The sequence below is a fragment of the Pseudomonas sp. AC239 genome (assembly GCF_979258545.1).
On sequence record NZ_OZ409864.1, the window covers coordinates 7,501 to 914,344 of the forward strand.

807 protein-coding genes, 10 tRNA genes, 1 other RNA gene, 8 pseudogenes and 2 riboswitches (2 of these 828 running past the window's edge) are annotated in these 906,844 nt (G+C 60.0%); of the genes and pseudogenes, 351 read left to right on the top strand and 475 right to left on the bottom strand.

Features of this window, described 5'->3' with window-relative positions:
• A protein-coding gene (locus ACZ0AZ_RS00040) for a TetR/AcrR family transcriptional regulator (protein WP_039759779.1) crosses the window boundary here: on the bottom strand, nucleotides 1-358 show its 5' portion. 212 nt of this gene lie to the left of the window's left edge; 358 of the gene's 570 nt are visible here — the first part of the coding sequence; it begins with the start codon at nucleotides 356-358; its stop codon lies off the left edge, out of view.
• 91 nt (nucleotides 359-449) lie between these two features.
• On the opposite strand from ACZ0AZ_RS00040, the gene ACZ0AZ_RS00045 reads away from it, so the two are divergent.
• A complete protein-coding gene (locus ACZ0AZ_RS00045) occupies nucleotides 450-1,178 on the top strand; it encodes an SDR family oxidoreductase (RefSeq protein ID WP_434766220.1) in 729 nt (242 codons plus the stop codon).
• Nucleotides 1,179-1,218: 40 nt separating this feature from the next.
• Nucleotides 1,219-1,815 (top strand): 2-hydroxychromene-2-carboxylate isomerase, encoded by a 597-nt coding sequence (locus ACZ0AZ_RS00050; RefSeq protein WP_129997697.1) that lies wholly within the window; start codon nucleotides 1,219-1,221, stop codon nucleotides 1,813-1,815.
• A 44-nt stretch (nucleotides 1,816-1,859) separates the two neighbouring features.
• On the opposite strand, the gene ACZ0AZ_RS00055 is transcribed toward ACZ0AZ_RS00050, so the two are convergent.
• From ACZ0AZ_RS00055 to ACZ0AZ_RS00075, 5 genes are all read right to left on the bottom strand, one after another.
• Complete coding sequence (locus tag ACZ0AZ_RS00055; protein ID WP_463538523.1) at nucleotides 1,860-3,668, bottom strand: aminopeptidase P family protein; 1,809 nt, start codon at nucleotides 3,666-3,668, stop codon at nucleotides 1,860-1,862.
• 57 nt (nucleotides 3,669-3,725) lie between these two features.
• The gene (locus ACZ0AZ_RS00060; RefSeq protein WP_463571014.1) at nucleotides 3,726-4,892 is read right to left on the bottom strand and encodes an aminotransferase class V-fold PLP-dependent enzyme; all 1,167 of its coding nucleotides are present in this window, start codon (nucleotides 4,890-4,892) and stop codon (nucleotides 3,726-3,728) included.
• A 204-nt stretch (nucleotides 4,893-5,096) separates the two neighbouring features.
• Nucleotides 5,097-5,711: a LysE family translocator gene (locus ACZ0AZ_RS00065; protein WP_039759787.1), complete on the bottom strand. Its 615-nt coding sequence runs from the start codon at nucleotides 5,709-5,711 to the stop codon at nucleotides 5,097-5,099.
• A gap of 101 nt (nucleotides 5,712-5,812) precedes the next feature.
• On the bottom strand, nucleotides 5,813-6,082 hold the full coding sequence (locus tag ACZ0AZ_RS00070) for a lipoprotein (protein ID WP_039759788.1): 270 nt from the start codon (nucleotides 6,080-6,082) through the stop codon (nucleotides 5,813-5,815).
• Between the two features lie 111 nt (nucleotides 6,083-6,193).
• Complete coding sequence (locus tag ACZ0AZ_RS00075) at nucleotides 6,194-6,547, bottom strand: antibiotic biosynthesis monooxygenase (protein ID WP_039759790.1); 354 nt, start codon at nucleotides 6,545-6,547, stop codon at nucleotides 6,194-6,196.
• A 91-nt stretch (nucleotides 6,548-6,638) separates the two neighbouring features.
• Here ACZ0AZ_RS00075 and soxR point away from each other — a divergent pair, with 91 nt between their 5' ends.
• The 10 genes from soxR (at nucleotide 6,639) to ACZ0AZ_RS00125 (ending at nucleotide 14,140) form a co-directional block, all read left to right on the top strand.
• Nucleotides 6,639-7,091 (top strand): redox-sensitive transcriptional activator SoxR, encoded by a 453-nt coding sequence (gene soxR, locus ACZ0AZ_RS00080; RefSeq protein WP_129997273.1) that lies wholly within the window; start codon nucleotides 6,639-6,641, stop codon nucleotides 7,089-7,091.
• Between the two features lie 111 nt (nucleotides 7,092-7,202).
• Nucleotides 7,203-7,661, top strand: coding sequence for a VOC family protein (locus ACZ0AZ_RS00085; protein ID WP_463538524.1), 459 nt, complete (start codon nucleotides 7,203-7,205; stop codon nucleotides 7,659-7,661).
• Between the two features lie 215 nt (nucleotides 7,662-7,876).
• The gene (locus ACZ0AZ_RS00090; protein ID WP_133339317.1) at nucleotides 7,877-9,076 is read left to right on the top strand and encodes a PepSY-associated TM helix domain-containing protein; all 1,200 of its coding nucleotides are present in this window, start codon (nucleotides 7,877-7,879) and stop codon (nucleotides 9,074-9,076) included.
• Nucleotides 9,073-9,615 (top strand): thiamine pyrophosphate-binding protein, encoded by a 543-nt coding sequence (locus ACZ0AZ_RS00095; protein ID WP_463538525.1) that lies wholly within the window; start codon nucleotides 9,073-9,075, stop codon nucleotides 9,613-9,615. Before ACZ0AZ_RS00090 ends, ACZ0AZ_RS00095 begins: the two co-directional genes overlap by 4 nt.
• Nucleotides 9,612-9,950 carry a hypothetical protein gene (locus ACZ0AZ_RS00100; protein WP_039759799.1) on the top strand — a complete coding sequence of 113 codons (339 nt, stop codon included), beginning with the start codon at nucleotides 9,612-9,614 and terminating at the stop codon, nucleotides 9,948-9,950. The genes ACZ0AZ_RS00095 and ACZ0AZ_RS00100 overlap by 4 nt, the downstream gene beginning before the upstream one ends.
• Nucleotides 9,947-10,522, top strand: coding sequence for a DUF6162 family protein (locus ACZ0AZ_RS00105; RefSeq protein ID WP_039759801.1), 576 nt, complete (start codon nucleotides 9,947-9,949; stop codon nucleotides 10,520-10,522). The genes ACZ0AZ_RS00100 and ACZ0AZ_RS00105 overlap by 4 nt, the downstream gene beginning before the upstream one ends.
• Before the next feature lie 35 nt (nucleotides 10,523-10,557).
• A complete protein-coding gene (locus ACZ0AZ_RS00110; protein WP_463538526.1) occupies nucleotides 10,558-11,487 on the top strand; it encodes a metal ABC transporter substrate-binding protein in 930 nt (309 codons plus the stop codon).
• A complete protein-coding gene (locus ACZ0AZ_RS00115) occupies nucleotides 11,484-12,335 on the top strand; it encodes a metal ABC transporter ATP-binding protein (RefSeq protein WP_129997277.1) in 852 nt (283 codons plus the stop codon). The genes ACZ0AZ_RS00110 and ACZ0AZ_RS00115 overlap by 4 nt, the downstream gene beginning before the upstream one ends.
• Complete coding sequence (locus ACZ0AZ_RS00120) at nucleotides 12,335-13,234, top strand: metal ABC transporter permease (RefSeq protein ID WP_129997278.1); 900 nt, start codon at nucleotides 12,335-12,337, stop codon at nucleotides 13,232-13,234. Before ACZ0AZ_RS00115 ends, ACZ0AZ_RS00120 begins: the two co-directional genes overlap by 1 nt.
• A complete protein-coding gene (locus ACZ0AZ_RS00125) occupies nucleotides 13,235-14,140 on the top strand; it encodes a metal ABC transporter substrate-binding protein (protein ID WP_463538528.1) in 906 nt (301 codons plus the stop codon). It abuts the gene before it with no gap.
• A 201-nt stretch (nucleotides 14,141-14,341) separates the two neighbouring features.
• Here the strand turns inward: ACZ0AZ_RS00125 and ACZ0AZ_RS00130 are convergent, their stop codons facing one another.
• The 5 genes from ACZ0AZ_RS00130 to ACZ0AZ_RS00150 all read right to left on the bottom strand — a co-directional run bounded on the left by ACZ0AZ_RS00130 (nucleotide 14,342) and on the right by ACZ0AZ_RS00150 (nucleotide 18,905).
• Nucleotides 14,342-14,566, bottom strand: coding sequence for an MbtH family protein (locus ACZ0AZ_RS00130; protein ID WP_016770808.1), 225 nt, complete (start codon nucleotides 14,564-14,566; stop codon nucleotides 14,342-14,344).
• A gap of 83 nt (nucleotides 14,567-14,649) precedes the next feature.
• Nucleotides 14,650-16,062 carry an aspartate aminotransferase family protein gene (locus ACZ0AZ_RS00135; RefSeq protein ID WP_129997280.1) on the bottom strand — a complete coding sequence of 471 codons (1,413 nt, stop codon included), beginning with the start codon at nucleotides 16,060-16,062 and terminating at the stop codon, nucleotides 14,650-14,652.
• A gap of 103 nt (nucleotides 16,063-16,165) precedes the next feature.
• Entirely contained in the window at nucleotides 16,166-16,687 is a 522-nt protein-coding gene (locus ACZ0AZ_RS00140) for a GNAT family N-acetyltransferase (protein WP_129997281.1), read from the bottom strand.
• Between the two features lie 215 nt (nucleotides 16,688-16,902).
• Nucleotides 16,903-18,225 carry an ATP-binding protein gene (locus tag ACZ0AZ_RS00145; protein ID WP_463538529.1) on the bottom strand — a complete coding sequence of 441 codons (1,323 nt, stop codon included), beginning with the start codon at nucleotides 18,223-18,225 and terminating at the stop codon, nucleotides 16,903-16,905.
• Nucleotides 18,225-18,905 (bottom strand): response regulator, encoded by a 681-nt coding sequence (locus ACZ0AZ_RS00150; RefSeq protein ID WP_039759813.1) that lies wholly within the window; start codon nucleotides 18,903-18,905, stop codon nucleotides 18,225-18,227. The genes ACZ0AZ_RS00145 and ACZ0AZ_RS00150 overlap by 1 nt, the downstream gene beginning before the upstream one ends.
• Nucleotides 18,906-19,159: 254 nt before the next feature.
• Here ACZ0AZ_RS00150 and ACZ0AZ_RS00155 point away from each other — a divergent pair, with 254 nt between their 5' ends.
• From ACZ0AZ_RS00155 to dsbG, 4 genes are all read left to right on the top strand, one after another.
• Nucleotides 19,160-19,852, top strand: coding sequence for a hypothetical protein (locus ACZ0AZ_RS00155; protein ID WP_129997282.1), 693 nt, complete (start codon nucleotides 19,160-19,162; stop codon nucleotides 19,850-19,852).
• A 97-nt stretch (nucleotides 19,853-19,949) separates the two neighbouring features.
• Nucleotides 19,950-21,683, top strand: coding sequence for a protein-disulfide reductase DsbD (gene dsbD / locus ACZ0AZ_RS00160; protein ID WP_129997283.1), 1,734 nt, complete (start codon nucleotides 19,950-19,952; stop codon nucleotides 21,681-21,683).
• Nucleotides 21,683-22,564, top strand: a complete 882-nt coding sequence (locus tag ACZ0AZ_RS00165; protein WP_039759818.1) for a TlpA disulfide reductase family protein — start codon at nucleotides 21,683-21,685, stop codon at nucleotides 22,562-22,564. Before dsbD ends, ACZ0AZ_RS00165 begins: the two co-directional genes overlap by 1 nt.
• The gene (gene dsbG, locus ACZ0AZ_RS00170) at nucleotides 22,540-23,310 is read left to right on the top strand and encodes a thiol:disulfide interchange protein DsbG (RefSeq protein WP_039759820.1); all 771 of its coding nucleotides are present in this window, start codon (nucleotides 22,540-22,542) and stop codon (nucleotides 23,308-23,310) included. Before ACZ0AZ_RS00165 ends, dsbG begins: the two co-directional genes overlap by 25 nt.
• A gap of 30 nt (nucleotides 23,311-23,340) precedes the next feature.
• Here the strand turns inward: dsbG and ACZ0AZ_RS00175 are convergent, their stop codons facing one another.
• The 3 genes from ACZ0AZ_RS00175 to ACZ0AZ_RS00185 all read right to left on the bottom strand — a co-directional run bounded on the left by ACZ0AZ_RS00175 (nucleotide 23,341) and on the right by ACZ0AZ_RS00185 (nucleotide 38,545).
• On the bottom strand, nucleotides 23,341-24,369 hold the full coding sequence (locus ACZ0AZ_RS00175; RefSeq protein WP_463538530.1) for a ParB/Srx family N-terminal domain-containing protein: 1,029 nt from the start codon (nucleotides 24,367-24,369) through the stop codon (nucleotides 23,341-23,343).
• A gap of 160 nt (nucleotides 24,370-24,529) precedes the next feature.
• Nucleotides 24,530-25,354, bottom strand: a complete 825-nt coding sequence (locus ACZ0AZ_RS00180) for an alpha/beta fold hydrolase (protein ID WP_463538531.1) — start codon at nucleotides 25,352-25,354, stop codon at nucleotides 24,530-24,532.
• Nucleotides 25,355-25,546: 192 nt separating this feature from the next.
• The gene (locus ACZ0AZ_RS00185; protein ID WP_463538532.1) at nucleotides 25,547-38,545 is read right to left on the bottom strand and encodes a non-ribosomal peptide synthetase; all 12,999 of its coding nucleotides are present in this window, start codon (nucleotides 38,543-38,545) and stop codon (nucleotides 25,547-25,549) included.
• Nucleotides 38,546-38,916: 371 nt separating this feature from the next.
• Here ACZ0AZ_RS00185 and ACZ0AZ_RS00190 point away from each other — a divergent pair, with 371 nt between their 5' ends.
• Nucleotides 38,917-39,471, top strand: a complete 555-nt coding sequence (locus ACZ0AZ_RS00190) for an RNA polymerase factor sigma-70 (protein WP_008088195.1) — start codon at nucleotides 38,917-38,919, stop codon at nucleotides 39,469-39,471.
• A 136-nt stretch (nucleotides 39,472-39,607) separates the two neighbouring features.
• On the opposite strand, the gene ACZ0AZ_RS00195 is transcribed toward ACZ0AZ_RS00190, so the two are convergent.
• The 3 genes from ACZ0AZ_RS00195 to ACZ0AZ_RS00205 all read right to left on the bottom strand — a co-directional run bounded on the left by ACZ0AZ_RS00195 (nucleotide 39,608) and on the right by ACZ0AZ_RS00205 (nucleotide 42,222).
• Nucleotides 39,608-40,621 carry a GNAT family N-acetyltransferase gene (locus tag ACZ0AZ_RS00195; protein ID WP_463538533.1) on the bottom strand — a complete coding sequence of 338 codons (1,014 nt, stop codon included), beginning with the start codon at nucleotides 40,619-40,621 and terminating at the stop codon, nucleotides 39,608-39,610.
• 85 nt (nucleotides 40,622-40,706) lie between these two features.
• Nucleotides 40,707-41,504 carry a substrate-binding periplasmic protein gene (locus ACZ0AZ_RS00200; RefSeq protein ID WP_415761904.1) on the bottom strand — a complete coding sequence of 266 codons (798 nt, stop codon included), beginning with the start codon at nucleotides 41,502-41,504 and terminating at the stop codon, nucleotides 40,707-40,709.
• 94 nt (nucleotides 41,505-41,598) lie between these two features.
• Nucleotides 41,599-42,222, bottom strand: a complete 624-nt coding sequence (locus ACZ0AZ_RS00205; protein ID WP_039759835.1) for a TetR/AcrR family transcriptional regulator — start codon at nucleotides 42,220-42,222, stop codon at nucleotides 41,599-41,601.
• Nucleotides 42,223-42,406: 184 nt separating this feature from the next.
• Here ACZ0AZ_RS00205 and ACZ0AZ_RS00210 point away from each other — a divergent pair, with 184 nt between their 5' ends.
• The 8 genes from ACZ0AZ_RS00210 to ppnP all read left to right on the top strand — a co-directional run bounded on the left by ACZ0AZ_RS00210 (nucleotide 42,407) and on the right by ppnP (nucleotide 51,738).
• A complete protein-coding gene (locus tag ACZ0AZ_RS00210; protein WP_463538534.1) occupies nucleotides 42,407-44,191 on the top strand; it encodes an acyclic terpene utilization AtuA family protein in 1,785 nt (594 codons plus the stop codon).
• Nucleotides 44,192-44,203: 12 nt separating this feature from the next.
• Nucleotides 44,204-45,088: an SDR family oxidoreductase gene (locus tag ACZ0AZ_RS00215; RefSeq protein WP_463538535.1), complete on the top strand. Its 885-nt coding sequence runs from the start codon at nucleotides 44,204-44,206 to the stop codon at nucleotides 45,086-45,088.
• Between the two features lie 3 nt (nucleotides 45,089-45,091).
• Entirely contained in the window at nucleotides 45,092-46,708 is a 1,617-nt protein-coding gene (locus tag ACZ0AZ_RS00220) for an acyl-CoA carboxylase subunit beta (protein WP_463538536.1), read from the top strand.
• A gap of 30 nt (nucleotides 46,709-46,738) precedes the next feature.
• On the top strand, nucleotides 46,739-47,896 hold the full coding sequence (gene atuD, locus ACZ0AZ_RS00225; protein WP_039759842.1) for a citronellyl-CoA dehydrogenase: 1,158 nt from the start codon (nucleotides 46,739-46,741) through the stop codon (nucleotides 47,894-47,896).
• A complete protein-coding gene (locus tag ACZ0AZ_RS00230; protein WP_463538537.1) occupies nucleotides 47,893-48,687 on the top strand; it encodes an enoyl-CoA hydratase/isomerase family protein in 795 nt (264 codons plus the stop codon). Before atuD ends, ACZ0AZ_RS00230 begins: the two co-directional genes overlap by 4 nt.
• A gap of 120 nt (nucleotides 48,688-48,807) precedes the next feature.
• Nucleotides 48,808-50,796 (top strand): acetyl/propionyl/methylcrotonyl-CoA carboxylase subunit alpha, encoded by a 1,989-nt coding sequence (locus ACZ0AZ_RS00235; protein ID WP_463538538.1) that lies wholly within the window; start codon nucleotides 48,808-48,810, stop codon nucleotides 50,794-50,796.
• A gap of 43 nt (nucleotides 50,797-50,839) precedes the next feature.
• Nucleotides 50,840-51,382 carry a 3'-5' exonuclease gene (locus tag ACZ0AZ_RS00240; RefSeq protein WP_039759847.1) on the top strand — a complete coding sequence of 181 codons (543 nt, stop codon included), beginning with the start codon at nucleotides 50,840-50,842 and terminating at the stop codon, nucleotides 51,380-51,382.
• 71 nt (nucleotides 51,383-51,453) lie between these two features.
• On the top strand, nucleotides 51,454-51,738 hold the full coding sequence (gene ppnP, locus ACZ0AZ_RS00245; protein ID WP_039759849.1) for a pyrimidine/purine nucleoside phosphorylase: 285 nt from the start codon (nucleotides 51,454-51,456) through the stop codon (nucleotides 51,736-51,738).
• Nucleotides 51,739-51,810: 72 nt separating this feature from the next.
• Here ppnP and ACZ0AZ_RS00250 read toward each other — a convergent pair whose 3' ends face one another.
• Nucleotides 51,811-52,617 (bottom strand): MOSC domain-containing protein, encoded by an 807-nt coding sequence (locus ACZ0AZ_RS00250; RefSeq protein WP_463538539.1) that lies wholly within the window; start codon nucleotides 52,615-52,617, stop codon nucleotides 51,811-51,813.
• Nucleotides 52,618-52,809: 192 nt separating this feature from the next.
• A complete protein-coding gene (locus ACZ0AZ_RS00255) occupies nucleotides 52,810-53,745 on the bottom strand; it encodes a chemotaxis protein CheV (RefSeq protein ID WP_016770829.1) in 936 nt (311 codons plus the stop codon).
• A gap of 454 nt (nucleotides 53,746-54,199) precedes the next feature.
• Between ACZ0AZ_RS00255 and ACZ0AZ_RS00260 the strand changes: the two genes are divergently transcribed.
• The 3 genes from ACZ0AZ_RS00260 (at nucleotide 54,200) to ACZ0AZ_RS00270 (ending at nucleotide 56,681) form a co-directional block, all read left to right on the top strand.
• Nucleotides 54,200-54,670 (top strand): hypothetical protein, encoded by a 471-nt coding sequence (locus ACZ0AZ_RS00260; protein ID WP_039759853.1) that lies wholly within the window; start codon nucleotides 54,200-54,202, stop codon nucleotides 54,668-54,670.
• 461 nt (nucleotides 54,671-55,131) lie between these two features.
• On the top strand, nucleotides 55,132-56,025 hold the full coding sequence (locus ACZ0AZ_RS00265; RefSeq protein WP_129997698.1) for a sensor histidine kinase: 894 nt from the start codon (nucleotides 55,132-55,134) through the stop codon (nucleotides 56,023-56,025).
• Nucleotides 56,022-56,681: a response regulator gene (locus tag ACZ0AZ_RS00270; RefSeq protein WP_039759857.1), complete on the top strand. Its 660-nt coding sequence runs from the start codon at nucleotides 56,022-56,024 to the stop codon at nucleotides 56,679-56,681. The genes ACZ0AZ_RS00265 and ACZ0AZ_RS00270 overlap by 4 nt, the downstream gene beginning before the upstream one ends.
• Here the strand turns inward: ACZ0AZ_RS00270 and yegS are convergent.
• A complete protein-coding gene (gene yegS, locus ACZ0AZ_RS00275) occupies nucleotides 56,665-57,582 on the bottom strand; it encodes a lipid kinase YegS (RefSeq protein ID WP_039759859.1) in 918 nt (305 codons plus the stop codon). The genes ACZ0AZ_RS00270 and yegS overlap by 17 nt on opposite strands.
• A gap of 315 nt (nucleotides 57,583-57,897) precedes the next feature.
• On the opposite strand from yegS, the gene ACZ0AZ_RS00280 reads away from it, so the two are divergent.
• Nucleotides 57,898-58,206: a hypothetical protein gene (locus ACZ0AZ_RS00280; RefSeq protein WP_205884313.1), complete on the top strand. Its 309-nt coding sequence runs from the start codon at nucleotides 57,898-57,900 to the stop codon at nucleotides 58,204-58,206.
• Between the two features lie 59 nt (nucleotides 58,207-58,265).
• On the opposite strand, the gene ACZ0AZ_RS00285 is transcribed toward ACZ0AZ_RS00280, so the two are convergent.
• Both ACZ0AZ_RS00285 and moaB read right to left on the bottom strand, forming a co-directional pair.
• The gene (locus ACZ0AZ_RS00285; RefSeq protein WP_415761896.1) at nucleotides 58,266-59,492 is read right to left on the bottom strand and encodes a molybdopterin molybdotransferase MoeA; all 1,227 of its coding nucleotides are present in this window, start codon (nucleotides 59,490-59,492) and stop codon (nucleotides 58,266-58,268) included.
• The gene (moaB, locus tag ACZ0AZ_RS00290; RefSeq protein WP_016770598.1) at nucleotides 59,476-60,015 is read right to left on the bottom strand and encodes a molybdenum cofactor biosynthesis protein B; all 540 of its coding nucleotides are present in this window, start codon (nucleotides 60,013-60,015) and stop codon (nucleotides 59,476-59,478) included. Before moaB ends, ACZ0AZ_RS00285 begins: the two co-directional genes overlap by 17 nt.
• 81 nt (nucleotides 60,016-60,096) lie before the next feature.
• Between moaB and mobA the strand changes: the two genes are divergently transcribed.
• Together mobA and ACZ0AZ_RS00300 are read left to right on the top strand one after the other, a co-directional pair.
• A complete protein-coding gene (gene mobA / locus ACZ0AZ_RS00295; RefSeq protein ID WP_129997297.1) occupies nucleotides 60,097-60,699 on the top strand; it encodes a molybdenum cofactor guanylyltransferase MobA in 603 nt (200 codons plus the stop codon).
• A 78-nt stretch (nucleotides 60,700-60,777) separates the two neighbouring features.
• The gene (locus ACZ0AZ_RS00300) at nucleotides 60,778-60,999 is read left to right on the top strand and encodes a YgdI/YgdR family lipoprotein (RefSeq protein ID WP_016770600.1); all 222 of its coding nucleotides are present in this window, start codon (nucleotides 60,778-60,780) and stop codon (nucleotides 60,997-60,999) included.
• Nucleotides 61,000-61,081: 82 nt separating this feature from the next.
• Here ACZ0AZ_RS00300 and ACZ0AZ_RS00305 read toward each other — a convergent pair whose 3' ends face one another.
• The 3 genes from ACZ0AZ_RS00305 to ACZ0AZ_RS00315 all read right to left on the bottom strand — a co-directional run bounded on the left by ACZ0AZ_RS00305 (nucleotide 61,082) and on the right by ACZ0AZ_RS00315 (nucleotide 62,711).
• Nucleotides 61,082-61,972, bottom strand: coding sequence for a pseudouridine synthase (locus ACZ0AZ_RS00305; protein ID WP_039759865.1), 891 nt, complete (start codon nucleotides 61,970-61,972; stop codon nucleotides 61,082-61,084).
• Nucleotides 61,973-62,042: 70 nt separating this feature from the next.
• Nucleotides 62,043-62,360: a hypothetical protein gene (locus tag ACZ0AZ_RS00310; RefSeq protein ID WP_016770837.1), complete on the bottom strand. Its 318-nt coding sequence runs from the start codon at nucleotides 62,358-62,360 to the stop codon at nucleotides 62,043-62,045.
• Nucleotides 62,361-62,474: 114 nt separating this feature from the next.
• Nucleotides 62,475-62,711 (bottom strand): glutaredoxin family protein, encoded by a 237-nt coding sequence (locus tag ACZ0AZ_RS00315; protein ID WP_039759867.1) that lies wholly within the window; start codon nucleotides 62,709-62,711, stop codon nucleotides 62,475-62,477.
• Nucleotides 62,712-62,910: 199 nt separating this feature from the next.
• Here ACZ0AZ_RS00315 and ACZ0AZ_RS00320 point away from each other — a divergent pair, with 199 nt between their 5' ends.
• A complete protein-coding gene (locus ACZ0AZ_RS00320; RefSeq protein ID WP_463538540.1) occupies nucleotides 62,911-64,623 on the top strand; it encodes a cation:proton antiporter in 1,713 nt (570 codons plus the stop codon).
• Here ACZ0AZ_RS00320 and ACZ0AZ_RS00325 read toward each other — a convergent pair.
• Entirely contained in the window at nucleotides 64,620-65,828 is a 1,209-nt protein-coding gene (locus ACZ0AZ_RS00325) for an ammonium transporter (protein WP_129997299.1), read from the bottom strand. The two genes, ACZ0AZ_RS00320 and ACZ0AZ_RS00325, sit on opposite strands and share 4 nt — an antisense overlap.
• A gap of 301 nt (nucleotides 65,829-66,129) precedes the next feature.
• On the opposite strand from ACZ0AZ_RS00325, the gene ACZ0AZ_RS00330 reads away from it, so the two are divergent.
• The 8 genes from ACZ0AZ_RS00330 to ACZ0AZ_RS00365 all read left to right on the top strand — a co-directional run bounded on the left by ACZ0AZ_RS00330 (nucleotide 66,130) and on the right by ACZ0AZ_RS00365 (nucleotide 77,549).
• Nucleotides 66,130-66,444 carry an ElaB/YgaM/YqjD family protein gene (locus tag ACZ0AZ_RS00330; protein WP_016770842.1) on the top strand — a complete coding sequence of 105 codons (315 nt, stop codon included), beginning with the start codon at nucleotides 66,130-66,132 and terminating at the stop codon, nucleotides 66,442-66,444.
• Between the two features lie 2 nt (nucleotides 66,445-66,446).
• Complete coding sequence (locus ACZ0AZ_RS00335; protein ID WP_039759872.1) at nucleotides 66,447-66,833, top strand: phage holin family protein; 387 nt, start codon at nucleotides 66,447-66,449, stop codon at nucleotides 66,831-66,833.
• Nucleotides 66,830-67,168 carry a hypothetical protein gene (locus tag ACZ0AZ_RS00340; protein ID WP_039759873.1) on the top strand — a complete coding sequence of 113 codons (339 nt, stop codon included), beginning with the start codon at nucleotides 66,830-66,832 and terminating at the stop codon, nucleotides 67,166-67,168. The genes ACZ0AZ_RS00335 and ACZ0AZ_RS00340 overlap by 4 nt, the downstream gene beginning before the upstream one ends.
• A gap of 120 nt (nucleotides 67,169-67,288) precedes the next feature.
• A complete protein-coding gene (locus ACZ0AZ_RS00345; RefSeq protein ID WP_129997300.1) occupies nucleotides 67,289-68,452 on the top strand; it encodes an EAL domain-containing protein in 1,164 nt (387 codons plus the stop codon).
• Nucleotides 68,453-68,521: 69 nt separating this feature from the next.
• A complete protein-coding gene (locus ACZ0AZ_RS00350; RefSeq protein WP_039759875.1) occupies nucleotides 68,522-69,850 on the top strand; it encodes a deoxyguanosinetriphosphate triphosphohydrolase in 1,329 nt (442 codons plus the stop codon).
• Nucleotides 69,851-70,277: 427 nt separating this feature from the next.
• Nucleotides 70,278-70,904 carry a response regulator transcription factor gene (locus ACZ0AZ_RS00355; protein ID WP_039759876.1) on the top strand — a complete coding sequence of 209 codons (627 nt, stop codon included), beginning with the start codon at nucleotides 70,278-70,280 and terminating at the stop codon, nucleotides 70,902-70,904.
• 8 nt (nucleotides 70,905-70,912) lie between these two features.
• The gene (locus ACZ0AZ_RS00360) at nucleotides 70,913-74,554 is read left to right on the top strand and encodes a transporter substrate-binding domain-containing protein (protein WP_463571010.1); all 3,642 of its coding nucleotides are present in this window, start codon (nucleotides 70,913-70,915) and stop codon (nucleotides 74,552-74,554) included.
• Nucleotides 74,555-74,603: 49 nt separating this feature from the next.
• Nucleotides 74,604-77,549 carry an HD domain-containing phosphohydrolase gene (locus ACZ0AZ_RS00365; protein WP_463571008.1) on the top strand — a complete coding sequence of 982 codons (2,946 nt, stop codon included), beginning with the start codon at nucleotides 74,604-74,606 and terminating at the stop codon, nucleotides 77,547-77,549.
• On the opposite strand, the gene ACZ0AZ_RS00370 is transcribed toward ACZ0AZ_RS00365, so the two are convergent.
• Nucleotides 77,550-78,032, bottom strand: coding sequence for a GAF domain-containing protein (locus ACZ0AZ_RS00370; RefSeq protein ID WP_129997303.1), 483 nt, complete (start codon nucleotides 78,030-78,032; stop codon nucleotides 77,550-77,552).
• Nucleotides 78,029-78,919: an ATP-binding protein gene (locus tag ACZ0AZ_RS00375; RefSeq protein ID WP_039759880.1), complete on the bottom strand. Its 891-nt coding sequence runs from the start codon at nucleotides 78,917-78,919 to the stop codon at nucleotides 78,029-78,031. The genes ACZ0AZ_RS00370 and ACZ0AZ_RS00375 overlap by 4 nt, the downstream gene beginning before the upstream one ends.
• A gap of 165 nt (nucleotides 78,920-79,084) precedes the next feature.
• Between ACZ0AZ_RS00375 and ACZ0AZ_RS00380 the strand changes: the two genes are divergently transcribed.
• Complete coding sequence (locus ACZ0AZ_RS00380) at nucleotides 79,085-81,406, top strand: hybrid sensor histidine kinase/response regulator (RefSeq protein ID WP_310405776.1); 2,322 nt, start codon at nucleotides 79,085-79,087, stop codon at nucleotides 81,404-81,406.
• Here the strand turns inward: ACZ0AZ_RS00380 and ACZ0AZ_RS00385 are convergent.
• From ACZ0AZ_RS00385 to msrB, 3 genes are all read right to left on the bottom strand, one after another.
• Complete coding sequence (locus ACZ0AZ_RS00385) at nucleotides 81,390-81,848, bottom strand: MarR family winged helix-turn-helix transcriptional regulator (protein WP_039759882.1); 459 nt, start codon at nucleotides 81,846-81,848, stop codon at nucleotides 81,390-81,392. The two genes, ACZ0AZ_RS00380 and ACZ0AZ_RS00385, sit on opposite strands and share 17 nt — an antisense overlap.
• Nucleotides 81,845-82,330: a glutathione peroxidase gene (locus ACZ0AZ_RS00390; RefSeq protein ID WP_039759884.1), complete on the bottom strand. Its 486-nt coding sequence runs from the start codon at nucleotides 82,328-82,330 to the stop codon at nucleotides 81,845-81,847. Before ACZ0AZ_RS00390 ends, ACZ0AZ_RS00385 begins: the two co-directional genes overlap by 4 nt.
• Before the next feature lie 105 nt (nucleotides 82,331-82,435).
• Entirely contained in the window at nucleotides 82,436-82,831 is a 396-nt protein-coding gene (gene msrB, locus ACZ0AZ_RS00395) for a peptide-methionine (R)-S-oxide reductase MsrB (RefSeq protein WP_039759886.1), read from the bottom strand.
• Nucleotides 82,832-83,055: 224 nt separating this feature from the next.
• On the opposite strand from msrB, the gene ACZ0AZ_RS00400 reads away from it, so the two are divergent.
• Entirely contained in the window at nucleotides 83,056-84,267 is a 1,212-nt protein-coding gene (locus ACZ0AZ_RS00400) for a pyridoxal phosphate-dependent aminotransferase (protein WP_016770856.1), read from the top strand.
• Between the two features lie 303 nt (nucleotides 84,268-84,570).
• Complete coding sequence (gene htpX / locus ACZ0AZ_RS00405; RefSeq protein ID WP_007908619.1) at nucleotides 84,571-85,458, top strand: protease HtpX; 888 nt, start codon at nucleotides 84,571-84,573, stop codon at nucleotides 85,456-85,458.
• Nucleotides 85,459-85,628: 170 nt separating this feature from the next.
• On the opposite strand, the gene ACZ0AZ_RS00410 is transcribed toward htpX, so the two are convergent.
• On the bottom strand, nucleotides 85,629-86,285 hold the full coding sequence (locus tag ACZ0AZ_RS00410; RefSeq protein WP_463538541.1) for a thiopurine S-methyltransferase: 657 nt from the start codon (nucleotides 86,283-86,285) through the stop codon (nucleotides 85,629-85,631).
• Between the two features lie 104 nt (nucleotides 86,286-86,389).
• Between ACZ0AZ_RS00410 and ACZ0AZ_RS00415 the strand changes: the two genes are divergently transcribed.
• Nucleotides 86,390-87,157, top strand: a complete 768-nt coding sequence (locus tag ACZ0AZ_RS00415) for a DODA-type extradiol aromatic ring-opening family dioxygenase (RefSeq protein WP_129997306.1) — start codon at nucleotides 86,390-86,392, stop codon at nucleotides 87,155-87,157.
• A 106-nt stretch (nucleotides 87,158-87,263) separates the two neighbouring features.
• Here the strand turns inward: ACZ0AZ_RS00415 and ACZ0AZ_RS00420 are convergent, their stop codons facing one another.
• The gene (locus tag ACZ0AZ_RS00420; RefSeq protein WP_039759894.1) at nucleotides 87,264-88,937 is read right to left on the bottom strand and encodes a DEAD/DEAH box helicase; all 1,674 of its coding nucleotides are present in this window, start codon (nucleotides 88,935-88,937) and stop codon (nucleotides 87,264-87,266) included.
• A gap of 420 nt (nucleotides 88,938-89,357) precedes the next feature.
• On the opposite strand from ACZ0AZ_RS00420, the gene ACZ0AZ_RS00425 reads away from it, so the two are divergent.
• Nucleotides 89,358-90,149: a crotonase/enoyl-CoA hydratase family protein gene (locus ACZ0AZ_RS00425; RefSeq protein WP_463538542.1), complete on the top strand. Its 792-nt coding sequence runs from the start codon at nucleotides 89,358-89,360 to the stop codon at nucleotides 90,147-90,149.
• 130 nt (nucleotides 90,150-90,279) lie between these two features.
• On the opposite strand, the gene ACZ0AZ_RS00430 is transcribed toward ACZ0AZ_RS00425, so the two are convergent.
• The gene (locus ACZ0AZ_RS00430) at nucleotides 90,280-91,035 is read right to left on the bottom strand and encodes a spermidine synthase (protein WP_039759897.1); all 756 of its coding nucleotides are present in this window, start codon (nucleotides 91,033-91,035) and stop codon (nucleotides 90,280-90,282) included.
• 151 nt (nucleotides 91,036-91,186) lie between these two features.
• Between ACZ0AZ_RS00430 and ACZ0AZ_RS00435 the strand changes: the two genes are divergently transcribed.
• Nucleotides 91,187-92,533 carry a class II 3-deoxy-7-phosphoheptulonate synthase gene (locus ACZ0AZ_RS00435; RefSeq protein ID WP_038861070.1) on the top strand — a complete coding sequence of 449 codons (1,347 nt, stop codon included), beginning with the start codon at nucleotides 91,187-91,189 and terminating at the stop codon, nucleotides 92,531-92,533.
• A gap of 89 nt (nucleotides 92,534-92,622) precedes the next feature.
• On the opposite strand, the gene ACZ0AZ_RS00440 is transcribed toward ACZ0AZ_RS00435, so the two are convergent.
• Nucleotides 92,623-93,849, bottom strand: a complete 1,227-nt coding sequence (locus tag ACZ0AZ_RS00440) for a winged helix-turn-helix domain-containing protein (protein WP_463538543.1) — start codon at nucleotides 93,847-93,849, stop codon at nucleotides 92,623-92,625.
• Between the two features lie 64 nt (nucleotides 93,850-93,913).
• Complete coding sequence (locus ACZ0AZ_RS00445; protein ID WP_024013770.1) at nucleotides 93,914-94,135, bottom strand: DUF1127 domain-containing protein; 222 nt, start codon at nucleotides 94,133-94,135, stop codon at nucleotides 93,914-93,916.
• Between the two features lie 97 nt (nucleotides 94,136-94,232).
• On the opposite strand from ACZ0AZ_RS00445, the gene ACZ0AZ_RS00450 reads away from it, so the two are divergent.
• Nucleotides 94,233-95,087, top strand: coding sequence for a LysR substrate-binding domain-containing protein (locus ACZ0AZ_RS00450; RefSeq protein ID WP_172667885.1), 855 nt, complete (start codon nucleotides 94,233-94,235; stop codon nucleotides 95,085-95,087).
• On the opposite strand, the gene ACZ0AZ_RS00455 is transcribed toward ACZ0AZ_RS00450, so the two are convergent.
• Nucleotides 95,077-95,823, bottom strand: coding sequence for a sulfite exporter TauE/SafE family protein (locus ACZ0AZ_RS00455; protein ID WP_372339856.1), 747 nt, complete (start codon nucleotides 95,821-95,823; stop codon nucleotides 95,077-95,079). The two genes, ACZ0AZ_RS00450 and ACZ0AZ_RS00455, sit on opposite strands and share 11 nt — an antisense overlap.
• Nucleotides 95,824-95,935: 112 nt before the next feature.
• Between ACZ0AZ_RS00455 and ACZ0AZ_RS00460 the strand changes: the two genes are divergently transcribed.
• The 4 genes from ACZ0AZ_RS00460 (at nucleotide 95,936) to ACZ0AZ_RS00475 (ending at nucleotide 99,231) form a co-directional block, all read left to right on the top strand.
• Nucleotides 95,936-96,892 (top strand): LysR family transcriptional regulator, encoded by a 957-nt coding sequence (locus ACZ0AZ_RS00460; RefSeq protein ID WP_463538544.1) that lies wholly within the window; start codon nucleotides 95,936-95,938, stop codon nucleotides 96,890-96,892.
• Nucleotides 96,893-96,967: 75 nt separating this feature from the next.
• A complete protein-coding gene (locus ACZ0AZ_RS00465; RefSeq protein WP_129997308.1) occupies nucleotides 96,968-97,423 on the top strand; it encodes a MarR family winged helix-turn-helix transcriptional regulator in 456 nt (151 codons plus the stop codon).
• A 340-nt stretch (nucleotides 97,424-97,763) separates the two neighbouring features.
• Nucleotides 97,764-98,183: an organic hydroperoxide resistance protein gene (locus ACZ0AZ_RS00470; protein ID WP_007940002.1), complete on the top strand. Its 420-nt coding sequence runs from the start codon at nucleotides 97,764-97,766 to the stop codon at nucleotides 98,181-98,183.
• Nucleotides 98,184-98,220: 37 nt separating this feature from the next.
• Nucleotides 98,221-99,231: an alpha/beta hydrolase gene (locus ACZ0AZ_RS00475; protein ID WP_463538545.1), complete on the top strand. Its 1,011-nt coding sequence runs from the start codon at nucleotides 98,221-98,223 to the stop codon at nucleotides 99,229-99,231.
• Nucleotides 99,232-99,322: 91 nt separating this feature from the next.
• On the opposite strand, the gene ACZ0AZ_RS00480 is transcribed toward ACZ0AZ_RS00475, so the two are convergent.
• Nucleotides 99,323-99,892: an elongation factor P gene (locus ACZ0AZ_RS00480; RefSeq protein ID WP_003226785.1), complete on the bottom strand. Its 570-nt coding sequence runs from the start codon at nucleotides 99,890-99,892 to the stop codon at nucleotides 99,323-99,325.
• 48 nt (nucleotides 99,893-99,940) lie between these two features.
• On the bottom strand, nucleotides 99,941-101,083 hold the full coding sequence (earP, locus tag ACZ0AZ_RS00485; protein ID WP_129997310.1) for an elongation factor P maturation arginine rhamnosyltransferase EarP: 1,143 nt from the start codon (nucleotides 101,081-101,083) through the stop codon (nucleotides 99,941-99,943).
• A 125-nt stretch (nucleotides 101,084-101,208) separates the two neighbouring features.
• On the opposite strand from earP, the gene ACZ0AZ_RS00490 reads away from it, so the two are divergent.
• Entirely contained in the window at nucleotides 101,209-101,625 is a 417-nt protein-coding gene (locus ACZ0AZ_RS00490; protein WP_310405748.1) for a hypothetical protein, read from the top strand.
• A 2-nt stretch (nucleotides 101,626-101,627) separates the two neighbouring features.
• Nucleotides 101,628-102,110, top strand: coding sequence for a GreA/GreB family elongation factor (locus ACZ0AZ_RS00495; RefSeq protein ID WP_039759916.1), 483 nt, complete (start codon nucleotides 101,628-101,630; stop codon nucleotides 102,108-102,110).
• Between the two features lie 9 nt (nucleotides 102,111-102,119).
• Here the strand turns inward: ACZ0AZ_RS00495 and cysB are convergent, their stop codons facing one another.
• The 5 genes from cysB to ACZ0AZ_RS00520 all read right to left on the bottom strand — a co-directional run bounded on the left by cysB (nucleotide 102,120) and on the right by ACZ0AZ_RS00520 (nucleotide 106,077).
• On the bottom strand, nucleotides 102,120-103,094 hold the full coding sequence (gene cysB, locus ACZ0AZ_RS00500; RefSeq protein WP_016770873.1) for an HTH-type transcriptional regulator CysB: 975 nt from the start codon (nucleotides 103,092-103,094) through the stop codon (nucleotides 102,120-102,122).
• Between the two features lie 113 nt (nucleotides 103,095-103,207).
• Nucleotides 103,208-103,711 carry a universal stress protein gene (locus ACZ0AZ_RS00505; RefSeq protein ID WP_039759918.1) on the bottom strand — a complete coding sequence of 168 codons (504 nt, stop codon included), beginning with the start codon at nucleotides 103,709-103,711 and terminating at the stop codon, nucleotides 103,208-103,210.
• Nucleotides 103,712-103,809: 98 nt separating this feature from the next.
• On the bottom strand, nucleotides 103,810-104,715 hold the full coding sequence (locus tag ACZ0AZ_RS00510) for a 5'-nucleotidase (protein WP_039759920.1): 906 nt from the start codon (nucleotides 104,713-104,715) through the stop codon (nucleotides 103,810-103,812).
• Between the two features lie 22 nt (nucleotides 104,716-104,737).
• The gene (locus ACZ0AZ_RS00515; protein ID WP_129997311.1) at nucleotides 104,738-105,694 is read right to left on the bottom strand and encodes a putative 2-dehydropantoate 2-reductase; all 957 of its coding nucleotides are present in this window, start codon (nucleotides 105,692-105,694) and stop codon (nucleotides 104,738-104,740) included.
• On the bottom strand, nucleotides 105,691-106,077 hold the full coding sequence (locus ACZ0AZ_RS00520; protein ID WP_039759924.1) for a thioredoxin family protein: 387 nt from the start codon (nucleotides 106,075-106,077) through the stop codon (nucleotides 105,691-105,693). The genes ACZ0AZ_RS00515 and ACZ0AZ_RS00520 overlap by 4 nt, the downstream gene beginning before the upstream one ends.
• Between ACZ0AZ_RS00520 and ACZ0AZ_RS00525 the strand changes: the two genes are divergently transcribed.
• On the top strand, nucleotides 106,076-106,519 hold the full coding sequence (locus ACZ0AZ_RS00525; protein ID WP_041478403.1) for a PilZ domain-containing protein: 444 nt from the start codon (nucleotides 106,076-106,078) through the stop codon (nucleotides 106,517-106,519). The genes ACZ0AZ_RS00520 and ACZ0AZ_RS00525 overlap by 2 nt on opposite strands.
• Nucleotides 106,520-106,648: 129 nt before the next feature.
• Nucleotides 106,649-107,725 carry a 3-deoxy-7-phosphoheptulonate synthase gene (locus tag ACZ0AZ_RS00530; protein WP_016770878.1) on the top strand — a complete coding sequence of 359 codons (1,077 nt, stop codon included), beginning with the start codon at nucleotides 106,649-106,651 and terminating at the stop codon, nucleotides 107,723-107,725.
• Nucleotides 107,726-107,785: 60 nt separating this feature from the next.
• On the opposite strand, the gene ACZ0AZ_RS00535 is transcribed toward ACZ0AZ_RS00530, so the two are convergent.
• Nucleotides 107,786-108,067, bottom strand: coding sequence for a GNAT family N-acetyltransferase (locus ACZ0AZ_RS00535; RefSeq protein ID WP_016770879.1), 282 nt, complete (start codon nucleotides 108,065-108,067; stop codon nucleotides 107,786-107,788).
• A gap of 639 nt (nucleotides 108,068-108,706) precedes the next feature.
• On the opposite strand from ACZ0AZ_RS00535, the gene oprI reads away from it, so the two are divergent.
• The gene (oprI, locus tag ACZ0AZ_RS00540; RefSeq protein ID WP_003183784.1) at nucleotides 108,707-108,958 is read left to right on the top strand and encodes an outer membrane lipoprotei OprI; all 252 of its coding nucleotides are present in this window, start codon (nucleotides 108,707-108,709) and stop codon (nucleotides 108,956-108,958) included.
• A gap of 126 nt (nucleotides 108,959-109,084) precedes the next feature.
• On the opposite strand, the gene ACZ0AZ_RS00545 is transcribed toward oprI, so the two are convergent.
• The 3 genes from ACZ0AZ_RS00545 to ACZ0AZ_RS00555 all read right to left on the bottom strand — a co-directional run bounded on the left by ACZ0AZ_RS00545 (nucleotide 109,085) and on the right by ACZ0AZ_RS00555 (nucleotide 111,193).
• On the bottom strand, nucleotides 109,085-110,056 hold the full coding sequence (locus ACZ0AZ_RS00545) for a L,D-transpeptidase family protein (protein WP_129997312.1): 972 nt from the start codon (nucleotides 110,054-110,056) through the stop codon (nucleotides 109,085-109,087).
• Nucleotides 110,057-110,236: 180 nt separating this feature from the next.
• Nucleotides 110,237-110,530 carry a hypothetical protein gene (locus ACZ0AZ_RS00550; protein ID WP_039759936.1) on the bottom strand — a complete coding sequence of 98 codons (294 nt, stop codon included), beginning with the start codon at nucleotides 110,528-110,530 and terminating at the stop codon, nucleotides 110,237-110,239.
• Nucleotides 110,531-110,587: 57 nt separating this feature from the next.
• The gene (locus ACZ0AZ_RS00555) at nucleotides 110,588-111,193 is read right to left on the bottom strand and encodes an arylesterase (RefSeq protein WP_463538547.1); all 606 of its coding nucleotides are present in this window, start codon (nucleotides 111,191-111,193) and stop codon (nucleotides 110,588-110,590) included.
• Between the two features lie 10 nt (nucleotides 111,194-111,203).
• Here ACZ0AZ_RS00555 and ACZ0AZ_RS00560 point away from each other — a divergent pair, with 10 nt between their 5' ends.
• From ACZ0AZ_RS00560 to greB, 3 genes are read left to right on the top strand one after another with little or no spacing between them, the layout of a single operon-like run.
• A complete protein-coding gene (locus tag ACZ0AZ_RS00560; protein WP_016770883.1) occupies nucleotides 111,204-111,887 on the top strand; it encodes an ABC transporter ATP-binding protein in 684 nt (227 codons plus the stop codon).
• Nucleotides 111,887-114,391 carry an ABC transporter permease gene (locus tag ACZ0AZ_RS00565; RefSeq protein WP_463538548.1) on the top strand — a complete coding sequence of 835 codons (2,505 nt, stop codon included), beginning with the start codon at nucleotides 111,887-111,889 and terminating at the stop codon, nucleotides 114,389-114,391. The genes ACZ0AZ_RS00560 and ACZ0AZ_RS00565 overlap by 1 nt, the downstream gene beginning before the upstream one ends.
• A 34-nt stretch (nucleotides 114,392-114,425) precedes the next feature.
• A complete protein-coding gene (gene greB / locus ACZ0AZ_RS00570; RefSeq protein ID WP_039759941.1) occupies nucleotides 114,426-114,923 on the top strand; it encodes a transcription elongation factor GreB in 498 nt (165 codons plus the stop codon).
• 6 nt (nucleotides 114,924-114,929) lie between these two features.
• Here the strand turns inward: greB and ACZ0AZ_RS00575 are convergent, their stop codons facing one another.
• The 3 genes from ACZ0AZ_RS00575 to ACZ0AZ_RS00585 form a co-directional block, all read right to left on the bottom strand.
• Entirely contained in the window at nucleotides 114,930-115,238 is a 309-nt protein-coding gene (locus ACZ0AZ_RS00575) for a hypothetical protein (RefSeq protein ID WP_039759944.1), read from the bottom strand.
• Between the two features lie 249 nt (nucleotides 115,239-115,487).
• On the bottom strand, nucleotides 115,488-115,922 hold the full coding sequence (locus tag ACZ0AZ_RS00580) for a DoxX family protein (protein WP_039759946.1): 435 nt from the start codon (nucleotides 115,920-115,922) through the stop codon (nucleotides 115,488-115,490).
• A gap of 113 nt (nucleotides 115,923-116,035) precedes the next feature.
• Entirely contained in the window at nucleotides 116,036-117,457 is a 1,422-nt protein-coding gene (locus tag ACZ0AZ_RS00585) for an MltF family protein (protein WP_129997315.1), read from the bottom strand.
• A gap of 234 nt (nucleotides 117,458-117,691) precedes the next feature.
• Between ACZ0AZ_RS00585 and ACZ0AZ_RS00590 the strand changes: the two genes are divergently transcribed.
• From ACZ0AZ_RS00590 to ACZ0AZ_RS00600, 3 genes are all read left to right on the top strand, one after another.
• Complete coding sequence (locus tag ACZ0AZ_RS00590) at nucleotides 117,692-118,498, top strand: TatD family hydrolase (protein ID WP_039759949.1); 807 nt, start codon at nucleotides 117,692-117,694, stop codon at nucleotides 118,496-118,498.
• 206 nt (nucleotides 118,499-118,704) lie between these two features.
• A complete protein-coding gene (locus ACZ0AZ_RS00595; RefSeq protein ID WP_463538549.1) occupies nucleotides 118,705-120,186 on the top strand; it encodes a methyl-accepting chemotaxis protein in 1,482 nt (493 codons plus the stop codon).
• A gap of 202 nt (nucleotides 120,187-120,388) precedes the next feature.
• Nucleotides 120,389-120,754, top strand: coding sequence for a DUF962 domain-containing protein (locus ACZ0AZ_RS00600; RefSeq protein WP_310405730.1), 366 nt, complete (start codon nucleotides 120,389-120,391; stop codon nucleotides 120,752-120,754).
• A gap of 1 nt (nucleotide 120,755) precedes the next feature.
• Here ACZ0AZ_RS00600 and ACZ0AZ_RS00605 read toward each other — a convergent pair whose 3' ends face one another.
• The 3 genes from ACZ0AZ_RS00605 to ACZ0AZ_RS00615 form a co-directional block, all read right to left on the bottom strand.
• Entirely contained in the window at nucleotides 120,756-121,550 is a 795-nt protein-coding gene (locus ACZ0AZ_RS00605) for an acyl-CoA thioesterase (protein WP_129997318.1), read from the bottom strand.
• 236 nt (nucleotides 121,551-121,786) lie between these two features.
• Nucleotides 121,787-122,548, bottom strand: a complete 762-nt coding sequence (locus ACZ0AZ_RS00610) for a CHAD domain-containing protein (RefSeq protein ID WP_463538550.1) — start codon at nucleotides 122,546-122,548, stop codon at nucleotides 121,787-121,789.
• Between the two features lie 105 nt (nucleotides 122,549-122,653).
• Nucleotides 122,654-122,932, bottom strand: a complete 279-nt coding sequence (locus ACZ0AZ_RS00615) for a hypothetical protein (RefSeq protein ID WP_016770894.1) — start codon at nucleotides 122,930-122,932, stop codon at nucleotides 122,654-122,656.
• Nucleotides 122,933-123,146: 214 nt separating this feature from the next.
• On the opposite strand from ACZ0AZ_RS00615, the gene ACZ0AZ_RS00620 reads away from it, so the two are divergent.
• The gene (locus ACZ0AZ_RS00620; RefSeq protein WP_071173138.1) at nucleotides 123,147-124,184 is read left to right on the top strand and encodes a patatin-like phospholipase family protein; all 1,038 of its coding nucleotides are present in this window, start codon (nucleotides 123,147-123,149) and stop codon (nucleotides 124,182-124,184) included.
• Nucleotides 124,185-124,308: 124 nt separating this feature from the next.
• Here ACZ0AZ_RS00620 and ACZ0AZ_RS00625 read toward each other — a convergent pair whose 3' ends face one another.
• The 6 genes from ACZ0AZ_RS00625 to kdpF form a co-directional block, all read right to left on the bottom strand.
• On the bottom strand, nucleotides 124,309-125,007 hold the full coding sequence (locus tag ACZ0AZ_RS00625; RefSeq protein ID WP_310405723.1) for a response regulator: 699 nt from the start codon (nucleotides 125,005-125,007) through the stop codon (nucleotides 124,309-124,311).
• Nucleotides 125,008-125,055: 48 nt separating this feature from the next.
• On the bottom strand, nucleotides 125,056-127,707 hold the full coding sequence (locus tag ACZ0AZ_RS00630) for a DUF4118 domain-containing protein (protein ID WP_463538551.1): 2,652 nt from the start codon (nucleotides 127,705-127,707) through the stop codon (nucleotides 125,056-125,058).
• Nucleotides 127,708-127,839: 132 nt separating this feature from the next.
• Nucleotides 127,840-128,385 carry a potassium-transporting ATPase subunit KdpC gene (kdpC, locus tag ACZ0AZ_RS00635; RefSeq protein ID WP_039759966.1) on the bottom strand — a complete coding sequence of 182 codons (546 nt, stop codon included), beginning with the start codon at nucleotides 128,383-128,385 and terminating at the stop codon, nucleotides 127,840-127,842.
• A gap of 128 nt (nucleotides 128,386-128,513) precedes the next feature.
• Nucleotides 128,514-130,571: a potassium-transporting ATPase subunit KdpB gene (gene kdpB / locus ACZ0AZ_RS00640; protein WP_463538552.1), complete on the bottom strand. Its 2,058-nt coding sequence runs from the start codon at nucleotides 130,569-130,571 to the stop codon at nucleotides 128,514-128,516.
• 10 nt (nucleotides 130,572-130,581) lie between these two features.
• On the bottom strand, nucleotides 130,582-132,276 hold the full coding sequence (kdpA, locus tag ACZ0AZ_RS00645) for a potassium-transporting ATPase subunit KdpA (RefSeq protein ID WP_129997324.1): 1,695 nt from the start codon (nucleotides 132,274-132,276) through the stop codon (nucleotides 130,582-130,584).
• Nucleotides 132,277-132,284: 8 nt separating this feature from the next.
• Nucleotides 132,285-132,374, bottom strand: coding sequence for a K(+)-transporting ATPase subunit F (gene kdpF, locus ACZ0AZ_RS00650; RefSeq protein ID WP_007899818.1), 90 nt, complete (start codon nucleotides 132,372-132,374; stop codon nucleotides 132,285-132,287).
• 399 nt (nucleotides 132,375-132,773) lie between these two features.
• Here kdpF and eat point away from each other — a divergent pair, with 399 nt between their 5' ends.
• The 3 genes from eat (at nucleotide 132,774) to ACZ0AZ_RS00665 (ending at nucleotide 135,130) form a co-directional block, all read left to right on the top strand.
• Nucleotides 132,774-134,138 carry an ethanolamine permease gene (gene eat / locus ACZ0AZ_RS00655; RefSeq protein WP_016770900.1) on the top strand — a complete coding sequence of 455 codons (1,365 nt, stop codon included), beginning with the start codon at nucleotides 132,774-132,776 and terminating at the stop codon, nucleotides 134,136-134,138.
• Between the two features lie 129 nt (nucleotides 134,139-134,267).
• On the top strand, nucleotides 134,268-134,435 hold the full coding sequence (locus ACZ0AZ_RS00660) for a DUF2897 family protein (protein WP_016770901.1): 168 nt from the start codon (nucleotides 134,268-134,270) through the stop codon (nucleotides 134,433-134,435).
• Nucleotides 134,436-134,572: 137 nt separating this feature from the next.
• Nucleotides 134,573-135,130, top strand: coding sequence for a TetR/AcrR family transcriptional regulator (locus tag ACZ0AZ_RS00665; protein ID WP_129997325.1), 558 nt, complete (start codon nucleotides 134,573-134,575; stop codon nucleotides 135,128-135,130).
• Here the strand turns inward: ACZ0AZ_RS00665 and fabF (ACZ0AZ_RS00670) are convergent.
• The 5 genes from fabF (ACZ0AZ_RS00670) to ACZ0AZ_RS00690 all read right to left on the bottom strand — a co-directional run bounded on the left by fabF (ACZ0AZ_RS00670) (nucleotide 135,127) and on the right by ACZ0AZ_RS00690 (nucleotide 141,138).
• Nucleotides 135,127-136,401, bottom strand: coding sequence for a beta-ketoacyl-ACP synthase II (gene fabF / locus ACZ0AZ_RS00670; protein ID WP_129997326.1), 1,275 nt, complete (start codon nucleotides 136,399-136,401; stop codon nucleotides 135,127-135,129). The two genes, ACZ0AZ_RS00665 and fabF (ACZ0AZ_RS00670), sit on opposite strands and share 4 nt — an antisense overlap.
• Nucleotides 136,402-136,606: 205 nt before the next feature.
• Nucleotides 136,607-136,942, bottom strand: a complete 336-nt coding sequence (locus ACZ0AZ_RS00675; RefSeq protein WP_039759978.1) for a ComEA family DNA-binding protein — start codon at nucleotides 136,940-136,942, stop codon at nucleotides 136,607-136,609.
• A gap of 110 nt (nucleotides 136,943-137,052) precedes the next feature.
• Nucleotides 137,053-139,047 carry a polysaccharide biosynthesis protein gene (locus ACZ0AZ_RS00680; protein WP_463538819.1) on the bottom strand — a complete coding sequence of 665 codons (1,995 nt, stop codon included), beginning with the start codon at nucleotides 139,045-139,047 and terminating at the stop codon, nucleotides 137,053-137,055.
• 106 nt (nucleotides 139,048-139,153) lie between these two features.
• On the bottom strand, nucleotides 139,154-140,170 hold the full coding sequence (locus ACZ0AZ_RS00685) for an MraY family glycosyltransferase (RefSeq protein ID WP_129997327.1): 1,017 nt from the start codon (nucleotides 140,168-140,170) through the stop codon (nucleotides 139,154-139,156).
• Nucleotides 140,167-141,138 (bottom strand): UDP-glucose 4-epimerase family protein, encoded by a 972-nt coding sequence (locus ACZ0AZ_RS00690; protein ID WP_129997328.1) that lies wholly within the window; start codon nucleotides 141,136-141,138, stop codon nucleotides 140,167-140,169. Before ACZ0AZ_RS00690 ends, ACZ0AZ_RS00685 begins: the two co-directional genes overlap by 4 nt.
• A 379-nt stretch (nucleotides 141,139-141,517) precedes the next feature.
• Between ACZ0AZ_RS00690 and ACZ0AZ_RS00695 the strand changes: the two genes are divergently transcribed.
• The 6 genes from ACZ0AZ_RS00695 to ACZ0AZ_RS00720 all read left to right on the top strand — a co-directional run bounded on the left by ACZ0AZ_RS00695 (nucleotide 141,518) and on the right by ACZ0AZ_RS00720 (nucleotide 149,450).
• Entirely contained in the window at nucleotides 141,518-142,615 is a 1,098-nt protein-coding gene (locus ACZ0AZ_RS00695; RefSeq protein ID WP_039759986.1) for a DegT/DnrJ/EryC1/StrS family aminotransferase, read from the top strand.
• Nucleotides 142,612-143,556, top strand: coding sequence for a glycosyltransferase family 2 protein (locus ACZ0AZ_RS00700; protein WP_039759989.1), 945 nt, complete (start codon nucleotides 142,612-142,614; stop codon nucleotides 143,554-143,556). The genes ACZ0AZ_RS00695 and ACZ0AZ_RS00700 overlap by 4 nt, the downstream gene beginning before the upstream one ends.
• Nucleotides 143,549-144,505: a WxcM-like domain-containing protein gene (locus ACZ0AZ_RS00705; protein WP_039759990.1), complete on the top strand. Its 957-nt coding sequence runs from the start codon at nucleotides 143,549-143,551 to the stop codon at nucleotides 144,503-144,505. The genes ACZ0AZ_RS00700 and ACZ0AZ_RS00705 overlap by 8 nt, the downstream gene beginning before the upstream one ends.
• The gene (locus tag ACZ0AZ_RS00710) at nucleotides 144,502-144,912 is read left to right on the top strand and encodes a GtrA family protein (protein WP_235374471.1); all 411 of its coding nucleotides are present in this window, start codon (nucleotides 144,502-144,504) and stop codon (nucleotides 144,910-144,912) included. The genes ACZ0AZ_RS00705 and ACZ0AZ_RS00710 overlap by 4 nt, the downstream gene beginning before the upstream one ends.
• A gap of 10 nt (nucleotides 144,913-144,922) precedes the next feature.
• Complete coding sequence (locus tag ACZ0AZ_RS00715) at nucleotides 144,923-147,118, top strand: hypothetical protein (protein WP_129997329.1); 2,196 nt, start codon at nucleotides 144,923-144,925, stop codon at nucleotides 147,116-147,118.
• A gap of 130 nt (nucleotides 147,119-147,248) precedes the next feature.
• Nucleotides 147,249-149,450 (top strand): hypothetical protein, encoded by a 2,202-nt coding sequence (locus ACZ0AZ_RS00720; RefSeq protein WP_129997330.1) that lies wholly within the window; start codon nucleotides 147,249-147,251, stop codon nucleotides 149,448-149,450.
• 70 nt (nucleotides 149,451-149,520) lie between these two features.
• On the opposite strand, the gene ACZ0AZ_RS00725 is transcribed toward ACZ0AZ_RS00720, so the two are convergent.
• Genes ACZ0AZ_RS00725 through gmd form a run of 4 tightly spaced genes read right to left on the bottom strand, consistent with a single transcriptional unit; the run spans nucleotide 149,521 to nucleotide 153,730 of the window.
• Nucleotides 149,521-150,660, bottom strand: coding sequence for a glycosyltransferase family 4 protein (locus ACZ0AZ_RS00725; RefSeq protein ID WP_129997331.1), 1,140 nt, complete (start codon nucleotides 150,658-150,660; stop codon nucleotides 149,521-149,523).
• On the bottom strand, nucleotides 150,657-151,802 hold the full coding sequence (locus ACZ0AZ_RS00730; RefSeq protein WP_039759996.1) for a glycosyltransferase family 4 protein: 1,146 nt from the start codon (nucleotides 151,800-151,802) through the stop codon (nucleotides 150,657-150,659). The genes ACZ0AZ_RS00725 and ACZ0AZ_RS00730 overlap by 4 nt, the downstream gene beginning before the upstream one ends.
• Nucleotides 151,803-152,699, bottom strand: coding sequence for a GDP-mannose 4,6-dehydratase (locus tag ACZ0AZ_RS00735; RefSeq protein WP_039759999.1), 897 nt, complete (start codon nucleotides 152,697-152,699; stop codon nucleotides 151,803-151,805).
• The gene (gene gmd / locus ACZ0AZ_RS00740; RefSeq protein WP_039760002.1) at nucleotides 152,699-153,730 is read right to left on the bottom strand and encodes a GDP-mannose 4,6-dehydratase; all 1,032 of its coding nucleotides are present in this window, start codon (nucleotides 153,728-153,730) and stop codon (nucleotides 152,699-152,701) included. Before gmd ends, ACZ0AZ_RS00735 begins: the two co-directional genes overlap by 1 nt.
• Nucleotides 153,731-154,085: 355 nt before the next feature.
• Between gmd and ACZ0AZ_RS00745 the strand changes: the two genes are divergently transcribed.
• The 8 genes from ACZ0AZ_RS00745 (at nucleotide 154,086) to ACZ0AZ_RS00780 (ending at nucleotide 161,316) form a co-directional block, all read left to right on the top strand.
• A complete protein-coding gene (locus tag ACZ0AZ_RS00745) occupies nucleotides 154,086-154,910 on the top strand; it encodes an ABC transporter permease (RefSeq protein WP_227972800.1) in 825 nt (274 codons plus the stop codon).
• Between the two features lie 12 nt (nucleotides 154,911-154,922).
• On the top strand, nucleotides 154,923-155,666 hold the full coding sequence (locus ACZ0AZ_RS00750) for an ABC transporter ATP-binding protein (RefSeq protein WP_039760008.1): 744 nt from the start codon (nucleotides 154,923-154,925) through the stop codon (nucleotides 155,664-155,666).
• 5 nt (nucleotides 155,667-155,671) lie between these two features.
• Nucleotides 155,672-156,217, top strand: coding sequence for a hypothetical protein (locus ACZ0AZ_RS00755; RefSeq protein ID WP_129997332.1), 546 nt, complete (start codon nucleotides 155,672-155,674; stop codon nucleotides 156,215-156,217).
• Nucleotides 156,207-156,836 carry an acetyltransferase gene (locus ACZ0AZ_RS00760; RefSeq protein WP_039760012.1) on the top strand — a complete coding sequence of 210 codons (630 nt, stop codon included), beginning with the start codon at nucleotides 156,207-156,209 and terminating at the stop codon, nucleotides 156,834-156,836. The genes ACZ0AZ_RS00755 and ACZ0AZ_RS00760 overlap by 11 nt, the downstream gene beginning before the upstream one ends.
• Nucleotides 156,837-156,846: 10 nt before the next feature.
• A complete protein-coding gene (locus tag ACZ0AZ_RS00765) occupies nucleotides 156,847-157,950 on the top strand; it encodes a DegT/DnrJ/EryC1/StrS family aminotransferase (protein WP_129997333.1) in 1,104 nt (367 codons plus the stop codon).
• Nucleotides 157,951-158,108: 158 nt separating this feature from the next.
• Complete coding sequence (locus ACZ0AZ_RS00770) at nucleotides 158,109-158,984, top strand: glycosyltransferase family 4 protein (RefSeq protein ID WP_430981866.1); 876 nt, start codon at nucleotides 158,109-158,111, stop codon at nucleotides 158,982-158,984.
• A gap of 20 nt (nucleotides 158,985-159,004) precedes the next feature.
• Nucleotides 159,005-160,018, top strand: a complete 1,014-nt coding sequence (locus tag ACZ0AZ_RS00775; protein ID WP_463538556.1) for a glycosyltransferase family 4 protein — start codon at nucleotides 159,005-159,007, stop codon at nucleotides 160,016-160,018.
• The gene (locus tag ACZ0AZ_RS00780) at nucleotides 160,015-161,316 is read left to right on the top strand and encodes a glycosyltransferase (protein ID WP_129997336.1); all 1,302 of its coding nucleotides are present in this window, start codon (nucleotides 160,015-160,017) and stop codon (nucleotides 161,314-161,316) included. Before ACZ0AZ_RS00775 ends, ACZ0AZ_RS00780 begins: the two co-directional genes overlap by 4 nt.
• A 48-nt stretch (nucleotides 161,317-161,364) precedes the next feature.
• On the opposite strand, the gene ACZ0AZ_RS00785 is transcribed toward ACZ0AZ_RS00780, so the two are convergent.
• The 18 genes from ACZ0AZ_RS00785 to mtnA all read right to left on the bottom strand — a co-directional run bounded on the left by ACZ0AZ_RS00785 (nucleotide 161,365) and on the right by mtnA (nucleotide 183,965).
• Nucleotides 161,365-162,750 (bottom strand): glycosyltransferase family 4 protein, encoded by a 1,386-nt coding sequence (locus ACZ0AZ_RS00785; RefSeq protein ID WP_129997337.1) that lies wholly within the window; start codon nucleotides 162,748-162,750, stop codon nucleotides 161,365-161,367.
• On the bottom strand, nucleotides 162,747-163,970 hold the full coding sequence (locus ACZ0AZ_RS00790; RefSeq protein WP_129997338.1) for a glycosyltransferase family protein: 1,224 nt from the start codon (nucleotides 163,968-163,970) through the stop codon (nucleotides 162,747-162,749). Before ACZ0AZ_RS00790 ends, ACZ0AZ_RS00785 begins: the two co-directional genes overlap by 4 nt.
• A 100-nt stretch (nucleotides 163,971-164,070) precedes the next feature.
• Complete coding sequence (locus ACZ0AZ_RS00795; protein ID WP_463538559.1) at nucleotides 164,071-165,435, bottom strand: phosphohexomutase domain-containing protein; 1,365 nt, start codon at nucleotides 165,433-165,435, stop codon at nucleotides 164,071-164,073.
• Nucleotides 165,436-165,584: 149 nt separating this feature from the next.
• A complete protein-coding gene (locus tag ACZ0AZ_RS00800) occupies nucleotides 165,585-167,027 on the bottom strand; it encodes a mannose-1-phosphate guanylyltransferase/mannose-6-phosphate isomerase (RefSeq protein WP_129997340.1) in 1,443 nt (480 codons plus the stop codon).
• Nucleotides 167,028-167,278: 251 nt separating this feature from the next.
• Nucleotides 167,279-168,169 carry a glucose-1-phosphate thymidylyltransferase RfbA gene (gene rfbA, locus ACZ0AZ_RS00805; protein ID WP_129997341.1) on the bottom strand — a complete coding sequence of 297 codons (891 nt, stop codon included), beginning with the start codon at nucleotides 168,167-168,169 and terminating at the stop codon, nucleotides 167,279-167,281.
• The gene (gene rfbD, locus ACZ0AZ_RS00810; protein ID WP_129997342.1) at nucleotides 168,166-169,059 is read right to left on the bottom strand and encodes a dTDP-4-dehydrorhamnose reductase; all 894 of its coding nucleotides are present in this window, start codon (nucleotides 169,057-169,059) and stop codon (nucleotides 168,166-168,168) included. Before rfbD ends, rfbA begins: the two co-directional genes overlap by 4 nt.
• Nucleotides 169,056-170,132, bottom strand: coding sequence for a dTDP-glucose 4,6-dehydratase (gene rfbB, locus ACZ0AZ_RS00815; RefSeq protein ID WP_129997343.1), 1,077 nt, complete (start codon nucleotides 170,130-170,132; stop codon nucleotides 169,056-169,058). The genes rfbD and rfbB overlap by 4 nt, the downstream gene beginning before the upstream one ends.
• A gap of 222 nt (nucleotides 170,133-170,354) precedes the next feature.
• Nucleotides 170,355-170,594, bottom strand: coding sequence for a lipopolysaccharide assembly protein LapA domain-containing protein (locus tag ACZ0AZ_RS00820; RefSeq protein WP_129997344.1), 240 nt, complete (start codon nucleotides 170,592-170,594; stop codon nucleotides 170,355-170,357).
• A 30-nt stretch (nucleotides 170,595-170,624) separates the two neighbouring features.
• On the bottom strand, nucleotides 170,625-170,921 hold the full coding sequence (gene ihfB, locus ACZ0AZ_RS00825) for an integration host factor subunit beta (RefSeq protein ID WP_007950920.1): 297 nt from the start codon (nucleotides 170,919-170,921) through the stop codon (nucleotides 170,625-170,627).
• Nucleotides 170,922-171,074: 153 nt separating this feature from the next.
• Nucleotides 171,075-171,353 (bottom strand): hypothetical protein, encoded by a 279-nt coding sequence (locus ACZ0AZ_RS00830; RefSeq protein WP_129997345.1) that lies wholly within the window; start codon nucleotides 171,351-171,353, stop codon nucleotides 171,075-171,077.
• Between the two features lie 192 nt (nucleotides 171,354-171,545).
• Entirely contained in the window at nucleotides 171,546-173,231 is a 1,686-nt protein-coding gene (rpsA, locus tag ACZ0AZ_RS00835; RefSeq protein WP_016770920.1) for a 30S ribosomal protein S1, read from the bottom strand.
• A 119-nt stretch (nucleotides 173,232-173,350) separates the two neighbouring features.
• Entirely contained in the window at nucleotides 173,351-174,040 is a 690-nt protein-coding gene (gene cmk, locus ACZ0AZ_RS00840; RefSeq protein WP_024013869.1) for a (d)CMP kinase, read from the bottom strand.
• A complete protein-coding gene (locus ACZ0AZ_RS00845) occupies nucleotides 174,037-176,244 on the bottom strand; it encodes a bifunctional prephenate dehydrogenase/3-phosphoshikimate 1-carboxyvinyltransferase (RefSeq protein ID WP_240783168.1) in 2,208 nt (735 codons plus the stop codon). The genes cmk and ACZ0AZ_RS00845 overlap by 4 nt, the downstream gene beginning before the upstream one ends.
• Before the next feature lie 28 nt (nucleotides 176,245-176,272).
• Complete coding sequence (gene hisC, locus ACZ0AZ_RS00850) at nucleotides 176,273-177,385, bottom strand: histidinol-phosphate transaminase (protein WP_039760039.1); 1,113 nt, start codon at nucleotides 177,383-177,385, stop codon at nucleotides 176,273-176,275.
• 13 nt (nucleotides 177,386-177,398) lie between these two features.
• A complete protein-coding gene (gene pheA, locus ACZ0AZ_RS00855; protein WP_016770924.1) occupies nucleotides 177,399-178,493 on the bottom strand; it encodes a prephenate dehydratase in 1,095 nt (364 codons plus the stop codon).
• Complete coding sequence (gene serC, locus ACZ0AZ_RS00860; RefSeq protein ID WP_039760041.1) at nucleotides 178,493-179,578, bottom strand: 3-phosphoserine/phosphohydroxythreonine transaminase; 1,086 nt, start codon at nucleotides 179,576-179,578, stop codon at nucleotides 178,493-178,495. The genes pheA and serC overlap by 1 nt, the downstream gene beginning before the upstream one ends.
• A gap of 231 nt (nucleotides 179,579-179,809) precedes the next feature.
• Complete coding sequence (gene gyrA, locus ACZ0AZ_RS00865) at nucleotides 179,810-182,464, bottom strand: DNA gyrase subunit A (protein WP_016770926.1); 2,655 nt, start codon at nucleotides 182,462-182,464, stop codon at nucleotides 179,810-179,812.
• 424 nt (nucleotides 182,465-182,888) lie between these two features.
• Nucleotides 182,889-183,965, bottom strand: a complete 1,077-nt coding sequence (mtnA, locus tag ACZ0AZ_RS00870) for an S-methyl-5-thioribose-1-phosphate isomerase (RefSeq protein WP_039760044.1) — start codon at nucleotides 183,963-183,965, stop codon at nucleotides 182,889-182,891.
• 108 nt (nucleotides 183,966-184,073) lie between these two features.
• Here mtnA and ACZ0AZ_RS00875 point away from each other — a divergent pair, with 108 nt between their 5' ends.
• From ACZ0AZ_RS00875 to ACZ0AZ_RS00890, 4 genes are all read left to right on the top strand, one after another.
• On the top strand, nucleotides 184,074-185,408 hold the full coding sequence (locus ACZ0AZ_RS00875) for a TRZ/ATZ family hydrolase (RefSeq protein WP_129997347.1): 1,335 nt from the start codon (nucleotides 184,074-184,076) through the stop codon (nucleotides 185,406-185,408).
• Between the two features lie 58 nt (nucleotides 185,409-185,466).
• Complete coding sequence (ubiG, locus tag ACZ0AZ_RS00880; RefSeq protein WP_039760050.1) at nucleotides 185,467-186,165, top strand: bifunctional 2-polyprenyl-6-hydroxyphenol methylase/3-demethylubiquinol 3-O-methyltransferase UbiG; 699 nt, start codon at nucleotides 185,467-185,469, stop codon at nucleotides 186,163-186,165.
• Nucleotides 186,166-186,169: 4 nt separating this feature from the next.
• Nucleotides 186,170-186,841, top strand: a complete 672-nt coding sequence (gene mupP / locus ACZ0AZ_RS00885; protein ID WP_129997348.1) for an N-acetylmuramic acid 6-phosphate phosphatase MupP — start codon at nucleotides 186,170-186,172, stop codon at nucleotides 186,839-186,841.
• 183 nt (nucleotides 186,842-187,024) lie between these two features.
• The gene (locus tag ACZ0AZ_RS00890; protein WP_039760054.1) at nucleotides 187,025-187,765 is read left to right on the top strand and encodes a YciK family oxidoreductase; all 741 of its coding nucleotides are present in this window, start codon (nucleotides 187,025-187,027) and stop codon (nucleotides 187,763-187,765) included.
• Here the strand turns inward: ACZ0AZ_RS00890 and ACZ0AZ_RS00895 are convergent.
• Entirely contained in the window at nucleotides 187,752-187,970 is a 219-nt protein-coding gene (locus ACZ0AZ_RS00895; RefSeq protein ID WP_129997349.1) for a hypothetical protein, read from the bottom strand. The two genes, ACZ0AZ_RS00890 and ACZ0AZ_RS00895, sit on opposite strands and share 14 nt — an antisense overlap.
• Before the next feature lie 156 nt (nucleotides 187,971-188,126).
• Here ACZ0AZ_RS00895 and ACZ0AZ_RS00900 point away from each other — a divergent pair, with 156 nt between their 5' ends.
• Complete coding sequence (locus ACZ0AZ_RS00900) at nucleotides 188,127-189,053, top strand: GGDEF domain-containing protein (RefSeq protein ID WP_039760056.1); 927 nt, start codon at nucleotides 188,127-188,129, stop codon at nucleotides 189,051-189,053.
• A gap of 102 nt (nucleotides 189,054-189,155) precedes the next feature.
• Here the strand turns inward: ACZ0AZ_RS00900 and ACZ0AZ_RS00905 are convergent, their stop codons facing one another.
• The 7 genes from ACZ0AZ_RS00905 to ACZ0AZ_RS00935 all read right to left on the bottom strand — a co-directional run bounded on the left by ACZ0AZ_RS00905 (nucleotide 189,156) and on the right by ACZ0AZ_RS00935 (nucleotide 197,116).
• On the bottom strand, nucleotides 189,156-189,917 hold the full coding sequence (locus tag ACZ0AZ_RS00905; protein ID WP_372339854.1) for a TenA family transcriptional regulator: 762 nt from the start codon (nucleotides 189,915-189,917) through the stop codon (nucleotides 189,156-189,158).
• A gap of 79 nt (nucleotides 189,918-189,996) precedes the next feature.
• Nucleotides 189,997-192,456 (bottom strand): EAL domain-containing protein, encoded by a 2,460-nt coding sequence (locus ACZ0AZ_RS00910; RefSeq protein WP_463571001.1) that lies wholly within the window; start codon nucleotides 192,454-192,456, stop codon nucleotides 189,997-189,999.
• Nucleotides 192,457-192,593: 137 nt separating this feature from the next.
• Complete coding sequence (locus ACZ0AZ_RS00915) at nucleotides 192,594-194,411, bottom strand: ABC transporter ATP-binding protein (protein WP_129997351.1); 1,818 nt, start codon at nucleotides 194,409-194,411, stop codon at nucleotides 192,594-192,596.
• On the bottom strand, nucleotides 194,404-195,039 hold the full coding sequence (locus ACZ0AZ_RS00920) for a DsbA family protein (RefSeq protein ID WP_129997352.1): 636 nt from the start codon (nucleotides 195,037-195,039) through the stop codon (nucleotides 194,404-194,406). The genes ACZ0AZ_RS00915 and ACZ0AZ_RS00920 overlap by 8 nt, the downstream gene beginning before the upstream one ends.
• A gap of 2 nt (nucleotides 195,040-195,041) precedes the next feature.
• Nucleotides 195,042-195,983 (bottom strand): oxygen-dependent tRNA uridine(34) hydroxylase TrhO, encoded by a 942-nt coding sequence (gene trhO, locus ACZ0AZ_RS00925; RefSeq protein WP_016770934.1) that lies wholly within the window; start codon nucleotides 195,981-195,983, stop codon nucleotides 195,042-195,044.
• Between the two features lie 299 nt (nucleotides 195,984-196,282).
• On the bottom strand, nucleotides 196,283-196,582 hold the full coding sequence (locus ACZ0AZ_RS00930) for a BolA family protein (protein WP_101156381.1): 300 nt from the start codon (nucleotides 196,580-196,582) through the stop codon (nucleotides 196,283-196,285).
• Nucleotides 196,583-196,594: 12 nt separating this feature from the next.
• Entirely contained in the window at nucleotides 196,595-197,116 is a 522-nt protein-coding gene (locus ACZ0AZ_RS00935) for a DUF2059 domain-containing protein (protein ID WP_039760068.1), read from the bottom strand.
• Nucleotides 197,117-197,307: 191 nt separating this feature from the next.
• On the opposite strand from ACZ0AZ_RS00935, the gene ACZ0AZ_RS00940 reads away from it, so the two are divergent.
• Nucleotides 197,308-198,702, top strand: a complete 1,395-nt coding sequence (locus ACZ0AZ_RS00940; protein WP_463538560.1) for a class II fumarate hydratase — start codon at nucleotides 197,308-197,310, stop codon at nucleotides 198,700-198,702.
• A gap of 108 nt (nucleotides 198,703-198,810) precedes the next feature.
• Here the strand turns inward: ACZ0AZ_RS00940 and ACZ0AZ_RS00945 are convergent, their stop codons facing one another.
• Complete coding sequence (locus tag ACZ0AZ_RS00945; RefSeq protein WP_039760071.1) at nucleotides 198,811-199,770, bottom strand: DMT family transporter; 960 nt, start codon at nucleotides 199,768-199,770, stop codon at nucleotides 198,811-198,813.
• Between the two features lie 210 nt (nucleotides 199,771-199,980).
• Between ACZ0AZ_RS00945 and ACZ0AZ_RS00950 the strand changes: the two genes are divergently transcribed.
• Complete coding sequence (locus tag ACZ0AZ_RS00950; RefSeq protein WP_463538561.1) at nucleotides 199,981-200,172, top strand: DUF6316 family protein; 192 nt, start codon at nucleotides 199,981-199,983, stop codon at nucleotides 200,170-200,172.
• Nucleotides 200,173-200,288: 116 nt separating this feature from the next.
• Here ACZ0AZ_RS00950 and ACZ0AZ_RS00955 read toward each other — a convergent pair whose 3' ends face one another.
• Nucleotides 200,289-201,473 (bottom strand): thiolase family protein, encoded by a 1,185-nt coding sequence (locus tag ACZ0AZ_RS00955; RefSeq protein ID WP_039760075.1) that lies wholly within the window; start codon nucleotides 201,471-201,473, stop codon nucleotides 200,289-200,291.
• 103 nt (nucleotides 201,474-201,576) lie between these two features.
• Nucleotides 201,577-203,091, bottom strand: coding sequence for a polyphosphate:AMP phosphotransferase (pap, locus tag ACZ0AZ_RS00960; RefSeq protein ID WP_039760077.1), 1,515 nt, complete (start codon nucleotides 203,089-203,091; stop codon nucleotides 201,577-201,579).
• Between the two features lie 313 nt (nucleotides 203,092-203,404).
• On the opposite strand from pap, the gene mnmC reads away from it, so the two are divergent.
• Nucleotides 203,405-205,384, top strand: a complete 1,980-nt coding sequence (gene mnmC, locus ACZ0AZ_RS00965) for a bifunctional tRNA (5-methylaminomethyl-2-thiouridine)(34)-methyltransferase MnmC2/FAD-dependent 5-carboxymethylaminomethyl-2-thiouridine(34) oxidoreductase MnmC1 (protein WP_463538562.1) — start codon at nucleotides 203,405-203,407, stop codon at nucleotides 205,382-205,384.
• Nucleotides 205,385-205,387: 3 nt separating this feature from the next.
• On the opposite strand, the gene ACZ0AZ_RS00970 is transcribed toward mnmC, so the two are convergent.
• Both ACZ0AZ_RS00970 and ACZ0AZ_RS00975 read right to left on the bottom strand, forming a co-directional pair.
• Nucleotides 205,388-207,724 (bottom strand): NEL-type E3 ubiquitin ligase domain-containing protein, encoded by a 2,337-nt coding sequence (locus ACZ0AZ_RS00970; RefSeq protein ID WP_463570999.1) that lies wholly within the window; start codon nucleotides 207,722-207,724, stop codon nucleotides 205,388-205,390.
• A gap of 12 nt (nucleotides 207,725-207,736) precedes the next feature.
• A complete protein-coding gene (locus tag ACZ0AZ_RS00975; RefSeq protein ID WP_463538565.1) occupies nucleotides 207,737-210,199 on the bottom strand; it encodes a dermonecrotic toxin domain-containing protein in 2,463 nt (820 codons plus the stop codon).
• Nucleotides 210,200-210,515: 316 nt separating this feature from the next.
• On the opposite strand from ACZ0AZ_RS00975, the gene ACZ0AZ_RS00980 reads away from it, so the two are divergent.
• From ACZ0AZ_RS00980 to ACZ0AZ_RS00995, 4 genes are all read left to right on the top strand, one after another.
• The gene (locus ACZ0AZ_RS00980; protein ID WP_415761840.1) at nucleotides 210,516-212,288 is read left to right on the top strand and encodes an N-acetylglutaminylglutamine amidotransferase; all 1,773 of its coding nucleotides are present in this window, start codon (nucleotides 210,516-210,518) and stop codon (nucleotides 212,286-212,288) included.
• Nucleotides 212,289-212,291: 3 nt separating this feature from the next.
• Complete coding sequence (gene ngg, locus ACZ0AZ_RS00985; protein WP_463538566.1) at nucleotides 212,292-214,040, top strand: N-acetylglutaminylglutamine synthetase; 1,749 nt, start codon at nucleotides 212,292-212,294, stop codon at nucleotides 214,038-214,040.
• 166 nt (nucleotides 214,041-214,206) lie between these two features.
• Entirely contained in the window at nucleotides 214,207-215,397 is a 1,191-nt protein-coding gene (locus ACZ0AZ_RS00990; RefSeq protein WP_129997700.1) for an osmoprotectant NAGGN system M42 family peptidase, read from the top strand.
• A 169-nt stretch (nucleotides 215,398-215,566) separates the two neighbouring features.
• Nucleotides 215,567-215,794, top strand: coding sequence for a YheU family protein (locus tag ACZ0AZ_RS00995; RefSeq protein ID WP_003172962.1), 228 nt, complete (start codon nucleotides 215,567-215,569; stop codon nucleotides 215,792-215,794).
• A gap of 5 nt (nucleotides 215,795-215,799) precedes the next feature.
• On the opposite strand, the gene csrA (ACZ0AZ_RS01000) is transcribed toward ACZ0AZ_RS00995, so the two are convergent.
• From csrA (ACZ0AZ_RS01000) to ACZ0AZ_RS01010, 3 genes are all read right to left on the bottom strand, one after another.
• A complete protein-coding gene (gene csrA / locus ACZ0AZ_RS01000; RefSeq protein WP_024013891.1) occupies nucleotides 215,800-215,985 on the bottom strand; it encodes a carbon storage regulator CsrA in 186 nt (61 codons plus the stop codon).
• Nucleotides 215,986-216,118: 133 nt separating this feature from the next.
• Nucleotides 216,119-216,451 carry a YnfA family protein gene (locus tag ACZ0AZ_RS01005; protein WP_016770946.1) on the bottom strand — a complete coding sequence of 111 codons (333 nt, stop codon included), beginning with the start codon at nucleotides 216,449-216,451 and terminating at the stop codon, nucleotides 216,119-216,121.
• Nucleotides 216,452-216,514: 63 nt separating this feature from the next.
• Complete coding sequence (locus ACZ0AZ_RS01010; RefSeq protein WP_039760088.1) at nucleotides 216,515-217,330, bottom strand: SDR family oxidoreductase; 816 nt, start codon at nucleotides 217,328-217,330, stop codon at nucleotides 216,515-216,517.
• A gap of 331 nt (nucleotides 217,331-217,661) precedes the next feature.
• Between ACZ0AZ_RS01010 and ACZ0AZ_RS01015 the strand changes: the two genes are divergently transcribed.
• Entirely contained in the window at nucleotides 217,662-217,814 is a 153-nt protein-coding gene (locus tag ACZ0AZ_RS01015) for a DUF3309 family protein (protein WP_003183939.1), read from the top strand.
• Nucleotides 217,815-217,886: 72 nt separating this feature from the next.
• Here the strand turns inward: ACZ0AZ_RS01015 and ACZ0AZ_RS01020 are convergent, their stop codons facing one another.
• The 10 genes from ACZ0AZ_RS01020 to ACZ0AZ_RS01065 form a co-directional block, all read right to left on the bottom strand.
• Nucleotides 217,887-219,980 (bottom strand): LTA synthase family protein, encoded by a 2,094-nt coding sequence (locus ACZ0AZ_RS01020; RefSeq protein ID WP_039760093.1) that lies wholly within the window; start codon nucleotides 219,978-219,980, stop codon nucleotides 217,887-217,889.
• A gap of 314 nt (nucleotides 219,981-220,294) precedes the next feature.
• Nucleotides 220,295-220,900: an START domain-containing protein gene (locus ACZ0AZ_RS01025; RefSeq protein WP_039760095.1), complete on the bottom strand. Its 606-nt coding sequence runs from the start codon at nucleotides 220,898-220,900 to the stop codon at nucleotides 220,295-220,297.
• A gap of 40 nt (nucleotides 220,901-220,940) precedes the next feature.
• Complete coding sequence (locus tag ACZ0AZ_RS01030; protein ID WP_016770949.1) at nucleotides 220,941-221,195, bottom strand: YkgJ family cysteine cluster protein; 255 nt, start codon at nucleotides 221,193-221,195, stop codon at nucleotides 220,941-220,943.
• A 162-nt stretch (nucleotides 221,196-221,357) separates the two neighbouring features.
• Nucleotides 221,358-221,831 (bottom strand): hypothetical protein, encoded by a 474-nt coding sequence (locus ACZ0AZ_RS01035; protein WP_039760097.1) that lies wholly within the window; start codon nucleotides 221,829-221,831, stop codon nucleotides 221,358-221,360.
• Between the two features lie 78 nt (nucleotides 221,832-221,909).
• A complete protein-coding gene (locus ACZ0AZ_RS01040) occupies nucleotides 221,910-223,349 on the bottom strand; it encodes an aminotransferase-like domain-containing protein (RefSeq protein WP_024013893.1) in 1,440 nt (479 codons plus the stop codon).
• 303 nt (nucleotides 223,350-223,652) lie between these two features.
• Nucleotides 223,653-224,465, bottom strand: a complete 813-nt coding sequence (locus ACZ0AZ_RS01045; RefSeq protein ID WP_129997364.1) for an OmpA family protein — start codon at nucleotides 224,463-224,465, stop codon at nucleotides 223,653-223,655.
• The gene (locus ACZ0AZ_RS01050; RefSeq protein ID WP_039760099.1) at nucleotides 224,462-224,824 is read right to left on the bottom strand and encodes a DUF4398 domain-containing protein; all 363 of its coding nucleotides are present in this window, start codon (nucleotides 224,822-224,824) and stop codon (nucleotides 224,462-224,464) included. The genes ACZ0AZ_RS01045 and ACZ0AZ_RS01050 overlap by 4 nt, the downstream gene beginning before the upstream one ends.
• A gap of 9 nt (nucleotides 224,825-224,833) precedes the next feature.
• On the bottom strand, nucleotides 224,834-225,655 hold the full coding sequence (locus ACZ0AZ_RS01055; RefSeq protein WP_463538567.1) for a substrate-binding periplasmic protein: 822 nt from the start codon (nucleotides 225,653-225,655) through the stop codon (nucleotides 224,834-224,836).
• Nucleotides 225,656-225,736: 81 nt separating this feature from the next.
• Entirely contained in the window at nucleotides 225,737-226,666 is a 930-nt protein-coding gene (locus ACZ0AZ_RS01060) for an electron transfer flavoprotein subunit alpha/FixB family protein (protein WP_016770954.1), read from the bottom strand.
• The gene (locus tag ACZ0AZ_RS01065; RefSeq protein ID WP_039760104.1) at nucleotides 226,667-227,416 is read right to left on the bottom strand and encodes an electron transfer flavoprotein subunit beta/FixA family protein; all 750 of its coding nucleotides are present in this window, start codon (nucleotides 227,414-227,416) and stop codon (nucleotides 226,667-226,669) included.
• Nucleotides 227,417-227,966: 550 nt separating this feature from the next.
• Between ACZ0AZ_RS01065 and ACZ0AZ_RS01070 the strand changes: the two genes are divergently transcribed.
• On the top strand, nucleotides 227,967-229,631 hold the full coding sequence (locus ACZ0AZ_RS01070) for an electron transfer flavoprotein-ubiquinone oxidoreductase (RefSeq protein ID WP_024013896.1): 1,665 nt from the start codon (nucleotides 227,967-227,969) through the stop codon (nucleotides 229,629-229,631).
• 184 nt (nucleotides 229,632-229,815) lie between these two features.
• Here the strand turns inward: ACZ0AZ_RS01070 and ACZ0AZ_RS01075 are convergent, their stop codons facing one another.
• Nucleotides 229,816-230,706 carry an AraC family transcriptional regulator gene (locus ACZ0AZ_RS01075; protein ID WP_016770956.1) on the bottom strand — a complete coding sequence of 297 codons (891 nt, stop codon included), beginning with the start codon at nucleotides 230,704-230,706 and terminating at the stop codon, nucleotides 229,816-229,818.
• Between the two features lie 191 nt (nucleotides 230,707-230,897).
• Here ACZ0AZ_RS01075 and ACZ0AZ_RS01080 point away from each other — a divergent pair, with 191 nt between their 5' ends.
• Nucleotides 230,898-231,950, top strand: a complete 1,053-nt coding sequence (locus ACZ0AZ_RS01080; RefSeq protein ID WP_310405609.1) for an NAD(P)-dependent alcohol dehydrogenase — start codon at nucleotides 230,898-230,900, stop codon at nucleotides 231,948-231,950.
• Here ACZ0AZ_RS01080 and ACZ0AZ_RS01085 read toward each other — a convergent pair.
• The 9 genes from ACZ0AZ_RS01085 to ACZ0AZ_RS01125 form a co-directional block, all read right to left on the bottom strand.
• A complete protein-coding gene (locus tag ACZ0AZ_RS01085) occupies nucleotides 231,947-232,750 on the bottom strand; it encodes an IclR family transcriptional regulator (RefSeq protein WP_016770958.1) in 804 nt (267 codons plus the stop codon). The two genes, ACZ0AZ_RS01080 and ACZ0AZ_RS01085, sit on opposite strands and share 4 nt — an antisense overlap.
• A gap of 61 nt (nucleotides 232,751-232,811) precedes the next feature.
• Entirely contained in the window at nucleotides 232,812-234,122 is a 1,311-nt protein-coding gene (locus ACZ0AZ_RS01090; protein WP_129997366.1) for an MFS transporter, read from the bottom strand.
• A gap of 200 nt (nucleotides 234,123-234,322) precedes the next feature.
• Nucleotides 234,323-235,471: a galactonate dehydratase gene (gene dgoD / locus ACZ0AZ_RS01095; RefSeq protein WP_463538568.1), complete on the bottom strand. Its 1,149-nt coding sequence runs from the start codon at nucleotides 235,469-235,471 to the stop codon at nucleotides 234,323-234,325.
• Nucleotides 235,472-235,531: 60 nt separating this feature from the next.
• Nucleotides 235,532-236,152 (bottom strand): 2-dehydro-3-deoxy-6-phosphogalactonate aldolase, encoded by a 621-nt coding sequence (locus tag ACZ0AZ_RS01100; RefSeq protein ID WP_463538569.1) that lies wholly within the window; start codon nucleotides 236,150-236,152, stop codon nucleotides 235,532-235,534.
• Between the two features lie 19 nt (nucleotides 236,153-236,171).
• Entirely contained in the window at nucleotides 236,172-237,161 is a 990-nt protein-coding gene (locus ACZ0AZ_RS01105; RefSeq protein WP_463538570.1) for a 2-dehydro-3-deoxygalactonokinase, read from the bottom strand.
• A gap of 789 nt (nucleotides 237,162-237,950) precedes the next feature.
• The gene (locus ACZ0AZ_RS01110) at nucleotides 237,951-238,691 is read right to left on the bottom strand and encodes an alpha/beta hydrolase (RefSeq protein ID WP_129997369.1); all 741 of its coding nucleotides are present in this window, start codon (nucleotides 238,689-238,691) and stop codon (nucleotides 237,951-237,953) included.
• Between the two features lie 6 nt (nucleotides 238,692-238,697).
• Nucleotides 238,698-239,192, bottom strand: a complete 495-nt coding sequence (locus ACZ0AZ_RS01115) for a PAAR domain-containing protein (RefSeq protein ID WP_039760120.1) — start codon at nucleotides 239,190-239,192, stop codon at nucleotides 238,698-238,700.
• Complete coding sequence (locus ACZ0AZ_RS01120; protein ID WP_463538572.1) at nucleotides 239,189-239,851, bottom strand: hypothetical protein; 663 nt, start codon at nucleotides 239,849-239,851, stop codon at nucleotides 239,189-239,191. The genes ACZ0AZ_RS01115 and ACZ0AZ_RS01120 overlap by 4 nt, the downstream gene beginning before the upstream one ends.
• Before the next feature lie 159 nt (nucleotides 239,852-240,010).
• On the bottom strand, nucleotides 240,011-240,490 hold the full coding sequence (locus tag ACZ0AZ_RS01125; RefSeq protein WP_041479417.1) for a GNAT family N-acetyltransferase: 480 nt from the start codon (nucleotides 240,488-240,490) through the stop codon (nucleotides 240,011-240,013).
• 225 nt (nucleotides 240,491-240,715) lie between these two features.
• Here ACZ0AZ_RS01125 and ACZ0AZ_RS01130 point away from each other — a divergent pair, with 225 nt between their 5' ends.
• The 5 genes from ACZ0AZ_RS01130 (at nucleotide 240,716) to ACZ0AZ_RS01150 (ending at nucleotide 243,843) form a co-directional block, all read left to right on the top strand.
• The gene (locus ACZ0AZ_RS01130) at nucleotides 240,716-241,369 is read left to right on the top strand and encodes an HD domain-containing protein (protein WP_129997370.1); all 654 of its coding nucleotides are present in this window, start codon (nucleotides 240,716-240,718) and stop codon (nucleotides 241,367-241,369) included.
• A 109-nt stretch (nucleotides 241,370-241,478) separates the two neighbouring features.
• The gene (locus ACZ0AZ_RS01135; RefSeq protein WP_463538573.1) at nucleotides 241,479-242,708 is read left to right on the top strand and encodes an MFS transporter; all 1,230 of its coding nucleotides are present in this window, start codon (nucleotides 241,479-241,481) and stop codon (nucleotides 242,706-242,708) included.
• Between the two features lie 46 nt (nucleotides 242,709-242,754).
• Entirely contained in the window at nucleotides 242,755-243,099 is a 345-nt protein-coding gene (locus tag ACZ0AZ_RS01140; RefSeq protein ID WP_039760127.1) for a hypothetical protein, read from the top strand.
• A 44-nt stretch (nucleotides 243,100-243,143) separates the two neighbouring features.
• Nucleotides 243,144-243,401: a hypothetical protein gene (locus ACZ0AZ_RS01145; RefSeq protein WP_024013907.1), complete on the top strand. Its 258-nt coding sequence runs from the start codon at nucleotides 243,144-243,146 to the stop codon at nucleotides 243,399-243,401.
• Between the two features lie 61 nt (nucleotides 243,402-243,462).
• Nucleotides 243,463-243,843, top strand: coding sequence for a Rho termination factor N-terminal domain-containing protein (locus ACZ0AZ_RS01150; RefSeq protein WP_024013908.1), 381 nt, complete (start codon nucleotides 243,463-243,465; stop codon nucleotides 243,841-243,843).
• A gap of 105 nt (nucleotides 243,844-243,948) precedes the next feature.
• Here ACZ0AZ_RS01150 and ACZ0AZ_RS01155 read toward each other — a convergent pair whose 3' ends face one another.
• The 27 genes from ACZ0AZ_RS01155 to ACZ0AZ_RS01285 form a co-directional block, all read right to left on the bottom strand.
• Nucleotides 243,949-244,878 (bottom strand): PfkB family carbohydrate kinase, encoded by a 930-nt coding sequence (locus tag ACZ0AZ_RS01155; RefSeq protein ID WP_415761822.1) that lies wholly within the window; start codon nucleotides 244,876-244,878, stop codon nucleotides 243,949-243,951.
• Entirely contained in the window at nucleotides 244,871-246,337 is a 1,467-nt protein-coding gene (locus ACZ0AZ_RS01160) for a purine-cytosine permease family protein (RefSeq protein ID WP_024013910.1), read from the bottom strand. Before ACZ0AZ_RS01160 ends, ACZ0AZ_RS01155 begins: the two co-directional genes overlap by 8 nt.
• Nucleotides 246,338-246,539: 202 nt before the next feature.
• Nucleotides 246,540-247,538: an ADP-ribosylglycohydrolase family protein gene (locus ACZ0AZ_RS01165; RefSeq protein ID WP_129997373.1), complete on the bottom strand. Its 999-nt coding sequence runs from the start codon at nucleotides 247,536-247,538 to the stop codon at nucleotides 246,540-246,542.
• A complete protein-coding gene (locus tag ACZ0AZ_RS01170) occupies nucleotides 247,535-248,248 on the bottom strand; it encodes a GntR family transcriptional regulator (RefSeq protein WP_129997374.1) in 714 nt (237 codons plus the stop codon). The genes ACZ0AZ_RS01165 and ACZ0AZ_RS01170 overlap by 4 nt, the downstream gene beginning before the upstream one ends.
• 186 nt (nucleotides 248,249-248,434) lie before the next feature.
• Nucleotides 248,435-249,403: an L-arabinose ABC transporter permease AraH gene (gene araH, locus ACZ0AZ_RS01175; protein ID WP_039760239.1), complete on the bottom strand. Its 969-nt coding sequence runs from the start codon at nucleotides 249,401-249,403 to the stop codon at nucleotides 248,435-248,437.
• Between the two features lie 12 nt (nucleotides 249,404-249,415).
• The gene (gene araG / locus ACZ0AZ_RS01180) at nucleotides 249,416-250,963 is read right to left on the bottom strand and encodes an L-arabinose ABC transporter ATP-binding protein AraG (RefSeq protein WP_129997375.1); all 1,548 of its coding nucleotides are present in this window, start codon (nucleotides 250,961-250,963) and stop codon (nucleotides 249,416-249,418) included.
• A gap of 53 nt (nucleotides 250,964-251,016) precedes the next feature.
• On the bottom strand, nucleotides 251,017-252,021 hold the full coding sequence (locus ACZ0AZ_RS01185; protein ID WP_016770973.1) for a substrate-binding domain-containing protein: 1,005 nt from the start codon (nucleotides 252,019-252,021) through the stop codon (nucleotides 251,017-251,019).
• Between the two features lie 137 nt (nucleotides 252,022-252,158).
• Nucleotides 252,159-252,977 (bottom strand): SDR family oxidoreductase, encoded by an 819-nt coding sequence (locus tag ACZ0AZ_RS01190; protein WP_212616887.1) that lies wholly within the window; start codon nucleotides 252,975-252,977, stop codon nucleotides 252,159-252,161.
• A gap of 268 nt (nucleotides 252,978-253,245) precedes the next feature.
• Nucleotides 253,246-254,121, bottom strand: coding sequence for an SMP-30/gluconolactonase/LRE family protein (locus ACZ0AZ_RS01195; protein WP_463538574.1), 876 nt, complete (start codon nucleotides 254,119-254,121; stop codon nucleotides 253,246-253,248).
• A gap of 134 nt (nucleotides 254,122-254,255) precedes the next feature.
• Nucleotides 254,256-254,972, bottom strand: a complete 717-nt coding sequence (locus tag ACZ0AZ_RS01200) for a FadR/GntR family transcriptional regulator (RefSeq protein ID WP_039760144.1) — start codon at nucleotides 254,970-254,972, stop codon at nucleotides 254,256-254,258.
• A gap of 193 nt (nucleotides 254,973-255,165) precedes the next feature.
• Complete coding sequence (locus ACZ0AZ_RS01205) at nucleotides 255,166-255,726, bottom strand: DUF1285 domain-containing protein (RefSeq protein WP_463538575.1); 561 nt, start codon at nucleotides 255,724-255,726, stop codon at nucleotides 255,166-255,168.
• A 14-nt stretch (nucleotides 255,727-255,740) separates the two neighbouring features.
• Nucleotides 255,741-256,346 carry a DUF4823 domain-containing protein gene (locus tag ACZ0AZ_RS01210; RefSeq protein WP_024013915.1) on the bottom strand — a complete coding sequence of 202 codons (606 nt, stop codon included), beginning with the start codon at nucleotides 256,344-256,346 and terminating at the stop codon, nucleotides 255,741-255,743.
• Nucleotides 256,347-256,527: 181 nt separating this feature from the next.
• Nucleotides 256,528-257,496: a GTP 3',8-cyclase MoaA gene (locus tag ACZ0AZ_RS01215; RefSeq protein WP_129997378.1), complete on the bottom strand. Its 969-nt coding sequence runs from the start codon at nucleotides 257,494-257,496 to the stop codon at nucleotides 256,528-256,530.
• A gap of 138 nt (nucleotides 257,497-257,634) precedes the next feature.
• On the bottom strand, nucleotides 257,635-258,273 hold the full coding sequence (locus ACZ0AZ_RS01220; RefSeq protein ID WP_016770981.1) for a TetR/AcrR family transcriptional regulator: 639 nt from the start codon (nucleotides 258,271-258,273) through the stop codon (nucleotides 257,635-257,637).
• Between the two features lie 351 nt (nucleotides 258,274-258,624).
• Nucleotides 258,625-259,416, bottom strand: coding sequence for a TatD family hydrolase (locus ACZ0AZ_RS01225; protein ID WP_463538576.1), 792 nt, complete (start codon nucleotides 259,414-259,416; stop codon nucleotides 258,625-258,627).
• Nucleotides 259,417-259,431: 15 nt separating this feature from the next.
• Nucleotides 259,432-259,788, bottom strand: coding sequence for a PilZ domain-containing protein (locus tag ACZ0AZ_RS01230; RefSeq protein WP_129997381.1), 357 nt, complete (start codon nucleotides 259,786-259,788; stop codon nucleotides 259,432-259,434).
• A gap of 42 nt (nucleotides 259,789-259,830) precedes the next feature.
• The gene (locus ACZ0AZ_RS01235) at nucleotides 259,831-260,814 is read right to left on the bottom strand and encodes a DNA polymerase III subunit delta' (RefSeq protein ID WP_463538577.1); all 984 of its coding nucleotides are present in this window, start codon (nucleotides 260,812-260,814) and stop codon (nucleotides 259,831-259,833) included.
• On the bottom strand, nucleotides 260,807-261,439 hold the full coding sequence (tmk, locus tag ACZ0AZ_RS01240) for a dTMP kinase (protein WP_039760153.1): 633 nt from the start codon (nucleotides 261,437-261,439) through the stop codon (nucleotides 260,807-260,809). The genes ACZ0AZ_RS01235 and tmk overlap by 8 nt, the downstream gene beginning before the upstream one ends.
• Nucleotides 261,440-261,458: 19 nt before the next feature.
• Nucleotides 261,459-262,640 (bottom strand): endolytic transglycosylase MltG, encoded by a 1,182-nt coding sequence (gene mltG / locus ACZ0AZ_RS01245; protein WP_415761812.1) that lies wholly within the window; start codon nucleotides 262,638-262,640, stop codon nucleotides 261,459-261,461.
• 3 nt (nucleotides 262,641-262,643) lie between these two features.
• A complete protein-coding gene (gene pabC, locus ACZ0AZ_RS01250) occupies nucleotides 262,644-263,459 on the bottom strand; it encodes an aminodeoxychorismate lyase (RefSeq protein WP_129997384.1) in 816 nt (271 codons plus the stop codon).
• Nucleotides 263,459-264,703: a beta-ketoacyl-ACP synthase II gene (gene fabF / locus ACZ0AZ_RS01255; protein WP_038860467.1), complete on the bottom strand. Its 1,245-nt coding sequence runs from the start codon at nucleotides 264,701-264,703 to the stop codon at nucleotides 263,459-263,461. The genes pabC and fabF (ACZ0AZ_RS01255) overlap by 1 nt, the downstream gene beginning before the upstream one ends.
• 108 nt (nucleotides 264,704-264,811) lie before the next feature.
• Entirely contained in the window at nucleotides 264,812-265,048 is a 237-nt protein-coding gene (gene acpP, locus ACZ0AZ_RS01260; RefSeq protein WP_003175607.1) for an acyl carrier protein, read from the bottom strand.
• A gap of 196 nt (nucleotides 265,049-265,244) precedes the next feature.
• Nucleotides 265,245-265,988: a 3-oxoacyl-ACP reductase FabG gene (gene fabG / locus ACZ0AZ_RS01265; RefSeq protein WP_016770989.1), complete on the bottom strand. Its 744-nt coding sequence runs from the start codon at nucleotides 265,986-265,988 to the stop codon at nucleotides 265,245-265,247.
• Nucleotides 265,989-266,004: 16 nt separating this feature from the next.
• A complete protein-coding gene (gene fabD, locus ACZ0AZ_RS01270; RefSeq protein ID WP_039760163.1) occupies nucleotides 266,005-266,943 on the bottom strand; it encodes an ACP S-malonyltransferase in 939 nt (312 codons plus the stop codon).
• Nucleotides 266,944-267,066: 123 nt separating this feature from the next.
• The gene (plsX, locus tag ACZ0AZ_RS01275; protein WP_463538578.1) at nucleotides 267,067-268,077 is read right to left on the bottom strand and encodes a phosphate acyltransferase PlsX; all 1,011 of its coding nucleotides are present in this window, start codon (nucleotides 268,075-268,077) and stop codon (nucleotides 267,067-267,069) included.
• 4 nt (nucleotides 268,078-268,081) lie between these two features.
• Nucleotides 268,082-268,264 carry a 50S ribosomal protein L32 gene (gene rpmF / locus ACZ0AZ_RS01280; protein WP_003179396.1) on the bottom strand — a complete coding sequence of 61 codons (183 nt, stop codon included), beginning with the start codon at nucleotides 268,262-268,264 and terminating at the stop codon, nucleotides 268,082-268,084.
• A 13-nt stretch (nucleotides 268,265-268,277) separates the two neighbouring features.
• Complete coding sequence (locus ACZ0AZ_RS01285; protein WP_003204262.1) at nucleotides 268,278-268,805, bottom strand: YceD family protein; 528 nt, start codon at nucleotides 268,803-268,805, stop codon at nucleotides 268,278-268,280.
• Between the two features lie 105 nt (nucleotides 268,806-268,910).
• Between ACZ0AZ_RS01285 and ACZ0AZ_RS01290 the strand changes: the two genes are divergently transcribed.
• Nucleotides 268,911-269,489: a Maf family protein gene (locus ACZ0AZ_RS01290; protein WP_463538579.1), complete on the top strand. Its 579-nt coding sequence runs from the start codon at nucleotides 268,911-268,913 to the stop codon at nucleotides 269,487-269,489.
• An 86-nt stretch (nucleotides 269,490-269,575) separates the two neighbouring features.
• Here the strand turns inward: ACZ0AZ_RS01290 and sppA are convergent, their stop codons facing one another.
• Genes sppA through rluC form a run of 3 tightly spaced genes read right to left on the bottom strand, consistent with a single transcriptional unit; the run spans nucleotide 269,576 to nucleotide 272,198 of the window.
• Nucleotides 269,576-270,565, bottom strand: coding sequence for a signal peptide peptidase SppA (gene sppA, locus ACZ0AZ_RS01295; RefSeq protein WP_039760176.1), 990 nt, complete (start codon nucleotides 270,563-270,565; stop codon nucleotides 269,576-269,578).
• 24 nt (nucleotides 270,566-270,589) lie between these two features.
• Nucleotides 270,590-271,252, bottom strand: a complete 663-nt coding sequence (locus ACZ0AZ_RS01300) for an HAD-IA family hydrolase (RefSeq protein ID WP_129997387.1) — start codon at nucleotides 271,250-271,252, stop codon at nucleotides 270,590-270,592.
• Entirely contained in the window at nucleotides 271,239-272,198 is a 960-nt protein-coding gene (gene rluC, locus ACZ0AZ_RS01305) for a 23S rRNA pseudouridine(955/2504/2580) synthase RluC (protein WP_463538580.1), read from the bottom strand. The genes ACZ0AZ_RS01300 and rluC overlap by 14 nt, the downstream gene beginning before the upstream one ends.
• Before the next feature lie 699 nt (nucleotides 272,199-272,897).
• Between rluC and rne the strand changes: the two genes are divergently transcribed.
• Nucleotides 272,898-276,170, top strand: a complete 3,273-nt coding sequence (rne, locus tag ACZ0AZ_RS01310; protein WP_463538581.1) for a ribonuclease E — start codon at nucleotides 272,898-272,900, stop codon at nucleotides 276,168-276,170.
• Nucleotides 276,171-276,360: 190 nt separating this feature from the next.
• Here rne and ACZ0AZ_RS01315 read toward each other — a convergent pair whose 3' ends face one another.
• The 12 genes from ACZ0AZ_RS01315 to ACZ0AZ_RS01370 form a co-directional block, all read right to left on the bottom strand.
• Nucleotides 276,361-276,957, bottom strand: coding sequence for a nucleotidyltransferase family protein (locus ACZ0AZ_RS01315; protein WP_129997389.1), 597 nt, complete (start codon nucleotides 276,955-276,957; stop codon nucleotides 276,361-276,363).
• Complete coding sequence (locus ACZ0AZ_RS01320) at nucleotides 276,954-277,934, bottom strand: XdhC family protein (protein ID WP_039760182.1); 981 nt, start codon at nucleotides 277,932-277,934, stop codon at nucleotides 276,954-276,956. Before ACZ0AZ_RS01320 ends, ACZ0AZ_RS01315 begins: the two co-directional genes overlap by 4 nt.
• Nucleotides 277,934-280,252 carry a xanthine dehydrogenase family protein molybdopterin-binding subunit gene (locus ACZ0AZ_RS01325; protein WP_129997390.1) on the bottom strand — a complete coding sequence of 773 codons (2,319 nt, stop codon included), beginning with the start codon at nucleotides 280,250-280,252 and terminating at the stop codon, nucleotides 277,934-277,936. Before ACZ0AZ_RS01325 ends, ACZ0AZ_RS01320 begins: the two co-directional genes overlap by 1 nt.
• Nucleotides 280,249-280,719, bottom strand: coding sequence for a (2Fe-2S)-binding protein (locus ACZ0AZ_RS01330; protein WP_463538582.1), 471 nt, complete (start codon nucleotides 280,717-280,719; stop codon nucleotides 280,249-280,251). The genes ACZ0AZ_RS01325 and ACZ0AZ_RS01330 overlap by 4 nt, the downstream gene beginning before the upstream one ends.
• A 299-nt stretch (nucleotides 280,720-281,018) precedes the next feature.
• The gene (gene murB, locus ACZ0AZ_RS01335) at nucleotides 281,019-282,038 is read right to left on the bottom strand and encodes a UDP-N-acetylmuramate dehydrogenase (RefSeq protein ID WP_463538583.1); all 1,020 of its coding nucleotides are present in this window, start codon (nucleotides 282,036-282,038) and stop codon (nucleotides 281,019-281,021) included.
• Nucleotides 282,035-282,499 carry a low molecular weight protein-tyrosine-phosphatase gene (locus tag ACZ0AZ_RS01340; RefSeq protein WP_129997392.1) on the bottom strand — a complete coding sequence of 155 codons (465 nt, stop codon included), beginning with the start codon at nucleotides 282,497-282,499 and terminating at the stop codon, nucleotides 282,035-282,037. Before ACZ0AZ_RS01340 ends, murB begins: the two co-directional genes overlap by 4 nt.
• Entirely contained in the window at nucleotides 282,499-283,263 is a 765-nt protein-coding gene (kdsB, locus tag ACZ0AZ_RS01345; protein WP_463538584.1) for a 3-deoxy-manno-octulosonate cytidylyltransferase, read from the bottom strand. The genes ACZ0AZ_RS01340 and kdsB overlap by 1 nt, the downstream gene beginning before the upstream one ends.
• Nucleotides 283,260-283,445, bottom strand: a complete 186-nt coding sequence (locus tag ACZ0AZ_RS01350) for a Trm112 family protein (protein ID WP_003179363.1) — start codon at nucleotides 283,443-283,445, stop codon at nucleotides 283,260-283,262. The genes kdsB and ACZ0AZ_RS01350 overlap by 4 nt, the downstream gene beginning before the upstream one ends.
• Before the next feature lie 23 nt (nucleotides 283,446-283,468).
• Nucleotides 283,469-284,479, bottom strand: coding sequence for a tetraacyldisaccharide 4'-kinase (gene lpxK / locus ACZ0AZ_RS01355; protein ID WP_129997394.1), 1,011 nt, complete (start codon nucleotides 284,477-284,479; stop codon nucleotides 283,469-283,471).
• Nucleotides 284,479-284,907 carry an ExbD/TolR family protein gene (locus ACZ0AZ_RS01360; protein WP_039760196.1) on the bottom strand — a complete coding sequence of 143 codons (429 nt, stop codon included), beginning with the start codon at nucleotides 284,905-284,907 and terminating at the stop codon, nucleotides 284,479-284,481. Before ACZ0AZ_RS01360 ends, lpxK begins: the two co-directional genes overlap by 1 nt.
• A complete protein-coding gene (locus ACZ0AZ_RS01365) occupies nucleotides 284,904-285,539 on the bottom strand; it encodes a MotA/TolQ/ExbB proton channel family protein (RefSeq protein ID WP_016771007.1) in 636 nt (211 codons plus the stop codon). Before ACZ0AZ_RS01365 ends, ACZ0AZ_RS01360 begins: the two co-directional genes overlap by 4 nt.
• Nucleotides 285,540-285,640: 101 nt before the next feature.
• Nucleotides 285,641-287,875, bottom strand: coding sequence for a DNA internalization-related competence protein ComEC/Rec2 (locus ACZ0AZ_RS01370; RefSeq protein WP_463538585.1), 2,235 nt, complete (start codon nucleotides 287,873-287,875; stop codon nucleotides 285,641-285,643).
• Between the two features lie 136 nt (nucleotides 287,876-288,011).
• Between ACZ0AZ_RS01370 and ACZ0AZ_RS01375 the strand changes: the two genes are divergently transcribed.
• A complete protein-coding gene (locus ACZ0AZ_RS01375) occupies nucleotides 288,012-288,530 on the top strand; it encodes a DUF2062 domain-containing protein (protein ID WP_039760200.1) in 519 nt (172 codons plus the stop codon).
• A 95-nt stretch (nucleotides 288,531-288,625) separates the two neighbouring features.
• Here ACZ0AZ_RS01375 and ACZ0AZ_RS01380 read toward each other — a convergent pair whose 3' ends face one another.
• The 4 genes from ACZ0AZ_RS01380 to ACZ0AZ_RS01395 form a co-directional block, all read right to left on the bottom strand.
• Nucleotides 288,626-289,405, bottom strand: coding sequence for an ABC transporter permease (locus ACZ0AZ_RS01380; protein WP_039760202.1), 780 nt, complete (start codon nucleotides 289,403-289,405; stop codon nucleotides 288,626-288,628).
• Entirely contained in the window at nucleotides 289,402-290,334 is a 933-nt protein-coding gene (locus ACZ0AZ_RS01385) for an ABC transporter ATP-binding protein (RefSeq protein WP_039760204.1), read from the bottom strand. The genes ACZ0AZ_RS01380 and ACZ0AZ_RS01385 overlap by 4 nt, the downstream gene beginning before the upstream one ends.
• A 133-nt stretch (nucleotides 290,335-290,467) precedes the next feature.
• Entirely contained in the window at nucleotides 290,468-291,091 is a 624-nt protein-coding gene (locus ACZ0AZ_RS01390) for a glutathione S-transferase family protein (RefSeq protein WP_039760206.1), read from the bottom strand.
• Between the two features lie 43 nt (nucleotides 291,092-291,134).
• Nucleotides 291,135-291,794, bottom strand: coding sequence for a transglutaminase-like domain-containing protein (locus ACZ0AZ_RS01395; protein ID WP_463538586.1), 660 nt, complete (start codon nucleotides 291,792-291,794; stop codon nucleotides 291,135-291,137).
• A gap of 247 nt (nucleotides 291,795-292,041) precedes the next feature.
• On the opposite strand from ACZ0AZ_RS01395, the gene ACZ0AZ_RS01400 reads away from it, so the two are divergent.
• Complete coding sequence (locus ACZ0AZ_RS01400; RefSeq protein WP_463570995.1) at nucleotides 292,042-294,489, top strand: acyl-CoA dehydrogenase; 2,448 nt, start codon at nucleotides 292,042-292,044, stop codon at nucleotides 294,487-294,489.
• 73 nt (nucleotides 294,490-294,562) lie between these two features.
• Nucleotides 294,563-294,970, top strand: coding sequence for a PA2817 family protein (locus tag ACZ0AZ_RS01405; protein WP_129997397.1), 408 nt, complete (start codon nucleotides 294,563-294,565; stop codon nucleotides 294,968-294,970).
• A 609-nt stretch (nucleotides 294,971-295,579) separates the two neighbouring features.
• On the opposite strand, the gene ACZ0AZ_RS01410 is transcribed toward ACZ0AZ_RS01405, so the two are convergent.
• Entirely contained in the window at nucleotides 295,580-296,578 is a 999-nt protein-coding gene (locus ACZ0AZ_RS01410; protein WP_463538587.1) for a LysR family transcriptional regulator, read from the bottom strand.
• A gap of 89 nt (nucleotides 296,579-296,667) precedes the next feature.
• Between ACZ0AZ_RS01410 and ACZ0AZ_RS01415 the strand changes: the two genes are divergently transcribed.
• From ACZ0AZ_RS01415 to ACZ0AZ_RS01430, 4 genes are all read left to right on the top strand, one after another.
• A complete protein-coding gene (locus ACZ0AZ_RS01415; RefSeq protein WP_129997398.1) occupies nucleotides 296,668-297,294 on the top strand; it encodes an alanyl-tRNA editing protein in 627 nt (208 codons plus the stop codon).
• 90 nt (nucleotides 297,295-297,384) lie between these two features.
• Nucleotides 297,385-298,155, top strand: a complete 771-nt coding sequence (locus ACZ0AZ_RS01420) for a 2OG-Fe(II) oxygenase (RefSeq protein WP_463538588.1) — start codon at nucleotides 297,385-297,387, stop codon at nucleotides 298,153-298,155.
• A 1-nt stretch (nucleotide 298,156) separates the two neighbouring features.
• Nucleotides 298,157-298,795 carry a LysE family translocator gene (locus ACZ0AZ_RS01425; RefSeq protein ID WP_463538589.1) on the top strand — a complete coding sequence of 213 codons (639 nt, stop codon included), beginning with the start codon at nucleotides 298,157-298,159 and terminating at the stop codon, nucleotides 298,793-298,795.
• Between the two features lie 185 nt (nucleotides 298,796-298,980).
• Complete coding sequence (locus tag ACZ0AZ_RS01430; RefSeq protein WP_463538590.1) at nucleotides 298,981-300,720, top strand: dipeptidase; 1,740 nt, start codon at nucleotides 298,981-298,983, stop codon at nucleotides 300,718-300,720.
• A 136-nt stretch (nucleotides 300,721-300,856) separates the two neighbouring features.
• On the opposite strand, the gene ACZ0AZ_RS01435 is transcribed toward ACZ0AZ_RS01430, so the two are convergent.
• The 4 genes from ACZ0AZ_RS01435 to ACZ0AZ_RS01450 form a co-directional block, all read right to left on the bottom strand.
• Nucleotides 300,857-300,932: transfer RNA gene (locus ACZ0AZ_RS01435), tRNA-Gly, on the bottom strand.
• A 3-nt stretch (nucleotides 300,933-300,935) separates the two neighbouring features.
• Nucleotides 300,936-301,011, bottom strand: a tRNA-Glu gene (locus tag ACZ0AZ_RS01440).
• 104 nt (nucleotides 301,012-301,115) lie between these two features.
• Nucleotides 301,116-301,191, bottom strand: a tRNA-Gly gene (locus tag ACZ0AZ_RS01445).
• A 2-nt stretch (nucleotides 301,192-301,193) separates the two neighbouring features.
• Nucleotides 301,194-301,269: transfer RNA gene (locus tag ACZ0AZ_RS01450), tRNA-Glu, on the bottom strand.
• 383 nt (nucleotides 301,270-301,652) lie between these two features.
• Between ACZ0AZ_RS01450 and ACZ0AZ_RS01455 the strand changes: the two genes are divergently transcribed.
• Entirely contained in the window at nucleotides 301,653-302,411 is a 759-nt protein-coding gene (locus tag ACZ0AZ_RS01455) for a hypothetical protein (protein WP_039764159.1), read from the top strand.
• 255 nt (nucleotides 302,412-302,666) lie between these two features.
• Here the strand turns inward: ACZ0AZ_RS01455 and ACZ0AZ_RS01460 are convergent, their stop codons facing one another.
• From ACZ0AZ_RS01460 to ACZ0AZ_RS01475, 4 genes and pseudogenes are all read right to left on the bottom strand, one after another.
• Nucleotides 302,667-303,548 (bottom strand): methyl-accepting chemotaxis protein, encoded by an 882-nt coding sequence (locus ACZ0AZ_RS01460; protein ID WP_372241007.1) that lies wholly within the window; start codon nucleotides 303,546-303,548, stop codon nucleotides 302,667-302,669.
• A pseudogene (locus ACZ0AZ_RS01465) lies at nucleotides 303,528-304,634 on the bottom strand (HAMP domain-containing protein); the annotation flags it as partial. The gene ACZ0AZ_RS01460 and the pseudogene ACZ0AZ_RS01465, both read right to left, overlap by 21 nt.
• Nucleotides 304,635-304,742: 108 nt before the next feature.
• Nucleotides 304,743-306,143, bottom strand: coding sequence for an aminotransferase-like domain-containing protein (locus ACZ0AZ_RS01470; protein WP_039764163.1), 1,401 nt, complete (start codon nucleotides 306,141-306,143; stop codon nucleotides 304,743-304,745).
• Nucleotides 306,144-306,333: 190 nt separating this feature from the next.
• Nucleotides 306,334-307,095 carry an SDR family oxidoreductase gene (locus ACZ0AZ_RS01475; RefSeq protein ID WP_039764164.1) on the bottom strand — a complete coding sequence of 254 codons (762 nt, stop codon included), beginning with the start codon at nucleotides 307,093-307,095 and terminating at the stop codon, nucleotides 306,334-306,336.
• A gap of 233 nt (nucleotides 307,096-307,328) precedes the next feature.
• On the opposite strand from ACZ0AZ_RS01475, the gene ACZ0AZ_RS01480 reads away from it, so the two are divergent.
• Entirely contained in the window at nucleotides 307,329-308,333 is a 1,005-nt protein-coding gene (locus tag ACZ0AZ_RS01480; RefSeq protein ID WP_463538591.1) for an NADP-dependent oxidoreductase, read from the top strand.
• Between the two features lie 125 nt (nucleotides 308,334-308,458).
• On the opposite strand, the gene pyrF is transcribed toward ACZ0AZ_RS01480, so the two are convergent.
• On the bottom strand, nucleotides 308,459-309,157 hold the full coding sequence (gene pyrF / locus ACZ0AZ_RS01485) for an orotidine-5'-phosphate decarboxylase (RefSeq protein ID WP_129997403.1): 699 nt from the start codon (nucleotides 309,155-309,157) through the stop codon (nucleotides 308,459-308,461).
• A 261-nt stretch (nucleotides 309,158-309,418) separates the two neighbouring features.
• Between pyrF and ACZ0AZ_RS01490 the strand changes: the two are divergent.
• Together ACZ0AZ_RS01490 and ACZ0AZ_RS01495 are read left to right on the top strand one after the other, a co-directional pair.
• Nucleotides 309,419-310,166: pseudogene (locus ACZ0AZ_RS01490) on the top strand (response regulator).
• Nucleotides 310,166-311,215 carry an ATP-binding protein gene (locus tag ACZ0AZ_RS01495; RefSeq protein WP_039764169.1) on the top strand — a complete coding sequence of 350 codons (1,050 nt, stop codon included), beginning with the start codon at nucleotides 310,166-310,168 and terminating at the stop codon, nucleotides 311,213-311,215. The pseudogene ACZ0AZ_RS01490 and the gene ACZ0AZ_RS01495 overlap by 1 nt, the downstream one beginning before the upstream one ends.
• Nucleotides 311,216-311,926: 711 nt before the next feature.
• Here the strand turns inward: ACZ0AZ_RS01495 and ACZ0AZ_RS01500 are convergent.
• The 9 genes from ACZ0AZ_RS01500 to ACZ0AZ_RS01540 form a co-directional block, all read right to left on the bottom strand.
• Nucleotides 311,927-312,967 carry an AI-2E family transporter gene (locus ACZ0AZ_RS01500; protein WP_463538592.1) on the bottom strand — a complete coding sequence of 347 codons (1,041 nt, stop codon included), beginning with the start codon at nucleotides 312,965-312,967 and terminating at the stop codon, nucleotides 311,927-311,929.
• A 69-nt stretch (nucleotides 312,968-313,036) separates the two neighbouring features.
• Nucleotides 313,037-313,843, bottom strand: a complete 807-nt coding sequence (locus ACZ0AZ_RS01505) for a DUF4892 domain-containing protein (RefSeq protein WP_463538593.1) — start codon at nucleotides 313,841-313,843, stop codon at nucleotides 313,037-313,039.
• 115 nt (nucleotides 313,844-313,958) lie between these two features.
• Complete coding sequence (locus ACZ0AZ_RS01510; protein ID WP_129997406.1) at nucleotides 313,959-314,813, bottom strand: alpha/beta hydrolase; 855 nt, start codon at nucleotides 314,811-314,813, stop codon at nucleotides 313,959-313,961.
• A complete protein-coding gene (locus tag ACZ0AZ_RS01515) occupies nucleotides 314,810-315,616 on the bottom strand; it encodes an alpha/beta fold hydrolase (protein ID WP_039757823.1) in 807 nt (268 codons plus the stop codon). Before ACZ0AZ_RS01515 ends, ACZ0AZ_RS01510 begins: the two co-directional genes overlap by 4 nt.
• A 151-nt stretch (nucleotides 315,617-315,767) precedes the next feature.
• Entirely contained in the window at nucleotides 315,768-316,211 is a 444-nt protein-coding gene (locus ACZ0AZ_RS01520) for a hotdog fold thioesterase (protein ID WP_016773655.1), read from the bottom strand.
• Between the two features lie 31 nt (nucleotides 316,212-316,242).
• Complete coding sequence (locus tag ACZ0AZ_RS01525) at nucleotides 316,243-317,898, bottom strand: AMP-binding protein (RefSeq protein WP_463538594.1); 1,656 nt, start codon at nucleotides 317,896-317,898, stop codon at nucleotides 316,243-316,245.
• 202 nt (nucleotides 317,899-318,100) lie between these two features.
• On the bottom strand, nucleotides 318,101-318,553 hold the full coding sequence (gene sixA, locus ACZ0AZ_RS01530) for a phosphohistidine phosphatase SixA (protein WP_415761787.1): 453 nt from the start codon (nucleotides 318,551-318,553) through the stop codon (nucleotides 318,101-318,103).
• Nucleotides 318,550-318,897, bottom strand: a complete 348-nt coding sequence (locus ACZ0AZ_RS01535; RefSeq protein ID WP_016773653.1) for a DUF4389 domain-containing protein — start codon at nucleotides 318,895-318,897, stop codon at nucleotides 318,550-318,552. The genes sixA and ACZ0AZ_RS01535 overlap by 4 nt, the downstream gene beginning before the upstream one ends.
• 30 nt (nucleotides 318,898-318,927) lie before the next feature.
• On the bottom strand, nucleotides 318,928-319,953 hold the full coding sequence (locus tag ACZ0AZ_RS01540) for an NAD(P)H-dependent glycerol-3-phosphate dehydrogenase (protein WP_024013958.1): 1,026 nt from the start codon (nucleotides 319,951-319,953) through the stop codon (nucleotides 318,928-318,930).
• A gap of 163 nt (nucleotides 319,954-320,116) precedes the next feature.
• On the opposite strand from ACZ0AZ_RS01540, the gene ACZ0AZ_RS01545 reads away from it, so the two are divergent.
• From ACZ0AZ_RS01545 to ACZ0AZ_RS01570, 6 genes are all read left to right on the top strand, one after another.
• On the top strand, nucleotides 320,117-322,273 hold the full coding sequence (locus ACZ0AZ_RS01545; protein WP_052269072.1) for a TonB-dependent receptor plug domain-containing protein: 2,157 nt from the start codon (nucleotides 320,117-320,119) through the stop codon (nucleotides 322,271-322,273).
• Between the two features lies 1 nt (nucleotide 322,274).
• Nucleotides 322,275-323,207: an ABC transporter substrate-binding protein gene (locus ACZ0AZ_RS01550; RefSeq protein ID WP_039757829.1), complete on the top strand. Its 933-nt coding sequence runs from the start codon at nucleotides 322,275-322,277 to the stop codon at nucleotides 323,205-323,207.
• Nucleotides 323,204-325,108 carry an ATP-binding protein gene (locus tag ACZ0AZ_RS01555; RefSeq protein WP_129997409.1) on the top strand — a complete coding sequence of 635 codons (1,905 nt, stop codon included), beginning with the start codon at nucleotides 323,204-323,206 and terminating at the stop codon, nucleotides 325,106-325,108. Before ACZ0AZ_RS01550 ends, ACZ0AZ_RS01555 begins: the two co-directional genes overlap by 4 nt.
• Before the next feature lie 247 nt (nucleotides 325,109-325,355).
• On the top strand, nucleotides 325,356-325,871 hold the full coding sequence (fabA, locus tag ACZ0AZ_RS01560; protein WP_024013962.1) for a 3-hydroxyacyl-[acyl-carrier-protein] dehydratase FabA: 516 nt from the start codon (nucleotides 325,356-325,358) through the stop codon (nucleotides 325,869-325,871).
• Between the two features lie 11 nt (nucleotides 325,872-325,882).
• Entirely contained in the window at nucleotides 325,883-327,103 is a 1,221-nt protein-coding gene (fabB, locus tag ACZ0AZ_RS01565; protein WP_016773647.1) for a beta-ketoacyl-ACP synthase I, read from the top strand.
• Nucleotides 327,104-327,472: 369 nt separating this feature from the next.
• Entirely contained in the window at nucleotides 327,473-327,661 is a 189-nt protein-coding gene (locus ACZ0AZ_RS01570) for a hypothetical protein (protein WP_016773646.1), read from the top strand.
• A gap of 68 nt (nucleotides 327,662-327,729) precedes the next feature.
• On the opposite strand, the gene ACZ0AZ_RS01575 is transcribed toward ACZ0AZ_RS01570, so the two are convergent.
• The 7 genes from ACZ0AZ_RS01575 to ACZ0AZ_RS01605 all read right to left on the bottom strand — a co-directional run bounded on the left by ACZ0AZ_RS01575 (nucleotide 327,730) and on the right by ACZ0AZ_RS01605 (nucleotide 336,257).
• Nucleotides 327,730-328,272 carry a DUF2058 domain-containing protein gene (locus ACZ0AZ_RS01575; RefSeq protein ID WP_016773645.1) on the bottom strand — a complete coding sequence of 181 codons (543 nt, stop codon included), beginning with the start codon at nucleotides 328,270-328,272 and terminating at the stop codon, nucleotides 327,730-327,732.
• Between the two features lie 26 nt (nucleotides 328,273-328,298).
• Entirely contained in the window at nucleotides 328,299-329,132 is an 834-nt protein-coding gene (mazG, locus tag ACZ0AZ_RS01580; RefSeq protein ID WP_129997411.1) for a nucleoside triphosphate pyrophosphohydrolase, read from the bottom strand.
• A gap of 133 nt (nucleotides 329,133-329,265) precedes the next feature.
• A complete protein-coding gene (relA, locus tag ACZ0AZ_RS01585; RefSeq protein WP_463538595.1) occupies nucleotides 329,266-331,509 on the bottom strand; it encodes a GTP diphosphokinase in 2,244 nt (747 codons plus the stop codon).
• A gap of 101 nt (nucleotides 331,510-331,610) precedes the next feature.
• Complete coding sequence (rlmD, locus tag ACZ0AZ_RS01590; protein ID WP_463538596.1) at nucleotides 331,611-332,987, bottom strand: 23S rRNA (uracil(1939)-C(5))-methyltransferase RlmD; 1,377 nt, start codon at nucleotides 332,985-332,987, stop codon at nucleotides 331,611-331,613.
• Nucleotides 332,987-333,889, bottom strand: coding sequence for a cysteine synthase CysM (gene cysM / locus ACZ0AZ_RS01595; RefSeq protein WP_039757833.1), 903 nt, complete (start codon nucleotides 333,887-333,889; stop codon nucleotides 332,987-332,989). Before cysM ends, rlmD begins: the two co-directional genes overlap by 1 nt.
• Nucleotides 333,890-334,123: 234 nt before the next feature.
• Nucleotides 334,124-335,548, bottom strand: coding sequence for a histidine kinase sensor domain-containing protein (locus tag ACZ0AZ_RS01600; protein ID WP_463538597.1), 1,425 nt, complete (start codon nucleotides 335,546-335,548; stop codon nucleotides 334,124-334,126).
• Nucleotides 335,535-336,257 (bottom strand): response regulator transcription factor, encoded by a 723-nt coding sequence (locus ACZ0AZ_RS01605; RefSeq protein WP_129997415.1) that lies wholly within the window; start codon nucleotides 336,255-336,257, stop codon nucleotides 335,535-335,537. The genes ACZ0AZ_RS01600 and ACZ0AZ_RS01605 overlap by 14 nt, the downstream gene beginning before the upstream one ends.
• A 206-nt stretch (nucleotides 336,258-336,463) precedes the next feature.
• Here ACZ0AZ_RS01605 and ACZ0AZ_RS01610 point away from each other — a divergent pair, with 206 nt between their 5' ends.
• Together ACZ0AZ_RS01610 and ACZ0AZ_RS01615 are read left to right on the top strand one after the other, a co-directional pair.
• Nucleotides 336,464-339,217 (top strand): response regulator, encoded by a 2,754-nt coding sequence (locus tag ACZ0AZ_RS01610; protein ID WP_463538598.1) that lies wholly within the window; start codon nucleotides 336,464-336,466, stop codon nucleotides 339,215-339,217.
• A gap of 81 nt (nucleotides 339,218-339,298) precedes the next feature.
• A complete protein-coding gene (locus ACZ0AZ_RS01615) occupies nucleotides 339,299-340,288 on the top strand; it encodes a 2-hydroxyacid dehydrogenase (RefSeq protein WP_463538599.1) in 990 nt (329 codons plus the stop codon).
• A gap of 5 nt (nucleotides 340,289-340,293) precedes the next feature.
• Here the strand turns inward: ACZ0AZ_RS01615 and ACZ0AZ_RS01620 are convergent, their stop codons facing one another.
• A complete protein-coding gene (locus tag ACZ0AZ_RS01620) occupies nucleotides 340,294-340,752 on the bottom strand; it encodes a hypothetical protein (protein WP_039757837.1) in 459 nt (152 codons plus the stop codon).
• 134 nt (nucleotides 340,753-340,886) lie between these two features.
• On the opposite strand from ACZ0AZ_RS01620, the gene ACZ0AZ_RS01625 reads away from it, so the two are divergent.
• On the top strand, nucleotides 340,887-341,321 hold the full coding sequence (locus ACZ0AZ_RS01625; RefSeq protein ID WP_016773638.1) for a hypothetical protein: 435 nt from the start codon (nucleotides 340,887-340,889) through the stop codon (nucleotides 341,319-341,321).
• Nucleotides 341,321-341,725 (top strand): META domain-containing protein, encoded by a 405-nt coding sequence (locus ACZ0AZ_RS01630; RefSeq protein WP_463538600.1) that lies wholly within the window; start codon nucleotides 341,321-341,323, stop codon nucleotides 341,723-341,725. Before ACZ0AZ_RS01625 ends, ACZ0AZ_RS01630 begins: the two co-directional genes overlap by 1 nt.
• Before the next feature lie 141 nt (nucleotides 341,726-341,866).
• Here the strand turns inward: ACZ0AZ_RS01630 and ACZ0AZ_RS01635 are convergent, their stop codons facing one another.
• Nucleotides 341,867-342,331: a TlpA disulfide reductase family protein gene (locus ACZ0AZ_RS01635; protein WP_016773636.1), complete on the bottom strand. Its 465-nt coding sequence runs from the start codon at nucleotides 342,329-342,331 to the stop codon at nucleotides 341,867-341,869.
• A gap of 113 nt (nucleotides 342,332-342,444) precedes the next feature.
• On the opposite strand from ACZ0AZ_RS01635, the gene arsC reads away from it, so the two are divergent.
• Genes arsC through ACZ0AZ_RS01650 form a run of 3 tightly spaced genes read left to right on the top strand, consistent with a single transcriptional unit; the run spans nucleotide 342,445 to nucleotide 343,816 of the window.
• Complete coding sequence (gene arsC, locus ACZ0AZ_RS01640) at nucleotides 342,445-342,798, top strand: arsenate reductase (glutaredoxin) (protein WP_039757840.1); 354 nt, start codon at nucleotides 342,445-342,447, stop codon at nucleotides 342,796-342,798.
• Entirely contained in the window at nucleotides 342,795-343,391 is a 597-nt protein-coding gene (gene wrbA / locus ACZ0AZ_RS01645) for an NAD(P)H:quinone oxidoreductase (protein WP_039757841.1), read from the top strand. Before arsC ends, wrbA begins: the two co-directional genes overlap by 4 nt.
• Entirely contained in the window at nucleotides 343,391-343,816 is a 426-nt protein-coding gene (locus ACZ0AZ_RS01650) for a DUF2069 domain-containing protein (RefSeq protein WP_310405466.1), read from the top strand. Before wrbA ends, ACZ0AZ_RS01650 begins: the two co-directional genes overlap by 1 nt.
• A gap of 88 nt (nucleotides 343,817-343,904) precedes the next feature.
• On the opposite strand, the gene ACZ0AZ_RS01655 is transcribed toward ACZ0AZ_RS01650, so the two are convergent.
• Nucleotides 343,905-344,579 (bottom strand): DNA-3-methyladenine glycosylase I, encoded by a 675-nt coding sequence (locus ACZ0AZ_RS01655; protein WP_016773632.1) that lies wholly within the window; start codon nucleotides 344,577-344,579, stop codon nucleotides 343,905-343,907.
• Between the two features lie 81 nt (nucleotides 344,580-344,660).
• The gene (ttcA, locus tag ACZ0AZ_RS01660; RefSeq protein ID WP_039757843.1) at nucleotides 344,661-345,485 is read right to left on the bottom strand and encodes a tRNA 2-thiocytidine(32) synthetase TtcA; all 825 of its coding nucleotides are present in this window, start codon (nucleotides 345,483-345,485) and stop codon (nucleotides 344,661-344,663) included.
• A 425-nt stretch (nucleotides 345,486-345,910) separates the two neighbouring features.
• Between ttcA and ACZ0AZ_RS01665 the strand changes: the two genes are divergently transcribed.
• Both ACZ0AZ_RS01665 and ACZ0AZ_RS01670 read left to right on the top strand, forming a co-directional pair.
• A complete protein-coding gene (locus tag ACZ0AZ_RS01665) occupies nucleotides 345,911-346,513 on the top strand; it encodes a Yip1 family protein (protein ID WP_016773629.1) in 603 nt (200 codons plus the stop codon).
• 147 nt (nucleotides 346,514-346,660) lie between these two features.
• Nucleotides 346,661-347,155: a SprT family zinc-dependent metalloprotease gene (locus ACZ0AZ_RS01670; protein ID WP_129997424.1), complete on the top strand. Its 495-nt coding sequence runs from the start codon at nucleotides 346,661-346,663 to the stop codon at nucleotides 347,153-347,155.
• A gap of 108 nt (nucleotides 347,156-347,263) precedes the next feature.
• Here the strand turns inward: ACZ0AZ_RS01670 and ACZ0AZ_RS01675 are convergent, their stop codons facing one another.
• Both ACZ0AZ_RS01675 and ACZ0AZ_RS01680 read right to left on the bottom strand, forming a co-directional pair.
• Nucleotides 347,264-348,445, bottom strand: coding sequence for a CaiB/BaiF CoA transferase family protein (locus ACZ0AZ_RS01675; RefSeq protein WP_463538601.1), 1,182 nt, complete (start codon nucleotides 348,443-348,445; stop codon nucleotides 347,264-347,266).
• A gap of 267 nt (nucleotides 348,446-348,712) precedes the next feature.
• The gene (locus tag ACZ0AZ_RS01680) at nucleotides 348,713-350,047 is read right to left on the bottom strand and encodes a dicarboxylate/amino acid:cation symporter (protein WP_039757846.1); all 1,335 of its coding nucleotides are present in this window, start codon (nucleotides 350,045-350,047) and stop codon (nucleotides 348,713-348,715) included.
• A gap of 347 nt (nucleotides 350,048-350,394) precedes the next feature.
• Here ACZ0AZ_RS01680 and ACZ0AZ_RS01685 point away from each other — a divergent pair, with 347 nt between their 5' ends.
• Nucleotides 350,395-351,393: an AraC family transcriptional regulator gene (locus tag ACZ0AZ_RS01685; RefSeq protein ID WP_463538602.1), complete on the top strand. Its 999-nt coding sequence runs from the start codon at nucleotides 350,395-350,397 to the stop codon at nucleotides 351,391-351,393.
• A gap of 95 nt (nucleotides 351,394-351,488) precedes the next feature.
• On the opposite strand, the gene ACZ0AZ_RS01690 is transcribed toward ACZ0AZ_RS01685, so the two are convergent.
• The 3 genes from ACZ0AZ_RS01690 to ACZ0AZ_RS01700 form a co-directional block, all read right to left on the bottom strand.
• Complete coding sequence (locus ACZ0AZ_RS01690; RefSeq protein ID WP_024013980.1) at nucleotides 351,489-352,835, bottom strand: ATP-binding protein; 1,347 nt, start codon at nucleotides 352,833-352,835, stop codon at nucleotides 351,489-351,491.
• The gene (locus ACZ0AZ_RS01695; protein WP_016773623.1) at nucleotides 352,832-353,509 is read right to left on the bottom strand and encodes a response regulator transcription factor; all 678 of its coding nucleotides are present in this window, start codon (nucleotides 353,507-353,509) and stop codon (nucleotides 352,832-352,834) included. Before ACZ0AZ_RS01695 ends, ACZ0AZ_RS01690 begins: the two co-directional genes overlap by 4 nt.
• Nucleotides 353,510-353,657: 148 nt before the next feature.
• Entirely contained in the window at nucleotides 353,658-354,263 is a 606-nt protein-coding gene (locus tag ACZ0AZ_RS01700) for a hypothetical protein (protein ID WP_463538603.1), read from the bottom strand.
• Between the two features lie 143 nt (nucleotides 354,264-354,406).
• Between ACZ0AZ_RS01700 and ACZ0AZ_RS01705 the strand changes: the two genes are divergently transcribed.
• Nucleotides 354,407-355,198, top strand: coding sequence for a dienelactone hydrolase family protein (locus ACZ0AZ_RS01705; protein ID WP_463538604.1), 792 nt, complete (start codon nucleotides 354,407-354,409; stop codon nucleotides 355,196-355,198).
• 150 nt (nucleotides 355,199-355,348) lie between these two features.
• Nucleotides 355,349-356,074: a 4'-phosphopantetheinyl transferase family protein gene (locus tag ACZ0AZ_RS01710; protein WP_463538605.1), complete on the top strand. Its 726-nt coding sequence runs from the start codon at nucleotides 355,349-355,351 to the stop codon at nucleotides 356,072-356,074.
• Between the two features lie 107 nt (nucleotides 356,075-356,181).
• Here the strand turns inward: ACZ0AZ_RS01710 and ACZ0AZ_RS01715 are convergent, their stop codons facing one another.
• Entirely contained in the window at nucleotides 356,182-357,792 is a 1,611-nt protein-coding gene (locus tag ACZ0AZ_RS01715) for an ATP-binding protein (protein WP_463538606.1), read from the bottom strand.
• A complete protein-coding gene (locus ACZ0AZ_RS01720) occupies nucleotides 357,789-358,511 on the bottom strand; it encodes a response regulator (protein ID WP_415761767.1) in 723 nt (240 codons plus the stop codon). Before ACZ0AZ_RS01720 ends, ACZ0AZ_RS01715 begins: the two co-directional genes overlap by 4 nt.
• 858 nt (nucleotides 358,512-359,369) lie before the next feature.
• Here ACZ0AZ_RS01720 and ACZ0AZ_RS01725 point away from each other — a divergent pair.
• Nucleotides 359,370-362,264 carry a ribonucleoside-diphosphate reductase subunit alpha gene (locus ACZ0AZ_RS01725; RefSeq protein WP_024013986.1) on the top strand — a complete coding sequence of 965 codons (2,895 nt, stop codon included), beginning with the start codon at nucleotides 359,370-359,372 and terminating at the stop codon, nucleotides 362,262-362,264.
• 1,041 nt (nucleotides 362,265-363,305) lie between these two features.
• On the opposite strand, the gene flgE is transcribed toward ACZ0AZ_RS01725, so the two are convergent.
• The 6 genes from flgE to ACZ0AZ_RS01755 all read right to left on the bottom strand — a co-directional run bounded on the left by flgE (nucleotide 363,306) and on the right by ACZ0AZ_RS01755 (nucleotide 368,431).
• Nucleotides 363,306-364,634 (bottom strand): flagellar hook protein FlgE, encoded by a 1,329-nt coding sequence (gene flgE / locus ACZ0AZ_RS01730; RefSeq protein ID WP_016773616.1) that lies wholly within the window; start codon nucleotides 364,632-364,634, stop codon nucleotides 363,306-363,308.
• A gap of 31 nt (nucleotides 364,635-364,665) precedes the next feature.
• Nucleotides 364,666-365,391 carry a flagellar hook assembly protein FlgD gene (gene flgD / locus ACZ0AZ_RS01735; protein WP_463538607.1) on the bottom strand — a complete coding sequence of 242 codons (726 nt, stop codon included), beginning with the start codon at nucleotides 365,389-365,391 and terminating at the stop codon, nucleotides 364,666-364,668.
• A gap of 15 nt (nucleotides 365,392-365,406) precedes the next feature.
• A complete protein-coding gene (gene flgC, locus ACZ0AZ_RS01740; RefSeq protein WP_039757856.1) occupies nucleotides 365,407-365,850 on the bottom strand; it encodes a flagellar basal body rod protein FlgC in 444 nt (147 codons plus the stop codon).
• Nucleotides 365,851-365,853: 3 nt separating this feature from the next.
• Nucleotides 365,854-366,264 carry a flagellar basal body rod protein FlgB gene (flgB, locus tag ACZ0AZ_RS01745; RefSeq protein ID WP_016773613.1) on the bottom strand — a complete coding sequence of 137 codons (411 nt, stop codon included), beginning with the start codon at nucleotides 366,262-366,264 and terminating at the stop codon, nucleotides 365,854-365,856.
• Nucleotides 366,265-366,624: 360 nt separating this feature from the next.
• The gene (cheR, locus tag ACZ0AZ_RS01750; RefSeq protein ID WP_016773612.1) at nucleotides 366,625-367,452 is read right to left on the bottom strand and encodes a protein-glutamate O-methyltransferase CheR; all 828 of its coding nucleotides are present in this window, start codon (nucleotides 367,450-367,452) and stop codon (nucleotides 366,625-366,627) included.
• Between the two features lie 46 nt (nucleotides 367,453-367,498).
• Entirely contained in the window at nucleotides 367,499-368,431 is a 933-nt protein-coding gene (locus ACZ0AZ_RS01755) for a chemotaxis protein CheV (protein WP_016773611.1), read from the bottom strand.
• 82 nt (nucleotides 368,432-368,513) lie between these two features.
• Here ACZ0AZ_RS01755 and flgA point away from each other — a divergent pair, with 82 nt between their 5' ends.
• The 4 genes from flgA to ACZ0AZ_RS01775 all read left to right on the top strand — a co-directional run bounded on the left by flgA (nucleotide 368,514) and on the right by ACZ0AZ_RS01775 (nucleotide 371,119).
• Nucleotides 368,514-369,275, top strand: coding sequence for a flagellar basal body P-ring formation chaperone FlgA (gene flgA, locus ACZ0AZ_RS01760; protein ID WP_080769351.1), 762 nt, complete (start codon nucleotides 368,514-368,516; stop codon nucleotides 369,273-369,275).
• Nucleotides 369,276-369,437: 162 nt separating this feature from the next.
• A complete protein-coding gene (gene flgM / locus ACZ0AZ_RS01765; protein WP_016773609.1) occupies nucleotides 369,438-369,764 on the top strand; it encodes a flagellar biosynthesis anti-sigma factor FlgM in 327 nt (108 codons plus the stop codon).
• A 48-nt stretch (nucleotides 369,765-369,812) separates the two neighbouring features.
• Nucleotides 369,813-370,280 carry a flagella synthesis protein FlgN gene (locus ACZ0AZ_RS01770; RefSeq protein WP_016773608.1) on the top strand — a complete coding sequence of 156 codons (468 nt, stop codon included), beginning with the start codon at nucleotides 369,813-369,815 and terminating at the stop codon, nucleotides 370,278-370,280.
• 92 nt (nucleotides 370,281-370,372) lie between these two features.
• Nucleotides 370,373-371,119 (top strand): flagellar brake protein, encoded by a 747-nt coding sequence (locus ACZ0AZ_RS01775; RefSeq protein WP_016773607.1) that lies wholly within the window; start codon nucleotides 370,373-370,375, stop codon nucleotides 371,117-371,119.
• A gap of 73 nt (nucleotides 371,120-371,192) precedes the next feature.
• On the opposite strand, the gene ACZ0AZ_RS01780 is transcribed toward ACZ0AZ_RS01775, so the two are convergent.
• The 4 genes from ACZ0AZ_RS01780 to ACZ0AZ_RS01795 form a co-directional block, all read right to left on the bottom strand.
• Nucleotides 371,193-372,575, bottom strand: coding sequence for an MFS transporter (locus ACZ0AZ_RS01780; RefSeq protein WP_071173273.1), 1,383 nt, complete (start codon nucleotides 372,573-372,575; stop codon nucleotides 371,193-371,195).
• Nucleotides 372,576-372,644: 69 nt separating this feature from the next.
• Nucleotides 372,645-373,886 (bottom strand): glutamine synthetase family protein, encoded by a 1,242-nt coding sequence (locus tag ACZ0AZ_RS01785; protein ID WP_177435429.1) that lies wholly within the window; start codon nucleotides 373,884-373,886, stop codon nucleotides 372,645-372,647.
• Between the two features lie 199 nt (nucleotides 373,887-374,085).
• Nucleotides 374,086-374,778, bottom strand: a complete 693-nt coding sequence (locus tag ACZ0AZ_RS01790; protein ID WP_016773604.1) for a sensor histidine kinase — start codon at nucleotides 374,776-374,778, stop codon at nucleotides 374,086-374,088.
• Nucleotides 374,775-376,379, bottom strand: a complete 1,605-nt coding sequence (locus tag ACZ0AZ_RS01795; RefSeq protein ID WP_016773603.1) for a tetratricopeptide repeat-containing response regulator — start codon at nucleotides 376,377-376,379, stop codon at nucleotides 374,775-374,777. Before ACZ0AZ_RS01795 ends, ACZ0AZ_RS01790 begins: the two co-directional genes overlap by 4 nt.
• Nucleotides 376,380-376,774: 395 nt before the next feature.
• Between ACZ0AZ_RS01795 and ACZ0AZ_RS01800 the strand changes: the two genes are divergently transcribed.
• On the top strand, nucleotides 376,775-380,911 hold the full coding sequence (locus ACZ0AZ_RS01800) for a CheR family methyltransferase (protein WP_463538608.1): 4,137 nt from the start codon (nucleotides 376,775-376,777) through the stop codon (nucleotides 380,909-380,911).
• Between the two features lie 6 nt (nucleotides 380,912-380,917).
• Here the strand turns inward: ACZ0AZ_RS01800 and ACZ0AZ_RS01805 are convergent, their stop codons facing one another.
• Both ACZ0AZ_RS01805 and ACZ0AZ_RS01810 read right to left on the bottom strand, forming a co-directional pair.
• Nucleotides 380,918-381,457 (bottom strand): hypothetical protein, encoded by a 540-nt coding sequence (locus ACZ0AZ_RS01805; RefSeq protein ID WP_129997702.1) that lies wholly within the window; start codon nucleotides 381,455-381,457, stop codon nucleotides 380,918-380,920.
• A gap of 136 nt (nucleotides 381,458-381,593) precedes the next feature.
• Nucleotides 381,594-381,670 (bottom strand) — tRNA-Arg (locus tag ACZ0AZ_RS01810).
• Between the two features lie 299 nt (nucleotides 381,671-381,969).
• Here ACZ0AZ_RS01810 and ACZ0AZ_RS01815 point away from each other — a divergent pair.
• Nucleotides 381,970-382,203: a hypothetical protein gene (locus ACZ0AZ_RS01815; RefSeq protein WP_039757892.1), complete on the top strand. Its 234-nt coding sequence runs from the start codon at nucleotides 381,970-381,972 to the stop codon at nucleotides 382,201-382,203.
• Between the two features lie 20 nt (nucleotides 382,204-382,223).
• Nucleotides 382,224-382,403 (top strand): PA3371 family protein, encoded by a 180-nt coding sequence (locus tag ACZ0AZ_RS01820; RefSeq protein WP_016773599.1) that lies wholly within the window; start codon nucleotides 382,224-382,226, stop codon nucleotides 382,401-382,403.
• On the opposite strand, the gene phnN is transcribed toward ACZ0AZ_RS01820, so the two are convergent.
• Entirely contained in the window at nucleotides 382,378-382,947 is a 570-nt protein-coding gene (gene phnN / locus ACZ0AZ_RS01825) for a phosphonate metabolism protein/1,5-bisphosphokinase (PRPP-forming) PhnN (RefSeq protein WP_463538609.1), read from the bottom strand. The genes ACZ0AZ_RS01820 and phnN overlap by 26 nt on opposite strands.
• A gap of 388 nt (nucleotides 382,948-383,335) precedes the next feature.
• Between phnN and ACZ0AZ_RS01830 the strand changes: the two genes are divergently transcribed.
• Nucleotides 383,336-383,662 carry an Arc family DNA-binding protein gene (locus ACZ0AZ_RS01830; RefSeq protein ID WP_003178899.1) on the top strand — a complete coding sequence of 109 codons (327 nt, stop codon included), beginning with the start codon at nucleotides 383,336-383,338 and terminating at the stop codon, nucleotides 383,660-383,662.
• A 117-nt stretch (nucleotides 383,663-383,779) separates the two neighbouring features.
• Here ACZ0AZ_RS01830 and mgtE read toward each other — a convergent pair whose 3' ends face one another.
• Nucleotides 383,780-385,222, bottom strand: coding sequence for a magnesium transporter (gene mgtE, locus ACZ0AZ_RS01835; protein WP_016773597.1), 1,443 nt, complete (start codon nucleotides 385,220-385,222; stop codon nucleotides 383,780-383,782).
• A 321-nt stretch (nucleotides 385,223-385,543) separates the two neighbouring features.
• Here mgtE and ACZ0AZ_RS01840 point away from each other — a divergent pair, with 321 nt between their 5' ends.
• Nucleotides 385,544-386,056 carry a cell envelope protein SmpA gene (locus ACZ0AZ_RS01840; protein ID WP_129997436.1) on the top strand — a complete coding sequence of 171 codons (513 nt, stop codon included), beginning with the start codon at nucleotides 385,544-385,546 and terminating at the stop codon, nucleotides 386,054-386,056.
• Nucleotides 386,057-386,075: 19 nt separating this feature from the next.
• On the opposite strand, the gene ACZ0AZ_RS01845 is transcribed toward ACZ0AZ_RS01840, so the two are convergent.
• From ACZ0AZ_RS01845 to ltaE, 7 genes are all read right to left on the bottom strand, one after another.
• Nucleotides 386,076-386,152 (bottom strand) — tRNA-Arg (locus tag ACZ0AZ_RS01845).
• A 72-nt stretch (nucleotides 386,153-386,224) separates the two neighbouring features.
• Nucleotides 386,225-386,301, bottom strand: a tRNA-Arg gene (locus tag ACZ0AZ_RS01850).
• A gap of 107 nt (nucleotides 386,302-386,408) precedes the next feature.
• Nucleotides 386,409-386,499: transfer RNA gene (locus ACZ0AZ_RS01855), tRNA-Ser, on the bottom strand.
• A gap of 62 nt (nucleotides 386,500-386,561) precedes the next feature.
• Nucleotides 386,562-386,750, bottom strand: coding sequence for a carbon storage regulator CsrA (csrA, locus tag ACZ0AZ_RS01860; protein ID WP_002554426.1), 189 nt, complete (start codon nucleotides 386,748-386,750; stop codon nucleotides 386,562-386,564).
• 187 nt (nucleotides 386,751-386,937) lie between these two features.
• A complete protein-coding gene (locus ACZ0AZ_RS01865; protein ID WP_016773595.1) occupies nucleotides 386,938-388,179 on the bottom strand; it encodes an aspartate kinase in 1,242 nt (413 codons plus the stop codon).
• Nucleotides 388,180-388,269: 90 nt separating this feature from the next.
• On the bottom strand, nucleotides 388,270-390,885 hold the full coding sequence (gene alaS / locus ACZ0AZ_RS01870; RefSeq protein WP_039757942.1) for an alanine--tRNA ligase: 2,616 nt from the start codon (nucleotides 390,883-390,885) through the stop codon (nucleotides 388,270-388,272).
• Nucleotides 390,886-391,031: 146 nt separating this feature from the next.
• The gene (gene ltaE / locus ACZ0AZ_RS01875) at nucleotides 391,032-392,036 is read right to left on the bottom strand and encodes a low-specificity L-threonine aldolase (RefSeq protein WP_463538610.1); all 1,005 of its coding nucleotides are present in this window, start codon (nucleotides 392,034-392,036) and stop codon (nucleotides 391,032-391,034) included.
• A gap of 280 nt (nucleotides 392,037-392,316) precedes the next feature.
• Nucleotides 392,317-392,489: riboswitch (FMN riboswitch) on the top strand.
• 103 nt (nucleotides 392,490-392,592) lie between these two features.
• Between ltaE and ACZ0AZ_RS01880 the strand changes: the two genes are divergently transcribed.
• Nucleotides 392,593-393,102: a 6,7-dimethyl-8-ribityllumazine synthase gene (locus ACZ0AZ_RS01880; protein WP_039757946.1), complete on the top strand. Its 510-nt coding sequence runs from the start codon at nucleotides 392,593-392,595 to the stop codon at nucleotides 393,100-393,102.
• Nucleotides 393,103-393,263: 161 nt separating this feature from the next.
• Here the strand turns inward: ACZ0AZ_RS01880 and astE are convergent, their stop codons facing one another.
• The 7 genes from astE to ACZ0AZ_RS01915 form a co-directional block, all read right to left on the bottom strand.
• Nucleotides 393,264-394,271 (bottom strand): succinylglutamate desuccinylase, encoded by a 1,008-nt coding sequence (gene astE, locus ACZ0AZ_RS01885; RefSeq protein WP_463538611.1) that lies wholly within the window; start codon nucleotides 394,269-394,271, stop codon nucleotides 393,264-393,266.
• A 12-nt stretch (nucleotides 394,272-394,283) separates the two neighbouring features.
• On the bottom strand, nucleotides 394,284-394,574 hold the full coding sequence (locus ACZ0AZ_RS01890; RefSeq protein WP_016773591.1) for a hypothetical protein: 291 nt from the start codon (nucleotides 394,572-394,574) through the stop codon (nucleotides 394,284-394,286).
• Nucleotides 394,575-394,631: 57 nt separating this feature from the next.
• The gene (astB, locus tag ACZ0AZ_RS01895; RefSeq protein ID WP_463538612.1) at nucleotides 394,632-395,978 is read right to left on the bottom strand and encodes an N-succinylarginine dihydrolase; all 1,347 of its coding nucleotides are present in this window, start codon (nucleotides 395,976-395,978) and stop codon (nucleotides 394,632-394,634) included.
• 163 nt (nucleotides 395,979-396,141) lie between these two features.
• The gene (astD, locus tag ACZ0AZ_RS01900; protein ID WP_463538821.1) at nucleotides 396,142-397,611 is read right to left on the bottom strand and encodes a succinylglutamate-semialdehyde dehydrogenase; all 1,470 of its coding nucleotides are present in this window, start codon (nucleotides 397,609-397,611) and stop codon (nucleotides 396,142-396,144) included.
• Entirely contained in the window at nucleotides 397,608-398,633 is a 1,026-nt protein-coding gene (gene astA / locus ACZ0AZ_RS01905; protein ID WP_024014014.1) for an arginine N-succinyltransferase, read from the bottom strand. The genes astD and astA overlap by 4 nt, the downstream gene beginning before the upstream one ends.
• 51 nt (nucleotides 398,634-398,684) lie before the next feature.
• Nucleotides 398,685-399,704, bottom strand: coding sequence for an arginine/ornithine succinyltransferase subunit alpha (aruF, locus tag ACZ0AZ_RS01910; RefSeq protein WP_024014015.1), 1,020 nt, complete (start codon nucleotides 399,702-399,704; stop codon nucleotides 398,685-398,687).
• Between the two features lie 236 nt (nucleotides 399,705-399,940).
• Nucleotides 399,941-401,161 (bottom strand): aspartate aminotransferase family protein, encoded by a 1,221-nt coding sequence (locus ACZ0AZ_RS01915; protein WP_039757957.1) that lies wholly within the window; start codon nucleotides 401,159-401,161, stop codon nucleotides 399,941-399,943.
• 303 nt (nucleotides 401,162-401,464) lie between these two features.
• Between ACZ0AZ_RS01915 and ACZ0AZ_RS01920 the strand changes: the two genes are divergently transcribed.
• The gene (locus tag ACZ0AZ_RS01920) at nucleotides 401,465-409,243 is read left to right on the top strand and encodes a dermonecrotic toxin domain-containing protein (RefSeq protein ID WP_463538613.1); all 7,779 of its coding nucleotides are present in this window, start codon (nucleotides 401,465-401,467) and stop codon (nucleotides 409,241-409,243) included.
• Between the two features lie 7 nt (nucleotides 409,244-409,250).
• Here ACZ0AZ_RS01920 and argR read toward each other — a convergent pair whose 3' ends face one another.
• The 7 genes from argR to acs all read right to left on the bottom strand — a co-directional run bounded on the left by argR (nucleotide 409,251) and on the right by acs (nucleotide 417,316).
• A complete protein-coding gene (gene argR, locus ACZ0AZ_RS01925; protein WP_129997444.1) occupies nucleotides 409,251-410,231 on the bottom strand; it encodes a transcriptional regulator ArgR in 981 nt (326 codons plus the stop codon).
• Between the two features lie 249 nt (nucleotides 410,232-410,480).
• Nucleotides 410,481-411,245, bottom strand: a complete 765-nt coding sequence (locus ACZ0AZ_RS01930; RefSeq protein WP_003227281.1) for an ABC transporter ATP-binding protein — start codon at nucleotides 411,243-411,245, stop codon at nucleotides 410,481-410,483.
• Nucleotides 411,246-411,272: 27 nt separating this feature from the next.
• Nucleotides 411,273-412,385, bottom strand: coding sequence for a succinylglutamate desuccinylase/aspartoacylase family protein (locus tag ACZ0AZ_RS01935; RefSeq protein WP_039757964.1), 1,113 nt, complete (start codon nucleotides 412,383-412,385; stop codon nucleotides 411,273-411,275).
• Nucleotide 412,386: 1 nt separating this feature from the next.
• The gene (locus ACZ0AZ_RS01940) at nucleotides 412,387-413,085 is read right to left on the bottom strand and encodes an ABC transporter permease (RefSeq protein WP_016773584.1); all 699 of its coding nucleotides are present in this window, start codon (nucleotides 413,083-413,085) and stop codon (nucleotides 412,387-412,389) included.
• Nucleotides 413,082-413,771, bottom strand: coding sequence for an ABC transporter permease (locus ACZ0AZ_RS01945; protein WP_016773583.1), 690 nt, complete (start codon nucleotides 413,769-413,771; stop codon nucleotides 413,082-413,084). Before ACZ0AZ_RS01945 ends, ACZ0AZ_RS01940 begins: the two co-directional genes overlap by 4 nt.
• Before the next feature lie 91 nt (nucleotides 413,772-413,862).
• On the bottom strand, nucleotides 413,863-414,636 hold the full coding sequence (locus ACZ0AZ_RS01950; protein ID WP_039757969.1) for an ABC transporter substrate-binding protein: 774 nt from the start codon (nucleotides 414,634-414,636) through the stop codon (nucleotides 413,863-413,865).
• Nucleotides 414,637-415,360: 724 nt separating this feature from the next.
• Complete coding sequence (acs, locus tag ACZ0AZ_RS01955; protein WP_039757973.1) at nucleotides 415,361-417,316, bottom strand: acetate--CoA ligase; 1,956 nt, start codon at nucleotides 417,314-417,316, stop codon at nucleotides 415,361-415,363.
• A gap of 423 nt (nucleotides 417,317-417,739) precedes the next feature.
• On the opposite strand from acs, the gene ACZ0AZ_RS01960 reads away from it, so the two are divergent.
• From ACZ0AZ_RS01960 to ACZ0AZ_RS01980, 5 genes are all read left to right on the top strand, one after another.
• A complete protein-coding gene (locus ACZ0AZ_RS01960) occupies nucleotides 417,740-418,000 on the top strand; it encodes a DUF2790 domain-containing protein (protein WP_039757975.1) in 261 nt (86 codons plus the stop codon).
• 546 nt (nucleotides 418,001-418,546) lie between these two features.
• Entirely contained in the window at nucleotides 418,547-419,797 is a 1,251-nt protein-coding gene (locus tag ACZ0AZ_RS01965) for a ribonucleotide-diphosphate reductase subunit beta (RefSeq protein ID WP_039757978.1), read from the top strand.
• A gap of 349 nt (nucleotides 419,798-420,146) precedes the next feature.
• Nucleotides 420,147-420,680 carry a BRO-N domain-containing protein gene (locus tag ACZ0AZ_RS01970; protein WP_129997447.1) on the top strand — a complete coding sequence of 178 codons (534 nt, stop codon included), beginning with the start codon at nucleotides 420,147-420,149 and terminating at the stop codon, nucleotides 420,678-420,680.
• 113 nt (nucleotides 420,681-420,793) lie between these two features.
• Entirely contained in the window at nucleotides 420,794-421,507 is a 714-nt protein-coding gene (locus tag ACZ0AZ_RS01975) for an HNH endonuclease (RefSeq protein ID WP_129997448.1), read from the top strand.
• Nucleotides 421,508-421,755: 248 nt separating this feature from the next.
• A complete protein-coding gene (locus ACZ0AZ_RS01980; RefSeq protein WP_463538614.1) occupies nucleotides 421,756-422,742 on the top strand; it encodes a hypothetical protein in 987 nt (328 codons plus the stop codon).
• 3 nt (nucleotides 422,743-422,745) lie between these two features.
• Here ACZ0AZ_RS01980 and ACZ0AZ_RS01985 read toward each other — a convergent pair whose 3' ends face one another.
• From ACZ0AZ_RS01985 to ACZ0AZ_RS01995, 3 genes are all read right to left on the bottom strand, one after another.
• The gene (locus ACZ0AZ_RS01985; RefSeq protein WP_463538615.1) at nucleotides 422,746-423,882 is read right to left on the bottom strand and encodes a hypothetical protein; all 1,137 of its coding nucleotides are present in this window, start codon (nucleotides 423,880-423,882) and stop codon (nucleotides 422,746-422,748) included.
• Between the two features lie 81 nt (nucleotides 423,883-423,963).
• A complete protein-coding gene (locus ACZ0AZ_RS01990) occupies nucleotides 423,964-424,683 on the bottom strand; it encodes a DUF6933 domain-containing protein (protein WP_463538616.1) in 720 nt (239 codons plus the stop codon).
• A gap of 77 nt (nucleotides 424,684-424,760) precedes the next feature.
• On the bottom strand, nucleotides 424,761-425,576 hold the full coding sequence (locus ACZ0AZ_RS01995) for a sulfite exporter TauE/SafE family protein (protein WP_463538617.1): 816 nt from the start codon (nucleotides 425,574-425,576) through the stop codon (nucleotides 424,761-424,763).
• Nucleotides 425,577-425,685: 109 nt separating this feature from the next.
• Here ACZ0AZ_RS01995 and ACZ0AZ_RS02000 point away from each other — a divergent pair, with 109 nt between their 5' ends.
• The 4 genes from ACZ0AZ_RS02000 (at nucleotide 425,686) to ACZ0AZ_RS02015 (ending at nucleotide 427,581) form a co-directional block, all read left to right on the top strand.
• On the top strand, nucleotides 425,686-426,453 hold the full coding sequence (locus ACZ0AZ_RS02000) for an AraC family transcriptional regulator (protein ID WP_463570990.1): 768 nt from the start codon (nucleotides 425,686-425,688) through the stop codon (nucleotides 426,451-426,453).
• 93 nt (nucleotides 426,454-426,546) lie between these two features.
• Nucleotides 426,547-426,864: a helix-turn-helix domain-containing protein gene (locus ACZ0AZ_RS02005; RefSeq protein ID WP_415761745.1), complete on the top strand. Its 318-nt coding sequence runs from the start codon at nucleotides 426,547-426,549 to the stop codon at nucleotides 426,862-426,864.
• A 62-nt stretch (nucleotides 426,865-426,926) separates the two neighbouring features.
• A complete protein-coding gene (locus ACZ0AZ_RS02010) occupies nucleotides 426,927-427,274 on the top strand; it encodes a type II toxin-antitoxin system RelE/ParE family toxin (protein ID WP_276320601.1) in 348 nt (115 codons plus the stop codon).
• The gene (locus tag ACZ0AZ_RS02015) at nucleotides 427,264-427,581 is read left to right on the top strand and encodes a helix-turn-helix domain-containing protein (RefSeq protein ID WP_463538618.1); all 318 of its coding nucleotides are present in this window, start codon (nucleotides 427,264-427,266) and stop codon (nucleotides 427,579-427,581) included. The genes ACZ0AZ_RS02010 and ACZ0AZ_RS02015 overlap by 11 nt, the downstream gene beginning before the upstream one ends.
• Before the next feature lie 10 nt (nucleotides 427,582-427,591).
• On the opposite strand, the gene ACZ0AZ_RS02020 is transcribed toward ACZ0AZ_RS02015, so the two are convergent.
• A complete protein-coding gene (locus ACZ0AZ_RS02020; protein WP_463538619.1) occupies nucleotides 427,592-428,647 on the bottom strand; it encodes an MBL fold metallo-hydrolase in 1,056 nt (351 codons plus the stop codon).
• Nucleotides 428,648-428,858: 211 nt separating this feature from the next.
• On the opposite strand from ACZ0AZ_RS02020, the gene ACZ0AZ_RS02025 reads away from it, so the two are divergent.
• A complete protein-coding gene (locus tag ACZ0AZ_RS02025; protein ID WP_129997455.1) occupies nucleotides 428,859-429,467 on the top strand; it encodes a TetR/AcrR family transcriptional regulator in 609 nt (202 codons plus the stop codon).
• A 232-nt stretch (nucleotides 429,468-429,699) separates the two neighbouring features.
• A complete protein-coding gene (locus ACZ0AZ_RS02030) occupies nucleotides 429,700-431,019 on the top strand; it encodes a methyl-accepting chemotaxis protein (RefSeq protein ID WP_463538620.1) in 1,320 nt (439 codons plus the stop codon).
• 165 nt (nucleotides 431,020-431,184) lie between these two features.
• Here the strand turns inward: ACZ0AZ_RS02030 and ACZ0AZ_RS02035 are convergent, their stop codons facing one another.
• Nucleotides 431,185-431,511, bottom strand: coding sequence for a DUF2025 family protein (locus ACZ0AZ_RS02035; protein ID WP_129997457.1), 327 nt, complete (start codon nucleotides 431,509-431,511; stop codon nucleotides 431,185-431,187).
• Between the two features lie 220 nt (nucleotides 431,512-431,731).
• Between ACZ0AZ_RS02035 and ACZ0AZ_RS02040 the strand changes: the two genes are divergently transcribed.
• Together ACZ0AZ_RS02040 and ACZ0AZ_RS02045 are read left to right on the top strand one after the other, a co-directional pair.
• A complete protein-coding gene (locus ACZ0AZ_RS02040; protein WP_463538621.1) occupies nucleotides 431,732-432,859 on the top strand; it encodes a glycerophosphodiester phosphodiesterase in 1,128 nt (375 codons plus the stop codon).
• 156 nt (nucleotides 432,860-433,015) lie between these two features.
• Entirely contained in the window at nucleotides 433,016-433,321 is a 306-nt protein-coding gene (locus ACZ0AZ_RS02045) for a PepSY domain-containing protein (protein WP_463538622.1), read from the top strand.
• A 182-nt stretch (nucleotides 433,322-433,503) separates the two neighbouring features.
• Here the strand turns inward: ACZ0AZ_RS02045 and ACZ0AZ_RS02050 are convergent, their stop codons facing one another.
• Nucleotides 433,504-435,126: a methyl-accepting chemotaxis protein gene (locus tag ACZ0AZ_RS02050; protein ID WP_463572179.1), complete on the bottom strand. Its 1,623-nt coding sequence runs from the start codon at nucleotides 435,124-435,126 to the stop codon at nucleotides 433,504-433,506.
• Nucleotides 435,127-435,401: 275 nt separating this feature from the next.
• On the opposite strand from ACZ0AZ_RS02050, the gene ACZ0AZ_RS02055 reads away from it, so the two are divergent.
• On the top strand, nucleotides 435,402-436,424 hold the full coding sequence (locus ACZ0AZ_RS02055) for a transporter (protein WP_129997460.1): 1,023 nt from the start codon (nucleotides 435,402-435,404) through the stop codon (nucleotides 436,422-436,424).
• A 247-nt stretch (nucleotides 436,425-436,671) separates the two neighbouring features.
• On the top strand, nucleotides 436,672-438,285 hold the full coding sequence (locus ACZ0AZ_RS02060; protein WP_415761739.1) for an inorganic phosphate transporter: 1,614 nt from the start codon (nucleotides 436,672-436,674) through the stop codon (nucleotides 438,283-438,285).
• A gap of 125 nt (nucleotides 438,286-438,410) precedes the next feature.
• Here ACZ0AZ_RS02060 and ACZ0AZ_RS02065 read toward each other — a convergent pair whose 3' ends face one another.
• Nucleotides 438,411-439,307, bottom strand: a complete 897-nt coding sequence (locus ACZ0AZ_RS02065; RefSeq protein WP_039758041.1) for a LysR family transcriptional regulator — start codon at nucleotides 439,305-439,307, stop codon at nucleotides 438,411-438,413.
• A 121-nt stretch (nucleotides 439,308-439,428) separates the two neighbouring features.
• Between ACZ0AZ_RS02065 and ACZ0AZ_RS02070 the strand changes: the two genes are divergently transcribed.
• Nucleotides 439,429-440,187, top strand: coding sequence for an SDR family NAD(P)-dependent oxidoreductase (locus ACZ0AZ_RS02070; protein ID WP_463538623.1), 759 nt, complete (start codon nucleotides 439,429-439,431; stop codon nucleotides 440,185-440,187).
• 119 nt (nucleotides 440,188-440,306) lie between these two features.
• Here the strand turns inward: ACZ0AZ_RS02070 and ACZ0AZ_RS02075 are convergent, their stop codons facing one another.
• Complete coding sequence (locus ACZ0AZ_RS02075; protein WP_039758046.1) at nucleotides 440,307-440,744, bottom strand: multidrug/biocide efflux PACE transporter; 438 nt, start codon at nucleotides 440,742-440,744, stop codon at nucleotides 440,307-440,309.
• Between the two features lie 89 nt (nucleotides 440,745-440,833).
• Here ACZ0AZ_RS02075 and ACZ0AZ_RS02080 point away from each other — a divergent pair, with 89 nt between their 5' ends.
• On the top strand, nucleotides 440,834-441,688 hold the full coding sequence (locus tag ACZ0AZ_RS02080) for a LysR family transcriptional regulator (RefSeq protein ID WP_129997465.1): 855 nt from the start codon (nucleotides 440,834-440,836) through the stop codon (nucleotides 441,686-441,688).
• A 145-nt stretch (nucleotides 441,689-441,833) separates the two neighbouring features.
• On the opposite strand, the gene ACZ0AZ_RS02085 is transcribed toward ACZ0AZ_RS02080, so the two are convergent.
• The 3 genes from ACZ0AZ_RS02085 to ACZ0AZ_RS02095 are packed head-to-tail and all read right to left on the bottom strand — an operon-like array spanning nucleotide 441,834 to nucleotide 443,866.
• Nucleotides 441,834-443,063, bottom strand: coding sequence for an RNA polymerase sigma factor (locus ACZ0AZ_RS02085; protein ID WP_129997466.1), 1,230 nt, complete (start codon nucleotides 443,061-443,063; stop codon nucleotides 441,834-441,836).
• Nucleotides 443,056-443,400 carry a YciI family protein gene (locus tag ACZ0AZ_RS02090; protein ID WP_463538624.1) on the bottom strand — a complete coding sequence of 115 codons (345 nt, stop codon included), beginning with the start codon at nucleotides 443,398-443,400 and terminating at the stop codon, nucleotides 443,056-443,058. Before ACZ0AZ_RS02090 ends, ACZ0AZ_RS02085 begins: the two co-directional genes overlap by 8 nt.
• A gap of 40 nt (nucleotides 443,401-443,440) precedes the next feature.
• Nucleotides 443,441-443,866: a YybH family protein gene (locus tag ACZ0AZ_RS02095; protein WP_463538625.1), complete on the bottom strand. Its 426-nt coding sequence runs from the start codon at nucleotides 443,864-443,866 to the stop codon at nucleotides 443,441-443,443.
• A gap of 142 nt (nucleotides 443,867-444,008) precedes the next feature.
• On the opposite strand from ACZ0AZ_RS02095, the gene ACZ0AZ_RS02100 reads away from it, so the two are divergent.
• Nucleotides 444,009-444,494, top strand: a complete 486-nt coding sequence (locus ACZ0AZ_RS02100; RefSeq protein WP_415761733.1) for a GNAT family N-acetyltransferase — start codon at nucleotides 444,009-444,011, stop codon at nucleotides 444,492-444,494.
• A gap of 18 nt (nucleotides 444,495-444,512) precedes the next feature.
• A complete protein-coding gene (locus tag ACZ0AZ_RS02105) occupies nucleotides 444,513-445,118 on the top strand; it encodes a pyridoxamine 5'-phosphate oxidase family protein (protein ID WP_129997469.1) in 606 nt (201 codons plus the stop codon).
• 122 nt (nucleotides 445,119-445,240) lie between these two features.
• Here ACZ0AZ_RS02105 and ACZ0AZ_RS02110 read toward each other — a convergent pair whose 3' ends face one another.
• From ACZ0AZ_RS02110 to ACZ0AZ_RS02120, 3 genes are all read right to left on the bottom strand, one after another.
• The gene (locus ACZ0AZ_RS02110) at nucleotides 445,241-445,729 is read right to left on the bottom strand and encodes a GNAT family N-acetyltransferase (protein WP_415761731.1); all 489 of its coding nucleotides are present in this window, start codon (nucleotides 445,727-445,729) and stop codon (nucleotides 445,241-445,243) included.
• 88 nt (nucleotides 445,730-445,817) lie between these two features.
• On the bottom strand, nucleotides 445,818-446,303 hold the full coding sequence (locus ACZ0AZ_RS02115; RefSeq protein ID WP_415761730.1) for a GyrI-like domain-containing protein: 486 nt from the start codon (nucleotides 446,301-446,303) through the stop codon (nucleotides 445,818-445,820).
• Nucleotides 446,304-446,372: 69 nt separating this feature from the next.
• Nucleotides 446,373-447,035 (bottom strand): LysE family translocator, encoded by a 663-nt coding sequence (locus ACZ0AZ_RS02120; protein ID WP_463538627.1) that lies wholly within the window; start codon nucleotides 447,033-447,035, stop codon nucleotides 446,373-446,375.
• Between the two features lie 138 nt (nucleotides 447,036-447,173).
• On the opposite strand from ACZ0AZ_RS02120, the gene alaC reads away from it, so the two are divergent.
• Nucleotides 447,174-448,391: an alanine transaminase gene (gene alaC, locus ACZ0AZ_RS02125; RefSeq protein WP_129997472.1), complete on the top strand. Its 1,218-nt coding sequence runs from the start codon at nucleotides 447,174-447,176 to the stop codon at nucleotides 448,389-448,391.
• A 178-nt stretch (nucleotides 448,392-448,569) separates the two neighbouring features.
• On the opposite strand, the gene ACZ0AZ_RS02130 is transcribed toward alaC, so the two are convergent.
• On the bottom strand, nucleotides 448,570-449,922 hold the full coding sequence (locus ACZ0AZ_RS02130) for a GntP family permease (protein WP_129997473.1): 1,353 nt from the start codon (nucleotides 449,920-449,922) through the stop codon (nucleotides 448,570-448,572).
• A gap of 82 nt (nucleotides 449,923-450,004) precedes the next feature.
• A complete protein-coding gene (locus tag ACZ0AZ_RS02135) occupies nucleotides 450,005-450,538 on the bottom strand; it encodes a gluconokinase (protein ID WP_039758072.1) in 534 nt (177 codons plus the stop codon).
• 216 nt (nucleotides 450,539-450,754) lie between these two features.
• Between ACZ0AZ_RS02135 and gntR the strand changes: the two genes are divergently transcribed.
• Entirely contained in the window at nucleotides 450,755-451,786 is a 1,032-nt protein-coding gene (gene gntR / locus ACZ0AZ_RS02140; protein ID WP_463538628.1) for an HTH-type transcriptional regulator GntR, read from the top strand.
• A gap of 139 nt (nucleotides 451,787-451,925) precedes the next feature.
• Here the strand turns inward: gntR and ACZ0AZ_RS02145 are convergent, their stop codons facing one another.
• Entirely contained in the window at nucleotides 451,926-452,798 is an 873-nt protein-coding gene (locus ACZ0AZ_RS02145) for a LysR family transcriptional regulator (protein ID WP_463538629.1), read from the bottom strand.
• Between the two features lie 122 nt (nucleotides 452,799-452,920).
• Between ACZ0AZ_RS02145 and ACZ0AZ_RS02150 the strand changes: the two genes are divergently transcribed.
• Both ACZ0AZ_RS02150 and ACZ0AZ_RS02155 read left to right on the top strand, forming a co-directional pair.
• The gene (locus ACZ0AZ_RS02150; RefSeq protein WP_463538630.1) at nucleotides 452,921-453,361 is read left to right on the top strand and encodes a PACE efflux transporter; all 441 of its coding nucleotides are present in this window, start codon (nucleotides 452,921-452,923) and stop codon (nucleotides 453,359-453,361) included.
• Between the two features lie 125 nt (nucleotides 453,362-453,486).
• Nucleotides 453,487-454,911 carry an MFS transporter gene (locus ACZ0AZ_RS02155; protein ID WP_463538631.1) on the top strand — a complete coding sequence of 475 codons (1,425 nt, stop codon included), beginning with the start codon at nucleotides 453,487-453,489 and terminating at the stop codon, nucleotides 454,909-454,911.
• 134 nt (nucleotides 454,912-455,045) lie between these two features.
• Here ACZ0AZ_RS02155 and ACZ0AZ_RS02160 read toward each other — a convergent pair whose 3' ends face one another.
• From ACZ0AZ_RS02160 to ACZ0AZ_RS02185, 6 genes and pseudogenes are all read right to left on the bottom strand, one after another.
• On the bottom strand, nucleotides 455,046-455,585 hold the full coding sequence (locus ACZ0AZ_RS02160; RefSeq protein WP_223259141.1) for a methyl-accepting chemotaxis protein: 540 nt from the start codon (nucleotides 455,583-455,585) through the stop codon (nucleotides 455,046-455,048).
• A 3-nt stretch (nucleotides 455,586-455,588) separates the two neighbouring features.
• Nucleotides 455,589-456,365 (bottom strand): annotated as a pseudogene (locus ACZ0AZ_RS02165) (PAS domain-containing protein); the annotation flags it as partial.
• 551 nt (nucleotides 456,366-456,916) lie between these two features.
• Nucleotides 456,917-457,930, bottom strand: a complete 1,014-nt coding sequence (locus ACZ0AZ_RS02170) for an ABC transporter substrate-binding protein (RefSeq protein ID WP_463538632.1) — start codon at nucleotides 457,928-457,930, stop codon at nucleotides 456,917-456,919.
• Nucleotides 457,927-458,454 carry a sigma-70 family RNA polymerase sigma factor gene (locus tag ACZ0AZ_RS02175; RefSeq protein WP_039758081.1) on the bottom strand — a complete coding sequence of 176 codons (528 nt, stop codon included), beginning with the start codon at nucleotides 458,452-458,454 and terminating at the stop codon, nucleotides 457,927-457,929. Before ACZ0AZ_RS02175 ends, ACZ0AZ_RS02170 begins: the two co-directional genes overlap by 4 nt.
• 113 nt (nucleotides 458,455-458,567) lie before the next feature.
• On the bottom strand, nucleotides 458,568-459,359 hold the full coding sequence (locus tag ACZ0AZ_RS02180; protein ID WP_415761721.1) for a phosphate/phosphite/phosphonate ABC transporter substrate-binding protein: 792 nt from the start codon (nucleotides 459,357-459,359) through the stop codon (nucleotides 458,568-458,570).
• A 135-nt stretch (nucleotides 459,360-459,494) separates the two neighbouring features.
• Nucleotides 459,495-460,436, bottom strand: coding sequence for a fatty acid desaturase (locus ACZ0AZ_RS02185; RefSeq protein ID WP_463570986.1), 942 nt, complete (start codon nucleotides 460,434-460,436; stop codon nucleotides 459,495-459,497).
• Between the two features lie 322 nt (nucleotides 460,437-460,758).
• On the opposite strand from ACZ0AZ_RS02185, the gene ACZ0AZ_RS02190 reads away from it, so the two are divergent.
• The gene (locus tag ACZ0AZ_RS02190; protein ID WP_039758088.1) at nucleotides 460,759-461,175 is read left to right on the top strand and encodes a GNAT family N-acetyltransferase; all 417 of its coding nucleotides are present in this window, start codon (nucleotides 460,759-460,761) and stop codon (nucleotides 461,173-461,175) included.
• 98 nt (nucleotides 461,176-461,273) lie between these two features.
• Here the strand turns inward: ACZ0AZ_RS02190 and def are convergent, their stop codons facing one another.
• The 3 genes from def to ACZ0AZ_RS02205 form a co-directional block, all read right to left on the bottom strand.
• On the bottom strand, nucleotides 461,274-461,813 hold the full coding sequence (gene def / locus ACZ0AZ_RS02195; protein ID WP_463538633.1) for a peptide deformylase: 540 nt from the start codon (nucleotides 461,811-461,813) through the stop codon (nucleotides 461,274-461,276).
• Entirely contained in the window at nucleotides 461,810-462,766 is a 957-nt protein-coding gene (locus ACZ0AZ_RS02200) for a YihY/virulence factor BrkB family protein (protein ID WP_123443670.1), read from the bottom strand. The genes def and ACZ0AZ_RS02200 overlap by 4 nt, the downstream gene beginning before the upstream one ends.
• Nucleotides 462,767-462,929: 163 nt before the next feature.
• Complete coding sequence (locus ACZ0AZ_RS02205) at nucleotides 462,930-463,121, bottom strand: CsbD family protein (protein WP_016775518.1); 192 nt, start codon at nucleotides 463,119-463,121, stop codon at nucleotides 462,930-462,932.
• Nucleotides 463,122-463,315: 194 nt separating this feature from the next.
• On the opposite strand from ACZ0AZ_RS02205, the gene ACZ0AZ_RS02210 reads away from it, so the two are divergent.
• Entirely contained in the window at nucleotides 463,316-463,693 is a 378-nt protein-coding gene (locus tag ACZ0AZ_RS02210) for a hypothetical protein (protein ID WP_016775519.1), read from the top strand.
• Between the two features lie 83 nt (nucleotides 463,694-463,776).
• Here ACZ0AZ_RS02210 and fadD1 read toward each other — a convergent pair whose 3' ends face one another.
• Both fadD1 and fadD2 read right to left on the bottom strand, forming a co-directional pair.
• Nucleotides 463,777-465,474, bottom strand: a complete 1,698-nt coding sequence (gene fadD1, locus ACZ0AZ_RS02215; protein WP_415761718.1) for a long-chain-fatty-acid--CoA ligase FadD1 — start codon at nucleotides 465,472-465,474, stop codon at nucleotides 463,777-463,779.
• A 347-nt stretch (nucleotides 465,475-465,821) separates the two neighbouring features.
• Nucleotides 465,822-467,510, bottom strand: coding sequence for a long-chain-fatty-acid--CoA ligase FadD2 (fadD2, locus tag ACZ0AZ_RS02220; RefSeq protein WP_039758096.1), 1,689 nt, complete (start codon nucleotides 467,508-467,510; stop codon nucleotides 465,822-465,824).
• Between the two features lie 225 nt (nucleotides 467,511-467,735).
• Here fadD2 and ACZ0AZ_RS02225 point away from each other — a divergent pair, with 225 nt between their 5' ends.
• Both ACZ0AZ_RS02225 and ACZ0AZ_RS02230 read left to right on the top strand, forming a co-directional pair.
• On the top strand, nucleotides 467,736-468,680 hold the full coding sequence (locus ACZ0AZ_RS02225; protein ID WP_463538634.1) for an alpha/beta hydrolase: 945 nt from the start codon (nucleotides 467,736-467,738) through the stop codon (nucleotides 468,678-468,680).
• Between the two features lie 43 nt (nucleotides 468,681-468,723).
• Entirely contained in the window at nucleotides 468,724-469,194 is a 471-nt protein-coding gene (locus ACZ0AZ_RS02230; protein WP_003227420.1) for a MaoC family dehydratase, read from the top strand.
• A gap of 123 nt (nucleotides 469,195-469,317) precedes the next feature.
• Here the strand turns inward: ACZ0AZ_RS02230 and ACZ0AZ_RS02235 are convergent, their stop codons facing one another.
• Nucleotides 469,318-469,785: a ferritin-like domain-containing protein gene (locus tag ACZ0AZ_RS02235; RefSeq protein ID WP_016773542.1), complete on the bottom strand. Its 468-nt coding sequence runs from the start codon at nucleotides 469,783-469,785 to the stop codon at nucleotides 469,318-469,320.
• Nucleotides 469,786-469,991: 206 nt separating this feature from the next.
• On the opposite strand from ACZ0AZ_RS02235, the gene ACZ0AZ_RS02240 reads away from it, so the two are divergent.
• Complete coding sequence (locus tag ACZ0AZ_RS02240; RefSeq protein ID WP_463538635.1) at nucleotides 469,992-470,228, top strand: DUF3820 family protein; 237 nt, start codon at nucleotides 469,992-469,994, stop codon at nucleotides 470,226-470,228.
• Nucleotides 470,229-470,258: 30 nt separating this feature from the next.
• Nucleotides 470,259-471,440 (top strand): aminotransferase class V-fold PLP-dependent enzyme, encoded by a 1,182-nt coding sequence (locus ACZ0AZ_RS02245; RefSeq protein WP_463538636.1) that lies wholly within the window; start codon nucleotides 470,259-470,261, stop codon nucleotides 471,438-471,440.
• Here the strand turns inward: ACZ0AZ_RS02245 and ACZ0AZ_RS02250 are convergent.
• From ACZ0AZ_RS02250 to zwf, 4 genes are all read right to left on the bottom strand, one after another.
• The gene (locus ACZ0AZ_RS02250; protein ID WP_039758104.1) at nucleotides 471,437-472,018 is read right to left on the bottom strand and encodes a peptidase associated/transthyretin-like domain-containing protein; all 582 of its coding nucleotides are present in this window, start codon (nucleotides 472,016-472,018) and stop codon (nucleotides 471,437-471,439) included. The genes ACZ0AZ_RS02245 and ACZ0AZ_RS02250 overlap by 4 nt on opposite strands.
• A 170-nt stretch (nucleotides 472,019-472,188) precedes the next feature.
• Entirely contained in the window at nucleotides 472,189-472,854 is a 666-nt protein-coding gene (locus tag ACZ0AZ_RS02255; RefSeq protein WP_463538638.1) for a bifunctional 4-hydroxy-2-oxoglutarate aldolase/2-dehydro-3-deoxy-phosphogluconate aldolase, read from the bottom strand.
• Between the two features lie 17 nt (nucleotides 472,855-472,871).
• The gene (gene pgl / locus ACZ0AZ_RS02260) at nucleotides 472,872-473,585 is read right to left on the bottom strand and encodes a 6-phosphogluconolactonase (protein ID WP_463538639.1); all 714 of its coding nucleotides are present in this window, start codon (nucleotides 473,583-473,585) and stop codon (nucleotides 472,872-472,874) included.
• A complete protein-coding gene (gene zwf / locus ACZ0AZ_RS02265) occupies nucleotides 473,572-475,038 on the bottom strand; it encodes a glucose-6-phosphate dehydrogenase (RefSeq protein WP_016773537.1) in 1,467 nt (488 codons plus the stop codon). Before zwf ends, pgl begins: the two co-directional genes overlap by 14 nt.
• 226 nt (nucleotides 475,039-475,264) lie before the next feature.
• Between zwf and ACZ0AZ_RS02270 the strand changes: the two genes are divergently transcribed.
• The gene (locus ACZ0AZ_RS02270; protein ID WP_169842436.1) at nucleotides 475,265-476,125 is read left to right on the top strand and encodes a MurR/RpiR family transcriptional regulator; all 861 of its coding nucleotides are present in this window, start codon (nucleotides 475,265-475,267) and stop codon (nucleotides 476,123-476,125) included.
• Nucleotides 476,126-476,247: 122 nt separating this feature from the next.
• On the opposite strand, the gene ACZ0AZ_RS02275 is transcribed toward ACZ0AZ_RS02270, so the two are convergent.
• The 11 genes from ACZ0AZ_RS02275 to edd all read right to left on the bottom strand — a co-directional run bounded on the left by ACZ0AZ_RS02275 (nucleotide 476,248) and on the right by edd (nucleotide 490,126).
• Entirely contained in the window at nucleotides 476,248-477,102 is an 855-nt protein-coding gene (locus ACZ0AZ_RS02275) for a D-hexose-6-phosphate mutarotase (protein WP_463538640.1), read from the bottom strand.
• A gap of 295 nt (nucleotides 477,103-477,397) precedes the next feature.
• Nucleotides 477,398-478,747 carry a carbohydrate porin gene (locus ACZ0AZ_RS02280; protein ID WP_463538641.1) on the bottom strand — a complete coding sequence of 450 codons (1,350 nt, stop codon included), beginning with the start codon at nucleotides 478,745-478,747 and terminating at the stop codon, nucleotides 477,398-477,400.
• A 228-nt stretch (nucleotides 478,748-478,975) separates the two neighbouring features.
• Nucleotides 478,976-480,136, bottom strand: a complete 1,161-nt coding sequence (locus ACZ0AZ_RS02285; RefSeq protein WP_129997488.1) for an ABC transporter ATP-binding protein — start codon at nucleotides 480,134-480,136, stop codon at nucleotides 478,976-478,978.
• A gap of 2 nt (nucleotides 480,137-480,138) precedes the next feature.
• The gene (locus ACZ0AZ_RS02290) at nucleotides 480,139-480,984 is read right to left on the bottom strand and encodes a carbohydrate ABC transporter permease (protein ID WP_039758116.1); all 846 of its coding nucleotides are present in this window, start codon (nucleotides 480,982-480,984) and stop codon (nucleotides 480,139-480,141) included.
• Nucleotides 480,977-481,885 (bottom strand): carbohydrate ABC transporter permease, encoded by a 909-nt coding sequence (locus tag ACZ0AZ_RS02295; protein WP_042607263.1) that lies wholly within the window; start codon nucleotides 481,883-481,885, stop codon nucleotides 480,977-480,979. Before ACZ0AZ_RS02295 ends, ACZ0AZ_RS02290 begins: the two co-directional genes overlap by 8 nt.
• A gap of 214 nt (nucleotides 481,886-482,099) precedes the next feature.
• The gene (locus ACZ0AZ_RS02300) at nucleotides 482,100-483,401 is read right to left on the bottom strand and encodes an ABC transporter substrate-binding protein (RefSeq protein WP_024014061.1); all 1,302 of its coding nucleotides are present in this window, start codon (nucleotides 483,399-483,401) and stop codon (nucleotides 482,100-482,102) included.
• Between the two features lie 118 nt (nucleotides 483,402-483,519).
• The gene (locus ACZ0AZ_RS02305; protein WP_463538642.1) at nucleotides 483,520-484,779 is read right to left on the bottom strand and encodes a D-mannose isomerase; all 1,260 of its coding nucleotides are present in this window, start codon (nucleotides 484,777-484,779) and stop codon (nucleotides 483,520-483,522) included.
• A 194-nt stretch (nucleotides 484,780-484,973) separates the two neighbouring features.
• The gene (locus ACZ0AZ_RS02310) at nucleotides 484,974-486,443 is read right to left on the bottom strand and encodes an ATP-binding protein (RefSeq protein WP_039758121.1); all 1,470 of its coding nucleotides are present in this window, start codon (nucleotides 486,441-486,443) and stop codon (nucleotides 484,974-484,976) included.
• Nucleotides 486,433-487,164 (bottom strand): response regulator, encoded by a 732-nt coding sequence (locus tag ACZ0AZ_RS02315; protein ID WP_039758123.1) that lies wholly within the window; start codon nucleotides 487,162-487,164, stop codon nucleotides 486,433-486,435. Before ACZ0AZ_RS02315 ends, ACZ0AZ_RS02310 begins: the two co-directional genes overlap by 11 nt.
• Nucleotides 487,165-487,343: 179 nt before the next feature.
• The gene (locus ACZ0AZ_RS02320; RefSeq protein ID WP_463538643.1) at nucleotides 487,344-488,303 is read right to left on the bottom strand and encodes a glucokinase; all 960 of its coding nucleotides are present in this window, start codon (nucleotides 488,301-488,303) and stop codon (nucleotides 487,344-487,346) included.
• Complete coding sequence (gene edd / locus ACZ0AZ_RS02325; protein ID WP_129997491.1) at nucleotides 488,300-490,126, bottom strand: phosphogluconate dehydratase; 1,827 nt, start codon at nucleotides 490,124-490,126, stop codon at nucleotides 488,300-488,302. Before edd ends, ACZ0AZ_RS02320 begins: the two co-directional genes overlap by 4 nt.
• A gap of 220 nt (nucleotides 490,127-490,346) precedes the next feature.
• Here edd and gap point away from each other — a divergent pair, with 220 nt between their 5' ends.
• From gap to ACZ0AZ_RS02370, 9 genes and pseudogenes are all read left to right on the top strand, one after another.
• Nucleotides 490,347-491,348, top strand: coding sequence for a type I glyceraldehyde-3-phosphate dehydrogenase (gene gap, locus ACZ0AZ_RS02330; protein ID WP_016773526.1), 1,002 nt, complete (start codon nucleotides 490,347-490,349; stop codon nucleotides 491,346-491,348).
• 199 nt (nucleotides 491,349-491,547) lie between these two features.
• Nucleotides 491,548-492,075: an RNA polymerase sigma factor gene (locus tag ACZ0AZ_RS02335; RefSeq protein WP_116658598.1), complete on the top strand. Its 528-nt coding sequence runs from the start codon at nucleotides 491,548-491,550 to the stop codon at nucleotides 492,073-492,075.
• A 132-nt stretch (nucleotides 492,076-492,207) separates the two neighbouring features.
• Entirely contained in the window at nucleotides 492,208-493,173 is a 966-nt protein-coding gene (locus ACZ0AZ_RS02340) for a FecR family protein (protein WP_024014066.1), read from the top strand.
• Nucleotides 493,174-493,295: 122 nt separating this feature from the next.
• Complete coding sequence (locus ACZ0AZ_RS02345; protein WP_463570982.1) at nucleotides 493,296-495,881, top strand: TonB-dependent receptor; 2,586 nt, start codon at nucleotides 493,296-493,298, stop codon at nucleotides 495,879-495,881.
• A 111-nt stretch (nucleotides 495,882-495,992) separates the two neighbouring features.
• The gene (locus tag ACZ0AZ_RS02350) at nucleotides 495,993-496,589 is read left to right on the top strand and encodes a biliverdin-producing heme oxygenase (RefSeq protein WP_129997495.1); all 597 of its coding nucleotides are present in this window, start codon (nucleotides 495,993-495,995) and stop codon (nucleotides 496,587-496,589) included.
• 161 nt (nucleotides 496,590-496,750) lie between these two features.
• Nucleotides 496,751-497,161, top strand: a complete 411-nt coding sequence (locus tag ACZ0AZ_RS02355) for a YbaN family protein (protein ID WP_129997496.1) — start codon at nucleotides 496,751-496,753, stop codon at nucleotides 497,159-497,161.
• Nucleotides 497,162-497,603: 442 nt separating this feature from the next.
• A pseudogene (locus tag ACZ0AZ_RS02360) lies at nucleotides 497,604-498,611 on the top strand (methyl-accepting chemotaxis protein); the annotation flags it as partial.
• A 330-nt stretch (nucleotides 498,612-498,941) separates the two neighbouring features.
• Nucleotides 498,942-499,469: pseudogene (locus ACZ0AZ_RS02365) on the top strand (methyl-accepting chemotaxis protein); the annotation flags it as partial.
• Between the two features lie 192 nt (nucleotides 499,470-499,661).
• The gene (locus tag ACZ0AZ_RS02370; protein ID WP_463538644.1) at nucleotides 499,662-501,008 is read left to right on the top strand and encodes a CoA transferase; all 1,347 of its coding nucleotides are present in this window, start codon (nucleotides 499,662-499,664) and stop codon (nucleotides 501,006-501,008) included.
• A gap of 105 nt (nucleotides 501,009-501,113) precedes the next feature.
• Here ACZ0AZ_RS02370 and arcD (ACZ0AZ_RS02375) read toward each other — a convergent pair whose 3' ends face one another.
• Nucleotides 501,114-502,541 (bottom strand): arginine-ornithine antiporter, encoded by a 1,428-nt coding sequence (gene arcD / locus ACZ0AZ_RS02375; protein WP_130886993.1) that lies wholly within the window; start codon nucleotides 502,539-502,541, stop codon nucleotides 501,114-501,116.
• 437 nt (nucleotides 502,542-502,978) lie between these two features.
• On the opposite strand from arcD (ACZ0AZ_RS02375), the gene arcD (ACZ0AZ_RS02380) reads away from it, so the two are divergent.
• From arcD (ACZ0AZ_RS02380) to ACZ0AZ_RS02435, 12 genes are all read left to right on the top strand, one after another.
• Nucleotides 502,979-504,406: an arginine-ornithine antiporter gene (arcD, locus tag ACZ0AZ_RS02380; protein WP_129997500.1), complete on the top strand. Its 1,428-nt coding sequence runs from the start codon at nucleotides 502,979-502,981 to the stop codon at nucleotides 504,404-504,406.
• 34 nt (nucleotides 504,407-504,440) lie between these two features.
• A complete protein-coding gene (gene arcA, locus ACZ0AZ_RS02385; protein WP_039758149.1) occupies nucleotides 504,441-505,697 on the top strand; it encodes an arginine deiminase in 1,257 nt (418 codons plus the stop codon).
• Between the two features lie 68 nt (nucleotides 505,698-505,765).
• On the top strand, nucleotides 505,766-506,776 hold the full coding sequence (locus ACZ0AZ_RS02390) for an ornithine carbamoyltransferase (protein WP_310409746.1): 1,011 nt from the start codon (nucleotides 505,766-505,768) through the stop codon (nucleotides 506,774-506,776).
• Between the two features lie 191 nt (nucleotides 506,777-506,967).
• A complete protein-coding gene (arcC, locus tag ACZ0AZ_RS02395; RefSeq protein ID WP_039758155.1) occupies nucleotides 506,968-507,897 on the top strand; it encodes a carbamate kinase in 930 nt (309 codons plus the stop codon).
• A gap of 63 nt (nucleotides 507,898-507,960) precedes the next feature.
• On the top strand, nucleotides 507,961-508,323 hold the full coding sequence (locus tag ACZ0AZ_RS02400) for a DUF5064 family protein (protein WP_434596024.1): 363 nt from the start codon (nucleotides 507,961-507,963) through the stop codon (nucleotides 508,321-508,323).
• A gap of 208 nt (nucleotides 508,324-508,531) precedes the next feature.
• Nucleotides 508,532-510,040: a sigma-54-dependent transcriptional regulator gene (locus ACZ0AZ_RS02405; RefSeq protein ID WP_463538645.1), complete on the top strand. Its 1,509-nt coding sequence runs from the start codon at nucleotides 508,532-508,534 to the stop codon at nucleotides 510,038-510,040.
• Between the two features lie 439 nt (nucleotides 510,041-510,479).
• The gene (gene gcvH, locus ACZ0AZ_RS02410; protein WP_039758162.1) at nucleotides 510,480-510,863 is read left to right on the top strand and encodes a glycine cleavage system protein GcvH; all 384 of its coding nucleotides are present in this window, start codon (nucleotides 510,480-510,482) and stop codon (nucleotides 510,861-510,863) included.
• Nucleotides 510,864-510,874: 11 nt separating this feature from the next.
• Complete coding sequence (gene gcvP / locus ACZ0AZ_RS02415; RefSeq protein WP_129997502.1) at nucleotides 510,875-513,727, top strand: aminomethyl-transferring glycine dehydrogenase; 2,853 nt, start codon at nucleotides 510,875-510,877, stop codon at nucleotides 513,725-513,727.
• A 177-nt stretch (nucleotides 513,728-513,904) separates the two neighbouring features.
• On the top strand, nucleotides 513,905-515,281 hold the full coding sequence (locus ACZ0AZ_RS02420; protein WP_463538646.1) for an L-serine ammonia-lyase: 1,377 nt from the start codon (nucleotides 513,905-513,907) through the stop codon (nucleotides 515,279-515,281).
• A gap of 110 nt (nucleotides 515,282-515,391) precedes the next feature.
• Complete coding sequence (gene gcvT / locus ACZ0AZ_RS02425; protein ID WP_129997503.1) at nucleotides 515,392-516,516, top strand: glycine cleavage system aminomethyltransferase GcvT; 1,125 nt, start codon at nucleotides 515,392-515,394, stop codon at nucleotides 516,514-516,516.
• A gap of 403 nt (nucleotides 516,517-516,919) precedes the next feature.
• The gene (locus ACZ0AZ_RS02430; protein ID WP_003227496.1) at nucleotides 516,920-517,132 is read left to right on the top strand and encodes a cold-shock protein; all 213 of its coding nucleotides are present in this window, start codon (nucleotides 516,920-516,922) and stop codon (nucleotides 517,130-517,132) included.
• A gap of 97 nt (nucleotides 517,133-517,229) precedes the next feature.
• Complete coding sequence (locus ACZ0AZ_RS02435; RefSeq protein WP_039758171.1) at nucleotides 517,230-517,718, top strand: RDD family protein; 489 nt, start codon at nucleotides 517,230-517,232, stop codon at nucleotides 517,716-517,718.
• Between the two features lie 177 nt (nucleotides 517,719-517,895).
• Here ACZ0AZ_RS02435 and nadA read toward each other — a convergent pair whose 3' ends face one another.
• The 19 genes from nadA to ACZ0AZ_RS02530 form a co-directional block, all read right to left on the bottom strand.
• Entirely contained in the window at nucleotides 517,896-518,954 is a 1,059-nt protein-coding gene (gene nadA / locus ACZ0AZ_RS02440; RefSeq protein ID WP_016773509.1) for a quinolinate synthase NadA, read from the bottom strand.
• A 270-nt stretch (nucleotides 518,955-519,224) separates the two neighbouring features.
• Nucleotides 519,225-519,300 (bottom strand) — tRNA-Lys (locus tag ACZ0AZ_RS02445).
• 62 nt (nucleotides 519,301-519,362) lie between these two features.
• Nucleotides 519,363-520,055: a 7-cyano-7-deazaguanine synthase QueC gene (gene queC / locus ACZ0AZ_RS02450; protein WP_039758175.1), complete on the bottom strand. Its 693-nt coding sequence runs from the start codon at nucleotides 520,053-520,055 to the stop codon at nucleotides 519,363-519,365.
• Between the two features lies 1 nt (nucleotide 520,056).
• Complete coding sequence (gene queE / locus ACZ0AZ_RS02455) at nucleotides 520,057-520,704, bottom strand: 7-carboxy-7-deazaguanine synthase QueE (RefSeq protein ID WP_463538647.1); 648 nt, start codon at nucleotides 520,702-520,704, stop codon at nucleotides 520,057-520,059.
• A gap of 167 nt (nucleotides 520,705-520,871) precedes the next feature.
• Entirely contained in the window at nucleotides 520,872-521,711 is an 840-nt protein-coding gene (ybgF, locus tag ACZ0AZ_RS02460; RefSeq protein ID WP_039758178.1) for a tol-pal system protein YbgF, read from the bottom strand.
• A 6-nt stretch (nucleotides 521,712-521,717) separates the two neighbouring features.
• Nucleotides 521,718-522,215, bottom strand: coding sequence for a peptidoglycan-associated lipoprotein Pal (gene pal / locus ACZ0AZ_RS02465; RefSeq protein ID WP_003178634.1), 498 nt, complete (start codon nucleotides 522,213-522,215; stop codon nucleotides 521,718-521,720).
• Nucleotides 522,216-522,267: 52 nt separating this feature from the next.
• Nucleotides 522,268-523,548 (bottom strand): Tol-Pal system beta propeller repeat protein TolB, encoded by a 1,281-nt coding sequence (gene tolB / locus ACZ0AZ_RS02470; protein WP_165368385.1) that lies wholly within the window; start codon nucleotides 523,546-523,548, stop codon nucleotides 522,268-522,270.
• A 17-nt stretch (nucleotides 523,549-523,565) separates the two neighbouring features.
• Nucleotides 523,566-524,642, bottom strand: coding sequence for a cell envelope integrity protein TolA (tolA, locus tag ACZ0AZ_RS02475; protein WP_039758184.1), 1,077 nt, complete (start codon nucleotides 524,640-524,642; stop codon nucleotides 523,566-523,568).
• Nucleotides 524,642-525,094, bottom strand: a complete 453-nt coding sequence (tolR, locus tag ACZ0AZ_RS02480; RefSeq protein WP_160767866.1) for a protein TolR — start codon at nucleotides 525,092-525,094, stop codon at nucleotides 524,642-524,644. The genes tolA and tolR overlap by 1 nt, the downstream gene beginning before the upstream one ends.
• Nucleotides 525,095-525,117: 23 nt before the next feature.
• Nucleotides 525,118-525,813: a protein TolQ gene (gene tolQ / locus ACZ0AZ_RS02485; protein WP_008080223.1), complete on the bottom strand. Its 696-nt coding sequence runs from the start codon at nucleotides 525,811-525,813 to the stop codon at nucleotides 525,118-525,120.
• Entirely contained in the window at nucleotides 525,803-526,270 is a 468-nt protein-coding gene (ybgC, locus tag ACZ0AZ_RS02490; RefSeq protein ID WP_041479792.1) for a tol-pal system-associated acyl-CoA thioesterase, read from the bottom strand. Before ybgC ends, tolQ begins: the two co-directional genes overlap by 11 nt.
• 127 nt (nucleotides 526,271-526,397) lie before the next feature.
• Nucleotides 526,398-527,459, bottom strand: a complete 1,062-nt coding sequence (gene ruvB, locus ACZ0AZ_RS02495; protein ID WP_024014087.1) for a Holliday junction branch migration DNA helicase RuvB — start codon at nucleotides 527,457-527,459, stop codon at nucleotides 526,398-526,400.
• The gene (gene ruvA, locus ACZ0AZ_RS02500) at nucleotides 527,460-528,068 is read right to left on the bottom strand and encodes a Holliday junction branch migration protein RuvA (RefSeq protein WP_024014088.1); all 609 of its coding nucleotides are present in this window, start codon (nucleotides 528,066-528,068) and stop codon (nucleotides 527,460-527,462) included.
• Between the two features lie 114 nt (nucleotides 528,069-528,182).
• On the bottom strand, nucleotides 528,183-528,710 hold the full coding sequence (ruvC, locus tag ACZ0AZ_RS02505) for a crossover junction endodeoxyribonuclease RuvC (protein WP_016773501.1): 528 nt from the start codon (nucleotides 528,708-528,710) through the stop codon (nucleotides 528,183-528,185).
• 155 nt (nucleotides 528,711-528,865) lie between these two features.
• A complete protein-coding gene (locus tag ACZ0AZ_RS02510) occupies nucleotides 528,866-529,612 on the bottom strand; it encodes a YebC/PmpR family DNA-binding transcriptional regulator (protein ID WP_024014089.1) in 747 nt (248 codons plus the stop codon).
• 119 nt (nucleotides 529,613-529,731) lie between these two features.
• Nucleotides 529,732-531,507: an aspartate--tRNA ligase gene (aspS, locus tag ACZ0AZ_RS02515; RefSeq protein WP_039758189.1), complete on the bottom strand. Its 1,776-nt coding sequence runs from the start codon at nucleotides 531,505-531,507 to the stop codon at nucleotides 529,732-529,734.
• A gap of 98 nt (nucleotides 531,508-531,605) precedes the next feature.
• Nucleotides 531,606-531,827: an FmdB family zinc ribbon protein gene (locus ACZ0AZ_RS02520; protein ID WP_016773499.1), complete on the bottom strand. Its 222-nt coding sequence runs from the start codon at nucleotides 531,825-531,827 to the stop codon at nucleotides 531,606-531,608.
• Between the two features lie 130 nt (nucleotides 531,828-531,957).
• A complete protein-coding gene (locus ACZ0AZ_RS02525; RefSeq protein WP_039758190.1) occupies nucleotides 531,958-532,296 on the bottom strand; it encodes a ribbon-helix-helix domain-containing protein in 339 nt (112 codons plus the stop codon).
• 181 nt (nucleotides 532,297-532,477) lie between these two features.
• Nucleotides 532,478-532,948, bottom strand: a complete 471-nt coding sequence (locus ACZ0AZ_RS02530; RefSeq protein ID WP_016773497.1) for a Dps family protein — start codon at nucleotides 532,946-532,948, stop codon at nucleotides 532,478-532,480.
• Nucleotides 532,949-533,259: 311 nt separating this feature from the next.
• Here ACZ0AZ_RS02530 and ACZ0AZ_RS02535 point away from each other — a divergent pair, with 311 nt between their 5' ends.
• Nucleotides 533,260-533,862: a cold-shock protein gene (locus tag ACZ0AZ_RS02535; protein ID WP_039758192.1), complete on the top strand. Its 603-nt coding sequence runs from the start codon at nucleotides 533,260-533,262 to the stop codon at nucleotides 533,860-533,862.
• Between the two features lie 64 nt (nucleotides 533,863-533,926).
• On the opposite strand, the gene ACZ0AZ_RS02540 is transcribed toward ACZ0AZ_RS02535, so the two are convergent.
• On the bottom strand, nucleotides 533,927-534,133 hold the full coding sequence (locus ACZ0AZ_RS02540; RefSeq protein WP_463538648.1) for a SlyX family protein: 207 nt from the start codon (nucleotides 534,131-534,133) through the stop codon (nucleotides 533,927-533,929).
• 3 nt (nucleotides 534,134-534,136) lie between these two features.
• On the bottom strand, nucleotides 534,137-534,562 hold the full coding sequence (locus ACZ0AZ_RS02545) for an HIT domain-containing protein (protein ID WP_125917131.1): 426 nt from the start codon (nucleotides 534,560-534,562) through the stop codon (nucleotides 534,137-534,139).
• Nucleotides 534,563-535,451: 889 nt separating this feature from the next.
• Between ACZ0AZ_RS02545 and ACZ0AZ_RS02550 the strand changes: the two genes are divergently transcribed.
• Entirely contained in the window at nucleotides 535,452-536,801 is a 1,350-nt protein-coding gene (locus ACZ0AZ_RS02550) for an OprD family porin (RefSeq protein WP_039758197.1), read from the top strand.
• A gap of 108 nt (nucleotides 536,802-536,909) precedes the next feature.
• Here ACZ0AZ_RS02550 and ACZ0AZ_RS02555 read toward each other — a convergent pair whose 3' ends face one another.
• Together ACZ0AZ_RS02555 and ACZ0AZ_RS02560 are read right to left on the bottom strand one after the other, a co-directional pair.
• Complete coding sequence (locus tag ACZ0AZ_RS02555) at nucleotides 536,910-537,752, bottom strand: mechanosensitive ion channel family protein (RefSeq protein WP_129997508.1); 843 nt, start codon at nucleotides 537,750-537,752, stop codon at nucleotides 536,910-536,912.
• A gap of 159 nt (nucleotides 537,753-537,911) precedes the next feature.
• The gene (locus ACZ0AZ_RS02560; protein ID WP_016773491.1) at nucleotides 537,912-538,397 is read right to left on the bottom strand and encodes a YajQ family cyclic di-GMP-binding protein; all 486 of its coding nucleotides are present in this window, start codon (nucleotides 538,395-538,397) and stop codon (nucleotides 537,912-537,914) included.
• Between the two features lie 140 nt (nucleotides 538,398-538,537).
• Between ACZ0AZ_RS02560 and ACZ0AZ_RS02565 the strand changes: the two genes are divergently transcribed.
• Genes ACZ0AZ_RS02565 through ACZ0AZ_RS02575 form a run of 3 tightly spaced genes read left to right on the top strand, consistent with a single transcriptional unit; the run spans nucleotide 538,538 to nucleotide 542,125 of the window.
• Complete coding sequence (locus tag ACZ0AZ_RS02565) at nucleotides 538,538-539,455, top strand: putative 2-dehydropantoate 2-reductase (protein WP_463538649.1); 918 nt, start codon at nucleotides 538,538-538,540, stop codon at nucleotides 539,453-539,455.
• Nucleotides 539,456-539,500: 45 nt separating this feature from the next.
• Nucleotides 539,501-541,537, top strand: coding sequence for a sensor histidine kinase (locus tag ACZ0AZ_RS02570; protein WP_039758203.1), 2,037 nt, complete (start codon nucleotides 539,501-539,503; stop codon nucleotides 541,535-541,537).
• A 3-nt stretch (nucleotides 541,538-541,540) separates the two neighbouring features.
• Nucleotides 541,541-542,125: a cob(I)yrinic acid a,c-diamide adenosyltransferase gene (locus ACZ0AZ_RS02575; RefSeq protein WP_039758206.1), complete on the top strand. Its 585-nt coding sequence runs from the start codon at nucleotides 541,541-541,543 to the stop codon at nucleotides 542,123-542,125.
• Nucleotides 542,126-542,238: 113 nt separating this feature from the next.
• On the opposite strand, the gene ACZ0AZ_RS02580 is transcribed toward ACZ0AZ_RS02575, so the two are convergent.
• The 4 genes from ACZ0AZ_RS02580 to secA all read right to left on the bottom strand — a co-directional run bounded on the left by ACZ0AZ_RS02580 (nucleotide 542,239) and on the right by secA (nucleotide 548,076).
• Entirely contained in the window at nucleotides 542,239-543,186 is a 948-nt protein-coding gene (locus ACZ0AZ_RS02580) for a Nudix family hydrolase (protein WP_039758208.1), read from the bottom strand.
• Complete coding sequence (locus ACZ0AZ_RS02585) at nucleotides 543,183-543,815, bottom strand: glutathione S-transferase family protein (RefSeq protein ID WP_129997513.1); 633 nt, start codon at nucleotides 543,813-543,815, stop codon at nucleotides 543,183-543,185. Before ACZ0AZ_RS02585 ends, ACZ0AZ_RS02580 begins: the two co-directional genes overlap by 4 nt.
• A 180-nt stretch (nucleotides 543,816-543,995) precedes the next feature.
• Nucleotides 543,996-545,213, bottom strand: coding sequence for a bifunctional glutamate N-acetyltransferase/amino-acid acetyltransferase ArgJ (gene argJ / locus ACZ0AZ_RS02590; RefSeq protein WP_463538650.1), 1,218 nt, complete (start codon nucleotides 545,211-545,213; stop codon nucleotides 543,996-543,998).
• Between the two features lie 121 nt (nucleotides 545,214-545,334).
• The gene (gene secA, locus ACZ0AZ_RS02595) at nucleotides 545,335-548,076 is read right to left on the bottom strand and encodes a preprotein translocase subunit SecA (protein ID WP_130910013.1); all 2,742 of its coding nucleotides are present in this window, start codon (nucleotides 548,074-548,076) and stop codon (nucleotides 545,335-545,337) included.
• Between the two features lie 308 nt (nucleotides 548,077-548,384).
• Here secA and ACZ0AZ_RS02600 point away from each other — a divergent pair, with 308 nt between their 5' ends.
• The gene (locus ACZ0AZ_RS02600; protein WP_039758216.1) at nucleotides 548,385-548,840 is read left to right on the top strand and encodes a DUF721 domain-containing protein; all 456 of its coding nucleotides are present in this window, start codon (nucleotides 548,385-548,387) and stop codon (nucleotides 548,838-548,840) included.
• A 133-nt stretch (nucleotides 548,841-548,973) separates the two neighbouring features.
• Here the strand turns inward: ACZ0AZ_RS02600 and ACZ0AZ_RS02605 are convergent, their stop codons facing one another.
• Nucleotides 548,974-550,461 (bottom strand): helicase HerA-like domain-containing protein, encoded by a 1,488-nt coding sequence (locus tag ACZ0AZ_RS02605; protein WP_463570979.1) that lies wholly within the window; start codon nucleotides 550,459-550,461, stop codon nucleotides 548,974-548,976.
• Nucleotides 550,462-550,647: 186 nt separating this feature from the next.
• Between ACZ0AZ_RS02605 and ACZ0AZ_RS02610 the strand changes: the two are divergent.
• The 5 genes and pseudogenes from ACZ0AZ_RS02610 to ACZ0AZ_RS02630 all read left to right on the top strand — a co-directional run.
• Nucleotides 550,648-551,682, top strand: a pseudogene (locus ACZ0AZ_RS02610) (HAMP domain-containing protein); the annotation flags it as partial.
• A 93-nt stretch (nucleotides 551,683-551,775) separates the two neighbouring features.
• On the top strand, nucleotides 551,776-552,540 hold the full coding sequence (locus ACZ0AZ_RS02615; RefSeq protein WP_425375757.1) for a methyl-accepting chemotaxis protein: 765 nt from the start codon (nucleotides 551,776-551,778) through the stop codon (nucleotides 552,538-552,540).
• 216 nt (nucleotides 552,541-552,756) lie between these two features.
• Complete coding sequence (locus ACZ0AZ_RS02620) at nucleotides 552,757-553,848, top strand: glycosyltransferase family 4 protein (protein ID WP_463538823.1); 1,092 nt, start codon at nucleotides 552,757-552,759, stop codon at nucleotides 553,846-553,848.
• Entirely contained in the window at nucleotides 553,841-554,611 is a 771-nt protein-coding gene (locus ACZ0AZ_RS02625; RefSeq protein WP_463538651.1) for a DUF2334 domain-containing protein, read from the top strand. Before ACZ0AZ_RS02620 ends, ACZ0AZ_RS02625 begins: the two co-directional genes overlap by 8 nt.
• The gene (locus ACZ0AZ_RS02630) at nucleotides 554,608-555,603 is read left to right on the top strand and encodes a lysylphosphatidylglycerol synthase transmembrane domain-containing protein (RefSeq protein ID WP_463538652.1); all 996 of its coding nucleotides are present in this window, start codon (nucleotides 554,608-554,610) and stop codon (nucleotides 555,601-555,603) included. The genes ACZ0AZ_RS02625 and ACZ0AZ_RS02630 overlap by 4 nt, the downstream gene beginning before the upstream one ends.
• Before the next feature lie 71 nt (nucleotides 555,604-555,674).
• Here ACZ0AZ_RS02630 and ACZ0AZ_RS02635 read toward each other — a convergent pair whose 3' ends face one another.
• On the bottom strand, nucleotides 555,675-555,851 hold the full coding sequence (locus ACZ0AZ_RS02635) for a hypothetical protein (protein ID WP_463538653.1): 177 nt from the start codon (nucleotides 555,849-555,851) through the stop codon (nucleotides 555,675-555,677).
• 81 nt (nucleotides 555,852-555,932) lie between these two features.
• Nucleotides 555,933-556,781: a formyltetrahydrofolate deformylase gene (gene purU / locus ACZ0AZ_RS02640; RefSeq protein ID WP_016773477.1), complete on the bottom strand. Its 849-nt coding sequence runs from the start codon at nucleotides 556,779-556,781 to the stop codon at nucleotides 555,933-555,935.
• A 337-nt stretch (nucleotides 556,782-557,118) separates the two neighbouring features.
• On the opposite strand from purU, the gene mvaT reads away from it, so the two are divergent.
• Nucleotides 557,119-557,496, top strand: coding sequence for a histone-like nucleoid-structuring protein MvaT (gene mvaT, locus ACZ0AZ_RS02645; protein WP_016773476.1), 378 nt, complete (start codon nucleotides 557,119-557,121; stop codon nucleotides 557,494-557,496).
• A 97-nt stretch (nucleotides 557,497-557,593) separates the two neighbouring features.
• Here mvaT and sbcB read toward each other — a convergent pair whose 3' ends face one another.
• A complete protein-coding gene (sbcB, locus tag ACZ0AZ_RS02650; protein ID WP_463538654.1) occupies nucleotides 557,594-559,024 on the bottom strand; it encodes an exodeoxyribonuclease I in 1,431 nt (476 codons plus the stop codon).
• Nucleotides 559,025-559,291: 267 nt separating this feature from the next.
• Between sbcB and ACZ0AZ_RS02655 the strand changes: the two genes are divergently transcribed.
• Genes ACZ0AZ_RS02655 through ACZ0AZ_RS02680 form a run of 6 tightly spaced genes read left to right on the top strand, consistent with a single transcriptional unit; the run spans nucleotide 559,292 to nucleotide 565,993 of the window.
• Entirely contained in the window at nucleotides 559,292-560,008 is a 717-nt protein-coding gene (locus tag ACZ0AZ_RS02655; protein WP_463538655.1) for an RDD family protein, read from the top strand.
• Nucleotides 560,005-560,982, top strand: a complete 978-nt coding sequence (locus ACZ0AZ_RS02660) for a stage II sporulation protein M (RefSeq protein ID WP_463538656.1) — start codon at nucleotides 560,005-560,007, stop codon at nucleotides 560,980-560,982. The genes ACZ0AZ_RS02655 and ACZ0AZ_RS02660 overlap by 4 nt, the downstream gene beginning before the upstream one ends.
• Nucleotides 560,969-562,507, top strand: coding sequence for a DUF4129 domain-containing protein (locus tag ACZ0AZ_RS02665; protein WP_463538657.1), 1,539 nt, complete (start codon nucleotides 560,969-560,971; stop codon nucleotides 562,505-562,507). The genes ACZ0AZ_RS02660 and ACZ0AZ_RS02665 overlap by 14 nt, the downstream gene beginning before the upstream one ends.
• Nucleotides 562,504-563,667 carry a DUF4350 domain-containing protein gene (locus tag ACZ0AZ_RS02670; protein ID WP_463538658.1) on the top strand — a complete coding sequence of 388 codons (1,164 nt, stop codon included), beginning with the start codon at nucleotides 562,504-562,506 and terminating at the stop codon, nucleotides 563,665-563,667. Before ACZ0AZ_RS02665 ends, ACZ0AZ_RS02670 begins: the two co-directional genes overlap by 4 nt.
• The gene (locus tag ACZ0AZ_RS02675) at nucleotides 563,664-564,665 is read left to right on the top strand and encodes an AAA family ATPase (RefSeq protein WP_463538659.1); all 1,002 of its coding nucleotides are present in this window, start codon (nucleotides 563,664-563,666) and stop codon (nucleotides 564,663-564,665) included. The genes ACZ0AZ_RS02670 and ACZ0AZ_RS02675 overlap by 4 nt, the downstream gene beginning before the upstream one ends.
• Nucleotides 564,662-565,993 (top strand): DUF58 domain-containing protein, encoded by a 1,332-nt coding sequence (locus tag ACZ0AZ_RS02680; RefSeq protein ID WP_463538660.1) that lies wholly within the window; start codon nucleotides 564,662-564,664, stop codon nucleotides 565,991-565,993. Before ACZ0AZ_RS02675 ends, ACZ0AZ_RS02680 begins: the two co-directional genes overlap by 4 nt.
• Here the strand turns inward: ACZ0AZ_RS02680 and ACZ0AZ_RS02685 are convergent, their stop codons facing one another.
• From ACZ0AZ_RS02685 to ACZ0AZ_RS02710, 6 genes are all read right to left on the bottom strand, one after another.
• A complete protein-coding gene (locus ACZ0AZ_RS02685; protein WP_463570977.1) occupies nucleotides 565,994-570,004 on the bottom strand; it encodes an Ig-like domain-containing protein in 4,011 nt (1,336 codons plus the stop codon).
• Nucleotides 569,997-574,121, bottom strand: coding sequence for a Tc toxin subunit A-related protein (locus ACZ0AZ_RS02690; protein ID WP_463570975.1), 4,125 nt, complete (start codon nucleotides 574,119-574,121; stop codon nucleotides 569,997-569,999). The genes ACZ0AZ_RS02685 and ACZ0AZ_RS02690 overlap by 8 nt, the downstream gene beginning before the upstream one ends.
• Nucleotides 574,122-574,176: 55 nt before the next feature.
• The gene (locus ACZ0AZ_RS02695) at nucleotides 574,177-577,788 is read right to left on the bottom strand and encodes a Tc toxin subunit A (protein WP_463538664.1); all 3,612 of its coding nucleotides are present in this window, start codon (nucleotides 577,786-577,788) and stop codon (nucleotides 574,177-574,179) included.
• A gap of 140 nt (nucleotides 577,789-577,928) precedes the next feature.
• Nucleotides 577,929-581,177 (bottom strand): hypothetical protein, encoded by a 3,249-nt coding sequence (locus ACZ0AZ_RS02700; protein WP_463570973.1) that lies wholly within the window; start codon nucleotides 581,175-581,177, stop codon nucleotides 577,929-577,931.
• Nucleotides 581,178-581,365: 188 nt separating this feature from the next.
• The gene (locus tag ACZ0AZ_RS02705; protein ID WP_129997532.1) at nucleotides 581,366-581,725 is read right to left on the bottom strand and encodes a PilZ domain-containing protein; all 360 of its coding nucleotides are present in this window, start codon (nucleotides 581,723-581,725) and stop codon (nucleotides 581,366-581,368) included.
• Nucleotides 581,726-581,954: 229 nt separating this feature from the next.
• On the bottom strand, nucleotides 581,955-582,341 hold the full coding sequence (locus tag ACZ0AZ_RS02710; protein ID WP_016773461.1) for a tetratricopeptide repeat protein: 387 nt from the start codon (nucleotides 582,339-582,341) through the stop codon (nucleotides 581,955-581,957).
• Nucleotides 582,342-582,513: 172 nt separating this feature from the next.
• Here ACZ0AZ_RS02710 and pyk point away from each other — a divergent pair, with 172 nt between their 5' ends.
• Entirely contained in the window at nucleotides 582,514-583,965 is a 1,452-nt protein-coding gene (gene pyk / locus ACZ0AZ_RS02715; protein WP_024014116.1) for a pyruvate kinase, read from the top strand.
• A gap of 200 nt (nucleotides 583,966-584,165) precedes the next feature.
• Complete coding sequence (locus ACZ0AZ_RS02720; RefSeq protein ID WP_129997533.1) at nucleotides 584,166-585,461, top strand: hypothetical protein; 1,296 nt, start codon at nucleotides 584,166-584,168, stop codon at nucleotides 585,459-585,461.
• Between the two features lie 137 nt (nucleotides 585,462-585,598).
• On the opposite strand, the gene ACZ0AZ_RS02725 is transcribed toward ACZ0AZ_RS02720, so the two are convergent.
• The 3 genes from ACZ0AZ_RS02725 to ACZ0AZ_RS02735 are packed head-to-tail and all read right to left on the bottom strand — an operon-like array spanning nucleotide 585,599 to nucleotide 588,406.
• Nucleotides 585,599-586,342 (bottom strand): enoyl-CoA hydratase-related protein, encoded by a 744-nt coding sequence (locus tag ACZ0AZ_RS02725; protein ID WP_129997534.1) that lies wholly within the window; start codon nucleotides 586,340-586,342, stop codon nucleotides 585,599-585,601.
• A 29-nt stretch (nucleotides 586,343-586,371) separates the two neighbouring features.
• The gene (locus tag ACZ0AZ_RS02730; protein ID WP_463538667.1) at nucleotides 586,372-587,307 is read right to left on the bottom strand and encodes an iron-sulfur-binding ferredoxin reductase; all 936 of its coding nucleotides are present in this window, start codon (nucleotides 587,305-587,307) and stop codon (nucleotides 586,372-586,374) included.
• On the bottom strand, nucleotides 587,300-588,406 hold the full coding sequence (locus ACZ0AZ_RS02735) for a GGDEF domain-containing protein (protein ID WP_039758249.1): 1,107 nt from the start codon (nucleotides 588,404-588,406) through the stop codon (nucleotides 587,300-587,302). The genes ACZ0AZ_RS02730 and ACZ0AZ_RS02735 overlap by 8 nt, the downstream gene beginning before the upstream one ends.
• A 435-nt stretch (nucleotides 588,407-588,841) precedes the next feature.
• Between ACZ0AZ_RS02735 and ACZ0AZ_RS02740 the strand changes: the two genes are divergently transcribed.
• The 8 genes from ACZ0AZ_RS02740 to ACZ0AZ_RS02775 all read left to right on the top strand — a co-directional run bounded on the left by ACZ0AZ_RS02740 (nucleotide 588,842) and on the right by ACZ0AZ_RS02775 (nucleotide 606,154).
• Nucleotides 588,842-590,365 carry a fumarate hydratase gene (locus ACZ0AZ_RS02740; protein ID WP_007916251.1) on the top strand — a complete coding sequence of 508 codons (1,524 nt, stop codon included), beginning with the start codon at nucleotides 588,842-588,844 and terminating at the stop codon, nucleotides 590,363-590,365.
• Between the two features lie 199 nt (nucleotides 590,366-590,564).
• Nucleotides 590,565-595,037 carry a SpvB/TcaC N-terminal domain-containing protein gene (locus tag ACZ0AZ_RS02745; protein ID WP_463538668.1) on the top strand — a complete coding sequence of 1,491 codons (4,473 nt, stop codon included), beginning with the start codon at nucleotides 590,565-590,567 and terminating at the stop codon, nucleotides 595,035-595,037.
• Nucleotides 595,034-597,763, top strand: a complete 2,730-nt coding sequence (locus ACZ0AZ_RS02750; RefSeq protein WP_463570971.1) for an RHS repeat domain-containing protein — start codon at nucleotides 595,034-595,036, stop codon at nucleotides 597,761-597,763. Before ACZ0AZ_RS02745 ends, ACZ0AZ_RS02750 begins: the two co-directional genes overlap by 4 nt.
• A gap of 69 nt (nucleotides 597,764-597,832) precedes the next feature.
• A complete protein-coding gene (locus ACZ0AZ_RS02755) occupies nucleotides 597,833-600,529 on the top strand; it encodes an RHS repeat domain-containing protein (protein WP_463538672.1) in 2,697 nt (898 codons plus the stop codon).
• 84 nt (nucleotides 600,530-600,613) lie between these two features.
• Nucleotides 600,614-602,374, top strand: a complete 1,761-nt coding sequence (locus ACZ0AZ_RS02760) for an ATP-binding protein (RefSeq protein ID WP_463538673.1) — start codon at nucleotides 600,614-600,616, stop codon at nucleotides 602,372-602,374.
• A complete protein-coding gene (locus tag ACZ0AZ_RS02765) occupies nucleotides 602,374-603,702 on the top strand; it encodes a sigma-54-dependent transcriptional regulator (RefSeq protein WP_129997542.1) in 1,329 nt (442 codons plus the stop codon). The genes ACZ0AZ_RS02760 and ACZ0AZ_RS02765 overlap by 1 nt, the downstream gene beginning before the upstream one ends.
• A 368-nt stretch (nucleotides 603,703-604,070) precedes the next feature.
• Nucleotides 604,071-605,390 (top strand): MFS transporter, encoded by a 1,320-nt coding sequence (locus ACZ0AZ_RS02770; protein WP_024014128.1) that lies wholly within the window; start codon nucleotides 604,071-604,073, stop codon nucleotides 605,388-605,390.
• A gap of 134 nt (nucleotides 605,391-605,524) precedes the next feature.
• The gene (locus ACZ0AZ_RS02775; protein WP_415761663.1) at nucleotides 605,525-606,154 is read left to right on the top strand and encodes a flavin reductase family protein; all 630 of its coding nucleotides are present in this window, start codon (nucleotides 605,525-605,527) and stop codon (nucleotides 606,152-606,154) included.
• Here ACZ0AZ_RS02775 and ACZ0AZ_RS02780 read toward each other — a convergent pair whose 3' ends face one another.
• Nucleotides 606,155-606,397, bottom strand: coding sequence for a hypothetical protein (locus ACZ0AZ_RS02780; protein ID WP_039758265.1), 243 nt, complete (start codon nucleotides 606,395-606,397; stop codon nucleotides 606,155-606,157).
• Between the two features lie 43 nt (nucleotides 606,398-606,440).
• Entirely contained in the window at nucleotides 606,441-606,794 is a 354-nt protein-coding gene (locus ACZ0AZ_RS02785; RefSeq protein ID WP_463538674.1) for a putative quinol monooxygenase, read from the bottom strand.
• 369 nt (nucleotides 606,795-607,163) lie between these two features.
• Between ACZ0AZ_RS02785 and ACZ0AZ_RS02790 the strand changes: the two genes are divergently transcribed.
• Entirely contained in the window at nucleotides 607,164-608,093 is a 930-nt protein-coding gene (locus tag ACZ0AZ_RS02790; RefSeq protein WP_016773445.1) for an AraC family transcriptional regulator, read from the top strand.
• Nucleotides 608,094-608,217: 124 nt separating this feature from the next.
• Here the strand turns inward: ACZ0AZ_RS02790 and ACZ0AZ_RS02795 are convergent, their stop codons facing one another.
• Together ACZ0AZ_RS02795 and ACZ0AZ_RS02800 are read right to left on the bottom strand one after the other, a co-directional pair.
• Entirely contained in the window at nucleotides 608,218-609,669 is a 1,452-nt protein-coding gene (locus ACZ0AZ_RS02795) for an aldehyde dehydrogenase family protein (RefSeq protein ID WP_463538675.1), read from the bottom strand.
• The gene (locus ACZ0AZ_RS02800; protein WP_463538676.1) at nucleotides 609,666-611,303 is read right to left on the bottom strand and encodes a 5-guanidino-2-oxopentanoate decarboxylase; all 1,638 of its coding nucleotides are present in this window, start codon (nucleotides 611,301-611,303) and stop codon (nucleotides 609,666-609,668) included. The genes ACZ0AZ_RS02795 and ACZ0AZ_RS02800 overlap by 4 nt, the downstream gene beginning before the upstream one ends.
• A gap of 225 nt (nucleotides 611,304-611,528) precedes the next feature.
• Between ACZ0AZ_RS02800 and ACZ0AZ_RS02805 the strand changes: the two genes are divergently transcribed.
• Nucleotides 611,529-612,410, top strand: coding sequence for a LysR substrate-binding domain-containing protein (locus tag ACZ0AZ_RS02805; RefSeq protein ID WP_463538677.1), 882 nt, complete (start codon nucleotides 611,529-611,531; stop codon nucleotides 612,408-612,410).
• Nucleotides 612,411-612,533: 123 nt separating this feature from the next.
• Here ACZ0AZ_RS02805 and ACZ0AZ_RS02810 read toward each other — a convergent pair whose 3' ends face one another.
• Nucleotides 612,534-613,148: an NAD(P)-dependent oxidoreductase gene (locus tag ACZ0AZ_RS02810; RefSeq protein WP_463538678.1), complete on the bottom strand. Its 615-nt coding sequence runs from the start codon at nucleotides 613,146-613,148 to the stop codon at nucleotides 612,534-612,536.
• A gap of 45 nt (nucleotides 613,149-613,193) precedes the next feature.
• Complete coding sequence (locus ACZ0AZ_RS02815; protein WP_039758277.1) at nucleotides 613,194-614,072, bottom strand: MBL fold metallo-hydrolase; 879 nt, start codon at nucleotides 614,070-614,072, stop codon at nucleotides 613,194-613,196.
• A gap of 113 nt (nucleotides 614,073-614,185) precedes the next feature.
• On the opposite strand from ACZ0AZ_RS02815, the gene ACZ0AZ_RS02820 reads away from it, so the two are divergent.
• Nucleotides 614,186-615,115, top strand: a complete 930-nt coding sequence (locus ACZ0AZ_RS02820; RefSeq protein WP_463538679.1) for a LysR family transcriptional regulator — start codon at nucleotides 614,186-614,188, stop codon at nucleotides 615,113-615,115.
• 105 nt (nucleotides 615,116-615,220) lie between these two features.
• Nucleotides 615,221-615,397 carry a hypothetical protein gene (locus tag ACZ0AZ_RS02825; RefSeq protein WP_016773438.1) on the top strand — a complete coding sequence of 59 codons (177 nt, stop codon included), beginning with the start codon at nucleotides 615,221-615,223 and terminating at the stop codon, nucleotides 615,395-615,397.
• Between the two features lie 131 nt (nucleotides 615,398-615,528).
• Here ACZ0AZ_RS02825 and ACZ0AZ_RS02830 read toward each other — a convergent pair whose 3' ends face one another.
• Nucleotides 615,529-616,419 carry a helix-turn-helix domain-containing protein gene (locus tag ACZ0AZ_RS02830; protein ID WP_463538680.1) on the bottom strand — a complete coding sequence of 297 codons (891 nt, stop codon included), beginning with the start codon at nucleotides 616,417-616,419 and terminating at the stop codon, nucleotides 615,529-615,531.
• Nucleotides 616,420-616,593: 174 nt separating this feature from the next.
• Between ACZ0AZ_RS02830 and pobA the strand changes: the two genes are divergently transcribed.
• Both pobA and ACZ0AZ_RS02840 read left to right on the top strand, forming a co-directional pair.
• The gene (gene pobA, locus ACZ0AZ_RS02835; protein WP_463538681.1) at nucleotides 616,594-617,787 is read left to right on the top strand and encodes a 4-hydroxybenzoate 3-monooxygenase; all 1,194 of its coding nucleotides are present in this window, start codon (nucleotides 616,594-616,596) and stop codon (nucleotides 617,785-617,787) included.
• Nucleotides 617,788-617,864: 77 nt separating this feature from the next.
• A complete protein-coding gene (locus ACZ0AZ_RS02840) occupies nucleotides 617,865-619,382 on the top strand; it encodes an MDR family MFS transporter (RefSeq protein ID WP_039758287.1) in 1,518 nt (505 codons plus the stop codon).
• 125 nt (nucleotides 619,383-619,507) lie between these two features.
• Here ACZ0AZ_RS02840 and ACZ0AZ_RS02845 read toward each other — a convergent pair whose 3' ends face one another.
• From ACZ0AZ_RS02845 to ACZ0AZ_RS02860, 4 genes are all read right to left on the bottom strand, one after another.
• On the bottom strand, nucleotides 619,508-620,356 hold the full coding sequence (locus ACZ0AZ_RS02845; protein ID WP_310406296.1) for a cache domain-containing protein: 849 nt from the start codon (nucleotides 620,354-620,356) through the stop codon (nucleotides 619,508-619,510).
• Between the two features lie 128 nt (nucleotides 620,357-620,484).
• A complete protein-coding gene (locus tag ACZ0AZ_RS02850) occupies nucleotides 620,485-621,342 on the bottom strand; it encodes an ATPase (protein ID WP_415761654.1) in 858 nt (285 codons plus the stop codon).
• Nucleotides 621,343-621,458: 116 nt separating this feature from the next.
• Complete coding sequence (locus ACZ0AZ_RS02855) at nucleotides 621,459-622,451, bottom strand: NAD-dependent epimerase/dehydratase family protein (RefSeq protein WP_129997552.1); 993 nt, start codon at nucleotides 622,449-622,451, stop codon at nucleotides 621,459-621,461.
• A gap of 99 nt (nucleotides 622,452-622,550) precedes the next feature.
• Nucleotides 622,551-623,438 (bottom strand): LysR family transcriptional regulator ArgP, encoded by an 888-nt coding sequence (locus ACZ0AZ_RS02860; RefSeq protein WP_129997553.1) that lies wholly within the window; start codon nucleotides 623,436-623,438, stop codon nucleotides 622,551-622,553.
• A 96-nt stretch (nucleotides 623,439-623,534) separates the two neighbouring features.
• Here ACZ0AZ_RS02860 and ACZ0AZ_RS02865 point away from each other — a divergent pair, with 96 nt between their 5' ends.
• From ACZ0AZ_RS02865 to ACZ0AZ_RS02905, 9 genes are all read left to right on the top strand, one after another.
• Nucleotides 623,535-624,137 carry a LysE/ArgO family amino acid transporter gene (locus ACZ0AZ_RS02865; protein ID WP_016773432.1) on the top strand — a complete coding sequence of 201 codons (603 nt, stop codon included), beginning with the start codon at nucleotides 623,535-623,537 and terminating at the stop codon, nucleotides 624,135-624,137.
• 176 nt (nucleotides 624,138-624,313) lie between these two features.
• Nucleotides 624,314-624,910, top strand: a complete 597-nt coding sequence (locus tag ACZ0AZ_RS02870) for a superoxide dismutase (RefSeq protein ID WP_016773431.1) — start codon at nucleotides 624,314-624,316, stop codon at nucleotides 624,908-624,910.
• A 328-nt stretch (nucleotides 624,911-625,238) separates the two neighbouring features.
• Entirely contained in the window at nucleotides 625,239-627,290 is a 2,052-nt protein-coding gene (locus tag ACZ0AZ_RS02875) for a putative bifunctional diguanylate cyclase/phosphodiesterase (RefSeq protein ID WP_463538682.1), read from the top strand.
• Between the two features lie 217 nt (nucleotides 627,291-627,507).
• On the top strand, nucleotides 627,508-628,866 hold the full coding sequence (locus tag ACZ0AZ_RS02880) for an imelysin family protein (RefSeq protein WP_116659279.1): 1,359 nt from the start codon (nucleotides 627,508-627,510) through the stop codon (nucleotides 628,864-628,866).
• 276 nt (nucleotides 628,867-629,142) lie between these two features.
• Nucleotides 629,143-630,570, top strand: coding sequence for a di-heme oxidoreductase family protein (locus ACZ0AZ_RS02885; protein ID WP_129997555.1), 1,428 nt, complete (start codon nucleotides 629,143-629,145; stop codon nucleotides 630,568-630,570).
• A 27-nt stretch (nucleotides 630,571-630,597) separates the two neighbouring features.
• Nucleotides 630,598-631,662, top strand: coding sequence for an imelysin family protein (locus tag ACZ0AZ_RS02890; protein WP_024014143.1), 1,065 nt, complete (start codon nucleotides 630,598-630,600; stop codon nucleotides 631,660-631,662).
• Between the two features lie 14 nt (nucleotides 631,663-631,676).
• On the top strand, nucleotides 631,677-632,777 hold the full coding sequence (locus ACZ0AZ_RS02895; RefSeq protein ID WP_039758304.1) for a DUF1513 domain-containing protein: 1,101 nt from the start codon (nucleotides 631,677-631,679) through the stop codon (nucleotides 632,775-632,777).
• Between the two features lie 268 nt (nucleotides 632,778-633,045).
• On the top strand, nucleotides 633,046-634,194 hold the full coding sequence (locus ACZ0AZ_RS02900) for an efflux RND transporter periplasmic adaptor subunit (RefSeq protein ID WP_129997556.1): 1,149 nt from the start codon (nucleotides 633,046-633,048) through the stop codon (nucleotides 634,192-634,194).
• Between the two features lie 13 nt (nucleotides 634,195-634,207).
• Complete coding sequence (locus ACZ0AZ_RS02905) at nucleotides 634,208-637,234, top strand: multidrug efflux RND transporter permease subunit (protein ID WP_129997557.1); 3,027 nt, start codon at nucleotides 634,208-634,210, stop codon at nucleotides 637,232-637,234.
• Between the two features lie 182 nt (nucleotides 637,235-637,416).
• Here ACZ0AZ_RS02905 and ACZ0AZ_RS02910 read toward each other — a convergent pair whose 3' ends face one another.
• From ACZ0AZ_RS02910 to colR, 5 genes are all read right to left on the bottom strand, one after another.
• The gene (locus ACZ0AZ_RS02910) at nucleotides 637,417-637,644 is read right to left on the bottom strand and encodes a hypothetical protein (protein WP_016773424.1); all 228 of its coding nucleotides are present in this window, start codon (nucleotides 637,642-637,644) and stop codon (nucleotides 637,417-637,419) included.
• A 2-nt stretch (nucleotides 637,645-637,646) separates the two neighbouring features.
• A complete protein-coding gene (locus ACZ0AZ_RS02915) occupies nucleotides 637,647-638,363 on the bottom strand; it encodes a lipopolysaccharide kinase InaA family protein (RefSeq protein WP_039758312.1) in 717 nt (238 codons plus the stop codon).
• Between the two features lie 3 nt (nucleotides 638,364-638,366).
• Nucleotides 638,367-639,035: a class I SAM-dependent methyltransferase gene (locus ACZ0AZ_RS02920; protein ID WP_039758514.1), complete on the bottom strand. Its 669-nt coding sequence runs from the start codon at nucleotides 639,033-639,035 to the stop codon at nucleotides 638,367-638,369.
• A 151-nt stretch (nucleotides 639,036-639,186) separates the two neighbouring features.
• The gene (locus ACZ0AZ_RS02925; RefSeq protein WP_129997558.1) at nucleotides 639,187-640,470 is read right to left on the bottom strand and encodes a sensor histidine kinase; all 1,284 of its coding nucleotides are present in this window, start codon (nucleotides 640,468-640,470) and stop codon (nucleotides 639,187-639,189) included.
• Nucleotides 640,460-641,143, bottom strand: a complete 684-nt coding sequence (colR, locus tag ACZ0AZ_RS02930) for a two-component system response regulator ColR (RefSeq protein WP_016773421.1) — start codon at nucleotides 641,141-641,143, stop codon at nucleotides 640,460-640,462. The genes ACZ0AZ_RS02925 and colR overlap by 11 nt, the downstream gene beginning before the upstream one ends.
• Before the next feature lie 211 nt (nucleotides 641,144-641,354).
• Between colR and ACZ0AZ_RS02935 the strand changes: the two genes are divergently transcribed.
• On the top strand, nucleotides 641,355-642,098 hold the full coding sequence (locus tag ACZ0AZ_RS02935) for a phosphatase PAP2 family protein (RefSeq protein ID WP_463538683.1): 744 nt from the start codon (nucleotides 641,355-641,357) through the stop codon (nucleotides 642,096-642,098).
• 198 nt (nucleotides 642,099-642,296) lie between these two features.
• Here ACZ0AZ_RS02935 and groL read toward each other — a convergent pair whose 3' ends face one another.
• The 4 genes from groL to ACZ0AZ_RS02955 all read right to left on the bottom strand — a co-directional run bounded on the left by groL (nucleotide 642,297) and on the right by ACZ0AZ_RS02955 (nucleotide 645,820).
• Nucleotides 642,297-643,943, bottom strand: a complete 1,647-nt coding sequence (gene groL / locus ACZ0AZ_RS02940) for a chaperonin GroEL (RefSeq protein ID WP_090285825.1) — start codon at nucleotides 643,941-643,943, stop codon at nucleotides 642,297-642,299.
• Between the two features lie 50 nt (nucleotides 643,944-643,993).
• On the bottom strand, nucleotides 643,994-644,287 hold the full coding sequence (locus tag ACZ0AZ_RS02945) for a co-chaperone GroES (protein ID WP_007916610.1): 294 nt from the start codon (nucleotides 644,285-644,287) through the stop codon (nucleotides 643,994-643,996).
• Between the two features lie 259 nt (nucleotides 644,288-644,546).
• Nucleotides 644,547-645,023, bottom strand: a complete 477-nt coding sequence (locus tag ACZ0AZ_RS02950) for an FxsA family protein (protein ID WP_463538684.1) — start codon at nucleotides 645,021-645,023, stop codon at nucleotides 644,547-644,549.
• A gap of 71 nt (nucleotides 645,024-645,094) precedes the next feature.
• A complete protein-coding gene (locus tag ACZ0AZ_RS02955) occupies nucleotides 645,095-645,820 on the bottom strand; it encodes a HugZ family pyridoxamine 5'-phosphate oxidase (RefSeq protein WP_039758327.1) in 726 nt (241 codons plus the stop codon).
• Nucleotides 645,821-645,984: 164 nt separating this feature from the next.
• Here ACZ0AZ_RS02955 and ACZ0AZ_RS02960 point away from each other — a divergent pair, with 164 nt between their 5' ends.
• The gene (locus tag ACZ0AZ_RS02960) at nucleotides 645,985-646,743 is read left to right on the top strand and encodes an SDR family oxidoreductase (protein ID WP_463538685.1); all 759 of its coding nucleotides are present in this window, start codon (nucleotides 645,985-645,987) and stop codon (nucleotides 646,741-646,743) included.
• A 131-nt stretch (nucleotides 646,744-646,874) separates the two neighbouring features.
• On the opposite strand, the gene apbC is transcribed toward ACZ0AZ_RS02960, so the two are convergent.
• Nucleotides 646,875-647,969, bottom strand: a complete 1,095-nt coding sequence (gene apbC, locus ACZ0AZ_RS02965) for an iron-sulfur cluster carrier protein ApbC (RefSeq protein ID WP_039758331.1) — start codon at nucleotides 647,967-647,969, stop codon at nucleotides 646,875-646,877.
• Between the two features lie 152 nt (nucleotides 647,970-648,121).
• Between apbC and metG the strand changes: the two genes are divergently transcribed.
• From metG to ACZ0AZ_RS03005, 8 genes are all read left to right on the top strand, one after another.
• On the top strand, nucleotides 648,122-650,173 hold the full coding sequence (gene metG, locus ACZ0AZ_RS02970; RefSeq protein ID WP_463570967.1) for a methionine--tRNA ligase: 2,052 nt from the start codon (nucleotides 648,122-648,124) through the stop codon (nucleotides 650,171-650,173).
• A 114-nt stretch (nucleotides 650,174-650,287) separates the two neighbouring features.
• A complete protein-coding gene (locus ACZ0AZ_RS02975) occupies nucleotides 650,288-650,857 on the top strand; it encodes an Rnf-Nqr domain containing protein (protein ID WP_129997563.1) in 570 nt (189 codons plus the stop codon).
• Nucleotides 650,854-651,858 (top strand): electron transport complex subunit RsxB, encoded by a 1,005-nt coding sequence (gene rsxB / locus ACZ0AZ_RS02980; RefSeq protein WP_039758337.1) that lies wholly within the window; start codon nucleotides 650,854-650,856, stop codon nucleotides 651,856-651,858. The genes ACZ0AZ_RS02975 and rsxB overlap by 4 nt, the downstream gene beginning before the upstream one ends.
• Nucleotides 651,845-652,828 (top strand): RnfABCDGE type electron transport complex subunit D, encoded by a 984-nt coding sequence (locus ACZ0AZ_RS02985; RefSeq protein ID WP_463538686.1) that lies wholly within the window; start codon nucleotides 651,845-651,847, stop codon nucleotides 652,826-652,828. Before rsxB ends, ACZ0AZ_RS02985 begins: the two co-directional genes overlap by 14 nt.
• On the top strand, nucleotides 652,825-653,430 hold the full coding sequence (locus ACZ0AZ_RS02990) for an RnfABCDGE type electron transport complex subunit G (protein WP_463538687.1): 606 nt from the start codon (nucleotides 652,825-652,827) through the stop codon (nucleotides 653,428-653,430). Before ACZ0AZ_RS02985 ends, ACZ0AZ_RS02990 begins: the two co-directional genes overlap by 4 nt.
• Entirely contained in the window at nucleotides 653,427-653,999 is a 573-nt protein-coding gene (locus tag ACZ0AZ_RS02995; RefSeq protein ID WP_129997566.1) for an Rnf-Nqr domain containing protein, read from the top strand. Before ACZ0AZ_RS02990 ends, ACZ0AZ_RS02995 begins: the two co-directional genes overlap by 4 nt.
• Nucleotides 653,996-654,634 carry an endonuclease III gene (nth, locus tag ACZ0AZ_RS03000; protein ID WP_039758344.1) on the top strand — a complete coding sequence of 213 codons (639 nt, stop codon included), beginning with the start codon at nucleotides 653,996-653,998 and terminating at the stop codon, nucleotides 654,632-654,634. The genes ACZ0AZ_RS02995 and nth overlap by 4 nt, the downstream gene beginning before the upstream one ends.
• Nucleotides 654,635-654,741: 107 nt before the next feature.
• Entirely contained in the window at nucleotides 654,742-654,921 is a 180-nt protein-coding gene (locus ACZ0AZ_RS03005; protein ID WP_016773409.1) for a PA3496 family putative envelope integrity protein, read from the top strand.
• A gap of 88 nt (nucleotides 654,922-655,009) precedes the next feature.
• Here ACZ0AZ_RS03005 and ACZ0AZ_RS03010 read toward each other — a convergent pair whose 3' ends face one another.
• Nucleotides 655,010-655,636 (bottom strand): response regulator transcription factor, encoded by a 627-nt coding sequence (locus tag ACZ0AZ_RS03010; protein ID WP_129997567.1) that lies wholly within the window; start codon nucleotides 655,634-655,636, stop codon nucleotides 655,010-655,012.
• Between the two features lie 429 nt (nucleotides 655,637-656,065).
• Between ACZ0AZ_RS03010 and ACZ0AZ_RS03015 the strand changes: the two genes are divergently transcribed.
• Nucleotides 656,066-656,779 carry a hypothetical protein gene (locus ACZ0AZ_RS03015; protein ID WP_039758351.1) on the top strand — a complete coding sequence of 238 codons (714 nt, stop codon included), beginning with the start codon at nucleotides 656,066-656,068 and terminating at the stop codon, nucleotides 656,777-656,779.
• Between the two features lie 118 nt (nucleotides 656,780-656,897).
• Here ACZ0AZ_RS03015 and ACZ0AZ_RS03020 read toward each other — a convergent pair whose 3' ends face one another.
• Nucleotides 656,898-658,115 (bottom strand): argininosuccinate synthase, encoded by a 1,218-nt coding sequence (locus tag ACZ0AZ_RS03020; protein WP_007953201.1) that lies wholly within the window; start codon nucleotides 658,113-658,115, stop codon nucleotides 656,898-656,900.
• Nucleotides 658,116-658,244: 129 nt separating this feature from the next.
• The gene (locus ACZ0AZ_RS03025; RefSeq protein WP_129997569.1) at nucleotides 658,245-659,159 is read right to left on the bottom strand and encodes a flagellar protein MotY; all 915 of its coding nucleotides are present in this window, start codon (nucleotides 659,157-659,159) and stop codon (nucleotides 658,245-658,247) included.
• Nucleotides 659,160-659,319: 160 nt separating this feature from the next.
• On the opposite strand from ACZ0AZ_RS03025, the gene pyrC reads away from it, so the two are divergent.
• Nucleotides 659,320-660,366 (top strand): dihydroorotase, encoded by a 1,047-nt coding sequence (gene pyrC, locus ACZ0AZ_RS03030; RefSeq protein WP_101162158.1) that lies wholly within the window; start codon nucleotides 659,320-659,322, stop codon nucleotides 660,364-660,366.
• The gene (gene rnt, locus ACZ0AZ_RS03035) at nucleotides 660,363-661,040 is read left to right on the top strand and encodes a ribonuclease T (RefSeq protein ID WP_090285860.1); all 678 of its coding nucleotides are present in this window, start codon (nucleotides 660,363-660,365) and stop codon (nucleotides 661,038-661,040) included. Before pyrC ends, rnt begins: the two co-directional genes overlap by 4 nt.
• Nucleotides 661,041-661,114: 74 nt before the next feature.
• Here the strand turns inward: rnt and ACZ0AZ_RS03040 are convergent, their stop codons facing one another.
• On the bottom strand, nucleotides 661,115-661,717 hold the full coding sequence (locus tag ACZ0AZ_RS03040; RefSeq protein WP_003227723.1) for a peroxiredoxin: 603 nt from the start codon (nucleotides 661,715-661,717) through the stop codon (nucleotides 661,115-661,117).
• 312 nt (nucleotides 661,718-662,029) lie between these two features.
• On the opposite strand from ACZ0AZ_RS03040, the gene ACZ0AZ_RS03045 reads away from it, so the two are divergent.
• Both ACZ0AZ_RS03045 and bfr read left to right on the top strand, forming a co-directional pair.
• Nucleotides 662,030-662,248, top strand: coding sequence for a bacterioferritin-associated ferredoxin (locus ACZ0AZ_RS03045; protein ID WP_003227725.1), 219 nt, complete (start codon nucleotides 662,030-662,032; stop codon nucleotides 662,246-662,248).
• 200 nt (nucleotides 662,249-662,448) lie between these two features.
• Nucleotides 662,449-662,922, top strand: coding sequence for a bacterioferritin (gene bfr / locus ACZ0AZ_RS03050; RefSeq protein ID WP_039758367.1), 474 nt, complete (start codon nucleotides 662,449-662,451; stop codon nucleotides 662,920-662,922).
• 254 nt (nucleotides 662,923-663,176) lie between these two features.
• Here the strand turns inward: bfr and grxD are convergent, their stop codons facing one another.
• From grxD to ACZ0AZ_RS03065, 3 genes are all read right to left on the bottom strand, one after another.
• Nucleotides 663,177-663,518: a Grx4 family monothiol glutaredoxin gene (grxD, locus tag ACZ0AZ_RS03055; protein ID WP_016773402.1), complete on the bottom strand. Its 342-nt coding sequence runs from the start codon at nucleotides 663,516-663,518 to the stop codon at nucleotides 663,177-663,179.
• 97 nt (nucleotides 663,519-663,615) lie between these two features.
• Nucleotides 663,616-665,721, bottom strand: coding sequence for a molybdopterin oxidoreductase family protein (locus tag ACZ0AZ_RS03060; RefSeq protein WP_463538688.1), 2,106 nt, complete (start codon nucleotides 665,719-665,721; stop codon nucleotides 663,616-663,618).
• Between the two features lie 135 nt (nucleotides 665,722-665,856).
• Nucleotides 665,857-666,147 (bottom strand): hypothetical protein, encoded by a 291-nt coding sequence (locus tag ACZ0AZ_RS03065; RefSeq protein ID WP_016773401.1) that lies wholly within the window; start codon nucleotides 666,145-666,147, stop codon nucleotides 665,857-665,859.
• A 403-nt stretch (nucleotides 666,148-666,550) separates the two neighbouring features.
• On the opposite strand from ACZ0AZ_RS03065, the gene argF reads away from it, so the two are divergent.
• Both argF and ACZ0AZ_RS03075 read left to right on the top strand, forming a co-directional pair.
• Entirely contained in the window at nucleotides 666,551-667,471 is a 921-nt protein-coding gene (argF, locus tag ACZ0AZ_RS03070) for an ornithine carbamoyltransferase (protein ID WP_039758373.1), read from the top strand.
• Entirely contained in the window at nucleotides 667,468-668,577 is a 1,110-nt protein-coding gene (locus tag ACZ0AZ_RS03075; protein ID WP_039758375.1) for an ABC transporter ATP-binding protein, read from the top strand. The genes argF and ACZ0AZ_RS03075 overlap by 4 nt, the downstream gene beginning before the upstream one ends.
• A gap of 120 nt (nucleotides 668,578-668,697) precedes the next feature.
• Here the strand turns inward: ACZ0AZ_RS03075 and ACZ0AZ_RS03080 are convergent, their stop codons facing one another.
• Entirely contained in the window at nucleotides 668,698-669,480 is a 783-nt protein-coding gene (locus tag ACZ0AZ_RS03080; protein WP_415761628.1) for a PhzF family phenazine biosynthesis protein, read from the bottom strand.
• Between the two features lie 99 nt (nucleotides 669,481-669,579).
• Nucleotides 669,580-670,050 carry a Cys-tRNA(Pro) deacylase gene (ybaK, locus tag ACZ0AZ_RS03085; protein WP_039758379.1) on the bottom strand — a complete coding sequence of 157 codons (471 nt, stop codon included), beginning with the start codon at nucleotides 670,048-670,050 and terminating at the stop codon, nucleotides 669,580-669,582.
• 350 nt (nucleotides 670,051-670,400) lie between these two features.
• On the opposite strand from ybaK, the gene ACZ0AZ_RS03090 reads away from it, so the two are divergent.
• From ACZ0AZ_RS03090 to glpD, 4 genes are all read left to right on the top strand, one after another.
• The gene (locus ACZ0AZ_RS03090; protein ID WP_042607374.1) at nucleotides 670,401-671,252 is read left to right on the top strand and encodes an MIP/aquaporin family protein; all 852 of its coding nucleotides are present in this window, start codon (nucleotides 670,401-670,403) and stop codon (nucleotides 671,250-671,252) included.
• Nucleotides 671,253-671,329: 77 nt separating this feature from the next.
• Nucleotides 671,330-672,832: a glycerol kinase GlpK gene (gene glpK / locus ACZ0AZ_RS03095; protein WP_024014162.1), complete on the top strand. Its 1,503-nt coding sequence runs from the start codon at nucleotides 671,330-671,332 to the stop codon at nucleotides 672,830-672,832.
• A 95-nt stretch (nucleotides 672,833-672,927) separates the two neighbouring features.
• Entirely contained in the window at nucleotides 672,928-673,683 is a 756-nt protein-coding gene (locus ACZ0AZ_RS03100) for a DeoR/GlpR family transcriptional regulator (protein ID WP_007953179.1), read from the top strand.
• Between the two features lie 292 nt (nucleotides 673,684-673,975).
• A complete protein-coding gene (gene glpD / locus ACZ0AZ_RS03105) occupies nucleotides 673,976-675,511 on the top strand; it encodes a glycerol-3-phosphate dehydrogenase (protein ID WP_463538689.1) in 1,536 nt (511 codons plus the stop codon).
• 77 nt (nucleotides 675,512-675,588) lie between these two features.
• On the opposite strand, the gene ACZ0AZ_RS03110 is transcribed toward glpD, so the two are convergent.
• Entirely contained in the window at nucleotides 675,589-676,476 is an 888-nt protein-coding gene (locus ACZ0AZ_RS03110; protein ID WP_463538824.1) for a LysR family transcriptional regulator, read from the bottom strand.
• Nucleotides 676,477-676,581: 105 nt separating this feature from the next.
• On the opposite strand from ACZ0AZ_RS03110, the gene ACZ0AZ_RS03115 reads away from it, so the two are divergent.
• From ACZ0AZ_RS03115 to ACZ0AZ_RS03155, 9 genes are all read left to right on the top strand, one after another.
• Nucleotides 676,582-677,934, top strand: a complete 1,353-nt coding sequence (locus ACZ0AZ_RS03115; RefSeq protein ID WP_463538690.1) for an MFS transporter — start codon at nucleotides 676,582-676,584, stop codon at nucleotides 677,932-677,934.
• Nucleotides 677,931-678,341, top strand: a complete 411-nt coding sequence (locus ACZ0AZ_RS03120) for a hypothetical protein (protein ID WP_039758389.1) — start codon at nucleotides 677,931-677,933, stop codon at nucleotides 678,339-678,341. Before ACZ0AZ_RS03115 ends, ACZ0AZ_RS03120 begins: the two co-directional genes overlap by 4 nt.
• Before the next feature lie 272 nt (nucleotides 678,342-678,613).
• Nucleotides 678,614-679,540 (top strand): glutamate/aspartate ABC transporter substrate-binding protein, encoded by a 927-nt coding sequence (locus tag ACZ0AZ_RS03125; RefSeq protein ID WP_039758392.1) that lies wholly within the window; start codon nucleotides 678,614-678,616, stop codon nucleotides 679,538-679,540.
• Nucleotides 679,541-679,732: 192 nt separating this feature from the next.
• Nucleotides 679,733-680,479: an amino acid ABC transporter permease gene (locus ACZ0AZ_RS03130; protein WP_039758393.1), complete on the top strand. Its 747-nt coding sequence runs from the start codon at nucleotides 679,733-679,735 to the stop codon at nucleotides 680,477-680,479.
• A complete protein-coding gene (locus ACZ0AZ_RS03135) occupies nucleotides 680,479-681,150 on the top strand; it encodes an amino acid ABC transporter permease (RefSeq protein ID WP_039758394.1) in 672 nt (223 codons plus the stop codon). The genes ACZ0AZ_RS03130 and ACZ0AZ_RS03135 overlap by 1 nt, the downstream gene beginning before the upstream one ends.
• On the top strand, nucleotides 681,147-681,881 hold the full coding sequence (locus tag ACZ0AZ_RS03140; protein WP_007916729.1) for an amino acid ABC transporter ATP-binding protein: 735 nt from the start codon (nucleotides 681,147-681,149) through the stop codon (nucleotides 681,879-681,881). Before ACZ0AZ_RS03135 ends, ACZ0AZ_RS03140 begins: the two co-directional genes overlap by 4 nt.
• 160 nt (nucleotides 681,882-682,041) lie before the next feature.
• Nucleotides 682,042-683,943, top strand: a complete 1,902-nt coding sequence (aauS, locus tag ACZ0AZ_RS03145) for a two-component sensor histidine kinase AauS (protein WP_039758395.1) — start codon at nucleotides 682,042-682,044, stop codon at nucleotides 683,941-683,943.
• The gene (gene aauR, locus ACZ0AZ_RS03150; protein WP_039758396.1) at nucleotides 683,940-685,265 is read left to right on the top strand and encodes a two-component response regulator AauR; all 1,326 of its coding nucleotides are present in this window, start codon (nucleotides 683,940-683,942) and stop codon (nucleotides 685,263-685,265) included. The genes aauS and aauR overlap by 4 nt, the downstream gene beginning before the upstream one ends.
• A complete protein-coding gene (locus ACZ0AZ_RS03155; protein ID WP_463538692.1) occupies nucleotides 685,265-685,603 on the top strand; it encodes a GlpM family protein in 339 nt (112 codons plus the stop codon). Before aauR ends, ACZ0AZ_RS03155 begins: the two co-directional genes overlap by 1 nt.
• An 18-nt stretch (nucleotides 685,604-685,621) precedes the next feature.
• Here the strand turns inward: ACZ0AZ_RS03155 and ACZ0AZ_RS03160 are convergent, their stop codons facing one another.
• The 3 genes from ACZ0AZ_RS03160 to ACZ0AZ_RS03170 all read right to left on the bottom strand — a co-directional run bounded on the left by ACZ0AZ_RS03160 (nucleotide 685,622) and on the right by ACZ0AZ_RS03170 (nucleotide 688,362).
• Entirely contained in the window at nucleotides 685,622-686,530 is a 909-nt protein-coding gene (locus ACZ0AZ_RS03160) for a hypothetical protein (RefSeq protein ID WP_463538693.1), read from the bottom strand.
• Entirely contained in the window at nucleotides 686,527-687,222 is a 696-nt protein-coding gene (locus ACZ0AZ_RS03165; RefSeq protein ID WP_039758400.1) for a hypothetical protein, read from the bottom strand. The genes ACZ0AZ_RS03160 and ACZ0AZ_RS03165 overlap by 4 nt, the downstream gene beginning before the upstream one ends.
• Nucleotides 687,223-687,327: 105 nt before the next feature.
• Nucleotides 687,328-688,362, bottom strand: a complete 1,035-nt coding sequence (locus ACZ0AZ_RS03170; protein ID WP_463538694.1) for an alpha/beta fold hydrolase — start codon at nucleotides 688,360-688,362, stop codon at nucleotides 687,328-687,330.
• A gap of 218 nt (nucleotides 688,363-688,580) precedes the next feature.
• Between ACZ0AZ_RS03170 and metR the strand changes: the two genes are divergently transcribed.
• Nucleotides 688,581-689,498: a transcriptional regulator MetR gene (metR, locus tag ACZ0AZ_RS03175; RefSeq protein WP_310406208.1), complete on the top strand. Its 918-nt coding sequence runs from the start codon at nucleotides 688,581-688,583 to the stop codon at nucleotides 689,496-689,498.
• A 129-nt stretch (nucleotides 689,499-689,627) separates the two neighbouring features.
• On the opposite strand, the gene ACZ0AZ_RS03180 is transcribed toward metR, so the two are convergent.
• From ACZ0AZ_RS03180 to ACZ0AZ_RS03200, 5 genes are all read right to left on the bottom strand, one after another.
• Nucleotides 689,628-690,125 carry a GNAT family N-acetyltransferase gene (locus tag ACZ0AZ_RS03180; protein ID WP_129997580.1) on the bottom strand — a complete coding sequence of 166 codons (498 nt, stop codon included), beginning with the start codon at nucleotides 690,123-690,125 and terminating at the stop codon, nucleotides 689,628-689,630.
• A gap of 1 nt (nucleotide 690,126) precedes the next feature.
• A complete protein-coding gene (locus tag ACZ0AZ_RS03185) occupies nucleotides 690,127-690,765 on the bottom strand; it encodes a LysE family translocator (protein ID WP_129997581.1) in 639 nt (212 codons plus the stop codon).
• A gap of 23 nt (nucleotides 690,766-690,788) precedes the next feature.
• Nucleotides 690,789-691,199 carry an NUDIX hydrolase gene (locus ACZ0AZ_RS03190; RefSeq protein WP_039758409.1) on the bottom strand — a complete coding sequence of 137 codons (411 nt, stop codon included), beginning with the start codon at nucleotides 691,197-691,199 and terminating at the stop codon, nucleotides 690,789-690,791.
• A gap of 68 nt (nucleotides 691,200-691,267) precedes the next feature.
• The gene (locus tag ACZ0AZ_RS03195; RefSeq protein ID WP_039758412.1) at nucleotides 691,268-692,593 is read right to left on the bottom strand and encodes an APC family permease; all 1,326 of its coding nucleotides are present in this window, start codon (nucleotides 692,591-692,593) and stop codon (nucleotides 691,268-691,270) included.
• A gap of 220 nt (nucleotides 692,594-692,813) precedes the next feature.
• A complete protein-coding gene (locus ACZ0AZ_RS03200; RefSeq protein WP_463538695.1) occupies nucleotides 692,814-693,638 on the bottom strand; it encodes a carbon-nitrogen hydrolase family protein in 825 nt (274 codons plus the stop codon).
• A gap of 124 nt (nucleotides 693,639-693,762) precedes the next feature.
• Between ACZ0AZ_RS03200 and ACZ0AZ_RS03205 the strand changes: the two genes are divergently transcribed.
• Nucleotides 693,763-694,563: a helix-turn-helix transcriptional regulator gene (locus ACZ0AZ_RS03205; protein WP_039758417.1), complete on the top strand. Its 801-nt coding sequence runs from the start codon at nucleotides 693,763-693,765 to the stop codon at nucleotides 694,561-694,563.
• A gap of 157 nt (nucleotides 694,564-694,720) precedes the next feature.
• Nucleotides 694,721-696,340 (top strand): FMN-binding glutamate synthase family protein, encoded by a 1,620-nt coding sequence (locus tag ACZ0AZ_RS03210; RefSeq protein ID WP_463538696.1) that lies wholly within the window; start codon nucleotides 694,721-694,723, stop codon nucleotides 696,338-696,340.
• Between the two features lie 77 nt (nucleotides 696,341-696,417).
• Here the strand turns inward: ACZ0AZ_RS03210 and ACZ0AZ_RS03215 are convergent, their stop codons facing one another.
• Nucleotides 696,418-697,839, bottom strand: coding sequence for an amino acid permease (locus ACZ0AZ_RS03215; RefSeq protein WP_463538697.1), 1,422 nt, complete (start codon nucleotides 697,837-697,839; stop codon nucleotides 696,418-696,420).
• Between the two features lie 472 nt (nucleotides 697,840-698,311).
• Between ACZ0AZ_RS03215 and ACZ0AZ_RS03220 the strand changes: the two genes are divergently transcribed.
• The 3 genes from ACZ0AZ_RS03220 to ACZ0AZ_RS03230 all read left to right on the top strand — a co-directional run bounded on the left by ACZ0AZ_RS03220 (nucleotide 698,312) and on the right by ACZ0AZ_RS03230 (nucleotide 708,439).
• Nucleotides 698,312-698,770 carry an REP-associated tyrosine transposase gene (locus ACZ0AZ_RS03220; protein WP_073473226.1) on the top strand — a complete coding sequence of 153 codons (459 nt, stop codon included), beginning with the start codon at nucleotides 698,312-698,314 and terminating at the stop codon, nucleotides 698,768-698,770.
• A 1,213-nt stretch (nucleotides 698,771-699,983) separates the two neighbouring features.
• On the top strand, nucleotides 699,984-703,121 hold the full coding sequence (locus tag ACZ0AZ_RS03225) for a transglycosylase domain-containing protein (protein ID WP_463570963.1): 3,138 nt from the start codon (nucleotides 699,984-699,986) through the stop codon (nucleotides 703,119-703,121).
• Nucleotides 703,122-703,312: 191 nt separating this feature from the next.
• On the top strand, nucleotides 703,313-708,439 hold the full coding sequence (locus ACZ0AZ_RS03230) for a dermonecrotic toxin domain-containing protein (RefSeq protein ID WP_463570961.1): 5,127 nt from the start codon (nucleotides 703,313-703,315) through the stop codon (nucleotides 708,437-708,439).
• Nucleotides 708,440-708,495: 56 nt separating this feature from the next.
• Here ACZ0AZ_RS03230 and ACZ0AZ_RS03235 read toward each other — a convergent pair whose 3' ends face one another.
• From ACZ0AZ_RS03235 to ACZ0AZ_RS03260, 6 genes are all read right to left on the bottom strand, one after another.
• The gene (locus ACZ0AZ_RS03235) at nucleotides 708,496-709,749 is read right to left on the bottom strand and encodes a hypothetical protein (RefSeq protein ID WP_240783165.1); all 1,254 of its coding nucleotides are present in this window, start codon (nucleotides 709,747-709,749) and stop codon (nucleotides 708,496-708,498) included.
• Between the two features lie 5 nt (nucleotides 709,750-709,754).
• Nucleotides 709,755-710,249, bottom strand: a complete 495-nt coding sequence (locus ACZ0AZ_RS03240) for a CS1 type fimbrial major subunit (RefSeq protein WP_165368376.1) — start codon at nucleotides 710,247-710,249, stop codon at nucleotides 709,755-709,757.
• 33 nt (nucleotides 710,250-710,282) lie between these two features.
• Complete coding sequence (locus ACZ0AZ_RS03245; protein ID WP_129997592.1) at nucleotides 710,283-711,026, bottom strand: molecular chaperone; 744 nt, start codon at nucleotides 711,024-711,026, stop codon at nucleotides 710,283-710,285.
• Nucleotides 711,027-711,070: 44 nt separating this feature from the next.
• Nucleotides 711,071-712,282, bottom strand: a complete 1,212-nt coding sequence (locus ACZ0AZ_RS03250; RefSeq protein WP_039758448.1) for a hypothetical protein — start codon at nucleotides 712,280-712,282, stop codon at nucleotides 711,071-711,073.
• A 4-nt stretch (nucleotides 712,283-712,286) separates the two neighbouring features.
• Complete coding sequence (locus ACZ0AZ_RS03255) at nucleotides 712,287-714,809, bottom strand: CS1-pili formation C-terminal domain-containing protein (protein WP_129997594.1); 2,523 nt, start codon at nucleotides 714,807-714,809, stop codon at nucleotides 712,287-712,289.
• Nucleotides 714,810-714,921: 112 nt separating this feature from the next.
• On the bottom strand, nucleotides 714,922-715,413 hold the full coding sequence (locus tag ACZ0AZ_RS03260) for a CS1 type fimbrial major subunit (RefSeq protein ID WP_039758453.1): 492 nt from the start codon (nucleotides 715,411-715,413) through the stop codon (nucleotides 714,922-714,924).
• A gap of 499 nt (nucleotides 715,414-715,912) precedes the next feature.
• Here ACZ0AZ_RS03260 and ACZ0AZ_RS03265 point away from each other — a divergent pair, with 499 nt between their 5' ends.
• On the top strand, nucleotides 715,913-716,488 hold the full coding sequence (locus ACZ0AZ_RS03265; RefSeq protein WP_463538699.1) for a PadR family transcriptional regulator: 576 nt from the start codon (nucleotides 715,913-715,915) through the stop codon (nucleotides 716,486-716,488).
• Nucleotides 716,485-717,270, top strand: a complete 786-nt coding sequence (locus ACZ0AZ_RS03270; protein WP_463538700.1) for a siderophore-interacting protein — start codon at nucleotides 716,485-716,487, stop codon at nucleotides 717,268-717,270. The genes ACZ0AZ_RS03265 and ACZ0AZ_RS03270 overlap by 4 nt, the downstream gene beginning before the upstream one ends.
• 120 nt (nucleotides 717,271-717,390) lie before the next feature.
• Here the strand turns inward: ACZ0AZ_RS03270 and ACZ0AZ_RS03275 are convergent, their stop codons facing one another.
• Together ACZ0AZ_RS03275 and ACZ0AZ_RS03280 are read right to left on the bottom strand one after the other, a co-directional pair.
• The gene (locus ACZ0AZ_RS03275; RefSeq protein ID WP_039758460.1) at nucleotides 717,391-718,029 is read right to left on the bottom strand and encodes a Pr6Pr family membrane protein; all 639 of its coding nucleotides are present in this window, start codon (nucleotides 718,027-718,029) and stop codon (nucleotides 717,391-717,393) included.
• A gap of 1 nt (nucleotide 718,030) precedes the next feature.
• Nucleotides 718,031-718,261 (bottom strand): VF530 family protein, encoded by a 231-nt coding sequence (locus tag ACZ0AZ_RS03280; RefSeq protein WP_016773359.1) that lies wholly within the window; start codon nucleotides 718,259-718,261, stop codon nucleotides 718,031-718,033.
• A 168-nt stretch (nucleotides 718,262-718,429) separates the two neighbouring features.
• On the opposite strand from ACZ0AZ_RS03280, the gene ACZ0AZ_RS03285 reads away from it, so the two are divergent.
• From ACZ0AZ_RS03285 to cmoB, 10 genes are all read left to right on the top strand, one after another.
• Complete coding sequence (locus ACZ0AZ_RS03285) at nucleotides 718,430-718,570, top strand: hypothetical protein (RefSeq protein WP_160292038.1); 141 nt, start codon at nucleotides 718,430-718,432, stop codon at nucleotides 718,568-718,570.
• Entirely contained in the window at nucleotides 718,563-719,924 is a 1,362-nt protein-coding gene (locus tag ACZ0AZ_RS03290) for a carbohydrate porin (protein WP_463538701.1), read from the top strand. Before ACZ0AZ_RS03285 ends, ACZ0AZ_RS03290 begins: the two co-directional genes overlap by 8 nt.
• A 219-nt stretch (nucleotides 719,925-720,143) precedes the next feature.
• Nucleotides 720,144-722,552, top strand: a complete 2,409-nt coding sequence (locus tag ACZ0AZ_RS03295) for a glucose/quinate/shikimate family membrane-bound PQQ-dependent dehydrogenase (RefSeq protein WP_039758465.1) — start codon at nucleotides 720,144-720,146, stop codon at nucleotides 722,550-722,552.
• A gap of 389 nt (nucleotides 722,553-722,941) precedes the next feature.
• A complete protein-coding gene (locus ACZ0AZ_RS03300; RefSeq protein ID WP_463538702.1) occupies nucleotides 722,942-723,397 on the top strand; it encodes a hypothetical protein in 456 nt (151 codons plus the stop codon).
• Entirely contained in the window at nucleotides 723,385-723,762 is a 378-nt protein-coding gene (locus ACZ0AZ_RS03305; protein WP_129997599.1) for a hypothetical protein, read from the top strand. The genes ACZ0AZ_RS03300 and ACZ0AZ_RS03305 overlap by 13 nt, the downstream gene beginning before the upstream one ends.
• 373 nt (nucleotides 723,763-724,135) lie before the next feature.
• Nucleotides 724,136-724,510: a DUF6124 family protein gene (locus ACZ0AZ_RS03310; RefSeq protein ID WP_463570959.1), complete on the top strand. Its 375-nt coding sequence runs from the start codon at nucleotides 724,136-724,138 to the stop codon at nucleotides 724,508-724,510.
• A 253-nt stretch (nucleotides 724,511-724,763) separates the two neighbouring features.
• Entirely contained in the window at nucleotides 724,764-727,178 is a 2,415-nt protein-coding gene (gene lon / locus ACZ0AZ_RS03315; protein WP_463538703.1) for an endopeptidase La, read from the top strand.
• 215 nt (nucleotides 727,179-727,393) lie between these two features.
• Nucleotides 727,394-727,786, top strand: coding sequence for a protease inhibitor I42 family protein (locus ACZ0AZ_RS03320; RefSeq protein ID WP_064364364.1), 393 nt, complete (start codon nucleotides 727,394-727,396; stop codon nucleotides 727,784-727,786).
• Between the two features lie 208 nt (nucleotides 727,787-727,994).
• A complete protein-coding gene (cmoA, locus tag ACZ0AZ_RS03325; protein ID WP_463538704.1) occupies nucleotides 727,995-728,738 on the top strand; it encodes a carboxy-S-adenosyl-L-methionine synthase CmoA in 744 nt (247 codons plus the stop codon).
• A complete protein-coding gene (gene cmoB, locus ACZ0AZ_RS03330; protein WP_463538705.1) occupies nucleotides 728,735-729,691 on the top strand; it encodes a tRNA 5-methoxyuridine(34)/uridine 5-oxyacetic acid(34) synthase CmoB in 957 nt (318 codons plus the stop codon). The genes cmoA and cmoB overlap by 4 nt, the downstream gene beginning before the upstream one ends.
• Nucleotides 729,692-729,881: 190 nt before the next feature.
• Here the strand turns inward: cmoB and tadA are convergent, their stop codons facing one another.
• The 7 genes from tadA to treP form a co-directional block, all read right to left on the bottom strand.
• Nucleotides 729,882-730,379 carry a tRNA adenosine(34) deaminase TadA gene (gene tadA / locus ACZ0AZ_RS03335; RefSeq protein WP_039761462.1) on the bottom strand — a complete coding sequence of 166 codons (498 nt, stop codon included), beginning with the start codon at nucleotides 730,377-730,379 and terminating at the stop codon, nucleotides 729,882-729,884.
• Nucleotides 730,379-731,755: a multicopper oxidase family protein gene (locus ACZ0AZ_RS03340; protein WP_463538706.1), complete on the bottom strand. Its 1,377-nt coding sequence runs from the start codon at nucleotides 731,753-731,755 to the stop codon at nucleotides 730,379-730,381. The genes tadA and ACZ0AZ_RS03340 overlap by 1 nt, the downstream gene beginning before the upstream one ends.
• 112 nt (nucleotides 731,756-731,867) lie before the next feature.
• Nucleotides 731,868-732,164, bottom strand: coding sequence for a PTS transporter subunit EIIB (locus tag ACZ0AZ_RS03345; protein WP_129997604.1), 297 nt, complete (start codon nucleotides 732,162-732,164; stop codon nucleotides 731,868-731,870).
• 2 nt (nucleotides 732,165-732,166) lie between these two features.
• Nucleotides 732,167-734,695 (bottom strand): phosphoenolpyruvate--protein phosphotransferase, encoded by a 2,529-nt coding sequence (gene ptsP, locus ACZ0AZ_RS03350; protein WP_463538707.1) that lies wholly within the window; start codon nucleotides 734,693-734,695, stop codon nucleotides 732,167-732,169.
• Between the two features lie 50 nt (nucleotides 734,696-734,745).
• A complete protein-coding gene (locus tag ACZ0AZ_RS03355; protein ID WP_463538708.1) occupies nucleotides 734,746-735,969 on the bottom strand; it encodes a carbohydrate porin in 1,224 nt (407 codons plus the stop codon).
• A 105-nt stretch (nucleotides 735,970-736,074) separates the two neighbouring features.
• Nucleotides 736,075-737,721: an alpha,alpha-phosphotrehalase gene (gene treC, locus ACZ0AZ_RS03360; protein WP_463538709.1), complete on the bottom strand. Its 1,647-nt coding sequence runs from the start codon at nucleotides 737,719-737,721 to the stop codon at nucleotides 736,075-736,077.
• Between the two features lie 21 nt (nucleotides 737,722-737,742).
• On the bottom strand, nucleotides 737,743-739,185 hold the full coding sequence (gene treP / locus ACZ0AZ_RS03365; protein ID WP_415761568.1) for a PTS system trehalose-specific EIIBC component: 1,443 nt from the start codon (nucleotides 739,183-739,185) through the stop codon (nucleotides 737,743-737,745).
• Between the two features lie 235 nt (nucleotides 739,186-739,420).
• Between treP and treR the strand changes: the two genes are divergently transcribed.
• Nucleotides 739,421-740,125 carry a trehalose operon repressor gene (gene treR / locus ACZ0AZ_RS03370; protein ID WP_463538710.1) on the top strand — a complete coding sequence of 235 codons (705 nt, stop codon included), beginning with the start codon at nucleotides 739,421-739,423 and terminating at the stop codon, nucleotides 740,123-740,125.
• Nucleotides 740,126-740,226: 101 nt separating this feature from the next.
• On the top strand, nucleotides 740,227-743,355 hold the full coding sequence (locus ACZ0AZ_RS03375; protein WP_463538711.1) for a dermonecrotic toxin domain-containing protein: 3,129 nt from the start codon (nucleotides 740,227-740,229) through the stop codon (nucleotides 743,353-743,355).
• A gap of 77 nt (nucleotides 743,356-743,432) precedes the next feature.
• Here the strand turns inward: ACZ0AZ_RS03375 and guaA are convergent, their stop codons facing one another.
• The 4 genes from guaA to ACZ0AZ_RS03395 all read right to left on the bottom strand — a co-directional run bounded on the left by guaA (nucleotide 743,433) and on the right by ACZ0AZ_RS03395 (nucleotide 748,211).
• Nucleotides 743,433-745,010 (bottom strand): glutamine-hydrolyzing GMP synthase, encoded by a 1,578-nt coding sequence (gene guaA / locus ACZ0AZ_RS03380; RefSeq protein ID WP_016773344.1) that lies wholly within the window; start codon nucleotides 745,008-745,010, stop codon nucleotides 743,433-743,435.
• A 125-nt stretch (nucleotides 745,011-745,135) separates the two neighbouring features.
• Nucleotides 745,136-746,605, bottom strand: coding sequence for an IMP dehydrogenase (guaB, locus tag ACZ0AZ_RS03385; RefSeq protein ID WP_016773343.1), 1,470 nt, complete (start codon nucleotides 746,603-746,605; stop codon nucleotides 745,136-745,138).
• A 105-nt stretch (nucleotides 746,606-746,710) separates the two neighbouring features.
• Nucleotides 746,711-747,259: a hypothetical protein gene (locus ACZ0AZ_RS03390; RefSeq protein ID WP_016773342.1), complete on the bottom strand. Its 549-nt coding sequence runs from the start codon at nucleotides 747,257-747,259 to the stop codon at nucleotides 746,711-746,713.
• Between the two features lie 184 nt (nucleotides 747,260-747,443).
• Complete coding sequence (locus tag ACZ0AZ_RS03395) at nucleotides 747,444-748,211, bottom strand: sulfite exporter TauE/SafE family protein (RefSeq protein WP_122752266.1); 768 nt, start codon at nucleotides 748,209-748,211, stop codon at nucleotides 747,444-747,446.
• 220 nt (nucleotides 748,212-748,431) lie between these two features.
• Between ACZ0AZ_RS03395 and xseA the strand changes: the two genes are divergently transcribed.
• The 3 genes from xseA (at nucleotide 748,432) to leuA (ending at nucleotide 752,794) form a co-directional block, all read left to right on the top strand.
• Nucleotides 748,432-749,811 (top strand): exodeoxyribonuclease VII large subunit, encoded by a 1,380-nt coding sequence (gene xseA, locus ACZ0AZ_RS03400; RefSeq protein WP_042608330.1) that lies wholly within the window; start codon nucleotides 748,432-748,434, stop codon nucleotides 749,809-749,811.
• A 3-nt stretch (nucleotides 749,812-749,814) separates the two neighbouring features.
• Nucleotides 749,815-750,636 carry a M23 family metallopeptidase gene (locus tag ACZ0AZ_RS03405; RefSeq protein ID WP_129997610.1) on the top strand — a complete coding sequence of 274 codons (822 nt, stop codon included), beginning with the start codon at nucleotides 749,815-749,817 and terminating at the stop codon, nucleotides 750,634-750,636.
• Between the two features lie 478 nt (nucleotides 750,637-751,114).
• Nucleotides 751,115-752,794 (top strand): 2-isopropylmalate synthase, encoded by a 1,680-nt coding sequence (gene leuA, locus ACZ0AZ_RS03410; RefSeq protein ID WP_253495674.1) that lies wholly within the window; start codon nucleotides 751,115-751,117, stop codon nucleotides 752,792-752,794.
• A 220-nt stretch (nucleotides 752,795-753,014) separates the two neighbouring features.
• On the opposite strand, the gene ACZ0AZ_RS03415 is transcribed toward leuA, so the two are convergent.
• The 21 genes from ACZ0AZ_RS03415 to trmJ all read right to left on the bottom strand — a co-directional run bounded on the left by ACZ0AZ_RS03415 (nucleotide 753,015) and on the right by trmJ (nucleotide 771,842).
• Complete coding sequence (locus tag ACZ0AZ_RS03415; protein ID WP_039761442.1) at nucleotides 753,015-753,806, bottom strand: amidohydrolase; 792 nt, start codon at nucleotides 753,804-753,806, stop codon at nucleotides 753,015-753,017.
• On the bottom strand, nucleotides 753,794-754,942 hold the full coding sequence (locus tag ACZ0AZ_RS03420; RefSeq protein ID WP_129997611.1) for a pyridoxal phosphate-dependent aminotransferase: 1,149 nt from the start codon (nucleotides 754,940-754,942) through the stop codon (nucleotides 753,794-753,796). The genes ACZ0AZ_RS03415 and ACZ0AZ_RS03420 overlap by 13 nt, the downstream gene beginning before the upstream one ends.
• Nucleotides 754,943-755,107: 165 nt before the next feature.
• Entirely contained in the window at nucleotides 755,108-756,580 is a 1,473-nt protein-coding gene (der, locus tag ACZ0AZ_RS03425; protein WP_024014210.1) for a ribosome biogenesis GTPase Der, read from the bottom strand.
• A 135-nt stretch (nucleotides 756,581-756,715) separates the two neighbouring features.
• On the bottom strand, nucleotides 756,716-757,867 hold the full coding sequence (gene bamB, locus ACZ0AZ_RS03430; RefSeq protein ID WP_039761439.1) for an outer membrane protein assembly factor BamB: 1,152 nt from the start codon (nucleotides 757,865-757,867) through the stop codon (nucleotides 756,716-756,718).
• Nucleotides 757,860-758,501, bottom strand: coding sequence for a tetratricopeptide repeat protein (locus tag ACZ0AZ_RS03435; protein WP_016773334.1), 642 nt, complete (start codon nucleotides 758,499-758,501; stop codon nucleotides 757,860-757,862). Before ACZ0AZ_RS03435 ends, bamB begins: the two co-directional genes overlap by 8 nt.
• 41 nt (nucleotides 758,502-758,542) lie before the next feature.
• Nucleotides 758,543-759,832, bottom strand: coding sequence for a histidine--tRNA ligase (gene hisS, locus ACZ0AZ_RS03440; protein ID WP_056790156.1), 1,290 nt, complete (start codon nucleotides 759,830-759,832; stop codon nucleotides 758,543-758,545).
• 22 nt (nucleotides 759,833-759,854) lie between these two features.
• The gene (ispG, locus tag ACZ0AZ_RS03445) at nucleotides 759,855-760,964 is read right to left on the bottom strand and encodes a flavodoxin-dependent (E)-4-hydroxy-3-methylbut-2-enyl-diphosphate synthase (RefSeq protein ID WP_016773332.1); all 1,110 of its coding nucleotides are present in this window, start codon (nucleotides 760,962-760,964) and stop codon (nucleotides 759,855-759,857) included.
• A gap of 3 nt (nucleotides 760,965-760,967) precedes the next feature.
• Nucleotides 760,968-761,987 carry a RodZ domain-containing protein gene (locus ACZ0AZ_RS03450; RefSeq protein ID WP_463538712.1) on the bottom strand — a complete coding sequence of 340 codons (1,020 nt, stop codon included), beginning with the start codon at nucleotides 761,985-761,987 and terminating at the stop codon, nucleotides 760,968-760,970.
• The gene (gene pilW / locus ACZ0AZ_RS03455; protein ID WP_463538713.1) at nucleotides 761,987-762,745 is read right to left on the bottom strand and encodes a type IV pilus biogenesis/stability protein PilW; all 759 of its coding nucleotides are present in this window, start codon (nucleotides 762,743-762,745) and stop codon (nucleotides 761,987-761,989) included. The genes ACZ0AZ_RS03450 and pilW overlap by 1 nt, the downstream gene beginning before the upstream one ends.
• A 12-nt stretch (nucleotides 762,746-762,757) precedes the next feature.
• Nucleotides 762,758-763,906, bottom strand: coding sequence for a dual-specificity RNA methyltransferase RlmN (rlmN, locus tag ACZ0AZ_RS03460; protein WP_024014215.1), 1,149 nt, complete (start codon nucleotides 763,904-763,906; stop codon nucleotides 762,758-762,760).
• A gap of 28 nt (nucleotides 763,907-763,934) precedes the next feature.
• A complete protein-coding gene (gene ndk, locus ACZ0AZ_RS03465) occupies nucleotides 763,935-764,360 on the bottom strand; it encodes a nucleoside-diphosphate kinase (protein ID WP_024014216.1) in 426 nt (141 codons plus the stop codon).
• Nucleotides 764,361-764,447: 87 nt separating this feature from the next.
• Nucleotides 764,448-764,648 (bottom strand): Fe-S cluster assembly protein IscX, encoded by a 201-nt coding sequence (iscX, locus tag ACZ0AZ_RS03470; protein WP_016773328.1) that lies wholly within the window; start codon nucleotides 764,646-764,648, stop codon nucleotides 764,448-764,450.
• Between the two features lie 14 nt (nucleotides 764,649-764,662).
• Nucleotides 764,663-765,004 (bottom strand): ISC system 2Fe-2S type ferredoxin, encoded by a 342-nt coding sequence (gene fdx, locus ACZ0AZ_RS03475; RefSeq protein ID WP_016773327.1) that lies wholly within the window; start codon nucleotides 765,002-765,004, stop codon nucleotides 764,663-764,665.
• Nucleotides 765,004-766,869 carry a Fe-S protein assembly chaperone HscA gene (gene hscA / locus ACZ0AZ_RS03480; protein ID WP_039761433.1) on the bottom strand — a complete coding sequence of 622 codons (1,866 nt, stop codon included), beginning with the start codon at nucleotides 766,867-766,869 and terminating at the stop codon, nucleotides 765,004-765,006. The genes fdx and hscA overlap by 1 nt, the downstream gene beginning before the upstream one ends.
• Nucleotides 766,870-766,920: 51 nt before the next feature.
• The gene (gene hscB / locus ACZ0AZ_RS03485; RefSeq protein ID WP_039761432.1) at nucleotides 766,921-767,442 is read right to left on the bottom strand and encodes a co-chaperone HscB; all 522 of its coding nucleotides are present in this window, start codon (nucleotides 767,440-767,442) and stop codon (nucleotides 766,921-766,923) included.
• An 8-nt stretch (nucleotides 767,443-767,450) separates the two neighbouring features.
• Entirely contained in the window at nucleotides 767,451-767,774 is a 324-nt protein-coding gene (gene iscA, locus ACZ0AZ_RS03490; protein WP_003227904.1) for an iron-sulfur cluster assembly protein IscA, read from the bottom strand.
• A 34-nt stretch (nucleotides 767,775-767,808) separates the two neighbouring features.
• Entirely contained in the window at nucleotides 767,809-768,195 is a 387-nt protein-coding gene (iscU, locus tag ACZ0AZ_RS03495) for a Fe-S cluster assembly scaffold IscU (protein WP_003227907.1), read from the bottom strand.
• Between the two features lie 100 nt (nucleotides 768,196-768,295).
• Nucleotides 768,296-769,510 carry an IscS subfamily cysteine desulfurase gene (locus tag ACZ0AZ_RS03500; RefSeq protein WP_039761430.1) on the bottom strand — a complete coding sequence of 405 codons (1,215 nt, stop codon included), beginning with the start codon at nucleotides 769,508-769,510 and terminating at the stop codon, nucleotides 768,296-768,298.
• Nucleotides 769,511-769,560: 50 nt separating this feature from the next.
• Nucleotides 769,561-770,052, bottom strand: coding sequence for a Fe-S cluster assembly transcriptional regulator IscR (gene iscR, locus ACZ0AZ_RS03505; RefSeq protein WP_016773323.1), 492 nt, complete (start codon nucleotides 770,050-770,052; stop codon nucleotides 769,561-769,563).
• A 239-nt stretch (nucleotides 770,053-770,291) separates the two neighbouring features.
• Nucleotides 770,292-771,068, bottom strand: a complete 777-nt coding sequence (gene cysE, locus ACZ0AZ_RS03510; RefSeq protein WP_024014221.1) for a serine O-acetyltransferase — start codon at nucleotides 771,066-771,068, stop codon at nucleotides 770,292-770,294.
• 3 nt (nucleotides 771,069-771,071) lie between these two features.
• On the bottom strand, nucleotides 771,072-771,842 hold the full coding sequence (trmJ, locus tag ACZ0AZ_RS03515; protein ID WP_039761428.1) for a tRNA (cytosine(32)/uridine(32)-2'-O)-methyltransferase TrmJ: 771 nt from the start codon (nucleotides 771,840-771,842) through the stop codon (nucleotides 771,072-771,074).
• A gap of 145 nt (nucleotides 771,843-771,987) precedes the next feature.
• Here trmJ and suhB point away from each other — a divergent pair, with 145 nt between their 5' ends.
• The gene (gene suhB, locus ACZ0AZ_RS03520; RefSeq protein ID WP_016773320.1) at nucleotides 771,988-772,806 is read left to right on the top strand and encodes a type III secretion system regulator SuhB; all 819 of its coding nucleotides are present in this window, start codon (nucleotides 771,988-771,990) and stop codon (nucleotides 772,804-772,806) included.
• A 241-nt stretch (nucleotides 772,807-773,047) separates the two neighbouring features.
• On the opposite strand, the gene ACZ0AZ_RS03525 is transcribed toward suhB, so the two are convergent.
• The 6 genes from ACZ0AZ_RS03525 to queA all read right to left on the bottom strand — a co-directional run bounded on the left by ACZ0AZ_RS03525 (nucleotide 773,048) and on the right by queA (nucleotide 779,152).
• A complete protein-coding gene (locus ACZ0AZ_RS03525) occupies nucleotides 773,048-773,596 on the bottom strand; it encodes a glycine zipper 2TM domain-containing protein (RefSeq protein WP_039761427.1) in 549 nt (182 codons plus the stop codon).
• 121 nt (nucleotides 773,597-773,717) lie between these two features.
• Nucleotides 773,718-774,632 carry a protein translocase subunit SecF gene (gene secF, locus ACZ0AZ_RS03530; RefSeq protein WP_041479932.1) on the bottom strand — a complete coding sequence of 305 codons (915 nt, stop codon included), beginning with the start codon at nucleotides 774,630-774,632 and terminating at the stop codon, nucleotides 773,718-773,720.
• Between the two features lie 9 nt (nucleotides 774,633-774,641).
• A complete protein-coding gene (gene secD / locus ACZ0AZ_RS03535; RefSeq protein ID WP_039761424.1) occupies nucleotides 774,642-776,510 on the bottom strand; it encodes a protein translocase subunit SecD in 1,869 nt (622 codons plus the stop codon).
• Nucleotides 776,511-776,575: 65 nt separating this feature from the next.
• Complete coding sequence (gene yajC / locus ACZ0AZ_RS03540) at nucleotides 776,576-776,914, bottom strand: preprotein translocase subunit YajC (RefSeq protein ID WP_016773317.1); 339 nt, start codon at nucleotides 776,912-776,914, stop codon at nucleotides 776,576-776,578.
• A gap of 43 nt (nucleotides 776,915-776,957) precedes the next feature.
• A complete protein-coding gene (gene tgt, locus ACZ0AZ_RS03545) occupies nucleotides 776,958-778,073 on the bottom strand; it encodes a tRNA guanosine(34) transglycosylase Tgt (RefSeq protein ID WP_463538715.1) in 1,116 nt (371 codons plus the stop codon).
• 14 nt (nucleotides 778,074-778,087) lie between these two features.
• Nucleotides 778,088-779,152, bottom strand: coding sequence for a tRNA preQ1(34) S-adenosylmethionine ribosyltransferase-isomerase QueA (gene queA, locus ACZ0AZ_RS03550; RefSeq protein ID WP_016773315.1), 1,065 nt, complete (start codon nucleotides 779,150-779,152; stop codon nucleotides 778,088-778,090).
• Between the two features lie 108 nt (nucleotides 779,153-779,260).
• On the opposite strand from queA, the gene ACZ0AZ_RS03555 reads away from it, so the two are divergent.
• The 13 genes from ACZ0AZ_RS03555 to ACZ0AZ_RS03615 all read left to right on the top strand — a co-directional run bounded on the left by ACZ0AZ_RS03555 (nucleotide 779,261) and on the right by ACZ0AZ_RS03615 (nucleotide 791,867).
• Nucleotides 779,261-779,345, top strand: a tRNA-Leu gene (locus ACZ0AZ_RS03555).
• Between the two features lie 164 nt (nucleotides 779,346-779,509).
• The gene (locus ACZ0AZ_RS03560) at nucleotides 779,510-780,751 is read left to right on the top strand and encodes a tyrosine-type recombinase/integrase (protein ID WP_064118919.1); all 1,242 of its coding nucleotides are present in this window, start codon (nucleotides 779,510-779,512) and stop codon (nucleotides 780,749-780,751) included.
• A gap of 279 nt (nucleotides 780,752-781,030) precedes the next feature.
• Nucleotides 781,031-781,870, top strand: a complete 840-nt coding sequence (locus ACZ0AZ_RS03565; RefSeq protein ID WP_064118918.1) for a hypothetical protein — start codon at nucleotides 781,031-781,033, stop codon at nucleotides 781,868-781,870.
• 100 nt (nucleotides 781,871-781,970) lie between these two features.
• On the top strand, nucleotides 781,971-782,252 hold the full coding sequence (locus ACZ0AZ_RS03570) for a helix-turn-helix transcriptional regulator (protein WP_064118917.1): 282 nt from the start codon (nucleotides 781,971-781,973) through the stop codon (nucleotides 782,250-782,252).
• Nucleotides 782,249-782,554, top strand: coding sequence for a hypothetical protein (locus ACZ0AZ_RS03575; RefSeq protein WP_463538716.1), 306 nt, complete (start codon nucleotides 782,249-782,251; stop codon nucleotides 782,552-782,554). The genes ACZ0AZ_RS03570 and ACZ0AZ_RS03575 overlap by 4 nt, the downstream gene beginning before the upstream one ends.
• Nucleotides 782,555-783,082: 528 nt before the next feature.
• Complete coding sequence (locus ACZ0AZ_RS03580; protein WP_434766644.1) at nucleotides 783,083-783,367, top strand: hypothetical protein; 285 nt, start codon at nucleotides 783,083-783,085, stop codon at nucleotides 783,365-783,367.
• A complete protein-coding gene (locus ACZ0AZ_RS03585) occupies nucleotides 783,364-783,636 on the top strand; it encodes a DUF3077 domain-containing protein (protein ID WP_463538717.1) in 273 nt (90 codons plus the stop codon). The genes ACZ0AZ_RS03580 and ACZ0AZ_RS03585 overlap by 4 nt, the downstream gene beginning before the upstream one ends.
• Nucleotides 783,633-786,539 carry a DUF927 domain-containing protein gene (locus ACZ0AZ_RS03590; RefSeq protein ID WP_064118913.1) on the top strand — a complete coding sequence of 969 codons (2,907 nt, stop codon included), beginning with the start codon at nucleotides 783,633-783,635 and terminating at the stop codon, nucleotides 786,537-786,539. The genes ACZ0AZ_RS03585 and ACZ0AZ_RS03590 overlap by 4 nt, the downstream gene beginning before the upstream one ends.
• A gap of 91 nt (nucleotides 786,540-786,630) precedes the next feature.
• Complete coding sequence (locus tag ACZ0AZ_RS03595) at nucleotides 786,631-787,611, top strand: chromosome segregation protein SMC (protein ID WP_463538718.1); 981 nt, start codon at nucleotides 786,631-786,633, stop codon at nucleotides 787,609-787,611.
• Nucleotides 787,612-787,676: 65 nt separating this feature from the next.
• Nucleotides 787,677-787,865 carry a hypothetical protein gene (locus ACZ0AZ_RS03600; protein WP_064118912.1) on the top strand — a complete coding sequence of 63 codons (189 nt, stop codon included), beginning with the start codon at nucleotides 787,677-787,679 and terminating at the stop codon, nucleotides 787,863-787,865.
• Nucleotides 787,866-788,637: 772 nt separating this feature from the next.
• Complete coding sequence (locus ACZ0AZ_RS03605; RefSeq protein WP_064118911.1) at nucleotides 788,638-789,939, top strand: HD domain-containing protein; 1,302 nt, start codon at nucleotides 788,638-788,640, stop codon at nucleotides 789,937-789,939.
• The gene (locus ACZ0AZ_RS03610; RefSeq protein ID WP_463538719.1) at nucleotides 789,926-791,110 is read left to right on the top strand and encodes a DNA methyltransferase; all 1,185 of its coding nucleotides are present in this window, start codon (nucleotides 789,926-789,928) and stop codon (nucleotides 791,108-791,110) included. The genes ACZ0AZ_RS03605 and ACZ0AZ_RS03610 overlap by 14 nt, the downstream gene beginning before the upstream one ends.
• Nucleotides 791,111-791,129: 19 nt before the next feature.
• Nucleotides 791,130-791,867, top strand: a complete 738-nt coding sequence (locus ACZ0AZ_RS03615) for a hypothetical protein (RefSeq protein WP_463570958.1) — start codon at nucleotides 791,130-791,132, stop codon at nucleotides 791,865-791,867.
• Between the two features lie 8 nt (nucleotides 791,868-791,875).
• Here the strand turns inward: ACZ0AZ_RS03615 and ACZ0AZ_RS03620 are convergent, their stop codons facing one another.
• The 3 genes from ACZ0AZ_RS03620 to ACZ0AZ_RS03630 all read right to left on the bottom strand — a co-directional run bounded on the left by ACZ0AZ_RS03620 (nucleotide 791,876) and on the right by ACZ0AZ_RS03630 (nucleotide 795,314).
• Entirely contained in the window at nucleotides 791,876-792,430 is a 555-nt protein-coding gene (locus ACZ0AZ_RS03620; protein WP_064118908.1) for an AAA family ATPase, read from the bottom strand.
• Entirely contained in the window at nucleotides 792,406-793,287 is an 882-nt protein-coding gene (locus tag ACZ0AZ_RS03625; protein ID WP_155740666.1) for a hypothetical protein, read from the bottom strand. The genes ACZ0AZ_RS03620 and ACZ0AZ_RS03625 overlap by 25 nt, the downstream gene beginning before the upstream one ends.
• Nucleotides 793,288-795,065: 1,778 nt before the next feature.
• The gene (locus tag ACZ0AZ_RS03630) at nucleotides 795,066-795,314 is read right to left on the bottom strand and encodes a DUF6429 family protein (protein ID WP_463538720.1); all 249 of its coding nucleotides are present in this window, start codon (nucleotides 795,312-795,314) and stop codon (nucleotides 795,066-795,068) included.
• Nucleotides 795,315-795,533: 219 nt separating this feature from the next.
• Between ACZ0AZ_RS03630 and ACZ0AZ_RS03635 the strand changes: the two genes are divergently transcribed.
• A complete protein-coding gene (locus ACZ0AZ_RS03635) occupies nucleotides 795,534-795,863 on the top strand; it encodes a hypothetical protein (protein ID WP_123444200.1) in 330 nt (109 codons plus the stop codon).
• A gap of 35 nt (nucleotides 795,864-795,898) precedes the next feature.
• On the opposite strand, the gene ACZ0AZ_RS03640 is transcribed toward ACZ0AZ_RS03635, so the two are convergent.
• Nucleotides 795,899-796,648 carry a hypothetical protein gene (locus ACZ0AZ_RS03640; protein ID WP_039761414.1) on the bottom strand — a complete coding sequence of 250 codons (750 nt, stop codon included), beginning with the start codon at nucleotides 796,646-796,648 and terminating at the stop codon, nucleotides 795,899-795,901.
• Between the two features lie 116 nt (nucleotides 796,649-796,764).
• Here ACZ0AZ_RS03640 and ACZ0AZ_RS03645 point away from each other — a divergent pair, with 116 nt between their 5' ends.
• The 4 genes from ACZ0AZ_RS03645 to ACZ0AZ_RS03660 all read left to right on the top strand — a co-directional run bounded on the left by ACZ0AZ_RS03645 (nucleotide 796,765) and on the right by ACZ0AZ_RS03660 (nucleotide 800,321).
• A complete protein-coding gene (locus ACZ0AZ_RS03645) occupies nucleotides 796,765-797,130 on the top strand; it encodes a hypothetical protein (protein WP_129997631.1) in 366 nt (121 codons plus the stop codon).
• A gap of 100 nt (nucleotides 797,131-797,230) precedes the next feature.
• The gene (locus tag ACZ0AZ_RS03650) at nucleotides 797,231-797,968 is read left to right on the top strand and encodes a hypothetical protein (RefSeq protein ID WP_463538721.1); all 738 of its coding nucleotides are present in this window, start codon (nucleotides 797,231-797,233) and stop codon (nucleotides 797,966-797,968) included.
• Nucleotides 797,969-798,039: 71 nt separating this feature from the next.
• Complete coding sequence (locus ACZ0AZ_RS03655; protein WP_463538722.1) at nucleotides 798,040-799,959, top strand: alkaline phosphatase D family protein; 1,920 nt, start codon at nucleotides 798,040-798,042, stop codon at nucleotides 799,957-799,959.
• A gap of 170 nt (nucleotides 799,960-800,129) precedes the next feature.
• Complete coding sequence (locus ACZ0AZ_RS03660) at nucleotides 800,130-800,321, top strand: type II toxin-antitoxin system Phd/YefM family antitoxin (protein WP_129997634.1); 192 nt, start codon at nucleotides 800,130-800,132, stop codon at nucleotides 800,319-800,321.
• Here ACZ0AZ_RS03660 and ACZ0AZ_RS03665 read toward each other — a convergent pair whose 3' ends face one another.
• Entirely contained in the window at nucleotides 800,322-801,503 is a 1,182-nt protein-coding gene (locus ACZ0AZ_RS03665) for an acetylornithine/succinylornithine family transaminase (protein ID WP_463538723.1), read from the bottom strand. It abuts the gene before it with no gap.
• 102 nt (nucleotides 801,504-801,605) lie between these two features.
• On the opposite strand from ACZ0AZ_RS03665, the gene ACZ0AZ_RS03670 reads away from it, so the two are divergent.
• Together ACZ0AZ_RS03670 and ACZ0AZ_RS03675 are read left to right on the top strand one after the other, a co-directional pair.
• On the top strand, nucleotides 801,606-802,532 hold the full coding sequence (locus ACZ0AZ_RS03670; protein ID WP_463538724.1) for a LysR family transcriptional regulator: 927 nt from the start codon (nucleotides 801,606-801,608) through the stop codon (nucleotides 802,530-802,532).
• Between the two features lie 134 nt (nucleotides 802,533-802,666).
• A complete protein-coding gene (locus tag ACZ0AZ_RS03675; RefSeq protein ID WP_129997637.1) occupies nucleotides 802,667-803,368 on the top strand; it encodes a hypothetical protein in 702 nt (233 codons plus the stop codon).
• A 255-nt stretch (nucleotides 803,369-803,623) separates the two neighbouring features.
• Here ACZ0AZ_RS03675 and ACZ0AZ_RS03680 read toward each other — a convergent pair whose 3' ends face one another.
• The 8 genes from ACZ0AZ_RS03680 to hmpA form a co-directional block, all read right to left on the bottom strand.
• Nucleotides 803,624-804,115, bottom strand: coding sequence for a RidA family protein (locus tag ACZ0AZ_RS03680; protein ID WP_016773306.1), 492 nt, complete (start codon nucleotides 804,113-804,115; stop codon nucleotides 803,624-803,626).
• Nucleotides 804,116-804,350: 235 nt separating this feature from the next.
• Nucleotides 804,351-805,238: a heme o synthase gene (gene cyoE, locus ACZ0AZ_RS03685; protein ID WP_016773305.1), complete on the bottom strand. Its 888-nt coding sequence runs from the start codon at nucleotides 805,236-805,238 to the stop codon at nucleotides 804,351-804,353.
• Between the two features lie 10 nt (nucleotides 805,239-805,248).
• Nucleotides 805,249-805,584, bottom strand: coding sequence for a cytochrome o ubiquinol oxidase subunit IV (gene cyoD, locus ACZ0AZ_RS03690; RefSeq protein WP_011335842.1), 336 nt, complete (start codon nucleotides 805,582-805,584; stop codon nucleotides 805,249-805,251).
• Complete coding sequence (gene cyoC / locus ACZ0AZ_RS03695) at nucleotides 805,584-806,207, bottom strand: cytochrome o ubiquinol oxidase subunit III (protein WP_016773303.1); 624 nt, start codon at nucleotides 806,205-806,207, stop codon at nucleotides 805,584-805,586. The genes cyoD and cyoC overlap by 1 nt, the downstream gene beginning before the upstream one ends.
• A gap of 3 nt (nucleotides 806,208-806,210) precedes the next feature.
• The gene (gene cyoB, locus ACZ0AZ_RS03700) at nucleotides 806,211-808,241 is read right to left on the bottom strand and encodes a cytochrome o ubiquinol oxidase subunit I (RefSeq protein WP_039761405.1); all 2,031 of its coding nucleotides are present in this window, start codon (nucleotides 808,239-808,241) and stop codon (nucleotides 806,211-806,213) included.
• 3 nt (nucleotides 808,242-808,244) lie between these two features.
• Nucleotides 808,245-809,186 carry a ubiquinol oxidase subunit II gene (gene cyoA / locus ACZ0AZ_RS03705; RefSeq protein ID WP_024014231.1) on the bottom strand — a complete coding sequence of 314 codons (942 nt, stop codon included), beginning with the start codon at nucleotides 809,184-809,186 and terminating at the stop codon, nucleotides 808,245-808,247.
• Nucleotides 809,187-810,013: 827 nt separating this feature from the next.
• Complete coding sequence (locus ACZ0AZ_RS03710; RefSeq protein WP_039761404.1) at nucleotides 810,014-810,523, bottom strand: disulfide bond formation protein B; 510 nt, start codon at nucleotides 810,521-810,523, stop codon at nucleotides 810,014-810,016.
• Between the two features lie 222 nt (nucleotides 810,524-810,745).
• Nucleotides 810,746-811,927 carry an NO-inducible flavohemoprotein gene (gene hmpA, locus ACZ0AZ_RS03715; RefSeq protein ID WP_463538725.1) on the bottom strand — a complete coding sequence of 394 codons (1,182 nt, stop codon included), beginning with the start codon at nucleotides 811,925-811,927 and terminating at the stop codon, nucleotides 810,746-810,748.
• 166 nt (nucleotides 811,928-812,093) lie between these two features.
• Here hmpA and norR point away from each other — a divergent pair, with 166 nt between their 5' ends.
• The 5 genes from norR to ACZ0AZ_RS03740 all read left to right on the top strand — a co-directional run bounded on the left by norR (nucleotide 812,094) and on the right by ACZ0AZ_RS03740 (nucleotide 816,448).
• Entirely contained in the window at nucleotides 812,094-813,656 is a 1,563-nt protein-coding gene (gene norR, locus ACZ0AZ_RS03720; RefSeq protein WP_415761546.1) for a nitric oxide reductase transcriptional regulator NorR, read from the top strand.
• Nucleotides 813,657-813,752: 96 nt separating this feature from the next.
• A complete protein-coding gene (locus ACZ0AZ_RS03725) occupies nucleotides 813,753-814,655 on the top strand; it encodes a chemotaxis protein CheV (RefSeq protein WP_016773296.1) in 903 nt (300 codons plus the stop codon).
• 3 nt (nucleotides 814,656-814,658) lie between these two features.
• The gene (locus tag ACZ0AZ_RS03730) at nucleotides 814,659-815,141 is read left to right on the top strand and encodes a GNAT family N-acetyltransferase (protein WP_463538726.1); all 483 of its coding nucleotides are present in this window, start codon (nucleotides 814,659-814,661) and stop codon (nucleotides 815,139-815,141) included.
• Between the two features lie 147 nt (nucleotides 815,142-815,288).
• A complete protein-coding gene (locus ACZ0AZ_RS03735; RefSeq protein ID WP_463538727.1) occupies nucleotides 815,289-815,615 on the top strand; it encodes a hypothetical protein in 327 nt (108 codons plus the stop codon).
• Between the two features lie 83 nt (nucleotides 815,616-815,698).
• On the top strand, nucleotides 815,699-816,448 hold the full coding sequence (locus ACZ0AZ_RS03740) for a YkgJ family cysteine cluster protein (RefSeq protein ID WP_129997643.1): 750 nt from the start codon (nucleotides 815,699-815,701) through the stop codon (nucleotides 816,446-816,448).
• A 135-nt stretch (nucleotides 816,449-816,583) separates the two neighbouring features.
• Here ACZ0AZ_RS03740 and ACZ0AZ_RS03745 read toward each other — a convergent pair whose 3' ends face one another.
• From ACZ0AZ_RS03745 to ACZ0AZ_RS03755, 3 genes and pseudogenes are all read right to left on the bottom strand, one after another.
• Nucleotides 816,584-816,823 (bottom strand): hypothetical protein, encoded by a 240-nt coding sequence (locus ACZ0AZ_RS03745; protein WP_039761398.1) that lies wholly within the window; start codon nucleotides 816,821-816,823, stop codon nucleotides 816,584-816,586.
• Nucleotides 816,824-816,962: 139 nt separating this feature from the next.
• Nucleotides 816,963-817,381: pseudogene (locus tag ACZ0AZ_RS03750) on the bottom strand (hypothetical protein).
• Nucleotides 817,344-817,973, bottom strand: a complete 630-nt coding sequence (locus ACZ0AZ_RS03755) for a nucleotidyltransferase domain-containing protein (RefSeq protein ID WP_463538728.1) — start codon at nucleotides 817,971-817,973, stop codon at nucleotides 817,344-817,346. The pseudogene ACZ0AZ_RS03750 and the gene ACZ0AZ_RS03755 overlap by 38 nt, the downstream one beginning before the upstream one ends.
• 190 nt (nucleotides 817,974-818,163) lie before the next feature.
• Between ACZ0AZ_RS03755 and ACZ0AZ_RS03760 the strand changes: the two genes are divergently transcribed.
• The 7 genes from ACZ0AZ_RS03760 to ACZ0AZ_RS03790 all read left to right on the top strand — a co-directional run bounded on the left by ACZ0AZ_RS03760 (nucleotide 818,164) and on the right by ACZ0AZ_RS03790 (nucleotide 828,201).
• A complete protein-coding gene (locus ACZ0AZ_RS03760) occupies nucleotides 818,164-819,324 on the top strand; it encodes an efflux RND transporter periplasmic adaptor subunit (protein WP_129997646.1) in 1,161 nt (386 codons plus the stop codon).
• Entirely contained in the window at nucleotides 819,321-822,434 is a 3,114-nt protein-coding gene (locus ACZ0AZ_RS03765) for a multidrug efflux RND transporter permease subunit (RefSeq protein WP_463538729.1), read from the top strand. The genes ACZ0AZ_RS03760 and ACZ0AZ_RS03765 overlap by 4 nt, the downstream gene beginning before the upstream one ends.
• 7 nt (nucleotides 822,435-822,441) lie before the next feature.
• Nucleotides 822,442-823,119 (top strand): heavy metal response regulator transcription factor, encoded by a 678-nt coding sequence (locus ACZ0AZ_RS03770; RefSeq protein ID WP_039761394.1) that lies wholly within the window; start codon nucleotides 822,442-822,444, stop codon nucleotides 823,117-823,119.
• On the top strand, nucleotides 823,109-824,473 hold the full coding sequence (locus ACZ0AZ_RS03775; RefSeq protein ID WP_463538730.1) for a heavy metal sensor histidine kinase: 1,365 nt from the start codon (nucleotides 823,109-823,111) through the stop codon (nucleotides 824,471-824,473). The genes ACZ0AZ_RS03770 and ACZ0AZ_RS03775 overlap by 11 nt, the downstream gene beginning before the upstream one ends.
• 300 nt (nucleotides 824,474-824,773) lie before the next feature.
• A complete protein-coding gene (locus tag ACZ0AZ_RS03780) occupies nucleotides 824,774-824,995 on the top strand; it encodes a hypothetical protein (protein ID WP_039761392.1) in 222 nt (73 codons plus the stop codon).
• 195 nt (nucleotides 824,996-825,190) lie between these two features.
• Entirely contained in the window at nucleotides 825,191-826,507 is a 1,317-nt protein-coding gene (locus ACZ0AZ_RS03785) for an OprD family porin (protein ID WP_463538731.1), read from the top strand.
• Between the two features lie 185 nt (nucleotides 826,508-826,692).
• Nucleotides 826,693-828,201, top strand: a complete 1,509-nt coding sequence (locus ACZ0AZ_RS03790; protein ID WP_463538732.1) for a sensor domain-containing diguanylate cyclase — start codon at nucleotides 826,693-826,695, stop codon at nucleotides 828,199-828,201.
• 202 nt (nucleotides 828,202-828,403) lie between these two features.
• Here ACZ0AZ_RS03790 and lpxC read toward each other — a convergent pair whose 3' ends face one another.
• The 18 genes from lpxC to rsmI form a co-directional block, all read right to left on the bottom strand.
• Nucleotides 828,404-829,315, bottom strand: a complete 912-nt coding sequence (lpxC, locus tag ACZ0AZ_RS03795) for a UDP-3-O-acyl-N-acetylglucosamine deacetylase (protein ID WP_007916984.1) — start codon at nucleotides 829,313-829,315, stop codon at nucleotides 828,404-828,406.
• Between the two features lie 112 nt (nucleotides 829,316-829,427).
• Nucleotides 829,428-830,624, bottom strand: a complete 1,197-nt coding sequence (ftsZ, locus tag ACZ0AZ_RS03800) for a cell division protein FtsZ (protein WP_016773283.1) — start codon at nucleotides 830,622-830,624, stop codon at nucleotides 829,428-829,430.
• Nucleotides 830,625-830,729: 105 nt separating this feature from the next.
• Nucleotides 830,730-831,989, bottom strand: a complete 1,260-nt coding sequence (gene ftsA, locus ACZ0AZ_RS03805; protein ID WP_016773282.1) for a cell division protein FtsA — start codon at nucleotides 831,987-831,989, stop codon at nucleotides 830,730-830,732.
• Nucleotides 831,990-832,004: 15 nt separating this feature from the next.
• Entirely contained in the window at nucleotides 832,005-832,871 is an 867-nt protein-coding gene (locus ACZ0AZ_RS03810; protein ID WP_039761388.1) for a cell division protein FtsQ/DivIB, read from the bottom strand.
• Nucleotides 832,872-832,875: 4 nt separating this feature from the next.
• Complete coding sequence (locus tag ACZ0AZ_RS03815) at nucleotides 832,876-833,850, bottom strand: D-alanine--D-alanine ligase (protein ID WP_016773280.1); 975 nt, start codon at nucleotides 833,848-833,850, stop codon at nucleotides 832,876-832,878.
• A complete protein-coding gene (gene murC / locus ACZ0AZ_RS03820; RefSeq protein ID WP_039761387.1) occupies nucleotides 833,847-835,307 on the bottom strand; it encodes a UDP-N-acetylmuramate--L-alanine ligase in 1,461 nt (486 codons plus the stop codon). Before murC ends, ACZ0AZ_RS03815 begins: the two co-directional genes overlap by 4 nt.
• The gene (gene murG / locus ACZ0AZ_RS03825) at nucleotides 835,300-836,370 is read right to left on the bottom strand and encodes an undecaprenyldiphospho-muramoylpentapeptide beta-N-acetylglucosaminyltransferase (RefSeq protein WP_129997652.1); all 1,071 of its coding nucleotides are present in this window, start codon (nucleotides 836,368-836,370) and stop codon (nucleotides 835,300-835,302) included. Before murG ends, murC begins: the two co-directional genes overlap by 8 nt.
• The gene (gene ftsW, locus ACZ0AZ_RS03830) at nucleotides 836,360-837,577 is read right to left on the bottom strand and encodes a putative lipid II flippase FtsW (RefSeq protein WP_016773276.1); all 1,218 of its coding nucleotides are present in this window, start codon (nucleotides 837,575-837,577) and stop codon (nucleotides 836,360-836,362) included. The genes murG and ftsW overlap by 11 nt, the downstream gene beginning before the upstream one ends.
• Nucleotides 837,574-838,920, bottom strand: a complete 1,347-nt coding sequence (murD, locus tag ACZ0AZ_RS03835) for a UDP-N-acetylmuramoyl-L-alanine--D-glutamate ligase (RefSeq protein WP_463538734.1) — start codon at nucleotides 838,918-838,920, stop codon at nucleotides 837,574-837,576. Before murD ends, ftsW begins: the two co-directional genes overlap by 4 nt.
• 5 nt (nucleotides 838,921-838,925) lie before the next feature.
• Complete coding sequence (gene mraY, locus ACZ0AZ_RS03840) at nucleotides 838,926-840,008, bottom strand: phospho-N-acetylmuramoyl-pentapeptide-transferase (protein ID WP_016773275.1); 1,083 nt, start codon at nucleotides 840,006-840,008, stop codon at nucleotides 838,926-838,928.
• A complete protein-coding gene (locus ACZ0AZ_RS03845) occupies nucleotides 840,008-841,375 on the bottom strand; it encodes a UDP-N-acetylmuramoyl-tripeptide--D-alanyl-D-alanine ligase (protein WP_463538735.1) in 1,368 nt (455 codons plus the stop codon). Before ACZ0AZ_RS03845 ends, mraY begins: the two co-directional genes overlap by 1 nt.
• Nucleotides 841,368-842,831 carry a UDP-N-acetylmuramoyl-L-alanyl-D-glutamate--2,6-diaminopimelate ligase gene (locus ACZ0AZ_RS03850; protein ID WP_463538736.1) on the bottom strand — a complete coding sequence of 488 codons (1,464 nt, stop codon included), beginning with the start codon at nucleotides 842,829-842,831 and terminating at the stop codon, nucleotides 841,368-841,370. The genes ACZ0AZ_RS03845 and ACZ0AZ_RS03850 overlap by 8 nt, the downstream gene beginning before the upstream one ends.
• Entirely contained in the window at nucleotides 842,831-844,570 is a 1,740-nt protein-coding gene (locus ACZ0AZ_RS03855; RefSeq protein WP_177433300.1) for a peptidoglycan D,D-transpeptidase FtsI family protein, read from the bottom strand. The genes ACZ0AZ_RS03850 and ACZ0AZ_RS03855 overlap by 1 nt, the downstream gene beginning before the upstream one ends.
• Nucleotides 844,570-844,863, bottom strand: a complete 294-nt coding sequence (gene ftsL / locus ACZ0AZ_RS03860) for a cell division protein FtsL (protein WP_016773269.1) — start codon at nucleotides 844,861-844,863, stop codon at nucleotides 844,570-844,572. Before ftsL ends, ACZ0AZ_RS03855 begins: the two co-directional genes overlap by 1 nt.
• Entirely contained in the window at nucleotides 844,860-845,807 is a 948-nt protein-coding gene (gene rsmH, locus ACZ0AZ_RS03865) for a 16S rRNA (cytosine(1402)-N(4))-methyltransferase RsmH (protein ID WP_463538737.1), read from the bottom strand. Before rsmH ends, ftsL begins: the two co-directional genes overlap by 4 nt.
• A complete protein-coding gene (gene mraZ, locus ACZ0AZ_RS03870; RefSeq protein WP_007917012.1) occupies nucleotides 845,804-846,259 on the bottom strand; it encodes a division/cell wall cluster transcriptional repressor MraZ in 456 nt (151 codons plus the stop codon). The genes rsmH and mraZ overlap by 4 nt, the downstream gene beginning before the upstream one ends.
• Before the next feature lie 402 nt (nucleotides 846,260-846,661).
• An RNA gene (rnpB, locus tag ACZ0AZ_RS03875) (RNase P RNA component class A) lies at nucleotides 846,662-847,014 on the bottom strand.
• Between the two features lie 73 nt (nucleotides 847,015-847,087).
• Nucleotides 847,088-847,993 (bottom strand): 16S rRNA (cytidine(1402)-2'-O)-methyltransferase, encoded by a 906-nt coding sequence (gene rsmI, locus ACZ0AZ_RS03880; RefSeq protein WP_161984073.1) that lies wholly within the window; start codon nucleotides 847,991-847,993, stop codon nucleotides 847,088-847,090.
• Nucleotides 847,994-848,170: 177 nt separating this feature from the next.
• Between rsmI and ACZ0AZ_RS03885 the strand changes: the two genes are divergently transcribed.
• From ACZ0AZ_RS03885 to ACZ0AZ_RS03900, 4 genes are all read left to right on the top strand, one after another.
• Nucleotides 848,171-849,982 (top strand): penicillin-binding protein activator, encoded by a 1,812-nt coding sequence (locus ACZ0AZ_RS03885; protein ID WP_073473468.1) that lies wholly within the window; start codon nucleotides 848,171-848,173, stop codon nucleotides 849,980-849,982.
• A complete protein-coding gene (locus tag ACZ0AZ_RS03890; RefSeq protein WP_016773265.1) occupies nucleotides 849,982-850,344 on the top strand; it encodes a YraN family protein in 363 nt (120 codons plus the stop codon). Before ACZ0AZ_RS03885 ends, ACZ0AZ_RS03890 begins: the two co-directional genes overlap by 1 nt.
• Nucleotides 850,345-850,445: 101 nt before the next feature.
• A complete protein-coding gene (locus ACZ0AZ_RS03895; RefSeq protein WP_008082788.1) occupies nucleotides 850,446-851,039 on the top strand; it encodes a phosphoheptose isomerase in 594 nt (197 codons plus the stop codon).
• Nucleotides 851,036-851,614: a BON domain-containing protein gene (locus ACZ0AZ_RS03900; RefSeq protein WP_024014250.1), complete on the top strand. Its 579-nt coding sequence runs from the start codon at nucleotides 851,036-851,038 to the stop codon at nucleotides 851,612-851,614. Before ACZ0AZ_RS03895 ends, ACZ0AZ_RS03900 begins: the two co-directional genes overlap by 4 nt.
• 48 nt (nucleotides 851,615-851,662) lie before the next feature.
• Here ACZ0AZ_RS03900 and ACZ0AZ_RS03905 read toward each other — a convergent pair whose 3' ends face one another.
• The 7 genes from ACZ0AZ_RS03905 to rplM all read right to left on the bottom strand — a co-directional run bounded on the left by ACZ0AZ_RS03905 (nucleotide 851,663) and on the right by rplM (nucleotide 856,551).
• Complete coding sequence (locus tag ACZ0AZ_RS03905; protein ID WP_039761371.1) at nucleotides 851,663-852,076, bottom strand: ClpXP protease specificity-enhancing factor; 414 nt, start codon at nucleotides 852,074-852,076, stop codon at nucleotides 851,663-851,665.
• Nucleotides 852,077-852,092: 16 nt separating this feature from the next.
• On the bottom strand, nucleotides 852,093-852,710 hold the full coding sequence (locus ACZ0AZ_RS03910) for a glutathione S-transferase N-terminal domain-containing protein (RefSeq protein WP_463538738.1): 618 nt from the start codon (nucleotides 852,708-852,710) through the stop codon (nucleotides 852,093-852,095).
• Nucleotides 852,711-852,856: 146 nt separating this feature from the next.
• A complete protein-coding gene (locus ACZ0AZ_RS03915; RefSeq protein WP_024014251.1) occupies nucleotides 852,857-853,639 on the bottom strand; it encodes a cytochrome c1 in 783 nt (260 codons plus the stop codon).
• The gene (locus ACZ0AZ_RS03920; RefSeq protein WP_463538739.1) at nucleotides 853,639-854,850 is read right to left on the bottom strand and encodes a cytochrome b; all 1,212 of its coding nucleotides are present in this window, start codon (nucleotides 854,848-854,850) and stop codon (nucleotides 853,639-853,641) included. Before ACZ0AZ_RS03920 ends, ACZ0AZ_RS03915 begins: the two co-directional genes overlap by 1 nt.
• The gene (gene petA / locus ACZ0AZ_RS03925; protein ID WP_007917031.1) at nucleotides 854,850-855,443 is read right to left on the bottom strand and encodes a ubiquinol-cytochrome c reductase iron-sulfur subunit; all 594 of its coding nucleotides are present in this window, start codon (nucleotides 855,441-855,443) and stop codon (nucleotides 854,850-854,852) included. Before petA ends, ACZ0AZ_RS03920 begins: the two co-directional genes overlap by 1 nt.
• Before the next feature lie 272 nt (nucleotides 855,444-855,715).
• Nucleotides 855,716-856,108: a 30S ribosomal protein S9 gene (gene rpsI, locus ACZ0AZ_RS03930; protein WP_003228056.1), complete on the bottom strand. Its 393-nt coding sequence runs from the start codon at nucleotides 856,106-856,108 to the stop codon at nucleotides 855,716-855,718.
• A 14-nt stretch (nucleotides 856,109-856,122) separates the two neighbouring features.
• The gene (gene rplM / locus ACZ0AZ_RS03935; protein WP_003228062.1) at nucleotides 856,123-856,551 is read right to left on the bottom strand and encodes a 50S ribosomal protein L13; all 429 of its coding nucleotides are present in this window, start codon (nucleotides 856,549-856,551) and stop codon (nucleotides 856,123-856,125) included.
• 244 nt (nucleotides 856,552-856,795) lie between these two features.
• On the opposite strand from rplM, the gene ACZ0AZ_RS03940 reads away from it, so the two are divergent.
• A complete protein-coding gene (locus ACZ0AZ_RS03940; RefSeq protein WP_039761359.1) occupies nucleotides 856,796-857,836 on the top strand; it encodes an NADP(H)-dependent aldo-keto reductase in 1,041 nt (346 codons plus the stop codon).
• A 157-nt stretch (nucleotides 857,837-857,993) separates the two neighbouring features.
• Here ACZ0AZ_RS03940 and ACZ0AZ_RS03945 read toward each other — a convergent pair whose 3' ends face one another.
• Nucleotides 857,994-859,130 carry an acyl-CoA dehydrogenase family protein gene (locus ACZ0AZ_RS03945; protein WP_463570957.1) on the bottom strand — a complete coding sequence of 379 codons (1,137 nt, stop codon included), beginning with the start codon at nucleotides 859,128-859,130 and terminating at the stop codon, nucleotides 857,994-857,996.
• A 250-nt stretch (nucleotides 859,131-859,380) separates the two neighbouring features.
• Between ACZ0AZ_RS03945 and ACZ0AZ_RS03950 the strand changes: the two genes are divergently transcribed.
• Nucleotides 859,381-860,277 carry a GlxA family transcriptional regulator gene (locus tag ACZ0AZ_RS03950; RefSeq protein ID WP_165368386.1) on the top strand — a complete coding sequence of 299 codons (897 nt, stop codon included), beginning with the start codon at nucleotides 859,381-859,383 and terminating at the stop codon, nucleotides 860,275-860,277.
• A 223-nt stretch (nucleotides 860,278-860,500) separates the two neighbouring features.
• Here ACZ0AZ_RS03950 and zapE read toward each other — a convergent pair whose 3' ends face one another.
• The 3 genes from zapE to ACZ0AZ_RS03965 form a co-directional block, all read right to left on the bottom strand.
• Nucleotides 860,501-861,595 (bottom strand): cell division protein ZapE, encoded by a 1,095-nt coding sequence (zapE, locus tag ACZ0AZ_RS03955; protein ID WP_039761353.1) that lies wholly within the window; start codon nucleotides 861,593-861,595, stop codon nucleotides 860,501-860,503.
• A gap of 90 nt (nucleotides 861,596-861,685) precedes the next feature.
• Nucleotides 861,686-863,041 (bottom strand): tryptophan--tRNA ligase, encoded by a 1,356-nt coding sequence (locus ACZ0AZ_RS03960; protein WP_463538740.1) that lies wholly within the window; start codon nucleotides 863,039-863,041, stop codon nucleotides 861,686-861,688.
• Nucleotides 863,042-863,065: 24 nt separating this feature from the next.
• A complete protein-coding gene (locus tag ACZ0AZ_RS03965; protein WP_129997657.1) occupies nucleotides 863,066-863,695 on the bottom strand; it encodes an alpha/beta hydrolase in 630 nt (209 codons plus the stop codon).
• A gap of 144 nt (nucleotides 863,696-863,839) precedes the next feature.
• Here ACZ0AZ_RS03965 and ACZ0AZ_RS03970 point away from each other — a divergent pair, with 144 nt between their 5' ends.
• A complete protein-coding gene (locus ACZ0AZ_RS03970) occupies nucleotides 863,840-864,274 on the top strand; it encodes a Z-ring associated ZapG family protein (RefSeq protein ID WP_016773251.1) in 435 nt (144 codons plus the stop codon).
• A gap of 255 nt (nucleotides 864,275-864,529) precedes the next feature.
• On the opposite strand, the gene ACZ0AZ_RS03975 is transcribed toward ACZ0AZ_RS03970, so the two are convergent.
• The gene (locus ACZ0AZ_RS03975) at nucleotides 864,530-865,264 is read right to left on the bottom strand and encodes a YiaD family glycine zipper/OmpA-like lipoprotein (RefSeq protein ID WP_041479972.1); all 735 of its coding nucleotides are present in this window, start codon (nucleotides 865,262-865,264) and stop codon (nucleotides 864,530-864,532) included.
• A 119-nt stretch (nucleotides 865,265-865,383) separates the two neighbouring features.
• Nucleotides 865,384-866,028, bottom strand: coding sequence for an MBL fold metallo-hydrolase (locus ACZ0AZ_RS03980; protein ID WP_463538741.1), 645 nt, complete (start codon nucleotides 866,026-866,028; stop codon nucleotides 865,384-865,386).
• A 203-nt stretch (nucleotides 866,029-866,231) separates the two neighbouring features.
• Here ACZ0AZ_RS03980 and ACZ0AZ_RS03985 point away from each other — a divergent pair, with 203 nt between their 5' ends.
• Nucleotides 866,232-870,629: a matrixin family metalloprotease gene (locus ACZ0AZ_RS03985; RefSeq protein WP_463538742.1), complete on the top strand. Its 4,398-nt coding sequence runs from the start codon at nucleotides 866,232-866,234 to the stop codon at nucleotides 870,627-870,629.
• Nucleotides 870,630-870,732: 103 nt separating this feature from the next.
• Here the strand turns inward: ACZ0AZ_RS03985 and ACZ0AZ_RS03990 are convergent, their stop codons facing one another.
• The 5 genes from ACZ0AZ_RS03990 to ACZ0AZ_RS04010 form a co-directional block, all read right to left on the bottom strand.
• Nucleotides 870,733-873,468, bottom strand: coding sequence for a LuxR C-terminal-related transcriptional regulator (locus ACZ0AZ_RS03990; RefSeq protein WP_463538743.1), 2,736 nt, complete (start codon nucleotides 873,466-873,468; stop codon nucleotides 870,733-870,735).
• Nucleotides 873,469-873,643: 175 nt separating this feature from the next.
• The gene (locus ACZ0AZ_RS03995) at nucleotides 873,644-875,008 is read right to left on the bottom strand and encodes a DUF1329 domain-containing protein (RefSeq protein WP_024014265.1); all 1,365 of its coding nucleotides are present in this window, start codon (nucleotides 875,006-875,008) and stop codon (nucleotides 873,644-873,646) included.
• Nucleotides 875,009-875,035: 27 nt separating this feature from the next.
• On the bottom strand, nucleotides 875,036-876,925 hold the full coding sequence (locus tag ACZ0AZ_RS04000; protein WP_463538744.1) for a DUF1302 domain-containing protein: 1,890 nt from the start codon (nucleotides 876,923-876,925) through the stop codon (nucleotides 875,036-875,038).
• 337 nt (nucleotides 876,926-877,262) lie between these two features.
• Nucleotides 877,263-878,945, bottom strand: coding sequence for a fatty acid--CoA ligase (locus tag ACZ0AZ_RS04005; protein WP_463538745.1), 1,683 nt, complete (start codon nucleotides 878,943-878,945; stop codon nucleotides 877,263-877,265).
• 266 nt (nucleotides 878,946-879,211) lie between these two features.
• Nucleotides 879,212-879,841 (bottom strand): LysE family translocator, encoded by a 630-nt coding sequence (locus tag ACZ0AZ_RS04010; protein WP_129997663.1) that lies wholly within the window; start codon nucleotides 879,839-879,841, stop codon nucleotides 879,212-879,214.
• A 241-nt stretch (nucleotides 879,842-880,082) separates the two neighbouring features.
• On the opposite strand from ACZ0AZ_RS04010, the gene ACZ0AZ_RS04015 reads away from it, so the two are divergent.
• The 3 genes from ACZ0AZ_RS04015 (at nucleotide 880,083) to ACZ0AZ_RS04025 (ending at nucleotide 882,916) form a co-directional block, all read left to right on the top strand.
• Entirely contained in the window at nucleotides 880,083-881,048 is a 966-nt protein-coding gene (locus tag ACZ0AZ_RS04015; protein ID WP_039761331.1) for a 2-hydroxyacid dehydrogenase, read from the top strand.
• Between the two features lie 32 nt (nucleotides 881,049-881,080).
• The gene (locus tag ACZ0AZ_RS04020; protein ID WP_463538746.1) at nucleotides 881,081-882,079 is read left to right on the top strand and encodes a methyltransferase; all 999 of its coding nucleotides are present in this window, start codon (nucleotides 881,081-881,083) and stop codon (nucleotides 882,077-882,079) included.
• 39 nt (nucleotides 882,080-882,118) lie between these two features.
• Nucleotides 882,119-882,243, top strand: a riboswitch (yybP-ykoY riboswitch).
• A gap of 88 nt (nucleotides 882,244-882,331) precedes the next feature.
• Nucleotides 882,332-882,916 carry a TMEM165/GDT1 family protein gene (locus ACZ0AZ_RS04025; RefSeq protein ID WP_016773243.1) on the top strand — a complete coding sequence of 195 codons (585 nt, stop codon included), beginning with the start codon at nucleotides 882,332-882,334 and terminating at the stop codon, nucleotides 882,914-882,916.
• Nucleotides 882,917-883,012: 96 nt separating this feature from the next.
• Here the strand turns inward: ACZ0AZ_RS04025 and ACZ0AZ_RS04030 are convergent, their stop codons facing one another.
• On the bottom strand, nucleotides 883,013-883,831 hold the full coding sequence (locus tag ACZ0AZ_RS04030; protein WP_016773242.1) for a M48 family metallopeptidase: 819 nt from the start codon (nucleotides 883,829-883,831) through the stop codon (nucleotides 883,013-883,015).
• 1,338 nt (nucleotides 883,832-885,169) lie between these two features.
• Here ACZ0AZ_RS04030 and ACZ0AZ_RS04035 point away from each other — a divergent pair.
• Nucleotides 885,170-885,367, top strand: a pseudogene (locus ACZ0AZ_RS04035) (HAMP domain-containing protein); the annotation flags it as partial.
• Nucleotides 885,368-885,478: 111 nt separating this feature from the next.
• Complete coding sequence (locus tag ACZ0AZ_RS04040; RefSeq protein WP_430981869.1) at nucleotides 885,479-886,222, top strand: methyl-accepting chemotaxis protein; 744 nt, start codon at nucleotides 885,479-885,481, stop codon at nucleotides 886,220-886,222.
• 99 nt (nucleotides 886,223-886,321) lie between these two features.
• Here the strand turns inward: ACZ0AZ_RS04040 and ACZ0AZ_RS04045 are convergent, their stop codons facing one another.
• The 3 genes from ACZ0AZ_RS04045 to ACZ0AZ_RS04055 are packed head-to-tail and all read right to left on the bottom strand — an operon-like array spanning nucleotide 886,322 to nucleotide 887,433.
• The gene (locus ACZ0AZ_RS04045; RefSeq protein ID WP_129997667.1) at nucleotides 886,322-886,945 is read right to left on the bottom strand and encodes an SOS response-associated peptidase; all 624 of its coding nucleotides are present in this window, start codon (nucleotides 886,943-886,945) and stop codon (nucleotides 886,322-886,324) included.
• Nucleotides 886,946-886,980: 35 nt separating this feature from the next.
• Nucleotides 886,981-887,241, bottom strand: coding sequence for a putative signal transducing protein (locus tag ACZ0AZ_RS04050; RefSeq protein WP_039761322.1), 261 nt, complete (start codon nucleotides 887,239-887,241; stop codon nucleotides 886,981-886,983).
• A 9-nt stretch (nucleotides 887,242-887,250) separates the two neighbouring features.
• Nucleotides 887,251-887,433 carry a CPXCG motif-containing cysteine-rich protein gene (locus ACZ0AZ_RS04055; RefSeq protein WP_008045984.1) on the bottom strand — a complete coding sequence of 61 codons (183 nt, stop codon included), beginning with the start codon at nucleotides 887,431-887,433 and terminating at the stop codon, nucleotides 887,251-887,253.
• A gap of 141 nt (nucleotides 887,434-887,574) precedes the next feature.
• On the opposite strand from ACZ0AZ_RS04055, the gene ACZ0AZ_RS04060 reads away from it, so the two are divergent.
• Entirely contained in the window at nucleotides 887,575-888,738 is a 1,164-nt protein-coding gene (locus tag ACZ0AZ_RS04060) for a 1-acyl-sn-glycerol-3-phosphate acyltransferase (RefSeq protein ID WP_174823868.1), read from the top strand.
• A gap of 130 nt (nucleotides 888,739-888,868) precedes the next feature.
• Here the strand turns inward: ACZ0AZ_RS04060 and ACZ0AZ_RS04065 are convergent, their stop codons facing one another.
• Nucleotides 888,869-889,147 carry a hypothetical protein gene (locus ACZ0AZ_RS04065; protein WP_016770663.1) on the bottom strand — a complete coding sequence of 93 codons (279 nt, stop codon included), beginning with the start codon at nucleotides 889,145-889,147 and terminating at the stop codon, nucleotides 888,869-888,871.
• A 193-nt stretch (nucleotides 889,148-889,340) separates the two neighbouring features.
• Here ACZ0AZ_RS04065 and ACZ0AZ_RS04070 point away from each other — a divergent pair, with 193 nt between their 5' ends.
• The gene (locus ACZ0AZ_RS04070) at nucleotides 889,341-889,547 is read left to right on the top strand and encodes a hypothetical protein (protein ID WP_016770662.1); all 207 of its coding nucleotides are present in this window, start codon (nucleotides 889,341-889,343) and stop codon (nucleotides 889,545-889,547) included.
• Between the two features lie 190 nt (nucleotides 889,548-889,737).
• On the opposite strand, the gene ACZ0AZ_RS04075 is transcribed toward ACZ0AZ_RS04070, so the two are convergent.
• The gene (locus ACZ0AZ_RS04075) at nucleotides 889,738-890,322 is read right to left on the bottom strand and encodes a YajG family lipoprotein (protein ID WP_039761315.1); all 585 of its coding nucleotides are present in this window, start codon (nucleotides 890,320-890,322) and stop codon (nucleotides 889,738-889,740) included.
• A gap of 205 nt (nucleotides 890,323-890,527) precedes the next feature.
• Here ACZ0AZ_RS04075 and ACZ0AZ_RS04080 point away from each other — a divergent pair, with 205 nt between their 5' ends.
• Entirely contained in the window at nucleotides 890,528-890,761 is a 234-nt protein-coding gene (locus tag ACZ0AZ_RS04080) for a hypothetical protein (RefSeq protein ID WP_039761314.1), read from the top strand.
• 703 nt (nucleotides 890,762-891,464) lie between these two features.
• Entirely contained in the window at nucleotides 891,465-892,973 is a 1,509-nt protein-coding gene (gene mqo, locus ACZ0AZ_RS04085; protein ID WP_039761312.1) for a malate dehydrogenase (quinone), read from the top strand.
• 60 nt (nucleotides 892,974-893,033) lie between these two features.
• Here mqo and ACZ0AZ_RS04090 read toward each other — a convergent pair whose 3' ends face one another.
• The 3 genes from ACZ0AZ_RS04090 to ACZ0AZ_RS04100 form a co-directional block, all read right to left on the bottom strand.
• On the bottom strand, nucleotides 893,034-893,321 hold the full coding sequence (locus tag ACZ0AZ_RS04090; RefSeq protein WP_039761310.1) for a PA4642 family protein: 288 nt from the start codon (nucleotides 893,319-893,321) through the stop codon (nucleotides 893,034-893,036).
• A 63-nt stretch (nucleotides 893,322-893,384) separates the two neighbouring features.
• Nucleotides 893,385-893,864, bottom strand: a complete 480-nt coding sequence (locus ACZ0AZ_RS04095; RefSeq protein WP_129997670.1) for a hypothetical protein — start codon at nucleotides 893,862-893,864, stop codon at nucleotides 893,385-893,387.
• Between the two features lie 180 nt (nucleotides 893,865-894,044).
• Nucleotides 894,045-894,602: a hypoxanthine-guanine phosphoribosyltransferase gene (locus ACZ0AZ_RS04100; RefSeq protein WP_016773231.1), complete on the bottom strand. Its 558-nt coding sequence runs from the start codon at nucleotides 894,600-894,602 to the stop codon at nucleotides 894,045-894,047.
• Nucleotides 894,603-894,767: 165 nt separating this feature from the next.
• On the opposite strand from ACZ0AZ_RS04100, the gene upp reads away from it, so the two are divergent.
• Nucleotides 894,768-895,406, top strand: coding sequence for a uracil phosphoribosyltransferase (gene upp / locus ACZ0AZ_RS04105; RefSeq protein ID WP_024014279.1), 639 nt, complete (start codon nucleotides 894,768-894,770; stop codon nucleotides 895,404-895,406).
• Between the two features lie 2 nt (nucleotides 895,407-895,408).
• A complete protein-coding gene (locus ACZ0AZ_RS04110) occupies nucleotides 895,409-896,683 on the top strand; it encodes a uracil-xanthine permease family protein (protein ID WP_016773229.1) in 1,275 nt (424 codons plus the stop codon).
• Between the two features lie 132 nt (nucleotides 896,684-896,815).
• Here ACZ0AZ_RS04110 and hemH read toward each other — a convergent pair whose 3' ends face one another.
• Together hemH and ACZ0AZ_RS04120 are read right to left on the bottom strand one after the other, a co-directional pair.
• Nucleotides 896,816-897,841, bottom strand: coding sequence for a ferrochelatase (gene hemH, locus ACZ0AZ_RS04115; RefSeq protein WP_039761306.1), 1,026 nt, complete (start codon nucleotides 897,839-897,841; stop codon nucleotides 896,816-896,818).
• 13 nt (nucleotides 897,842-897,854) lie between these two features.
• A complete protein-coding gene (locus ACZ0AZ_RS04120) occupies nucleotides 897,855-898,757 on the bottom strand; it encodes a TIGR01777 family oxidoreductase (RefSeq protein ID WP_463538747.1) in 903 nt (300 codons plus the stop codon).
• Between the two features lie 197 nt (nucleotides 898,758-898,954).
• Here ACZ0AZ_RS04120 and ACZ0AZ_RS04125 point away from each other — a divergent pair, with 197 nt between their 5' ends.
• From ACZ0AZ_RS04125 to ACZ0AZ_RS04165, 9 genes are all read left to right on the top strand, one after another.
• A complete protein-coding gene (locus tag ACZ0AZ_RS04125; RefSeq protein WP_129997674.1) occupies nucleotides 898,955-899,941 on the top strand; it encodes an NAD(P)/FAD-dependent oxidoreductase in 987 nt (328 codons plus the stop codon).
• Nucleotides 899,938-900,153: a TIGR02450 family Trp-rich protein gene (locus ACZ0AZ_RS04130; RefSeq protein ID WP_310405971.1), complete on the top strand. Its 216-nt coding sequence runs from the start codon at nucleotides 899,938-899,940 to the stop codon at nucleotides 900,151-900,153. Before ACZ0AZ_RS04125 ends, ACZ0AZ_RS04130 begins: the two co-directional genes overlap by 4 nt.
• A gap of 213 nt (nucleotides 900,154-900,366) precedes the next feature.
• On the top strand, nucleotides 900,367-901,329 hold the full coding sequence (locus tag ACZ0AZ_RS04135; protein WP_125925720.1) for a YbgA family protein: 963 nt from the start codon (nucleotides 900,367-900,369) through the stop codon (nucleotides 901,327-901,329).
• Nucleotides 901,329-902,270 (top strand): MerR family transcriptional regulator, encoded by a 942-nt coding sequence (locus tag ACZ0AZ_RS04140; RefSeq protein ID WP_463538748.1) that lies wholly within the window; start codon nucleotides 901,329-901,331, stop codon nucleotides 902,268-902,270. The genes ACZ0AZ_RS04135 and ACZ0AZ_RS04140 overlap by 1 nt, the downstream gene beginning before the upstream one ends.
• Before the next feature lie 16 nt (nucleotides 902,271-902,286).
• Nucleotides 902,287-903,732, top strand: a complete 1,446-nt coding sequence (gene phrB, locus ACZ0AZ_RS04145) for a deoxyribodipyrimidine photo-lyase (RefSeq protein ID WP_463538749.1) — start codon at nucleotides 902,287-902,289, stop codon at nucleotides 903,730-903,732.
• Nucleotides 903,725-904,147 carry a nuclear transport factor 2 family protein gene (locus ACZ0AZ_RS04150; protein ID WP_039761293.1) on the top strand — a complete coding sequence of 141 codons (423 nt, stop codon included), beginning with the start codon at nucleotides 903,725-903,727 and terminating at the stop codon, nucleotides 904,145-904,147. The genes phrB and ACZ0AZ_RS04150 overlap by 8 nt, the downstream gene beginning before the upstream one ends.
• On the top strand, nucleotides 904,144-904,926 hold the full coding sequence (locus ACZ0AZ_RS04155) for an SDR family NAD(P)-dependent oxidoreductase (protein ID WP_129997678.1): 783 nt from the start codon (nucleotides 904,144-904,146) through the stop codon (nucleotides 904,924-904,926). Before ACZ0AZ_RS04150 ends, ACZ0AZ_RS04155 begins: the two co-directional genes overlap by 4 nt.
• Nucleotides 904,923-906,170 (top strand): NAD(P)/FAD-dependent oxidoreductase, encoded by a 1,248-nt coding sequence (locus ACZ0AZ_RS04160; protein ID WP_463538750.1) that lies wholly within the window; start codon nucleotides 904,923-904,925, stop codon nucleotides 906,168-906,170. Before ACZ0AZ_RS04155 ends, ACZ0AZ_RS04160 begins: the two co-directional genes overlap by 4 nt.
• Nucleotides 906,167-906,844: the 5' portion of a DUF1365 domain-containing protein gene (locus ACZ0AZ_RS04165; protein WP_122507860.1), read on the top strand. It continues 138 nt past the right edge of the window; only the first 678 of its 816 coding nucleotides appear in the window; its start codon is at nucleotides 906,167-906,169; its stop codon lies beyond the right edge, outside the window. Before ACZ0AZ_RS04160 ends, ACZ0AZ_RS04165 begins: the two co-directional genes overlap by 4 nt.

A 906,844-nucleotide genomic window follows, 5' to 3' on the forward strand; every position in this document is an offset into this window, starting at 1 on the left:
CCTGCACATCGGCACGGGCAATCTCCGCGCCCAATGTCGGCAGCGCGCAACCGACCTCGGGTTGTTCGACGTGGGCCATGCTCAGGTAATGCTTCAGACAACGCTCCAGTCGCTGCCGATCCGCACCGCCCTGCCCGCCAAGACGCTCAAGACTCTCGCTCAACTCCCGCTCGACGATGGCTGCGAACAAGGCATCCTTGGATGAAAAGTGGCTGTAGAACGCCGCGCCACTCAAACCGATGGCTTTCATCAGGCCATCCACGCCCACTGTGGAAAACCCCGATTTTTTCGCCGACAGCGCGCTGCTTTGCAGCAACCGTTCGCGGGTTTCCGATTTGTGTCCGGCCGAATAACGCATGTCATCTCCTGAAATAGCTCGCCTTGACGCTGCCCGAATCCTAGCATAACGTTCGTTAACTAAACGATCGTTAACCCAAAGGGATTCACCCATGAATAACAAGAAGGTCGTATTGGTTGTCGGGGCCGGGGATGCCACGGGCGGAGCGATTGCCAAGCGTTTTGCCAGTGAAGGTTTCATTGCCTGCGTGACCCGGCGCAGCGCCGAAAAACTTCAGCCACTGGTTGACGCAATCATCGCTGAGGGCGGTGAGGCTCATGGTTTCGCCTGCGATGCACGTAAGGAAGAAGACGTCATCGCGCTGATTGAAGACATCGAAACCCGAGTCGGCCCGATTGAGGCCTTTGTCTTCAACATCGGTGCCAACGTGCCCTGCAGCATTCTCGAAGAAACCGCACGCAAATATTTCAAGATCTGGGAGATGGCCTGCTTCTCCGGCTTTCTCAATGCCCGTGAAGTGGCCAAGCGCATGGTGACCCGGCAGCGCGGCACGATTCTGTTCACCGGTGCCACTGCCGGATTGCGCGGTGCTTCAGGGTTCGCCGCTTTCGCTGGAGCCAAACATGGTATCCGCGCACTGGCACAAAGCATGGCGCGAGAGTTGGGGCCGATGAACATTCATGTCGCCCACGTCGTGGTTGATGGTGCGATCGACACCGATTTCATCCGTAACAGCTTTCCTGAGAAATACGCGACCAAGGATCAGGACGGCATTCTCAATCCAGAGCACATTGCCGAAAATTACTGGTATCTGCACAGTCAGCCTCGGGATGCCTGGACCTTCGAGCTGGACCTGCGCCCATGGAATGAACGCTGGTAAGCCCTCTCCCGGATTACAACAACAAGAGCGCAACTTGATCATGACGAAAACCGTGGAATTCTATTTCGACCTTGGCAGCCCCGCCACCTATCTGGCGTACACCCAACTGCCGAAGATTTGCGCTGATACCCAAAGCGAATTGACCTACATTCCAATGCTGTTGGGAGGGGTGTTCAAAGCCACTGGCAACGCTTCGCCGGCAATGATTCCGGCCAAGGGTCGCTACATGTTTCAGGACCTCGATCGCTTCGCCAAACGCTACGGCGTCCAGCTCAGATTCAATCCGCACTTTCCGATCAATACGCTGACATTGATGCGTGCCGTCACCGGCATTCAACTACATCTGCCGCAACGTTTCGCCGAGTTCGTCGATTGCCTGTTCAAGGCGCTTTGGGTGGAAGGCCGCAACCTCAATGACCCGCAGACCATCGCCGCCGTGCTGACTGAAAATGGCTTCGATCCTCAAGAGATCATGACGCTGTGCAACGATGAATCGGTCAAAGCCACTCTCAAGGAAAACACCGAAGCCGCCATCAAGCGCGGCGTTTTCGGTGCTCCCAGCATGTTCATCGGCGATCAGTTGTTCTTCGGCCAGGATCGACTCGACTTCGTAGAAAAGGCGTTGCGCCAGGATTGAAGCCGAGCCCCAAGACACCGCGAGCGGCGCCTTGGGTAAATCGATCAAACGGCCACAGTACGCTCGTTCAGCCAGCTCAGCGCCGCACCGTCCAGCAATGGGCTCAGACGCTCGCGCACTTCGCGATGGTAGTCGTTCAGCCACTGCTTTTCTTCATGGGTCAGCAGGTCGGCAATCAGGCAGCGGGTATCGATCGGGCACAGCGTCAGGGTTTCGAACTCGAGGAAGTCGCCGAATTCGCTGCTGCCGGCCTCGCGGTTCATCGCCAGGTTCTCGATGCGCACGCCCCAGCGGCCCGGGCGATAAGTGCCGGGTTCGATCGAGGTAATCATCCCCGGCTGCATCGCCGTCTGCGGTGCCGGTGCCGCTTGATAAGCGATCACTTGCGGACCTTCGTGAACGTTGAGGAAATAGCCCACGCCATGACCGGTGCCGTGACCGTAGTCGACGTTGTCAGCCCAGATCGGCGCACGAGCGATGGCGTCGAGCAGCGGCGACAGAATGCCTTTCGGAAATCGTGCCCGCGACAGCGCAATCACGCCTTTCAACACGCGCGTGCAATCCTGTTTCTGCTCCTGAGTCGGCGTACCCACCGGGACCATGCGCGTGATGTCTGTGGTACCGCCGAGGTATTGACCACCGGAATCGATGAGCAACAGACCATCACCCTCGATCAGCGCATGCTCCTCTTCGGTAGCGTGATAGTGCGGCATCGCGCCATTGGCGTTGAACGCGGCAATCGTGTTGAAGCTCAGCGAAACGTAATCGGGACGACGTTCACGGGCAGCGGTAAGTTTCTCGTCGATGGTCAGTTCGGTGATGCGCTCGCGCGCCCACGCTGACTCCAGCCAGGCAAAGAATTCGCACAACGCCGCGCCATCCTGCTCCATGGCTTTACGGATGTGCTGAGCGTCGGCTTCGCTTTTCTGCGATTTGGCCAACGTAGTCGGGTTGAGACCCTCGACCAGTTTCACGCCACTGTCCAGGTTATCCAGCAACCCCGTGGTCACTCGCGCCGGATCGACCAGCAGGCCCGCGTCACTCGGCACAGCACGCAATGCATCGGCCACTTCGCGGTAGTCACGCAGCGTCACGCCATCCTGCTCAAGCACCGCGCGCAGATCGGCATCGACCTTGCTCAGCGCCACGAACAGCGTGGCCTGTTGCTGATTGATCAAGGCGAACGAAACAAACACCGGATTGAACGAAACATCACCGCCACGCAGGTTGAACAGCCAGGCAATGTCGTCGAGGGTGGCGATGAAATGCCAATCGGCGCCACGCTCCTGCAAGGTCTCGCGAAGTTTCGCCAGTTTCTCGCCGCGGCTGACGGTGGCTTGCGGCGGCAAATGTTGATAGATCGGCGCGTTGGGCAGGCTCGGGCGATCGCGCCAGACTTCCTGCAACAGGTCGATATCGGTGCGCAAGCGGGCGCCGCGTGCTTCGAGCTTGCTACCCAGTGTGCGCGCCGAGGCCACCGCCATGACTGCACCATCGACGGCAACTACGCCGCCCTCAGGGGTCTGCTCGGCCAGCCAGTCCAGCGGGCTCGGCTGCCCCGGTTGCAGCTTGACCAGTTCGATGCCGCTGCCGTTGAGCTCTTTCGTCGCCTGTTCCCAGTAACGACTGTCGGCCCACACACCGGCGAAATCAGCGGTGACGATCAGCGTACCGACCGAGCCGTGGAACCCCGACAGCCATTGCCGGCCCTGCCAGTAACCCGGCAGGTATTCCGACAGATGCGGGTCGGCGGACGGCACCAGCAGCGCATGGATGCCTTCGCGGCGCATCAGTTCACGGGTATGCGCCAGGCGCTGAGGCACCGATCCTTCGGTCAAGGTGTGGGAACTCATCATGTCTCCTGCTAATCGCGTCATCGTTATTGTTCGTAGCCGATAATTTTCAGCTGTTTAGAGGCCTGTTGCCCAAAATGCCGGGGCACTGGTGCAGGCGGTCCTGATCAGTTCGACGGCCTTGTCGACATCCTCCACGGTAGTAAACCGGCCGAGACTCAAGCGAATGGTGCGCCCCGCGAGCCACGCATCGTGCCCGAGCGCGAGCAGCACGTGGGACGGCGCATTACTTGCGGAATTACACGCCGACGTCGCGGAAAACGCGATCGAATGGCTCAAAGCAGCGCTGTTGAACTCGCCTTCGCTGAAAGTCAGGCTCAGGGTGTGCGGAATACGTTGCGAGGCACTGCCATTGAGGCGCACGCCCGGCAGACTCATCAGTTGTTCGAGCAAGCGTTCGCGCAAAGCGACAATAGAGTTTTTTTCTTCATCGAATGCGTCGGCGGCCAACGCGAATGCAGCGCCCATCCCGGCAATCTGGTGAGTCGCCAGGGTCCCGGAGCGCAAGCCACCTTCGTGACCGCCACCATGGATTTGCGCCTGCAGGCGTTGCTGCGCGAGCGGGCCCACATACAGGGCGCCGATGCCCTTGGGACCGTAGAGTTTGTGTGCGGAAAACGACATCAGATCCACCGGCCAGCGGCTCAGCTCGATCGGGACTTTGCCGGCGCCCTGCGCCGCATCAACATGAAACAACGCCTGCCGACTGCGCACCACCTCGCCAATCGCCTCGACATCGTTGACCGTGCCCAACTCGTTGTTGACCAGCATAAGCGACACGAGAAAGGTGTCGTCACGCATCGCTTCACTGACCGCTTGCGGCGTGATCAGGCCTTCTGCGTCCGGCACCAGATAGGTCACGGCAATGCCTGAATCCTGCAATTGCCGGGCGGTGTCGAGGATCGCCTTGTGTTCGATCTGACTGGTAATGATGTGCCCGCCGGCAACGCCACGGGCCTGGGCGACGCCTTTGAGCGCGAGGTTGTTGGATTCGGTGGCACCGGAGGTCCAGACAATCTGCTCAGGCTGCGCGCCGACCAGATCGGCGACTTGTCGACGTGCCTGCTCGACCGTCTGCCGGGCCTGCTGGCCGAAGGCGTGGGAGCTGGACGCCGGGTTGCCGAAGTTACCGTGAAAACCCAGACATTCGATCATCACCTGGATGACCCGCTCGTCCACCGGGGTGGTGGCGGCGTAATCGAAATACAACGGACGTGTGTTCATAAAGGACTCGCAGAGCGTGTTCCGGGATCAGGAGGCTCGTGTCTACAAACGACGATGCACAGCCTCGTGAGCTGTGCATGGGTTCGAGAGCGTCATCAATACCTGATCGGATGCCGTTAAAGAAGTAGGGCTTCATTAAAAGTGCGTAGGAACGCTCCTGAAACCGAGCTTAACAGGCATCGGGCCGGCGATTGAAGCAATGCGTCAATGAAAGCTTTCGAGAAGTAACGGATACAGCGAGATCACCAACAGCGCCGCCATGCCCCAATTGAACACGCGCAACCAGCGCGGATCCTTGAGCACATTGCGCAACAGCGTGCCGCACGCCGCCCACAGGCCGACACTGGGCAGATTGATGATGGCGAATACCGCCGCGATGATCACGACGTTGTAGAAATAACCCTGCATCGGCGTATAGGTGCTGATGGCACCGATGGCCATGATCCAAGCCTTGGGGTTGACCCATTGGAACGCCGCGGCGCCCAGATAGCTGATCGGTTTCGCCTCGCTGTCGGCGCTGTCGCCGACCGGGCCGGAGTGGGCGATCTTCCACGCCAGATACAGCAAATACGCCGCGCCGACATAGCGCAGCACCGTATACAGAATCGGATAGGCCTGAAACACCGCGCCAAGGCCGAAGCCCACCGCGACCACCAATAGAAAGAAGCCACAGCTGATGCCGAGCATGTGCGGAATGGTGCGGTTGAAGCCAAAGTTCACGCCGGACGCCAGCAACATGGTGTTGTTCGGCCCCGGTGTGATCGAGGTAACAAGGGCAAACAGGGCAAAGCCCAACAGCAGATCAAGCGAGAGGTTCATCGAGGCAGTCCATCCAGGGTCATTCAGCTGTTGACCCTATCCCACACGGCCCGGCAAACCCACGGACAGTTAGGGAAAACTTCAAGCAGTACAGTTTGCTTTCAGCTTGGACGACCGTGCAGCTGTATGGCACGTTCGGCGCTCATCTCGCCCTGCTGATCGAAGCCGAAAGTCTTCTGCGGCTGGCCGAGCAATTGGGCTTTTTTCGCGTGGTATTCGTCGAACGACAAACCGCTGCGGTTCAGCGCTTCCAGCGCCAGTTCGCGGGATTCTTCAGCGGTGTAAGGGCGCAGCTCGGGCGAAACATGGCCGGCACAACCGGCGAGTACGGAAACAGCGAGCGTCAGCGAAACAGTCAGTAAACGGTTCATGGGAGCGTCCTGGCGAGCAATGTGGGGTCGATGGAGAAAGGCTACGCCCGGGCACGCTCGCGCAGAAATCAACGCTCTCAATAGTGGCTATCAGCTTTGCGCTAATACTGGCTAAACCGGCAGACGGCAATGCAGCGCATCGTCGTGGCTGCGGGCAATGCTGCTGTGCACCTGGAATGAATTGAAGGTCACGGTTTTCGCCCGATGGGTGCGGATCAACTGCCAGAAATCCTCCTCGCCGCTTTCGAAACTGCGAAATGCCGCCTCCCCCGCTTCGCGACTTTGCCACTGCAAAAAGCTCAGCACGCGGCGGCCGTCGTCGCTGGCCTGCACGCTGGCGCTGAGAAACCCGTCGGAACGCTGGGCCAGCCCCTCGGTCTGCGTGGCCAGTGCCGAGACCAGCGCCGCTTGCTGACGGGGTTCGATTTCGAATTCGATCAATTGGGTAAAACTGCGATTGCTCATGGAAAGCCCCCATTTATTGAAGCGAGCCTTGCGACCCGAAGAGCTGCAGGGTAAAACCTCTAGTTAAGTCAAGGTCAAGAGTATTTTCCGCATGATCAGCAAGGAGCAGGTGCACAAGCCTCTCACCGTGGGCGAGGTTGCGGCGCGCAGTGGCGTCGCGGTCACCGCGCTGCATTTTTACGAAGCCAAAGGGTTGATCAAGAGTGAACGCAACGCCGGCAATCAGCGCCGTTATCCGCGCGCCGTCCTGCGCCGGGTGGCGTTGATCAAAGTCGCGCAACGGCTGGGGATACCGCTGGCGGAGATCGGCGAAGCGCTGAAAATCCTGCCGCAGGATCGCGCGCCGTCGGCGGCGGACTGGAAAATGCTCTCTGAACAATGGCAGCGCGAGCTCGACGAACGGATCAGGCAACTGACGCTGATGCGCGATCAGCTCACCGGGTGCATCGGCTGCGGCTGTCTGTCCATGGAAGCGTGTCCGCTGCGCAATAAAGGCGACATGCTCGGTGACCAAGGGCCAGGCCCGCACTTTCGCGATGAATGATGAGCGCGGCTCGTCGGCGCAAATTCCGCGCAGTAAGGACGGTTCTATAGTGATTGCTCCGGGCAAATCCGGCGTAACCACATTTGTTGAAAACAAAACAGGGAGAACGTCATGAGCGTCAAACCCATTCCCGAGGGGTATAACAGCATTACCCCGTATCTCGGCATCCAACAGGCCGCCGAGGCCATCGAGTTCTACAAGAAAGCCTTCAATGCCAGCGAAGTCATGCGTCTGACCATGCCCGACGGCAACATCGGCCATGCCGAACTGCGCATCGGCGACAGCGCGATCATGCTCGGCACGCCTTGCGATCAAGGACCACTGAGCAATCCGCAGCAAGCGGTCTCGATCGGCTTGCATCTCTACGTCACCGATGTCGACCAATCCTTTAAACAAGCGCTGGATGCCGGGGCGCAAAGCGTCTCCGAGGTCAAAGACCAGTTTTACGGTGACCGCAGCGGCACGTTGAGAGATCCGTTCGGCCATCTGTGGTTTCTCGCCACGCGCAAAGAGGATTTGAGCGAAGAGCAGATTCGCCAGCGAGCGATGGAGATGTTCAACCAAGGCTGAGGGCTTGTTGCCTCGGATCAACCGGCAAAATATGCACTGCCGATGTAATTGCGAAACATTTGCTTTCATATCCGCTTTCGGGATTTTCTTCGCTCATCCGTCTTATAGGAATGCAGGCCGTTCGCGTAGGCAAAAGCCACGAGCGGCCTCCCGGGGAGTTCCGTGCTGCGAAGCCCGTAGCCCGGCCCCTTCCACCGCAATCAAGACGCGCAATCATGTCGAAGAAATCCCGTTCCAAACTGTGGTTCCTGGTGCATAGCTGGCTGGCGTTGCCGATCTGGTTCTTTGTATTGATCGTCTGTGTCACCGGCACGCTGGCGGTGGTCAGCCAGGAGATTGTCTGGCTGGCCAACCCGCAAATGCGCGCCAGTCAGCCGTCGGACGATGCGCCGCGACTGAGCTACGACCAGATCCTCGCCGCGATCAAACAAGCCGAGCCGCAAACCCTGGTGCAGAGCATCAATCGCCCCGACGAGTCGCACTTTGCCCTCGACGTCGAAGTCAGCTACCCCGACGGGCGCTCGTTGACGGTCTATGTCAATCCGTACACCGGCGTCATTCAGGGCACCGCGCCGGCCTTCGATTTCAAGGCCTTTACCCGCGCCCTGCATGGCTGGTGGCTGGTGCCGTTCACCAATGGCTACAGCTGGGGCTGGTATCTGGTGTCGCTGCTCGGCGTGCCGATGCTGGTGTCGCTGATTACCGGGCTGGTGGTCTACAAACGCTTCTGGAAAGGTTTTTTGCGCCCGACCCTGCGCGTACGCCATGGCGCGCGGATTTTCTGGGGCGACTTTCATCGCCTGTGCGGCATCTGGTCGATCTGGTTCATCGCGGTGATCTCCATCACCGGCATCTGGTTCCTGATCAAGGCGATCCTGTTCGATAACCAGATTTCGATTTCCAGCGAGCCGATTATTCCGGCGATGTCCCGCGAAAGTGTGCCGATTTCGGCCGCCGGCACCCCGCCGCCGCGCATCAGCCTGGACCGCGCCATCGAAATCGCTCAGCAGAAGATTCCGGGGCTGGAAGCCAGCTACGTCAACCTGCCGGGCAATGCCTACTCGCACATGAGCGTCAGCGGCCGTGGCTGGTATCCGCTGATGTATCAGACCGCGACACTCAACCCCTACAACGGCGAAATGGCTTCCTCACGCTTGCTGTCCGACCGCTCCTCGCTGGAATTCGTCACCGAATCCATGCGCCCGCTGCACACCGGCGACTTCGGCGGCATCTGGATCAAGTTGATCTGGTTCTTCTTCGGTCTGTTGCTGAGCATGATGATCCTCAGCGGCCTGCTGATCTGGACCAAGCGCACCGCGCTGGCCACCGCCAATGCGCTGAAGCGCGAAGACAAGAAAAACCGCATCAAGGCACAACCGGCGCTGCGCCGTGAACCTTCGGAGGCCAGCCTGTGAACAAAGCCATCTCGGTCCCACCGCCGTCTCGGCTGTCGCGCTTCTGGCACAAGTGGCGCTTCCATATCAACGTCCTGCTGTTGCTGATCCCGCTGGGTTTCATGCCGAAATACTTTGCCGATGCCTCGCTGTTTCGCGGCGACAGTGGCCTGGGCCAACGAGAAATAGGCACCGTTCAGGTCGGGCCGTGGAGCCTGCGTCTGGCCGAGTTACGCGAAGAGGCGCCGCACCTGAGCGGACCGGCCGGCTATATGAAGGACTTCACTGCCGCCGTATGTGATACCTGCGTCGATCAGGTCAAGGCCACTTACCTGCGCATCGGTAAACCGCGCAGTCTGCGCGCCGCCGGCACGATCTTCTTCGGTACGCCTTATCGCATGGGCACGCAAATGCCGATCCCGGCAAAGACCAAACCTGACGCCGAGCTGTGGATCACCATGGAAGGCTGGGACGGCAGCATGCACCAAGCCTCGATCCCGCTGAGCCACGCCTCCCCCGCCACGGTTGCGTGGCTGAACAGACAAGGAGCCAAACCATGACTCGCTCACCCCTTCATACCCGTTTGCTCGCCAGCGCCGCGCTGCTGCTGAGCGCCGCTTTCAGCGCCAGCGCACTGGCGCACAACCCGATGTGCGAATGCAAAGCCATCGATGCCGAACAGATCAAATGCACCGGCGGTTTCTCCGATGGCAGCGGCGCGCCGGGGGTGACCCTCGATGTGATCGGCTACGACGAAACCATTCTGGTGCCGGGCAAATTAGGCGATGACTCGACGCTGACGTTCAAGAAGCCCGGCAGCGAGTTCTATGTGCTGTTCGACGCCGGCCCCGGCCACGTGGTGGAAATCGACCAGGCGGATATCGAAGCCCCATGAGTAGCCCGACGACGCAAGTGGTACGCCCGGCCGGCGCCGGTCATGAAACTTTCAACGTGCTGCTGTTGTGCCTGCTGATCCTCGCGGTCGCCGGTTCGGTGGTGGCGTGGCGCGGGGTTTCTCATGAAGCGGAGCCGGTTGCCAGTAACCAGTACGATGCCCGCCGCGATCTCAGCGCCGCCGAGCAAGGCATCTATGCCGACCTGCGAGTGACCCTCGACGAAATCCGCTTGCTGCGCGAAGAGCAACAAACCCTGCCGACGCCTCAGATGCTGGCCGACGAAGGTTTCGCGCCGTTCGCGCAGGATGCCAGTTCGGTCAGCCGTGGCGGTCACGCATGGCAGATGCTCGCCGACCGCGCCTATTTCGGCCGTAGTGCAACTCCTGATGTCGCCGGTTCATTTCTGATGCGTGTCGGCACTGACGCCAACGCGGTGCCGGACATCTGGCTCAACCGTGGCGCCGATCCCGCACCTGCTGAGGATCTGTCTGACGCCGCGCTGTCCGCCGCTGGCTGGAAACAGATCGTCGCGCAATTCGATGCCGGGGTTACCCGCGAACATCGCCATTGATTCCTCGCCTTTATCCGAGAGAAGACTGCTTGCCCATGCCCATTTCATCTCCTCGCCGTCCCTTGTTACGCCTGTTTCTGCTTGGCCTGTGCGCCTGCCTGCTGAGCCCGTTGGCCAGCGCCGAGCAAGGCAAACGCCTGCGTATCGGCATCACTCTGCATCCGTATTACAGCTATGTCGCCAACATCGTCGGCGACAAGGCCGAAGTGGTGCCGCTGATTCCCGCCGGCTTCAACCCGCACGCCTACGAACCGCGCGCCGAAGACATCAAGCGCATCAGCGGACTGGACGTGGTCGTGCTCAACGGCGTCGGCCATGATGACTTCGCCGACCGGATGATCGCCGCCAGCGAAACACCCAACGTGAAAACCATCGAAGCCAACGAGAACGTGCCGCTGCTGGCGGCCACCGGTGTCGCTGCGCGCGGCGCCGGCAAAGTGGTCAATCCGCACACGTTCCTGTCGATCAGCGCTTCCATCGCCCAGGTCAACAACATCGCCCGCGAGCTGGGCAAGATCGATCCGGACAATGCCAAGACCTACACCCAGAACGCCCGCGCCTATGGCAAACGCCTGCGGCAGATGCGCGCCGACGCGTTGGCCAAACTGACCCAGGCACCGAACGCCGAACTGCGCGTGGCCACGGTGCATGCGGCTTACGACTATCTGTTGCGTGAATTCGGTCTGGAAGTGACAGCCGTGGTCGAGCCCGCCCACGGCATCGAGCCAAGCCCGAGCCAGCTGAAAAAGACCATCGATCAATTACGCGAGCTTGACGTGAAAGTGATTTTCTCGGAAATGGATTTCCCGTCCAGCTACGTCGACACCATCCAGCGTGAATCCGGAGTGAAGCTGTACCCGCTGTCGCACATTTCCTACGGCGAATACACCGCCGACAAGTATGAAAAGGAAATGACCGGCAACCTCAACACCGTGGTTCGGGCGATTCAGGAGTCGGGGGCATGACGTCGAAAGAAACCCTCATCCCTGACAACATCAATAACCCTGTGGGAGCGAGCCTGCTCGCGAAGGCGCCGGATCAGCCAACATCTTCGTTGAATGACACACCGCATTCGCGAGCAGGCTCACTCCCACAGGGAAAAAACGGGCCGGCGCTGGAGTTTGCGGGTATCAGCCTGACCTTGGGGCGTACGACGATTCTCGACAAGGTCAGCTTCCAGGTGCAGCCCGGCAGCGTGCATGCGCTGGTCGGCCCCAACGGCGGTGGCAAGAGTTCGCTGATCAAGACCCTGCTCGGGCAGATGCCGCATCAGGGCCAGCTCAGTCTGCACTGGCCCGGCGAGCCCGGCACCATTGGTTACGTCCCGCAGGCGCTGGAGTTCGATCGCGGCTTGCCGATGACCGTCGACGATTTCATGGCGGCAATGTGTCAACGCCGCCCGGCCTTCCTCGGTTTGAGCAAACACTACGCCGGCGCCATCGGCGCGGCGCTGGAGCGCGTCGGCATGCAGGACAAGCGCAAGCGGCGCATGGGCGCGCTGTCCGGTGGTGAGCGGCAGCGGGTACTGCTCGCGCAGGGCTTGATTCCGGCACCGCAACTGCTGGTGCTCGACGAGCCGATGTCGGCCCTCGATGAGGCCGGGATCCAGGTGTTCGAACGTCTGCTGACTGACTGGCGCGCGGCGGGCATCTCGGTGTTGTGGATCGAACATGACCTGGAAGCGGTGGGTCGGCTGGCCGATCGGGTTACCGGTCTCAACCGCCGCGTGCTGTTCGATGCCACACCGCAACAGGCTCTGACTCCGGAACGTCTGCTGACGCTGTTTTCCACCCATCCACGGAGCGCGGTCTGATGAGTTACGAAGCCTTTCGCTTGATGGTCCAGGGTTGGGCGTCTTCCGGTTACCTGCCCGAGGCGCTGGCCTACGGTTTTGTCGTCAACGCCTTGCTCGCCGGCCTGCTGATCGGCCCGGTTCTGGGCGGGCTCGGCACGCTGGTGGTGGTCAAGCGCTTCGCGTTCTTTTCCGAAGCAGTCGGCCATGCCGCGTTGACCGGTGTCGCCATCGGCATCCTGCTCGGCGAACCCTACACCGGCCCTTACGGCAGCCTGTTCGGCTACTGCCTGCTGTTCGGCATCCTGCTCAATTACCTGCGCAACCGCACCGGTCTGGCACCGGATACGCTGATCGGCGTGTTTCTCTCGGTGTCGCTGGCACTGGGCGCAAGCCTGCTGCTGATTCTCGCCGGCAAGATCAACGTGCACATTCTGGAAAACGTGCTGTTCGGTTCGGTGTTGACCGTCAACGGCAATGATCTGGCGGTGCTGGCGATCGTCGGTTCGCTGGTCATGGCCCTCGCCCTGCCGCTGTACAACCGCATCATGCTCGCCAGTTTCAATCCGCAACTGGCGGCGGTGCGTGGCGTAGCGGTGAAGACCCTGGATTACCTGTTCGTGATTCTGGTGACCTTGATCACCGTCGCGGCAGTGAAGGTGATTGGCGCGATTCTGGTCGGTGCCTTGCTGGTGATTCCGGCGGCAGCGGCGCGCTTGCTCAGTCAGTCGCTGAAAGGCTTTTTCTGGTGCTCGGTGCTGATCGCTACCGCCAGCACCCTGTGCGGGATTCTTGCGCCGATCGTGTTCGACCTGCCGATTCCATCCGGCGCCGCGATCATTCTGGTCGCCGGCATCGCTTTCGCCCTCGCCGCCATTGCGCGCGGCGTCGTCCCCAGCCTGAAAGGGAACCTTGGATAAATGGCTTTTTCACTGCGTAACCTGACTCTGGCCATGGCCCTGTGTGGCGTGGTCTGCACCCCGCTGCTGGCGGCTGAAAGTGCGAAACCCTTGCGCGTTCTGGCCTCGTTACCGATCACCTATGGATTGGGCGAAGCATTGCTCAAGGGTACCGACGTCAAACTCGAACGTGCAGCGCCGGCCAATCTTCCGGGTAGCCGTCAGACTGCGTATTTCACCGGCCGTGGCGCGCCGGCGCTGAGCAAACTGGCCACCGACGCGGACGCGGTAATCGGTCTGCGTTCGCTGTGGGCCGATGATCCGCTGTACCCGATCGCGCGGCGCAGCAACATCCGTATCGTCGAAGTCGACGCTGCGCGCCCGGTCGACGGCGCCCTGCCCGGCATCGCCGTGCAGCCGGGCCTGCAGGTTGATGGCCTGAACAGTCAGCCATGGCTGGCGAGCAACAACATGGGACGCATGGCCGATGTGATGGCGGCGGACCTGGTGCGCCTGGCACCGAGCGCCAAGCCTGCGATCGAGGCCAACCTGGCGGCGTTGAAACAGCGCCTGCTGAAACTCAGCGCCGACACCGAAGCGCGCTTGGCCGAAGCGGACAACCTGAGCGTGATGAGCCTGAGCGATCACTTCGGCTATCTGATTGGCAGCCTCAATCTCGAACTGGCCGGACAGGACGCGCGTCCTGATGCCGAGTGGACGCCAGATGAGTTGAAGAAGCTGACGGCGACGCTCAAGGACAACGACGTGGCGGTGGTCCTGCACCATCGCCAGCCAGCGGAGCCGGTGAAAGCGGCGATTGCCGAATCCTGCAGCCGCCTGGTGGTGTTGAGTACCGATGCGGCGGATCCGCTGGCGGAGCTGGAGGGGAATGTGGATGTGTTGCTCAAGGGGTTGAGCGGAGCGTAATTTCAGGCAAGATCGCGTTATCGTTCATCGCTGGCAAGCCAGCTCCCACAAAGTTTTTTTGGCGAACACACATTTGTGATCAACCACAATACCTGTGGGAGCTGGCTTGCCAGCGATGAGACTGTGCAAACAATACAAATTCAAGGCATGAAAAAACCCGCTGACCATCACTGGTCCAGCGGGTTTCTTTTGCCCGATCGCTTATTGCGCCGCGACTTGTGCATCCATCTTCTGTCGCAGGCTCAACGGGCGCATGTCGGTCCAGACTTCTTCGATGTAGGCCAGGCATTCCTTTTTCAGGCCGCTCTTGCCAACGGTACGCCAGCCTTGCGGCACAGCTTTGTAATCGGGCCAGATCGAGTACTGCTCTTCGTGGTTGACCACGACCTGAAAGAGGATGTCCTCGCGGTCGAATACTGACGTCATGCTGGTTCTCCATCGATGTAAGGTTGGCTGCACAACGGATGCAGCCGGGGTATGTAGAAAGAACGTTCGCCGCGCGAAAAAATTTACAACGCGGCGGTGGCAGCGGCCAATGCACGACCGAAGATCTCGGCCACTCGATCGATTTCCGCGGCAGTGATCACCAGCGGCGGCAGGAAGCGCACCACCGCACCATGCCGACCGCCCAGCTCCAGAATCAGGCCACGCTTGAGGCATTCACGCTGCACCAGCGGCGCCAGACACGCAAACGCAGGCGGATGACCGAGCGCGTCGGGTGCGCCGTTCGGGTCCACCAGTTCAACGCCGAGCATCAGGCCGCGACCACGAATATCGCCCAACTGCGGGAAGTCGCGTTGCAGGATGTGCAGATGCTCCCTGAGTCGATCACCCATGGCGGCGGCGTGCTCGCAAACCTTGTGCTCGACCAGATAGCGCATCACCGCTGAACCGGCGGCCATGGCCATCTGATTGCCGCGGAACGTGCCTGCATGGGCGCCCGGTTGCCAGGTGTCGAGCCAGTCGCGGTAAACCACTACCGCCAATGGCAGGCTGCCACCGATGGCCTTGGACAGTACAACCACATCCGGAACAATGCCCGCGTGTTCAAAGGCGAACATCTTGCCGGTACGAGCGAAACCGCTCTGGATCTCATCGACAATCAGCGCCACGCCGGCCTTCTCGGTGATCCGGCGCAAACCGCGCAACCATTCGATATCAGCTGGAATCACTCCGCCCTCGCCCTGCACCGCCTCGACGATCACCGCCGCCGGCAATTGCACCCCGGCCTCGGGATCGTTGAGCAGATTTTCCAGATAGCTCAGATTGGCTTTGATTCCGGCCGCGCCACCTAGGCCAAACGGGCAACGGTAATCGTAGGGAAACGGCATGAACTGCACGCCGTTGCTGAGCAAGGCACCCATTGGTTTTTTCGGCCCGAGGCTGCCCATCAGGCTCAACGCCCCCTGACTCATGCCGTGATAACCGCCGGAAAACGACAGCACCGTGCTGCGGCCGGTAGCCGTGCGCACCAGTTTCAGCGCTGCTTCCACGGCGTCGGTGCCGGTCGGGCCGCAGAACTGGATTTTTGCCTGCGCCGCCAGTTCCTTCGGCAGCAGTCCGAACAGGTCCTGGACGAATTGATCCTTGACCGGCGTGGTCAGGTCAAGGGTGTGCAGCGGCAACTCATCGGCCAGCACTTGCTGGATCGCCTCGATTACCACCGGGTGGTTATGCCCCAGCGCCAGCGTGCCGGCCCCGGCGAGGCAGTCAATGAATGTACGCCCTTCAACATCCTCGACATACAAGCCCCTGGCACGCTTGAGCGCCAGCGGAATGCGCCGCGGATAGCTGCGCGCATTGGACTCCTGCCGACTCTGGCGCGCCAGTAACGGTGATTCGTGGAATTCATACAACGTCTCCGCTGGCGCCGAGGCGACCCGGGCCGACGGCTCTTCGATAAGACTGGTGGCGACTGACATCTCTCGACCCCTCAATTCGCTATGGATAGTGACCAGAACAGCACACCGACAGGTGCGCGTTCCGGTCGGGGCGCACTTGCAGGTTTCCTGTTCTGGAAACGCTTCAGCGCGGTGCGGATTTACACCCTTGATCGAGTTGTCCGGCCGGTGAGGACAAAGGTTTGCGCAGCGGCACGGATTGCAGGCCGTTGCAGAGACCGGGTAGCGCTGCCTGTTGGTAACCCAGGTGCCGATAGAACGCCTCGGCGGTGCGGGTGCTGTTGAGGTGCACATGCTGCACACCACGAATGCGCAACCAGCCCTCGAGAGTCTGCATCAGCGCCCGGCCGACACCGCGGCGGAAGGATTCAGGCTGGACGTAACACAGCAGGATTTCGCCACTGACCCGGACCATGCCGACACCAACCGGTTTGTCATCAAGCAAAGCGACGCAGAGATAGAAATGTGGGTCGGCGAGCCGGCTACTGATGAAATCGGCGGGAGAACGGTTGAGCCAGTCGCTGACGAGAAGTGGATGGTTGCGGTGATCGAGTGCACATCCGATGCGGATCGAACGCTCGACAATACGGTTGATGATGCCGGTGTCGGCCAGGGTGGCCGAACGTACGCAGACGGGTGCTTCCATGGCGCAGTTCCCTCAATCCATTGAGTCAAAGCTGGGTTGACCTTAGCCCCAACCCTGGCGGATAGCGAACGCCGAGAAGTTACATTTGATGTGCCAGAACATGTTTTTTGTGGGAGCGAGCCTGCTCGCGAAAGCATCAGGCCATTCAACGTCGATGTTGAATGACTTACCGCATTCGCGAGCAGGCTCGCTCCCACAGGGTATCTGAGGTGAGATCAGAGGGCTTGCAACGGCATGGTCAGTTCGACCCGCAAGCCATCCGCGCGGCTGTCGAAATGCAGGGCGCAATCACAGCGCTGCACAATCGCCTGGACAATCGCCAGACCCAGCCCGCAGCCGGTGCTTTGCCCGTTGCGCCAGAAGCGCTGAGTCAGATGTTGTATGTCGTCAGGCGCGATGCCCGGGCCATGGTCGCGCACCACAAACCGCACGCGCTTGCCGATGTTTTCCAGCTTGACCTCGACCGCACACTCTTCAGGCGTATGGCGCAGAGCGTTGTCGAGCAGGTTGCGCAGGGCAGCAATCGCCAGTACCGCAGGCATTTGCAGCGGCGCGGCGGACAGGTCATCCGGCACATGCAGTTTGATCCGCAGTCGCTCACCGCCGGTGGCGTCCTGGATCGCCAGTCGGGCCACTTGCTCGGCACTGCATTGCGAACCGTCATCGAACGACAGACTGCCCTCGACCCGCGCCAGCAACAGCAACTGTTCAAGGGTGCGGTGCAGGCGATCGGCGCCCTCCTCGGCGCGAGCCAACGACTGATCACGGGCGCTGCCATCGGTCATGCGCGCCACTTGCAGGTGGGTCTTGATGGCCGTCAGCGGGCTGCGCAATTCATGTGCGGCGTCACCGGTCAGGCGGCGTTCACGCTCGATGGTCTTGCCAATGCGCTGGAACAATTGGTTCTGGGTTTCCAGCAACGGCTTCAATTCGCTGGGAAACGCTTGCAGCTGCAATGGCTCAAGGGAATCGGCATTGCGCCGCATCAGCGCTTCGCGCAGGCGATTCAGTGGCGCCAGGCCCTGACCGATGCCTAGCCACAACAGGCACAGACAACCCAGCAAGGCGACGCCAACCGGTACCGAAGCGGCGAGCAGAATCGACATGTTCAAGGCTTCGCGCTCGATCTGCCGGTCTGCCGTCGTGATGCGCACATCGCCGCGGGCCAGGGTAAAGCTGCGCCACGGCGCGCCGTCGATCATCTGATCGTGGAAGCCCATCTTTTCCGCTTCCAGCGCTTGCTCGGGGTTGTTGTGGCTACGGGCAAGGATTTCACCGCGCAATGAGCTGACCTGACAGGCCATGCCGCCAGGAATATTCAACTGTTCGGCGCTGAAGTGGGTACCCTCGCCCTTGCTCGGCAGCGTCGGCAATTGCTCGAGCAGACCGGCGACCATGCGCGCCGAGGCAACCAGACGCTGGTCGAGAGAAAACATCATCTGATTGCGCAAATCGCTGAGCATCCACGCCGCCGCCAGTGCCCAGATCAGCGCGAAGGCGGCGCCGAGCGTCAGGCTCAGGCGCAGGCGCAGACTCATCACTTGCCTTGCTCTGCGCCATCGGCAGGCCCGAGGCGATAGCCCAGACCGCGCACGGTTTCGACGATGCCTTTACCAAGCTTGCTGCGCAGATGATGGATATGCACGTTCAGTGCGTTGCTTTCCAGTTCGTCGTTGAAACCGTATACGCTGTCCTTCAGTTGCTCGGTGGACAGCACCCGTCCGCGATTGTGCAGCAGTGCCTGCAACAGTGACTGCTCGCGGCGCGACAAATCCACCGGTTGCCCGGCCAGACGGGTTTCCCGGCTGCTCGGGTCGTAGGTGAGCGCGCCGTGCTCGATCAGATTGACGCTGCGCCCGGCCACTCGGCGCAACAAGGTTTGCAGCCGAGCGAACAGTTCGCGCAGGTCGAAAGGCTTGAGCAGGTAGTCGTCAGCGCCGGCCTGCAAGCCGTCGACACGATCAGTTACTGAATCGCGAGCGGTGAGAATCAACACGGGGATTTCCAGGCCGCTCTGGCGCAATTGCTGCAGCAACTTGAGGCCGTCTTCGTCGGGCAGGCCGAGGTCGAGCACCATCACGTCGAATTCCGCGACCTTGAGCATCGCCCGCGCCTTCGACGCGGTGTTGACGTGCTCGACGGTCAGGCCCTGTGCCGTGAGCCCGGCAACGATACCGCTGGCGATCAGTTCGTCGTCTTCGCAAACCAGTACGTGCATGGGGGCTCCGTGGATAAAAACGCGAGTGAAACAGGCGAAGATTAAGGCGCAATTATGGCGCTACATGTCGGGTTCGGGAAGCTGCACGAAAACAAAGTGGGTTATCGCGTATCAGCGGCGAATGCGAGGCCCAGCGTCACAACTCTTTTTTTGCTGTTTACCCATCCAGAAACAATTCCGGACTGTATCGAAAACATGACTTCATTTAGTTTCTGCCTGCCGCTTCGAATCCACTTTTAAACGGAATTTAAAACATGAGCAACTTGAATAACTTCGTCGCCATAGACTGGCGCTCCGGCCCCGATCGAATTTATTTCTTTTTCAAGGACACCGACACTTATTCGCGCTTTGATATTGGCGACAATAGCGTATCGAAAAATTATCCAGCCTCCACTTCTGGCAGCTGGGATACTTTCGACCCTTATACAAAGGACCTGCGCTTCGGCTTGACCACCACTTCGTTTGGCTGGAATGCCGGCAGTGACGAGGATATTGCCTGGTTGTTCTTTTATCAGGGAACAACCCCGATGGTCTGCAAATATGACCAGGACAACGATAAGGTGGCTGCTTTCTACAAGGTCGCTGACTCTATCTGGAAGCCGATCCTTCCTTATTTCGACAAGATTATCGCCGGCACCTGGTTTCAACTTACCGGCCACCCCTTCCTGTTCCGATTTATCCTTGATGATGGACACTATCTCTCTTTCAACTACAAGGCCAAGACCCTTACGCGCAACCGCTTCGGCGAATATCAACTAGGCGCGCTGAAACCCTATAAAGACCGAATTATCACTGCGGCACAGAATGACCGGACATTCGCGGACAGCTACTGGTACATCTTCCTCACCAATAATCAGTATTTGACCTACAACATTCAATCCGACCGACTGGTTTCCGGCCCCACAACAATCAATGACGACAATTGGCCCGGCCTGCTGCGTGGCTGATTGGTCAATCCCGGCGAGGCTAGTAGGATAGGGTTAATTATCGGTTAATCGCCGCCGCCCATCCTGCACCCCACTTGCACAGGGACAAGGCTCCTCCATGCGTCATTTTTTTCTTCTGTTTGCTCTGCTGATTTCCGGTCTGGCTCAGGCCGGAAACAATCCGTTCGAGTCCAAGCCGGACTTTTTACCCGTCGACAAGGCATTCGTACTGACTTCCGAGCGTCTGGATTCAGGCGAAACCCAGCTGTTCTGGCAGATCACCGACGGCTACTACCTCTATCAAAAACGTTTGAAATTCGACGGACTGGCCGCCGATCAGCAGCCGGTGCTGCCTGAAGGCGAATCCCACAGCGATGAGTTCTTCGGCGAGCAGCCGGTCTATCGGCAAGGGCTGGAAGTGAAGATCCCGGCGGCGGCCAGTGGTCAGATCAAGGTCAGTTATCAGGGCTGCGCCGATGCCGGTCTGTGCTACCCACCGCAAACCCGGGTGATCGATCTGGGCGGCAAAGCCGCAGCAACAACGGGCGCTGAAGCGCCGGATCAGGTCTTGGCCAGCAGCCTGCAACAACGGGCGCTGGGCTGGAGCCTGTTGGTGTTCTTCGGTCTTGGTCTGCTGTTGGCGTTCACGCCGTGTTCGCTGCCGATGCTGCCGATTCTGGCCGGCATGATTGTCGGCAGTGGTGCCACGCCTCGGCGCGGGTTTGCCTTGGCAAGCAGCTACGTGATCTGCATGGCGCTGGTCTATGCGGCGATGGGTGTGATTGCAGCGCTGCTCGGTGCAAACCTGCAGGCGTGGTTGCAGAACCCTTGGCTGCTCGGTGCGTTTGCAACGATTTTCGTGGTGCTGGCATTGCCGATGTTCGGCTTCTTCGAGCTGCAACTGCCGGTGGCACTGCGTGATCGACTTGAACATGCGTCGCGCAGCCGCAGCGGCGGCAGCCTGATCGGCGCCGGTGTGCTGGGCGCATTGTCCGGTCTGTTGGTCGGGCCGTGCATGACCGCGCCACTGGCCGGTGCGCTGCTGTACATCGCGCAAAGCGGTAACGCCTTGCACGGTGGTCTGATCCTGTTTGCGCTGGGCATCGGCATCGGTGTGCCGCTGTTGCTGCTGGTCACCGTCGGCAACCGCTTCCTGCCGAAACCCGGCGCATGGATGAATCTGCTCAAGGGCATATTCGGCTTCCTCTTTCTCGCAACCGCATTGCTGATGCTGCGTCCGGTGCTGGATTCGTCGTTGTGGCTGGGTCTGTGTGGCGCGCTGCTGGTGATTGCGGCTTACAGCGCCTGGAAACAATCCGCAGGGTTTGGCCGCGTCGCGCAGATGTTTGGCGCCCTGTCCCTTTTGCTCGGTTTGTGGGGCAGCGTGTTGGTGATCGGTGCGGCGGGCGGCAGCGATGATCCGTATCAGCCGTTGCAGGTCTACAGCGCCGGCCGTGTCGCCAGCGCAGCGCCGACAGGTCACGATGCCTTCACGACGATCAAGGAGCCGGCCGTTCTACAACGTGAACTCGACGCGGCCAAGGCTCAGGGCCAGTGGGTACTGCTCGATTACTACGCCGATTGGTGTGTGTCGTGCAAGGTCATGGAGAAGAAGGTATTCGGCGAGGCCAAAGTCATGCAGGCATTGAGTGATGTGCGCCTGCTGCGCCTGGATGTGACCGCCGACAACGCCGCCAGCCGCGACCTGCTCAGTCGCTACAAAGTGCCGGGGCCGCCGACGTTCATCTGGATCGGCGCTGACGGCGAAGAACGCCGCAGCCAGCGCATCACTGGCGAGGTCGATGCCGACACCTTCCTGCAACGCTGGTCCACTACCCGAGACGCCAACTGATGCTGACGTTCACCCTCGGCACTTTCGCCATCGCGCTCAACCACCTGCTGCTGATCAGTGCTTTGGCGCTGGCGACGTTTGTCGGCTGGCGGGTGGCCAAGCGCGGCGGCGATAACCCCGAGTCGGCGCTGTTCAGCCTGTTCTTGCTGGGCATGCTTGCGGCGCGCATTGCGTTTGTCGCTCTGTACTGGTCGCACTATCGCAATGACCCGTGGCAGATCATCGATCTGCGCGACGGTGGTTTCCTCGCCTGGCCCGGGGTGATCGTTCTGTTGTTGGCGGCGTTGTATCGCGGCTGGCGGCGCCCCGGACTGCGACGCCCGCTGGGCTTCGGCGTGGTCAGTGGCGTAGCGTTCTGGCTGCTTGCCACCCTGTCGCTGAACATCTATGAACAGGGTACGCGGCTGCCGGATATTTCCCTGCGCAACGCCGCCGGGGAAAAGATCAAGCTCAGTGACTATCAGGGCGGCCCGCTGGTGATCAACCTGTGGGCGACCTGGTGCCCGCCGTGCCGGCGAGAAATGCCGGTGCTGGAAAACGCCCAACAGCAGCGACCGGACCTGACCTTCCTGTTCGTCAATCAGGCCGAAAGCATGCAAAGCGTGGCGACATTTCTGGAAACCCAGGGCCTGAGCCTGAACAACGTGCTGTTCGACCGCAATGGCCGTCTCGGTCAGGCCGTGGGTTCCATGGCGTTACCGACTACGCTGTTCTATAGCCCGGACGGTCGCTTGCTGACCAGTCATCTCGGTGAACTGTCGAACGCCAGCCTCGCCCGCGCCCTGGAAACCTTCGACACTTCACCTTCAAGCCCGAATCAGGCCGTTGCCCCGGCCAACTCTGCAAGGAAACTGCCATGCCCCGCCTCCGCCACCTGCTGACGCTGACCCTGGGCACTGCCCTGCTGCACTTGCCGTCGGTGCAGGCTGCTGAAGAACTGCCCGCGGCGATCAAAAAGATCGAAGCCAAGGGCGCGAAAATCGTCGGCCAGTTCGACGCCCCCGATGGCCTGCGCGGGTACGCCGCGCAATACCAGAATCGCGGCATGGCGCTGTACCTGACCCCGGACGGCAAACACGTCGTGGTGGGCAATCTGTACGATGCCGACGGCAAGGACCTGAGCAGCGAACCTTTGCAAAAACTCGTCTACGCGCCGATGTCCAAGGAAGTCTGGGCCAAGTTCGAGGCTAGCAACTGGATTCAGGACGGCAACAAGGACGCGCCGCGCACGGTGTACCTGTTCAGCGACCCGAACTGCCCATACTGCAACATGTTCTGGGAACAGGCACGGCCATGGGTCAAGGCGGGCAAGGTGCAGTTGCGCCACATCATGGTCGGCATCATCCGCGAAGACAGCCCTGGCAAGTCAGCCGCGCTGCTGGCAGCGAAAGACCCGGCCAAAGCCCTGGAAGATCACGAAAAAGCCGGCAAGGGCAGCGCGCTGAAGGCCTTGAAAGACATCCCGGTCGCCGTGCAAACCAAACTCGCGACCAACATGCAGTTGATGGAAGACCTCGAACTGCAGGCCACCCCGGCGATTTTCTATCTGGATGACAAAGGCGAACTGCAACAACAGCAAGGCGCGCCTTCGCCGGACAAGTTGGTGAAGATTCTCGGGCCGAAATAGCCTTCACAAGCACTGACCGGTGCGGGTTGATCAGTACTCACACCGTTCGATAATGTCCTGCAAGTGCTCAGTCTTTCCCTGTTCCGTGAGAAAGGTTGTCACCTCAGCGCACCACGCTTGGTCTGAGGGAATACCGGCCCAAGCGTGCGTCCCCGCCCAATGCCAGGGACGGTCGTCAAACGTATTGATCAGCGCCTGATTGAATGTGTGAACGTTGAACTTGGGATTTCTCGCATTCTGCAATACCAACGAACCGGACACGCGCTGTTGCGTTGCTTCGCATGGTTTGATTTGCTGGGCTTTGGTCGAGCTCAGGACAATGAAATCAGGTTTGAGACCTTCATCGAGCGCGGCCTGCAATCTGTAATGTCCATCGATGATCACGTAAGAACACAGCCCACCCACATACCAGAGCAGGACCGGCGGCAAGCTGCCCTCCCTGGCTTTTTTGCGCCACCATTTGAGGCGACCTGCCAAAGGGTCCACCGTGTGCAGACCGATCAAGTGCCCCAAATCCCAATCAAGCCAATGCACGGTGTGCGGTTGCACATTGTCGAGAATGCCCTCGCCGCGCGCGTACCAGTTGGGCAAATGACTGGACGCATCGGCCGGGGTGGAAAAATACCAGCCATCCCGACCTGCGACGGGTTTGTATCGGCTAACTGCTGGCAATAAAGGGCGCGCCACCCAGTGGCCGGGATAGAGAAAGTCCGCCTGATTGTTCATCAACTGGTTGATGAAATAGCGACACCAGCGCGGGAAGCGCTCTTGGACGGGTAATTCAAAGTGCTCCTGAACGTCAGCCGAACCGATGGGTGGCACGGATGGCGATTCGAGTTGAACGGGCCGCGGATTGCGAACCAGCCAAGCACCGTAATATGAGATGGCAATGGTCGCCCAGAAGAGTGGGCTTTCATTGAGCATCAACTTCATCCGCCCGTTGTTGCCACTTTGCAGATGAAGCGGCGGTTTGCTTGATTTCGATCGGTTGACCTCAATACTCAATCCAACCCACTTGTCCTCGAGATCCTTGAGGTCACGCCACCAGAACTGTTGCACGTCGTTCCCTTATCAAATGCTTTTACAGATGAGTTTCACACTCGCGATTGTATTGTGCCCTGAGAGGCCCTTTCGCGAGCAGGCTCGCTCCCACGGTTGACTGCATTCCCTCAGCAAGAATGCGATTAACTGTGGGAGCGAGCCTGCTCACGAATGAAGCTCACTCGGTCTTGCGGTTGCGCTCGGCCAGAAACGCCAGCAGTGCCTCAGTGACAAACTCGTGATTCTCCAGATTGGAGATATGCCCCGCCTCCGGTACCAGCACACACGGGCAGCCAATCAATTCAGCCATTTCCCGGGCTTCCGACGGTGGTCGCGGTTTGTCCTGATCGCCGCACAGCACCAGTGTCGACGCCGGGTTCAGCTCGCCCAGGCGTGGCAACAGATCGTCGCGGCCAAACGTGATGCGTCCCATCGGTACAATGCTGTCGCGCAGACGCTCGGGCGAGTAGCCCTGCAGTTTTGCGCGGAAGTCCTGATACAGCGCCGACTGCGGGTCGATGCCCGGGCGGAAGAAGATCGGCACGACGATGTCGAGCAGTTGTTCGGAGATGGTCCCGCTGTCTTCGATCTGCTTGAACAGCGAGAAGTAATACTGCCGGGTCGGTTCCGGCTCGACGCCGACGTAGGTGTCCATCAGCACCAGACCGTTGAGACGTTGCGGTGCGGACAATGCCAAACGCGCGCCCCACATGCCGCCGACCGAAAGCCCGACGAGGGTGACGCGATCAATGTCCAGGTGATCGAGCAAGGCCTGCGCCTGTCGGGCAATGTCATCCAGCGATGTGGTGCCTTCGGGTAACTTGCCGGACTCGCCATGCCCCCACAGATCCAGGGCAATGACGCGATAGTGCGGGGTCAGCGCGGCGATCTGCGGCGCCCACATCGCTTGATCCCAGAGATAACTGCCAGCCAGCAACACGGCCGGGCCGGTGCCTTGATCAATGTAGTGCAGTGCTTGTCCGTCAACCGTGAAAAAGGGCATCGACCACCTCCGCGAGAAAAAACAGAACCGGCAGACTGAGCTGCCGGTTGTTGATCGTCAAGGATGGAAATGTACGGCAATGTACAGACGCCATTCGCGAGCAGGCTCGCTCCCACAGAGGTTTTGTAAACACCACAGATCCTGTGTGGGAGCGAGCCTGCTCGCGAAGAGGCCGGCCCAGGCGCTGAAGAACTACAACCCCTCCAGCTCCGCCATCAGATCATTCAACCGATCAACCTTCTCCTCTGTAATGTCACTGGCCGCCAGTCCATCGATGTATTCGGCCAGTTCCTCCACCGTGCTGCATTCGAACATCGCGCGCAGCGGCACGTTGCGTTGCAGGGCTTTTTGTACCCGCGATGCAATTTGCGTAGCCAGCAGCGAATGCCCGCCCAGTTCGAAGAAGTTGTCGCGCACGCCGACCTTTTCCACTTTCAGCACCTCGGCCCAGATATCAGCCAGGGTCTGCTCCAGTGGATTGCGCGGCGCCAGATAATCCGCACTTTGCAACTGACCGATTTCCAGTGCCGGCAAGGCTTTGCGGTCGAGTTTGCCGTTGGCATTCAGGGGCATTTGCTCCAGCCATAGCCAGTGCAGCGGGACCATGTATTCCGGCAGTTCTGCGCGCAGGCGCTGCTTGATCAGTTCCAAACGTTCGCCCGGATTGAGCGCTGCATCGGCCGCGACCAGATAGCCCACCAAATGCTTGCCGTTGACGCCTTCCTGCACACCCACCGCAGCGTCGCGCACTTCCGGTTGTTCGTGCAGGCGCGCTTCGATTTCACCGAGCTCGATACGGTAACCGCGAATCTTCACTTGATGATCGACGCGGCCGACGTATTCCAGCACGCCATCGGTGCGGCGCCGCGCCAGATCACCGGTGCGATACAGACGCTCGCCCGGCGCGCCGAACGGGTTCGGCACAAACACCGGCGCGGTGCGCAGCGGATCGCTGACATAGCCGCGCCCGACGCCGGTACCAGCCACGCATAATTCGCCCACCGCGCCGAGCGGCACCAGATCCAGCGCGCCATCGACCAGGTACAGCGAGTTATTGTCGGTCGGCGTGCCGATCGGCAAATAGCTGCCGCGCGTCGACGCCATGTCGACGCGGAAGAACGCCACGTCATCCGAGCATTCCGCCGGGCCGTAAGCATTGACCAGACCAATGTCCGGGTAACGCAGCAGCCATTGATGGGCCAGTTCCGGCGGCATCGCTTCACCGGTCGGCAACATCCAGCGCAAGCCGTCGAGGCTCATGTGATCAGCGGCGAGCATGCCCTGAATCAGCGACGGCACACTTTCCAGCACGGTGATGCCCTGCGCCTGTACATGCGCCAGCAGACCTTGCGGATCGTGGGCAATCGCATTCGGTACGATGTCGACCCGCGCGCCGAACAACGGCGCGGCAAGGAACTGCCAGACGGAAATGTCGAAGCTTTGCGAGGCGGTCTGCCCGATCACATCGGCCTCGCTCAAGTCGAGGTAAGGACGTTTGCTCAACTGGTTGTTGAGCATGCCGCGCTGCTCGACCATCACGCCTTTAGGCAGCCCGGTCGAACCCGAGGTGTAGATCACATAGGCGAGATTGTCCGGGCCACTGTGGATGCCAGGATTGTGCGTCGCTGCGGCCGACGCCTGGACCTCTTCCCACACCAACAAGCGCGGACGATTCGAACAGCCAAATTCCTCGAGCAGGGTTTGCGCCTGTTCGCGGCAGGCTGCGCTGCACACCAGCAACGGCGTGCGGCTGAGCTCGATGATGCGGCTCAGGCGCTGGCTCGGAAGGCCCGGATCCAGCGGCAGATAACCAGCGCCGGCCTTTAAGCTGCCGATGATCATGCCGAGCAGGTCGAGATTACGCTCGGCCAGCAGCGCCACCGGTTGATCCATGCGCACACCGGCAGCGACCAGAGCATGGCCGAGGCGGTTGGCGTTTTGATTCAGTTCGGCATAGCTCAATTGCTGATCGAGGCAACTGGCGGCAATGCGCTGCGGATGCGCCGCGACCTGCGCTTCGAACAACGCCACGTAGCTTTGCTCCAGCGGATAGTCATGGCCGCTCTGGTTGCAACCGTGCAACAGGAAGTCGCGTTCTTCGTCGCCCAGCAGCGGCAAATCGGCCATGTCGCCATGGAAGCCGTCGACCAGCGCCAGCAGCAGGCGCTTGAACTCAGCGAGCATGCGCTCGACCGTCGATTCGTCGAAGTAACGCTGGTCATAGGACAGGTGCAAGCCAAGGTCATCACCCGGGTAACACACCGCCGTCAACGGGAAGTTGGTGTGGGTGCGGCCGGAATCCGAGGTCGCATTCAAACTCTGCGCACGGTCGAGCACCGAGACTTCCACCGGAGCGTTTTCGAAGACGAAGAGGCTGTCGAACAGCGGCTGGCCTTTGGGCAATTCGCTCTGTTCCTGGATGTTCACCAGCGGCAGGTATTCGTACTCGCGCAGTTGCATGTTGCTGTCGAGCAATGCGCTCAGCCACTGACGCACGCTGCTGCGCTGACCGTCCTCGGGCATCTTAACCCTCAGGGCAATGCTGTTGATGAACAGACCAACAGTGCGCTGCATCTCCGGCATGTCCACCGGGCGCCCGGCCACGGTGACGCCGAAGAGCACGTCGCGATCGCCGCTCAGGCGCCGCAGAACCAGCGCCCACGCCGCTTGGGCGAAAGTATTGACGGTCAGTTGATGGGCCTGCGCCAGTTCCCGCAGCCGTGCACCGTCCTCAACATTGAGGCGGGTGTAACGATCACCAACGATCATGCCGCCACTTTCGCCGGCGTGTTCGCGCAGGAACGGCCGGTCGCTCGGGATCGGCGTGGTGCGCTCGAAGCCTTGCAGATTCTGCCGCCACCACTGCCGCGCCTCGGCCAGGCTCTGACGTTGCAGCCAGCCGATGTAATCGCGATAGCGCGGCGGCACGCTCAACTGCGCTTCGCGACCTTCACCGAGGGCGGTATAGATCTCGAAGAAATCGTTCATCAGCAGCGAACGGCACCAGGCGTCGATGAGGATGTGGTGGTTGCTCATCATGAACCAGTAGCGCGCCGCGCCGACCTTGATCAGGCGCAGGTGGAATGGCGCCTGATTGAGCAGATCAAAACCGGCCTCGCGCTCGATTTTCAGCAGCTCTTGCAGCTGTGGTTCCTGCTCGTTTTCGGCAACGGCGCTCCAGTCCAGATACTCGATCGGCGTACGTCCCGGCGTATGAATCACTTGCAGCATGTCTTCGCCAACGTTCCAGCAGAACGAAGCGCGCAAAGCTTCATGACGGGCGACCACCGCTTGCCAGGCCTGGGCGAAACGCTCGGGGTCGAGTTCGCTGTTGATGCGATAACGATCCTGCATGTAGTACAGACCGGTGCCCGGCTCGAGCAAGGTGTGCAGCAACATGCCTTCCTGCATCGGCGTCAGCGGGTAGACATCTTCGATATGCGCGGCCGGCACCGGCAGCGCATCGAGTTGCGCCTGAGTCAGTCTGGCCAGCGGGAAGTCCGACGGCGTCAGGCCGCCGGCTTCGTCTTGCAGACAATGGGCGATCAGGCTTTGCAACTCGCCGAGGTAAGCGGCGGCCAGATCGTTAATGGTTTGCGCCTCGTAACGCTCGGCACTGAAAGTCCAGCGCAGCAGCAGCTCACCACCGTAAACCTGACTGTCGACACTCAGCTCGGTGGGCAACGGCGCCTGCGGATCGTGGGCGGCACCGACCGCCTCATCCAGCGGACGGAACAGCGCATCGCTGCCGAAGCTCTGGTCGAACTGGCCGAGGTAATTGAAGGTGACCGGCGCCTGCGGCAGCGCGGCCATGCTATGGCGGCAGCCGTCATCGGCGAGATAACGCAGCACGCCATAACCGAGACCTTTGTGCGGCACGGCGCGCAATTGCTCTTTGATCGCTTTGATCGAAGCGCCCTGCCCGGCGGCTTCTTCGACATCATGCGGGGTCAGGCGCAGCGGGTAAGCGCTGGTGAACCAGCCGACCGTGCGGGTCAGGTCGATCTCGTCGAACAGGGTTTCGCGACCGTGGCCTTCCAGTTGAATCAGAGCAGAAGGCTGACCGCTCCAGCGGCACAGCACACGGGCCAGCGCGGTCAGCAGCAGGTCGTTGACCTGGGTGCGGTAAGCGCTCGGCGCCTGTTGCAACAACTGTCGGGTGCGCTCGGCGTCGAGGCGCACGCTGACGGTTTGCGCATGGCGATTCTGCCTGCCGCCCTGCGGGTTTTCGCAAGGCAGATCAGCGCTCGGCCCGGCCAGTTGCGCCTGCCACCAGCTCAATTCCTCACGCAGCGATTCGCTGCCGGCGTAAGCCTGCAAACGCGCGGCCCAGTCCTTGAAGGCGCTGGTTTTCGCCGGCAGTTTCAGCGGCTGCGCAGCGTCGAGCTGGCGATAGGCGGTTTGCAGATCATCCAGCAAAACGCGCCAGGAAACGCCGTCGACCACCAAGTGGTGGATGGCGATGAACAGGCGCTGCTGACCACCCGCAACATCGACCAGCACTGCGCGCAGTAATGGGCCGTTGTGCAAATGCAGACTGCGTTGCGCGTCGGCGAACAGAGATTCGCACCGATCCAGCGAATCGACGCTGACTTGCCAGAGCACATCCTCATTCGTCAGCGCTTGATGCGTCGCTTGCCATGCATCATCGGTTTCAGTGAAACGCAGACGCAGCGCATCGTGCTGCTCGATCACGGCCAGCAAAGCTTGCTGCAATCGTTGCGGCTCGAGGCGCGCAGTCGGTTCCAGCAACAGCGCCTGATTCCAGTGCTGGCGCTGGGGAATGTCCGTATCAAAGAACCAGTGCTGAATCGGCGTCAGACGCGACTCGCCGACCACCAGGCCTTGCTCGGCTGTCACTTGCTGGGTGCGACTGGCAACGGCGGCGAGCGTCTGCACGGTCTGATGCTGGAACAGGTCGCGCGGACTGAAATGAATGCCCTGCTGACGCGCGCGGCTGACCACTTGAATCGACAGAATCGAGTCGCCGCCGAGTTCGAAGAAGTTGTCGTTGAGGCCGACCTGCCTGACGTTGAGCACATCGCACCAGATCTGCGCCAGGGTCTGCTCCAGCTCATTGCTTGGCGCGACATAGTCCTGACGATTGAGCTGCGGATCCGGCGCCGGCAAGGCGCGACGGTCGAGTTTGCCGTTGGCGGTCAGTGGCATGCTTGCCAGCAGCATCAGGTGGGTCGGCACCATGTAGTCCGGCAGTTGCGCCTTGAGGTGCGACTTGAGCGCTTCGCGCAGTTCAGCCTGTTGCGCTTCGCTCTGGTCGGCGACCTCCGTAACGAGGTAACCCACCAACTGCTTGCCACTCGGCGCATCCAGCGCCAGCACCACTGCTTCGCGGATCGAAGGGTGATCGAGCAGGCGCGTTTCGATCTCGCCCAGTTCGATGCGGAAACCGCGGATTTTCACTTGATGGTCGATCCGCCCCAGATACTCGACCAAACCATCGGCACGCTGGCGCACCAGGTCGCCGGTGCGATACATGCGCCCGCCGTCAGCGGCAAACGGGTCCGCGACAAAACGCTCGGCGCTGATGCCCGGGCGGTCGTGATAGGCCTGAGCCAGACCGGCGCCGCCGACAAACAATTCACCGGTCGCGCCTTGCGGCACCAAGGCCAGATCGGCATCAAGAATGTACGCGACCCGAGCACCGATCACGCTGCCGATCGGCACACTGCCGGCGCCCTCTTCCAGCACCTGCGGCGCCAGACTGGCCAGCGGCATGACCACGGTTTCGGTCGGGCCGTAGGCGTTGAAGAACTGCGCCGGCTGGAACGCCGCGCGGATGCGCTGTAGATGCTCGCCGGTCAGTGCTTCGCCGCCGGTGATGATCATCCGCACCGGGAGGGCTTCATTCTGCGTGGCAAGGAACTGCGCCAACTGGCTGCCGTAGCTTGGCGTAAAGCCGAGGACGTTGATCCGATGCGCACGAATCAAGCCGCAGATTTCTTCCGCGTCCCATTGGCCTTGCGCCCGCAGCACCACCTGCGCACCGCTGAGCAGCGGCACCAACAAACGCTCGGTGGCGGCGTCGAAGTTGATCGAATAGAAATGCAGTTCACAGTCGTCCGGGCGCATGCCGAAACGTTCGATCACGGCCTGACAGTGCATGGCAATTTCGCCGTGGGAGACCACCACGCCTTTCGGTTTGCCGGTCGAGCCCGAGGTGTAAATCAAGTAGGCCTGATGTTGCGGCAGGCTGATAAACGGCAGCTCGCTGGCCGGGTAGTCGGCCAATGCCGCGCTGTCATCTTCCAGACACCAGCGCGCCGCGCTTGGCGGCAACTCACCGAGGGCTTCGAACATCGCCCGATCGCTGAGCAGCAGGCCGATTCGGCTGTCTTCAATCATGTAGTACAGACGGTCGAGCGGGTACTCCGGATCCAGCGGCACATAGGCGCCGCCAGCCTTGAGAATCGCCAGCAGGCCGATGACCAGTTCCAGCGAACGCTCCAGCGCCAGACCGACCCGCACTTGCGGGCCGACGCCGCGCTCACGCAGCGCCCAGGCCAGACGATTGGCCCGGGCATCGAGTTCGGCATAGCTCAGGGTCTGCCCGGCAAAGGTCAGCGCCGGTGCGTCTCGGCGCGCCAGTGCCTGTTCGGCGAACAGATGATGGATGCACTGGTCGAGACGATGCTCGCCCGGCTCGACACCGAGGCTGTCGAGCAGCTGCTGTTGCTCGGTGTTGTCGAGCAACGGCAGTTCGCTGAGGCGCTGCTGTGGATCAGCGATCAACGCTTCAAGCAGGTTGCGCCAATGCCTGGCCATGCGTTCGATGGTCGGTTCGTCGAACAGGTCGGTGCTGTAAGTCAGGCAGCAGCCGAGGCGATGGTCGAGATCGGTGACTTCCAGATTGAGGTCGAACTTGGTCGCCCGCGCATCGTTGGCCAGGTACTCGACGGTCATACCAGCGAGCGTGCGGCTCTGCTGGAATTCCCAGCGCTGCACGTTGCACATCACCTGGAACAGCGGGTTGTAAGCCGCGCTGCGTGGCGGCTGCAAGGCTTCGACCAGATGATCGAACGGCAGATCCTGATGGGACTGGCCTTCGATCACGGTGTGGCGCACCTGCTCGAACAATTCGCCGACCGACATCTGCCCGTCGAGCTGGCAACGCAGCACCTGGGTGTTGAGGAACGCCCCGATCAGCCCTTCGCTTTCAGGGCGGATGCGGTTGGCCACTGGTGCGCCGATGCGCAGGTCGGTCTGGCCGCTGTAGCGGTAGAGCAACGTGGCGAGCGCGGCGGTCATGGTCATGAACAGGGTCAGGCCGTTTTGCGCATTGAACGTCCGCACGCGCGCGGCGAGATCGTCGCTTAGGTCGAAACGGAACAGCTCGCCCTGATGGCTCTGCACCGGCGGACGGGGACGGTCGCCGGGCAGTTCCAGCAGCGGATGCTCACGACCGAGTTGCGCGGTCCAGTAGTCGAGCTGGCGCTGGCGCTCGCCGGACTCCAGCCAGTTACGCTGCCAGACGCTGTAGTCGAGGTATTGCACCGGCAGCGGCTCAAGCGGTGTTTCCCGCTCATCGACGAACGCTTCGTACAGCGCACTGAGTTCCCGGGCAAAGATGTCCATCGCCCAGCCTTCGGTGACGATGTGGTGCAGGGTCAGAACGAAGTAATGCTCGTGCTCGGCGGTCTTGACCAGGCAGGCGCGCAGCAGCGGTCCGGTTTCCAGATCGAACGGCTGGTGCGCTTCTGCGTCAGCCAGTTGTTGCACTTGTTGCTCGCGCAGCTGCGCCGGCAGGCTGGAAAAATCCTTCCAGCCCATGCGCACACCGGTCTCGGCATGCACCTGTTGGCGGGCGACGCCATCGACACTTGGGAATGTGGTGCGCAAGGTTTCGTGGCGCAGGATCAGCGCCTGCAACGCGGCCTCGAAATGCTCGACATGCAGCACGCCGCGCAAGCGCGCCATACCGCCGACGTTGTACGCCGGGCTGTCCGGTTCCATCTGCCAGAGGAACCACATGCGCTGCTGCGAATAGGACAGCGGCACCGCTTGGCTGCGGTCGATTTTTGCAATCGGCAACTGTTGATTGGTGCGACCGCTGACTTGGATCAGGCGAATCTGTTCGGCGTAATCGCCCAGTTCGCTGTGCTCGAACAAGGTGCGCAGCGGCAGCTCCACGTCACAGGCCTGACGTGTGCGTGAAATGATTTGCGTGGCCAGCAGCGAGTGACCGCCGAGGGCGAAGAAATCATCACGCAGGCCGACCTGGCTCAGGCCGAGCACCTCGCGCCAGATGCCGGCGATCTGTTGCTCCAGCTCAGTGACCGGTTCGATGTGTTCACGCACTTGCCATTGCGGCTCGGGCAAGGCGCGGCGGTCGAGTTTGCCGCTGGGGCTGAGCGGCATCGCGTCGAGACGCAGCAGTTGCGCCGGGACCATGTAATCCGGCAGCTCAGCGGCCAAAGCGTTCTTCAGCCGAGCGATTTGTTGGTCGGCATTTTCCTGCGTATCGCTCGCCGTGAAGTAGCCGATCAGTTGCCCACCGGTAGCGGTTTCGCGCACCAGTACCACGGCCTGGGCGACGCCATTTTGCGCCAGCAGTCGCGCCTGGATTTCTTCCGGTTCGACGCGAAAGCCACGCAGCTTGACCTGCTGATCGAGACGGCCGAGGTATTCGATCACGCCATCCGAAGACCAGCGCGCACGGTCGCCGGTGCGGTACAAACGGGCGCCCTGCTCGCCCAGTGGATCGACGACAAAACGCTCGGCGGTCAACGCTGGACGACCAAGGTAACCGCGAGCCAGACCAAGACCGCTGACGCACAGTTCACCCGCGACACCCGCCGGCACTGGATTGAGATCGGCATCAAGGATGCGGCAGACCACATTGCCCAGCGGCCGGCCAATCGGTGAGCGCTCGCCATCGGCAGTTGTGCAGTGCCAATGGGTGACGTTGATCGCGGTTTCCGTCGGCCCGTAGCGGTTGTGTAACTGCACCGCTGGCAATTGCGCCAGTACCCGGTTGCGCAACTCGGCGGGCAAGGCTTCACCGCCGGAAAACACCCGGCGCAGGCTGGTGCACTCGGCACTCAGCGGCTCGTCGATGAACAGCGCCAGCAGCGGCGGCACGAAGTGCAGCGTGGTCACGCCGTGCTTCTGGATCAGTTGCGCAATGCGATGTGGGTCACGGTGCTCGCCGGGGGCGGCAAGCAGCAGACGCGCGCCAGTGATCAGCGGCCAGAAGCATTCCCACACCGAGACGTCGAAACTGATCGGCGCTTTTTGCATCAGCACGTCGGTTTCGTCGAGGCGGTAAGTGTCCTGCATCCATTGCAGGCGCTCGGCCAGCGCGGCGTGGGTGTTGCCGACGCCTTTCGGTTGCCCGGTGGAACCCGAGGTGTAAATCACATAGGCGAGGTTGTCGCCGTGCAGGTGCAGGCCCGGTGCCTGGCTCGGCCATTTATCCAGGTGCAGCGCATCCATGGCGATCACGCTGACGCCGTCGCTGGCCGGCAAACGCTCGAGCAATTGCGTCTGGGTCAGGAGCAATTCAACGCCGCTGTCACTGAGCATGTACGCGAGGCGTTCGGCCGGATAATCCGGATCAAGCGGCACATAGGCGCCGCCGGCCTTGATGATCGCCAGCAGGCCGATCAGCAGTTGCGGCGAACGCTCGGCGGCGATGGCCACGCACACGTCCGGGCCAACGCCTTTGTCGCGCAGGTAATGGGCGAGGCGGTTGGCTTGCGCGTGCAGCTCGGCAAAATCCAGGCTACCGCCGTCCCACAGCAGTGCGGTGCGTTGCGGGGTGCTGCGCAGTTGTTGCTCGAGCAGTTCCGGCAGCCAGTGTCGCGCCGGGGTGCAGGGTGCGACGCTCCAGTCCTTTAGCTGATTCTGCTCGCTGGCGGTCAGCAAGCGCAGGTCGCCGATAGCCTGCTGCGGCCGTTGGCAAACTTCGCTGAGCAGATTATGGAAATGCTCGGCCAGGCGCTCGATGGTCGCGGCGTCGAACAGTTCGCTGGCGTAGTCGAACGACAGGCTCAGGCGCCCGTTGCGATCCTCTTCGCTGTGCAATTGCAGATCGAACTTGGCCTCGCGGCTGTGCCACGGCAGTTCTTCGGCGAGCAGACCGGGCAGGCGCTTGAGCGCACTGAGGTCGCGCTGCTGATGGTTGAACATGACCTGGAACAGTCCCTGTTCGCGGGCCTGCGGGAAAGCTTCGAGCAGTTGTTCGAAGGGCAGATCCTGATGGGCCTGGGCGCCGAGTGCGGCCTGGCGGGTCTGGTTCAGCAGCTCGGCAAATGTCAGGCGCGAATCGATTTGCGCACGCAACACCTGGGTATTGATGAAGAAGCCGATCAGGCTTTGGGTTTCCAGGCGCGGACGGTTGGCGTTGGGCACGCCGATGCGAATGTCGCGCTGTCCGCTGTAGCGGTGCAGCAAACTTTGGAATGCGGCGAGCAGGAGCATGAACGGCGTGGCCTCGTGGGCCTGCGCGGTCTGGCGGATCGCCTCGCTGAGCTTGCTACTCAAGCGCACGCTGTGGCGCGCGGCGCTGTGGTTGGTTCTGGTCGAGCGCGGGTGATCGGTGGCCAGTTCCAGCGTCGGATGGTCTTCGCCCAGTTGCGCTTTCCAGTACGCCAGTTGCCGCTCGCCCTCGCCTTGCGCCAGCCATTGCCGCTGCCAGTTGCCGTAGTCGGCGTATTGCGTGGGCAGCGCTGCCAGCGTCGCCGTTGCACCTTGGGTAGCGGCGGCATAGAGGCGCGAGAATTCGTCGAGAAGAATATTCAGCGACCAACCGTCGGCGATGATGTGGTGCATCGTCACCAGCAATTGATGCTCTTCATCATCGAGACGCACCAGTGTCACCGCCAGCAACGGGCCTTTTTCCAGATCGAACCGAGTGCGCGCCTGGTCTTCGCGAATCTGCTCGGCACGGGCTTCACGCTCGGGCATTGGCAAGTCGCTGATGTCGATCAGTTGCAGGTTGAATTCGGCATCCGCGAGCACTTGCTGCAATGCCACACCGTCGCGTTCGAAGAAACGTGTGCGCAGTGATTCATGGCGTTCGATCAGTTGCTGGAAGCTGCCGCGCACGGCGTTTACGTCCAGCTCGCCCCGCAGGCGCAGGCCACCGGGAATGTTGTAGGCGCTGCTCTGTGGATCGAGTTGCCAAGTGATCCACAGGCGGTTTTGTGCCAGCGACTGTGGCATCGGTTCGCTGCGCGATAACGTGCTGATTGCATCGTGGGTGCTGCCGCCAGTCTGTTGTTGCTGCGCCACAGCGGCGGCGAAGGCGCACAGGGTGGGCGCTTCGAACAGCAGGCGCAGGCTCAGCTCGACACCGAGTGCGTCGCGAACCCGCGCGACCACTTGCGTGGCGGCGATCGAGTTGCCGCCGAGCAGGAAAAAGTGATCGTCGGCGTTGACCTGCTTGACGTTGAGTTGCTCGGCCCAGATTTGCCCGATCAACGCTTCAAGGTCCGAAGTGCTGCTGGTCGCGTTTTCCGTTGCGGCTGTGATCGAAGGGAACAGCGCGTAACTGTCGAGGCTGCCATCAGCCAGACGATTGCGGCACGCCGAGCGCTGCAGTTTGCCGCTGGAGGTTTTCGGCAACGCGCCCGGATTGAGCAGCACCACCACGCTTGGCGCCTCCTGATACGCCTCGGCCACGGCTTGGCGAATGGCTTTGATCAGCGCATCTGGCGCAAGGATTTTCTGCACGCTGCGGCTGATTTCCGCAGCGATGCCGATGCCCTCTTCGCCCTGGTGAGTGACCGCGAACGCCGCTACACGGCCCTTGCGCACCACTTCGACTTCGCGCTCGACGGTCTGCTCGATGTCCTGCGGATAGAGGTTGTGACCACGAACGATGAGCATGTCTTTCAGGCGCCCGGTGACGAACAGTTCGCCGTCACGGATAAAACCCAGGTCGCCGGTGCGCAACCAGGTGCGGCCGGCGTGCTGCACGAAGGTCTTGGCGCTGGCTTCGGGGTTGCGCCAGTAACCGTGGGCGATGCTCGGGCCCGCAGCCCAGACTTCACCGACGGCGTTATCGGCGAGTTCTTCGAGGGTATTCGGTTCGACGATCAGCACCGCGTGTTCCGGCTGGCTGATGCCGCAGCTCATGATCGCGCTGCCGTCGCCCGGCTCGGCGCAGTTTTGCGCCAGCGCCTGATCGTCCACACGCAGCGCCGGGATGCCGGTGCCGCGCGGTGTGCCAGCGACAAACAGGGTCGCCTCGGCCAGACCGTACGAGGCCATGAAACTGTTTTCGCTGAAACCGCAGGCGGCGAATTTTTCCGCGAAGCGCTCGAGGGTGTCGAGGCGGATCGGCTCGGAGCCGGAATAGGCCACGCGCCAACGGCTCAGATCGAGGCGCTCAAGGGCCGACTCGCTGACCCGTTCACTGCACAAGCGGTAGGCGAAATCCGGCCCGCCGCTGATGGTGCCGCCGTATTCGGCAATCGCTTCCAGCCAGCGCAACGGCCGGCCGAGGAAGTAGGCCGGCGACATCAGAATGCACGGCACGCCGCTGAATATCGGTTGCAGCAGACCGCCGATCAAACCCATGTCGTGGTACAGCGGCAACCAACTGACGATGACATCGTCCGGATTAACGTCGATGCCGAAACCGTGACGGATCAGCAGTTCATTGGCGACCAGGTTGCCATGGCTGACCTGCACACCCTTGGGCAACGCGGTGGAGCCGGAGGTGTATTGCAGGAAGGCGATGTGCTCGGCTGGCAGGCTCGGTTCAACCCACTGTTCGGCCAGTGCGCTGTCGAGGGTGTCGACACACAACAGCGGCGGTGCGCCGTCGATTTGTTGCAAGGCATCGCGCAGATCGGCGCTGGTCAGCAACAGCTTGGGCTCGGCGTCGGCGATGATCGACAGCAAACGCTCCTGGTGATGACGACGCGCGGACTCCGGCGGATAGGCCGGCACCGCGATCACACCGGCATACAGGCAGCCGAAAAACGCCGCGACGTAATCCGCGCCACTGGGAAACAGCAGCACCGCACGCTCACCGAAACCGGCCTCGGCCTGCAACGCGGCGGCAATGGTGCGCGCGCGTTGATCCAGTTCGCGATAGCTGAGCACCACAGCCTGGTCGGCATTGTCGGCGAGAAAACGCAGGGCTGTTCGGTCCGGCGTCAGGGCCGCGCGACGCTTGAGGGCATGGACCAGGCTGCTGGGGAGTTCGAACGCGTCGGTCATGAGGTTTCCTGCCTGAATTCGGCTTGCAAGTGGAATCGGGTAGCTGCGTCACACCTGTCGAGAGGCGTGCGGGGCGCGGTCTGTGCCGACCGCGCGAGGCTTCGAAATGCGCTGGGGCCGGGGATCTGCACCCGGCACCATTCACCAATGAGAACGGATGACCTGGGGAAATAATTAGTCGGCAGGCGCGACGTCCAGCAGGGCTGGGGTGCGGCGGCGTGTCGCAGTTCGCAAAACACATCGCCTTACAGCAATACCTCTCTTTCTCATTTGACAATCATTATCATTCAACATAATTTGTCGCTCGATGTGTAGGACGGCGCCATCCCCCGAGGCCCTCCCACTAACCTATTGGCAGCAAGGTGATTTCCATGACGGAACAAGTATCCACAAGCAGGTGCGATTCACCGCTACTTCAGGCATTCGTCGACAATCGACTGATTCTGGTCAAGATTGCAGCGCGCATTACCGGCTGCAGGTCTCGCGCCGAAGACGTGGTGCAGGATGCGTTTTTCCGACTGCAATCGGCGCCGCCGATCACGTCGTCGATCAAGGCTCAGCTGAGCTACCTGTTCCAGATCGTGCGCAACCTCGCCATCGATCATTACCGCAAGCAGGCGCTCGAACAGAAATACTCAGGCCCGGAAGAGGAAGGCTTGAACGTGGTGATTCAGGGCGCTTCGCCGGAAACTTCGCACATCAACTTCTCGACCCTGGAACACATCGCCGATGCGCTGACCGAGCTGCCCAGCCGCACCCGTTATGCCTTCGAGATGTACCGCTTGCACGGCGTACCGCAGAAAGACATCGCCAAGGAACTGGGCGTATCGCCCACCCTCGTCAACTTCATGATTCGTGATGCGCTGGTGCACTGCCGCAAGGTCTCGGGCAGTCGGCGGGATGCGGTGATCGCGGGTCGTCGTTAGGATCCGGATTTTGCGTCAAGCCATTCGCGAGCAGGCTCGCTCCCACAGGGTTTGAACAACGACACAAATCCAGTGTGGGAGCGAGCCTGCTCGCGAAAGCGGCCTCAGACTCAACGCAATACCGAGGCCGAACGCATCAGGCCAAGCTGCACCGATCAAAAAACCGCTCCCGCCCCAGAATCATCAGCGCCGCGCGCTTGTGCGGAAAATCGAATTCCTTCTCGCAGTGGAAACACTGATTGTGCATATGCCCGATCATTTTCGCGTTATCGGCACGCGGCTCGGCAACCACGCGCTGGGTGCGCGGATCATCGAGAAACAGGTAATGCACCAGCGCCGATAACCAGCTCGCCACTTTGTGCGGGCCGCGATGACTTTCTTCGCCGACCAGCATGTGAATGCCACGGTCGTAATCGCCGGCATCGTAGAACGGCGCGATGCGATCTTCCTTGGCCCAGTAGGCTTCGAAATAGGCGAACGGCTGATCATCGAAACAGCCGATCAGGGTCAGCGTGTGCGGATCGGCATCGAGCTTGCTGAGGTATTCGCGATGCTGCTCAAGGCTGCCCTCCTCCTGCCAGAAACTCGCCACGCGCGGGCTGTTCTGCCACCGATTGAAGCACGACAGATCCTCTTCGATTTCCAGCGTACGCAAGGAAACCCATGCGCCAAGCCGCGCATCGAAACGCCGATAGACTTCACCGCGCGGTTTCACCGGTCGCAGCGGGTGGCGCTTGCCCTGGCTGATGACCATTTGCTGCGGATAGCTGCCGCTCAGTGAAGTGCCCAGCCACGGCTGCGGCAGTTGCCAGAACAGTGTGCGCTCGCAGCGATATTCGCCGGCGACATCGGTATTAATCAGCAAACCGCTGAGCAACGCCTCGGTCGGCGGTTGATCGAGTTGCCAGGTTAGCTGCTGACACGCCGGGTCACGGGCGAACAACCAGTAACAGGCCGCCCATAAGGCCTGCCCGGGCGGCAGGGCATAACGTTCATCAAGCTGGATCGGGCCCTTGCCTCCACGGTTCAGGCGCAGCCGAATCAACGGTTGCCCGTCCAGGCTCAGGCTCAAGCGGCTTTCGCTGGCATCAGCGATCAAGCGACTGCCCGAGGGCAACGCCAGGGCAGTCAGGTCGTTCAGATGGGACATGGGTCGGGCTCACGTAATCATCGACAGTTCAACGAAGTGACGTGAGCCGGGAAGGGAAATTTAAGCGCGGGACGAAAACAGCGCTTCAGTGATGCGGCACCGGCACCACGGCAATCCTGTACGGCTCGAAAATCTTCAACAACTCGCCGTTGTCACGCAAACGCTGCAACAGATTGCCGAAGGCTTCGCCGCTGATCGGAGCGCTTGGCCGCAGAATCGCGTAATGGTGATAGATCTGATCGGTACGCTGGGAGGCCAGAAGCGCATCGCGGACCTTTTCGTTGCGCAGCAGGTAATCGAACAGATAGGAGCGGGTCACCAGGGCAATGTCGGCGCGCCCGCGCAGCACCATCAGCAGGTTGCTGTCATGGGAATAGGTCAGCGTGGCGTTGTAGTTTTTCGCGAGGTATTTCGGGTCGGCGTTGAAGTTGGCGAATTCGTAGTGATAACCGCTGAACAGCGCCAGACGTTTGCCTGACAGGCTGGAAAAGTAGTTCTGCTGGCGGCCATCCTCGCGCTGGGCGACAAAAATCTCGGCGTCTTCCAGGCCCATGTCGACGTCATCGTGAGGAATGTCCTTCCAGCCCCACTCGGGGTTCTCGAAGATCGCCATATCGATGCGGCCCTGCTTGAAATCACCGAAACGGCGCGGGATCGACGTCGGCACCAGGACGAACTGATACTCGCTCTGTGAGCGGTTCAGCGCCTCGACCAATTGCGGCAACAGGCCGGTGTCGGCGCCGTTTTCCGGGCGAATCGTATAGGGCGGGAAATGCGCGGCGCCGACCCGGACCAATTGCGCTGACTGAGCGGGCAATACCCATAACGCAGCCAGCGCAGCGAGCATCAGCCCGGCGGCTGTCCGAATTGGCGAAGACTTCAAAACACCCCACTCCCCGAAAAAAATAGCGATCAATGCATTCAAGCTAGGCGGTTTCGCCGAGTTAGCCAGTTTCCCGCCCGGAACAGACGGCTATTCAACGTGCTTCGAGGACCAGAATCAGCGCTTCGTCGGCGAGTTGATCGAGGCTCAAACTGCCGCCAGCACGGAACCAGGTGGTGGTCCAGGACAGTGCGCCGGTGAGGAAACGTCGGGTAATAAAAACGTCGCCGCGAATGTAGCCGGCGTCCTTGGCCTCGCCCAGAACCTGCAGCCAGATGTCTTCGTAAACGTCACGCAAAGCCAGGACTTTAGCCTGGCCGTCTTCGGACAACGAGCGCCATTCGTACACCAGCACCGCCATCGCTTCGCCGCTGCCGCCCATGATCGACTGCAACTCGCAACGAATCAGCGCCAGCACCTTGTCGCGCACGTCGCTTGCCTCGGCCAGGGCTGCGCGCATCAACGCGGTGTTGTAGCGGATGGTCTCCTCCATCACTGCGCGAAGGATTTCATCCTTGCTTTTGAAGTGATGAAAAATACTGCCCGACTGAATGCCCACAGCGCTGGCCAGATCACGCACCGTGGTGCGCTCGTAGCCTTTGTTGCGAAACAGGTGAGCCGCCACTTGCAGCAATTTGCCACGGGCGCTGTCCGGGTCGGTCAACTGGCCTTGCTCGACCAGTTCGCGCATGACCCGCAGGGCTTTTTGCTCGTCCACCCGTTCTCTCCTACAGTCGATCAGTGTGTTGCCCCCTGTAACCGCAGGGTTGCGCGCAATTTAAGCCGCGCGCGGGCACCAAGCAAGCGCTTGGGCAGAAGAATGTTTCGCCTGTTTACAAACCAAGCGCTTGCTTGGTAGCCTCCAGACACTTCTGTCGCAGGGCCCTGAGTCGGAGATAAAAATGCCAAACACCGTGCGAATCGGCTGCGCCAGTGCTTTTTGGGGCGACACTTCCACTGCTGCCGCCCAGCTTGTCACGGGGGGAAACCTCGACTATCTGGTGTTCGATTACCTCGCCGAGATCACCCTGTCGCTGATGGCAGGCGCGCGCCTGAAAGACCCGCAGGCCGGGTTCGCCAGCGACTTCGTTGAAGTGCTGGCGCCGCTGCTGACGCAACTGGCTGAACAGAAGATCCGCGTGATCAGCAACGCCGGCGGGGTCAATCCGCAGGCTTGCGCGGCGGCCCTGCAAGCGGCCTGCGACCAGGCTGGGGTCCCGCTGAAGATTGCCGTATTGCTCGGCGATGACCTGCAAGGACAGCTCAAAAACCCCGCCGATATCCGCGAAATGTTCAGCGGCGCTCCACTGCCGCGGATGTGCGTATCGACCAACGCCTACCTCGGCGCGCCAGGAATTGTCGAAGCCTTGCGCATGGGTGCCGACATCGTCATCACTGGCCGGGTGGTCGACAGCGCCGTGGTCAGCGCGGCGCTGGTCCATGAATTCGGCTGGTCGTGGCACGACTACGACAAACTCGCCCAGGCCGCGCTGGCCGGGCACATCATTGAATGCGGCGCGCAGTGCACCGGCGGTAATTTCACCGACTGGCGCGAGGTGCCGGATTACGAGCACATCGGTTTTCCGATCGTCGAGGTCAGCGCCGACGGCCAGTTCCTCGTCAGCAAACCCGAAGGCTCCGGCGGCCTGGTCACGCCGCTGACCGTCGGCGAGCAGATGCTCTACGAAATCGGCGATCCGCAGGCCTATCTGTTACCCGATGTGATCTGCGATTTCACTCAGGTCAAACTTCAGCAACAAGGCAAAAATATCGTGCAGGTGCACGGTGCCAAAGGCCTGCCGCCCAGCGATAAATACAAGGTCAGCGCCACGTACCCGGACGGTTTTCGCTGTACGGCGAGTTGCCTGATGGCCGGCATCGACGCGGTAGACAAGGCGCGGCGGGTCAGTCAGGCGATCATCGACAAGACCGCCGAGATGTTCAGCCTGCGCGGCTGGTCGCCCTACAGCGAAACCCATGTCGAACTGCTCGGCAGCGAAGCCACCTATGGCCCCCACGCCCAGCGCCGCGACAGCCGTGAAGTGGTGATCAAGATCGCCGTGCGCCATCCTGACAAACGCGCGCTGGTGCTGTTTTCCAAAGAGATCGCCCAGGCCGCGACCGGTATGGCGCCGGGTTTGACCGGCATTGTCGGCGGACGTCCGACCGTGTACCCAGTCATCCGCCTGTTCTCATTTCTCGTAGATAAAAATGCCTGCACGCTGCAAATCGACATGGCCGGTGAGCGCCATCCGTGCGCCCTGCCCGACCCGGTGGCCCTCGACAGCGCAGATTTGCCGATCGCCCATCAGCCACCCAAACCCCAGGGCCGCGCCGATGCCAGTGTGCCGCTGGTGAAACTGGCGGTGGCGCGCTCCGGCGACAAGGGCAACCACAGCAACATCGGCGTGATGCCGCGCCATCCCGATTACCTGCCGTGGATCGCCGAAGCGCTGACCACTTCGGTGGTGGTCGACTGGATGCGTCACGTCCTCGATCCACTTCTCGGGCGTGTCGAACGCTGGTATCTGCCCGGCAGCCACAGCCTCAACTTTCTCTTGGAAAACGCCCTCGGCGGTGGCGGTGTCGCCAGTCTGCGCATCGATCCGCAGGGCAAGGCCTTCGCTCAACAACTATTGGAAATCCAGATTCCGGTGCCGCAGAGCATCGCCGAACAGCTCGACTAGAGGATGGTGTGCATGGCTTACGCGTCGATTTTTCGCGCCGATCTGTTCAGCGGCCAGAACCTGATTGTCACCGGCGGCGGCAGCGGCATCGGTCGCTGCACCGCCCATGAACTGGCGGCCCTTGGCGCCAATGTGCTGCTGGTCGGGCGCAAGCCGGAAAAACTCGAAAAGGTCGCCGCCGAAATCGCCGAGGACGGCGGCCGCGCGCACTGGAAGGCCTGCGATATCCGCGATGAAGAAGCGGTCAAACAATTGGTCAAAGAGCTGATCGCCGAACACGGGCCGATCCACGGTCTGGTCAACAATGCCGGCGGCCAGTATCCGTCGCCCTTGGCCTCGATCAATCAGAAGGGTTTTGAAACCGTGCTGCGCACCAATCTGGTCGGCGGTTTTCTCATGGCCCGGGAAGTGTTCAACCAGTCGATGAGCAAACACGGCGGCAGCATCGTCAACATGCTCGCCGACATGTGGGGCGGCATGCCCGGCATGGGCCACTCGGGCGCGGCGCGTTCGGGCATGGACAACTTCACCAAGACTGCCGCGTTCGAGTGGGGTTATGCCGGAGTGCGGGTCAACGCCGTGGCGCCGGGCTGGATCGCCTCCAGTGGCATGGACACTTACGAAGGCGCGTTCAAAGCGGTGATCCCGACCCTGCGCGAGCACGTGCCGCTCAAGCGCATCGGCACCGAATCGGAAGTCAGTGCGGCGATCGTGTTTCTGCTCAGCCCGGCGGCGGCGTTCATCAGCGGCACTACGGTGAAAATCGACGGTGCCGCCAGCCTCGGCAGTCGGGCGTGGCCGCTGCACAAGGCCAGCCACAGCGAATCGTTCAACGGCTTTCACCGCGCCTGTTTACCAGAAGTGTTGCGTCCCGACGCGCTCAAGGACAAGGAATAAGCCATGGCGCAGATCCAGTCGCAACTCGATCCGCACAGCGAAGCGTTCGCGCGCAACCGCGCGGCCATGCTTGCCGCCATCGAGCAGGTGCAGCAGCTTGAACAGAACCTGCTGAACAAGGCCGCCGAAGCCAAAGACAAATTCAGCAAACGCGGGCAACTGTTGCCCCGCGAGCGCCTGAATCTGTTACTCGACCCCGGCGCGCCGTTCCTCGAACTGGCCAGCCTCGCCGGCTACAAGTTGCATGACGACAAGGACGGCAGTTCGGCCGGTGGCGGGCTGATTGCCGGCATCGGTTATGTCTGCGGCATCCGCGCGATGGTGGTCGCCAACAACAGCGCAATCAAGGGCGGCACGATCTCGCCGAGCGGCCTGAAAAAATCCCTGCGCCTGCAACAGATCGCCCGGGAAAACAAACTGCCGATGATCACCCTCGCCGAAAGCGGCGGCGCCAACCTCAACTACGCGGCGGAGATTTTTGTCGAAGGCGCGCGCAGTTTCGCCAACCAGGCGCGCATGTCAGCGATGGGTTTGCCGCAGATCACCGTGGTGCACGGCTCGGCCACGGCCGGCGGCGCCTATCAACCGGGCTTGTCGGATTACGTGGTGGTGGTGCGCGGCAAGGCCAAGCTGTTTCTCGCCGGCCCGCCATTGCTCAAAGCGGCGACCGGCGAAGTGGCCACCGATGAAGAACTCGGTGGCGCCGAAATGCACGCGCAGGTCGCCGGCACCGCTGAATACCTCGCTGAAAACGATGCTGACGGCATCCGTCAGGTCCGCGACATCATGCGCATGCTGCCGTGGAACGAACAGCTGCCCTGGCTGCCGGAGCTGCAATACAAGGCACCGCTCTACCCCATCGACGAACTGCTGGGGCTGATCCCCGACGATGCGAAAAAGCCCTACGACGTGCGCGAAATCATCGCGAGGATCGCCGATGAATCGGACTTTCTCGAGTTCAAAGGCGAGTTCGATCAGCAAACCATTTGCGGCCAACTGAAAATCCAGGGCCGCGCCTGCGGCTTCATCGGCAACAACGGCCCGATCACCCCGCAAGGTGCGAGCAAGGCGGCGCAGTTCATCCAGCTGTGCGACCAGAGCCAGACGCCGCTGCTGTTTTTCCACAACACCACGGGGTTCATGGTCGGCACCGAATCGGAGCAGCAAGGCGTGATCAAGCACGGCTCGAAACTGATCCAGGCGGTGGCCAATGCACGGGTGGCTAAACTGACCATCGTCGTCGGCGGTTCCTACGGCGCCGGCAATTATGCGATGTGCGGACGCGGGCTCGATCCGCGCTTCATCTTCGCCTGGCCCAACAGCCGAACGGCAGTGATGGGTGGCGCGCAGGCCGGCAAGGTCTTGCGCATCGTCACTGAGGCCAAACAGCTGAAGAACGGCATCGAGCCCGATCCGAAAATGCTCGACATGCTCGAACAGATGACCGCGCAGAAACTCGACAGCCAATCCACCGCCCTGTACGGCAGCGCCAACCTGTGGGACGACGGCCTGATCGACCCGCGCGACACCCGCACCCTGCTTGGCTACTTGCTGGATATCTGCCACGAAGCCGACCGGCGTACGCTGCAACCCAACAGCTTCGGCGTCAGCCGCTTCTGACCGCCACGGATCCTACGGAGAACAACAACAATGATCTTCACCCCGGAACACGAAGCCCTGCGCCGCACCGTCCGCCAGTTCGTCACGCACGAGATCAACCCGCACGTCGAAGAATGGGAAAAGGCCGGGCGCTTTCCGATCCACGAGATTTTCCGCAAGGCCGGCGAGCTGGGCCTGCTGGGCATTTCCAAGCCGGAAAAATTCGGCGGCATGGGCCTCGACTACAGCTATTCGATTGTCGCCGCCGAAGAGTTCGGCACCATTCATTGCGGCGGGATTCCGATGTCGATCGGCGTACAGACCGACATGTGCACCCCGGCCCTCGCCCGCTTCGGCTCCGATGAACTGCGCGAAGAGTTCCTCCGGCCGGCGATCACGGGCGAGCAGGTCGGCTGCATCGGCGTTTCCGAAGTCGGCGCCGGCTCCGATGTTGCCGGGCTGAAAACCACGGCGCGCAAGGACGGCGACGACTACGTGATCAACGGCAGCAAAATGTGGATCACCAACTCGCCGAGCGCCGATTTCATCTGCCTGCTGGCCAACACGTCGGACGACAAGCCGCACATCAACAAGTCGCTGATCATGGTGCCGATGACCACCCCGGGCATCAGCCTCAGCTCGCACCTGGATAAACTCGGCATGCGCAGCTCGGAAACCGCGCAGGTGTTCTTCGACAACGTGCGCGTGCCGCAGCGCAATCGCATCGGCCACGAAGGCGCCGGGTTCATGATGCAGATGCTGCAGTTCCAGGAGGAACGCCTGTTCGGCGCGGCGAACATGATCAAGGGCCTGGAATATTGCATCGACAGCACCATCGAGTACTGCAAGGAGCGCAAGACCTTCGGCAACGCGCTGATCGACAACCAGGTGATTCACTTCCGCCTGGCCGAATTGCAGACCGAAATCGAATGCCTGCGCGCGCTGGTCTATCAGGCCACCGAGCAGTACATCAAAGGTCAGGACGTCACCCGACTGGCGTCGATGGCCAAGCTCAAGGCCGGACGCCTCGGCCGTGAAGTCAGCGACAGCTGCCTGCAATATTGGGGCGGCATGGGCTTCATGTGGGACAACCCGGTGGCCCGCGCCTATCGCGATGTGCGTCTGGTGTCGATTGGCGGCGGCGCCGACGAAATCATGCTGGGCATCATCTGCAAACTGATGGGCATCCTGCCGGGGAAAAAGAAATGAGCCGCCTGCCCGATTGCCAGACGCTGTTGCTGGAACTGCATGGCGGCGTGCTGCACATCACCCTCAACCGCCCGGACAGCCGCAACGCGATGAGCCTGCAAATGGTCGCCGAACTGCGCGCAGTGCTGGCGGCGATACGCGATGACCGCACAGTGCGGGCCTTGGTGCTCAGCGGTGCCGGCGGGCATTTTTGCGCCGGCGGCGACATCAAGGACATGGCCAATGCACGGGCTCAGGGGGCGGAGGCTTACCGTGAGTTGAACCGGGCGTTCGGTGCGTTACTGGAACAAGCCCAACACACACCACAAGTGCTGATCACTGTGCTGCAAGGCGCCGTCCTCGGCGGCGGCTTCGGTCTGGCCTGCGTCAGCGATATCGCCCTGGCCGATCACCAGGCGCAGTTCGGTTTGCCGGAAACCAGCCTCGGCCTGATCCCGGCGCAAATCGCACCGTTTGTGGTGCAACGGATCGGCTTGACCGAAACCCGCCGGCTCGCGCTGACAGCGGCGCGTTTCGATGGCGCTGAGGCGCAGCGAGTAGGGCTGGTGCATTTCGTTGAGCAGGATGCGCAAGCGTTGGCCGAGCGACTGGATGAAGTCTTGCAACAGGTGCTGCGCTGCGCACCGGAAGCGAATGCGATGACCAAGAAATTGTTGCTGGCGAGTGCCGGACAGCCGTCGAGTGACTTGCTTGAAGAGGCGGCGCAGTGGTTCAGCGCGGCGGTGACCGGCCCCGAAGGTGTGGAGGGAACCATGGCATTCGTGCAGAAACGCAAACCGGGGTGGGCCTGAAAAAGCATCGCGGGCAAGCCCGCTCCCACACGGTTTCTCATTCGCTCAAAAAACTTGTGGGAGCTGGCTTGCCAGCGATGAGGCCATCACATTCAAAGTCAAAAACTCAGGAACCCCACCATGCCCACCCTCCACAAAATCCTGATCGCCAACCGCGGTGAAATCGCCTGCCGCATCCAGCGCACGGCCCAGGCGCTGGGCTATCGCACCGTCGCGGTGTTCAGCGACGCCGATGCCGATGCGCTGCACGTACAAATGGCCGATCAGGCCGTGCACATCGGCCCGGCGCCGGTGCAGCAGTCCTACCTCAACATTGCGGCGATCATTGACGCCGCCTGCCGCAGCGGCGCCGATGCCATTCATCCCGGCTACGGCTTCCTCTCGGAAAACGCCGATTTCGCCCGCGCTTGCGCCGAAGCCGGGCTGATTTTCATCGGCCCCAGCGTCGAAGCGATCGAACTGATGGGCAGCAAGCGCCTGTCGAAAATCGCCATGCTCGACGCGGGCGTGCCGTGTATCGCTGGCTATCAAGGCGCAGCGCAGGAGGACGCGACCTTGCTGGCCGAGGCCGAGCGCATCGGCTATCCGCTGATGATCAAGGCCAGCGCCGGTGGTGGTGGACGTGGCATGCGCCTGGTGCACGAGGCCAGCGAACTGGCGGCGCAACTGCGCACCGCGCGCTCCGAAGCAATGAACGGTTTCGGTAGCGACGATTTGATTCTCGAGCAGGCAGTGATCGAACCGCGTCACGTCGAAGTGCAACTGTTCGGCGACCAGCACGGCCATCTGGTCTATCTCGGCGAACGCGATTGCTCGATCCAGCGCCGCCATCAGAAAGTTGTCGAAGAAGCACCGTGCCCGGTGATGACCGCCGAGCTGCGTCAGGCCATGGGCGAGGCCGCGCTCAAGGCCGGGCGGGCGGTGAATTATGTCGGCGCCGGCACCGTGGAGTTCCTGCTCGACGCGCGCGGGCAGTTCTACTTCCTGGAGATGAACACCCGACTGCAGGTCGAACACCCGGTAACGGAAATGATCACTGGGCAAGACCTCGTCGCCTGGCAGTTGCTGGTCGCCGAAGGCCAGCCGCTACCGCTGACCCAAGAGCAGATCCGCCTCGACGGCCACGCCATGGAAGTACGCCTCTACGCCGAAGATCCCGCGGCGGACTTTCTCCCGCAAACCGGCCGAATTGCCACATGGCAACCTGCACTGGAGCATGGCGCACGCATCGATCACGGTCTGCTTGAAGGCCAGTCGGTCAGCCCGTTCTACGACCCGATGCTCGGCAAGCTGATCGCCCACGGCGCTACCCGCGAAGAGGCGCGGCGCAAATTGTTGCGTGCGGTGCAGGACACCGTGCTGCTTGGCGTGCAGAGCAATCAGCGCTTGCTCGAAGGCCTGCTGCAACATCCGCAATTCATCAGCGGCGACTTCAGCACAGCGTTCATCCAGCAACACTTTTCCAGCCACGCCAGTCTCAACGCTCATGTGCCCAAGGCAGAGCAATTGGCGATCGCCGTGGTGTTGTTTTATCAGGCCAGCGCCCTGCCCCATCGCGCCCCGCTGCATGGCTGGCGCAACAACGCCAGTGTGCCGCTGCACTATCGACTCGGCAGGGACGAACAGGACTGGACGCTGTCGGTGCTGGCGCGCAGATCCGGTGAATATGTCGTGCAGGTCGGCGAACGCACGCTGGAGTTGAAAATCATCGAGCACACCACGCAGTCGGTGACCATGGAGGTCGACGGCCTGCGCCAGCGCCATGCCTATCGTCTGCACGATGGGCAGCTGTGGCTGTTCACTCATCCGGGCAGCCTGCGCCTGGAGGATCGAACTCATGCGCCGATCGGCAGTCAGACGAGCGTCGCCTCCGGCACCCTGAAAGCACCGATGGACGGTGCCATTGTCGACGTGCTGGTCAGCGAAGGCAGTACGGTCAGCAAGGGTCAATTACTGGTGGTACTGGAGGCAATGAAAATGGAGCATCCGTTGAAGGCCGGCATCGATGGCGTGCTCAAACGGGTGCAAGTGAAGGTCGGCGATCAGGTAAAAAATCGTCAGGTTCTGTTGCAGGTCGAGTATTCGCCCGGGCACAAGTGCGGGGTTTGACTACGCTCTGATAAATCAGAACGCGGAAATCAGGAACCCTGCGATGCCCCATTGGCTGGTCATAGATCTGGAAGCCACCACAGACGAAGGTGGCTGGCCGGTCGCGGAAATGGAAATTATCGAAATCGGTGCGACCCTGGTCGACCGCGCCGGGCGCGAGCAGGATCACTTTCAGCGCTTCGTCAAACCGACCCGCCGTCCATTGCTGACGTCGTTCTGTCGGGAGCTGACGCACATCACCCAGGCCAACATCGACTCGGCGCAACCGCTGAGCGAGGTCTGGCCAGCCTTTGAGCGCTGGCTGGCGCAGCATCAGGCTCGCCTTGAAGGCTGGGCCAGTTGGGGCGGTTACGATCGCCAGCAGTTGCTGCAAGAGTGGCAGCGCCTGAACATCGACAGTGGCCTGAGCAAAGTCCCGCACATGAACCTCAAACAGCGCTTCGCCAAGGCTCGCCGCCTGGAACGACCGCTGGGGCTCAACGGCGCGTTGCAACTGGCGGGCATGCAGTTCAACGGCCAACAACATCGCGCGCTGGAAGATGCCCGCAATACCGCACGGTTATTGCCGCTGGTGCTGCCGCTTTAGACGCGTGACGGCACGAAAAGCCTTGTGCATACTGGCCGCCCCCTTTTAAGCCCTTTTCGAGGAATCCGCCCATGTTTAAAGTCAACGAGTACTTCGACGGCACCGTCAAGTCGATCGCCTTTGGCACCGCTGAAGGTCCGGCGACCATTGGCGTCATGGCCCCGGGCGAATACGAATTCGGCACCAGTCAGCGCGAGATCATGCACGTGGTGTCCGGCGCGCTGAGCGTCAAACTGCCAGACAGCAGCGACTGGGAAACCTTCGCCGCTGGCAGCCAGTTCAACGTCCCGGCCAACAGCAAGTTCCAGCTGAAGGTCGCCGTCGATACCGCTTACCTGTGCGAATACCGCGGCTGATCCCGCCGGGTTCACAGCGCAAAAAAATGCCCGCGTCCAAAAGACCCGGGCATTTTTCGTTGCAGCGACAACCTATTCGAGAATTTCCACCGGCATGCCGACTTCCAGGCGGCCGTTGCCGTCATTGACCAGATTCTGCCCGAACATCGCGCCGTCAGCGGTGCTGCGGTGTTTCTGCAGCGTCGCGAACGGCTCGCGATCAGGGCTGCGCTCACCGGTTTGCGGGTCAACAGTCGTCATGATGCAACGCGCGCACGGTTTGACCACACGGAATTCGATGTCGCCGATGCGAAGACGCTTCCAGTTGTCCTCGGCGTAAGGGGCGCTGCCCTCGATGACCAGATTCGGACGGAAGCGCAGCATCTCCAGCTCTCGCCCTACCGTTTCCGAGAGCGCCAGCCGCGAGGATTCGCCGATCAGCAGCAATGGATAACCGTCGGCGAACGCTACTTTATCGTCGTCCTTGCCGAAACCCGACTGCGTGGTGCGTGCCCGCTCGAGCGGCATTTGCACCAGACGCGTGGGCTTGCCGAGGAAGTCGCTGACGAAACGCGCGGCTTGATCACCGGCGTCCGGCACCCGCAGGGTGTCGCGCCAGATCGTCACACCGCGCAGCTCGGCGTCTGCATCAGGCAAAGGAATTTCGATCGAGCCGTGCTCCGGAGCGCTCACGGTCAGACCGCCGCTGGCATTGCACAAGGCCGACAACTGACTCATCTTCGCTTCGGCACGCTGGGTCAGAAAGCGCCCGCTGGCCTCGTCCACCAGCATCCAGCGGCGGTCGCCTGCCAGGCCCAGCTTGTCCAGCTCGATGCTTTGCAGGAGTTCGCCCTTGCCGGATTTCAACGGGTAACGATAAAGCGCGCTCAGACGCAGCATGGCCAGCTTCCTTGATGGAAAAACGCCACCCTATACGAGCTTCAATACCGAATCAAAGCCGTCTGGGGTTTAAACACAATCCCCGTGGGAGCGAGCCTGCTCGCGAACAGGCCGGCACATTCGCCATCAATGTCTCCGACCCTGCGCTTTCGCGAGCAGGCTCGCTCCCACAGGAAGCAAGATGTGCGTGTTTCAGGCCGGCACGGCGTCGAGCATCAGACGCTGGCGCACCACGTCGACCAGTTTGTCCGGCTGGAATTTGGAGAGGAAGTTGTCGCAACCGACCTTCTTCACCATCGAGTCGTTGAAGCTGCCCGACAACGAGGTGTGCAGCACGACATACAACCCACGCAGGCGCGGATCGTTGCGGATTTCCGTGGTCAGGCGATAGCCATCCATTTCCGGCATTTCCGCGTCGGTGAAAATCATCAGCAGTTTGTCAGTCATGTGCACGCCGGTATCGGCCCAGGCCTTGAGCATGTTCAAGGCTTTCAGACCGTCACTGGCAATGTGCATTTTCACCCCGAGCTGGCCGAGGGTATCGCGCAATTGCGAAAGCGCTACGTTGGAGTCGTCCACCAGCAACACTTCGCGGCCACGGGCGCGCTCGAGTACCGGGTCGTCGAGTTTCTCGCGTGAAACCTTGGCGTTGTAAGGGACGATTTCAGCGAGGACTTTCTCTACGTCGATGATCTCGACCAGTTGATCGTCGACCTTGCTGATCGCGGTCAGATAATGCTGGCGGCCGGCACTGGTCGGCGGCGGCAGAATGGCTTCCCAGTTCATGTTGACGATGCGGTCGACGCCGCCGACGAGGAAGGCCTGCACCGAACGGTTGTACTCGGTGACGATGATCGTGCTGTTCGGGCCCGGCACCAGTGGGCGCATGCCGATTGCCTGGGACAGGTCGATCACCGGCAATGTCTGACCGCGCAGGTTGACCACGCCGCAAACAAAGGGATGACGCTGCGGCATCAGGGTCAGCTTCGGCAGTTGCAGTACTTCCTGAACCTTGAACACGTTGATCGCGAACAACTGGCGTCCGGCCAGGCGAAACATGAGGATTTCCAGGCGATTCTCACCCACCAGTTGCGTGCGTTGGTCTACCGTGTCGAGAATGCCGGCCATCAATGACTCCTGGGCTTGTTCTGATGAATTCACTATGGGGGTTTATCGGCTGCATTCAGCTAATCTTGATTGCTGTAAAGCCCGTAAGTAAAAATGCCACAAACGAGCATTGATGTCACACTGACATCATGCTTTACTGGCATTCGTGATTTCATCTGCTAGATTCATTGCGGCGCGACCTCGGTTTGCACGTTAGGTTCCCGCGCCTAAGGGATTCCCCTAGGATCAATCAGGCCCAACCTGATATTCGCCATTTCCAATAGCCATTACTGTGACGCCATTCTCATTGCATGAACGGAGTCAGGCTATTGTGTGCGATCGCAATTCAGTGGCAACCCACCCTCTGGAACCTCTCGGCCCGTGTGCTTGCACGGCCGGGCGCGATCTGCCGACGATCCACGATCGTCGCCACACCCGGCCATCCGTCAACCAACACGACGTGGTGGAGATAAACATGCCAATCGATCGCAAAGACTGGGCGCAACGCTTCCCCGAATTTCTGGTCGAGGCCGAAACGCTTCTCGCCAAGTCCGAAGAATGCCTGAACCATCTGCAATTGATCAGCAATGACAAGGATGCCATCGACTGTATGCTCGGCACTCTGCTGAAGTTGGCAGGCCGCGCCGAAGCGTTGGCACTGGAAGCAATCTCCGAGTTTTCCCTGCATATCTATAGTCTGCTGAATCTGACGCAGGATCATGTCGACCTGCACGACCAGGCGCTTGATGCATTACGAGACTGTTTCACCTTGATGGCATGGCAACTGGAGCTGGTGGATCACAAGACCGGACAGCTGAGCCTTGATGAAAGCGAGCAAACAGCTTTGCTGGAAGCGTTCGCCGCGCAAATGGGTCAGGACACATTTGAGCCGAAGACGATGAGCAAACGTTTGCTGCCACCCTCCCCAGCAGCGCGGCAGGCTTGATAAGACAGGCCGCGATATTGTCGTAATTGAATAGTTCATACCTGCCAGCGACAACCCGGATCAAATAATCAGCCCGACCAACGGCTAATTTCCAAGTGCCGCCATCAGGGTTTTCCCTGTGTCACCCAGCGACACTTCCCGGCCCGTCAAAGTGGCCGAACTACAACAATTCCAGCTTTTTCCAATATGGAACTTACGTCCACAAACCGATATTTCCTGACTGAATGGACATATATAGCAACCGCGACCGACGGTATGTTAAGTGGTATTATGCCGCCGGCTAGTTGCCTGCCGTTAATGGCACACTGACTCCAGCCTTTGCTCAGCAATGTTATTGCCAGTCAATGATTGCTCAACAAATGCAGTTTGAATCAGTAACATAATTGACAGTATTTTCACACAGAGATCCGCCAGCCACCGGCCGGTCTGCCCGCAGCGAACATTCATTGGCTCCATCCGTTATGTACGCCAGTTTCAAGTCACTCACCACATGGCCGCCTTCGCGGGAAAATGCCCGGCGCTTCACACTCGTCATGTGTGTTCTGGCGACCCTTGGCAGTCTGTTGGCTTATCTTTTCTCCGCGCACATTCCGCTGGGGTTGTTGGCTCTCGACGTCGCCGCCACCGCTTGCGTCTGGGTGCAATATCGCTTGTCGCGCAAGTCGATCAAGTTTCAGCCGCAAGAGCTGGCTGACCGCCTGTTGCAAGTGCAGGAAAACGAGCGCCACCGTCTCAGCCGTGAATTGCACGACGATATCGGCCAGTTGCTTACCGCCGCCAAGCTGCAAAGTGACTGGCTCAAACGTCGCCTGCCGGAAGAACTGCAGGAGCAGTGCACGGTACTTTGCGACACACTGGATGAAACCCTGAACAAAGTGCGTGACGTCTCGGCCATTCTCAATCCGCGCCAATTGACCAGCCTGGGCCTTGAAGCCAGCCTGCGTGCACATTTGCTCAAGACACTCGCCAACACGCCGGTGAACTGGAGCCTCGACTGTCAGCAACGACTCAATGGCATTCCCGAGGAAATGGCCGTCGCGGCGTTTCGCATCGCCCAGGAAGCCGTAACCAACATCCTGCGGCACGCACAGGCGAAAAACCTGTTGATTCAGGTACAGCGTCTGCCGCAAGGTCTGACTTTGTTGATCAGCGATGACGGTCTCGGTTTCACCCCGGCAGCCGATCCGGCCAGAGAAGGCCAACGCGGCATGGCCGGAATGGCCGAGCGTATCGAACAGTTGGGCGGCACATTGAGTGTTATAAGCGAGCCGGGCAAAGGCACAAGAATCGAAGCACTTTTCCCATGGGCGCCTCGGTCGCTCGAACGGGCCAGTACGAATAAGGTTATGCGTTGACTTGTAACTTACTTCTGGTGGATGACCACTCGCTGATCAGAGCCGGCGTGCGCGCTCTGGTACTGGATATTCCCGGTTACGCGGTAATCGGCGAAGCCAGTGATGGTTCGCAATTGCTTGAAATGGTCGAGCAATTGAGCCCCGATATCGTATTGCTGGACATCTCGATGAGAGAAACCGGTGGCCTGGAAGCGCTGCAACGCCTCAAGCGCGTGCGCCCGCAGAGCAAGGTTCTGATCCTGTCGATGCACACCGATCCGGCGCTGATCATGCAGGCGCTGGAGTCCGGCGCCCATGGTTATCTGCTCAAGGACACAACGGCCACTGAGCTTGAGCACGCGCTGGAGGCCCTGCGCAACAACGAACGCTACCTCAGCCCGGCCATTGCTCATACCGTGATCAATCAGGCGCTGACCCGTAGCCAGAAAAGCCAGCCGGACATCGCCGATTCGCACAATCTGACGGCGCGCCAGTTAGAGATCCTCAGGCTGATCGTACGAGGCAAGTCCACACGGGAAATCGCCAACGGTCTGGGCCTGAGCGTCAAGACCGTTGAAACCCATCGCGCGCAGATCATGAAGCGCCTGCAAATCTACGACGTGGCGGGTCTGGTGCTGTTCGCCGTGCGTGAGCAGATCATCAGCCTTGATGACTGATTGACGGCTGTTGGCCCAATAACGGCGAGTCCTTTGGCAAGTGCACCTGCAACGCGGCAGGTTTGGCGACAAAACGCAGACTGTCGCCTTCCAGCGGCTCGCCATCGAGATTGATGCTCAACCCTTCGGCAACCTTGATCTCGACCCACGGCAAGCGAGCCCGCACAAACATGCTGTCGAGACCGAAGCCCTCGCTCAGCAGATTCTTCAGCGTCCCGACCAGCTCCTGCGGTGCCGGCAGAATGCTGATATCCAGCAAACCATCGTCGACTCGCGCCTCGGGGCACAGCACATGGCCGCCGCCCGCCTGCCTTCCGTTGCCGATTCCCAGCGCGAGCAGTTCACCCTGCCAATGAAAATCCGGCCCCTGCAACTCACCGTAAGCGGCATGCAGCTCACTGAACCGGGTCAGACCGGTGAACAGGTACGCAGCGCCACCCAAGACTTTTTTCAGGTCTTCCGACGTATTGGCGGTGACCTGACTGCCAAATCCACCCGTCGCCATGTTCAGGAAAATCTGCCCGCCCACTTCGCCCAGATCGATATCCGAAGGCTCGACGTCGAGCAAATCCAGCGCCTGCGCCGGCTCCAGCGAAATGCCGGCGGCGCGGGAAAAATCGTTGGCAGTGCCCAGCGGTAGCAGGACAAGACTGGCTTTTTGCGGATGCTGCGCCAGCGCTTCGGCAATATCGCGCAAGGTACCGTCGCCGCCGCCTGCAATGATTTTCGTGTAACCCGCTGCCAGCGCCTCTTCGACCAGACGCTGGGCGTCGCCGGCCTCCCAGGTCACCCGGACAGCCAGCTCCCAGCCTTGCTCGCGCCTGGCTTCGACGGCGGCGCGGACATCCTCGTTGAGTGCCTGTTTGCCATGCAGGATCAGCAGTGCCCGGCGTTCACTCATAACGTCACTCCAAGAATTGAAATCGATTGAAACATCTTGACCACTGTGCGCCTTAAAAAAGCCACGGAGATGGCAATTAATTCCTCTTCCAACAACCGGCGTCCTACACAGCGGTATTTTTTCTTACGAAACAAGAGGAATCGGCTTAATTGACCCCGGCCGCCCCTTGGGTCACCGTGTACCGGCAGCATCAACTTTCAACCCAACAACACAAGGATGTGCAGGTAATGAACGGATACCCCGCGATTCATTTCCATGAATCGAGCAATGGAAAAACCAGCAAGCGTGCAGTTGCTACGATCAGCGAGTATTTCCATGCGCAACCATGAAACCAAGGCACCGGTGAGCCCGGTCGCCGCTCTCGCCGAAAGCCGTGCCAGCAAAAAACCAGAATTCTGTAACAGCGCCAAGACCAGTGGAGAGTTTGATATGGAGCCCCGCGTCAGCGAGCTGGAAACCCACTTCAAATACATGCGCCGCGACATGGATGAAGTACTCAATGATGTGCGGACGATAAAACATCGTCTGGCGTATTCGGCGGGTGCAACCGCTGTCATCCTCGGACTGCTGGGATGGGTGGCCAACAGCCGATTCGACCAGTTGGTGTCACTCATCAGCAACTGACCGAATCAATTGTTGCACGCGCCGTGCTTACCAGCCGACGCGTGCATGGGCAAGACGGGTTACCCCAGCAGGTCACTGAGGGGAATGAAGCTCACTTCATCGCCCTCGCTCAGCGTGCGGCCTTCCCGGACTTCGACCAATCCGTCGGCCCACGCTGCGCTGCGCAACACCCCCGAGCTCTGGTTGCGATAAATGATTGCGCGCCCTTGGTCGATACGTCCGCGCAAATACTCGCGACGATTTCCGGCCACCGGCCAGACAAAGCCTGCGGGCACTGCAAACTTGAGCGGCTCGACGGCTTGCACGCCCAGGCGTCGCAACAGATAAGGGCGCGTGAGCAAGGCGAACGTCACCAGCGTCGACGCGGGATTTCCGGGCAGGCCGATCACCGGCACGTTGCGGAAATGACCAAACGTCAACGGTTTCCCCGGTTTGATGGCCAGCTTCCACAAGGCCAGTTCGCCTTCTTCACGCAAGGCAATGCCAAGAAAATCCGCTTCACCGACCGAGACACCGCCGGTGGACAGAATCAGATCGACATTCTGCAGCTCGCCCAGCCGGGCCCGCGTGGCGGGAAGATCGTCCGGGAGGATTCCGCCATCGATGACCTCACAACCCAGACGCTGCAGCCAACTGCACAAAAGCACCCGGTTGCTGTTGTAGATCTGGCCCGGACCCAATGCCTGACCGGGTTCAACCAGCTCGTCTCCGGTGGACAGAACCGCCACGCGCGGCTTGCGCACGACGTTGAGGCCGGCGCAGCCCAATGATGCAGCCAGGCCCTGCTCGATCGGTCCCAATCGGGTGCCTGCCTGCAGGACCAGTTCACCGACCGTGGTTTCCTGGCCCTGCGGACGAATGTTCTGTCCGGCTTTCAAAGGCTCGAGGAAGCGCACTCTTGCGTCGGCCTGAACGTCGGCGTTTTCCTGCATCTCGACACAGTCGGCGCCGGGCGGCAGCGGCGCCCCGGTAAAGATGCGAGCGCAAGTGCCTGGCTCCAAGGGTTGCGGCGACTGCCCGGCAAAGACTTTTTGGCTAACCGGCAACGGCTCACCCTTCCAGTCAGCCAGATTCAAGGCATAGCCGTCCATGGCACTGTTGGGCCACGGCGGCAGGTCCAGCGTCGAGATCAGATCTTCAGCCAGCACCCGCCCTTCGACTTGAGCCAGCGGCAAGTGCTCGCGCTCGACAATCCGCGAAGCATCGGCCATTGCCAGCAAGCGCTCGAGCGCCGTTTCGACGGGCAGCAAACTGCCGCTCTTGCCCGGCTTACCCACGGGATTCACAAGGTGCCGCCTGCTTCAGATGCGTGACGAAGTTGCACGGACGATGACGAGCGTCCAGTTGCTCTGCGAGGATGCCATCCCAGCCGGTGCGTACCGCATTGGTCGAACCCGGCAGGCAGCACACCAGCGTGCCGTTGGCCAGACCTGCCAGGGCACGGGACTGCACGGTGGAAGTGCCGATATCGGCGACAGAGATCTGGCGGAACAGCTCGCCGAATCCGTCGACCTGTTTGTCGAGCAGGCACGCCACCGCTTCCGGTGTGCTGTCACGCCCGGTGAAGCCGGTGCCGCCAGTGATCAACACAACCTGAACCACATCGTCGGCAATCCAGTTGGCGACTTGCGCGCGAATTTTATACAGATCATCTTTAAGCAAAACGCGCTCGGCCAGCGCGTGGCCGGCCGCGATCAAGCGATCGACGAAGACCTGGCCGGAAGTATCGGTTTCCAGCGTCCGGGTGTCGCTGACAGTCAGCACCGCAATATTGAGCGGCACGAAAGGTACATCAGCCTTGGCTTTCATAGGCTCTTCCAGTTGTAGGGGAAACAGCCCGGTGTTATATCACAGCGGCTCATTTTTCTGCCGCCCCTCCGGAGAGTCGTCATGCCGTTGAACAGCCTATTGCCACCCTGCTCCGTCCTGCTTTTGGCCGGTGGACGCGGCCAGCGCATGGGCGGCCAGGACAAGGGGCTCATCGAATGGCAGGGCGAACCTTTGATCGCGCATTTGCAGCGCAAGGTGCGGCCGCTGACCGACGATCTCATTATCTCGTGTAACCGCAATCGCGAGCGCTATGCCGCTTTTGCCGATCAACTGGTCATGGATGACGAGGGCGACTTTCCGGGCCCATTGGCCGGTATTCGTGCAGGGCTGAAAGCGGCGCGCCATGCGCATTTGCTGGTGTCGCCGTGTGATGTGCCGCGAATCGACAAGGCCTTGCTCGAGGACATGCTGACGACTGCCAATCAGCAACGTGAAAAACCTTTAATGCTGCGCCATGGCGAGCACTGGGAACCACTGCTGTGCGTGATCCCCGTGGCGCTGTTGCCCGCATTCGAAGCCGCCTGGAATGCAGGCGAACGCAGCCCCGGCCGAGTGATGCGCAGTCTCGACGCCGTCGCATTGCAATGCCCTGACAACGACCCGCGACTGGCCAACCTCAACACCCCCGAATTGTTACATCTGCACAACACTGTGTCAGACTGACACTATCCAAGGAACTCTCGCGCCTTGTTTACGTCTCAAGCTCAGTAACCAGAAGATTTCCCATTCGGAGACACACTCATGACTCAACGGACCCTCGCCACTTTCATGCTCGCACTGGGCCTGGCAACCCTCGCCGGTTGCTCCTCGCCGACAGTGATCACCTTGAATGACGGTCGCGAAATCCAGGCCGTCGACACCCCGAAATACGATGATGATTCGGGCTTCTACGAGTTCCAGCAGCTGGACGGCAAAGAAACCCGCATCAACAAGGATCAGGTTCGTACCGTTAAAGAGCTGTAAGGCTGCGGATCGATACCGGATACAGAAAAGCCCGCATTGTCATGCGGGCTTTTTCATGGGCGCTCGAAAAACGGGTTCAGCTTCACCACTGCAAAGTGATTTGACTCTCGAACTCTCGCGCCTCGCCCGTCACCGGATCCACGAAGCGCAGCCCTTGCGCGAGCAGCTTCAACGGATTGGCGTAGTCGTCCACGACATCTTTCAACACGGTCGGATAAAACGGATCGTTGCAGATACTCGCGCCCAAAGCCGTCATGTGCACACGCAGCTGATGCTTCTTGCCGGTCACGGGAAACAGGCCATAGCGCCACAGATCGCCATTTTTCTCGCGGACCTCCACTGCCGTTTCGGTATTGCTGACCCCAGGCCCTTCCTGCATGCGGAAGAATGGCTCGCCATCGACTAACCGGCTCTTGTGCACCAACGGGAAATTTAGCTCAGGCAGCGCCGGGGCAATCGCTTCGTAGCGCTTGTCGATCTGCCGCGTCGGGAACAACGACTGATAGGCGGAACGGGTTTGCGGATTCGCCGAGAAGATCACCAACCCTGCGGTGTGCCGATCGATGCGGTGCAGCGGCACCAGATGCGGATTGTCCAGCCGATGGATGAGACGCCGCAGCAGGGTTTGTTCGACATATTCCCCGGCCGGGGTGACTGGCAGAAAGTGAGGTTTGTCGGCCACCACCAAGTGTTCATCGGCATAGAGAATCGACTCGAGCACCGGGATCGGCTTTTCGTCCGGCACCTCACGAAAGTAATGAATGCGCAGCCCTTCCTTGTACGGCAAGTCCAGGGCAATTGGCTGGCCCTGGGCATCCAGCACCCGTCCGCGAGCAATCCGGTCGAGCCACTGTTCGCGGCCGATGGCACTGAAGTGCTCGCAGAGACAATCGAGTACCGTCAGCCAGGGACCGGGCGGCAAATACAAGGTGCTGGCCTGATTGTGCGCAGCGGAAAATACGGGGCTGGTCATACGAAACAGAAATCCTCAATGCAGGCCGGCATTATCCAACAGTGAGGCAAAGCGACCTAGCGCAGTTTGATCAGGCTGGAATCGATTTGAGGGCCGCCGCTTCGGTGAACTCCTTCAGCCAGCGCAACACATCGACCGCTTCCCAACGCCCCGGGTCGTACAAGGCATACAGCAACCCCTGATAACCCACCACATCCAGCTGCTTGTGATAACCAGCGCGTTGAAAAAGGGCTTCGATTTCGGCAAAGCAGGTATTGAAATGCAGCTTGTTGAATGGCGTCTTGCCTTCCGTGACCAGCCCGTCGAGGCGCAATTCGAGGACCGCCTCGCGCACCACGTCGACCGACATCCGGTTAACGCTGCTCTTCAACTGTTCGACATTGACCACGGTTCATCCCTCTGACTCGATTGCTGTATGAACATACAGTAACCGAAGAAGCCAGCGAGTGCCAACGCAAGGATGGGTTGCCGCGACCAGCGGAGGCATCAAGGCACAACCTCATCAACCTAAAAACGCCACCACCTGGTCGGCACTGAAAGGCCAGTCCAGCTCCGCGCCGGTGTCGATGCGTCGCAGTACCGGAATGCGCAAGCTGTACTTTTCGAACCACGATTCGTCTTCGGCAATGTCCACCAGTTCCACCAGCAGACCGTGCTCGACGAAGGGCATCAGCTCGGCTTCGGCAACTTCACACAGGTGGCACCCAAGGGTGCCGAACAGCTGACATTCTGGAGGCATGACGGCGTTACCGGAAAAACAAGTGAGCCCATTCTAGGACGGCCCCGAATACTCGTCGACCCACCGCCGCCCGAAGGACATAACCCTGCCGGCGCAAAATCCTGACGCAAATCATTCAGCGCAGATTGCAAATGCGTCATCCTCGCGGACTTTTTGCCTCTACGCTTCAGAGGCCAACGCCCTGACAGCGGAGTGTCCCGTGTTTGCAAATCTGTTGATCATCCTCGCCTCATCCCTGGTGGTGATTGCCCTGTTCCGGCACCTGCGACTGCCGCCGGTGCTCGGTTACCTGTGCGTGGGATTACTGGTCGGGCCGAACGCATTCGACTGGGTCAATGAGAGCGAACATCTGCCAGATGTCGCCGAACTGGGCGTGGTGTTTCTGCTGTTTTCCCTGGGCCTGGAGTTCTCCCTGTCGAAGATGATTGCGCTGCGTCAGGTGGTGTTTCGCCTCGGCAGTCAGCAAGTGCTGATCAGCACAGCGCTGCTCGGCACACTGTTGGTGGGGTTGGGAATGCCGCTGACGCCGGCGCTGTTGCTCGGTGCCGGTTTATCGCTTTCATCCACGGCGATCGTGACCAAGGAGCTGGGCAGTCTTGGCGAAGTGTTCAGCAGCCACGGCCAGAACGCCGTCGGAGTACTGCTGTTTCAGGATGTGGTCGCGGTATTGCTGCTGACACTGGTTCCGGTGTTCGCCGGCACCAGCGAGCAGTCCTGGTATTGGGCCTTGCCGCTGACGCTGGGCAAAACCGTGGTGCTGTTCTTCGGCCTGCTGCTCGCCAGTCGCTGGTTATTGCCACGGCTGTTTCATGAGGTGGCGGCCTCGCGCTCGCCCGAGCTCTTCGTGCTGCTGGCGCTGGTGATCGTGCTGTTGACTGCCTGGCTCACGCACTTGCTGGGCCTGTCGCCTGCACTCGGCGCTTTCCTCGCCGGCATGTTGCTCGGGGAAAGCCATTACCGGCACCAGATCGAAGCCGACATCCGGCCCTTTCGCGACATTCTGCTCGGCGTGTTCTTCGTCAGCATCGGCATGCTGATCGACCTGCAATTGTTCGTCAGTCACAGCCTGTTGATCATCGGCCTGACGCTGGGCCTGATGCTGATCAAGGGCATCGTGGTCGCGCTGCTGGTGAAGTGGCGCGGCAGTGACAGCGAAACCGCATGGCGCAGTGGTCTGGCCTTGGCGCAGGGCGGCGAATTCTGCTTTGCGCTGATGGCGCAGATGCAGCAGAACAGCCTGTTGCGGGCCGAACCGGGCGCCCTGCTGCTCGCGGCGACGTTCTGCTCGATGCTGCTCACTCCACTGCTTTTGCGTGCGGCGCCGCGCATTGCCGCCGTGCTGCACCGCAAGCCTAATCAGGAGGCGCAGATCGAACAGATCAGCGCGCTCAACGCCGACCTCGATCAGCATGTGGTGATCTGCGGCTACGGTCGCGTCGGCCAGTCCATCGGCCGCTTCATGGGCAACGCCGGGCAAGCCTATGTTGCGCTGGACAACGATCCGGTGCGGGTGCAGGAAGCCGCATCCGCGCAAAGCGACGTGCATTACGGCGACTCGGCGCGTGGCGATCTGCTGACTGCCGTCGGCCTGTTGCGCGCCAGGCTATTGGTGATTGCCGTGGACCAAAGCGACGTGGCCCTGCGCATTCTGCGTGAAGCCCGCCGCCTCAACCAACAGGTACCGATTCTGGTGCGCACCCGTGACGACAGCCAATCGGCCGAGTTACGAGCCGCCGGCGCCACCGAGGTGGTGCCGGAGCTTCTGGAGTCGAGCCTGATGCTCGCTTCACACGCGCTGATCATGCTTGGTCTGCCCGCGCATCAGGTGCAGGAGAAAGTCGATCAGGTGCGCATCGACCGCTATCGCCTCCTCCACGGCTTCTACCCCGGAGCCAATGATGAGGAAATCTAGTCCTGACTCACCGCGCCGATCTTGTGCAGCGACAGGTCGGCGCCGTAATACTCTTGTTCCTGACTCAGGCGCAGCCCATGCAATGCCTTGATCGCGCCGTAAACAACGAAGCCGCCAACCAGCGCTACCGCGACGCCGAGCGCAGTGCCGATCATCTGGCTGATCAGGCTGACGCCGCCCAGGCCACCCAGCGCGGTCTGGCCGAAGATGCCGCAGGCAATCCCGCCCCACACGCCACACAAGCCATGCAATGGCCAGACGCCCAGCACATCGTCGATGCGCCATTTGACTTGAGCAGCGGTAAAGCACCAGACAAACAAGGCTCCGGCGACCGCGCCTGTCACCAGCGCACCGACTGGATGCATCAGATCGGATCCCGCGCAGATCGCCACCAGACCGGCCAACGGGCCGTTGTGCAGAAAGCCCGGGTCATTGCGCCCGACGATCAACGCCGCGACGGTACCACCGACCATGGCCATCAACGAGTTCACCGCGACCAGGCCACTGACACCTTGCAGTGTCTGCGCACTCATCACGTTGAAGCCGAACCAGCCGACAATCAGGATCCACGAACCCAGTGCCAGAAACGGAATGCTCGACGGCGCAAACGCGACCAGGCGTCCATCGCGATAGCGGCCATTGCGCGGGCCGAGCAGCAGAACAGCGGCCAGCGCCAGCCAACCGCCCATGGCATGCACCACCACCGAACCGGCGAAATCATGGAACGCCGCGCCAAACTGCGCTGCCAGCCAGCCCTGCAAGCCGAAGTTGCCGTTCCAGATCAGTCCCTCGAAGAACGGATAGATAAACGCCACGATCAGCGCCGTCGCGCACAACTGCGGAACAAACCGCGCGCGCTCGGCAATGCCGCCGGAAATGATCGCCGGGATCGCGGCAGCGAAGGTCAGCAGGAAGAAAAACTTCACCAGTCCATAGCCATGATCGTTCGTCAGCACCGCAGCCGGTTGCATGAAGGTGACGCCGTAGGAGATCCAATAGCCTATAAAGAAATAGGCCAGGGTCGAGACGGCGAAGTCACTGAGGATTTTCGCCAGTGCGTTGACCTGGTTTTTCTGCCGGACCGTGCCGACTTCCAGAAAGGCGAAACCGGCGTGCATGGCCAGTACCATCACTGCACCGATCAGAATGAACAACGTATTGGAACTGTGGACCAGCGTGTCCACAGCGCTTTGCAGATTTTCCATGAGGAGGCAGACCCAAGGCTAAAAGGCACCAAAGCGGTTCATGCGGGCATTTCATGCACCAAATTACGACTCATCAGTCATACAACCGCAGGGTTGATGAACTGATTTGGCGCATATATCGATGCCCGATCACAAACGGCTAGCAAATGAATTAGAGTTTTTCTGCTCGGACGCCCGGCAACAGCGCACATACACCGAGCGACGCACCACGACACAGCAAAAGTTGTACCAGGCATTTGTACTGAACCTTCGCGCAAGGCTCATACTCGAACGCTTCAAAGCCACCTACGGAGATCCACCAATGGCCAGCATCAAGGCAAAGACTGCTCAAGAAATCCTGATGAACGACTTCCAGACTCTGGTCGCCGACACCGAACGCTTGCTCGAGCACACCAAGACCCTCGCTGGCGATCAGGCCGATGAGCTGCGCGCCCAGATTCATGACAGCCTGCTGCGCGCCCGGGAAACCCTGAAAGTGACTGAAGACACGCTGCGCGAACGCGGTCAGGCGGCGGTCACCGCCACTGAAGATTATGTGTCGGCCAACCCATGGCAGTCGGTGGGCATCGCTGCCGGCGTCGGCTTTCTGATCGGCCTGCTGGCCACTCGGCGCTGATCATGTCGATCGGTGAATCCGGCCCGACTGCGGGCACCGCCTCTTCCACGCGTCGTCTCGGCGCCGCCGTTCTGGGCCTGCTGCACAGCCATGTCGAGTTGTTTGGCATCGAATTGCAGGAGCAGAAATCACGCACCGTCAGCCTGCTGCTGTTCGCCGGTCTGGCGCTGGTGTTTGCCCTGCTGTTGCTGGTAGGTCTGTCGACGCTGGTGATGATCATTTTCTGGGACACCTACCGTTTGCCAGCGATCATCGGCCTGTGCGTTTTCTATACGCTGGCCTCGATCTTCTGCGGTCTGCGCCTCAAGGCTGCAATTTTCGATGAGTCCTCGCCTTTCCACGGCACGCTCGAAGAGCTGGCCAACGACCGGGAGCGCCTGTTGCCATGAGCCTGCCTGAACTTCCACACAACAGCTCGCGTCGGGAAATGCGCAAGGCACTGATCCGCCTGCGCATGGAAATGCACCGTCAGGAAATCCGCCACGAAACCGCGCAAGTCCTGCAACCCTTGCAGCGCATGCGCGGCATGAAGCAGAACGTGCAGGACGGTTTCGGCATCAAGCATGCGCCGTTGTGGGGCGTGGCGGCGGTGACGCTGCTGGGTTTCCTCACCGGCAAAGGCTCGAAACGCGGCAGTGGTGGCGGCTTGACGCGACTGCTGCGTCTGGGCACGACGCTTGGGCCGCTGATCAGACTGGTCATGCACAGCTCGGGCAAACGCTGAGCCGACTTCTCTGGCTACAATCTTGCAATAGCGCCGGGATGAACCCTCTTATCGGAGGGTTCAATTCCGCGTGCCTATCCGGCAAACGCGGCCAACGAACAATAAGATTAAGGACCTGCCGTGATCGAGGGGCAACCGCTCGCCTGCTTTCAGCCTTTTATCGACACCGCCACCGGGCGCATTGCCGGCGTTGAAGCACTGGGTCGCTTGCGCCAGAGCGATGGTCAACTGACCTCGGTCGGGCCATTGTTCGCCGATCCGCGGACCCCGGCGACCGCCCTGCGCCGTCTCGATCGGCAGATCCGTGACCACGCGCTCAGTTGTCTGCATGAAGCCCCGGCGGACTGGTTTCTCAGCCTGAACATGTCGCCACGCTGGATCAGCCGCCTGCGCGCCGACCAAGCGCTGCCCAGTCTCAAGCAACTGGCGCGGCATGACGTTGACCCGCGGCGCATCGTTTTCGAGATCACCGAGTTGGGCGGTAACAGCGAACGCCTGGCCCAGGTGGTGGCGCGCTACCGCGAGGCTGGCGCAAGAATCGCCATCGACGATTTCGGCGCCGGCTATTCGCAACTGGATCGGGTGCTGGCCCTGCAACCGGACATTCTCAAGCTCGACATGCGTCTGTTTCAGGCAGCGGCCCTCGGCGGCCCGAGCAGTGACGTGGTCAAAGCGCTTGCGCAGATGGCCGAAAAAACCGGCTGCTGGATCATCGCCGAAGGCGTCGAAACCGAAGCACAGCTGAATTTCGCCCTGGAGTGCGGCTCGCGCTACGTACAAGGTTTTCTTTTCGCCCGGGCGCAGGAAGAATTCTTCGCTACGGATGCTTTCGTCGCGCATTTCGCCCAACTCAGGCAGCGCTACGTAAAACAGAAACTCAGCGAGCGCGGAAGGCTGATGCAGATGCGTCAGCAGCTCAGCGAACTGATGGCGATTCTGCAGCAATGGGCGCAAGCCCGCGCACCGCTCAGCGCACTGCCACAACTTCAGGCCTTCCCCTGGCTACTGCGCTTTTACCAATGCGATCGCCACGGCACCCAGCTGACACCCAACCTGGAATGGCGTCAGGGCGGCTGGTTCGCTGATGATCGCTACCTGGGGCACAACTGGTCGTGGCGACCGTACTTCTATCACCTGCTCGCCGAAGGCTGGGAAGAGCGCCGCCTGACCCTGTCCAACACCTATCGCGATGCTACCAGTAACCAGTATTGCCTGACTGCCGGACAGTTCTTCGATAACGGTGAGCGACTGTTGTTGATCGATATCGATGCGGCAGGCCTGTAGTTCTGCTTGCAGGCGCCGGGCCGAACCGGGAAGCTAGGGCGATCAGTCACCAGACGGAGAGATTCAGCCTTGGATTGGCCTACCCTGCTCAACCGCGAACGCCTCGGCAAGCCGCTGCACAGCCCGCAAGAACTCGGCCGCAGCCCCTTTCACAAAGACCATGACCGCATCATTTTCTCCGGTGCCTTCCGCCGTCTCGGGCGCAAGACTCAAGTGCATCCGGTCACCAGCAACGATCACATTCACACCCGCCTGACCCACTCGCTGGAAGTCAGCTGCGTCGGCCGCTCGCTGGGCATGCGTGTCGGTGAAACCTTGCGCAGCGCGCTGCCAGACTGGTGCGACCCGGCCGACCTCGGCATGGTCGTGCAATCGGCCTGCCTGGCGCATGACATCGGCAACCCGCCATTCGGCCATTCCGGCGAAGACGCCATCCGCCACTGGTTCCAACAAGCCGCCGGGCGCGGCTGGCTCGATGGCATGAGCGACGCCGAGCGCGGTGACTTCCTCAATTTCGAAGGCAACGCTCAGGGCTTTCGCGTGCTGACGCAGCTGGAATATCACCAGTTCGATGGCGGCACGCGTCTGACCTACGCGACCCTGGGCACCTATCTGAAGTACCCGTGGACCGCGCGCCACGCCGACTCTCTCGGCTACAAGAAACACAAATTCGGTTGCTACCAGAGCGAACTGCCGTTGCTCGAACAGATCGCCCACAAGCTCGGCCTGCCGCAGCTCGAAGACCAGCGCTGGGCACGCCATCCACTGGTGTATCTGATGGAGGCCGCCGATGACATCTGCTACGCGTTGATCGATCTGGAAGACGGTCTCGAGATGGAGCTGCTCGACTACGCCGAAGTCGAATCGCTGCTGCTGGGCCTGGTCGGTGACGACTTGCCGGAAACCTATCGCCAGCTCGGCCCGCAGGATTCCCGCCGACGCAAACTGGCGATCCTGCGCGGCAAGGCCATCGAGCACCTGACCAACGCGGCAGCGCGGGCATTTGTCGAACAGCAGGACGCCCTGCTCGCGGGTACGCTGCACGGCGATCTGGTCGAACACATGCACGGGCCGGCAAAGCGCTGCGTGTTGAATGCCAAGGACATCGCGCGCAAGAAGATCTTCCAGGACAAGCGCAAGACGCTGCATGAGATCGGCGCCTATACCACGCTGGAGATTCTGCTCAATTCGTTCTGCGGCGCCGCACTGGAACAACACAACGGCCGCACGCCGTCGTTCAAGAGTCGGCGCATCCTCGATCTGCTCGGCAACAACGCGCCCGATCCGCAGGGCTCGCTGCACAGCTCGTTTCTGCGCATGATCGATTTCATCGCCGGCATGACCGACAGTTACGCCAGCGACATGGCGCTGGAGATGACCGGACGTTCAAGTCACTGATGGCGCTGGAGATGACCGGACGTTCAAGTCACTGATCGCGCTGTATCTGGCCTGCTGCTGATCGGGCCGGCCAAATACAGTGACGTTCTCCGGCCCGACTGCACCAAACCTCAAACATGGTGGTTTCTCTCGCTGAATGCAGTCGGGCTATCGTCGAGTCATCAGATAAAACAAACAGCGTGGGTTAAACACAACTTTAAACAGATGCAAATAACGGAGATCGATATTAACCAAGGAACCAGATTTCGCTAAAAGCCAGCAACGACCGCGCACTTCCTTACGTCAAACCTAATTTCAACGTAGTCCGATTCTTCATTATGCGTAGGATTAATCCGATAGCGTAGTCGAGCCCCCGGCAGTCCATGCGAGTGTTCATTCAACTGAGCTAAGGTGCGCGCTTTATTCATGCTTGCATGGGACTCTATTTATGAACTCCGTTTTTATTGTGGACGATCACCCGGTCATCCGTCTCGCCGTGCGAATGTTGCTGGAACATGAAGGCTACAAGGTCGTCGGTGAGACCGATAACGGAGTTGATGCCATGCAAATGGTCCGTGAATGCATGCCCGACCTGGTCATTCTCGATATCAGCATCCCCAAGCTGGACGGCCTGGAAGTACTGGCGCGTTTCAATAGTATGGGTTCGAATTTCAAGATCCTTATTCTGACGGCACAGTGTCCTACGCTGTTTGGCATCCGCTGCATGCAATCGGGAGCCTCGGGCTATGTCTGTAAACAGGAAGACTTGAGCGAACTGGTCAGTGCAATTAAAGCGGTACTGTCCGGTTACAACTATTTCCCCAGCCAGGCGCTCAATCCGGTTCGCAGCGACGATATCAGGTACGCCGAGCTGGAATTATTCAAAGCCGTCAACGATCGCGAATTAATGGTGTTGCAGTTATTTGCCCAGGGACGTACCAACAAGGAAATCGCCAAGGGCATGTTCCTGAGCAACAAGACCGTAAGCACCTACAAAAAGCGCCTGATGCAAAAACTCAAGGCCAGGTCCCTTGTAGAACTTATCGAAATGGCCAAACGCAACGCACTCGTGTGAGACCCCGCATGCCCAGCCGTTTGAAGGACTATCTAATCGCCTTGAGCGCAGGTCTGTGCCTGAGCGCCAATGCGTCTGCCATGCCGGGCGAATCAGCGGAATACGCCTTGCTCAGCCGGGCGACCGCAGCCGTTCCGGTTGCCTTGCAGCCGGTCCAACGGCAGTGGCTGCAGACGCGCAAAGAATTGATCCTGGGAACGTCTGCACCTGACTATCCGCCGTTCGACATGACCGTCAGCGGCAAGGAGTACGAGGGACTGACCGCCGACTACGCAGGGATTATCGGCAAGGCCACCGGTTTGCCGATTCGGGTGCAACGCTTTGCCTCACGCGACGCCGCAATCAGCGCATTGATCAATGGCCAGGTCGACGTGCTCGGCACAGCAAATGGATACGAAGCAGGTAATGCCAACCTGGCCCTCTCCATTCCCTATGCAGTCGATCAGCCGGTGCTGGTGACGCGCGAGGACGAAACCCGCTCACTGACTGAAGGCCTGGCCGGCCTGCGCTTGAGCATGGTCTATCACTATCTGCCGCTGCCCGAGATCAGAGCGATGTATCCCAAGGCGCTGATCACCTGTTACCCGTCCTACCAGAACGCAATCAACGCGGTTGCCTTTGATCAGGCCGACGTGTTTCTCGGCGACACCCTCTCCACCCATTACATGATCAACAAGGGCTATCTCAACAACGTGCGCATGGCCAATTTCGGCAAGCAGGAAGCCCAGGGCTTCAGCTTCGCGGTACGGCGCAGCAATCCGCACCTGTTGAGCGTGATCGACACGGTGCTCGAGGCAGTCCCGGGCACTCAGCGTGACGACATTGCCAAACGCTGGAGCGCCGGCAGCGACCTGCTGCTGACGGACAGGAAACTCCAGCTGACGGAGCGCGAGGAAAGCTGGCTCAAACAACATCCGGTGGTCAACGTTGTCGTCAATGAAGCTTACGCACCGCTGACGTTCTTCGACAGTGCAGGCAACTTTCGCGGCATCAGCGCCGATCTGCTCGAGCTGATTCGCTTGCGTACCGGGTTGCGTTTCAATATTCAACGCAGTCGCAATGACGCAGAAATGATCAAGCAAATCGACAACCACAAAGCCGATCTGATTGCCGCCCTGCTGCCCAGCGCCGAACGTGAAAAAAAACTGCAGTTCAGTCGCCCGTATCTGGAAAACTCCTATGTACTGCTCACCCGCAAAAGCGCCGATGGTCCGACCAACCTGGCGCAGCTGAAAGGCAAGCGGCTGGCCATCGCTCAGGGCAACCCGCTGATCGACAACCTGCGCCAGGAACATCCCGGCATTGAGCTGATCGAAACACCTGACACGTTCAGTGCCGTGTCGATGCTTGCCGAAAACCATGTCGAGGGTGCAGTGAATTCGTTGGTGATTGCCAACTACTTCATCTCTTCGCGCATCTTTGACCGGCCATTGCAGATCACCACCACGATCGGCACCGGCCAGGCCGCTTTTTCGCTGGCCACCGCCCGGGACAATACTGAACTGGCCTCGATCATCAACAAGGCACTATTGAGCATCGCCCCCGAAGAACTCGGCGTTATCAACGGTCGCTGGCGCGGGTATTCCACTGCCTCGCAGAACATCTGGCAGAACTACCAGCGCCTGTTCTATCAAGTGGTCGCCGCCGCTGCCCTGGTACTGCTGTTGCTGTTGACCTGGAATGCCTACATGCGTCATCAGATCAAACAGCGCCAGGCCGCCGAACGTGCATTGAGCGACCAACTGGAATTCATGCGCTCGCTGGTCAATGGCACACCGCATCCGATCTATGTCCGTGACCGACAGGGTCTTCTGCAAAGTTGCAACGACAGTTATCTCGAAGCGTTCAATGCCCGGCGCGAGGACATCATTGGCAAAGGTGTCATGCAGGGCACGCTGAGCAATGCGTTCGAAGCCCAGGCATTCCATGCCGATTACCAGAGAGTCATCGCCGAAGGCACTCCGTTGATACTTGACCGGCCGCTGCATATCGGCAACCGACGCCTGACCATCTATCACTGGATACTTCCCTATCGCGACTCCAGCGGCGCGGTCCAGGGCATCATCGGCGGCTGGATCGACATCAGCGAACGCCGCCAATTGTTCGATGAGCTGCGCGCGGCCAAGGAGCGGGCGGACGAGGCGAATCGGGCCAAGAGTACATTTCTGGCGACCATGAGCCATGAAATACGCACGCCGATGAATGCCGTGATCGGGATGCTCGAACTGACCCTCAGACGCATTGATCCGCACCATCCTGATCGCGCGTCGATCGACACGGCCTACCATTCGGCCAAGGACCTGTTGGGCTTGATCGGCGACATTCTCGACATAGCGCGCATCGAATCCGGGCGCCTTGGCCTGTGTCCGGAATGGATCAATCTGGTCGACACGGTCAATTCCGTTGCGCGCATCTTCGACGGTCTTGCCCGACAGAAGAATCTCGCCTTGCAAACTGTCTTCAACCCCCGGGATCCGGCCGTAGATGTGCATCTGGACCCACTGCGCTTCAAACAAGTGCTGTCCAACCTGGTCAGCAATGCCATCAAATTCACCGAACACGGGCACGTGCGGATTACCCTGGAAATGCTCACATCGGACGCCCCCGGACGCACCTTGATGCAATTGACCGTGCAGGACAGTGGAACCGGTATCAGTGCCGAGGACCAACAGCGTCTGTTCGAACCTTTCGCACAGGCGGAAAACGGCAGCCGGCAAGCCAAAAACGGCGCGGGGCTTGGACTGGTCATCAGTCGGAACCTGTGCGAAATGATGGGCGGGCAATTGCAGTTGAGCAGCCAGCCCGGCATCGGCACTCAAGTCTGCGTGTCGCTGCCACTGGACAGCCAGCCGGCGAAAATCAATCCGCAGAAAGGCGAACCGTTGATCAAGACCGCAACAACCCCATTACACGTACTGGTCGTCGACGACCATCCCGCCAATCGCCTGCTGATGTGCCAGCAACTGGAATTCCTCGGTCATCGCTTCAGCCTCGCCGGGGACGGCTGCAGCGGTCTCGAACGCTGGAAGTCAGGGCATTTCGATCTGGTGATTGTCGACTGCAACATGCCTTTGATGAACGGCTATGAGATGACTCGCGCGATTCGCCAACTGGAACTGCACAACCGCCGGCCGCCGTGCACCGTGCTGGGCTTCACCGCCAATGCACAGCCTGAAGAAATCCAGCGCTGCAAGCTTGCCGGCATGAACGATTGCCTGTTCAAGCCGTTGAGCCTGACCCTGCTCGGGCAGTGGATCGATGAAATCACACCGACCTTCCCCGCGCCGGTATTCGACCTGCAAAGTCTGAGCGTGCTGACCGGCGGCAACCCGGCGCAGACACGTCGCATGCTCGCGGAACTGCTTAAAAGCAGCCGTCTCGACCGCGAGGAACTGCTCACTCTGTCACCCGAAGATGATCGCGAAGCATTGGCCGTGGTTGCGCACAAGATCAAGGGCGCGGCACGCATCGCCCAGGCCTCGCGGTTGATCGAATGTTGCGACGCCCTCGAGGAAGCTTGCCAGCAAGCCCTCGCATCGCAGGAGACTGCCCGCCACTGGGCGGCCACCAGTCAGGCAATGCTCGAACTGGAACAGGCCCTGCAGAATCAATTGACCCTGGCCGATCAAGGCACATTGAGCGAGTCTTAACTATGCTTTGGCGCTGAGCAGTGAGTTAAACATTCATGGAGAGCCTGCAATGCACAGCCCACTGCGCCCCGAGCAACGCCGGTTGCCGCTGCACGTGCACATCAGCGTCATGTTCACCTTTCTCTTGTTGCTCACGGGCGTGGTGCTGGGCCTGTTCAATTACCACCAGACCACGCAAATCATCCTGTCGAGCAGCGAGAAACTGTTCGATCGCATCGAACAGGACGTACGCAACGACTTGCAGGCGACTTATCAGCCGATCCGCAACCTGCTGAGCCTGCTGGCAGAGACCCCGGCCGCCGACACTGGCAATTTCGAGCAGCGCCTGTCTTTGCTCAAGCCCTTCAGCCAGTCACTCAGCGACAACCCGGCACTGGCGTCGCTGTATCTGGGTTATGCCAGTGGCGACTTCTTCATGGTGCGGGCACTGCGCTCCGCGGCGATCAAAGCACAATTGCAGGCGCCGGACGCAGCGGCATACCAGGTCTGGAGCATCGAACACGACCCGCAAGGCGCCGTACGCTCGCAATCACTGTTCTTTGATCAGGCTCTGTCTCTGATCATCCGGCGCGAGCATCCCGAAGACGCTTACGATCCGCGCAGCCGAAACTGGTTCAGCGAGGCCCTGCAGCAGGCCGGGCAGATCACCACCGAGCCTTACGTATTTTTTTCCACCCATAACGTCGGCACCACCCTGGCCCGACGCGCCGGCGAGCATGCCGTGATCGGTGCCGACCTGACGCTGGCCGCGTTGTCGACGACGCTGAACAAACATCGGGTCACCGCGTCGACCGAAATCGCCTTGTACGATGCCGATGGCAATGCCGTGGCTTATCCCGACAGCAGTCGCCTGATCGTCGATGACCGCACCGCGCGGCTCGCCAGAGCCGCCGATCTCAGCCCGGAGTTGAGCGCGCTGCTGAGCACTGAAAACAACGGCAAGCGCCTGCAGGTCAACGGTCGACAGTGGATTGTTGCGCGCACGAGTATTCAGGAAGGCGGACCGAAAGGTCTGCAATTGGCGCTGCTGGTGCCGGAAGACGAATTATTGGTGGATGCATTCCGCATGCGCTGGCAAGCCGCGCTGATTACCCTGACCATCCTCTTGCTGTGCCTGCCATTGGGCTGGGTGATTTCGCGGATCCTGGTCAAGCCGCTGCACGCCCTGGTCAAGGAAGCCGATGCGATCCGCAGCTTCGACTTCAATTTTCCGCTGGCGAGACGCTCCCTCGTACTGGAAGTCGATCAATTGAGCCTGTCGATGGCCCGGATGAAGGAAACCCTGGGGAGCTTCTTCCGGATCACCGACAGCCTGTGCGCCGAAACACGTTTTGCCCCGCTGCTCGAGCGCGTGCTGTTCGAAACCGTACAGATCGCCCAGGCGCAGGCCGGTCTGATCTACCTGCGCGGAGCCGACGGTGCGCGCATGGAACCTTATGGTCTGATCATCAACGGCGTGCCCCAGGCACTGGAGGCGTTCGATATTCAGGGGCGTGACCTGCACAAGAACACCGGGCCGGCCTGGTTCGAACAACTGGTCAGCGCGAACAATGTGGTCAGCCATCTGGGCTTCGATCAGGCGGGCGACTTGCAGAAAATCCTGCTGGCCATGGAATCGCCGCGCATTCATCTGATCGGTATCCGCCTGCACAACCAGCATGACGAAACCATCGGCCTGCTGATTTTGCTGGTCAATGACAGCGGCGCGCCGAGCGATCTGGAAAAGCTGCGGCCCGACCGCATCGCCTTTTTGCAAGCCGTCTCGGGCGCGGCGGCGGTCAGCATTGAAAGTCAGCGCCTGCAGGCCCGGCAAAAACAGTTGCTGGACGCGTTCATCCAACTGCTCGCCAGCGCAATCGACGCCAAGAGTCCGTACACCGGCGGCCATTGCCAGCGTGTGCCGGAGCTGACGCTGATGCTCGCCCAGGCTGCCGCCGCCAGCCAGGAACCGGCCTTCAGCGCCTATCAACCCAGCGAAGATGAATGGGAGGCGCTGCACATCGCCGCGTGGCTGCACGATTGCGGCAAGGTCACGACGCCGGAATACGTGGTCGACAAAGCCACCAAACTCGAGACCATCCACGACCGCATCCACGAGATCCGCACCCGCTTCGAAGTGCTCAAGCGTGACGTGTGGATCAACTACTGGCAGACGCTGGCGGCAGGCGCAGACGAAGCTGCGCTGGCCCGCTCGCGCGACCATGAGTTGCTGACGCTGGATGAGGATTTTGCCTTTGTCGCCCGCTGCAATCTCGGTGGCGAGGCCATGGCCGAGGCCGATCTGCAACGCCTTGAGCAGATTGCCAAGCGCACCTGGATGCGCACACTCGATGATCGCCTCGGTGTGTCCTGGGAGGAAAACGGCCGTCAGGCAAAAACGCCGGCGCCGGCGTTGCCCGTCAGCGAAAGGCTGCTCGCCGACAAACCCGAGCACCTGATCGAACGCAACCAGAACGAACTGATCCCGGAAGACAACCCCTGGGGCTTCAAGCTCGATGTGCCCACCTACAAATACAACCGCGGTGAGCTGTACAACCTGAAGATCAACCGTGGCACGCTGACCCGCGAAGAGCGCTACATCATCAATCACCACATGGTGCAGACGATCATGATGCTCAGCCACCTGCCCTTCCCCGGCCACCTGGACAGCATTGCCGAAATCGCCGGCGGCCATCACGAAAAAATGGATGGCACCGGCTACCCGAAACGGTTGAAACGCGAGGACATGAGCCTGCCGGCCAGAATGATGGCGATTGCCGATATTTTCGAAGCGCTGACAGCGGCCGATCGGCCTTACAAGAAAGCCAAGACGCTGAGCGAGGCGCTGGGGATCATGGCGACCATGTGCCGTGAAGCGCACATCGATGCGCCACTGTTTGGCCTGTTCATCAACGAGGGGGTGTACATGCAGTACGCGACGCGGTTTCTCGATCCAGCGCAAATCGACAGCGTGGACACGGCCAGCCTGTTGCACAAGGCTGGCCTCAGCGGTTGATCAGCAGTCGGTCAGGCGCAGGAAAATCGCCGCCAGCTGCTCGATGCCGGCCTGATCTTCGGCGCCGAAACGCGCCAGCTTCGGGCTGTCGAGGTCGAGCACGCCGATCAGGCGACCGTCCTTGACCAACGGCACAACCAGTTCGCTGTTGGACGCACTGTCGCAGGCGATGTGGCCGGGGAATGCATGCACATCCTCGACGCGCTGGGTCTGCAGACTGGCAGCAGCGGCGCCACATACGCCACGGCCGAACGGGATGCGCACGCAAGCGATCTGGCCCTGAAACGGGCCGAGTACCAGTTCTTCGTTGCGATTGAGGTAGAAACCGGCCCAGTTCAGATCATCGAGCTGGTTGAACAGGAACGCGGAAAACTGCGCGGCATTGGCGATGAAATCGCGCTCGTCCGCCAGCAGCGATTCCAGTTGCGCGGCCAACATACCGTAGCCTTCAAGGCCCCGGCCGCTGTGTTGCAAATCAATCATGCCTTGTGCTCCAGCAATTTCAGTCCCACCCAGTAGCGGGCGAATTGATACGCGCAACGTCCGTTGCGATTACCGCGGCCGGTGGCCCAGCGCACGGCGAGAATGTCCAGTGCTTCGTCGCGCTCCCAGCTCAGGCCGGCCTTGGCAGCCAACTGGCCGATCCAGTGCTCGACGACATTGAGGAAATGTTCTTGGGTAAACGGGTAGAACGACAGCCACAGGCCGAAACGGTCCGACAAGGCAATCTTGTCTTCTACCGCTTCGCTCGGGTGCAATTCGCCATCGACGCGCTTCCAGTTTTCGTTGTCGCTTTCCTTTTCCGGCACCAGGTGGCGGCGGTTGGAAGTGGCGTACAGCAAGACGTTGTCGGGGGCCTGCTCGAGCGAACCATCGAGCACGCTTTTCAGCACGCGGTAGTCACCTTCGCCGGATTCGAACGACAAGTCATCGCAGAACAGCACGAAACGTTGCGGCAATTTGGCGACTTGCTCGACCACTCGTGGCAAGTCCGCCAGATGATCGCGCTCGATTTCGATCAGACGCAGGCCCGCGCCAGCGTGTTCGGCAAGCAACGCACGCACCAGCGAGGACTTGCCGGTACCGCGCGAGCCCCAGAGCAAGGCGTGGTTGGCCGGCATGCCATCAAGAAATTGTTGTGTGTTGCGCCCCAACTGCTCCAGCTGACGGTCGACGCCGATCAGGTCCGACAGGCGCATGTCGAGGCTGACTTCCAGCGGCAGCAGATAACCGCTGCGCCCGTCACGCTGCCAGCGCGCCGCCAGGCAAGTGTTCCAGTCAATCACAGGACGCGGTGCCGGCAACAGCGGTTCGATTCGCGCCAGAACCGACTCGGCGCGTTCAAGAAAAGCATTCAATCGTGAATCCACGTCTTCTCCTCGGGCACTTTCACAGTGATGATGACGATCCAGCGACCCTGCACAGATAGAATTGCCCGAGCAAGCCTTGTTACAAGGCGATTCGGGAACCTCGGTATCCATACATGATCGACTATGCTTGAGCAGCGAAGGGAAACGGAAGTGGTTCAACACCCCATGGATATCAAATTCACCCACCGGCTGTCTTACAAGCAAGCCAGGCTTACCGTGCTGGTCGGGTTCATTCTGGGCACCCTGCTCAGTCTGCTGCAGATCGGCATCGATTATGCCAGCGAAGACGCGTCCATCAACCGTGAAATCCTCGCGCTGCTGGAAATCAGCCACAATCCGGCCTCGCGCATCGCCTATAACATCGACGCCGAACTGGCGCAGGAACTCACCCTGGGCCTGCTGCGCTCGCCCGCGATCATCGCCGCGCAACTGATCGACAACAACGATACCGTGCTGGCCAACGTCAAACGCCCGGAGCTGCAGAGCAACTACCGGCTGATCAGCGACTTCCTGTTCGGCGCCAAGCGTCATTTCGAAGACCGCCTGTACCTTGACCACTTGCCCAACGAATCCCTCGGCGTGCTCAAACTGGAAGTCGACACTTACGCCTTTGGCAGTCGCTTCCTGCGCCGCGCCGAAGTCACCCTGCTCAACGGTTTCGCCCGCAGCCTGCTGCTGACCGGGATCCTCCTGGCGCTGTTCTACGTGATGCTGACCAAGCCGCTGGTGCGGGTCATCCGTGAACTCAGCGGCCGTGATCCACGCAGCGCCGAGCCGACCACGCTCGAGTGCCCCGCCGGCCACGGCAACGATGAAATCGGCGTACTGGTCAAAGTTGCCAACCAGCAATTCGAGAACATTGCCACCGAAATCCAGCAACGGCGCACAGCGGAAAACCGCCTGACCGAATACCTCGCGCAACTGGAAGACATCGTCTCGGCGCGCACCGCCGAGCTCAAGGCCATCAATACCCGCCTCAGCCAATCCAACGAAGAACTCGAAGCGGCGCGCCGCACTGCGTTGGACATGGCCGAAGCACGTTCGGCGTTTCTGGCCAACATGAGCCATGAAATCCGCACGCCACTCAACGGGTTGCTGGGGATGATCGCGCTGTCGCTGGATGGCCCGCTGAACGCCGAGCAGCAGCAACAACTGTCGATTGCCCACGATTCGGGCAAGGTGCTGGTGGAGCTGCTCAACGATATTCTCGATCTGTCGAAATTCGACGCCGGGCAACTGGAGCTGGAAAACATCCCGTTCGATCTCGGTTCGTTGATCGAGGATACCGCCAACCTGCTTTCGCAGAATGCCGCACCGAGCGTCGAATTGACCTGCCTGATCGAGCCGAACTTTCCGGCGCTGGTGCTGGGCGACCCGACGCGAGTGCGGCAGATTGTCAGCAACCTGTTGTCGAATGCGCTGAAATTCACCCGCTTCGGTCGGGTCGATGTGCGTTTGTCAGCTCACAAGGATGGCGTGCGCATCGAAGTCTGCGACACCGGCATCGGCATCGCCCAGGAAGCCCAGGTGAAAATCTTCCAGCCGTTTACTCAGGCCGGTGCTGGTATCACCCGGCAATACGGCGGCACCGGGTTGGGTCTGGCGCTGACGTACAACCTCTGCGAAGCGATGCAGGGTCGTCTGACCATCAGTTCCGAAAGCGGCTTCGGCAGCCAGTTCTGTGCCGAGCTGCCACTGCCCTCTCACACCCGCGCGCTGGTACCGGAGCCGTTACGCGGCAAGGTTCTGGCGATCACCGCTGCCAGCAGCGGTCTGGCGGAGTTGCTGAAAAGCTTGTTGCCGGTCTGGGGGCTGGAGTACATGCAACGCACCATCGACGATTCGCGGCTGGGCCTCAATCCCGACGTGGTGATCACCGATTGCCCGGAATGCCTGTTCGGTTTGCGCCCGAGCATCACTGCGCCGATCTTGCTGGTGACGGCTTACGGCAGTTTTCTGCCCAGCGAAGAAGCCGCCGCCCTCGCCCCGCTGCAACAGCAAGCCCGGCCGCTGGCGCGTAATGCGCTGCACCAGCATCTGCGGCGGATTCTGCAACCGGGTGTCGGCACCCTCAGTGAATCGCAAGCGGACGCCTCGCCTTCCGCGCGTCGTGGCAAGGTGCTGCTGGTCGAGGACAACCCCGTCAACCAGTTGGTCGCCAAAGGCATGCTCGGCAAGCTTGGCTGCGACGTGGTGGTGGCCGGCCATGGTGCCGAGGCGCTGGATCAGCTGGAATTCACCGATTTCGATCTGGTGCTGATGGACTGCAACATGCCGGTGATGGACGGCTATGAAGCCAGTCGGCAGATTCGCCAGAGCGGGCGCTGGCCGAATCTGCCGATTGTCGCGCTGACTGCCAATGCCATGTCCGAAGAGCGCGAACGTTGCCGCGCGGCGGGCATGAGCGACTATCTGGCCAAACCGTTTCGCCGCGAAGAACTCGCGGCGTTGCTCGATCAATGGATGCCGACTACGACAGCGCTTTGATCTGCCCGAGCAAGTGATCAAGGCCGGCGCGCAAGTCGTTGAGCCGGTCGAGATCAACGCCGCTGTCGCACAGCAGCCGCGCTTTCAGCGGCCCGACCTGCTCACGCAACGCCCGTCCGGCAGACGTCAGGCTCAAATGAACCTCGCGTTCATCACGTGCCGAACGTCGGCGCTGGACCAGATCAATCTGCTCCAGACGCTTGAGCAACGGCGTCAACGTGCCCGAGTCCAGCGCCAGACGCTCGCCCAAGGCCTTGACCGTCGGTTGCTCCGGCGCAGCATCCTGCCATTCCCACAACACCAGCATCGCCAGGTACTGCGGATAAGTCAGGCCCAACTGATCGAGCATCGGCTTGTAGGCGCGAATCACCGCCCGTGAGGCCGCGTACAGCTTGAAGCACAACTGGCTGTCGAGCTTCAGCGAGTCACCCGGCTGGCTCATTTGAGCAGAGCTTCGATCTCGCCGCTCAAGTCCTGCGGCTTGGTCGTCGGCGCGAAACGCTTGACCATCTGGCCGTCCTTGCCGATCAGGAACTTGGTGAAGTTCCACTTGATGCCTTGCGAACCGAGCACGCCGGGAGCGCGTTTCTTCAACTGCACGAACAGCGGATGAGCATCGGCGCCGTTGACGTCTATCTTTTTGAACAGCGGGAAGCTGACGCCGAAATTCAATTCGCAGAACTCGCTGATGGCGCCCTCGTTGCCCGGTTCCTGCTTGCCGAACTGGTTGCAAGGAAAGCCCAGCACCACCAGCCCTTGGTCCTTGTAGGTCTGCCAGAGCTCTTCGAGGCCCTTGTATTGCGGAGTGAAGCCACACTTGCTCGCCGTGTTGACCACCAACACGGCTTTGCCGGCGTAGTCAGCCAAGGTTTTTTGCTCACCTTTGATGGTGATGCAAGGGATGTTCAGCAGGTTGTCGCTCATGGGTCGGCTCCGCAATTATCAGGAAGGCGCAAACATAACGAGCAATTGAATTGTGTGCAATTCAATTAACCGAAACAAAGGCGACACAACCTGTCGCCTTGTTCGTTACTCGCGGGGCTTGAGATCCAGGCACACCGAGTTGATGCAATAACGCAGGCCGGTCGGCGGCGGGCCATCCGGGAACACATGACCCAAGTGCGCATCACAGCGCGCGCACTTCACTTCAGTGCGGATCATGCCGTGGCTGGTGTCACGAATTTCGGTCATCGCGCTTTCGCCAATCGGCGCATAGAAGCTCGGCCAGCCGCAGCCAGAGTCGAATTTGGTCTTGGAATCGAACAGCGGCTCATTGCAGCAGACGCAGTGGTAGACACCGTCGGTCTTGGTGTCGTTGTATTTGCCCGAGAACGGGCGCTCGGTGGCACTCAGACGGCAGACGTTGTACTGCTCGGGGTCGAGCATGGCCTTCCACTCTTCCAGGGTTTTCTGCAACTTTTCCATCATCACACCTCAGCGGCTGAAAAAGCCCGATCTGTACCTTTTCCACGGATCGGGCGGCACGTATGATTGCGCCTCGTCACGCGCCAGTCTGGCAGCCAGACCGGGCGCATTCAAACGGATTCTGAGCGCAAAAGCGCCGGACCTCCGCCTGTGCGAAGACGCAGCAATCCCAGTACGGTTGTCCATTTGCCGCCTGGATCGTTCATTTTCGGGATCACATCGCCATGCAGTTCAGCAAATCGAACAAGCTCGCCAACGTCTGCTACGACATTCGCGGCCCGGTGCTCAAGCACGCCAAACGACTGGAAGAGGAAGGCCAGCGCATCCTCAAGCTGAACATCGGCAACCCGGCGCCGTTTGGTTTCGAAGCGCCGGACGAAATCCTTCAGGACGTGATCCGCAACCTCCCCACCGCGCAAGGCTACAGCGATTCCAAAGGCCTGTTCAGCGCGCGCAAGGCGGTGATGCAGTACTACCAGCAGAAGCAGGTCGAAGGTGTCGGCATCGAAGACATCTACCTGGGCAACGGTGTGTCCGAGCTGATCGTGATGTCGCTGCAGGCACTGCTCAACAACGGCGACGAAGTGCTGGTGCCAGCCCCGGACTATCCGCTGTGGACCGCTGCCGTCAGCCTCGCCGGCGGTAACGCCGTGCACTACCTGTGCGACGAAGGCGCCGACTGGTTCCCGGATCTGGCTGACATCAAGGCCAAGATCACCCCGAACACCAAGGCCATGGTGATCATCAACCCGAACAACCCGACCGGTGCGGTGTACTCGAAGGAAGTGCTGCTGGGCATGCTGGAAATCGCCCGTGCGCACAACCTGGTGGTGTTCTCCGATGAGATCTACGACAAGATTCTGTATGACGATGCCGTGCACATCTGCACCGCGTCGCTGGCACCGGACCTGCTCTGCCTGACCTTCAACGGCTTGTCCAAATCCTACCGCGTGGCCGGTTTCCGCTCCGGCTGGATCGCCATCTCCGGGCCGAAACACAACGCGCAGAGCTACATCGAAGGCATCGACATGCTGGCCAACATGCGTCTGTGCGCCAACGTGCCGAGCCAGCACGCGATCCAGACCGCGCTGGGCGGTTATCAGAGCATCAACGACCTGGTGCTGCCGCAAGGTCGCCTGCTGGAACAGCGCAACCGCACCTGGGAATTGCTCAACGACATTCCCGGGGTCAGCTGCGTCAAGCCAATGGGCGCGCTGTACGCCTTCCCGAAGATCGACCCGAAGGTCTGCCCGATCCACAACGACGAAAAGTTCGTCCTCGACCTGCTGCTTTCCGAGAAGCTGCTGGTCGTGCAGGGCACGGCATTCAACTGGCCGTGGCCGGATCACTTCCGTGTGGTCACCCTCCCCCGCGTCGATGACCTGGAAATGGCCATCGGCCGTATCGGTAACTTCCTCAAGTCCTACCGCCAGTAATAGGCCATTAGTGCGCAACGGATTGCCCGTTGCGCACTGTCTGATTCAGCAACACATCTTTGTCCCGCACCTTTGCAGCCCTTCTACACTTGCGATGCGAGCCGTAAAGGCCTGTCCGACCTAATGCGCGCGGGGCGAAAGGGTGTGTCAGCTGTATCGGAATCGAGGGTGGGAATTTTCTTTCCCCTCAGGAAACTGCTGTAGGACACAGTTTGAAATAGTCACTCGGTTGAATAGCCCGGTGCCGCACCTTATATACCCCGCAGTACGCTACATCTTTAGCTTGAGGAGAGTTCTACAACCATGATGCGCATCCTGCTGTTTTTGGCCACTAACCTGGCGGTCGTGCTGATAGCCAGCATCACCCTGAGCCTGTTCGGCTTCAACGGGTTCATGGCGGCCAACGGGGTCGACCTCGACCTCAGTCAGCTGCTGGTTTTCTGTGCGGTCTTTGGTTTCGCCGGCTCGTTGTTCTCGCTGTTCATCTCCAAGTGGATGGCCAAGATGAGCACCGGCACGCAAATCATCAGCCAGCCACGCACCCGTCATGAGCAATGGCTGCTGCAAACGGTCGAGCAACTGTCGCGCGAAGCCGGGATCAAGATGCCTGAGGTCGGGATTTTCCCGGCCTACGAAGCGAATGCCTTCGCTACCGGCTGGAACAAGAACGACGCGCTGGTCGCGGTCAGCCAAGGCCTGCTCGAGCGTTTCTCGCCCGATGAGGTGAAAGCCGTACTGGCCCACGAAATCGGTCACGTAGCCAACGGTGACATGGTGACTCTGGCGCTGATCCAGGGCGTGGTGAACACCTTTGTGATGTTCTTCGCGCGGATCATCGGCAACTTCGTCGACAAGGTGATCTTCAAGAACGAAGAAGGCCAGGGCATTGCCTATTACGTGGCGACCATCTTCGCCGAACTGGTGCTGGGCATCCTCGCCAGCGCAATCGTCATGTGGTTCTCGCGCAAGCGCGAATTCCGCGCCGACGAAGCCGGCGCCCGCCTGGCCGGTACCAGCGCGATGATCGGCGCACTGCAACGTCTGCGTGCCGAACAGGGCCTGCCGGTGCACATGCCCGACACCCTGAATGCCTTTGGCATCAACGGTGGCATCAAACAGGGCTTCGCCCGCATGTTCATGAGCCACCCGCCGCTGGAAGAGCGTATTGACGCATTGCGTCGTCGCGGTTGATTTGATCGAAGTGAAAAAGAAGGCCCGCAGTGATGCGGGCTTTTTTGCATCTTCAGATCATGCGTTGTCAGCAAAGTCCCATTCGCTAGCAGGCTCGCTCCCACCTTTGGAATGCGTTCCCCTGTGGGAGCGAGCCTGCTCGCGAAGACGCCGGAGCTGCTAACAGAAAACTATCTGGAAGAAACCCGATAGACCCGCTCCACCAACCACTCAACCCCGCCCTGCAGAAACTTCGGGCTCTCAGCCAGAATATCCCGCTCTTGCAGGTTCTCCACCTGCCAACCCTGGCCCAGCAAGCGCTGCACCTCATCATCATTCACCGCAAACGGCGGCCCCGGAATCTGCGTCTGATCGTAATCCAGGGTAATCACCAGCCCTTTCACCCTCGGCGCCAGCAACTGCTGCAGATGCGCCGTGTAGCGCTCGCGCATCGCTTCCGTCAAGGCAATCAGCGCGGCACGGTCATACAACGCCGTGCAACCGGCAACATCCTCTGCGGTCAGCGCGAAGAAATCCCCGCACCACAGTTCGATGGCATCACTGCGATACACCTTGAATGCGCCCTGCTCGCTGATCTGCGGTTCAATCTTGTACTCAACGAAAAAATCCTCGACGGCCCTTTCCGACAGCTCCACTCCAAGCACCTGATGTCCCTGCCCGGCGAGCCAGAGCAGATCCAGACTTTTCCCGCACAGCGGCACCAGCACGCGCGCTGACGGTGCAATCGCCAGCTCCGGCCAATAGCGCTGCAAATACGGGTTTGCCTCAAACTGGTGAAAGCCGATCTGGTTCGAATCCCATTTCTTGTACCAAAATTCTGGCTGCATGGATCACTCCCGAAAAACCGATGAAAAACCGCAGAAACTTATATTAGATTCAGATCGATGATCTGGCTGAAGATGGCTCATCTTAATCGTTCAGGAGCCCGTCCATGTTGCCCAGCCTGTTTATCTCCCACGGCTCGCCGATGCTGGCGCTGGAACCCGGTGCCAGCGGCCCGGCACTGGCGCGACTGGCCACCGAACTGCCGCGCCCCAAAGCCATCGTCATCATCTCGGCGCACTGGGAAGCCCAGGAACTGCTGGTCAGCAGCCATCCGCACCCGGACACCTGGCACGACTTCGGCGGTTTCCCCCGAGCGCTGTTTGAAGTGCAGTACCCGGCCCCGGGTAATTCGCAACTGGCCGCAGAGGTGGCTGAGCTGCTGAACGCCAATGACCTGCCAGCGCGGCTCGATCCGCAGCGACCGTTCGATCATGGTGTTTGGGTGCCGCTGTCGTTGATGTATCCGCAGGCCGACATTCCGGTGGTGCAAGTGTCGCTGCCGAGTCGTGGCGGGCCGGCGTTGCAGACGCGGGTTGGCCGTGCGCTGGCGCGCCTGCGCGAAAAAGACATCTTGTTGATCGGCTCCGGCAGCATCACCCATAACCTGCGGGAGCTGGACTGGCATGCCGGGCCGGAAAGCATTGAACCGTGGGCGCGGGATTTTCGTGACTGGATGATCGACAAGCTGGCGGCCGACGATGAAACGGCACTGCATGATTATCGCCAGCAGGCGCCGAATGCCGTGCGCAGCCATCCGAGTGATGAGCATCTGTTGCCGTTGTATTTTGCGCGGGGTGCCGGTGGGAGGTTTAGCGTGGCGCATCAGGGATTCACGATGGGCGCGCTGGGCATGGATATTTATCGCTTCGGTTGAAGCATTCGCGAGCAGGCTCGCTCCCACAGGAGCCAAAAAAAAGGCAAAAAAAATCCCCGAACCAGTCGGGGATTTTTTATGTGCGATCAATCAGCCCAAGGGCGGATCAATCTTCGCGGTAGCGACGCAGCTTGAGCTGCTTACCGGCCACGCGAGTGTCCTTCAGTTTGGTCAGGAGCTTTTCCAGACCTTCTTCCGGCAGCTCGACGAGGCTGAAGCTGTCACGCACCTGGATGCGACCGATTGCTTCACGGGCCAGACCGCCTTCGTTGAGGATGGCGCCCAGCAGGTTTTTCGCAGCGATACCGTCACGCGCACCCAGCGCGGTACGGCAACGAGCACGGCCTTCGCCCAACGGCATTGGCGCGCGACGCTCGCGGTCACCACGATCAGGACGATCACCGGAACGCTCAGGACGGTCGCCACGCGGTGCGTTGTTCGGCACCAGTGGACGTTCCTTCTCGATCGCCGCCAGGTTCAGTGCTTGACCGTTGGTAGCCTTGCGCAGCAGCGCAGCGGCCAGTGCACGTGGGGTGCAACCGATGTCAGCGGTCAGGCGATCAAGCAGCTCGCCGTGGGTCGATTCGGCATCACCCACCAGCGGCGACAGGCTGTTGGTCAGTTTCTTGATGCGCGCATCGAGAACAGCCTGAGCGTCCGGCAGACGTACTTCGGCAACCTTCTGCCCGGTTACACGCTCGATCACTTGCAGCATGCGGCGCTCACGCGGAGTCACCAGCAGCAGCGCACGACCCTCGCGACCGGCACGGCCGGTACGGCCGATACGGTGCACGTAGGACTCTGGGTCGTACGGCATGTCAACGTTGAATACGTGAGTGATACGCGGAACGTCGAGACCACGGGCAGCAACGTCGGTGGCGACAACGATGTCCAGACGGCCATCTTTGAGCGAGTCGATCACGCGCTCACGCTGGTTCTGGGCGATGTCACCGTTCAACGCGGCGGCTTTGTAGCCTTTGGCGTCGAGGGCACTGGCCAGGTCCAGAGTGGCCTGCTTGGTGCGCACGAACATGATCAGGGCGTCGAAGTCTTCGACTTCCAGCAGGCTGAGTACGGCCGAGGTTTTCTGGTCAGCGTGAACCAACAGGTGAGCCTGTTCGATCGCGGTAACGGTCTGGGTTTTGGTCTGGATCTTCACGTGTTGCGGATCGCGCAGATGGCGTTCGGCAATGGCGCGGATCGACTGCGGCAGGGTCGCCGAGAACAAAACGGTCTGACGGGTCGCTGGCAGAGCCTTGAAGATGACTTCCAGGTCATCCATGAAGCCCAGCTTCAACATTTCGTCAGCTTCGTCGAGAACCAGATGGTTCACGGTCGACAGGACTTTCTCATCGCGACGCAGGTGGTCGCACAGACGACCCGGAGTGGCGACAACGATCTGTGCGCCATTACGGATTGCCTTGAGTTGCGGGCCCATCGGCGCGCCGCCGTAAACGGCCACGACGGTGACGCCTGGCATTTGCTTGGCGTAGGTTTCAAAAGCGGTTGCTACTTGCAGCGCCAACTCTCGGGTTGGCGCCAGGATCAGGGCTTGCGGTTCGCGCTTGGCAGGATCGATGCGGTGCAGAATAGGCAGTGCGAACGCGGCGGTTTTACCGGTACCGGTTTGCGCCTGGCCAATCATGTCCTGGCCGGCCATGATGATCGGGATCGATTGCTGCTGAATCGCCGAAGGCTCTTCGTAGCCGGTCGCTGCGACGGCTGCAAGAATATTCGGGTTGAGATTAAAAGCGGCGAATCCGCCGGTTTCCTGGGTCATGGGTCTGCCTCTAAGTGCATCCGCAAAGACCCATGCTCCAAAGCTGCGCATGCCGTGTTGAGACTCAAGAGTCGCCCTGGCAGCTTTGTCGGCGGGGATTTGCGAAAACGAATGAATGAAGATGAATCGTCAAGGAAGAGCCCGCAGTGCGGACGTGCAGCCGAAGCTGACTTCGGGAAATTGCGCTACCTAAACGCGGCCCGGTTAAAGGCCGGCGCGCACTATACCGGATTTTGCCCAAAAAGGGAGCTTTTTTTATCGCCACAATCCGTGTGTCACCGCCGTGTAACGGGCTTTTGCGGATAATCGTGCAACGGTCTATTTTGCAAAGGCCCGGCCCTGTGGGCGATGCCGCTAAAACGATTCACCGACCTGCGGCAAAGCGCCGCGCCTTCGCCCTTCCCGCTTGAGGATTTAGCCATGAATCAGCCCTGCGCCGGCCGCGTCAGCCGAGAACGTCGTGGCCACGTGCACTTGATCGGCCTTGATCGGGCGGCCAAGCGCAACGCTTTCGATATCGACCTGCTCAATGATCTGAGCCTGGCCTACGGCGAATTCGAAGCTGACCGGGAAGCGCGAGTGGCGGTGGTGTTTGGCCACGGCGAACACTTCACCGCCGGGCTCGATCTGGTCAACGCCAGTGCAGCACTGGCCGAAGGCTGGCAGGTTCCAAGCGGCGGGTGCGATCCCTGGGGTGTTTTCGTCGGCCCACGGGTGAGCAAACCGGTCATCGTCGCCGCGCAGGGTTACTGCCTGACCATCGGCATCGAGCTGATGCTGGCGGCGGACGTCAACCTGTGCGCGAGCAATACACGCTTCGCGCAGATGGAAGTGCAGCGTGGGATCTTTCCTTTCGGTGGTGCGACTTTACGTTTCCAGCAGATCGCCGGCTGGGGCAATGCGATGCGCTGGTTGCTCACTGGCGATGAGTTCGATGCCCACGATGCGTTGCATCTGGGCTTGGTCCAGGAAGTGATGGCCAGCGAAGACTTGCTGCCCCGAGCGATCGAACTGGCCGAACGGATTGCCCGGCAGGCGCCGCTGGGCGTGCAGGCGACGTTGATGTCAGCGAGACAGGCGCGTTATGAGGGTGAGACAGCGGCGGCGCAGGCGTTACCGGCGCTGGTGAAGAAGTTGCTCGCCACTGAGGATGCCCGGGAGGGGGTGCGGTCGTTGGTGGAACGGCGCCCTGGGGTTTTCAAAGGGATCTGAAAGATATGTGACTATCAGGACGCCTTCGCGGGCAAGCCCGCTCCCACAATGACCGAGTCGTCCACACGTTTTACGTACGGCGCGAAACTTGTGGGAGCTGGCTTGCCAGCGAAGGGGCGGTACTGCCGGCTCAGGTCGCCGGGCGAATACTGTTGATCAACGACTGCAACGAATACCCCAACTGCGGCGCCAGCGCTTCGGCCCGTTGGGTCAGCGCCTGCATGTCCAGTGCCTGATCGAGATCGGCCGGGACAATCAGAATCACGTTGCCCTCCTTCACCGGCAACTCCCAGTAGTGCCGGTGATAGAGGCCACGCAACAACGCCGCGCCCAGCGGTTTGCCGTCGTCGGTGGCCCACTGGTTGATCACCAGCCAGCCGCCCGGATTCAAGCGCTTCTGACAGTCGCCGAGAAAACTCCACGCCAGATGCCCGACACCGGGGCCGACATCGGTATAGAGGTCGACGAAAATCAGATCCGCCGGCTCGGCAGTCGGCAGCAATTCCAGCGCATCGCCGACGCGGATGTACAAACGCGGATCATCGTCCAGGCCGAGATATTCGATGGCCAGACGCGGCACGTCCGGGCGCAGTTCGATGGCTTCGACGTCTTCCAGCGGCAGAAACTTCAGGCAAGCCTGGGTCAGCGTCCCCGCCCCCAAACCGAGAAACAGTGCGCTCTCCGGCTGCTCGTGGCACAGCGCGCCGATCAGCATGGCGCGGGTATAGTCGTACTCCAGCCAGCTCGGATCGGCGGTGAACACGCAGCTCTGCTCGATCGCATCGCCGAACTCGAGAAAGCGGTAATCGGCCACTTCCAGCACGCGAATCACGCCGAACTCATCCTGTACTTCGGCGAGCAGATGCTCGACGCGCTCCTCAGTCATTTCGTCTCCTGATGGTCACCGGGCGCGGTGACGCGATGGCACCGCTGTGGCGCCGTGGCAAAGCGGCGATTGTCGGCGATGGGGCGGGAGCAGGTCACGCACTAATTGCTGCTAACATGGCGCTCCCCTGCGTACGAACTTCGAGACCGTGATGAGCCAACCGTGGAGCCCTGACAGCTGGCGCGCCCTGCCGATCCAGCAACAACCGCAATACCCCGACGCCGCGCACCTGCGGCAGGTCGAGCAGACCCTGGCCAGCTATCCGCCGCTGGTGTTCGCCGGCGAAGCGCGCGAACTGCGCCGCCAGTTTGCCGAAGTCACCCAGGGCCGCGCGTTCCTGTTGCAGGGCGGCGATTGCGCGGAAAGCTTCGCCGAATTCTCCGCCGCGAAGATCCGCGACACCTTTAAAGTGTTGCTGCAAATGGCAATCGTCATGACCTTCGCGGCTGGCTGCCCGGTGGTCAAGGTCGGGCGCATGGCCGGCCAGTTCGCCAAGCCGCGTTCGGCCAACGACGAAACCATCGGCGGCGTAACCCTGCCGGCCTACCGTGGCGACATCGTCAACGGCATCGGCTTCGACGAAAAGAGCCGCGTGCCGGATCCGGAGCGTTTGCTGCAGTCCTATCATCAGTCCACAGCAACCTTGAACCTGTTGCGCGCTTTCGCCCAGGGCGGTTTTGCCGACCTGCATCAAGTGCACAAGTGGAACCTGGATTTCATCGCCAACTCGGCGCTGGCGGAGAAGTACAGCCACCTCGCCGACCGCATCGATGAAACCCTCGCGTTCATGCGCGCCTGCGGCATGGACAGCTCGCCGCAACTGCGCGAAACCAGTTTCTTCACCGCCCACGAAGCCTTGCTGCTGAACTACGAAGAAGCCTTCGTACGCCGCGACAGCCTGACCAACGATTACTACGATTGCTCGGCGCACATGCTGTGGATCGGCGACCGCACCCGCCAGCTCGACGGCGCGCACGTCGAATTTCTGCGCGGGGTGAACAACCCGATCGGCGTCAAGGTCGGCCCGAGCATGAATCCCGATGATCTGATTCGCCTGATCGACGTGCTCAACCCGGACAACGATCCGGGCCGCTTGAACCTGATCGCGCGGATGGGCGCGAACAAGGTCGGCGATCATCTGCCGGCACTGATCCGCGCGGTCCAGCGCGAAGGCAAGCAGGTGCTGTGGAGCTCCGACCCGATGCACGGCAACACCATCAAGGCCAGCAGCGGCTACAAGACCCGTGACTTTGCGCAGATCCTTGGCGAGGTGAAGCAGTTCTTCCAGGTGCACGAAGCGGAAGGCAGTTATGCCGGCGGCATTCACATCGAGATGACCGGGCAGAACGTCACCGAGTGCATCGGCGGCGCCCGACCGATTACCGAGGATGGCTTGTCCGACCGTTATCACACCCACTGCGATCCGCGGATGAATGCCGATCAGTCGCTGGAATTGGCGTTTTTGATTGCCGAGACTCTGAAGCAAGTCCGCCGTTAGACAGCGTCGCCCCCGTTCGCGAGCAGGCTCGCTCCCACATTTGCAATGCGTTTCCCTGTGGGAGCGAGCCTGCTCGCGAAAGGGCCGGCTCAGGCAACCTCAATCCGCGCCAATGCCACCCGCAACCGCCCCGCACTCTCGCGCTGACAATTCAACTGCACCCGCTCAAGCCCCAGCCAACCCGCCATTCGCCGCAAATTCAGCGCCAGCGCCGACATCCCCTCTTCATCCAGCCCCGGCTCTTCCTCGTGAACCGCATGCACCGCCAACTGCCCTGCTGCCCGTTCGGCACGCAGATCAACCCGCGCGGCGATCCGTTCGTTGTGCAAAAACGGCAGCACGTAATAGCCGTAAACCCGCTTGGGCTGCGGTGTGTAGATTTCCAGACGATAGCGAAAATCGAACAGGCGCTCGGTGCGGCTGCGCTCCCAGATCAGCGAATCGAACGGCGACAGCAGCGCGCTGGCAATGACCTTGCGCGGCACTTTGGGCTCCGGCAGGCAATAGGCGATCTGCCGCCAGTCGGCGACTTCGCACATCTGCAATTGCCCCGCCTCAACCAACTCAGCCAGACGCGGCCGCGCATCCGCAGGGCTCAGGCGGAAATAATCGCGCAGGTCTTTTTCCGTACCAACGCCTAAAGCTTGCGCCGCATGCAACAGCAAACCGCGTTGCGCCTCGGCCTCATCCGGTTGGGGCTGTTGCAGAATCGCTGCCGGAATCACTCGCTCGGGCAAATCGTACAAGCGCTCGAAACCGCGTCGCCCTGCCACCGTGACCTCACCGGCGGCGAACAACCATTCCAGTGCATGTTTCTCAGCGCTCCAGTCCCACCACGGCCCGGCCTTGTCTTCGCGGGTCGACAGACTGCCGGCGCCCAGTGCGCCCCGTTCCTCTACCGCAGTCAGCACACGGCGGATGGTTTCCTGCTGTTCGCGACCAAACTTTGCCAGTTGCTGGTAGATATCCTCGCCTCGTCTGGCCCGCTGCATGCGCCAGCCCAGCAATGGGTACATCGACAACGGTAACAGCGACGCTTCGTGGCCCCAATATTCAAACAGCGTGCGCCGACGCCCAGAACTCCAGGCAGCCTGGTCGAGCAAGTCGGAAGGATAGGAACCGAGACGGGAAAACAGCGGCAGGTAGTGCGAGCGCACCACGGCATTGACGGAATCGATTTGCAGCAGACCCAGCCGTTCGATCAGCCGGTTGAGATGACTGGCATTGACGGTCGGCGGCTGGCGCCCGTTGAACCCTTGGGCAGCCAGCGCCAGACGTCGCGCCTGTTTGAGGGAAAAGGACACTGTCGCGGGCATTGATTCCTCCATGTCTGCTCGCAACCTACCTCACCTGAAAGGGGTTTGTGTAGCGATAGCCTCATCATTTATGCATCGGGTCGTCCCAGAACGGCCGCACGGTTTCATGTTCGACATCGGCGCGGCTTATACCAATGTCCTTCAACGCCTCATCGCTGAGACCGGCGAGCATTTCCCGCTCACGGTGCAGCTCATACCAACGGCTGAATTTGTGCAGCAGATCGGACACGATATGGCCATGGCCGGACAGCTGTTCTTCGCTTGCATACTCTCTTTGACCTTTCATCGTCTTGCCTCCTTTTGTGGATGGCTCAAGTCTCGCGCTGGCGCTAAGATCAATCCAACGAATGTTTCTGATGACATGCATCACGGAGATTCATCAATTGTCCGCCTACCCCAGTATCGATACCGATGTCCTACGCACCTTCGTCGCGATTGCCGATCAGGGCGGTTTCACCCGTGCTGGCGAGATGGTCAACCGCACCCAGTCGGCGGTGAGCATGCAGATGAAACGTCTGGAAGAAGACGTGTTGCAGCGCCAGCTGTTCGAGCGCGATGGCCGTCAGGTGCGCCTGACGGCCGAAGGCCAAGTGCTGCTCGGTTATGCGCGGCGCATCCTCAAACTGCACAGTGAAGTGTTCAACACCCTGCGCGAGCCGCACATGGTCGGCACCGTGCGCATCGGTACGCCGGATGATTATGTGATGCGTTTTCTGCCGGGGATCCTGTCGCGGTTCGCGCAGTTCTATCCGCTGATCCAGATCGAGGTGCATTGCGAGTCGAGCAAGCAATTGCTGCAACGCACCGATCTGGATTTGTCGATCGTCACCCGCGAACCGGGCAACGAGATCGGCCAGTTGCTGCGCAAGGAGCGCTTCGTCTGGGCCGAGGCGCAGAATTTCAGCGCCCACGAACAGACGCCGCTGCCCTTGGCGATGTTCAACAGTGATTGTTTCTGCCGCCTGTGGGCGTGCAATGCGTTGGACGCGATGGGCCGCGATTACCGCATCGCCTACAACAGCAGCAGCCTGTCGGCGCTGATGGCCGTGGTCAGCGCGGGGCTGGCGATCACCGCGCAACTGGAGAGCCTGATCACCCCGGACATGCGCATTCTTGGCGCCGCCGAAGACCTGCCGCTGTTGCCCGAGGCGAGCATCATGCTGATCCGCAACCTAAACAACCCGTCGCCGATCACCGAGTGCCTGGCCGAGCACATTGTCGAGGGCTTCAAACTTTAAACGCGAGCATCACCGCACACAGCACCAGGAACCCGCAGAACAGCCCACGCAGAATTTTTTCCGGCATGGCGTGGGCCACTTTCACGCCCCAACTGATGCTGAGCAGACCTCCGACCGCCAGAGGCAGGCCGATCATCCAATCGACTTCGTGGTGCACCGCGTAAGTCACCAGCGTCACCCCGGTGCTCGGCAAGGCCAGCGCCAATGACAAGCCCTGAGCGACCACTTGCGTGGTGCCGAACAGGCTGGTCAGCACTGGCGTGGCGACCACTGCGCCGCCGACGCCGAACAAACCGCCCATGGTTCCCGACGCGGCGCCGAGCACGCCCAGCCACGGCCACGAATAGCGCATCTCGGCAGTCGGCGCTGGGCGCGGGCCAAACATTTTCAATAGATTGTAGGCGGACAGCGCCACCAGAAAGGCGACAAAACCGATGCGCATGGTTTGCGCGTCGATGCCCACCGCCCAGATCGAACCAAGCCAGGCAAAGCAGAAACCCATCACTGCCAGCGGCAGCGCATGGCGCGACTCGATGCGATTGCGCTGGTGATAACGCCACAGCGCGAGCATCACGTTCGGTACCACCATCACCAACGCCGTGCCTTGGGCGATCTGCTGATCAAGCCCAAACCACACGCCAAGCAACGGAATCGCAATCAAGCCACCGCCAATGCCAAAGATCCCGCCCAATGTGCCAAGGGCAGCGCCGAACAGCAGGTACAACAGAAAATCCATCACAACGGTAATCCTCTAACGACAGGTGGCCAATGCTACGCATTCACGCCTAGCAGGGAAACGCACAGCAACGCACAATGGCTATGCCGATTCTGCACAAGCGTGGTTTCCCATGAACCCCAATCAATTGACCGATCAGCTCGGTCTCTTTCTCGATGTGCTGGAGAGTGGCAGCTTTTCTGCCGCTTCGCGCCGTCATCCGCTGACACCTTCTGCCGTGGCGCGGCGCATCGACAGCCTGGAAAGTGCCGTCGGCAGCCAGCTGTTCGTGCGTAGCACCCATGCCGTGCTACCGACTTCGGCCGGACTGGCCTTTGCCGAACGAGCGCGACGGATCATCGCCGAGTTGCAACTGGCACGCGCCGAGGCGGTGTCGTTGAGCAGCGCACCGGAAGGGCTGATCCGCATCGATGCGCCAGCAGCCTTCGGGCGGCGGCATCTGGCGCCGGTGATTGCCGACTTTTTCTTGCTGTACCCTGGACTGGATGTGCAGATGCACCTGATCGACAGCTTCAGCGACATGGCCGGCAGCAGCCTGGGCAAGGTCGATCTGGTGCTGCGTACCGGGCAGTTGGCCGATTCGCGCCTGGTTGCCACCCCGCTGGCGAGTATGGTCCGCGTCGCCTGCGCCAGCCCTGACTACCTCAAGCAGCGCGGCGTGCCCGAGTCCCCAGTGCAATTGAGCGAACACGACGGGCTCGACTGGGAAGGCCTTGCTCCGCCCTTCGCCTGGAAATTCGAAGTCGACGGGCAAATGCAACTGCACCGGCCATCGCGGGTGCGCCTGAGCGCCAACAATGCCGAAGCCCTGGCGTGTGGCGCGGCGGCGGGTCTGGGCGTCGCACACCTGCCGACCTGGTTGGCCAGCGAATACTTGCTGCGTGGCGAACTGGTGCCGCTGTTTTGTGAAAATGGCCTGCCGCCGCCGGAGTCCACCGGCATCTACGCGCTGCGCATGGAACAGCAGGTCCATTCGCGCAGTCGTCTATTGCTGGAATACCTGAAAACCCGCTTCAGCCCGGTGCCGCCGTGGGATCTGGCGCTCCAACGACAATTCGCCCGGCACTGACGCCGGGCATATTTATCTGGCGCATTAAAGATTCGAGCGCTAGATTAAAAAACGATCAACGATCAAGGCTTTGACATGACTTCCGAACGCGACAACTGCGACGACCTGCTGCTCGACAATCAGGCGTGCTTCGCCCTGCACTCAACCTCGCTGATGATGACCAAGGTCTACAAGCCGCTGTTGCAGGCGCTGGGCCTGACCTATCCGCAGTATCTGGCGATGATGGTTTTGTGGGAGAAGGACGGTTTGACTGTCGGAGAAATCAGCGCACGCCTGCTGACCGATCCGGGATCGCTGACGCCATTGCTCAAACGCCTGGAAGCCGAAGGCCTGCTCAGCCGCACCCGCAGTCGCGAAGATGAGCGGGTGGTGATTGTCGAGCTGACCGCAGCGGGCCGCGCCTTGCGCGACAAGGCGCAGACCGTGCCACAGTGCATTCTTGGCGCCAGTGGTTTCACCCTCGAACGTTTGCAGAAGTTGCAGGCCGAGCTGCAAGCGCTGCGCGGACATCTGCAAGACAGCCTGACCTGATCCTCATTTCCGAGCACAACACTATCCCTGTGGGAGCGGGCTTGCCCGCGATGGCGACCTGTCAGCCGACATCATTTTGACTGACACTCCGTCTTCGCGGGCAAGCCCGCTCCCACACTGATTTCGGCGCCAACAAAAAATATTTTTCACGCCTGTATTTCCTCGCCAAGCCGTCTAAATCAAGCCTTGCGTCCCCCTTCCAGGCTTAGCCATTGAGCAAAACGTGCTTTTTATTAAAAATTTATCTTGCGCGCTAAACATTAGCGCTATACATTCTCTTCACACCTACTTAGCGCGCAAACAATTAGCGCACAAAACCACAACCAATGAGGCTCACACCATGCAAACTCTCTACACCGCAATCGCAACTTCCACTGGCGGCCGTGACGGTCGTGCAATCTCTAGCGACAACGTACTCGACGTCAAACTGGCCACCCCGAAAGAACTCGGCGGTGCTGGCGGCGCGGCGACCAACCCTGAGCAACTGTTCGCTGCCGGTTACTCGGCCTGCTTCATCGGCGCACTGAAATTCGTAGCCAGCCAGACCAAGCGCAAGATTCCTGACGACGCGTCGATTACCGCCCATGTCGGCATCGGCCAGATCCCTGGCGGTTTCGGTCTGGACATCGATTTGCACATCAGCCTGCCGGGTCTGGAACAAGCCGACGCGCAGTCGCTGGTCGACGCCGCTCACCAGGTCTGCCCGTACTCCAACGCCACCCGTGGCAACGTCGATGTGCGCCTGCACGTAACCGTGTAATCACTCAAGCCCCCGGCCCGAACAAGGAAAAATGAACATGAACACTTTCAGCAAAGTCTTGACCGGTACCCTTCTCGCCCTCTCGGTACACAGCGCTTTCGCCGGTGATGTCGAACACAACACCCAGGCATTTCTCGATGCGCTGAATGCCGGCAGCGGCAAGCCGATTGAGCAGTTGTCGCCCAAGGATGCCCGCGCCGTGCTGGTCGGCGCGCAGTCCGGGGTCAAACTGACGCTGCCCAAAGCCGATGTCAGCGAGAAAACGGTGCAGGTCGATGGTCAACCGCTGAGCCTGACCATTGTCCGGCCGGCCGGGGTCAAGGGTGAGCTGCCGGTGTTCATGTTCTTCCACGGCGGCGGCTGGATGCTGGGGGACTTCCCGACTCACGAACGTCTGGTGCGCGATCTCGTGATCGGTTCGGGTGCGGCGGCGGTGTTCGTCAACTACACGCCTTCGCCGGAAGCGCATTATCCGGTGGCGATCAACCAGGCCTATGCCGCGACCAAGTGGGTGGCGGAACATGGCAAAGAGATCAATGTCGACGGCAAGCGCCTGGCCGTGGCCGGCAACAGCGTCGGCGGCAACATGGCCGCAGTGGTTGCGCTGATGGCCAAGGACAAGGGCACCCCGGCGATCAAATTCCAGGTGCTGCTGTGGCCGGTGACCGATGCCAACTTCGACACCGGTTCGTACAACCAGTACGCCGAAGGGCACTTCCTCACCCGCAACATGATGAAGTGGTTCTGGGACAACTACACCACCGACGCCAAGCAGCGCAACGAGATCTACGCCTCACCGCTGCGCGCCACCACCGCACAGCTCAAAGGCCTGCCGCCTGCACTGGTGCAGACTGCCAGCGCCGACGTGTTGCGTGATGAAGGCGAAGCCTATGCGCGCAAACTCGACGAAGCCGGGGTTCCGGTAACATCGGTGCGCTACAACGGCATGATCCACGACTACGGTTTGCTCAACGTGGTCAGCCAGGTACCGGCGGTGCGTTCGGCGATGTTGCAGGCTTCTGAAGAGCTGAAGCAACACTTGAAGTAATCACCGTCCCATTGTGGGAGCGAGTGTTTCTTACAGGCACAAAAAAACCCGACTCAATGGTCGGGTTTTTTCTTTCCGCAAAAAGCAGTGCTTATTTCGCACGGCCTTTGTAGGAACCGCCTTCGCGGGTATCGATCTCGATCATGTCGCCGATTTCGATGAAGTCGGCAACCGACAGCTCGGTACCGTTCTTCAGTTTGGCAGGCTTCATCACCTTGCCGGAAGTGTCACCGCGAGCGGAGCCTTCGGTGTAGTCAACCTGACGCACGATGGTGGTCGGCAGTTCTACGGAAACCAGACGCTCTTCGAAGAACACGGCTTCGCATACGTCGGTCATGCCTTCTTCAACGAAAGGCAGAACGCTTTCGATGTCTTCGGCGTTCAGCTCGTACATGGTGTAGTCAGTGGTGTCCATGAACGTGTAAGTGTCACCGCTGATGAACGACAGGGTGGCTTCTTTACGATCCAGGATCACGTCGTCCAGTTTGTCGTCCGCACCGTAAACGGTTTCGGTCTTGTAACCGGTCAGCAGGTTCTTCAGCTTGGTCTTCATGATCGCGCTGTTACGGCCCGACTTGGTGAATTCAGCTTTCTGAACCAGCCAAGGATCGTTGTCGATACGGATCACGGTACCGGGTTTGAGTTCTTTACCAGTTTTCATTGCGAATATCCGAATTTGGATGGGATTTACAAAAATCTAGGCCGCGTATCATATCCAATTTAGGTAAAACTGTACCAGCGCCGTGGCAAGATCCGCCTGCAAGGCCTGTTCCAGACACCATACTTCGGCGTTTTTCTCGAGTTCCGGCCAATGATTCCGCACCGCCAGCCAGTGCTCGCCGATCGGTTGCCCGGCGCTCCACGCTCGCCACAGACCGTTCATCGCCTGCGCCGCGGCGGGCGAAAGGCCGTGAGTGTAGAGCGCGAGAAAAGCATCGAGCTTGTCCAGATGGATGTCATCGTCCTGCTGATAGATGTGCCAGAGCATCGGCCGCCCCGCCCATTGCGCGCGAACGAATGAGTCTTCACCGCGCACCGCGTTGAAATCGCAGCACCACAGTAAGTGGTCGTATTGATCCTGACGGACAAACGGCAGCACTTGCACGGTCAGTGAATCGCGCACGTGAATCGCGCCGACCGTCAGGGTTTCCACTTCCAGCCAGCGCGCCACATCGCCGAGAATCCGCCCTTCCGGCACCAGCAGGTGAGTCGGCTGCGCGTCGGTCGCCAGCACATCAAGCCAACTGGCCAACCCGGGGTTTTCATAAGCGAACAGCGACATCAATTGCGCGTCGGGCGCAGGATCAATGCCCAGGCCTTGCAGGAAATGTCGCTGCGCCGGCCGATCCTGCTGAAACTGCCAACGCTGTTCTAGCAGTCCGCGCTCACGCAGCAAGCCACCGGTGCCCGGCTTGAAACCTGGAAAGAAAAAGAACTTCTGCACCGATTTGTATTTCACCGACGGCAAGCCGTGGCAGCCGGTAACCCAGTCTTCGGCGCTGAGATAATCGAGGTTGAGCCACAGTGGCGGCGTTTCCCGCGCAGCCATGCTGTCCATGTAATCAGTGGGCAACTGACAGGCGAAGGCGGCGATGACTACGTCGGCCGCCTCGGCGTGCAGCCATTCGCTCGGCCACTGACGCACCTCGACACCCTGCTGCCGCTGCTGCGCAACATCGACATCGATCTCTGGGCAAATGCGCTCGAACGCGCGCAGATCATCCACCCACAGGCGCACCGGCAAGGCATGCTCGGCCACCAGCTGCCGGGCCAGGCGCCAGGTCACGCCGATGTCGCCGAAGTTATCGACCACGGTGCAGAAAATATCCCAGCGCGGTTTCGCTTCAGGCATGCCGTTCTCCCGTTGGCAAAAAACCTCGATTGTCCGCATAAATGCGCTCGCGCAGAAGAGCCGACGGCGATTAATCTTCGTGCGACAATCGCCGCTTGCCCGCAACCATCCGCCAGGAGGCCGCCATGCCCTACCGCCCGAATCCGCGTCGTCCCATGCCTGTTCAGCTTAGCGCGCTGCAGCTGACCGGCAGTATTGCGCTCGGCCTGTGGCTGGGTTTCCTCGCCATTGCGCTGACCTGCTGGCTGCTTTCGCGCTTTATCTTTGCCGAACAACTGGCCCCTGTCGCGCAAGCGGTGCAGCAGCGCGTCAATCCCCCGGCTCTGGCGCCCGTGCAGGTTCAGCCGGACATTCCGCCGCAAAGTCCGCTGTTCCAACAGTACGAAGAAAACTTGCGCAAGAATGAACAGCAAGCCCGACTGGATCAGGCGCGCGCCAATTCGCGCAATGCGTCCAATCCGAAATGCCAGTTCTGGCTGCAGCAGGACCAGACCGCGCCGACCGAAAAGAGCCGCGCCAACGTTTTGCAATTCTGCGATTGATCATGAACAAACACAGCGTCCACCAATTGATTCTCGACAAGCTGCGCATCGACCTCGACATCGCCGAACGCGCCGCGCAAACCGCTTACGAAACCGCGACCCACGAAGAAAACATTGCCGAAAACAAGTACGACACGCTGGGGCTGGAAGCGTCGTATCTGGCGGCGGGTCAGGCGAAACGGGTCGAGGAGATTCGTCAGTCACTGGCGCTGTGCCAGAACATGACGTTACGCGCCTACGATGAAAACCGCGGCATCGAAGTCGGCGCCCTGCTCGGTCTGGAGGACGAAAAGGGTCGCGAGCAATGGCTGTTTCTGGCGCCGGATGCGGCAGGGCTGAAAGTCGACGTGGTCGGTCAGCCGGTCACCGTCATCACCCCGCGCTCGCCGCTGGGCAAAAGTCTGCTGGGCAAGTTCGAGGGCGATGAGGTGGAGATTCTGGTGGCGGGCACCCGGCAACAGTTCGCTGTCACCGAGGTGCTCTGAAGCGGGTGCTTAGTGAACGGGCAGTTCGACACCGTCGAACAGCTCTTCCAGCTCTTGCTTGTTGTGGCATTGAATGGCCTTGGCCATGACTTCACGGGTCAGGTGCGGCGCGAATTTCTCGATGAAGTCGCACATGAAGCCACGCAGGAAAGTGCCGCGACGGAAACCGATCTTGGTGATGCTCGACTCGAACAGCTCGCTGGCATCCAGCACCACCAGGTCGTTATCGAGTTTGGTATCGACGGCCATTTTAGCGACGATGCCTACGCCCAGACCCAGGCGCACGTAGGTTTTGATCACGTCGGCGTCAGCAGCGGTGAACACCACTTTCGGCGTCAGGCCGCGATGGCTGAAGGCTTCGTCGAGCTTGGAGCGGCCGGTGAAACCGAACACGTAAGTAACGATCGGGTATTCGGCCAGCGCTTCGAGGGTCAGCTTCGGCAGCTTGGTCAGCGGGTGGCCGTGGGGTACGACCACGCAGCGGTTCCAGCGGTAGCACGGCATCATCACCAGATCACCGAACAGCTCCAGCGCTTCAGTGGCAATGGCGAAATCGACGGTGCCGTCAGCGGCCATTTCGGCGATCTGCATCGGCGAGCCCTGATGCATGTGCAGGGCCACGTCCGGGTATTGCTTGATGAAATTGCTGATCACCGGTGGCAGCGCATAACGCGCCTGGGTGTGGGTGGTAGCGATCGACAGGGTGCCCTTTTTCTCGTTGGAGAATTCCTGGGCAATCTGCTTGATGCTTTCAACCTTGCGCAGGATTTCACCGGCGGTGGTGATGATGCGCTCGCCGGCTGGAGTAACGCGGGTCAGGTGCTTGCCGCTGCGGGCGAAGACTTCGACGCCCAGTTCATCTTCCAGCAGGCGGATCTGTTTACTGATACCCGGTTGCGAGGTGTACAGGCTTTGGGCGGTAGCGGAAACGTTGAGGTCGTGGTGCGCCACTTCCCAGATGTAGCGCAGTTGTTGAAGCTTCATATCAATCCCTCAAAGCAGGTAGACGCCACGGGCATCAGCGACGGTATATAACTATATTAATGGTTCGAAGAATAAATCTAGAACTTTTTTATCAAAACGCCATTATTCCTGCTTCAGCGATCCTCACGCCGCCGGCGCTCCATCAAGGGCACCAGATAAACCGGCACCTTGGCCAATTGCAGGACCCGCGCCGCCGTGCGCCCCAACGGCGTTTCCGCACCGACGCCATGGCTGTGACTGCCGACGATCAGCAGATCGACCGAGAGCTTGTGCACCTGTTCGAGAATCACCTGCGACGGATCGCCCTGCAGCACGCGCACCGCGCGAATGCGCTGCAGGTCCTGTTCGCCGTCGTCCCCCAGTTCCTCACGAAAGCTGTCGAGCACCCGTTGTTCGATATTGGCGATGACTGTTTTCAGACCCTGGCTATGAAATTCGTTCAATGCCTGTTCGTCGAGATAGCTCTGCAACACCGACTCGGCAAACAGGCCCATGGGCTCCACCGCGTGCACTACATACAGATCGGCATTGAAGGTGCGCGCCAATGCCAGGGCATGCTGCATCACGAACGGTGCGTACAGACCGAGGTCGGTGGCATACAGCATTGAGCGAATCATCGGGACCTCCTCGCAAGCCAACGATGGCGGAGATTGATTCAGCTTAGCAGTGCCTTGGCGAGTACGACGTGCGACGCAACGTCCTGTATGAAAAGGCTCTAGATCGACGGTTCGTTGCTGATGCCATGGGGCACGTGGCCGGTAGCAACCACCTCGCGGGCCAGTTCGCAATGGCCGGTCTGGTCATCGAAGAACACGTCAGCGGCGAAGGCTTCGAGGAACGCCGATTTGGTCAGGCCACCGAGAAACAGCGATTCATCGAGACGAATATCCCATTCCCGAAGTGTGCGAATCACTCGCTCATGAGCCGGCGCCGAGCGGGCGGTAACCAGCGCCGTGCGGATCGGGCAATCATCATCGGGAAACTCGCGCTGCAACAGATTCAGCGCGGCGAGGAAGCCTTTGAACGGCCCGCCACGCAATGGCTCGCGCGCCGACTCGCGTTCCTTGGCCTGAAACGCTTCCAGGCCGCCGGACTGATAAACGCGCTCGGACTCGTCGGAAAAAATCACCGCGTCACCGTCAAAGGCGATGCGCAATTCATCACTGGCGGCGCGACTGGCGCCACCGGAGAGAATCGTTGCCGCAGCGAACCCGGCGTCCAGCGCCGCACGCACGTCTTCGGCGTGGGTCGAGAGAAACAGGTCGCAGCCAAACGCTTTCAGATAGGGATACGGACTGCGCCCGCCGACGAACGCCGCCCGGGAAATCGCCAGCCCATAGTGATGAATCGAGTTGAACACGCGCAGCCCGGTGTCGGCGCTGTTACGGGAAACCAGGATGACCTCGACCCGCGCGCGGCCGAGGCGACTGTTCAGGCTCAGGAGTTTTTCCACCAGCGGGAACGCATCGCCCGGCGCGAGGATTTCGTCTTCATGCTCGATCTGATATTGCCGATAGGCTTCGACGCCGCTCGACAGGTAGACCTTGTGGCTTTCGCTCAGGTCGAACAAGGCGCGCGAGGAAATCGCCAGCACCAGTTTGTCATCGATGTTATTGGCCATGCCTTCCCCCAGAACAACCGACTCAGGTATTGCGTCGGTCGATAAAACCCAAATGACGATACAACGCCTCGATGCGTGGCAACTCGCAGCCCGCCGCTTTCGCCGCCGCCAGTGGCCGGGCGTAGATCGCCTCCAGCTCCAGCGGGCGTTTGTGTGCAAAGTCGTGGTACATGCTCGGCCAGTAATCGGGCATTTTTTCCGTCATGGTGAACAGGTACTCGGCATAGCCGGGCGGGATCTCGTATCCACAGGCCCGGGCGCCCTGCACCACTTCCGCCATCAGCGCCTGAATCGACACGCGGCTGTCAGCATCAGCCATCAGCGCTTGCGTTCCCGCGCGGAGCAATACTGAAAGTCCGTTATAGGGAATATTCCACACCAGTTTCTGCCAGCGCGCCTGATGCAGGTTGGCCATCGCCTGCGAGTCGATGCCGGCGGCACGGAACAGTCCGGCGCCCTCCTCGACGATCGCCATACGCGCTACTTCATCAATGGCCGAGCCGCTGTGATAACCGACATTCACCGCGCCAAGGGCCTGATGGGTAATCTGCCCCGGACCCTCGCGGTGCACGCAGATCAGGCACAGACCACCGAGCAGATGCAGCGAATCCGGCAACAGTGGCCGCAGGCTGTCTTCGACATCCAGACCGTTCTGCAGCAACAGCACCTTTGCATCGGGTTTAGCGGCTTGAATAATCGCCGGGGCCAGACCGGCGTTGCTGGTGGTCTTGGTGCCGACCAGCAGCCAGTCACAGGGTGGCATGTCTTCGGCAGCGGAATAGGCATTGGCCGGATTCAGCGTCAACGGCCCGTGCACCGCACTGTTGATCTGCAAACCGCGCTCAGCCACGGCGGAAAATTCGCTGCGCAACAAGAAATGCACATCGAAACCGGCACGCGCCAGCATCACCCCGTAAAACCCGCCGATCGCACCGGTGCCGATAATCCCCACCACCGGTTTGCTGACTGTCTCGCTCATGGCAACTCCTCTGCAATTCGACCCAGCGCCTGCGCCACTGCCTGGTTGAGTTCATCAACCGTCAGGCGAGCGTGCACCGCGCCAAAGAACTCGCCGTCGCGCACTACAAACAGCGCCGGCAAATGAAACACCTGATAACGCTCGACCAGACCGCCGTTATTGCCGGCGTCGATCCAGCACAGCCGATCGATCGCCAGCGGCATGCCCGGCAACACCTCACGGGCATAGCGACAACTGGCGCAGCCGACGCTGGTGAAGATAACCAGAGAAACCCCGCGCATCGCCAGCAGCCGCTGGTCGGCGTCGAAGTCGGTCAGCTCGGATTCGACCACTATACTGGGGGAAACAATGTCAGATGGCCGACACAGGGAGTCTGTGCTCATGGGACGTTTCATTCCTCATCCGGACGAAGTGCCGGTTGAATTGACGTTACTCAAGCCTGAATGCATTTCCAGACAACAGCTGCACACTATCAGCCTCGGCGGCATCGCTTGCAATTACCACCGCGCGTGGCGTCATGGCACTGCGTTGCAAGTGCGCATGCCGACGCTGAATGCCGACTTCTGTTGCCCGGGCTATGTGGCCTGGTGTCTGCGCCGCAAAAAAGGCTATCTGGTGGGCATCGCCTTCACTGACGAACAGACCCTGTTCAGCGCGCGAATGGGTGAGCAGGTGTGTCAGATCGAACGCTATTCGCGCATGCAGGACAGCCACGACGACCTGCAGGATATTCAGGCGCTGGCCCTGCAATGGGTCGAGGAGCACGCCGAAGAGTTCTCCCACGACAACCTGCGCAAGGCTTTTGCGCAGCCAGCGCTGGACTAAAGCACGGTTTGCCCATTGTCGAGCAGCGTCTGACGCGCTAAGGTTCGGCTCCCCCGACGCGCTAAATCTGCTGTGCTCCGCCGCGCGGGGATCGCTGGCGGCCGGCACCCGTGACCTGACGAGTAAACGATGGCTGATTTACCGATCAACGACCTAAACGTCGCCTCTAACGAGACCCTGATCACTCCCGATCAGCTCAAGCGTGATATCCCCCTGAGCGACGCTGCCCTGCGCACCGTTACCAAGGGCCGCGAAGTCATTCGCAATATTCTCGATGGCACCGACCACCGTCTGTTCGTCGTGATCGGCCCGTGCTCGATTCACGACATCAAGGCTGCCCACGAATACGCCGATCGCCTCAAGGTGCTCGCCGAGGAAGTCTCCGACACCCTGTATCTGGTCATGCGTGTGTATTTCGAGAAGCCGCGTACCACTGTCGGCTGGAAAGGTCTGATCAACGATCCGTACCTGGACGACTCGTTCAAGATCCAGGACGGCTTGCACATCGGTCGTCAGCTGCTGCTCGACCTGGCCGAGAAAGGCCTGCCGACCGCGACCGAAGCCCTCGACCCGATCTCCCCGCAGTATCTGCAGGATCTGATCAGCTGGTCGGCCATCGGCGCGCGCACCACCGAATCGCAGACTCACCGCGAAATGGCTTCCGGCCTGTCCTCGGCGGTCGGTTTCAAGAACGGCACCGATGGCGGCCTGACCGTGGCGATCAACGCCTTGCAGTCGGTGTCCAGCCCGCACCGTTTCCTCGGCATCAACCAGGAAGGTGGCGTGTCGATCGTCACCACCAAAGGCAACGCCTACGGTCACGTGGTGCTGCGTGGCGGTAACGGCAAGCCGAACTATGATTCGGTCAGCGTGGCCCTGTGCGAGCAGGCGCTGAACAAGGCGAAGATCAAGCCGAACATCATGGTCGATTGCAGCCACGCCAACTCCAACAAGGACCCGGCCCTGCAACCGCTGGTGATGGAGAACGTCGCCAACCAGATCCTCGAAGGCAACCAGTCGATCATCGGCCTGATGGTTGAAAGCCATTTGAACTGGGGCTGCCAGGCAATCCCGAAAGACCTCGCCGACCTGCAATACGGCGTGTCGATCACCGACGCCTGCATCGATTGGTCCGCTACCGAAAACACCTTGCGCAGCATGCACGCCAAGCTCAAGGACGTGTTGCCGAAACGTCAGCGCACGTAAGTTGCGTTTTGCGCGCATAAAAAAACGCCGGACATTGTCCGGCGTTTTTGTGTGTGCGGTTCAGATCTTCGCGGCGCGACGCTGATGGCGTTCCATGTAGCGCTCGACGTAGGAGCACGACGGAATAACCGTGTAGCCCATTTCTTCGGCGTATTGCAGCGCGCGTTCAGTCAGCGCTGCGGCAATGCCTCGGCCGCGCAGGGCATTGGGCACGAAGGTGCGGTAGATATCCAGGGTCTGCTTGCCCAGATCCATGTAGGTCAGGTAAGCACGATGACCGTCCACAGTGGTCTCGAATTGATGACCAGCCTGGTCATGGTGGATGGACAACGCCTCGCTCATCACTACTCCTCGCGGGTCTTGGATTGTGACCCCTACCTTACCGATGTTTTCCCGGCGAAGGAACATCTACGCCACCCCGTGCCTGATGGACACCGAGAAGAGCCACACCGATCTCGCGCAATCTGACACCTGCTGAATAGTAGGCACCATTGGCGAAAATGCTCAAGGTACGCTCGTCATCGGACGGTTTGCGTTCAAGGCTTCGATGCTCGCAGGTTCGGTCGCAAGACAATCTTTGCGTGCCGCTTGCCTGTACATTGCCGGGAATGTTGAGACTTAAGACGTGCAACCTTTTTTAAAGTCACCTGAACATCAACAAAGATACGCGAAGCGCTTCGCAGAACCTGAACAAAAGTGTGGACGAATTCATTTAGAAAGACTTTAGCCGAAGTGACAAAAACAGCATCCGAGCACGGGAACTTTTTCCGTTTGAGTCGCTCACGCCGGGGCTTGCAGCTGGATATTTTTTATACAGCGCAGTTAAAAGTTGCTCGAAAAAGAATCAACGCCTACAATTTTTTTTGCTTCTTGCGCTACGTCAGTTTACTTACTACAAGTAATGGGTAGTATGTACGCCGGCTATTTCCTCAATCGTGAGGAGACAGCCACTTAATTTGAAAGTCCTTGAAGGGGAACACGATGAACAACGTTCTGAAATTCTCTGCTCTGGCTCTGGCCGCAGTTCTGGCTACCGGTTGCAGCAGCGCATCGAAAGAAACCGAAGCACGTCTGACCGCTACTGAAGACGCAGCTGCTCGCTCCCAGGCTCGTGCAGACGAAGCTTACCGTAAAGCTGATGAAGCTCTGGCTGCTGCTCAAAAAGCACAACAGACTGCTGACGAAGCTAACGAGCGTGCTCTGCGCATGCTGGAAAAAGCTAGCCGCAAGTAATAATCCCTCGGGATTGTTATCGAGCCGATCCGGTTTTCCGGGTCGGCTTTTTTGTGCCCGACTCTTTTCTCCGGGCAATAAAAAACCCGCCGACGCTGCTCGCATCGGCGGGTTTCCTGTCAGCGCTTATTGCTGCAGATCGATCGGCGCACTGCTGACCATCGGCGCCGAAGCATTCGGCACGGCGATCTCTACCGGCAGGCCGTCTTCGGCCGCGACCACATCACGCACCACATCCCAGTTCATGCGCAGGTTGCTGGTGATGTCTTCACGCTTGAGCATCGCGTTGATCACCGCCGTGTGCTTGTCGACCACCGACGGGTTGCCCTTGTCGTCGAGCGGCGTGTGCGCTTCCAGATAGACCTTGCCGCCGCTGCGACCGAACTTGTACGGGTCGTTGATGATGCGCACCGAGGTGCCCACCGGGACCATGCCGGCCATTTCCAGCACGTTGTTGTTGAACATGCGGAAGCAGCCATGGCTGGTGCGCATGCCGATGCCGAACTTCTTGTTCGAACCGTGGATCAGGTAGCCCGGTGTGCCGAGGGTGAACTTGAACGGGCCCAGCGGGTTATCAGGACCGGCCGGCACCACATTCGGCAGCGGATCACCATCAGCGGCGTGTTCGGCCTTGATTGAGGCCGGAGGCGTCCAGGTCGGGTTCGGTGTCTTGGCGATGATCGAAGTGTGCGCGATCGGCGAACCCCAACCTTCACGGCCGATGCCCAACGGGAAGGTGTACACCACGTCGCGTCCTTTCGGATAGTAATAGAGACGGTATTCGGCGAGGTTGATGACGATGCCTTCACGCGGGCCCGGCGGTAGGATGAAGCGCGTCGGCAGAACGATCTCGGTACCGGCGCCCGGCAGCCAGGCATCGATGCCCGGGTTGGCCGCAACCATTTCCGAATAACCCAGATCGTAGGTGGTGCCCAGGTCGGCGAAGGTGTCTTCGTACTTGGCTTTGATCACCTGCACCTGGCCGACGATGTCCTCGCCGGGTGGTGGCAGGGGAAGCTCCAATGCAGCAACGGGACCGGCCACACACAGGGCGGCAAGTGACAGGCAGCGGGTGACGGCAGGAAAGCGCGGCAACATCCGGAAAATCCTTCGCATGATCATCAAGGGTATAAGGGCGCGATTGTACACCGCGGCTTGGGGATTCGGGAGAGACGCCGATAGACCGTGTCGCGCCCTGAAAGATCGCAGCCTTCGGCAGCTCCTGCATCTGGAATGCATTCTCCCTGTAGGAGCTGCCGAAGGCTGCGATCTTTTGACCTAGAGCTCGAATCGCAGCTCGGGCCAGATCGGCGAGGTGCCGCGCTTCTGCGATTCGAGAATCGCCCGGCACAGCGAGCACAGGCGCTGATCCTGAAACACCCGCCGATCGACATTCGACCAGCGCGGTTGCGCCGGCAGCAGACTGCCGCAGAGCGTGCGGTCAGCCGAGCCACCGAGTTCCAACTGACGCGTCACCAGATGCACCCGCACTTCCTGGCAGGCGAACAGGTCCAGCTGCTCGTCAGGCTCGATCAGTTGGTAGGCAAACAGGGACCAGGCAGGACGCGGCATCGGGGGCTCCAAATTAGGGGGCGCCACATTAGCCGAAAGCCTGCCACTAGAAAAGCCTCATAACAGCGGTTTTAGCGTCGGCCAGACATTTTCCAGCAACTTGCCCTGAGCCCCGGCCGCCGGGTGTAGACCGTCGGCCTGCATCAGCTCCGGATGGCCGCCGACGCCTTCGAGAAAAAACGGCACCAGCGGGATGTTTTTCTCGTCGGCAAGCTTGCCGTAAACCTCGGCGAACGAATCGGTGTAGCGCTTGCCATAATTGGGTGGCAACTGCATGCCGAGCAGCAGCACTTTCGCGCCGCTCTGCCGCGAGCTGTCGATCATCGAGGCAAGATTTTGTTGCAATTGCGTTGGCGGCATCCCGCGCAGGCCGTCATTGCCACCCAGCTCGAGGATCACCAACTCCGGCTTATGCTCTGCAAGCAGCGCCGGCAGCCGCGCCTGGCCTCCGGCGCTGGTGTCGCCACTGATCGAGGCGTTGACCACTTTATCGTCGAAACCCTCCTGTTTGAGCCGCTGCTCGAGCAGCGACACCCACCCCAGACGGGTATCCAGGCCGAAACCGGCGCTGATACTATCGCCAACGATCAGGACAGTACCCGCCGCTGCGTTCTGGGCCATGCACATCAAGGCCAGGCCAGCACTCAAAAACCATACACGCATCGGATTCTCCATGGGCGCAAGCATTCTCACCGCGAAGAACCTCAGCAAAGTGGTCCCTAGCGCGGAAGGTGAACTGACTATCCTGCACGAACTCAGCCTGGAACTGAACAAGGGCGACAGCCTGGCCATCGTCGGCGCGTCCGGTTCCGGCAAATCCACCCTCCTCGGCCTGCTCGCCGGCCTCGACCTGCCGAGCAGCGGCGAAGTCACCCTCGCCGGCCAGGGCTTGAGCAATCTCGACGAAGATCAGCGCGCACGAATTCGCGCCGAGCACGTCGGGTTTGTCTTCCAGTCGTTCCAGTTGCTCGACAGCCTCAATGCGCTGGAAAACGTCATGCTGCCGCTTGAACTCGACGGCCGCAAAGATGCCCGCGAGCGCGCCACGCAATTGCTCCAGCGCGTCGGTCTCGGCCAGCGCCTGACCCACTCGCCGCGCCAGCTCTCCGGCGGTGAACAGCAACGTGTCGCCATCGCCCGCGCCTTCGCCGCCGAACCGGATGTGCTGTTCGCCGACGAGCCGACCGGCAACCTCGACAGCCACACTGGCGAGCGCATCAGCGACTTGCTGTTCGAGCTGAACAAGGAACGCGGCACCACCCTGGTGCTGGTGACCCACGACGAACGCCTGGCGCATCGCTGCCGGCGCCTGATCCGTCTTGAAGCCGGGCTGCTGGTCGCCCCTCTGGAGCCTTGATGGCACGTCTGCCGCTGTTGCGTCTGTTCAGCCTTGCCCTGCGCCAACTCATGCGCGATGCCCGCGCTGGTGAGCTGCGCGTGTTGTTCTTTGCGTTGGTGGTGGCCGTCGCGGCGAGCACCGCGATCGGCTACTTCGGCGCCCGTCTCAACGGCGCGATGATGCTGCGCGCTACCGAGTTTCTCGGTGCCGATCTGGTGCTGGAAGGCAGCTCGCCGGCCCGCGAGGAGCAAATCCGCAGCGGCACCGAACTGCGCCTCAATCATGCACAAGTGGTGGAGTTTTCCAGCGTCATTGCCACCGACAACGGCATTCAGTTATCCAGCATCAAAGCCGTCGACCGCGCCTATCCACTGCGTGGCGAGCTGAAGAGCGCGCCCGCACCCTTTGCCCAGGAAGAAGTCGGCGGCGAACCGCAACCCGGTGAAGCCTGGGTCGAGGCGCGTCTGTTGACCGCGCTGGATCTGAAGATCGGCGACAGCATCGATGTCGGCATGAAGACCTTGAAGCTGACCCGCGTGCTGACCTACGAGCCGGATCGCACCGGCAACTTCTATAGCCTGACGCCACGGGTGCTGATCAATATTGACGACCTCGCCGCCACCGGCGTGGTGCAACCGGGCAGCCGGGTGAGTTACCGCGAACTGTGGCGCGGCGAACCGCAGGCGTTGGAAACCTATCGTGAATTGATCAAACCGGGGCTGGCTGCGAACCAGAGAATTCAGGATGCCCGTGACGGTAACCGGCAAATCGGCGGTGCGCTGGGCAAGGCTGAGCGCTATCTGAACATGGCCAGCCTGATTGCGGTGTTACTGGCTGGTGTAGCAGTGGCATTGTCGGCCAACCGTTTCGCCAGCCGACGTTTCGATGCCAGTGCCTTGCTGCGCTGCCTCGGCTTGTCGCGCCGGGAAACCATGGTGCTGTTCAGCCTGCAACTGACCGTGCTCGGCCTGGTTGCCGCCGTCAGTGGCGCGCTGCTCGGCTGGCTGGCGCAACTGGGGCTGTTCGCCCTGCTGCATGATTTGTTGCCGAATGATGTACCACCGGGCGGCCTGTTTCCGGCGATAGCCGGAATTGGCACCGGGCTGGTGGCGCTGGCCGGTTTTGCCTTGCCGCCATTGGCTGCACTGGGTCGCGTGCCACCGCTGCGGGTGTTGCGCCGCGACATGCTGCCGATCCCCTCGAGTACATGGATGGTCTACGGCGCGGCGCTGGGTGCGCTGGGCCTGATCATGTGGCGCCTGAGTCTCGACCTGTTATTGACCTTCGCGCTGCTCGGCGGTGGCGTGGTCGCCGCGCTGGTGCTGGGTGGCCTGCTGTTGTTGCTGCTACAAAGCCTGCGCCGCATGCTCGCCCGCGCCTCGTTGCCCTGGCGTCTGGGCCTTGGCCAGTTGTTGCGCCATCCATTGGCGGCGGCCGGGCAGTCGCTGGCGTTCGGTCTGATCCTGTTGTCGATGGCGCTGATCGCGCTGCTGCGCGGCGAACTGCTCGACACCTGGCAAAACCAGCTACCGAAAAACGCGCCGAACTACTTCGCGCTGAATATCCTGCCGGCGGACAAACAGGCTTTCGCCGATCACCTGATCAAGGTGTCCGCGCAAGCGGCGCCGTTGTATCCGGTGGTGCCAGGACGACTGATCAGCATCAATGGCGAGCCGGTGCAGCAAATCGTCAGCAAGGACTCGGCCGGTGACCGCGCCATCCAGCGAGACCTGAGCCTGACCTGGGCGGCGGATCTGCCGGCCGGCAACAAGCTCACCGCCGGCTCGTGGTGGAGCGGCCAGCCGTCCGACGACCTGCCGGGGGTTTCGGTGGAAGGCAAGGTTGCCGAAAGCCTGAAACTCAAACTCGGCGACCACATGGTGTTCAGTGTCGGCGGGGTCAACCGGGAAGCGAAGGTCACCAGCCTGCGCGAAATCAACTGGGACAACTTCCAGCCGAACTTCTTCATGATCTTCCAGCCCGGTACCTTGAAGGATCTGCCGGCGACCTACCTGACCAGTTTCTATCTGGCGCCGGGGCATGATCAGCAGATCGTCGAGCTGTCGCGGACCTTCCCGGCGGTGACCATCCTGCAGGTCGAAGCGTTGCTCGAACAACTGCGCAGCATCCTCGCTCAGGTCACCCTGGCGGTGGAATATGTGCTGTTGTTTGTTCTGGCTGCGGGGATGGCGGTGCTGTTCTCCGGTCTGCAAGCGACGCTGGATGAACGCATCCGCCAGGGTGCGCTGTTGCGCGCGCTGGGCGCCGAGCGGCAGTTGCTGATCAAGGCGCGGCGTATCGAGTTCGGTTTGTTGGGTGCGGTCAGCGGTCTGCTCGCGGCGATCGGTTCGGAGGTGGTCAGTCTGGTGCTGTACCGCTTCGCTTTTGATCTGCCATGGCATCCGCATCCATGGCTGCTGGTGCTACCGGTGATTGGCGCCGCGCTGATCGGTGGTGCCGGCGTGTTCGGCACCCGTCGGGCGTTGAACGCCAGCCCGCTGACAGTGTTGCGCGAGGGTTGATAGACTCACGCGGTCTTAATCACAAGAAGTCGCCATGAGCCGTTATCGCCCTCCCCGCACCGCCGGCACCGCGCTGATCACCCCTGAAGGTGAAGCGCGGATGCGCGCCGAATTCCATGAGTTGTGGCATGTGCGTCGCCCGCAGGTCACGCAGGCGGTGAGTGAAGCGGCCGCGCAGGGCGATCGCTCGGAAAACGCCGAGTACACCTACGGCAAGAAGATGCTGCGCGAAATCGACAGCCGTGTGCGCTTTCTCACCAAACGCCTGGAAGCGCTCAAGGTGGTCAGCGAGAAACCCAGCGATCCGAACAAGGTCTATTTCGGCGCCTGGGTGACCATCGAAGACGAAGACGGCAAGCAATCGCGCTACCGCATCGTCGGCCCCGATGAGCTGGACCTCAAACAGGGTTTGATCAGCATCGACTCGCCGTTGGCCCGCGCCTTGATTGGCAAGGCACTGGACGCGGAAGTGCAGGTGCAGACGCCGACCGGCGAGCAGTGCGTTTATATCGTTGCGATTGAATACCCGTAAGACCAGTCAGCGCCGAGTGATCAAACCCTGCCGCGCAACGCGGGTCAGTTGCTTGATCATTTCCGGGGCGTCTTCTGCGCTTGGCGCCTGAATCACCGCCAGATCAAAGCTGTCAGCGGCGAAACGCGCCAGTGACTCGCCATCGTCGACAAACTGGATCAGGAACGCGGCAGGACCGCCGCTGCGACGTGGCCAGCCATCGAGATAACGCAACAGCGTCGGCTGGTGTTTGCCGCCAAGAAGGATTTTCGGGTTGCGCTGGGTGACATGTGCCGTGATCGGCGCGGGACGTGCTGGAGGGCGTAGTGCGTTCATCGTGTCGTGTCTCTGCCTCAAAAGTCTGCATGGCAGGTGAGAGGCAACACCGAACCAGCGCTTTAGCGGTATTTCGAAGCCCTGTTCCGGCTTCTGACGGTAACTGTAGAAGTCACCTGGCGCCCCGCAAGTAGCTGTTTAAATCGGCGCATGGGCAACATCCTAGAGAACGTGACCGACCAGTGTCAAGAATCCCCCACAACAAAAAAAGGCCCGCGCAATGCGGGCCTTTGCCTTGAGTTAGAGCGCTCAACCGGCGATGGCGCGATCCGCTGAGAGCTTGCCGGCACCTTCGATCAGTACCGCGATGCTACCGGCCAGCAGAGCCAGGGCGAACTCATAACCGTTGTTGGCCATGAACAGACCGTTGCCGATGTGCACCGAGAAGATCGCCACCAGCGAGAGGAACGCCAGACCGAGTGCCGCCGGGCGCACCAGCAGGCCGATGATCAGCGCCAGACCGGCGAAGAACTCGGTACCGCCAGCCAGCGAGGCCATCAGATAGCCCGGGGTCAGGCCGATGCTTTCCATCCATTGCGCGGTGCCGGCCAGGCCGTAACCACCGAACAGACCAAAGAGTTTCTGCGAACCGTGGGCGGCGAAGATCACGCCGACAGCAATGCGCAGGACAGTCAGGCCGTAACCGGCGCGGGTGAACAGAACCTTGTTGATCAGAGAGCTCATGGTGCATTCCTTGTTGTGCAGAAGTGTTTGTGTGTTTGGGTTGGTCGCTATATTAATCAGTTTATTTCATGTTTAAAGCGCAAAAAATTCGCCATAACAATCGAATTATTAGATTATTTCCGTGTAACCACTTTCTGCTGCCGGGGCTCGAGTGACTCACGCTCCCGGTCGAATGCCAGGTAATACTTGTTCACGCTATTAACATAGCTGACGGCGCCCATCCCCACCTGCTCCATGGCGATGCGCTCTACCTGGAAGAACCACTGGTTGGGATTGAGGCCGCGGCGGCGGGCTTCGGCGCGCATGCCCTGCACGCGCTCGGGGCCGATGTTGTACGCGGCGAGGGTGAAGGCCATGCGCTCTCGCTCGTTGAGTTTCGGGCTGCTGAAGAACTTGCGGCGGATCATCGCCAGGTACTTGGCGCCGGCCTGCACATTCGCATCGAGATTCTGGATATTGCTCACGCCGACCCGCTGCGCGGCGGACGGGGTGATCTGCATCAGCCCGGTCGGGCCGCTGCCGCTGCGAGCGTTGGGCTGCAGACGCGATTCCTTGAACGCCAGCGCCGCCAGATTAAGCCAGTCCATGTTCTGCGCATCGGCGTGCTTCTGCAGGGTCGGACGGAGTTTTTCCAGGCGCTGGCGATCGGCTTTGGCCAGCGGATTGTGCACCTGATACAAGCGTCGATAGATGCGCAGAAACGCCGCGTCTTCGTCCGACGGTTTCTTGTAACCGGTGAGAAAGCGATCGATGCTCGCGCGCAACATTGAAGCGTCGCGGCGCACAAACCAGTGCTCCTCGCCCGGCTCGCCGAGGTTCAGTTGCCGGTCGAGGCGCAGCTTCGGCAGGATCTTCCCCCAGCGCTCGGCAATCGGTTGTTCGACAATGGTCAGGTGGAAAATCCCGCCCTGGACCATTTCCAGCACGTCCTCCACGGCCAAAGTTGGATCGACCCATTCGATATTGATCGGCGCCAGTTTGTGCAGCGCCAGTTTCTGGTTGAGCTGACTGACCACCTCCCCCGCTGCACTGCCGGTGGGCAGCGCCAGGGTTTTGCCGGACAGTTGCTCGACCTTGGTGTAACGGCGCTGGCCTTTGATGCCGACCAGCACCAGCGGTACGTTGCTGGCAATCGGCTCACTGCTGGCGACCGCATAGCCCGAGGGCAGATCGAGCAATTCACCGGGCGCGACCATATCGCCTTCGCCGCGCTGCAAGGCGCCGAGCAATTGATCCTTGGCTTTGGGAATGATCTTGAGGGTGACTTCCTGGCCGTCACGAGCATGGCCATTAAGGTATTGCTCGAAAGCGCGCAGTCGGTGGTACTCGACACCGATGGCCTGACCCTGAACTTCGCCGGAGCTGTTGCGGCTCTGATTGACCAACACCCGCAACACGCGGCTGCTGCGAATATCGGAGAGATCGCGAACCTTGCTCGCCGGCACGGCTTGCAGCGGCCCGGGCAGGCGCGCGACCGCCGTCATCGGCAGCAGCAACGCAGCACACAACAGCAGCAGAACCGAGGGACGATGCATCCACTCTCCGAAAAGAATACGGGGCGATTCGTCGCAAAAGAGACGGCATCACCGACGAAAACAGAGCGCTTTGAGCGCTGATAAAGTGCGAGAGACTGGCACAGTGATGGCATTGCCGCCACCCCGGAGTCCTTCGCGGCCTCAACAGACAGCCATAAGTCTTTGTAGTTCTTGGCTTTTCTTATAAATCTACAGCTCTGATATGCTTTCCGGCCTTCGGCCCGAGGTAGCACCATGCAACTCATCGATATCGGCGTCAACCTGACCAACCCCAGTTTCGCCGACAAACACCAGGCCGTGCTCGACCGCGCCTACGCCGCCGGCGTCTGCCAACTGGTGCTGACCGGCACCAGCGTCGATGGCAGCGAGCAGGCGCTGGAACTGTGCCAGCAACTGGATGAAAGTGGCCAACGGCTGTTCGCCACCGCCGGTATCCACCCGCATTCGGCCAGCGACTGGAACGTTGATAGTGCTCGTCGCCTGCGCAGTCTGTTGAACGAATCCAGCGTCGTCGCGGTAGGTGAATGCGGGCTGGATTTCAACCGCGACTTCTCCCCGCGCCCGCAGCAGGAAAAGGTTCTCGAAGAACATCTGGCGCTGGCCGTCGACCTGCAATTGCCGGTGTTCCTGCACGAGCGCGATGCCAGCCAGCGCCTGCTGGAGATCCTCAAGGACTTCCGCGATCAACTGCCGGCGGCGGTGGTGCACTGCTTCACTGGCGAGCAGAAAGCCCTGTTCAGCTACCTCGATCTGGATCTGCACATCGGCATTACCGGCTGGATCTGCGATGAGCGCCGAGGCACGCATCTGCATCCGCTGGTGAAAGAGATCAAGCCGGGACGGCTGATGCTGGAAAGCGACGCACCGTATCTGCTCCCGCGCACGTTGCGGCCGAAGCCGAAAAACGGCCGTAACGAGCCGGCGTATCTAACCGAAGTGCTGCGAGAGGTGGCGTTGCACCGTGGCGAGACCGAGGAAGCGCTGGCCGCGCATAGCACCGCGTGTGCCCGGGCGTTCTTTAAACTCCCCATTCTCCCCTGACTGCACACGTCCCCTGTGGGAGCGAGCCTGCTCGCGAAGGCGGTGGATCAGCTACAAATGGGCTGAATGACGCAGCGCTTTCGCGAGCAGGCTCGCTCCCAAATAGATCTCGGCATCTGTTGATTCATATCAAAACTCCCGAATCTGCATAGCGGCACAATAATGGCACCTTGCCAAAACTGTTTCCGCTATCAGAGAAGACCTCCATGGGTGCCTGGCTTAGCAACATCTCGCTGAAATACAAATTCTGGGCGGTCAACGCGGTCGCCTTTGTCACCACCCTGCTGCTCGTACTGTACGCCGTACATCTCGAACAACAGGCCCGCAGCCACGCCGCGCAGGTGTCCGCGCAGGCGCAGGCGCAGTTGCTCAAGGCCTGGCCGCTCGGGCAACCGTTGCCCAAGTCCGCTCAAGTGCTGACCTTCAAGCGCGGTGAAGCGCCGCGTCTCAATGATCAACCGCTGCTGGAAATCAGCGGCAGCAACGGCTGGAACGCCATCAATGAAATGCCGCTGTTCGGCGACAACCCGTTGATCGGCGCCGAGGTGTTCAGCCGGGCCAACGGCGAGCAAGTGGCGGTTATTGCCTACGCGCCAAGCCTGAGTCAGGTGTTCAGCGAGCGTTTCGCCAACTATGCACTGGCGGTCTTCATCCTGATGCTAGCGATGCTCGGCGCTTCGCAACTGTTGATCCGCTTTCTGCTCAGCCAGCTCAACACGTTGAAAGACGTGATGCTGCACGTTGAAAAAACCGGCGACCTCTCTGCTCGCGTGCCGCTGGTGGGCAAGGACGAAGTCGGGCAAATGGCCAATGCCTTCAATGCCATGCAGGCCGGTTATCAACGCGTCGTAACCACAGTTGCCCACACCGCACGACAACTGGATGACGGGGCTGCGCGGCTGGCCTCGAGCATGAACGATGTGCGCCACGGCATGCTCGGTCAGCAGAGCGAAACCGACCAGGCTGCCACCGCGATCAACGAAATGACCGCCACCGTTTATCACATCGCTCAACACGCCGGCGCCACCCGCGATCTATCGAAAACCGCCGACGGCCTCGCCGGCAGCGGTCAGCAGGTGGTGGCGCGGGTGCAGCAATCGATTGCCGGGTTGTCCAGCGGCGTGCAGCAGACAGCAGAAATGATTCAACGGCTGGCCGAGGACAGTCAGAAGATCAACGGCGTGGTCGGCGTGATCCACAGCATCGCCGAACAGACCAATCTGCTCGCGCTCAACGCGGCGATCGAAGCGGCCCGCGCCGGGGAGATGGGGCGCGGCTTTGCCGTGGTCGCCGATGAAGTACGCAACCTCGCCAAGCGCGTGCAGGCGTCCACGGACGAGATCACCGGCATGATCGCCGCGTTGCAGGCCGGCACCCGCGATGCGGTGGATTTCATGCAGGAGAGTTCGTTTAAGGCCGACGACTGCGTGCAGCAGGCCCAGGAGGCTGGCGCGGCGCTGGCGGAAATCAACGGGGCGGTGGCGCAGATGCGCGAAAGCAACACGCAAATTGCCGTGGCGGCGGAACAGCAGAGTCAGGTTGCCGAGGAGATGAACCGGGCGGTGGTGAGTATTCGTGACGTGACCGAGAACACTGTGCAGCAGACCGTGGATTCGGCGACGACCAGTAATGAGCTGGCGACGTTGGCCGGAGAGTTGAACAAGGCGATAGGTCAGTTGAAATTGTGAGTCCGCTTTCGCGAGCAGGCTTGCTCCCACATGCGCCATAGAATCAATGTGGGAGCGAGCCTGCTCGCGAAGGCGTCAGAGGCATCTACATCGAATCCTGCGATGACGGCTATCACTTCAATAGCCAACCTTGATTCGCCGCCCTCCGCGACCGGGCCTATTCTTCAAGCATGTGTTCAACATGGATCGAGGAGTAGCAAACATGGGCAAACGTCACCCCAACCTTCCCGCGTGGCAATGGCGCGCCTACCCGGGCAATCACCAGCATCCGGCCAATCTGGTCCTGCACCTGATTGCCGTGCCGCTGTTCATTGTGGCGTTTCTGTTGATCGTGTCGGGGGTGTTCAGCTTGAGTCTGGCCAGCGTCGCCATCGGTGTGATCGGGATTGTCGCGGCGCTGGGTCTGCAGCGCCACGGCCACAGCCTGGAAGCGCAAGCCTCCGAGCCGTTCAGTGATCGCAAAGACGCCGTGTCACGTTTGCTGGTCGAGCAGTTTCTGACCTTTCCGCGGTTCTTTCTCAGCGGTGGCTGGTGGCGCGCCTGGCGTGAGCGCCACCGTCGGCATTGAGTCAGGCGAAGATCGTTACGGTCTGCCGGCTCATGGCAATCAGCTCCCCTTTCGCACTCCACAGCTTCGCGGCGACATGGCCGTAACCGTCGGCTGCGTATTCGATATCGGCCAGGTATTGGCACCAATCCAGCGTGCTCAAGTCGTGTAACGGCTGCACGAATTCGATGGTCCAGGTCAGCGTGCTACCCGGTGCCGGTTTCTTCAGATACGGCAACAGTGCCGGAGGCCAGGCATCCACAAGCGCCAGCAGATGCGCCTCGTTGACCGGCTCCTCTTTGACATCCCCACGCAAGCGCACCCAGCCGCCCATCAAGCGCGATGGCGTGCCGGAGAACGGAATCCCGCCGACGCTCCAGCGCATCGCCAGATGGCGCATGAATTCCGGGGTCACGCCTTTGATGTAGGGCAGCTCCTGGCATTCGTCCCAGTGTTTCATGGTTGGCGCCGGGTAGGCTTCGACGGCGACTTCCGAAGGCCGCGAGGCACCGAAGCTGCCCTGAATGATCGTCACCACCTGACCATTCTGCATGGCGCGGCCCAACACTTGGCTGACGGCTTTGCCTTCACGCAGCACGTCGACTTCGAAACTCACCGGCACCTCCGGCTCGACCGGGCCGACAAAGGTAATCGCCAGCGAACGCACCGGGCGCTCCGTCGGCACCCTGGTACGCATGACTTCAAATTGCAGCGCAGCCACCAGCCCGCCAAAACTGGCCCGGCCCTGCCCCCATTCGGCGGGGATGGTCACTTCAGGTTGTTGGCGGACAGCATCAAGCAGATCGCAAAAGCGCATGGCAACCTCGGAAAACGAAAAAGGGATGCGCGGATCTTAACCAGCGCAGGGCGGCGGCGCAGCGTCTATTCCGGTCAAATGGGCTGACAGATAGGCCTTGGCCCGATTCCTTCAAGCGACAAATCACCTTGTGGGAGCGAGCCTGCTCGCGAAAGCGGTCGATCAGTCGACAACGATTGCGACTGACGCGGCCTCTTCGCGAGCAGGCTCGCTCCCACAGGGGAACGGAGTCATCTTCAGGAGTGTTTGAAACACGTCGCGCTGAGCTTCTCCAGCACTCGATCGGCCTTCAGCTCTGCCTTGATCAACCCTGCCTGCCAGGTGGCCACGCACGGTTGCAGATCGGCCTCCTGCTCGGCGCGCGCCAGCCATTGCCAGCAATCGTGCCAGTCGCCCAGTGCGCCTTGCGCGGATTTCAGGCGTTTGTAAGCCGGTTTCGGCAAGCGATCCAGCTCGGGATAGGCTTCGATGCCATAGCGCACGCGCTTGATCAGCAGGCGCAGACGATGGCGGTCATGGGCGGGATCGTGCAGCGCCGCGTCGAGCTTCTGCCATTGTTTGCCCAAGCGTTTTTCAATGCGTTTATCCAGATCCTTGAGCAAACCCTGACGCTGGGACGCGCGCAAAAAGCGTGGAAAAGCGTCAAGAATCATCAGCAGCGAAGCCAATTCCGCACTCGCCGCCAGCGCCGGATACGCCTCGGCCATCTGCGCCAGACGCCGCTGTGCAGCCTCGGGCTGATCATGCTCGAGCAGATACGCCGCCAGCACTTCGCGATCACGCCACGGCGTGGTCAGCTCGCCCACCGCCGAAGCCGCCGCCTCCAGTTGCTCGACACCCGGCAAGCCGCGCAACGGCCGCAACAGACTGCGCAAGCGTCGCACCGTAGTGCGCAAATCATGCAACGCCTCCGGATCAGTGCGCGCAGTCAAGCGCGCCTGACAGGCCAGCAGCCGCACATCCAGGCTCAACACATGAGCCACCAAGCGATCGATCATGGGGGTCTACTCCGTAGACAGCTTCAAGTTGCAAGCTGCAAGCTTCAAGCTGCATGGGGTCGCTTTGAGCTTGCCGCTTGCAGCTTGAAACTTGCAGCTGCTTTTTTATCTTCCTGCGCGGGATTCGCGAATGTAGAAACGGGCTTTCTCGGCTTTCTTGCTGCAGCCTTCGAAGCCTTCGAATTGTTGCTGGGTCTTGGCGGCGGTCAGCAGCGACAGCGCTTTGGAATAGCTGACGGTGCCGGCGAAGCCTTCGGCCTTGGCCAGGTCCAGTTCGTGCCAGGCCGCGTCGAGTTGGCTGCCGCAGCTGTCGCGGTACGCGGTTTTGCCGGCGCAACCGGCCAGAACCAGAGCCATCAACGGTACACAGATCCAGGCTTTCATCACTCACACCTCAAGGTAGGTCAACAGTCGTGCAGGTAAGACGGTCAAGCGGCGAAAAAGTGCCTCGCTGACCGGTCAAACCACGTGGCGCAGAGCATAGCGCGCAAGCGTGCGCCGCGAACGAAAAACGACGTCACCGCTTCGCGCAACGACCTTGGCGATTGAGCCGCTTGGCCGATGCGTGCATTGTGCAGGCTTGTCCGGAGGAAGTTTGATGAAAAAGCGTGTCGCACTGGTGCTGGGCTCCGGTGGCGCCCGGGGCTATGCCCATATCGGCGTTATCGAAGAAATTGAAAAACGCGGCTACGACATCGCCTGCATTGCCGGTTGTTCGATGGGCGCGGTGGTCGGCGGGATCTATGCCGCCGGCAAACTGGATGAGTACCGGCGCTGGATCGAAAGCCTTGATTACCTCGACGTGCTGCGCCTGGTCGATGTGAGTTTCCGTCTCGGCGCGATTCGCGGTGAAAAGGTCTTCGGGCAGATCCGCAAGATCGTCGGCGAGATCAATATCGAGGACCTGCGCATCCCCTACACCGCCGTCGCCGCCGATCTGACCAACCAGCAGGAAATCTGGTTTCAGGAAGGCTGCCTGCACCAGGCCATGCGCGCCTCTGCGGCGATTCCCAGCCTGTTTACCCCGGTGATGCAGGGCAACCGCATGCTGGTCGACGGCGGCATTCTCAATCCGTTGCCGATCGTTCCGGTGGTGTCGAGTCACTGCGATCTGATCATCGCGGTCAACCTCAACGCCACCAACCAGCGGCAGTACAAGTTGCCGGTGATCGAGCGGCCAGCAGCGTTTCGTTCGCGCTTCGACAGTCTGATCAAATCCATGGGTTCGAAGTTGCCGTTCCGCCGTAAACAGGCCGAGCAATTGTTGAAGCTCGAACAGGAAGCCCTGCGCGCAGAGGCGGCGGAGATCAATCCGTGGCTTGAGGGCGTCGAGCCGGAAAGCCAGCAACCGGCCGCCGCCCCGGAACGCGAGGGCGCGCCGAAATCCGCTACCGGTTCATTCATCATCGATAACGTCGGGCCGGCGTCGCTGCTGGATTTGATCAACCAGAGTTTCGAGGTGATGCAGACTTCACTGGCGCAGTACAAGATTGCCGGGTATCCGCCGGATATCCTGATCAATGTGCCGAAGCGGGTGTGCCGGTTTTTCGAGTTCTACAAGGCGCCGGAGTTGATCGCGCTGGGCAGACAGATTGCCAGTGATACGCTGGATCGGTATGAGCAGGAGCAGGGTTGAAATCCTGAAAGTCCTTCAGTGTTTATTCTGGCCTCTTCGCGAGCAAGCTCGCTCCCACAGGGGAATGCATTCCAAATGTGGGAGCGAGCTTGCTCGCGAAGGCGCCGGATCGGCCACTACAAAGCTACAGGCTGTTTTCACTCAACAACCGATACCCAACCCCCGCCTCAGTCACGATAAACCGTGGACGGGTCGGGTCATCCGCCAGTTTCTGGCGCAGATGCCCGACCACGATGCGCAGGTAATGACTGTCCTCGGTGTGCGTCGGCCCCCAGATATCCTTGAGCAATTGCTGCTGGGTGATCACCCGCCCCGGATGCCGCGCCAGTTGCGCGAGCACGGCGTATTCCTTGCGGGTCAGGGCGACTTCAGCGCCATCGAGCAGCACGCGCCGATAAGCCAGATCCACGGTCAACGGGCCAAAACTCAGCGCCGCTGGCTGCGCCTCCCCCGCTGGTGCCTGACGCAACAAAGCACGAACACGGGCGAGAAATTCCTGGATGCCGAACGGTTTGGTCACGTAGTCGTTCGCGCCGCCATCCAGCGCTTCGACCTTCTGCCCTTCACTGGCACGCACCGACAACACCAGCACGGGCGTGGTCGCCCACTCGCGCAACTCGCGCAGCACCTGCTGACCGTCCATATCCGGCAGGCCGAGGTCGAGCACCACCAGGTCCGGTTTGCTCAGCGCGGCTTGCGCCAGGCCTTCGGCACCGGTGCCGGCCTCGAGCACTTTATAGCCCTGTGAAGCGAGGCTGATGCGCAGGAATTTGCGGATCTGCGGTTCGTCGTCGATGACCAAAATGGTCGCGGTCTGGCTCATGAATTCACATCAACACAAAAGAGTCGCAAGAGAGTAGCGCAGTCGACTTCATGCTTCACCGTCCATGCCCGGCTGCGCCTGCAATGGCAGGTGCAAGGTGATGCAGGTGCCACGCCCGTCGATGCCGTCAGCCACGGAAATATGCCCACCATGGGCGCCGACCATGCCCTGACAGATCGCCAGGCCCAACCCCGTGCCCTGACCACCGCGATCTCCGCGCGCGGCGGTGTAGAACATATCGAAAATCTTCGCTCGCTCGTCTTCGGGAATCCCCGGGCCTTCATCGCTGACCGAAAAGAAAATCTCCTGCTCATCGGCGCCGGCACGCAATTGAAGGCGACCATGGCTGGGCGAAAAGCGCGCGGCGTTCTCCAGCACGTTGACCAGCGCCTGTTCGATCAGCGCCGCGTGCACATACAGCAGCGGTAATTCGGCCGGTACTTCGGTGCTGACCTGCAGCGGCGCCAGCACGGCGCGCAGGCGATTGAGCGAACTGCCGACGATATCGGCCGGCGATACCCAGTCCCGCGCCAGCTTCAAGGCGCCGTGTCCGAGCCGAGTCATGTCGAGCAGGTTCTGGATGTAGCGGTCGAGGCGTTCGGCCTCATCGCGGGTGCCTTCGAGCAACTCGCGGCGATCCTCCAGCGGGATCGCTTCGCCGAGAGCCAACAGGCTATCGATACTGCCGCGCATGGCCGTCAGCGGCGTGCGCAAATCGTGGGACACCGAGGCGAGCAAGGCGCTGCGCAACTGTTCGGTTTCGCCGTGCAGACGCGCCGCTTCGAGGTCATCGGCCAATTGCGCGCGAGCCAGGGCTTGCGCCAACGGCTGGCTCAGCGCAGTGAGCAAACGTCGGCGCTGACCGCTCAAGCTCTGGCCTTCCCTGGCGCAAACACCAAGCAACGCCAGCGGCCCGTCCTCGACCGACAACGGCCACCACCACCAACGCCCCAGCGGCAAGGTGCCGGTGCCCTTGCCCGCCGGTTGATCGTGTTGCCAGGCCCAATCGGCGGCGGCGCGTTCGGCCTCGGTGAATTGCAGCGGTCCGCCGGTTTCGACCTTCCAGCCGCCCTGCCCGTCGCGGTTGAGCAGGCACAATTGCACATCGCTCCAGCCTTCGAGGTGTTGCGCAGCGGCGCTGACTACGGCTTGGCGATCGGTCGCGGCGGTGAGTTTGCGCGACAGGTCGAGCAGTTCGCTGGTTTCTTCCTGGGTATCGCGCAAGGCCTGCAATTGTCGCCGCTGCCGTGCTGCGAGATTGCCGGTGAGCGCCGCCATCAACAGGAAAAACAGCAGCGTCAGCACGTCTTCTTCGCGCTGGATGCTGAACGAGAAATTCGGTGGGATGAACAGAAAATCGTAGGTGAGAAACGACAGCGCCGCACAGGCCAGCGCCGGGCCGAGGCTACTGCGCACCGCCACCAGCAACACCGCCGCGAGAAACACCAGCGAGATGTTCGGCAGCGGCAACACGCTCGACACCGCCCAGGCCAACGCGCTGGCCAACAACGTCGCCACCAGCGCCAGCGCGTAATCGAACCACACCAGCGTCACTGGATTGCGCGGGCGCGGTTGATGCTGTTCGTGGTCACTGTCGAGGACGTTGATTTCCAGACCGTGCGCCTGACGCAGCAGGCGCGCCGCCAGGCCTCCGCCGAACAAGCGACGGCGCAAGCGTGGCCGCGACTGACCGACCAAGAGCAGACTGGCGCGGCGTTCGCCAGCGTGCTGAATCAGGGTTTTCGCCACTTCGCCGGCCCGCAACAGCACCACTTCGCCGCCGAGACGTTCGGCCAGTTGCTGGGCGCTTTGCAGACGCAAGCGTGATTGCTCATCCCGAGCGCTGCCGTTGTCGACATGCACCAGACTCCACGGCAGATGCCGGCGCTGGGCGACGCGACTGGCGTGACGCACCAGCCGTTCGGCCTGCGCATCACCATCGACGCCGACCAGCAAACGCCCGCGCACAGCCGGCGCGGCCTGACCGAGTTGGCGATAGCCTTGGGCGAGATCGTTGTCGACCTGCGCGGCAGCGGTCTGCATTGCCAGTTCACGCAGGGCGGTAAGGTTGGTCTGGGTGAAAAAAGCGTCGATGGCGGCGCGGGCCTGCTCCGGTACGTAGACCTTGCCTTCGCGCAGACGCTCGAGCAATTCACGCGGCGGCAGGTCGATCAGCAGCAGCTCGAAAGCTTCCTGCAAGACCCAGTCCGGCAGGGTTTCGCGCACCTGCACGCCGGTGATGCCGCGCACCTGATCGTTGAGGCTCTCCAGGTGCTGGACGTTGACCGTGGTGAACACGTCGATACCGGCGGCGAGCAGTTCCTGAATGTCTTGCCAGCGCTTGGTGTGGCGGCTGCCGGGGGCGTTGCTGTGAGCCAGTTCATCGACCAGCACAAGCTTCGGCTTGGCCGCGAGCAAGCCGTCGAGGTCCATTTCTTCGAGCAGCACGCCACGGTATTCGCTGCGCACCAACGGCTGCTGCGGCAGGCCGCCGAGCAGCGCTTCGGTTTCGGCGCGGCCATGGGTTTCGACCACGCCGGCGAGAACCTTTACGCCCTGGCGCAGTTGCGTGTGCGCGGCCTGGAGCATGGCGTAGGTCTTGCCGACCCCGGGGGCGGCGCCGAGGAAAACCTTGAGCCGGCCACGGCCATCACGGGGCAGGTCTGCTAACAATGCGTCGGCGCGGCCAGAGTCGCTCATGCTGGGGATGCTCTCTTTCTTCTGAAATTTATGCGGTGATTGTCAGGGCGCCTTCGCGAGCAGGCTCGCTCCCACATGGATATGCATTCCAAAGGTGGGAGCGAGCCTGCTCGCGAATGGCCGCGCCGCCGATTACAGGTTTTGCAGTGCCAGGTTCAGCTCCAGCACATTCACCACCGGCGGCCCCACCAGCGGTTGTTCGATGTGCTGGTCGAGCAATTGCTGCAAAGTCGATACCGGCAGGTTGCGCGCCGCCGCGACACGCGCCAGTTGATAGGCAATTGCCGCCGGTGGCAAGTGCGGATCGAGGCCGCTGGCGGAGGTGGTCAGCAAGGCCAATGGCACCGGCCCCTGCCCAGCGACTTGTTGTTTTTGCGCGTCTTCGATCACGCGGGTCGCCAGGGCCGGATTGCTTGGCGCGAGGTTGCTGGCGCCGCTGGCGACCGTGGCAAAAGCCCCGGCGGATGGCCGTGGGTGGAACCAGTTGTCACCGCTGAAATCCTGGGCAATCAGCGACGAGCCGCGGACTTTGCCGTCGGCGTCGTGGATCAGGCTGCCGTTGGCTTGGTCGGGAAAGGCGACCTGGGCGATGCCGGTGACCGCGAGTGGATAGGCGACGCCGGTGATCAGGGTCATTAGCGCTAACAGGGTCAGGGCCGGGCGTAGGGTTGTGGACATTGCAGAATCCTCGATTCAGAAAACAGTACTGTGTTGAGTCAGATAAGCAGTGGCGCATTCTTCGCGAGCAGGCTCGCTCCCACAGGGGAATGCAGTTTCAGGTGGGAGCGAGCCTGCTCGCGAAAGCGTTACACCAGATGCAACGCCGTAAGCAGCATGTCGATCACCTTGATCCCCACGAACGGCACGACAATCCCGCCGACGCCATAGATCAGCAGATTGCGCCGCAGCAACGCCGCCGCACTCGCCGCCTGCACCCGCACGCCGCGCAATGCCAGTGGAATTAGCACAACGATGATCAGCGCGTTGAACACAATGGCTGAGAGAATCGCGCTCTGCGGACTGCTCAGATGCATGATGTTCAGCACGCCCAGCTGCGGGTAAATCGAGGCGAACAGCGCCGGCAGAATCGCGAAGTATTTGGCGATGTCGTTGGCGATGGAAAAGGTCGTCAGCGCGCCACGGGTCACCAGCAATTCCTTGCCGATCTGCACCACGTCGAGCAGCTTGGTCGGGTCGCTGTCGAGGTCGACCATGTTCGCCGCTTCGCGTGCCGCTTGCGTGCCATCGTTCATGGCCATGCCGACGTCGGCCTGGGCCAGCGCCGGGGCGTCGTTGGCGCCGTCGCCGCACATGGCGACCAGGCGACCGTCGTTCTGCTCGTGACGAATCCGCGCGAGTTTCTTCTCCGGCGTGGCTTCGGCGAGCACATCGTCGACGCCGGCTTCAGCGGCGATCGCAGCAGCGGTCAGCGGGTTGTCGCCGGTGACCATCACCGTGCGAATCCCCAGTTTGCGCAGCTCGGCAAAACGCTCGCGGATGCCTGGCTTGACCACGTCCTTGAGATGGATCGCGCCAAGCAATTTGCCGTCAGCACAGACCAGCAACGGCGTGCCACCGCTCTGGGCAATCTTGTCGATTTCCCGCGCCAGCGCCGGGGCCAGATCGCTACGTTGCTGACCGAGAAACGCCAGCAGCGAATCCACCGCGCCTTTGCGATACACGCGGCCCTGATAATCGACGCCGGACAAGCGGGTTTCCGCGCTGAACGGCACGGCGGTCAGGGTATCCGGGGCCGGCTCCGGTTGCGGATGCAGGCCACGGAGGAACTCGACGATCGATTTGCCCTCAGCGGTTTCGTCGCCCAGCGAGGCGAACAGCGCGCCTTCGGCCAGCTCACGGCCGGTCACACCCGGCGCGGCATAAACTGCGCTGCAGCGACGGTTGCCGAAGGTGATGGTGCCGGTCTTGTCGAGCAACAGCACGTGCACGTCACCCGCCGCCTCCACCGCACGGCCGGACTTGGCGATCACGTTGAGACGCACCAGCCGATCCATCCCGGCAATACCGATGGCGGACAGCAGACCGCCGATGGTGGTCGGGATCAGCGTGACCAATAACGCGACGAGGAACACCAGCGGCAGGTTGCCATTGGCGAAATGCGCGAACGGTTGCAGGGTGACGACCACCAGCAGAAAAATCAGGGTCAGGCCGATCAGCAGGATATCCAGCGCCACTTCGTTGGGGGTTTTCTGGCGTTTGGCGCCTTCGACCAGGGCGATCATGCGGTCGAGAGTCGATTCACCAGGGTTGGTGGTGATCTTCACCAGCAGCCAGTCGGACACCAATCGCGTGTTGCCGGTGACGGCCGAGCGGTCGCCGCCGGACTCGCGGATCACCGGCGCCGATTCACCGGTGATCGCCGCTTCGTTGACCGCCGCGATACCTTCGATGACTTCGCCGTCACCGGGGATCATTTCCCCGGCTTCGACACGCACCACATCGCCCTTGCGCAGGTTGGCGGCCGGGACAATCTTGAAACTCGCATCAGCCTGGCGGCAGCGTGCGCTGAGGCCTTCGCTGCCAGCCTTGAGGCTGTCGGCGCGAGCCTTGCCACGACCTTCGGCCAGGGCCTCGGCGAAGTTGGCGAAGAGCACGGTGAACCACAGCCACAGAGCGATTTGCGCGGCGACGAAGGTCGGCACGTCGGCATCCGGAAGGAAGCACAGCACAGTGGTGAAAATCGCCGTCAGTTCGACCACCAGCATCACCGGCGAACGCGCCAGTTGTCGTGGGTCGAGCTTGACGAAGGCTTGCACCAGCGCCGGGCGCCACAGGGCCGAGATCGCGGTTTTGGCGTGTTCCGGCGCTTTGACGGCGGCGGGTTTGATTGCAGGCATATTCATGATGGATTCCTTAGAAGCCCATACTTAAATGTTCGGCGATAGGACCGAGCGCCAGCGTCGGCAGGAACGTCAGGCCGCCCACCAGCAAAATGGTCACGGTCAACAGGGTCACGAACAGCGGGCCGTGAGTCGGAAAACTGTTCTGGCCGACCGGTGCGCTTTTCTTCATCGCCAGGCTACCGGCCAGTGCCAGCACGGGCAGGATGTAGCCGAAGCGGCCGATCAACATGCCCAGACCGAGCATCAGGTTGTGGAACGGCGTGTTCGCGCTCAGGCCACCGAATGCCGAGCCGTTGTTGGCGCTCGCCGAGGTGTAGGCATAGAGCAACTGACTGAAACCATGCGGGCCGGGGTTGCTGATGGTTGCCGCAGCGCTGGGAACCGTGGCGGCAATGGCGCCGAGCACCAGCACGCCGACCGGCATCACCAGCAGCGTCACCACCAGCAACTGCACTTCGCGGGCCTGGAGTTTCTTGCCGAGGTATTCCGGCGTACGACCGATCATCAGGCCGGCGAGGAACACCGCGATCAGCACGTTGAGCAACATGCCGTAGAGCCCGGCGCCGACACCGCCGAAGATCACTTCGCCGACCATCATGTTGACCAGCGCGACCATGCCGCTGAGCGGATTGAGGCTGTCGTGCATGCCGTTGACCGAGCCGTTCGAAGCCGCCGTGGTAGTCACCGACCACAGCACCGTCGCGGTGGTGCCGAAGCGCGCTTCCTTGCCTTCCAGCGGTGCAGTCTGCTCGACAGCGGCGTTGTTCAGGGTCGGATTCGGCTGATACTCAGCCCACAACGACGTCGCACCGCCGATCAGGAACAGCGCCAACATGCAGGCGATGATCGCGCGGCTCTGACGCAGATCCTTGACGTAATGGCCGAAAGTGAACACCAGCGCCACCGGGATCAGAATGATCGAAGCGACTTCGAACAGGTTGCTCCACGCGGTGGGGTTCTCGAACGGATGCGCCGAGTTGACGCCGAAGAAACCGCCACCGTTGGTGCCCAGTTGTTTGATCGCAATCTGACTGGCGGCCGGGCCGAGCGGGATCACCTGATCGACGCCTTGCAGGGTCACGGCATTTACATACTGCGCGAAGGTTTGCGGCACGCCCTGCCAGACCAGATACAGCGCCAGCAACAGGCACAGCGGCAGCAGGCCGTAGAGGGTGGCGCGAGTCATGTCGACCCAGAAATTCCCCAGGGTTTTCGTCGATTTGCGCCCGATGCCACGGCACAACGCGACCAGCACGGCGAGGCCAGTGGCGGCGCTGACGAAGTTCTGCACAGTGAGGCCGACCATCTGACTCAGATAGCTGAGGGTCGCTTCGCCGCTGTAGGACTGCCAGTTGGTGTTGGTCATGAAGCTGACCGCGGTGTTAAACGCCTGGGTCCATTCCTGGCCCGGCAGGTTTTGCGGGTTCAGCGGCAGGTGATCCTGGAACAGCAGAATCGCAAACAGGAGCAGGAAACCGGCAAGGTTGAAGGCCAGCAATGCCAGCGTGTATTTCTGCCAGCTCTGCTCCGCCTGCGCATCGACCCCGGCAAGACGATAGCAACCGCGCTCGACCGGGCCGAGAATCGGCGTCAGCCAGGTGCGCTGGCCCTCCATCACCTTGTAATAGAAGCGCCCAAGGAACGGCGCCGGCAGCAAGACCAGCGCAAAAAACCCGAGGATCAGCCAATAATCATAACTGTGCATAGCCGCTCCTAGTTCCGATCCGCGCGCAACAGCGCAACCAACAGATAAATGAACAGCCCCACTGCCAACAGCAGTGACACCCCGTCCAGAACGCTCATGGAAGATCTCCGTGTTACGGCGTATTGCCGTGTGTGCAGGCATTGTCGGAAAGGAGGCTGTAAAGGAACGAGAGCGACGGGGTTGGCTGGGCATAAAGAAAGCGTAAAGAGTGGGTTTATGCGGGCGTTACAGGTGGGATTTGCGTTGTATGGGCGGGCCTTTTCGCGAGCAGGCTCGCTCCCACAGGGAAATGCATTGCAAATTGTGGGAGCGAGCCTGCTCGCGAAGACGGCATAACCGCCAACATCGCACCCAACTGGCGCACAAAAAGCAGCTATCCCCCCGCGAACATCCCCGATACGACAGCTTTCAACTCATTACGACTTGTTTCACAGCAATGGCACGCCCACTGCAAACGCCCTCCCCTGAGCTTTCCAAACCGTTCAGGGAGCAAACGCATGAACACACAACTCAAACCCACGCTGGGCACCTTGCACCTGTGGGGCATCGCCGTAGGGCTGGTGATTTCCGGCGAATACTTCGGCTGGAGTTATGGCTGGGGCGTGGCCGGGACACTAGGGTTCCTGGTGACCTCGTTCATGGTCGCGACCATGTACACCTGCTTTATCTTCAGCTTCACCGAGCTGACCACCGCGATTCCTCATGCTGGCGGGCCGTTTGCCTACAGCCGACGCGCCTTCGGTGAAAAAGGAGGATTGATTGCTGGCCTGGCAACGCTGATCGAGTTTGTCTTCGCGCCACCGGCCATTGCCTTGGCCATCGGCGCTTACCTGAATGTGCAGTTTCCGGCACTCGATCCGAAACACGCAGCGGTCGGCGCCTATATCGTCTTTATGGGTTTGAACATTCTCGGCGTGAAACTGGCGGCGACTTTCGAACTGATCGTCTGTGTACTGGCCGTCGCCGAATTGCTGGTGTTCATGGGCGTGGTCGCGCCGGCGTTCAGCTTCAGCAACTTCGCCCTGAATGGCTGGGCCGGTTCCGACGTCTTCGGCGCGCCGGCAATTGCCGGGATGTTCGCGGCGATTCCCTTCGCGATCTGGTTCTTCCTCGCCATCGAAGGCGCCGCCATGGCCGCCGAAGAAGCCAAGGACCCGAAACGCACGATCCCAAAAGCCTACATCAGCGGCATCCTGACCCTGGTGCTGTTGGCCATGGGCGTGATGTTCTTCGCGGGCGGCGTCGGCGACTGGCGCACCTTGTCCAACATCAACGACCCACTGCCGCAGGCGATGAAAACCGTGGTTGGTGACAACTCCGGCTGGCTGCACATGCTGGTGTGGATCGGCCTGTTTGGCCTGGTCGCCAGTTTCCACGGCATCATCCTTGGTTATTCGCGGCAATTCTTCGCCCTCGCCCGCGCCGGTTACCTGCCCGCTTCGCTGGCGAAACTGTCGCGCTTCCAGACCCCACACCGGGCAATCATCGCTGGCGGCCTTATCGGCATCGCGGCGATCTACAGCGACGGCCTGATCAACCTCGGCGGTATGACACTCACCGCAGCGATGATCACCATGGCCGTGTTCGGCGCCATCGTGATGTACATCATGAGCATGCTCAGCCTGTTCAAACTGCGTAAATCGGAACCGAACTTGGAACGTACTTTCCGCGCGCCGTGCTATCCGCTGGTTCCACTGATCGCGCTGGTGCTGGCGGTGGTTTGCCTGGTGGCGATGGCGTGGTTCAACACGCTGATCGGGCTGATTTTCCTCGGCTTCATGGCGGTCGGGTTCTGCTACTTCATGCTCACTGGGCAACTGCGTGCCGATGCGCCGGCGGATGCGATGTTGACCGGTCTGTAACACTGTTCGGGTGTGCCGGGCATAAGCGGCCTAGAATGGAACCACTGCGAAGTCGTTTCGCTCAAAGGTGGTATGCAGCATCGCACGGCGAAGTCCTCGCCCGTCGAGCTGCCATTAAGGAGAGCCGTTATGCCCTGGTATGCCTGGTTGATTCTGGTCGTTGCGATCGGCTCGATTGTCGGCGGATTGATGATGTTGCGCGACACCGCCAACAAGGTCGAACTGACCGATGAAGAACGCAAGCGCGTCGCACAGCGCAATGCCGAAGCGGATGCCAAGGATGCACAAGACCGCTGATACCAACCCCGCCGCAATGGCGGGGTTTGTTTTTTCAGCACGATCGGACTTACCCGCAGGCTGTTTAGATTTTAGAAGTACAGTCACCATTTAATCTTCCGTGGTTAAGATGGCAGCATCGTCGCGGAGAGCTCCACATGCGTTACTCGCCAGATCACAAAGCCCAGACCCATCAGCGCATCATCAAGGAAGCCTCGGCGCGCTTTCGCAAGGACGGCATCGGCGCCACCGGCCTGCAACCGTTGATGAAAGCGCTGGGCTTGACCCATGGCGGTTTCTACTCGCACTTCAAATCCAAGGAAGAACTGGTCGAAAAAGCCCTGCAAGAGGCCGGCGAGCAAGTCGCGGGCCTGTGCGAAGAAATCTTCGCGCAGGAAAACCCGCTGCAGGTCTTTATCGACACCTACCTGTCGCAGTGGCATCAGACCTCGCCTCAGGAGGGCTGCCCGCTGCTGACCATTTCCTCGGAACTGGGCCTGCGCGGCCAGCCAAGCCCCACCAGTGACGAAGTCCTCAACGCTCGCCTCGAACAAATTCAAGGCACGCTCGAAGGCGAGAACAGCGCCGATCGCAGCATTGTCATCATGGCGACCCTGGCCGGCGCACTGCTGCTGTCACGCAGCGTCGCGAATGCCGACTTCGCTCAGCGCATCCTCGACGTCACCCGCGAACATCTCAAGCAATCGAGCGATTAACCTTCCCAGCGCTTGAACAGCACGCTCGCGTTGACCCCGCCAAAACCGAAGCCGTTGGACAAGGCATATTCGATCGCCATCGACCGTGCCTCGCCATGGACAATGTCCACACCTTTGCTCGCCGGATCCGGGTTTTCGAAGTTGAGCGTCGGCGGCACCATCTGGTCACGAATCGCCAGCAGCGTGAAAATCGCCTCCAGCCCACCCGCAGCGCCAAGCAAATGACCGGTGGCGGATTTGGTTGAAGTCACGGCGATCTTGTCCTGCGTACCAAACACAGCCTTTATCGCCGCCAACTCGCCCAAATCGCCGACCGGCGTCGACGTCGCATGTGCGTTGAGATGCTGCACCTGCTCCGGCGTCACACCGCCCTGAGCCAGTGCCAATTGCATCGCCCGCCGCGCGCCGCTGCCGTCTTCCGGCCCGGCGGTCAGGTGATAGGCATCGGCGGTGGTGCCGTAGCCGACCAGTTCGGCCAGCGGTTTCGCCCCACGCGCCAGAGCATGCTCCAGCGATTCGATGACCAGCAGGCCGGCACCCTCGCCCATCACGAAACCGTCGCGCCCACTGTCGAAAGGACGCGAGGCTTTTTCAGGGGTGTCGTTGTAACCGCTGGACAGCGCCCGCGCCGCCGCGAAACCGGCGAGACTGACGCGATCGATCGAAGCTTCAGCACCGCCACATACAGCGATGTCCGCCTCACCTGCGCGAATCAACCGCGCCGCATCGCCGATCGCCTGAACCCCGGCGGCACATGCGGTAACCGGTGCGCCCAACGGCCCTTTGAGGCCATGCTGGATCGACACATGACCGGCCGCGAGATTGACCAGAAACGATGGGATGGTGAACGGCGACAAACGCCGCGGGCCACGGCTGTCGGTGGTACGCACGGCATCGGCAATGGCACCGAAACCACCGACGCCCGAGCCGATGATTGTTGCGGTCCGCTCCTGGCTTTCAGCGTCCGCCGGATGCCAGCCTGCCTGCTCCAGCGCCTGCCGCGCCGCTTCCATGGCGAACATGATGAAGCGATCCATCTTCTTCTGTTCCTTGGGCGGCGTCGCACGATCCGGATCAAACCCGGCCTCGGCATCCTCCTCCACCGTCGGCACGCTGCCGCCGACCCGGGTCGGCAGATCAGCCACAACCGCGTCTGGCAGGTTGCGCAACCCGGAACGACCGGCCAGCAAACGCTGCCAGACGATTTCAACATCACTGCCCAAGGGTGAAACCAGGCCCATGCCCGTAACGACGACTCGACGTTGGTTCATATTGTGGTGACCCCTTATCAATTCAAAATTCGACGTGCATCGGTGTACTGCGATTCAGCTGCTGAATCAGTCCCGAGCGAAATTATTATAGGCATAATGAAGGCGCAATATGATACCCGTAATTTTCAGCGTTCAGGCATCGACCAGATCGGCACCCAATAAAAAGGCCGGTCAATGACCGGCCTCTCGGCGTTGAACTGTCAGCTTAGTTCACTTCCAGCTTTTCACGATTTCGATCCAGAATCGCCTTACCAATCCCCTTCACCTCCAGCAACTCATCCACCGACGCGAACGGACCATTTGTATCCCGATACGCAACAATCGCCTGCGCTTTCGCCTCTCCCACACCCGCCAACTCCTTTTGCAACGTTGCCGCATCCGCGCCGTTGAGATCGACCTTGGTAGTCTGGGAAGGCGCCGCTGCATCCATCAGCAAAGGCGCCTTCGGCGTCGGCGAAGGCGCTTCAGGTGCCGCAATCGCGGCGATCGAGGCACTGGTGAGGAAAGCAAAGATCAGCGAGTAGAAATAACCGGTACGCATAAGTGACGCTCCATCATCGTTTTAGAAAGCAGCTTTTCCCAAGCTGCTCTTCAAACGTAGGCCATGATGGAGCGAAGTCAAAAATGCGAGCGTTACAGGATGTGAAACAATCAAGGCTCGAGACGACGTTGCTGGTAGATCCAGTCAACGATCTCGCCATCGGGGGTGTAGCCGCTGACCGTTTCACGCAGGAGTTGGCGGACACGGGTGTAGTCATCTCTCTCGACGGCTTTGAGCAATTCGCTCAGCCGCGCTTTCAACACATCCCAAGACAAATGGTCTTCGTTGGCACTCATGATCATCGGATGTGGGGTTGCGGCGACGTTGTCGCCAATCAGCAACTCTTCGTAGAGCTTTTCGCCAGGACGCAACCCTGTGAATTCGATGGAGACGTCGCCTTGCGGATTGCGGTCGGAGCGGATACTCAGACCCGAGAGGTGAATCATTTTCTCGGCAAGCTCGACGATCTTCACCGGCTCGCCCATGTCCAGCACGAACACATCGCCGCCTTGTCCCATCGAGCCAGCCTGAATCACCAATTGGGCCGCCTCGGGTATGGTCATGAAATAGCGGGTTATTTTCGGATGGGTCACCGTCAGAGGACCACCAGATTTGATTTGGCTGTGGAACAACGGGATCACTGAACCGGAAGACCCCAGCACATTGCCGAATCGCACCATGGTGAAGCGGGTTTTGTTGACCCGTGAAACGTTGGCCTTGTCACCAAACAGGACTGGAGCGATCTCGTGGCTCAACGCTTGCAGAACCAGTTCGGCGAGGCGTTTGGTACTGCCCATCACATTGGTCGGGCGAACGGCCTTGTCGGTAGAAATCAACACGAAATTGGCCACACCTGACTGCAGGGCTGCCTGCGCGGTATTCAAGGTGCCGATCACGTTATTCAGCACACCTTCGGCAATGTTGTGCTCGACCATCGGTACGTGTTTGTAAGCCGCTGCGTGATAAACCGTGTCGACCTGCCAGGTTTTCATCACATCCAGCAACTTGTCCGGATGGCGAATGGAACCGAGGATGGGCAACAGACGCACCTTGACCGACTCCCTGCACCCACGCTGCTCCAGTTCGGACAAAATGCTATAGAGATTGAATTCACTGTGATCGAACAGCAGTAGTGTGGTCGGGCCCAAGGCAAAAATCTGCCGGCACAGCTCTGAGCCGATCGAGCCACCAGCACCGGTCACCATGACGACTTTGCCCCTGATGCAGCGTTGCAGCAGGTCCGGTTGCGCTGGCACGGCGTCGCGCCCCAGCAAGTCAGCGATGTCGACTTCCTGAATGTCTTCGACTTTCACCCTTCCGCTGGCCAGATCGGTGAAATTCGGCACGCTGCGGATATGCAGAGGAAAACCCTCGAGCAGGTTGAGAATCTCCCGCCGTCTGGCCCGGGTGGAGGATGGCAGGGCCAGCAGGATTTCCTGGGCGCCGGTAACGTCGATCATTTCCTGAATGTGCTTGGGCTTGTAGACATGCAGACCCGAGATCGATCGGTCAGCGATACTGGCGTCATCGTCAATGAAAGCCACCGGGCGCATGACCTTGCCCATGCGCAACGCGGCAACCAGCTGATTGCCGGCGACGCCGGCGCCGTAAATGGCAACCTTCGTCAAGCCGTTATCACGATTGGTGAAGGGCACATGTTGCGCTGCAGTAAACCAGTCCCCCATGAAGTATTGGCGCATACACAAGCGCAGTCCGCCAATGATGACCAGACTCAACCACCAGTAATTGAAAATGATCGAACGCGGTACCACGGCCTCGTGGTTGCTGTACCAGTACACGACAACGGCCAGGATCAGCGAAGAAAGACTTACCGCCTTGATAATGGCAATCAGCGCGTCATTGCCGAAATACCGCATGACAGCCCGGTACATGCCGAAGCGAATGAAAAGGGGGATAGCGACGACGGGGGCGCAGACAAACAGCCAGACATGCACTCTGAATGGGTTATACATGTCGTCGATGCCCAGGCGGACGATGAACGCCAGCCACAGGGCTGCCCAGACCAGGACGATGTCCGTTGCCACCTGAATCAGGCGTTTGCGTCGCCTCGGCAATGCGACGAGCCGCTCCCGAACCTTGTCCATCAACTCTTCAAACACTCAGTTTTCTCCCTTCAACTGCTGTATTCCTCTGCTGAACTGCTGGCATGCACTGTAAACCCAAATGACAGAGCCGTGACGCGGTGGCCTTTCAGTTCTTTTCCAGTTCGCCGGCGCGATATGCGATTGCAAGCCACAGCAGAGGAGCATAGGCGACAATAACGCCCAGGCTCCCGTCCAGTCCGAAATGCGTAACGGCCACGGCAATCGGCAACAACCAGAACATATTGATCACGGCAACGGTAATAGTGACGGGCAGATGACTGCCAAACCGACGAGAGGCATATTGATAGGCGTGACTGCGATGCGCCTCATAAACTTTATCGCCGCGCAGCAAGCGCCGAAACAGCGTGAATGTCGCATCGACAATAAACACGCCGAGCAGTATCAGCCAGCCCCATAGCAGCTCGGCACTCTGCCATGCCGCCTGCAGCGACAAGCCTCCCAGCACGATACCGAGAAATCCGCTGCCGGCATCGCCCATGAAGATTCGAGCGGGCGGAAAATTCCAGAACAGAAAACCGCCGACGCACACCGCCAGCAGCAGCGGCGCCCAGACCACTTGCGGCCAACCACCCAGCCAGCCAAGCAGACAGGCGCCGAGGCATACGCAAATGGCCTCGACACTGGCAATACCGTCAATACCGTCCATGAAGTTGTACAGATTGAGCAGCCAGACAAGATAAAACACCGCCAGCACATGACCGACAACACCCAGGTCGACCACCACGCCCCAGAACTGCAGGGCAGGGAGTCCGCCCATCCACCAGAGCAACCAGGTCGCCGCGGCAAAATGCCCCAGCAATCGCCAGCGTGCAGCGATGTGTCCATGGTCATCCATGAACCCAACCACGGCGACCAGCGCCCCCGCCCCGGCGATAGCGATAAACGGCGCGAACGCAATCAAATCCCGCCACAGCAGATACACCAGCGCCAACAAGAACGTCAGAACAATCGCCACCCCGCCACCCCGCGGGGTTGGCACCGAATGCGAGCTTCGCGCATTGGGAATATCCATAAGGCTTCTTGCCAGAGCGTAATGACGCAAAGCCCAGGTCAGTGTCAGGGAGAGAAGCGCAATGATCGCGATGAACCATCCGTAATTCATTTTTGGCGAGTATCCAGAAAATGCTGCGCCGTCAGGTTCAAGGCGCGATCAAGGGCCACTGGAGGCACCCAGTTCAATAGTTGGCGGTTCTTGCTGATATCGACCTGCAAAGAACCGAAGAGTCTTTGCGACAGCGCTTCACGGCCCAGCAATCTGGCCACACCGCTCATGAAACCGACAGAGACCGGCAATAGCCGGGCCGGTCTGCCAAGCGCGGTGCCGAGCCTGCGCAACAGCTGAGTGGTCGAGACATCTTCACCATCACTGGCCAGAAACACCTGATTTGCAGCTGCCGGGTGCTCGGCGCAGGTCAGCACCAGATCGATCAGATTATCGAGCGCCAGCAGGCTGCGCCGATTGTCGACGGCACCGAACGGCAGTGGCACGCCGCGATATAGCCAGCGCATCATGCTGAGGAAATTGGCTTTGACGCTCGGGCCGTAGACCAGCACCGGGCGGATGATGACCACGTCCATGCCGGTGCCCGCGGCCAAAGACAGCAACGCCTGTTCGGCTTCGTGCTTGGAGATGCCGTATGGATCGACCGGCGCAGGTAGGTCATCGGCCGTGTACACGTGCCCGGGCGCAGTGCCCTCCCCGTTGACCTTGATCGAACTGACGAAGATGAAACGCCGCACTCCGGCCGCCGCGGCTTGCCGAGCGAGATCCAGAGTGCCTTGCACATTGGCTAGACGGAACGCTGCCAGCGGATCGGCGTCCACCTCGTTCATGATATGAACCCGCGCCGCGGTATGGATGACGCAATCGACGCCCTGCATTGCCTCCGATAGATCCTGCCCGCGGCCAAGACCGGACCACTGGACCGCATGCATGCGAGGATCCATAGCCGTTTCGGCGCGGCGCAGAGGGGCCACGACATGGCAGTCCGCTGACGCAAGCAATCGGCCGATCAATGCCCGGCCCACAAAACCGCTGCCACCCGTTACCAGAAATGTCTTGGTGCTCATGGGCGACCCTTGGAAGAAATGGATACTGCAAACACACTGCAGCGACGCTGTTGCAAGTGACGGAACCGCGCTTCTGGCGCGACGCCAGGAAAATCCGATCGGCTACCGCACGAGGCGGGCAGTTTATTGAATCGACGACTTCATAGCCACTTCTGTGGCGATAGCAGTCCTGCAAGCTGCATCTACCGCAAAGCCAAACACTGGCGCTAATTGCACTTTGCTGTTGGAGCGGACTCAGGGTACGGATAGAATCCGTGCGGAAAAGTGATCGGAGCGCTCGCAGCTACAGGATTTCAGCTCCGCCATCACGTCAAATCTCGGCTAACACCGGCCAAAATCAAGATAGCAGACGCCTTTTGCTTCGAAATGGAGAGCACCCATGCAACAGATCAACAACCTCGCAGCGAAGATCGACAAGTTCAAGTCGCAGATTAACGCTTCGGTGCAGCGCGTGGTCGACAGCGGTTGGGTGGTATTAGGGCCGGAAGTCAAACGCTTTGAAACAGCATTCGCTGAGTATCTGCAGGCTGGCCATTGCATCAGCGTCGCCAATGGAACCGACGCCATCGAGCTGGCGCTCAAGGCACTCGGTGTCGCTGAAGGCGATCAGGTCGCTACAGTGGCCAATGCCGGCATGTACACCACCACATCGGTACTGGCCATCGGCGCAACTCCGCTGTTCATGGATGTCGACCTGGACACTCATGTGGTCACCTTGGCGAGCGTCGAGCAAGCGATCGAAGCCGGGGCCAAAGCCGTTGTCGTTACCCACCTGTACGGTCTCGCAGTGCCGGACATCAAGGCCATCGCGGCGTGCTGCGCGACGCACAAGGTTGCTCTGCTGGAAGATTGCGCCCAGGCTCATGGCGCCGAGCGCGATGGTCAACGCGTGGGTACCTTCGGGGACGCTTCCAGTTTCAGCTTCTATCCAACGAAGAATCTCGGAGCCTTGGGCGACGGCGGCGCTGTCGTGACCAATTCGGCTGCAATTGCCCAGCGTGTTGCGCAATTGCGCCAATACGGGTGGTCATCCAAGTATTGCGTGGAGCTCGCAGGCGCCCGCAACAGTCGCCTCGATGAAATGCAGGCGGCCATCCTGTCCGAATTTCTGCCGCACCTTGATGAGGGCAATGCGCGCCGCCGCGAAATTGCCCAGCGCTACCGCACCGAGATTCGCCACGGTGACATCAACCACTCGCCAGACACGGGCCTGGCCTCGGTTGCCCACCTGTACGTGATCAAGTCGCCGAAACGTGACGCTCTGCAAAAACACCTGCGTGAAGCGCAGATCGCCTCAGACGTGCACTACCCGATCCCCGACTACAAGCAGCCGGTATTCGGCCAACAGTTCGCCGGTCTCAACCTGGTCAACACCGAGCAACTGGCTTCGGTCATCCTCACGCTGCCTTGCTATCCGGAAATGACCGACGCCGAAGTCAGCAACGTGATTGCAGCCGCCAATGGATGGACTGCATGAGATATTCCGTCATCGTTCCAGTCTATAAAAACGCTGATTCGATTCCCCGGCTGATCCAGGCTCTGACCGACATGAACACCACACTCGAGAATCAGCTCGAGGTGGTGTTTGTGGTGGATGGCAGCCCTGATGACTCGTTCCTGTTGCTCAAACAGGCTTTGGGTAGCATGAAATTTTCTGCACAACTGCTCGCGCACTCGCGCAACTTCGGGTCGTTCCCTGCCATTCGCACCGGCCTGATGGCTGCCAAGGGTGATTATTTCGGAGTGATGGCCGCCGATCTGCAAGAGCCGCCAGAACTCTTGATCAGTTTTTTCAAGTCGCTGTCCAACGATGAATGCGACGTTGCCATCGGTACGCGCAATGCCCGCCAGGATCCGTTCTCCAGCCGGATGGCGTCGTCGATCTTCTGGGGCCTGTATCGCCGCCTGGTGGTGCACGACATGCCTGCAGGAGGGGTCGACATCTTTGGCTGCAACAAGGCGTTTCGCGAGCAGTTGCTGCAGCTGAACGAGTCGCGCTCGTCGCTGATTGCGCTTATTTTCTGGCTCGGCTTTCGGCGCAAGTTCATCGAATACGAACGGCAGACACGCCTGGAAGGCAAATCGGCGTGGACCTTCAAGAAGAAGCTCGAGTACATGATGGACAGTGTGTTCGCGTTTACCGATTACCCGATCAGACTGCTCACACGCATGGGCGCCATGGGCTCGCTCATTTCGCTGTTCATCGGCTTTATGGTGATCATTGCGAAATTGTCTGGAGCTATCGAGGTGCCAGGGTATGCCGCCACCATGCTGGTGGTGCTCTTGTTGGGCACACTCAATCTGCTCGGCCTTGGGCTCGTGGGCACCTATGCCTGGCGCGCCTACGAAAACAGCAAGCAGCGTCCGCTTGCCATCGTCTGCATGAAACTCGACAACAAGGAACATTCCAATGACTGAGCCGTTCATCCACGCCAGCGCCGATGTAAAGAGTTCGAAGATCGGCAAGAACACACGCATCTGGCAATACGTTGTGGTCTTCCCGGACGCGGTGATTGGTGACGACGTCAACGTCTGCTCGCACTCGCTGATTGAAAATGACGTGGTGATTGGTGATCGCACTACCATCAAGTCCGGTGTTTACGTGTGGGACGGCTTGCGGATCGGCTCCGACGTATTCATCGGCCCGAACGCCACGTTCACCAACGACAAATTCCCACGCTCCAAGGTATATCCGGAGACGTTTTCGCAGACGGTCATCCAGGACGGCGCCTCGATTGGCGGCGGCGCGGTCATTCTGCCCGGCGTCACCATCGGTACCGGCGCAATGGTGGGTGCAGGTGCGGTCGTTACCAAATCCGTACCTCCGTACGCCATCGTGACCGGCTCTCCGGCCCGTATAACAGGCTACGTGGAAAACTCCGCTTCCAGTGATGCCACCAAGACTCCTGCTGCCAAAACCCAGGAGCAGGATGATGCGGTAGTGCGTATCGGCGTCGGCGATGTCACCACCCACCGCTTCAAATACATTGCGGACATGCGCGGCGACCTCTCCGTAGGTGAGTTCCACAAGGAAATCCCGTTTACCCCCAAACGTTATTTTCTCGTGTTCAATGTTCCGAGCCAGAAAACCCGCGGCGAGCATGCCCACCACAAGTGCCACCAGTTCCTGATTTGCGTCAAAGGCAGCTGCGCAGTGGTGGTAGATGACGGCACCAACCGTGCCGAAGTGTTGCTCGACGCTCCGAACAAAGGCATCTATCTGCCGCCACTGACCTGGGGTATCCAGTACAAATATTCCGAAGATGCGGTACTGCTGGTGTTCACCTCGGACTATTACGAAGCTGACGATTACATCCGTGATTATTCAGAGTTCACCAAGCTGACTGCCAAAAAAAGCGCGCCGTGACCACACTGAAAAACAATCCGCAAGTTCGCCGCTGGATCAGCTTCCTGATCGGCGGCGGGCTCAATACCGGAATAACCTACTGCCTCTATCTGTTGCTCAGCTATGTGATCAACTACCAGATAGCCTATGCGATCGCCTATGTTGCCGGAATAGTCTTTGCCTACTTCTTCAACTCGAAAGTCGTGTTCAAGGTCGAGCACTCGGTGATCGGCATGCTTGTTTATCCGACCATTTATCTCGTGCAGTACGTACTCGGCGCAGTGTTACTCAATGTGCTGGTCGAGCACTTGAATATGCACAAGGCTGTCGCACCGATTCTGGTCATATTACTTCTCCTACCCTCAAGTTACCTTCTAAACAAAGTCGTTCTTAAGGCAACTCATAAAACCAAGCCCGCGAAGGATTAACAGGCGCCCCATGACATCAACTAATCTGGCGTTCACGCCGACGTCGTCGTTGCAACACAGAACGGCGCTGACTTTGCTGGCGCATTTCGGCCCGGCAATACTGACAGTCTTTTTCATGTGGCTGCCGTTTGGCTTCGCGCTGACAGGCCTGCTCGAAGAATGGGGTGTCATCGGTCTGTTCAGCAGGATCGGCGTGTTTTTCGTCACCGATGTCACCAGTGCGATGCCGGCCCATGCGCTGCGCCCACTGACAATTTTCCCTCACGCTCTGGGCTACTTTCTGGACCCCGACACGTTCAATTACTGGCATGTGCTGTTGATCATCGCCCTGGTCATCAAGGGATGGGCGCTGAGCGTCATCACAACCCGCATCACGGGTGCTTTGAAATGGGGCATGCTGGCGAGCATTCTGGTCATCGTTTTTCCTGCCGACACCATGCAGTTGTCGTTCAGATCGATTCACATCAACTGGGCATTGAGTCTGGTTCTGCTCGCCAGCGTCACCTTTTTGCATGCGCTTGACCAGCGCAGTCGCGCGCGCGCTTTTACATTCAGCATTCTCTCCAGCCTCCTGCTCGCTGCAGGCTGCGCAATGTATGAAGTCGCCTTGCTGCTGGCCGCTATTCCCGCACTGGTCGTTTTCGTTCAAGTCGGCTTCAGTGGCCTGATACCCCATCTCAAGCGATTTTTCGCCCACTACCTGATCTGGGCCGCTGGAGCGGTCGCCTACATCGCCTACGTCATCCATACCGCTCCGCTGGTCCAGACCTATCAGGGCGCAGTCGTCGGCGATAGCGCCCTGGCCTCGCTGAAGAGCCACTACAGCAAGATTTTCACTCTGGGCCTGGGACACAGCATCATCGGTGGCTGGATAGATGCTGTACGCATCACGCTCCGCGAAATCAGCAGCTACTGGTATCTGGCCCTCGCCACTCTGGTGCTGCTGGTTCTGATCCAGGTCGTCGCCCGTAAGTCGACCGCCCTGACTCCCGCAAACGAAAACGGCCGTAGCTGGTCCATGCTGGGTCGCATGATCGTCGTTGGCCTGTTACTGATTTGCATGGGCTACCTGCCCTTCATTTTCAACCTCGCCCACATGTCGGTCAGCCAGCGGACCTTCCTCTATGCAGCGCCTGGCGCAACCCTGTTCTTCCTCGCCCTGTTTGTCGCTGTGGACCGTTATTCGAAGATCGCCAGCACGGCTGTGGCCGCACTGCTTGTCTGCACAGGTCTGGCGGCCCAGCTATTCCAGTTTCAGCACTACATCGACATTTCGCAAAGACAACAACGCGTGCTGAAAGACATCGTCGAAAATTTCGATGGCAATGCTGTCAATAAAACGTTGGTGATCCTTGATTATTCCAATGAGCTGAACCATGACTGGATGTTCTTGAACCCCAATCTTTCAGCGGTTCTTTTCCACATCTACGGCAAGCCTGTCGACACTCTCGAGGTTTGCTATATGCCGAGTCATGAATGGCAGCAAACCGACTCGCTGGCACGCAAGGGTACCTGTGAACAAACCGCAGAGGGCTGGACATTTCACTATCCAACCCCCGCTGGCGGCCCGGGAGTTGCGACTACGCAGCAACTACCTGACAGGAAACTGGCAAAAGCCGACGTCGTGACGGTCGCCGTTGGCAAACCAGATCCGACACCGACTACGCCGGAACTGGAGGTCTACCGTCGCAACCTTGCCTCCAATGTATTGCCAATTTCAGCACGACTGCATGGCATTACTGAAAGCGCACCGTGGTTCAATTTCTTCACGTTCCGCAATCAGGAACACCGAGACGAATACTTCTGGGGCTTCGGCAAATACTGGAGCCTGGACGCGCCTATTGCAGGATCTGGCTGGCGCAACACGGAATGGGAGGCAAGCCGAGTCGGGCATACCTCGTCCGCCTGGAAAAACGCTCCCCATGCCACACTGAATTTTGACCTGGCGCCGACCCCGGGGCCATACGCAATCAGTGGTCTGTTCAACGCATTTGCCAATGAAAAAATTCGTGCCGAAATGCAGGTTTTGGTCAACGGTACCGTCATACCGGTGCAGTGGAGCGCGGACGGCAGCTTCGGAGGCGATTTGAATCCGCAATTGCTCAAGACCGGGCGCAATGTCATCGAGTTCGTGTCGGCAGTGGATAACAACTACTACGGACTTTCAGCCAGATTGGACTGGGTAAAAATAGCCAAGCAGCGCTGACCCATAGCCCCGATAAGCCGTTTGATCCTGGATGCTTCTTCGCAGGTGTCCGGGATACCGGCAACTTTAAATTATTCCCGCCGAGGATTCGCCTACCTGGATCCCGGCGTATCGCGCAAAGGCATTTGCAATGATTACGAAGTCTTCGGTACAGACTAGCGAGCCAGGCACGCTTTCCCGGCACACATTTACGAGCCGCTGTCTCGCCGATATCCTGCCTGCCGTAGTTGTGGTACTGATACTCTGGCTGCCCTTCGGATTCGCCCTGACAGGCTTGCTGGAGGAATGGGGAATTCTGGGCCTGTTCGTCAATAACGGTGTGTTCTTTTTCACCGGAACCACCAGCCCACTTGCAGCCCACGCACTCCGACCGCTGACGATTTTCCCTCAGGCTGTTGCCTACTGGCTGGACGGCAACTCTTTCGATTACTGGCATGTATTGCTGATGATTGCCTTGGTCATCAAAGGCTCCGCAGTCAGCTACCTGCTAAGAAATCTGACAGGCAGTATGAAGTTAGGGATGATTGCCAGTGTTCTGGTGATTATCTATCCCGCGGATACCATGCAGCTGTCGTTTCGCGCGATTCATATCAATTGGGCACTCAGCCTGGCTCTGCTGGGCAGCGCCTTGTTCCTTTTTGCTCTGAACCTGCAACGCAAGCTTCATGCGGGACTGGTCAGCGCTCTTGGCGCCACTCTTTTCTCTGCCGCCTGCTTCATGTACGAAGCGTCGTTGTTGCTCGCTTGTATTCCGGCACTGGTCATCTATTCAAAAGTCGGCATGAAGCGCGCACTGCAACAAATGCTGCACAAAGTAACTAACCACGGAATCTGGCTGCTCGGCGTGGGCGTTTATCTGGCTTACGTCATACATACCGCGCCCCTGGTGAAAAGCTATCAAAGCAGTCTGGCCGGGAAGGATCTCGTATCTACCCTGACCACCAACTTTCCCAAGCTGTTCAGCGTTGGACTGATGCGCAGTAGCCTTGGTGGCTGGTTTGATGCCGCCAGAATCACCGCTCTGGAGTTTGTTAACTACGGTTATCTGATCACCAGCAGCCTGCTGTTGACTCTCCTCATCACCCTTCTCGCCAAGCGTTACGCTCAACCGGTTGGACCAGCGCGCTTTGCCGATCTGTCAATGAATGCGCGGCTCGCGCTATCGGGATTGGCGCTACTGCTGCTAGGTTACGCTCCGTTTTTGCTTTCCGGCGCACACCTCGTCATAAATCAGCGGACGTTTCTGTTCGCAACGCCGGGCGCAGTCCTGCTCTGGCTCGCGGCCATCAACACGGGCTTGAGTCTGTCCAGACCGCTGACCAATGCCTGCATAGGCTTTCTGTTTGTCACTGGCATTTCATTCCAGCTTTATCAGTTTCACCACTACGTTGAAATCTCAAAAAAACAGATGGGTATCCTGAAAGACATTGCCAATCACTTCGACGGGCAACTCAACAACAGGACAATGCTGATTCTCGATTACGGCAATCAGCTCAACCATACATGGATGTTTATCGCCGACGGCCTTAACGGTTCGCTTTCATACCTTTACGGCAAACCCGTCTCAAACATTCAGGTCTGTCACATGCCCAGCGGCGAATGGCAGCAGACCGACGCAGTACAAAGAAAAGGTCGATGCATCCAGGGCGATAACGGTTGGACATTCGAATATCCAACGTCGGTTAGTGGCCCTGGCTTCCCGACTACGACCCAGCCGAAGAGCCTTACCATTGCAAAATCGGATATCGTCACTGTAGAGATCGGCAGGCAAACGCAGGCTGACTCCGTCACAGATGCATCCAACAGCACTAAGCCAGTAATGCCTGCGAACGTGCTGCCTGACCGCTATCAAAGCATCGTCGATGTAATGAATGAAAAAACTCACTTCATTCGCTTCAAGGACATGGTCGTCAACGATGACTATCGGTGGTCATTCGGGAAATGGTGGAGCATGGAACTTCCAACTCAAGGGTCAGGCTGGCGCGAAACGAGTTGGGATGTGAATTACTTTCATCACCAGCCATCAGCCTGGAAGAGCGAAAAGCAGTCCAGCCTGATATTCAGGTTCGCTCCGAAAGAGGGTCGGCAATACGTTCTCGAGGGCAGATTCAGTCTGTTACTCAACAATGCGATCATGAACAGCATGGCAATATCGATCAATGGTTCACCCGTTACTCTTTCGTGGGGCGAAATGGGCAATTTCAAAGCAATGATTGATCAGGGCGTACTGCGCCACGGCCCCAACGTCATCGAGTTCAGCTCATTGACCGATGACAACTATTTCGGATTGTCCGCAATTCTGGAAGGAATCCACATCTCCAGACAACATTGAGCTGAAGCAAGTAGCGGAAACAGGCGTTCGAAAATCCTGGACGCCTGTGATGCTGCTATCTGGGAGACAGTCAGCGCTCAATCACGTGGGGCGCAGAAGCCTTGATGACTTTGCGGTAGACAGCGGCGTAGGCCTTCACCATGTTTTCAGCTGCAAAGACGCTTTCATATCGCTGCAGTGCTCGACGCCCCATCTGCAGAGCCAACGGGGTATCATGCCAAAGCCGATTCATTGCCTCAGCCAATCCGTCAGAGCTGCGCGGAGCGACCACGAGCCCGGTTTCACCGGCGATATTGATAAAGGTCGTACCCGAGCCGATTTCACAGGAAATGAGCGGTTTGCCGTACATCGCCGCCTCGAGCAGCGAAATGCCAAATGACTCCGAACGCAAGTGTGATGGAAACACAAAGGCATAACACAGCGTCAACAGCGCAGCCTTGTCCTCATCACCCAAGCCTCCCAGAAAATGCACATTGGCAAGGCCGAGCCGCGCAGCCTGCTCTTTTAGTTCGGACTCCTGATGCCCGCCCCCGAGGATCACCACTGGCAAACCGCTGATCTTTGCCGCATCCAGCAAGTAATCGAGCCCCTTGTAATATCGCAAGGCACCGACGAACAGGAAGAACTTAGAACCCACCCTGCTCCGCCAGAAATCAAGCCTGGTTTCGGGGACGACCGGATAGGTAGCCCTGTCCAACCCATAAGGAATGATTTCGACCTTGTCGCGGAACCGTGACAGCACCGGACTGCTTTGTGCGTAGTTAGGTGAAGACGCCACGATACAATCCACGCTGGAGAGAAAGCGATTCATCAGTGGCTGATACAACTTGAGCAGTGTCTTTTGCTTGACGATATCGGAGTGATAACTGAGTACCGAGGGTTTGCCATGCCGAGTCGCAAAATGGACCAGGTCCATATAAGGCCAGGGGAAGTGGTAATGCACCACATCAGCCTCTTTGGCCAATTGCGAAAAATCCTTGAACGCGGACAGAGAGAATCCCGTCGAGGCAACATGCATATCCAGCCTCGAGCGATGGGTCAGGTGATTACCCACTGTTTCATTACGAGCAGCGCCCCGTTCACTGAGGTACAGCACTTCCGAGCAAAACCCGTGTTCCGCGCCGCCTTGGGCTATCTGGAAAATGACCTGCTCGATCCCGCCCATCGTTTCCGGGTAATAGGTTTTGAAGAAGTGCAGAACCTTGATCATTTGACGTCGATAACCTTTTGGTAGACCTGCAGGGTTTCTCGAGCACAACGCTCCCAGGAAAAGCCTTGCGCGTGCTTCATTCCCTTGATGACCGCGGCATCGCGCCAACACTGATCGGTCAGCCCGCGCTCGATAAGACCGGTCAGCGCTTCTACGTCCAGCGCGGCGCACATCAGCGCAGCATCACCCGCCACCTCGGGCAGCGAGGAGCTATTGGAGCAGACCACCGGCACCCCGGAGCTCATGGCTTCCAGAACCGGTAGACCGAAACCTTCATAAAGCGACGGAAACGCGAACAGACGTGCGCCGGCAAACAGCAGGGGCAAGTCTGCGCTGGGAACGAATCCGAGATAATGCGCCCAGCCTTCACGCCTGGCGCTTTCGAGCTTCTCGTGAATCGCGTCGTTGCGCCAACCGTGATACCCGGTAAGGATCAACGGCCAACGGGTTCGCAATGCAAGGGGCAATCGACCATAGGCGGCGAGCAAGGTCTCGATGTTCTTGCGTGGCTCGATCGTACCGACAAAAAGCGTGTAGCCATCGGGCTTCAAGCCATGGCGTGCAAGCACATCGCGAAGCTCATGCGGCGCGCGAGGAAAGAACTCCGGAGAGCTGGCCAGCGGCACAGTATGGATTCGTTCGATGGGCCATGAAAAATAGCTGGCCAGTTCCTGTCGCGTGAATTCCGAATCAGTGATCAAAGCATCGGCCCTGACCAGTGTGGTTTTCAGCTCTTTTTGCAGATAACGGACTAACTGCGGCGCGTGACAATGCGCCCAGGTGAAGGGCGACAGATCGTGAAACGTTGCCACGCTGCGCCCGGCAAAAGGCGGCAGATAATAATTGGGGCTGTGGTAAAGAAAATCCCCATGCCCTTTCAGGGCAGCCTTGCGCAACATCGGCATCAACAGCCGATAAGCTTCCACTGCCAAAAAGTTCTTCTGCACCGCACGCTTCAAGCCGTAACCACTGCCGGACTCATTGGAAGCTGTGGGAAGTTCAGGCAGAAAACGTCGACCGGCAAAAAATTGCAGGTCGGTAATTTCGGGACTTTGCTGAAGTCTCAGCGCAAGTTCATAGGTATAGCGACCGATGCCAGTCAGCGGAAAGCGGATCGGTTCAACTGAAAGAACTAGCTTCATTTATTCCGCCGCAAGCATCCAGCTCAGAGTTTCTTCCAGTCTTGGCGTATCCCAGCCCTGAACCAGCTCACAAAGACGGGTATTGTCGCCGCAGAGAATTTTGACTTCGTTGGCTCGGACGAACGCCGGGTTCACTTCGACTGCAAGCTGATGCCCCGTGATAGCCGAACACATGTCGATCACTTCACGCAGGGAATGACTCTTGCCCGAACTCACATTGACCGTCTGGCCAACAGGCCGCGCCTCGATCAAACCGCGATAAGCCTTGACCACTGCACGCACATCACTGAAGTCGCGAGATACATCGAGATTGCCCAGCTCGATCTTGTCCGCACGTTGCCGGAAATGAGCGACGATCTTCGGCAGCAGAAAGCTCTCGGCCTGGCCGACACCGGTGTAATTGAAAGGACGCGTCACCACTATCGGCAAGCGGTTATGCCAAAGACTGGCCATGTATTCCATGGCCAGTTTGCTGACTGCGTAATCGTTGGCCGGCGCTGGCGGCGTGGTTTCACTGAGCAACCCCGCCGAAGCATTGCCATAGACATTGGCACTGCTTGCCAGCAGCACGCAGTCCGGCACCTTGCCACAAGCTGCGACGGCTTCCAGCAGGTGACGGGTGCCGATGAGATTGACGCGGTAGAACGTATCGGCCGCACCGTGAGCCACAAAGGCGAGTGCAGCCAGATGAATTACCACGTCGGGTTGAATAGTTGCCAGTAACTCGCGCAAGGCAGAACCGTCAGCCAGATCAACCTGATAATAGCCAGGTTCATCCGACGGTTGTGTACCCATCCCTATCACTTCATAGCCACCGGCCTTGAGCTCAGCAGCCATGTACCGCCCGGTGAAACCTTGAATACCTGTGATCAACGCGCGCTTACCGGCAATACTCATCAGAACGAAAACCCTTTCTCATTTCGACGCAGATCCGCCTCGACCATCATGCGGCACAGCTCTTCAAGCGTGGTTTTTGGCTCCCAGCCCAGCGCCGCTTTGGCTTTGGCAGGGTTGCCGATCAACAGCTCGACTTCGGTAGGGCGGTAGAATTTCGGGTTGATCGTGACCAACACCTTGCCAGTCGCCAGGTCTGTGCCCTTCTCGTCTTCAGCCGCACCGCTCCAGGCCAGATCGATCCCGACAGCCTTGAAGGCCATGGTGACGAAATCGCGCACGGTTTCGGTACGGTTGGTCGCAAGTACAAAAGTATCCGGCTCGTCTGCCTGCAGCATGCGCCACATGCCTTCGACGTACTCTTTCGCAAAGCCCCAGTCACGCTTGGCGTCCAGATTGCCGAGTTCCATCTTGTCGAGCAGGCCCAGCTTGATCTTCGCCACAGAGTCGGTGATCTTGCGGGTAACGAACTCGCGTCCGCGCAGTGGCGACTCGTGGTTGAACAAAATGCCGCTGGTGGCAAAGATGTTGTAGGACTCGCGGTAGTTGATGGTCATCCAGTGCGCGTACAGTTTGGCAACGCCGTAAGGACTGCGCGGGTAGAAAGGTGTGCTTTCGATCTGGGGGATCGCCTGCACCTTGCCGAACATCTCGGAAGTCGATGCCTGGTAGAAACGCACTTTCGGATTGACGATCCGGATCGCTTCCAGAAGGTTCACACACCCCATGCCGGTAATGTCACCGGTAGTCAGAGGCTGATCGAATGACACGCCAACGAAACTCTGGGCTGCAAGGTTGTAAACCTCAGTCGCTTCAGTGGTCTGAAGCAGACGGATGCTGGCCGACAGATCGGTCAGGTCGTACTCGACCAGATGCAGATTGGGATGCTTTTCAATACCCAGCTCCTCAATGCGCCAGAAGTTGACAGAACTGGTTCGACGGTAGGTGCCGTACACCGTATAACCCTTTTCCAGCAGCAATTCCGCCAGATAGGCGCCGTCTTGCCCAGTAATGCCGGTAACGATAGCTTTCATGCGAATCCTCTAAACTCCATTAGAGAGCCTTTGCCAGGCTCCGTTGTGTCATGTGCGCCCATTGAGCTCTAAGTCGAAGAGCCATGAAATCTTGCAGATCATACAGAATGCGGCTCGGAACGACGATACCAAAGCTGTTCGCCAGGCGTAACAGGATCATTATGCCAGCAGCCCATGACCTTCCTCCGCGTGTCGAGGATTGCATTCTGCCCGATCCCTGCCACGCCTACACGGATAAATAAATCAAGAAGTTGCTGCTACTGATCGAAATCCTCCAGCTCGTGCGACAGGCAATAAAGAAATAACTCAGAAAGAGTGACACTCCCCGCACCCAAGCCTAAAATGGCGTGTTTTTTTGATCAACAATCTGGTGCTATTAATGCGCAATGGTTCAGTAAGTATCGCCGTGTCGGACATCATCGCCGCGACGAGACGGTACGCTTTAGTAGGGATGCTAGGCTGGCAGGACGTTCGCCAGCGCTATAGAAGGTCGGCACTCGGACCGTTCTGGCTGACTATCAGCATGGGCGTCATGATCGCCACCATCGGTGTGGTTTTCGGTCAGATTTTCAATTCTCCGATTCAGGAATTCCTGCCTTTTCTCGCGATCGGCATGATTCTCTGGAGCTTCATGTCCACGGTGATCACCGAAGGCTGCACCGGGTTCATTGCCGCCGAAGGCATCATCAAGCAATTACCGATCCCCCTGTTTGCCCACATCATGCGCATGATCTGGCGCAACATCCTGATTCTGGGTCACAACATCGTGATCTTTCCACTGGTACTGCTGGCCGTCGGCAAACCGCTGACCTGGTTGGCCCTGATCAGCATTCCGGGTTTTTTCCTGGCACTGCTCAACTTGACCTGGATCGCCCTTCTGCTGGGCATTCTGTGTGCGCGCTACCGTGATCTGCCCCAGATTGTCGGAAGTTTGTTGCAAGTCGTGTTTTACCTCACGCCAATCATGTGGATGCCAAGCTTGCTGCCGCAACGGGCAGGTCTGTACCTGCTCGATCTGAACCCGGCCTACCATGTCATGTCGGTGGTTCGATCCCCGCTGATCGGGCAGTTGCCCACCGCTACCAACTGGTGGGTTTCCCTGGGCATGGCCGTCGTCGGCTGGGCTTTCGCGCTCGTGGTTTACGGCCGTTACAAGCGCCGCATCGCATACTGGCTCTGAGAAGAACGACTAATGTCCTTGATCGAATTCAAAAATGTCTGTGTAGATTTTCCGATCTATAACGCGAACGGACGCTCGCTGAAAAAGCGTCTGATGCAAGTGGCTACCGGCGGTCAGTTAGGTGCGGATCAACAGGGCCGAGTGATTGTCAGAGCTCTCGAAGACCTGACTTTCACGCTCCGCGACGGGGATCGGGTCGGCCTCCTTGGACACAACGGCGCCGGCAAGAGCACGCTGCTGCGCTTGCTCAGCAGCGTGTACGAACCTTCCTCCGGCACCGCCGTGATCAAGGGAGAAATCGGCTCGTTGATCGACATATCACTGGGTACGGATCCGGAAGCGACCGGCCGGGAAAACATTTTCCTGCGCGGCGGCATTCTTGGCATGACCAAGTCGGAGATCGCCGAAAAGCTCGACGAGATCATCGAATTCTCCGAGCTTGGTGATTTTGTCGACATGCCGATCCGCACTTATTCGTCAGGGATGCACTTGCGTCTGGCGTTTGCGGTTTCGACGACGATAAAACCGGAAATCCTGTTGATGGACGAATGGCTTTCGGTGGGCGATGAAGGCTTCAAGCACAAAGCCGAAATCCGCATGAACGAGCTGGTGAAATCGACCAATATCCTGGTGATTGCCAGCCACTCGCGCGAACTCGTCATGCACACCTGTAATCGAGTGCTGTGGCTGGAGCACGGGAAAATAAAAATGGATGGCGACCCGGCGACGGTCACCGCAGCTTATTTCGGAGCTTGAGGCAGATGAACAGCATTAAGCGCAACGGCGTGGATATACAGGTGGCTTTCACGCTGGCCTCCAGCCGCCTGCACGCCAAGAACCTCATTGAAACGGGGGCTGATGTCCCGGCGGAGGTTGTCGCGACCAAGCCAGGCATGAAACTGATCGTACGCCACTATACGAAACAGGCGCTTGTGCGTATTGCGCATCGCCTTGTCAGAGCGGCCCGACCGGTCACCCGTCCACTATTGTTCCGCCTGCGCAACTACTTCACCTCCACCCTCCGCCAGGAAATGCTGGAAGAGTTCACCAAGCTGCAGAAGATTCAGTACCAGCAGCACCAGCAGATCGTTCTCGAATTTCAGCGCCTGGCGAACTCGGCGAAGATCCAGACCCGACTGTCGCAAAAAATCTTTTCCGGCCAGCACTCGCTGGAAAGTCTGCAACAACAACTGGACCGTATCGAACAGAAATGTCCGGGCGTCGACCGTCAACCGGCTGTCGATTCGCCTCAGGGCGAGCCACGGCCGCTCCTCGACAAGCCAGAGGTGAAGGTGCATGAAAAGTGAAGTGATCGTCGTCGGTGCCGGCGGGCACGCCAAGGTGTGTATCGAATTGCTGCGAGCCCAAGGCGATAGCGTCGCTTACTGCGTAGGTAATCCGGACAGTCCGGATACCTGCCTGGGGGTTCCCGTACTTAAAAATGACGAACACCTCGCGGCGCTTCGCAATGATGGCTACGAAAAGGCATTCATCGCGATCGGCTCCAATTCGGTGCGAAACAAGCTGGCCGCAAAGGCGACCCAGCTGGGGTTTGGCCTGGTCAATGCGATCAGTCCGGCAGCAGTGGTATCACCTTCAGCTAATTTGGGGAGGGGAATCGCCGTCATGGCCGGCGCCGTTATCAATGCCGAGGCGAAAATTTCGGACCTGTGCATCGTCAATACCGGCGCCACTATCGATCACGATTGCGTGATTGGCGAGGCGGTCCATATCGCTCCGCAATGCGCGCTGGCGGGCAATGTGCATGTGGGCAAGCTCAGCTTTATCGGTGTCGGCAGCAAAATCATCCCCGAGGTTCATATTGGTGAGTCGGTGATGGTAGGTGCCGGCAGCGTCGTCATTTCGAACATCGGGTCGGCAACCACAGTCGTAGGCGTGCCAGCCAAAGTTCTACACAAAATTTGAAGGAACAAGCATGAATCGTATTTCTGTTGCACAACCGAAGCTTGCCGGAAACGAACGTAAGTATGTGCTGGATTGCCTGGATACCAACTGGATTTCCTCGAACGGCAAATACATCGGCGCCTTCGAAGAAAGCTTCGCAGCATTCTGCGGCGTCAAGCACGCGATCGCGACCAACAACGGCACCACTGCACTGCACTTGGCATTGGTCGTGCTCGACCTGCAACCGGGCGATGAAGTCATCATTCCGACAGTGACCTACATTGCCACCGCCAATGCCGTGCGCTACTGCGGAGCGACGCCTGTATTGGTGGACGTTTGCGCCGATACGATGAACATCGATCCGCAGACCATCGAAAGCAAGATCACCGCGAAGACCAAAGGCATCATCCCGGTGCACCTGTACGGTCACCCTGCGCAAATGGATGTCGTCAACGAAATCGCCCGCAAACACAACCTGTGGGTGGTGGAAGACGCGGCCGAAGCCCATGGCGCCGAGGTCAAGGGCAGCAAGGTTGGCAGCCTCGGCACGTGCGCAACCTTCAGTTTTTTTGGCAACAAGATCGTCACCACTGGTGAAGGCGGCATGATTACCACCAACGATGATGAGCTGGCGGCGAAACTGCGCCTGTTCCGTGGTCAGGGCATGGACCCGAAGCGTCGTTACTGGTTTCCAGTGGTCGGCTACAACTACCGCATGACCAACATTCAGGCAGCGATCGGTCTGGCGCAGATGGAAAACATTGATACTGCCCTGGCAGATCGTGATCGGCTCGCTGGCTGGTATAACGAAGCGCTGGCCGACCTGGCTGGCAAAATCGTGTTGCCGACCGAGGCCTCCTGGGCCAAACAGGTTTTCTGGATGTACAACATCTTCCTGAGCGATGGCGACGAGCACAAACGTGACGAAGTCATGCAAAAGCTTGATGCCATGGGTATCGAAACCCGCCCGGTCTTCTACCCAATGCACGTGCTGCCACCGTACAAGGAGGACAGTACCTACCCTGTTGCAGACTTGTGGTCGGGACGGGGCATCAATTTGCCGACGCATCAGGACCTGACTCAGGATGACATCATCAGAATTGCAGCCAGCCTGCGTGAGGTCCTGGCCGACTGATGAAAATCGCCCTTTGCTCCACATTCGTGCCCTTCATCAGAGGGGGCGGAAGGAATATCGTCGACTGGCTGGCCTCCATGCTGACGGCAGCCGGCCATCAGGTCGAAGTCGTCTACTTGCCCGAACTGGATGCGCCGGATCTGTTGTTTCAACAGATGATGGCGTTGCGTTGGGTCGATCTGCAGAGCGCTGACCGGGTGATATGTTTCCGGCCACAGTCGCACCTGATTCCCCATCCGCACAAGATCCTCTGGTTCATCCATCACATTCGTGCGTTCTACGATATGTGGGACAGCCCGTACCGCGATTTCCCGGACAATGCCAAGCATCGCGCAATTCGCGATGCGCTGATGGATGCCGATACCCGAGCCCTGGGCGAAGCAAAGGCGATCTTCACCAATTCGAAGGTCGTATCCAAGCGACTCAAGACCTACAACGACTTCGATAGCGAGGTGCTTTACCCTCCGGTCTTCGAATCGGAGCGTTTTTTTTGCGCTGGCTACAACGATGAAATCGCTTACATCTGCCGCCTCGAACATCACAAGCGCCAACACCTGCTGATCGACGCACTGAACTATACGACGACGCCGGTCCGCCTGCGGTTGCTGGGAACGGGCGCGGGTCCAGACTACGGCATCGCCCTGCGCGAAAAAATCGAAGAGTACGGCCTTTCGGACCGAGTGACCCTGGATGATCGCTGGATCACTGAAGAAGAAAAGGTCGCGCAGCTGTCAGTTTGCCTAGCTGCCGCCTACCTTCCGGTCGATGAAGACTCCTACGGCTACCCCAGCCTCGAAGCCAGTCACGCGGAAAAACCGATCCTAACCACTACCGACTCGGGTGGCGTTCTGGAATTGGTTCAGGATGGCTATAACGGCTATATCGCCGAGCCGACTCCAGAGTCTCTGGCCGCTGCGATGGACAAACTCTACCGGGATCGAAGTCTGACCGAAGCCATGGGCAAGAATGCCCGGCAGCGCCTGGTTGACTTGAAAATTTCCTGGTCACATGTGCTGGAGCGTCTGTTGGCATGAAAGTCCTGATTGTGAACAACATGGCTCCGTTCATCTGGGGCGGCGCCGAAGAACTGGCGGTCAATCTGCAAAGAAACCTGCTCATGGCCGGTCACGACGCCGAAGTCATGCGCATCCCGGCTCAGTGGGAACCGGCATCGCGCATCCCCTCCCAGATGCTGCTGACCCGCACGCTGGAAATCTTCAATACCGATCACGTCATCGCCTTGAAATTCCCGGCGTACCTGGTTCGCCACCACCGCAAATCACTGTGGCTGCTGCACCAGTATCGTCAGGCCTACGACCTTTACGACGTCGGCCAGACCAACCTGCCGGCAGACAAGAGCGGCAGCGACATTCGCAACGCCATTATCAACGCGGACAACGAAACTTTCGCGGAGAGCCGCAACATCTACACCAACTCCGAAGTGACCAGACAGCGGTTGTTCAAATACAACGGCTTCGACTCGCAGGTGTTGTTACCGCCCGTAAACGATCCTGAAGCATTCACCGGCGGTGAATATGACGATTACATATTTGCCGGCGGACGCGTCAACGGCATGAAGCGTCAGCACTTGCTGCTGCGAGCACTTGCCAAAGCCGACAAACGGGTCAAGCTGGTCATTGCCGGGCCTCCCGAGTCGCACGCCGACACGCTGCAATTGCATTCGATCATCAATGAGTTCGGCCTGCATGACCGCGTCAAACTTGACCTTGGATTCCTGCCTCGCTCCACCTACGTCAATTATGTCAATCGTGCACTCGCGGTTGCTTACATTCCGTTCGATGAAGACTCCCTGGGTTACGTCGCGATGGAAGCCGCCACTGCGCGCAAAGCACTGATCACGACGACGGACAGCGGTGGCATCCTGGGCCTGGTCAATCCGCAGGAGTCCGGATGGCGGGCAGAACCCACTGCAGAAAGTCTGGCAGAAGCGATGAATGCGGCATTTGAAAGCAAAACCCGAACCATCGAGTACGGCGAAGGCGCGGAGGCGCTGTGGAACACCCTGGGCATCAACTGGCCCGAGACCATAGAGGCGCTACTTAAATGAAACTGGTCATTTTTACCCCCGGCGTCAAATCCTCCGCCATCGGAAGGATGACTCGTCTCGTGGTTCGCGCCCTGCTCAGTCAGCAGCACCACATTGTGCTGGTGCGCACTGAAAGCCCGCATGTTCTCGACAAAGAGGCTCATGACTTCGGTTGCACCGTCATTGCCTGGACGGATGAAGAGCGGGTTGGCACCGAAGTGGCGGACGCTGACTGCCTCGTCTACCAGATCGGCGACAACTACGAGTTTCACGAAGGTGGCGTAGCCTGGCTTCACAAAGCCCCGGGCATCGTCTGCCTGCATGACTTCTTCCTCGGCCATCTTTTCTGGGGTTGGGCGCAGCAACGGCGCGATGAGGCCCATCACATCCTGACGCAGTGGTACGGACGCAGAATCGCCAGCGACTACTTCAACGTCAGCGACAGCACGACCTTCATCAACTCGACGCGAGAAACCGCACCGCTGACCGAATGGATCAGTTCGATGGCCACCGGCGTGATTACCCATAGCAACTGGGGATGCAAGCGGGTAATGGCCGCGTGCGCGGGTCCGGTTTTTGTGACGCCGCTGGCCTACGACGCTCCCGGGACTGTCGCCGGGCAACCGGTACAAAATGACAATCGCAAGTTGCGGTTGTTGACCATTGGCCACGTCAACCCCAACAAACGCGTGGAAAGTTGCATCAAGGCCATTGCCAGCAACGCCTCACTTCGAAAGAACGTGAGTTACCGTCTGGTGGGGGCGATTCTTCCGGATGTCGAACGGAAATTGTCCGAAATGGCCGCCAAAGCCGGGGTCGAGCTGATTATTTCCAACGAAGTCGATGACGCCGCGTTGTCAGAGGCCATTCGCGAAGCTGACGTTATCAGTTGCCTGCGCTGGCCCAGCCTCGAAGCGGCTTCGGCCTCTGCGATTGAAGCGATGCTGTACGGTAAAGCCACCATCGTTACCGACACCGGCTTTTACAGCGAACTGCCCGATCAGTACGTATTGAAGGTATCGCCTGAAAGGGAAATAGAAGATCTGAAGAAGATCCTTCTATCACTGCGCAGCAGCCCCTCCGCGGCGATCGATATCGGCAAGCAGGCGCAAACGTGGGCACAGGAGACATTCACGGCCGAGAACTACGCCCACAAACTTGTGCAGGCGGTGCCTGTCGCGCTTCGGGCGAAGGTCATCATTTCAGCGGTCGACCATTTTGCGACCATCATCGAGAAATGGTCAGCAAGCCCCGAATTGCTCGGTACGCCCGAGATTCTCAAGTCGCTGAATCTGTTCAACACCAATACGATTGCCTGAATACCAGCATGCGGTGGATCGACCCTGATCCACCGCATGCTGTAATCGTTACTTCAGGCTATCGAAAACAAACTGCGCCGTCTCTTTCCAGGCAACGGGTTTGTAATCACGTTTGATCGCCGCTTCCTTGGCCGCCAGCGCCAGCGGATCGAACGCATACTTGTGCAGTTCAGCCACCCAAGCCGACACATCCCATGGCTCCAGGTAGTCCAGCAGCTGCCCGCCTACTTCCGGAATCGAAGCCGCATTGGAGGCCAGGCAGTACTTGCCGGCAGCCAGACTTTCGGCAACAGGCAGTCCCCACCCTTCATACAATGACGGGAACGCAGTCATCATGCAGTTGCGGTACAAGTGCATGAGGTCTGAGTCCGACACGTTATTGAGAATGCGTATGTAATCCTGAGTTCTCGGATCAAGCGAGATGTCCGATAACAAGTCACCCACGCCCCAACCCGGCATTCCGACAAAGACCAGTTTAGGCAGATCCTGAACACCGCTATCGATCAGGCGGGTATAGGCGCGGTAAAGCACCTCATGGTTCTTGCGGCGCTCGATCGTGGAAACGAACAGGACGAAACGCTCTTTCAACAATGTTTCGACGTCAGGGCTGACGGCGTCGCTCAACTCGTGAGATAGCTGGCAGCCCAACTTGACCACCGCCGTTTCAGGAACCGGCGCACCCAATTCATCGAGCAACGCGATCAGATCCTTGCGCGTGCATTCGGAAATGCACAGGATCTTGTCCGCGCACCAAGCGACGTCAGCAAAGTAATTGGCAAACTTGGCCGCAACATCACCCACACACAAATGTGGCAGCCTCACCGGAATCACGTCGTAGCAGAAGAGAATGACGCGCAAACCGACCTGCTTCTTCAACTCATAGAGATGCACAAGGTCTTTATTGTCCCAGTCCAGCCCCACCGATATGTAGCTGTCACCTTTGGCAAAGGGATGGCCGCCACTGTGCACTTTGCGTGACGCAGGATTGAATACATGGCTGCGCTGGGCCGGTTTGAAAAAAGCCCGTGCGGCCGAAATCAAATGGCGGACGCCGATCACCGCTTCCACGATGGAGGTACGGCGCAGCTGGAAAAACTGATAGATACGCCCGCTCAACTTGGGAGGCAGGCGGTTCAGTACCTTGGTCGCCTTTTCTTTCAGGCGCGCCTCTATCGAACGTTTATTGGTAGTGCCGGCAATTGCCCGGCCTGGCGCTGCCGCGTGAACCCCGGAAATTCTCTTCAGGGTTTTTGCCACGTCGGTCGCATCGATCGCGCTGTATCCGGTGGCATGACTGAAGAAGCAGAACTTCACCTCTTCCCCCGCCGCGATCAGTTCGAGCGCATGGGCCGCAGCCTCGGCCTCGGTACGAATAATGCCTACGGCTGGCCGACGCCAGCCAAGAATGGTTGTTACATCAAACCAGGTGGTCATGCTTGCGCCTTCTGAACGATAACGTCTGCCGCTGTACGCGGAATTGATTCCAGACTCCGAGCCCACGTCAATGGCTCACGCGATGCTCTGTCCGGGCCGTCACCACTGATCATCGCAGGCCCGGTGAGACGCGCGCGGATTGCCGCATGAAACTCGTGGGGCGTACGCGCAACACTGATCTCGGGAAGCAGAAGATGCTGTTCGAAACCACGAAATGCCGCTTCGGTGCCGATGACGTACTTGCCAGAGTAAATGGCTTCTGCGGTTTTGATATTCGAGCCGCCACCGTGAGGGATCGGTAACAGAAATGCGTGCGCAAGTGTCTTGACGGCGTCCAGATCTTCGTCCGGCAGCATGTACAGCAGTTGCAGGCGCGACAGGTTCAGTTGTCCCCAGCGACTGTCGCGAAGTGTGGTTTCGAGGTGCTCACATACACTGCCGACCACCACCAGTTTGCTGTCCGGAGGAATGCACGCCAGAGAACTGCCGAGGCAATCATTGAAACCCTTGAAATTGGGCGGATGGGCACTGGCAACATAGAGAATCCAGGGCGACTGCGGCAGCCGCTCTTTCCAACTGGCGAGCAACTCCGCCCTGGCCGACCATGGCGCGATACCGTTGGACGCCAGCAGCGGTCTTTTCGCGCCCCAGACCTTGAGAATATCGAAATCGGCCTGGGTTACCGCCACGGCAATATCTGCTTCCAGCGTTGCCTTGCGCTCGAGCGTCTCGATGTCGGCGATCACCGATTCGGCGCCCTTGATGCCATAGCTGTCGAGAATCTCCTGCTTCAGCGGAGCTTCGATGTTCTGCGAGCCGTAGATTAGGCACGCATTGGCGTATTGCGGCATCTGGCGGATCTTCAGCACCAGCGGCCATAGCCATGGCTGCTCGACATGAATCACGTCGATCACTGGCGGCAGTTTCTTGAGAATGTCAGCGAAACCGCCCTGCTCCGACGCTGCGAATTCCCCGGACAGCAAATCGTTGATCAGTGGCACATACGTGCCCTTGTATTTCCTGAAGTCGCTGCCAGCCGGAAAGCTGACATCGTTGGCACCCAGGGTAGATGGCGGATAACCTTCCGGCTCATATACAGCCAGATGAGTTACATCCCAACCATTTTCGCGAAAGGTCTTGGCGATGTTGGCGACCCGGACCTGTCCGCCGTGACGGGGACTGGCAATCGGGTACGTGCTTAACAATAAAACCGTTTTCAAAATGGCAACCTATAGAAATGATATTTCGCAACCCGCGCCCGCATCGCTGTGCTTCGCTCACCCAAGCACGGGCGCCGCTGAATACCAGACGGGCGAAGCTTCAAGCACCCTTGATCAACAACTCGATCTCTTTCAGACGCGCCCACATCAATGCCTGATCGCCACGGGTTTCGACGTTCAGGCGCAACAGCGGCTCGGTGTTGGAGCCGCGCAGGTTGAAGCGCCAGTCGGCAAACGACACGCTGATGCCGTCAGTCCTGTCGAGCGCGGGATTGAGCGGCAGGAAATGCTCCAGGACTTTGTGCAGCATCGCCGGCACATCTTCAACGCGATAGTTGATCTCGCCGGTGCATGGATAAGCGTCAATACGCTCGTCGACCAGTTGCGCCAGGCTCTTGCCAGTGCTGGACATCAGGGCCGTGACCAACAACCACGGGATCATCCCGCTGTCACAATAGGCGAAATCACGGAAATAGTGGTGGGCGCTCATTTCGCCGCCATAAATGGCGTCCTCGATACGCATGCGCTCTTTGATAAATGCATGCCCCGTCTTGCACAACACCGGCACGCCGCCCGCTTGCTCGACCTGCTCGATGGTGTTCCAGGTCAGTCGCGGGTCATGAATGATCTTGCTGCCCGGGTGTTGCTTGAGCAACATTTCCGCCAACAGCCCGACCAGGTAATAACCTTCGATAAACCGGCCGGTTTCGTCGAAAAAGAAACACCGGTCAAAATCCCCATCCCACGCCAGCCCGACATCGCAGCCATTTTCAAGCAATGCCTGGCGCGTCAGCTCGCGATTTTCCGGCAACAGAGGGTTGGGCACGCCATTGGGGAAGTGACCGTCCGGCTCGGCATTGATCAGCGTCCATTCGAATGGCAACTTGCCCATCAACTCCTGCAGGACCGGCCCGGCAGCACCGTTGCCAGGGTCTGCAAGGATCTTCAGCGGCTTGAGGTTCGCCACGTTGATGTAAGTCAGCAAGTGGTCGATGTAACGGCTTTTATCGAACGCCTCACGCACATTACCTACGGCTTCCGCCAACGCGCCAAGGTCACCACTCTCTACCCGATCACGGATGGCGTTCAGCCCGGTGTCACCGCTGATGGGACGTGATTGCGACTTGACGAGTTTCATCCCGTTATAGCCTTTGGGATTGTGACTCGCCGTGATCATTACGCCACCATCGGCATTGAAGGCACTGGTGGCGAAATAGACTTCTTCAGTTCCGCACAGGCCGATGTCGATGACACCGGCACCTGCCTCTCTCAGTCCACGGGCCATCGCCTCGGCCAGCATCGGACTTTCCAGTCGCATATCGCGCCCCAGCACGATGCTTTTGGCTTGCAACTCAACGACCATGGCCCGGCCGATCCGGTAAGCGACATCCTCATTCAGATCGACCGGTACTTCACCACGGATGTCATAAGCCTTAAAGCAGCGGGTCTTGATAGGGGTATGCATTTCGATCTCTTGCCTGGGAATCCGAGACAGCCGCCGGAAAATGCCGCAGCTGTGAATCATCGATAGGGAGTGAAGTCGCGCAATGTCACATGCAAATAAGCCCGACCGGTAAAAAATCGCCGGTCAGGCCTATGGCTGCCACCGCGCTGTTATTTGTCGACGCGGCCGTAATTGTCTTCAAAGCGGACGATATCGTCTTCACCCAGATAATCGCCGCTTTGCACCTCGATCAGCACCAGGTCAATGACGCCCGGGTTCATCAGGCGATGCTGGTGACCGGCACGGATGAACGTCGACTCGTTGGTGTTGAGCATCAGTTCCTGCTGGTCGTTGACCACGACCGCCATCCCGCTGACGACGATCCAGTGTTCACTGCGGTGATGATGCATCTGCAGCGACAGCGACGCTTTGGGCTTTACTACAATTCGCTTGATCTTGAAGCGTTCGCCATTTTCCAGGGTGGTATAGGTACCCCATGGACGGTGGACCGTACGGTGCAGCAAATGCACGGTGTGGCTGCACGCCTTGAGCTGATTGACGATGTGTTTCACGTCTTGAGCGTGATCTTTATGAGCAATCATCACCGCATCAGGCGTGTCGATGACCAACAGGTCTTCCACACCGACCAGCGCAGTCAGACGCCCCTCGCTGTTCACATAATTATTGCGCGAGCCATGGGACAACACTTCGCCTTCAAAGCGGTTGCCGTTTTCATCCGGCGCAGTCAGTTCGCTCACCGCGTTCCATGAACCGATGTCACTCCAGCCAATGTCGCACGGTATGGTCGCGACTTTCTGGGAACGCTCCATCAATGCATAGTCGATGGAGATATCCGGCACCTGCGCAAAGCTTTCGCTGTCCAGCGCCAGGCAACGATATTTGTTGGAGGACGATAGGCGAGACACCTCGATGGTCTTTGCAACCGCCTCGACAACGTCGGGGGCGTGCAGCCGAAGCTCTTCCAGAACGGTGCCTACACGGAAACAGAACATGCCCGAGTTCCAGAAATAGTTGCCAGCACTGACGTAGTTCTGTGCAGTCTCCAGATCAGGTTTCTCGACAAACCGGGCGACCTTCAACCCGCCCTTGAGCGGTGCCTCTTTCTGCGCTTCGATATAACCGAAACCGGTTTCCGGATAGGTCGGCTGAATGCCAAACGTAACCAGCCAGCCTTCACTGGCCAGCGCCACAGCATCGGACACCGCCGCGGCAAAGGCTTTTTCGTCCTGGATCAAATGATCGGCGGCGAGCACCAGCATATGTGCATCGGGACCATGGGTGGCTTCCAGTTGCAAGGCCGCTGCGGCCACTGCCGCCGCCGTGTTTCGCCCACAGGGCTCGAGAATGAAGCCTTGCGCGTGCCTGGCCGTGTTGACGACGCCGTATTCATCTTCAGTTTTGAACAGCAACTCGCGATTGGTCACGGTGAGGACTTCCACCACACCGTCCAGCCGTGAGGCGCGCAAGAACGTCTTCTGGATCAGATTCTGACCATCCGGCAACTCCATGAAGGGTTTTGGATGGGCTTCACGGGATACAGGCCACAACCGGCTGCCCACTCCGCCAGACAAAATTACGGGAATCAGTTCCATGCTCAAAGTCCTTAACCCTCTCTCCTGCAAATGATATCCAGGAAAGCAGTCTCAATAATGATTGCAGTCGAACTGCACCGAACCCAGTGCAGAATCCTTGCCCCGCCTCTCGGCCTCAAGACGACAGGGCTGATGACACATACGCCCTCGCGAGCGCCGAATACGTTGCGTGATTGTCTGCCATTCTACAGCGCCAGCCCCCTTGATGATTCGACAGAATGCAACGAACGGTGGTCGGCAAGCAGCGCCCGTCAACGCGCGGGTTGATCCAGCAACTTTTGCAGATACTGCCCGTATCCGGTTTTCTTCAGGCGCTGCGCCTGAGCTTCGACCTGCTCATCGGTAATCCAGCCGTTGTGGTAGGCGATTTCCTCCAGGCACGCTACTTTGAGCCCCTGACGATGCTCGATGGTGTGGACGAAATGCCCGGCTTCCAGCAGCGAGTCATGTGTACCGGTATCCAGCCAGGCAAAGCCGCGCCCCAACATTTCGACGTTCAGGGTTTTCTGTTCCAGATACGCACGATTGATGTCGGTAATTTCCAGCTCGCCTCGTTCCGACGGCTTGATGTTCTTGGCGATTTCGACGACCTGGTTATCGTAGAAGTACAACCCGGTCACGGCGTAGTTGGATTTCGGCTTCAGCGGCTTTTCTTCGATGCTCAGCGCGCAGCCATTGGCATCGAATTCCACCACCCCGAAACGCTCCGGGTCGGACACGTGATAGCCGAACACTGTCGCGCCTGAATCCTGAGCGTTGGCAGAGCGCAGGTTTTCGGTGAAGTACTGACCGTAAAAGATATTGTCGCCGAGAATCAGGCAGCAAGGGTCGCTACCGATAAACGATTCGCCGATGATGAACGCCTGCGCAAGGCCGTCCGGGCTCGGCTGTTCGGCATAACTCAACTCGATGCCATACAGACTGCCGTCGCCCAGCAACTTGCGGAAATTGGGCAAGTCTTCAGGGGTCGAAATGATCAGGATTTCTCGTATGCCCGCGAGCATGAGCACAGACAACGGATAGAAAATCATCGGTTTGTCGTAGATAGGCAACAGCTGCTTGGACACCCCCAGCGTGACCGGATGCAAACGTGTCCCCGAGCCACCAGCGAGAATGATGCCTTTACGATTGGTCTTGATCATTTATTCAGAATTTCCCTGAGCATTCGGGTTACACCACTTTGCCAATCCGGCAAGTGTAGAGAAAAAGTAGCGCGCAGCTTTTGAGTATCCAGACGCGAGTTCAGCGGTCGATGTGCGGGCGTCGGATAGGCAGCGCTTTCGACTGGCTCGATAGCCTTCACGGCGAGTAATTCACCATTGGCTTGAGCGAAGGCGATCACTTGGTTTGCGTAGCCATGCCAGGACACTTCACCAGCGGCTGCCAAGTGGTACAACCCCGCCAGTTCGGGCCGTTGCAGGGCCTGGCGAAGCGCCTGAGCCGTTACGTCGGCAATCAGATCTGCACCGGTAGGCGCACCAATCTGATCCGCGACCACGCTCAACGTTTCGCGATCCTTGGCCAACCGCAGCATCGTCTTCGCGAAGTTGTTACCGCGAGCACCATAAACCCAACTGGTACGGAAGATCAGGTGCTTGCAACCCGATGCAGTGATTGCCTGCTCGCCGGCGAGTTTGCTGAATCCATAATGGTTCACCGGCGCAACGGCATCCGTTTCCCGCCACGCGGCAGTGCCCTGGCCATTGAAAACGTAATCGGTTGAATAATGAACCAGCCAGGCATCCGAGACGACGGCTTCTTCAGCCATAACACCCGCTGCAATGCCGTTTACACGGTCAGCCAAGTCGGTTTCCGATTCGGCTTTATCAACCGCAGTGTAAGCAGCAGCGTTAACGATAACGTCGGGCTGGACCTGCCGAATCGTCGTGCGAAGAGCCTCGGGATTCGACAGATCGCCATTCAATCCACCGGCCTGATGGCGATCAAGCGCAATCAACTCCCCAAGCGGAGCCAGAGAGCGTTGCAGCTCCCAGCCCACCTGACCGTTCTTGCCCAGCAGCAGGATTTTCATGCGTTGTTCGAGCGATCCGTGTAGTTCTGATCGATCCACTGCTGATAGCTGCCGCTCTTCACGTGCTCAACCCAATCAGCGTTGCTCAAGTACCACTCGACAGTCTTGCGAATTCCGGTCTCGAAGGTCTCTTCAGGCGCCCAACCCAATTCCCGCTGGATCTTGCTGGCATCGATGGCATAGCGCTGATCATGCCCAGGTCGGTCCTGCACATAGGTAATCAGGCTGGCATGGGGACGATGGGCCGAATCAGGCCGCAATTCATCGAGCAACGAACACAGGGTATGCACCACTTCGATGTTCTGTTTTTCGTTGTGTCCGCCAATGTTGTAGGTCTCACCGATGACGCCTTCGGTGACGACTTTGTACAACGCACGAGCATGATCTTCGACATACAACCAATCGCGAACCTGATCGCCTTTGCCGTACACCGGCAGCGGCTTGCCTTCAAGTGCGTTGAGAATGATCAGCGGGATCAGCTTCTCAGGGAAGTGACATGGGCCATAGTTGTTCGAACAGTTGGTAACCAGCGTAGGCAAGCCATAAGTGCGTGCCCAGGCCCGAACCAGATGATCGGAGCTGGCCTTGCTCGCCGAGTAGGGTGAGCTTGGCTGATAAGGCGTGGTTTCGGTGAAGAGGTCTTCCGGACCTTCGAGATCTCCGTAAACCTCGTCGGTCGAAATGTGATGGAAGCGGAAATTCGCTTTGCGTGCATCATCCAACGCAGCCCAGTAATGGCGCGCGGCTTCGAGCAGCGTGTAAGTACCGATGATATTGGTCTGGATGAAGTCGGAAGGTCCCGATATAGAGCGATCAACGTGGGATTCTGCGGCCAGATGCATGATTGCATCCGGTTGATGTTCACGCAGAACGCGGTCGATCTGGTCACGATCACAGATATCGACCCGCTCGAACGCATAACGGGAATTCTGACTGACTTCCGCCAATGACTCCAGATTGCCGGCGTACGTGAGTTTATCGACGTTAACGACTGCATCGGAAGTCTTGGAGATGATATGACGGATGACTGCCGAGCCAATGAAGCCGGCACCGCCGGTAACTAGAATTTTCACGCGAAGCGATACCCTTGAGCTGCGGACAGCGCTGCCAGCGAGCGCGGTCTAATCCATGAATGCAGAAGCCACTATCAGTCGGCATCCGTCAGAGTCAGTCTGAATCGACATGCAGAAGGCACGATCGAACAAGGGACGCATTTTACAGCTTAATGATGGTTTTACTAATGGATAAAGGCACGCCGAGACGCAATTTCGACAGATGCCGTGCGCCTGCCGCTTTCAGACCATTCGCTTGCGCGCGGCTCTGGATGAACGCCCCAGAAACCAGCCCAATACCGGGCCAATCAGCATGCCAATCAGCAGCGCCAACACTGCAACCACCGAGACTGGCAACTGCGGGCCGGAAAAACCCAGAAACAAAAGCGCAACCGATTGTTGGTTCTCCAGCACAAATGCCAGAACAATCAGAACCATCAGCAGAAGAAAAACGCCAAGCAGTATGCGTTTCAGGTTACGCATTCACGCCCCCTTGAATTTGAATAGCGAAGATCAAGCGCCCTCCTCCTCTTCCTCATTTACCCGATCACGCAATTCTTTACCCGGCTTGAAATGCGGAACGAATTTACCGTCCAGACTGACGGACTGGCCGGTCTTGGGATTGCGACCTACACGAGGCGCGCGATAGTGCAGGGAGAAGCTGCCGAAACCACGGATCTCAATACGATCACCGGTGGCGAGGCACTGAGACATTTGTTCAAGCATGGTCTTGATGGCCAGCTCCACATCCTTGGATGAGAGTAGCCCTTGATGGGTGACAATTCGTTCGATCAACTCCGACTTCGTCATATTTTTCCCTTCTTTTTCAAGCAGCTAGATCAGCGCTTGAAAGGTTTTAGCATGCCCGGAAGATTTTGAACAGCCCAGGGATTGACATATCTTTCCCGGGGTCAAAATGCCCATTTTCAGGGCATCCCATTGGCGAGTCGGATCGCTGCGCACCTAACGACACATCACCAGCATGGTCCGGGTTACGAAGCCTGCCGGATTGAAGCCGAACGGATATTGGTCGTCATCTTCGGCATCATCAGACCGGGTTATGACCTTGTAGCCCTTGCCCTTGCACTCCTTCGCTGCGCGTTTCTGGCACTTTTCCCAACCGGAGCCCAGCCCCGAGCAATCGACCTCGATACCACTGACGCCGCGCACCGCATGGGTTTTCGCGCTGGTGGTGCACCCTGCCAGCGCCAGGACCATTGCAGCAACAAGTAACTTGTTCATCCACTTCCTTATGCCAGGCAAGCCTGACGACTAACGCTCAAGACCAAGCTTAGTCGCGAATAGGCGATTGATCCGATTAAAGAAACAGACCCGCAGGCGTCGGCATTGGTTTCATGCACGGACGTACAAAGACCAAATCGCAGACACAAAAAAGGGCGACCGAAGTCGCCCTTTTTTATGATCAAGCAGAACTCAGTTCTGTTTGGCCATTGCTTGACGCAGCAGTGCCGCCATAGTGGTATCAGCTGCTTCGCCTTCCGGAGCTGCTTTCAGGCTCTGGATGGCTTCTTTCTCTTCAGCATCGTCTTTCGACTTGATCGAGAGCTGGATTACGCGGCTCTTGCGATCAACGCTGATGATCTTGGCTTCAACTTCCTGGCCTTCTTTCAGAACGTTGCGCGCGTCTTCAACGCGGTCACGGCTGATTTCGGAGGCTTTCAGGGTAGCTTCGATGTCGTCGGCCAGAACGATGATGGCGCCTTTGGCGTCAACTTCTTTCACGGTACCGGTCACGATAGCGCCCTTGTCGTTAACCGAGACGTACTCGGAGAACGGATCGCTTTCCAGCTGCTTGATGCCCAGGGAGATGCGCTCGCGCTCTGGGTCAACAGACAGGATGACAGTGTCCAGCTCGTCGCCCTTCTTGAAACGACGTACGGCTTCTTCGCCCACTTCGTTCCAGGAGATGTCGGACAGGTGAACCAGACCGTCGATGCCGCCGTCCAGACCAATGAAGATACCGAAATCGGTGATCGACTTGATGGTGCCGGAGATCTTGTCGCCCTTGTTGAACTGGCCAGAGAAGTCTTCCCATGGGTTCGACTTGCACTGCTTGATGCCCAGGGAGATACGACGACGCTCTTCGTCGATGTCCAGAACCATGACTTCCACTTCGTCGCCGACTTGTACGACTTTCGAAGGGTGGATGTTCTTGTTGGTCCAGTCCATTTCCGAAACGTGTACCAGACCTTCAACGCCTTCTTCCAGCTCAGCGAAGCAGCCGTAGTCGGTCAGGTTGGTTACACGAGCGGTAACGCGAGTGCCTTCTGGGTAACGGGCTTTGATAGCAACCCATGGATCTTCGCCCAGTTGCTTCAGGCCCAGGGAAACACGGTTGCGTTCGCGATCGTATTTCAGAACCTTGACGTCGATTTCGTCACCAACGTTGACGATCTCGGAAGGATGCTTGATGCGCTTCCAGGCCATGTCGGTGATGTGCAGCAGGCCGTCCACGCCACCCAGATCGACGAATGCGCCGTAATCGGTGAGGTTTTTGACGATACCTTTGACTTGCTGGCCTTCCTGCAGGGATTCCAGCAGAGCTTCACGCTCGGCGGAGTTCTCGGCTTCGAGGACGCTGCGACGGGAAACGACAACGTTGTTGCGCTTCTGGTCCAGCTTGATGACCTTGAATTCCAGCTCTTTGCCTTCCAGGTGCGTGGTGTCGCGCACTGGACGGACGTCAACCAGGGAACCTGGCAGGAACGCACGGATGCCGTTAACGTCGACAGTGAAGCCGCCTTTAACCTTACCGTTGATAACGCCCTTGACCACTTCCTCGGCTGCGAAGGCTGCTTCCAGAACGATCCAGCATTCAGCGCGCTTGGCTTTTTCACGGGACAGCTTGGTCTCGCCAAAGCCGTCTTCAACCGAATCCAGAGCAACGTGAACTTCATCACCAACGTTGATGTTCAGTTCGCCAGCATCGTTGTAGAACTGCTCAAGCGGGATGAGTGCTTCAGACTTCAGACCAGCGTGAACGGTTACCCAGCGAGCCTGGTAATCGATATCAACGATAACACCGGTGATGATGGAGCCTGCCTGAAGGTTCAGGGTTTTCAGGCTTTCTTCAAAGAGTTCCGCAAAGCTTTCGCTCATTTTAATTCCTGTAGATGAGGGCGAAGTAAACGCCCATCTCCACACCCCAGACGGTGTGGGTTAGTTTCATTTAAAAGAAGCACCGCAGGACTATGACTGGTCCCCTGCGACCTTCTTGGTCACCCGGCGATATCGCGAATGGCGATCTCGCTCATGATGCGTTCAAGCACCTGATCGATGGAAAGCTCCGTTGAATCCAGCTGAATCGCGTCGGCCGCCGGCTTGAGCGGGGCTACTGCGCGCTGGGTGTCACGCTCATCGCGTGCACGGATCTCATCTAGCAGACTCGACAGACTAACACCCTCGACTTTGCCCTTCAACTGCAAATATCGACGGCGCGCCCGCTCCTCGGCACTGGCGGTGAGGAAAATCTTCAGCGGTGCATCCGGAAACACCACCGTACCCATGTCGCGACCGTCGGCCACCAGGCCCGGCGCTTCCTGGAAAGCACGCTGGCGCTGCAGCAGCGCCTCGCGCACGGCGGGCAGCGCAGCCACTTGCGAGGCGCCGGAACCGACGCTTTCGGTACGGATGACATCGCTGACTTCGTCGCCTTCCAGAATGATCCGCTGCAGCTGACCTTCGGTCGCGGCGATGAACTGCACATCCAGATGAGCGGCCAATGTCTTCAGCAGCTCTTCATTGGTCAGGTCGACGCCATGGTTGTGCGCAGCGAACGCGAGCAAGCGATAAAGCGCACCGGAATCCAGCAGGTTCCAGCCCAGACGCTTGGCCAGAATCCCGGCGACCGTGCCTTTGCCGGAGCCGCTTGGCCCATCGATGGTGATGACCGGTGCAATGTTTTTCACGACTGAGCCTCTTGTGCCACACGAATGCCGACTTGCCCGCACAGCGCGAGGAAGTTGGGGAACGAGGTCGCGACGTTGGCGCAATCATGGATGCGGATCGGTGCGGTAGCGCGCAACGAAGCGACGCTGAAGGCCATGGCGATACGGTGGTCGCCGTGACCGTGCACTTCACCGCCGCTGATCTGGCCGCCGTCGATGATGATGCCGTCCGGGGTCGGTTCGCACTTGACGCCCAGCGCCAGCAAGCCGTCCGCCATGACCTGAATCCGGTCGGACTCCTTGACCCGCAGCTCTTCGGCGCCGGTCAGCACGGTACGCCCTTCGGCGCACGCGGCAGCAACGAACAGGACCGGGAATTCGTCGATCGCCAGTGGGACCAGTTCTTCCGGAATCTCGATACCCTTGAGTCTAGCTGCCCGCACGCGCAAGTCAGCCACTGGCTCGCCACCGACTTCGCGCTGGTTTTCCAGCGTGATATCGGCGCCCATCAGCCGCAGGATATCGATCACGCCAGTACGGGTCGGGTTGATACCGACGTGCTCGAGCACCAGTTCGGAACCTTCGGCAATCGAGGCCGCGACCAGGAAGAACGCCGACGAGGAAATATCGCCCGGCACTTCGATGTGAGTTGCAGTGAGCTTGCCGCCGGATTCGACCGAAGCCGTGGCACCGTCGACGCTGACCGGGTAGCCGAAGCCACGCAGCATGCGCTCGGTGTGGTCGCGCGTCGGTGCCGGCTCGGTGACAGTGGTCTTGCCTTCGGCATACAGACCGGCAAGCAGCAGGCAGGATTTCACCTGCGCGCTGGCCATCGGCATGGTGTAAGTCAGGCCCTTGAGCTTGTGCCCGCCACGAATGGTCATTGGTGGACGACCTTCAGCAGCAGTTTCGATCACGGCGCCCATTTCCCGCAGCGGATTGGCCACACGATTCATCGGGCGCTTGGACAGCGAAGCGTCGCCGGTCAAGGTGCTGTCGAAGTTCTGCGCCGCCAGCAGGCCGGAGAGCAGACGCATCGAGGTGCCGGAGTTGCCCAGATAGATCGGGCCCGGCGCCGGTTTCAGGCCGTGCAGGCCGACACCATGGATAGTCACGCGGCCGTGGTGCGGGCCTTCGATGACCACACCCATGTCGCGAAACGCCTGCAAGGTCGCCAGGGCGTCTTCGCCCTCAAGGAAGCCTTCGACTTCGGTGACGCCTTCGGCCAGCGAGCCGAGCATGATCGAACGGTGGGAAATCGATTTGTCACCCGGTACGCGAATCCGACCGGACAGGCGGCCACCAGGTTGAGCCAGGAAGATCAGATCGTTGGAATTCATAGCGTCCACATAGGCCCTGCGGGCCAGGATTTTACTGAAATGCTCGCGGGCAACCCGGGCGCGCGTGAAAACGCCCAACAATTGGTGCCCATCCCCTGCATCGACCGCGTCGCGCAAGGCGTCGAGGTCGCTGCGAAATGTATCGAGTGTGCGCAGGACAGCCTCGCGGTTGGCGAGGAAGATGTCGTGCCACATCACCGGGTCGCTTCCGGCGATTCTTGTGAAATCGCGAAAACCACCGGCAGCGTAACGGAAGATCTCCAGATTTTCATTGCGCTTGGCCAATGAATCGACCAGGCCGAAAGCCAGCAGGTGCGGCAGATGGCTGGTCGCGGCGAGCACTTCGTCGTGCCGTTCGACCTGCATGTGCTCGACATCGGCGCCCAGTTCGCGCCAGAGCCGATCGACCACCGCCAGTGCGGCAGGATCGGTTTGCTCAAGCGGCGTCAGGATCACCTTGTGCCGGCGGAACAGCTCGGCATTCGAAGCTTCCACCCCGCTCTGCTCGGAACCAGCAATCGGGTGCCCCGGGACGAAACGCGCCGGCATGCCGCCGAACGCTTCGGTCGCGGCGCGCACTACGTTGCCTTTGGCGCTGCCGACATCCGTCAGAATCGCCGAGCCCAAGTCCATCACCGACAAACGCGCGAGCAGTTTTTCCATGGCCAGAATCGGCACCGCCAGCTGAATCACATCGGCACCGACGCAAGCTGCCGCCAGATCGTCCTCGCAGCGATCGACCACACCCAATTCGACCGCGAGCTTGCGCGATTGCGGATCCAGATCGACGCCGACCACTTCACGGCACAGGCCGCTTTCACGCGAGCCTTTGGCAAACGAACCACCGATCAACCCCAGACCGACCACCACAAGGCGACCGATCATAGGTGCAGCAGGTTGCAGCGCAGTGACATCAACCACGAGCCAGAACCTTGCGCAGCGCCTCAAGGAAACGGCTGTTTTCCGCTGGCAGACCGATGGTCACCCGCAGGTGGTTCGGCATGCCGTAATTGGCCACCGGACGCACGATCACGCCTTCGCGCAGCAAGCCCTGGAAAACCGGAGCCGCGACCTGGCCGAGATCGACGCAGATGAAGTTGCCTTTGGACTCGATCCAGCCCAGCCCCAACTCACGGAAACCCGCCTGCAACTGCTGCATGCCGGTTTCGTTGAGCTGGCGGCTTTGCGCCAGATATTCCTCGTCCCTCAACGCCGCACACGCCGCCGCCAATGCGAGGCTGTTGACGTTGAATGGCTGACGAACGCGGTTCAGCACGTCCGCCACCACAGGCGTCGACAAGCCATAACCGACGCGCAGCGCGGCCAGGCCATAGGCCTTGGAGAAGGTGCGCGACACCAGCAGGTTCGGGTATGCGGCGAGGAAATCGAGACCGTCCGGCAAATCGCTGCCTTCGGCGTACTCGATGTAAGCCTCGTCGAGGACTACCAGCACATGCTCGGGAACGTCCTGCAGGAATTCGTCCAGCGCTTCGGCGCCGAACCAGGTGCCGGTCGGGTTGTTCGGGTTGGCGATAAACACCACGCGGGTGTTGGCATCGATGGCCGCAAGCATCGCCGGCAGGTCATGGCCCCAATCCTTGGCCGGAACGACTTTGGCTTGTGCGCCGACCGCTTGAGTCGCGATCGGATAGACGGCGAAAGCGTGCTCGCTGAACACCGCATTCAGGCCTGGGGCCAGATAGGCACGGGCTACCAGCTCAAGAATGTCGTTGGAGCCATTGCCCAGGGTGACCTGATTCAGCTCGACGCGACACTGCTCGGCCAGCAGTGATTTCAGGGCGAAACCATTGCCGTCCGGGTAGCGGGTCAGCTCGGCCAGCTCTTCGCGAATTGCCGCCAGCGCCTTTGGGCTGGCGCCCAATGGGTTTTCGTTACTCGCCAGTTTGACGATTTTTGCCGGATCCAGATCCAGCTCGCGCGCCAGTTCGTCCACAGGCTTGCCCGGAACGTACGGCGAAAGTTGTTGCACGCCCGGCTGTGCCAGAGCGAGGAAGTTGCCACTCATTTGCTACCGCCCCTTAGAGAACTGCTTTCGGGTAGGAACCCAGCACTTTGAGTGCTACTGCTTCCTGACTGATCTTTTCCAGCACACCTTTGATTAACGGATCACGGTGGTGGCCGACGAAGTCGATGAAGAACACGTAAGTCCATTTGCCGCTGCGCGACGGACGGGTTTCGATGCGGGTCAGGTCGATGCCATTGTCATGGAACGGCACCAGCAGCTCATGAAGCGCGCCGGGCTTGTTGCTCATCGACACGATGATCGAGGTCTTGTCGTCACCGGTTGGCGGCACTTCCTGGTTACCGATCATCAGGAAGCGCGTCGAGTTGTCCGGGCGATCTTCGATTTTCTCGGCAAGACGCGTCAGGCCGTACAGCCCCGCCGCCATATCGCCAGCGATCGCTGCCGAATTCCACTCACCCTTGACCCGCTTGGCCGCTTCGGCATTGCTCGACACCGCGACGCGCTCGACATTCGGGTAATGCGCGTCCAGCCACTTGCGGCACTGGGCCAGCGACTGCGCGTGGGAATAGATGCGGCTGATGCTGTCGGTCTTGGTGTTTTCGCCGACCAGCAGATGGTGGTGGATGCGCAGCTCGACTTCGCCACAGATCACCATGTCGTGTTCGAGGAAGCTGTCCAGCGTGTGGTTGACCGCGCCTTCGGTGGAGTTTTCCACCGGCACCACGCCGAAGTTCACCGCACCGGCGGCGACTTCACGGAACACTTCGTCGATCGCCGCCATCGGCTTGCTGATCACCGCGTGGCCGAAGTGCTTCATCGCCGCCGCTTGGGTGAAGGTGCCTTCAGGGCCGAGATAGGCCACTTTCAGCGGCTGCTCCAGCGCCAGGCACGACGACATGATTTCGCGAAACAGCCGCGCCATTTCTTCGTTGCCCAGCGGCCCCTGATTGCGCTCCATCACGCGCTTGAGCACCTGAGCTTCGCGCTCGGGACGATAGAACACCGGCACTTCGCCTTCGGCCAGCGAGGCCATCTTCACGCGGGCGACTTCCTGGGCGCAACGCGCACGCTCACTGATCAGCTCGAGGACCTTGGTGTCCAGAGCGTCGATGCGAACGCGCAGTGCCTTGAGTTCTTGCTCGGACATCAGCCGTGTTCCTTCTCGAATTCCGCCATGTACGCCACCAGCGCGTTGACCGCAGTGATGTCGACGGCGTTGTAGATGGAGGCGCGCATGCCGCCCACGGAGCGGTGGCCTTTGAGGTTGAGCAGGCCGCGCTCATCGGCACCGGCGAGGAACGGCTTGTCCAGACGATCGTCAGCCAGACGGAACGGCACGTTCATCCACGAGCGATCCGACTTGTTGATCGGGTTGCTGTAGAGGCCGCTGGCGTCGATGAAATCGTACAGGGTGCGCTGCTTGACGTCGTTGAGCCTGGCGATCGCTTCGACGCCGCCCTGCTCTTTCAGCCATTGGAACACCAGACCGGACAAGTACCAGGCCAGCGTCGGCGGGGTGTTGTACATCGAACCGTTATCGGCCGCGACCTTGTAGTTGAGCATGGTCGGGCACAGCGAGCGCGCCTTGCCGAGCAGGTCTTCGCGGATGATGTTGACGACAATGCCGCTCGGGCCGATGTTCTTTTGCGCGCCGGCGTAGATCATGCCAAAACGCGAGATATCGACCGGGCGCGAGAGGATGTCGGAAGACATGTCGGCCACCAGCGGCACGTCACCGGTTTGCGGGATCCACTGGAATTCCAGGCCGCCGATGGTTTCGTTCGGCGCGTAGTGAACGTAAGCGGCGTCTTTCGACAGGTTCCACTCGTTCTGGCCTGGGATGGCGAAATAGTCGTAAGGCTTGGCAGTGGCAGCAACGTTGACGTGGCCGTAGCGCGAGGCTTCTTCGATGGCTTTCTGCGACCAGATACCTGTGTCGATGTAGTCGGCCGAGCCGCCTTCAGGCAACAGGTTCAACGGGATCTGTGCGAACTGCTGGCTGGCGCCGCCCTGCAGAAACAGCACTTTGTAGTTCGACGGGATATTCAGCAGGTCACGCAGATCCTGCTCGGCCTGGGTGGCAATGGACACGAACTCATCGCTGCGATGGCTCATTTCCATGACCGACAGACCCTTGCCGTGCCAATCAAGGAGTTCACCCTGGGCGCGCTGCAGGACAGCTTCAGGCAGCGCCGCCGGACCGGCGCAGAAGTTATAGGCTCGCTTGCTCACATCCAATCTCGCTCTGATTTGGTGGTATCACGCAATAAATCACACTACCGATCAACATGGTCCTGTGGGAGCGAGCCTGCTCGCCAATGCATCACCGCGGTGCTTCAGAGGTACCGCAGCGCCTGCTTTCGCGAGCAGGCTCGCTCCCACAGGAGATCTCCATGATGTCGAAAATTCATACCGGACAAATAACAAGGGGGCGAATTCTCATCCGCCCCCTCGTTTGTCCGCTTATTCCTGCGGTTCTTCGTCAGCTGCGGCGTCGAGTTGCTGGTCTTCACCCGCTTCGTCGATGCCGACGCTGCCTGCGATTTCCTCGCCCTCTTCACCTTCGAGCTCTTCGCCTTCGATTTCCGAAGGCTCCTGAACCCGCTCCAGCCCGACCAGGGTTTCATCCTTGGCCAGCTTGATCAGCGTCACGCCCTGAGTATTACGGCCCAGGCTCGACACTTCGTCGACACGGGTACGCACCAGGGTGCCCTGATCGGAGATCAGCATGATTTCTTCGCCGTCGAGCACCTGCACTGCGCCGACCAGACGGCCGTTACGCTCGTTGCTGACCATGGCAATCACGCCCTGACCGCCACGCTTGTACTCAGGGAACTCGGTGATCGCGGTGCGCTTGCCATAACCACGCTCGGAAGCGGTGAGGATCTGGCTGCCTTCTTCCGGGATCAGCATGGAAATCAGCTTCTGCCCTTCCGGCAGACGCATGCCGCGCACGCCGCGAGCGGTACGGCCCATGGCACGCACGTCGGACTCTTTGAAGCGGGTGACCTTGCCGCCGTCGGAGAACAACATTACTTCGCGCTCACCATCAGTGATGGCCGCAGAGATCAGCACGTCGCCTTCGTCCAGCTCCAGCGCGATCAGACCGACGCTGCGCTGACGGCTGAAGGATTCCAGCGGGGTCTTCTTCACGGTGCCGTTGGCGGTGGCCATGAAGATGTAGTGACCTTCGGTGTACTCCTCGACCGGCAGCATGGTGGTGATGTATTCACCGTCATCCAGCGGCAGCAGGTTGACCAGCGGACGACCACGGGCCGCGCGGGAGGCTTCCGGAATCTCGTAGGTCTTGAGCCAGTACACCTTGCCCTTGCTGGAGAACAGCAGCAGCGTGGTGTGGCTGTTGGCAACCAGCAGGTGAGCGATGTAGTCCTCGTCCTTGACGCCGGTGGCCGATTTGCCTTTGCCGCCACGACGCTGAGCCTGGTACGCAGCCAGCGGTTGGGTCTTGGCGTAGCCACCGTGGGAAATGGTCACGACGCGCTCTTCTTCCGGGATCATGTCGCCCAGGGTCAGATCGAGACGGGCATCGAGAATTTCGGTGCGGCGCACATCGCCGTATTCGGCGCGGATCACTTCCAGCTCTTCGCGGATCACTTCCATCAGGCGCACAGCGCTGTTGAGGATGCGGATCAGCTCGCCGATCTGGTTGAGGATCTCTTGATACTCGGCCAGCAGCTTCTCGTGCTCCAGACCGGTCAGACGGTGCAGGCGCAGCTCGAGAATGGCTTGGGCCTGTTCTGGCGAGAGGAAGTACTTGCCTTCGCGCAGGCCGTATTGCGGATCGAGGTTTTCCGGACGGCACGAATCAGCACCGGCACGTTCAACCATCGCCACCACGGCAGAGGATTCCCAAGGCGTGCTGATCAGCGCTTCCTTGGCTTCCGACGGCGTTGGCGAAGCCTTGATCAGGGCGATCACCGGGTCGATGTTCGACAGGGCAACGGCCTGACCTTCGAGAATATGCCCACGCTCGCGCGCCTTGCGCAGTTCGAACACGGTACGACGGGTAACCACTTCGCGACGGTGACGGACGAAGGCTTCCAGCAGATCCTTGAGGTTGAGGATGCGCGGGCGGCCGTCGATCAGCGCGACGATGTTGATACCGAACACCGATTGCAGCTGGGTCTGGGCGTAGAGGTTGTTGAGGATCACCTCAGGCACTTCGCCGCGACGCAGCTCGATCACGACGCGCATGCCGTCCTTGTCGGACTCATCGCGCAGCTCGGTGATGCCTTCGAGCTTCTTCTCTTTGACCAGCTCGGCGATCTTCTCGATCAGACGCGCCTTGTTCAGCTGGTAAGGCAGTTCGGTGATGACGATCTGCTGACGGCCACCGACCTTGTCGATGTCTTCGATGATCGAGCGGGCACGCATGTAAATGCGCCCGCGACCGGTGCGGTAGGCTTCGATGATGCCGGCGCGACCGTTGATGATCGCAGCCGTCGGGAAGTCCGGACCGGGAATGTATTGCATCAGCTCATCGACGGTCAGCTCAGGGTTGTCGATGAGGGCCAGGCAACCGTCGATGACTTCACCGAGGTTGTGCGGCGGAATGTTGGTCGCCATGCCCACGGCAATACCGCTGGAACCGTTGACCAAGAGGTTTGGTACGCGGGTCGGCATGACCGCCGGGATCAGTTCGGTGCCGTCGTAGTTCGGCACCCAGTCCACAGTTTCCTTGTGCAGGTCAGCCAGCAGCTCGTGCGCCAGCTTGGTCATGCGCACTTCGGTGTATCGCATGGCCGCAGCGTTGTCGCCGTCGACCGAACCGAAGTTGCCCTGGCCGTCGACCAGCAGGTAGCGCAGGGAGAAAGGCTGGGCCATACGAACGATGGTGTCGTACACGGCAGTGTCACCGTGCGGGTGATACTTACCGATCACGTCGCCGACGACACGGGCAGATTTCTTGTACGGCTTGTTGTAGTCGTTGCCCAGCTCGCTCATCGCGAACAGTACGCGACGGTGCACGGGCTTGAGGCCATCGCGCGCATCCGGCAGTGCACGGCCGACGATCACGCTCATTGCGTAGTCGAGGTAGGACTGTTTCAGCTCGTCTTCGATATTGACCGGGAGGATTTCTTTGGCCAGTTCGCCCATGAGAAGCCTGATTCCTTTTTCTGGTGAAACTTCGTCATATCCATGTGGGAGCAACGAAGCTCGTCGGGGCCGGCCGAGTGCCATGCGCCGACTTACGACAAATCAACATTTGGATCGCGGATTTGCGCAGTAAAGACAGCTCCGTGGAGCCGCCTCGGAAAACGCCGGATGTTATCACAAAGGCCGCCACGCACCTATCCCCCAGATGCGCATGGAGCATAGTTAGTTGACCGATGACAGGCTTGAGGGGGACGAGAGAGGCTCAGAGCTTCTTTGAATGTGAAATCGGGGGCTGAATTAGCGATGTTTATTGACATTACCGACCTCTTCGCGAGCAGGCTCGCTCCCACACGGGTCTGTGGCGATCACAAAACCTGTGGGAGCGAGCCTGCTCGCGAAGGGCTCGCTGCAAGACCAAAGCCTGTCAATGCAGGCGCTTGCGGCACATCAGCTGGGCCATTTTCGCGGTGTCAGGGCGTTCGACGATGCCTTTCTCGGTGACGATCGCGTCGATCAGATCCGCTGGAGTGACATCAAACACCGGGTTGAACGCTTCAACATCGGCACCGACGCGTTTGCCGCCAACTTCGAGCAGTTCGGCGCCATCACGCTCTTCGATCGGGATGTCATCGCCGCTGGCGAGGTTCATGTCGATGGTCGAACTCGGCGCCACCACCATGAAGCGCACGCCGTGGTGCATGGCGTTGACTGCCAGTTGATAGGTGCCGATCTTGTTCGCCACGTCGCCATTGGCGGTGATGCGGTCAGCGCCGACGATCACCCAGGTCACGCCTTTGGTTTTCATGATGTGCGCGGCGGCGGAGTCAGCGTTAAGGGTCACCGGGATGCCTTCGTTGGCCAGCTCCCACGCGGTCAGGCGCGAGCCCTGCAGCCATGGCCGGGTTTCGTCGGCGTAAACGCGTTCGACCATGCCCTCTATATAAGCCGCGCGGATCACCCCCAGCGCAGTACCGAACCCACCAGTGGCCAGCGCGCCGGTGTTGCAGTGGGTCAGGATGGCTTGAGCGTTGCCCTGATGCTTGCGAATCAGGTCGACGCCAAGCTGCGCCATGGTCAGGTTGGCCTCGCGGTCGCTTTCGTGAATGGCGACGGCTTCGGCTTCCAACGCCGCCAGCGGATCGGCGTTGCTTTTCAAACGATCCAGGCGATCGTGCATGCGCCCCAGCGCCCAGAACAGATTGACCGCAGTAGGACGCGAATCCGCCAGCAGGGCAAAATCCTCTTCCAGCGCCGCGTACCAGTCGCCGCCTTCGGCAATCCGCGCCCGCGCTGCGAGGACGATGCCATAGGCCGCGCTGATACCGATGGCCGGCGCGCCACGCACAACCATCGAGCGAATCGCCTCGGCCACGCCGGCGGCGCTGGTGTAGGCGATCCAGGTTTCCTCGAACGGCAAAATACGCTGATCCAGCAGGTGCAGCGCGCCATCACGCCAATCGATGGCCTTCACTTTCTCCGCAGCCAACAGTCGATCGCGCATCCCACACCCCGCACTCATGAACAAAAGCCGCCGATTATAGCGATCCCCCCGCGAAGACGCTCGGGTATACTTCGCCATCCTTTACAAAAGCACTGGAACCGACCCTCGATGCCGAAACCTGCCATTGCGCTCGACCTGTTATTGCTGCCGACCTGGCTGGTCCCCGTCGAACCCGCAGGGGTGGTGCTCAAGGAGCACGGCCTGGGCATCCGCGACGGTTGCATCGTGTTTATCGGCCCGCGCGCCGAAGCGTTGAAGTGTAACGCGACAGAAATCCGTGAACTGCCGGACGTTCTGTTGGCGCCGGGACTGATCAACGCCCACGGCCACGCGGCGATGACGCTGTTCCGTGGCCTGGCTGACGATCTGCCGCTGATGACCTGGCTGGAAAACCACATCTGGCCGGCCGAAGGCAAATGGGTCGATGAGGACTTCGTCCGCGACGGCACCGATCTGGCCATCGCCGAGCAGATCAAGGGCGGCATCAGCTGTTTCTCGGACATGTATTTCTTCCCGAAAGTCGCCAGCGAGCGCGTGCACAACAGCGGCATCCGTGCGCAGATCGCCATTCCGATCCTCGATTTCCCGATCCCCGGCGCCAGCAGTGCCGACGAAGCCATTCGTCAGGGCGTCGAATTGTTCGGCGACCTCAAGCATCACGAACGCATCAAGATTACTTTCGGCCCTCATGCACCCTACACCGTCGGTGATGAGAACCTGGAGAAAATCAGGGTGATCGCCGAGGAGCTGGACGCCGCGATCCACATGCATGTGCACGAGACCGCTTTCGAGGTGCAACAGGCCGTCGAGCAAACCGGCGAACGGCCACTGGCGCGCCTCGGCCGCCTGGGCCTGCTCGGGCCGCGCTTCCAGGCCGTGCACATGACCCAGATCAGCGATGACGACCTCGCCCTGCTGGTAGAAAGCAACAGCAGCGTGATCCACTGCCCGGAATCCAATCTGAAACTGGCCAGCGGCTTCTGCCCGGTCGAACGTTTGTGGCAGGCTGGAGTGAACGTCGCCGTCGGTACCGATGGTGCGGCGAGCAACAATGATCTCGACCTGCTCGGCGAAACCCGCACCGCTGCCCTGCTGGCCAAAGCCGTCGCCGGTTCCGCCACCGCGCTGGACGCCCACCGCGCCTTGCGCATGGCCACCCTCAACGGCGCCCGTGCGCTGGGGATCGAGGCGCAGGTCGGCTCGCTGGAGCTCGGCAAGGCCGCCGACATCGTCGCTTTCGACCTGTCTGGTCTGGCGCAACAACCGGTGTATGACCCGGTGTCGCAGCTGATCTACGCCACCGGGCGCGATTGCGTGAAACACCTGTGGGTCGCCGGCAAGCAACTGCTCGACGACCGGCGCCTGACCCGTATGGACGAACAACAGCTGGGCGCAACCGCCCGCCACTGGGGCCAGCGCATCAGCGGCCACACCGAATCGTAAACACCGCGGCGCAATATCCGCGGCTACAGCCCTTTTCAGGTTTTTCGAGGAATTGAACATGAGCAACGTCGACCACGCCGAAATCGCCAAATTCGAGGCCCTGGCCCATCGCTGGTGGGACCGCGAGAGTGAATTCAAGCCGCTGCACGACATCAACCCGTTGCGGGTCAACTGGATCGACGAGCGGGTCAATCTGGCCGGCAAGAAAGTCCTCGACGTCGGTTGCGGCGGCGGCATCCTCAGCGAAGCCATGGCCCAGCGCGGCGCCACGGTGATGGGTATCGACATGGGCGAAGCGCCGCTGGCGGTCGCGCAACTGCATCAACTCGAGTCCGGAGTCAGCGTCGAGTACCGCCAGATCACCGCCGAAGCCCTCGCCGAAGAGATGCCCGAGCAGTTCGACGTGGTCACCTGCCTGGAAATGCTCGAGCACGTGCCGGATCCGTCCTCGGTAATCCGCGCCTGCTTCCGCATGGTCAAGCCGGGCGGCCAGGTGTTCTTCTCGACCATCAACCGCAACCCGAAGGCCTATCTGTTCGCGATCATCGGCGCCGAATACGTCATGAAGCTGCTGCCGCGCGGCACCCACGACTTCAAGAAATTCATCCGCCCGTCCGAGCTCGGCGCGTGGAGCCGCATGGCCGGCCTGACCGTCAAGGACATCATCGGCCTGACCTACAACCCGCTGACCAAGCACTACAAGCTGGCCAACGACGTTGACGTCAACTACATGATCCAGACCCTGCGCGAGGAATAAGCCGATGGCCATCAGAGCGGTACTTTTCGACATGGACGGCACCCTGCTCGACACCGCGCCGGACTTCATCGCCATCTGCCAGGCGATGCGCGCCGATCGCGGTCTGCCACCGATCAACGACAAGCACATCCGCGACGAGATTTCCGGTGGGGCCAAGGCCATGGTCGCAGTGACGTTCTCGATGGATCCGGAATCGCCGGGCTTCGAAGAACTTCGTCTGGAGTTCCTGGAGCGCTATCTGGTCGGCTGCGCCGTGCACAGCAAACTGTTCGACGGCATGGCCGAACTGCTCGCCGACATCGAAAAGGCCAACCTGATCTGGGGCGTGGTCACCAACAAACCGCTGCGCTTCGCCGAGCCGATCATGCAACGTCTGGGGCTGGCCGAGCGTTCGGCGCTGCTGATCTGCCCGGATCATGTGAAGAACAGCAAGCCGGATCCGGAGCCGTTGACCCTCGCCTGCAAGATGCTTGATCTGGATCCGTCGACCGTACTGTTTATCGGCGATGATCTGCGCGATATTGAATCCGGCCGCGATGCCGGCACCAAGACCGCTGCGGTCACTTACGGCTACATCCACCCGGATGACAACCCACGGCATTGGGGCGCAGACGTGGTGGTGGATCACCCGCTGGAGTTGCGCAAGGTGCTTGATAGCGCGCTGTGCAGCTGCTGACCTGACTGCGCCAAGCTCCCTGTGTGGCGAGGGGATTTATCCCCGCTGGGCTGCGAAGCGGCCCCCGCTTTGATCCAGGCAATGTGACACACAGGTTTTGCGACGGCTTCGCCGCCGAACGGGGATAAATCCCCTCGCCACAGGGGTGAAGCAGGTCTTCATGAAATGGACTATGAGGTTTTTATGTTTGATTACACCGCTCGCCCTGAATTGCTCAAGGACCGGGTCATTCTGGTCACCGGTGCCGGCCGTGGCATCGGCGCGGCTGCGGCGAAAACCTATGCAGCCCACGGCGCCACCGTGCTGCTGCTGGGCAAGACCGAAGCCAATCTGACCGAGGTCTATGACGCAATCGAAGCAGCGGGCCACCCGCAACCGGCGGTGATCCCGTTCAACCTCGAGACCGCCCTGCCCCATCAGTACGATGAGCTGGCAGCGATGATCGAAACCGAGTTCGGCCACCTCGATGGCCTGCTGCACAACGCTTCGATCATCGGACCGCGCACGCCGATCGAACAACTGTCCGGCGAAAACTTCATGCGCGTCATGCAGGTCAACGTTAACGCGATGTTCATGCTGACCAGCACCCTGCTGCCGTTGCTCAAGCTATCCCAGGATGCTTCGGTGGTGTTCACCTCGAGCAGCGTCGGGCGCAAGGGTCGCGCGTACTGGGGCGCTTACGGTGTGTCGAAATTTGCCACCGAGGGCCTGATGCAAACCCTGGCCGATGAAGTGGAAGGCGTTGCGCCGTTACGCTCCAACAGCATCAACCCGGGCGGCACCCGCACGAGCATGCGCGCGCAGGCGTATCCGGGGGAAAACCCGCTGAACAACCCGACACCGGAAGAGATCATGCCGGTGTATCTGTACCTGATGGGCCCCGACAGCGCGGGCGTCAATGGCCAGGCTTTCAACGCCCAATAACGCCATACGTCGCATTTGTTGCCGCGGCAGAATGCTGTCGCGGCAAGCCATTGCCGCTTGAAACCGTCACAAAGCCGCCAAAAACCCAGCGCGGCGGCCCGTCATCCGTCAGCAAGTCATTGATTCGAAAAGCTTTAAATAAAATCGAACCGAATGGCACGGGTTTCGCTCTAAATTCCCTCAAAACATGCCGTGTGATGGCCATGGGGCAACGCCGATTTCGATAGCTGACTGATCGTCTTGCGGCAGACTAAACTTACGCCAAACGTCCTACGGGACTGATGGATCAGTACGACGCGCAGCCCATAGCCGCTCTCACCCAGCCTGTAAGACAGACTTACTGCTTAGGGGCTCACGCCATATGAAATCTCCTTCCCAGACCCATGCAATTGACTTCGACAGTGCCAAATTGCAGCGCCTGGGCTTCGGTCAACTACCGGCGCTGATCGAGCGCCCGACCAGCCTGGCGCAACTGCGTCAGCAAATGAGCCTGCAACTGCAAACCAGCCTGGAGCCACAGCGCATCCTTGGCCTGTTCTTTCGTGAAATCCAACGCCTGGTGCCGCTGGACGCTCTCAGCTATGTGCATAAGGCCAGCGACCTGCGCCTGGAGTTCGGCGCGCGCGGTCATCATTCGGTCAGCTACACCCTGAGCCACGAAGGTGAGCACATGGGCGAACTGATCTTCCGGCGCAATCAGCGTTTCAACGACAAGGAACAGGGCGAACTCGAGTCGCTGCTGTCCTGCTTGTTGTATCCGATGCGCAACGCCCTGCTCTATCGCGCTGCAACCCAAAGTGCTTTGCGCGATCCATTGACCGGCGCTGGCAACCGCGTTGCCATGGAGCAGACCTTGCAGCGCGAGATCGACATGTCGCGCCGCCATGTGCAGCCGCTATCAGTACTGATGCTCGACATCGACCACTTCAAGCGGGTCAATGACGATCATGGTCACAGCGCGGGTGATGAAGTGCTCAGAGCGATTGCCGCTTCGATCAAGGCGCAACTACGCAATGTCGACATGGTGTTCCGTTATGGCGGCGAAGAGTTTTTGATTCTGCTGTCCAACACCGGTCGCGAGGCGGCAGCGATGGTCGGCGAGCGTTTGCGCCAGGCGACGCAGTCGGAGGAATACTTTGCCGATGGCCAGTTGATCGAGATCACCGTGAGTCTGGGATGCTCGACGTTACTGCCGGGCGAGTCGGCGGACAGCTTGCTGCGCCGGGCCGACAGTGCGCTCTATGTCGCAAAGCGCGAAGGGCGGAACCGGCTGGCGATGGCCGGCTAAAAATCATTGTGGGAGCGAGCCTGCTCGCGAAGAGGGAGTGTCAGACAACGAGTCGTTGAATGACCCACCGCTTTCGCGAGCAGGCTCGCTCCCACAGTTCGATCAGCTTTCGGTTACGGTCCGGCGCTCGCGGTTGACCAGCAACCGCTCCGAAGTTTCAAGCTGCATGCACCGTTCCAGGAACAGGTACATGTAGTCGTAGCTCTTGCAGATCGCCTGACGCAGCTCTGCCTGCAAAGCCTTGCTCGGGTTCATGCCGGCCAGGGTGCAGATGATTTCCAGCGCTTCCCACGGGTGGGCATCATCGTACTGGGCGTGCATCTTCAACCACTTCATCGCGCGCTTGCGATCTTCTTCCGGAAACGCTGCCGCGTAGACCCCGGTCGAGCAGACCACCGCTGACCATTCCCCGGTCGCGCCCTCGATCGCATAGTTGGTCGCGGCAATTGCCACGATCAGCGGATCTGCCGAGCTGGTGTGCCAGCACCAGTGACTCAGGGCGTGCAGCTCCGGCGGCACTTGCTGGGCCTGAAGATCTTCGAGGCTGACGCCATGGGCGCGGCTCCAGTGCATCCAGTAGTCGGCATGGTTGAGTTCGACGCGGATATTGCGCATCAGCCAGCGCCGCGCCATGTCCTCGCCGGGATGGCGGGCGAAGCGGGTCTTGGTAAGGTTCTGCGCCATGTACAAGGCAAACTGCTCGACCACCGGCCAGCCCCCGATCAGGTACTGGCGCATGGTTTTCGCGCTGAGTTTGTTGTCGCGCATGCGCTGATAAAGTTCATGCTCGACAACCCGGCGCTTGCTCTCGCTGCAATCCTTGATGAGCTGTTGCGCCCAGGCAGGATAACTTGCAGCTTCCATGAGGGGTCCGGTTCGGTTGAATGTGTCGATCACTGTTCGGCTCCTTTTGAGTTGTGATGGCAAGGATCGGCGAGAGACTTCAACGGAACGTGCCAGGCGCTTTGAACAACAACGGCTGCGGTCTGGCAGGGCGACTTTGCAAACTGTCACAGGTAAACAACTGCGGACGCTCGATAACATATCCCTGAGCGTAATCCACACCTATTTCAAGCAACGCCTGTTCGATCTGGTTAGTTTCAACAAACTCGGCAATTGTCTGCTTACCCATAACATGGCCGATGTGATTGATCACTTCGACCATTGCCCGATTAATCGGGTCGTCCAGCATGTCCTTTACGAAACTCCCGTCGATCTTCAGGAAGTCTACAGGCAAATGTTTCAAGTAAGCGAATGAAGACATTCCGGCACAAAAGTCATCCAGGGAAAAGTGACAACCTAAGCCTTTGAGTTCGTTGATAAAACGAATTGCACTGCCAAGATTTGCGATTGCACTGGTTTCAGTAATTTCAAAACAAATCATTTCAGGCGGTATAGCGTAGTTAACAAACTGTTCCCGCAGGAAGTGCAAAAAGGCGTCATCTCCGATAGTAATGCCTGACAGATTAATCGCACACATCGCTAAAGGAAGTTCATGTTGCTGTTCAATGCACTGAGCAATAACCTTGAAAACATTTTCAACTACCCAGCGATCCAACTGGGTCATCAAACCATATCGCTCCGCCGCCGGGATAAAGCTGTCAGGCAGAATCATCCGCCCCGATTCATCATGTAAACGCAGGAGGATCTCGATGTGCCCGGCCTGGCCAGCTTGCGGCTTGAGCGGCGCGATCTGTTGGGCATACAGGCAAAAACGGTTTTCCTCCAGCGCCATGTGCAGGCGCTGCACCCAGGCCATTTCACCGAAACGCATGGACAGTTCTGAATCGTCGGCGTGATAGACCTGCACGCGGTTGCGGCCCTTTTCCTTGGCCATGTAGCAAGCCATGTCCGCCGCGCGCAACGAGGCTTCGAGGGTGGTCGGATTCTGTGCGACATGCACCAGGCCGATACTGACGGTGGTCAGGAATGGCCGCCCTTTCCAGACAAAATGCAGGTTCTGCACCGTCTGGCGCAGGCTCTCGGCAATCTTCTCCGCCACCTCTGGCGGGCAGTTCTGAAGCAGAATGCCGAACTCGTCGCCACCCAGCCGCGCCAGCGTGTCGCCCTCACGCAGGCCCGATTGCAACAGCGTGCAGATATGCCGCAACAGCTCATCGCCTGCCGCATGGCCACAGGTGTCGTTGACCAGTTTGAACTGATCCAGATCGAGGAACATCAGCGCATGCCGCCCGGGCTGGCGCGTCAGGTTGTGCAAGGCCTGCTCGAGGCGATATTCGAATTCGCGACGGTTGGCCAGCCCGGTCAGCGCATCGTGGGTCGCTTGCCAGGACAGATTGGCGATGTATTGCCGCTCCTGGGTCATGTCGTGCAACACCAGCACCGTGCCGCTGACATTGCCGGCGTTGCGGATCGGCGCACCGACCAGGGTCACCGACAACGTGCTGCCATCCAGACGCTGAATCAGCTTGGAATGTTCGCTGCCGCCGCTGAGCTGGCCGCTGAGAATGTGCTCGATCAAGGTCAGCCCTTCGGTCTGGGCGTTCTCGTCAAGCAGGTTGAACAGCGCCGACAACGGCAGGCCCGCCGCCTGCTCGGCCTTCCAGTGGGTCATCACCTCGGCGGCCGGGTTCATGTAATCGATCGCGCCGTTGACGTCGGTGGTGATTACGCCATCGCCAATCGACTGTAGCGTAATGTGCGCGCGATCCTTCTCCAGCTGCAGTGCCTGGGCAAATTCATGGCGTTGCTTGAGCAGTTTGTGCGTGCGCCACAGCGCCAGCACGATCAGACCCAGCGCGGTGGCCAGGTTGGTGAACAGCAGCAGGCGCATGATCACCCGCGAGCCTTCGCCCAAGGCATCGCTGAAGGCTTTCGCGGCTGGAGTTACCGCATCGTTGATGGCGAAGATCTGTACTTTCCAGCGCTGCACATCGCCGGGGCTGGCCTGGTTCTGCGCAATGCCCTGATGCATCTCCTGCGCGACTTCGTGCAGCCGGTCGAGGTAGGCATCGCCGATTGTCCAGCGATCGATCGCGGTTTCCAGATAACTGAAATGGCGAAAATTGAGATACAGCCAGATCAGGCTGGAGACGTCGTCCGGGTGATTGCCCCCCTTGAGAATGCCTTCGCGCGCAGCTTGCAGATCCGGCGGCTGACGATCCAGCGCCAGGCGCAGCTCGTGTCCGCCCTGGGGCACGGCGATTGCCGACAGGTATTTGCGGTAGATCGCCTCGTCACGACTGTCGGCGTAGAGGTTCAGGTAATAGATGGCGTCCTTCTGGCCTTTCGACCACAGGCTTTCGCCGGCCACGTAGCCACGCACGGCCGAAAGCACGTAAAGGCTCACGCCCCCCAGTAATGCCTGGAACACCACGACAGCAATAAAGGGCCAGACGATACCCAACAACCGTGGTGTTCCCAGAGTCTGCTTTTGCTTCATGAGATTCCTTGCATGAGCACTGCCCGCTCGCCTTCCGGGCGAATTCGCTATGACGAGACTAGGTGGGGTTCTCGTTCAAGGCAAGGCGCGGCTGTACACCGCGCGCAGAACGTCTGACAGGCCGGCAAGGGTTTCGATCAGTGCTGTTGCAGGTTGCCGTAGAGCTTGGCGTACAGACCGCCGTCGGCGATCAGTTGGCGATGGTCGCCGTCCTCGGCGATTTGCCCACCGTCGAACACCAGCACGCGGTCCGCCTGTTTCACCGCCGACAAGCGATGGGCAATGATCAGCGTGGTGCGGCCATTGAGAAACTTCGCCATCGCTTGATGCAGGTTGTACTCGGTGGCGGCATCGAGGGCCGAAGTGGCTTCGTCGAGAATGACTACTTTCGGCTCGGCGAGAATCATCCGCGCAATCGCCAGACGCTGGCGCTGGCCGCCGGACAGACGCACGCCGGAGCGCCCGACGATGCTGTCGAGGCCGTTGGGCAGCGCGCGAATGGTCGCGGCCATTTGCGCGATTTCCAGCGCCTGCCAGCAGGCTTCGTCGCTGCGCATGCGGCCCATGGTCAGGTTGGCGCGCACGCTGTCGTTGAACAGCGCGGGATGCTGCAACACCACAGCGACGTTTTCGCGCACTGTCTCCAGACCGATCTCCTGCTGGGTCGATCCACCGAAGCGAATGGTCCCGGCTGCTGGCGTGTACAGGCCCAACAGCAATTGCACCAAGGTACTTTTACCGCCGCCGCTGGCGCCGACGATCGCGACTTTTTCACCGGGCAGGATCGACAGGTTCATCTGATCCAGCACCAGTTCGTCGCCATAACCGAAGCTCAGGCCTTGCACCTCGATGCCGACGGTTTCGCGGCCCTTGAACGGATCGACGCCGCCGGGATACTGCGGCTCGTCGGCGCGGGCCAGCAATTCATTGATCCGCGCCAGCGCGCCACCCGCTGCGTAGTAGGCATATTGCAGATTGAGCAGCTGTTCGACCGGGCCGATCATGAACCACAGGTAACTGAACACCGCGAGCATCTGCCCGATCGACAGGTCGGAAAACAGCACGGTGAGCATCGCCGCCGCGCGGAAGATGTCGATGCCGAACTGGAACAGCAAACCACTGGCGCGGTTCGAGGCGTCGGTTTTCCACTGCGAGTTGACTGCGTAGTTGCGCACCTCCTGCGCGCGCAAACCGAGGCGCCCGAGGAAATAGCCCTGGCGGTTGCCGGCGCGCACTTCCTGAATCGCATCGAGGGTTTCGCTCAGCGCCTGAGTGAAGCGCGAGGTGCTGTCGTTCTCGAGCTTCTTCAGGTGCTTGACGCGTTTGCCCAACTGCACCGTGGCGTAGATCACCAACGGGTTGAACAGCAGAATCAGCAGCGCCAGCTTCCAGTGCATCCACACGAGGATGCTGGCGGTGCCGACCAGCGTCAGCATGGCGACGAGGAAGCGGCTGAGGGTTTCGCCGACGAATTTGTCGAGGGTATCCAGATCGGTGACCAGGTGCGTGGTCACCGTGCCGCTGCCGAGGCTTTCGTACTCGCCGAGGGAAATGCGCTTGAGCCGCTCGATCAGGCGCACGCGAATGCGGTAGACGATGTCCTTGGCCAGCCGCGCGAACAGCCGCGACTGCAACACGCCAAAACACAGGGCGCTGCAACGCAGGGTCAGGGTCACCACTAGCATCAGGCCGATATAACCTGCCGCCTGCTGCCACATGCCCGGCAAAAAATGATTCATGACTTTCAGCGCGGCATCGCCGTGGCCGAGCAGGACCTCGTCGACCAGCAATGGCAGCAGCAAAGGAATCGGCACGCTGCACAGCGTCGCCAGCACGGCCACGCCGTTGGCGATCCACAGGGATTTCTTGTGATGCAGTGCCAGACGCCGGACTTCAGCCCAGCTCAGCCGGTCGACATGCTCTACGGCTGGCGTGTCATCGGCGCGGTCAGACACAGGCCGCGCGCTCCAGCCAGCGGCCGAGCAACGGCGACAGCTCGCTGAGCGGTTGATAGCCGTTGGTCAGCAGCGCCAGTTGCCCGTTGCGCTCGGCCAGCAGGGTCGGGAAACCGGCGATGCCCAGATCCTGAACCCAAGTGAAGTCGGCCTGGGTCGCCTTGTGCTGATCGGCATGATCGAACAACGCTGCGAATTCGATACGCGGCACACCGGCCTGCTCCGCCAGTTCGACCAGCACGCTGGCCCGGGTGACATCGCGTCCTTCGGCGTAAAACGCCTGCTGGATCAGCCCGACCAGTGTCCACGCGCAATCCGGCGCCAGACTGCGCGCGGTGACGATGGCGCGACAGGCAGGCTCAGTGTCATAGACAAAGCCGTCGGGCAACGCACCGTGGAGCTTGAACGGCTGGCCGGTGGCTTCGGTGACCGCCTGCCAGTGCTCAAGAATGTAGCGCCGCGTGGTCGGCTCCAGCGCCGAACCGCTGCCGGTACGCAAGCCGCCGACCACCAGATGCAGCTCCACCCCGGCTGCCTGCGCCTGCTCGACCAGTGCCTTGGCCACCGGAGCAAACCCCCAGCACCATGAACACATCGGATCCATCACGTAGAGCAGGCGCGCAGACATGGTTAAGCCTCGGTGGATGCTTGCTTATAGTTGTAGCCGATCGGGTGCGGCTGGTTGCGCGCCTTGGCCAGTTCGATCTGCTTTTGCCGATCGATGGCGCTGCGCCGGGTCTTCTCGCTGAGCTTGTCCCAGCAATGCGGGCAACTGATGCCGGCGACGTAGTGCTCGGAGGCGCGATCTTCAACACTGACCGGCGTGCGGCAGGCATGACATTGATCGTAGTCGCCTTCCGTCAGGTCGTGGCGCACGGTCACGCGGTTGTCGAAGACGAAGCAATCGCCGCGCCACTTGGTTTCTTCCTGCGGCACCTCTTCGAGGTACTTCAGGATGCCGCCCTTGAGGTGGTAGACCTCTTCGAAACCTTCGCCGAGCATATAGCTCGAGGCTTTCTCGCAGCGAATGCCGCCAGTGCAGAACATCGCGACCTTCTTGTGCACGGCCGGGTCGAAGTGTTCTTTGATGTAGTCGGGAAACTCGCGAAAACTGGTGGTTTTCGGATCGATGGCACCTTCGAAGGTGCCGATCGACACTTCGTAATCGTTGCGCGTGTCGATCAGCAGCACTTCCGGGTCGCTGATCAGCGCGTTCCAGTCCTGCGGCTCAACGTAAGTGCCGACCTTCTTGTTCGGGTCAACGCCTTCGACGCCGAGGGTGACGATCTCTTTCTTCAGCTTGACCTTGGTGCGATAGAACGGCTGCTCATCGCAGTACGATTCCTTGTGATCGATGTCGACCATGCGTGGATCGTTCTTGAGCCAGGCGAGCAGGCCGTCGATGCCTTCGCGGCTGCCGGAAACCGTGCCGTTGATGCCTTCTTCGGCGATCAGCAGAGTGCCTTTGATGCCGTTGTCGACCATCGCTTGCAGCAGTGGCTCGCGCAGGTCAACGTAATCTTCGAGGGTGACGAACTTGTACAGTGCCGCCACGACAATCGGTTGTGTCATGGGTATTTCTCCAGGTGGCTACCCTCGCAAAGGGTGAACCGGATTCAAAAAAAACGCGCCGGCTAAGCGGCGCGTTGCGGATTCTAGCAAAAACATGATGTGTTTTGGATTTACTCAGTCTTCTGTGACAACACAAAACCTGTGGCGAGGGGATTTATCCCCGTTGGGTGGCGAAGCAACCCTAAACCCATTCAGCCCCGTTCCTTCTGCCAGGACCGTGGTTACAGGGTTTACGACTGCTGCGCAGCCGAACGGGGATAAATCCCCTCGCCACAAAAATCCCGCCACATCCAAAAAAATCAGTGCTTGCTACCGCCGGCACAGGTCGGCGACGCCGGGGCGCCGTCGATCTCTGCCCATTCCTGCGGGGTGTAGGTGTGCAGCGCCAACGCATGGAATTCGCCCATCAGCTCGCCGAGCGTGCCGTAGACTTTCTGGTGCCGCTTGACCCGGTTCAGGCCTTCGAACTGCGCACTGACCACCACCGCCTTGTAGTGGGTCTGTAACCCACGGCTGTGCATGTGGCTTTCGTCCAGCACTTGCAGGTGCTCAGGCTGTAACAGGGCCAGCGTCGATTCGATGCGTTGTTGCATGGTCATCACGAACTCCGCTTACTTCTTCTTGGCCGGCGCAGCAGCGCCTTTCGGGTCCAGCTCTTTGGTCATGTCGTCGAGCAGCTTGTTGACCACCGGCACTGCGCTTTCCAGTTTGCCCTGGGTCATCTGCGCCGACTGCTGGGTCAGCTGCGGCATTTTTTCGAGGACTTTCTTGCCCAGTGGCGACTGGTAGAAAGCCACCAGATCTTTCAGCTCGGATTCGCTGAAGTTGCTGGTGTAGAGCTTGACCATGTCCGGTTTCAGCTTGTTCCAGCCGATGGCCTGATCCAGTGCGGCGTTGGCCTTGGCCTGGTAGGTTTCGAGCACGGCTTTCTTCGACTCAGGGGCTTTGGTCTGTTCAAAGCGCTGGGCGAACATTTGCTGCACTTGCATGTACACCGGGGTGCCCAGCTTGTCAGCGTGAGCCAGCGTCAGGAAAGCTTCGGCACTGGCGTTGTGGCTGGCGGTATCGGCAAGCACCTGGCCGCTGGCGCAAACCAGTGCAACCGCGGTACAGATGGCGCGAAGACGAGTCATCGAGTTTCCTTTAAGCAAAGCGAGGTCGAACCCCAAGGGCGACCATTCTGCGCCTAACAATCGCTGCGGCTCAACCCCCGGGCCTTGCCGCGCTTGATTGGCGGGGTTTTGCGGTCAACAATCGAGTCGATGGAACCACCCGGGCCGACGCCGGCCTAAATTGCGCCAACAGACCAACAGGAGTGTGCACGATGAGCCGTATCGAAACCGACAGCCTGGGCCAGATCGAAGTCCCGGACGACGCTTACTGGGGTGCTCAGACGCAACGCTCGCTGATCAACTTCGCCATTGGTCAGGAACGCATGCCGCTACCGGTGCTGCACGCCCTGGCGCTGATCAAGAAAGCCGCCGCGCGGGTCAACGACCGCAATGGCCACCTGCCCGCCGACATCGCTCGCCTGATCGAACAGGCCGCCGATGAAGTCCTCGCCGGCGAGCATGACGAGCAGTTCCCGCTGGTGGTCTGGCAGACCGGCAGCGGCACCCAGAGCAACATGAACGTCAACGAAGTGATCGCCGGTCGCGCCAACGAGCTGGCCGGCAACCCGCGCGGCGGCAAGTCGCCGGTGCACCCCAACGATCACGTCAACCGCTCGCAAAGTTCCAACGACTGCTTCCCCACTGCCATGAGCATTGCCACCGCCAAAGCGGTGCAGGAACAACTGCTGCCGGCGATTGCCGAGCTGTCCGGCGGCCTCGCTGAACTGGCGGCGCGGCACATGAAACTGGTGAAGACCGGGCGCACGCACATGATGGACGCGACGCCGATCACCTTCGGCCAGGAGCTGTCCGGCTTCATCGCGCAACTGGATTACGCCGAGCGCGCGATTCGCGCGGCGTTGCCGGCGGTCTGCGAGCTGGCGCAGGGCGGCACCGCGGTCGGTACCGGGTTGAATTCGCCGCACGGTTTCGGCGAGGCGATTGCCGCTGAACTCGCAGCACTGTCCGGTTTGCCGTTCGTCACCGCGCCGAACAAGTTTGCCGCGCTGGCCGGCCATGAGCCGCTGGTGACCCTGTCCGGCGCGCTGAAAACCCTCGCCGTGGCCTTGATGAAGATTGCCAACGACCTTCGCTTGCTCGGTTCCGGTCCGCGCGCAGGTTTCGCTGAAGTGAAGTTGCCGGCCAACGAGCCGGGCAGCTCGATCATGCCCGGCAAGGTCAACCCGACCCAGTGCGAAGCGCTGTCAATGCTCGCCTGTCAGGTGCTCGGCAACGACGTGGCGATCGGTATCGCCGCCAGCCAAGGACACTTGCAGTTGAACGTGTTCAAACCGGTGATCATCCACAACCTGCTGCAATCGATCCGTTTGCTCGGCGATGGCTGCAGCAACTTCCAGCAGCACTGCATCGCCGGGCTCGAGCCGGATGCCGAGGCCATGGCCCAGCACCTGGAACGCGGGCTGATGCTGGTGACCGCGCTGAACCCGCACATCGGTTATGACAAGTCGGCGGAGATCGCCAAGAAGGCCTACAGCGAGGGGCTGACCTTGCGTGAGGCGGCGTTGCAGCTGGGTTATCTGACCGATGAAGAGTTCGATGCCTGGGTGCGGCCGGAGAACATGATCGAGGCTGGCGCCAAGGGCTGAGTCATTTAGCGCCTGAAAATCCGTCTTCGCGAGCAGGCTCGCTCCCACAGGAAAATTGCATTGCAAAGTGGGAGCGAGCCTGCTCGCGAATTCAGGCGCCGCCGATCGTCAGCCTGGCACAACCCTGGCCCGCCGCGCCCTGAGCCCGGCAATCAACGATGGCCCCAACGCCACCAGCGCCGAACCCAGCACCACCAGCACCGCCCCGCCATAGCCCAGCGCATTGATTTGCTCGGCATGCACGTACTCCGGCCAGATCCGCGCCGCAATCGCCACCGCAACAAACGTCACCAGCGGCGTGATCGCCAGCGTCGCGCTGACCCGCGATGCTTCCCAGTGCGCCAGTGCTTCGGCGAATGCGCCGTAGGCGATCAAGGTGTTCATGCAGCACGCCAGCAGCAGCCAGCCCTGCAACGGGCTCAGGCTCAGCGCTTCCAGCGGATGCACCCACGGCGTCAGCAACAGCCCGCAGAACAGATAGATCACCATCATCACCTGCAACGAATTCCACACCGTGAGCAATTGCTTCTGGCCCAGCGCATAGAAGGTCCAGACCGTCGACGCCAGCAGCACCAACAGCACGCCGGCGGTGTAATCGGACAGCGAAGTCAGCAGTTCGGCCAGGCGCTGATTGAAAAACAGGCCGAAGCCGATCAGCAGCACCAGCAAGCCGATGCCCTGACCGATACTGAAGCGTTCCTTGAACACGAAGAGACTGGCGATCAGCAGCATGATCGGGCCCATCTGCACCACCAATTGCGCGGTGCCGGGGCTGAGCAGGTTGAGGCCCATCAGGTACAGCACGTAATTGCCGACCAGACCCAGCACGGCCATCAGCACCAGCCAGCCGCCCTTGGGTCCGAGCACCTTGCGACTTGGCAGGCGCTTGACCGACGCCAGATAGATGAACAGGCAACTACCGGACACCATCAGGCGAAACCAGGTCACCGTGACCGGGTCCATCACCTGCAATACCTGTTTGAGCTTGATCGGCAGGATGCCCCACAGAAATGCGGTCAACAGCGCCAGGAACAGTCCGTACACCCAGCGCCCCGATGAAATGTGCATGCGAACCCCAAAAGCCTGCTGACAAGAACAGCCATTCTAGGCGCCCGACCGAGCACAACACAGGGACAGTTACCGGCAGGCCGCGAATGAAACTGTGCAGGTCGCAGCAATAAACCGGCGCATCGCCGTTGATCGGCCGGGCAGGCATGCCAAGTGCTTCAGGCATAAGCTGACTGCAGACTTTTCAACGCATTGATCAGGGAGACCGACATGTACGCCATGCGCGCCGAGGACAGCGCCCCCTCCACCCGTTTTCGCAGCGACCGCGTGTGTCGGGTCAATGGCGAGCTGTATTTCAGCACCCGGGAAAATACCCTTGAGGGGCCGTTTGACGGTCAGGTGATCGAGCGGGAAATTCGGGCTTATATAGCGCGGATGCAGCGGCAGGGTTCCAAGGGCTAACCGTGTTGATCCCATCGCTGGCAAGCCAGCTCCCACAGGATTTTTGACATATACAAAACCTGTGGGAGCTGGCTTGCCAGCGATGGCGATCTGACCGACGACAACGAACGGAGGATTTAGCGCACCGCCTCAAACAACCCGCTCGCCCCCATCCCGCCACCCACGCACATGGTGACGATGCCGTAGCGCAAATCGCGCCGCTGCAATTCCCGAATCAGGTGCCCGACCTGGCGCGAGCCGGTCATGCCGAACGGGTGACCGATGGAGATCGAGCCGCCATTGACGTTGTACTTGTCGTTGTCGATTTCCAGCCGATCTCGGCTGTACAGGCACTGCGAAGCGAACGCCTCGTTCAACTCCCACAGATCGATATCCGCCACTTGCAGGCCTTTGGCCTTGAGCAGCTTCGGTACCGAGAACACCGGGCCGATGCCCATTTCGTCCGGCTCGCAACCGGCCACAGTGAAGCCACGGAAGAACGCTTTCGGCTTGAGTCCGAGTTCCAGCGCCTTGTCCAGGCTCATCACCAAGGTCATCGAGGCACCGTCGGACAGCTGCGATGAATTGCCCGCCGTCACCGAACCGTCGTCGGCGAACACCGGCTTCAGTCCGGCAAGGCTTTCGTAGGTGGTGTCCGGGCGGTTGCAGTCGTCGCGCTCGACCACGCCATCGACAATCTGCACCTCGCCACTGTTCTTGTCTTCGACGCGGTATTTCACCGCCATCGGCACGATTTCATCGTCGAACAGACCGGCGGCCTGGGCCTGAGCGGTGCGCAGCTGGCTTTGCAGCGCATAGCGATCCTGGGCCTCGCGGCTGACGCCATAACGCCGGGCGACCACTTCGGCGGTCTGGCCCATGGTGTAGTAGATGCCGGGGGTCTGTTGCTTGAGCAACGGGTTGATCAGGTGATCGGTGTTGACGCTTTTCAGGGTCAGGCTGATCGACTCGACGCCGCCTGCAACGATGATGTCGCTGCAACCGGAGGCGATCTGGTTGGCGGCAATCGCAATCGCCTGCAAACCCGACGAGCAGAAGCGGTTGAGAGTCATGCCGGCGGTGCCGGTGCCCAGGCGCGAGAGCACCGCGACGTTGCGGCCAATGTTATAGCCCTGCGCGCCTTCGTTGGAGCCGGCACCGACGATGCAGTCCTCGACACTGGCCGGGTCGATATCGTTGCGGGTCAGCAGCGCATTGACGCAGTGGGCCGCCATGTCATCGGGGCGGGTCTGGTTGAACTTGCCGCGAAAGGATTTGGCCAGGCCGGTCCGCACGCTGTCGACGATCACCACTTCACGCATGGCATACCTCATTGTTGTTGTCGGTTGAGAGTGGACCTGAGCATAAGTCCACCTTCTTGCCGACCGCGAGGATCATTCACCCGGCGTATGCGCGGCCATCGCTTCAGTCCTTGTGCTTTTTGGCCTTCTTGTCGGATTTCTCGAAGGCGTCTTCCAGCGCGCGGTTGATGGTGCGCAACACTTTCACCCGTGCCCAGCGCTTGTCGTTGGCCTCGACCAGCGTCCACGGCGCAATCTCGGTGCTGGTGCGGTCGACCATGTCGCCCACGGCTGCACGATAAGCGTCCCATTTTTCCCGATTGCGCCAGTCGTCTTCGGTGATCTTGAAGCGCTTGAAGGAAATCTCTTCGCGCTCCTGGAAGCGCTCCATCTGCGTATCCTTGTCGATGGCCAGCCAGAACTTGACCACGATCACGCCGGCGTCGGCCAATTGTTCTTCGAAGTCATTGATCTCGCCGTAGGCGCGCAGCCAGTCGGCCTGGGTGCAGAAACCTTCGACCCGCTCAACCAACACCCGCCCATACCAGGAGCGGTCGAACACAGTAAATTTGCCCCGCGCCGGAATGTGCCGCCAGAACCGCCACAGGTACGGTTGCGCGCGTTCTTCTTCGGTTGGTGCGGCGATCGGGACGATGCTGTACTGACGCGGGTCGAGCGCCGCCGCGACTCGGCGGATAGCCCCGCCTTTGCCGGCCGCGTCATTGCCTTCGAACACTGCCACCAGCGCATGGCGACGCATGCGTTTGTCACGCATCAGCCCGGACAGGCGCGCCTGCTCGGTAATCAGTTGTTCTTCGTAGTCTTTCTTGTCCAGACGCTGTGTCAGGTCGAGGCTGTCGAGCAGATTCAGCTGATCGACCGGCGTACCCAGGGGCGCGGCGCTGACCTCGCGCGGATTGACCTCGGCACGCTTGAGCGCACTTTGCAGGCCCTCGAGAAGAATCTTGCCCACCGCCAGGCTGCGGTAGTTGGCGTCGGCGCCTTCGATGATGTGCCACGGCGCGTAATCGCGGCTGGTGCGGCGCAGCACGCGCTCGCCGTATTTGACGAATTTGTCGTAGGTCTGCGATTGCTGCCAGTCCAGCGGGCTGATGCGCCAGCTGTGCAACGGGTCGTCGGCCAGCGCTTTGAGCCGCGCTTTCATCTGTTTTTTGGACAGGTGGAACCAGAACTTGAAGATCAGCGCGCCTTCATCGCAAAGCATTTTTTCCAGACGCTCGGCGCCAGCGATGGCCTGATCCAGACGCGGATCCTTGAACAAACCATGAACCCTGCCCTGGAGCATCTGGCTGTACCAGTTGCCGAAGAAAATCCCCATTCGGCCCTTGGCCGGCAGCATCCGCCAGTAGCGCCACGCCGGTGGCCGTGCGAGTTCTTCATCGGTTTGCTGGTCGAAGGTGCGCACTTCAATCAGGCGCGGGTCCATCCATTCATTGAGCAATTTGACCGTCTCGCCCTTGCCCGCCCCTTCGATGCCGTTGATCAGGATGATCACCGGGAAGCGCTTCTGCTGCTGCAATTCGAACTGGGCTTCAAGCAAGGCCTCGCGCAGCGCAGGGACCGCCGCCTCATAAGTGTCTTTGTCGATGGCGTGACCGATTTCAGCGGATTCGAACATGGGACGGCTCCTTCCAGGGTTCAGCAAGACTAGCGGATTGGGCACGGACGCGGCGCATAAATTCCCATGAACTCAGGACGGGAGGAGAACTTTGTGTGAGGGGATTTATCGTTGACTGGCTGTGCAGCAGGCGTAAATCCGCGAAGTGTGGTTTGGATCGGGAAAACGGGGTGGATGGTTTTGGGACTGCTTCGCAGTCCAGCGGGGATGAATCCCCTCGCCACAGGGTTCTTTTCACCGCGAGCCTTGTGCTGGATCAGGTAGTACCGGCGCGATCGGCTAGAATGGCCGCCTTGTGTTTGCCGAGCCTGCCATGAAAGCCGAAATGCCCCACGCCCAACTCGACTGGGACGACCAGGGACGCCCACGTTCGCGGGTGTTCGATGACGTGTATTTTTCCGACCAGTCGGGGCTGGAAGAAACCCGTTACGTGTTTCTTGAGCAGAACCGTCTGGCCGAGCGTTTCGCTGCACTGCCCGCCGATGGGCGCCTGATCATTGGCGAAACCGGCTTCGGCACCGGGCTGAATTTTCTCTGCACCTGGCAGTTGTTCGAACAGCACGCGGTGGCCGGCGCACGCATGCATTTTGTCAGCGTGGAAAAGTACCCGCTGGCGCCAGCGGATCTGCAACGGGCCCTGGCACTTTGGCCGGAACTCAAGCCGTTGGCCGATCAGTTACTCAAGCACTACGTAGCGATTCATCAAGGTTTTCAGCGCATCACTCTGGCCGAAGGCCGGGTGACGCTGACCTTGCTGATCGGCGATGCGCTGGAGCAACTGCCACAACTCGATGCGCAGGTCGATGCATGGTTTCTCGACGGTTTCGCCCCGGCGAAAAACCCTGACATGTGGACCGCTGAACTGTTCGTCGAACTGGCGCGTCTGGCTGCGCCGGGCTCGACCATCAGCACCTTCACCAGCACCGGTTGGGTAAGGCGTCTGCTCAACGCTGCCGGGTTCAAGATGAAGCGCACCCCGGGCATCGGCCACAAATGGGAAATCCTGCGTGGCGAATTTCTTGGCTGGCCCGCCGAGGTGGCGGCGCCGATACCGGCGAAACCCTGGTTCGCCCGCCCTGCTCCACTCAACGGCGAGCGCCGGGCGCTGGTGATCGGTGCCGGCCTGGCCGGCTGCGCGACAGCATCGAGCCTGGCGGCGCGCGGCTGGCAGGTGAGTCTGCTGGAGCGGCATGCGACGGTGGCGCAAGAAGCTTCGGGCAACCCGCAAGGCGTGCTCTATCTCAAGCTGTCCTCCCATGGCACGGCGTTGTCGCAATTGATCCTCAGCGGCTTCGGTTACACCCGGCGTCTGCTGGAAACGCTGCAGCGCGGCAGCGACTGGGATGACTGCGGGGTGCTGCAACTGGCGTTCAATGCCAAGGAAGCCGAGCGCCACGCGCAACTGGCGCAGGCATTCCCGGAAGATCTGCTGCATTGGCTGGAACAACCTGAAGCCCAGGCCCGCGCCGGTGTCGGCGTGGCCCACGGCGGCTTGTTCTACCCCGAAGGCGGCTGGGTGCATCCGCCAGCGCTGTGTCAGGCCCAGGCAATGCATGCCAACATTGATTTGCTCAGCCATCACGAAGCTTTGGAACTGCGCAAAGTCGCAGACCTGTGGCAAGCCTTCGACGGCGAACGACTGCTCGCCAGTGCGCCGGTGGTGATCCTGGCCGGAGCCGCCGAAATCAAACGTTTTGCCCAGAGTGCCGAACTACCGCTCAAGCGCATTCGCGGGCAGATCACGCGTCTGGCTGAGACAGCAGAAAGTCATGCGCTGGCCACGGTGGTGTGCGCCGAGGGCTATGTCGCCCCGGCACGACTGGGCGAGCACACGCTGGGCGCCAGTTTCGACTTCAACAGCGACGATCTGACGCCCACGACAGCCGAGCACCAAGGCAATCTGGCAATGCTCGAAGAGATTTCCAACGATCTGCTCGCCCGTCTGAACACCAGCGAGCAGCCAGTCGAGAACCTTGAAGGCCGCGCCGCCTTCCGTTGCACCAGCCCGGATTATCTGCCGATCGTCGGCCCGCTCGCCGACCGCACAGCCTTCCTCCAGAGCTACGCAACGTTGAGCAAGGACGCCCGCCAAGTGCCGGACATCGCTTGCCCATGGCTCGACGGACTCTACGTCAACAGCGGCCACGGTTCTCGCGGGCTGATCACCGCGCCGCTGTCCGGCGAATTGCTCGCCGCGTGGCTGGACAACGAGCCGCTGCCGTTGCCACGCAGCGTGGCCGAAGCCTGTCATCCCAACCGGTTCGCCCTGCGCCAGTTGATTCGCGGCAAGTAGGTTTCACTCGTCGGGCATTACACAGAGGCCGAGGTCCATCAGGCGTATCGACTCTTCGGTCAGACGCTTGATTACGGCTTGTTGTGCCTCATCGCGCTCGAGCCTGATGGCATCCATCTGGCTCAGGTAATCGGCAGAGGGCAGCGTTTCGGCCTGTTCGAATACAGCATCGATGCGCGGTGCGTAGAGCGCATCGATGGGCGAGAATTTCCGCGCGAACGTGCGCTGCAGATAGTCTGTCCAGAACCCTTGCCGCTGCATGAATTTCAGCCATTCGGGCGACAGCTCCGCCGTCGTGATCCGGTTCTTGGCGGTCTCCAGATCGGCAGCCGTCACGCCCGCCTGTTCGGCGAATTGCATCCGTCGCGGCTGCCCGGGTAAATCGAGCGCCTCGGCGAGTCCGGTGCGATAGGCCAGATTGACCTCCAGTGCGTCAGCCTTCGGATGTTTGCGCACATGTTCAAGCGCAAGGTCGCCGAGCTTTTCCAGGCGAAACAGGCGCTTTCCCAGTTCCAATAGCGGTTTGGCAGTGACCGGCCGGCCGCCGGCGATATTACTGACCCGATCAACTTCGACCGCCACTTCCAGATGACTGAAGTTCATCGCCGCGCTGTCCGTGCAGTTGATCGGATTGGCGGCGAGGTTGAGCACTTGATCGCACAGCACCGGGTCACGCTGCGCCGCCTCAAGCACAGCCCAGACGCGCCGGCGCATGTCGGCACTGCCCTGCGTCGCATCAGCGGTATCGCCCAGTTCCGACAACAAGTGAAACAAGGCCTCGCCACGCTCATCGTCCTTGAAAGCGGTCCAGATCCGTTCACGCTCGGCGGCCTGCGCTGGGGGATTGCCGATCATCCACAGCGAACGGGCCTTCTGCTCGTCCAGCCGAGCGATATCGTCCTGCAGGTAGCCCATGCCGACACCGATGTTGTTGCGGTAGTTTTCAAGGTGAGTCTCGCTGGCCGCAGACAACGGATTGAAGCGCAGATTCAGCGCCTGACTGAATCGACGCGACACCTCGAACAGCCAGTCGGGCAGATCCTTGATCTGGTTGTTGCGCAGGTCCATCCACTCGGCAGACGGAAGATTTTTGAGGCCGACCGGCATTTCCGTAAGTCCCGTTTCGCGCAGCAGCAATCGGCGCAAATCGCGCATGGCACTGACGTCCGGCGTCGCGCCCAGAGGATTGCCATTGAGATTGAGGTAGTGCAGCGCGGTCATGCGTTTGAGCTTGGCCAGCGTCGGCTCCGTCAGCCGCAGCTGATTGTTTGCCAGGCTCAGCCGCTGGAGATTGGGCATGTACGACAGCATTTCCGGCAAGCGTGTAACGCTGTTGTTGTCCAGTTCCAGCGACTCGAGCTGTTTGAAGGATTTGAGAAAGTGCGCGAGGTCGTCGCTCTGGGCCATGTTCTTCATCGATAGCTGCTGGATGTGATCAAAGCTCACCCCCGGCGGCAGTGTCGGCAGCTTGCCGACGCGCATGCCATCAAGGTTGAGCGTGCAGAGGGATTTGCCCTGTTCGTCAGGCACCCAGTGAAACCGGCGAAAACCCTCCTCAATCAGTTCTGCGGTCATTTTTCGGCTGTGGCGCGCTTCTGCCAGGTCACCCCCCAAGGCCTTCAGGCCCAGCGCGTCCTCGCTCCAGACAAACAAAGCGTCACGCAGGGTTTTCAGTTCCTGCTGCAGCGCTTTGACCCGGGTCGCGCGGCTCAGCGGATCCGCGCCGAGGCCATCGATCAGTTGGCTGGCCTGGGGTTCACTCAGGCGCGGGTATAGCCTGCGCACTTTGCGCAGCAGCCCGCGCGGATGCTTGTTTGCAGGGGCTTGATCACCTTGCACGCATGCCGGTTCCTCGATCCTCGCGGCCTTAGCGTTGCGTAACGTGCGAGCCGTGACCTGGCGTTCCTGCAAGGCGGCATCAAGCAGCTTGCTGCGCAATTGCCGGGTGTTCGCGGCAAAACCCGGCAGCGTGCGCTGACGCTGCGGCAGTGCCTTGAAAAGGGCGGTGAACAACGCTTCAGGCCCCGTGGCCACCTTGCCAAGAGACTTTCCCTCGCCGTTGAACGCTTCATAACCGGCGGCGGATTTCACCAGTGTGCAGGTGTTTTCCGCGCTGGCCGCCGTGTCCCCGACCTCTTCCAGAACCGGCCCCGCCAGGGTGTTTTCGCGCAGCTGCAGACGCCATTGCGTATCCCAGCCGTTCAGGCGCGGCAGCAAGCGGATGGCCAGCGCATCAGTGTCAACGTTGGCCAGACGCGGCCAATGAAAACCCGCCAGAGCGTGATCGAGGCGCACCTCCTCAATGCCGGCCCTGGCCCGCTGCGCAAGGCGCAACGGCACCCGTCCGGTCGATCACAGGTGCTGGCGCTCGACACTGGTGGCGCGGTCGACCAAGCGTTGTCCATGACGCGCCGAAAGGTCAGTGAACACCTGGCGTAATTTCACCAGTTCACCCGCCTCGCTCTGGTCGTAACGCTGGTACATGCGCTTGAAGGCCGCGCGATGATCCGCAGTGAGTGCCGCGGCCAGCTTTTTTGCCAGCGCCGATGCCTGCGTGGATTTCGCCACCTTGGCGCCAAGCATCTCTTTGACTTCGTGCTGGTCAAGGCCATCGATGACCGTTTGCAGCAATTGACCCCGGGACAACTGCTCGCGCGTCACCTCGACACTGAGGGTGTCGTCGAGCAAGCGCGTCGCAGGATAGGTTGCTTCAATGGCTTTTTCGGCGCTGGTCACCGCGATATAACGGTCAGTCGGCCAGCCCGGCAACGTCGGCAAAGCGTGCAACTGCTCCTCGACAGGCTGGCCGGAATGGTACTCGCCGCTGTGCAATTCGATTGTCAGCTCGCGCAATTGCCGGATCAGGCGCACGCGCTCCACGGTGTCGCGCAAGCGCACCGGCAGCTTCAGGTTGTCATTGAAGGTTTGCAACAGCGCCTCGTGCGAGGTGTCGCTGAGCCGGCGCATCATGTCCAGATCATCATCGACGAACTCGCTGAGTTGTGGATCGATGCGCTTGAGCGTGTAGGCCGAGCTGCTCCATTCTTCCGGCGCCTCGTTGGGAACCTGCCAGCCGCCCTCGACATGCCGGACCAATTGTGGGGCATAGGCGTTTGCACGTTGCGCGTGTTCGAGGTGCCAGGTCTTGCCGTCGGCGTCGTACTTGCCCGCAAGCAGCCGATGGTCGACACGGCCTATGGTCTTGACCCCGATCCGGTAGAACTCCTCGGAGCCCGCATCGATGGTGAAACCGGCTGGAAGCGCGTGCTCATAATGGCTGAGTTCCGGCTTCCACAAGCGAGGTCTTGCGGCGTGATCGAGAATCGCAGCGAATTGTCCGAAAAACTCGGGATGGCTGCGCAGCAGCTTGCCGCCCAGGGCACCGATTGCTTTTTGCCCACCGGCGAAGACGCCCATGAGCGCAATGTTCTCGACGACACTGAGCACATGCGACAGGGCTTGCTGATGGTCACCGCGTTGCCAGTCTTCGACGCCCTCGAACACCTCGCCAAGCAATTGGCCCACTGCGACGCCCATCATCAACTGCCCGAGTACCGGCACGAACAGCCCTGCCACAGAAGCCAGGCTCACTCCCGACTCGAGCCAGTCCTGCAGGCGTTTGCGACGCGTTTCTTCATCGATATCAGCGGTCGGCACCGCCAGTTTGCGCGCATCGATCTGGCGCTTGCCGACATGACTCAGCAGCATGAAATCGAACAGTGATACATCGATCGACAGCTGTTTGATAACGGCCACCTCACCCTTGTCGGTGAACGCCGTGAAGAAATCGGCCTTGTCATCTTCATCCAGACTGCGAGCGAAGTATTCCCGGTAGTCCGCCGTCTGCAGTTGTTGCGTAAGGTAGAGCTTGAAGGCCGCCAGATTGGGGTACTCGTGCAGGGCTCGTGCGGGCTCGCCAGGCATGTACACCAGGCAGCCGTCCTCGGGATGGTGCTCCAGAGAACGTGCGCTGAAAACCACGACGCCCCAGACACAGCTGTCGAATATTTCAATGCCCTGCATGACCATTGGGTCCTCGCCGTAGCGCAGGGTTTGCGGCGACGCCACGCCATCGGCCTCGATCAGATCCTTGACCATGCGCAGCCCGGATGAGGTGATGTCACCTTTGAGCCAGGCCTGCTCGGCATCCAGTCGCAACAGATGCTTTTTCATCGCGACGATGTCGCGGGTCATGGCATTGCTGGCCACGACTTTCCCGCCATCGTCCACAAGGCCGAAGGTTTTCTGCAAATGCAGCTGGTATTGCTTGCCCAGATCCAGCGCGCGGCACAACGTGGCGAACGCCGCCGGAGTCAGATCCTTGACCCCGCCGGGCGCACTCTGGACGCGCACCACACTGCCTGAGGGGAACGCATCTGCCTGTTCTTCATCCTCGGTGAAATTCTGCATCGCCGCCTGCAGCAGGGTCTGCGTGGCATGTTTGATCACTTCGACGCCGGACTCATCGGCAGTGACCGCCTCACAACCGCAGTCGACACCGGGCAGGCTCAGCAGATCCCGCTCGACGTCATAGACCGCCGGCCATTTTTTCTTCAGCGCGGCGGTCAGCTCGCGGATGCAGAAAGGCTGCAACGATTCGAGGCGGCTGAAGTCCTTCTCGACCCTCAGTTGCAGGGTATGCAGATCTCTGACGGTCTGATCGAGCACCGCGAGGGTCGCAGGCGAGGCCGTAAGCAAATGCGGCGGCAGGTTTTTCTGCAGGGCTTGGGCAATATCGAGGTCGCCGGTAGCCTCAAGCAATGTGCCGAGAATCGTGGCTTGAGTCGTTGGGATGTTGTTTTCTTTGGAAGGCATGGCAATAGTCCTTTATTGCGGGAGGCCTGTGACCTTAGCGATGCCTGAGGCGAATTGATAATTCAAAAAGCTCGGGGAAATCCCGGCAACCGAACAGGATTTACGACCGTTAAAACAGCCCGCTACCACCCGGTAGCTCAGAGTCGGTTGCCCACGCTCCTTGCGCTTGGATAACCGCCGCACCTTGGCGCAGACGGCTCCCTTATAACTTATCGATCTAAAACTCCACATACCGAGACAGGTCAGTTTCTGAGTACCCGCACTTTTCGCGCGGTACGGCTTGACCTTCCCCAACGGAAAAACCGGTAAGGACTTTATGTGCGGATTAGCTGGCGAGTTACGTTTTGATCAACAACCTGCAGACCTTGCAGCGATCGAGAGAATCACCCATCACCTGGCCCCTCGCGGCCCTGACGCGTGGGGCTTCCATGCCCAAGGGCCGATTGCCCTGGGCCATCGACGCCTGAAGATCATGGACCTGTCGGACGGTTCGGCGCAGCCGATGATCGACAGCCAATTGGGCCTGTCCCTGGCTTTCAATGGCGCGATCTACAACTTCCCGGAATTGCGCGCAGAGCTTGAAGCGCTGGGTTATGCCTTCTATTCCGGTGGCGACACCGAAGTGCTGCTCAAGGGTTATCACGCTTGGGGCGAGGCGTTGCTGCCGAAGCTCAACGGCATGTTCGCCTTCGCCATTTGGGAGCGCGATGCCAAGCGTCTGTTCATCGCCCGTGACCGTCTCGGCGTGAAGCCGCTGTACCTGTCGCGCACTGGCCAACGCCTGCGCTTTGCCTCGGCACTGCCGGCGCTGCTCAAGGGTGGCGACATCAACCCCATTCTTGATCCGGTGGCGCTCAACCATTACCTGAATTTCCATGCGGTGGTGCCTGCGCCACGCACCTTGCTGGCCGGTATCGAAAAATTGCCGCCCGCCACCTGGATGCGCGTTGAGGCCGATGGCCGCACCGAGCAGAAAACCTGGTGGACCCTGCCCTACGGCCCGAATGAAGACGAGAAAAACCTCAACCTTGAAGACTGGGTCGATCGCGTCCTCGACAGCACCCGCGAAGCGGTGGCGATTCGTCAGCGTGCGGCAGTGGATGTCGGCGTGTTGCTGTCTGGCGGTGTCGACTCGAGCATGCTGGTCGGCCTGTTGCGTGAAGTCGGTGTAGAGAACCTGTCGACCTTCTCCATTGGTTTCCAGGATGCCGGCGGCGAGCGCGGCGACGAGTTCCAGTATTCGGACCTGATCGCCAAGCACTACGGCACCCGCCACCATCAGTTGCGCATCGACGAGAAAGAAATCATCGAGCAACTGCCTGCTGCTTTCCGGGCGATGAGCGAGCCGATGGTCAGCCATGACTGCATCGCGTTCTATCTGTTGTCGCGGGAAGTGGCCAAGCACTGCAAAGTGGTGCAGAGCGGCCAGGGAGCGGACGAGTTGTTTGCCGGTTATCACTGGTATCCGCAGGTCGACGGCGCGGCCGATCCATACGCGGCCTACCGCGATGCATTCTTCGACCGCAGCTATGACGATTACGCGGCAACGGTTCAGCCGAAATGGCTGGTCGATCACGACGCAGCGGGCGACTTCGTCAAAGCGCATTTTGCCCAGCCTGGCGCTGATGCCGCGGTGGACAAAGCCTTGCGTCTGGACAGCACGGTGATGCTGGTCGATGACCCGGTCAAACGTGTCGACAACATGACCATGGCCTGGGGCCTGGAAGCGCGTACGCCGTTCCTCGACTATCGGCTGGTCGAACTGTCGGCGCGAGTACCGGGCAAATTCAAACTGCCCGACGGCGGCAAACAAGTGCTGAAAGAAGCTGCGCGCCGGGTCATTCCAAGCGAAGTGATCGACCGCAAAAAAGGTTATTTCCCGGTGCCGGGCCTCAAGCACTTGCAAGGCGACACTCTGAACTGGGTGCGCGAACTGCTGCTGGATCCGAGTCAGGATCGCGGCCTGTTCAACCCGACCATGCTTGACAAGCTTCTGACTGATCCGCAAGGCCAGCTGACCCCGTTGCGCGGTTCGAAACTGTGGCAACTGGCGGCCCTGAACCTGTGGCTCAGTGAACAAGGAATCTGATTGATGAAACCCCATGCCACGTCCATCAACCAACGCCTGTTGCGTGGTCAGGCCCCCTCGTATGAACGTTTGCAGGCGCGCCTGGCCGAAGACGGCAGCGAGCCTGCCAGCGCGCCGATTGCCGTGCACTGCGGCTGGGGCCGGCTGCTGATCGGGCACACCTTTCCAGACCCGGCGTCGCTGGCGCAGGAGCTGCTCAACGAACAGCCCGGCGAGCGTGACATCGCGCTATACGTTGCCGCACCGCAGCAGATTCTTGGCCTGGAGCCGACGCAGCTGTTTCTCGATCCATCCGACACCCTGCGCCTGTGGTTCAGCGATTATCGGCAGGCCACGCGGGTGTTTCGCGGCTTCCGCATTCGTCGCGCGCAGAGTGAAACCGACTGGCAAGGGATCAACCGCTTGTACCAGGCGCGCGGCATGTTGCCGATAGATCCGGAGCTGCTCACTCCGCATCATCAGGGCGGTCCGGTGTATTGGCTGGCGGAAGACGAGGATAGCGGCGCGGTGATCGGCAGTGTCATGGGCCTCAACCATCAAAAAGCTTTCAACGATCCGGAACACGGCAGCAGCCTGTGGTGCCTGGCGGTCGACCCGCATTGCTCGCGCCCCGGCGTCGGCGAAGTGCTGGTGCGACATCTGGTCGAGCACTTCATGAGCCGTGGCCTGGCTTATCTGGATCTGTCGGTGCTGCACGACAACCGTCAGGCGAAAAACCTCTACGCCAAACTCGGTTTCCGCAACCTGCCGACCTTCGCCATCAAGCGCAAGAACGGCATCAATCAGCCGCTGTTTCTCGGCCCGGGGCCGGAGGCGAATTTCAACCCTTACGCACGGATCATCGTCGAAGAAGCGCATCGACGCGGTATCGATGTGCAAGTGGATGACGCCGACGCCGGGCTGTTCACCCTCAGCCATGGTGGCCGTCGCGTGCGCTGCCGCGAGTCGCTGAGCGACCTGACCAGCGCCATCAGCATGACCTTGTGCCAGGACAAAAGCCTGACCCACAAGGTGCTCAAGGCCGCCGGCCTGAAACTGCCGGCACAGCAACTGGCGGGCAATGCCGACGACAACCTGGCCTTCCTCGATGAACACCAGCGGGTGGTGGTCAAACCGCTCGACGGTGAACAGGGCCAAGGCGTCGCGGTGGATCTGCGCACCATCGAAGAGGTGCAGAAGGCCATCGAAACCGCCAAGCAGTTCGACAGTCGCGTGTTGCTGGAGAGCTTCCACGAAGGTCTCGATCTGCGCATTGTGGTGATCGGTTTTGAAGTGGTCGCGGCTGCTATTCGCAAGCCCGCCGAAGTGGTCGGTGATGGCCAGCATTCCATCGGTGCGCTGATCGAAGCGCAGAGCCGCCGCCGGCAAGCGGCCACCAGCGGCGAGAGCAAGATCCCGCTGGACCACGAAACCCAACGTACGCTGCACGCTGCCGGCTATGACTACAGCAGCATCCTGCCGGCCGGCGAGCATCTGTTCGTGCGGCGCACGGCCAACCTGCACACCGGCGGTACGCTGGAAGACGTGACCGACATTCTTCATCCGACCCTGGTCGACGCGGCAGTGCGCGCGGCGCGGGCGCTGGATATTCCGATGGTCGGCCTCGATCTGATGGTGCCGGCGGCGGATCAGCCCGACTACGTGTTCATCGAAGCCAACGAACGCGCCGGCCTCGCCAACCATGAACCGCAGCCGACGGCGGAGCGCTTTGTCGATCTGTTGTTTCCGCATAGTCAGCCGGCTGTCTCTTGAACCATCGTTGTTCCGGCTGACGCCTTCGCGAGCAGGCTCGCTCCCACAGGGGGAATGCATTCCAAATGTGGGAGCGAGCCTGCTCGCGAAGAGGCCCTGAACGTCACCACCAATTTTCCTCATCGAAACCATCGGTGTGCACAACCCATCAGGAGTTTCCATGACCATGACCACACAAATCCCTGAACCGGATCTGGCCTACCTGCAAAAAGTCCTGCTGGAGATGCTCGCCATTCCCAGCCCTACCGGGTTCACCGACACCATCGTGCGCTATGTCGCCGAGCGTCTCGAAGAGCTGGGTATTCCGTTTGAAATGACCCGACGCGGCACCATTCGCGCGACGTTGAAGGGCAAAAAAAGCAGCCCCGACCGCGCCGTATCGGCGCACCTGGACACCATCGGCGCCGCGGTGCGTGCGGTGAAGGACAATGGTCGCCTGACCCTCGCCCCGGTCGGTTGCTGGTCGAGCCGCTTTGCCGAGGGCAGCCGGGTCAGCCTGTTTACCGACACTGGCGTGATTCGCGGCAGCGTGTTGCCGCTGATGGCTTCCGGGCATGCATTCAATACCCAGGTCGATGAAATGCCGATCAGTTGGGACCATGTCGAACTGCGGCTGGACGCCTACTGCGCGACCAAAGCCGATTGCGAATCGCTGGGCATTCATGTCGGTGACGTGGTGGCGTTCGATCCGCTGCCGGAGTTCACCGAAAGCGGCCATATCAGTGCGCGCCACCTCGACGACAAGGCCGGCGTGGCCGCACTGCTCGCCGCGCTGAAGGCGATTGTCGACAGTGGCCAGGAGCTGAATATCGATTGCCATCCACTGTTCACCATTACCGAGGAAACCGGCAGCGGTGCGGCGGCAGCATTGCCGTGGGATGTCAGCGAGTTCGTCGGCATCGACATTGCGCCGGTCGCGCCGGGCCAGCATTCCAGTGAACACGCGGTGAGCGTGGCGATGCAGGACTCTGGCGGGCCGTACGACTATCACTTGTCGCGGCATTTGCTGCGTCTGGCCGGCGAGAACGAATTGCCGGTGCGCCGTGACATGTTCCGCTATTACTTCAGCGATGCGCATTCGGCGGTCACCGCCGGCCACGACATCCGCACTGCCCTGCTCGCCTTCGGCTGCGATGCCACGCACGGCTACGAACGCACGCACATCGACAGCCTGGCGGCGCTCAGCCGTTTGCTCGGCGCGTACATCCTCAGCCCGCCAGTCTTCGCCAGCGATGCGGCGCCGGCCAATGCTTCTCTGGATCGCTTCAGCCATCAGATCGAGCATGACACGCAGATGGAAAGCGAAACCCGCGTGCCGCCGGTAGACAGTCTGGTGGGGCAGCGTTCTGACAGTTGAGCCTTCGGTGAACAGATGACCGCCTTCGCAAGCAGGCTCGCTCCCACAGGGATCGCATTTCAACTGTGGGAGCGAGCCTGCTCGCGAATGGGCCGACAAGTCCAATACAGAACTGGCAGGCAAAACCCAATCCCCGTAGCATCCCGACATTGATTTGACCGAGGTGCCCATGCTCATTCCCCACGACGCGCTTGAAGTCGACACCCTCACCCGCCTGATCGAGGATTTCGTCACCCGCGACGGTACTGACAACGGCGATGACACCCCGCTGGAAACCCGCGTATTGCGCGTGCGCCAGGCATTGACCAAAGGCCAGGCACTGATCGTGTTCGACCCGGAAAGCGAACAGTGCCAGCTGATGCTCAAGCACGACGTACCCAAGCATCTGTTCGACTGAAACCGTCAGCCAGCCTTCGCGGCGGCCTCCTTGCGCTTGATCCGGTCATAGACCTCGGCGCGGTGCACATGGACTTTCTTCGGCGCCTCGACGCCGAAGCGCACGCTGGAGCCATTGACCGACAGAACACGCAGGGTGATGTCGTCACCGATTGAAATCAACTCACCGACCACACGGCTGAGTACAAGCATGGGATTCATCCTTCAGGACTGGCAAACCCTGAAGATGCGCGGCTTACAGCGTCTTCACAATCCACGACGAGCAAATCAGTCTTGCCCTACAGTCGCCCACGCCCACAGCTGTCAGACGCTTCGCACAAAAGCCTCAGGCGGCGGAAAAGCGCGGCCCGAACAGAATGATGCTGGCACCGACCACGCACAGGGCCATGCCAATCCAGTCCGAACCCAGCGGACGCACCCGCTCGACCACCGCTAGCCAGCCAATCGAAGCAACGATGTAGATCCCTCCATATGCCGCATAGGCGCGCCCGGCGTAGGCCGCTTCAACACGGGTCAGCAACAGCGCGAACAGGGTCAGGCTGAGCAACGCGGGAATCACCCACAACGCACTCTTGCCTTGGCGCAGCCACATGTAGAAAGCAAAACAGCCGGCGATTTCAAACAGCGCCGCAAGGAAGAACCACAGGTAATTGAGCATCAACGCGTCTCGACAGGGTGACCATGGCGGTCACCCTAACCACGCGGCCAGTAACGAACAAGATCAAGCGTTGTTTTGTCTGGCCTTGGCGCGCATTTTCTCGGCCATTGAGGTCATCTCGTTGTAGAGCAATTGCGGGTTCTTCTGTTTGAGCGCCCAGGCCATGCGCCCTTGTTCGTGAGGCAGAATCATGAACTCGCCGGCGGCGACTTGCTGATAGATGTAGTCAGCGATATCCGCTGCACTGATCGGCGAACTTTCCAGCAACTTGCCGACCTGCGCTTTCATTGCCGGGGTCGGGCCACGGAAAGAATCCAGCAAGTTGGTCTGGAAGAATGATGGGCAGACGACATGCACCGCCACTTCCTGCTGCGCCAGTTCAATCAGCAGACTTTCCGACAAGGCCACCACGCCAGCCTTGGCCACGTTGTAGTTGCTCATCGCCGGGCCCTGCATCAGCGCGGCCATAGAGGCGATGTTGATGATCTTGCCCTTGCTCTGTTCCAGCAATGGCAGGAACGCCTTGCAGCCTTTGACCACGCCCATCAGGTTGATCGCGATCTGCCAGTCCCAGTCTTCCAGCGACAGTTCGCTGAAGAACCCGCCCGAGGCGACGCCAGCATTGTTGACGATGATGTCGATGCCGCCGAGTTTTTCTTCACAAGCCTGGGCGAACGCGGTGAGCTGGCTGTAATCGCGCACGTCGCAGCGCTGGATGAAACCGTCACCGCCCGCCTCGCGCACCAGCTTCAGGGTTTCCTGCAGGCCGGGCTCACTGACGTCGGACAAGGCCAGCCGCCAGCCTTCACGGGCCCAGCGCAGCGCGATTTCGCGACCCAGGCCTGAGCCTGCACCAGTGATCATCATGCGATTTTGCATAGCGGACAGCCTTGTTGTTCCGGGAGAGATGCGCCGAGTGTAGCGAAGGAACTTCGTTCGCCCACGCTCCATCCAGTTGCTGAATGGAGGATCAAAAGATTACAGCCGTCATCGTTTTCCGGTTGGTCTCATGCAGGAGCTGACGAGTGCAACGAGGCTGCGGTCTTTTTGCTGGAAAGGAAATAACCAAGCAATCCAAATACATTAAAAAAACATTGAATTATTTTTCACTGACGCAAGTCGGAACATGTAAGCCGGCTGGAATTTAGTTGCTCTCCAGCTGCCCACTGAGCATCAAGACTCTTCCAGACTCTGAACAAGGAAATCACCCATGGGCACAATTCTAATCATCATCCTGATCCTGTTGCTGATCGGTGGTCTGCCGGTCTTCCCGCACTCCAGAAGTTGGGGTTATGGCCCGTCGGGCATTATCGGCGTGGTGTTGGTCGTGCTGCTGGTGCTGTTGTTACTCGGCAAGATATGACGATTTGAAGCTGTAAAAAAAGAGGCCCTTGTTCAAGGGCCTCTTTTTTATTGCGTGGACTTTAACCAGGCATCAGTCCGGCGTGCCGTGAATCACACCGGCGGTGTTATCGAGCAGGCTCTTGGTCGCGGTTTGCAGGAACGCTTCAAGTTTGAGTTTGAGTTCGGCAGTGCGCGGCGCGTCCGGCACAACTTCGGCGTGCGGATTGGCACCGAGCTGGTATTGCCAGATTTTCGGGCCCATGTCCTTGTCACGCGGCAACACCAGAATCTGCTCGGCAGTAACGATGGCGGTGGTCTGCTCGCTGCCCGATGGCTTGATCACACCGAAACCGGTATCGCCCTGCGGCAGGTTGAGCAGGTCACGGCCCCAGCACTGGTGACGCACTTCACCACCAAGACGGCCCATAATGGTCGGCACGATGTCGATCTGCGTACCCACGGTATGGTCACGGGTACCGAACTTCTGCTGAATGCCTGGAGCAATCATCAGCATCGGCACGTTGAAACGGCCCAGGTCCATTTCGGTGATCTGGCGCTCGTTGCCGAAGCCATGGTCGCCGACGATGACAAACAGGGTTTCGTTGAAATATTTCTCTTTGCGCGCCTTCTCGAAAAACTGGCCGAGCGCCCAGTCGGAGTAGCGCATGGCGGTCAAGTGTTCGTTGAGGCTGCCACGGTCAGTGACGCGCTCGACCGGCAACGGTGTCGGCAAGGCGTACGGGGTGTGGTTGGACAGTGTTTGCAGCAATGCGTAGAACGGCTTGCCGTTTTCCCGCGCCTTCAGTTCCTGCAGGCCACGATCAAACATGTCCTGGTCGGAAACGCCCCAGGTCGGATCGGAGAACACCGGATTGACGAAGTCATTGCGGCCAACGAAGTTGGTCATGCCCTGGTTGCTGAAGAAGCCCGACTGGTTGTCCCAGGCGAAATCGCCGTTGTAGACGTACACGTCGTCGTAGTCGCGAGCACTGAGCACCTGCGGCAGACCGGACAGTTTGTGACTGCCCTCCGGAGTCTGCATCAGGTATTCGAAACCTGGCAGGTTAGGGAAGCAGGCCATGGTCGCAAACATGCCCTGGTGGGTGTGGGTGCCGTTGGAGAAGAAACGGTCGAACAGCAGACCTTCCTTCGACAGCTTGTCCAGGTACGGAGTGATGTTCCCCGGCGCGCCCAACGCACCGACCGAGTGACCGGCCATGCTTTCCATGAGAATCACGACGACGTTCTTGATCGGCAGGGTCTTGTCGGCTGGCGGCGTGTAATCACGGCGCACGGCGGCAATATCGGCGTCGACCAGTTTGTCGTCCGGCATGAGCAGCATGTCACGGACGATTTTCTGCGCCTGCTCCTGCGGCAGCGTGGCTTTCCAGATATTGTCGCGATCTTCGCCCATGCGGGACTTGGCGGCCTCGATCAGCGACAGCGTGGCATTGAGACCGAGCTGGTTGGCAAAGTTGGAATCAGTGGTGTACACGTCGCCCCAGCGCATCGGCGGGCCTTGACGCAGGGTGCCGCGGGCGGCAATCACGCAGATCAACAGGCAGACCACGAACACCGCCAGACGGGTGTACCACGGTGCGACTTGACGGGAGCTGACGCTGCCGCCGCTGAACGGTCCGCGCGGGCGAGTGGCACGATCGGCGCCTTTGAACGCCAGGGTCAGAATCACTGTGCCGATCACCCACGCCAGCAGGTAGCGCACCACCGGAAAACCGTACCAGAGCATGCTCATTACGGTTTTCGGGTCTTCCTTCACGTACTGGAACACCAGACCGTTGAGGCGCTGGTGAAACTCGCGGTAGAAGTCCATTTCCATCAGGCCGAGGAACAGCGCGATGCTCGAGGCGACGGTCAGCCACAGGCGGAAGAAACCGCGCGCGGCCATGGCCCGGGCACTGAACAGCGCCAGCACCAGCGGAATGCACAGGTACACCACCAGGCGCAGGTCGAAACGCAGACCGTTGACGAACGCTTCGAGGAAGGTCGCGGCCGGAGTGTCGAGGATCATTTCGCGGTTGTAGACCAGCAGCGCGAGGCGCAGCGCGGAAAACATGACCATCATGACCAGTGCGCACAGCAGCGTGTAGGCCAGATGCGATTTGACGGTCGGTTGCAGCAGGCGAGCAGAAGATCGCTGCTGATTCAGGGCGTCCGGGTTTGCCATGTCGTTTTAGGACCCATTGGAAGTTGAAGTTGCAAAAATACAGCGGCGCCAGGCCCTCTATTGGTCATTCCAGACCCCGGGGCGTGCGCGGTGCGCAAATGTTGCACGATCGTTCACACCATTGCCATTGATTACTGCCCTGCTCTTGAAGACTTTCATTCAAAGGGCTGGCAGTGCTATGGCAGGCAACAAGTGCGGACGAATTGTCTTTAAGACTTTGTGAAAATTTCGTGCAACGCATATCTGGAAATACAATTTAGAGACAAAACAAAACGCCCCGAACCGGTCGGGGCGTTTTGTTTAGAGCGCGAAGATTATTTCTCGGCGCGTTCTTTCAGCGCTTTCAAGGTATTGAATGGCGCATCGACGACAAACTTGTTGGCAACCATGGCCGGCACGCTGCCGCCTGGCTCGGTGTGCACTTGATAAGTCACTTCGACCTGATCGCCTTTTGGCACGAACTTCCAGAAGCCTTTGACCTGCTGGACCCGCACGAAGCCTTTTTCTTCCGGCAGATAGGTCGGTACGCCTTCAAGATTCCGGGTCAGGCTGCCGTCGGCGCCTTCAACGGTGGTGATCTTCAGCACCGAATCACGCGGGGTCACCGGCCACGGCGTGTTGAATTGCGAATAGGTCCAGCTCAGATCGCCTTCGTGCTTGAGCAGTTTCTGGCTCTTGCATTCGTGAATCCAGGCGCAAGCGCCGGAGACGTCTTCCTGCAAGGCGCGCAGTTTGGCAACGGTGGTTTTCATCAGCGCGACGCCTTGGTAGGACTTGTAGTCCGAACCGGGTATTTCGCTCAGGGAAACCTTGATGCCGTCTTCATTCTTGGCGACTTTCCAGTCTTCCGCCTGGGCGACCGAAGTGACGAGCACGGCAGTCAGACCACACAAAACAGCGATACGGTGCAGCGAACCCATAGTGTTATTCCTTATTGTTGAAGTTCCGTTGGTGAACACATCACGCCGCCGTCATCTGCTCCCACCAGCCGATCAATCTGATCGCTTCTTCGGAGCTACTGCCGCAGACCTCGACATCCGCAGCGAAGCCCGAGCAGACAGCTGGGCGTTCCGGACGGCCGAAAATGCTGCACAGGTTATCGACCGACAGTTGCACGCAACGTTCGCCGGCGGGTTTGCCATCGGGCATGCCCGGGATCGGCGAACTGATGGAGGGGGCAATGCAGCAAGCGCCACAGCCTTCACGGCATTTCATGACGAACAGATCCTCGCGACGGGCGATGTGTAAAGAGACGCGAACAGAGTAACCGCTAAAACGGCTGTTTCAAATTGCTGCAAGCGGGTTTTCAACGATAAGTAAAAGTGACCGGGCAGTCTCCGACGAAGCGTCTGGTCCGCGCGTCGCAGATGCCCGGATCTATTGTTTGAATTCGAAATCCAGCGCCGCACCTTCCACATCGCGGCGCGCTTCGTTGCGCAGTTGCAACTGCATTTCGTTGCTGAGCAAGCGGCCGTTGAGCTGGAAGCCGTTATCTTTCTCGCCAAACATCTGCGGCAGGATGGCCTCGCGTTTGGGCAGCTCCACGGTGCCCTGTGGCTTCAACTCTTCAACCATATCCTTGGGCAGGCTGAGGTCGAGTTTTGCCGGCGGCAATTTGGTCTTGGCCACTTCGCTGGCGGGTTTCGATTTCGAAGCAACCGGGCGGCGCTTCTTCACCGTGGCGTTTTTTTTCGCTTGGGCTTTTTTTGCCGGAGCCGCGGTTTTGGTGGCTTTGTTCGTGGTACTGGTCGCTGCCGGTTTTTCCTGGGCTGCGGCCGCCAGGACACCCGGCGCCTGGCCGATCATCAGCAAACCCAGCAGTACCCACGCGGCAGGAACAATCGCTTTCATGGACCCAACGAACTAACGGCAGAGGGCCACATGCTCGCCTGTTGTGCGTCACATGACAAGCATCACCGCCCTCTTCGTTCAGAATCCGCCAGCGGTTTCCTGACACAGTTGGGTGGCCAACAGACCCAGCGTCATCAGCGCCCGCTCCGCCTCGCGATTCCACGGAATGCCGCAGTTCAGGCGGATACAGTGGTTGAACTGCTCGGTGTTACTGAAGATCAGCCCCGGCGCGATGCTGATGCCTTGTTGCAACGCGCGGACATGCAATTCCTGGGTGTTGACCCGCCCCGGCAAGCTCACCCACAGGATGAAACCGCCCGTAGGTCGGGACATTTGCGTGCCTTCAGGGAAGTGCTGCTGCACCGCCAGCTGGAACGCGCTGAGGTTTTTTCGGTATTCCTGACGGATGTAGCGTAAATGCCGGTCATAACCGCCGTTTTCCAGATAGGCCGCTATCGCCATCTGCGTGACGCTGCACGCTGAATGGGTACTGAAGGTTTGCAGGCGCTGGATTTCCTGTTGGTACTTGCCGGCGATCATCCAGCCGATGCGCACACCGGGCGACAGGGTTTTGGAGAAGCTCGAGCAGTAGATCACTCGATCCAGTCGATCGTAGGCCTTCAGCGCTTTGGTGCGGCCCTGCTCGAACATCAGTTCCCCGTAGATATCGTCTTCGACAATCTGGATATCGAAATCCGAGGCCAGGCGCAGCAACTGTTTCTGCCGCTCTTCCGGCATGGTGCCGCCGAGGGGATTGCTCAGGCGCGTGGTCAGCACCAACGCCTTGATCGACCATTGATTGGCGGCCAGCTGCAAGGCTTCCAGACTCATGCCGGTAGCGGGGTCGCTGGGGATTTCGATGACTTTCAGGCCAAGCAGATCGGCCAGTTGCAGCAGGCCGTAATAGGTTGGCGATTCGGCAGCGATCAGATCGCCCGGCCGGGTCAGCACACGCAACGACATCTGCAAGGCGTCGACACAGCCGTGGGTGATCACTACTTCCGACGGGTCCACCACCACACCAGCATCACGCATGCGAATCGCCACTTGCCGACGCAGCGGTTCAAAACCGGGGCTGAACATGTAGCTGAACGCCCGTGGGCTGTGAAACCGGGTCACCTTGGCCAACTGCTGATGCAGCGCACGCACCGGCAGATAATCGACACTCGGGACCGCAGCGCCCAGCGGAAACACGCCTTCCCGGCGGGACTCCACCAATACCTGTTGAATGATGCTGCTGCGCGTCACCAGCCCCGGCCGTTCGACCCGGGCAATGTCAGGCGTCGGCGCGGTCAGCGCGGGGGTCTGGTGTACGTAATAACCCGATTGCGGACGAGCGCGGATCAGGCCCTGATCTTCGAGATTGGCGTAGGCCTGCAACACCGTCGCATGACTGACGTTGAGCTGCGAACTCATCTTGCGCACCGAAGGCACGCGCTCCCCGGGTTGATAGACACCCCGGCGGATGTCTTCGGCCAGTTGCTGAGCAATACGTTGGTAGAGCAAGAGATTGGTCATGACGCAGCACTCGATTTCACGGGCGTTTTATTCTTGTCTGAAACAATACCGGAACAGTTTAGAAGTGTACTGGGACAGTTGCCAGATTACTCGACCATACAGTGCGGTGTCTGCCCCCGACTGTACCGATTTGCCAGCCAATAGACAGACGTAAAAAAGCCCGGCACTGCATGACAGGCCGGGCTTTGCAGGAGCTGTGTAGGAGCTGACGAGTGAAACGAGGCTGCGATCTTTTGATCTTGTTTTTAAATTCAACATCAAAAAATCGCAGCCTTCGGCAGCTCCTACAGGGTTTTGCGTTGCTTAGCGGGCGGCGCCGAGCTGGCCCTTTTCGTCGGAAAACACGATTTCCACACGGCGATTCTGCGCCCTACCGCGCTCGGAGGCGTTGGCATCGACCGGAAACTGATCACCGTAACCTTCGACCTGGATGCGCTTTTCGTCGATCCCCAGATCGACCAGCACGTCAGCCACCGATTGCGCGCGGTCGCGGGACAGTTTGAGGTTTTCCTGTTTCCCACCAGTGCTGTCGGTGTAACCCTCGATCCGCACCACGCGCTTGGGATTGAGCTGCAGGAACTGAACGATCTTCAGCACGACCCGGTTGGCCGAGTTTTTCAGTTCCGCTTCGCCAGTGTCGAACAACACATCGCCGAGGGTCATCACCAGACCGCGATCGGTCTGCGTGGTCGCCAGCGCGACGATCTGTTCTTCCAGCCATTTGCCTTGTTGCTGCACGCTAAGCAGTTTCGATTCGCGCAGGGCCAGTTGCAGGCGCTGCCGCTCCAGTTCGAGCTTGGCCGCTTGCTCCTCGTTGAGTACCTGATTGGTGTGCTCGCGGGCGATTTCGCTGTAGCGCTGGCTCAGGTAGGCGTAATGCACCACGTCGGCACCGCTGCCCCAATAGGTCGACAGCCGATCGGCGCGGGCCAGGGATTCGCCCGCGCGGATCACGTCTTTCGGCGCGATGCGCAGCACGTTGGAATCTTCCTTGACCTTCTGGAAATCAGCGCCGGCCTGTTGCAGCGCCGCCTCGCTGTGCTGGCCGGCGCAGCCGTAGAGGCTGGCGCAACCGGCAAGAAGCAGAATGCCGAGAGCGTTGGACTTGAGGCTCATTGCGCTTCCCCCAGTTGCAGCTGCTTGCGCAGGCGGACAATGCGGGTATTGAGCACATTCAGTTGCTCTTGGCTTTTTTTCGTCAGCACCTTGGCTTCAGCCAGACGCGCATCCAGTTCGGCCTGCTCGGCCCGCATGCGCGCGTTGCGATAGGACTCGTCCGCCATGTTGCCTTTGGCGCGGTTGTACTTGGTTTCGGCCAGTTGCATTTCCGGCACGTCGTCAGCGGTGGCGCCAACGGCCTTGGCCTGCACGATGGCTTGTTCGGTCAAACGCATTTGTTCACTGGGTGCCGGATCGGTTGCGCACCCGGCCAGGGCCAGAACGGCCACAGCCGCGAAAAGAGGTCGAATACTCACTAAGAATCCCTACTGTTTTGGGGCACTGACAGGTCGTGGCGGCTGTTGCTGTTGCGCCTTCCAGCGCTCGAGGTTGCGTTGCAGCGCGGCTTCCGTCAGTCCGGACGCGGGCAATTCTGTCATCTTTTTGGCGAGCTGTCCGCGCAACCACGGATCGTTGCAGGCCGAGTTATGCGAAACCGCGAGGAACAGACCCGGCCGGTCGATGGGTTGTTCGAACGCCAGCAGATCGCTGGTCATGCCCAATGTTTGCGCGGCGGCCAGGCCTGAGTAGCGCCCGGCGAGGACATATTCCACCTCGCCCAAAAGAAGTTTCTGTAGTGCCTGGGTAAGGTTGGCTGTCCGCGTCAGGGTCAGATTCTGCTCGGCGAAAGTGCCGAATGCCTGGGTCATCCGAGATTTTTCCGACACCGCGCCGGCGTGCCCTTTAAGGTCGCCGGCCTCGGCATAGGTCAGCGTCGAGCCTTTGCGCGTCCACACCAGATAGTCGTTTTCCAGCAGTGGCGGATGAATGAAGTCGAAGTTTTCCAGCTCGGTCACGGTCAGCGGTGCGTCGGCCAGCATGTCCATGCGCCCGCTGCGCACTTCATCGAGGGCCTGCGAGCGTTTGCCGGCGTAGAGCAGGTCGACTTTGATGCCCAGATCCTGGGCCACTTGCTGCAACAGATCGGCACTGGCGCCGATCAGGCGCTTGGGGTTTTGCGGGTCCTGCCACAGGTACGGCGGCGCATCCGGGCTGCCGGTGACGACCAGGCGCTCGCACTTGCCCGCGGCCATGGCCAAACCGGGCAACAGCATCAATCCCAATAACCATCCGCAGCGCAGATCCATGGCAAAACACTCCCCACTCAAATCCGAGACAAAAAAAAGCCCGACCAACAGGCCGGGCTCTTTATAAGTGAAGCCGCCGGATTAGACCAGCTTCTCCAGCTCAGGTACTGCTTCGAACAGATCCGCCACAAGACCGTAATCGGCCACCTGGAAGATCGGCGCTTCTTCGTCCTTGTTGATCGCAACGATCACCTTGGAGTCTTTCATGCCGGCCAAATGCTGGATCGCGCCGGAGATGCCGACGGCGATGTACAGCTGTGGCGCAACGATCTTGCCGGTCTGACCGACCTGCATGTCGTTCGGTACGAAACCTGCGTCGACCGCAGCGCGCGAAGCGCCAACAGCCGCGCCGAGCTTGTCGGCCAGCGCGTACAGGTGCTTGAAGTTGTCACCGTTCTGCATGCCGCGACCGCCGGAAACGACGATCTTGGCAGCGGTCAGCTCAGGACGATCGGACTTGGCCAGCTCTTCGCTGACGAAGCTCGAAGTACCGGCGTCGTGAGCAGCGCCAACGGCTTCAACGGCAGCCGAACCACCTTCAGCAGCCACCGGATCGAAACCGGTGGCACGCACGGTGATCACTTTGATCGCGGCGGTCGATTGCACGGTAGCGATGGCGTTACCGGCATAGATCGGACGCTTGAAGGTGTCAGCGCTTTCAACCGAGATGATCTCGGAGATCTGGTCAACGTCCAGCGCAGCAGCAACGCGCGGCAGGATGTTTTTGCCGTTGGAAGTGGCGGCAGCGAGGATGTGGCTGTAGCCAGCGCCCAGCTCTGCAACCAGCGGAGCTACGTTCTCTGGCAGCTGATGCGCGTAGGCGGCGTTGTCAGCATTCAGGACTTTGCTCACGCCAGCGATTTTAGCCGCGGCTTCGGCCACCGGGCCAGCGCCCTGACCTGCAACCAGAACGTGAATGTCGCCGCCGATTTTGGCAGCCGCAGCCACGGTGTTCAGTGTGGCCGGGGCCAGCACTTTGTTGTCGTGTTCAGCAATAACCAAGATAGTCATTTAGATTACCTTCGCTTCGTTCTTGAGTTTTTCAACCAGTTCAGCCACCGACTTGACCTTGATACCCGCGCTGCGTGCAGCCGGCGCTTCGACTTTCAGGGTCTTGTTGGTGGAGGCGGTGGAAACGCCCAAAGCGTCCGGAGTCAGCGTCTCGAGAGGCTTCTTCTTGGCTTTCATGATGTTTGGCAGGGACGCGTAGCGCGGCTCGTTCAAACGCAGGTCGGTGGTGACGATTGCAGGCAGTTTCAGCGAAACGGTCTGCGCGCCGCCGTCGATTTCGCGGGTCACGGCAACGCTGTCGCCGGAGACTTCGACTTTCGACGCGAAGGTGCCCTGACCGTAGCCGCTCAGTGCCGCGAGCATCTGGCCGGTCTGGTTGTTGTCGCTGTCGATCGCCTGTTTGCCAAGAATCACCAGCTGCGGCTGTTCCTTGTCGACAACAGCCTTGAGCAGCTTGGCCACGGCCAGCGAGGTCAGGTCTTCAGCGGATTCGACGAGGATGGCGCGGTCGGCACCCAGAGCCAGTGCGGTACGCAGCTGCTCCTGAGCGGTGGTCGGGCCGATGGAGACGACGACGATTTCAGTCGCAACGCCCTTCTCTTTCAGGCGTACGGCTTCTTCCACGGCGATTTCGCAGAATGGGTTCATCGACATCTTGACGTTGGCGAGGTCGACGCCGGAATTGTCCGCCTTGACGCGGACCTTGACGTTGTAATCCACAACGCGTTTGACAGCTACAAGAACCTTCATGGATTCCTCGTTACTCTCCGGTGAAAAGAAAGTCGCCTAGGCGAACCTGGCGGATGATGCTCATCGGGCGACAAGGGCACCTCTAAAAACGCCGGCTTGAATGTGAGGTGATTCACTTCGCGAAGGGAGGTGACCGTTCGTCAGGGGTGACTGTCGGGTCATTCATTCTCACGCTGTGTAAACTGCGCGCCGGACTTGCGCTGCGCATCACCGTCTACTGCCTGTGCCCTGTCTTTAGAGGTGCTCTTGAAACCGCCAGTCTGCCTACGGCGAGCGCAAAACCGCCCGTATCTTGACCGGAACGCCCATTCTGGTCAATACGCCAAAATGCCCTGTCATAAGCCGCGCTTCTTTGATTTATCAGGGCTGGAGGCGATTCAAACAAACGTTTGTATTGGACGCTCGGAGTGGTGTAGATATAATGCGCCGCCTAGAGAGAAAGGTGGATTCGCCAATATTCCCTTTGACGTTAACGTAAAGGCAATACGGATGCGAGATCAAACCTCCATATTAGAAAAAAAACTGTTGAGCCTTGAGTAGGAGATAGCCTGTGGAACGCGAATACATGGAATTCGACGTCGTCATCGTCGGTGCCGGCCCCGCTGGTCTGTCCGCCGCCTGCCGCTTGAAGCAGAAGGCCGCTGACGCCGGTAAGGAAATCAGCGTCTGCGTGGTCGAAAAAGGCTCCGAAGTCGGTGCACACATCCTTTCCGGTGCGGTATTCGAACCCCGCGCCCTGAACGAACTGTTCCCGGACTGGAAAGAGCTCGGCGCGCCGCTGAACACGCCCGTCACACGCGATGACATTTTCGTGCTGAAAAACGCTGACAGCGCGCAGAAGATTCCTGACTTCTTTGTGCCCAAGACCATGCACAACGAAGGCAACTACATCATCTCCCTGGGCAACCTGTGCCGCTGGCTGGCTCAGCAGGCGGAAAACCTCGGTGTGGAAATCTACCCGGGCTTCGCCGCTCAGGAAGCGCTGATCGATGAAAACGGCGTAGTGCGCGGGATCATCACCGGTGATCTGGGCGTCGACCGCGAAGGCCATCCGAAAGAAGGCCTGTACACCCCTGGCATGGAACTGCGTGGCAAATACACGCTGTTCGCCGAAGGCTGCCGTGGCCACATCGGCAAGCAACTGATCAAGCGCTACAACCTCGACAGCGATGCCGACGTTCAGCACTACGGCATTGGTCTGAAAGAAATCTGGGAAATCGACCCGGCCAAGCACCAGCCAGGCCTGGTGGTGCACACCGCCGGCTGGCCGCTGGACATCATGGGCACCGAGAACACCGGCGGCTCGTTCCTCTATCACCTGGAAAACAATCAGGTGGTGGTCGGTCTGATCGTCGACCTGTCCTACAGCAACACTTACCTGTCGCCGTTCGATGAGTTCCAGCGCCTCAAGCATCACCCGGTGCTCAAGCAATATCTGGAAGGCGGCAAGCGCGTCAGCTACGGCGCTCGCGCCATCGCCAAGGGCGGCCTGAACTCGCTGCCGAAAATGGTCTTCAAGGGCGGCGCGCTGATCGGTTGCGACCTCGGCACACTGAACTTCGCCAAGATCAAAGGCAGTCACACCGCGATGAAGTCCGGCATGCTCGCTGCGGAATCGGTAGCCGATGCGCTGTTTGCCGAGCAGGATTGCACCGTCGAACTGACCACTTACGTCGACGCATTCAAGAACAGCTGGCTGCACGAAGAATTGTTCGCCAGCCGTAACTTCGGCCCGGCGATTCACAAGTACGGCGCAATCATAGGCGGTGGTTTCAACTGGCTGGACCAGAACATCTTCGGCGGCAAACTGCCATTCACCCTGCGCGACACCAAGCCGGATTACGCCTGCCTCAAGCTCGCGGCCGACTGCAAGAAGATCGACTACCCGAAACCTGACGGCAAACTGAGTTTCGACAAACTCAGCTCGGTGTTCATCTCCGGCACCAACCACGAAGAAGAGCAGCCGTGCCACTTGAAGCTGACCGATCCGAGCATCCCGATCAGCAAAAACCTGCCGCTGTACGACGAACCGGCGCAGCGTTACTGCCCGGCCGGCGTATACGAAGTGATCACCAAGGAAGACGGCGAGAAGCGTTTCCAGATCAACGCCCAGAACTGCGTGCACTGCAAGACCTGTGACATCAAGGACCCTGCGCAGAACATCACCTGGGTCGCGCCGGAAGGCGCCGGCGGCCCGACTTACCCGAACATGTAAGTCGAAACGCTGAACAACAAGGCTCCCGAAATGGGGGCCTTTTTGTTGCCCAAAATTCCTCTGCCACCACAAAACAACTGTGGGAGCGAGCCTGCTCGCGAAAGCGGTGTGTCATATAAAGATGATGTCGACTGATCCAGCGCCTTCGCGAGCAGGCTCGCTCCCACAGGGGATTATCGGCAGATCAAGCAGCGCGTTCATCCCCCGGGCTACGTTCGAAGTAACGCTTGTACTCGCGGCTGAATTGCGACGTGCTCTGATACCCAACCCGATGCGCCACCTGCGCCACGCCAAGCCCTTCCGCCACCAGCAGCGTCTGCGCCTTCAACAAGCGCAAACGCTTCAGATACTGGACCGGCGACAACAATGTGCTGCGTTTGAAATGCTCATGAAACGTCGACACGCTCATGTTCGCGCAACCGGCCAGTGTCTCGACATTGAGCGGCTCGGTGTAATGCGCATGCAGATGGCTGATCGACGCCGCCACCCGGGCAAATTGCCCTTGTTGCTCGACCAACGCTCGCAACACATCCGCTTGCGGCCCGCGCAGCGCGACGAACAATAATTCGCGAACCCGCGCCGGGCCGAGAATCTGGCATTCCAGCGGATCGTGCAGACAGCTGAGCAGCCGTTCGACACAACCGCGCATGCCATCGTCGAGTACCACCGAGGTCATCGACTCCGGCGTCTGCGCCGGAATATGCCGACCCGGCGCCAGCCCCATGGCCAGCACCAGTTCGCCGAGCAGGACACGATCGATCGCCACCGACACACCGAGCAATGGCGCATCGGGCAAGGCAAAGGTTTCGCATTCGAACGGCACCGGCAGCGCCTGGATCAGGTAATGCCCGGCGCCATATTCCATGGTCCGTGGGCCGAGGAACGCCAGTTTGCTGCCCTGGGCGATGATCATCAGGCTCGGCTCGTAGATATGCGGGCCACGGGCGACGTCGCAACTGGCGCGCAAAATCTGCACGCCGGGCAGGCCGGTCTGGCTGTAGCCATCGCGCAGCGCCAGCGGTTCGATCAGCGAAACCAGCCGGGCATTGGCATCAAGATGACGGGTCAACTGCATCGAATAGGTCTTCGTAAAATTCACGGAAAAGGGGATGAAAACATCATCGCAGATCCGCTGGCCAATGCGATCGCCGAAACCCGCATGCCGGAGGATTAGGCATGAGACCCGGAGAAATCGTCATGGCCGCACTCGCCTCTGGCGGCCAGAATTCACCGCCTCACTTGTCACTGTTTTTGCGAGGTCACCCCATGTACACCGCCATCGGCTATGCCGCCCAATCGGCCACCACTCCCCTCGCCCCGATGAAATTCGAACGCCGCAGCCCGCGCGCCGACGACGTGGCGATCGAAATTCTCTATTGCGGCGTCTGCCATTCCGACATCCATCAGGCACGCAACGAATGGGGCATCGCCGTTTATCCGCTGATGCCCGGCCATGAGATCGTCGGAAAAGTCACCGCTGTCGGTGCGAATGTCACCCGTCACAAGGTAGGCGATCTGGTTGGCGTCGGCTGCATGGTCGACTCCTGCCGCAGCTGTGAAGCCTGCCAGGCGAACCTCGAGCAATATTGCCTCGAAGGCCCGACCATGACTTACGCCACCCCGGACCGGGTCGATGGCAGCAATACCATGGGCGGTTACTCCGACAGCATCGTGGTCAGCGAACACTTCGTTGTGCGCATTCCGGAACGTCTGGCTCTGGCCAGCGCCGCACCGATTCTTTGCGCCGGCATCACCACCTACTCCCCGCTCAAGCATTACGGCGTCAAGGCCGGTGACAAGGTCGGGATTCTCGGTATGGGCGGCCTCGGCCACATGGGCATCAAGTTCGCCAAGGCCATGGGCGCGGAAGTCACGCTGTTCACCCGCTCGGCGAGCAAGGCTGAAGAAGGGCGCCGTCAGGGCGCCGACCATGTGATCGTCTCCACCGATGCAGAGCAAATGAAGGCCGCTGCCGGCTACTTCGACTTCCTGCTCGACACCATTCCGGTGCAACACGATTTGAACCCGTACCTCGACACCCTGCGTTTCGACGGCGTGCACATTCTGGTCGGCCTGATCGAGCCGGTGAACCCACCCGTTCACGCCGGCAAACTGGTGATGAGCCGCCGCGTGCTGGCCGGTTCCTTGATCGGCGGTATCGCCGAAACCCAGGAAGTGCTGGATTTCTGCGCCGAGCACAACATCACCTGCGACATCGAAATGCTCGACATCCGCCAGATCAACGAGGCTTATGCGCGGATGATTGCCGGTGACGTGAAGTACCGTTTCGTCATCGACATGGCGACGCTGAAGGCTTAAACCTTAAGCCCTAGCTCAGCTGATAGCCGAGTTGTGACCCCTTTGAGCAGGGGGATCAACTCGGCCATTTTTTCCAGCGGCATGTACGGCACGGTGCTGGCGATACTGATTGCCGCGACAATGCCCTTGCTCGCATCACGAATCGGCGCCGCCACGCAGCGGATCGACGGTTCGTTGTCTTCCAGATCGAACGCGTAGCCACCGGCGACGTATTCGCCCATGCGCTGCTCAAGCTGTTCCCACGACTGCTGCGGATGCTGCGGCCAGAACTGACTTTTGCCACCTGCCGGCAGGCTGATGTCGTACAGCCGCCGCCAATCCTGCGGCGAATCATCGAGCATCAAGGCCTTGCCGATCCCGGTGCGCACCAGCGGCATGCGATGGCCGACCCTTGAACGCATTTCCGGGCCGTTGCGTCCAGGATTCTTCAATAGATACAGCACTTCGTCGCCTTCGCGGATTCCGAGGTGCACGGTATCGCCGGTCAGTGCCGACAACTCGTCCAGATACGGCCCGGCCAACGTCACCAGCGGCAACTCTTCGCGGGCCTGAAAACCCAGTTCGATCAGTTTCGGCCCGAGCAGATAACCGATTTGCGGCACCACGCGCAGATAACGCTCGTCGACCAGGCAACTGGCCAGACGATGGGTGGTGCTGCGCGTGGTGCCGATCAGCCGGGCGATCTCCTTGAGATCGCGCGCGCCACTGGCCACTGCCTGTACCACACCGAGGCCGCGCAGCAGCGTCTGGGTGCCGGTGGGCGCGGCGTCCTTGGTTTTTTCCGGAGCGTCTTCCTGCATATCCAGCCTTTTACCGTTGAGCGAAGGAACGGGCGGCATTATGGTCGCCCGAGACTGAGCACTACAACTCGATACGCTCGACCTTGCCCACCAGCAGCACGTAGGACAAGGCACCGACCAGCGCGAGCACGGCGATGTAGGTGATCGCCGGAGCGAACGAATCGCCGCTGGCGAGGAAGCCGATCACGATCGGTGTAGCAATCGCCGAGAGGTTGCCGATGAAGTTGAATACGCCACCGGTCAGGCCGAGCAAACGCGCCGGCGCCAGTGTCGACACCAGTGACCAGGTGATCGACGCCAGACCGTTGCCGAAAAATGCCAGCGCGAGGAAGGCAATCACCAGCGGCGTCGACTCGACAAAGTTGGCGCCGATGATCGAAGTCGAAATCAGCAGCCCGCCGATGATCGGCAGCTTGCGCGCGAAGCCCACGGTGTAGCCGCGACGGATCAGGAAGTCGGAAAAGAAACCCGAGCACAACACACCGACGAATGCGGCAAGAAACGGCAGGGACGCGAGCAGGCCGGACTTGATGAAGTCCATGCCGCGATATTTCACCAGATAGGTCGGGAACCATGTGAGGAAAAACCACAGCGTTGAGTTCAGGCAGAACTGGCCGAGGTAGATGCCCCACAACTTGCGCTTGCTGAGGACGATGCCAAGATCGGTCCAGCTGAATCTGGCCTTGACCTTGGCCGCCTCGGCCTGGATATCCACCAGCCCGCCGCCTTCACGAATCAGGTCGATTTCCGCCTGATTGGTGCCTTTGAAATTGCGCGGCTCGCGATACACCGCGTACCAGATCAGCGCCCAGAGTATGCCCACCGCGCCGGTCGCGACGAACACCATGTGCCAGCCGAATGCATGTTGCAGCCACGCCAGCACCGGGGTCAGGAAGGCCAGACCGACAAACTGCCCGGAGGTGTAGAAACCGATCGCCGTGGCGCGTTCGCGCTCAGGAAACCAGGTCGTCACCACGCGGCTGTTGATCGGATAAGCCGGTGCTTCCAGCGCACCGACGGCCATCCGCAGCACGAACAGGGCAATGAAGCTGCTGACGAAACCGAGCATCACTGTGGCCACCGACCACAGCAGCAGCGCGACGCTGTAGAGAATGCGCGGCGGCACGCGATCGACCAGCCAGCCGCCGGGGATCTGCATCGCGGCGTAAGTCCAGCCGAAGGCGGAGAAGATCAGACCGACATGAACCGGATCGATGCCCAGTTCACTGGTCAGCGCCGGCGCGGCAATCGACAGATTGCTGCGGTCGAGGTAGTTGATGACCACGGTGATGAACAGCAACACCATGATGAAAAACCGCTTGCGGCTGGGCGTGACTAAAGACGCCTGCCCGGAGAGGGTGTGCGTTTGCATGAGAGATGCCTCTTTTTATGTTTGTTGAGGTCATGACGCAGATCTCCTCTCCCTGGAGATCAAAAACTGACTGATCGTTCCCACGCTCCGCGTGGGAATGCAGCCCGGGACGCTCCGCGTCCCAGCAGCGGACGCAGAGCGTCCATTGAGGCATTCCCACGCAGAGCGTGGGAACGATCTGATGCTAGCGAGTCAGAGACTCACCACTCGGCAAAGCTGCCATCGGCATGACGCCAGATCGGGTTGCGCCAGCGGTGGCCGACGGCCGCACGCTCGATGACGTATTCCTCGTTGATCTCGATACCCAGCCCCGGGGCGTTCGGGATTTTGACGAAGCCTTGGTCGTAGTCGAACACCCTTGGATCCTTCACATAGTCGAGCAAGTCGTTGCTTTCGTTGTAATGGATGCCCAGGCTCTGCTCCTGGATAAACGCGTTGTAACAAGCCGCGTCCAATTGCAAACACGCCGCCAGCGCGATCGGTCCCAGCGGGCAGTGCAGCGCCAGCGCGACGTCGTAGGCTTCGGCCATGTTGGCGATCTTGCGGGTTTCGGTGATGCCTCCTGCGTGGGAGGCATCCGGCTGGATAATGTCGACGTAGCCTTCGCTCAACACCCGTTTAAAGTCCCAGCGCGAGAACAAGCGCTCGCCGAGGGCAATTGGCGTGCTGGTCAGCGGCGCCAGTTCTTTCAACGCTTCGTAGTTTTCGCTGAGCACCGGTTCTTCGATGAACATCAGTTTGTACGGATCAAGTTCCTTCATCAGCACCTTGGCCATCGGCTTGTGCACGCGGCCATGAAAGTCGACGCCGATACCGACGTTCGGCCCCACCGCATCACGCACGGCGGCGACGTTGGCCAAGGCGAGATCGACTTTTTCGAACGTGTCGAGGAACTGCAGCTCTTCGGTGCCGTTCATTTTCACCGCCGTGAAACCACGGCTCACTGCTTCTTTCGCCGCACGCGCGGTGTCGGCCGGACGGTCGCCGCCGATCCAGGAATAGACACGAATCTTGTCGCGCACCTGACCACCGAGCAGATCGCTGACCGACACGCCGAGCGCCTTGCCCTTGATGTCCCACAGCGCTTGGTCGATACCCGCCAGCGCGCTCATGTGGATCGCGCCGCCACGGTAGAAACCGCCGCGATAGAGCACGGTCCAGATGTCTTCGATATTGCGCGGGTCTTTGCCGATCAGGTAGTCGGACAACTCTTCCACCGCAGCCGCTACGGTATGCGCGCGCCCTTCGACCACAGGCTCGCCCCAACCGGTCACGCCCTCGTCGGTTTCGACCTTGAGGAAGCACCAGCGCGGCGGAACGATGAAGGTCGTGAGTTTGGTGATTTTCATCTCTGATCTCTTTTGTAAATGCAGCTTTTATTAGATGCAGCGCTCACAGCGCCAAAAGTCTTAACGCAGGGCTTTCCAGGCAGCCACGTAGGCCTTGGCATTGACCGCCACCTGCTCGGGTGTCATGCCCGGTTTGAACAGGCCGGAACCGAGGCCAAAACCTTTCACTCCAGCATCAATAAAGGCCTGCATGTTGTCCGGTGTAATGCCACCGACCGGCGCCAGCACCGTGCCGGCCGGCAATACCGCGAGCCAGGCTTTGACGACGGCCGGGCCCATCTGCTCGGCCGGGAACAGCTTGAGAATGTCCGCACCCTCGGCCAATGCGGCGAAGGCTTCGGTCGGCGTGGCCACGCCCGGCGACAGGTACAGCCCCGCCGCTTTCGCCGCGCGCAACACCTTGGCATCGCTGTGCGGCATGACGATCACTTGGCCGCCAGCCGCTTTGACCTGCTCGACCTGCTCGGGAGTGAGCACCGTGCCCGCACCAATCAGGCAATCGGCGGGCAGCGCATCACGCAAAATGCGGATGCTTTCGTACGGCGATGGGGAATTGAGCGGTACTTCGATGACACGAAATCCGGCGGAATACAGGACTTCTCCGACAGCCGCCGCTTCCTGCGGTTGCAGGCCACGCAGAATCGCGATCAGACCGTTTTGTGCCAGTGCTTGCTTGAGCATGTCAGGCCTCCAGTCAGGGTTAACGGGATGAGGAATCGATCAGTCCGGCGGCGCGCGCCAGGTGCCACAGGCCACGCTCGGTCGCCTGCTCGGCCAGCGTCACCTGAGCAAAGCCGCAGGCGTTGAGGGCGCGGTGATAACGCGTGCACAGTTGCGCATTACCGATGAGCACGATCGCTGGAAGGTTCGATTGATTGCGCCGGCGCCGCTGCACATTGGCAAGCGCTGCCAGCTCATGGCCGATCATCAGGCCGGAGAGATAATCCGCCTGAGCGGTCGGGCTCAGTTCACCGGTCAGGCCGAGGGTGCGGGCGCTGAACAAGGTCGAGAGCACACCGAGCTCGGCATCCGCCGACAGCGCGATTTGCACGCCGCGGTCGAACGCTTGCGCATCGAACGTCGCGCTCGGCTGCTGGGTACGGCCAAGAATGCTGTGCTCGCTGAGTACGGCGAAGACTTCGCCGGTCATGAACGTGTCGAAATGCGTGATGCGGCCATCGACCACTTCCACCCATTTCGAGTGGCTGCCCGGCAGGCCGATCAGCAGATCGTTACCCGCTTCGGCCGGCAGACTTTGCAGCACGCCGAGGACTTGGGTTTCTTCGCCACGCATCACGTTGGGCAGTCGCGAACGCTGGATCACGCCCGGGACGATATGCACCGGATTGCCGCGCAGACTGATAACGGTTTGTAGGGAATTTCCGAGATGGGCGACGTCGGCCGGCGTCTCGCAGTAAGCCGCTTCGCGCCAGCCCTGCGCACTGCCGACCATGCCGCAAGCGATCACCGGCAGATCCGGCTGCGCATCGAGCCAGTCACCGCAGGCCTCGTCAAACGCCAGTTCAAAACCGTCGGCGCATTCACGGCCGTGAATCACTCGTGGAGTCTTGGGCAACTGCATGATCCCGGACGACAGCGCACGCTGTTCCAGCACCACACCGTCCGCCGCGAGTTTGTAAGCACGTAATGAGGTCGTCCCCCAATCGAGCGCGATCAATTGCGCCTGCATCGCTTCACCTGTTTTGTTTTTGGCAGTGAGTGCGACGGACTATAAACCCGAGGGACGGGAAATCTCAATATATAAATATCAATCCCACATTATGGGAAGAATCATCAGTAACGGGATCACCTCACTCAAAACGCCCCCCATGGGCTGCAACGATGGCGATCGAATGCCGGGAAGGGCCGAGTCAGGCTTGCACGGACAAAAATGCAAGGTTCGCCATGCCGCTGCGGTCGGGAAATACTCAGGGAGAGCGGCCCTCGAAAGAGGCAGGGCCGGACGGGATAGTTTTTTTTATTTTGCAGGTCCAGTTGTCAGCAAATCCGCGCTAGGTACCCGCATAATCTTGGAAAAATACGTCTTGTATGTAGTGGAGTGGACTCTATACACACAGGCAAAGGAATCTCTGGCTTTTAAAAAGGGATCCAGTGTTTCCCCTTTCAGGCGCCTTTCTCCCCCCTCATCGTCTACCGACTCGTCAAAAATGACATCTGCCCTATAAATTAACGAGTCCGGCGAAACCCTCTCGATAAACCCGAAACCGGACTGTTTAATTCGGTGTGCCTGAGAAAAATCAAGATCATTTGTCAACGAGCAGACCAGCCCACGCCCTATAGACGACTTGAACAGGCCGAGAAGTTCCACATCGGACTTGAAATAAACTTGATAAATTCCGGTAGTACGAAGCCGCTCTGTCTTTTCGTATTGAAGGTTGGCAATGGGCCGACCATGATTCAAAGAACAAGCCGAGAGCACCGACACACATATTGTCAAGATCAAAACCTTCACAGGTTGTTACCCCTTAATCCATTTGAATATTGACTCCGCTACAATCTGTCGCGCTGACTTTCCACCGGGCAAGGCGTGAGCGTACATAGAGTTCGCATCTGCGTGATTGATATCGAGCCGCCCCATGACGTTCGGTCCTTCGGAGATCTCCCATTGCTCACCGAAGTCTGCAACCAGATCTGACAGGTTCCAATCGACCGCAGCTGCCCTGATATTTACCCAATACTGCGCTTTAGGCTTGGGAACCTGACGATATATTTTCGAAATACCATATACGATTTTGCCGTGTCCTACGGGATCCAGGGTCACCAAAATTTTTATTTCGAAACCGCGCTCGGTTAAAACGGCAGACAAATGAGCACCGTTCCAGCCACCCAAACTGTGGCCAATGATATAAATCGCAGTATTGCAACTTGGAATTTTTCGAATAACGTTACGCTCCAAATCCTCCTCACTCATAAATGAGTTATAACCAAGAGGCAACGTCGTACAAGATGTCTGTATTTCCAGCGCTTCGATGTCCGCGTCGACCATGTCTCGCACATAGTCGACGTTGTGATTGGGACCATCAACGTAATACCGTTCCTGATCGCCAGCTCCACCAACAAGAAAAACCATTGCATCGCGGATGCTTACTGTTACTTGCTTGACCGATTGATCTGTCTTGCAAGTAAGTGTATGACTCACCGGATCCCTTTTCGCCATTGGCGGTGGTGGAGCCTCTGCTGTAGCACTTCCATTTGCCATCTCTAATTACTCCACAAATAATTTAATCGTCTCAGCCAGGTGCGAACTGACGGTATGGGTAAATCCCGCCGCATCCGTCACGCCAGACTCTTCACTGCCGTCACCCCGCTGAATGATGTAAGGGTGATAAGAGACCGGCTCTCCGGTGTCCTGATTGACTACTTGCAACCTGTCAGTGAAATGCACCGGCATCGGCAACAGCCCGCTAAACGCAGCCCCACCCCCACTCTGGCCGATGATCACCGTTCCCGAGCCACCGATCACGACATTGCCATGCCCACCAGTGCTGTCGAGCATCGCGGCGTTAAGGCCGTTGATGAAAACAGTGCCGGAGACCGCTCCGGTAATAGGGCTGCCACACGCTGATTTATCGGTCATGCGGGCAGCAGCGAGGCCGTCGAAGAATACGTCCGGCGAGCCGGAGACAATCGGGTTGGTGCCGTGACCTGGCAATGGGCAAGCAGTCGGGTCGGTGACGCGTGCTGCGGGTTTACCACTCAATTCAAAGCTCCTTGCTTAAGGGGTGCCGGGGATGGCTGATAGATGTCGATGTCGGTCGCGGCAAAGCGCCAGCGATTGTCGACCGGGTCGAACAGAGCATGACAATGCTCACGGCTGTCAGATGATGTCGCGGTTTGCACGGCACGCCAGGCTTCGTCGGCTTGCCAACTCAAATCGGCAGGCGTTGCATCATCAAGTTCGTTGAGCCAGGCGTTGTAGTTGCGCAGGTGATTGCGCTCGAAAGTCGATTGCAGCAAGTCGCCCATTTCCACGCCAAGGTCCAGATGATGCCCGGAGGTCCAGCGCCCCACTTCGGAGTAGACGTGCCAGCCCATCGGGATCAACGCACCGTTTTTCAACAGAGAATGGCCGGCGAGAGCGACGAAACCGCAACAGATGTGCAGCATCAGCCAGCCTTGATGGGCGTCGATAATCGCTGTGGGATCAAAGGTTCTCAGCGCTATCACGCGGTAGTCGCCAAGGTCGGAACTGCGCGTCATCAACTCGGCATCAAGCCGCGACACGAAAGCCCGTATAGCCACGCCGCCAGTGCGCTGGGCCATGCAGAGAATTTCGACAGCCTGTCGATTCGGGTCGTCAGAAGAGCCGGTAGTTTTCACCAGACCATACAGACGCATAGACGCCTGCAGTCCGCTCATGGCTGGTCACTCATTGACGCAGAGAGGGCTCCACAGGCGCGGAGAAATTTTGCCAGATGCATTGCAAGTGTCGTCCGTGAGCGCGCAAAAATGGCGCACAGAATGCCGGACTAGAGCGGTGGCGACAACTGAATCAGCAGTAGATTGCCATCATTGTGCTCAGCCCTCGGCAAATTCGCGCAACACCTTGCCATCCATGCGATACCGCACCCACTCCTCCTGCGGTTGTGCGCCGAGGGATTTGTAGAATTCGATGGCCGGGGTGTTCCATTCCAGCACGCTCCATTCGAAGCGGCCGCAGTCGTTGGCGCAGGCGATTTTTGCCAGGTGGCGCAGCAGGGTTTTGCCGGCGCCGCCGCCGCGTTGTTCGGGGGTGATGTAGAGGTCTTCGAGGTACAGGCAGTTGCTGCCCAGCCAGGTCGAATAACTGAAGAAGAACACCGCGAAGCCGATCGGCAAGCCGTCGCGCAGGCAGATCAGGCCGTGGGCGGTGGCGCCTTCGCCGAACAGGCTGCGTTCGATGTCGGCGACGCTGGCGATGACTTCGTGACGGGCCTTTTCGAAATCGGCGAGTTCGGTGATGAAGGCGAGGATCTGCGGTGCATCGCTGGGGGTCGCCGGGCGGATTTCGATCGTCATGGACAGGCCTTGTGTGCAAATTAAAGCGCCATACTAAGGCGCGCAGCGGCGCTCGTCACATGGCAAAACATACTGACCTGCCCCAATTTGCTGAACACTGTTGCCCTGTGGGAGCGAGCCTGCTCGCGAATGCGTCCTTCCAGTCAGCCTCAAGTCAACTGACAGAATGCCTTCGCGAGCAGGCTCGCTCCCACAGTTGATACCGCACATTCTGAAAGGATGCTTATGACCGTTAACTGTTTTGCACCGATGGAAGCACTGGCATCAGCACTGATCCCGCACGCCCTGGAACCCTCAGATGACGGCGCCCACGACCTCGCCCATTTGCAGCGGGTCTGGCACACCGCACGCACCCTGCATGCAACCGAAGGCGGCGATCTCGAGGTTTTGCTCGCAGCGGTGCTGTTGCACGACTGCGTAGCGGTCGAAAAAAACTCCCCGCTACGCTCGCAGGCTTCGCGTCTGGCGGCGGACAAAGCTTCGTCCGTTCTGAAGGACATGGACTGGCCTCGCGAAAAAACCATCAGCGTCGCCCACGCCATCGAAGCCCACAGCTTCTCCGCCAACATCGCCCCGCTGACCCTCGAAGCGAAAATCGTCCAGGACGCCGACCGCCTCGACTCGCTGGGCATGCTCGGCGTCGCCCGCACCTTCTACGTCGCCGGGCGCATGGGCTCGGCCATTTACGATCCGCAAGACCCCGAGGCGCAGCACCGCGAATACGACGACACACGCTTCTGCCTGGACCACTTCCAGACCAAACTGCTGCACCTCGCCGAGGGTTTCCAGACCGCCACCGGCCAGCGCCTGGCGTGGGTTCGACATCAGCGCTTGAAGGATTTCATGGAGCAGTTCAAGGAAGAAATCGGCATCGTCTGATCCTTTACTCCGGCAAAGCACGATCCTGACTTCAGCAACCTCACACCTGACGCGCACGTGCGCCGTGATAAACAGACAAGGTTAATTCCCCCGCTCAAGGAAGCGCGCCATGTCCCATGCAACACCCAAGGTGTCAGGCAAACTGTTCGGCCTGTTCTGTCTCGCCAGTTATCTGCTGTCGCTGTCATATGGCTCGACGTTTTTGCTGGCGCTGTTGATCGGTGCGCGCGGCGGCAATGAACATGACGCGGGCACGGTGATTTCGGCGGCGATGCTCAGTACCTTTGTTGCCGTACTGGGCTGTGGTCATCTCGCGGACCTGCTCGGCGCGGCGCGCTCGATTGGCGTGTTCGCCCTGTTGCTGGTGGCGGCGAGTCTGGGCTTTGCGATGACATCGGGGTTCGGTTACGGGCTGCTGTTTTTCGGTTTGCTGCTGGGATTGGGTTGGGGCGTGTTCTACACCCTGGGGCCGATCATCGTGGCCAATCTGGTGGTCCCGGCTCAGCGCGCGAAATATTTCGCTTTGCTGTCCGGCAGCATGATGAGCGGGATCGGCAGCGGACCATTGTTCGGAAGGGCGGCCAGTGCACTGGATTTACCGCTCGCTTCAGCCTTTTATCTGGCTGCGCTGGCGAGCTTCGTCGGCGCGCTGCTGTTCTGGCGACTTGCTCCGAGACTGACCCCATCGCAAACCACCACAGCGAAAATCACTTGGCGCGCGACCACTCAAGTCTTCAGCTCACAGGCCTTGCTGCCGATCATCATGGTCGGTCTGGGCGGTTGTGTGTTTGGCGGGTTGTCGAGTTTCCAGACCAGCTACGCCGCCGTGCGAGCGCTGGATTATTCGTGGTTTTTCGTGGGGTTCATGGGCGCGGCGATCAGCAGCCGGATGTTGATCGCAGGCTACGTGATCAAGCGCGATCCGTTACGCGCCTCGTGCCTGCTGTCGGGTGTGATGCTCGCGTCGGTCATGCTGTTCGCGTTCGGCGTCAATGGCGGCCTCAGCTATCTGCTGGCGGCGGTCATGCTCGGCGTCGGTTACGGGTTGACCTATTCGGTGATTAACGGCCTCGCCGCCAACGAAGCACCTGATGGCACCACTTCCCAAGCACTGCTGCTGTTCAGCCTCGCATACTTTATCGGGGTGTTCGGTTTCCCGTTGCTCGCCGGCAAACTCATCGTCGAGCAAGGCATGGCGTCATTGCTGCTGACGTTGTTGGGTGTGGCGCTGGCGAACTGGTTGATCACTATCGGTCGCCTGCTATGGCGCCGATTCACTGCAAAAAACCCAAGGCCGACACCGACCGTTCGTCGATCCTCAGGCACCAATCCGTCATAAGGGCTGACCAACCCAGTGTAAGGATTCCAATCACTGGAGAAGCCCTATGATCCCGTCAAGGTTGACCGCTTTAGTCTTCAGCGCCCTGCTCTGCCCTGCGGTGTTCGCCGCCTCGTCCACGGCAGCGGGCACTGGCCCTACCGATCCGACCCCGCCACGCGCGCCCGCCATCAACAGTGCCCCCGGTATGAATACCGATGGTTCCGGCGTGCCGTTGATCAATCAGCCACCCGCCACTGGCACCGATCCGCGTACTCAGGGCAGCGATCCGGGGCGCCAGGGCGGCATGAATACACCTGATTCTCCTGCTACTTCCCCTGACAACGCCGGCCCGGGTGTCGGCTCGAAAACCACCACAGGTGGCTCCGGTTCCGAAGGTGCCGGTCAGTAGTTCGCCGACGCGAGCGCCCTATTCACTCCCATGAAGAGGTAACCATGAACGTCGACAAAGACCTGGAAAAAGAAGTCCTCACCCGCCTGCTGCACGCGCATCCCAACGGCCTGGGCAAGGAGGTGCTGGACAATTACCGGGGCGAGAAAGTCGTGGCCAGCGCCCTCGCCGCCCTGCAGGATCGCGGGCTGATTCATCATGGTCATGTGACCTTGAGCGAAGCGGGCGAACACTCGCTGAACCTGCCGATCAAGCTCAGTTCTGCCGGCGTCGAAGCGGCGCGCAAACTGGATCTGCAGTAGTGCCACGCCGCTCGCCGTCGAAGCGGCGAGCGGCCGGATCCGCAACTTGAGGAGAAATCCCATGCCTCGTGGAAGCAAAGACAAATACACCAGTGAACAGAAGCGTAAAGCCGAACACATCGAAGACAGCTACGAGAAAAAGGGCGTGTCGAAAGATGAGGCTGAGGCTCGCGCTTGGGCGACGGTGAACAAGCAGTCCGGTGGCGGCGAGAAGTCCGGTGGCTCGGGGCGCAAGAAGCCTGCGAGTGCCAAGTCGGAAGATCGCAAAGAGTCATCGCGCCGCGCGGTGGCGAGTCGCAAGGGCCATTCGCGCAACAGCGAAACTTCCAAGGACACGCAGACTGTCGATAGCCTGATGAAGGAAGCCCGAGCGAAGAACATTCCGGGGCGCTCGTCGATGCGCAAGCAGGAGCTGATCGAGGCGTTGCGCAAGGCGGGCTAGGTCCAGATCTTTCAGCGTATGTGATGGCCCTATCGCGAGCAGGCTCACTACTACAGTTGGAATGCGTTCCCCTGTAGGAGTGAGCCTGCTCGCGAAAGCCATTTATCAGTCACCGCAAGACGCGCGGATAAAAGCATCCACCTCCGCCGTTCCCGGCGATGTCGCCGGCCCCCAGCGCGTCACCGCCAGTGCCGCCGCCGCATTGGCCCGCCGCGCCGCTTCCGGTGCCTCCAGCCCCTGCGCCAATCCGGCCACAAACACCCCGGCATGCGCATCACCAGCGCCATTACTGTCCACTGCTTTCACAGCAAACCCCGGCACCTGTCGACGCTCGCCACGCTGTTGAATCCAGCAACCCTGCGGTCCATCGCGCACCACCATCAGCACTTTTTCCGGTAGCAGTTCCACGAGCCGATCCATTGCCAAGCCAATCTCATCAGCGCCGGCAAAGCGCAGCGCCTCGACACTGTTGCTGGTCCACACATCAATGCGCGGCAGCAACGCCTGCATCATTGGCGCATCGGGCGACTCCACCAACGGCCCCGGGTCGAACACCACATTGACCGCCGCCGGCAGCGCCAGCGTCCAGTCGAGCAACGCCTGCGCCTTGCCTTCGTGCAGCAGGCTGTAGCCGCTGAGATAAACGTAATCGCCAGGCTCGGCAGCCACGCTGTTCAAATCGTCCTCGGTCACCTCGCCTTCGGCGCCGATGTAGGAAATGAAACTGCGTTCAGCCGAGGCATCGGTCAGCGCCACGCACAAACCAGTGTCGCGCTCGGCCGGTTCGCGGATGCCGATGCCGATACCTTCCGCCTGCATCGCTTGGCGCGCCAGGTCACCGAAACGCCCCGTGCCATGACGACCGAGGTAAACCACCGGCAGACCGTTACGCACCGCAGCGGCCATCACGTTGAAACCGCCGCCGGCTTCGAATCCCGCCGACTGCGCCAGCACGTCGCCGCCAATCTGCGGCAGTTTTTCCACGGCCATGACCAGGTCGATAATGACCTGGCCGGTGTGCAACATCTTAGGCATGAGCATTCTCGGGTTGCGCGGCGCGGCGATCTTTCGCACCGCCAAGTACCAGGTAAATGCCACCGGCGACGACGAAGGTCACGATCCAGCCGAGGCCGTTGTGACCCAGCCAGGAGTCGGACAGAAAGCCCTTGAACCAGACGTTTTCCGCCGTGGTGCCGATGGTGGTGAAGCTGAAACCGAGGACGATGGCGATCGCCCACGCGCCGAATGCGCGCCACTCGATGCCGCCGCGATACCAGTAGGCGCTGCTCGGGCTGACGTCGAGCAGGTCTTTGGGGCTGTAGTAGTGACGGTGAATCAGGTCGACCACGAAGATCCCAACCCACGCAGTGATCGGCACCGCCAGCAGGGAAATGAAGGTAATGAACGGACCGTAGAAACTGTCGGCGATCAGCATGAAGTAGATCGAGCCGGCGAAGATCGCGACGATGTCGACCACCACCGCATAGACGCGTTTGACCTTCAGGCCCAGTGTCAGCGTGGTCAGGCCGGCGGAGTACACCGACAGGTTGTTCGACAGCAGCAGACCGCCGAACGCGGTGATCAGGTACGGCACGGCCATCCACGTCGGCAGCATGTCGCGGATTGCCACGATCGGGTCAGTCGCCGACGCCAGGTCATTGTTGCCCACCGACAACAAGCCGCCGAGAGTGATCAGCAGCACCAGCGGAATGCCCGCTCCGAACGCCGCCGACGCCACCAGGCGCACAGCCTTGACGCTGCGATGCTGATAGCGCGACATGTCGGCACCAGCGTTGGCCCAGCCGATGCCGGTACCAGCGGCCATGGTGCCGATACCGATGATCATTGCGCTCAGCGGCGCTGGCGTGGCGTTGAATACTGCGCTCCAGTCGATGGTCGCGCAGAGAAAACCGCCGACGAGAATGTTCAGCGCACCGAACACGTACGTCGCCCACTTCTGGATCACCAGCAGGGTCGCGTGGCCGAGGCCGGACACCGACAAGGTCAGCAGGACGAAGATGGCGATGAAGATCAGCGTCAGTATCGGCGCACTTTTCGCCTCGACCGGCGAGCCGAACAGAATCGAACACAGCGACAGCAGCACGAAGGCTGCGGTGGTGGTATTGACGGTTTCCCAACCCAGACGCGACATCAGCGAAACCAGCGTCGGGCCGATGTTGCCGCGCACGCCGAAGATTGCTCGCGACAGGGTCAGACTCGGCGCACGGCCACGCCGGCCGGCAATCGAGATGATCCCCACCACCGCAAACGAACCGGCAGCACCGAGAATCGCGACGATGATCGCCTGCCAGATCGCCAACCCGCGAAACGCCACCAGCGTGGCACCCAGCGGCAGGCCGAGGATGGAAATATTGGCCGCAAACCAGACCCAGAACAGCTGCAACGGATGACCGTTGCACTCGGCTTCCGGCACCGGCTCGATGCCCCGGGTTTCCAATTGCCCGACGCTTTGCCCGGCGGTTGATGAACTCATGAAGATGCTCCTGTTTGCCTTTTTTGTGGTTGTGGCAATGATGCAAAACGACAAGACAACCGGCCTTCCGAGGCCTGTCTGTGCGATCCATTGCTGTGTGAATTCTTTAGAAATGCGCCGCCCCTTTCGCGAGCAGGCTCGCTCCCACAAGGGAATGCATTCCAATTGTGGGAGCGAGCCTGCTCGCGAAGAGGCCAGCCAGTCAACGCAAGGCCAACAGCCCCTGTACCAACGGCTCAAGCTGCAGATGATTAACAGCTTTCACCGTCTCGATCATCTGCTCCGGCCAGCACTCAAGGCCCAGGCAGGCCCCGAGCATGGCGCCGAGAATCGCCGCGATGGTATCCGTGTCGCCACCGAGGCTGGCGGCCATGCACAACGCCTCGAATGCCGTCATCTCACCGATGGCCACTTGCTGGGCCAGGGCGAATGAAACCACCACCGACTCCTGCGACGCCACCGATGTACCGATCACGTCGTAGAGCAGATCGGCGAGCAGTGCTTTGTCACTGTCGACGCTGATACTGCGCGCCCAACTGATGCGCGACGCCATGCGCCCGCCAGCGACCCAATGCCCGTGCGCTTCGGCTTGCTGCGCGATCTGCTGGCCGAGGTTCAGCGCCTCGCCCAGATCAACGCCGTTGATGCCAGCGGAGACCACCGCCGCCACCGCCGCCGCACTGGAAATTCCCAGCGTGGTGTTATGCGTCACTTGGCACGCTTGCACGACCGCCGCAATGAAGCGCTGCGGATCCGCCACGTTCGCAGCAATCCCCACCGGGGTGATGCGCATGGCTGCGCCATTGGTGGTGCCGTAGCGCCCGGCTTCTTCCGGGGAGTGCCCGGCGAGGATCATTTCAATGGCGCGTTTGGTCGAGGGGCCGAGCAAGTCCTGCGAGCCTTTGGCCTGCATCTCGGCTTCCCATTCGATCAAGCGCTGAGCGAGGACCGCCGGCTCAATGCGGCCTTGGCCTTCGACCAGCAATTCACCGACCAGAATCGCCTGCTCGGTGTCATCGGTGATCGAGCCTTTGGGCATGTTCGCGGCGATCGGTTGCAAGGGACCTGCGTCCTGCAGATCAGTGATCTGGCCGAAGCGCGCTTTGATCGTTTCGCGGTTGAGCGACTGCGTCGGCATGCCCAACGCATCACCCAGGGCCAGACCATAGAAAGCGCCAAGCGCACGATTGAGCGCGGTCATTTCGATTCTCCGAATTGCAGGTGCAGACGAAAGTGCACCGGGTCGAGCAGGCTTTCGACCTGTTCCATGAAACGGTTCTGCCGGTCGTAAGTAGTGCGCAGGGCTTTGAGAAACACCGTGCCGACCGGGCGACCGAGCAGCTCGGCGTCTTCGGCATTCAGCGGCTCGGCGCCGATCCACTGATCGCCGCGCTCGCCGATGTAGCCGTAGGCGGCCAGGGTGATAGTCAGGGAATTGTCGATCAAACCGACGCGAGGCAGGCTTTCCAGGCCGCCATTGGCCGGCATCAAGGATCGTTCCAGAGACACCAGCGTACCGTCGGTGGCGCGCCGGCGACGGTCGAGGGTGATGAATTGATCGGTGCCAAAACGCACCAGCAGATCCGGGCGGGTCACGGCTTCGAGGCGCAACACTTCGGTATTGATCAGCGCCCCGCTGTCGGCCAGCGCCTGCGCCCAGCCGCTGCGCTGATCCAGGGCGACACCGTCGAAGGTGACGATGGAGCCGACACCGCTCTGCGTGGCGATGTATTTACGCCGCTTCAGTTCGGCCAGCGCCTCACGCAAGGTGCCACGGCTGACCTGGAATTCTTGAGCCAACTGGTGTTCGCCGGGCAACAGAAAGCCGTCCTCCATGAGGCCGCTTTCGATGCGTCGGACGAGTTCGTCGACCACCCTTTGTTTCTTGTCGAATCGTACCTGTCTAATCATGTACAAATTGATAACCGAAACGGTCGCTGACGAGCAAGAATTATTTAAGGGAGATGACAAAAGGCAGGAATGGCGCGATCAACTGTGGGAGCGAGCCTGCTCGCGAAGGCGGGATCCCTGACACATCAATGCTGGATGTGCCAATGCCTTCGCGAGCAGGCTCGCTCCCACAGGGAAGTGCTTGTGTCAGCGCTGTTTCAGGCGGTCGATGACCACGGCCAGCAAAAGAATCGAACCCCGAATCACATACTGATAAAACGTATCGATGTTCTTCAGGTTCATCGCATTCTCGATGATCGCCAGAATCAACACCCCGGCAATCACATGGCGGATCATGCCGATGCCGCCACTCAGCGAAACCCCGCCCAATACGCAGGCAGAAATCACCGTCAGTTCAAAACCCTGACCAATCATCGGCTGCCCGGAAGTCATCCGCGAGGCCAGAATCACACCCGCCAGCGCACCGATCACACCGTGCACGGCGAAGATGATGATCTTGGTCCGGTCAACGTTGACGCCCGCCAGCAGCGCCGCTTCCTGATTGCCACCGATGGCCATGGTGTTGCGCCCATAGGTGGTGTAGTTCAGCAGCCAGCCGAAAAACAGGAAGCATACGATGGTGATCAGGATCGGCACCGGCACACCGAACAGCTGGCCGTTACCGAACACGAAGAAGGATTCCTGCGACACACCGACCGCTTTACCGTTGGCAAAAATATAGGCCAGGCCGCGCACGATCTGCATGGTCGCCAGCGTCGTGATCAAGGCATTGACGCGCAATTTGGCAATCACGATGCCGTTGATCAAACCAACGATCAGGCCCATCACCAGTGCCGCGCTGACGCCGAGAAATACGCTATTGGTGTCACGCATCACCACCGCCGCGACGACGCCGGCACAGGCGATCACCGAACCGACCGAGAGGTCGAAGTGCCCGGATGCCAGGCAATACAGCATGGTGCACGCGGCAATGCCGGTGGTGGAAATCGCCAGGCCCAGACCGCGCATGTTCAGTGGCGAGAGGAAGTTGTCGATCAGCAGTGTGCAGGCGACAAAGATGCCGATCGCCGCCAGCAGCATGACCCAGTCATCGAGGAAGCGCCGCAAGTCCAACGGTTTGCGCTCGGTCGGCAGGGTTTCGTTTTGCGTAGTCATCATAGTCACCTCTCAGTTCGCCACGCCGTCAGCGCGGTGGCGTGGCAAAGCCAGTTGCAGCAGGTTGGATTCATTGGCCTGGTCGCGGCTGACTTCGCCGCGCAGAGCGCCTTCACACAGCACCAGGATGCGGTCGGAAATGCCCATCACTTCCATCAGATCGCTGGACACCACGATCACCGAAATGCCGTCAGCGGCGAGGTTATGGATGATCTGGTAAATCTCGGCCTTGGCGCCGATGTCGATGCCACGGGTCGGTTCGTCGAGCAGCAGGACTTTCATCGGCATCGACAGCCAGCGGCCGAGGATGGCCTTCTGTTGATTGCCGCCGGAGAGAAATTTGATCTGCTGGCCGGCGTGCGGGGTTTTCACTTTCAGGGCTTTGATCTGCTTGTCGGCGTTACCCTTTTCCCACAGACCGCGAATCAGGCAGCCGAGCCCGGAATGCGCACCACGGGCACTGATGTTGATGTTCTCGGCGACGCTGGCCAAGGGGATGATGCCTTCCTTCTTGCGATCTTCCGGGCACAGCAGAATGCCGGCGGCAATCGCGTCACGCGGCGAGCGCAGTTTCAGCTCATGACCGCGCAGTTCGAGGCGTCCGGCGGTGTTGCGCTCCAGCCCACTGAGCAGGCGGAACAGCTCGGTGCGCCCTGCCCCGACCAGCCCGAACAGGCCAAGGATTTCGCCTTTGTGCGCTTCGAAACTGATCGGCTCGCGCAGGCCCGGGCCGAGCAGGCCGTCGACTTTCAACGCCACGGCGCCACGCGGACGATGGCGGTAATCGTAGATGTCCTGAATGTCGCGACCGACCATGCAGGTCACCAGTTGATCGTGGGTCAACTGGCTCATGTCATCGAAGGTGCGCACGTAGCGGCCGTCCTTGAACACGGTGACGGCGTCGCAGATACGGAAGACTTCTTCCATGCGATGGGACACGTAGAGCACCACTTTGCCTTCGTCGCGCAGGCGACCGATGATCGCCATCAAGCGATCGATCTCGCGTGCCGAGAGACTACTGGTCGGTTCGTCGAAAGCGATAACGTGGGCGCCGCGCGACAGCGCCTTGGCGATTTCCACCAATTGCCGCTGGCCCAGCGACAAGCGGCCGACCTTGGTTTGCGGATCGATTTCGTCGGCCAGGCCTTTCAGGCAGTTCAAGGCTTTCTGACGCAGTTCACTGCGGTTGATCAAACCGAAACTGGCCGGCAGATGGCCGAGAAACAGGTTTTCGGCAACGGTCATTTCCGGAACCAGATGCAGTTCCTGGTGAATCACCGCGACGCCGCTGCCGATGCTGTCGGCAGTCGACTTGAACGCCATCGCCTGCTCGCCGATCTGCAGTTCGCCGCTGCTCGGAATGTAGGCGCCACCGAGGATTTTCAGCAGGGTCGATTTGCCCGCACCGTTCTCGCCCATCAAGGCATGAACCTGACCGGGGTGGGCGACGAAGCTGATGCCGTCGAGCGCTTTTACGCCGGGAAAGGTCTTGCCGATCCCGTTGAAGCGCAGGCTGCCGCTGGCGCCGTATTGTTCTTGTGTCTGTACTTGCGCGTGCATAAAGCCACCTCTTCACACCGAAAAACGGCCCGGCTGCCCGGGCCGTCGCTGCCTCAGTTCCACAAGCCGATTTTTTCCAGCTCTTGCTTGAAGTTTTCGCGGGTGATCAGGGTGACGTCATCCATGGCGGTGTACTTCGGCGGCTCTTTGCCGGCGGTGATCCACTCGTACATCATCTCGGCGGTCTTGTAGCCTTCGATGTGCGGGCTAGGCAGCATCGAACCGAAGAAGCCGCTGTTAGGCTTTTTCAACTCGCCGATGGCGTCGGTGCCGTTGATGCCGATGCCGATCACGTTGCTCGCGGCAAAACCGGCCGCTTCGGTGGCGCGCACGCCGCCGAGCACGGTGTTGTCGTTCATGCCGCCGATGATCAGGTTTTTCGCCGCACTCGGCAGTTTCACCAGCGCCGAGTTGGTGGCGTCCATGCTGCCCGGTACGTCGAGGGTTTTCAGTGCGGCGAAGAGGATATGGTCCTCCGGCATGCCGGCCTTCTTCAGGGCATCGACTGAACCGTCGGTGCGCTTCTTGCCGGTGTCGAGTTCGTTGTAGGTGTTGACCACCGCGTAGGTGTCTTTCCAGTCCCAGTTACGCTTCTTCGCTTCGGCAGCCATGGCGGCGCCCTGTTTCTGACCGACTTCAAACGCGGCCATGCCCAGGTACGGCACGTCTTCCATGAACTTGCCGTTGGCGTCGACGAAACGGTCGTCGACGGCAATCACTTTCAGGTCGTTGATCTTGGCTTTGGCCATGATGGCCGGGCCGAGGGACACGTCCGGCGGGCAGATCACAAAACCCTTGGCGCCGTTGGCGGCCAGACTGTCGATCGCCGAGAGGGTCTTCTCGCCATCCGGCACAGCGATCTTGATCAGTTCAAAGCCTTTGTCCTTGGCAGCTTTTTCGGCAAAAGCCCATTCGGTCTGGAACCACGGTTCTTCGGCCTGTTTGACCAGAAAACCGATCTTCACCGCGTCGGCGGCAAGCAGCGCACTGCTCAGGCTGAACGCAGTGACCGCCAGGGCAGTGCTGCAGAGGGTACGAATCCCGAAACGACGTTTCATCAGATGACTCCTTGTTATTTTTTTTGAGCAAGGTTTGAAAAGCGTTGAAGCGTGTTCTCAGTGAAGCTGGTTGAAAATAGTCATATCGTATGATGATTGGATTTCAAGCGTAGTTCAGCGCTGGAAATTCGTTTTATTCAGTCGTGGTACATCACCGAACGACCACCATCGATGGTGATGCACGAGGCGTTGATAAACGGTGCTTCATCACTGGCCAGAAACACTGCGGTCATCGCTACTTCGATCGGCTGGCCGATGCGCTTGGGCGGATGCAGATCGAAGGCGCGCTGACGTTCGGCGTGGGGATCGGCAAAGCCGTTCCAGTAATCGACGTTCAGCTGCGTTTCGATGTAGCCCGGCGCGATGGCGTTGACGCGAATGCCTTTGGCCGCGTATTCGATGCCGAGTGCGCGGGTCAGGCCGAGCAAGCCGTGCTTGGCGACCGGGTACGGAAAGCAGCCGGGAATGATGTGGCTGGAATGGGTCGAGGCGATGTTGATAATGCTGCCGACGCCCTGCTCGATCATCTGCGGCAGCACCGCTTTGCAGCCATACCAGGCGCCGTCCAGATCGATAGCGAAGCAGCGATGCCAGTCCTCTTCGGTCATCTGCAAAGGATCGCGAAACACATTGACCCCGGCGCAGTTGACCAGCACATCGATGCGGCCATGCAATTCCACGGCGCGTCGGGCCAGGGCATGCAGATCCTGCTGATTCGATACGTCGACCTTGAGCGCCTGCACGTCATGGCCCTGATCGCGCCAGTGAGCGGCGACCTGCTCGACCTTGTCGGCCTGGATGTCGCTGATGAGTAATCTGGCTTGCTGCGAGGCGAAGGCGGCGACGATGGCTTCGCCGATGCCCTGAGCGGCCCCGGTCAACAGCACGACCTTGTTTTTCAGGCGCTCGCCTTTCGGCGGGGCCGGCACTGCCGGCAATGTCAGCGCTTCAGCCATGTCTCAAGCCTCCTGCACGCAGGCGCAAAAAAACCGGACATCGGTCGATGTCCGGTTCTGACGGCTCGGAAAAACAGACAGGCAAGCGTCGCCGACGGCATCAAGCCGTGACGAAAGGCGGATCCCGCTTGCGCGGGCGACAAGAATTCGCTGCATCACTTCACCTGTTTTGTTCTTTTTAAGTGTGAGTGCGTTACTGCTGGAGCCGACTATAAACCCGACCGCCAAATAATCTCAATATATAATTTTGCATCCCATATTTTGGGATTTAACCAGCAAAACGCGTACAGAGTTTTCCTGCAACATCAACGCGCATGCTCAGCACCGCACCATCCAGTGGATGGTTCAGCGGACTCTTGGCGCTGGTGATGAACAGGGTTTTCAGGTCTTCTCCACCGAACACGCAACTGGTCGGGCGACTGACCGGCAGATCGATTTTGCGATCCACCTGCCCGTCCGGCGTCAGGCGCAGCAGGCAACTGCCGTCCCAGCGTGCATTCCACACGTAGCCTTCGGCGTCCATCGCCGAGCCATCGGGGCCGCCATTCTGATCGGACGAGTAAAACACCTGCGGTGCATCAAGACTGCCGTCGGTGCGGATGAAATATCGATTGAGCGTGCTGTCCAGACTTTCACCAAACAGCAGCGTGGTGCCGTCATCGCTCCACAACAAAGTGTTGGGGATGCCCAGACCGAGCAGCAGCGGTGTCACGCGTTGATCGGGATCGATACGGAACAGGCCACCGGAACGGCGCACCAGCGGCAGATCCTCGCCATGCTCGCCGATGTTGTTTTGCATGGTGCCCAACCACAACCGGCCCAAGGCATCGCAACGGGCTTCGTTGGGGCGGTTGCCCGGTTGCGGGTCGGCGACGCAGAACAGCGTCAACCGTGGCTCGAGGCCCGGTGAATCGAGATCCAGTCGATAGACACCGCTGCTCAGCGTGACCAGCGCATCTCCGCTGGCGCAGGGAATGAAGGCGGAGATGTGCTCGGACATCTGCCAGATCTGCACGTTCTGACCGATCAGGCGCAACGCTTGTTTGCCAGCGATATCGACCCAGTACAACGCCTGGGTCGGCGCATCCCAGAACGGGCCTTCGCCGAGTTGCGCGCGGTGTTGGGTCAGGGCGGTGCAGGTCATCTGGAATCCTTCATGTTCTTGTTTTTTTCAATGTGGGAGCGAGCCTGCTCGCGAAGGCGGCGTGTCAGTCAATGATGATGTATCTGACCTGACGCATTCGCGAGCAGGCTCGCTCCCACAGGGAATTTTCGGTCTTAGCTGGCTTTGCGGTCGGCCATGACTTTCGGGTAAAAACGTTTTATCGCCAGATCGGCGTTGTCGATCAAGGTCATGCATGCCCACACACCACGGGTCGAATCGCGCGCGGCAATGGCGTCGGCCATGTCTTTATGGATCGGCAAGGTGCGGCGCAGTTCATCCGGGTCGGCGGCGGAGACTTCGAACGACACCGCCAGCAACGCGCCAAGGGCCGGGACCATTTGTTCGATGAACTGATTATGGCTGGCGGCCAGGATGCATTCGTGGAAGGCCTGGTCGGCACGGTTGTAGTCGATGCCGCTGTCGACGGCACGTTCCAGTGCGTTGAAGGCCAGTTGCACCGCTTCGATCTGCTCCGGCGTCGCCCGCTCACAGGCCCAGCGCACCGCCATCGGCTCAATGGTGCGGCGCAAATCCAGCAGGTCATCGACGAAGTTTTCCGGCAAGCCGTTGCGCGACAGCCAACCCACCACCTGCGGATCGAACAGATTCCAGCGCCGCACCGGCAACACTCGCGTGCCAACCTTCGGCCCGACTTCGAGCATGCCTTTGGCGACGAGGGTTTTGATGGCTTCGCGAATCACCGTGCGGCTGACGCCAAGCTGCTCGCCCAAATCCGCCTCGACCTTGATGGTCTGCCCCGGCTTGACCTGACCGGCAGCAATCCAGCTGCCCAGCCAGTCAACGGTCGACGCATGAAAGCTGCTGGACATGTACACCTCAAGGCGAATCGCGATGGGGGCCTACGCTAATCATCATACGATTAACAGTCAATCGGATTTTTTTCAGCTTGCACAAACCATTGTGGGAGCGAGCCTGCTCGCGAAAGCGTCGTGCCAGTCAACAATGATTGCGACTGATACACCGCGTTCGCGAGCAGGCTCGCTCCCACGAAGGTGATGTGTTTTAAGGTTCGAGGCCGATGCGGAAGAACTCGCCGCCACTCCACACGCCCAACCAGCGCTGACCATCGAGCTCGCGGCTCACCGCCAATTCCACCAACTGGTAAAACACATTGCGGTGAATCAGCGCTTCAAGGTTACTGCGCACATGCACATAAGGCGCAGGCTCTTGGGTCTCAGGATCGATCTCGACACGGATCGGATGATCCGCTCCCGCCTCGATGGTTTCCTCGACGTTGCTGGTAAAACGCAAAACCTGCGCCTCGCCCTCGCCCTCCACTTCCACCGCAACCGCCACAAACGGCGCGTCATCGACCTTGATCCCGACCTTCTCGACCGGGGTGATCAGGAAGTAATCATCGCCGTCGCGGCGGATGATGGTGGAGAACAGTTTGACCATCGGCTTGCGCCCGATCGGTGTGCCCAGGTAATACCAGGTGCCGTCACGGGCGATGCGCATGTCGATGTCGCCGCAGAAATCCGGGTTCCACAAATGCACCGGTGGCAGGCCTTTGGTCCTGGGGATCTGCCCCAGCAGGTCATTGGCTGTTTGCGGGTCACTCATGGCGTACTCCTTGATTACTGGTCGCCGATCCCCAGCAGGCTGCGTGCGTACTGCGCCAGCGGCGGACCGATGAGGTCTTCGGGTTTGGAGTCATGGAACGTCAGTAAACCGCCACGACTCTTGATCCGTGCAGTATCAATCAAATACTGGGTGCTGGTCTCGATCAACATGATCTGAATCACGCCGCCGTCGATACCGAGGCGATCCACCGCCTCTTGATCCAGCCACTCGTCGGAGTTGCCGATGCGGTCGTCAGCCTTGGCGAAACGTGTGTAGAGCAGGTAATGCGCGCCGGCATCACGGGCTTCGCCCATGGCTTGATCGAGGCCTTCCGGCGCACGGGCGCGGCGGACCATCGGGAAGTATTCGACAAAGCCCTTGAAGGCTTCTTCGGCGACCACATTCGGCCGTGGATAGGAACCACCCGGCGGTGCGAACGCACCCTGGGCGATGAAGATGAACGAGTCCGGCTGAATGCGGATATTGTTCACCCGGCGGCTGTCGCTGTGGTCCAGAAGCCCCGCATCGCTCATGTGATAGCGAGTGCCTTCGGCCATATCGCTGACATTCATGCAGCCACCAAGCGCCAAAACGGCCAGCAGCAAAACCAGGCTACGCATCCTATTCCTCCAGAAGCCGGTGTCGGAAAACCGGCGAATGGCCGTTGGATGCAGCTTTTGCGCCAGCTCGGCAAATTCAGTGATAGAGGCATTCGCGAGCAGGCTCGCTCCCACAATTGAAATGCATTCCAAATGCGGGAGCGACGGTGCGACGATTCGACCTGCTCGCGAAAGCGATTATTCAGCCGCCAATAATCTTCATGACAGTAGCACCACCGGAGAACGCCACCTCCTGCTTGTCACTCAACGCCTTGACCAGCAACCGTTGCAGCGCCGGCAACGCCTGATGGCGCGGCTTGTCGAGCAGATCGCCGACATAGTGGCGGTTGCTCGACGACAAACAGCCATGCAGCCAACCGGTAGACGACAGGCGCAAGCGCGAGCAGGTGCGGCAGAACGGCACGCTTTCGTTGGCGATCACCCCGAAATTGCCGCGACCGGGGATCGCGTAGCGTACGGCCGTGGCATCCACTGGCGCGTCGGTCTGGGCGTATTCATAGCGCTCGCCAATCAGGCCGAGCAACTGCTCAAGGCTGACGAACTGCTGCAGGAAGGCATTGGAATCCTTGGCCAGGTGGCCCATGCGCATCAGCTCGATGAAGCGCAGTTCGTAGCCGCGCTCCAGACAGTAGTCGAGCAGCGGCATGACCTGATCGAGGTTCTGCCCGCGCAACGGCACCATGTTGACCTTGATCTTCATCCCGGCGGCGGCAGCCTGATCCATGCCATCAAGCACGCTGGCCAGGTCGCCGCCACGGGCGATGCTGCGAAAAGCAGCGGCATCAAGGGTATCGAGGGAAACGTTGATCCGGCGCAGACCGGCATCGACCAGCAGCGGCAGTTTTTTCGCGAGGAGTTGACCGTTGGTGGTCAAGCTGATGTCGTCGAGGCCCATCTGGCCGACGGCAGTCATGAACGATTCGAGTTTGGGGCTGACCAGTGGCTCGCCGCCGGTGATGCGCAGGCGCTCGATACCGGCCGCTTCGATCAGGTATTCGACGCCGCGCGCCATGGCTTCGGCCGACAGTTCATCCTGCGCAGCGACCAACCGCTTGCCGTTGGGCACGCAGTAGGTACAGGCGTAATTGCAGGCAGAGGTCAGGCTGATGCGCAGATTGCGAAAACGCCTGCCTTGACGGTCAACGATCATGAAACACTCCGGCGAAAGAAAATCGAGCGAGCAAAACTTGACTGAGAAATCAGGTTTTAGCAAGCCCTATGCCTGAGTATATTCCTGTGCTATTGCGCCATGTTGCGAAAACACGGCGCAATCAGCCCGCTGAATGGCTTATGTGCTCGGCGTTTCCGGGTCGCGCTTGCGCTTGTTGCCCATGCGCACGCCGATGTCCATCAGGAACTGGAAGAAGCCTTCCTGATCTTCCAGCACATTGCTCCAGAATGGCGAGTGATACAGCGCCACCGCGCCGTGCACCAGCGCCCAGGATGCGCAGTAGTGGAAGTATGGAGGCACGTCTTCGAGCTTGCCTTCGCTGATGCGACCCTTGATCAACAGCGTCAGGCGTTCGAAGTTCGAGGCACGGATCTTGTGCAGCTCCTCGACCATCTCCGGCACCTGATTGCCCTTGACGACTTTCTCTTCGAGGCGGTCGAACAGGCGATAGCGCTGCGGGTCGCGCATGCGGAATTCGAAGTAGGCGCGGGACAGCGCTTCCTTGTCCTTGTCGACATCAGCCGAATGCAGCAGCTCGTTCAGATCGCGCTCGTAGTCGAGCATCAGGCGCAAGTAGATCTCGGCCTTGGATTTGAAGTGCTTGTAGATCGTGCCTTTGCCGATACCCACGGCATCAGCAATCATCTCGACGGTGACACTGTCTTCACCCTGGTCGAGGAACAGCTTGAGCGCGGTATCGAGAATTTCCTGCTCGCGGCGACGAAATTCACGGACCTTACGAGGTTCTTTATGCATAAGAAAAAGGTCTGAAGGGTCAAAATTCGAAGCCGCGTATTATGCCTAACTTGCACAAAAAAGCACGGTTCATCGACCAAATCTGTGTTTCTTGTTCATTTCGAGAACGATTAGGGTGCAATGAGAACTCAACTGAAGCAAACGTATTCCAAATTTGTTTAAAAACCCCGACCGGCTCACTGGACTGCGCGCCAGACTGATCAATACTTGAACTGTCGGGCGACATCTCCCCCAAGTGTCGCGCCGGTAAAGGTACCAACGGACCGCGTGCCTTTGTTTTACTCCTAATGGTCTTAACCCGGATTCACCCCCCAGAACCCGGGTTTTTTTTGCCTGCGATTTGGCCAGCGGTCACGGGGCAGATTTAACACTCGCCAGCGGGAACAGACGCTTGAAGTTCTCTGTGGTCTGCTCGGCAAAGCGCTCGTAGTTTTCACCGCGCAACATCGCCAGAAACTCCGCGACTTCGCGCACGTATTGCGGCAGGTTCGGCTTGCCGCGATACGGGATCGGCGCCAGGTACGGCGAGTCGGTTTCCACCAGCAGGCGATCGGCCGGCACTTTGCTCGCCACGTCACGCAAGGCGTCGGCATTGCGGAACGTGACGATGCCCGACAGGGAAATGTAATAGCCCATGTCCAGCGCCGCTTTGGCCATGTCCCAGTCTTCAGTGAAGCAATGCAACACACCGGCCTGTGGCAACGCCGCTTCGCGCAGCAGTTCGAGGGTGTCGGCACGGGCGCCACGGGTGTGGATGATCACCGGTTTGCCGGTCTGCTGCGCCGCTTGCAGGTGCAGGCGAAACGATTCCTGCTGCAGCTCGGCGGCCTCCGGCTCGTAGTGATAATCGAGGCCGGTTTCGCCGATCGCCACCACTTTCGGGTGATTGAGTTCGTGCAGCAGCCAGTCCAGCGCTGGCGCCGCGCCCGGCTGCACATCCAGCGGATGCACACCGACCGAACAATCGACATCGTCATAACGTTCAGCGAGGGCTTTGACGTCGGCGGCGTTGTCGGCGCTGACGCCGATGCACAGAAAGTGTCCGACCCCACGCTCGCGGGCCGCAGCGAGTGCGGCATCCAGCGAGCCGTCATGGGCGGCGAGGTCGAGACGATCAAGGTGACAATGGGAATCTACGAGCATAAAAGGGACTGCAACTTACATCGTATGAGTGGGACGGTCGGATTTCAGCGCTCCGGCCAGATGAGTTTCGATGCGACTGCGCGCAGTGTCGTCGCCGTCGTTGAACTGCACGCCGACACCGGCGGCGCGATTGCCTTGTGCGCCTTTGGGGGTGATCCAGGCGACTTTGCCGGCGACGGGAATTTTTTCCGCTTCATCCATCAGGTGCAACAGCATGAACACCTCGTCGCCCAACCGGTAGCTTTTGTTGGTCGGGATGAACAGACCACCATTCCTGATGAACGGCATGTAGGCAGCGTAAAGCACCGACTTGTCCTTGATGGTCAGGGACAAAATGCCGTTACGCGGCCCCGGGCTGACAGGTTCAATCATGTTCACCTCCACTGCTGATCTTCAGAGTCTAGGTACACATTCTTATCTTTGACCAGGCAATCCCACCCATTGCACCAACAGCGCCTCCAGCAACAGGGCCGGATTGAGGTTGGCCTTGCTCAACACTTTCTGCCGTTGGGCGAGAATCCAGTCCTGAATATCCAGCACTTTGCCCTGCGCACTTTTCTGCGCCAGGTATTGCACAACCTTGCGCATATCGGCCAGGCCGAGGCCCGCTTCGTCCTGAGTCAGTTGATAGCGCAGGATCAGGCTCGACCAGTCGCAGAACCAGTCGAACAGACGCAGCATCGGAATGCTTTTCCACTCTTCCGCCAGTTGCGTCGGCGATTGCTGGCCCTTGAGCAGCTTCTTCACGCCTTCGACCACTTGCGCGCGCTGTTCACGTACACCCTGGGATTGCAGGCTGACCGCCATCAACGGCGAACCGGCGGCCAGCGTCAGCAGTTCGACGCGCTCCTCTTCGGAACATTCCGGCAACGCTTGCTCCAGCCATTGCAAACTCATTGCTTCGCCCGGCAGCGGGCAGGCCTGCTGCACGCAACGGCTCTTGATGGTTGGCAACAAACGGCTCGGCTGGTGGCTGACCAATAGCAGAACCGTATCGCCCGACGGTTCTTCAAGACTTTTGAGCAAGGCGTTGGCAGCGTTGATGTTCATCGACTCGACCGGCTCGATCAGCACCACTTTGCGCCCGCCAAGCTGCGCGGTCTGCACGACGAAACTGACCAGATCACGAACCTGATCGACCTTGATCGCCTTGTCCGCCTCTTCCGGCTCCAGAATGTAATTGTCCGGATGACTGCCGGCCTTGAGCAGCAGACAGGATTTGCACTCGCCACACGCCTCAGGCGCAGGGCGCTGACACAGCAGACTGGCCATCAAGCGTTCAGCGAGTGCGCGCTTGCCGATCCCGGCCGGACCGTGCAGCAGATACGCATGGGCATGCTGACTGCGTCCGGCCAGTTGCTGCCAGAGACTGTCCTGCCATGGATAGGCCTCAGCCACGGGCCAGCTCCAACAAGTTCGGAATCAGGGTATCCAGCGATTGTTGAACCTTGGCCAGTGGCTGACCGGCATCAATGCGCACATAGCGCGAAGGATCGGCTTCGGCGCGCTTCAGAAACGCATTGCGCACAGCCTCGAAAAAAGCCCGGCCTTCCAATTCGAAACGGTCCAGTCGACCACGGGCACTGGCGCGGGCCAGACCGATTTCCACGGGCAGGTCGAAAATCAAGGTCAGATCGGGCCGCAAGTCGCCCTGCACGAACGTTTCCAGGGTGGCGATGCGCTCCAGCGACAAACCACGACCGCCGCCCTGATAGGCGTACGTCGAATCAGTGAAGCGATCACACAACACCACCGCGCCACGAGCGAGCGCCGGGCGAATCACCTCAGCCAGATGCTGCGCGCGGGCGGCGAACACCAGCAACAGCTCGGCGTCCGGGTGCATCACTTCGTCGGCCGGGGTCAGCAACACGTCACGAATCCGCTCGGCCAGCGGCGTACCGCCTGGCTCACGGGTAAGCAGCACTTCGATACCGGCGGCGCGCAGGCGCTCGGCGAGGTATTCGCGATTGGTGCTCTTGCCCGCGCCTTCCGGGCCTTCCAGGGTAATAAACAAGCCAGTCACAGGCAGTCCTTCATCAAAGTCATTGCGCGTTCTGCGGTGCAGCGGCGTCCGGTTCTTGGGCTGGCGCCGGATCTTGCGGCGGCGCTTTCGATGGCACTTCGGGCAGCACCTCGGGCGCGATATTCGGCGAGGCCGCCGGAATGGCCTCATCGGTGGCCGGCGCGGTTACTGGTGCCGGGCTGGAACGGTAATCGGCACGGCGCTTGAGCTGGTATTCGCGCACCGCGTTGTTGTGTGCATCCAGATCATCGGAAAACACATGGCTGCCATCGCCACGGGCGACGAAATACAGGCTGCTGCCTTCCACCGGATTGAGCGCAGCATGAATCGCTTCGCGCCCGACCATCGCAATCGGCGTCGGCGGCAAGCCGGGAATCACATAAGTGTTATAGGGCGTTGGCTCTTTCAGATGCGCGCGGGTCAGTTTGCCGGTGTAGCGGTCGCCGAGGCCATAAATCACCGTCGGGTCGGTCTGCAACTGCATGCCCAGCGCCATACGCCGTACGAACACTCCGGCAATCTGCCCGCGCTCCTGCGGAACACCGGTCTCTTTCTCGACCAGCGAGGCCATGATCAGCGCTTGATAAGGTTCGCTGTAAGGCACATCGGCAGAACGCTGCGCCCACTCTTTGGCGAGCACCTCGTCAAGTCGATCAAACGCCTTTTTCAGCAACTCGGCATCGGACATGCCGCGCACGAAGCGATAGGTGTCCGGGAAGAACCGGCCTTCAGGGAACAAGCCTTTGTGTCCAATTTTCGCCATGACGTCGCTGTCGCTCAGACCATTGAGTGTCTGCTCGAGCTTGTCGTCCTTGGCCAGGGCGGCGCGCACCTGATGGAAAGTCCAGCCTTCGACCAGGGTCAGGCTGTACTGAACCACGTCGCCGCGCTTCCACGAATCGATCAGACCGTTGACGGTCATGCCGGGCTGCATGCGGTACTCGCCGCTGTGAATCGGTGTGCCGGCAAGATTGAAGCGCCAGTAGACGCGCAGCCAGAACGCGTCCTTGATGACGCCATCGGTTTCGAGTTCAAGGAAGGTACGGGTCGGTGTAGAGCCTTTCGGCACATCCAGCAGTTGTTCCTGCGGGATGTTCAGGGGCTGTTCCAGCGCCGAATGAATTTTCCAGGCGCTGGCGCCCAACAGCAGCCCTGCCAGAACCAGTCCGGTTTCCAGCAGCAGCAAAAGTTTACGTCTCACGAATCAGGCATCCAGTAGCGCGCGGGCAATGGTTTGCAGTTTACGGGTGAGCGGGCCAACCGGCCAGCTCAGTGCAGCACAGGCGCGTACCGGCCAGACGCCATAAACGCTGTTGCAGACAAACACTTCATCAGCCCATTGCAGCTGTTCGAGGCTGATATCGGCGATTTGCGTGGGGATGGCCAGCGACTCGGCCTGAAACAAAATTTCCGCGCGCATCACCCCGGCGACGCCGCAGCGCTTCAAGTCAGGGGTAATCAAGCCACCGTCGCGCACCAGAAAAATATTGCTGAACACGCCTTCGACGACGCGCCCGGCCTGATCAAGCATCAAGCCTTCGGCATGTTCGCTGTCCTGCCATTCGGCGCGGGCGAGCACCTGTTCCAATCGATTCAGATGTTTGAGCCCGGCGAGCAAAGGTTGCGTGGACAAGCGGGTATTGCAGGGAAACAGGCGGATGCCATGCTCGGCGTGAGCAGCAGGATAAGCCGCCGGCGGATTGCCTTGCAGAATGCGTCGGGCCTGCGCCGCAGGATCGGGCGCATAACCGCGCAAACCGTCGCCACGAGTGAGGATGAGCTTGAGCACGCCCTCGCCCAGCGCAGCGGCATAGCTGAGCAGCTCATGGCAAATCAGCTCAAGATCGGTCGCGATGGCCAGACGCACGCAGCCATCAGCCAGACGCGCCAGGTGCCGATCCAGCAGGACCGGCTGACCATTGCGCACAGCGATGGTCTCGAAAAGACCATCGCCGTAAGCCAGGCCGCGATCTTTCAGCGACAGCGCGTCAGCCGGTTGACCGTCGACCCAGCTGTCCATCAGCCGGCGAACCGACGGAACGCCAGGGTGCCGTTGGTGCCGCCAAAACCGAAGGAGTTGGACAGCACGACATCGATGTCCATGTTGCGCGCAGTGTGCGCGACGAAATCGAGATCGCAGCCTTCGTCCGGTTCATCGAGGTTGATGGTCGGCGGCGCCACCTGGCTGTTGATGGCCAGCACGCTGAAGATCGCCTCGACCGCGCCCGCCGCGCCCAACAGGTGACCGGTCATCGACTTGGTCGAGCTGACGGCCAGCTTGTAGGCGTGATCGCCAAACACCGACTTGATCGCGTTGGCTTCGGCAAGGTCGCCGGCCGGGGTCGAAGTGCCGTGAGCGTTGATGTACTGCACCTGGTCGACGTTGATCTTCGCGTCACGCAGGGCATTGGTGATGCAGCGCGCGGCACCGGCGCCGTCGGCGGGTGGCGAGGTCATGTGGAACGCATCGCCGCTGGTGCCGAAACCGATCAGCTCGGCGTAGATCGTCGCACCACGGGCCTTGGCGTGTTCGAGCTCTTCGAGAACCAGCGCACCGGCACCGTCGGACAGAACAAAGCCGTCACGGCCCTTGTCCCATGGACGGCTGGCACGGGTCGGCTCGTCGTTGCGCGTCGACAGCGCACGGGATGCGCCGAAGCCGCCCATACCCAGACCGCAGGCGGCCATTTCCGCACCGCCGGCAATCATCACGTCGGCTTCGTCGTACATGATGTTGCGCGCCGCCATGCCGATGCAGTGCGTACCGGTGGTGCATGCGGTGGCGATGGCGTAGTTGGGTCCCTGTGCGCCCAGATGGATCGACAGGAAGCCGGAAATCATATTGATGATCGAGCCAGGCACAAAGAACGGCGAGATCCGTCGCGGACCGGTCTCGTGCAGGGTGCGGCTGGTCTCTTCGATATTGGTCAGACCGCCAATCCCCGAACCCATGGCCACGCCAATGCGTTCACGGTTGGCATCGGTGACTTCCAGACCAGCGTTGCGCACGGCTTGAAAGCCTGCGGCGAGGCCGTACTGAATGAACAGGTCGAGCTTGCGCGCTTCCTTGACCGACAGGTATTCCTCGACATTGAAGCCTTTGACCGAACCGCCGAAGCGGGTCGAATAGGCAGAAAGGTCGGTGTGTTCGATCAGACCAATGCCACTGCGGCCAGCCAGAATGCCCTGCCAACTGCTCGGCACATCCGTGCCCAGTGGCGACAACATACCCATACCGGTGACTACGACGCGTCTACGCGACACAGCACTCTCCTTTTTCAAATGACGACTTTGCATCAGGCCTAAAGAAAAAACCGCACGCCATGATGGCAGTGCGGTTTTTCCATGACAGCAAGCAACGATTACAAACTATTACGCCTGGTGGCTGGTAACGTAGTCGATTGCAGCTTGTACAGTAGTGATCTTTTCAGCTTCTTCGTCAGGGATTTCGGTCTCGAATTCCTCTTCCAGAGCCATCACCAGCTCAACGGTGTCAAGGGAGTCGGCACCCAGGTCTTCTACGAAGGAAGCGGTGTTGACCACTTCTTCTTCTTTAACACCCAGTTGCTCGGCAACGATTTTCTTGACGCGCTCTTCGATGGTGCTCATACCTTGTTTTCACTCCTAATGGACAAATTCAGGCAGCTGGCCAGTGGGTAAGTGTATAGAAAGCCTTTTCAGTTTTTCAACTGAAAGCTTCACTCCTCAAACCCTGCGGCCCTCTGCCTATAAATAGATTGCAGCTTTATAACGGATTTTAGACAGCTCGTATGACATTTTTTTGAAGCAATCCGTCACATTTTACTTACATGTACATCCCACCGTTCACCGGGATTGTAGCCCCGGTAACGTATGCCGCACCGTCAGATGCAAGAAAAGCGACCACGGACGCGATCTCTTGAGCTTGTCCCAGACGACCCAGCGGAATCTGCGTCTGCAAGGCTTCACGCTGTGCTTCAGGCAGTTCGCGGGTCATATCGGTGTCGATGAACCCTGGGGTTACCGAGTTGACCGTAATCGAACGCGAACCGACTTCACGCGCCATCGCCCGGCTGAAACCTTCCAGACCGGCCTTGGCGGCTGCATAGTTTACTTGGCCGGCGTTGCCCATGGCACCCACCACCGAGCCAATACTGATAATTCGGCCCCAACGCGCCTTGGTCATGCCACGCAGAACGCCCTTGGACAGGCGATACAGACTGTTCAGGTTGGTATCGATCACGTCGTACCACTCGTCGTCTTTCATGCGCATCATCAGGTTATCGCGGGTGATACCGGCATTGTTGACCAGAATCGCTACCGGCGCACCGAACTGCTCCTGAATGCCAGCCAGTACGGCGCTGACCGATTCGTCGCTGGTGACATTGAGTTCGAAACCGGCGCCCTGGATACCGTTTTCCTTCAGGGTCGCGGCAATGCGCTCGGCGCCCGATGCGGAGGTCGCGGTGCCGACAACAATGGCGCCCTGACGACCCAATTCCAGCGCGATGGCCTGGCCGATACCGCGGCTTGCACCGGTGACCAGTGCAACTTTACCTTGCAGACTCATGCAAGTTTCTCCTGATTCAGGCCTGCGCTGCGCGAGCGGCAGCGAAGGCGTCTGGGGTATTGAGGTTGGAAGTCGAAACGCCTTCGGCGCAACGCTTGTTCAGGCCAGCGAGGACTTTACCCGGGCCGCATTCGACCAGATTGGTCGCGCCCTTGGCGGCCAGGGTCTGCACCGATTCAACCCAGCGCACTGGCTTGTAGAGCTGTTCAAGCAGATCGCGCTTGAGGGTTTCCAGATCGGCCGGCACTTGCGCGCTGACGTTCTGCACAACCGGAATCTGCGGCGTCTGCCAGTCGATGGCGGCGATGGATTCGGCGAAACGCTCGGCAGCCGGACGCATCAGCTCGCAGTGCGACGGCACGCTCACTGGCAACGGCATGGCGCGTTTGGCACCACGGGCCTTGCAGCCTTCGATGGCGCGCTCGACGGCTGCCTTGGCACCGGCGATCACCACTTGGCCCGGTGAGTTGAAATTCACCGCGCTGACGACTTCACCTTGCGCCGCTTCGGCGCAGGCAGCCAGCACGTCGGCATCTTCCAGGCCGAGGATCGCGGCCATGCCGCCCTGCCCGGCCGGCACCGCTTCCTGCATCAACTGACCACGGCGCTCAACGAGCTTGACCGCGTCAGCCAGGCTCAGGCTGCCGGCGGCAACCAGCGCACTGTATTCACCCAGGCTATGGCCGGCGACGAATGCCGGACGCACGCCGCCTTCGGCCAGCCACAGACGCCACAGGGCGATCGACGCGGTCAGAATGGCCGGTTGGGTTTTGTCGGTTTGGTTGAGCAGCTCTTCCGGGCCCTGCTGGGTCAGTGCCCACAGGTCGTAGCCCAGCGCAGCAGAGGCTTCTTGAAAGGTTTCGAGGATCAGCGGATGTTGCGCGCCCAGCTCGGCCAGCATGCCGAGGGACTGCGAACCCTGTCCTGGAAAGACGAATGCGAGGGAAGCAGACATGTAACAAGCCCCTAATGATCTTGTCGTCGGAAAATAACGCCCCGTTGGGGACGCCAGAAACTGACAGTTTGGATGGCCCTTCGAACCGGGCGGTCACATTTAAGCATTGTCCGACGAAAACGCCTAAGACAACAGTTCCTCCAGACGACCGTGGAGACGCTCGGGCAGGTTCTCCTGAATCTCGATCAGCGCCCGTTGAATGGCACTCTGAAAGCCCTGCACGCCGGCCGATCCGTGGCTTTTCACAACGATGCCCTGCAAGCCGAGAAAGCTTGCGCCATTATGTCGCGCCGGGGCCAGATCAGCCTGCAGACCCTTCATCAACGGCAGCGCGAGAGCGCCGACCGCACGCGAAGCGAAGTTTTTCTTGAACAACGCCTCGATGCGCGCCGCAATCATCGTCGCCAGACCTTCGCTGGACTTGAGCAGGATATTGCCGACGAAGCCGTCACACACCACCACGTCGGCCTCACCGCGATACAAGCCGTCGCCTTCGATAAAACCGATGTAGTTGATTCCGCGTGCCGCCTGCAACAGCGTTGCGGCCAGTTTGACCTGCTGATTGCCCTTGATGTCTTCTGTGCCAATGTTCAGCAGTGCCACACGCGGACGAGCGATACCCAAGGTCTGCGCGGCCACCGAACCCATCACGGCGAACTGCAACAGGTGCTCGGCACTGCAATCGACGTTGGCGCCAAGATCGAGCAGTTGGCAATAACCGGCCTGCGTCGGAATCGCCGCGACCATGGCCGGACGATCAATGCCCGGCAATGTCTTCAATACGAAACGCGACAAGGCCATCAACGCACCGGTATTGCCGGCACTGACACAGGCCTGCACCTTGCCATCGCGCAGCAGCTCGAGGGCGACACGCATCGACGAATCCGGCTTGCCACGCAGGGCCTGAGCGGGTTTTTCGTCCATGGTGATGACTTCGCTGGCCGCAACAATCGTCAGGCGCGCGCGATCAGCAGCCGACTGGCCGTGGATCAATTCTTCAAGAAGGGAGGGTTGACCGACGAGGGTCAGGTGCAGCGAGGGCGTAGCAGACAGGCAAGCGAGACTGGCCTGAACAATGCTGCGGGGACCGAAGTCCCCGCCCATTGCGTCAATCGCGATGACTTGAGCAGACAAGTGATTACTCGTCAGCGCCCTTGTCGATCACTTTACGGCCACGGTATACGCCTTCTGGCGATACGTGGTGACGCAGGTGAACTTCACCAGTGGTTTTTTCTACAGACAGGGTGCTAGCCTCGAGAGCGTCGTGCGAACGGCGCATGTCACGGGCAGAGCGGGATTTTTTGTTCTGCTGAACAGCCATAATTGATTAACTCCTAAACGTTTGGGTCACGCTTTAACTGCGCCAATACACTGAACGGGTTGGACCGCGTTACCTCGTCCTCGCTCGGTTCGGGCTCATCTGCTCCCGCCGGCTGCTGGCATTCTTCCGGATGATGAGCAGGCACAATGGGCAAGGCGAGCAGAAGCTCCTCCTCGATCAGTGACTGCAGATCCAATGGATCTTCGCCCAGTTCCAGCACGTCATAACCTTTCGGCAACGACTGGGTATTCGCACCCTCCTTCACCACCGCGTAACTGCATTCGCTGTGGATCGGCAGGGTGACCAGCTCAAGACAACGCTGGCAAACCATTTTGACTTCGGTGTCGATAAAGCTGTGGATGACCACAGACTTACGTTCATCTCGTTCAAAAACGAATTTGGCCTGCACCGTACCGACATCGTCGGAAAGCGGGTCGCAGAGTCTCTTCAAATCGGCCAGCAGCAGTTCACCTTGAAGGGTGGTGCCACGGTCAGCCAATTTGCGCGGGTCAACGTGAGGTGGAATCGGGTCATTCAACATAGGCGCAGCATTATAGGGATGCACCCACCCATGTCAAAGGAAATTGTGCCCTGTCCGTCACTTGCGCGCCTCCGCTAGAATCCGCACCTGCCTCAGGAGACGTCCATGCTGCCTTTATTACTCGCTTCAAGCTCGACTTATCGCCGCGAATTGCTCGCCCGCCTGCACTTGCCGTTCGTCTGCGGCTCGCCGGACATCGACGAAAGTCACCGCCCGGGCGAATCCGCGATCGATCTGGTCAAACGTCTCGCTGAAGAAAAAGCCCGCGCCCTGGCGGACAGCCACCCTGCTCATCTGATCATTGGCTCGGATCAGGTCGCCGTCCTGGGCGAACAGATCATTGGCAAGCCGCACACCTTCGAAAAGGCTTGCGAGCAATTGATGGCGGCCAGCGGCGCGAGCGTGACCTTCCTGACCGGCCTGGCACTGCTCAACAGCCAGACCGGGCAATGCCAGGTCGACTGCGTGCCGTTTACCGTGCACATGCGTCAGCTGGATCAGGCGCACATCGAACGCTACCTGCGCATTGAGCAGCCGTACGACTGCGCCGGCAGTTTCAAGGCCGAAGGACTGGGCGTGAGCCTGTTTCAATCGACCGAAGGCCCGGACGCCACTAGCCTGATCGGCCTGCCGCTGATTCGCCTGATCGATATGTTGCTGGTCGAGGGTGTGCAAATCCCTTGAAAGCAAAAGATCGCAGCCTTCGGCAGCTCCTACACCGATCCGTGCAAGAGCCTCCGCAGACTGCGATCTTTTGATCTTGAGCTGTCTTACCGCAACGACGGCCCGTGGAAACCCATCCACATCGCCAACTGCTCGGCTACGCTGGCGCCGAGCTTCTTCGAGAAGCGATCGAACGGCGATTCTTGTACAGTGAAGTCCACCAGCTCCTTCTCGCCAATCACATCACGCGCCACCGAACTGGCACTGCCCAAGCCATCGATCAGGCCCAGCGGCAGCGCCTGCTCACCCGACCAGACCAGTCCGGAAAACAGCTCTGGATGCTCCTTGTCCTTCAGGCGATCGCCACGACCCTGCTTGACGCTGTTGATGAACTGCTTGTGCGTGGTGTCGAGCACGCTTTGCCAGAATGCGGTTTCTTCAGGCTTTTGCGGCTGGAACGGATCAAGGAATGCCTTGTGCTCGCCCGAGGTGTAGGTGCGACGCTCAACCCCGAGTTTTTCCATGGTGCCGACAAAACCGTAACCCGCTGCTGTCACGCCGATTGAGCCGACCAGACTGGCCTTGTCGGCGTAGATCTGATCCGCCGCGCTGGCGATGTAATAGGCGCCCGAAGCACCCAGATCGGAAATCACTGCGTAGAGCTTGATCTCCGGGTGCAAAGCTCGCAGACGCTTGATCTCGTCATAGACATAGCCAGACTGCACCGGACTGCCGCCCGGACTGTTGATGCGCAGGACCACGCCCTTGACCTTCTTGTCTTCGAACGCCGCGCGCAAGCTGCCAACGATATTGTCGGCGCTGGCTGGCTCCTTGTCGGCAATGACGCCGTCGATCTCGATCAACGCCGTGTAGTTCGGGCCGCGGGTGGCGCTTTTTTCCATGTCCATCAGCGGCGTGAACAGCAGCAGCGCAACAAACAGATAAACAAACGTCAGCAGCTTGAAGAAAATCCCCCAGCGCCGCGAACGGCGTTGTTCCTGTACACCGGCCAGCAAAGTCTTTTCCAACAGCTTCCAGCTTTTCGCGTCACCGTCGGCGGCACTTGCCTTGTCCGGTGCTTTCCATTCGTCGGTCATGCCATCCACCCCAACAAAAACCTGTTAAGCCCGCTGACCCAGCCAGGCGTGCAATTCAGAAAAACGGTCAATCGACAGGCGCGGCTCGAACTGTTGCAGGGACTCGATCGATTGCGCGCCATAACTGACCGCTACCGAATCCATCCCCGCGTTGCGCGCCATCAGCAGGTCGAACGACGAATCACCGACCATCAACGCCTGATCCGGGCGTACGCCGCAGTGGCTGACAATCTGCTCAAGCATCAGAGGGTGTGGCTTGCTGGCAGTTTCATCGGCCGCGCGGGTGATATCGAAATAATCCTCCCAGCCATTGGCCTTGAGCACCCGATCCAGTCCGCGACGATTCTTGCCCGTCGCTACCGCCAGGTGATAACCCTGCTCGCGAAACGATGCCATCGACTCGACCACACCTTCGAACAACGGCGAAGGCACAGCTTCGGCAGCGATGTAGTGATCGGCGTAATACTCGCGAAACGCGAGCAATTCTGCGTCGCTGATCTCGGGGTATAGCGTGCGAATCGCTTCCGGCAAGCCGAGACCGATGATGCCTTTGACGGCGAAGTCATCGCGCAACTCGAAACCGGAACGCCCGGAGGCCGAGTGCATGGCCTCGACGATGCGATGGATGGAATCGGCGAGGGTGCCGTCCCAGTCGAAAATCAGCAGTTTGTAATCAGATGGGCGCACTCAATCGCTCCACGGTCTTGGCCCACATTTCATCGACGGGCGCTTGCAGATTCAGCTTGCTGCCGTCGGGCAGCGGCACGGTCAGCATGTAGGCGTGCAGGAACAGGCGCTTACCACCCAAATCGCGGATTTCCTTGGTGAAATCCTCGTCGCCATACTTGCTGTCACCGGCGATGCAATGGCCAGCATGCAAGGTGTGCACGCGAATCTGGTGGGTACGACCGGTAACCGGCTTAGCTTCGACCATGGTGGCAAAATCACCGAAGCGGCGCAGCACCTTGAACAGCGTCAGGGCTTCTTTGCCTTCATCGTTGACTTCGACCATGCGCTCGCCGGAACGCAGATTGCTCTTGAGCAACGGTGCGCGAACCTGCTTGATCGAGGTTGCCCAGTTGCCACGGACCAGTGCCATGTAACGCTTGTCGACGCCATCGCCGCGCAACTGCTCGTGCAGGTGACGCAACATGCTGCGCTTCTTGGCGATCATCAGCAGTCCGGAGGTGTCACGGTCGAGACGGTGAACCAGCTCCAACTCCTTGGCATCGGGACGCAACTGACGAAAGGCTTCGATCACGCCGAAGTTCAGCCCGCTGCCTCCATGAACCGCAATGCCGGCGGGCTTGTTGATCACGATCAGGGCTTTGTCTTCGAAGACGATCGAGGCTTCCAGGCGCTGCAACAGCCCCTGGGCCAGCGGCACCGGCTCGTCACGCTCAGGCACGCGAACCGGCGGCACGCGCACGATATCGCCGGCCTGCAGCTTGTATTCGGGCTTGATCCGACCTTTGTTCACGCGCACTTCGCCTTTGCGCAAAATGCGGTAAATCAAGGTCTTGGGCACGCCTTTGAGCCGGGCGAGGAGAAAGTTGTCGATTCGTTGGCCGGCATACTCCGGCGAGACTTCAAGCAGTTGAACGCCTGGAGTCGAAGGGGCAGTAGTTGTCATGCCGCGGATGATAACAATTTTTATGGAATTGAAGCACTTAATCATTGCTGCTATAGTCGCGAACGCCGCCAAAAGCGGCCTGGACAGCGGAACCACGGTCAAAGACCGGCCCTGACCAACGCAATTCACCAGGGCGCGAGGCCGTCCTACGGGGCTTTCGCTACGTAACGGTGGAGTTTGTGGTTGTAACGAGCGCAGGTGACATGAGGCCTGAATTACACCGCCGAGCAGAGTTCTCACTCGCCCGGCAGGCGACATTCGAGGCCAGTTCACAAAGTGCAGTCGACTGCGAATGACCCCGAGCGATTGCTTCGGAAACATCGCCTGAATTAGCCATGATGCGTGACCTCCCCTTTCGGAGCTCACGGTAAATGCCAACCCGCTGCGGATTCTGCGCGCGGCAGCACCCGAATTATCAGGGATACGTGTAGGGTGGAGATGCACAACCGCCGGACTGTGTAGCAACAAGCTTTGATCAAGACGCTTCATCTCGTCCACAGCCGCTGGTTGATTCCTCCTCCTGACTGAGTGCTTAAGTAGCCACAGCAAGCAGGACGCGTACGTCGCGGTATCGGCCCAATTGGCCGCACATCGCTGGACACGGGAATGGCCAACCACTCCCGACGCACCTGACACCGACCGTGAGAAGTCGTGTGTGCCGAACGCCGTTTCCGGCAGCCCGGAAACCGACGGTACTACATGAAAAGAATGCTGATTAACGCAACTCAACCCGAAGAGTTGCGTGTTGCACTGGTAGACGGCCAGCGCCTCTACGACCTGGATATCGAATCCGGTGCACGCGAGCAGAAGAAGGCCAACATCTATAAAGGCCGTATCACTCGCATCGAACCAAGCCTTGAGGCTGCCTTTGTCGATTTCGGCTCCGAGCGCCACGGCTTCCTGCCCCTCAAAGAAATCTCCCGCGAATACTTCAAGAAAGCCCCCGAAGGCCGCGTCAACATCAAGGATGTCCTGAGCGAAGGCCAGGAAGTCATCGTTCAGGTCGAGAAAGAAGAGCGTGGCAACAAGGGCGCCGCCCTGACCACCTTCATCAGCCTCGCCGGTCGCTACCTCGTACTGATGCCGAACAACCCGCGTGCCGGCGGCATCTCCCGTCGCATCGAAGGCGAAGAGCGCAACGAACTGCGTGAAGCGCTGAACGGTCTGGTTGCTCCGGCCGATATGGGCCTGATCGTGCGCACTGCAGGCCTGGGCCGCAGCAGCGAAGAAATGCAGTGGGACCTCGACTACCTGCTGCAACTGTGGACCGCCATCAAAGAAGCCTCGCTGGATCGTTCCGCGCCTTTCCTGATCTATCAGGAAAGCAACGTGATCATCCGCGCCATCCGTGATTACCTGCGCCAGGACATCGGCGAAGTGCTGATCGACAGCGTTGAAGCCCAGGACGAAGCCCTGACCTTCATCCGTCAGGTGATGCCGCAGTACGCCAGCAAGATCAAGCTGTACGAAGACAGCGTGCCGCTGTTCAACCGTTTCCAGATCGAAAGCCAGATCGAGACCGCGTTCCAGCGCGTCGTTGAACTGCCTTCCGGCGGCTCCATCGTCATCGATCCGACCGAAGCACTGGTGTCCATCGACATCAACTCGGCGCGCGCCACCAAAGGCAGCGACATCGAAGAAACCGCCCTGCAGACCAACCTTGAAGCCGCCGAAGAAATCGCCCGTCAGTTGCGCTTGCGCGACATCGGCGGCCTGATCGTCATCGACTTCATCGACATGACCCCGGCCAAGAACCAGCGCGCCGTGGAAGAGAAAGTCCGCGAATGCCTGGAAGCCGACCGCGCCCGCGTGCAGATCGGTCGCATCTCGCGTTTCGGCCTGCTGGAAATGTCCCGTCAGCGCCTGCGTCCATCGCTGGGCGAAAGCAGCGGCATCGTCTGCCCGCGTTGCAACGGCACCGGCATCATCCGTGACGTTGAATCGCTGTCGCTGGCCATCCTGCGCCTGATCGAAGAAGAAGCCCTGAAAGACCGCACCGCCGAAGTTCGCGCGCAAGTGCCGATCCCGGTCGCTGCGTTCCTGCTCAACGAAAAACGCAACTCGATCACCAAGATCGAACTGCGCACCCGTGCCCGCATCGTCATTCTGCCGAACGATCACCTCGAGACGCCGCACTTCGAAGTTCAGCGCCTGCGTGACGACAGCCCGGAAGCTGCGACCAACCAGTCCAGCTACGAAATCGCTGCCGCCGCTGCCGAAGTCGAAGAAGTCCAGCCAGCCGCTGCGACCCGCACCCTGGTTCGCCAGGAAGCTGCAGTGAAAACTGCGCCGGCCCGTGCCAACGCACCGGTGCCGACTGAAGTTGCACCTGCCGCACCTGCTCCGGCACCGGTTGCCGCGCCTGAGCCAAGCCTGTTCAAGGGTCTGGTGAAGTCGCTGGTCAGCCTGTTCGCCACCAAGGAAGAGCCAGCCGCACCGGTTGCCGTTGCGAAACCGGCTGCCACCGAGCGTCCTGCCCGTAACGAAGAACGTCGCAACGGTCGTCAGCAGAGCCGCAACCGTAACGGTCGCCGCGATGAAGAACGCAAGCCGCGCGAAGAACGTGCTCCACGTGAAGAACGCGCACCGCGCGAGCCGCGCGAAGAGCGTCAGCCACGTGAAGCCCGTGAGCCGCGTGAAACTCGCAGCGAAGCGCCGGTAGCCCGCGAAGAGCGCGCACCACGTGCCCCGCGTGAAGAACGTGCACCGCGTGCACCGCGTGAAGATCGCAAGCCGCGTGGCGAGCGTGAAGAACGCGTGCGTGAACTGCGCGAGCCGCTGGACGCCGCGCCAGCCGCAGCCGCAGCTGTTGCTGCCGTGACCGCTGAAGAGCGTCCGGCCCGTCAGCCACGCGAAGAACGCGCCCCGCGTCCGCCGCGTGAAGAGCGTCAACCGCGTGCCGAGCAGGCCGCTGCTGCCGTTGCTGAAGAAGAAGTGAACAGCAACAACGAAGAGCAACTGCCGGAAGACGGTCAGGACAACGCCGAAGGCGATCGTCCACGTCGTCGCTCCCGTGGTCAGCGTCGTCGCAGCAACCGTCGCGAGCGTCAACGTGATGCCAACGGCAACGTGATCGAAGGTTCGGAAGAATCCGAGTCCGCTGAAAACGCTGGCGAGCCAAGCACTGCCGATCTGGCCGCTGGCCTGGCCGTCACCGCCGCCGTTGCCAGCAGCACCATCAGCGCTCCGGCAGAAGCCGAAGCTCACGAGCAGGCTGAACGCGCCACTGCCGCCACACTGGAAACTGCTCCAGTCGAAGCGCCGGTTGTCGAAGCCACCACTCCAGTGGAAGTGACTGCTGCGCCGGAAATCGAAGTCGCTCCGGTCCGCGAAGCTCAGCCTCAGGTTGAAGCGGCTGCCGAACCGGAAGCTGTCGTCGAAGCGCCAGCGGCCATCACTGAGCCAGCTGTAGAAACCGTCAGCGAAAACGTGACCAGAACCGTGCGTGAAGTTCGCGAAGAGCAGACTGCGTTCAACTGGGTTGCCGAGCCAGCTGTGACCGAAGTTCCAGCGCCAGTCGCTGAAGCCGAAGTGCCGCAAGCCATGGTTTCCGAGCCAGTAGTTGCAGCAGCAGAGCCAGCGCCGACACCAGTGGTTGAAACTCCGGTTGCCGAAGCTCAGGTTGAAGAAGCACCCGCCGCAGTCGAAGCGCCAGCGCCAGTGGTTGAAGCGCCGGCTCCGGTCAGCGCCCTGACGCCAAACGGCCGCGCACCAAACGACCCGCGTGAAGTGCGCCGTCGCAAGCGTGAAGCCGAGCGTCTGCAGAAGGAAGCCGAACTGGCTGCCGCTGCGGCTCCGGTTGCTGCCGAACCAGCCCCTGCAGCTGAAGTGATCGAGGCAGCCCCTGCCCCGGTCGCTGAAGAAGCATCGGTTGAAGCGGTGATCGCTGAAGCGCCACGCTCCGTTCAGGACGCGGTAGAGCAGCGTGAAGAAGCTCAGGAAAAAGAGCACGAGCCTAAACCACTCGTGTAATTCCTGAAGCCATTAAAAAGCCCCGCCTGGTGAAAGCCTGGCGGGGCTTTTTATTGCCTGAAATCCAGCATCATCCGTAACCTTTGTGGGAGCGAGCCTGCTCGCGAAAGCGCTGGGTCAGACAATATTCATGTAACTGAACCAGCGCATTCGCGAGCAGGCTCGCTCCCACAAGGGATCTCAACGCGGCTCAGGGCCGAGGAAATACCAGAGATTCAGGCACATCGATATCCCACAACACGCCAGGATCATCCACCGCCACTTCCACCACCCTACCCTGCGCAAACAACGGCCGTGCACCACGATCACCGGTCAGCGCCTGCAATTGCGCGCCAAACGAACGACCAAACCCCACCGGATGACCAAACTTGCCATCCAGCACCGGCACGCTCACCGCGTCATCAGCCATCGCCGCGACCACTCGTTCGATACTCGATGGCAGGATAAACGGCATATCGCCGAGCACAATCAACCAGCCATCAGCGTCTGGGCAAGCGGCAACACCGGCGGCAATGCTGTCGCCCATGCCGGTCGATTCGATCGACACCACGTCGCAGCCGTAAGCCTGGGCCATGCGCATCGCCTGCGGTCGCGCTTCAGTGGTGACCAACACGCGCTTGTCGAGACTGGCCGGCAGGTTCACCAGCACCTGCTCGACGACCGAGCGCACGGCGCCGTCGCGCCCGGTGCAGTCAGCGAGCAACTTGTCTTTATCGGGGCCGGCAATCTGGCGAAAGCGATTGCCCTCGCCCGCCGCCAGCACAATCACTGCGATGGATTGGCTCATGCACCCTCCAGCGGTTTTTTCTGTTTCAGCTCCACACCGTTCTTGATCGCGACAATTTCCGCCAGCAAGGACAAGGCGATCTCTGCCGGCGAATGACTGCCGATGTGCAAGCCGATCGGCCCATGCAAGCGATCAATCGACACTTGCGACAAGCCTAGCTGAGCGAGGTTTTCCCTGCGCTTCAGGCTGTTGACCCGCGAACCGAGCGCGCCGACGTAGAACGCCGGCGAGTCGAGCGCAGTGAGCAAAGCCATGTCATCCAGGCGCGGATCGTGAGTCAGGGCGACGATCGCCGTGCGCTCGTCGGTCTGGATGTTCAACACCGCCTCGTCCGGCATGCCGGGAACGAAACGGCCGTGCTGCTCTTCCCAGCCGTAAACGAACTCGGTGCGCGGATCGCAGATCAGCACTTCAAAATCCAGCAGCCGCGCCATGTCGGCGACGTAGCGCGACAACTGCCCGGCACCGATCAGCAACAAGCGCCAGCGCGGGCCGTAAATCGCCCGCAGAGTCTTGCCGTCGAACACCAGCGAATCGGACTTGCTCGCCGCAGCCAGCCGCACCTCGCCGGTTTCGATGTTCAGTTCACGGGCAACGATTTCATGGTTTTCGCAACGCTGCAGCAACTCGGCCACCCACGCTGGGTCACCGACGCGCTCTTCGGTCAGGCGCAGGGTGCCGCCGCAAGGCAGGCCGAAACGCGCGGCCTCCTCGCGGGTCACGCCGTAAGTAATCATCTGCACCGGCAGACCATCGGTGGCGATGCGACCGTCGTGCAGCCGCGCGATCAAGTCATCTTCGACACAGCCGCCCGACACCGAGCCGATCACCACGCCGTCCTCGCGCAAGGCGAGCATGGCGCCGGGCGAGCGCGGCGCGGTGCCCCAGGTCTGCACCACGCTGAACAGCACCACCCGCTGCCCTGCGCGGCGCCACTCGAGGACGCTGCGCAGGACGTTGAGATCGACGCTATCCATTACGCTTGCGCCTTCTGCCAGCCTTGCAACTGATACCGCACCGGCAGATTACGGATGCGCTTGCCGGTGGCGGCGAAGATCGCATTGCACAGCGCCGGGGCAATCGGCGGCACGCCCGGCTCACCAACGCCACCCAATGGCACGTCACCCGGCGGCGTGACCAGATGCACCGCGACTTCCTTGGGCGCCAGCGACATGCGCGCGACCTCGTACATATGGAAGTTGTCCTGCTGGACCTTGCCGTCCTTGAAGCTGATTTCGCCGAGTACAGCGTTGCCCAGGCCCATGACGCACGCGCCTTCGAACTGCGAACGGATGCGCTCAGGGTTGATCTGCGGCCCACAGTCCACGGCGATGTCGGCCTTGTGCACGATCAGCGAACCGTCGTCCTTGACCTCGACTTCGATCACTGCCGCCACATAGGTGACGAAGCTGTAATGCACCGCCAGACCGAGGCCACGGCCCTTGGGCAGTTTGCGCCCCCAACCGGCAGCCTTGGCGGCAGTTTCCAGCACCGTGCGCATGCGTCCGGTGTCGATCGGATAACGCTCGGGCGATTCCCCGTAGTTCCACTCCTCGCTCAAGGTGCGTGGATCGATCTGCCGATCCGGGCCGAGCAATTTGATCTGGTACTTGAGCGGATCTTCACCGGCCTTGTGCGCCAGTTCGTCGACGAAGCTCTGAATCGCGAAGCCGTGGGGAATGTTCGACACTGAGCGATACCAGCCGACCCGCGTGTGTACCTTGGCTTCGGGGTTTTCCAGGCGCACGTTGGGAATTGCGTAGGCCATGTTGGTAAAGCCCATGCCCAGCTCGAACGCGGCCTCGTGGTTCATGTCCGGCGCAAACAACGCAGTGATGCTTGGCGCCACGGTGCGATGCAGCCACCCGGACGGCAGGCCGTTCTTGTCGATACCCGCTTTCAGATATTCCGCCGACACCGTGTGGAAATACGAATTGTGGATGTCGTCTTCGCGGGTCCACTGCACCCGTACAGCCTTGCCCGGGAACTCCTTGGCGAGAATTGCCGCTTCAACGACGAAGTCCGGTTTCGACTTGCGCCCGAAACCACCGCCCAGCAACGTTACGTTGAAGGTGACCTTTTCGAACGGCACGCCCAGGCGTTCGGCGATGCGCTCGCGGGTGACCTGCGGTGCCTGACTCGGCGCCCAGGCTTCGCAGACGCCGTCCTTGAATCGCGCGATGGCGACCATTGGTTCCATCGGTGCCTGCGCCAGGTGCGGCAGGTAATACGAGGCTTCGAGCGTGCTGGCGGCGCCGCTCAAGGCCTTGTCGATATCACCGGTGTTGCGCACCACTTTGCCGGCCTTCAGCGACGCGGCTTCGAGTCCCTTGCGATAGGCAATCGAGTCATAACTGGCATTCGGGCCGTCATCCCACTCGATCTTCAGCGCCTCGCGACCCTTGATCGCCGCCCAGGTGTTGCTGGCCACAACCGCGACGCCGCCCAGCGGCTGAAACTCCGACGGCAACGGTCGGCCTTCAATCTGCATGACTTTTAGCACGCCGGGGACTTTCAGTGCGGCGCTGTCATCGAGGCTTTTCACCTTGCCGCCATACACCGCCGGACGAGCGATGGTGGCGTAGAGCATGCCGTCGAAATGCACGTCAGCGCCGTACACTGCGCGGCCATTGACGATATCGGCACCGTCGATGGCCTTGGTGCCTTCCTTACCGATGTAGCGAAATTCCGACGGCTGCTTGAGTCGCAGGCTGTCACGTGCCGGTACTGCCAGCGCACTGGCGGCAGCGGCGAGTTCGCCGTAGCCCAGTTCGCGGCCGGACGGTTTGTGAATGACTTTGTGCAATTGCGCATGGCATTCGCCAACCGGCACTTTCCACTGCGCAGCAGCGGCCTGTTCGAGCATGGTTCGCGCCGCGGCGCCGCAACGACGCATCGGCTCGTACCAGTGACGCATGCTGCGCGAACCATCGGTGTCCTGGTTGCCGAAGCGCACTTCGTCACCCGGCGCCTGCTGCACTTTGACCTGAGCCCAATCGGCCTCAAGTTCATCGGCAACCACCATGCTCAGGCTGGTGCGCACCCCCTGGCCCATTTCCGAACGGTTGCACACCACGGTGACGCTGCCATCGGCAGCAATGCTCACGTAGACCTTGGGATCGTCGATCCAGCCATTGGGCATGCCATCGGCGCCAAACTTCTTCGCGTCATCGGCCAGCGCATCCTGCCAGCCCCAGCTCGCGGCGAGGACCAGCGCGCTGGTGGCGCCGACGCCTTTGAGAAACCCACGGCGGCTGAGGTTGCTCAGGGCGAAATCATTCGGGACGCGGCTCATGCCTTCACCTCCTTCAGGTGGGTGGAGGCCTGGCGGATCGCGGTTTTGATCCGGTTGTAGGTGCCGCAGCGGCAGATGTTGCCGACCATGGCTTCTTCGATCTGCTCGTCGCTCGGGTTCGGGTTGGTTTTCAGCAGAGCGGTGGCCGACATGATCTGCCCGCCCTGGCAATAACCGCATTGAGCCACAGCGCTGTCGAGCCAGGCTTGCTGCACGACCTTGCCGACCGGGTCGGCATGGAGATTGTCGATGGTGGTGACGTTCCGGCCGATCACCGAGCCAATCGGGGTGATGCAACTGCGTGCCGGCAAGCCGTCGATATGGATGGTGCAGGCGCCGCACAGGCCCATGCCGCAACCGAATTTGGTGCCGTTGTATCCGGCGACGTCACGAATCGCCCACAACAGCGGCATGTCTTCAGTGACATCGAGAGAGTGGTCTTGACCGTTGAGTTTCAGGGTAATCATGGGCACGCCCGCATATTTTTTAGTGGTTATGGGTAACATCTTAGCGGCAAGCTTCGAGCTGCAAGCTACAAGTGAAGGCGTGTCTGATTCGCTTGCAGCTTGCAGCTCGCAACCGCGCCTTGGGTGGAGCAAATGATTGGTATCGTTAGCTGGCTAAGTTAACCCAGCATTAACAAAAAAGCCCTGCTTAAACAGGGCTTTTTAGCGGCAAGCTTCTAGCTACAAGCTGCAAGTAGAAGCGGCTTGGCGCTCATGACGCAGTGTAGCTTGCCGCTTGAAGCTTGAAGCTTGCAGCTGCCTCAATACCGATTGGGCTCCATTTCCAGTTCGACATGAAACCGTTCGGCGATGTCTTTCTGGATACGCTGCGCCAGGTCGAGCAGTTGCAGGCCGGTCGCCGTGCCGTAGTTGACCAGCACCAATGCCTGCAACTTGTGCACGCCGGCATCGCCGTCGCGAAAACCTTTCCAGCCTGCGCGTTCGATCAGCCAGCCAGCGGCCAGTTTCATCTGCCCGTCCGCTTGCGGGTAAGCCACCAGATCCGGGTGCTGCGCTTTGATCTGCGTGACCACAGCGGCGGACACCAGCGGGTTTTTGAAGAAGCTGCCGGCATTGCCGAGCACCGCCGGGTCCGGCAGTTTGTCGCTGCGGATGCTGCAGATGGCGCGGCTGACGTCGCTGGGCGTCGGCTGTTCGATGCCCAGCTCGCTCAGGCGTTGACGCACCGGGCCGTATTCCAGATGCAGGTGCGCTGCGCGATCAAGCGTGAAGCGCACCCGCAGGATCAGCCAACGTCCCGGCTGTTGCTTGAACAGGCTGTCGCGGTAGCCGAAGTTGCATTGCTCCAGGCTGAAATCCCGCAACTCGCCGCTCTCGCGATCCAGCGCAGTCAGGCCGGCAAACACGTCCTTGATCTCGACACCATAGGCACCGATGTTCTGTATCGGCGCGGCGCCGACGGTGCCGGGAATCAGGCTGAGATTTTCCAGCCCGGCAAAACCCTGGGCCAGCGTTTGCTGCACGAACGGGTGCCACGGTTCGCCCGCTTGCGCCTCGACCACCACGCGACTGCCATCGTCGCTGAGCACGCGGATGCCGCGTGTAGCCATGCGCAACACCAGCGCCGGAATATCCGCCGTGAGCAGCAAGTTGCTGCCGCCGCCGATCACCAGCAACGGCACGTCATGGGACGCGGCATAGGCCAGCGCTTCGCGGACATCGTCATCACTGTGGGCTTCGGCAAACAGCTGCGCGCGCACATCGACGCCAAACGTATTGAAGGCCTGCAAAGATACTTGCGGTTGCACCTGCAAACTCATAAACGGCCCTTCACTTCGATCAGCAATTGGTCGCAGGCCGTTTCGATCAGATCGAGCACCTGCTCGAAACCCTGATCGCCGTCGTAATACGGGTCCGGCACTTCATCGACCAGCCCGGCATAACGACGCAAAAACAGATCCAGCTCGGCCCTGCCGGTGGACGGCTGCAAGGCCTTGAGGTTGCGCAGATTGCTGTTGTCCATGGCGAGAATCAGGTCGTAGCTGGCGAAATCGGCTCGGCTGACCTGCTGCGCGCGTTGCGTCGACAAGTCATAACCGCGCAGTTTCGCCGCCGCCTGGCTGCGCTTGTCCGGAGGGTTGCCGACGTGCCAGTCACCGGTGCCCGCGGAGGCCACTTCGACCACATCCGCCAGCCCCGCTTCACGCAACTTGTGACGCAACACGCCTTCAGCGGTGGGCGAACGGCAGATGTTGCCCAGACACACAAACAGAACGCGCATCAGGCCCCCAGCAGGCGACGAACCCGCTCAAGGTCTTCAACGGTGTCGACACCGGTCGGCGGCGCGATCAGCGCGTCGGCAACATGGATGCGCACGCCATGCCACAAGGCACGCAGTTGTTCGAGGGATTCGGTGTTTTCCAGCCAGCATGGGCCCCAGTTGACGAAATCCTGAAGGAACCCGGCGCGATAGGCATAGATGCCGATGTGACGGCGATAGGGCACGCCTTGCGGCAGTTGCTCACGGCTCTTGGCAAACGCATCGCGAGCCCACGGCAAGGTCGCGCGGCTGAAGGTCAGCGCGAGGCCGTTGATGTCGCTGGCGACCTTGACCACGTTGGGGTTGAACAGAGTTTCCACGTCTTCGATCGGCTCAGCCAGCGTGGCCATACGCGCTTCGGTGTGAGCGGCAAGGTTAGCGGCGACCTGATCGATCACACTCGGCGGAATCAGCGGCTCATCACCCTGGACGTTGACCACGATCGCATCAGGCGCAAGACCGAGTTTCGCTGCGACCTCGGCCAGACGATCGGTGCCGGAGTTGTGATCTTCCCGGGTCAGCACCACTTCGGCGCCAAAGCTTTTGCACGCCTCGACGATGCGCACATCGTCAGTTGCAACAACGACGCGGGTCGCGCTGCTTTTGCTCGCCTGTTCCCAGACATGCTGGATCATCGGCTTGCCGGCAATATCCAGCAACGGCTTGCCCGGCAGACGGGTCGAGGCGAATCGCGACGGGATGACAACAGTGAAGGCTGTGGTCATTTATCCAGACGCTCGTCGGTGGTCAGGGTGCGCGCTTCGCTTTCCAGCATCACCGGGATGCCGTCGCGGATCGGATAGGCCAGGCCCGCGCCCTTGCTGATCAGTTCGGTCTTGTCGGCGCTGAGCTTCAGCGGGCCTTTGCACACGGGGCAAGCGAGGATGTCGAGCAGTTTGGTGTCCATGAACATTCCCAGAAATAAAAGAGTTAAGGCAGCAGACGATCCGGCAACAGGCGCATCAGCTGAGTATCGAACCAGGCCACAAAGGCTGGCGACGGCACGGCATCGACCGCCAGATACCACCAATCGGCAGCGGCAAAGGCACGGCACTTCACCGCGTCCTTTTCGGTCATCACCAACGGCAATGACGGGGTGAAATTCAACGCCTGCAGGCTGTACTCGGCGTGGTCGGCAAAAGCATGCGGAACCGGGCGCCAGTCTAGCGCTTCAAGGGTATTGAAGAAACGTTGCGGATTGCCGATGCCGGCCACCGCATGCAGCGCTTGCCCGGGCGGAAAATGCTCGAGCGACTGACGTTCGCCGCTGCGCAAATTGACCAGCGCCGTAGGTTGCAGGCGAAAGGCGAAACCATCGTCGCGATCATCAAGGGCGCCGTTGAACAGCACGCCATCGACGCTTTGCAAGCGCTCGACCGGCTCCCGCAACGGCCCGGCCGGCAGACAGCGCTGGTTGCCCAGCCCCCGGGCCGCATCGATCAGCACCAGTTCCAGATCCCGCGCCAGACGATAATGCTGCATGCCGTCGTCAGACAGAATCAGGTCCAGTGGCTCACTGGCAATCAAGGCTTTGACGGCGGCGCTTCGATCGGGATCGATCATCAGCGGCACGCCGGTGCGCTGGACGATCAGCAACGGCTCGTCACCGGCAATCTCGGCGCTGTGCTCGGCCTCAACCCGCCATGGCAATTGCGGCGGCTTGGCGCCGTAACCGCGACTGACAACTCCAACGCGCAGTCCACGGCGTCGGCAATGTTCGATCAGCCAGAGAATCATCGGCGTCTTGCCGGTACCGCCAACGGTGATATTGCCGACCACGATCAGCGGCACGGGCGATTGGTAGATCTCTCCGTCACCGTCGAGAAAGCGCTGACGCTTGTTGATCACCACGCGGCGATACAGCATTTCCAGCGGCCGCAGCAGCGTCAGGGCCGGATGCCCCTGATACCACGCGGCGAGCAGGCGATCAGACAGGCTCATCAGGATTTCGGCGCCGCCTCGACCGTGGTCATGCGCAGATGGCTGAAACCGAGCTTGCCGGCCGCGTCCATGGCGGTGATCACCGATTGATGCTGGGCCTTGCCGTCGGCACTGATCGACAACGGCATGCTGGTGTCGCCATTGGATTCTTTCTGCATGGCTTCCATCAGCGTCGGCAGGTCATTCTTCGGCAGAATCTTGTTGTTCACCGAGAACACGCCTTCGGCACTGATCGCGACGTCCAGCTGTTTGACCTGCTGATCTTCGGCAGGCGAACCGCTCACCGCTTCCGGCAGATCCACGCGCAACTGGGTTTCGCGGGTGAAGGTGGTAGTGACCACGAAAAACAGCAGCAGGATAAACACCACGTCGATCAGCGACGCGAGGTTGATGTCTACGGTTTCCCGGGGCTTGCGACGGAATTTCACGCTTTGCCCTCGGCCAGATCGACATCACGGTCGCCCTGCACCACTTCCACCAGTTTGATTGCTTCCTGCTCCATGCCGACCACCAGCTCGTCGATGCGGCGTTGCAGGAAGCGGTGGAAAAACACAGCTGGAATCCCGACCATCAGGCCCGCTGCGGTAGTGATCAGCGCTTTGGAAATACCGCCGGCCAGTACCGAAGCATTGGTAGTCATGCCGGACCCGGTGAAGGCACTGAAAATGTCGATCATGCCCAGCACTGTGCCGAGCAGGCCGAGCAGCGGCGCCATGGCGGCGATGGTGCCGAGGGCGTTGATGTAGCGTTCGAGTTCATGAATGACCCGCGCGGCGGCCTCTTCGATGCACTCTTTCATGATCTCGCGACCATGCTTGGAATTGGCCAGGCCTGCGGCGAGGATTTCCCCCAGCGGCGAGTTGGCGCGCAGTTCCTTGAGTTTTTCCTTGTTGAGCTGCTTGTCCTTGATCCAGACCCAGACCTGACCCAGCAGATGCTCGGGGGTGACGCGACTGGCGCGCAGTGTCCACAGGCGCTCGGCGACGATCGCCATGGCCGCGATGGAACTCAGAATGATCGGCAACATCATCCAGCCGCCGGATTTGACCAATTCCCACACAGTGACAGTCCCCTCGAAAAAGTGCGCCACTTTACCATACCGATTCGCGATTAAGACCCGCCGCCCCGACGACCGTGAGGTGGCACCCATGCTGGCACCGATCAACGGCCAGCCACCGGCGGATCGCGCCAGAACCGCCGCTGTTGACGCATCGTCCACGGCGGCTTGAAGCTGCCCAGTTGCAAATGAATGGCACCTTGCTCGGCGCTGTCGTAGATGCGCAGGCCTTGCCTGCGGTAGCGCGCCAGCACGGTTGGATGCGGATGACCGAAGGAGTTGCCGTGGCCGCGGGAGATCAGCACCGCTTCGGGCTGCAAGGTTTTGAGCAGGGCCATCGACGATGAACTGCGGCTGCCGTGATGTGGCGATTGCAGCCACTGCGTCGGCACGGCCAGTGGGCTGTCGAGCAGGACGCGCTCGGCATGAGTGTCGATATCGCCAGTGAGCAGCAGGCGTTCGCCGTTGGCCTCGATCTGCAAGACACAGGAGCGCTGGTTGCTGTCATCGGCCGCCGACCACTGCCAGAGCTGAAACTGCACGCCATCCCACTGCCATTGTTCGCCACTGGCGCAGGCTTCGGCGTTCAGCTCCGGCGGCAGGTTTGGCGCATCGCCACTGACGACACGGTGCACATTCAATCCACGCATAACCGCCCTGGCGCCGCCAGCGTGATCGGCGTCGGCGTGGCTGAGCAGCATCAGGTCGAGCGCTTGCACATTGAGTTTGCGTAACGCAGGCAACACCACTCGTTCACCGAGATCGAACTCGCCGAAACGCGGGCCGGCGTCATAGAGAAGCGCGTGATGGCGGGTGCGGATGAGGATGGCCAGGCCCTGGCCAACATCGAGTTGCCAGACATCGGCTCGGCCTTCTTCCATCCGCTCTCGGGGCGGCAACACCAGGAGCAACAGCAGCGGCCAGCCAAACGGGCGCAACGGCACGCCACGGGGCAACAGCAATAACAACGCGCCAAGGCTGCCCAGGACCAACGCCCACCATGGAATGGCGGCGGGTATCCACGCCGGCCATTGCCCGGCAATCAGCGCCAGCCCGATAAACAGCCAGTCGATCAAACCACCGGCCAGCCACAGCAGCCCTTCGCCAACATAAGGCACGGGCAGCAATAGCGTGCCGAGCAACGCCGGCGGCAACACCACGAGGCTGACCCACGGTACCGCCAGCAGATTGGCTACAGGCCCGCTGACGCTGATCGGCAAGCTCAGCGCCAGCAACACCGGACACAAGCCGATCGCGATCAGCCACTGCGCGCGGGTCCAGGTCTGCCACCACCGCCAAGCGCCCAGCCGCCCGCCGAAAGTGAAGATCAACACTGCCACCGCCGCGAAGGACAGCCAGAAGCCGGGACGCAAGCTGGCCAGCGGATCAAGCAGCAGCACGCCATTGAATGCCAGCAGCAACGGCCACCACGCCCCGAGATGGCGAAAACGCAGGCGCCACAGCAGCACCAGCGCCACCATCACGCAGGCGCGCTGCACCGGCACATCGAAACCGGCGAGCAAGCCGTAACCCAGCGCCGCCGCGAAGGCCAGGCCACACGCCCACGGCAACCATGGCCAGCGCAACGGCCAGATTCCGAAACGCGCCAGCCCGGCGACCAGCACATACATCACCGCCGCCAGCAAACCGATGTGCTGGCCGGAGATCACCAGCAAATGCACGGTGCCGGTATCTTGCAGCACCTGCCAATCCTCGCGACTGAGGCCTGAACCGTCGCCAAGCACCAGCGCCGCCAGCGCCCCCTCTCGCCCTTGTGCATCCACGGCCAGCAGGCGCTGCCGAACACCGTCGCGCCAGGCATGCCGGGCCTCAGCCAGACGCTGGCCATCCTTGATCGTCCCGGTTGCACCGATGCGCTGTGCCAGCAGCCACGCGTCGTAATCGAAGGCGTCCGGATTGAGCAAGCCACCCGGGCGCTTCAAGTTCACGGCCAGGCGCCAACGCTCACCACTATTGACCGGCGGCCCGGCATACCAGGCCAGGCGCAGCAGCGATGGAAGTTTCTCGTGCCGTGAGTGCGCATCGGCCAGCTCGAAACGCACCACACCGTCGCCGTGCTGCGGCAAGCCGACCACACGCCCTTCGAGCCAACGGGTTTCGCCGTCCAGACTTGGTGGCAAGCGGTCATTCAGCGCCCACTGCGCGCAAGCGCAGGCCCAGGTAAAGCCAAACAGCAAACATGCCAATGGATAGCTGCGAAACGGCAGCAGCATCAGCGCCACCACTGGCAGCACTACCAGCAAGCCGACCGGCGGCAAGGCCGGCAAAAAAACCGGGGCCAGCAGACCGACTGCCAGCGGCATCATCCCTGTGCGCATATGCCCGTCCTTGAGAGTTCCCTCCTTAGGCATAGCGGGTCTGCGGCACCACCGTCGTCAACAATTGTCACAAAGTCTGAATGGGCGGTTCGTAGAATCCAGACATACTTGCCGCCTTAACCGACCGAGAAGCCTTATGCCCCGGCGCTTATTCAAACGCTACATGCCCGACCCGACGAGCATCAGGGAACACAAATCCTTACGCTTTCTCGGCACGTTGCTGCATGACCCGAACCTCTGGCACCTCAATCGCCACTCGGTCGCCCGGGCGATGGCGGTCGGTTTGTTTGCGGCATTCCTGCCGATCCCGGCACAGATGCTGGTGGCGGCGGCATTGGCGGTGATGGTGCGCGGCAATATGCCGATCGCGGTGAGTCTGGTCTGGCTGACCAATCCGATCACCATGCCGGCGGTGTTTTTCTGCACCTACCAGGCCGGGGCGTTCCTGATGGATGTGCCGGCGCGGCATCTGCCGGACGAGCTGACCTGGGAATGGATCAGCGGCGAATTGTCGACATTGTGGCAGCCGTTTTTGCTCGGCTCGGTGGTCGTCGGTCTGGTGCTGGGCGTCCTCGCCTACTTTCTGGTGATGCTGTACTGGCGCTGGTGGGTGGCGCGGCAATGGCGGCGGCGCAAGCAAAGTCGGCAGAAATGAATGCAAAACGGCCTTCGCGATGGGAGGCCGTTTTTTGTTGTGACTGGGCTGGCCCATTCGCGAGCAGGCTCGCGAAGAAAGCGAAGCGGTCGGGATCAGGTACGCATCCCGCGCCCGCTTACCAGCAACCGCGCACAGCCGAGATACAGCACCACAGTCGCCACCAGCATGAAGGTAATGGCGATGCCGATGCGGATATCCGAGACACCCAGGATGCCGTAGCGGAAGGCGTTGACCATGTGCAGCACCGGGTTGGCCAGCGACACGGTCTGCCAGAACGGTGGCAGCAATGTGATCGAATAGAACACGCCACCCAGGTAAGTCAGCGGGGTCAGCACAAACGTCGGAATGATCGAAATATCATCGAAGTTGCGCGCAAACACCGCGTTGATGAAGCCCAGCAGCGAGAAGATTGTCGCGGTCAGCACCACCACCAGGATGGTCACGCCGAGGTGATGCACCTGCAAATCGGTGAAGAACAGCGACAGAATCGTCACGATCAGACCCACCGCCAGACCGCGCAATACACCACCAATGGTGAAGCCGATCAGGATCGTGTGCGGTGACACCGGCGAGACCATCAACTCCTCGATCGAGCGCTGGAACTTGCTGCCGAAGAAGCTCGAGACCACGTTGCCGTAGGAGTTGGTGATCACCGACATCATGATCAGCCCCGGCACGATGTACTCCATGTAAGTGAAGCCACCCATGTCGCCGATCTGCCGGCCGATCAGGTTGCCGAAGATCACGAAGTACAGAACCATGGTGATTGCTGGCGGCAGAAGCGTCTGCGGCCAGATCCGCATGAAGCGTTTGACCTCGCGGTAGACGATGGTTTGCAGGGCGACGAGGTTAGGACCGAACTCGGAACTCATACCGCCACCTTCGACAGATTTTTCTCCACCAGGGACACGAACAACTCCTCGAGGCGATTGGTTTTGTTACGCAGGCTCAGCACTTCGATGTTCTGCTGCGCCAACTGGGTGAACAACGCCGTGATGCCCATGGATTTATCGACCTGGACTTCCAGGGTATGGCCGTCGAGCAAGCGGGCCGGGTAGCCGAGCAATTGCGGCGGCGCGTGCAAGTCGTGTTTCAGGTCGAGCAAAAAGGTTTCCACGTGCAACTGGCCCAGCAACTGTTTCATGCTGGTGTTTTCGACGATGGTGCCGTGGTCGATGATGCCGATATTGCGGCACAGCTGCTCGGCCTCTTCCAGGTAATGCGTGGTCAGGATTATGGTGATGCCTTTCTGGTTCAGCTCGGTGAGAAAGGTCCACATCGAACGGCGCAGCTCGATATCGACGCCCGCAGTCGGCTCATCGAGGATCAGCAGACGCGGTTCGTGCACCAGCGCACGGGCAATCATCAAACGCCGTTTCATGCCCCCGGACAGCGAACGCGAAGGCACATCGCGCTTGTCCCACAGTCCGAGCTGGGTCAGGTACTGCTCGGCGCGTTCCTTGGCGACTTTCGCCGGAATGCCGTAGTAACCGGCCTGGGTCACGACGATGTCGAAGGTCTTTTCGAACTGGTTGAAGTTGAATTCCTGCGGCACCACGCCGATCGAGCGCTTGAGCGCCGCCGGGTTCTTGTCCAGGTCGTGGCCGAAAATATTCACGGTGCCGCTGGTCTTGTTGACCAGGGTCGAGAGGATGCCAATGGTGGTGGATTTGCCGGCACCGTTAGGGCCAAGCAAGGCGAAAAAGTCACCTTCGGCGACGTCCAGATCGATACCACTCAAGGCCTGGAACCCGTTGCCGTAGGTTTTGGTTAGCTGCCGGATGGACAGAGCGGAACTCATATCGGATTTACGCACCAAGAAGGAAGGAAAGGAATAGATAAGGGCGGACGGCGAGGGAAACAACCGCGGCGCACGTTCGCAATGGTGCTTGCCGCCGCCGCACAAGTACAGTCAAGTGTGTCGATAGTAATTATCAAGTCAACGCGGTCATGACCGCCTTCTGATAGGCCGCACGCTGCTTCAAACGTTCATACCAGGCTTGCAGATGCGGTTGCGGAGCGCGCTCGATGGGCATTTCGAACCAGGCATAAATGAAGCTGCCCAGCGGGATGTCGCCCATGCCGATATCATTGCCGGAGAGATAAGGCTGGCTGATCAAGGCATGATCGGCCATGTTCAGCAATTCATCGCATTCCTTGATCGCGGCGTTGATCGCCTTCCAGTCCTGCTTCTCGGCAGGCGTGCGCAGCACACCCCAGAACACCGTGCGAAACGGCCCGGCGAAACTGGAAGTGGTCCAGTCCATCCACTTGTCCGCCATGGCGCGGGCTTGCGCATCCGCCGGGTACCAAGCGCTGTCCGGGGCGTGTTTGGCCAGCAGATAGCGAACGATCGCGTTGGATTCCCACAGCACGAAACCGTCATCCTCGATCACCGGCACCCGGCCATTGGGGTTCATCGCGCGGTACTCGGGCGTGTCGACCACACCGAACGCGCCGCCGGCATCGATGGCCTCGTACGCCAGGCCCAGCTCTTCGGCAGCCCACAAGGGCTTTCTGACGTTCGATGAATTTTTCCGTCCCCAGATCTTCAGCATGACCGCCTCTTTGCAAGTGAGTGGACGGCCAGCATACGCCGGATCAGGTGCGACTCAAATCGCTCTGCATATCGCCCAGCAGCACCGGCAACTGCTCACCGAACAGATGCGGATAGCACTTTTGCAGGTGCTCGAAGAAGAAGGCTTCCGGCACATCGGTGAACTGGCCGTGATCGAGCAGATACTCCATCAGCTGCGCGCCGTCACGGTTGAACGGATGGAAAACGCTGTCATTGATGCCATCGAACTCCAGCGCTGCGACGTTGAACAACTCGCACAGTTGCTGGTTGAACGCCGGTGTAGCCTTGACCCAGCGGCCGTCGAGAAACAACTCGGTGTAGCCATGCATGGCGAACACATCGCTTTTCAGCAACTCAAGCAGACGTGGGGTAGACAGGTGATTGCGTACGTCGGTCAGACCGATGCGCGCCGGGATCCCGCAATGCCGCGCACAACCAGCGAGCAGGGTGGCTTTCGGCACGCAGTAGCTCTCCCCCGTCGCCAGTGCGTAACTGCCGCACAGGGTTTGCGGATCACGGCTGAAGGTGTACGGGTTGTAGCGCACCGCCTCGCGCACAGCGTAATAAAGACTGATCGCCTGCTCGCGCGGATCATTACTGGCACTGCGATGCCGCTCGGCGAACTCCACCACCGCCGGGTGGTCACTATCGATGAAGCGGCCGGGGCTCAGATACTCGTGCATGACGGCAATCTCCTGGGTAAGCCACGAGTCTAGCGACAGCTTGAGCACAGAGATAACGACGTTTCGGCCAAACCTGAAAGCAAAGCTGCGCAGCAACGAACGATTTCCCACACGTGTTGCCCACCGAACCTACGAAAACCATCCGGGGTTTCCCACGATTTCAATCACCATGCTCTGACCACCCTTGTTTGCAGATGCCGTCTAAGCTCTGGAGGGTCGATTTGCTTTGGTTCACGGAGGACTGAATATGCTGTTGTTGTGGATACTGGTTTTGATCGTCGGCGTGGCGTATCTCGCCCATCGACGCATCGCCCCGCTGCCCGCGTTGGGCATCGTTGCGGCCTATCTGGTTGCCATGGGGATTTTCAGTCACGCGCCGGGCTGGCTGCTCTTTGTCTTTTGGGTATTGCTGGCGGTGGTCGCCGCGCCGTTGTTGCTGCCTGACCTGCGCCGCAAGCACTTCACCGCGCCGCTGTTCAACTGGTTCCAGAAAACCCTGCCACCGATGTCGCAGACCGAACGCGACGCGATCGACGCCGGCACCGTGTGGTGGGACGGCGAGCTGTTCAGCGGCCGTCCGGACTGGGACAAATTGCTGTCCTATCCAAAAGTGCAACTGAGCGAAGAGGAACAGGCCTTCATCGACGGCCCGACCGAAGAACTCTGCGCAATGGTCAGCGACTGGCAGATCGGCCAGTCAATGGACCTGCCACCGGAAGCCTGGACGCACATCAAGGAACACGGCTTTTTCGCCCTGATCATTCCCAAGGAATACGGCGGCAAAGGCTTCTCCGCCTACGCTCACTCCCAAGTGGCAATGAAACTGGCGACGCGCAGCGGTGACCTCGCCTCGACCGTGATGGTGCCCAATTCCCTCGGCCCGGCTGAGCTGCTGCTGCATTACGGCACCGACGAACAACGCAATCACTACCTGCCGCGCCTGGCCCGTGGCGACGATATTCCATGCTTCGCCCTCACCGGCCCGCTGGCCGGTTCCGACGCCGGCGCGATGCCCGACACCGGGATCATCTGCAAAGGCCAGTGGGAGGGTGAAGAAGTGATCGGCCTGCGCCTGAACTGGGAGAAACGCTACATCACCCTCGGCCCGGTCGCGACTCTGCTTGGCCTGGCATTCAAGGCTTACGACCCGGACCACCTGCTCGGAGAAGAGGAAGACCTCGGCATCAGTCTGGCGCTGATCCCCACCGATACCGCAGGTGTGGAAATCGGTCGTCGTCACCTGCCACTGGGCGCCGCGTTCATGAACGGGCCGAACTCCGGCAAGGACGTGTTCATTCCGCTGGACTACCTCATCGGTGGTCAGGAAATGCTCGGCAAGGGCTGGATGATGCTGATGAACTGCCTGTCGGTCGGGCGTTCGATCTCTCTGCCAGCAGTGGGCACTGGCGCGGCCAAGTTCACCAGTCTGGTCACAGGCCAGTACGCGCAAATTCGTGAACAATTCAACGTACCGCTCTCGGCTTTCGAAGGCATTCAGGAAGCCATGGCGCGTATTGGCGGCAACGCGTGGATGATGGACGCCGCACGGATGCTCACCGCCAATGCGGTGGATCTGGGGGAAAAACCATCGGTGCTCTCTGCGATCCTCAAATATCACCTCACCGAACGCGGCCGCGAATGCATCAGCCACGCCATGGATGTGCACGGCGGCAAAGCCATCATCATGGGGCCGAACAACTACCTCGGCCGCAGCTGGAACGGCGCGCCGATCTTCATCACCGTCGAAGGCGCGAACATCCTGTCGCGCAACCTGATGATCTTCGGTCAGGGCGCGATCCGCTGCCATCCATTCGTGCTCAAGGAAATGGCCCTGGCCGGTCGCGAGGACAAGGATCAGGCGCTCAAGGAATTCGACGGTCTGCTGCTCAAGCACATCGGCTTCGCCGTCAGCAATGCCGCCAGCACACTGGTGCTGAACCTCGGCCTGGGTCACTTCGAACATGCGCCGGGCGACAGGATCAGTCAGGGCTACTTCCGCGCGCTGAACCGTCAGGCCGCCGCATTCGCCATGCTCGCCGACTTCAGCATGATGCTCCTGGGCGGCGAACTGAAGCGCCGCGAACGCCTGTCGGCACGCCTCGGCGATGTACTGAGCAACCTGTATCTGGCCTCCGCCGCGCTCAAGCGTTATCACGACCTGGATTCGCCGGCGTACATGGAACCGCTGTTCCGCTGGGCCATGGAAGAAAGCCTCGGCCAGTCGGAGCGTGCGCTGGATGAACTGCTGAGCAACTTCCCGAACAAGGTCTTCGGCTGCCTGCTGCGGGTCATCGTCTTCCCGTTCGGGCGCCGTCACAAAGGCCCATCGGACAAACTCGGCGCCGAAGTCGCTGCGGTCATCGGTCGCGCCAAGGGCGATCCGGCACTGGAAGAACTGCTCGCCGGCTGCTACCGCCCGCAATCGGCGGACGATGCCGTGGGCGCGCTGCAACACGCCAGCGACCTGCTCAACGCCGCGCAACCACTGCACAAAAAACTGCATACCGCACTGAAGAGCGGCCAGGTGAAACCGGCCGCCGGCGAACACGCCGTCGATGCCGCGCTGGAAGCCGGCGTACTGCAAGCCGTCGAAGCGCAAAACCTGCGCGACGCCGAAGCGGCCCGCCGCAAAGTAATCGACGTCGATGATTTCGACAAAGAGGAACTGACCCAGGCAGCGGGCAAAGTCCGCTGATCCCGGTTTATGTGAAAAAATGGCGCGAGGGCTTTATACTCCCGCGCCCGTTTTGCTCTTGAGGACTTATCTCGTGTCCAACGTCGTTGCCGATCATCTCGTGTTGCTCGACCACCTGCGCAGTATCCTGGTCGCCGTAGGTGACGCCGAACAAGTGCCCGAAGAAAGCCATGCCCTGTTCCTCGAGCGCTTCGACGAACTGCTGGCCTCCCTGCCGATCGATCCTATCGAAAGCCAATACCTGGGCCAGGACATCCTCACCCAAGTCATCAGCCGCTACCCACAAATCGCCCACCTGATCCCGCGCGACCTGCTGTGGTTCTTCGCCGGCGACTGCCTGCACTACCTTTCCGACGAAGAAATCGACCTCTACCAGGCCCTCGAAGAACGCCGCTACGAAGCCGAACAGAACGACGAACCGTTTGACTGGAACCAGGAAAAACAACTGCTGGCCATGTCCGCGCAGGACAGCAAGCACTGATATTCGACAGGTAATCAAAAGGCCCGCACTGGTAATTCAGTGCGGGCCTTTTTTTCAAGATCAAAAGCCCCTCACCCTAGCCCTCTCCCGGAGGGAGAGCGGACTGACCGCGCTGTTTGGATGAGGTACGTCGACCTGAATTACCGAGTCGAAGATTTCGAAAAGCCAAAAAATCGGCTCCCTCTCCCTGGGGAGAGGGCTGGGGTGATGGAAAAATCCACTACAAAACCAAAGCCAGACACCTCCCGCTCCTAACCACTCAAAACAATGAGCGCAAGCTCGAGTACCGCTCTTGATCTTGATCCACAGGCGACGTCGGAAGGCTGAGTGGAGGGATTGATCCGGGCGTGGGAGCGCAGCGACCGTACGACGCAGTCGTACACAGCGGAAGGAGGTGCAGCGAAGCAAACCGTAGCCGCTGCGCCCGGATCAGTCCCGCAGCGAAGGAACCCGAGCCTGCGAGGGCCGAACGCAGGAGCTAGCGTTTTGGTTACTTTTTGGCGTCTGAAAAAGTGACTCGCCGTAAGGGCGAAACCGCCAGAAGCAACAACCGAAGCAACGGATATACACCCAAAACCCCAAGAGCCTGGTCCGCCCCAAGGCCAAACCTCAAAGCAACCCCTCACTCTCCGGCAGCTCATACGCCACAGCCAAATTGCCCCCGCCCACCGACTTCCCGGGCCTACCCAACGTCGGCTCCTTCTGCAAACACTCCACCAGATAATCAATAAACACCCGCAACTTCGGCGGCAAATACCGCGTCGGCGAATGCAGCAACCACAACCCACCATGATAGGAAGCCAGAAACGTCCAGTCCGGCAGCACCTGCACAATCAGCTTCTGCTCCAACGCATAACGCGCCGTGAAATACGGCAGACTGCCAATCCCGATGTGCTGCAACACCGCCCCCAACCGCACGCCCGTGTGATTGGCGGCATAACGCCCACGCACACCGACCGTGACCGCCTTGCTGCCCTTCTTGAATTTCCAGCGCGCATCGCTCGGCGTTTCGCCCAGATAAATACAACTGTGATTGAGCAAATCGTGAGGATGCGTCGGCGTGCCATGTTCGGCCAGATATTGCGGCGTGGCGCAAAGCAAATGATCGATGGTCAGCAACTGCCGCCCGACCAGACCGGCCGGTGGACGATCAGTGATGCGAATCGCCAGATCGACATGATCATCGATCAGATCGACCTGCCGATCCTCCAGCAACAGCTCGACATCGACCTTGGGATAACGGCGCAAAAACTCCGGCATGTGCGGATGAATCACAAAACGCCCCACCGCTTTCGGCACGCTGACCCGCACCAGACCTTCGGCATCGTGGGTGAACTGGCCGCTGATTTCCATTACCGACCTGGCCGCGCTGACCATTTCCTGGCAACGCTTGAACACCTCTTCACCGCCATCGCTCAAGCGCAGTTTGCGCGTGGTGCGTTGCAGCAAGCGTGTGGCCAAGGCCTTCTCCAGACGAGAAATGCTGCGGCTGACCGCTGAGGGAGACGAACCCATCTGCCGCGCCGCTTCAGAGAAGCTGCCAGTCTCGACAACCTTGACGAAAATCGCCATTTCACCCAGCAGCGGCAGCGGAAGATTGATGCTCACGACGCACAAGTCCTTTGATGTTCGAACGGATTATCACGTTATTGCACGATTCATATAATAAAAACAGAACTTCGATCAGGGCATGGAATATGACGCTTCGCCTGTTTTTTCACAGTGATGACCTCAAGGCGAATGTCGAAGTCCTCGACTGCACACCCCACGAGAACGAATTCGCCGTAGTGCTGCGCGCGACCCTGTTTCACCCGCAGGGCGGCGGTCAGCCTAGCGACACCGGCTGGATTGGTGAAAGCCGGGTGTCACGAGTCGTGCAGGAACCTGAGCGCATTGTGCATTTCGTCGACCGCCCGCTGCCGCTGGGCATGACCGTCATCCGCATCGATGAAGAGCGCCGCCGCTTCAACACACGCATGCACTCGGCCGGGCACCTGATCGGTCATTTCATTCAGGCCATGGGCTGGATGCCGATCAAGGCACACCACTGGCCGGACGAAGGTCGGGTGCAATTCAAACCGGGCGATGGCGCAGAAGAAGTCGATGCACCCACCGTGCAAACCGGCATCGAGCAGTGGATCGAACACGATCTGCCGCGCCTGACTTCCCTGCGCGAAGGCGCGCGGGAAATCAGTTTTGGTGAACTGCCAGCCTTTGGCTGCGGTGGTACCCACGTACGCAGCCTGAAGGATCTGGGCACAATCACGATCGCCTCGCTTTCGCAGAAGAAAGGCACGTTGTCCGTCCACTACAGCGTGGATTGAGCATTTCGGACCCTGCCATTACGCAGGGTCCGACGCCGGGGAACCGCACTCGCCGTTTCCGTTGACTATCGATAGATGGACCTAAAACAAATGATGCTAGACGTCGAGCGTCTCGATGAGACGTGCATAAAAAAACTGGCCAACGAAGAAGTCCTCGCCATCCGCGTCAAACGCTTTCTGCCCGAGCCACTGGCGATCGAAATTGGCGACAAGATTCTCGCTCCCGGCTTTGAAGGCTACATCAACGCACCGAGCATCGGCCGCATTGGGATGGCCTTTTACGAGGCAGAAAACCAGCCGCTGCTGATCGAGGATTACTTCGAACGCGCGACCCGCAACATCGACGAACTGCGCCAGCGCTGCGCGCCCTACTCTTCGCCGATCGACACCTTGCGCTGCATGCTTGACGAATCCTGGCCCGCTGGCGCGCATCTGGAAAACCTTTACGGGCGCAAAATGTATGTCGGCTTGTCTCGCGTGGTCAAACCCGGCGTGCGCTTTCTTGCTCATCACGACATCTTCGCCAAGGACGCCCCGGACAGTTTTCAGGCGCGCAGCCTCGAGGCGCAATTTGCCTGCAACGTCTACCTGAACATGCCCACCGAGGGTGGCGCCTTGCAGATGTGGAATGACCACATCACCCCGGATCAATTCGACGAAATGCGCGGCGACAGTTATGGCATCGAGCCGTCCCTGCTGGGGCCGCCCGCCCTCGAAGTACGACCGCAGCCCGGCGATTTCATCATGTTCAATTCGCGGCGCATGCACTCGGTAACCCCGGGCGTGGCCGACCCGCGTTTGAGCCTGTCGTTCTTTGTCGGCTATCGCGGCAACGCTTCCCCTCTGACTTTCTGGAGCTGACATGCTTGCCAATTACCTGGGCGAGTTTCTCGCATTGGCCACCATCCATTTTCTCGCCGTGGTTGCACCCGGTCCGGACTTCGCTGTGACCATCCGCCAAAGCGTGCGCTTCGGTCGGCTCGTCGGTATCTGCACTGCGCTGGGCATCGGCGCGGGAATTTCCGTGCACGTGCTGTATACCCTGCTCGGCGTCGGCGCTTTGATGCACACCACACCGTGGCTGCTGACCGTGGCCAAAGTGGTGGGCGGGGCGTACATCCTCTATCTGGGCGTCAGCCTGATTCGCAGCAAACCGAAGAGCAGCGTCGAAGGCGAGAAAACCGCCGATGAGCCACTGGTTGAACAGTCACTGTTCAAGGCATTCAGCACCGGTTTTCTCACCAATGCGACCAATCCCAAGGCCACGCTGTTTTTCCTGGCAATTTTCACCACGATCATCAGCACCAGCACGCCGCTGCAGATTCAGGCGCTCTATGGACTGTGGATGTGCTTCGTCAACGCGTTGTGGTTCGTCATCGTCGCGCTGTTTTTCTCCAGCAACAAAGTGCGCCTGCTGTTCATGCGCCTCGGACACTGGTTCGAGCGCAGCATGGGCGTCATCCTGATTCTGTTTGCCGGACGCCTGATGCTATCGATGTAGGCCCCATAAAAAGTCCCGGCGCAGCTGCCGGGACAGTTTCATTTGTGCGTCTCTTTTGCATTTCTGTGCGACAGATCAAGTTTGAGACTCCCTCTCCCAGCGCTCGCAGTGTTAGGTTTACAAAATGTTTCTGTCGCAAGCGTCAGAAATAATTTCCCAATCCTTTGCAAAGGAATGCCTGTTCCATGGTCTTTTCCCTGAAAAAACTGGCCGCTGCCACGCTCGTCATGGCCAGCCTCACCGCGTTTACCAGCGCCGCACAAGCAAACATCACTGCCGAGCAAAGCGCAGCGATCCTGAAATCCTTCGACGGCAAGAGCTTGACGGATTTCCGCAGCTTCCTTGGCAGCCTGGCGAAAAGCGATCTGGCCAAGACGGATAACCTCAACCCGTCCATCAGCGCCTTCCTCGACAACAAGACCTTGAACGACGAGCAGCAGAACGAAATTCACCGCCTGCTCGGCATTTACACCCGAGTGAAATACGGCAAGGCCGCGCTGGAAACCCTGCGCCAACTCGTTGAAATCCCGACCTTCCGCAAGGATGGCGTGGAGCAACACGACAACCCGGAATTCATCAAGATCGCCGGCGAGATCCAAAAGCTCGCCGAATCCTTCGGGTTGAAATTCCGCAACATCGATAACCGTGTCTACGAAATTTCTCTGGACGGTAAAGGCGACGAAGTCGTCGGCATTCATGCCCACGCCGATGTGGTGCCGGTGACTCCGGAAAATTGGGTGCTGAAGGACGGCACCAAACTCGACCCGTTCAAAGTCACGCTGATTGGCGATCGTATGTACGGTCGCGGCACCGAGGATGACAAGAACGCTATCGTCGTCGCGCTGTACGCCATGAAAGTGATCAAGGACGAGAAGCTGCCTCTGGCGCGCAACTTCAAGTTGCTGGTCGACACCACTGAAGAAACCAGCGGCGATGCCATTCCTTATTACTTCGAACGCAACCCGACGCCAACCTACAACATGGCGCTGGACGGCGGTTATCCGGTGGTGATCGCCGAAAAAGGTTACGGCACTGTCATGGCCAACTTTGCCAAGCGCAAAGGTGAAGGCAACGGTGCGGAAATCATTTCGATGACCGGCGGCAAAGCGACCAACCAGATTCCGTCCGCTTCGGTGGTCACACTGGTAACCGACAAGCCAGCCGAGCTTGCCGCCAGTCTGCAAAAAGCCGGCGACGCCTACGCCAAAGCCAATGGCGGCGACTTTGAAGTCGCTGCAAAGGTTGATGGCAAAGGCGTTAAACTGACCGTAACCGGTGTGTCTGCGCACTCCTCCGAACCAGAGTCCGGCGTCAACCCGGTCGCGCGAATGCTGAGCTTCATCAACAGCCTGGACGGCAAAGTCGCGCTCAAGCACAACCAGTTCACCGATGCCGCGCGTTATGCCGATGACAACTGGGGCTTGGACTACCTGGGCAAAAAACTCGGCGTGGACTTCTCCGACTCGTTCATGGGGCCACTGACCACCTCGCTGACCTACGTCGGTGAGGATGACAAAACCTTCAAGCTGGCGGTGAATCTGCGCGTACCGAAGGGCAAGTCCCCGGAAAAGCTCAAGGCTGAGATCGCAGAGAAACTGGATGCCTGGAGCAAGAAGACTCATGTCGCTGTAGCGTTCGACTATTCCGTGGCCGAACCGATGTATCGCAACCCCGAAGGTGAATGGGTTAAGGCGCTGCTTGCCGTGGCCAGCGAAAACCTCGGCATGAAATCGGAATTCGGTACTTCCGCTGGCGCGACGTCGGTTCACGAGTTGCCGAACGGCGTGCAATTCGGCCTGGCGCGACCTGAAGCCAAATACACCGGCCACACCGATGGCGAGTTCAAGACCGTCGACCAGTTCCTGCTGGATCTGCAGATCGTCACGGAAATGATGGGCCGTGTCGGGCAATTGCCGAAGCTGTAAAGCTCTGCCTGAGCCCGATCATTGATAACCGGGCTCAAAATAAAAAAGGACCTGTGAAAAGGTCCTTTTTTATGGCCGCCGCAAAACGCGCACAAACAAAAACGCCGATCATCACTGATCGGCGTTTTTGTGAAATTGGAGCGGGAAACGAGACTCGAACTCGCGACCCCGACCTTGGCAAGGTCGTGCTCTACCAACTGAGCTATTCCCGCAAATGGCGTCCCCTAGGGGACTCGAACCCCTGTTACCGCCGTGAAAGGGCGGTGTCCTAGGCCACTAGACGAAGGGGACACGCTACCCGGAACACATGGTGTGTGTTTCGGTGTCCAGATCCGCATCCGAAGACTTGGTTCTGGTTTCACTCAGCACCGCCCGAAAGCGCTGCTGTTTAAAATTGGAGCGGGAAACGAGACTCGAACTCGCGACCCCGACCTTGGCAAGGTCGTGCTCTACCAACTGAGCTATTCCCGCATTGGCGTCCCCTAGGGGACTCGAACCCCTGTTACCGCCGTGAAAGGGCGGTGTCCTAGGCCACTAGACGAAGGGGACACACTACAACATTCACTCCCTGCCGCGTTTCGCTGTGTGCTTTACGCTGCAAGTGGCGCGCATTCTATGGATGGATTGAGGGGTCGTCAACCCCCTGATATAAATTTATTTAAATCAATGACTTCGACCTGGATTACGGGCCGCGTAGGGCTTTTCCGTCGTCCGAAACCTGACGCCTATATTCCGCCACTCGCCAAGACGTTATAGTCACCGCACAGTGATGGCAATCTGCACATCCAGCGCCAGCATTCATCTATACAGCCGGCGGCCGATACAGATTGCAGCAGCCGATCAAACCCGTCGAGCGGCGCTAGGCGCCTAAATGCCCAGCCACTACACTCGCATGCGAACCCTATAAAGAGGTCTTACCGGTGACACCACTCATGATCACCCTGCTAGTCGTAGCCGGGATCGCAATTCTGATCGCCATTGGCTACATGAACCATGTGGTGGAAAACAACAAACTGGAGAAGGCCCGCACCAAAGTCGAACTCAACGACCGCCTGCGCCGCTGCGGCGAACTGACCGAAACCTTCCCTGGCCAGTTCATGACCCCAGCGCTCAAGCTGCTGCTGACCCGCCTGGAACTCAACGTCTGCCAGCGCCTGCTCAATCTGGAAAAGACCAGCGCAACCACCAAGGCCCGCATCACCGAACTCAGCGCACTTGTAGCCCAGGGCGAATCGATCCCGGTGAACAACCCGCCCGCGCCGATCCTGACCGAGGCCAAAGCCAAAGACGTGCGCTTTCTTCTCGAAGCCCTGCATGGCCAGATCACCCGCGCTGCACACGACGGCTTCCTGCCACCGAACGAAGCCAAGCAATGGATTCGCGAAGTGCGCCACATCCTCGTACTGCTGCACATCGAATTCTTCAACAACCTCGGCCAACAGTCCCTGCAACAAAACCAACCCGGCCAGGCCCGCCTCGCCTTCGAACGCGGCGTGCAATATCTGCGCAAGCAGCAGGACCCGCAGATGTATGCCGAGCAACTGCAATACCTGGAAAAACTCCTCGCCCGAGCCAACGCCCAGGTCATGGACAAGATTGCCCCGGTGGAAGGTGAAGAAAACCAACTGACCGCCGGTTTGAAGGATGTCGAAGCCGATGCGGACTGGAAGAAGAAAGTGATTTACGACTGAGTCGGGGATGCTGGTAAAGAAGCCACCTTCATGGGTGGCTTTTTTGTGGGTGACTTGAAAGAGGATGTGAATTGAAGACCGCTTTCGCGAGCAGGCTCGCTCCCACATCGGGAAGCAGTGTTCTCAGGTAAAAATCGGTCGGCTGGCAGGCCGCCTTCGCTGGCAAGCCAGCTCCCACAGAACAGCAAAAGCAAAACCGGGCCATACCCACGCGTCGAAGCCGAGAACCTGGTCGGCCCAAAGGCCGCGAAGGGCTCAAAGCCGAAAATGCCCGACCATCGAGCGCAATTCCCCACCCAACTGCGCCAGCTCAACACTCGAAGCCGCATTCCCGCGCATGGCCACGGAAGAGTGATCCGCACTCGCACGAATCTGCGTAACACTGCGATTGATCTCCTCCGCCACCGAACTCTGCTCCTCCGCCGCCGCCGCAATCTGTTGATTCATCTGCTGAATCAACGATACCGCCGCCGCAATACTCCCCAACGCACTCTCGGTCTGCAACGCATCGCTGACCGCCAGCTTCACCAGCTCGCCACTGCTGCGAATCTGCTGCACCGACGACTGCGCCGCCGCGCGCAGGGCACTGACCAGGCGCTCGATCTCCTCGGTCGATTGCTGCGTACGCCGTGCCAATGCACGCACTTCATCAGCCACCACCGCAAATCCCCTGCCCTGCTCGCCAGCCCGCGCCGCTTCGATCGCCGCGTTCAGGGCCAGCAGATTGGTCTGCTCGGCCACGCTCTTGATCACCTCCAGCACCGTGCCGATATTCTGAATCTCGGCGCTGAGGCTCTCGATGCTGGAACTGGCAGACGTCGCCGAATCCGCCAACTGCTCGATCCGCGCCATGCTTTGGCGCACCACCTGCTGGCCGCTCTCGACCTTGTCATCCGCCGTCTGCGCCGCCAGCGCCGCCTCTTCGGCATTGCGCGCAACGTCATGTACCGTGGCGGTCATCTGGTTCATGGCCGTGGCGACCTGCTCGGTTTCCTCCTTCTGGCTGTTGACCTCCAGATTGGTCTGCTCGGTCACCGCCGACAGCGATTGCGCGGAACCGGCCAAGCGCTCGATACCGGCCTGCAAGCCGCTGACAATCGTGCCGAGGCCGGCAGCCATCTGCTGCATCGCCAACATCAGCTGACCCATTTCATCGCGGCGCGTTACCTCGACCTTCGCCGTCAGATCACCCGCAGCAATCTGCTGCGCCACACGAATCACACTGCGCAGCGGCGCAACGATCAGGCGCGTGATCACCCACGCGGCGAGTAATCCGACCAACAAGGCCAGCGCCGAAGAGCCAATGATCAACACCGTGTTCTTTTTCAGCTCCGCCTGCATCGAAGCATCTTCGGCGACATAGGCCTGATTGACCCGGTCCACCACCTGCGCCGCGCGCTGATGCAACTGGTCATAAACCGTTTTTTCTTGCGCCAGCAAACCGGTGTATTCGGCGAGTTTTTCGTTGAATCCAGCGATATGTCCCGAGACTTCATTGAGCACGGTCAGATAGCCCTCGTCCTTGACCGTGGTTTTCAGCGCCTCGGCCTGCTCCTGTGCTTGCGCCGCCTGCTCGATGTTGCCTTGACCGGCATTGTCGGCATCGCCCTTGCGGCTCTGATCCAGACGCACGCGCGCTTCGTTCATCGCCTGCAACATCAGTCGCGAGACCTGACTGACCTGATTGGCCTGTTCGATGAACTGGGCGCCGTCCTTGCCCTCGGTGTCTTTCAATGTGTAGGCGCCATCATCGGCGAGCCCGGCCTGCAACACATCGAGGTTATTGGCCACGCTGGACACCGACCAACTGGCCATTTCCAACGCAAGATCCTTGGCCTGACTCAGCGAGACAAACTCATCGAATGCCTTGCGATACGCGCCCAGCGCTTGCTCGACATCGTTCATCACCGGCACATTGGCCGGCGTTTGCGCCCTGAGCTCACCGGCGAGGACAACCAACCCATCGACGCCTTCACGCAAGGCATCGGCAGTTTTCCGATTGCTACGCAGCGCGTACTCCTGCTCTAGCAGGCGCACATTCAGCAACCCGCTGTTGAGCGCGGACATCTGCTTCAATCCGTCGAAACGCAGACTGATCGTTTGCAGGGACCAGACGCCAATCGCCGCGACCAGTGCAGTCAACAGCAAAACCAGCACAAATCCGATACCCAGTTTTTTCGCCATACCGAGGTTGGCAAAACGTCCTTGCACGGCCGAAATCATTGCGCGTAGTCCCCTGCCAAAGTCTGTTGCCGAAGATTCGCAACGGGCCCGAACCAGCACAAGTCTCGGGCGTCGGAATAATGGCAAAAAGCTACGCCCGCGTCGTTTTCAGAATGCTGGAGGTCGATCCGCGCAGGTATTGCGAAGAAACTGCCGGGCCCGTGGGTCACAGGCACAAGCCACATTGATGCGATGCCAATCGCCCGCCTCGCCGCTGGGACTGAAGGCATCTGCTGCCGATAACTCCAGCCCGCAATGCTGAGCCTGGCTGCGCACCAATGCTTGATCCTTCAATCGTGCCCGCGCCCAGATGAACAGTCCGCCAACCGGCTTGCCGAACACTTCCCACTCGGCATCTTCCAGGGCCTGCAAGGCCGCTGCGCGATCGGCATTCAAGCGCTGGCGCTGACGTTGTACCAGTTTGCGATAGGCGCCGGTCGCCATCAGCCTCGCCAGCACCGCCTCAGCCAGTCTCGAACAGCCCATGCCGCTGATCATCTTGACCTCGGCCAGACGCGTCAGCAGGTGGCTGTCTGCCAGAACAAAGCCGACGCGTAACGAACTGCTCAGTGTCTTGGAAAAGCTGCCCACGTAAATGACCCGGCCCTCATGATCCAGCGCCGCCAGCCGCGTACCGTTGCCGGTGTGCAGGTCAGCGTAGACATCATCCTCAATCACCTGCAGATCGTAGCGCTTGCTCAACTGCACAATGCGCTGGGCCACGGCGGGCGTCAGGCAACTGCCGGTGGGATTGTGATGATGACTGCCGATGAACAGGGCGCCGGGACGAAACTGACGAAGTACCGATTCAAGCATTTCGACATCTGGCCCGTTCGATGTACGGCGCACTTCGAGCATCCGTATGCCGTGCATGCGCAAGAGGTCAAACAACGGTGCATGACCGGGCGTTTCCACCACCACACAATCGCCGGCCTTGAACAGGGTGCGGACAATCAGATCCAGCGCATGACTGGCACCGCTGGTACTCATCAGCCGGCTGCTGCAGGCAGCAATATTCAGCACTTTGAGGCGCCTGACAATTTGCTCGCGCAGCGCTGGCAGGCCCAGCGGCGAGCTGTAATTGAACAGGCTGTCCATATCGGTGCGCGCGACCTCACGCAACGCGTAGCTGAGGTCGTCGGGCTCGCGCCAGCTCGACGGCAAGCTGCCCTGCCCCAGTTTCAAGCGACCGCTCGCAGCACTGATCTCACTGCACCAGGCATGGCGCCCCTCGAACCCGGCGAGTTCCGGATCTGCATCGCGCAGCGTCGGCGGCGCCGCAACGATAAAGCCGGAGCCCTGACGCGTGGTCAGGACACCCTGCGACACCAGGCGCTCGCAGGCCTCGACCACGCACGACTGGCTGAGCAGATTACCGCGGGCGATTTGCCGCACAGAGGGCAACCGCGTTGCAGGCGGGACGCCGCTTTGCACAATCCAGTCCGTCAGACCGTCGACAACCTGCTGCACGACCGGCACCATTGCCTGTCGGTCAATTCTCAGTTCCATGAGCTCGCAAACTCCTGTCCGTTTTGCTGACAGCAGTAAATCACAGCCGCGCCGTCGAAGCTGTGCGACAAACGCGTCAAATGCAGCCGTTCTAACTCTTTGATACACATTGTTTAACGGCATTCACGCCGCAGAGCGCGAGGCACAAAAAAACCCGCGCGAAGGCGGGTTCGTTGGATGAGGGCGAATGTCAAAACGCGGTCACACCGCCGTCCACCGCCAGAGAGTGCCCGGTTGTGAATGCCGCGCCATCGCTGCACAGATACAGCACAGCACTGGCGATTTCTTCGACCTTGCCGATGCGTCCGACCGGGTGCATGGCGTTGGCGAATTCGCCCTTCTTCGGGTCGGCTTCGTAGGCGCGGCGGAACATGTCTGTATCGATTACCGCCGGGCACACAGCGTTGACGCGGATTTTCTTCTTCGCGTATTCGATCGCTGCCGACTTGGTCAGGCCGATCACCGCATGTTTCGACGCCGCGTAGATGCTCATCTTCGGCGCTGCACCCAGCCCGGCCACCGACGCCGTGTTGACGATCGCGCCACCGCCTTGGGCCAGCAGCAGCGGCAACTGATACTTCATGCACAGCCAGACGCCTTTGACGTTGACGCCCATGATCGCGTCGAACTCGTCCAAAGAACCGTCGGCGAGTTTGCCTTTCTCGATTTCGATCCCGGCGTTGTTGAAGGCGTAGTCGAGACGCCCGTAGGTAGTGATCACCTCATCCATCAGATTTTTTACATCGCTTTCCAGCGTCACATCGCAGCGCACGAAGGACGCTTCGCCACCGGCTGTACGAATCAGCGCCACCGTGCCTTCGCCTCCAGCCGCGTCAAGGTCAGCCACCACCACTTTCAGGCCTTCGGCGGCAAACGCCAGGGCTGTCGCGCGACCGATGCCGTAGGCGGCTCCCGTGATTACAACCACCTGACCGGAAAACGTCATGCTCATGGAGATGTCCTCGAATGCAAAAACTGGAGATGTTGCGTCGCAGCATAGCCAAGGGCGGCGAAAGCGCGTCAGCACTATGCAATCGCTGTTTACCGGCGCATGCGCTGCAGTGATGAAACCCGCCGCGTAACCATCACTGCACTGGATCGTCTCGCATTCGCCGTATCAGCCAACCTTGCGACATCGCCGTTGAAGAGCTATCAACAAGGCTTCCTTCCATTCGAGTGCCTGTCATGACCAACCAGACCAATCGCCAGTTCCTGCTCGCCAAACGCCCGGTGGGCGCCGCGACTCGCGAAACTTTCACTTACCAGGAAGTACCGGTCGGCGAGCCACAGGCGGGACAGATTCTGGTGAAAAACGAATACCTGTCCCTCGACCCCGCCATGCGCGGTTGGATGAACGAAGGCAAGTCCTACATCCCGCCGGTCGGTCTCGGTGAGGTCATGCGCGCACTGGGCGTGGGAAAAGTCATCGCTTCGAACCATCCTGGCTTCGCCGTCGGCGATTACGTTAACGGCGCCCTCGGTGTGCAGGATTATTTCCTCGGCGAGCCGCGCGGTTTCTATAAGGTCGACCCGAAACTCGCGCCATTGCCACGCTATCTGTCTGCACTGGGCATGACCGGCATGACCGCCTACTTCGCCCTGCTCGATGTCGGCGCACCGAAAGCCGGTGACACCGTGGTGCTATCCGGCGCGGCCGGTGCGGTGGGCAGCGTGGCCGGGCAGATCGCCAAAATCAAAGGCTGCCGCGTCGTTGGCATCGCCGGCGGGGCCGACAAGTGCAAATTCCTCATCGATGAGTTGGGCTTTGACGGCGCCATCGATTACAAGGCCGAAGATGTTGTGGCCGGACTCAAACGTGAATGCCCGAAAGGCGTGGACGTGTACTTCGATAGCGTCGGCGGTGACATTCTCGACGCGGTGCTGAGCCGCTTGAACATGAAGGCGCGAGTGGTGATCTGCGGCGCGATCAGCCAGTACAACAATAAAGAAGCGGTCAAAGGCCCGGCCAATTACCTGTCACTGCTGGTCAATCGCGCGCGCATGGAAGGTTTTGTGGTGATGGACTACGCCGCGCAGTTCACCAGCGCCGCGCAGGAGATGGCCGGCTGGATGGCCAACGGGCAGCTCAAGAGCAAGGAAGATGTGGTTGAAGGACTGGAGACGTTCCCGGAGACGCTGATGAAACTGTTCAACGGCGAAAACTTTGGCAAATTAGTGTTGAAGGTTTAAGGCAAGCCTGAAACCAATGTGGGAGCGAGCCTGCTCGCGAAAGCGGTGGATCAGTCGGTAATGATGCCGACTGACACTCCCTCTTCGCGAGCAGGCTCGCTCCCACAGTCGGATCTTCAATAGTTTCAGGCGATTTCGGCTACCACCGCCGCCAACGCCTGCGCCGGATCTGCCGCCTGGCTGATCGGACGGCCGATCACCAGGTAATCGGAACCGGCATCCAGCGCCTGACGCGGGGTCAGAATGCGCCGTTGATCATCCTGCGCGCTGCCCGCCGGGCGAATCCCCGGGGTCACCAGTTGCAGCGACGGGTGCGCGGTTTTCAGCGCCGACGCTTCCAGCGCCGAACAGACCAGGCCGTCCATCCCGGCCTTCTCGGCCAGCGCCGCCAGACGCAGCACTTGTTCCTGCGGCTCGATATCCAGGCCGATACCGGCCAGATCCTCGCGCTCCATGCTGGTCAGCACGGTCACACCAATCAACAACGGTTGCGGACCACTGCGCTTGTCCAGCACTTCACGGCAGGCCGCCATCATGCGCAGGCCACCGGAGCAGTGTACGTTGACCATCCACACGCCCATCTCGGCAGCGGCTTTCACGGCCATCGCAGTGGTGTTGGGAATGTCGTGGAATTTCAGGTCCAGAAACACTTCAAAACCCTTGTCACGCAGGGTGCCGACGATTTCCGCCGCGCAGCTGGTGAACAGTTCCTTGCCCACTTTGACCCGGCACAGTTTCGGGTCCAACTGGTCGGCCAGCTTCAGTGCGGCGTCACGGGTGGGGAAATCCAGGGCGACGATGATAGGAGTCTGGCAGGCGGACATGGATGGGCTCTCAGGCTGGTCGAAAACGGCGCGCATTGTAGCGGAACCGGCGGCGGCGCGGCACCCGATGATCGGTAAATCGTCGCGCCGACCGTGATCAGCTTAGCCGGCGCGGCCAATGTGTCGACTCCGATACACAGCCGACACGCCCGCAACACGCACCGGGGTTAGCCTCGCCGGCGCAACACGTCCTTACAACAGCACTTCCCGCCTCCCGGCTGGACGCCTATGCTGAAACCACCTCTGGTAGTGAACAGCCCCATGCCCAACGCCCCGACAACCGTGACGGATGAAAGCAAAGACGACAAGCGCTGGAGCATCCGCGCTTTGATCGTCGACGACGACGTGCCGATCCGCGAGCTGATGATCGATTACCTCGCCCGTTTCAACATTCACGCCAGCGGCGTCACCGACGGCGCGGCGATGCGCCAAGCGCTGGGGCGAACATTTCGACGTCATCGTCCTCGACCTGATGCTACCCGGCGAAGACGGTCTGTCGCTGTGTCGCTGGCTGCGCGCCGAATCGGACATCCCGATCCTGATGCTCACCGCCCGCTGCGAACCCACCGACCGCATCATCGGCCTGGAACTGGGCGCCGACGATTACATGGCCAAACCGTTCGAACCACGCGAACTGGTCGCCCGCATCCAGACTATCCTGCGCCGCGTGCGCGACGACCGCACTGACCAGCGCGCGAACCTTCGCTTCGACAACTGGCGCCTCAACAGCGTCCTGCGCCAAGTGGTCGCCGACAACGGCCTGGTAGTGCCCTTGTCCAACGCCGAATTCCGCCTGCTCTGGGTCTTTCTCGAACGCCCGCGCCGCGTGCTCAGCCGCGAACAATTGCTCGACGCCGCTCGCGGTCGCTCGATCGAAGCCTTCGACCGCAGCATCGACCTGCTGGTCTCGCGCCTGCGGCAAAAACTCGGCGACGATCCGAAAGCCCCGCAATTGATCAAGACCGTACGCGGCGAGGGTTACCTGTTCGACGCGCGGGACATCGGCTGATGAAGGCGCGCTTCGACACGCTGTTCGGGCGTCTGTTTGGCGTGCTGTTCGTGGCGATTGTCCTGGCGCACTTGCTGGCCTTCGCCTGGTTCAGACTCTACGGCCCTCCTCCGCCCCCACCGCCGCCAGAACTCTCAACGAATATCGACGGCCAACCGCCCATGCACGATCCTGCTTACCCTCCGAGGCAAGCACGGCCCTGGTTCGGTGGCCCGGTGGTGCCGCTGACCTTTCAATTCATCACGCTAATGATTGCTGCCTGGTACGGTGCGAAACTGCTCAGCCGGCCAATCCAGCGCCTGAGCGACGCCGCCGAACGCCTGAGCGAAGACCTCGACAGCGCCCCCCTCGACGAATCCGGCCCGCGCGAAGCCCGTCAAGCGGCGCACACCTTCAACCTCATGCAACGGCGCATCCGCGAACAGGTCCAGCAACGCGCGCGCATGCTCGGCGCCGTCTCCCACGACCTGCGCACGCCACTGTCACGGCTGAAACTGCGCCTGGAAAACATCAGCGACGACAAGCTGCAAAACCAGATGCGCCAGGATCTGGACGACATGATCAGCATGCTCGACGCCACCCTCACCTATCTGCACGAACAACGCACCAGCGAAGCCTTGCAACTGCTCGACGTGCAAGCGCTGGTCGAATCGCTCTGCGAGAACGCCCAGGACCAGGGCGCCGATGTACAGGTCAGCGGCGGCTGCACGCCCTTGCCGGTGCAACCGATGGCACTGCGTTCGTGCATCAACAACCTGCTGGACAACGCCCTGCGTTACGCCGGACAGGCAAGGATTGAACTGCTGGAACAGCGCGAAGAACTGCTGATTCGGGTAATTGATCACGGGCCGGGCATTGCTGAGGACCAGCGGGAAGCGGTGTTCGAGCCGTTTTACCGACTGGAAGGCTCGCGTAATCGCAACTCCGGCGGCGTGGGGCTGGGCATGACCATTGCCCGGGAAGCGGCGCAGCGGTTGGATGGGCGGTTGGATCTGGTAGAAACGCCGGGTGGCGGGCTGACTGCCATTGTTCGGTTGCCACGGGGCTGAGGCTCAGCCGACTTGAAGTGTGAGCGAGGCTGCTCGCAAAAGCGTCTGATGATCCAATGCCTTGGTTGAATGTATCGGCCTCTTCGCGAGCAGGCTCGCTCCCACAATGAAACTGAGTGTATTCGGTAGATATTGGTTGGATGTGAGGGAGCTATCGCTGGCAAGCCAGCTCCCACAGGGATCGAGTGGTTTCAGAGAGAGATGGGTTGGCTTTGTGGGCGCTATCGCGAGCAGGCTCACTCCTACAGTTTGATCGAGCGCGTCCAGCAAAAAAGGGGTCGGCTGCCAGGCCGCCTTCGCGAGCAGGCTCGCTCCCAAAAAAATCAAAAGCAAAAGCAAAGCAGCGAAGCCGCCCCACTCAACAATGAGCGTTAGCTCGAGTGCTCTTGATCTTGATCCACCGGCGACGTCGGAAGGCTGAGTGGAGGGATTGATCCGGGGGTGGGAGCGCAGCGACCGTCTGGCGCAGCCAGACACAGCGGAAGGAGGTGCAGCGAAGCAAACCGTAGCCGCTGCGCCCGGATCGATCCCGCAGCGAAGGAACCCGAGCCTGCGAGGGCCGAACGCAGGAGCAAGCCTTTTCGGTTACCTTTTTGGCGTTTGAAAAAGGTGACCCGCCGTAAGGGCGGAACCGTAATCAGCAACACCCGCAGAAACGGATATACCCAAAACCCCAAGAGCCTGGTCGGCCCAAAGGCCGCCAAGCCCCCCCTAGACCCGAGCCTGACTCTTACTCCAGTCCGTCAACAAACTATAGGCCACCGCCAACAACGTAGGCCCAATAAACAACCCAATAAAGCCAAAGGCAATCAACCCGCCAAACACCCCGAGCAACACAATCACCAACGGCAAATTCCCGCCACGACTTATCAGGTAAGGCTTGAGCACGTTATCTACGCCACTGATGATGAACGTCCCCCAGATCCCGAGAAAAACCGCCATTCCGTATTCGCCCTTCCACACCAGCCAAGCCGTGGCCGGCACCCACACCAGCGGCGGCCCCATCGGAATCAGACTGAGCAGAAAGGTGACGATCCCCAGCACCAGCGCCCCCGGCACCCCGGCGATCAGGAACCCGATCAACGCCAGCACTGCCTGGGCTGCCGCCGTACCAATCACACCGTTGACCACCCGCTGCACAGTACCCGCCACCAGCTCGATGTAATAACCGGCACGATCACCAATCAGGCGCTGCAGCAGACTGTGCACAAACGCCGCCAGTCGCGGCCCGTCACGGTAGAAAAAGAACACGAACACCAGACTCAGCGTCAGCTCGAGAATCCCGCCGCCGATCTGCGCACTGCGCGCCAGCAGCCAGTTGCCGACCTGGCCCAGATACGGCTTGATCGAGACCATCAGCGCCGCGCCCTGCTGATCGATGCTGTCCCACATCGCCACCAGCCGCTCACCGACCAGAGGCACGCTGCCAAGCCAGGTCGGCGCTTCCGGCAAACCGTCGACCTGCACGTCCTTGATGAATGCCGTGGCATCGCGCACATGATCGGCAAGATTGAAACCCAGCCACACCAGCGGCGCCGCCACCAGCAACATCCAGCCCAGCGTCAGGATCAACGCAGCCAGCGATTCGCGGCCATTGAGCGTGCGGGTCAACAGACGCATCAGCGGCCAACTGGCGAACGCCAGCACCGCGCCCCAGAACAGCGCCGACCAGAACGGCGCCATCACCCACAGGCTGGCACCAAACAACACCAGCAGCAGAATCTGCACCAGCAGGCGATCGTTATTGAGCATGGAAAATCCCGGCAAAGTCAGTCAGCGAAAGAGTAGGCGAACACTGCGTGCGTGCTCGCCCGGCACAGCTTATCGCAACAGGTCGATGCGCAGGCCAGAGCCTTCGAGATTGCGGGTTTCCATCCGGGCCGCCCGCACACCCTGAGTGATCAACGCCTGGCGCCAGGCTTCGGCCTTGGGCCCGGAAACCGTGACCCGCAAGGTCGTGTCGAGATTCAGCCCCCGGGAAATCAGGCGCAGCCAGGTAGCATCCGGCTCATCGACCAGTTTCGGCAAATCCAGCTCGCCGGTGCTTTTCAACTGGCGCAGCAGGGTCGCCGAGGTCGGCAGCAGTTCGCCCAACGGCGCAGTCGCCTCGAACTGTTCGACATGCAGATAGGCTTTGCGATTGCCGCGAGTGATGCTGTAGAGCGCCACCAGCGTGTTGTCCTTTGGCGCCGCCAGCCTGAGCAACAGATAGGCCTGTTGCTCGTCAGCGCCATACAGTTTGGCGTTGCCGAACACTTCGTTGGCCCACAGGCTGCTTTCGCCGCAGTCACGTGCCTGACACCAGAACAGCAACTCGGCATCCTGCTGTTGCAGGGCTTCGCGGGCGGCGGTAAAGGCTTCGGTGGCGGAATGTTCCGGCGGCAACTCGTAGGTCACCGAGGTGGTCTGGCCGCGAGCGGTGATCTGGCCGTCGAAGCGCAACTGGCCGCTGATCTTGCGAATCGAGCCCAGCGGGTAGATGCGCTCCAGCTCGGCCGCCGGGCGATAGTCGACGATCTGTGCGTCGGCCAGACGCGGCACGATTTGCAGATCCTGGCTGCCCGGCACATCGGCAGCGAAGGACAAGGAGCTGAAGCAGCACAGCGCGAAAAGACTGAGTGACCGCATAGTCAGGCTCACCGGACGGTCATGGCTGGGCGGGTCGGGGTCGCAGCAGTATAGAAATCCATCGAGTTTGTCTCCCATTTCAACCCGCCCAGCCTCGGCAGTTGCCCGCAGCAAGTCAAGGCATGGCGAAGAAGCGATTGAAACAGTCTGCTACAAGACCTGCGCCAGCCTCGTCATTCAGGTGCAGATGATGCCCGCCCGGCAACTGTTTGTGACTGAAGGGTAGACGCTGCAGCAACTCAGGATGCCTGGCCAGCATGCCATCCGCCGCGACTACCAGATGCGCCGGGCAACTGACGCGCGAGGCAAACGCCATTGCCTGTTCTTCCGTCAGGCGCAGCGGCGATGGCAGGGTCAGGCGATTGTCGGTACGCCAGGTGTAACCGCCGGGCACCGGCATCAAGCCGCGCTGGGCCAACAGTTCGGCGGCCTCGCGACTGACTGCCACCAAGCCTTTCATCCGCGCCTCAATGGCACGCTCGAGGCTGCTGTAGACCGGTTTGCGCTTTTCGCGCAAATCGAGTTGCGCCTGCAGGGCCATGCCCATGCGCTCGGCGGCGTTCTCACCTTTGTCTGTCGGAGGAATCACTCCATCGATGAGCGCCAGATGGCTGATGCGCTCCGGCAGCGAACCGGCCAGCACCATCGAGACAATCGCGCCCATCGAATGCCCGAGCAAACCGAAACGCTTCCAGCCCAATTGCTCAGCCACTTGCAAAACATCATGGGCGTAGTCCCAAAGGGCATAACCGGCACCGCTCGGCCGATGCCCGGAATGGCCGTGGCCAGCCATGTCCAGCGCGACGATACGCAAACCGTGGAGCTTCGGCGCCAGTCGGGCGAAGCTGTTGGCGTTGTCGAGCCAGCCGTGCAATGCGATTACCGGCAAGCCGTCCTCGGGGCCGAACAGGTGCGCGGCCAACTCGATGTGCGGCAGGTTCAGGCGCACTTCTTCGCAGGTCGCGCTCATGCGCAATCCTTGTTCTGCCGCTGTTCCCAGCGCATGAACAGGCTCTTGAGCAGTCGCGCCGTATCTTGCGGGCGCTCCAGCGGAAACATGTGCCCGCCGGGCATGCTCAGTGCCTCACCTTGCGGCAGTCGCGAGACGAAACGCGTGTGATGACGCATCACCACGCGGCTCTTGTGCCCGCGCACCATGGCCAGCGGCACCTGCAACTGGCGGGTGCGCCCCGGACTGGTGTGCGGCACGCCGCGATAGATGCTGATTTCCGTGGCTGGGTCAAAACGCAGACGAAGCTTGTCGTCGACCTGATGCAAACCGTGTTGCAGGTAGGCATCGAAGCATTCCGGATCGAAGCCGCGAAACAGGGTTTTGCCGGAAAAATAACTGCGGGCGCTGTCGAGATCGGCGAATTCTTCACGGCGTCCGAGGGTGCGCCCGGCGGGAGTCAGCCGGTCGATGAAACCAAAGCGCTTGGCCGCGCGAATCACCCACTGATCGGTGCGGGTCAAGACTGGCGAGTCGAGCATCACCACGCCGCGATACAACTCTGGACAACGCAACGCCGCGTGCAAATGCAGCAGACCACCAAAGGAATGGCCGACGCCCCACACCGGCTGTTCCTGCTGCTCGAGGTGATGGATCAGTTCATCGACGAGGTTGTACCAATTGTCGTCTGCCGGAAAACGCGGGTCATGGGCGTGCTGCTCCAGATGCGCGACCCGGTACTCCGGCGCCAGCGCCGCGAACAACTTGCCGTAGGTCCCCGAAGGGAAGCCATTGGCGTGGGCGAAAAAGATCGGTTGCGACATGCGGGCAAATCCATGAGCGGGAAACGTGCGTTGATTGTCCGCAAGACCCGGCGCCGCAGCAATGACCATAACTGCCAGAAATGGTGGTGGAGACGCTTCGCAAGCAAAAGACCACAACACCGAAGGCTGCGATCCTTTGATCTTCAACCTGTCAACGCAGCGGCGGCTGCTCTCCCAGCGGCACCACCGCCATGGTCAGGCGCGATACGCAACTGGCCTTGCCTTCGTCGCTGGTCAGGCGGATGTCCCATACGTGCGTGGTGCGGCCGATATGGATCGGCGTGGCCACCGCTGTCACCCGCCCGCTACGCAAACCGCGCAGGTGGTTGGCGTTGATCTCCAGGCCGACGCAATAGAACTTGCTGGCATCGATGCACAGATAACTGGCCATCGAACCCACGGTTTCCGCCAGCACCACCGACGCGCCGCCATGCAGCAGGCCGTAAGGCTGGTGGGTGCGGTGGTCGATGACCATGCTCGCCGTCAGCGACTGTTCATCGAAGGCTTCGAAGCGAATATCCAGCACTTCGCCGATGGTGTTCTTCTGGATCGCGTTCAACTGTTCGATGTCGGGAGTAGTACGCCACAAGCTCATCGCAGACTTCCTTTGTTGTTGTAATCGATGCCTAATCCTGCCACAGCACCGCCTCGCTGCGCGCGCTCCATTCTTCGAAGCGCGGCCCGTAGCGATCCTCGATGACGTTGCGTTTGATTTTCAGGGTCGGTGTGAGGAAGCCGTTGTCCACCGCCCAACTGTCCTTGACTACGACCAGCCGGTGCAGGCGTTCGTGCTTGTCGAGGGCGGCGTTGACCTCCCCCAGCAGCTTTTCCAGGCTCGCGTGCAGGCTGGCACGAGGCTCTTGCTGATTGACCGTCGACAGCACGCACAAGCCCAGCGGCGCACTCAGGCCATCGCCGACCACGCACACCTGTTCGATGCGCGAATGCACGGCCAGACGGTTTTCAATTGGCGCCGGTGCGACGTATTTGCCTTTACTGGTCTTGAAGATTTCCTTGAGTCGCCCGGTCAGGCGCAGGCGCCCTTCGCTGTCCTGCTCGCCCTTGTCGCCCGTGCGCAGAAAGCCGTCTGCGGTAAGCGTCTCGGCGGTTTTCTGCGGTTCCTTGAAATAGCCGAGCATGTTGGCCTGGCTGCGCACCTGCACTTCGCCGGACTCATCGATGCGCACCTCGACTTCCGGGCATGGCTGGCCGATCCAGCCCTGCTTGTACTGCCCCGGCAAGCAGATATGCGAATAACCGCAGCCCTCGGTCATGCCATAGACCTCCAGCACATCGAGGCCGAGTTTCTGATACCAGGCGAGCAAGGTCTGCGGTACCGGCGCGGCGCCGGACAATGCCACGCGCAAGGCGTCCAGCCCAAGCCCGGCGAGCACTTTGCGCCCGACCCGTTTACCGATGAAGGGCAGCCCGAGGAGAAAATCCAGACGCTTTGCCGGAATCTTGCCATACACGCCCATCTGGAATTTGGTCCAGATACGCGGCACGCCAAACATGGCCGTCGGCCGCGCGCGCTGCAGATCGGTGATGAAGGTGTCGAGGCTCTCGGCGAAAAACACCGTCTGGCCGGTGTAGATCGAGGCCAATTCGACAAACATGCGTTCCGCAACGTGGCACAGCGGCAAATACGACAGCAGCCGATCATTCTCGTTGAGCCCGAACAGCTGCGTGCCACGACTGGTGGCGAAACCGAGATTGGCGAAACTGTGCATCACGCCTTTGGGCAGGCCGGTGGTGCCGGAGGTGTAGATGATCGTCGCCAATTGTCCGGCGGCGGGACGTGGGTCGTCCTGGATTGGCGAACAGCTTTGCAGGTCCGCCCAGCTGTAATCGAACTCGCCCGGCGGATGCAGTGGCAGGCTGATGGTCGGCAAACCCGTCGGCACGCCTTGCGCCATGCCTGCCCAGTCATCGAGCTTGCCGATGAACGCCAGTGCGCTTTCCGAGTGAGTCAGCACCTGCGCCACGGACTCGGCGGTGAGATTGGGGTACAGCGGCACGGACACATGCCCGGCCATCCAAATCGCCAGATCGGCGATGATCCAGTGCGCGCAGTTTTTCGAGATCAAGGCGATGTGGCTGCCGGGCGGCAACTCGCGCGCGCGCAACCAGTGTGCAGCGCAGCGGGCCTGATGGCCGACATCGGCCCACGTCAGCGTCTCGACCTGACCACCGCCGATGGGCTGCACCAGAAAGCGCTGGCGCGGGTGCCGGGCTTCCCGTTCGTAGAACACGTCCAGCGGCAAACGGAAGGCGGCAGACATGCGACTCGCTCCTGTTTTTTTGGTCTGGAGCAAGCGTAGTCAACCAAGCAAGTGCTTGGTTGGAATTTTCAAACAAATAATTTCTTGGGGTGACAGAAACAAATGTGGGAGCGAGCCTGCTCGCGAATGCAGTGTGTCGGCCCCAAAAAGGGTAATGACACGCCGCCTTCGCGAGCAGGCTCGCTCCCACAGGGATATGGCGTTAAGGGTGCTTGAGGCTATTGAGCTTCATCGAGCCAATCAGCAGTTCACTGTGCTCAAGCTCCGCCAGCCCCGCCGTACTGACCCGCTCCGGCGGATGCCCGGCGCCGTGCTGCAAATAGCTGAGCAGGTTGCCCACCAACGGGTTGTGGCTGACCAGCAACACATTGCTCACCGATACCAGTTGCTCGGCAACCTTGTCCGGATCGCTCTCCGGCGTCAGCCATTCGACCGTGCGAATCTCCGGCTCGAACCCCAGCGCCTCGCGGACAATCTGCGCGGTTTGCTGAGCGCGTACATAAGGGCTGGCATAAATCGCCGTCAGCGGCTGCCCGATGAGATGCGCCGCGCTGCTGAGGACTTCCTTACGGCCGTGCTCGGTCAACTCGCGTTCGGAATCGATTTTCGAGCCGTGAGGCACCGCCTCACCATGACGCAATACCCAGAGTTTCATAGTTTGGGCTCCTCATCGCGCACCGGATGCGCGGCCGGGGCGACGGTGTGCGGCGCTTCCCCTTCCGGGGTGCGCGGCGCCGGCCAGTCGGCGAACGGCCAGGGCTTCTGGTCACTGTGAAACGTGCCGAAGCGGCCGATCTGCGCGAGGAACTGGCTGAGGCTGTCGCCAAAATTCATCAGGCTGGCGCTCGGTGCGCCGTAGATCAGGCGGTAGATCAGTTGCACCAGGACCACCGCGCCGAGGATGAATTGCGCGACTTGCCAGACCAGCAGATAAACGATCATCCACAACACCCGCAGGAGGATGGATTCGTACTGGGTTTCGCTTTTCGGATCGTTCATGGCTCGCTTCCTGTCCGTGTAACAGCTGAATCAGTTGAAACCGCTGGTGGAAATAAAGTCGACGTCGGTTTTCGGCTCGGCACGCATCAGTAGACCGATCACCTGCTCCAGCGTGCGTCCTTCGAACAGGATCGCGTGCAGCCCGGCGACCAGCGGCATGTACACGCCGACTTCCTGGGACTTGGCCTTGAGCACCTTGAGGGTGTTGACCCCTTCAGCGACCTCACCGAGACGCGACACCGCTTCGTCGAGGCTCAAGCCCTGACCGAGGGCGAAACCGACCTGATAGTTGCGGCTTTTCGGTGAAGAGCAGGTGACGATCAGATCGCCGACCCCGGCCAGACCGAGGAAGGTCATCGGGTTGGCGCCTTGATTCACCGCAAATCGGGTCATCTCGGCCAAGGCGCGGGTGATCAGCATGCTCTTGGTGTTCTCGCCCATTTCCAGCGCCACCGCCATGCCGGCGATGATTGCGTAAACGTTTTTCAACGCACCGCCCAGCTCGACACCGAAACGGTCGGCGCTGGCGTAAACGCGGAAGGTGCGCCCGTGCAGCGCGGCTTGCACCGCTTTGCACAGTTCTTCGTCTTCGCTGGCGACCACCGTGGCGGTCAATGCGTGCTCGGCGATTTCCCGCGCCAGGTTCGGCCCGGACAACACGCCGATGCGTGCCTGCGGGGCGATCTCTTCGAGGATCTGGCTCATCAGCTTGAAGGTCTGCGCTTCGATGCCTTTGGTCAGACTGACCAGCATCTTGCCGCTCAAACGCTCGGCGTGGGCGGCGAGTACCGTGCGCAAGGCGCTGGACGGCAGCGCGACAAAGCACAGATCGCAGGCGTCGAGGGTGGCTTGCAGGTCGGTGACGGCGGTCACGCCCGGCAGAATCTTGATGCCTTTGAGGTAACGCGGGTTTTCGCGATTGACCCGGATGGCCTCGGCCTGCTCGGGGTCACGCATCCACTGAAGGACTTGATGGCCGTTCTCGGCCAGCAGATTGGCCACGGCGGTACCAAAACTTCCGCCTCCCAGGACCGCAATCGGGCGCTGTTCAGTCATATGCAATCCGTTAATCCATACCAGTGGCGATGCCGGGCATTATACGGGGCGCCCCGGTGGCGGCCAGCCCCAGCAACAATTACCGACATTTGTAGGAAGAAGACCAATAAAACCTAGGAAAATGCCTGTAACGTCACTGGAAAAGTCGCTGCCCTCGGTTAACATGCGCGCCAATTCCTTCTCTGCAGGCTGTGTCGTGTTTTCTGGCCCTCCTCCTCCGCGCTCGCCCCTGCTACTGGCGCTGCTGTTCAGCCCGCTGGTACTGGCGGACGACCTGTTCGTCGACAGCCAGACGCTGCCGCCGGTGCTGACGGCCACGCGGCTGAAGCAGACGCCGGCGGAAGTGCCCGGGAGCATGACCGTGCTCGACAACGAATTGATCAACGCCAGCGGTGCCCGCGATATCAGCGAACTGCTGCGGCTGGTGCCCGGAATGATGGTCGGCAGCATCAATGGCAATCAGCCGGCGGTGAATTACCACGGCACGAATGCCAGCGAAGCGCGGCGCATGCAGGTGTTGATCGATGGCCGCTCGGTGTATCGCGCCGGCCTGGCGACGGTGGACTGGAGCGATATTCCGGTAGCGATGGAAGACATTGACCGGATCGAGGTGTTTCGCGGCCCGAACACGGTCAGCTACGGCGCCAACGCGCTGATGGCGGTGATCAACATCATCACCCGCCACCCGGCCGACAGCCACGGCACGCGCCTGAAAATCACCCGCGGTCAGCGTGGCATCAACGACTTTTATGCCAGCCAGGGCACCGGGTGGGATGGCGGTGATCTGCGCCTGTCGCTGTCCGGCCAGGAAGACGACGGTTTCGACAGCGACCGCAACGGCGCCGATTATCGCGACAGTCGACGCTTGAATCGTCTGAGCCTGGCGGTCAGCCACGACCTCAATGAAGGGCAAAGCCTCGACTGGCAGCTCAACGCCAAGGACGGCAGCAATCAGCGACCTTATACCTACCGCCCGGTGTTCTCGGGGATTACCGACGCCGGGAACAATTCCGACGTGGTGGCCAAGGATTACGCCGGTTCGGTGCGCTGGAACCTCGATATCAACCCCGAACACAGCCTTTATGTACAAGGCTCGGCGCAGCACTGGGATCGCCAGCAAGTCTGGCGCGCCTGCGATGCCGAGGTGTCGTTCAGCCCCGAGCTGGCGCAGCTGTGGCAGCTCAACCCGAATTACACCGAGCGGCTGGCGCGCAACATCAACCAGTTCACCGGCCCCGGCGCGGCGCCCGGCACGCCGCAGGAAATGGCGCTGGCCAATCAAGTGCTTGAGCAATGGCGCAACGGCGCCAGCCAGACCCTATGCGGCGACATCGACCAGAGCGCCCGCGAATCGCGCTACGACCTCGAACTGCAGGACACCCTCAGTCTGTCCGACAGCCTGCGTCTGGTCAGCGGCCTCAACTACCGCTACGACCGCGCCGACTCCGAGACCTATTTCAACGGCACCCTCGACGACACCACCTGGCGCGCCTTCGGTCAACTGGAATGGCGCGCCACCGAGCACTGGCTGCTGCAGGGCGGTGCGATGTTCGAAGACACGCAACTGATCGGCAGTTCGCTGACCCCGCGCTTCGCGGTCAACTACCTGATCAACCCGCGTCACGGTCTGCGTGCGGTGTACTCGGAGGCGATCCGTTCGCCGGACATGTTCGAGAATAACGTCAACTGGAGCTATCAGGTCAGCAACCTGCGGCCCTCGGCGTACGGCCAGTCGTCGGCGCGTTATTTCGTCAAGACCCGTGGCCCCGGCGATCTCGATCAGGAGCACATGCGCTCGCGTGAATTGGGCTACAACGGTTATTTCGGCGAACTCGGTCTGGCGGTGGACGTGAAGCTGTTCTACGACGAAATCACCGGGATGATCAGCGAGCCGCTGCGCAACAACCAATACATCGCCAGCAACGCCAACAGCTCGCGCTTTCGCGGCACCGAAACGCAACTCGACTGGCGCCTCGGCAGCGCCGACCGCTTGCGTTTGACCTACGCCTTCGTCGACGCCGAGGCCAGCAATCCGCTGGACCAGCAGTACACCTCACGCCACAGCGGTTCCGCCGGTTGGCTGCGCAACTGGGGGCATGGCTGGAACAGCGCCCTCTTCTATTACGGCGACAACGCGCTCAACGGCTATCGCTTCGAACGCGTCGACACGCGCATCGCCAAACGTATCGCCATTGGCAAAGCTCAGCTGCAATTGGCTGGGGTGCTGCAACAGCGTCTCGACCATCAGCCGAACACCTTCGTCGACAACAATTACGACGAACGCCGAGTGATGTATTTCAGCGCCGAGCTGGAGTTCTAGGATGCGCAACGGCCCGTCACGGAAGACGCCAACCCTTGGCCACTGGCTGGCCGGGCTCTGCCTGTTCTTGACCGCGTGGCTGCACGGTGTCGCGGTGCAGGCGGCGGATATTCTGTTGACCGGCGCCGAGGAGAGCCCCGGCGTGCAAGCTTTTGTTCAGGCACTGAGTGAACTGCGCCCGACCGACAACGTGCGGTTTCAGCCGCTGGCCAGTTTGCCGGCTCCGGGCAAACTGCCGGCCAGCCTGCGCTTGATCCTGCTCGACCTGCCCAGCCTCGACTGGCGCCTGCAGGACTCGCAAGGCCCGTCGACGCTGGTGTTGCGCATCAGTCGCTTGCAGGCACGCCAGCGTTTCGCTGACTCGCACCCGGCGCGCCTGAGCCTGTTGTGGAGCGATCCGCCGCTAAGCCGACAATTGCAACTGATCCGACGGATTCTGCCGCAGGCCCGACGCGTCGGCGTGTTGTTCGATGAGCATGGCGAGTTCCTTCTCGACGAATTGCGTGCGGCTGCGCGGCCGTTGAATCTGGACATCGTCAGCCAGCGCTGGGACAACACCCACGACAGCCGTCCGCTGCAAGCGGTGCTGAAAAACAGCGACGTATTGCTCGGCCTCGACGATCCCGACCTGTACAACTCGCAAACGGCGAAAAACCTTTTGCTCAGCAGCTACTCGCGGCAGGTTGCGCTGATCGGCCCCAACATTGCCTTCGTTCGCGCGGGCAGCCTCGCCAGCACGTACAGCGACCAGAGTGACTGGCTGGCGATTCTCGATCATTTGCTCGACCAGCCGACCAGTGCCTGGCCGCGAACGCTTTATCCCTCTCGTTTCAAAGTCTCAAGTAATGCGCAGGTGGCTCGTTCCTTAGGCATCGAACCGCTGAATGAAGCATCTGTCGCCAGTGCCTTGGCCGAAGGAGAGCGCCGCCCATGAGTTTTCGTCGCCGTTGGGACATCAACACCCGCACGCAGCTGATCAGCCTCGGGCCGGCGCTGTTGCTGACGTTGCTGTTGATCAGCTTTTTCACCTTCGTGCGCATTCAGGATTTGCGCCAGGAGCTGAACCACACCGGCCAGTTGATCGCCAACCAACTGGCCCCGGCCACGGAATACGGGGTGATCTCCGGCAACAACGAAGTGCTGGAAAGCCTGCTAAAGGCGACACTGGCCACACCCAATGTGCGCTTTCTCGAAGTGCAGGACAGCGCCAACCGGATTGTGGTGTACGTCGAACAACCGGCCGACAGCCACAGCCGCCCGCATCAGGTCGAAGTATTCCAGGCGCCGGTGCGTTTGCAGCGGATCGCCTTGCACAATGATTTTTTCCAGGACGGCAAGGTCAGCAACAGCGCTGCCGGCGAGGATTATCTCGGGCGAGTCATCGTCGGGCTGTCCAATGACGCCTTCAGTCAGCGCCAGCAGGAGATCCTGTTCAAGGCCGGGATTCTCGCGCTGTTCGCCCTGCTCTTCACCTTTGTCGTGGCGCGGCGCCTGGCCGGCAGCCTGTCGCAGCCGATCCGTGACATTGGCAACGCTGTCAAAGCGATCCAGGAAGGCGACTACAAAACCCCGTTGCCGATTGTCGATGACACAGAGCTGGGTGCGCTGTCGCAGCACATCAACAACCTCGCCCAAGCGCTGGAGCAGGCCAGTCGTGAACAGCAGCAGGCGATGGCGCAATTGATCCAGACCCGCGAAGAAGCGGAAAAGGCCAACAACGCCAAGTCGGATTTTCTGGCGATGATGAGCCACGAACTGCGCACGCCCATGAACGGCGTACTGGGCATGCTGCAACTGCTCGAAACCACCGAGATGACCGACGAGCAGGCGGAATACGCGGCGCTCGCGTCGGAGTCGACCGAGCATTTGCTCAAGGTCATCAACGACATTCTCGACTTCTCGCGAATCGAGCGTTCGGAGCTGGAGCTTGAGCACATTCCGTTCAACCTCGCCGAGTTGATCGGCGCCTGCGCGCAGTCGTTCCAGCACAGCGCGGTGCAGCGAGGCCTGGCGCTGAATCTGCGCATCCCCGATGACATGCGTGGCTTGCAGGTCCAGGGTGATCCGACGCGGATCCGGCAGATTCTGGTCAACCTGGTCGGCAATGCCTTGAAGTTCACCGAGCAGGGCCGGGTCAGCATCGAAGCGCAATGGCAATCGCTGGATCACGAACTGCTGTGGTTCACCTGCTCGGTGCGCGACAGCGGCATCGGCATTTCTTCTGAGAGTCTGGAGCTGATGTTCAATGCCTTCCAGCAGGCCGACAGTTCGATTTCCCGTCGTTACGGCGGCACCGGTCTCGGTCTGCCGATCGCGCGGACCCTGGCCGAACGCATGGGCGGTACCTTGCGCGCGCAGAGCGAAGAAGGTCGTGGCTCGGTTTTCACCCTGGAAATCCCGTTGGCGCTGTATAAGCAGGCAATGCCCGCACTGGCCGCGCCACGTGCGTTGAACGGCAGCGGTCAGGGCGAAGGACGCCATGTGTTGCTGGTCGAAGACAACCCGGTCAACCAGACGGTGATCGAAGCGATGCTGCGCAGCCTCGGGTTTGCGGTCAGTGTGGCGACCGATGGTGCGCAGGCAGTGCGCAGTGCCGAGGGCGGCGAATTCGAAGTGATTCTGATGGACTGCCGGCTGCCGATCATCGACGGCTACGAGGCCACGCGGCAGATCCGCGACCTGCCCGGCCGCCGCGATGTGCCGATCATTGCACTGACCGCGAATGCCCTGCAGGGCGACCGCGAAACCTGTCTCGCGGCGGGGATGAACGATTACCTGGCCAAGCCGTTCAAACGCAATGACCTGCAGCAGATTTTGCAGCGCTGGGTGTCGTAGTGTGGGCCTTTCGACCATCTGCGACTGGCGTGAAAAGCGAAAGTGCGGCAGTCTTAGGCACCCGAACGAGCCCCAAAAGGGGCTTGATTAAAAATTTCAGTGCACAAGTGTACATTCATGTCCTTGGTGCTGTGACTTTCACCACAACGCAATAGTCTATGAGTAGGCTGCCGGTTCGAGGCATGAACGCCTTGAACGGTCGGGAAGATCTGCCCCACCTGCCGCATGGGATTATTGAGGAGCTCGCATGACCAAACAAAACGCCTTTACTCGGGAAGACCTGCTGCGCTGCAGTCGCGGTGAGCTGTTCGGCCCAGGTAACGCGCAACTGCCCGCCCCGAACATGCTGATGGTGGATCGCATCACCCATATCAGCGAAGAAGGCGGCAAGTACGGCAAAGGTGAATTGGTCGCCGAGCTGGATATCAACCCTGATCTGTGGTTCTTCGCCTGCCATTTCGAAGGCGATCCGGTGATGCCGGGCTGCCTGGGTCTGGACGCCATGTGGCAACTGGTCGGTTTCTTCCTAGGCTGGCAAGGCCTGCCGGGCCGCGGCCGTGCGCTGGGTTCGGGCGAAGTGAAATTCTTCGGCCAGGTGCTGCCGACCGCCAAGAAAGTCACTTACAACATTCATATCAAACGCGTCCTCAAGGGCAAGCTGAACATGGCCATCGCCGATGGTTCGGTCAGTGTCGACGGACGCGAAATCTACACCGCCGAAGGCCTGCGCGTCGGCGTGTTCACCTCCACTGACAACTTCTAAGGGTTATTCGCATGCGCCGCGTCGTTATCACTGGTCTGGGCATCGTTTCGTGCCTGGGCAATGACAAAGAGACCGTCTCCGCTAACCTGCGTGCAAGCCGCCCTGGCATCCGGTTCAACCCGGAATATGCTGAAATGGGTCTGCGTAGCCAGGTTTCCGGCTCCATCGACCTCAACCTTGAAGAGCTGATCGATCGCAAGATCTATCGCTTCGTCGGCCATGCAGCGGCTTACGCCTACCTGGCCATGAAAGACGCGATCACTGACTCCGGTCTGACCGAAGAGCAGGTGTCCAACCCGCGCACCGGTCTGATCGCCGGCTCCGGCGGTGCTTCCACGCTGAACCAGATGGAAGCGCTGGACATCCTCCGCGAGAAAGGCGTGAAGCGCGTTGGCCCGTACCGCGTCACGCGGACCATGAGCAGCACCGTTTCCGCTTGCCTGGCCACGCCGTTCAAGATCAAGGGCCTGAACTACTCCATCGCTTCTGCCTGCGCCACCAGTGCTCACTGCATCGGTACCGCCATGGAACAGATCCAGATGGGCAAGCAGGACATCGTCTTCGCCGGTGGCGGTGAGGAAGAGCACTGGAGCCAGTCGTTCCTGTTCGACGCGATGGGCGCTCTGTCCAGCAAGCGCAACGACACCCCGGAACAAGCTTCCCGCGCCTACGACAAGGACCGCGACGGTTTCGTCATCGCTGGCGGCGGCGGCATGGTTGTCGTCGAAGAACTGGAACACGCTCTGGCCCGTGGCGCGAAGATCTACGCCGAGATCGTTGGCTACGGCGCAACGTCCGACGGCTACGACATGGTCGCCCCGAGCGGCGAAGGCGCGATCCGCTGCATGCAGCAGGCGCTGTCCACCGTCGACACCCCGATCGACTACCTGAACACCCACGGCACTTCGACTCCGGTCGGCGACGTCGCGGAAATGAAAGGTGTGCGTGAAGTGTTCGGCGACAAGGCTCCGGCAATCAGCTCGACCAAGAGCTTGTCCGGTCACTCCTTGGGCGCTGCCGGCGTGCACGAAGCGATCTACTGCATGCTGATGATGGAAGGCAACTTCATCGCCGGCTCCGCCAACATCGACGAGCTCGACCCGGAAGTGGCCGATCTGCCGGTGCTGACCAAGACCCGCGAAAACGCCACCATCAACACCGTGATGAGCAACAGCTTCGGCTTCGGCGGCACCAACGCCACGCTGGTGCTGAAGCGCTGGGAAGGCAAATAATTCCCCGCTGCTGAGCCACACATGAAGCGCCCCGACTGGTTCGGGGCGTTTTTTTTCGTCTGCAGAAAATAGCAGGTACACCGCAAAACCTGTGGGAGCGAGCCTGCTCGCGAATGCGATATTGATCGTTCCCACGCTCTGCGTGGGAACGATCAAAGACAGGGATCCAGAGCGTTCTGGAGATGAAACTTCTGTCATGAAACTTACTACCCTGCGACCGAATGTCGCGGTTTACGTGGCCTGCAGCACTGTTGCGAAATGCGCAACGACACCTTGCGCCAATTGGCGGTTTACTTAGCTGGCTAACAAAACCTATAACAGAGTCCTGCACATGCCTTGGTGCAGTAACTTGAGATATGGAGCTAGCAGATGACTGTAAAAGTAACTGAACGCGACGATTCACACATGTCCCACGAAGGCCTGGCCGCCGGCATCCGTATCTGGGATGTGCATCAACAAGATTTGCTGGTCGGCATGTTCCACAACGAGATCGATGCCCACAACTACAAGGCCGAACTGGAGGTGCAGGAACAGCAACGAGAACTGAAGTCCGCCTGAGGCAACCACAGCATTGAAAACGACAAACCCCGCCATGAGCGGGGTTCGTCGTTGTTACAGCCGTGGATTTACCACATCAGATCGTCAGGGATCTGGTACGCCGCGTACGGATCGTCCTCAGCGTTGACCTCTTCGGTCTGCACGTTGAGCTGGACGATGCGCTGCGGGTCGCGCTCCTGGATCTTCAGCGCCGCTTCACGGGGAATCACTTCATAGCCGCCGTTGTGGTGCACGATCGCCAGCGAACCGCTGCTGAGCTTGTTGCGCATCAGCGTGTTGACCGAGATGCGCTTGACCTTCTTGTCGTCGACAAAGTTGTAGTAGTCCTCGGTGGTCAGCTTGGGCAGACGCGAGACTTCGATCAACTGCTTGACCTGCGCGGCGCGGGCCTTGGCCTCGGCCTTCTCCTGCTGCTGACGATTCAGCTCCTGGTCGCGCTTGACCTTCTCGGCCATGGCTTCCTGGGCGGCGCGCTGCTGCGAATCGTCCAGCTCGGCCTGGCCTTTGTGGGCCAGACGCTGTTGCTTCTGCTTGTCTTTGCTGACCTGTTTGGCCTGCTTTTGGTTGACCAGGCCTGCTTTGAGCAACTGGTCGCGAAGGGAAAGGCTCATCAATGCTTACTCACTTGGGCAACGGCTCAGCCACAGCTGGGCTCATTCTTTTCCTGGCGTTTGGCTTCGCCCCACAGGGCGTCCAACTCTTCGAGGGTGCAATCTTCCATGGGACGGTGGGTGTCGCGCAATGCCTGTTCGATAAAACGGAAACGTCTTTCAAACTTGCCATTGGCGCCGCGCAAGGCGGTTTCCGGATCGACCTTCAGATGCCGGGCCAGATTGACCACGGAAAACAGCAGGTCGCCGATCTCGTCGGCCACGGCTGCCGGGTCATTTTCCGACATCGCCTCGAGCACTTCATCGAGCTCTTCGCGCACCTTGTCGAGCACCGGCAAAGCGTCTGGCCAGTCGAAACCGACCTGCCCGGCGCGCTTCTGCAACTTGGCCGAGCGCGACAGTGCCGGCAAGGTGGCCGGCACATCGTCGAGCAGGGACAACTGCTCGGGCGCCGATGCTTTCTCGGCGCGCTCTTCGGCCTTGATCTCTTCCCAGCGCTGCTTGACCTGCTCTTCGCTCAAGCGCGGCACGTCGAGCGGCGCGTAGAGATCGCCAGTGGGGAATACGTGGGGATGACGGCGGATCAGTTTGCGCGTGATGCTGTCGATCACCCCGGCGAATTCGAACCGCCCTTCTTCCTTGGCCAACTGGCTGTAATACACCACCTGAAACAGCAGATCGCCCAACTCGCCCTGCAAATGGTCGAGATCGCCACGCTCGATGGCATCCGCCACTTCATAGGCTTCTTCGAGAGTGTGCGGGACGATGGTCGCGTAGGTTTGCTTGATGTCCCAAGGACAGCCGAACTGCGGATCACGCAGGCGGGACATCAGGTGGAGCAGGTCTTCGAGGCTGTACATCATTTTTCTGTCTCACCACAAAACCATTGTGGGAGCGAGCCTGCTCGCGAAAGCGCTGTGTCTGCAACAAAGATGTCGACTGACACGCCCTCTTCGCGAGCAGGCTCGCTCCCACAGGGAACAATCAATTGCATCACGGGGTACGGTTACGCCGCGTTTCGATGATGTTCGGCAATTGCGAAATCCGCCCCAGCAAGCGCCCGAGCGCATCCAGACCGGGGATCTCGATGGTCAGCGACATCAGCGCGGTGTTGTCTTCCTTGTTCGAGCGGGTGTTGACCGCCAGCACGTTGATGCGCTCGTTGAGCAGCACCTGCGAGACGTCACGCAGCAGCCCGGAACGATCGTAGGCGCGGATGATGATGTCCACCGGATAGGTGAGCACCGGCACCGGCCCCCAGCTGACCTGAATGATCCGCTCCGGCTCGCGCCCGCCCAGTTGCAGCACCGAGGCGCAGTCCTGACGGTGAATGCTCACGCCACGGCCCTGGGTGATGTAACCGACAATCGCATCGCCCGGCAGCGGCTGGCAGCAGCCGGCCATTTGCGTCATCAGGTTGCCGACGCCCTGGATCTGGATATCGCCGCGCTTGCCCGGTTTGTAACCGGTGGCCTTGCGCGGGATCAGCTCCAACTGTTCGTTGCCGCGCTCCGGTTCGACCAATTGCTGCGCAAGGTTGACCAGATGCGCCTGACGCAGGTCGCCGGCGCCGAGGGCGGCGAACATGTCTTCGGCGGTTTTCATGTTGGCCTTTTCGGCCAGCTTGTCGAAATCCACCGCGGGCAGCCCGAGGCGAGTGAGTTCGCGCTCGATCAGGGTTTTACCGGCCGCAACGTTCTGATCACGAGCCTGCAACTTGAACCAGTGAACGATCTTCGCCCGTGCCCGCGAGGTGGTCACGTAACCGAGGTTCGGGTTCAGCCAGTCGCGGCTCGGCGTGCCGTGCTTGCTGGTGATGATCTCGACCTGCTCGCCGGTCTGCAGGCTGTAGTTCAGCGGGACGATACGGCCGTTGATCTTCGCGCCCCGGCAGTTGTGGCCGATTTCGGTGTGCACGCGATAGGCAAAATCCAGCGGCGTCGCGCCTTTTGGCAAGTCGATGGCGTGACCGTCGGGAGTGAAGATGTAGACCCGGTCGGGCTCGATGTCGACGCGCAGTTGTTCGGCCAGACCGCCGATATCACCGAGCTCTTCGTGCCATTCGAGGACCTGACGCAGCCAGGAAATTTTCTCTTCGTAATGGTTCGAGCCGGATTTGACGTCGGTGCCCTTGTAGCGCCAATGCGCGCAGACGCCGAGTTCGGCTTCTTCGTGCATCGAATGGGTACGGATCTGCACCTCGAGAACCTTGCCTTCCGGGCCGATCACCGCCGTGTGCAGCGAGCGGTAGCCGTTCTCTTTCGGGTTGGCGATGTAGTCGTCGAATTCTTTCGGGATGTGCCGCCACAGGGTGTGGACGATACCGAGCGCGGTGTAGCAGTCGCGCATTTCCGGCACCAGCACGCGCACCGCGCGAACGTCGTAGATCTGGCTGAACTCCAGACCCTTGCGCTGCATTTTGCGCCAGATCGAGTAGATGTGTTTGGCCCGGCCGCTGATGTCGGCGTCGACGCCGGTGGCCTGCAGTTCGTCCTTGAGCTGGGTCATCACGTCGCTGATGAAACGCTCGCGATCCAGCCGCCGCTCATGCAGCAACTTGGCGATCTGCTTGTATTGATCGGGTTCGAGATAGCGGAAGGACAAGTCCTCCAGCTCCCATTTGATGTGACCGATGCCGAGGCGATGGGCCAGCGGTGCGTAGATGTCGAAGACTTCGCGAGCAACGCGGTTGCGCTTTTCATCGTCGGCGGTTTTCACGGCACGGATGGCGCAGGTGCGTTCGGCCAGTTTGATCAGCGCAACGCGCACGTCATCGACCATGGCCACAAGCATCTTGCGCAGGTTCTCGACCTGCCCTTGCGTGCCCATGACCATCGACTGCCGTGGGCTGAGGCTGGCGCTGATGGCCGCCATGCGCTGCACGCCGTCGATCAGCTTGGCCACTACCGGACCGAAGCGCTGGCCGACTGCTGCCAGTTCAATCTGGCCCTCGCGCACGCCGCGATACAACACGGCGGCGACCAGCGAATCCTGATCGAGCTTGAGGTCGGCGAGGATCTCGGCGATCTCCAGGCCCGTGCTGAAACTGCCGGAGCCTTCGGCCCACAGGTTCTTCCTCGCATTGGACTGCTGTTCGGCCTCGCGGGCGAACTCGCAGGCCTCTTTCAAGGCCTCGCGATCCAGTGCCAGATCGACACTGACCGCGTGATCGAGCCAGGCCTCGAGATTGATACTGCCGTCGGTGTTGATCGGCTGGTGTGCTCTCACCTGTACCATGCTGCTTTACCTTCCCTACGACGCAGATTCAATGCGTCAAATCGCTGATCCTCAGTGTCCGTTCGCGCTCGCGGGGCTCAGGCGAGCGCTGCGCGGACAGATCAGGCGGATTCAGACGAGCCGTCCTGGCTCGCTTCAAATAACGCCATGGCCTCGACATGTGCCGTCTGAGGAAACATATCGAGAATCCCGGCACGTTTTAACCGGTAGCCCTGCTTGATCAATTCCTGCGTGTCACGCGCCAGCGTGGCCGGGTTGCACGACACATAAACCAACCGCTTGGCACCCAGGGTCGCGAGCTTGCGCACCACCTCGAAAGCACCGTCACGCGGTGGGTCCAAGAGTACCGCAGAAAAGCCGTTTCCGATCCACTGGGCATCGGTCAAAGGCTGGGATAAATCGGCTTGAAAAAACTTTGTGTTATGCAAATTGTTACTGACGGCATTGGCAGCAGCCCGCTCGACCATGGTCTGCACGCCCTCCACCGCCACCACTTCACGGACGCTTTTGGCCAGCGGTAGCGCGAAGTTGCCCAGCCCGCAAAACAGGTCAAGCACACGTTCGTCAGCCGTTGGCTTCAGCCAGTCCAGCGCCTGGGCGATCATCGCCTCGTTGACCCCGGCGTTGACCTGAACAAAGTCTCCCGGTCGGTAAGCCAGCTCGAGATTCCACTCTTCCAGGCGATAACCGAGGCTCTGACCGGCCTCGACCGGTTGCGGTTCACCTTCGCCATGCAGCCACAATTGCGCCTCATGAAACTGGCAGAAATCCTTGAGAATCGTCAGATCCGCTTCGGACAACGGCGACATGTGCCGCAGCAATACCGCCAGCGACGAACCACTGAACAACTCGACATGGCCCAGCGCCTGCGGTTTGCTCAGGCGCCGCAGCATCTCCGGCAAACGGGTCATGATCGGTTGCAAGGGCTGTACCAGCACCGGGCATTCGCTGATCGCGACGATGTCCTGACTGCCGGCAGCGCGAAAACCCACTTCGAGCTTCTTCGTTTTCATGTCCCAGCGCACGGCGATCCGCGCGCGCCGACGGTAACCGAATTCCGGGCCGGTCAGCGGCGCTGCCCACTCTTCAGGTTCGACACCGGCCACCCGCGACAATTGCTCGGCGAGCATGCGTTGTTTGAGGGCAAGCTGTTCGGTATGGGGCAGGTGCTGAACGCTGCAACCGCCACAGCGGCCGAAGTGCGGGCACGCGGCCGGGCGACGCAATTCGCTGGCAGTGAACACGCGCTCGGTGCGCGCCTCGACCACTTTGCCGTGGGCGCCGAGCACCCGTGCTTCGACCTCTTCACCGGCAAGGGCGCCGAGGACGAACCAGGTTTTGCCTTCGAAAAACGCGATACCGCGACCGTCATTGGCCAGGCGCTCGATGTTCAAGCGCTGCTTTTTGCCTGTCGGGATCTGTGGCGCCTTGCTGCCGCCGGTGGGCTGGAAGCGCAGGCCTCTTTCGTGTTTGGCCATCAGTTGGGCGCGTCGAAAATGCCGGTCGACAGGTAACGGTCGCCACGGTCGCAGATGATCGCGACGATCACCGCGTTTTCAACTTCTTTGGACAAGCGCAGCATCGCCGCCACCGCACCGCCGGAGGACACGCCGCAGAAGATGCCTTCTTCGCGGGCCAGACGCCGGGTGACGTCCTCGGCCTCGCTCTGCGCCATGTCGACGATGCGATCGACGCGGTCAGCCTGATAGATCTTCGGCAGGTATTCCTGCGGCCAGCGGCGGATGCCGGGAATGGCCGAGCCTTCCATCGGTTGCAGGCCGACGATCTGCACGCTGTCGCTCTGCTCTTTGAGGTAGCGCGACACGCCCATAATGGTGCCGGTGGTGCCCATCGAACTGACGAAATGGGTGATGCTGCCCTGGGTCTGACGCCAGATTTCCGGGCCGGTGGTGGTGTAGTGCGCTTCGGGGTTGTCGCCATTGGCGAACTGGTCGAGCACCTTGCCACGGCCTTCGGCTTCCATACGCTGGGCCAGATCGCGGGCGCCTTCCATGCCCTCTTCCTGAGTCACCAGGATCAGCTCGGCGCCATACGCGGTCATCGCCGCTTTGCGCTCGGCGCTGGAGTTGTCCGGCATGATCAGGATCATCTTGTAACCCTTGATCGCAGCGGCCATCGCCAGCGCGATACCGGTATTGCCGGAGGTCGCCTCGATCAGCGTATCGCCGGGATTGATCTGCCCGCGCAACTCGGCGCGAGTGATCATCGACAACGCCGGGCGGTCCTTGACCGAACCCGCCGGGTTGTTCCCTTCGAGCTTGAGCAAAAGGGTGTTGCTGGTGGCGCCGGGCAGGCGCTGCAAACGCACCAGCGGCGTGTTGCCGACGCAATCGGCGATGGTTGGGTACTGCAGGGTCATGGCGTATTCGCAATCCAGACGTGCGGGGGCGCCTATCATACCGGCAAACCCGCGCAGGCCATATCACGCAAAGTGCGGTGCTTATGGTTTATGGGAATAAGCAAATAAAAGTCGCGCCAGTGGTGCGACTCTTATTTGCGCAACACTCAGTTCTCGTGGTGATGCTTGGAATTCGCGAGCAGGCTCGCTCCCACAGGATTTAGTGTCAGCAGTGATGACACTATTAACGGTAGATCACACAGCCTGCGGCGAACCGAGCTCCATTGTGGGAGCGAGCCTGCTCGCGAAGGCGTCCGCATGGGCGACACCATCATCCGCCCGCAAGCGCAAATTCAACCGCAACCCCGCCCCGCCATTCTCCGCCCAGAGCAACCCACCCTGCCGTTGCACCGCGTTGCGCGCAATGCTCAAGCCCAGGCCAAAGCCACCATCCCCGGGTCTCGATCCATCCAATCGAATGAACGGCGAAAAGATTCGCTGCAGATCTTCGTTAGCCACGCCGCCGCCCTGATCCTCCAGCCACAAATGCCAATACTCGCCATCGCGCCGTGCATCGAGCCGCACAATCCCGCCCTCGGGCGAGTGACGAATGGCGTTGCGCAGGATGTTTTCCAGCGCTTGCGCCAGGGCATTGAGGTTGCCGCGCACCCAGCACGATGCTTCGACCGAGCATTGCAGTTGCAGACTCGGCCAGCCGCTTTCATAACAGGCGTTGTCGGTGAGCATTTCCCACAGCGCCTGAATCTGGATCGCTTCATCCGGCAACGGCGAGCGGTCGGTGTCGAGCCAGGCCAGTTGCAGGGTGTCTTCGACCAGCCGTTGCATGCCATCGACTTCGCGGCCGATGCGCTCGCGCAATGGCGCCAGGCTCTGTTCGCTTTCGCTGGCCACGCGCAGGCGGCTCAGCGGCGTGCGCAGTTCGTGGGACAAGTCACGCAATAACTGCTGCTGCAAGGCGACTGTGGTTTGCAGGCGCTCGGACATAGAGTCGAAGGCCCGCGCCAGCTCACCGAGTTCATCCGGGCGCTGGGTGATACCGCTCGACAGGCGCACATTCAATTGATCGGCACGCCAGGCATTGGCCTGTTCGCGCAGGTTGTTCAGCGGCACCACCAACAGGCGATACAAACCGACGCAGAGCAACAGAGTGAACAACCCGGGAATTACGCCGTTGGTGATCACCCGCCAGAACACCCGGTATTTGCCTGGCACAAAACGCTCGGGCAATTCGATGACCAGAATGCCCGCCGCCGGATCCTGGGGGAACGGTAGCCGCAGCCAGGGTCGGCCCTTCTTGTGAATCGGCCAGTCGAGGCCGCGCAAAAAGGTCAGGTGCTGCACCTCCGCCGCGTTCAAGGGCTGGCTGCTCAGCGACTGCAAATCAGCGCCGATCACCCCGACCCAACTGGCCTCGCGCAATTCCATGCTCTGCAACCAGTCATCGACGCCATTGCGCCGGCCGCGCTGCCACGCCTGTTCGGCTTGCGCGGCATAACGGCTGAGGGTGCTGCGCGCGTCACTGGAGAGGAACTGGTTGCGCTCCTCCATGTAGCGACCCCACGACCAGCTCAACCAGATCATCAGCAGACAGAACGCCACCAACAGGCACGCCAGTTTCCAGAACAGCGAATGCCGCCCCGGCAGTTCAGACAGTTTCATCGGCGGCACTCAAAACGTAGCCCTTGCCCCACACCGTACGCACTTCGCGCTCGGTGTAACCGATGGCTTTGAGTTTGCGGCGGATCTGGCTGATGTGCATGTCGAGGCTGCGGTCGTGCGCGGCATAGCCGCGTTGCAATACGTGCTGATAAAGGAAGGCTTTGCTCAGCACTTCTTCGTTGTTGCGGTGCAGGGTTTCCAGCAGACGGAATTCGCTGCGGGTCAGCCCGGCGGCTTGCTGGCGGAAGAACACGTCGCAGTTATCATCGTCGAAACGCAGGGTGCCGCTGACGACCGCAGGGGCGACAGCGGGCGGGCGCCGATCCAGCGCAACCCGGCGCAGGATCGCTTCGATGCGCACATGCAGCTCGGCCATGCTGAACGGCTTGGGCAGATAGTCATCGGCGCCGAGGCGGAAACCGCTGATGCGATCAGCCTCGGCACCCAGCGCCGACATCAGCAACACCGGCGTCGAATGGCTCTGCCGCAATTGCGTCAACAACTGCAGACCATCGAGCCCCGGCAGTAGAATATCCATCAGCACCACGTCGAAAGGCTGGCGCTGGGCGATGTTCAGACCTTCCTGGCCGTTCTGGCACCAGGTCACCTGAAAACCGCTGCGGCCCAGATGCTCGTGCACGTACGCGCCGAGGACCGGATCGTCTTCAATGGAAAGAATGCGTGGCTGGCCAACGGAAACAGGAGTCATGAGTATCTGCAAGTAATTCTCAGTTGGCGGATTATTCAAGATTGTCCGACAGCGGGCAACACAAGCTTGGCCTGTCGGACGAACGAGTGCCTGGGCGGCGCTGCATTTTCCGCAAGATTGCCCGCCTGCAAATCGCTACACTGCGCCCATGTCGCGTGCCGGATGCACGCATGTGTCAACAGATCAGCGGGATGCGGGAGATAGGCGTGCTCAAGAAACTGGGAATCAAAGGTCGCGTGCTGTTGCTGACCTTGTTGCCGACCAGCCTGATGGCGCTGGTGCTGGGTGGCTATTTCACCTGGACGCAGCAGACCGACCTGCAGAGCCAATTGATGCAGCGCGGCGAAATGATCGCCGAGCAACTGGCGCCACTGGTCGCGCCGGCGATGGGCCACGGTGACGCCGACCTGCTTGAACGCATCGCCACCCAGTCCCTTGAACAACCCGACGTGCGCGCGGTGACCTTCCTCGCGGCGGACCGCTCGCCTCTGGCCCACGCCGGCCCGACCATGCTCAATCAGGCACCGAGCGGCGACAGCGCGCTACTGCAACGACGCAGCGGCAATGACGCGACGCGCTACCTGATGCCAGTGTTCGGCAAGCACCGCAACCTCGCCGGTGAAATCATTCCCGAAGAATCCGAACGGCTGCTCGGCTGGGTCGAGCTGGAGCTGTCGCACAACGGCATGTTGCTGCGCGGCTATCGCAGCCTGTTCGCCAGCCTGCTGCTGATCGCCGCCGGACTTGCCGGCGCCGCCCTCCTCGCATTGCGCATGGGCCGCACCATCAATCGTCCGCTGAGCCAGATCAAACAAGCAGTTGCGCAGCTCAAGGACGGTCATCTGGAAACCCGCTTGCCGCCCCTCGGCAGCCAGGAACTGGATGAACTGGCCTCGGGTATCAACCGCATGGCCGGCACCCTGCAGAACGCTCGTGAAGAATTGCAGCACAGCGTCGATCAGGCCACCGAGGACGTGCGGCAGAATCTGGAAACCATCGAGATACAGAACATCGAGCTGGACCTGGCGCGCAAAGAAGCGCTGGAAGCCAGCCGGATCAAATCCGAATTCCTCGCCAACATGAGCCACGAGATCCGCACGCCGCTCAACGGCATTCTCGGCTTCACTCACCTGTTGCAGAAAAGCGAACTGACCCCGCGCCAGCTCGACTATCTGGGCACCATCGAAAAGTCCGCCGACAGCCTGTTGGGAATCATCAACGAGATTCTCGACTTCTCGAAAATCGAGGCCGGCAAACTGGTACTCGATCACATTCCGTTCAACCTGCGCGACCTGTTGCAGGACACCCTGACCATCCTCGCTCCGGCCGCGCACGCCAAGCAGCTTGAGCTGGTCAGCCTGGTCTATCGCGATACGCCGCTGTCGCTGGTCGGCGATCCGCTGCGCTTGAAGCAGATCCTCACCAATCTGGTCAGCAACGCGATCAAGTTCACCCGCGAAGGCACCATCGTCGCCCGGGCGATGCTCGAAGACGAACACGAAGACAGCGTGCAGTTGCGCATCAGCATTCAGGACACGGGCATCGGTCTGTCGAGTCAGGATGTGCGCGCGCTGTTCCAGGCTTTCAGTCAGGCCGACAATTCGCTGTCGCGCCAACCCGGCGGCACCGGGCTGGGGCTGGTGATTTCCAAGCGCCTGATCGAGCAGATGGGCGGCGAGATCGGCGTCGACAGCACGCCGGGCGAAGGTTCGGAATTCTGGATCAGCCTGAGCCTGCCCAAAACCCGCGACGATGCCGAAGACCTGCCCGCCGCGCCATTGCTCGGACGCCGCGTGGCGGTGCTGGAAAATCACGAACTGGCGCGTCAGGCCTTGCAACATCAACTGGAAGACTGCGGACTGCAAGTTACGCCGTTCAATACTCTGGAGAGCCTGAGCAATGGCGTCACCGGCGCGCATCAGACCGATCAGGCGATCGATCTGGCAGTGATCGGCATCACCAGCAACGACATGCTCCCGGAACGCTTGAACCAGCATATCTGGGACCTCGAGCACCTGGGCTGCAAAGTGCTGGTGCTGTGCCCGACCACCGAGCAGACGCTGTTCCATTTGTCGGTGCCCAACCCGCACAGCCAGCTTCAGGCCAAACCGGCGTGTACGCGCAAATTGCGCCGGGCCTTGGCCGATCTGGTCAATCCGCGCCAGACCCGCAGCGAACCGGGCGAACCGCTGTCGAGCCGTGCGCCGCGCGTGCTGTGTGTCGACGACAACCCGGCCAATCTGTTGCTGGTGCAAACCCTGCTCGAAGACATGGGCGCCCGCGTACTCGCAGTGGAAAGCGGTTACGCGGCAGTCAAAGCGGTGCAGAGCGAATCTTTCGATCTGGTGTTGATGGACGTGCAGATGCCGGGCATGGACGGTCGCCAGACCACCGAAACCATTCGCCAGTGGGAAAGCGAGCGGCATTGCACGCCGCTGCCGATTGTTGCGCTCACTGCCCACGCCATGGCCAACGAAAAACGCGCGCTGCTGCAAAGCGGCATGGACGACTACCTGACCAAACCGATCAGCGAGCGGCAACTGGCACAAGTGGTGTTGAAGTGGACCGGACTGGCCCTGCGCAATCAGGCGCCGGAGCGCAGCGGCGACAGCGCGGCGAGTCAGCAGGAACTGCCAGTGCTTGATCACGAGGAAGGCTTGCGCCTGGCGGCGGGCAAGGCCGATCTGGCGGCGGACATGCTGGCCATGCTGCTGGCGTCGCTGGAAGCCGACCGCGAAGCGATTCGCGCCGCGCGTGACAGTCACGACCAGAATGCTCTGCTCGAACGCGTGCACAGGTTGCACGGCGCAACCCGTTATTGCGGCGTGCCACAACTGCGCGCCGCCTGCCAGCGCAGCGAAACCCTGCTCAAGCAGGACGATCCGAAAGCCGCCGCCGCACTGGATGAACTGGAGCGTTCGATCAATCGACTTGCGGCGCAGGCGCGCATCAGCGCCTGATCCACGGCAAGGCACGGCGCGCGCAAAGCGCTACAGTTGTCGCGGGCCATTGCGGCCCGCGTCGATGTTCCAGGAGGATTCATGCGCACGATCATTTTCAGCAGCCAGACCTACGACCGCGACAGCTTCCTCGCCGCCGACTGCCCGGCCGGGCTCGACCTGCACTTTCAAACGGCGCGACTGAGCCTCGATACGGCGGCGTTGGCCGAACAGCACGAAGTGGTCTGCGCGTTCATCAATGACGACCTCAGCGCCCCGGTGCTGGAACGCCTTGCTGCTGGTGGCACGCGGCTGATTGCCTTACGTTCGGCGGGTTACAACCATGTCGACCTGCCGGCGGCGAAACGCCTCGGCCTGGCCGTGGTGCGTGTGCCGGCCTACTCGCCGCACGCCGTGGCCGAACATGCGGTGGCGCTGATCCTCGCCCTCAATCGTCGCTTGCACCGCGCCTACAACCGCACCCGCGAAGGCGATTTCAGCCTGCATGGCCTGACCGGTTTCGATCTGGTTGGCAAGACCGTCGGCATCGTCGGCACCGGGCAGATCGGCGCAACGTTCGCAAAAATCATGCATGGCTTCGGCTGTGATTTGCTGGCTTACGATCCGTATCCCAATCCCGACGTGCTGGCGTTGGGCGCACGTTACCTGAGCCTGCCGGAGTTGCTCGCAGAGTCACGGATCATCAGCCTGCATTGCCCGCTCAACGAGCAAAGCAAACACCTGATCAATCGCCAGTCATTGGCGCGCATGCAACCGGGGGCGATGCTGATCAATACCGGGCGCGGTGGTCTGGTGGACACGCCGGCACTGATCGACGCGCTGAAGGACGGCCAACTCGGGTATCTGGGGCTGGATGTTTATGAGGAAGAAGCCCAGCTGTTTTTCGAGGACCGCTCCGACCTGCCGTTGCAGGACGATGTGCTGGCGCGGCTGCTGACGTTTCCCAACGTGATCATCACCGCGCATCAGGCGTTCCTGACGCGCGAGGCGCTGGGCGCGATTGCCGCGACCACCCTGCACAACATCGCGACCTGGGCGGCGGGGGCGCCGCAGAACCTGGTCGAGGGTTGAATCGTCTACTTGGGCAACGAAGACGCCAGGATCAGCAAGCCCAGCCAGCCGAAACCGAGCAGGCGCTGCTTGCTGGAGTGGCCGCTGCGCAGCAGGAACCAGACAAAAAACGCTGGTAACAGAAACACCATGATTTTCAGCCAGCCTTCCACCGGACGGCTGCCATCGGCGTTCAGCGGTTGTTGTGCCTGGCGTGCCTGTTCCGCAGCCTGCTGACGACGGCGACGCCCTGCTGCCGCCGGCATCACTTTGGGCAGCGGCTCGGCCACTGGTGGCGCAACCGCCTCGGGCACAGCCTTGTTGCGAGGCAAGCTGCCGAAGGAAATCGTCGAGGTCTGCGCCGCTGCAGCAGTGGATTGCGCCTGCATGGCGGCGTGTTCGGCCATCGGCGCGCCGCAGTGAATGCACACCAGCGCTTCGGAACTGATGCTCCGCTTGCATTCATAACATTCGATCAGCGCCATGTTCCGTTCCTTCAGATTCGGGGGCCGGCAGTTTGCCATGACTGTGCTCTCATTTGAACCGGATCGAAGGTCGCACGCGCGCATCATTCTGCAATCGAGCCCGTGCTAGCATGTCGCGCATATTTGGAGGACCCATGGTCGAACACGATTTCCGCTACACCCTGATGAACCCGCAACACACCCTCACCGAATGCCGCGCCCTGGTTCCGGGCCGCTATCAGGTGACCGGCAACGGTGGCTCGATCCGTATTGGCGATGCCCTGCTGGTCACGCTCAAAGGCAGCAAGGATTTGTCCATGCGCCTGACCGTCGACACCGTCCGCCACCTGATCAACCCGCCAGGCCAATGGACCGCAATGACCACAGGCCCGGTGTTTGGCGAACTGGCGATTCACACCTGGCAGGTCAACTGCGACAGCTGCGCGAAAGAGCTGAGCTTCGAATTCGCCGTGGATGCCAAACTCGGCAAGTCCGCTGAGAAACCCGCCGCCACCGCGCGCATCGCCGAGCTCGGCTGGAAAGCCGTGGGCGACAAGCACCTGTGCCCGAAATGCCAGGAGCCTGCGTGATGAAACGGCTTGCCCTGACCGCACTGATCGGTGTCGGCCTGGTTGGTTGTGCCGCAGAGCCGGTGCAACTGCAGCACAACCGCAGCTACATCCTGGAATGGATCGGCGAGCGGCCACTGATGGATTACAGCCATCTGACTGTGACCCTCGGCGATGACGGCCGCGCTTATGGCAACGGTGGCTGCAACCATTGGTTCGCGCCTTATACGCAGGACGGCGACAAGCTGACCTTTGGCAAGATCGGCAAGACCCGCAAACTCTGCGCCCCGGCGCTGATGGAGCAGGAACAACGCTTCTTGCAGGCGCTGGAGAAAGTCGAGCGCTGGGACATTTCGCCGATCGAGCAGGTGCGCTTCTGGCCGGCTCAAGGCAAGCCATTGCGCTGGTGGCTGGAAGAGGGCTGAGCCCCTTCTGTGCCCGCGGGGACCAGTGGCGAGGGGATTCATCCCCGTTGGGCTGCGTAGCAGCCCTGAGTTTGCAGTTCGCCTGGAACTGCGCATGGGGCCGCTTCGCGACCCAACGGGGATGAATCCCCTCGCCACAGGTTACTTGTTCCGCAACGCCTCCAGCTTCGCCATCACCCCTGCCGCCGTCTGCTCGCCCAGCAATTGTTCACGCACCTTGCCCTTGTCATCGATGATGAACGTCACCGGCAGCGCTTCACTGCGCGGCAGGTCGAACAGCTCGGCCGGATCCTGCGCCAGCACGGTGAACTTGATGCCGAGTTTTTCACTCGCCTCTTTCAATTCCGCGCCCTGCACGTTGTCGAAGTTGACCCCGAACACCCCGACATTCTTGCTCTTGAGCTCATCAGCCAAATGATTCAGCTCAGGAATTTCCGTGCGGCACGGGCCACACCACTCGGCCCAGTAATTGAGCACCACCCATTGTTTGTCCAGACGTTCGGACGCAACCTTCTGGCCGTTCTGGTCGATGCCGTAATCATTGCCGCAGCCCCCCAGCATCAACGCCCCGAGAATCGTCAATGCCGCTGCCAATCGCCGTGTCATGTCGTGTTCCTTGTGAAAATTCGAAAGCGCCTGCGACCCATCGCCTCTGACGGTTCTGGATTGCGCGCCGCACAGTTAGAATAGCCGCCACTTTACGCCAGAAGCGACCCGCCATGACCGATCTGACGCTTTATCACAATCCGCGCTGCTCGAAATCCCGCGGCGCGCTGGAACTGCTCGAAGCCCGCGGCTTGACTCCGACTGTCGTGCGCTACCTGGAAACGCCGCTCAGCGCCGCGCAGATCAAGGCCTTGCTCGGCAAACTCGGGATCAGTGCGCGGCAGTTGTTGCGCAGCGGTGAAGAGGAATACAAAACCCTGAACCTGGCGGACGCCAGCCTCAGCGAACAGCACCTGATCGACGCCATCGCTGCGCACCCGAAACTCATGGAGCGGCCGATTCTCGAAGTCGGTGACAAGGCCGTCATCGGTCGCCCGCCGGAAAACGTGCTGGAGTTGTTGCCATGAGCACGCCGTACATTCTGGTTCTCTATTACAGCCGCAACGGTTCGACCAACGAGATGGCCCGGCAAATCGCCCGTGGCATCGAGCAGGCCGGAATGGAAGCGCGTTTGCGCACAGTGCCGGCGATTTCCACCGAATGCGAAGCGGTGGCGGCGGAGATTCCCGATGAGGGCGCGCTCTACGCCAGCCTCGATGATCTGAAGAACTGCGCCGGCCTCGCCTTGGGCAGTCCGACGCGTTTCGGCAACATGGCCGCGCCGCTCAAGTACTTCCTCGACGGCACCAGCAACCTCTGGCTGACTGGCGCGCTGGTCGGCAAACCGGCCGGCGTGTTCACCTCCACCGCCAGCCTGCACGGCGGTCAGGAAACCACGCTGTTGTCGATGATGCTGCCGCTGTTGCATCACGGCATGTTGATCACCGGCCTGCCCTACAGCGAATCGGCCCTGCTCGAAACCGAAGGTGGCGGCACGCCTTACGGCGCCAGCCATCACGCTGGTGCCGACGGCAAGAGTGGCCTGGATCAACACGAAGTGGCGCTGTGTCGCGCACTCGGTCTGCGTCTGGCGAAAACCGCACAGAAACTGGTGAGCTGATGGCGAAGAAGCCGAAAGTTCTGCCCTCGGTGGCGTGGCTTGAGCCACGGGTCAAGGCGATGCGCGTGCTCAGCCTGCTGAGCTTTTTCGCCCTCGCCGGCTTGCTGGCCGCTTATTATCTGCTGTTCGCCGACCTGCATGGCGCGCGGCCGTGGGTGATTCTGCTGGTCGAGCTGATCCCGTGGCTGGTCCTCGCCCCGGCGATGATCATGGGCAGCGCCCGTGGTCATTCGTGGATGTGTTTTGTGGTGAACCTGTATTTCATCAAAGGCGCACTGGCGGCGTACGATCCCAACCGGCAGCTGTTCGGCCTGCTGGAAATGGCCGCGAGCCTGGCGGTGTTCTGCTCGGCGCTGCTGTATGTGCGCTGGCGCTATCAGTTGAATCGCAAATTGGCGGGCGAAGGCGAGATCAGCGTCGCCTGACCAAGCGCTTTCGCGAGCAGGCTCGCTCCCACAGGGAATGCATTCCAGATGTGGGAGCGAGCCTGCTCGCGAAAGGGGCGACTCGTCCTTAATGGTTCACAGTGTAGGCGAGCATCATCGAAATCTGGCTCATCGGCCGGCCGCCGCTCTGTTCGTGCCACTGGTTGAAGGCGTTCTGCACCGTTGCCAGATCACGCTGGCTGGTCGGCACTTTGTCGACGATCTTCTGCGCATTCAGCGCCGCGACCACGTCGTAGCTGGGCACGAACGTGTCCTTGCCGACCATGCGCAAAAAGCGTGGCGCCGACAGCCCGCCGAGTTGGTGGCCGTGTTTCTTCAGGTATGTCCACAGGCCGACGATATCGGTCACCGGCCAGTCGGCGATCAGCGCGCCAAAGCTGCCCTTGTCCTTTTCCACATCAAGAATGAACTGCGCATTGCGCGGCACGCTTTTCAGCTTGCCGAGGTGGCGGATGATCCGCGCGTCCTGCATCAGCCGCTCCAGGTGTTCGGCGCTCATCAGCACGACTTTTTCCGGATCGAACTTGAAGAACACTTCTTCGAACGCCGGCCACTTGGCGTCGACCAGGCTGTGCTTGAGCCCGGCGCGAAAAACCCGCAGGGCCATGGTCGACAGGTAGCGGTCGTCGCGGATCTTGCGCAGTTGAGCGGGGGTCTTGGGAACGGGCAGATGGGCTTCCAGTTCAGCCGCCGAACCAAAACGGTTCAGACAGTATTCGTGCAGCCACTTGTAATCGCGCATGCCCTCTCCTGAGGTTTGGAAATGAATAACACATGCAGAAGCTGTCCCCTCAACCACAGGGCCTGCTTCTACAGGATGTGTTTACAGATTGACGACATTGACGAAACGCGAAGCCGCGGTTTCGTCGATCTTCAGGCTGGTGAAGTCGAACAGGTTGCGGTCGGCCAGTTGCGACGGCACCACGTTCTGCAGGCTGCGGAAAATCGATTCGGTACGGCCCGGGGTCTTGCGGTCCCAGTCCTGGAGCATTTCCTTGACCACCTGACGCTGCAGGTTTTCCTGCGAGCCGCAGAGGTTGCACGGGATGATCGGGAATTGCTTGAAGTCCGAGTAGGCCTGAATGTCCTTCTCGTTGCAGTACGCCAGCGGACGAATCACCACGTTGCGGCCATCGTCGGCACGCAGTTTCGGCGGCATCGCTTTCAGGGTGCCGTTGAAGAACATGTTGAGGAAGAACGTTTCGACGATGTCGTCGCGGTGGTGACCGAGGGCCATTTTCGTCGCGCCGATTTCGTCAGCGAAGGTGTACAGCGTGCCGCGACGCAGGCGCGAGCACAGCGAGCAGGTGGTCTTGCCTTCCGGCACCAGTTCCTTGACTACCGAGTAAGTGTCCTTCTCGACGATGTGATACTCGATGCCCAGTTCTTTCAGGTAGGCCGGCAGCACGTGCTCGGGAAAGCCCGGCTGTTTCTGGTCCATGTTCACCGCGACGATGTCGAACTTGATCGGTGCAACCTTCTGCAGGTGCATCAGCACGTCGAGCATGGTGTAGCTGTCCTTGCCCCCGGACAGGCAGACCATGACCTTGTCGCCGTCTTCGATCATGTTGAAATCGGCGACCGCTTCGCCGGCCAGGCGGCGCAGGCGCTTTTGCAGTTTGTTCTGGTTGACCGTAAGAGTGCCCATGACGCGAAATCCGTGAGGTGTGACGAAAGGCCGGCATTTTACGCAAAAACCCCAGTAGCGCGAAGCATCTGTGGCGAGGGGATTTATCCCCGCTGGGTTGCGAAGCAGCCCTGAAACCCGAGAACTCGTATCGCCTGACACTGCTCGGTGAATGGCTTGGCGACTGCTGCGCAGCCGAACGGGGATGAATCCCCTCGCCACAAAAGTGTTTCGACCTCAAAAATGCCTTCCCCGCAAGACCCCGAGGCGATTACCTGCAATGTTTACAGCGCGATTTGCTCTAAGCCCGGCATACCGGTGCGCTGGAGTCCTTCCTATACTGCGACATAAGGTCGCACACGTCTTTAGACCTGTATTTGCTCGGCCACCTTGGCCCGTAGGCGCTCCGTTGGGGGGCGATGGCAATGACAAGAGGAGTGAATGGCATGATCCATCACGTAGTGGGACTGTTTACCCACCCCGATCAGGAATGGAAAGAGATCCGTGGCGACCAAGAGGAAAGCATCAGCCACATGTACTTGACGCACACGCTGATCCTGGCGGCGATCCCTGCGGTCTCGGCGTTCATCGGCACGACCCAGGTGGGCTGGGTGATCGGCAATCGCGCGCCGGTGATGCTCACGTTCGAAAGCGCCTTGTGGATGACCATCATGTCGTACCTGGCCATGCTCGGCGGGGTCGCGGTGATGGGCGCCTTCGTGCACTGGATGGCGCGCACCTACGACGCCAACCCGAGCCTGGCCCGTTGCGTGGCGTTTGCCACTTACACCGCAACACCGTTATTCGTGGGTGGGCTGGCCGCTTTGTATCCGCACATGTGGCTGGGGATGATCGTCGGCACGGCGGCCATCTGCTACACGGTGTATCTGTTGTATGTCGGCCTGCCGACGTTCATGAACATTCCTTCGGATGAAGGTTTTCTGTTCTCCAGCTCGGTGCTTGCCGTCGGCCTGGTGGTGCTGGTGGCGATCATGGCATTCACCGTGATTGTCTGGGGCCTGGGTGTCGGCCCGGTCTATACCAACTGACCTGTTTCCTCCCTGAGAAAAACAACATCTGCCAATACAGGCCGCCGCAAGGCGGCCTTCTCGTTGGGCGACGACCATTCGGCAGGTCGGCGATTCGCAAGTCGCCGGGGTTACGGCATACTCGGCGTCTCTGGAGATCCATCAAGCATGCCCGAGCAACTCAATACCCGCGTCGAAGATTGTTACCAACTCGCTGAATCCTTTTTCAAACGCTCCTTCAAACGCCCCGTGGTCAGTCTCAAGCTGCGCGGGCAGAAAGCCGGTGTCGCGCATCTGCACGAGAACCTGCTGCGCTTCAACCCACAGCTGTACCGGGAAAACACCGAGCACTTCCTCAAGCAGACCGTGGCCCACGAAGTTGCGCACCTGATCGCGCATCAACTGTTCGGCGACCGCATCCAGCCCCATGGCGAGGAGTGGCAACTGATCATGCGTGGCGTCTACGAATTGCCGCCGGACCGCTGCCACACCTATGAAATCAAGCGGCGCAGCGTGACCCGCTATATCTACAAATGCCCGTGTCCCGACAGTGATTTCCCGTTTACCGCCCAGCGTCATGGCCTGGTCGGGAAAGGACGTCGCTACTTCTGCCGACGGTGCCGCACGACATTGGTGTTCAGTGGTGAGATGCGGGTGGAATAGTCAGTTCCTGCGGTGCCCTGAATGGCCCCTTCGCGAGCAGGCTCGCTCCCACAGGGGAATGCATTTCAATGTGGGAGCGAGCCTGCTCGCGAAGGCGGCGCCAGGGCGCTACAAAATCACCCTGGCGGAACGCAGCTCAGCGATCTTCGAAGCACTCAATCCCAACTCCCCCAACACCTCATCCGTATGCTGCCCCAACCCGGCGCCAACATGCCTTGGCGCCGGCAACGCCTCGGAGAATTTCAACGGACAAGCCATCTGCGCCTGCGTCGTGCCATCGCCGCGCGGCACTTGTGTCATCAACTCCCGCGCCTGTAGCTGCGGATGGCGCACCGCCTCACCCAGACTCAATACCGGCTCCACACACGCATCGACGCCGGCAAACAACTCACACAACTCAGCAAAATCATGTCGCTCGAATTCGATCCGCAACGCCTCCTTCAGTGCCTGTTGCTGCTCAGGTCTCGGCGACAATCCTTGCGCTGCCAGTTCCGGTCGGCCCAGCGCCGTGCACAGTTGCTGCATGAACGCCGGTTCCAGACTGCCCACCGACATCCAGCGCCCATCCCGGGTGCGGTAATAATCGTAGAAGCTGCCGCCATTGAGCATCTGGTCTTCCCAACCCGGTTCCGCGCCACAGGCTAGATATCCCGCGCCGGCCATGGCGTTCAGGCTGAACGCGCAATCGGTCATGCTCACATCCAGATGGGTGCCCTGCCCGGTTTGCTGACGGGCAATCACCGCTGCCAGCAGGCCGATCACGCCGTGTAGCGAGCCGCCCGCCACGTCCGCCACCTGCATGCCCAGCGGCAACGGCCCGCTGTCGGCGCGTCCGGTGTAGCTGGCGAGTCCCGCCAGGGCCAGATAGTTGATGTCATGCCCGGCGCGCTCCTTGTACGGCCCGGTCTGGCCGTAACCGCTGATCGACACATAAATCAGCTTTGGGTTGATCGCCTTCAATGCCTCATAACCCAGGCCCAGACGCTCCATCACCCCGGGGCGAAACTGCTCGAGGACGATGTCGTATTCGCCCAGCAGTTGCTTGATGATCTGCAGCGCTTCGGGCTGTTTCAGATCCAGCGCCAGACTGCGCTTGTTGCGGTTCAGATAAGCGTGGCTGGCTGATACCCCGCCATCATGCGGTGGCAACACCCGCAGCAGATCCATACGGGTTGGCGATTCGATGCGCAGCACCTCGGCGCCCATGTCCGCCAGCAGCAACGAGGCGAACGGCCCCGGCAGCAAGGTCGAGAAATCGAGAATATTCAGTGAGGCCAGCGGTGCGGACATGGGCAAACTCCTTGGGCGATGCACTCAGCCTAGGCAGCCATTGTCGATGCGGCAATCACCGCAAATGTCAGCAGGTGTGACCGTTGCGCTCAAATCCCGGGCAAGAAAAAACCCCTGTGGCGAGGGGATTTATCCCCGATGGGTCGCAAAGCGGCCCCTTCTCTGGAATTGGAAGAAGAGGCCCGCTGTGCAGTCAATCGGGGGTAAATCCCTCACCACAAGGGATTTTTTACAACCTCACATCGTACTGATGCGCAGTTCTTGTATTTACTTCACATTGCTCGGGGTTGGGCCTTCAGCCACACCCAGGTCGTCTTCTTCACGCTCGTCGGAGATGCCGCGACCGCCGGAAGCCAGCTCGGCTTGCAGTTGATCGGTGTCCAGCTCCTTGACCCACTTGGCCACAACGATGGTCGCAACAGCGTTACCGACCAGGTTGGTCAGTGCGCGGGCTTCGGACATGAAGCGGTCAATACCGAGGATCAGCGCCAGACCGGCCACCGGCAGGTGACCTACCGCCGACAGTGTCGCGGCCAGCACGATGAAGCCCGAACCGGTCACACCCGCCGCGCCTTTGGAGGACAGCAGCAGTACCAGCAGCAGAGTGATCTGGTGGGTGATGTCCATGTGCGTGTCAGTCGCCTGGGCGATGAACACGGCGGCCATGGTCAGGTAGATCGAAGTACCGTCGAGGTTGAACGAGTAACCGGTCGGGATCACCAGACCAACTACCGATTTCTTCGCGCCCAGACGCTCCATCTTGATCAGCATGCGTGGCAGTGCCGATTCCGACGAGGACGTACCCAGTACGATCAACAGTTCTTCACGGATGTAACGCACCAGCTTGAACACGCTGAAACCGTGAGCCCGGCAGATCGCACCCAGCACCAGCACGACGAACAGAACGCAGGTGATGTAGAAGCAGATCATCAACTGGCCCAGTTGCACCAGCGAGCCGACACCGTAGGCACCGATGGTGAACGCCATGGCACCGAACGCACCCAGCGGCGCCAGTTTCATGATCATGTTGATGATGTTGAACATCACGTGGGCGAAGCGATCGATCATGTCCAGCAGCGGACGACCGTACGAGCCGAGGCGATGCAGGGCGTAACCGAAGATCACCGAGAACATCAGCACTTGCAGGATGTCACCGGTGGCGAACGCGCCGACGATGGTGTTCGGGATCACATTGAGGAGGAAGCCGACAATGCTCTGGTCTTTACTCGCCGTCACGTAGGTGGCGATTTTCGAGGCGTCGAGGGTGGTGACGTCGATGTGCATGCCGGCGCCCGGTTGCACAACGTTGACCACGACCAGACCGATCAGCAGGGCAATGGTGGAAACGATTTCGAAGTACAGCAGCGCGTAGCCGCCGGTCTTGCCTACCGATTTCATGTTCTGCATGCCGGCGATGCCGCTGACAACAGTACAGAAGATGATCGGGGCGATGACCATTTTGATCAGCTTGATGAAGCCGTCGCCCAGTGGCTTGAGGGCCACACCGGTCTGCGGATAGAAGTGACCGAGCAGGATGCCGATGGCGATGGCAACGATCACCTGGAAATACAGGGATTTGTACAGTGGCTGACGAGTCGTCATTGCAGGTTTCCTCAAGCGTCCAGCGGCAACATCCATCTGTCGAGCGCCGAACCTTAATTGCGAACCCTCCTGCACTGGAGGGATTTGTTGTTGGAACGGCATCCTCCCGGGAGGAAAAAATGCACGCTTCTGTCGCTTGTATCGCAAACGTCGTGCCAGATTGGTGCGAATGGCAGCAAGCCTTTTGATATCAGGGCCTGCGGGATTTTCCTGTCACCAATCAGTGACTTGTGGCATGGCGGATTTCCGCCAACTGAGCGTCCAGCGTCCTGCAATTTGGCGGAAATCCGCCTTGTGACGTTGCCGGCCCGCCATTACGATCGGTGCCTGAACAAGGATTGCCGCTTATGCGCGAACGCACCATCGCCAGCCATTTCGCCCGTGCCGCTCTTGGCGGCGCACGCCGGCGCGGCCTGGATTATTCAGGCCTGTTACAGCAAATGGGGATCAGCCCGGAGTTGCTCGACGAGCCCCGCGCGCGGATTGCCCCTGAGCAGTTCACCCGGCTGATTCAAGGGCTGTGGCTGGCGCTGGACGACGAATACCTGGGTTTCGGTAACGCCCCGAGCAAGCCCGGCAGCTTCGCCATGATGTGCCACGCCTCGATTCACTGCCGCAACCTGGAGAAGGCTCTGCAACGCGGTTTGCTGTTTTATAGCCTGTTCCCCGACGCCCCGCGCCTGGCTCTGCGCCGCGAAGACGAATGGGTGCGTTTGAGCCTGGACGACGCGCAGTGGTGGGATCCGGATCACTTTCTGACCGAGAGCCTGCTGGTGATCTGGCATCGCCTCGGCAGTTGGATGATTGGCCAGCGCATTCGCCTCGAGCAGGCGTCTTTCAGCTATCCGCGCCCCGAGCACGGCGGCGAATACGACTTGCTGTTCCCCTGCCCGCTGACCTTTGATGCCGAGCAGAGCAGCCTGCTGTTTCACAGTCGCTACCTGGCCATGCCGCTGTTGCAGGACGAACGCACGCTCAAACATTTTCTCGAACGCTCCCCCGCCGACCTGCTCTCACGTCCGGACGACGGCGACAGCCTGAGCAGCCGCCTGCGCCGCTTGCTCAGCCGCGACGCGGCACATTGGCCGGATCTGGAAGCCGTCGCCGCGCATTTGCATATCAGCCCGCAAACCTTGCGGCGGCATTTGCGTGAGGAAGGCACGAGTTTTCAGGAGCTCAAGGATCAGCTGCGGCGGGATATCGCCATCTATCATCTGGGCCGGGCGGATCTGTCATTGCAGCAGATTGCCGAGCAGCTCGGGTTTTCCGAGCCTTCGGCGTTTCACCGGGCATTCAAGAAATGGACGGGGCTGACACCGGGGGCTTATCGGGCGCAGGAGTTGTGAAGTCAGACGCCTTCGCGAGCAGGCTCGCTCCCACAGGGGAATGCGTTTCAAGGTGGGAGCGAGCCTGCTCGCGAAGAGGCCGGCACGGCCAACCTTCACACCGCAGGAAAATGAATCCTGAACGCCGCCCCGCCCATCGGCGAATCGCCCAAAGCCAAACGGGCGTTGTAGCTTTCGATGATGTCCTTGACCACCGCCAGCCCGATCCCCTGCCCCGGATGCTGGGCGTCCAGACGCTCGCCGCGTTCGAGAATCCGCGCGCGCTGATCGAGCGGTACACCCGGCCCGTCATCTTCTACGCACAATTCGATCCCGGCCAGTGACTCGCGCACGCTGACCCGCACTTCGCCGAGGCACAGGCGATAGGCGTTTTCCAACAGGTTGCCGAGCATTTCCAGCAAGGCGCCCTGCTCGATCGGCACGTAGCAATGTTCCGGCAGATCAAAGGTCACGCGCACGTGTTTGTCGCGGTAGACCTTGTCCAGCGTATCGCAGAGGCTTTTGAGCACCGGTTGCAGGCGCACCTGATGGCGCACCAGGCCGCTTTTGCGCAGGCTGGCCCGTTGCAGTTGGTAGCTGATCTGCTGGCTCATGCGTTCGATCTGGCTTTGCAGGACCCAAGCCTGGTCGCGGTCTTCCGGGCGCTGCGCCATGTCTTCGCTGACACCTTGCAGCACCGCCAAGGGGGTTTTCAGGCTGTGGGCGAGGTCGTCGAGGGAGTCGCGGTAGCGGCTGCGCTGCTGGCGTTCGCTGAGCAGCAGGCGGTTGAGCGAGCCGGTCAGGCGCAGCAGTTCACGCGGGTGTTTTTCCGTGAGGCTTTCGCGAGTGCCGCCTTCGATTTCGTCGAGTTCCTGGCTCAAGCGGCGCAAGGCCTTGAGGCCCCAGGTCAGGCCGATCCATAGCAGCGCCAGCAAAACCAGCAATGCCGCGCCGAAGCCCAGATAGAGGTTTTCGCGCAGGCCTTCGAGAGTGGTTTCGTATTCGCGCACCGGTTGCAGGGCGACGATGCTGAACGCTGCGCTTTTGCCGCCGAGCAATTTGACTTCGACGTCGTAGACGAAGAACTCCTGACCGCTGGCTTCCCGGATCCGCGCGAACTCGTTACCGAGGCCGTCGTAACGCGGTTTGTAGTTGATCTGTTCTTCCTGAGTCGCTTTCGAACGCCACACCAGTTTGCCGTCACGGTCGTAGATATAGCCGAGCAAGCGGAAATCAGTGAGATTGAAGCGCTCGTCCGGCAATTGCGACGGCATCACCAGCCGACCGTTTTCCACCCGCGCGGCGGAGATAAGTGTGGTGACGTCGGACGCCAGGCGTTGTTCGATCGAATCCTGCAAGGCAAGGCTGAACGCACCCTGCATCGCCGGCAGCAAGGCAAGCATGAACAACACCGCCAACGTGGTGGCGGCGAGCATCAAGCGAACGCGAAGGGAACGGATCAAGTGCAGCGCTCATTGAACAGGTAGCCGAGGCCGCGCACGGTGTCGATCGGCTTGAACCCGGCCGGGCCTTCGAGTTTGCGCCGCAGACGGCCGACCAGCACTTCGATGACATTCGGATCGCGCTCGTCATCGTCCGGATAAAGCTGCTCCATCAAGCGATCCTTGGGCACCACTTGCTGATGATGGCGCATGAGGTATTCGAGGATGCGGTACTCGTAGGCGGTCAGCGCCAGCGGCTGCTCATCAAGGCTCGCCTGTTTGCGATTGAGGTCGAGCAGCAACGGCCCGGCAACGATGGTCGACTGGGTGAAACCGCTGGAGCGGCGCAACAATGCGTTGAGGCGTGCGTCGAGTTCTTCGAACTGGAACGGCTTGACCACGTAATCGTCGGCACCGGCGGCGAGGCCTTCGACCTTGTCCTGCCAGTTGCCGCGCGCGGTGAGGATCAGGATCGGAAAGGTCTTGCCGCCCGAGCGCAACTGGCGGATCAGGTCGAGGCCGCCCATGCCCGGCAGGCCGAGATCGATCACTGCCAGATCGAAGTTGTACTGTCCGGTCTGGTACAGCGCCTCCTCGGCATTGGCCACGGACTCGACCACATGACCGCTTTCCGTCAGGCGGGTTTGCAGGTGATGACGCAACAGCGCCTCATCTTCGACGACCAACAGTTTCATGTCCTTCTCCCCATCACTTGAACACTCCAGTCACAACCTGTGGGAGCGAGCCTGCTCGCGAATGCGGTCATTCAGTCAACGATGATGTTGAATGAAACATCGCTTTCGCGAGCAGGCTCGCTCCCACACTTCAATCGGCGGCAACCGCTTAGAAATAGTAGTTGGCCGACAGGTAGGTCTGCGCGCTGCTGGTCAAGTCCAGCGAGCCCTGTTTGCTGCCGCCGCTCTCTTTCATTTCGGTGCTGGCGTTGCTGCGCAGGTAACGGTAACCGAGTTCCACCGACGTGTTCTGCGAAACCTGCTGCAACACACCGACCTGACCACCGATGGCGTAACCCATGTCGCTGTCACGGCTGAAGCCTGGCGAATCCTGCGTCAGCTTGGTCAGACCGGCGGTGGCGCCACCGAACAGTTTGGTGCTGCCGCCCACCGGGTAGAACAGGTCATAGCTGCCGAGCAGATTTTCCTGGCGCAGTTTAACGCCATTGTGCGAGCCGGAAACGTTGTCGTAGGTGGCGTAGTAGCGGCCCTGGCTGTTTTGCTGACCGAGGCGCATGCCGTAGGTGTTGTTGCCGTCGATGGCCCCGGTGGCGTTGGGGTGGCCAAGGTTATTGTTCAGCGCGTGGGACTTGTCGATCTTGTCGCTGGTCTGGCCGAACGTCAGGCCGGCGAAGTTGCTGGTGTCGTCGGCATTGGCCGCGATGCTGGAGCCTAACAGGGTAAAAGCCAGCAGCAGTTTGTTGATACGAGTCATGGGTATTTCCTCTTTCACAGTGCTGTTTGGGTATGGCGCAAGGTTACTCAGCCGCCCCTGTACGGCCCCTGAACCGTCTCTGAACCAGACCTGAACCAGATCGACTAGGCTGTTCTGACCACTTTCAATAAGGAGACCCGACCATGCGCCTGTTCCTCGCCCTGACTTTGCTGGCGGTCAGCAGCCTCACCCAGGCTGCGATCAAGACTGAGGAAATCTCCTACCAAAGCGCCGACGGCAGCCAACTGATCGGTTACTACGCCTATGACGACGCGATCAAAGGCCCACGCCCCGGCGTTGTCGTGGTTCACGAATGGTGGGGGCTGAACGATTACGCCAAGCGCCGCGCGCGAGACCTCGCCGAACTCGGCTACAGCGCGCTGGCCATCGATATGTACGGCGAAGGCAAAAACACCGAGCACCCGAAAGACGCCATGGCCTTCATGCAGGCAGCGACCAAGGACGCCGATGCTGCCAGTAAGCGCTTCGCCGCCGGGCTCGATCTGCTGAAGAAGCAACCGCAGACCGACCCGAACAAAATCGCCGCCATCGGCTATTGCTTCGGTGGCGGCGTGGTGCTGAATGCGGCGCGTCAGGGTGTGCCGCTGGCCGGTGTGGTGAGTTTCCATGGCGCGCTGGCAACCAAGACCCCGGCGACTCCGGGCAGCGTCAAGGCGAAAATCCTCGTCGAGCACGGTGCGCTGGACAGCATGGTCACTCAGGACCACGTCACCGCCTTCAAGTCAGAGATGGACAAGGCCGGGGCGGACTATCAATTCGTCAGTCTGGATGGCGCCAAGCATGGTTTCAGCAATCCGGATGCCGATCGTTTGAGCCATGGCGAGCATGGCGGGCCGGACATTGGTTACAACAAAGCGGCGGACGAGAAGTCATGGGCGGATATGCAGGCGTTCTTCAAGAAGGTTTTCGGTTGAGTCAGTAACGACCGAGGCGTGGCTTTCGCGAGCAGGCTCGCTCCCACACCGGATATCTGTCGCACAGAAGATCCTGTGGGAGCGAGCCTGCTCGCGGAGGCTTTACCGCCGATCTCGACCTCGCCCCGACTAACCGGCAAAATGCCCGCCATGCATACCACCCTCGCCCTGCCCGCCTGCTGCACTGCCCTCGACAGCCATTGGCCGTTGCCAACGGTGCTTGCCGATACCGTGCTGCTCAGTACCCACTTCGATCCGGCACAGTTGCTCGGCGATGACTTCCAGCGCAGCGCTGTACTCGCGCCGCCAAGCATCCAGCGCTCGGTGGCCAAGCGTCAGGCCGAGTTTCTCGCCGGGCGCATCTGCGCCCGTGCCGCGCTGCACCAACTCGAAGGCCTGAATATCGTTCCGCCGATCGGCGAAGACCGCGCCCCGGTGTGGCCAGCGCACATTTGCGGTTCGATCACCCACAGCACCGGCCGCGCCGCAGCGATTGTCGCCAACAAGCAGCACTGGCGCGGCCTGGGCATGGATCTGGAAAACCTGTTGAGCCACGAGCGCGCCGAACGCCTGGCCGGGGAAATTCTCACCCCAGCGGAACTGCAGCGCATCGCAGCGGGATCTGAGGATCAGTTGGCGTTACTGGTGACCCTGACGTTTTCGGTCAAAGAGAGTTTATTCAAAGCGCTGTACCCGATCGTGCAGCAGCGCTTTTATTTCGAGCATGCCGAAGTGCTGGAATGGACTGCGGCGGGTCAGGTCAGGCTGCGGTTGTTGACTGATTTGTCCGGCGAATGGCGCAACGGATCGGAGCTGGAGGCGCAGTTCGGAGTGCAGGATGGGCAGTTGTTGAGTCTGGTCAGCATTCCTGCCTGAGGATTTGCATTGTCGGCAATGGCGCTATCGCGAGCAGGCTCGCTCCCACAGGGGATTGCATTTCAAATGTGGGAGCGAGACTGCTCGCGAAGGCGGTATCCCGTATCTCAGCGGCGCTCCTGATTTCTCGGCCAACTCAGACTGAAACACGCCCCACCCAGGCTCTTGCTCTTGCCAATGATCGCGCGGCCGTCGTGCCAGTGAATGATCCGCCGCACAATCGACAAGCCCAGACCATGCCCGCCCGAGGCCCGCGTGCGGCTATCGTCGAGGCGCAGAAACGGCGTGAAGATCCGCTCCCATGCCACCTCCGGCACTCCCGGCCCGTCATCCTCGACGTCGATCCGGCAACGCAACTGGCCGACCTGATAACTCACCGTCACCTGCGAGTGCGCATGGCGCATCGCGTTGCCCACCAGATTCTGCAGCGCCCGATGCAAATAACGCGGTTCAGCCTCGACCCAGGCGCCGTCATTGTCGGCCGATGACAAACACAAACCGCGCTGCACCGTGACCTCGGCGCGCAGTGGCGCCAATTCTTCGATCACCTGATTGACCAGCGCATCCAGGTCGATGCGCTGGAAGGTCAGCGCCGGCGAGCCCTGTTCCAGCCGCGCGTAGGTGAGCATTTCGTCGACCAGCTTATCGAGGTCCTCGATGTCGTGATCCATGCCTTCGCGGTATTTCTCCAGTGCCTGCGGGGTGGTCGCCGTACCGATCATCTCCAGACCGAAACGCAGCCGCGCCACCGGCGTGCGCAACTCATGGGATACCGCGCGCACCAGTTCACGCTGGATCGCCAGCAGTTGCTGCAAATGCTCGGCCATGCCATTGAACGCCGACGCCAGCCGCCCGACCGAGTCGGCTCCGCGTGCAGGTACGCGGGTTTCCAAGCTGCCCTTAGCGATGCGCGTGGCCGCTGCTTCGAGGCCGCGCAAACGCCGCTCAAGCTGACGCACCAACAGATAGACGATGAGACCGATCAGCGTCAGACCCAGAGCGGCAATCAGCACCAGCCATTCCGGCGGGTACGGATTCATCTGATACAGCGGGCCGATTTCCAGCACCCACGGCGTGCCGACCATGCCGGCGAAGACACGGATCGAATCGCCGCCCTTGCCCAGCGCCATCACCGTATCGCCCTCGGCCACGCGGCGGCTCTGGTCTTCGTCCATGTCGGCGTCATTTACCGTGACCAGACGCAGATCGAAGCCGAAGCCCTTTTCCTGCTTTATCTGCGCCAGACGTTTGGGCTGTTCGCCGACCGGTACTCGCACCAGTTCATCGGCGAGCAAATAAATGGTCGCCCGGGCCAGTTGCTCGCTGATCTGCTGTACCTCGCCCACCAGCATCATTTGCTCTTTTTCGCTGATCAGCCGATAGACCTTGGCCGCGTGTGGCCCGGTTTGCTCGACCAGCGCCTGACCGCGCAACACACGGGTGCGCTGGGCCAGATCGAGGTCGCTTTCAGAAAATTTCTTCAGCGTCAGCGGAATGCCGAGCAGCCGCTCCCACACCAGCAACGCGCGGTGGCGCTCGGTCTGGTTCATCGGTTGCAGGTTATCGGCCATCAGCGAAAAGGTGCCGTGGGCCAGGCGTTCGCGGTATTGCTCACTGCGCACCTGATTGAGCAGGTTCAGTGCCAGCACGCCGAGCACCGCCACCAGAATCAGCGCGGCGCACATGCCGCCGTAGATGCGCAGGAAGATCGAATTCACAGCGCCAGGTCTGCACAGGCTTCCGGGACGAACAGGTAGCCTTTGCTGCGAATGGTCTTGATCAGACGCGGATGATCGGGGTCGTCGCCGATTTTCGGACGGATGCGTGAGATGCGCACGTCGATCGAGCGGTCCTGGCCGTCATAGCCGATGCCGCGCAATGCGGTGAAGATTTCTTCGCGGGAAAGAATCCGCCCCGCGTTGGACACCAGCAGCCAGAGCAGGTCGAACTCGGCGCTGGTCAGCTCGATGCCGTTGTCGCTCAGCCAGGCTTCACGCAACGCGTTGTCGACCACCAGCGGGCCGAATTGCAGGCGACGGGATTTTTCCGCGGCCGGTTCCGGTGTGTCACTGCGTCGCAGCAACGCCTGGATCCGCGCCAGCAACAAACGCGGGCGCACCGGTTTGCAGACATAGTCGTCGGCACCAAGGTCGAGGCCGTGGATCTGATCAGCGTCATCGGTGCGCGCGGTGAGCATCAGGATCGGCCCGTCGTACTGGCTGCGCACCTTGCGGCAGATGCTCAGGCCATCCTCGCCGGGCAGCATCAGATCGAGGATCACCAGATCCGGCTGCTCCCTGATGATCCGCGCCGCCGCCAGCGCACCGTTGCCTTCGATCTCCACGCGCAGGCCATTGGCTTGCAGGTAGTCACGGGTGAGCTCGGCCAGTCGCTGGTCATCCTCGACAATCAATACCTGCCAGGTTTGTTGCTCCACCGGTGACCTCTGTTTGCTGTTTTTATTAAAAGAAGAAAGACAATCGCCTGACACGGACAAAACCTGTGGGAGCGAGCCTGCTCGCGAAAGCGTCTGTTGCTCCAACCTGAATGCTCAGTGGTCAACCGATTCGCGAGCAGGCTCGCTCCCACAATCCTGCGTGTACCTCCCGATCATCTGTCATGTTTCAGGAGGATAAAAATGCCCATGCAGCCAGCGATTGTATAAACGCCGGACACCCGGAAAACAAGTCGGTAAATGCGTTCGGACAAGGCGGAATTCTGTGATAGGGTTCGCGCCCTTAAAAAACCGCTGTAACGTTTTCCAGGCAAAAAAACAGTGACAAACGGTCTGGCTCAGCAGGTTCGCGGCCTACACGCGTTTTCCCTGTTTCTTACACAAATTACGCACAGGCTTATCCACAGGTAGTACGTTGCAATCCCCCCCTGAAACGCATTATCTTGTAGCACCGCGAAAACGCAGACCCTACATATAGGGTTTTCGTCTAAATCGCCCAACCACATTTCAGACCTGAAACTCAAGCGCTTTATGGCGAGTTTCCGGTTGAACGAACGAGTTTTTTCAAGCCCAAACCGCACTGGCGGATGGCACCGTTTTATTTGGTCCGAAACGGACAAAACGGTATGGGTGTTGCAGTCATGACTGTCACCCGCGAAGGAATCCGGTGGCGAGCTTCGGCTGGCTACCAAAACTTCGGCAAGGATGCGGCGTTGCAGCCTTTTTCCTACTGTTCCGAAGTTTGTAATGCCGACGCCCGTCGGTTGCAGTGCTTCGGTACAGAACGGTGAGCACCATGACGGTGCCAAACAAACATAGAGAATGTGGAGACCACCCCCCATGCAAACCGACACAACTCGCGAGAACCCGCAGGGCACCTTGCCGCAGGCCGCCGATTCGACTTCGGATCTGGCAGCCACCGCGCCTGGCCAGCTGCGCGTGATCAAGCGTAATGGCACTGTCGTTCCTTACACCGATGACAAGATCACCGTCGCTATCACCAAAGCGTTCCTCGCAGTTGAAGGCGGCACCGCTGCCGCTTCGTCGCGAATCCATGACACCGTGGCGCGTCTGACCGAACAGGTCACCGCGACCTTCAAGCGTCGCATGCCATCGGGCGGCACCATCCACATCGAAGAAATCCAGGACCAGGTCGAACTGGCCCTGATGCGTGCCGGCGAGCAGAAAGTCGCTCGCGACTACGTGATCTACCGTGACGGCCGTTCGAAAGAACGCGCTGCCCACGCCCCGGCCGAAGCAGCCGTCAACGCGCACCCATCGATCCGCATCACCCGCGCCGACGGTAGCCTCGCGCCGCTGGACATGGGCCGCCTGAACACTATCGTCACCGAGGCCTGCGAAGGCCTGGAAGAAGTCGACGGCGACCTGATCCAGCGCGAAACCCTGAAGAACCTGTACGACGGCGTCGCCCTGACCGACGTCAACACCGCACTGGTGATGACCGCCCGCACCCTGGTCGAGCGTGAGCCGAACTACTCGTTCGTCACCGCCCGCCTGCTGATGGACACCCTGCGTGCCGAAGGGCTGAACTTCCTCGAAGTCGCCGAAAGCGCCACCCATCACGAAATGGCCGACCTGTACGCCAAGGCCCTGCCGGCCTACATCGCCAAGGGTATCGAGTTCGAACTGCTGAACCCTGTGCTGGCCACCTTCGACCTGGAAAAACTGGGCAAGGCGATCAACCACGAGCGCGATCAGCAATTCACCTACCTGGGCCTGCAGACCCTGTACGACCGCTACTTCATCCACAAGGATGGCGTGCGTTTCGAACTGCCGCAGATCTTCTTCATGCGCGTGGCCATGGGTCTTGCGATCGAAGAGAAGCAGAAAGAAGACCGTGCGATCGAGTTCTACAACCTGCTGTCCTCGTTCGACTACATGGCTTCGACTCCAACCCTGTTCAACGCCGGTACCCTGCGTCCACAGCTGTCGAGCTGCTACCTGACCACCGTTCCGGATGACCTGTCGGGCATCTATCACGCGATCCACGACAACGCCATGCTGTCGAAATTTGCCGGCGGCCTGGGCAACGACTGGACGCCTGTTCGTGCGCTGGGTTCGTACATCAAGGGCACCAACGGCAAGTCGCAAGGCGTGGTGCCGTTCCTCAAAGTGGTGAACGACACCGCTGTGGCCGTGAACCAGGGTGGCAAGCGCAAAGGCGCGGTGTGTGCCTACCTGGAAACCTGGCACATGGACATCGAAGAGTTCATCGAGCTGCGCAAGAACACCGGTGACGATCGTCGTCGTACCCACGACATGAACACCGCCAACTGGATCCCTGACCTGTTCATGAAGCGTGTCTTCGATGACGGCAAGTGGACCCTGTTCTCGCCATCCGAAGTACCGGACCTGCACGACCTGACCGGTAAAGCCTTCGAAGAGCGCTACGAGTACTACGAAGCGCTGACCGAGTACCCGGGCAAGGTCAAGCTGTTCAAGACCATCCAGGCCAAAGACCTGTGGCGCAAAATGCTGTCCATGCTCTTCGAAACCGGCCACCCATGGCTGACTTTCAAAGACCCGTGCAACCTGCGCAGCCCGCAGCAGCACGTCGGCGTGGTCCACAGCTCGAACCTGTGCACCGAGATCACCTTGAACACCAACAAGGACGAAATCGCCGTTTGCAACCTGGGCTCGATCAACCTGCCGAACCATATCGTCGACGGCAAGCTCGATACCGCCAAGCTGCAACGCACCGTGAACACCGCTGTGCGCATGCTCGATAACGTGATCGACATCAACTACTACTCGGTGCCGCAAGCGAAGAACTCCAACTTCCGCCACCGTCCGGTCGGTCTGGGCATCATGGGCTTCCAGGACGCTCTGTACCTGCAGCACATTGCCTACGGCTCCGACGCTGCCGTCGAGTTCGCCGACAAGTCGATGGAAGCGGTCAGCTACTACGCGATCCAGGCTTCCTGCGACCTGGCCGACGAGCGCGGCGCCTACGAGACGTTCAACGGCTCGCTGTGGTCCAAAGGCATCCTGCCGCTGGATTCGCAACAGATCCTGATCGAACAGCGTGGCGAGAAGTACATCGACGTCGACCTGAAGGAAACCCTCGACTGGGCACCGGTTCGCGCCCGTGTACAGAAAGGCATCCGTAACTCGAACATCATGGCCATCGCACCGACCGCGACCATCGCCAACATCACTGGCGTTTCGCAGTCGATCGAACCCACCTACCAGAACCTGTACGTGAAATCGAACCTGTCGGGCGAATTCACCGTGATCAACCCTTACCTGGTTCGCGATCTGAAAGCTCGCGGTCTGTGGGACTCGGTCATGATCAACGACCTGAAGTACTACGACGGTTCGGTGCAACAGATCGAGCGCATCCCGCAAGAGCTCAAAGAACTCTACGCGACCGCGTTCGAAGTGGACACCAAGTGGATCGTTGACGCCGCCAGCCGTCGTCAGAAGTGGATCGACCAGGCCCAGTCGCTGAACCTGTACATCGCCGGCGCATCGGGCAAGAAGCTCGACGTGACCTACCGCATGGCCTGGTACCGTGGCCTGAAAACCACTTACTACCTCCGTGCCTTGGCCGCGACCAGCACCGAGAAGTCGACCATCAACACCGGCAAGCTGAACGCTGTTTCCAGTGGCGGCAACCACGGCGACGATTCGGTCCTGGCCGCTCCGGCAGGTCCGGCACCCGTGCCAAAGGCCTGCGCGATTGACGAGCCGGATTGCGAAGCTTGCCAATAAGCTGAGCTGAGATCAGGCGTTGCGAGACGCCTGGAATCTCAAGGCAAACAAAACCCCCGACAGACTTCTGGTTTGTCGGGGGTTTTGTTTTTGGAGGCCTTGGCGGCCTTTGGGCCGACCGGGCTCTTGAGGTTTTGGGTGTATATCCGTTGCTGCGGGTGTTGCCGCTGGCGGTTTCGCTCTTACAGCGAGTCACCTTTTTCAGACGCCAAAAAGGTAACCCAAAAGGCTTTGCCCCGGCGTACGGCCCGCTCGCTAAAGCTCGGGGTACCTTCGTTACGGGACCGATCCGGGCGCAGCGGCTACGGTTTGCTTCGCTGCACCTCCTTCCGCTGTGTACGACTGCGTCGTACGGTCGCTGCGCTCCCACACCCGGATCGATCCCATAACGAAGCCTGCCGAAGGGGCAAAAGATCAAGAGCCGGATCAAAGCCAAAACAAAAGCAAAACCAAAAGCAAAACCAAAAGAAAAAGCAAAAGCAAAAGCCAGATCAAAAGATCGCAGCCTTCGGCAGCTCCTACAGTTGGATCGAGTGTTACCTCAAGACCAGGTCGGCTGTCGGGCCGCCTTCGCGAGCAGGCTCGCTCCCACAAAAGCAAAAGCAAAGCAGCGCAGCTGCCCGCGGCGAAGCCGCCCCATTCAACAATGAGCGCAAGCTCGAGTGCTTTTGATCCACCGGCGACGTCGGAAGGCTGAGTGGAGGGATTGATCCGGGCGTGGGAGCGCAGCGACCGTCTGGCGCAGCCAGACACAGCGCAAGGAGGCGCAGCGAAGCAAACCGTAGCCGCTGCGCCCGGATCGATCCCGCAGCGAAGGAACCCGAGCCTGCGAGGGCCGAACGTAGGAGCAAGCGTTTTTTGCTTACTTTTTTTGGCGCTTGTAAAAAAGTAAGTCGCCGTCAGGCGAAACCGTCAGCAGTCGCTACCGCAGCAACGGATATTCACCCAAATCACCCAAAGCCTGGCCGGCCCAGAGGCCGCCAAGACCAAAAAAAAGCCCCTCAAAACGAGGGGCCCAAAAAACCAGCTCAGAAACCCGAATCAGGTCATCTGAATAATGGTCTGCATAATCGTGCTCTGCGTCGAAATGGTCTTGGCGTTCGCCTGATAGTTGCTCTGGCCTTTGATCAGATCAACCAGCTCATTGGTCAGGTTAACGTTCGATTCTTCCAGCGAGTTGGACACCACCGAACCCAGCGTACCGGTCTCAGGCGCATCGTAGCCCGGAATACCCGAAGCAAACGTCTCTTTCCAGCTGGTGCCACCGATCGCCTGCAGGCCCTGTTCGTTGGTGAAGCTCGCCAGTGCAACCTGTCCGATGGCCTTGCTCTGGTTGTTGCTGAAGTTGGCGAACAAGGTACCGGTACCGTCGATGGTCAGGTTGGTGATCTGGCCAGTCGCGTAACCATCCTGAGTAGGAATCGTGCGCGAGGTGTCGGCGTTGTACTGAGTGGTCTTGGCCATCGAGATGGTCACACCCGCCGGGTTTGCCGCCGCGCCGTTAGCCTTCCAGACACCATCGGTCACAGTGCCTGGCACCCAGCCCTTGAGTGTCAGGTCGCTGCTGATGATGGCCGGGCCACCCAGCGGATCTGGCGTGCTGACCTGGGTCAGCTTGCCGGTCGCGTCAAAGGACAGCGTCGAGGCCACAGGCGCGGTGGTCTTCGGATCGCTGCCGGTCGCATCCGGGTTACGACCGTCCACCAGGGTGTAGACCTTCCAGGTGTTGGCGCCGGTTTTCACCATGTATTGATCCATGGTGTGCTGGTTGCCCTGGCTGTCATAGATCGGGGTGCTGAACGACTTGGTGTAGGTCGCAGTGTTGGTAGGGTCGAATTTGCCTGCCGCGACCGTATCGTCGATCACCGCAGCGGTCGAGTTCAGATTAATGGTCGAAGCCACCGCCGAAGTCGACTTCGGGGCCAGGTTCGAGGTATCGATCTTGAGGTCGGTCAAGACGCCGTTAATAATCTTGCCGTTGGCATCCACACCGTAGCCCTGCAAACGCGAGGTGTAGTCGGTGTTGGTGATGTAGCCGGCGTTATCGACCTTGAACGTACCGGCACGGGTGTAAGACACCGAGCCGTTGTTGTTCATGGTGAAAAAGCCAGAGCCGTTAATGCCCATATCCAGCACGTTGCCAGTGTTGTTGATGTCACCCTGGGTGAACTGCTGGGACACGTTGGCCAGGCGTACGCCGTTACCGATCACTTTGCTGCCGCTGCCCAGACGAGTCGCCGAATAGACGTCTTCGAATTCTGCGCGCGAGGATTTGAACCCGGCGGTGGCGACGTTGGCGATGTTGTTGCCGGTCACGTCGAGTTGTTTGTTGGCGGCATAGAGACCGCTAAGGCCGATGTTAAAAGACATGTTCCACTCCTTCGTGCCGGGTTAGTCGGCTCTATATACCAATGGTTTGTACTTTGGACAGGGCGACAGTGCCCTTGCCGGCCAGGTTGAGCATCAGCTCGCCACCGGTCTGGCTGATCGTCACGCTGTTGACGGTTGCTGGCAGGTAGGTCGCCAGGTCGGTCGCCGCGCCGTTGATCGGTGCGCTGGCCTTGAACGTGTAAGTACCGACCGGAACCACGGTGCCGGCGGTGTCCTTGCCGTCCCACGTGAAACTGGCAGCACCCGCAGCGCGGCTGCCCAGGTCGATGGTGCGCACGGTCTTGCCGTCCTTGTCGGTGATGGTCACGGTGCCGCCGGCAATCGACGAAGGCACGGAGACCGAACCGGTCAGGCCTTTGCTCGGGTCATCGAGCTGCGCGGTGTTGGTCTGCACGATCACGTTGCGACCGACCAGCGACGAGGCTTGCAGCGCCTGCGACGAGTTGTAGTTGCCGGCAAGGCCACTGACTGTGGAGTTCAGCGTGGTGATGCCTTCAAGGCTGCTGAACTGCGCCAGTTGCGCCACGAAAGCGCTGTTGTCCTGCGGGTCGAGCGGGTTCTGGTTTTTCAGCTGGGTGACCAGCAATTGCAGGAACGCATCCTTGCCCAGCGCCTGGCCGCCGGTGGCACTGTTGGTCGCCGAGGCGATGCCGCCCGACGTGGTGCTACTCGTCTTGGACGAGTTGGCCAGGATGTCTTTCATGCTCAGGGTGCTGGTGGTGTCCGTAACGCTCATGGCATTCGTCCCTTATTACTGACCGAGGGTCAGTACCTTCTGCATCATGGTCTTGGCGGTGTTCATCATTTCCGCGTTGGTCTGGAACGAGCGGCTGGCGGAAATCATGTCAGCCATTTCTTCCACCACGTTGACGTTCGGGTAGTAGACGTAGCCCTTGGCGTCAGCGGCCGGGTGGTTCGGCTCGTAGCGCGCCTCGAGGTTGCTCTGGTCTTCGACAACGCCGAGCACCTGCACACCCTGCCCGGCCGCGTCCTGGTTCTGGAACAACGAACTGCTGCCGCCGGCCTGGCCGCCCTGGAACATGGTGGCGAACACCGGGTGACGGGCGCGGTAGGTCTGGTCGATGCTCGAGGAGACGGTTTCGGCGTTGGCGATGTTCGAGGCCACGGTGTTCAGACGTGTGGTCTGCGCGCTCATGCCGCTGCCGGCAATGTTGAAAACGCTGGACAGGGACATGGATTATTCTCCGCGCAGGGCTGACACCAGCCCTTTGAATTTGCTGTTGAGCAAGGTGAAGCTGGCCTGGAAACCGACGGCGTTTTCCGCGTAGTTGGACTGTTCCAGTTGAGCGTCGACGGTGTTCTGGTCGATCGAAGGCTGCATCGGCGTGCGATACATCAGCGACTCGTCGCCGTTGCCCAGACCTTCAGCCTCGATGTGACGGCTGTTGGTCATGTTCAGGGCAAAGTGGCCGCCGGTCTTGGTTTTCTCGGTCTGTGCTTCGAGCACTTTGGAGAAATCCAGATCCCGCGCCTTGTAGTTCGGGGTGTCGGCGTTGGCGATGTTGTTGGCCAGCACTTCGGCACGCTGGGCGCGGAAGCCCAATGCCTTTTCGTGAATGCCCAGCGCTTTGTCGAAGCTGATGCTCATGTCGGGAACCTTCAGGTGACCGGTTTTTCGTATCTGAGCTTTAGCAAGCGCCGTGCCAAATGAACAAAGCCCCGTATTCCGGGGCTTTGCGCCGAACAGGCTAAGCGGCAATGCCAGAAAAGCGGCAATCGATTACCGCCGGATGCCGCTTTTCTGCCGCTTGCCGTCCTTGCCAGGTCCCTGTGGGAGCGAGCCTGCTCGCGAAGGCGGCGTGTCAGGCGCCAACTGTCTTACGGACAGACCGCTATCGCGAGCAGGCTCGCTCCCACAGGGGGTTTGTGGTGTTCGTGGAAAATAATTCGGGCATAAAAAACGGGAGGCCTTTGCGGGCTTCCCGTTTTTTGTATCAGCGCAAACCGCTTATTTCGCCTTGTAGATAATCCCCGGGCTGCACTGAACCATCTGGTAATGATCCGGCAATCCGTTCAGCGCCTCGGACGCGCCAAGGAACAGATACCCGCCCGGCTTCAACGTGCTGTGAATGCGCAAAAGGATGTCTTTCTTCACTTCGGCAGAGAAGTAGATCAGCACGTTGCGGCAGAACACGATGTCGAACTTGCCCAGCGCTGCGTAGCTGTCGAGCAGGTTGAAGGAGCGGAATTCCACCCGGCTCTTGATCGGCGCCTTGACCACCCAGCGCCCCGGCCCTTTCGGGTCGAAGTAGCGTTGCAGGCGTTCCGGCGACAGGCCGCGACCGATCGCCAAGCTGTCGTATTCACCGGTCTTGCAGTTGTTGAGCATCAGGCCCGACAGATCAGTAGCAACGATCTGCACGCCCATCTTCAACTGGCCCAGGTTGCTGCGCTCGAACTCGTCGATCGACATCGACAGCGAGTACGGTTCCTGCCCCGACGAGCAGGCCGCCGACCAGATCCGCAGACGCTGGTTGGGGCTGGCCTTGATCGCTTCCGGCAGTACCTTGTTCTTCAAGACTTCAAACGGATAGGTGTCGCGAAACCACAGGGTTTCGTTGGTCGTCATGGCATCGACCACCTGCTCGCGCAAACCGCTGCGCGGCTGGGTCTGGATGCGCTGTACCAGCTCACCCAGGGACTTGATGCCTTGCTGCTCCATCAGTTTGTTGAGACGGCTCGAGACCAGATACTGCTTGTTTTCACCGAGCAGAATGCCACAGGCTTTTTCCAGGAAGACCCGGAACTGTTCGAAATCCAAATTACCCGTAGACAATGATGCCGCCTCTTAAATCGTGTTGAACGCCAAGGGCAAAACGCCCCTAGCTGATATCTGCTGCTTTGATCCGGTCGACTACCCGGGATGCGAGGTCATCAGGACGGAATTTGGCCAGAAAGTCATCAGCACCGACTTTCTTCACCATCGCCTGATTGAATACCCCCGACAACGAAGTATGCAGGATGATATGGAGCTTTTGCATGCGTGCGTCGCCGCGGATTTCCGCCGTCAGGGTGTACCCGTCCATCTCCGGCATCTCGATGTCGGAAATCATCATCAGGAACTCTTCTTCCGGCTTCTTGCCCTCGTCGACCAGCTTGCGCAGGTAATCAAGCGCCTGCTTGCCGTCGTTCAGCGCCACCACTTCGACACCGATGGTCTGCAGACAACGCGTGACCTGCTTGCGCGCCACCGACGAGTCATCGACCGTCAGCACCCGCAGCGACAATGCCTTGGTCTGCGTCTCGACATCGACCACGCCCACCGAAATCGCTTCCGGCGTCGGCGCCACTTCGGCCAGCACCTTCTCGACGTCGATGATTTCGACCAGCTGGTTGTCGACCCGGGTCACAGCGGTCAGGTAGTGATCGCGGCCGGTACCCTTGGGCGGCGGATGGATCTCTTCCCAGTTCATGTTGACGATGCGCTCCACCGAGCGGACCAGGAAACCCTGGGTCTTGGTGTTGTACTCCGTGATGATCACGAACGGGCTGTTCTTGTCTTTCAACGCACCGGAGCCCGTTGCCATTGCCAGATCCAGGATCGGAATGGTCGCTCCCCGTATATTCGCTACCCCGCACACGACAGGACTGGATTTGGGCATCAAGGTCAGGGACGGGCATTGCAACACTTCCCGTACCTTGAACACGTTGATCCCGTAGAGCTGCGGCCCGTCGAGACGGAACAACAGCAGCTCGAGGCGATTCTGCCCTACCAGTTGCGTGCGCTGGTTCACCGAATCCATTACACCAGCCATGCCCAGACTCCTACATCAACGCCAAGTGTTGTTGCGACGCACATTCATTGCTAAACGGCACGGCGCTTGCTTTTTAACTCGTATGAACGCTCAAACGACATTTTCCCGACGCCTGACATCTACCCTTCGCAAAGGGCTTTGCGCGGTGTCCGCCGTTTGCTGCTTGCTTGCTGGCAGTCCTGCCCATGCAGATGCGGTTACCTTGCCTGATATGCTTATCGGCGTGACTCAGGGCTTTCTTGAATTCACCGTAGAAGACTATTTGGCTTCCAGTCAAACCGAAGGCCGCTACGAAATCGAAGTCAACCAGCTCGACCCGCGCATGCGCATGCCGATGTGCGACAAGGAATTGACAGCCACGCTGGAGAGCCCGGCGCGCCCGCTGGGGCGCGTTACGGTGAAGGTCCGCTGCGAAGGCAGTTCGCCCTGGACAGTGTTCGTGCCCGCTCAAGTCCGCCTGTTTCGCGAGATCGTGACTACCACTCGTCCGCTGAAACGCGCCGGTATCATCGAGCCGCAGGACGTGACGTTGCGCGAGCGCGATGTCAGCACGATCAATCAGGGTTTCCTCACCTCCGTCGACGAAGCGATCGGGCAGAAATTGACCCGACCAACGGTAGCCGATCAGGTCATCACGCAGGTGCATCTGGAGCAGGCCGAAGTCGTGCGCAAGGGTGACCAGGTGGTGATCACAGCGCGCAGCGGCACCCTCGCCGTACGCATGCCGGGGGAAGCACTCTCCAATGGCGGCATGAAAGAACAGATTCGCGTAAAAAACCTTAATTCTCAAAGAGTTATCAAGGCGCAGGTGATTGCGCCGGGACAGGTCGAAGTGGCCATGTAAAAGCCTCGCGGAGAAAACTGGCGCCGATCCCGTCGCTTCCCTAAACTGTGCCGCAGCAGGTCTCGCAGCGGCGCATGCAAGCTTATGGTTGATTGGGCCTAAAGTTTTTCAGGGGATAGCCGAAAACATGGCAAGCGTCCAAATTCCCAGAGGTTTTTTATCATGGTTATCGATTTCAACCGATTGAACAGTTCCTCGTCACTAACCGGCAGCACACGTACCAGCAACGCCAAGGAAAGCGCTGAAAACAGCCCCTCCGCGCCGCTGAATACCCAGGCCGAACAGGCCAATGTCGCCAAAAGCGGGGAGTCGGTACACCTCAGCAATGAGGCTCAACAGTTGCAGAAGGTCACTGACAAGCTGCGCGATCAGCCTGCTGTCGACAAAGCCCGAGTGGCCGAGTTGAAAGCCGCGATTGCCGATGGCAGCTATAAAGTCGACAGCAACCGTGTAGCCAGCAAACTGCTCAACTTCGAAGCCCAGCGCTAGGCTTTTGCCGGCGCCAGGCTTTTGGACGCTTAAACCCCAAGGCCAGCCATGCACGACACTAACTTATTGCAACTGATCAACGACGACTTTGCTCCAGCGCAACAATTGCTGGAGTTATTGCAAACCGAATCCCTCGCTTTGCATGGTCGCGACATGCCGTTGCTGGAAGAAATTCTGGCGACCAAGCAAGCGTTGATCATTCTGCTCGAGCAGCATGGCCGCAAGCGCAGCGAAATCCTCGCCAGCCTCAACCTGCCGACCGATCGCACAGGTCTTGAGCAACTGGCCAGCCAGTCGAGCATTGGCGACCAGTTGCTGACCCAGGGCGATGCCCTGACCGCGCTGATCGCCCAATGCCAGGCAGCCAACATCAAGAACGGCCAGTCGATCCAGATCCAGCAGGCGACTACGGCCAACCAGCTGAAGATCCTCACCGGCGGTGAGCCGCCAGCGCTGTACGACGCCAGCGGCACCTTTGCCAAACCGGTCAAGCCGCGAACGCTCAGCCAGGCATGAGCCATTCGCTGGCCCTGCACTATCCACTTGCGCAACATGCTGGCAAAATACTGGCCAGTCGTAGTCTTATTTTGTCTGGAGATTGAAGAACCGTGTCCAACACCCTAAGCGCGGATGATGCTCCGCAGCCTCCGAAGGTGCTCACCACGCCACTGGAAATCTCCAGCAACCTGCGCCAGCTGCAAGACAGCCACGATCCGCTGATCATCACCTTCCATGAACGCAGCCAGCGTTTTCAGAGTTACCTGATCAAGGTCGACCGCGAAACCGCGACGATCGCGCTGGACGAAATGATCCCGCGCGATGGCGAGCGTTTCCTCCAGGCTGGCGAGCCGTTCAAGGTTGAAGGCTTTCACGACGGCGTGCGCATCGCCTGGGAATGCAACGGCACGCTGAACATCGAAGAATCCGACGGTGACCGTTTCTACACCGGCGACCTGCCGAGCGAAGTGGTCTATCACCAGCGCCGCAACGCTTTCCGCGCTGCGTTGAAGCTCACAGATCTGGTCAGCGTTGAACTGGGCGGCGAAAAGCTCAAGGTTCCTCTGCAGGGCAAGCTGCTGGATATTTCTGCGACCGGTTGCAAGTTCCGCTTCGAAGGCGACATCACTGATCGCCTGCAACTGGGCCAGGTCTACGATCGCCTGATCGCCCCGCCGCTGTTCGGCAACCAGCCAACATCCGTCGAACTGCGCTATCTGCATTTCGAAGAAAAACTCAACATCACCTTCGCCGGGCTGCGCTTCCACAACATCAGTGGCCAGGCTGCGCGCAACGTCGAGCGTTTCGTTTACCAGTTGCAGCGTGAAGCACGGCGTTTCGACAAAGACGATCTCTGAGTCGCAGTGACCAATAAAAAGGGCAGTCCCGCACAGGACTGCCCTTTTTTATGCGCCGATGTTTACCTTCGATTCAGGGCCTGCCACCGCTGATATCCGGCGCAGGCTTATCGTCATTGCCGCTGTCCAGTTCGGTTTCAACGACTGCTTCCGGCTGCGCTTCGGGCTCAGGCTCAGGAGTGACCGGCGCCGGGTCTTGGACCATCTGCTCCTGCACCACCTGCTCATCGACACGCGGGTCAAGCGCCGCCACCAGCGGCGAGCTCGACATGCTGTCCGGCATTGCCACGTGATGCAGCGGTGCGTCGTCTACCTGGTGCAGGTTGGTCACTGCTTTCGGACGAATCCGCCAGACCAGCACCAACGCGAAGAAACTGAAGAACGCATACAGGCTCTGACTGCCGAGAAACTTCATCAGCACGCCCGCTAGCAGCGGCCCGATGCTCGCGCCAACACCATAAGTCACCAGCAGCATGGCGGTCAGCGACACCCGGCGATCGCCTTCGACGTGGTCGTTGGAAAACGCCACCGCCAGCGGATACAGACAAAACTGCACCAGCGAACAGAAGAAGCCGACGACGAACAGCACCTCCAGCGGCACCTGCGGCATGATCGCCAACGGCAACGCCGCCACCGCCAGAAACCCGGCAAAGCAGCGAATCAGCAGCGCGCGGTCATAACGGTCGGACAACCAGCCCAACGGCCACTGCACCAGCAGACCGGCAAAAATGCAGCTACCCATGAACAGACCGACCTGCTCGGTAGTCAGCCCCTGTTGCGATGCATACAGCGGCGCCAGACCGTAGAACGAACCGATGATCAGACCGGCGCCGAGCACCGTGCTCAGCGATTGCGGCACACGCTTGATAAAGAAGCGCGGCTCCATCGGCGCGGGGTGCAGAGGCGCCGGGTGAATCCGTCGGGTCAGCGTCACCGGCACCAGACACAGGGCAAAGCACAGCGCCACCAGCATCAGCAGTTCCAGACCGAGGCCGGGGTGCATGACCAGAATCAGCTGGCCCAGCACCAGGCCCAGGTACGAGGCGATCATGTAACCGCTGAACACCAGGCCGCGTTGATTGGCATCGGCCTGCTCGTTGAGCCAGCTCTCGATCACCATGTACTGGCACATCATGCCCAGACCAACGATTGTCCGCAGCACCAGCCACGCCGGCAGCCAGTCCACCAGCCCGTGGCCGAGCACCGCCGCGCCGACGATCCCGGCACACGCCGAGTAGGCACGGATATGCCCGACCCGGGCAATCAGGCGATGGCCGATCTTCCCGCCCAGCACCAGACCGAAATAGTTGGCCGCCATCAGCGCACCGACCCACAGCCCGTCGACATTGTCGGCGGCCAGACGCAAAGCCAGATAAGTAGAAAGAAGGCCAGAGCCGATCAACATCATCAGCGAGGCGAAATACAGTGCTCGAAAGGATTTCCAGATTTGGCGCATCGGCGTTCCGAGCGGCTCCTTGCAGTAAATACCGGGTGGTCAGAACGACTGCCCGGCAGCAGCGATACGTCAGGCCTGGGCGGCCAGCACACGGCGCTCCCAGGGAGTGATTTCATCAAAGAAACTGGTCAACTCCATGGTCTTCGAAGCGATGTAGCCTTCGATGAACTCCGACCCGAACAGTTCCCTCGCCAACTGGCTACGTTTCAGACGCTCCAGCGCGGCGTGCAAGGTACACGGCAAGGCCAGATTATCCGGCACGGCGAACTCACCCTGGATTGCCGCGCTCGGCTCCAGTTCCTGCTCGATGCCATGCAAACCCGCAGCCAGACTGGCGGCGATGGCCAGATACGGATTGGCATCGGCGCCCGGCAAACGGTTTTCGACCCGACGGGCGACCGGCGAGCTGGCGGGAATACGCAAGCCGGCGGCGCGATTGTCATGGGACCAACAGGCGTTGTTCGGCGACGCGTACGGATGACACAGGCGCTGATAGGAATTCACATTGGGCGCGAACAGCGCGGTGAAGTCGGCCAACCCTGCCTGCTGCCCGCCGATGAAGTGGCGGAACATCGCTGTCGGCTCACCGTTCGAGTCGGTAAAGACATTCTTGCCGCTGCCGATCTCAACGATGCTCTGGTGAATATGCATCGAGCTGCCCGGCGTATGCGCCAGCGGTTTGGCCATGCACACCACGCTCAGGCCATGCTTGAGCGCGACTTCCTTGAGCAGGTGCTTGAACAGAAACGTCTGATCGGCCAGCAGCAGCGGATCGCCGTGCAGCAGATTGATCTCGAACTGGCTGACGCCCATTTCATGCATGAAGGTGTCGCGCGGCAGGCCGAGGGCCGCCATGCATTTATACACTTCGCTGAAGAACGGCCGCAGACCGTTGTTGGAACTGACGCTGAACGCTGACTGGCCATCCTCGCGGCGACCGTCGAGGCCTACCGGCGGACGGAACGGCTGAGTCGGATCGGTATTGGGTGCGAAGACAAAAAATTCCAGTTCGGTCGCCACCACCGGCGCCAGACCGTGCGCGGCATAACGGGCGATGACCGCTTTGAGCTGGCCACGGGTCGAGAGACTTGAGCTCTCCCCGCTCAGTTCGTCAGCGTCGCAAATCGCCATGGCGCGCGGCTCGTCGCTCCACGGCAAACGATGAATCTGCGCAGGATCGGCGACCAGCGCCAGATCGCCGTCGTCACTGCCGTAAAACCGCGCCGGCGGATAGCCGCCCATGATGCATTGCAGCAGCACACCCCGCGCCAACTGCAAACGCCGCCCCTCGAGGAAACCCTCGGCGGTCATTACCTTGCCCCGTGGCACCCCGTTCAGATCCGGGGTGACACATTCAATCTCATCAATGCCGGTCAATCGCTGCGCGAGTGAACCCTGGCCATCGGTTGTCATGACGCAATCCTTGTTGTTGTGCGAGCCGCGAACGGCGACCCGGACAAAATAGGCTGCGGCTGTTCGGAATATCAAGCAGCGTCAAACAAAAAGCCTGTCATGGCAGATAGAGGCTGAACACCCCACCACCCAACGGCCCGCCGTTGCTGATTTCGGTGCGCCCTTCCACGCCGTTGCGCTGATGCAGCGCGGCGATGCGATTGGCGAAATACAGGCCCAGGCCGGTGCTGCCGCTGCTGTGATTGATGCCCTGGACATAATCGGCCTGACGCTCAAGCATCTCTGCTGGATAGCCGTCGCCATCGTCATTGATGCTCAGCACCAGTTGCCCGGCTTCGTCGCTGACGGTGATCAGCAGCGACTCGCGGGCGTAACGGATCGCATTGTTGATGCAGTTGCCGAGCACCGAGGCGATCAGCTCGCGATCGAAGAAACCCAGCGGGCTCAACGGATCGACTTCATAGGTGGCGATGATGCCGCGACTGGCAAACACTTCCTGATGCGCGGCCAGTTGCGCCTCGATGAAATCGTCGAGTTCGTGATAGGCCGGCTGTAGCGGCAACTGGTTGACGCCGAGTTTGTACAGCCCGAGCAACTGCACGAGCATGCCGTTGAGGTGGGCGAACTCGAAGTCGATCACGCCCTGCTCCGAGCCGTCGCGCAGCTCTTTCGGCAGACGCGCCAGCCATTGGCTGTGCGCCTGCATCAGCATGGCCAGGGAGTTCTTCATGTCGTGGACGGTGGAGGCAATCACCGTGGAAAAATCCAGCGCCGGATCAATTGGGTTCATTCGCCAAACGCCTTGCTTTTCAGCTTCTGATAACGCGCAAACCGCGCGTCGGTGTCGGGCATCAGGCCCACCAGTTTCAGGCAGGCCCGACATTCTTCCAGCTCCGCCGACGGCACACTGGTGTCGGTGCCGTGCAGCAGCGACTGGGCCAGGTTCAGCGCAATACTGATGTTTTTCGGTTGCAGCTTGAGCGCCTTGCGGAACACCTCGCGGGCCTCGACCAGATTGCCGGTCTTGTACACACGCACGCCCTGGCGGTTGAGATCGGCTGCAGCGTTGCTCGAGCTGAGAATGGTCGGATCGTCAGTGAGCTTGGCAATGTCTTTCATCACCGCCGGATCATCACCGTAGATCTCCGCGCAGCTCTTGAGCATCGAAGTGCCCGCCTCGGCCTGACCGAGCATTTGCAACTGCTTGGCCACCAACAGCGCCGCCTCGGGGCTCATGAATTGTTCCATGCCATCGAGGCGCATCAGTGCTTGTTCGGTGAGCTTATCGGCGGTTTCGGCGTCGTTGAGCAACAGGCTGGTAGCTTTCATCAACCGCGCGCGAATCTGCAGGCCTGGATCGCTCGGGTTCTCTTTGGCTACGGCGCTGAGTGTGGTGTTGATCTCCAGCCGCGTGCGCGTGTCGAGACCGCGATCACTGCCCTTGCTGATCAGCGCGTGCGCCAGGCCGAGGTTGCTTTCCGGGTCCTTGAAACGCGACTGCGCGCCCTGCGCCACTGCCTGGCGATAAGCACGCGAGGCGGTTTCGAAATCTTCGTTGGCCATCGCCAGTTTGCCGAGCAAGGCCTGACGACGCACCGCCAGCGGCGACAGGCGAATCGCTTCTTCCAGCACTCGCTGCGCGCCTTTGCTGTCGCCTTCGGCCACCAGCACATCAGCCATGCCGTCATACAGCGCCGGCATCATCGGGAAGACTTTCAGGGCTTTTTCATAAACTTCTTTGGCCTGCGAGACCTGCCCGCGTTTGAACAGCAACTTGCCCAATCCAGCGAAGGCCCATGGCAATGGGCGGTCGGCAATGATGCCGTCGTAGAGTCGCTCCAGCGCTTCGTTCTGGTTCATGTCGCGCAGGGCGTCGGCGCGGTAACGCAGGCACAGCGGCGAATAGCGGATGTCCTGTTTGCACAGGGCAATACAGGCATTGAGCACCTCGACCGGCTTACCGCGATCAAGGGCTTGCAGAATCGGTTTGAGCAACGTCTTGCGTTGTTCCAGACGCTCAAGGCGCTGGGCCAGTCCGGAACGGTTGAACGGCTTGGTCAGGTACGCATCCGGCTCATGCTCCAGCGCACTGAGCACCATCGCCTGACTGGTTTCGGCGGTGACCATGACGAAAACGGCTTCGTGGCTGATGAGCTTTTCCGACATCAGGTCTTCGAGCACCTGCTGGCCGTTCTTCTTGCCGTCGCCGAGGTGGAAGTCCTGAAGAATGAAATCGTAAGACTTCTGCGAGCACATCTTCAGCGCCTGCTCGCCAGTGTCGGCAGTATCGACATCCTTGACGCCGAGCTCACGCAACATCGAACGCACGGAACTGCGGAAATCGGAAAAATCATCGACGATCAGAAAGCTTTTTTGGTGATACGACGACATCGAGGATTTCCAGGCAATTGAAGAAAACGAACCGAGGCGATTTCAGGCGCGCAGATGATAGCTGGAGGCCATGCGCCATCAAGCGATTTCGCTGGAGTCTGAACTCACCGTTCGGGTTATCGGCCAAAAATCACGGGGCCTGAGGGTGCTGCTCAAGATTCTTCGTTGAGATTGTCGAAGCGTCTAAGGATCGAAATTGACGACGAACGACCACCGACCATCACGCCGGCAAATTAATCGGCACGGTTGCCAATCGCCGGAGGTCAAAAACACAGGCAGCACATTTGTCCTTCAAAAATGCAGGCAGATCCGCAAATGAGGTTTATTCTGCTCAATTACCTGCGCCCCCGGACGTCCGCGATACGCTTGTACCGCCACAAAAAAAGGCCGAAGTGATGACCTCGAAAAACCCTGCCTCGCCCTCTGCGCCCGAGCGCAAGGATGTGACCCCCAGCCACCTGAATTTCCCGGTGGTGGGCATCGGCGCCTCGGCGGGCGGCCTGCAAGCGATCAAGCTGTTTTTCGAGCATATGCCGAAGGACAGTGGCATGGCGTTCGTGATCATTCTGCACCTGTCGCCCGATCACCAAAGCATCGCCGACCAGATCATTCAGGAATCGACGCGCATGCCGGTGCTGCAAGTGACGCAGCCGGTGCCGATCGAAAAGAACTGTGTGTACGTGATCTCGCCAGCGCATTCGCTGTCGATGAACGACGGCTATCTGCGGGTCAGCACGGCCGGTTCGCCGCAGGCGCGCCACACGGCCATCGACCTGTTCTTTCGCGATCTGGCCGATGTGCACCGTGAGCGGGCGTTCTGCGTGGTGCTGTCAGGCACCGGTTCCGATGGCGCGGTGGGTTTGTCGCGAATCAAGGAACAGGGCGGCGTGACGCTGGTGCAAGTGCCGGAAGACGCCGAGTTCGACGGCATGCCGCGCGCCGCCATCGAGACGCGCATGGTCGATCTGATACTGCCAGTGGTCGAGATGCCGCAGAAACTGATGGAGCTGTGGCGCAACTCTCAGAACATCAAATTACCCAGCGCCAATGATCCCGACTTGAAAGCCTTGAAGCCTGCAAACGAACACGAAGCGTCGATCGCCGAACAACGCCTGCATGAAATCCTGTTGTACCTGCGCAGCAGCACCGGTCACGATTTCAAACACTACAAGCGCGCCACCGTGCTGCGCCGCATCGAGCGGCGCATGCAGGTCACCAGCCAGTCTGACCTCGGCGCCTATTACGACTACCTGCAAAATACCCCGGAAGAATCCAAGGCCCTGCTCGGCGACATGCTGATCGGCGTGACCAACTTCTTCCGTGACCGCGAAGCCTTCGAAGCCCTTGAGCGCGATGTGCTGCCGCAACTGGTGCAATCGGTTGCCGACTCGTCGGAAAAAGAAGAATTGCGCGTCTGGTCTGCCGGCTGCTCGACCGGCGAGGAAGCCTACAGCCTGGCGATCCTGCTCGATGATCAGATGCAGGTACAAAGCAGCAAGGCCAACCTGCAAGTGTTCGCCACCGATATCGACGAACGCGCGATCACCACTGGCCGCGCCGGCACCTATCCGCAAGCCATCGTCACCGACGTACCGCCAACCCGCTTGCGGCATTATTTCGTCAAAGACGATGACCACTACCGGATCCGCAAGGAAATCCGCGAAAAAGTGCTGTTCGCCAAACACAGCCTGTTGTCCGATCCGCCGTTCTCGCAGATCGACCTGATCGTTTGCCGCAATCTGCTGATTTACCTGGATCGCGAGGTGCAGCGGGAAATCCTGCAGATGTTCCACTTTGCCCTGCGACCGGGCGGCTTCCTGTTTCTCGGCACCTCGGAAAGCGCCGATGCCTGCCATGAACTGTTCGCGCCAGTGGACAAGCGCAACCGCATCTTCCGTGCCAAAACCGGTACCCCGAACAGCCGTCGCACCCCGACCATGCCACGTGGCGGTTACATGCGCACCAGCGTTTCCCGACCGCCATCGAAAGCCATCGAGCCCGTCAAGCTGTCGTTTGCCGATATCCACCGCCGCGCCATAGAACGCTTCGCCCCGCCGAGCATCATCGTCGACACCAATGCCGATATTCTTCACATGAGCGAAGCCGCCGGGCGTTTCCTGCGGCATGTCGGCGGCGAGCTGTCACGCAACTTGCTGACGCTGATCCTGCCGGAACTGCGCCTGGAAATTCGCACGACACTGTTCCAGGTGCAGCAAAGCAACCTCACTGTGTGCTCGCGTGAAGTGCTGCTCAAGCGCGAGGAGCGCCAGTACCGCATCACGCTGATTGCGCAGCCGTACAAGGACGACGACTTCGACAGCGAGTGCGTGCTGGTGACCTTCGATGAAACGGAGATCGACGCGCACGAGCAGGCGCTGACCACGGTGCTGCAGACTGAAAGCCAAGTGCTCTCGAACCTGGAACGTGAGCTGCAACGCACCAAATTGCATTTGCAGGACACCATCGAACAGTCGGAAATCTCCAGCGAAGAGCTCAAGGCTTCCAACGAGGAGATGCAGGCGATCAACGAAGAATTGCGCTCGGCCACCGAAGAGCTCGAGACCAGCAAGGAAGAGTTGCAGTCGATCAATGAAGAGCTGTTGACGGTCAATTACGAGCTGAAGACCAAAGTCGAGGAAACCGACAAGATCAACGATTATCTGACCAATCTGATCGCTTCAACTGACATTGCTACGGTGTTCGTCGATCGCAGCATGCGCATCAAATGGTTCACGCCGCGCGCCACCGACATCTTCAGCATGTTGCCGGTAGACACCGGCCGTTCACTGCTGGATATCACCCATCGCCTGAATTACCCGGCGATGACCGAGGATGCGGCGCAAGTGTTCGAATCGCTGAACATGATCGAACGCGAGGTCAACAGTACCGATAACCGCTGGTACATCGCCCGCTTGCTGCCTTATCGTTCCAGCGAAGACCATATCGACGGCACGGTGCTGACCTTCATAGACATCAGCAAGCGCCGCGAAGCCGAGGAAGAGCTGCGCCTGGGCGAAGAACGCATGCGTCTGGTCGCTGAGAGTACGCGTGACTACGCGATTATCATCCTCGATGAAATGGGTGCGATCACCAGTTGGAACAAAGGCGCTGAACTGATCTTTGGCCACAGCAAAAACGAGGCCGAAGGTCAGTACTACGACTTCATCTTCACAGCCGAAGACCGTGCTGCTGGCATGGCTGAAAGTGAACTATCCACCGCCCGCCAGCACGGCCGCTCGGAGGATGAGCGCTGGCATGTGCGCAAGGATGGCAGCCGTTTCTTCTGCAGCGGCGAGGTCACCCTGCTCAGCGGCGATCGCTTGCAAGGCTATGTGAAAATCGCCCGCGACCTGACCGGGCACAAGCGCCAGCAGGATGAACAGAGCAAGGAACTGGCGCAGACGCGCAATACGGTGTCCCTGCGTGATGAGTTCTTCGCGGTCATGTCCCACGAACTCAAGCACCCGCTCAACCTGATCCAGCTCAACGCCGAACTGTTGCGCCGTTTGCCAATGATCCGCACCGCCGGACCGGCGACCAAAGCGGTCAACACCATTTGCGATGCGGTGAACAGTCAGGCGCGGATCATCGACGACCTGCTTGATGTAGCACGGGTACGCACCGGCAAGCTCAAACTGCAATTGGCGCGTGTCGATCTGAGCGCGGTTCTGCGTGACATCCACACGGTAGTGCTCAATGAGCAGCATGCCACGCGCATCGACCTGCAATTGCCTGAAGCACCGTTGATCATTCATGCCGACCCGACACGGGTCGAGCAGATCATCTGGAATCTGGTCAACAATGCCTTGAAGTTCACACCACCGAGCGGGCGCATTGAGTTGATCGCCAGCAAGAGCGGGAAAATGGCGCAACTGGACGTCAAGGATAACGGCGTCGGCATCGCTGCGGAAAACCTCGAACACGTCTTCGATCTGTTCGGCCAGGCGGAAAAACAGCACACCAACCATCAACGTGAAGGCTTGGGCATCGGCCTGTCACTGGTGCGGCAACTGACCGAAGCCCAGCACGGCACGGTGAAGGTTGCTTCGCCGGGGCTCGGCGCCGGTTGTACCTTTACCGTTCGCCTGCCGCTGTCGACTGATGTCGAAGAAACCGCTGCAACAGCCGAGATTGAACCGGTTTCCGGCAAGCTCGATGGCTTGAGCATTCTGCTGGTCGACGACTCGCCGGAAGTGCTGGAGACCTTGAAGCTGCTGCTGGAGATGGAAGACGCCGAAGTGACGGCCTTCGACCATCCCGTGGCAGCGCTGAAAGCCGCTGAGAGCACGCGCTACGATCTGATCATTTCAGACCTCGGCATGCCGGTCATGACCGGCTATGAACTGATGGCTGCCCTGCGCAAGCTGCCGCTGGTGAAAAACGTACCGGCGATCGCCCTGACCGGGTATGGCACTCAGAGCGACATGCAGAAGTCCCGGGAAGCCGGGTTCGATCAGCATCTGGGCAAACCGGTGGCGTACGACGACCTGATTGAAACCATCGAGGCGTTGCGCCGCTCAGAGTTGCTGTAACGGCGCTCAGCACAAATAAGCGCGTTGCACGCAGACCCGACGATCGATCGCCTGCTGCAAACGCGCCTTGCTCTCGGCCCAGAGGCCAGGATCGACGCGCGTGCGGCGCATCAACTCAAGCACGACCGCTTTGGCTTCCAGGTATTCCGACCAGGCGTCGGCAGCCTTGAGCTTGAGCCGCTCGGTTTCGCTCATGTCCATCCGGCGCAGGGCCAGCGCCAATGGGTCGGTGACCACCGGACTCAAGACGCACTGAACCCGGTGCGGTGAAATGAACCCCTGGTAGTCGAGCAAGATCTCCCGTGCGCGCCGGGTCCCCCACTTCAAGGCCACCTCGCAGGATTGCGAGGTTTCACGATCGTGAAACTCCTCACTGAGCGCCCGCCCGTCCTCCAGGTAAACCCCGACAAACACCTGTGTCACGCCGCGTGTGTTGATCCGCGCCTGCACTTCGATCTGCAAGCCGTCGCTCAAGACTTCTTCATGGCTGTACAGCGCTAAACGGCTGTTGCTCCAAAACCAATACTGGGCACCCCGACGTCTCACCATGGCTCTCCTCCCCGCGAGTCGGAAAATTAAGGCACAGATTCGGCGGATCGCCAGGACAACTCGTCAGCTGACACCAACGCAAAAAGCCCCGTCGCACGGATAGATGCGACGGGGCTTTTCGGTGTTGAAGAGGTGGTGTCCCAGGCGGGGTTCGAACCTGCAACCTTCCCCTTAGGAGGGGGATGCTCTATCCAATTGAGCTACTGAGACACTGATTTGACGCGGGCTTTACGCGGCGCGACAGACGGCATGCATGTTAACGGCCGGCCCCTGATTTGTCATGTCGTCCGTAGGGCTTTTTAAGTGTAGGCAGGCGCTCTGCAAGATTGTGGGAACTTTTACCGGGCAATTTGCACTACGCGAAAATGCAGTCATTGCAGATTGCAATCAGCGCTTCGCGAAAAACCTTACCAAACCCTTGTTTTTAAAGGACTTATCACCCGTTACACTGTTGGCACGGCGACTGCTATGCCTGTTCTATCAAAAAGAACAATTTGGAGCGTCGTGCCATGAACAGCACCCTCTTGCTTGCAAACGCAGCGGCTCTGGCTTTCTTGCTCGGATCACATTTTTTTCCCAAGGCTGACGCTGAGCAGCCAGTAGCGCAGCGCGTGCCGCATTACCTGCAGGTGCAGAAAGCGCCGCAGTGGGCAGTGTTGAGTGAACGCAGCGATGCTTCTACGCAAATGGTCAGCGAGCCTGAGCAAGCCTCGGCGCCGACCACCGAACGTCTGGTTTTTTGAAATATCTTCAGGAGTAGAACATGTCCAAATCGGCGACAGGATTTCTCATCCTCGCTTTACTGAGTGGCGTTACCCACCTGGCGCTGTTCGAGGAGACGGAAGTCACCTTGCCTCTGGTTGGCTGTGGCGTATTTGCAGTGCTGTTTGTGCTGGCGCTGATCGCCGGGCGCAAGATCAAGTTCGATCCGGTCCTGCGTTGAGTTGAACCCATTCCAGTAACGCGGCGACAGCGACGGCAAGGTCGGCAGAATTATCGATCTGGTGAACGGGGCTGTCGCTGGATCTTCGGTCTTTGAACAACGCGTTGCGAGCCAGCCTCGCATCGATCTGCTCAGGGGTTTCCCGGCCACGCTTGAGCAAGCGCTTGCGCAGGACCTCGTCTTTGACGGTCAGCAGGATCGGCACAAGGGTCGGATACAACTCTATCGCCTGGCGCAGGTTCGCTCTCGAACCATTCACCAGCACATGCCGCCCGCTTCGCAACCATTCATCCATTTCTTTGGTAATACCGTAAGACAGGCCGTTGGCTTGCCAAGCCAAGGAAAAAGCCCCGGCGCGCTGTCGCCGATCGAACTCTTCAGGTGTCACGCCAATTGCATCTTCGCCAACGGACTCCGCTGATCGGGTAATCACCCGGCGCATTACTTCACAGTTCAACGCTCGCAATGGCTCTCGCGCTGCCTCGATCAGGCTGTCCTTGCCCGAACCGGACGGCCCCATCAGGTAAAAAAGCTTGCCATCCATCCTGTAAACGCCCTCCGACAGGTTCTGCCTCTAGTAAATCGGCAAATTGCCACTATCCTGTACAGACAGGGATCAAGAATAGCGAGCTGCATAGCATGCACGTTATGGCGTCTTCGGACATCAACAGATGTGCATTCGAAAGCGGGCAGCGATACGGACGAATGGAAAGTTTTCCAACCAGTCCGCATTTCTGACAACTGGTGCTGGCATTACGCCTTTACCCGGCTCAATATTTGTCACAGAATTGACGCCAATGATCTGGCAATTTTGAGGCATGATGCCGGCCTCTTAACAATTCAGGTTGAACCAATTGGTCCGGATGCTTGTCCTACCACACATCCTGCGGCCAATCCCGAGAACCGCTCCCCTGAACTAACCGGTTAAATATATGCGCCCATTGAAACAGGCAATTTATTCCAGCCGTACGGCTGACAAGTTTGTCGTACGTCTGCCAGACGGAATGCGTGAACGCATTGCCGAGGTGGCTCGCAATCATCATCGCAGCATGAACTCCGAGATCATTGCGCGCCTTGAGCAGAGTCTTATTCAGGAAGGCGCACTGGGCGAAGAGCTGAGCATGCGCCTGGACAGCCCGGAGCTGTCGCTGCACGAGCGCGAGCTGTTGCAACGCTTCCGTCAGCTGTCGCACCGTCAGCAGAACGCCCTTGTGTCGCTGATCGCCCACGACGCCGAGATGGCCGCAGACGCGTCCTGAGCTAAACCGAACATATTGAAGCCAGCATGATTGCTGGCTTTTTTTTGCCTCGGTTTTCGAGATTTCGCAGGCGCAAAAAAAGCCCGTCAATTTGACGGGCTTTTCATTCACTACAGATCAGAGCAGGAAGATTGTCGCCAGCCCGAGGAAGATGAAGAACCCCCCGCTGTCGGTCATCGCAGTGATCATGACGCTGGCGCCCATCGCCGGATCGCGGCCCATTTTGGCCAGCGTCATCGGGATCAACACGCCCATCAATGCCGCCAGTAACAGATTGAGCGTCATTGCTGCCGTCATCACTACGCCAAGCGACCAACTGCCGTAAAGCATGTACGCGACCACGCCGATTACCCCGCCCCAGACCAGACCGTTGATCAAACCAACCGCCAGCTCTTTGCGCATCAATCGCGAGGTGTTGCCGGTGCTGACCTGATCCAGCGCCATGGCGCGCACGATCATGGTGATGGTCTGGTTGCCGGAGTTGCCGCCGATACCGGCGACGATCGGCATGAGTGCCGCCAGCGCCACCAGTTTCTCGATCGAGCCCTCAAACAGACCGATCACCCGCGATGCCACAAATGCAGTGATCAGGTTCACCGCCAGCCATGCCCAACGGTTACGCAGGGATTTCCACACCGAGGCGAAGATGTCTTCCTCTTCGCGCAGACCGGCCATGTTGAGGACTTCGCTTTCGCTTTCCTCACGAATCAGGTCGACCATTTCGTCGATGGTCAGACGGCCGATCAGTTTGCCGTTCTTGTCGACCACCGGCGCCGAGATCAAGTCGTAACGCTCGAATGCCTGAGCAGCGTCGTAAGCGTCTTCATCCGGGTGGAAACTCACCGGATCGCTGGCCATTACTTCGGCGACCTGTTTTTCCGGATCGTTGACCAGCAGACGCTTGATCGGCAACACGCCCTTGAGCACGCCGTCGTAATCGACCACGAACAGTTTGTCGGTGTGACCAGGAAGCTCTTTGAGGCGACGCAGATAGCGCAGAACCACTTCAAGGCTGACGTCCTCACGGATCGTCACCATCTCGAAGTCCATCAGCGCACCGACCTGATCCTCGTCGTAGGAAAGAGCCGAGCGCACGCGTTCGCGCTGCTGGTTATCCAGACTCTCCATCAGCTCATGGACGACGTCTCGCGGCAGCTCGGAGGCCAGGTCAGCGAGTTCGTCGGCGTCCATGTCCTTGGCCGCAGCCAGGAGCTCGTGATCGTCCATGTCGGCGATCAGCGTTTCACGGACGGAATCGGATACTTCGAGAAGAATGTCGCCGTCGCGGTCGGCCTTGACCAGTTGCCAGAGCGTCAGACGATCGTCCAGCGGCAAGGCTTCGAGAATGTAGGCGACGTCGGCGGAGTGCAGGTCATCGAGCTTGCGTTGCAGCTCGACGAGATTTTGCCGGTGAACCAGGTTTTCCACGCGGTCGTGGTGCGGACCTTCCTGGCGATGAGTCAGGTCTTCAACGACACGCTGGCGCTGCAGCAACTCGACGACCTGAGCCAGGCGGTCCTGCAGGCTTTCCTGTGTTTTCTTTACTTCGATTTCGGACATAGGCGAACTCCACTCCCAGCAGCGGGGCACGCCGGAAGGATCAATCAGTCAATTCATGATTGGTGAAACGGTTTACTGAACAACTACTGGGTAAGTCCATGGAGGTATTCCATAAGCCCCGGCGGGGCTGACGGGCGCAATGATACACGCCCGACGGTTTAAAACGTTGAAAAAATCACGGCTGAAACAAGCGCTTGCGAAACAAACCTGAGCGCTTGCGTGATCCGTGCAAATGCGACGACTCATCTTGAAAAGAAAACACACCGACATTGCAAAAAGCAGCGACTACCCTTGAGCGTAGATCGTCACGGAGGACATCGAATGCCATCAAAACCCGCGCTTTTTCTATTGACCGCCCTGCTCCCCGTCATCCCTTCCAAAGCCGCCACGCTTCATCGTTGCGAGGCCGCTGACGGCAGCGTCACCTTCACATCGATGAGCTGCGCAATGGGTGAGCAACTCTCGGTTCAGGAGGTTCATCCCTATTCTCCCGGCTGGGTCGCAATCATGCCGGAGCTCAATCACGAAGCTGTGACAGGCATGAACGACCGCGGCCGCGAACCGGGCATCGTCGGCGGCGCCGAACACAAATGTGGAAACCAGATCGATAACAGGCAGCGGCGCGAAGCAATCATCAACCGGCGGGTGATTGCCGGCATGAGCCAGCGGGACGTCGAAAGCGCACTGGGCAAGCCGGACAAGATCAACACGCGCACATCGACCACGAGCTATCGTTACGACCTCAAGCGAGGCCGCAGTGCTCAAATTGATTTTGATGAAAGGGGTTGTGTGAAGGGAAAAGCCAAATCCCGGACAGCAAAAAGCCCGCGTTAAACGCGGGCTTTTTGGTATATGGTGCACTCGACAGGATTCGAACCTGTGACCGCTCGGTTCGTAGCCGAGTACTCTATCCAGCTGAGCTACGAGTGCATTTTGTGTTTTTAAACCAGACCACAACTGGCTGTAACCGAGTTACTCACCTTACAGCAAATAACTCTTAAATGGTGCACTCGACAGGATTCGAACCTGTGACCGCTCGGTTCGTAGCCGAGTACTCTATCCAGCTGAGCTACGAGTGCATTTGTTGCCGCGCATTATAGGCCGTCTAATCTCTATGTCAAACACTTTTTCTAGTAATTTCAACAACTTACAGAAGAAGCCAGATTACGACGTACTAAGCAAATAATGGCGGAGAACGGGGGATTCGAACCCCCGACACCCTTTTGAGGTGTACTCCCTTAGCAGGGGAGCGCCTTCGGCCACTCGGCCAGCTCTCCGCAACACGGGGCGTATATTAACCAGCTTCTTCCCCGTTTGCAAACATAAAAATCGATAAAAATTAATGGCTTGGTTCTTCGTCCTTCTCTTTCTTTATACGCAGGTAAATTTCCTCACGGTGCACCGCAACCTCTTTCGGAGCGTTGACGCCGATACGCACCTGGTTTCCTTTGACGCCGAGCACGGTCACGGTGATTTCGCCGTCACCGATAATCAGGCTTTCCGCGCACCGACGAGTCAGAATCAGCATACCTTTCTCCTTACGCCATTCATTTCAGGGACAACAGTCTGCAAAAAAAAGGCACCCGACCTACAACCGCAGCGATCGTAGCCCTACATGCCTGAGTATTGACCAGCGCGAGCAAAAGAACAGTTCCGGGGCTCGCGCCATTCAAAAATAAAGGGCGCGGTCAGACCGCGCCCTTCACAGAAGCGGATTACTCGCCCTGACGGGCCGGAGCATCCAGTTCGAAAGCCGTGTGCAGCGCGCGCACGGCCAGTTCCAGGTACTTCTCTTCGATCACTACGGACACCTTGATTTCCGAAGTCGAGATCATCTGGATGTTGATGCTTTCTTTCGCCAGGGATTCGAACATGCGGCTGGCCACGCCTGCGTGGGAACGCATGCCGACGCCGACGATCGAGACCTTGGCAATCTTGGTGTCGCCAACGACCTCACGGGCACCGATTTCGCGAGCGGTGTTTTCCAGCACGGTCTGTGCAGCCTGGTAGTCGTTGCGGTGCACGGTGAAGGTGAAGTCGGTGGTGTTATCGTGCGCGACGTTCTGCACGATCATGTCGACTTCGATGTTCGCAGCACTGATCGGGCCGAGAATCTTGAACGCCACACCCGGGGTGTCTGGCACGCCACGGATGGTCAGCTTGGCTTCATCGCGGTTGAAAGCGATGCCGGAAATGATCGGCTGTTCCATGGTTTCCTCTTCATCAATAGTAATGAGGGTGCCCGGACCCTCCTTGAAGCTGTGCAGTACGCGCAGCGGAACGTTGTACTTGCCGGCGAATTCCACCGCACGGATTTGCAGTACCTTGGAACCGAGGCTGGCCATTTCCAGCATCTCTTCGAAGGTGATCTTGTCCAGACGCTGAGCGACCGGCACCACACGCGGGTCGGTGGTATAGACCCCGTCGACGTCGGTGTAGATCTGGCATTCATCCGCCTTCAAGGCCGCCGCCAGTGCCACGCCGGTGGTATCGGAACCGCCGCGACCGAGGGTGGTGATGTTGCCGTGCTCATCGACGCCCTGGAAACCGGCGACAACCACCACGCGGCCAGCCTTCAGATCACCGCGAATCTTCTGGTCATCAATCTGCAAGATACGCGCTTTATTGTGCGCACTGTCAGTCAGGATCCGCACCTGATTACCGGTGTACGACACCGCCGGCACGCCGCGCTTGATCAACGCCATGGCCAACAGGGCAATCGTCACCTGCTCACCGGTGGACACGATCACGTCCAGCTCGCGCGGAACCGGTTGTGCCTCGCCACTGATTTGCTTGGCCAGATCGATCAGACGGTTGGTTTCGCCGCTCATTGCAGACAGCACAACCACCAGGTCATCGCCGGCATCGCGGAATTTCTTAACCTTGTCGGCGACCTGCTCGATTCTCTCGACAGTGCCGACCGAGGTGCCTCCAAATTTCTGTACGATCAAAGCCATTTCAAAGCCGCCTCTGCCCATGAAGGGCGCCCAATAATCTTTCGAACAGTCGCCGGGCCCGCCACTAGACTGCGGGCCCGGCGAGCCGTCTTATAAAGCCTGCTCGACGAATGGAACGGTCAGCGCCAGTGCGCCATCCAGCGCAGCGGCATCGACACCGCCGCCCTGCGCCATGTCCGGACGACCACCGCCCTTCCCGCCCACTGCCGCAGCAGCCTGTTTCATCAAATCACCGGCTTTGAGTTGGCCAGTCAGGTCCTTGGTTACGCCTGCAACCAGTACGACCTTTTCCTCATGGACACCGCCGAGCAGGATCACTGCGCGGCCGAGTTTGTTTTTCAGCTGATCGACCAGCGCCAGCAGCGCCTTGCCATCCTGACCGTCCAGACGGGCGGCCAGCACCTTCACATCCTTGACGTCCACCGCCGAGGCCGACAGATCGTCGCCCGCCGCGCTGGCAGCCTTGGCCTGCAACTGCTCGAGTTGTTTCTCCAGCAGGCGGTTGCGCTCCAGTACCGCCGAGAGCTTGTCGATCAGGTTGTCGCGGCTGCCCTTGACCAGGCTGGCCGCTTCCTTGAGTTGTTCTTCCGCCGCGTTCAAGTAGGCCAGCGCCGCAGCACCGGTGACTGCCTCGATACGACGCACGCCCGATGCCACACCGCCTTCGCTGATGATTTTCAGCAGGCCGATGTCGCCGGTACGGTTGGCGTGGATCCCGCCGCACAGTTCGACCGAGAAGTCGCCCATGCTCAGCACGCGCACGCTGTCGCCGTACTTCTCGCCGAACAGCGCCATGGCGCCTTTGTTCTTTGCGGTTTCGATGTCGGTTTCTTCGGTTTCAACGGCGGAGTTCTTGCGAATCTCGGCGTTGACGATGTCTTCCAGCTGCTTGATCTGTTCTGGCTTGATCGCTTCGAAGTGGCTGAAGTCGAAACGCAAGCGCTGACTGTCGACCAACGAACCTTTCTGCTGCACATGCTCACCGAGCACCTGACGCAGCGCGGCGTGCAGCAAGTGCGTAGCCGAGTGGTTCAGTGCGGTGGCGTGACGCACTTCGGCGTCGACGTGGGTTTCCACCGGCGCGCCAATGGTCAGGCTGCCCGAGGCCAGCACACCGTGGTGCAGGAATGCGCCGCCGGTCTTGGTGGTGTCACGCACATCAAAGCGGCTGTTGCCGGCCTGAATGAAACCGCAGTCGCCGATCTGGCCACCGGATTCGGCGTAGAACGGCGTCTGGTTGAGCACGATCACGCCTTCCTGACCTTCGCTCAGCACGTCGACCGACTGACCATCCTTATAGATGGCAACGATTTTCGCCGAGCCGCTGGTGGCGGCGTAACCGGTGAATTCGGTGGCCACGTCAACCTTGACCAGAGTGTTGTAGTCGAGACCGAACGAGCTGGCCGAACGTGCACGCACACGCTGGGCTTCCATCTCGCGCTCGAAGCCGGCTTCGTCGACGGTCAGGCCGCGTTCGCGAGCGATGTCGGCGGTCAGGTCCATCGGGAAACCGTAGGTGTCGTAGAGTTTGAACACCACGTCGCCCGGCACCACGGTGCCTTTGAGCTCGGCCAGATCCTGCTCGAGGATTTTCAGGCCGTGCTCCAGGGTCTTGGAGAACTGCTCTTCTTCAGCCTTGAGCACGCGCTCGATATTGCTTTGCTGCTTCTGCAGTTCCGGGAAGGCTTCGCCCATCTCGGCGACCAGCGCCGCGACAATCTTGTAGAAGAAGCTGCCGGTAGCGCCGAGCTTGTTGCCGTGACGGCAGGCGCGACGGATGATCCGGCGCAGCACGTAACCGCGACCTTCGTTGGACGGCAGCACGCCATCGGCGATCAGGAAGCCGCAGGAACGGATGTGGTCGGAGACGACTTTGAGCGACGACTGATCGCCGTTTTCGCAGCCGATCGCTTCAGCCGAAGCCTTCAGCAGGTTCTTGAACAGGTCGATGTCGTAGTTGGAATTGACGTGCTGCATCACCGCACTGATCCGCTCCAGGCCCATGCCGGTGTCCACCGACGGCGCTGGCAACGGATGCAACACGCCATCGGCGGTGCGGTTGAACTGCATGAACACGTTGTTCCAGATTTCGATGTAGCGGTCGCCATCTTCTTCCGGCGAGCCCGGCGGGCCGCCCCAGATGTGCTCGCCGTGATCGTAGAAAATCTCGGTACACGGGCCGCACGGGCCGGTGTCACCCATGGTCCAGAAGTTGTCGGACGCGTACGGTGCGCCCTTGTTGTCGCCGATGCGGATCATGCGCTCGGCTGGCACACCGATTTTCTGTGTCCAGATGTCATACGCTTCGTCGTCGGTGGCGTAGACAGTGACCCAGAGCTTTTCCTTCGGCAGCTTGAGCACGCCAGTGAGGAAGGTCCAGGCGAAGGTGATCGCGTCGTGCTTGAAGTAGTCGCCGAAGCTGAAGTTGCCGAGCATTTCGAAGAACGTGTGGTGACGCGCGGTATAACCGACGTTTTCCAGGTCACTGTTCTTGCCGCCGGCGCGCACGCATTTCTGGCTGCTGGTGGCACGGGTGTACGCACGTTTTTCCTGGCCCAGGAAGCAGTCCTTGAACTGGTTCATCCCCGCGTTGGTGAACAGCAGGGTTGGGTCGTTGCCCGGAATCAAAGAGCTGGAGGCTACACGGGTGTGGCCTTGCTCTTCGAAGAAGCGAAGGAAGGCTTCACGGATTTCTGCGCTTTTCATTAGGTTCTTCCACGGAGGCTGCGGCCAAAGGCCTGTTCGAAACGTCGTGAGACGAAGCGACGGCAAAGGGCCGCATTATATCGGCCCTGCGCGCGGGGTACAGCGTGTTTATACGATAGAAACGGTCAATTGGACGGCTAACGCTGTCACTTGCGTGAAAACTCGACGAATGTCGCGACTACTTGCTCGATTTGCGCGCGGCTAACGTCCATGTGCGTAACCATGCGCAAGCGCGCAGCGGCGCTGAGCCTGATCCCGCGTTCGCCGGCAAAGGCCTTGAGTGCTTGGGCTCTGTCGCCCATTTGCACATAAACCATGTTGGTTTGCACGGGTTCGACGACGAAACCGGCCTCACGCAGACCGTCGGCGAGCAACTGCGCGTTGGCATGGTCATCCGCCAGCCGTTCGACGTGATGATCCAGTGCGTACAAGCCAGCCGCCGCGAGCAACCCGGCCTGACGCATGCCGCCGCCGACCATTTTGCGCAAACGCCGCGCCTTGTCGATCAACTGTTCGGAGCCGCACAGCACCGAGCCGACCGGCGCGCCGAGGCCTTTGGACAAGCACACCGACACCGAATCGAAATGCTGGGTGATCTCCCGGGCATCGACGCCGAGCTTGACCGCCGCGTTGTACAGCCGCGCGCCATCCAGGTGCAATTGCAGGCCATGCTCCTGAGTAAAGCGTCGGGCGCGCGCCAGATACTCAAGCGGCAGCACTTTGCCCTGCATGGTGTTTTCCAGCGCCAGCAAACGGCTGCGGGCGAAATGGAAGTCGTCCGGTTTGATCGCGGCGGCGACCTGATCCAGATCCAGTGAACCGTCGGCCTGCACTTCCAGCGGCTGCGGCTGGATCGAGCCAAGCACCGCCGCCCCGCCACCTTCGTACTTATAGGTGTGCGCCTGCTGACCAACGATGTACTCGTCACCACGCTCGCAGTGCGCCATCAGGCCAAGCAGGTTGCTCATGGTCCCGGTCGGCACGAACAAAGCGGCGGCAAAGCCCAGGCGTTTGGCCAGCTCGGCCTCGAGGCGATTGACCGTCGGATCTTCACCGTACACATCGTCTCCGGTGCCCGCTGCGGTCATCGCCTCGAGCATGGCGGGAGTCGGTTGGGTGACGGTGTCGCTGCGAAGATCGATAACGCTCATGAACCTGGCCTCTGGTCAGCAGGGGAAATCCCTTTATGAAGTGGGATTACTGCGGTCATCGCGCAGATTAATCAACCCTTGATCGAGGAAAAATCCCCATCCTCAGGAAAAAGCACAATCCCTGTGGGAGCGAGCCTGCTCGCGAAGGCGCAGTTACAGTCAGCATATTTATTCGTTGCATGTGAAGCCGCGTTCGCGAGCAGGCTCGCTCCCACAGTGTCATGTGCATGGCCGGGAAATATGTGTTACAAACTTGCCGCCGTCCGCCTATGGGCGGCGAAAACGTTCTCAGGGCGGGGTGCAATTCCCCACCGGCGGTAATTGCGCGCAATGCGCATAGCCCGCGAGCGCTTGGCGACGGACACGGCATTGAGCGGTGATCGGCGGCAAGGTCAGCAGACCCGGTGTGATTCCGGGGCCGACGGTCATAGTCCGGATGAAGAGAGAACGGGATCGACGCCAAAGGGCCGTCCGCGTGCATTCGTGCCTGCGTTCGCACCCTTGCATCCCTTTCGATTCATAACGCCCTGTTTTTCACACAAACAGGAGTCAGAACATGCAACCCACCGCTATCGACAGCAAAAGCAAACACCCACAGGGCGAGCGCGTCGCGTTTATCCAGGCCTGCTGGCACAAGGAAATCGTCGACCAGAGCCGTAAAGGCTTCATCGCCGAAATGCTGGTGCAGGGTTATCAGGAATCGGACATCGATTTCTTCGAAGTCGGCGGCGCTTTTGAGATGCCGCTGCACGCCAAGCTGCTGGCCAAGTCCGGCCGTTACGCCGGCATCGTCGCCGCCGCCCTGGTGGTGGACGGCGGCATTTACCGTCACGAGTTCGTTGCGCAATCGGTGGTCAGCGGCCTGATGCAGGTGCAGCTGGAAACCGAAGTGCCGGTGTTCTCGGTGTCCCTGACCCCGCATCACTTCCATTCGGGCGAAGAGCATCAGAAGTTCTTCTTCGAGCACTTTGTGCACAAGGGCCAGGAAGCAGCGCGGACTTGCGCGGATACGTTGCTGAAGATTCGTGCATTGCGTCGAACCGAGCCGCGCGCTGTAGCGGTCTGACTGCACCAGGCCGGGTGGGGACTCAAGCCCCACCCGAATTCAAATGTGGGAGCGAGCCTGCTCGCGAATGCGGTGTGTCAGCCACCATCATTTTTGGCTGGCAGTCAGCATTCGCGAGCAGGCTCGCTCCCACAGGAATTTGCTCCAGCCGCCAGATTGCGTCAGGCGAGGTTTTCGCCGGTGCTCGGGACGATCAGGATGCCGGCGCGTAGGCCATTCTTGACCTTGGGGTTGGGGAAGATGATTCGTGCGCCCTGCTCTTCGATCACCCAACGGGTATTGGCCAGGTCTTCGGCCAGCACATAACCCGGTTCCAGCTCGGAAAAGTTCTCGATGTCCTGAGGCAGATTCAGGCGGAACGCATCGCTGTGCTTGATGATTTCCCGCGCCACGCTGAACAACTGCAAGCCGTCCAGCCCTTCTTCTGTCTCCGGCTCAGTGCCTTCGATGATCTGCTTCAGGCGGGTTTCCAGCAGTGAAACGTTAACGCCATCGTTCTGCCCGAACGGTCGCGCCTTGCCCAGTTCCAGGGTAAAAGCCTCGGCGTCGAGCTTGTCGTAGGTATACGAACTGAACACGATCGACGGTTTGTTCTGTAACAGCACCGCTTCCATGCCGGCCGCGCGCAGGCGTGCCAGTTCGCGGCGGGAATGCTGGCGCCCTTCCTTCCACGGGTACAAGGCGAACTGTTCGATCTTCGAACCGCGAATCGCCGTGTGCAGGTCGTAGTGCAGACGCTGGCGCTCGGGCTTGCTGAAGAAACTCGCCGCCAGCCGTTCCAGCTCACAGGCGCGCAACGCTTCCGAGCCGCTGCTTTGTTCGTGGCGGCCGTTGAACAGCCGATTGACGTCCTGCTCGACGAAACGCTCACCTTTGCGAATCGCTTCCGGATTGCCGAACAGGAACAGAATGCGTGCGCGCGGCTTGAGATCGCCGCGTGCGATGTCGTGCAGCAGCCGATCGAGCAACTCGATCGGTGCGGTTTCATTACCGTGGATGCCTGCCGACAGCAGCAGGTCCAGGCCATTGTCGCGCGCTTCCGGGGGCCGCACTTCCAGCGCCCCTTCGCTCAACCAGCGCATGCGCACGCCTTCGACAGTCAGTTGAGTCTTCTCCGCCGGTTCGCGGCCGGCGAGGGTCAGTTCAAGCAGTTTGCCGAGGGCGAGCATAGAGCGATTTCCTTAATGGTCGTGGTTGCAATCCGGGCCGTGTACGTGATCCTCGTCAGCGCCGAGGTCAGCCGGTTCCATTTCCAGTTGCAGACTTACCAGATTAGTCGCCAATGGGCGCAGCAGCAGGTTGGCGTACTCTTCGTCACCTTCCTCGACGTCGACGCCGATCAGCAGCTGGCCACGGCCGTCCTGCTGGATCCACAGCTCTTTGCCTTGCCACATGACCGCAACGCGGGTGCACGAGGTTTGCAATTGCGTGCCGTCGGTGTCTTCAAGGATCAGCTGCAGGGAATCGCTCATGTTTTTACTCTCTTGGGGTGACACGCCGCGCGCCACGTTCAGGCAGCGCGCCGGCGATCAATTGATCTGGAAGGGATAAACCGCGCCCAGTTTAAGGATTTGCGTCAGTTCATCCAGTGCCGTCCGGCATTCAAGCAGCAACTGCGGGTCCGCCAGGTCGGTTTCGCTCAGGCGGTCGCGGTAGTGCTTTTCAACCCATGCGGTCAACGAACCGTACAACGGGGCCGTCATGATAACCCCTGGGTTGACCGCCGCCAGTTCGGTTTCATTCAGCGCCACACGCAGACGCAGGCACGCCGGGCCACCGCCGTTCTGCATGCTCTGCTTGAGATCGAAGACCTTCACTTCGCGGATCATGCCACCCGAGCTGGTCAGGCTTTGCAGATAAGCCCAGACGCGTTCGTTGGCCTGGCATTCCTGCGGCACGATCAGCAGCATCGAACCATCGGCACGCGACAGCAACTGGCTGTTGAACAGGTAGGAACGCACCGCATCATCGACGCTGACCGCCGAACGCGGCACACACACCGACTGGAAGTTGCCGCCGACCTTGGCCAGTTTGCCTTGCAGTTCGGCGAGCATCTTGTCGGTCTCGAGGAACGCGTCCTCGTGATAGAACAGCACCTCCCCATTGCCCACGGCGATCACGTCGTTGTGGAACACACCCTGATCGATGACATTGGGGTTTTGCTGGGCGTAGACCACGCGTTCGTCACGCAGACCGTGCAGACGCGCGACGGCTTGCGAGGCTTCGAGGGTCTGGCGCGCCGGGTATTTCTGCGGTGCCGGGAAACGATTGTCGAAGGCGCTGCGGCCGAATACGAAAAACTCGACGCCGGCTTCACCGTACTCACGGCAGAAACGCGTGTGGTTGGCCGCGCCTTCATCACCGAACTGCGCCACTGCCGGCAAAGCGGCGTGATGGGCGAAGTGCTGTTGATTGGCGAACATCGCACCGAGCACGCGGCTGGTGGTCGGGTGCTCGATGCTGCGGTGGTATTTGCAATTGAGGTTGGCGGCGGTGAAGTGCACGCGGCCGTCAGCGGTATCGGCGCTCGGGCTGACCGTCGCGGCATTGGCTACCCACATGCTTGAGGCCGAGCAACTGGCAACCAGCAGCGGCATCGCCTCTTTGGCGGCGCGCTCGATCACTTGTGCGTCAGTGCCGCTGAAGCCCAGACGACGCAGCGCGGCCACGTCGGGACGTTCTTGCGGAGCGAGCACGCCTTGCTGAAAGCCCATGTCCATCAGCGCTTTCATCTTGGCCAGACCTTGCAGCGCCGCTTCCTTCGGATTCGAGGATTGCTGACTGTTGCTTTGCGAGGCGACGTTGCCGTAGGACAGACCACCGTAGTTATGGGTCGGCCCCACTAGACCGTCAAAATTGACTTCATAGGATTTCATCAGCGAGGCTCCACGAGAATCTGTTGTTATAGGCTTCAGTAACTATTCTTTGCGACCGAGGCGCGGCCTTCGCGAGCAGGCTCGCTCCCACAGGATTTAGGTTGGACACAAAATGTGTGAACACCACTGAACCTGTGGGAGCGAGCCTGCTCGCGAATAGGCATCACGCCATTTTCACGCCGGGTGTCAGGGCGGCAGGCAACACCAGGCTCGGGGTTTCCAGCGACGCCACCGGGTACGCGCAGTAATCCGCGGCGTAGTAGGCGCTGGCGCGATGGTTGCCCGACGCCCCGACACCGCCGAACGGCGCGCTGCTCGCGGCGCCGGTCAGTTGCTTGTTCCAGTTGACGATGCCAGCGCGGCTTTCCAGCCAGAACTGCTGATAACGCGCTTCGGAATCCGACAGCAGGCCGGCGGCCAGACCATAGGCGGTGTTGTTGGCTTCGACGATGGCGGCTTCGAAATCGACGTAGCGAATGACTTGCAGCAACGGCCCGAACAGTTCTTCGTCCGGACGCTCGGCCACGGCCGTCACATCGACAATGCCCGGAGTCAGCAAGGCCGATTGCGCCTGTGGCTGAGTCATTTCCAGCAGCGCCACCGCGCCGTTGGTCAGCAGTCGTTCCTGCGCATCCATCAGCGCCTTCGCCGCGCCAAGGGAAATCACCGAGCCCATGAACGGTGCCGGTTGCTGATCGAACGCACCGACTTCAATGGTCGAACTGACCTCCACCAGACGCTTGAGCAGGCTGTCGCCCCACGCACCTTGTGGCACCAGCAGACGGCGGGCACAGGTGCAGCGCTGGCCGGCAGAGATGAACGCCGACTGAATGATCGTGTACACCGCCGCGTCCAGATCGGCGACCTGATCGACCACCAGCGGGTTGTTGCCGCCCATTTCCAAGGCAAGAATCTTGTCCGGACGCCCGGCGAACTGCTGATGCAGATGATTGCCGGTGCGGCTGGAGCCGGTGAAGAACAGACCGTCGATACCCGGGTTCGCCGCCAGAGCAATACCGGTTTCGCGGGCGCCCTGCAGCAGGTTCAAAACGCCCGCCGGCAGACCGGCTTCGATCCAGCACTTGACCGTCAGCTCGGCGACTTTCGGCGTCAGTTCACTGGGCTTGAACAGCACCGTGTTACCGGCCAGCAGCGCCGGGACGATATGACCGTTAGGCAGGTGACCCGGGAAGTTGTAAGGGCCGAACACCGCGACCACGCCGTGCGGCTTGTGGCGCAATACGGCGGTGGCGTCGCCCAATGGGCCGCTCTTCTCGCCGGTCCGCTCACGGTAGCTCTGCACCGAAATCGCGATCTTGTTGACCATGCTGGTCACCTCAGTCGCGGCTTCCCACAGTGGTTTGCCGGTTTCTTCGCCGATGGTGCGAGCCAGTTCGTCAGCGTGGTTTTTCAACGCAGCAGCAAAAGCTTCGAGGACGCTGATGCGCTCCTCGAGGGTGCGACGTGCCCACTGAGGAAACGCCTGACGAGCAGCCTGCACCGCCGATTCGACCTGCGCGGCAGTGGCGCCCTCGCCCGCCCACAGCACTTGCTGGGTCACCGGGTTCAAAGATTGAAAGGCTTCGCCCTGACCGGCCAGCCACTCACCTGCGATGTATAGCGAATTCATTATTTCGACTCCCGTGCAGCGGACAACGCCACGGCGCGAACCTGATCGCCGGCGCTGAGTTGAAGACGTTTCGCGGTCTGCGGATCGACCACCAGGGTGCCCGCAGCCAGGCGCGCTGGTGCAGCCGTGATGCGGCAATCCTCGCGTTTGCGGTTGTGGATGATGAACGGCGTGGCGTCATCGCCCGGCGTGCCGACGGCCAGCACCAGCGCTTCGCTGTCACGCACCGCGCGGATCTTGCTGGTTTCGCATTCGATGGCCGGGCCGGCGTCGAAGATGTCGACGTAACCCTGATAGCTGAAGCCTTCGCTCTTGAGCATGGCCAACGCCGGTTCGGTGTCCGGGTGCACCTGGCCGATGACGTTGCGCGCGTCCGGCGAGAGGAAGCAGGTGTACAGCGGGAATTTCGGCATCAGTTCGGCGATGAATGCCTTGTTGCCGACGCCGGTCAGGTAATCGGCCTGGCTGAATTCCATCTTGAAGAAATGGCGGCCGAGGCTTTCCCAGAACGGCGAGCGCCCGGCGTCATCGGACACGCCACGCATTTCGGCGATGATCTTGTTACCGAACAGCTCCGGGAACTCAGCGATGAACAGCATGCGCGCCTTGGACAGCATCCGGCCGTTGAGGCCGTTGCGGTAATCGGCGTGCAGGAACAGCGAGCACAACTCGGAATTGCCGGTCAGGTCGTTGGCCAGAAACAGCGTCGGAATTTCGCGATAGATATTCAGCTCTTGCGAAGCGCTGACGGTCAGACCGACGCGGAAGTTGTACCAGGGCTCACGCAGGCCGACCGCACCGGCGATGGCGGAAATGCCCACCACACGGCCGTCATCGTCTTCGAGCACGAACAGATAGTCGGCATCACCGCGCCCGGCTTCGCCGCGAAAGGTCTTCTCGGCCCAGCCGACCCGGTGGGTCAGGCGCTCTTCGTTGGCCGGCAAGGTAGTCAGGCCGGTGCCGGTGCTGCGGGCCAGGTCGATCAGCGCGGATAAATCGCTGCTGCGTACGGGACGAACAATCATGCTATCTCCTCAAACGGGCCGCTCGCGCCACCCGTGAAACTCGCTAAGGCGTTAAACCGCCACCAGGCGCACGCTGGCACCTTCACCGACGCCCAGGGCTTCGGCTGCTTCCATATCCAGCGTCACCGGTTTGCCCGGCGCGTAGTCCAGCTCGAGCAACACCGCGCGGTAATCCTGCAACTGCGCGTTGGCTACCAGGTACTGGCGTCCGGCGCCTTTGACCGGCTCGCCGATCTTCACCGGCACCACGCGGCTCTGGGCGATCGAACGGATCCCGGAAACCCGTGCATGCAAGGTCGGGCCACCGTCGAAGATGTCGATGTAGTGATCAGTCTCGAAGCCTTCGCGCATCAGGATGTCGAAGGTGATCTGCGCCCGTGGATGCACCTGGCCCATCGCCTCTTGGGCGGAGTCCGGCAGCAACGGCACGTAGATCGGGTAATGCGGCATCAGCTCGGCGAGGAAGGTGCGGCTTTTCAGCCCGCACAGACGCTCGGCCTCGGCGTAGTTGAGGTCGAAGAAGTTACGCCCGATCGCATCCCAGAACGGCGAGTCGCCATTCTCGTCGCTGTAACCGACGATCTCGGTCACCACCGAATCGGCAAAACGCTCCGGGTGGCTGGCGACGAACAATAGACGACCGCGGGAATTGAGCTCGGCCCAGGGCGATCCGACCAGTTCGCGCTGCACGTAGAAACTGGTCAGCAAGCTGTTGCCGGTCAGGTCGTGGCACTGTGAGAGCACGTGGATCTTGTTGTGGATCTTCAGTTCGCGCGAGGCGTGGACGAAGGTCTCGTTGCGGAAGCTGTAGAACGGCTCCGAGTAACCGGCGGACGCGACGATGGCCGAGCAGCCGACCAGCTTGCCGGTGCTCGAGTCTTCAAGGACGAAGAAGTAACTCTCTTCACCGTTGAAGCTCACTTCGGCGGCAAACGACGCTTCGCTCGCGGCGATCTTGTCGCTCAGACGTTCCACGTCATCCGGCAAGGAAGTGACACCAATCGGGCTGTCCGCAGCCAGACGCTGTACCTCGCCCAGATCAGCCATTTGCGCGGGGCGCATCACCAGCATGGTGTCACTCCTTTCTCTCAATATTCACAGAAAAAAACACCGGACCTTGTAGGAGTGAGCCTGTGTGGCGAGGGGATTTATCCCCGTTGGGCTGCGTAGCGGCCCCTTTTCTGGGGGTGCTTCGCGCCCCAACGGGGATAAATCCCCTCACCACAGGGCTCACTCCTACAGTCGAATCTGTCCGGTATCAAAAATTGGGTTCGGCGCCCGAAAACCCCCAGGCGCCGAAAGGTCCATCAGGCTTGCGTCAACTTCGCTGCGGCGCGTTCGAAGCGGTCCAGACCGGCATCGATATCGGCGTCTTCCACCACCAGGCTCGGGGCGAAACGGATCACGTCCGGGCCGGCCTGGAGAATCATCAGGCCTTCCTGCTCGGCGGCGTTGAAGATGTCCTTGGCCTTGCCTTTCCAGGCTTCGCTCAGCACGCAACCGATCAGCAGACCGAGACCACGCACCTGGGTGAACAGGCCGTACTGCTCGCCGATCTGTTGCAGGCGGGTCTTGAACTTGTCGTGCTTGGCGTTCACACCGTTCAGCACTTCAGGGGTGTTGACCACGTCGATCACCGCTTCGGCGACGGCGCAGGCCAGCGGGTTGCCGCCGTAAGTGGTGCCGTGGGTGCCGACGACCAGATGTTTGGCCAGCGCTTCGGTGGTCATCATCGCCGCGATCGGGAAACCGCCGCCCAGGCTCTTGGCGCTGGTGAGGATGTCCGGGGTCACGCCGTAATGCTGGTAGGCGAACAGCTTGCCGCTGCGGCCCATGCCGGTCTGCACTTCGTCGAACACCAGCAATGCGTTGTTGGCGTCGCACAGCTCGCGGGCACCTTGCAGGTAGGCCAACTCGGCCGGCAGCACGCCGCCCTCACCCTGGATCGGCTCGAGCACGACCGCGCAGGTCTTCTCGGACACCGCGGCTTTCAGCGCGGCCAGATCGTTGTACGGAACGTGGGTAATGCCGGTGATCTTCGGGCCGAAACCGTCGGAATACTTCGACTGGCCACCGACGTTGACGGTGAACAGGGTACGGCCGTGGAAGCTGTTCAGTGCGGCGATGATTTCGTATTTCTCAGTGCCGAAACGGTCGAATGCGACGCGACGGGCCAGCTTGAATGCGGCCTCGTTGGCTTCGGCGCCGGAGTTGCAGAAGAACACGCGCTCGGCAAACGTGGCGTCGATCAGCTTGTGCGCCAGGCGCAGCGCCGGTTCGTTGGTGAACACGTTGGACACGTGCCACAGCTTGTTCGCCTGTTCGGTCAACGCACCGACCAGCGCCGGATGCGCGTGGCCCAGGACGTTGACGGCAATCCCGCCGGCGAAGTCGATCAGCTCGCGGCCGGCCTGATCCCAGACCCGGGAACCGGCGCCACGCACCGGAATGAAAGCGGCAGGCGCGTAGTTGGGAACCATTACCTGGTCGAAATCGGCGCGTTGTACCGCAGCGTGCTCAACGGACATCGGAGTCTCCTGAAGAGGAACACTCGCCTGGAACTGGCGAGCGATGGGGGGATTGTAAGGACAGTTTGGTGCCCGGCCTTGTCGCCAAGCGACAACTTCTTATAGCGCAAACCCCGGATTTTCCCGGGTTTACGGCAATGCGACATATAGCGTCGCAAAGGCGCAGTTTACCGGGCGCGGCCGATTTGCGGCAGGCCGCGCAGAATACCAAGTCAGCCTCGCCGCAGAGACATAAATATGTACCGCACGGTGGGCGCTTGTTGCTGATTTGCTGAGGGTTCTTCTCAACGCCAAGGAATGCTCATGCACCTGTCTGATGGCCACTCACCGACAACCTCTAGCAAGACGCCCGAACCACAACATCCGGACGAGCACTATCAACCGCTGAAAAACGCGATTCCCCAATGGCTCGGCAACACCTCGGCCTCCCGCCGCGAGGCACTGAAAAACAGCCCGGCTCTAGTGCCTGAGGCGCTCAAGTCCGCTCCCGCCGAGCAACACGCCGTGATGAAGAAACTCACTGCGACCACTATCACCGCGCAGAGCGAGGTAGACAAAAGCCTGGAACATCTGCAGGACGCCGCCGCTTTCGCCGAGCCTCTGCTCAAAGCGGAACTGAAAAACTGCTTCAACCTCGACGTGGATGTCAGAAACACCTATGTGCGCTTGTATATTCCGGTGACGACGCCGTGGTTTGCGATCAGCACGGGCGCCCGCGTCTGGACGGTATCGCTGCTGGACGCCGCGCTGCACAATTTCGAGGAGCGTGAAACCCACGGACACGCCTTCGAAGCCGCATCGACCTACACCACCGCACCATCGGCCAGCGGGCAGTTCGAGCCACTGCCGGACATCAAGGCCAGACTGAGCATCCCGGCGTTTACCCAACTGTGCCGCCGACTGGATATCGGTGCGCAGTACAAGGCCAGCCTGGAAAAAAATCTCGGTTACTCCGACCCTGCGCTCGCCTCGAGCCTGCGCGCCAAACTGGACGCCAGCGAGAAGGCCGCGATGAAAGCCGCGCTGCAGTGGGCGCGGATGCACCGTGACGTGTCGGAAAATCATTTCCGCCTGGTCGACGCCATGCTCGACGGCATGACAGGGCTCTACATCAACGATGCACCGGTGCTGTGTCATGACGTGACGATGCTCTGCGCACCACTCACCGGCATCGTCGTGTTCGCTCCGGATCTGTACCAGACGCGCAATGCCGCACGCGTCGTGGCCTATGTACCGAATGATCCCGAGCATCCGTTCAAGGAATATGCGTCCCCGGCTGAAATGCTCGTCGAGCTGACGCGCCAGTTGCGCTCAAAAGAGTACCAACAGTTCTTCAGCCGCTTCGTCAATCACGAACAGCGCGGCTACTTCTTCAGCACACTCAACAGTCGCCTGAGCGAAATCAAATGGCATCCGCACGAGCTCGGCAGCGCCCTGCCCGCCTGGCGGGAAGCGCCTGTGGAACGGCCCGATCTGCAGAGCGCGCTCGTGCCGTTTTACGATGGCCTTTTGCAACACTTGCACCAGGCCAAACTGAACAAGGTTTTCAACGATGCCCGAGTCATCGCTGTCCCGACGGCCTGGGTCGATCACCGCGTGCGCTGGGCCTTTTGGGATTCGGTGGTCAATATCCTTTCCAGCATCGCCCAGACCGCAGCCCTGATTGTCGCGCCATTCGTGCCGGTACTGGGCGAAGCGATGATGGCGTATATGGCTTACCAGATGCTCGACGAAACCTTCGAAGGCATCGTCGAATGGGCACAGGGTCGCAACACCGAAGCCATCGGGCACCTGATGGATACCGTCGAATCGATGATTCAGCTGGGCCTGTTCGCGGTGGGCGGTGCGATTGGCGCAGCCGAGTTTCGCAAGGTGCTGCCTGCAGACGTGTTGGCGTTCATCGACCGATTCAAACCGGTGAAACTGGCCAAAGGCGAAACCCGCTACTGGCAGCCCGATCTTGAACGCTACAAGCACCCACTGCGTCCGCCCGCCGACTCGCAACCCGATGCACTCGGTCTGCACGCCCACCAGGACAAGCAACTGCTGCCGCTCGACGATGCGCATTTTTCCCTGAAGCCCGCCGAGGAGCCCGGGCAGTACCGCATCGAACACCCCACCCGGCCCGACGCCTACCAGCCTGCACTCCGCCACAACGGTGAGGGCGCCTGGCACACAGAGCTCGAACAACCGCTCGAATGGGATGGCGAAACCGCACTGCGCCGCATCGGCCCGTCGGTGGAGAGCTTTTCGCCGGCCGAGCGGGAAACCATTCTGCAGGTCAGCGGCACCAGCGAAGACGCCCTGCGCAAGATGCACGTCAATCAGGAAAAGCTCCCGCCGCTGCTGGCCGACAGCATTCAGCGCTTCAAGATCGACCAGCAGCTGCAACGCTTCGTCGATCAGATGGACAGCGAAACGTCTGAAGATTTCTTGCGTGCCGATCCGGTCACCCAGTTGCAACTGCTGACCGACCATGGCCGTTGGCCGAGCAACAGGCGGCTGCGTCTGGTTGATCGCAACGGCGAACTGCTCTGGCAATCCTCCGCAGACGAAAGCCTGCCCCTGACCGAGTTGAGGCAGGATCGGCTGATCGGTGGCGACCTGCTCAAATCCTTGCTCTCCGCCCTCGACGAAGAACAAATCAAGGCGCTGCTTGACGAACCCTTTGCGCTGACCCCACCACTGGATGTCCGCAGCCAGACCCTGCGCAAGCAATTGGCCGGCCTTGCGAAAACCCACAAAAGCGCGCTGTTCGAGTCGCGCTATCAGGCGCTGCAGCGTATCGACGATCCATTGGCCCAACCGCTCAAGGCCCAGGCACCCGAGCTGCCGGCCAGCGTCACCCGCGAACTGCTCGATACCGCTACCGGCGACGAAATGTTGCAGCTGGATCAGGGTCAGGTTCCGCCGCGCCAGCAGGAGCTGCTGCAACTGGCGCGCCAGGAAGTGCGCGTCACCCGCGCCTACGAAGGACTGCAGCTCGGCTCGGTGAGCAATGCCGATTCCGATTCCCTCGCCCTGCACAGCCTCAAACTGCTGCCAGGCTGGAGCGGCGACGTGCGCATCGAAATCCGCGACGGCCGCTACGACGGCCCGGTCCTCGATAGCATCGGAAGCGAAGAGGCTCCCGAGCAGAAAGTCCTCGTGCGCAACGATGATGGTCAATATCAACCTTACGACGATCGCGGCCAGGCACTGCATTCGCTCAGTGACTTCTACTCCAGCCTGCTCTATGCGCTGCCGGACAGTGAACGCCAGAGCCTCGCCCTGCAAATCGGTGAGGGCCAGACGCTGAAAACCGCGATTCGCGAACGCACGCTGGAACGCAGCGAGTTGCGGCAGGTGCTGTCGGAAAATCCGATCAAGCCACCGATGATCGACACATTACGGATCCTGGGGGTAGAGGGTTACCCGCGGCTTCCCCCTCCAATCGTCGTGAAAGGCGAGACCATTGGCGCCCTTGAGCGCAACATAAGAACACTCTATCCAAGGATGTCGGCCGCTGAATCAAGCCGCTTCGCACAACGCATGCGCGCCAGTCCTCTGGGCTGGCGCGCGGAAATGGTCCGTTTGCAAACCGACTACCTGCAATTGCAGAACGAGCTTCAGGTCTGGGCCAACAACCCGCCCGCCCGGCACCCTCTGACAGGCAGCGCGCTCACGTCAATCGAGCGACAAGCCGAAATTCGCAACCGACGTTTATTCAGGGAACAACTGCTGCTGGGCTGGCGACGAGAGAATGTCGTCGGGATCGATGCGCAGGGCGCCGCCTCGGGCCACGCCATGTTGCTGACTCTCCGCATCATGGGTGACTTGCCGGTGATGTCGGCCGATTTCAGCCATATCACCTGGCTGGCGATCAATGGCAACACCATGACCGGTGCTTTCGACAGCTTTTTGCAGTCGTTCCAGCGGTTGCAGAGACTGGATGCGTACAATCTCAACCTGCCGAGCCTGCCTCAGTCGCTCACCTCGATGCCGGCGCTTCGCGAATTGCGCATGCGTGATTGCCGGATCAGCCTGACCACGACCACGCAATCGGTGCTCGCATCGTTACCACAACTCACCCTGCTGGACCTGCAAGGCAACTCGCTGGGCCTGCCTCCCGACCTGCACACGATGCCTTCGCTGCGTTACGTCAACTTGTCCAATACCGGACTTTACGCCGTGCCGGATGACATACTCGATCACCCGCGGCTAATCTCCGCGCAGTTCGACGGCAACCGGATCACGGGCATTCCCGAGCGGTTCTTCAACCTCGCCAGCTCCCTCAGCGATGGCTACACCTTTGCCGACAATCCATTGTCGACGGCCTCACGGGAACGGGTGAAAAACTATTACAACCACACCGGCAAATACTTTGGTGTCCGCCCCGAGACGCAAGACCTGCAACGCACCTTGAACCTGTTTCCCAATATTGACGCCGAGCAGGCTACTGAGGTGTTGTACCGGTTGCCCGGGAACTGGGCCGAGGGACGGGCGCAGTTGTCACGCTGGGAGGCAGAGCTGAGCCAACTCAATCTTGAACTGGAGCAGTGGGTCGAACAGGCTTCCGTGGCTCCGCCTGGATCGGACGAGCCGTTGAGCCCTGAAGCACAGACCCGCGAGACCAATGCAAGGCGCTCCTTTGCCCGGCAAATTCAGTTGTTCTGGCGCACCCGGACCGGGTTCGGCCGCGCTGACGAGCTGAGGGCGCGTGCCGAGTTCAGCGGCGCCATGCCCGTCCTCAGCGCCAATTTCGACCATGTGTCGCGATTGAACCTGAGCGGCAACAGCAACCTCTCCGCCATCGCTCCTTTCGTGGAACGCTTCCCCAACCTGACTACCCTGCGTCTGGACAGCTTCGCACTGGATACACCGACGCTGGCCGGAATCAGCCTGCCCGGTCTGACCGAACTGGAGCTGAAAAACTGCGGCGTGGTTCTGACCCCCGAAAACGAGGCAGCCCTGATGTCCATGAACGGCCTGCGCAGGCTGGACCTGAGCGACAACCCGCTGGGGACATTTCCCGATCTGAATCTGCTGCCTGAACTGAGGTATATCGACCTGTCCAACAGCGGTCTCACTGTACTCCCCGATGGACTGGCCACTCATCCGAAGCTGCCCATTGCGGTGCTGACCGGCAACCGCATCACCGACCTCCCCGACGCCCTGTTCGAGATCCCGGGGGCTCGCAGCGACGGCATTTATCTTTCCGACAACCCGTTCTCGGCCACGACACGCGACAAGATCAAAGCCTATTACCGCCTCCATAAGAACGATTTTGATGTGCGCGCCGATGATCAGGACATTGCCCTTGCCCGACAACTGTTTACCGGGCTCGATCAGCAACAGGCCAGCGATATGATTTACGACCTGCCAGGCGACCTGGCGGACAGTCGCATGCAGCTGGATCAATGGCGCGCAGAGCTGGAGCAGATGCAGCTCGATCTCGCGCAATGGACAGAGCAAATCACCGCCGCTCACCCGGTTACCGGGCAGGTGCTGTCGGCCGATGAATTACAGACGCAAACGGCGGCGCGAACTGCGTTCAAAGAAGCACTGGAAGCATTTTGGCGACAGCGGTCGAGCGAGACTACAGCGCGAAGCAAGTTTTTTGCCGCCGACCTGAAGTTTTTTGGCGACATGCCACGGCTGTCGGCGGATTTCAGCCACGTTGCAAGTCTGAAGCTAAACGCAAACGCTGCAATCAGTAACATCGGCACGTTCGTCGAACGCTTCCCGAACCTGCAGGCTCTGGAGCTCAAAGCCGTTGCCCTGAACGATATACCAGCATTTGTGGCGGACCTGCGCACGCTCAAGGAACTGCGCCTGCGTCATTGCGCCGTGAAGCTCACACCTGTCGGACAGGAAGTACTCAATTCCTTGCCCACGCTGAAGCTTTTGGATCTGAGTAATAACCCGCTGGCCATGGCGCCCGATTTGCGCACCATGCCGGCGCTGGTGGATGTCTTTCTGATGAATGCCGGCCTGACCGTCCTGCCCGAAGGCATTGTCGATCACCCGGTTCTGCAGTACGCGTACCTCAATAACAACCTCATCACAGAGTTGCCGGAGACTCTATTCGCAGCGAATCCACAACGCCTCGATGGCTTGTATCTGAACGACAACCCGCTGTCCCTCGCTACCCGTGAGCGAATCAAGCGCTACCATGCCAGCCACGCACACGACTTTGGGGTGAGCCCCGCGCCGGCGGACATCGCCCTGGCGCGAAAGCTTTTTCCGGGACTGAACGACTTGGCGGCCAGCGACATGATCTACCGTCTGCCCGGCACCTTGCAGGCCGGCACGGCGCAGTTGCTTCGCTGGGAAGCGGAACTCGCCCGAATGATCGCCGACCTCAATACATGGCGTGACCAAATCCCAGCCAATGATCCGTCCACAGGACAATTCTGGACGGCCGAGCAAAGAGTGGCGCAATTGGACGCCAGACAAGAATTCGCGAAGCGACTGGAACGACTGTGGCGTGGCCGACGAACCGGAAATTTGGCGTTACGCCTGGACAGGTTTGAAACGAGCGCTAAGTTTGCCGGCGAATTACCGCCGTTGAACGCTGATTTCGGCCACATTACGCATTTGCAAATTGATGGTAATCCGGGGCTGAGCGTGCCTGACGGCTTTCTACGCAGCTTCAACGGATTAAGCGGGCTGGAACTCAAAGACTTCAACCTTGGCCGGATCCCGCAGGTTCTGCAGAGCACACCGTCGCTGGAAACCCTGATGCTGAGCAAATGCCGGATCACGCTCGATGCGGCGGGGCAAGCGATCTTGTCCACGCTGGGCCGTTTGAAGGCGCTGGACCTGTTCGGCAACACTCTGGAGGCCACCCCGGACGTATCAGCGCTGACGGATCTGAGATTTCTCGACCTGATCCGGACCGGAATCGACTCTGTGCCCGCAGGGCTTGAGCGACTGCCACAGTTGAACGCCGCGTTATTGAACGACAACAACATTGCCGAGCTGCCCGGCGACCTCGTTCCTTACGCCGGGCATGGCATTGACGTAGGCGCCAATCCGCTGTCAGCGGCGTCCAGAGAACGCATCAAGGCAACTTTTCAAATGACCGCAGACAACTTTGGCGTCTGGGCCGAACCGGCCGACCTCAACCTGATGCAATCGCTGTACCCCTCGTTGACCGGCCTGGACGCCAACGACTTGTTGTACCGTCTGCCGGGCACACTGGCGGACGGACGTGTCGAACTGGCGCGCCGACAGACGGAGATGACGCGCCTGCTCACGCGACTCGATACCTGGTGCAACGAGACTGCGCACCATCCGGTTTTGCGCACGCCGCTGACCGGCGAAGCGGCGCGGCGGGAATCAGCCAGCCGAAAACGCTTCAAGGAAAATCTGGAGGCGCGCCTGCGCCGCTATCCGAAATCGCCAAAGGACAACGCGTTCGTCTGCGATCTGGCCTTCTCGGGAGAGTTGCCGCCATTGGCCGGACGCTTCGACTACATCGAACAGCTGGAACTGACCAGCACCGCCGCGTCGCCTCCCGGCGTCAATCGCCTGGTGGAGCTTTTTCCGAAGCTGAGCGTGGTCGACATCCGCAATTACCCGCTGAGGGAAGTCCCGCCGGCAATTATTGAACTGGATGCACTGACGACCCTGAGTTTGCCCGACTGCCGCCTGACGCTGCCCCAGCAAACTGCAGATGCCATCGCCGGAATGCAAAACCTCGTCTCTCTGGACTTGGGCGACAATCCGCTAGGCAACGTTCCTGCGCTGAGCAAACTGGCCAATCTGCAGATATTGCGTCTGAACAATATCGGCCTGCGCGCAACGCCCAAAGGACTGTTCGATGTGCCAGGACTGAAGTCAGTGAACCTGGCGGATAACGTCATCAGCGAGTTGCCGAGTCAGTTTCCATCGACTCCCGGCGACGTGGCGACGCACTACAACTTCAGCGGCAATCCACTGAATCCGCAGAGTCTGCAACGCCTTGAGGCTTACAACCGCGCACGGCAAATGCGCCTGCTTGAAGAGCAGGCCGGTCAGGTCAACCTGAATCCATCGCCCGATGACAGTGACGGGTCGGAGATCTCCGTCGGCGTGGAGTTCAACCGCGACAGTTAAGCCGCGATCAGCCGCGCTCTGGCGGCACTGACGACAATTCGAACGGGCTGCTGCTGCGCCGCTGGTTGCGATCTTCCCGCGGCGTGGCACCGAAGAAGTTGCGATAGGCGCTGGAGAAATGCGGCCCCGAGGAGAAGCCACAGGACAGGCCGATCTGGATGATCGACTTGCTGGTCTGCATCAACATCTGCCGCGCCTTGTTCAGGCGCAATTCCAGGTAGTACTGGCTCGGCACGCGGTTGAGGTATTGCTTGAAGATCCGCTCCAGCTGCCGACGGGATACGCACACGTGCTGGGCGATTTCGTCGGTGGTCAGCGGCTCTTCGATGTTGGCTTCCATCAGCAACACCGCTTGGGTCAGCTTCGGATGGCTGGAGCCGAGACGATTCTGCAACGGAATGCGCTGACGCTCACCACCCTCGCGGATGCGCTCAACGACCAGTTCTTCGGAAACCGCACCGGCCAGCTCCGCGCCGTGATCGCGGGCGAGCACCGCCAGCAGCAGGTCGAGCACCGACATGCCGCCGCAAGCGGTCAGACGATCGCGATCCCAGTCGAACAGATGGCTGGTGGCGATGACTTTCGGGAAGCGCTCAGCGAAATCGTCCTGCCAGCGCCAGTGCACGGCGGCGCGATAGCCGTCGAGCAGACCGAGCTGGGCCAACGGATAGACACCGGCCGACAGACCACCGATCACGCAACCGGCGCGCACCACTTGCTTGAGTGCGCTGCTCAGTGCCGGCGCGAGGGTGGTTGGTGGTTCATCAGCGAGCAGAAAGAGTTTCTGGAAGTTCTCCAGCTTGCCGGCCCAAGGCTCGCCGGGCAATTGCCAGGCGCCTTCGGCCTGTGGTTCGGCCTGCAAGAACGACAGTTCGTAAACCACGTCCGGGTGCACCCGCTGCGCAACACGTAAGGCCTCCTCCGCCAGCGCCAGCGTCAACGCTTTAGTGCTGGGCCAAATCAGGAAACCAATTCGATGGGCAGTCATGGGCGGGCAATCCGAAACGAACAACGGTGATGAAGGCATGGGCCAATGCTAGCCCGGAAATGAACACAAATCCTGAAACCAACGAAGATCAAATGTGGGAGCGAGCCTGCTCGCGAAGTCGGTGTATCAGTCAACATGATTGCTATCTGTACCACCGCTTTCGCGAGCAGGCTCGCTCCCACAAGGGATCTGAGCCAGCCAGAAGATCGCGAAGCATGACCTAATCTGGTGCACAACGGCAGCCCTGATTTATTTCAGGCTGCCCGACAGGAACTGCTGCAAGCGCTCCGACTGCGGGTTGACCAGCACTTCGCGCGGGTTGCCGCTTTCTTCGACGACGCCTTTGTGCAGGAACACCAACTGGTTCGACACTTCACGGGCGAAGCCCATTTCGTGAGTCACCACAACCATGGTGCGACCTTCCTGCGCCAGCGCCTGCATGACTTTCAGCACGTCGCCGACCAGCTCCGGGTCGAGGGCCGAGGTCGGTTCGTCGAACAGCATCACTTCCGGCTCCATCGCCAGCGCACGGGCAATCGCAACACGCTGCTGCTCGCCGCCGGACATATGCCCAGGGAATGCATCCTTACGATGGGCCACGCCAACCTTGTTCAGGTAGTGCTCGGCTTTCTCGCGGGCTTCGGCCTTGGATACGCCGAGCACGTGCACCGGCGCTTCCATGATGTTTTCCAGCGCGGTCATGTGCGACCACAGGTTGAAATGCTGGAACACCATCGACAGGCGCGAACGCATGCGCTGCAGCTGCTTGGGGTCAGCCGCTTTCAGCGCGCCGTCCTTGTTCGCCACCAGTTTCAGCTCTTCGTTGTTGAGCAGAATCTTGCCGGCGTGCGGCTGCTCGAGCAGGTTGATGCAACGCAGGAAAGTACTTTTGCCGGAGCCACTGGAGCCGATGATGCTGATCACATCGCCGGCGGCGGCTTTCAGGGACACGCCCTTGAGCACTTCGTGACTGCCATAGCGTTTATGCAGGTCTTGGACTTCAAGTTTGTACATGCGGTCGGTTCTCACAAAAACAGTCAGTCAGTCGTTGAGCAAGCGCCCGTGACGCAGCGCTTCGCGCCCCGCCACCTTGGCCAGCCAGAAACCGGGTTGGGCATAGCGCAGCCGTTCAATGGCGAACAGCACCCCGGACGTACCAGCACATACCGTGCTGACCCGATCGGACACAGGGTCGATCACTTGAAAAATCTCGTCGCCCGCCTCGACCCATTCGCCGGGCTTGCGGGAAAAACTCACCACACCGGGGTGCGGCGCAAACAGCAATTCAGTGCCTTCGAACGGCATGCCTTCGCACGGTTCGAAGGCCGGGTTCGGGCACTCGCCAGTGATCAGGCCCTGCTCGGCGAGAAACGCGAGAATGCCTTCGGCGTAAGCCTCGGCTTCGACGCGGCCGGTGTCGGCCTGCCCGCCCAGCTCGATGGTCGTCGCCAGGCATGCCAAAGGAATCTGCGCGTCGGGGAACTGCCGCGACAGGCGCAGCCACGGCAACGAGCAGGCTTCGTCGAAGGAGCTGCCGCCGGAATCTTCCGCGAGCAAACCGACCTTGACGTTCAGGTGCGCCGACAATGAACGCCACTGCGGCCAGTGCTGCGGCAGCGCATACATGTGCAGCGCGGCTTCGGCATCGCAGTGCAGGTCCAGAACCACGTCGGCGGTGCAGGCGTGGCTGAGCAGCACACGCTGCATGCCTTGCAACTGGCTGCTCGCTTCGGGCAAACCGGCCAGGTGGTCGGCCATGGCCTGACGGATGAGGCGCACGTTGGCATGCGGATCATCGCCGAGCCTGTCGCCCAGTGCCGCCGCTACCGGCGCGCTGAGCTCGACGAAGTCACGGTTGAAATTCTTGCCGCTGCCCGCCTCGAAACGGCCCTGGAAATTGCCTTGCAGCAATTGCCCGAGACCCAGAGGATTGGCCACCGGCACCAGCTCGATCACACCGTTGAGCAAGCCCTGCGCTTCGAGCTCGCCGAGGCGCTTTTTCAGCTCCCAGGCGGTGCGCATGCCCGGCAGTTCGTCGGCGTGCAGGCTGGCCTGAATGTAGGCCTTGCGCTCGCCGCTACCGAAACGGAAAACCGAGACTTTGCGCTCGCTGCCCAGGTGGCTCCACGGCAATACGTGGTCGATGCGTTGCATATCAGTGCTTCCGTGGCGCGAGGTAGCTCAACCAGCGACGCTCGGCCAGTTTGAACAGCTTGACCAGAATGAAGGTCAGGCACAGGTAGAACACGCCAGCGGTGATGTACGCCTCGAACGGCAGGTAGAACTGCGCGTTGACGGTTCGTGCCGCGCCAGTAATGTCGATCAGCGTCACGATCGACGCCAGACTGGTGGTCTGCAGCATCATGATCACTTCGTTGCTGTACTGCGGCAGCGCGCGGCGCAGGGCCGACGGCAGCAGAATGCGCTTGTACAGTTTGAAGCGCGACATGCCCATGGCCTTGGCCGCTTCGATCTCACCGTTCGGCGTAGCCTTGAGGCTGCCGGCGATGATTTCCGCGGTGTAGGCGCTGGTGTTGATCGCAAAAGCCAGACACGCACAGAACGTCGCGCTCGACAGCCACGGCCACAAGAAGCTTTCGCGCACCGCTTCGAACTGGGCCAGACCGTAGTAGATCAGGAACAGCTGCACCAGCATCGGCGTGCCACGAATCACGTAGGTGTACAGCCACGCGGCGCCGTTGACGAGCGGGTTTTTCGAGACGCGCATCAGCCCCAGGGGCAACGCCGCGAGCAAGCCGAAGAACAGCGACAGCGCGAGCAGTTTGAGGGTGGTCAGCAGGCCGCCGAAGTACAGCGGCAGTGCCTCCCAGATGACGTTGTAGTCGAAGATCATAGATCAGCCGCCCTTACGCCTACCGAGTAGCGCTTCTCAAGGTGACGCAATGCCAGCAACGAGACACTGGTGATTACCAGGTACATCGCCGCCACCGCGAGGAAGAAGGTGAAAGGCTCACGCGTGGCATCCGCCGCCTGCTTGGCCTTGAACATCATGTCTTGCAGACCGACCACGGAAATCAGCGCGGTGGCCTTGGTCAGTACCAGCCAGTTGTTGGTGAAGCCGGGAATTGCCAGGCGAATCATCTGCGGCACCATCACCCGGAAGAACACCTGAAAACTGCTCATGCCGTACGCCATGCCTGCTTCGGCCTGGCCCTTGGGGATCGCCATGAACGCACCCCGGAACGTCTCCGAAAGGTACGCACCGAAGATGAAACCGAGGGTACCGATACCGGCGGCCAAAGGATTCAGATCGATGTAGTCGTCATAGCCAAGCATTGGCGCAACGCGGTTGAGCAGGTCCTGACCGCCGTAGAAGATCAGCAGGATCAGCACCAGATCGGGAATGCCGCGGATCACCGTCGAATACAGGTCGCCCAGCCACGCCAGCCAGCGCACTGGCGACAGGCGCAACGCGACACCGATCAGCCCGAGAACGATGGCCAGAGCCATGGACGACAAGGCGAGCTGAAGCGTCAGCCATGCGCCATCGAGGATGACAGCCCCGTAGCCTTTCAACATGATTCAGGTCCTCGAAAGTTGGGATGAAAAAATGGCGCAAACCGCAGAGATTCTGTTGCTTGCGCCATTTCGGACTTGTCGCAGAGACGTCTTACTTGCCGTAGATATCGAAGGCGAAGTACTTGTCCTGGATTGCTTTGTATTTGCCGTTTTCGCGGATGGCCGCGATGGCCGTGTTGATCTTGTCTTTCAGGGCGTCGCCCTTGCGCACCGCGATACCTACGCCGTCGCCGAAGTATTTGACGTCGGTGAAGGCCGGGCCAACGAATGCGAAGCCTTTGCCGGCGTCGGTTTTCAGGAAACCGTCGTCGAGCAGGGTAGCGTCAGCCACGGTACCGTCCAGGCGACCGGCAGCCACGTCGAGGTAGATTTCGTTCTGCGAGCCGTACGGCTTGATCTCGGCGCCCAGTGGAGCGAGAACTTCGCGGGCGAAACGCTCGTGGATCGAGCCACGCTGTACGCCAATGTTCTTGCCCTTCAGCTCAGCCAGGTTTTCGCTGACCTGAGTGCCAGCCTTCATGACCAGACGCGCCGGGGTGTTGTAGTACTTGTTGGTGAAGTCGACCGACTTCTTGCGATCTTCGGTGATCGACATCGACGACAGGATGGCGTCGATCTTGCGCACTTTCAGTGCCGGGATCAGGCCGTCGAACTCTTGTTCGACCCACACGCACTTGACCTTCATTTCTTCGCACAGCGCGTTGCCGATGTCGTAGTCGAAACCGACGATGCTGCCGTCCGGAGCTTTCGAAGCGAATGGAGGGTAAGCCGCTTCGATGCCGATCTTCACAGGTTTTTCGTCAGCGACGGCATTCAGCGACAGCACGGACAGTGCCAGGGCGCCAAGCAGCACAAGTTTCTTCATCTTGGGACTCCATCGGTAAAGGGCAAAAACGGCAGAGTGAGCGACAGCCCAATATGCGAATGGGTGAATCGGAAATCGGTTGCGCATCGGCGGGAAATTTCCCATTGAAACCGCAGGCGATTTCAACGTCGGCCACGATGAGCGAGTGATCGGCATTCTAACGACAGGCCCGAAGCCGATATTTCTTCAATGCGACAACTAATTACAGATGCACCGAGAAAGCGGTTTGAGCTCATTGACAGCCCTGCAAATTCATGCAAGAGCGAAAGACAGTGAACCGATACATATTGCAAGTTGCGGGCCCATTATTCGCAAACCCTTCTAATCCGGCAAGCGCAGCGTTGTGTCTTATTTTTCAGCGGGGCTTATGAGGCTCTAAAACGGGGCATCGCGTTTCCCATCGCCCCGGTTTGGCGCGGGCGGTTACACATTGGGTCGTGGCGGGTAACAGCGGGAAAGGCCTGACGGTGCAGATCGATAATTATTGGTTGGGGTGTTGCGGTTTCCTACAGGTGACTACTGCGGTGTCTGACAGATCGCCTTCGCTGGCAAGCCAGCTCCCACAGGGATTTGTGCCGGAACCGAAATCTGCAATACACCACAAAACCTGTGGGAGCTGGCTTGCCAGCGATGAGGCCAGCCCTACCAACACAAAACCAGCAGACACAAAAAAGCCCTGTCCGGCATACACCGAACAGGGCTTTTCAGCACATCAACCTGCTACTTAAGCAACATTCATGGTCTTGTGCGTATCAATCAAATGCTGCACCACACCCGGATCCGCCAGGGTCGAGATGTCGCCCAGCCCATCGTATTCCGCCGTGGCGATCTTGCGCAGGATGCGGCGCATGATCTTGCCCGAACGGGTCTTCGGCAGCCCCGGTGCCCACTGGATCACGTCCGGCGAAGCGATCGGGCCGATCTCCTTGCGCACCCAGTTCTTCAACTCCAGACGCAACTGCTCGGTCGGCTCCTCGCCATTCTTCAAGGTCACATAGACATAGATGCCCTGCCCCTTGATGTCATGCGGCACACCCACCACCGCAGCTTCGGCAACCTTCGGATGCGCGACCATCGCGCTCTCGATCTCGGCGGTGCCCATGCGGTGCCCGGAGACGTTGAGCACGTCGTCCACGCGCCCGGTGATCCAGTAGTAACCGTCGGCATCGCGACGCGCGCCGTCACCGGTGAAGTACATGCCACGGAAGGTCTTGAAGTAGGTATCAACGAAACGATCGTGATCGCCGTACAGCGTACGCGCCTGACCCGGCCACGAATCGAGAATCACCAGATTGCCTTCGGCCTCGCCCTCGATGATATTGCCGAGGTTGTCGACCAGCGCCGGCACCACGCCGAAGAACGGACGCGCCGCCGAACCCGGCTTCAGCGCGTGAGCACCCGGCAGCGGGCTCATCATGTTGCCGCCGGTCTCGGTCTGCCACCAGGTATCGACGATCGGGCAACGCGACTTGCCGACATTCTTGTAGTACCAGTCCCAGGCCTCCGGGTTGATCGGCTCACCCACCGACCCGAGCAGGCGCAGGCTGCTGCCATCGGCGCCTTCCACGGCCGCCTGACCCGAAGCCATCATCGCGCGGATTGCGGTCGGCGCGGTGTAGAGGATGTTGACCTTGTGCTTGTCGATGATCTTCGCCACCCGGGTGATGTCCGGATAGTTCGGCACGCCCTCGAATAGCACGGTGGTCGCGCCATTGGCCAGCGGGCCGTAGACGATATAACTGTGGCCGGTGACCCAGCCGACGTCGGCGGTGCACCAGTAGATTTCGCCCGGGCGGTAGTCGAACACGCGCTCGTGGGTCATCGCCGCATACAGCAGATAACCGCCAGTGGTGTGCTGCACGCCCTTCGGCTTGCCAGTGGAGCCGGAGGTATAAAGGATGAACAACGCTTCTTCGGCGCCCATCTCTTTCGGCGCGCAGACGGTGCCCGCGACTTTCATCAGGTCTTCGTACCAGATGTCGCGATGCTGGTTCCACTTGATGTCGCCACCGGTGCGCTTGCAGACGATGACTTTCTGGATGCTGCTGGTTTCCGGGTTGGTCAGGGCGTCGTCGACGTTGGCCTTGAGGGAAATCTTCTTGCCGGCACGGATGCCTTCGTCAGCGGTGATCACCACTTTCGAGCGGCAGTCGATGATGCGGCCGGCCAGGGCTTCCGGCGAGAAACCGCCGAACACCACCGAGTGAATCGCGCCGATCCGGGTACAGGCCAGCATGGCGACCACGGCTTCGGGAATCATCGGCATGTAAATGGTCACCACGTCGCCACGGTGCACGTCCTGACCACGCAGGGCGTTGGCCAGTTTGCACACTTGCTCGTGCAGTTCGCGGTAAGTGATGTTGCGGCTTTCGGAAGGATCGTCGCCTTCCCAGATGATCGCGACTTGGTCGCCGCGCTCGGCCAAATGACGGTCGAGGCAGTTGTAGGAAACGTTCAGGGTGCCGTCGGCAAACCACTTGATGTCGACATGGTGATCGTCGAACGAGGTCTGTTTCACCGTGGTGAAAGGCTTGATCCAGTCCAGACGCTGGGCTTGCTCGCGCCAGAAGCCGTCCGGGTTGACGACCGACTGCTGGTACATGGCTTTGTAGGTCGCCTCGTCAGTCAGCGTGTTTGCCAGAACCTCGGGACGAACGGGATACAGAGAAGCCGCACTCATCTTTCCTACCTCGGTGTAATAGTTGTTTTTGTATGACCCCGTTGTAGCCGGGTGGGGCCCATAGAACCATTCGACGATGGTAGTAACAAGCCCCTACAAAATGTCCGCATTCCATGTGGGAGCTGGCTTGCCAGCGATGCAGTCAACGCGGTCCGTCAGGCAAACCCCATCCGGCCAGACACCAAGACCTGAATCGATTGTTACCAAATCTATCAAAAGTGTTTATCAAAACCGCCCCTGTTTACCGACACACCACCGCCCTAAAATTCACCTCGCCAACAAGGCAACCGCGATTAACAACGTTACAGCCCCCACGAAGGCCGTTAATCCAGCTCTCCAAGTAACGCATCAACTACTCAAGCTCCACACGCAACCCTAAAAAGGTTGCGTGACCCCACTCGACCTCAAAAAGGTGAATTAGAAATGAAAGCTTTATTGGTTCTGGCCCTCAGCAGTCTGTGCGCAACCGCCATGGCAGACGAGGTCCCGACTGATGTCGCACAGCAACAACCGGTAATCGAGGAATACACTTACTCCACCCATCTGGATGTCGCCAAAGTTGTTTCGATGAGCGAGGTTCCGAATGTCTGCGAAGTAGTGCCGGCAACAATGGAATACGACGACCACAAAGGCCAACGCCACATCCTGCACTACAGCATCATGGGCAACGGCTGCACGAACTGAATCAGACTGCACCGAATCGGATCGCTCAACGCTACATTGAGGGTCGATTCCAGCCCGGCTCCGGTCGGGCTCAGTTGTGTCTGGAGCCGCGAAAAAGGCTTGCAAAACACTAGATATAGTGAAAAACGCACTTTTCTGGCTATTTTTTAAACAAAAAAACACCTGCCAAAAAATTAACGAAAAAAAATCTGCCAGGGTCGACTCCGCGCAAAGCCCTGTAATCCCTCGGTCGGACCGAAATCATCGCCCTCCTCGGCCTCACATGAGCCGATTCGCCGCACCACGCCGGTAAAAATTTCCCTATAATGCCGCCCTATACGGGTCAGCAATATTCCCTTACAGGGAGCAAAAGCCATTCTGAAGCCCCGCAACAGTGCCCGACGCTGATTGCGCCCATCAGAGGCTCTCGGAACCCGTCAAAATTTCTGTTTATTTGCCTGCGTGCAGCGCTGCAAAAAACGACATCCAACGCGGCTTTGGCCGTGTGAAAAACCAACCCATCAGGTTTCACACGGGCACAAGCCCTCACGCAGGAGACGACACGTCATGCTGAGCTGGGACGAATTCGATAAAGAAGACAGTGAAGTCGCAACCGTGAAAGGCGCCAACGCCGGCCACGCAAGCGAAGCCAACATGGACCGCCTCGACAACGCTGGCGGCGCCGCCGCGCTGGAAGCCCGCGCCGTCACCGCCGACGACTCGGCCGCCGTGGCCCGCGCCAAGGCTGCACTGAACTCCCTCGACGTCGCCGAAGGCCTCGCCGAACTCGAAGGCGCCTCCGCCCGTGTCGCCGTTGACGAAAAGCGCATGATCAACTGCCGCGCCGACCTCAACCAACTCGTGCCATTCAAGTACGATTGGGCCTGGCAGAAGTATCTGGACGGTTGCGCAAACCACTGGATGCCGCAAGAAGTCAACATGACCGCCGACATCGCCCTCTGGAAAAACCCGGAAGGCCTGACCGACGACGAGCGCCGCATCGTCATGCGCAACCTCGGCTTCTTCTCCACCGCCGACTCCCTGGTTGCCAACAACCTGGTCCTGGCCGTGTACCGCCTGATCACCAACCCGGAATGCCGCCAGTACATCCTGCGCCAGGCTTTCGAAGAGGCGATCCACACCCACGCCTACCAGTACTGCATCGAATCGCTGGCCATGGATGAAGGCGAAATCTTCAACATGTACCACGAGATCCCATCGGTCGCGAAAAAAGCCGCCTGGGGCCTGAAGTACACCCGCTCGATCTCCGATCCGAAGTTCGAAACCGGCACCCCAGACACCGACAAAGAGTTGCTGCGCAACCTGATCGCCTACTACTGCGTTCTGGAAGGCATCTTCTTCTACTGCGGCTTCACCCAGATCCTCTCCATGGGCCGCCGCAACAAAATGACCGGCGTCGCCGAGCAGTTCCAATACATCCTGCGCGACGAATCCATGCACCTGAACTTCGGCATCGACGTGATCAACCAGATCAAAATCGAAAACCCACATTTGTGGGATGCTGAGATGAAAGAAGAAGCGACCCAGATGATCCTGCAGGGTACGCAACTGGAGATCGAATACGCCCGCGACACCATGCCTCGCGGCGTACTGGGCATGAACGCGGCGATGATGGAGGACTACCTGAAGTTCATCGCTAACCGTCGTTTGAGCCAGATTGGTTTGAAAGAAGAGTACCCTGGGACGACTAACCCGTTCCCTTGGATGAGCGAGATTATGGACTTGAAGAAAGAGAAGAATTTCTTTGAGACTCGCGTGATCGAATACCAAACTGGTGGTGCTCTGAGCTGGGACTAATAGTCTCGCTTGGTGCGATTTGACGATTGCGGTTTGAGTCGGCGAATCGAAGAAAGCAAAAAGCCCCGATCTGATCGGGGCTTTTTTATGGGCGCTCGGTGAGCCTTTTACGCCTACGACACAGCGCTCAATCTCCTACAGCACTTACAGTCGCTTCCCATTGAAGCCTGCCACGAGCACTACTAAGCTCTGTCGCAGGTGCCTAAGAAACGCCCAACGTAGAAAGCTTGGTCAGTGACACAGACGTGTAATCCGTCGGTGGCAACTGCTCTGCTCGTTGGGATTTCTTAAATCCACTCTACGTTGGGGTCAGGTCCTCAAAAAAATCCAAAACGTAGAGGTCATAGATATGTCTGATCCATGCTCAGTAACCGTCTTCTCTCGCCACAATCTTTCTCTGCATGCTCTTCTATTAGAGAACCAGCCTTGGTTCTCCGCCCGCGATGTCGGCCGTTTGATGGGTTTCCATCTCAATGATCGGGTGGTCAACAAGCTGGATACCGATCAACGCCGGGTCATGTGGATTAAGTACTTTCGAGAACTAGAACAACATCTGATGCTCAGTGAATCCGGGGTGTACGCGCTGCTGGTCTATCACTACGTTCCGGGGAATCGGTTGTTGCGTGAGTGGTTGACCAATGAGGTAGTGCCAACCTTGCGCGATGCGGAGGATTCAGGAGATTCGAATCGGCCAATGTTGAGCTTGTTGGATTGGCCGGAGATGTCTTTGAGTTTGCTGCATTGGCAGGATGAGGGCTGGATTCGGCTAAGGGATATGCCTTACCTGTTGAACGATCAGAAGCCACGACGAGCTTCTCTAGAGAAACCCTGGTGGCGGAGGGCTACGCAGGTGTTCCGGTCCTCGAAGCACTCGATGGGTTAGGAGCAAGTTTGTAGGACCACGCAGGATTCGTCGCTATTTCCTGTAGGACTTTTCGTAGACAGATGTGATGGCCACTCAGTATCGTCCGAGGGTTTTCAACCCTCGGCGATTGTATGGACACGGAAAAAAGTAATAGCGATTGGAGTGACGTAGAGATTCAGGCGGCGGTCGACGCATATCTCAAAATGCTGGCACGCGAGCAGAGCGGTCAGAAATTCGTCAAGACTGAGGAAAATCGAATCTTGCGTGAAGGCCCTTTAGCCGGTCGGACTAAAGGCTCGGTCGAGTTTCGGATGCAGAACATCTCTACCGTGCTGGTAGAAATGGGTCGAACGCGTATTGAAGGCTACAAACCTGCCAAGAATGTTGGCGCGAATGTAGCGCGCAGTATCCGTAAGGCACTTGATGCTTCTACTGTTCTGACACTTGAAGATTCTGATCCAACGGCGGACGAAGCATTGCTCGAGCAACGTTCGGCTAAATTTGAGCGAAAGCAATTTGATTACGTCCCTAAAGGGATAAAAACACCAATCCAAACGACTTCGACTAGAAAGGTTTACTTTCGCGATCCTGAATTGAGGGGCTGGGTTCGTCAGCAAGCCAACGGGAAGTGCGAAGGTTGTGGCAAAGCAGCGCCATTTGAAAAGGATGGGAAACCGTTTTTAGAAGTGCATCACGTCAAGCACCTGTCGCAAAAGGGTTCGGACCTTGAGACGAATGTTGTGGCGTTGTGTCCCAACTGTCACCAACGTTGCCACCATTCGGACGACAGAGAAGCTTTCACTGCTTGGCTGTATGACAACGTTGGAAGACTCGAAAAGGAATAATCGCGGTTTATCTGACTAACCGTATTTGCTTTTCTTGGGACTGCTTCGCAGCCCAGCGGGAGGAAGCTCCCTCGCCACACGGTGATGCGTGGTCTGCAATGTCGGTAAGATATTGAAATCTGGTTGATGCCTAGAATCGCCAGCACTCTGGCTCCCACAAATTCCGCATCATCCTGAAACAATCAGTGCAACCCGCGCCGCCTCCCGCTATTAATACCCCTCCCCCACTCAAGGATCCGAGCCCCACCATGAAATTCGATCTCGCCTACTGCCTCAGCCTCGACGACAAACTGTCGATCTATGACGTTCGCGATCTCAATTTCGATGAGACGGTGGCGTTTGACTCGGCGAAGGAGCACTTCCAGTGCCCCAACGATGCCTGTCGTTCGGCGTTCGAGGCTTCCAATGAGTTGGGTACGTTCAACGCCAAGAATGTGAATTACGTGCGCACGCCGCACTTCAAAAATCTGCCGACTACGCAGCATGTGCCGGGTTGTCCGTATGCGAGTTTGAAGGCGTCGGCGTCTGGCGTTGAGACGGCGGATGGCGAGGTGGATGACGGGCGTGAGGAACACTTCCCATCAGAGTTGTTGCTGACGCGGCGTGAGTATGTACGCAAGCCTGTCGCGCCTGCGGACGCGGCGGATGTGTTGCGGGATGATCCGGTGCGGGTGGCGGCGGACAGTGGTAAAGAGTCGGTGGGTCGTGAGTCGGCGCCGGACAAGACCACTGTGTTTGCGCATCCGGTAGAGTGTTTTGTTTCCAACTTCGCCGACAAGGAGTTGCTCAAGCGGATGCCGTTGAAGGTCGGCGAGCATACGGCGCCGTACAGTTCGTTCTTCAAGAAGATCGAGTATCTGACGGACAACAAGGGGCTGATTTACTGGGGGCGGATCAAGAAGATCGAGGACTTCCACAGTGCCAGTTTTCGTATCGATTTCGAGGACAAGGTCTGGTTCAAGAAGCCCGGAGACAGCAAGAAGAAGCCGTATCCGGTCAGTGTTTATCTGAACAAGAAGCTGATCGACAAATACCGCAAGCGCAAGGCGTTTCTGGAAGAGATCAAGCACGCGGTGGATAGCGACAAGGCGTTGTTCTGTTTCTTCTATGGGGTGACGCCGGAGTTGAAGCAGGTGCCCGGCAAGAAGAACCCCGAAAAGCCGTTCGAGGTCTTCAATGCCGATATCGAGAACCTGGATCACTTCATTATTCGTGAAGCGCCGGGGTTGGAGTGATGGCTAGCCTTTGGGTAGTTGCAGTTTGGCTTCGCCACGGTGTTGGTTGACCAGCGAGTACGGTAGCACTGGCCAATCGGGGTTGTCGCAGTTGCGCTGGATACGGGCGAAATAAGCGCCCAGGTAAATCCCCTTCGGCGCGAAGTGCCAGTTGGCATAACCCCAAACACTTTCATCGGTGTAGTCGCAGTCGCCATCGTCTTCGGCGGGCTTTTTCATTTCCTCGGGGTACAGCGTGGTGAACTGTTTGACCAGCCACGGCGCCATGACTTTCAACTGATCGTACTCGGTGGCTGCGCTATCAGGTTCACCAATCCACAGCACGTCTTTGAGTTTCAACAATTCACCGGTGTGCGCATTCAGATTGATCGGCGAACTGCCGAAGTCCGGGTGAGCGCCGCCGCAGCTGTAGCCGGTGGAAATGTCCAGACTGACCACGTCGGCCGAGAGAAACTGCGGGGCAGCACCTTGATCAAACTCGGCGTATTCCCCTCCATCCATCATGCAGCGGTGAAAGTCGATGACTTCAGTCCAGAGTCGTCCGAGCAAGTGGTTGTTGATCCGCTGCTGCTCTTCTTTCGGGTAGCCCGACTCGACGCTGAACAGCGAGATCTTCGACTCAGGCTCTGTCCACCATTGCAGGTCGTAGCCCATGAAATTTTCTTTCTTTTCCGGCTTAAGCTTGAGCCCCTGTAAGCGCAAATATTCGTAGCGATCATCTTTCGACAATGTGGCAATAAAGGGCAGCGTTGTAGCGGCTGGCGCAGGAAGTCTGGCTTCGGTCAGTTGCACCGGAAACTTCTTGCCCTTGGTATTTCGCCATTCGCCCTGCCACCCGTTGGCGGTGGTTTTCAACTTGAGGGTTGGTAGCGGTTTGTCTTCACCATAACGGTTGTTGCCTTCGACGAGGTTTAGCGTGTTGTCCTGCAGCGAGCCGTTGAGTGCAAGGTCACGATGATACTTCTCGTAGAAATAGCGGCCGGTCACTTCGTCCTGTTGTGCAGTGTTGAGCTCAACCACAATCGGCATCTTGCCCAGCGTACCGGTAAAGACACGCGGGCCTTCTTCGGCATGGGCGATGGAAATCAATGAGAACAGCGCAGCAGCGCATGGTGCCAAGCGCATCAGTCCTTTGAACATGTATCAATCCTAGAAGAAGCCGGAGATAGCGTCGACGGGGCCGACGCTGAAAAATACGCTGCGGATTATGGCGAGAGTCGATCAACTATTCGAGTTTTCTCGTTCGTACTCTTTAAGCCAGGCTTCGTGCTCAAGGGCTGTGAGTTCTCGAGCCACTTGTTGGCGACATTCCTTGGCCGCATGGAGCTGGACGTCATCAAGAAAGCAGTAATGACGCAGCCAGTGAAGTGTCATTTCTTCATCCGGAAAGAAGTAAGACTTGGCGCCCTTGCTATTCCGGGGTGTGTCATTCATTTGCGCGTCGAACACCATCGCTGCGGTTTCATCCGGTGGCAAAGACCCGGTATGGGCGACCTTGTCCTGGAACATCCACGCAATCTCATCAATGTGTTTTTGCGCGCTGCGATGGCTGCGTCGATAGAACCGTTGGTGTTCACAGGTCTGTAGCAGACGTGCCGCCATCAATTCCGGGTTAAGCCAGGGTCCGAGTTTATGAAGGTGTGCGTTGATCATCAATCCATGGACCCAGCGATCAATAAACCGCGCAATGAAGTCTTCGGTATTGGCCTTTTTCAAATCGGCCAGAATCAGGCAATAACGGGTTTTGACGTGAATGACCAGCAGCACGTGCTTGCGTTGCACCGTTATGGCGTGAACCAGCCACTGCTCGTCAGCGCCGCTCAACTCATGATCTTCAATGATTGAGGACGGCGGACTAACGTCCACCGGCGTGACCTTTTTGCCTTTGTGGACACGGCTAAAAAACTTGCTGGCGGCTTCGGTGCAATTAAAGATCAACATCCTGGGTCTCTGGTTATTGCTGGAGGACAGCGTTCAGTTATCGATTTTGGTTTCTTGCACTGTAGCCTGGCAATGGTTCATTTAAACGAGATACACAGCAGCACGATAATCAGCAAACCGATATAAACCCAGGCATGCACCCGATCCGGAATCCGCCCGATCCACGGTGTCGCGAGTCGGATCCCCAACAACGACCCCACCGTCAGCACTGCAAAAGCCAGCAAATCCACATACCCGACAAACCACTCCCCCAGATCCGTTTCACTGAATCCGGCCAGCGATATGTACGTCAACGTCCCGGCCAACGCCACCGGCACGCTGAGCGGATTGGCCATGGACGTCGCTTGCGACATGCTCAGCCCGCAACGGCGCAGCAGCGGCACGGTCATGACGCTTCCTCCTACGCCGAGGAACGTCGCGATGGCGCCGATGCCTACGCCGCCGGCGGATGTTTCTGTTGAGGTCAGTCGCCGTGGGAATGTGGTTTGGGACTGTGTGAGAAATCCTCGGCGCAGCAGGCAATCGACGATGGTCACGCCCAGATAGGTGATGAAGGCGTAGCGGATCACTTGGCCGCTGACCCACATCGCAGCGATGGCACCGACGACCGCGCCCACGCCGATAAACCCGCCCAATGGCCAGAGGTAGTCCCGGAGCAGATTGCCCGCGCGCTGGTGTTTGCGCGTGGCGATGAGGGCGTTGACGATCATCACGCAGGTCGAGGTGGCCACGGCGATGTGCATGGCCGATTGCGCGATGGGGTCGTCGGCTGCGTGGCTGGCGGTGAGCATGCGATAGAGCAGCGGCACGATGACGAAGCCGCCGCCGAAACCGAAGAGCACGGCGCTGATGCCGGTGAGGCAGCCGAACAATGTAAGCAGGAGGTAGAACATGGTGAGCGTCCAGAACTGGGAGCCGTGACATTAGTGCGGCAGGCATTGGCCGGCTTCAGCAGTTGGGCCAATAATGTTCGCGTTTACGCCAATCGCTGGAACTCGCCTGATGCGCAATATTTCGATCAATCAGCTTGATGACACGCCTCGCCCGGTCGTGGCCATCGGTACCGATTATTCCCACGGCCACCTACTCCCGTTTCATACGCATCGACGTGGGCAATTGCTCTACGGCGCCACTGGTGTAATGCGGGTCAGTACTCAGAGCGGCAACTGGGTGGTGCCGCCGCAGCGTGCAGTGTGGATTCCGCCGGGAGTCGCCCACGAAGTATTGATGCTAGGGGTGAGCACGCGCAGCCTCTACATTGAACCGTGCACGGTGGATTTGGGCCCGAAGTGCCAAGTGCTCAACGTGTCGGCGCTGCTGCGGCATTTGCTGATGGAGGCGGCGGACGTGCCGCTGATGTACGACCAGGCCGGACGCGACGGTGTGCTGATCAACTTGCTGTTGCATGAACTGACACGCAGTGCCCCCCTTCCCCTACACATTCCTATGCCCGTCGAAGGAAAGCTCCTCAGTCTATGTCAGACCTTTCTGAACATGCCCAACACCCATCAATCCCCGCAGCATTGGGCGGACCAGTTACACATAAGCTTGCGTACCTTTAACAGATTGTTTCGGCAGCAGACCGGGCTCAGCTTTCGTGAGTGGCGCCAGCAGGCGTGCGTCGTGCAGGCGTTGGCACGGTTGGCGGCGGGGGAAGCGGTGACGCGGATTGCTCTGGACTTCGGCTACGAGAGCCCGGCGGCGTTTTCGACGATGTTTCGGCGTGTGCTGGGACAGGCACCGTCCGTCTGGTTGGAGCCGACGAACTAGGCAAATTCGAAAAATGCGTTTGATCCCGGCCGAAAACAACTGTACAAAAACACAGTACATTTTCAATCAGCACTTTTGAGCCCGGAGCACACCATGGCCTCTCTTGCGATGAACCACGTCCTCGAACGCATTGCCCTTTTCCAGTTCACCCCGACCCACTGCGTCCAGGCCCGCGCCATGCTGGGCTGGAGTGTTGAACAACTGTCGCGCGAGGCCGAAGTTGCAGTCGCGGATATCCAGCGGTTCGAAGCGCAGCAGGACGTGGCGGACGCCGCAAGACTGGCACTGGCTTATCGGTTTGAAGCGCAGGGGTTGGTGTTCTTCCCGGGGTTTGCACCGGGGCGCGGTGTCAGGGCGCAGGGGATGGCGGGGGAATCGGTGGGGCGTGGGGATTTTGCGATGGCTGACTGAAACGGCAATTTGATAATTATTCCAAAATAGGTATATTTCGCATGAGTGCAAGGAAGCCGCTTATGTGGGTCTGCAGTAGTAAAAAAGATCTCAAGCAGATGCCCACAGAGGTACAAGACGTTTTTGGTCACGCACTGGATCTGGCTCAATGTGGCCTGAAGTATTCAGATGCAAAACCAATGAAAGGGTTCGGAGGCGCAGGTGTCCTGGAGTTGATAGAAGACTTCGACACCGACACCTACCGCGCCATTTATACGGTTCGTTTTGGCAGTGCAATTTACGTTTTGCACTGCTTTCAGAAAAAGTCGAAAAGCGGGATTAAAACCGCCCAGTCGGACATTGATCTGATCAGAAACAGACTTCGAGCCGCCCAGGAACATGCGAAAGGATCAGAAAACCATGGAGATTGAAGTAGGTAGCGGAAACGTCTATCACGATCTGAACTTACCCAATGCAAGTGAAATGCAGGTGAAGTCGCAGCTCGCAGCGAAAATTGGCGCAATCATTAAGGCGCGTCATCTCACTCAGATTCAGGCGTCAGAAATCTTGGGACTATCACAACCCAAGCTTTCCGAAATGTTGCGTGGCAAATTTCGCGGAATCAGTGAGGCCAAAATGATGGAATGCCTTTCACGTCTCGGACGAGATGTGCAAATTGTAGTCAAATCGGCCCCCCGATCACGGAAAGAGGGCCGTATTGAGGTGGTATTCGCTTGAGGCGAACGCGTCAGGCATTCTGAGCAAGCGCCTCCCCCTCCTCTTCAACCGCCATCCACCACGCACTCCCCCGTTGTGGATGCGCAAGGTTGAACGCCTCCCCCATCCGCGGTGTGGTAATCGCAATACTGCGTTCCCATGCAAGCGCAAGGATGCGATCAAAAGGTTCATGCCAGGCGTGCATGGCCAGGTCGAAGGTGCCGTTGTGGATCGGGAAGAGCCAGCGGCCCTTGAGGTCGATGTGGGCTTGCAGGGTTTCTTCCGGTTGCATGTGCACGTGGGGCCATTCGACGTTGTAGGCGCCGGTTTCCATCAGGGTCAGGTCGAACGGGCCGTATTGTTCGCCGATGCGTTTGAAGCCGTCGAAGTAACCGCTGTCGCCGCTGAAAAAGATTCGTGTGTCGGCGTCGATCATCACCCATGACGCCCACAGCGTGCTGTTGCCGTCGAACAGGCCACGGCCGGAGAAGTGCTGCGATGGGGTGGCGATGAAGCGGATACCGGCGATTTCGGTGCCCTGCCACCAGTCGTACTGGCGCACCTTGCTGGCGTCGATGCCCCATTTGATCAGGGTGTCGCCCACGCCGAGTGGAGTCAGGAAGTAAGTGGTTTTGGCGGCGAGTTTGAGTACCGCTTCGTAGTCGAGATGGTCGTAATGATTGTGCGAGAGGATCACCGCTTCGATCGGCGGCAGTTCGTCGATGCTGATCGGTGGTTGGTGGAAGCGTTTCGGACCCGCCCATTGCACCGGCGAGGCGCGCTCGGCGAACACCGGGTCGGTGATCCAGAATTTGTCGCGCATCTTCAACAACAGCGTCGAGTGCCCCAAGCGGTAAACGCTGTGATTGGGCGCTGCGAGCAGATCTTCGCGAGTAAGCGGCTGCACAGGAATGGCGGCGCTCGGACGGGTGTCGCGCGGTTTGTGGAAAATCATGTTCCACATGATCCGCAGCATTTTGCCCAGGCCTTCGCGCTGAACCGGCGCATGATTGCGAAACAGCCCTTGATCCTGGCGCGAGGCTTCAGGCGTGGGAGTGTTTTCCGGGAGAGAGACTGGATTGGCCATGACTGAACGACTCCGAAAAACCGTGTGCTGCACGGTATTCCACGGGAAATGAAAATGGCCAGGCTGCACGCAAAGGCCAAACGCTCTAGTTTGTAAGGTACGAGGATTAACGCAACATTACACTGAGCGGTGTAGTTTCTAGGTTGCATCAAAGCCGACGACAAGTAAACTGCCGAGTGTAATTTCCTCCCTTCTCTGCCGAAGCCCGCTCATGACCGCTCCACAACGCCTCACCGATCGCAAACGCGAAGCCATCATCCAGGCAGCGATCGCCGAATTCCGTGCCCACGGTTTCGAAATCACCAGCATGGACAAGATCGCCTCCACGGCCGGCGTGTCGAAGCGGACGGTGTACAACCACTTCCCGAGCAAGGAAGAGCTGTTCGCCGAGATCCTCAATCAGTTGTGGGCACGGATCATTGCCGAGCCATCGGTGAGCTACGACCGCGAGCAACCACTGCACGAACAACTGCGCCAGATGCTGCGAGAAAAGGTGCAGATGATGGCTGACGAGAATTTCCTCACCCTCGCCCGGGTGGCGATTGCCGCAACCATTCATTCCCCCGAACGTGCGCAGAACATGATCGAGCGCATGGGCGAGCGCGAGGAAGGCCTGACCGTCTGGATACGCGCGGCGCAAGCCGACGGACGGCTCAAGCCGGTGGATCCAGAGTTTGCCGCGCATCAAGTGCAGGGGCTGCTCAAGGCATTCGCGTTCTGGCCACAGATCTCGCTGGGTCGCGCGGCCCTTGATCCAGACGCGCAAAATGCAGTTGCCGAGTCGGCGCTGGAGATGTTCCTGGCACTGTATCAGCGGTGAATCATCGACAGCGTTGAGCCGTGTACAACTAATTTCACGAAAAGTTATACAAACTCGCGAAAAATTCCTTTCTTGTACAACTTTATTAAGTTTTGTATAAGTAGCCATCTGCCAGTAACGGAACGCTGGCATTGAGCAGCCACCACCGAATGCCGTCTGTGCATTTCGGTCTGCCGGCGCAGGAATAGGGACTGAATCCTTTTGATTTTTCCCACTCCCGAGTATCGCAAGCATGTTTTTCAACCGCCACAAAGCCGCCCTCGAAGATCTGCAACACACCGTTTTTGACCAAGCTGCAATGCTCGAAGCGATCAACCGTTCGATGGCGGTGATCGAATTCGATCTTGATGGCGTGGTGTTACGTGCCAATGACAACTTCCTCAAGACCATGGGTTACACGGCTGCGCAGGCGATCGGCCAGCCACACCGGCATTTCTGCACACCAGAGTTCGGGCGCAGTGCCCAGTACACAGAGTTGTGGTCGCGCCTGAAAAACGGTCAGTTCCAGTCCGGCACCTTTGAACGGGTCGACAGCAAAGGCCAGCCGATCTGGCTCGAGGCCAGTTACAACCCGATCAAGGATGCGTCGGGACGGGTGATCAAAGTGGTCAAGTACGCCATGGATGTCACCGCCAAGGTGCAGCAGGAGAACGAGGCCAACGCCAAGCTGCAGGCGATCGATCGCGCGATGGCGGTGATCGAATTCGATCTCGACGGCAACATTCTTACCGCCAACCAGAATTTTCTTACCCGGATGGGTTACAACCTCGCGGAGCTCAAGGGCCAGCATCACCGGTTGTTCTGCACCCCGGCGCTGGTCAACAGCAGTGCCTATCAGGATTTCTGGCGGCGCCTGAATCAGGGCGAGTTCTTCCACGGGCAGTTCGAGCGTGTGGATAAACGCGGCCAGATCATCTGGCTGGAGGCCAACTACAACCCGGTCTACGACGCCTCGGGGCGCTTGTACAAAGTCGTGAAGTTCGCATCCGACGTCACCGCCCGCGTCGAACAACACGAACAGGACGCGCGCAGTGCCAGCACCGCTTATCACATCTCGGTGGCGACGCGAAAAGTCGCCGAGCAAGGTACGCAGGTGATTCAACAGGCTGCCAGCGAAATGCGCGAAATCGCCGAGGACATCAGCCAGTCTTCAACTCTGATCGCGCAACTGGGCGATCGCTCCGAGCAAATCACGGCCATCGTCAACACCATCCGCGCCATCGCCGATCAGACCAACCTGCTCGCCCTGAATGCTGCCATCGAAGCGGCGCGCGCCGGTGAACAGGGTCGCGGTTTTGCCGTGGTGGCCGATGAGGTCCGGCAACTGGCGGCGCGCACCAGCGGCTCCACAGCGGAAATTTCTACCATGATCAGTCTGATCCAGAGCGAAACACGGCAGGCGATCAAGAGCATGCAAGGCACCCGCGACCGCGCCGCAGAGGGCGTGGAACTGGCCAATCAGGCCGGGACGGTGATTCTGCAGATTCGCGACGGCGCCAGCGAGGCAGTGGATGCGGTGAGCATGTTTGCCAATGAGCGGGTGCCGGGGTGATCGGGACTGACATGAGCGCGTGACTGGATCGCAATTGCGGCTGGCGGTGAACCGAGGAGTGGCCTTCGCGAGCAGGCTCGCTTCCACAGGGATTTTGTGAACGCCACAGATCCAATGTGGGAGCGAGCCTGCTCGCGAAGAGGCCCGCAACCCCACCGCAAAACCTCAACCGCGCTTCAGACTCCGAACCGCCACAATCTCCGGCACTTCAACCTTGCTCATGTAAACCCGCAACGGTTCGGTGATGTTGATGCGGTCGTCGATGTGTTGATCGAGCAACAACTGAATCAACTCGCGCCTGAGCGTCATGGTGGTGTCCGACGCCGTCGCCCAGACGAATTCATGGGCCGGAATGATGCCGTCGTCGGCCACGTCCATACCGAACGAATCTTCGCTGAAGCGCACGATGTACTGACCGGTCTTGCGGTTGAGGCCGACGAAGCCCTTGAGATCGTCGGCGGCCTGGCAGATGAGTTGGGAGGTGATGCGCATGGTAAACCTCACGAAAGATGATCGATGGTTTACACGCAGGGCAACGCAGCGGCGCGCCCTCTGCCGGGACGTCTGCCGAGGGCAAGCCTACTGCAAACAGCGCCACAAAAGTGCAGGAAATTTCCGTTTTGCGCGGTTTATGTCGGTCTGGCGATAGCCCTGCGGCGCTTCAGTTGTTAAAAGGTACGTCTCGAAAAAAACCTGCGAAAGGAACTCGACCATGCCTGCCACTTTTACCCGAAGCGCTCTGGTGCTGAGTCTGTTGTTCGGCCTCGGTCAGGCGCACGCCGCCAGCCATCCCGAGCCCAAGGCAATCGCTGCCGCCCATGGCATTCCGCATCCGGCAGTGATCGCCCACCGTGGCGCGTCGTTCGATGCCCCGGAATCCACCGCTGCGGCCTACAAACTGGCCCGTGACCTCGGCGCCGATTACCTGGAAATGGATTTGCAGCGCAGCAAGGACGGCGTGCTCTTCGCCCTGCACGACGACAACCTGCAACGCACCACCGACGTCGCCAGCAAATTCCCCGAGCGCAAGGACAGCCCGGCCACCGCGTTCACCATGGCCGAACTGAAAACCCTCGATGCCGGCAGCTGGTTCAACACCAAATACCCTGACCGCGCACGCCCCTCCTACGCCGGACTGAAAATTCTCACCCTCGATGAAATCATCGACATCGCCCGCGCCAACCCGCAGCACAAACCGGGCCTGTACATCGAAACCAAAGAGCCGCAGCTGTTTCCCGGCATCGAACATGACCTCAAGGAAAAACTTCAGGATCGCGGTTGGCTGAGCCCGACCGGTTCGAAACTGGCGAAAAGTGCGCTCGGCGTCGGTCAGGGCAAAGGCAAGGTGATCCTGCAAACCTTCGATAAAAACAGCCTGCAACTGCTGGAAAAGGAAATGCCGCAAGTGCCGAAGATCCTGCTGTTGTGGGTCGGCGAAGGCAGCATCGAGCCTAAATCCGCCGTGACGTTTGCCGCGTCCGGCGAGAAAGACAAAAACGTGTTCTACGGCAAGCAGGAACCGAAGTCGGAAGCTGAATTCAAGCAGTGGGTCGACTACGCCAAAGCTCAGGGCGCGATCGGCACCGGCCCTTCGGCGAAGCTGACTCAGGGTGGTGATCAGAGCTACTCCGACCTGGTGCAACCGTGGATGAATCAGTACACCCACGACCAAGGCATGCTGGTGCATGTATATACGGTCGACGAGGCGGTGGACTACGAGAAGGTCATGGCGGCGGGTGTCGACGGCATCTTTACCAACCGCGCCAGTGAATTGTTGAAGTTTTATAAGCGTCCGGCTGTTGGCAGCGTTGACGAGGTTTTGAAGAAGAACGGTTTCTGACTGGTTATCGAGTCGCCTGCTTCGCGAGCAGGCTCGCTCCGACAAAGAGCAGTTTTATCGCGAGGCAGAGATTTAAGGGTGAGTTAAGTTGCGCTGGTTAATCTGAACCCACTTACACAGATCAACCACTTCAACGCACTGCCAAGGAATGAACCGATGAAAACTTTGACTGCCCTGTTTACCGCCGCTGCCCTGACCCTCACCGCTGGTCTGGCTCACGCTGATGTTCGCATCGACCAAGTGCCGCAACTGGTCAAGGACGGCAAGATCAAGTCGCTGGAATCGATGAACGCCGAAGCACTGAAATTGCACCCGGGCGCAACGATTACCGACACCGACCTGGATAACCACTTCAACGGTTATGAGTATGAAGTTGAACTTAAAACCGCTGATGGGAAAGAGTTCGACGTGGACTTTGATGCCACCACCGGTAAAGTGCTGAGCAACAAGCAAGACACTTGATAGACCGCTGTTAAAGAGCCGCACGATTGAAAGATCGTGCGGCTTTTTCATGCCTGCCGTAAAACATGTGGGAGCGAGCCTGCTCGCGAAAGCGGAGTGTCAGCGACATCAACGTTGACTGTTCCACCGTTATCGCGAGCAGGCGAGGACCTACGAAAGTTGCCGGACGCTTGAACTCGCAATCAAGCACTCAACCGCGCCGTCACCTCATTCAACTGGCCCGACAACCCATGCAGGTTCTGACTGGCACTTTCGGTGCGCTGCACGTTGTCCAGGTTGGTACTGGCGATCGCCGTGATTTCAGTCAGGTTGCGCGAGATATCCTCGGCCACCGACGTCTGCTCTTCTGCTGCCGTGGCGATCTGCCGGTTCATGTCGCGAATCGCCTCCACCGCCAAGGTGATGCGCTCCAGCATCGCGCCAGCCTGGGTCACTTGCTCGACACTTTCATCACTGCGTGCCTGGCCGCTCTCGATAGCCTGCGCGGCATCCACCGCGCCGGTCTGCACGTTCTGAATGATCTGGTTGATCTCGATGATCGACTCTGCCGTGCGCTGCGCGAGGTTGCGCACCTCGTCGGCGACGACGGCAAAACCGCGTCCGGCCTCACCCGCGCGTGCCGCTTCAATGGCTGCGTTGAGGGCCAACAGGTTGGTCTGCTCGGCGATGCCACGAATCACTTCCAGCACCTTGCCGATACGACCGCTGTCGGTTTCCAGGCGACGAATCACCGTGGCGGTGTTGGCAATTTCACCGCGCATCTGGGTGATCGAGTGAATGGTGGTCTGCATGACCTTTTCACCCTGCTGCGCCGACTGATCGGCATCGTCGGCAGCACGCGCGGCATCGGCGGCGTGACGGGCCACTTCCTGTGCCGTGGCGGACATTTCGTTCATCGCCGTGGCTACCTGATCGGTGCGGCTGAATTGCTCGCTGGTGCCGCCGGCCATGGTCGTGGCAATGGCATTCAACTCACCGCTGGCGCTGTCCAGATTGCTCGCGCTGTGCTGCAACCGAGTGAAGGTGTCCGCGAGAAAATCGCGCAAGGTGTTCGCAGCAGCAGCGAGGTTGCCCAGCTCATCGCGACGCTCGCTGACTACGCGCTCGGCCAACTGGCCACGGCTCAAGCGAGTGACGTAATCGATGAGGTTGCGGATCGGCTCGATCAGGTTGCGGCTGACCAGCCACAGGCTCAGCAGACCGATCAGCAAGCCTGACGCGAGCATCACCAACAGGCCCAGCCACACGGTGCGATCAGCGCTGGCGCTGATCAATGCCGATTGCGCGGTGCCCTGCTCGCGCAGCTCGGCGACCAGTGCGCTCATCTGCTCGCTGGTGGCGCGATCGACGCCTTTGACCGCTGCGTCGCCGGCGCTCGGATCACCACCGGTAGCCACGTAGGCATCGCGGCCCTTCTGGTAGGCAGCACCCAACTGGCGATGCTCTTCACGCAAGCGTTCGATACGTGATTTGAGATTGGCCTCGATGCCTTTCTGGCCGGCCAGTTCGCCGAGAATGTTCTGCACGTCGCGCTGGCGCTCTTCGAACTGGCTCCAGTATTTCGCCAGATCCGCCGGTTGCTTGCCGCGCAACAAGACGTTTTTCCACTCCTGCACCTGCACTTTGAATTGCAGGTTGGCTTCATCGATCAGTTGCGAAGTGTGCAACGGGCCAGCAATCAACTGGCTGTAGCTTTGCACGCCGTTGGAGAGGAAATGAAAGCAGGCCAGCGCGATCAACAGCATCGCCAGCAGACTGCCGCTCAGCAGGGCGAGAATTTGCGCTCTCAGGGATTTTTGCAGCATTGCAAGGTACTCGAAGCAGGGATGAGGCACGCCCGGGCGGACGTGAGAAATGGCCGGACTTCCCTGTCGTCGCACCGTGGCAAACGCCAATGGCGCGCAACCTGACTCACCTGAGATCGGCGCGCCAGAGCCTTCCTTGAGAAACTTCCGACAGCCGGCAAGGCATTGATTTGACGTCATTTTGCTGTCACAAAACGGTCACGTGAGCTTGCGATGATGCCGCTCAGGTGAACCTGAAAATCCTGCCCCAGACATCCTCCTCGCAGCGAGCCGCCATGAACCACAGCCTCGATATCAGTCATCGCGACCCGGACCTGTTTGGCTTGCTCTACGGCTTTCGCTTTCTGCCCGGTGAGCGTGGTCGGGAAATCGATTCGGCGACGGCGTTGCGCTGTTTGCAGGACGACAGTGACAGCGGCGAATTCCTCTGGCTGCACTTGAACCTGGCCCACGCCGCGTGCGAGCGCTGGATGAAAAATCATCTGCAATTGCCCGATGAGTTTTTCGAAGCGCTGCACGAAGGTTCGCGTTCGACGCGCATCGAGCATGTCGATTCGGCGCTGCTGGCGGTGGTCAACGATGTGGTGTTCAACCTCAGCAGCATGGTCTCCTCCGACGTGTCGACGCTGTGGGTCTGCGTGCGCAGCAAACTGATCGTCAGCGCGCGCCTGCAACCGCTGCACTCCGTGGACAAGTTGCGCTCGTCGGTGAAGGCCGGCGAGTGCTTTCGCTCGCCCTCGGAATTGCTCGTGCACCTGCTGCGCGATCAGGGCGAAGTGCTGACGCAGATCGTGCGCAAGACCAGCCTGAGTGTCGATCAGGTCGAAGACGAATTGCTCTCTTCGCGTCTGTCGACCAACCGCGCCGAACTCGGCGCCAATCGCCGCGTGCTGGTGCGGCTGCAACGGCTCCTGGCACTGGAGCCGGGTTCGTTGCTGCGCCTGCTCAATCGTCCGCCGCCGTGGTTGCAGAAGGAGGACGTCAAGGAGTTGCGCAAATCCACCGAGGAGTTTGCGCTGATCATCAACGACCTCACCGCCCTCGGCGAACGCATCAAACTGTTGCAGGAAGAAATCGCCGCCAACCTCAACGAACAGAGCAACCGTACGCTGTTCACCCTGACCGTGGTGACGGTGCTGGCCTTGCCGATCAACATCATTGCCGGTTTTTTCGGCATGAATGTGGGGGGTGTGCCGCTGTCGCAGGATCCCCATGGGTTTTGGGTGCTGGTTGCGTTGGTGGCGACATTCACCGTGATTGCCGGACGCTGGGCGTTTCGCAAGCGTGGGGATTATTGAGCGCAAATCCCACACACAAGACAATCGTCTCTGTGGGAGCGAGCCTGCTCGCGAAGTCGGTGTGTCAGATAAATCAATGTTGAATGACATGGCGCTTTCGCGAGCAGGCTCGCTCCCACAGGTTTCTTTTTCAGCCTTCAGATCAGCGGCGGGCTTGAACGCCCAAACACTGACCTGCCGCAGTCTCTCCGTAACATTCTGCAACGATCATGGACGACATTCCTTCCCTCGCTCAGGATTGTCCGCCATGGCTACGCCTTCACTGACCGCCAGCCCTGCGTCCGCCGCCAGCGGCAGGCCGGCGCTCGACAAGAAACCCGGTCCGTTCACCTATGTGATCTTCTTCGCCGTGCTGGCCATGGGCATGCTGTTCACCGCCTATAGCCTGATGCACGACATGCACGAACTCGGCACGGTCGTCACCACGTGGACGCCGTTTCTGCTGCTCGGCGTGGCGCTGCTGATTGCGCTGGGTTTCGAGTTCGTCAACGGTTTCCATGACACCGCCAATGCCGTCGCGACGGTGATCTATACCCACTCGCTGCCGCCGAATGTCGCGGTGGTCTGGTCGGGCTTCTTCAATTTTCTCGGCGTGCTGCTGTCGAGCGGTGCGGTGGCGTTCGGCATCATCGCGCTACTGCCGGTGGAGTTGATTCTGCAGGTCGGCTCGTCTGCCGGTTTTGCGATGATCTTCGCCCTGTTGATCGCGGCGATCCTGTGGAACCTCGGCACTTGGTGGCTGGGTTTGCCGGCCTCCTCTTCGCACACGTTGATCGGCTCGATCATCGGCGTCGGCGTGGCCAATGCCTTGATGCACGGCCGCGATGGCACCAGCGGTGTCGACTGGGCACAGGCAACCAAAATCGGTTATGCGCTGCTGCTGTCGCCGCTGGTGGGTTTCGGTTGCGCGGCGTTGTTGCTCCTGGCGTTGCGCGCGTTCGTCAAGAATCGCGCGCTGTACAAAGCGCCCGAAGGCAATGCCCCGCCGCCGTGGTGGATTCGCGGTTTGCTCATCGCCACCTGCACCGGCGTGTCGTTCGCTCACGGCTCCAACGACGGCCAGAAAGGTATGGGCCTGATCATGCTGATTCTGGTCGGCACACTGCCGATGGCCTACGCGTTGAACCGCACCATGCCGGAAGAACAATCGCTGCAATTCGCCGCCGTGGCGCAAGTTACCCAGCAAGCGCTGGTGAAAAGCGCGCCAATGCCGGCACCTGCCGATCCGCGTCCGGTCCTTTCCGATTACGTGCGCAGCAAGGAACCGACGCCGCAACTGATCCCCGCCCTCGCCGCCCTGACCGGGCACATCGGCGAGGAAGTCAGAGGCTACGGATCGCTGGCGAAAGTCCCGGCCGAAGCCATGGGTAACGTGCGCAACGACATGTACCTGGCCAGCGAAAGCATTCGCTTGATGGACAAGAACAAGGTCGGTAACTTCGATGCCGACACCAGCAGCAAACTGCAGCTGTTCAAACAACAGATCGACAACGCCACGCGGTTCATTCCGCTGTGGGTGAAGATCGCCGTGGCCATCGCACTGGGGCTCGGCACCATGGTCGGCTGGAAGCGCATTGTCGTGACCGTTGGCGAGAAAATCGGCAAGACACACCTGACCTACGCCCAGGGCGCCTCGGCGGAAACCGTGGCGATGCTGACCATCGGCGCAGCCGACATGTTCGGTTTGCCGGTGTCGACGACCCATGTGTTGTCATCGGGCGTGGCCGGGACCATGGTGGCCAATGGTGCAGGATTGCAGATGCGCACGATCCGCAATCTGCTGATGGCCTGGGTGTTGACCCTGCCAGCGGCCATTTTGCTGTCGGGCAGCCTGTATTGGCTGTTCACCCAAATCTTCTGACCCTACACAAATCCAACATGTAGGAGTGAGCCTGCTCGCGATAGCGGACTGTCAGTCAGCATTGATTTATCTGACCCACCGCTATCGCGAGCAGGCTCACTCCTACAACGCTTTGCATTCTCATGTTAGAGCGTCGAACGAACCACATCGCCGAGCCAATCCATGAACACCCGCACCCGCAGCGGCAAATGCCGTTGTCGCGCATACAACAATGAAATCGCCATCGGCGGTGCGGTGTATTGCGGCAGTACGGTTAGCAGTTCGCCATTTTCCAGATGCGGCTGCATGCCGGTGCGCGGTACCTGCGTCAGGCCGAAGCCGCCCAGGCACGCCGCTTCATAGGCGTCGGTGCTGTTGACCGTGACACTGCCGGCCATCGCCACCCGTCGCACTTCGCCACCCTCCTCATACACAAACCCTTCAGAACGCGAGCCCAGTACGCCGACGTAATGCACCAGCCGATGCTGCGCCAGATCCTCGATGGTCTGCGGCACGCCGTAACGTTGCAGGTAAGCCGGGCTGGCGCAATTGACCATCGGGAAGTCGCCAAGATGCCGGGCGACCACCGACTGATCCGGCTGCGCGCCGATGCGCAACACACAGTCGAAGCCTTCGCCGAGCAGATCGACGCGGCGATCGGTGCTGCTGATTTCCATCTGCAGATTCGGGTGGCGCTCCATGAATTCCGGCAGGCGCGGCATGATCAGCCGTCGCGCGAGAATGTTCGGCATGTCGACCCGGATGCGCCCGGTCAGCGACGCCTCGTCCTGACGAAACAGCCCTTCGATCTCATCCATGTGCGAGAGCAGATCCTTGCTGCGCTCATACAGCACCAGGCCGTCCTGAGTGGCCTGCACCTTGCGTGTGGTGCGCTGCAACAGCCGCGTACCGAGCAAGGCTTCGAGTGCCTGCACTTGCTCGGACACGGTGGAGCGCGGCAGGCCGAGGCTTTCACCGGCGAGGGTGAAACTCGACAGTTCGCTGACCCGGACGAAGGTCCGCAGCAGTTCCAGTTTGTTCATGACAAGCCCCGGTGATTGTTCGAATGAACCGATCAGTGATTCCGCTTTTGCTGTGTTTATCAGCTCATGGCGGATAAATAAACTTCTTCCATCCCCACTCAATGCAATCGAGGAAGTCAGCATGAATCGCAAAATCGCACTGATCACTGGCGCCAGTCGTGGCCTGGGCCGCAGCGCCGCCCTGCACCTCGCCGCGCAAGGCACCGACATTATCGGCACCTACAACAGCCGCGCCGACGAGGCCCAAGTGCTGATCACTGAGTTGCAGGCACTCGGCGCGAAAGCGGCGATGTTGCAACTGGACGTCGGCCGCAGCGAGAATTTCGCCAGGTTCGCCGAGCAGGTTGAACAAGCACTGGAAGACACTTTTCAGCGTCAGCGCTTTGATTTCCTGATCAACAATGCCGGCATCGGCGTGCACGCGCTGTTCAGCGAAACCACGCCGGAGCAGTTCGATCTGCTGATGAACGTGCAGTTCAAAGGACCGTTCTTCCTGACTCAGCAACTGCTGCCGCTGATCAACGACGGTGGGCGCATCGTCAATATCTCCAGCGGCCTCACCCGCTTCAGCCTGCCGGGGTACGGCGCTTATGCGGCAATGAAAGGTGCGATGGAAGTGCTGACCCGCTATCAAGCGAAGGAGCTCGGCGCGCGGCAGATTGGTGTGAACATTCTGGCGCCGGGTGCGATTGAAACCGATTTCGGCGGCGGCACAGTGCGCGACAACAACGCTGTCAACGCGATGGTCGCCAGCAACACCGCGCTGGGTCGCGTCGGGCAGCCGGATGACATTGGCGGTGCATTGGCGCTGCTGCTGTCGCCGGGTGGACAGTGGATCAATGGCCAGCGGGTCGAGGCGTCTGGCGGCATGTTCCTCTGACCTCAACCAACAGACTGTTTGTGGCGAGGGGATTTATCCCCGCTGGGCTGCGGAGCGGCCCCAAAATCGGGTCTGCTACGCAGCCCAACGGGGATAAATCCCCTCGCCACAGGTTTATTTCAGCTTTCATATGCGCGGCGGGCCATGAAGCGCTCGCGCAGCACGTCATAACCCCAGTGGTAGACATAGGTGTACGGCAGGAAAAACAGCAGCACGCCAATGTCGAGCAACAACGCCTGCCACAGGCTGACCGACAGCCACCAGGCAATCAGCGGCACGCCCATCACGATCAGTCCACCTTCGAACAACAGCGCATGCACTACACGGACCCAGGCGTTGTGCGGCAGATTCATCCGCGCCAATGCACGGTCGAAAAAACGGTTGAACACCACGTTCCACGCCAGCGCCAATAGCGCAATCAGTACGGTCACCGCGCCCATGTCGAGCAGCGGCTTTTGCATGATCCATGCGAGCAGCGGCGTACAGATGAGGATGGCGAGAAATTCGAAACCGATAGCCTGGAAGACGCGTTCGGTGATGGACTTATGGGCAGTCATGGCCTGACTCCTTGTTTGACGATGGTTGCCATGATCCAACTGAATGCCGATACTTCATAACCAATAACCATCGATCAAGGCGATAGTTCATGGCTTCGCAGGAAGTGCTGTTGGCGTTTGTCCAGGCAGCGACGCAAGGTTCGTTTTCCGCAGCGGCGCGTAAATTGGGCCGCAGTCAGTCGACCATTAGCGCGGCAGTGGCAAGCCTGGAGATCGATCTGGACCTGCAGCTGTTCGACCGCAGCAGCCGCAAGCCCACGCTCACCCCCGCCGGCCACGTCATGCTGCAAAAAGCCGAGGCGATTCTGGCTGCCACCAGCCGCCTGGAAATGAGCGCTCGGCAATTGGCGCAAGGTGTGGAGCCGAAGCTGACGGTCGCTATTTCCGATACCTATCAGTCCTATCGTTTCGAGGCGGCACTGGTGGGTTTCGAGCAGCGTTACCCGGAGCTTGAGCTGGAATGCCTGATTGCCGAATGCGATGACCTGATCGAACTGGTCCAGCGCGGCCGGGCGCATCTGGCCTTCGCGGAAATGCAGGACAACTACCCGCCGGATCTGGTGACCTCGACTGTGGCCGAGCGCACGGAGATTGCCCTGTTCGTCAGCCGCGAGCATCCGTTGGCCAAGCTTGAGCATGTCGATCAGCAGATCCTCGAGCAACATCGTGAGTTGCGTCTGGCGACCATCGTCAATCCGTATGACAGTCGCGGCAAAAGCCGGGTGTGGTCGGCGCCGAGTTATCTGATGTTGCTGGAGATGGCTGAAAAAGGCTTTGGCTGGGCACCGTTGCCGAGGTGGCTGGTGCAGCGTTATGCCGCTGATTTGCTGATGGAGCTGGACGTGAGGGGCTGGCCGAAACCGGTGTTTGTCGATGCCTTGTGGTCACGCCTGTATCCGCCGGGGCCGGCGGGGAGCTGGTTGCTCAGCAAGATGCTGGAATAAGCGGTGCTGCCATTCGCGAGCAGGCTCGCTCCCACAATTGAAACGCGCTCACCTGTGGGAGCGAGCCTTCCAAAAGAGGAATGCAACCACCTGTGGGAGCGAGCCTGCTCGCGAAAGGGCCAGCCGCACCGACGCAGCTTCCAGATCAACCCAGGTCCCTCAGTCGCCCCTCGATAAACCGCCGCTCCGGCTCCTGCCGCGTCAGCTCCAGCGCCCGCTGGTACGCAGCTCGAGCCTCCTCGACCCGCCCCAACTGCCGGCAAAACTCCGCCCGCGCCGAATGCGCCAAGTGGTAATCCTGCAACTCGCCACGCGCCAAAATCCCTTCAACCAACAACAACCCGGCCAACGCTCCATCCCGTTTGGCCAGCGCCACCGCCCGGTTCAGCTCGATCACCGGCGACGGCACCGCGCGCAGCAACACGTCATACAGGCCGACTATCTGCTCCCAGTCGGTTTCAGCTGCCGATGGCGCTTCGGCATGCACCGCTGCAATCGCCGCTTGCAGGCAATATGGCCCGAACCGCCGGGTAGTCAGCGCGCGCTCCACCAGTGCGCAGCCTTCGGCCATCAACCCGGCGTCCCACAACGAGCGATCCTGATCGTCGAGCAACACCAGTTCACCGCTCGGTGAGGTGCGTGCCGGCCGGCGTGATTCGTGCAGCAGCATCAGCGCCAGCAGACCCATGACTTCCGGCTCCGGCAGCAACTCCATCAACAAGCGCCCCAGCCGAATCGCTTCGCGCGTCAGATCCTCGCGGGTCAGCTCAGCGCCGACCGAAGCCGAATAGCCTTCGTTGAACACCAGATAAATCACCCGCAACACGCTGTCGAGGCGCTCGGGTAATTCATTCAGCGTGGGCACTTGGTAAGGGATTTTCGCGTCGCGGATCTTGGCTTTGGCGCGGACGATGCGCTGGGCAATCGCCGCCGGCGCCGAGAGAAAAGCACGGGCGATTTCCTCGGTGGTGAGGTCGCAGACTTCGCGCAAGGTCAGCGGCACTTGCGCATCTGCCGCCAGCGCCGGGTGGCAGCAGGTAAAGATCAGCCGCAAGCGATCGTCTTCCACGTCTTCGCCACTCCAGTCAGCCTGTTCCAGCTCATCGAGTTGCGCCAGCAGCAAAGGTTGCGACGCTTTGAACCGTGCGCGCCGGCGCAACACATCGATGGCTTTGAAGCGACCGGTCGAGACCAGCCAGGTGCGCGGATTGTCCGGCACGCCATCGCGCTGCCAGCGTTCGACCGCGACGAAGAACGCCTCGTGCAAGGCTTCTTCGGCGAGGTCGAAATCACCGAGCAGGCGGATCAGCGTCGCCAGAATCCGCCGCGAATCCTCGCGGTAGACCTGCTCGACCCGCGCCCTGACGTCAGACATTCAACTGCCGCACCGGACGTACCTCAACGCTGCCAACCCGGGCTGCCGGAATGTTGCCGGCGACCTGAATCGCATCGTTGAGATCCTTGGCATCGATCAGGTAGAAACCGGCCAGTTGCTCCTTGGTTTCAGCGAAAGGCCCGTCGGTGATCGACACCTTGCCGTTGCGCATCCGTACCGTGGTGGCGGTTTCTACCGACTCCAGCGCTTCGGCGGCGATCATCCGCCCGCTGCCCTGAATCGACTCGGCGTAGGCCCAGCATTCGGCGTCCTCCGGGCTGTCGGGCGAGGTGTGCAGCAGGCGTTCATCGCTGTAGACCAGGCATAGGTATTTCATGGCGCTCTCCTGATTCGAACGGATCAACTATGGCTGAAGATCAGGGCTGCACATCGAACAGCGTCGCGCCGCTCATCGGATCGAACGGTGCCGACCAGTGTTCATGGGCAATCTTCCACGCCCCGCCGACCTGCCGATAACAGGCGGTCACACGCATCCAGCAACTCTGGGTTTCGCCCTTGTCGTTGGTGCCGCCGCAATTGGCCACCCAGTGGGCGAAAGCGATGTTGTCGGCGCTTTCGATGGCGATTTCGTGGAACTCGAAGATGTGCGGGCCGGGGCACATTTCCATGCACTCGACCCAATGCGCGCGGTACGCCGCTTTGCCTTTGAATTGCAGGGCCTTGATCGCATCGAACGAGACGATGTCGTCGGCGTACAGGGCCATGACTTTCTCGACGTCCTTGGCCATTACTGCTTCGCGATAGGTGTTGATCAGGCTCTGGATTTCGCTGTGTGCGCTCATGGTGTTCTCCGTGGTTTTTGTTGTGAAGACACCCTTAGTCGTTTGCCCAATGCGCGGATCGACAGGGCAAACAAAAAAATTTCGCTGACGACAATCTCGCTAGAATCCGAGGCTCACTCCTTGTAGGAAAAAGGAAATTCCCTTGTCATCCCAACTCGTGCCGTACGACAGCCTCAGCCCTTTGCAGCGTGAGCAAGTCGCGGCGATTGAAATCCACCCCGAGCAGATCAAGTTCTCCGGTGATATCCACGGTGCCCTGCACACCCTGCTGTCGAAACCCGGCCCCGGCGTCAAGGGTTTCGCCCTGCTGGCGGACGACGTGCCGGTGGCATTTCTGTTGCTCAAGCGCCCGCCGGTATTGCCCGCCTGGGCCGACGAGCACAGCGCCACGTTGCATGCGCTGCAGGTCGATCGGCGTGCGCAGGGCAAGGGCTACGGCAAGGCTTGCCTGCAAGCGCTCCCCGCAGTCGCGCGCGAGGCGTGGCCGGAGATCAAGGGACTGGAATTGTCGGTGGACGCCGACAATGAGGCGGCGATTGCGCTGTATGCCAGACATGGCTATGTCGACAGCGGCGAAGCGTACAAGGGCCGGATTGGGTACGAGCGGCGGATGGGCCTTTTTTTTTAAATCGTAGAGGGATAAACGATGATCGATTCGATAGAAGCATTGGAGGCCATTTACGGCCGGCCCCACGAACGCGCCGTGCGCAAGCAGATCGGCTTTCTCAACGAGGATTATCAGGCGATGGTGCGCCTGTCGCCGCTAGTGATCGTCAGCTCGGTGGGGACCGATGGCCTCGATAACTCGCCGCGCGGTGATGCACCGGGGTTTGTTCGGATCATTGATCAAAACACGTTGGCCCTGCCGGATCGCCCGGGCAACAACCGCATCGATACCTTGCGCAATGTGCTGCACGATTCGCGGGTGTCGCTGCTGTTCATCATTCCCGGGATCGGCGAAACATTGCGGGTCAATGGCACGGCCCTGATCAGCGATGAACCGGCGTTGCTGGAGAGTTTCGCGGTGAATGGCAAACCGGCGAAAACAGTGTTGCTGGTGACGGTGGACGCGGCGTTTTTTCACTGCTCGAAAGCCTTTGTCCGCTCGGATGCGTGGAATCCCGAAACGCACCTGCCGCGCTCGGCCTTGCCATCTGCTGGCGCATTTCACAAGCGCCTGAATGACGGCCAGTTCGACGCCGACACCTACGATCGGGAAGCGCCGAAACGGGTGCTCGATAGCCTCTACTGACCCACCGCAATCTAATGTGGGAGCGGGCTTGCTCGCGAAGGCGGTGTGTCATGTAAATTGATGTTGATTGACCCAGCGCTTTCGCGAGCAAGCCCGCTCCCACAAGGGATCTCCACGTGCCGTTACAGGGTCAGGATCATCTCGTGCCACGCCATGCCGCCGTGGTCGGACTCGGACGGTTTGATGTAAGCAAAGCCAAACCCGGCATACAGTGCAATGTGTTGCTCTTTGCACATCAAGTGAATCGTCGCTTTCTGCATCCCGCGCATGCGCTCGATGAATTCGGCGAGCAGGCGCTTGGCCAGGCCCTGCCCTTGGTAATCCGGGTGTACCACCACCGACATGATCACCACATTCGGGCCTTTCGGGTCGTGGCCGATCAGTTCCTTGAAGGCCTCGTCGGACATCTGCACGTCGAACGCCGCGCCGGAATTGATGAAACCGGCGACCACGCCGTCGACCTCGGCGACGATAAAGCCGTCTGGCCAAGTGGCGATGCGCGTGGCGATCTTCTCGCGAGTGGCGGCTTCGTCGCCTTCGTAGGCGACGGTTTCGATGGCGTAGCAGCGGTCCAGGTCGGCAGCGCTGACGTTGCGGATCACGGTGTTCATGGCAGCTCAAAAATCTGTGGAAACAAGGCCCGCCAGCATAATGCAGAACCAACGGGGCGGACATGCTCCACCTCGATTGTTACGCCGCTCAGGCCTTGATCGGCAGCCAGATTTCCAGGGTGCCGGTATTGAGTTTCGGGTTGTAATCCTCGCTGTAGCGCTCGAATTCCGGGGCGTCCGCCGCTTCGTAAGCGGATTGCGGCAGCCAGGTGTTCCAGATGTACTGGAAGGTGTCGGGGAGTTGCGTCAGTGGCCCTTTGTGCTCGAACACCGCATATTGCTGCGGCTGGATTTCAACCCAGCGGTACTTTTCCGGCAGCTCATCGAGCTTGTCGATCTGCACACCGGCAATGTATTCGAAACCGCCCTCACCGTCCGCGTTGCAGCAAACGCCGTAGGTCACTTCGTTGACTTGCGCGGGGATTTTTCCCAAGTGCGGGATCAGTTTTTCCCACAACGCGGGAATGTTTTCGGTGGTTTGCTGAGTGAATCGCCCGCCGAAGCCGGCAATCAGCAGAAATTGCCCATGTTCGAAGCGAGGTTCGGCTATTTCGACGCGTTTCTGTTCATCCATGACGCGACTCCTCAGAACGGAAAGGTGGGTTCGGCTGGGAGTATAGAAAGCCCGAACCGTTTCGCACGTTTACAGCGAATGCAACTGCTCGACGGCGCCCGAGCCGACAAACTCGTTGTAACCGGAAACGATCACGTAAACCGCGAAATAGCAGAAGATCGCCGCAGATGCCATGTAAGAGTAGCGCAGCAGTTTATCGCCCAGCAGCTTGCCGCCGTGGCTGGCAGCGAAGCACAGGCCGGCCGACCAGAGCAGCCCGGCGCAGAGAAAACCGCCGAGAAACAGCGCCGAACTCAACGGGCCGCCGCCACCGGATCGGGCTATCAACGTGCCGCCAACCGCAGCAAACCAGAGAATCGCACTGGGCGACGACATGGCGAGAAAGATGCCGCGAAAGAACTCCTTACGATGGGAGTTCTGCCCTACTTCGGCCGCTTCCGCCAGCAGCGCTTCATGGTGAATCGCCGAGTAAATCATCTTCGCCGCGAAATAGATCAGCAGCGCCGAACCGCCAATCCATAACACCCAGCGCACGGTTTCGTATTGCAGCAGGACGGTCATGCCGGCCAAGGCCAGCACCGCATAGATCAGATCGCCGACGCAGGTACCCAGGCCGAGGGCGAAGCCCTGAAAGTAGCCGCGCTGCATGGCCAGGGTGATCATCGCGATGTTGGCCACGCCGATATCCAGGCACAGCGAAAGGCTCAGCAAGAAGCCGCTGGTGAATTCCATTGAGCGATTTTCCTTGAAAAAAATGTTTACAAGCGCGCTGGACAGTATGCCATCACTGCCCTTATCTTCCGGCACAGGTCACCGCAGTGACCAGCGTCGCTCGGACGGTTCCGGGCGCTTACGTTATCCGAGGCAACAATGGCCGAACAAGGTTCGCCGCGCCGCTTTGCGCGCATAGATCGACTCCCCCCTTACGTTTTCAACATCACCGCCGAGCTGAAAATGGCCGCTCGCCGCCGTGGTGAAGACATCATCGACCTGAGCATGGGCAACCCCGACGGTGCCACGCCGCCGCACATTGTCGAAAAACTGGTGCAGGTCGCCCAACGTGAGGACACCCACGGTTACTCGACCTCCAAGGGCATTCCGCGCCTGCGCCGGGCGATTTCCAACTGGTACAAGCAGCGCTACGAAGTCGATATCGACCCGGAAAGCGAAGCCATTGTCACCATCGGTTCCAAGGAAGGCCTGGCGCATTTGATGCTGGCCACCCTGGATCAGGGCGACACGGTGCTGGTGCCGAACCCGAGCTACCCGATTCACATCTACGGCGCGGTGATTGCCGGCGCTCAAGTGCGTTCGGTGCCGCTGGTGCCGGGGGTGGATTTCTTCGATGAGCTGGAGCGGGCGATTCGCGGTTCGATCCCCAAGCCGAAAATGATGATCCTCGGCTTCCCGTCGAACCCTACCGCGCAGTGCGTGGAGCTGGATTTCTTCGAACGGGTGATCGCCCTCGCCAAGCAGTACGACGTTCTGGTGGTGCACGATCTGGCTTACGCCGACATCGTCTACGACGGCTGGAAAGCCCCGTCGATCATGCAGGTGCCGGGGGCCAAGGACATTGCGGTGGAGTTTTTTACCCTGTCCAAGAGCTACAACATGGCCGGCTGGCGCATCGGTTTCATGGTCGGCAACCCGGAACTGGTCAGCGCCCTGGCGCGGATCAAGAGCTATCACGACTACGGCACTTTCACGCCGCTGCAAGTGGCGGCGATTGCCGCGCTGGAAGGCGATCAACAGTGCGTGCGCGACATCGCCGAGCAGTATCGCCAGCGTCGTAACGTGCTGGTGAAGGGTCTGCATGAGCTGGGCTGGATGGTCGAGAATCCAAAGGCCTCGATGTACGTCTGGGCGAAGATTCCCCAGGCCTATGCGCATCTGGGTTCGCTGGAGTTTGCCAAGAAACTGCTGGCCGAAGCCAAGGTCTGCGTCTCGCCGGGTGTGGGTTTCGGTGAGTACGGCGACGATCACGTGCGCTTTGCCCTGATCGAAAACCAAGATCGCATTCGCCAGGCCGTGCGCGGGATTCGCGGGATGTTCCGCGCGGATGGCTTCAATCCGAAATCCTCTGCCTGACACCTGTCCCCTGTGGGAGCGAGCCTGCTCGCGAAAGCGGTGGGTCAGTCAGCATTGATGCAGCTGACACGACGCCTTCGCGAGCAGGCTCGCTCCCACATGGGTATTCAGTGAACCGTGAAATCAAGGCACAAAAAAACCGCATCGCTGCGGTTTTTTTGTGCCTGCAAAACGCCGTTTAAACGAACAGCGACAACAGCAGGATAAAGCCCAGGCCCACTACCGACAGAATGGTTTCCATCGCGGTCCAGGTCTTGAAGGTTTCGGCCACGGTCATGTTGAAGTACTGCTTGACCAGCCAGAAACCGGCGTCGTTGACGTGGGACAGAATCAGCGAGCCGGCGCCGGTGGCCAGCACCAGCAGCTCACGGTTGACGCCCGGAATCATCCCGACAACCGGCACCACAATGCCAGCGCCAGTGATGGTCGCCACGGTGGCCGAACCGGTAGCAATACGGATCACTGCGGCCACCAGCCACGCCAGCAGGATCGGCGAGATCTGCGCGCTGACCGCCATGTGGCCGATCACATCGCCCACACCGCTGGTCACCAGCATCTGCTTGAAGCCGCCGCCGGCACCGATGATCAGAATGATCGCAGCGGTAGGCGCCAGGCTTGCGTCGAGCCATTTGAGCATCTGTTGCGAACCGATGCCCTGCTTGTAACCGAAGGTGTACAGCGACAGCAGCAACGCCAGCAGCAGTGCGGAGATCGGGTGACCGATCATGTCCATCCAGATACGGAAGAAATGACCGTCCGGCAGTGCCACGTCAGCAAAGGTTTTCAGCAACATCAGGAACACCGGCAGCAGCACGGTGACCAGGGTGATACTGAAGCTCGGCAGGTTGGCCGAATCGTTTTCACGGGCCAGTTGATCGACCAGTTCCTGATTCGGGTGACCGGGAATGTGCTTGGCAATGAAGGTACCGAAGATCGGACCGGCGATGATCGCTGTCGGCAGTGCGACGATCAGACCGTAGAGAATGGTCTTGCCGATATCAGCGCCGAAAACGCCAATCGCCAGCAGCGGCCCCGGGTGCGGCGGCACCAGACCGTGCACCGCAGAGAGGCCGGCGAGCAGCGGGATACCGATCTTGATGATCGACACACCGGTACGACGGGCGACGATGAACACCAGCGGAATCAGCAGCACGAAGCCGATTTCGAAGAACAGCGGAATGCCCACCAGGAACGCGGCGAACATCATTGCCCACTGGACTTTGTCCTTGCCGAAGGCGCGAATCAGCGTCTGGGCGATCTGATCGGCGCCGCCGGATTCGGCCATCATCTTGCCGAGCATGGTGCCCAGGGCGAGGATGATGCCGACGAAACCGAGCACGCCACCAAAGCCGTCCTGGAACGCCTTGATGATGGTGTTGATCGGCATGCCGGAAGTCAGGCCGAGGAAGGCGGCGGCGATGGTCAGGGCGATGAACGGGTGAATCTTGAATTTGGTGATCAGGATAATCAGGCCGATTACCGTGACCACCGCATCGAGCAGCAGGAACGTCTCGTGGGACATGCCAAACATGGGGGGTGTCTCCTGGATTGTTGTTGTTATTAAAGCGGGTTGAACAGAAGTCGGGAGGACAGCGCTGTCTTTTTCAACATACTCATACCGCCTGTTTCAGACCGTTGGCCTGCCACCAGACGTGAGCCTGCAGGGCCAGCTCTTCGACGCTGTGAATCGAGGCATTGAGCGGCAGGGTCAGCGGCTCGCCCTTGGGCGATTCGAGGGTGGCGAACTGGCTTTCGATCAACGTCGCCGGCATGAAGTGGCCCGGGCGGTGCGATACACGCTCGGCGGCGACTTCCGGGGTCAGTTCAAGAAACACGAAACCGAGGCCCGGCAAGGCGCTGCGCAGGCGTTCGCGGTAACTGTGTTTAAGGGCCGAGCAGGTCAACACCGGGCGCTGGCCTTGGGCGTCGACGCGACGCAGTTCATCGCACAGGCTGTCGAGCCAGCCGGCGCGGTCTTCGTCGTTCAGGGGGATCCCCGCGCTCATCTTTTCGATGTTCGCGGCCGGATGAAAAGTATCGCCTTCAATGGCAGTGGCGCCGCTCAAATGGCACAGGGCCTGGCTGACGCACGTCTTGCCGCAACCGGCAACGCCCATGATGACCAGGGCGGTGATGGGATGACTCATATAACACCTCAGCGCGCAGACAGCGCTACCTTTGCTAGCTATGACTCTAGTGCACAGGCAGAAGTTGCCGACGCCTTCTTGTCGTTTTTTTGGGTTGCAGCAGGTTCGTTCCCGACGCCAAAGCGCGCAGATCAGGCAGGATCGCGTTCACGCATTTGCAGCTGCATCAGGACAGCGCTACCTTAGTGCCTTGATTTTTGTTTGGCAAGCCGCCCGATGACCTCCCCCAAGAACGATAAAAATACCCGCACCACCGGCCGTCCGACCCTCAATGAAGTAGCCCGCTTGGCCGGCGTCAGCCCGATCACCGCCTCCCGCGCCCTGCGCGGGGTGAGCACAGTGGCCACCGAACTGGTGGAAAAAGTGCAGAAAGCCGCGCTCGAACTCAACTACGTCGTCAACCCGGCCGCCCGCGCGCTGGCCTCGGCGCAGAGCCATTCGGTTGTCGTGCTGGTGCCGTCGTTGTCCAACCTGCTGTTCATCGACACGCTGGAAGCCATTCATCGGGTGCTGACGCCCAAGGGCTTCGAAGTACTGATCGGCAATTTCCACTACTCGCGCGATGAAGAAGAAAATCTCCTGCGCAACTACATGGCCTATCAGCCACGCGGGTTTCTGCTGACCGGTTTTGATCGCACGGAAAGTTCGCGACGAATGATTGAAGTCAGCAACATTCCCTGCGTGTACATGATGGAGCTGGACAGCGCCGCCGGGGTCAATTGCGTGGGATTTTCGCAATTGAGCGCGGGTGAAACTGCCGCCGAACACCTGCTATCTCGCGGGCGCAAGCGCTTGGCCTACATTGGCGCGCAACTGGATCAGCGCACCTTGTTGCGCGGTGAGGGTTTCCGCAAGGCATTGCAGAAAGCCGGCCGCTACGACCCGGATCTGGAAGTGCTGACGCCACGTGCTTCATCGGTGGGCTTGGGCGGAGAGTTGTTTTTGCAGTTGCTGGCGGCGCATCCGGACGTCGATGCAATCTTCTTTGGCAACGATGACCTGGCCCAAGGCGCGCTGCTAGAAGCGTTGCGCAATGGCATCAAAATTCCCGAGCAGGTGGCGATCCTCGGTTTCAACGATCTGCCGATGTCCGAGCACATGGTCCCGCGCCTGAGCAGCATCAACACCCCGCGTGAGGCGATCGGCCGCCGCGCGGCGGAGCAGATGCTGACGTTGATGGCGGGTAACAAAGTGGCGCGGCCGGTGGAGGATATGGGGTTTGAGCTGAAGGTTCGCGAGAGTAGCTGACCCTTCACAAATGCTGAGTTGCAACACAACCCTTGTGGGAGCGAGCCTGCTCGCGAAAGCGGTGGGTCAGTCAGCTTTGATGCAGCTGACACGACGCCTTCGCGAGCAGGCTCGCTCCCACAGGGGATCTCTACCCAGTTCAATGGCTGAGCAGGTCAACCAGGGCCTGCGCGCCCTTCTGCAAGGGCTGGCTCTTGAGCCACACCGCGTGCACCGGCAGCACCAGGCCATTTTCGATGTTGCGAAAATTCAGCCGTTTCAAGCGCCCGGCCTCGAGCCACGGCTGCACCACCGACAGCGGGAAATTACCCCAGCCCAATCCCGCTTCGACCATTTCCATTGCCGTCTCAAGATTGTCCGTGCGCCAGTAGGATTCAGCCACCAACGGCCGCGTCTCGCTGATCGGCAAGTCGCGGCTGGCGACGATGATCTGGCGCACCTGCACCAGGTCTTCGAGAAACACATCGCGCCCTTGCAGCAACGGACTGTCCGCCGCCAGCGTGGCGATCATGCGTTCGCTGCCGACGAACTGAAAACGCTCCAGCGCATTCACGCTCAAGCCAGCGAAGGCCAGGCACACGCTGATCCGGCCACTGTGCAACATCGCCAGCACATCATCCTGTGGCCCAGTCAGCACTTCGATGTCGAGCAACGGATGCCGCTCGGCAATCACCTTGATCGCTCCCAGCAAGCGGCGTCGATCAATGTCCGCAACCACGCCGACCGACAATCGGCTTTCCAGCCCCAGCGACAACTCCACCGCGTGCACCTGCAGCTGCTTGAGCTGCTCGGCGATCAGTCGCGCGTGCGGCACCAGCGACTGCGCGATCGCCGTGGGTTGCGGCTCGCGATGGCTACGGTCGAACAATGGGTAACCAAGTTCCGCTTCAAGATTGGCGATGCCCATGCTCACCGCCGACGGCACCTTGCCCAATTGCCGCGCGGCAGCGGAGAACGAGCCGCGTTCGATCACCGCGAGAAACAACTCAATGCTGTCGCTACTGAAATTCAAATGCCCCTCCTATCAATAAAACTGAAAGCTACCAACTTTTTCTGTCAGGTCTATTGAAGCTATCTTTCGCCGCCTTCGCCAGCCCTGCTGGTCAACATTCGGCAAGAAAGAGGCAAATCTGCATGCAAGGCGTGAAACGCAAACTGGTCTACGTGTCGCTCTACGAGGTGATCGGCATGACCTTCTCGGCCCTCGGTCTGGCGTTGTTGTCGGGTACATCGCCGGGCAGCACCGGGCCGCTGGCGGTGATCATCACCAGCATCGCCGTGACCTGGAATTTCATCTACACCTCGCTGTTCGAACGCTGGGAAAGTCGCCAGGTCTCGCGCACCCGCACGGTGAAACGGCGCATCGCCCATGCGGTCGGCTTTCAACTGACGCTGATCGTGTTTCTGATTCCGCTGATCGCATGGTGGATGAACATCAGTCTGGTGCAGGCATTCCTGCTTGATCTGGCCCTGATCGTCTTCATCCCGTGCTACACATTCATGTTCAACTGGCTGTTCGACCGGATCTTCGGCCTGCCGAGCTCGGCATTGCCAGATTCTGCCGCTGCGGCATAAATCGCTAATTCGTAAGCAGATATTGCGAGAAATCATCCGTTCTAACTGTTAAACCGCTGACATTCACAATCCGCTAACACCGATAGCAGGCTAAGCTTTTCCATCAATAAAAAATGGATCAGCCTATGACTGCTCACGCTCCCGCCGCCGCGCCCAGTGATGGCATCGACCCGGTACGCGCCGCCGAAATTTCCGCCCGCATTGATCGGCTGCCCGCCGTTGCCACCATCTGGCGTCTGGTGGCGCTGCTGTCGATCGGCGGATTTTTCGAACTCTACGATCTGTTCCAGACCGCCTACATCAGTCCCGGGCTGATTCGCGACGGCTTGTTCGCCACGGGCAAGCAAGGCGTGTTCGGTTTCTCCGATCAGGCGGCGTTCGCCTCGGCGACGTTCCTCGGCCTGTTCCTCGGGGCCAGCCTGCTCAGTCCGCTGGCGGATCGTTTCGGCCGCCGGGCGATCTTCACCTTCGCGCTGATCTGGTACACGGTGGCGACAGTGCTGATGGGGATTCAGACCTCGGCGCTGGGCATCATCGGCATGCGTTTTCTGGTCGGCATCGGCCTCGGTATCGAGCTGGTGACCATCGACGCTTACCTCTCGGAACTGGTGCCCAAGCGCATGCGCAGCTCGGCGTTTGCCTTTGCGTTTTTCGTGCAGTTCCTCTCGGTGCCGGCGGTGGCCTTGATGTCGTGGTGGCTGGTGCCGCAAGCGCCGTTCGGAGTGTCCGGCTGGCGTTGGGTGGTGCTGGCCAGCGCGGTGTTTGCGCTGTTTATCTGGTGGCTGCGCAAGCGTCTGCCGGAATCGCCGCGCTGGCTGGCGCAGCATGGTCGCTTTGATGAGGCCAACCGGATCCTCGAGCATCTCGAAGCGCGCTGCGCCAAGGATCACGGCCAGGCGCTGGATGCGCCGGAACCGGTGCCGGTGGATGTCGAAGGCAAGGGCCGTTTTGCCGATATCTGGCAACCGCCCTACCGCCGCCGCGCGTTGATGCTGATCGTCTTCCACATCTTCCAGGCGATCGGCTTCTTCGGTTTCGGCAACTGGTTGCCGGCGCTGCTTTCGGGCCAAGGCGTGAGCGTCACCCACAGTCTGATGTACGCGTTCATCATCACCCTCGCCTACCCACTCGGGCCGTTGCTGTTTGTGAAGTTCGCCAACCGCTTCGAAAACAAATGGCAGATTGTCGGCTCGGCCCTTGGCGCGATGACCTTCGGCACCCTGTTCGCCCTGCAGACCAGCGCGTTCGGGCTGATCTTCTGCGGGGTGATGATCACCTTCTGCAACGCCTGGCTGAGCTTCAGTTATCACTCCTACCAGAGCGAACTGTTCCCGACCAACATCCGCGCTCGTGCGGTCGGGTTCTGCTATTCGTTCAGTCGTTTGTCGACGGTGTTCAGCAGTCTGCTGATCGGAATGTTCCTGGACAATTTCGGCACGCCGGGGGTACTGGCGTTTATCGTCAGCAGCATGCTGATCGTGATGCTGACCATCGGCTGGTTCGGCCCACGAACGCGTAATCTGGCGCTGGAGAATATTGCCCATCGTTGACGGCCAACACAGGACTCACCTGTGGGAGCGAGCCTGCTCGCGAAGGCGTCTTGTCAGTGGCTATAGGCTTGACTGACACAACGCTTTCGCGAGCAGGCTCGCTCCCACATTGGCTATTGGTGACGTTGAACAGCTCAGTTCAATTGCAGGGTTTCATTGAACTGGCTGATCGCATCCACCACATGCCGCGAGCCCTGCTGAATCTCGAGGATCACCTCGCCCGCCTCGTTCGCCAGCTCCACGCCCAACCCGGTTCGGCTCAGGCTCGACTGCATGCTCGACACCGCGCTCAGCGACAGGTCGTGGTTCTTGCGCACGACGTCGACAATTTCCAGAGTGGCCTGACTGGTCCGCGCGGCGAGGCTGCGCACCTCATCGGCGACGACGGCAAAACCGCGTCCATGCTCACCGGCGCGCGCCGCTTCGATCGCTGCATTGAGTGCCAGCAGGTTGGTCTGATCGGCAATGCCGCGAATGGTCTGGACGATGGTGCCGATGATGTCCGACTGTTTGCTTACCGCATCGATGCTCACCGCCGCTTCGTTCAGGTCGCGGGAAATGTCCTGGATGATCTGCACGGTTTGCTGCACCACTTGTGAGCCTTTTTGCGCGCAGGCGTCGTTTTGTACCGAGGTGCTGTGGGCCGATTCCGCAGCGTTTTGCAGAGTGGTCATCTGTTTGGTGATGTCACTGGCGAACTTGACCACTTTGTACAAGCGGCCCTTGGCGTCGAACAGCGGGTTATACGAAGCCTCCAGATAAACCATCTGCCCGGACTTGTTCTTGCGCTCGAAACGGTGCGAGTGATATTCGCCGCGATTGAGCGAAGCCCAGAACGCCTTGTATTGCGCGGATTCGGCTTCGGCGCGGTGACAGAACAGGCTGTGGTGCTGGCCGACAATTTCAGGGTGCGCGTACTGCATGGTCTGCAGAAAGTTGTCGTTGGCGCGGATGACATGGCCTTCGGGAGTGAACTCGATCACCGCCATGGAACGACCGATCGCCGCCAGCATGGCTTCTTCTTCATGTTCTTTGTTGATGCGCGCGGTGATGTCCGCCGCGACCTTGATCACACTTCTGACCTGTTTGTCGGGCCCGAACACCGGCATGTAACTGGCTTCAAGCCAGATCTCCCGGCCGCTCTTGTTCAGGCGAAGAAAAGTGCCACTGAGCGGTTCACCACGAGCCAGGTCGCGCCACAACTTCGCGTAGTCCTCGCTGCGGTAGAAGCTTTCTTCACAGAAGATCCGATGGTGTTTGCCGCGCACTTCATCGGCGCTGTAGCCCATGGTCTTGCAGAAGTTCTCGTTGGCGTCGAGGACGATGCCGTCCGGGGTGAACTCGATCATCGCCATCGAGCGGCTGATCGCTTCGATTTTTGCGTTGGCCTCGGTCAGCGCACAGCTGAAGCGCTCGATTTCCCGCAGGTCGGCCTTGTGATGTAGGTTGAACATGGTCGTATCACCTTCCGCGCGTTCTTTTGATTTGATGAAAGTTCAGGTCTTGCAAGATCCATCACTACGTTCCACAGAACAGGCACACGCCTTCCTCCACAGGAGGAAGTTGTCAGGTGATAAATGATGATCAATCGGAGGGTTCGTGCAGCGACGCTCTGATCAAGACATCCTTTTCTTGATAGCCCGCATGCGGGCCAGCCCTAACGCGTAGAAGAACTTCCATTTAGGTGACGCTCCTTGTTGGTTCAGTGTCGGTGCCTTGGGTTGCGCACTCTGGCAGCATGAATCACGGACCAGCCTGTGCCGTCGGCGCGCTTGGCATGACGGTCGACATGGTTAGTTACCTGCAACTATAGCCAGCCCGACGTCGGGCGCAAGGCCATTAGTCGGCCAGTATCTGGCATTTTTTGCACAAGAAACGGTTCAGCGCGAAGAGATTGGTGACCAAGGCAGACGCTTTCGCGAGCAGGCTCGAACGCATTCCAAATGGGGAGCGGGCTTGCTCGCGACGACGTCATGAGAAGCACCGCAAAAACATCAGAAAAGAACTACAAACTCCCATTCACCTTGGCCGCCACCTCCCCCGGCACCCAAACCGTCCACACCTGCGGCTGATCACGCAAAAACGCCTCGGCCACCGCCCTCGGCCGCAGACGTTTCTCACTCATCCCCGCCAATGTCTGGTTAAGCAGATCAATCGGCAGATCGACTTTTTCAAAGAACGCGACCAACTCCGGGTACTGCGCCTTGAACGGTGCCGACACGCCGATCGCCAGGCTCGCCGGCATCGAACGCGTGCCCTTCGGATTCGGATTATTGGCGTCGGCCAGGGTCTTCCACGCCTCGGCGTCAAACGGCGGCTCTTCGAGTTTCACCAGTTTGAAACGCCCGAGCAGCGGCGTCGGCGACCAGTAATAGAACAGCACCGGTTTGCCGCGTTTGAACGACGACCCCACCTCGGCATCCAGCGCCGCGCCAGAACCGGTGCGGAAGTTGACGAAGCTGTCAGTCAAGCCATATGCCTTGAGCTTCTGGCTGTTGACGATTTCCGAAGTCCAGCCGGTCGGGCTGTTGAGAAAGCGTCCACGGCCCGGGTCTTCCGGATCGCGGAAGACATCCTTGTAGCGCGGCAGGTCTGCGACCGATTTCAGCTCCGGCGCCAGCGCCTGGATCCCGCGCTCGGGGTCACCCTTGATCACATATTCCGGCACCCACCAGCCTTCGGTAGCACCTTTGACCGTGTCGCCGAGGCCGAATACCTTGCCCTCGGCGGCAGCCTTGACCCACGCCGGACTGCGCCCCGCCCACTCTTCGCCGATCACCTGAATATCGTTTTTTGCCAACGCCGCCTCCAGGCTGACGGTGCTACCGGGCATCGTATCGGTCGGATAGCCGTAGCCTTTTTCAACGATCAGGCGAAGCACTTCGGTGATGAAGCTGCCGCTCTCCCACGTGATATCGCCGAAGTGGATGGGTGCGGTTTTCTCCGCCGCAGAAACAGCGCCGACGCTCAGGCTCAGCGCCAGCAGCGTGCGGCCGAGCAGGGTTTTGATCGATTTCATGCGGACCTCTTTTCTTCCAGGAATTGATTGGCGCTGTGGCGATCGCACAGCGCTTGGGAACGCGCCATGTACACGCTGACTGAACGTTGCGAGATGTCCAGTTCGGCAGCGATTTGCGGGTAGGTCAGGCCATCGATACGCGCCAGCAGGAAGGTCGAACGAACCTTGCTCGGCAAGCGATGCAAGCTGCGGTCAAGGCGTTCGAGGGACTGCGAGAACTGTGCGAGGTCTTCAGGCGAAGCGGCGACGTCAGGGTCGGACTGCTCGAGATGGCGACGCTGCAGATCCGCACGGCGCCAGTGCTGATAGAGCAGACGCTGCGCAATCGTCGTCAGCAGGGCGCGAGGTTCGCGAATGGCCGTCAGCGACGGGGCTTCGAGCAAACGGGCGAAGGTTTCGCCGGCGATGTCTTCAGCGCCGGACACGTCACGCAGGTGTCGACGCAGGTAATGACAGAGCCAGCGATGGTGTGCACGGAACAGGCGTTCCACGGTGTCACGATGGGCATGATTGGTCCCGGACATAAGGGCTCCTGGGCTAGGGTCGCTGAATGTCCGGTGTTCCGGTGGCGCGATCGTAGCAAGACGCCTTATGCTCTAATAATATTTAAATCTTATTTTTATATTCGATTAGTGAATTAGCGCAGCAGACCGTAGCCTTGCGCTTCAGCGTCTCGTTGGTAATCGAGCAGCACGTCATAGTCGCTTTCCGTTGCCGGCTGAATGTCAGCCAAACCCAAGGTCTGCACAACACCAGGCAATTCATGCAAAGAGTCATTCATCACTTGGAGCAGCCGTCCGACCTGCGCGTCGCTGGCTCCGGCAGCGGTAATGAACGGCAGTGTCGGACTCAACGCACTGCGCGCAACCACGCGCAAATCGCAGACTTCGTCCGGCGCGTGGCGGGCGATATAAGCAAATGTGACGCTATCGATCGCGGCCAAGTCGGCGAGGTTTTCGCGCAGCCAGCGCAGGCTCTCGCGGTGACCGCCACTGATGCCGACACGGGCGAAAAACCGGCCGTTTTCCTGCAGGGGCGCCAGACGCTGGCGCAACAGGTTCATGCCGCTGTTGGAATCTTCGCTGTTGATCACGCCCCGGCTGTGACGAAAGTCGCCAAGCGCGTAGCGCGGGTCAGCGGCGCGGCCAAGGATCAGGCTGCAATGCTCGCCGCCACTGGCGTCAGGCAGTTCATAGCGCGGCCGGCCGATGACGCGCACCCGGCCACGCAACGCGGTCATCAGCGGATAGCCGCAGGTCTGGGTGAGCAGCAGATCGGGTGATAACCACAGTTCGGGCAGTGTCAGGTTTGTCGCATCGAGACGGCTGTGGCCCAGGTGTTCAACGATGCGCGCCAGCCACTGCTCGTTTGCCACGCGGACGGGCTCGGGAGCTGGGTACATCAGTAGTTCGGCGTGGTGTTGGGTCATCGAAGCTTTTCCAGTGAAATACCCTGTGGGAGCGAGCCTGCTCGCGAAGGCTTTGTCCCATTAAGAATCATTTTGGACTGATACACCGCTTTCGCGAGCAGGCTCGCTCCCACAGGGTTTTGTGGCGTGTCAGGATTAATGAAATGGATGCTCTGGGCTGTCGATCGCTCTTAAGCCATTGCACCGCCAAAACTGCCCATACCCCCGCACGACAAACCCGCCGCTGCGCGCGATCCAGCGTTCCTGGTGCATCCGGTAAACCCTGGGCAAGTCGTACCACGCCAGCCCCGGCAAGTCGTGATGCACCAGATGGAAATTCAAATTGAGAAACAGCCAGCGCCATGGCCAGCCGGCTTCGTTGAGCACGGTGCGCTGCTCGGGATGTACATGCGGTCGATGCTCGTGAAACGAACGAATCATCGCGATCGACAGCGCCGGCACGCTGATCAGGAACAGGTAATGCCACACCGGCAGAATGCTGAAGCGAGCAACGAAACCCAGCATCGGCAGAGTGACGCAACCGTGGGCCAGCCACATCCGCCAGGCTTGTGGATCAGCGTTTCTCAAGCGCTGCAGCTCTTCCAGTGCTAACGCCGTCAACGCCAGTGGCGCACCGATCACAAAGCGGCCCAGCAACGTCTTGTTCAGCCGGTGCAGGCTGCGCTCGAACATCGAACCGCCCTGCCAGTTCGCAGAGGTCAGGTAGCGACTTTCCGGATCGACACCGGGCACCGTCAGATCGTCGTCACGGTGATGGCGCAAGTGGCTGTCGCGATACAGCGTGTACGGATACCACACGGCAAAAGGCGCGTAGCCGAGGATTTTATTGACGAGGGTTGAGCGGGTCGGATGGCCGTGGAGCAGTTCATGCTGCAGCGACAACCACAACACCAGCAGCGGAATCAGCAGCAACGTGCTCAAGCCGCGTCCCAGCCAGGCGCTGTTGAGGAGGATGGCGAACCAGCCGGCGTACACACCGATCAGCAACAGCCAGGTCGGCCATTCGCTGCGGGCGGTGAAGCGCTGGCGCAGGGTCTCGATCTGCTGGCGATGCTGGGCATCGAAGTAAAAAGCCATGGCGTTGCTCGGAACGGGAATCGTCCCCTTCTGTGCAACGAGGCGGTGGAATCTTGCAGATTATTTTCTTGATGGCGTGGAAGCCCGAGGGACGGGCTTCCGAAGGGTTGATCAATGGCCGAAAATGTCGACTTTCCTGGCTTTCTTCTCGGCGCGTTTTTCAATCGCAGTCTTGGCCGGTTTCTTCTTCGCGGCTTTCTTTGAATCCATACCTTTGGACATGATCGGTACTCCACTCACAGGGATGTGAGATCAGGTATACACCTATCCCGAGCCGCGCGTTCTTTTATAATCGGCGCTTTTCGAACCGACAGTCCGAACCATGTCCGACATCCACTACAGCCAGCTCGACGAATCGTTGTGGCCGCTGATGAACAAGTTCTACCGCAGCCACCAATCGTCGATGAAAGCCGTGCGCGAGGCGCAGCTGTGGGTCGCAAGGCGCGGCGAGATTGTAGCGGCGCTGTGCCTGCGTCCGGTATCGGGCGGACATTGGCTGACGGGGTTGTTTGTCGATCCGCAGTGTCGTGAGCAGGGCGTCGCTGCGCAGTTGATGGCGGCGGCGGTTGCTCAGGTGAACGAGCCGGTGTGGCTGTTCTGCCATCCGGATCTGCGCGGGTTTTATGAGCGGCGCGGCTTCAGCTTCGACCCCGCGCTGCCGCAGGCAATGGCCGAGCGGTTGAGCCGGTATGCGCGGAGCAAGCCGATGATTGCGATGGGGCTCAATCCTGCAGCCTGACGCAATTCCCCTGTGGGAGCGAGCCTGCTCGCGAATGCGGTGTGTCAGCGCCGAATCTGGTTCTGACGCTCCCACAGGGGTTGATGGTGTTCTGACAATCAGTCGTCAGCGTTGGGATCAAGGTCCGGGAACAGCACTTCGGTAAAGCCGAACTTGCTGAAATCGGTAATTCGCGACGGGTACAGCCGACCGATCAGGTGATCGCATTCATGCTGCACCACTCGCGCATGAAACCCCGAGGCCACGCGCACGATCAGCTCGCCCTTGGGATCAAAGCCTTCGTAGCGGATCTGCTGATAGCGCTCCACCGCGCCGCGCAGGCCCGGCACCGACAGACAGCCTTCGAAGCCCTCTTCCATCAGCGGATTCAACGGCGTGATCAGCGGATTGATCAGGATCGTCTGCGGCACTGCTTCAGCGTCCGGGTAACGCTCGCTGTGTTCGAAGCCGAAGATCACCAGTTGCAGGTCGACGCCGATCTGCGGCGCCGCCAGGCCTACACCGCCGACGCTTTCCATGGTCTGGAACATGTCGTCGATCAGTTGCCAAAGCTCGGCGCTGTTGAACATTTCCGGTGGTACCGGCGGGGCGATGCGCAGCAGGCGCTCATCACCCATTTTCAGAATTTCACGAATCATGGTCGCGCTTCATCAGTGTCCGGCTTGAGCGAATGATCGCGGCCCAGGCCCGAGACGTGTTGTTTGGTGGATTCGTCGGGCTCGCCAGGGGCTTTTTCGCCCTTGTCCTTGCCTTCGGCGGACATGTGCTCGATCACCGCATTCATTTCCGCGCCGAGCAACAGCACCGCGGCGGAGATATAGAAATACAGCAAGAGCACGATGATCGCCCCGATGCTGCCATACATCGCATTGTAGTTGGCGAAGGTTTTCACGTAGAAGGCAAACCCCAGTGAAGCGAGGATCCACACCACTACCGCCAGCACCGAACCTGGAGTGATGAAGCGGAAGTCCTGTTTGACGTCGGGCATCACGTAATAGATCAGCGCCACCGCGACCATCATCAGAATCACGATCACCGGCCAGCGCGCAATCGTCCACACCGTGACGATGAAGTCTTCCAGCCCCACTTGTGCGGCAATCCATCCCATCACCTGCGGCCCGAGCACCATCAGCGCGGCGGCAATCAGCAGCATGCCGGCGATGCCGACGGTATAGACGATCGACAAAGGGAAACGCTTCCAGATCGGCCGGCCTTCGACCACGTCGTAAGCGGCGTTCATTGCGCTCATCATCAGGCGCACGCCGGCGGATGCGGTGTACAGGGCGATCACGATACCGATGGACAGCAGGCCACCCTTGGATTGCTGCAACTGGTCGATCACCGGGTTGACCTGTTCCAGCGCCTGCGGCGGCAGGACCAGTTCGGATTGCAGGCGCAGCCAGGAGAAAAAGTCCGGCAGGTGCAGGAAACCGATCAGGGCGATCAGGAAGAGAATGAACGGAAACAGCGAGAACAGCATCTGGTAGGCCAGTGCCGAGGCGTAGGTCGACATTTCGTCATCGACGAACTCAGTGACCGTGCGCACCATCACCCGGTGCAGGGGCAGACCTTTCATGTCCGGAAATATCATTCGCGTCTCCTTGCGCCGCAAAAGGTTGAAGTCGTGGCGACTCAGGGGCCGTTGTTTACCTCAAGGTAGCCTGTTTGACGAGCCTTTGGCGGATGACCGCAGGGTTCTGATACAGAAACGGCCATCCTTGGATGGCCGCTCGTGTGATTCGTTCAAGGCTCGCTTACGCCTTGTCGACGCCCTTTTTCACAGCGTCCTTGGCGTTGCCGACCGCTTGCTGGGCTTCGCCTTTTTTCTCTTGAACCTTGCCTTCCGCACGCATCTTGTCGTTGTCAGTAGCTTTGCCGACGCCTTGCTTGATATTGCCGACGGCTTCGTTGGCCATGCCTTTTACTTTATCGCCTGTGCTACTCATGGTGTTTCTCCGTGAAGCATAAAGGGAAGAAAAGTCATTACGTAACGATTGACCGGTTCGCTTTGCGCCAAGTTTCATTTATTTTCCCGGCATTTCGTCGTGGCACGCAGGTTGCGCTTTATGTTTGCCGGCGTAGCCCCGAGAATGCTCAGCCTACGGGCGTCGCGCCCGGCACACCGATTCGCAGGAATGTCATGAAGCTCAATAAAACCCAGGCCATCGCCCGTCGCAACCAGGAACTGGGCGGCGCCGTGCTCGGCACCAACAACTGCCACTTCGCCGAACTGAACCGTAACCGCAACATCTGGTGGTTCGACCTGCCGGTGTCGCGTCTGGCCATCGGTCAGTACGAGTGGATTCACTTGCTGCTGCACACCCCGGCCACCGATGAGTTGCTGCACCTGAAAGTGCCCACGGTGTTCCTGCGCGAAAAGCTCGAAGGCCTGGTGATTCGCAACGAAGGCAAACGCAAGGCGGCGCTGAGCCTGGAATTGAGTGCGGACAAGGATTCGTACCTGCAGGACATGCGACCGGCGGGGACCAATGTGAATTTTGCGCCGTTTCGTCAGTAGGATTTGCACTTGATCGTTCCCACGCTCTGCGTGGGAACGATCAGTTCACCAACAAAACGCCCCGCATCTGCGGGGCTTTTTGTTTAAGCGGCGCTCTTGGCCTTGATCTTCTTCAGCTCTTCATCCCGCAATTCGCGGCGCAGGATCTTGCCGACGTTGGTGGTCGGCAGCGCATCGCGGAACTCCACCGAACGCGGCACTTTGTAGCCGGTGACGTTGGCGCGCATGTGGTCCATGACCTGCTCTTTGGTCAGGGTCACGCCCGGCTTGGCGACGATGAAAATCTTGATCGCCTCGCCCGACTTCTCGTCCGGCACGCCAATCGCCGCGCACTGCAACACGCCCGGCAAAGTCGCCAGCACGTCTTCCAGCTCGTTTGGATAAACGTTGAAGCCAGACACCAGAATCATGTCTTTCTTGCGATCGACAATGCGCATATAGCCGTCCGGCTGGATCAGCGCGATGTCACCGGTTTTCAGCCAGCCGTCGCTGTCGAGCATTTCATCGGTGGCTTCCTGACGCTGCCAGTAGCCCTTCATTACTTGCGGGCCCTTGACGCAGAGCTCGCCGATTTCACCCAGCGGCTGCTCGACACCGGCATCGTCGATGACTTTGCACAGGGTCGATGGCACCGGAATACCAATGGTGCCGATCTGGATGTGCTGGATCGGGTTGACCGTCGCCACCGGGCTGGTTTCGGTCATGCCGTAACCTTCGCAGATGGCGCAACCGGTCACGGCTTTCCAGCGCTCCGCCGCTGCCAGTTGCAGGGCCATGCCACCGGACAGGGTGACTTTCAGCGCGGAGAAATCCAGCTTGCGGAAACCTTCGTTATTGCACAGCGCCACGAACAGCGTGTTCAGGCCGACGAAACCGCTGAACTTCCACTTCGACAGTTCCTTGACCATCGCCGGCAGGTCGCGCGGGTTGCTGATCAGGATGTTGTGGTTGCCGATCAGCATCATCGCCATGCAGTGAAAGGTGAACGCATAGATGTGATACAGCGGCAGCGGCGTGATCAGGATCTCGCAGCCTTCGTTGAGGTTGGAGCCCATCAGCGCCTTGCATTGCAGCATGTTGGCGACCAGGTTGCGGTGGGTAAGCATCGCGCCCTTGGCCACGCCGGTGGTGCCGCCGGTGTATTGCAGCACGGCGACATCGCCGCTGTCCGGGTTGGCTTCGGCCACGGGCTGGCCGTGGCCCTTGCTCAGGACGTCGTTGAACTTGATGGCCTTGGGCAAGTGATAGGCCGGAACCATTTTCTTCACATACTTGATGACGCTGTTGATCAGCAGGCGCTTGATCGGCGGCAGCAGGTCGGCGACTTCGGTGACGATGATGTGCTTGACCCCGGTCTTCGGCACCACGGCTTCGGCCAGGTGCGCCATGTTCGCCAGGCACACCAGGGCTTTGGCGCCGGAGTCGTTGAATTGGTGTTCCATTTCCCGCGCGGTGTACAGCGGGTTGGTGTTGACCACAATCAGCCCGGCGCGAATGGCACCGAAGACCGCGACCGGATACTGCAGGACGTTAGGCAGTTGCACGGCGATTCGATCACCGGGCTGCAAGTCGGTATGCTGTTGCAAATACGCGGCAAAGGCCCCGGACAGCTCGTACAGCTCACCGTAGGTGATTGTCTTGCCCAGGTTGCTGAAAGCCGGTTTGTTGGCGAAGCGTTGGCAGGATTGCTTCAACACTGCCTGAATGTTCGGATACTCGTCTGGATTGATCTCGGCTGCGATTCCAGCCGGGTACTTATCCTTCCAAAAGTCTTCGATCATGGAAGCCCACTCCTCAGCAACGCGAATTCTTCACCGCATTTGATGCGATTATTATTGGTGTGTGTTTTGTATTGGTGAATCCGGCGTTTTACAGGCCGAGAAGTCACAAAGCGCGCCGAGAGTAGCAGCTTTGCCAAGGGTCGACCAGAGCCAAACGTGGGCCCTACAGTCATATTGATGACTCAAGACTTGCCAGCGGTCATTTTAGAGCAAAAATCCTATAACCCCCCAAAACCCCCGAATTCAGCGGGCACAAAAGATTCGCGAGCAGGCTCGCCCCCACAGAAAGCATCGATACCTGTGGGAGCGAGCCTGCTCGCGAATGTCACAAGCGCAGCGGTTCAGGCCTAGGCGATATCCCGCAATTCGCGCCGCAGAATTTTCCCTACCGGCGTCATTGGCAACGACTCACGCAACACGATGTGCTTCGGCACCTTGTAGGCGGTGAAATTCTCTTTGCAGTACGCCTTCAGCTCTTCCAGGCTGACGCCGGTTTCCCGCGCCACGACAAACAGCTTCACCGCCTCCCCCGACCGCTCGTCCGGCACACCGATCACCGCGCAGTTGGCGACTTTCGGGTGGGCCATGACCACGTCTTCGATTTCGTTGGGGTACACGTTGAAGCCAGAGACGATGATCATGTCTTTCTTGCGATCGACGATGCGCACGAAACCGTCCGGGTCGATCACGGCGATATCGCCAGACTTGAACCAGCCCTCGGCATCCAGCACTTCGGCGGTGGCTTCGGGCTTGTTCCAGTAGCCCTTCATGATCTGCGGGCCTTTGATGCACAGCTCGCCGCGCTCGCCCAGCGGCTGCTCGACGCCGTCATCGTTGATGATTTTCACCAGCGTGCCTGGTACCGGCAGGCCGACGGTGCCCAGGCGCGACTGGTCGCCGTAAGGATTGGTGCACGCCACTGGTGAGGTTTCGGTCAGGCCGTAGCCTTCGGTGATGCGGCAACCGGTCATCTGTTCCCAGCGCTCGGCGGTGGCCTTGACCAGCGCAGTGCCGCCAGAGTTGGTCAGCTTCAGACTGGAGAAGTCCAGAGTCTTGAAATCGGGATGGTCCATCAACGCGACGAACAAAGTGTTCAAACCCAGCAGTGCCGAGAAGCGCCAGTTTTTCAGTTCCTTGATGAAGCCGGCGATGTCACGCGGATTGGAGATCAACACGTTGTGGTTGCCCGAGACCATCATGCACATGCAATTCGCGGTGAAGGCATAGATGTGGTACAGCGGCAGCGGCGCGATCATCACCTCCTGGCCTTCGCGCAACAGCGGCTGACCGTCCGGGCCGAGTTGAGCCAGGCAGGCGCGCACCTGCTGCATATTCGCGACAAGATTGCCGTGGGTGAGCATCGCGCCCTTCGCCAGGCCGGTGGTGCCGCCGGTGTATTGCAGCACGGCGATGTCATCGAGGCCGACGTTCAGCGGTTTGATGCCCAGGCCGCGCCCCATGCGCAGCGCGCTTTTGAACGAAGTGGCTTGCGGCAGCGAATACTCGGGAACCAGTTTCTTCACTTTGCTGACCACGGTGTTGACCAGCCAGCCTTTGGCGGTGGGCATCAGGTCGCCCATCTTCGCTTCGATCAAATATTGGATGTCGGTGTCGGGTAGCACTTCCTGGACTTTCTGTCCGAACAGGTTCAGGTAGACCAGCGCCCGCGCGCCGGAATCCTTGAACTGGTGGCGCATTTCCCGCGGCGTGTACAGCGGGTTGGTGTTGACCACGATCAGCCCGGCGCGTAGGGCGCCGAATACGGCAATCGGATAATGCAGAACGTTGGGCATCTGTACCGCAATGCGATCCCCGGGCACCAGATCGGTATGGGCCTGCAGGTAACCGGCGAACGCCGCGCTCTGGCGCTCAAGTTCGGCGTAGGTCAGGGTGATGCCCATGCTGCTGAACGCCGGGCGGTCAGCGAATTTCTTGCAGGAACGCTCAAACACTTCAATGACCGACTTGAACTCGCCCATGTCGATGTCCAGCGGTACGCCGGCCGGGCGTTTGTCATTCCAGAAATCAGGTTGCATTGTTCTTGTCCTCTTTACCTGAGCCGATCCGGGAGCCGCTTTCTGTCGTTTCTGCTTCGTCCATTGAAGGCGAAAAGCACAAAGCGGAGCTTCACGGACACTAGCAGCTATGGCCATTGAGGCAAATATGAGGCAAGCCCTCATTGATCCCGTGAATCTTCCTGCCGTGGCGTGAGCTGATCAGACGCGCTATACACTGTGGCGATGCTGAGCAAAGGAATCGCCATGACCCACGACACCTTCTGGCTGGACGCGAGTGACCGCAGCCGCCTGTACGTCAACCGCTGGCTGCCGGCCACGCCATTGAAAGCGGTGATTCTGCTGGCCCACGGTATGGCCGAACACAGCGCTCGATACGCCCGCCTCGCCGACACGTTTTGCGACAAAGACTATGGCGTGTACGCCCCGGATCTGCGCGGCCATGGCCACACCGCCGACAACGGCACCCTCGGCCATTTCGCCGATGACGATGGCTGGTGCAAGGTGGTTGGCGATCTGGCCAGCCTCAACCAGCACATCGGCCAGCAACATCCCGGCGTGCCGATCATCCTGCTCGGCCACAGCATGGGCAGCTACATCGCCCAGGCCTATCTGCTGCACCACAGCGCCAGTCTGCACGGGGCGATTCTCAGCGGTTCGAATTTCCAGCCAGTGGCGCTGTATCGCGCCGCCCGGCAGATTGCCCGGCTGGAAAAACTGCGGCAGGGCGGCAAGGGCCGCAGTGCATTGATCGAGTGGCTGTCGTTCGGCTCGTTCAACAATAAATTCAAACCGGTGCGCACCCGTTTTGACTGGCTGAGCCGCGATCCGGTCGAGGTCGACAAGTACGCCGCCGACCCGTTGTGCGGCTTTCGCTGCACCAATCAGCTGTGGATCGACCTGCTCGGCGGCTTGCAGCAAATCAGCAAAGCGTCCAATCTCGCGCAGATCGATCCGGGCCTGCCGCTGCTGGTAATCGGCGGCGAATGTGATCCGGTGAGCGAGGGCAAGCGTCTGACTGATCTGGCCAATGCCTTGCGCAGGGCCGGCAGCCAGCACCTGCAACTGAAGATCTACCCACAGGCCCGGCACGAATTGTTCAATGAAAGCAATCGCGACGAAGTGACCGCCGATGTGCTCGACTGGATCGACCAGGCCCTGAGCCACCGGCGCCCGCAGCGCAGCGAATAATTTTTTGTGGATTCACTGAAATCCGTCACAGGAAACGAAACCGATGACCCAGGTTACCAACATCCCTTACGAAGCCCTTGAAGTCGGCCAGACCGCCAGCTACAGCAAGACTGTCGAAGAGCGCGACATTCAGCTGTTTGCTGCGATGTCGGGCGACCACAACCCGGTGCACCTGGACGCCGAATTCGCCGCCGCCAGCATGTTCAAGGAGCGCATTGCTCACGGTATGTTCAGCGGTGCGCTGATCAGCGCCGCCGTTGCCTGCGAGCTGCCTGGGCCGGGCACCATTTATATCGGTCAGCAGATGAGCTTTCAGAAGCCAGTGAAGATCGGCGACACGCTGACCGTGCGCCTGGAGATTCTGGAAAAACTGCCGAAATTCCGCGTGCGCATTGCCACGCGCGTATTCAATCAGCGTGATGAGTTGGTAGTGGATGGCGAGGCGGAAATTCTCGCGCCGCGCAAACAGCAGACGGTGACGTTGCCGACATTGCCGGCGATCAGTATCGGTTGATCAGTCGCACAAAATAAAAGTGGGAGCGAGCCTGCTCGCGAAGTGGTCGTGTCAGCAAAAGCAACATTGCATGACATACCGAATTCGCGAGCAGGCTCGCTCCCACAGTTGTTTCAGTGCAGCTTACGAGTTCGCACGAGCCTGGTTACGCAGGGCTTTCACCTGGTCGTGGTTGCGTTGTACGCCGTGGTACTGACGCTCAACCAGATCCTTGATGCCCACCAGATTGTGCTTGTTGATCTTCTCGATCGCTTCACGATAGGCCTTCAGCGCATGGTCTTCACCGCGCTCGGCTTCGTTCAGCACAGCCTCTTCGTCTTTACCGGTGAACATTGATTTCACGTCTACCCAACGACGGTGCAGATCACCGGCAACGCTGGTCGAAGTTTCCGGATCACCGCCCAGCGAACGCACCTGAGCCTGCAGCTCCGCTGCTGCGGTAGCGCAATCGGCGGAACGCTGCACGAACAAGGTTTTCAGTTCCGGGTGCTTGATGTCTTCGGCGCAAGTCTTGAACCCTTCCTGACCGTCCTTGCAGGTTTCAATCAGGTCGTTGAGTACAGAGATGGCTTCTTTATTCATGTCGGTCATTTTTCAATTCCTTGCGATGGGTTGAAGATGCAAGGAATATTGCAGCGTGCGTGCCAGCTTCGCTTCAAGCAATAAGTCCTTTAATTTCAATAAGTTATAAAAGATTGAACCATCTGTATGCTGGTTTTTTGCATGATCTGTCATTTGGCCTGCATGCAGAATGCCTGTATTTTCCAGGCTGTTATGTGAATGAATGAAGCGTGCTGATGAATCCGGAAAAACTCGAACTGCTGATCACCCGCGAGATGCCTTTCGGCAAGTACAAAGGGCGGATCATTGCCGACCTGCCTGGCCCCTATCTGAACTGGTTCGCCCGTGAAGGCTTTCCAAAGGGCGAACTCGGTGGCCTGCTGGCGCTGATGCAGGAGATCGACCACAACGGCCTGTCCGACCTGCTCGAGCCGTTACGCGCCAAACACGGCAAACCCGCCCCGCGCCACTGACGCGCCCTCCTTTCTTGAGCCTTGCCGACCATGCCTGACAACACCCGCCGCGCCCGTGACGAAGCCTTCTGGCAGACATTCGCCGACCGATACGATGTTCAGCCCGGCCCGGTCAATCTGGAGAACGGTTACTTCGGACGCATGTCGCGCACGGTGATCGAGGAGTACCAGCGCAACATTGAGCTGATCAATACCAGCAACTCGGTTTATGCGCGCCAGCGCTTCGAACAGCACGACAACCTTGAGATCCGCGCGCAACTGGCCGAGCTGATTGGAGTGCGCGCGCAAAGCGTAGCCCTGACGCGCAACGCCACCGACGGCCTGCAATCGCTGATCCGCAATTACAATCGCCTGCAACCGGGCGATCAGGTGCTGATCTGCGACCTCGAGTACGACACGGTCAAAGGCGCCATGCGCTGGCTGGCGAAACACCGTGGCGTTGAGGTCATCGAGATTACCCACCACCATCCCGCCAGTTTCGACAGCCTGCTGGAAAGCTACCGCGAAGCTTTCACCCGCCACCCGAAACTCAAACTGATGGCTCTGACCCATGTCACCCATCGCACTGGCCTGGTCATGCCAGTGCAGGCCATCGCCGCATTGGCCAAAGAGCATGGCGTCGACATCATCCTCGACGGTGCCCACGCCCTCGGCCAGATCGAATTCGATCTGCAAGCCTTGGGCATCGCGTTCGCCGGTTACAACCTGCACAAGTGGATCGGCGCGCCTCTGACGCTTGGCTTCATTTACATCGCCCCGCAGCGCCTGGTCGACATCGATCCGGACATGGGCGAGATGCATTATCCGGCCACCGACATTCGCGCGCGCACCTCGTACAGCACGCCGAACATCCCGGCGCTGATGACCTTGCCGCTGGTGTTCGAAGAACACGACGCCCTCGGCGGTGCGGCCGCCAAAAGCGCACGCCTGAATTACCTGCGCAACCTGTGGGTCAGCGCCGTGCGGCACCTGCCGGGCATCGAGGTGCTGACGCCTGAGGACCCGCAACTGTATTGCGCGATCACCGCGCTGCGTTTCACCCGGCATGCCGATCAACAAGTCATGGCCGAACGCTTGCTCAGCGAATTCAACCTGTTCACCGTGGTGCGCACCGGCGCCGCGTGCGGGCCTTGTATCCGCATCACCCCGGGGCTGACCACCACAGCGGGCGAGATGGAGCAGTTGGTCCACGCATTGAACCAGCTGCGCTAGAACGGCACACCGGAGTTTTTTTCGTAGCCTTCAAGACCCAGCTGCGACGACACGGCGAAGGTATCGATGCCGAGGGTCTGGCAGGCGAAGGCACCGTCTTCGAGTTCTCCGCCGGCAATTGGCTGCAACATCAGTCGCAAAGCGTCTTTGGCGGGAGCTACACAGCCGCAGCGGCCGGGCAAGTGCAAAGTGCCGGCCCAGGCCTCGTGGTGAGACTGCGCACCTGCTTCGTCGCCGGGAATGAATACGTTCAGGTTCAGGCAAGAACTGCCGGGCGCCGGTTGATCCGGATAGACACTGGTGAAACGGACGATGCCGTGGCTGTCGGTCGATTGACTGCCGCCCAGGCTGATGTCGCCATCGACACGCTGTTGGATGCGCACCAGCGCGCCGATGACCGGCTCGCTGGTCATCGCATCGACCAGCGACAGACGCAGGATCAGCGGCAGACCTTCGACACCCTGACTGATATTGCGCACCTCGGGCTGGGCTGCAGGCCGATCGGCGTGACCAGGGAATGGCGGCTTCGGTTGATAAGGAAATTGTGGCGTAGGGGTCAGAGACTGAAGGTCGTCCATGAAGCGTTCTCTCTTCCATAAGATGAACGCAGGTTAACCCCGTGATAAAGCCAGCGTGCGGTAACTATGTATCGCGGCGTGTACAGGCACTTTTTTCAGCGCAAAAAAAAGGTGCGCCGACCAAGCGCACCATAAAGCCGTAAAGCACACAACGAAGTGTCAGGTAACAATCAGTCCAGCAGCGCCAGGGCCTCGGCGGTGCATTCCTGAATGCGCGCCCAGTCGCCATTCTTGATCCACTCCGGATCGAGCATCCAGCTACCGCCCACGCACATGACGTTTTTCAGCGCCATGTAGCTCTTGATATTGGCCGGGCCGACGCCACCAGTCGGGCAGAATTTCACTTCGCCGAACGGGCCGCCAAGGGCCTTGATTGCCGCCACGCCACCGCTGACTTCCGCCGGGAACAGCTTGAAGCGGCGATAGCCCAGGCCGTAGCCTTCCATAATCCCCGAGGCGTTGCTGATGCCTGGCAACAGCGGAATCGGGCTGTCGACGCTGGCTTCGAGCAGGTCGCGGGTGATGCCCGGGGTGACGATGAATTGCGAGCCTGCCGCTTCCGCTGCTGCGAGCATGTTGCGGTCGAGCACGGTGCCGGCACCGGTCATCAATTCCGGACGCTGTTCACGCAGGATCTGAATCGCCTTGAGGCCGAACTGCGAACGCAGGGTCACTTCCAGCGCGGTCAGGCCACCGGCGGCGAGCGCGTCGGCCAGTGGCAGCACGTCCTGTTCGCGGGCGATGGTGATCACTGGCAGGATCCGCGCCGTGGCGCAGAGACTGTCGATCAGGGCAACTTTGTCCGCCATGGAAACGGTCGGGGATGGGGTTGTCATAGCGGCTGTTCCTTGGCTCATGGGCACCAGTAAATCTCTAACGTAGGTTGCAGAAACGCGCGCACCGGCATGGCCGCGACGTCGTCGGATGCCAGCGCGGCATTCAGGGTGGTCAGTTTCGACTGACCGGAAATCGACAGGATCTTGTGCTTAGCCGAGGCCAGCAGCGCGCGGCTCATGGTCAGGCGCTGCCGCGGCACGCTGGGCGCCAGCATCGGCCAGCAACGGCGCGTGCCGTCGGCCTGCAACGCCTCAGTCAGGTTCGGGCTGTCGGGGAACAGCGACGCGGTGTGGCCGTCATCGCCCATGCCCAGCACCAGTACGTCGATCGGCGGCAACTCGGCGAGCAAACGGTCAGCCTGCTCGGCGGCCTGCTCAACGTTGGCTGCCGCGCTGTAGAGACTGAGAAATTGCGCCTTGGCTGCCGGGCCCTTAAGCAGGTATTGCTTGAGCAGGCCGGCATTGCTGTCGGCGTGCTCGACCGGCACCCAGCGCTCGTCGGCAAGGGTCACGACGACTTTCGACCAGTCCAGCTCCTGCTTGGCCAAGTGCTGGAAAAACGCTACCGGGCTGCGCCCGCCGGACACCACCAGTACCGCGTTGCCGCGCGCCGCAATGGCGTCGCTCAGTTGCTTGGCAACGTTCAGCGCCAGGCCTTCGGCGAGCAGCACCGGGCTGTTGAATCCGCGGGCAATCACGCCCGCCGGCAGTTGCACATCAGATATCGCCATACCACGACCTCCCGTCCCGCGTGATCAAAGCAATGGAGCTCATCGGCCCCCACGACCCGGCCGCATACGGCTTGGGCGCGTCACCGGATTTCTTCCACCCGGCGATCAACTGGTCACACCACTTCCACGCGGCTTCAATTTCATCTTTACGGACAAACAGGTTCTGATTGCCGTTCATCACTTCCAGCAACAACCGCTCGTAGGCATCGGGGATCCGCGCGCTACGCCAGGTGTCGGAGAAATTCAGTTGCAGCGGCCCGCTGCGCAGTTGCATGCCCTTGTCCAGGCCCTGTTCCTTGGTCATCACGCGCAAGGAAATGCCTTCGTCCGGTTGCAGGCGGATGATCAGTTTGTTGCTGATCTGCAGGCGCTGCTCCGGGGCGAAGATGTAGTGCGACGGTTCCTTGAAGTGGATGACGATCTGCGACAGCTTCTGCGGCATACGCTTGCCGGTACGCAGGTAGAACGGCACGCCGGCCCAGCGCCAGTTGCGGATGTCGGCACGCAGGGCGACGAAGGTTTCGGTGTCGCTCTGGGTGTTGGAATTCGGTTCTTCGAGGTAACCCGGAACGGATTTACCTTCGCTGTGGCCGGCGATGTACTGGCCGCGCACGACTTGCGTGGTCAGGCCTTCCGGGCTGATCGGCGCGAGTGCCTTGAGCACTTTTACCTTTTCGTCACGGATGCTGTCGGCGGACAGGTCGGCCGGCGGATCCATGGCAATCAGGCAGAGCAGCTGCAGCAGGTGATTCTGGATCATGTCGCGCAGTTGGCCGGCCTTGTCGAAATAGCCCCAGCGGCCTTCGATGCCGACCTTCTCGGCGACGGTGATTTCCACGTGGGAAATGTAGTTCTGGTTCCACTGGGTTTCGAACAGGCTGTTGGCGAAACGCAGGGCGATCAGGTTTTGAACGGTCTCTTTGCCCAGATAGTGGTCGATGCGGTAGGTGCGGTCTTCCGGGAAGAACTGCGCGACGGCGTCGTTGACCTTGCGCGACGACTCCAGGTCAGAGCCGATCGGTTTTTCCAGCACCACTCGAGTATTTTCGGCCAGACCGACTTTTTCCAGGTTCTCGCAGATTGCGCCGTACACCGCTGCCGGGGTGGCGAAGTACGCGATCATGCGCTGACTGCTGCCGGCCAGTTCCGCCAGCGCCACGTAATCTTCAGCCTTGAGGAAATCGACATGCAGATAGGTCAGGCGCGCGAGAAAGCGCTCAGCCACGGTTTCGTTCAGCTCTTTGCCGACGTAACGGCGCAATTCGGCGGCGATGAACGCCATGTGCTGCTGCTCGCTGCCGGGCTCACGGGCCAGCGCGATGATGCGCGTGTCCTCATGCAGCAGATCGGCACCGTCAAGGTGATACAGGGCAGGAAACAGCTTGCGCAGGGCCAGATCGCCAAGCGCGCCGAACAAGGCAAAGGTGCACGGTTCAACCGTAATAGAAGGCATGATGTTTGTTCTTTTATCAAGTTAAGCTACAAATACCTTTTTTCAAGGCATCACTCAAGGGAAAATGTAGTAATAACCACAACATTTTCGCAGAATACTCAATCCGAGTGGTGGTCGCCCGGACGCATCAGTAGGATAGGCCACCGTCACGGGCCATATCAAAGGCCCAATTTGCATAGCCCGACGCAACTCTGCGTCGGTGAATCAGGAATTCCATATGGACCGCGTGCGAAATTTACTGGAACAGATCCAGAGTCGCCTTGAAGAGCTGAACAAGGCCGAACGTAAGGTCGCCGAGGTGATCCTGCTCAACCCGCAGCAGGCCACCCGCTTCAGCATCGCCGCCCTCGCCCAGGCCGCTTCGGTGAGCGAGCCGACGGTCAACCGTTTCTGCCGTTCGTTCGGTGTCAGCGGTTACCCCGAGCTCAAGCTGCAATTGGCGCAGAGCCTGGCCAGTGGCGCGGCGTATGTCAGCCGCGCGGTCGAGGCCGATGACAATCCCGAGGCGTACACGCAGAAGATTTTCGGCAGCGCCATCGCCTCTCTGGACAGCGCTTGCCAGGCACTCGACCCGAACCTGATCAGCCGCGCCGTCGACCTGTTGATCCAGGCCCGGCAGATCCATTTCTTCGGCCTCGGCGCTTCAGCCCCGGTGGCGCTCGATGCGCAGCACAAGTTCTTCCGCTTCAACCTCGCGGTCACCGCGCATGCCGATGTGCTGATGCAGCGAATGATTGCTTCGGTGGCGCACACCGGTGAGCTGTTCGTGATCATTTCCTACACCGGGCGAACCCGCGAGCTGGTGGAAGTGGCACGGATCGCCCGGGAGAACGGTGCTTCGGTGCTGGGCCTGACGGCGGAGAATTCGCCGCTGGCCAAAGCCAGTACCTTGAGCCTGAATATTCCGTTGCCGGAAGACACCGACATTTATATGCCGATGACCTCGCGGATCATTCAGTTGACGGTGCTGGATGTGTTGGCGACGGGGATGACCTTGCGCCGTGGCGTGGATTTCCAGCCGCATCTGCGCAAGATCAAAGAGAGCTTGAATGCCAGCCGGTATCCGGTTGGGGATGAATTCAACTGATCTCTGTCGGCTGATCGTTCCCACGCTCTGCGTGGGAATGCCTCAAGGGACGCTCCGCGTTCCGGCTCCGAAAGGGACGCAGAGCGTCCCGGGCTGCATTCCCACGCGGAGCGTGGGAACGATCAAGCCGCCGCCCACGCCTGCAAACTCAAATGCGCCTTCTCCCCCGGCGCCAGATGCAGGCTGTCGGTGCCGCCCGCCGTTGCTTCTACGCAAACGAATTCCGATACCTCGTCCCAGCTCACTCCCAGCAACGGCCGCGCGCCGGGATGCCAGACGACGGTGTCGCCACTGTCGCCGGTATCGATGCACAACTCGCGTTGCCAAGCGTGATCCTTGAGCTGCAATTCGCCGTCATGCTGGAACACTCGCTGACAACCACCATCGACGCGCAACTCGCCTTCCTGCTGGCAAACTTGACGATTCAACTGATCATAACCCTGCGCACCTTCGAGGCCAGACAGCGCTATCTCGCCGACATCGCCAATACGCCAGTAAGCGTGCAAAGCCTGGCTCAACTGGCACGGCATGTCGTCTTGATGCTCGGTACTCAGGCGTAATTCCATGCGTTCGCCCAGATGCGCATGCAGGTCGACCTGCCAATCGCACAGCTGCAATTGCCAGTGCAGGCGCACGCCGTCTTCGGCGCTGCTGCTGTCGAGCAACTTCCAGTCGAGCAATCGCGCCCAACCGTGCGACGGCCACGCATTTTCGCTTGGATGACGGCCATACCAAGGCCAGCACACCGGCACGCCACCGCGAATCGCGCCGACATGCGGCCACTTCGCCGCGCACCACAACCACGGTTTTTGCCCACGCGGCTGAAAGTGCAGCAATTGCGCCCCCTGCCGACTGAACACCGCCTGACACAACGGATGATCGATCACCAACACGTCGCGCATCTGATAGCGCTCCCAGGCGAACACCGGTCGCTCGCGCAGGGATTTGAAGAAGCGTTGCAGCGGATGCTCATGCATTGGCTACGGTCCTGAAAATCATGGGGTACTTATCAATCCAAAAGTCTTGCATAGCACTTTGTGGCGAGGGGATTTATCCCCGCTGGGTCGCGAAGCGGCCCCAAATCCGATAAACACAATCTGGCTGATACACCTCGCTGAATGGTTTCAGGGCCGCTTCGCAGCCCAGCGGGGATAAATCCCCTCACCACAAATGCGTACGACCCAACCCTTTCTGCGGTTCTCGCAAAAAAAAGCGGACAGCCTGGGCTGTCCGCAAATATGCGCACATAGAGAGGAGCTTATCGCAGACGCGTCAGAACGTAGACTGAATTTTCAGGCCAGCGACCAACGCGTTATCGACTTCATCCACACCGCCCGGATGGGTGATGTATTGCAGGTTGGGACGCACGGTCAGCCAGTTGGTGACGTGGAAGCCGTAGTTGAGTTCGTAGTTGTATTCGGTCTCACGAATCGGCGAGAACGCGGCGTTGTCGTAGTCGGACACACCGTTGGCAGCGTTCAGCAGTTCAGCGTTGCGCTTGACGTCCTTGTTGACGTGGATACGCGCTGCGCCAATACCGATGTCATCTTTCGGACGGGCATCGAACGGGCCTTTGTAGACAAACATCACCGACTGGTAGTTGTCGATGAAGTTGGTGTCCTTGTCGTGGAAGGTCGCGTTGGCGGCGATGTTCAGACCGCGAGTCGCATCACCGTTGTGGCTGGTGAGTTGCTGCTGCGCGACGAACCAGTAACCGCTTTTGCTGTTGTGCGATTTGTAGGCGTCACCGGTGGTCGCCGCGTCGAAACCGTTGACGTCTTCGCGAACGTCGTCGGCATCGGCCGTGCTCTTGTAGTAACCGACGCGGTATTCGCCCGGCAGGCTGTTGACCTTCGGCGACCAGACCAATTCAACCGGCAGAACGGTACCCTTGGTGCCACTGCCGCTGAGCTTGAAGCCGTTGCCGTGTTCCAGCTGCGACGGGTTCTGGTTGTACGCACCGATCTGCGCGTAGAGCTCGTCGTTGATGTTGTACTTCACGCGGATCGCGGCCTGGCTGACTGGCCAGTTGTACCAGATGTTGGTTGCCCAGTTACCCACTTGCGAACCGCAGAACGCGAGGTTCTGGAAATCGCACGGGAAGGTGTTGAAGTCTTCGCCTTCGCCGAAATAACCGGCCTTGACGTCGAGCTTGTTGTCGAAGAACTGGTGCTGGATCCACAACTGGGTCAGACGCACCATGTGGCCACGGCCGTAGACCTCCTGCGAGGAGCTGAGGGTGCCGGCACGCGGATCGCCAACGCGGTCGTTGGAGATGTTGTAGCCGTTACGGTTGGTCAGCTGGATCTTCGCTTGCGTATTGTCCCAGCCCCACAGCTTCTGCAGGTCGAGGGCCACGCCGAGGCCAAACTGGTCGCTGTAGCGGCCGGTCTTGTCGTCGTCATAACCCCCGTGCAGGTTGGCGCCCATCTCGCCAACGTAGTCGGCCTTGATGTCGATACCCTGCTCGATCAGCTTGGTGCGCTCGCCGCCCCAGTCGCCGGTCATCCATTTGGAGTCGGAGCTGAACGCATCCGCCGCCATCGCATTACCGGCCAGCACCAGTGCAGCTGCCGCAGAAACCTGGCAGATCAACCGGGCATTGACGTGTTTCTTTTTCATCCCTACATCCTCGTCTTTATTGTTATTAACTGTTTTTATCTAACGCGGTTTACATAAAGTGCAGTGCTCGACAGGCCGGACACCGCGTGCTCCTTATAGGAGTGAACCCTGTGGCGAGGGGATTTATCCCCGATGGGCTGCGTAGCAGACCCCGCTTTTATGGGGCCGCTGCGCGACCCAACGGGGATAAATCCCCTCGCCACAAAAGCTCGCTCCCACATTTGTTCCTCAGCGCCCCTTGAACTGGGCGACGTTCGCAGACCGCGCATCGGTCTGCGGTTGGCCGGCAGTGCCCAGACGCTCACCGGTGTTGGCATCAAACAACAACACTTTCGACGGATCGAACTGCAGCGTCAGGCTTTCGCCCACCTGCGGTGCCACGTCCGGCGCCAGTCGGCAGCAGACCTTGGTGTCATTCAGGTTGACGAATACCAGCGTGTCCGGGCCGGTCGGTTCAGTGACCTGCACTTCAGTGCGGATGCTCGGCAGACCATTGCCCTCGCCGTTCGCCAGGCAGATCTGCTCCGGGCGCAGGCCGAGGATCACTTCGCGATCTTCAAGCCCGGCGTCCTGCATGCTCATCGGCAATTCGCAACGCGCCTGGCCGCTGTCGAGCAGCGCCAGCAGACGACCGTCCTTGCGCTGCAAACGCAGGGGGATGAAGTTCATCGGCGGCGAACCGATGAAGCTCGCCACGAACAGGTTCGCCGGATCGTTATAGATGTCTTTCGGCGTACCGAACTGCTGAATGATGCCGTCCTTCATCACCGCGACTTTATCGCCCAGGGTCATTGCTTCGATCTGGTCGTGGGTCACGTAGACCGTGGTGGTTTTCAGGCGCTGGTGCATCAGTTTCATTTCGGTGCGCATCTCGACGCGCAGCTTGGCGTCGAGGTTGGACAGCGGTTCGTCGAACAGATAGATCTTCGGCCGCCGCGCCAGAGCACGGCCCATCGCCACGCGCTGTTGCTGACCACCGGAGAGCTGGCCCGGCTTGCGATTGAGCAGGTGTTCGATCTGCAACAGCTTGGCCACGCGGGCGACTTCTTCGTCGATCGCTGCCTGCGGCATCTTGCGAATCTTCAGGCCGAACTCGATGTTCTCGCGCACGCTCATGGTCGGATACAGCGCGTAGGACTGGAACACCATGGCGATGTCGCGATCCTTGGGGCTCATGCCGCTGACGTCCTGGTCACCGATCATGATCGCGCCGCCGGTGATGGTTTCCAGCCCGGCGATGCAGTTCATCAAGGTCGATTTGCCGCAGCCCGACGGGCCGACAAGGATCAGGAATTCACCGTCCTTGATCGACAGTTCGATGTTCTTCAGGGTATCCGGCAGGCCGGCCCCGTAGGTCTTGTTTACGTTGCGAAGTTCAAGCGTAGCCATGATTACCCCTTGACCGCGCCGGCCGTCAGCCCGCGCACGAAATACTTGCCTGCGACCACATAGACCAGCAGGGTCGGCAGGCCGGCGATCATCGCCGCTGCCATATCCACGTTGTATTCCTTGGCGCCGGTGCTGGTGTTGACCAGGTTATTGAGCGCCACGGTGATCGGTTGCGAATCACCGCTGGAGAACACCACCCCGAAGAGAAAGTCATTCCAGATCTGGGTGAACTGCCAGATCAGGCAGACCATGATGATCGGCGTCGACATCGGCAGAATGATGCGGCGGAAAATCGTGAAGAACCCCGCGCCATCCAGACGCGCAGCCTTGACCAGCGCATCGGGAATGCTCACGTAGTAGTTGCGGAAGAACAGCGTGGTGAACGCCAGACCGTAGACCACGTGCACGAAGACCAGGCCGGTGGTGGTGCTTGCCAGGCCCATCTTGCCGAGGGTGAACGAGGCCGGCAGCAGCACGGTCTGGAACGGCAGGAAGCAGCCGAACAGCAGCAGACCGAAGAACAACTGCGAACCACGGAAGCGCCACATCGACAGCACGTAACCGTTCAACGCACCGATGGCGGTGGAAATGATTACCGCCGGAACGGTGATCTTGATCGAGTTCCAGAAGTAGCCGTCAACCGTGGCCCAGGCCTTGACCCAGCCGATGCCGCTGACCACGGTCGGCCAGCTCAACAGGTTGCCGGTGCTGATGTCTTCCGGGGTCTTGAAGCTGGTCAGCAACATGACCACCAGCGGCACCAGATAGAGGAACACCGCGAGGATCAGCACCGCGTAGATCGCGATGCGGCTCAAGCTGATGGCGGGTTTGGCAGCGAGACTAGTCATTACGCTTGGTCCTCAGCTCGGAGTACAGGTAAGGCACGATGATCGCGAGGATCGCACCGAGCATCAGAATCGCACTGGCCGAGCCCATGCCCATCTGGCCGCGACTGAAGGTGAAGGAATACATGAACATCGCTGGCAGGTCGGAGGAATAACCCGGGCCGCCGGCGGTCATTGCCGCAACGAGGTCGAAGCTCTTGATCGCGATGTGCGCCAGGATCATCACCGCACTGAAGAACACCGGACGCAGGCTTGGCAGCACGACTTTCCAGTAGATGCGCGGCATGCTCGCGCCGTCGATCTGCGCCGCGCGGATGATCGATTGATCGACGCCACGCAGGCCGGCGAGGAACATCGCCATGATGAAGCCCGAGGCTTGCCACACAGCGGCGATCACCAGGCAGTAGACCACGCGATCGGGGTCGATCAGCCAGTCCAGACGGAAGCCTTCCCAGCCCCAGTCACGCAACAATTTGTCCAGGCCCATGCCCGGGTTGAGCAGCCATTTCCACGCGGTACCGGTGACGATCATCGAGAGCGCCATCGGGTACAGATAAATGGTGCGGATGAAGCCTTCGCGACGGATGCGCTGATCGAGGAAGACCGCCAGCAACACGCCGATCACCAGGGTGATGCCGATGAACATGCCGCCGAACACGGCGAGGTTCTTGCTCGCCACCCACCAGCGATCGTTGTCGAACAACCGCGCGTATTGCGCCAGGCCGGCCCACTTGTAGTTGGGCAGGAAGGTCGAGGTGGTGAACGACAGAATGAACGTCCACAGGATGTAGCCATAGAAGCCCACCAGCACGATGAACATGCTCGGCGCCAGCACCAGTTTTGGCAGCCAGCGTTGCAATGCATCGAACGGCGAGGCCTTGCTGAACACAGCAACAGAACTCATGGGGAAATCCACAATAAGGGTTTACGAAAGCATTCCCTTGTAGGAGTGAGCCCTGTGGCGAGGGGATTTATCCCCGATCGACTGCGCAGCAGTCGCGAAATCATTACATGCGGTATTTCACACACTGCACCGCTGCAACTTTCCGGGGTCGCTTCGCAACCCATCGGGGATGAATCCCCTCACCACAAACGCCCACTCCCACAGGGGCCAAGCATTACTTGGCCGACTGAACCGCCGCGCCGAGTTTCTTCGCCGCATCGGCCGGGTCGGCTTTCGGGTCGTTGATGTAGTTGGTGACTACGTCAAAGAACGCGCCTTGCACGGCCAGCGTGGTCGCCATGTTGTGCGCCATGCTTGGTTGCAGGCCGCCGGATTTGGCGTCCGCGAGGAAGTCCTTGGCAGCGGTCTGTGCGCAGGAGTCGAAGCCGAGCTTGTCCATGTTGTTCAACATGTCGTTGCGCACCGGGATCGAGCCTTTGTTGATGCTGAAGACTTTCTGGAAGTTCTCACCCAGCACGACTTTGGCAATGTCCTGCTGACCGGCCGCAGTGCCGGCGTCCTTCTGCTTGAACACGGCCAGCGAGTCGATGTTGTAGGTGAACGCCTTGTCGGTGCCCGGGAACGCTACGCACTCGTAATCCTTGCCGGCGACTTTCTTGGCGGCGGTCCATTCGGACTTGGCCCAGTCACCCATGATCTGCATGCCGGCCTTGCCGTTGATGACCTTGGCCGCTTCGAGGTTCCAGTCCTGGCCTTTGCCGTCCGCGTCCATGTAGGTCGCGACTTTCTTCAGCTCAGTGAGCGCTTTGACCATTTCCGGGCCGGTCAGCGCTTTGTTGTCGAGGTCGACCAGGGCTTTCTTGTAGCCGTCCACGCCCATGACCGAGAGCACCACCGCTTCGAACACGGTGCTGTCCTGCCAAGGCTGACCGCCGTGGGCCAGCGGAATGAAGCCAGCGGCTTTCAGCTTGTCGCCGGCGGCGTAGAACTCTTCGAGGGTGGTTGGATTTTTGGTGATGCCGGCTTTCTTGAAGACTTCCGGGTTGATCCACAGCCAGTTCACACGGTGAATGTTCACCGGCACGGCCACGTAATCACCGTCGTACTTCACGGTGTCGGAGACCTTCTTGTCGAGCAGGCTGTCCCATTTTTCCGACTTGGCGACATCTTTCAAAACGTCGGTGTCGAGAAGGCCGGTCGATGCCCATTCCTGGATGTCCGGGCCTTTGATCTGCGCGACGCCTGGCGGGTTGCCGGCAACGGCGCGGCTCTTCAGTACGGTCATGGCAGTCGCACCGCCACCCCCGGCGACAGCGCCGTCTTTCCAGGTGAAACCGTCTTTTTCGACTTGGGCCTTGAGCACATCAACAGCGGCTTTTTCGCCACCGGAAGTCCACCAGTGCACGACTTCGACCGAACCTTTGGAGTCGGCAGCGGAGACACTGAGCGGCAGGATTGCGAGCGGGAACAGGGAGGCGACAGAAATGACAGTAGCGAGGCGAGAAATCGCATTCATTCGAAATGTACCTTTCTTGTTGTTATGCATTGCAAGTCTGGTGCTTGCGCTGCACGGAGTTTAAACAGAGCGTTTCGCTTCGCAGGTAACGAAGGGACGCGTAAATGTCACGACATGGTTACACAGGAACAGGCCGCGACAACTGCGCCAAAGCCGTGGCCATGCTTGGCGCCAGCGGTAATCGTGGAATCAGCACAGCCTGCCAGGCGTGATACAGATCGGGCTTGCCCGGCCAGATATCGGCACTGGGGACATTCTGCGGATTGAGTTCGTGATGCCAGCTGCCGTTGCAGCGGTCGATGAAATTCGTCTCGCAGAAATCCCAGAACAGTCGGTACCAGGTTTCGTATTGCGCGTCGCCGGTGCGCTTGAGCAAAGCGCTGGCGGCGGCGCTGGCTTCGGCATGCGTCCAGTGCAGGCGATGGCGAACCACGGCTTGGTTATTCCAGTCGAGGGTGTAGACGATGCCCGGCGCGCCATCGACATTCCAGCCGTGGCGGCAATTGTTTTCGAAGAGTTTTTGCGCATCCACGGCCAGCCAGCCGGGCGTGAGCATGCCGGCTTGCACCCGTGCGGCCTCAAGGTGCAGGAGCAAGCGCGCCCATTCGAAACCGTGGCCCGGCGTGGTGCCGTAAGGACGGAAACCGTCAGCGGGGTTGTCGTGGTTGTATTCGCGCAGCGGTTGCCAGTCGCGATCGAAGTGTTCGATGACCATGTAATCGTTGGCCGCAGCGTGACCATGAATCACTCGTTCAACGATGCGCTGGGCGCGCACCAGCCAGCGTGGGTCTTCAGTGACATCAGCCAGCGCAAGGAACGCTTCGGTCGCGTGCATGTTGCTGTTGGCGCCGCGATAGGCTTCCTCTTCGCTCCAGTCGCGATTGAAGAATTCGCGCATGGCGCCCTCTTCTTCGCTCCAGAAATAAGTGTCGATGATGTCGATCGCGTCATCGAGCAAAGCCTGGGCACCGGGCCGTTGCGCGACTACGGCAGAGCTGGCGGCCAGCGCGACGAAGGCGTGCAGGTAGGCGTTCTTGCCGGTGTTGTCGTCGCGGTGTTCGGCAACTGCAAACCAGCCGCCGTGCAACGCATCACGCAATGGCCCGCGCAACGCGGCGATACCGTGGTCGACCAGTTCGGCAAACCCCGGCAGGCCCTGAATGTGGGCCATGGCGAAGCTGTGGGTCATGCGCGCGGTGTTCATGGTTTCGGCTTGCGCGTGCGCCGGCAAACGGCCGCGTTCGTCGAGATTGCCGAAACCTTCTGGCAACTTCGCCGCCTTGGCGAAATCCAGCAGACGCAGGCCTTCGGCAGCGAGCCATTGCTGGTGGGCAGGAGCGTTCAGCCAACTGCTGAAGTCTGGGTGAAAGGTGTCCATCGCGTGACCCTTTTTTGTTGTTAGGACTGCGGGCAGTCTAATCAACGGGCCGGGGCGGGCTTGTAACGAAGGGGACGGGGTTTGTCACGGGCCTGTGACATTAGCAAAGCAAAGTCAAAAGATCGCAGCCTTCGGCAGCTCCTGCATTTGAAATGCGTTTCCATGAGCTGCCGAAGGCTGCGATCCTTTGATCTTCAATCAACCGAGCGCGGCAACTGCAACGTCACCCGCAACCCACCCTCACGCAGATTCTGCAGCGTCACCTCGCCGCCATGGCTGTGGGCAATATTGCGCGCGATACCCAGACCCAGTCCGTAGCCCTGCTGTTGCCCCGCCAAACGGAAATGCGGTTCGAACACTTGCTCCAACCGCTGCTGCGGTACGCCCGGCCCTTCATCGTCGACGTGCAGAACAAACGCGCTGTCATCGTCATCGATGTGCAGATGCGCGTTCTGCCCGTATTTCAAGGCGTTGTCGATCAGGTTGCCGATGCAGCGCTTGAGCGCCAGCGGTTTGCCCGGGTACGCCGACAGCGCGCGGCCATGTTGAGTGACGCGGCCATTGCCGTTCGGCGCCAGGTAAGGCTCGACCAGACAATCGAGCACATGATTGAGATCCACCGGCTCGATGTTCTCGTGGATGTCGGTGTCCTTGACGCATTGCAGCGCGCCTTTGACCAGCAGCTCCAGCTCATCCAGATCGCGGCCGAACTTGGCTTGCAGCTGTTCATCTTCGAGCAGTTCGACGCGCAAGCGCAGGCGCGTGATCGGCGTGCGCAGGTCGTGGGAAATCGCGCTGAACAACTGGCTGCGTTCGGTCAGGTAGCGGCTGATGCGTTCGCGCATGGTGTTGAACGCGCGGCCGACTTCGACCACTTCACTGCCACCACCCTCCGCCACCGGCTCGACATCGGCACCCAGCGACAGATCCCGCGCTGCTCGCGCCAGGCGCTTGAGCGGCCGGCTCTGCCAGTGCACCAGCAAACCGATGAACAACAAAAGAAAGCCGCTGGTGAGGACGATAAACCACACCTGCTGCGCCGGCAGGCCTTGCTCTTCGAGACTGGTGTAGGGCTCGGGCAGCAACGAGGCGATGTACAGCCACTCCCCCGGAGCCATTTGAATCTGCGTGACCAGCACCGGCGGATTCACCGGCTCCAGGGTCAGCGCGTAATGCGCCCAGGAGCGCGGCAGCTCATCAAGTTTCAGCCCGGCGTTGAAAATCCGCAGGTCTTCGGGGCTGACGAAGGTCACCGAAATGTCCGTGTCATGACCGAGGGACTGGCGCAGCACTTCGTCCACTGCTTGCATCACCGCAGCCTTGCGCGGCGTCACCGGCAGCACGTCCATGCCCAGCGGCTTGTCATTGAGCGTCACGACAAATCGGGTGCCGCCCATGCTGCGCAATTGATCGAGCACCAGCGGCCGATAGGCCACCGGCAAGGAACGGAAATAGCTGACGCTGGCGGTCATCGAATGCGCCAGGCTGCGGGCACTGGTGACCAGGCCTTCGAGCTGGGTGGCGCGCAGTTGCGAGACCCAGATCACGCTCGACAGCGTCTGCGCGAACAGCACCGCCAGCAGGGTCAGCAGCAACATTCGCCCGAGCAGTGAGCGCGGCACCGGCACGCGGCTGGCGAACTTGCGCAGCGCTTCAGTGAGCATTGCCGGCAACCACATTGGCTGCCAACTGATAACCGCTGCCGCGCACGGTGCGGATCAGCCGTGGCGGTTTCTCGGTGTCGCGCAGGCGTTGGCGCAAACGGCTGACGGCCATGTCGACGATGCGATCGAGCGGCATCAGATCGCGGCCACGGGTGGCGTTGCCGATGGTGTCGCGGTCGAGGATTTGCTGCGGGTGGTCGAGGAACAGTTTCAGCAAAGCAAAATCGGCGCCGGAAAGAATCACTTCCTCGCCGTCGGTGTGGAACAGCCGATGACTGACCGTGTCCAAGCGCCAGTCGTCGAAAGCCAACACTTCACTGCCGCTGCGTTCGTGGGCGAATTGCGCGCGGCGCAGCAGGGCCTTGATCCGCGCTTGCAGTTCGCGCGGGCTGAACGGTTTGCCGAGGTAGTCGTCGGCGCCGAGCTCCAGACCGATCACCCGGTCGGCTTCGTCGGAACTGGCGGTCAGCATGATGATCGGCACCTGCGCCTGACGCGGATGCTGGCGCACCCAGCGGCACAGGCTGAAACCGTCTTCGTCGGGCAGCATCACATCGAGGATCACCAGATCGCTCGGCGCCTCGTTGAGGGCCTGACGAAAACCGGCACCATCGGCGGTGGCCCGCACCTGAAACCCGGCGCGGGTCAGGTAGGTTTCCAGCAACTCGCGTATTTCCTGGTCGTCATCGACCAACAATATCGACTTGTTGACTGAGCTCACTTCGAAGGCATCCTTGTTGTTGGAGTTGGGGCGGATTATGCCTTAAGCGCTGATTTTACAAACACCACAAAACCATTGTGGGAGCGAGACTGCTCGCGAATCGGTTTTACCTTCAACACATCTGTTGACTGATACACCGCTTTCGCGAGCAGGCTCGCTCCCACAGGGATGATTGCAGTTCAGGTTCGGGTGGCCTGGTCCAGCGCCACACCGGCGCCGACCAGGCCGGAATACGGCGCGGTCACCAGCCACACCGGGATGCCTTTGAAGTAGTGGCTCATGCAACCCTTGTCGGCGAAGCAGCGGGCGAAGCCGCTTTCGAGGAAGAAATCGGCGAACCGAGGAATCACCCCGCCAACGATAAACACGCCGCCGCGCGCGCCGGTGGTGAGCACGTTGTTGCCGGCGACGCGACCGAGCCAGCAGCAGAATTGCTCGAGCACTTCCAAAGCGATCGGATCACCGGCAAGGCCGGCGGCGGTGATCGCTTCCGGCGTCTCAAGCTTCGGCTCATGGCCATCCACCGCGCAGATTGCCCGGTAAAGGCGCGGCAGGCCGCCGCCGCTCAACGCGGTTTCCGCGCTGACATGGCCGATCTCGTTGTAGATGTGTTGCCACAGCTGCGTTTCCCGCGGGCTGCTCAGCGGCAGGTCGACGTGGCCGCCCTCGCCCGGCAACGCGGCAAAGCGCCCTTCGCCGAGATCGAGCAAAGTGCCAACCCCCAGGCCAGTGCCCGGGCCGATCACCACCGCCGGGCGCAACGGCTCCGGCGTGCCTTCGCAAACCACGCGGAATTCGCCGGGCTGCAAGCGGGTCATGCCCAGCGCCATCGCCGAGAAGTCGTTGGTCAGCAACAACTGCTCGACCTGCAAGGTCTTGCAGAATGCGCTGCGGCTGAGCCGCCAGTGATTGTTGGTGAATTTGAATTCATCGCCACTCACCGGACCTGCCACCGACAGGCACACCGAGCCGATCGAACCCGGCGCCAGCCCGAGCCCGCTCAGGTACAAGGCGATTGCCTCTTCCGGGGTGGCAAAGTCGGCCGTGGCCAGCACCTGAACCGATTGCAGTTGCTGGTTTTGCCACAACGCGAACCGCGCGTTGGTGCCTCCGATGTCACCGACCAAAGCCAGTTTCAATTAAGCGTCTCCAGGGCAGAAGTGAAGGCGCTGGCGCCCTGCTCCGCCGAGCTGAAGGCCATGCGCATGAAGCCAAACAGCTCGCGGCCGCTGCCGATGTTGTTGCCCAACAGGCCTTTGGCGGGTTCGCGCGCTGCAAATTCGGCGGCGTCGACCTTCAGTTCCAAGGTGCCTTTGACGCCATCGACGCGGATGATATCGCCCTCTTGCACGCGCGCCAAAGCGCCACCGACATAAGCTTCCGGGCTGACGTGAATCGCTGCGGGGATTTTCCCCGACGCGCCGGACATGCGCCCGTCGGTCACCAGCGCGACTTTGAAGCCGCGATCCTGCAATACGCCGAGGAACGGCGTCATCTTGTGCAGCTCGGGCATGCCGTTGGAACGCGGGCCCTGGAAGCGCATCACCGCGACAAAATCCTTCTCCAGCAGACCGGCCTTGAATGCGTCCGCCAGGTCCTGCTGATCCTGGAAGACCATCGCCGGTGCTTCGACGATCTGGTTCTCCAGCGCAACGGCGGAAACCTTCATCACCCCGCGACCGAGATTGCCTTCCATCACCCGCAGTCCGCCTTCTTGCGAGAACGCACGGGACACCGGACGCAAAATGTTTTCGTCGAGGCTGTTGGTCGGGCCTTCGCGCCAGACCAGTTCGCCGTTATCGAGGAACGGCTCTTTGGTGTACTGGCTCAGGCCGTGGCCGAGCACGGTGTTGACGTCTTCGTGCAGCAGGCCGGCGCCAAGCAGTTCGCGGATCAGGAACGACATGCCGCCCGCGGCCTGGAAGTGGTTGATGTCGGCTTTACCGTTCGGGTAAACGTGGCTCAGGGTCGGCACGACTTCGGAGAGGTCGGCCATGTCCTGCCAGGTCAGTTGGATGCCTGCGGCCATGGCGATGGCCGGCATGTGCAGGGTGTGGTTGGTCGAACCGCCAGTGGCGTGCAGGGCAACGATGGAGTTGACCAGCGCCTTCTCGTCGACGATTTCGCCGATCGGCATGAAGTTGCCGTTCTGCTTGGTCAGGCGCGTGACCTGATGCGCGGCTTCACGGGTCAGCGCGTCACGCAACGGTGTGTTCGGGTTGACGAAGGACGCGCCCGGCAGGTGCAGGCCCATGACTTCCATCAGCAACTGGTTGGTGTTGGCGGTGCCGTAGAACGTGCAGGTGCCCGGGCTGTGGTAGGACTTCATCTCCGATTCCAGCAGCTCTTCGCGGGTGGCTTTGCCTTCAGCATATTTCTGCCGGACGTCGGCTTTTTCCTTGTTGGAAATCCCCGAAACCATCGGCCCGCCCGGCACGAAGATCGTCGGCAGATGGCCGAAGCGCAGCGAACCCATCATCAGACCCGGAACGATCTTGTCGCAGATGCCGAGCATCAGCGCGCCGTCGAACATGTTGTGCGACAGCGCCACGGCGGTCGACATGGCGATCACTTCGCGGCTCGGCAGGCTCAGTTCCATGCCCGGCTCGCCCTGGGTCACGCCGTCGCACATCGCCGGGGTGCCGCCGGCGAACTGGCCGACCGAGCCGATTTCGCGCAGGGCGTTCTTGATCTGTTGCGGGAAAACTTCGTACGGCTGGTGCGCCGAAAGCATGTCGTTATACGAAGACACAATGGCGATGTTTGCCGAGTTCATCATCCGCAGGCTGTGCTTGTCTTCAGTGCCGCAACCGGCCACGCCGTGGGCGAAGTTGGCGCATTGCAGCTTGCCGCGCATCGGGCCGTCGGTGGCGGCGCCGCGAATCAATGCAAGGTAAGCCTGACGCGTGGCGCGGCTGCGGGCGATAAGCCGTTCGGTGACCTCAAGAACGCGGGGATGCATGTGTAGAACTCCAGGCTAACGGATGTGGCGACCTGATTGTCTATGCTGGTCAAACGCCGTTGTTGTTGGAATGACAGACGGCTTTTTTGACCATTCGGACCAGTTGATTCAGGTCACTCGTTGTAGATAAAACAAAATATTGCCACTAAAAAGGCTTGTTTTCTATTTTTATGCGAATAATCTTGTAATTCCAACAACAAAACGACGGCGGCGCTGTTCCATGACTCTTCGAATTGCAATCAATGGTTTCGGCCGCATCGGCCGTAATGTCCTGCGCGCACTGTATACCCAAGGCTATCGTCAAGACCTGCAGATCGTCGCGATCAATGATCTGGGTGACAGTTCGATCAATGCCCATCTGCTCAAATACGACACCGTCCACGGCACGTTCGACGCCGAAGTGGCGCACGATAACGAAAGCCTGACGGTCAATGGCGACCGCATTGCGGTCAGCGCCATTCGCAACCCGGCCGACCTGCCGTGGGCCGCAGAAAAAATCGACGTAGTGTTCGAATGCACCGGTCTGTTCACCGACCGCGCCAAAGCCGCCGCGCACATCAGCGCCGGCGCCCGCAAGGTCATCATTTCTGCCCCGGCCAAAGGCGCCGACGCCACGGTGGTTTACGGCGTCAACCACGACATTCTGCGCCAGTCGCACCAGATCATTTCCAACGCTTCGTGCACCACCAACTGCCTCGCGCCAGTGGCGCAGGTGCTGCATCGCGAGCTGGGGATCGAAAGCGGCCTGATGACCACCATTCACGCCTACACCAACGACCAGAACCTCACCGACGTCTATCACAGCGACCCGTACCGCGCCCGTTCCGCCACGCAGAACATGATCCCGAGCAAGACCGGCGCGGCCGAAGCGGTAGGCCTGGTGCTGCCGGAACTGGCGGGCAAACTGACCGGCATGGCCGTGCGTGTACCGGTGATCAACGTGTCGCTGGTCGACCTCACCGTGCAACTGAAGAAAGAAGCCAGCGCCGACGAAGTCAACGCCCTGCTGAAAGCGGCGAGCCAGCATTCGAAAATCCTCGGTTACAACACCTTGCCGCTGGTTTCCAGCGACTTCAACCACAACCCGCTGTCGTCGATCTTCGACGCCAACCACACCAAGGTCAGCGGCAAGTTGCTGAAAGTGCTGGCCTGGTACGACAACGAATGGGGCTTCTCCAACCGCATGCTGGATAACTGCCTGGCGTTGTGCAACGCCGAATAATCCCAGCCGGCCCCCAATCCTTGTGGGAGCGAGCTTGCTCGCGAAAGCGGTTCCTCAGTCGACATTCAAGCGCCTGACACTCCGTCTTCGCGAGCAAGCTCGCTCCCACAGGGGTTTCTGATTTCAATTGAAATCAACGCTTGACCATTCAGCTGGATGATAAGCATTATCATTCGCTCGAAATGGAGCAGGTCCTCCCGTGAGTCAATCGCGTTTCAACCACGTCTTCCTCGCCCAGCGTACTTCCCTGCTGCGCACGCTGGAACGGATGGTCAACAATCACAGCACCGCCGAAGACCTGTTGCAGGAGACCTACCTGCGCGTGACCCGGGCGTTGAGCGAACGGGCCATCGATCACCTTGAACCCTTTGTCTTCCAGACCGCGCGCAATCTGGCGCTGGACCATTTGCGTGCGCGCAAGATCCATGCGCGGACCATGGTCGACGATGTACCTCAGGACGTGGTGCAGAGCATCGCCGCGCCCGCCAGCAGCGCCGAAGACGCCGCCCACGCCGAACAACTGCTGGAGCGCTTGAACGTGAGCCTCAGCCAACTCAGCCCACGCCAGCAGCAGATATTCATCCTCAGCCGCCTGCACGGGCACAGCTATCAGGAAATCGCCGATGAACTGAAGGTGTCGCTGAGCACTGTGCAGAAAGAACTGAAACTGATCATGTCGATCTGCATCGGCGTCGCACAGCGACATGAAGGCAGCGGCAAGCTTTGAGCTACAAACGGCAAGCTTCAAGCGGCAAGCTTCAAGCGGCAAGCAAAAACGAAATGCAGTAACGCACTCCGGCTTGCAGCTTGCAGCTTGAAGCTAGAAACTGCTTCTAGCCAGAAGCCCTGAGGAACCACCGTGACGGACACCCACCGCTCGCCTTCGCCCGATTCGGCGCGGGACGCTGCAGCTGCAATGGACCAGGCGCTGGACTGGCTCATCGTGCTCGGCAGCCCGGATGAGGAACAGACCCGGCAATTTCATGCCTGGCTGGCGGCTGATCCGTTGAATGCCGAGGCATTCGCCAAGGCCCAGGCGATCTGGGACGGCCCGCAAGTCGCACTGTGCGCCGAAGCCCTGGCGGCAAAACCGGTAAAAATCACTTTTCTCAAGCGCTTGCGCCCGCACTGGAAACCGCTGGCCACCGCTGCGGTGTTGATCCTCGGGCTGTTCAGTTTCAGCAACCTGCCGATGCGCATTCAAGCGGATCACCTCACCGTGGTTGGCGAGCGTCAGCGGCTGCAACTGGAGGACGGCTCGAAGGTTCTGCTCAATACCAATTCGGCGTTTTCCAGCACCATCAACGATCAACAACGTGTGGCGCGGCTGTTTCAGGGCGAGGCGTTTTTCGAGATCGCCAGCGGGCGCAATCAGCCGCTGGAGATCGACGCAGGTCCGGTAACGGCTAGCGTGCACGACACCGCATTCGCCGTGCGCTACCTCGACGGGGTCGCACAAGTGAACGTGCAGCGTGGCGATGTCGATCTGCGCGCCACCCACAACGATGCCCGGGTGCGCCTGCGCGCCGGGGAAAGCATTCGCATCGGCCCCAACGGATTTGATCGCCCGGCCAAGCTCGACGCCAATGCCGATCTGGCCTGGGTTGAAGGCCGCCTGGTGTTCGAGAACTGCCCGCTCAATCAGGTGCTGGCCGAGCTGCGCCGCTACTATCCGGGCTGGATCATCAACAACAACGAGCAATTGGCCGACGTCGCCGTCACCGGCAATTACCGTCTCGACCAGCCGCTCGACGTGGTCCGCTCCCTCGCTCACATCACCTCGGCACGCCTGCAGGAATTCCCTGCGCTGGTGATTCTGAACTGAATGAGAATTATTTTTACTCGATAGCCAACGACAGTACGTCTCGTTATAGCCAATGCAATTGATTCGCATCTAACCATGCCGATCTGCACCTATAAAGATTCGTGCGACACGGAGCGCTATCGATGTCCTCACGCCTTACCCGCCAGACTGCTTCCCCTTCCCGCGTACTGTCGCTGCTGACTGCGGCCATCCTCATGGCCGGCACCGCGCCGCTGCTCGCCGCCGCCGAGCAACCGGCGCGCAACATGGGCGATTACGCCTTCGCCATCGGCCAGCAACCACTGGTTTCGGCATTGAATGCCTTTACCGCCGTGACCGGTTGGCAGGTCGGTTTGCCGGCCGAGTTGGGGCAGAACGTCTCGTCGCCGGGCGTGCGCGGTTCGCTGCCGCCGGAGAAAGCCCTCGAGCGCCTGTTGGTGGGGACCAACCTGAGCTTCCGCAAACTGAGCAACAACAATGTCGTGCTGGAAAAACGCAACAGCAGCGGCACGCTCAATCTCGATCAGGTGACCATCAGCGCCACTCGCCAGGAACAGTCGGTCAACAGCGTGCCCTCGACGGTCAGCGTGCATGATCGCCAAGCGCTTGACCGCAACAACGTCAACACGATCAAGGATCTGGTGCGCTACGAGCCGGGCGTTTCCGTTGGCGGCGCCGGGCAGCGTGGCGGCATCAGCGGCTACAACATTCGCGGTATCGACGGCGACCGCATCCTGACCCAGGTCGATGGCGTGGAAATCCCCAACGGCTTCTTCAACGGCCCCTACGCCAAGAGCCAGCGCAACTACGTCGACCCGGAAATCGTCAAACGCGTGGAAATCCTCCGTGGCCCGGCCTCGGTGCTGTACGGCAGCAACGCCATTGGTGGCGCGGTCAGTTACTACACGCTGGACGCCGACGACATCATCAAACCGGGCAAGGACGTCGGCGCGCGCCTGAAAAGCGGTTACAGCTCCGCTGATGACAGCTGGCTGAAATCCGCCACCGTCGCCGGCCGCAGCGGTGAGTTCGACGGCTTGCTGCATTACAGCCAGCGCGACGGACACGAAACCGAGTCCTTCGGCGGCAACAACGGCACCGGCCTTGCGCGCACCGCCGCCAACCCGGAAGACGTGCGCGCGACCAACGTCCTGGCCAAGCTCGGCTGGAACTACAACGACGATTCGCGCCTGGGCCTGACCTACGAAAAGTACAAGGACGATCGCGACACCGACCAGAAAAGTGCCTACGGCGGCCCGTATTTCAACGGCGCGCCGACCATTCCGAGCAGCATCCTGCCCGGCGGCATGTACCAGTGGCGCACCGGTAACGACACCATCACCCGCGAGCGTTTCGGCATCGAACATTCGTTCGCCCTCGACAGCCTGCTGGCCGATAACGTCAAGTGGAGCCTCAATCACCAGATCGCCAAGACCGACCAAAGCACCGAAGAGTTCTACTACCCGATCACTCGTAAGGTGCTGCGTACCCGCGACACCATCTACGAGGAAAAACAGTGGGTATTCGACGCGCAACTGGACAAGGCCTTCGCCATCGGTGACACCGATCATCTGCTGACCTACGGCACCACGATCAAGCAACAGAAGGTCACCGGTTCACGCAGCGGCGACGGCACATGCCTGGCGGTCGGTCGCGGCTGCACGGCGATTGGCGCGACCAGTGCGGCGGACGTGCTGGCCAAGGCCAGCGATTTCCCCGATCCAACCATCAACACCTACAGCCTGTTCGCTCAGGATCAGATCAGCTGGAACGACTGGACCTTCCTGCCGGGCCTGCGCTACGACTACACCCAGCTCAAGCCGCACATTACCGAGGAATTCCTCAACACCGTGAACGCCGACGGCCAGGGCACGGTCAGCGACAAGAACAAGACCTGGCACAAAGTCTCGCCGAAATTCGGCCTGACCTATGCGCTGACGGAACACTACACCTGGTACGGGCAATATGCCGAAGGCTTCCGCACCCCGACGGCGAAAGCGCTGTACGGACGTTTCGAGAACAACACCAGCGGCTACACCGTCGCGCCCAACTCCGACCTTGAGCCGGAAAAAAGCAAAGGCTTCGAAACCGGCCTGCGCGGCAATTTCGAGCAGGGCTCGTTCGACGTCGCGGTGTTCTATAACAAGTACCGCGACTTCATCAACGAGGACGCGGTCAAGCCGGGCGACGATCAGTTGACGTTCCAGAGCAACAATATCAAGCGCGCCACGATCAAGGGCGCGGAGGTCAAAGGTCGCTTGAACCTGGATGCGTTCGGTGCGCCGCAAGGTCTGTATACCCAGGGTTCGATCGCCTACGCCTACGGTCGCAACAACGACAACGGCGAACCGATCAACAGCGTCAATCCACTTACCGGGGTCTTCGGTCTCGGTTACGACCAGGACACCTATGGCGGCCTGCTGAGCTGGACGGTGGTGAAGAAAAAGGATCGCGTCGACGACAGCAACTTCAAGTCGCCGGACGGCGTCAGCAGCCAGTTCAAGACCCCGGGCTTCGGCATTCTCGATCTGACCGGCTATTACAAGGTGACCGACGACGTCACCGTCAGCGGCGGCGTCTACAACCTGACCGACAAGAAATACTGGCTATGGGATGACGTGCGCGGATACGACAGCGTCGGCGAAGCCTCGGTGACGCAACCGGCCAACCTCGATCGCCTGACCCAACCGGGACGCAACTTCGCGATCAACCTGATCTGGGACATCTGATCCGCTCCGGCCTCACTGCGCGCGTTATCGCTGCGCAGTGAGGTTTTTTTACTGTCCGGCGCCCACCCGTACGTCTTGTTATCAAGCGCCTCATTTATCAAGGACACCCCCATGACTGCCTCGGAAAAAGCCCTGCGTTCGCAACGCCTGAACCAGATCACCCATGAGCCGCACAGCAAGCTCGATGCGCTGGTCAAAGCCCACGCGCCCTTCGAAACCCGCGCCAGCTTCGCCCGTTTCGTTGTTGCGCAATACCTGTTCCAGGCGGAACTGGTTGAGCTGTACAACGATGCCGAGCTGACCGCGATCGTCCCGGATCTGCCGGCCCGTTGCCGCGCCGAAGCCGCCAGGGCTGACCTCGCCGACCTCGACACTGAAGTCCCGGCGCCGGTGGCCGGCGCGCTGAAAAATCCGAGCAAGGCGCGGGCGCTGGGCTGGATCTTCGTGTCGGAGGGTTCGAAGCTCGGCGCGGCATTCCTGATCAAGCGCGCGGTGGCACTGGAGCTGAGCGAAAGCTTCGGTGCCCGGCATCTGGCAGAACCGCAAGGTGGCCGCGCCGAGGGCTGGAAAAGCTTTGTGCGCACCCTCGATGCGTTGCCGTTCACGGCAGAGGAAGAGGCGGAAGTTGAGCAAGGTGCACTGGATGCGTTCAACCGCTTTACCGTGCTGCTGGAGCGGGCTTATGCCATAGAAGCCGAAGTGGCCTGAAGCAACTCTTATCCCCTGTGGGAGCGAGCCTGCTCGCGAAGACGGCAGCACATTCAACATCAATGTGCCTGATCAACCGCTTTCGCGAGCAGGCTCGCTCCCACAGGGCTCACCACAAATCTGTAAGATCCCCGTTCCGCTTCAGAAGCCACCGCTGAGCCATGCCCGCACCCGTCCCATCAAAACTCGCCCGTCTGCTGTTCGGCCTGCTGGCCTATATCAGCCTCGGCATTGGCCTGATCGCCATCGTCGTGCCCGGTCTGCCGACCACCGAGTTCATCCTCCTTGCCGCATGGGCCGCGACCCGCAGTTCGCCGCGCTTGAGCGCATGGCTGGAAAATCACCGGCTGTTCGGGCCAATCCTGAGCAACTGGCGCAACGGCAGGATCATCGCGCGCAAGGCCAAGCTCAGCGCCACCGTGAGCATGCTGCTGTGCGCCACTTTGATGCTGGTCATGCTCGATCACGGCTGGCCGATCTACCTGGCGATTGCCGGCATGGGCCTGGGCAATCTGTGGATCTGGTCGCGCCCGGAAACGCCCGTCACGGTCGCGAAACATTCCTGTAATTAACGCCTTTTCAGCACTTTCCCCTGCGCAAACGTTTAGCGGCGACCGTCCGTCGGCAATCGCCTCATGCCGTCTCGCTCGACGCCGATGAGGATTGAATGGCGCTGAATGGATTTGGCAAAACGGGCCTCAGGCCCAGCCACCTGTTTCTTTCCATTCGCGAGACCGCCTCATGTTCGACGCTCTGTCCATTCGCCTGAAAATCGTCCTGCTCTCCGGCCTGTGCCTGCTCGGAGTGGTGGCGCTGATTGTCAGCATGAACATCTACCAGACCAACCAGAACGACGCACTGGTCAGTCAATCCAGCAACCAGTTGCTCACCGCCAGTGTGCAAAACCTGCTGCAGGCCAAGGCTGCCGAGCAAGCGGTGCGGGTGCAGAAAACCTTTGGCGAAAGCCTGCTGGTGGTCACCGCCCTCGCCGACCAGATCAAGGATCTGCGGACGATGGCGGCCAAGCGTTCGCTCGAAGCTGGCGCCGTGCGGGAAGAGTTGAACCAGAGCCTGAAGACCGCCTTCGAGCGCAACGACAAAGTGCTGGGCATCTGGCTGGCTTTCGAGCCCAACGGCCTCGACGGCAAGGACAGCGAATTCGCCAACGATGCCGCGCGGCAGTCCAACGAAGCCGGGCGCTTCGCCTCGTACTGGAGCCGTGCTGCCGGCGCTGCGCTGAATACGATCATGGTCGAAGATGACCTGACCAAAACCACTGTCAGCGTCAGCGGCACGCCGTACAACAGTTGGTACACCTGCCCTCGCGACAACAAGCGCACCTGCCTGCTCGACCCGTATGCCGACACCGTCGGTGGCAAGGAAATGCTCATGACGACCATTTCCGTTCCGCTGCTGGTCGACGGCAAAGCGATCGGTGTGGTCGGTGTCGACATCGCGCTCGACGCCCTGCAAGCCGCCGCCGTCGACTCGCAGCGCAGCCTGTTCAACAACGCCGGGCACATGCTGATCGTTTCCGGCAGCGGCGTGCTCGCGGCCGACAGCGCTGACGCAACGCGGGTCGGCAAAAAAATCAACGACGCCCTCGGCGCTGACGGCCAAGATGTATTGCAACTGGTCGGCAGCGGTACGGCGAAAATCCTCGAACAGGGCGACCTGATTCGCGCGGTTTACCCGGTTGATCCGATCGGCAATTCGCGCGCCTGGGGCGTGGTCATTGACCTGCCCGAGCATGTGCTGCTGGCCGATTCGGTAAAGCTGCAAGCGGTACTGGATGACGCGCAACAAACCGGCGTGATCACTGCCCTGCTGGTGGCGGGCGTGGCCGGTCTGGTCGGCCTGCTGCTGATCTGGCTCACCGCTTCCGGCGTCACCCGTCCGATCAACAGCGTCGCCGACATGCTGAAGAACATCGCCAGCGGCGAAGGCGATCTGACCCAGCGCCTGAACTACAGCAAGAAAGACGAACTGGGCGAACTGGTGAACTGGTTCAACCGCTTCCTCGACAAGCTGCAGCCGACCATCGCGCAGATCAAACAAAGCATCACCGAAGCGCGCGGTACGGCTGATCAATCGTCGGAAATTGCCCGCCAGACCAGCGAAGGCATGCAGGTGCAGTTCCGCGAAATCGATCAGGTCGCCACCGCGTCCAACGAAATGAGCGCCACCGCCCACGACGTCGCCAACAGCGCCTCGAACGCCGCCAATGCGGCCAAGGGTGCCGACCAGTCGGCGAAGGACGGCATGGCGATCATCGAGCGCAGCACTCGCGACATCAATCAGCTGGCCGATGAAGTCAGCAAAGCGGTGACCGAAGTCGAAGCGCTGGCGGTCAACAGCGAGCAGATCGGTTCGGTGCTGGAAGTGATTCGCAGCATCGCCGAACAGACCAACCTGCTGGCCCTCAACGCCGCCATCGAAGCCGCCCGCGCCGGCGAAAGCGGTCGCGGTTTTGCCGTGGTCGCCGATGAAGTGCGCAACCTCGCCAAGCGCACGCAGGACTCGGTGGAGGAAATCCGCATCGTCATCGAGCGCATCCAGACCGGCACCCGTGGCGTGGTCGCGACCATGCACTCGAGCCAGACCCAGGCGCACAACAACGCCGGGCAGATTCGTCAGGCCGTTGATGCACTGGGCAAGATCAGCGACGCGGTGACGGTGATCAGCGACATGAACCTGCAGATCGCCAGCGCCGCCGAAGAGCAAAGCGCCGTGGCCGAAGAGGTCAACCGCAACGTCTCGGCAATTCGCACCGTGACCGAAACCCTGACCGAACAGGCCACGGAGTCGGCAGCGATCAGCAGCCAGCTCAACAGCCTGGCGAGCCAGCAGATGAAATTGATGGATCAGTTTCGCGTGTAACAATTCAGCATAAATCCCTGTGGGAGCGAGCCTGCTCGCGAAGAGGTCGTCATATCCAACATCTGTGTTGACTGACACGACGCCTTCGCGAGCAGGCTCGCTCCCACAGGGGGAAATGGGTTCACATCCTGGTTTCATCTAAACCGCGATTCTTTTGCACTATCATCCCCCTCTCGTTCCGGAGGGCCTTCGATGACTGATCTGCTCACGTCCATCCAAACCGCACTCGGCTTGCCGCGCACGCCGATCCCCTTCCACGGTGACGGCGCGTTGCCCTCGGCGTTCGCCGTCACCGATCTGGCCTGCGCCAGCATCGCCGTTGCCGGGCAAGCGCTCAGCGAATTGCTTCACCAGCAAACCGGGCACTTGCCTGCGGTTGCAGTCGACCGACGTCTGGCCTCGTTCTGGTTCTCCACCTCGCTGCGCCCGATCGGCTGGCAAGTGCCGCCCTTATGGGACGCGATCGCCGGCGACTATGCGACCCGGGATGGCTGGATCCGTCTGCACACCAACGCCCCGCACCACCGCGCCGCCGCCGAACGCGTGCTGGGGGTCTGCGCCGACCGCGCGGCGATGGCGGCGAAAGTTGCGCAGTGGGGCAGCACGGATCTTGAACAGGCGGTGGTCGAGGCCAAGGGTTGCGCCGCCGAAATGCGCAGTTGGGCGCAATGGCAGCAGCATCCGCAAGGGCTGACGGTAAATGCCGAAGCGCTGGTGCAGTTCATTGAGCGGACGGACGAGAACCGGACCGCGTGGCAAGGCTCGATCGCACGACCTCTGGCCGGAATCAAGGTGCTGGATCTGACCCGCGTCCTCGCCGGCCCCACCGCCAGCCGCTTTCTCGCCGGGCTTGGCGCCAATGTCTTGCGCATCGATCCACCGAGCTGGAACGAGCCCGGCGTGGTTCCGGAAATGACCGTCGGCAAACGCTGTGCGCGGCTGGACCTGCGGATTCCAGCGGATCGCGCGGTGTTCGAAGGCCTGTTGAGAGACGCCGACATTCTCCTGCATGGCTATCGCGCCGATGCGCTGGAACATCTCGGTTTTGGTGGTGAACGCCGTCGGCAACTGGCACCGGGGCTGATCGACGTCTGCCTCAACGCCTACGGCTGGAGCGGCCCCTGGCAGAACCGCCGCGGCTTCGACAGCCTGGTGCAGATGAGCAGCGGCATCGCCGAGGCCGGACAGCATTGGAAGCACAGCGATAAACCGACGCCACTGCCGGTGCAGGCGCTGGATCATGCGACCGGGTATCTGATGGCGGCGAGTGCAATAAGGCTGCTGACTGAACGACTGGCCAATGGTTGTGGAGGGTCGGCGCGGTTGTCGCTGGCGCGTACGGCGAAGCTTTTGATCGAGCATGGGCCGGGGATGCTTGACCCGCTGCGGGCCGAAGACGCGCTGGATCAGGATCCGGCGATTGAACACACCGCGTGGGGGCCGGCGCGGAGGTTGCGCGTGCCCGTGCAGATCAGCGGGACGGTGGTGCGGTGGGATTTGCCCGCCGCTGAATTGGGGTCACATCGGGCGCAGTGGTGATTATGAGGCCGCCTTCGCGAGCAGGCTCGCTCCCACATGGATTCGCGTACTTCTGTGGGAGCGAGCCTGCTCGCGAAGGGGCCTGACCTGCCAAAGCAAATCCGCCTACAAACTCAACACCCCGCTATACAACCCATACGCCGCCAGCCCCGCGCCAATCACCACGCAAGCAAAAATCCCTTTCTCCACCGTGGTAAACACCGGCTGCCCCTGTTCACGCTTGGCCTTGGCAAACAGAATCACCCCCGGCGCGTACAACAGCGCCGACAGCAGCAGATATTTCACTCCACCGGCATACAACAGCCACACCGCGTAAACCAGTGCGATGCCGCCGATCAGCAGATCCTTGGTGCGCTCGGCCGAGGCGTGTTCGTAGGTTTCGCCGCGCCCGCTGAGCAGCACCGCGTAGGCCGCCGACCACAAATACGGCACCAGAATCATCGACGAGGCCAGGTAAATCAGGCTGGTATACGTGCCCGCCGAGAACAGCGTGATCAGCAGGAAAATCTGAATCATCGCGTTGGTCAACCACAGCGCATTGACCGGGACGTGGTTCTTGTTTTCCTTCTTCAGGAACGCCGGCATGGTCTTGTCCTTGGCCGTGGCGAAAAGGATCTCCGCGCAGAGCAAGGCCCATGACAGCAACGCGCCCAACAGGGAAATCGCCAGCCCGACACTGATCAGCAACGCGCCCCATGGTCCGACGATGTGCTCCAGCACCGCCGCCAGGGAAGGGTTTTGCAGATTGGCCAGTTCCGGCTGGCTCATGATCCCCAGCGACAGCACGTTGACCAGCACCAGCAGCGCCAGCACGCCGAGAAAACCGATCACCGTGGCGCGGCCGACATCGCTGCGTTTCTCCGCGCGGGCCGAGTAGACGCTGGCGCCTTCGATGCCGATGAACACGAACACGGTGACCAGCATCATGTTGCGCACCTGATCCATCACCCCGCCGAAATTCGGGTTGCTGCGGCCCCAGATGTCACGGGTAAAGATGTCAGCCTTGAACGCCACCGCAGCGATGACGATGAACATGATCAGCGGCACCACCTTGGCCACGGTGGTCAACTGGTTGATCAGCGCCGCCTCCTTGATCCCGCGCATCACCAGAAAATGCACCGCCCACAACAGCACCGAGGCGCAGCCGATGGCGATTGGCGTGTTGCCCTGGCCGAACACCGGAAAGAAATAGCCGAGGGTGCTGAACAGCAAGACGAAATAACCGACGTTGCCCAGCCACGCACTGATCCAGTATCCCCACGCAGATGAGAACCCCATGTAATCGCCAAACCCGGCCTTGGCGTACGCGTAGACGCCAGAGTCCAGCTCCGGTTTGCGATTGGCCAGGGTCTGGAAGACGAACGCCAGGGTCAGCATGCCGATTGCAGTGATACCCCAACCGATCAGAATCGCCCCGGCATCGGCGCGTGCCGCCATGTTCTGCGGCAAAGAGAAAATCCCCCCGCCGATCATCGACCCCACCACCAGCGCGATCAACGCACCAAGGCGCAGCTTTTGCGTCGGTTGCGACATGCAGATCTCCTTGAAAAAGCCGCTGTTGTTTATTTGTAACAACAGCTGACTAAAAAGCTAAGAGTAGATGACGTTTATCAGGTAATGCCCGGCTGCGCACTCTTATATATAGCTGATAACGATAACGCGTAGCACGTTAAGTCAGTTTTGTGCGCTGATCCTGATAATTCAATTCTGTGCTGAAAACAGATGACGGACATTTGCCAAACGCGGAAAAGCAACTAGCGTCATAGTTCGAAAGCATTAATAGCTATTCCCAATTGCGTTACCTAAACGGCTCTGGCACGGGCCTTTCAGACCGCAGCTTTATGCCCGCAACGGGTGGATAAGTCATTCATTAACAATGGAATGTGACCATGCACTGATCCAAGTCAGCTGTTCGAACAGACAACAGTACTAGGCTGTGAGCTCTCCTTTCCTGCAATGGAGTCATGCAAATGTCTGAAGCGCCCGGAAAACTAAGACTCGGTGCACTGGTTGCACTGGTAGTCGGTTCAATGATTGGCGGCGGGATATTTTCGTTGCCTCAAAACATGGCCGCCAGCGCCGACGTCGGTGCCGTGCTGATCGGCTGGGCCATCACCGCGGTCGGCATGCTCACCCTCGCTTTCGTCTTTCAGACCCTCGCCAATCGCAAGCCTGACCTGGATGGCGGTGTCTACGCTTACGCCAAGGCCGGATTCGGCGACTACATGGGTTTCTCCTCGGCCTGGGGCTACTGGATCAGCGCCTGGCTGGGCAACGTCGGTTACTTCGTTCTGCTGTTCAGCACCCTCGGTTACTTCTTCCCGATCTTCGGCGAAGGCAATACGCCGGCGGCGGTGATCGGCGCATCGTTGTTGCTGTGGGGCGTGCATTTCCTCGTGCTGCGGGGGATCAAGGAAGCAGCGTTCATCAACCTGGTGACCACCGTCGCCAAGGTCGTGCCACTACTGCTGTTCGTGCTGATCGCGATCTTCGCGTTCAGACTGGACATCTTCACCGCTGACATCTGGGGCGTGAAAAACCCCGACCTGGGCAGCGTGATGAATCAGGTGCGCAACATGATGCTGGTCACCGTCTGGGTGTTCATCGGCATCGAAGGCGCAAGCATCTTCTCCGCCCGCGCCGAGAAACGCTCGGACGTCGGCAAGGCCACCGTGATCGGCTTCATTACCGTGCTGCTGTTTCTGGTGCTGGTCAACGTGCTGTCGCTGGGCATCATGACCCAACCGGAACTGGCGAAACTGCAGAACCCGTCGATGGCCGCCGTGCTTGAACACGTGGTCGGGCACTGGGGCGCGGTGTTGATCAGTGTCGGTCTGATCATCTCCTTGCTCGGCGCGTTGCTGTCATGGGTGCTGCTGTGTGCGGAGATCATGTTCGCCGCTGCCAAAGACCACACCATGCCGGAGTTTCTGCGCAAGGAAAACGCCAACCATGTGCCGGTCAACGCCCTGTGGCTGACCAACGCCATGGTGCAGATCTTCCTCATCATCACCCTGTTTTCGGCCAGCACTTATCTGTCACTGATCTATCTCGCCACCTCGATGATTCTGGTGCCGTACCTGTGGTCGGCGGCCTACGCCCTGCTGCTGGCGGTGCGTGGCGAGAGCTACGAAGGCTTTGCCGCCGAGCGGCGCAAGGATCTGATCATCGGCGGTATCGCCCTGATCTATGCGGTGTGGTTGTTGTATGCCGGCGGGGTCAAGTACCTGCTGCTGTCGGCCCTGCTCTATGCGCCCGGCGCGATCCTGTTCGCCAAGGCCAAGCTGGAACTCAAACAACCGGTTTTCACCAACGTCGAGAAGCTTATTTTCGCCGCAGTGGTCGTGGGCGCCGTGGTGGCGGCCTACGGTCTCTACGATGGCTTCCTGACGCTGTAACCCCTGATTGATTGTCATCTGGAGGAACACAGAAATGACCACGGAAAAAGTGAAGTACGGCGTCCACTCCGAAGCCGGGAAACTGCGTAAAGTCATGGTTTGCTCCCCAGGTCTGGCCCATCAGCGGCTGACCCCGAACAACTGCGATGAACTGCTGTTCGACGACGTGCTGTGGGTGGCGCAGGCCAAGCGCGATCACTTCGACTTCGTCACCAAGATGCGCGAACGCGGCATCGACGTGCTGGAAATGCACAATCTGCTGACCGACATCGTCGCCATCCCCGAAGCGCTGGACTGGATCCTCGAACGCAAGGTGACGGCCGACTCGGTGGGCCTGGGCCTGATCAGCGAAGTGAAATCCTGGCTGAAAAGCCTCGAGCCACGGCACATCGCCGAATTCCTGATCGGCGGCGTCTCGGCCGATGATCTGCCGGACAGCTTCGGTGGCAAGACCATCCAGATGTTCCGCGACTTCCTCGGCCACTCCAGCTTCATCCTGCCGCCGCTGCCCAACACCCAGTTCACCCGTGACACCACCTGCTGGATCTACGGTGGCGTAACGCTGAACCCGATGTACTGGCCGGCGCGCCGTCAGGAAACCCTGCTGACCACCGCCATCTACAAATTCCATCCGCAATTCACCAACGCCGACTTCGAGATCTGGTACGGCGACCCGGACAAGGATCACGGCAACTCAACGCTTGAGGGCGGTGACGTCATGCCGATCGGCAATGGCGTGGTGCTGATCGGCATGGGCGAGCGTTCGTCGCGTCAGGCCATCGGCCAACTGGCGCTGAACCTGTTCAACAACAAAGCGGTGGAAAAAGTCATCGTCGCCGGCCTGCCAAAATCCCGCGCGGCAATGCACCTGGACACCGTGTTCAGCTTCTGCGACCGCGACCTGGTGACGATCTTCCCGGAAGTGGTCAACCAGATCGTTGCCTTCACCCTGCGCCCTGACGAAAGTAAACAGGGCGGCATCGACATCCGCCGCGAAGAAGGCAGCTTCCTCGACACCGTCGCCGCTGCGCTGAATCTGCCGAAACTGCGCGTAGTGGAAACCGGCGGCAACAGCTTCGCCGCCGAACGCGAGCAATGGGACGACGGCAATAACGTGGTGGCGATGGAACCGGGCGTGGTCATCGGCTACGACCGCAACACCTACACCAACACCCTGCTGCGCAAGGCTGGCGTGGAGGTCATCACTATCAGCGCCGGCGAACTCGGCCGGGGCCGTGGCGGCGGCCACTGCATGACCTGCCCGATCATCCGTGACCCGATCGACTACTAAACGACCGTCCCCCGGCCGCACCCATCCCGTAGCGGCCGGGCCGATTACCGAATCCAAGGAGAATCATCATGGCGTTTAACATTCATAACCGTAACCTGCTCAGCCTGGAACACCACACTCCACGTGAGCTGCGTTACCTGCTCGACCTGTCCCGCGATCTGAAACGCGCGAAATACACCGGCACCGAGCAACAGCATCTGAAGGGCAACAACATCGCCCTGATCTTCGAAAAGACCTCGACCCGCACCCGTTGTGCCTTCGAAGTGGCGGCCTATGACCAGGGCGCCAACGTCACTTACATCGACCCGAACTCGTCGCAAATCGGCCACAAGGAAAGCATGAAGGACACCGCCCGCGTGCTGGGGCGCATGTACGACGCCATCGAGTACCGTGGCTTCAAACAGGAAATCGTCGAAGAGCTGGCCAAGTTTGCCGGCGTGCCGGTGTTTAACGGCCTGACCGATGAATATCACCCGACCCAGATGATCGCCGACGTGCTGACCATGCGTGAACACGCCGACAAGCCGATCCACGAAATCAGCTACGCCTACCTGGGCGATGCGCGCAACAACATGGGCAACTCGCTGCTGCTGATCGGCGCCAAGCTCGGCATGGACGTGCGCATCTGCGCGCCGAAAGCCTTGTGGCCGCATGATGATCTGGTCGAGCGCTGCAAGAAATACGGCGAAGAAAGCGGTGCGCGCATCACCCTCACTGAAGACCCGAAAGCGGCGGTGAAAGGCGTCGACTTCATTCACACCGACGTCTGGGTATCGATGGGTGAACCGGTGGAAGCCTGGGCCGAGCGCATCCAGCAACTGCTGCCGTATCAGGTCAACGCCGACCTGATGAAAGCCACCGGCAACCCGCGCACCAAGTTCATGCACTGCCTGCCGGCGTTCCACAACAGCGACACCAAGGTCGGCAAACAGATCGCCGAGCAGTATCCGCACCTGAAAAACGGCATCGAAGTGACCGACGACGTGTTCGAGTCGCCGGCCTGCATCGCCTTCGAGCAAGCGGAAAACCGCATGCACACCATCAAGGCGATTCTGGTTTCGACCCTGGCTGATCTCTGACGCCACAGCGCTCCCACTGAAGGAACCGGAAACCCAATGTGGGAGCGAGCCTGCTCGCGAAAGCGTCAGATCAGACAACATCACTGTTGAATGACATACCGCATTCGCGAGCAGGCTCGCTCCCACAGGGATCCCGGTTCCGACAGGGAGATCGAGTCGTTTGCCACTCCTCTGCTTAGAAGGATTGCACCATGCGTATCGTCGTAGCCCTGGGCGGTAACGCCCTGCTCCGCCGTGGTGAGCCGATGACCGCTGACAACCAGCGCGCCAACATCCGCATCGCCACCGAGCAAATCGCCAAGATCCATCCCGGCAACCAACTGGTCATCGCCCACGGCAATGGCCCGCAAGTCGGTCTGCTGTCGCTGCAAGCGGCGGCCTACACCTCTGTCACCCCCTACCCGCTGGACGTGCTCGGCGCTGAAACCGAAGGCATGATCGGCTACATCATCGAACAGGAACTGGGCAATCTGCTCGACTTCGAAGTGCCGTTCGCCACCCTGCTGACCCAGGTCGAAGTCGACGCCAACGACCCGGCCTTCAAGAACCCGACCAAGCCGATCGGCCCGGTGTACGAAAAAACCGAAGCGGAAAAACTCGCCGCCGAGAAAGGCTGGGCGATTGCAGCCGATGGCGACAAATTCCGCCGCGTGGTCGCCAGTCCACGGCCGAAACGCATCTTCGAAATCCGCCCGATCAAGTGGCTGCTGGACAAAGGCAGCATCGTCATCTGCGCCGGTGGCGGCGGCATTCCGACCATGTATGACGAACAGCGCAACCTCAAGGGCATCGAGGCAGTGATCGACAAGGATCTGTGTTCTTCGCTGCTTGCCGAGCAACTGGAAGCCGACCTGCTGGTGATCGCCACCGACGTCAACGCGGCGTTCATCGACTACGGCAAGCCGACGCAGAAAGCCATCGCCGAAGCCCACCCGGACGAACTTGAGCGCCTCGGTTTCGCCGCCGGCTCCATGGGGCCGAAGGTGCAGGCAGCCTGCGAATTCGCGCGCCATACTGGCAAGGTTGCGGTGATCGGTTCGCTGGCCGATATCGAAGCCATCGTCCAGGGCACCGCCGGTACGCGGGTCTGCACGGCGAAGCCGGGGATCAGTTACCGATAACAATAAAACGCCGGGGCAGACTCAATGCCTGCCCCGCGCCCATGCCTTGAAAGGAGTAGCTCAATGGCCCAATTCGAACCCGGTCATCTGCATATCGAGCGGCACGCGTTGACCGACGATGACGTCAATTACAACGTCTGCCTCGACTATGAAGTGTTCACCGACCCGCAGAAAGGCAAAGGGATTCAGTTCACCCTGCACGGCAGCATGCAGGGCAAGGACGTGAAGGAGGTGTTTTTCCTGCCCAAGGAAGAGGCCTACAACTTTGCCCGTGATGTCACGCGAATCGCCGAGAAATACGGAATCCCCAAGACCCACAGCCAGATCGGCTCGGTGCACAAGCATTACGATCTTATGTTTGAAGACATTCGGCAGAAGTTGAATATGCACTCCGGGGATCCGGTCAATCCCGAGCATTTCGAATAACCCGAATCCACCACAACCTCCTCTGGGAGCGGGCTTGCTCGCGAAGGCGGTGTATCAGTAACGAAAATATCGACTGACACACCGCCTTCGCGAGCAAGCCCGCTCCCACAGGGCATTATGTTGTGACGAAAGTCGCCGCAAATTTCATCATTAGCCCGCCCCAAGGCATACTTGCCCCCCTCCGCCCTGCAGATCACTGAACCGCCCCATGCGTATCCATGTCAGCTTCATCGACCGCGTCGGCATCACCCAGGAAGTCCTGGCTATCCTCGGTGGGCGCAACCTCAATCTGGATGCGGTGGAGATGATCCCGCCGAACGTCTACATCGACGCGCCGACCCTCAGCCCGCAAGTGCTCGAAGAACTCAAGGATGCGCTGTTTCGCGTACTCGGCGTGGTAGCGGTGACCGTGGTCGATATCCTCCCCGGCCAGCGCCGGCACTTGCAGCTCGATGCTCTGCTCGCGGCCATGACCGACCCGGTGCTGGCCCTCGACAGCGCCGGCAAGGTGCTGCTGGCCAACCCGGCGTTGATCGCGTTGTACGGTCGCGAACCGGCCGGCGAAAGCGTCTCGGCGCTGTTCAACGATCCCGGCCTGCTCGACACGCTGCTGGAAAACGGCTTTCGCCTGCCGCTGCGCGAGATCACCGTCAACGGCCAGACCCTGCTGCTCGACGCCACGCCGATCACCGACGCCGGCGCCCTGCTGACCCTGTATCAACCGAACCGCATCGGCGAACAACTGTCGGCGCTGCACCACGATCACGCCGAAGGCTTCGATGCCCTGCTCGGCGAATCCCCGGCGATCCGCACGCTCAAGGCTCGTGCGCAACGGGTCGCCGCCCTTGATGCACCGCTATTGATTCAGGGCGAAACCGGTACTGGTAAAGAACTCGTCGCCCGTGCCTGCCACGCGATCAGTGCGCGGCACAGCGCTCCTTTTCTGGCGTTGAATTGCGCAGCGCTGCCGGAAAACCTCGCCGAAAGCGAACTGTTCGGCTACGCCCCCGGCGCCTTCACCGGCGCGGCGCGTGGCGGTAAACCGGGACTGATGGAACTGGCCAACCAGGGCACGGTGTTTCTCGATGAGATCGGCGAGATGTCGCCGTACTTGCAGGCCAAACTGCTGCGTTTTCTCAACGACGGCAGCTTTCGTCGGGTGGGCGGGGATCGTGAGGTGAAGGTCAACGTGCGCATCCTCAGCGCGACCCACCGCGACCTGGAAAAAATGGTCAGCGAAGGCCTGTTCCGCGAAGACCTGTTCTATCGCCTCAACGTGCTCAACGTTGAAGTGCCGCCGCTGCGTGAACGCGGTCAGGACATTCTGCTGCTGGCGCGGTATTTCATGCAGCAGGCCTGCGCGCAGATCCAGCGTCCGGTCTGCCGCCTCGCCCCGGGAACCTACCCGGCGCTGCTCGGCAATCGCTGGCCGGGTAACGTGCGGCAATTGCAGAACGTGATCTTCCGCGCGGCGGCAATTTGCGAGAGCAGCCTGGTCGATATCGGCGACCTCGACATCGCCGGCACCTCGGTGGCGCGCCAAGCCGACACTGATGTGGAGAGTCTGGAACAAGCGGTCGAATCGTTCGAAAGAGAGCTGCTGGAAAAGCTCTACGTCAGCTATCCCTCGACCCGCCAACTGGCGAGCCGCTTGCAGACCTCGCATACCGCCATTGCCCACCGATTGCGCAAATACGGCATTCCCAACAAACCCTGACTCACCACATTCCCTCTTGCGGGAAATTCCCCATGTGGGAGCGAGCCTGCTCGCGAAAGCGGTCTATCCGCAAAATAGCTGGCGCCTGACACGCCCTCTTCGCGAGCAGGCTCGCTCCCACAAGGTTTTATGGCGGATTCGAAATCCGTTCAAAAACGACCTCCAGCTGTACTGAAAGCGCTACAGTGGAACGATATCGATACACCCTCCCCTAATCAGTGCTGTGCAAGGCTTTGATCCCATTCAGCTTTTCTCCTCGCCCCAGCCTGTAGCGATTTCGCTACACACCCCTGCTCAAGCCATCTCACCAAAACATATAACTTATTGATTTACATGAATAATTCAACATTGGCCGCGTTCTTGCTAATCAACCCCTCATAAATAAGGGCCTTCGCGCCCGACTATTCCACCAGACGAGTCTGGCCCCTGAGGAGTTTCCATGAGCGAGTTGCGTTTTACTGAAGATCACGAATGGCTGCGCACCGAAGCCGACGGCAGTGTCACCGTCGGCATCACCGCATTCGCGCAGAACGCCCTGGGCGACGTGGTGTTCGTGCAACTGCCTGAGCTGCAGGCTTACGAAAAAGGCGCTGAAGCCGCCACCGTGGAATCGGTAAAAGCCGCCAGCGGCGTATACATGCCGCTCGATGGCGACGTGCTGGAAGTCAACCCGGCACTGCAAGACGCTCCTGAGCTGGTCAACGAAGATCCGCTGGGCGAAGGCTGGTTCTTTCGCTTTCAGCCAAGCGACGCCGCCGCTGTCGGCAAACTGCTCGATCAGGATGCTTACGACCGTCTGATCAAAGCCCAAGCCGAAGCCTGAGGAATTAAGCCATGACCGCCATCAATCTCGGCACCGCCAACGAATTCATCGCCCGTCACATCGGCCCGCGCGCCGGTGACGAGCAAGCCATGCTCAACAGCCTCGGCTTCGACTCGCTCGAAGCGCTGAGCGCCAGCGTCATCCCGGAAAGCATCAAGGGCACCAGCGTGCTCGGCATGGACGACGGCCTCAGCGAAGCCGATGCCCTGGCGATGATCAAATCCATCGCCGGCAAGAATCAGTTGTTCAAGACTTACATCGGCCAGGGCTACTACAACTGCCACACGCCGTCGCCGATCCTGCGCAACCTGCTGGAAAACCCGGCCTGGTACACCGCTTACACTCCGTACCAGCCAGAAATTTCCCAAGGCCGTCTCGAAGCACTGCTGAATTTTCAGACGATGATCAGCGACCTCACCGGCCTGCCGATCGCCAACGCCTCCTTGCTCGACGAAGCCACCGCCGCTGCCGAAGCCATGACCTTCTGCAAGCGCCTGAGCAAGAACAAAGGCAGCCACCAGTTCTTCGCCTCGATCCACAGCCACCCGCAAACCCTCGACGTGCTGCGCACCCGTGCCGAGCCGCTGGGTATCGAGGTGGTCGTGGGCGATGAGCGCGAACTGACTGACGTCACGCCGTTCTTCGGCGCGCTGCTGCAATACCCGGCGAGCAACGGTGATGTGTTCGACTACCGCGAGCTGACCGAGCGCTTCCACGCCGCCAACGCTCTGGTGGCGGTGGCCGCTGATCTGCTGGCCCTGACGCTGCTGACCGCTCCGGGCGAGTTCGGCGCTGACGTCGCCATCGGTTCGGCACAACGCTTCGGCGTGCCGCTGGGTTTCGGTGGCCCGCACGCTGCTTACTTCTCCACCAAAGATGCGTTCAAGCGCGACATGCCGGGTCGTCTGGTCGGTGTCTCGGTTGACCGTTTCGGCAAGCCGGCCCTGCGTCTGGCGATGCAGACCCGCGAGCAACACATCCGCCGCGAGAAGGCCACGTCGAACATCTGCACCGCCCAAGTGCTGCTGGCCAACATCGCCAGCATGTACGCCGTTTATCACGGCCCGAAAGGCCTGACCCAGATCGCCAATCGCGTGCATCACCTGACCGCAATCCTGGCCAAGGGCCTGACCGCGCTGGGCGCGCAAGTCGAGCAAATCAGTTTCTTCGACACCCTGACCGTCGCCACCGGCGCACACACTGCCGCGCTGCACGATAAGGCGCACGCCCAGCAGATCAACCTGCGCGTCATCGACGCCGAACGTCTGGGCCTGTCGGTCGACGAAACCACCACTCAGGCTGATATCGAAACCCTGTGGGGCCTGTTCGCCGACGGCAAGACCCTGCCGGACTTCGCTGCGCTGGCCGCCTCGGTGCAGAGCACCATCCCTGCTGCGCTGCTGCGTCAGTCGCCGATCCTCAGCCACCCGGTGTTCAACCGTTATCACTCGGAAACCGAGCTGATGCGCTACCTGCGCAAACTGGCGGACAAGGACCTGGCACTGGATCGCACCATGATCCCGCTAGGCTCGTGCACCATGAAACTCAACGCCGCCAGCGAAATGATCCCGGTGACCTGGGCCGAATTCGGTGCCCTGCACCCGTTCGCCCCGGCCGCACAAAGCGCCGGTTACCAGCAACTGACCGATGAGCTGGAAGCGATGCTCTGCGCCGCCACCGGTTACGACTCGATCTCGCTGCAACCGAACGCCGGTTCGCAAGGTGAATACGCAGGTCTCCTGGCGATCCGCGCCTACCACCAGAGCCGTGGCGATGAGCGCCGCGACATCTGCCTGATCCCGTCGTCGGCCCACGGCACCAACCCGGCCACGGCACAAATGGCCGGCATGCGCGTCGTCGTAACGGCGTGCGATGCCCGTGGCAACGTCGACATTGAAGACCTGCGCGCCAAAGCCATCGAGCATCGCGAACACCTCGCCGCGCTGATGATCACCTACCCGTCGACCCACGGCGTGTTCGAAGAAGGCATCCGCGAAATCTGCGCGATCATCCACGACAACGGCGGCCAGGTGTATATCGACGGCGCCAACATGAATGCGATGGTCGGCCTCTGCGCACCGGGCAAGTTCGGCGGCGACGTCTCGCACCTGAACCTGCACAAAACCTTCTGCATCCCGCACGGCGGTGGCGGCCCGGGCGTCGGCCCGATTGGCGTCAAATCGCACCTGACCCCGTTCCTGCCGGGCCATGGCCAGATGGAACGCAAGGAAGGCGCGGTCTGCGCGGCACCGTTCGGCAGCGCGAGCATTCTGCCGATCACCTGGATGTACATCCGAATGATGGGTGGCGCCGGTCTGAAGCGCGCTTCGCAACTGGCGATCCTCAATGCCAACTACATCGCCCGTCGTCTCGAAGAGCACTACCCAGTGCTGTATTCGGGCAGCAATGGTCTGGTGGCGCACGAATGCATCCTCGACCTGCGTCCGCTAAAAGACAGCAGCGGCATCAGCGTCGATGACGTCGCCAAGCGCCTGATCGACTTCGGCTTCCACGCGCCGACCATGTCGTTCCCGGTCGCTGGCACGTTGATGATCGAGCCGACCGAAAGCGAATCCAAGGAAGAGCTGGACCGCTTCTGCGACGCGATGATCCGCATCCGCGAAGAAATCCGCGCAGTGGAAAACGGCACGCTGGACAAGGAAGACAATCCACTGAAAAACGCCCCGCACACCGCAGCGGAACTGGTCGGCGAATGGACCCACCCGTACAGCCGCGAGCAGGCCGTATACCCGGTCGCGTCGCTGATCGAAGGCAAATACTGGCCGCCGGTCGGACGCGTCGACAACGTCTTCGGCGATCGCAACCTGGTGTGCGCCTGCCCGTCGATCGAAAGCTACGCTTAAGAGCGGCAGCTGCAAGTTTCTAGCTGCAAGCTGCAAGTAAGGGCTGATCTGCTTTTAACTTGCGGCTTGTGTCTTGCTGCATGCACTGAGGCCTTATAGAAGCCGCAAGGAAAAACCCGATCCGCTTTTACTTGCAGCTTGCAGCTTGAAGCTAGCAACTGCTCCGCAGGAGCCCCCATGCCGTTAAGCGTGTTCGACCTGTTCAAGATTGGCATCGGCCCCTCCAGTTCCCACACCGTCGGCCCGATGCGTGCTGCTGCGCGCTTCGCCGAAGGTTTACGCCGTGAAAACCTGCTGACGGCCACCGCCAGCGTTCGCGTCGAGTTGTACGGTTCCCTTGGCGCCACCGGTAAAGGTCACGGCAGCGACAAAGCCGTGTTGCTCGGCCTCGAAGGCGAACATCCGGACACTGTCGACACCGAGACCGTCGCCGCGCGCCTGCAAGAAATTCGCGGCAATGGCCGACTGAATCTGCTCGGTGAACACAGCATCGCGTTCAACGAAAAAGAACACCTGGCGATGATCCGCAAACCGTTGGCCTATCACCCCAACGGCATGATCTTTCGCGCCTTCGATGCGGCGGGGATTCAGATCCGCAGTCGCGAGTACTACTCGGTCGGCGGTGGTTTCGTTGTCGATGAAGATGCTGCCGGCGCCGATCGCATCGTCGAAGACGCCACGCCGCTGACCTTCCCGTTCAAAAGTGCCAAGGACTTGCTCGGTCATTGCGCCACCTATGGGCTGTCGATCAGCCAGGTGATGCTGACCAACGAGAGCGCCTGGCGCCCGGAAGCCGAAACCCGTGCCGGCCTGCTGACAATCTGGCAGGTGATGCAGGACTGCGTTGCTGCCGGCTGCCGAAACGAGGGGATTTTGCCGGGCGGTTTGAAGGTCAAGCGCCGGGCGGCGGCGCTGCATCGGCAGCTGTGCAAGAACCCGGAATCGGCGCTGCGCGATCCGCTGTCGGTGCTCGACTGGGTCAACCTTTATGCGTTGGCGGTCAACGAAGAAAACGCCAACGGCGGCCGCGTGGTCACTGCGCCCACCAATGGCGCGGCAGGGATCATTCCGGCGGTGCTGCATTACTACATGCGCTTTATTCCCGGGGCGAATGACGACGGCGTCGTGCGCTTTCTGCTGACCGCTGCCGCAATCGGCATTCTTTATAAGGAAAACGCTTCGATCTCCGGCGCCGAAGTCGGTTGTCAGGGTGAAGTCGGTGTGGCCTGTTCAATGGCGGCCGGCGCCTTGTGCGAAGTGCTCGGCGGCAGCGTGCAGCAAGTCGAAAACGCCGCGGAAATCGGCATGGAACACAACCTCGGCCTGACCTGCGACCCGATCGGCGGTCTGGTGCAGGTGCCCTGCATCGAGCGCAACGCGATGGGTTCGGTGAAAGCGATCAACGCGGTGCGCATGGCCATGCGTGGCGACGGTCAGCATTTCGTCTCCCTCGACAAAGTCATCCGCACCATGCGCCAGACCGGCGCCGACATGAAAAGCAAATACAAGGAAACCGCCCGCGGCGGCCTGGCGGTCAACATTATCGAATGCTGATTACGAACTCAGCCAAACGTAACTAGCTCCCTCTCCCTCCGGGAGAGGGCTGGGGTGAGGGGCTCTTGATCTTGCCTCTCACCCGCAACCCAAATTCAAAGGAGCCACGCATGACCACCGAACACCTGTCGAAAACCCCGCTGCACGCACTGCACCTCGAACTCGGCGCACGCATGGTGCCGTTCGCCGGCTACGACATGCCCGTGCAATACCCGCTCGGCGTGATGAAAGAACACCAGCACACCCGCGAACAGGCGGGGCTGTTCGACGTCTCGCACATGGGCCAGATTCGCCTGACCGGTGCCAATGCAGCCCAAGCCCTGGAAACCCTGGTGCCGGTGGACATCATCGACCTGCCGGTGGGCATGCAGCGTTATGCGATGTTCACCAACGAAAGCGGCGGCATCCTCGACGACCTGATGGTCGCCCATCTGGGCAATGACGAGCTGTTCCTGGTGGTCAACGCCGCGTGCAAGGATCAGGATTTCGCGCATCTGCAAAAACACATCGGCGATCAGTGCACCATTACGGCGCTGTTCGAAGAGCGCGCCCTGCTCGCCCTGCAAGGTCCGGCAGCCGTCACCGTGCTGGCGCGTCTTGCGCCGGACGTGGCGAAGATGACTTTCATGCAGTTCAACCGTGTGTCGTTGCTGGGCGTGGACTGCTTTGTCAGCCGTTCGGGCTATACCGGTGAAGACGGTTTCGAAATCTCCGTCCCGGCCGCCGAAGCGGAACAACTCGCCCGCGCCCTGCTCGCCGAACCAGAGGTCCAGGCCATTGGCCTCGGCGCCCGTGATTCGCTGCGTCTGGAAGCCGGCCTGTGCCTGTACGGCCATGACATGAACACCGAGACCACACCAATTGAAGCCAGCCTGCTCTGGGCGATCTCCAAGCCACGCCGCGCTGACGGCGCGCGGGCCGGCGGTTTCCCGGGCGCAGAGCCGATCTTCGCGCAGCAACAAAATGGTGTCGCACGCAAACGCGTCGGCCTGCTGCCCCAGGAACGCACCCCCGTGCGTGAAGGCGCAGAAATCGTCAACGAGACCGGCGAGATCATCGGTAGCGTCTGCAGCGGTGGCTTCGGTCCGACCTTGGGAGGACCATTGGCGATGGGTTACCTCGACAGCGCCTACGTTGCTCTCGACACTCCGGTGTGGGCCATCGTCCGTGGGAAAAAGGTGCAAATGCTTGTAAGCAAAATGCCATTTGTTCCACAACGCTACTATCGCGGCTGATCGACTGTTTCTATAAGTAACGCGATTGCGTTATACGTGCACTAATGTGTAACGCAATCGCCATAAAACAGTGCGTTTTTTAACATTCGTTTCGAATATGAACGTTGCTTATAACGTTTGCTGAAAATAGAGCCGGACAATCGTCTAAGACACAACTAGTTAACTGACGAACTGCCATGAAGGGCAGTAAAACCGGGACCTTCGCAGGGCTTGTTTTTTCTCCCGTAGTTGGCGTAGAGTTTGTCCACTGTGTTTGCATGGGTCAGCTTGGAATCGTGACCTGGGCAGTAGCCTACAAGTTAGCTACATCCCGCTCGACGTCTTCTTACTCCTTGCAACCAGCTCCAGTACTCTTTCATGTGAAAGGGGCTGTCATCAATTTATGCGTCAAAGGAAATAAGAAATGTCCACACGTCAGAGCGGTACCGTCAAGTGGTTTAACGACGAGAAAGGTTTTGGTTTTATCACTCCAGAAAGCGGTCCGGATCTGTTCGTACATTTCCGCGCCATTCAGGGCAACGGCTTCAAAAGCCTGAAAGAAGGCCAGAAAGTGACTTTCGTTGCTGTGCAAGGCCAGAAAGGCATGCAGGCTGACGAAGTACAAGCAGAAGCCTGATCTGCTGATACGAAAAAGCCCCTGATATTGATATCAGGGGCTTTTTTGTGCGCGCTAATCCGTAAACTGGCGCTTCCATTCACGCCTTGAGGCTGCCATGTCGAAACACCTGCTCACGCCGCAAGGGGACTTTCCTCCCGTTGCTCTCGGTCGTCGTCTGGCGGCAATGTTCTACGACTTCCTGCTGTGTACTGCCCTGCTGATCGTCACTGGATTTATTTACAAGTTGATTCAGGCCGCGATCATTGGCGAACAACGTCTGCGGGCGATGACCGATGCCGGCCAGCTCGATGGCGATCCGCTCTATTCCACGGTGCTGCTGCTGGTGTTGTTCGGCTTCTTCGCCAAGTTCTGGACCCACGGCGGGCAGACATTGGGGATGCAGGTGTGGGGCCTTCGGGTGCAGAATCCCGACGGCACGGCCATCAGCCTGTGGCAGGCGCTGTTGCGCTTTATGGTGTCGATCGCGTCGTGGTTGTGTGTCGGGCTGGGGTTCTTCTGGTCGCTGTTCGACAAGCAGAAACGCACTTGGCATGACATCTATTCGGATACCCGTGTGGTGCGGATCCCGAAGAAGAGCAAATAATTTCCATACTCAAGAGCCGGCCTGTGGTGAGGGGATTTATCCCCGTCCGGCTGCGTAGCAGTCGTAAAGAAACACACGCGGTATCCCTGATATGCCGCGGTGTTTGATTTAGGGCGGCTTCGCCACCCAACGGGGATAAATCCCCTCACCACAGGGCTCACTTCTACAAGGGGGTACTCAGGCGTTACCGGCCAGCTTCATCCGCGCTGCCTGGGTGAAGTCCAGCATGCGCTTCAACGGACGAATCGCCTGAGGAATCAGCGCCGGATCAACAAAGATCTCGTTGGTGCCTTCCTTCAAGCTCTTCAGCGTGCGCTCAAGGGTGTTCATGGCCATCCACGGGCAATGCGCGCAACTGCGGCAAGCCGCGCCGTTACCGGCCGTAGGCGCTTCGATGAAGACCTTGTCCGGGCACAGCTGCTGCATCTTGTAGAAGATGCCACGGTCGGTGGCGACGATCAGGGTCTTGTTCGGCAGGCTTTGCGCGGCAGCGATCAACTGGCTGGTGGAACCGACCGCGTCCGCCAGCTCGATCACCGAAGTCGGCGACTCGGGATGCACCAGAATCGCCGCGTCCGGGTACAACGCTTTCATGTCTTCGAGCTGCTTGGACTTGAACTCTTCATGAACGATGCAGGCACCGTCCCAAAGCAGCATGTCGGCACCGGTCTTGCGCTGAATGTAAGTGCCCAAGTGCTTGTCCGGGCCCCAGATGATCGTCTCGCCGTTATCCATCAGGCTTTCGACAATTTCCAGTGCACAGCTCGATGTCACCACCCAGTCAGCCCGAGCCTTCACAGCGGCGGAGGTGTTGGCGTAAACCACCACGGTGCGTTCCGGATGCTGGTCGCAGAACGCCGAGAACTCGTCGACCGGGCAACCCAGGTCCAGCGAGCAGGTCGCCTCCAGGGTCGGCATCAGCACGCGTTTTTCCGGGTTGAGAATTTTTGCCGTCTCGCCCATGAATTTCACGCCGGCGACCACTACGGTCTTGGCCGGGTGAGCATTGCCGAAGCGGGCCATTTCCAGGGAGTCGGAAACACAGCCGCCGGTTTCTTCGGCCAGGGCCTGAATCACCGGATCGCAATAGAAGTGAGCCACGAGCACCGCGTCCTGAGCCTTGAGCTCGGCAGCGATGGCGGAACGGTAATAAGCCTCCTCCTCTGCCGTCAGCGGTTTAGGCTGCTTGGCGTCGAGGTGGGCTTGAACCAGAAGGCGTTCGGAAATCTGCGTCATGTTCGCAAGACCTGCAGGCGCATTCGCGCGAAAGTCGAGTATACACCCGGCTCCGGACCGCTAGAGGGTACCGCCGGGAGAGTGAGTATCATCAGGCACGGACAGCGTTGAAGCTGCGCAAGGCTACAGAATATCCCGTTGATACAAAAGATGATTCTGACCTGTGTCAGGTGTGGCCGCGCTGAAACATCGAACGCCGAATGGCAGGCAAAAAAAAACCCGGAAATCCTCACTTTCGTGGGCCTTCCGGATTTTCTAAACCGCCAAATATGGTGGGTCGTGTGGGATTCGAACCTACGACCAATTGGTTAAAAGCCAACTGCTCTACCAACTGAGCTAACGACCCGCTGTGTGGTGGCGCGTATAATACTGATTTTTAAGGACTATTCAACACCTTTTTTGAAAAAATCAAAAATAAGGGGTTGGATCGTCCACACCAGCTGCCGCGAAGCCTTCTGCACGCAGGCGGCAGCTGTCGCATTTGCCGCAGGCGCGGCCGTCATCATCGGCCTGATAGCAGGAAACGGTCAGGCCATAATCCACGCCGAGCTTCACCCCAGCCTGGACGATCTGCGCCTTGCTGAGGTTTTGCAGTGGCGCCTGAATGCGGAAGCCATTGCCTTCCACGCCCGCTTTGGTGGCCAGGTTGGCCATGCGCTCGAACGATTCGATGAACTCGGGACGGCAGTCCGGGTAGCCGGAATAATCCACCGCGTTGACGCCGATGAAGATGTCGCGGGCACCGAGCACTTCGGCCCAACCCAATGCCAGCGACAGGAACACGGTGTTGCGCGCCGGTACGTAAGTCACCGGAATGCCTTCACCGAGCTCTTCCGGGATGTCGATGCTGGTGTCGGTCAGCGCCGAGCCGCCCATGCCATTGAGGTTCAGCCCGATGACCTTGTGCTCGACCACACCCAGATCGCGAGCCACGCGGGCGGCAGCGTGCAACTCGGCATGCGAGCGCTGGCCGTAATCGAAACTCATGGTGTAGCAGGCGTAGCCTTCGGCGCGAGCCATCGCCACCACGGTGGCCGAGTCGAGGCCGCCGGACAGCAGGATGACTGCACGTTTTTCGGTAGTGTTCAGTTGTTCAGTCATCTCAGCGCCCCGGCTCGTCGTTCCAAAGATATTTATGCAGCTGCAATTGCAGGCGTACCGGCAGATTGTCCGCCACCACCCAATCTGCCAACTCGCGGGCATTGAGGTCGTGGTGACTTGGCGAAAACAGTACTTCGCCGGCGCGCTGATCGAGACCGTACTGGATCAGTTTGGAAACCGCCCAGTCATAGTCTTCCCGCGAGCAGATGACAAACTTCACCTGATCGTTGCGGGTCAGCAGTTCGACGTTCTCATAACGGTTGCGGTGGGCCTCTTTCGAGCCCGGCGTTTTCAGATCGACGACGCGACTGACACGCGGATCGAGAGCGGATACGTCGAGGGCGCCGCTGGTTTCCAGCGACACCTCGTAGCCGGCATCACACAACCGCTCAAGCAAAGGAATGGCGTTTGGCTGAGCCAATGGCTCACCGCCGGTGACACAAACGTAGCGCGGACGATATCCAGCCACTTGCTCAAGGATATCGTCGAGGGTGCGGACGGTGCCGCCGCTGAACGCATAAGCGCTGTCGCAGTACTGGCAACGCAACGGGCAACCGGTCAGGCGCACGAAAACCGTGGGCAGCCCGGCAGTCCGAGTTTCACCCTGCAACGAGTAGAAAACTTCGGTGATTCTCAATGTGTCTTGCATAGTCGCCACGGGCGTAACAGCTAAACAGGCTGTCCGCCTCCGTCAGGCACTTCAGGCAATCCCGCCAACGCGTAGACCGCAAGAAGCGTGTTTCAGAAAAAGGGCGTGAATTCTAACGAAAAAACCCGCGACAAGCGCGGGTTTCTTCAAAACACGGATGAACCGGCTTACATGCGCTGTAGATCACGCTGGGCCAACTGCGCAGCAGACGTGCCCGGATATTGGGACACCACCTGCTGCAGAATGCCTTTGACCTTGTCGGTGTGACCGAGGCGGCGTTCTACGTCAGCCAGTTTGTACAGCGAGTCCGGCACCTTGTTGTGCTTGGGATACAGCTGCGAAACCTTCGCGAAGGCCTGACCCGCACCTTGCAGATCACCCTTGGCCAGGTTCACTTCGCCCAACCAGTACTGGGCGTTGCCCGCGTACTGGCTGTTCGGGTATTTACGCAGGAAAGCGGCGAAGGCCTGGCTGGCCTTGTCGAAATCCTTGGCTTTGATCAGGTCGAAAGCGGCATCGTAATACAGCTTTTCCTTGGCCGGATCAGCCGGTTCGCTACCCGCAGCAGGGGCTTGGGCGGCCGCAGCAGCACCCGCGCCTGCGGCAGCACCGGCAGCAGCACTTGCGTCGCTACCGGCAGAAGAATTCTCGGGAGTCGCGGCTGGTGCAACGCCGGATCCTATGCGCCGATCAAGATCCTGGTATCGCTCCAGGGATTCCTGCTTCATGCGCGCAACCTGATTCTGCAGTTCTTCGATCACGCCTTGCTGGCGCGAGATCTGATCCTGCATCTGTTGCAATTGGTTGAACAGCATGCCTTGTGCCGAGGCAGGGGCCGAAGCCGCTCCCCCGGCATAGGCGCCGTTCGTACCGTAACCCGCAGGCGGATAACTGCTCCCGCTATTGTTATAACCGGAGTTGTCATCGACCACAGGAACCGCAGCCCACGCCGCAAGCGGCGCGAGGCTGAGAGCCAGAACAGTTACAGCACGACGGCACGTTCGCATATCGAATTACTTACGCAGTTCGACGCGACGGTTCTGGGCCCAGGACTGCTCGTCGTTGCCGGTAGCAACTGGACGCTCTTCGCCGTAGGAAACCAGTTCCAGCTGAGCTGGGGAAACACCTTGCAGTACCAGGTAGCGCTGAACGGCTTTCGCACGACGCTCGCCCAGTGCCATGTTGTACTCACGAGTACCACGTTCGTCGGTGTTGCCTTCCAGAACAACGCGAGCGCCGTTTGCTTTCAGGTCTTTGGCGTGAACGTCCAGAGCGCGCATGGCTTCTGGCTTCAGGTCCGAGCTGTCGTATTCGAAGTAGAAGGTGGTGATTGCGCGCAGAGCAGCTTCTTCGCTCAGGGAGCCGTCAACGGCACCAGTGTTTGCGCCGTAACCAGCGTTTGGATCAACAGCGCCTTCACCGGCGTTGTCGCCGCCTTTGGACGAGCAACCTACAGCTACAGCCATGGCCAGAGCCAGCGCAGCAAATTTACCAAACTTCAGCATTTCCATCGTGAAACTCCTAATGAACCCCAGTGTGTTAAGTAAAACGTGTAGCGCCCGCTCACTTCAGGTAAGGGGACCAGGACGGTTCTCTGACTTCGCCTTGAGCGGTAGGAAGCGGGAGCCTCACGCGCCCATTAATGGACACGAGCATCAAGACTCCCCGGCCCTGTTGGCGGGTGGCGTAGATTACCATGGTGCCGTTGGGCGCAACAGTAGGTGACTCGTCCAGAGTGCTATCAGTGAGGATCTTTACACTACCCCGCTGCAGATCCTGAGCTGCCACCTTGAAATTGGTGAAGCCATCCTGACGATGGATCATCACCAAAGTCTTTTCATCAGCCGAAAGTTTCGGGTTGGCGTTGTAGTTGCCCACGAACGTCACACGCTCGGCACCACCGCCACTGACGCTGGTTTTATAAATTTGCGGCTTGCCGCCACGGTCCGAGGTGAAATAGATGGTCGAGCCATCCTTGCCCCAGAACGGTTCGGTATTGATGCCCTGGCCATTGGTTACGCGGCTGATCTGACGCGAACCGAGGTTCATTACGTAGATGTCCGGGTTACCGTCTTTCGACAGCACGAACGCCAGGCGATTGCCATCCGGCGACCAGGCTGGCGCGCCGTTGAGGCCTTCGAAGTTGGTGATCTGCTCACGGCGACCGGTGTCGATGTTCTGCATGAAGATACGCGGGCGCTTCTGCTCGAACGACACGTAGGCGATACGCTTGCCATCCGGTGCGAAACGCGGCGACAGGATCGGCTCACGGGATTGCAGCAGAGTCACTGCACGCGCGCCGTCATAGTCGGAGCGTTGCAGGGTATAGCGCGTGTTCTTCTCGGAGAAACGCTCGGCCGTTACGTACAGCAGACGCGTCGAGAAGGCACCTTCGATACCGGTCAGCTTCTGGAAGGACTGGTCGGAAATGAAGTGCGCCATGTCTCGAATCTGGTCGGTCGTACCGGAAACACTGCCGTCAGCCACTTTCTGTTCGGTGGCGACGTTGAACAGTGCCCACTGCACCTGCAAGCGACCGCCCGCGGGCGCGATGCTGCCGACCATCATGTACTGAGCACCCACTGCCTTCCAGTCACGGAAAATGATTTCGCTCGGCTGGCTTGGCTGGCTGATCATGTTGGCTTTTGGAATCGGCGAGTAATAGCCCGAGTTGCGCAAATCGTTACCGATGATTTCCGCCATGTCGTCAGGCAGCACCGCGCCGCCTTGCATACCGAACGGAACGACGGCGATCGGAGTAGCCCGATCGCTGCCGCTGGTGACCAGAATGTTCTTTTCATCTGCCACCGCGATCCCTGCCATGCAGCAGATCACGACCAGCATTCCTCGAAGAAGGTTTCTCACAAGGCTAGATCCTCAGGTGTGAATGTCATCTTGAATGAACGATACGGAGCGAAATCGCTCGGCTTCATTCCCTGCATTTCTGTCAAACGTCCAATATTCTTCACCGCCGCGACTGCCGAAGCATCGAACGGACCATCACCACTGGACTTGGCAACGCTGACCGAAGTCACCGTACCGTCCGGCAACATGCCGATCTGCAGCACGACCGTCATGCCTTTGCGTGCCGAAGGAGGACGAGCCCAGCCTTCTGCTGCACGAGCGCGAATCAGGTCATCGAAACTGCCGGCGACTTCGTCACCCTGCTCATCGGCCAAGGCTTGCTGGCGCTGCGGCGTGTCGGAAAGCAGATCTGCCAGGGCCTGAGCCTTTTTGTCTTCGGCAGATTTGCGTGCCGCTTCCTGCGCTTTCTTTTTCGCAGCATCGGCAGCAGCTTTCTTCTTCGCGTCTTCGGCGACTTTCTTCTTCGCCTCTTCAGCTTCAGCTTTCTTCTTGGCGTCTTCGGCGGCTTTCTTTTTCGCGTCTTCGACGATCTTCTTCTTGGCTTCTTCGGCAGCGGCTTTCTTCGCCTCTTCCTCAGCAGCTTTTTTCGCTTCGTCTTCGGCCTTCTTCTTGGCTATATCAGCCAATTGTTTCTCTTCGGCCTTTTTCGCTTCGGCTTTCTTCGCGTCGTCGGCTTTCTTGGCTTCATCAGCCTTTTTCGCTTCGTCCGCTTTTTTCGACTCGTCGGCCTTCTTGGCTTCCTCGGCCTTTTGAGCCGCTTCCTCTTTCTTTTGTTCCGCCGCCTTCACCGCTTCCTGCTCGATCTTTTTCTGTTCCATCTGTTCGACTTCGGTCTGGCGCGCAGCGGATTTCTTCGCCTCACCCGCAATCTTCTGATTGGTCTGGGTGGTCGCCTGACTTTTCGATTTCAATTGGTACAGAGTCGCCTGGACGATCGGCTTGGCCGGCGGCAGTTCAGGCGTGAAGGCAAAACTGACGAACAGCATGCCGAACACCAGCACGTGCAGGACAATCGCCAGGACACTAGGCCAGAAGTAGCTTTCCGAGGCGGACGGCTCTCGCTGTTGCTGCATCAGGGGGCCTCGGTAATCAGACCAACGTTACCGACCCCGGCTTTCTGCAACCCGCCCATGGCGCCCATGACGGCGCCGTAGTCGACAGTCTTGTCGCCGCGAATGAATACCTGGGTGCGTTTGCCGCCCTCGGTGCCGGCGCGAATGATCTTGGTCACCGCGTCAGTCATTTGCGGCAGGGTCATGGCCCTGTCCTGTTGCTTCTCGGTGTCGACTTCGCTGCCAAGGTTCCAGTAGTAGGTCTTGTCAGCCTTGATCGAAATGGTCAGGACCTGGGTGTTGTTGTCCTGCGGCAAGGCTTCGCTGGAAACCTTGGGCAGATCAACTTTCACGCCCTGATTGAGCATCGGCGCGGTCACCATGAAGATGACCAGCAGCACCAACATCACGTCGATGTAGGGCACCACGTTCATCTCGGCGACCGGCTTGCGCTTTTTGCGAGCTCGAGCGATTAAAGCCATCGGGAAATACCTGCTTATTCTTCGCTGGTGTGCACTTTGCGGTGCAGGATCGCCTGGAATTCATCGGCGAAGGTGTAGTAGCGGCCAAGCAAGGTTTCGCTGCGCGCAGCAAAACGGTTGTAAGCGATGACCGCTGGGATCGCAGCGAACAGGCCGATCGCCGTGGCGATCAGCGCTTCGGCGATACCCGGAGCTACGGTGGCGAGGGTCGCCTGCTGAGCACTGGCCAGACCGCGGAAAGAGTTCATGATCCCCCACACGGTACCGAACAGACCGATGTACGGGCTGACCGAACCAACAGTGGCGAGGAACGGCAGGCTCTGCTCGAGTTTCTCTTCTTCACGCGAGATGGCCACGCGCATGGCACGAGCGACACCTTCCATCACCGCTTCAGGATCGACGCCTGGCTGCTGACGCAGACGGGAGAACTCCTTGAAACCGGCACGGAAGATCTGCTCCACGCCCGAATCCGGATCAGGGTTGCTGCCGGCCTGACGGTACAGTTTGGACAGGTCGATACCCGACCAGAAGCGCTCCTCGAAGCTCTCCAGGGCGCGTCGACCGGCACGCAGCAAATTGCTGCGCTGAAAGATCATGATCCATGAGGTCACCGATGCGGCCACCAGGGTCAACATTACCAACTGCACCACGATGCTGGCATTGCTGACCAGGCTCCACATGGAGGAATGGTCGACGACGTTAGCTTCCACGCTTTATCTCCTGCTTTGAGTGTGTACCCGGGCCGACCGCGTCGGCGAAGGCCGCACGCAGGTCTTCGGGAAGGGCCCGGGGTTTCAAACTGTCGGTGCGCACGCAGGCCACCAAAAACTGCCCTTCGCAGAGCAGCACATTATCCGTGGCCCGCCTGACCTGCTGTTTGAAGCGCAGGCTGGCACGGTTCAATTCGATTACATCAGCGCTTACCAATAGTTCGTCGTCCAGTCGCGCCGGCGCGTGGTATCGCGCTTCGCTGGAATGCACGACGAACAACAGGTCCTCTCCGGCAAGCACAGATTGGGCAAAACCCAGTTCCCGTAGCCGCTCGGTTCGAGCCCGTTCCATAAACTTGAGGTAATTAACGTAATACACGATGCCGCCCGCATCGGTGTCCTCGTAATAAACGCGACAACGATGTGCGAACGGCTCAAGCCCGTTTTGCGCGCGCATACTCTAGTGCTTACTCCTCAGGTTGCCAATCCGGCCAGACAACTGTTTTTCGTGGTTTCAAAGCTTTAACGCAAAAGTACCGTCGTCTGACAGTACAAACCCTGAATAAATCACCAGCAAATGTGTATCAATCGTCGACGGCGTCGAGAAACTCGTCTGCCACGGGCATCTCGCCCATGCGTGACGGAACATTCAAACCGAAATGCAGATAGGCATGGCGCGTCACCACCCTGCCCCGTGGCGTGCGCATGATATAGCCCTGCTGGATCAGATAAGGCTCGAGCACGTCTTCAATGGTGTGGCGCTCTTCACTGATCGCCGCCGCCAGACTGTCGATCCCCACCGGACCGCCGTCGAACTTCTCGATCATGGTCAGCAACAGGCGCCGGTCCTGGTGATCGAAACCGTGTTCATCGACATCCAGTAGGTTCAGCGCCAGATCCGCCACCGCTTTGGTGATATGACCCTTGGCGCGGACCTCGGCGAAGTCGCGTACTCGGCGCAGCAGACGGTTGGCAATTCGCGGGGTGCCACGGGCGCGACGGGCGATCTCGAACGAACCTTCCGGGTCCAGCGGCAGACCCAGAATGGCCGCTGAACGGCTGACGATTGTTGCCAGATCCGCCGTGCTGTAGAACTCCAGGCGCTGGACGATACCGAAGCGATCACGCAACGGGTTGGTCAGCATGCCGGCGCGGGTGGTGGCGCCGACCAGGGTGAACGGCGGCAGATCAAGTTTGATCGAACGCGCCGCCGGCCCTTCGCCGATCATGATGTCGAGCTGGAAATCTTCCATCGCCGGATACAGCACTTCTTCAACGATCGGCGACAGACGATGAATTTCGTCGATGAACAGCACGTCGTGCGGCTCGAGATTGGTCAGCAACGCGGCCAGATCACCCGGACGTTCCAGCACTGGTCCGGAGGTGCTCTTGATCGACACGCCCATTTCCTGGGCAATGATGTTGGCCAGCGTGGTCTTGCCCAGCCCCGGCGGGCCGAAGATCAAAGTGTGATCAAGGGATTCGCTACGGCCCCGGGCAGCCTGGATAAACAGTTCCATCTGCTCGCGCACGGTTGGCTGGCCAATGTAATCGGCCAGGCTGACCGGGCGGATGGCCCGATCCTGGACTTCTTCGCGCTCGCGCGGGCTGTGCGCGGCGGCGATCAGACGATCAGCTTCAATCACTTAAATCATTCCCTTCAGAGCGCGGCGGATCAGATCTTCGCTGCTCAGATTCTTGTCTTTGATCGCGGAAATCGCCTTGCTCGCTTCCTGCGGCTTGTACCCCAGCGAGATCAGCGCACTGACCGCATCAGTCTCGGCGCTGTTGACCGGCGCCGGCCCATCGGGCTGATTCGGCACCAGCGCGAACATCGCCGGCGACGTTTCCCAAGCCTTGAAGCGGTCTTTCAATTCGACCAGCAGACGCTCGGCGGTCTTCTTGCCAACCCCCGGCACCTTGGTCAGCGCCGAAGTGTCCTGGGACTGTACGCAGCGCACCAGTTCATCGACTTCCAGGCTCGACATCAATGCCAGCGCCAGTTTCGGCCCTACGCCGTTGAGACGAATCAGTTCGCGAAAAAAGTCTCGCTCACGCTTGCCGGCAAAGCCATAGAGCAATTGCGCATCTTCGCGTACGACCAAATGGGTGTGCAGGGTCAGCGGTTCACCGACCGACGGCAACCGATAAAGGGTGGTCATCGGCACTTCCACCTCATAGCCGAGGCCATTCACATCGAGAATCAGGTGCGGCGGCTGTTTCTCAGCCAAGGTGCCGCGCAAGCGTCCAATCACGTTTTGAATCCTTGAGCGCTGGCCAGCCGTGGGCTGGCGACGATTGAAGGTGGCTTGCGCGCCGGCAACACAGGCACCAGAGAGCCACTTTCAGGAAAATTGATGCTGATGCTATCAGAGACGCAGGCGCCCGCCACGACTGCGTGCGGTTCCCAGACCGTGCGGCAGCAGGCTTGAGCGTGTATGCGCATGGCAAATGGCGATAGCGAGGGCGTCGGAGGCGTCGATTTGCGGCTTGCTGGTCAATTTGAGCATGTGCATGACCATCATCTGCACCTGCTCTTTATTGGCCGCGCCCGTGCCGACCACGGCCTGTTTGACTTGGGTAGCGGTGTATTCGGCGATTTCCAGGCACTCTTCGGCGCCGGCGACGATGGCCGCGCCGCGCGCCTGACCGAGCTTCAGCGCCGAGTCGGCGTTTTTCGCCATGAACACCTTTTCGATGCCCATGGTCACCGGGCCGTAGGTCTTGATTATTTCGCGCACGCCGCGATAGACGATTTGCAGACGCTCATGCAGTTCGCCGGAGCCGGTGCGAATGCAGCCCGAAGCCACATAGATGCAGCCGCCGCGCCCGGTATCGCGAACGATCCCGTAACCGGTAATGCGCGAACCGGGGTCGATACCAAGAATTAAAGTCATAACGCCTGCAGATTCATAAAACGATTTACCTGACAGCCAATAGCAAATGTGGGAGCGAGCCTGCTCGCGAAGGCGGTATGTCAGCAGATACAGGTGCTGAATGACACACCGCTTTCGCGAGCAGGCTCGCTCCCACAGGGAAGACTAGTCGCTTATCAGCCAAGCTGAGCGGCGACGTCTTCCGGGATGTCCGCGTTGGAGTAGACGTTCTGCACGTCATCCAGGTCCTCAAGCATGTCGATCAGCTTGAGCACCTTCTCCGCACCTTCCAGATCCAGCTCGGCACTGGTGGTTGGCTGCATGACGATTTCCGCGTCGTCGCCCTTGAACCCGGCCGCTTCCAGCGCGTTGCGTACCGCATAGAAACCGGTGAACGAGGTAAACACGTCGATCGAACCGTCTTCATGGGTGACCACGTCATCGGCATCCGCTTCCAGCGCCGCTTCGGTCAGTGCGTCTTCATCGACGCCCGGGGCGAAGCTGATCTGGCCCTTGCGCTCAAACAGATACGCCACCGAACCGTCGGTGCCGAGGTTGCCGCCACACTTGCTGAACGCATGACGCACGGCTGCGGCGGTACGGTTGCGGTTATCGGTCATGCATTCGACCATGACCGCGACGCCGCCAGGGCCGTAACCCTCGTAGGTCAGCTCTTCAACGTTGTCCGCTTCGGTGGCACCGGCACCGCGCGCGACGGCGCGGTCGATGATGTCGCGACTCATGTTCGCGCTCAACGCCTTGTCCAGGGCCAGGCGCAAACGCGGGTTGGAACCCGGATCACCGCCACCCTGACGGGCCGCAACGGTCAGTTCACGGATCCACTTGGTGAAGATCTTGCCCCTCTTGGCATCCTGACGTTCTTTGCGGTGCTTGATGTTTGCCCACTTGGAATGACCTGCCATAACTTGCTCCGAATGCTCTTTGAAACCTTGCCCGCCCTGCTGGTGCAGCGGCCGGCAATTGAAAAATTCGACCTGAGAAAGAAAAAAGGCGCATCCGAAGATGCGCCTTCAGGCCCGTCTTACTCAGCCTTTGGCGTTTCGCGCAGGCGAATGTGCAGCTCGCGCAACGCCTTGGCATCCACTACGCCCGGAGCCTGCGTCATCACGTCGGCAGCACTCTGGGTTTTCGGGAAGGCGATCACTTCACGGATCGACTGGGCGCCGGTCATCAGCATCACCAGACGGTCCAGACCGAAGGCCAGGCCACCGTGCGGCGGTGCACCGTACTTCAGCGCGTCGAGCAGGAAGCCGAACTTCTCTTCCTGTTCCGCTTCGTTGATGCCCAGCAGGCGGAATACCGCTTGCTGCATTTCCTTGCGGTGAATACGGATCGAACCGCCGCCCAGCTCGGTGCCGTTCAACACCATGTCGTACGCACGGGACAGTGCGCCGGCCGGGTTGGCTTCGAGTTCCTGTGGGGTGCACTTCGGTGCGGTGAACGGGTGGTGCAGCGCCGAGAAGCTACCGTCGTCGTTCTCTTCGAACATCGGGAAGTCAACGACCCACATTGGGGCCCACTCGCAGGTCAGCAGCTTGAGGTCGTGACCGAGCTTGATCCGCAGCGCGCCCAAGGCTTCGCTGACGATCTTGGCCTTGTCGGCACCGAAGAACACGATATCGCCATCGACTGCGCCAACGCGATCGAGGATCACGTTGAGCTTGTCTTCAGGAATGTTCTTCACGATCGGCGATTGCAGACCTTCAACACCGGCAGCACGCTCGTTGACCTTGATGTACGCCAGGCCCTTGGCACCGTAGATGCCGACGAACTTGGTGTAATCGTCGATCTGCTTGCGCGGCATGCTCGCCCCGCCTGGAACGCGCAGTGCGGCGATGCGGCACTTCGGATCGTTGGCCGGGCCGCTGAACACCTTGAATTCAACTTCTTTGAGCTGGTCGGCAACGTCAACCAGTTCGAGTGGAATACGCAGGTCCGGCTTGTCCGAACCGTAGCGGCGCATGGCTTCTTCGAAAGTCATGTGCGGGAATTCGCCGAATTCCAGATTCAGCACTTCCTTGAACAGGTTGCGGATCATCTGCTCGGTCAGGCCCATGATCTCTTTTTCATCGAGGAAACTGGTCTCGATGTCGATCTGGGTGAATTCCGGCTGACGGTCGGCACGCAGGTCTTCGTCACGGAAGCATTTGGCGATCTGGTAGTAACGGTCGAAGCCGGCCACCATCAGCAGTTGCTTGAACAGCTGCGGCGATTGCGGCAGGGCGAAGAACGAACCGGCGTGGGTACGGCTCGGCACCAGATAGTCCCGCGCACCTTCCGGGGTGGCCCGGGTCAGGATCGGAGTTTCGACATCGAGGAAACCGTTTTCGTCGAGGAAGCGGCGGATGCTGGTGGTCATGCGCGAACGCAGACGCAGCTTCTCGGCCATCTCCGGACGACGCAGGTCGAGGAAGCGATAGCGCAGGCGGGTTTCTTCGCCGACGTCGGAGAACTCGTTGAGCGGGAACGGCGGGGTTTCCGACTCGTTCAGCACTTCCAGTTCATAACCCAGCACTTCGATCATGCCCGAGGCCATGTTGGCGTTGGTCGCACCGGCCGGACGCAGACGCACCTTGCCGGTGATTTTCACAACGTATTCGCTGCGCACGCGATCGGCGGCGGCGAAGCTCTCGGCACGATCCGGATCGAACACCACCTGGGCCAGACCATCACGATCACGGATGTCGAGGAAAATCACCCCGCCGTGATCGCGGCGACGGTGAACCCATCCGCAAAGGGTAATTTCCTGGCCTTCCAGGCTTTCGTTCAGTTGGCCGCAATAGTGGCTGCGCATCATGGTGTGGTTCGCTTCTCGTAATTCGAAATTCGGTGGAGTAACTGTCGCCTTCAAGCAAGGCGGCCACTCACGCGTGTCGTTCGTTCAGGGTTTGAACCCTAGTCAGCTTTGTCGCCACCGGCCAGATTCTTCTTGGCTCCGGTCTTGAAATCGGTCTCGTACCAACCGTTGCCGCTGAGGCGAAAACCCGGCATGGACAGCTGCTTCTTCAGTTCGGGCGCCTGGCAGGCAGGGCAGTCGACCAACGGTGCGTCGCTGATCTTCTGAATGGCTTCCAACTGATGACCACAGGAAGCACATTGGTAATCGTACATTGGCATGGGGGTGTCTCGGCGATCAGATTGCTGCCGCGCGCAGGGCTTTGCGGCGAAAGCGCGGGATTATATCGATTAAATGCGGGCTGTGCAGCCGTAACACTGCACAGCCCACAACCTCATTGCAACCGCCGTTTCAGCGCGAAACGGCGGGTGCGAGTTCTTTGATCCCGTTCATGACACAAACCACCCGTACCAGCGCACTGAAATTCTTCACCCCGCCGTGACGCAGATGCACCTCACGGTCCACATGGGACAACAGTGTGCTGATCGAACAATGATTGGCCTCGGCCATGCCGCCGAGGATGTTCCAGTAGACCTGCTCGAGTCGCAGGCAGGTCGCAAATCCGTTGAGGCGAATTGATCGCGATAACGGCCGGATCAGATTCATGTCGAACTCGCTGACAAACGGATCGACTTTTATAACGTGCCGCGAAGCCGACATCCTGTCGCTTCGCCTGTCTCCTTCTACCATAGCGTTGACACTCCTTTGCCATGACTGCTGATTTATAAGGCAACATCCTGCGCCTTCATAAAAACCCAGTGACAAAGTTATCGCCATACGACTTGTTGACCAGCCTCGTAGGATAAGCCAACGACAATAGTAAGAGTCTGGACAGCGTGCGGACGACCTCAAGCCGTCCGCAGCGGCCGGGTCACTCCTCGAGCAGCGCGCGCAGCATCCACGCGGTTTTTTCGTGCACCTGCATGCGCTGAGTCAACAGGTCAGCGGTCGGCTCGTCGCTGACCTTGTCCAGCAGCGGGAAGATACCGCGTGCGGTACGGGTCACCGCTTCCTGGCCCTCGACCAACTGCTTGATCATGTCTTCGGCGCTCGGCACACCGACTTCTTCCTTAATAGAAGAAAGACGCGCGTAGGTCGCGTAGGCGCCCGGTGCCGGGAAGCCCAACGCACGGATACGCTCGGCGATTGAGTCGACGGCCAACGCCAGTTCGTTGTACTGCTCCTCGAACATCAAATGCAGCGTGCGGAACATCGGGCCGGTGACGTTCCAGTGAAAGTTATGGGTTTTCAGATACAGCACGTAGGTGTCCGACAGCAGTCGCGACAGCCCTTCGACGATGGATTTGCGGTCTTCTTCACTGATACCGATATCAATGGCCATGCTTACCCCCTAACAATGAGTGAATTCATCCAGCAGGTTCGCCCCCACTTTAGCAAGGCAAGCGCCGGCTCGCAGCTATGAATCGGTGACCTGACTGCGACAAATCGACCGTTTCTCTGCCGCTGGCCGGGCTGATTTGAGTAGCCGCAGGCTTTGCTGTTAAATAGGCAGCGTGTCGCCATGCCCTATTTTCCGGGGTTTTGCGCATAGGCTGATGCCGTGTACGTGTCCACCGCCTCTTTTTTTGTCCTGAAGCGAACCGTGCGCCTTCAGCTCTTCCTTGTGAGCCGTCATAACGTGAGCCAATCAAAATGTTGAAAATCGTCCACCTGCTAATGGGCGCAGCAGCCTTGCTGCTGTCGTTCATACCCAGCCTGAAAGCCGAAGCCGTTCCTTACCTGCAACAGCCTGATGCACTTTACCTGGCCTTTTTCGGCCTGCTGAACCTGGTCATCGCTCCAGTGATTCCTTACTGGAACAAAGGCCCGCGCCAGCATCTGCAAAATCTGGTCAGCGCCCTGCTGGTACTGACCGTCGTCCTGCAAACCTTGACCCTGATCGCGCCGATGCCGGTTATCGCTGGCCAGCCGGCCGTATTGTTCAGCCTGGTCATTGCGCTGGTTGCCGTGCTGCTGCACCTGGCCATCAGCTTCTACAAATCGTCACCGGCCGCTGCGCCGACTACCTATGACATGAGCAATCGCGATACCGGCACCGTGAAGTGGTTCAACACTTCCAAGGGTTTCGGTTTTATCTCCCGGGATTCCGGTGACGATATTTTCGTGCACTTTCGCGCCATTCGTGGCGAAGGCCATCGCGTCCTGGTCGAAGGCCAGCGCGTCGAGTTCTCGGTGATGAACCGCGACAAAGGCCTGCAAGCCGAGGACGTGATCGCCGCCCTGCCGCGTCGCTGATCCAAAGCAAAAAAAACCGCGAACAGCCTGGCTGCTCGCGGTTTTTTTATGCCCGCCGAATGGCTCAGTAATGTGGCGGCGGCGCGTCTTCTTCAAAGGCACCGAACTGCCCGACTATTTCTTCGTGACGCTTGATCAGCGCTTCCATCTGCAATTGCAGGCGCTCGATGACTTTCTGCTGGGCCACCAGCACATCGTTCAATGCCTGAATGGTGTCATCCTGAAAGGCCAGACGGCTTTCCAGATCGGTTACGCGCTCTTCAAGGCTCATGACTCAGCCCTCCACAAAGGTGAATTCTTCAGTCAGGACCAGACGCAAGCGCTCGCGAATGGCTGCCACCTGTTCCGCGCTGTACGGCTTGGCCGGATGCCTGCCCCAGACCGGCGCCGGCCACGCAGCATCATCGCGTTTGCGCACGATGACATGCATGTGCAGTTGGCTGACAACGTTACCCAGCGTTGCGACGTTCAGCTTGTCAGCGTCGAACGAATCCTTGAGCAACTCGGCCAGCGTGGTGGTTTCCTGCCAGAGCAGCTGCTGATCGGCGACATCCAACTGAAACAACTCGCTTATATCCTCGCGGCGAGGCACCAGGATGAACCACGGGTAATTGCTGTCGTTGGACAGCAACAGCCGGCACAACGGAAAGTCGCCGATGACCAGGGTGTCCTGTTGAAGTCGTGAATCCAAAGCAAACACTGTACGTACTCCCGGCTGATCCTATGACTCAGCTTAGCGGCGGCTCCAAAGAGGCGACGCGCCAAGCGACAGGACGGCAGCATACCTGCGAATGCAGCGGCCTTCACGCTGCCCCGGCAGTTAATCCCCAGCTGCTTCGACATGAGACATCTGTCCGCGCCGCGCACCAACTTAGGCCATGACATGAGCCTTGACGTGAAGAGTCGCATGAAATTCCTTGATCTAGCGAGCCTCGACTCTCTGACGGACAGACTACCCTCAGGCCCACCGTCGATTTTTTTGCACCAAAACTGCACAACCCGTCTACGCTCACTGGGTCGGGCATCCGCCAAATACTCAGTACGGGGTGAACCGGTAACGTTTTTTGCTGTCTCGCGCACCTTTGGTGCGTTGCAACACCATTGGGCAAACCACGTCAAGCGTGTGACAAAACAAGCCCGAGGCCCCGTTTTCACAAGGTTTTCACATATGCGGGCGCGCTACAGAAAAATAACCGCGACATTTTTGCGGTTTGTGCACGCTTGTTGCATTCGTAACGTTATGGACTATAGGCGTGCCAGCGGCAGTGGTCGCCTGAAGCCAATAAAAACAGTGGCAGGGTTGCCCGATGGAGATTCAAGTGTTTTGCCAGGGACTCTTTTGTAGCGATGCCAAGAGGTCCGGAAACAGCGATAAAGTTGTCAGTCCGGCTGCATCGGTACTGTGAATTTGCGACATCCAGCGCTCCTTTTGCGACAACGCCGTAAAGAAGCTGAAAGGTTGGTTTCGCAAGTATCGCCAACATTGTCGGCGTGATATAAGTTTGCGCCGACACAAAAAGAAAGAGCCGCCCAGATAATAAAACAGGTGGGACGGCAGTACTCTTCTAAAACCAAAGGAGCAAATCACGATGCGCGTGATGAAGTGGAGCATGATCGCACTGGCAGTTGCTGCAGCAGCCAGTTCCCAGTTGGCTACGGCCGCCCCGTTCGTAGATGACCAGGCAGAAGCCAAAGGTTTTGTTGAAGGTGCGAAACTCACCGAAACGTTGAAGAACTACTACTTCAACCGTGACAACAAGAATGGTGGCCGCGACCAGAAAGACTGGACCCAGGGTTTCCTCGGCAACTTCACCTCCGGTTATACCCAGGGCACCGTGGGTGTAGGTATTGATGCCTACGGCTATCTGGCCTTGAAACTGGATGGCGGTGACGGTACTTCCGGTACTGGCAACATGAGCCGTAGCGATACCGTCAAGGCCAACGGCTACGCTCGTGACGTCAACGACAGTCAGGGCAAGGCAGGCGCTTCCATCAAGTTCCGCGTTTCCAAGACCGAACTGAAATTCGGCGACATGCAGCCAAGCACTTCCCCAGTGTTTGCTGTCGGCGGTTCGCGCATCCTTCCGCAAACTGCCACTGGCTTCCAGTTGCAGAGCAGCGAAGTGAAAGACCTGGATCTCGAAGCCGGTCACTTCTACTCCGGCTCCAGCCAGGACAAGAACGCCCGTGATGGCGGCCTCTACGCTACCTATGCCGGTGTTGAGGCGAACAACATCGACTACTTCGGTGGCAAATACTCGATCACTGACAACCTCAGTGCATCGCTGTACGGCGCGAAGCTGGAAGACATCTGGAACCAGTACTACGCCAACGTGAACCTCACCACTCCATTCGGTGGTGATACTTCGCTGAACACCGACTTCAACATCTATCGCACCACCGACACCGGTAGTGCCGAAGCGGGCGACATCAGCAACACCACGTTCTCGCTGGCAACCGCTTTGTCGTTCCTCAAAGCGCACACCTTCACCCTGGCCTTCCAGAAGGTCAACGGCGACACCCCGTTCGACTACATCGGCGTGGGCAAGAACAACCGTGGTGGCGACTCGATCTTCCTGGCCAACTCGATCCAGTACTCTGACTTCAACGGTGCAGGCGAAAAATCCGTTCAAGCCCGTTACGACCTGAAAATGGCTGAGTACGGCGTGCCTGGCCTGAGCTTCATGGTTCGTTACGTCAAAGGTTGGGACATTGATGGCACCAATACTCCAGCAGGCAGCGCTTATGCCGGTCTGTATGGTGAGGATGGCAAACACCACGAAACCAACTTTGAAGCCAAGTACGTTGTTCAAAGCGGCCCGGCGAAAGACCTGTCCTTCCGCATTCGTCAAGCTTGGCACGTGGCCAACGCCGACGAAGGTGAAGGCGATGTCAAAGAGTTCCGCCTGATCACCGAGTACCCGCTGAACATCTTGTAATTGTCAGTGGTTAGTTTTAAAGCATGAAAAAAGGCCCATCTTCCGATGGGCCTTTTTTATTTCATCTGTATTGACAGACCGGCTAATAATTACTTAGCTAGCAACCTATCATTGCGCCGCCGATTCCTGCACTACACGTATAACTCGCTGCGGAAATGGAATATCAATCCCGGCAGCCTTCAAACGATCACGCGCCTGTTCATTAAACATGAACATCACATCCCAATAGTCTGCGGTTTTAACCCAGACGCGCAGGGACACCGTGATCGAACTGTCACCCAGCGTCGAAATCACCGCTTGCGGTTCCGGATCCTGCATGACGCGGGCATCCTTGGCCAGATCCAGCAGCACCTGCCGAGCTTTCTGCAGATCCGCCTCGTAATCCACGCCCACATCGAATACCACTTTGCGGGTTGGCTGACGATTGGTGTTGGTGATGATGCCGTTCGACAGGTTGCCGTTGGGCAGGATGATGGTCTTGTTGTCGCCGGTACGCAGCACGGTATGGAAAATCTGGATGCTGTCGACGGTACCCGCTACACCTTGGGCTTCGATCCAGTCACCGATACGGAACGGACGGAACAGCAGAATCAGCACGCCGCCGGCGAAGTTGGCCAGGCTGCCCTGCAAGGCCAAGCCAATCGCCAGACCCGCAGCACCGATGGCCGCGACAAATGACGTGGTTTCGACGCCGATCATCGACGCGACGCTGACAATCAGCAGCACCTTGAGAATGATGTTGGCCAGGCTGCTGATGAAGCCTTGCAAGGCCAGGTCAGCATTGCGCAGCGCCAGCAGACCGCCGAGTTTTTGCGTGACCTTGTTGATCAGCCACCAGCCGATCGCCAGGGTAATCACTGCCAGCAGTACGCGGCTGCCGTATTCCATGATCATCGGGATCCACGCCTGGGACGCCTTGACCAGGTGGTCCACTTCCGCATTCAAATCCATGTTCTATCTCCTGATTTCCGGCTTCCCGGGTGTATTCAAAACAACAAAACAACTGTGGGAGCGAGCCTGCTCGCGAAAGCGGTGTGTCAGTCAACTCTTCGCTGAATGAAACACCGCATTCGCGAGCAGGCTCGCTCCCACCTAGCCTTCAGACCAAGCTTAGTCGCGGAAGTTGTTGAACTGCAGCGGCATGCCGAATTCCTTGGCACGCAGGGCCGCGATGGCTTCCTGCAAATCGTCGCGCTTCTTGCCGGTGACACGCACCTGCTCGCCCTGAATGGCGGCCTGGACCTTGAGCTTGGCTTCCTTGATGTGGCCGACGATCTTCTTCGCCAGTTCTTTGTCGATGCCTTCCTTGAGGATGGCGTCCTGCTTCATCAGCTTGCCCGAAGCGTAGGCGTCCTTGACCTCGAGGCATTGCACGTCGATCTTGCGCTTGGTCAGCGCCAGCTTGAGGATTTCGATCATCGCTTCGAGCTGGAAAGCGGCTTCGGCGGTGAGGCTGACGGTCAGGTCTTTTTCCTTGAACTCGAAGCTGCCTTTGCCTTTCAGGTCATAACGACGATCGAGTTCCTTCACGGCGTTCTCGACCGCGTTGGTGAGTTCGTGTTTGTCCAGTTCGGATACCACGTCGAACGACGGCATGTAATCTCTCCAATAAAAAGGCGCGCTCGATGTGCATGGAGCGCGCTTGGCTTGCGGTTAAAATCGGGCTCATTATAACGGGTCTTTTCCTACCGATACGGCGAGCCGCACATGCCTGCAAGCAATCGAGCAAAAAACTGATGTCGACCACCTGGCACGTACTCGGCGCCGGCAGCCTCGGCACACTCTGGGCGACACGTCTGGCCCGCGCCGGTTTGCCTGTGCGACTGATCCTGCGCGATGCGGCACGCATGCAAAGCTACGAGGCACTGGGCGGATTAACCCTGGTAGAGAACGGACAAGCTCATACCTATGCAGTTCCCGGCGAAACCCCGGACAGCCCCGAGCCGATTCGCCGATTGCTGGTTGCGTGCAAGGCCTATGACGCCGAAGAGGCCGTCGCCCGCCTCGCTTCCCGCCTCGCGCCGGACGCCGAACTGATCCTCCTGCAAAACGGCCTCGGCAGTCAGGACGCCGTCGCCGCGCGGGTGCCACAGGCGCGCTGCATCAGCGCCTCCAGCACCGAGGGCGCGTTCCGTGATGGCGATTGGCGCGTGGTGTTCGCCGGTCACGGGTTCAACTGGCTGGGCGATGGCGCAAATCCGCTGGCGCCGGTCTGGCTGGACGATCTGCAAGCGGCGAACATTCCCCATGAATGGAGCGCCGACATCCTTACTCGCCTGTGGCGCAAACTGGCGCTGAACTGCGCGATCAACCCGCTGACCGTGTTGCACAACTGCCGTAACGGCGGGCTGAGCGAGCATCATTGCGAAGTCGCCACGCTCTGCGCCGAACTGACGGAACTGCTTGAACGCTGCGGCCAGCCGGCTGCGGCGGACAATCTGCAAGTGGAAGTCGAACGAGTGATCCACGCCACCGCCGCCAATTATTCCTCGATGTATCAGGACGTCGCCAACCAGCGCCGCACCGAGATCAGCTATCTGTTGGGCCACGCATGTAAAGTCGCCGAGCGCCATCAGTTGCATCTGCCGCATCTGCACCAGTTGCAGCAACGTCTGATCGCTCATCTGCACAAGCGTGGATTGCCCAGCGACTGAGCAGCCGCTAGGCTGACGACTTGTTCCCCTGCTGCGATAAACCTGATGCCATTGCGCCAGCGCCTTGAAAACCTGCCGGTCGGCCAGAAACTGCTGGCCGCCCTGCTGGTGTTGTTGACCACGGTTCTGCTGGTCGCCAACCTGACCTTTATCAGCGCCGCCTATTACATTTCCCAGGAAAGCATGGCGCCACAGGCCCTGCAGACCATTGGCCGGCTGATTGCCAATCCGAGTCTGGTCAGCGATGCGCTGGAATCACCGCGCAGCGCCGAACGTCTGCTCAAGGAGCTCGACAGTTATTCACCGTTGCGCGCCGCTGCCCTGTACGACGGCAAGGGTGAACGTCTGGCGCAGGTGCAGCGCGGCGACAAACTTCACTTGCCGGAGCGCTATCGGCATGTCGAAGCCTGGCAGCTTACCGAGTTTCGCAGCAATCAACTGATCACCCTGCCCCGTCCCGGCGCCGCGCCGGGGCATCTGTTGCTGGTGGCCAGCAGCGAACTGCCGATGGCGTTCTACACCGGCACTCTGACCGCCAGCCTCGGCATCCTGATCTTCAGCGTACTGCTGTGGCTGGTCATCGCCCGGCAGATCAAGCGCCTGATTACCCGGCCGATTCATCAGCTTGAGGAATTGTCCCGCCAGGTCACCCGCGAAGAGAACTACGCCCTGCGCGCCGCGCGCGGCAACCACGACGAAATCGGCAGTCTGGCCGAGGCGTTCAACACCATGCTTTCGCGCATCGAAGCCCGCGAGCAGCAGCTCAAACGCGCACGCGACGACTCACAGGCCGCCTACGATCAGGCGCAGGGGCTGGCCGAGGAAACCCGCCACACCAACCGCAAACTGGAGCTGGAAGTCCAGGTGCGCAGCAAGATCGAGAAGAAGCTCACCGGCTTCCAGAATTACCTCAACAGCATCATCGACTCAATGCCGTCGGCGCTCATCGCTCTCGACGAGCAGCTTTACGTCACCCAATGGAACCAGGAAGCCAGCGCCCTCTCCGGTACACGCCTGGATGAGGCTTTGAACCAACCGATCTTCCTCGCCTTCGAACCGCTCAAGCCGTTTTTGCCGCAGCTCAAGGCCACCGTCGAACAGCACACCGTGGCCAAAGTCGACCGAGTGACCTGGTTCAAGGACGATGAACCCAAGCATTACGCGCTGACGTTTTATCCGCTGATGGGCGGTGCCGGGCGTGGCGTGGTGATCCGTATCGACGACATCACTCAGCGTCTGTCGCTGGAAGAAATGATGGTGCAGTCGGAGAAGATGCTCTCGGTCGGTGGACTTGCGGCCGGCATGGCCCATGAAATCAACAACCCGCTCGGCGCGATCCTGCACAACGTGCAGAACATTCGCCGCCGTCTGTCGGCGGATCTGCCGAAGAACATCGAGACTGCCGAACAACTGGGCATCGAACTGGACACGGTGAACCGCTACCTGCAAGGCCGCGAAGTCCCGCAATTGCTCGACGGCATTCAACAGGCCGGCGCCCGCGCGGCGAAAATCGTCACGCACATGCTCAGCTTCAGCCGCCGCAGCACCCGGCAAATGGCGCCATGCGATCTACCGGCGCTGATCGACCAAGCCGTGGAAATCGCCGGCAACGACTTCGATCTGGCCATCGGTTTCGACTTCAAGGGCCAGGCGATCATCCGCCAGTTCGACCCAGCCCTCGGGCCCGTGCCGGGCACCGCCAACGAGCTGGAACAGGTGCTGCTCAATCTGCTGAAGAACGCCGCCCAGGCCATTCACCAGCGTGAAGACGACAGCGAGCCGGGCCGGATCATCTTGCGCACAAGACTCAATCCGCCATGGGCCGAGATTCAGGTCGAAGACAATGGCATCGGTATGAGCGAGAGCGTGCGCAAGCGTACCTTCGAGCCGTTCTTCACCACCAAGGAAATCGGCCAGGGCACGGGGCTTGGTCTGTCGGTGTCGTACTTCATCATCACCAACAACCACAAGGGCCAGATGGAAGTGCAGTCGGCGCCCGGCCAGGGCACTTGCTTCACCCTGCGTTTGCCGCTGGCGCAACCGGCGCCATTGACCACCGAAACCAATTCATTACCGAGGTAACCCATGGGCTTTCGCTTGTCGAAGATCTACACCCGCACCGGCGACAAAGGCGAGACCGGCCTCGGTGACGGCCGTCGCGTCCCCAAGGATCACCCGCGCATCGAGGCGATCGGCGAGGTCGATACGCTGAACAGTCAGGTCGGCGTGTTGCTCGCCGGTTTGCTCGCCGAGCGCGAAGTGCACCCAGGACTGAATGAAATCATCGACGTGTTGGCGCCGTGTCAGCACCGCCTGTTCGACCTCGGCGGCGAACTGGCGATGCCTGAATATCAGGCGTTGAACGAGGCTGAAATCGAGCGACTGGAAGCGGCGATCGATGTGTGGAATGAAGAGCTGGGGCCGCTGGAAAACTTCATCTTGCCCGGCGGTTCGATGCTGATTGCGCAAGCGCATGTCTGCCGCAGCCTGGCGCGTAGTGCCGAGCGGCGCTGTCAGCATTTGAACGCCGTTGAGCCGTTGGCCGGGGTTGGCCTGGCGTATATCAATCGGTTGTCGGATTTGCTGTTTGTTGTGGCGCGGTTGATTGCGCGGCGGCAGGGAGTGGCGGAGATTTTGTGGCAGCCGGCTGCTAAACCTGAAGGAAAGTAGCGCCTGTCAGGGCGCCTTCGCGAGCAGGCTCGCTCCCACATTTGACTGCATTCTGACTGGAGAAATGCAATCCACTGTGGGAGCGAGCCTGCTCGCGAAGAGGTCGGTAGCCTTTACACTGGATCCGGCCAGAACGCCCGAATTCCCGCCACACCCTGAGCCCCAGCACGCCAGGCTTTCTCGCGCTCCGCCGGCCCTACTCCACCGAGCAGAAACACCGGTTTGCTGAAATCGTCGATCAATGCCTGTGCCTGCTCCCACCCCAACGGCTGTGCATCCGGGTGCGTCAGCGTCGGCTGCACCGGTGACAGGGTGACAAAGTCGACGCCCATCTGCTCGGCCAGCGCCAGCTCTTCGGCGTTATGGCACGATGCCGCGAGCCAGCGTTCGGCCGGCAACGGACGTCCTGCCGCTGCGTATTTACGCAGCTGGGCAGCGGTGATGTGCCAACCGGCCGAGGGGAAATCGCCAAGCCATTCGAACGGCCCTTTGATCATCAACTGTGCCTTGCCCGCGCACAGGCCCACGGCATCCACCGCCAGATCGCGGTATTTCGGGTCGTAGCCGTTCGGTGCGCGCAGCTGGATCAGTTTGATTCCACCAGCAATCGCCTTCTGGATGCCGCGCAACAAGGCCGGGCCTTCCAGATCTTCCGGAGTGATCAGGTATTCGGCAGGCAAGCGCGCTGCCGCGACGATCGGCTGATTGGCCGCCGGGAACTCGTAGTTGATCAACTCCCTGGCAGGGACCCAAGCCAAAGGCTGGCCTTCAGCGCCGTGGGGTTCACCGCTGAACGCCGAGACTTCCCAGACATCCAGCAACACCTGTTTGTCCGGATAATCGTGGCGAACCTTGATCAGCGGACGGGCAGCGGCAACGACGATGCCCAGCTCTTCGTGCAGCTCGCGAGCGAGTGCCGATTCGACCGACTCGTCAGCCTCGACCTTGCCACCGGGAAATTCCCACAAGCCGCCCTGGTGTTGAGTGTCAGCGCGGCGAGCGATGAGGATTTTGCCGGCGCCGTCACGAATGACGGCAGCGGCGACGTGGACGCGTTTCACGGGTTCAATTCCTCCAGTCCAGCCTTTTGCCACGCCTTGAAGGCGGGCCATTGGTAGACGGTTTCAACATAAGCTTCGTCGACTGCCGGCAACTTCGCCCGATAGGTGCGCAGGCGCACGGCGATCGGCGCGAAAAAGGCATCGGCGAGACTGACACGACCGAACAGGTATGGGCCCTCTTCCGCGGCTGCCGCACGACACTCAGCCCATAGCGCGAGCATGCGTTCGATATCGACCTTCACCTCTGGCGGCACCGGGTTCAGTGGTGCGTCCTGGCTCAGGTTGAACGGCATGTGATTGCGCATGGCGAAGAAGCCGCTGTGCATTTGTGCGCAGGCCGAGCGGGCCTGGGCGCGGGCGAAGGTATCGCTCGGCCAGAGTTGCTCGGACGGAAACTGCTCAGCGAGGTATTCAGCAATGGCCAGCGAATCGGCGATGGTGCCACGGGTGGTTTGCAGCAGCGGCACCTTGCCGGTAGGCGAATGCTTGAGCAGGCGCTCGCGGGTGTCGGGCTTGCCGAGCTTGATCAGCTCTTCGCTATAGGGTGCGCCGGTCAGGTCGAGCGCCAGTGCCGCGCGCAGGGACCAGGAGGAAAGCAGTTTGTCGCCGATGATCAGGTGCAGGGACATGGTGTGGCGCCTTTTCGTCAGGGAAACAATCCAGAATGTCTGGCGTCTGGTCGTCCGTCATCGCGGGCAAGCCCGCTTCCACAGGTTTTGGTGGTGGACACGGCATTTGTGAACGACCGCAATCACTGTGGGAGCGGGCTTGCCCGCGAAGCGGCCGGCAGCCCACTCCCACACCTTGAATCAAGTACGGTATTCAGCGTTGATCTTTACGTACTCATGCGACAGGTCGGTGGTCCAGATGGTTTCGCTGCAATCGCCGCGACCCAGTTCGATGCGGATGGTGATTTCTTCCTGCTGCATCACGGCCGAGCCCTGGGCTTCAGTGTAGGTCGCGGCGCGGGCGCCACGGCTGGCGATGCACACGTCGCCGAGGAACACGTCGATCTTGCTCACGTCCAGATCCGGCACACCGGCACGGCCGACGGCGGCAAGGATTCGACCCCAGTTCGGGTCGGAGGCGAACAGCGCAGTCTTGATCAGCGGCGAATGGGCCACGGTGTAGCCGACGTACAGGCATTCCTGATGATTGCCGCCGCCATTCACTTCGACGGTGACAAACTTGGTCGCGCCTTCGCCGTCGCGCACGATGGCCTGGGCCACGTCCATGCACACTTCAAACACCGCCTGCTTCAACTTGGCGAACAGCTCGCCTTCAGCGCGGGTGATTTCCGGCAACGCGGCTTTGCCAGTGGCGATCAGCATGCAACAGTCGTTGGTCGAAGTGTCGCCGTCGATGGTGATGCGGTTAAACGACTTGTTCGCGCCGTCGAGCATCAGATTGTGCAGCACCTCGCGGGAGACTTTGGCGTCGGTGGCGATGTAACCCAGCATGGTCGCCATGTTCGGCCGAATCATGCCGGCGCCTTTGCTGATGCCGGTAACAGTGATGGTCACGCCGTCATGCTCGAACTGGCGGCTGGCGCCCTTCGGCAGGGTGTCGGTGGTCATGATCCCGGTGGCGGCGGCTTCCCAGTTGTTCTCCGACAGGTCGTCCAGCGCGGCTTGCAGTGCGCCTTCGATCTTCTCGACCGGAAGCGGCTCGCCGATCACGCCAGTGGAGTACGGCAGAATCTGGCTGGCATCGACGCCGGTCAGCTCGGCCAACTTAGCGGTGGTGCGCTCGGCCGCGGCCAAGCCCGGTTCGCCGGTGCCGGCGTTGGCGTTGCCGGTGTTGGTCAGCAAGTAACGCACGGCATTGTGCACGCGCTTTTTCGCCAGGATCACCGGTGCGGCGCAGAACGCGTTCAGGGTGAACACCCCAGCCACGGTCGAACCTTCAGCGCAGCGCATCACCACCACATCCTTGCGCCCCGGGCGCTTGATGCCGGCCGAGGCGATACCGAGTTCAAAACCGGCAACCGGGTGCAACGTTGGCAAAGGACCAAGACCAACAGCCATGAATGCGCTCCTTACTCAATGATGTCAGCACCGCCACGGGAAAGGACGGTGGGATAAATGGCAAAACGCCGCGACGGCAGGAGCCGGTCGCGGCGCGGGTGTTCAGCGATTGAAACGGGTTTTACTGGATCTGCCCGTGGCAATGCTTGTATTTCTTGCCCGAACCGCAGTAGCACAGTTCGTTGCGGCCCAGCTTCTGCTCGTTGCGAACCGGGGCAGCGGCGGTGGCCAGTGCCACATCGACCTCTTCACCCAGCGCTTCCGGCTGATCCAGCCCAGGCGCTTCGGCGTGTTCGAACTGCATGCGCGCCGCCAGTGCTTCGGCTTCCTGACGCAGGCGTTGCTCTTCGGCTTCCGGATCTTCGCGGCGGACCTGAACGTGCGAGAGCACGCGGATCGAGTCGCGCTTGATCGAATCGAGCAGCTCGGAGAACAGCGTGAACGACTCGCGCTTGTATTCCTGCTTCGGGTTCTTCTGCGCATAGCCACGCAGGTGAATGCCGTGACGCAGGTGATCCATGGTCGACAGGTGGTCTTTCCACAGGTCGTCGAGTACGCGCAGGACGATCTGCTTCTCGAACGAGCGCAGCGCCTCGGCACCGGCCTGATCTTCTTTCTCGTTGTACGCCGCCATCAGCTCGGTCATGAGCTTCTCGCGCAGGGTTTCTTCGTACAGGTGATCGTCTTCGTCGAGCCATTGCTGGATCGGCAGTTTCACGCCGAAATCGCTTTCGATCGACGCTTCCAGACCGGCCACGTCCCACTGCTCTGGCAGCGATTGCGGCGGAATGTGCGCGCTGACGGTAGCGTTGAGCACGTCCTGACGGAAATCGGCGATGGTTTCGCCGATGTTGTCAGCGGCCAGCAACGTGTTACGCATGTGATAGATCACTTTACGCTGTTCGTTGTTAACGTCGTCGAACTCGAGCAGTTGCTTGCGGATGTCGAAGTTGCGGCCTTCAACCTTGCGCTGCGCCTTCTCGATTGCGTTGGTCACCATGCGGTGTTCGATCGCTTCGCCCGGCTGCATGCCCAGGGCTTTCATGAAGTTCTTCACCCGATCAGAAGCGAAGATGCGCATAAGGCTGTCTTCCAGCGACAGGTAGAAGCGGCTCGAACCGGCATCGCCCTGACGGCCGGCACGGCCACGCAGCTGGTTGTCGATACGGCGCGATTCATGACGTTCGGAAGCAATGACCTGCAAGCCGCCGGACTCCAGCACTTGCTGGTGACGCTTCTGCCAGTCGGCCTTGATCTGGGCGATCTGCTCAGGGGTCGGGTTTTCCAGCGAAGCGACTTCCACTTCCCAGTTGCCGCCCAAGAGGATGTCGGTACCACGACCGGCCATGTTGGTGGCGATGGTCAGCGCACCCGGACGACCGGCCTGCGCGATGATTTCAGCTTCTTTTTCGTGGAACTTGGCGTTGAGAACCTTGTGTTCGATGCCTTCTTTGACGAGCAATGCGGACATGTGCTCGGAGGTCTCGATGGTCGCGGTACCCACCAGCACCGGACGACCGGCCGCCATGCTTTCCTTGATGTCGGCCACGATCGCCGCGTATTTCTCTTCGGCGGTGAGGAACACCAGGTCGTTGTAGTCCTTACGCGCCAACGGTTTGTTCGGCGGGATGACCATGACTTCCAGACCGTAGATCTGGTGGAATTCGAACGCTTCGGTGTCGGCGGTACCGGTCATGCCGGACAGCTTGGTGTACAGACGGAAGTAGTTCTGGAACGTAGTCGAGGCCAGGGTCTGGCTCTCGGCCTGAATGTTCAGACCTTCCTTGGCTTCGATGGCCTGGTGCAGGCCTTCGGACAGGCGACGACCCGGCATGGTACGACCGGTGTGTTCGTCGACCAGTACGACCTGGCCGTCCTGAACGATGTATTCGATGTTGCGGTTGAACAGTTTGTGCGCACGCAGACCGGCATAGACGTGGGTCAGCAGGCCGAGGTTGTGCGCCGAGTACAGGCTCTCGCCTTCGGCCAGCAGGCCGACGCGGGTGAGCATTTCTTCGATGAACTGGTGACCGGCTTCGTTGAGTTCGACCTGACGGGTCTTTTCGTCAACGGTATAGTGGCCGGCCTTGGTGACCTGGCCTTCGACTTCCTCGACGTGCAGTTCCAGCTGCGGGATCAGTTTGTTGATCTCCGTGTACAGCTTGGAGCTGTCCTCGGCCTGACCCGAAATGATCAGCGGGGTACGCGCTTCGTCGATGAGGATGGAGTCGACTTCGTCGATCACGGCAAAGTTGAGTTCACGCTGGAATTTTTCATCCATGCTGAACGCCATGTTGTCGCGCAGGTAATCGAAACCGAATTCGTTGTTGGTGCCGTAGGTGATGTCGGCGGCGTAGGCGGCACGCTTCTCTTCCGGCGGCTGGAACGGCGTCACGACGCCGACGGTCAGGCCGAGGAATTCATACAGCGGGCGCATCCAGTTGGCGTCACGGCGGGCCAGGTAGTCGTTCACGGTCACAACGTGCACGCCTTTGCCGGACAACGCGTTGAGGTAAACACCCAGGGTGGCCACGAGGGTCTTGCCCTCACCGGTACGCATTTCGGCAATCTTGCCTTCGTGCAGGGTCATGCCGCCGACGAGTTGCACGTCGAAGTGGCGCATGCCCATCACGCGCTTGCCGGCCTCGCGGGCTACGGCGAAGGCTTCCGGCAACAGCTTGTCGAGGGTTTCCCCTTTGGCGATACGGGCCTTGAACTCGGCGGTCTTGGCGCGCAATTGATCGTCCGAAAGGGCCACCATTTGCTCTTCGAAGGCATTGACGAGCTGCACCGTCTTGAGCATGCGTTTGACTTCACGCTCGTTCTTGCTTCCAAAAAGTTTCTTTAACAAAGGCGCAAACATATCGGCAGGATCTTCCACACTAAAGGGATGGAGGGCGGCCCCGTGAGTCGCCCGTGCAGCCCTCATGGCCGCATGCGAACGAGCATTCTACCCGGAAACGGTGGTGAGGAAAGTGGCGATGTTCCACGATGCTGGCACTGCGCTTTGACGGGGCTCACTTAAAATAGGGGCGTTTTGCTCAACTTCAACCCGTCGGGGGAAAGAAGTCAGGCGTTGATTTAATGAGCAAAGCAGGGACAAAAGCAATGGGCCAGAGGTTCCACAGCTTTCTGCTAACATGGCGCCTCTGTTACTTCAGGTGTTCGATCATGGCGTTTCGCCCTCTCACGGCCAGAGCCCCCGCCGTTCTGTTACGTGAAGCCAAACCGCTGAAAGCCATCCTCGGCCATGCCCAGCGTCTGGAGCATTTGCAGCGCCTGCTCGAAAGCCAGCTGCAACCGGCCGCCCGCGAGCATTGCCGGGTAGCCAAGTGGCGCGAAGGCGAGCTGTCGCTGGTGGTCACTGACGGCCATTGGGCGACGCGACTGCGCTATCAGCAGAAACGCCTGCAACGACAACTGCAATTGTTCGAAGAGTTCGCCAACCTGTCGCGGATCAAATTCAGCGTGCGCCCGCCGATCGTCCAACATCGGGCGGTTGGACACACCATGGATTTGTCCAGCAGTGCGGCGGAGACGATTCAGTCAACGGCTGACGGGATCAGCGATCCGGGATTGCGCGCGGCGCTGGAGCGGCTGGCGGCGCATGCCAAAAGCAAGACCTGACTGTGCACACGATTCCCATGTGGGAGCGAGCCTGCTCGCGAAGAGGCCATGTCAGCCGACATTGATGTTGAATGACACACCGCTTTCGCGAGCAGGCTCGCTCCCACAGGTTTGATCTCCGGCAATTCCTGGATCAGCGGCGCTTGCTGCCTCCGAGCAGAGACCCCATCAACCCCCGCACCAATTGCTTGCCAAGGTTATTGGCGGCCTGGCGCATCGCTGATTTCAGCGCCTGCCCTGCTGCCGTACCGAGGAATTCTCCCGCCCGATCGGCGAGGCTCGGCTCTTCGGCCGCCGGTTTGCCCGCTGGTGTTTCAGCCTCCGGCGCCAGCCCTTTGCGTCCCATCAAAATCTCATAGGCCGACTCGCGGTCGATCGGCTTGTCATAGCGGCCCTTGAACGGCGAGCCGGCGATCAGCACGGTGCGCTCGGTTGCAGTCAGCGGGCCGATCCGCGATTGCGGCGGCGCCACCAGCACTCGCTGGACCAATTCCGGCGTGCCCTTCTCGGTAAGCGTTCCTACCAGCGCCTCGCCAATCCCCAGTTCGGTCAACACCGACAGGCTGTCGAATGCCGGATTCGGGCGAAAACCATCGGCCACGGCGCGCAGGGATTTCTGCTCTTTCGCGGTGAACGCACGCAGACCGTGTTGAATGCGCAAGCCCAACTGCGCCAGCACGTCATCCGGCAGGTCCGCTGGCGACTGGGTGACGAAATACACGCCCACACCTTTGGAACGGATCAGGCGCACCACTTGTTCTAGCCGTTCCTGCAACGCCTTGGGCGTGTCGCCGAACAGCAAGTGCGCCTCGTCGAAAAACAGCGCCAGCAGCGGTTTGTCAGCATCGCCTCGCTCGGGCAGTTGCTCGAACAACTCGGCCAGCAACCACAGCAGGAACGTTGCGTAAACCTTCGGCGCTTCGTGCACCAGCCGACTGGCGTCGAGCAGATGGATGCGTCCACGGCCGTCAGCGCCCGGTTGCAGGATGTCTTCAAGTTGCAGCGCCGGCTCGCCGAACAGGGCTTCGGCGCCCTGTTGTTCCAGCGTCGCCAAACGGCGCAGCAGCGCCTGGCTGGAACCGGTGGTCATCAGCGCCGCGTCTTCGCCGAGCAATTGCGGATTGTCCTTGAGGTGATTGAGCAGCGCTTTCAGATCCTTGAGATCCAGCAGGAGCAGACCTTCGCGATCCGCCACTTTGAAAGCCGCGTAAAGCGCCGACTGCTGGCTGTCGGTCAGCTCAAGCAGGCTGCCGATCAGCAGCGGGCCCATTTCGCTCAAGGTGGTGCGCAGCGGATGACCGGATTCACCGTGGATGTCCCACAGCGTCACGGGATAAGCCTGGGGGGTGTGACTGAGCCACGGCATACCGGCAATGCGCTCGGCCACTTTGCCCTGCGGGTTGCCGGCAGCACCGAGGCCGCACAGGTCGCCCTTGATGTCGGCGGCGAACACCGCGACACCGGCGTCGCTGAACGCTTCGGCCAGACGCTGCAATGTCACGGTTTTGCCGGTGCCGGTGGCGCCGGCGATCAGCCCGTGGCGGTTGGCCAGACGCATGGCCTGAGCGATGGGTTGCGCGGCCGGATCAGCGCCGATAACGAGTTGCGAAGAGTCAGGCATTTTCTCACCCAATGGTTAATCTTTGATGACACATGGCCGATACATAAATTGGACAGACCCGCCAGAAAACCGGGTCAGACATTTCCCTAAGGAGAGCCGGAAATATCAATTTTTCAACCTTGCCCATAGTGCGCGTCTCTATCAAAGCACGCCCAGGACATTAAGACCTTAGCGGAACCCCAAGCCATGAACAAAAACCTGCGCTTCAGCCATAAGATTTTGCTTGCCGCCGCTCTCATCGTCATTGCCGCTTTCGCCTCGTTCACGCTGTACAACGATTGGCTGCAGCGCAATGCGATCCGCGATGACCTGAACAATTACCTCAATGAAATGGGCGAGGTCACCGCCGGCAATATCCAGACCTGGCTCAGCGGGCGCATTCTGCTGATTGAAAACGCCGCGCAGAACATCGCCATCAATCCGGAACCTGCCACGGTCGCCAGCCTGCTCGAACAGAAAAGCCTGACTTCAACGTTCATGGCCACCTATCTGGGCGATGCCACCGGCCACTTCACCATCCGCCCGGACGTGAAAATGCCGGACGGTTTCGATCCGCGCGTACGCCCTTGGTATAAAGGTGCCGAAAGCAGCAGCAGCACCTCGACCCTGACCGAACCCTACATCGATGCGGCCACCGGCCAGTTGATCATCTCCATCGCCACCGCGTCGAAAAAGGCCGGGCAGAGTGTTGGCGTGGTCGGCGGCGACCTGAGCCTGCAATCACTGGTCGATACCCTCGCCGCGCGGGATTTCGACGGCATGGGCTATGCGTTTCTGATCAGTGCCGACGGCAAGATCCTCGTTCATCCGGACAAGGCTTTGGTGATGAAATCGCTCAAAGAAGCCTACCCGCAGGACACGCCGCGCATCAGCAGCGATTTCAGCGAAGTGAGCGTCGACGGCAAAACCCGCATCGTCACCTTCGCCCCGATCAAGGGCCTGCCGTCGGTGAACTGGTACATCGGCCTGTCGATCGACAAGGATCAGGCCTACTCGATGCTCAGCGAATTCCGTACCTCAGCGGTAATCGCAACCATTATTGCCGTGGCAATCATCATCGCCCTGCTCGGCATGCTGATCCGCCTGCTGATCCAGCCGCTGCACGTGATGACCCGCGCCATGGAAGACATCGCCGACGGCGAGGGCGACCTGACCAAACGCCTGAACATCGTCAATAACGATGAATTCGGCATCCTCGGTACCGCGTTCAACCGCTTCGTCGAGCGCATTCACGGTTCGATCCGCGAAGTGTCCTCAGCTACCGGCCAGGTCAACGAGGTCGCCCTGCGCGTGGTCGCAGCTTCGAACTCGTCGATGTACAACTCCGACCAGCAAGCCTCGCGCACCAGCAGCGTTGCCGCCGCGATCAATCAGCTCGGCGCCGCCGCCCAGGAAATTGCCCGCAACGCCGCGCAAGCCTCGAACCAGGCCAGCGACGCTCGGGGTCTGGCCGAGGACGGCCAGCAAGTGGTCGAGCGCAGCATCAAGGCGATGAACCAACTGTCGAGCATGCTCAGCGCATCGAGCACCAATATCGAGTCGCTGAACAGCAAGACTGTCAACATCGGCCAGATTCTCGAAGTGATCACCAGCATTTCCCAGCAAACCAACCTGTTGGCCCTGAACGCGGCGATCGAAGCGGCGCGCGCCGGTGAGGCCGGTCGTGGTTTTGCCGTGGTGGCCGACGAAGTGCGTAACCTCGCGCACCGCACGCAGGAATCGGCGCAACAGGTGCAGACCATGATCGAGGAGCTGCAGGTCGGCGCTCGGGAATCGGTGAGCACCATGAGCGACAGCCAGCGCCACAGTCAGGACAGCGTGGAGATCGCCAACCTTGCCGGCGAACGCCTGAACAGCGTGACCCTGCGCATCGGTGAGATCGACGGGATGAACCAGTCGGTGGCGACCGCGACTGAAGAGCAGACTGCTGTGGTCGAGTCGATCAATGTCGATATTACTGAGATCAACACGCTGAACCAGGAAGGCGTGGAGAACCTGCAAGCGACCTTGCGCGCGTGCTCGGATCTGGAGCAGCAGGCTTCGCGCCTCAAGCAACTGGTGGGCAGCTTCAGGATTTAAGCTGCGGCGACTGGCCACTTCGCGAGCAGGCTCGCTCCCACAGGGAAAATGCATTCCATTGTGGGAGCGAGCCTGCTCGCGAATATCTACCTTTCAACAAAACCCGACTGACACCCCACCGCGCAATCCCGACCGAACATCTATTCTGGATAACGGTCAACCAAGGGAGAACAACACAGCGGAGGGTTGCTCACCGTGCATATCGCCGACATCACCATGTTCTACGCCCCGGCCAGCGGAGGCGTGCGTACTTATCTGGATGCCAAACACCGTCGCCTCGGCGACCGCAGCGGTATTCGTCATAGCCTGCTGATCCCCGGCGCGCGGCTGGGTGAACATGACGGCATTTACACGGTTCCAGCACCTGCCCTGCCCTTCGGCAAAGGCTATCGCTTCCCGCTGCGCCTGGCGCCTTGGCGAAACGTCCTGCAGGATTTGCAGCCGGATCTGATCGAAGTCGGCGATCCTTACCTCACCGCGTGGGCGGCGCTGGATGCGCGGCGGCAGCTGGATGTGCCGGTGATCGGCTTTTATCACTCGGATCTGCCGCTGCTGGTGGGCAATCGCATGGGCCATTGGGTCACGCCGAATGTCGAGGCTTACGTCACTCGTCTCTATGGCAATTTCGACCGTGTGCTTGCGCCGAGCCAGGTCATGGCCGACAAGCTCACCGGGCTTGGCGTGCGCAATGTTCATGTGCAACCGCTGGGCGTCGATCTGCACACCTTCCATCCCGACGCCCGCGACCCCGGCCTGCGTGCCGAGCTGGGGATTGCCGAAGACACCCGCTTGCTGATCTTCGCCGGGCGCGGTTCCAAGGAGAAAAACCTGCCGGTGCTGCTCAAGTGCATGCAACGCCTCGGCCCGCGCTATCACTTGCTGCTGGTCGGCTCGTCGATGCCCGCTGCGGTGCCGGACAACGTCAGCGTCATCGATGAATTCTGCCCGGCGCCAAAAGTCGCGCGGCTCATGGCCAGCGCCGATGCGCTGCTGCATGCCGGTGATCAGGAGACGTTCGGTCTGGTCATCCTTGAAGCCATGGCCTGCGGCATTCCGGTGGTGGCGGTAGCGGCCGGTGCGTTTGAAGAGATCGTTAACGATTCCTGCGGCTTGCTTTGTGCACCGAATAACCCGCAAGCCATGGCCAATGCCGTGCGCGAACTGTTCAGTCGTGGCTGCGCCCGGCTCGGTCATCAGGCCCGCCAGCATGTCGAACGGCATTACGCCTGGGACACGGTGGTCGACAGCCTGCTCAGCCACTACCACGCGGTGCTCGGCCATACGCTGCCACGGGTGGCCAATGGTTGAGAACATGAAAGCGGTGTGCCTGGTATTGCACGACGTGGCGCCCTCGACCTGGGCGGATTACCAGCCCTTCGTCGAGGCTGTCGATGCCTTGGGCAATGTGCCGATCACGTGGCTGGTGGTGCCGGACTTCCATCGCCATGATGCGCTTGATGCCAACCCGGCATTTCGCCGAATGCTCGATGCCCGGGTCGCTCGGGGCGATGAACTGGCGCTGCACGGTTATTACCACGACGACCAGGAACCCATGACGAACACCCCGCGCGACTGGTTCATGCGCCGGGTCTACACCCATGAAGGCGAGTTCTATCCCCTGTCCCGCGAAGCCGCCCTCGCCCGCCTGCACGCCGGCCTTGAAATCTTTCAGCGCTACGACTGGCCGGTGCATGGCTTCGTCGCCCCGGCCTGGCTGATGAGCGACGGCACCCGCCAAGCCTTGCGCGAATTGCCACTCAGCTACACCAGCGATCCACAGCATCTTTATCGCTTGCCCGACTTCAGCGCCATAGATGCTCCTGGACTGGTATGGAGTGCGCGCAGTGCCTGGCGGCGCGGCTTGTCGAAAATCCTCAGCGACCAGCGTGAACAGCGTTGGCGCGAGGCATCGGTGATTCGCCTGGGGCTGCATCCGGTGGACATGCGTCACCGTTATTCTCGCGAATACTGGTTGCACACGTTGCAACGTCTGCTGGCGGAAGGACGCTTGCCGCTGACCAAGATCGACTGGCTGGACCGCCATCGCGGTCAGCTGGAGCGCGCAGCATGAAGCGCAGCCTGTTGTTGCTGATCGGCCTGCTCGCGGCGGTGCTGATTCCGGTGCTGCTCGGCGGCGGCGAAACCTGGTCGCGCCTGCGCAGCTTTCCGCTGAACTGGCTGTTGATCATGTTCGGCATGATCCTGCTGTGCTGGGGGATCAATACCCTGCGCCTGCGTTTGTTGCTCGGCGATCAGCGTGACAAGGTCGCGCCCTTGAAAAGCCTCGGTGTGGTGATGGCGGCCGAGTTCGCTTACTGCGCCACGCCCGGCGGCAGTGGCGGGCCACTGACGATCATGGCCTTGCTGGCGCGTTGCGGCGTACGTCCGGCGCGGGGCAGTGCGGTGTTTGCGATGGATCAGCTCAGTGACCTGCTGTTCTTTCTCTGCGCGTTGAGCGCAATTCTGATTTACGCACTGTTCCAGCACCTCAGCGATCGTCTTGAGTGGTTGCTGACAGTCAGCGCGGTGTCGCTGTTCGGTGGCTTGGTCAGCTGCGTGTTGATTGCACGCTATCACCGGGCGCTGATTCGTCTGAGCGGCCGACTGTTGGCGGGGATGAACGTCACGGCGCGTACGCGTCGCCGCTGGGCGCGCAAATTGCTGCACTTTCTCGCGGCGTTTACCGATACCTTGAAGCTGCCTTGGCAGACGCTTGTCCAGGTGTTCGCTCTGACCTGCGTGCACTGGTTGTTGCGCTATAGCGTGCTGTATCTGGCGCTACGCGGGCTCGGTGCCGACTTGCAGTGGGCCTGGAGTTTTCTGGTGCAGATGCTCTCGCTGGGCGCCGGTCAATTCAGCCTGTTGCCCGGTGGCGCGGGGGCAGCAGAATTGACGTCTGCAGCGCTGCTGACGCCAATGGTGGGCAAATCCACCGCAGCGGCGGCGATTCTGATCTGGCGGGTAGTGACTTATTACTTCTATCTGCTGGTTGGTGGCCCGGTGTTCGTGTTGATGCTGGGCAAGCCGTTGCTGAAGAAGCTGATGAAAGTGCATCAAGCTTGAAAGATCGCAGCCTTCGGCAGCTCCTACATTGAAACGCGACTCTCTCTGAGCTGCCGAAGGCTGCGATCTTTTCAGGCATTACCGGTTCCATCGTCCGACTCTGGTTTCACCTGTTCCCACAACTCGGCGGCACCGGGAAACTCGGTGCCGTCCTCGGGGCTCATGTCTTCCGGGTCGTAACGACTCAGGCAACCCTCACCGAGAGTGGCGGGCGCTTTTGAAGTAGCTTTGTCCAGTGGGTCGCTCATGGCTGTTCCTCGGGCGCAAATGACAAGGGCCTGAGCGATTCAACGCCCAGGCCCCTGGTTTTTCAAGCGTGGCGTGCTCGATCAGAACACAACAGTCTTGTTGCCGTGCACCAGCACGCGGTCTTCGAGGTGATAACGCAGGCCGCGGGCCAGCACCATCTTCTCGACATCACGGCCGAAACGCACCATGTCTTCGATGCTGTCGCTGTGGCTGACACGCACCACGTCCTGCTCGATGATCGGGCCGGCGTCCAGCTCTTCGGTGACGTAATGGCAGGTCGCACCGATCAGCTTCACGCCACGCAGGGACGCCTGGTGATACGGTTTGGCGCCGACAAACGAAGGCAGGAAGCTGTGGTGAATGTTGATGACTTTGTGCGCATATTCACGGCACATGTCTGGCGGCAGGATCTGCATGTAGCGCGCCAGCACTACTACTTCGGCGTCGTGCTGTTTGACCAGACGCGATACTTCGTCGAATGCCGGCTGCTTGTCCTGTGGATTGACCGGCACGTGGTAGTACGGGATGCCATGCCATTCGACCATGCTGCGCAGGTCGTCGTGGTTGGAAATTACGCAGGAGATTTCGCAGTCCAGTTCGTCGCTGTGCCAGCGGTGCAGCAGGTCGGCCAGGCAGTGGGATTCGCGGCTGGCCATCAGCACCACGCGTTTTTTCTGCTCGGTGTCGGTGATGCGCCAGTCCATCGAGAACTCTTCGGCGATCGGTGCGAACTTCTCGCGCAACTCCTCGATACCGAACGGCAGCGAATCGGCACGGATTTCGTGACGCATGAAGAACCAGCCCACTTGATTGTCAGAGTGGTGGCTCGCTTCGGTGATCCAGCCGTTATGAGAGGCCAGAAAATTACTGACTTTGGCAACGATGCCAACGCGGTCCGGGCAAGATATCACCAGCCGAAAAGTGCGCATGAGGGGGAAACTCCAGAACTTCACAAAGGCCGCCATTCTAGCGACTGTGCAGGAAAACTGCAGTACGCATGCGCGCCGGGTGGGACGAAGCCCGGCGAAACGACTTTCTGACGGTGATCTTCGTCAACGCCGTGACGCTTTGCCGAGGCTTTTGTCAGACAACTGTAAATATCTGTGCTGACTCCATCACATTATTTAACGGAACATTCAATTGACGGCTAATTTCCTGTAACTCATTTAAATAAAAAGCCGATCTAAATGTTTACTTGATGAAACAGCCTGACTATTATTGCGGCACTGTCCCCTGTCATTCAGCATTCTACAAAAGGTAGTACTCATGTCCTTGATCAACGAATATCGCGCCACCGAAGAAGCCATCAAAGAGCTGCAAGCCCGTCTGAAGAACCTGTCCGAAGACGACAAACTGCAAGCCGAACTGGAATTCGAAGGCAAACTGCGCACGCTGATGGGTGAATACTCCAAGTCGCTGCGTGACATCATCGCGCTGCTGGATCCGGAAGCCAAATCCAAGGCGCCACGTGGCGGCGCAGTAAAAACTACCGGCACCAAGCGTGCACGCAAAGTTAAGCAATACAAAAACCCGCACAACGGTGAAGTCATCGAAACCAAAGGTGGCAACCACAAGACTCTGAAAGAGTGGAAAGCCAAGTGGGGCGGTGACGTGGTTGAAGGCTGGGCGACCCTGCTGGGCTAAGCCGCGACGCTTTCGCCGAGCGATCCGCGAACAAAAAAACGCCAGCTTGAGCTGGCGTTTTTTTATGCCCGCAAATTAATTCCGGGTATGTTCGATTTCAAAGATTCAAACGTTTGCGTAATGCCTGGACATAGTTCTGCCAGTCATTGAGTACCTCGCGCTGCAGGGGCGTCGCACTAAGCGACCATTGCTCGGCCGCTTCTGTAAAAGACTGCACGGTATTCGGCGCGCCGGCCTCGGGTTGCGTAAGACGCTGCTGACAAAACAATCTCCAGCGCTCTTGTTCCGCCACATCCAGGGTGTCTGGAAAGTTGCGTGCTCGATATCGAAAAAGTAATTCAGGCAAACGTTCATCATCGAAAGGCCATGCCTCTTGCGCCAATTGCGCAGGATCAGCCGCTCGAACTTGTTCGCATAGACGCCGATCACGATCACCGATAAATCCATCGTACAACTGTTGCTCGGGATCTTCGCTGGGAGTGAAATCTTCGCTGGCATAAATCGCTGCGATTTTATCTTTCCAGACTTGTTGTGCGTCAGTTAGTCGCATGACCCGTTCATCATAAAGCGCCATATCCAGCCCAAGGCGTTGCTGATCTTCTGCGCGCAATACCTTCAGCGGCGCTACCACCGGGCAACGATTGATGTGAATGAGCTTGAGCGGCACCGGCAGTTCACCTTCGGCCAACTCATCGCGGCGGGTGTACAAGCGCTGGCGCAGCGTTTGCGCGTCGAGCTCCAGCAGCCCCTGCGGATCGAGATGCAAGTCACAGACGATCAAGGCGTTGCGGTTCTTCGGGTGCCAGGCCAGCGGCAGGACCACGCCGACATAACTGCGCGCCGCCGAGAAACGTCCGGACACATGCACCACTGGCTGCAACAGGCGGATCTGATCCATGACCTTTTGCTTGATGCGCAGCTGGAACAGCCACTCGTAGAGTTTGGGTTGTTTCTCGCGAATCAGCCGCGCCAGGGCGATGGTGGCGCGCACATCCGAGAGCGCCTCGTGCGCATGGCCGTGATCGATATTGTTGGCCGCTGTCAGGCGTTCAAGCTTGAGGGTGACACGGCCTTCATCATCGGTCGGCCAGACCAGACCGTCCGGGCGCAATGCGTAAGCGGCGCGCACCACATCAATCAGATCCCAGCGACTGTTGCCACCCTGCCATTCACGGGCGTAGGGGTCGAAGAAGTTGCGATAGAGGCTGTAGCGGGTCATCTCATCGTCGAAACGCAAGGTGTTGTAACCGGCGCCGCAGGTACCCGGTGCGGCCAGTTGCGCATGCACGCGAGTCATGAAATCGGCTTCGCTCAGGCCTTTCTCGGCGAGCTGGCCAGGGGTGATGCCGGTGATCGCACAGGCCGCCGGATGCGGGAGGATGTCTTCGCTGGGCTGGCAATAGAGGTTGACCGGCTCATCGATTTCGTTGAGCGCATGGTCGGTGCGGATCCCGGCCACTTGCAGCGGCCGGTCGTTGCGCGGATTGATGCCAGTGGTTTCGTAGTCGTACCAGAAGATTGAAGTCACGGGCGAATCCTGAACAGAAGATCGGCGAAGTCTAGGCGCTCCAGGGTTGCCAGGGCCAGCCTCGTCGCCCTCGAACCGCAATTTCTCCAGATTCCTACAACAGAAGCGCATTGCCCTTGTGGGAGCAAGCCTGCTCGCGAAGGCTTTCTGTCAGTTGCAAATGGGATGGCTGACCCACCGCATTCTCAAGCAGGCTCGCTCCCACACCCGTGAGGCTGCTAGCATCAGGCGCACTTGCATCCCGGACAGGCGAACATCAGGTAGCCCATGCTCGAACACACAGCACCGCCAAGGAAAGCACCGCTGGATACGCGGCATCAGGTCGAAACGCCGGAAGGCATCGACCTGCCGTTGCGCCCTGCCGGGTTGATGGTGCGCGCCGTGGCATTTGCCATCGATCTAGGGATCCGCGGCCTGATTCTGGGCGTGCTGTTTATCGCACTGGCATTTCTCGGCCAGCTCGGCATGGGCCTCGGCTCTTTGCTGCTGTTTGCCATCAGTTGGTGGTACATGGTGCTGTGCGAGGTACTGCGTCAGGGCCGCTCGCCGGGTAAACAGTGGATGGGCTTGCGCGTCGTGCACGACGACGGCACGCCGATCGGCTGGTCGGCCTCGTTGCTGCGCAACCTGCTGCGTTTCGTCGATCTGCTGCCGCTCGGCTATTTCCTTGGTGCGCTCAGTTGCCTGCAGCACCCGACCTTCAAACGCCTCGGCGATCTTGCCGCCGGCACGCTGGTGGTTTACAGCGAGCGGCCGCTGAGCCGTCCGCAATTGCCTGACGCTGAACCTCGTCGCTGCCCCTTTGCGCTCACGCTCAGCGAACAACGCGCGGTGCTCGGTTTCGCCGAACGTCAGGCGCAGCTGTCGCCGGCCCGGGTCAATGAGCTGGCGGCATTGCTGGCTCAGCCGCTGCACATTTCTGCGCACAAAGCGGTATCCGAACTCAACGGCATTGCGCGCGGTCTGTTGGGGCCGACGCCATGAAGCAGAGCCTGTTCGAAACCCGCCACAAGGCTGAATGGGAGCGCTTCGCCGTGGCGCTCGAACACCTCGAACACGGCAAGGACACTTCGCAAGTGGCCGCTTTCCCCAAGGCCTATCGACGCCTCTGCCAACATCTGGCCCTGGCCCAGGCGCGCGGCTACAGCAGTTTTCTCATCGACTCATTGCAGCAGCAAGTGCTGCGCGGTCATCAACAGCTGTATCGGCATCGCAGTCGCCTGGGTGCGCAAATCATCAGTTTTATTCTCGCCGACTTCCCGCGACTGGTGCGTGAAGAGTGGCGCTTCGTCGCGGTCGCCAGCCTGCTGTTCTTCGGCAGCCTGATCGGTTTCGCGCTGCTGGTTTACCTGTTCCCGGAACTGATCTACAACCTGATCCCGGCCGAACAGGTGCGCGAGATGCAAGGCATGTACGACCCTGTCGCCGGCCACCTCGGCCGCTCCGCGGAACGGGCAGCCAGCGAAGATTGGGTGATGTTCGGCTATTACGTGATGCACAACATCGGCATTGCCTTTCAGACCTTCGCCAGCGGTTTGCTGATTGGCGTGGGCAGCGGTTTTTTCCTGCTCTACAACGGCATGATCATCGGCGCGGTGGCCGGACACCTCAGCGAAATCGGTTTTGGCCAGACCTTCTGGTCGTTCGTGATCGCTCACGGTGCATTCGAACTGACCGCCATCGCTCTCGCCGGTGCAGCCGGCCTGAAGCTGGGCTGGGCGCTGATTGCACCGGGGCGCCTGACGCGCAGCGAGGCACTGCGCCTGGCTGCGCGCAAAAGTGTAATGCTGGTGTGCGGGGTCATGCTGTTCTTGCTCATCGCTGCATTCATCGAGGCTTACTGGTCGTCGAAAACCAGCGTCACGCCGCTGACCAAATACGCCGTCGGCGCCGCGCTGTGGCTGGCCGTTGCGGTGTATCTGCTGTTTGCCGGAAGGACCCGCCATGCGCCTGAGTGACGCCAGTGTGGTGATTCGACCGCGCACGACCTGGGAAGCCATGGACCTGGGCGTGTTGATGAGCCAACGACACCGCCGGTTATTAATGACCAGTTGGGCGATCGTCACCCTGCCGCTGTTCGCCCTGCTCAGCCTGTTGCTGTGGGATTCGCCATCGCTGGCGGTGTTCCTTTTCTGGTGGCTGAAACCGGCCTATGAGCGCCTGCCGTTGTACATCCTTTCCAAAGCGCTGTTCGGCGAAACGCCAACGCTCAAACAAGCCTTGCGTGAATGGCCGCGCCTGCTCAAGCCGCAACTGCTGGCGAGTCTGACCTGGCGACGGCTGAGCCTGAGCCGCAGCTTTGTGCTGCCGGTGACGCAACTCGAAGGTCTCGACGGCGAGGCCAGGCAACAACGGCTGCAGGTGCTGCTGCAACGTAACGGCGGCGCCGCGCAATGGTTGACGATTATTGGCGTGCATCTGGAAACCGCGCTGTGGATCGGCTTGATGCTGCTGTTCTATATGTTGCTGCCGCAGCAGATCGAAACCGATTGGGACTGGCAGTCACTGCTGCTCGCCGCCGATCAGGACTGGCGCTGGCTGGAACATCTGACCAACGCTTTCTATGCGCTGATTCTGGTGCTCTGGGAGCCGGTGTATGTCGCCTGCGGTTTCAGCCTGTACCTGAACCGCCGCACACAACTGGAAGCCTGGGATATCGAGCTGGTTTTCCGCCGTTTGCGCCAGCGCTTGAACAACGGCGTGCTCGGGATGTTGCTGGCGGCGTGTCTGCTGCTGCCGAATCTGCAACCGGCATGGGCCAGCGATGTGCCGGATGCTCCAAGGTTGCTCAATCAGCCGCTGACCAGTCAGGCCTCGCGTGACAGCATCCAGTCGCTGCTTGAGCAACCGCCGTTCAAGAACAAGGAAAGCGTCACCCGCTATCGCTTCGGCGACGACCCGGCAAAACCCGCCGAGAACCAGCAACCGGGTGAGGCACCGCAGTGGCTGAAAACCCTGCTCGACTGGCTCGACGGTCGGCACCTCGATAGCCTCGCCGGCGTGATTGAAGTGCTGCTGTGGGGCGCGCTGATAGCCTCGCTGGGCTGGCTTATCTGGCGTTATCGCGAATTCCTCGGGGCTTTCGTCAGCAGCCGCCCGAACCTGCCAACGCGCCGCAAACCAGCGGCGCCGTCACAAGTCTTCGGCCTTGATCTGAACCGTGAAACCCTGCCGAATGACATCGCCGCCAGCGCCGAACAGTTGTGGCTGAGCGAACCTCGCGCCGCGCTGGGCCTGCTCTATCGCAGCCTGCTGAGCCATCTGCTGCATGATTTTGACCTGACGCTGAAAGCCGCCGACACGGAAAACCAGATCCTCAAACGCATTGAGCAATTACAACGCCCGGACCTGCTCGCCTACAGCCGCAACCTCACTGCTCACTGGCAGAACATGGCCTACGGGCATCGGGTTCCAGCCGCGCATCTGCAAGCAGAACTGTGCGACGGCTGGCGTGAATTGTTCAGCAAAGGATCCGGGCATTGAACCGGCGCATCGGCTGGTTGTTGGGTGCGCTGGCGCTTCTGCTGCTTGGCGGTTTGAGCCTGTTCCTCTATCTCAAGGCCCAGCCGTATCAGGAAACCATTGATCACGGCCCCTCGCCTGCCGCGCAAGCCAATCCTTACTTGGCGGCGGAAATGTTCCTGCGCGAGCGCGGCCTCTCGGTCAATCACGCCGAGACCCTGGCGGTGCTGCCGCAGATCGATCCGCATAGCCACACGTTGCTTTTGTTTGGCGAGCGCGCGCGGATGACGCCGCGTGAAGTCGATCAAGTGCTGAACTGGACTCGCGCCGGCGGGCGGCTGGTGTTTGTTGCCGAGTCGCTGTGGGATGCGCAAACCCGGCAAAGTAATGATCTGCTGCTCGACCGGGTGCAACTGCAGCAATCGCTGAGCAAGGATCTGAAAGATCCTCCGGAAGCAGTGGAAAAGGACCGCTTCCCGAAACTGACCAAGCTGTACCTGGAAGACGAAGATGCGCCGGCCTACGCCGGGTTCGACACCGACTTCCACCTCGACGACCCCAACAATGTCGCGCAAGCCTGGGCCAACAGCGCCAAAGCCACGCACATGATGCAACGGGTGTACGGCCTCGGCACAGTCACCGTGGTCACCGATGCCGAGCTGTGGAAAACCCCGACCATCGGCCAATACGATAACGCCTGGCTGCTTTGGTACCTGAGCGCCGACACCGACGTCACGCTGATTTACAACACGGCGCACGACGGTTTGTGGTCGTTGCTCTGGCGCTATTTCCCGCAGGCCATCGTCGCCCTGCTCGGCTTGATCGGCCTGTGGCTGTGGCAGGCCGGCGTGCGTCACGGCCCGGTGCAAATGCCAGCGCCAGCGGGCCGCCGACAGTTGCTCGAACATCTGCGCGCCAGCGCCGATTTCCTCTTGCGGCATAACGGCCAGGAAGCCTTGTTGCAAGCGCTGCAGCAAGACATCCTGCGCCGCGCCCGCCGCCGCCATCCCGGTTTCGATCAATTGAATGTGGCCGAGCAATGGCTGGCGTTAGCGCGCCTGACCCGGCAACCCACCCGCGCCATCAGCCAGGCCCTGAGCCCACGACCGAAGCAGCGATTGTCCAGCGCCGAATTCAACCGTCAGGTCGCTCATCTGCAAACCTTGAGGAACGCGTTATGACTGAACAGATCGAGCCCGGCAGCGCGACGCACGCCGCCCAGCAACGCCAGCGTGCCAGCCAGTTGGCGCAGGCGGTGCGCAACGAATTGAACAAGGTACTGATCGGCCAGGAGGCGGTGGTCGACGACGTCCTGACCGCACTGATCGCCGGCGGCCATGTGCTGCTCGAAGGCGTGCCCGGTCTGGGCAAGACCTTGCTGGTGCGGGCCTTGGCACGCTGCTTCGGCGGCGAGTTTGCGCGCATCCAGTTCACCCCGGATCTGATGCCCAGCGACGTCACTGGTCACGCCGTGTACGACCTGCAGACCGAACAGTTCAAGCTGCGCAAAGGCCCGCTGTTCACCAACCTGTTGCTGGCCGATGAGATCAACCGCGCCCCGGCGAAAACCCAGGCAGCGTTGCTCGAAGCCATGCAGGAACGTCAGGTGACACTCGAAGGTCGCGCCCTGCCCATCGCGCAACCGTTCATGGTGCTGGCGACGCAGAACCCGATCGAACAGGAAGGCACTTATCCGCTGCCGGAAGCCGAACTCGACCGCTTCATGCTCAAGGTGCGCATGGATTATCCCGACGCCGATCAGGAGTTGAACATGGTCCGCCAGGTCTGTCGTTCGACCCGCGCCGACATGCTCGATGTGCAACCGCTGCGCACGGTGTTGCAGGCCAAGGACGTGCAAGCCTTGCAACGTATCGCCAGCGACTTGCCGCTGGATGATCAGGTCCTCGATTACGCCGTGCGTCTGGCGCGCAGTACGCGCACCTGGCCAGGGCTGACCCTCGGCGCCGGACCGCGTGCCTCGATTGCCCTGGTGCGTTGCGCACGGGCCCGGGCGTTGTTGCGCGGCGGCGAGTTTGTCATTCCGGATGACATCAAAGCCTGCGCGCTGGCGGTGCTGCGCCATCGCGTGCGCATCGCACCGGAGCTGGACATCGAAGGCCTGCAGGTCGATCAGGTGCTTGTGCAATTGCTCGACCAAGTGCCGGCGCCGCGCCTGTGAAACCCTCGCGACTGCTGCTGATCTGGCTGGGCCTGCTGCTGGGCGTGAGCATTGTGCTCGGCGCGTTGCAAGCATTGCAGATCGACATTCCGTCCAGCCTGATTTCGATCAATTGGGGCTTGCTCCTGGCGCTGTGGGCCTTGGCAGTTATTGACGCGCTGCGCCTCAGACGAGTGCCCTCGCCACGCATCAAGCGGCAGATCCCCGGCAGTCTGGCACTCGGGCGTTGGGCAGAGGTGCAACTGGACATTGCGCATGACTTCGCCGCGCCACTGACTATTGATCTCTTCGACCACGTACCCGACGGCCTAGCGTTTGAACATCTGCCGATGCCTGTCGAACTTCAACCCGGCCATGTCAGCCAGATCACTTACCGTTTGCGCCCGACCAGACGCGGGCATTTCCGCTTTGAACAGTGCGAAGTCAACCTGCCGAGTCCCTTGGGCTTATGGTCAGGCAAACGCCTGATCGAGGTCGCCGACCAGACCCGCGTCTACCCCGACTTCGCCCGGCTCTACGGTGGTGAGCTGTTGGCGGTGGACAACTGGCTCAGCCAACTCGGCGTGCGCCAGCGGCAACGTCGCGGTCAGGGCCTGGAATTTCACCAACTGCGCGAATTCGGTGAAGGCGACAGCCTGCGCCAGATCGACTGGAAAGCCACTGCTCGCCAGCGCACACCGATTGCCCGCGAGTATCAGGACGAGCGCGACCAGCAAATCATCTTTCTCCTCGATTGCGGCCGACGCATGCGCAGCCAGGACGATGAACTGTCGCACTTCGACCACGCGCTCAATGCCTGCCTCTTGCTCAGTTATGTGGCGTTGCGTCAGGGCGATGCGGTGGGATTGAGTACGTTTGCCGATGATCAAACGCGCCATGTCGTGCCAGTCAAAGGCAGCGGGCAACTGAACGTGCTGCTCAACGCGGTTTACGACCTCGACAGCACGCAACGTCCTGCCGATTATCAAGCCGCCACCAATCAACTGCTGACACGACAGAAGCGCCGGGCACTGGTCGTACTGGTGACCAACCTGCGTGATGAAGACGATGAGGAGTTGCTGAGCGCGGTCAAGCGCCTGAGCGCACAACATCGGGTGCTGGTCGCCAGTCTGCGCGAAGAAACATTGGATACGTTACGCCAGACACCGGTGCAAACCTTGCCCGAGGCATTGGCTTACTGTGGCACGGTGAACTACATGAATGAACGGGCAGAACTCCATGAGCGGTTGAGCGCTCATGGCGTTCCGGTGGTGGATGTCCGGCCTGCCGAGTTGGGAGCTGAACTGGTTACGCGGTATCTCAGCTGGAAGAGAAGTGCAGCGCTTTGATCATCTCTCGATCAGCACGAGCACAGATCCGCTGCTCGAGGTGCCGTCAGGATTCTCGACTTTGACGTCAAGGGAAACGGTTTCCGACAGGTCCATCACCTTCCAGGAGGTTTGGAATTTACCATTGCCATCTGTACTGGACTCAATTAATGGCCTCCTATTAATGGAGACAAGAATGTTTCTTTTCGGCATCGGCTCTCCAGAAGCCTTGTCTACGATCAACGCAGTCATGTTTACCCAGTCCATTACGAAAGCCGGATTCGGCTCAGCGATCACGGACTTCACAGCCGCTGGACGCTCAACGACAGTCAGTGCCAGCCAATTCACATCCCAGCCCGCAACCCCTCCCGTTACCGTCGCCCACAGGGCCGCCTCCCCCGGCGCCTCCAGGATGAAACTAAGCGTGGCCCAGCCGTCGGCTCCCGTCATGGTCGCCGGCATGGCTTTATTGTCGTAATCCCACATCACTTCGACATTGCTCAAAGGATCGCCGGTGATAGCCGAAACCACCAACGCCTGAACGGTGATCTGTTGTCCCGGATAACCGGAAGGTTCATCACAGACCAGCTCTTTAATCTCCCGAGGCTCATGGAGAAAAAACGGCAACGAAATCGACTCCGAGTACAGCGCATCCCCCGCCCTCGCCGCCAACGACGACGCGCCAGTAGTGGTGGGCACAAAAGCAATGCTCGCCACCCCGTGATAGTTGGTAGTGGTGATCCGCTCACCGAAATCCGGATGGCTCCAGACCACTGTTTTGCCGCGCATCGCCTTGTTCCCGTCATTCGAGACCAGCGTAATCTGCTCGGATACGGTGTCACCCCAGAACAGTGTCCGAAGGACTCGTGAGCGCTCGGCGATGGTCATCATTTGCGAGCCTTCGCCCACCGAGACGGCATGTATCGGCGACAGACTTGCCAGATCTTCGGCTGCGCAATAAAAACCGAAGCTACCGTTGTTCTCGTCGCCAACGCTGAAGTCGTACACAAGGCCGGAATCGCTGAAAGGTTTCGGGACACCCAATAGGGAGTCAAGACCGCGGATGCCAAATGCAGATGGCCCTCTGTCGGCAATACCCAGGCTCAGATTGCGCTCGAATAACTGACTTCCCTCGTCAGCATTCACTTCGATCCGGTAATCAAGCAAGCGACGTGCGAACAGGACTTTTTCACCAAAGGGCGCTGGCTCTCCACCGTCAACGCTGATCGTGAGGCCCTTCCAGGGATCGCTGGCCAATGCCCTGACCTTCATCGAGCGCTGTTCAGAAGAACCGTTGTAGGGGCTGATGATCGCTGCGGTTATTTGCTGCTCGCCGGCGCGTGCGGGCACATGGGCATGACCGCTCCAGCCCTCGTCATCGGTTGCCTCGACGTGCTCGGAGAGCCCCGTCCACTGCACAGGGATTTGTCCGACGCCAAGCCCTGAGAATGCCGATATCACTTGTGCCCACAAACATAGCGGTTCTTCACCCACCACCGGAGTCACCGGGGTCTCGTGCCATTGCGCAATTCGCAGCTTGTTGTGCGCCAGCTCCATGGGTTTGCCCTCGGACGAAAGGGTCAGTTGCGGCAGCGACACGGTTAATTGGAACTTCCCGGGCCGGGCGCTACGGGAGAAATCCAGCGACCAGACAAAACCACCGTCAGTCAACTTCTGCGTCGAGTCCAACGCTGGAAATACTTTTGCGTCCAGTTCCTCTGCCGAAGTCTCCGACCATACCAACGCGATATCCAGTCCGATGAGTGGACTCAAACCCTGGGGCAGGACCTTGAAGTCGTGCACCGCTGCGAGACATGGATATAAAGGCTGTACATCCAGCGCGGCGTGGATCTGGTCGAGCATCAGGCTCATTTCCAGATTCAGATCCTGCTGGAACAGCCGTCCCGTCAGTTCACGATCAGGCTCGCCGCCCTCGATGTGCAGCTTTAATTGAAAAAGACTACTGACGTTACTGTCGGTGGCATTCAGCGTCCATTTCAGTCCTTGTTCGGTGAGGGGTTTGCGCACGCCCAATTCGGAAATCTGCATTCCGATCTCAGGATCGGCGTCGCGCCAGTGCAGACTGACGTTTCGACCCAGCCAATCATCGCTAAGCGGAAGAATCTGCAGCTCATGTTGCTGCCCGCGATGGCAGAGCAGGCCAAGGGTGTTGCGCTCGACCTCGACACCATCAAGCAAAATCTGCACCCTGCTATTCCAGGGGCTGGTCGCGATCGCATTGACCTTGAATGACCAAGGAACGGATGGCGCTTGGGGATGCGCCCTGACGCTGACATTGACGGTGGTTTCCTGCACCTCCAACGGCTTGCACCACGCCCCCGCCCAGCCGTCGCTGCCTGAGGTCGTATGGACGGTTTGGCCCCCCGGCATGCTCCATTCGACCTGCGCGCCGATGACGCCGTTTATATCGCCGCTGTCGGTGCGATGAATAACCTGCAGACGCAGCAGTGCGCTTTCGTTTTCATCCAGCACTGGCGTCTTGTCGGGTTCGCGTACGTCGCCGATCTCGACTTTGTTGCGTGCCAGGAACATGCGTTTTATCGGTGACGGTTTCAGTAACTTGGAGCACACCAGAAACAGACCGAACTGGCCATCGACCTTGTCTTGCGCAGCAAGCGACCACCGCAGGCTGCTCGCTGGTTCTTGCCATTCACCCAGTGCCGGCTCGACAACCACCCCCAGTTCAATGGCAGGATCACCGGACCACTGCAGCGCAATCGAAGAATCTCGCAACGGGCTGCCGGCCGGTATCGATAGATCAAGGACATGCATCGATCCTCGATTCGGGTAGCCGTCCGCCGGCCATTCCCTCATATCACCGTTTTCGAAACACACCACGTGTTGCCAAGGGCTCTCACCAAGAACCTTGACCGCAAAGTCCTGCGTGGCCACCCCTGTGATGTCATAAAGACTTTCAACCGAAGCCTGTATCACCACATCGCCCACATGCTCGAGGGTGGGCGAATAATCGATATACGCCCAACCCTGCTGATCGGTAACGCAGGCGCCAATGACGTCACCGGCGATCGACCAGTTTACAGTTCGCCCGCCAACGCCCCGAGCGGTGTAAGGCGACACCACTTTCACCCCCAGGGAAACACTTTCGCCGAGCAGCGGGTAATAAGCAGCCTCTCGCGTTTCCTGAAACACCAGACGGTGATGTCCTAAAGACACCTGCATCGCATAGGGCTCGGCGGTGTACTGATTGATCAGGTTCAATGTAAATGCATAGTCTTGCGCATCGTCCAGAAGCGGGCAGGTGATGACCCATCCATCGGTCAGTGGCTGGTTGGTTTCCCAGCGGGGCTCAGCAGTGACTGCTCGCATGGGATTGTTCACAATGGCCAGTGCGGCCTGAGTGCCGAGCCACGGACTATCATCCGCCAGGCAGAACCGGAGCCGGTGCCCGCCGAGGATCTCGGACCCCAGGCACAGATAAAGCGGAGCGCCGGCCGCGCGGGCATGTTCATCCAGGATGATGCTCTGCACTTGCGGGTCCTCAAGTTCCAATTGCAGATCAATGCAGGTGATGCAGACTTTTTCCCGTGAGGAAGGGGCGTTTTTCGGACTGCTTATCTCGATTCGTAAAACATCGCCCGCAACAAACGATGCCATCAGCGGTTCACGGAAAAGGTTCGGTTTCAAATCCAGCGGGAGCCCGGCGTTGAGACGGATCTGGTCCTGTTCGCGGTCGCGGGCGTTGCCGGACGGGAGCTCGAAGTGCTCGACCCGGACGCCATTTTTGTACACCGACAGCAAGCCCGGCTCAGTGTGGCGGGTTTCCCAGAGGAAACTCAGGACATAACGCGTATTGTCAGCCGATGACCTGGGCAAGGTGATGTCTTGCCACGCTTTGCCTTCGTTACGCGCAGCCAGAAAGGATTGATCCTTGCCCTGATAAGGCTCGGATTCCTTATCGACGCGCCCCTGCTTCTGCCACAGCTTCAAACCCTGGAGAAATTCGCCATCGTTCACCAGGTTCTCGCGTGCATGGATGATCGCTTCAGGCATGACCGCGCCCTCCCTTGCCTGCAGCTTCTGCGTTTTCTTCCGCTTCGATCACCAGATCCATGACTTTTTGGGTAAAGGTCGGGTCGCCGGCTCTGGCTGTGTAGTGGATCTCGAAAATGATGTCAGTCAGGCTGGCAAGCTGTTCCGCCTGGCGAGCCCGGTCAAACCAGGGGCAATACAACGAGAAGCTGCCGATCAGGCCGGTGAACTGGAAAGGCCGCAGCAGGCCCTCCTCGGGTTTCACCGCGGACGTACCGTCATCACCGACGGCCAGCGAAATCGCGATCTGCTGACCGCTGCGCACGTTATGCACAACATCGGCAGGCGCTACACCCGCCGTCGGATCGAGAAGGTACTGTACCGATCGCACCGTCGCCTCGGTGGCCGTCATGTTGCTGATCTGCGTCAGAATCATTCGCGTGTTTTCGAATGGCCCGGCGACGACCGGCAGCGTGACCGCCACCGAACTGATCTGACGGCAGTAGTGCCCCGGATAATCACGATCGAAGAGCAACTGCGTGAGTCTGAATTCCAGCGACCCGGTATCGCATAGCTGCTTCAGCGCGTGCGCCCAGTTGTCGATACCGGGTTGACGGTCACTAACGTCATCACACAACGAGCGCAACGAGATGGTCCTCACAAATTGCAGCTTCAGCTCGGTGCGCTGCACATACTCACGCTCCAGCAGCAGTAGATAATTGCGCAGATGATTGGCGGCGGTCAGTCCATGATATTGGTCATGCAACACCTGGGGCGGCGGGGTTACTGCGTAATTGCCCGTTTCCGCGCTCAGTGACGCCTGTGCGCTGAGGCACAGGCTGACCACCGCATCGTAGGCCTGATAGTGCAACGCCTTGAGCTGGCCGAGCATCCAGTTGAACAGCTCGGCATTGGTCGCACGTTTTTTCAGGAAGTTGTACATCGTCACCGCCTGACCGTTCGCCCTGAGCGTCTGTGCGAGGTTGATCCGGGCAGCGGCCACAGCATGATTCTGCGCTACGATTTGCGCGTCGATTGCGCGTATCTCCGCCAGTGCCTGATCACGTTGCAGTGCCCAGTCATTGCGTCGCCGGCGATAGGTTTCGTTGGTGCCTTGTTTGTCGGCATCCGCCTGCGCGCCGATCGACAAAATATTGAATATGTCGGCAGAGGCAAACAGTAATTGCTCAGGCAGCGCGCCCCCATTGGACATGCCGAAAATCTTCGGCAGCGCTGCGACCGCTCCGCCCGCCGTTCTGAGCGCAGAAGACTGCATCGCCAGTTCCTTGGAGCGTTGCAGGTTGGACATGACTGCGTACTCGGCGTCCGATACGTTTTCTTCGTAGCGTGTCGCATACGCTTGAGCAAGCTCGACGGCTTTTTGCCGATTTTCGGTAAGCGATACGACTACCGCCTCCATCTGGGCAATGGTCTGCTCTTGCACAGTCAGCGCGTAATTGCCCAGCTCGACGAGATGGCTTTGCTGCAGTTCCTCTTGTTCAGCGCGATCACGGCGCTCCAGCACGTTGAGTATCTCTGCGGCAAACTGCTGCATGGTTTCCACCGCCCGCAAGGCGAGTTCGAAGGCTACCCGCCAATAGAAAGCGATGACCCGTGTCTGCCCCATCGACCGCGGTCTGCCATTGCTGCCGGCTGCCCGGTCACGCAGCAGCTGGTTGGGATCAGCCGGCGGGCTGAACAACGGTATGTCCAGCGGACGACCGTCAATGGTCAGATTGTTTTGCAGATTGAACAGGCGCTTGCGCGGCGCCTCGATCCAGCCGACCAACACCTGATTGATCGGAATTTTGAAAGGGCCGCAGGCCAACAGGCCCAGCTGTGGTGCGACATCGGAGCCGGCGGAAATATCGGCCAGACTGAACTGAAATTCGCTTTCAAACTTTTCCAGATCCGGGCGTTTGCTGCATTCTTCCAGCAACGCCCCCAACGTGATCGCCTGCCAACGGCTGACGGTACTCCCCGAGGGTGGCTTGCCCATAAAAAAACCGGCCTGTACGTAACGCAGATGGGCAGCGGCAAGACTTTCGCGAGTCAACTGGCGGTAATACCAGTCTCCCCATGCCATCAGGTTTTTCACGTATTCGACGAATACTACAAGCTTGTAATGTTTCGGCTCGGAATAGGCGATGGCATCCGGATCCAGCGGCGCAAGGCTCTCGGCGCCAGAGCTTCCTGGACCGGTCAACGGACGGCAACGCCAGTAGGCTGGACGGGGATTGGGCACCGTGTCGGGGTCGGCAGGAGCGTGGGGAGCGAACAGATAATGCAGCCATTGCTGCGCATCGCTGAACCGATCCTCATCGCGCAGTCGTGTTGCCACGAGATGTACCGCGTGGAAAAACAGTTCCCAGAAGAACAGGCCATTGGCACCGTCAAAAGGCCCGTTGGGTTCTTCGAATGCAGGAAAGCCTGTAGGACCCGGTTCTTTCAGGTGCTGCGTTTGCCAATCCAGAACCGCATCCGGAGAAATATTGGCGCGCTGCACCAGTTCGGGGCCGAACAGGGAATTGAGCCGCACATACTTGAGCGCGTAGTCCCCGCCCAGGTTGAGGTCGAGAAACTGCGCCGCGTCGACGGTGTTTTTCAACAGGGTTGGCGGGATGAAGTCCGTCAGGTCGACGATGCTCAGATGGAATTTTTTCGTGCCGTATCCCGCTGTGTCAGTGCCCAGCGAGAAACTCGTGGGGTTTGGCCATGAGCCTTTTGCCCGCGTAAATTTTCCCAGTGGCATTGTCCAGTTGCCTGCGGTGTTCTGCGCGGCCTCGACAGGCAGCGGATCACCAGCCGTCGGATTCCCGAGGATTTTCAGCCTCATCACCACGTCCTTGCCATCCAGTGGGGTTGGGCGGCATAGACCATCGACGGTCAGCACATCGTTTTCACCCACTCGCAACGCGAAGACATTCAGATCCAGATACAGCGTCATGCTGCCGGCCGGAGCATCTTCGCTGACGATGCTGACCTGACTGCCGAGTGGGTGCTGAACTGTCTCGGCAGTGAGGAAGCGGTCGTCCCGGGCAGACGTCAGCCAGGCGCCTGAATCCGTGACAGGGCGCATCAGTACATCGAATACAGCGAGGTGGTTGAATGGCTTGGGCTCTGGCTCGCCCTTTTCCGGGTCGCCATTCTCATCAACTGGTACTTCCATCACCGTCCCCGTCAGCAGCACCCCCAGCTTGCCTTTGGGGTGTTGATGGTCGGTCGAGACCGTGGCGATCAGCCGGACCGGGTCGGGTCTCGTCACTGGGTTGGCGTGCTCTGAACTGTGCAGGCTCAGCGGTGCCGACCACTGGCCGTTCTCGGTCATGAACGCCAGGTTGATGTCCAGCTTGTGGGGGATGAAGTCTTCTGCGGTTTTGCCGGTGACTTTGTCACGCCACTGTGCCCAGACCACGCAAAGCCGGCCGTTCCAGATCAGCGGGCGCATGTCCAGGACACCGTTCACCGCTGGAATATCGACCGCTTGCCATTCATCCCAGGCCGCCGGATTGACCGCGCGACTGCTCTTGAGCAGTTCGACGCGAACCTTGCGTACGTAGTACTGGTACGGAGGGACGCGTTCTCTGCCGATGAAGCAATAAACAGAGTCGGCAGGCTCGAGGCCGTCCATGTAGCCACTGATCACATCAAGATTGCAGATCCGCTCGAAGCCTTGCAGATAGTTGCGCAGCGCAATCAGAACCGAATCGGCACTGAGGCGGGTCTGGTTGAGATCGTTTTCGAGAACCCTGAACAGGCTGGTTTTGCGTTGACGCACATAGGCGTTGATATAGCTGGAAGGATGAGTCTGGATCAATTGCGCTGCGGCCCATTCGGAATAGGTTCTGTCCAGCTTCCAACGCTCAAGCAGTTCGGGGTTGAAGGTGTGATTTTGGTAACCTGGCTCAAGTTTGTGCAGTGCCGCATCGATGAACTGCTGAGCGCAACTGGTCGCCTCTGCCACATAGGAGGTTTCTACGGCCAGGGTGTTTTGCACGTCGGTGCGAAACAACTCCGACAGATCCGCCTCTGTCTTGAGGAAATCATGCCCGGATTTGCGCGCGAGTGCGCCGATGCAAAAATCGATCAATGCCGAGCGGTGTTTCTCCAGCAACGTGCCAGTGACATGCGAGTTCATCGTCCTCTCTCCTTGGAATATGGCTTGAGTTCAAATGTGTGAAAAAGCGATACCCTCAGGAAGCCGGCTCGTTATCTGCGAACGTGATGGAGTCGAAATAGGCTGTATTGCCGCTATCCGTGCTTTTCACGATGATTTCGAACGTGCCGCCGGTATGACTGGAGACGACTACCTGTGAGCGGCCTTGCTCATCGGTAACGCCATGATCCGGTTCAATGATCGCGACCCCTTTGCCGGGCGCTCGCAATCTCCAGCTCCACTCAACCTTGCGTTTTTTGCCGGGATTGCCGTAGTCATCCAGCAACTGAATGCTGAATGCGACAGTCTGGCCGATCCGGACACTGCCAGGCGGCAGCTGTGATGTCTTCTCAGGCGTCATGGAGGTCAGGTCCACGACAATATCAACGGGGTCTGCGGGTCTCGGCTTGAACAGCGCAGGCCAGAAGAGCGGTGTTTCTCTGCCCGGCAATGCCCCCGGCGTGAACGTCGCGGTGAGTACACCCTGTAGATTGGTGTCGTTGCTGACAATATCGCCCAGGGTCGTTTGCCAGTTCAGGCGAAGGCCACTGATCGGCTTGTTATCGGCGTCGGTGACAGTAACGGTATAGACGGCTTTTTCACCGGGTTTGTTGGCGATGACCGTGGCAGGGCTCAATGTCCAGACCACGTTGACCAGTTGATCGAGATCGCCCGCCCGCGGAATAACGGGAACCAGCGGTTCGTCGCTGAGCCAGGCGAACTCGGCAGCCGCTTCATAGGCATTGCCGACGTCTTCTTCCGGCAGCTTGCCGATCAGGAGAATGGTCTTGGCATCCATACCACTCTCTGCAGACAGCCTGCGCAAGCGCATCAGAACGTCCAGCTGAGCGAGATTTTTCAGCACCTTGGTCGTCGGCACTATGTGCAGGAGACATTCATGCACGTCTTGCACACTCCAGCCCAAAAAGAGCGCCAGCCTGATTTCCGCTGCCTTTTGCGCCAGCGTCAGTGCATCACCGCTGAGACCTTCACGCAGCTCATTGACCTCTTGAAAATAATCCAGCAAGTCCTGCTCAGGCTGCTCGCTCATGGTGATCGCCTGGGTCATCACCGTCAGGTAGTAAAGTGTGGACAACGAAAAATCTTCCGGCAGATGGCCGATCCAGGCCTGAGCTCCATAGGCCAGATAGTCCTCCAGCAGATTTGCGCTCAAGTCGAGCTGTGTGACGATTTCACTGAAGCGGCGCACTTGGGCAAGAACTCCAAGCAGTTCAGGGGGACTTTCAGTGCGTGCGCGACGCGGCTGTTCGGCTTCGGTCATCGGCAGGTCTTTTATCTGACGCAATAACCCGGCCACCGTCGCGCCAGCCCAATTGAGCGTTGGCAGGACTTTCTCGGCTTCAATATTGGCGTAAACGGCAAGGGTTTCCTGGACAATCGATGACTGCGCCTCGCTGGCCTGATTGAAGACTGTCAGCATGATCGCGAGGGTCGTTTCAAGTTCTGCGGGGGGCAGGTCGCCGAGAGCGGTCCTGATCGCCCAGCGAAGTTTGTTCAGGACAAAGAGGCGGTATTGCTCGGCCGTCCCCCAGGGGGCCAGCAGCAGACCATCATCATCAATCAGGGGCTGCAGACCTGCGGCCTCGATCGACAGCAATTGCACCCAGCTGTCGACCCTTGCAGCTGGCACGCCCGCCATCATCAGGGCGCTCTCGGAAAATAGCGCTGCGGGCAGCAGGCCGCGAACCTGTCCAAAAAACTGCAAGTCGCGATCCGTTGCTTGGCTCACCGGCAACAGAGGCGAAACGTGCTGCAACATCCAAAGCACCGGCAGATCGCTTTGACGGCACCACTCGACACAGGTGTGCATGGCTTCGATCAGGTGCAAGACATCCGGACCTTCCCCAGCGGGATCGATGCTCGGTTCTCCCGCCAGACCGTCAAGCCACGCTTTCCCTCCGAGCAGGCTCAACAGCGAAATCGCTTCTACGGGGGCGATCCCGAACATTCGCGCCAGTGCCACCAGTCGATAGAAGCTCGAAATGACTGCCCTGCTGCGCGACAACTTTGGATCGGGCGTATAGGCGCTGGCCACGGCGAGAGCCAGATAGGCGTAGGTCTGAAGGCTGATACCCAGTGCACTGCACAATTGACTGATCGTCAGGTCGACAATACCCGGCGCGGGTATCCAGTCAAAGCCTTCCCCGTCAAGTACAAAAGGGGCCCTGTGACTTCCCTGACTATTGAAGATCCGGTCGAACTGCGAGAGTGCTTCGCCGCGACCATAGATCGCCAGTTGGTCGACGAACACAGCGAAATCCGCCGCAGAACAGTTGTAATGCTTGCGCAACCGCTGGAACAGGCCCAGACCATGAACGACGTTTTCGGAGATCGCCCACTGCTCGTTTCCCGCGCCGCGACGCTCGGCGTTGATCAAGGCAGCCACGACGTCATCCACTTCGCCACTGGGCATTTCAAACCACTTGTCCAGGCGTAACTTGCGGTTCATCCGGTCGAAACCGTTCAGGCCCTCAGCGGTGTGGGGTGCCAGGTAGATTCGCGCGTATTGGCTGACGCCGTTATAGAAACCGATACCGGGATGCTTACCGCCATTGATATAAACCGAACCGTAGCGTCCGCTTTCGGATGTGCCGTCATCATCGGTGTCGTATTGCACATTTGGCGAGCGTTCCGATTCGAAAGCACCTACCGATAACAGACGCGTCAGCCTTGGCGTATCGAGTTCCGTCCGTTCGCAAAAAAACATGACCTGATTTAGGTTGCCGACATCCGTGCCTTCGACGCCGAAGTTGTCGGCATAAAATCTCCTATAGATTTCGCCGTCAAACGGGATGAAAGGCTCTGTCAGAAGCTCGCGCTGGTAGGGCCCCAGGCCCGTGTCAAGGGCCCATGCCGCCCCGGATCCGGCGATCCAGTCATCCGAACGCAGGAAACCCGGGGCCAGCAAATCGGTAACCCGCACAAAATCACCTGCCAACAGCTCATGGGAACGCACCACTTCTTCAATGGTGCTCCAGGGTTTGTAGTAGGGCAGACCAATGGGATAACGCGCGGCAATCATTGCCTCCTGCTGATCCTCTATCGGTATGTACGAGTCGATGAAAGCCTGCAGGATCGAACTACTGACTTCGACCGAAGACACGCGCTGGTTCGTCGACTGCTCGTCGATCATCAGGCGCTTCAGGTCCGCTCGCCGATCGTGCAATGGCTTGGTTGCGGGGTCGCCTGCAACCTCGATCTCGTCAACGAGCTGGTACAGGTAGACCAGATACGCCGCTCTCGAATCAATGGCCTCGGGCGAACCCACGGGACACTTCTCTTCAAACTGGGGTTTAAACAGGCGCTCCAGATTGGGACCGTCGACAATGGAAAGCAGCCCACTAAAAGGCTCGGCTGGCGCCTCGGGGCTCCCGCGCTGGGTGTGCTCGATGTACTGGCGCAAGATATAGGTGGCCATAGAGCGCAGTGGCCGGATGATTTTTTGCGCATCAACGGGACTTAGGCCATATCGGCTGATCAAGCCCTCGGCGTTGTGTTTAACCAGCGGGAAAATCGAGCTGTCCTGGAGGTCGGCACGCAGCTTTGCCAGGCCGGTATCGTCAGCGAACGCTGGCGCACCGAATATCTGGTCGAGCAATTGCTGAGCGGGACGAAGCGTATCTGCCATGATCGGTATCCTTGGGTATGACGGCGCTGAACCACTTCGCCAATTGTCCGGAGCGACGTCGGATTGACTGCAATTAAGCGCTCATGGCTGCCGATTGTCGCCTGTCAGAACTGACAGGTTTATCTACCGTTCATCGGCTTCTACCGACGCTGTTTCGCTGGCGCGTCTCCAGCGTCAACCTCGAAACGAGAACTCAGCACGCGCTCTGATACCGTTTCTCCTTCGTCATCAGTGAGCGTCTGGTGAAACCAGTACCAAGTGCCACCTGCCGGCAGCGATTGTCCTGACTGGCCCTGCCATTGCCCTCCGTCCACTGGAAGGTGCTCGAGCCAGACCACCTCAGGATTGAACCAGCTCACCAGATGGCCGACGCCAGGGCGACCATGTCCTCGGAACCAAGGGTTGCGATCAACCTGGCGCCCCGGTTGCGGCGCCTCGATGACTGGCAGATAAGTGCCCACCGCCAGCTGCTGCAGGGTCGGCTCAGATTGAAACTCTGCGGATGAAGCAATCACCTGCAACGGGTGACTGCCGCCTGCAACACTCAGGTTCAACAGCATCGACCAAGTGCGATTGTCCGCAACCACAGCCTCTCCCCGGGCATCGCCCAGTGTCGCCAGTACTTTGTCGCCGGGTACGCCAAAACCGCACACCCACACTCGCCTTCCCACATGATCGTCGGCGGTAGGGGTCTCGATGGCGGGAGCATTCGGGACAACCCGGTAGCTTCGTATCGGGCTCTCTTCGGACCGGGTCCCCGCGAACGATTGCCGGGCCCACAGTTGATGGTGACCCGTCGACTGTTTCAACTCCGAGTACCAGGAGCCATCAGGCTGGACCTCGATATCGGTAGCCAGTTGCACGTTCGCATCCACGTCCCATATTTCAACGCACGCGCCGCGCCAACCGGTGCCCTCAATCCTGCCATCGCGCGCCATCGTGCCGTCCTGCTCCGGAACGGTAATCTGCGGGGCGAGTAGCGCTACCGTGAAGGAACGCGGATCACTGGGCTCGGATTTCTGCTCCTCCAGCGTTTGCCGCGCATCAATGCTGTATCCACGCCGCGGCAGATCGGTCAGGCTGATCGACCAGGGGCCATCTGCGGTCAAGTCCAGTTGCCCCAGTACATTGCCATATTGCGCATCGCGCAATTGCATTGAGGCGCCGGCCATGCCGTTGCCGCCGGTCACAATCAGATCCGCTGCAACCACGGCACCTTCCAGCGGTGTGGCGATCTGCGGTTTCAGCATGTTCCGTCTGACGGTGAAGTCTTTTCTGACCGGGCCCGACTCCTGTTCGGCAGCAAACTGGGTGACGCTGATGGTGTAATTCCCAGGAGCAAAACCACCGGGTTTTTCGTACCGCCATTTATTCCCGTCTGTTTCAGCCACGTAGCGGCCTTCGCCGTTGAAGGCCAGGAGGACCTTTGCCCCCTGCCAGCAGGTGCCGGTAAATATTGGCGACTGGCCGTTTTCTTGTGGATCGTTCAGGCCTGGCGCCTGAGGCGGGATGGAAAACACATACTCGAGGTGCGCAGGCGAATCTACATCCCCAATGGACTGGTATATGAAGATTCGCTGATCTTTCGTCGGCCCCAGCTCCTTTGGAGTAGCGCTGGACCACCGCTCATTCCGCACAGCGGCACCGGGAGCAAATTCCGAGCCGTCAGGATATGTAAACCGGACAGTCGCACCTGGGTAACCCTTGCCGCTGAACACCGGACGATAGGCAGGGGTATGAGTAACTTCGCTGACCTGTGGCAGCGAGTGTCTGACTTCAAATTGACAAGCATGCGAGTCGATCCAGCCACTGGCGTTATCGGCGATCTGCTGCACAACCTCGACTGAATAATTGCCCAGCCCCCAGCCTGTTGCTGTTACGACCCAGGACCCATCTTTTTGCACGTTGACGATGGGAGGCGTGTTCGGTGGTGTGGTGCCAGGGAAACTTTTGACGATGAACCGGATCCGCGTATCGAGTTTCGGGTTGTAGTGGCCGGCGCCAGAGAACTGCACTGTCTGTGCGGCTGGAAATTCGTAGTGTGGTATTTCAAGCGCAGGAGGACGAATGCTAAAGGCGTGGGCCTTGAATGCCCCGGACGAGAGACCTTGAAGCGTTTGTTTCACGACAAGAGAGAGCGGACCCGGTGGCAAGCCTTTCAACTTGACGAGCCAATGAGTGTCTGTCAGCGCCTCACTTGTACCTAACCGGAAGTTGCTCAGATCCTCAAAAACTTCTACCTTGGCGCCGGGCAACCCATTATCGCCTTCAAGGTCGAAAGCCGCGTCTTGCACAACTTCGGAATCAATGGCGGGAAAACCCAACATCCTCAAGGCTACTTCGTTTGAGTAAGTGCTGGAGTGACCGGCCGATACGTTTTTTGCTCTGACAAAAAAAACACCGGAGGGGACGAATATCCCTGACTTAAGGGGAAGCTCCCAGGTGTCCGTGTTGAAATTGTCGCTAATGGTCAACGGAACATTATTATTGCGCGCGTCCTGTACCGAAATTTCTGCTTCCCTGTTACGAGTTCCCTTGAACACCAACTGAGAGTGATTCACCAAGGCATTTGCCGAGGGTGAGGTTATTGCACTGTGCACTGTTCGAATCGTGACGGAACTGGAGAGAATCGATCTCTCAGAACCTATATGCTGGATCGCATAAAAAGACGTAATGTCCGAGGGCAATGTAATAAACGCAGCCCATTTACCGTCCCTTGTCGGAATCGCGGTGCCCAACGCGACTGAATAAGGACCCCGCAACCCTGACAGATAGATAATACCGCCAGGCAGATGACCGTCGCCCTCAACATTGAAAGGCATACTGACCAGTTCATCTGTTTTCGGCGATGTTATGACAGGTGGCAGTGCGGGAGTAATTTTTTGATTCCAGCCCTCCCAGGGCTCAACGTCGTTATTAGTTCCGTCATAATCAACACGCATTTGCAGATAAACTTCTACACCATAGACCCCAAGTGGCACGCTCAGGTGAGTTACGTAATCATGCCACTGCGTGTCCTGTCTCATCGTGTCCGGTGAGTTTTTGCGTTCATATCCACCAGCGTTGAGCGCCAAATCAATATTGGCGCGATACCAGTTACCATATCGGGTAGTCATTTTGTACATTAAGGTCCTTACATAAATCCACCCATTTTCAAACCTGTATTGACACTTCAGTTCGGTTGTCAATTCAGGCACGCGCGGGTGAGTCTGATGAAGGGTAGTGGTGACAGTGTTGGTCCAGAACACATCGGAATATTGTTTCCCCTCGGCCACACCTGCGAAGGAAGCCTTATCAGCGAGAGATTTGTCCGTTAAGCGGTTGGTGTGAGCTTGATTCTCGCTCTCCTGCTCATTCCCGCTCTTGGATTTTCCAATCTCGTCGTCCATTTCAGTGCTCCTGCGCAAGTAGGCAAACTTGCACTGAAGCTACGGGACTGCGGAATGAGCGGCCACTGTCAATTCTGACAGTCAACAAGACCTTATTGGCATTAAAAACGTACTAACAATAGCGAAACAATTATTCAACCGGCGGGCGCACGCTCGATACCTGGCTACCTGGACTCAGGGGAATCTAATCAAGCCGATGCCGGCAGCGGTTGAAAACTGAAGTAGCGCTGCAACGCCAACACCAGTTGGCCAAACTCCGCCGGCGCGTGCCGCAGGATGAAACCGGCGTCGTAATGCAACGGGGTGGCGTCTTCATGGCACCACACGCAGCAGGCGCTGAAATCGATCACTTGCTGGCTGCCATCGCGGGCGGGGACCTTGAGGCGTAACTGGAAATCCACCCCAACCATCATCGGCAACTGGCTGATCAGCATCAGCCCGTCCGCCGACACATTGCCGAGAAAGCCGACAGGTTTGTCGGTGACGCTGTTGAAGACTCTGAGGTAATACGGCAATTGGTGCCGTTCGATCCGGCGGTCGGTAAACATGATGTGCTGTTCGCCATGCAGGGCTCCGCAAGGAGCCGCACCTGTGCTTCGGAACGAACCTGTGCGGCAGGCCCGCTCTCCCCGCTTCCGGTGTGACGCTCGCATAGCGCCGTCACCTTTACCACGGCCAGTCGCAGGTGTTGCGCCGCCGTCGAAACAAGGCTCGCAAGCGGTTTCCTTGACTATAGCGGAGCTTGTACAGAGGGCCAGATTTTGTACGACAACGCCGTCAGAAGCGTGTCGGCCGCACCACCGCAGCGGCGCTGCGTGTCGGGTAATGGCCCAGGCTCTGCAGGGTTTCCAGACGTGCGCGGGCGCGGTAGGCGTATTCGCTGTTCGGGTATGAGGCGATGATGAACTGGTAGGTCTGCACCGCGTCGATGTACAGCTTCTGCCGTTCCAGGCACTGGCCACGCATCATCGACACTTCCGGCCACACATACGGGCGGGCGCGGCTGGCGCGTTCGACCTTGGACAGTTCGAGCATGACCTGCTCGCAATTGCCACGTTCATAGGCGCTGTAGGCGTTGTTCAAATGATGGTTCATCGACCAACGGGTGCAACCCGTCGCGGCGAGGACGCTGAGGGCAAGGGCGGCAATGGGCAACAATCGCATGAGGGTTCTCCTGTCTTGTGCTCTGTATCGACCCCTGGTCGGAAATCTTCAGGCGCGCTGAGCGCAAAGTTGCCGCGTTCAATAAAGAAAACGATAAGTAGTGCATTCGAACAATGACTACACCCTTCGAGCATAGTAGCCTCTGCCTGCGCTTGAACTCAGGAGTCTTTGCATGTCCGTCCGTCGTACCAAAATCGTCGCTACCCTTGGCCCGGCCAGTAACTCGCCGGAAGTTCTCGAACAGCTGATTCTGGCTGGCCTGGACGTTGCCCGTCTGAACTTCTCCCACGGCACCCCCGACGAGCACAAGGCTCGCGCGAAACTGGTGCGTGACCTCGCGGCCAAGCACGGCCGCTTCGTCGCCCTGCTCGGCGACCTGCAAGGCCCGAAAATCCGTATCGCCAAATTCGCCAACAAGAAGATCGAGCTGAAGATCGGTGACAAGTTCACCTTCTCCACCAGCCATCCGTTGACCGAAGGCAACCAGCAGGTAGTCGGCATCGACTACCCGGATCTGGTCAAAGACTGCGGCGTAGGCGACGAGTTGCTGCTCGACGACGGCCGCGTGGTGATGCGTGTTGAAACCGCCACCGCCACCGAACTGCATTGCGTCGTGACCATCGGCGGCCCGCTGTCCGACCACAAAGGCATCAACCGTCGCGGTGGCGGTCTGACCGCTCCAGCCCTGACCGAAAAAGACAAGGCCGACATCAAGCTCGCCGCCGAAATGGAAGTCGACTACCTCGCGGTGTCCTTCCCGCGTGACGCCGCCGACATGGAATACGCCCGTCAACTGCGCGACGAGGCCGGCGGCACTGCCTGGCTGGTGGCGAAGATCGAACGCGCCGAAGCCGTGGCCGACGACGAAACCCTCGACGGCCTGATCAAGGCCTCCGATGCGGTGATGGTGGCCCGTGGCGACCTCGGTGTGGAAATCGGCGACGCCGAACTGGTGGGCATCCAGAAGAAAATCATTCTGCACGCACGTCGCCACAACAAGGCCGTGATCGTCGCGACGCAGATGATGGAGTCGATGATCCAGAATCCGATGCCGACGCGCGCCGAAGTGTCCGACGTGGCCAACGCCGTGCTCGACTACACCGACGCCGTCATGCTCTCGGCCGAATCCGCCGCCGGTCTGTACCCACTGGAAGCCGTACAGGCCATGGCGCGCATCTGCGTCGGCGCCGAGAAGCACCCGACTGGCAAGACCTCCAGCCACCGTATCGGCAAGGAATTCAGCCGCTGCGACGAGAGCATTGCGCTGGCGACCATGTACACCGCCAACCACTTCCCGGGCGTCAAAGCGATCATCGCGCTGACTGAAAGCGGCTTCACCCCGCTGATCATGTCGCGTATCCGCTCCTCGGTGCCGATCTACGCGTTCACTCCGCACCGCGAAGCCCAGGCCCGCGCGGCGATGTTCCGTGGCGTCTACACCATACCGTTCGACCCGGCCTCGCTGGAACCGCACGAAGTCAGCCAGAAAGCTATCGATGAGCTGACCAAGCGCGGCGTCGTGGAAAAAGGCGACTGGGTCATCCTGACCAAGGGCGACAGCTACCACACCACTGGTGGCACCAATGGCATGAAGATCCTGCATGTCGGCGACCCCCAGGTCTGAGTGACCGGCAGCTGAACGCAAAAGCCCCGCCAGGTGACTGGCGGGGCTTTTTGTTGTCTGCATGTCGCTGAAAACCAATTTTCGGAGAGCGTCAACTGTCAGTTCTGTCAGTTGCCGCGAGAACCATTCCTGATTAGCGTGCAACTTTACCAGCCAACCGCTCAAGACTGGACACGACTCGTGCCCAGGGAGGATTGAAGATGGACGTTGCGGCAAACATCTCGCCAGGTAATTTCGACCCGACGTTTGGCAATCAAGGCGTTGCCATTCCAGAAAAACCTCCCTACGTTTCAGGAAATCTTGTCCTGAGAGGTTTGATGGTCGACAAATCAGGACGCACCTATATCGCCGGAAGCGTAGGTCAATCGACCGGTAACGCTTACTACCTGATCAGACTGGATATCAATGGCGTACACGACACTCAATTTGGCCAGAACGGGTACGTAACCGGTCAATTTGAGGACGGAGAAGGATCGCACTCCTTTGCTAAGGAAATAGTGGAACAGGACGACGGCAAACTGCTGCTCATCGGCAATTTCTTTCAAGCTAACCTTAAGCGTGCCATAGGAGTCGTGCGTCTCGACGTCGCTGGCAATCTGGATCCGGCATTCAACAAAACCGGCAAAGTCGCTGTTTACCTCTCGGATGACGGCGCGGCACATCAGACGCACCAAGACCTACTCAACGCAGCGAACTCAAAAACGGCTGGCCAGCGGTCGACCGTTCTGCCTGACGGCAAGATCATATTGCATACCACCGTAGGTCGAGCTGGAAACAAAGTAGCGACAGCAGTCATTCGACTCTTGCCTGACGGCACACGGGATATTGAATTTAACGAAGGAGAAATAGCCTATGTTCTCCACCCGGATTTCACTCACACGGAACTATACGATCTATTGGCAAAACAGGATGGGACGTACGTGCTCGCGGGCTGTGTACGTAGCAATCATCCTTACCGGGCTGTGCTCAACCGCTTGACTGCAACCGGGAAAATCGATGAATCGTTCGCCGTTGATGGCTTTGAAGTGATCGATCCAGTAGAAAACCCGCTGAACGTCAATGTCTTGAAAGTGATCGGGCAAACGAATAAGCGACTGTTATCCGTCGGATATACAGAGCGTGCCCACCATGGCGTCTTGATCAGCCGGGAAGCCGACGGCAAACCCAACATCCAGTTCAACGCAGGCAAACCGCTTCTAAGCAGGCTGCAAGGCATTGACACCTTATGGCTTGACGCGTCCATCCAGAGCAGTGGACACATACTTGTTGCCGGGCTGAGTCGCCTGTCCTCTGGTTTTAACTATGTTATTGCCAGATTTATCGATGACGGCAAATTGGATACGGGTTTTGCGGATGGCAAAGGCTGGCGAGTGTTCGACATGGAGAGGGGGATTTGGTGGGGGGCTGCAATAGCGGAGGGTAAAATGACGTTTCTCGGCCAACGGCAAGTCGACGGCCAACGGGTGCAATGCGTCGGCCGTGGATTGATAGAGTGATCCGCCGACGGGATTGCCAGGATGCCCCTGATTGACAGTTCTATTGGCTGGTCACGCCCTTCGTGAGCAGGCTCGCCCCCACATTGGAAATACAATCTCCTGTGGGAGCGAGCCTGCTCGCGAAGGCGTCTCAAGATTCAGCGAAAAAACCCACTCAACGCCGCCACTGCCTCCGGCGAACGCAGGCGCTGGGTGAACAACCCGCCCTCCTCCTCGATCACCTTGCGCAGCAGCTCGCGATCGGGCGCTCGCATCAATTGCTTGCTGATGCGCACCGCTTCGGCCGGCAATTCATCAAACCGCAGGGCCACTTCCCGAGCCTTGCTCAAGGTCGCTTCACCGCTGTCCAGCGCTTCGGTGGCAATCCCCCACTGCGCAGCCTGTTCGCCGTTGAAGCCTTCCCCAAGCAGCAATAACTCAGCCGCTTTCGCCTGCCCGAGCAAACGCGGCAGGATCAGGCTGGAACCGAATTCGGGGCACAACCCAAGATTAACGAATGGCATGCGCAGCCGGGCGTCGCGGCTGACATAGACCAGATCGCAATGCAGCAACAGTGTCGTGCCAATCCCCACCGCGGCACCGGCCACGGCGGCGATCACCGGTTTGCGGCATTCGAGCAGATTGAGCATGAAGTGAAACACCGGGCTGTCGAGGTCGCTCGGCGGTTGCTCGATGAAATCGGCGATGTCGTTGCCGGCCGTGAAGCACTCGGCGCTGCCAGTGATCAGCACGGCATTGATTTCGAGGTCACCGTCGGCCTGTTTCAATGCTTCGGCGAGGCGGCTGTACATAGCCCGGGTCAGGGCGTTTTTCTTGTCCGGGCGGTTGAAGCGCAGGGTCAGCACACCGCGTTCGCGTTCCAGCAGGATGGCTTCGGTCATGGCGTGTCTCGCGTCTGAGATATCAGCGCTCAACCACGGCTCACAAACACGTCGGCCAGCAGTTGATTGCGCGGCAATCCGGCCAGGTACAGACGCTTGGCGAAGGCGTCGACGCTGGTCGTCGAGCCGCAGACTAAGGCCAGGGTCTGCCGGGAAACAAGGCGCAGTTGCGCCAAAGCGGCGGCCGACTCGGCCGCTGCCCACAGCTCGACACTGAGATTTTCCCGCTGCGCGGCCAGTGCGGCAAGGGGTTTGGCCAGATAGTGCTCGCGTTCGTCATGGGCCAGGTGAATGACGCGGATGGCGCCTTGGTGATCCTGGCGCAAGGCTTCACGAAGCACGCCGAACAGCGGGCCTAAACCGGTGCCGGCGGCGAGCAGCCAGAGCGGCCGGGCGTGCCAGTCCGCATCGTAATGCAAGGCACCGCCGCGCAGTTCGCCGAGACGGATCGCGTCGCCGATCTGCAGCTTGCGTGCGGCATCGATGAATTCGCCGGGCTGGCGGCAATCGAGGTGAAACTCGAGAAAGCGATCTTCTTGCGGCAGGCTTGCCAATGAATACGGACGGGCGACATGGCCGACCCACAACACCAGATGCTGACCGGCGCTGTAACGCAGTGGCCGTTGCGGGACCAGACGCAGACGCAAAACGTTGTCGCTGAGCCAGTCCAGCGCCTCGACGACGGCCGGGCGACCGTCGGCAATGGGATCGAAGGTGTGCACCTGCAGATCTTCATTCACCTGACATTGGCAGGCCAGCCGCCAGCCTTGCAGGCGTTGCTCGGCGCTCAGCGCATCCGGACGATTATCCGTGGGTGCGCCTTGAACGCATTGCACCAGACAGGCATGGCAACTGCCGGCGCGGCAGCTGTAGGGCACGGCGACGCCGTTGTGATTGAGCGCATCGAGCAGGTTGCTGCCCGCCTCGACCGTCCACTGCCGATCACCGACCCGCAATTCAGGCATCGACGTTCTCCCACGCGGCGGCACAGCGATTGCGCCCGTCGCGCTTGGCCCGGTACAGCGCCTGATCGGCACGCTGCAACGCCTCATCCAGATCATCGCCAACGGCCAACAGGGTCATGCCCGCCGACAGGCTCAGGTTGCGCACTTGCAGGCCCATCAATTCCACCTCGCTGAAGGCGATGCGCAAACGCTCGCAACACGCGGTCAGGCGTTCGGCGTCACAGTCAGGCACCAGCACAACGAATTCCTCGCCACCATAACGCGCCAGCACGTCACCGTCGCGCAGGCACGCTTGCGCCACCCCGGCAAACGCTTGCAATACCTGATCGCCGGCGGCGTGGCCGTGCAGGTCGTTGATGCGTTTGAAGTGGTCCAGATCGATCAGCGCCAGGCCGTGCATCACGTCGCTGTCCAGCGCGTTCAGCTCGCGCGAGGCAATGCGCAGGAAGTGTCGGCGATTGAACAGCCCGGTCAGCTCATCGGTGGCCACCAGATCTTCGAGCTGACGCATCATCCCGCGCAGGGTGTCCTGATGCGCCTGCAAGGCAAAGCGGCGCTGGCGCTGACGTTGTCGGGAAACCTGGACAAAGCGCGCATAGAGCACCAGCCACGCCAGCACCATCGCCAGAATGCACACCTGCAACGCCGCGAGCGCAGGTTCGGCCAAGCGGAAGTGGTAAGCGTCCCACAGGGTAATGGCGCAGAAACTGAAAAACACCAGCAGCGCACAGCGGATGAACACGCGTCGGGTGAGATGGAACAGGCCGAACAACAGGATCAGCACGTAGAACACCAGAAAAGCGCCGCGTGCCTCGTCGACATGGGCGATCAGCCACGTCTGCCAGCCCAGGCCCATCAGCACTTGCGCTTCGGTCAGGCTGGGGTCGGCGAAGCGCTGGTTGCGCCCGCTCCAGAACAGTCCGAAGAGGGTCGCCTGGCTGATGACCACCAGGGAGCTGCCGATGGCCACGCCACTGAGCGATTGCTGATAATGCCCGGTGAAAAACGCCAGCCACAGCAGCAGCAAAGCCAATCCGTAGGTGGCCGCAGCGAGGGCGAAGCGTTTGAGCAAAAGGCGTTGAATGGCGTTATGGGTCAATCGTTGACTCACCGTGCGATAGGAGGCTGACCGAGTGTCCTACTCTACAGACCGGATGCCACTTTAGAGGCCCGGTCGCTAAATGACCACCGATTTTCGGGCCGGGAAAATGACGTCAAAAGTGTGGCCCACCTGGCCCAGACGGGCAGCTACAAATCGCGAGCTTCAAGCGGCAAGCTCAAGCTGTCCGCGTATTGCCTTGACTTGCCGCTCAATGCTTGAAGCTTGCAGCTGGCGCAATGAATGACTGCCGGCGCGTGTACGGCCGATCGAGCCGCGGTATACTGCCGCGCCTTTTTAGCGTCGCGCCACAAAAGACAGCTACAAGCCGCAAGCCTGAAGCGGCAAGCTCAAGCTGTCCGCGTAGTGCTTTAACTTGCCGCTCGAAGCTAGAAGCTTGTAGCTGCCCCATCGTGTTTTAGAGGAGCGCGACTCATGACCGTGATCAAGCAAGATGACCTGATTCAGAGCGTTGCCGACGCCTTGCAGTTCATTTCCTATTACCACCCCGTGGATTTCATCCAGGCGATGCACGAAGCCTACCTGCGCGAAGAATCGCCGGCGGCCCGTGACTCCATGGCGCAGATCCTGATCAACTCGCGCATGTGCGCCACCGGCCACCGTCCGATCTGCCAGGACACCGGTATCGTCACCGTGTTCGTCCGTGTCGGCATGGACGTGCGCTGGGACGGCGCCACCATGGGCCTGGACGACATGATCAACGAGGGCGTGCGTCGCGCCTACAACCTGCCGGAAAACGTCCTGCGTGCCTCCATCCTCGCCGACCCGGCAGGCGCACGTAAAAACACCAAGGACAACACCCCGGCGGTCATCCACTACTCCATCGTCCCGGGCAACACCGTGGAAGTGGACGTGGCGGCCAAAGGCGGCGGCTCCGAGAACAAGTCGAAAATGGCGATGCTCAACCCGTCCGACTCCATCGTCGACTGGGTGCTGAAGACCGTTCCGACCATGGGCGCCGGCTGGTGCCCACCGGGCATGCTCGGCATCGGCATCGGCGGCACCGCCGAGAAAGCTGCGGTAATGGCCAAGGAAGTGTTGATGGAATCCATTGACATCCACGAGCTCAAGGCCCGTGGCCCGCAGAACCGCATCGAAGAAATGCGCCTGGAGCTGTTCGAGAAGGTCAACCAGTTGGGCATCGGCGCCCAGGGCCTCGGTGGCCTGACCACCGTGCTCGACGTGAAGATCATGGATTACCCGACCCACGCCGCTTCCCTGCCGGTGTGCATGATCCCCAACTGCGCCGCCACCCGTCACGCGCACTTCGTGCTCGACGGTTCCGGCCCGGCCTCGCTGGAAGCGCCACCGCTGGACGCCTACCCGGAAATCGTCTGGGAAGCCGGCCCGTCGGCACGTCGCGTCAACCTCGACACCCTGACCCCGGAAGACGTGCAGAGCTGGAAGCCGGGTGAAACCGTATTGCTTAACGGCAAGATGCTCACCGGTCGCGACGCTGCGCACAAGCGCATGGTAGAGATGCTCAACAAGGGTGAAACCCTGCCAGTCGACCTCAAGGGTCGCTTCATCTACTACGTCGGCCCGGTTGATCCGGTCGGTGACGAAGTGGTTGGCCCGGCGGGCCCGACCACCGCAACGCGGATGGACAAATTCACTCGTCAGATCCTCGAGCAGACCGGTCTGTTGGGCATGATCGGCAAATCCGAGCGCGGCCCGACCGCGATCGAAGCGATCAAGGACAACAAAGCCGTGTACCTGATGGCTGTCGGCGGCGCCGCCTACCTGGTTGCGCAAGCGATCAAGAAGTCCAAGGTGCTCGCATTTGCCGAGCTGGGCATGGAAGCGATCTACGAATTCGAGGTCAAGGACATGCCGGTCACCGTCGCGGTGGACAGCAAAGGCGAATCCGTACACATCACCGGCCCGGCGATCTGGCAACAGAAGATCAGCGAAAGCCTGGCGGTTGAAGTGCAGTAAGTTTTTCGCCACATCGAAACGGCCGGTGCATCTGCAAAGATGCCCGGCCGTTTTTTTTTGGTTGATACCGATCGCGATAACCAACCCGCCAATGCACAGAAAATGATCTTGCGCACCTGTCAGATCTGACAGGTTCATTTTTCCGCCATTCTTGCTAGCGTCATTCCATGAACGCCCACTTCCCGCGAATGGAACCGACATGCCCGATCAAGACCTGAGCATCACCGCTCCCTCCATCGCCAAAAGCTCGTCGATTGCGACTATCGGCAAGAGCTGGAGCGCGGTAGGTCCGACGGGCACAGCCGGGGTTGAACTGCCGATCCCGACCGCTGGCCGTGGCTATGACCCGCACATGCTCCTGTCATCCAGCAGCCAGAGTGGTAACAGCCCGTTTGGCCTTGGCTGGAATCTGGCGGGGCTGAGCCAGATCAGCCGACGTACCAACAAGGGCGTACCGCGCTACACCGAGCACGACGAAATCATCGGCCATGACGGCGAAGTATGGATGCCGGAGCTGGATGACGATGGCAACCTGAAGTCACGCAGCGAAACGACCTACCGCGACCGGCCCATTCCGGCGCATACGGTGGTGTCTTATCGGGCGCGGATCGAAAGTGATTTTTCCCTGCGCGAATGCTGGCATCCGGCCGACGGCGGAGCGCCCTTCTGGCTGGTGCACGGCGCCGATGGCACATTGCATGTCTACGGCAAAACCGCCGCTTCACGCCGCGCCGACCCCGCCGACCCTTTGCGCGTCAGCAGCTGGCTGCTGTGCGAAAGCATGAACGCGCATGGCGAACACATCTGCTACGAATACAAGGCAGACGATCAGCCGGACGAACAGGACGCGATTCACGATTACCACGCCCAGCGTTATCTGCGACGGGTGTGTCATGGCAATGCCACGGCGAGCGACCGCCTTTACAGCTGGGACTTCGACAGGCCGACGGATTTGGCGTGGCATTTTCAACTGTTGTTCGATTATGGCGAGCGCAGCGACTCACTGACGCAGATCCCGACCTACGATGAAGAAACCCGGTGGCGGGTACGACAGGACCGGTTTTCAACCTATGGTCAGGGTTTTGAACTGGGCACACGCAGGCTTTGCCAGCAGGTGCTGATGTTTCATCATTTCCCTAAGGGTCTGGCGACAGAAGCGAAGCTCGCACGTCGATTGCTGCTGGAATACCGGCCGATCCAGAACATCGCACAGTGGGCTTACAGCCAGATCAGCGCAGCGCACTATCAGGCCTTCGATGCTGAAGGCAATGTCGAGCATTCACCGCCGGTAGAGTTCGAGTACGCCCCCTTCGAAATCAGCAAAACGCCTGCGCCCCTGCTGGAAAACCAGAACCAACCGGGCATCGAAGACGGCGGGTTCTACCAATGCGTCGATCTGTATGGCGAAGGGGTGCCGGGTTTTCTCTGCCACTACGACAACGCCTGTTATTACCGAGAACCGGTGCGTGCGACGCCCGGTACCGAGCTGATCGGATACGGCCCGTGGACCTTGCTGGACAGAATTCCGCTCGCGAATCGAAACCGCGCCGTGGCGCAACTGCTCGACCTGACCGGTGACGGGCGTCTGGACCTGATCATCGCACGGTTGGGTTACTGCGGGTTTCATGCGCTGAATGCGCAGCGGCAATTCGAACTGTTCAGCGCGTTCGACAAGTTTCCCAGAGAGCACCAGGATCTGTCTTTGACCATGGGGGATTTCAGCGGGGACGGGCTGATGTCAGCGGCGAGCATCAGCCCCGACCGCGTGCGCCTCTATGCCAGCCTGCGGGAAAAAGGCTTCGCCGCCGCACAGGAAATACCCCATGAATATGATGACGACCGTTTGCCGGTCTTCAGCAACTCGCCCACAGAGCTGGTGTTGCTGGGCAACCTGCTCGGCAGCGATATGCCGGAACTGTGCCGTATCCGCCATGACGAGGTCCGCTGCTGGCCGAATTTCGGCCACGGCAAATTCGGCAAAGGACGCAAGATCAGCGCCCTGCCCTTCACCTACGAAGAATTCGACGCTTCGCGAGTGCGCCTCGCCGACCTCGACGGTTCTGGCGCGCCGGCGCTGATCTATCTGAAATCCGACACATTCGAGATCTATCTCAACCGTGGCGGCAACGGTCTGGAGCAAATTCCTGTCAGCGTGCCGTGGCCGGAAGGGGTGCGTTACGACCGTTTGTGCCAGGTCAGCTTTGCCGATCTGCAGGGCCTGGGTTGCGCCAGCCTGATTCTGACGGTACCGCATATGAAGCCGAGGCACTGGCGCTACGATTTCGTTGCGAACAAACCTTATCTGTTGGCCAGCAGCAATAACAATATGGGCTGTTGCTCCAGCGTGACTTATCGCAGCTCGGCACAGGAGTGGCTGGATGAAAAGGCCCGTCTCCTGACACTGGGGCGCGCCCCGGTGTGTCATTTGCCGTTTCCGCTGGCCGTGGTGAAAAAGCAGGAGCAGCACGATGAGATCACCAACGTCCGGTTGACCCAGTTATTTGAATGGCGAGAGGGATTTTACGACGGCAGGGAACGCGAATTTCGCGGTTTCGGCTACTTGCAACAACTCGATTGCGAAAGGGCCACGGGGCCTTCAGAGCCTGGCTTCAGCGAGCCGGCGCAGACCCGCATCTGGTTTCACAACGGGCAAGACATGAATCGCCCACGCGACGATTACTTCAGCGCGGATGTGGACGCTTACCCATTGGGCGAAACCCTGTTCAGTCGTTACCACCCCAAAGGTGAAATCGATGAACCCATTACCCCGGAGGATGCCTATAGTCGCTATCGCATCGCCCAGGCACTGGTCGGCTCGGTGGCCCGTACGGAAACCTATGCCTACCAGGCCGATGCCCGGCCACCCGACGAACCCCAACTGTACTCGGTTCAAGAGACACGCTATCTGGTGCGCGAAGTGCAGCCGCAGGGGCAATATGCCGCGGCCGTTCTGCTGCCGCTGCAGGTGGAAACCATCAGTTATCAGTACGATGGTTTTATCAATGACCCGCTATGCCGCCACGATGTGACTCTGCGCTGGGACGCTTTTGCTGCCGTGACCCATGCACTCTCGGTGAGCTACGCGCGACGGCTGACGGCCGACAGTCCGCCACCCTTCACCGAGGACCACCTGAATCAATGGTGGTGCGACGCCCATGACGACGCGCAGCAATGGTTTTACATCAGTGAAACCCGTGCGCGCCTGATCAACCTGACCGGGCCGCAGCAGTGGCGATTGGGCCTGCCTTATCAGGAACGGAGCAATGCGCTGAAATTGCGCAAAGGTACCTTGCCCACAGGGCTGAACCCCGCTCAGGTGTCTTTCGAAACGCTGCGAGCGCATCAGGATTCAACACAGTGGAATAACGAACGGGTCCTGACGTCGCAATCTGTCCAGCGCTATGTGGATATAGAAGGCCTGGAGCTGGAGGACGGCGTCGCCGGTTTCGAAGCCTTGCGATTTTCTTTGGAGCTGGCGCTGCTGGACAAGACCGCGCTGGACGCTTACAGCATGGTGCCGGAGTTCGATATCACTAAAGCCCTGGAGGACATTGGCTACAAAGACATGCAGCCGATGTTCGAGGCAATGCCCAGCGCAGACAAAAACCTCTGGTCGGCGCGGTTCAACTTCGCGCGATATGGCAACCTTCTGGCGTTCTACAAAATACTTGAGTTCAACGAAACGCAAAGCCATGGAGTGACCAAAGCCGAATACGATCAACACTACCTGACTGTCGTTCGCATGGAGCTGCCTGACGGTTGTATTACTCGCGTGGCGGAGTTCGATTACCACGCACTCAAACCCAAGCGACTCATTGACGCTAATGAAAATATCGAAGAAGTCATCTACGAGCCGTCAGGTCAGCCGTTGGTCACCAGCTTCTACGGTACGGAAAACGGTAAAGACGCCGGATTCCATGAGCTGACCGGCTGGACAAAACCGGACACCAGTGCGGAATACGCCATCCAGAATCCATATTTAACCGTACAAAAAGCAGCGAGTACCCTGCACAAGAACCTGTTCAGCTGGATGGGCCGGATCCCCGCCTCCACCCTGCAAACCCGATCGATCAGGCAAGGCGACCTGTTGCCCGGCGGACACATACGCGCCAGCGCACGGCAGCGCCTGGCCGAAGGCAAAGACCTGACACCCGACGATCAACTGTTGCTCAACGCTATCGATGCTGCTTATCGCGAGCCCGTGCACACCGTGATGCTCAGCGCTGACCGCTACCCCGACGACCCCGACGTGCAGGTCCAGATTGTCAAAACCTGCGTCGACGGCTTCGGTCGTATTCTTCAAACCCTGCAAGAGGTTGACCCGGGGCTGGCCTACACCGTAGACGAAAACGGTGAGTTGCTTATCGAGGAGGGCGAGCAACTGGCGCAAAGGCGCTGGCGCATCAGCGAACGCGTCGAGTACAACAACAAGGGTTTGCCGATACGCCAGTACCGGCCGTTCTTCGCCAATACGCACCGGTACGTCAATCAATCAGTGCGCAAACTCGGACTGTTCGACCAACTGTTTTATGACGCGCTGGGGCGTCTGATCAAACTGATCAACGCCAAAGAAGACTTCGCCAGAACGACTTGCCATCCCTGGTTCACCATCAGCGAGGACTTCAACGACACTGCCGAAGAGGTGGTGCATTCGAGAGAGTCAGGCGCATGACCGCCTCGTTGCATTGGCGCACGCCGGCCCTGGCGGTGATTGACGGCCGAGGCTTGCCGATCCGTCAGGTCGCTTATTTGCGCTCGGCCGCAAATGGCGCAGCCAGCGCTATCGTGACCGCTCAGGAGCACGATGTGGCCGGGCGTCTGGTGGCGCAGCACGATCCGCGCTTGCCGGTTGCCAACGCCACCACCGTCTACACGCTTAACGGCGATGCGCTATTCACCGACAGCGTTGATGGCGGATGGCGCCTGATATTGCCGGGGCTGGCCAGTGAACCACGACAGCGTTGGGACGCACGCGGCCATCACTGGCAATCGACCTTCGACAATCAAATGCGCGTGGTCAGATTGCAGGTCACTGGAAACGGTGAGGACCAGACCGACACCTTCACCTATGCCGGTGGTGAGGTCAGCGCCAGCCACAACCTGCGCGGCCAGTTGATCGAGCAAACCGACAGTTCAGGGTCGCTGGGAATATCCAGCCATGCCCTCGTCGGCCCGTCATTGATCGAAACCCGCACATTTCATGACGACGCAGCATTCACCAGCCGGCAGGTATTCAGCCCGCTGGGCGCCCTGCTGGAGCAGATCGATGCCGGCGGACATCGCCGACAATTTTGCTATGGCCTTGCGGGACAGCTGCGGCGGGTGGATCTGTGTATCGATGGCCAAGTGCGCAAACCGGTATTGCTGGACACACACTACAACGCCAGTGACCAGATCATCGAGCAAGTGGCCGGCAACGGGGTACGCAGCCATTGGACCTACGACCGCGCCGATGGACGCTTGCGTACCCTGACCAGTCAGCCCCCGGAGAAGTCCCGCCTGCAGGACCTGGAATATTTCTACGACCGTGTCGGCAATGTCACCCGCATCGAGGATCACGCCTTCACGCCGTCGTGGTTCGCCAACCAGCGGGTCGACGGCCATCGCGAATTCGGCTACGACACGCTGTACCGCCTGATTCGCGCCACCGGCTACGACGATGCGCCGCCTTCGCAAATTCCTGGCTTGCCGGCTCCGAGCGATCCGAAAAACCGCCTCAATTACAGCCAGACCTACAGCTACGACAACGGCGGTAACCTGCTCAAGTTGACCCATGTACGTGAGGGCAACACCTATACGCGGCAAATGTTCGTCGATTCCCACAGCAATCGTGCTGCGCGCTGGAAACCGGGTGATGCGGATCCGGACTTCGACGCCTTGTTTGACCTTCACGGCAATCAGCGGAATCTCCAGCATGGGCCGGCGTTGCAGTGGAATGCCCGGGACGAGTTGCAAAGGGTAAACCTGCTTTCCCACGAAAACGGCGATAGCGACGCCGAGTACTATCGCTACAGCCAAGGTCAGCGGGTCTTCAAGTGTCACGAGTGGTTTACTCAAAACAGGCGACATTTCCATCAGGTCCGCTACCTGCCGGGCCTTGAAATTCGCAGCAAAGACAATGGCGAAGAACTGCACATCGTCAGCGCGGGCGATGCACGTTGCCTGCATTGGGTAACAACGCCCCCCACTACTAACGACCAACTGCGCTACAGCCTGCAAGATCATCTGGGTTCGTGCGTGATGGAGCTGGATGAAGACGTGACAGTCACCAGCGAAGAAGGCTATTACCCGTTCGGCGAAACCGCCTGGACGAAGCCGGAATCAGAAACCGAGTACCGCTTCATTCGTTACTCCGGCAAGGAAATGGATGTCAGCGGTTTGTATTATTACGGCGCCCGCTATTACGCGCCGTGGCTGCAACGCTGGGTCAGCGCAGATCCGGCGGGGGATGTGGATGGACTCAATCTGTATGGTTTCGTCGGCAACAATCCGATCCTGTTCATCGATAACGACGGTAATAAAAAAGACCTACCGCAAGATGTCAGGGAGGACATCGTGACCTACACGAAAGTCCTGGACAACTTGGGCAAGGAGTTACAAATGCTCAATCGTCAACTGAACGGAATGTTCAGCGCTGCCGACATTTCCAAACGGATGGCCATAAACACAACCTTCAACATCAGTAAAGGTGCTGCCACCACGGCGGCAGGAAAAGCAGGCGGTGCAATCGGGACGGCAATACTGCCCATAGGCGGGACAATAATCGGTGGGATTATCGCCTCAAAAGTCGCTGGCGCGGCAATGGACAAATTTGGCGAACTTACCACCGCTTCTACTCCTGTACTGCCCGCTGTCGGAAAACTGAACCCGAACAGCATTCACAGCAACGCCACAACAGGCTTTTTTACCCCCCTGAAATATTTGAAAAAAACACTCGGATCATATGATCCGAGGACTTCCGCGGGACAAAACAAACTGATCGAAACAGCCACTGAGAAAACGCTCAGCCAAATTGCAGGGATACCTGCTGCAAGCGACATGATGGCCATTGTTCACTCAGGGCTGGACACAGCGACAGCGCTGGCCGGTTTGAGAGATATCGAAATTGATAACCTCGAAACAGCGCTGGTTTCAATTACCGACATGCTTGAACAGGACCAGAGCGACATCAATGCAGCTTTCAGCGAAATCGGCGTCAACGAATTTTATGACCAAGGTGTAGCGGGCTCATTCGGTTTTGTCCTGGATCTTGCAAAAGGTAGCGTCGGAACCCAGGACTCCAACGCAATCAGTCGCAATCGGATCGAGAAGGAGATCGCCGTACGGATGGCTGAAGCAAGGCGCGGTATCGAGCTGCTTGGCAGATATCGCCAATATACCGGCCAAAAGGCGGCATAAAAAAGTTTGCATACTTTCTGGCACGTTTATCTTCGCTCTGCGGCTGGATAAATCCTGAGCACATTGGCCATGAACAGATCAACGCATTTCCATACCCCCAGTGTGCAGGTCAGAGATCCTCGGACATTGATTGTCAGGCAGGTTGACTATCTGCGTGCAACGACGAGTGGAAAGGTTGAACGCCTGATCACCTGCCAGACTCATGACGCTGCCGCACGCCTGGTCGCGAAACGGGATCCGCGCTTATCTGAACCCAATCTCACCACCCTCTACTCGCTTAACGGCGATCCGTTGAAAATCGACAGTGTCGACAGTGGCTGGCGCCTGGTACTGCCGGGACTGGCCGGGGAGCCTCGGCAGCGCTGGGACGAGCGCGGCCACTGCTGGCAATCGACCTTTGACGAGCAACTGCGCGTGGTGCAGCTAGAGCTCACCGCAAACGGCGATAGTCAGCTCGATACTTTCACCTATGCCCCTGGCTCGGCTAAACCAGACTCCAACCTGCGCGGGCAGTTGATCCGACAGACAGATTCTTCAGGTTCGCTGGACATCACCAGTTATGCTCTCACCGGGCAACTGCTGGTGGAAAAGCGGACCTTTCATGATGACGCAGCGTTCACCAGCCATCAGGTGTTCAGCCCACTCGGCGCTGTGCTGGAACAGATCGATGCCGGCGGACACCGCAGAGCATCTCGTTACGGACTTGCCGGGCAGCTCAAACAAGTGGAGCTGGAGGTCAAGACGAAAGTCACGCAGGTGTTGCTGGACGTGCAGTACAACGCCAACGATCAGATCATCTCGCAGCTGGACGGTAACGAAGTGCTCAGCCAGTGGACGTATGACCCGGCAGATGGTCGCCTGCGCACACGGACAAGTCAGAAACCCGATCAGCCGAGGTTGCAGGATCTGGAATATTTCTACGACCGCGTCGGCAATATCACCCGGATCGAAGACCACGCCTTCGAGCCCGTCTGGTTCGCCAATCAGCGGGTCGACGGGCACCGTGAATTCAGCTACGACTCCTTGTACCGGTTGATCCGCGCCACCGGCCATGACGATGCCCTGCCCCCAGACATCCCCGGCCTGCCGCAACCGCCTGACGAACGAAACCGCCTCAACTACACCCAGACGTATACCTATGACGATGGCGGCAACCTGACCGAGTTGCGTCATCAGCGCGACGGCAATAGTCGTACCCGAACGCTGTGCATCGACGACAAAAGCAACCGCGGCGTGCGCTGGGAAACAGGCGACGAGCCGCCGGACTTCGGCGCCTGGTTCGACCCGCACGGCAATCAACGCAGGCTGCACCACGGTCCGTCATTGCACTGGAACGGCCGCGACGAGCTTGAACATATCGATCTGGTCCTGCGCAAAGACAGCGCCAACGACGCTGAACACTACCGATACAGCCAAGGCGTGCGGGTGTTCAAGCGTCACGAAACCTTCGCTCCCGGTGCCAATCACTTCCATCAGGTGCGTTATCTGCCCGGCCTGGAAATCCGCACCAGAGACAACGGCGAAGAACTGCATGTCATCAGCCTCGGCAACGCGCGCTGTCTGCATTGGGTAACGACTCCACCTGTCGCCAACAACCAACTGCGCTACACCCTCCAGGACCATCTCGGCTCTTGCGTGATGGAGCTGGATGAAAAGGCTGACGTCACCAGCGCAGAAGGCTATTACCCGTTCGGCGAAACCGCATGGATGAAGCCGGAATCGGAAACCGTGTATCGCTTCATCCGTTACTCCGGCAAGGAGATGGATGCCAGCGGTCTGTATTATTACGGCGCACGTTATTACGCGCCGTGGTTACAGCGCTGGGTCAGCGCCGATCCGGCCGGGGATGTGGATGGGTTGAATCTCTATGCGATGGTGTCGAACAATCCGCTGCTCTACGTCGACACGTCAGGCTACATGAAATCTTTGGCAAACAGCCTGCGCGGACTGGTAGGCATGACGAAAAACGTCAGCGATTCGATCAGTCAACTGCATGAGTTCGCCACCAAGTTCGACGCACTCATCCCTGAAGGCGCAGCGATCGACGATGCGCGTGAAAACCTGACATTTCGAAAATTCATTTTTTCCCGCTATGGGCTGAGATCGATTTACAAAGGCGGCAGATTTGGCGCAGCGGTCGGCACGCCAGTGGGTGGCGTTATCGGTGGTTTGCTCGGCTTGCCGGCTGGCGCGGCGGCCGGTGCTCTGGGTGGCGGTTTTATAGGGGGCCTCGTGGGCGGCGTGATAGGCGCCATCGCCATTCCGGTCATGCGGTATTACTTTTTCAAAAAGGGTCTGAAGCTCACTGAAGTCATGCATACCGAAGAACTGAACGATGGCGCCCAAGCGATCAGCGACGCCGTGCAGTCCGGAGCAGACCTTGCGCAGAAGGTGATGGATGGAGCGAGCGATCTGGCGGATGACGCCAGCACACTGCTCAACGGTATCAAACGCTTCACCGAAACCCTCAGCAGCTATCCGCAACGTCTTCAGGACATGTTCTACAACCAGTTGGACGTACTGTCCGGCGAAAAACAACGGGAAATCATGAAGCTGGTGAGGAGCGGTATTGATCCGTTCGAGGCGATCGACCAGGCATTGGAAACGGCAAAGCAGCTGGTTGAAGAGCCCAGCGAAGCCGACGGCGTAACCGACCGCTTGCAACAATTGGAACAGTCGATCGCTGCCGAACCGAGAACCAGGCCCGTTGCCAAACCGCGGTCGAACCTTGTGCATCGACGTCAGGTGCGGGAGACAGCTGTTTAGCAGACACGGCCGGCGTGTACAGCACGCCGGGCCACCTCGGCCCATGCTATCGTGCCCGCCCGTTCTGCCGACCCAGCACCGAGCATGTTGCCGACTTCCCGTACCCTGCGTCTGTCGTTGTACACCCTGCTGATCATCGCCGGCACGGTCGTGGCCGCGACGCTCGCCATGCGCCATGCCGAACGTCAGGCGCTGGAAGAAGACGCCGCCCGCGCCAATCAGCAACTGGGGCTGTACGCCAACTCATTGCACACCCTGATCGATCGCTATCGCGCGCTGCCCGCCGTGCTGGCGCTGGACCCGCAATTGCGTTCGGCGCTGACCGGGCCGGTCGATACTGCGCAGCAAGCGGCATTGAATCTGAAGCTGGAAAAGATCAACGGTGCGGCGCAGTCCTCGACCCTTGAACTGCTCGATCGCACCGGTCTGGCCGTGGCCGCCAGCAACTGGCGCTTGCCCAGCAGTTACGTCGGGCACAATTACGGTTTTCGTCCTTACTTCAGCCAGACCCGCACCCAAGGCACCGGGCGTTTTTACGCGGTAGGCGTGACCAGTGGGATTCCCGGTTATTTCCTTTCCAGCGCAGTGCTCGGGGACAACGACGAGTTCCTCGGTGCAATGGTGGTCAAACTGGAATTCCCGGAGCTGGAACGCGAATGGAGCCAGGGCAGCGATACGCTGCTGGTCAGTGATGCGCGCGGGATCATCTTCATCGCCAATCAACCGGGCTGGCGTTATCGCGCCTTGCGACCGTTGAGCGCCAGCGATCTGGCCGAAATCAAAACCACCCGTCAGTACGACAAGCAATCACTGGTGCCGCTGACCCATTTGCCGCTACGGCGCTTCGATGACAACAGCGACTTGCGCCGGGTCGAAGGCCCGGACGGCACTGCCGACTATCTTTGGGAGTCGCTACCACTGACCACCGAAGGCTGGACCCTGCATCTGCTGCGCCGCCCGCAAGTCGCCTTCGAAGATTTGCGCAACGCCGCGCTGGCCGCCGCCGGTGTGTGGCTGGCGCTGGTGTTCCTGTTGCTGTTTCTCAATCAGCGCTGGCGGCTGGCCAAGGTCCGCCAGCGCAATCGCGAAGAACTCGAGCGTCTGGTCGAGGAGCGCACCCGCGACTTGCGCACCGCGCAGGAAGGTCTGGTGCAGTCGGCCAAACTCGCCGCGCTGGGGCAGATGTCCGCCGCACTGGCCCACGAAATCAATCAACCGCTGACCGCCCAGCGCATGCAACTGGCAACCTTGCGCCTGCTGCTCGAACATGGCCGCGTCGAAGACGCCTACAAAGCGCTGAAACCGGTAGACGACATGCTCACGCGCATGGCTGCCCTCACCGGCCACCTCAAGACGTTCGCCCGCAAAAGCCCGAGCGGCCTGCGCGAACGTCTGGATCTGGCGACGGTGGTCGATCAGTCGCTGCAACTGCTCGATGCGCGCCTGCGTGACGAACAAGTCAGCCTTGTGTTGCATCTGGCGCGTCCGGCGTGGGTGCGCGGTGATGCGATTCGTCTGGAACAGGTGTTGATCAATCTGCTGCGCAATGCGCTGGACGCGATGCAGGGCAAAGCCTGCAAGCGCCTGGAAATTCGTCTCGAGGCGGACGAGCAATTGTGGCGGCTCAGCGTCAGCGACAACGGCGGCGGCATTGCCGAGGAACATCTGGGTCAGGTGTTCGATCCGTTCTTCACCACCAAACCGGTGGGCGATGGTCTGGGCCTGGGGCTGGCAGTATCCTTCGCCATCGTGCATGAATCCGGCGGCCGCCTGAGCGCCGAGAATGGCGACCACGGCGCGGTGTTCAGCCTGACCCTGCCAATCGATCTGGAGGCACACATCTGATGCTCAATTCGGTAATGGTGGTCGACGACGAAAGCAGCATTCGCGACGCCGTCGAACAGTGGCTGAGCCTGTCGGGGTTCGAAGTGCAGCTGTTCAGCCGCGCCGAAGAATGCCTCGCCGCGCTCCCGGAACATTTTGCCGGGGTGATCCTCAGCGACGTGCGCATGCCCGGCATGGACGGCTTGCAACTGCTCGCCGAAGTGCAAAAGCGCGACGCCGATCTGCCGGTGATTCTGCTCACCGGCCATGGCGACGTGCCGATGGCGGTCGAAGCCATGCGCGACGGCGCCTACGACTTTCTGGAAAAACCGTTCAGCCCGGAAACCCTGCTCGGCAGCCTGCGCCGGGCGCTGGACAAACGCCGCCTGGTCCTGGAAAACCGCGCCCTGCACGAACTGGCCGACAACCGCGCGAAGCTCGATGCGACGTTGCTGGGCGTATCTCGGGGCTTGCAGACGTTGCGTCGGCAGGTGCTGGATCTGGCGACGTTGCCGGTCAACGTGCTGATTCGTGGCGAAACCGGCAGCGGCAAGGAACTGGTCGCGCGTTGCCTGCATGATTTCGGCCCGCGCGCCGGCAAACCGTTCGTGGCGCTGAACTGCGCGGCGATTCCGGAGCAACTGTTCGAGGCCGAGCTGTTCGGCCATGAGAGCGGTGCGTTTACCGGCGCTTCCGGCAAGCGCATCGGCAAGCTGGAATACGCCGATGGCGGCACGCTGTTTCTCGACGAGATTGAAAGCATGCCGCTGGCGCAGCAAGTGAAACTGCTGCGGGTCTTGCAGGAGCAAAAGCTTGAACGGCTGGGTTCGAACCAGAGCATTCGCGTCGATTTGCGCATTGTCGCGGCGACCAAACCGGACCTGCTCGACGAAGCCCGCGCCGGGCGCTTTCGTGAAGACCTGGCGTATCGCCTGAACGTCGCCGAACTGCGCCTGCCGCCGCTGCGCGATCGCCGGGAAGACATTCCATTGCTGTTCGAAACCTTTGCCCAGAACGCCGCGCAACGTTTGGGCCGAACGTTTCCACCGCTGACAGGCGCGCAACTAAGCCATCTGCTCAGCCATGACTGGCCGGGCAATGTGCGCGAACTGGCCAACGTCGCCGAACGTCAGGTGTTGGGCCTGGATGAGCCGGTGGCGGCGATTGATCCGGGCCAGTCGCTGGCGGCGCAGCAGGAAGCCTTCGAAGCACAATGCCTGCGCGCGGCGCTGACCCGGCACAAAGGTGATGTCAAAGCCGTGCTCGAAGAACTGCAACTGCCGCGCCGCACGTTCAATGAAAAGATGCAGCGGCATGGGTTGAGTCGGGAGATGTTTCTGGCGGAGTGATGCAGAGATTGATCATTCCCACGCTCCGCGTGGGAATGCAGCCCGGGACGCTCTGCGTCCCCTGCGAAGCCGAACGCGGAGCGTCCGTTGAGGCATTCCCACGCAGAGCGTGGGAACGATCACACCCACAAGAACACCTCGGTCAGTCACCTCTCCCTCTGAGAGAGGGCTAGGGTGAGGGGCTTTTGATCTTCACGCGATAAGCGGAAATCCGCTCACGCAGCCCAATCAGTCGGCACAAAACCGCTCACTCCTCCCCGCCACCCCCTCTAGTCCGGCGCTCCGCCCCTTGGCACACCTCCTGCTATAGCCCTGGCAGGCTGCGTTCCGACGCGCTCCACAAAAACAATTAAACGAAGGATCCTTCAATGGATAACTCCAACGCCCTGCCCCTTGGGTCGGCTGCCGTGCCGGCCAAACCGAGAACCACCGCCAGCCGGATCAAATCGATCTTCAGCGGCTCTGTCGGCAACATGGTCGAGTGGTACGACTGGTATGTCTACGCTGCCTTCTCCCTGTACTTCGCCAAGACCTTCTTCCCCGCCGGTTCCACCACTGCGCAACTGATGAACACCGCAGCGATCTTCGCCGTGGGCTTCCTGATGCGCCCGATCGGTGGCTGGCTGATGGGCATGTACGCCGACAAGGTCGGGCGCAAGAAAGCGCTGATGGCCTCGGTGTACCTGATGTGCTTCGGCTCGCTGCTGATCGCCCTGAGCCCGAACTATGAAACCATCGGCATCGGCGCGCCGATCCTGCTGGTGTTCGCCCGCCTGCTGCAAGGCCTGTCGGTTGGCGGCGAATACGGCACCTCGGCGACTTATCTGTCGGAGATGGCGACCAAGGAGCGTCGCGGCTTCTTCTCCAGCTTCCAGTACGTGACGCTGATCTCCGGCCAGCTCATCGCCCTCGGCGTATTGATCGTGCTGCAAAACATGCTGACCACCGAACAGCTGTACGCGTGGGGCTGGCGTATCCCGTTCGCCATCGGCGCGCTGTGTGCAGTGGTGGCGCTGTATCTGCGTCGCGGCATGGAAGAAACCGAGTCGTTCACCAAGAAAGAGAAGTCCAAGGAAAGCGCGATGCGCACCTTGATGCGCCATCCGAAAGAGCTGTTGACCGTGGTCGGCCTGACCATGGGCGGCACCCTGGCGTTCTACACGTACACCACCTACATGCAGAAATACCTGGTGAACACGGTCGGCATGAGCATCTCCGACTCGACCACCATTTCCGCCGCCACGCTGTTCCTGTTCATGTGCCTGCAACCGATCATCGGTGGCCTGTCGGACAAGATCGGCCGGCGCCCGATCCTGATCGCGTTTGGCGTGCTCGGTACGATCTTCACCGTGCCGATCCTGATGACCCTGCATACCATCCAGACCTGGTGGGGCGCGTTCTTCCTGATCATGGCGGCGCTGATCATTGTCAGCGGCTACACCTCGATCAACGCGGTGGTCAAAGCCGAACTGTTCCCGACCGAAATCCGCGCCCTGGGCGTCGGCCTGCCGTACGCACTGACCGTGTCGATCTTCGGCGGCACCGCCGAATACATCGCGCTGTGGTTCAAGAGCATCGGCATGGAAACGGGTTACTACTGGTACGTCACTGCGTGCATTGCCGTGTCGCTGCTGGTGTACATCACCATGAAAGACACCCAGAAGCATTCGCGGATCGTGACTGACTGATAGGGCTACTTCGCTGGCAGGCCACAAAATCTGTGTCCTGCCACGAACCCTACGGGGTCTCGCGTCTGGCTGGAAATATGCGCTGGGTCCTTGCACTATGGCTGCATCCGAATACAGCCTAGGAATCCGCCCCCATGTCCGATGACATCCACTTCTACGAACCCGCCAACGGCCATGGCCTGCCTCACGATCCGTTCAACGCCATCGTCGGCCCGCGGCCCATCGGCTGGATTTCCTCGCAGGATGCCGAAGGCCGACTCAATCTCGCGCCGTACAGTTTCTTCAACGCCTTCAACTACGTGCCGCCGATCATTGGTTTTTCCAGCGTCGGGCGCAAAGACAGTCTGAACAACATCGAACAGACCGGCGAATTCGTCTGGAACCTCGCCACACGCCCGTTGGCCGAGCAGATGAACCAGAGCTGCGCGATGGTCGCGCCTGAGGTCAACGAGTTTGAACTGGCGGGGCTGACCACCGTGGCATCAAAGGTGATTTCTGTACCTCGGGTCGCCGAAAGCCCGGTGTCCTTCGAGTGCAAAGTCACGCAGATCATCCAGCTGCAACGCGCCGATGGCGAAACCGTACCGAGCTGGCTGATCCTCGGTGAGGTGGTTGCGGTGCACATCGCCAAATGGCTGCTCAAGGATGGCATCTACGACACCGCCGCCGCACAACCGATTCTGCGCGGCGGCGGTCCGGCGGATTATTTCCAGCTGGGGCCTGAGGCTCTGTTCAAGATGTGGCGCCCCGGGGCGCAGAAATAATTACCAGATCAGCTCGGCGTCATCAGTGACGCCCTTGAGCTTGTCCAGCTCATTGATTGCCGCTTCATCGGCAGCGATGGCGCCGGGAAACACCTGCTCATCGAGCAATTTGTGAAAGCGTGGTGCGCCGCCATCGACCAGGGCCTTGACCGCGATGGCCGCGTAATAACCCTTGTTACCGCCCAGCTCAACGGGGACGACTGCGGAGACTGCTTCGAAGCGTTCAAACTCTTTACGTGCCATGTCGCGGATCCTGGCTCAATCAAATAAGCCGGACATTAAACCCTCAACCGGCGAGTTTGTGTATCGGCGCCGAACATTGACCGAGGGCCTGCGCGGCGGAAACGTCCTTGAAGGTGTGGAAGTCGAGGCTGTTGACCACCAGGTCCTGGACCAGCTCGGCGAAGACTTCCATCGACGGACTGTTGAAATACGCGGTCATCATTTGCTGACTGCTCCAGTAGCCGCTGACCAGCCACAGGTCGGCGTCGCACTGCGATTGTTGCAACGAGAAACTCAGGCAACCGGGCGCCGCGCGCGAGACTTCGATCAATGCGCTCAGGCGCACGCCGAGTTCCGCTGAACGCCCGGCCTGGGCGCGAACGAAGGCCATATGACTGACAGGCATCTGCTTGGACATGATCAACCCTCCATGAAATCGCGTGGCAGCCGGGGGACGGGCTGCGACTGGAGCAAAGATTAAGGGCCGGGGCCGCCGCGCCGTTAGTCGATTCCTGCCTTCGCGTTGCACAATCCTGCGAGACTTGCCAAAACCCCAGCCGCCACCGCTGCCCTGTAGAAGCCGCCGAAGGCTGCGATCTTTTGATCTGAAAAACAAAAATCAAAAGATCGCAGCCTTCGGCAGCTCCTACGGTCGGGCATCTCGGCGACGTTCGGGAACGGCGCGGTGCAGAATCAGGCAAGCATTTGGCAGAATGTGTCTACCGCCGCTGCTTGCACAAACATATGCTCTGCTGCATTCCCCCCTCACTTGCCGAGGATGCCGTGCATGACGTCATTTGATCGTTTTCAAGCCGAACCCAGCGCCGACATGGAAAAGCAGCGTGCGGAGCTGGCGGCGATCATCCGCCGCAACACCAGCGACGATGGCAGCTACCAGACCGCCATCGGTTCGCTGGTGATGTCGCGCCACACCCAGTCCCATGACTTTGCCCCGGTGCTCGCGCAGCCGGCACTGTGCATCATGGCGCAGGGGCGAAAAGAGGTGCGCCTGGCCGACGAGTTCTTCAATTACGACCCGCTGAATTATCTGGTGGTGTCGGTTTCGATGCCGCTCAGCGGGCGCGTGGTCAACGTCTCGCCAGAGGAACCGATCCTCGCCGTGCGCCTCGACATTGATCCGACCGAAATCACCGCGCTGATCGCCGATGCCGGCCCGATGGGCGTACCGACACGGCCGACCGGACGTGGGCTGTACGTGGAAAAAATCGACAGCGCCATGCTTGACGCGGTGCTGCGTCTGGCGCGGCTGCTCGACGCGCCGAAAGACATCGCCATGCTTGCGCCGCTGATTCGCCGGGAGATTCTCTACCGCTTGCTGCGCAGCCCGCAGGGTCATCGTTTGTATGAGATTGCGATTGCCAACAGCCAGAGCCATCGCATCAGCCAGGCGATCAAATGGCTCAACGGCAATTTCGAACAGCCGCTGCGCATCGATGATCTGGCCCGGGAGGTGAACCTTAGCGTGTCGACGCTGCATCATCGTTTCAAGGCGATGACCGCGATGAGTCCGTTGCAGTACCAGAAGCAACTGCGCCTGCAGGAAGCGCGGCGCCTGATGCTGACCGAAGGGCTGGAAGCCTCGGCGGCGGGGTATCGCGTGGGGTATGAAAGTCCGTCGCAATTCAGCCGTGAGTACAGCCGCCTGTTTGGCGCACCGCCGTTGCGGGATCTGGCGCGGTTGCGGCTTTCTGTCTGATCCGGAATCTGAAGTGGGGCTTATGGCGCTTTCGCGAGCAGGCTCGCTCCCACAGGGAAATGCATTCCAATGTGGGAGCGAGCCTGCTCGCGAAGGGGTCAGTCCAGGCGCTACATATCTATGATCAGACCGCGCGGATCACATGCTTGATCTCCTGAAACGCCGCCAACCCCCAAGGCCCCAGCTCACGACCGACACTGCTCTGCTTGTAACCACCCCACGCCGCCTGCGGGAAAATCACCTGCGGAGCATTGATCCACACCAGCCCCGCCTGCAACGCATTGGCCACGCGATCCGCCGTTGCAGCATCGCGTGTCACCACACTCTCGACCAGGCCGAACTGCGTGTCGTTGGCCAGCGCAATCGCCTCGCTCTCACTGGCGAAACCGCGCACACACACCACCGGGCCGAAAATCTCTTCACGCCATAACGCGCTGTCCAGCGGTACGTCGGTGAACACCGTCGGTTGCAGAAAATAACCGCGCGGCAAATGCGCCGGACGATTGCCGCCACAGAGCAAACGCGCCCCCGCACTCAGGCCGCGATCGATATGCCCAAGCACCCGCTGGTACTGTGCCTGATTGACCAGCGCGCCCATCTCCACATCCGCATCAAACGGATCAGCGACTCGGATCGCCTCTGCGCGTGTTTGCAGACGCTGGAGAAACTCATCCATCAATTCCTCAGCGACGAGCACGCGACTGGTGGCCGAGCACATCTGCCCGGCGTTGAAGAACGCGCCGCCACAGGCCAGTTCCACCGCCAGTTGCAGATCGGCATCCGCCAGCACCAGCAAAGACGATTTGCCACCCAGCTCCATGCTCACACCCTTCACGGTTTCGGCAGCGCGTTGCATCACCTGCACGCCAACCGCATTGCTGCCAGTAAAGGAGATCTTGGCGATGCGCGGATCGGCCGACAACGGCGCGCCCACCGCCAGACCGGTGCCGCAGACCAGATTGAACACGCCGTCGGGCAAACCGGATTCAGCGATGATCGCCGCCAGTTCCAGCTCCGGCAGCGGTGTCACCTCAGAAGGTTTCAGCACCACGCAGCAACCGGCGGCCAGCGCTGGCGCCAGTTTCCACGCGGTGGTGACCATGGGGAAATTCCACGGCACGATCAGCCCGACCACGCCGCATGGCTCACGTCGCAAGCGTGCGCTGAAATCTTCGCTGGGCAGCGGCACATTACTGTCCTGACCGACGTCGAGGCCTTCGGCGAGCTCGGCGTAATAGTCGAAAGTAGCGATCACGTCATCGACATCGATGGCCGCTTCGAACTGCGGTTTGCCATTGTTGCTCGACTGCAGGTTCATCAAGTGATCGCGACCGTTGCGCACGCCGTTTGCGATGTTGCGCAGGATCACAGCGCGCTCGGCGCCGGTGGTTTTCGACCAGTGTTTGAACGCCTCGGTCGCCGCGCTGATCGCTTGATCGACGGCGTGTTCGTCACCGCCGTTGACGGTGGTCAGCAGCGCTTCGGTAGCGGGGTTGATCACCCGTAGATGTTCGCCCCCCGCCGACCACTGACCGTTGATGTAGAGCCCGTCGAGTGTGGTTGGAAAACTGATCATTGGGCCACCGCCTGCATCCACTGGTTCTGGTCGATTTCAATCAGTGTCGGGCCTTGCCGGTCCGTCGTCTTACGCAACGCTGCGCACAATTCGTCGATGCTGCTGATGGCTTGCGCGGCGCAGCCGAGGCCCTTGGCCACGGCGACGAAGTCCGGGGTGTAGATGTCCACGCCGACCGGTTCGATGGCGCGGTTGACCATGTACTTTTTGATCTCCTCGTAACCCTGGTTATTCCACAGCAGCACGATCACCGGCACCCGTGCTTCAACGGCGCTGGCCAGTTCCGGCAGGGTGAATTGCAAGCCGCCGTCGCCGATCAGGCACACCACTGGCGGTCGCGCGCCGTTATCGAGTTGGCCGCCGAGCCACGCACCAATCGCCGCCGGCAACGCATAGCCGAGGGTGCCGTAACCGGTGGATGCGTTGAACCAGCGACGCGGACGCTCGGGGTTGAACGTGAGGTTGCCGGTGTACACCGGTTGCGTGGAATCGCCGACGAACACCGCTTCGGGCAATTCGTGCAGCACGGTTTCGAGCAAACGCGTCTGCGCCAGCGTTGGTGCATCCCAGCTCGCCGCCAATTCATTACGCAGACGCGCGGCGCGGACCTGGCCCCAATCATTGCGGCGCTCGGCCAGCGGTTGGTGCGACAAGGCGCTGAGCAATGCTTGCGCGGCGTTGCGCGAATCAGCGACCAGTGCGATGTGCGGCGGGTAGTTGCGCACGGTCTGATCGGCATCGATGTCGATGCGCAGCAGCTTGCCGGGAATCTCGAAGCCGCCGGCGAAGGTCACGTCGTAATCGGTCTCGGCCAGCTCGGTGCCGATCGCCAGCACCACGTCGGCTTCAGCGACCAGTGCGCGGGTGGCAACCAGGCTCTGCGTCGAACCGATCAACAACGGATGACTGGTCGGCAGCATGCCTTTGGCATTGATGGTCAGCGCCACTGGAGCGTCGAGCAGTTCGGCGAGTGGGGTCAGCTGGGGCGCTGCGTCGATAGCACCGCCGCCGGCGAGAATCAGTGGACGTTGCGCCGTGGCGAGCAGTTCGCTCATGCGGGCCACGGCAGCCGGTGCGGCGCCGGCGCGATCGATATTCACCGGCAGGCTGGCGAGCAACTCATCGGCCTCTTCCACCAGCACGTCCAACGGAATTTCGATGTGCACCGGACGCGGTCGCCCGGCCTGGAACAGCGCGAAAGCGCGAGCAAGCACCACCGGCAGTTCGGCAGCGGACATCAGCGTGTGCGAGAACGCTGCGACGCCGCCGACCAGTGCGCTCTGGTTCGGCAGTTCATGCAACTTGCCGCGCCCACCGCCCAACTGACTGCGCGACTGCACGCTGGAAATCACCAGCATCGGAATCGAATCGGCGTAAGCCTGGCCCATGGCCGTGGTGATATTGGTCATGCCCGGGCCGGTGATGATGAAACACACACCGGGTTTGCCGCTGGTGCGCGCGTAGCCGTCAGCCATGAACCCGGCGCCCTGTTCATGACGAGGCGTGACGTGGTTGATGCTTGAACGCGCGAGGCCTCGGTACAGCTCAACGGTGTGCACACCGGGAATGCCGAACACCTGCTCGACCGCGTAATTCTCCAACAGCTTGACCAATACTTCGCCGCACGTTGCCATGTTGATTGCCCTTTTCGTTCGGTGAAACGCAGATCCCCTGTGGGAGCGGGCTTGCTCGCGAAAGCGGTGTGTCAAACAGCGACGAGATAACTGACCCACCGCATTCGCGAGCAAGCCCGCTCCCACAAGGTCTGCACATGGGGCCATTGGAACGGCGCACACCTAGCGGCAACAATCGATTAATAGTCATACTAGCCATGTCCTCACGTCATACCTCGGATCGCCATGAAACGCCTGCCTCCCCTGCCCGCTCTGCATACGTTCTGGATCACCGCGCAATGCTGCAATTTCACTCGCGCCGCCGAGCAGTTGCACATCACTCAGGGCGCGGTGAGCCGGCAGATCGCCGGGCTGGAAGAACAGCTTGGCTATCCGTTGTTCATTCGTTTGGCACGAGGGCTGGCGCTGACGGCCGAAGGAGGCGAATGGCTACCGCAGGTGGAGAAGGTCTTCGGGCTGATCAGCGAGGCGACCGAGCAGATCGGCCGGACGCGGCAAACCTTGCAACTCAAGGCCCCGAGCTGCGTGATGCGCTGGCTGCTGCCGCGTCTGCTGCAATGGCAGAAGGAACGCCCGGACGTGCCGGTGAAGTTGACGGCCTCGCTGCAACACGGCGTGGATTTTCAGCGCGAGCCATTCGATGCCGCGGTGATCTACGGCCCGCCGCCGGACCATTCGCCAGGCGCGCTGCATCTGTTCGACGAGCAACTGACACCGGTCTGCTCGCCGCAATTGCTCAAAGGCTCCCCGGCGCTCAATTCACCCAGGGACTTGCAGAATCATCTGTTATTGCACCCGACCCACGACATCCAGGACTGGTCGGTGTGGCTCGATGCGGCGGGTTTGCAACTGGCCAATCTGAGCAGCGGCCAGCATTTCGAAACGCTGGATCAGGCGATGTCGATGGCCTCCCATGGCACGGGCGTGGCAATTGGGGACTGGTCGCTGATTGGCGATGATCTGGACGCAGGACGGCTGGTGATGCCGTTTGCGTTGAAGGTGAAGACGGGGTTGGCGTATTACGTGGTGGTGCCGCAGGACGCGGAACCTTGTGCGCCTCTTCAGCAATTGATGGACTGGTTGGTCGAACAGGCCTGGTCTCGCTGAAAATCTGCACTCACCTGTGGGAGCGAGCCTGCTCGCGAATGCGGTCGTTCATTGAGCATGAATGTTGACTGATATGCCGCCTTCGCGAGCAGGCTCGCTCCCACATTGAAACTTTGCCCGGCCTTAGTAACCGACGGTATAACGCTGCCGCAAATGCTTCGGCGTTTCCACTTCGTCGATCAGCGCAATCGCGTAATCGGCAAAGGTGATCCAGCTACGCCCTTCGGCGCTGACCAACAGATGATCCTTGCCCACCCGGAATGTGCCGCTGCGCTGACCCTCGACAAACTCTGCCGACGGCGACAGGAAAGTCCAGTCCAGTTCCTGCTCCTGACGCAACGCTTCCAGAAACGCCGCCCCTGCGCTCGCCTCGGCTTTGTATTCAGCAGGGAAACCGGCGCTGTCGATCACCCGCGTATCGTCCGGCAGCAACAGCGAACCGGCGCCGCCGACCACCAGCAAGCGCTTCACGCCCGCCTGCTTCACCGGTCCGACAATCGCCGAGGCCGGGACGGTGGCGAAATGCGCTGCGCTGATCACCACGTCGTGACCGGCCACCGCCGCTTGCAGCGCCGCCGAATCCAGCACGTCGAGGCTCTTGCTGACGACACCGGCGCGATCACCGACCTTTGAGGTATCGCGGGCGATGGCGGTGACGCTGTGGCCGCGACGCAGGGCTTCTTCCAGCAGTTGGCTACCGGCACGGCCAGTGGCACCAATGATTGCGATCTTGCTCATGACATTCTCCAGTTGGCTTGAAAATGCTGCGTGTTCAGGTTCGGCTTACCACTGCATCTCGCCCTTGGCGACTTTTGCGCTGAGCTCCAGCGAACTTTCTTCGCCGAGTTGCGGGTAGCGCTTTTTCATCGCCGCGATCAGTGCAGCGGAGTCTTTGGCCTTGGCGGTTTCGGCATCGAAGGCCTTGATGTAATCAGCGGTGAATTTCACGCTGGCCAGCGAGCGGCTGCTGTCGCCCAGGTAATGGCCGGGCACCACGGTTTGCGGTTTCAGGCTTTCGATGGTGTGCAGAGTGTGCAGCCAATCGGCGTGGGATTGCGCGGTCTGGGTGTCGGCCATCCACACATGAATGTTCTCGGCCACCACTACGCCACCGACCACTGCTTTGAGCGACGGGATCCATACGAAGCTGCGATCCGGCTGCTTGCCATCGAGGCCGATCACCTGCAACTGCTTGCCTTCGAGGGTCAGGCTGTCGCCCTTGAGCACTTCAGGGACAATGGTTTTCGCCGGAACGTCGGCGCCCATTTTCGGCCCCCAGTAGGCCAGTTTGCCGTCGACGGTGTGCTTGATGTGATCGACGGTCGGCTGCGAAGCCAGCACTTTCGCCTGCGGGAATGCTTGGGTCAGGGTGTCGAGGCCGAAGTAGTAATCCGGGTCACCGTGGCTGATGTAGATGGTGGTCAACTGCTTGCCGCTGGCGCGGATCTTCTCCACCACCTGCTCGGCCTGGGATTTGCCGAATTGCGCGTCGACCAGAATCGCTTCTTTCTCACCGCTGACCAGCACCGAGCTGACCGGGAAAATCGCCTGAGTGCCCGGATTGTAGACATCGAGGCTCAGCTCGGCAGCGGATGCGTGGGCGGCAAAGCCGAAAAATGTTGCGGCGAGCAGAACGCGTTTGAAAGGGGTGAAGCCGATCATTTGTTGCTCCGAGTTTCGAATGCCAGTCTGGCGATGCAACAGAGCTTAGTTGCCAGACTCAGTACAAAAAATGCGATGCTTGGACATAGTTTGTTTCTGAAAGCGGGCAAATCATGGATCGGCTTCAAGCAATGCGGGTATTTGTCACGGTGGTCGATTTGGGCAGTCAGTCGGCGGCGGCCGATCACCTCGACCTGTCGCGGCCGGTGGTGTCGCGCTATCTGGCGGAGCTGGAAGACTGGGTCGGCGCGCGGCTGATGCACCGCACCACGCGCAAACTGAGCCTGACCGCCGCCGGCAGTGAAATCCTCCCGCGTTGTCGGCAAATGATCGAGCTGTCGCAGGACATGCAGGCCGCCGTCAGCGAACCCCATGACGCGCCGCGCGGACTGCTGCGGATCAGTGTCAGCACCTCGTTCGGGCAGGCGCAACTGGCCGATGCGGTCGCGGCATACGTCAAGCTTTACCCAGGCGTGAGTATCGATCTGCAGATGCTCGACCGCACGGTGAATCTGGTCGATGAACGCATCGATCTGGCGATTCGCACCAGCAATGATCTTGATCCGAATCTGATCGCCCGACGCCTGACCGTGTGCCGCTCGGTGGTCTGCGCAGCGTCGGCTTATCTGCTTGAGCATCCGGCGCCGCAGACGGTTGAGGATTTGAGCCAACATAACTGCCTGACCCATTCCTATTTCGGCAAGAGCCTTTGGCATTTCGAAGAGGATGGCGAACCGGTTTCGGTACCGGTGCAGGGCAATATCAGCGCCAACGAGGCCAGCACCCTCCTGCGCGCAACTCTGGCCGGCGCGGGCGTGGCGATGCTGCCGACCTACCAGGCTGGCGTGCATATTCACAACGGCGAACTGCTGCGTTTGCTGCCACACGCAGAACCGCGCCAGATGAATATCTACGCGGTGTACGCCTCACGCAAACACATGCCGGCGGCACTGCGCAGCATGCTCGACTTTCTGGTTCGGCGCTTTCCCGAAAATCCCGCGTGGGATGAAGCTGCGAGCCTCAAGCCACAAGCGCCAAGCTGACCGCGTCGTGACAGCTTGCCGCTTGCCGCTTAAAGCTTGCAGCTGCGCCTGCCTGACCTATGCTCAAAGTAATACCGCAAGGTAGACGTTCAGAGGTCGCACGCCATGAACATCAAAACAAAAAGATACGCCGCCATTTTCATCACCTGCGCCGCGACGCTGGCGCTGTACGGCACCGCTGCCTGGCGGGTCGAGCAGTTGCGTCAGCTGCCGCGCGAGTATGCGAGCTGCAACTATGAGCGGTGTATTCCGCACAATGCCACGCTGAACGCATTGCGCTGACAAGACTGGCCTGGAATGCATCCCCTGTGGGAGCGAGCCTGCTCGCGAATGCGGTGTGTCAGTCAACCAGGATGCTGAATGAAAGACCATATTCGCGAGCAGGCTCGCTCCCACAGGGGCTGGCGGTGTTCTCAGTGTTGTTGTTCGGCCTTCAAACGGTCGCGGAATGCCTTTGGCGAAATTCCCACGCGGCGACGGAAGAGGCGCGTGAAGTTGGTCGGATCGGAAAATCCCAACAACTCCGACATCTCGTAAATCGTCATGCTGGTGTAGGTCAGCAGCCGCTTGGCTTCCAGCAATTGGCGCTCGTGCATGATCTGCAACGCCGGTTGCCCGGCCAGTTCACGGCAGGTGCCGTTGAGGTGCGACACGGAGATGCCCAGTCGATGGGCGAGGTCTTCGACCTTGACGTGCTGGCGGTAAGTCTCTTCCACCAATTGAATGAAACCGTTGAGGTATTCGCGCTGGCGTTGCGGCCGTTGGCTGGCCTTGTGGCGGACGATTGCCTGGCGGCTGACCCAGACCATGATCACACTGACCAGCGAATGCATGAGCATTTCCCGCGCCGGTTGATGGCCGTTGTACTCGGCCTGCAACGCTGAAAACAGGCTGTTCAGATAATCGCCATCCTTGCCGGCCGGGTAGTTTTCCGCGCGGGCCAAGGCGTGTACCGAGTCGCCCAGCTGCGCCTGCAAATGGTTGATCAGCGGCGTGGCCAAAGTAACGATGAAGCCTTCAACATCCTCGGAAAAGCGAAACCCGTGCACCGATAACGGTGGCAGCACCTGAATCGCTGGCGTCTCGAGCTGCGTGCGCTGGCCTTCGATTTCAAGCTCTGCCTTACCTTTGTAAACAAACAGCAGCTGGCACAGATCCGCGTGGCGGTGGGGTTTGATTTCCCAATGGTGTTCGCGACTGCGCGAGGAAATGGTTTCACAGTGCAGCAAGTCCGGGGTCGGCCAGTCCAGGCTTTCACCGTAGAGCTTGAACACCGGAATCGAAGGCAGGGCAGGCTTGTTCATACTTCAATCCAGGCCTCGGGTTTATGGGCGATAATCGCACCGATTGGCAGAATGTACAGGTATCGGCTCAGTTTTCACCTTCAATTGACAGACCCGCAAGGGAAAAATGCAAGCACTCGATCCATAAAATCATTCACGGCAATTGCTGCGTGAAGCTTGCGAGTCATAAAAACAATGAAAACCCTGAAAACCCAAGTCGCCATTATCGGCGCCGGTCCTTCCGGACTGCTCCTCGGCCAGTTGCTGCACAACGCTGGCATCGACACGCTTATCCTCGAACGCCAGACGCCCGATTATATTCTCGGGCGTATCCGCGCCGGCGTGCTTGAACAAGGCATGGTAGAGCTGCTGCGTCAGGCCGGCGTCGGTCAGCGGATGGACGCTGAAGGCCTGGTTCATGACGGCTTCGATCTGGCGCTGGATGGGCGTCAGGTGCACATCGACCTGCACGCACTGACCGGCGGCAAAACCGTAATGGTCTACGGCCAGACTGAAGTCACCCGCGACCTGATGGCCGCTCGTCGGGAGGCCGGCGCGCCAACAATTTATCAAGCGAGCAATGTCGTTCCCCACGGCATGAAAAGCGACGAAGCGTTTGTCACCTTCGAAAAGGACGGTGAAAGCTGGCGCGTCGATTGCGATTACATCGCCGGTTGCGATGGTTTCCATGGCGTCGCTCGGCAGTCGATTCCTGCCGATTGCCTGAAGATTTTCGAGCGGGTCTACCCGTTCGGCTGGCTGGGCATTCTCGCCGACACGCCGCCGGTCCACGACGAACTGGTCTACGCCCGCCACGAGCGCGGCTTCGCCTTGTGCAGCATGCGTTCGGCCACGCGCACCCGCTATTACCTGCAAGTGCCGGCGGATGAAAACGTCGATGACTGGAGCGATCAGCGTTTCTGGGATGAACTGAAAAAACGCTTGCCGGATGCCCTCGCGGAAAAACTGGTGACCGGCCCTTCGATCGAAAAAAGCATCGCGCCGCTGCGCAGCTTTGTCGTCGAGCCGATGCAGTACGGGCGCATGTTTCTCGTCGGCGATGCCGCCCATATCGTCCCGCCCACTGGCGCCAAAGGCTTGAACTTGGCCGCCAGCGATGTCAGCACGCTATTCAATATCCTGCTCAAGGTCTATCGCGAAGATCGCACCGATCTGCTGGAAAAATACTCGGAGATCTGCCTGCGCCGGGTGTGGAAAGCCGAACGGTTTTCCTGGTGGATGACGTCGATGCTGCATCGCTTTGACGAGCACGATGAGTTCAGCCAACGCATCAGCGCCTCGGAACTGGACTACTTCGTCAGTTCGCAAGCCGGGCAAAAAACCATTGCAGAAAATTACGTCGGGCTTCCGTACGAGGCTATCGAATAGCTTCCTACCGACTTACACTGCGAGCATCCACCCGCGCGCGATGGCCGCGCGGGTCCATCACTGCCCGCAGGTTTTCCGTGACCACTCTCAATCAGCCTGAAACGCCCAAACCGGCCATTCGCAGCGTGCTGGTCGCCTTGATGATGGCGATCTTCCTCGGTGCACTGGACCAGACCATCGTCGCCGTGTCGATGCCGGCGATCTCCGCGCAATTCAAGGATGTCAGCCTGCTGGCCTGGGTGATTTCCGGTTACATGGTGGCGATGACCGTGGCGGTGCCGATCTACGGCAAGCTCGGCGACCTGTACGGGCGACGCAAACTGATGTTGTTCGGCATGGGCCTGTTCACCCTCGCCTCGCTGTTCTGCGGGATGGCGCAAAGCATGGAACAGCTGGTGCTGGCACGGATCCTTCAGGGCATCGGCGCCGGCGGCATGATCTCGGTGAGCCAGGCGATCATCGGCGACATCGTCCCGCCACGTGAACGCGGGCGCTATCAGGGTTACTTCAGCAGCATGTACGCGGTGGCCAGCGTCGCCGGCCCGGTGCTTGGCGGCTACATGACCGAATACCTGTCGTGGCGCTGGGTGTTTCTGATCAACCTGCCGCTGGGGCTTGGCGCCTGGTGGGTGGCACGGCGCAACCTGCGCGGCTTGCCGATTCCGCAGCGCAAACCGGTGATCGATTACCTTGGCACGGTGCTGATGATCATCGGCCTCACGGCGTTGCTGCTCGGCATCACTGAAGTCGGCCAGGGCCATTCATGGCGCAGCAGGGAAGTGCTCGCCCTGTTCGCCTGCGCCGTGGTGGTGTTGGCGCTGTTCGTCTGGCATGAACGTCGTGCACGCGAGCCATTGTTGCCGATGCACCTGTTCGCCAACCGCAATGCCCTGCTGTGCTGGTGCACGATTTTCTTCACCAGTTTCCAGGCCATCTCGCTGATCGTGTTGATGCCGCTGCGCTTCCAAAGCGTCACCGGCGCGGGCGCCGACAGCGCCGCGTTGCACTTGCTGCCTCTGGCCATGGGCTTGCCGATCGGCGCCTATTTCGCCGGCCGTCGCACCTCGATCACCGGACGCTACAAACCGCAGATTCTCACCGGCGCGATCCTGATGCCGATTTCGATTCTCGGCATGGCCTTCAGTCCACCACAAGCGACGCTGCTCAGCGGTTTGTTCATGTTGCTCAGCGGCATCGCTGGCGGCATGCAGTTCCCGACCTCGCTGGTCGGCACGCAAAACTCGGTGGAACAACGCGACATCGGCGTCGCCACCAGCACCACCAATCTGTTCCGCTCACTGGGCGGCGCGGTGGGCGTGGCGTTGATGTCGGCGCTGTTGCTGGCGTTGTTGCACGATTCCAGTTTCGCCCACTTGGCGAGCAACTCGCTGATCAGCGAGGGGCATTCGGGCAACGTCCTGCTCGATGGCCTGAACGCAGCACCCGGAGAAGCGCAGAACGCCTTGCGCGCGGAGCTGCTGGTGACCTTCCGCCATTTACTCTGGGTCAGCACAGCGGTATCGCTGCTGGGGCTGGCAGCGGCGATTGCCATGCCGAACAACCTGCTGCGCGGACGGGAGCACGGCGCGAAATAATTGCCGTAACAAATACCACTGTGGGAGCGAGCCTGCTCGCGAAGGCGGTGTGTCATTAACCAATGAATTTGGCTGACACGACGCTTTCGCGAGCAGGCTCGCTCCCACAAGGGAACGGTGTTCGCTCAAGGGCTGTAATAACCCACCGCGACGAGGAAATGCCCGACCTTTTTCAGGTACGCATGCTTGTCTTCGATCTTGCCGGTCACCGGGTTTTTCCAGCGGTATTCATATTCGCCTTCATCCTGCTTGCCGATCAGCGCCAGAATCGGCTCGCCCACCGGTTTGCCTTCCGGGTCCTTGACCTTGCCGAAATCAGTGTTGATCAAGCGCAGGTTGGTGCCGTGGGCGACATACCGCTGATTGTTCAGATCGACCACAAATACATACAGGTCATCCTGCAGATATCCACCCTTGAGCGAGTTGATCGCTACCAGCGTGCCCTTCTCGTCCTTGGTCAGATCCGTCGCGGCTTTGTCGAGCAAGGCCTTGGCCTGCTCCGCCGAGGCCCGTGGCAGGTAGTAACCCACGGCAAGAATGCGCTGGCCGACACGCTGATAGAACACATGCTTGCGCTCGACCTTGCCGTCGGCCCAGTTCTGCCAGCGGTATTCGGCCTGCTGGATGCCGTTGCCTTCCGGCACTTTCAGCGCATCCTTGAACGCCTTCTGCAGATCCGGGCCGAGCACTTCGCTGACATCACGGCCGATCAGCGCCGATGACGGCCCGCCACTGGCAAGCATCACGCCTTTGGTGTCGAGGACAAACACGTAGCGATCCTTGTCGACGAACTCACCCTGGCGGCTGAATGCGGCAAACGCCTTGTCGCCATTGTCGTGGTAATAGGCCAAGGCTTTTTCCAGCAGGGCAATGGCGGCCTGACTGTCATCCTTGGCGGCGGTGGCGGCGCTGGCCTGGCCGAAACCGGCCAACAGGATCAGGCCGAGCCAGGCCACTTTATGCAAAAACCCCATAGCGCATCCCTCGTTCTTTTGGTGTTTCAAGAGCGTAGACGGCTTGTGGTCATGTAGAGATATTCAGAGCGTTTCTGAACATTGCGCCGTGAGGCTGACAAGCAATGCTCGCCAGCCTCGGTCAGCGCTTACGGGCGGGAATTGATCTGTTGCTGCAGGTTCTGGATCTGCGCCTGCAAGGTATTGAGGTTGCGGGTCATCTGCGCGCGAAACGCATCGAACTCGGCAGTATTGCCGCCACCCTGTGGCGCTGCCGGGCGGTTGTCCTGCTGACTTTTCAGCACGACGATGTCCTGCTCCAGACGATCGATCGCCGCGCTCGGGTTGCCCTGCTTCTTCAGCGCGGCGATATCGGCGCCGAGGCTTTTGAACTGGGCATCGAAAGCTTTCAACTGCGCATCGACCTTGCTGGTATCGGCCGGCGTGCTTTTGATTGTCGCCAGTTCAGCGCTCAGGGCTTTGACCTGCGCCTGCAATTGGGTATTGGCATTCTGTTGTTCGGTGGTCTGCGCGGTCATCTGCGCCAGCCGCTTGTCCAGCTCGCTGGCCTGCCCGGCCACGCCTTGCTGCTGCTTGCTCTGGTCGAGCAGCTTGCCTTCGAGTTGTTTGATCTGCAGCTTCAGCGCTTCGCTGTCGCTGCTGACGTTGCTCTGACTGGCGACAACTTTGCCGGAAATATCCTGCAGACGCCCCGCCGCTTCTTCGCTGATCCGCGCGAAGCTTTCCTGGGTAGCGACCAGTTGCTGCTCCATCAACGAAATCTGCTGGAAGCTCCACCAGGCCAGACCGATGAAGGCGAAAAACAACGCGCCAACCAGTGCCCACAGCGGCCCGGTGCTGGCGGCCTTGACCTTGACCACTGGCGCCGTGCGCGAATGCACAGAGGTGCGGGGGCTGGGCGCGATGTCATCGTCATCGAACGGATCGGCGCGCAGGCTTGGCACGTTGTCGAAATCGTCGTCGTGGGCATCGTTTCGCATGGACATTGAGGCAACCTTTGGCAAACGCGGTGATGGCTAAATGCTGCGAAGTATAACCGCCGCAGCCGCAGGCATTGACCCTCAACCCGCAAGGCGGTTCATTGCCGCCCGGCCGAATCGTTTCAACGGATGTCCTGAGCTTTCCACCACGCACAGAACTCATCGAGGGCAGCCCACACGCTGACTTGCGGATCGTAGTCGAGATAATGCCGGGCGCGGCTGATGTCGAGGGTGAAATTTTTTTTCATGACCTGCATGCCCAGGCGCGACAGGGTCGGCTCCGGACGTCCGGGCCAGAGCATGCACGCGCCCTCGTTAAGCGCCGCGACGCTGTAGGCCAGACCGTACGATCGGTATTTACGCACCTGATCGACGTCCATCCGGCGCATCACGTAATTGACCACGTCCCACAGCGGCACCGGCGCACCGTTGCTGATGTTGTAGGCCTTGCCGAGCGCCGAACCTTGGGCCAACAAACTGCTGAGCATGGCTTCGTTGAGGTTCTGCACGCTGGTGAAATCGACTTTGTTCAAGCCGTTGCCGATGATCGCCAGACGACCCTTGCGCTGCATCTTCAACAGGCGCGGGAAGATGCTCATGTCGCCGGCACCGGTGACGAAACGCGGGCGCAGGGCGATGGTTTCCAGACCGAATTCCTGAGCGCCGAAGACCTTTTGCTCGGCCAGATACTTGGTCGCGGCGTAGGGATGCTTGAAGCGTTTGGGCACTTGCTCTTCGGTCAGACCGAGATGGTCGCGGCCATCGAAATAGATCGACGGCGACGACAGATGCACCAGCCGCCGCACCCGCTGCTTGAGGCAGGCTTCGACGACGTTTTCGGTGACTTCGACGTTGCCCTGATGAAAGTCCTGATAACGCCCCCACACGCCGACCGCACCAGCACAATGCACCACCGCTTCGACGTCGCGGCACAGATCGCGCACCAGATCGGCGTCGGTCAGATCGCCCGGCACAAACTCGGCACCGCGGCGCACCAGATGCTCGACACTCTCGGCCCGGCGACCGTTGACCCGCACTTCAAGGCCCTGCTCCAGAGCGAAACGCGCAAAGCGCCCGCCAATAAAGCCGCTGGCGCCGGTAACCAAAATCTTCATCAAAAACTCCAGGGAAGCAGCTGCAAGCTTCGAGCTTTCAGCTGCAAGTTGAAACGGTGCGTGTTCTTGCCGCTTGCAGCTTGACGCTTGCAGCTGCGTTCAAGCCACTAGCCATTGCTTTGAGGAGCGCAGCAGTTGTTCGGTCAGTAGATTGAGCAACTGGCCGCCATTGCGCCAATGATGCCAGTACAGCGGCACGTCGATCGGTTTATCTGGCAGCAATTCGCGCAGCTCGCCGCGTTGCAACTGCTCGCGCACCTGCAGTTCCGGCACCAGGCCCCAGCCGAGGCCGGCTTCGGTCAGGCGAATGAAGCCTTCAGAAGACGGACATAAGTGATGTTCAAACGCGCCGTCGACGCCCAACAGCGCCAGGTAGCGATGCTGGAGGAAATCGTCCGGGCCGAACACCAACGCCGGGGTGCGCGGCAACTGTTCGGCGCGCACGCCATCGGGAAAATGCCGAGCGATGAATGCGGGGCTGGCCAAGGCGCGATAGCGCATGGCGCCGAGCAATACGCTGCGTGCGCCAGCCACCGGGCGCTCGCTGGCGCACAGGCACGCGGCCACTTCACCGGCACGCATGCGCTTGAGGCCGACGGTCTGGTCTTCGACGATCAGGTCGAGCAACAAATGCTGCTCGGCGCAGAAATCGCCGACGGCCTCGGCCCACCACGTGGCGAGGCTATCGGCGTTAAGGGCGATGCGCAGGCGATCAGGCAGGCCTTCTTCGTCCAGCGCTGGCACCGCCGACTGCAAGTCGCGCTCGAGCAAACGCACCTGCTGCACATGGTTGAGCAAACGTCGGCCGATTTCCGTCGGCGCTGGCGGTGTCTCACGCACCAGCACGGGTTGGCCGATCCGCGCCTCGAGCAATTTGATGCGTTGGGAGATCGCCGACTGCGACAGACCAAGGACCTGTGCAGCGCGATCAAATCCGGCCTGTTCGACCACAGCAGCCAGCGCGGAAAGCAATTTATAGTCGAACATCAGTTTTCCTAATGGGCGATCAGCACTATTGGTTTTTCTTATACAGCGTCACACCGGAGAATAGCCAGCAAGCACTCTCTTTCAAGGACATCTCTCATGTGGCAAAGCTATGTAAACGGCCTGCTGGTGGCGTTCGGCCTGATCATGGCGATCGGCACGCAGAACGCTTTTGTATTGGCCCAGAGCCTGCGCCGTGAACACCATTTGCCGGTGGCGGCATTGTGCGTGGTGTGTGACGCGATTCTGGTCGCGGCCGGAGTGTTCGGCCTGGCGACGATTCTGGCGCAGAACCCGACCCTGTTGGCGATCGCCCGTTGGGGCGGCGCGACGTTTCTGATCTGGTACGGCAGCCAGGCGCTGCGCCGGGCCTGCTCGAAACAGAGCCTTGAGCAAGGCGAAAACCAGACCGTGCGTTCGCTGCGCGCAGTGATGCTCAGCGCTCTGGCGGTGACCTTGCTCAACCCTCACGTTTATCTCGATACGGTATTGCTGATCGGCTCGCTGGGTGCGCAGCAATCGGTGCCGGGCGCTTATGTAGTCGGCGCGGCCAGTGCATCGTTGCTGTGGTTTTTCACCCTGGCCCTTGGCGCGGCGTGGCTGGCACCGTGGCTGGCCCGCCCGAGCACCTGGCGCATTCTCGATCTGGTGGTGGCATTGATGATGTTCGCCGTGGCCGCGCAGTTGATCATCGCCGGATGATTTATTCGCAAAGGCTCTGGAACCTCTATCCCACACAGTTGTTGCGTGGTTAAGGCGCGACCCCGGTGCTATGATCCGAACCCTGCGCCGCAAAGAGTAAAAACTCGCCGGTGCATTTCCGGCCGCCCGTGATCGGCCTTGCGCTCACCGCAACAGACCTGATTAGGAGAATCATCATGGCTTTCGAATTGCCGCCGCTGCCTTACGCACACGATGCCCTGCAGCCGCACATCTCCAAGGAAACCCTGGAGTTCCACCACGACAAGCACCACAACACCTACGTCGTGAACCTGAACAACCTGGTGCCAGGCACCGAGTTCGAAGGCAAGACCCTGGAAGAAATCGTCAAGACTTCTTCGGGCGGCATCTTCAACAACGCCGCTCAGGTCTGGAACCACACTTTCTACTGGAACTGCCTGGCGCCAAACGCCGGCGGTCAACCAACCGGCGCCCTGGCAGATGCCATCAACGCAGCGTTCGGTTCGTTCGACAAGTTCAAGGAAGAGTTCAGCAAAACCTCGATCGGCACCTTCGGTTCCGGCTGGGGCTGGCTGGTGAAAAAGGCTGACGGTTCCCTGGCCCTGGCCAGCACCATCGGCGCCGGCAACCCGCTGACCAGCGGCGACACCCCGCTGCTGACCTGCGACGTCTGGGAACACGCTTACTACATCGACTACCGCAACCTGCGTCCGAAGTACGTTGAAGCGTTCTGGAACCTGGTCAACTGGAAGTTCGTGGCCGAGCAGTTCGAAGGCAAGACCTTCACTGCTTAAGCTGCACGTCAGTCCAGAAACCCGGCTTCGGCCGGGTTTTTTTATGCCCGGCGCATGGCGTTTGTCGCACGGCAAAAGCAGCTTCGCGCCGTTTGCCGCCGGCCTGCAGCCGACTACCATCAGAGACAGGAAAAAATCTTTGACCCGGTGCTCAAGTTGCGGGCGACTGCAACCGACACAGTAATTCAGAGCTATTACTCAAATGACCACATGGCGGCCAGGATACCGGCGAATTTTCCCGTGCCTGATTGTCCCTTTGACGGCCAACCCGGGATTGCCAATACTCATGGCAACTTGACGCTATCCGCACGGAACAAGGAATACCTCTTTGAAGCTGGAACTCAAGAACAGCTTGTCGGTGAAGTTGCTCCGGGTCGTGCTCCTGTCGGCATTGATCGTAGGCGTAGTCTTGAGCTGCGCGCAGATTGTCTTCGATGCCTACAAGACCCGTCAGGCGGTTGCCGGCGATGCCGAGCGCATCCTCGACATGTTCCGCGATCCGTCGACCCAGGCTGTCTACAGTCTGGATCGGGAAATGGGCATGCAGGTGATCGAAGGGCTGTTCCAGGACGACGCCGTGCGCCAGGCCTCCATTGGCCACCCCAACGAAGCGATGCTGGCGCAGAAATCCCGCGAGTTGCAGCACTCCAACAGCCGTTGGCTGACCGATCTGATTCTCGGTCAGGAACGCACCTTCACCACGCAACTGGTCGGTCGCGGGCCCTACAGCGAATACTACGGCGACCTGAGCATCACCCTCGACACCGCCACTTATGGCGAAGGTTTCATCGTCAGCTCGGTGATCATTTTCATCTCCGGCGTGCTGCGCGCGCTGGCGTTGGGGCTGGTGCTGTATCTGGTCTATCACTGGTTGCTGACCAAGCCGCTGTCGCGAATCATCGAGCACCTCACCGAGATCAATCCGGATCGTCCCAGCGAGCACAAGATCCCGCAGATCAAGGGCCACGAAAAAAACGAACTGGGCCTGTGGATCAACACCGCCAACCAGTTGCTCGAGTCCATCGAACGCAATACCCATCTGCGCCACGAAGCGGAAATCAGCCTGCTGCGCATGGCGCAGTACGACTTCCTCACCGGGCTGCCGAACCGCCAGCAATTGCAGCAGCAACTGGACAAGATTCTTGTCGATGCAGGCAAGTTGCAGCGCCGCGTCGCCGTGTTGTGCGTCGGCCTGGATGATTTCAAAGGCATCAACGAACAATTCAGTTACCAGACCGGCGATCAACTGCTGCTGGCCCTGGCCGATCGTTTACGTGCCCACAGCGGCCGCCTCGGCGCCCTCGCCCGCCTCGGCGGCGACCAGTTCGCCCTGGTGCAGGCCGACATTGAACAGCCTTACGAAGCCGCGGAACTGGCGCAGAGCATTCTTGATGATCTGGAGGCGCCCTTCGCCCTCGACGATCAGGAAATCCGCCTGCGCGCGACCATCGGCATCACCCTGTTTCCGGAGGACGGCGACAGTACCGAGAAGCTGTTGCAGAAAGCCGAGCAGACCATGACCCTGGCAAAGACCCGCTCGCGCAATCGCTATCAGTTCTACATCGCCAGCGTCGACAGCGAGATGCGCCGTCGTCGCGAGCTGGAAAAAGACCTGCGTGACGCGCTGATCCGCGACCAGTTCTACCTGGTCTACCAGCCGCAGATCAGCTATCGCGACCACCGCGTGGTCGGCGTCGAAGCGCTGATTCGCTGGCAGCATCCTGAGCATGGACTGGTGCCGCCGGACCTGTTCATCCCGCTGGCCGAACAGAACGGCACGATCATCGCCATCGGTGAGTGGGTGCTCGATCAGGCCTGCAAGCAATTGCGCGAGTGGCACGATCAGGGTTTCGTCGATCTGCGCATGGCGGTCAATCTGTCCACCGTGCAACTGCACCACGCCGAGCTGCCACGGGTGGTCAACAACCTGCTGCAGATGTACCGCTTGCCGCCGCGCAGTCTGGAACTGGAAGTCACCGAAACCGGCCTGATGGAAGACATCACCACCGCCGCCCAGCATCTGCTCAGCCTGCGCCGCTCCGGTGCGCTGATTGCGATCGACGACTTCGGCACCGGCTATTCATCCCTCAGTTATCTGAAAAGCCTGCCGCTGGACAAGATCAAGATCGACAAGAGCTTCGTTCAGGACCTGCTCGATGACGACGACGACGCGACCATCGTTCGCGCGATCATTCAACTGGGCAAAAGCCTGGGCATGCAGGTGATTGCCGAGGGCGTGGAAACCGCCGAGCAGGAAACCTACATCATCTCCGAGGGTTGCCACGAAGGTCAGGGCTACCACTACAGCAAACCGCTGCCGGCGCGGGAGCTGGGGATTTACCTCAAGCAGGCGCAGCGCAGTAACGCGGCTATTTTATAAGCTCAAAACATCGCAGCCTCAAAGATCAAAAGATCGCAGCCTCGTTGCACTCGTCAGCTCCTACAGGCAAACGAGGCTGCGATCTTTGGATCCTGACGCGCAAATAAGAAATATTTCCAGCCACGCCTTTACACATAATGCGAAAGATTTGCATTATGTCGCAGTTTTGCGCGCCCCCGGCGCCAGTCCACTCAACTACCGAAGCAGGATGTTCGCCATGATTCGTATGCCTCTGGCTACCGCCAGTCTGCTGGCCATCGCTATTTCCCTCGCCGGTTGCGGCGAAGGCAAGGACAAAGAAAAAGCCTCCGAGATGACTCCGGCGTCCAGCAGCGCTGCTCCAGCCCCGGCGCCTGCCGCTGCACCTGCGCCTGCTGCCGGTAAAGTTGACGATGCCGCCGCCAAGGCTGTGGTCGCGCACTACGCGGACATGGTCTTCGCCGTTTACAGCGATGCCGAATCCACCGCGAAAACCCTGCAAACCGCCGTCGACGCGTTCCTCGCCAAGCCGAACGCCGACACCCTGAAAGCCGCCAAGGCTGCCTGGGTCGCCGCACGCGTGCCGTACCTGCAGAGCGAAGTGTTCCGCTTCGGCAACACCATCATTGATGACTGGGAAGGTCAGGTTAACGCCTGGCCGCTGGACGAAGGCCTGATCGACTACGTCGACAAATCCTACGAGCACGCACTGGGTAACCCGGGCGCCACCGCCAACATCATCGCCAACACCGAAGTGCAGGTCGGCGAAGACAAGGTCGACGTAAAAGAGATCACCCCGGAAAAACTTGCCAGCCTCAACGAGCTGGGCGGTTCCGAGGCGAACGTTGCCACCGGCTACCACGCGATCGAATTCCTGCTCTGGGGCCAGGATCTGAACGGCACCGGCCCGGGCGCTGGCAACCGTCCGGCCTCGGACTACCTGGAAGGCGCCGGCGCCACCGGTGGTCACAACGAGCGTCGTCGTGCCTACCTGAAAGCCGTGACTCAACTGCTGGTCAGCGATCTGGAAGAAATGGTCGGCAACTGGAAGCCGAACGTGGCCGACAACTACCGCGCCACGCTGGAAGCCGAGCCAGGCGAAACCGGCCTGCGTAAAATGCTCTTCGGCATGGGCAGCCTGTCCCTGGGTGAACTGGCCGGCGAGCGCATGAAGGTTTCCCTGGAAGCCAACTCCCCCGAAGACGAGCAGGATTGCTTCAGCGACAACACCCACTACTCGCACTTCTACGACGCCAAAGGCGTGCGTAACGTTTACCTGGGCGAGTACACCCGTGTTGACGGCACCAAGCTGACCGGCGCCAGCCTGTCGTCGCTGGTAGCCAAGGCCGACCCGGCTGCCGACACCGCGCTGAAAGCCGATCTGGCCGCGACCGAAGCGAAGATTCAGGTCATGGTCGATCACGCCAACAAGGGTGAGCACTACGATCAACTGATCGCCGCCGGCAACACCGCTGGCAACCAGGTGGTTCGCGACGCCATCGCCGCGCTGGTCAAGCAGACCGGTTCGATCGAAGCCGCTGCCGGCAAACTGGGCATCAGCGACCTGAACCCGGACAACGCCGATCACGAATTCTGATCGCAGCGTCCGTTCAAAAAAAGGCGACCTTCGGGTCGCCTTTTTCATTTTTGGCACACCACTATCCCGGTGGGAGCGAGCCTGCTCGCGAAGGCTTGATCCGGCGCAGCATTTACAGCGCGTCGGGCATCGCTTTCGCGAGCAGGCTCGCTCCCACAGTGTTGGCATGCGCTTCAAGGCTTGCGCGATATCAAGCAAACGATAATTCCTCTTATTCAAACTCCCCCGCCCTGTTAGACTTTGCGCCTTTGTTTTCGCCCGTTTGCAGGATGTCTGATGCCGTCGTTGCCGCTTCGCTTGTCCGCACTGTTGCTGGCCCTGGGCCTGAGTGCCTGCGATGACGCCCCGCGTTTCACCAAGGCCGAGCCGGGTGAAGCGCGTTCGGGCGGTGCGGCGACTGTGCGCAAGAGCGATCAGAACGCCTTCTCCTTGCCATCGGCCAACCTGCCGCCCTCGCGGCGCGTGGATTTCAGTGTCGGCAACAGTTTCTTTCGCAGCCCGTGGGTGATTGCGCCGTCGACCACCACGGCGCGCGACGGCCTCGGACCGTTGTTCAATACCAACGCCTGCCAGAACTGCCACATCAAGGACGGTCGCGGTCATCCGCCGGCAGCTGATGCAAGCAATGCGGTGTCGATGCTGGTGCGCCTGTCGATTCCCGACGCGCCGCCCTACGCCAAAGTCATCGAACAGCTCGGCGTGGTGCCGGAGCCAGTGTATGGCGGGCAGTTCCAGGACATGGCCGTGCCCGGCGTCGCCCCGGAAGGCAAGGTGCGCGTCGACTACACGCCAATGCCGGTACGGTTCAAGGACGGCACCGAGGTCGAGTTGCGCAAACCGACCCTGCAGATCACTCAACTCGGCTACGGCCCGATGCACCCGGACACGCGGTTTTCCGCGCGAGTGGCGCCGCCGATGATTGGCTTGGGCTTGCTCGAAGCGATCCCTGAAGAAGCGATCCTCGCCAACGCTACCACCCAGGCGAAAGAGAACAACGGCATCAATGGCCGGCCCAATCAGGTCTGGAACGACCAGTTGCAGAAGAGCGTCATCGGCCGGTTCGGCTGGAAAGCCGGGCAACCGAATCTCAATCAGCAGAATGTTCACGCGTTCTCGGGTGACATGGGCCTGACCACCAGCCTGCGGCCGTTCGACGATTGCACCGAGGCGCAAACCGCCTGCAAACAGGCGCCGAACGGCAATGGCCCGGACGGCGAGCCGGAAGTCAGCGACAACATTCTGCGTCTGGTGCTGTTCTACAGCCGCAACCTGGCAGTGCCGGCGCGCCGTGGCGTCAACGAACCACAGGTGCTGGCCGGCAAGAATCTGTTTTTCCAGGCTGGATGCCAGTCGTGCCACACACCGAAATACACCACCGCCGCCGATGCCGCCGAACCGGAATTGGCCAATCAGGTGATTCGTCCGTACAGCGACTTGCTGCTGCATGACATGGGCGAAGGCCTGGCGGACAACCGTACGGAATTCAAGGCCTCCGGCCGCGACTGGCGCACGCCGCCGCTGTGGGGGATCGGCCTGACGCAAGCGGTCAGTGGCCACACGCAGTTTTTGCACGACGGCCGCGCACGCAACCTGCTCGAAGCGGTGCTCTGGCATGGCGGCGAAGCGACGGCGGCGCAGCAACAGGTTTTGTCTTTCAATGCCGAGCAGCGCGCTGCGTTGCTGGCGTTTCTGAACTCACTTTAAATACTGAAAAAACATCGGGAGCCCGACATGTTCCGTCCCAAGTTACTGTTCACCAGCCTTGCCGCGCTCGCCCTCGGCGCCTGTTCGCCGCAGGACCCGCAAGCGGTCACCTCGGCGGCGATCGCCAAATCGGTGATCCTGCCGACCTACACCCGTTGGGTCGAAGCCGACCGACAACTGGCGGTCAGCGCCCTCGCCTACTGCCAGGGCAAGGAAAGCCTGGAAACCGCCCGTGCCGATTTCCTTCACGCGCAGAAAGCCTGGGCCGAACTGCAACCACTGCTGATCGGTCCGCTGGCCGAGGGCAACCGTTCGTGGCAAGTGCAATTCTGGCCGGACAAGAAAAATCTGGTTGGCCGTCAGGTCGAGCAACTGGTCGTCGCCCAGCCGCAGATCGATGCCGCCGCACTGGCCAAATCCAGTGTCGTGGTGCAGGGCCTGTCGGCTTACGAATACATCCTCTTCGACGCCAAGCCTGACGTCGCCAACGATGCGCAAAAAGCCAAATACTGCCCGCTGCTGATCGCCATCGGCGAACGCCAGAAGCAACTGGCCGAGGAAATCCTGCAGGGCTGGAACAACACCGACGGCATGCTCGCGCAAATGAGCAAGTTCCCCAACCAGCGCTACGCCGATTCCCACGAAGCGATCGCCGATCTGCTGCGCGTCCAAGTGACGGCACTGGATACTCTGAAGAAAAAACTCGGCACGCCAATGGGCCGTCAGAGCAAAGGCGTGCCGCAGCCGTTCCAGGCTGATGCATGGCGCAGCCAGTCGTCGCTGACGGCGCTGGAAGCCAGCCTCGCGGCGGCGAAAACCGTCTGGGAAGGCGTCGACAACAAAGGCCTGCGCGGTCTGCTGCCGGCCGAGCAGAAACCCTTGGCGGACAAGATCGATGCCGCCTATGCCGCTTCGCTCAAACTGTTCGACAGCACCCAGCGCTCGCTGGGCGAAATGCTCGAAGACGACGCCGGTCGCCAGCAACTCAACGATATCTACGACAGCCTCAACGTCGTCCATCGCCTGCATGAAGGCGAACTGGCCAAGGCGCTGGGCATCCAACTGGGCTTCAATGCCAACGACGGTGACTGATGAGGGCGAGTGCCATGCTGCGACGTCAGGTTCTGACTTTAGGTAGTGCACTGCTGGGAGCAGTGTCACTGGGCGGCTGGACGCTGTTCAAACGCAAGGATCAGAGCCCGCTGCTACTGTCGGCGCGCGACGATACTGACGGCAAGCATTACGCCGTCGGTTATCGGCTCGACGGTACGCGGCTATTCGCCACTCACGTCGGCCAGCGTTGTCACGACATCATCAACCACCCCACGCAGCCGCTGGCGTTGTTCGTTGCACGGCGTCCGGGTACCGAGAGTTACCTGATCGACCTGCGCGACGGCAAGCTGCTGCAGACCGTGACCTCGCAGCCGAACCGGCACTTCTACGGCCATGCCGTGGTGCACAAGGACGGCGAATACCTGTATGCGACCGAGAACGACACGAGCGATCCCGGCCGTGGCCTGCTCGGTGTGTACAAGTTCGAGGGCGAACGGCTGGTGCACACGGGCGAGATTTCCACCCATGGCCTCGGCCCGCATCAGGTGTCGTGGATGCCCGACGGCGAGACGCTGGTGGTGGCCAACGGCGGGATTCGTACCGAGGCGGAAAGCCGCGTCGACATGAACCTCAACGCCATGGAGCCGAGTCTGGTGCTGATGCAGCGTGACGGCACATTGCTGAGCAAGGAAACCCTCGCCCAGCAGATGAACAGCGTGCGCCACCTGGGCATCGCCAGCGACGGCACCATCGTTGCCGGCCAGCAATTCATGGGCCCGTCTCATGAGCGCTCGGAGCTGTTGGCGATCAAGCGGCCGGGGCAAGCATTCGTGGCGTTCCCGGTGGCGGAGGATCAGTTGCAGGCGATGGGGCACTACACTGCCAGCGTCGCGGTGCACAGCGATCTGCGTCTGGTCGCGTTGACGGCGCCGCGTGGCAACCGCTTCTTTATCTGGGATCTGGACAGTGGTGAACTGCGCCTCGATGCGCCTTTGCCGGATTGCGCTGGCGTCGGAGCGGTGAAGGATGGCTTTGTCGTGACCTCGGGTCAGGGCCGTTGCCGCTATTACGATTGCCGTCAGGAACCGTTGCTGGCCAAACCGCTGGAACTGCCGGCGGGGCTCTGGGACAACCATCTGCACTTGATGGCCTGATACCCCCCATTTTTGAGATGGCCCCCATCCTGTGGCGAGGGGATTTATTCCCGTTGGGTGGCGCAGCCGCCTTTAAAACTGCAATTGCGGTATGACTGAAGGATTCAGGGGGCCGCTTCGCAGCCCAACGGGGATAAATCCCCTCGCCACAGGACTGGTGTTCCGATCGCCCTCCTCTTCTACCCTGTAATAACTGCCAGTTGGAATCCCCCCTGTACTCGGAGTAATGTGCCCGCCTGTCTCATGATTTATCCAAGGAACTGGACTTATGCTGCGTCGCCGCATGCTGATCATGTTGGGTGTTGTCTTGCTGCTCGTCCTGGTGCTGGGCGGATACAAAGCCTTTTCGATCTACACGATGATCCAGGGCTTTTCCAAACCGAAACCACCCATCAGCGTCGCCGTAGCCACCGCCGGCGAACAGCCATGGCAGATGCGCCTGCCCACTGTCGGTTCGCTCAAGGCGCTGCAAGGCGTCGACCTGAGTCTGGAAGTTGCCGGCACCGTCACTGAACTCAAATTCGAATCCGGACAGAAGGTCAAGGCCGGCCAGCCATTGCTGCAACTCGACAGCGCCGTGGAAACCGCCCTGCTGGAAACCGCCCGCGCCGATCTCGGCCTGGCGCAGCTTGATTTCGGCCGTGGCGCGCAGCTGGTCGACAGCCGCGCGATCTCCAAAGGCGAGTACGACCGCCTCTCCGCCGTACTGCAAAAGAACAAGGCCACGGTCAATCAGCTCAACGCGTCGTTGGCGAAAAAGCGCATCCTCGCGCCGTTCAGCGGCACCATTGGCATCCGCCAGGTCGACGTCGGCGACTACCTCGCCAGCGGTAGCATAATCGCCACGTTGCAAGACTTGAGCAGCCTCTACGCCGACTTCTACGTGCCGGAACAAGCGGTGCCGAAACTCGCCATCGGCCAGCCCGTGCAGTTCACCGTCGCCGCGTATCCGGGGCAGAACTTTACTGGCAAGATCAGCGCGATCAACCCGATCGTCGAAAGCACCACGCGCAACATCCTTGTCCGCGCCACCCTGGCCAACCCCGACGGCAAGCTGTTGCCGGGGATGTTCGCCAGCCTTGAGGTGCTGCTGCCCGATCCGCAGAAGCACATCGTGGTGCCGGAAAGCGCGATCACCTACACGCTGTACGGCAACTCGGTGTACGTGGTCGGGCAGAAGAAGGCCGAGGACGGCAGCGTCACCAAGGATGATAAAGGCCAACCGCTGCTGATCGCCGAACGTCGTTTTGTCGAGACCGGTGAGCGCCGCGATGGCCTGGTGATGATCAACAAGGGCGTGCAGAGCGGCGAACAAGTGGTGACGGCGGGCCAGATCAAACTGGACAACGGTGCCCACATCGCCATCAGCGACGACAAGACCCTCGGCGAGCAGAACAGTCCGCCTCGCGCCGACTGATCAAGGAATCCCCATGGCTTTTACCGATCCGTTCATCCGCCGCCCGGTGCTCGCCACCGTGGTCAGCCTGCTGATAGTGCTGCTGGGCTTCCAGGCTTGGAGCAAGCTGCCGCTGCGCCAGTACCCGCAAATGGAAAACGCCCTGATCACGGTGACCACGGCTTATCCCGGGGCCAACGCCGAAACCATTCAGGGCTACATCACCCAACCGATGCAACAAAGCCTGGCCAGTGCCGAGGGCATCGACTACATGACTTCGGTCAGCCGGCAGAACTTCTCGGTGATCTCGATTTACGCGCGCATTGGCGCCAACACCGACCGCTTGTTCACCGAGCTGCTGGCCAAGGCCAACGAAGTCAAGAACAAGCTGCCGCAGGATGCCGAAGACCCGGTGCTGAGCAAGGAATCCGCCGACGCTTCGGCGCTGATGTACATCAGTTTCTTCAGCAAGGACCTGAGCAACCCGCAGATCACCGACTACCTGTCGCGGGTCATCCAGCCAAAACTGGCGACGCTGCCGGGCATGGCCGAAGCGGAGATCCTCGGCAACCAGGTGTTCGCCATGCGCCTGTGGCTCGACCCGGTGAAACTCGCCGGCTTCGGCCTCAGCGCCGCCGACGTGACCGCTGCGGTGCGCCAGTACAACTTCCTCTCCGCCGCGGGCGAAGTAAAGGGCGAGTACACCGTCACCAGCATCAACGCCAACACCGAACTGAAATCCGCCGAGGCCTTCGCGGCGATTCCGCTCAAGGTCGACGGTGACAGCCGCGTGCTGCTGCGCGACGTCGCGCGGGTGGAAATGGGCGCGGAAAACTACAACTCGATCAGCTCGTTCGGCGGCACGCCATCGGTGTACATCGGCGTCAAGGCCACCCCCGGCGCCAACCCGCTGGACGTGATCAGGGAAGTGCGCAAGCTGATGCCCGAGCTGGAAGCGCAACTGCCGCCGAACCTGAAAAGCGAAATCGCCTACGACGCCACGCTGTTCATTCAGGCCTCGATCGACGAGGTGGTGAAAACCCTGTTCGAAGCGGTGTTGATCGTTATCGTCGTGGTGTTCCTGTTCCTCGGCGCGCTGCGTTCGGTGGTAATCCCGGTGGTGACCATTCCGCTGTCGATGATCGGCGTGATGTTCTTCATGCAGATGATGGGTTACTCGATGAACCTGCTGACGCTGCTGGCGATGGTGCTGGCCATCGGTCTGGTGGTGGACGATGCGATCGTCGTGGTGGAAAACATTCACCGGCACATCGAGGAAGGCAAGACGCCGTTCGACGCAGCGCTGGAAGGCGCGCGGGAAATTGCCATGCCGGTGGTGTCGATGACCATCACCCTGGCGGCGGTGTATGCTCCGATCGGTTTTCTCACCGGGCTGACCGGGGCGTTGTTCAAGGAGTTTGCGCTGACCCTGGCCGGGGCGGTGGTGATTTCCGGCGTCGTTGCCCTGACCTTGTCGCCGATGATGTGCGCGTTTCTGCTGCGCCACGAAGAGAATCCCAGCGGCCTGGCCCATCGTCTCGACCGAGTCTTTGAAGGCCTGAAACGCCGTTATCAAAGCATGTTGCACGGCACGCTCAATACCCGGCCGGTGGTGCTGGTGTTTGCAGTGATCGTGCTGTGCCTGATTCCGGTGTTTCTCAAGTTCACCAAGTCGGAACTGGCACCGGACGAGGATCAGGGCATCATTTTCATGATGGCCAGCGCGCCGCAGCCGACCAACCTCGACTACCTGAGCACCTACACCGACGAATTCATCACCATCTTCAAAGAGTTCCCGGAGTACTACTCATCGTTCCAGATCAACGGCTACAACGGCGTACAGGCCGGTATCGGCGGCTTCCTGCTCAAACCATGGAACGAGCGCGACCGCACGCAGATGGAAATCCTCCCCGAGGTGCAGAGCAAGCTGGAGAGCATTCCGGGCTTGCAGATCTTCGGTTTTAATCTGCCCTCCCTGCCCGGTACCGGTGAAGGTCTGCCCTTCGAATTCGTGATCAATACGGCCAATGATTACGAGCTGCTGCTGCAAGTCGCCGAGCGCATCGAGAAACGCGCCATGGAGTCGGGCAAATTCGCTTTTGTCGATCTCGATCTGGCGTTCGACAAGCCGGAAGTGGTGGTCGATATCGACCGCGACAAGGCCGCGCAAATGGGCGTTTCGATGCTTGATCTTGGCGGCACGCTGGCGACCTTGCTCGGCGAGGCGGAAATCAACCGCTTCACTATCGACGGCCGCAGCTACAAGGTCATCGCCCAGGTCGAACGGGCCTACCGCGATAACCCGGACTGGCTGAACAACTACTACGTGAAAAATACTCAGGGCGAATTGCTGCCACTGTCGACGCTGATCAAGGTCAGTGATCGCGCGCGACCACGACAGCTCAATCAGTTCCAGCAACTCAATGCGGCGAAGATTTCCGGATTCCCGCTGGTGAGCATGGGCGAAGCCATCGACACCGTGCTGCAGATTGCCCGCGAAGAAGCCCCGGCCGGGTTTGCCTTCGACTACGGCGGTGCCTCGCGGCAGTACGTGCAGGAAGGCAGCGCGCTGTGGGTAACTTTTGCCCTGGCGCTGGCGATCATCTTTCTGGTGCTGGCCGCGCAGTTCGAGAGCTTCCGCGATCCGCTGGTGATTCTCGTGACGGTGCCGCTGTCGATCTGCGGCGCGCTGATTCCGTTGTTCCTCGGCTGGTCGAGCATGAACATTTATACCCAAGTCGGGCTGGTGACGCTGATCGGCCTGATCAGCAAGCACGGCATCCTGATCGTCGAGTTCGCCAACCAGTTGCGCAAGGACAAGGGCCTGAGCGCCCGTGAAGCGGTGGAGGAAGCGGCAGCAATTCGCTTGCGCCCGGTGCTGATGACCACGGCGGCGATGGTGTTCGGCATGGTGCCGCTGATTCTGGCGACGGGCGCGGGAGCGGTGAGTCGCTTTGACATCGGCCTGGTGATTGCCACAGGGATGTCGATTGGCACGTTGTTTACATTGTTCGTGCTGCCGTGCGTTTACACCTTTCTGGCGAAACCGGATCCCACGTAATAAAGAGATCCAATGTGGGAGCGAGCTTGCTCGCGAAAGCGGTATGTCAGTTGGAAAAGATGTTGTATGACACGACGCCTTCGCGAGTAAGCTCGCTCCCACAGGTAAGGTGTGAACCGATAAAGCCGGGTGCAAAAAAAGGCCTCGCAACTGCGAGGCCTTTTATTTGGGCTTGAATCGTGTCAACTGGCTGGCCTCATTCCCTGGGACAGCCCGAACATGAACAACAGCAAATCATGATCGGGCTGGGTCGCCACGGAGGCTTTCGCCACCCGTGGAACCGAACAATGAGCGTCGTTCCCGGACGCCCCTATGACCTGCATGCGCGGCTGCTCCCAGGCAGCCACCGCCAGTGAAGCAACTGCCAAGGCCCCGACCAGGAACAAACCTCGTGCAATTTCGAGTTTCATCGCTATAAACCTTTGATAGCGCTGCCAAACGCCGTCTCATAAAAGTAGACGAGTTTTTTCCAGTCGGCATCGCGGAACGACGAATGGCGACGCAGTTGCTTCATGTCATGCTGCGCAGCGCGATAGGCGGTCAGGCGCTGGCGGCATTTCTCCAGATCGATCAACGCCACTTCAACCTGCGCCGCTTCGCCTTCACCGGTCACGCGCACGAAAACGTGCTTGATGTAAATGCAGCTGTGCTGCCAGCGGCCCTTGTGCATGCGCGCGAGGTTTTCGGCGAGGTCCTTGAGCACGCGCTCGTAAACCACATCGCCACATTGATCGCGACCACCAGCAGCGGCCAGCCAGTGCTCCAGTTCCTGAAAGCCATCGAGTGATTTGGTGACGAGCAGTGCGCGCCACTTGTATTGCGGATCCGGTTGCGCGCCGCAAAAGACGATCTGCGGAACCCGCACACCGAGTTTGCTCACGCCGGTCAGCGCATCGAGTTCACGCAATACGGTCGGGCGACCGAACGGGTGCAACCAGCTGCGATAGATGTGCCCGGTCTGGCGCTTGGCGTACAGCAACTGGCCGTCACGGCCGACGATGCGCTGTACCCCGCTTTCACCACCGCGGCGCACGTTGGGTTCTTCCACCCATTCGCCACGCTGGGCCCAGTAATAATCGAAACCATCTTGCGAAGCGAGATCCGCTCCAACCGCTGCTTGCACTGCCATCCTCTACCTCTTGCGTAATACGTAAACCCGCCACATCGCATAGAGCGGTATAAAGTCCAGTTGTTCCTGAATGCGGAAACCCGCCTGTTCAAATTCTTTTTCGATCGTCGCCGCCGGAATCAGAAAGCGATTCTGGTAATCACGATTCGGCCGGTCCAGCTCGGCGCGCTTGCGCTTCCACGCCTTGAAGTTGCCATCGACCCACAATGAAACAATCACGCTGTCGCGGGTGACCCGCTCGAATTCGCGCAGGATCACCTTACGGTGCTCTGCTTCACCGATATGGTGAAGCAGACGCATGCAGAAGATGCTATCGACCGCGTTATCCGGCAAGGCAATATCGAACGCCGAGGTGTGCAGCGGTTGTACGCGCTTGACCACATCGGCCGGCTGGCCTTGCAGCGCGGTCTTGATCATCGACTCGGAGTTGTCCGCACCGATGATTACCCGATTGGGCTTTTCCGCGAGCATCGGCCAGAAACGCCCTGCGCCGCAGGGCAGATCCAGCACCAGTCCGGGATCCCCCGCCAACGCCAGGGCCTTGCGCCCCAATTGCTCGTCGCGCCAGTGCGACAGGCGGCGGCCAAGGCTCTCCTGGTGCTTGCGCAGGTAGCGTTGTGCGTGTTGGTCGTCGTACTTTTCGGAAAAATCGAGCTTGATCGGGCCGGCCATCATCTGGACTCCTGAGTTCTGATGACGTCACCTTAGGCAGCGACGTGTCAGCGTCAGGTCATCCAATTGTGAAAATTCTGTCAGGTAAATCGGCAAAGTATTACAACGTTATACAGGATTTAGACAGGTGGGCGGGAGTAGCCTCGAGCCACTATTTGCTGGCATTCACGCCAAGATCTACCTCGAATCGGCAGCCATTGGGGTCCATTGTGCTCAGGCTGACCGTCCACCCCTGATTTTCGCAGATGCGCTGCACCAGCGATAAACCGAGGCCGAGACCCTCGCCACGTTTCTCGCTGCCGCGCACAAAGGGCTCGAACATCGCCTCGCGTTTCTCCTCGGGAATACCCACCCCCGAATCCTCGACGACAAATCCGTTGGCAGTGAGGGTCAGGCGAATGAAGCCCTGCTCGGTGTAATGCAGAGCATTGCGCAGCAAGTTGCCCATCACCGCGTTCAGCAAGGTCGCATTGAAACGCGTGTCAGGTGGGTTACCCGCCTCGAACAACAGCGTCAGGCCCTTGCGCTCGATCGGTTCGCGCCACAGGCACAGCAGGCTGTCGGCTACTTGCGTCAGGTTCTGCTGCGGCGCCGCCCCGGCTTCTTCGTTCTGCGCGCGCGCCAGCATCAGGAAGGTCTGCACCAGTTCGCGCATCTCTTCGCTGGCCCGGGCAATGCGCTGGACCTGGGCGCGGCCACGTTGATCGATCCCGGGGTTTTCCAGCAGCAATTCGCAGGAACTGGCCAAGACCATCAGCGGCGTGCGCAACTCGTGGCTGACGTCGCTGGTGAACAGCCTTTCGCGGGTCAGCGCCTGACGCAGACGCCCCAGCGTGGCGTCGAATGCCACCGCCAGTTCACCGACTTCATCCGCCGCGTAATCCGGCGCCAGGGGTGGCGCCAAGCCGAGCAACTGGTCGCGATGGCGAACCTGCCGGGCCAGGCGAACCACCGGCGCCATCACTTTGCGCGCGAGCACCCAGCCAAGAAACACCGCCAGCGCCAGACTGAGCACGAAGCCCACCAGCACCACGGCAAACAGCACGCGCTCGCGCTCTTCGAAATCGCTTTGATCCTGCAGCAAGACATAACGCCGGCCATCTACCACTTCAACCATGGCGTGATAGGACAGCTGCTCGCGAAACACTTCATGGAAACCGGCATCGAGGTGACGCAGATCCTTGGGCAGTTCGAAGTCTCCCGGCCCACCGCTGAAATAGAACAGCTGGTCAGGCTCGGGGCGATGGCTCCAGTCGGAGACGTTGTCCATCAACAGCAAACGCTGCAGGTCGCCGCCCAGCCCTGCGGAAATCAGCTTCTCCTCCACCAGGTGCACCGTGGCGACGATGCCCATGGCGAAGGCGCCGGCCACCAGCGCACTCATCAGCGCAAAGGCGATGATGATCCGCTGGGAAAGACTCTGCTTAAACTCCATCTCGCCCCTCAGCCAAGCGATAACCGACACCGTGCACGGTATGCAGCAGTGGCTTGGCGAATGGCTTGTCGATCACCTGGCGCAACTGGTGAACATGGCTGCGCAGGCTGTCGCTGTCGGGGCAGTCGTCGCCCCACAGTGCTTCTTCGAGAATCTCCCGGCGCAGCACGTGCGGGCTCTTCTGCATCAACACCGCGAGCAGCTTGAGGCCGACCGGGTTGAGCTTGAGCAACTTGCCTTCGCGGGTGACTTCCAGAGTATCGAGGTCGTAACTCAGGTCGCCGACCTGCAACGCACGGCGGCCGCCGCCCTGGGCACGGCGCATGACCGCTTCGACGCGCGCGGCCAGTTCGGACAAAGCGAACGGTTTGATCAGGTAATCGTCGGCGCCGGACTTGAAGCCCTGCAGGCGGTCGTCGAGTTGATCACGGGCGGTGAGCATGATCACCGGCGTGTCACGCCGGGCGTCTTCACGCAGGCGTTTGCACAAGGTGTAGCCGTCGATGCCAGGCAACATGATGTCGAGCACGATCAGGTCGTAATGCTCGGTCGCCGCCAGATGCAGACCGGACAGACCATCCTGGGCGCAATCGACGGTATAGCCTTTCATGCCCAGGTAATCGGCCAGATTGGCCAGGATGTCACGGTTGTCTTCGACCAGCAGAATTCGCATGGACATCTCCTCCGAACGGGGTAACGGCCGTCTTGGCCCGCGCAGCTTACGGCCAAGTGTGGCTCAGGGCTAGGGGCGTTTTTCGATAAATCTGCGCCGTGCGCGCTGCGACGATTTTTTCACTTTCGGTTAACAAATCGCCGACGCCTGCGCGCGCAGACTCCGCGCGATTGCGCTCTCCCTTTCTTTTCATCGACCAAGGAATCTGCCCATGGTGTCGACCTCTGCCCTTCCCGCTTCGAGGCCACTGAACTGGTGGCTGTGTCTGGGCATCCCAGCGGTGGCGGCGATCATTCTGCTGTTGCTGGAACTGACCGATCTGGACATGGTTCTGGCGCAAATGTTCTACGACCCGGTCGCCGGCGATTTCATCGGGCGCCACAGCTATTTCCTTGAAGACATCCTGCATGACCGGGCGAAACAGGTGGTCATCGGCTTTTCGGTGTTCGCCATTCTCGGTTTCATCGGTGCGTTTTTCATCGAACGGCTGAAACCGTTCAAGCGCGAACTGGGCTGTCTGGTGCTGTCGCTGGGGCTGGCGACTTCGTTTGTTACGCCAGTCAAAGCCGTCACCGCCGTGCAATGCCCGTGGAGCCTGGAGCAGTTCGGCGGCCACGAGACCTACAGCAAACTGATGGAGCATCGCCCATCTACTGACAAGCCGGGACGTTGCTGGCCGGGTGGCCATGCGGCGACCGGGTTTACCCTGTTTGCGTTGTTCTTCGTGTTGCGCGACCGTCGTCCGCGACTCGCACGACAGGCGTTTGTGTTTGCCTTTGCGCTGGGCTCGGTGTTCTCGATCAGCCGCATGATGCAGGGCGCGCACTTCTTTTCGCACAACGTGTGGACGGCTATTTTCTGCTGGCTGATTTGTCTGGGGGCTTATTACTGGGTGCTGTATCGCCCGGCAAGCAAGGCTGCAACGGTTGTCAAAGCACGCCCCGTCAGCGCTTGATCGAACGCCATCGCTGGCAAGCCAGCTCCCACAGGGACTGAAAGTGTTCAGACACTCTGTGCCTGACCTTGGATTCCTGTGGGAGCTGGCTTGCCAGCGATGGCCACACCTCGGTCTGTAGCCCACCCCAGAATTCGGGCAATAAAAAACCCCGCTGACTTTCGCCAGCGGGGTTTGCGTTACAGGGCCAGGGCTGGCTTACATCATGCCGCCCATGCCACCCATGCCGCCCATGTCTGGCATACCGCCGCCAGCCGAGCCTTCTTTCTTCGGTGCGTCAGCAACAGCTGCTTCGGTGGTCAGGATCAGACCGCCGATCGAGGCTGCGGCTTGCAGAGCCGAACGGGTTACCTTGGTTGGGTCCAGGATGCCCATTTCGATCATGTCGCCGTATTCGCCGGAAGCAGCGTTGTAACCGAAGTTACCTTTGCCGTTCTTCACTTCGTTGACCACAACGCTTGGCTCGTCACCGGAGTTGGCAGCGATCTGACGCAGCGGCGCTTCAACAGCGCGACGCAGTACAGCGATACCGACGTTCTGGTCAGCGTTGTCGCCGGTCAGCTCGGTCAGTGCTTCCAGAGCACGGATCAGCGCCACGCCACCGCCAGGTACCACGCCTTCTTCAACGGCTGCGCGGGTTGCGTGCAGGGCGTCTTCAACGCGGGCTTTCTTCTCTTTCATTTCAACTTCGGAACCAGCGCCAACCTTGATCACTGCAACGCCGCCGGACAGCTTGGCCAGACGCTCTTGCAGTTTTTCACGGTCGTAGTCCGAGGAAGTTTCGGCAACCTGGGCACGGATCTGAGCGATACGGCCTTCGATGTCAGCCTGTACGCCAGCACCGTCAACGATGATGGTGTTTTCCTTGGACAGGGTCACGCGCTTGGCGTTACCCAGGTGCTCCAGGGTGGTGCTTTCCAGGCTCAGACCGATCTCTTCGGAGATAACGGTACCGCCGGTCAGAACAGCGATGTCCTGCAGCATGGCCTTGCGACGGTCGCCGAAGCCCGGTGCCTTGACGGCAGCGACTTTGACGATGCCACGCATGTTGTTCACAACCAGAGTCGCCAGGGCTTCGCCTTCAACGTCTTCGGCCACGATCAGCAGTGGGCGGCCGGCTTTGGCAACGGCTTCCAGCACTGGCAGCATTTCGCGGATGTTCGAGATCTTCTTGTCGACCAGCAGGATCAGCGGGCCGTCGAGCTCGGCAACCATGGTGTCTGGCTTGTTGACGAAGTATGGCGACAGGTAGCCACGGTCGAACTGCATGCCTTCTACAACCGACAGTTCGTTTTCCAGGCCCGAGCCTTCTTCAACGGTGATCACGCCTTCTTTACCGACTTTTTCCATGGCTTCGGCAATGATGTCGCCGATGGAGTTGTCGGAGTTGGCCGAGATGGTGCCGACCTGAGCGATGGCTTTGAAATCAGCGCATGGCTTGGACAGGGCTTTGAGCTCTTTGACAATGGCGATGGTCGCCTTGTCGATACCGCGCTTGAGGTCCATCGGGTTCATGCCGGCAGCGACGGCTTTCAGGCCTTCGTTGACGATCGACTGAGCCAGAACGGTAGCGGTGGTAGTACCGTCACCAGCGTCATCGTTGGCACGGGAGGCAACGTCTTTGACCAGCTGCGCGCCCATGTTTTCGAAGCGATCTTCGAGTTCGATTTCTTTGGCGACGGAAACGCCGTCCTTGGTGATGGTCGGAGCGCCGAAGCTCTTCTCGAGGATCACGTTACGGCCTTTCGGGCCCAGGGTCGCTTTTACCGCGTCAGCCAGAACGTTGACGCCTTTGAGCATCTTGGAGCGGGCGGCATCGCCGAACTTAACTTCTTTAGCAGCCATGATCGATATTCCTTAAATACTTTGTAGTAACGGGAAAATGAACGGGGATATCAGCCTTCGATAACCGCGAGAATTTCGTTCTCGCTCATTACCAGCAGGTCTTCGCCATCGACTTTCACAGTGTTGCTGCCGGAGTAAGGACCGAACACAACCTTGTCGCCTTCCTTCACGGACAGTGCACGCACTTCACCGTTTTCCAGAGCTTTGCCCGGGCCTACAGCGAGAATCACACCGTGGTTGGCCTTTTCAGCAGCCGAACCTGGCAGGACGATACCGCCAGCGGTTTTCTTTTCTTCTTCGCTGCGACGGATGACGACGCGGTCATGCAGAGGACGAAGCTTCATTGTCGATCTCTCCTAATTGTGGTTTTCATCGGCCGGTGTAGTCCCGGCGGGTTTAACGAATCCGGCCTGCGCCGGTTGCGGTCCGTCGAGCGAACCGCGCAAGTCTGTCCGGTGTAATCACCGGAAACCTTTCGGTGACCGATACATAGGGGCGTACAAGCTGATTACAAGGGCTGGGGCAAAAAAAATTTTGACGCCGCCCGGTGATTTGGCCGCATAAACGAGCACGGCACCCGAAGGTGCCGTGTCGATGCTGACGTTACTTGTGGTCGCGGTGTTCGAACTCGCCTTCGATCACATTCGGCTCACGGCCCAGCGGCTCGCGTGGGGCCGGGCCGCCACGCGGTTGCAGGTCGTCGGCGAAGGCGCGCTGGCGCATGGCCTGGTCTTCGGCACGCTGGCGCATCTTGTTCGCCAGCAAGCGTCGGGTAAACGGCAGCAGCATGACCAGACCAACCACATCGCTGATAAAGCCCGGGATGATCAGCAGACCGCCGGCCAGGGCCAGCATCAGCCCTTCGAGCATGGTCTGGGCCGGCAGTTCGCCGCGGTTCAGGCTTTCGCGGGCACGCAGGGCCGTGGCGAGGCCGGCGACGCGCAGCACGAACACGCCGAACATCGAGCCGACGATAATCAGCAGCAGGGCCGGGAAGAACCCGATGGCCCCTGCCACTTTGACGAATACGAACAGCTCCAGCACTGGAAACAGCAGAAAGAGCAACAGAAAAGGGCGCATCAAAATGTCCTCAACGCAAGAAATGCCTTGCAGTAAGCCTTAGATGACGTCGCCCTTGCGTGAATTCAAGCTTAACTTTGCGCTTTTTTCGGCCAGGACTGGGCGTGAGCCAGAGAAACCAAGGCCTCGCGCACTTGTGTCGGCGTATTACATGACGCTGCAAAGGGAAGCCAATAGACCGCCTGACCGATGCGCAGGTGCATGCCTTCGCTGTCAATCCCGGCCAGTTGCGCCGGCACGCTGTTGGGCAGCCCGGCGAGCTCGACGTAATGGGCGATGGCCTTGGCGTGATCGCTGTTCATGTGCTCGACCATGTTGATTTCCGCCTTGCCGGCGAACGGGTTGGCCAGGGTCAGATCGTCGATCCAGTGGATCGCGCCAAACCCGCCGATGTAGCGATGGCGCACCGGATTGAGCACCCAGAAATCGAAATCGTGGGCCTGGTGATAATTCTGCGAATCCGGAAAGTAGCGGTAATAACGCTCGGCGGCGGCCTCGATGGCTGCCGGGTCTTCGAGCTTCTGCGCTTCGGCCAGATACGTCAGGCGCCCGACCGCCTGCACATCGTCGGCCTCGCGCTCGCCCACCAGCATCGAGCACTTCGGATCTTTGTGCAGGTTATGCGTGTGCTGGGCGATGCGGCTGATCAGGATCAGCGGCCGGCCCTGCTCGTCCAGGCAATACGGCACCACGGAGCCGAACGGAAAACCGGGCATCGATTTCGAGTGGGTCGACAGCACTCCACGGTATTCCTTGAGAAGCAATTCTCGGGCATTCTTCGCCACTTCAGCGCTCAATTTGTGACTCCTTAAATGGGTTCCGTCTAGAAAACGGACAGGCGCGCAGCGAAAAGTAGCCGGCACGCACCGGGCAAATGTTGCTCTGCAATCTGGCCCGGGCCGGTGCCGATCGAGCGTTGCCGACAACAAAAACAACTCAGACCTGCCAGCGGGACATGCGAATGCAACTCAACGACAAAGTAATCATTATCACCGGCGGTTGCCAGGGTTTGGGCCGTTCCATGGCCGAGTATTTCGCCAGCAAGGGCGCCAAGCTGGCCCTGGTTGATCTGAATCAGGAAAAACTCGACGACGCCGTGGCCGCCTGCAAAGCCAAAGGCGTCGAAGCCCGCAGCTACCTGTGCAACGTCGCCAATGAAGAACAGGTCGAGCACATGGTCGCGCAAGTGGCTGAAGACTTCGGTGCCATCCACGGCCTGATCAACAACGCCGGAATCCTGCGCGATGGTCTGCTGCTGAAGGTCAAGGACGGCGAAATGACCAAGATGAGCCTGGCCCAGTGGCAGGCGGTGATCGACGTCAACCTGACCGGCGTGTTCCTCTGCACCCGTGAGGTGGCGGCGAAGATGGTCGAGCTGAAGAACAACGGCGCGATCATCAACATTTCGTCAATCTCCCGCGCGGGTAACGTCGGCCAGACCAACTATTCCGCAGCCAAGGCTGGCGTCGCAGCCGCAACCGTGACCTGGGCGAAGGAACTGGCGCGTTACGGCATTCGCGTCGCGGGCATTGCGCCAGGCTTCATCGAAACCGAGATGACTTTGGGCATGAAACCGGAAGCGCTGGAAAAGATGACGTCAGGGATACCGCTCAAGCGCATGGGCAAGCCGGAGGAGATCGCCCATTCGGCGGCGTATATCTTCGAGAACGACTACTACACCGGACGGATTCTGGAAATGGATGGCGGCTTGCGCATCTGACTGTCACCCTGAAACAAATGTGGGAGCGAGCCTGCTCGCGAATGCGGTGTGTCATTCAACCCATTGGTTGTCTGATCTACCGCTTTCGCGAGCAGGCTCGCTCCCACAGGTTTTTCAGCGCCGCTGATGGATCAATCGTCGCTGATGGTGATATTCGGCATCGCCGGTGTCGCCGCTTCCTGCAGCACAATACGAGCGCCGACGTGGCGGGCCAGTTCCTGGTAGACCATGGCGATCTGGCTGTCCGGTTCGGCAATCACGGTCGGCTTGCCGCCATCGGCCTGTTCGCGGATCAGCATCGACAGCGGCAGCGAGGCCAGCAGTTCCACGCCATATTGAGTGGCAAGCTTCTCGCCACCGCCCTCACCGAACAGATGCTCGGCATGCCCGCAGTTCGAGCAGATGTGCACGGCCATGTTTTCCACCACGCCCAGCACCGGAATGTTGACCTTGCGGAACATTTCCACGCCTTTGCGTGCGTCGAGCAGCGCCAGGTCCTGTGGCGTGGTGACGATCACCGCGCCCGCCACCGGGACTTTCTGTGCCAGGGTCAGTTGAATGTCGCCGGTGCCTGGCGGCATGTCGATGACCAGATAATCCAGATCGCCCCACGCGGTTTGCGTGACCAGTTGCAGCAGCGCGCCGGAGACCATCGGCCCGCGCCAGACCATCGGCGTGTTGTCGTCGGTGAGGAACGCCATCGACATCACTTCGACGCCGTGGGCCTTGAGCGGCACGAACCATTTCTGGTCCTTGACCTCCGGGCGGGTACGCTCGGGAATACCGAACATGATGCCCTGGCTCGGGCCGTAGATATCGGCGTCGAGAATCCCCACTTTGGCGCCTTCGCGGGCCAGTGCGAGCGCGAGGTTGGCAGCGGTGGTCGACTTGCCCACGCCGCCCTTGCCTGAAGCTACGGCAACCACGTTCTTGACGTTGGCCAGCCCCGGAATCTGCGCCTGGGCCTTGTGCGCGGCGATCACGCTGGCGATCTCGACTTTAGCCGCAGTGACACCTTCGAGGTTTTCGATAGCCAGTTGCAGCATTTGCGCCCAACCGCTCTTGAACAGGCCGGCGGCGTAGCCGATTTCCAGCTGCACATTGACGCGGTCACCGATGATCTCGATGTTTTTCACGCAACCGGCGCTGACCGGGTCCTGGTTCAGGTAAGGGTCGGTGTATTGGCTGAGGACGGCTTCCACCGCTGCGCGAGTGACGGCGCTCATGGGCAACTCCGATAACAAGACTGGAAAAGATGGCGGCTATCGTACCCCTTCTGTCCTCCGGACGGCATGCCCGGCAACGATTTGCAGGGGTGAAATATCTTGCCCGGCGCTTTATAGTGGCCGACCTCCGTTTCATCAAGTAGCGAAGCCCCATGTCCGAGCCACGCAAGATCCTCGTCACCAGCGCCCTGCCCTACGCCAACGGTTCGATCCACCTTGGCCACATGCTGGAGTACATCCAGACCGATATGTGGGTGCGCTTCCAGAAGCATCGCGGCAACCAATGCATCTATGTCTGCGCCGACGACGCCCACGGTTCGGCGATCATGCTGCGCGCAGAAAAGGAAGGCATCACCCCGGAACAACTGATCGCCAACGTGCAGGCTGAACACAGCGCCGACTTTGCCGACTTCCTGGTTGATTTCGACAACTTCCACTCCACTCACGCCGAAGAAAACCGTGAGCTGTCGAGCCAGATCTACCTCAAGCTGCGTGACGCCGGGCACATCGCCCAGCGTTCGATCACGCAGTATTTCGACCCGGAAAAGAAAATGTTCCTGGCCGACCGCTTCATCAAGGGCACCTGCCCGAAATGCGGCACCGAAGACCAGTACGGCGACAACTGCGAAAAATGCGGCGCGACCTACGCCCCGACTGACCTGAAGGATCCGAAGTCGGCGATCTCCGGCGCCACTCCGGTGCTCAAGGATTCCCAGCACTTCTTCTTCAAGCTGCCGGACTTCCAGGACATGCTCCAGGCCTGGACACGCAGCGGCACCCTGCAAGACGCCGTGGCCAACAAGATCGCCGAATGGCTGGACGCCGGCCTGCAGCAGTGGGACATCTCCCGCGATGCGCCGTACTTCGGCTTCGAGATTCCGGGCGAACCGGGCAAGTACTTCTACGTGTGGCTGGATGCGCCGATCGGCTACATGGCCAGCTTCAAGAACCTCTGCAACCGCACGCCGGAGCTGGATTTCGATGCGTTCTGGGGCAAGGACTCCACTGCTGAGCTGTACCACTTCATCGGCAAGGACATCGTCAATTTCCATGCGCTGTTCTGGCCAGCCATGCTCGAAGGCGCCGGCTACCGCAAGCCGACCGGCATCAACGTGCACGGCTACCTGACCGTCAACGGCCAGAAGATGTCGAAGTCACGCGGCACCTTCATCAAGGCCCGCACTTATCTCGATCACCTGTCGCCGGAATACCTGCGTTATTACTACGCGGCCAAACTCGGCCGTGGCGTCGATGACCTCGACTTGAACCTCGAAGACTTCGTACAGAAGGTCAACTCCGACCTGGTCGGCAAAGTGGTCAACATCGCCAGCCGTTGCGCCGGATTTATCCACAAGGGTAACGGCGGCCTGCTGGTCGACAACAATGCCGCGCCGGAGCTGACCGAGGCCTTCCTCGCCGCCGCGCCGAGCATTGCCGACGCTTATGAAGCCCGCGACTTCGCCCGCGCCATGCGTGAAACCATGGCCCTGGCTGACCGCGCCAACGCGTGGATTGCCGACAAGGCCCCGTGGTCGTTGAACAAGCAGGAAGGCAAGCAGGATGAAGTCCAGGCGATCTGCGCCACCGGCATCAACCTGTTCCGCCAGTTGGTGATCTTCCTCAAACCGGTGCTGCCGCTGCTGGCCGCCGATGCCGAGGCGTTCCTCAACGTCGCGCCGCTGACCTGGAATGACCACACCACGTTGCTGGCCAACCATCAGTTGAACGAATTCAAACCGTTGATGACGCGCATCGACCCGGTAAAAGTCCAAGCCATGACCGACGCCTCGAAAGAAGACCTGACCGCCAGCCAGACCGACACTGGCGCCGCCGCCCCTGCGGGCAACGGCGAACTGGCGAAGGATCCGCTGTCGCCGGAAATCGACTTCGACGCCTTTGCTGCCATCGACCTGCGCGTCGCCTTGATCGTCAAGGCCGAACACGTCGAAGGCGCGGACAAGCTGCTGCGCCTGACGCTCGACATCGGTGACGAGCAACGCAACGTGTTCTCCGGGATCAAAAGCGCGTATCCGGACCCGTCCAAGCTCGACGGTCGCCTGACCATGATGATCGCCAACCTCAAGCCACGGAAAATGAAGTTCGGTATCTCCGAAGGCATGGTGATGGCAGCCGGTCCCGGCGGTGAAGAGATTTACCTGCTGAGCCCGGACAGCGGCGCCAAGCCGGGTCAGCGCATCAAGTAAGACGTTGCCGTAAAACGATCCCACCGACGTGCTCTGCATGGCGGTGGGATTTTTCATATCTGGCCCGATAGTGCCTACCCTTGAGAGACACCCGCCCGTTTCGCTGGCAGAACCATGACCGAACTCGTGTTAACGCTGATCAGTGCTGCGCTGCTCAACAACTTCGTGTTGCACTGGCCGCTGGGCGTCGCTCCGCTGCTGGCGGGCAGTCGTCGCCAGGTGCATGCGCTGGGATTGGCGACGCTGTGCCTGATGGTGCTTGTTGGCGTCATTGGTCAGGCGGTCTGGCATGGGTTGCTGGTGCCGTTGCAGCTTGAAGCGCTGCGCCTGTTTGTGTTTTTGCCGCTGAGCGTGTTGCTGATCACGCCGCTGCTGAAACTGCTGGCGCGCGGGCTGCCAGACTGGCCGTTTGATGGATTGTGGCCGCTGCTGCTCGGCAATGCCGGCGTACTCGGACTGGCGTTGATCAACGCACAAAACGATCAAGGCCTGCTGCATGCGACAGCCTTGAGCGTTGGCGCAGGGTTGGGTTTCTGGCTGGTGCTGAGCGTATTCTGTGATCTGCGCCAGCGCACGCCCGACAACGATATTCCTCTGCCCTTTCGCGGCTTGCCGGTCGATCTGATCAGCGCCGGACTGATTGCAGTGATTTTTCTCGGATTCAGTGGATTGATCAAAACATGAGTCTGCTTCAACGCATCGATGCCCTGCTGCCGCAGACCCAGTGCGGCAAGTGCGGCCATCCCGGATGCAAACCGTATGCACAAGGCATCGTTGACGGCGAGCCGATCAACAAGTGCCCGCCCGGCGGCGAGGAAACCATCGCTGCCCTGGCCGAGCTGTTGAAAATACCGTTGCTGGAACTGGACATCAGCCGTGGCCCGGCACCACCGCAGGTCGCCTTCATCCGCGAAGCCGAATGCATCGGTTGCACCAAGTGCATCCAGGCCTGCCCGGTTGATGCCATTGTTGGCGCGGCAAAGCTGATGCACACCGTGCTGATCGACGAATGCACCGGTTGTGATCTGTGCGTCGCGCCGTGCCCGGTCGACTGCATTGAAATGCATCCGCTGCCTGCTGACACCATTCCAGTGGTTGGTGGTCTCGCATTCAATCTCGAAGAACAGCGTGCCCGCGCCGAAAAGCGTGACCACGCGCGCCAGCGTTTCGAGCGACGCAACCAGCGCTTGCTGCGCGAAGAACAGCAAAAGCAGGCCGAACGCGAGGCGCGAGCCCAGCGTGCGGCACAACCGCAAGTGTCGACCGCAGACCCGGTGCAGGCTGCACTTGAGCGGGTGCGCGCACAAAAAGCCGCTAACGCCGATGCGGCGCTGAAGAAGGCCAAGGTCGATGTGGCGATGAGTCGGGCTCAGTTGCATAAATCGCTGAAAGCTTTCGGCCATCCGCCGACGTTCGAGCAGCAGTCGCAACTGATCGTCCTGCAGCAACAATTCGAAGCCGCCGAGCAAGCGCTGGCAAAGCTGGAAAGCAGCCAACCGGTTATGCCCGTCACCCCTGCCCCGAGCAACGACGCGGAGTTGAAACGGGCGAAGATTCAACTGGCCATGCGCCGCGCCGAGCTGAAAAAGGCTCAGGCGGCAGAGGCTGCGCCGGAGCAGATCGCAACACTGGAGCAAGCCGTGGCTGACGCCGAGCGCCAGGTGCAAGACCATGCCACCCCTTGAGGCAGCGGACGATCGCCTGCAACAGGCGATGAATACTGTGCTGCTCGCTGCACTGCCGGGGCTGCTGGCAATGTTCTGGTTTTTTGGCTGGGGCGTGTTGATCAACCTGTTGCTGGCGGTTGCCAGCGCTTTGCTCGTCGAAGCTGGCGTTGCCTGTCTGCGTCGGCAAGGCGTGCAACCGGCCTTGCGCGATGGCAGTGCGCTGGTCAGTGCGATGTTGCTGGCCGTTGCGCTACCGGCTTATTGCCCTTGGTGGCTGACGGTGATCGCGACCGCCTCGGGCTTGTTGTTCGGCAAGCACCTGTATGGTGGCGTCGGCAAAAACCCTTTCAATCCGGCGATGCTGGGCTTTGTCCTGAGCATGGTGCTGTTCCCGCAAGCGATGACGCACTGGCCCGGTCGTGGCCTCGACTTCCTCTCTGCGTTGCAACAGGTTTTCGACCCGGCTCAAGCGCCGGACGCTTGGGTGCAAGCCACGGCACTGGACAGTCTGCGCATCAATAAAAGCCTGACCATCGATGAGCTGTTCGCCAGCAACTCGGCCTTCGGCCGTTTCGGCGGGCGCGGTGTGGAATGGGTGAATCTGGCGTTTCTGCTCGGCGGCCTGTTGCTGTTGCAGCGGCGGATTTTTTCCTGGCACGCACCGGTGGGGATGCTCGCCAGCCTGTTCGTCATCAGCCTCTTGTGCTGGAACGGATCGGGTTCGGATTCCCATGGTTCGCCGCTGTTTCATCTGCTCAGCGGCGCAACCATGCTCGCTGCATTTTTTATCGTGACAGAACCGGTGTCCGGCGCGAAAAGCGCCCTCGCCCGCCTGTTGTTCGGCATTGGCGTCGGCTTGCTCACATATCTGATTCGCACTTGGGGTGGTTACCCGGACGGCGTCGCGTTTGCGGTGTTGCTGATGAATCTGCTGGTGCCGACGCTGGAGCGCTTCGCCGCCAGCCGCCAGCCTGCGGTGAACGCGTGAACCGCTCAGCCAGTGTCATGGCGGTTGTGCTGCTGGCGCTCGGCGGCGTCAGCGCGACGTACCTGCTGCAGCGCAGCAGCGCACTGCAAATTGCCGCCGAACAGCACTTGCTCGACAGCCGCAACGTGCTCGATGTGATTCCTGCCAATTACTACGACAATCAGCCGCTGAAGCAACCGCTGACGCTCGCCGCCACAGCACGGCCCCATAGCACGCTGTCGGGCGGCTACCGCGCGACCCGCTCCGGGCAAACCGTGGCGGTGCTGTTGCGCAGTCGCAGCGAAGGTTACGCGGGGACTCTGGAACTGCTGATTGCCATTGATGCAAATGGCAAACTTCTGGGCGTAAAAACCCTTGAGCAGCGCGAAACGCCGGGATTGGGTGGTCACATCGGTGAATGGCCGAGTACCTGGCTGCAGAATTTCACGGGTAAATCTGTCAGTGAACCAACAGACGCCGGTTGGGCGCTGAAAAAGGATCAGGGGCAGTTTGATCAAATCGCTGGCGCGACCATAACCTCCCGTGCCGCCATCAACGCGATCCATGACGCACTGCGTTACTTCGATGAGCATCGGGCGCTGCTGTTGAGGACTGACCCATGAAACGCACGGTGAGTTTACTGATGCTGGTGCCGCTACTGGGCGCCACCCAAACATTGAACGCTGCGTTGGGCATGATCTTGATGCTCAGCGTGGTAATCGGCCTGTTTGCCGTGTGTATGGCGTCGCTGCGCAATCACTTGGCGAGCACAAGCGTTTTGCTGGCCAGCCTGGTAGTCGCAGCAACCTTGACCAGTTGCGCGGATCTTTCGGCGCAACGCTGGTTTCTACCGTGGCGCCAGACCTCGGAGGTTTATATAGGGCTCATTGCCTTGCAATGCGTAGCGCTCGAATGCAGTGGTTTCCTTCGCGCGCCGATGACCAAGTGCCTCAAACGCTGCGTGATGTTCGGTACGCTCATGCTGGTGATCGGCGGGCTGCGCGAAATCATCGGCCATGGCACCCTTGGCCGAGGATTATCGACGCATTGGCCAGGTCTGGTTTTATTCCCCGAGGGATTGCATCTGTTTACGCTGGTTCCCGGCGCTTTGGTTTTATCGGGTTTGCTTCTCGCCGTACATCAGGCGTGGACACGCCGCCACTCTGTCATCAAGGAAACGCATCGCCCATGAATGCTGCAAAACGTCTTGAGATATTTCGCCGACTGCACGAAGACAATCCCGAGCCGAAAACCGAACTGGCCTACTCTTCGCCGTTCGAGCTGCTGATTGCGGTGATTCTTTCGGCGCAGTCCACCGATGTCGGCGTCAACAAGGCCACCGCCAGACTCTTTCCCGTCGCCAACACCCCCGCCGCGATTCATGCGCTGGGCGTCGAAGGGCTGTCCGAGTACATCAAGACCATCGGCCTGTACAACAGCAAGGCGAAAAACGTCATCGAAACCTGCCGTTTGCTGGTTGAACGCCACGGCGGCGAAGTTCCGCAGACCCGGGAAGAGCTGGAAGCATTGCCCGGCGTCGGACGCAAGACCGCGAACGTGGTGCTCAATACCGCTTTCCGTCAATTGACCATGGCCGTCGACACGCACATTTTTCGCGTCAGCAATCGCACCGGCATCGCGCCGGGGAAAAATGTGGTGGAAGTTGAAATGAAACTGATGAAGTTTGTACCGAAAGAATTCCTGCTCGACTCCCATCACTGGCTGATTTTGCATGGCCGCTATGTTTGCCTGGCGCGCAAACCGCGCTGCGGTAGCTGCCGCATCGAAGATCTGTGCGAATACAAACATAAAACTTCTGACGATTGAGCCGTCATCGGTTTTTCGTATCCATCGATTGAAAAAATCTTTTTTACCCGCCGCAGTAATGTCGATATAAGGAGCGCCAAAGGCAGTCTTAGCCGGGAGTTGACTTCATGAGTACCGACAAAGAGCAACTGGATGTAGAAGAAGATTTTATTGCCGTCGAGGCCGATGAGGTCGAACCGGTGGTTGAGGTGGCGAAGACCAACCTCAGCAAGCGTCGCACAATCGACAACCTGCTTGAGGAGCGCCGACTGCAAAGGCAATTGGCCGATTACGACTTTGATCTGTGATACCTGAAGGCCTCCCGAAGCGGAGGCTTTTCATTTTCTGCGACAACCAAGCTTGATCGGCCCATGACGGTCTCAGTTGTCGAATCGTTCAAACCAGGCCATTGCGCTGCGCCAACTCGATCAGATCAACCAGAGACCGCGCATTGAGTTTCAGCAACAGACGAGTCTTGTAAGTGCTCACGGTCTTGTTGCTCAAGAACATGCCATCAGCGATTTCCTTGTTGGTCTTGCCGCGCGCCAGCTGCTGCAACACCATCATTTCCCGCCCGGACAGACGATCGACCATGTCCGCTTCACTCGCATTGCCCAGACTGGTTCGCACGGTATGCAGGGCCTGATTGGGGAAATAGCTGTAGCCGGATAGAACTGCCTTGATCGCACTCAGCAATTCGGTCAGATCTTGCTGTTTGCATACATATCCCGCAGCGCCTGACTGCATGCAGCGCATGGAAAAATGTCCGGGAGCCTGGGAGGTCAGCACCAGAACTTTGACCGGCATGGCGGTGGACGTCAGGCGCGCAATAACTTCCAGCCCGTCGAGTTTGGGTATCCCGATATCCAGAATGACAAGATCCGGCATTTGTTCGCGAGCAATTTGTAGTGCATCAACGCCATTATCCGTTTCTGCAATGACTTCGTAGCCATGCCGTTCCATCAGCATACGTACCGCAAGTCGAATGACGGGATGGTCATCCACGATCAGCACTTTATTCATGGGCAAGTCCAGTTTTCGCTGTTCGAATTTTTAGAACACGCACGATATCCCAGTCACTTGCTGTAGCGCATAGCAACTTTTACACGCACTTGCATCGAGAGACATTCCCTACAGGTATTGAGGATAATTCCCACAAATAGACCCCGCCATACCCAGCGTAATCGTACTGCTTGCTTCAAGACCGCATCGATTTTGCGGATAAACGCCTACGCGTCCTACGCCGCGCCGAAGTCATACGTAATGCCATCTTCCCCCGAATTGTCGTGCTGATTGCCGATTAGACATATGACGTTACGAAGCGACAGCACCGCAAGTTCGACACACCCTCAGCCAGTCTATAAAACTTGAAACAACACCCAGAAACTTTAATGATCGCTTTTGCTATATATAGAAACAGTCAATACCCAACACACAACATAGAACTTAATCATGCTCAAGATAAAGAACAAGATAACCAACCCAATGACAGTTATCGCCATATTTGCCATTCTTTCGGAAACATCCGCGGCGGTCTCGCTGCCGTTTCTGGATAATAAGGATCGGGAAATCTATGTGTGGTTTCTGATCAGTTTTCCCTTTTACTTGTTATTTCTTTTTTTCATCACGCTCAACTTCAATCACCGATCCCTCTACTCACCCTCGGATTTCGGCAAAGACAAAAGCTTCCTCAAGGCGACTGGACATCCGGAACGCGAGAGCGAACGAAAAGAACCGTTGCGTAAAACCGATGAACCGTGCGCTTTCGAGATAACCAGCTGTGTGGTATCCAGCAACACTGCGGGGGGCGGATTTCAGCGTCCCTGCAGGATCCATAACGCGCCCGACCCTCCGCTCGACATGGCAAGCCAGGCCAGCCCGGTGGTCCAGACGATCAAGCTGTCACCACTGATAAGCGAACTGAACATTATCGACGCCAGAGACGTTGACGCGTCCAGAGAATTCGATGCGATCCTCGACACTCTCCGGAGCGGTGGGAAAAAAAAACCGCGTGTTCTGGTTTTCCTGTCGAATCATGTTTCGGACTCTCCGGCACATACCGCGCTGCAACAGCTCAAACAGGCGAAGAAAAGCTCAGGCCCAACGCTGTGTGTCGTTTACAACCTGTGCACGCAGACAGTCACCTTGCTGGGGCGAACAAGCTGACGGGACGACCCGCCAACAGGCAGACAAGAGAAACGGCTTGATGAACCACACAAAAATTCCGAAAAAAAAGGCGGCCCTGAACAGGCCGCCTTTTTTATTGCGCGTCGATCTGAACCGCTCAGAACAACTTGCGACCCTTGTTGGCAGCAATCCGCATGCGCAGCGCGTTGAGCTTGATGAAGCCCGCCGCGTCCGCCTGGTTGTAAGCACCGCCGTCTTCTTCAAAAGTGGCGATGTTGGCGTCGAACAGCGAATCGTCGGACTTGCGGCCGGTGACGATGACGTTGCCCTTGTACAGTTTCAGGCGCACAACACCGTTCACGTTGACCTGCGAAGCGTCGATCATCTGTTGCAGCATCAGACGCTCAGGGCTCCACCAGTAACCGGTGTAGATCAGGCTGGCGTACTTGGGCATCAGCTCGTCTTTGAGGTGAGCAACTTCGCGATCCAGAGTGATCGACTCGATGGCGCGGTGAGCGCGCAGCATGATGGTGCCGCCCGGGGTCTCGTAGCAGCCACGGGACTTCATGCCGACATAACGGTTTTCGACGATGTCGAGACGACCGATACCGTGCTCGCCGCCGATCTTGTTCAGCGTCGCCAGAACGGTGGCCGGAGTCATCTCGACGCCGTCCAGCGCGACGATGTCGCCGTTGCGGTAAGTCAGTTCCAGGTATTGCGGGGTGTCGGGAGCCTTCTCCGGGGAGACGGTCCAGCGCCACATGTCTTCTTCGTGCTCGGTCCAGGTGTCTTCCAGCACACCGCCCTCATAGGAGATGTGCAGCAGGTTGGCGTCCATCGAGTACGGGGATTTTTTCTTGCCGTGGCGCTCGATCGGGATCGCGTGCTTCTCGGCGTAGTCCATCAGCTTCTCGCGGGACAGCAGGTCCCACTCGCGCCAAGGGGCGATCACTTTCACGCCCGGCTTGAGCGCGTAGGCGCCCAGTTCGAAACGTACCTGGTCGTTGCCCTTGCCGGTGGCGCCATGGGAAATGGCGTCGGCGCCGGTTTCGTTGGCGATTTCGATCAAACGCTTGGCGATCAGCGGACGGGCGATGGAAGTACCCAGCAGGTACTCGCCTTCGTAAACGGTGTTGGCGCGGAACATCGGGAACACGAAATCACGCACGAACTCTTCGCGCAGGTCGTCGATGTAGATTTCTTTGACGCCCATGGCCTGAGCCTTGGCGCGGGCCGGTTCGACCTCTTCGCCTTGACCGAGATCGGCGGTGAAGGTCACCACTTCACAGTTATAAGTATCCTGCAGCCACTTGAGGATCACCGAAGTGTCCAGGCCGCCGGAATACGCCAGAACGACCTTGTTTACGTCCGCCATGCCATCACTCCACGGGGTTCTACGGAAAGCCGGGGAGTCTACCGCTCAAACGCGATAATTTACAGAGGCGCGACAGCTTAAGACGACAAAGCGACAGAATCTGTCGAGAGCGCGACGATGACCGGCGAGTCAGGAAGTCGTTGCGGCGGTGGCTGGCGTACTCGCTTGCGGTGCTGGCGCAGGGGCTGTGGTCGGTGCCACACGCGACAATTTCACGTTGACCCGACGATTCTTCGCACGGTTGGCCTTGCTGGTGTTCGGCACGATCGGATATTGCTCGCCGTGGAAGCGCACGGTGATCTGCGATTCCTGGATGCCATTGGCCTTGAAGAAATCGACCACCGCCAGCGCCCGGCGCCGCGACAGTTCGCGGTTGGTAAGGCGATTGCCGCTGTTGTCGGAATAGCCGTCGAGCTCGATGTGGTTCACCGTCGGATCGGCCTTCATGTAGTCGAGCATCACCTGCAGCTTGGCCTTGGCGGCCGGGTCAAGATCAACGCCCTCCCCCGGGAAACCTACCTGCGACTGCTTGATCTGGTCGAAATTCTGCGGCAGCAATTTCGCGACACAGGATTGATAGTCGTTGAACGCCTTGCTGAACTTGACCGGCAATAGGCGAACTTCGGAAACCCGGCCGTCGCCAGACGCACGGCGCACAACCGGACTGCGGCCATCCAGCAGACCGCTGATGAGACCGCCGGCCTGCGATTGCGAACTGTTGAACAACACATTGCCACTGCCCAGACGCACCGAGCCCAAATTGATGTCGCCGCGCCCTGGCTGCCACGGCGCAGCGGCCGCGAGCAAGGTCGCCGAACCACCGCCGAGCATGGCGTTGTAGGCATTCAGACGGAAGATCGCCTGCTCACCGGCCTTGCGCACGAACTCGCCCGAGCCGAAATCGGTGATCGGTTGCGTCAGGCGGCATTCGAACTTGTCGCCGGCGACCGTCCACTCAATGTTCTCCAGACGGGTCTGGTAGGTCAGCGCCATCGCGGGAAGGCTGGCAAACACACTGAGCAGGGCTAAATAACGCTGGCGCACGGGAGGCTCCATTGGCTTGTGAAACACAAACACCGATTCACACAATGTTTACGGCATACCTTCGGGATATCGGACGCTTGTGGCAAAACTTGATAGCGGGTGCCTGCAAGAGTCTTTTCCGGTAGCATTCGTCTCAGTTTGACCCGCCTGGAATCCCCTCATGTCCGACCGCCTGACCCTGCTGCGTCCCGACGACTGGCACATTCATCTTCGCGATGGTGCCGTGTTGACCAATACCGTTGCCGATGTGGCCCGCACCTTCGGGCGCGCGATCATCATGCCGAACCTGGTACCGCCGGTGCGCAACGCCGCTGAAGCCGACGGCTATCGTCAGCGCATTCTCGCTGCCCGCCCGGCCGGCAGTCAGTTCGAGCCGTTGATGGTGCTGTACCTCACCGACCGCACCCAACCGGAAGAAATTCGTCAGGCCAAGGCCAGCGGTTTCGTCTACGCCGCCAAGCTGTATCCGGCCGGCGCGACCACCAACTCCGATTCCGGCGTGACCAGCATCGACAAGATCTTCCCGGCGCTCGAGGCCATGGCCGACGTCGGCATGCCGCTGTTGATCCACGGTGAAGTTACCCGTGGCGACGTCGATGTGTTCGACCGCGAAAAGATTTTCATCGATGAACACATGCGTCGCGTGGTCGAGCGTTTCCCGACGCTGAAAGTGGTGTTCGAACACATCACCACTGGCGACGCCGTGCAGTTCGTCAACGAGGCTTCGGCCAACGTCGGCGCGACCATCACTGCGCATCACCTGCTGTACAACCGCAACCACATGCTGGTCGGCGGGATTCGGCCGCACTTCTATTGCCTGCCGATCCTCAAGCGCAACACCCATCAGGAAGCGTTGCTCGATGCCGCTACCAGTGGCAGCGCCAAATTCTTCCTCGGCACCGACTCGGCGCCTCACGCCCAGCACGCCAAGGAAGCCGCCTGCGGTTGCGCCGGTTGCTACACCGCTTACGCGGCCATCGAGATGTATGCCGAAGCGTTCGAACAGCGTAACGCGCTGGACAAGCTCGAAGCCTTCGCCAGCCTCAATGGCCCGCGTTTCTACGGCCTGCCGGCTAACACCGATCGCATCACCCTGGTCCGTGAAGAATGGACCGCCCCGACCAGTCTGCCATTTGGCGAGCTGACCGTTATCCCGCTGCGCGCCGGTGAAAAACTGCGCTGGCGCCTGCTGGAGGAACACGCGTGAGTGAAGAGCATTTCGACGACGAACTGGACGGTCAAAATGGCGGCGGCGGTTCCCGGCATCCGATGGCAGCACGTTTTCGCGGCTACCTGCCGGTTGTCGTCGACGTAGAAACCGGTGGCTTCAACGCGGCCACCGACGCCCTGCTGGAGATTGCCGCGACCACCATCGCCATGGATGAAAAGGGTTTCGTCTACCCGGATCACACCTACTTCTTCCGCGTCGAGCCATTCGAAGGTGCCAACGTTGAAGCGGCAGCGCTGGAGTTCACCGGGATCAAGCTCGATCACCCGCTGCGCATGGCCGTCAGCGAAGAAACCGCGCTGACCGACATCTTCCGTGGCATCCGCAAGGCGCTGAAAGCCAACGGCTGCAAACGGGCGATTCTGGTCGGGCACAACAGCAGTTTCGACCTGGGTTTCCTCAACGCAGCCGTCGCGCGGCTGGACATGAAGCGCAACCCGTTCCACCCGTTCTCCAGCTTCGACACCGCGACGCTGGCCGGTCTGGCGTACGGTCAGACCGTGCTGGCGAAAGCCTGTCAGGCCGCCGGCATCGATTTCGACGGTCGTGAAGCGCACTCGGCGCGTTACGACACCGAAAAGACCGCTGAGCTGTTCTGCGGCATCGTCAATCGCTGGAAGCAGATGGGCGGCTGGGAAGACTTCGACGACTGATCCTTGGCGAGCAAATCCTGCGCATGAAAAAACCGGCCACGTGGGCCGGTTTTTTTGTACCTCGACGTTGCGCCTTACAGGGCTGCAGCGTTCTCGGTCAGGTAAGCCGCAACGCCTTCTGGCGAAGCGTTCATGCCTTTGTCGCCTTTCTTCCAGTTGGCCGGGCAGACTTCGCCATGCTCTTCGTGGAATTGCAGTGCGTCGACCAGACGGATCAGCTCTTCCATGTTACGGCCCAGCGGCAGGTCGTTGATGATCTGCGAGCGAACCACGCCTTTGTCGTCGATCAGGAACGCGCCACGGAAAGCCACGCCGCCTTCGGATTCAACGTCGTACGCCTTGGCGATGTCGTGCTTCATGTCGGCAGCCATGGTGTATTTCACCTGGCCGATGCCGCCATTGTTGACCGGGGTGTTGCGCCAGGCGTTGTGGGTGAAATGCGAGTCGATCGACACAGCGATCACTTCAACGTTGCGTGCCTTGAAGTCAGCCATGCGGTTGTCCAGAGCGATCAGCTCGGACGGGCAGACGAAGGTGAAGTCCAGCGGGTAGAAGAACACCAGGCCGTATTTGCCTTTGATGGCCGAGGACAGGGTGAAGCTGTCAACGATCTCGCCATTGCCGAGTACGGCCGGGACGGTGAAGTCTGGGGCTTGTTTGCCTACGAGTACGCTCATTGATATCTCCTGGTGTAAAAACTTGAAGTTCAGGGTCCGGGCCAGCCTGTCACCCTCAGGCGACAGCCCTGTGACACGAACCCTCTTCGCAAGGGACGACCATCATACACTGCGTGTTTGGCCTGTCCTTAACGGATTTTCCCTGTTCGGTTGTCCACTGCGTATTGATGGGGTCAGACGAGCATTTGGAAAATACCGTTCGTCAGTCGCTGGGAAATTGGCTGCGAAGCGTTCCGAAAGCACTTTGACAATCATTCTCGTTAACATTAAGATCCATCGCAATTGAGTCACAACCAGCGACGGTTCTTACTTATGTATGTTTGCCTCTGCACTGGCGTCACCGACGGACAGATCCGCGAAGCGATCTATGAAGGTTGCTGCAGCTACAAAGAAGTTCGCCAGGCCACCGGCGTCGCCAGCCAGTGCGGCAAATGCGCCTGCCTTGCCAAGGAAGTGGTTCGCGAAACCCTGACCAAGCTGCAAACCGCCCAGGCCGCGATCCCCTACCCGGTAGAATTTACTGCCGCTTGATGCCCCCATTTCAAAGAACCGGACTTCGCGTCCGGTTTTTTTATGCCTGAAAATCAATTGCTTAGCGTCCAGACGCGGAACACAAACATTCTTATTCCGATTAATTTTCATTTATTATTCAATAACTTAGGTTTGACACTTATAACTGCCAAGCTCAAACTCCGCCTTATATACAGTTAATACAGGGCAGGACTCCGATCATGAAAGGCGACATTACAGTCATCCAGCATCTCAACAAGATCCTCGCCAATGAGCTGGTCGCGATCAATCAGTACTTTCTGCATGCGCGCATGTACGAAGATTGGGGTCTGAACAAGCTCGGCAAGCACGAATACAAAGAATCCATCGACGAGATGAAACACGCGGACAAGCTGATCAAGCGCATCCTGTTCCTTGAAGGCCTGCCGAACGTGCAGGACCTGGGCAAGCTGCACATCGGCGAGCACACCCGCGAAATGCTCGAGTGCGACCTGCGCATCGAAAAGACCGGTCACGCTGATCTGAAAGCCGCCATCGCTCATTGCGAGACCGTTGCCGACTTTGGCAGCCGTGAACTGCTCGAAGACATTCTCGAATCGGAAGAAGAACACATCGACTGGCTGGAAACCCAGCTCGGCCTGATCGACAAGATCGGCCTGGAAAACTATCTGCAATCGCAGATGGGCGAAGAGTAGGAGCTGTCGAGTGAAACGAGACTGCGATCTTTATCGATTTCAGCCTTAATACTCAGTCAACTCGTATAACCAACAAAAAGCCCCGCCCTCTTTCGAGGTGCGGGGCTTTTTGCTGGCCGAAGATCAAAAGATCGCAGAAGTCGCATGAAACCAATGTGGGAGCGGGCTTGCTCGCGAAGACGTCGTGTCAGTCACCATCACAGCAAACTGAGAGACTGCTCTCGCGAGCAAGCTCGCTCCCACATAAAGCCTGATCAGGCCTCGGACTTGTTCGCCGCTGCCGCTTCGACAGCCGCCTTGATGGTGCTTTGCAGCGAACCGTCTGCAGCCATCTCGGTCATGATGTCGCTGCCGCCGACCAGTTCACCGCCGACCCACAGTTGCGGGAAAGTCGGCCAGTTGGCGTACTTCGGCAGGTTGGCGCGAATTTCCGGGTTCTGCAGGATGTCCACGTACGCGAACTTTTCACCACAGGCCATCACAGCCTGCGCAGCTTTTGCGGAGAAGCCGCACTGCGGGGCATTCGGCGAGCCTTTCATGTAAAGCAGAATGGTGTTGTTGGCAATCTGCTCTTTAATCGTTTCGATGATATCCATGGAGCACCTCGGCTGAACTTTCCGACTCAGAGGTCGGCACGGTGGCGCATTGTAACGGAATCCCGAGCGCCATGCTCGGTCTCCCCGACAGACCCGCTCAAGCCGCCGCCACCGTCACCGGCACGCCATTCAACGCCGCGTTGCCCGACAGTTCGTCGAGCTGGCACTCGTCGGTCAGGTCGTTGGCGCTCGACCCCGGCTGGCCGCTGGCAATCGCCATCTGCACGCCCGGGCGCGCGTGGCCCCACCCGTGGGGCAGGCTGACCACGCCTTTCATCATGTCGAGGCTGGCGAGCACTTCCACCTCAATCTGCCCGACCCGCGAGCTCACCCGAACCCGTTGCCCGTCGGCCAGACCACGTCTGGCCAGGTCATCCGGGTGCATCAGCAACTGATGCCGTGGCTTGCCCTTCACCAGCCGATGAAAATTGTGCATCCACGAATTGTTGCTGCGCACATGGCGGCGGCCGATCATCAACAATTCATCAGCAGCCGGCGCCTGCAACGCGGCAAAGCGCGCGAGGTCGGCGAGGATCTCCGGCGGTGCAGCCTGGATACGCTGATTCGACGTTTTCAGACGTGACGCCAAGTTCGGTTTCAACGCACCCAGATCGATGCCGTGGGGATGATCGTACAGGGTCGCCAGCGACAGCTTGTGCTCGGACGCATCGCCGTAGCGGCCCATGCGCAGGCCCATGTCGATCATCTTCGCCGGCGGCATCGTCGGTTTCAGTTCCTTGGCGGTTTTCTCGGCGAAGGCCTTGGCCAGCCCGACGAAGATTTCCCAGTCGTGCAGCGCACCCTCGGGCTTGGCGAGGATGGCGCGATTGAAGCGGGTCACGTTACGCACGGCGAACAGGTTGAACGTGGTGTCGTAGTGATCGTTTTCCAGCGCCGAGGTCGACGGCAGGATCAGATCGGCATAGCGCGTGGTTTCGTTGATGTACAGGTCGATGCTGAGCATGAAGTCGAGGCCGTCCAGCGCCTGCTCCAGTTGCCGGCCGTTGGGTGTCGACAACACCGGGTTGCCGGCCACGGTGATCAGCGCGCGGATCTGCCCCTCGCCTTCCGTGAGCATTTCTTCGGCCAGCGCCGAGACCGGCAACTCGCCGCCGTATTCAGGACGCCCGGAAACCCGGCTCTGCCATTTGTTGAAATGCCCGCCCGAGGTCGACGCCACCAGATCCACAGCGGGTTCGGTGCACAAAGCACCGCCGACGCGGTCGAGGTTGCCGGTGACCAAATTGATCAACTGCACCACCCAGTGACAGAGGGTGCCGAAGGCCTGCGTCGAAACGCCCATGCGCCCGTAGCAGACCGCACTCGGCGCAGCAGCGAAGTCGCGCGCCAGTTGGCGGATCTGCTCGGCCGGCACCGCGCACAACGGGCTCATGGCTTCGGCACTGAACGATGCCACGGCGTTGCGCACCTCATCCAGGCCATCGACCGGCAAATGACTGTCGCGGGTCAGGCCTTCGCTGAACAGCGTATTGAGCATGCCGAACAACAGCGCCGCATCGCCACCGGGGCGAACGAACACATGCTGATCGGCCATCGCTGCGGTTTCGCTGCGGCGCGGATCGACCACCACCACTTTGCCGCCGCGCGCCTGAATCGCCTTCAGACGCTTCTCGACATCCGGCACGGTCATGATGCTGCCGTTCGACGCCAACGGATTGCCACCGAGGATCAGCATGAAATCGGTGTGGTCGATGTCCGGAATCGGCAGCAGCAAACCGTGGCCATACATCAGATAGCTGCTGAGGTGGTGCGGCAGTTGATCGACCGACGTTGCCGAGTAGCGATTGCGGGTTTTCAGCAACCCCAGGAAGTAATTGCTGTGGGTCATCAGGCCGTAGTTGTGCACGCTCGGATTGCCCTGATACACCGCAACGGCGTTCTGCCCGTGACGTTCCTGAATCGTCGCCAGTTTCTCGGCCGCCAGCGCGAACGCCTCGTCCCATTCGATCGGCAGCCATTCGCTACCGACGCGGCGCATTGGCTGGCGCAGGCGGTCGGGATCGTTCTGAATATCTTGCAGGGCCACGGCTTTTGGGCAGATATGACCACGACTGAAAGTGTCGAGGGCATCACCCTTGATCGAAGTGATCGCAACGTTGCCATCGGTTTCCGTGGTTTCGATGGTCAGGCCGCAGATGGCTTCGCACAGGTGGCATGCACGGTGGTGAAGAGTCTTGGTCATGGCCAGTCTCTATCTTGTTCGGAGGCAGGCAATCACGCCCGCGGGAACAAAACTATGGCCCGTGCGCGGAGGCGGCGCCAGCGACGTTCGTCTTGTGAATCGACGGTTATCAGGACAGCCGATAAACCGCCCGCATCAATTCGGCGGCAACTGCGGCGGCGCAGCCAGCTGGATTTCCTGGATGGTTTCGATCTGCTCATGGGCGACGTGCACGCCGGTGAGTTCGCCGATCAGACGCCAATGCTCATCAAGCCCGGCGCTGATAGTGGCCATGCGATCGATCATGTGTCGACCGGCGGATTTGACCACTTCGTCGTCACTGCGCAGCAACTCGAAAGACATCGACGTAACTGACGCGGTGAGATGGGTCAGGGAGCGAGCCGTGTGGCCCAGCAGTTCCATTAACAGTTGTTCTTTCGATTCCATGCGGAGGCTTCCTGCGTCGCTCGAAACTTATTTATAACCTAGCACTTTGCTTTAGCAAATGTTTCAGTCTGATCATCCGACCAAGCGAAACCTTGGCGCAGCGGTCGTAACCCGAGCAAGCCGAACTGATGCCGTCGCGGCGCATTGCCAAGCGCGGCGGGGCCAGTGTACAAAGAGGCTCGCTGCTGCAATCAACTCGGCTTCAACAGGCGCGATCGAATTATTCGGTCCGCTGTCCGATCCCGCAGAAACCGTAGCCTATTGGCGTAACGCGACATTTAGTGTCAATATCGCGCCTCCCCCTATTTCGTCGCCCCGTGCGGCTTACGCCGCAGGTCTCGCCCGTTGTTCCGTTAAACAAGGCTTTGAGCATCTGCGGTCTGTAGCAAAAAGGTAGTCAATGATGAGCGCAAGGCACTTTCTCTCCCTGATGGATTGCACGCCCGAAGAGCTGGTCAGCGTGATCCGTCGAGGCGTTGAGCTCAAGGACCTGCGTAACCGCGGCGTACTGTTCGAGCCATTGAAAAACCGCGTGCTGGGGATGATCTTCGAGAAATCCTCGACCCGTACCCGGATCTCTTTCGAGGCCGGCATGATCCAGCTCGGCGGCCAGGCGATCTTCCTGTCCCCGCGCGACACGCAACTGGGCCGTGGCGAGCCGATCAGCGACTGCGCCATCGTCATGTCGAGCATGCTCGATGCGGTGATGATCCGCACCTTCGCCCACAGCACCCTCACCGAATTCGCCGCCAACTCACGCGTGCCGGTGATCAACGGCCTGTCCGATGATCTGCACCCGTGCCAGTTGCTCGCCGACATGCAGACCTTTCTTGAACACCGTGGCTCGATCCAGGGCAAGACCGTGGCCTGGATCGGCGACGGCAACAACATGTGCAACAGCTATATAGAAGCGGCGATTCAGTTCGACTTCCAGCTGCGCGTGGCCTGCCCGGAAGGTTACGAGCCGAATCCCGAGTTTGTCGCCAGAGCTGGCGATCGCGTGACCATCGTCCGCGATCCGCAGGATGCCGTGCGTGGCGCGCATCTGGTCAGCACCGACGTCTGGACTTCGATGGGCCAGGAAGAGGAAACTGCCAAGCGCCTCAAGCTGTTCGCGCCGTTCCAGGTCAATCGTGCCCTGCTCGACCTCGCTGCCGAGGACGTGCTGTTCATGCACTGCCTGCCGGCGCACCGTGGCGAAGAAATCAGTCTCGACCTGCTCGATGACCCGCGCTCCGTCGCCTGGGATCAGGCAGAAAACCGTCTCCACGCACAGAAGGCCCTGCTCGAGTTCCTCGTCGAACCGGCATATCACCACGCATGAGCCATGAATTACTGCTGAACCTGCGCAACCTCGCTTGCGGCTATCAAGATCAACGCGTGGTGCAGAACCTCAATCTGCACCTCAATGCCGGCGACATCGGCTGCCTGCTCGGCTCGTCGGGCTGCGGCAAGACCACCACCCTGCGCGCCATCGCCGGTTTCGAACCGGTGCACGAAGGCGAAATCACCCTCGGTGGCGAAACCCTCTCCAGCGCCGGTTTCACCCTGGCGCCGGAGAAACGCCGGATCGGCATGGTGTTCCAGGACTACGCGCTGTTCCCGCACCTGAGCGTGGCCGACAACATCGCCTTCGGCATCCGCAAGCACCCGAACAAGGCGCGCGTGGTCGAGGAACTGCTGGAACTGGTCAACCTGAAAAACCTCGGCAAGCGCTTCCCCCACGAGTTGTCCGGTGGTCAGCAACAGCGCGTCGCCCTCGCTCGTGCCCTGGCGCCGGAGCCGCAACTGCTGTTGCTCGACGAGCCGTTCTCCAACCTCGATGGCGAGCTGCGCCGCAAGCTCAGCCATGAGGTGCGCGACATCCTCAAGGCCCGTGGCACCAGTGCAATTCTGGTCACCCACGATCAGGAAGAAGCTTTCGCCGTCAGCGATCACGTTGGTGTGTTCAAGGAAGGTCGGCTGGAACAGTGGGACACGCCCTATAACCTCTATCACGAACCGGCGACGCCGTATGTCGCCAGCTTCATCGGTCAGGGTTACTTCATTCGCGGCCAGCTCGTCAGTCCGGAGTCGGTGCAGACTGAGTTGGGTGAACTGCGCGGTAATCGCGCCTATACCTGGCCGATTGGCGGTGCGGTGGATGTGCTGCTGCGTCCGGATGACATTGTTTACGCGCCGGACAGCGCATTGCAGGCGCAGATTGTCGGCAAGACATTCCTCGGCGCGGCGACCTTGTATCGCCTGCAACTGCCGACTGGCGCGCAGCTGGAATCGATCTTCCCCAGCCATGCCGATCATCTGGTCGGCGCGCAGGTCGGGATTCGCGTAGCGGCGGATCACCTGGTGTTGTTCCAGGCATCCGGCAGCACTGCGGCACAGATTCCGGCGGTGGAAAACGGCGTCCGTCGATTCAGCACCAGCCTCTGATCCGCACTGGATAAAAATTGTGGGAGCGAGCCTGCTCGCGAATGCGGTGTTTCAGTCGCCGAAGATGTTGACTGAAAGAGCGCTTTCGCGAGCAGGCTCGCTCCCACAGTTGGTATTGCCTCAGCCTAAAAACAGGGTGCCGCTGGCCACCAGCGTCGCATTGCCGCCAATCTTCACTCGCTCCCCTTCCAACCGACAGAACAACTCCCCGCCCCGCGCCGAGCGCTGGCACGCGGTCAGGTTCGATTTGCCCAGACGCTTGGCCCAGTACGGAATCAGGCTGCAATGGGTTGAACCGGTCACCGGGTCTTCATCGATGCCGATCGCCGGGGCGAAATAGCGCGAGACGAAGTCATGCTGATTGCCACGCGCAGTGACAATCGCGCCCAGCCACGGCAGTTTCGCCAGCGCCGCCATGTCGGGTTTGCAGTCGAGTACGGCCTGTTCCGAATCCAGCACCACGAACAGCTCGTTGGAGCCGAGTACATCAACCGCCTCGACACCGAGCGCCCGCTCGACATCCAGCGTCACGCCGATTTCCGACGGCACGATGGTTGGAAAATCCAGCCACAACCGGTCGCCTTCACGGCTGACACTCAGCGGGCCGGACTTGCAGGTGAAGTCGATACGCTCGGCACTTTCCTTATGGATTTCGAACAGTACGAACGCGCTGGCCAACGTCGCATGCCCGCACAGCGGCACTTCAGTGGTCGGGGTGAACCAGCGGATATGCCAGGCCTGGCCTTCGCGCACCAGAAACGCGGTTTCCGCCAGGTTGTGCTCGGCGGCGATTTTCTGCATCAAGTCATCGGCCAGCCAGCTGTCGAGCCGATAGACCATCGCCGGATTGCCACTGAACGGCCGATCACTGAACGCGTCGACCTGATGAAACGCAAGCTGCATGATTTTCTCCCTGAATTGGTCAACCGAGCATGCATTGGCGGGCCGGATCAGTGCCAGTGACAGAATCTGATTTTTTTCTTCATACAGCCGATTTTGAAACTACGCGCGGCCGATATCGGCAAACTTCGCTTGAGTGTGCTCTGCCAGCACCGCCGGTGCCAATTCCACTTCCAGTCCTCGCCGTCCGGCACTTACATAAATAGTGGCGAACCCCTGAGCGGAATTGTCGATGAAGGTGCGCAGGCGTTTCTTCTGCCCGAGCGGGCTGATGCCGCCCAACAAGTAACCGGTTGAACGTTGCGCGGCAGCCGGGTCGGCCATTTCGGCTTTCTTCACTCCGGCGGCATGGGCCAGCCCTTTGAGGTCGAGCGTTCCGACGACCGGCACCACGGCCACCAGCAGTTCGCCTTTTTCACTGGCGGCCAGCAAGGTTTTGAACACCTGCGCCGGTTCAAGCCCAAGCTTCTCCGCTGCCTCCAGCCCGTAGGACGCGGCCTTCGGATCATGTTCGTAACTGTGCACGCGATGTTCGGCACGAACTTTTTTCAACAAGTCCAACGCTGGGGTCATGGCAGCTCCGGGTTCGGCAATCTTTGAAAAAGCTGCGGCCGATTCTAGGTCATCGTTGGGCAAAAGGCTCTATTCCAAGCCGCAAATCCCGTGGCTTTGCGCTGTATTCAAGCTGATCGCCGCGCTGATCATTCACACGGCGAATAGTTTTATTGTGACCGACGGTTCACTTTCGACCTTTGACAGGTTTGTTTCTTGTCTATATTTTTTCGAATCTGAATAATGTAAGAATCATGCTCCGCGCAGTACCCAGCAGTAACCCGGGAACCGAATGGGGATTCCGACCCGGTGAAGATCGCGCCCTGCTCCGTTGGCAAGGCGCTACACAAGAAAAAGAACCGAGGTTTTCAATGACAGCTGCTTTACCGCAACCATCGCTTTCCGGCCAATGCATGGCCGAATTCCTGGGCACTGCCCTTTTGATCTTCTTCGGCACCGGTTGTGTCGCCGCGCTCAAAGTCGCGGGCGCCAGCTTCGGCCTGTGGGAAATCAGCATCATCTGGGGCGTCGGCGTGAGCATGGCGATCTACCTCACCGCCGGGGTTTCCGGCGCGCACCTGAACCCGGCCGTGAGCATCGCTCTGGCAATCTTCGCTGACTTCGAAAAGCGCAAATTGCCGTTCTACATCCTTGCGCAGATCGCCGGCGCCTTCTGCGGCGCGTTGCTGGTCTACACGCTCTACAGCAATCTGTTCTTCGATTACGAACAAACCCACCAGATGGTTCGCGGCTCGGCTGCCAGCCTCGAACTGGCGTCGGTGTTCTCGACCTACCCGAACCCGGTGCTGTCGACGGCCCAGGCATTTCTGGTCGAGATGATCATCACCGCGATCCTGATGGGCGTGATCATGGCCCTGACCGATGACAACAACGGTCTGCCACGCGGCCCGATGGCGCCGCTGCTGATTGGTCTGCTTATTGCCGTGATCGGCAGTGCGATGGGTCCGCTGACCGGTTTCGCGATGAACCCGGCGCGTGACTTCGGTCCGAAACTGATGACTTTCTTTACCGGTTGGGGTGAAATTTCCTTCACTGGCGGTCGAGATATTCCGTATTTCCTGATTCCGATTTTTGCACCGATTGTCGGTGCCTGCCTCGGCGCTGCCGGGTATCGCGGGCTTATCGCCCGTCACCTGACCGGCGCCACACCTGCTACAAAGGATGCAGAACCGGCCATTGACGGCAAACCAAGAACTTCTTGAAACAGTCGGCGCCGGCTCCTGCCCATCCGAGCCGGCGCCACGGCCCACTCTCCCTTATTTCGTCCAAGGCAATCGACATGACCGACATTCAGAACAAGAACTACATCATTGCCCTTGATCAGGGTACGACCAGCTCCCGCGCGATCATTTTCGACCGCGATGCGAACGTGGTCTGCACCGCGCAGCGCGAATTCGTTCAGCACTACCCGCAGGCCGGTTGGGTCGAGCACGACCCGATGGAAATCTTCGCCACCCAGAGCGCGGTGATGGTTGAAGCGCTGGCCCAGGCCGGCCTGCATCATGACCAAGTGGCCGCGATCGGTATCACCAACCAGCGTGAAACCACCGTGGTCTGGGACAAGACCACCGGCCGGCCGGTATACAACGCGATCGTCTGGCAGTGCCGCCGCAGCACCGAGATCTGCCAGCAGCTCAAACGCGATGGCCACGAAGACTACATCCGCGACACCACCGGCCTGGTCACCGACCCGTACTTCTCCGGGACCAAACTGAAGTGGATCCTCGACAACGTTGAAGGCAGCCGCGAGCGTGCGCGCAACGGCGAGCTGCTGTTCGGCACCGTCGATAGCTGGCTGATCTGGAAATTCACCGGCGGCAAGGTGCACGTCACCGACTACACCAACGCCTCGCGCACCATGCTTTTCAATATCCATTCGCTGGAATGGGATTCGAAGATGCTGGAGATCCTCGACATCCCGCGCGAGATGCTCCCGGAAGTCAAAGCCTCCTCGGAAATCTACGGTCGCACCAAGAGCGGCATCGCCATCGGCGGCATCGCCGGCGACCAGCAAGCGGCGCTGTTCGGCCAGATGTGCGTCGAGCCGGGTCAGGCAAAAAACACCTACGGCACTGGCTGCTTCCTGCTGATGAACACCGGCGACAAAGCGGTGAAATCCCAGCACGGCATGCTCACCACGATCGCCTGCGGCCCACGCGGCGAAGTTGCCTATGCACTCGAAGGTGCGGTATTCAACGGCGGCTCTACCGTGCAATGGCTGCGCGATGAACTGAAAATCGTCAACGACGCCCACGACACCGAATACTTCGCCAACAAGGTCAAGGACAGCAACGGCGTGTACCTGGTGCCGGCGTTCACCGGCCTCGGCGCACCGTACTGGGACCCGTATGCCCGTGGCGCGCTGTTCGGCCTGACGCGCGGCGTGCGCGTCGATCACATCATCCGCGCCGCGCTGGAATCGATCGCCTACCAGACCCGCGACGTGCTTGACGCCATGCAGCAGGACTCCGGCGAACGCCTCAAGGCTCTGCGTGTGGACGGCGGTGCGGTGGCGAACAACTTCCTCATGCAATTCCAGGCCGACATCCTCGGCACCCAGGTCGAGCGCCCGCAAATGCGCGAAACCACTGCACTGGGCGCGGCTTATCTGGCCGGTCTGGCTTGCGGCTTCTGGGGTAGCCTGGAAGAACTGCGCGGCAAAGCTGTGATCGAGCGCGAGTTCGAACCGAGCCTTGACGAAACCGAGAAAGAGAAGCTCTACAAAGGCTGGAAAAAAGCCGTCAGCCGCACCCGTGACTGGGCGCGTGAGGACGCTGAATAAGTCAGGCTGAGGACTGACTAGAGCTGGAAACTGGTCGGGAGGGGATTCCTGCGGCATCATGGGCAAATTTTGCACGGCAGCCCAAAGGAAGCCCCATGAATCTGCCTCCCCGTCAGCAGCAAATCCTCGAACTGGTCCGCGAACGCGGCTATGTGAGCATCGAGGAAATGGCCACGCTGTTCGTTGTCACTCCGCAAACCATCCGCCGTGACATCAATCAGCTCGCGGAAGCCAATCTGCTGCGTCGCTACCACGGCGGCGCCGCTTACGATTCCAGTGTCGAAAACACCGCGTATGCGATGCGCGCCGATCAGATGCGCGACGAAAAGCAACGCATCGGCGAAGCCATCGCCGCGCAGATCCCCGATCACGCCTCGCTGTTCATCAATATCGGTACCACCACCGAATCGATCGCTCGCGCCCTGCTCAATCACAGCCACTTGAAAATCATCACCAACAACCTGCACGTCGCCTCGATGCTCAGCGCCAAGGATGATTTCGATGTGCTGCTGACCGGCGGTAACGTGCGCCGTGACGGCGGTGTGGTGGGTCAGGCAAGTGTGGATTTCATCAATCAGTTCAAGGTCGATTTCGCGCTGGTAGGGATCAGCGGGATCGATGAGGACGGCAGCCTGCTCGACTTCGATTATCAGGAAGTTCGCGTTTCCCAAGCGATCATTGCCAACGCGCGGCAGGTGATTCTGGCGGCGGACTCAAGCAAGTTCGGGCGTAACGCGATGATTCGACTGGGGCCGATCAGCCTGATCGATTGCCTGGTCACCGATCAGCAGCCGGTACCGGCGCTGGCGCAGTTGCTGAGCCAGCACAAGATTCGTCTGGAAGTCGTCTGATCCCTCTCCCTCACTGACCGAACCGACGCCTTCGCGAGCAGGCTCGCTCCCACACTTGGAATGCATTGCAAAATGTGGGAGCGAGCCTGCTCGCGAAAACAATCGATCAAGCAACACATCTTCTGCGTCCTTGCGCGCATTCATGTTCGAAAATTTTCTTTTAATCGCCCTTCGATGAGTTTTTTCAATCGAACGCGACTGGCTGCGCGCGTGTTTATGGGCTACCATTTTCGCAAATGAACATTAATGTTCGATTTCCAAGACATAAAACCAAAAGAACCGAGGCCAGCCGATGTCCACCTCTACCTTGCGTACGCCCCCTATCTCCGAGATCTATGACGTTGCCGTGATTGGCGGCGGGATCAATGGCGTGGGGATCGCAGCGGATGCCGCCGGTCGCGGTCTTTCGGTGTTCCTTTGCGAAAAAGATGACCTGGCCAGCCACACCTCGTCGGCCAGCAGCAAGCTGATCCACGGTGGCCTGCGCTATCTGGAACATTACGAATTCCGTCTGGTGCGTGAAGCACTGGCCGAGCGCGAAGTGCTGCTGGCCAAGGCGCCGCACATCGTCAAGCCGATGCGTTTCGTCCTGCCGCACCGCCCGCACCTGCGTCCAGCGTGGATGATTCGTGCCGGCCTGTTCCTTTACGACAACCTCGGCAAGCGCGAGAAGCTGCCAGGTTCGAAAAGCCTGAAGTTCGGCGCCGACAGCGCGCTGAAAAGCGAGATCAAGAAAGGCTTCGAATACTCCGACTGCTGGGTCGATGACGCCCGCCTTGTGGTGCTGAACGCCATGGCTGCCCGCGAAAAAGGCGCGCATGTGCACACCCAGACCCGTTGCGTCAGCGCACGTCGCACCAAAGGCCTGTGGCATCTGCATCTGGAGCGTGCCGACGGCAGCCTGTTTTCGATCACCGCCAAAGCACTGGTCAACGCCGCCGGCCCATGGGTGGCCAAGTTCATCCGTGACGACCTGAAGATGGAATCGCCGTACGGCATTCGCCTGATTCAGGGCAGCCACATCATCGTGCCGAAACTGTACGAAGGCGAGCACGCGCATATTCTGCAAAATGAAGATCAGCGCATCGTTTTCACCATTCCGTACCTGAACCACTTCACCCTGATCGGCACCACCGACCGCGAGTACACCGGTGACCCGGCGAAAGTGACGATCACCGAAGGCGAAACCGATTACGTGCTGAAAGTGGTCAACGCGCATTTCAAGAAGCAGCTGAGCCGTGAAGACATTATTCACAGCTACTCGGGCGTTCGGCCGCTGTGCAACGACGAATCCGACAACCCGTCTGCGGTCACCCGCGATTACACCCTGGCGCTGTCGGGCAGCGCCGAAGAAGCCCCACTGCTGTCGGTGTTCGGCGGCAAGCTGACCACTTACCGCAAGCTGGCCGAGTCGGCGATGGCGCAGTTGATGCCGTTCTTCACCCAGATGCGCCCGAGCTGGACCGCCACCGCTACCCTGCCCGGCGGTGAAGACATGACCACGCCAGAGGCGCTAAGCGCGCGGATCCGCGTCAAATTCGACTTCGTGCCGACTGAAATCGCCCGGCGCTGGGCCGTCACCTACGGCAGCCGCACCTGGCGCATGCTCGAAGGCGTGGAATCCCTGGCCGACATGGGTGAGCACATCGGCGGCGGGCTCTACACCCGCGAAGTCGACTACCTGTGCAGCGAAGAGTGGGCGACCACGGCGCACGATATTCTGTGGCGTCGCACCAAGCTTGGCCTGTTCACCACGGCGGAGGAGCAGCAGAAGCTCGCGACGTACCTGGGCAAGGTTGAGCTGAATCGGAAGATCGAGGCGGCTTGATCTCAACGTTCAAATGAAAGCCCCTGAATCGAGAGATTCAGGGGCTTTTTGTTGCGTCCAGTGAGGGGCTTTTGATTTCAACGCCCCAAATGTGCAAGCAGGAAATCGATAAACACCCGGGATTTGTGCGGCAGGTGCGGCGTATCAGGAAATACCAGACTGATCGGCTGCAAGGGCAGCGAGTATCCAGGCAATACGCGGACTAGACGCCCACTGACAATATCGGCCTCTATCATCCACGCTGGCAGCACCGACACGCCCATCGACGACAAGGTCATAGCACGAATCGCCGTCGAGGAGTTTGACTGGAAATGACCGGCGCCATTGATTTCGGCCGCCTCCCCCACACCATCGCGTAAAACCCACTGCGTCGGCGTTAGCAAATTGCTGTTGGCGATCCACGGCGCAGCACTGAGATCCAGCGGTGTTTTTACCGGATAGCGGGCCAGAAATCCTTCAGTGGCCACCAGTACGATTTCATAGTCCGCCAGCTTCCGGCTCTTGAAAGCCGAGTCCGCCAGGTTGCCCAGGCGAATCACCAGATCCAACCGTTCGGCGAGCAGATCATTCAGCGAAGAGTTGAAGTCGTAGCACAGGCGGATGTCCGGATAGCGCTCGGCGAACAGCGGAATCAGCGGCAGGATGAATCGCTCGCCGTATTCACTGGTGGAACTGATCCGCAACGTTCCCGATACGCGGTTCGTGCCGTGCATGACCCGGTCAAAAGCTGTGTCGATATCGGCCACGATGGCTTTGAATTCGTTGTAAAAGCTTTGCCCGGCCTCGGTAAGAACCACAGTACGACTGTTGCGCAACAACAGAGTCGTCGACAGCGCCGCTTCCAAGGCTTTGATGTGCAGACTGACCATGGCCCGGCTGAGGTTCAGATGGTTCGCAGCCTTGGTGAATGAACCCAGTTCGACGATCGCCAGAAACGTCTGCACCCGATTCAAGTGAGTGTGCAGAGCGCCCTGAATCACCGTTCAATCCCTTCAAACATTGTGTTCAGCCCCATTGCATCGACGCGCGGAGTCTATCGTCCCTATGCTCGACGACAAAGGAGAAACAGCATGAGTTACCGCTACAAAGTCGCGTCGGTGTTTCTGCTCGGCTTCTTCATCGACTGCATCAACATTTTCATGTCGGCCGTGGCTCTGCCCAGTCTGTCGGCAACCTTGCACGTCAGCAGCTTAGCGGTGGCGTGGGTCGGCAATGCTTACATTCTCGGTCTTACGCTGATCGTTCCTGTGAGCACCTGGCTGGCCGCACGCTTCGGCAGCCGGGAAATCCTTACGGCCTCGATGTTGCTGTTCGCAGCAGCGGTATGTCTGTGCGGCCAGGCCGACAGTTTCCATGAACTGGTGATCTGGCGCTTCGTCCAGGGCATCGGTGGCGGCTTGTTGATCCCGGTCGGTCAGGCGCTGACGTTCAATCTTTTTCATGGCGAGCAACGGGCGAAAATATCCACGCTGACAATGGCCGTCGCTCTGATCGCACCAGCGATCTCACCCACCGTCGGCGGGCTCATTGTCGACAGCAGTTCGTGGCGTTGGGTGTTTTACAGCAACATCCCGTTTTCGCTGATCGCCGCCGGGCTGTCCTGGTTATGGATCAGGGAAAGCAAACCCGCCGAGCTTCAGCGTCCGGACATCAAAGGCCTGCTGCTAATCAGCGCAGCACTCGCGAGCCTGTTGATGGGCATGTCGCTGTACGGTGGCGATTATCCTCCGCTGGCAGCGCTGGGTTTTCCCATGGCCGGCCTGATATTCGTCGCCTTTTATCTGCTGCACTACCGCCGTTGCACCAACGCAATCATCGAGTTGAGTTTGCTCAGAAGCAAAAGACTCAGCACCTCGATTTTCATTTATTACGCGATTCCCGGTGTGTTCACCGGGGTCAATCTGATGAGCATTTTCTTTCTGCAGAACACGCTGCACTTCAGCGCCCGGCTGACCGGAATGTTCATGATCCTCTACGCCACCGGGGCATTCATCGCGATGACTATTGGCGGCCGGGTCTACAACCGGGTCGGCGCCAAGCGCCTGTTTACCCTCGGCATGCTGTTGCACAGCGCCGGCATCGCCACGCTGGTGCTGGTCGATGTGCCAGGTGATCTGTGGCTCATCGTCAGCGCCTACAGCCTGATGGGCATCGGCGGCGGTATCGGGGCGAATACCGCGCAAACCACCTCACTGATGGACTTTGCTGGTGGCGATACACACAAGGCCAGTGTCATCTGGAACATCAATCGCCAAGTGTCCTTCAGCCTCGGCGCCGCACTGTTTCTGATGATTTTCAATGCACTGCTCGAGCCATTCGGCCCTCCGCATGCCTATCACGCAACTTTCGCTATTGCAGCGTTGGTCGGCCTGTTGCCGCTGTTGCTGATGAATCAACTGAACCCCGCAAAGGAATGTCCATGACGTACGACCCGATCGACCAAGCCGAACACAGCGTTCACCACGTCCACGAGCTGATCCTTCAGGTATTCACCAATGCCGACGGCAACGGTGCCGCGAGCATCGAGCCGTTAATGCAGGCATTCGCCGACAACTTCAGCATGATCGGCATTTCGGCGATTCCTTTGAATCGCTCCGAGGTCGAGCAACTGTTCAGGGAGGCGGTCGGCGCCAGGGCCGGACTGGAGATTGAAATCAGCGATCTGCATACGGTCTGGCAGCAGAACGAGACACTTGCCTTGAGCTACGTCGAAACCCATCGGTTGAACGGCACGGAACATCAACGCGTGTCGGTGGCGATCCTGCGCACACAGACAGATGGGGTGAAGTGGCTGTATTTGCACGAAACGCCCTTGAGTCGCGAAACCTGAAATAGCCCTCACAACGCGTTCGGTTTTCCGAACGAGACTCTATGGTCGATTCGGTAAACCGGATCAGCCGTCCACAAAAATACCATCACAAAAGTTTAATAACGTTATAAATCAATTAGTTAACCATCGACCCCTGCTCTGGCACGACTCATGCTCTACACTCTCTCGACGAATGCCTGCTGTGCCAACACTTCAGGAGCCGTCAGGCATTCGAAGCACAAAAAGGGCCGACAAACTGGCTCCATAAAAAAAACAATGTCGAGGAAAATTTGATGCGCATCGTTCCCCATATCCTGGGCGCAGCCATTGCTGCCGCTCTGATCAGCACGCCAGTTTTCGCCGCCGAACTCACCGGCACCCTGAAGAAAATCAACGATTCGGGCACCATCACGCTCGCTCACCGCGACAGCTCAATTCCGTTTTCCTACATTGCAGATGCTTCTGGCAAACCAGTGGGCTATTCCCACGACATTCAGGTGGCGATCGTTGAAGCGCTGAAAAAAGACCTGAACAAGCCAGACCTGCAGGTCAAGTACAACCTGGTGACCTCGCAAACCCGTATTCCGCTGATCCAGAACGGCACCGCGGATATCGAGTGTGGTTCCACCACCAACAACACCGAACGCGCCCAGCAGGTCGACTTCACCGTCAACATCTTCGAAATCGGCACCCGTCTGCTGGTCAAGAAAGACAAGGAAGGCAAGCCGTCCTATAACGACTTCGCCGACCTCAAAGGCAAGAACGTCGTGACCACCGCCGGCACCACGTCCGAGCGCATCATCAAAGCGATGAACGCCGACAAGCAGATGGGCATGAACATCATCTCCGCCAAAGACCACGGCGAATCCTTCAACATGCTCGAAAGCGGCCGCGCCGTGGCCTTCATGATGGACGACGCCCTGCTGGCCGGTGAAGAAGCCAAGGCCAAGAAGCCGACTGACTGGGTCATCACCGGCACGCCGCAGTCCTTCGAAGCCTATGCCTGCATGGTTCGCAAAGGCGACGCGCCGTTCAAGAAGGCGGTCGATGACGCCATTGTCGGCCTGTACAAGTCGGGCGAGATCAACAAGATCTACGCCAAGTGGTTCGAAAGCCCGATCCCGCCAAAAGGCCTGAACCTGAACTTCCCGATGAGCGACAAGGTGAAGGAGCTGATCGCCAATCCAAGCGACAAGCCGGCGCCTGACGTAAAAATCTGATTCCTGACTAACCTTATCGTCTGAGGGAGCGACCTCCCTCAGACGTCTGTTACTGCCTGCTGGCTTTGCTGTGGAACACTCGACCTGGCGGTTTTCGAGCCGATCGCGTGTGTCCGGCGTTCCGCGTCGGACGGGAAAGGAACTTCCCCAAGCGGGTGCTTGTACATCGATCGATTTCGAGGGGAGACCCTAATGAATTACAACTGGGACTGGGGCGTGTTCTTCAAGTCCACTGGCGTTGGCAGCGAGACTTATCTCGACTGGTACATCGCCGGCCTGGGCTGGACCATCGGCATCGCTGTCGTGGCGTGGATCATCGCTTTGCTGCTGGGCTCCATTCTGGGGGTCATGCGCACTGTGCCAAACCGCATCGTAGCCGGCATCGCAACCTGCTACGTGGAACTGTTTCGCAACGTGCCGCTGCTGGTTCAGCTGTTCATCTGGTACTTCCTGGTACCCGACCTGCTGCCGCAGAACCTGCAGGACTGGTACAAGCAAGACCTCAACCCGACCACCTCGGCATACCTGAGCGTCGTCGTGTGCCTGGGTCTGTTCACCGCTGCCCGTGTTTGCGAACAGGTGCGCACCGGTATCCAGGCGCTGCCACGCGGCCAGGAATCCGCTGCCCGCGCGATGGGTTTCAAGCTGCCGCAGATCTACTGGAACGTGCTGCTGCCGCAGGCGTACCGGATCATCATTCCGCCGCTCACCTCGGAATTCCTCAACGTCTTCAAGAACTCCTCCGTGGCGTCCCTGATCGGCTTGATGGAACTGCTGGCACAAACCAAACAGACCGCCGAGTTCTCGGCCAACCTGTTTGAAGCCTTCACCTTGGCCACGCTGATCTACTTCACCCTGAACATGAGCCTGATGTTGCTGATGCGCATGGTCGAGAAGAAAGTCGCGGTGCCCGGCCTGATCTCCGTGGGGGGTAAATAATGGACTTCGATTTCAGCGGCATCATCCCCGCGATCCCGGGCCTGTGGAACGGCATGGTCATGACCTTGCAGTTGATGGTCATGGGCGTGATCGGCGGCATCGTGCTCGGCACGATCCTGGCGCTGATGCGCCTGTCGTCAAGCAAACTGCTGTCGAACATTGCCGGCGCGTACGTCAACTATTTCCGTTCGATCCCGCTGCTGCTGGTGATCACCTGGTTCTACCTCGCGGTGCCGTTCGTGTTGCGCTGGATCACCGGCGAAGACACGCCGATCGGTGCATTCACCTCGTGCGTCGTGGCCTTCATGATGTTCGAAGCGGCGTATTTCTGTGAAATCGTCCGGGCCGGCGTGCAGTCGATTCCCAAAGGCCAGATGGCCGCCGCGCAAGCGATGGGCATGACCTACGGCCAGACCATGCGTCTGATCATCCTGCCCCAGGCGTTCCGCAAGATGACGCCGTTGCTGCTGCAACAGAGCATCATCCTGTTCCAGGACACTTCGCTGGTCTACACCGTGGGCCTGGTCGACTTCCTCAACTCCGCGCGCTCGAACGGCGACATTATCGGCCGTTCCAACGAGTTCCTGATCTTCGCCGGTGTCGTCTACTTCATCATCAGCTTTTCCGCCTCGCTGCTGGTCAAGCGTCTGCAAAAAAGGTTCGCCGTATGATCTCTATCAAGAACATCAACAAGTGGTATGGGGACTTCCAGGTGCTGACTGATTGCAGCACCGAGGTCAAGAAAGGCGAAGTGATCGTGGTCTGCGGCCCGTCGGGCTCGGGCAAGTCGACGCTGATCAAGTGCGTCAACGCGCTGGAGCCGTTCCAGAAAGGCGACATTGTCGTCGACGGCACCTCGATTGCCGACCCGAAGACCAACCTGCCGAAACTGCGCTCGCGCGTCGGCATGGTGTTCCAGCACTTCGAACTGTTCCCGCACCTGACCATCACCGAAAACCTGACCATCGCGCAGATCAAGGTGTTGGGCCGCAGCAAGGAAGAGGCGACCAAAAAAGGTCTGCAACTGCTGGAGCGCGTCGGCCTCTCGGCACACGCTCACAAGCATCCGGGGCAATTGTCCGGCGGTCAGCAACAGCGTGTGGCGATTGCCCGTGCGCTGGCGATGGACCCGATCGTCATGCTGTTCGACGAACCGACCTCGGCGCTCGACCCGGAAATGGTCAACGAAGTGCTCGACGTGATGGTGCAACTGGCCCACGAAGGCATGACCATGATGTGCGTGACCCACGAAATGGGCTTCGCCCGCAAAGTGGCAGACCGGGTGATCTTCATGGACGCCGGCAAGATCATCGAAGACTGCCCGAAAGAGGAATTCTTCGGCGACATCAGCGCCCGCTCCGAACGCGCGCAGCACTTCCTTGAGAAAATCCTGCAGCACTAAAAAACCGCTCCTCAACTGTGGGAGCGGGCTTGCTCGCGAAGAGGCCGGCACTTTCAACCTCATCATCGACTGATGCACCGCTTTCGCGAGCAAGCCCGCTCCCACACTGGATCAATGCTGATCCTGAGATTTGTGTTGTGGTTGACCCAAGGCATCTGTGATGAAATGCGACCCCACTCTTTATCGCGCTGCAAAGCCATCACTTGCCGTGAAGCCCCGTCTGATCCGTCATCTGTTCCTGCCGCCGCTGATCATCGCCCTGATGGTCGGACTGGGTTTCATCGGCTTCTGGACCAGTGAACACTTCGGCATCCGCAGCCTCGGCGAGAACGGCCAGCGTCAGCTGGAACTGCACGCCCGCGCGGTCGAAAGCGAAATCAGCAAATACACCTACCTGCCCAGCCTGCTGGAACTCGAAACGAGTGTGCCGCAGCTGCTGGCCGATCCGACCCCGGAGCACCGGCAGACGGTCAACGATTACCTTGAAGGCCTGAACCGCCGCAGCCGCAGCCGGGCCATCTACGTGATGGACACCACCGGGCGGGTCATGGCCACCAGCAACTGGCGCGATGTCGACAGTTATCTGGGTGAAGACCTGTCCTTCCGCGCCTATTTCCAGGACGCCGTGCGCGGCCAGCCCGGACGCTTTTACGGCATCGGCAGCACCAATGGCGAACCCGGTTACTACCTCGCCCACGGCCTCGAAGAGCACGGCAAGATCATCGGTGTCGCGGTGGTGAAAGTGCGTCTGGAAGCCATGGAAGAACGTTGGCAGCGGGCGCGTCTGGAAGCGTTCGTCAGCGATGAGAACGGCATCATCATTCTCTCCAGCGATCCGGCCAGGCGGCTGAAATCGGTGATTCCGCTCAGCGACGAGGTCAAGGAAAAACTTGCCCGCAGCCTGCAGTACTACTGGTTCCCGCTCAACGAACTGCAACCGCTGGCCCGTGAGACCCTGGCCGAGGGCGTGGAGAAACTGACCTTCCCGGCCAACAGCGAATTGCAGCCCGACGAAGACGACATCAGTTATCTGGCGCAAACCCGGCTCCTGAGCGACACGCCGTGGAATTTCACCCTGCTCACACCATTGCAGGACCTGCGCCGCGAAGCGATCAACCAAGGCATTCTGGTGGCCGTGGCGTTTGCCCTGTTCGCCTTCCTGCTGATCGCCTGGAATGAACGGCGCAAAGTCCTCGCCACCCGCCTCGCCGCCCGCGAAGCGTTGCAGGAAGCCAACAGCCAACTGGAGCGTCGGATTACCGAACGCACCGCCGATTTGCGCGCCAGCAACGAACGGTTGAAGAGTCAGATCCGCGAGCGCCGCCAGGCCGAGGAGACCTTGCGCCGCGCCCAGGACGAACTGGTACAGGCCGGCAAACTCGCCGCCATCGGCCAGATGTCGACCAGCATCGCCCACGAATTGAACCAGCCGCTGGCGGCCATGCGCACGCTGTCGGGCAACACCGTGCGTTTTCTCGAGCGCGGCCAGCTTGACGTCGCCAGCACCAATCTCAAAACCATCAATGATCTGATCGACCGCATGGGCCGGATCACCGCCAGCCTGCGTTCGTTTGCCCGACGTGGCGATAACAAGGGCCAGGCCAGTCTCGGCAAAGCCGTCGACGCCGCCTTGCAAGTGCTCGGCGCGCGCGTGGAAAATGCCGCGCTGCAGATCCACCGGCAGTTTGCCGATGTGCAGTTGCTGATCGACCAGACCCGTCTCGAACAGATCCTCGTCAACCTGATCGGCAACGCACTCGACGCCATGCACGCGCAACCGCAGCCGCAACTGTGGCTGGAGGGTGAAGAATTCAACGGCAAGTATCGCTTGCGGGTGCGCGACAATGGCCACGGCATTGACGCCGAAGCGCGCAAGCATCTGTTCGAACCGTTCTTCACCACCAAACCCGGCGAGCAAGGCCTGGGCCTGGGCCTGACCCTGTCCGCCAGCCTCGCCGCGGCCACCGGCGGCCATCTGGGTGTCGAACACCCGGCCGGCGGTGGCACCACTTTTGTCCTCAGTTTACCGTTGGTAAGCCCTCTTTCTGCCGAGCCAATATGAACCCTGAACTCAGTGTGCTGATTGTCGAAGACGACCCCCATGTGCTGCTCGGCTGCCAACAGGCGCTGACTCTCGAAGACATCCCCTGCATCGGTGTCGGCAGTGCCGAAGAAGCGCTGGCGCAGGTTGGCGACAACTTTGCCGGCATCGTCATCAGCGACATCCGCCTGCCGGGCATCGATGGCCTGGAATTGCTCACCCGCCTCAAGCAGCGCGATCGCAGCCTGCCGGTGGTGCTGATCACCGGCCACGGCGATATCTCCATGGCCGTCGGCGCGATGCAGAAAGGCGCCTACGATTTCATGGAAAAACCGTTCTCGCCGGAGCGTCTGGTGGACGTCGCGCGGCGTGCGCTGGAGCAACGCAGCCTCGCCCGCGAAGTGTCATCGTTGCGTCGGCAACTGGCTGAACGCGATTCCCTTGAAGGGCGGATCATCGGTCGCTCGCCGGCGATGCAGAACCTGCGCGAACTGATTGCCAACGTCGCCGACACGTCGGCCAACGTCTTGATCGAAGGCGAGACCGGCACCGGCAAGGAACTGGTCGCCCGCTGTCTGCACGATTTCAGTCGGCGCCACAGCAAACAGTTCGTCGCGCTGAACTGCGGCGGCCTGCCGGAAAATCTGTTTGAAAGTGAAATCTTCGGCCACGAAGCCAACGCCTTCACCGGCGCCGGCAAACGGCGGATCGGCAAGATCGAACACGCCGACGGCGGCACGCTGTTCCTCGACGAAGTGGAAAGCATGCCGCTGCCGTTGCAGATCAAATTGCTGCGCGTGTTGCAGGAACGCACCCTCGAACGACTCGGCTCGAACCAGAGCGTGGCAGTGGATTGCCGGGTGATCGCGGCGACCAAATCCGACCTTGACGAAGCGAGCAAGTCCGGCGAGTTTCGCAGCGACTTGTACTACCGCCTCAACGTCGTGACCCTGGAATTGCCACCGCTGCGCGAACGCCGCGAAGACATCCTGCAACTGTTCGAACACTTCACCCAGCAGTCGGCGCTGCGCTTTGATCGCGCACTGCCGGAGCTGGACAACCAGACCCTGTCCAACCTGATGAGCCACGACTGGCCAGGCAACGTGCGCGAACTGCGCAACGTCGCCGAACGCTTCGCCCTTGGCCTGCCGGCCTTCAAAAAGTCGGGGGCCAGCGCTGGCCAGGGTCTGGCGTTTGCCGAAGCGGTAGAAGCCTTCGAGCGCAACTTGCTGGTCGACGCCTTGCAACGCAGCGGCGGCAACCTGACCCAGGCCAGCCAGGAACTGGGCATGGCCAAGACCACGCTGTTCGACAAAGTCAAAAAGTACGGGTTGAGCCACTGATGGATCTGCTTCTCAAAGCCGCTATCGGCGCTGCAGTGGTGCTGATCCTCGCGGTGCTGTCGAAGACCAGAAACTATTACATCGCCGGCTTGGTGCCGCTGTTTCCGACCTTTGCCCTGATGGCGCATTACATCGTCGGCAAGGGCCGCTCGGTCGATGACCTGAAGACTACGATCGTGTTCGGCATGTGGTCGATCATTCCTTACTTCGTGTATCTGGCGACGTTGTACGTGATGGTCGACCGCATGCGCCTGGAAGCGTCACTGGCGGTGGCGGCGGTGGCCTGGTTGATAGCGGCGACGGTGCTGGTCAGCGTGTGGGTCCGGCTGCATGCCTGAACCCACGGGCATCAACCTCTAGCGGCCGTAGACCTTGGCCAGTTGCGCGGACGACAAGGCGTCCTCGAACGGCACCGGCACTGACTTCACCGCACCGTAGAGATTGCGGTAGCGCCAGTAGCTGCCGTTCTGCGCCAGTTGATAACCGCGTTCGACCACGCGCTGGCCGTCGAGCACGTAACGCAGGGTTTCCTGCGCGGCGGGCGGCGGGGTCGGTTGCATCAGGTCGGCGCTCAACACGCGGATGGATTCGTCAATGCATTCATCCAGCACAGCGGTGACCTGGGCCAGGTCGAGGCCGCCGTCATCAATGCATTGCTTGCCGCAGCGACGAATCGGCTGACTGGCCACTTCGATGCGCATGCGGTAAAGCGGCGAGCCGGCGATATCCTGTAATTGCACCTGATTGACCAGCACGAAACTGCCGCGATCAGGCGTCAGCATCAGCTTCGGTTCGATCAGCAACCGTGCCGTGACCGCACCTGTCCCCTGCTTGAATCCGGACACCTGCGACGCCGCCTGAAAACGCTGTTGCAAGCGCTCCTGCAACGGCACGCCAGCGAGCAGGTCGGCAAGCGGCCGCGATTCGTTCAGCGCGGCTTTTTCGGCATCGCGCTGCAACGTACCGGAGCCCATCTGCGTATTGATCAGGCTGGCCACCAGCACGCCCGCCAGCCCGGCGCCTGCGCCAGAGCTGGAGACCAGTGTGTGGCTGGAATTCGCCGCGTTCAGCGCCGCCTTGCTGTCGATCACCGTGCTGGCGCCGACAAACTCCGCCGGCAGTTGCACGTCCACCTTCAGCCCGTGCGCCTGCACATAGCTCATGGCGGCCTGATCCTTGAAACCGGCCTCGGGTGCCGGTTTCTGCGCACAGCCAGGCAACGCCAGCAGCGAGATCGCCGCGATGGTCAGCGCCAGACGTTTCATTGCGCGAACGGGGCGATCATTTGCTGACGGCTGTTATCCATCGCTTGATAGAACGCGTTGGACAGGTTGGTGTAGGACGGCTCGTCCCATTCACCCTGCGCGGCCTGAACTGCAGCGAATGGCTGGTACCACAGGAGTTTGTTGTCCGACAGATCGATCACCATGCCCTGGCCGCCAACCTGGGCCATCGGCACGCTGGTGGGCACGATGCTGTAGTAGCTGCGCGTGGCACCGGTGGCATAAATCGACACCAGCAACAGGCGATCGATGCCGTGGGCGACCTTCATCGGCGTCATGTCCTTGGTCATGTAGCCCTCGCGGAAATCGACTTCCTTGAAGGTCTTCAGATCGACCTTCTCATCGATGCGCTTGGCCTTGTAGCCCTTGGCCTGCAACTTGGCGACGATGGCGTCGGGCAAGGTTTCCAGGTCACGTACCTGCCAGGTCTCGACGTTGGCGCTGAGCTTGCTGTTGACGCCGGCATTGATGGCGTAATCGAGGATGCCCTGATTGCCGGTCAGTGCCAGCACAGGCGACGGTACGACGGTAATGGCTACACCGATGGTCGGCTCTTTGGCGTCCCAGAATTGTTTGTCCAGCGGCACCGGCGGTTGCACATGGGCACAGCCGGTGAGGGTCAGTACGGCGAGCAGGGCCAGTGCGGCCCATTGACGTGTAGCGCGAAAAATCATGGATCAAGTCCCTATGTCTGAAAACGTTCCTGCGCCTTATCGGCAACAACGCGGCAAACAATAGTGGCACATTGATATTTTTTTGGCGACAGGATGCTGGCGCTCTTACAGCAAATTGTTCCGCACGGCTGGATCAACCTGCGCCCAATGCGAAGTGTCCTCGCGATGCGCCTGCAAATACGGGAGCACCGCCGCCAGCAACGGCTCCTTGAACGCTTCCTGAAAGCGATGCGCCAGTCCCGGAATCAGTTTCAACTGACTGCCCTGAATGTGCGCCGCCAGATGTACGCCGTGCATCACCGGCAACAACGGATCAGCCGTGCCATGCACCACCAGCGTCGGTACGCGCAGTTGATTGAGCAAAGCCACGCGACTGGGTTCGGCAAGGATCGCCATGATCTGGCGCTTGACGCCTTCGGGGTTGAACGCGCGATCGTAGGACGCCGCCGCCTGTTGCAGCAAGACCTGACGATCATCGGTCACCGCCGGGCTGCCCAGTGCCGCGAGCAGATCGGCCTGTTGCTCCAGCGCCACTTCGCGGTTCGGCGCGCCACGGCGCGAGAGCAATTGCACCAAGGCCGCACTTGGTGCCGGCAGGCCTTCAGCACCGGAAGTGGTCATGATCAACGTCAGGCTTTCCACCCGCTGCGGCGCCATCGCCGCCATGTGCTGGGCGATCATCCCGCCCATGCTCGCGCCGAGCACGTGGAATTGCTCAACCTTCAGCGCCGTCATCAAACCCAGCGCATCGTCGGCCATGTCAGTCAGGCTGTACGGTGCCGAAACCGGCAGACCGAGCTTGTAACGCAGCACTTCGAAAGTCAGATTGGCTTCGACCGGCGCATGCCGCCAGGTCGACAGGCCGACGTCGCGGTTGTCATAGCGGATCACCCGGAAACCCTGCTGGCACAGCGCGACCACCACTTCGTCCGGCCAGTGAATCAACTGCCCACCCAGGCCCATGACCAGCAACAGCGCCGGATCCGACGCGCGGCCGATACTCTGATAGGCAAGACTGACCTGCGCAAGCTCGGCGTGCTCGGTCGGCACGTTGACATCACAGCGCCCGGCTGCCCACGAGCCGGCACCTAACAAAAGCGCGGCCAACGCGGCCGCGACTGAAAACAATCTCTTGAACATGAAAAACACCAAAACGCAGCACCCCAGTAGAGCGCGAGTCTGATGAAGTTCGTGCGAGCGCGCTGCCACACTTCGATGACAGTTTGATGAAGAGTGCCGAGCGGTCGGCTGTGGACTGTCCTGCCCCGACCTGGACCGACAGATCGACAAAGCTCGCCTCATGAGACAGACTCACCTTCCACGCATTCGTCACAAGTTTTGTTCATGGAGCCACGCCGGTGCTTGAAATCCGTCACCTGAAAACCCTGCATGCCCTGCGCGAGGCCGATAGCCTGGTCGATGCCGCTGACCGCCTGCATCTGACGCAATCCGCTCTGTCGCATCAATTCAAGGAGCTGGAAGAACGCATGGGCATGCAGTTGTTCGTGCGCAAGACCAAACCGGTGCGTTTCACCAGTGCCGGTTTGCGCCTGCTGCAACTGGCCGACGCCACCCTGCCGCTGTTGCGCGCCGCTGAACGGGACATCGGTCGTCTGGCCGGTGGCACCGCCGGGCGTCTGCACATGGCGATCGAATGCCACAGCTGCTTCCAGTGGTTGATGCCGACCATTGACCAGTTCCGCGATGCCTGGCCGGAAGTCGAGCTGGACCTGGCTTCGGGTTTCGCTTTCGCCCCGCTGCCAGCACTGGCCCGTGGTGATCTGGATCTGGTGGTGACTTCCGATCCGCTGGACATCGCCGGCATCACTTACGTGCCGCTGTTCACTTACGAAGCCATGCTCGCGGTGGCCAACCAGCATGCACTGGCGAGCAAGCCGTATATCGTTCCTGAAGACTTGTTGACGGAAACGCTGATCACCTACCCGGTAGAGCGCGATCGCCTGGACATTTTTACCCGCTTTCTCGAGCCCGCGGACATTGAACCGGCGCAGGTGCGCACTTCCGAGCTGACGGTGATGATGATGCAGTTGGTCGCCAGCGGCCGTGGCGTCTGCGGCATGCCGCACTGGGCGTTGCATGAGTACAGCTCGCGCGGCTATGTGAAGGGCAAACGGCTGGGGGAGAAAGGCTTGTTCGCGACGCTGTATGCGGCAATTCGCACCGACATGCTCGATGCGCCGTACATGCGCGATTTCCTCCTGACGGCGAAGGACACATCGTTCTCGACACTGGATGGTGTCAGCGCCGTTCGCTGATCTCCTGTGCAGGAGATCACCCTGTGGGAGCGAGCCTGCTCGCGAAAGCGGTGGATGATTCAGCGATGATGTCGGCTGGACGGACGCCTTCGCGAGCAGGCTCGCTCCCACAAGGATTGTCGTGGTGGGTCAGAGCTGGCGCCACATGTGGATCTTGTCGAAGTAGTCTTCGCCCACTCGCACGGCGAGTGGTTCGAGGCCGTACTGAATGAAGCCGCAACGCTGATACAGCTGAAATGCTGCGTCGTTGCCGGCGGTGACAGTGAGCTGGACAAGCCTCAGCGCAGGATGCTTTTGCGCTTCAACCAAGGCCGCCTGCACCAGATCAAAGCCCAGCCCCTGCCGACGAAAATCCGCCGAGACATACATACCGAACAGCGTCGCCTTGTGTCGCGCTTTCTCGCGCGGCTCGAAAGCCACGCCGACGATCCCGGCCAATGTCCCGGCTTCGAATGCCCCCAACACCGCATCGAACTTGCTGGTCAGCCGCGCTTCCCACCAGCTCAACGGCATCACCGCGCGTTCGCGCACGCTGGAGGTGAACGCCTGCGGATGCCGGTCGTAGGCTTCGAGCATCAGCTCGCGGTAAGCCAGGGCATGGCTGGCATCCAGCCGTTCGATCCACATGTCAGGCGGTCCGCCGCTGTTCGAGCATCAACCGCACTGCGAGGCCGCCGAGGACCAGGCCCATGAAATACCGTTGCAGCGCCAGCCAGGTCGGGTTGCGCACAAACCACGAGGCGATGCCTGCGGCGAACAGCGCGATCAACAGATTGACGCTGAAACTGACGCTGATCTGCGTCAGGCCGAGAATGATGCTCTGGGTGAAAACCGAGCCATGTTCCGGGCTGATGAATTGCGGAAAAACCGACAGATAGAACACGGCGATTTTCGGGTTCAGCGCACTGGTGAGAAAGCCCATGGTGATCAGTTTGCGCGACGAGTCCGGCGGCAATTGCTGAGCTTCGAACGGCGAACGTGCGCCGGGTTTCAGCGCTTGCCAGGCCAGCCACAGCAGGTACAACGCGCCGGCCCATTTCAACACTTCATAAGCCATCGGCACGGCGAGAAACACCGCCGTCAGACCGGCCGCTGCCGCGAACATATGCACGAAGAACCCGCCGACCACGCCAAGCAACGAAGTCACCCCCGCGCGACGTCCCTGACAGATCGACCGCGAGATCAGGTAGATCATGTTCGGCCCCGGCGTCAGCACCATCAGCAACGCGGCGGCAGCAAAGATCAGCAGGTCTTGCAACGGGATCATGGCGAAGTCCTTTGCGGGAATGATCAGGCGAGTGCAGTCAGTGAACGGCGATAAAACGGCAGGATGTGCTCGCGTGTCAATGGCGCCAGCTCGAGCGCCGGGTCAGTGGCCGGATCGACCCAGATGACCTCTTCGATTTCCGCCGCCGGGCAGACGTCAGTGTCGATGGTCAGTTGAAAGATTTCCGCATGGACGATGAAGCCTGGCTCGTTGGCGGCGGGGGCGGAAAAGCAGTTGAGGAAAATCGCCTGCGCCGGGTCGATCTCCAGCCCGAGTTCTTCTTCCAGCTCACGGACCAACGCGTGCACTGGCAACTCGTGGGCTTCGATCTTGCCGCCCGGTTGCATGAAGGCGGTGGTGCCGCGCTTGCGCACCAGCAGGGTCTGGCCCTGAGCGTTGAGCAGCAGCGCAGCGGCGATATGAATGGTCGACATAAAGGAATCCCTTGGCGCAAAAGCGCCAAGGATCCCATGCCCGTCAGAGGGAAGCCAAGCCACGAAGCTCAGGTCGCTTCCTGAAAATCCAGTTCCGGCGGCTGACGGCGGAAACCGCCCGTCAACACGGCAAGGTAAACCACGCCAATCGCCAACCAGCTCAGCCCCAGCCACACCGCCAGATGATCAAGGCTGACCATCAGCCACAGGTCGGCCACCAGACCGATCAGCGGGCAGAGCAAAAACAGCAGCAACTCGCGCGGGCCTTTTTTCTCGCCGCCGATCCAGTAGTGAAAGATCACCGACAGGTTGACCAGGCTGAATGCCAGGAACGCGCCGAAGTTGATGAACGAGGTCGAGGTGGTGACGTCGAGTTTCAGCGCCAGCAAGGCCACCGCCGCGCACAGGAGAATGCTGTTGACCGGCGTGCCGAAGCGCACGTGCAAGGTGCCGAAAAACGACTTCGGCAAGACTCCGTCGCGGCCCATGGCAAACAGCAGGCGCGAACCGCTGGCCTGCGCCGACAGCCCCGAGGCGAACTGGCCGACGATCAGGCCGATCAGGAAAATCGACACGAACAGATCGCCGCCAATGTTGCGCGCGATTTCATAGGCAGCCGAATCGACGCTGTCGAACTGGAACGACGGATGGGCGATCTGCACAAAGTACGAAACGCCGACGAAGATCAGGCCGCCGATCAAAGTGATCAGCATGATCGCCCGGGGAATGGTGCGGCGTGGATCGCGGGTTTCTTCGGTCAGGGTACTGACCGCGTCAAAGCCGAGGAAGGAATAGCAGGCGATCGCGGCGCCGCTCATGATCAGCGGCATCTGCATATCGCCGTTGAAGAACGGTTTGATCGACCACAGCGGCGTACTCGCATCGCCGCCGATGTAGTGCACGCATAGCGCAACGAAGGCGATCAACACGAGGAACTGCACCAGCATCAGCAAGGCGTTGATACCGTTAGCCAGTTTCAGCCCGACGATGTTGATCGCACTGGTGATGCCGATGAACGCCAGCACCCAGATCCACTGCGGGATCGACGGGAACGCCGAGGCCAGATAAGCCGCGCCGATCAACCAGATCGCCATTGGCAGAAACAGGTAGTCGAGCAACACCGCCCAGCCGGCAATGAAACCGAGTTTCGGGCTGATTGCCTTGCGCACGTAGCTGTAGGCCGAGCCCGCCACCGGGAAAGCGGCGGCCATGCGTCCGTAACTCATCGCGGTGAAGAACATTGCCACCAGCGCCGCCAGGTAGGCCGCCGGCACCATGCCGGCGGTGGACTGGGCGAGGATGCCGAAAGTGCCGAGGACAATGATCGGCGTCATGTAGGCGATGCCGAACAGCACCACCGACCCTAGCGAAAGGGTGCGTTGCAAACGAGCCATGGGCGACTTACTCCGAATGTTATTGGATTTATGGCAGAGCCGGGTTCGGCGAAAATTTCGGGTGTGGCTTAGTAGTTTTTTGTTGTTTGAGCGGGCCTCTTCGCGGGCAAGCCCGCTCCCACAGTGTCGGTGGTGAACACAAATTTTTTGCTCGTAGCAAATCCCCTGTGGGAGCGAGCCTGCTCGCGAAAGCGTCAGCCCGAGCGGCACAGCATTCGGATCACCGCACAGGAATCAGCAGCTCTCGCAATCCACAAGCCTGCTGCTCCACCACCTCGCCCGGCAACTTCAAACGCTGATCATCCAGATAGCGATAATCCTTGCGCGCGATTTCCAGTTGCGCGAAATCCAGCTCGACCCTGAACTGCTCTTCTTCGCGCCCAGCCTCGAACAGCAGCGCACCCAGCGGATCGACCAACGCACTGCCACCGGCAAACACCAGACCGTCATCCCCCGCGTCAACGCGATTGACCATCAGCGCAAACGCCTGGTTTTCCTGGGCACGAGCCATGATCGCGGTGCGGTGGGTCGGGCCGTACGGGTCCATATTGCCGTTGGTGACGATGAGCAATTCCACGCCAAGTTGCGCCAGGGCACGGGCGGTTTCCGGGAACTCGATGTCGTAGCAGATCAACAGGCCGACGCGTACGCCGTTCCATACGCAGGTGGCGTAGCGGTCGCCGGCTTCGAACACGCCGCGATCCGAAGCCCACAGGTGGGTCTTGCGGTACTTCAGAGCGATGCCTTCGGGGGTAATCAGCAGCGTCGTGTTGTAGAAGCGCCCGTTGTCGTTCTCGGCCATGCCGATCACCACGGCGATGTTCTTCTCACGCGCTGCAGCGAGCACCGTGCTGACGGTCGGGCCGTCTAGCGGTTCGGCGACCTGGGTCACGGTTTTGGCGTTGGGGAAGCCCATCAGGTGGGTTTCCGGGAACACGATCATTTGCGTGTCGGCCGCGCAGGCAGCAATCGCCGCCAGTGCGCGCTTAAGGTTATAAGCCGTGTCGTTGTCACGGCCCGCCAATTGGGCGAGTTCTACTTTCATGGGTATCCCTTGTTATCTGCGCCGGCCTTGAAGGATTGCCCGGTGCCTGTCTGTGGGCCAGTATGCGCAGCAAGCAACCGGCCAGGGAATCACGCGGCCGGGGTAACCCGATAGGGGTAGAGGCATGACACTTTCGTTGAATGACATCACTTGGCACCGCGCCGTCGGGCAACTGATCGACGCGCTCGACAAGCCGAATTTCTGGGCGCAACTGCTGCGTTTGCTCGAGCAGTACGTAGCGTTCGATAGCTGGGTGGTGCTGCTGTTCAGCGCCGATCAGCACCCGCAAGTGTTCGCCGAATGCCCCGGCGAAGATGGCAGCCCGGACCCGCTGTTCCAGGATTATCTGCGCGGGCTGTATCTGCTCGATCCGTTCTACATCGCCTGCCGCGAGCAGTCGCGCACCGGCCTGTATCGCCTCTCGGAAGTCGCGCCGGAGCATTTCGAGCTGACCGAGTATTACCAGCGATACTTTCGTCTGAATGTGGTGGCCGACGAAATCCAGTTCAATTGCCAGCTCGAAGGCGAGCGCACGCTGTGCCTGTCGCTGGGCAGTGAAAAACGTTTCACTGGCGAACAGATCGCTTTGCTGTCTTTGATTCAGCCGTGGGTACTGGGCCTGTTGCGCCAACGTCTGCCCTACGAAATCAACGAAACCGTGGCCCTCGCCGTCGCACCTGCGCAGGCAGACTGGCGGGTGCAACTGGAAGCGTCGGTGCAACAGCTCAAAGGTGCACAACTGACCGCGCGCGAGCTGGATGTCGGGCGTTTGATGCTCAGCGGTTGTTCCAGCAAGGAAATCGCCCGTAAGCTGGAAATCTCCGTGGAAACCGTGAAAGTCCATAAGAAACACATGTACAGCAAGCTGGGGATCAAATCCCAGTCCGAGCTGTTTTCGATTTTTCTACAGGCGCAGAACGCCTGAAACAGTGTGATTCACGCTTTTTGTGGGAGCGAGCCTGCTCGCGAATGCGTCGGGTCAGAAAATAATTTTTCTACTGACAGGTCGCTTTCGCGAGCAGGCTCGCTCCCACAGGGATGTGTGCCGTTGCACAAAATTGAGTCCGAACCAGGGAAACCGTATGAGCCTGTCGCTGCTGAGCCGCTACGCCTTCTTTGCCGTCTGTGTGATTTTCACCCTCGCCAGCCTGCCCTTCCTCGAACATGACTGGCTGTGGCCGATCACCGCCGTCACCGCGGTGCTTAGCCTGCTCGGGGTGTTCGACTTGTTGCAGACGCGCCATGCAGTGCGCCGCAATTATCCGATTCTGGGCAATATCCGTTATCTGGTCGAAGGTATCCGCCCGGAGATTCGCCAGTATCTGCTCGAGTCCGACAGCGACGCCCTGCCCTTCTCTCGCGCCCAGCGTTCGCTGGTGTACTCGCGCGCGAAAAACGAAACCGCCGACAAACCGTTTGGCACGCTGATCGACGTCTACCAGTCCGGCTTCGAATTCATCGGCCACTCGATGCGCCCGGCGCCGTTGAGCGACCCGAACGGTTTCCGTGTCACTGTCGGCGGGCCGCAGTGCACGCAGCCGTACTCGGCGTCGATCTTCAATATCTCGGCGATGAGCTTCGGCTCACTCAGCGCCAATGCCATCCGCGCCTTGAATCAGGGTGCCAAGCTTGGCAACTTCGCCCACGACACCGGTGAAGGCAGCATCAGCCCGTATCACCGCGAGCACGGCGGCGACCTGACCTGGGAACTGGGCAGCGGCTACTTCGGCTGCCGCACCAGCGACGGCCGTTTCGACCCGGAGCGCTTCGCCGTACAGGCACAGAACCCGCAAGTGCGCATGATCGAAATCAAGATGAGCCAGGGCGCCAAACCCGGCCATGGCGGGATCTTGCCCAAGCACAAGGTCACCAAAGAAATTGCAGAGACCCGTGGCATCCTGATGGGCGAGGACTGTGTTTCGCCGTCGCGCCACAGTGCGTTTTCCACGCCGATCGAGATGATGCGGTTCATTCAGCAACTGCGTGAGCTGTCCGGTGGCAAACCGGTGGGCTTCAAATTCTGCCTCGGCCATCCGTGGGAGTTCATGGGGATCGCCAAGGCCATGCTGGAAACCGGCATTCTTCCGGACTTCATCGTCGTTGATGGCAAGGAAGGCGGCACTGGCGCGGCGCCGGTCGAGTTCACCGACCACATCGGTGTACCGATGCGCGAGGGCCTGCTGTTCGTTCATAACACGCTGGTCGGCCTCAACCTGCGCGACAAGATCAAACTCGGCGCCAGCGGCAAGATCGTCAGCGCCTTCGACATCGCCAGCGTGCTGGCCATCGGCGCCGACTGGGCCAACTCGGCGCGCGGCTTCATGTTCGCCATCGGCTGCATCCAGTCGCAGTCGTGCCACACCAACAAATGCCCGACCGGCGTCGCCACCCAGGACGCCTTGCGCCAGCGCGCCCTGGTGGTGCCGGACAAAGCCCAGCGCGTTTACAACTTCCATCGCAGCACACTCAAAGCGCTGGCGGAAATGCTCGCTGCGGCGGGCCTTGAGCATCCGGCGCAACTGTCGGCCAAGCATCTGGTGCGGCGCATGTCGGCGACCGAGATCAAGTTGTTCTCGCAGCTGCATGTATTCCTGAAACCGGGGGAACTGCTTACCGGCGAAGTGAATGGCGAGTTCTATTCGCGGATGTGGCAGATGGCGCGGGCGGACAGTTTTGAGCCGCAGGAAGTGATAGCGGCGTAAGACTGGCGATCAGCTCGCGTGAACCAAAAAAGCCCCGATCTTGCGACCGGGGCTTTGTGGTTTTCAGGCGTCAGGATTCAAGAAACCGAACGCACCGAACCTTGCGACACTTGCGTCGGCTGCAACTTGAACACGTAAAACAACACTGTCAGCAATACCAGAAACGCCGGCCCGACATACAGTGCCACGCGGGTGTCGGGGAAGTACGCCATCAGGCCGACCACCAACACCAGAAACGCCAGGGCGAAATACGAACTGACCGGGTACAGCCACATCTTGTACTTGAGGCCGGCCCGCTCGCTGGCGCTCAGGCCTTTGCGAAATTTCAGTTGCGCCAGCAGGATCATCACCCAGGTCCAGATCGCACCGAAGGTCGCGATCGAGGTGACCCAGACGAAGACTTTTTCCGGCACCAGATAGTTGAGCACTACACCCAACAGCAACACCGCAATCGACAGCAACAACGCGCGGCGCGGCACGCCGTTGTTCGAGGTCTTGGCGAAACCGGCCGGGGCCTGGCCGTTCTGCGCCAGGCTGTAGAGCATGCGCCCGGTGCTGAAAATGCCGCCATTGCACGACGACAGCGCCGCCGTAATCACCACGAAGTTGATGATGCCAGCCGCGGTCTTGATGCCCAGACGCTCGAAGGTCATCACGAACGGGCTGCCCTGGGTGCCGATTTCGTTCCACGGGTAGATCGACAGGATGACGAACAGCGCACCGACGTAGAACAGCAGGATCCGCCAGAACACCGAGCCGATCGCGTCGGGAATGGTCTTTTGCGGATTCTTCGCTTCACCGGCGGTCAGGCCGATCATTTCCACGCCGAGGTAGGCGAACATGACCATTTGCAGCGACATCAGCACGCCGGTTACGCCGTTGGGCATGAAACCGCCGTGGGCCCACAGGTTGGAGATGCCCAGTGCCACACCGTCGTTGCCGAAACCGAAGGCGATGATGCCGACGCCGCCGATGACCATGGCGATGATGGTGACGATCTTGATCAGGGCGAACCAGAATTCGAATTCGCCGAAGGCTTTCACCGCGATCAGGTTGATCGAGCCCATGCTGATCAGCGCCGCCAGGGCCCAGATCCAGCGCGGCACATCCGGGAACCAGATGCCCATGTAGACCGCCACCGCAGTGATTTCCGCGACACACGTCACCAGCCACAGGAACCAGTAGTTCCAGCCGGTGAGAAAGCCGGCCAGCGGCCCGAGGTAATCCTGCGCGTAGCGGCTGAACGAGCCGGCCACCGGGTTATGCACGGCCATTTCGCCGAGCGCGCGCATGATCACCAGGATCGCCAGACCGCCAAGAATGTAAGACAGCATGATCGCCGGGCCGGCCATTTCGATGGCTTTGGCCGAACCGAGAAACAGACCGACGCCGATACAGGCACCGAGCGCCATCAGGCGGATATGCCGTTCGCCGAGTTCACGTTTGAGCGGACCGCCCGAAGCGGTGTCGCCGTGCGGCAGAGGATTGCCAACTGGCATAGGGGTACAACCTCGTCTTGTTATTGGATATGACCACCGGGTTTCGAAGCGTCGGCCGATAGGCCTTGGCTGGGCAGGAAACCGCGTCGGCTTCGTGGGCAGACGCGTCTTGCAGGGCGGGCCTGAAAGATCAGCGGGGCGTGCAGTATAAAAAGCTCAGGGCAGGATTTTTCACTCTAAAAGTCACAACATTCAGCGACAACTCTCGGCAATAGTGGGTTCCGCGGAGAGGCATTACCTGCACTACGTAGGAAAAGTCGCCACTGAAAAAGCCGCGAAGTATTGCACAGGGATGGTGCAGCGTCATGTTTCAGCCCTAGGGCATTTGATCCACTGTGTGATGTCTCGCCTCGCTTGATCACGGATAAATCGCCCGACGGATTCAGAAATTTCGCTCAACAGTTGCAGCGCCCAGCGGGGCGGCCAACCACTAACCTTTGAAAAAGCCAGGAGCACATGCAAGGAAGCTCACATGCCAGTCCGTCCCAACTCCCACCGTCTGCGCCAAGGTCGTTTCTCGGAAAACGGTCGTGCCTATTTCATCACCTCTGTCATCCACGAACGCCAGCCTGTATTTGCAGATTGGCAGACCGGCCGGTTACTGGTTGCAGAACTGCGCCGGGCTCATGAGCAAGGAGTCGCGCAATCCATCGCCTGGGTGGTGATGCCTGACCACTTTCATTGGCTGATGCAATTGCAACGCGGCTCACTTGGTGAAGTCATTGGCGGTGTAAAGGCTCGCTGTACGCATGCGGTTAACAGAAAAACCGGACGTCACGGACCGCTGTGGCAAACCGGCTACCACGACCGTGCGATCCGTGACGGCGAGGACCTGGAGCCCTTCGCCCGCTACATCATCAATAATCCCTTGCGAGCCGGGCTGGTCGATAACCTCGGTGACTACCCGCTTTGGGATGCCTGCTGGCTCTGAGCGCAATAGTGCTATGGAATAGGTGGATTTCTTCCTCACACAGACAAACTCCCGGGATGTGAACAGCCTCTTTGTGGCGAGGGGATTTATCCCCCGCTCGGCTGCGCAGCAGGCGCAATTTCCTCACACGCGGTGTGCGTGTAGAAACCGTGTTGGCAGGTTTTGGGGCTGCTTTGCAGCCCAACGGGGATGAATCCCCTCGCCACAGGGAGTCCCTGCATGACTGATAAATCTGCTAGCCACAGGGAGTCCATTGCTCGCACAGACACATCATGGGGATGTGAACAGCATCCTTGTGGCGAGGGGATTTATCCCCGCTCGACTGCGCAGCAGGCGCAATTTCCTCACACGCGGTGGGCCAGTAGAAACAGTGCCGGCAGGTTTTAGGGCTGCTTCGCAGCCCACCGGGGATGAATCCCCTCGCCACAGGGAGTCCCTGCAAGACTGATAAATCTGCTGGCCACAGGGAGTCCATTGCTCGCACAGACACATCATGGGGATGTGAACAGCATCCTTGTGGTGAGGGGATTTATCCCCGCTCGACTGCGCAGCAGGCGCAATTTCCTCACACGCGGTGGGCCAGTAGAAACAGTGCCGGCAGGTTTTAGGGCTGCTTCGCAGCCCAACGGGGATGAATCCCCTCGCCACAGGGAGTCCCTGCAAGACTGATAAATCTGCTGGCCACAGGGAGTCCATTGCTCGCACAGACACATCATGGGGATGTGAACAGCATCCTTGTGGTGAGGGGATTTATCCCCGCTCGGCTGCGCAGCAGTCGCAGCTTCCTCACATGCGGTGGGCCTGTAGTAACCGTGGAGGCAGGTTTTGGGGCTGCTTTGCAGCCCAACGGGGATGAATCCCCTCGCCACAGGGAATCCCTGCATGACTGATAAATCTGCTAGCCACAGGAATCTTTTCCTTACACAGACATATCCCGGGATGTGAACAGCCTCGTTGTGGCGAGGGGATTTATCCCCGCTCGGCTGCGCAGCAGGCGCAATTTCCTCACACGCGGTGGGCCTGTAGAAACCGTGTTGGCAGGTTTTGGTGCCGGTTCGCGGCCCAACGGGGATGAATCCCCTCGCCACAGTGTTTGTTCCAGTTTTATTCAGATAAAGCGCAGGCTCCGCTCTTCACATTTTTTTCACCGGCTTCAACCACCGTCTAAGCTTCAGACAAGTCCGATCAATCTGCGTGAATGGATCAGTCGACTATGGGTGCTTTGTGGCAAACCGATTCGAGTAAAACCGTGGTTCCGACTGAACGTGTGGATGAAGCGCCTGTCCCTGAAAAACCCCGCCGCAGCCGGCACGGGTGGAAGGCTTTCTGGTTGTTGCTGGTGATCATCGCGGTGGTGGTGGGACTTGCCGCATCCAAGGAAATGCGCACCTCGCGCTTTCAGGCGCGGGAGCTGAGTCAGTACGCCGCCTCGCTGACCTACAGGCTCGAGCCCGGCCCCAGCGAAGCGATCCACTATCCGGGCAACGGTCCTTTCGATCTGCGTCTGGGTTACAGCTCACTCGACGAATTCCTGCCGCGCCTGCTCAAGCGCAACTATGTGATCACCGAGCAGACGCGCTTCTCCCCTGCCCTGCTCGGTTACACCGACAAAGGCCTGTTCGTGCCGTATTCGGAAAAGATTCAGGCCGGGCTGTCGATCACCGATTGCCGAGGCGCGCCGCTGTATCGGTACAACTATCCGCAGCAACTGTATGCCGACTTCGCAGCGATTCCGCCGGTGGTGGTGAGCAGTCTGCTGTTCATCGAAAACCGTTTCCTTCTCGACCCGAAACAGCCGCTGGCCAACCCGGCGGTGGACTGGCCGCGCTTCGGCATGGCGGCGTGGTCGCAAGTGGCGAAGCTGCTGCACCTGCCCGGGCAATCGGCCGGTGGCAGCACCCTGGCGACGCAACTGGAAAAGTATCGCCATTCGCCCGACGGCCTGACCGTGTCCGGCGCGGAGAAGATCCGCCAGATGATTTCTGCCAGCGTGCGCGCGTATCAGGACGGCCCGGAGACGCTTGGCGCGCGGCAGAACATCGTTCGCGATTACCTCAACAGCGTGCCGCTCTCGGCGGTACCCGGCCATGGCGAAGTGCACGGCATGGCCGAAGGTTTGCGCGTCTGGTACGGCAGTGATTTCAACAAGGCCAACGAACAGTTGAACAGCCCGGCAACCGACCCGCAAACCATGGCCGCCAAGGGGCTGGCCCTGCGTGAAATGCTCTCGCTGATGATCGCCCAGCGCCGCCCTTCGCATTACCTGACCAAGGGTCGCGACGAATTGGCCAACCTCACCGACAGCCATCTGCGTCTGCTCAAACAGAACGGCGTGATCGACAGTGCCTTGGCTGACGCCGCGCTGGCGAGCACCGTGTCATACCGCGACTGGCAGACTCAGCCAACGATGCAGCCGATCGAAACCAACAAAGGCATCAGCGTCGCCCGCAGTCGCCTTGCGAGCATGCTCAACCGGCCGCTGTACGACCTCGATCGCCTCGACCTGTCGGCCACCAGCACCTTGCAGGGCGATCTGCAAACCCAGGCCACTGCCTATCTGAAAAAACTCGCCGACCCGGCCTACGCCGCCGAAATCGGCCTGCTTGGTGAACGCCTGCTGACGCCGACCAGCACCACGCAAGTGCGCTACAGCTTCACCCTGTTCGAACTGACGCCGGACGGCTCACGGGTGCGCGTGCAGACCGACAGCACCGATCAACCGTTCGACATCAACGAAGGCAGCAAACTCGAACTGGGTTCCACGGCAAAAATGCGCGTGCTGACCACCTACCTGCAGATCATCGCCGAGCTGCACGACAAGTACGGCGCGATGAGCGTGGCGCAATTGAAGAAGGTCGAAGTGCCGGAGCAGGACCGCCTCAGCCAGTGGGTCGTCGATTACCTGATCCAGAACAAGGATCACGACCTGTCCAAGCTGCTCGGCGCTGCGCTGGATCGCAAGTATTCGGCGAGCCCCGGCGAAGCGTTTTTTACCGGTGGCGGTCTGCACACCTTCCATAACTTCCGCAAAGAGGACAACGGGCGCCTGCCCACTTTGCGCGATTCGTTGCGCGAGTCGATCAACCTGCCGTTCATTCGCCTGATGCGTGACATCGTCCGTTACACAACCTACTCAGGGCCCAATGCCGAGTTGCTCAAGGATGATCGCGACCCGCGCCGTCAGGAATACCTGGCCAGTTTTGCCGACCGCGAAGGCACCTCGTTCCTGCTCAAGTTCTGGAAAAAGTACAAAAACAAGGACACCCAGGCACGTCTGGAAACTTTCCTCGACAGCATCCGGCCGACGCCGATTCGCATGGCGGCGGTGCACCGTTATCTGTTGCCCGACGCCAGCCAGGTAGATTTCAACAGCTTTGTTCGCGCACACCTCAAAGGCGCCAAGCTCAAGGAGAAGCTTACCGATGATCGCCTGATCCGCCTCTACGATGCCTACGGCCCCGGCAGTTACGATCTGCCTGACCAAGGCTTCATCGCCAAGGTGCATCCGCTGGACTTGTGGATGATGGGCTACCTGCTGCATCACCCGGAGGCGACTTTCAGCGAGATCGTCAAGGCCAGCCATTTCGAGCGTCAGGAAGTCTACAGCTGGCTGTTCAAGAGCCGGCACAAAGGCGCGCGCGACAGTCGCATTCGCACCATGCTCGAGATCGAAGCGTTCCTCGACATTCACCAGCGCTGGCAGAAAGTCGGCTACCCGTTCGATCATCTCGTGCCGTCGCTGGCCACCGCCATCGGCAGCTCCGGGGATCGCCCCGCCGCCCTCGCCGAGCTGATCGGCACCATCCTCAATGACGGCGTGCGCATGCCGACGCTGCGCATCGACAGCCTGCATTTCGCTGCCGGCACACCCTATGAAACGAAACTGGTCAACGATCCGCACGTCGGCAAACGGGTAATGCCGGTGGAGGTGGCCCGAGCCATGCGCGAGGCACTGTCGCAAGTGGTCGATGCCGGTACCGCAAAACGTGTGTCCGGCAGTTTCAAATTGCCCGACGGCACGCCGCTGGCGATGGGTGGCAAAACCGGTACCGGCGACAACCGCATTGCCGCGATCGGCTCCGGTGGGCGGATCATCAGTTCGAAGTCGATCAACCGCACCGCGACGTTTGTGTTCTACATCGGCGATCACCATTTCGGCACCCTGACCGCGTTCGTTCCGGGGCGCTCGGCGGAAAACTTCAAGTTCACCTCGGCTCTGCCCACACAGGTGCTCAAGGGCATGGCGCCGATTCTCACGCCGCATCTGCAACCGGGCAGCGATTCGCAATGCCGCCCTGCGCAAAACACCGATGTGGCGCTGGTCGAGCACGGTCAGCGCAGCTTGAGGTAACAAAGCGTGTCGGGGTAAACGCTTCAGGGTGAGGTTTTTTTACTTTCGCAGGTGGTAACCCTGCATTTTTCCGATTCGAATTTTCGTCGGGTTACGGCGCTGGAATGCCGTTTGCCTCCCGTTCTTTGAACTTTTGTTTTGCCCCGTCGTGGGTAGGCTGATCATTCCTCAACCAATCAAGGATGATTGCCATGCCCCTCTCTCCCGTGCCGGATGACAACCCAGACCAAGGGCGCCACTACGAATTCATCAAATCCGCCGTCAGTACTCCGTTCAAGACCGCAACCGTCAGTCGCGCCGAAGCGCTGGCCGCCACGCCTTTCAATATCGAGCCGTGGTACCAGACAGCCTCTGCCAAGGATCAGCAACGGCTCGCCGCCGCCAATCTCAAGGCGTGGGGCTCGCAGAACGCGGTTGATCACCTGCTGGCGAAAATCGACCTGTACACCTTCGCCGAACCCTTGCTCAAGGCAAAAATAAAAGCGGTGTACGGGATCGAACCGGATGTCAAAACCACCTGGCTGCGCCTGTACATTCCGGCAGCCACGCCCTGGTATGCGCTTGACCTTTCTGCTGGCGCCGTCACACGTACGGTATCGCTGCTGGACGCCGCGCTGCACAACTTTGCCAGCACGGAAATTGCCGGGCCCGACTCGCAATACATCAGCCAGCCCGACGCGCGTGGTCTGTTCGATGTCTTGCCGCTCCGGCACAAGATGTCGATTCAACAGTTCCAGACGCTGTGTCGCGAGCTGGACCTGGGTGCGCAGTACCAAAAGCATCTGGAAGGCACGCTGTTGCCAGCCCAGCCGCTGGCCGAAAGTCTGCTGCGCTACCAGGTGTTGCAAAGCCAGAAGGACGCCCTTGTCGTCGCGGCGCACATGGCGCTGATCAGGGGCGACATCGAGGGCGATGCACACAAAAAGGTGCTGCGCCTGGCTACCAGCAAATTCTCGTCCCCCGGCACACAGCGGCCAGTTCGCTGGTACGACCTGTCGCTGCTCGACCAGCCCATGACCGGGATCATGCTGTTGCCACACGGCGCCAGCGACGCTGCCGGTGCAAGACCCGTGATCGCCTATGTGCCACACGATCCGGATCATCCGCTGAAGCAATACGACTCGCTCAAGGCATTCGGCAGCGAACTGCTTCGACAGCTGCGCGAGGATCGCTTGTGCCCTGCGACGCGACAGACGTACCGCCAGTTCTTCAGTCAATTCATCAACCAGCAACAGCGCGGACATTTCTTTGCCGAGCTGGAACAACGCCTGTTCGTCGTCAGGTATCACCCGCCTGAAAGCTCGACCGACCAACGCCCGCCATGGCGCAAGGACCCGGTGGAAAGCCCGAATCTGCGGCTCGCTGAGACCCGCCTGCTGGGTGATTACTGGCAACACGCTTATCTACGCAAACTCGACAAGATTCTCAATGACGGCCGGGAGATTGCCGTGTCCACCGCTGACACCGACAGCCAGGCGCGTTGGGCGTGGTGGGACAACTTCAAGAAAATGGTTTCGGACATTTTCAACGTCGCGCTGCTGATTGCCACACCGTTCGTGCCCGGTCTCGGCGAACTGATGCTCGCCTACAGCGCGTATCAACTGACTCGGGAAGTGGTCGAAGGCGTGGTCGATCTGGTACAGGGCCAGCAAATCGAGGCAGCTGAACACATCATCGGTGTGGTGAGCAGCGTGATTCAGCTGGCGGCATTCGGTGCCGGTGCGCAAATCGGCAGTGCCTTCAAACTCAAGCTGTCACCGTTGGTCGAGGCTATGAAGCCGGTGAAACTGCCCGATGGCAAAGCCTCGTTGTGGCACCCGGACCTTGCGCCTTACGAGCAAAACGACGTGCAACTGGCCGCGTCATCGAAACCGGACCCGCATGGCCTGCATCAGTTGGGCAGCCAAACCGTTCTGCCGCTGGAGGGCAAGCTCTACAGCGTCGAAAAAGCGCTCAGTCATCAATCTGCAAACGTTCACCGCATCAAGCATCCGCAGCGAGCCAACGCGTATAAACCGATCCTCGAACACAACGCACAGGGCGCCTGGCGGCACGAGGCGGAGAACCCGCTCGACTGGCACGACAGCGCCTTGATGCCGCGCCTGGGTCACAACGTCGAGCGTTTTTCCGCGACCGAACTGGAGCAGATCCGCGCCAGCAGCGGCACCGCTCACGATGAGCTGCGCGCCATGCATGACAGCAGCAGCGCGCCGCCGCCGTTGCTGACCGATTCGCTCAAGCGCTTCACCGCCCGCGCGGACGTGGGCCTCGCCAGCGCGGACATTCGCGCCGGGCGCCCGCTCAAACCACCCGCCGACTGGTTCGAACCGATCGCTACCAGCTTGCCGGGCTGGCCCGGTCGGCGCGCGATCAAAGTGACTTACGAGCAGGTGGAAGGCTACTCGCGCCAATACGGCGATCCCTCCGCTGGCGAAGCCGACACCCTGACCATCAGCCAGGCGGATCTCAATGCCGGCCGCTTGCCCGAACGTCTGAATGACTTCCTCAACGAGGCTGAAATGCGCGCGCTGCTCAAGCGCGACGTGCCGGCGATCGCCCGTCCGCAGGCCCTTCGCGACTTGCTCGCCGAGGCGGTAGAGTCCGGCCGCGATGACATTGCCAGACGCTTCTATCAGGCCGCCGACCGACCGCGAACACGCAAGGTTCGTATCATCAGGCAGCGTTTTCCCGAGTTGCCGCTGCCCTTGGCGGAAAAGCTGCTGAGCGATGCCAGCCCGGCTGAATTGCAGCGCATCGGGGACGAGCATCGCTTGCCGCTGCGCCTGAAACATCAGGCCCGCGAACTCGATTTCGAAGCCTCGGCCAGCCGCGCCTATGACGGTTTCTACCGCGACACCCCACCCACACCGATGACCGAACGGCTGGCGCTGAGCACTTTGCGCAACCATACGGACGCCTTCGGCAACCTGCGGATCGAAGTGCGCGACGGCACCCCTGCAGGACCGTTGCGTTGTGAGCTCGGCCCGGATGACGCGACCACCATCAGACGTTTGATCAGAGACGAACATGGCCGTTACGAAGTGCTCGACGCCAACAATCTCAAGCTGCACGGCGCCGACGATTTCTACGAAGCGATTTTGCGCGCCTTGCCGGATGAAACACTGTCTGCGGTGGGCTACAGGCGCGGCCAGGGCCGGCCGTTCAAACTGTGGTTGATGGAGCTGGCGCAAGCGCCCGCCAACCGCCGCACGGCATTGGCCGAACCGCCGATTCAGCGAGCCGTGAGCATCGAAACCGAAACACTGGTGCGCGGCTGGCCCCGCCTTTTTCGACGCTCGACACCTGAAGAAAGGATCAAGGATCTCTATCCGAAGATGAGCCCCCGGGAAGTCAGCGCATTTGTTGAGGCACTCAAGCGCAAGGGCGAACCGGTCGAGGCCATCGCGAGCCTTGAAAACGACCGAACGCAGTTGCACAACGAATTGCAGCGCTGGCGGGAAAGCTACCCTGCCGGCGTGGATGCCAACGGCGAACCCATTTACGGCGCTTCTGCGGATTTCATGCAAAAAGGCGGGCGGCACATCGAGGAGCGCCTGATCGAATGTTTTGATCGCCAGGGTGAAATCTTCGGCGAACGCAGCGTGCATCCCGACCAGGGTTACACGCTGGATTTGTCTTCGACCATCGCCCGCCCGGAACTGGAACGCTGGTGGCAAACGCTGTACCAACGCCCCGGGATGAAAAAGTACTTCGATCGCATCACGGCGTTGAATCTCGACCGGGCGCGCCTGTCGCCGGACCCCAGCGTGCTGCTGAGCCACTTCCCCAACCTGCGCCAACTGAGCGCTCGCCAATGCGATTTGCGCGAACTGCCGTCCGTAACCGGACTGATGGCCAATCTGGAGGAGCTGGATCTGGCCGACAACCGCATCACGCTGAATGCCGAAGCCAACCGGCAATTGGGCCGATTGACCCGACTGCGCACCCTGAACCTCAACGGCAACCCGCTGGACCTGCCGCCCGATGTCAGCGCGATGAATCACCTGGCGCGCCTGCACCTGGCCAATTCGCGTATCCAGACCTGGCCCGAAGGTCTGTTCACTGTCGACTCAGTGGCCAAACCACGCCCGCGCAGCCTGATGCTGGATTTGCGTGGCGCGCCCCTCGACACCTTGCCGACGGTCAGAGCCGGCTCTGATCAGGCCTTTGTGCTCAGTCGGGCTCGCTTCGATCAGACACGGCTGAGCAACGAAGACCGGGTGCGCTTAGGCAAGTACCGGACCTCTACCGGCCTGTCTTTTGTACAGGATTATTCCCCGGCGGCGGACGACGAACTCAGCTACTGGAGCCGTTTTCCCAAGGACGCCCCCGGTACGGGACCGGGTCCGTCAGGCGCGCTCAGCACCTGGCGCAAGGAGTCCTGGTATGACCTGATCGCAGAGCCCGATTCCGCCGGTTTTTTCAGCGTGATTCGCAAACAGCGCGAGAGTGCCGACTACCGCACCGATGCAGGTCGCCGGCGACTGACCCGGCGGGTCTGGGAAATGGTCGATGCCGTTGCCGTCGATTCGAAGCTGCGCGAAACGTTGTTCAAGCAGATTGTCTCCCCCGAAGATTGCGGCGATCTCGGCGCGCAATTGTTCAACTCGCTGGGCATGAAAGTGCTGGTATCCAAGGCCTACACAGAGTCGACTTCACCCGCAGTGCTGGAAGACCGTCTCGTGCGTCTGGCGCGCGGTGCGGCACGCCTGAATCGCGTCAGCGATGAAGCGGCGTTCGAGTACAACACCCAGGAGGCGCTCAATGAGAGCGACCCGAGCAACCTCGCACCGGATGAAGTCGAAGTGCATATGGCCTACGAGACCGGTCTGGCTGGGCGCCTGCAACTGCCCTGGCAGAGCGACGACATGCTTTATCAACAGCGCTCGGGCGTGACGCTAGAGAAACTCAACGCTGCCTACGCCACCATCATCGAAGGTGAAGCAGGCGATGGTCTGGTCAACGGCATGCTCACGCTGGGCTCGGATAATTTCTGGGAAGATCGTTTACTGAAAACCCACCCGATTGAATACGCAGAAAACAGCCGGATATACGATCGCCAGGGCGAGCAACTCGATGAGCTGAGGGACGCCAAGGCTGAGTGGGCCAGGCCGACCGCGAAAACCGACTTGCAAAAACTGACTCGGCGGATCGAGGAGCTGGCCAAGGCCCTGGACATTCCGGCGGACGCCGACCTGTTCGACGACGCCCCCATGAGCGACGAACATTATCGAACGCTGTACGACGGCATCGCCTACAAACGCCAGGAACTGTCCCGGCGCCTGACCCGAGAGGCGATGGCCAGAGCCGGCCTGTGATTGTTTTCTGACACAATTCGGCCAGCGCCGCTCGAGGTCTGGCCGATGATCGTGGCCTAGTGCACTTCGGAATCCCAGATCACCGTGATGTTGCCCTTGTAGGGTTTGTCGCCGGCGTTATCGATGAGCCAGTTGGTGTATTGCTCCGCCACTTCGAAGTGCAACGTGCCCGGTTTGCGGTCGACGTAAATGCCAGGCTGAAAGGGTGCGGTCGCCGTGCGGCCCAACGGCATTTTACGCACCGGGCGTCCGGCGCTGTCGGTCAATCCGTGGGGCAGGCTGACGCTGACGTCGACCGCGCCGGCATAGCCCGTCTCGCGGTTCATGATGGCGCAGCCATCGCCGAATCCAAGATCATGTTCGCACTCGAGTTTCATGGTGAATTTCGACGAAGCCGAGATGTTGAATGTCTGGTCGCGATACAGCCGCGTCGGCCGCCGTCCGCTCTCCAGCCAGCCCTGCCAGCCACCTTGAGGTTCCAGCAAGACATGGTTGCCGCCGGGCGGGATATCGACTTTGAGGGTGTGTTGCACGTCGAGGACAAAATCCAGAGTGATGCTGCCGTCGCTCGCCTGCATCATCGGGCCGAAGTCGAAATCACCACGGTTGATGACGCTGTAAGTGATCGAGCCGGTGTAGATTCCGGTCGACATGCCCAAGGGATTGGGCGTGCGCAACTCATAGGCGATATCGAGCGTATCGAAATACATGGACGGGATGTAATAGGCCGCGGACTTGGTGCAATAGGCCGCCATCGGCGTTTTCCAGAAAAACCGATAACTGGACGGACCATAGGCACCGACGCCGCTGTACAGGCAAGGTAAAGGCGCATACACCCAGCTTCTGTTGATCCAGAGTTGCTGGTGAGCCTTGAGGAGGTCGCTCTGCCCCGTCAATTGGGTTGCCGGATGACTCAGATGGAACTCTGATCCGACACCGCTGATGCGCACTTCCATGGTTTCGGTTTCTTGTGTTTCAGGATTGCTGACGATCAATTGTCGCCAATTGCCGGGCACCTGAATCGCTACCACATCCGATGGATTCAACGGGCGAATCGAGTCGAAACGAATCGGCAACTGAATGCTGAACATGCCGTTTTCAACGCACTGATCCGGATAATTCGCGCAATAACCACTGTTGGGTGTCTTATTGATAAACACGTTCTTGTTCGGCTGGGCCGGGTCCGGCTGGAACAAGGCACGAATCTCTTGAGTGGCGGCGTGAACCGGCGTGACGCTCGATACCAGCAAGACACCCAGCCAGCAGAGCCTCTTGTTCAGCCCGAAACGGATGCGCGATTTCAGGTTCATGGCCGTCATCCCGCACTCGGCGTGCCGGCGTTGAACATCAGCAACACGTTGCCGGAGTAGTCACCGGGTCGATAGCCTCCGGCCGGTTCGATCGGTTCGATCTTCAGCGCAACACGTTTGCCGGCGGCGGCGTCTTCCCGGGACACCACTTGTCGCGGGATGGCATGTGAACTCAGCTCGACGCCGTTGAAGGTCACGCGCAGTTCGATGATCTCTCCCGGCCGGCCGTTTTCCAGATAAGGATCGAGCAGCAAACGGGCCTCGATCGCACTGCTGTCATGGCGCACATCGAAGTTTTTCTCCACGTTACCCAGCGTTGACGTGGGGTAATCCCAATTCAGGCGCTGGGGCCGGTGAATCCAGTCCGGCTCCGCCGGGATGACGTAAAAAGGTCGGCTGGGGATGGTCAGCGACACTTCGAACGTGTGCTCCTCCCGCGCGCCCCAGGCCTCGGTGCCGGCAACTGCCAGCAGCACGAGGGCGATGCATTGCTTGATCATGTCGGGTACCCGATGCGTCAGTGGTAAAGCGTGTCAGCGGCTGGCGATTTTCAGCGGCTTCTTGTCGGCGCCCTCGATAAGGAAGAAGCGGTATTCGCGGCCCTTCTCCTTGTCGAAAGCGAAGGTCTTGCCGGCCAGCACATGATGTTTGGTGGTCGCGCCGCAGTCGCTTTCCTTGCTCAGCGAACAGCTCTTGAATTCGTCGACGATGACCACCGTGTTGCCGTTGTTGCGCAATTCATAGCGCGTTTCGGTTTCATTGATCGCCGTGTCGAAACGCGCGTTTTTCGGGCGCACGAAGAAGATCGTGCCGAACCCGGTCATCACGTTGACTCCCGCCGAGAGCGATTTTTTGTAGTCATCGCGTTCTTCATTGCTGACGACAAAATCGTCTTCCTGCTCCGGCACGACCGGCACGAACCGCACGCGGAAATAGCGCTCGCGATCGCGTTCGCCCATGTACAGCAGGCGCGTACCCTGCATGCCCTGCGCCGGTACGATCAGCCGCGCCGGGCTGGCCATCAGGCCATTGCGCGAGGCACCGTCGGCGGCATTGACCACGGCAATTTCCTTTGACGTTCCATCCGCCTCGTAGACGATCTCCAGCACGTTGACCTTGACGAACGCCGTGGCGTCACCGCTGTTGAATACCCGTTTGAGATAGGTACTTTTATCGGCATCCAGGTAGTCGTATACCGTGCCCACATTGATCTGCGGCCCGGCCTGCGCCGTCAGGCAAAACACGCTGAGCAGGCTCAGCAGCAATCCTCGGTTCATCGTTTTCAACTCCACGAATTTGGCAAATGACATGACTGCAGCGCTCATACGTCCGAATCCCAGATGATGGTCACGTTGCCGCGCAACCTGCCGCTGGCCCCGGGTTTGAGCAAGAAGTCGATCGCAAAAGGTGTCATGTCGAAATGCAGGGTGCCGGGCTTGCGATCGACGTACAGGCCAGGCTGAAAAGGACCAGTCCATAGGTTGAATCGCAATGGAAGACGGTTGACTGGCCCGCCCGAGGCGGTAATACCGGGCGGCAAACTCATGGAGACCAGAACTTCAGTGCTGCTGCCCTCCGGATTGCCCAGCTTGCAGACGTTTCCTCCATAGGAATTGCACAGCAACATGACCTTGAAGCGCGACGACGCCGAGATATAGAACAACTGATCGCGAAAGATCCGCGTCGGCTTGCGCCCGCTTTCCACCCACCGCGCCCAGCCGCCTTCGGGTTCAAGGGTGACGTTGTTGCCGCCCGGTGGCAGGTCGACCTTGAGGGTGTGCTGGACGTCGAGGACGAAATCCAGGGTCAGGCTGCTGTCGTCCGGTTGGAACATCGAGCCCATATCGAAATCACCGCCGGGGCCCATGGTGTAGGTGACCGAACCGGTATACAGACCGCTCGACATACCCAAGGGATTGGGAGTCTTCAGCTCATATGAAAAATCGAGCGTCTCGTAGTACATCGAAGGAATGCGGAACGCCGCAGTCTTGGTGCAGAACGCTTCCAACGGTGTCTTCCAGAAAAAGCGATAAGCCTCGGGGGCGTAACTGGCCACGCCACTCCCTTCGCAAGGTGCCGGGGCGTATAGCCAGCCTGTGCCGGAGGTCCAGAGAATGTCGTGGCCCGTCGGCGCCTCGACTCCCGTAAGGTCCTGGACCTTATTACTCAGGACGAATCGGGAGCCGATGCCGGTGATGCGTACTTCAACGATTTCCGACTCCTGGGTTTCCTGGTTGATCACCGTCAACCGTCGCCAGTCCGCCGGGGCCTTCAAGGAAACATTGTCACCGGCCAGGATCGGGCGATTGGAGTCGTAACGAACCGGCAACTCGATGCTGAACATTTTCTCGGAATCACATTTGCCCGGAAAATTCAGGCAATAACCACTGTTGGGTGTCTGATTGACGAACAGATTCTTGCCCGGCTGTGAAGGATCGGGTTGAAACAACGCGCGGATTTCCTGATTGACCGCCTGCGCGGCAGGCATGGCCAATGCCAGCGTGAAACCGAGGCCCATCGTGATCTTCTTCATCCGTTCAACCTGCCTTCTGTTCGGTCAAGGACACATCGGCCAGCGTGTCCGGCGTGCAACGCAGATCCCCGATCATCAACACGTTGTTTTCGCTGCGATGGTCGGCCTCGTTGAGGCGGAACTGACACAGCAACTGATTGCCCTGACGCACTTCCAGGGTCGGTGAGCCGGCGTTCATTTCCATCGAGAAGAACCCGTCGACTTCGGTCACGCCACGGCTGGCGTGGTTGATCACGTGATGGCCCTTGAGCGGCTGGCCGCGACCGTCAACCAGACGGCCGAGCACGGTCAGGGTTTTCATCACGCGGATCTGGCGGTACTCAACGCCACCCTTGTTCAAGTGATAACGGGTGCGCGCCGGCTCAATGGTGGCGGCCGGCACGGCGTTGCCTTCGAAATCGAAACTCACCGAGCTGTTCTGATAAGCCGTGATCGGAATGAAATTGCGCCCCGGCTTCAACGCAGCACCGCCGCCGCTGTAGTCGTCGGCGCGCAGGACGATGTCCTCGATGTCTGACTCGACGTCGACAATCATCCCGGCACCGCGCACTTCGCTCTGGCTGGTCAGGAGCATCTTCTCGCCGCCGACCACCAGCGTGCTGTCGAGGTTGAGCCCGCCCGTGAAATTGCCGTTGTAGGAGGAACGCTGGACAAACGCGTCGCCGCTGAGCGCATCGGTGCGGAAATTGGTCAGGCTGGACATGCCCAGGCCGTAAGTGTCGGTGAGCGCCGTCACCGAGACGCTTTGCAGCACGTGGTCCTTGAAGTCCCTGCGCCAGCCGAGCGAGGCATTGTTGTCGCGTTTGCCGTCACGGGCGGTGCGCGAGCCAATGCTGCCGGTGAGCTGCTGGCCAGGTGCGCCAAGGGCCAGGTTGATGCTCAGATCAACACCGCGATTGCGCGCATCGCCGCTGCTGAAACTGCCCGGCCGATCAAACAGCGACAGCCGCCAACTGGCATCACTGCCCAACAGCACGGTGCGCTGGGTCCAGCCCAGATCCACGCCCATGCCTTCGACATTGCCCTCGCTGTGCGACAGCCGCGCATTCACCGAGCTCTTGCTGCTCAGGCGATGGTTGAGTGCCAGCGAGGAGTTGCTGGTCTGCCCGACGAACACGTTGCGCGGCCGAATGCGCGTGCCATCGGGCAACGTGTCGTAGGTATTGGTGGTGTCGAGCCAACTGCGGTTGTGGCTGACCACGATACTGCCGGCGCCGTAGTTATAGAGGCTCTGCAGATCGAGACCGGTGCCGTAATCCTCAGTCTTGTAGACGTTGGCGTACAACGTGATGTGATTGGCCAGCGTCCAGTCGATGGAGGTGCCGTACTGCAGTTTTTCGCGGATCTGCCGCGCCGAGGCACCGACAATCACCCGTGGGTGCAGCAGGTAGTTCACCGACGCGCCGGCGGTGGGACTGCCGCTCGATTGCGTGTCCCAGTTGCTCAGCAGCTTGCTCTCCTCGCCGGCGAATACGTTGTAGCGCCAGCGCTCGTCGAGATTGCGCCAGTTGTTGGGCTTGTACACCAGCTCCTGAGTCGTCGAAGTGATCTGGCCGTCTTCGATCAGGCGCACTTCCACCTCATAGATACCGCCGGGTAGCGGGCGGGTATCGAGGGTCTGCAGGCCGGCCGGTACCGATTGCGTATTGATCAACAAACCGTCGCGCCAGATCTCCACCGAACCCTGCCGGTTGGCGGTGACGTAGATGGGGTAAACGCTGGGCATCGGACTGTTGATTGCCAGGCTGTCGGAGCTGCCGTACATGACGCCGACCGCCGTATCGGGGCTGGTGCCGAACGTACGCGGCTGGCGCGTCAGTCCTTCGGAATTGGGGGTGAAATAGCCCAGGCGAAAGAAGCTGCCTTGCAGTTCGCGCTGGGTGTGCAGTTCATGTACCGCGTGATAAAGCTTGTCGTCGGGGCCGCCGAGCCGGGCCATTTGCAGATTGAGCGTCTGGCTCCAGTTGCCGAGGCTGGCGCTGGCCTCCAGACCGAAGCGTCCGCCGAGGTCCTGGTCCTGACCACCGTTGAGGTTGAGCTGATTGCGCACCATCAGGCCGCTACTGCCACCGCTCGGTTGCTCGTAATAACGTTTGGCCTCGACATCGCGTTCGGCATCTTGCGTGGCGATCGAAACCAATGAGTTTTCCAGGTTGTAATGCACCGCCAGAAAACCATCCGGGCAAGATCCCGTGCATGCGCCCAGAGGCACGCCGGGCTTGAGAAAGCTCGCCCATTTTTCCCGTTCTGCAGGACCGAAGCGGTTTTCGCTGGTGTCGGTGAATTCGAGGAGTGTGAGGCGATCATCGCGCGACAGCACCACCATGGCCTCGCCGAGCGGCTGTTGGTCGACCTCGACCCGCACCGCCAGCGGCACATCAAAGAAATGCTCCTCGAAATCCGCCGGCAAGCCTTTGGCCTGGGCCAGCAGACTGCGTGGCGTCGTACCGGCGGCGCTGGCGGCCATGGCTGTGCTGGCACACAACAACAGCGCAAGCGCAGCCGCGATGGGTGTCATCGGGAACATGAACTTGTACTCTGATTGACTGACAATGAAAGTCCGTCGGGGCCTACATGACTGTCTGCCCCGGCGGTTGACGCCACTCGTGAAAAGCGAGCGTATTGAGCTGATCAGTTGATCAGTTGCCGCCAATCGGTGGCACGGCGTCAAAGATCATTGCCACGGAACCGGTGTAGTCACCCGGCTGGAAGTTGCTGCCCTTGGCGGAGATTTTCAGCGGTGCGCGATAGTTGACGTCGGACTCGGCTTCACCGACGACCATTTGCGGAGTGGTGGTCAGTTCCTTGTTGTTGAGCATCACTTGCAGGTCGATCGAAGTGCTGCCAGCGACCAGTTTTGGCAGACTTTCCAGGCTGGCGTGTACCGAACCGTTGTTGTTGCGCACATCGAAGAAACCGTTGACTTCGGCCATCTTGCCGGTCGTCGGCTGATAGCTCATGTCCTGATCCTTGTTGACCAGGTCAGGATCGGTTGGCACCACGTAGAAACCATTGGTCGGCACGTGAGCGACGAGGCTGATGGAATGCGACGCTTCGCCCGCAGCGAAGGCACCGGTGGAGGTGATTGCCAGAAGAGCCAGGGGAGCAGCGATTGCGAATTTCTTGAACATCGTTCAGTACCTGTTTGCTTTATATAAGAGGGATGTCATTAAAAGTTCATAAACCCATTGCTTAAGCAGCAGCGGATCAACTTGAACTTTCAACGGTGGGCATCATCGACTGTTGCCTCTTGAATGTAAGCAGGCAACTTCCGACAAACGCGTAGTTAAACCACCCCGCACCCCGCCAGAAAAAAGAACAAAAAACAGATACTTGCGATATTCGCTGTAAGTTTCGCCTTACATACAGTTATCCGGAAAAAACCATACAGCAACTTTGCCGCTTTAGATCAGCAACTTTGGAGGTATTAGAATATATACTCAAGAGCAACTAGAGCGATAACTTTAACTTCGAGGTCACGGCATCGTTCAATCACCCAAATATATTTTTTTCCGCCCGAAGGGTGCTGGTGACCGCTCGTCCGTCGAAACGCGCTTGAGGAAAAAACGTCTTGCGTCACCGTTAAGATATATCTTAAGTTGTATCTAAATACGACGTGAGAGAAGCGAAATGAGAGACCATCATTCCTCCTACCGCGAGCACGGCGACGGCCGCGACGGCTTCGAGAAGCGCCCGGGTCGCGAACGCGGCGGCCGCGGCCCTCGAGTGTTCGCCCCCGGTGATCTGAAATTGCTGTTGCTGGCGCTGATCGCCGAACAGCCATGCCACGGCTACGACCTGATCCGCCAGATCGAAGGCATGTTCGACGGCGCCTACAGCCCGAGCCCCGGGGTGATATACCCGACCTTGACCTTTCTGGAAGAGAGCGACCTGATCGCCGGCGATGCCGAGGCCGGCAAAAAACGTTACAGCGTGACCGACGCCGGTCGTCTGTCTTTGAGTGAGCAGGCCGTAGCGCTTGATGGCGTACGCATGCGCATCGACGTCAGCAAGCGCTCACTGCGCGGCCATGATCGCCCGGCGGAAATCCACGAAGCGGTGCACAACCTGCGCCATGCCTTGCAGCTGCACCACGGTCGCTGGAGCGCCGAAGAAATCCTGCGCGTGCGCGACCTGCTCAACGACACCGCCAAAGCCATCGTCGACGGCCCTGCCGTTCAACCTGCCCAGGAGACAGCCGAATGACTGCAGTCGATACTCAAACCATTCACCGCGTGATGCATGAAATCAAACGACGCAAGCTTGAAGTATCGCGCGTCACCGACCTGACCCCGCGCATGCGCCGCATCACCCTCGGCGGGCCCGAACTGGCCGGATTCATCAGCCTGGGCACGGACGATCACGTCAAACTGCTGTTCCCGCAGAACGCCGAACAGGCAGCAGCGCTGGAAACAATGCAGCTCGGCGCCGGCAAGGACAACGGCCCGATGCCAGAGATGCGCGACTACACGCCGCGTCGCTACGATCTGGAAAAAATGGAGCTGGACATCGATTTCGTCCTGCATGGCGATGGCCCTGCCTCGACCTGGGCGGAACAGGCGCAACCGGGGCAGTTTCTGCACATCGGCGGGCCGCGCGGGTCGATGATCGTGCCGGACATCTTCGACAGCTACCTGCTGATCGGCGACGAAACCGCCCTCCCCGCCATCGCCCGCCGCCTCGAAGGCCTGCCGGCAAATCGCAAGGCGCTGGTGGTGATCGAAGTGGAAAACGGCGCCGAGCAGCAAGTGCTGGAAAGCGCTGCGCAGTTCAATGTCATCTGGGTACTGCGCGAAGGCGGCAAGGACAACCTGCTGACGACGGTCAAACAGCTGCAAGTGCCCAAGGGCAATCTGTACGCGTGGGTGGCGACCGAGACCAAGGTCTCACGGCAGATCCGCCGGGTGCTGATCGATGAGCACGGGCTCGATGAACAGTTCATCAAGGCGGCCGGATACTGGCGCGCCGAGGGCTCTGACGAGGAGTGATTTTCTCCTGACCACAATTCCCGTGTGGGAGCGAGCTTGCTCGCGAAAGCGGTGTGTCAGTCAACATCCATGCAAACTGATACACCGCATTCGCGAGCAGGCTCGCTCCCACATTGAATATCAACTTCGTGCGGACAATCTGCGGTCGAGGCCGATCACCAGCAACCCCACCAACACAAACCCCACGAATATCCCCCCGGCATTCGCCAGCACCTGTGGATAACCCAACACCGCGACATCTATGAACGGGTACGCATACGCGCCAAGCAGATGCCCGCGCAGCAAGGCGTAGATGAAATACACCAGCGGATAGATCAGCCACAGCGGCAGGTGCCACAGGCGCAACGTGCCTTTGGGAACGCAGCGCCACCAATAGCCGAGAAACAGCAATGGCATGACGTCATGGAGCAATTCATCGGCGACAAACTGCCAGCCTTGGGGATGCCACAAGTGCCGCAACAAAATGCTGTAGGCCAGACCGACCACGGCGATGCTTACCGCAATGCCACTGCTGACCCAGGGTTGCAGGAACCAGCGCCGCGCTGCGGATTCGCGCTCGGTGACCGCGCAGGTCAGCACCGTCGCCACCAGGGTGTTGGTCAATATCGTGAAGTAACTGAAGAAACTCACCAGCCCGCCCAACAGGCTGGCGCCGATGCTCAATCTTGCGAAGAGGATGAGGTACAGCTGAATTGCCAGCCCTGCCCAGCCCAACACGGCCAGGCCGGTGATCAGGCGTCGCCGCCTCGCGCTGTCCATCTCAGAGCGGTCGCTTGGTGCGCATCAGCTTGACGTAAAGGCGTTCGACCTTTTCCCGCGCCCATGGGGTTTTACGCAGGAAGGTCAGGCTCGACTTGATGCTCGGATCGCTTTTGAAGCAACGGATGTCGATACGCTCGGCCAGACCCGACCACTCGTAGTGAGTCACCAGTGCGTTGAGGATCTGTTCGAGGGTCACGCCGTGCAGCGGATCGGGGGATTGTTCGTTCATGCCGGCCTCTGGGCGAAGTGGAAATGCGTAAAGCCGCGCACCTTAGCCGAGGGGCTGAGCGGGTGGAAGGCCTTCCTGCAAATGTAGGCCAACCCGGGAAGATCGCAGGCTGTGGTCCGACTCACAATGCGCCCGTTTGCCGCACTGTTACCGAATCCGAAACGCTGCATGTCTGCAAAAGCCCTTTCTCAATTTGTTACAGATCATTATCCTGCCGCCCTTCCGCTGAAACGCTTCACTGCCTGCGACAATCTGAAGCGCTCGGCCTGCACCCGTAAAACATCGAAAAAAGACTTTATTCATGGCTGATTTTTCCTCCTTCCGAGATAGCGCTACCTTCGCGCTGCGCACCTTCGGCGGCTGCACCGCCCTTGGCCTTGCCACCTGCGTCCAGGCAGCTCCAGCCTTCGACAGTGAGTCACCGTACATGCTCGGTGACTGGAACGGCACGCGCACAGAACTCGCGGAAAAAGGCTACGACTTCAAACTCGATTACACCGGCGAAATGGGCAGCAACCTGCACGGCGGCTATGACCATGACCGCACTGCGCGCTACAGCGACCAGTTCGGCCTCGGCACCCACCTGGATCTGCAGAAGATCCTTGGCTGGAACGACGCCGAGTTCCAACTGACCATCACCAAACGCAGCGGCAACAACATCAGCAATGACCGCATCAACGACCCGCGTGTTGGCGGCTTCACTTCGGCGCAGGAAGTCTGGGGACGTGGCCAGACCACGCGCCTGACGCAGATGTGGTATCAGCAGAAATTCTTCGATCAGAAACTCGACATCAAGGTCGGCCGTTTCGGCGAAGGCGAAGATTTCAACAGCTTCCCCTGCGACTTTCAAAACCTGGCGTTCTGTGGCTCGCAGGTTGGCAACTGGGTCGGCGGCATCTGGTACAACTGGCCGGTCAGCCAATGGGCGCTGCGGGTCAAATATCACCTGACGCCGGAGCTGTACGCACAGGTCGGCGCCTATGAGCAAAACCCCTCGAACCTCGATCGCGGCAACGGTTTCAAACTCAGCGGCAGCGGCACCCAGGGCGCGATTCTGCCGGTCGAACTGGTGTGGACGCCGAAGCTCAACGGCCTGCCGGGCGAATACCGCGCCGGTTATTACTACAGCAACGCCAAAGCGTCTGACGTGTATAAAGATCGCAATGACCAGCCGGCAGCGCTGAGCGGCGAAGCCTACCGCAGCGCGTCGAGCAAGCACGGCGTATGGCTGGGCCTGCAGCAGCAGGTCACCAGTGTCGCCAGCGATAACAGCCGGGGTTTGAGCCTGTTCGCCAACGCGACGATGCACGACAAGAAAACCAACGCCATCGACAACTACGTGCAGACCGGCCTGACCTACAAAGGCCCGTTCGATGCCCGCGCCAAGGACGACATCGGTTTCGCCCTGGCCCGCGTCCACGTCAACCCGGCCTATCGCAAGAACGCCGAAATGACTAACCGCGCCAACGCCGTCTACGACTACGACAATCCGGCGTTCCTGCCACCGCAGGACACCGAGTACAGCGCCGAGCTGTATTACGGCGTGCACGTGACCAATTGGCTGACCGTGCGCCCGAACCTGCAATACATCCGCCACCCCGGTGGCGTGAACGACGTCGACGACGCCCTGATCGGCGGGATCAAGATCCAGTCATCGTTCTAAAGATCTACACAAATCCAATGTAGGAGTGAGCCTGCTCGCGATAGCGGTGTTACAGGCGACATCTCCAGAGACTGAAACAGCGCTATCGCGAGCAGGCTCACTCCTACAGGAATGCATTTCGTTAGCCGAACAAGTTTTTATCTGAACCATGCCTGCGCCAAATCGTCATCTAAAGTGACTACAGCGCGGGACTACATAAACGTCACGGAGAATCACACTATGAGCACCGAAAGTGCTTCGAGTCGGGGCCGTCTGCTACCGGGCCTGCTCGGCATTCTGCTTCTACTGATGGGCCTGGCCATGCTGGCCGGGGGAGTCAAGCTGAGCATGCTCGGCGGCTCGCTTTACTATCTGCTGGCCGGTATCGGCATCGCATTGACCGGCATCCTGCTGCTGATGCGCCGTCGTGCGGCGCTGGGCCTGTATGCCATCGTGCTGTTTGCCAGCACCGTGTGGGCGCTGTGGGAAGTTGGCCTGGACTGGTGGCAACTGGTGCCGCGTCTGGCGATGCTGTTCGCCCTTGGTCTGGTGATGCTGCTGCCGTGGTTCCGTCGCCCGCTGCTGCTCAACGGTCCGGCGCCAATGGGCACCGGCGCCTTGAGCGTAGCGGTGGTACTGGCCGGCCTGACCGCTGTAGCCAGTCAGTTCACCAACCCAGGGGAAATCAAAGGCCAGCTGGACCGCGACAGCGTCGACGGTATGACCAACACCGCCCCGGCCATGCCCGACGGTGACTGGAACTCCTACGGCCGCAGCGCCCACGGTGATCGTTACTCGCCACTGGCGCAGATCACCCCGGCCAACGTGAGCAAACTCGTACCGGCGTGGACCTACCGCACCGGCGACATCCCGGGGCCGAACGATCCGGGCGAAACCACCGCTGAAAACACCCCGCTGAAAGTCAACGGCATGCTCTATGTGTGCACGCCGCACAGCCAGGTGATTGCGCTGGATCCGGACAGCGGTAAGGAAATCTGGCGCTTCGATCCGAAGCTGAGTACGCAGAACGCGGCCAACTTCAAAGGTTGGGCGCACATGACCTGCCGTGGCGTGAGCTATCACGACGACGCGGTCTATGCCTCCGAGCAGAGCCCGACCGGTTCGGCCAGCCCCGCCCCGGCCAGCGCCTGCCCGCGTCGCATCTTCCTGCCAACCGCCGACACGCGTCTGATCGCCCTGAACGCCGACACCGGCAAAATGTGCGAAGACTTTGGCGACAAAGGCCAGATCGACCTGAGCGCCAACATCGGCGGCTTCAACGCCGGCGGCTACTACTCCACTTCGCCACCTGCGGTCACCAAGGACCTGGTGGTGATTGGCGGTCACGTCACCGACAACGTTTCCACCGACGAGCCTAGCGGCGTGATCCGCGCGTTCGACGTGCACACCGGCAAACTGGTGTGGAACTGGGACAGCGGCAACCCGGACGACACCGCGCCGATCGCCGAAGGCAAGACCTATACGCGCAACTCGCCGAACATGTGGTCGATGTTTGCCGTCGATGAAAAACTCGGCATGCTCTACCTGCCGATGGGCAACCAGACCCCGGACCAGTTCGGTGGCATGCGTACGCCTGAATCGGAACTGCACGCCGCTGGCCTGACCGCGCTGGACATCGCCACCGGTAAGGTGCGCTGGAACTTCCAGTTCACCCACCATGACCTGTGGGATATGGACGTCGGCGGTCAACCGACCGTGATGGACATCAAGACCGCTGACGGCGTCAAGCCAGCGGTACTGGCGTCGACCAAGCAGGGCAGCATCTACGTGCTGGATCGCAGCACCGGCAAGGCCATCGTGCCGATCAACGAAATCCCGGTGCCGCAAGGCGCGGTGGAAGGCGACCACACTTCGCCGACCCAACCGAAATCCGACCTCAACTTCATGCCGCCGCCACTCAAAGAGCGCGACATGTGGGGCGTGACGCCATTCGACCAGATGCTCTGCCGGATCGACTTCAAATCCCTGCGTTATGACGGCCCGTTCACCCCGCCATCGCTGCAAGGTTCGATCGTGTATCCAGGCAACTTCGGCGTGTTCGACTGGGGCGGCATCTCGGTCGATCCGGTGCGCCAGATCGCCTTCGTCAACCCGAGCTACATGGCGTTCCGTTCGAAACTGGTACCGGCTGCAGAAGTTGCCGGCGGCCCGGGTCGCAAGAGCGAAACCGAAGGCGTACAGCCCAACAAGGGCGCGCCATACGGCGTGATCCTCGAGGCGCTGCTGTCGCCAATGGGCTTGCCATGCCAAGCGCCAGCGTGGGGTTATGTCGCAGCGGTCGACCTGACCACCAGCAAAACCATCTGGATGCACAAAAACGGCACCGTGCGCGACAGCTCGCCGGTTCCGATCCCATTGAGCATGGGCGTACCGAGCCTGGGCGGCACCTTCACCACCGCCGGTGGCGTTGCCTTCCTGAGCGGCACCCTCGACCAGTACCTGCGCGCCTATGACGTGAAAAACGGCAAGCAACTGTGGGAAGGCCGCCTGCCAGCCGGCGCGCAAACCACACCGATGACGTACACCGGCAAGGACGGCAAGCAATACGTGCTCGTCGTCGCCGGCGGTCACGGCTCGCTGGGCACCAAGCAAGGTGACTATGTGATTGCGTACAAACTGTCTGAGTAAGCGTTAGCGAGCGGTAAAGAAAAGGCGATGTCCCGTAAGGGACATCGCCTTTTTTTGTGAGCGCAACTTGGAAGGCAATGAAAAAACTGTGGGAGCGGGCTTGCTCGCGAAGGCGGAGTGCCAGCCGGCACCTGTGTTTCTGACACACCGACTTCGCGAGCAAGCCCGCTCCCACATTCGCTCTCGGTCGTGAACAGGTTCGTCCTGCAGACGCTGATTAATGCGCCGGAGCTTTCCGACAGGCGGGTCGGTAGCGTTTGGAAAATGCGCTGCGCCTGAATATTTATCGCCAATAAGAATAAAAAACTGTCAGGTATTACAGTTCACAGCTTTCCAGCTTTTTCCCAGACTTGCCTCTTCATTATTCGGATCATACAGAGGCAGCTCTCATGGCAAACCCAAACGTATCCAAAGCCGTTTTCGCGTTCGGCTCTATTGAAACGGATGTCAAAGGCACCATCAGCGGCCATTATCTGGACTTGACCAGCTACAGCACTTCAAGCACCTCCATTTCTTTCAACGTGTTAGGGGGATACGACTTTTCTTTCCGCCACAACGACAGCTTGACGGGCGCGCGGATCATCTCCATCACGCTTCGCTACCCGCTGGATCCTTCCCCTCTGCGCTATTCAGAAACGATTGTTATAGACCGAATCGATCCACGTCCCTATGAATTTGATACGTCAACTTCTTCACGTATCGCGGTGACCCAAATGAGTGACTCCGTGTACCGATACGACCTCAAAGATTACAAATTTTCAGGCAAAGCAAAGCACACGAATGACACGCGGGAACTCACCTGTAATGGATTCTTTGTGGTTCAGGAACTGACGTGGCCGTTCTGACAACGCTGGTTGTGGGGACCTTCTGTGTGAGCCTTTATTCGAAACTGCGTATCGCCCTGCTGGCGGCCATATTGGCACTCAGTGCCTGGATCCCTGCGCAGGCCGACAACAACGCGGAGCAGGAAAAAGACTGTAGTGCAGCACTCATTAAATTGAAGTCCATGAACATCACGCCTGGCGCATCCAATTGTCAGACAGGCGAAACACTACAGTGGCGCGTCGAGGCAACTGCCGAGCAATTTGAGCAGGTGATGGATGTTTGCAAAAAATCCAGACTGGCCGCCGTGTATCGATACAGCGAATCAAGGATCGTCAGTTGCCAATACACCTCAAGCACGAGGAACACTTCGGGCGGAGCGTATTGAAAGAGGAGAGACGTCTGCCACGGGTTGCAACATATTGAGGCTGTAGGATACGCACACGTCCTACAGATGCTGCTGAATGCGAGGCTTTTTCCGACAGGTCGCGTCGGTTGTGCTTCGGAAATGCGCTGGATAGGCTCGCAGGGTCGCTGACAATTCAGCGACCGGGCGTCGCGGCCCGGGCAGTCCATTCGATTTGATGCATAATCGCCAGCCCAAGCGTTAGCCGCTTGGTTTGATGGTGGCTGTGCGCGGGATACCTTCGGGTATGCCGGGTTTCCGAATGGCTCGGTCCGCGAACCTGCGTACAGCTGCCTCCTTGCATCGCGTCGCGGCGATCACGCAGACAGCTCCATCTCTCATTCGGAGCTTCACCATGTTCAAACCAACACCCAATCCCCCCGAAACCGAAAGCACTTCCCCCTACCAATCCCCTGACTCAAAAAAACTCCACCACGCCGCCGAGCGTGCGCTGGACCACTACCTGAAGCCACCCGCCAGCGCCGACAAATCCCACAAACCCAGCACCATGTTCCAGGTCACGCCCGATCAGGACAACGAAAGCCTGCTCGCCCACGCCTGCGAATCCCTGGCCTCGGCCAGTGTCATGGCCAGCGACATCGCGGCATACGTCGACAGCCCGCAGCGACATACCAACCTGGCGATCCAGCAAGTGATCATGCTGGCCGAACTGGCGGTGAATCGAGTCCTGGACAATTACGAAATCCCCCAATCCCCGGCACACAGCTGAACCCGGTGGGAGCGAGCCTGCTCGCGAAGGCGTCGACACATTCGGCAGTAATGTCGCCTGACACACCGCATTCGGAGCAGGCTCGCTCTTACATTCGGGATCGTGGCATCCGCGAGAATCAGATCGGCTCTCAGGCCGCCAAGGTCAAAAAAACTGTCCCCCCCTGAACACACAAGCAGAAACACACCCGCCCCATTGAAACCACGCCACCCCTGCCCCATCTAAGACCCATACCCCATTGCGCAGGTGCCCCATGACCGACCAGCAAGATCGCCCGGACAACCACGACGATTACGAAACCGACCACATCGAACACACCTCCTCCGGCACCGGCTTGGCGCTGCCCGGGCAAAACCTGCCGGACAAGGTCTACATCATCCCGATCCACAACCGCCCGTTCTTCCCGGCCCAGGTCTTGCCGGTCATCGTCAATGAAGAGCCGTGGGCCGAAACCCTCGAACTGGTCAGCAAATCCGAACACCACTCCCTGGCCCTGTTCTTCATGGATACGCCCCAGGAAGACCCGCGCCACTTCGACACCGGCGCCCTCCCCGAATACGGCACGCTGGTCAAGGTTCACCACGCCAGCCGCGAAAACGGCAAACTGCAGTTCGTCGCCCAGGGCCTGAGCCGTGTGCGCATCAAGACTTGGCTCAAGCATCACCGCCCGCCGTATCTGGTCGAAGTCGAATACCCGCACCAGCCCACCGAGCCGACCGACGAGGTCAAGGCCTACGGCATGGCGCTGATCAATGCGATCAAGGAACTGCTGCCGCTCAACCCGCTGTACAGCGAAGAGCTGAAGAACTACCTCAACCGCTTCAGCCCCAACGATCCATCGCCGCTGACCGACTTCGCCGCCGCGCTGACGTCCGCCACCGGCCCCGAGCTGCAGGAAGTGCTCGATTGCGTGCCGATGCTCAAGCGCATGGAAAAAGTCCTGCCGATGCTGCGCAAAGAAGTCGAAGTCGCGCGCCTGCAAAAGGAGATTTCCGCTGAAGTTAACCGCAAGATCGGCGAGCATCAGCGTGAGTTCTTCCTCAAGGAGCAACTCAAGGTCATCCAGCAGGAACTTGGCCTGACCAAGGACGACCGCAGCGCTGACCTCGAACAGTTCCAGCAGCGCCTCGAAGGCAAAACCCTGCCGGCGCAGGTGCAGAAACGCCTCGAAGAAGAAACCCACAAACTGTCGATCCTTGAAACCGGCTCGCCGGAATACGCGGTCACACGTAACTATCTGGACTGGGCGACTTCGGTGCCGTGGGGCGTGTACGGCGAGGACAAACTCGACCTCAAGCACGCACGCAAAGTCCTCGACAAGCACCACGCGGGTCTTGATGACATCAAGGATCGCATTCTCGAATTCCTCGCCGTCGGCGCCTATAAAGGCGAAATCAGCGGTTCGATCGTGTTGCTGGTCGGCCCACCGGGCGTGGGTAAAACCAGCGTTGGCAAATCCATCGCCGAATCCCTCGGCCGGCCGTTCTACCGCTTCAGCGTCGGCGGCATGCGCGACGAAGCCGAGATCAAGGGCCACCGCCGCACCTACATCGGCGCGCAGCCGGGCAAACTGGTGCAGGCGTTGAAAGACGTCGAAGTGATGAACCCGGTGATCATGCTCGACGAGATCGACAAAATGGGCCAGAGCTACCAGGGCGACCCGGCCTCGGCGCTGCTGGAAACCCTCGATCCTGAGCAGAACGTTGAATTCCTCGACCACTACCTCGACCTGCGCATGGATCTGTCGAAGGTGCTGTTCGTCTGCACCGCCAACACCCTCGACTCGATCCCCGGCCCGTTACTCGACCGGATGGAAGTGATTCGCCTGTCCGGCTACATCACCGAAGAAAAAGTCGCCATCGCCAAGCGGCACCTGTGGCCGAAACTGCTGGAAAAGGCTGGCGTGTCGAAAGGCAGCCTGAGCATCAGCGACACCGCACTCAAAGCCCTGATCGACGGTTACGCCCGTGAAGCCGGCGTGCGCCAGCTGGAAAAGCAGATGGGCAAACTGGTGCGCAAAGCGGTGATGAAGCTGATCGACGATCCGAAAGCAGTGATCAAACTCGGCCCGAAAGACCTCGAAGCCTCGCTGGGCCATCCGGTGTTCCGCAATGAGCAAGTCTTGTCCGGCACCGGCGTGATTACCGGTCTGGCCTGGACCAGCATGGGCGGCGCCACGTTACCGATCGAAGCCACGCGGATTCACACGCTCAACCGTGGCTTCAAACTCACCGGGCAACTGGGCGATGTGATGAAGGAATCGGCAGAGATCGCCTACAGCTACGTCAGCTCGCACCTCAAGCAGTTTGGCGGTGATGCGAAGTTCTTCGACGAAGCTTTCGTCCACCTGCATGTGCCTGAAGGCGCGACGCCGAAGGACGGCCCAAGCGCCGGCGTGACCATGGCCAGTGCGCTGCTCTCGCTGGCACGCAATCAGCCGCCGAAAAAAGGCGTGGCAATGACGGGTGAGCTGACGCTGACCGGGCATGTACTGCCGATCGGCGGCGTGCGCGAGAAAGTGATCGCAGCGCGCCGGCAGAAGATTTTCGAGTTGATTCTGCCGGAGCCGAACCGGGGTAACTTCGAGGAGTTGCCGGATTATCTGAAGGAAGGGATAACCGTGCACTTTGCCAAGAAGTTTGCGGATGTGGCGAAGGTGCTCTTCTGACAGTTTTCAGCGCCTGATATACCGCTATCGCGAGCAGGCTCACTCCCACAGGGTGATGCGGTGAATACAAAAACTGTCGACACCGCTTATCACTGTGGGAGCGAGCCTGCTCGCGAAGGCGGCAACTCTGGCGATGCCAATTTCCCGAACGTCACACTTTGTCTCATCTTCAGTTATGCTCGCCGTTCGTCGTAACCGCCGGAGCTGCTGACCTTATGTCCCCCACTCGCCTGTTTCTCCCCCTCGCCCTTTGCTTGCTGGCCGCCTGCGCCACGCAACCGAAACACAACGTGACCGTGGAAAAACAAAGCGAATGCCCGGTGCGGCTCACGACCGGACAAAACCTGATCATCACCCTGCCGAGCAACCCGACCACGGGTTATCGCTGGGCGATTCAGGATTCCGCTGGCGGCGTGTTACGTGCGCTCAGCCCGGAGGTCTACAGCAATCCGGAAGATGCCGGCGTGGTCGGCGCAGCGGGTGTATCAACCTGGCGCTTCCAGGCATTCGCAGCCGGCACCGGGCGCTTGCGCCTGACTTCGCAACAACCCTGGGCGCCGGAAGTGCTGCCCGTGGAAACCTTTGACTGCGCCATTTCGGTGAACTGACTGCGGCAAACCGCGCTGGCTTCTTCGCGAGCAGGCTCGCTCCCACAGAACACCACGCCCCCCTGTGGGAGCGAGCCTGCTCGCAAAAGCGATATCCCTGACGGCGAAGTTTATCCGCCCTTACTGTGCTTTATCAGACAACCCAAGCATCCCCGCGCCACTTTGGCTAAAATGCCGGCCTTTTCCACCGACACCGCCGGACGCCGCCGTGAGCAAAGAACCCGATCGCCTATTCGCCCAGCCTTTGGCCCAGGTGCCTGACTTCGCCTTCAACGAAGACGTGGTGCGGGTGTTCCCGGACATGATCAAGCGCTCGGTGCCGGGTTACCCGACCATCGTCGAAAACCTCGGCGTGCTCGCCGCGCAATTCGCCCAGCCGAACAGCGTCCTTTATGACCTCGGTTCGTCGCTCGGCGCAGTGACTCAAGCCCTGCGCCGCCATGTGCGCACCGACGGTTGCCGAGTGATCGCTGTGGATAACTCAGCAGCGATGGTCGAGCGTTGCCGCGAATACCTCAACGGTCAGGATTCGATGTTTCAGGAATTGCTGCCGGTCGAGGTGATCGAAGGCGATATCCTCGCGCTGCAATTCCAGCCTGCCTCGGTGGTGGCGCTGAACTTCACCCTGCAATTCATCGCCCCGGACCAGCGCACCGCGTTACTCTCGCGCATTCGCCATTCGCTATTGCCTGGCGGCGCGCTGATTCTCTCGGAGAAGCTGCGCTTCAACGATGCCGAAGAGCATGCGCTGCTCACCGATCTGCACGTGGCGTTCAAACGCGCCAACGGCTACAGCGAACTGGAAATCGCCCAGAAGCGCAGCGCCATCGAAAACGTCATGAAGCCCGACAGCCTCGAAGAACACCGCGAACGCTTGCTGGCCGCCGGGTTCTCGAAAGTCGTGCCGTGGTTCCAGTGTCTTAACTTTGCCTCGTTGATTGCCTTGCCATGATTGATCTGTCCCCCCTCGCCCGCCGTCTGGCCGGTACTCCGCTGGCCGACTGGGCCAACACGCTGCAAGCGCAACTCGACAAGAAAATGGAGAAAGGCCACGGCGATCTGGAACGCTGGCAAAGTGCGCTGGACGCCTTGCCGAAGATCCAGCCAAGCGAAGTCGATTTGCTCAATGGCTTGAAACTCGACACCGATTGCGACGACGCAACCCGCGCGCAGATGCGCACCGCTTTGATGGGCCTGTCGCCGTGGCGCAAAGGGCCGTTCGATCTGTTCGGCGTGCATGTCGACACCGAATGGCGTTCGGACTGGAAGTGGTCGCGCGTGGCGCCGCACTTGGACCTCAAAGGCAAGCGTATCCTCGATGTCGGCTGCGGCAATGGCTACTACATGTGGCGCATGCTCGGTGCCGGTGCGAACAGCGTAATTGGCGTTGACCCGAACTGGCTGTTCTTCTGCCAGTTCCAGGCTGTGCAACGTTATTTGTCCGAGCCGAATGCCTGGCACCTGCCGTTCCCGTTTGAAGATCTGCCGCCGAATCTGGAAGGCTTCGACACGGTGTTTTCCATGGGCGTGTTCTATCACCGCCGCTCGCCGATCGAGCATTTGCTGGCGCTGAAGGATTGCCTGGTCAAGGGCGGCGAACTGGTGCTGGAAACGTTGGTGGTCGAAGGCGACAAGCATCAGGTGCTGGTCCCGGAAGATCGCTATGCGCAGATGCGCAACGTGTGGTTTTTGCCGTCGGTGCCGGCGCTGGAATTGTGGCTGCGCAGAGCCGGGTTCAGCGATATTCGTTGTGTGGATGTCAGCACGACCACGGTTGAGGAACAGCGCGGGACCGAGTGGATGAAGTATCAATCGCTGAGCGATTTTCTGGATCCCGAGGATCACAGCAAAACCATTGAAGGGCTGCCGGCGCCGATGCGCGCGGTTATCGTCGCGAAGAAATAACCCGATCTCACAGCGCAGATCCCCCTGTGGGAGCGGGCTTGCTCGCGAAGGCGGTGTGTCAGACGATAAATGGTTGCCTGAATCACCGTCTTCGCGAGCAAGCCCGCTCCCATATTGCAAGCGCATTTCTGCCGTTGAAATGCCGTCTTTTGAGCAAGTGAACCTGCTCGCTTCTACAATGGGGCGGTATTTATTCAGCGGGTTTTGCGCGTCTGGCGCGAAAAAACTCGGTAAGCACCGCACCACACTCTTCCGCCAACACCCCACCCTCATACAACACTCGATGGTTGAGGAAGCCCTGGGTAAAAAACTGTCCCTGACTCTGCACAATCCCGGCCTTGGGCTCCAGCGCGCCATAGACCACTCGCGCCACCCGTGAATGCACGATCAGCCCGGCGCACATGCTGCACGGTTCCAGCGTCACGTACAGCGTGCTGCCCGGCAGGCGATAGTTATCCACTGCCTGCGCGGCGGCGCGGATCGCGACCATTTCCGCATGGGCACTTGGGTCGCTGGTGCTGATCGGGCAATTGAAGCCGCGACCGATGATCACGCCATCGTGCACCAGCACTGCGCCCACCGGCACTTCACCGAGGGCGGCGCCCTGTGCGGCGAGGATCAGGGCTTCGCGCATGAAGTCGCGGTCGCGGCTGCGGTCGATGATCGCCGCCGGGCGGATCTGGCGCATCACTTCACCTCGATCGCGGCCATCAGGCCGGTTTCCATGTGGTCGATGACATGGCAGTGGAACATCCACACCCCCGGGTTATCCGCCACCAGCGCCACTTGCGCACGCTCGTTCTTGCCCAGCAGATAAGTGTCGGTGAAATACGGCACGACCTTGTGCCGGTTCGACGCGATCACCTTGAAGCTCATGCCGTGCAGGTGGATCGGGTGCTGGTACTGGGTCATGTTCTTCAATTCGAAAATATAGCTCTGGCCGAGTTTCAGAGTGGCAATCGGCCGGTCGGCGCAGGTCTTGTCGGTGATGTCCCAGGCCTTGCCGTTGATCTGCCACAGGCTCGGCGGTTTGCCGTTTTCGGTGTTCACCGAGACCGAGCCGACCCATTCGAAATTGAAGTTGAGTTTCTCCGCATTGGCCAGGTCCGGCTCGGCCACCGGGTTGGCTGGCAGCGCTTTTGGCCAGTCCGTCGGCGCATCGGTGTTGGCGACGGAACGCAGCGTGCCCAGACGAACCGGGCCGTTGCGCAGCGACAACTCCTCACCTGCCGCCGGCGCCTTGATCGCCAGGCAAATGCGCATGCCAGGGCCGAGCCAGTATTCCTTGCCCAATGGCCGAGGTTCGATCGGATTGCCGTCCAGCGCGTAGATCTTCGCTTCGACGCCCGGAATGTTGATGCGATAGGTCAGGGTGTTGTCGAGGTTGAGCAAGCGCACCCGAGTGATCTGCCCGGCCGGTAGATCGATCACCGGCAACGGCACGCCATTGATCGTCGACAGGCGCCCGGCGGTACCGCCACGGGCCGCTTCGCGCGGGATACTGAACTCGACGAACTGGCCTTGCTCATCGACATGCCAGTTCTTCAGGCTGAGGGTTTTCTCGTACTTGAAACCGGTGGGCTCGCGCTCTTCGATGATTAGCGGCCCGACCAGCCCACGACCCAGTTCTTCGCTGCTGCTGACATGCGGGTGATACCAGTAGCTGCCGGCGTCCGGCACGCGGAATTTGTAGTCGAAATATTCGCCCGGCAGCACCGGCAGTTGCGATACGTAGGGCACGCCGTCCATTTCCAGCGGCAGGCGGATACCGTGCCAGTGAATGGTGGTCGCCACGGGCAGGTGATTGATGAAACGCACCCGCAACCATTCGCCCTGACGCACGCGCAACTCGGTGCCCGGCGCCGACGGGCCGAACGCCCAGGCCTCGGTCTTGTGCCCCGGCACCAGCTCGACGTCGAGCGGCGCGGCGATCAGTTCATAGTCGTGGCCGGCCTCGGCGTCGGCCATCTTGCCCAGCCAGTAACGCGACGCGCCTCCCGCGCCTACGCCAACGACAACAAGACCGGCCAGGCCACCGAGAATTTGGCGACGGGTAAAGGACATGAACTCAACTACCTCACGTATCAGCGACAGATCCCGAGGGACCCGCAAAAAGGCGAATACGATACACCCGCAGTTGAGAAACAGTAAGGGCGACCTGCGGCCGCACGTCTTGTCAGCCCTGCGCGCGCAGCCCGGTGATCAGGTGCAGCACGCCATCACCAATGGGCATGACACCTGCCACGCCGGCGACACTCAGGGCCTGATGGTCGACCCGCGCCTCGTCCTGCAGCGTCACGCGCACCCGGGTCAGCGCCACCGGCTGCTGCGACTTGATGTTAGCCACACCGCCCAGCGCGGCAATGATCTCGGCGCTCAAACCGGCAACCGGTTCGGCGGCGACTTTAACTTCATCCGGGACCAGATCCGGCGTCAGTGCCTTCCAGAATGCCTGCTGCAATTTGTCGAACATGTTCAATTCTCCATAACCGGCGAGGCATCGACTTTCGCCCCATGAAACTGCTGCAAGGCTTCGCGCACGTCGGCGGCGCTTTCGAGGTTCGAGACCTGTTCGGCGATGATGCGACAGTCGGCCAGATTCACTTCGCGCACCGCCGACTTGATCGCCGGAATCAACGGCACGCTCACCGACAGCTCATCCACACCCAGCCCCAGCAGCAACGGCACTGCAAGGCGTTCAGACGCCATGGCGCCGCAAACGCCGACCCATTTGCCGTGGGCATGGGCAGCCTTCACCGTCATCGCGATCAGGCGCAGCACCGAAGGGTGAAAGCTGTCCGCCTGACTGGCCAGACGCGGATGATCGCGGTCCATGGCGAGCGTGTATTGGGTGAGGTCGTTGGTGCCGATGGAGAAAAAATCCACGTGCGGCGCCAGTACATCGGCCATCAGCGCGGCGGCCGGCACTTCGATCATGATTCCCAGTTTCGGCAGGTGCGCCAGGCCCAGCACGCGCGCCTCCTGTTCAAGGATCTGCCGTGCCCGACGCAGCTCGGCCAGATTCGTGACCATCGGCAACATGATGTGCAGACGCGTCAGCTCCGAGCAGGCCAGCACGGCGCGAAATTGCTCACGCAACAATTGCGGGCGCTCAAGGCACAGGCGAATACCGCGCAAGCCGAGGAAGGGATTGGTTTCGCTGTCCATCGGCACGTAGGCCAGCGGCTTGTCGCCACCGACATCGAGGGTGCGCACCACCAGATTGTGTGCCGGCCCGATAGTGCGGGCGATGGCGCTGTAGGTGGCCACTTGTTCATCGTGGCTCGGCGCTTGCTGGCGACCCAGGTAGAGAAACTCCGAACGCAGCAGTCCAACGCCACTCGCGCCAAGCTCCATGGCCTGGGCGGTTTCTTCCTGCGAGGCAACGTTGGCGGTGACTTCGATGTGCTGACCGTCACGGGTACAAGCCGCCTCGCTGGCCTGCGCCAGTTCCTGCTGATGACGCTGGCGCTGGCGCTCATGCCGCGTGCGCAATTGATCGATGGACTCGGCGTCAGGGTGCAATTGCAGTTCGCCTTTGTCGGCATCGAGCAGGACCCGCGTGCCATTGTCGAGCCCGAGCATTTGCAGCGGCATGCCACAGATCGCAGGCAAGCCACAGGCCCGCGCGAGGATCGCGACATGGCTGGTAGCGCCGCCGCCAACGGTGGCAAACCCGAGCACCTTGCGCGTATCGAGCCCGGCGGTCTGCGAAGGGGTCAGTTGATCGGCGATCAGAATTGTGTCGTCCGGCAACTCCAGCGCTTGCTCGTGCACACCGAGAATCAGCTTCAGCACGCGCTGGCCGACATCATCCAGATCCGCCGCGCGTTCGGCCAACAAGGCATTGCCCAGCGAGCGGAACATCGCCGCCGTTGCGTCGGTGCTGGTCTTCCAGGCGAATGCCGCGCTTTTGCCCGCGTCGATCAGCGCCCTGGCCTGATCCAGCAGGCTCGGGTCGGCCAGGAGTTCCTGATGCGCCTTGAAGATTTCCGCCTGCGCCTGGCCGCTGGCGGTGTCGCGCAGATGTTGCAGGGCCATGTCGGCTTCGATCAGGGCCTGGCTCAAGGCCTCCAGTTCGATTGGCGGCTCGGCGCCGAACTCGTTGACCAGTAGCGATGCTTCGACGATCTGCATGACTTGCCCCAACGCCGAACCGGGCGAGGCGCAGACACCGCGCAGGATGTTCGGCATTTCTGCTGCAACAGCTTCGACCGGCGCGGACGCTGTCACCGCTTCGCCGCAGCCTTCGCTCAGCAAGCGGCTCAGCGCTGCGACCGCTGCTTCGGCATCTTCACCTTTGGCGCTGACTTGCACGCTGTCGCCATGGGCCGTCTGCAACGCCATGATCGCCACCAGGGATTTGCCGTTGGCTTGCGCTTGCAGCTTGTGCAGATGGATGGTCGCTGAAAATGCCTTGGCCGCTTGGGCGAATACTGCCGCCGGCCGCGCGTGCAGACCATTGGGATTGGGCAGGTTGATCGGCGACGAGCACACCGCATCGCCCGGCACCGGCGCTGGATGTTCGCCGACGGCTGCGCCGACCACGACGTCCAGCACCGGCTGGCCCACCTCGACCAACCCGGTTGAGCCGACCAATAAATCGAACGGCTCGCCACTGACCACCAGCATCAAGGTCAACAAACTGCGCGCGTGCAGGGCAATGTAGTCAGCATCGAAGTCGATCAGCGCCTGCCCCGCTTCGACCCGCTGCCCGGCTTCAACGCGGCGGGTAAATCCTTCGCCGGCGAGATTCACCGTGTCCAGGCCGATGTGCATCAACACCTGAACACCCGCATCACTGGTGATGGTGAGCGCATGCCCGCTGGCCTGCACGTCGCTGACCACACCAGCAAGCGGTGCGCAGAGCGTTGACGAAGTCGGGTCGATGCACAAACCGTCGCCGATGATCCGCCCGGCAAACACCGGATCGGGCACCTGGTCCAGCGCCATCAGCACGCCGGATAAAGGAGCCAGCAGCTGCAATTGTTGGGGTGTGGCCATGACATCACCTGAGCTTGTATTGATTGAATGAGCGGTCGCAGCCGCTTTGCTTATTTCCACCAGTATTCAACCTGCAAGCCGACATTGGCGCCGTGCCGCGCGTTGCCGAAGGCGCCCGTATCGGACAGTGCTGAACCTTTGGCCAACAGGTTGGCGGCACGCTTGGCTGCCTGGTTCCAGCTGGCATAGGTGTAATACAGACGCACCTCGGGCCGCGCCCAGAATTCCGGGCCTTTTGGTGACCAGGTCGGTGCAAAGGTGAACTTGCTCAGCTTGCGCGTGCCGTCCGCCGCCTCGACCCGATCGTGACCCAGTTCGGTCACCAGTTTGAACTGCTCGCTCAGTGCATAGGCCGGACGCACACCGAGGGACAGCCAGTTCTGGTCGGCGCCGCCCTGACGAATATCTTTCTGATACACCGCCTGGAATTGTCCGCCAAAACGCGGCGTCAGTTGCCAGTCGAAGAACTCGACGATGCGATAGCTCTTGTTGCGGTCATCGAGCCTGACGTTACCGGTATAGCCCAATCCGGTGCCCGGCCCTTCACCGTATTGCAGCGCCAGTTTGTTCTTGCCGCCGAGAAAGTCCTGCTGCACGTGCTGAGTGGTAATCGCCCAGCCACGGTGGGCGTCGCGGCTGTCGGGCTTGTCGATGTAGCTGAGGCCGAACTCCAGTTCTCCGCCGCGGTTGCTGTTGAAACCGCCGACATTGAAGTCGTGGCGGTTGATGTAATCCTTTTGGTAAAGGTTGTCCTTGCGCGAAAAGGCGTAGCTGTATTTCAGGCCACCGAGCAACACGTCTTCAATGCCTGCCCCGGTGGCGCTCTGGTTCCAGTAATAGAAATCGGAAATATGGATGTCGTTACGTTTGTAGTAACGCCGCCCGGCCCACAGCGAGCCGCCGTTGAGCGCGGGGATCGCCGACCACTGCGCATACGCCTGCGGCAAACGAATCGAGCCGTTGTCTTCCTTGAACGTCAGGCTGCGGTCATAGCGGTTATACAGCGAGGCCATGCCGTCGACGCTCAACACCGAGCCGTCGTCGAGGGTGTACAGATCCTGGCGCAGCTCGAGCTCACCGTACTGCTCGCACTCGTTGCCGAGGCGATATTTGGTCTGTGCGCCGGGCAACTGGAAACACGACTGACTGCCGCTGTTGACCGAAGTACCAACACCGCTGCGCAGATAGCCGCCAAACTCCAGCGCCTGAGAAGATGTAGGCATTGCCAGACAAAATCCGGCGACTGCCAAGCTGTAATTCATGGTTGTTTTCATATGCCACCCATTGTTTTTATTGTGTGGTTGCAGGAATTCAGCGCGCACAACTCCCCCGCGCAGCGTTCTGCGTGTTTTTTCAAAGGTTGTTATTCAGTTAAAAAATCAGGGGTCGGTCAGGTGCAGCACGAAGGATTCGTAAGGTCGCAAGTGCAGCACCCGTGTGCGTTGCGGACAGTCCGGGTAGTTGCTGATCAACAAGCGCTGTTCGTGAGTTTCGTCGATCAGTGCCGGTAGCTCGACCTCACACGCGGTGCCATAAAAGTTGTTCACCACTAACAAGCGTTCGCCCGTCCCCTCGCGCAGGTACGCCCAGACCTGTGGATGCTCCGGCAACAACTGCCGATAGATGCCATCGGAGATCAACGCTTCAGTGCGGCGTAAAGCGATCAGGCGTCGATAGTGATGCAGCACCGACTCCGGGTCGTGCAGCTGATGCGCGACGTTGATCTGCACAGCATTGGCCGGCACGCCAATCCAGGATTCACCACTTGTGAAACCGGCGTTGTGCCCGGCGTGCCAGTGCATCGGCGTGCGCCCGTTGTCGCGGGACTTCTGCATGATCGCCGCCAGGTTGTCGAGGTCGCTGGTGCCGGCTTCACGCTTGAGGCGAAAGATGTTCAGGGTCTCGACGTCACGGTACTGCTCGATGCTCTCAAAGCCGGGATTGGTCATGCCCAGTTCTTCACCTTGATAAACGAACGGCGTGCCCTGCAGAAAGTGCAGCGCCGTGCCGAGCATCTTCGCCGACAGCTCGCGGTATTCGCCGTCATTGCCGAACCGCGAGACCACGCGTGGCTGATCGTGGTTGCACCAGAACAGCGCATTCCAGCCGCCACCCGCCTGCATGCCGGTCTGCCAGTCGGACAGAATCTGCTTGAGCTGGAGGAAATCGAAATCGGCGCGCACCCATTTCTGCAGATTCGGGTAATCGACCTTCAGGTGATGAAAGTTGAAGGTCATCGACAGCTCTTTCGACCTCGGATTGGAGTAACGAATGCAGTGTTCGAGGCGGGTCGAAGACATTTCCCCGACGTTGATCAGCTCATGCCCTTCAAAGACCTCGCGGTGCATTTGCTGCAAGTACGCATGCACGTTAGGCCCATCGGTGTAGAAGCGCCGACCATCGCTGTCGTCCTCGGGGAAGTCCGCCGGTTTCGAGATCAGGTTGATCACGTCCAGACGAAAGCCACCGACACCCTTGTCGCGCCAGAAACGCATCATCTTGAACACTTCTTCGCGGACCTTGGGGTTGTCCCAATTGAGGTCGGCCTGGGTGTGGTCGAACAGGTGCAGGTAATACTGGCCGGTCTGCGCTTCGTATTCCCAGGCCGAACCGCCGAACTTGGATTCCCAGTTGTTCGGCTGGTCGCGCCAGATATAGAAGTCGCGATAAGGATTGTCGAGGCTGCTGCGCGCCTGCTGGAACCAGACATGTTCGATCGAGGTGTGGTTGACCACGATGTCGAGCATCAACTTGATCCCGCGTTTGCCCGCTTCGGCGATCAGCAGTTCACAGTCGGCCATGCTGCCGTAGCTCGGATCGACCGCGTAGTAGTCGCTGATGTCGTAGCCGTTGTCGCGCTGCGGAGAGCGCAGGAACGGCGTGATCCACAGGTAATCGACCCCTAGCCATTGCAGGTAATCGAGCTTGGCGACGATGCCGAGCAGATCGCCAGTGGCGTTGCCCGCATGGCTGTGAAAGCTCTTCGGGTAGATCTGGTAGATCACCGAACGTTGCCAGTCTTGCATGGCGCGACTCCTTTATTGATTTCAGGCAACCCGGTAACCCGGACGGACGATCTTCATGCTCAGCACACAGGTCAGGGCAAACGGCACGAGCATGGCGATCAGCATCCCGATGACGAACATCGGGATGAACTGCGGAACGATCGAGATGAAACCGGGCAGGCCACCGACGCCAATGGCCGAAGCCTGGATCTTGTTCAGCGAGAGGAACATGCAGCCCAGCGCCGAACCGGCCAGCGCGGCGTAAAACGGAAACTTGTAGCGCAGGTTGACGCCGAACATCGCCGGCTCGGTGATGCCGAAATACGCAGAAATCGCCGAGGTCGAGGCCATGCTCTTGTCCCGCGCATTGCGCGTCATCCAGAACACCGCCAGTGCCGCGCTGCCCTGCGCCAGATTGGACATGACGATCATCGGCCAGATGAAAGTGCCGCCCTGGCTGGAGATCAGTTGCAGGTCCACGGCGAGGAACATGTGGTGCATCCCGGTGATCACCAGCGGCGCATACAACAGGCCGAAAATCAGACCGCCCACCAACGGCGCCAGATCGAACAGCATCACCAGCCCTTCGGTGATGTAAATGCCGATATGCCGGGTCACCGGGCCGATAATCGCCAACGCCAGCACGCCGGTGACAACGATGGTGGTGATCGGCACCACCAGCAGCTGCACCGCGTTGGGCACGCGTGTGCGCAGCCATTTTTCGATCACGCTCATCACATAGGCTGCCAGCAGGATCGGCAGAATCTGCCCTTGGTAACCGACCTTTTCCACCTGGAACAGGCCGAGGATGTCGAAGTACGGCAACTGCTGCCCATCCAGCCCGGCAACGGCCTTGCCGTAATTCCAGGCATTGAGCAGATCCGGATGCACCAGCATCAGACCGAGGACGATGCCGAGGATCTCGCTGCCGCCGAAGCGCTTGGCCGCCGACCAGCCGACCAGCGCCGGCAGGAACACGAACGAGGTGTTGGCCATCAGGTTGATCAGGCTCCACAACCCGTCGAGGTTGGGATAGGCATCGAGCAGGGTCTGGCCCTCGATGAACATGCCCTTGGCGCCGAGCAGGTTGTTGATGCCCATCAACAGGCCGGCAATGATCAGCGCCGGCAGGATCGGCATGAACACATCGGAAAACACCCGCACCAGCCGCTGCATGGCGTTGATCTTCTCGGCGCTTTTCTGTTTAACGTCGGCGATGGTCGATGCCGCAAGACCTGTCTGCTGGCGCAGTTCGGCATAAACCTTTTCCACATCACCCGGGCCGATGACCACTTGATACAACCCGCCGGTGAAGAACGAACCCTTGACCAGATCGACGCCATTGAGCGCGGCCACATTCACCAGCGCGGGGTTCTTCAGCGCCAGGCGCAAACGCGTGACGCAATGCGCCGCCTGCTCGATGTTGTCGCGGCCACCGAGGCTTTCCAGCAGCTCTCGGGCAATGTTCGGATAGTCATGGCTCATGCTTGTTCTTCCGTCGTGGATTGTTGTTATTGGCAGCACGCCGAGAGGAAAAATACTCGTCTGTACGAGTTAATGCAACAACTCGTCTGTACGAGTCTGCATCCGTGGATGAACGTCAGAAAAACGCGGATTCTTCCTACTCTGACTTAAGATGTTTTCCTTCGTCCGCATGGACAAACCCCTACCCTGCCCTTAAGGTTCGGGGTTTTGAGCACCGTCGGCACAGAGTCCAGCCATGAGCAAATACAACCAGATCTACAGCGATTTGCTTGCCAGTATCACCACCCAGCGCTTGGAGCGCGGCGCCCGGCTGCCTTCCGAAACCGAACTGATGGACACCTATCAGGCCAGCCGTGGCACGGTGCGCAAGGCCATCGACCAGTTGCAGGAGCGCGGTTTCGCTCAGAAGATTCACGGCAAAGGCGCGTTCGTGCTGTCGACCAACCCGATCGAATTCCAGCTCGGCGGCATCGTCAGCTTCCAGGAGACCCACCCGCGACTGGGCAACGACGTCAGCACCGAAGTGGTCGAGATGTGTCAGGTGCCGCTTGAAGGTGCATTGCTTGAACATATCAATGCCGAACCCGGCAGCCCGATCACCCGGATCAAGCGGGTACGGCGCATCGACGGCAAACGCGTCATCCTCGACATCAACCACTTCGTCAGCGACGTGATCCCCGACCTGTCAGCAGACATTGCCGAACATTCGATCTACGCCCACATCGAACAGACCCTGCAACTGCAGATCGCCTACGCCCAGCGCACCATCGAAGCAGTTGCGTGCAGCAAGGACGATCAACAGCATCTGGACCTCGACGGCCAGAGCCACGTCATCGTGGTCAGCAACCAGACCTTCCTGCAGGACGGCCGCCAGTTCGAATACACCGAGTCACGGCATACGCTGGACAAGTTTTATTTTTCGGATGTGGCGCGGCGCTGAGGCGATATCTTTCGATACGCAACACGCAATAGCCGAGTAACACCCTCCCCTTGAGCACATCGGTCATCTTCCGCCTTTGTGTCTCAAGGATGAACACCCGCATGACCGCTCCCGAACGTCGTCTGCTGCCAAACGCAGCGGACAAAACCGCCCTCAAAGCCATCGCCACGACCATTGTGCAGAACTGCCCGAGCCTGCTCGATGCGGCCCGGCAAGTTGCGATCGAACTGCTGACCGACAAAGGGCTATCCGGCCTCGATCCCGACCAGGTTTATTTCCATCGATTCAAAACGGCGCAAAGCAGCACGCTGACCTTTACCGGTTGGGAACACTTGCTGGAAAAGCCTTATGAAACGCTCACCCTCACGCAGTTGGTGATCCATCGATTTCGTGCGACCGATCAAGACAACGCAGATTTGCTGGGCCTTTACTGTGGCTTCTACTCGGATGGCCCGGACGCGGAGAATTTCAATCAGAGCAACGAAGTGCGACTGCTTGGCAGCGATGTGCTGAAGGCATTCTGGGCCGTTGATTTCAGCACGCGTTACAGCGATCAATTGGCCAAATTCTGGCAAACCTCGTCGGAAGATTTCCGCGCCATGGCCAAGTGCAGTTTCCTCAGTCAGGCGGTGCAGGCGCTGCAACAGGGGGACGTTGACGGCAATGATTTTCAACGCATCGTCAGCTCGCTGATCGGCCCCGTTACCTGGCCGGTAACCCTGCAAATGCTCCGATCGACGTACCCGGTCGGCGCGCAGGTGCGCACGCTGGATCTGGACGGTCACGTCGCCACCAACGTGCTGCGTCTGGTCGAAGACAGTGGCCGGCAGACCCTTTACCTGCCGGGACAAGCCCAGGCCTTTCGGCTGATGGACACTGCGGCGGATCTGCACTGGTGGTTGCTCGAACAGATGAATTCAGAGCAGAAACGCCCTTTGTTTCTCAAGCACTTCTCGCTGGCTGACAGCAATCACATCACCGAGAACCTCACTGATTTGATGAACCGTTTGGTGAGCACCTGGGGTCACAGCGATCACCGGATGATCAACCGCAGCAACGTTGCGATCAGCGGTGATGCCTTCACGTGGTTAAGCGATTCGACTCGCGCGGGCATGGCTGCCGAGGCGCATCTGGTGCTCACGTCCAACAGTGATCTGCGCAAGAAACTCTGGACCGGGTATCTGAGCGCCGGGCTGAAAGTGTTCGGCCCGATGGCGGCCGTGGGCTGGCCTGTGGCTTTGCCCTTGATCGGCGCCGGCGTCGCGAACATGGGGCTGAACATCGATCAGGCGATCAACGGCATTACGGCGACCGAACGTAGAGCCGGGGTGATCGGTGCGGTGCTCAGCGCTATCGAAACCGTATTCAATGTGCCGTTCCTGATCGGCACCGGCGCGCAACTGGAAGTCGGGCCACAGGTCGAGTATGCCGAGGCTGAAGAGATGCGTGGTCTGGTCGAGCTTGCCTCGGCTGACACGCGATTATTGCCACCTGTGGATCCGCCACCCGTCACAGCGGCTGAAGAAGCGAGCAGCGAGTTGGCAAACGAGATACCCAGCGGGGCGACATTCGTCGACGTCACTGAGCCCTTGAATACGCCTGCTACACGGCAAGGTTCGACATTTCCACAAGTACCTGCCAGCTATCGATGCAACGAGTTACTTGCGCAACATTCCGTAGAGGCGACGCTGGGGAAATACGAAGGCATTTACCGCCTCGACAACGAGCCCGGCCATGCCATCGAAATGGATGGCGATGCCTATTACGTGCGCTACTTCGCCGACTCGCAGGACAGCGGCAACTGGGCAATCATCGATCCCGAGCGCCCCAACCAGTTCGCTTATTCGTTGCCGGTCCGCCTGGGAAGCGCTGGCAAGTGGGAGCGCATGCCTGCGCTGCGGCTGCGCGGAGGCGGCCAATGCGTGGGCAAAGCGTGTGCGCCGGAGACAGATTTGAGCCCTTCTGAGGCAACACCATCGGTGGATCTGCCACGCGTCGAACCGCTTCCTGGCGTTTCGTGCCCGCTGCGCCTGGTTACTGCGCTCAAAGATATTTCAGAGACGGAAAAACCCGGAATGAGGAGATGGGCAATGAACTTGCCCAACGCTTCTGCCGAGTCAACAAGCGCTGGACGCCGTTATTTACCGGCTACCGACCGTTACCAGGCGCATTTCAGCGAACAACGAACAGCACTGCTGAACAACGCCGGAGAATTCTTTCGAGAGCTGAAATGGACAAATCTGCCGGGACGGCCGCTCATTCCGCAAATCGATCCCTTGATGCAAACCGAAGAGCTGATAGATCTGATGTTTGCCAATACCGATGGACTGGCGGTCGGTGAAACCCTCGATCGCATCGCCAGCATGCGCTTCATGATCGAGAACATGCCAACGTTCGCGCGGCATATCAGAACGCTCTACGTGCGTGGATTGCTGAGTGATTTCGCCCAAGAGGACCTCAACCATTTCTACCTCTCTGGAGACATGTCAGAGGACCTCACTACCTATTTGTCCAGCCTGGGTACCGACCCTGAAAACCGGTTCAACATGCTCGAATTGATCAGGTCTGCCCAAGCCAATGGCGTCCGCGTCCATGGACTGGACGCAGCACAAACCTGCACGCTGAAAGTCCCACTCACTTCGATCGAAGAGCAGATGATCAAGACCCGCCTGGCAACGCAGATCATGGAGCGTGACAAGCTCCTCAACAGACCCGGCAAGTGGGTGGCTCTGGTCGATGCCACGAACACCAATACCTTCAGGGACCTGCCAGGCATAAGCGAACTCAGGGGCGGTATCGGTTTGCGCATCGAAGAAGTCTGGCCCGACGAGGCAGCCGACGTCAGGATTGACCCGGGCGTGGAAGTCGCTCGCGGTCCGTTTCACAACGGGGCGACGACAAGCAACGCCTTCGACCCTCTGTTCGCTGACCTGCGATTGCAGGTCAAGGCCCCCGTGCCGCCATGGAATGACGCTACGCTGGAAAAGCTTCTGCATCGCAATGGCATGTTCGTGATACGAAAAACAGAACCCAGCACATACACACTCGTGCGGCGCAACAGCGCCAGCAACATCGTGCAAACAAGGGTGCATTGCACCGCAGATGGCCGGTTTTATATCTGGGACCAGTCGATGCGCCGCATCACCGGCATGATATTCCGCGACATCGCCGCAGTAGCCGAGCGCCTGATCGAGCTCGGCATGACCCTGCAAAGTCGTTTACCCACCTGACCTGTTTGCAGGGGCCTGAAACGAAAAAACCCTTGGCTTCACACCAAGGGTTTTTCGTTATTCGAACCGCAGCGGGATCACTCCCACTCAATCGTCGCCGGCGGCTTGCTCGACACGTCGTAAGTAACGCGCGAGATGCCTTCGATTTCGTTGATGATGCGGCCGGATACGGTTTCCAGCAGTTCGTAAGGCAGGTGCGCCCAACGCGCGGTCATGAAGTCGATGGTTTCCACGGCACGCAGGGCCACGACCCAGGCGTAACGGCGGCCGTCACCGACCACGCCGACCGATTTGACTGGCTGGAATACTACGAACGCCTGGCTGACCTTGTGGTACCAGTCGGCCTTGCGCAGTTCTTCGATGAAGATGTGGTCGGCGCGACGCAGCAGGTCGGCGTATTCCTTCTTCACTTCACCGAGGATGCGCACGCCCAGGCCTGGGCCCGGGAACGGGTGGCGGTAGACCATGTCGTACGGCAGGCCCAGTTCCAGGCCCAGACGACGGACTTCGTCCTTGAACAGTTCGCGCAGGGGCTCGACCAGTTTCAGGTTCATCTCTTCCGGCAGGCCGCCCACGTTGTGGTGCGACTTGATCACGTGGGCCTTGCCGCTTTTCGCGCCAGCCGACTCGATCACATCCGGGTAGATGGTGCCCTGAGCGAGGTACTTGATGTTGTCCAGCTTGCACGATTCGGCATCGAACACGTCAATGAAAGTGCGGCCGATGATCTTGCGCTTCTTCTCCGGGTCGGCTTCGCCGGCCAGGTTGTTGAGGAACTGCTCTTCAGCGTTGGCGCGGATCACTTTGACGCCCATGTTCTCGGCAAACATGGCCATCACTTGCTCGCCTTCGTGCAGACGCAGCAGGCCGTTGTCGACGAAGACGCAGGTCAACTGGTCGCCGATGGCCTTGTGCAGGAGCGCAGCAACCACCGAGGAATCAACGCCGCCGGACAGGCCCAACAGAACGTTGTCAGTGCCGACCTGGGCGCGGATGTTGGCGATGGCGTCTTCAGCGATCTTCGACGGCGTCCACAGGGCTTCACAGCCGCAGATGTCCAGCACGAAGCGCGAAAGGATGCGCCCGCCCTGCTTGGTGTGGGTCACTTCCGGGTGGAACTGCACGCCGTAGTAAGCGCGGTCGTCGTTGAACATACCGGCGATCGGGCAGCTTGGGGTGCTGGCGAGGATGTGGAAGTCTTCCGGCATCTTCGTAACTTTGTCACCGTGGCTCATCCACACGTCGAGGCCGAACAGGCCGTCGGCGTCGATGTGGTCTTCGATGCCGTCGAGCAGGCGGCTCTTGCCGACCACGTCAACGCGGGCGTAACCGAACTCACGCAGTTCGGAACCTTCAACCTTGCCGCCCAGTTGCTCGGCCATGGTCTGCATGCCGTAGCAGATGCCGAACACCGGAACGCCCAGATCGAACACCGCCTGCGGGCAGCGCGGGCTGTTGGCTTCGTGCACGGACTCGGGGCCGCCGGCGAGGATGACGCCTTTAGGGGCGAATTCGCGGATCGCATCTTCGTCCATGTCGAACGGGTGCAGTTCGCAGTACACGCCGATCTCGCGCACGCGGCGGGCAATCAGCTGGGTGTATTGCGAACCGAAGTCGAGGATCAGGATGCGGTGAGCGTGAATGTCGAGGGCCATGAAAGAAACTCTGAAAAGCAGTTGCAAGCTTCAAGCTGCAAGCTGCAAGTAATCGGAAGCCGGGCGGCACTGCTCTGACGCAGCACCGCTTGCAGCTTGTAACTTGTGGCTTAGAGCTGTCGGCGTCAGCCGACCCGGTAGTTCGGCGCTTCCTTGGTGATCTGCACGTCGTGAACGTGGGACTCGGCCATGCCGGCACCGGTGATCCGCACGAACTCGGGCTTGGTACGCATTTCTTCGATGTTGGCGCTGCCGGTGTAACCCATCGAGGAACGCAGGCCGCCCATCAACTGGTGAATGATCGCGCTCAGGGTGCCTTTGTACGGCACACGGCCCTCGATGCCTTCCGGAACCAGTTTCTCGGCGCCTGCCGAGGAGTCCTGGAAGTAACGGTCGGACGAGCCTTGGGCCTGGGACATGGCGCCCAGCGAACCCATGCCGCGATAAGCCTTGTACGAACGGCCCTGGAACAGTTCGATTTCGCCCGGCGCTTCTTCGGTACCGGCGAACATCGAGCCCATCATCACGCAGGACGCACCGGCCACGATGGCCTTGGACAGGTCACCGGAGAAACGGATACCGCCGTCGGCGATCAACGGCACGCCGGTGCCTTCAAGGGCGGCGGCGACGTTGGCGATGGCGCTGATTTGCGGCACGCCGACACCGGCGACGATACGGGTGGTGCAGATCGAGCCAGGGCCGATACCGACCTTGACTGCGTCGGCGCCCGCTTCGGCCAGCGCCTTGGCGGCAGCGCCGGTGGCGATGTTGCCGCCGATCACCTGCACTTCAGGGAAGTTCTCCTTGACCCAGCGTACGCGGTCGATCACGCCTTTGGAGTGACCGTGTGCGGTGTCGACCACCACCACGTCCACGCCGGCATTGACCAGTGCAGTCACGCGATCACCGGTGTCTTTACCGGTGCCGACCGCAGCGCCAACGCGCAGACGACCTTGATCGTCCTTGCTGGCCAGCGGGTAGGCTTTGGCTTTTTCGATGTCGTTGACAGTCATCATGCCTTTGAGAGCGAATTTGTCGTCGACGATCAGCACGCGCTCGATGCGGTGCTTGTGCAGCAGTTCACGGACGTCGTTCTTGTCGGCGCCTTCCTTGACCGTGACCAGACGCTCTTTAGGCGTCATCACTTCGCGGACAGTGGCTTCCAGACGGTTTTCGAAACGTACGTCGCGGGAGGTGACGATGCCGACCAGGTCGCCATCGTGCAGTACCGGAACGCCGGAAATGTTGTGCAGACGGGTCAGTTCGAACAGATCACGTACCGTGGCATCGGCCTCGATGGTGATGGGATCCTTGACCACACCGGCTTCGAACTTCTTGACCTTGCGCACTTCGGCAGCTTGCTGCTCGATGGTCATGTTCTTGTGGATAATGCCGATGCCACCTTCCTGAGCCATGGCAATCGCCAGACGGGCTTCAGTAACGGTATCCATGGCGGCAGAAACCAGAGGAATATTCAGTTCGATGCCACGGGTAAGACGGGTCTTGAGACTGACTTCGTTGGGAAGCACCTCGGAATAACCGGGCACTAGGAGAATGTCGTCGAATGTCAGAGCTTCTTGGCTGATACGCAGCATCGCGGGGGCTCCCGAGCGGGAAAATGGAAGCGCGCCATTATAGTCAGACACCCCCTGCTGTTCAATGTAAAACTCAGCCTAATTGATAGATGGAAAAGCCCGGCCCTACAGCTCCACCTTGACCCAAGAGACAGGTTGATCTAGCCAATCGGCGAACTCGTCGATAAAGCTCTGCTTGAACCCCGCCTCCAGCCAATTATTGAAAATGAAACCGAGGTTGGAAAACGCGCACTCCTGCAAAAACAGGAAGCCGTTGATGTCGTCCTCATGCCCGCATTCGGGGCAGGTGAAATTGTCGGTGCGACCTGGAAACCAGTCTTCAAGACTTTCGAACAGCGCCTCGCCCACTTCGCGGCGGCACTCGGCGCAACCAGCCTCCTCGAGAAAACCTTTGGCCGGGGTGTAGATGCAGCGCTTGGTGACGATCTCCAGGCCGTTGATCGGTTCGCCGAACGGCAGCGCTTCGGGGTACAGCACCACAGCGCGAGCACCGTCGGCGATGGCGTGGGCCATGCGGTTGCCGGTGCGGCCGCAGGTGGTCAGCTGTTCTTCGATGATGTTCTTGCGCACCAGCCAGCGCACGATCGCCCGCGCCCGGGGCTCGTGCACCGGCAGGGTGGAGATTTTCGGGACGATGATGCTTTGCGAGTTCATGGTGGAGCCTGCGACGTCAAATGGAAGTTCTGCGGTGCTCACTCCGCCGTCTTCGCGGGCAAGCCCGCTCCCACAGGGATCTCGGTCGATCACGAAAGTTGTGTACACCAGAGAAACCTGTGGGAGCGGGCTTGCCCGCGATGGCGTCAGTGCGGCCGGCAGCTTAATCGCTGAAGAAATCCGGTCAAGTGCTGAAATAGCGCACGATCAACGCGATGCCGCTGGCCAGCACCAGCCACGTCACCAGCCGCACAAACGCCTCGCGCGACAACCTCATGGTCAGCCGCCGGCCGATCCACAAGCCCAGCGCCATCGCCGGCAACAGACACAGCGCCAGCATCAACAAGGGTAGCTCGGCATACACACCGGCGATGACAAACAGACTCAAGCGCACCACGGTGCTGCAACTGATCAACGCACTTTGCGTGGCCCGCGCCGCGTCCTTGGGCAGGCGGCTGTTCAGATAGATCGCGTAAAGAAAGCCGCCGCTGCCAAACAACGCGCCGAACAACCCGCCCACTGTGCCCATCGGCACCGCCCACGCTGCCGACAACTGTGCCGGCCGCGCTTTCACCCACAGGCTGTAAACCGCATAGGCGCTGATAAACAGCCCCATCAAAAGCAGTAACAGATCGGATTTCAGATTCAGCAGGAAGATCACCCCCAACGTGCAGCCGATCGCCATGCACGGCAGCAGCCTGAGCAATTCCGGCTTGGCGACGTCGCGCCGCGAGGGCAGCAGATTGCCGAATGCCGCGACGAAATCCAGCAGCACCAGCAGCGGTACGATCTTCGACAGTGGCATGAACAGAATCAGCATCGGCCCCGCGACCAGCGCCGTGCCGAAACCGGCGATGCCGAAGACGATGTAGGCCAGGGCGATGGCCACCCCGATGACCGCCCAACCGCCCGCGCCCCACGACCACTCGCCCAACAACTCCATCATGCTCATCGTCCGCATCCTTTATAAGACCGCGCTGACTGTAGCCAGTAGCGGGCGGCACGACCAGATATCAAATTGATCCCATGTGGGAGCGAGCCTGCTCGCGAAGGCGGAGTGTCATCCCCGTTGTTGTCCGCTGACACAATGCTTTCGCGAGCAGGCTCGCTCCCACAGGGTTTTGTGTGGGAGTCATGGTGATTGGCGGGCAAATGCCATTAAACTGCGCCCCATGATTAAAGATCCCTTTGCAAGACTTGGCCTGGACCGTGAAGTCCTGACCGTCAGCCAGCTCAACGGCCGCGCGCGGGTGTTGCTGGAAGACGTGTTCAGCAATATCTGGGTCGAAGGCGAAATCTCCAACCTCGCGCGCCCGGCGTCCGGCCACGTCTACTTCACCCTCAAGGACAGCGGCGCGCAGGTGCGTTGCGCATTGTTCCGGCAGAACGCCGCCCGCGTGCGCCAAGCGTTGAAGGACGGTCTGGCGGTCAAGGTGCGCGGCAAGGTTTCGCTGTTCGAAGGCCGTGGCGACTATCAGCTGATCCTCGACACCGTGGAGCCGGCCGGTGACGGTGCGCTGCGTCTGGCCTTCGATGCGCTGAAGGAAAAACTCAGCGCCGAAGGCCTGTTCAGTGCCGAACGCAAAGTGCCGCTGCCCGCGCATCCGCAGCGCATCGGCATCATCAGCTCGCCGACCGGCGCGGTAATTCGCGACATTATCAGCGTGTTTCGCCGCCGCGCCCCGCAGGTGCAACTGACCCTGATTCCGACTGCCGTACAGGGCCGCGAGGCCACCGCGCAAATCGTCCGCGCGCTGAAAATGGCCGATGCACGCGGCTTCGACGCGCTGATCCTCGCCCGTGGCGGCGGCTCGCTGGAAGACCTCTGGTGCTTCAACGAAGAAGCCGTGGCCCGCGCAGTCGATGCCTGCGTGACGCCGATCGTCAGCGCCGTCGGCCATGAAACCGATGTTTCGATCAGCGATTTTGTTGCCGACGTCCGCGCACCGACACCCTCGGCCGCCGCCGAACTGCTCGCCCCGGATTCCAGCCATCTGATCCGTCAGGTCGAGAGCCTGCACCGGCGTCTGGTGATGCGCATGCGTGATCGCTTGATGCGTGATCGCCTGCGTCTCGAAGGCATGGCGCGACGGTTGCGGCATCCCGGCGAACGTCTGCGCCAGCAGGCCCAGCGTCTGGACGATCTGGACATGCGCATGCGTCGTGCCTTCGAGCGCAGTCTCAATACCCGCCGCGAACGCCTGATCCGTCTGGAAACCCGCCTCGCCGGGCAACATCCGGGGCGCCAACTGGCGATGCTCCGTCAGCGCCTCGAAAGTCTCGCCGAACGTCTGCCCCGCGCCATGCGCGATGGTCTGAAACAGCGCCGACAGCAATTGCACAGTCAGATGCAGACCCTGCATGTGGTCAGCCCGTTGGCGACCCTCGGTCGTGGTTACAGCATTTTGCTCGACGAGCGCGGCCACGCGATTCGCAACGCTGCACAGACTCACACCGGCCAGCGTCTGAAAGCCAGGCTGGGCGAAGGCGAACTGCAAGTGCGCGTCGAGGACAATCACCTGACGCCCGTCACCCTTTCTTTACTGGACTGATCCATGCCGCGTTTTCTGGCTCCACTGCTGTTGCTCTGCCTGACCTTCAACGCCCACGCCGACAGTTACATCACTCGGCTGCTGAACAAACCGGTACCAGGCGGCGTCGCCGTGGTGGATCTGGGCACCGCCGCGCAGGCGCCGAAAGCCACCTATCAGGGCAAGCCGGTGCTGGTGGTCAAGGAACAGAACAACTGGCTGGCGATCGTCGGCGTACCGCTGACGGTCAAGCCCGGTGCGCAGCAGATCAGCAGCGCTGGGCGCACTTTGCCGTTCACCGTCGGCAGCAAGAAATACCCGGAACAGCACATCACCCTGAAGAACAAACAGCAGGTCAACCCGAATGCCGACAACCTCAAGCGCATCGAGGGTGAACTGTCGGAACAGATCGCGGCTTACCGCAGTTTCAGCCCGAACACGCCGAGCAATCTGCTGCTGGACAAACCGGTCAACGGGCCGCTGTCGAGCAAGTTCGGTGTGCGTCGTTTCTTCAATGGCGAAGAGCGCAATCCTCACGCCGGCCTCGATTTCGCAGTGCCCGCGGGCACGCCAATCAAGACCCCGGCGGCGGGCAAGGTGATTCTGATCGGCAATTACTTCTTCAACGGCAACACCGTGTTCGTCGATCATGGCCAGGGCTTTATCAGCATGTTCTGCCATATGTCGAAGATCGACGTGAAGAACGGCCAGCAACTGGCGCGCGGCGCGGTGGTCGGCAAGGTTGGCGCCACAGGGCGGGCAACCGGGCCGCATATGCACTGGAACGTCAGCCTGAATGACGCGCGGGTGGATCCGGCGATATTCATTGGTGCGTTTCAACCGTAATCGTTGTGTCGAGGCTGCTGGCCTATTCGCGGGCAAGCCCGCTCCCACAGTGTCCGTGTCGTACAAAAATCTCATGTACACCCGAATAACCTGTGGGAGCGGGCTTGCCCGCGAATGCGCCCTGACCAACACCACAAGGCCCCATGACACACCGCCGGCTCGATTGCGCCCCTACCAAGCCCCACGCAAAAATAACGATACTCGAGTGAATCAGGCGCAATAAAATCGCGCAAAATCGCGACTTTCGGGTATTCCTCTCAATTTTTTCCGACTGCTTGCCATCCTTTCCCCTCGCGGTTAGGGTTGAAGCCATGAAAACCTCTCACACCCTCATTCAGCTTCGCCAGCACCGCAGCCTGTGCCTCGTCAGCGCACGACTGCCAGGCTGAATCGCTGCGCCTCGTCCCACGCTTTTCCAAGAACATTCGTTCAACCGGCAGGCCGCCTCTTTTCGGCCCAGACAACAAGGAATTTCCCGATGAGCATGCTCAAAGACCCGTCTTCGAAATACCGCGCGTTTCCCGTCATCAACCTGCCGGATCGCACCTGGCCGTCGAAAACCATCGACGCCGCGCCGATCTGGTGCAGCTCCGACCTGCGTGACGGCAACCAGTCGCTGATCGAGCCAATGGACGCGGCGAAGAAGCTGCGCTTCTGGAAAACCCTGGTGCAGGTCGGTGTGAAGGAAATCGAAGCGTCGTTCCCTGCCGCGTCGCAAACCGACTTCGACTTCGTGCGTACCCTGATCGAAGAAGGCCACATCCCCGACGACACCACCATTCAGGTGCTGACCCAGGGCCGTGAAGATCTGATCGAGCGCACCTTCGAATCCCTGCGCGGGGCGAAGAAAGCCATCGTTCACCTGTACAACGCCACCTCGCCTTCTTTCCGTCGCATCGTCTTCAACCAGGACAAGGACGGCATCAAGGCCATCGCGGTCAACGCGGCCAAGCTGTTCGTCAAGTACGCAGCACTGCAGCCGGAAACCGAGTGGACCTTCGAATACTCGCCGGAAACCTTCAGCGCCACTGAGCTGGAGTTCGCCAAGGAAGTCTGTGACGCCGTGATCGAGGTGTGGAATCCGACGCCTGAGCACAAGATGATCCTCAACCTGCCGGCCACCGTCGAATGCGCGACGCCGAACGTTTACGCCGACCAGATCGAATGGTTCGGCCGCAACATCAACCGTCGTGACAGCGTGATCATCAGCCTGCACACCCACAACGACCGTGGCACCGGCGTCGCGGCCACAGAGCTAGGCCTGATGGCCGGCGCCGATCGCGTCGAAGGCTGCCTGTTCGGCAACGGCGAACGCACCGGTAACGTCGACCTCGTCACTGTCGCGCTGAACATGTACACCCAGGGCGTCGACCCTGAGCTGGATTTCTCCGACATCGACGGCGTGCGCAAGGTCGTCGAAGAGTGCAACCAGATCCAGGTGCACCCGCGTCATCCGTACGTTGGCGACCTGGTGCACACCGCGTTCTCCGGCTCGCACCAGGACGCAATCCGCAAGGGCTTCGCCCAGCAGAAACCGGACACCTTGTGGGAGGTGCCGTACCTGCCGATCGACCCGGCCGACATCGGTCGCAGCTACGAAGCGGTGATCCGCGTCAACAGCCAGTCGGGCAAGGGCGGCATCGCTTACTTGCTGGAGCAGGAATACGGCATCAGCCTGCCGCGTCGCATGCAGATCGAGTTCAGCCAGGTGGTGCAGCGTGAGACCGATCGCCTCGGCCTGGAAATGACCGCCAAGCAGATTCACTCGCTGTTGATCAGCGAATATCTGCAGGCCAACACTCCCTACGCGCTGGTCAGCCATCGTTTGCAGGAAGAGAACGGCAACAGCGCCGTTGAAGTCGAAGTGGCGAGCAAAGGTCAGGGCGAAACCAACCTGCATTGGCGCGGCAAGGGCAACGGTGCGCTGGAAGCACTGGTCGCCGGCCTGCCGATTCCGGTGGAGATCATGGACTACAACGAACACGCGATCGGCGCGGGCACCAATGCCAAAGCGGCGGCCTATATCGAATTGCGGGTGAACGGTGAACGTGCGGTGCACGGCGTGGGTATCGATGAAAACATCACCACCGCCAGCTTCAAGGCATTGTTCAGCGCGCTGAACCGCTCGCTGAGCCAGCCAGAGGCAAAAGCCGCGTAATCGACTGCCGAAATGCGAAAGGCCCCGGAGTGCAAACTCCGGGGCCTTTTTTTGCCTACAGGTTTTGCGATCGTTCCCACGCTCCGCGTGGGAACGATCAGACAGGTTTCTGGCTGACTTTTATGGCCCCTTCGCGAGCAGGCTCGCTCCCACATTTGGAATGCATTTCCCTGTGGGAGCGAGCCTGCTCGCGAATGCGTCCTGACAGGCGCAGGGAGTATCAGGTGAACTCGAAAGTGTCGGCATCCAGGTTCGCCGGAAAACGCTCTCGATACGCCGCCAACGGCGCAGCTTCCAGAACCACCTTGAACACGCCATCCGCCTCCCCCGCCGCCAGCAATGTCTCGCCCTGGAAATCCAGCACCTGACTGTCACCGGTATAGGCGAAGCCCTTGCCGTCGCTGCCGACCCGGTTCACCGCCGCCACATAGCAGAGATTTTCAATCGCTCGTGCCGGCAGCAGGCGGTTCCAGTGCAGACGCCGCGCGCCCGGCCAATTGGCGGTGTACAGCAGCAGATCGGTGTCCTGCGCATCGCGGCTCCACACCGGGAAACGCAGGTCGTAGCAGATCAGCGGACGAATCCGCCAGCCCTTGAGCTCGAACTGCACCTGCCGCTCGCCGGGCGTGTAATGGTTGTGCTCGCCGGCCATGCGAAACAGGTGCCGCTTGTCGTAATGCAGCACTTCGCCGTCCGGCCGTGCCCAGAGCAAGCGATTGCGATGGCTGCCGTCAGCCGCCTGAATGATCACGCTGCCCGTGATGACCGCATCGAACTTCGCCGCCTGCGCCCGCAGCCATTTGCTGGTCGGGCCGTTTTCGGCTTCGGCGAGGGTTTCCGATTCCATGGAAAAACCGGTGGTGAACATCTCCGGCAGGATGATCAGATCGGCGCCCCGGGCCTGCTCCAGTAGCAGCTCGAAATGCTCCAGGTTAGCCTGGCGGTCGTGCCAGGCCAGGCTGGTCTGGATCAGCGCCAGGGTCAGGTCTGGCAATGCACTCAAATCACGCATAGCTTCGCCGCCGCTTCACGCAGCGTCTCCTCGCGTTTGGCAAAGCACAGGCGTATCAGGCGCTGGCCTTGCGGTGGATGCTGGTAAAACACCGACACCGGAATGCTCGCGACACCGTGCTCGCGAGTCATCCACATGGCCATCTCAACATCGTTCAGATCCGGACGGATCTGCGAATAATCGACCAACTGGAAATAGGTGCCGGTGACTCGGGTAAAACTGAAGCGCGACGGCGCGAGCAGATCGCAGAACAGATCGCGCTTGGCCTGATAGAAACCCGGCAGCTCTTCAACGTGTTCCGGGTGCTCGGCCATGTAATCGGCCAGCGCGTATTGCAGCGGCGTGACGCCACAGAAACTGACGTACTGATGCACCTTGCGCAATTCGGCCGTCAGCGCTGGCGGGGCGACGACGTAACCGGTTTTCCAGCCAGTGACGTGGTACGTCTTGCCGAAGGAACTGACCACGAACGCGCGCTGATACAGCTCTTCATGGGCCAGCACGCTGACATGCGGGACGCCGTCGAAAACCAGGTGCTCGTAGACTTCGTCGCTGATCAGATAGATGTCGCGATCGCGGATCAACGCCGCCAGTTGGTCGAGTTCGGCGCGGCTGATCAAGGCGCCGCTGGGGTTATGCGGGGTGTTGATGACGATCATCTTCGTGCGCGGGCTCAGGGCCGCAGCGAGCTGATCGAAATCAATGGAGAAATCGTTCGGACTCAGTTGTACATGCACGCAACGACCACCCGCCAATTCCGTCGCCGGTGCGTAGCTGTCGTAGCACGGATCAAAGACGATGACTTCGTCGCCGCTATGGATAACGGCCTGAATCGCGCAGAAGATCGCCTGGGTCGCGCCGGGCGTTACCGTCACTTCATGATCGGCATCGACAGTCACGCCGTAGCTGCGGGCGATCTTGGCCGCGATCTGCTGACGCAACGCCGGCAAACCGGTCATCGGCGAATACTGGTTGTGGCCACTGGCGATATGCCGCCCGACCGCATCACGCAACGACTGCGGGCCGTCGAAATCCGGAAAACCCTGGGACAGGTTGATCGCGCCGGTCTGCGCCGCGAGCTGAGACATCTGCGTGAAAATAGTGATGCCGACATTCGGCAGCTTGCTGGTGATCATCGGGAGCCCCTTGCAGGTGAGCTGCAAGTTTCAAGCGACAAGCTGCAAGTTTCAAGCGGCAAGGTAAATTCGCCGCCCACAAAAAAGGGCTTCATACGAAGCCCTCTCTGCTTTACCGCTTTTACTTGAAGCTTGCAGCTTGCAGCTTGAAACTCGCAGCTGCTTCTATTTCTTGTCGCGGCGCTTCTTGCTGGCTTTCTTGTTGTGCGACATCAAGCGACGCTTTTTGTTGACCTGGCGGTCGGTCAGCGTGTTCTTGTTGCCTTCGTACGGGTTCTCGCCGCCCTTGAACTCGATGCGGATCGGTGTACCGACCAGCTTCAGTACACGACGGTAAGTGTTTTCCAGATAGCGCACGTACGACTTCGGCACTTTCTCGATCTGGTTACCGTGGATCACGATGATCGGCGGGTTCGCACCACCCAAGTGAGCGTAACGCAGCTTGATCCGGCGGTTGTTGACCATCGGCGGCGCGTGCTCGCCCACCGCATCTTCGAGAATCTGGGTGAGGCGGTTGGTCGGCCAGCGGGTCACAGCGGACTTGAACGAGTTCTGCACCGAAGCGTAGAGGTTGCCCACGCCCGTGCCGTGCAGTGCCGAGATAAAGTGGATGTCGGCGTAGTCGACGAAGAACAGCCGGCGTTGCAACTCGACTTTGACGAAGTCGCGCTCGCTCGGCGTCATGCCGTCCCACTTGTTGATCGCGATGACCAGCGCACGACCGGACTCGATCGCGAAGCCCAGCAGGTTCAGGTCGTGGTCGACCACACCCTCGCGGGCGTCCATGACGAAGATCACCACGTTGGCGTCTTTGATCGCCTGCAGGGTTTTGACCACGGAGAATTTTTCGACTTCTTCGTGGATCTTGCCGCGCTTGCGCACACCGGCGGTGTCGATCAGCGTGTACTTCTCTTCATTGCGCTCGAACGGAATGTAGATGCTGTCACGGGTAGTGCCCGGCTGGTCATACACGATGACCCGGTCTTCACCAAGCATGCGGTTGACCAGGGTCGACTTGCCGACGTTCGGACGACCGATGATGGCGATCTTGATCCCGTCTTTTTCGCTCGGGCCAGGAATGCGCTTGGCTTCCTCGCCTTCGGCAACGACTTCTTCCTCTTCGCCTTCAGCCGGCTCGTCATCATCACGCGGGAATTCGCTCAGGGCGGCTTCCAGCAATTGCGTGATGCCACGGCCGTGGGCGCCGGCGATCGGGATCGCGTGGCCCATGCCCAGCGGGGCAAATTCGGCGCGGGCCATTTCCGGGTCGATGTTGTCGACCTTGTTGGCCACCACGTGGGAACGCTTGTTACGTTTGCGCAAATGCTCGGCGATCATCTGGTCGGCAGCGGTAAAACCGGCCTTGGCATCTACCAGAAACAGCACCACATCGGCTTCTTCGATGGCCAGCAGCGACTGCTCGGCCATTTTTTCGTCCATACCATGTTCGTCACCGGAGATACCGCCGGTGTCGATCAGAATGTAGGAACGCCCTTGCCACTTGGCCTCACCGTACTGGCGATCACGGGTCAGACCGGACAGGTCGCCGACGATGGCGTCACGAGTCCTGGTCAGGCGGTTGAACAAGGTGGACTTGCCGACGTTCGGTCGGCCCACCAGGGCGATTACGGGAACCATGCGGCTCTCCACTGCGTTATTTCAGAAAATACAAAAGCCGCTGCGAGGCAGCGGCTGGTGCTCGGGGCAACACCCGGGGGCGCTGCAAACCCTGCTGATGCAGGGCCGCTTGGGGATGAACCCCAAGCATAGTTGTTACTTGATGGTCAGGGCTTCCAGTTTGCCGCTGTTGCCATACACATAAATCGTGTCGCCCACCACCAGCGGACGGGCACGCAGGCCGTCGCTGTCGATGCGCTCACGGCCGACGAAACGACCGTCGACCTGACTCAGCAGATGCAGATAACCTTCCAGGTCACCCACAGCTACGTAGCTGGAGAACACTTCCGGTGCCGACAGTTGACGGCGAGCCAGCGAGTCGTTGCTCCACAGTGCGGTGGTGGAACGCTCGTCGACGCCTTCAACGGTGCCCGAAGACAGGCTCACGTAGACGCTGCCGAAACCTTGAGCGATACCGGCATAGCTCGACGCATCGCGCTGCCACAGTTGACGACCGCTTTCCAGGTCCAGTGCCGCCACGCGACCCTGATAGCTGGCGACGTACAGCGTGCCGCCGGACAGCAGCAGACCGCCGTCGATGTCGACCACGCGCTCCAGCTCCGAACGACCCTGTGGAATGGCGATGCGTTGTTCCCACACCGGCACGCCGTTGGAGATGTCCAGCGCGACCACTTTACCGGTCGACAGGCCAGCCACCGCCAGGCGGTTGGTCACCAGCGGAGCACTGGTGCCACGCAGGGTCAGGACCGCCGGGGTGCTGTCATACACCCAGCGCTGGTTGCCGGTGGCAGCGTCCAGACCGATCAAACGATCGTCCTGGGTCTGCACAACGACCACGTCGCCATTGTTGGCCGGTGGCGCAAGGACTTCACTGTTGACGCGGGCACGCCACTTCTCTTCACCGTTGCTGGTGTCCAGAGCGACGACTTCGCCACGCAGGGTACCAATCAGTACCAGACCGTAACCCACGCCAACGGCGCCGGAGACAGGCAGTTCCAGATCCTGGTCCCACTTGACGTCGCCATTGCTGCGATCCAGCGCCATCACTACACCGGTCACATCGGCGGCGTAGATGGTGTCACCGTCGATCGCCGGCACCAGCATGTTGTAGGTTTCGCCCTGACCGTCACCGATCGAGCGGCTCCACTGCTTGTGCAGAACCACTTCTTCTTTGAAGTCGGTCAGTTCGGCCGGTGGCAATTCTTTCTTGCTGTTGCTGCTGCAACCCGCGGCCAGAAGGGCCAGAGCCAGCAATGCTGCATGCTTCCAACGGATCACGTCACGCATCCCCTTTGGCCAGGTCGTCGAGCTTGATTTGAAGGCCACCGACCGCCGCTTCATCCGACAGTGCCGCCTTGGCTTTTTGATACGCCTTGTTCGCGTCATCGGTACGGCCCAAGCGCACCAGCAGGTCGCCCTTGAGTTCTTCGCGAGTGGCCAGGAACGCTTTGTCGGCATCGCCGTCGAGCAGTTTCAAGGCGTCTTCGGCTTTGTCCTGCGCGCCCAGTACCTGCGCCAGACGCTGACGGGCGATTTCGCCCAGCGCCGGGTTGGCCGGCTTGTCGACAATGGCTTTGAGTTCGGTTGCCGCGTCGTCCAGCTTGCCGCTGTCGACCGCTACTTTGGCGACGAACAGGCTGCCGTATTGCGCGTAGGCAGAACCGCCGTATTCGCTGTTGAGCTTGCCGGCCAGATCCGCAACGCGCGCGGCATCGGGCTTGCCGTCAGGCGTCAGCGTGGTTTCCAGCAATTGCTGATAGAGCACCGAGGCGCCTTGCGACTGGTTGCTCTGGTATTTGTGATAAGCCTGCCAGCCGAACACGATGACCAGCGCCAACAGGCCGCCGGTGACCAGAGGTTTGCCGTTGCGTGTCCACCAGTCCTTCAAATCCGCCAACTGTTCGTCTTCGGTACTCGACACCCCAATACTCCTTAATCGCTAAATCGGCTGTTAAGACAGCTTCAACCCTGCACGACGCAGGTGGCCAGGTGAGCGGCGAGCGCATCCCAGGCAATGCTTTGTTGTTCGCCCTGGCCACGCAGGGGTTTGAAACCTACCACTTGCTGGGCCATTTCGTCGTCACCGAGGATCAATGCGTACAGCGCACCGCTCTTGTCGGCCTTCTTGAACTGGCTTTTGAAACTGCCGGCGCCGGCATTGACTTGCAGGCGCAGGTTTGGAAGTTCATCGCGTACCCGTTCGGCCAGGGCCAGACCGGCCAGCTCGGCCTCTTCACCGAAGGCGCAGAGGTAGACGTCGACCTGACGGGAAATCTCTTCCGGGATCTGCTCGAGGGTTTCTAGCATCAACACCAGACGCTCGATGCCCATGGCGAAACCGACGCCCGGGGTTGGCTTGCCGCCCATCTGCTCGACCAGACCGTCGTAACGGCCGCCCGCGCACACGGTGCCCTGGGCGCCGAGCTTGTCGGTGACCCATTCGAAAACGGTTTTGCTGTAGTAATCGAGGCCGCGCACCAGTTTCGGGTTGAGCACATAAGGAATGCCGACGGCATCCAGACGCGCCTTCAGGCCTTCGAAGTGGGCACGGGACTCGTCGTCGAGGTAGTCAGCCATTTTCGGCGCATCGACCAGCACAGCCTGAGTGTCGGCATTTTTCGTGTCGAGCACGCGCAGCGGGTTGGTTTTCAGGCGACGCTGGCTGTCTTCGTCGAGCTTGTCGTGGTGCGCCGAGAGGTATTCGACCAGCGCTTCACGATAGCGACCACGGGATTCGCTGGTGCCGAGGCTGTTGAGTTCGAGCTTGACCGCATCGCGAATGCCCAGCTCGCCCCACAGGCGCCAGGTCATGATGATCAGCTCGGCGTCGATGTCCGGACCGTCGAGGTTGAACACTTCCAGACCGATCTGGTGGAACTGGCGATAGCGGCCTTTTTGCGGACGCTCGTGGCGGAACATCGGGCCGATGTACCAGAGTTTCTGCACCTGACCGCCGCCGGTGATGCCGTGCTCGAGCACAGCACGCACGCACGCCGCAGTGCCCTCCGGGCGCAGGGTCAGCGAGTCGCCGTTGCGGTCTTCGAAGGTGTACATCTCTTTTTCGACGATATCGGTGACTTCGCCGATCGAGCGCTTGAACAGCTCGGTGAACTCGACGATCGGCATGCGGATCTGCTTGTAACCGTAGTTATCCAGCAGACGCGCCACAGTGCCTTCGAAATAACGCCACAGCGGGGTCTGTTCGGGCAGGATGTCGTTCATGCCACGAATGGCTTGCAGAGACTTGCTCACAAAATTTCCTTAATTCGTTCGATCAGCCGCGCGCGATAACGGCAGCGTCAGCTTCGACCTTTTCGGCCGCTTTCTGGCGGATCAGCTTTTCCAGCTCGTCCACCAGATTGTCATTCGTCAGCTTCTGCGACGGCTTGCCGTCGATGTAAATCAGGTTGGGCGTGCCGCCGGTCAAGCCGATATGGGCTTCCTTGGCTTCGCCGGGGCCGTTGACCACGCAACCGATGACCGCGACATCCAGCGGCACCAGCAGGTCTTCAAGGCGCCCTTCCAGCTCGTTCATGGTCTTGACCACATCGAAGTTCTGCCGCGAGCAGCTCGGGCAGGCGATGAAGTTGATGCCACGGGAACGCAGATGCAAAGACTTGAGAATGTCGTAACCGACCTTCACTTCCTCGACCGGGTCGGCCGCCAGCGAGATCCGGATAGTATCGCCAATCCCTTCGGCGAGCAGCATACCTAGGCCCACGGCGGATTTCACCGTGCCCGAACGCAAACCACCAGCTTCGGTGATACCCAAGTGCAGCGGCTGCACGATTTCCTTTGCCAGCAAACGGTAGGCTTCGACGGCCATGAACACATCGGAGGCCTTCACGCTGACCTTGAAGTCCTGGAAATTCAGGCGTTCGAGGTGTTCAACGTGGCGCAGCGCGGATTCGACCAGCGCCGCCGGGGTCGGCTCGCCATATTTCTTCTGCAGGTCTTTTTCCAGGGAACCGGCGTTGACGCCGATGCGGATCGGAATGCCGCGATCACGCGCGGCATCGACCACGGCACGCACGCGGTCTTCGCGACCGATGTTGCCCGGGTTGATGCGCAGGCAGTCCACACCCAGTTCGGCCACGCGCAAAGCGATTTTGTAGTCGAAGTGGATGTCAGCCACCAACGGCACTTTGACCAGTTGCTTGATCTTGCCGAACGCCTCGGCGGCGTCCATGTCCGGCACCGAGACGCGAACGATGTCGACGCCGGCAGCTTCCAGACGATTGATCTGCGCCACGGTCGCAGCAACATCATTGGTGTCGCTGTTGGTCATGCTCTGCACAGCGATCGGCGCATCGCCGCCCACCGGTACGTTGCCGACCCAGATCTTGCGCGATTCGCGACGTTTGATTGGAGATTCGCCGTGCATGACTTATTGACCCAACTTCAGGCGAGCAGTCTCGCCACTGGTGAACGGAGCGATGTCGACCGGTTGGCCGTTGTAGCTGACCTGTGCCGCGCGGGCAACGCCCAGACGCACATTGAGCGGCGGCTTGCCGGAGACGGTCACGCTGTCGCCTTTATGCTTCAGACCACTGAAAATCACTTTGCCACGGCCATCGGTCACCTGTGCCCAGCAATCGCCGGTGAACTGCAATTGCACCTGGCCTTCGCCGGCAACCGGAGCAGCTGCTTCAGCGCTTGGCGCTTGAGCAACCGGCGCGGTCGGGGCCGGTGTCGCAGGAACATTCGGGGCGGGAGCGGTCGGAGCCGCCACCACTGGCGCCGGGGTGTGGGCCGGTACGCTTGGTGCAACAGCTGGCGCGGCCGGCTCGGTGGCTTGCGCAGCGGATTCGGCGCCGGTGGATTCAGCGCTGGTTTCCGACTGCGGCAGGGCCAGCGATGTCGAGTTGTCAGCCTGATTCTCGGCGACAGCCTGATCTTCCGGCTCGTCGATCGGGTGGATCTGCGTGGTGCCGTCAGCGCCTTCGACTTCGACGTGCTCCGGTGCGAGGCTGGTCAGATCGCGGGTGCGCTGCGAGGTCTGATCCTGCCACCAGACGAATCCGCCGCCGATGACCGCGATCAGCAGCAACAGGCTGACGATACGCAAAATAGTGTGGGAAACCCGCACCGGCTCTTCGATACGACCGAGGGCGTGAACGTTGCTGCCCTGGGAGTCGGTGCCGGTGGACTGGTCGAATTGCTGAACCAGAACGGTTTGGTCCATGCCGAGCAATTTGGCATAGGCGCGAATGTAACCGCGAGCGAAGGTATGCCCCGGCAGCTTGTCGAAAGCGCCGGCTTCAAGATTGCTCAGGGATGTCACGGTGAGGTTGAGCTTGAGGGCCACTTCGGCCAGCGACCAGCCATTGCTTTCGCGGGCCTGGCGCAGGGTCTCACCGGGATTAACGCGATTCGCTGCTACAACTTCGGGATGCGCCGCTTTCATCATTGCTCCGACAGGTATTGCTGATATTCCGGCGTACCGGGATAGAGTCGTTTTAATTGCAGACCGTAACTGGCTGCCTTGTCGCGATCTTCAAACACTTTTGCCAGCCGAACGCCGAGCAATAGACTACGTGCATTTTGTTCGGTCAGCTGGCTGAAACGGTCGTAATAGTCACGCGCGGGCACATAATGCCTGTCTTCGAAGGACAACTCAGCCATTTCCAGCAATGCGCGCGGTTGTTGGCGGTTCAGGCGCAGGGCTTTTTCCAGCTGTTGCTGTGCCAGATCACGCTGGCCAAGCTTGGCGGCGGTCATGCCGAGGTTTTCGAAGATCCGCGAACGCTCAGGATACAGGGTATCGGCGGCCGCTTGTTCAAAACGCTCGTAGGCTTCCTTGTAGCGCTGTTCTTCGTAGAGAAAACTGCCGTAGTTGTTGAGGATGCGTGCATCGGCGGGACGTGAGGACAAGGCCTTGCGGAAATGCTCGTCGGCCAGTGCCGGCTCCATTTCAGCCTGAAACACCAGACCGAGCGCGGCATTGGCGTCGGGGTCGGAACCGTCCAGCTCCAGCGCTTTCTTCAAGGGCACCTTGGCGCGCTCGGTCATGCCCTGCTGCAGGTAGCCCAGACCCAGCTGCACGTAGGCAGCCCGCGCTTCATCGCGGCCCTTGCTGGTCTTCATCGGGTTGTAGTCACCCGACAGGACACAACCAGCGCACAGGCTGGCCAACAGCAACAGCAGCGCAAAGCGCAGGGACATAGAGATCCTCTCTTAGTTAGTGTTCGCGGCGTTCTGTGCCAGATCGCTGTCGGCGCTCAACTCGCGCACGGCGATATAACGTTCGCTGCGACGGGTGCGATCCAGCACCTGCCCTACCAATTGACCACATGCGGCGTCGATGTCTTCACCACGGGTGGTGCGCACAGTGACGTTGAAACCGGCCTGATGCAACTGATCCTGGAAGCGGCGGATGGCATTGTTGCTCGGCCGCTCGTACCCGGAGTGCGGGAACGGGTTGAAGGGGATCAGGTTGATCTTGCACGGGATGTCTTTAAGCAGCTCGATCATTTCCACGGCGTGCTCAAGCTTGTCGTTGACGTCCTTGAGCAAGGTGTACTCGATGGTCAGCACACGTTTCTCGCCAAGGGCGGACATGTAGCGCTGGCACGACTCGAGCAGCATCTTAAGCGGATATTTCTTGTTGATCGGCACCAATTGGTTACGCAATGCGTCGTTCGGTGCGTGCAGGGACAACGCCAGGGACACGTCGATGTGCTTGGCCAGCTCATCGATCATCGGCACCACGCCCGAAGTGGACAGGGTCACGCGGCGCTTGGAGATCCCGTAGCCGAGGTCATCCATCATCAGATGCATGGCGGCGACGACGTTATCGAAGTTCAGCAACGGCTCGCCCATGCCCATCATCACCACGTTGGTGATGGCGCGGTCGACGGTGGCCGGGACGCTGCCGAAAGATTTGTTGGCAATCCACACCTGACCGATGACTTCGGCGGCGGTGAGGTTGCTGTTGAAGCCTTGCTTGCCGGTGGAGCAGAAACTGCAGTCCAGGGCACAGCCTGCCTGGGACGAAACGCACAAAGTGCCGCGCTTGCCCTGGGGAATGTACACGGTCTCGACGCAGCTGCCGGACGCCACGCGCACCACCCATTTACGGGTGCCGTCGCTGGAGATGTCCTCGCTGACCACTTCCGGACCACGCACTTCAGCAATGGCCTTGAGCTTGTCGCGCAAGGCTTTGCTGACGTTCGTCATGGCGTCGAAATCATCGACGCCAAAGTGGTGAATCCATTTCATTACCTGACCGGCACGGAAACGCTTCTCCCCGATTGAGTCGAAGAATTTTTCCATTTCCGGCTGGGTCAGACCCAGCAGGTTTGTTTTAACAGTCGATGTAGTCATGGATTCACCTTCACTCTGCAAGCAATGCTTAGCGAGTGGTTACTTCAGTAGCTGCGAAGAAGTAAGCGATTTCGCGAGCGGCAGCAGCTTCGGAGTCCGAACCGTGAACGGCGTTGGCGTCGATCGATTCAGCGAAGTCAGCACGGATGGTGCCGGCAGCGGCTTCTTTAGGGTTGGTAGCGCCCATCAGCTCACGGTTGCGAGCGATAGCGTTTTCGCCTTCCAGAACCTGAACGACAACCGGACCGGAAGTCATGAAAGCAACCAGGTCACCGAAGAAACCGCGCTCGCTGTGCTCAGCGTAGAAGCCTTCGGCTTCGGCTTTGGACAGTTGCTTCAGTTTCGAAGCTACAACGCGCAGGCCAGCGTCTTCGAAGCGAGTGGTGATCTTGCCGATCACGTTTTTAGCAACGGCGTCAGGCTTGATGATGGAGAAAGTACGTTGAACAGCCATGGTGTAACTCCAGAAACGGTAATTTGCGAAAAATTAAACCCGCGAATTATACGCGGGTTCTTGGGTATTGCCTAACCTGCGAGACGATCAGTCCAATTCTGCGGCCCAGAGCTCCTGAACCGCTTCAAGCACCTTCTCGCCGACCCGGCCAGAAGTCGCATCGAAGTCCGGCAGTTCAAGAATCATCTGCTGCAAACGGACAAAACCTACAGAATACGGGTCGAGTCCCTCATGGGCCTCGGCCAGCTCTTCTGCAATGCGTTGAACATCATTCCAACCGTAGCTCATGACAGTCTTACCAGTCAGTGCGGCGCTTCGGCCGCATGGTTAAGCGAATATTTCGGAATCTCGACGGTGAGGTCTTCCTCACCGACGATGGCCTGGCAAGCGAGACGCGATTGCGCCTCAAGGCCCCAGGCACGGTCGAGGAAGTCTTCTTCCAGCTCATCGGCCTCTTCCAGCGAGTCGAAACCCTCGCGGATGATGCAATGGCAAGTAGTGCAGGCGCAGACGCCGCCGCACGCGCTTTCCATCTCGATATGGTGTTCGTGGGCCAGTTCGAGAATCGATGTGCCGGGCGCAGCCTCGACCACCATGCCTTCAGGGCAGAACTTCTCGTGGGGCAGAAAAATGACCTGCGGCATCAGATATCCTCGATTTCATTCAGGTTGCGCCCCGACAGAGCGGCTTTCACCGTCAGGTCCATGCGGCGGGCAGCAAAAGCATCGGTCACCTGCGACAGACGCTTGGTCTGCTGCTCGATGGCGTAACCATCGGTACCTTTCATCAGTTCGGCCAGTTCCTGCATTTGCAGTTCGATGACCATGCGCTCTTCCGCGTCGAGCAAGCGCTCGCCATCGGCCTCCAGCGCGCCCTGCACCGCTTCGAGCAGGCGCTGGGCATCGACTTGCTGCTCACGCAGAACGCGGGCGACCTTGTCGTCATTGGCGTGCTGGAACGAGTCTTTGAGCATTTTGGCGATTTCGCCGTCGGTCAGGCCGTAGGACGGCTTGACCTGAATGCTCGCTTCAACGCCCGAGCCCAATTCACGGGCAGACACGCTGAGCAGACCGTCGGCGTCGACCTGGAAGGTCACGCGAATCTTCGCCGCACCCGCCACCATCGCCGGAATGCCGCGCAATTCGAAACGCGCCAGAGAGCGGCAGTCGCTGATCAGCTCGCGCTCGCCCTGCAACACGTGGATGGCCATGGCCGACTGGCCGTCTTTATAGGTGGTGAAATCCTGGGCGCGGGCGACGGGGATCGTGGTGTTGCGCGGAATCACCTTCTCCATCAGACCGCCCATGGTTTCCAGCCCCAAGGACAACGGAATCACGTCGAGCAGCAGCAATTCGCCGCCATCGCGCTTGTTGCCAGCCAGGGTATCGGCCTGGATCGCGGCCCCGATGGCCACCACTTGATCCGGGTCGATTTCCGTCAGTGGCTGACGACCGAAGGCTTCGGCAACGGCTTCACGCACACGTGGCACGCGGGTCGAACCGCCGACCATGACCACGGCGTGGACGTCTTCCAGTTCGATACCGGAATCGCGAACGGCGCGGCGGCAGGCTTTCAGACTGCGCGCGACCATTGGCTCGATCAGCGCATCGAAGGCTTCACGGGTCAACTGGGCTTTCCAGTCGCCGTAAGCCACTTCAACGCTGGCGGCGTCGGTCAAAGCTTCTTTGGCCGCACAGGCAGTTTGCAGCAGATTGCGCTGTGCGCCCGGATCGAGATCGGCGGACAGGCCAGCGCTCTCGATGATCCAGCCGGCAATCGCGTGATCAAAGTCATCGCCGCCCAGCGCGCTGTCGCCGCCAGTGGCCAGAACTTCAAAGACGCCGCCGGTCAGACGCAGAATGGAGATATCGAAAGTACCGCCGCCCAGATCGTAGATCGCCACCAGACCTTCGGCGTGCTGATCCAGACCGTACGCTACAGCGGCAGCGGTTGGTTCGTTGAGCAGACGCAAAACGTTCAGACCGGCGAGCTTGGCCGCATCTTTGGTGGCCTGACGCTGCGCATCATCGAAGTAAGCAGGAACGGTGATTACCGCGCCGACCAGCTCGCCACCCAAGGTCGCCTCAGCGCGCTGACGCAGGACCTTGAGGATATCGGCGGAGACTTCAACCGGGCTTTTCGGGCCTTGCACGGTGTCGATGAACGGCATGTGCGATTCGCCGCCGACAAAGCGGTACGGCAACTGCTCGCCCAATTGCTTGACGTCGGACAGACCACGACCCATCAAGCGCTTGACCGAGAGCACGGTGTTCAGAGGATCGGAGGATGCCGCCAGCTTGGCGGACTCACCGACTTCAACGCGGTCGGCGTGATAACGCACGGCGGACGGCAGGATGACCTGCCCGTTGGCGTCGGCCAGCGGTTCGGAAAGACCACTGCGCAGCGCAGCGACCAGCGAATTGGTAGTACCCAAGTCGATGCCCACCGCCAGGCGACGCTGGTGCGGTTGAGGACTTTGGCCGGGTTCGGCGATCTGCAGTAGAGCCATGGTGATCAGGTCTTGTCTGTCTGTCAGCGTGCAATTCAGCGCAGCACTGGGTTAATCGTCGAGGCGCTCTTCCAGCTGGCGCACTTCGTAGGTGAGCTTGTCGAGGAACTGCATGCGCCGCATCAGGCGTTCGGCCTGTTCACGTTGCGCAGCATCATCCCAACAGGCTGCGAAGCTCTCATTGAGTTCTTCCTGAGCAGCTTTCAAGCGACGCTTGAACACCGCAACACCGTCGAGGTCGGCACTGTCCTGCAGATCTTCGAGCTCTTCGCGCCATTGCATCTGCTGCAAAAGAAACTCGGGATCGTGGACCGTGACCTCCATCGGCACTTCATGCCCGCTGATTTTCAGCAGGTAGCGTGCGCGCTGGGCCGGACTCTTGAGCGTCTGGTAGGCGTCGTTGAGCCGCGCCGATTGCTCGAGCGCCGAGCGCTGTTCGCGTTCGGATGCATCGGCAAAACGGTCAGGATGGACGCCGCGCGCCAACTCACGGTAGCGCGTGGCCAACTGCTCGAGATCCAGGCGGAAGCTCGGTTGCAGCTCGAATAAAGCGAAATGACAAGGAATACCCACGACCAGCCTCAGATGTTGAAGCTTTCGCCGCAGCCACATTCACCGCGCACGTTGGGGTTGTTGAACTTGAAGCCTTCGTTCAACCCTTCCTTGACGAAGTCGAGCTCGGTGCCGTCCAGGTAGGCCAGGCTTTTCGGGTCGATGATCACTTTTTCGCCGTGACTCTCGAACACCTGATCTTCCGCCACTACCTCGTCGACAAACTCCAGCACGTAGGCAAGGCCGGAACAGCCTGTGGTGCGAACACCCAGACGAATCCCTTCACCTTTGCCGCGCCCGTCGAGGGAGCGCCGCACGTGTCGAGCAGCCGCTTCTGTCATGCTGATAGCCATCGTTGACTCCTTACTCGTCGCCGAATCTTGAAATTCAGATCAAGCCTTTCTTCTGCTTGTAATCGCGAACTGCCGCTTTGATAGCGTCTTCGGCGAGCACGGAGCAGTGGATTTTCACTGGCGGCAAAGCCAGTTCTTCGGCCAGCTGAGTGTTCTTGATGGTTTCGGCTTCGTCCAGGGTCTTGCCCTTCATCCACTCGGTAGCGAGGGAGCTGGAGGCGATTGCCGAACCGCAACCGTAGGTCTTGAACTTGGCGTCTTCGATAACGCCCTGATCGTTGACCTTGATCTGCAGACGCATCACGTCGCCGCACGCCGGAGCGCCGACCATGCCGGTGCCGACATCAGGATCTTCCGCGTTCATCTTGCCGACGTTGCGCGGGTTTTCGTAGTGGTCGATGACCTTTTCGCTGTAAGCCATGATTCTCAATCCTCACTCATCAGGGCCGCTCTTGAGACCCTGCAACTGCGCTGCGTTAACGCCGCGTCGCTACAGGATCTGTATCCGGCGGCTTCTATAGTTAGTGTGCCGCCCACTCGATTTTCGAGATATCGACGCCGTCTTTGTACATGTCCCACAGCGGCGACAGAGCGCGCAGCTTGGTAACGGCCTCGCAGACTTTCTGCGCGGCGTAGTCGATTTCTTCTTCGGTGGTGAAACGGCCGAAGGTAAAGCGGATCGAGCTGTGTGCCAGTTCGTCGTTGCGGCCCAGGGCGCGCAGTACATACGAAGGCTCAAGCGACGCCGAGGTGCAGGCCGAACCGGACGATACCGCCAGATCCTTGAGCGCCATGATCAGCGACTCGCCTTCAACGTAGTTGAAGCTCAGGTTCAGGTTGTGGGGGACGCGGGCGGTCAGGCTGCCGTTGACGTACAGCTCTTCCAGGTGCTCGACCTGCTGGTAGAAGCGATCGCTCAAGGCTTTGATGCGCACGTTTTCAGCGGCCATGTCTTCCTTGGCTACGCGGAACGCTTCGCCCATGCCGACGATCTGGTGGGTCGCCAGGGTGCCGGAACGCATGCCGCGCTCGTGACCGCCACCGTGCATGGTCGCTTCGATGCGCACACGCGGCTTGCGGCTGACGTACAACGCGCCGATGCCTTTAGGGCCATAAGTCTTGTGGGCGGAGAACGACATCATGTCGACTTTCAGCTTCTGCAGATCGATTTCGACCTTGCCAGTGGACTGAGCGGCGTCAACGTGGAACAGCACACCTTTGGCGCGCAGCATCTCGCCAATGGCGGCGATGTCGTTGATGGTGCCGATTTCGTTGTTGACGTGCATCACCGACACCAGAATGGTGTCTTCGCGCAGTGCAGCATCAATCATCGCCGGGGTGATCAGACCGTCTTCGGTCGGCTCGAGGTAGGTCACTTCGAAGCCTTCACGCTCCAGCTGGCGCATGGTGTCGAGGACAGCCTTGTGCTCGATCTTGCTGGTGATCAGGTGCTTGCCCTTGGAGGCGTAGAAATGTGCCGCGCCCTTGATCGCCAGGTTGTCGGATTCGGTCGCGCCGGAGGTCCAGACGATTTCGCGCGGGTCGGCGTTGACCAGATCGGCCACCTGACGACGAGCGTTTTCGACGGACTCTTCAGCCTTCCAGCCGAACACGTGGGAACGGGACGCCGGGTTACCGAAGTTTCCGTCGACCAGCAGGCATTCACTCATTTTCTGCGCAACGCGCGGATCAACCGGGGTGGTTGCAGAGTAATCAAGGTAAATCGGCAATTTCATGGACTATCTCCTAAATCAGGGCTGGCGTGCCGCGGGTAGCTCTTCGGCTGTCATTCGACGGCGGACGCTTCAATCTTGTCCAGGCGTGGCGCCTTGCTGCTGCAACGGCGCTGGTCCTGACGCTGGGCCACTTCTTGTACCTCACGGCGAGTCACAAGGTCGGCCAAGCTGATACCGCTCAGAAATTCGTGAATCTGCAGGCTCAAGTCGCACCACAGATGATGGGTCAGGCAGGTATCACCGGAATGGCAATCGCCCTGGCCCTGGCACTTGGTGGCATCGACCGATTCGTTCACCGCATCGATCACCTGGGCGACCTGGATGCCCTGCATGTCGCGGGACAACTGGTAGCCACCACCCGGACCGCGAACGCTGGAAACCAGGTTGCTGCGGCGCAGCTTGGCGAACAGCTGTTCGAGGTAGGACAGGGAGATGCCTTGGCGCTCGGAGATATCGGCCAGAGACACCGGCCCGTGCTGCGCGTGCAACGCCAGGTCAAGCATGGCGGTCACGGCGTATCGGCCTTTTGTAGTCAGTCGCATGGACAGTTACCACGGAGTTCGGAATGGGCGGGAGTATGCAATTCCCGAGCATTTAAGTCAACTATAAGACCTAGTGCTTTAGTCGGGTTTACCCGCAAAAGAGCGCGCGCACTATAGCAAAGACGGGTTGCGGACAGCCAGCGCAACCGCGTGATCGTTCTTCGCGAGCAGGCTCGCTCCCACATTGGAATGCATTCATCGGTGGGAGCGAGCCTGCTCGCGAAAAGCAGCGCCGCGGTTCAGCCGGCTTTCGATTCGTCCTTGCCCTTGACGCATGCGAAGTCTTCTTCGCGCAGCTCAGGCAGATCTTTCGCACAGTAATTGCTGCCCAGATCCTTCAGCGCGCCGCACATGCCTTCCAGACGCCCGTCCACCGCTTGCAGATGATCGAGCAACTGGCCGATGGCGCGGGCCACCGGGTCGGGCATGTCTTCGCTGACGCCGTAAGCGTCGAAGCCGATCTTTTCCGCCATGGCTTTGCGCTTGGCGTCCTGCTCTTCATCGGTCTTGACGATGATCCGCCCCGGAATCCCCACCACAGTGGCGCCCGGTGGCACTTCCTTGGTGACCACAGCGTTGGAGCCGACTTTGGCGCCTGCACCGACCGTGAACGGACCGAGAACCTTGGCCCCGGCACCGACTACAACGCCGTCTCCGAGTGTCGGGTGGCGCTTGCCTTTGTTCCAGCTGGTGCCGCCGAGGGTCACGCCTTGATAGATGGTGACGTCGTCGCCGATCTCGGCGGTTTCACCAATGACGATGCCCATGCCGTGGTCGATGAAGAACCGCCGACCGACCTTGGCGCCCGGATGAATTTCGATCCCGGTCAGCCAGCGACCGAAGTTCGACACCAGTCGCGCCAGCCACTTCAACTCGTTGCGCCAGAGCATGCCGGCCAGACGATGAATCCAGATCGCATGCATGCCGGGGTAGCAGGTCAGGACTTCAAAAGCGTTACGCGCCGCCGGGTCTCGATGGAATACGCTTTGGATATCTTCACGCAAACGCTCAAACATCATTCAATCCTTCCGCTTTAGAAGTTCGCCACGGGCCGCTTTCTGGGTTTCCGTGAGAATGCCACGCAAAATATTCATTTCCGCCCGGCTGACCGAGCTGCGTCCGTACAACCGGCGCAGGCGCGCCATTAAGTGCCGTGGTTTTTCCGGGTCAAGGAATTCGATGGCAACCAGCGTCTGCTCCAGGTGCTCATAAAAGCGCTCCAGCTCATCCATGGTCGCCAGCTCGGCGCTTTTCACCGAGGCCACTTCTTCTTTCTCAACCTTGCTCGGTTGCCCCTGTGCTGCCAGCCAGGCCATGCGCACTTCATAACTCAACACCTGCACCGCCGCCCCGAGGTTCAGCGAACTGAACGTCGGGTCGGAAGGGATGTGCACGTGAAAATGACATCGCTGCAGTTCTTCATTGGTCAGGCCGGAGTCTTCACGGCCGAAAACCAACGCGATCTCAGCGCCCTGCCCGGCTTCCTCGACCACTTTGCTGCCGCATTCGCGCGGATCCAGCAGCGGCCAGGGAATGCGGCGGTCGCGGGCGCTGGTGCCGAGCACCAGATTGCAACCGACCAATGCGTCCTCCAGAGTGGCGACGACTTGCGCGTTTTCAAGGATGTCACCGGCACCGGAGGCGCGGGCATCGGCCTCGTGGTGCGGGAAGACCCGCGGTTCGACCAGCACCAGTCGCGACAGACCCATGTTTTTCATGGCGCGCGCGGCCCCGCCGATGTTGCCGGGGTGGCTGGTGTTGACCAGGACGACACGAATGTTCTGCAGCAAGGGAGGCGCTCTCGGACACAGGAAAGGGGGGCAAATCTTACAGAACAGCCTACCGTTAAGCTATGAAAGCGAACAGCGTCCTTCACCTGAAGAAAAGTTCTGATAGAATGCGCGGCTTTCTTTAACAACCTTAGGTGACACATCCATGCAGCCCATGCTGAATATCGCGCTGCGCGCCGCCCGCAGCGCCAGTGAACTGATCTTCCGCTCCATCGAGCGCCTGGATACCATCAAGGTCGACGAAAAAGACGCCAAGGATTACGTATCCGAGGTTGATCGCGCCGCTGAACAGAAAATCATCGATGCCCTGCGCAAGGCTTACCCGAATCACTCGATCCAGGGTGAAGAAACCGGCCTGCACGCCGGCACCGGCATCGAAGGCGAAGAGTACCTGTGGATCATCGATCCGCTGGACGGCACCACCAACTTCCTCCGTGGCATTCCGCATTTTGCAGTGAGCATCGCCTGCAAATATCGTGGCCGCCTGGAACACGCAGTGGTTCTGGACCCGGTTCGCCAGGAAGAATTCACCGCCAGCCGTGGTCGCGGCGCTCAACTGAACGGCCGTCGTCTGCGCGTCAGCGGTCGCACCAGCCTCGACGGCGCCCTGCTCGGCACCGGCTTCCCGTTCCGTGACGATCAGATGGACAACCTCGACAACTACCTGGGCATGTTCCGCGCCCTGGTTGGCCAGACTGCCGGTATCCGCCGCGCCGGTTCGGCGAGCCTGGACCTGGCCTACGTGGCTGCCGGTCGCTTCGATGCGTTCTGGGAGTCGGGTCTGTCCGAGTGGGACATGGCTGCAGGCGCCCTGCTGATTCAGGAAGCCGGCGGCCTGGTGAGCGACTTCACTGGCGGTCACGACTTCCTTGAGAAAGGCCACATCGTTGCCGGCAACACCAAGTGCTTCAAGGCAGTGTTGACGGCGATCCAGCCGCACCTGCCGGCCTCGCTGAAGCGCTAAGCTTTACGCGAATCAGAAAAGCACCCTCCGGGGTGCTTTTTTTATGCCTGCAATTCCAAACAGCACAATTCCCTGTGGGAGCGAGCCTGCTCGCGAATGGGGCGTGTCAGCAAAGGAAATATCAACTGTTGGACCGTATTCGCGAGCAGGCTCGCTCCCACAGGTGAGAATCGCGTGCAGCCCTGAAACGCGGGTATAAAAAAAGCACCCCACAGGGTGCTTCTTTCACAACAGTAGCGCTTTACTGACCCGGCTCATTCTGCGACAGGATCAGCTTGCCCTCCTTGTCGACCGGAATCTGGTTGCCCGGATCGCGATCCATCCGCACCTTGCCTTCCTTGCCATCGAGCGAGTAACGCACGTCGTAACCTACGACCTTGTCGCTGATGTCATTGACCGTGTTGCAGCGGGTTTGCGTGGTGGTGTAGGTGTCGCGGTTCTGCATACCTTCCTGCACCTTGTTACCGGCATAACCGCCGCCGACTGCACCGGCCACAGTGGCAATCTTCTTGCCGGTACCGCCGCCCACCTGATTACCCAACAGACCACCGGCTACGGCACCGATCGCCGTGCCGAGAATCTGGTGTTGATCCTTGACCGGCGCCTGCCGGGTCACGGTTACATCCTTGCATACTTCACGTGGAGTCTTGATCTGTGTCTTGACCGGCTCAACGGCTAATACTTGCGCATACTCAGGGCCGCTTTTAACCAGGCTGTAGGTGGCAACAGCACCCCCGGCTGTGACACCGACAGCACCCAATACCGCACCAACCAGCAACGACTTGTTCACATGAACCTCCTGACCATCACATGCGGGACGCGCCCGCGCTTCTCCCAGCCTTGGAGCACAAAAAAAGGCGCGAGTTCAACTCGCGCCTTTTATCAGCTGACAGCCGGAAAATCGCTAACCGTTATGGACGGTCGTCGACTTCCTTGTCGGTGTTGGCCGGAGGAATCAGATCCTCGGTGGTCAGGTTCAGCCAGATCAGCACCACGTTGGCGATGTAGATCGACGAGTAAGTACCCGCCAGTACACCGATGAACAGTGCGATGGAGAAGCCGAACAGGTTGTCGCCGCCGAAGAACAGCAGCGCCGCGATCGCCAACAGCGTGGAGATCGACGTCGCCATGGTGCGCAACAGGGTCTGGGTGGTCGAGATGTTGATGTTCTCGATCAGAGTCGCCTTGCGCAGCACGCGGAAGTTCTCACGCACCCGGTCGAAGACCACGATGGTGTCGTTCAGCGAGTAACCGATGATCGCCAGCACTGCCGCCAGTACTGTCAGATCGAAGGTGATCTGGAAGTACGAGAGGATACCCACGGTCACGATCACGTCGTGGATCAGCGACACAATGGCGCCGACCGCAAACTTCCACTGAAAGCGGAACGCCAGGTAGATCAGGATGCCGCCGAGCGCCAGCAGCATGCCGAGGCCGCCCTGGTCGCGCAGTTCTTCACCGACTTGCGGGCCGACGAACTCGACACGCTTGACCGTCGCCGGGTTGTCGCCGCCGACTTTCTGCAGTGCGTCTGCAACCTGATGGCCCAGCTGCGGATCTTCACCCGGCATGCGCACCAACAGATCGGTGGTCGCACCGAAGTTCTGCACCACGGCTTCGTGATAACCGGAAGTCGCCAGCTGCTCACGCACCTTGGTGACATCCGCCGGACGCTCGTAGGTCAGCTCGATGAGCGTACCGCCGGTGAAGTCCAGGCCCCAGTTCATGCCCTTGGTGGCAACACTGAACAAGGCAATGACGGTAAGCAGCACAGTGACGCCGAACGCGAAGTTGCGAACGCCCATGAAATTGATTGTACGTAACATGGCAGCCCCTTAAATCCACAACTTCTTGAAGTCACGTCCGCCAAAGATCAGGTTGACCATTGCGCGGGTCACCATGATGGCCGTGAACATCGAGGTAAAGATCCCGAGGGACATCGTCACTGCGAAACCCTTCACCGGGCCGGTGCCCATGGCGAAGAGAATGCCGCCGACCAGCAAGGTGGTCAGGTTGGCGTCGAGAATCGCGGTGAATGCCCGGCCGAAGCCTTCGTTGATTGCCCGCTGCACAGTCATGCCCGCGGCGATCTCTTCACGAATCCGCGAGAAGATCAGTACGTTGGCGTCGACCGCCATACCCATCGTCAAGACGATACCGGCGATACCCGGCAGGGTCAGCGTGGCGCCCAGCAACGACATCAACGCCAGCAGCAGCACCATGTTCACCGCCAGTGCGACGGTGGCGATGACGCCGAAGAAGCGGTAGATGGCGATGATGAACAGCGATACGAACAGCATGCCCCACAGGGAAGCATCAATACCTTTGGTGATGTTGTCAGCACCCAGGCTTGGACCGATTGTGCGCTCTTCAGCGAAGTACATCGGTGCAGCCAGACCACCGGCACGCAGCAGCAGCGCCAGCTCGGACGACTCGCCCTGACCGTTCAGGCCAGTGATGCGGAATTGCGCACCCAGCGGCGACTGGATGGTCGCCAGGCTGATGATCTTCTTCTCTTCCTTGAACGTCTGTACCGGCACGTCTTTCTCGACGCCATCAACCACTTGCTTGGTGTAAGTGGTGACCGGACGCTGCTCGATGAAGATCACCGCCATGCTGCGGCCGACGTTGGAACGGGTCGCACGGCTCATCAGCTCGCCGCCGTGACCATCCAGACGGATGTTCACCTCAGGCGTGCCGTGTTCGCCGAAACCGGCCTTGGCATCAGTAACCTGGTCACCGGTGATGATCAGGCCACGCTCGATCTGCGCTGGCGGACGGTTGCCTTCGCGGAATTCGAACGATTCGGAAGTGGCTTTCGAAGCGCCCGGCTCGGCGGCCAGACGGAACTCGAGGTTGGCCGTCTTGCCGAGAATACGCTTGGCTTCGGCAGTGTCCTGCACGCCCGGCAGCTCAACCACGATGCGGTTGGCGCCCTGACGCTGCACGATCGGTTCGGCAACACCCAGCTCGTTGACGCGGTTACGTACCGTGGTCAGGTTCTGCTTGATGGAGTATTCACGGATTTCCGCCAGCTTGGCCGGGGTCATCGCCAGACGCAGCACCGGTTGACCGTTGAGGTCGGCCGGAACAATGTCGAAATCATTGAAGTTCTTGCGGATCAGCGCACGGGCCTGTTCGCGGGAATCTTCATCGCTGAAGCCCAACTGAATGGCACCGCCCAGTTGCGGCAGGCTGCGATAGCGCAGCTTCTCTTTGCGCAGCAGGCTCTTGACGTCGCCTTCGTAGACTTTCAGGCGTGCATCGAGGGCTTTGTCCATGTCCACTTCGAGCAGGAAGTGCACACCACCGGACAAGTCCAGACCCAGCTTCATCGGGTGCGCACCGAGGTTGCGCAGCCATTGCGGGGTGGTCTGTGCCAGGTTCAGCGCGACGACGTAGTCATCACCCAGTGCCTTGCGCACAACGTCCTTGGCCGGCAGCTGATCTTCAGCCTTGCTCAGACGGATCAGACCGCCCTTGCCGCCTGCGGTCAGAGTGGCCGCCTTGACGTTGATGCCGGACTCTTTCAGCGCTGTGCTGACGCGAGCCAGATCGGCGTCATTGACCTGCAGAGCCGTGCTGGCGCCGCTGATCTGAATCGCCGGGTCATCGGGGTAAAGATTGGGAGCGGAATAAATCAGACCGATCGCCAGCACCGCCAGGATCAGAATGTATTTCCACAGAGGGTATTTGTTCAGCATCACGCCGCCCGTTATGAACGCGGGGCGCCTTGCGCGCCCCGTCGATTGAGTAGAAGTTGTTGCTCTTAGATCGCTTTCAGCGTGCCTTTTGGCAGCGTGGCGGCGATGGCGCCTTTCTGGAACTTCATTTCCACGGTGTCGGACACTTCCAGAACCACGAAGTCATCGGCAACCTTGGTGATCTTGCCGGCGATGCCGCCAGTGGTCACGACTTCGTCACCCTTCTGCAGGCTGCTCAGCAGGTTCTTCTGCTCTTTGGCGCGCTTGGCCTGTGGACGCCAGATCATCAGGTAGAAGATGACCAGGAAGCCGACCAGGAAAATCCACTCGAAGCCGCCGCCCATTGGGCTTGCAGCAGCCGGTGCAGCTGCGTCAGCCATGGCGTTAGAGATAAAAAAGCTCATTTAGCACTCCAGTTGCAAATGTTGAATCTTGGGGTCAGAAAACTCAGCCCAAAGGCGGGACGGGAAGTCCGCGTTTGGCGTAGAAGGCATCGACAAAGGCGGCCAATGTACCCTGTTGAATAGCCTCGCGCAAACCAGCCATCAGCACCTGATAATGGCGCAAGTTATGGATGGTATTGAGCATGCTGCCGAGCATTTCGCCGCACTTGTCCAGGTGATGCAGATAAGCGCGCGAGAAGTTCTGGCAGGTGTAGCAATCGCAGGTCGGATCCAGCGGCGATTCATCATGGCGATGGAACGCGTTACGGATCTTCAGCACACCGGTATCGATGAACAGATGCCCATTGCGGGCATTACGGGTTGGCATCACGCAATCGAACATGTCCACCCCGCGGCGCACACCCTCAACCAGATCTTCCGGTTTGCCAACGCCCATAAGGTAACGAGGTTTGTCAGCGGGCATCTGACCCGGCAGATAATCCAGCACCTTGATCATTTCGTGCTTCGGTTCGCCCACCGACAGACCGCCGATGGCGAGGCCGTCGAAGCCGATCTTGTCGAGGCCTTCGAGCGAGCGCATGCGCAGGTTTTCATGCATGCCGCCCTGGACGATACCGAACAGCGCCGCGGTGTTGTCGCCGTGGGCATTCTTCGAACGCTGCGCCCAGCGCAACGACAGCTCCATCGATACGCGCGCGACGTCTTCGTCAGCCGGATACGGCGTGCATTCGTCGAAGATCATCACAATGTCGGAACCGAGATCGCGCTGCACCTGCATCGACTCTTCCGGGCCCATGAACACTTTGGCGCCGTCGACCGGAGAAGCGAAGGTCACGCCCTCCTCCTTGATCTTGCGCATCGCGCCGAGGCTGAACACCTGGAAGCCGCCGGAGTCGGTGAGGATCGGGCCTTTCCACTGCATGAAATCGTGCAGGTCGCCGTGCTCCTTGATCACCTGAGTGCCGGGACGCAGCCACAGGTGAAAGGTGTTGCCCAGAATGATTTCCGCGCCCGTGGCGACAATGTCGCGCGGCAGCATGCCCTTGACCGTGCCGTAGGTGCCGACCGGCATGAACGCCGGGGTCTCGACGGTGCCACGGGGGAAGGTCAGGCGACCACGACGAGCCTTGCCATCGGTGGCCAGCAACTCAAAGGACATTCGACATTCGCGACTCATTCTGTTTCCTCTGGGCCTGTCTGTTCAGGGGCAGTTGGAGCGGGATTGCGGGTGATGAACATCGCATCCCCGTAACTGAAAAAGCGGTAGCCGTTTTCCACGGCGGCCTTGTAGGCGGCCATGGTTTCGGGATAACCGGCAAACGCGGAAACCAGCATCAACAGCGTGGATTCCGGCAAATGGAAATTGGTCACCAGGGCATCGACCACATGAAACGGCCGGCCCGGATAGATAAAAATGTCGGTGTCGCCACTGAACGGCTTGAGCACACCATCGCGCGCCGCGCTCTCCAGCGAACGCACGCTGGTGGTGCCGACCGCAATCACCCGACCGCCACGCGCACGGCACGCAGCGACCGCATCGACCACGTCCTGGCCGACTTCCAGCCACTCGCTGTGCATGTGGTGATCTTCGATCTTCTCGACACGCACCGGCTGAAACGTCCCCGCGCCGACGTGCAACGTCACGAACGCAGTCTCGACGCCCTTGGCAGCAATCGCCTGCATCAGCGGCTCATCAAAATGCAGCCCCGCCGTCGGCGCTGCGACCGCACCTAGACGCTGGGCATACACGGTCTGATAACGCTCGCGATCCGAGCCTTCATCCGGGCGGTCTATATAAGGAGGCAACGGCATGTGCCCGACGCGATCGAGCAGCGGCAAGACTTCCTCGGCAAAACCCAGCTCGAACAGCGCATCATGACGCGCGAGCATCTCGGCTTCGCCACCGCCGTCGATAAGGATCTTCGAACCCGGCTTCGGCGACTTGCTGGAGCGCACATGAGCCAGCACGCGGTGCGCATCGAGCACGCGCTCGATGAGAATTTCCAGCTTGCCGCCGGACGCTTTCTGCCCGAACAGCCGCGCCGGAATCACCCGGGTATTGTTGAACACCATCAAATCGCCCGGGCGCAAATGCTCAAGCAAATCAGTGAATTGACGGTGTGCCAGGGCGCCGCTCGGCCCATCAAGGGTCAGCAGGCGACTACCGCGACGCTCGGCCAACGGATGGCGGGCGATCAGCGAATCAGGAAGCTCGAAAGTAAAGTCAGCAACGCGCATGATGGGGTTCGTCTAGCAGGGCCGGAAAGTCTAGCGGAAATATCGAAAATTGACCATGAAACGTGATTGACCAACGGTAATCACCTCTCTATACTTCGCCGCCATTGAGCCCTGATGGCGGAATTGGTAGACGCGGCGGATTCAAAATCCGTTTTCGAAAGGAGTGGGAGTTCGAGTCTCCCTCGGGGCACCACATAGCAGTATCTGAGAGTCTCTACCAGCCTCTCAGACCCAGAGAAACCGGCCACTTGGCCGGTTTTTTTGTGCCTGTCTGTCTACCCCTGTCTCCCCTTATCCGTTGTATCCCTGTATCCCTGCTTGTATCCTGAGAAAAATACCGAACTTTGGGATACAAGGATGAAGCGCGCAGACATCAAGCGCCGCCCTCTCGCTGACACGACACTTGCGGGATTGGAGCCGGAATCAAAGGAATACCGAGAGCTGGACGGAAACGGCGTCTACTTCAGGGTTAAACCTGACGGTGGTAAATCCTGGCAGCTCCGCTACAAACGTCCGGCGGGCAATTGGGCTTGGATGGGGCTGGGGGGTTATCCAGAAGTCAGCGGTGCATTGGCACGGGACAAAGCTGCTGAACTGCGCAAGGTAGTGAGCAGCGGGGCCGATCCTCTCGAGCAAAAACGCTCTGCCAAAGCAGCAATTGATGCTGCCAGGACTCGGACCTTCCGAGCCGCAGCTGAAGCTTGGCTCAAGGCCAAGGAAGAAAAGGGACTCGCTCCCTCCACTCTTAACAAAATCCGCACTTACCTCGACAAAGACATACTCCCAGCGCTGGGAGATAAGCCCCTTGACGAAATCACTCGTACCGACTGTGCAGAACTTCAGGCATCTCTCGAAGCCCGAGACGCACACAACGTGGCGGAAAAGTGCCGCACTTGGATCAATCAGATATTCGGGCGTGCCATCGGCCTAGGCCTCACGGAAAACGATCCGGGCAGTCGCCTACGAGATATTGCAGCTCGAGCCCCAAAGACTCAGCAGCATCCTCATTTGTTGGAGCCTGAGCTGGCAGAGTTCCTCCAAGCACTCAAAAACACTCCCAGCAGGCTGACGGCCCGAACTGCAGCATGGCTCTGTATCTGGACCGCATCGAGACCGGGCATGGTTCGGTTAGCTGAATGGAAAGAGTTCGACCTTGATAAAGCAATATGGACGACGCCTGCCGCCAAGATGAAGATGCGCAGGGACTTTGTTTGTCCACTCCCTAAGCAAGCGCTTTCCGCTCTCAAAGAACTTCACAGCCTAACAGGTCGCAGTCGCTGGCTATTCCCCGGAGTGGGCGCGAAGAATCCGACGATTAGCGAAAACACCATCAACAAAGTCTTCGCGACGATTGGTTACAAAGGCCGTTTGGTTGGTCATGGGACTCGTCACACCGCCAGCACTTTGCTCAGGGAACACGGCTGGCCGAAAGAGCATGTCGAAGCGCAGCTTGCTCACAAAGAAGAGGGAATATCCGGGGTATACAACAAGGCTCAATACCTAGAGCACAGGGTGAAGATGATGCAGTGGTATGCAGATCACCTTGATGCGTTGGCATGCGAGAAGGTGATCAAGGGACAATTTGGAAAAGCGGTATGAGTGCATCTATCCGTACCACCGTCAAAATCCATGTTACGGGTGTTACTCGTGTAACGGTGCCGGCCAAACACCCGGATTCATTGGCTTTCAATCCCGTTACACTTCAGCACGCAGTTCCGTACATTCGATGTAACGCACGCCGAATGTGTAACGCCGCGACAAACCCCTTGCCCGCTGCGGGCCGACACTCCTCACACTTGGCAACAGCGCAAATCTCGCTGCCTATGCTTCAAACTCGCAGGGCGCGGGACAGTGCGTTGCAAGTCGAGAGCCATTGGCATGATTGATACCCACCCGATTTTGCACTCGGCGCTAACCGCTGGCCTCATCCAATATCTCTCAGAGCAGCCACTCTACGAGTTCTGCAATGAACAGATCACTGACGTGTGCGAGCTGATCAATCAGTGCTGTATTCGCATCCAGACCGGCGACATCAGCAGCGACATGAGCAGCATGTGCATCCAGACAACGATGCATGAGGAGGCTATTTTTCAGTACGCCTCAACCGACAAAAAAAACCGTCTCGCGCATTGGGTTCGCCAATACAGCAAGTGTCATTCAGCATCGGAGCGCGAGGCATATGCAGCCTACGTTATGGCCTGCGCAGTAAAAGCGCTGAGCGCCTTAGCTGACTGGATGCGCTCCACCGAACAAGAGGCTTGGTCGCATGTTGCCGAGCCTCCAACGGATTGGTCGTGGGACCTTTATTGTCAGGTTGTGGAAAGGCAGGTCGATCCTAACGAACGTATTGAGGCACTGGACCAGTACGTGCTGTTTTTGGAGCCCATAACATCCCTACCCTGCCTGATCAGTGACGAGCTGACCCCAATCGCTAACAGGGCAATCGAGAACGCTATCCGCACTAAGGGCGGCATCATCAGCGGAATGGAGCGTAACGAAGAAATCAGCGCACGGGATACAGCAATCATTAGGCAAGGTCGACACTACGTGGCTAGCGGAATGTCACGGCGAAACGTGACCACGGCGGTTCACGCCTGGCTGGAACGGGAGGTGTCCAAACCACTCAAACAGCGCGCTGAGTGGGTGACACTGGAAACCGAAAAAGCGCTAACCCGCAAAAGCGTTGAGGGAATCCTCAAGCGCAATTTTGTGGTGTGACCGATATTTCAATGTCATTTCAAATGGAAGTGAACTGCTCACCGCCGACCAATCTCTAGACCATTGCTCTCGTTGTCCAAATCAATCGAGAGCAATACCTATGAGCACCTCTGTCACCGATTTTCCCCGCAAGACTCCCGCCAACGCAGCCTCACTTTTTGATGCCGCTTCAACTTTAATCCGTATGCGGGAGGTGGAAGGCATCGTGGGGATGAAGCGTTCGACCATCTACAAACTGATGCAGCGCACCGATTGCGGCTTTCCGCAGCCCGTCAAACTGAGCAACAGCAACGCACGCGGCGCCCCTGTCGCTTGGGTCCTTTCCGAAGTTCAAGCTTGGGCACGCAGCCGCATCGAGGCACGTGATCAGGTGGCTGCATGAGCCACAAGACTGCAAGGAACGCTTTGATGCACCCCTTTTCCGTGTTGCGTCGGATCGGTTTCTCGTCTCGTGTCATGCAGCGTCTTGAACGCTACCGCAGCCAGCAGGGCAGGCGAGGTCGCGTTGTCAGCGTGCTCAGCTGGGCCGACGGCACCTGGTGCGCCCTCTCCCTCCACTGCGAAAAGACCGGGGCCGTTATCGTCGACGAAGGCCAGCAGGTCGACGCTTACGAAGACGCCCGCTCCATGCTCAGCGGCGGATTTCTGCCCCTTCTTTCCCTGCGCTGGGAAGCCCATGCCTGAAACGAAAACGCCTCCGGGGGCGATCCGGAGGCGTTGAGGTCAATCTAAATGCACGAACAATTTATGCCGCACCTGAAAAAACCGCAAGCCATCAGCGCAGTTGCACTTTGGAAAAACGGACGTTACTCTCTGACCGTCGCTGCAAATTCAGCGACCGGGTTTGGCGACCCGAGATACTTGGCGCACAGGCGCCCCAACCGACAGCAGGCGCTTTTTTTGTGCCCGCCGTTTCGTGTTATGGCAGCTGTGCGTGGGAGACCTTCGGGTCTGCCGGGTTCCAAGTTCCCGGTTCGCCAACCTGCGCACAGCTGCCACCTTAAATCGTTTGGCGACGATCAGTGGCAGCTCCATCCTCAAACTTGGAGCGTCACCCATGCCCGCACTCAATCCGTCCAAAATTCGCGCCGCTGCACACCGTGCAATGGCTCTCGCCGCTTTACACGCCAACTCCAGCCTCGCTACACGCCTCTCCCGTTACAACGCTCACATGGCCAAAGCCCGCGCACTCGAAATCGCAGGTGGCACCCAATGAACAACGCCCTGAGTTTCTCGCTGCCTGAAGACCTGCTTTGCGTGAATCCAAAAGCTGATGCCGGTGTGCCCATCGACGCCATTACCTGCGCCATTGATCGTGCCGACTCAGTGCTGACGCTGCTTGAGGATCACTTCGAAAACGAATCCTCCCGCCTTGCCAATCACGTCATTGCTGCGGTCCTTTGGGATGTGCGCGGCACCCTCGGTCTGATCAAGACTCTTGCAATGCACGGCGATAACACCTCAAAGCCTGCTGTGCAGAAAGGCGGTGCGCTATGAGCGCTTCCACTACACCCGGCCACGCTACTTTTTCTCGCGTCAACGCCACCGACTTGAAGCTGTTTAGAGTAAATGCCGGTGTGCCCGTTGAGGACGCGCTGGAGATGGTGTCGTTGCTTCAGCATCACGCGAACCAACTAAATTTCGACGCTGCCATGAGTGACAACGGCGAGCGTTTCAGTTGGCCCGCCCTGTACTTGGGTGAGATGGCCAAAGCCCTGATTGACGACATCAACGACGCGTTGTTTCTGCCGAGGGCTGACGTATGAGCCAGCGACCTAGCAGAACAGATAAACGTCCGAGCTTCGCCGACGTTAAGGCCGCCGCGCTGAAAGACATCGATCGCGTCCTGTCGCATTGGCTGCCCAACGGCAAGCGCGTCGACGGCGGTAAGGAATACACCGCACCGAACCCGACCCGCAGCGACAAACGCGCCGGCTCTCTCAAGGTCAATTTGAACAAGGGCACCTGGGCCGACTTCGCCACCGGCGACAAGGGCGGCGACCTGATCGATCTGGTGCGCTATCTGGACGGCGGCACCGATGTCGAGGCGTGCAACAAGCTTGCTGATTGGCTAAACGTTGCGCCCGGCGAAGCCAAGACGAAGACGGCACCGATCAAACCCAAGGCGCCGACATGGAACGCCATCCTACCGATCCCGGCCGAAGCCATGAACAAGTGCCCGGCCAAGCATCGCGATCACGGTGCACCGTCCAAGGTGTGGATCTATCGTGACGTGCAGGGTCAGCCCCTCATGGCGCTGTACCGCTTCGACCTCGGCCCGGATGAAGACGGCAAGCCGAAGAAGGTCTTTGCGCCGCTCACGTGGTGTCAGCGCTCCGATGGTCAAACCAAGCAATGGCGTTGGCAGGGTCTGCCAGATCCCCGCCCCCTACTGCGCCGTGATGAACTGGCCCAGCGTGCTGATGCATCGGTAGTGCTGTGCGAAGGCGAAAAAGCCGCCGATGCCGCCGCCGAACTGCTGCCGAATTACGTATCCACCTGCTGGCCGAACGGTTCCAACTCATGGCACAAAGCAGACCTGACGCCGCTCCAAGGCCGCGATGTTGTGTTGTGGCCGGACAACGACGACAGCGGCAAAACCTGCATGGCCACCGTTGCCGAAAAGCTGCGCGGAATCGGCGCCGGCTCGGTCCGGGTAGTCGCGCTGGAGGTGTTCAAACGCAAGCCCGTGCTGAAAAACGACCGAGCCGCGTTTGCCAAAGGTGGTCAATGGGATGACGGTGATGATGCCGCCGATGCTCTCGCCAAAGGCTGGACAGCCGCCCACTTCGCCGAACTGGAAAACAGCGGTGAGCTATTCGGCGTGATCAAGCAAGAGGTGATTGCTGCTCCAGTCAAATCCGAGCCGGAAGCGAAGCCTAAGGCAGCCGCCAAACGCCCTACCAAATCGAAAAACGATCTGATGCCCGGTGGCTTTCGCCTCACATCCGAAGGTGTGTTTTATGCCGGTGACGACGGTGAGGCGCGTCCGGTGTGTTCGCCACTGGAGATCCTCGCCCGTACTCGCGACGACAAGGGTCAGAACTGGGGATTGTTGGTTGAATTTGACGATCCCGACGGCGCTAAGAAACGCTGGAACATCCCGGCCCGCACTATGACGGGTGACTTCGGCAAAGACGTGCTCGGGCCGCTGGTGGACATGGGGCTACGCCTCGCAGGCAGTCGGTCGGGGCGCAATGCACGCAATGACCTGCAGAGCTATCTCGGAGGCTTCGACAGCGCCCAAAGGGCACGGCTGGTCACGCGCTTGGGTTGGCATGATACTGCGTTTCTTCTGCCCGAGCAGCAGGTCGGCGCGCACAGCGAGCACCTGCACTTCTACGAAGCCGGTTCGCAACTTCCTCCGATCAGCGAAGCGGGCACGCTTGAACAATGGCAGGAGCAGATCGGCGCGCTGTGCGTCGGTAATCATCGTCTGGCATTTGTCGTCGGCGTGGCCTTCGCAGGGCCGCTGCTGCACATGCTCGGCCATGAGTCGGGCGGCTTTCACCTGTACGGCGATAGCTCCGGCGGAAAGACCACGCACCTGCAAGTTGCCGCTTCGATCTACGGCGGACCGCGCCTGGTGCGTTCGTGGCGGTCCACCGACAACGCGCTCGAATCCATCGCCGCCGCGCATTCCGATGGCCTTCTGGTGCTCGATGAGATCGGCATGTGCGACCCGCGCATCATCGGCGAGACGGTGTACATGCTCGGTAATGGCACCGGGAAGGCACGCGCAAACGATCGAGGCCAAGCTGGCCGACAGGTACAGGAGTGGCGCCTGCTGTTTCTCTCGACCGGCGAGAAGACCTTAGCCCAGCACATGGCCGAAGCCAACAAGGAACTGAAGGCAGGCATGGAGGTGCGCATGCTTGCAGTCCCGGCCGATGCCAGCAAAGGCCTTGGTATGTTCGACACACTCAACGGTTTCGAAGATGCCGCTGCCCTGTCCGACGCGCTCAAGGCTCGCGTAGCGAAGTACTACGGCACACCACTCACTGCCTTCCTGTCAGCGCTGTGTGAACCCGGTAAGCATCATGGATGGTCCGCCATCCTGCGCCGCACGCTGGAAGGCTTTATTGCCAAGTCGCTCCCGGCGTCCGCGAGTGGACAGGCACACCGTGCCGCTGCTCGCTTCGGCCTCGCCGCCGCAGCAGGCGAGCTGGCCACAGCAATGGGCATCACCGGCTGGCCGGACGGAACCGCTACCACTGCTGCTCGCGTATGCCTGAATGCTTGGCTAAACGAACGAGGCGGCGCCGGTAACTTCGAGGGTGATGCGATCTTGGCGCGCCTGCGCCAGGTCATCGAACGCTTCGGCGAAAGCCGCTTCACCCGCTGGGAATCGGCGGCAGCCAAGATCGACGAACACGGTCCGCGCACCATCGACCGTCTCGGCTTTCGCAAGACGCTGGAGCACGGCATGGGCGACACCATGCACACCACCAACACCTATTACGTGCTGCCTGAGGCGTGGCGCTCCGAGATCTTCCGGGGCATGAACATCAACGCCGTGAACAAGGAACTGCTGCAGCGCGGAGTGCTGGAACCGGCCAGCGACGGCAAAGCATCGTGCTTGGTCCGGTTGCCCGGCCTCGGCCCGCAACGCTGCTACATCGTGAAGACGATTCCGGGAGCGGATGAAAGCGAGGCTCGGGCTGCCTGAGGGCATCCCCGCTGATCGAGGTAACGCCGGCTTACTCCCGGCCTCGCCAGCCGCTCATTCAACCCAAACCTAATTTGAAGGAACAAGACAGATGAAAGAATTCCAAGCTTCTACCGAACAACATGCACTGCTGGTCAGCGAACTGAACTGCAGCGAGACCACCTTACTTGCACTGCCGAACTCGGATAGCACTCACGCGACCGCTAATTACGAAAAGAAGCAACGGTTGATCGATGAGATCGACCAACTCACCATCCGCCGTGATAAATACCTGAGGACGGCTGAAGAGCAATACGCCGAGATGGCACCGCTGGAAGCCTTACTGGAGGGCGACGACGAATTGGATGCAAATCGTCTGCTTGAAGTCCGCAGTGAGTACAACACGCTGAAACTCCCATACGACTCAAATAAACACCATGCCTGGATCTTAGATACTCAGATCACTCGACGCGAACAACTGCTCAATCACGAAACTTTGATGGCCGGTTACACCGAATCGATGGCGAACTGGAAAGCCGACGAGCAAGAGCTCAACGAAAAACGCGAGAGCCTCAGCACCCGTTTGGAGCAAATCCAGCAGCAAGCGGTAGAAGACTTGGCCAAGGCCCGGCAAGCCGAAACAGATGCAGCCACCGCCTACGCACAGGCAGTGGCTTGGGGCGACACTGAGGGCGAAAAGAACGCCAATACAGACGCGCAAAAGGCTGCGAAAAACCTTGCGACTGCCATCGAGCACAATCGTCGCCAGCACCTAATCATTACCGCGCTGGAGCAGGAGCTGGTCATCGTCGACCAACACATTGCCGAGGCGCAAAGCGAAAACCTAGCCATCCAAAGAACGGCCTTGTTGCTGGCCGAAAAGGTACTGGCAGAGCAGTGGAACGAAAAAGCTCAAGCACTGATGGATATGGGCGCCAAGCTGTGGGCTACCCAACGTTTGCTGGGCGGCGACCAACTCAGCCTTAGAAGGTTGGTGCTGCCTAAAGAAGGTGAAGGCTTCGACACATGGGGCAGTCGTGAACTCGCTGACCGCTCGTACAAGTTCACCGTAGAAGACATCTTTTCGCTGTAACGCACTGAGCCACCGGAAACAGCCTGCGCACGCGGGCTGTTTGTAACACAAAAAGGACGAAGACCATGATCAACCAAATCCGAAGCAGCGCGAGCTGGAGCGACACCTTGAAAGCGCGCAAGGAGCACTTGACCGCTTTGCTAAAAATTGTCGACCTCAAAACCGGAAAGACCACAAAGGTCCAGGCACTCACCATCAATCTCATCAAGAATGAAATGAGCTATGTGGAAGGTAAATTGAAAGGCCGGCCGTAATGATCCAAGAAGCGCCAGATACGGCACACCTCAGACTTCCACGACTGGTATTCGCAAGTCTCGTGAGCATGCGATTCAAAACGTCCTACCTCCAAGGGAAGTCTTAGAGCCCAAAGGTGTGATAACAAGCACTCAAAAACTAAAAGTCGAAGACTAATTCGAAGCAATTTTAAAGCTAGACGAATAACAAATTTAAAAGTTCGAAAGATAAAGGCCTTAAGGGGCCTTTTTTAACATCTTAAGATCAATACTTACATTCAAAACAACACGTACAAAACGCTCCAAACTTACTAAAAACAAATACAATACATTTTTATTTTATGCCAGCCAACCAACTTTGGACTTGTCTTTTCAATACAATTAGATAGACCAAAACTTCGCCACCAGCATACACGACACGTATTTGCTAACAGTTACTTACTACTGATACGCCGTGATGGGTAGCCAGGATCCCAGTTTTTCGTCTGAGAAGACCATCCAGGGTGCTTCGGATACCACCCGTTTCCGCGGCCTTTCGAAACTCAAGCTATAGCGTCTTTCTAACGATCAATTTTGCCCAGTGAATCGCCGTTGTAGGCTTGCTTCCCAGCTTAAGCCGACGCCAGGCCTTACCAAGCCTAAAAGGTGGTTTGAGCGGGTAAAAAACCCTAGATAGTCTGTGGTTGCAGGATGACGTTTCCACAAATGATCTGTTCGCGTTATCTGTGTACAATCGCCGCATAGCACCCGATTTTGGGCGTACACCTTGCACGCGCTTTGACTGAAGGGCCATATGGAATTCCACGACATTTTACATGGGCTCATGCGATTCTCTGATGAGAATCTGACCTCCCTACTCGCAGATCTTATAGATAGCCCGGAGATTCACCGACTGCGAAATATGCGGCAGATGAACTTTGATGTGCCGCTAATTCAAGAGCTAGGAAGATCTCGTCGCCTCCCACACTCCATAGGTGTGACTTTCCTAGCTGTGGAGTTGGCACATAAGAGCAATCTCAACTTAAATGACACTAAAGCGCTACTCGCTGCAGCACTGCTACACGACGCCGCTATACCTCCGTACGGACATCTGGTTGAGTCCGAGCTGAAATATATAACTCCAGACTTCAACCATGAAGAGAATTTAGCAAAGATCATTCGCGGCACTCTAGGCAACGAAAATACATTTCAGCACATTGTTAAGAATAAAGAACTAAAGCTGACACCCATCTTGCAAAAACACGGCGTCGACATCGAAGCTGTGATTAATATAGTTTGCCCCAAGAAAGGGACAACAAGCCCTGTTTCGGCCGACATAGATATCGACAACATTGATAATGTGCATCGTATGGCAGCTATGCTTGGCTGGGATGGGGCTAAAGAAAACATTAAAGCAATACGCAACTCCATGCGCCTCAAAGGTTTAAGCGGCATAACTTTTACAAAAGAGGCCATTGAGCCGCTAAACAGATGGCTCGAATTCAGAGAACGCATATACACAATGATAATTGCACATCCAGAGTGCATTCCATACAACGCCCTTCAGACCGATCTCGTCAGACTTGCCGTTGAGCACGATATAATTACGCCTACCGACTGGTATATGACTGAGCCGGAATTTGAGGATAAGCTTCGTCATGAACCATCTACTGAAACTCTTGGATGGCAGCTTATCTCAGGCTGTGAGTATCAACTGGTAGACTATGTATGGATCAAGAACTTCTCCACAACTAAAAAACTCAAAAACAAAGACATATCCGACCACATGTCTAATAACATACCTGAAGTTACAAAAAATTCTGGCTATTTTATATGGAATGAAAAAGGATTAGTAAGCAGACGTATTAAAGCAACACTGGACGATAACAAAACCGTTCATATTGGCAAAAATTCGACAAGCTGCATGATCGCACTAGTTAAAAAGAGTAGCGAAAAAATTAGATTTACTAAAGCGCAATCAACGAAATGGCGCCAAGAAGCAATTAAGAATTTCATTGAGCTCTTTGAAACTGACATATTTAACTTTGATTTCCCCGAAACGTACACAGGAAGTTTCTACTCTAAGACGGACGAGCTTCAACTTGAATACAAATGAGCAACTTGAAAATATTGACTGGTCTTTTCCCAACCTTGGGAATTCCGGAATACATTCTTTACATTGGTATCCGGCAACATATGTTGCAGCAATTCCGGGAACATTGATTCCCGTTTTCACAGAAAAAGGCGATTTAGTACTCGACCCTTTCAATGGATCGGGAACTTCTGGCGTAGAGGCTATACGCTTGGGACGAAACTTTATTGGTATGGACACTAACCCAATCGCATTACTCATGAGCGAGGCGAAATTACATTTCCCCGAGCCAAAACATCTACGACGGCATCTTGACACCATAATTACGGACACCGAGAAGTTCTTCGTCACAAGTGAAGCTTCGCAACACCCGCACCATGAAGAGCTGGCAGCCTGGTATCACGTAGACACACTAAACACCTTAAATAGAATTCTGGCCGCAATTTTAAGAATTACCAATGCAGATACCAAACGATGCTTCCTTGCAGTATTTTCAGGAATACTAAAAAATACTTCTTCGCAGGGACGCCATTGGGGATGGGTTTGTGACAACGTCAAACCTAAGCCCTTCGAATTAACCTTTAAAGACGCACTATCCACTTTCATAAACGCGGCGAATGACTATATAACGATTACCGATCAGTCACACAAGCTAGTTCAGGTGCACTCAGAAAACGAGACAAGAAAACTCACTAGATCTAGATACAAACTAATTCACGGTGACTGTGTAAAAAACATGCAGCAATTGCCGAATGAACATATAGATTTTATAGTTACCTCCCCACCATATTATGGGGTAGCGGACTATATAAAATCACAGCGACTAAGCTATCTTTGGTTTGATAAAGAGGAACTTGCTCCAGATCAGCTCGGCTTTAGGGACTTCGAAAAACTGCGAGCGCACGAGTCAGGTGCTAGATCCAATCGCACCAGAAAGAACAGCCATGAGCTTTATATGAATTTTATAAACTCTTTTTTTGTTCAGTGCCATCGCACATTGAAGAAAGACTGCTCAATGGCTTTGGTGGTCGGAGAATCTGCCGCGAGGGCGTCAACTACGACTGAGTTGATATCTGCTGCTGAATCAACAGGATTCAAATTAAGCCTTCGTAAAGAAAGAGACATCAAATCCAGCCGGAGACGGCTTATGGCAAGCGTCAAGTGCGAAGATATTCTAATTTTTGAAAAATTATAATTTTCCCATGGAGTGGAGAATGAGTGATCACAGGTTTGAAATGATTGAGCCCGAAGTCCTAAAAGTATTGGGCGATAAAAAAGGGCCAGACAAAGCTGAGCACGAAGGAAAAACCTATTACAGGTTTATGGATTTTTTTTACACCTACACTCCATACCTTGACGAACTAACTGCCGTCGAAGTAAGTGATCTTTGTAGAGCCCGAGCGAACTACCCGGAATTGATTAGCCAAACCAATGTCGACGTCCGTAATCTATTTAAGAGGGTAGCGGTAGAGCTATCCCCTAAGACTTTTCTTGAAATTGGTGCAGGTTCCCATCCGATATTCTACGACGAACCTCAGAATTCGACGGATTTTATAATCTCGGACGCAGACCAAGACGTAATTGACAGGCTTGAAAACCAACAAAACAAATGCCAACTATTCTCCAACACTCAATACAAGCTCCACTTCAACGATGATCACTTTGAGTTAGTGATGGCTGTGTTCGTTCTACACTTCCCCTTTTACAAGGAACAGCTCATCGAGCTCTATCGAACAATGAGCCCACATGGCGCCATGATTGCAAATGTTTACAGAAGAACAATTGAAGCGAAAGAGCGTCTTCATGCTGACATGGAAGAAGCCGGCTTTAAGATATATAAGATACATGACACAAAAGAGCTTTGCAGAGATCATGAGTACTGGATTATCGGAAAAGACCTAAACCATCTATACAACTGCGGCGAAGTACTAATGCGCGTCGACGCAGTTTAGCCCTGAGCTCAAGCTATCCAGTTTTCGATAGCTTGATCAACTTTTGATAGGAGCTGACTTAGAGAATCATTATTGTCGATCACCTTATCTGCCTGCTCCAACAGCGCTGGAACATGCAGCTCGCTTCTAGAGAAAACCATCTGATCGAATTTCACACGAGTTAGCTCTTTGTCTTTGAACTCCTCTGAATTAAAAAGAGCCCTCTCAAAACGTGCTTCATCAGTAGCCCTAACTCCCAATAGTTTAAACTGAGGGATAGTTCTGTAGTGTGTCAGTTCTTCAGAATACCTAATACCATCAACTACTATTCTGTCGAGACCAAGCCTCTCGATCCTGTATCTTGCTAGAAGGTCATTCCCAAACATATTAAAAAGCGAGTTCCCAAGCATGCCAAGATTATCTCTGGTTTGCTCAAGGCCCATATCAGCAAGAATCGTTCTTAATATTTCAGAGTTAGAAGCCAGAGTGTATCCGTACCGCTCAACAAGATACTTAGTAACAGTAGTTTTACCAGCCCTAACAGGGCCAACCATACCGATTACTTTAGGAAGCTGGGCGGCCATATCAACACCATCACAATATAGGTATAAACAGAAATCAGAACAACCATCCCCACACAAGCCTTGACGCTAGGAGGGTTTTTCCGCGGTGTATTATCTCTCGTATTTTCCAGCGGAAAAATTTTCGTAGTGTAATACTCCAACTGCTTAGCCAGAACAAAAAGCAATAGCATGCACAATAATGCAATATCGCCTAGGACAGCTTGAAAGGGTGACGCAATTGAAGCTGAAACACTGCTGACTAACCATGCACCGAGAAGGCAGAATATTGAAACGGAACAGTACGCACCTATACCACTAAGATAACTTAAAAACCCCGAAGGCAGTGCTTGCCGCTGAGAGTCGAGTCTAGGGCTTGTGATAACATCAACAATTAAATCCCAGATTAAATATACTGCAAACACCCACATCAACTGAAGCGCCTCAGGCCTGGCGGAAGTGACTCCAACATACGCCGCAATTGTCTTCTTACTAGTATACTCTTGGAAATTTTGCTCCATTGTTTTGACAATTGCAAAATATAGAACAACTAGAAAAACCTCAACCAAAAGAATTACAAATTCTTTCGAAAAAATTGAGGTGATATCCTTTTTTAATCCACCCGCTTGCGACTTCGACCACATCACCCAACTCATGGATACCAATAGAAGGGCAAGTAAGGAGTGCGAGAGCGTTGCAAACAAAGCACCGCGCTCAGCAGTCAAATTCTCAAACATTTTTGACGGGCTTGAAGCCGAATCCCAGCCTCCAGTGACAACAAATAACAGCTCGGATATTTGTTGAGCAACCGTTGCTGCCACGAGGGCAAACAACATTGCAATAAAGGTTCGCCTTAGTTCAATTTGAGTTGTAGTACTCACAGCCACTCCATTAGCGATTATATTTTATACAACATTCAATTAGATCATGTACGACTTACTGTGCACCATTTAACAGAGCATCATACTACCGTCGTTTCAACCGCTCCAGCAAAACACAACCTGCCTTCAAGGCAGACGAATGCATGTACCTTAGCATTGCTTTGAAATAACCTCTTCTGAGACTGATTGTAAGCTCGCCATGCGTCGCTTCAGGTGGATGTGTGTAGCCAAGCCTACAATCCCCAGTTCATGCAGCCAACCTAAGGGAGACTCGATCAACCTGCTCCGAAGCTGGACCGGAAGGTAGTTTACATTCTAAAGAGGAGGAGCACTGGCCATGCGTAGCGTTACACTTGCGAGGATGGTAACACCACACCTATCGGAAGCGACGGGAAAGTGTTACATGAAAAAATCCAATAAATACAATTACTTGTGAAGACCGTTACACGAGTAACACTTGTAACACAGCTTTCATCTGGCTAGCCCCCGCCCCCCTACGACATTGTTACCACCAGCGGACATGATGGGGTTTCCATTTGTCGTAGCCGGGGCCCCTGAAGACTTCGGCTTCATACGGGGTCGGAAACCCGCGGGACTTTGTTAGCAGACAGGTACCCAGCTTAGTGAACAGGTGAACCGGGTGAACACGCAGTTCACCAGTGCAGTTGCACAGATGATGGGAGGTCGCAGAGGCCCCTGTGCGTTTCTGAATGACACGGGGCACAAAACCCGCGTGATCTTGGCAGTGGCTGATTTTTGCACAGTGGTTGACAGGTTGACTTGGTTGACGGCCCAAGGTGTCCATTATCATCAACACAAAAGGCCATCGTTACCGCTGCGGTAACGATGGCCTTTTTTCAGCAGAATTCTTTCGATTTCAATGCCTGAAATTTCAGTAACTTTGAAATCCTCCCACTAACACAGTCCTGCGGGTTTCCGACCCCGTATCCACCCAAAATCCTCAGGGGCCCCCACCTCGGAACAAAGACGGGATTCGCTCACGCTTTAGGGCACATCGACTTACCGACCGATCGACTAGCCCCAACTCAAAAAGTAGCTAGCCAGACATAGGCAAAAATGTGAACGCACCATATGATGCCCGACTATCAAGGATAGCGGCACAAGGCCACAGAGAGGGTGTTTATGGAATCGGATGATCTGTGTGACTATTGTCGCGCTAGGGCAAACCTAGCCACCCGAGGACCTCGGAGAGGCGCTGGCGGGTACTGTAGTATGTGTAATGCCAAGATTTCTTACGGCCCCGGGAACCAAAGGAACATTTCAGTCCACGGCACTGATCACTTAGAAGTGCTAAGAGTGACAAAAGACCTCTCTAAGCAGCATCGCTCAAAACCGCTGCACATTCTGGTCACACACTGGTCCTTCTGGTTTAGCTCCCTACTGGCAATTTTAGGAACCGGAATAGCAATCTACGGTATCTCTGGCGATACAGAAGTCTCATTGTTTGGGCAAACGATTAAGTCAACCAACGTCGGTGCCACAGCGTTTTTTATAGGAGCTGTATTGGTATGGCGGAATATAAAGAATGTTCTCCATCACGACAGCCAAGGCTCCACCTGATTAGACCCAGCATAGACAATCGTGTATCCCTAGCTGTATCCCTGGCTGTACAATCCGGCCGCAAGCCACGGATTATATAGAACGCACGAGTCTCCCTCGGGCACCAACACAGAGAAAAGGTCTTGCGAAAGCAAGGCCTTTTTTTTCGTCTGGAGGAAAGTGGTTGGTGCCTATCTGGCTTTCCTCCCCAAAACAAATCAGTTCCCGGAATCGGATGTGTGCCCACCCGACTCCTTAACCCCAAACATCCGCTCAGCAATCTCCCGCCCCCGCTCCAACCCTTCCTCCGTCAACCATATCGACTTGTTCCTGTTAACCGGATTACTGATCAAACCCTGCTCGTGCAAGCGGTTCATGATCTCGAAGTCATAGCCCTTCCACGCATTGCCGTCGTCGGAGCTATAGGCTGCGAGGAGAGCAAGGACGGCGTCGTCGATCAGTTTCATGTCGTATTCCATGATGGTCACTCCGCTGATGTTCAGTGTTTGTAATCAAAGCGTCGTATCAAAGTGGATGTCAATGCTGCGCGAGCTTGTGGGTTTAGATGCCCGGTTGCTGGTTACCTCAATGCGATGACCGCCCGTATAATCGTGCCCGCAAAGTCGACTTCCGCTGGCATTTCGCGCATTGGTTTCAAGCCCTCCACTTCACTGACAGACATCCCCATGGAAACCTCACTGGAAACCGTCGCCCTTTTCTCCCTCAAACTCGCCTACGAAGAAGAAGGGCTGAGCCCGATCCTGCGCGATGACATGGTCATGGGCGATTATCAGAAAGACGTTTTCGACTTACTGGTGAAGCGCGGCGATGTCGAGGCCATTCAGTTCAAGATGAACGAATGCCTGAACCTGGCGCTGGATGCTTTGGGCGGGGTCGAGAAGCCGTTGGGGCGGGAGTTGCGCAAGTTGTCGGCGGAGTTGGCTCAGGCGCGGTCGGTGGAGCAGCTGGGTCAGCCGCTGCTCGCGCTGAAGGGGTATCTGCGCGACATTCTTTGAGTGCCGCGCTAGAGCCATGCCGTTATCTCGTCCGATCAGCGACGAGCTTTCAGTACTCGAATATCCGTTGGAAAGCCGTCAGCGCCAGCCAGTTTTTTCAAGCCCATGTATTGAAACTCACCATTGGGATCAATGTAGTCGCCCTTCTCTGCTTGCCCGCCGCCAACTATCGCAACACGCTTCACTTCGCCGCAGCCGCCATCCGACGGTCGCACCGTGTAGATCACATAGGGCTTCACGTATTGCGTGGCGCGGAAGTATTGGCCGCAGATTTCGTCGACGGTGATCAGCATGGTTTTCAGGCGGGCTTCGCCGTCGGTGTCTTCGTGCAGTTTCAGGAAGGAGATGTCGCCGACGTCGCTGTAGCCGAGGGAACGGGCGCGTTGGTAGGCGGGGGAGTTCTGGTGCGCAATACGGCCCTCCTCCACACCCCGTTGCATTTGCGCGGCGAACTCGGCTTTGCCTTGGGCCAGGGTTGCCTCGGCGTGGGCGGCGACGTTTTCGCAGTGGGCGTACTCGCTGGAGTCGAGGTGTTGCGGTAGCAGGTTAAGGCGGCGCTCGTTCATGGAGGCGAGGCTGTCTTGCAGGCCCGACGTGGCTGCATAGGCAGCGGAGACGCGACCGCTCTGGACGTCGGCGATTGTCTCCTGCATCCGCTGGCAATTGGCGAGGTAGTAATTCCAGCTGGCTTGCGGGTGTTCTTGCGCGAAGCTGAAGGTCGGGGTGATGACGGCGACAAGGGTGAGGGCGCCGAGCAGTGGCAGCAAACGGGCTGTGGAAAACATGGGTAGTCCATTACAGAGAGGGCATGGCGCGACGCTACTATTTTGCTATCTTGCCGTCCACTCTCAACAGGCGAACAAGTTGGTCGCCTCTGGCTCGTGGCAAGGAAAGAAATCCGATGGATGCTGTGTTGTGTTTGGTAGTCATGGCTGCAATGTGGTTCTGGGTGGTGCGCCAGCGCGGGCGATGGAATCTGTTGTTGGCGAACCTTGCCGGAGCGGGTAGCGCTGTGGTGATTGGCATGGTCTTCACATTGCTTTATGACGCGCTGTTCGGCACCACGATGGCAGCGCCCGGACTGCATAACAGCCTGGTGGTGTTCATGACCAGCGCGGGCGTTCTGGCGGGCGTGTGGTTGTGGATCGCCAAGCGTCGTCAGCCGGCGCATCCGGTTGCGCGTCAACTGCTCGCGGGGGTTTGTGGCTTCGCCGCCGGCATGATCACGTTGATGTTTCTGGCGGCGAATTATTTTCCGCAACCGTAGCCGGACGGCGCGTCTATTTTGCTATCTTGCCGCGCATCGTCGGCGCTTGCTGATCGTCTCGCGCCGCGCTTGGATTGTTGAAAGTTAAGGAAAGGACCTAATGGAGTTTCTGCGTTTTCTGGCGTTCGTCGCTGTCTGGGGTTTCATGTGGCGCTGGGTGGTGAAGAACCGCGGCAGCTGGAATATTTTCTACGGCAACATCGTTGGCGCGGCGGGCGGCTTCATAGTCGGGCTGGTGATGTTGTCGATCACGTTTTCGCTGTTTCCTTCGTCGTTCGGTCACGAGGCGGCGCAGGCGCAAAACACGCCAGTCGTCGAGTCGACCTCTGTACTGCCTGAAGCCGAGGCAGTCACGCCCGCCACCGAGCTGAAAGATGCGCCGGTTTTTGCTGCCATCGAAGCGGATGACAAGCCTTCCCCGCCGGACTCCGCACTGTTGCCGAATAACGTCAGCCGAGCGCCGAAATCAATGGCGGTACAAACGGTGCTGAATCAGAGCGACTACGAGGGTCGCATGGCCCTGGCCGCGCTGAACAAGAAGTTGCGCAGTGACGCACAAGCCGACAAATCGATGATCGCGTATGTCATGTGCAGCCCGTTTGTCACCAGCACCCTGCGTTATCCCGCTTCGGCGCGTTTCGCTGACAGCAAAGCGCTGGTCAGTCATCGCTACAAGGATCAGGTCTACAGCTTCAGCAACAGCGTCACTGCGCGCAACATGAATGGCGACGATGTCACCTACCGTTTCGATTGCTCCGTGCAGGAATTGCCACGGGTTGATGCGACGGCTGGGGAATGGCGTTTGCTGGCGCTGACACTGCAAAAAGCCGACTCTTAAGGCTGATTTAAGGGATCAAGGCGCCGGCTGCGCTATCATCGCCGGCCTGTGCGCCTTGAGCTTTGCCCTCGATGTTTTCAACACCTGATGACCTGATCTCGCTGCCTCCTGTCCTGGCCGGCCCGTTGCTGCGGCGGCTGGAGCCGACGCGCGTGGTGCTGTGGCTGGTGGGCTCGCGTGAACTGGCGCTGACTTTGCGCCTGCAAGGTGTAGGAGATATTCCGCTCGATGCGCAGAAATGCACGGTCATTGCCGTAGGCCGTCATGCGTTCGTGCATCTGATCGACGTCCAACTTGAAAGCGCCCTGCCCTGCGACACGTTTATCGATTACGACCTGATGATCGATGACGCCATCGGTATGGCTGAGTGGGCGCCTCATCTGCTTTACCCCGGCGCTACCTGCGCGAACCTCGTCGTGCGTTCGCGGATCGACCAATTGCTCCACGGCTCCTGCCGCAAGCCGCATCACCCGGCAACCGATGGTTTGCTCTGCGTCGATCAATTGCTGGCCGACGAAACCGATGCGCAACACCGTCCGGCGTTGCTGATGATGAGCGGTGATCAGGTCTATGCCGACGATGTTGCCGGGCCGATGCTGCGGGCGATTCATGCCTTGATCGAGCGTCTGGGTCTGTTCGACGAGCACCTTGACGGTGCCGTGGTCAGCGACAGCGCCAAGCTCTATGAGCACCCGGCCAGTTACTACCACCGTGCGGATTTGTTACCGGCGCTGGAGAGCAACGAGACCTTGCGCGAGCGATTTTTCGGTGGCGCGCGTAAGCCGATTTTCACCAGCAGCAGTGCCGACAATCACTTGGTGACGTTCGCCGAAGTCATGGCGATGTACATGCTGGTGTGGTCGCCGACGCCGTGGTCGCAGATCAATCCGAGCGCTCCGACGCTGACCCCGGAACGCCGCAAGCGCTACAACCTCGAGCACACGCGCATCGATGCCTTCAAGGCTGGCCTGGGCAACGTCGCGCGGGCGCTGGCGCATCTGCCGAGCCTGATGATTTTCGATGATCACGACATCACCGATGACTGGAATCTTTCTGCGCAGTGGGAGGAAACCGCCTACGGCCATCCGTTCTCCAAGCGCATCATTGGCAACGCGCTGATTGCTTATCTGTTGTGCCAGGGCTGGGGCAACAATCCGGACGCTTTCAAAGGAATGCTGGAGCAGACCGCGCAACTGAGTGCCAGCGGTGATGACGGCTATCTGGACATGCCGGTGCAGGATGATCTGATTGATCAGTTACTGCGTTTTCAGCAGTGGCATTTCGTGTTGCCGAGCACTCCGGCACTGGTGGTGATCGACACGCGCACCCGGCGCTGGCGTAGCGAGATGGCTCTCAAGCAACCGTCGGGCCTGCTCGACTGGGAAGCCTTGAGCGAACTGCAACAGGAACTGCTCGATCACCCGTCGGCAATCATCGTTTCGCCGGCGCCGATCTTTGGCGTGAAGCTGATTGAAACCGTGCAGAAGGTGTTCAGTTGGTGCGGTTACCCGCTACTGGTCGACGCGGAAAACTGGATGGCCCATCGCGGCGCAGCGCAGGTGATCCTGAACATTTTCCGACACTCGCGCACGCCCGGGAACTACGTGGTGCTGTCCGGCGATGTGCATTATTCCTTCGTCTACGAAGTCCTGATCCGCCACCGCAAGGCCGGCCCACGGATCTGGCAAATCACCAGCAGCGGCATCAAAAACGAATTTCCACCGGCCCTGCTGGAATGGTTCGACCGCCTCAACCGCTGGCTCTACTCACCGCGCTCGCCGTTGAACTGGTTCACCAAACGCCGGCTGATGCGCATCGTCCCGTACACGCCGGAACATGCCGAGGCCGGGGAACGGCTGTGGAATTCGGCGGGGATCGGACAGGTGTTTTTCAATGAACAGGGGCAGCCGAGCGAGATTGTTCAGCACAACTCGAATGGGGCGGAGAAGACGAGGATGCTGGCGCCGGAGTTGGGAGATGGGCCAGACTGAAACCAGATCTGAGCATAGGTGGAGGGCCCGGCAACGGGCACTCCACCTGCTGACAATTACAGCAGATAAGGATTACAAGCCTCTCGGAAACGTCTCCGAAGTGCTTAAGTGATACTGGGCGCAATCACAGTCGACCTCGCTGTGTACCAACCCTCTCGCAGGCCCACATCATGCAAACCATCACCTTCAGCAAAACCACAGCTCACCTGGCCTTGTCGATGGACCAAGCAACCAATGATCGCGAACCGTTGCTGATTACCAGGCGCGGTGCCGAACCGGTTGTGATGATAGGTCTGACTGACTATGAGTCACTTTTGCGGACAGTCAATTCGCCGTCCTTACCAGACACTCCGCAGCAGTGATTATGCAGATAGGGCTGACGACAACGTCCGCCCGACCCCTCTGACAATCATCCCTACCTCGCGCTCATCAATCGTCAACGGCGGCAGCAACCTGATGGTCTTGCCACGAGTCACGTTGATCAACAAGCCGTGATCCCGCGCGGCGATCAGCGTCAGGTCGCGCACCGGTTGTTTCAGCTCGACACCGATCATCAGGCCCTGTCCACGAATCGCCAGCACATTCGGGTTGTCTGCCAGTTCGGCGCGCAGGCGTTCCAGTAACCGTGCGCCCTGCACCCGCGCATTCTCCAGCAGGCCTTGCTCTTCGATGATGTCCAGCACCGTGCAGCCGACCCGGCAGGCCAGTGGATTACCGCCGAAAGTGCTGCCGTGGCTGCCCGGGGTGAACAGGTCGGCCGCGCGGCCACGGGCCAGGCAGGCGCCGATCGGCACGCCATTGCCGAGGCCTTTGGCCAGGGTCATGACGTCGGGCACGAAGCCTTCGTGTTGACAGGCGAACCACTGCCCGGTGCGGCCGATGCCGGTCTGGATTTCATCGAGCATCAACAACCATGCGTGGCGATTGCACAGGTCGCGCAGGGCCTTGAGATAACCCGGCGGTGCGACTTGTACGCCGCTTTCGCCCTGGATCGGTTCGACCAGAATCGCCACGATGCGCGCGCCGTGTTTGCGCTGTATTTGCTCCAGCGCCGGGAGATCGCCGAACGGCACTTTGACGAAATCCCCCGGCAGTTCGTTGAAGCCCAGGCGCACCGCCGGGCCATCGCTGGCAGACAGCGTGCCGAGGGTGCGGCCATGAAACGCGTTGGCCATGACCACCACCACCGGCTGCTCGATGCCTTTGCGCCAGCCGTACAGACGCGCCAGTTTCAGTGCCGTCTCGTTCGCTTCGGCGCCGGAGTTGTTGAAGAACGCGCGCTCCATCCCCGACAACGCCGTCAGCCGTTTGGCCAGTTGTTGCTGCCAATCGATGCTGTACAGGTTTGAGGTGTGCAGCAGCAATCCCGCTTGCTCGCTGATCGCCGCGACGATGCGCGGATGCGAGTGGCCAACGTTGGTCACTGCCACACCGGCAACAGCGTCCAGATATTCGCGCCCCGCCTGATCCCACAGGCGCGTGCCCAGGCCCTTGATGAAACTCAGGGCCAGTGGTTGGTAGGTGTTCATCAGGGCGGCGGTCATGACGTGAAACTCCATTGCAGGTCGGTGTTTTTGCAGTATGGTTAGCCACCTGGGCTGGATAAACCCGGAAAAACTTCAATCATTTAACAGCCGAGCTTGATAATGGATTTGTTTCAGTCGATGGGCGTCTACGTCAAAGTGGTGGAAACCGGGAGCATGACGGCCGCCGCTGCGAAGTGCGAAATGTCGACGACGATGGTGGGCAATCATCTGCGCGCGCTGGAGCAACGGCTCGGCGTGCAATTGCTGCAACGCACCACGCGCCGCCAGCGCCTCACAGAATTCGGCAGCGTCTATTATCAACGCTGCCTGGAAGTGCTTGGCCTGGTGGCCGACTCCGAACGCCTTGCTGAACAAGCGTCGGACGAGCCGCGCGGCTTGCTGCGTATCACTGCGCCGCTGACCTTCGGCGTCGAACGACTGACCCCGGCCCTCAGCGAATACTCCTTGCTCTATCCGCAAGTGAAGCTCGACGTGGTGCTGACCAACAGCCGCCCGGATCTGCTGGAGAACGGCCTCGATGTTGCGTTTCGGCTGGGCAATTTCGACCAATCCAACCTGATCGCCCGCCCCCTGATCGACTACACCCTGACGGTCTGCGCCTCCCCTGATTACATCGCGCGGCGCGGCATGCCGCAGACGCCACAGGATTTGCAGCAACACGATTGCCTGTCCTTCGCCTACCCGGCTGGGGATGACTGGCAATCGGTGGAAAAACGCTGGCGTCTGAGCGGCCCGGAAGGCGAAGTCCTCGTCGACGTCAGCGGGCCGATGCTGATCAACAGCTCCGCCGGTTTGCATCAGGCGGCGCGCAATGGCATGGGCATCATGATGCTGCCCGACGCACTCGTGGAGCAGGATCTGCGCGACGGCAAACTGATCAGGGTAATGACGGACTACCAACCGCCGAGCAGGCCGATGCATTTGTTGTATGCGCAGGATCGCTATCGGTTGCCGAAGCTGAGACGCTTTGTCGAGTTTGCGATGCGTACTTGGGGGAAACCCGCTGACGCCATGCTCGGAAAATAACGCGCGCCGGGAAAAATCCCGACCACCAGACCGTTGCTCCGTGACAACGCCGCCCCGCTCCCCTAAATTAGTCGGCCTGAAAAAGACCTCGTGCTTTCTCGCCCCAACTCAAGTTAAAAAGTAGTGAAATTTCAATGTCCGATTTCAACACCGCTGAATCCGTAGTCACCCAGTCGTCCAAAGCGGAATACGAAAACTCCATCAATCTTTCACAACACCTGCCCCAAGCCAAAATCGTCAGCGAGATGGTCCTCGACGCGTTCCAGTCGACCCGCGAAAGCGACCAGATCCGCGAATTGCGTGCGGCGATCCGTCAGGCGCATGACAGCTTTGATGACGACAAAGCGTACGAGCTGATGGGCGAACTCAAGCGCCTGAAAGACGCCGAGGCAGCCGACATTGCCGCGCTGGAAGATCTGAGCAGCAAGTTCTCGATCGGGCGCATTCTGTCCAGCTTCAAGGATGATCCGGCGTTTCAGGAAATCGTTTATGGTCTGGCGCTGAAAGTGCTGAATCAGACTCATCAGGCGATCAGCAATCCGAGCGGCGGCAAGAGCAAGGCCGCCAAAAAGAAAGAAGTGGAAATCTTCACCATCAGCAAGGACGGCGCCAGCGTAACCCTGCCGATGCGCACCCCGCGTTCACGTCTGAACGTTGATCGTGAGGCACTGGAATTCCTCGGCTTCACCTTCGTCGGTGAAGGCGATGAAGCCGAGCTGGAGAGCGAAACCTTCATCGATAACGCCGGCACGGAACAGGCGGTGAACCGCAAGAACATCATCACTGCCCTGCAGCAGCAGACCGCGTTTGATGGTTACAGCATCGCGGCGCAGTAATCTGCCAAGCGCTTGCGAAAAAGCCCCGCACTGAGATTCAGGCGGGGCTTTTTGTTGTCCGGCTTGTGATTCGTGAGGAGGCGAAAATCGTCGCCCCTCACCCCAGCCCTCTCCAGAGGGAGAGGGAGCCGACTTGTGTGATTTTCAAACCTGAGTTCGGCCCGGTATTTCAGGTCGGCGTATATCTTGAGAGCCCCTCAGTCAGTCCCCTTTCCCTCCGGAGAGGGTCAGGGTGAGGGCAAACCGCTACCCCCCTCAAGCCGAAGGATGCAACGCCGCAATCATGTCCACTTCAATCGCCGCATTCTTCGGCAACTGATAGACGCCAATGGTCGTGCGCGTATGCCGCCCAGCATCGCCTAGCACATGGCTGAACACGTCCGAAGCGCCGTTGGCCACTTCGCTCAGGTCGACAAAGTCCGCCGTCGACTTCACATACACCGTGACCCGCAACAACGCGCGGATCTTGTCCAGTGAGCCGACCGCGTCGACAATCAGCGCCAGGCAACGCATGGCGCTGATGCTTGCGGCGGCTTGCGCATCCTTGAGGTTCAATTCCAGCCCCACGCGACCGGGATAGAGAATCTTGCCATTGACCCGCGGCACCATGCCGCTGATGTAGAGCTCGTCGTGATGACGGATCAGCGGCGCGTAATTGCCACCGGCGGTGTTCTCGCCATAGATGTCGTAGTTGAGTTCTTCGGCCAGGGCGATAAAGCGCTCATCGCAGGTCATCCGTTCGGTCATTGCGCCCAGCCTTTTGATCAATGCACGGGTTGAGACAGTCAAGCACCGGGGGATGGCTTGGAGCTACTACTGTCAGGGTTGGATCCGAATCTAGGTCTTTTACCGAAGGGCCGCAACCGCAAACTGTGGGAGCGAGCCTGCTCGCGAATGGCAGCACCCCCAACGAGCATATTTCAGTCAACAAAAAACCCCGCACATCTCTCAACGTGCGGGGTTTTTCCTGAAGCTTGCAACCTTACGGCGCGTACGTCAGTAGCAGCTCTGTCGGCACCTTGAAGTCCAGGGACATCATGACGCTCAAGGCAGTGATGGTGAAGATCGAGAACACGAACAGCTTGCGTGCCCAGACGGTGTCATCGACTGCCTTGTAGCCGGTCCAGGCCATGTACAGCCAGTACATGCCCATGGCGGCGGCGACGGCGAGGTAGCTCATGCCGGCGTAGCCGCTGAAGGTCAGCATCAAGGTCGCCACGAGGAACGCCAGGATGTAGAGCAGGATGTGCTTCTTCGCCACTTGAATGCCGCGTTTCACTGGCAGCACCGGAATCGATGCGGCCAGGTAATCATTGAAACGGAAAATCGCGATGGCGTAGGAATGCGGCATCTGCCACAGGCTGAACATCACCAGCAGGGTCAGTGCGGCCATGTCGAAGCTGTTGGTCACGGCAACGTAACCAATCACTGGCGGCATGGCGCCCGACAGACTGCCCACCAGCGTGCCGTGAACCGACTTGCGCTTGAGGTACAGGCTGTAGAAGCCGACGTAGATGATGAAGCCGATTACCGCGAACAAGGCAGCCAACGGGTTGGCCACCTTGTACAACAAGGCAACGCCGAGAACACCCAGAATGGTCGCGTAAACCAGGGCCAGTTTCAGGGAGATGAGGCCCTGGACCAGCACACGATTCTTGGTGCGTTCCATCTTCAGGTCGATGTCGCGGTCGATGCAGTTGTTGAACACGCAACCGGAGGCCACGACCAGGGAAGTACCGATCATGGCGGCCAGAAACACCGCCAGATCGACATGCCCTTTCGAGGCCAGGAAGAACCCGCCTGCCACAGAAAGCACGTTACCGAAAATGATCCCCGGTTTGGTGATTTGGATAAAGTGCTTGAGCGACATCGGGTCTACCTCACTTCGCCATCATGTACGTGTGGATGCTGAACATGATCCACAGCGACAGGCCAACCAGCAGCACGATCACGATCGCCGTAAAGACGAATGCGATCACGTTGTTACGCTGTGCAATGGAACGGTCCAGGTGCAGGAAGTAATACAGGTGAACGATCACCTGGATCACTGCGAACAGCAGAACGATTGCCAGCGTCGTCGACTTCGGCAGGGTCGGGTACATCACCAGACCGAACGGAATGACGGTCAGGATTACCGACAGGATGAAGCCGATGGCGTACGACTTGACGCTGCCGTGGCCAGCATCGTGGCTGTCATGGGAGTGTGCATTAGCCATTACAGAGTCCCCATCAGGTAAACAACGGTGAAGACGCAAATCCAGACCACGTCCAGGAAGTGCCAGAACAGGCTCAGGCAGCTCAGACGGGTCTTGTTGGTCGACGTCAGGCCATGCTTGTTGACCTGATACATCATGATGCCCATCCAGATCAGACCGGCCGAAACGTGCAGACCGTGGGTACCGACCAGGGTGAAGAACGCCGACAGGAAGCCCGAACGGCTAGGACCGAAGCCCTCGGAGATCAGCAGGTGGAACTCGTTGATCTCCATGGCGATGAAGCCCGCGCCGAGCAGGAAGGTCATGAACAACCAGCCCAGGACCGCCTGCTTCTTGCCCTTGTACAACGCCAGCATGGCGAAGCCGTAGGTGATCGAACTGAACAACAGCAGAGCGGTTTCGCCCAGCACGTATGGCAGTTCGAAGATGTCGTGGCCCGACGGGCCACCGGCAACGTTGTTTACCAGTACTGCGTACACCGCGAAGATCGACGCAAACAGAATGCAGTCGGTCATCAGGTAGAGCCAGAAACCGTATACGGTCATCTCGCCCGAGTCGTGGTGATGGTCATCGTGCCCATGGTCACCATGGGCGTGTCCAACATTGGTCACTAAGTTCGACATGGTTTAAGCCTGTTCCAACGAGGTTTCAACACGGGTGGCATTGGCCGGGATTTTCCCTGCCGCGACCAGACGCTTGTGCTGCTCGGCTTCGATACGCTCGATCGTTTCAACCGGAACCATATAGCCCTGGTCGTCACGTGCAGCGTGGATCACGAAGTAAACGACGGTGCCCACCAGGCTCGCGATCGCCAGCCACCAGATGTGCCAGATCATCGCGAAACCGAAGACGGTCAACAGCGCGCCCATCACCACGCCAGTGGCGGTGTTGTTCGGCATGTGGATCGGCTCGTACTTGGCCGGACGCTGGTACGCAGTACCGTTTTCCTTGGCTTCGGTGAACGGGTCGATGCAGTCAGCCTTAGGCAGCACAGCGAAGTTGTAGAACGGTGGTGGCGACGAGGTCGACCATTCCAGGGTGTGTGCATTCCACGGGTCACCGTGATCGCAAACGTTCTCTGGCTTGTTGCGGTCACGCACACTGACGTACAGCTGGATCAGTTGGCAGGCGATACCGGCAGCAATCATCACCGCACCGAACATGGCAACGTACAGGTACGGTACCCACTCAGGGTTGGTGGTGGCGTTCAGACGACGGGTCATGCCCATGAAGCCCAGTGCATAGAGCGGCATGAACGCGACGAAGAAGCCCGAGATCCAGAACCAGAACGCTGCTTTACCCCAGCCTTCGTGCAGCTTGAAGCCGAACGCTTTCGGGAAGTAGAACGCGAAGCCAGCGATGTAACCGAATACCGCACCGCCGATGATCACGTTGTGGAAGTGCGCGATCACGAACAGGCTGTTGTGCAGCACGAAGTCAGCACCCGGGATGGCCAGCAGTACGCCGGTCATGCCGCCGATGGCGAAGGTCACCATGAAGCCCAGCGTCCACATTACCTGGCTGGTGAAGCGCAGACGGCCCTGGTAAATGGTGAACAGCCAGTTGAACAGCTTCACACCCGTCGGGATGGAAATCAGCATCGTCGCCAGACCGAAGAAGGCGTTGACGCTTGCACCCGAACCCATGGTGAAGAAGTGGTGCAGCCAGACCATGAAGCCCAGTACCGAGATCGCGCCCGAGGCGTAGATCATCGAGTGGTGGCCGAACAGTTTCTTGCCGGTGAACGCCGAGATCACTTCCGAGAAGATGCCGAAGGCCGGCAGGATCAGGATGTAAACCTCAGGGTGGCCCCACGCCCAGAACAGGTTGACGTACATCATCGGATTGCCACCAAGTTCATTGGTGAAAATGTGGAAATCCATGTAACGGTCAAGGGTCAGCAGTGCCAGGGTAGCGGTCAGGATCGGGAACGAAGCCACGATCAGAACGTTTGCCCAGGTGCAGGTCCAGGTGAAGATCGGCATGTCCATCAGTTTCATGCCAGGGGTACGCATTTTCAGTACGGTCGCGAGGAAGTTGACCCCGGTTAACGTCGTACCCAGTCCGGATAGCTGTAGCGCCCAGATGTAGTAATCCATACCCACGCCAGGACTGTATTGCAGACCCGACAGCGGCGGATACGCAACCCAACCGGTCTTGGCGAATTCACCGATACCGAGCGACAGGTTGATCAGCACAACGCCGGACACCAGCAGCCAGAAGCTCAGGGAGTTCAGGAACGGGAACGCAACGTCACGCGCACCGATCTGCAGCGGCACTGCAAGGTTCATCAGGCCGGTGAAGAATGGCATCGCCATGAAGATGATCATGATCACACCGTGAGCGGTGAAGATCTGGTCATAGTGTTCAGGTGGCAGGTAGCCAGGCGAACCCTCGGTGGCCATGGCCAGCTGGGTACGCATCATGATCGCATCGGCAAAGCCGCGCAGCAGCATGACCATGGCGACGATGATGTACATCACGCCGATTTTCTTGTGGTCGACCGAAGTCAGCCACTCGGTCCACAGGTACGTCCACTTCTTGAAGTAAGTGATCGCAGCGAACAGTGCCAGACCACCGAGGGCGATCATGGCGATGGTCACCATCACGATCGGCTCGTGGAATGGGACTGCTTCCCAACTTAATTTACCAAACATCGTTTACTCCTCTGCCCCGGCAGCTGAATGCGAACCCGCGTCAATATCCGTGGCCGCCACTTCTTTCTCTTTCTTCTCGTGCTTCAGCGGCTTGCCCGGCTTCATACCTTCGTACTTGTCGACGATGATCTGGAACTGGTTCGGCGTGACCGACGAGTAGAGTTCGACTGGGTTGTTCTGGCTCGGTTTGGCCAGGGCCGCGTATTCAGCCTGATCAAGCTGTTTAGGCGACTTCTTGACTTCACTTACCCAGGCGTCGAAATCTTCCTGAGTGGTGGAGATAGCCTTGAATTTCATACCGGTGAAACCGGCGCCGCTGTAGTTGGCGGAGATACCGTCCATTTCAGCGTTGCGGTCAGCGATCAGGTGCAGCTTGGTCTGCATGCCCGCCATCGCGTAGATCTGGCCGCCCAGGCCCGGGATGAAGAACGAGTTCATCACGGCGTCGGAGGTGATCTTGAAGTTGATTGGCGTGTGCGCCGGGAACACGATCTTGTTGACCGTGGCAATGCCTTGTTCCGGGTAGATGAACAGCCACTTCCAGTCCAGCGCGACGACTTCGATGGTCACCGGCTTGACGTCAGACTCGATCGGACGATACGGGTCCAGCTCGTGCGTCGAGATGTAAGTGATGTAGCCCAGGGCGATGATGATCAGCACCGGGATGGTCCATACGGCCACTTCGATCTTGGTCGAGTGCGACCACTTCGGCGTGTAGACGGCGTTCTTGTTCGAAGCGCGGTACTTCCAGGCAAACAGGAAGGTCATGACGATGACCGGCACGACGACCAACAGCATCAGCAGCGTGGCGGTGATGATCAGGTTGCGCTGTTCCAGGCCGACCTGGCCCGTTGGATTGAGCAAGGTCATGTTGCAGCCTCCCAGCAACAACGTGCCGAGCAGCGGCACTAGGCCTAGTAATCTGGGGTACCTGTTTTTACTCATCTCACGACCTCTAAAGCAGCTTGCGCAATGCAGTTGGGTTTTGATCGCCAACACTTCACCCTGCCAAGGGTTGGCATTTTCTTTGGATTGAATAAGGGCCGCCCGTCGCGCGTCACACGCTCGACAAAACCTTGGGACAGCGTTCAGTTCTTATTCGAATTCGTGGTCAAAGGCCTTGTTACAGACCAATTCCATTTGGTGCGGAAAATTGGAAAGGCACCGACACCAGGGTGTCTTGAAAACCTCACGGCTCGCTCGACACCCGACCTCCTGATCAGTTCCTTGATAAAGGCTGAACAGCGCCGGGAATTCAGTGCGGGCGATTGTAGATAGGTAGCGCCCTATACACCATGTCTTATCCCGAAATAATTTTTATCACTCAGAGCAACAATCCATCGCCATTTTTGCAAAAGTTGCGCAAGTTATCGAAAGCGTTTCTCAATAAAAGCGGCAAAATCTGCCAGCGTAACCGCCTCAAATCAGACAGCTCTGCACCCGACCTACAAACGCTGGAGCGGCGCAAAGCCCGATGTTCCAAGGGCTTCATCCATCTGCCGGCGCCTGTTAAAACTGCCTGCTCTGGTACGTCCGTGCTCAAGCCCTAAAACGCTAAAACTGGCCAATGTTTTTATGTAACAGGCGGCCAATCCGCCGCATCCCGAGTCCCTGCGACAGCCCCTGTGTGACAACATGTCGCACATTTGCCGCACGCTTCATTGCCGTTCGTCACGGTGTTTTCACAAACGCTCTGAAATGCAAAACGCCCCGATTTTCATCAGCGAAAATCGGGGCGTTTTGTTTATCGGCAGCTCTGCCGAGAAGTTGACTCAGCGCAGCGCTTTTCGATTACGCGAGGTCAACAGCGGCACCAGAATCACCACCAGCACGAACGCCACCAGCGCCCATTGCGCCAGCGACAGACCGAGGATCGGCGGATACGGCGTCGAGCAGAAACCGTCAACCTGGAAGCCCAGCGGGAAGATCTTTGCCAGCGGCAGATCGTCGACAATGGGCTGCAGCACATCGACGCCACAACTTACCGCCGGATAGAACTGCGTATAGACGTGATGCCCGGCCACCGCGACCCCGGCCAGCGCACAGATCACCACCAGCGTCTCGAACACGGTGATGCTGCGACGGCTGCGCATGCCCGCGCCGATGAAGGCGAACAGCGCAATCAGCAACAACGCATAGCGCTGCAGAATGCAGAGCGGGCACGGTGCCTCACCCAACACGACCTGCATGTACAACGCACCGCCGATCAACGCCAGGCAGATGATCCCCAGCAGCACCAGATAGCGCCGCTCACGTCCCAACCGCATCGTTTCCTCGCTCATTGCCTTTCCCTTGTAAGTCCATGGTCCAGCCGGCCGGCGGCTGGAATTGTCGCAAGTCTACACCGGGGCAATAAACGATAGAGCGGTTAAGGAATGATTAACCAACATGGTTTTGCGGCGCGCAGAAAATTCGCGATCAGGCTCGCTCCCACAATGGATCTGCGTCGGGCGCAAATCCTGTGGGAGCGAGCCTGCTCGCGAACGAGACAACTCGGTTTCAGATCACTCCAGAGCAGAAGCCGGCCCGAAGAACTCGTAGCGGCTCTGTTTCTCCGGCACGCCCAAGGCTTTCAGGTGCCGCTTGATCGCGCCCATGAATCCTTTAGGGCCAAGGAAATACGCATCGACATCACGCTGCGCCGGCAGCCACTCGCCCAGCAATTCCTCGCTGAGCATACCGACCCTGTCCGCCGCCGGGCTCACGCCGTCTTCTTCGGCGTAGCAATAGAAGCGCTTGAGTTGCGGATGACGCGCCGCCAGCCCATCGACCCAGTCACGGAACGCGTGGACGCTGCCATTGCGCGCGCAGTGGATAAAGTGCACCGGACGTTCGGTGGCCAGCGCGGCTTCCAGCATCGCCAGCGTCGGAGTGATGCCGACGCCGCCGCTGATCAGCACCAGCGGCTTGTCGCTGGCCGCCAGGGTGAATTCGCCCGACGGCGGGAACAATTGGATGCTCGAGCCGACGTGCAGCTCATCGTGCAGATAGTTCGACGCGCGGCCATTCGGTTCACGCTTGACGCTGATGCGGTATTGGCCGTTATTGGCCAGGGCCGACAGCGAATAGTTGCGACGGATTTCTTCGCCGTTGAGGATCAGTTTCATGCCGATGTACTGACCCGGTTCGGCCGCAAGAATCGGCCCTTTGTCTGCCGGTTCGAAGTAGAACGAGGTGATTTCCGCGCTCTCTTGCACTTTCGCCGCGACGATGAATTCCCGCGCACCGCGCCAGCCGCCGACGGCGTGTTCCTTCTGGTCGTAGATCGCGGCTTCCGCGCCGATCAGGATGTCGGCCAGTTGCCCGTACGCAGCGCCCCAGGCACTCATCACTTCAGGCGTGGCGATCTCGTCGCCGAGCACTTCGGAAATGGCGCGCAGCAAGCAAGTGCCGACGATCGGGTAATGCTCCGGCAGAATCTGCAGGGCAACGTGCTTGTTGATGATCTTCGCCACCAGGTCGCCCAACTGGTCGAGCTGATCGATGTGCCGGGCATACATCAGCACGCCGTTGGCCAAGGCACGGGGCTGATCGCCACTGGCCTGGTGCGCCTGATTGAACAGCGGGCGTACTTCTGGGTATTCGGAGAGCATCATGCGGTAGAAATGCGTGATCAAGGCCTCGCCGCCGCTTTCCAGCAGAGGCACGGTGGATTTGACGATGGCACGATCCTGGACGCTAAGCATAAGGGTTACTCCTGCGCTTTCTTGAAAGATTGCCTTAGGGATATCAGCTTTCATGCCAACTAATTAATCCTTTGAATTCAACTGGTTGAAATTTGCATAGTCATTTCGACACAGATGAACGTATAGTCATCTCGACTACACCTTGTCTCTTTGACTACAAAAAACCATGACCGCCAAATCCCTGCTTACCGCTCTGCTGCCCCTGGTCGCCGACCTGTCCCGCGAACTGCCCGAAGGCGAGCGCTACCGGCGCCTGCTCGAAGCCATGCGCGCCTTGTTGCCCTGCGATGCCGCCGCGTTGTTGCGTCTGGATGGCGAGTCACTGGTGCCGCTGGCGGTGGATGGCTTGAGTACCGATACCCTCGGCCGGCGCTTCAAAGTCAGCGAACACCCGCGCTTTGAAATATTGCTCGCAGGCACCGGGCCGACGCGCTTCGCCGCCGACAGCGACCTGCCCGATCCCTATGACGGTTTGGTCGATGGCCTCGACGATCACCTCGAAGTACACGACTGCCTCGGCTGTCCTTTATTCGTCGATGAAAAACTCTGGGGCCTGATCACCCTCGATGCGCTCGATCCCGAGCGTTTTGAACCGATCGAACTTGACGCCCTACAAGCCTTCGCCAGCCTCGCCTCGGCCACGGTCAACGCCGCCGAACGCATCGAACGTCTGGCCACCCGCGCCGAAGATGAACATCAACGCGCCGAGGTTTACCGCCAGGCCAGCGGCCAGCAGCACCGCGAAATGATCGGCCAGAGCAAAGCGCATAAACGTCTGGTGGAAGAAATCAATCTGGTCGGCGGCAGCGATCTCACCGTACTGATCACCGGCGAAACCGGTGTCGGCAAAGAGCTGGTGGCCCAGGCCATCCACGCCGCCTCCCCGCGCGCCGACAAACCGATCATCAGCCTCAACTGCGCTGCCCTGCCCGACACGCTGGTGGAAAGCGAACTGTTCGGCCACGTGCGCGGCGCCTTCACTGGCGCCACCAGCGACCGTCGCGGCAAGTTCGAACTGGCCAATGGCGGCACGCTGTTTCTCGATGAAGTCGGCGAGCTGTCGCTGACGGTCCAGGCAAAGTTGCTGCGTGTATTGCAGAGCGGGCAGTTGCAGCGCCTGGGCTCGGACAAGGAGCATCAGGTCGATGTGCGCCTGATTGCGGCGACCAATCGCGATCTGGCCGAAGAAGTGCGCAGCGGTCGCTATCGTGCCGACTTCTACCACCGTTTGAGCGTGTATCCGCTGCGGGTGCCGGCGCTGCGCGATCGTGGGCGTGATGTGTTGCTGCTCAGTGGCTTCTTTCTCGAGCAGAACCGCTCGCGCATGGGCCTCAATAGCCTGCGTTTGAACAGTGATGCACAGGAGGCGCTGCTCGCTTACACCTGGCCGGGCAATGTCCGTGAGCTGGAGCATTTGATCGGTCGCAGTGCGCTGAAGGCGCTAGGTAATTGCAAGGTGCGGCCGAAGATTCTGAGCCTGAGTGCGGCGGATCTGGATTTGCCCCGCGAGGTTGTGGATAACGTGGCTGCGCCTGCCAATGCAGACTTGGCGAATGTGATGCCGATGATCGGTGGTGACTTGCGCACCGCCACCGACGAGTTTCAGCGGCGGTTGATCAGCGCAGCGCTGGAGCGTCATCAGAATAACTGGGCGAGTGCGGCGCGGGAGTTGGGGGTGGATCGAGCGAATCTTGGCCGGATGGCGAAGCGACTGGGGATGAAAAGCTGAAGCGCCAATAGCCTAAAGCCCACCCCATTCACGCCGATAACCCGGCATCAAAGGTTTCTGGCGATTTCCACTCTCGCCCATTTACAGAAGGTTCTTATGTCCTCCACCAAAGCCCGCGCAGATTCACTTTCGCTTCTGCTGTTTACCTTGCGCAGCGGCAAGCTGATGGCGATCAACCTGCTGAAAGTCAGTGAAATCATCCCCTGCCCGCCGCTGACCAAGCTGCCGGAGTCGCACCCGCACGTCAAAGGCATCGCCTCGCTGCGCGGTGCATCGCTGTCGGTGATCGACCTCAGCCGCGCGATCGGCGAGCGGCCGCTGGAAGATCCCAACGGTGGCTGCCTGATCGTTACCGATGTCAGCCGTTCCAAGCAGGGTCTGCACGTGCAGGCGGTGAGCAAGATCGTCCATTGCCTGACCACCGACATCAAGCCGCCACCGTTCGGCTCCGGCGGCTCGCGCGCCTACATCACCGGCGTGACCTCGGTGGACGGCACATTGGTGCAGGTGCTGGATATCGAAAAAGTCATCCACAGCATCGCCCCGGCGCAGATCGAAATGGCGCCGACCGACCTGACCATGGAAGACGCCGAAGTGCTCGGCAACGCGCGCATTCTGGTGGTCGACGACAGCCAGGTTGCCCTGCAGCAATCGGTGCACACCCTGCGCAACCTCGGCCTGCAATGCCACACCGCGCGCAGTGCCAAGGAAGCCATCGACTGCCTGCTCGACCTGCAGGGCACGGCGCAGCAGATCAATCTGATCGTCTCCGACATCGAAATGTCCGAGATGGACGGCTACGCCTTCACCCGCACGCTGCGCGAAACCCCGGATTTCGCTCACTTGTACGTCTTGCTGCACACCTCCCTCGACAGCGCGATGAACAGTGAAAAGGCCCGACTGGCCGGTGCCAACGCGGTGCTGACCAAGTTCTCCTCGCCGGAACTGACCCAACGCCTGATCGAAGCCGCCAAGCACGTCGCGGCCAACGGGCACTGAGTCTTGGCCGAAGCGTTTTGCTTTCTGCTGCGCCGCGATTTGAGTGAAGCGGTGCCGGATGCGCAGTGGCCTGCCGGGATTGAGTGGTCCGCCTACCGCGAGGAACTGGCGCCGGCAGTGCATCAGTTGATGCAGCTCGGACAGCTGGAAGGTGGCGGCCGAGTGCCGCCGCTCGAGGAATGGCAGCAGCGGTTTGTCAGCGATCCCGAATACGATCCCTCGTTGTGTTTCGTTGCCTGCGATGCCGGTGGCGTGGTCGGCGTGGCGCAATGCTGGACCAGTGCCTATATCAAGAATCTGGTGGTGCACCCGCGACTGCAGGGCCTGGGGCTTGGGCGGGCGTTGTTGCTGCATGCCTTCAGCGTCTTTCAACAGCGGCGCGAGGGGTTTGTCGATTTGCGGGTTCTGGAGGACAACCTGCGGGCGCGGCGGTTGTATGAGAGTGTCGGGATGGACTTGGTTCGGCGGGAGTTGGTCGCCGACTGATCCTCCGTTATCGCGAGCAGGCTCACTCCTACATTTTGGAACGCATTTCAATGGTAGGAGTGAGCCTGCTCGCGATGGCGCCGGCACAGGCAACTTCCATCCTTCAGGCATACTCCAAGCTTGGCCATAACCAAGGATGCCCCAACCATGAAAGCCATCACCCTGGCCCTGCTCACCCTCTCCGCCCTCGCCTCCCAGGCCCACGCCTCCAGCCCCGACGCCTGGGCCGCCTACGACAAGACCGTGCTCGCCAGTTGCACCAAGGCCAGCGGTCTGAAAAACGTCAAACCGGTCGGCACGCCCGCGCAATTCGATGACCGCGTCGGCTACACAGCCGTTCTGCTGCAAGGCCAATACCCGCAAAAACACATGAATGGCCAACAAGGCAGCGAGCTGTGCCTGTACAACAAACAGTCGAAAACCGCGTACGTCACCGAGTGGGATTCGATTCGTCCGGTCGCCAAATCCCAGTGAGTGGCGCAGTCCTTGCTTCGATCCGGTTCTGTGCGATGGTTTTCCGCCGTCGTCTCACGTCCTGATTGAAGAAAGATCGCTCAATGAATACGAGGTTTTCCTGCGTAGGTTGCGGCAAGTGCTGCACCGACCATCATGTCCCGTTGACGCTGGCCGAAGCCCGTATGTGGGCGGCGGATGGCGGTCAGGTAATCGTGCTGGTCGAGGCTTTTCTCGGCAATGGTCTGGGCCTGCCGGCGCAGCAGCGCGAACATGCCGAGCGCCGTTCCGCGGTAGTCCGCAGTGGCACTGCCGATGCTCATGTGGCGATCACCTTTGCCGCGTACAACGTCGGCCCCTGCCGGAATCTTGACGAGGATCAGCGCTGCCGGATCTATGAGCGGCGCCCGCTGGTGTGCCGGATTTATCCGGCGGAGATCAACCCGCATATCCCGCTCAATCCGGCCGCCAAGGATTGCCCGCCGGAGTCCTGGGAACAGGGGCCGGAGCTGATTGTGGGCGGCGAGTTGGTTGATCGGGAACTCGTTGAGCTGATCCAGCGCTCGCGTCAGGCGGATCGGGATGACATCAGACTCAAGGATGTGATCTGCGCAACGCTGGGGATACGCACCACGGCGCTCAAGGGCGACGGGTTTACAGCGTACTTGCCGAACATGGATGCGTTTGCAGCGGTGATCGACCAGGTGAGCGCGCAACCGCTGGCGGCGCGAACCAGTGAATGGCTGTTTCATTTGTCCGGCGATGATGTCGCCGGGCAAGTGCTGGCAGCCGGGGGGCAGGTGGTGACGGAACCGGCGCAGACATATGCGTTCATTTCATTGCGCGCGGCTTGATCTGATATTTGTGCTGTAGCGGATGTCGCTTTCGCGAGCGGGCTCGCTCCCACAGGTTTGGGTTCTACACACATCCAATGGGGGAGCGAGCCTGCTCGCGAAGAGGCCAGCACAAGCACCATCACTTTTCCGATGTCAGCGCTTGCCCATCGACCGACGCGTGCCCGGCGGCGCCATGCCCGGGGTTTTGGTGTGGCCATTCTTCGCGCCATTCTTGTACCACGGCTGATTCGAGCCTTTCGCCGAAGCCAGCTCGCCCGGTTTGAACGGGAACTTGAACGCCGGGATCTCGGCCTTGGTTTCGCTGGTGTCAGCCACTTCAGCCGGGACGTCGCTCACAGCGTCGTCTACCGGCGGTTGGGTCGGGGAAGTCATAAAAGCTCCGGGAACAAAAAGTCGGCCCGATCAGTGAGCCGCAAAGGCGCGCAGTATACCTGTGCGCTCTGGCTCGGCATCTGAAGATTTGCGGGATGCGCTGAACGGCTGCCAGGCACTGTCACTGCGTGATGATATTTCAGTTCATGCGGTGTTGAACGTCACTCAACAATTGCGAGGTGCTCTCCAGCAACTGCTCAAGAAGCGCGTCATCTTCATCCATATAGCCTTCGTATTCGGCGAGATTGCGCCGCTCATGGCACAGCGCAAACAATCGCACCTGAACCTTGCTGCTTTGAGTGGTATGGATCAGGCACTGGAATACCAGATAGCGCTTGTCCGATCGATAGCCACTCAGGCGAAGAGCTGTCAGCGCCAGCGCGTGAGCGGCGTTGTAGGCCAAATCGAACCGGCTGGAAAACGACAGTGTGCAAGTGTGCGCATCCTTGAGCTGTCCAAAGCCGAGCGCATCAGACCTTCACACTCCTTGCGGTCAGGTGGCTCCGCTTTCAGTACACCGCTACGTAGAAGATTCTCCAGACTCTCGTTGCTGCCCATCCTTGGACTCCAAAGGGTTTGCCCACGACAGATCGATTTTTTCCTGCTGCATCACTCGCATGACAAAACTGTTCTGTGCCGCCAGCTTACTGGCCCAGTCTTGCGGGGTGTACAGCGTCGGGTTTATGGGACGCCCCAATTGCTCCTCCAACGGCATGAGTCGCTCCATCAACTCACTGTAGTGCAGGCCTTCGCCAATCAGCATGAGATCTATGTCACTGAGTGTGTTCGCCGAGTTTTTGGCGATGGAGCCATACACGAACGCCCACGTGATCTGTTCGGCAAACGGTTCTAATGCCTGACGAAGAGGCTCGGCAACACCGAATGTCTTGCGCGTGATGCCCAGAAGCTCCGCGTAGATAGGACATGCGGGGTTGGCCTGGTAATGGGTCTGGTTACCCACTCGAGTCATACTGAGGATCCCCGCTCTTTGCAATCGATCAAGTTCACGCATCAGGCCGCCTTTGCCAACCTGTGCCCAGCGCACAATTTCGTTGGCGTAGAACGTCTGGTCAGGCTTGCCGAACAACAATCCCAACACTTTTTGCTGGGTGGCGGTGAACAGGGCTTCGCTTAAAGAAAAGTTTTCCACTTGGCCCGCCAAAGAGTCTCAAAAAGGGAACGATAGGTCCCTTTTAGGGACTTATCAACTCAACGGCAATCGCAGCCAGTGCAATTAACGTCGGAAACTGACAATCCTGACAGCCAGCCGTCACCCTGCCGACCGCCTGACCGGTTTATAACTGGACAATCTGCCCAAACTCCAGACTTCGGCGCCGCGCATGTCCATCCAGAAAAACAAAATCCTGCTGGCCACTCTCCTGATTCTGCTGGCAGCCGCCGGCCTGTGGTTCGCGCTCAAACCAGCGCCGGCCAAACTGGCCAGTCCGACCGCCATCCCGGTACGCGTCGTAACGGTCAGCGCCAAAGACGTGCCGCGCTATACCAGCGGCATCGGCTCCGTACTCTCGCTCCACAGCGTAGTGGTGCGCCCGCAGATCGACGGGATCCTGACGAAGATCCTGGTCAAGGAAGGCCAACTGGTCAAAGCAGGCGACCTGCTCGCCACCATCGACGACCGCTCGATCCGCGCGAGCCTTGACCAGGCCAGGGCGCAGTTGGGCGAGAGTCAGGCGCAGTTGCAGGTCGCGCTGGTCAATCTCAAGCGCTACAAATTGCTCAGCGTCGACGACGGCGTGTCGAAGCAGACCTTCGACCAGCAGCAGGCGCTGGTCAATCAGCTCAAAGCCACGGCGCAAGGCAATCAGGCCTCGATCGATGCCGCGCAGGTGCAACTGTCCTACACGCAGATTCGCTCCCCGGTCACCGGGCGCGTCGGTATTCGTACGGTCGATGAAGGCAACTTCCTGCGCATGACCGACACCCAGGGCCTGTTTACAGTTACGCAGATCGACCCGATCGCCGTCGAGTTCTCGCTGCCGCAGCAGATGCTGCCGACCCTGCAGAGTCTGATCAGCGATCCGCAACGCGCCCCGGTCAAGGCCTACATCGGAGCCGATACTGATGGCGAAACCGGCAATCTGCTCGGCGAAGGTCAGTTGACCCTGATCGACAATCAGATCAACGCCAACACCGGCACCATCCGCGCCAAGGCCGAATTCGCCAATGCCAGCCAGAAGCTCTGGCCGGGTTTGCTGGTGACGGTAAAAATTCAGACGGCTGTGGATAAAGATGCGCTGGTGGTCCCGCCGACCGTCGTACAACGCGGCCTCGAACAACACTTCGTTTACCGCGTGCAGGACGACAAGGTCGAGGCGGTACCGGTGCAGATGGTTTATCAAGGCAGCGGTCAGGACATCATCAAAGGCGTCAACGCCGGTGACGTGCTGGTGACCGACGGCCAGTCGCGGCTCAAACCGGGCTCAAGCGTGCAAATCATGAGCGAACCGCCGCAAGTGGTGCAGGCGGAGCCCAAGCCATGAGCTCGCACAAGGGCATTTCGACCTGGTGCATCGACCACCCGGTAGCGACAATCTTGCTGACCATCGCGCTGGTACTGGTCGGCGCAATTGCCTTCCCGCGCTTGCCGATTGCGCCACTGCCGGAAGCGGAATTTCCTACGATTCAAGTCTCCGCGCAGTTACCCGGGGCCAGTCCCGACACCATGGCGTCCTCGGTGGCCACGCCGCTGGAAGTGCAATTCAGCGCCATCCCCGGCATGACCCAGATGACCTCGAGCAGTGCATTGGGCTCAACCCTGCTGACCTTGCAGTTCACCCTCGACAAAAGCATCGACACCGCCGCTCAGGAAGTGCAGGCGGCGATCAACACCGCCGCCGGCAAGTTGCCAAAGGACATGCCGACGCTGCCAACGTGGAAGAAGGTCAACCCGGCCGACAGCCCCGTGCTGATCCTCAGCGTCAGCTCGACGCAGATGCCCGGCACCGAACTCAGCGACCTGGTTGAAACCCTGCTGGCCCGGCAGATCAGCCAGATCGACGGCGTCGGCCAGATCAACATCACCGGTCAGCAACGTCCGGCGATTCGCGTGCAGGCCTCGGCTGACAAACTCGCGGCGATTGGCCTGACGCTGGCCGACATTCGGCTGGCGATCCAGCAAACCAGCCTCAATCTGGCCAAAGGTGCGCTGTACGGCGAATCGAGCATCTCCACGCTGTCGACCAACGACCAGTTGTTCCACCCCGAGGACTACAGCCAGCTCATCGTTTCCTACAAGGATGGCGCCCCGGTTCACCTGCGCGATGTCGCCAAAGTCGTCAACGGTGCGGAAGATGCCTACGTGCAGGCCTGGGCCGGTGATCGTCCGGGGGTGAATCTGGTGATCTCGCGCCAGCCCGGCGCCAATATCGTTGAAACCGTCGACCGCATTCAAGCCTCTCTGCCTGGTCTCGAAGCGATGCTGCCGGCCTCGGTACAGGTGAAAACCCTGATCGACCGCACCCAGACCATCCGCGCCTCACTGCATGAAGTCGAAATCACCTTGCTCATCGCGATCTTGCTGGTGGTCGCGGTGATGGCGCTGTTCCTGCGCCAGTTGTCGGCGACGCTGATTGTCTCGGCGGTGCTCGGCGTCTCGCTGATCGCCAGTTTCGCCCTCATGTACATCCTCGGCTTCAGCCTGAACAACCTGACGCTGGTGGCGATCGTTGTCGCGGTCGGCTTCGTCGTGGACGATGCGATCGTAGTGGTGGAGAACATCCATCGCCATCTCGAGGCCGGCGATGACATGCGCGAGGCGGCGATCAAGGGGGCCGGCGAGATTGGCTTCACCGTCGTTTCGATCAGCTTCTCGCTGGTGGCGGCATTCATTCCGTTGCTGTTCATGGGCGGCGTGGTCGGGCGACTATTCAAGGAATTCGCCCTGACCGCGACGTCCACGATCATGATTTCCGTGGTGGTGTCGCTGACGCTGGCGCCAACCCTTGCCGCGCTGTTCATGCGTAAGCCGGTACATCACGCCAACGCCAAACCCGGTTTCAGTGAGCGCTTGCTCGGCTGGTACGAAAAGGGCCTGCGCCGCGCCCTCGACCATCAGAAACTGATGATCGGCGTGTTCGGGCTTTCGCTGGCGTTGGCGGTCGCCGGGTACATTTTCATTCCCAAGGGTTTCTTCCCGGTACAGGACACCGGTTTCGTCCTCGGCACCACCGAAGCCGCTGCGGACATTTCCTACGGCGACATGGTGAAAAAACACTTGGCGATGGCCGAAATCGTCGCGGCCGATCCGGCGGTGCAGGCGTTCTCGCACTCGGTCGGGGTGTCCGGCAGCAACCAGACCATCGCCAACGGGCGCTTCTGGATTGCTCTGAAAAAACGTGGCGATCGCGATGTCAGCGCCAGCCAGTTCATCGACCGCATCCGTCCGCAACTGATGAAAGTCCCCGGCATCGTCCTGTATTTGCGCGCCGGGCAGGACATCAACCTCAGCTCCGGCCCGAGCCGTGCGCAGTACCAATACGTACTCAAGAGCAACGACGGCGCGACCCTCGCCACCTGGACCCAGCGCCTGACCGAAAAACTGCGCAGCAATCCGGCGTTCCGCGACATTTCCAACGATCTGCAACTGGGCGGCAGCATCACCCACATCAGCATCGACCGCAGCGCCGCCGCGCGTTTCGGCCTGACCGCCAGCGATGTCGACGAGGCGCTGTACGATGCATTCGGCCAACGGCAGATCAATGAATTCCAGACCCAGGTCAACCAGTACAACGTGATTCTCGAGCTGGACACCAAACAGCGTGGCAAGGCCGAGAGCCTCAACTATTTCTACCTGCGCTCACCGCTCAGTGGCGAGATGGTGCCGCTGTCGGCCCTGGCCCGATTTGACGCGCCAACCATCGGCCCGCTGTCGATTGCCCATGACGGCATGTTCCCGGCGGCGAATCTGTCGTTCAATCTCGCCCCCGGCGTGGCGCTGGGCGATGCGGTGATTCTGCTCAATCAAGCCAAGGCCGAGATCGGCATGCCCACCGCGATCAGCGGCAATTTCCAGGGAGCGGCGCAGGCGTTCCAGAGTTCGCTGGCCAGCCAGCCGTGGCTGATTCTGGCGGCGCTGGTGGCGGTGTACATCATTCTCGGCGTGCTTTATGAAAGCTTCGTGCATCCGCTGACGATCATTTCGACCCTGCCGGCAGCAGGCCTCGGCGCGGTGATCATGCTGTGGATCTGCGGCCAGGACTTTTCGATCATGGCGTTGATCGGGCTGGTGCTGCTGATCGGTATCGTCAAGAAGAACGGCATCCTGATGATCGACTTCGCCCTTGAGGCGCAGCGCCAGCGCGGACTGCCGCCGCAAGAAGCGATTTTCGAGGCGTGCATCACCCGGTTCCGGCCGATCATCATGACCACCCTCGCCGCCCTGCTCGGCGCATTGCCGCTGATGCTCGGCTACGGCACCGGCGCCGAACTGCGCCAGCCGTTGGGCATTGCCGTGGTCGGCGGTTTGCTGGTCAGCCAGATGCTGACGCTGTTCACCACGCCGGTCATATACTTATGGCTCGAGCGGCTGTTTCACCGGCACTCACACCCACCAGCCCCAACGCCCGCAACGGCACTGGCGACCACAGACTGAGGCGGTCATGCGCGTTCTGATTATCGAAGACGAAGAAAAAACCGCGGATTATCTGCACCGCGGCCTGACCGAACAGGGCTACACCGTCGACCTTGCCCGCGACGGCGTCGAAGGTCTGCATCTGGCGCTGGAATGCGACTACGCGGTGATCGTCCTCGACGTCATGCTGCCGGGGCTCGATGGCTTCGGCGTACTGCGCGCATTACGTGCGCGCAAGCAGACCCCGGTGATCATGCTCACCGCCCGCGAGCGCGTCGAAGACCGCATCAGAGGCCTGCGCGACGGCGCCGATGACTACCTCGGCAAACCGTTTTCCTTCCTCGAACTGGTCGCCCGTCTGCAAGCGCTGACCCGCCGCAGCGGCGGCCACGAACCGGTGCAGGTGACCATCGCCGACCTGTGGATCGATCTGATCAGCCGCAAGGCCACCCGCGCCGGCACACGCCTGGACCTGACCGCGAAGGAGTTTTCCCTGCTCAGCGTCCTCGCCCGGCGTCAGGGCGAAATTCTCTCGAAAACCGCCATCGCCGAGATGGTCTGGGACATCAATTTCGACAGTGACGCCAACGTCGTCGAAGTCGCGATCAAACGCCTGCGCGCCAAGCTCGACGGGCCATTCAACGAAAAACTGCTGCACACCATTCGCGGCATGGGTTATGTGCTGGAGAGCCGTGGTGTCCAGTAACTCGATTGCCCTGCGCCTCAGCGGCATGTTCACGCTGGTGGCGCTATTGGTGTTTCTGCTAATTGGCGGCGCGCTGTATCAGCAGGTCGACAAGGGCCTGGGATTGTTGCCCGAAGCCGAGCTGGATGCGCGTTACAGCGTGCTCGAATCCACCGTCGGCCGTTACGGCACGCCGGAGCATTGGGTGAAGATCAACAACAAGCTCAAGCTGCTCGGCGAGGAAGACAAGCGCATCAGCTTCTGGATCAGCAGCGGCGATCCGCGTTACGAATACGGCAACCTCACCCCGCAGATTCGCGCCGCCATCAATGGCCCGTTGGGCATGCACGATCTGCAACTGCCCGATCAACCCTACCCGCTGAAAGTACTGGTCAGTCAGTTCCCCGCCAAGGATCAGCGCCCGCCGCTGCGTTTCATGATCGGCATCGACACCGAGACGCTGCATCAGACCCAGCATCACTTGCTCATCGCCCTGATCAGTCTGGCGATTCTCGGCGTGCTGCTGGCCTCGGCATTGGGCTATTGGGTCGCAAGAATCGGTCTGAAGCCGTTGATCAAACTGTCGCAGGAAGCCCAGCGACTGGCACCACCGCTGCGCGCCGGACGCTTGCGCCTGTCGCCGCTGCCGCCGGAACTGGAACAGTTTGTCGAGTCGTTCAACTCGACCCTGGAACGGGTCGAACTGGCCTATTCGCGGCTGGAATCGTTCAACGCCGACGTCGCCCATGAACTGCGCTCGCCGCTGACCAACCTGATCGGCCAGACCCAGGTCGCGCTGACTCGCGGGCGCTCCGCCGAACACTATTTCGAAGTGCTGCAATCCAATCTCGAAGAGCTGGAACGGCTGCGCTCGATCATCAACGACATGCTGTTTCTGGCCAGCGCCGATCAGGGCAACAAGGCGACCAAACTGACCTCGACGTCGCTGGCTGACGAAGTGGCGACGACGCTGGACTATCTGGATTTCATCCTTGAAGACGCGCAGGTTGAAGTGCAGGTCAGCGGCGATGCGCAGGTGCAGATCGAGGTCGCGCATCTGCGCCGGGCGCTGATCAATTTGCTCAGCAACGCGGTGCAGCACACCGAACCGGGTCAAGTGATCGAAGTGCGCATCGAAGTTGAAGAACATCAGGTGAGCATCGGTGTGGCCAACCCCGGATCGCCAATTGCCAGCGAGCATCTGCCGAGGTTGTTCGAGCGCTTTTATCGGGTCGATGCGTCTCGGCGCAACAGTGGCAATAACCATGGGTTGGGGCTGGCGATCGTCAAGGCGATTGCGCTGATGCATGGCGGGGATGTGTTTGTGCGTAGTGATCGGGGCATGAACACCTTCGGCATTCACCTTCCGGTCTGAATGCTGCGCCAAGCCCTGTGGCGAGGGGATTTATCCCCGCTCGGCTGCGCAGCAGTCGCAAAATCCTGTGCACAAGCTCTAAGAATCTTTGAGGCTGGAATTCTTGGGGCCGCTTCGCAGCCCAACGGGGATAAATCCCCTCGCCACAGGCCACCATCACGCACAGACCGGGTTGTTACCCGTGCCGATCTTTGCTTTAGCTGTAACAGTCATTTATGAAAATCATGCTGTTTCCCAACCTTCGGCAACCTTATCTTTGCCCGCACCAAACAGCACTCGCCAAGCGAGAAGGTTTTCAAGATGTCCAACAGTATGGGTATTGCCAGCGCGTTCGTTTTGTCCTCATTGATCCTGTCGCCGATGGCGATGGCTGAAGAATCGCAAACGTTCGTTGCGCAAAAAGTCGCCCGCGCGCAGGCATTCGATCAGCATCAGGCCGAGGTGATGGCCAAGGCGCAAGACGCGACGCAGTCCCCGCAGGCCGCTAATTCCCAGACTCAAGCGCTCGAGAAAGACAGCTGAGTCGCACCGCGAAAGGTTTCCCTCGACGCGGTTGTTTGGCTCTTCCCGTTCAACCGTCGTCACTCCAGGCCGCTGCCGTTCAGCGGCCTTTTTTCGTTGTGGTCTGAAAGCTGTCTGGTGCGTCTGTAACAACAAGAAACATCAAAGTCGCTCAAGAAACAGAGCGGCCCGCTGACCCAAGGAGCTCCACCGCACGTGTTTTACCCTGCCCGCCTCACCCCGCTGTTCATTGCAATTGCCGCAAGTATTGCCCCCGCCGTCCACGCCGATGAGTCAGCCCAACAGGGCTTCGTCGCAGGCTCGAGCCTCAATCTCAACGCCCGCAACTACTACATGAATCGCAACCGCCTGCAGAAAGCGGACGACAATATCGAGTGGGGCCAGGGTTTTCTCGGAGTGTTCCAGTCTGGCTATACAGAAGGCACGGTCGGCTTCGGCGTCGATGCTCACGCCATGCTCGGCCTGAAACTCGACGGTGGTGGCGGTACCGACGGTTCGAGCATCCTGCCGATCAGCGATGGCAGCGGCAAAGCGCCGGGCTCCTTCTCCACTGCGGGTGGCACGTTGAAGCTGCGCGCCTTCGATACCGAGCTGAAGGCCGGTAATCTGTTTCTCACCAACCCGGTGATTGCCGGCGGCGACACGCGCATGCTGCCGCAGACCTTTCGTGGCATCAGCCTGAGCAACCACAGCTTCGACGGCTGGCTGATCGAAGGTGGCCAGGCCAGCTTCACCAAGCCGTATAACCAAAGTGGCCACACGCGAATCGGCACGTCCTACGGCACGCTGGCCGATGGTGATGACAGCCAACACCTGAACTGGGCCGGTGTGGCCTGGAGCGGTGTTGAAGGCCTGACCAGCAGCCTTTATGCCTCTGAGCTGAAAGACATCTGGAACCAGTACTACTATGACCTCGACTACACCTGGCAACTGAACGATCTGGTCAGCCTCAACCCGGGCGTGCACTTCTATCACACGCAAGACACCGGCGAGGCGCTGCTCGGCGACATCGACAACAACGCTTACAGCGTGCATCTCACCGTCGGCATTGGCAGCCACAGCGTTACCGCCGCGTACCAGCGGGTCAACGGCAATACGCCGTTCGACTACATCAGCCAGGGCGACAGCATTTATCTGGACAACTCTCAGCAATACTCGGACTTCAACGGCCCGAACGAACGCTCGTGGAAGCTGAAATACGCTTACGACTTCACCGGTGTCGGCATCCCCGGCCTGACTTCGGCGCTGTCCTATTCACGCGGCACGGTGGACCTGACCAAAGCCGACCCTAACAGCGCAGGCTATTCGAGCTGGTACAGCGCCGATGGCCGCAACGCCAAGCATTGGGAACGCGACATCGATTTGCAGTACGTCGTGCAAAGCGGCCAGGCCAAGAACCTGGCGGTGCGCCTGCAATGGGCGACCAACCGTGGCGGCAACGGCTACGGCGCGATTGATTCGGATACAGATGAATACCGCGTGATCATCGACTACCCGGTCGACGTCTTCTAAGATCGGCGCTGCGTTTTTCAGATCCTGTGATCTACCCTGTGGGAGCGAGCCTGCTCGCGAAAGCTGATTGTCAGTCAACATCTGTGTTGAATGACACACCGCTTTCGCGAGCGGGCTCGCTCCCACAGGTTCGTCCGGCGTCAGCCCAACTAAGCTTATGAAACCACTCCAACCGGCTCCCCATCATGATCGCCAGCCGCACGCCCTCCATCACAGGCCAGACCGGGCGCCCCGAGCGTCTGCTGATCCTCGGCAGTCTGCTGACCGTGATTGCGATGGTGTGCATCGTCACCTTCCTGCTGATCCGCGAGTACGCCAGTGCGCAGGAGACCGCCACCCGTCGCGCCACCACGATTGCGCAATTGATCGACGCCGACGTGCTGCGCACCGTCGAGCTTTACGACCTGACACTGCAAGGCCTGATCGCCGCCGCCCAGCGTGACGACCTGCAGAATGTCTCGCCGCAGATCCGCCATCTGGCGCTGTTCGATCGCTCGACCACGGCGCGCTTCAAGGGCGACATTCTCCTGCTCGACAAGCATGGCGAGGTGATCGCCGACTCCTCGCGCATTGAACCGAAACCGGGCAATTTCGCCGACCGCGATTATTTTCTCGCCCACGCCTTCAACCGCGATATCGGCATGTTCATCAGCCGACCGTTCAAGACTCGCTGCGATTGTGAAGAGGCCGATCAGTGGCGCATCAGCTTCAGCCGGCGCATCTCCTCGCAGACCGGTGAATTCCTCGGCGTTGCCGTCGCTTCGTTGAAACTCGACTACTTCGACGACCTGTTCAAAAGCCTCGACATCGGCACCGACAGCACGTTGAACATCATCAACAGCGACGGCGTGCTGCTCGCGCAGAAGCCGTACCTGCAAAGCGATTCAGTGGGCAAGAGCTTCGGCAATCGGCCCAACGTCGTGCGCATTCTCAATGACCGCGATGGCAGCGGCAGTTTCACCAGTACCTCGAGCATGGATGACCAGCGCCGGCTCTACACCTATTCGCGGGTGGGCAACCTGCCGTTGACGGTGATGGTGGCGCTGTCCAGCGAGGAGGTGTTTGGCACCTGGCGGCGCACGGCGATCCTGATCAGCGGCGCCACCGGCGTGTTGTGCCTGGGGCTGTTGTGGCTGACCTGGCTGCTCGCCCGGGAACTGCGTTTGCGCCATCGCGCCGAACGCGAACTGGCGCAACTGGCTGCCACCGATGATCTGACCGGTGTGGCCAACCGGCGCATGCTCGATCAGACCCTGCGCCACGAATGGTTCCGCGCCCAGCGCTCGGGCCAGCCGCTGTCGGTGATGATGATCGATGCTGACCACTTCAAAGCCTTCAATGACCGGCATGGCCATCAGGCTGGGGATCAGGTCTTGCGTGAACTGGCCAAGATAATCACCGCGAACGTGCGGCGTCCGGCGGATCTGGTCGCGCGGTATGGCGGTGAAGAGTTTTCGGTGATCCTCGCCGAGACCGACAGCGCAGGAGCGCAGCAGATCGCCGAGCAGATTCGCCAGGCTGTGGAAAACTTGCCCTGGGTCGAAGGCGCTGAGCGGGCGATGACCGTGAGTATCGGCATTGCCACGTGGACATCGGCGAGGGAGATGACGCTGGAGCAGCTGTTGTTCGCGGCGGACAAGGCGCTGTATCAGGCCAAGGAAGGCGGGCGTAATCGGGTGGTGGTATCAACCTGAAGTCTTGCAATGGAGGTAATGGCCCCATCGCTGGCAAGCCAGCTCCCACAAGGATTTGAGGTGCGCTGCAAATTTTTGTCTCACCCGTAAACCTGTGGGAGCTGGCTTGCCAGCGATGAGGCCGATAGAGACAAAGCAAAAATCACAGGCATAAAAAAGGCCATCCGAGGATGGCCTTCAAAAAACTAGAGAGGTTTTTTACTTACACGGCCGCAACAGGGCGCATGTAAGAGATTGGTGCGGTGCTGGCGTCTTCGAACGTCACCACTTCCCACGCATCTGTCTGCTCAATCAATTTGCGCAGCAGCTGGTTGTTCAGTGCATGACCGGACTTGAAGCCTTTGAACTCACCAATCAGGCTGTTGCCCAGCAGGTACAGGTCGCCAATCGCATCGAGGATCTTGTGTTTGACGAATTCGTCTTCATAACGAAGACCGTCTTCGTTCAACACGCCATCAGCGTCGACCACGATCGCGTTTTCCACGCTGCCGCCGAGTGCGAGGTTGTGCTTGCGCAGGTACTCGATGTCACTCATGAAACCAAAGGTACGGGCGCGGCTGACTTCTTTTACGAACGAAGTGCTGGAAAAATCCACGCTTGCACTCTGGGTGCGGTCCCGGAATACCGGGTGATCGAAATCGATCTCGAAGCTCACCTTGAAGCCTTCGAAAGGGACGAAAGTGGCGCGCTTGTCGCCGTCTTCCACTGTCACTTCACGCAGGATTCGGATGAATTTCTTGGCGGCGTCCTGTTCTTCCAGGCCTGCCGATTGAATCAGGAATACGAAGGGTCCAGCGCTGCCATCCATGATCGGGACTTCGGACGCGGAGAGCTCGACGTAGGCGTTATCGATGCCCAGGCCAGCCATGGCCGAGAGCAAGTGCTCTACCGTGTCCACTTTGACGTCGCCATTGATCAGCGTCGTCGACATAGTGGTTTCACCGACGTTTTCCGCGCGGGCAGGAATCTGCACCACAGGGTCGAGGTCAGCGCGACAAAACACAATGCCAGTGTCGACAGGCGCAGGCTTGAGGGTCAGATAGACCTTCTCACCGGAGTGCAGGCCTACACCTGTGGCACGGATAATATTTTTCAGTGTGCGTTGTTTAATCATGGCTTGGGCCGCTTCAGCGCAAATTGCGAACTGGTATCAACAAAGGCTGGCGATGATAGCAGACCATGCCTTTGCTGAACACCAATCACCTTCATAGCCCTGATACATTCCATCAATCGGCCTGACGACGCAGGAATGCCGGAATGTCCAGGTAGTCCAGGTCATCCTGCGGATTCATCTTCGCGGCAGCCGCAGCACCGGCCTGAGCCTGGTTGCGCATGACGGTCGGACGGTCCAGATCACGGTAGTTCACTGCAGGCTGCTCCTGACGTGCCGGAGCCGGTTGTTGCACCTGCGCCGAAGCCATCGAGGTGTGAACGGTGTTGTCGATAACCTTCACAGGCTTCTCGATTTTCGCGCCCAGACCGGTGGCAACCACGGTTACGTGCAGCTCGTCGCGCATGTCCGGATCGATAACGGTACCGACCTTGACCATCGCGTGCTCGGAAGCAAAGGCTTCGATGATCGAACCAACGTCGGAGTACTCACCCAGGGACAGGTCAGGACCGGCGGTGATGTTCACCAGAATGCCGCGCGCGCCTTGCAGGTTGACGTCTTCCAGCAGCGGGTTGCGGATTGCCGCTTCGGTGGCTTCACGTGCACGGTTCGGACCGCTGGCGCAGCCAGTGCCCATCATCGCCATGCCCATTTCGCTCATCACGGTACGCACGTCGGCGAAGTCGACGTTGATCATGCCCGGACGCTTGATGATGTCGGAGATACCGCGAACGGCACCGGCCAGTACATCGTCAGCCTTGGCGAAAGCCGACAAGAGGCTTGCGTCTTTGCCGAGGATGGTCAGCAGTTTTTCGTTCGGAATGGTGATCAGCGAGTCGACGCTTTCGGAAAGCATGCGGATGCCTTCGTCGGCGATCTGCATACGCTTGCGGCCTTCGAACGGGAACGGACGGGTCACGACCGCAACGGTCAGGATGCCCATTTCCTTGGCCACTTCGGCAATGATCGGCGCTGCACCGGTACCGGTACCGCCGCCCATGCCGGTGGTGATGAACACCATGTTGGTGCCGGCCAGCACTTCAGCGATGCGCTCGCGGTCTTCCAGAGCGGCTTGACGGCCGACCTCCGGATTGGCGCCGGCACCCAGGCCTTTGGTCACGCCAGTGCCCAGTTGCAGGATGGTCCGCGCGCCGATGTTTTTCAGCGCTTGAGCATCGGTGTTGGCGCAGATGAACTCAACGCCTTCGATGTTGCTCTTGACCATGTGATTGACAGCGTTGCCGCCGCCACCGCCGACACCGATAACTTTGATTACCGGGCTTGCGGGGATGTTGTCTACGAGTTCGAACATTTTCCCTCTCCTTACATTCTCTAGTTTTTTCGCCTACTGCTGTTTGTAGCGGTGTATCTACTGCAGTTGCTTGCCGCTTGAAGCTTGTCGCTCCAGGCTGCTTTTTTAAAAATTGCCCTGAACCCACTTTTTCAGTCGGTCCAGCAGCGGCGCCTGAGGCTCTTCGCTGCTGTAGCTGTCGCGGCTGCCGATGCCGGAGAACGAAACTCCATCGGACTGCTTCTGCAGGCCGTACATCAACAAACCAACGCCAGTGGAATAAATCGGGTTGCGTACCACGTCATCCAGACCTTTCACGCCATGCGGCACACCGAGGCGCACCGGCATGTGGAAGATTTCTTCGGCCAGTTCAGTGGCGCCTTCCATTTTCGACGTACCACCGGTGAGCACGATGCCCGCCGGGATCAGGTCTTCGTAGCCGCTGCGACGCAGCTCGGCCTGGATCAGGGTGAACAGTTCGTCGTAACGCGGCTCGACCACTTCGGCCAGGGCCTGACGCGACAGCTCACGCGGTGGACGGTCGCCAACGCTCGGCACCTTGATGGTTTCACCGGCACCGGCCAGTTTGGCCAGGGCGCAGGCGTAACGGATCTTGATCTCTTCGGCGTACTGAGTCGGAGTGCGCAACGCCATGGCGATGTCGTTGGTCACTTGATCACCGGCAATCGGGATCACCGCGGTGTGACGGATCGCGCCTTCGGTGAAGATCGCGATGTCGGTAGTGCCACCACCGATGTCGACCAGGCACACGCCCAGCTCTTTCTCGTCGTCGGTCAGCACCGAGTAGGCCGAGGCCAGTTGCTCGAGGATGATGTCGTCGATTTCCAGACCGCAGCGACGAACGCATTTTTCAATGTTCTGTGCAGCGTTGACGGCGCAGGTGACCACGTGAACCTTGGCTTCCAGACGCACGCCGGACATGCCCAGTGGCTCACGCACGCCTTCCTGGTTATCGATCACGTAATCCTGCGGCAGGGTGTGCAGCACGCGCTGGTCAGCCGGGATCGCCACGGCTTGGGCGGCGTCGAGTACACGCTCAAGGTCCGCCGAGCTGACTTCGCGATCACGGATCGCGACGATGCCGTGGGAATTCAGGCTGCGGATATGATTGCCGGCCACGCCGACAAAAGCCGAGTGAATGCGGCAGCCGGCCATGAGCTGGGCTTCTTCGATCGCGCGCTGGATCGACTGCACGGTGGATTCGATGTTGACCACCACGCCCTTCTTCAGCCCGCGGGACGGATGCGTGCCGATCCCGACGATTTCCAGCTGGCCGTCGTCCGCGACCTCGCCGACCAGCGCCACCACCTTGGAGGTGCCGATATCGAGACCGACGATCATTTTGCCGCTTTGCACGTTTGCCATGGGTCCTGCCTCTTCTTAATTCTTCGCAACAGCGGGTTGGGCTGTCGTCGGCGCTACGGGTTCCCGCCAGCCAACAGCGAGGCCGTTGGCGTAGCGCAGATCGATGCGCGCAATGTTCGTAATCTGCTCTTTCAGCGTCTTGTCATAGATGGCGATGAAGCGGCGCATCTTTTCCACCAGGTTGCCGCGTCCCAGCAGCAACTCGATGCCGGGGCCGGAACTGCCGGCACCGGTGGTCAGGAACCAGCTGCCGCGTTCACGCAATTCCAGGCGTGCAATCGAAAAGCCCAGCGGGCGCAACATCTGGCTCAGCACCTGATACTGCTGCATCACCTGCTGCTGAGCCCGTTGTGGGCCGAACAGCTGTGGCAGGTGTTCGTAGTTCGCCAGTTCCTTGGGCGTAAACGCCTGACCCTGGTTGTTGAGCAACGACTCGTCGCCCCAACGCGCCACCGGCAATTGCTCTTCGAGGCGGATCACTACCTGATCCGGCCATACCCGCCGCACTTCGGCGTGGGCGATCCAGGGCATCTGCTCAAGCTCGGTACGCATACCGGCGAGGTCGATGGTGAAGAAGCTCGACGCCACGAACGGCGCGATCCGCTGCTGCACCGCCTGCTGGCTGATGTAGCTCAAGTCGCCCTGCACCGCGATCTTGCTGATCGGCCGGTCAGCGTACGGCAGCAAACGCTGCGCGCCTTCATAAGTACCAAAGCCCAGCGCCACCAGCAGCACCGGCCAGAACAGGCTTTTCAGAAAGCTGAAATTGGCTTTCGGCAGGCGCGCGGACATCGGCTCTTTCGCCACCATTCGGCTGGCACCCCGCGGCACCGGCTTGCGGCCGGGTGCGGGTGGCTGATGTCTGAGATGAGCGCCTTGCATGGTCTTAACCTCGCGCCTCTGTTGCGCCTGCGTCTTCGACGCTGGCGGCCAGAATGGCCAGAACCAGTTGCTGGAAATCCAGACCGGCAGCCCGCGCCGCCATCGGCACAAGACTGTGATCGGTCATGCCCGGTGCGGTATTGACTTCGAGGAACCAGAACTGCCCGTCGGCGTCCTGCATCACGTCCGCCCTGCCCCAACCGGCGATACCCAGCGCCTCACAGGCCTTGGCCGTGAGTTCCATGAGTTCCTGTTCCTTGGCCGCGTCCAGGCCGCACGGAATGCGGTACTGGGTATCGTTGGCGATGTACTTGGCGTCGTAGTCGTAAAATGTGTGCGGTGTACCCAGGGCGATAGGAGGCAACACCTGGTCACGCAGGGTGGCGATGGTGAACTCCGGACCTTGAATCCATTGCTCAACCAACACTTGCGAATCGTAGGTACTGGCCGCTTTCCATGCGTCGATCAACTCGGACGCAGAATTCACTTTGGCCATCCCGATACTTGAACCTTCATGCGCCGGTTTGACGATCAAAGGCAAGCCCAGTTCCGTCGCCGCCGAAATACAATCGGCTTCGCTGCACAGCACGGCGTGACGCGGCGTCGGAATCCCGAGGCTGTGCCAGACCTGCTTGGTGCGCAGTTTGTCCATCGCCAGTGCCGAGGCGAGGATGCCGCTGCCGGTGTACGGAATACCCGCGCATTCGAGCAGGCCTTGCATGCTGCCGTCTTCACCGCCGCGACCGTGGAGAATGATGAACGCACGGTCGATCTTTTCGCTGAGCAGACGCTGCAGGAAGTCTTCGCCTACATCGATACCGAACGCGTCAACGCCAGCGCTTTGCAGCGCCTCAAGCACCGCGTTGCCGGATTTCAGCGAAACCTCACGCTCCGCGCTCAGGCCGCCGAAGAGCACGGCGACGCGGCCGAAGTCTTTCGGCGCGATGGTGGAGAACAGCTTGGCGTAGGCAGCAGTCATTTCAACTTCCCCTCGACCGGCGCCGCCACGGCGCCGGCGAACAATTCACTTTTCAACAGCTTCGGCGCGAGACCGCCGATATCACCAGCGCCCTGGCACAGCAGAATGTCGCCGGCGCGCAGCAGCGGCTTGACCAGCGGTGCCAGGTCAACGCCACGCTCGATGTAGATCGGGTCGAGCTGACCGCGCTGGCGGATGCTGTTGCACAGCTTGCGGCTGTCGGCGCCCGGGATCGGCTCTTCGCCGGCCGGATAGACTTCCATCAGCAGCAGCACGTTGGCGTCGGCCAGTACATTGACGAAGTCGTCGTACAGATCACGGGTGCGGCTGTAGCGGTGCGGCTGGTAGACCATCACCAGACGACGCTCCGGCCAGCCACCGCGCACGGCTTTGATCACCGCAGCGACTTCGGTCGGGTGGTGACCGTAGTCGTCGACCAGCATCACGTTGCCGCCGTCCACCGGCAGTTCGCCGTAGACCTGGAAGCGCCGACCAACACCCTGGAAGCCCGACAGGCCCTGAACGATGGCTTCATCGCTGACGCCTTCGTCGGTGGCGATGCAGATGGTCGCCAGCGAGTTGAGCACGTTGTGGTTGCCGGGCATGTTCACCGACACGTCCAGCGGCTCGCGATCCGGGCGCAGCACGGTGAAGAACGTCTGCATGCCTTGCTGGCGCACATTGATTGCGCGCACGTCGGCATCTTCGCTGAAGCCATAGGTCACGGTCGGACGTTTCACCAGCGGCAGGATTTCACGCACCACCGGATCGTCCAGGCACATCACCGCCAGCCCGTAGAACGGCAGGTTGTGCAGGAATTCGACGAAGGTTTTCTTCAGTTTGTTGAAGTCACCGTCGTAGGTCGCCATGTGGTCGGCGTCAATGTTGGTGACCACGGCCACCAGCGGCTGCAGATGCAGGAAGCTCGCATCACTTTCGTCGGCTTCGGCGATCAGGTAACGGCTGGTGCCAAGCTGGGCATTGGTGCCCGCTGCATTCAGGCGACCACCGATAACGAACGTCGGGTCCAGGCCACCGGCGGCGAACACCGAAGCGATCAGGCTGGTGGTGGTGGTTTTGCCGTGGGTACCGGCGACGGCAATACCGTGGCGATAGCGCATCAGTTCGGCGAGCATTTCGGCACGCGGCACCACTGGAATGCGGCGCTCAAGGGCAGTCGCCACTTCCGGGTTGGACGTGTTCACAGCGCTCGACACCACCAGCACATCGGCGGTAGCGGCGTTCTCGGCACGGTGACCAATGAAAATCTGCGCGCCAAACGACTCCAGGCGTTCGGTCACCGGCGACGCTTTCAGGTCGGAACCGGAGACTTGATAGCCCAGGTTCAACAACACCTCAGCGATACCGCACATGCCCACGCCGCCGATGCCGACGAAGTGGATGCGACGGATGCGGCGCATTTCCGGTTGTGGCATGGCTTTCTGATTCTCAACCATGGGCCACCTCCAGACAGGTATCGACCACGCTACGGGTGGCATCGGGTTTGGCCAGTCGGCGGGCCGCTTGGGCCATTGCTTCGAGTCGTTGCGGTTGCATCAAGACCTCTGTCAGGCGCGCGGCAAGATCCGCGGAACCAGTCGTTCTTTGCGGCATCAGGAAGGCAGCGCCTTCGCGGGCCAAATAATCGGCGTTGCGGGTCTGGTGATCGTCGATCGCATGGGGCAAAGGCACCAGCATCGAGGGCAGACCGGCGGCCGCCAGCTCACTGATGGTCAGCGCGCCGGCGCGGCACACCACCAAGTCAGCCCAGCCATAGGCTTGGGCCATGTCTTTGATGAACGGCTGCACCTGCGCTTCCACGCCCGCGGCGCGGTAACGCTCGGCAGTCACTTCATCGTGATTTTTGCCGGCCTGATGAAACACTTCCGGGCGCAAATCGGCAGCGACTTGGGCCAGGGCTTCAGGCAGCAATTTGTTCAACGGTTCTGCGCCCAGGCTGCCGCCAAGGATCAGCAAACGCGCTTTGCGTCCGGCCAGCGCCGGTCGCGATGTGTCGAGGAACAGCTCGCTGCGCACCGGATTACCGGTGGTACGGCGGCTGTCCGACAGAGTAAAGGTGTCGGGGAACGCTTCACACACTCGGGCGGCGAACGGCACCAGCAACCGATTGGCGGTGCCGGCGACCGCGTTCTGCTCGTGAACGATCACTGGCACGCCAGCCAGTTTCGCAGCAAGGCCACCAGGGCCGGTCACATAACCGCCGAAGCCAACCACGCACACCGGCTTCAGACGGCGCATGATCGCCCGCGCCTGCCACACCGATTTCAAAAGCATCAGCGGCGCCTTGAGCAGAGACAGCTTGCCCTTGCCGCGCAGACCGCTGGCGTTGATCCGGTGCAGTTCAAGCCCTGCCGCCGGAACCAGTTCGTTTTCGATCCCGCGTGGCGTGCCGAGCCAGTGCACGGTGTAGCCGCGCGCCTGAAACTCGCGGGCACAGGCCAGCGCCGGAAACACGTGGCCGCCGGTACCGCCGGCCATGATCAATACGTTAGCGCCCATGAGTCGGCTCCTCGGCGAAGTCGCTCTCCTGGAATTCCATCTCTTCGCTGCCCAGGTGGGTTCGACTCTCCCACTCGATGCGCAGCAACAGGCCCAGACAGGCACAGCAGATCACCAGCGAGCTGCCGCCATAACTGAGAAACGGCAAGGTCAGCCCCTTGGTTGGCAGCAGGCCGACGTTCACGCCGATGTTGATCAGGAACTGACCAATCCACAGGAACGACAAGCCGTAAGCCACATAAGCGGCGAAAAACTGCTTGGCCTTCTCCGCCCACAGGCCGATGTACATGCCGCGAATACACACGAACACGAACAGCGCGACGGTGCACAGCGAACCGACCGCACCGAGTTCTTCGGCGAGTACCGAGAACACGAAGTCGGTGTGCGCTTCCGGCAGGTAGAACTGTTTCTGCACGCTGTTGCCCAGGCCGACGCCCAGCCACTCGCCGCGACCAAACGCGATCAAGGCCTGCGACAACTGATAACCGGCGCCGAACTGGTCGGCCCATGGGTCGGCGAAGTTGGTCAAACGCGCCATTCGATAGGGCTGCATCTGAATCAGCAGAACCACCGCGCCAACCGCCAGCACCACCATCAGCGAGAAACGGAACAGCCCGACCCCGCCAAGGAACAGCATCGCCGCCGCCGCGCCCATCATGACTACGGTGGCACCGAAGTCCGGTTCCATCAGCAACAGACCGGCCATCGGCAGCAGGACGATGAACGGCTTGAAAAAGCCCATCCAGCTCTCGCGCACTTCTTTCTGTCGGCGCACCAGATAACCGGCGAGGTAGATCACCACGAACACCTTGGCGATTTCCGACGGTTGCACGTTGAAGAAACTGAAACCGATCCAGCGCATCGAACCGTTCACTTCGCGACCGATGCCGGGGATGATCACCATCACCAGCAGGCCGAACGCACCGATCAGCATCATCCAGCCGAGGCGCTGCCAGGTGGCGATCGGGATCATCATGGTGACGATGCACGCGCCCAGGCCCAGCACCACATAGATAAGGTGGCGAATCATGTAATACAGCGGACTGCCCGACTGCGCCGCCGCCACTTCGGTGGACGCCGAGGCGATCATGATCAGGCCAAGCCCCAGCAGCGCCAGGCAACCGGCGAGCATCGGGAAATCGAGGTCGATGCCACGCCCGGTGATCAGCGGCGACGGGTACGGCTTGATGATGTTTCTCAGGTTCATGCCAGTTCCTCCACAGCGCGGACGAACTGGTGACCACGGTCTTCGTAATTCTTGAACATGTCGAAACTGGCGCAGGCCGGCGACAGCAGCACCACATCGCCCGGTTGCGCAGCGGCGCGGCATTGCGCGACGGCGTCGACCAGCGAGGTCGCGCGGATCAGCGGCACGGCATCGCCGATGGCTGCGCCGATCTTGTCGGAGTCGCGGCCCATCAGGATCACGGCGCGGCAGTTGGCCGCGACGGGATCGCGCAGATCGTTGAATTCGGCGCCTTTGCCGTCACCGCCGGCGATCAGAATGACCTTGCCGTCGATGTCCGCACCGAGGCCTTCGATGGCGGCCAGAGCAGCGCCAACGTTGGTGGCTTTGGAATCGTTGTAATAAGCCACGCCATCGAGATCGCGCACCCACTGGCAGCGATGCTCGAGACCGGCAAACGCGCGCAGCGCTGCGAGCATGGCGTCGAACGGCAGGCCCACAGCGTGACCCAGGGCCAATGCGGCGAGCGCGTTGGACTGGTTGTGCGCGCCGCGAATCTTCAGATCACGCACCGGCATCAGGTTCTGGAATTCGAAGGCCAGGTACTTCTCGCCATCTTCTTCGCGAATGCCGAACGCCTTGAAATCCGGCTTGCTCAGGCCAAAGGTCCAGCATGGCTGACCTTCGCCGATCAACGGACGGCTGAGGGCGTCCTGACGGTTGACCACAAACTGCTTCGCGCCACGGAAGATCCGGTGCTTGGCCAGGTGATAGGCCGGCAGACCGCTGTAGCGATCCATGTGGTCTTCGCTGATGTTCAGTACGGTGGCCACTTCGGCGTTGAGCTGGTCGGTGGTTTCCAGCTGGAAACTCGACAGCTCCATCACGTACAGCTCGACGTCATCGCTGAGCAGATCCAGCGCCGGGGTGCCGAGGTTGCCGCCAACAGCGACGCGTTTGCCAGCCGCAGCCGCCATTTCGCCAACCAGCGTGGTGACGGTGCTTTTTGCGTTGGAACCGGTGATCGCGACAATCGGCGCCCGCGCGTTACGCGCGAACAGCTCGATGTCGCCGGACATTTTCACGCCACGGGCCGCGGCGGCTTGCAGGGCCGGGGTCGCCAGCGCCAGGCCGGGGCTCACGTAGAGCTCGTCGGCACGGCAGAGGAATTCGACGTCCAGCTCGCCACAACGCACTTCCACGTGCGGATAGTCACGCTTGAGCGTGGCCAGTTCCGGTGGATTGTCCCGCGTGTCGGCGACGGCAAACGACGTGCCCCGGTTCGCCAGGAAGCGAACCAGGGACATGCCGCTCTTGCCGAGGCCGACAACGATGCGGAAGTGGTCAGAAGCGATCAGAGACACTCGTTCTACCTCAGCTTCAGGGTGGCAAGGCCGACCAGGACGAGAATCACGGTGATGATCCAGAAACGGACGATCACGCGCGGCTCGGGCCAGCCCTTGAGTTCAAAGTGGTGGTGAATCGGCGCCATGCGGAACACGCGGCGACCGGTCAGCTTAAAGGAGGCAACCTGAATGACCACTGACAGGGTTTCCATCACGAACACGCCGCCCATGATGAACAGGACGATTTCCTGGCGGACGATCACGGCGATGGTGCCCAGGGCCGCGCCGAGTGCCAGGGCACCGACGTCGCCCATGAACACTTGCGCCGGATAAGTGTTGAACCAGAGGAAACCGAGGCCGGCACCGATCAGCGCACCGCAGAACACGATCAATTCGCCCGCGCCCGGCACGTAAGGAATCAGCAGGTATTCGGCGAATTTCACGTTACCCGACAGGTAGCAGAAAATCCCCAGGCCGCCGCCGACCATCACGGTTGGCATGATCGCCAAGCCGTCGAGGCCGTCAGTCAGGTTGACCGCGTTGCTCGAACCGACAATCACGAAGTAGGTCAGCACGATGAACCCGGCGCCCAGCGGAATGCTGTAGTCCTTGAGCATCGGCAGGATCAGCGTGGTTTCCACCGGCGTCGCGGCAGTCATATAAAGGAAGATCGCTGCGCCGAGGCCGAACACCGACTGCCAGAAATACTTCCAGCGGCTCGGCAAGCCACGGGAGTTCTTCTCGATGACTTTGCGGTAATCGTCGACCCAGCCGATGGCGCCGAACAGCAGGGTCACCAGCAGCACCACCCAGACGTAGCGGTTGCTCAGGTCAGCCCAGAGCAAGGTGCTGACGCCGATCGAAGACAGAATCAGCGCGCCACCCATGGTCGGCGTGCCGGATTTGGACAGGTGCGATTGCGGGCCGTCGTTACGCACCGATTGGCCGATCTGACGGTTCTGCAGAGTACGGATCATCCACGGGCCATAGCACAGCGACAAGACCAGCGCGGTCAGCACACCGAGAATCCCGCGCAGGGTCAGGTACTGGAAGACCGCGAAGCCTTTGTAGAACTGTTGCAGATACTCCGCTAGCAGCAGCAGCATTAATGTTTCTCCAGACTGGACCCGCACAGAGCCGCAACGATGTTTTCCATCGCTGCGCTGCGCGAACCCTTGATCAAAATGGTGGTGTTTGTGTCCTGCTCGGCGGCGAGGGCCTGGATCAGCTCGGCCTGTGTGCCGAAGTGCTGCGCCTGCTCACCGAAAGCGTTTACCGCGTGGACCATGTTCGGCCCGACCGCGTAAAGCGCGGAAACCTTGCCTCGGGCGTACTCGCCCACGTCGCGGTGCCCCTGCTCCGCCCAGTCGCCCAACTCGCCGATATCTCCGAGCACCAGGACGGTGCGGCCGGAAAAGCCGGCGAGTATATCAACGGCCGCGCACATCGAGGTGGGGTTTGCGTTGTAGGTGTCATCGATCACGCGCATGCCGTTTTTCGCCAGTTGCGCGACGGTGCGCCCCTTGACCGGTTGCACCGCGCCGAGGCCGGTGGCGATGCCGAACAGCGACACGCCCAAAGCGTGAGCAGCAGCGGCGGCAGCCAAGGCATTGGCGACGTTATGGGTACCAAGCAGGTTCAGTTGCACGCGCTCGCTACCCTCAGGCGTGTGCAGGTTGAACGCTGGGCAACCGCGGGCATCAGTGGCCAGATCACTGGCGTGAAAATTCGCTTCGCTGTTGCTCAGGGCGAAGGTCAGCACTTGGCGGCCAGCCGCACGGGTCTTCCAGATGCCGAAAGCCTTGTCATCGAGGTTGAGCACGGCGATGCCATCGGCGGCCAGGCCTTCGATGATTTCGCCTTTGGCTTCGACGATTTTTTCCGGGCCGCCGAACTCACCGACGTGAGCGGTGCCGGCATTGTTCAGGATCGCTACGTGCGGCTTGGTCAGGCCGACGGTGTAGGCGATTTCGCCAAGACGCGAAGCGCCCAGTTCGATAACGGCCGAGGTGTGCTCCGGCGCCAGTTCGATCAGGGTCAGCGGTACGCCGAGGTCGTTGTTCAGATTGCCACGGGTTGCCAGCACCGGGCCGCGGGTGCGCAGGATGCTCGCAAGCATTTCCTTGACCGTGGTCTTGCCGCTGGAACCGGTCACCGCCGCCACTGGCTGGGTGAATGCAGCACGGTTCAAGGCGCCGAGTTGGCCCAGCGCCTGACGGGTGTCCTTGACCAGCAATTGCGGCAGCGCGCTGTCGGCGACTTCGCGCTCGACCAATGCCGCTACGGCGCCTTTGCCGGCAACGTCGTTCAGATAGTCATGACCGTCGAAACGCGGCCCGGTCAGGGCGATGAACAACTGGCCGGGCTGGATCGCGCGGCTGTCGATGCTCACGCCATTGAAACTGGCGTCGTCGCCAATCAGTTGGGCGTCGAGCACGTTGATCAATTCGCTGAGTGCCAGGGCCTTAAGCATGGGCCACCTCCCACGCGGTCAGGGCATGATCGGCCTCGACCAGATCGGAAAACGCATGGCGCACGCCGTTGATTTCCTGATAGTCCTCGTGACCTTTGCCGGCGAGCACAATCACGTCGTCAGCCGTCGCACCGGCGATCAGTTGCGCGATGGCCTGGCCACGACCGGCGACGAAAGTGACTTTATCCACAGCGGTGAAACCGGCGCGGATGTCGTCGAAAATCACAGCAGGATCTTCGGTGCGCGGGTTGTCGTCAGTGACCAGCACCTGGTCAGCCAGACGCTCGACCACTTCGGCCATCAATGGACGCTTGCCACGATCGCGATCACCGCCGCAGCCGAACAGGCACAGCAGTTGACCTTTGACGTGCGGGCGCAATGCAGTGAGAACTTTTTCCAGCGCATCCGGGGTGTGGGCGTAATCGACCACTACCAGCGGCTGCGTACCGCCACCCAGACGCTGCATACGCCCGGCCGGACCTTCGAGCTTCGGCAGCACTTTGAGAATTTCGTCGAGGGCGTAATCCAGACCGAGCAAGGCGCCGACTGCCGCCAGAACGTTGCTCAGGTTGAAGCGCCCGAGCAATGTGCTGCGCAGGTGATGCTCGCCCTGCGGCGTGACCATCGTGGCACGCACGCCGTGGTCGTCGAACTGCGCTTCGCGACAAAACAGGTAAGCGCTGCTGTCGAGCAGGCTGTAGGTGATCAAACGCGACTCGCGTTTTTCCGCCGCCAATTGCCGGCCGAAATCGTCGTCGAGGTTGACCACGCGGCACTTCAGGTCATTCCAGGCGAACAGCTTGGCCTTGGCCTCCGCGTACGCCTGCATGGTGCCGTGATAATCCAGATGATCACGTGACAGATTGGTCATCACCGCCACGTCGAACGCCAGCGCTGTCACCCGCCCCTGATCCAGACCATGAGACGACACTTCCATGGCCACGGCTTTCGCGCCGGCCTTTTTCAGGTCGCCCAGCGTCGCTTGCACGGCAATCGGATTCGGCGTGGTGTGCAGGCCGCTTTCCAGCGCGCCGTAGAAACCGGAACCGAGCGTGCCGACGATGCCACAATGCTGGCCGAGCAGATCCAGCGCCTGCGCGACCAGTTGGGTCACGCTGGTCTTGCCATTGGTGCCAGTGACGCCGATCAGGTTCAAGTGATGACTCGGCTCACCGTAAAAACGTCCGGCAATGTCCGACAGCTGCGCCGCCAGACCCTTGACCGGAATCAGCGGCACGTCAGTGATCGGCAGCACGGTGGCGCCTTCCACTTCATAAGCCACGGCAGCCGCGCCGCGCTGCAAGGCATCGGCGATGTGCGCACGGCCATCGAAACGGCCGCCGGGTACGGCGAGAAACAAGTCGCCGGCGCGCACGTTACGGCTGTCCAGCGCCAGTTCACGGATCAACAGATCGTGGCCGGCGTGGGGGAATATCTTGTTCAGACTTAATGACATCAGCCGCGCCCTCCATTGGCTTTCAGCGGAACGACCGGGGTGGCGTTGGCCTGCTGGGTGGTCGGCAGGTTGTCCGGGGTGACGTTCATCAGGCGCAGGGTGCCGGACATCACACGGCTGAATACCGGCGCCGACACCAGACCACCGAAGTAACCGGCCTTGGTCGGTTCATCGATCACCACAACGATGGCGTAACGCGGGTCGCTCATCGGACCGAAACCGGCGAACAGCGAACGGTAAGAGTTTTCTGCGTAACCCTTGGTGCCGACCGAAGTCTTGCGCGCGGTACCCGACTTGCCGCCCACGTGGTACGCCGGCACCTGCGCACGGAACACACCGCGTGGCGCCTCGATCACTTGCTGCAACATGCCCTGCATGGTTTTCGCCACGGCTTCCGGCAGCACTTGCGTGGTCTGCGGCATCTTGTCGGTTTTGATCAGGGTCAGCGGCGCGAGACGACCGTTGTTCGCCAGCGCCGAGAATGCATGCACCAACTGGATCGCGGTCACGGAAATACCGTAGCCGTAAGACAAGGTTGCAGTTTCAGCCTTGCGCCATTCGCGGTAGTTGGGCAGATTGCCGACACGTTCGCCGGGGAAGCCCAGGCCGGTGTCCTGACCGAGGCCGACTTTCTGCGCCAGACGGAAAATGGTTTCACCGCCGATATCAAAGGCGACTTTACTCATGCCGACGTTACTGGAATTGATCAGGATGCCGGTCAGATCGAGCACCGGACCTTCGGTCTTCGACACGTCTTTGATGGTGTACTTGCCGATCTGCAACGAGCCCGGGTACACCTCGACGGTGTCGCTCGGTTTCCAGCGGCCGGTCTCGATCGCCGCGCTCATGGAAATGGCTTTCATGGTCGAACCCGGTTCGAACACGTCGATCATCGCGCGGTTGCGCATCATCGCCGGTTGCAGGTTGCGACGGTTGTTCGGGTTGTAGGTCGGCTGGTTGACCATGGCCAGAATTTCGCCGGTCTTCACGTCCATGATCACCAGACTGCCGGCCTTCGCGCCGTTCTCGATGATCGCGTTGCGCAGCTCGCGGTTGGCCAGGTATTGCAGACGCAGGTCAATCGACAACGCCAAGGGCTTGCCGGCCTTGGCGTTCTTGGTGACCTGAACATCCTTGATCAGCCGGCCACGGCGATCCTTGATGACTTGTCGTTTGCCTGGCACCCCGGCCAGCCATTCGTCATAGGCCAGCTCGACACCTTCGCGACCGTGATCGTCGATATCGGTAAAGCCGACCATGTGCGCGGTGACTTCACCGGCCGGGTAGAAGCGGCGGAATTCTTCGATGCCATAAACGCCCGGCACTTTCAGATCGAGCACAGCCTGACCCTGCTCGGGGGTCAGCCCGCGCACCAGGTAAATGAATTCTTTGTTGGCCTGGGCTTCAAGGCGTTCGCTCAGGGCTTTCGGGTTCTGGCCCAACGCGGCGGCGAGCGCTGGCCACTTCTCTTTGGCCGTCTGCATTTCCTTGGCGTTGGCCCACAACGTGGTCACTGGCGTACTGACGGCCAGAGGTTCGCCATTACGGTCGGTGATCAGGCCACGGTGCGCCGGAATCGGAATGTGCCGCAGGCTGCGCGCGTCGCCCTGACCTTTGAGGAAGTCACGGTCGACCACTTGCAGGTCGATGATGCGCCAGCAGATCGCCGCGACCATCAGGCCGAGCAGCGCCACCATCAGGCGGAAGCGCCATGGGAACAGTGCGCCTTCGAGTTTCATCATGGCGCCACCATTTTCACGTCAGCCGCGCCAGGGATGTGCATCTTCAGTTGCTCGGTGGCCAGCACTTCGATGCGGCTGTGCGCAGTCCAGGTGCTCTGTTCGAGAATCAGCCGGCCCCACTCCGCCTGCGCCTTGTCGCGCACGCTGAGTTCGTTATAAAGCGTGTTGAGCAATTGCCGGTTCCAATGCGCGCTGTACGACACGGCAATGGCCGAAAACAGCACGCCGATAAACAGCAGCAGCATCAGAAAGCTGCCGCCGGGCAGGGGTTTGGCGAAAAGCTTGCTCACCGCAACTTCTCCGCGACACGCATGACGGCGCTACGGGAACGTGGGTTGGCTTTGAGTTCGGCGTCGGAGGCCGTCTGCGCTTTGCCGTGGATTTTGATTTTCGGCTCGAAGGCGACGTGGCGAACCGGCAGATTGCGCGGCAGATTATCCGCCTCGCCTTTCACCAGTTTGCGCATGAACAGTTTGACGATGCGGTCTTCCAGCGAGTGGAAGCTGATGACCACAAGACGGCCGCCAACTTCCAGCGCGTCCAGCGCGGCGTCGAGGCCGGCTTCAAGATCGCCCAGTTCGTTGTTGACGTGAATGCGCAAACCCTGAAATGCGCGGGTGGCCGGGTTCTTGCCCTTTTCCCACGCCGGGTTGGCGACTTTCAGCACTTCGGCCAGATCGGCGGTGCGCTCGAACGGCTTGATGTCACGGCGCTCGGCGACGGCACGGGCCATACGCCCGGAGAAACGTTCTTCGCCGTATTCCTTGAACACCCGGGCAATTTCTTCCACCGGCGCGGTGTTGACGAATTCGGCAGCGCTGATACCACGGGACGGGTCCATGCGCATGTCCAGCGGCCCGTCATTGAGGAAACTGAAGCCGCGCTCGGCGTCATCGAGCTGCGGCGACGACACACCAAGGTCGAGCATAATGCCGCTGACCTTGCCGGCCAGCCCCTGCTCGGCAACCACCGAACCGAGCTCGGCAAAGCTGCGCTGCACAACGACAAAGCGGCCGTCTTCGGCCGCTAGCGTTTGCCCGGTGGCAATCGCTTGAGGATCCTTGTCGAATCCGATGAGTCGACCGTCCGGCCCGAGCTGGCTGAGGATCAACCGGCTGTGCCCGCCGCGCCCGAACGTGCCGTCCAGATAGCAGCCATCAGGACGTACGGCGAGAGCCTCGACGGCTTCGTCAAGCAGTACGGTGATGTGGTTAAAGCCGCTATCAATAGTCACAGGATCAAATCACGCAGTTCATCAGGCATCGCGCCCGGTTGTTGAATAGCAGCAAGGTCAGCGGCAGATACCGCATTCCATGCATCCTCGTCCCACAATTGGAACTTGTTCAGTTGGCCGACCAGCATCGCGCGCTTATCGAGCTTGGCGTATTCGCGCAAACGCGGCGGAACCAGAAAACGACCACTGCCATCGAGTTCGAGGTCGACGGCATTACCAATCAATAAACGTTGCAGGCGACGGTTCTCTTCGCGAAGCGAAGGGAGTGCGCGCAACTTGGTTTCAATGATTTCCCACTCATCGAGCGGATAGACACACAGGCATGGATCAACGGCATCAATGGTCACGATCAATTGGCCGGAACTGCGCGAATCGAGCTCGTCACGGTACCGGCTCGGCATGGCGAGACGGCCCTTTGCATCGAGACTGATAGCGTTAGCTCCGCGAAACACGTCAGCGTTTCTCCAATTTTTATCGTTTTGAGCTCAAAAAACCCACTTCATGCCACTTTCCGCCACTTGCGCACACTATAGGAATGCGCCCACCACACCGTCAAGGCGCGGATTAAAGGAAAAGCCTTACAGAACGGAGATTTAGCGACGTAAAAGGAGGCTCAACGAGAATCTGACGTGAAGTTTCGACCAATAACCTGATGCAGCACTGAAAGCTGCGCTCGAAAGTTAAAGTAGTTTGTTAAGAGTAAGATTTTTTCGGTATTACAAAGGCGCTTCGGCTGTTGATTGAAGCAGGGTGGGAAAAGGCTATTACCGCGTTTGCCGCTGCCGGAATTTCAGACCAGGCCGGCTGATATTACACAGCCGCGTCTTTTTTGTTTCAAGCAGGGAAAGAAAAAGGTGGAGAGTCGATCTGTAAGCCGGGTTCTGTCTTGAACAGTCATTCGTCTACGATGGCCATCACTGGACATCTTTAGCAACCTACCCGGTCCCAGCGCGGGCCACGCCTTGGGACCCTATTTGGTCTTGCTCCAAGTGGGGTTTACCTAGCCACGAACTGTTGCCAGACGTGCGGTGCGCTCTTACCGCACCTTTTCACCCTTACCGGCGCTTGCGCGCTTAGGCGGTTATTTTCTGTGGCACTTTCCGTAGGCTCACGCCTCCCAGGCATTACCTGGCACTTCGCCCTATGGAGCCCGGACTTTCCTCCCCCCCTAATTTTCATAGAGGGCAGCGACTGTCCGATCGACTCTCCGCCGCGAAGGTTAACGGCAGAGCGCCGGAAGAACAAGCGCTAAAACCCTCCAGAGCGCCATGGGCAACGGCTTACACGCCTTTCTGTTTATCCAGCGCCACCTGATACAGCACGTTTTTGCGCTCGCCAGTGATTTGTGCTGCCAGTGCGGCGGCGCGCTTGAGCGGCATTTCCTCCAGAAGCAGATCGAGGATGCGCATGGCTTCGCTGCTGACCGCGTCCTCCGACTCCGGCGCGGTCCAGCCGGCCACCAGCACCACGCACTCGCCGCGCTGCTGATTGCTGTCGGACTCGACGAACGCACGCAGCTCGCTGAGCGGCAGGCCTTTGAGGGTTTCGAAGGTCTTGGTGATTTCCCGCGCCAGCAGAGCCTGACGCTCGCCGCCAAACACCGCTTCCATATCCTGCAGGCATTCGAGAATGCGATGCGGCGCTTCATAGAAAATCAGGGTGCGCGGCTCTTCTTTGACTGCTTCCAGACGCGCCTTGCGCCCGACCGACTTGGCCGGCAGGAAACCTTCGAAGATAAAACGGTCGGACGGCAATCCTGCCGCCGACAGCGCCGCAATCAACGCGCAGGCACCCGGCACCGGCACCACGTTGATGCCGACCGCACGGGCCTGACGCACCAGGTGATAACCCGGATCGGAGATCAGCGGCGTGCCGGCATCGGAGATCAGTGCGACGTTGTCGCCCGCCAGCAACCGGGTAATAAAGCGGCTACCCTCATCCCGTTCATTGTGTTCGTGGCATGCGGCCAAAGGCGTGCCGATGCCGAAGTGCTGCATCAGGCGCGCCGAATGCCGCGTGTCTTCCGCTGCAATCAGGGCCACTTCACGGAGGATTTTCAAGGCCCGGGCGCTGATGTCGTCCAGGTTGCCGATGGGCGTCGCCACCACATAAAGCGAGCCAGCAGCGGAATTCAAAGGACCTGGAGCAGTCAAAGCGCACACCTCGTGATCGGTAAAAGCGGCCATTGTAGCGCGTCATGAGGCTTGCGATGCGCTCCGGCCGAGTGCGGTTTTTCGCCCGGTTGTGCGCTGCCGCAACATTTACTCCAGCTAAATTGACCGATTCACGCCAGTAACATCGCGCCCCGGCCAGTGCTTGGGTACAATTCCACGCTAATTTGATCGAGTATCAGGAACACTTACATGATCGCTTGCCTGCGGCTGTTCACTGCCCTCTGCCTCGCTGCCTTGTTGGCCGCGTGTGCCAGCTCCCCTTCCTCCAGCCTTGGCGAACTTCCACGGACTCCGGACGCCAGCATCGAGCAACTGCTCGAACAGGCCGCCCAGGCTAAAACCCCGGAACAAGCTGCCCTGCTGCGCCTGAGCGCGGCGGACCAGGCTTACCGCCAAGGCAATGCCGGCCAGTCCGCGCAAATCCTGCAACAAGTGCCGGTGGAGCAACTCAAGCCAGGCCAGCAGATTTTCGCCAACACGTTGTCCGCCGAACTGGCCATGACGCGCAATCAGCCGAAAGCTGCGTTGACCGCCCTGAGCCATCCAAGCTTCCAGAAGCTCGGGGAAATGCCGGAAGAGCAGCAAGTGCGCACTGGCACTGTTCACGCCCGCGCCCTTGAAGCCGACGGCCAGACACTGGCCGCTGCCCGCGAACGTGTGTTCATCGCACCGATGCTGGAAGGCGAAGCGGCGAGCAAGAACCACGAAGCGATCTGGACCCTGATCGCTTCGCTGCCAACCGATCAATTGCAACCGAACAACACCGACGATCTCGGCGGTTGGATGGCACTGGCGCAAGCGGTGAAAACCGCCGGCACGCTGGAACAGCAACAAGCCGCGATCGACAACTGGCGTGCGCAGAATCCAAAGCACCCGGCGGCGATCAACCTGCCGCTGCCGCTGACCAAGCTCAAGGAACTGGCCAGCCAGCCACTGAGCAAAATCGCCCTGCTGCTGCCACAGGACGGCCAGTTGGCGTCGGTCGGCAAAGCGCTGCGTGAAGGCTTCATGGCCGCGCATTATCAGGCGCAACAGGCCGGCCAGAACCCACCTGCCATCGAGTTCTACGACAGCTCGAAGCTGACCTCGATGGACGAGTTCTATCGCAAGGCCCAGGCCGACGGCGTGCAACTGGTAGTCGGCCCGCTGGAAAAACCACTGGTCAAGCAACTGAGCACTCGCCCGCAACTGCCAATCACCACCCTCGCGCTGAACTACAGCGAAGGCGAACAAGGCCCGGCGCAACTGTTCCAGTTCGGTCTCGCTGCTGAAGACGAAGCTCGCGAAGTTTCCCGTCGCGCTCGTGCCGACGGCCTGCATCGCGCCGCGATCATGGTGCCGAAGGGCGAATGGGGCGATCGCGTCCTGCGTGCCTTCAGCCAGGACTGGCAAGCCAATGGCGGCAGTATCGTTGCCACCGAGCGTGTCGATCAGCCGGTGCAACTGGCCCAGCAGATCGCCGACATGTTCCAGCTGCGTCAGAGCGAAGCTCGCGCCAAGAGCCTGCAGAATGTTGCCGGCACCAACGTCGCCGCGCAGCCTTCGCGTCGTCAGGACATCGAATTCATCTTCTTGGCCGCCACGCCGCAACAGGCCCAGCAGATCAAGCCGACCCTGAACTTCCAGTACGCCGGTGACGTGCCGGTCTACGCGACTTCCCACGTGTACAGCGCCAGCGGCGACGTCAACCAGTACAACGACATGAACGGCATTCGCTTCTGCGAAACCCCATGGCTGCTGGAAACCAGCGATCCGCTGCGCCAGCAAGTGGCTGCGCAATGGCCGCAAGCCAATGGCAGCCTTGGTCGCCTGTACGCCATGGGCGCCGATGCCTATCGCCTGGCACCGCGCCTTGGCCAACTCAAGGCCCTGCCGGACAGCCGCATCGAAGGTCAGTCGGGCAGCCTCGGCATGACCCAGACCCAGCGCGTTGTGCGCCAGTTGCCGTGGGCACAGTTCGTCAGTGGTCAGGTGCAGCGCCTGCCGGACACACCGCGCTGATGCCCGACAGGTCACGCTCGCAAAGCGGCAAGGATGCCGAGCGCCAAGCGCTCGAACATCTGCAACAACAAGGTCTGCGCCTGTTGGCGCAGAACTGGTTATGCAAACGCGGCGAGCTTGATCTGGTCATGCTTGATGGCGATACAGTAGTATTCGTTGAAGTTCGCTACAGAAAGAACACTCAATGGGGTGGCGCGCTCGCCAGTATCGACGAGCGCAAGCAGCAGAAACTGATCTTTGCAGCACAGTATTTTCTTCAGCGCGAGTCGCGTTGGGCCAATTCCCCCTGCCGCTTCGATGTGGTGGCGATCGACAGCCACCCGAATCAGCTGAACTGGTTGCAGAATGCTTTCGACAGTTGATCGCCTGCACCCTGCCCCGTTTTCGTCCGACACATTTTGCTCTTTGCTTTGCCGGCTGCACATTCACGTGCCGAACAGCCGCGCCACTTAAGGTCACACAGATGGACATGCAATCCCGAATTCGCCAGCTTTTCCAGGCCAGTATCGACACCAAGCAACAGGCGATGGACGTACTTGCACCGCACATCGAGCAAGCCAGCCAGATCATGGTCAACGCCCTGCTCAACGAAGGCAAAATGCTCTCGTGCGGCAACGGTGGTTCGGCCGGCGATGCCCAGCATTTTTCTTCGGAGCTGCTCAACCGCTTCGAGCGCGAGCGTCCGAGCCTGCCGGCGATTGCGCTGACCACCGACACTTCGACGATCACTTCGATCGCCAACGACTACAGCTACAACGAAGTGTTCTCCAAACAGATCCGCGCGCTCGGCCAGCCGGGCGATGTGTTGCTGGCGATTTCGACCAGCGGCAACTCGGCGAACATTATTCAAGCGATCCAGGCCGCACATGATCGCGAAATGATTGTCGTAGCTTTGACCGGACGCGATGGCGGCGGCATGGCGTCGCTGCTGTTGCCCGAGGACGTCGAGATTCGCGTACCGGCCAACGTCACTGCACGTATTCAGGAAGTCCACTTGCTGGCGATCCATTGCCTTTGCGATCTGATCGACAGCCAACTGTTCGGGAGTGAAGAATGACCCCTAATCGCCTTGGCCTTCTGGCCTTGACCCTGTGCCTCGGCATCAGCGGCTGCACCTCGGTGGTGAACGCCAGCCGTGAAGCGCCGATTGAAGACGACCGTGGCACGCGCACCTTCGGCAGCAAGATCGACGACTCGCTGATCGAAACCAAAGCAGGCGTGAACATCGCCAAGGCCGATCCGGCTTTGGACAACGACTCGCACATCGTCATCACCAGCTTCAACGGCGTGGTCCTGCTCGCCGGCCAGACGCCACGCGAAGACCTCAAGGCCAAAGCCGAACAGGCCGCCGCCAACGTGCAGCGCGTGAAGAAGGTGCATAACGAACTGCAAGTGCTGCAACCGTCCTCCCTGCTCGCGCGCCAGAACGACGCGTGGCTGACCACCAAAATCAAGACCCAGATGCTCACCGACGCCAGCATTCCTGGCTCGCGCATCAAAGTCGTGACCGAGAACGGCATCGTCTACCTGCTCGGCCTGCTGACCAAACAGGAAGCCACTCAGGCAACCAATCTGGTTCAGGGTGTGTCCGGTGTGCAGAAAATCGTGAAGCTGTTCGAATACATCGACTGACCGTAAAAGGCAGACACAAAAAAGGCGATCCATCCGGATCGCCTTTTTTTATTTCACAACCTTCAAACTCGGCCGGCCACTCGGGCGTGGTGGCTCGCTGCTTGGTGGCGGCGAGTCGTCATCCGGATCGATGTCTTCCTCGTCGTCCATCGGCAACTCGAGGTCAAACACCATGCCCTGGCCATTCTCCCGGGCGTAGATACCCAGAATCGCGCTGATCGGCACGTAGAGACTGTGCGGAACACCGCCGAAGCGGCCTTCGAACGTCACCACGTCGTTGTCCATGTGCAGGTGGCGCACGGCACTCGGCGAGATGTTCAGGACGATCTGGCCGTCGCTGGCAAAGCCTTGTGGCACCTGCACCGCCGGGTACTCGGAGTTGACCAGCATGTGCGGGGTGCAATCGTTATCCACAATCCACTCGTAGAGCGCGCGGACCAGATAAGGTCGACTGGAGTTCATAGCGGCTCCTTAAGCCTTAGCGCATATCGCGTTCGACACCAGACAGACTCGCCTGGAAAGCCTCACGCGCAAACTGACGCTCCATATAATCAAGCAGCGGCTTGGCCGGCCGCGGCAGTTCAATACCCAGAATCGGCAAACGCCAGAGTATGGGTAATAGGCAGCAATCCACCAGACTTTGTTCCTCACTGAGGAAGAACGGCTTGTCGGCAAACAGCGGCGAAACGCCGGTCAGGCTTTCGCGCAGTTCCTTGCGCGCCACGCCCCGTGCGGCGTCTTTGCTCTTGGGATCCAGAATCAGATCCACCAGCCCGCACCAGTCACGCTGAATCCTGTGGATCAGCAGACGGCTGTTGGCCCGCGCCACCGGATAAACCGGCATCAGCGGCGGGTGCGGGTAACGCTCATCCAGATACTCCATCACCACGGTCGACTCCCACAACGCCAGGTCACGATCGACCAGCGTCGGCAGACTGCCGTAAGGGTTCACCTCAATCAGTTTAGGCGGCTGGCGGCCGGCTTCCACGTAAATGATTTCGGCGCTGACACCCTTCTCTGCAAGCACGATGCGCACTCGGTGGGAATAGTGGTCGGCGGGGTCGGAGTAACAGGCCAACCGATTGGTCACGCCCATGGCGATCCTCCTCGCTTGTTGAATTTGTCGGAACCGGAAAAACGCGCGCGCCCAGAGGGCACCTCCCGCAGGGTCTGACTGAGCAGACCCTGCTTTAGCGGAGGCGCCCTTGGGCGCGCGCGATTAACAGCAATGCTTGAAGCGTATCAGTGCACGTCTTTCCAGTACTCACGCTTGAGCAGGTAGGCGAACACAAAGAAGAACGCCAGGTACAGCAAGACATAAGTACCGATGCGCTGATGTTGCAGCTTAACCGGGTTAGCCGAGTAAGCCAGGAAGGTTACCAGATTCTTGACCTTCTCATCGAACTGCTCTTCGTTCAGAGCACCGGACTTCGGCACGATGGTCAACTGATCGCACGCTTCATGAGTCAGCGGCGTGCCGGTCAGCGGATCGTATTGCTTCTTGCCGTCCTCGACGATCTGCACCTGTTTGCAGCCGACGACCTGGCGCCCCTGCAGGCCGACCAGCACGTTAGGCATGCCGACGTTCGGAAAGACCTTATTGTTCACGCCCCACGGACGCGCCGGATCTTCGTAGAACGACTTCAGGTAACCGTAGAGCCAGTCGGTGCCGCGCACGCGTGCAACCAGCGTGAGATCTGGCGGCGCTGCGCCGAACCAGGTCTTGGCGTCGGCCGGCTGCATGCCGATGTTCATGTGGTCGCCAATCTTGGCACCGGTGAACACCAGCTTCTCCAGCATCAACTCGTGCGGGATGCCGAGGTCATCGGCGACACGCTCGTAACGCTGGAACTTGGCGCTGTGACAGCCCATGCAATAGTTGGCGAAAGTCCGCGCACCATCCTGCAGGGCGGCTTTGTCGGAGACATCGATATCGACACTTTCCAGTTCCGGACCATGACCCTCGGCAGCAAAAACCAAGGAAGGCAGCGCAGCAAAAATCAGAGCAAGAAATAACTTTTTCATCAGCCAGTCACCCTTTCCGGAACCGGTTTGGTCTTCTCGAGCCGGGTGTAGAACGGCATCAGAATGAAGTAGGCGAAATAGAGGAAGGTGCAGACCTGCGACAGCAATGTGCGCCCCGGTGTCGGCGCCAGGACGCCGAGAATGCCGAGAATCACGAAGGAAATGCAGAACACCACCAGCCAGATTTTGCTCAGCCAGCCTTTATAGCGCATCGATTTCACCGGACTGCGATCCAGCCACGGCAGCACGAACAGCACCGCAATCGCCGCACCCATGGCGACAACGCCCAAGAGTTTGTCCGGGATCGCGCGCAAGATCGCGTAGAAAGGTGTGAAGTACCAGACCGGCGCAATGTGCTCAGGTGTCTTGAATGCGTTCGCCTGCTCGAAGTTCGGTTTTTCGAGGAAGTAGCCGCCCATTTCCGGGAAGAAGAACACAATCGAGCAGAATATGAACAGGAACACCACAACGCCGACAATGTCCTTCACCGTGTAATACGGGTGGAACGCAATGCCATCCAGCGGGATGCCGTTTTCGTCTTTGTGCTTCTTGATATCGACGCCGTCAGGGTTGTTAGAACCGACTTCGTGCAGCGCCAGAATGTGCAACACCACCAGACCAAGAATCACGATTGGCAGCGCGACAACGTGCAAGGCGAAGAAGCGGTTCAGGGTGATTCCGGAGATCAGGTAGTCACCACGAATCCACTGGGTCAGGTCATCGCCGATCAGCGGAATCGCACCGAACAGCGAGATGATCACCTGAGCACCCCAGTAAGACATCTGGCCCCACGGCAGCAGGTAACCCATGAACGCTTCGGCCATCAGCGCCAGGTAGATCAGCATGCCGAACACCCAGACCAGCTCGCGCGGTTTCTGGTACGAACCGTAGAGCAGGCCGCGAAACATATGCAGATAAACCACGATGAAAAACGCCGAGGCGCCAGTCGAGTGCAGCAAACGCAGGATCGAGCCGTACTCGACGTCGCGCATGATGTATTCGACGGAAGCAAAGGCCTCTTCCGCCGACGGCGTGTAGCTCATCGTCAGCCAGACACCAGTGACGATCTGGTTGACCAGCACCAGCAGCGCCAGCGAGCCGAAGAAATAGAAGAAGTTGAAGTTTTTTGGTGCGTAATATTTGCTGAGATGGTCTTCCCACATTTTGCTCGCGGGAAAGCGCGCATCAACCCAATCCATGAACTTGCTCATCACGCTTTCTCCGTATCGACGCCAATGACAATCAGGTCATCGGTCTCATAGGAATGCGGGGGAACTGGCAGGTTCAAAGGCGCAGGTTGCGACTTGTAGACGCGGCCAGCCAGATCGTAGTGGGAACCGTGGCATGGGCAGAAATAGCCACCTACCCAGTCTTTGCCCAGATCCGCAGGTGCCACTTCGGGACGAAAGGTCGGTGAGCAACCCAGGTGCGTACAGATACCGATCAGCAGCAGAATTTCCGGCTTGATCGAGCGCACTTCCGGGTCGACATATGTGGGTTGCGTGGAGTTTTTGGAGGTCGGATCGGAGAGCTGACCCTCGATCTTCTTGAGATTCCCCAGGATTTCCTCGGTACGGCGGACAATGAACACCGGCTGGCCGCGCCATTCAGCAATCATTTGCTGGCCTGGCTCGATTTTGCTGACATTCACTTTCACCGGTGCACCGGCAGCTTTCGCCTTGGCACTGGGAAACCATGACCCCACGAACGGGACCGCAGCCCCCACCGCTCCTGCAGCACCCACCACGGATGTGGCTGCCACCAGGAAGCGACGCCGGCCTGCATTCACGCCGTCATTGCTCATTCAGTCCTCTCCCATCAGCTTTTTTGGCCTGTTAAATCAGGCGTCTACTAAATAAATCAAATGTTACTTATAAAAATTTTGCCCGAATGGTAATGAAAACCCCCAATTCTGACAAGGTTAATTCCCCGGGGCTCAGCCCCTTAAGCCTTGGAGTATAGGGGGTCTACGGCTGTGGCAAGTTGTCACAACGCAATTCTTTGATAAATCGCAGACATAAAAAAACGCCCGCTTCCGTGAGGAGGCGGGCGTTCTTTTTGAACGTGGAAGCGGAATTAACGCTTCGAGTACTGCGGACGCTTACGCGCTTTACGCAGACCAACTTTCTTACGTTCAACTTCACGGGCGTCGCGGGTAACGAAGCCAGCTTTGCGCAGAGCGCTACGCAGGGTTTCGTCGTAGTCCATCAGAGCGCGAGTGATGCCGTGGCGGATTGCGCCAGCCTGACCACTTACACCACCGCCGATCACGGTGACGTAGATGTCGAACTTCTCGACAGTCTCGGTCAGCTCCAGCGGCTGACGAACTACCATGCGGGCAGTTTCGCGGCCGAAGAAGTTATCCAGCGAACGGTTGTTGATGGAGATGTTACCAGTACCCGGACGCAGGAAAACGCGTGCGGTTGCGGTCTTGCGACGGCCAGTGCCGTAATTTTGAGTCGCCGACATAATGAACTATTCCGTTAAATCTTCAGTTCTTGGGGCTGCTGAGCAGTATGAGGGTGTGCAGCGCCCGCATAGACTTTCAGCTTACGGTACATGTCGCGACCCAGTGGGTTTTTAGGCAGCATGCCTTTAACCGCGGTCTCGATCACGCGCTCAGGGGCTTTGGCGATCAGCTTTTCAAAGTTGATCGACTTGATGCCGCCCGGGAAACCGGAGTGGGAGTAGTACATTTTGTCAGTGGTTTTAGCGCCGGTAACACGGATCTGCTCGGCGTTGATGACGACGATGTAGTCGCCGGTGTCAACGTGAGGAGTGTACTCAGGCTTGTGCTTGCCACGCAGACGGCTCGCGATTTCGGTGGCCAGACGACCCAGGGTCTGACCAGCAGCGTCGACGACAAACCAGTCGCGCTTTACTGTTTCCGGTTTAGCAGTAAAAGTTTTCATTCTTTATAGCCTCAGGGGCCGCCTGTAAATAAGACGGCGGATCTTACTGAATAGTGCGTACTTTGACAAGTCAAAGGCAGCCGGATACAGACGCTTTCGGGGGCTCGGGTCGGCGCGTCCGTTCAACGGCAAGATTCTTCGGCGGCGGCGCATCACTTCCACTGCAGAAAGAGGTCGGCAATTATGCAGATTGCGAAAAATTTTTCAACCTGCTTTTATGATTGTTTTGCCCAAGGAGCACCCGATGGACTATCGCCAGCTAGGCCGTACCGACCTGAACGTGAGTGCAATCTGCCTCGGCACCATGACCTGGGGCGAGCAAAACACTGAAGCTGAAGCCTTCGCCCAGATCGAGCGGGCCAAAGAAGCGGGGATCAATTTCCTCGACACCGCCGAAATGTATCCGGTGCCGCCAAAAGCCGAAACCTACGCCACCACCGAGCGCTACATCGGCAATTACTTCAAGAGCCGCGGCGATCGCGCCGACTGGATCCTCGCCAGCAAGATCGCCGGCCCCGGCAATACCATCGACTACATCCGCGATAAAAACCTGCGGCACAACCGCCAGCACATCACCGAGGCACTGGACGGCAGCCTCAAGCGCCTGCAGACCGATTACATCGACCTGTACCAACTGCACTGGCCGGAACGCAGCACCAACTTTTTCGGACAGCTGGGCTACAAGCACAAGATCGAAGCCAACCTGACTCCGCTCGAAGACACGCTCGAAGCTCTCGACGAACAGGTGAAGGCTGGCAAGATCCGCCATATTGGCCTGTCCAATGAGACGCCGTGGGGCACCATGCGCTTTCTGGCTTTGGCCGAAGCCCGTGGCTGGCCGCGTGCGGTGTCGATCCAGAACCCGTACAACCTGCTCAACCGCAGCTTCGAAGTCGGCCTGGCGGAAATCGCCATTCGCGAACAGTGCGGCCTGCTCGCCTATTCGCCGCTGGCGTTCGGCTTCCTCTCCGGCAAGTACGAGGGCGGCGCCCGTCCACCAAAAGGCCGCCTGAGCCTCTACAGCCGCTTCAGCCGCTACTTCAACCCGCAATCGGAAGCGGCGTGCAGCCGTTACGTGGCCCTGGCCCGAGAACATGGCCTGGATCCGGCGCAAATGGCCCTGGCCTTCGTGACCCAGCAACCGTTCGTGACCAGCAACATCATCGGCGCAACGACGCTGGAGCAGCTGGACAGCAACATTGCCAGTTTTGATCTGAAATTGTCCGATGAAGTGCTGGCCGGGATCGAGGCGATTCACAAGGATCATCCGAATCCGGCGCCATAACTGACCGCCAAAAAGCTTCGCGAGCAGGCTCGCTCCCACAGTGGAATACTGTACCTGTGGGAGCGAGCCTGCTCGCGAAGGGGCCAGTCGGATTACCTTGACAGCGGAACGCGGAGCGTCCCCGGCGGCATTCCCACGCAGAGCGCGGGAACGATCATCACAGCGACCGCGCAATAATCTCCTTCATGATTTCATTGGTGCCGGCATAAATCCGCTGCACTCGCGCATCCGCCCACGCCCGGGCCACCGGGTATTCCCACATGAAGCCGTAGCCGCCATGCAACTGCACGCACTCGTCGAGCACTTTGCATTGCAGGTCGGTGCCCCAGTATTTGGCCATCGCCGCCGTCGGCACATCGAGTTTGCCCTGCAGATGCAACTCCAGGCAGCGATCGACGAAGACCCGGCCGATCTGGATCTCGGTGGCCATTTCGGCCAGTTTGAAGCGGGTGTTCTGGAAGTCGGCAATCGCCTTGCCGAACGCCTTGCGATCACGGGTGTAATCCAGCGTCCATTGCAGCGCCGCCTCGGCCGAGGCCAGCCCGCCGATGGCCACGGTCAGACGCTCCTGCGGCAACTCCTGCATCAGATAGGCAAACCCAGCACCTGCCTGGCCGAGAAGGTTTTCTTTCGGCACGCGCACGTCCTGGAAGAACAATTCCGAAGTGTCCTGCGCCTTCATGCCGACCTTCTCCAGGCGCTTGCCCTTCTCGAAGCCTGGCGTGTTCGCCTCCACCAGAAACAGACTGGTGCCCTTGGCCCCTGCCTTGGGATCGGTCTTGGCCACCACGATCACCAGGTCAGCCAGAAAGCCATTGGTGATGAAGGTTTTCGAGCCGTTGATCACATATTCGTCACCGTCCAGCACTGCCGTGGTTTTTACCCCTTGCAAATCGGAACCCGCGCCAGGCTCGGTCATGGCAATTGCCGTGACCATTTCACCCGAGACCAGTTTCGGCAGGTACTTGTGCTTCAGCGCTTCGCTGCCGTAATGCAGGATGTACGGCGCGACGATGTCCGAGTGCAACGAGAATCCGATGCCGGTCAAGCCAAGACGACCGACCTCCTCAATCACCACGGCGCTGTACAAAAAATCCGCGCCCAGCCCGCCGTACTCCTCCGGCAGGTGCGAGCACAGCATCCCCGCCTCCCCCGCCTTGTTCCACAGCGCGCGATCGATGTGCCCCTGCTTCTCCCACTGCGCGTGATACGGCACGGCCTCTTTTTCGAGGAACGTTCGCACGCTGTCGCGGAACAATTCGTGCTCGGGGCTGAACAGGGTTCTGGGGATCATGCGGCACCTTTCTTTGTTGTTGGAGGTATTCGGCTCACAGAGACTAAGCCCGACTCCTGCTACGGGACACTGGACACATCCGACAAAAAATAAGACGATCCAGCCGTCTGGTGACCACTTTCCCTTATAAAAACAAAACAAAAGTTGAATTATGTCTAAGCACGTCTCCCCGCCCTTGCGGCGCGTCAGCATCCTGGCCATCGACCGGGTTTTCGCTTACACCCTCATGCAGGCCAAGGATTTTTTCCATGTGGCCAGCCTGCGTTACGGCAAACAACTGGGCCACGGCCTGACGCCGGCGTTCGAAACGCGCCTGGTCAGCCCCGATGGCAAACCGGTGAAAAGCTTCAGTGATGTGATGATGCCGGTCGACGGCGGCCTGGAAAACGCCGACGTAATCATCCTTCCGGCGTTCTGGGACGATTTCGACACGCTGTGCAGCCGTTACCCGCAAATCCTGCCGTGGCTGCGCGAACAGCATGCGCGCGGCGCGGTGTTATGCGGCGAAGCCACCGGGGTGTTCTGGCTCGCCGAAGCCGGGCTGCTTAACGGCAAGGAAGCGACCACCTACTGGCGTTTCTTCAACGCCTTCGCCGAGCGCTTCCCCAAGGTCTATCTGAATCAGGACAAGCATCTGACGGACGCCGATAACCTCTATTGCGCTGGCGGCACCACCTCGGCCTGCGACTTGTATATCTATCTGATCGAACGCTTCTGCGGCTCGAACGTAGCGCAAGCGGTGGCCCGCGACATCCTTTACGAAGTGCAACGCAGCTATTCGCCGGGGCGTATCGGTTTCGGCGGGCAAAAGCTGCATCAGGACGTGATCATCCTGCAGATCCAGCACTGGCTCGAAGAACATTTCGCCGACAAATTCCGCTTCGAAGACGTCGCCCGCGAGCACGGCATGAGCATCCGCAACTTCATGCGTCGCTTCCAGACCGCCACCGGCGACAAACCGCTGCACTACTTGCAGCGCCTACGCATCGAGACGGCCAAGGGTTTGCTTTCGGGCACGCGCAAGAGCATCAAGACCATCAGTTATGAGGTCGGTTACGACGATGCGAGCTTCTTCGCGCGACTGTTTCGCCAGCACACCGAACTGTCGCCGAACCAGTATCGGCAGCAGTTCCAGCAAGCTGCGTAACCCGGCCTGATGATCGTTCCCACGCTCTGCGTGGGAATGCCGCCACTGGACGCTCTGCGTCCGCCTCGCAAGTGACGCGGAGCGTCACGGGATGCATTCCCACGCGGAGCGTGGGAACGATCAGTTACTGCGCTTTCGCGAGCAGGCTCGCTCCCACAGGGAAAAACTTCAGCGCATAAAAAAGGCCTGCAATCGCAGGCCTTTTTCGTTGCCGAGACTCCGATTAAGGCTTGTGCGCCCGCGACAGGAATTCGTGAGATTGCATCTCCAGCAGTCGGCTCAGGGTGCGCTGGAACTCGAAGGTCAGGCGTCCGCCGGTGTACAGATCCTTCAGCTCGACTTCGGCAGAAATGATCAGTTTGACGTTGCGATCGTAGAATTCGTCGACCATGTTGATGAAGCGCCGCGCGATGTCGTCGGTGGTGACACTCATCTGCTCGACGCCGCTGAGCAGCACGGCGTGGAAGATCTTGCCCAGTTCGATGTAATCGTTCTGGCTGCGCGGGCCGTCGCACAGTTCGCGGAAGTCGAACCAGGCCACGTCGTCGCAGGTGCGCAGAGCGCGGATTTCGCGGTTCTCGATGATCAGCACATCGTTTTCCACCGCCGCCGTGCACTCCGGCGTCAGTGCCTTGAAGCTCTTGCGCAGGCTTTCGTGGGCAGCTTCGTCGAGCGGATAGTGGAACAGCTCGGCTTGCTCGAGGTGACGCAGACGATAATCGACGCCGCTGTCGACGTTGACGATCTCGGTGTTCTGCTTGATCAGGGCGATGGCCGGGAGGAAGCGCGCACGTTGCAGGCCATCCTTGTACAGGCCGTCCGGAACGATGTTCGACGTCGCGACCAAGGTCACGCCGTTCTTGAACAGTTCTTCCATCAGCGTGCCGAGGATCATCGCGTCGGTGATGTCGGAGACGAAGAATTCATCGAAGCAGATCACTCGCGACTCGGCCGCGAAGCGCTTGGCGATGATGGTCAGCGGATTCTTCTCGCCGCCGAGGGTTTTCATTTCCTCGTGCACACGCTTCATGAAGCGGTGGAAGTGCGTGCGGGTCTTTTCCTTGAACGGCAGCGCTTCGAAGAAGGTGTCGACCAGGTAAGTCTTGCCGCGACCGACGCCGCCCCAGAAATACAGGCCCTTGACCGGTGCCTGATCCTTTTTGCCAAACAGCTTGCCGAGGAAACCCGGCTTGTTCTGGTCGGCTGCGATCAAGTCGTCGTACAGACGCTGCAGGTGACGCACAGCAGTTTCCTGCGCGGCGTCATGGAAGAAGTCCGGGCGTTTCAGATCAGCTTGATATCGTTCTAGGGGCGTCATAATTCGTTAGCAAGGCAACAAAAACGGGCCGTCACTGTAGCGACGGCCTGTGGGAATGGCAATCGGCCCTTGGTCGGGTCGCGCCGCCGATCAGTCCTGAGCTGGAGTCAATGCGATGCGCAATGCCTCGATGGCGGCGTCTCGCGCTGCAACGTCGGCGAAGGCCGGGCTGTCGCCCATGCACTCACCGGCCAGCCAGACGCTGAAGCTCAATTCTTCAGTGCGTACGTCCAGCGGCTCGCCGGACTGCAACTGTTTGGTCACCTGCCCGGCGGTTTTGCCGTCGGCGAAGTTACGCGACAGCAGCAATTGCTCGCCATCGGCCGCCAGCAGACGGAAACGGAAGCTGCCGTCGTCCTCGCGGAAGCTGACGAAACGCGCGGCTTTCGCAGCTTTCTTTTTGGTGGTCGCGGCAACCTGAACCTGATTGACAAAAGAACGCAGGCCAACGGCTTCGCGCAATTCATTGAGGAACGGCGTGGCCACGGCGCGGGCCTTCTTCGCACCGATCTGCAAAATGTCTTCCAGATCCGCCGGACGCTCGATCAACTGGTGATACTTCTCGCGCGCTTCGCCCAGTTCGTTGTCGAGCAACTGGAACAGGCGGTTCTTCGCCTCGCCCCAGCCCAGGCCACCGAGCAGTTCGCTGCGGAATTCGTCAGCCTGCGCCGGTGTGGCGAAGGCCTGGAACAGGGTGAACAGGTGCGAGTTGTCCGGATCTTTCGCTTCGCCCGGGGCCTTGGAATCGGTGACGATCCGCGAGATCGCGTCCTTCATTTCCTTGGCGCTGGAAAACAACGGGATGGTGTTGTCGTAGCTCTTCGACATCTTGCGCCCGTCGAGGCCTGGCAGGGTCGCCACGCTTTCTTCGATCAGCGCTTCGGGCATGGTGAAGAACTCTTTGCCCTGGCCGAACAGATGGTTGAAACGCTGGCCGATATCCCGGGCCATTTCAACGTGCTGGATCTGGTCGCGACCGACTGGAACCTTGTGCGCGTTGAACATCAGAATGTCCGCGGCCATCAGCACCGGATAGCTGTAGAGGCCCATGGTGATACCGGCGTCCGGGTCTTCACCGGTCTCGACATTCTTGTCCACCGAGGCCTTGTAGGCGTGCGCACGGTTGAGCAGGCCCTTGGCGGCGACGCAGGTCAGTAGCCAGGTCAGCTCGGGGATTTCCGGGATGTCGGACTGGCGGTAGAAAGTCACGCGGTCAACATCGAGGCCACCGGCCAGCCAGGTCGCGGCGATTTCCAGACGCGAGCGCTGGATGCGCAGCGGGTCATCGCATTTGATCAGAGCGTGGTAGTCAGCCAGGAAGTAGAACGAATCGGCGTTGCTGTCGCGGCTGGCGAGGATTGCCGGGCGGATCGCACCGGCGTAGTTGCCCAGGTGCGGCGTGCCGGTGGTGGTGATGCCGGTGAGGATGCGGGTACGGTTAGTCATGGGTAATCGCTTGTCAGACTGCAATCAATTCGAGAGACGCGGCAGGATCAGATCCTTGAGATCGGTCAGCTTGCCGTGAAAAAAGTGTCCGCATTCTGCCACTTTCAGCAGCTCATGGGGGCGCTGGAGTTGTTCCGACCACTGGTAGACCAGCTGCGGATCGATGACTTCATCGGTTTCCGGCTGGATCACGGTCAACCCGCCGTGCTGCGGCAGTTGATCCTGCTCACCCAGACGCATCACCGCCGGGGCGACCATGAACAAGTGCTCAAGCTGCACGCCCTGGGCTTCGAGACGGCCGCCGAGACTTGCTGCAACAAATCCGCCGAAGGAGAAACCGAACAGGGTCAGCGGCAGATCCGGGTGCTTTTCCTGCAGCCACGCGGCGGCAGCCTGGGCGTCGTCGACTTCACCTGTGCCCATATCGTGCGTGCCGTGGCTGGCACCGACGCCGCGATAGTTGAAACGCAAGGTGATCAGGCCGGCGTCGCGCGCGGTGCGCTGCAGGGTCGAGACGACCTTGTTGAGCATGGTGCCGCCCTGCACCGGGTTCGGATGGCAGATCAGCGCGATGCCGCGCGGCTGCTCGTTATCCAGGTAAAGGCTTTCCAATTGACCCACCGGGCCGTCAATCACTACAGGGGTTTCGCGCATCAGCAAGGGAGGAACTCCGTGACCTCGAATCGGGTCGACTCGTCTAGCAAATTGTCTGTGCCGATCTATTGCGAGTGAATCGCGGTATACAGCGCAGGTTCGAGCCGTTAACGTAAAGCAAAGCCGTTTATAGAGGAAGGACTCGTGGAACACTCGCTCTTAGTTTGGTTGTTACCGACTCTTGCCCTGGTTGTGGGTGTCGCCATTGGATTCCTGATCGCGCGCGTTGCGCCGAACGCCGCACCGAGCCGTACGCAGCGTCAACTGGATGATATCCAGGAGCGTTTCGACAGTTATCAAAACGAAGTGGTCACCCACTTCAACAGCACCGCGATGCTGGTCAAGAAGCTCACTCAGAGCTATCAGGAAGTGCAGGATCATCTTGCCGAGGGCGCCAATCGTCTGGCCCTCGACGAACAGACCCGCCAGCGCCTGATCGCCGCCCTGCATGCGGATGCCGCGCAGGCACCGCGCGAACGCCTGACGCCACCGCGCGATCAAGAGCCGCCGCGCGACTACGCGCCGAAAAGCCCGAACTCGCCGGGCATGCTCGATGAGCATTATGGGTTGAAGAAATAATCGGGTTTCGCGCCCAACAAAAAGCCCCGGACAATGCTGTTGTCCGGGGGCTTTTTTGTATCGGCTGATTTTGCGGTGACAACACTGGCCTCTTCGCGGGCAAGCCCGCTCCCACAGGGGTCAGGTGTGGAACACAGATTTTGGATACACCACCAATACCTGTGGGAGCGGGCTTGCCCGCGAAAGGGCCGGCACAGATGACACAAAAAAAATGCCCGATCAAAAGACCGGGCATTTCTTCAATCAGGCAATCGCTTACGGATACTGCTGTACCGTACCCGGCTGTTGCTGCTGACCACCATACTGCTGGCCCGGAATCGCTTTCAGGTTGACCTCGACCCGACGGTTCTGCGCGCGGCCGTTGACGTCACCGTTACTGGCAATCGGGTTATCCGGGCCGGCGCCACGGGCCGACAGGTTGGCACCGCTGACGCCTTGCGAGGTCAGGTAGGTCGCCACGCTCTGCGCACGACGTTGGGACAGGTCCATGTTGTGCTGGCGGCTGCCGGTGCTGTCGGTGTAGCCGACGATTTCGATCTGGTTCTGGTTGAACTCTTTCAGCGAGTTGGCCAGGTTGTTCAGCGGCTGGTAGAAACTCGGGGCAATGTTCGCCGAATCGGTGGCGAAGGTGATGTTGCCCGGCATGATCAATTTGATCTGATCGCCCTGACGCTGCACTTCAACGCCAGTGTTGGCCATGCTCGCGCGCAATTTCTTTTCCTGCTGGTCGGCGTAGTAGCCGTAGCCTGCTGCGGAAGCACCGACGACGGCGGCGCCGATCAAGGCGCCCTTGCCACGGTTGTCGTGACCGATGGCGGCACCGGCGAGAGCGCCAGCGAGCGCACCGAGACCACCGTATTTGGCGGTTTTGCTCATGCCTTGCGAGCCACCGTCGGCCTGACCCTGATTGTCATACGGGTTGGGCGAGGCGCAGCCGGACAACACGGCCACGGCAGTAGCGACAATAATCAAACGACGCGTGGTGAACATGGAGAGCTCCTGGTTTTTGCATTCTGTGGTGCAGCGGCCACTGATTAACTAATGGACCTGCGCCGGCGTTGGATCATGACAATGCGCAAAAATTCCACCGCACACCCGTGACAAAAAATTCAGGCACGCACAAACGGGTTCTCGCGCATCTCATCACCCAGGCGCGTATCCGGCCCGTTCCCGGTGACCACCGTCGCGTCTTCGTCCAGCGTGTACAGCCGCTGCTTGATCGAACGCACGATGGTCGCCTGATCGCCGCCCCACAAATCCGTACGCCCTACCCCGCGACGAAACAGCGTGTCGCCGGCTATCAACAGCTTAGCCTCGGAAAACCAGAAGCTCATGGAACCGGGTGTATGCCCCGGCGTGTGCAGCGCGACGCCGCAACCACAGGCCAGTTCTTCATCATCGCTCAACCAGCGATCCGGCGAAGGCACGGGCGTATACGGCACACCGAACATCTGGCATTGCATTTCCAGGTTGTCCCAGAGGAATTGATCTTCCTTGTGCAGATGCAGGGTCGCACCGGTTTTCTCTTTCATCTGCCCGGAAGCCAGAAAGTGATCGAGATGCGCGTGGGTGTGGATGATGCTGACGACTTTTAGGCCATGGGCATCGAGGCGCGCCATGATCAGATCAGGGTTGCCGCCCGGGTCGACGACGATGGCTTTTTTCGTGATCGGGTCGCCGATGATCGTGCAGTTGCACTGCAAAGGGCCGACGGGGAAGGTTTCGCGAATGAGCACTGGAATTGAGGCTGACATGGAAGGATCCTGGACAGGCGGCACGGACATTGGCTTCAGGATTCTACTGCACCTGCCGATAGAGAACGCCAGGTCAGTTAATTGACGCCGCTAATCAGAAAATAGTGGCCCAATGATGTCAAACCATCCAATACTGGTGCAAAATCAACGTCTGTAGCGGCCACATTTCAGGAAGGGCCGCAGCCCATTTCAGGAATTGCGAAATGCCACGCCCAACCGAATCGACCGAAAGCCAGTATGTTTCACTGACCGGAATCAAATATCTCGACAGTCTTCTATCCGGTACCAAGTGGGCTGATGATGGAATGGGCGTCAGCCTGACTTACAGCTTTATAAGCCTGGCAAATTCGTATTTCGCGACAGATTACAGCGCAGCCAATGAATACGAAGCGGGATACGAGCTGACTGCGACCCAGCGGGCCGCAGCGACCGCCGCGCTGAGCACTTGGAGCGCAGTGGCCGACATCACTTTCCGCCAGACCAGTGACAACTGGGCCAACGTTGGGGACATCCGGTTTGGCGGCTACGCACTCATGGACGCCGACGCTGCCGCATGGGCATACACGCCGGGCGACACCCCCAATGCCGGCGACATCTGGATCGGCCCGAACACCGATGACCCGTCGCCGGTCAAAGGTACCTACGATTTCATGACATTCGTTCATGAAATCGGCCATGCACTGGGACTCAAACACCCGTTCGCACCGACCCCGGGCAACGCGACGACGATGGATCCGGCGCTGGACGACATTACCCATACGATCATGAGTTATAACAACTCATACTCTTACCACCCGACCACTCCGATGCTCCTGGACATTCTGGCGATCCAGAACCTCTACGGCGCCAATACTATGTGGGCAACAGGCAACACCGTCTACTCCTGGGCAGCCAATCAATCGGTTTTCGAAACGATATGGGACGCCGGCGGTGTCGACGCGATCGACGGCAGCAACCAGGCAGCGGCCGTGCGCATCGATCTCAACGAAGGCGCGTTCAGCAAGATCGGCAAGGTCTTCAGCGACCCTGATGGCGCTGACTTCAACGAAGGGCTGGCGATTGCGTTCGGCGCCAAGATCGAAAACGCAGTCGGTTCCGGTTTCAACGACACATTGATCGGCAACGGACTGGACAACCTGCTCAATGGCATGGCCGGGGCCGATACCATGACTGGCGGTGCCGGCAACGACAGCTACATTGTCGATGACGCGGGCGATGTGGTGGTTGAAACCGGCACCTCACGCTCTGAAATCGACAGTGTCTTTTCGTATATCGACTACACCCTCGGCGACAATGTCGAAAACCTTACGCTGTCCGGCGCTGCGAATCTGACCGCCACGGGCAATGCACTGAATAACGAACTCACGGGCAACGCCGGCGATAACGTTGTGGACGGCGGCCTGGGGGCCGACATCATGACCGGTGGTGCCGGCAACGATATCTACATCGTCGATAACGTTGGCGATGTGGTCATCGAAACCCGTGCGCTGTACAGCGAGATCGATACCGTACAGTCTTCAATCAGCTATACCCTGGGTGCGAATGTTGAAGACCTCATTCTCACCGGCACTGCTGACATTAACGCTATCGGCAACGCGCTCGGCAATATCCTGGTCGGCAACTCGGGCAATAACCAGCTCAACGGTGGCGGCGGCATTGACGCCATGATCGGCGGCGATGGCAATGATGCTTACGCTCTGGATCAAGGTGCCGAACTGGGACTGATCCGCGAGTATGTCAACCAAGGCAACGACACGCTGATCACGCTTTTCAACGCCAATGCGCAATACAACCTCATCGACCTCAGCCAGAGCAATCTGCAGAACGTCGAAAACGTGACTGTGCTGGGTACGGGGGCGTTTACCATCGCCGGCAACAGCCTGAACAACGTCCTGGTCGGTAACGCTGACGCAAACTTCATCAATGGCGGCCAAGGCGCCGACACTATGACCGGCGGCGCTGGCAATGACACTTACATCGTCGACAATGTCAACGACGCAGTGATCGAGGCCGGTGCCTCGCTTACGGAGATCGATACGGTCTACTCCTATATCGATTACACCCTGGGCGACAATCTGGAGAATCTGAACCTGGCCGGCGAAGCAAATCTGAACGCTACCGGCAATGCACGCAACAACGCTATCTACGGTAATGCGGGCAACAACGTTCTGGATGGCGGCGTCGGTGCCGACTATATGGCAGGCGGGTTCGGCAACGATACCTACATCGTTGACAACACTGGCGATGTGATCTTTGAGGATTGGGATCTGGTTGGGGTGGTCGACACGGTCCGCGCCTCGGTCAGTTACGCCCTCAGTGCGAATCTGGAAAACCTTGTTCTGACTGGCACGGCCGACACCAACGCCATCGGCAACGGGCAGAACAACGTGCTGACAGGCAACGACGGTAATAACCAGCTCAATGGCGGTGCCGGAGTCGACACCATGATTGGTGGCAAAGGCAACGATGCCTACGCCCTCGACCAGTACGCCGAACTGGCGCTGATCCAGGAAAACGCCAACGAAGGCAACGACACCCTGATTACGCTGTTCAACGCGACCGCGTTGAACAGTACGATCGACCTCAACACCGCAAACTTGAAGAACGTCGAGAACCTGAGCGTGTCAGGGGCAGGCGCCTTTACGTTGGCAGGCAACGAACTGAACAACACCCTGATCGGTAACGCCGACGCCAACTTCATCAACGGTGGCAAAGGCATCGATATCATGCAGGGCGGCGGTGGTAACGACACCTACATCGTCGACAACATCCTCGACCAGGTCATCGAAACCGATGCAACACCGTCGCAAATCGATACGGTCTACTCTTACGTAAGCCATTATCTGAGTGCCAATGTCGAAAACCTTACACTGGTCGGCAACACTGACCTTACAGGCGTTGGTAACGCGCTGAACAACGTCATTTACGGTAACGACGGCAACAACCAGATCAATGGCGGCCTGGGTATCGACACCATGATCGGTGGCAAAGGCAATGACGATTACGCCCTCGACCAGTTCGCCGAACTGGGACTCATCCAGGAGAACGCCAGCGAAGGCATCGACAGGCTGCTCATCCAATACAACGCCAACGCGCAGACCAGCATCGTCGACCTGAATCTGACCAATCTGCAGCAAGTCGAAAATGTCATGTTGCTGGGTGGCGGTGAGTTCACGCTGGCCGGCAACAGCCTGAACAACGTCCTGATGGGCAACGCTGCTGCCAACTTCATCAACGGGGGCCTGGGCGCAGACACCATGACGGGTGGCGCTGGCAATGACACTTACATCGTCGACAACATCAACGATGCAGTGATCGAGACCGGCGTATCGCTGTCAGAAATCGACACGGTGTACTCCTACATTGATTACACCTTGGGTACCAATGTCGAGAATCTGACCCTGGCCGGGGGCAGCCACTTGAATGCCAACGGTAACGCCCTGAACAATGTGATCTACGGTAATACCGGCAACAACATCCTCGACGGTGGTGCGGGCGCCGACTTCATGGCGGGCGGTATTGGCAATGATACGTATATCGTCGACAACGTCAGTGACGTGATCAGCGAAACCAGCACTCTGGCCAATGAGATCGACACGGTCCGCTCCTCGGTCAGTTACACCCTCAGTGCGAATCTGGAAAACCTGATTCTGACGGGGACGGCCCACACCAACGCCATCGGCAATGACCAGAACAACGTGCTGACCGGTAACGACGGCAATAACCAACTCAATGGCGGTGCCGGAGTCGACACCATGATGGGTGGCAAAGGCAACGATGCCTACGCCCTCGACCAGTACGCCGAACTGGCGCTGATCCAGGAAAACGCCAACGAAGGCAGCGATACTTTGATCACGCTGTTCAACGCGACGTCAACCAGCTCCATGATTGATCTGAACATTGGCAACCTGCAAAACGTTGAAAACGTCACCGTACTCGGCGCCGGCGCATTTACCCTGGCTGGTAACGGCCTGGACAACATCCTGGTCGGCAACGCCGATGCCAACTTCATCAACGGTGGCAAGGGTGCTGACACCATGACCGGCGGCGCTGGCAACGACACGTATATCGTCGACAACATCGGCGATGTGGTCACCGAAACCGGCACGTCGCTCTCTGAAATCGACAGCGTCTATTCGTACGTCGATTACACCTTGGGGGCCAACCTGGAGATTCTGAGTCTTGTCGGGTCCGCCAGCAAAGGTACCGGCAACGGGTTGAACAACTCCATTTACGGCAACGACGCAGACAATGTCCTGGATGGCGGCGCGGGGACGGACACGCTCACAGGCGGCGCTGGCGCCGACACCTTCGTGTTCAGCTCGCGTACCGACATGGGCGTGGGCGCCAGCCGTGACGTGATCACCGATTTCAGCAGCCTGCAGGGCGACAAAATCGACCTGACGAAATTCGATGCGAACCTGCTGCAAGGCGGCATGGACGGTTTCACCTTCATCGGTGCCAATGACTTCACCGGTGCCGGGCAACTGCGCTTCGTCGACCACGTACTGTCGGGCAATGTCAGCGGCAATGCCGGCGCGGACTTTGAAATCCAGCTGGTGGGTGTGAACAGCTTCAGTGCCAACGATCTGGTGGCCTGACGCCCTGTTCAATTGCCAGGCCAGCAACCCCGGCCGGTGAACTGAAAACAAACGCCCCGACTGGTTCGGGGCGTTTGTTTTTCTGCCGGGTCATGGCGCGATCTCAATAGAGCAATCCCAGTTCCTTGGCGCGCGCCACTGCCTGGGTACGCCGCTCGACGCCCAGTTTGCTATTGATGTGGCTGGCGTGGGTTTTCACGGTGTGCAGGGAGATGAACAACTGCTCACTGATTTCCTGATTGGAACAGCCCTGTGCGATCAGGCGCAGTACCGCCAATTCACGGCTGCTGAGTTGTTCGGTGACAGAACTTTCCACGGTCGGGCGCAAGGCTGCTGTGGGAAAATGTGTAAGCAATTGCTGGCTGACCGCGTTGCAAGTGAGCGCCTGCAGTTGTCCTCGCAACCAGCCGGGATGAATCTTCAGCAACGCATCAAAAGGTTGAAAGGCGCCGCCGGCAGCAGCTTCCAGCGCCAGATTCAAGGTTTTGCGCGCTTCGGGCTCGCGTCCACCCGACAGCAATAAGGCCACTTTCTGTGTCATTGCCATCACGCTGAGCAACTGCCGCCCAGTACGCTGACCATTCTCATGCAACACGTTCAAACGTCCTTCGGCAAGCATCGGCTGCCCTTGAATCATGTCGAGCAGTGCCTGCTGCAATTCGACGTGCAACGGCAATTGCGGATGGAATTCCGGCGGTGCCGCGGCGCGTTCACCGGTGTAGGTCTGCCCCAGTCGCGCCAACCAGGCTTCGGCCAGATCGGTGCGCCCCTGCGCCAGCCACAGTTCGCATTTGACCAGCGTGATCATCGCCAGATAGTAGATCGGCGGCACGTCCCAGATGTGCATCAGGCGTTCAGCTTCGGCGAGTTCGGCGAAGGCCTTGGCGAACTCGCCACAGGCGCCGTCCAGGCGGGCGATCACGCAGTGACCGATCAGCACGCTGATGTCGCGACAGGCGCGCGCCTCGCCAATGCCGGCCAGCAGACGCACGCGTGCGGCCTGCGGCTGCAAACGCATCGCCAGCAGGAAACCTTCATACAACGTCAGCCGCGCGCGTACGGCGTACAGTCGTTGCGGCGACAGACCGCGCAGGCGTTCCAGGCCCTGATGCACTTCATCCAGCGCGCGCAGAATCTCGCCACGTGACTGCAGAACCCGCGCCCTGTCGTAATGCGCCAGTGCTTCGAATAATGGATTGCCGACGCGTTGCGCCAGCTCGAGGGATTCGCGATTCAGGCCGCGGGCGCGCCACAGATCACCGTCGGCGATCGCCAGATTGGATAGGGTCGACAGACACATCAGCCGCTGACCGTAACGCTTGGCCGGCAGGCTCTCCAGCGCTTCGCTGCAATAACGCAGGGTCAGTTCGCGATGGCCGCGCCCGCGAGCGATGATCCCGCTCAACGCCAGCCACTGCGCCAGCATCGACTTCTGCGCAGTGGCCGAAGGCGCCGGCAGGAAGCGGCTCAAATGGCTGGCCAGTTCTTCGGCGGCATCGAGCTGACAGGCCAGCCCCAGCGCCCAGCTATAGAGCACGATCAGCCGTGGCGTGCTGATCAGCAGGCTGTCGGGCAAGTCCATTTTCCAGCGCAGCAGCATGCCGACGTTCTGTTCGGCGAGCAGCTGCTCTTCGGACAGGTTCTGTACCAGATTCGCCGCAACATCGAGATGCCCGGCACGCAGTGCCTGCTCAACCGCTTCGTCGAGCAGGCCTTGTGCATTGAACCAGCGGCAGGCGCGCAAATGCAGCGTGGCGTTGGGCACCATCGCCCGGGCGATTGGCCGGCTGCGCAGCAAGTCAGAGAACAAATGGTGATAGCGATACCAGTGGCCGTGCTCGTCCAGCGGCACCAGAAACACTTGGTGGGCGAGCAGAAAGCGCAGGATCTCCGCGCTGTCATGAGCTTCGCGGACCGCATCGCACAGCTCGCTGCAAAAGCGTTCCTGCGGGGCGGTTTCGTAGAGAAACGATTGCACTTCGGCCGGCAGGCAATCGATGACTTCTTCGAGTAGATAGTCACGAATCAGCCCTTCCCCGCCGTTCAGCGCTTGCGACAGCGCGGCATCGTTGCCCGCCTCAGCCACCGCCAGCAGCCAGAAGCGCAGGCCGGCAACCCAGCCTTCACTGCGCTGGATCAGGCTCTCCAGTGCCTCGCCGCGCAGTGAGCTGCTGTGGCGATCGAGCAAGGTCAGCGCTTCGTCGTGGGTCAGGCGCAAATCCTGTTCGTGCAGTTCGAGCAACTGCCGCGACAGGCGCAGACGCGCCAGATGCCAGTCCGGGCGCTGGCGGCTGGTGACCATCACCAGCAAGCCATCGGGTAAATGATTGAGGAAAAATTGCAGGCAACGATCCAGCACCGGCCCCTGGGCGAGGTGGTAGTCATCGAGAACCAGCAGCAACGGCGCGGCAGGATCGAGATGCAGCGCCAGCTCATCGAGCAGACCGTCGAGCCATTCTTCAAAAGCAAATGGCTGATGGCGCTGACGCATTTTCAGCAGGCCAAGAGCACCGGCGCCCAAGGCTGGAAAATAGTCCTGGAGACCTTCAAGCAAGCGCTCAAGAAAACGTCCGGGATCGCTGTCCCGTGGACTCAAGCCCAACCAGAGACTTTGCCAGTGCGCCGGCAGGCTCTGACAGAACTCCACGGCCAGCGAGCTCTTGCCGAACCCGGCCGGGGCGCTGACCAGCAGCAACCGACCACCGAGCCCGGCCTGCAGACGCTGGCACAAACGCGGCCGCAAGACATAGCCATCAGGCAGCGGCGGGCGGAAAAAACGCCCGTCCAGTGCTGCGACGGTGATGCTTGCGGGACCCGGAAGTGGGGACAGATCAGTCATGGCCGGCTCTTGTTCGAAGGCGATTGGCGGCGTTGCAGATGTCCGCAGCCTAGCCTTAAACGAAGAGGTAATGAAGGTCGCTGCTACAAATGGCTACAAAAAGGCTACAGACACAAAAACGCCCCGAACCGGTCGGGGCGTTTTCACGAGGATGCGGCCTCGGGTTTACCCAGGTTTAGCGAACGCCATCCTGACGCAGAGCGGCCGGGGTGAAGTCGCTGGTGGTGGCGGTGAAGCCGAAGTCATAGGCCTGCTTCTCTTCGTTCTTCATGCCCAGTGCCAGATAGCGGCCGGACTGCAGGTCGTAGAGAGTTTCGAGGGCGTACCACGGCACTTGCTTGTCGTAGTAGTTCTCGGCATGCGCCTCGGCTACACGCCACAGTTGGCCACGACCGTCGTAGTGGTCGATGACCGCTGCCTGCCAGGTGTCCTCGTCGATGTAGAAGTCACGCTTGGCATAGATGTGGCGCTGGCCTTCCTTCAGGGTCGCGACCACGTGCCAGACGCGGCGCAGCTCGTAGCGTGCCAGGTCCTGGTTGATGTGGCCGGCCTTGATGATGTCCGAGTACTTCAGTTTCGGATCGTCGAGCTTGTAGCTGTCGGAGGCGATGTACATCTCTTTCTTGCCTTCGAGCTTCCAGTCGTAACGATCCGGCGCACCGTTGTACATGTCGAGGTTGTCCGAGGTACGCAGGCCGTCGGCGGCAGTACCCGGGCCGTCATACGACACTTGTGGTGCACGGCGCACACGACGCTGACCGGCGTTGTAGACCCACGCCGAACGCGGCTCCTTGACCTGATCGAGCGTCTCGTGCACCAGCAGTACGCCACCGGCCAGACGCGCCGGCGCGGTCACTTTCTGCTTGAAGTAGAAGAGGATGTTGCCCGGGTTCGCCGGATCGTAATCCTTCATCTTGTCGCGGAACACAAACTGGTCCTGGAAGTACACCAGGCTGTACGAGCCGTTCGGTTGCGGCGTGGCCTGGGTCACCAGACGGGTCACGCTGCCACCGCGATAGCGGGTGATGTGGTTCCAGATCACTTCCACGCCGGTTTTAGGAATCGGGAACGGCACGGCGGTATCGAAGTTTTCCAGACCGTTGCCGCCGGACACCAGATTGGTGCTGGTGGCGTTCTTCTTGATGGCGGCGAACACGTCATCCGGCACGGTGGCGCCGCGATGGGACGGATAGACCGGCATCTTGAAGGTTTCCGGGTAGCGCTTGAACATCGCGTACTGACCCGGGGCGAGCTTGTCCTTGTACTTGTCGACATCCTTGGCGGTGATGGTGAACAGCGGCTGCTCACTGGCGTAAGGGTTGGACAGGAAGCCCTTGCTGTCGACGCTGCCGGCGTTTTTCGGCAGTGGTTTCCAGGCCGGAATCGAGCCGTCGGCATTACCGGCCATTTCTGCGCCCATCGGCGTCAGGCTTTTGCCCAGCTTATCCGCTTCGGCAGCAGGCACCGCCGCCATGACGCTGGTCGCCAGCAGCGACAGGCCCAGAACACCGGCGTGGAACAGACTCTTTGTTATTTTCATAAATTCGTTCGTCCTGAAATGCAGTGCTTAGAAGTTCACGCCGAAGCTGAGCGCCACGAAGTCGCGGTCATCCACGGTGGTGTACTTGCCGTCGAAGAAATTGGTGTAGGCCAGGCTCGCGGTGTAGGTGTTCTGGTATTCGGCATCGACGCCCAGGCTGACCGCTTTGCGACCTTCCTCGAAGTTGCCGCCAGGGCCTGGCGAGTAACCGCTGACGTCGTGGGACCAGGCCACGTTCGGCTTGAGGTTCACGCCGGCAAACACGTCGTTGTATTCCCAGATTGCCCGGCCACGGTAGCCCCACGACATCGAAGTGGTAAAACCATCGTTGTCGCAATTGCGGCTGCGGTTGTTCTGAGGCGAACCCGGGCCGGCGCCGTTGATGGTGCTGTTGTTGAGGATGTTGGCGCAGGTATTGATCCCACCGGTGGCTGGCAACTCGCCCGGGCCGTAGACCGGATCGCGGCCATAACGCTTGTCGGAACGGCTTTCCAGGCCACCGACGTAGGTCGCGCCGACTTCACCGACGAGGGTCAGACGGCTGGCGCCCATGACCTGATCGAAGAAGTGCGTGAAGGTCGTTTGCAGTTGGGTGATTTCCTTGCGCTCGTAACCATGCAGGTCCTGGCCTGGCACGCCAGTGAGCAGCGAAGCGTTGGTCAGCGCGCCGCCCAATGGGCGTACGCCGGCAAACAGGATGTCGGTGGAGTTCAGTTGTACCGGCGCGTTCGGACGGTAGCTGATCTCACCGCTCCACGCCGTACCGGTAGGCAGGGTGGTGGAGAAGCTCAGACCGTAGAGACGAATGTCTTCCGGGTATTCGATGAAGTAGTTCGAGTTGCCCGCAACCAGCAGCGGTGCGAGCGCGGCAAACGGCCCTGGCAGACCGGCGGCGGTGTTGTACACCGATTGCGGTGCACCGGTGGCGCTGAAGATTGGCGCACGGCTGTGGTAGTTCATGAAGTAAGCGCCGAACTCGGTGTCGAGTGGCTCGAACATGTATTTGAGGGACGCGCCCCACTGACCGCTGTCGCGCGCGTCACGGTCCGGCCCACGGCGCACCAGCACGCCTTCTTGGTCGACGTTGACACCGTTGGCGGCCAACGGCCCCAAAGCGATTGCTGGAATCTGCGAACGCTTGTTCAGTACGCGCAAATTGTTGTCGCAACCGTCGGCAACGATGTCCGGCTGGGAGAAGAAGGTGCCGCAGTTGTCGACGACGGTCTGGTCCCATTCCAGTTGGTAGAACGCTTCGGCCGAGAGGTTATCGGTAAGGCTCTGGGACACGTAGAACATGTTGACCGGAATCAGGCCTTCCTTGATCTCGGCGCCCGGACGACGGAACGCGGAGACGTCGATCGGGTTGATCGAGTTGATGCCGCCGCCGATGAAGGTACTTTCACCCCAGCTCACTACCTGCTTGCCCAGACGCACGGAACCCGGCTGATCGGCAATCGCGTAGTTGTGGTAGACGAAGGCGTCGAGGATCTGTCCGCCGGAGGACTTGGCGCCCTCTTTGCGGTTGCTGTCGCTGATGTCCTTGAACTGGCGGCTCTCGTCCTTCAGTTCGAAGTCGTACCAGTACTTGCCACGGACGAACACGCCGGTGTCGCCGTATTTCAATTCAAGGTCATGGATACCCTTGAAGATCTTCGAGAAGGTCTCGCCGCTCTTGAAGTTGGCGTGGCCGTCATCGGAAGTCTGCGACAGGCCACGGCCGCCGTTGTTGACGCCGATAAGGTTCTTGTTCGGGCTCTGAGTAGACCAACTGGCGCCGATCGACAGGGACGAGTCGAACTGGCCTTCGATTTCACCGACGTTGAAACTGACGCCGAATGCAGGCCCGGCGAGCGAGGAGGCAAGACTGACCGCCAGAGGCAGTTTCGCCCGGCGCCAGAACTGGTTTACTGAGGTCATCGACGCTACTCCATGTGCATTATTGTTATGGCAGTGAGTACTTTTAAAAACGCTGTGGAGGACCGGGCGCCAGGGCTGCCCGAAATCGTTCCAGAGTTGCTCGCCCCGATCAGTGCGTGTGCTCCGTTTTCAAAAAGTCCTTGAGCGGACTATAGCCAGCGGGTGGTAGTGCTTGATCCCTCTAAAGTGTGATTTGCAGCCGCCAACCACTCTGGAACAGTCCTTTCGCCAGTCCGACACACGTCGGCACGGCAAGGATGGCTGATTTTTTCGATTTCACAAGCCAAGCGCTTGCTTGGTGGGTCTGGCGCGCCGGTTTCGGCGCGCCAGCAGGCACTTAAAGTGTCGAAAGGAAGGTGCTGTTGTTGGCCTGCCATTCGGTGATGTCGAGGCGGATGCGCTTCTTGTCGAGCTTGCCGACACTGGTCTTGGGAATTTCGGTAACAAGGGCGATCTGACTGGGGATCGCCCACTTGCTCAGGTGCCCCAGCTCGACGAACGGCTTGAGGTGTTCCTTGAGCTCGCGTGCACCAATCACCTGCCCTTCGCGGACCACCAGCAAGGCAAACGGGCGCTCGCCCCACTGCGGATCGGCGATGCCCACCACTGCTACTTCGCGTACCGCCGCATGCCGGCTGATGAGGTCTTCGAGGTCGAGGGAGGAAATCCACTCGCCGCCGGTCTTGATCACGTCCTTGATGCGATCACGGATGTCGATCACGCCCATGCTGTCGAGCGTGGCGACATCGCCGGTGTGCAGCCAGCCGCCGGCCCAGAGCTCGGCGCCCTTCTGCGGTTCGTTGAAATAACCTTCCGTCAGCCACGGCGCGCGCAGCACCAGTTCGCCCTGGGTTTCGCCGTCGGCCGGAAGGAAATTGCCATCGCCGTCGACAATCGCCGCTTCGACCAGTGGCCCCGGCACGCCGGCCTTGATCCGGTAAGTGGTGCGCTCGTCTTCGCTGCCGGCCATCAGTTCGTCGTTGAGGTGCGCGCAGGACACCAGCGGCCCGGTTTCCGACATGCCGTACGCGGCCGTCAGCTGAATGCCACGGGCCTTGGCGTTTTCATAGAGGCTGCGATTGAGTGCGCTGCCGCCGATGACGATTTTCCAGCCGCCGAAGTCGGCACCCTGCGCGGCCTTGGCGTTGAGCAGCATCTGCAGGATGGTCGGCACGCAATGGGAAAAGGTGACCTTCTCCTTGCGCCACAACTCCACCAGATACTCCGGGTCGTAGCGCCCCGGATAAACCTGCTTGAGCCCGAGCATGGTCGCCACGTACGGCAACCCCCAGGCGTGGACGTGGAACATCGGCGTGATCGGCATGTACACATCGTTGGTGCCGAGCAGCCGCACGCTGTCGATCGAACCCATGATCGTCGCCACGCCGATGGTGTGCAGCACCAGTTGCCGATGGGTGAAATACACGCCTTTCGGATTGCCCGTGGTGCCGGTGGTGTAGAACGTGGTGGCCACCGAGTTTTCGTCGAAGTCCTGGAAATCGTATTGCGCACTCGCAGCGGCCAGCAGTTGCTCGTATTCGCCGACAAGGTTCGGCAGCTCCGCGGTTTTCTCCGGGAGATCGGTCAGCAGCAGGGTTTTCTCGACCGTGGTCAACTGCGGCGCGATGGCCTGGTACAGCCCGACGAACTCGCTGTTGACCAGCACGAAGCGGTCCTCGGCGTGGTTCATGGTGTAGAGGATCTGCTCGGGCGACAGGCGCACGTTGATGGTGTGAATCACCGCGCCGATCATCGGAATGGCGAACATGCATTCCAGGTAACGGTGGCTGTCCCAGTCCATCACCGCCACGGTGTCACCGGCCTTGACCCCGGCAGTCGTCAGCACATTGGCCAGCCGCGCGACGCGTTCGATCAGGGTCGGATAACCGTAGCGCAACTGGTCGCGGTAGATGATTTCGCGGGTTTTCTCGTAACGGGCGCCGGACATCAGCAGCCGTTTGATCAGCAATGGATACTGGTAGGCCCCATCGGCCGGCGGAATGACCCGAGTCTGCAACATAAGAATCCCTTTTCTGACTGCACGGTGTTGGCGGAGAGATTCGTACTCTAGTGCGCCTGCATGACAGTCAAATCAGCCAAAGGAATGATTTGCAGAGCCGTACAAATGCTAGCTTTGCGCCAGCATTTCGGGCCGCAGTTGAAGAAAACACGACCTGTGCGAGCGAGCCTGCTCGCGAAGGCGTCGGGTCAGTCGACATTTTTGTCGACTGGACTGGCGCTTTCGCGAGCAGGCTCGCTCCCACAGGGATTGATGTGTTCCAGTTCTCAATGCATCTCGGTGAACGCGATTTTCACGCCGAGAGCAATCAGCACCGCGCCCATGGTGCGGTCGAACCAGTGGCCCATGCGGGCGAAGCCGGCGCGCACGCGTTGCTGGCTGAACAGCATCGCCACCAGGCAGAACCAGATCGCCGTTGCCAGCGCCAGGTACACGCCATAACCGGCCTGCACCGCCAGCGGCGTGTGCGGGTTGATCACCACGGTGAACAGCGAGAGGAAAAACAGCGTGGCTTTCGGGTTCAGGCCGTTGGTGACGAAGCCCGAGGTGAACGCACCCCGCGCAGTTCGCACGCCGGCTTCCTTGTGCAGATCATCAGTGACGGTTTTCGCCGGCTGCGCGCGCAAGGCCTTGAAGCCGATGTACAGCAAGTAAGCCGCTGCCGCCCACTTCAACGCATTGAACAGCACAATCGACTGCGAGACGATCAGACCGATGCCGAGCAACGAATAGCCGACATGCAGGAAAATCGCCGTGCCCACGCCCAGCGCGGTCCAGGTGCCGGCGCGACGCCCATGGGTCACGCTCTCGCGCACGACCACGGCAAAGTCCGGGCCGGGACTGGCGACGGCGAGCAAGTGGATCAGGGCAACGGTCAAGAACTCGGTCCAGTACATGGGGGCTCCTCTTGGATTGATCGATCACATCGTTGCCATGCTGTAGACGCAACTTTTGTGGGAGCGGGCTTGCTCGCGAATGCGGTGTCCCATTCAACCTTTGCATTGAATGACACACCGCCTTCGCGAGCAAGCCCGCTCCCACACGAGACGGCACTACTTCAGGGCTGAGTAACCAATTGTTTCATCTGGTAGGCTCGGCAGAGTACGCCCTCCGCTCACAGCACAAAAGGTACAGTTGATGACGAACACGCGCCGCGCGGTATTCCTTGATCATCCTTCGCTGGATCTAGGCGATCTGGACCTCGGTCCGTTGCGCGAATGCTTCAGCGACTTGCAGCTGTTCGCCCAGACTCTGCCGGAACAGGTCAGCGAACGCCTGCAAGGCGCCAGTGTGGCGATCACCAACAAAGTCGTGATCGACGCGGCCGCGATGGCTGCCAACCCGCAACTGAAACTGATCCTGATCAGCGCCACCGGCACCAACAATGTCGACCTCACTGCCGCCCGCGCCCACAGCATCACCGTGTGCAATTGCCAGGCTTACGGCACGCCGTCGGTGGCGCAACACACGATCATGCTGTTGCTCAACCTCGCCACGCGCCTGGCCGACTATCAGAAAGCTGTGGGCGAAGGCCGCTGGCAACAGGCGAAACAGTTCTGCCTGCTCGATTACCCGATCGTCGAACTGCAAGGCAAAACCCTTGGCCTGCTCGGCCATGGCGAGCTCGGTGGCGCCGTGGCGCGACTGGCCGAGGCGTTCGGCATGCGCGTGTTGCTCGGGCAGATTCCCGGGCGCCCGGCGCGGCCGGATCGTTTGCCGCTGAATGAACTGCTGCCGCAGATCGACGCGCTGACCCTGCATTGCCCGCTCAACGAGCACACCCGGCATTTCATCGGTGCCCGCGAATTGGCCTCAATGAAGCCCGGCGCATTTGTGGTCAATACCGCTCGCGGCGGCCTGATCGATGAGCAGGCGTTGGCCGACGCTCTGCGTATCGGCCACCTCGGCGGCGCGGCGACCGATGTGTTGAGTGTCGAGCCACCGACCCAAGGCAATCCGCTACTTGCGGCCGATATCCCGCGCCTGATCGTCACCCCGCACAATGCCTGGGGCAGCCGCGAGGCGCGCCAGCGTATCGTCGCCCAACTGAGCGAAAACGCCGAAGCGTTTTTTAGCGGTGAGGCGCTGCGGGTCGTCAGTTGATAAACTGCGGCACTTTTTTTCAAGGAGCAGTTATGGATCCGCGCAGTGAAGTACTGCTTCGTCAGGCCGAGTTATTCCAGGGTTCGCTGCTGTTGGCCGGCCTGCCCGCCGATGATTTGCTCGGGCGTCTGCCGAATGCGTTCGGCTGGTGCTGGCACGCTGGCGACCAAGCCGCACTGGACGCGCGTTTCGAGGGCCGCAGCCAGTTCGGCGTGAATGTCCCGGAGCGCGAGTTCGACGGCGCTGTGGTGTTCCTGCCCAAGTCCAAGGACCTCACCGATTACATCCTCAACGCCGTGGCGTCGCGTCTGGCCGGGCGCGAGGTGTTTCTGGTCGGGGAAAAACGCAGCGGCATCGAAGGCGCGTCGAAACAGCTCAACCCGTTCGGCAAGCCGCGCAAACTCGACAGCGCTCGCCACTGTCAGCTCTGGCAAGTCACCGTGGCCAATGCGCCTGAAGCGAAATCGCTGGAAAGCCTGGCGCAGACGTACGAACTGCCGCTTGCCGAAGGGCCGTTGAAGGTCATCAGCTTGCCAGGCGTGTTCAGCCACGGTCGCCTGGATCGCGGCAGCGCCCTGCTGCTGGAGCATCTGGACAAACTGCCGAGCGGCCATCTGCTTGATTTCGGTTGCGGTGCCGGCGTGCTCGGGGCTGCGGTGAAACGTCGCTATCCGCACAATCAGGTGACCTTGCTCGATGTCGACGCATTCGCTGCCGCCAGCAGCCGCCTGACCCTTGCTGCCAACGGCCTGGAAGCGGAAGTACTGACCGGCGATGGCATTGATGCCGCACCGATGGGTTTGAGCGCGATTCTGAGCAATCCGCCGTTCCATGTCGGCGTGCATACCGATTATTTCGCTACGGAGAATTTGCTGCGAAAAGCGGCGAAACATCTGAAAAACGGTGGCGAACTGCGCCTTGTGGCGAACAGCTTCCTCAAGTATCAGCCGCTGATCGAGGCGCACCTCGGCGTGTGCGCGATCAAAGCCGAAGGCAACGGCTTCCGGATTTACCGGGCCAAGCGCGGTTGAAAATTTGTTCTTGCCCAATCGGATTTGCCTAGGCAGAATCCGCTCCGTCCTAGGGGAGTAGTCTCCCACGAGCGCCATGCTCGTCCGGCATACGTCAACATACTTGATCCTCAGATCATGGCGTATGCGACCCAAGCGTCCGCACCAGACGGATCGCAGGGTTTGACAAGACCTATGACACGCACACCTTACCCGGGGCGGGAAGGCTGTACGTGTCATAGCCGTGTCGACCCGCCCCTTAGGAAATCCCTGATGCTGGACTCGCTACTCGTTCCCACCGCTATCGTTGCCTTGGCCGAAATCGGCGACAAGACGCAACTGCTCGCGCTGATTCTTGCCGCTCGCTTTCGCAAACCCTGGCCGATCATTGCCGGGATTGTCGCCGCGACTCTGGCCAACCACGCAGCAGCCGGTGCGGTAGGTGCCTGGTTCGGCAGTTTCTTCTCCGACGCCGTCCTGCACTGGATCCTCGCCGCCAGCTTCGCCGCCACGGCGCTGTGGACTCTGGTCCCGGACAAAATGGATGACGACGAAGCCAGCACGGCGCGCAAGTTCGGGCCGTTCCTGACCACGCTCATCGCGTTCTTCCTCGCGGAAATCGGTGACAAGACGCAGATCGCCACAGTGATGCTCGCCGCGCAATACCCGGAACTGTGGCTGGTGATTATCGGCACCACCGTGGGCATGCTGATTGCCAACGTGCCGGTGGTACTGGCGGGCAATTTTGCCGCAGAGAAACTGCCGCTGACCCTGATCCGCCGCCTCGCGGCTTCGGCGTTCATGATTCTGGCGATTGTTGCGGTTTATAAAGCGATGCAGAGCAGCGGTTGGGTTTGAAGCAGCTGCAAGCTGCAAGCTGCAAGCTGCAAGCTGCAAGCCCAGCGAGTCTGCTTTGACTTGTAGCTTGCCGCTTGAAGCTTGTAACTGCTCTATTCAGGACTTCGGGGCTTTTTCGTACAGCGGCATCACCTTCGGAATGGCTGCCTGCAACGCAGCAATGCGGCTGCTGGATGCCGGGTGAGTGCTCATGAATTCCGGCGGCGCGCCTTCGGAAGCCTTGCTCATCTTGTCCCACAGAGTGATCGCCGCGTTCGGGTTGTAGCCGGCGCGGGCGGCCAATTCCAGGCCGATCAGGTCGGCTTCGTTTTCGTTGGCGCGGCTGTTGGGCAAGGTCATGCCGTAGTTGGCCACGGTGTCGGCCAGCGCCAGGCTGTCCTGACCCAAGCCGAACAAGGCACCGGCGCCCTGCTTGGCCATTTCCATACCATAGGCCTTGGACATCGCTTCACGACCGTGCTCGCGCAGGGCGTGGGCAATTTCATGGCCCATGACCGCAGCGATTTCGTCGTCGGTGAGTTTCAGGCTGTCGATCAGCCCGGTATAGAAAATGATCTTGCCGCCGGGACCGCAGTTGGCGTTGAGCTCATCGCTCTTGATCAGATTGACTTCCCATTGCCACTGCGCCGCGTCGGGGCGGAAGGTCGGCGCCTGGGCGATCAAGCGGTTGGCGATGGTCTGCACGCGCTTGGCTTCCGGGCTGGTCTTGTCCAGCACACCCTTGCTCGACGCCTCGCCGACAGTCTTCTGATACGACTGAGCGTACATCTGGTCGACCTCTTGCGAGGACAGCATGCTGAACATGTACTGCTTGCGCTCCACGCCCACAGCGCCGCCGCTGGTGGTGTTGACCGACTGACAACCGGCCAGCAACAGCGCTGCGCTCAAAGCACTTACCACTAATGTCTTGTTCATTCAAAAGCTCCCTGAAAACCTGAGGCGTATCCTAGGCGGCTAATTGTATTGGCGCCAGATACAACGCACATTGCGCGCACATTCACCTAAGGCCGCAAGACTGGCTGGAAATTCCTCAACGCGCATTGAATCCGCCGTGCACCGATCCATCAGCGACATCGCGCGGCGATTCCGACCAACGTCTCTCATGGCCCCGCACACCCCGCCGATAAATCCCTCGCAGATAGTCCTCTTGCGTGCGGAGCTCCCATGAAGTTCAAGTCGATCCAGTTTTCCGTCGCCGCCCTGGCCGGCGCCATCGTTCTCAGCGTGGTCGCGGCGCTGGTGCTGTACGCGCTGTTCTCCGGCGCTCGCACTCAAGAGATGGTGCAACAGCGCACCCAGGCGCAGTTCGAGCAAGTCATCGAACAACGCCTGACCTCACTGGCGCAGACGCAGGTCAGCCAGATCCAGCGCGAACTCGAAGCGCCGCTGCTAATTGCCGGCGGTCTGGTGCGCGTCAACGCCCTGCTCGGCACAAACGGCGCGGATGGCCAGCCGCGCCTGAGCGTCAGCCGCGAGCAACTGATCAGCCTGATCAAGGAAAACGTCGAAAAAAACCCGAAGATTCTCGGCACCTACATCGGCTGGGAAAAAAACGCGCTGGACCACAATGACGCGGCTTACGTCGGCAGCTCTGTGGTCGGTATCGATCCTGCCAACGGGCGCTTTTTGCCCTGGTGGTTCCGCAATACCGACGGCAGCCTGGGCGTGGACAAACTGGCCGATGTCGACGATCAGAAAACCCTGTCCACCGGGGTGCGCGCCAGCGAGTACTACCTGTGCTCGAAAGAGACGAAGAAACCTTGTGTGATCGACCCGGCACCGTACAAGGTCGGCGACAAGATCGTCATGCTCGCCTCGTTCATCGAACCGATCATGGTCAACGGCGCGTTTCAGGGCATCGTCGGCGCCGACCTCTCGGTGAATTTCATTCAGGACATGCTCCTCGCCGCCAACCAGAAGCTTTACAGCGGCGCCGGTGAAATGGCGCTGGTCGGCGGCAACGGTCGGATCGTTGCCTACACCAAGGATTCGAGCAAATTCGGTGAAAAAGTCAGCGACATCCTCGACGCCGAACAGACCAGCAACCTGGCCAACCTCAAGCGCGACGAGGTGACTTATTCGGTCAATCAGGCCAAGGGCCGCATCGAGTTGTACCTGCCGTTCGGCATCGGCCAGACCGACGCACGCTGGACGCTGATGCTGCAATTGCCGCTCAACGCGGTCATGGCCGATCTGCAAAACCTCCAGGCCGACCTTGATGCCCAGCGCAAATCCGACACCTTCGGCATGGCCATGGTCGGCCTGGTCATCGCCGGCATCGGCCTGCTGGTGATCTGGCTGGTGGGCCACGGCATCGCGCGGCCACTCAAGCAGATGGTCGCCATGCTCGATGACATCGCTCAGGGCGAAGGCGACCTGACCCGGCGCCTGAGCAGCGACCGCAGCGATGAACTGGGCTCGATTGCCAAGGGCTTCAACACCTTCCTCGCCAAGTTGCAGGCGATGATCACCCAGGTGGTGACCTCGGTGCAGAGCGTCAGCGATTCCTCGGAACACACCGCTGACATCGCCATCCGCACCAACATCGGCGTGCAGAAACAAATGGCCGAGATCGATCAGGTAGCGACTGCGGTGCAGGAAATGACAGCCACCGCCCAGGACGTGGCACGCAACGCCACCCAGGCGGCGCAAGCGGCAAGCCACGCCGATCAGGCCGCCAGCCAAGGCATGCAAATCGTCCGCGACACATCCAATTCAATTGGCGTGCTGGCGGTGGAAATCGGCAAGGCTGTCGACGTGGTGCAGACGCTGGCCAAGGACAGCGAAAACATCAACGCCATTCTTACCGCCATTCGTGGCATCGCCGAACAGACCAACCTGCTGGCACTGAACGCCGCAATCGAGGCCGCACGGGCCGGCGAGCAGGGTCGCGGTTTTGCCGTGGTTGCGGATGAAGTGCGCAATCTGGCGCAGAAAACCCAGAAGGCCACTGAAGAAATTCAGACGATGATCCAGCAATTGCAGCAAGGCACCCGCGACGTGGTGCGCGTGATGGAAGACAGCCAGAACCGCACCGATGAGAGCGTGCAACACGCGGCGAAAGCGGCCGAAGCGCTGGAGACCATTACCCAGGCGGTGTCGGTGATCAACGACATGAACACGCAGATTGCCAGCGCGGCGGAAGAGCAAAGCGCAGTGGCCGACGACATCAACCGCAATGTGATCAACATCGGTCAGGTGGCGAATGAAGTGGCCGGCGGTGCGGATGAATCGAGTTCGGCGAGCGCCGGGCTGACCAAACTGGCCGAGCAGCAGCGGCGGTTGATCAATCAGTTCAAGGTTTGATCTTTAGATCCTCTTCGCGAGCAGGCTCGCTCCCACAGTTGGATTGCATTCACATGTGGGAGCGAGCCTGCTCGCGAATATGCCGGCACAGATCACTCATCAAGCCGGGGTGAGGCACTCCGGCCCGTTCAACTTCGGATCATTCACCAGATTTGCCAGCACCCGCTCACGCAGCGCTGCCGGCTCACTGGCGAGCAAACCCTGCAAGACATGCAGCGGCGTCTCGGGATCGAGCCATGCCGCCTGCCCCGCCTCATCAAGAATCAACGGCCGCCGCTGGCTCGCCGCAGACTGAGTGATCACTGCCGTACTCAGCCAGACCTGTTCCTGCACCGGATACGCTTCCCAGATCGCCGCGAAAAACAATGACGAGCCCTCCCCCGGCGTCAACCAGTAAGGCCGCTTGCGCTGGGTGCCGCGCCATTCGTAGAAACCGTTGGCCGGCAGCAGGCAGCGGCGCAGACGCAGCGCCTCACGAAACATCGGTTGCTCGGCCACGGTTTCGGCGCGGGCATGGGCCGGGGTTTTCGACAGATCGGTCAGCCACGGCGGCGTCAGGCCCCAGCGCGCACGGGCCAAGGTGCGTTGGCCGTCTCCGTCGGCACGCAGCATCAACACCGAATCATTGGGGGAAATGTTCCACTGCGCCTGCTGATCGGCGGGAAAACCTGGCAGGGCCGCGAAATCGCGGTTCCAGCGAAACAGGGCATAACGTCCACACATGGGGCAACACAACTCTGAATAAAACCAACGTCAGCCTAACAGACCAGCGTCCCGGGGAAGCTTTCCGGTTCGTCGCCGGGCAGTGGCAGCGCGGCATTGTACGCGGTGATCAGCTCGCGGGCGTATTCGGCCTGATCGTTAGCCACCGACAACCCGAGCAGTCCGAAAATCGGCAGTTCGCCCGTGCCGCCGACCAGATCACGGCCGATCAAGTGCGCTTCGATCCCTTCATTGGCGAGCATGCCCTTGAGCATTTCGCCTTCCATCAGGCTTGCCGGCTCGTAGATACGCTGCATACGCGGCCCTCACTCGTTTTCGCTGAAGACTTCAAGATGCCACTCTTCTTCATGTACCTGCAGGACAAAGGTGATCGGACGACAGCACACCTGGCAGTCTTCGATATACGTTTGATCCCCACCGGACAAATCCAGAGTGGTCTCGACTTCCTCACCGCAATACGGACATTCATACACTGCATTTTCCAGCATCGCGGTCTCCCCAGTGACTTGTGCGTATAATCGCCGGTCTATTTGCAGGGCTATTTTTGTCTGACTACTTTTCAGACCATGCCCCGCGGGTTTTCGATCAAACCCTTTACTTACCCTAGCCGTTTCCAACAAGAGAGCATGATGGGCGAATTCGATGCCATCCGACCTTACGACGACAGCGAAGTACCTGCGGTACTGGCAAGGCTGCTCGGCGACAAGGCGTTTCTAGATATCCTCACCCACTTCCGCTTCCCGCGTTTTGCCGGTGCCTTCGGCTGGATGCTCAAACCTCTTATAGCCCATCGGCTGCGTCGTGAGTTTGCCGACGTGAATTCCGTGGCTACCTTACAGGACAAAGTCGAGTTCTACGTCGACCACACCATCGAGCGCGCCACCGACGGCGTGACCTATACCGGTGTCGAGCAATTCAAGTCCGGCAGCGCCTACCTGTTCATCGCCAACCACCGCGATATCGTCATGGACCCGGCCTTCGTCAACTACGCCGTGTACCATGCCGGCCTGCCGACGCCGCGCATCGCGATTGGCGACAACCTGCTGCAAAAGCCGTTTGTCAGTGACCTGATGCGCTTGAACAAGAGCTTCATCGTCCACCGTTCGATCACCGGCCGGCGCGAGAAAATGGCTGCGTATCAGCTGTTATCGGCATACATCAACCACTCGATCCGCAACGATTGCGCGTCGATCTGGATTGCTCAGGCGGAAGGCCGGGCGAAGGATGGCGATGATCGTACCGAGTCGGCGATCCTCAAGATGTTCCATATGAGCCGCAAGGACGAGCCGTTCGGCGAAGTGATCCGCTCGCTGAACGTCACCCCGGTGTCGATCAGCTATGAATACGACCCGTGCGACCAGGCCAAGGCCCGCGAGCTGTACATCCGCGCTACCACCGGCACCTACGCCAAGGCGCCGGGCGAGGATGACGTGAGCATTGCCAAGGGCATCACCGGCTACAAAGGCCGGGTGCACGTGAACTTCGCCGCGCCGATTACCGAGGTGTTTGAAGACACCAAGCAATTGGCGATCGAGATGGACAAGCAGATTCTCGGCGGCTACCGGTTGTTCCCGGTGCATTACCTGGCGTACGCGCAATGGGCGGATGCCGACCCGCAACTGAATGTGCCGAAGGCGGCCGAGGTGTTCCCGGCTGACGAACTGGCCAAGGCGCAGGATGAATGGCAGAGCCGACTGGACGCCTGCCCCGCTGAGCATCGGCCGTATCTGGTGCTGCAATATGCGACGCCGGTGCGCAATCAATACCGGGTCAAGGCTGGATTGCCGCTGTAGGCAACAGCTGTGGCGAGGGGATTTATCCCCGCTGGACTGCGCAGCAGGCCCTGTTTTTCTCAGGTAAAAACCTGGGAGCGCTGCGCACTCCAACGGGGATAAATCCCCTCGCCACAGGTTTGCTATTGCTTCAGAAGCGGGTGCTGATCCAGGAGACGATCAAAGCAAGCCCCAGGCAAGCAAAACCAAAACGATAGAAAAACCGGTTCATGCGCAACGTCGCCCAATCGAGCATCGGCTCGGCATTGGGCTGCGCCTGGCGCTGTGCCGCCAGACTGGCCTGCGCGCGTTGCTCACGGCGGCGGGTCGCGTGCAGCAGCCAACTGCCCGGAAAGGCCAGCAGCAAGGCCAGCAGGTTGATCAACTTGGCGGGATGGGCGGTAAACAGCGTCATCAAGTGCAGCGACATCACAGACCTCGAACTTAACCGGTGTGGCAGACGCCAGACCGACGACCGCGGCGCGGATTCTACCCAAACCCTGACGCCCTGCCCCAGCCTTTGCGACAAATAACCTGAGAATCGACCGATGGCTGCCCTGTGTCATGGCATCGTCACGTGGATGCTTCACCCTGCGCGCCTCGAAACCCGAATGGAATGCGACATGCTGCACGCGGAAAACCAGGATCGCCTGTACCTCATCACCCCTTATGACGACCAGCAAAGCCTGGTCGGCAGCCTCGCCTTCAACGTGCAGGACCGGCACTGGCTGGTGTATTGCGCGCTGGGCGGGCATCAGCATGCGGATTTGCCTGAGACCGACTTGCTGACCGGCGTGAGCGTGCTCGATTTTTATTCCCAGGCTGCTTGAAGCACCGCAGATCCCCCTGTGGGAGCGAGCCTGCTCGCGAATGCATTGGGTCAGTCAACATTGCTTCGAATGAGCCAGCGCTTTCGCGAGCAGGCTCGCTCCCACAGGTTTCTGCGGTATTCAAAACATGCGGCCACAAAAAAGCCCGGGCTCATCGCTGGCCCCGGGCTTTTTCACATTCGCTGCAAACTTACTCAGCGAGCACCTGACCCACAGTCGGGTCCTTGAACAGACGCGTCAGTGCGTCACTCAATACATCGCTGACCAGTTTGGTGTTGGTTTCCTGATTCGGCGCCATGCCGAAGCGCTGGTCCAGCGAAGCGCCATAACGGCCGCTGTAACGGCGGTTGGCGTTCTGCACGTCGGAACGGAAGGTCGCGCCGATGGTGGCCTCAGTCACGTACATGCCTTCTTTCGGCGACTGATATTTCAACTCGGCAAGGGTCACGGTCAGTTGCGGCGCGTTGGGTGCGCTGGTGGTCGGGGTGAAGCCGAGCAGGCGCACGGCGGCTTCGGCCTGGGCCTGCAGCTTGGGCAGGATCTGCTCGCGCTGCACGGTGATGGCGCTGGTTTCCGGGTACAGGCCGCCACGGGTGCCGAGGGTTGGCGACGGACGACCGTCGACCACACGCACGATGACCGGCTGCCCGCGACCGACCGCTGGCAGTTGCGTGGTCAGCTTCGGCTCCGGATTCAGTTGTTGCGGGCTGTGGGCGCAGCCGGCGAGGGTCAAACCGGCGACAGTGATCAAACCGAACAACAGGCGTTGCAACATGCTCTTCTCTCCAGAATCAGGCACAAACAGGCCGGCAGTATAGCGGTGGGCCACTGCGCGTAACCAGCGCCGCACAGTGAATACTGAAATGTCTGACAAACCACGCCGAAAGCGGTTCCTGTCACACATTCTTCACCGTCCATACACCCTGGCGTCATGGCTCGCCGACAAGCTTCAAAGCAGTCCTCTTTCAAGGAACTCTGCCATGCGTTATCTGATCTCGCTGTTCGCCCCACGCCCGCTGCATCGCAGCTTCGCCCTGCTCGACCGCAACGGCCATTGCCAGGCGTTCAAGCAGTGCAGCCTGCAACCGATGGGCGACGGCTGGGTGGAAATCGAAGAAATCCGCCTGACCTGGTTGAACCAGCCGCTACCCGCCAGCGCCCGGGTCGTACCGCGACAAATGCGCGCACGCGGTCAGGTGCAGTTGAGCATCTGACCGGATGCCTAAGAAAAGTCATTAAACACGAGCAACTGCGCGCATTTCTTCGCTACAATCTCCCCCCGATTATAAGGACGTCTCCTGATCGGGCCCCGCAACAGCGTCAATGCGCATGCATCGACATCAAAATCGCCCACAGAGAGCCGCCCACACAGATCGAGTGAAGTTGGCGCGCTTGCCTGTTCTTCCGGCAAAAACCCGCTTTTCGCGAATCTGCAGAGCTGTCAATCGCTCGGCCACCGCGTTGTTTCGCCCTTGCGGGCAGGTGCCAGGCCAAGGCAGCCCTTTTTGAGGTTCACGTCTTCAAAAGAGCGTGAAAAAAACGGGTTTTCACAACTTCACAAGAGTGTGGCGAGCAAATGAATAGTTTTGCGTCTGAACATGCACCATTAGCGTCTGAAACAGCCCAACGACACAGGACCGGGTACACCTCGAACATCGGAGCCTGAAGCCTGTCCGCTACGGATTTGGTTGCACGAAAACGGATGACTCGACCATAAGTCGAATTGCCAGCCCTGCGTGAAAATGCGTTCATGGAACGCTTGAAACCAGGCCGCACGCATCCGTCGAAGTTGCGAAAAATTGCGAAGATCCGGACATGGCCAACCTGACCACGGATAGCCCGGGCCCACTGACCTGCCCTGGAACGCCTGGCAGCCATGCCGACAATTTGGTGCTGCAGATTTGGGAGACGCGTTAAATGGCGCATAACGAAGCAGTCGACGTAGTTCTGGTAGGGGCCGGCATCATGAGTGCCACCCTGGCCGTACTGCTCAAAGAGCTCGACCCCGCGATCAAGCTGGAAGTCGTCGAGCTGATGGATTCCGGTGCTGCCGAGAGTTCCAATCCGTGGAACAACGCCGGCACCGGTCACGCCGGTCTGTGCGAGCTGAACTACACGCCGCAGGCCGCCGACGGCAGCGTCGACATCAAGAAAGCCGTGCACATCAACACCCAGTTCGAGGTGTCCAAACAGTTCTGGTCGTACCTGACCAAAAAGGGCACGTTCGGCTCGAGCAAATCCTTCATCAGCCCGGTGCCGCACCTGAGTTTCGTTCAGGGCGAGAGCGGTGTGTCGTTCCTCAAGGAACGCTTCAATGTCCTGAGCAGGCACCACGCGTTCGCCGACATGGAGTACACCGAAGACAAGGGCAAGATGGCCGAGTGGATGCCGCTGATGATGCCGGGCCGCTCGCCCGACGAAGTCCTCGCCGCCACCCGCGTGATGAACGGCACCGACGTCAACTTCGGCGCCCTGACCAATCAGTTGCTCAAGCACCTGAGCAGTGCCCCGGACACCCAGGTCAAATACTGCAAACGCGTGACCGGCCTCAAGCGTAACGGCGCCGGCTGGACCGTCAGCATCAAGGACGTCAACAACGGCAACACGCGCGAAGTCGACGCCAAATTCGTCTTCCTCGGTGCCGGTGGCGCGGCGCTGCCGTTGCTGCAGGCTTCGGGCATCGAAGAAAGCAAAGGCTTCGGCGGCTTCCCGATCAGCGGCCAGTGGCTGCGTTGCGACAACCCGGAAGTGGTCAAGCAGCATCAGGCCAAGGTCTACAGCCAGGCCGCTGTGGGTTCGCCACCGATGTCGGTGCCACACCTCGACACTCGCGTCGTCGACGGCAAGAAATCCCTGCTGTTCGGGCCGTACGCCGGTTTCACCACCAAGTTTCTCAAGCACGGCTCCTTCATGGACCTGCCGATGTCGGTGCGCGCCGGTAACATCGGGCCGATGCTGGCGGTGGCGAAAAACAACATGGACCTGACCAAGTACCTGGTCAGCGAAGTGATGCAGTCGATGGAACAGCGCCTGGAATCCCTGCGCCGTTTCTACCCGCAGGCGAAAGCCGAAGACTGGCGCCTGGAAGTGGCCGGCCAACGGGTGCAGATCATCAAGAAGGACCCGAAAAAGGGCGGCATCCTGCAGTTCGGTACCGAACTGGTCGCGGCGAAAGACGGCTCCCTTGCTGCTCTGCTAGGCGCTTCGCCAGGCGCGTCGGTAACCGTTTCGATCATGCTCGAGCTGATCGAGAAGTGCTTCCCGGCCAAGGCGTCGGGCGAGTGGGCAAGCAAACTGGCGGAAATCTTCCCGGCCCGCGAGAAGGTTCTGGAAACCGATGCTGCGCTGTATCGCAAGATCAACACGCAGAACAACATCGCCCTGGAACTGGTTGAAGAAAGCAGCGAGACGCCAAGCTTTGCTTGATCGCGCCGCATGAAAAAACGCCCCGTTCGGGGCGTTTTTTTTGCCTGCGATCTTTTGATCCTAGCCGCGAGCCTTCTCGATCAATTCGATGTACTCAGCGGCGTTACGCTGATCCTTGATCAGTTCAACAAAAGTCTTGCCCTGCTCGTCCTTGCCATCGACGTCATAACCGGCTTCGACGAAGAAACCCAGAAAGCGCTCAAAGTCATCGATACGCAAACCTCGATAAGCCTTGATCAGTTTGTGCAGCGACGGCGAAGTGGCGTCGACCGGCTCAAAATCGAGGAACAGCTTGATCTGCTCATCGCCGATCTCGTCACCAATCACTTGTTTCTTATCTTTACGCATTGCCGACTCCAGCTCGCAGACATGACACGGGGCGGGCAGTTTACCCCTGCCCGACCGCCCGGCTCAACGCGGACGAATCGCCCCGGTGTGCAAATCGGCCCAGATATGGCCGTTGGCGTAACTGAGGAACTGCACGTACACCGTGTCGTTGCGCAGCAGATCCATCACCACGCGGTATTGCGCCAGTGGATAGAACAGCGTCAGGGTTTTGCTCTTGTCGTCGTAGGCCGGTTTTTTCAGGCTTTTGCTCTCACCGTCGAAACTCACCAGCACCTGAGAAATGCTCGCACCTTTGTTCAGCGACTTGCCTTTGAGGCGGATCAACAAGGATGAAGTGACCGGAATCGGCTGTTGATTGGACTGGCGCTGCGCACCGACCACCACCGAATACTCACCGACCTGCAGCAGTTGCTGTTGCTCGGGTTCAGCATCACGCAGGGTCAGATCGTCCGGCGGCAGGAACTGGCTGTGCATCGGCGCGGCGGACAGGGGCAGGCTGAGGGACAGCAACAGGGCGGCGAGGCTGCGGATCAAGAGGCGCATGACAGGCTCCGGGAGGCGGGGCCGAGCACTCTAGCATGGGTAACGCGGATGGATCAGCACACACAAAAACACTGTGGGAGCGAGCTTGCTCGCGAAGGCGGACTGACATTCAAAACAGATGTCGACCGATACACCGCTTTCGCGAGCAAGCTCGCTCCCACATTTAGATTGAGGCGCGGATTACATGCCTTTAACGGCGTAAATGCCGTTGGCGTTGCGCCAGTAGCCCTTGTAGTCCATGCCATAGCCGAAGATGTAACGGTCAATGCACGGCAGGCCGACGAAATCGGCTTTCAGATCAGGACGTGCCTTGCGGTCGTGGTCCTTGTCGATCAGCACGGCGGTGTGCACTTTGCGTGCGCCGGCGTGTTTGCAGAAGTCGATGATCGCGCCCAGGGTGTGTCCTTCATCGAGGATGTCGTCGATGATCAGCACGTCGCGGTCGATGAACGAGACTTCCGGCTTGGCTTTCCAGAACAGGTCGCCGCCGCTGGTTTCGTTGCGATAACGGGTCGCGTGCAGGTAGGACGCTTCCAGCGGGAATTGCAGATGCGTCAGCAATTTGCCGGAGAAGATCAGGCCGCCGTTCATCACGCAGAACACCACCGGATTGCTGTCAGCCAGTTGTTCGTTGATTTGTGCACCGACGCGGGCGATGGCCGCTTCGACTTCAGACTCGGTGTACAGGCAGTCAGCCTCTCGCATGATTTGACGGATATGCTCGAGATCAGCGGACATGGCGCTCTCCAAGGGGTTGGCGGAATTGGAAAAGCGGGCAAAGGTACGCATCCCGCGAGGTCGAATCAAGCTCTTATGGACTAACGTACAGAATGTCCTATAGGACATCACCCTCGGATAGATTAATCTAGGCCGGTTTTTTTGCCCGCCGCCGGAGCCTTTCCCATGCCCATCCTCGAGATCCGCCATCCGCTGATCCGTCATAAACTCGGCCTGATGCGCCGCGCTGACATCAGCACCAAGAATTTCCGCGAGCTCGCTCAGGAAGTCGGCGCCCTGTTGACCTATGAAGCTACAAAAGATCTGCCGCTCGAATCCTACGACATTGCCGGTTGGTGCGGCACCGTGTCGGTGGAGAAGATCGCCGGCAAGAAGATCACCGTCGTGCCGATCCTGCGTGCCGGCATCGGCATGCTCGAAGGCGTGCTCAGCCTGATCCCGGGCGCCAAGGTCTCCGCTGTGGGCGTTGCCCGCAACGAAGAAACCCTGCAAGCGCACACCTATCTGGAAAAACTGGTACCGGAAATCGATGAGCGCCTGGCGATGATCATCGACCCGATGCTCGCCACCGGCAGCTCCATGGTTGCCACCATCGACCTGCTGAAAAAGGCCGGTTGCCGCGACATCCGCGCCATGGTCCTGGTCGCCGCGCCGGAAGGCATTGCTGCGGTAGAACAGGCGCACCCGGACGTGACCATCTATACCGCGTCCATCGATGAGCGCTTGAACGAGCACGGCTACATCATTCCTGGGCTTGGCGACGCCGGTGACAAGATCTTCGGCACCAAGCAGAAGGACGCGTAACCATGCAGCAAGAGTTCAACGATCCGCTCTGGCGCACGGTGCTGTCCGGCGCGCAGATGCTGTTCGTGGCTTTCGGCGCCCTGGTGCTGATGCCACTGATCACGGGCCTGGACCCGAACGTGGCACTGTTTACCGCCGGTCTGGGGACGATCCTGTTCCAGATCGTCACCGGGCGTCAGGTGCCGGTGTTTCTGGCGTCGAGCTTCGCCTTCATCACGCCGATCATTCTCGCCAAGGGCCAGTTCGGCCTCGCCGCGACCATGGGTGGAGTGATGGCGGCCGGTTTCGTCTACACCTTCCTCGGCCTGGCCGTGAAGATCAAAGGCACCGGTTTCATTGACCGTTTGCTGCCGCCGGTGGTGATCGGTCCGGTGATCATTTCCATCGGCCTGGCCATGGCGCCGATTGCCGCGAACATGGCGATGGGCAAGGCCGGCGACGGCACCGAGCTGATCCATTATCAGACGGCAATGATGATTTCCATGCCGGCGCTGCTGACCACGTTGATCGTGGCGGTATTCGGCAAGGGCATCTTCCGTCTGGTGCCGATTATTTCCGGCGTGCTGGTGGGTTTTGCCATGTCGTTCTATTTCGGCGTGGTCGACACGGCGAAGATTGCTGCGGCGCCTTGGTTCGCCCTGCCGCATTTCACCGCGCCGGAGTTCAACTGGCAGGCGATTCTGTTCATCGTTCCGGTGGCACTGGCCCCGGCGATCGAACACATCGGCGGCGTGATTGCCGTGGGTAGCGTGACCGGTCGCGATTACCTGAAAAAGCCGGGCCTGCATCGCACCCTGCTCGGTGACGGCATCGCCACCACCGCCGCCGGCCTGTTCGGCGGCCCGCCCAACACCACTTACGCTGAAGTGACCGGCGCGGTGATGCTGACCAAGAACTACAACCCGAAAATCATGACCTGGGCGGCGATCTTCGCCATCACTCTGGCGTTCATCGGCAAGTTCGGCGCGCTGCTGCAGAGCATTCCGGTGCCGGTGATGGGCGGGATTCTGTGCCTGTTGTTCGGTTCGATTGCAGCGGTGGGTATGAACACTCTGATCCGTCACAAGATCGACCTAGGCGAGGCGCGCAATTTGGTCATCGTCTCGGTGACGCTGGTGTTCGGCATCGGCGGCGTGCTCGTCGGCACCGGCACCGGCCCTGATGACTTCGGCCTCAAAGGCATCGCGCTGTGCGCGGTGGTGGCGATTGCGCTGAACCTGATCCTGCCGGGCAATGACGGCTGGAAGCAGAAGAAGGCGGATGAGCCGCTGATCTAACCCCCCGCAATGATCGTTCCCACGCTCCGCGTGGGGATGCCTCGAGGGACGCTCCGCGTCCAGTGACGCGGAGCGTCACGGGCTGCATTCCCGCGCAGAGCGTGGGAACGATCACTGTGTGAGCGGGCTTGCTCAGAGGGCCAGCGGCGCTCTTTCGCAGAGGGTCGCCAACGCCTTGGCCCATTGCGGGTCGTCGTTCAGGCACGGCACCAGCACCAGCTCCTCGCCACCCGCTTCGCGGAACTGTTCCTTGCCGCGATCGCCGATCTCTTCCAGGGTCTCGATGCAGTCAGCGACGAACGCCGGGCACATCACCAGAATCTTTTTCACACCGCTTTTGGCCAATTCATCCAGCCGCGCTTCGGTGTACGGCTCGATCCATTTCGCCCGGCCCAGGCGCGACTGAAACGACACCGACCATTTGCCGTCCGGCAGGCCCATGGATTTGGCGAAGGCGGCAGCGGTACGGAAGCACTGCGCGCGATAACAGGTCGCCAATACCGCCGGCGACGCGGTCTGGCAGCAATCGGCGCCCTTGAGGCAGTGATTGCCCGTCGGGTCGAGTTTGCTCAGATGGCGCTCCGGCAAGCCGTGAAAACTCAGCAGCAAATGATCGTAATCCTGCTGCAGATGCGGGCGCGCGCTGGCGGCCAGCGCCTCGATGTATTCCGGCTGATCGTAGAACGGTTGCAGGATCGACAGCTGCACATCGAGTTTCTTCTCGCGCAGCACACGCCGGGCTTCTTCGACCACCGTGGTCGTGGTGCTGTCGGCAAACTGCGGATACAGCGGCGCCAACGTGATCTTTTTGTGCCCGGCCTTCACCAGACGCAGCAGACAGGTTTCGATCGACGGCTCGCCATAACGCATCGCCAGATCCACCGGGCCGTGTTTCCAGGTCCGGGTCATCTGCTCCTGCAGGCGGCGGCTGAGCACCACCAGCGGCGAGCCCTCTTCCCACCAGATCGAGGCATAGGCGTGTGCCGATTGTTCGGGACGCTTGATCAGGATCAGCGACACCAGCAACCGCCGCAGCGGCCATGGCAGGTCGATCACGTAGGGGTCCATCAGAAATTGATTGAGGTAGCTGCGCACATCGGCCACCGAGGTGGAGGCCGGAGAGCCCAGGTTGACCAGAAGCAAAGCGTGATCGGTCATGCAACGTCCTATTTCAGAGGCGGCTGGAGAGGTCATCCAGAGCCGCGCGTAAATCCGTAAAGCGGAAGCTGAAGCCCGCTTCCAGCAAGCGTGCCGGCGTTGCGCGCTGGCCGCCGAGCAATAACAGTGACAGCTCGCCGAGCATGACTTTCAGCGCCAGGGTCGGCATCGGCATGAACGCCGGGCGGTGCAATACACTGCCCAGGGTCTTGGCAAATTCGCGGTTGCGCACAGGTTTCGGCGCGCAGGCATTATAAGGACCGCAGGCCTGATTCCGGTGCAGAAGAAAATCAATCAGGGCGATTTGATCGTCGATGTGAATCCACGGCATCCACTGCCGACCATTGCCCAAAGGCCCGCCCAGCCCGAGTTTGAACGGCAGCAGCAGGCGCGACAAAAAGCCGCCCTCGGCCGACAGCACCAGACCGGTTCGCACCAGCACCACGCGAATGCCGAGGTTCTCGGCACGCAATGCGGTTTCTTCCCAGGCGATGCACAACTGACTGGCGAAATCGTCGATGCCGGGCGGCGACTCTTCGGTCAATTCGCGCTCGCCACCGTCGCCATACCAACCGATCGCCGAGCCGGAAATCAGCAGCGACGGTTTCTGCACGCGAGTTTCCAGCCACACCAGCAGCGTTTCCGTCAGGGTGATGCGACTGCTCCACAGCAACGCCTTGCGTCGATGGGTCCAGGGACGGTCGGCAATCGGCGCACCGGCGAGATTGACGATCGCATCCAGCGGCTCGTCGCCGAGGTCCTCCAGACGGGCTATCCCGCGCACCTGCGCGCCGCAGATCTGCGCGACTTTTTCCGCGCGGCGACTCCACACCGTCAGGCGATGGCCCTGCTCCAGCCAGTGCCGGCAGAGCTGACGTCCGATCAAACCAGTACCGCCGGTCAGCAATATGTGCATGACATCTTCCTCGCGTGGCGTTTAACCCGGATCACTAGTCTATTTTTATAGGCAGGGATCTTTTCTATCGGGCAGGCTCTATGGTTTAACAATAGGCCAAGCTGTCAGAACGAGAACGCTAGAAGTTATACCAAAAAACAGAATTGTACAGGTTTCATCGACGGCGTAGTCTGTACAGAAAGGTAAACGAGGCCCCTATGACTGTACCTATCGCAATCATCGGCACCGGCATCGCCGGGCTCTCCGCCGCCCAGGCTCTGACAGAGACCGGGCATACCGTTCAACTGTTCGATAAAAGCCGCGGCAGCGGCGGGCGCATGTCGAGCAAGCGCAGCGACGCCGGCTCGCTGGACATGGGCGCTCAATACTTCACCGCGCGCGACCGCCGTTTCGTCACCGAGGTGCAGCGCTGGCAGAGTCAGGGCTGGGCCGCCGAGTGGACGCCGCAGCTGTACACCTTCCAGGGCGGGCAACTGAACATGTCGCCGGACGAGCAGACTCGCTGGGTCGGCACGCCGCGCATGAGCGCCATCACCCGTGGTCTGCTCGATGGCCTCGATGTGCAGTTTGCCTGCCGCATCACCGAGGTCTATCGCGGTGAGGAACACTGGCATTTGCAGGATGCCGACGGCGGCACCCACGGCCCCTTCAGCCATGTGGTGATCGCCACGCCGGCACCGCAAGCCACCGCGTTGCTGGCCGCCGCGCCGAAACTGGCCGGCGTCGCTGCCGGGGTGAAAATGGAGCCGACCTGGGCCGTCGCTCTCGCCTTCGAAACCCCGCTGGATACGCCAATCGAAGGCTGCTTCGTACAGGACAGCCCACTCGACTGGCTGGCGCGCAACCGTAGCAAACCCGGGCGCGACAGCACTCTCGACACGTGGGTGCTGCATGCAACCAGCGCCTGGAGCCGGCAACACATCGACCTCTCCAAGGAAGCGGTGATCGAGCATCTGCACGGTGCGTTCGCCGAACTGCTGCACAGCGCCATGCCGGCGCCGACCTTCAGCCTCGCCCACCGCTGGCTCTACGCCCGGCCCGCCACTGGCCATGAATGGACCACACTGGCCGATGTCGATCTGGGCTTGTACGCCTGCGGCGACTGGTGCCTGTCGGGTCGCGTCGAAGGGGCCTGGCTGAGCGGTCAGGAGGCTGCACGTCGCTTGCACGAACACCTGCAATGAATCGCATCAATCCACGCAAATTGCTGCTGTCGAAATGGACAGCAGCCCACCCGCAAAACCGCGAAAAACATTTTCTGGTCACCGAACTGATCCGCGACGAGGAAGGTACGGTGCTGGAGGTTGAATTGCAGGCGGTGCTGACCCAGCGCAGCGAGCGAATGGATTGGCAGATGCTGAAAGACAGCGAGCACTGGTTAATCGGCTGGAAATAGATTTCCCTTGTGGTGGCGAGCCTGCTAGCGAAAGCGCTGTATCAGATACAAATTCCTTTACTGACCCACTGCTTTCGCGAGCAGGCTCGCTCCCACAGATCAACGCCGCACAAAAATCTTATACAAAACATTTGACTTGTACATCCATCGTTCTATGCTGAGGAAAAGTTGTACAGCGATAACTCTCTGTACAGGTATAGATTCGAGGTGCTCATGTCTACTGCTTCCCTGTCCAAGCCGAAGATCGCCATCAGCGCCTGCCTGTTGGGCGAAGAAGTGCGCTACAACGGTGGGCACAAGGAATCGCGGCTATGCAGCCGTACCCTCACCGAATATTTCGATTTCGTCCCGCTGTGCCCGGAAGTCGCCATCGGCATGGGCATTCCCCGTGAGCCGATCCGGCTGGTCGGCGACCCGGAGCAACCCGAGGCAGTCGGCACCGTCGACCGGACCATCAACGTCACCAGGCCGCTGGCCGCATACGGCGAGAAAATGGCCGCCGAGTTGCAGGACCTGTCCGGCTACATCTTCATGCAGCAGTCGCCCTCCTGCGGGCTGGAGCGGGTCAAGGTCTATCACGACAACGGCGCGCCAGTGAACGGTGGCGGACGTGGCATCTATGCGCAGGCATTCTGTGCCCAGCATCCGGATCTGCCGGTGGAAGAAGCCGGGCGCCTCAACGATCCGGTGCTGCGGGAAAACTTCATCACCCGCGTCCTGGCCTACAGCGCCTGGCAACAAGTGCTCGCCGAAGGCCTGAGCCGCCGCGCCCTCACCGAATTCCATTCGCGCTACAAGTACCTGCTGATGGCGCACAACCCGCTGCAATACAAAAACCTCGGCAAGATGCTCGGCAACATGGCTGACAGCGATCCCGCCGAGCTCGGCCCGCGCTACTTCAGCGAGCTGATGGCCGCGCTGAAGAAATGCGCCACGCGCGGCACCCATTGCAACGTGCTGCTGCACCTCAGCGGTTATTTGAAACAATCGCTGAGCGCCGAAGACAAACAGGAAATGCAGCAGATCATCGGCCAGTATCGCCAGGGCATCGTGCCGCTGGTGGTGCCGTTGACGCTGCTCAAACACCATTTTCGACTCCATCCGGACCCGTACATCGCGCAGCAGGTTTACCTGCAGCCGCATCCGGAAAACCTCAGTCTGCGAAACGCGATCTAATGAACGATAAAACCGACAGCAGCGCCCGGGAAGACCTCGGCGCCGACTTCAAGAAAGCCCTCGATGAGGGCTGGTTGCCGATTCGCGAAGTCGCGCGGCAGACCGGCGTCAACGCCATTACCCTGCGTGCGTGGGAACGCCGTTACGGGTTGGTGGTGCCGCAGCGCACGCCCAAGGGCCATCGACTGTATAGCGCTGAACATGTGCAGCGAATCATGGCCATCCTCACCTGGCTCAACCGTGGCGTTGCGGTCAGCCAGGTCAAGCCACTGCTCGATGCGCCGCAGGCCTTCACGGAAACCGTGGAAAACGATTGGCAGCGTCTGCATCAGACGTTGCTGTCGGCGGTCACCTCGCTCAATGAGCGCGCGCTGGATGACAGCGTCAATCAGGCCATCGCCTTGTATCCGCCACGGACGTTGTGCGAGCAATTGCTGATGCCGCTGCTGGCCGAGCTCGAACAGCGCTGGCAGGGCCAGTTCGGCGCACAGATGGAGCGGACGTTTTTCTTTTCCTGGTTGCGCAGCAAATTCGGTGCACGCATCTACCATAACAACCGCCAACTGCATTCGGCGCCGCTGCTGTTGATCAATCATTCCGACCTGCCGCTGGAGCCGCATCTGTGGCTGTGCGCGTGGCTGATCAGCAGTGCCGATTGCCCGGTGCAAGTGTTCGACTGGCCGCTGCCGGCCGGTGAACTGGCGCTGACCGTCGAGCATCTGCAAGCCCGTGGCGTGCTGTTGTATTCGAGCAAAGCCATGCAACTGGCGCAGTTGCCCAAGCTGTTGGCGAACGTCAATTGCCCGACCTTGATTGCCGGCCCCACGGTGCACATCCACCACACCGAGTTGTCCGCACGCACCGCCCAGACTACCGATCTGTTCCTGGCTGAAGATCCGCTTGCCGCACACCAGGCGCTGCTCGAACGCGGATTGATTTGATGATGGGTTTAATCACATGCAACTGATCTGGCTGCGCAGCGACCTGCGCCAACATGACAACACTGCCCTCGCGGCCGCCGCAGCGCGCGGCCCGACTGTGGCAGTGTATCTGTTGAGTCCGCAGCAATGGCTGGAGCACGACGATGCGCCCTGCAAGGTGGATTTCTGGCTGCGCAACCTGCGCGAACTGAGCCAGAGCCTCGGCGCGCTGAACATCCCGCTGTTGATTCGCAGCGCGCTGCATTGGGATCAGGCGCCAGCAGAACTGCTCAAGCTGTGCCGGCAATTGAAGATCGAGGCGGTGCACGTCAACGAGGAATACGGCGTTCACGAAAGCCGCCGCGATGAAGCCGTGGCCGAAACGTTGCGAGCCGAGGGCATTGAGTTCCACAGCTATCTGGATCAGTTGCTGTTCAAACCCGGCACAGTGCTGACCAAGACCGGCACCTACTTCCAGGTGTTCAGTCAGTTCCGCAAGGTCTGCTACGAACGCCTGCATCGCTCGATGCCGGCGCTGGTCAAAGCACCGGGCAAACAGGCCGCGCTGGATATTGCCAGCGATGCGATTCCGGAGGCGGTCAAAGGCTTCGCCACGCCGAGCGAATCCCTGCGCGCCTTATGGCCGGCCGGCGAGCAAGAGGCGCGACGCCGGCTCGACACCTTCACCGATGCGCAGATCGACTACTACCGCAGCGAACGCGACTTCCCGGCCAAACCCGGCACCAGCCAGTTGTCGGCCTACCTCGCCGCCGGGGTGATCTCGCCACGCCAGTGCCTGCACGCCGCGCTGCAAAGCAATCAGGGCGAATTCGAAAGCGGCAAGGTCGGCGCGGTGACGTGGATCAACGAGCTGCTGTGGCGCGAGTTCTACAAACACATTCTGGTTGGCTACCCACGCGTCTCGCGCCATCGCGCCTTCCGCCCCGAAACCGAGGCGCTGGCCTGGCGCGATGCGCCGGAAGAGCTCAAGGCCTGGCAGGAGGCACGCACCGGACTGCCGATCATCGACGCGGCGATGCGCCAATTGCTGGAAACCGGCTGGATGCACAATCGCCTGCGCATGGTCGTGGCGATGTTCCTGACCAAAAACCTGCTGATCGACTGGCGCGAGGGCGAACGCTTTTTCATGCGCCACCTGATCGACGGCGACCTGGCGGCCAACAACGGTGGCTGGCAGTGGAGCTCGTCGACCGGCACCGACTCGGCGCCGTACTTCCGTATCTTCAACCCGTTGAGCCAGTCGGAAAAATTCGATGCCGAAGGCGTGTTCATCAAGCACTGGTTGCCGGAACTGGCCGGGCTCAACAAGAAGGAAGTGCACAATCCGGCGGCAGCCGGAGGGCTGTTCGGCGTGGCCGATTATCCGGCGCCGATCGTTAACCTCAGCACTTCACGCGAGCGTGCGCTGACGGCGTTCAAGAACCTGCCATCGCGCCAGCCTGTCGGCGGCAGCGATGAGTGACTTCCTGCGCAGCTTCGCCCGCGAGTTTTCCGGGTTGAACAAAGACAACCTGCATCGCTTGGGCGAGCTGTACAGCGACGACATTCATTTCACCGATCCGCTGCACGAAGTTCAGGGCCTGGCACAACTGCAGGATTACTTCAGTGAGCTGTACGCCAACGTCAGCGATCTGCGTTTCGATTTTCATGGTTTCGACCAGATCAGCGACGGTGAAGGTTACTTGCGCTGGGTCATGAGTTATCGCCATCCGCGTCTGGCCAAGGGCCGGGAAATCAGGGTCGGTGGCTGTTCGCACCTGCTCTGGCGCGACAAGGTTTATCGTCATCGGGATTATTTTGATGCCGGGGCGCTGCTGTATGAACACTTGCCAATATTGGGCCGGGTGATTGCCTGGCTGAAAAGGAGAATGGGATGAGTCGTACACCTCCACGGCGGTATTGGTTGACCGGCGCCAGCAGTGGCATCGGTGCAGCATTGTGCGAGGACATTCTGAAAAGCGGCGCGCATCTGGCGGTCAGCTCGCGCTCGACCGCGCCGCTGAAAGTCTTGTCCCAGCGCTATCCTGGCCAGGTGCTGGTGGTGCCCGGCGATCTGACCAACAGTCAGACCGTGCGTGAAATCGGTGAGCAGATCAGCGAAGCCTGGGGGGCGCTGGACAGCGTGATTCTCAACGCCGGCACCTGTGAATATGTCGATGCGCGGCAGTTCGATTCGTCGATCATCGAGCACGTGGTGCGCACCAATCTGCTCGCCAGCAGCTACTGCATCGAAGCCGCCCTGCCGTTGCTGCGCAAAGGCACGGCGCCGCATCTGGTCGGCATGGCCAGTTCGGTGACTTACCTGCCGCTGCCTCGCGCCGAAGCCTATGGCGCATCGAAGGCCGGGCTGCGTTACCTGTTCGAATCGCTGCGCATCGATCTGGCGGATGAAGGCATTGAAGTCACCATCATCAGCCCGGGTTTTGTCGAAACGCCGCTGACCGAGAGGAACGATTTCCCGATGCCACTGAGCTGGCCTGCGGATAAAGCGGCGCGGCACATCTTCGCCAAACTCAAGGACCGGCCGCTGGAAATTGCCTTCCCGGGGCTGTTCATGGCCGCGCTGTGGCCGCTGTCGAAACTGCCCGCTCGCGCGCAACTGGCGATCGGCAAACGCATGGTGCGCAAGAACCCTCCGCAGCGGGACCCGATATGAAAATCGCCGTAATTGGCAGCGGTATCGCCGGGCTCACCTGCGCCCACCTGCTGAACCGCCGCCACGACATCACTGTGTTCGAAGCGAGTGACTGGGTCGGCGGCCATACCCACACCGTACCGGTCAGCGTGGCCGGGCAATCGTTCGCCATCGATACCGGTTTCATCGTGTTCAACGACTGGACTTACCCGAACTTCATTCGCTTGCTCAACCAGCTCGGCGTGGCGTTCAAGCCGACCGAAATGAGCTTTTCGGTAACCGACCCGGACACTGGGGTGGAGTACAACGGCAACAACCTCAACAGCCTGTTCGCCCAGCGCAGCAATCTGTTGTCGCCGGGGTTCTGGGGCATGCTGCGCGACATTCTGCGCTTCAACAAAGAAGCGCAGCGCGACCTGATCGAACTGCGCATCGCCGCCGATACCACCCTCGATGATTACCTCAAGGCTGGCGGCTACGGCGAGCGTTTCATCCTGCATTACATCGTGCCGATGGGCGCGGCGATCTGGTCGATGCCGATGGCGGAAATGCTCAATTTCCCGCTGCAGTTTTTCCTGCGTTTTTTCAAAAATCATGGCCTGTTGTCGGTCAGTGATCGGCCGCAGTGGCAGGTCATTGAAGGCGGTTCCAGTGCCTATGTGGCGCCGCTGACCGCTTCGTTCAGCGACAGGATCCGCCTGAACTGCCCAGTCAAGCGCGTCGAGCGCAACGAGCACGGCGTAGTTATCCACAGCCCGGCCGGCCTCGAACATTTCGACAAAGTGGTGTTCGCCTGTCACAGCGATCAGGCGCTGAACCTGCTGGCAAACCCCAGCGACGCCGAGCGCTCGATTCTCGGCGCCCTGCTCTACGCCGACAACGATGTCGTGCTGCACACCGACACGCGCCTGCTGCCGACGCGCAAACTGGCCTGGGCCAGCTGGAATTATCGCCTCGGGGGCGCCGGCCATACGCGCGCGGCGGTCACCTACAACATGAACATCCTGCAGGGCATCGAAAGCGACACCACGTTCTGCGTCAGCCTCAACCAGACTGCCGGCATCAGCCCCGATAAAGTGCTGGCCCGCTATACCTATGCCCACCCGCAATACACCCTCGCCGCAGCGGCCGCGCAAAACCGTTGGGGCGAACTCGACGGCGAGCAGCACACGCATTATTGCGGCGCCTACTGGGCCAACGGTTTTCACGAAGATGGCGTGGTCAGCGGCTTGCGCGTCGCCGCCGCGTTCGGTGAAACCCTGTGAACAGCGCTCTGTACAGCGGCGTTATCGGCCACCGACGTTTTTCGCCGCGCCGCCACGAATTCCGCTACCGCATCGGTTTGCTCTACCTCGACCTGAGCGAACAGGACGCCGTGCTGGCCTTGTCGCCGCTGGCGGGGCGCAGTCGTTTCGCGCCGTTCTCGTTTCGCGAAACCGATTACCTGAAAGCCTTCACCGGCAAGGGCATGCGCCTGATCGACGCGGTGCGTCAGCAGGTCGGTGCAGCCATCGGTCATGAGCCACAAGGCGCGGTGTGCCTGCTGACCCAGCCGCGCAGTTGGGGGCTGTCGTTCAACCCGGTGAGTTTCTTCTACTGCCATGAAGCCGACGGGCAACTGGCGGCGATCGTTTGTGAAGTGACCAACACGCCGTGGCGCGAGCGTTATCACTATGTGCTGCCGGCGCAGGTGCCGACCAGCCTGGTGGATTTCCATCAGCATTTCGCTGTGGCCAAGGCGTTTCACGTCTCGCCGTTTCTGCCCCGCGACCTCGAATACCGCATGAGCTTCAGCCCTGCTGCGCAAAGCCTTGGCGTGCACATGGCCGATTGGCAGGGCAACGAGAAACTGTTCGACGCCACGCTCAATCTGCGCCGTGAACCGCTCGATCGTCGCAGCCTGCATCGCTACCTGCGGCGCTTCCCGTGGATGACTGCA

What these genes read in the sequence shown, in the direction of transcription:
- ACZ0AZ_RS00045 (WP_434766220.1), top strand. Translation starts at nt 450, where the DNA reads ATGAATAACAAGAAGGTCGTATTGGTTGTCGGGGCCGGGGATGCCACG.
- ACZ0AZ_RS00050 (WP_129997697.1), top strand. Translation starts at nt 1,219, where the DNA reads ATGACGAAAACCGTGGAATTCTATTTCGACCTTGGCAGCCCCGCCACC.
- ACZ0AZ_RS00055 (WP_463538523.1), bottom strand. Translation starts at nt 3,668, where the DNA reads ATGAGTTCCCACACCTTGACCGAAGGATCGGTGCCTCAGCGCCTGGCG.
- ACZ0AZ_RS00060 (WP_463571014.1), bottom strand. Translation starts at nt 4,892, where the DNA reads ATGAACACACGTCCGTTGTATTTCGATTACGCCGCCACCACCCCGGTG.
- ACZ0AZ_RS00065 (WP_039759787.1), bottom strand. Translation starts at nt 5,711, where the DNA reads ATGAACCTCTCGCTTGATCTGCTGTTGGGCTTTGCCCTGTTTGCCCTT.
- ACZ0AZ_RS00070 (WP_039759788.1), bottom strand. Translation starts at nt 6,082, where the DNA reads ATGAACCGTTTACTGACTGTTTCGCTGACGCTCGCTGTTTCCGTACTC.
- ACZ0AZ_RS00075 (WP_039759790.1), bottom strand. Translation starts at nt 6,547, where the DNA reads ATGAGCAATCGCAGTTTTACCCAATTGATCGAATTCGAAATCGAACCC.
- soxR (WP_129997273.1), top strand. Translation starts at nt 6,639, where the DNA reads ATGATCAGCAAGGAGCAGGTGCACAAGCCTCTCACCGTGGGCGAGGTT.
- ACZ0AZ_RS00085 (WP_463538524.1), top strand. Translation starts at nt 7,203, where the DNA reads ATGAGCGTCAAACCCATTCCCGAGGGGTATAACAGCATTACCCCGTAT.
- ACZ0AZ_RS00090 (WP_133339317.1), top strand. Translation starts at nt 7,877, where the DNA reads ATGTCGAAGAAATCCCGTTCCAAACTGTGGTTCCTGGTGCATAGCTGG.
- ACZ0AZ_RS00100 (WP_039759799.1), top strand. Translation starts at nt 9,612, where the DNA reads ATGACTCGCTCACCCCTTCATACCCGTTTGCTCGCCAGCGCCGCGCTG.
- ACZ0AZ_RS00105 (WP_039759801.1), top strand. Translation starts at nt 9,947, where the DNA reads ATGAGTAGCCCGACGACGCAAGTGGTACGCCCGGCCGGCGCCGGTCAT.
- ACZ0AZ_RS00110 (WP_463538526.1), top strand. Translation starts at nt 10,558, where the DNA reads ATGCCCATTTCATCTCCTCGCCGTCCCTTGTTACGCCTGTTTCTGCTT.
- ACZ0AZ_RS00115 (WP_129997277.1), top strand. Translation starts at nt 11,484, where the DNA reads ATGACGTCGAAAGAAACCCTCATCCCTGACAACATCAATAACCCTGTG.
- ACZ0AZ_RS00120 (WP_129997278.1), top strand. Translation starts at nt 12,335, where the DNA reads ATGAGTTACGAAGCCTTTCGCTTGATGGTCCAGGGTTGGGCGTCTTCC.
- ACZ0AZ_RS00125 (WP_463538528.1), top strand. Translation starts at nt 13,235, where the DNA reads ATGGCTTTTTCACTGCGTAACCTGACTCTGGCCATGGCCCTGTGTGGC.
- ACZ0AZ_RS00130 (WP_016770808.1), bottom strand. Translation starts at nt 14,566, where the DNA reads ATGACGTCAGTATTCGACCGCGAGGACATCCTCTTTCAGGTCGTGGTC.
- ACZ0AZ_RS00135 (WP_129997280.1), bottom strand. Translation starts at nt 16,062, where the DNA reads ATGTCAGTCGCCACCAGTCTTATCGAAGAGCCGTCGGCCCGGGTCGCC.
- ACZ0AZ_RS00140 (WP_129997281.1), bottom strand. Translation starts at nt 16,687, where the DNA reads ATGGAAGCACCCGTCTGCGTACGTTCGGCCACCCTGGCCGACACCGGC.
- ACZ0AZ_RS00145 (WP_463538529.1), bottom strand. Translation starts at nt 18,225, where the DNA reads ATGAGTCTGCGCCTGCGCCTGAGCCTGACGCTCGGCGCCGCCTTCGCG.
- ACZ0AZ_RS00150 (WP_039759813.1), bottom strand. Translation starts at nt 18,905, where the DNA reads ATGCACGTACTGGTTTGCGAAGACGACGAACTGATCGCCAGCGGTATC.
- ACZ0AZ_RS00155 (WP_129997282.1), top strand. Translation starts at nt 19,160, where the DNA reads ATGAGCAACTTGAATAACTTCGTCGCCATAGACTGGCGCTCCGGCCCC.
- dsbD (WP_129997283.1), top strand. Translation starts at nt 19,950, where the DNA reads ATGCGTCATTTTTTTCTTCTGTTTGCTCTGCTGATTTCCGGTCTGGCT.
- ACZ0AZ_RS00165 (WP_039759818.1), top strand. Translation starts at nt 21,683, where the DNA reads ATGCTGACGTTCACCCTCGGCACTTTCGCCATCGCGCTCAACCACCTG.
- dsbG (WP_039759820.1), top strand. Translation starts at nt 22,540, where the DNA reads ATGCCCCGCCTCCGCCACCTGCTGACGCTGACCCTGGGCACTGCCCTG.
- ACZ0AZ_RS00180 (WP_463538531.1), bottom strand. Translation starts at nt 25,354, where the DNA reads ATGCCCTTTTTCACGGTTGACGGACAAGCACTGCACTACATTGATCAA.
- ACZ0AZ_RS00185 (WP_463538532.1), bottom strand. Translation starts at nt 38,545, where the DNA reads ATGACCGACGCGTTCGAACTCCCCAGCAGCCTGGTCCATGCCCTCAAG.
- ACZ0AZ_RS00190 (WP_008088195.1), top strand. Translation starts at nt 38,917, where the DNA reads ATGACGGAACAAGTATCCACAAGCAGGTGCGATTCACCGCTACTTCAG.
- ACZ0AZ_RS00195 (WP_463538533.1), bottom strand. Translation starts at nt 40,621, where the DNA reads ATGTCCCATCTGAACGACCTGACTGCCCTGGCGTTGCCCTCGGGCAGT.
- ACZ0AZ_RS00210 (WP_463538534.1), top strand. Translation starts at nt 42,407, where the DNA reads ATGCCAAACACCGTGCGAATCGGCTGCGCCAGTGCTTTTTGGGGCGAC.
- ACZ0AZ_RS00215 (WP_463538535.1), top strand. Translation starts at nt 44,204, where the DNA reads ATGGCTTACGCGTCGATTTTTCGCGCCGATCTGTTCAGCGGCCAGAAC.
- ACZ0AZ_RS00220 (WP_463538536.1), top strand. Translation starts at nt 45,092, where the DNA reads ATGGCGCAGATCCAGTCGCAACTCGATCCGCACAGCGAAGCGTTCGCG.
- atuD (WP_039759842.1), top strand. Translation starts at nt 46,739, where the DNA reads ATGATCTTCACCCCGGAACACGAAGCCCTGCGCCGCACCGTCCGCCAG.
- ACZ0AZ_RS00230 (WP_463538537.1), top strand. Translation starts at nt 47,893, where the DNA reads ATGAGCCGCCTGCCCGATTGCCAGACGCTGTTGCTGGAACTGCATGGC.
- ACZ0AZ_RS00235 (WP_463538538.1), top strand. Translation starts at nt 48,808, where the DNA reads ATGCCCACCCTCCACAAAATCCTGATCGCCAACCGCGGTGAAATCGCC.
- ACZ0AZ_RS00240 (WP_039759847.1), top strand. Translation starts at nt 50,840, where the DNA reads ATGCCCCATTGGCTGGTCATAGATCTGGAAGCCACCACAGACGAAGGT.
- ppnP (WP_039759849.1), top strand. Translation starts at nt 51,454, where the DNA reads ATGTTTAAAGTCAACGAGTACTTCGACGGCACCGTCAAGTCGATCGCC.
- ACZ0AZ_RS00250 (WP_463538539.1), bottom strand. Translation starts at nt 52,617, where the DNA reads ATGCTGCGTCTGAGCGCGCTTTATCGTTACCCGTTGAAATCCGGCAAG.
- ACZ0AZ_RS00255 (WP_016770829.1), bottom strand. Translation starts at nt 53,745, where the DNA reads ATGGCCGGCATTCTCGACACGGTAGACCAACGCACGCAACTGGTGGGT.
- ACZ0AZ_RS00260 (WP_039759853.1), top strand. Translation starts at nt 54,200, where the DNA reads ATGCCAATCGATCGCAAAGACTGGGCGCAACGCTTCCCCGAATTTCTG.
- ACZ0AZ_RS00265 (WP_129997698.1), top strand. Translation starts at nt 55,132, where the DNA reads ATGTACGCCAGTTTCAAGTCACTCACCACATGGCCGCCTTCGCGGGAA.
- yegS (WP_039759859.1), bottom strand. Translation starts at nt 57,582, where the DNA reads ATGAGTGAACGCCGGGCACTGCTGATCCTGCATGGCAAACAGGCACTC.
- ACZ0AZ_RS00280 (WP_205884313.1), top strand. Translation starts at nt 57,898, where the DNA reads ATGCGCAACCATGAAACCAAGGCACCGGTGAGCCCGGTCGCCGCTCTC.
- moaB (WP_016770598.1), bottom strand. Translation starts at nt 60,015, where the DNA reads ATGAAAGCCAAGGCTGATGTACCTTTCGTGCCGCTCAATATTGCGGTG.
- mobA (WP_129997297.1), top strand. Translation starts at nt 60,097, where the DNA reads ATGCCGTTGAACAGCCTATTGCCACCCTGCTCCGTCCTGCTTTTGGCC.
- ACZ0AZ_RS00300 (WP_016770600.1), top strand. Translation starts at nt 60,778, where the DNA reads ATGACTCAACGGACCCTCGCCACTTTCATGCTCGCACTGGGCCTGGCA.
- ACZ0AZ_RS00305 (WP_039759865.1), bottom strand. Translation starts at nt 61,972, where the DNA reads ATGACCAGCCCCGTATTTTCCGCTGCGCACAATCAGGCCAGCACCTTG.
- ACZ0AZ_RS00315 (WP_039759867.1), bottom strand. Translation starts at nt 62,711, where the DNA reads ATGCCTCCAGAATGTCAGCTGTTCGGCACCCTTGGGTGCCACCTGTGT.
- ACZ0AZ_RS00325 (WP_129997299.1), bottom strand. Translation starts at nt 65,828, where the DNA reads ATGGAAAATCTGCAAAGCGCTGTGGACACGCTGGTCCACAGTTCCAAT.
- ACZ0AZ_RS00330 (WP_016770842.1), top strand. Translation starts at nt 66,130, where the DNA reads ATGGCCAGCATCAAGGCAAAGACTGCTCAAGAAATCCTGATGAACGAC.
- ACZ0AZ_RS00335 (WP_039759872.1), top strand. Translation starts at nt 66,447, where the DNA reads ATGTCGATCGGTGAATCCGGCCCGACTGCGGGCACCGCCTCTTCCACG.
- ACZ0AZ_RS00340 (WP_039759873.1), top strand. Translation starts at nt 66,830, where the DNA reads ATGAGCCTGCCTGAACTTCCACACAACAGCTCGCGTCGGGAAATGCGC.
- ACZ0AZ_RS00355 (WP_039759876.1), top strand. Translation starts at nt 70,278, where the DNA reads ATGAACTCCGTTTTTATTGTGGACGATCACCCGGTCATCCGTCTCGCC.
- ACZ0AZ_RS00360 (WP_463571010.1), top strand. Translation starts at nt 70,913, where the DNA reads ATGCCCAGCCGTTTGAAGGACTATCTAATCGCCTTGAGCGCAGGTCTG.
- ACZ0AZ_RS00365 (WP_463571008.1), top strand. Translation starts at nt 74,604, where the DNA reads ATGCACAGCCCACTGCGCCCCGAGCAACGCCGGTTGCCGCTGCACGTG.
- ACZ0AZ_RS00370 (WP_129997303.1), bottom strand. Translation starts at nt 78,032, where the DNA reads ATGATTGATTTGCAACACAGCGGCCGGGGCCTTGAAGGCTACGGTATG.
- ACZ0AZ_RS00380 (WP_310405776.1), top strand. Translation starts at nt 79,085, where the DNA reads ATGGATATCAAATTCACCCACCGGCTGTCTTACAAGCAAGCCAGGCTT.
- ACZ0AZ_RS00385 (WP_039759882.1), bottom strand. Translation starts at nt 81,848, where the DNA reads ATGAGCCAGCCGGGTGACTCGCTGAAGCTCGACAGCCAGTTGTGCTTC.
- ACZ0AZ_RS00390 (WP_039759884.1), bottom strand. Translation starts at nt 82,330, where the DNA reads ATGAGCGACAACCTGCTGAACATCCCTTGCATCACCATCAAAGGTGAG.
- msrB (WP_039759886.1), bottom strand. Translation starts at nt 82,831, where the DNA reads ATGGAAAAGTTGCAGAAAACCCTGGAAGAGTGGAAGGCCATGCTCGAC.
- ACZ0AZ_RS00400 (WP_016770856.1), top strand. Translation starts at nt 83,056, where the DNA reads ATGCAGTTCAGCAAATCGAACAAGCTCGCCAACGTCTGCTACGACATT.
- htpX (WP_007908619.1), top strand. Translation starts at nt 84,571, where the DNA reads ATGATGCGCATCCTGCTGTTTTTGGCCACTAACCTGGCGGTCGTGCTG.
- ACZ0AZ_RS00410 (WP_463538541.1), bottom strand. Translation starts at nt 86,285, where the DNA reads ATGCAGCCAGAATTTTGGTACAAGAAATGGGATTCGAACCAGATCGGC.
- ACZ0AZ_RS00415 (WP_129997306.1), top strand. Translation starts at nt 86,390, where the DNA reads ATGTTGCCCAGCCTGTTTATCTCCCACGGCTCGCCGATGCTGGCGCTG.
- ACZ0AZ_RS00420 (WP_039759894.1), bottom strand. Translation starts at nt 88,937, where the DNA reads ATGACCCAGGAAACCGGCGGATTCGCCGCTTTTAATCTCAACCCGAAT.
- ACZ0AZ_RS00425 (WP_463538542.1), top strand. Translation starts at nt 89,358, where the DNA reads ATGAATCAGCCCTGCGCCGGCCGCGTCAGCCGAGAACGTCGTGGCCAC.
- ACZ0AZ_RS00430 (WP_039759897.1), bottom strand. Translation starts at nt 91,035, where the DNA reads ATGACTGAGGAGCGCGTCGAGCATCTGCTCGCCGAAGTACAGGATGAG.
- ACZ0AZ_RS00435 (WP_038861070.1), top strand. Translation starts at nt 91,187, where the DNA reads ATGAGCCAACCGTGGAGCCCTGACAGCTGGCGCGCCCTGCCGATCCAG.
- ACZ0AZ_RS00440 (WP_463538543.1), bottom strand. Translation starts at nt 93,849, where the DNA reads ATGCCCGCGACAGTGTCCTTTTCCCTCAAACAGGCGCGACGTCTGGCG.
- ACZ0AZ_RS00445 (WP_024013770.1), bottom strand. Translation starts at nt 94,135, where the DNA reads ATGAAAGGTCAAAGAGAGTATGCAAGCGAAGAACAGCTGTCCGGCCAT.
- ACZ0AZ_RS00455 (WP_372339856.1), bottom strand. Translation starts at nt 95,823, where the DNA reads ATGGATTTTCTGTTGTACCTGCTGTTCGGCGCTGCCCTTGGCACATTG.
- ACZ0AZ_RS00460 (WP_463538544.1), top strand. Translation starts at nt 95,936, where the DNA reads ATGAACCCCAATCAATTGACCGATCAGCTCGGTCTCTTTCTCGATGTG.
- ACZ0AZ_RS00465 (WP_129997308.1), top strand. Translation starts at nt 96,968, where the DNA reads ATGACTTCCGAACGCGACAACTGCGACGACCTGCTGCTCGACAATCAG.
- ACZ0AZ_RS00470 (WP_007940002.1), top strand. Translation starts at nt 97,764, where the DNA reads ATGCAAACTCTCTACACCGCAATCGCAACTTCCACTGGCGGCCGTGAC.
- ACZ0AZ_RS00475 (WP_463538545.1), top strand. Translation starts at nt 98,221, where the DNA reads ATGAACACTTTCAGCAAAGTCTTGACCGGTACCCTTCTCGCCCTCTCG.
- ACZ0AZ_RS00480 (WP_003226785.1), bottom strand. Translation starts at nt 99,892, where the DNA reads ATGAAAACTGGTAAAGAACTCAAACCCGGTACCGTGATCCGTATCGAC.
- earP (WP_129997310.1), bottom strand. Translation starts at nt 101,083, where the DNA reads ATGCCTGAAGCGAAACCGCGCTGGGATATTTTCTGCACCGTGGTCGAT.
- ACZ0AZ_RS00490 (WP_310405748.1), top strand. Translation starts at nt 101,209, where the DNA reads ATGCCCTACCGCCCGAATCCGCGTCGTCCCATGCCTGTTCAGCTTAGC.
- ACZ0AZ_RS00495 (WP_039759916.1), top strand. Translation starts at nt 101,628, where the DNA reads ATGAACAAACACAGCGTCCACCAATTGATTCTCGACAAGCTGCGCATC.
- cysB (WP_016770873.1), bottom strand. Translation starts at nt 103,094, where the DNA reads ATGAAGCTTCAACAACTGCGCTACATCTGGGAAGTGGCGCACCACGAC.
- ACZ0AZ_RS00505 (WP_039759918.1), bottom strand. Translation starts at nt 103,711, where the DNA reads ATGATTCGCTCAATGCTGTATGCCACCGACCTCGGTCTGTACGCACCG.
- ACZ0AZ_RS00510 (WP_039759920.1), bottom strand. Translation starts at nt 104,715, where the DNA reads ATGGCCAATAACATCGATGACAAACTGGTGCTGGCGATTTCCTCGCGC.
- ACZ0AZ_RS00515 (WP_129997311.1), bottom strand. Translation starts at nt 105,694, where the DNA reads ATGAGCGAGACAGTCAGCAAACCGGTGGTGGGGATTATCGGCACCGGT.
- ACZ0AZ_RS00525 (WP_041478403.1), top strand. Translation starts at nt 106,076, where the DNA reads ATGGGACGTTTCATTCCTCATCCGGACGAAGTGCCGGTTGAATTGACG.
- ACZ0AZ_RS00520 (WP_039759924.1), bottom strand. Translation starts at nt 106,077, where the DNA reads ATGAGCACAGACTCCCTGTGTCGGCCATCTGACATTGTTTCCCCCAGT.
- ACZ0AZ_RS00530 (WP_016770878.1), top strand. Translation starts at nt 106,649, where the DNA reads ATGGCTGATTTACCGATCAACGACCTAAACGTCGCCTCTAACGAGACC.
- ACZ0AZ_RS00535 (WP_016770879.1), bottom strand. Translation starts at nt 108,067, where the DNA reads ATGAGCGAGGCGTTGTCCATCCACCATGACCAGGCTGGTCATCAATTC.
- oprI (WP_003183784.1), top strand. Translation starts at nt 108,707, where the DNA reads ATGAACAACGTTCTGAAATTCTCTGCTCTGGCTCTGGCCGCAGTTCTG.
- ACZ0AZ_RS00545 (WP_129997312.1), bottom strand. Translation starts at nt 110,056, where the DNA reads ATGTTGCCGCGCTTTCCTGCCGTCACCCGCTGCCTGTCACTTGCCGCC.
- ACZ0AZ_RS00550 (WP_039759936.1), bottom strand. Translation starts at nt 110,530, where the DNA reads ATGCCGCGTCCTGCCTGGTCCCTGTTTGCCTACCAACTGATCGAGCCT.
- ACZ0AZ_RS00555 (WP_463538547.1), bottom strand. Translation starts at nt 111,193, where the DNA reads ATGCGTGTATGGTTTTTGAGTGCTGGCCTGGCCTTGATGTGCATGGCC.
- ACZ0AZ_RS00560 (WP_016770883.1), top strand. Translation starts at nt 111,204, where the DNA reads ATGGGCGCAAGCATTCTCACCGCGAAGAACCTCAGCAAAGTGGTCCCT.
- ACZ0AZ_RS00565 (WP_463538548.1), top strand. Translation starts at nt 111,887, where the DNA reads ATGGCACGTCTGCCGCTGTTGCGTCTGTTCAGCCTTGCCCTGCGCCAA.
- greB (WP_039759941.1), top strand. Translation starts at nt 114,426, where the DNA reads ATGAGCCGTTATCGCCCTCCCCGCACCGCCGGCACCGCGCTGATCACC.
- ACZ0AZ_RS00575 (WP_039759944.1), bottom strand. Translation starts at nt 115,238, where the DNA reads ATGAACGCACTACGCCCTCCAGCACGTCCCGCGCCGATCACGGCACAT.
- ACZ0AZ_RS00580 (WP_039759946.1), bottom strand. Translation starts at nt 115,922, where the DNA reads ATGAGCTCTCTGATCAACAAGGTTCTGTTCACCCGCGCCGGTTACGGC.
- ACZ0AZ_RS00585 (WP_129997315.1), bottom strand. Translation starts at nt 117,457, where the DNA reads ATGCATCGTCCCTCGGTTCTGCTGCTGTTGTGTGCTGCGTTGCTGCTG.
- ACZ0AZ_RS00590 (WP_039759949.1), top strand. Translation starts at nt 117,692, where the DNA reads ATGCAACTCATCGATATCGGCGTCAACCTGACCAACCCCAGTTTCGCC.
- ACZ0AZ_RS00595 (WP_463538549.1), top strand. Translation starts at nt 118,705, where the DNA reads ATGGGTGCCTGGCTTAGCAACATCTCGCTGAAATACAAATTCTGGGCG.
- ACZ0AZ_RS00600 (WP_310405730.1), top strand. Translation starts at nt 120,389, where the DNA reads ATGGGCAAACGTCACCCCAACCTTCCCGCGTGGCAATGGCGCGCCTAC.
- ACZ0AZ_RS00605 (WP_129997318.1), bottom strand. Translation starts at nt 121,550, where the DNA reads ATGCGCTTTTGCGATCTGCTTGATGCTGTCCGCCAACAACCTGAAGTG.
- ACZ0AZ_RS00610 (WP_463538550.1), bottom strand. Translation starts at nt 122,548, where the DNA reads ATGATCGATCGCTTGGTGGCTCATGTGTTGAGCCTGGATGTGCGGCTG.
- ACZ0AZ_RS00615 (WP_016770894.1), bottom strand. Translation starts at nt 122,932, where the DNA reads ATGAAAGCCTGGATCTGTGTACCGTTGATGGCTCTGGTTCTGGCCGGT.
- ACZ0AZ_RS00620 (WP_071173138.1), top strand. Translation starts at nt 123,147, where the DNA reads ATGAAAAAGCGTGTCGCACTGGTGCTGGGCTCCGGTGGCGCCCGGGGC.
- ACZ0AZ_RS00625 (WP_310405723.1), bottom strand. Translation starts at nt 125,007, where the DNA reads ATGAGCCAGACCGCGACCATTTTGGTCATCGACGACGAACCGCAGATC.
- ACZ0AZ_RS00630 (WP_463538551.1), bottom strand. Translation starts at nt 127,707, where the DNA reads ATGAGCGACTCTGGCCGCGCCGACGCATTGTTAGCAGACCTGCCCCGT.
- kdpC (WP_039759966.1), bottom strand. Translation starts at nt 128,385, where the DNA reads ATGTCCACAACCCTACGCCCGGCCCTGACCCTGTTAGCGCTAATGACC.
- kdpB (WP_463538552.1), bottom strand. Translation starts at nt 130,571, where the DNA reads ATGAATATGCCTGCAATCAAACCCGCCGCCGTCAAAGCGCCGGAACAC.
- kdpA (WP_129997324.1), bottom strand. Translation starts at nt 132,276, where the DNA reads ATGCACAGTTATGATTATTGGCTGATCCTCGGGTTTTTTGCGCTGGTC.
- kdpF (WP_007899818.1), bottom strand. Translation starts at nt 132,374, where the DNA reads ATGAGCGTTCTGGACGGGGTGTCACTGCTGTTGGCAGTGGGGCTGTTC.
- eat (WP_016770900.1), top strand. Translation starts at nt 132,774, where the DNA reads ATGAACACACAACTCAAACCCACGCTGGGCACCTTGCACCTGTGGGGC.
- ACZ0AZ_RS00660 (WP_016770901.1), top strand. Translation starts at nt 134,268, where the DNA reads ATGCCCTGGTATGCCTGGTTGATTCTGGTCGTTGCGATCGGCTCGATT.
- ACZ0AZ_RS00665 (WP_129997325.1), top strand. Translation starts at nt 134,573, where the DNA reads ATGCGTTACTCGCCAGATCACAAAGCCCAGACCCATCAGCGCATCATC.
- fabF (WP_129997326.1), bottom strand. Translation starts at nt 136,401, where the DNA reads ATGAACCAACGTCGAGTCGTCGTTACGGGCATGGGCCTGGTTTCACCC.
- ACZ0AZ_RS00675 (WP_039759978.1), bottom strand. Translation starts at nt 136,942, where the DNA reads ATGCGTACCGGTTATTTCTACTCGCTGATCTTTGCTTTCCTCACCAGT.
- ACZ0AZ_RS00680 (WP_463538819.1), bottom strand. Translation starts at nt 139,047, where the DNA reads ATGGACAAGGTTCGGGAGCGGCTCGTCGCATTGCCGAGGCGACGCAAA.
- ACZ0AZ_RS00685 (WP_129997327.1), bottom strand. Translation starts at nt 140,170, where the DNA reads ATGAATTACGGATGGTTCATCGCGATCATTGCGCTTCTCTCCCTGACA.
- ACZ0AZ_RS00690 (WP_129997328.1), bottom strand. Translation starts at nt 141,138, where the DNA reads ATGAGCACCAAGACATTTCTGGTAACGGGTGGCAGCGGTTTTGTGGGC.
- ACZ0AZ_RS00695 (WP_039759986.1), top strand. Translation starts at nt 141,518, where the DNA reads ATGCAACAGATCAACAACCTCGCAGCGAAGATCGACAAGTTCAAGTCG.
- ACZ0AZ_RS00700 (WP_039759989.1), top strand. Translation starts at nt 142,612, where the DNA reads ATGAGATATTCCGTCATCGTTCCAGTCTATAAAAACGCTGATTCGATT.
- ACZ0AZ_RS00705 (WP_039759990.1), top strand. Translation starts at nt 143,549, where the DNA reads ATGACTGAGCCGTTCATCCACGCCAGCGCCGATGTAAAGAGTTCGAAG.
- ACZ0AZ_RS00715 (WP_129997329.1), top strand. Translation starts at nt 144,923, where the DNA reads ATGACATCAACTAATCTGGCGTTCACGCCGACGTCGTCGTTGCAACAC.
- ACZ0AZ_RS00720 (WP_129997330.1), top strand. Translation starts at nt 147,249, where the DNA reads ATGATTACGAAGTCTTCGGTACAGACTAGCGAGCCAGGCACGCTTTCC.
- ACZ0AZ_RS00725 (WP_129997331.1), bottom strand. Translation starts at nt 150,660, where the DNA reads ATGATCAAGGTTCTGCACTTCTTCAAAACCTATTACCCGGAAACGATG.
- ACZ0AZ_RS00730 (WP_039759996.1), bottom strand. Translation starts at nt 151,802, where the DNA reads ATGAAGCTAGTTCTTTCAGTTGAACCGATCCGCTTTCCGCTGACTGGC.
- ACZ0AZ_RS00735 (WP_039759999.1), bottom strand. Translation starts at nt 152,699, where the DNA reads ATGAGTATTGCCGGTAAGCGCGCGTTGATCACAGGTATTCAAGGTTTC.
- gmd (WP_039760002.1), bottom strand. Translation starts at nt 153,730, where the DNA reads ATGAAAGCTATCGTTACCGGCATTACTGGGCAAGACGGCGCCTATCTG.
- ACZ0AZ_RS00750 (WP_039760008.1), top strand. Translation starts at nt 154,923, where the DNA reads ATGTCCTTGATCGAATTCAAAAATGTCTGTGTAGATTTTCCGATCTAT.
- ACZ0AZ_RS00755 (WP_129997332.1), top strand. Translation starts at nt 155,672, where the DNA reads ATGAACAGCATTAAGCGCAACGGCGTGGATATACAGGTGGCTTTCACG.
- ACZ0AZ_RS00760 (WP_039760012.1), top strand. Translation starts at nt 156,207, where the DNA reads ATGAAAAGTGAAGTGATCGTCGTCGGTGCCGGCGGGCACGCCAAGGTG.
- ACZ0AZ_RS00765 (WP_129997333.1), top strand. Translation starts at nt 156,847, where the DNA reads ATGAATCGTATTTCTGTTGCACAACCGAAGCTTGCCGGAAACGAACGT.
- ACZ0AZ_RS00770 (WP_430981866.1), top strand. Translation starts at nt 158,109, where the DNA reads ATGGCGTTGCGTTGGGTCGATCTGCAGAGCGCTGACCGGGTGATATGT.
- ACZ0AZ_RS00775 (WP_463538556.1), top strand. Translation starts at nt 159,005, where the DNA reads ATGGCTCCGTTCATCTGGGGCGGCGCCGAAGAACTGGCGGTCAATCTG.
- ACZ0AZ_RS00780 (WP_129997336.1), top strand. Translation starts at nt 160,015, where the DNA reads ATGAAACTGGTCATTTTTACCCCCGGCGTCAAATCCTCCGCCATCGGA.
- ACZ0AZ_RS00785 (WP_129997337.1), bottom strand. Translation starts at nt 162,750, where the DNA reads ATGACCACCTGGTTTGATGTAACAACCATTCTTGGCTGGCGTCGGCCA.
- ACZ0AZ_RS00795 (WP_463538559.1), bottom strand. Translation starts at nt 165,435, where the DNA reads ATGCATACCCCTATCAAGACCCGCTGCTTTAAGGCTTATGACATCCGT.
- ACZ0AZ_RS00800 (WP_129997340.1), bottom strand. Translation starts at nt 167,027, where the DNA reads ATGGAACTGATTCCCGTAATTTTGTCTGGCGGAGTGGGCAGCCGGTTG.
- rfbA (WP_129997341.1), bottom strand. Translation starts at nt 168,169, where the DNA reads ATGATCAAGACCAATCGTAAAGGCATCATTCTCGCTGGTGGCTCGGGG.
- rfbD (WP_129997342.1), bottom strand. Translation starts at nt 169,059, where the DNA reads ATGAAAATCCTGCTGCTGGGCAAGAACGGTCAGGTGGGCTGGGAGCTG.
- ACZ0AZ_RS00820 (WP_129997344.1), bottom strand. Translation starts at nt 170,594, where the DNA reads ATGCGTAACCTGAAACGCATACTGCTTGGCGTTTTTCTTCTGCTGATG.
- ihfB (WP_007950920.1), bottom strand. Translation starts at nt 170,921, where the DNA reads ATGACGAAGTCGGAGTTGATCGAACGAATTGTCACCCATCAAGGGCTA.
- ACZ0AZ_RS00830 (WP_129997345.1), bottom strand. Translation starts at nt 171,353, where the DNA reads ATGAACAAGTTACTTGTTGCTGCAATGGTCCTGGCGCTGGCAGGGTGC.
- rpsA (WP_016770920.1), bottom strand. Translation starts at nt 173,231, where the DNA reads ATGAGCGAAAGCTTTGCGGAACTCTTTGAAGAAAGCCTGAAAACCCTG.
- ACZ0AZ_RS00845 (WP_240783168.1), bottom strand. Translation starts at nt 176,244, where the DNA reads ATGATCGGTCGCCTTGTGGTGGTCGGTCTGGGGTTGATCGGTGGTTCG.
- hisC (WP_039760039.1), bottom strand. Translation starts at nt 177,385, where the DNA reads ATGAGTGGCAACTTCCTCGCTCTGGCACAGCCGGGCGTGCAACAACTT.
- pheA (WP_016770924.1), bottom strand. Translation starts at nt 178,493, where the DNA reads ATGTCCGAGCAAGAACTCAAGGCACTGCGCGTTCGCATCGACGCTCTG.
- gyrA (WP_016770926.1), bottom strand. Translation starts at nt 182,464, where the DNA reads ATGGGCGAACTGGCCAAAGAAATCCTCCCGGTCAATATCGAAGACGAG.
- mtnA (WP_039760044.1), bottom strand. Translation starts at nt 183,965, where the DNA reads ATGCGCGATCGACTGTTGGCTGCGGAGAAAGTGAAGGCCATCGATTGG.
- ACZ0AZ_RS00875 (WP_129997347.1), top strand. Translation starts at nt 184,074, where the DNA reads ATGCCGAAACCTGCCATTGCGCTCGACCTGTTATTGCTGCCGACCTGG.
- ubiG (WP_039760050.1), top strand. Translation starts at nt 185,467, where the DNA reads ATGAGCAACGTCGACCACGCCGAAATCGCCAAATTCGAGGCCCTGGCC.
- mupP (WP_129997348.1), top strand. Translation starts at nt 186,170, where the DNA reads ATGGCCATCAGAGCGGTACTTTTCGACATGGACGGCACCCTGCTCGAC.
- ACZ0AZ_RS00890 (WP_039760054.1), top strand. Translation starts at nt 187,025, where the DNA reads ATGTTTGATTACACCGCTCGCCCTGAATTGCTCAAGGACCGGGTCATT.
- ACZ0AZ_RS00895 (WP_129997349.1), bottom strand. Translation starts at nt 187,970, where the DNA reads ATGGCCATCACACGGCATGTTTTGAGGGAATTTAGAGCGAAACCCGTG.
- ACZ0AZ_RS00900 (WP_039760056.1), top strand. Translation starts at nt 188,127, where the DNA reads ATGAAATCTCCTTCCCAGACCCATGCAATTGACTTCGACAGTGCCAAA.
- ACZ0AZ_RS00905 (WP_372339854.1), bottom strand. Translation starts at nt 189,917, where the DNA reads ATGGAAGCTGCAAGTTATCCTGCCTGGGCGCAACAGCTCATCAAGGAT.
- ACZ0AZ_RS00910 (WP_463571001.1), bottom strand. Translation starts at nt 192,456, where the DNA reads ATGAAGCAAAAGCAGACTCTGGGAACACCACGGTTGTTGGGTATCGTC.
- ACZ0AZ_RS00920 (WP_129997352.1), bottom strand. Translation starts at nt 195,039, where the DNA reads ATGTCTGCGCGCCTGCTCTACGTGATGGATCCGATGTGTTCATGGTGC.
- trhO (WP_016770934.1), bottom strand. Translation starts at nt 195,983, where the DNA reads ATGACACAACCGATTGTCGTGGCGGCACTGTACAAGTTCGTCACCCTC.
- ACZ0AZ_RS00930 (WP_101156381.1), bottom strand. Translation starts at nt 196,582, where the DNA reads ATGACCATGCAACAACGCATCGAATCGACGCTGGCCCTGTTACAGCCT.
- ACZ0AZ_RS00935 (WP_039760068.1), bottom strand. Translation starts at nt 197,116, where the DNA reads ATGACTCGTCTTCGCGCCATCTGTACCGCGGTTGCACTGGTTTGCGCC.
- ACZ0AZ_RS00940 (WP_463538560.1), top strand. Translation starts at nt 197,308, where the DNA reads ATGAGCCGTATCGAAACCGACAGCCTGGGCCAGATCGAAGTCCCGGAC.
- ACZ0AZ_RS00945 (WP_039760071.1), bottom strand. Translation starts at nt 199,770, where the DNA reads ATGCACATTTCATCGGGGCGCTGGGTGTACGGACTGTTCCTGGCGCTG.
- ACZ0AZ_RS00950 (WP_463538561.1), top strand. Translation starts at nt 199,981, where the DNA reads ATGTACGCCATGCGCGCCGAGGACAGCGCCCCCTCCACCCGTTTTCGC.
- ACZ0AZ_RS00955 (WP_039760075.1), bottom strand. Translation starts at nt 201,473, where the DNA reads ATGCGTGAAGTGGTGATCGTCGACAGCGTGCGGACCGGCCTGGCCAAA.
- pap (WP_039760077.1), bottom strand. Translation starts at nt 203,091, where the DNA reads ATGTTCGAATCCGCTGAAATCGGTCACGCCATCGACAAAGACACTTAT.
- mnmC (WP_463538562.1), top strand. Translation starts at nt 203,405, where the DNA reads ATGAAAGCCGAAATGCCCCACGCCCAACTCGACTGGGACGACCAGGGA.
- ACZ0AZ_RS00975 (WP_463538565.1), bottom strand. Translation starts at nt 210,199, where the DNA reads ATGCCTTCCAAAGAAAACAACATCCCAACGACTCAAGCCACGATTCTC.
- ACZ0AZ_RS00980 (WP_415761840.1), top strand. Translation starts at nt 210,516, where the DNA reads ATGTGCGGATTAGCTGGCGAGTTACGTTTTGATCAACAACCTGCAGAC.
- ngg (WP_463538566.1), top strand. Translation starts at nt 212,292, where the DNA reads ATGAAACCCCATGCCACGTCCATCAACCAACGCCTGTTGCGTGGTCAG.
- ACZ0AZ_RS00990 (WP_129997700.1), top strand. Translation starts at nt 214,207, where the DNA reads ATGACCACACAAATCCCTGAACCGGATCTGGCCTACCTGCAAAAAGTC.
- ACZ0AZ_RS00995 (WP_003172962.1), top strand. Translation starts at nt 215,567, where the DNA reads ATGCTCATTCCCCACGACGCGCTTGAAGTCGACACCCTCACCCGCCTG.
- csrA (WP_024013891.1), bottom strand. Translation starts at nt 215,985, where the DNA reads ATGCTTGTACTCAGCCGTGTGGTCGGTGAGTTGATTTCAATCGGTGAC.
- ACZ0AZ_RS01005 (WP_016770946.1), bottom strand. Translation starts at nt 216,451, where the DNA reads ATGCTCAATTACCTGTGGTTCTTCCTTGCGGCGCTGTTTGAAATCGCC.
- ACZ0AZ_RS01010 (WP_039760088.1), bottom strand. Translation starts at nt 217,330, where the DNA reads ATGCAAAATCGCATGATGATCACTGGTGCAGGCTCAGGCCTGGGTCGC.
- ACZ0AZ_RS01015 (WP_003183939.1), top strand. Translation starts at nt 217,662, where the DNA reads ATGGGCACAATTCTAATCATCATCCTGATCCTGTTGCTGATCGGTGGT.
- ACZ0AZ_RS01020 (WP_039760093.1), bottom strand. Translation starts at nt 219,980, where the DNA reads ATGGCAAACCCGGACGCCCTGAATCAGCAGCGATCTTCTGCTCGCCTG.
- ACZ0AZ_RS01025 (WP_039760095.1), bottom strand. Translation starts at nt 220,900, where the DNA reads ATGGGTTCGCTGCACCGTATCGCTGTTTTGTGTGGTCTGACTGCCGTG.
- ACZ0AZ_RS01030 (WP_016770949.1), bottom strand. Translation starts at nt 221,195, where the DNA reads ATGAAATGCCGTGAAGGCTGTGGCGCTTGCTGCATTGCCCCCTCCATC.
- ACZ0AZ_RS01035 (WP_039760097.1), bottom strand. Translation starts at nt 221,831, where the DNA reads ATGAAAGCGATTGTTCCTGCCGCGTGGGTACTGCTGGGTTTGCTGATG.
- ACZ0AZ_RS01040 (WP_024013893.1), bottom strand. Translation starts at nt 223,349, where the DNA reads ATGACCAATCTCTTGCTCTACCAACGTATTGCTCAGCAACTGGCCGAA.
- ACZ0AZ_RS01045 (WP_129997364.1), bottom strand. Translation starts at nt 224,465, where the DNA reads ATGAGCCTCAAGTCCAACGCTCTCGGCATTCTGCTTCTTGCCGGTTGC.
- ACZ0AZ_RS01055 (WP_463538567.1), bottom strand. Translation starts at nt 225,655, where the DNA reads ATGGATCTGCGCTGCGGATGGTTATTGGGATTGATGCTGTTGCCCGGT.
- ACZ0AZ_RS01060 (WP_016770954.1), bottom strand. Translation starts at nt 226,666, where the DNA reads ATGACTATCTTGGTTATTGCTGAACACGACAACAAAGTGCTGGCCCCG.
- ACZ0AZ_RS01065 (WP_039760104.1), bottom strand. Translation starts at nt 227,416, where the DNA reads ATGAAGGTTCTTGTAGCTGTCAAACGCGTTGTGGATTACAACGTCAAG.
- ACZ0AZ_RS01075 (WP_016770956.1), bottom strand. Translation starts at nt 230,706, where the DNA reads ATGCAGTTGACCCGTCATCTTGATGCCAATGCCCGGCTGGTTTCGCTG.
- ACZ0AZ_RS01080 (WP_310405609.1), top strand. Translation starts at nt 230,898, where the DNA reads ATGTACACCGCCATCGGCTATGCCGCCCAATCGGCCACCACTCCCCTC.
- ACZ0AZ_RS01085 (WP_016770958.1), bottom strand. Translation starts at nt 232,750, where the DNA reads ATGCAGGAAGACGCTCCGGAAAAAACCAAGGACGCCGCGCCCACCGGC.
- ACZ0AZ_RS01090 (WP_129997366.1), bottom strand. Translation starts at nt 234,122, where the DNA reads ATGCAAACGCACACCCTCTCCGGGCAGGCGTCTTTAGTCACGCCCAGC.
- dgoD (WP_463538568.1), bottom strand. Translation starts at nt 235,471, where the DNA reads ATGAAAATCACCAAACTCACGACCTTCATCGTTCCGCCGCGCTGGTGC.
- ACZ0AZ_RS01100 (WP_463538569.1), bottom strand. Translation starts at nt 236,152, where the DNA reads ATGCTCAAGCAAGCACTGGCACAAAACGGTCTGATCGCGATTCTGCGT.
- ACZ0AZ_RS01105 (WP_463538570.1), bottom strand. Translation starts at nt 237,161, where the DNA reads ATGCAGGCGCAATTGATCGCGCTCGATTGGGGGACGACCTCATTACGT.
- ACZ0AZ_RS01110 (WP_129997369.1), bottom strand. Translation starts at nt 238,691, where the DNA reads ATGGCAAATGGAAGTGCTACAGCAGAGGCTCCACCACCGCCAATGGCG.
- ACZ0AZ_RS01120 (WP_463538572.1), bottom strand. Translation starts at nt 239,851, where the DNA reads ATGAGCGGACTGCAGGCGTCTATGCGTCTGTATGGTCTGGTGAAAACT.
- ACZ0AZ_RS01125 (WP_041479417.1), bottom strand. Translation starts at nt 240,490, where the DNA reads ATGACGATCGAAATCCGCCCGGCGACCCCCAGCGATGCACCGCAGATC.
- ACZ0AZ_RS01130 (WP_129997370.1), top strand. Translation starts at nt 240,716, where the DNA reads ATGACCGTTAACTGTTTTGCACCGATGGAAGCACTGGCATCAGCACTG.
- ACZ0AZ_RS01135 (WP_463538573.1), top strand. Translation starts at nt 241,479, where the DNA reads ATGTCCCATGCAACACCCAAGGTGTCAGGCAAACTGTTCGGCCTGTTC.
- ACZ0AZ_RS01140 (WP_039760127.1), top strand. Translation starts at nt 242,755, where the DNA reads ATGATCCCGTCAAGGTTGACCGCTTTAGTCTTCAGCGCCCTGCTCTGC.
- ACZ0AZ_RS01145 (WP_024013907.1), top strand. Translation starts at nt 243,144, where the DNA reads ATGAACGTCGACAAAGACCTGGAAAAAGAAGTCCTCACCCGCCTGCTG.
- ACZ0AZ_RS01150 (WP_024013908.1), top strand. Translation starts at nt 243,463, where the DNA reads ATGCCTCGTGGAAGCAAAGACAAATACACCAGTGAACAGAAGCGTAAA.
- ACZ0AZ_RS01155 (WP_415761822.1), bottom strand. Translation starts at nt 244,878, where the DNA reads ATGCCTAAGATGTTGCACACCGGCCAGGTCATTATCGACCTGGTCATG.
- ACZ0AZ_RS01160 (WP_024013910.1), bottom strand. Translation starts at nt 246,337, where the DNA reads ATGAGTTCATCAACCGCCGGGCAAAGCGTCGGGCAATTGGAAACCCGG.
- ACZ0AZ_RS01165 (WP_129997373.1), bottom strand. Translation starts at nt 247,538, where the DNA reads ATGACCGCGCTCAATCGTGCGCTTGGCGCTTTCTATGGTCTGGCCCTG.
- ACZ0AZ_RS01170 (WP_129997374.1), bottom strand. Translation starts at nt 248,248, where the DNA reads ATGATTAGACAGGTACGATTCGACAAGAAACAAAGGGTGGTCGACGAA.
- araH (WP_039760239.1), bottom strand. Translation starts at nt 249,403, where the DNA reads ATGACTACGCAAAACGAAACCCTGCCGACCGAGCGCAAACCGTTGGAC.
- araG (WP_129997375.1), bottom strand. Translation starts at nt 250,963, where the DNA reads ATGCACGCGCAAGTACAGACACAAGAACAATACGGCGCCAGCGGCAGC.
- ACZ0AZ_RS01185 (WP_016770973.1), bottom strand. Translation starts at nt 252,021, where the DNA reads ATGAAACGTCGTTTCGGGATTCGTACCCTCTGCAGCACTGCCCTGGCG.
- ACZ0AZ_RS01190 (WP_212616887.1), bottom strand. Translation starts at nt 252,977, where the DNA reads ATGGCTGAAGCGCTGACATTGCCGGCAGTGCCGGCCCCGCCGAAAGGC.
- ACZ0AZ_RS01195 (WP_463538574.1), bottom strand. Translation starts at nt 254,121, where the DNA reads ATGACCTGCACCGCCCTGACCCAACACCGCGCGCAACTCGGCGAAGGC.
- ACZ0AZ_RS01200 (WP_039760144.1), bottom strand. Translation starts at nt 254,972, where the DNA reads ATGTCCAGCAGCTTTCATGCGTCGACCGTTGACTGGCTGGGCAGCTGG.
- ACZ0AZ_RS01205 (WP_463538575.1), bottom strand. Translation starts at nt 255,726, where the DNA reads ATGAGTGACCCGCAAACAGCCAATGACCTGCTGGGGCAGATCCCCAGG.
- ACZ0AZ_RS01210 (WP_024013915.1), bottom strand. Translation starts at nt 256,346, where the DNA reads ATGCGTAGCCTGGTTTTGCTGCTGGCCGTTTTGGCGCTTGGTGGCTGC.
- ACZ0AZ_RS01215 (WP_129997378.1), bottom strand. Translation starts at nt 257,496, where the DNA reads ATGATCGTTGACCGTCAAGGCAGGCGTTTTCGCAATCTGCGCATCAGC.
- ACZ0AZ_RS01220 (WP_016770981.1), bottom strand. Translation starts at nt 258,273, where the DNA reads ATGCATAAAGAACCTCGTAAGGTCCGTGAATTTCGTCGCCGCGAGCAG.
- ACZ0AZ_RS01225 (WP_463538576.1), bottom strand. Translation starts at nt 259,416, where the DNA reads ATGCTCGTAGATTCCCATTGTCACCTTGATCGTCTCGACCTCGCCGCC.
- ACZ0AZ_RS01230 (WP_129997381.1), bottom strand. Translation starts at nt 259,788, where the DNA reads ATGATTGAACCTGTCAGCCCGGGGCCGCGTAACGGCATTTTGTCCCTG.
- pabC (WP_129997384.1), bottom strand. Translation starts at nt 263,459, where the DNA reads ATGGACAGCTGGGTCGACGGTCAACCGGCTGACGCGCTGTCGCTGAAA.
- acpP (WP_003175607.1), bottom strand. Translation starts at nt 265,048, where the DNA reads ATGAGCACCATCGAAGAGCGCGTCAAGAAAATCGTTGCCGAGCAACTG.
- fabG (WP_016770989.1), bottom strand. Translation starts at nt 265,988, where the DNA reads ATGAGTCTGCAAGGTAAAGTTGCACTGGTCACCGGTGCAAGCCGCGGT.
- fabD (WP_039760163.1), bottom strand. Translation starts at nt 266,943, where the DNA reads ATGTCTGCTTCCCTCGCATTCGTCTTTCCAGGACAGGGTTCGCAGTCC.
- rpmF (WP_003179396.1), bottom strand. Translation starts at nt 268,264, where the DNA reads ATGGCTGTTCAGCAGAACAAAAAATCCCGCTCTGCCCGTGACATGCGC.
- ACZ0AZ_RS01285 (WP_003204262.1), bottom strand. Translation starts at nt 268,805, where the DNA reads ATGTTGAATGACCCGATTCCACCTCACGTTGACCCGCGCAAATTGGCT.
- ACZ0AZ_RS01290 (WP_463538579.1), top strand. Translation starts at nt 268,911, where the DNA reads ATGCTGCCTTTATTACTCGCTTCAAGCTCGACTTATCGCCGCGAATTG.
- sppA (WP_039760176.1), bottom strand. Translation starts at nt 270,565, where the DNA reads ATGACCGACGAATGGAAAGCACCGGACAAGGCAAGTGCCGCCGACGGT.
- rluC (WP_463538580.1), bottom strand. Translation starts at nt 272,198, where the DNA reads ATGACAACTACTGCCCCTTCGACTCCAGGCGTTCAACTGCTTGAAGTC.
- rne (WP_463538581.1), top strand. Translation starts at nt 272,898, where the DNA reads ATGAAAAGAATGCTGATTAACGCAACTCAACCCGAAGAGTTGCGTGTT.
- ACZ0AZ_RS01315 (WP_129997389.1), bottom strand. Translation starts at nt 276,957, where the DNA reads ATGAGCCAATCCATCGCAGTGATTGTGCTGGCGGCGGGCGAGGGCAAT.
- ACZ0AZ_RS01320 (WP_039760182.1), bottom strand. Translation starts at nt 277,934, where the DNA reads ATGGATAGCGTCGATCTCAACGTCCTGCGCAGCGTCCTCGAGTGGCGC.
- ACZ0AZ_RS01325 (WP_129997390.1), bottom strand. Translation starts at nt 280,252, where the DNA reads ATGAGCCGCGTCCCGAATGATTTCGCCCTGAGCAACCTCAGCCGCCGT.
- ACZ0AZ_RS01330 (WP_463538582.1), bottom strand. Translation starts at nt 280,719, where the DNA reads ATGATTACCCTGAAACTCAACGGTCAAGACCACTCTCTCGATGTCACT.
- murB (WP_463538583.1), bottom strand. Translation starts at nt 282,038, where the DNA reads ATGAGTTTGCAGGTGCAACCGCAAGTATCTTTGCAGGCCTTCAATACG.
- ACZ0AZ_RS01340 (WP_129997392.1), bottom strand. Translation starts at nt 282,499, where the DNA reads ATGCGCGTTCTGTTTGTGTGTCTGGGCAACATCTGCCGTTCGCCCACC.
- kdsB (WP_463538584.1), bottom strand. Translation starts at nt 283,263, where the DNA reads ATGACCACAGCCTTCACTGTTGTCATCCCGTCGCGATTCGCCTCGACC.
- ACZ0AZ_RS01350 (WP_003179363.1), bottom strand. Translation starts at nt 283,445, where the DNA reads ATGGACACCAAACTGCTCGACATCCTCGCTTGCCCCGTGTGCAAAGGC.
- lpxK (WP_129997394.1), bottom strand. Translation starts at nt 284,479, where the DNA reads ATGAGCCTGTCTGATCGCCTGCTCGCCGCGTGGTATCAGGGGCATCCG.
- ACZ0AZ_RS01370 (WP_463538585.1), bottom strand. Translation starts at nt 287,875, where the DNA reads ATGCGCACAGGGATGATGCCGCTGGCAGTCGGTCTGCTGGCCCCGGTT.
- ACZ0AZ_RS01375 (WP_039760200.1), top strand. Translation starts at nt 288,012, where the DNA reads ATGCCCCGGCGCTTATTCAAACGCTACATGCCCGACCCGACGAGCATC.
- ACZ0AZ_RS01380 (WP_039760202.1), bottom strand. Translation starts at nt 289,405, where the DNA reads ATGAGTTCCGAGTTCGGTCCTAACCTCGTCGCCCTGCAAACCATCGTC.
- ACZ0AZ_RS01385 (WP_039760204.1), bottom strand. Translation starts at nt 290,334, where the DNA reads ATGAGTTCCGCTCTGTCCATCCGGCAGCTAACCAAAACCTACGGCAAC.
- ACZ0AZ_RS01390 (WP_039760206.1), bottom strand. Translation starts at nt 291,091, where the DNA reads ATGCTGAAGATCTGGGGACGGAAAAATTCATCGAACGTCAGAAAGCCC.
- ACZ0AZ_RS01395 (WP_463538586.1), bottom strand. Translation starts at nt 291,794, where the DNA reads ATGCACGAGTATCTGAGCCCCGGCCGCTTCATCGATAGTGACCACCCG.
- ACZ0AZ_RS01400 (WP_463570995.1), top strand. Translation starts at nt 292,042, where the DNA reads ATGCTGTTGTTGTGGATACTGGTTTTGATCGTCGGCGTGGCGTATCTC.
- ACZ0AZ_RS01415 (WP_129997398.1), top strand. Translation starts at nt 296,668, where the DNA reads ATGACGCTTCGCCTGTTTTTTCACAGTGATGACCTCAAGGCGAATGTC.
- ACZ0AZ_RS01420 (WP_463538588.1), top strand. Translation starts at nt 297,385, where the DNA reads ATGATGCTAGACGTCGAGCGTCTCGATGAGACGTGCATAAAAAAACTG.
- ACZ0AZ_RS01425 (WP_463538589.1), top strand. Translation starts at nt 298,157, where the DNA reads ATGCTTGCCAATTACCTGGGCGAGTTTCTCGCATTGGCCACCATCCAT.
- ACZ0AZ_RS01430 (WP_463538590.1), top strand. Translation starts at nt 298,981, where the DNA reads ATGGTCTTTTCCCTGAAAAAACTGGCCGCTGCCACGCTCGTCATGGCC.
- ACZ0AZ_RS01455 (WP_039764159.1), top strand. Translation starts at nt 301,653, where the DNA reads ATGATCACCCTGCTAGTCGTAGCCGGGATCGCAATTCTGATCGCCATT.
- ACZ0AZ_RS01460 (WP_372241007.1), bottom strand. Translation starts at nt 303,548, where the DNA reads ATGTTGGCGATGCAGCAGATGGCTGCCGGCCTCGGCACGATTGTCAGC.
- ACZ0AZ_RS01470 (WP_039764163.1), bottom strand. Translation starts at nt 306,143, where the DNA reads ATGGAACTGAGAATTGACCGACAGGCAATGGTGCCGGTCGTGCAGCAG.
- ACZ0AZ_RS01475 (WP_039764164.1), bottom strand. Translation starts at nt 307,095, where the DNA reads ATGAGCATGACGTTTTCCGGTCAGGTGGTTGTAATCACGGGAGCCGCC.
- ACZ0AZ_RS01480 (WP_463538591.1), top strand. Translation starts at nt 307,329, where the DNA reads ATGACCAACCAGACCAATCGCCAGTTCCTGCTCGCCAAACGCCCGGTG.
- pyrF (WP_129997403.1), bottom strand. Translation starts at nt 309,157, where the DNA reads ATGTCCGCCTGCCAGACTCCTATCATCGTCGCCCTGGATTTCCCCACC.
- ACZ0AZ_RS01495 (WP_039764169.1), top strand. Translation starts at nt 310,166, where the DNA reads ATGAAGGCGCGCTTCGACACGCTGTTCGGGCGTCTGTTTGGCGTGCTG.
- ACZ0AZ_RS01500 (WP_463538592.1), bottom strand. Translation starts at nt 312,967, where the DNA reads ATGCTCAATAACGATCGCCTGCTGGTGCAGATTCTGCTGCTGGTGTTG.
- ACZ0AZ_RS01505 (WP_463538593.1), bottom strand. Translation starts at nt 313,843, where the DNA reads ATGCGGTCACTCAGTCTTTTCGCGCTGTGCTGCTTCAGCTCCTTGTCC.
- ACZ0AZ_RS01510 (WP_129997406.1), bottom strand. Translation starts at nt 314,813, where the DNA reads ATGAGCGCGACCTGCGAAGAAGTGCGCCTGAACCTGCCGCACATCGAG.
- ACZ0AZ_RS01515 (WP_039757823.1), bottom strand. Translation starts at nt 315,616, where the DNA reads ATGTCGCAACCGATCTTTTTCGCCCACGCCAATGGCTTCCCTTCGGGG.
- ACZ0AZ_RS01520 (WP_016773655.1), bottom strand. Translation starts at nt 316,211, where the DNA reads ATGAGCTTGTGGCGTACTACTCCCGACATCGAACAGTTGAACGCGATC.
- ACZ0AZ_RS01525 (WP_463538594.1), bottom strand. Translation starts at nt 317,898, where the DNA reads ATGTCTGCCGCCTTCCGTTTGCCGCTGGACGTGTTCTACGAACGGGAA.
- sixA (WP_415761787.1), bottom strand. Translation starts at nt 318,553, where the DNA reads ATGAAACTCTGGGTATTGCGTCATGGTGAGGCGGTGCCTCACGGCTCG.
- ACZ0AZ_RS01535 (WP_016773653.1), bottom strand. Translation starts at nt 318,897, where the DNA reads ATGAACGATCCGAAAAGCGAAACCCAGTACGAATCCATCCTCCTGCGG.
- ACZ0AZ_RS01540 (WP_024013958.1), bottom strand. Translation starts at nt 319,953, where the DNA reads ATGACTGAACAGCGCCCGATTGCGGTCCTGGGAGGCGGAAGTTTTGGT.
- ACZ0AZ_RS01545 (WP_052269072.1), top strand. Translation starts at nt 320,117, where the DNA reads ATGCGCGCCAATTCCTTCTCTGCAGGCTGTGTCGTGTTTTCTGGCCCT.
- ACZ0AZ_RS01550 (WP_039757829.1), top strand. Translation starts at nt 322,275, where the DNA reads ATGCGCAACGGCCCGTCACGGAAGACGCCAACCCTTGGCCACTGGCTG.
- ACZ0AZ_RS01555 (WP_129997409.1), top strand. Translation starts at nt 323,204, where the DNA reads ATGAGTTTTCGTCGCCGTTGGGACATCAACACCCGCACGCAGCTGATC.
- fabA (WP_024013962.1), top strand. Translation starts at nt 325,356, where the DNA reads ATGACCAAACAAAACGCCTTTACTCGGGAAGACCTGCTGCGCTGCAGT.
- fabB (WP_016773647.1), top strand. Translation starts at nt 325,883, where the DNA reads ATGCGCCGCGTCGTTATCACTGGTCTGGGCATCGTTTCGTGCCTGGGC.
- ACZ0AZ_RS01570 (WP_016773646.1), top strand. Translation starts at nt 327,473, where the DNA reads ATGACTGTAAAAGTAACTGAACGCGACGATTCACACATGTCCCACGAA.
- ACZ0AZ_RS01575 (WP_016773645.1), bottom strand. Translation starts at nt 328,272, where the DNA reads ATGAGCCTTTCCCTTCGCGACCAGTTGCTCAAAGCAGGCCTGGTCAAC.
- mazG (WP_129997411.1), bottom strand. Translation starts at nt 329,132, where the DNA reads ATGTACAGCCTCGAAGACCTGCTCCACCTGATGTCCCGCCTGCGTGAT.
- relA (WP_463538595.1), bottom strand. Translation starts at nt 331,509, where the DNA reads ATGGTACAGGTGAGAGCACACCAGCCGATCAACACCGACGGCAGTATC.
- rlmD (WP_463538596.1), bottom strand. Translation starts at nt 332,987, where the DNA reads ATGGCCAAACACGAAAGAGGCCTGCGCTTCCAGCCCACCGGCGGCAGC.
- cysM (WP_039757833.1), bottom strand. Translation starts at nt 333,889, where the DNA reads ATGACCCTGCAGTACCCAACCATCGCCGATTGCGTCGGCAACACGCCG.
- ACZ0AZ_RS01600 (WP_463538597.1), bottom strand. Translation starts at nt 335,548, where the DNA reads ATGAAACTGTCTGAACTGCCGGGGCGGCATTCGCTGTTCTGGAAACTG.
- ACZ0AZ_RS01605 (WP_129997415.1), bottom strand. Translation starts at nt 336,257, where the DNA reads ATGACTCCTGTTTCCGTTGGCCAGCCACGCATTCTTTCCATTGAAGAC.
- ACZ0AZ_RS01615 (WP_463538599.1), top strand. Translation starts at nt 339,299, where the DNA reads ATGCGCACGATCATTTTCAGCAGCCAGACCTACGACCGCGACAGCTTC.
- ACZ0AZ_RS01620 (WP_039757837.1), bottom strand. Translation starts at nt 340,752, where the DNA reads ATGGCGCTGATCGAATGTTATGAATGCAAGCGGAGCATCAGTTCCGAA.
- ACZ0AZ_RS01625 (WP_016773638.1), top strand. Translation starts at nt 340,887, where the DNA reads ATGGTCGAACACGATTTCCGCTACACCCTGATGAACCCGCAACACACC.
- ACZ0AZ_RS01630 (WP_463538600.1), top strand. Translation starts at nt 341,321, where the DNA reads ATGAAACGGCTTGCCCTGACCGCACTGATCGGTGTCGGCCTGGTTGGT.
- ACZ0AZ_RS01635 (WP_016773636.1), bottom strand. Translation starts at nt 342,331, where the DNA reads ATGACACGGCGATTGGCAGCGGCATTGACGATTCTCGGGGCGTTGATG.
- arsC (WP_039757840.1), top strand. Translation starts at nt 342,445, where the DNA reads ATGACCGATCTGACGCTTTATCACAATCCGCGCTGCTCGAAATCCCGC.
- wrbA (WP_039757841.1), top strand. Translation starts at nt 342,795, where the DNA reads ATGAGCACGCCGTACATTCTGGTTCTCTATTACAGCCGCAACGGTTCG.
- ACZ0AZ_RS01650 (WP_310405466.1), top strand. Translation starts at nt 343,391, where the DNA reads ATGGCGAAGAAGCCGAAAGTTCTGCCCTCGGTGGCGTGGCTTGAGCCA.
- ACZ0AZ_RS01655 (WP_016773632.1), bottom strand. Translation starts at nt 344,579, where the DNA reads ATGCGCGATTACAAGTGGCTGCACGAATACTGTCTGAACCGTTTTGGT.
- ttcA (WP_039757843.1), bottom strand. Translation starts at nt 345,485, where the DNA reads ATGGGCACTCTTACGGTCAACCAGAACAAACTGCAAAAGCGCCTGCGC.
- ACZ0AZ_RS01665 (WP_016773629.1), top strand. Translation starts at nt 345,911, where the DNA reads ATGATCCATCACGTAGTGGGACTGTTTACCCACCCCGATCAGGAATGG.
- ACZ0AZ_RS01670 (WP_129997424.1), top strand. Translation starts at nt 346,661, where the DNA reads ATGCCCGAGCAACTCAATACCCGCGTCGAAGATTGTTACCAACTCGCT.
- ACZ0AZ_RS01675 (WP_463538601.1), bottom strand. Translation starts at nt 348,445, where the DNA reads ATGTCCGCACCGCTGGCCTCACTGAATATTCTCGATTTCTCGACCTTG.
- ACZ0AZ_RS01680 (WP_039757846.1), bottom strand. Translation starts at nt 350,047, where the DNA reads ATGACGACTCGTCAGCCACTGTACAAATCCCTGTATTTCCAGGTGATC.
- ACZ0AZ_RS01685 (WP_463538602.1), top strand. Translation starts at nt 350,395, where the DNA reads ATGCGCGAACGCACCATCGCCAGCCATTTCGCCCGTGCCGCTCTTGGC.
- ACZ0AZ_RS01695 (WP_016773623.1), bottom strand. Translation starts at nt 353,509, where the DNA reads ATGAAACTGTTGGTCGTCGAAGATGAGGCGCTGTTGCGTCATCACCTG.
- ACZ0AZ_RS01700 (WP_463538603.1), bottom strand. Translation starts at nt 354,263, where the DNA reads ATGACTCGTATCAACAAACTGCTGCTGGCTTTTACCCTGTTAGGCTCC.
- ACZ0AZ_RS01705 (WP_463538604.1), top strand. Translation starts at nt 354,407, where the DNA reads ATGCGCCTGTTCCTCGCCCTGACTTTGCTGGCGGTCAGCAGCCTCACC.
- ACZ0AZ_RS01710 (WP_463538605.1), top strand. Translation starts at nt 355,349, where the DNA reads ATGCATACCACCCTCGCCCTGCCCGCCTGCTGCACTGCCCTCGACAGC.
- ACZ0AZ_RS01725 (WP_024013986.1), top strand. Translation starts at nt 359,370, where the DNA reads ATGCAAACCGACACAACTCGCGAGAACCCGCAGGGCACCTTGCCGCAG.
- flgE (WP_016773616.1), bottom strand. Translation starts at nt 364,634, where the DNA reads ATGTCTTTTAACATCGGCCTTAGCGGTCTCTATGCCGCCAACAAACAA.
- flgD (WP_463538607.1), bottom strand. Translation starts at nt 365,391, where the DNA reads ATGAGCGTTACGGACACCACCAGCACCCTGAGCATGAAAGACATCCTG.
- flgC (WP_039757856.1), bottom strand. Translation starts at nt 365,850, where the DNA reads ATGTCCCTGTCCAGCGTTTTCAACATTGCCGGCAGCGGCATGAGCGCG.
- flgB (WP_016773613.1), bottom strand. Translation starts at nt 366,264, where the DNA reads ATGAGCATCAGCTTCGACAAAGCGCTGGGCATTCACGAAAAGGCATTG.
- ACZ0AZ_RS01755 (WP_016773611.1), bottom strand. Translation starts at nt 368,431, where the DNA reads ATGGCTGGTGTAATGGATTCGGTGAACCAGCGCACGCAACTGGTAGGG.
- flgA (WP_080769351.1), top strand. Translation starts at nt 368,514, where the DNA reads ATGAACGCTCAAACGACATTTTCCCGACGCCTGACATCTACCCTTCGC.
- flgM (WP_016773609.1), top strand. Translation starts at nt 369,438, where the DNA reads ATGGTTATCGATTTCAACCGATTGAACAGTTCCTCGTCACTAACCGGC.
- ACZ0AZ_RS01770 (WP_016773608.1), top strand. Translation starts at nt 369,813, where the DNA reads ATGCACGACACTAACTTATTGCAACTGATCAACGACGACTTTGCTCCA.
- ACZ0AZ_RS01780 (WP_071173273.1), bottom strand. Translation starts at nt 372,575, where the DNA reads ATGCGCCAAATCTGGAAATCCTTTCGAGCACTGTATTTCGCCTCGCTG.
- ACZ0AZ_RS01785 (WP_177435429.1), bottom strand. Translation starts at nt 373,886, where the DNA reads ATGACCGCCGAGGGTTTCCTCGAGGGGCGGCGTTTGCAGTTGGCGCGG.
- ACZ0AZ_RS01790 (WP_016773604.1), bottom strand. Translation starts at nt 374,778, where the DNA reads ATGAACCCAATTGATCCGGCGCTGGATTTTTCCACGGTGATTGCCTCC.
- ACZ0AZ_RS01795 (WP_016773603.1), bottom strand. Translation starts at nt 376,379, where the DNA reads ATGTCGTCGTATCACCAAAAAAGCTTTCTGATCGTCGATGATTTTTCC.
- ACZ0AZ_RS01800 (WP_463538608.1), top strand. Translation starts at nt 376,775, where the DNA reads ATGACCTCGAAAAACCCTGCCTCGCCCTCTGCGCCCGAGCGCAAGGAT.
- ACZ0AZ_RS01815 (WP_039757892.1), top strand. Translation starts at nt 381,970, where the DNA reads ATGAACAGCACCCTCTTGCTTGCAAACGCAGCGGCTCTGGCTTTCTTG.
- ACZ0AZ_RS01820 (WP_016773599.1), top strand. Translation starts at nt 382,224, where the DNA reads ATGTCCAAATCGGCGACAGGATTTCTCATCCTCGCTTTACTGAGTGGC.
- phnN (WP_463538609.1), bottom strand. Translation starts at nt 382,947, where the DNA reads ATGGATGGCAAGCTTTTTTACCTGATGGGGCCGTCCGGTTCGGGCAAG.
- ACZ0AZ_RS01830 (WP_003178899.1), top strand. Translation starts at nt 383,336, where the DNA reads ATGCGCCCATTGAAACAGGCAATTTATTCCAGCCGTACGGCTGACAAG.
- mgtE (WP_016773597.1), bottom strand. Translation starts at nt 385,222, where the DNA reads ATGTCCGAAATCGAAGTAAAGAAAACACAGGAAAGCCTGCAGGACCGC.
- ACZ0AZ_RS01840 (WP_129997436.1), top strand. Translation starts at nt 385,544, where the DNA reads ATGCCATCAAAACCCGCGCTTTTTCTATTGACCGCCCTGCTCCCCGTC.
- csrA (WP_002554426.1), bottom strand. Translation starts at nt 386,750, where the DNA reads ATGCTGATTCTGACTCGTCGGTGCGCGGAAAGCCTGATTATCGGTGAC.
- ACZ0AZ_RS01865 (WP_016773595.1), bottom strand. Translation starts at nt 388,179, where the DNA reads ATGGCTTTGATCGTACAGAAATTTGGAGGCACCTCGGTCGGCACTGTC.
- alaS (WP_039757942.1), bottom strand. Translation starts at nt 390,885, where the DNA reads ATGAAAAGCGCAGAAATCCGTGAAGCCTTCCTTCGCTTCTTCGAAGAG.
- ltaE (WP_463538610.1), bottom strand. Translation starts at nt 392,036, where the DNA reads ATGAGCGTTATCGATCTTCGCAGCGACACCGTCACCCAACCGACTCCC.
- ACZ0AZ_RS01880 (WP_039757946.1), top strand. Translation starts at nt 392,593, where the DNA reads ATGCAACCCACCGCTATCGACAGCAAAAGCAAACACCCACAGGGCGAG.
- astE (WP_463538611.1), bottom strand. Translation starts at nt 394,271, where the DNA reads ATGCTCGCCCTCGGCAAACTGCTTGAACTGACCCTCGCCGGCCGCGAA.
- ACZ0AZ_RS01890 (WP_016773591.1), bottom strand. Translation starts at nt 394,574, where the DNA reads ATGAGCGATTCCCTGCAGCTGATCCTTGAAGACACCGACGGCACGCAA.
- astB (WP_463538612.1), bottom strand. Translation starts at nt 395,978, where the DNA reads ATGAAATCCTATGAAGTCAATTTTGACGGTCTAGTGGGGCCGACCCAT.
- astA (WP_024014014.1), bottom strand. Translation starts at nt 398,633, where the DNA reads ATGATTGTTCGTCCCGTACGCAGCAGCGATTTATCCGCGCTGATCGAC.
- aruF (WP_024014015.1), bottom strand. Translation starts at nt 399,704, where the DNA reads ATGCTGGTGATGCGCCCCGCGCAAATGGCTGATCTGGGCGAGGTACAG.
- ACZ0AZ_RS01915 (WP_039757957.1), bottom strand. Translation starts at nt 401,161, where the DNA reads ATGTCCGTTGAGCACGCTGCGGTACAACGCGCCGATTTCGACCAGGTA.
- ACZ0AZ_RS01920 (WP_463538613.1), top strand. Translation starts at nt 401,465, where the DNA reads ATGCACCTGTCTGATGGCCACTCACCGACAACCTCTAGCAAGACGCCC.
- argR (WP_129997444.1), bottom strand. Translation starts at nt 410,231, where the DNA reads ATGACTGCCCATCGAATTGGTTTCCTGATTTGGCCCAGCACTAAAGCG.
- ACZ0AZ_RS01930 (WP_003227281.1), bottom strand. Translation starts at nt 411,245, where the DNA reads ATGTACAAACTTGAAGTCCAAGACCTGCATAAACGCTATGGCAGTCAC.
- ACZ0AZ_RS01935 (WP_039757964.1), bottom strand. Translation starts at nt 412,385, where the DNA reads ATGCAACGCATCGACCACGTATTGCCGTGGAGCCACCTGGGCAGCGAG.
- ACZ0AZ_RS01940 (WP_016773584.1), bottom strand. Translation starts at nt 413,085, where the DNA reads ATGATCTTCGACTACAACGTCATCTGGGAGGCACTGCCGCTGTACTTC.
- ACZ0AZ_RS01945 (WP_016773583.1), bottom strand. Translation starts at nt 413,771, where the DNA reads ATGTTGAAAGGCTACGGGGCTGTCATCCTCGATGGCGCATGGCTGACG.
- ACZ0AZ_RS01950 (WP_039757969.1), bottom strand. Translation starts at nt 414,636, where the DNA reads ATGAAGAAACTTGTGCTGCTTGGCGCCCTGGCACTGTCCGTGCTGTCG.
- acs (WP_039757973.1), bottom strand. Translation starts at nt 417,316, where the DNA reads ATGAGTGCGGCTTCTCTGTATCCCGTTCGTCCCGAGGTTCTGGCAAAC.
- ACZ0AZ_RS01960 (WP_039757975.1), top strand. Translation starts at nt 417,740, where the DNA reads ATGAAAGCTTTATTGGTTCTGGCCCTCAGCAGTCTGTGCGCAACCGCC.
- ACZ0AZ_RS01965 (WP_039757978.1), top strand. Translation starts at nt 418,547, where the DNA reads ATGCTGAGCTGGGACGAATTCGATAAAGAAGACAGTGAAGTCGCAACC.
- ACZ0AZ_RS01970 (WP_129997447.1), top strand. Translation starts at nt 420,147, where the DNA reads ATGTCTGATCCATGCTCAGTAACCGTCTTCTCTCGCCACAATCTTTCT.
- ACZ0AZ_RS01975 (WP_129997448.1), top strand. Translation starts at nt 420,794, where the DNA reads ATGGACACGGAAAAAAGTAATAGCGATTGGAGTGACGTAGAGATTCAG.
- ACZ0AZ_RS01980 (WP_463538614.1), top strand. Translation starts at nt 421,756, where the DNA reads ATGAAATTCGATCTCGCCTACTGCCTCAGCCTCGACGACAAACTGTCG.
- ACZ0AZ_RS01985 (WP_463538615.1), bottom strand. Translation starts at nt 423,882, where the DNA reads ATGTTCAAAGGACTGATGCGCTTGGCACCATGCGCTGCTGCGCTGTTC.
- ACZ0AZ_RS01990 (WP_463538616.1), bottom strand. Translation starts at nt 424,683, where the DNA reads ATGTTGATCTTTAATTGCACCGAAGCCGCCAGCAAGTTTTTTAGCCGT.
- ACZ0AZ_RS01995 (WP_463538617.1), bottom strand. Translation starts at nt 425,576, where the DNA reads ATGTTCTACCTCCTGCTTACATTGTTCGGCTGCCTCACCGGCATCAGC.
- ACZ0AZ_RS02000 (WP_463570990.1), top strand. Translation starts at nt 425,686, where the DNA reads ATGCGCAATATTTCGATCAATCAGCTTGATGACACGCCTCGCCCGGTC.
- ACZ0AZ_RS02005 (WP_415761745.1), top strand. Translation starts at nt 426,547, where the DNA reads ATGGCCTCTCTTGCGATGAACCACGTCCTCGAACGCATTGCCCTTTTC.
- ACZ0AZ_RS02010 (WP_276320601.1), top strand. Translation starts at nt 426,927, where the DNA reads ATGTGGGTCTGCAGTAGTAAAAAAGATCTCAAGCAGATGCCCACAGAG.
- ACZ0AZ_RS02015 (WP_463538618.1), top strand. Translation starts at nt 427,264, where the DNA reads ATGGAGATTGAAGTAGGTAGCGGAAACGTCTATCACGATCTGAACTTA.
- ACZ0AZ_RS02020 (WP_463538619.1), bottom strand. Translation starts at nt 428,647, where the DNA reads ATGGCCAATCCAGTCTCTCTCCCGGAAAACACTCCCACGCCTGAAGCC.
- ACZ0AZ_RS02025 (WP_129997455.1), top strand. Translation starts at nt 428,859, where the DNA reads ATGACCGCTCCACAACGCCTCACCGATCGCAAACGCGAAGCCATCATC.
- ACZ0AZ_RS02030 (WP_463538620.1), top strand. Translation starts at nt 429,700, where the DNA reads ATGTTTTTCAACCGCCACAAAGCCGCCCTCGAAGATCTGCAACACACC.
- ACZ0AZ_RS02035 (WP_129997457.1), bottom strand. Translation starts at nt 431,511, where the DNA reads ATGCGCATCACCTCCCAACTCATCTGCCAGGCCGCCGACGATCTCAAG.
- ACZ0AZ_RS02040 (WP_463538621.1), top strand. Translation starts at nt 431,732, where the DNA reads ATGCCTGCCACTTTTACCCGAAGCGCTCTGGTGCTGAGTCTGTTGTTC.
- ACZ0AZ_RS02045 (WP_463538622.1), top strand. Translation starts at nt 433,016, where the DNA reads ATGAAAACTTTGACTGCCCTGTTTACCGCCGCTGCCCTGACCCTCACC.
- ACZ0AZ_RS02050 (WP_463572179.1), bottom strand. Translation starts at nt 435,126, where the DNA reads ATGCTGCAAAAATCCCTGAGAGCGCAAATTCTCGCCCTGCTGAGCGGC.
- ACZ0AZ_RS02055 (WP_129997460.1), top strand. Translation starts at nt 435,402, where the DNA reads ATGAACCACAGCCTCGATATCAGTCATCGCGACCCGGACCTGTTTGGC.
- ACZ0AZ_RS02060 (WP_415761739.1), top strand. Translation starts at nt 436,672, where the DNA reads ATGGCTACGCCTTCACTGACCGCCAGCCCTGCGTCCGCCGCCAGCGGC.
- ACZ0AZ_RS02065 (WP_039758041.1), bottom strand. Translation starts at nt 439,307, where the DNA reads ATGAACAAACTGGAACTGCTGCGGACCTTCGTCCGGGTCAGCGAACTG.
- ACZ0AZ_RS02070 (WP_463538623.1), top strand. Translation starts at nt 439,429, where the DNA reads ATGAATCGCAAAATCGCACTGATCACTGGCGCCAGTCGTGGCCTGGGC.
- ACZ0AZ_RS02075 (WP_039758046.1), bottom strand. Translation starts at nt 440,744, where the DNA reads ATGACTGCCCATAAGTCCATCACCGAACGCGTCTTCCAGGCTATCGGT.
- ACZ0AZ_RS02080 (WP_129997465.1), top strand. Translation starts at nt 440,834, where the DNA reads ATGGCTTCGCAGGAAGTGCTGTTGGCGTTTGTCCAGGCAGCGACGCAA.
- ACZ0AZ_RS02085 (WP_129997466.1), bottom strand. Translation starts at nt 443,063, where the DNA reads ATGTCTGACGTCAGGGCGCGGGTCGAGCAGGTCTACCGCGAGGATTCG.
- ACZ0AZ_RS02090 (WP_463538624.1), bottom strand. Translation starts at nt 443,400, where the DNA reads ATGAAATACCTATGCCTGGTCTACAGCGATGAACGCCTGCTGCACACC.
- ACZ0AZ_RS02095 (WP_463538625.1), bottom strand. Translation starts at nt 443,866, where the DNA reads ATGAGCGCACACAGCGAAATCCAGAGCCTGATCAACACCTATCGCGAA.
- ACZ0AZ_RS02105 (WP_129997469.1), top strand. Translation starts at nt 444,513, where the DNA reads ATGATCGATTCGATAGAAGCATTGGAGGCCATTTACGGCCGGCCCCAC.
- ACZ0AZ_RS02110 (WP_415761731.1), bottom strand. Translation starts at nt 445,729, where the DNA reads ATGAACACCGTGATCCGCAACGTCAGCGCTGCCGACCTGGACCGCTGC.
- ACZ0AZ_RS02115 (WP_415761730.1), bottom strand. Translation starts at nt 446,303, where the DNA reads ATGGATGAACAGAAACGCGTCGAAATAGCCGAACCTCGCTTCGAACAT.
- ACZ0AZ_RS02120 (WP_463538627.1), bottom strand. Translation starts at nt 447,035, where the DNA reads ATGGAATTCACCAGCGGCTTCTTGCTGAGCCTTTCGCTGTGCCTGGAT.
- alaC (WP_129997472.1), top strand. Translation starts at nt 447,174, where the DNA reads ATGGCCGAACAAGGTTCGCCGCGCCGCTTTGCGCGCATAGATCGACTC.
- ACZ0AZ_RS02130 (WP_129997473.1), bottom strand. Translation starts at nt 449,922, where the DNA reads ATGTTTGGCATGTCCCACGAGACGTTCCTGCTGCTCGATGCGGTGGTC.
- ACZ0AZ_RS02135 (WP_039758072.1), bottom strand. Translation starts at nt 450,538, where the DNA reads ATGAGTCATCCCATCACCGCCCTGGTCATCATGGGCGTTGCCGGTTGC.
- gntR (WP_463538628.1), top strand. Translation starts at nt 450,755, where the DNA reads ATGACCTCCCCCAAGAACGATAAAAATACCCGCACCACCGGCCGTCCG.
- ACZ0AZ_RS02150 (WP_463538630.1), top strand. Translation starts at nt 452,921, where the DNA reads ATGCAAGGCGTGAAACGCAAACTGGTCTACGTGTCGCTCTACGAGGTG.
- ACZ0AZ_RS02155 (WP_463538631.1), top strand. Translation starts at nt 453,487, where the DNA reads ATGACTGCTCACGCTCCCGCCGCCGCGCCCAGTGATGGCATCGACCCG.
- ACZ0AZ_RS02160 (WP_223259141.1), bottom strand. Translation starts at nt 455,585, where the DNA reads ATGACCACTCTGCAAAACGCTGCGGAATCGGCCCACAGCACCTCGGTA.
- ACZ0AZ_RS02170 (WP_463538632.1), bottom strand. Translation starts at nt 457,930, where the DNA reads ATGAAATCGATCAAAACCCTGCTCGGCCGCACGCTGCTGGCGCTGAGC.
- ACZ0AZ_RS02175 (WP_039758081.1), bottom strand. Translation starts at nt 458,454, where the DNA reads ATGTCCGGGACCAATCATGCCCATCGTGACACCGTGGAACGCCTGTTC.
- ACZ0AZ_RS02180 (WP_415761721.1), bottom strand. Translation starts at nt 459,359, where the DNA reads ATGACCCAACACCACGCCGAACTACTGATGTACCCAGCTCCCGAGCCC.
- ACZ0AZ_RS02185 (WP_463570986.1), bottom strand. Translation starts at nt 460,436, where the DNA reads ATGGCTTTTTACTTCGATGCCCAGCATCGCCAGCAGATCGAGACCCTG.
- ACZ0AZ_RS02190 (WP_039758088.1), top strand. Translation starts at nt 460,759, where the DNA reads ATGTCCGACATCCACTACAGCCAGCTCGACGAATCGTTGTGGCCGCTG.
- def (WP_463538633.1), bottom strand. Translation starts at nt 461,813, where the DNA reads ATGATTCGTGAAATTCTGAAAATGGGTGATGAGCGCCTGCTGCGCATC.
- ACZ0AZ_RS02200 (WP_123443670.1), bottom strand. Translation starts at nt 462,766, where the DNA reads ATGATATTTCCGGACATGAAAGGTCTGCCCCTGCACCGGGTGATGGTG.
- ACZ0AZ_RS02205 (WP_016775518.1), bottom strand. Translation starts at nt 463,121, where the DNA reads ATGAGTAGCACAGGCGATAAAGTAAAAGGCATGGCCAACGAAGCCGTC.
- ACZ0AZ_RS02210 (WP_016775519.1), top strand. Translation starts at nt 463,316, where the DNA reads ATGAAGCTCAATAAAACCCAGGCCATCGCCCGTCGCAACCAGGAACTG.
- fadD1 (WP_415761718.1), bottom strand. Translation starts at nt 465,474, where the DNA reads ATGATCGAAGACTTTTGGAAGGATAAGTACCCGGCTGGAATCGCAGCC.
- fadD2 (WP_039758096.1), bottom strand. Translation starts at nt 467,510, where the DNA reads ATGCAACCTGATTTCTGGAATGACAAACGCCCGGCCGGCGTACCGCTG.
- ACZ0AZ_RS02225 (WP_463538634.1), top strand. Translation starts at nt 467,736, where the DNA reads ATGACCCACGACACCTTCTGGCTGGACGCGAGTGACCGCAGCCGCCTG.
- ACZ0AZ_RS02230 (WP_003227420.1), top strand. Translation starts at nt 468,724, where the DNA reads ATGACCCAGGTTACCAACATCCCTTACGAAGCCCTTGAAGTCGGCCAG.
- ACZ0AZ_RS02235 (WP_016773542.1), bottom strand. Translation starts at nt 469,785, where the DNA reads ATGACCGACATGAATAAAGAAGCCATCTCTGTACTCAACGACCTGATT.
- ACZ0AZ_RS02240 (WP_463538635.1), top strand. Translation starts at nt 469,992, where the DNA reads ATGAATCCGGAAAAACTCGAACTGCTGATCACCCGCGAGATGCCTTTC.
- ACZ0AZ_RS02245 (WP_463538636.1), top strand. Translation starts at nt 470,259, where the DNA reads ATGCCTGACAACACCCGCCGCGCCCGTGACGAAGCCTTCTGGCAGACA.
- ACZ0AZ_RS02250 (WP_039758104.1), bottom strand. Translation starts at nt 472,018, where the DNA reads ATGGACGACCTTCAGTCTCTGACCCCTACGCCACAATTTCCTTATCAA.
- ACZ0AZ_RS02255 (WP_463538638.1), bottom strand. Translation starts at nt 472,854, where the DNA reads ATGACAACCCCATCCCCGACCGTTTCCATGGCGGACAAAGTTGCCCTG.
- pgl (WP_463538639.1), bottom strand. Translation starts at nt 473,585, where the DNA reads ATGGCGATATCTGATGTGCAACTGCCGGCGGGCGTGATTGCCCGCGGA.
- zwf (WP_016773537.1), bottom strand. Translation starts at nt 475,038, where the DNA reads ATGCCTTCTATTACGGTTGAACCGTGCACCTTTGCCTTGTTCGGCGCG.
- ACZ0AZ_RS02275 (WP_463538640.1), bottom strand. Translation starts at nt 477,102, where the DNA reads ATGCATGAGCATCCGCTGCAACGCTTCTTCAAATCCCTGCGCGAGCGA.
- ACZ0AZ_RS02280 (WP_463538641.1), bottom strand. Translation starts at nt 478,747, where the DNA reads ATGAAAAAGAAACACGTCAATGCCCGGTTGATCTGCCAGGTTTCTGCG.
- ACZ0AZ_RS02285 (WP_129997488.1), bottom strand. Translation starts at nt 480,136, where the DNA reads ATGGCTACGCTTGAACTTCGCAACGTAAACAAGACCTACGGGGCCGGC.
- ACZ0AZ_RS02290 (WP_039758116.1), bottom strand. Translation starts at nt 480,984, where the DNA reads ATGACTAGTCTCGCTGCCAAACCCGCCATCAGCTTGAGCCGCATCGCG.
- ACZ0AZ_RS02295 (WP_042607263.1), bottom strand. Translation starts at nt 481,885, where the DNA reads ATGAGTTCTGTTGCTGTGTTCAGCAAGGCCTCGCCGTTCGATGCATTG.
- ACZ0AZ_RS02300 (WP_024014061.1), bottom strand. Translation starts at nt 483,401, where the DNA reads ATGAATGCGATTTCTCGCCTCGCTACTGTCATTTCTGTCGCCTCCCTG.
- ACZ0AZ_RS02305 (WP_463538642.1), bottom strand. Translation starts at nt 484,779, where the DNA reads ATGGACACCTTTCACCCAGACTTCAGCAGTTGGCTGAACGCTCCTGCC.
- ACZ0AZ_RS02310 (WP_039758121.1), bottom strand. Translation starts at nt 486,443, where the DNA reads ATGCTCACTGAAGCGCTGCGCAAGTTCGCCAGCCGCGTGCCGGTGCCG.
- edd (WP_129997491.1), bottom strand. Translation starts at nt 490,126, where the DNA reads ATGCATCCCCGCGTTCTTGAGGTCACCGAACGGCTTATCGCCCGCAGC.
- gap (WP_016773526.1), top strand. Translation starts at nt 490,347, where the DNA reads ATGACTCTTCGAATTGCAATCAATGGTTTCGGCCGCATCGGCCGTAAT.
- ACZ0AZ_RS02345 (WP_463570982.1), top strand. Translation starts at nt 493,296, where the DNA reads ATGTCCTCACGCCTTACCCGCCAGACTGCTTCCCCTTCCCGCGTACTG.
- ACZ0AZ_RS02350 (WP_129997495.1), top strand. Translation starts at nt 495,993, where the DNA reads ATGACTGCCTCGGAAAAAGCCCTGCGTTCGCAACGCCTGAACCAGATC.
- ACZ0AZ_RS02355 (WP_129997496.1), top strand. Translation starts at nt 496,751, where the DNA reads ATGCCCGCACCCGTCCCATCAAAACTCGCCCGTCTGCTGTTCGGCCTG.
- ACZ0AZ_RS02370 (WP_463538644.1), top strand. Translation starts at nt 499,662, where the DNA reads ATGACTGATCTGCTCACGTCCATCCAAACCGCACTCGGCTTGCCGCGC.
- arcD (WP_130886993.1), bottom strand. Translation starts at nt 502,541, where the DNA reads ATGTCGCAACCGACGCAAAAGCTGCGCCTTGGTGCGTTGATCGCGCTG.
- arcD (WP_129997500.1), top strand. Translation starts at nt 502,979, where the DNA reads ATGTCTGAAGCGCCCGGAAAACTAAGACTCGGTGCACTGGTTGCACTG.
- arcA (WP_039758149.1), top strand. Translation starts at nt 504,441, where the DNA reads ATGACCACGGAAAAAGTGAAGTACGGCGTCCACTCCGAAGCCGGGAAA.
- ACZ0AZ_RS02390 (WP_310409746.1), top strand. Translation starts at nt 505,766, where the DNA reads ATGGCGTTTAACATTCATAACCGTAACCTGCTCAGCCTGGAACACCAC.
- arcC (WP_039758155.1), top strand. Translation starts at nt 506,968, where the DNA reads ATGCGTATCGTCGTAGCCCTGGGCGGTAACGCCCTGCTCCGCCGTGGT.
- ACZ0AZ_RS02400 (WP_434596024.1), top strand. Translation starts at nt 507,961, where the DNA reads ATGGCCCAATTCGAACCCGGTCATCTGCATATCGAGCGGCACGCGTTG.
- ACZ0AZ_RS02405 (WP_463538645.1), top strand. Translation starts at nt 508,532, where the DNA reads ATGCGTATCCATGTCAGCTTCATCGACCGCGTCGGCATCACCCAGGAA.
- gcvH (WP_039758162.1), top strand. Translation starts at nt 510,480, where the DNA reads ATGAGCGAGTTGCGTTTTACTGAAGATCACGAATGGCTGCGCACCGAA.
- gcvP (WP_129997502.1), top strand. Translation starts at nt 510,875, where the DNA reads ATGACCGCCATCAATCTCGGCACCGCCAACGAATTCATCGCCCGTCAC.
- ACZ0AZ_RS02420 (WP_463538646.1), top strand. Translation starts at nt 513,905, where the DNA reads ATGCCGTTAAGCGTGTTCGACCTGTTCAAGATTGGCATCGGCCCCTCC.
- gcvT (WP_129997503.1), top strand. Translation starts at nt 515,392, where the DNA reads ATGACCACCGAACACCTGTCGAAAACCCCGCTGCACGCACTGCACCTC.
- ACZ0AZ_RS02430 (WP_003227496.1), top strand. Translation starts at nt 516,920, where the DNA reads ATGTCCACACGTCAGAGCGGTACCGTCAAGTGGTTTAACGACGAGAAA.
- ACZ0AZ_RS02435 (WP_039758171.1), top strand. Translation starts at nt 517,230, where the DNA reads ATGTCGAAACACCTGCTCACGCCGCAAGGGGACTTTCCTCCCGTTGCT.
- nadA (WP_016773509.1), bottom strand. Translation starts at nt 518,954, where the DNA reads ATGACGCAGATTTCCGAACGCCTTCTGGTTCAAGCCCACCTCGACGCC.
- queC (WP_039758175.1), bottom strand. Translation starts at nt 520,055, where the DNA reads ATGACTGAACAACTGAACACTACCGAAAAACGTGCAGTCATCCTGCTG.
- queE (WP_463538647.1), bottom strand. Translation starts at nt 520,704, where the DNA reads ATGCAAGACACATTGAGAATCACCGAAGTTTTCTACTCGTTGCAGGGT.
- ybgF (WP_039758178.1), bottom strand. Translation starts at nt 521,711, where the DNA reads ATGCGAACGTGCCGTCGTGCTGTAACTGTTCTGGCTCTCAGCCTCGCG.
- pal (WP_003178634.1), bottom strand. Translation starts at nt 522,215, where the DNA reads ATGGAAATGCTGAAGTTTGGTAAATTTGCTGCGCTGGCTCTGGCCATG.
- tolB (WP_165368385.1), bottom strand. Translation starts at nt 523,548, where the DNA reads ATGCTGGTCGTGATCTGCTGCATGGCAGGGATCGCGGTGGCAGATGAA.
- tolA (WP_039758184.1), bottom strand. Translation starts at nt 524,642, where the DNA reads ATGCAGCAACAGCGAGAGCCGTCCGCCTCGGAAAGCTACTTCTGGCCT.
- ybgC (WP_041479792.1), bottom strand. Translation starts at nt 526,270, where the DNA reads ATGCGCGCGCAAAACGGGCTTGAGCCGTTCGCACATCGTTGTCGCGTT.
- ruvC (WP_016773501.1), bottom strand. Translation starts at nt 528,710, where the DNA reads ATGACTTTAATTCTTGGTATCGACCCCGGTTCGCGCATTACCGGTTAC.
- ACZ0AZ_RS02510 (WP_024014089.1), bottom strand. Translation starts at nt 529,612, where the DNA reads ATGGCAGGTCATTCCAAGTGGGCAAACATCAAGCACCGCAAAGAACGT.
- aspS (WP_039758189.1), bottom strand. Translation starts at nt 531,507, where the DNA reads ATGATGCGCAGCCACTATTGCGGCCAACTGAACGAAAGCCTGGAAGGC.
- ACZ0AZ_RS02520 (WP_016773499.1), bottom strand. Translation starts at nt 531,827, where the DNA reads ATGCCAATGTACGATTACCAATGTGCTTCCTGTGGTCATCAGTTGGAA.
- ACZ0AZ_RS02525 (WP_039758190.1), bottom strand. Translation starts at nt 532,296, where the DNA reads ATGGTAGAAGGAGACAGGCGAAGCGACAGGATGTCGGCTTCGCGGCAC.
- ACZ0AZ_RS02530 (WP_016773497.1), bottom strand. Translation starts at nt 532,948, where the DNA reads ATGGCCATTGATATCGGTATCAGTGAAGAAGACCGCAAATCCATCGTC.
- ACZ0AZ_RS02535 (WP_039758192.1), top strand. Translation starts at nt 533,260, where the DNA reads ATGTTGAAAATCGTCCACCTGCTAATGGGCGCAGCAGCCTTGCTGCTG.
- ACZ0AZ_RS02540 (WP_463538648.1), bottom strand. Translation starts at nt 534,133, where the DNA reads ATGAGCCTTGAAGAGCGCGTAACCGATCTGGAAAGCCGTCTGGCCTTT.
- ACZ0AZ_RS02550 (WP_039758197.1), top strand. Translation starts at nt 535,452, where the DNA reads ATGCGCGTGATGAAGTGGAGCATGATCGCACTGGCAGTTGCTGCAGCA.
- ACZ0AZ_RS02555 (WP_129997508.1), bottom strand. Translation starts at nt 537,752, where the DNA reads ATGGATTTGAATGCGGAAGTGGACCACCTGGTCAAGGCGTCCCAGGCG.
- ACZ0AZ_RS02560 (WP_016773491.1), bottom strand. Translation starts at nt 538,397, where the DNA reads ATGCCGTCGTTCGACGTGGTATCCGAACTGGACAAACACGAACTCACC.
- ACZ0AZ_RS02565 (WP_463538649.1), top strand. Translation starts at nt 538,538, where the DNA reads ATGTCGACCACCTGGCACGTACTCGGCGCCGGCAGCCTCGGCACACTC.
- ACZ0AZ_RS02570 (WP_039758203.1), top strand. Translation starts at nt 539,501, where the DNA reads ATGCCATTGCGCCAGCGCCTTGAAAACCTGCCGGTCGGCCAGAAACTG.
- ACZ0AZ_RS02575 (WP_039758206.1), top strand. Translation starts at nt 541,541, where the DNA reads ATGGGCTTTCGCTTGTCGAAGATCTACACCCGCACCGGCGACAAAGGC.
- ACZ0AZ_RS02585 (WP_129997513.1), bottom strand. Translation starts at nt 543,815, where the DNA reads ATGTCCCTGCACCTGATCATCGGCGACAAACTGCTTTCCTCCTGGTCC.
- argJ (WP_463538650.1), bottom strand. Translation starts at nt 545,213, where the DNA reads ATGGCTGTTGGTCTTGGTCCTTTGCCAACGTTGCACCCGGTTGCCGGT.
- secA (WP_130910013.1), bottom strand. Translation starts at nt 548,076, where the DNA reads ATGTTTGCGCCTTTGTTAAAGAAACTTTTTGGAAGCAAGAACGAGCGT.
- ACZ0AZ_RS02600 (WP_039758216.1), top strand. Translation starts at nt 548,385, where the DNA reads ATGGCGTTTCGCCCTCTCACGGCCAGAGCCCCCGCCGTTCTGTTACGT.
- ACZ0AZ_RS02605 (WP_463570979.1), bottom strand. Translation starts at nt 550,461, where the DNA reads ATGCCTGACTCTTCGCAACTCGTTATCGGCGCTGATCCGGCCGCGCAA.
- ACZ0AZ_RS02615 (WP_425375757.1), top strand. Translation starts at nt 551,776, where the DNA reads ATGTACAACTCCGACCAGCAAGCCTCGCGCACCAGCAGCGTTGCCGCC.
- ACZ0AZ_RS02620 (WP_463538823.1), top strand. Translation starts at nt 552,757, where the DNA reads ATGTTCTACGCCCCGGCCAGCGGAGGCGTGCGTACTTATCTGGATGCC.
- ACZ0AZ_RS02625 (WP_463538651.1), top strand. Translation starts at nt 553,841, where the DNA reads ATGGTTGAGAACATGAAAGCGGTGTGCCTGGTATTGCACGACGTGGCG.
- ACZ0AZ_RS02630 (WP_463538652.1), top strand. Translation starts at nt 554,608, where the DNA reads ATGAAGCGCAGCCTGTTGTTGCTGATCGGCCTGCTCGCGGCGGTGCTG.
- ACZ0AZ_RS02635 (WP_463538653.1), bottom strand. Translation starts at nt 555,851, where the DNA reads ATGAGCGACCCACTGGACAAAGCTACTTCAAAAGCGCCCGCCACTCTC.
- purU (WP_016773477.1), bottom strand. Translation starts at nt 556,781, where the DNA reads ATGCGCACTTTTCGGCTGGTGATATCTTGCCCGGACCGCGTTGGCATC.
- mvaT (WP_016773476.1), top strand. Translation starts at nt 557,119, where the DNA reads ATGTCCTTGATCAACGAATATCGCGCCACCGAAGAAGCCATCAAAGAG.
- ACZ0AZ_RS02655 (WP_463538655.1), top strand. Translation starts at nt 559,292, where the DNA reads ATGCTCGAACACACAGCACCGCCAAGGAAAGCACCGCTGGATACGCGG.
- ACZ0AZ_RS02660 (WP_463538656.1), top strand. Translation starts at nt 560,005, where the DNA reads ATGAAGCAGAGCCTGTTCGAAACCCGCCACAAGGCTGAATGGGAGCGC.
- ACZ0AZ_RS02665 (WP_463538657.1), top strand. Translation starts at nt 560,969, where the DNA reads ATGCGCCTGAGTGACGCCAGTGTGGTGATTCGACCGCGCACGACCTGG.
- ACZ0AZ_RS02675 (WP_463538659.1), top strand. Translation starts at nt 563,664, where the DNA reads ATGACTGAACAGATCGAGCCCGGCAGCGCGACGCACGCCGCCCAGCAA.
- ACZ0AZ_RS02685 (WP_463570977.1), bottom strand. Translation starts at nt 570,004, where the DNA reads ATGCCTGAAGCGATCATCCATGCACGCGAGAACCTGGTGAACGATGGC.
- ACZ0AZ_RS02690 (WP_463570975.1), bottom strand. Translation starts at nt 574,121, where the DNA reads ATGAACTCGCATGTCACTGGCACGTTGCTGGAGAAACACCGCTCGGCA.
- ACZ0AZ_RS02695 (WP_463538664.1), bottom strand. Translation starts at nt 577,788, where the DNA reads ATGGCAGATACGCTTCGTCCCGCTCAGCAATTGCTCGACCAGATATTC.
- ACZ0AZ_RS02700 (WP_463570973.1), bottom strand. Translation starts at nt 581,177, where the DNA reads ATGGACGACGAGATTGGAAAATCCAAGAGCGGGAATGAGCAGGAGAGC.
- ACZ0AZ_RS02705 (WP_129997532.1), bottom strand. Translation starts at nt 581,725, where the DNA reads ATGTTTACCGACCGCCGGATCGAACGGCACCAATTGCCGTATTACCTC.
- ACZ0AZ_RS02710 (WP_016773461.1), bottom strand. Translation starts at nt 582,341, where the DNA reads ATGCGATTGTTGCCCATTGCCGCCCTTGCCCTCAGCGTCCTCGCCGCG.
- pyk (WP_024014116.1), top strand. Translation starts at nt 582,514, where the DNA reads ATGTCCGTCCGTCGTACCAAAATCGTCGCTACCCTTGGCCCGGCCAGT.
- ACZ0AZ_RS02720 (WP_129997533.1), top strand. Translation starts at nt 584,166, where the DNA reads ATGGACGTTGCGGCAAACATCTCGCCAGGTAATTTCGACCCGACGTTT.
- ACZ0AZ_RS02725 (WP_129997534.1), bottom strand. Translation starts at nt 586,342, where the DNA reads ATGACCGAAGCCATCCTGCTGGAACGCGAACGCGGTGTGCTGACCCTG.
- ACZ0AZ_RS02730 (WP_463538667.1), bottom strand. Translation starts at nt 587,307, where the DNA reads ATGCCTGAATTGCGGGTCGGTGATCGGCAGTGGACGGTCGAGGCGGGC.
- ACZ0AZ_RS02740 (WP_007916251.1), top strand. Translation starts at nt 588,842, where the DNA reads ATGACCGTGATCAAGCAAGATGACCTGATTCAGAGCGTTGCCGACGCC.
- ACZ0AZ_RS02745 (WP_463538668.1), top strand. Translation starts at nt 590,565, where the DNA reads ATGCCCGATCAAGACCTGAGCATCACCGCTCCCTCCATCGCCAAAAGC.
- ACZ0AZ_RS02750 (WP_463570971.1), top strand. Translation starts at nt 595,034, where the DNA reads ATGACCGCCTCGTTGCATTGGCGCACGCCGGCCCTGGCGGTGATTGAC.
- ACZ0AZ_RS02755 (WP_463538672.1), top strand. Translation starts at nt 597,833, where the DNA reads ATGAACAGATCAACGCATTTCCATACCCCCAGTGTGCAGGTCAGAGAT.
- ACZ0AZ_RS02760 (WP_463538673.1), top strand. Translation starts at nt 600,614, where the DNA reads ATGTTGCCGACTTCCCGTACCCTGCGTCTGTCGTTGTACACCCTGCTG.
- ACZ0AZ_RS02765 (WP_129997542.1), top strand. Translation starts at nt 602,374, where the DNA reads ATGCTCAATTCGGTAATGGTGGTCGACGACGAAAGCAGCATTCGCGAC.
- ACZ0AZ_RS02770 (WP_024014128.1), top strand. Translation starts at nt 604,071, where the DNA reads ATGGATAACTCCAACGCCCTGCCCCTTGGGTCGGCTGCCGTGCCGGCC.
- ACZ0AZ_RS02775 (WP_415761663.1), top strand. Translation starts at nt 605,525, where the DNA reads ATGTCCGATGACATCCACTTCTACGAACCCGCCAACGGCCATGGCCTG.
- ACZ0AZ_RS02780 (WP_039758265.1), bottom strand. Translation starts at nt 606,397, where the DNA reads ATGGCACGTAAAGAGTTTGAACGCTTCGAAGCAGTCTCCGCAGTCGTC.
- ACZ0AZ_RS02785 (WP_463538674.1), bottom strand. Translation starts at nt 606,794, where the DNA reads ATGTCCAAGCAGATGCCTGTCAGTCATATGGCCTTCGTTCGCGCCCAG.
- ACZ0AZ_RS02790 (WP_016773445.1), top strand. Translation starts at nt 607,164, where the DNA reads ATGACGTCATTTGATCGTTTTCAAGCCGAACCCAGCGCCGACATGGAA.
- ACZ0AZ_RS02795 (WP_463538675.1), bottom strand. Translation starts at nt 609,669, where the DNA reads ATGATCAGTTTTCCAACCACACTCGACGGGCTCTACATCAACGGTCAG.
- ACZ0AZ_RS02800 (WP_463538676.1), bottom strand. Translation starts at nt 611,303, where the DNA reads ATGGCAACGTGCGGCGAAGTATTGGTCAAGCTGTTGGAGAATTACGCG.
- ACZ0AZ_RS02805 (WP_463538677.1), top strand. Translation starts at nt 611,529, where the DNA reads ATGAAACGCCTGCCTCCCCTGCCCGCTCTGCATACGTTCTGGATCACC.
- ACZ0AZ_RS02810 (WP_463538678.1), bottom strand. Translation starts at nt 613,148, where the DNA reads ATGAGCAAGATCGCAATCATTGGTGCCACTGGCCGTGCCGGTAGCCAA.
- ACZ0AZ_RS02815 (WP_039758277.1), bottom strand. Translation starts at nt 614,072, where the DNA reads ATGATCGGCTTCACCCCTTTCAAACGCGTTCTGCTCGCCGCAACATTT.
- ACZ0AZ_RS02820 (WP_463538679.1), top strand. Translation starts at nt 614,186, where the DNA reads ATGGATCGGCTTCAAGCAATGCGGGTATTTGTCACGGTGGTCGATTTG.
- ACZ0AZ_RS02825 (WP_016773438.1), top strand. Translation starts at nt 615,221, where the DNA reads ATGAACATCAAAACAAAAAGATACGCCGCCATTTTCATCACCTGCGCC.
- ACZ0AZ_RS02830 (WP_463538680.1), bottom strand. Translation starts at nt 616,419, where the DNA reads ATGAACAAGCCTGCCCTGCCTTCGATTCCGGTGTTCAAGCTCTACGGT.
- pobA (WP_463538681.1), top strand. Translation starts at nt 616,594, where the DNA reads ATGAAAACCCTGAAAACCCAAGTCGCCATTATCGGCGCCGGTCCTTCC.
- ACZ0AZ_RS02845 (WP_310406296.1), bottom strand. Translation starts at nt 620,356, where the DNA reads ATGGGGTTTTTGCATAAAGTGGCCTGGCTCGGCCTGATCCTGTTGGCC.
- ACZ0AZ_RS02850 (WP_415761654.1), bottom strand. Translation starts at nt 621,342, where the DNA reads ATGTCCATGCGAAACGATGCCCACGACGACGATTTCGACAACGTGCCA.
- ACZ0AZ_RS02855 (WP_129997552.1), bottom strand. Translation starts at nt 622,451, where the DNA reads ATGAAGATTTTGGTTACCGGCGCCAGCGGCTTTATTGGCGGGCGCTTT.
- ACZ0AZ_RS02860 (WP_129997553.1), bottom strand. Translation starts at nt 623,438, where the DNA reads ATGTTCGACTATAAATTGCTTTCCGCGCTGGCTGCTGTGGTCGAACAG.
- ACZ0AZ_RS02865 (WP_016773432.1), top strand. Translation starts at nt 623,535, where the DNA reads ATGTGGCAAAGCTATGTAAACGGCCTGCTGGTGGCGTTCGGCCTGATC.
- ACZ0AZ_RS02870 (WP_016773431.1), top strand. Translation starts at nt 624,314, where the DNA reads ATGGCTTTCGAATTGCCGCCGCTGCCTTACGCACACGATGCCCTGCAG.
- ACZ0AZ_RS02880 (WP_116659279.1), top strand. Translation starts at nt 627,508, where the DNA reads ATGATTCGTATGCCTCTGGCTACCGCCAGTCTGCTGGCCATCGCTATT.
- ACZ0AZ_RS02885 (WP_129997555.1), top strand. Translation starts at nt 629,143, where the DNA reads ATGCCGTCGTTGCCGCTTCGCTTGTCCGCACTGTTGCTGGCCCTGGGC.
- ACZ0AZ_RS02890 (WP_024014143.1), top strand. Translation starts at nt 630,598, where the DNA reads ATGTTCCGTCCCAAGTTACTGTTCACCAGCCTTGCCGCGCTCGCCCTC.
- ACZ0AZ_RS02895 (WP_039758304.1), top strand. Translation starts at nt 631,677, where the DNA reads ATGCTGCGACGTCAGGTTCTGACTTTAGGTAGTGCACTGCTGGGAGCA.
- ACZ0AZ_RS02900 (WP_129997556.1), top strand. Translation starts at nt 633,046, where the DNA reads ATGCTGCGTCGCCGCATGCTGATCATGTTGGGTGTTGTCTTGCTGCTC.
- ACZ0AZ_RS02905 (WP_129997557.1), top strand. Translation starts at nt 634,208, where the DNA reads ATGGCTTTTACCGATCCGTTCATCCGCCGCCCGGTGCTCGCCACCGTG.
- ACZ0AZ_RS02910 (WP_016773424.1), bottom strand. Translation starts at nt 637,644, where the DNA reads ATGAAACTCGAAATTGCACGAGGTTTGTTCCTGGTCGGGGCCTTGGCA.
- ACZ0AZ_RS02915 (WP_039758312.1), bottom strand. Translation starts at nt 638,363, where the DNA reads ATGGCAGTGCAAGCAGCGGTTGGAGCGGATCTCGCTTCGCAAGATGGT.
- ACZ0AZ_RS02920 (WP_039758514.1), bottom strand. Translation starts at nt 639,035, where the DNA reads ATGGCCGGCCCGATCAAGCTCGATTTTTCCGAAAAGTACGACGACCAA.
- ACZ0AZ_RS02925 (WP_129997558.1), bottom strand. Translation starts at nt 640,470, where the DNA reads ATGGAGTTTAAGCAGAGTCTTTCCCAGCGGATCATCATCGCCTTTGCG.
- colR (WP_016773421.1), bottom strand. Translation starts at nt 641,143, where the DNA reads ATGCGAATTCTGCTGGTCGAAGACAACCGTGACATCCTGGCCAATCTG.
- ACZ0AZ_RS02935 (WP_463538683.1), top strand. Translation starts at nt 641,355, where the DNA reads ATGGTGTCGACCTCTGCCCTTCCCGCTTCGAGGCCACTGAACTGGTGG.
- groL (WP_090285825.1), bottom strand. Translation starts at nt 643,943, where the DNA reads ATGGCTGCTAAAGAAGTTAAGTTCGGCGATGCCGCCCGCTCCAAGATG.
- ACZ0AZ_RS02945 (WP_007916610.1), bottom strand. Translation starts at nt 644,287, where the DNA reads ATGAAGCTTCGTCCTCTGCATGACCGCGTCGTCATCCGTCGCAGCGAA.
- ACZ0AZ_RS02950 (WP_463538684.1), bottom strand. Translation starts at nt 645,023, where the DNA reads ATGCGCCCTTTTCTGTTGCTCTTTCTGCTGTTTCCAGTGCTGGAGCTG.
- ACZ0AZ_RS02960 (WP_463538685.1), top strand. Translation starts at nt 645,985, where the DNA reads ATGCAACTCAACGACAAAGTAATCATTATCACCGGCGGTTGCCAGGGT.
- apbC (WP_039758331.1), bottom strand. Translation starts at nt 647,969, where the DNA reads ATGAGCGCCGTCACTCGCGCAGCGGTGGAAGCCGTCCTCAGCCAATAC.
- metG (WP_463570967.1), top strand. Translation starts at nt 648,122, where the DNA reads ATGTCCGAGCCACGCAAGATCCTCGTCACCAGCGCCCTGCCCTACGCC.
- ACZ0AZ_RS02975 (WP_129997563.1), top strand. Translation starts at nt 650,288, where the DNA reads ATGACCGAACTCGTGTTAACGCTGATCAGTGCTGCGCTGCTCAACAAC.
- rsxB (WP_039758337.1), top strand. Translation starts at nt 650,854, where the DNA reads ATGAGTCTGCTTCAACGCATCGATGCCCTGCTGCCGCAGACCCAGTGC.
- ACZ0AZ_RS02985 (WP_463538686.1), top strand. Translation starts at nt 651,845, where the DNA reads ATGCCACCCCTTGAGGCAGCGGACGATCGCCTGCAACAGGCGATGAAT.
- ACZ0AZ_RS02995 (WP_129997566.1), top strand. Translation starts at nt 653,427, where the DNA reads ATGAAACGCACGGTGAGTTTACTGATGCTGGTGCCGCTACTGGGCGCC.
- nth (WP_039758344.1), top strand. Translation starts at nt 653,996, where the DNA reads ATGAATGCTGCAAAACGTCTTGAGATATTTCGCCGACTGCACGAAGAC.
- ACZ0AZ_RS03005 (WP_016773409.1), top strand. Translation starts at nt 654,742, where the DNA reads ATGAGTACCGACAAAGAGCAACTGGATGTAGAAGAAGATTTTATTGCC.
- ACZ0AZ_RS03010 (WP_129997567.1), bottom strand. Translation starts at nt 655,636, where the DNA reads ATGAATAAAGTGCTGATCGTGGATGACCATCCCGTCATTCGACTTGCG.
- ACZ0AZ_RS03015 (WP_039758351.1), top strand. Translation starts at nt 656,066, where the DNA reads ATGCTCAAGATAAAGAACAAGATAACCAACCCAATGACAGTTATCGCC.
- ACZ0AZ_RS03020 (WP_007953201.1), bottom strand. Translation starts at nt 658,115, where the DNA reads ATGGCGGACGTAAACAAGGTCGTTCTGGCGTATTCCGGCGGCCTGGAC.
- pyrC (WP_101162158.1), top strand. Translation starts at nt 659,320, where the DNA reads ATGTCCGACCGCCTGACCCTGCTGCGTCCCGACGACTGGCACATTCAT.
- ACZ0AZ_RS03040 (WP_003227723.1), bottom strand. Translation starts at nt 661,717, where the DNA reads ATGAGCGTACTCGTAGGCAAACAAGCCCCAGACTTCACCGTCCCGGCC.
- ACZ0AZ_RS03045 (WP_003227725.1), top strand. Translation starts at nt 662,030, where the DNA reads ATGTATGTTTGCCTCTGCACTGGCGTCACCGACGGACAGATCCGCGAA.
- bfr (WP_039758367.1), top strand. Translation starts at nt 662,449, where the DNA reads ATGAAAGGCGACATTACAGTCATCCAGCATCTCAACAAGATCCTCGCC.
- grxD (WP_016773402.1), bottom strand. Translation starts at nt 663,518, where the DNA reads ATGGATATCATCGAAACGATTAAAGAGCAGATTGCCAACAACACCATT.
- ACZ0AZ_RS03060 (WP_463538688.1), bottom strand. Translation starts at nt 665,721, where the DNA reads ATGACCAAGACTCTTCACCACCGTGCATGCCACCTGTGCGAAGCCATC.
- ACZ0AZ_RS03065 (WP_016773401.1), bottom strand. Translation starts at nt 666,147, where the DNA reads ATGGAATCGAAAGAACAACTGTTAATGGAACTGCTGGGCCACACGGCT.
- argF (WP_039758373.1), top strand. Translation starts at nt 666,551, where the DNA reads ATGAGCGCAAGGCACTTTCTCTCCCTGATGGATTGCACGCCCGAAGAG.
- ACZ0AZ_RS03075 (WP_039758375.1), top strand. Translation starts at nt 667,468, where the DNA reads ATGAGCCATGAATTACTGCTGAACCTGCGCAACCTCGCTTGCGGCTAT.
- ACZ0AZ_RS03080 (WP_415761628.1), bottom strand. Translation starts at nt 669,480, where the DNA reads ATGCAGCTTGCGTTTCATCAGGTCGACGCGTTCAGTGATCGGCCGTTC.
- ybaK (WP_039758379.1), bottom strand. Translation starts at nt 670,050, where the DNA reads ATGACCCCAGCGTTGGACTTGTTGAAAAAAGTTCGTGCCGAACATCGC.
- ACZ0AZ_RS03090 (WP_042607374.1), top strand. Translation starts at nt 670,401, where the DNA reads ATGACAGCTGCTTTACCGCAACCATCGCTTTCCGGCCAATGCATGGCC.
- glpK (WP_024014162.1), top strand. Translation starts at nt 671,330, where the DNA reads ATGACCGACATTCAGAACAAGAACTACATCATTGCCCTTGATCAGGGT.
- ACZ0AZ_RS03100 (WP_007953179.1), top strand. Translation starts at nt 672,928, where the DNA reads ATGAATCTGCCTCCCCGTCAGCAGCAAATCCTCGAACTGGTCCGCGAA.
- glpD (WP_463538689.1), top strand. Translation starts at nt 673,976, where the DNA reads ATGTCCACCTCTACCTTGCGTACGCCCCCTATCTCCGAGATCTATGAC.
- ACZ0AZ_RS03115 (WP_463538690.1), top strand. Translation starts at nt 676,582, where the DNA reads ATGAGTTACCGCTACAAAGTCGCGTCGGTGTTTCTGCTCGGCTTCTTC.
- ACZ0AZ_RS03120 (WP_039758389.1), top strand. Translation starts at nt 677,931, where the DNA reads ATGACGTACGACCCGATCGACCAAGCCGAACACAGCGTTCACCACGTC.
- ACZ0AZ_RS03125 (WP_039758392.1), top strand. Translation starts at nt 678,614, where the DNA reads ATGCGCATCGTTCCCCATATCCTGGGCGCAGCCATTGCTGCCGCTCTG.
- ACZ0AZ_RS03130 (WP_039758393.1), top strand. Translation starts at nt 679,733, where the DNA reads ATGAATTACAACTGGGACTGGGGCGTGTTCTTCAAGTCCACTGGCGTT.
- ACZ0AZ_RS03135 (WP_039758394.1), top strand. Translation starts at nt 680,479, where the DNA reads ATGGACTTCGATTTCAGCGGCATCATCCCCGCGATCCCGGGCCTGTGG.
- ACZ0AZ_RS03140 (WP_007916729.1), top strand. Translation starts at nt 681,147, where the DNA reads ATGATCTCTATCAAGAACATCAACAAGTGGTATGGGGACTTCCAGGTG.
- aauS (WP_039758395.1), top strand. Translation starts at nt 682,042, where the DNA reads ATGAAATGCGACCCCACTCTTTATCGCGCTGCAAAGCCATCACTTGCC.
- aauR (WP_039758396.1), top strand. Translation starts at nt 683,940, where the DNA reads ATGAACCCTGAACTCAGTGTGCTGATTGTCGAAGACGACCCCCATGTG.
- ACZ0AZ_RS03155 (WP_463538692.1), top strand. Translation starts at nt 685,265, where the DNA reads ATGGATCTGCTTCTCAAAGCCGCTATCGGCGCTGCAGTGGTGCTGATC.
- ACZ0AZ_RS03160 (WP_463538693.1), bottom strand. Translation starts at nt 686,530, where the DNA reads ATGAAACGTCTGGCGCTGACCATCGCGGCGATCTCGCTGCTGGCGTTG.
- ACZ0AZ_RS03165 (WP_039758400.1), bottom strand. Translation starts at nt 687,222, where the DNA reads ATGATTTTTCGCGCTACACGTCAATGGGCCGCACTGGCCCTGCTCGCC.
- ACZ0AZ_RS03170 (WP_463538694.1), bottom strand. Translation starts at nt 688,362, where the DNA reads ATGTTCAAGAGATTGTTTTCAGTCGCGGCCGCGTTGGCCGCGCTTTTG.
- ACZ0AZ_RS03180 (WP_129997580.1), bottom strand. Translation starts at nt 690,125, where the DNA reads ATGTGGATCGAACGGCTGGATGCCAGCCATGCCCTGGCTTACCGCGAG.
- ACZ0AZ_RS03185 (WP_129997581.1), bottom strand. Translation starts at nt 690,765, where the DNA reads ATGATCCCGTTGCAAGACCTGCTGATCTTTGCTGCCGCCGCGTTGCTG.
- ACZ0AZ_RS03190 (WP_039758409.1), bottom strand. Translation starts at nt 691,199, where the DNA reads ATGTCGACCATTCATATCGCCGCTGCGCTGCTGCTCAACGCTCAGGGC.
- ACZ0AZ_RS03195 (WP_039758412.1), bottom strand. Translation starts at nt 692,593, where the DNA reads ATGGCTCGTTTGCAACGCACCCTTTCGCTAGGGTCGGTGGTGCTGTTC.
- ACZ0AZ_RS03200 (WP_463538695.1), bottom strand. Translation starts at nt 693,638, where the DNA reads ATGAAAGTAGAACTCGCCCAATTGGCGGGCCGTGACAACGACACGGCT.
- ACZ0AZ_RS03205 (WP_039758417.1), top strand. Translation starts at nt 693,763, where the DNA reads ATGACACTTTCGTTGAATGACATCACTTGGCACCGCGCCGTCGGGCAA.
- ACZ0AZ_RS03210 (WP_463538696.1), top strand. Translation starts at nt 694,721, where the DNA reads ATGAGCCTGTCGCTGCTGAGCCGCTACGCCTTCTTTGCCGTCTGTGTG.
- ACZ0AZ_RS03215 (WP_463538697.1), bottom strand. Translation starts at nt 697,839, where the DNA reads ATGCCAGTTGGCAATCCTCTGCCGCACGGCGACACCGCTTCGGGCGGT.
- ACZ0AZ_RS03220 (WP_073473226.1), top strand. Translation starts at nt 698,312, where the DNA reads ATGCCAGTCCGTCCCAACTCCCACCGTCTGCGCCAAGGTCGTTTCTCG.
- ACZ0AZ_RS03225 (WP_463570963.1), top strand. Translation starts at nt 699,984, where the DNA reads ATGGGTGCTTTGTGGCAAACCGATTCGAGTAAAACCGTGGTTCCGACT.
- ACZ0AZ_RS03230 (WP_463570961.1), top strand. Translation starts at nt 703,313, where the DNA reads ATGCCCCTCTCTCCCGTGCCGGATGACAACCCAGACCAAGGGCGCCAC.
- ACZ0AZ_RS03235 (WP_240783165.1), bottom strand. Translation starts at nt 709,749, where the DNA reads ATGAACCTGAAATCGCGCATCCGTTTCGGGCTGAACAAGAGGCTCTGC.
- ACZ0AZ_RS03240 (WP_165368376.1), bottom strand. Translation starts at nt 710,249, where the DNA reads ATGATCAAGCAATGCATCGCCCTCGTGCTGCTGGCAGTTGCCGGCACC.
- ACZ0AZ_RS03245 (WP_129997592.1), bottom strand. Translation starts at nt 711,026, where the DNA reads ATGAACCGAGGATTGCTGCTGAGCCTGCTCAGCGTGTTTTGCCTGACG.
- ACZ0AZ_RS03250 (WP_039758448.1), bottom strand. Translation starts at nt 712,282, where the DNA reads ATGAAGAAGATCACGATGGGCCTCGGTTTCACGCTGGCATTGGCCATG.
- ACZ0AZ_RS03255 (WP_129997594.1), bottom strand. Translation starts at nt 714,809, where the DNA reads ATGTTCCCGATGACACCCATCGCGGCTGCGCTTGCGCTGTTGTTGTGT.
- ACZ0AZ_RS03260 (WP_039758453.1), bottom strand. Translation starts at nt 715,413, where the DNA reads ATGTTCAAGAAATTCGCAATCGCTGCTCCCCTGGCTCTTCTGGCAATC.
- ACZ0AZ_RS03265 (WP_463538699.1), top strand. Translation starts at nt 715,913, where the DNA reads ATGAGAGACCATCATTCCTCCTACCGCGAGCACGGCGACGGCCGCGAC.
- ACZ0AZ_RS03270 (WP_463538700.1), top strand. Translation starts at nt 716,485, where the DNA reads ATGACTGCAGTCGATACTCAAACCATTCACCGCGTGATGCATGAAATC.
- ACZ0AZ_RS03275 (WP_039758460.1), bottom strand. Translation starts at nt 718,029, where the DNA reads ATGGACAGCGCGAGGCGGCGACGCCTGATCACCGGCCTGGCCGTGTTG.
- ACZ0AZ_RS03280 (WP_016773359.1), bottom strand. Translation starts at nt 718,261, where the DNA reads ATGAACGAACAATCCCCCGATCCGCTGCACGGCGTGACCCTCGAACAG.
- ACZ0AZ_RS03285 (WP_160292038.1), top strand. Translation starts at nt 718,430, where the DNA reads ATGTCTGCAAAAGCCCTTTCTCAATTTGTTACAGATCATTATCCTGCC.
- ACZ0AZ_RS03290 (WP_463538701.1), top strand. Translation starts at nt 718,563, where the DNA reads ATGGCTGATTTTTCCTCCTTCCGAGATAGCGCTACCTTCGCGCTGCGC.
- ACZ0AZ_RS03295 (WP_039758465.1), top strand. Translation starts at nt 720,144, where the DNA reads ATGAGCACCGAAAGTGCTTCGAGTCGGGGCCGTCTGCTACCGGGCCTG.
- ACZ0AZ_RS03300 (WP_463538702.1), top strand. Translation starts at nt 722,942, where the DNA reads ATGGCAAACCCAAACGTATCCAAAGCCGTTTTCGCGTTCGGCTCTATT.
- ACZ0AZ_RS03310 (WP_463570959.1), top strand. Translation starts at nt 724,136, where the DNA reads ATGTTCAAACCAACACCCAATCCCCCCGAAACCGAAAGCACTTCCCCC.
- lon (WP_463538703.1), top strand. Translation starts at nt 724,764, where the DNA reads ATGACCGACCAGCAAGATCGCCCGGACAACCACGACGATTACGAAACC.
- ACZ0AZ_RS03320 (WP_064364364.1), top strand. Translation starts at nt 727,394, where the DNA reads ATGTCCCCCACTCGCCTGTTTCTCCCCCTCGCCCTTTGCTTGCTGGCC.
- cmoB (WP_463538705.1), top strand. Translation starts at nt 728,735, where the DNA reads ATGATTGATCTGTCCCCCCTCGCCCGCCGTCTGGCCGGTACTCCGCTG.
- tadA (WP_039761462.1), bottom strand. Translation starts at nt 730,379, where the DNA reads ATGCGCCAGATCCGCCCGGCGGCGATCATCGACCGCAGCCGCGACCGC.
- ACZ0AZ_RS03340 (WP_463538706.1), bottom strand. Translation starts at nt 731,755, where the DNA reads ATGTCCTTTACCCGTCGCCAAATTCTCGGTGGCCTGGCCGGTCTTGTT.
- ACZ0AZ_RS03345 (WP_129997604.1), bottom strand. Translation starts at nt 732,164, where the DNA reads ATGTTCGACAAATTGCAGCAGGCATTCTGGAAGGCACTGACGCCGGAT.
- ptsP (WP_463538707.1), bottom strand. Translation starts at nt 734,695, where the DNA reads ATGGCCACACCCCAACAATTGCAGCTGCTGGCTCCTTTATCCGGCGTG.
- ACZ0AZ_RS03355 (WP_463538708.1), bottom strand. Translation starts at nt 735,969, where the DNA reads ATGAAAACAACCATGAATTACAGCTTGGCAGTCGCCGGATTTTGTCTG.
- treC (WP_463538709.1), bottom strand. Translation starts at nt 737,721, where the DNA reads ATGCAAGACTGGCAACGTTCGGTGATCTACCAGATCTACCCGAAGAGC.
- treP (WP_415761568.1), bottom strand. Translation starts at nt 739,185, where the DNA reads ATGAGCCATGACTATCCGAACATTGCCCGAGAGCTGCTGGAAAGCCTC.
- treR (WP_463538710.1), top strand. Translation starts at nt 739,421, where the DNA reads ATGAGCAAATACAACCAGATCTACAGCGATTTGCTTGCCAGTATCACC.
- ACZ0AZ_RS03375 (WP_463538711.1), top strand. Translation starts at nt 740,227, where the DNA reads ATGACCGCTCCCGAACGTCGTCTGCTGCCAAACGCAGCGGACAAAACC.
- guaA (WP_016773344.1), bottom strand. Translation starts at nt 745,010, where the DNA reads ATGGCCCTCGACATTCACGCTCACCGCATCCTGATCCTCGACTTCGGT.
- guaB (WP_016773343.1), bottom strand. Translation starts at nt 746,605, where the DNA reads ATGCTGCGTATCAGCCAAGAAGCTCTGACATTCGACGACATTCTCCTA.
- ACZ0AZ_RS03390 (WP_016773342.1), bottom strand. Translation starts at nt 747,259, where the DNA reads ATGAACTCGCAAAGCATCATCGTCCCGAAAATCTCCACCCTGCCGGTG.
- ACZ0AZ_RS03395 (WP_122752266.1), bottom strand. Translation starts at nt 748,211, where the DNA reads ATGAGCATGATGGAGTTGTTGGGCGAGTGGTCGTGGGGCGCGGGCGGT.
- xseA (WP_042608330.1), top strand. Translation starts at nt 748,432, where the DNA reads ATGATTAAAGATCCCTTTGCAAGACTTGGCCTGGACCGTGAAGTCCTG.
- ACZ0AZ_RS03405 (WP_129997610.1), top strand. Translation starts at nt 749,815, where the DNA reads ATGCCGCGTTTTCTGGCTCCACTGCTGTTGCTCTGCCTGACCTTCAAC.
- leuA (WP_253495674.1), top strand. Translation starts at nt 751,115, where the DNA reads ATGAGCATGCTCAAAGACCCGTCTTCGAAATACCGCGCGTTTCCCGTC.
- ACZ0AZ_RS03415 (WP_039761442.1), bottom strand. Translation starts at nt 753,806, where the DNA reads ATGCGTGATTTGAGTGCATTGCCAGACCTGACCCTGGCGCTGATCCAG.
- ACZ0AZ_RS03420 (WP_129997611.1), bottom strand. Translation starts at nt 754,942, where the DNA reads ATGATCACCAGCAAGCTGCCGAATGTCGGCATCACTATTTTCACGCAG.
- der (WP_024014210.1), bottom strand. Translation starts at nt 756,580, where the DNA reads ATGGTTCCCGTAATCGCCCTGGTGGGCCGACCGAACGTCGGCAAGTCC.
- bamB (WP_039761439.1), bottom strand. Translation starts at nt 757,867, where the DNA reads ATGCGTGACGTGATCCGTTGGAAGCATGCAGCATTGCTGGCTCTGGCC.
- ispG (WP_016773332.1), bottom strand. Translation starts at nt 760,964, where the DNA reads ATGCACGGCGAATCTCCAATCAAACGTCGCGAATCGCGCAAGATCTGG.
- ACZ0AZ_RS03450 (WP_463538712.1), bottom strand. Translation starts at nt 761,987, where the DNA reads ATGAAAGCGGCGCATCCCGAAGTTGTAGCAGCGAATCGCGTTAATCCC.
- pilW (WP_463538713.1), bottom strand. Translation starts at nt 762,745, where the DNA reads ATGTCCCTGCGCTTTGCGCTGCTGTTGCTGTTGGCCAGCCTGTGCGCT.
- rlmN (WP_024014215.1), bottom strand. Translation starts at nt 763,906, where the DNA reads ATGACTACATCGACTGTTAAAACAAACCTGCTGGGTCTGACCCAGCCG.
- ndk (WP_024014216.1), bottom strand. Translation starts at nt 764,360, where the DNA reads ATGGCTGTTCAACGTACTTTCTCCATCATCAAGCCTGACGCCGTTGCT.
- iscX (WP_016773328.1), bottom strand. Translation starts at nt 764,648, where the DNA reads ATGAGCTACGGTTGGAATGATGTTCAACGCATTGCAGAAGAGCTGGCC.
- fdx (WP_016773327.1), bottom strand. Translation starts at nt 765,004, where the DNA reads ATGCCGCAGGTCATTTTTCTGCCCCACGAGAAGTTCTGCCCTGAAGGC.
- hscA (WP_039761433.1), bottom strand. Translation starts at nt 766,869, where the DNA reads ATGGCTCTACTGCAGATCGCCGAACCCGGCCAAAGTCCTCAACCGCAC.
- iscA (WP_003227904.1), bottom strand. Translation starts at nt 767,774, where the DNA reads ATGGCTATCAGCATGACAGAAGCGGCTGCTCGACACGTGCGGCGCTCC.
- iscU (WP_003227907.1), bottom strand. Translation starts at nt 768,195, where the DNA reads ATGGCTTACAGCGAAAAGGTCATCGACCACTACGAAAACCCGCGCAAC.
- ACZ0AZ_RS03500 (WP_039761430.1), bottom strand. Translation starts at nt 769,510, where the DNA reads ATGAAATTGCCGATTTACCTTGATTACTCTGCAACCACCCCGGTTGAT.
- iscR (WP_016773323.1), bottom strand. Translation starts at nt 770,052, where the DNA reads ATGCGACTGACTACAAAAGGCCGATACGCCGTGACCGCCATGCTTGAC.
- cysE (WP_024014221.1), bottom strand. Translation starts at nt 771,068, where the DNA reads ATGTTTGAGCGTTTGCGTGAAGATATCCAAAGCGTATTCCATCGAGAC.
- suhB (WP_016773320.1), top strand. Translation starts at nt 771,988, where the DNA reads ATGCAGCCCATGCTGAATATCGCGCTGCGCGCCGCCCGCAGCGCCAGT.
- secF (WP_041479932.1), bottom strand. Translation starts at nt 774,632, where the DNA reads ATGTTACGTACAATCAATTTCATGGGCGTTCGCAACTTCGCGTTCGGC.
- secD (WP_039761424.1), bottom strand. Translation starts at nt 776,510, where the DNA reads ATGCTGAACAAATACCCTCTGTGGAAATACATTCTGATCCTGGCGGTG.
- yajC (WP_016773317.1), bottom strand. Translation starts at nt 776,914, where the DNA reads ATGAGCTTTTTTATCTCTAACGCCATGGCTGACGCAGCTGCACCGGCT.
- tgt (WP_463538715.1), bottom strand. Translation starts at nt 778,073, where the DNA reads ATGTCCTTTGAGTTGCTGGCCACCGATGGCAAGGCTCGTCGTGGTCGC.
- queA (WP_016773315.1), bottom strand. Translation starts at nt 779,152, where the DNA reads ATGCGCGTTGCTGACTTTACTTTCGAGCTTCCTGATTCGCTGATCGCC.
- ACZ0AZ_RS03560 (WP_064118919.1), top strand. Translation starts at nt 779,510, where the DNA reads ATGAAGCGCGCAGACATCAAGCGCCGCCCTCTCGCTGACACGACACTT.
- ACZ0AZ_RS03565 (WP_064118918.1), top strand. Translation starts at nt 781,031, where the DNA reads ATGATTGATACCCACCCGATTTTGCACTCGGCGCTAACCGCTGGCCTC.
- ACZ0AZ_RS03570 (WP_064118917.1), top strand. Translation starts at nt 781,971, where the DNA reads ATGAGCACCTCTGTCACCGATTTTCCCCGCAAGACTCCCGCCAACGCA.
- ACZ0AZ_RS03575 (WP_463538716.1), top strand. Translation starts at nt 782,249, where the DNA reads ATGAGCCACAAGACTGCAAGGAACGCTTTGATGCACCCCTTTTCCGTG.
- ACZ0AZ_RS03580 (WP_434766644.1), top strand. Translation starts at nt 783,083, where the DNA reads ATGAACAACGCCCTGAGTTTCTCGCTGCCTGAAGACCTGCTTTGCGTG.
- ACZ0AZ_RS03585 (WP_463538717.1), top strand. Translation starts at nt 783,364, where the DNA reads ATGAGCGCTTCCACTACACCCGGCCACGCTACTTTTTCTCGCGTCAAC.
- ACZ0AZ_RS03590 (WP_064118913.1), top strand. Translation starts at nt 783,633, where the DNA reads ATGAGCCAGCGACCTAGCAGAACAGATAAACGTCCGAGCTTCGCCGAC.
- ACZ0AZ_RS03595 (WP_463538718.1), top strand. Translation starts at nt 786,631, where the DNA reads ATGAAAGAATTCCAAGCTTCTACCGAACAACATGCACTGCTGGTCAGC.
- ACZ0AZ_RS03600 (WP_064118912.1), top strand. Translation starts at nt 787,677, where the DNA reads ATGATCAACCAAATCCGAAGCAGCGCGAGCTGGAGCGACACCTTGAAA.
- ACZ0AZ_RS03605 (WP_064118911.1), top strand. Translation starts at nt 788,638, where the DNA reads ATGGAATTCCACGACATTTTACATGGGCTCATGCGATTCTCTGATGAG.
- ACZ0AZ_RS03615 (WP_463570958.1), top strand. Translation starts at nt 791,130, where the DNA reads ATGAGTGATCACAGGTTTGAAATGATTGAGCCCGAAGTCCTAAAAGTA.
- ACZ0AZ_RS03620 (WP_064118908.1), bottom strand. Translation starts at nt 792,430, where the DNA reads ATGGCCGCCCAGCTTCCTAAAGTAATCGGTATGGTTGGCCCTGTTAGG.
- ACZ0AZ_RS03630 (WP_463538720.1), bottom strand. Translation starts at nt 795,314, where the DNA reads ATGAAACTGATCGACGACGCCGTCCTTGCTCTCCTCGCAGCCTATAGC.
- ACZ0AZ_RS03635 (WP_123444200.1), top strand. Translation starts at nt 795,534, where the DNA reads ATGGAAACCTCACTGGAAACCGTCGCCCTTTTCTCCCTCAAACTCGCC.
- ACZ0AZ_RS03640 (WP_039761414.1), bottom strand. Translation starts at nt 796,648, where the DNA reads ATGTTTTCCACAGCCCGTTTGCTGCCACTGCTCGGCGCCCTCACCCTT.
- ACZ0AZ_RS03645 (WP_129997631.1), top strand. Translation starts at nt 796,765, where the DNA reads ATGGATGCTGTGTTGTGTTTGGTAGTCATGGCTGCAATGTGGTTCTGG.
- ACZ0AZ_RS03650 (WP_463538721.1), top strand. Translation starts at nt 797,231, where the DNA reads ATGGAGTTTCTGCGTTTTCTGGCGTTCGTCGCTGTCTGGGGTTTCATG.
- ACZ0AZ_RS03655 (WP_463538722.1), top strand. Translation starts at nt 798,040, where the DNA reads ATGTTTTCAACACCTGATGACCTGATCTCGCTGCCTCCTGTCCTGGCC.
- ACZ0AZ_RS03660 (WP_129997634.1), top strand. Translation starts at nt 800,130, where the DNA reads ATGCAAACCATCACCTTCAGCAAAACCACAGCTCACCTGGCCTTGTCG.
- ACZ0AZ_RS03665 (WP_463538723.1), bottom strand. Translation starts at nt 801,503, where the DNA reads ATGACCGCCGCCCTGATGAACACCTACCAACCACTGGCCCTGAGTTTC.
- ACZ0AZ_RS03670 (WP_463538724.1), top strand. Translation starts at nt 801,606, where the DNA reads ATGGATTTGTTTCAGTCGATGGGCGTCTACGTCAAAGTGGTGGAAACC.
- ACZ0AZ_RS03675 (WP_129997637.1), top strand. Translation starts at nt 802,667, where the DNA reads ATGTCCGATTTCAACACCGCTGAATCCGTAGTCACCCAGTCGTCCAAA.
- ACZ0AZ_RS03680 (WP_016773306.1), bottom strand. Translation starts at nt 804,115, where the DNA reads ATGACCGAACGGATGACCTGCGATGAGCGCTTTATCGCCCTGGCCGAA.
- cyoE (WP_016773305.1), bottom strand. Translation starts at nt 805,238, where the DNA reads ATGTCGCTCAAGCACTTTATCCAAATCACCAAACCGGGGATCATTTTC.
- cyoD (WP_011335842.1), bottom strand. Translation starts at nt 805,584, where the DNA reads ATGGCTAATGCACACTCCCATGACAGCCACGATGCTGGCCACGGCAGC.
- cyoC (WP_016773303.1), bottom strand. Translation starts at nt 806,207, where the DNA reads ATGTCGAACTTAGTGACCAATGTTGGACACGCCCATGGTGACCATGGG.
- cyoB (WP_039761405.1), bottom strand. Translation starts at nt 808,241, where the DNA reads ATGTTTGGTAAATTAAGTTGGGAAGCAGTCCCATTCCACGAGCCGATC.
- cyoA (WP_024014231.1), bottom strand. Translation starts at nt 809,186, where the DNA reads ATGAGTAAAAACAGGTACCCCAGATTACTAGGCCTAGTGCCGCTGCTC.
- ACZ0AZ_RS03710 (WP_039761404.1), bottom strand. Translation starts at nt 810,523, where the DNA reads ATGAGCGAGGAAACGATGCGGTTGGGACGTGAGCGGCGCTATCTGGTG.
- hmpA (WP_463538725.1), bottom strand. Translation starts at nt 811,927, where the DNA reads ATGCTTAGCGTCCAGGATCGTGCCATCGTCAAATCCACCGTGCCTCTG.
- norR (WP_415761546.1), top strand. Translation starts at nt 812,094, where the DNA reads ATGACCGCCAAATCCCTGCTTACCGCTCTGCTGCCCCTGGTCGCCGAC.
- ACZ0AZ_RS03725 (WP_016773296.1), top strand. Translation starts at nt 813,753, where the DNA reads ATGTCCTCCACCAAAGCCCGCGCAGATTCACTTTCGCTTCTGCTGTTT.
- ACZ0AZ_RS03735 (WP_463538727.1), top strand. Translation starts at nt 815,289, where the DNA reads ATGAAAGCCATCACCCTGGCCCTGCTCACCCTCTCCGCCCTCGCCTCC.
- ACZ0AZ_RS03740 (WP_129997643.1), top strand. Translation starts at nt 815,699, where the DNA reads ATGAATACGAGGTTTTCCTGCGTAGGTTGCGGCAAGTGCTGCACCGAC.
- ACZ0AZ_RS03745 (WP_039761398.1), bottom strand. Translation starts at nt 816,823, where the DNA reads ATGACTTCCCCGACCCAACCGCCGGTAGACGACGCTGTGAGCGACGTC.
- ACZ0AZ_RS03760 (WP_129997646.1), top strand. Translation starts at nt 818,164, where the DNA reads ATGTCCATCCAGAAAAACAAAATCCTGCTGGCCACTCTCCTGATTCTG.
- ACZ0AZ_RS03765 (WP_463538729.1), top strand. Translation starts at nt 819,321, where the DNA reads ATGAGCTCGCACAAGGGCATTTCGACCTGGTGCATCGACCACCCGGTA.
- ACZ0AZ_RS03770 (WP_039761394.1), top strand. Translation starts at nt 822,442, where the DNA reads ATGCGCGTTCTGATTATCGAAGACGAAGAAAAAACCGCGGATTATCTG.
- ACZ0AZ_RS03780 (WP_039761392.1), top strand. Translation starts at nt 824,774, where the DNA reads ATGTCCAACAGTATGGGTATTGCCAGCGCGTTCGTTTTGTCCTCATTG.
- ACZ0AZ_RS03790 (WP_463538732.1), top strand. Translation starts at nt 826,693, where the DNA reads ATGATCGCCAGCCGCACGCCCTCCATCACAGGCCAGACCGGGCGCCCC.
- lpxC (WP_007916984.1), bottom strand. Translation starts at nt 829,315, where the DNA reads ATGATTAAACAACGCACACTGAAAAATATTATCCGTGCCACAGGTGTA.
- ftsZ (WP_016773283.1), bottom strand. Translation starts at nt 830,624, where the DNA reads ATGTTCGAACTCGTAGACAACATCCCCGCAAGCCCGGTAATCAAAGTT.
- ftsA (WP_016773282.1), bottom strand. Translation starts at nt 831,989, where the DNA reads ATGGCAAACGTGCAAAGCGGCAAAATGATCGTCGGTCTCGATATCGGC.
- ACZ0AZ_RS03810 (WP_039761388.1), bottom strand. Translation starts at nt 832,871, where the DNA reads ATGCAAGGCGCTCATCTCAGACATCAGCCACCCGCACCCGGCCGCAAG.
- ACZ0AZ_RS03815 (WP_016773280.1), bottom strand. Translation starts at nt 833,850, where the DNA reads ATGACTGCTGCCTACGCCAAGCTGTTCTCCACCATCGCGCCGAAAGAC.
- murC (WP_039761387.1), bottom strand. Translation starts at nt 835,307, where the DNA reads ATGGTTGAGAATCAGAAAGCCATGCCACAACCGGAAATGCGCCGCATC.
- murG (WP_129997652.1), bottom strand. Translation starts at nt 836,370, where the DNA reads ATGGGCGCTAACGTATTGATCATGGCCGGCGGTACCGGCGGCCACGTG.
- ftsW (WP_016773276.1), bottom strand. Translation starts at nt 837,577, where the DNA reads ATGAACCTGAGAAACATCATCAAGCCGTACCCGTCGCCGCTGATCACC.
- mraY (WP_016773275.1), bottom strand. Translation starts at nt 840,008, where the DNA reads ATGCTGCTGCTGCTAGCGGAGTATCTGCAACAGTTCTACAAAGGCTTC.
- ACZ0AZ_RS03845 (WP_463538735.1), bottom strand. Translation starts at nt 841,375, where the DNA reads ATGCTTAAGGCCCTGGCACTCAGCGAATTGATCAACGTGCTCGACGCC.
- ACZ0AZ_RS03850 (WP_463538736.1), bottom strand. Translation starts at nt 842,831, where the DNA reads ATGTCATTAAGTCTGAACAAGATATTCCCCCACGCCGGCCACGATCTG.
- ACZ0AZ_RS03855 (WP_177433300.1), bottom strand. Translation starts at nt 844,570, where the DNA reads ATGAAACTCGAAGGCGCACTGTTCCCATGGCGCTTCCGCCTGATGGTG.
- rsmI (WP_161984073.1), bottom strand. Translation starts at nt 847,993, where the DNA reads ATGGCCGCTTTTACCGATCACGAGGTGTGCGCTTTGACTGCTCCAGGT.
- ACZ0AZ_RS03885 (WP_073473468.1), top strand. Translation starts at nt 848,171, where the DNA reads ATGATCGCTTGCCTGCGGCTGTTCACTGCCCTCTGCCTCGCTGCCTTG.
- ACZ0AZ_RS03890 (WP_016773265.1), top strand. Translation starts at nt 849,982, where the DNA reads ATGCCCGACAGGTCACGCTCGCAAAGCGGCAAGGATGCCGAGCGCCAA.
- ACZ0AZ_RS03895 (WP_008082788.1), top strand. Translation starts at nt 850,446, where the DNA reads ATGGACATGCAATCCCGAATTCGCCAGCTTTTCCAGGCCAGTATCGAC.
- ACZ0AZ_RS03900 (WP_024014250.1), top strand. Translation starts at nt 851,036, where the DNA reads ATGACCCCTAATCGCCTTGGCCTTCTGGCCTTGACCCTGTGCCTCGGC.
- ACZ0AZ_RS03905 (WP_039761371.1), bottom strand. Translation starts at nt 852,076, where the DNA reads ATGAACTCCAGTCGACCTTATCTGGTCCGCGCGCTCTACGAGTGGATT.
- ACZ0AZ_RS03910 (WP_463538738.1), bottom strand. Translation starts at nt 852,710, where the DNA reads ATGGGCGTGACCAATCGGTTGGCCTGTTACTCCGACCCCGCCGACCAC.
- ACZ0AZ_RS03915 (WP_024014251.1), bottom strand. Translation starts at nt 853,639, where the DNA reads ATGAAAAAGTTATTTCTTGCTCTGATTTTTGCTGCGCTGCCTTCCTTG.
- ACZ0AZ_RS03920 (WP_463538739.1), bottom strand. Translation starts at nt 854,850, where the DNA reads ATGAGCAAGTTCATGGATTGGGTTGATGCGCGCTTTCCCGCGAGCAAA.
- petA (WP_007917031.1), bottom strand. Translation starts at nt 855,443, where the DNA reads ATGAGCAATGACGGCGTGAATGCAGGCCGGCGTCGCTTCCTGGTGGCA.
- rpsI (WP_003228056.1), bottom strand. Translation starts at nt 856,108, where the DNA reads ATGTCGGCGACTCAAAATTACGGCACTGGCCGTCGCAAGACCGCAACC.
- rplM (WP_003228062.1), bottom strand. Translation starts at nt 856,551, where the DNA reads ATGAAAACTTTTACTGCTAAACCGGAAACAGTAAAGCGCGACTGGTTT.
- ACZ0AZ_RS03940 (WP_039761359.1), top strand. Translation starts at nt 856,796, where the DNA reads ATGGACTATCGCCAGCTAGGCCGTACCGACCTGAACGTGAGTGCAATC.
- ACZ0AZ_RS03945 (WP_463570957.1), bottom strand. Translation starts at nt 859,130, where the DNA reads ATGATCCCCAGAACCCTGTTCAGCCCCGAGCACGAATTGTTCCGCGAC.
- zapE (WP_039761353.1), bottom strand. Translation starts at nt 861,595, where the DNA reads ATGACGCCCCTAGAACGATATCAAGCTGATCTGAAACGCCCGGACTTC.
- ACZ0AZ_RS03960 (WP_463538740.1), bottom strand. Translation starts at nt 863,041, where the DNA reads ATGACTAACCGTACCCGCATCCTCACCGGCATCACCACCACCGGCACG.
- ACZ0AZ_RS03965 (WP_129997657.1), bottom strand. Translation starts at nt 863,695, where the DNA reads ATGCGCGAAACCCCTGTAGTGATTGACGGCCCGGTGGGTCAATTGGAA.
- ACZ0AZ_RS03975 (WP_041479972.1), bottom strand. Translation starts at nt 865,264, where the DNA reads ATGTTCACCACGCGTCGTTTGATTATTGTCGCTACTGCCGTGGCCGTG.
- ACZ0AZ_RS03980 (WP_463538741.1), bottom strand. Translation starts at nt 866,028, where the DNA reads ATGTCAGCCTCAATTCCAGTGCTCATTCGCGAAACCTTCCCCGTCGGC.
- ACZ0AZ_RS03985 (WP_463538742.1), top strand. Translation starts at nt 866,232, where the DNA reads ATGCCACGCCCAACCGAATCGACCGAAAGCCAGTATGTTTCACTGACC.
- ACZ0AZ_RS03990 (WP_463538743.1), bottom strand. Translation starts at nt 873,468, where the DNA reads ATGACTGATCTGTCCCCACTTCCGGGTCCCGCAAGCATCACCGTCGCA.
- ACZ0AZ_RS03995 (WP_024014265.1), bottom strand. Translation starts at nt 875,008, where the DNA reads ATGAAAATAACAAAGAGTCTGTTCCACGCCGGTGTTCTGGGCCTGTCG.
- ACZ0AZ_RS04000 (WP_463538744.1), bottom strand. Translation starts at nt 876,925, where the DNA reads ATGACCTCAGTAAACCAGTTCTGGCGCCGGGCGAAACTGCCTCTGGCG.
- ACZ0AZ_RS04005 (WP_463538745.1), bottom strand. Translation starts at nt 878,945, where the DNA reads ATGTTGCAGACTCGGGTCATTCCGCCGGCCGATGGGGCCTACCAGTAT.
- ACZ0AZ_RS04010 (WP_129997663.1), bottom strand. Translation starts at nt 879,841, where the DNA reads ATGTACTGGACCGAGTTCTTGACCGTTGCCCTGATCCACTTGCTCGCC.
- ACZ0AZ_RS04015 (WP_039761331.1), top strand. Translation starts at nt 880,083, where the DNA reads ATGACGAACACGCGCCGCGCGGTATTCCTTGATCATCCTTCGCTGGAT.
- ACZ0AZ_RS04020 (WP_463538746.1), top strand. Translation starts at nt 881,081, where the DNA reads ATGGATCCGCGCAGTGAAGTACTGCTTCGTCAGGCCGAGTTATTCCAG.
- ACZ0AZ_RS04025 (WP_016773243.1), top strand. Translation starts at nt 882,332, where the DNA reads ATGCTGGACTCGCTACTCGTTCCCACCGCTATCGTTGCCTTGGCCGAA.
- ACZ0AZ_RS04030 (WP_016773242.1), bottom strand. Translation starts at nt 883,831, where the DNA reads ATGAACAAGACATTAGTGGTAAGTGCTTTGAGCGCAGCGCTGTTGCTG.
- ACZ0AZ_RS04040 (WP_430981869.1), top strand. Translation starts at nt 885,479, where the DNA reads ATGGCCGAGATCGATCAGGTAGCGACTGCGGTGCAGGAAATGACAGCC.
- ACZ0AZ_RS04045 (WP_129997667.1), bottom strand. Translation starts at nt 886,945, where the DNA reads ATGTGTGGACGTTATGCCCTGTTTCGCTGGAACCGCGATTTCGCGGCC.
- ACZ0AZ_RS04050 (WP_039761322.1), bottom strand. Translation starts at nt 887,241, where the DNA reads ATGCAGCGTATCTACGAGCCGGCAAGCCTGATGGAAGGCGAAATGCTC.
- ACZ0AZ_RS04055 (WP_008045984.1), bottom strand. Translation starts at nt 887,433, where the DNA reads ATGCTGGAAAATGCAGTGTATGAATGTCCGTATTGCGGTGAGGAAGTC.
- ACZ0AZ_RS04060 (WP_174823868.1), top strand. Translation starts at nt 887,575, where the DNA reads ATGGGCGAATTCGATGCCATCCGACCTTACGACGACAGCGAAGTACCT.
- ACZ0AZ_RS04065 (WP_016770663.1), bottom strand. Translation starts at nt 889,147, where the DNA reads ATGTCGCTGCACTTGATGACGCTGTTTACCGCCCATCCCGCCAAGTTG.
- ACZ0AZ_RS04070 (WP_016770662.1), top strand. Translation starts at nt 889,341, where the DNA reads ATGCTGCACGCGGAAAACCAGGATCGCCTGTACCTCATCACCCCTTAT.
- ACZ0AZ_RS04075 (WP_039761315.1), bottom strand. Translation starts at nt 890,322, where the DNA reads ATGTTGCAACGCCTGTTGTTCGGTTTGATCACTGTCGCCGGTTTGACC.
- ACZ0AZ_RS04080 (WP_039761314.1), top strand. Translation starts at nt 890,528, where the DNA reads ATGCGTTATCTGATCTCGCTGTTCGCCCCACGCCCGCTGCATCGCAGC.
- mqo (WP_039761312.1), top strand. Translation starts at nt 891,465, where the DNA reads ATGGCGCATAACGAAGCAGTCGACGTAGTTCTGGTAGGGGCCGGCATC.
- ACZ0AZ_RS04090 (WP_039761310.1), bottom strand. Translation starts at nt 893,321, where the DNA reads ATGCGTAAAGATAAGAAACAAGTGATTGGTGACGAGATCGGCGATGAG.
- ACZ0AZ_RS04095 (WP_129997670.1), bottom strand. Translation starts at nt 893,864, where the DNA reads ATGCGCCTCTTGATCCGCAGCCTCGCCGCCCTGTTGCTGTCCCTCAGC.
- ACZ0AZ_RS04100 (WP_016773231.1), bottom strand. Translation starts at nt 894,602, where the DNA reads ATGTCCGCTGATCTCGAGCATATCCGTCAAATCATGCGAGAGGCTGAC.
- upp (WP_024014279.1), top strand. Translation starts at nt 894,768, where the DNA reads ATGCCCATCCTCGAGATCCGCCATCCGCTGATCCGTCATAAACTCGGC.
- ACZ0AZ_RS04110 (WP_016773229.1), top strand. Translation starts at nt 895,409, where the DNA reads ATGCAGCAAGAGTTCAACGATCCGCTCTGGCGCACGGTGCTGTCCGGC.
- hemH (WP_039761306.1), bottom strand. Translation starts at nt 897,841, where the DNA reads ATGACCGATCACGCTTTGCTTCTGGTCAACCTGGGCTCTCCGGCCTCC.
- ACZ0AZ_RS04120 (WP_463538747.1), bottom strand. Translation starts at nt 898,757, where the DNA reads ATGCACATATTGCTGACCGGCGGTACTGGTTTGATCGGACGTCAGCTC.
- ACZ0AZ_RS04125 (WP_129997674.1), top strand. Translation starts at nt 898,955, where the DNA reads ATGACTGTACCTATCGCAATCATCGGCACCGGCATCGCCGGGCTCTCC.
- ACZ0AZ_RS04130 (WP_310405971.1), top strand. Translation starts at nt 899,938, where the DNA reads ATGAATCGCATCAATCCACGCAAATTGCTGCTGTCGAAATGGACAGCA.
- ACZ0AZ_RS04135 (WP_125925720.1), top strand. Translation starts at nt 900,367, where the DNA reads ATGTCTACTGCTTCCCTGTCCAAGCCGAAGATCGCCATCAGCGCCTGC.
- ACZ0AZ_RS04140 (WP_463538748.1), top strand. Translation starts at nt 901,329, where the DNA reads ATGAACGATAAAACCGACAGCAGCGCCCGGGAAGACCTCGGCGCCGAC.
- phrB (WP_463538749.1), top strand. Translation starts at nt 902,287, where the DNA reads ATGCAACTGATCTGGCTGCGCAGCGACCTGCGCCAACATGACAACACT.
- ACZ0AZ_RS04150 (WP_039761293.1), top strand. Translation starts at nt 903,725, where the DNA reads ATGAGTGACTTCCTGCGCAGCTTCGCCCGCGAGTTTTCCGGGTTGAAC.
- ACZ0AZ_RS04155 (WP_129997678.1), top strand. Translation starts at nt 904,144, where the DNA reads ATGAGTCGTACACCTCCACGGCGGTATTGGTTGACCGGCGCCAGCAGT.
- ACZ0AZ_RS04160 (WP_463538750.1), top strand. Translation starts at nt 904,923, where the DNA reads ATGAAAATCGCCGTAATTGGCAGCGGTATCGCCGGGCTCACCTGCGCC.